We start from the raw sequence: 900,158 nt of genomic DNA on the forward strand, positions 1-900,158 counted from the left end.
GTGGCCTCGGTCGGCTGGCAGCGTGCTTCCTCGAATCGATGTCGTCGGTAAAGATCCCGGCCTATGGTTATGGCATCCGCTATGCTCATGGCCTTTTCCGGCAGGAAATGAGCGAGGGCTGGCAGGTCGAGCTGCCGGAAGACTGGCTCGCTCACGGCAATCCCTGGGAGTTCGAGCGCCGCGAAAGCGCCTATGAAGTGGGCTTTGGCGGGCATGTCGAGCCGGTCACCGATCCTGACGGGGAAGTGCGGCAGGAGTGGCGGCCCAACGAACATCTGCTTGCGGTCGCCTATGACACGCCGATCGTTGGCTGGCGCGGCGCGCGCGTGAACACGCTGCGCCTTTGGAGCGCGCAGCCGATCGACCCCATCCTGCTCGACAAGTTCAATTCCGGCGACCATATCGGCGCTCTGGAAGAAAGCGCCAAGGCCGAGGCGATCACGCGCGTGCTTTATCCTGCAGACTCGACCGCGGCAGGGCAGGAGCTGCGCCTGCGCCAGGAATTCTTCTTCTCCTCGGCCTCGCTTCAGGACATCGTCCGCCGGCATCTCCAGCAATATGGCGATCTCGGATCCTTGCCCGACAAAGTCGCGATCCAACTTAACGATACGCATCCGGCGATCTCGATCTGCGAGCTGATGCGCATTCTCGTCGACGACAATGGACTCAAATGGGCCGAGGCCTGGAAGCTCAGCAAAGCGACCTTCGGCTATACCAATCATACGCTGCTGCCCGAAGCGCTCGAGAGCTGGCCGGTCGCGCTGCTGGAGCGGCTGCTGCCGCGGCATATGCAGATCATCTACCAAATCAATGCCGACATCCTGGCGGAGGCGCGCAGCAAGGCTGGCTTTACCGACCAGCAGGCGGCTGCCGTGTCGCTGATCGACGAGCATGGCGGGCGGCGCGTGCGCATGGGCCAGTTGGCCTTTGTCGGATCGCACTCGATCAATGGCGTATCGGCGCTGCATACCGAGCTGATGAAGCAGACGGTTTTTGCGGACCTCCACAAGCTTTATCCGGATCGCATCAACAACAAGACCAACGGCATCACCCCGCGTCGATGGCTGATGCAGTGCAATCCTGCGCTGACAAAGCTCGTCACGGAGCGCATCGGGCCGGAGTTTCTTGACGACATCGACAAGCTCAAGCTGCTCGCGCCACATGCGGAAGATCCGGGCTTCCAAAAGCAATTTGCCGAGATCAAGCTTGCCAACAAGCAGCGGCTCGCCAAGCTGATCAAGGACCGGATGAACCTCAATGTGTCGCCGGACGCGCTGTTCGACGTGCAGATCAAGCGCATCCACGAATACAAGCGGCAACTGCTCAATATCATCCACGCGGTGACGCTTTACGACGAAATCCGGGCGCATCCGGAGCGTGAATGGGTGCCACGGGTCAAGATTTTCGCAGGCAAGGCGGCGCCGAGCTATTGGAACGCCAAGCTGATCATCAAGCTGATCAACGACGTGGCGCGCGTGGTCAACAATGACCCGGCGGTGCGCGGGCTCTTAAAGGTGGTGTTCCTGCCCAACTACAATGTCAGCCTTGCCGAAGTCATCGTTCCGGCGGCCGACCTTTCCGAGCAGATATCGACGGCCGGCATGGAGGCTTCGGGCACCGGCAACATGAAGTTCATGGCCAATGGAGGTGTCACCATCGGCACGATGGACGGCGCCAATGTGGAAATGCACACCGAGGTTGGCGACGAAAATATCGTCATCTTCGGTCTTACGACGGAAGAAGTGGAAGAAAAGCGCCGCCGCTCGGAAGTGCCGCGATCGGCGATCGACACCTCGCCGCGCTTGCGCGAAGCACTCGACTCCATTGCCTCGGGCGTGTTCTCGCCAGACGATCCTAATCGCTATCGCGACTTGATCGGCGGGCTTTACGACCACGACTGGTTCATGGTTGCGCGCGACTTCGATGCCTATGCTGCGGCGCAGGCCAAGGTAGACAAGCTCTGGCAGGACCGGGCGCGCTGGAATGCCATGGCGATCCGCAACACGGCCAACGTCGGCTTTTTCTCGTCGGACCGGACGATCAGGCAATATGCCAAGGACATCTGGGGCGTGCCGACGACTTGATAAATATCTTCAAGGCGCGGGGAAATTAGCGAACAAGATCAGTCCCCGCGCATTGTAAGTTTTTGCCGGTACCCGTCTTGGTCCGGTCTGGGGGAGTGTCGGCTTGAGCGTAAGCAAGGAAACCTGGCAGGCGGATGGCCGCGAAATCGAAGCCATCGTGGCGGGGCGCCACAGCAATGCTTTCGCCTTTTTGGGCCTGCATGAAGTGGGTGAAGCTCAGGTGCTCCGCGCCTTTGTGCCCCATGCCGAAACGCTGCATGCCTTTACTCTCGATGGCGAAGCGCTGGGCCACCTGATACCGCGCCATCCGGCGGGGTTCTTCGAGGCCAAGGTCGAGATCAAGGATCGCCAGCCGATCCGCTACCACGCCAAAAATGCCGGCGGCGAATGGGACGTGTTCGATCCCTATACCTTCGGACCCGTGCTGGGTCCGATGGACGACTATTATATCGGCGAGGGCAGCCACCTTCGGCTTTTCGACAAGCTGGGCGCCCACGAGATGGAATTCGAGGGTATCCACGGCACCCATTTTGCTGTCTGGGCGCCAAACGCGCTGCGCGTATCAGTCGTCGGGTCGTTCAACGAATGGGACGGCCGCCGCCATCCGATGCGCAATCGCATGGGTATCTGGGAAGTGTTCATTCCCGTGCTCGGTACCGGCACGATCTATAAGTATGAAATCGTGGGGCCGAACGGGCAGGTGCTGCCGCTCAAGGCCGATCCATATGCCCGGCAGGCTGAGCTGCGTCCGCGCAACGCTTCGGTCGTGCCTGATCCGACGCCGTTCACCTGGACGGACCAGAAGTATATGGAAGAGCGCGCCAAGAAGGATTGGCGCCGCACGCCGATGTCCATCTACGAGGTGCACTTGGGCTCCTGGCGCCGTCGCGCCGATGGCGGCTTCATGAGCTATGACCAGCTCGCCGAGCAGTTGGTGCCCTATGCTGCTGACATGGGCTATACCCACCTTGAATTCATGCCGGTCTCGGAACACCCGTTCGATCCGAGCTGGGGTTATCAGCCCACGGGACTGTTTGCGCCGACAGCACGGTTTGGCGATCCGGCGGGTTTTGCCCGGCTGGTAAACGCAGCGCATGAAGCAGGGCTTGGCGTCATCCTCGATTGGGTGCCGGCACACTTCCCAACCGACGATTTCGGCCTTGCCAATTTCGACGGGACCGCGCTTTACGAGCATGCCGATCCGCGCCAAGGATTCCACCCGGACTGGAACACGGCGATCTACAATTTCGGCCGCAAGGAAGTGTCGTCCTTCCTCACCAATAACGCCATGTACTGGCTAGAAGTCTTCCATATCGATGGACTGCGCGTCGACGCCGTGGCCTCGATGCTCTACCTCGACTACTCCCGCCAGCCGGGCGAATGGGTGCCCAACAAGCATGGCGGCAACCAGAACCTTGAAGCTGTCGCCTTCCTCCAGCGGGTCAATTCCGAGGTTTATCGCAACTTTCCTGGCGCCTTCATGATCGCCGAGGAATCCACCTCCTGGCCGGGCGTCAGTTCCCCCGTTTATGCCGGTGGACTGGGGTTCGGGTTCAAGTGGAACATGGGGTTTATGAACGACACGCTGCGCTACATGAGCCGCGAGACCATTCATCGGCGCTATCACCACAACGACATGACCTTTGGCATGGTCTATGCGTTCAGCGAGAACTTCGTTCTGCCGCTCAGCCATGATGAAGTGGTGCATGGCAAGGGCGCGCTGCTGACCAAGATGCCGGGCGACGACTGGCAGAAGTTCGCTAATCTGCGAGCATATCTCGGGTATATGTGGGGCCACCCGGGCAAGAAGCTCTTGTTCATGGGCCAGGAATTCGCGCAGCGCGAAGAATGGTCCGAGGCTCGCTCGCTCGACTGGTGGCTTCTCGACGCGCCTGCCCATGAGGGGATGCGACGGCTCGTCGCCGATCTTAACGCCGCCTATCGGAGCCTGCCGGCCCTGCATGAACGCGATTGCGAGCCGGAGGGCTTTGAATGGGTGATCGGCAACGATCATGCCAATTCCGTACTCGCCTGGCTGCGCAAGGCGCCGGGGGCTGATCCGGTGCTGGTCATCACCAATTTCACGCCAGTGCCACGCAGCGGCTATAAAGTGCCCATGCCCCTGGCTGGACAATGGGTGGAACGGCTCAATACCGACGCCGGTTGGTATGCCGGTGGCAATACGGGCAACCAGGGCGTCATCGAGGCTTACGAGGTCGAGGGCAAGCATTGGCCCGCCGAAGCGGAGCTCTTCTTGCCGCCGCTTGCCACTTTGTTCCTTAAATTCGAGCCGTCCAAGGGCGGCGCAACTGATACGACCCGGAGCAATCCGGGCATTCTAGGAGGGCTTTAGAATGGCTGATTACCGTGTTCCGTCGCCTCTGGCTCGTGAAGCCATGGCCTATGTGCTTGCCGGTGGACGCGGCACGCGCCTCATGGAGCTGACCGATCGTCGCGCCAAGCCGGCTGTCTACTTCGGCGGCAAGGCGCGCATCATCGATTTCGCGCTGTCCAATGCCATTAATTCCGGCATCCGCCGCATTTCGGTGGCGACGCAATACCAGGCGCATTCGCTGATCCGCCACATGTCGCGCGGCTGGAACTTCCTTCGTCCCGAGCGTAACGAGAGCTTCGACGTCCTCCCGGCATCGCAGCGCGTGCGCGAGGATATGTGGTATGCCGGCACTGCCGACGCCGTCTACCAGAACATGGACATCATCGAGGATTCGGGCGCCCGCTATATCGTTATTCTTGCGGGCGACCACATCTACAAGATGGACTATGAAATCATGCTGCGCCAGCATGTGGACACCGGCGCCGATGTCACGATCGGCTGCCTCGAAGTGCCGCGCATGGAAGCCGTCGGCTTCGGTGTCATGCATGTCGATGGACGTGACCGCGTCATCGATTTCGTCGAAAAGCCCAAGGACCCGCCGTCCATTCCCGGCAATCCCGACATGGCGCTGGCCTCAATGGGCATCTATGTCTTCGACACCAAGTTCCTGATGGAACAGCTGCGCCGCGACGCGGCCACCGAGGGGTCCAACCGCGACTTCGGCAAGGACATCATTCCCTATCTCGTCAAGAACGGCACGGCCTGGGCGCACCGCTTTACCCGCTCCTGCGTCCGCTCGAGCAACGAAACGGTGTCCTATTGGCGCGACGTCGGAACGGTCGACGCCTATTGGAAGGCCAATATCGATCTGACCGACATTACACCGCAGCTCGACCTCTACGACAAGGACTGGCCGATCTGGACTTATGCGGAGATCACTCCGCCGGCCAAGTTCGTGCATGACTATGACGGGCGCCGCGGTTCGGCGGTAAATTCGCTGGTCTCGGGCGATTGCATCATTTCGGGCGGTCACCTGCAGCGCACGCTCCTGTCGACTGGATCACGTGTCCACTCCTATTCGGTGCTCGATGAGGCTGTGGTGCTGCCCTATTGTGACATCGGCCGCAATGCGCGCGTGCGCAAGGCGGTGATCGATCGCGGCGTTTCCATTCCGGAAGGATTGGTAATTGGCGAAGATCCCGAGTTCGACGCCAAGTGGTTCCGCCGCACCGAAGAGGGCGTGACCCTGGTCACCCAGGCCATGGTCAACCGGTATCTGGCCGATCGATGATCGAAGTCCTGTCGGTCACCTCCGAGATCTATCCGCTGATCAAGACGGGCGGGCTGGCAGATGTTGCCGGCGCGCTGCCCGGCGCCTTGGCTGCGACTGGCGTAGCGATGCGCACGTTGGTGCCAGGCTATCCGGCGGTCCTCAGCAGGATCGAAGAACGACGTGAAGTTGCGCAGTTCTCCGATCTCTTCGGCGTCACCGGACGGCTGATCGCCGGCCGCGTGGCGGGGCTCGACTTGATCGTACTCGATGCGCCAGCGTTGTTTGACCGGCCGGGCAATCCCTATATGGGTCCGGAAGGCTGGGACTGGCCGGACAACTGGAAGCGGTTTGCCGCCTTGAGCTGGGTGGCTTCCGAGCTCGGCCTCGGGCTTGTGGACGGCTACCGCCCCCACCTGATCCATGCCCATGATTGGCAAGCAGGCCTTGTGCCAGCTTATGTCAAATTTGGACCGTCATCGACGCTCAAAACCGTCATGACCGTCCACAACATGGCTTTTCAGGGCACGTTTGGCGTCGACATTTTCTGGCAGCTCCGCCTGCCGCCGCATGCTTTTTCCGTCTATGGCGTCGAATATTATGGCGGCGTTGGCTATCTCAAATCGGGCATCGAATGCGCCGACGCGGTGACTACCGTATCTCCCACCTATGCCGCCGAAATCCGCACACCGGATTTTGGTTCGGGGCTCGACGGACTGCTCAATAACCGTGCTTCGACAGTCTTTGGCGTGCTCAACGGCATCGACATGAATGCCTGGAACCCTGCAACCGACCCGGCCCTTGTGCAGAACTATACGGCCAGCACGATCCAGAACCGGCTGGTCAACAAGCGCGCTATCCAGGAGCAGTTTGGCCTCGAGCCGCTCAACGTGCCGCTGTTCACCGTGATCAGCCGCCTGACCGGGCAGAAGGGCATCGACCTTCTCGCTGACAATATCGACTACCTCGTCTCCCTAGGCGGTCAGCTGGCCGTGCTCGGCTCTGGTGAGGCGCATCTGGAAAACGCCATTCGCAGTGCTACGCAGAGGCATCCGGGGAAGGTGGGCCTGGTTACCGGCTACAATGAAAAGCTCAGCCATCTGCTGCAGGGTGGGGCCGATGTCATCATCGTTCCTTCGCGCTTCGAGCCGTGCGGGCTGACCCAACTTTATGCGCTTCGCTATGGCTGCATTCCGCTGGTGAGCCGTGTCGGCGGGCTCAATGACACGGTGATTGACGCCAACGTTGCCGCCATGCAGGCGGAAGTCGCTACCGGCGTTCAGTTCGCGCCGCCTACTGGGCCGGCGCTGGGTGATGCACTGCGACGCACCTTCGAGCTTTATGCCGACGAACGATCCTGGAAGAAAATGCAGAGGCGCGGAATGAAGTCGGATGTGAGCTGGGAAACCAGCGCCGCCCGCTATGCGCAACTCTATGCCTCGCTGACCGGAATGAGCCTCAATGACGACGCAAACGATTAAGACCACGCCGTTTTCCGACCAGAAGCCGGGCACATCGGGCCTGCGCAAGCGCGTGACGGTTTATCAGCAGCCCAATTATGTCGAGAACTACATCCAGGCCATCTTCGACAGCCTCGAAGGTTTTGCCGGCCAGACATTGGTGATCGGCGGCGACGGGCGTTTCTTTAATGACGTCGCCATCCAGAAAGCCATCCGCATTGCGGCAGCCAACGGCTTTGACAAGGTGCTGGTCGGGCAAGGGGGCATTCTCTCCACGCCAGCTGCCAGCCATGTGATCCGCCACTACAAGGCGTTCGGGGGCCTTGTACTCTCGGCCAGTCACAATCCGGGCGGGCCCGATGGCGATTTCGGCATAAAGTACAATATCGGCAATGGTGGACCGGCGCCGGAAAAGATCACCGACGCGGTTTATGCCCGCACCAAGGTGATCGACAGTTTCAAGACCCTGGACACCGCGGACATCGACCTCAACACCACTGGCACCCAGCAGGTTGGCGATATGGTGGTCGAGGTGATCGATCCGGTCGAAGACTATGCGGCGCTGATGCAGACGCTCTTTGACTTCGATGCCATTCGTGCCCTGTTCGCCGGCGGCTTCCGGATGACCTTTGACGCAATGTCGGCGGTGACCGGGCCTTACGCCCACGCCATTCTCGAAGACATGCTGGGCGCGCCCAAGGGAACTGTCGTCAATGGCACGCCATCGCCCACCTTTGACAATGGGCATCCCGATCCGAACCTTGTTTATTGCAAGGACATGTACGACCTGCTGATGACCCCTGACGGTCCAGACTTCGGCGCAGCTTCGGACGGTGATGGCGATCGCAATCTCATCATCGGCAAGAACCGTTTCGTCACGCCTTCGGACTCCCTGGCGCTGCTTGCGGCGAACGCCCATCTGGCGCCTGGCTACAAGAACGGCATTGCCGGCATCGCCCGTTCCATGCCCACCAGCGCTGCCGCCGATCGCGTTGCGGAAAAGCTCGGCATCGAGATGCATGAGACGCCTACCGGCTGGAAGTTTTTCGGCAATTTGCTGGATGCCGGCCGTGTCACTATCTGCGGCGAGGAAAGCGCCGGTACGGGATCGGACCATGTGCGGGAAAAGGACGGGCTTTGGGCTGTGCTGCTCTGGCTCAATATTCTTGCCGTGCGCAAGCAGGGCGTCGACGAGATCGTGCGCGAGCATTGGCGCACCTATGGCCGCAACTATTATACGCGTCACGACTATGAAGAGGTCGACAGCGCCATTGCCAACACGCTGATGGATGATCTGCGCGCCAAACTGCCGTCGCTCCGGGGCCAGACGCTGGGCGAGGACATGCAGGTCGCCTATGCCGATGACTTCACCTACCACGACCCGGTGGATGGCTCGACCAGCGCCAAGCAGGGCGTTCGCATCGGCTTTGCGGATGGTTCGCGAATTGTCCTGCGGCTTTCAGGAACCGGCACGGTAGGCGCCACGTTGCGAGTCTATCTCGAACGGTACGAAGCCGCCGATGGACGCCACGACCTCGACACCCAACTTGCGCTCGAGCCGCTTATCGGGATCGTCGAGCAATTGGCCGGGATCAAGGCCAGAACCGGACGGGTCGAACCCAGCGTCATTACCTAGATCGGCCTTTTAGCGATGCAACCAGAACTCGTGCCCCATGCCGGGCGAACCGAAGCGCTTGGCGCGACGGTCACCCCGGATGGGGTCAATTTTGCTGTTTATTCTGAAACTGCGACCAATATCTGGGTTTGCCTGTTCGACGAGCAGGACCAGGAAATCGGCCGGTATGAACTCGATGTCCACCAGGACAATACTCGTGCCGGTTTCATCGCCAATGTCTTTCCCGGTGCACGCTACGGCTTGCGTGCTGAGGGCCCCTATGATCCGGACCAGGGCTTTTTCTTTGATCCCAACAAGCTCCTTGTTGATCCCTATGCCCGGCATCTCGACCGCGTCTTCGTGCGGTCGCCGCGCCTGCGGCTGGGTCGCGAAGAGGCCGTCGATACCGCGCCACTGATCCCTAAGGCGATCGTGCGCGGGGAGACCGACAACAAGGCGCGTCCGCGCCGCAAGAAGGCGCCAGGTCTATTCTACGAGCTCAATGTGCGCGGTTTCACCATGCGCCATCCCAGCGTTCAGGGTCCGCTGCGCGGAACCGTTGCGGCGCTCACAACACGCCGCGTTATCGACCACTTCAAACACCTGGGCGTCGACACGGTGCAGTTGATGCCCACGGCCGCCTGGATCGACGAGGGCCATCTGCCCGCGCTCGGCCTCACAAATGCCTGGGGCTATAACCCCATCGCCTATTTCGCTGTCGATCCCCGGCTTGTGCCGCGTGGGCCGCAGGAGTTGCGGGTGATGACCGATGCCTATCGCAAGGCGGGCATCTCGGTGATCCTGGACGTCGTTTATAACCATACCGGCGAAGGCGACCAGCAGGGGCCGATCCTCTCGATGATGGGGCTTGATCCCCAGACCTATTACCGTTTCGTCGAGGTCGACGGTAAGAAGTATCTGGTCAACGATACAGGCACCGGCAACACGCTGCGGTGTGACCACCCCGCCGTGCAGCGGCTGGTGATCGACAGCCTGCGCTACTACGTCGAGGAGCTCGGCGTTGCCGGCTTCCGTTTTGACTTGGCAACTATTCTTGGCCGTGATCCGGGCTTCAATCCGGAAGCCGAAATGCTCAAGAAGATCAAGGCGGACCCGGTCCTCAGCAAGGTCATCCTTGTGGCCGAGCCCTGGGATCCGGGTCCGGGCGGTTATGCCGTCGGCAAGTTCGGCCAGGAGTTCCAGGAACACAACGACACCTACCGCGACGAAATTCGCGCTTTCTGGAAGGGCGAGCCGTCCAAGATCGGCGCTCTTGCCGGCAAGATTGCGGGCTCTGCCGAACTCTTCGATTTCGCCGGCCGCAAGCCGAGCCATGGCGTCAACATGCTGGCCGTGCATGATGGATTCACCCTGCGTGACCTCGTCAGCTACAATGACAAGCACAACGACGCCAATGGCGAGAACAACAAGGACGGGCACAACAACAACCAGTCCTGGAATTGTGGCGCCGAAGGCGAGACAGAGGACGAGAACATCCTCGCGGCCCGCAAGCGGGATGTTCGCGCGCTCCTGGCAACCCTGTTCCTCTCGCGCGGTACCCCGCTGATCCAGCAGGGCGACGAAATGTATCGCACCCAGCAGGGCAACAATAATGCCTATGCGCAGGACAACGAGATCACCTGGGTCGACTGGGAAGGTGCCGACGGCACGCTGGTCAATTTCGTTTCGGCTGTGAACGCCTTCCGCCGGGAGCATCCGGCGATCACGCATGACCATTTCCTCTCCGGTCAGGAACGGAACGGCGTGCGCGACATCGTCTGGCTGCACCCGGACAATCGCGAGATGAACGAAGGCGACTGGAACGATGCTGGCGCCTCAGTGCTTGGCATGTGGCTGCGCTACAAGGACGATGAAGTTCTTGTCTGGTTCAACCGCATGATCGAGCCAGTCACGGCCCATCTCCCAGAAGGCGAGTGGGTCGTGGGCGTCCAGTCAGATGATACGCTCGAAGTGCCGATCAGCGAAGGCACGGCAATCGTGCCGCCCCGTTCGGTGGTGGCCTTGGTGCGCCCACAGCAGCTATGATCATTGCCCAGCTCAGCGATATCCATGCCGATGGTTCGAGCAACAGGCTAGACCGTTTGGACCGGGTGCTGAGCTGGTTACGTCCTCTTCGGCCAGACGCCTTGGTCGTCAGCGGCGATCTGGCCGAAGCACAATTCGAAAAGAGCTATGCGGCGGTCCGGCAACGGCTTGACAGCGTCGGCTGCCCATTCTTCGTTGTACCGGGAAATGTCGATGATCACCGGCACATGCGGGCCGGTTTCGGCGAGCTTTACGGCTGGACCACGGATCGGCCGCTTAGCGTTGTTGGCAGGTTCGATGGATTCCGGGTTATTGGCCTCGATGTGACGGTAGAGGATGCCCATCACGGCGATGCTGCGCCACGGCTCGACTGGTTGGCGGCGGAACTGGCGGCTGACCAGACGCCGACGCTGATCTTCCAGCACCAGCATCCGTTCTTGACCGGCATCGACAATAAGGACCGCAACATCTGCTTTGGCGGCGTCGAGCTCGCCGCGGTTATTGAAGCCGCAGGCGACGTGGTGCTGGGCCTGACCTGTGGGCACGTGCACCGGCCACTGTTTACGCAATTTGCCCGCCGGCAGGCAACGATGGGATCATCGGTGACCCGCGCCAACAAGCTCAGGCTCGATGGCAAGGAAAGCGATATCACCGATCCGCCAGGGTTGATGCTGCACCATGTCGCTGACGGACGGTTGGTCAGCCATGTGGTAATGGTTAGCTAGGCGCCGCTACTCGACCTCGACCATGCCATGCCGGGCATAGAACCGCCTGGCGGCGACGTTGTCGGCGAGAACTTTCAGATCAAGCTGGGCCAGTCCGCGCGCCCTGATTGCCGCGAACGCCGTGTGCAGCAGCCAAGTGCCGATTTGGCGATCGCGATATTCGGGCAGCACAACGAGGTCCTTGAGAAAACCGCTGGTCCAGCACTGCGCCAGGCCGAGCGGCCGATCTTGCTCGTCCACGGCAATGAGGACGAGATCGGGGTCAAATTCCTCGTCGCTGATCAGGGGTTCGAACCAGCTCTCGAATTTGCCGACACTGCCGCCGCCTGTCGCATAGCCCTGCTGTAGCAGTGCATGGAGGCTGAGCGAATCGCTTCGAGAGAAAGGCAGGAGCGAGATGCCGTGTGGAGCAGGCGGAACCGGCTCGAGGCGATCAAGCACTTTTCGCATGCGAATGGGCGAGCTCACTATTCGGCCGCCTGAGCCTGGAAGCCGCCGTGCTTTTCAATGAAGCCAATGATTTGGTCGAGGCTTTCGCGGCGCAGCAGGTCGGTGAAGACATAGGGCCGGCCCTGCCGCACCTTTTGCGTGTCGCTTTCCATGACGTCCAAACTGGCGCCGACATAGGGTGCGAGATCGGTGTGGGTGATGACCAGGAGGTCGGAGCGCGAAATGGCCGGCCCACCCTTGCGCGGGATCTTTTCGCCCTGGGCAACCGAGATGACGTAGATGGTGAGATCGGCAAGATCGGGCGAAAAGGTCGCCGCGAGATTGTCGCCGCCGCTCTCGATCAGGATGATGTCGAGGTCGGGGAATTTCTGGTTGAGATCGTCGATCGCGGCGAGGTTCAGCGATGCATCCTCACGGATGGCTGTGTGTGGGCAGCCGCCGGTTTCGACGCCGACGATGCGATCCTCGGAAATGGCCTGGACGCGGGCGAGGATCAGGGCATCTTCGCGCGTATAGATGTCGTTGGTGACCACGGCCATGGAATAGCGGTCGCGCATGGCCTTGAGCAGCATTTCGCAGAGCGTCGTTTTGCCCGAGCCGACCGGGCCGCCGATGCCGATGCGTAGGGGTCCGTTGAGGCTCTTTTGCATGGAAACTCCAGGGGTTAGCTCAGGCGTAGGGCGACGAGGGTCAGAAAGCCGACGCCGAGGAAAAGGCAGAGCGGCGAGTAAACGCGGCGATCGTTGAGGCGGAAGATCGGCTCGGGGAACTGCGCGGCCCACCAAGTGGTAAAGCCGGCAATGCCGCGGGCGAGGAACAGCAGGCCGAGGCCTATCCCGCTGAAATTCATGACGTTTCCGCCGCTGTCGTGGTCGGCTAGCGCGAGGGCGAAAATGCCGGCGGCGAGGGCCAGGAGGGCGATAATGAACGAAATATAACGCGGCGGCATGCGTTCGACGCCGGGCGTGCCGACAACGGTTTGCGCCAGCAGTTTTTCGTCGCGGATCGGCCAGGTGCGACCCAGCGCCCAGACGAAGTGAGCCATGGCGACCGTCAGGAGCCCCACGAACATGAAAGAGGAGACAAACATGTTCATGAGCGAAAAATCCTCGTCGCCAGCGTTTCGTGCTGCATCTGGGCAATGTCAGCGCCATAGGCGACGCTGCCGATATCGTCCAGTGTGGCATGCTGGCACAGAAGGGCAAGCGCGGCGATTGCGGGTTCGAGGCTCGCCATGATGGCAAGCCCGTCGCTTTGTCCGATGGGTACGAGGCGTACGGCGACCGAGACCTGGCTGTGCACGGTCGTGGTCAGAAGCGCGACCAGGGTCTCCCCTAAGTCAATGTTGTGGCTGCCTGTGACAGCGCCGATGGCGACGGGGTAGGGGCATGGTTTAGGGAGCGGCGCCGGCTGGTCGGCAGGCCAGGCGGCGGTCGCAAGAACGAAGGCATTTCCGGTCAGAACCGTTTCGGCATGGCGCTCGCGGGCTGGGGTCAGAGCCAGGCTGAGATCGGCGAGTTCGCGCAGGGCCTGTCGATCCGCAAAGGAGCGGTGCGCATGGGCGAGGAGGATGGCGTCGGTCTTGATGCCGCCATGCTGGAGCGTGCCGCCGATCCAGTCCTCGGCTGTTGAGCGATCGTGAACGATCCCCTGAACGATCGCGGTCTCGAGGCCAGCCGACCAGGCAAAGGCGCCGACCGGAAACGCAGGCGACAGCCAGGTCAGAAGTTTTTGCAGGCTCTGGCTCAACGGCGGTTCAGCAGCGCGTGGCCGGTATCGGCATGGGCGTGCGCATAGGCGCCGTGTTCGGCAAAGAACGGCTCGGTGACGTCGGCGACCGTGGCGCCCAGGCCCTGCAGCATGGTTTTGAGCACATGATCCCGCTTGATCAGGATGCGGCCCGGTTCAAGCTGGGCCGGGGTGTGGCGATTGCCGATATGCCAGGCAAGACGCAGCAGGTGCCCGGCATCGCGGCCACGGATTTCATACAAGAATTCGTCGGCCGCGATGACCTCGACGATCCGGCCGTCTTCGAGCTCGAGGCCGCCCAGGTGGTCCAGCGTCGTGGTTTCCCGGACGTCCAGCATGACCTCATCGCCCTTGCTGAGGCGCAGGACCTTGCGGCGCAGGCGGCGTTCGTCGTGTTCAAGGACGACGCGATCGAAGGGCGCGGCCCCCTTGTGGCCGGCCGGAAGTATGGTGGAGACACGGAGCATAGAGAACTTTCGTCAGGGCGTATTGCTGGCAGCGGTGCAGGTGGCAAGCGGCTCGGCATCTTCGTCCTGCGTCAGGTCTCGGAGCGTTGCTTCATCACCCTGGTTCCACCATTCGAACGGGCCCGACACATAGCGGGCGCCAGAGCCGGAGAGCGCCGTGACGAAGATGTGCACTTCGCCTTCGACCGGCACCAGGGCCAGGAAATTGGGCGCGGCATTGATGTATTGGGCGGAAAGCACCTCGCCGCTATCGCATTGATAGACGGCGGTGGTCATCTCGATATCGGTGGCGCTTCCGAGCGTCAAAGTCACGGCGGAGGATGCCGTCAGCGGAACGGCGATGGGCGCGAGCGTTGCTTCGACCGGCTCCTCCTGCGCCCAGGCCGCGGTGGCGGTTGCAAGAAAAACGGCAAGCGGCAGGACTGTGCGGATCATGAGCGACTCCCGGTTAGGTTGCCGCGCAGGATGGCACAGGCCCGCGGCTGAAGTGAGACAATGCATTTTGATCAGAACAGGAAATAGCGCTGCGCCATCGGCAAGACGGTCGCCGGTTCGCAGGTCAGCAGTTCCCCATCGGCGCGCACTTCATAGGTTTCGGGATGAACGTCGATATTGGGCGTGGCGGAGTTGAGCTTCATCGCCGCCTTGCCGATCCCGCCGCGGGTGTTGGACACTGGCAGCAATTGCTTGTCGACGCCGAGCCGGTTGCGCAGACCGGCATCATGCGCCGCCTGCGAAATAAAGACCACGGACGAGCGGCTGACCAGCTTGCCAAAGGCTCCGAACATGGGCCGGTAATGCATGGGCTGGGGCGTGGGGATCGAAGCGTTGGGATCGCCCATCGGCGCGGCAGCAATGGAGCCGCCGAGAAGAACCATTTCCGGCTTCACGCCGAAAAAGGCCGGGCTCCAGATCACGAGATCGGCGCGTTTGCCGACTTCGACCGAGCCGATATGCTGGCTCATGCCGTGGGCGATAGCCGGATTGATCGTATATTTAGCGATGTAGCGGCGGACGCGGAAATTGTCGTTGTCGCCGGTTTCTTCGGAAAGCCGACCGCGCTGCCGCTTCATCTTGTCCGCGGTCTGCCAGGTGCGGATCAGCACTTCGCCGACGCGACCCATGGCCTGGCTGTCGGAGGAGATGACCGAGAGCGCGCCCATGTCGTGAAGGATGTCTTCGGCCGCGATGGTTTCCTTGCGGATGCGCGACTCGGCGAAGGCGACGTCTTCGGGGATGGACTGATCGAGGTGATGGCAGACCATGAGCATGTCGAGATGCTCGGCGATGGTGTTGACGGTGTAGGGGCGCGTGGGATTGGTCGAGGACGGGATGACATTGGGCAGGCCCGCGACCTTGAGGATGTCCGGCGCGTGACCGCCACCGGCGCCTTCGGTGTGGAAGGCATGGATGGTGCGGCCCTTGAAGGCTCCGATCGTGTCCTCGACGAAGCCGCTTTCGTTAAGCGTATCGGTGTGGATCATCACCTGCACGTCAAAGGCGTCGGCAACCGAAAGGCAGTTGTCGATGGTGGCCGGGGTCGTGCCCCAATCCTCGTGGAGCTTGAGGCAGGAGGCGCCGGCGAGGATCATTTCCTCGAGCGGTGCCGGAACGGCGGTGTTGCCCTTGCCGGCAAGCGCCAGGTTCATCGGGAAAGCGTCAAAGCTTTCGATCATGCGCTCGATGTGCCAGGCGCCGGTACAGGTCGTCGCCAGCGTGCCGTGCGCCGGGCCGGAGCCGCCGCCGAGCATGGTGGTGACGCCGCTCATCAGCGCTTCCTCGATCTGCTGGGGGCAGATGAAGTGGATGTGCGCGTCCATGGCGCCGGCAGTTATGATCTTTCCTTCGCCGGCGATCGCTTCGGTCGAAGGGCCGATGATGATGTCGACGCCGGATTGCGTATCGGGGTTGCCGGCTTTGCCGATGCCGGCGATGACGCCATTCTTGAGGCCGATATCGGCCTTGTAGATGCCGGTATGATCGACGATCAGCGCATTGGTGATGACCGTATCGACGGCACCTTGCGCCCTGGTGCGCTGCGACTGGCCCATGCCATCGCGAATGACCTTGCCGCCGCCGAACTTGACCTCTTCGCCATAAGTCGTGAAATCGCGCTCGACCTCGATGAAGAGCTCGGTGTCGGCGAGGCGAACCCGGTCACCTGTGGTCGGGCCGTACATATCGGCATAGGTGGCGCGAGAAATGCGTGCTGGCATAACGTGTCCCGAAGAGTGGCCGGGGACAAAGGCTTCCCAAGACCGACTGTGGCCGCTTCGCCGGTCGCTGGCAAGAGGTTGATCGTGATAGGCCGGAACTCGCAACAATTTTAGTCGTTGCTCGCGCTGGCCCCCGCTGGAGTTCTGCCATGTATCGCGTCCTGCCCATTCTGCTGATTGGACTTGCTTCACCGCTCTTGGCGCAGGAGCCCGGCTTGGGCATCGTGGGTGAAGGCACCCAGACGCAAAGCGTCGAGCTGCTCAAGGATAGCGTTTCGGTGTCGATCGAATCGTCCGGTGCACTGTCGCTTGGGCGTGGGAATGACAGTGTGGGTGGAAGTCTGGGTGTGTCGGTCAACGATGTGACTATTGTCAGCATCGGCCGTGAGAGCACCAGTGCGGCGCCGGGGAGTGCCGGGGCTGGTGTCACAGGCGCAACAGGAGTGGCAACTGCGAACGGCACAGCAGGTGCCGCCCCATCAACGGGCGCGTCCGGCCAGCAAGTTGCTGTTCAGGGTCAAGGTTCGGGGACAGGTGCAGCCGGATCCCTGACGCTCGCCTGTTCGGAAACCGAGGGCGGGCGGGAGAAGCTGATCGGTGCGCTCACTTCAGGGCAGGAAGTCTGGATGCGCCCGACTACCTGCACGACGCCACGCGACGACATTGCTGATCTTGCAAGCCAGTATCCTCAACTTGAGCAGGCTGTTGCCGGTGCCGGACGGAGCTTCGAAGACGTGGTTGCCATCACGATTTCTGATGATTTCGTGGTTCTGGATATGCTGAGCGCCGACTAACCGTTTGCTGCAACTCGGTTTTCTACGAGCGACCAAAGTTAAAGTTCCGATCACGTTTTAATTAGAGTTGGAACATTCGGTTAGCTTACGACTTACTCTTCCGAACCTTACGGGTTTGAAATAACAAATGAAAAAAGGAGGATGGGCTAATGCGCTCTTTCCATAAAATTCTTCTCGGTTCTGCCGCTGCTCTTTCGCTTACCACTGCTGTTTCCATCGCACAGGACAACGAAAGCACCAATGTTCTTGGTAATACTCTCGACTCGGTGACGGGTACTGTTTCCGGTACTGTGGATGGCGTTACCAATTCTGTCAGTGGAACTGTTGAAGGCGTCACCAACTCGGTCGACAGCACCCTCGGCACTTCGGTCGGCGACACCGTGACGAGCGTCACCGGTGGCGACGCAACGGGCACGGTTGGTGATGTGACCGGCGCTGGCGACGTTGCTGGCTCGACCGGTGATGTTGGCAATCTCGACTTCAACGGCATCCTGTCGAACATCTCGTCCGACGGTAACAGCGTCGGCGACATCGGCAACATCAGCGACGCTGCCGACCTTGGCGACGTCCAGGTTATCGATATTGCAGATGTTGCAAACTTTGACGCCAATGCGCTCAACGATGCGCTGAACGGCAATGCCAGCAACATCACGGCTCTTCAGGATGCCCTCAACGGCAATTCGTTCCTGAACGAGTTCTTCTCGGCCAACTCGATCGACGTGTCCGACGTTGTTGCCCTCAACAACGATCAGGACGGTTCGCTGACCTTCTACACCTATAGCCAGGAAGACTAAGTCTTCTAAGCTCTAGTGCTAACGCGCCGGGCCCTGTGCCCGGCGTTTTAGTTTGTGCGTCGGGGTTGCACTTTACGAGCGACCGCAGCGGCATGATCGATCAGCGCGTCAAGCAGCTTTTCGCCTTCTGCTATAGCTGCATCGCGCCGTTGCGTGCCGGCGACAAGGGAAAAGGCCAGCACCTGGACTGCATAGGCCTGCTTGTGCTGCCCGCCCTGCTGCGCGGCACCGCCATTGCGTTGAAACGAATTCAGCAGTTCGTCATATCCAGCGGCTGTGAGCGCCGACTTCGCGCCGGACCAGGATGTCTGCTTAAGCGAGTTGGCGATGTCGTTGGCCAAGCTGCCAATCATGGCCATGGCTTCGGCGTCGGCGACGCCATCACGCTGCAAGTCTTGCAGGACAGAAGCAAAGCGCCGTTTGAACTCTGCTTCCTTGGTATGTGTCTGCTCGTCGGTCATGAAAAAAGCCGGATTTGAAAAACCCGGCTCTTAGACCATTTCCCCGTGCCCGTGGCCAGCGTCAAAGACTGCCCATCACCATTTGGCGGAAACCAAAGATCTGCCGGTCGCCACCAATGGGCACGAGCCGGACCTCGCGCGTTTGGCCGGGTTCAAAGCGTACGGCTGTCCCTGCAGCAATATCGAGACGCATGCCGCGCGTCTTTTCACGATCAAAGCGCAGCCCGGCATTGGTTTCATAGAAGTGGTAGTGCGAACCTACCTGGATGGGGCGATCGCCAGTGTTGGCGACTTCGATTTTGAGCTGCGGTGCCCCATGATTGAGTTCGAGGTCGCCGCTGGCAGGAATAACTTCTCCGGGGATCATGCTCTTGTCCTCACGCGCTCATGGCCAACCATAGACCGCCCAGTGCCGTTGCGGCTCCTGCTGCTCGCGGCAGCCACTTGCCGCCTAGGCGGTTGAGAGCAAACCCAGCGGCAAGGCCTACCGCATGCAGCACAACCGTCGAGAGGGCGAAGCCAGCGGCAAATTGCCAGGCCCCGGCGCTGCCCAGTTCACCGCTATGCGCATGGCCATGGAAAAACGCGAAAAAGCCCACTGCAGCAGCGACCGTAGAGGTCGGCACCGGCAGAGCCAGGGCGATCGCGATGCCGATAAAGATCACGGAGGCGAGTATAACCGGCTCCGCGAAGGGCAGGGGCATGCCCATGATCGCCGCCACGAAGCCGAGCCCCATTGTTCCGGCAAAAGCCGCAGGAACGATCCAGATCGCTCTGCCACCCTGCATGGCGGCCCATAGGCCGACCGCAACCATGGCCAGGATGTGGTCGAGGCCAAACAGCGGGTGGCTGAAGCCGGCGGCAAGGGAACCGTGTTCGACCGGATCGAGATGGGCAAAGGCGGGAACGGTGGCGGCGCCGGCAATTGCCAGAGCCAGGAAGGCGCGCTTGAGCATGATTTACCCCTATCGGATCGGCTGGTGAACGGTGACGAGCTTGGTGCCGTCGGGAAAGGTCGCTTCCACCTGCACGTCGTGGATCATTTCGGCGATGCCCTCCATGACCTGGTCACGGCGGATGACATGGGCGCCGGACTCCATCAGTTCGGATACCGGCCGGCCATCGCGTGCGCCTTCCACGACGAAGTCGGTGATCAGCGCTATTGCCTCGGGGTGATTGAGCTTTACGCCCCGTTCGAGGCGCCTGCGGGCAACCGTGGCCGCCATGGCGATCAGCAGCTTGTCTTTTTCTCGGGGCGTTAGGTTCATCGGTCGGCCTGTCTCATAGATGCCAGAGGCGCGGCAGGCTGCCGGCGCCGGTAAGTTCGATCAAAAGTGGAACGATCATGCGCCGCAAGGCAAGCCCGCTTCGCGCCATGGCGCGTATCACAAGGCGCTCGCCCGTGTTGCTGATGCCGATCTGCCCTTCGGGCGAGAGCGGCGAGAGGCGCGCGCTCAACCTTTGGGCGGCATCGGCACTGTCGGCGACGTGCAGCACAGTGGCGAAGGCGCGGTTGCCTGCTAGAAGCGAAAGGCTATCGCGTTCGCTGGCTGCAGCTGAAAGCTCGGTTGCCTCAGCGTGGAGCAGGCGGCCGCTGCGGCTGATGCGCCAGCGATCGCGCAGGATAGCGTCGCGGGCATCCTCGCCCATGGCGTGACGTCCGAGCAATACGGCTTCGATCGCCGTGAGCGTCGCGCCTTCATCAAGCTCCACATCCAGCCGCCGATGCAACTTGCTGCCGCTAAAGAGGATCGTTTCCTGCGGCAGCCAATCAAGATGGGCGCCAGCGCCGACCTTGAGATGGGTCGAAACTTGAGCAGTATCGCCGGTGGAGCGATAGCTGCGTTCGCAGGCCTGCGTTGTCAGCACGGCCTTGCCACCGGCGGCGATTTCGGCGCCCCAGTCGATCCGATCGCCACCGGTGATCCCGCCGGCGGTGTTGATCAGCACCGCTTCGAGGGCGGACGTGTGCGTGTTGGGCAGCCGGATTTTGCCGCAGCCTTCCTGAAAGAGGCGATCGATGCGGGTGCGGCCTTCCACCTGCTTGGTCGTGAGGCGTGCGATGCCTCTTGCGCGTTGCAATGGGGCTGTCAGCATTTTGTTAGGTGCGCCAGAATTCATTGCAACGATCCTTTGGGTCGCCACGTTTGTACTGCGAGCACACGCTCTAGCGTTGAAAAATTCCGAAAGGTTAGAAAAATGAGCATTAAATCTGCCGTTTCCGCCGTTGCCCTCGCTTCCGCAATGATGATCGTTCCTGCTTTCGCACAGGACGCTGCTGCTCCCATGAGCGGCGACATGATGATCGGTGGTCTGACCATCGCTGAAGGCGATATGCCTGCCGTGCAGGCTGCCTGCGACGAGCTTTCCACTGCCGCTAACACCTCGCTGTCGGACAGCACCGAAGATGGCGCTGCTGCAGGCACCAACACCACCGAAGAAGATCCGACCCGCGCTGCGGACCAGCCGCCGGCTGAAGGTCTCGACAATGCAACCACCACGATCGACCTTTCCTCGATCACTCTTGAAGATTGTACCGAAGCTGGTCTCGTGATGACCAACGCTGACGACTCGGACGTGACCTCGGTTACCAACTAATCCTCGGCACATTTGTGCAGCGACGCCCGGCTTCATGCCGGGCGTTTTGCGTTTAAACCATGAGGTGACGGCGCACGTCGGGCTTGTCGAGATCGCTCGCCGGGCCAGAATGCATGATCTCGCCGCGGTCCATGACGTAGATGTCGTCGGCGATCTCCCGGCAGAAATCGAGAAACTGCTCCACCAGCAGGATGGTCATGCCCTTCTCGTCGCGCAGGAACTGTAATGCGCGGCCGATGTCCTTGATGATCGATGGCTGGATGCCCTCGGTAGGCTCATCCAGCACGAGGACTTTGGGTCGGGTGACCAGCGCACGTCCGATGGCAAGCTGTTGCTGCTGGCCACCCGAGAGATCGCCACCCCGGCGTCCAAGCATGGACTTGAGCACGGGGAACAACTCGAAGATGTAGGCGGGAATGTTGCGCTCAGCTCTCGGGATACCGGCATAGCCAGTCTCAAGGTTTTCCTTGACCGTCAGCAGCGGGAACACCTCGCGGCCCTGAGGCACGTAGCCGATGCCCATGCGGGCGCGCTTATAGGGCGGGGACTTCTTCAGCACTTCCGAGCCGAAGGTGATTGCCCCCGCTGAGGCGTGGTTGATGCCGGTGATCGCCCGTATGGTCGATGACTTGCCCACCCCATTCCGCCCCAAGACGGCAGTGATGCGCCCCGGTTCGCAGGTGATGGAAATGCCCTTGAGCGCCTGGGCGGCGCCATAGTGGAGGTCGATGTTCTCGATCGAAAGCGCAGCGCTCATCGTCCAAGATACCTTTCGATGACGACGGGATTTTTGCTCACCTGATCGAGCGAGCCTTCGGCAAGGACCGATCCTTCGGCGAGGCACACGACGCGCGAGCCAAGTTCGCGCACGAAGCTCATGTCATGCTCGACAACGACGACCGATCGCGTGACAGAAATCTCGCGCAGGAGCTTGGCGGTTTCTTCGGTTTCGCTGTCGGTCATGCCGGCAACGGGTTCGTCGACCAGCAGAAGTTTTGGGTCCTGGGCGAGCAGCATGCCGATCTCGAGCCATTGCTTCTGGCCGTGGCTGAGATTGGCGGCGAACTCGTCCTTGCGGTGCAAGAGCCGCACGGTCTTGAGAATTTCGGTGATCCGCGCCTCGTCCTCGTTGCTAGCCGAGTAGAACAGGGTGGCAAAGATGCCGCGGGGCTTGCGCAGCGCCATTTCCAGATTGTCCCAGACGGTGTGACTCTCGAAAACGGTCGGCTTCTGGAATTTTCGGCCGATGCCAAGATTGGCGATCGCCGCTTCATCGAGCTTGGTGAGATCGGTGCGGCCATCGAACAGGACCTCGCCGGCGTCGGGCCGGGTTTTGCCGGTTATAATGTCCATCATCGTGGTCTTGCCGGCGCCGTTCGGTCCGATAATGGCCAGCATTTCGGCAGGATGGACGATGATCGAAAGGTTGTTGATGGCCTTGAAACCGTCGAAGGCGACGGAGACGCCATCGAGGTAGAGCATGGTATCGTGGGCTTTGCTCATTGGCTTTTACTCCGCCGGCCGTGGTTGCGCGTCGCCAAAACTGGCTGGATCTTCGCCGCGCTCGATGTCGGCCGAGGCTTTTGGCGTGGGGTCATGGCGGGCCGCGCGATGCCTGCCGAAAATCTGCTTCCAGAGACCGACGATGCCTTTGGGCAGGAACAGCGTCACCAGGACGAAGAGGGCGCCGAGGGCGAAGAGCCAGAATTCGGGAAAGACGGTGGTGAACCAGGATTTGCCCAGATTGACGACGATGGCGCCGATGATCGGCCCGATCAGGGTGCCGCGCCCGCCGACGGCGGTCCAGATCACAACCTCGATGGAATTGCCCGGCTCGAACTCGCCGGGATTGATGATGCCGACCTGCGGCACATAAAGGGCGCCAGCGATGCCGGCCATGATGGCTGAGACGGTGAAGGCGAAGAGCTTCACATATTCAACCCGGTAGCCGAGGAACCTCGTGCGGCTTTCGGCGTCGCGCACGGCGACCATGACCTTGCCGAGCTTGGAATTGACGATCTTCGAGCAGACAAGGACCGAAAGCGCCAGGGCGATGGCGGTGGCGGCAAAAAGGGTGGCACGGGTGGCCTGCGCCTGGACCGGGGTGCCGAGAATGTCCTTGAAATCGGTAAGGCCGTTATTGCCGCCAAAACCCATGTCGTTGCGGAAAAAGGCCAGCAGAAGGGCGAAGGTCATTGCCTGGGTGATGATGGAGAGGTAGACGCCGGTGACGCGGCTGCGGAAGGCGAAGAAGCCAAAGACGAAGGCAAGAAGGCCGGGCACCAACACCACCATGGCCATGGCGAACCAGAAGTTGTCGAAGCCCTGCCAGAACCAGGGCAGCTCCGAATAATTGAGGAACACCATGAAGTCGGGCAGCACGGGATTGCCATAGACGCCGCGCGTGCCGATCTGGCGCATCAGGTACATGCCCATGGCGTAGCCGCCGAGTGCGAAGAAGGCGCCGTGGCCGAGCGAAAGAATGCCGCAATAGCCCCAGACGAGGTCGAGCGCGAGGGCGAGAATGGCGTAGCTGAGGTATTTGCCGAGCAGCGACACGAGGTAGGTCGGCACGTGACCGAACTGGCCGGGCGGGATCAGGAGATTGGCCATCGGCACGAGGATCGCGACGGCGAGGAAGATGCCGATGACCCAAATGGCCTTGCGATCGAGGGCGCGGAAGAGGGCTTGGGTCAGCATGGGGCGAAACTCCGGTCGGCATAAAATAAGCGCGGGCCAAGCGGCGCTTGTGCATCCCTCCCCCTTGAGGGGAGGGAATGAGGGTGGGGGTCCGTCGGTGGACCACTGCACCACCCCCCACCCCGACCCTCCCCCTCAAGGGTGGAGGGGGCGAAGGAGCCGACAAATCTTTGCAGGTTCCTCATTGCTCGACCGCCCGGCCCTTGAGCGCGAAGAGCCCACGTGGCCGGCGCTGGATGAAGAGGATGATGAGGACGAGGATCAGGATCTTGCCGAGGACGGCGCCGGCATAGGGTTCGAGGAACTTGTTGGCGACACCGAGCGTCAGCGCGCCGACCAGTGTGCCCCAGAGATTGCCGACACCGCCAAAGACCACGACCATGAAGCTATCAATGATGTAGTTCTGGCCCAGGTTTGGCGAGATGTTGTCGATCTGCGTCAAGGCTACGCCGGCAAGGCCGGCAATGCCGGAGCCGAGGCCGAAGGTCATGGCGTCGACGAAGGGGGTGCGGATGCCCATGGACGAGGCCATGCGGCGGTTCTGCGTCACGGCGCGCATCTGGAGGCCAAGCGGGGTGCGATTGAGCACCAGGAGCAACATGAAGAAGACGATCAGGGCGAAGATGACGATCCAGAAGCGCCCATAGGTGATGGAAAGGCCGAAGAATTCGGTCGAGCCGGCCATCCAGGTCGGGGCGATAACCATCTGGTTGGTGGGCCCGAAGATCGAGCGCACGGTCTGCTGCAGAATCAGCGAAATGCCCCAAGTAGCGAGCAAGGTTTCGAGTGGACGCCCATAGAGCCAGCGGATGATGCCGCGCTCGATGCCGACACCAATGGCGCCGGTGACGAGGAAGGCGGCGGGCAGGGCGATCAGCAGCGAATAATCGAGCAGGCCTGGGAAATTATTGCGGATGGTCAGCTGGACCAGAAAGGTCGTGTAGGCGCCGAGCATGACCATTTCGCCGTGGGCCATGTTGATGACGCCCATGACGCCGAAGGTGATGGCGAGGCCAATGGCGGCGAGCAGCAGCACCGAGCCGAGCGAAACGCCGAACCACACATTTTGCAGGGCGCCCCAGACCGCACGTTCCTGTTCGAGCCCGGCGATGGCGGCGTTGATGCTGGCGACCAGTTCTTCGGGCGCATCGGTGCGAGAGGAGCTCAGAATAGTGATGGCGTTGCGGCCACTCCCGGCGACGAGCGGCACGGCGGCCTGGCGATCTTCGATGCTCGATGCGCTGTCGCGCAGAACGGTGAGGGCGCGCGCGTTCTGCATGGCGCGCAGCACATCCGCGTTGGTCTCGGCGGCGATCGCTTCCTCGAGCAGGGGAATATTGGCCGGGTCGGGATTGGCGAGGAAGCCGTTGGCGGCCGAAAGGCGCGTCGCGGGGTTGTCGCTCATCAGCGTCATGCCGGCGAGAGCGGCGGCGATGCCACGGCGGAGGCTATTGTTGACGCGAATCTTGGAGAGGTCGGCGTCGGCGCCCAGTTCCACGGGATCGCCCGTGACGGGGTCGGTGACGGTGGAGCCGCGCTGGATCAGCACGCGGCCTGTGGTTTCATCCGCATAAAGGTCGCCATCACCGAGGGCGGTGAGGGCGGGCACGACGGCAGGATCGCCGGTTGCGGCGAGCTCGGTGACGATGGTGGCCAGTTCCTTGAGGCTGGCTTCGGCCATGGCGGCGACGCTGGCTGCGATATCGGTCTCCTGAGCCTGAGCAGCAGGAGCGAGAACAAGAAGGAGTGCCACCAGGAGATTGCGGAGATGAGTCAACATGGGTGGCTAAGTCCTTGTTCTGAAAGGCTGGAGGTAACAGGGACCCCCACCCGGCCTCCCCCTTTAGGAGGGGGAGGAGTAGATTGTGGCTGGCTGACACCGGCCTGTTCCTCCCCCTTCTTCAGGGGGAGGTTAGGTGGGGGTGACCGTTACTGCGCAGCGGCGCCGCAGGTCTTGGTTTCGGTGTTGTAGTTGCCGCAGTTGATCGGGGCGGTCCAATCGGCTTCGAGCATGGCGCTCTCGGGCAGGTAGTCGGACCAGGCGTCGCCGGGGACGAGGTCTTCGGTTTCCGAGACCACGAAGAACTGGCCGTCGTCCTGGATTTCACCGATCAGCACCGGCTTGGTGATGTGGTGGTTGGGGAGCATGGTGGCCATGCCGCCGGTGAGGTTCGGGGTTTCGAGGCCGACAATGGCGTCGATCACAGCGTCGGCTTCGGTCGACTGGGCGGCTTCGACAGCCTTCACCCAGAGGTTGAAGCCGATATAGTGGGCTTCCATCGGGTCGTTGGTGACGCGATCGGTCGAGCCGATATAGTCCTGCCAGGCGGAGATGAACTCTTCATTTTCCGGCGTGTCGACGGACATGAAGTAGTTCCAGGCGGCAAGGTGACCCACCAGCGGGGTGGTGTCGAAGCCGGAAAGTTCTTCTTCGCCGACCGAGAAGGCGACGACGGGGATGTCTTCGGCCTTGATGCCCTGGTTGCCCAGCTCGCGGTAGAAGGGCACGTTGGCGTCGCCGTTGATGGTCGAGACCACGGCGGTCTTCTTGCCTTCGGAGCCGAAGGCCTTAATGTCGGAGACGATGGTCTGCCAATCGGAGTGACCGAAGGGCGTGTAGTTGATCATGATGTCTTCTTGCGCGACGCCTTTGTCGAGCAGGTATTGCTCGAGAATCTTGTTGGTCGTCTGCGGGTAGACATAGTCGGTGCCGGCGAGGACCCAGCGCTCGACCGAGCCGCCGTCTTCGCTCATCAGGTAGTCGACGGCCGGGATGGCCTGCTGGTTCGGGGAAGCGCCGGTGTAGAAGACGTTGCGCTGCGATTCTTCGCCTTCGTACTGGACGGGGTAGAAGAGCAGCGAGTTCAGTTCTTCAAAGACCGGCAGAACGGACTTGCGGCAGACCGAGGTCCAGCAACCGAAGACCACGTCGACGTCGTCGACTTCGATTAGCTGGCGGGCGAGTTCGGCGGCCAGCGGCCAGTCGGACGCGATGTCGACGACCACGGGTTCGAGCTGCTTGCCGAGCACGCCGCCCTTGGCGTTCTGCTGTTCGATCAGGAACAGCATCGTGTCCTTGAGCGTGGTTTCCGAGATCGCCATCGTGCCCGAAAGCGAATGGAGAATGCCGACCTTGATGGTGTCGTCCTGCGCCATTACCGGCACGGCGGATGCGAAGATCGTGCCGGCCATGGCGGCAGCGAGAAGAGCGCGTTTCGCGCTGAAGAATGTCATGAGTAGTCCCTCTGACCTGTTGAGCCCCGAGACACCAAGGGAGGCGTCTGGGGGGACAGTGGGACAGATCTTAACCGCAGCCATATACGTCGATTGACGTAACAGCGGGGCACGAGAGGCTGGAAAGCCTTGTAAACCGTGCTATTCAGGCCTTGGCGAATTTCTGAGCAGCGCTGCGGACTGGTTAAGAACATGGCACGGCAGCGGATCATTCCGATCAGGCGCGAGTATAATCGCTGGGTCGCCGACCAGACGCTGGAAGACTATGCGCTGCGCTTTACCGCCAAGTCGGCGCGGCGATTTTCCAACGATCGCATTAGCCAGACGGCGATCGGCGCCATCTCTTTTCTCGCACTTGAGGCCATAGGTGGTAGCATTACGCTATCCTTTGGCACGACCAATGCGCTGATCGCGATAATCGTGGCGTCGATCGCCATTCTGGCCATCGGGGTGCCGATCTCGCGCTACGCGACGCGGCATGGAGTCGATGTCGATCTGCTGACGCGTGGGGCCGGGTTCGGCTATATCGGCTCGACGGTGACGTCGCTGATCTATGCGAGCTTCACCTTCATCCTTTTTGCGATCGAAGCCTCGATCATGGCCAGCGCCCTGCAGCTGGCCTTTGGGCTGCCGCTCTGGATCGGGTATATCATATCTGCTGTGGCGGTGATCCCGCTGGTGACGCATGGGATCAGGATGATCAGCCGGTTCCAGCTGCTGACCCAGCCGGTTTGGATCGTGCTTAACATCCTGCCTTTCATCTTCATCGCCTTCATGGACTGGGAGAAGTTCGACCTGTGGCGCGCTTTCGAGGGCGTGGGCGTCCAATCGACCGGGAGCGTCGCGGCGTTCGACATTGCCAAGTTCGGGGCGGCCTCGGCGGTGATCCTGGCGCTGATGACGCAGATCGGCGAACAGGTGGACTTTTTGCGTTTCCTGCCAGCGGAAGGAGCGCCGAAATGGCGGCAGAAGCTCGGGATTTTCCTTGCCGGGGCAGGGTGGGTAGTGATGGGCGCGCCCAAGCTGATCGCCGGCTCGTTCCTGGCGTTCCTCGCGCTTTCGGTCGGCGTCGCGCCCGAGCATGCGTCGGAGCCCGGCTACATGTATGCCGTGGCCTTCGGTTATATGGTGCCAAACGAAGTGCTGGCGCTGTTGATGATGGCCGTGTTCGTCGTGGTCAGCCAGCTCAAGATCAACGTCATGAATGCCTATGCGGGCTCGCTGGCCTGGTCGAACTTCTTTTCGCGGCTCACTCATTCCCATCCTGGCCGCGTCGTTTGGCTCCTGTTCAACGTCGCCATCGCGCTGTTGCTGATGGAGCTTGGCATCTACCGGCTGCTGGAAGAAACGCTGGGCATTTTTTCGATCATTGCCATGAGCTGGCTGTGTACGATCTCGGCGGACCTTTTCATCAACAAGCCGCTGGGCCTTGCGCCACAGGGCATCGAGTTCAAGCGAGCGCATCTTTACGACATCAACCCGGTTGGCGTCGGCTCAATGCTCCTCGCAACCACGATCGCGCTCACCGCCCATTTCGGCGCCTTCGGCGAGATGGCAACGGCGCTGGCGCCCTATATCGCGCTCATGGTCTGCCTCGTTGCGGCGCCGACCATCGCCTGGGCCACGAAGGGCAAGTATTACCTGGCGCGCAAGCCGCGCAAGGCGTGGCAGTCGCGGCCCTCGGTCACCTGCTCGATCTGCGAGCATCCCTTCGAGCCCGAGGACATGGCCTGGTGTCCGGCCTATGCCGCGCCGATCTGCTCGCTCTGCTGTTCGCTCGATGCGCGCTGCCACGACATGTGCAAGCCGCATGCCCATTTCCGCGCGCAGACGCATGCCGTGGCGGCGACAGTCCTGCCGGAATGGGCAATCGCCAAGCTCCAGAGCCGGGTCGGGCGCTACGGGGTGTCGATGGCTCTGGCCTTGGCCTTCCTCAGCGTCGTCATGGGATTGATCTATTATTTCGCCAGCCGCACGGCGCCGGACACTGCCGACGTGGTCGGCGGGACGCTCCTGGTGGTCTTCTTCGTGCTGGCGGTGACGGCCGGCGTTTTGACCTGGTTCCTAGTTCTGGCACATGACAGCCGGCTGGTGGCCGAAGAAGAGAGTTCGCGCCAGAACACGTTGCTGCTCAAGGAAATCGATGCGCATGGGCGCACCGATGCCGAGCTGCAGCGCGCCAAGGAAAAGGCTGAAGCCGCCAACCAGGCCAAGTCGCGCTATGTCGTGGGCCTCAGCCATGAGTTGCGCACGCCCCTCAACGCGGTCATGGGCTATGCGCAGATCCTCGAGCGCGACGCGGCCGTGCCCGAAAACCGGCGCGGCTCGGTACAGGTGATCCGCCGTAGCGCAGAGCACTTGTCCGGGCTGATCGATGGCCTCCTCGATATTTCCAAGATCGAGGCGGGACGGCTGCAGGTTTATTCCAACGAGATCAACATCCAGGATTTTCTGGACCAGATTGTCGACATGTTCCGCCTTCAGGCGCAGGCCAAAGGTCTGGAGTTCCGGCACAGCCGCGCCAAGGGCCTGCCGGTTTATGTGCGGACGGACGAGAAGCGGCTGCGGCAGATTCTCGTTAACCTCCTCTCCAACGCCATCAAGTTCACCGCCGCCGGCTATGTCCGCTTCGACGTCGGCTATCGCATGCAGGTGGCAAGTTTTGTGGTCGAGGACAGTGGCAGCGGCATCGGGCCGGACGATATCGAACATATCTTCGAGCCCTTCGTGCGCGGCGAAGCAGAAAAGAACCGTTTCACGCCGGGGCTCGGGCTGGGGCTCACGATCACCAAGCTGTTGACCGAGACGCTGGGGGGCGAGATTACCGTGTCTTCGGAAGTCGGTGTCGGCACGCGGTTCCAGGCTCGGCTGATGCTGGCCAAGGTGGAGCGCCCGGCCAAGCGCGTCGCGGCGCGGGAGGTTATCGGCTATGCCGGTCCACGGCGCACAATCATGGTGGTCGACGACAACCAGGATCACCGCGAGCTGATGCGCGAGTTGCTGTCGCCGCTCGGGTTCACGGTTCTTATGGCCTTCGATGGGCCGAACGCCCTGACGTTGATGGACGCCATGCCGCCGGACCTGTTCTTCGTCGACATAAGGATGCCCGGGATGAGCGGCTGGGACCTTGTCGCTGCCTTGCGCGATCGCGCTGTCGCGGCGCCGATCGTGATGCTGTCGGCCAATATCGGCGATGGTGCCAATCCGACCGGGAAGGATGCGGGGCATTCGGATACGTTGGCCAAGCCCTTCGATCTGGCGCAACTGATCGACAAGTTGGGCACCCAGCTGGGGATTGAATGGCTGCATGCTGAACGGGCCGCGCAGCCGGCAGCTGCGCAAGCGCTGGTGTCGCCCGGTGTCGAGCACTTGCGCGAGCTGGCAAGCCTGGGGCAGATCGGACATGTGCGGGGTATAGAGGCGAAGCTGGTGGAATTGGCCGCGGAAGAGGCTAACCAGCCACTGGTCGAGACGCTGCGCCGGCATATGCAGGCATTCGATTTCGATGCCTATGCCGAAACGCTGGAGCGGGTGGGCCATGAAGGGGATTGAGAAAGAACAGGACATCGTTCTTCTGGTCGACGACTCGCCGGAGTCGCTGGGCTTCCTAACGGCAGCGCTGGAGCATGACGGGGTGACCGTTCTCGTGGCGCGCAGTGGCGAGGCCGCGCTTGGCATCGTCCTGCGGGTCACGCCCGACGTCGTGCTGATGGATGCGGTCATGCCGGGGCTCGACGGTTTCGAGACCTGCCGGCAGATGAAGGCAATGGCGGCGCTGACGCATGTGCCGATCATCTTCATGACCGGGCTGACGGAAACCGAGCATATCGTTCATGCGCTCGAAAGCGGCGGCGTCGATTACCTTTCCAAGCCCATCAATGTGGATGAGCTGCGCGCCCGCATCCGGGTACATTTGGTCAATGCGCGGCGGGGGCAAAGTGCGCGGATTGCACTCGATGCGGCGGGGCGGCACCTGGTAGCCTTCGGCGCGGACGGTTCGCTGCTGTGGTCGACGCCGCAGGCGAACCGATTGCTGGAGCGGTCCGGCTTTGATGCCGCGCGGCAGGCGACCATGTCGGAGGGATTTCAGACATGGCTTTCCGAGCCGACAAGCAGCGGTTTCGATCTTCCGCAGGCCGGCGTCTCGGCCCTGCAGTTTGCTTATCTGGGCACGGTTGGGTCCGACGAATACCTTTTCCGCCTGTCGCGAATGCAGAGCGAAGGCCAGGAAGAAACGCTGCGGCAGCAGTTTGGGCTGACGCAGCGGGAGAGCGAGGTTTTGCTGTGGATCGCGCGGGGCAAGGCCAATCGCGATATCGGCGAAATCTTGGGGCTGAGCCCGCGGACCGTCAACAAGCATCTCGAGCAGGTTTATGCCAAGCTGGGCGTGGAGAACCGCGCATCGGCGGCTATTCGCGCCGTGCAGCACCTGCAGTCGCCGCTCGATTGATCACAAGTTTTGTCGTCATGACAATGTCGGGAACCGGCAAACCATTCCTCCGTTCATTAGGCGAACCGGTTGCAATAGCCATCCGGGACCTTTTCTGACGGACCGCCAATAGAGCCTCCGTCATCCGATCGGTGGCAGGCCGCAGAGGTTGACGCTCCTTTGTACGCCGCCCCGGAGGGCGCGAAACCTCGGTTTCGCGCCCTGCTTTTTTGCGCCTCGCGCATCACTTCAACATGGCCAGAAAAGCCCCGCGCGTGGCGGGGCTTAGAGGCTTATTCGGCGGCGGGTGCCTCGAGCACAGCGCAGACCAGGCGATCGCCGGAATTGCCGGATGGGTCGGTCATCTGGTCATCAGGATCGGCATGGATGATAAGGGCGGTGCCGTCCTCGTCGAAGACATAGCCGTCCTCGCCTTCGGTCAACGAGATGGTGTCGGTCGAAAGGTCAAGCATGGCCATGCCATCCGCATCGAACGTGGCGTTGGGCAGGTCGCCGGCATGGGTGCCTTCGGGGTTTTCGAGACCATGCTGGTGTTCGGTGGGATTGAAGTGGCCGCCGGCGGATTCGAACTTGGCGGCAGAGTCGCAATCACCGGTGGTGTGGAAGTGGATGCCGTGCTCGCCCGGCTCAAGGCCCATGACGTGGCCTGAAATGGCGACAGAGTCGCCGTCCTGGGTGAGCGAAACCGTGCCGGCTTCGGCTCCGTTGAGGTCGATAAAGGTTCCTTGGGCTTCTTGCGCCACGACGGGCGTCGCCAGCAGAAGGGTCATCAGGGAAAGGCCGGTGATCATGCGCATGAGGGTTCCTCGCTCCATTAACTCAAGTTGAAACGGAGGCAGGGGCCGAGTGTTCCCTTGCGCTGGTCGTCGTCTCATCCGACAATGGAGGCAGGGAGATTTGCATGGCCGATACAAGTCAGATCGTTGGGGGCGGGCCGAAGAAGGTTCTCTATACGCTGTCGACCATTGGCCGGATGGGCGTGGGGAAGGCAGCCAAGGCGCTGACCGCCAAGAATACCTGCAAGGCTTGCGCCTATGGCATGGGCGGCCAGCATGGTGGGATGACCAACGAACTCGATGAGTTTCCTTCGGTCTGCAACAAGAGCGTGCAGGCGCAATCGACCGATATTCAGCCGCCGATCCCACGGCAAATCTTTGAGCACTCCATTGCCGATCTCGCCGAGCTCAGCGGCCGCGAGATGGAGCGGCTAGGCCGACTGGGCACGCCGTTGTTTCGCCGGGCGGGGTCATCACGTTTCGAGCCGATCGAGTGGGACGCGGCGCTCGACCATGCGGCGCATCGGCTCGCCGAGACCAATCCGCAGCGAAGCTTCTTTTACTCGTCAGGACGTTCGTCGAACGAAGCCGGCTTCCTGTTCCAGCTCCTGGCGCGGGCCTTTGGCACCAACAACGTCAACAACTGCTCCTATTATTGCCACCAGGCAACGAGCGAGGGTTTGGCGACAACGATCGGCAAGGGCACGGCGACGGTCGAGCTCGAGGATCTGACCGGGGCCGACCTGATCTTTGTCATCGGTGCCAACCCGTCGTCCAACCATCCGCGCTTCATCCACATGCTGAAGAACTGCCGCGAGCGGGGCGGGCAGGTGATCGTCATCAACCCGGCCAAAGAGCCGGGGCTGGTCAAGTTTGCCGTGCCGAAGTCGCCGCTCTCGATGCTCAAAGGCGGCAGCGAGATCGCTTCGGATTATTTGCAGCCGCGGATCGGGTCGGACATTGCGCTGTTCAAGGGGCTGGCCAAGGCGGTGCTGGAACAGGGAACAGAGGACCGGGCGTTCATTGCGGAACACAGCCTGGGGTTCGAGGCACTGCGGGCTGATCTCGATGCCATCGGCTGGGACGAGATTACTGCTGCCTGCGGCCTGTCACGCGATGAGATCGAGCGAGTGGCTGCGGCCTATGGCCGGGCGGAACACGCCGTATTCGCCTGGGGCATGGGGATGACACACCATGTGCATGGCAGCGAAAATGTTGAAGCCATCGCTAATCTGGCGCTGCTGCGCGGCATGATCGGCAAGCGCTTTGCCGGGTTGCTGCCGCTGCGCGGACATTCCAACGTGCAGGGCATCGGCACGATCGGGGTCAAGCCGGTGCTGGCCAGGGATGTGCTGGCCAAGATGGAGGCCGCGTTCGGGGTCAGTTTTCCGGAGGAAAAAGGGCTCGACACCATGGCCTGCCTCAAGCGGGCCGAGGCCGGGGAGATCGATGCCGCGGTGATCATGGGGGGCAATCTTTGGGCGGCGACGCCCGATACCGGTTTTGCGACGCGGGCAATGGCGGAAATCGGTTTCAAGCTTTTCCTGACCACGACGCTCAACCAAGGACATGTGCATGGGCTGGGCGATGGCGAGGCCATGATCCTGCCGGTGACGGCGCGCGACGAGGAGTGGGAGCCGACGACGCAGGAGTCGATGTTCAACTTTGTGCGGCTCTCGGATGGCGGGATAACCCGCATCGAAACGGTGCGGCCGGAAAGCTGGATCCTGGGTCAGCTCGGCAAGCGTATGCTGCCGGAATCGCCGATCAATTTCGAGGCGTTCTCCGGCCATGCGCGCATCCGCGATGCGATTGCGGCCATCGTCCCGGGCATGGAGGACCTCGCCGACCTTGATGTCGCCAAGCGCGAGTTCCACATCAAGAACCGTGTGCTGCATGCGCCCAGCTTCGGCACAGCGGACGGCAAGGCGCATTTCGTGGTTACGCCGATCCCCGCCCTGGCGCCTGATCATTTGCTGCTGGCCACCGTGCGCAGCGAGGGGCAGTTCAACTCGATCATCTATGAGGAAACCGATAGTTATCGCGGCCAGGCTGGCCGGCGTTCGATCTTCCTCGGGGCTGCGGATATGGAGCGGTTTGGGCTGAGAGAAGGGCAGGGCGTTGTCGTCAGCTCGGAAGCAGGCCGCATGGAAGGGGTCGCGACGCTGTTCGACCTGCCGCGCGGATCGGTGCTGGCCTACTACCCCGAAGCCAATGTTCTGGTCGGGACGGCAGTCGATCCGCGCAGCAAGACGCCGGCGTTCAAATCCGTGCCGGTGACGATCTCCGCCGCCTAGCCGAAGCGCTTGACCAGAGCATCAGCCTCGGCTTGCAGCCGGGCTGTATCCTCGGCGGTGAACGGGTGTGGATCGTAGTCGATGAGGGCAAGCGCACCGGCCTTGGTGCCGTCGGCGAGCACCAGCGGCACGCCGGCGTAAAGGTCGATGCCGTTGGTCAGCATATAGGCGTTCTCGCCGACCTTGTCGTTGGTTTCCGTGGAATGGACGACCAGGGGCTCATTGCCTTCGACCACGAGCTGGGTGAGGCGCAGGGCGTCTTCGTCCTGGCTGTGGCGTTCGTCGTTGAGGAGGTTGATGAGGACTGCTGGGACGCCGAAGCGCTTGGCGATGGCATCCAGCTCCTGGCCCAGTTCGTCGTCGCCGCGTCCGAGACCAGCGAAGGGCTGACGCTGCATTTGCGTGCCGTGGCGGAATTTGGGAGCCTCAAGCGCCACGATGCCGTCAACGGCAGCATCGAACTGGTGGAAGACGCTATCGACGTGGAGCGTCTCGGTGGTCTCGTCGGCGGCAAGGGGGTTAAGTACCACGGCGACAATCTGCAGCTCAGGCGCCATGCGGCGGATGCGGCGCGCAACGTAGCGGCACTGGGCGCGGATATCCGTTCCCATGAAGACCAAAGCCAGTGTCGTGACACCGGTCAGGTCCAGCCGACCGATTGATTCTTGGCGGATCGCGCCGGGTGGGAGGACATTGGCTTGCAGCTCTTCGTCGGCAAGCTGAACACCGATCAGTCGCGCGGCGCCTTCGTCGATTTCGGTCCGTCCGCCGATAAGCAGCACGGGCGCATGGTCCTTGTAGCTCGGCTCCAGCACGGTTTCGAGCACCCGATCAAAGGTGCTGATTAGCTGGCGGCGCTGCGCCAGCGATTCTGGCCGGTCCGAGAGTTCGGATGTGCCGAGGCGCAACGTGCGGAGGAGGACGTCGGTCACCAGCGTGCCCTTGCCATGTTCTTCGAGGAAGGTCTCGCTGTGCTCGATGGCGTCTTCGGTATTGCCTTTGAGCATGCGCTGATAAAGCCGCTCGGCGGGCGACAGGACGGGCTCGCTGCCGAGCAGGGTTTCCAGGAACTGGAATTGCGGCAAGTGACGGCCGATGACGACGAGGCATACGGTCATCGGCGTGGCGAGGATCAGACCCACAGGACCCCAGAGGGTTGCCCAGAACATGGCCGACAGCAAAATGGCCAGCGGCGAAACGCCGGTGTTCTTGCCGTAAAGGCGCGGCTCGATGATGTTGGCGGTGGTGAGATCGATGACCAGGAACAGGCCCACCGACAGCAGCAGCATGTTCCAGCCCGGATCGACCGCAAAGGCGAGGGAGAAGGGCAGGACGGCAACGATCAGCGCGCCGACGAAAGGAATATAGCGGAAGAGGACGATCAAGAGGCCCCAAAGCGGAGCACTGGGCACCCCGATCAGCCACAGCCCGGTGCCGAAGATGATGCCATAGGTGGTGTTCACCATCAGCTGGATGATGAGATAGCGGCCGACGCGGCGGCTGGCATCTGTGATGGCGAGGTTGGTGAGCGAATAGCGCCCCGCGCTGACGAGACGGATGAACCGGTCCTGGAGATCGGCGCGACCCATGAGGAGGAAGATCAGGAAGACGGTGACGATCGCGATCGTCGCAACTGGTCCGACGATCGATCCCATGACCGAAGTCAGGAGGTTGAACGGCCCCAGTTCATTGGAAATGGTGACCGGTATGGGACGGATATCGCCGATGTCCTGTGCGGCGGCAGGATCCTCGGCGGCATTTTGTCCGAGGCTGGACATCATGTTGGTGAGTTGATCGAGCCAGGCCACGTTGCCGAACTGGGCCTGGAGGCCTGCGACCTTGGACTGGATGGTCTGCTGATAGCCGGGCAGGGCGCTGGCCAGATGCGCAATCTGCGTTCCAGCCAAGAGCGCAAAGGCGGCGAGCACGGCAAGCGCCAGCAGCACGGCGAGGATCACCGCTGCCGGATCAGGCAGATGCAGACGATTGCTGAGCCAGCTCACCAGCGGATTGAGGGCGAAAGCGAGAAGGATCGCCAGCACCAGCGGCACGAAAATGCCGGCTCCGAAATAAAGCAGCGCTGCCGTAATGGCAAAGACTGCGATGCTCTCAAAGGCTGATACCCGGCGACGCGTCAACTGGGGAGAAGTGGGAAGTTCTGACACGTTTGTGATCCTCAACGTGCAGAGGAATGTTCGGCTTTCCGCTTGGTTCCTCCGGCAGGTCCTGAGGCGTTGCCCCGGGACGGCGCTTGGCCTAAATAGGCGTCAACACTCCCACCCCTTTTCAAGGTTGCCCCGACTTATGGCCCGCCAGTTCATCTATCACATGCACGGAATGTCCAAGGCCTATGCCGGCGGCAAGAAGGTGCTCGATAACGTCAACCTCTCCTTCTACCCCGACGCCAAGATCGGCATCCTCGGCCCCAACGGTTCGGGCAAGTCGACGCTGCTCAAGATCATGGCCGGCATGGATACCGAGTTCACCGGCGAAGCCTGGGCCGCGGACGGCGCCAAGATCGGTTACCTGGCGCAGGAGCCGCAGCTCGATCCGGCGCTGAACGTGCTCGGCAACGTCATGATGGGCGTCAAGGAGAAGAAGGACATCGTCGACCGCTACAACGAGTTGATGATGGAATATTCCGACGAGACCGCCGACGAGGCGAGCAAGCTCCAGGACATCATCGACAGCCAGAACCTGTGGGATCTCGAATCGCAGGTGGAAGTGGCCATGGAAGCCCTGGGCTGCCCTCCGGGCGATGCCGACGTCACCAATCTTTCGGGTGGCGAGCGCCGCCGCGTGGCACTTTGCGCGCTGCTCCTTTCCAAGCCCGATCTCTTGCTGCTCGACGAACCGACCAACCATCTCGACGCCGAAACCACGGCATGGCTCGAACGGCACCTGCGTGAATTCGAAGGCGCGGTGCTGATCATTACCCACGACCGCTACTTCCTCGACAATGTCACCGGCTGGATCCTCGAACTCGATCGCGGCCGCGGCGTGCCCTATGAAGGCAATTACTCGGCTTATCTCGAAGCCAAGGCCAAGCGCTTTGCCCAGGAAAAGAGCGAAGACGCCGCCCGCGCCAAGGTGCTGGAGCGCGAAAAGGAATGGATGGGCCAAAGCCCCCAGGCCCGCCAAGCCAAGTCCAAGGCGCGTATCCGGGCCTATGACGAACTGGTCAAGGTCAACGAAGCCCGCACTCAGTCGCACACGGCGCAGATCATCATTCCGCCCGGCGAACGGCTGGGCCAGAACGTCATCGATGTCGAGGGGCTGACCAAGTCCTTCGGCGATCGCCTCCTGATCGACAATCTCACCTTCAAGCTGCCGCCGGGCGGCATTGTCGGCATTATCGGGCCGAACGGGGCGGGCAAGACCACGCTCTTCAAGATGCTGACCGGCCAGGAAAAGCCCGATGCGGGCTCGGTCACGGTCGCTGAAAGCGTGCATCTGGGCTATGTCGACCAAAGCCGTGACTCGCTCGATCCCAAGAAGACCGTCTGGGAAGAAATCTCGGGCGGCGACGAAGTGTTGTTGCTCGGCAAGCGTGAAATGAACTCGCGCGCCTATACCTCGACCTTCAACTTCAAGGGCGGCGACCAGCAGCAGAAGGTCGGCAACCTCTCCGGTGGCCAGCGCAACCGCGTGCACCTCGCCAAGATGCTGAAGTCCGGCGCCAACGTCCTGCTGCTCGACGAGCCGACCAATGATCTCGACACCGAAACCCTCGCGGCGCTGGAAGAAGCCCTCGAGGAATTCGCCGGCTGCGCCGTGATCATCAGCCACGATCGCATGTTCCTCGATCGCTTGGCGACCCACATGCTGGCCTTTGAAGGCGACAGCCATGTCGAATGGTTCGAAGGCAATTTCCAGGACTATGAGGCGGATAAGGTTCGTAGGCTGGGGGCCGACGCGGTGAACCCGAAACGGGCAACGTATAAGCCGCTGACGCGGTAAAGCGAGGGACGCTCCTGCTGCTTTGCGGGAGCGTCTTTTTTCCCGAACAAGCCGCGAAGACCAAGATGCTTAACTTTGCCTTTTCTGCGGGCGCGCTTGATCGTGCTGCGCATTTGCGTCCGGCAGGAGTGCCGGACGGCTCTTCAAGAGCCATGGTCTTTTGGCGTGGCAAGCTCTTGGTAGATGGCAACGGCAACACCGTGCTTGCGCCCCTGGATCATCCCGCCTTTGCCAATATTCGGGATATTCCAGTGTTTATTGGCCTCACCCCGGAGGGCGCGCGCTACGCCGCTGACCTGGCCCTTTGGGTCCCATTGGAGGATGCGGCGACGATCGGTGAGTTCGTGGATCGGAGCGAGCAGGTTCATCCTGCCTGGCCTTCGGCGAAGTTCGTCGAAGTGCGCGGCATCATGGCTTCGCTCACCCCACTTGAAGGCGAATGCGTCGCAACTGCGCGGGCGCTGTTGTCCTGGCATGGGTCGCACCGCTTCTGCGCCAATTGTGGTAATCCGAGCGTTGCTGCAGACAGCGGTTGGGTCCGGAAATGCGCAGCTTGCGGAACGCACCATTTTCCCCGCACCGATCCTGTGGTCATCATGGCGATCACCTCTGGGAACCGCCTTCTGTTGGGCCGCGGAGCGAGCTGGCCGGAGGGCATGTATTCGCTGCTCGCCGGCTTCGTGGAGCCGGGCGAGGACATCGAAACCGCCGTGCGGCGCGAGGTCTTTGAGGAAAGCGGGATCAAGGTCGGCAGCGTGACCTATGTGGCTTCTCAGCCTTGGCCTTTCCCGATGTCGCTGATGTTCGGGTGCCTTGGTGAAGCCATGTCCGAGGAGATCACGCTCGACCTCAAGGAACTGGCTGATGCCCGCTGGGTGGACAGGGAAGAGGTCAGGACGATCTTGGCTGGCACGCATCCCACGATTGCCAAGCCGCGCTCAGGCGCTATTGCGGGCGCCTTGATCGAAGGCTGGGCGGACGGAGGCCTTGCCCGCTAGAAGATCGAGCCTCCAACCGGGAGGCTCGAAAGTTCGGATTAGTTGGCGGGAGCGACGACGGTACCCTTGGTCTTGGTGCTCGTTTCACCGGCGGTCCAAAGCACCGGATCATAGTAGATCGGGAAATCGGCTTCGGTGTCCTTGCCTTCTTCGAAGCGGTAATTGCCGCGATAGCCGACCGAAGCGAGTTCGCCTTCAGCGGGCACGAGGAAAAGAACGCAGCCTTCGTGGCTTTGGCCATTTGCGAGTTCGGCTGGGGCCGTGTTCTGGCAGGCCGTGAAGGGTTCGCTGCCGCCCATGGTCATGGACGGCATGAGTTCAGTGCCATCTGCGTCGAAGGCCACAAAGCCAGCGACCTGGTAGTTGGACAGGTCTTCGTCGCCCTCGTTGGTGTAGGTGAAGCGCACATAATATGGCCGCGCATCTTTGTAGCCTGAGGGAATCTCGAAGTTGCCGAGATCGGCGATGTCGCCAGGTTCGATTTCGGTAATGGTCAGCGCGATCGGCACTTCAGGACCGTTGGGAATCAGAAACGGTACGGTGGCCTCTTGACCGGCACTGAGTTCGGTTCCGGCAGCAACAAATTCCTGAGCCTGCACAGTGCCTGCTGTGGCAAGCGTCAAAATGGATAAAGTCGACAAAATCTTGAACACGGGCAAAACCCTTCGCGATTTGAACGTCTGAGTTTGCGCTGGTCGAGCGCGATGAAGAGCAGGGCACATCCCTGCCACGCAGCAGGGCTAGAAGTGGAATGCGCCAAGTTTACGGCTTTGTGATCCATCGGCTGTGGTGGCCCGCAGTATTGCGAAAACCCTTGGGTTTGCTGGTCTTTCTGTCTTATGGTCGCCAGTGAGGGGCTTGGCCCTGGTTTTCCGCTTTGGGGAAATGAATGAAGATGTTGGTGACGGGGGTGGCGATGAGCGCCGTGTTTGCCCTCGCCGCTCCGGCTGGTGCTGCGCCGGGGCAATGCTCGATGACGGGCTATGGGGATTTCAGCTGCGACGTCGCCGTCGATGGGGGCGGGATTTCCTTCGTGCTTCCGGACCGGCAGGTCTTTGTGTTCGCGCATCAGGCCAATAGTGAAGGCTTCGGTTACCTCATTGAAGATCGAGCCAGGGCAGGCGCTCGCCCCGATGAGCTGGGCGCCTTTGCGCCGATCGAGGGTGAGCCGGGCTGCTGGTTTGGTCCAAAGGACGAGATCACCTTCTGCGCGGCGCTTAAACAGTGACCGAGACAGACGAACAGCGCGAGGATTTTGCGTTCGAGATCGGCGGCGCCACGCTTGCGGGCCTTGAGCAGGGCGATGGCCTGCCGGTGGTGTTTCTTCATGCCGGCGTTTGCGACAAGCGCATGTGGCTCGAGCAGATGCGGGCGGTCTCGGATGCGGGATGGCATGCCATCGCCTATGACCGGCGCGGCTATGGGGAAACGGAAAGCCCGGACGACGCTTTCAGCCATCTTGAAGACCTCGAAGCGCTGCTCAACGCTTTCGACATCCACGCGGCGGTGTTTGTCGGCTGTTCCATGGGCGGCGGACTAGCCGTGGATTTTGCGCTGGCGCATCCGGGGCGGGTGATCGGGCTGGTGCTGATCGGCACCTCCATTACCGGTGCGCCCTGGAGCGCTACGGCGGAAGAGCAGGCGATCGAGATGGCGGAGGAAGATGCCTTCGAGCGCGGCGATCGCGACATGCTGAACCGGGTGCAGGCGCATGAATGGCTCGACGGTCCGCGCGCCAAGAGCGGCCGGGTTGGCGGCGCTGCCCGCGAGCTCTTTCTCGACATGAACGGATTGGCGCTCGCCAAGCCCATACTCACGCAGGAAGAAGAGCGACCGGACGCCTGGTCGCGCATGGAGGGCGTCAACACGCCGGCCCTGCTGCTGGTTGGCGACGAGGATTTTTCAGCCATCATCGACCGGCACGAGACCTTGTCCGAGACCATGCCCAATGCTTTTGCGGCAGTGTTGGAGGGCACGGCGCATATTCCGAGCATCGAGCGGCCGGAACTGGTCAGTGCGATGATCGTGGAGTTCCTCGACGCGCTGGCCGGCGGCGACGAGGAGGAAGACGAGGAGGCGGACGATTAGCGCCGTCCGCCTGAAGGTATCCTAGACCGCAAGAATGCCGTCGAAATGTTTGTCCAGCTGTGCTGTCGGCACATTGGTCAGGTCTTTGTCCAGTTCGGCAACCACGGCCTTTTTCGTGTGGTCGGACAGAAGCTTGCGGAAGTTTCCCAAGGCAATGGGCGCGGCAGCGATGACCAAGCGGTCGAAGGCGCCCTCCTTGGCCTTGCTGTCGATGACACCGGCGACGGTGCGCACGAATTCGGCCTCGCGATGCTTGGAAGAATCGTTGCCGGAGGTCATTGCGCCCCCTGTAGGTCCGCGGCCATAGCCATCGGTGTCGATGTCCTTTGATTGCAGCGCGTCAATCGACCAATCGAGATCCTTGATGGTGGAAAGTCCCTTGCCGGGTCCGCCATGCTCAAGCACACGGGCCTGGGTGCCGTCGGCGATCAGGATCCAGGTTACGGTCTTTTTCATCTGCAACTCCTCGAGTAATGCGTACGAGGAGGCAAACGCCCGAATCCGGCAAAGGTTTGCCGCGTCATCACCGTTCTGGTGATTGGGGATCAGAAGTTCTGATTTGGCGGCGTGTTCCGGCGCTGCTAGAGGGGCAGGGCGCCCGGCGTGGCGCGGAGCGTTTCCATGACCGATACCCAGCCTTCGCCAGACCAGAGTGAAACTCGCAAGGGTGTGATCGCGGCGCTTTTCACTTACGGACTTTGGGGCGTGTTGCCGCTGCTGTTCCACGCGCTGGAACCGGCGGGGGCGGTGCTGATCGTTGCCGAGCGCACGGTGTGGTCACTTGTGCTGCTGGCGCTGGTCATTGCGCTCTCAAGAAACGCAAAAGACGTTGTCGCCGTACTGTCGGACTGGCGACGCATGCGGGTCATCGCGCTGTCGGCGATCCTCCTGGTCGGCAATTGGCTGCTTTACGTCTGGGCGATCGCCACGGGGCAGGTGCTCGAGGCCAGTTTTGGGTATTTCATCAACCCGTTAGTCAATGTCGCCATCGGCATGGTGGTGTTGGGTGAGCGGCAAAACCGGCTGCAGAGCATCGCTATCGCCATCGCCTGCGTCGCCATCCTGATCCAGGCCGTCGGCGTGGGCAACATCCCCTTCGTGGCGCTAGGGCTTGCGCTAACCTTCGGATCCTACGGGCTTATTCGCAAGACGGCGCAGACCGGGCCGGTCACCGGGCTCTTTGTCGAAACCCTGCTCGCAGCGCCTTTCGCGCTGGCCTATGTCGCCCATGACGTCGCGACCAATGGCGTCGGGGTTCATGCCGACCCGACCTTGTTGCTGCTGCTGATTCTGACCGGACCGGCAACCGCGGTGCCGCTCTTGCTGTTCGGCTTTGCGGTGCGGCGGCTGCGGTTGACCACGATCGGCATGTTTCAATACATTTCGCCGTCGATCCAGTTTCTCCTCGCCATCACCTTGTTTGGTGAGGAGCTGACGCCAGTGCGCTTGTTCAGCTTTGCGCTGATCTGGTTGGCGTTGATATTGTTTTCCTTCAACAGCTTCAGGCAGCACCGGCGCTTGCGGGTCTAGTCGCGCGGATCACTTCGGCGATCTTTTGAAAGGTCGCGGCGAAAGGCGTGGCTTGCCGCCAGACCAGCATCAGCTTGCGGCCGGGGCCGGGGTCGCCGAGGTGATGCACGGCGATGCGGGGGTCGCTGGCTTCCTTGCGAAGCGCGATCTCAGGCAGGAGCGTGACACCCTGGCCGTTGGCGACGAACTCGACGATGGTCGAGAGAGAAGTCGCGGCAAAGGTCTGGTGCTCACCGTCCAGCCGGCAGGCGGCGATGGCCTGATCGCGGAAGCAATGACCTTCGTCCAGGAGCAAGATGCGATCGGGCGGCAGTGCGGCCAGCGGCATTGCATCTTCGCCCTTGGGCACGGCGAGAACGAAACGATCCTCGAAAAGTTCGGCTGTTTCGAGCTTTGGTCCTTGCTGCGGCGGGAGCGTAGCGATGAGGGCAAGGTCGATGGTGCCGTCATCAAGCCCGGCCAGCAGTGTCTCCGTGCGGCTTTCGCTGACGGCGAAGCGCAGGTCGGGGAGCTTGGCAGTCAGCGCTGGAAAGATTTCGGGCAGCAGGTAGGGCGCGACGGTGGGGATCAGACCAAAGCGCAAGGGTCGATTAGGTGCTTCCCGGCGGCCGGTGGCTAGGGCTTCGACGGCGTCGGCGCGCTCAAGCGTTGAATGCGCGAGCGCGAGAAACTCCCGGCCAAAGGGGGTGGGGCGCACGCCAGCTTTGAGACGGTCGAAGAGCGGCGTGCCGCACAGCGCTTCGAGCGTTTGGATTTGCTGGGAGAGGGCAGGTTGCGACATGGCGCAGCGTTCTGCGGCGCGGCCGAAATGGCCGGTTTGTGCCACGGCAACGGCGCAGCGCATCTGGCGAAGGGAGATGGGCACGATAAGTTTGTCCTATGGGAAAACCAAGAATAATCGATTGGCCGAATGATTGCTATGGCCCTATAACCCGCCCAAAGCAGCAAGGAGCCACCATGACCGATCCCAATCCCCACGTCCAATCAGCCTCCGCTGGCGAGTGCCCGGTCGATCACGGCCAGCATGGCAAGGGCGAAAGCAAGCGCGGTGGTCATCACCGCAATCGCGACTGGTGGCCCAAGGCGCTGGACGTCTCGATGCTGCACAACAATTCGGCCAAGTCCGATCCGCTCGGTCCGGATTTCAGCTATCGGGAGGCGTTCAAGACGCTGGATCTTGAGGCAGTCAAGGCAGACCTGCGCGCGCTGATGACGGATTCCCAGGATTGGTGGCCGGCCGACTTCGGTCACTATGGTGGCCTCTTCATCCGCATGGCCTGGCACAGCGCCGGCACCTATCGCATCACCGATGGCCGTGGCGGCGCCGGCATGGGGCAGCAGCGTTTTGCGCCGCTCAATTCCTGGCCGGACAATGCTGCGCTCGACAAGGCGCGCCGCCTGATCTGGCCGATCAAGCAGAAGTATGGTCAGGCAATCTCCTGGGCCGATCTCATGATCCTCACCGGCAATGTCGCGCTCGAGTCGATGGGCTTCAAGACGTTTGGCTTTGCCGGTGGCCGTCGTGACGTCTGGGAACCCGAGGAGCTGTTCTGGGGTCCGGAAGGGACGTGGCTGGGCGACGAGCGCTATTCGGGCGAACGCCAGCTGAGCGAGCCGCTCGGCGCCGTGCAGATGGGCCTCATCTATGTCAATCCGGAAGGGCCAAACGGCAATCCTGACCCGGTTCGGGCCGCCTACGACATCCGCATGACCTTTGCGCGCATGGCCATGAATGACGAAGAAACCGTGGCGCTGATCGCCGGCGGCCACACTTTCGGCAAGACTCACGGTGCCGGCGACCCGTCGCTGATCGCGGCGGAACCGGAAGGCGCGGACCTCGAGGACCAGGGCCTTGGCTGGAAGAGCAAGCATGGCACTGGTATCGGCAAGGACGCCATCACGTCAGGCCTCGAAGTCACCTGGTCGCAGACCCCGGTGCAGTGGAGCAACTACTTCTTCGAGAACCTTTTCGGTTACGAATGGGAGCTGACCACCAGCCCGGCAGGCGCCAAGCAGTGGGTGGCCAAGACCGACGACCACGTCATTCCGGACGCCTTCGATCCGTCGCGCAAGCATCGGCCGACCATGCTGACGACCGACCTGTCGCTGCGTTTCGATCCCGAATACGAAAAGATCTCGCGCCGCTTCCTCGAACATCCGGAGCAGTTTGCCGACGCCTTCGCACGCGCCTGGTTCAAGCTCACCCACCGCGACATGGGGCCAAAGGTTCTTTATCTCGGCGCCGAAGTGCCGGCGGAAGACCTGATCTGGCAGGATGTGATCCCGCCTGTCGATCACGCGCTGATCAACGAAGGCGACATCGCCATCCTCAAGACCCGCATCGCCGATGCCGGCCTTTCGGTGGATGAGCTCGTGGGCACGGCCTGGGCTTCGGCCTCGACCTTCCGCGGCTCGGACAAGCGCGGCGGGGCTAACGGCGCTCGCATCCGCCTGGCACCGCAGAAGGACTGGGAAGTCAACAAGCCCGCGCAGCTGGCTCGCGTTCTCGCCAAGCTCGAAGCGATTAAGGCCGATTTCCAGGCCGAAGGAAAGATCGTGTCGCTGGCCGATCTTATCGTTCTGGCCGGTGGCGTTGGGGTTGAACTGGCAGCACGGGCAGGGGGCCATGACGTGGTGGTGCCGTTTACGCCTGGCCGCATGGATGCCTCGGCGGAGCAGACCGATCCGTCGTCCTTCGCTGCGCTCGAACCGCGTACCGATGGCTTCCGCAACTACCTGTCGAACCGCCGCTTCATGGAACCGGAGGAGGCACTGGTTGACCGGGCGCATCTCCTCAATCTCACGGCACCAGAAATGACGGTGCTGCTGGGTGGTCTGCGTGTGCTCAATATCGGTGTCAACGAACACGGCATCCTGACCGATAGGCCTGAGACGCTGAGCAACGACTTCTTCCTCAATCTCCTGTCCATGGACACGGTGTGGGAGCCTGTTGCTGGCGAAGACAACCTCTACCAGTCGCACTCGCGCATGACCGGCGAACGGAAGTGGACGGGTACGCGCGTCGACCTGATCTTCGGCTCGCATTCGCAGCTTCGTGCCTATGCCGAGGTCTATGCGCAGTCGGATTCGGCGCCCAAGTTCGCCCGCGACTTCGTTGCGGCCTGGACGAAGGTGATGAACGCGGACCGTTTCGATCTGCGGGTCTGAGTGACAAAGGCGTGGAGGCCCACCGGTCTCCACGCCACCTCTATAACTTTAATAAAATTCGCTCCTTCGGTTTCAGCACGCACAAGCAGGTCTCACCGCACTCTCCTGGAAACGGATCGGCAGAAGCCGGGAGACATGAGAATGAGCGAAATCGACGAAGGCCACCGGGCGTTTGCTCAGTTCCGGGTTCTCAATGGCGAGGACAGTCACGGCGAGCGCGAGCAGCTGTTCCGCAACATGGCGCAGCTTTTCTCCTATGTTTCGGACCGCTGCGACGACGAGCAGGTTGCCCAATATGACGAAGTGCTGTGCCGGCTGGCCGAACTGGTCGAGGTCGAGGCACGGGTACATGTCGCCAAGCTCCTTGCGCCGCTGGACCGTGCGCCCGGCACAGTGGTGGTCAAACTTGCCAATGACGACATCGAGGTTGCCCGGCCGCTGCTCGAATTTTCGAGCGTGCTCAGCGACGACGACCTGATCGACATCGTTTCGCGGCAATCGGAAGAGCATCGCGTTGCGATTGCCGGCCGCGCCGAGCTGCACGATCGAGTCGGCCAAGCGATTGTCGAACACGGCGAAACTGCTTCCGTGGTGCGCCTAGTGCGCAATGGGCGGGCTGAACTCGACCGCGCCACGCTCGAGAAGCTGGTCGAGCGCGCAACACGCGATGCCGAGATCGCGGCAGACCTTCGCGGGCGCCACGATATCGACTGGAAGTCGCTTCGAGGCGAAATCGACCAGGCGGCAGGCAAGATATTGCAGTCCCTGGGAGAGGTGGAGCGGCCGTTCGATCCGGTTGCGGCGGGCAAGGTCAACACCGTTGTTTACAATCGCATCCGCAATCGTGCCGGCTTCAACGCTCAGGAATGGAAGGTTGCCTACAATCAGGTGCGTGGCCTGGCCGACCGAAAGCAGCTGGACGACCGGGCGCTGGCCAGGTTCGCCCGCTTCGGCTACGGGCACCACGCGGCCGCCGCTCTTTCGGTGATGCTGAGCGTTGCGCCGGAACTCGTGGTGAAATGGCTGGCAGGCCAGGATTACGTGGCGGTTACCGTCGCCCTGCGCGCTGCCGGGCTCACGCCGGAACTGTTTGAGGCCATCGTGGCGACCCTGCCGTGGCGGGACCTGCCCAGCGATGCCGACAAGCGGATGGTCACCTCCCGTTTCGAAGCTCTGGATGCGGAAGACGCCAAGAACATCTTCGAGCTATGGCGCGCGCACTCCTTCCGCAAGCGCGCTCCGTCCGAAGAGCGGCAGTCGGCTTGAGCCTGGCTAAGGGCTGATACGAAAATCGTTATTAGGATAAATGACGGTTTCTGCTAAACCTCACAAATCACCTAAAGGAAATGTGCGGGAATGCAGGAAAGCGGGAGCTCGGATCAATCTGGCCTCAGGGCCGCGCTCCGCCACCACACCGCCCCCACACACCAGGAGTTGGACGCTCTGGTTGGCGCGTTCAAGACGGCCGAGCAGTACAAGGTCTTCCTGCTGAGCAGCTTTCGCTTTCGTCTTGTGGCCGAGCCGGCCGCATCCGGCAGCAGCTTTTGGGCGCCGCTACCGCTAATCGGCGATCTGTGCAGCGATTTGGAGGACCTCGGACTGGCTGCCCCGCCTTCGGGTTCTGCGGCGTTGCAGTTCGCTACGGCATCTGAAAAGCTCGGCGCGCTCTACGTTCTCGAGGGTTCGGCGCTGGGCGCACGCCTGTTGCAGCGGCGAGCGGAAGCGATCGGGTTTAATGCCCGCTACGGTGCGCGGCACCTGGCGCACCAGACCGCCGATAACGGCCGCTGGAAGAGGTTTCTTGCGGTTCTCGATGACCCGCGTTTTGACAATGACGCGGCGCTTGCCGCAGCGCAGCGCGTGTTTGAAGCAGCGCTCGCTATCTATGCGGAGGCGGCTCATGAGCACGCTTGAGGGGATCAACCTCACAAATTGCGACCTGGAGCCGATCCATATTCCCGGCTCGATCCAGCCCTATGGCGTCATGCTGATCGCCAATCCGGGGTCCGGCGAGATCGTGGGTTATGCAGGCGCCGCAAAGGTGTCCGATGCCCTGCTGGGACAACAGCTGGATAACGTTATCGGCCTTTCGAGCACAGCAATCATGCCGCTGGTGCCGCGCAGCGGCGTTCACGTCCTCGGCGATGTGCCGTTCGGGGGCCAGGTGCATGATGCGGTTGCATATGTCAGCGGCGAGCACCTTGTTGTTGAGCTCAGCGAGAAAACAGACGAGACGGCGCTTGATGCCGGGTTCCTGGCACAGCTGGATTCGCTTGAAATGCGGCTTGAGAACTCGACGAGCCTGGGTGAATTGTCGGACGAGGCGGCGCAGATCTTTCAGCGTCTGACCGGCTATAGCCGCGTCATGGTTTACCAATTTGTCGATGATGATGCGGGTGTGGTGCTCGGGGAAGCGATTTCTGACCAATCACCCAGTTTCATGCATCATCACTTTCCCGCCTCCGACATTCCGCGGCAGGCGCGCGCGCTTTATGTGCGCAACAGGGTTCGGGTGATTGCCGACGTTTACTACGAGCCGGCACCGATCATCAGCGCCAGCAGTGACCTCAAGAGCATCGATCTCAGCGATTCGACGCTGCGGAGCGTCTCGCCGGTGCATATCCAGTATCTCAAGAACATGGGCGTCGCGGCTTCCGCCTCGATGTCGATCGTCAAGGATGGAGTGCTCTGGGGGTTGATTGCCTGCCACCACCATGCGCCGCGACCACTGTCGCTCAACACAAGGCTGGCCTGCCAAACCATGGCCACCAGCCTTGCCCGTCTGGTCAAGGTGCGGGAAGAAAACGAGCTCTATCGCGAGCGCGTGCGCCTGCGGTCGCATGAAGATGCGGTGCTCACCCGGCTCGGCGCCGATGAAGGACTGGACGTCTTTTTTCAACATTCCGGCCTCGAACTGGCGCGGCTGTTGCAAGCCGATGGCTTTGCTGCGGTACAGGGTGGCGAACTCTTCACGTCGGGGCGTTGCCCGGATGGGATCGATGTTCGGGCCATCGCCGACTTCGTTCGCGTCCAGGCGCTCCTTCGTCCCTTTGCCACCAACCAGCTTTCCTCTCAATTGCAGGGTGCTGAAGTCTACGCCGATACGGCTGCCGGACTTCTCGCCGTAACCATGTCGACCGAAGTGCCCACCATTTTGATGTGGTTCCGGGCCGAGAAGCTTCAAACGGTCAAGTGGGCGGGCAATCCGCACAAGGACGTCGACCATGCGCCGGGTGCCGTGCTGACACCGCGTGCCTCGTTCGAGGAATGGTCGGAGAGCGTCAGTGGCCGCTCCAGGGATTGGACCCATGCCGAAGTCGAGTCCGCGTCGCGCATCGTTAGGCTGATGCTGGAAGCGCGTAACAATTCCCGCATTCGCCAGCTCAATCGCGAGCTGACAACGACTTTGGCCGAGAACGAAAACCTGCTGCAGCAGAAGGACTTCCTGATGCGCGAGGTCAATCATCGCGTGCAGAACAGCCTCGCTCTGGTCGGGGCCTTCCTCAAGATGCAAGGCCGGGCGGCGAGCCCCGAGACACGTGAGCAGCTCGACCAAGCGCAGAACCGGCTCCTCGCCGTGTCGCTGGCGCACCGGCGGCTTTATCAGGATGACAGTGTCGAGATCATCGACCTGTCGCGATACCTCGACGAACTGGTGGGTGAACTGGTCGCCACCATCGATGTCGGCTGGGAAGAAAAAGTGACGCTCGATCTCGCGCCGATGCTGATCAGCACCGATCGCGCTGTGACGGTGGGACTGATCGTCAACGAGCTTCTGACCAATCTCGCCAAATATGCTTATGACGGAGCCGTCGGTCCGGCGTTGATCCGGCTGGAGCAATATCGCGACAACCTGCGCCTTGTGGTGCAGGATCGCGGGCAGGGCATGAACGGCACCGTGACCGGCACGGGCTTCGGCGCGAAGATGCTCAACACGCTGGTGCAAGGGCTTGATGGCAGCCTGAGCTACGAGGACAATAATCCAGGCGTCCGCGCTATCGTGACGGCGCCTATTCGCCCGCGCGTCTAGCGCAGAGGCAAAAACCGCTGGACCACCTCCGAAGCGGGATATAAAGACATCTTTATATCCGAGGGTGGTGATGAACGGTTTAGGCAGTTTGGTTGGGGTGTTGAAGGCGGCGGGTGAAAGCACCCGGCTGCGTCTTCTTGCCCTGCTTGCCGATGGCGATCACTCGGTGAAAGACCTCACCGAAATTCTCGACCAAAGCCAGCCTCGCGTCTCTCGCCACCTCAAGCTCCTGGCCGATGCGGGTCTCGTCGAGCGCCACGCGGAAGGCGCCTGGGCCTATTATCGGCTGGCGCCGAGCGGGCAGGGGGCAGAGCTGGCGCGCTGGCTCACGGCGCGGGTCGATCCAGCCGATGCCGAACGCCGCCGTGACCGGGCGCGGCAGGTGGAGGCGCGCGAGGCGCAACAAGCCATTGCAGCCGATTACTTCGCCAAGGTCGCGGAGAGCTGGGATCTGCTCAAGACCCTGCACGTGCCTGAAGCGGCGGTCGAGGCAGCGGTGCTTGCGGAACTTGGCGGGCGCAGCGTTGACCTGCTGATCGATCTTGGCACCGGAACCGGACGCATGCTCGAAGTCCTGGCGCCCGCTTACAAGCACGGCATCGGCATCGATTCGAGCCGCGAAATGCTGGCGGTCGCCCGGTCCCGCCTGGCTGGATCGGGCCTAGCCCATGCGCAGGTGCGGCTCGGCGATATCGGCGCGCTAGACCCCGCGACCGGACCGGCGGATGTCATCGTCATTCACCAGGTCCTGCACTATTTCGACGATCCCGGCCGCATGCTGGCGCAGGCGCGCCGGCTGCTAAAGCCCGGTGGCGAGATCCTGATCGTCGATTTTGCGCCGCATGACCTCGAATTCCTGCGGAGCGAACACGCGCATCGCCGTCTTGGCCTCTCGCGCGAGCAGATGAGCGGCTGGGCATCCCTTGCGGGCCTTGATGTGTTGGCCATGCGCGAATTCCCCAGCGACACAAATGACCGTGGTTTGACCGTGTGCCTCTGGCACCTGGGCGACCGCAACAGGACGGAATGACCATGCTTGACGACAACTTCCGCGCCAGCCGCCAAACCGCTGACCAGCGCCCGGAACTGCAGCTCTCGTTCGAGTTCTTTCCGCCCAAGACCGATGCGATGGAAGAGCGCTTCTGGGACAGTATCGGCAAGCTGGCGCCTCTTGGTCCCCGATTTGTGTCGGTGACCTATGGGGCGGGCGGCTCGACGCGCGAGCGCACCTTGCGCATGGTCAAGGGCATCACGGCCGACAGCGGCGTGCCGGCGGCGGCGCATCTCACCTGTGTCGGCGCAAGCCGCAACGAGGTGGATGAGGTTGTGCGGGGATACCGTGAGGCGGGCGTCAACCGCATTGTCGCCTTGCGCGGCGATCCGCCGGAAGGGGTCGGCCACCCGTTCACACCGCATCCTGATGGCTACAAGAACGCGGCGGACCTCGTAGCCGGCATTCGCAAGATTGGCGACTTCGACATTTCCGTCGCGGCCTATCCCGAAAAGCATCCGCAGAGCCCCGATTGGGACAGCGACATCGACAATCTCAAGCGAAAGCTTGATGCCGGCGCCGATCGCGCCATCACGCAGATGTTCTTCAGCAACGGAGACTATCTGCGCTACCTCGAGCGGGCCCGGAAAGCCGGCATTACGGCGCCGATCGTGCCTGGGATACAGCCGATCCATTCGTTCAAGCAGATCTCGGGCTTTGCTGCGCGCTGCGGTGCGTCCATTCCGGAATGGCTGGCCGAGCGCTTTGAAGGGCTAGACGACGACCCGGAAACGCGCGCTTTGGTTGCCGCTGCAGTGGCGGCAGAGCAGGTGACCGAGCTCCTCGATGAAGGTGTAACGGAGTTCCACTTTTATACGCTCAACCGCTCGAACCTTGTTCTTGCTTTGGCGCGTTTGCTGGGGCGGAGGCCGTAGACACGTTTTCGTTCATCCCCTGTTCAGGCCAGCGGCTCGAATGTGATAGGGTGTTCTTTCATATTCTGGCCACGAAGAGGCGCGATGTCCGCGCGCCGAACGGGGCATAACCGGAACAGTGGATCCATGCAGATTGATCGCCGCATAACCAATGGACTGGCCTGGGCCGGCGCCGTGCTGGTCGTGGCCATCCCCGCCGCAGATTTTGCCATGCGCCAGCTGGGGCCAAGTGTCGAGGCGCCGCAGGTTGCCGTGGTTCAGGCCGAGCCGGTCGAGCAGGCTGTTGCCTTGCCGACGCCGGCGGTTCAGCGCCCCGCTGCCATTCAGGCGCCGCAGAACGAACTCGCCGAGGTCGAGGTGGCTAATGCGCCCGCTGCCGATCCCGTCATCACATCCGCTTCTCGCCCCACCAATGGGACTGCGGTAGACAAATTCATCGAGAACGGACGTGAATTGCCTAGCTACATTAGTGGCGCGGGCAACGCTGCTGCCGCCGCGCCGACGCGTCCCAGCACGCCGGCTGCTCCGGCCGCTCCGAAGCCCACCCCCGCACCTGCCGTGGCTGCGGTTCCTGCTGTCCCCGCGGCACCAACGCCGGCTGTCACGACGCCCAAGCCGGTGACAGCCGCTCCGGCGACCGCCGTTGCCGCAGTGCCGCCCAAGCCGGTTGCCTTCCCCACCCCCGTATCGCAACGCCCGCCCTCCGTGGCGCAGAGCACGGTTCGCCCGTTGATCGTTCCGCAACAGCAGCCCCCGCTTATCGTCGACGAGGCGCCGCCGGTGTTGACTGCCGATGACCTCGACGACTGGGAATCCGGTCCGTTGTCGGAGTTCCTCGCCAGCCGCGGCAACCGGTCGCAAGCGGCGCCTGCCGTTGAGCCGGAATATGACAGCAACGGTTTCTTCCTCGATGAAGCGCCTGGCCGCACTATCGTGCAGCCATTGCCGCGCGCTTATGGCGAAGGGTTCTACTACCCGTTCGCCGACTAGCGCCAAGCTGGATGCCGGCTGCGCCATAGACCGCCACATTCTGAGCCGATAGTGTCGCCGCGCTTTGCGTCGCCGGGGGCGGCGCATCTTGCTTGAGACGAGGACGAAGATGCTGTGCTGCGTGCGAAAAGCCGAAGAGAACCGCGATCGGTGGCAGAAGTTCACCCGGTTTTTGGGCTCGTTCAGCGCTCGCACCGGCCTGTCGGGCCGGGTCGCGAATATTCTTGATCCGGATACCTGGCTGCCTGGTGGCCGGGAGGCGGCGTTCACCCTGGCGCTGATCGCGCTCTCTGCCAAGATGGCAGTCGCCGATGGAGCGGTTACGGCTTCGGAAGTCCGTGCCTTCAACGCTACGGTTGAGGTCGCCAAGGGCAACGAGCCGCAGGTAGAGCGCCTGTTCAACCTCGCCAAGCAGGATGTTGCAGGCTACGACGCCTATGCCCGCAAGGTCGCCCGGTTTTTTGCCTCAACGCCGGATACGCTCGAGCATGTGCTGGACGGGCTCTTCTTTATCGCTACGGCCGACGGGTTGGTGCACGAGGCAGAGCTTGATTACCTGCGCGATGTGAGCCGTATCTTTGGTTTCGACGAGGCGCGGTTCGAGCAGGTCGCGTCCCAGCATGTGATGCTGGAGCAGGGGGTCGACCCCTATACCGTGCTCGGCCTCAACCACGATGCGCCGCCGGAGGAAGTCCGGCGGGTCTACCGCCGTCTGGTGGCGGAGCATCATCCCGACCGGCTGATCGCCAAGGGCGTGCCAGAAGACCTGATCGACGTTGCGACGGCTCGGATGGCCGCAATCAACCTGGCCTATCAGGCTTTGACCAAGCCTAAGGCACAGCCGCTGTTGACGAGCCCGGTAAACGCTTGACGGCGCGAGGCTCGTCCCGCACATATCCGCGCGCCAGTTGACCGGGTGGCCGCTGGCGGATGGGTAACTGTCCGCTGGAGGAAAGTCCGGGCTCCATCGAAACACGGTGGCGGCTAACAGCCGCCGGGGGCGACCCTAGGGAAAGTGCCACAGAAAGCAAACCGCCTGCCTCAGGGCCGGTAAGGATGAAAGGGTGCGGTAAGAGCGCACCGGGCTTCTGGCAACAGCGGCCGCACGGTAAACCCCACCGGGAGCAAGACCAAATAGGGATGACGCGGGTTTCGGCCCAGCCTGTTTCGAGGCCAGATCATCCGGGTTGGTTGCACGAGCGCCCTGGCAACAGGCGCCTCAGATGAATGGTCACCACGTCGCGGCAACGCGGCCCTACAGAACCCGGCTTATAGGTCAACTGGCGTTGACCCTCCGGTCCATCGTCGCTACACGATGGCTCTTCTTCCGCCGACCTGGCGGGCACACGCTTGTCTGGAGTTGGCGCGATGCCCTTGGCCACACCTTTCTACCTCATCGATGAAGCCAAGCTCGATGCGAACCTTCAGAAGGTCGATCGGCTGCGTGCCCTTTCGGGCGCCAAATGCGTCATGGCACTCAAGGCTTTCGCCACTTGGTCGACGTTCGAGCAGATCGCGCCGCATATGGACGGCTCGACGTCATCCTCACTCAACGAAGTGCGCCTGGGCAGGGAGAAGTTCGGCGGCGAAACGCACGCCTATTCGGTCGCGTGGTCGGACGGTGAGATCGACGAGGCGATCTCCTATGCCGACAAGATCATCTTCAATTCGCTTCGCCAACTGGAGCGCTTCCACGCCAAGGCCGCGCATTTGCCGATCGGCATGCGGGTCAATCCGGGCATCAGCCACTCCCATTTCGACCTGGCCGATCCGGCGCGGCCATTCAGCCGGCTGGGCGAATGGGATCTGAAGCGCATCGACAGCGCCATGGATCGTGTCAGCGGCTTCATGATCCACTGCAACTGCGAGAACGACAGCTTTCCTGCGTTCTCGGCATTGCTCGACCAGTTCGAGGCCAAGCTGGGATCGTATCTTGAGCGGCTCAACTGGATCAGCTTCGGTGGTGGCTTGCACTTCACCGGCGATGGCTATCCCATCGACCTGCTGGCGGCCCGGCTCAAGAGCTTTGCGGAGCGCTACCAGCTGCAGGTCTATCTCGAGCCCGGCGATGCGGTGGTGACCGATACGACGACGCTGGAAGTCACCGTGCTCGACGTGGTGGAGAATGAAAAGTCGATCGCCATCGTCGACAGCGCCGTCGAGGCGCACATGCTGGACCTGCTGGTTTATCGCGAAACGGCGACAGTTGCGCCTAATGCCGGACCGCACCGCTATGTCGTCGCCGGCAAGTCTTGCCTTGCAGGCGATGTGTTCGGCGAGTTCGATTTCCCGGAGCGGCTGGACGTTGGCTCGCGGGTGTCGCTGCTGAACGCCGGTGGCTATACCATGGTCAAGAAGAACTGGTTCAACGGCGTGGCGATGCCCTCGATCGCCATTCGCCGAAGAAATGGTCAAGTCGAACTCATGCGTCAGTTCGATTATGCCGATTATGTCGCCAGCCTCGGCTAGGCTGGCCCTTCCCCCTCGAAAAAGGTGTTTCGTGCCAATTGAAAAAGAATGTTCTCATTATCGGCGCCGGAGGTGTCGCGCAGGTTGCGGCCTTTAAGGCAGCAATGCACAACGACGTGCTGGGCGACATCAATATCGCCTCGCGCACTGTCTCGAAATGCCAGTCCATCATTGCCGGCATGCTGGACAAGAAGGTGCTCAAACGACCGGGTATCCTGGTCGCTCATGAGCTCGACGCAACGGATATCGAAGCGACCAAGGCGCTGATCCGGCGCACTCGAAGCCAGATCGTCATCAATGCCGGCTCGGCCTTCCTCAACATGGGTGTCCTTCGTGCCTGTCTCGACACCGGGGCAGCCTATATCGACACGGCCATCCATGAGGACCCCGCCAAAGTGTGCGAGACCCCGCCCTGGTATGGCAACTACGAGTGGAAGCATCGGGAGGAATGCGAGCGCAAGGGCGTGACGGCGGTGCTCGGCGCCGGCTTCGATCCCGGTGTCGTCAATGCTTACGCAGCGCTCGCGGCGGGAAGCTATTTCGATCGGATCGACAGCATCGACATCATCGATGTGAACGCCGGCAGCCATGGCCGCTATTTCGCCACCAACTTCGATCCGGAGATCAACTTCCGGGAGTTCACCGGGACAGTATGGAGTTGGCAGGGACGGCAGTGGACCGGCAACACAATGTTCGAGGTCAAGCGCACCGACGATCTGCCGGTGGTCGGTACACACACTACCTACCTTACCGGTCACGACGAGCTGCACTCGCTTTCGGCCAATCTGGACGTGCCCGATATTCGTTTCTGGATGGGCTTTAGCGAGCACTACATCAACGTTTTCACTGTGCTCAACAAACTTGGGCTGCTGTCCGAAAAGCCCGTAACCACCGCCGAGGGGGACGAGGTCGTGCCGCTCAAGCTCGTCAAGGCCGTGCTGCCCGATCCTGTGTCATTGGCACCCGATTACACGGGCAAGACCTTTATCGGCGATCTGATCCGCGGCACGCATAACGGCGTCGAAAGAGAGCTCCTCGTCTACAATATCAGCGACCACGAAGAGGCTTTCGCCGAAACGTCAAGCCAGGCGATTTCCTACACGGCGGGGGTTCCGGCTGTTGCGGCAGCCATTTTGATTGCGCGCGGGGAGTGGGACTGCCACCACATGGTCAATGTCGAAGAGCTGCCGCCCGTGCCGTTTATCGAGCTGTTGGGCCGCATGGGTCTTCCTACGCGCATCCGCGATGCTCGTGGTGATCGTGCCTTCGATCCTGCCGAGTTTCGACGGGAACGCAAGGCAGCCCGGTCAGGCGCCTAGGCGTGCAACCATCGGCGCTCGAAAACCCTTGGGCCTTCACACCTAACTTGTGGAGGCCACGATGATCGACAAGAAGCAGGAGGTCGCGTTTCTCGCCGACGAGTTCAAGCTGTCTGCGAGGCGTGCCGCCGCCCTGATCGCCGGCACACCGGAAGAAGCGGGCGAGCTGACGATGGAGCAGCTTGAGGCGGAGAAGAACCGCGACCCTTATGGGGATGTGCCGGTGCCCGTTTCGCCGGAAGAGCACGAGATTGAAGGCAATGGCGGTTTGCAAAAAACCGTTGTGCGGCGCGAGAACAAGGCGAGCCGGACCGGGCCCTAAGCCTCGAAACTGACCAGGACCTGTGTGCCAGGGCCTTCGCCGTAGCCGACCTGGGCGCCGAGGCTGATGGCCATGGCTTTGACGATGCGGCTGCCAAGGCCGGTTCCCTGGGGCTTGTCGGTGCCGGAAAAACCAATGCCGTCGTCCTCGACGATCAACTGCACCTGCGTGCCATCGCGGAACATGCGGACGCGGACCTCGCCGGGCTCGCGTCCGGTATAGGCGTATTTCAGGGCATTGGTGACGAGTTCGGTGACGATCACGCCCAGTGAGGCGACCTTTTCGGTCGGCAAGGGAAAACCCTGCACATCGACACGCAGGCGGGCGGTCTGGCCTTCGGCCTGGAGGGTATTTTCCAGCTCGCCGATCAAGCCGTTGAGGTATTCGCCGGTGTGGACGGAGCGCACGTCTTCGGAAGTGTAAAGGTGGCGATGGACGCCGGCGATGGCCTGGATGCGGACCTGAGTCTCGGAGAGCGCGCGCTTGGCTTCGGGGTCTTCGACTGCGTTGCTCTGAAGGCCCACCAAGGCCGCCACCATGGCCAAGCTGTTGGCAACGCGATGATTTACTTCGCCGAGCAGCAGTTCGGCGTGCTCGCGCGCTTCTCGCACTTCGCGTTCGGCCTTGGCTTTGGCGCGGTTGAGGCGAACGTGGTCGATGGCGTGGTCGATGGAAGCGACGAGGAGCTCCATGAACTCTTCGGCGCCGGACTTGGGCACGAAGTCGGTGGCGCCCGATTTCAGCGCCGCGACGGCGATGGCCATCTCCGCCGAGCCGGTGACGTAAACCACCGCCGGCCGATCTTCCAATGTTTCCATGCCCTTAAGAACGTCAAGGCCGGTTCCGGTAGGGAGATAATGATCGAGCGCCACCACGTCGAAGGTGGTGGAGCGGATCATCTCAAGACCAGCTTCGCCGGTTTCGGCATGGGCGAACTCGTAGCCGCGCCGTGACATGGCCTTTTCGACCAGGCGGGTGAGACCCGGGTCGTCGTCGATGTAAAGGACATGGGGCGTGCGGTTGGGCATCACGTTTATTCGGCTTCGGGGATCTGCATCACTGAAAAGAACAGGCCCAACTGCTTGATAGCGTTGGCAAAACCATCATAGTCGACTGGCTTGGTGATATACACGTTGGCGCCCAGATCGTAGCAGCGCTGGATCTCGCGCTGGTCGTCTGTAGTGGTCAGGACCACGACGGGTGAGCGCTTGGTGTGCTCGTTGCCCTTGACCTTTTCGAGGATGTCGATGCCCGTCATGTCGGGCAGGTTGAGGTCTAGCAGCACCAGCAGTTGGCGTCCCTTATTGACCAGACCCGTGCCATCGGAACCGAGCAAGAACGACAGCGCATCGGTGCCATTGGTGAAGGATACGATCTCGTTGGCGACACCGGCGCGGCGAATGTTCTTTTCGATGAGGCGGGCATGGCCCTCATCGTCTTCGACCATGATGATGGTCACAGGACGGGCGTTGTTCATGCTGCATTCCCCAGATAGCCACGCAGGTCACGCGGCAGATTGATGATGAAGGTCGTGCCTTGGCCAAGCGTCGAGGTCAATGTGACATCGCCACCAAGGCTGCGCACGATGGTGCGCACATGGGCAAGGCCGATGCCTTCGCCCGGATGGTTCTGCGAGCCCGAGCGGCGGAAGAGTTCGAAAACGCGCTCATGGTCCATCTCGGCGATGCCGCGGCCGTTGTCGGCCACCTCGATGACGACGCGATTGCCGGGCAGGTGGCGCGCGCTGATGGTGACGCGGAGCGGACGGGACGGGTCCTGGTATTTGACGGCGTTGTCGAGCATGTTGCCCAACACCTGCTCGATGGAGAGCCGGTCGGTAAAGACCTGGCCGACGCGGATGTCGGTTGCGATCTCGCCTTGGCTGTCGGCGACCTGGTGGTGAACGGCGGCAGCGCTCGCTTCGGCGAGTTCCTGCAGGTTCACCGGCTCGGGCTTGAGCTGACGGCGGCCTTCGCGGGAAATCTTGAGGATGGCGTTGATCAGGCCGTCCATCTTGCGGGTTGCAGCGCGGATGAAGGAGACGGCCTCGGGAAGATCTTCGAGCGCGGCTTCGCGCGCTTCGATGTCGAGCGGGTCAGTCGTGTCGGCGGGCTTGGCGTCGATATAGGACTTGACCGCCTGAACACCTGTTTCGAGTTCGCTGGTAAAGCCCATGATGTTGACCAGTGGCGCGCGAAGATCGTGCGTCACGATATAGGCGAAGCGCTGGATTTCCTCGTTGGCTTTGCCGAGGTCGGCGGTACGTTCCTTGACGCGTTCTTCAAGGCCGGTATTGAGCTCCTCAACGGTGCTGCGAGCGCGGGCCAGTTCGCGCGTATAGCTGATCACCGCCCAGAAGGCGCCGGCGACCACGGCCAGGATGATCAGACCCCCAGCAATCGAAACCCAACGAAGGAGGTTGATGGTATCGCGTTGATTGGCGACGCCCCCGGTCAGCCGTTCATCAACGGCTGTGATGAACTGGTCGATGAATGTGCGGATAGCCTGAGCCGCACGCTGCCCCTGGTCGGTACGGACGACGGAGCGGGCGCCTTCGACATCACCTTGGCGAACAAGATCGATCGTCTCGGCCATCTCATTGAGCTTGATGGCCACATCGTCGCGCAGGGTTGCGATGTAGGGCAGGGCCTGCGGATAGGGCGCCAAGACCTGCTCAAGCGCCTGAAGCTGTTCTTCGACTTCGGGAAGGGATGCTTCGTAGGGCTCGAGGTAGCTTTCGTCCTGGGTCAGAAGAAAACCGCGCTGGCTCGACTCGATATCCTGCATGCTGACGCGCAGATCGACTGCGGCGCGTCGCGCGATACGACCCTGAATGACTTCATCAAAATAGCCCTGCGAGCGTTCGACCAGCCACACATTGGTGCCGATAATGCCGAGCAGGGCAAGGAGCCCGACCAGCAAGAGCAGCGCAGTGGAGCGCACGAAAGTCTGGCTCGTGATCGGCATAAGAGTCCCCGCATACACAGCCTTCATAGCGTAATGGAGCGAGAGGGCAATATCCCACGCAGCCGGGCCGCCCACTTTCCCTCCGCAAGGTCATGAAAGCGGCATGGGAAACAGATTCTTAAGCGTCGCCGTGCAGAATCCGGATCGAGTTCAAAAACCGGTCGGCGGGCCGGGTGTGGAGTAGGTTGCCGATATGGGCAAGTCATCGCTGCCCGAGATGGGGATGCCGAGCGGCCCGCATGTGCCCGTCCTCCTGGACGAGGTGCTTGCCGCCTTGTCACCGGTGGCTGGCATCCGCATCGTCGACGGCACTTTTGGAGCAGGCGGCTATTCGCGTGCCCTGCTGCAAGCGGGCGCCCATGTCATCGGCATCGATCGCGATCCATCGGTCGCACCGCATGTTGCGGCGCTGACCGAGGAATTCCCCGGTCGCTTCACCTTTGTCCCAGGCACTTTTTCCGAGCTCGACACTCTGGCGTCCGGTTTGGGCCCGATCGATGCGGTTGTGCTCGATATCGGCGTTTCCTCCATGCAGCTCGACCAGGCGGAGCGCGGCTTTTCCTTCATGCGCGAAGGCCCGCTCGACATGCGGATGAGCCAGTCGGGCGAGAGCGCCGCTGATCTGGTCAATGGCCTCGAGACCGAAGAGCTTGCGAACCTGCTTTATGCCTTTGGCGAGGAGCGCAAGTCGCGCCGCATTGCTCAGTTCATCGTCGCGGCCCGCGAAACGGCGCCGATCACGACCACGCTGGAGCTGGCACGGATCATCGAAAAGGCCATTGGCCGCAAGCCGGGCGATGCGCATCCAGCAACGCGCTCGTTCCAGGCGTTGCGCATCGCGGTCAATGGCGAGTTCGACCAGTTGGTCGAGGGCCTTTTTGCTGCCGAGCGCTTGCTGGACGAGGGTGGCAAGCTGGCCGTCGTGAGCTTTCATTCACTCGAGGACCGGATCGTCAAGCGGTTCTTCGATCCGGACAAGGGTGGACCCACCGCGTCCCGTCACCTGCCGCAGGCGGTGGTTGAGCCGCTGCGCTGGCAGCCGGTTGCGAAGGCGGTCAAGTCGGGAGAAGCCGAACTGGCGCGTAATCCGCGGGCGCGCTCTGCGGTGCTGCGCAGCGGCGTTCGAACCGGGGAGGCGGCGCGTCCCGTTAATATGCAGGGTCTTGGCGTGCCGCAGATCAGGGGCGCAGCATGATCCGCACCATCAATATTGTTCTGATCTTTGTGTCGGTCGCCATGCTGGCCGGGGTTTATGCGCTGAAGTTCTCGATCGAGGGCACGGCGGCGGAGCGCACGGCGCTGACGGCCAAGATCCACGATCAGGAAGGCGAGTTGTCGCTGCTGCAGGCGGACTGGGCAGTGCTCAACCAGCCCGGCCATGTCGATCCGATCGTGCGGCGCCATGAGATGGAGCTTGCCGTGGGACCGGTGAAGCAGGAGCAGTTTGGCGCCTTTACCGCCATTCCGATGCGCCCGGCGCGGCCCGACACGGCTGCAATGGATGCATTGTTCAACGCCATTGCCGAGGGCATCGACCCGATCGATGCAATCCTCGAACTGGAAGGCATCGAGTAATGGCCATCACTGCCGACGATTTTTCGCCCGCCATTGCGCTCGTGGGGGCCCGCAAGCAGCGTGTCAACCTGACCCAGGCGCGTATTCGCTGGATGATCCTGGCGCTGGTGCTCGGCTTCGGCGTGATCTGCGGGCGCCTTGTGATGCTGGGCATGGTCGAGACCGACCAGAGCATCGAAGGGCAGACCCGCGACGTCATTCAGGCAAGCCGTCCGCCGATTCTGGACCGGAACGGTCTCGAGATGGCGGTCGATATCCGCGTGCCCTCGCTTTACGCCGAGCCACGCCGCATCGTCGATGTCGAGGAAGCAGTGCGCAAGCTGCGCACAGTGCTGCCGGACCTTAGGGAAGACTGGTTGCGCAACCGCCTTTCCGGCGACAAGGGCTTTGTCTGGGTGCAGCGCGAGCTGACGCCGGCGATCGAAGACGCGGTGATGCAGCTGGGCATACCCGGCGTCGACTTCATCACCGAGTCCAAGCGCTTCTATCCCGGCATGCGCGAGGCTTCGCATATTCTGGGCTCCACCAATGTGGACAACCAGGGCATTGCCGGCATCGAACGGCATATGGACACCGAATCCATCGCTCTCTTGCAGGAGCTTGGACTCGCGCGCGGCGCCGCGCTGACGCCGGTGGAACTTTCGATCGACATGCGCGCGCAGCACGTGATGCATGACCAGGTGGTGGACGCGATGACGCGTTACCAGGCGATCGCCGCGGCAGGCGTGATGATGGACATCCATACCGGCGAGATCATTGCGCTGGCGTCGGTGCCTGACTTCGATCCGAACGATCCGGCCAGCGCCCTGGTAAAAGACACATTCAACCGTGTTACGGCGGGTATTTTCGAGCCGGGCTCGACCTTCAAGACCGTGACCCTTGCCGGTGCGCTCGACAGCGGCATGGTCAAGCTTACCGATCAGTTCGACGCCCGCTATGGCGTCCGCTTCGGCCGCTTCACCATCGACGATTTCCACGGCAAGCACCGCATCCTCAGCCTGCCGGAAGTCTACAAATATTCATCCAATATCGGCACCATCCGCGTCATGCAGGCCATGGGCAAGGACGCGTTCCGCGCTTTCCTCAGCCGCATGAAGTTTGATGAGCGTGTGCAGTTCGAACTGCCGGAAATGCGTGTGCCGACGGTGCCGAAAGAGTTTTCGGAAGTCGGCGCCGCCACGGCTTCGTTCGGCCATGGTCTTTCCGTGTCGCCGCTGCACCTTGTCGCCGCCTATTCAGCCTTCGCCAATGGCGGCAACTATATCGCGCCCACCATCTACAAGCGCGACGTCGCTACCGCCGAGCAGCTCTATGAGCGGGTCATCTCAGAAGATGCCAGTGCCTCCATCCGCTACCTGATGCGGCTCAACGCCATTTCAGCGGGCGGTTCGGGCTCGCAGATGAACAAGGCGGCGCTTGGCTACCGGGCTGGCGGCAAGACCGGCACGGCGGAAAAGGTGGTCGATGGCCGCTATTCGTCGAGCAAGGTTACCAACTTCTTCGCCTCCGCCTTCCCGCTCGACAACCCGAAATATGCCATGGTCATCATGGTGGACGAGCCCAAGGCCGAGAACCCGCAATCGGGCACGACGGCTGGCTGGAATGCCGGCGCCATTACCGGCCGCGTCATCCAGCGGGTTGCGCCCATGCTTGGCATTGCGCCAGATTTCAGCGAAGCGCTGGACCAGCAGATCGTTCCGGCCTCCGTCCGTCAGCTTTATCCAGAAGGATTCTGATCCAAGTGTCTATCAGCGTCACTCAACTGCTCGAAGGCTCCGGCGCCCGCCCAAAAAAGGGATTGGGCGCGGTTTTCGGGCTGAACTCGGACAGCCGGCGGATCGAGCCGGGCGACATCTTCTTCGCGCTGCCCGGCAATAAGGTGCATGGCAACCAGTTCGTGCAAAGCGCAGTGGACCGGGGTGCGCTGGCGGTGGTGACCGACATCGCTCCGCCCGGCGATCCGGGCGTTCCGGTGATTATCGTCAAAGATGTGCGCGCCGCCTATGCGCGGGCCGCGAGCCGGGTGTTCGAGCCGCAGCCGGAAATCCTCGTTGCCGTGACGGGTACCAATGGCAAGACTTCGGTGGCGTCCTTCGTGCGCCAGATCTGGGATCATGCGGGCGTTCCCGGCGCCAGCATTGGCACGCTCGGGATCGAGACCAGCAAGCGCACGATCGAGGGCGCGCTGACGACGCCGGACTCGCGCACGCTGCATCAGGCGATGCGGGCGCTCAAGGCCCAGGGTATCGACCATGTCGCGCTGGAAGCTTCGAGCCACGGCCTCGACCAGCGGCGGTTGGACGGCACGCATTTCGAAGCCGTGGCCTTTACCAATCTCAGCCGCGACCACCTCGACTACCACAAGGACATGGACGAATATCGCAGCGCCAAGCTGCGGCTTTTCACCGATCTTCTGGTCGATGGCGGCGCGGCGATCGTCAATGTCGACGATCCGGAGCACGAGCAGTTCATGTTTGCGGCGCTCGGCGCCAGTGCGACGCTGCTGACGGTGGGACGCGAGGGCGCCTATATCGAAATCCTCTCGATCAAACCGGAGGGCTATGGCCAGCGCGTCGAGGTGCGGCATATCGGCGAGAAGGTCAATTTCCATCTGCCGATCCCGGGCGAGTTCCAGGTTTCGAACGCGCTGATCGCGGCGGCTCTGGCGATGTCGGCGGGTGTCGACAAGGCGGATGCCTTCGCTGCGCTGCCGGAGCTCGTGGGCGCACGCGGGCGGCTGGAGCTGGTGGCCGAGCATAATGGCGCGGCGATTTTCGTCGACTATTCGCATAAGCCCGAAGCGCTGCGCATGGCGTTGCAAACGCTGCGGCCCTATGTCACCGGCGAGCTCAAGGTTGTGTTCGGTTGCGGCGGCGACCGCGATAAGGGCAAGCGGCCACAGATGGGCGAGATCGCCAGCGATCTGGCCGATGTGGTGATTGTGACGGATGACAATCCGCGCACTGAGGATGCGGCGACGATCCGTGCCGAGGTGATGGCCGGCGCCAAGGGTGCGCAGGAAATCGGCGATCGCAAGACCGCCATTCGCGAGGCCGTGCGGTCGCTCAAGAAGGGCGATGTGCTGCTGGTCGCGGGCAAGGGCCACGAGACGTACCAGATCATCGGCACGACCAAGTCGCATTTCTCCGATCATGAGGAAGTGCTGGCGGCGGTGAAGGGGTAAGTAGCCCCCACCCGGCCTCCCTCGTTAGGCGAGGGAGGAGTTCGATCGAGTTTAGACCGCCGGCAATACTCCTCCCCCTTCTGCAGGGGGAGGCCGGGTGGGGGTTGCCGCCGCACGCTCGACCGACGTATTGCATCGCATTGCTTCGCGGTCGGACCCCAGCCATGACAAAGCCCCTCTACACGATCGACGACGTTCTTGCGGCTACGGGTGGGCGCGCCGAGGGCGTCGTGGCGAAAGAGATCAATTCGATCTCGATCGACTCGCGCGAATTGGGGCCCGATGCGCTCTTCGTCGCCATCAAGGGTGATCGCTTCGACGGGCATGATTTCGTCGACACGGCGCTGGGCAATGGTGCGGCTGCGGCACTGGTGAGCGAGGGGCGAAGCGCGGGGCCGGGGCGGATTGTTGTCGCCGATGCGCTGGGTGGTCTTCGCGACCTCGCCGTTGCGGCACGGGCGCGCAGCCGGGCTTTTGTCGTCGGGGTGACGGGGAGCGTGGGCAAGACCACGACCAAGGAAGCGCTGCGGGTGGTGTTCGAGGCGGCGGGCGCGACGCATGCCTCGATCAAGAGCTTCAACAATCACTGGGGCGTGCCGCTGATGCTGGCGCGGCTGCCGCAAGAAGCCCAGTTCGGCGTCTTCGAAATGGGCATGAATGCGCCCGATGAAATCCGGCCGCTCAGCAAGCTCGTGCGGCCGCATGTGGCGGTGATCACCAATATCGCGCCGGCGCATCTGGAAAAGCTCGGGAGCCTCGAGGCGATTGCTGCGGCCAAGGCCGAGATATTCGAGGGTCTGGAGCCGGGCGGCACGGCGGTGCTCAATGCCGATCATCCGCAGATCCAGTTGCTGCTCGACGCGGCGCAGGCGGCAGGCGTCGGCAAGGTCGTGACCTACGGTTTTTCGCGGGGTGTCGATTGGCAGATCGTCGATCCGCAGACGGCAGCCGAGCAGAGTTTTGCGACCGTGCTGCATGAGGGGCAGAGCCATGCCCTCGCGCTGGGTGTGTCCGGACGGCACATGCTTGCCAATGCCACGGCGGCCCTGGCGGTCGCCAGCATAGCGGGTATCGAACCGGCCGTAGCGCTCAAGGCCTTGGCGGGGTTTGGGGCACAGCCGGGCAGGGGGCAGCGGACGCTGCTGGGGCCGGCGGACAAGCCGCTGCTGCTGATCGATGAAAGTTATAATGCCAATACGGCGTCAATGACGGCGGCATTGGAAGTGTTTGGCAGCATTGCGCCATCGGGCAAGAAAGTGCTGGTGCTGGGCGATATGCGCGAACTTGGCGACGAAGCCGATCGGCTGCATGCGAGCCTTGCCGGAGTTGTGCAGAGCTCGGGCGCCACAAGCGTGCATCTGGTGGGCAGCCATGTCGCGGCGCTGGCGGAGGCGTTGCCAGCCGGGCTTGTTGCAAGCCGGTCGCAGGGTGTCGAACAAGCTATCGACACGATCATTGCCGACCTTGCTTATGGCGACGCTGTTATGATCAAAGGGTCCAATGGTGTCGGGCTGGCGCGCGTCGTCAGCGCAGTGACCGCCCGGTTCAAAGACAGCTAAGCCCACGAGAGACAAAAGAACAGCATGCTCTATTTTCTCAGCACCCTGGGCGAATCCCTCGCGGCTTTCAACGTCTTCCGCTACATCACCTTCCGCACTGCCGGCGCGGTGGTGACGGCGCTGTTTTTCGTCTTTTTGTTCGGCCCCGGCATGATCGCGCTGTTGCGCGTCAAGCAGGGCCGCGGCCAGCCGATCCGCGAGGATGGTCCGGCAGGGCACCTGCTGACCAAGAAGGGCACGCCGACTATGGGCGGGCTGATGATCCTTTCGGGCACGCTGATTTCCTCGCTGCTCTGGGCAAACCTTTCCAACGGCTATGTCTGGGTCGTGCTGTTCGTCACCGTCAGCTTTGGCGCGATCGGCTTTTATGACGACTATCTCAAGGTAAAGCGCATGAGCCATGCCGGCTTTGGCTCAAGGCAGCGGCTGTTCCTCGAAGCGCTGATCGGCGGCATTGCGGCTTTTGCGATTTCGCAACTGGCGCAAGGGGCTTACGGCACATCCTTGCTGTTTCCCTTCGTCAAGGACCTGGCGCTCAATCTTGGCTATTTCTACATTCTGTTCGGTGGCTTTGTGGTCGTGGCCGCGGGCAATTCGGTAAACCTCACCGATGGGCTCGATGGTCTGGCGATCGTGCCGGTGATGGTTGCGGCGGCCTGTTTCGGCTTCATCGCCTATCTCGTCGGCTCGACGAATTATGCCGATTATCTGCTGCTGAACTCGGTGCCCGGCACGGCAGAGCTCGCGGTGGTTTGCGGCGCCCTAATCGGCGCGGGCTTGGGCTTCTTGTGGTTCAATGCCCCACCGGCGCAGATTTTCATGGGCGATACCGGCTCTCTGGCTTTGGGCGGTGCCCTGGGCACGATTGCGGTCGCCACCAAGCATGAGCTGGTGCTGGCGATCATCGGCGGGCTTTTCGTGCTCGAAGCCGTGTCCGTGATCGTGCAGGTGACGTCTTTCCGGCTCACCGGCAAACGGGTGTTCCGAATGGCGCCGATCCACCACCATTTCGAGCATTTGGGGTGGACGGAGTCGCAGGTGGTGATCCGCTTCTGGATCATTTCCTTCGTGCTGGCGCTGATCGGTCTTTCTAGCCTCAAGCTCCGCTAGAGCGGCGTTTTCGCAAAGCCCTTGACCAGGATCGGTCCGGTGGGCCGGCCGGTGGGCGATCCGCCGGTGGGCTCCAGCGTGATCTCGTAGAGCTGTCCGTTTTGCGGTGCGGGGAGGTTAGGCCCGGCGAGGCGCATGGTCTGCGGATCCTCGAAAATGCCCATGGACACCGGCCCGGTGGCGGGATCCGGCAAGGTCCAGACCTGATAAACGCGGTCTTCCGGCTTTTGCGCCAGCTCGAGCGGGACGAGGCGAATGCTATCATCGGCGAAGGCCTCGACGAGAACGGCCGGCTCGGCACTCCCTTCGGTCAACAGCACGGCGACCATGAGCGGCTGGGGCGCATGTCCGAAATTGGACCCGGCAAGGTAGCCGATGCTCAAAGCGACGAGCAGGCTGGCGGCGATGCCGGCAATGCCGCGCCAGCGGTTGTCATTCGCGGCGCGTGGAGGTGCTGCGATTACAATGGGCGTGTCCAGCTCGGCCGCGATGCGGGACCAAAGCGCCGGGTTGGCGGGCAGGGGCTCTACCGTGTTGTCGAGCTTTCCAAAATGCCCGCGCAGCCGCTCGACGGCCGAGCGCAATTCCGGGTCGCTTGCGAGCTGTTGTTCGAAGGCGGCGAGGTCTGCGCCTTCGAGAAGACCCAGCACATAGTCGCCGATGCGTTCGCGATCGCCCTCGGTCATGACAGGCACTCCTGAAGGGCAACGGTGCCGCGGCGGACCCAGGATTTTACCGTGCCGAGCGGCACATTCATGGTCGCGGCGGCTTCGCCATGATTGAGGCCGGTGACATAGCAAAGCAGCACGGCTTCACGCTTGGAGGCGTCCAGCATGCCGAGGCAGTGGCGAAGGGCGTCCTTGATCGAGAGCGCTTCATAGGCCGCACGCGCGTCGGCCTGACGGTCTCCAAGTTCAACCAGTTTCTCGCTGTCCTCGAAATCCATGCGGGCACTGTCGCGCAAAAGGTTCAGGGCCCGGTTTCTGACGATTACAGTCAGCCAGCCGCGCGCCGAACCTTTGCTGCCGTCAAAGCTTGCCGCCTGCCGCCAGACGGTGATGAAGGCTTCCTGTACCACTTCCTCAGCGAGGTCGCGCCGTCTCAGCAAGCGCTGGGCGATGGCGACGAGCCGGCCTGACTCCCCTTCGAACAGGGCAGCAAGCGCCGACCGATTTCCGGTGGCGATTTGGGCAATCAGCTGTTCGGCAGTTTTGGGGTCGGTCATGAGGTGGAACATGGCGGCAATCGTCCTTCATGTCGATTACCCGCGAACGGCCCCGCCCGGATGCGGGACGAAAATAATTTTGTACCCCCTGCATCCAGACGCATCGGCCCGTGGGTAACCCCTTTGTAAACGCGCCCCGGAGGCGCCCTTCAGAGGAGACGACACATGACTTCTTCTTCCTTGCTCGCGCTGCGTGCTGCCCTGGTTCTCGGCGTTGCCGGCCTTGCTACGTCCGCCTATGCCGCGCCGGCGGTTGGCCTTGTCGGCGGCACGACGCTCGTGATGTTCGATACCGAAAGCCTTGAAGTGTCCGGCACGATGGATGTGACCGGCGTTGACGGCCTGGCCGGCATCGACGTTCGCCCTGCCGACAAGCTGCTCTACGGCGTTTCGCTGGCTGGCGAAGTCGTGACCATCGACACTGCAACCGGCGCGGCAACGGTGAAGTCGACGCTTTCGGAAGCGCTGCCCAGCTATGAAGGCGCGATCGTCGACTTCAACCCGATGGCCGACCGCCTGCGCCTGATGGCGACCGACGGCACCAACCACCGCGTCAATGTCGATGACGGCATGGTCACGGTCGATGGTTCGCTCGCCTATGAAGCTGGCGACATGCATGAGGGCGAAGAGCCGGCCATCGTTGCCGCCGCCTACACCAATTCGATCGGCAAGCCCGAGGCCACCAAGATGTTCGACATCGACGCGACCATCGTCGCGCTGATCCAGCAGACCGCTCCCAATGACGGCACGCTTGCCGCCATCGGCAAGCTCGGCATCGATGGCGCGGACAACTATGCTTTCGATATCTCTTCCACCGAAGATCTGACCAACACCGCTTATCTCGTTGCCGGCGCGACGCTTTATACTGTCGACCTCGAGACCGGTGCCGCCACTTCGGTCGGCGAGATCGAAGGCGTGGATGGGGCCATCAGCGACATCGCTATCCTGCAGTAATCTCCTCCCTGGTACTGCAGTGCGTCCCCGGGCCAAGCGCCCGGGGATTTTGTTTTCCACCGTGCGATTCGCAAAACGCAAGTCGGTTGGGAAATCGGTAACCATCGGTCCGGTACAATTCGATCTTGTTTGTATCGAGTTGCCGGGCCGTTTCCGATGATGTTTTCTCGCGCCGAAAAAACGCCTCTGGCTGAATGGTGGTGGTCGATCGACCGCGAACTGCTCGGCGGGCTGATCTTGCTGCTCTGCGCCGGCATGGTGCTGAGTTTTGGCGCCAGCCCGGCAGTGGCCGAGCGTATCGGCGTCGACGAATGGCATTTCGTTATTCGCCACGCCATGTTCTGTGCGCTGGCGGTGCCGGTGATGCTCGCCGCATCGATGCTCAATCACCGGCAGGCGCGGTTTGCGGCGCTTGGGACGCTGATCGTCATGGTGGCGCTGCTGTGGGCGACGCTGCGCTTCGGTACCGAGGTCAAGGGTGCGCGCCGCTGGATGAGCTTTGGCGGCCAATCGGTGCAGCCGTCCGAATTCGTCAAGCCTGCCTTTGCGGTGATCGGCGCCTGGCTTTTTTCCGAATACATGATCCATCGCAACGTTCCTGGCCGGCTGATTGCCACTGCCATCATGGGGCTGATCGTGGCGGCGCTTTTGCTGCAGCCCGACCTTGGGCAGACGGCGCTGGTGATGGCGACCTGGGCGGTGCTGCTGTTTTTGTCGGGCATTTCCTGGTGGATTATCTTCGGCCTCGCCGGGTCGGCAGGCGGGCTGCTGTTTGGCGCCTATTTCTTCTTTCCGCACTTTGCGCGACGCATCGATACGTTTCTCAACCCTGATGGTGGCGGCAATACCTACCAGATTGATCGGGCGCTGGATTCGCTCTATGAGGGCGGCTGGTTCGGCCGCGGCCCGGGTGAGTCGATCGCCAAGAAGCTTATCCCCGACGCCCATGCCGACTATGTGTTTTCGGCGGCCGCGGGCGAGTTCGGGGTCATCTTCTGCATGGGGCTGGTCGGCCTTATCGGCTTCATCGTCATCCGCGCCATGATCTCGGCGCAGCGGCAATCGAGCCTTTTTGCGCGCCTTGCTGCCTCCACCATTGCCGTGCAGTTCGCCATGCAATCGGGCATCAATCTTGCGGTGAACCTCAACCTCATTCCGCCCAAGGGCATGACCTTGCCGTTCGTGTCCTATGGCGGCACGTCGATGCTGGCTGTGGCCTTCGGCATGGGGCTGATGCTGGCCTTTACCCGCACCAAGCCGGAAGAGCGTTTGACCACCGGCCTTCCCTCGTACCGCAGCGCCGTGGTAGCCCCCGCCGAATGAAAACCTTTGTTTTAATGGCAGGCGGCACGGGGGGGCATCTCTTCCCGGCCATGGCCCTGGCCCAAGAGTTGATCCGCCGCGGCCACGCCGTCGAGCTGATGACCGACCATCGCGTCGAAAGCTACGGTGCCGAATTTCCGGCGCGGCAGATTCATATCGTGCCGGCGGCGACGCCCTCGGGTGGCAATCCGCTGAAGATGGCGGGCGCCGGCTTCACCATCCTGCGCGGCGTGGCTAAGGCACATGGCATGCTGGGCAAGGTGCGGCCGGATGCGGTGATCGGCTTTGGCGGCTATCCGACCTTTCCGCCGTTTATCGCAGCGAGCCTGCGCGGGATTCCCGGCATTCTGCATGAGCAGAACGCGGTGATGGGGCGCGCCAACCGCGCGCTGGCACGGTTCGCCGACATTTTGGCGATGAGCTTTCCCGCCACGCGGTTTGCCGATCAGCAGAACCTCGAAAAGATTGTCACCGGCAATCCGGTGCGCGATCGGGTGCGGGCCGTAGCGGGCCGGGCCTACCCGGCGCTTGACGACGCAAGTCCCATTCGCCTCGTGGTCACCGGCGGCAGCCAGGGCGCGCGGGCGCTGTCCGACATCGTGCCGGCGGCAATCGCGCTTTTGCCGGATGCGCTGCGGCATCGCCTGCAGATCGTGCAGCAGGCGCGCGAAGAAGATATCGACCGGGTGGCCGAGAGCTACCGGCAGTCGCGCACCAATGTCGAGCTGGCGCGCTTCATCCCGGATTTGCCGGAGCGCATCGCCGATGCGCATCTGGTGATCGGGCGGGCAGGGGCCTCGACCGTCGCCGAACTGACCGTGCTCGGACGACCCGCCATCCTGATCCCGCTGCCGGGCTCACTCGACAGCGACCAGAAGTATAACGCGCTCAACCTCGAACAGGGCGGCGGCGGCTGGGTGGCTGAACAGGCCTCGCTTTCACCGCAATCGCTCGCCACTCGCCTCCAAGAGTTGCTGAATGATCCGGCAGGTCTGAGGCGTGCTGCCGATGCGGCCCGCGCCATGGGCCAGCCGCGCGCCGTCGAAAAACTCGCCGACCTCGCCGAAATGCTTTCGGGCAAAAACACCACTATCGAAGGACGCCCCACAACATGAAGATGCCCCGTAATATCGGCCCGGTCCATTTTATCGGCATCGGCGGCATTGGCATGTCCGGCATTGCCGAAATTCTTCACAACCAGGGCTACACCGTCCAGGGCTCCGATGCCTCGCTCAACCCAAATGTGCAGCGCCTGCGCGACATGGGCATCACGGTCGAGATCGGCCAGAGCGGCGATAATCTCGGCAAGGCCGAGGTCGTGGTCGTGTCGTCGGCGATCAAGAAGGACAATCCCGAGCTGGTCGAAGCGCGCGCGCGCAACCTGCCGATCGTGCGCCGCGCTGAAATGCTCGCCGAAATCATGCGCTTCAAGACGGCGATCGCCATTGGCGGCACGCATGGCAAGACCACGACCACGACGCTGGTCGCGACGCTGCTTGATGCCGGCAATCTCGATCCAACCGTCATCAATGGCGGCATCATTAACGCCTATGGCACCAATGCGCGTCTGGGGGCTGGCGAGTGGATGGTGGTTGAAGCCGACGAGTCCGACGGCACTTTCGTCAAGCTTCCGGCGGATGTGGCCATCGTCACCAATATCGACCCGGAACATCTCGACCACTATGGCAACTTCGAAGGCGTGAAGAATGCCTTTCACCAGTTCGTCGAGAACGTGCCGTTCTATGGCTTTGCCGTGATGTGTCTCGACCATCCGGAAGTGCAGGCGCTGGTCGGTGAGATCAAGGATCGACGGGTCATCACCTATGGCCGCAATCCGCAGGCCGATGTGCGGTTGATCGATCTCGAAAACCGCGATGGCGTGCAGCACTTCTCGGTCGAGATCCGCGACCGTATTCGCCAGACGCAGCTGCGCATCGATGGGCTCGAACTGCCAATGCCGGGCGTGCACAATGCGCTCAATGCCACGGCGGCGATCGCGGTGGCTGACCAGCTGCATGTGCCGGCCGAAGCCATCCGCAAGGGGCTCAAGGGCTTTACCGGGGTGAAACGTCGGTTCACAAAGACCGGCGAAGTGGGTGGCGTCACCGTCATCGACGATTACGGCCACCACCCGGTGGAAATCGCGGCGGTGCTGCGCGCCGCCCGGCAGTCCGCGCGGCGCGATGTCGTGGCCGTGGTGCAGCCGCACCGCTATTCACGCGTCAACGACCTCTTCGACGACTTTGCCGCCTGCTTCAACGACGCCGATACGGTCATCGTCGCGCCGATCTACGCGGCTGGCGAACAGCCGATCGTGGGTGTCACGCATGAAGAGCTGGTCAATCGTATCCGCGCCCGCGGTCACCGCGATGCCCGGGTGCTGACCGGGCCTGAGGAACTGGCAAAGCTTCTGGCGACGCGGGTCGAAGATGGCGACTATGTCGTTTGCCTTGGCGCCGGCAACATTACGCAGTGGGCTGCGGCGCTGCCGGGGGAGCTGGGCGCGCTGATCGGCGAGGAAGCGAAGTGAAGGCCCCCTCATCCGTCTCGCGCTGTGCGCGAGCCACCTTCTCCCGCGAGGGGAGAAGGGTGGCACCCAGTTCGCTCATCCACCGAGCCTTCCTTCTCCCCTTGCGGGAGAAGGTGCCCGAAGGACGGACGAGGGGTGTCTTTTCTGCTAAAACTGGAGCCGCCCTATGAGCAAGCACGTCGCCGTCCTCATGGGCGGGTGGAACAATGAGCGCCCCGTCTCGCTGATGACCGGCGCTGGATGCGCTGCCGCCTTGCGCAAGGGCGGGTATGAGGTGACCGAGGTCGATGTCGGCCATGACGTCGCCGAAGTGCTCACTGCGCTCAAGCCTGACGTGGCGTTCAATGCCCTGCACGGTCCTTTCGGGGAGGGTGGCTATATCCAGGGCGTGCTCGAGCTTTTGCAGATCCCCTACACGCATTCGGGCGTGCTGGCGTCGGCTCTGGCCATGAACAAGCACCAGGCCAAGATCATCTTCAAGGCGGCCGGCATTCCGGTGACCGATCACACGATTGTCACCCGTGCCGAGGCGGCACGCGCCCATGTCATGGCGCCGCCCTATGTCATCAAGCCGATTGCCGACGGCTCGAGCTTTGGCGTTTTCATCGTCAAGGCCGATACCAGCCATCCGCCGCAGGAATTGCTGCGCGAAGACTGGACTTCCGGCGAGGAAATGATGGTCGAGCGCTTCATTCCCGGGCGCGAATTGACTTGTGCGGTGATGGGCGACGTGGCGCTCGGCGTCACCGAGATCGTCACCGATCTGGCCTTTTTCAACTACGAGGCCAAGTACAGCCAGGGTGGCGCCGTGCATGTGCTGCCGGCGCAGGTGAAACCGAAAATTTACGACAAAGTGCAACAATTTAGCCTGGCTGCTCACGCAGCTCTCGGCTGTCGCGGACTGACGCGGTGCGATTTCCGCTACAACGATGCGGCAGGCGAGGACGGCGAATTGGTGCTGCTCGAGCTCAATACCCAGCCGGGTATGACTCCGGTGTCCCTGGCGCCAGAACAGGCTGCCCATGCCGGGCATTCCTATGAAGAATTGTGCGCCTGGTTGGTGGAGGACGCGAGTTGCAACAGGTAAAAAGCGAGGCTTTTCTCGCCGGAGCGCGGATGGTCGATCCCCGCGCGCTGCCTGTTCCCGTCCGCGCCCCGCGCAGACGTCTTGCCAACCGCTGGACCCGCCTCCGGGTGCTGCATGGCGGACTGGTCCGCCGGGGCCTGATGGTTGCGGCGTTGATCGCCGGCGCCGTCGGGCTTTACGCCGTTCGCGAGCCGATCGGTGTCACCGCCTCCAATCTCGCCACTGTGGCGCAGGGCAATTTCGCCCAAGCTGGTCTTGCCATAGGCGAGATCTCGCTGCAGGGGCAAACGCTGACCTCCGAGCAGGACATCTTCGATGCCCTCGGGATCCAGCCGCATACATCTACGCTCTCCTTTGATGTCGATGCCGCGCGGCAGCGCGTGGCTGAGCTTCCAGCGGTCGAAAGCGTCATCGTGCGCAAGACCTATCCGGGCGATGTCGCGGTCCATATCGTCGAGAAGAAGCCAATCGCTCGCTGGCGCGTCGATGGCATCACTTTTGTCATTGATGGCGATGGCGATCAGATCGGCGAAGACGGCGGTGCCTATGGCGACCTGCCGCTGGTGATTGGCGATGGCGCGGCGGACGACGCCCTGGTGATGATCCGGGCCATGGAAAACTTCCCCAGCCTCAAGGACGGCTTGATCGCGATTTCGCGCATCGCGGACCGGCGCTGGGACCTTCTCTACGACACTGGCCTGCGCATCCAGCTTCCGGAGCAGGGCGTGGCGCAGGCCATGACCAAGCTGGTCTCCTACCAGGACCAGTATCAGCTTCTCGACCGTGACATTGCCATCATCGATCTGCGGATCGAGACGGTGGTTGCGGTGCGCCCCAACAAGACCGAAGAACCCGAAGACCCCAAAAAATCATGATGATGGACGCGATGACTTCCCGGCTACGGCCGGTGCAGCCTGGCAAAACGACGCTGGTGGCGGTGCTCGACATCGGCTCCACCAAGATCTGCTGCGTCATCGCGCGTCTTTCGCCACGCCCCGAGGGCAAGGCCCTACGTGGCCGCACCCATCAGGCCGAGGTCATTGGTTTCGGTTACGGTCAGGCTTCCGGGGTCAAGAGCGGCGTCGTTACCGATGTGGAGAAGGCCGAGCAGGCGATCCGCAATGTCGTGGGCATGGCGGAACGTGCGGCCGGGCTGACGCTGGAATCGGTGCTGGTCAATGTCACTGCCGGTCGTCTCGGCTCGGAAACCTTTTCAGCCGCCGTGTCGCTGGATGGCGAAGAGGTAGAGAAGTCCGACATCGTTCGCGTGCTGCGCGCGGTCAATTCCCGCTCCGTGCGTCCGGAACGCTCGATCGTCCATGCGCTACCGATCGGTTACGCCTTGGACGGCCAGAAGGGCATCCGCGATCCCAAGGGGATGGTCGGCGAAAAGCTCAGCGTCGATGTTGCGGTGGTGAGCGCAGAAACGCTGGCCATGCGCAATCTCGAACTGGTGCTGCACCGCTGCCATCTGCAGATCGAGGCTCTGGTCGCGACGCCTTATGCATCCGGTCTTGCGACGCTGGTCGATGACGAAGCCCAGCTCGGCGTGGCCTGCATCGACTTCGGTGGCGCGACCACAACGGTGTCGGTCTTCAATGACGGCCACATGGTCTATGCCGATGCCATTGCCATTGGCGGTCATCACCTGACGCTCGATATTGCGCGCCAGCTTTCTGTGAGCGTCGCCGACGCCGAGCGCCTCAAGACTCTGCATGGCTCGGTGCTGCCGGGCCAGACCGAAGATCGCGAGATGATTTCCATCCAGCCAGTCGGCGCCTCGCATGACGAAGCGCCGGGGCAGATTCCGCGGGCCGTGCTCACCCGCATCATGCGCCCGCGCATCGAAGAAATTCTCACCGCCATCCGTGACCGCATGCAGGCCACCGGCATGATGGATGTCTGCGCCCGCCGCTTCGTGCTGACCGGTGGCGCCAGCGAAATGACCGGCTTGCCCGAGGTTGCCCGGCGCACGCTGGCGCGCAACGTTCGCAATGGCCGGCCCATGGGCATTGCCGGGCTGCCCGAGATGGCCAAGGGCGCAGCCTTCGCAACCGTTGCCGGCATGCTGGTCTATCCGCAGGTCTGCCACCAGGAATATGCCGAGCCGCGCGGCTCGCGGAAGTTGACCGGCACCGATGGCTACTTCGCCCGCGTCGGAACTTGGCTGCGCTCAAGCTTTTAGGATCGAAAGCGTAACCCAGCCGTTCATCCGGTAACCATTCCGGAGAACGACGAATGCTTCGATCCTTTCTTATCGGCCTTGTCGCAGGCCAGCGCGGCATCACCCCATTAGCCACGATCGGCCTTGCGACATATCGCGGCGAGGTCGACGATGACCTGCCGCTGCAAAAGCTCTTTCATAATCCGGTGGTGACCGCCGGCGCCGTGGCTTTCGCGGCGGCGGAAATGGCGGGCGACAAGATGAAGTCGGCGCCGGACCGCACCATCCCGATCGGGCTTGGCGTCCGCGCCATCACCGCGGCCTATGCAGGAGCAGCGCTGGCGCCACGCCGCCAGCAGGTCAGCGGCGCCGTGGTGGCGGTCGCGGCGGCGATGGTCTCGTCCTATATCGGGCTCGGCATGCGCAAGGCGGCGATGCGGCAGGTCGGGCAGACGCCGAGCGGGCTCGTAGAAGATGCGCTGGTGTTTGGCAGTGCCCTTGCGATCACCAACCCGCAGCTGACCGGCACGCAGGGATTGCTCGAGTAGCGCTGACGAAGAGGTCTCAGGGTCGGAAGAGGCGTGGCTGGTTAACAAAGGCGTAATCGGTAACCGCTCGTTGTCGCATTTTGCGGGAAAGTTAACGCAAAGCGGTCACTTGTTAGGGTGGGGTTAACGAATTGGCCCGTAAATCTTAACCAACCACGCCACTATGAGGCCACCTATGACCATCAACCTCACGATCCCGGATATCCAAGAACTAAAGCCCCGCATCACCGTCTTCGGTTGCGGTGGTGCTGGCGGCAACGCCGTTAACAACATGATCGAATCCGGGCTCGATGGCGTGGATTTCGTTGTTGCCAACACGGACGCCCAGGCTCTGGCGCTGTCCAAGGCCCAGCGCATCATCCAGCTCGGCGTCGGTGTTACCGAAGGCCTCGGTGCTGGTTCGCACCCGGAAGTCGGTCGTGCGGCCGCCGAAGAAAGCTGGGACGAGATCAACGATCACCTTTCCGGCTCGCACATGGTGTTCATCACCGCCGGCATGGGTGGTGGTACCGGCACCGGTGCTGCTCCAGTGGTTGCTCGTGCTGCCCGCGAACAGGGCATCCTGACGGTTGGCGTGGTCACCAAGCCGTTCAACTTCGAAGGCAATCGCCGTGCGCGTCTTGCCGAAGACGGCATTGACGAACTGCATCGCCATGTCGATACGCTGATCGTCATTCCGAACCAGAACCTTTTCCGCGTCGCCAACGAAAAGACCACCTTCGCCGACGCTTTCGCGATGGCCGACCAGGTGCTGTTCTCTGGCGTTGCCTGCATCACCGACCTCATGGTCAAGGAAGGTCTCATCAACCTCGACTTCGCCGACGTTCGCGCCGTAATGCGCGGCATGGGCAAGGCGATGATGGGCACCGGCGAAGCGTCGGGCGAAGACCGTGCGCGCCACGCCGCTGAAGCTGCGATCGCCAACCCGCTGCTCGACGACGTGTCGATGCAGGGTGCCCGCGGCCTCCTGATCTCGATCACCGGCGGTCCGGACCTGACCCTTTACGAAGTCGACGAAGCGGCAAGCCGCATCCGCGAGGAAGTCGACACCGATTGCAACATTATCCTGGGCGCAACCTACGATCCGAGCCTCACCGGCACGATCCGCGTCTCGGTTGTTGCCACCGGCACCGATGCGACCATGGTTCAAGCAATGGAGCCGGCCAAGCCGCACGCGTCCCGCACCCCTTTATCCGTTAAGCGTCACGTCCCGGTCGAAGCCAGCCGACCAGTCGTGCCGCAGCCGGTGCCAGAGCCGGGCATGATCGAAGTCGAAGAGATTGGCCACCAGGTCGAAGCTGCCGTTGCTGAAGCCTTTGCTGCCCAGCAGGCTGCTCCATCGTACCATCACGAAGACGACGGTATCGTGGTCGAGCCCTATGTGCCCGCCGCCGAATCGATGGCTGAGCCCGAAGAGGCTCCGATCGTTGAAGACCGTCCGATTCCGAGCGTCTACGTGCCGTCCCATGCGGCCCGTCCGGATGGTCAGCGCCGCATGCCGCGCACCGAGGAGCTTCCGGCTGTTGCGCGCCGGACACAGGAAGCACAGGATCAGCAGGGCGGCGAGCCCCGCAATGCTCGTGCCCTGTTCAAGCGCCTTGCCTCCAATGTAGGCCTCAACCTTGGTCAGCCGGCTGCGGAAGCCAAGCCCGAGCCGCGCCTGTCGATGGCCGATGATGCGGCTGCCCGCAGCGCCATTGAGGCAGGCGGCGCAAGGACTTCGCGCGTTTCCTCTCCGGTCGAGGGTGCTCGTGGTACGCTCGACAACCAGGGCAGGGCGGCTGCTGCGCCTGTGCAGAAGGATAGCCTCGAAATTCCGGCATTCCTGCGCAAGCACGGTTGATTGGCTCTCAACTGCGACACGAAAGCTCTCTCGGTGCGGCTTCCGCACCGAGATTTTTTTAGCTAACAGATGCGTGAAATACGACTTCGGTAGGGTGTGCCCAGGATGATCAGACTATCGACGCGTCAGCGCACCCTTGCCGGCGATGTTTCTTTCGCAGGCTATGGCGTGCACGGCGCCCAGCCGGTGACCCTCACCATGGGTCCCGCAGCGCCCGATAGCGGCTATCTTATCCGCCGTCAGTTGAGCGACGGTACCTTCTCTGCTTCCGTGCAGGTGCACCATTCGCGCGTCACTCGCACGACGCTGTGCACCACGCTTGATCTGGGCGATAGCGTCAGTGTTGCCACTGTCGAGCATGTGGTCTCCGCCCTGTCCGGCATGGGCGTCGACAATGCGATGATCACGCTCGATGGCCCGGAATGCCCGATCATGGATGGGTCTGCCCACCCATTCGCCGAAGCGATCCTGATGGTTGGGCTGGAAATTCAGCCTGCCCAGAAAAAGTTCCTCAAGGTCGTCCGTGCCGTCACCGTGCGCAACAACGACGCCTTTGCCGCGCTTGAACCCTATAACGGCCGCGCGCTCGATCTCGAAATCGACTTTGACTCCAAGGTCATCGGCCGCCAGCGCATGATCTTCGACTGGACGCCGCGCCGCTATTTCGAAGATGTCGCCCGCGCCCGCACCTTCGGTTTCGTGCGCGACGCCAAGATCCTGCGCCAGGCCGGTTATGCCCTCGGTTCCAGCCTCGACAATTCCATCACCGTGCACGAAGACCGCGTGCTCAATCCGGGCGGCTTGCGCTTCGAAGACGAGTTCGTGCGCCACAAGCTGCTCGACGCGATCGGTGATCTGTCGCTCGCTGGCCTGCCGATCTGGGGGCGCTTCCGATCCTACAAGGGCGGGCACGCGCTTAATGCGCATGTGCTGACGGGTCTCTTCTCCAGCGAAGCCAATTATGAGATAGTGAACGCTGAAGACCTGACACTGGAATTCGAGGCGTTCGACGACCAGCCCGAAGGCCTGGCAGTTCAGCCTTACCTTCGGTCCGTGCGCTGAGCCACGGCGCCGCGCCACAGTTTTGATCCATTTGCCAACTACGCCGCGCCCATCTGCGGATGATTAAGAACGGGGCCGTTTGTGAAGCTTGACGTTGTGAGCCAGTTCGCCAACCGGTCGATCCGGTTCGCCCTCATTGGCCTTTTCGCTGCCGTGCTGACGGCCTGTTCCGGCGGTGGCCTTTTCGGGCCCCCCAAGCTCAAGGAAGATCCGATTGTTCCGGCGGCATCGCTCTACCAGAGCGCGCTCAACGATATGGATCGCCAGTATTATCAGAGCGCGATCAAGAGCCTGGAAAAGCTTGAGCGCCAGCATCCGCGCGATCCGCTGACCGAAAAAGGCAAGCTGATGCTTGTCTATGCAAACTATCGCAGCGGTGAACTGGACGAGGCGGTGCTTGCCGCCGACCGGTACCTCGCGCTTTACCCCAACACCAAGGACGTGCCCTACGTTCTTTGGCTCAAGGCGACGGCCTACTTTGCGCAGATCAAGGACATTACCCGTGATCAGCAGCTGTCGCGAGACGCCATCGATACTTATACGCTGCTGATCAACAACTATCCCAAGTCCGAACACGCTGCCGACGCCAAGGAAAAGCTCCTTGTCGCCTATGATCAGCTGGCCGGTAAGGAAATGTCGGTTGGCCGCTACTACCTCGGCAATGGTCAATATGCCGCCGCCATCAACCGCTTCCGCGAAGTGGTGGAGACCTGGCAGACCTCGACCCATATCGAAGAAGCGCTGTATCGCCTGACCGAAGGCTACCTGCTGCTCGGCCTCACCAATGAAGCCATGTCCGCGGCGGCCGTGCTGGGTCACAACTATCCGTCGAGCGAGTGGTACAAGCGTGCATTTGCACTCCTCGGCAAACAGGGCCTTGCGCCGCAGCTCAACTCGGGCAGCTGGCTGGCGGCGCATCGCCGCTGATCCTCAGCGTCAGGAATTGGATCGGGCCCTGCGGGGCCCTTTCTTTTTAAGGGGATGCGCCGTGCACCCCGTTGCTATTTTGTTCTGCTCCGATATCATGCGCTTGTTTCGGCCCCTGGGCTGACAGACGCATCGGTTAGCCACGGGAAGCTACGCGCATGCTCAACGCGCTTTCGGTCCGCAATATCGTCCTCATCGACCAGCTCGACCTGGCGCTCGACAACGGCATGACCGTGCTTACCGGCGAGACCGGTGCCGGCAAGTCTATCCTCCTGGACGCCATGACGCTGGCGCTCGGGGGCAGAGGCGACGCCTCGCTGGTGCGTCAAGGGCAGGAGAGCGGGCAGGTCGTGGCCGTGCTCGAACTTGCCGCGACGCATCCGGCACGCGCCCTGTTGCGCGACAATGCCATCCCGGACGACGAGGATGTGATCCTCCGGCGCGTGCAGTTTGCCGACGGCCGCACGCGCGCCTTTATCAATGACCAGCCGGTTTCTGCCTCGCTGCTGCAAAAGGTCGGCAGCCAGATTGTCGAGATCCACGGCCAGCACGACGACCGCGCGCTGGTCGACGTGGCAACCCACCGTGCGGCCCTCGATGCCTTTGGCGAGTTAGCGAAGCCGGTGGCCGCCGTGCGCGACCTTTGGTCGGCGCTGGTCGAGGCGCAGCAATCGGTTTCGGAACAGCGGGCCCTGGTGGCCGAAGCCGTGGCCGCGGAAGATTATGCGCGCCATGCCGTCGAGGAACTCGGAAAGCTAAAGCCTGCTTTGGGCGAGGAAACCGAACTTGCCGAACGCCGGCAGCAGTTGCAGCAGGCGGAAAAGGCGTCGTCCGACGTGGTCGAGATCGACGAGATTCTCAACGGCCCCAATGCGCCCACGCCCGCACTTGCTTCATTGATGCGCCGATTGGCGCGCAAGATCGATACCGGCGCAACGCTGTTCCAGCCGATCGTTGATGCACTCGATGCGTCGCTCGTGACGCTGGATCGCACGACGGATGCGCTCGAGGAGCTCAAGCGAGAGATGGCCTTCGATCCGCGCGAGCTCGAGGAGGTCGAGGAGCGGCTATTCGCCTTGCGGGCCGCTGCGCGCAAGCATCAGACCACGCCGGACGGCCTGGTCGAAGTTCTGGCAAAATACGAAAGCGACCTCGAAACGCTGCAAAGCGGAGAGAGCCGGCTCAAGGCGCTGGAAGCCGAAGAAGCGACCGCGCGGGCGCGCTATCGCGAGGCCGCGGACACCTTGAGCAATGGCCGCAAGAAGGCCGCCAAGGCGCTGAGCAAGGCGGTCGAGGCGGAATTGCCGGACCTTAAGCTGGGTAATGCCAAGTTCATCGTCGACCATCAGGTCGACAGCGACCGCGTCGCGGCTGCCGGTATTGACCAGATCGCCTTCCACGTTCAAACCAATCCGGGCACCGCGGCCGGGCCGCTGCTCAAGGTTGCCTCGGGCGGTGAGTTGAGCCGCTTCCTCCTGGCGCTCAAGGTGGTGCTGGCCGATCGCGGTTCGGCGCCGGTTCTGGTGTTCGATGAAATCGACACAGGCGTCGGTGGTGCCGTTGCAGACGCCATCGGCCGGCGGCTGGCGCGGCTTGCAAGCAAGGTTCAGGTGCTGACGGTCACCCATGCGCCGCAGGTGGCAGCGCGGGCCAACCGGCACCTGCTGATCGAAAAACAGATGGTCAAGGAGGGTCATTTCATGCGCACCCATGTTCGGCCGCTCGATACCGGAGCGCGGCAGGAGGAAGTCGCGCGCATGCTGGCGGGTGCGGAAATCACCGACGAAGCGCGCGCTGCTGCCAGCAAATTGCTGAGCACCGTGAAATAGGGCTATCTTTCTTCCCTTCTCCCCTTGTGGGAGAAGGTGCCCGAAGGGCGGATGAGGGGTGCCTGCAGCACCGGATGCGCGGCGAGAACCCCTCACCCGTCTCGGCCTGCGGCCGATCCACCCTCTCCCACAGGGGGAGAGGGGAGGCTCGGTGATAGTAACGTAGCGAGTGCCCATGTCCGACCTGTCTCAAACACCCGTCAGCGATCTGTCCGAAGACGAAGCCCGCTCCGAGCTTGAGCGGTTGGCCGGCGCCATCGCCGCGGCGGACCTCGCCTACCATGGCAAGGATACGCCCGAGATCACCGACGCCGAATACGATGCCTTGCGCATCCGGAATGCCGAGCTGGAAGGCGCCTTCCCGGAACTGGTCCGGTCGGATAGTCCTACGGGCAAGGTCGGCGCGGCACCGGCAGAGGGTTTTTCCAAGGTTCGGCACGCCGTGCCGATGCTGAGTCTAGCCAAGGCCTACACCGATCAGGACGTTCTCGACTTTATCGAGCGCGGCCGCCGCTTCTTTCAGAAGGACGAGGGGCTGGACCTCGCCTTTACCGCCGAGCCCAAGATCGATGGCCTTTCCGCTTCGCTCCGTTACGAACACGGCGTTTTCGTCCAGGGTGCTACCCGCGGCGACGGATCGGTGGGTGAGGACATCACCGCCAATCTGCGGACCATCAAGGATATTCCCAAACGCCTGCCGGAAGGTGGGGACTGGCCGGAGGTGATCGAAATCCGCGGCGAGGTCTACATGACCTATGCCGAGTTCCAGGCGCTCAAGGAGCGCTCAGCCGCTGCGGGTGGGCAGAACTACGTCAATCCGCGAAATACGGCGGCGGGATCGCTTCGGCAAAAAGACCCGTCGATTACGGCCAGTCGCAACCTGCGCTTCTTTGCCTATGCCTGGGGTTTTACCAGTGCCGACCCGGCGCCGACGCAGTTTGAAGCGGTGCAGAAATTCGCCGATTGGGGCTTTCAGATCAGCCCACTTATGTTGCGGGCCAAGTCAGCCGAAGAGCTGATCGCCCAATACAAGCTCATCGAGAGCCAACGCTCGTCACTGGGCTATGATATTGATGGCGTCGTCTACAAGGTCGACCAACTTGAACTGCAGCGCCGCTGGGGCTTTGTGACGGGCGAGCCGCGCTGGGCCATCGCCCACAAGTTCCCGGCCGAACAGGCGACGACCACTGTGCGCGACATCGAAATTCAGGTGGGCCGCACCGGCACGCTGGCGCCGATCGCGCGGCTTGATCCGGTGAGCGTCGGCGGGGTCACCGTGGTCAATGCGACTCTTCACAACGAGGACTATATTGCCGGCCGCGACAGCAATGGGCTGCCGATCCGCGACGGCAAGGACATCCGCATCGGCGATACCGTCACCATCCAGCGGGCAGGGGACGTCATTCCGCAAATCGTCGACGTCGTCATCGAGAAGCGCCCGGCCGCCGCGGAGGCCTTCCACATGCCCGAAACCTGCCCGGTCTGCGGCTCGCCGGCAGTGCGCGAAATCAACGAGAAGACCGGCAAGGAAGATTCCCGCCGCCGTTGCACCGGCGAGCTGTTCTGCCCGGCGCAGGCGGTGGAGAGCCTCCGTCATTTCGTTTCTCGCGGCGCCATGGACATCGAAGGCCTGGGGGCGGAGAACATCGAGCTCTTGTTCAGCAAGGACCTCGTCAAGACGCCGGCCGATATCTTCACGCTCAAGGACAAGCGTGCCGAGGTTCAGCGTGCTTTCGCCGAGCGCCGCGAAGAGCAGGCACGCCAGCGCGAAGCGGCTTCCGGAAAGGCGCGCAAGAATGTGCGCAGCGTCGAGGACCGCAATTATGAGGGGCTGGACAAGCTCTTCGCCGCCATCGATGCCCGCCGCGACCCCGAACTGGACCGCTTCATCTTTGCGCTCGGCATCCGCCATATCGGGGAAACCACCGGCGCCGTCCTCGCCCGCACCTTCGGCACGATCGAGAAGCTGCAGGAAGCGGGAAGGGAGATGGCCGCTGCGGACGACCCGATGGGCGTTTTCCCCTCGGTTGACGGCATCGGCAGCACGGTGGTCGAGGCGCTGGTCGAATTTTTTGGCAACGAGCGCAACAACGAGGCGCTCGCGGCGCTCCTCGCGCAGGTCCGGCCCAAGCCCTATGTGGTCACCATTTCAGCCGACAGCCAGGTGGCGGGGAAAACGGTGGTCTTCACCGGCACGCTCGAAAAAATGTCACGATCTGAAGCCAAGGCTATGGCCGAACGGCTGGGGGCGAAGGTCGCCGGTTCAGTTTCGGCCAAGACCGATATCCTGGTTGCCGGGCCCGGCGCCGGCTCCAAGCTCAAGCAGGCGCAGGAGCATGGGGTGGAAGTGATCAGCGAAGACGAATGGTTTGCCAGGGTCGGCAAATAGCGGGAGACTGAAATGCGTCATCTGCCATTCGCCCTGGCTCTGCTATCTGCCCTCACGCTGCCCGCCGCGGCGAGCGAGTTTGGCGATAAGGTGCGCGCGCATCTTTATGCCGGCACGCTGAGCGAAATGGGCGAGCAGATCGCGCCCGCCTGCGACGCCGGAGATGCCGAAGCCTGCTTTGCCTTCGGGCTTTCCGATCTCATCACCGGGTATGAGCAGACGGCGCAGATGCTCTACCGGCATGGCGCTGTTGCTCCTAACGCGCCGGCGCTGAGCCTGTTTCTCGGCACCGGGCTCGATACGCCGCCCGCGACAATAAACGCCGACGCCCGGCCCCTCGATTATGATGGGCTGGTGCAAATCCTTGATGATTTTGTGGTCACCCTTGGCCAGGCACGGGCGCATTTTGAGGCCGCCGGCAATGGCGACGCCTTTGTCATGCCGATCGATCCGCTTCGCGTGCGCATCGATCTTGACGGCAATGGCGCGGCTGAGCCCGGCGAGACGCTGGCAGTTGTGTTGCAGGCGGCGGGTGAACTAACCGAATTTCCTTCGCCCGATGAACCGCCGCCGGGGCACAAAACCAAGACCAAGAGCAAGGGCGCGCCGGACGCGACGATCGGCTTCGACAATGCCGATGCTATCTGGTTCGCGGGCTATTCCACACTTGTGTCCACGCCAGTCGATTTCCTTTTGGCGCATGATTTCAGCCAGTTTTTCGACGCGTTCCTTCATCGCGTCTTCCCCCATGCGGGCCTTCCCATGGGCGGGCACTTGCCCGGCGGCATGATGGTGATGGACCCTGAAAGCGACGCCTTCTTCGCCGATGTGATCGCCGCGATCCACGCTGCCGATTTCCCGGTCACCGATGCGGCGCGCCTCGCCAATGTGCGGACGCGGCTGCTCGAGATTACAGCATTGTCGCGCCGCAACTGGGAATTGATCCTGGCCGAAACCGATGACGACAGGGAACTCGTGCCGTCGCCCACGCAGACGTCGCTGGTGCCCGACCGGCAGGTTACCCAGGACGTCGTCGATGCCTGGCTCGCCACGCTCGACACGGTGGACCTGGTGCTCGAGGGCGAGCTGCTGTTGCCGCATTGGCGGTTCGCGCAAGGTTTTGACCTCAAGCGCTACTTCGAGACGGCTACCGAGACCGATGCCGTCATGCTGTTTACGGGGCTCGGGGCATTGCCGTTTCTTGGCGATGGCCCGATCGCCGGCGCCGATGATTTCGCCGAAGCCAATCGGGTCTTCGGCGAGGACTGGCCGTTTTTCGCCCTCTGGTTCAACTAGGTGCCTTCGGAGCTCCCCATGCGTCTTGCTGCAATCGCCTCGATCGCTTTTCTCGCCCTTGCCAGGGCCGCTGCGGCGCAGCCTTTCGACACGCCCGAGGCGCTGCTCGAAGCCGTTTATGCGCCCTATTTCAGCGGTGAGTTCAGCGAGGATGAGGCCGAGTTCCGCTCCGAAGCGCTCAATGCACTCTACGAGGCCGATGCGCAAAACACGCCGGAAGGCGAGATGGGCGCGCTGAGCTTTGATCCCTATATCGATGGGCAGGATTTCGAGATCGCCGAATTCGAGATCGGCGAACCGCTGATCGATGGGGACACGGCCACCGTCGATGTCACCTTCACCAATTTCGGCGAGCCGCGCGCCATCACCTATGATCTCGTGTTCGAAGACGGCAGCTGGAAAATCGACGACCTCGAAGGCGAGAACGCCGAGTTTTCCTACCGGCTGACGGAGATCTTTGCTGGGGTGGAAGACACAAGCGAGTAACAGCGGTTCGCTGTCACCCCGGCCTGCGCCGGGATGACATCGAGCGTTCGGGAATTACGCGGCTAGATTGCGGCCGTTGCGCCCTTTAGCCACTCCTTGACCTCGCCGCTCACCAGCGGGCCGATCTCCGTCCATACTTTTGCGTGGAACGTGTTGAGCCAGTCGCGCTCCGCTCCGGTCAGCAGGTCCATCTCGATCAGACGCGTGTCGATGGGCGCCAGGGTCAGAGTTTCGAACTCGAGGTATCCTGGAAACGCCTCAGCCTCCTTGACCGCGACGAGGTTCTCGATGCGAATGCCGTATTCGCCGGCCTTGTAGTAGCCGGGCTCGTTGGAAACCACATTGCCTGGCTCGAAGGGCGTCGTGTAGCGCGAGGAGATGCCGACAGGCCCCTCATGCACGCCAAGGAAGGCGCCGACGCCGTGGCCGGTGCCGTGATTGTAAGTCACCCCGTCTTGCCAGAGGAACTGGCGCGCCAGGATGTCGATCTGGGCGCCATTGGTGCCGCGGGGGAAACGGGCGAGCGAAATGGCGATCATGCCCTTGAGCACCCGGGTATAGCGGTCCTTCTGCTCGGGGGTCGCCGACCCGGTAAAGAGCGTCCGGGTTATGTCGGTGGTACCCGACAAATATTGCGCGCCCGAGTCCACAAGCATGATCTCACCGGCATTGAGGGTCCGGTCGGTCTTCTTGGTCACCCGGTAGTGGACGATGGCGCCATTCGGCCCAGCGCCGGAGATGGTGTCGAAGCTGGCGTCGACGCAGGATTCTTCTTCGCGCCGGAAGGCCTCAAGGGCGGTGACGATGCCGATTTCGGTCAGCGTGCCTTTGGGTGCTTCGCCATCGAACCAGTGCAGGAATTTCGCCAGCGCCACGCCATCGAGCTTATGGGCTTCGCCCATGCCGGCCAATTCGGCCTCGTTCTTGATCGACTTGGGGCCGAGCACCGGATCGCGCTTTTCGATCACCCGGGCACCCGCCTGGCGAAGCGTGTCAGCCACGGCGGCGGGAGCCGATTGCGGATCGACCAGCACGGCCTTCTTGCCCGAGCCGAGCTTTTCCAACGCCTTGGCGAGGCCGACGCTCTTTGCCACCTTGGCAATGCCATCCAGCGCCTTTTCGAGCTCCGGCGTGATCTTGGCCTTGTCGAGATAAAGCGTCGGCAGGCCCGACTGGGGCACGATGGCGAAGCCAAGCACAAAGGGGGTGTTGGGGACATCGCGGCCGCGCATGTTGAACAGCCAGCAGATCGATTCCGGCAACGTCAGCACCGCAGCGTCGGCGCCTTCCTTGACGAGGGTGTCGCGCAGATCGGCAATCTTGTCGGACGAGGTCTTTCCGGCACGGTTGTGGCCCAAAAATTCGATTGGGCTGAGCGGCGGGGCAGGGCGATCTTGCCAGACATGGTCGACCAGATTGTCGTGCGGCACGACCTGGGCGTGACCGGCGAGCTTTTCGGTGATGTCGCGGATTTCACCGGGCGTGTGCAGCCAGGGATCATAGGCCAGCGTGCCGCCCTTGGGCACATAGAGCTTGATGTCCGCGCTGACGCCTCCCTGGCCGACCTCGTGAACGGTGATCTTGTTCGTGTCGGTCTGGACTGGCGCCTGGAGCGTGTAGCGGCTGTCGACGAAGAGACCGGCCTTCTTCATGCCGATCACCGCCATACCGGCCGAGCCGGTAAAGCCGGTGAGATAAGCCAGCCGCGCTTCGCTGGCCGGCACGGACTCGCCGCGATGCGCATCGGCGCGCGGAACAAGGAAGGCATCGACATGCGCCCACTGCATAGCGGCGCGCAGGTCGGCAAGGCGAGGCGCCACCTGGCTCGGGTCGGATTTTTCCTCGAAGCTCTGGAATTTAGCGGGCGGGAAGGCGGTGTCGGTCATGGTTTTTCCTGACGCAAAGCCGGCTACTACATGCGCTGCCGGCATGGCTATCTTGTGTCATCAGCGCTGGTGCGGGCGCGGTTCGAACCTATCTTAAGGGCACAGGTCAAGGAGATGAAAAATGAACAAGGGCAAGAATTTCTTTCGGCGCACCCTCGACGCCATTGTCGAAGGCCGCGCCCGCGAGGCTCAGCGCTTTGTCGATAGATACGAGCGCGACCATGGCTTGCGCGACAAAATGAACGGCCGTTAACCGCGGTCTGCACTTCCGGCATGGCAGGCTTGCCGGTGCGCCCCTAACCAGGGCAGCGCGAACAGCCTAGAGAGAGCAAGACGGCTACCAAACGTTTGGTCCGTCGCATGGAGTAGAAGATGACTGAGAGCAAGAATGGTTTCCGCAGCGCATTGGGTGGCCTTATCGACGCCCGGAGCCGCGAAGCCACCCGCCAGGTCAGCTATCGCATGCAGCACCAGCTGATCGGCGCAGTAACCAAGCGCCCGTAAGGCTGCTGCAGCACTCGCTGACGATCAAGCCCCGATCCCCGAAGCCTGCTTCGGGGATTTTGTTTTTTGCGTTCGAGAAAGACCCCCACCCAACCTCCCCCTGAAGTAGGGGGAGAGCCGCATCTCGCTTGTCGCCACTTCGGTGTTTGTCCACCGGACGCACTCCTCCCCCTACTTCAGGGGGAGGTTGGGTGGGGGTCCTCCTAGCGAGTTACCGCTTTTCCAGCACCAGCGTTGTCCAGTCCTTGCGCTTGAGATGATCGCGCAGGGTGAAGCCTGCCTTTTCATAAGCCTCGATGACGCCGTCGGCCTGGGTGTTGAGGATACCCGACAAAATCGCCGTGCCACCCGCCTGGGTGATGACGCCCATGCCCGGCGCCAGCTCCACGAGGGGGCCGGCCAGGATATTGGCGACCACGAGATCGTAGGGTGCGCGTGCGGCAATGGCATGGTGGTCGAGACCGGTTGCGACCAGTGTGTCGATCAGACCGGCCACCTCGTTGTCGCGGGCATTGTCGTCCGTGGTGGTAACGGCGATGGGGTCGATATCGGTCGCCAGCACCTTCTTGCCGGTGCGCTTGGCAAGAGCGATGGCAAGGACGCCGGTGCCGGTGCCGACATCGATCATGGCGCTGGGGCTCTTGGTCTCGAGCACGGCCTCGATGGCTTCGAGGCACCCTGTCGTGGTCTCGTGGTGCCCCGTGCCGAAAGCCTGTGCCGCGTCGATGCGCATCGGCGTCAGCCCTTCGGGGATCGGCCCGGTTTCGTGGCTGCCATAAACATAGAAGCCACCCGCGATCACGGGCGCCAGGCCTTCAAGCGACTTGGCGACCCAGTTGACTTCCGGATCGATCGGCTCGACCGAGAACTGCACTGTGCCGCCCAGCACTTCCTGCGCCAGCGCGTTGAAGGCTTCGAGGTCGGGCGGGCTGTCGCAGGCGGCTTCAAACACCCATTCCCCGGTCTCTTCGTTTTCATGCGCCGAAGCGGTCAGCGCCAGCTCGTCGCGCTCTGCCACGGCGTCGACCAGGGCATAGGCCTGTTCCTTGGTGAGGGAAACGGAGAGCTGGTCGACGGACATGAGTGGCCTCGGATTTGGTTCGAGGCCATTGAGGCAAGCTTGGCGCCTAAGTCAATGACTAGAGCTTGACCGCCGTGCCAGACACCGAAACCATCAGCATCGAGCCGTTCTGGCCGACGACTTCATAGTCGATATCGACGCCGACCACCGCATCGGCTCCCATGCGCCGGGCTTCGTCGGCGAGCTCGCGATAGGCCTCTTCGCGCGCGCTGCGCAGCGTCGATTCATAGGCGCCTGCGCGGCCGCCGACAATGTCGCGAATGCCGGCAAACAGGTCCTTGAAGATGTTCGCGCCAACGATCACCTCGCCGGTGGCGATGCCGAGATAGTCACGGATCGGGCGGCCTTCCAGGGTGGGGGTGGTCGAGATGATCATGGGGTCCTCCAGGTTTGTGTGGAGGATGTGGGAAGGGTGGGGCGGAGTGCAAGGGGGAGACGGTAAAGGCACCCCCTCCCACCTGCGCTACGGCCAAGAGGCCTAGCTGCGGTTCCCCCCCTCTAAGGGGGAGGGTGGGTCCGGTGAGAGTGGCAGCTAATTGCCAACGAGTGGAGTTCATCTTCCCCCTCAAAGGGGAAGGCAAGCAAAGCTTAGGTGCGCAGCGCCTTAGCGACGCTCGGAAGGGGGTGCCTAACCCTTCGTCACAAAGCTCTCCAAGACCTTCTTGGTCCCCGCCTTGTCGAACTCGATGGTCAGCTTATTGCCCTCGATATTCATCACCTCGCCATAGCCGAACTTGAGGTGGAATACCCGGTCGGACACCTCGAAGCCGCTCGACTGGCTGCCAAGATCGACGGAGCGGGCGACCAGTTCGCCCTCTATGGTCAGCGGCCCGCCACCCTTGCGCGTTGCCTGCTGCGCACGCGCCCGCTGCCAGCCGGGCGTTTCGTAGACGCTTTCGAAAGGGTCGGCCTTGTTGAAGCGGCTCGAGGCGCCGCCGCCATAGCTATAGCCGCCATAGGCCGAGCCGCGATCGGTGACGTCCAGCACGTCGGGCGGCAGTTCGTCGATGAAGCGCGATGGAATGGCCGATTGCCAGAGCCCGTGGATGCGCCGGTTCTGCGCTGCCGAAATCCGCACACGCTTGCGGCCGCGGGTTATGCCGACATAGCCGAGGCGCCGTTCCTCTTCGAGCCCGGCGCGCCCCGACTCGTCCATCGAGCGCTGGCTTGGAAAGGTTCCGTCTTCCCAGCCGGGCAGGAATACCGTGTTATATTCGAGCCCCTTGGCAGAGTGGAGCGTCATGATGGTGACGGCATCACTGGCCTCGGCGCTGTCGCGGTCCATGACCAGCGATATATGCTCGAGAAAGCCGCCCAGCGTCTCGAACTCTTCCATGGAACGGCTGAGTTCCTTGAGGTTTTCCTTGCGGCCCTCGCTTTCGGCGGATTTGTCTGCCGAAAGCATGTCCATATAGCCGCTTTCTTCCAGGATCTGTTCGACCAGCTGGTAGGGCGGCAGGCTTTCGGCACGATAGGACCAATCGTCGAATTGCGCCACCAGGGCACGCAGGACCGAGCGCTGCTTGGGCTTGAGGTCCTCGGTTTCCACCAGCATGCGCGTCGACTGCAGAAGCGGCACGTTCTGGTGGCGAGCCGTCGCGGTCAGCATGTTGACGGTCGAGTCGCCGAGGCCACGCTTGGGCACGTTGATGATGCGTTCGAAAGCCAGATCGTCAAAGGGCTGTGCAACCAGCCGCAGATAGGCCAGAGCATCACGAATTTCCTTGCGCTCATAGAAGCGCGGACCGCCGATGACGCGGTAGTTCAGCCCCAGCGTGATGAAGCGTTCTTCGAACTCGCGCATCTGGAAGGAAGCGCGGACCAGGATGGCCATTGAATTGAGCGGTTCGCCGAGGCGCTGGAACTGCTCAATTTCCTCGCCGACTGTGCGCGCCTCTTCCTCGCTGTCATAGACCTGGGTGAACGAGATCGGTTCGCCCGCTTCGGCGACATCGGTGTGGAGCGTCTTGCCCAGGCGGCCTTCGTTGAAGGCGATCAGGGTCGAAGCGGCCTTGAGGATATTGGCGGTCGAGCGATAGTTGCGCTCAAGCTTGACCACCTTGGCGCCCGGAAAATCCTTTTCGAAGCGCAGGATGTTGTCCACCTCGGCGCCGCGCCAGCCGTAGATCGACTGGTCATCGTCACCGACCACGCAGATATTGGCCTCGTTTGCGGGACGGCCCTGCGCCAGGAGGCGCAGCCAAAGATACTGGGCGGTGTTGCTGTCCTGGTATTCGTCGACCAGCATGTACTTAAAGCGCTTGTGGTATTCGGCAAGCACGTCGGGCTGTTCGCGGAACAAGCGAATGCATTCAAGCAGCAGGTCGCCGAAATCGACGGCGTTGAGCGTTTTGAGGCGGGCCTGGTAGTCCGCATAAAGGTTGGGCAAACGGCCATTGGCGAAGACGCTGCTTTCCGACGCCGGCACGTCCTTGGGCAACCAGCCCCGGTTCTTCCAGGTATCGAGCAGCCCGGCAAAGCCGCGAGCGGTCCAGCGCTTTTCATCGATGTTTTCGGCCGCCAGCAACTGCTTGATCAGCCGGATCTGGTCGTCGGTATCAAGGATGGTGAAGCTGGGTTTAAGATCGACCAGTTCCGCGTGCTGGCGCAAAATGCGGGCGGAAACCGAGTGGAACGTGCCCATCCAAGGCATGCCGTCGAAGTTTGGCACAAGCTCATGGATGCGCTTTTTCATCTCGCCCGCTGCCTTGTTGGTAAAGGTCACGGCTAGGATCTGGCTGCCCCAGGCAAGGCGCTGGTTGAGAATGTGGGCGATACGTGTCGTCAGCACCCGCGTCTTGCCGGTACCGGCACCCGCCAGCACCAGAACCGGGCCTTCCGTTGCAAGCACGGCGTCGCGCTGCTCGGGGTTGAGGCCAGCCAGATAGTCCATCGCTGGCGCCTGTTGAAGGCGGCTGGTATTCGGCCCGGCGCCGGGACGGTAAAGGGGTGCGGGTTCGGCCATGCGGTGCTTTGTTCCGGGGCCGGCGCCGCGATGAGCAGCAAGCCGGGCCTTGACGAATCTTGATTTGTTCTCGTCGCAATATAGGGACGGCGACTGTCCCTGTATAGAAGCGCAGCCTGTCACATGGACGTCACGCACCCGGCCTAATCGAGCCCCGCATCATATCCGGGGACTATTCATGATTGCCCAAAAGCGTCTGGCTGCCTTGAGCGCGGCCCTGTTGCTGACCACTGCCGGCGTTCAGGCCGAGCAGTATTTCAACCGAGTTTCGAGCTTTGCCGTGGCGCAGAATGCGCCTGAGGCGGACGCCACGTCATCGGAAATCATCGCCGCCACCGAAGATGGCATGACGCTGATCTATTCGGATAGCCCGGGCGGCGGCATCGGCTTTGTGGATATAACCGACGCTTCGGCGCCAAAGGCTGCCGGCTATCTGGCCATCGAAGGCGAGCCGACCTCGGTCGCCATCATCGGCGACAAGGCCTATGTCGGCGTCAATACCTCCGAGAGCTTCACCGAACCGTCCGGCAAGCTGGTCGTCGTCGATATCGCGACGCAGACCGCCGAAGCCGAATATGACTTCGGCGGACAGCCCGATTCTGTTGCCCGCAACAAGACCGGTACGCTCCTTGCCATCGCCATCGAAAACGAGCGCGACGAAGAGGTCAATGACGGCGACATTCCGCAGATGCCGTCGGGCTTTCTGGTGATCTTCGACGTCGCCGCCGCAACGCTCAAGACCGTGGACGTCACCGGCCTGGCCGAGATCGCCGGCGATGACGCGGAACCCGAATTTGTCAGCTTCAACGACAATGACGAAATCGCGCTGACGCTGCAGGAAAATAATGCGATCGTCATCATCGACGGCACCACCGGCGAAGTGACGGGCCATTTCAGCGCCGGTTCGACCACGCTGACGGACGTCGACACCAAGCGCGATGGTGTCCTCGATTTCACCGGCACGCAGGAAGATCGTCTGCGCGAGCCGGACTCGGTCAAGTGGCTCGACAACGATCGCCTGGTCATCGCCAATGAAGGCGACTGGAACGGCGGCGCTCGCGGCTTCACCATCTTCTCCAAGGATGGCGAAGAACTGTTCGAAGCCGGCAATGCGCTCGATCACAACGCCGCCCAGCTCGGCCACTATCCAGAGCACCGCAACTCCAAGGGCGTCGAGCCCGAAGGCCTTGATGTCGCGATGTTTGGCGAAACCAACTATATCTTCGTCACCGAAGAACGCGCCTCGCTGATCGCGGTCTACAAGGACAGCGGCGAAGAGCCCGAATTCGTCCAGGCGCTACCCTCCGGCATTTCGCCCGAAGGCGTCGTTGCCATCCCGTCGCGCAATCTTCTCGCCACGGCCAATGAGGTCGATCTGCGCGAAGACGGCGGCGTGGGCTCCCATGTCATGATCTATGAGCTTGCCGAAGGCGAAGCGAACTATCCGCAGATCATGTCCGATCTCGACGCCGACGATCGCCCGATCGGCTGGGCCGCTCTTTCGGGCGCCTATGCCATCGAACCCGGCAAGCTCGTTGCCGTCAGCGACAGCGCTTTCAACGAAGCTGCGATCTATACCATTGATGCCACCGAAACCCCGGCACGCATCACCGCCAAGACGGTGATCACCCGCAACGGCCACCCGGCGCAGAAGCTTGATCTCGAAGGCATCACTGGTGACGGCGAAGGCGGCTTCTGGTTGGCCTCCGAAGGCGACACGGCCAAGCTGACGCCGCACGCCCTGTTCCACGTCAATGCCGATGGCGAGATCGAAGACGAAATCGCCTTCCCGGCAGACCTGCTTGCCGGCGAAACCCGCTCGGGTTCTGAGGGCATTGCCATGGTCGGCGACACGCTCTGGATCGCCATCCAGCGCGAGTGGAAGGACGACGAAAAGGGTTTTGTGAAGCTCGTCGGCTACAACACCGAAACGGAAGAGTGGAGCGCCGTCCGCTACCCGCTCGAAGCGGCGGCCGAGGGCACCTGGGTCGGCCTGTCGGAAATCACGCTTCATGGCGACTATGTCTACCTGATCGAGCGCGACAACCAGATCGGCGACAAGGCCAAGCTCAAGGCCGTGTACCGCGTGCCGGTTGCCGAACTCGAAGGCGCTGAACTGGGCGGTGAACTGCCGACCGTTTCCAAGGAACTGGTCCGTGATCTCGTGCCCGATCTGGCCGCGCAGAACGGCTATGTCGTCGACAAGGTGGAAAGCCTCGCCATCGACGCCGACGGCAAGGCCTATGTGATCACCGACAATGACGGCGTCGACGACAGCTCGGGCGAAACGTTCTTCTGGACGTTCGACATCGAGTAAGCTTCGCGTATGAGGAAGGAAACGGCCGGGAGCGATCCCGGCCGTTTTGCATCTCAATTCCTCCGGCGCCCGCTTGCGCAAGGGCTGCAAGTGCCTACACTTGCATGAGGTTCTTAGCGGGAAACGAACGGCTCCAGTGCTTAATCGCATCTATATCATCGTCGGCATGCTCGCCATCGTGGTGCTGGCCGGCGCCTTTATTGCGCCGCGCTTTATCCAGTGGAGCGATTACCGCGATCGCATGGAGGACCTGGCCACGGGCGTGCTCGGTGCCGACGTGACGATTCGGGGCGATATCTCCTTCTCGCTGCTACCGACGCCGCGCCTTGAATTTTCCGATGTGGTGGTCGGCGACATCGAATCCCCTGCCGCCACCGTCCAGGGCGTGGAAGCCGAGTTCGCGCTGATGGATTTCTTGCGCGACAATTACACCGTTACCGCGCTGACCCTCAACCAGCCGCAGGTCGACCTGGTGCTCGATGAAAGCGGCTTGTTCAGCAGCGGGGTCGACATTGCCGGTGGCGGAGCAGGGATTGCCCTCAGCCAGGCGCGGATTTCCAACGGCCGCATCCGCTTGACCGATTTGCGCTCGGAAGAAGTGTTCACCGCAAACCGTGTCGATGGCGATTTCCGACTTGCGAGCTTTAGCGGCCCTTTCCAGTTCCAGGGCTTTGCCGATTATGGCGCCAACCGCTTTGATGTGCGCTTCAGCACCGGGCCAGGCGACGCCGAGGGCATTTCGCGGCTCAGCGCTTCGCTACGGGAAGTCGCCAATGCCTATTCGGTCAGCGCCGAGGGACTGCTGACCGCCGGCATGGCGCCCAAATTCGACGGCACGCTGACCTATCGCCAGGCGCCGCCCGGCGCCGAAGCTGCCGACGACATCCGGGGCGACCTGGTACTGGAAAGCAAGCTCACCGCCTCGACTGATCGTGCGGTGCTCAGCGGCTTCACCCTGATGCCCGACGAAAACCGCGCCGCCACGCGCCTGACCGGCGCCGCCAGCGTGCAGTTCGGCGCCCGCAACAGTTTCGACGCGGTGATCTCGGGCGGCGTCTTTTCCCTGCCTCCTCGCGACGCGAGCGAAGTTCCGAGCGAACTGCCTTACGAATTCGTGCGCCTGCTGGGCGAGATCCCGGCACCGCCGCTGCCGCCGATCCCGGGGCGGCTGGGCATCGACCTCGCCGAGGCGACGCTGCGCGGCTTTGCCCTGCGCGATGTGCGGATCGATGCGACGACCGACGGGAGCAATTGGGCGATCGAGCAGGCCGTGGCGAACCTGCCTGGCGAGACGGAACTGCGGTTGTCGGGCACGCTTAGCGATGAAGGAGGCCGGGCCGGATTTACCGGTGACCTGGCAATGACCTCCCAGCGCCTCGACGCGCTTTCGGCCCTGTGGCGCAAGCCGCAGGACAACAATCCACTGTTCAATCTCCCCGGCGCCTTGAATGGCCGGCTGATGCTGAGAGGCGATGCTTTTGGGCTGACAGGTGGGCGCTTCACCTTTTCCGGCGAAACCCATTTGGTCGAAATGCGCATCGGTTTCGGCGACGAACCGCGCTTCGACGGCACCGCTACGCTCGGCACGCTCAACGCTTCGCAGACTGCAGCGCTCCAGGCTCTCTTGCCCAATGTGTTGGACACAAGCTTTGCCCATAGTTTTCCCGACGGCAGTTTCAGCCTCATGGCCGATAGCGTCGACGTGCTGGGCCTGCCGGCAGTCGACCTTGTCGCCGAGGCGCAGTGGTCACCGCAAACCTTCCACTTCTCCCGCCTTTATGCCGCCGGCTGGGGCGGGCTCAGTCTTGATGCCAATATCGTCATCGGCGGGACGCTTGCCGAGCCGCGTATCACCGGCTCTGGCGATATCGGCGTGACAGAGGCGGACGCCCCGGCGCTCGACCTGTTCTATGAGACCGTTGGCCTTCCCTATGGCTGGCAGCAGGGTCTTGCCGGTGCCTGGCCGGCCGATCTTCAGTTCATCCTGAGTGACGGCGATAACGGGTCAGGACAGGTTCTGACCCTGGGCGGCACGCTTGGTGCCGGCGATTTCGACCTGCGCGCCGAAATGGCCGATGGTTTGCCCGCCGTCTCGACTGGCGATCTGCGCCTGATCGCGTCGCTTGAGGGCGATGCCGAGGCGCTGCAGGCGCAGTTCGGCTTTGCCGACCGGATGCTGTTCGAGGGGACGGAGCCGCTGATCGCCAGCCTCTTCTTCGAAGGCAGTGGCGTGGATGCCTTCGAGGGCCGAGCCGCCGTGAGCATGGGTAACCAGTCCCTGAGCTATTTCGGTAATCTTGCGCTTGCCGCCGATGGGCAGGTCAGCGGCGACGGGACGCTTGAAGCAAATTTTGAACCAGGCCATGCGCTGGCGGCTCTCGCCGGCGTTGGCGGCGCAAGCTTTGGTGCGCTTGATGCCACTGCTGCTCTAAGCTTTGACGGCGTCGATACTCTGGCGCTCAACGATATCTCAGCTGTGATGGGCAGTGCCGGGGTCCGTGGCAATCTTTTGCTTGGCCGCACTGGCAATGTACCCAGCTTCACCGGCGATTTGGAAGCCGATGCGCTGGATGCAGGCGGTCTTGCCGCGGCGCTGTTCGGCACCGAGGCATTGCTTGGCGTTGGGCCAGAAGACGGTCCATGGCCGGAAGGTCCGCTTGCTGCCAGCACCGCACAACGTCAGACGCGCGGCGACATCGCTATTCGCGCTGAAGAAGTCACTGCCAACGGCGTCGATATCCTTGGTTCAACGGACTTCAACTACGTCTGGGACGCTGGCGCTACCAGCCTCAGAAACTTCAAAGCCGAAGCCGGTTCCGGCACGATGGCGATGAACCTGACGCTCTGCTGTTCCGGTCCGCTCAGCGATCGCACGCTGTCTGGACGCGTGACGCTTGCTGGGGTCGACCTCGATGCGGTCACGCCGGGTCCGATCGCCAGCGGCCTGGGTGGCCTTGTGGACGGCGGCCTCCAGTTCGAAGGCACCGGCGCCAGCCTGGCGGACGTCATGCGCGCCATGACGGGAGAGGGCAATTTTTCCATCGCCGACTTCGCCGCCACCGGTCTTTCCTCAGGTGTGTTCCCATCCATTGCCGCCATTGATGATGCGCTCAACACCGATGCCGCGACGCTCGAAACCATGATTGGTCTTGGTCTTTCCGGCAGCGATTTCACTGCCGATCTGGCACAGGGTGCCTTTACCATTGCAGGCGGCACGGCGCGGCTGGCAAATCTTATCATCGAAGGGCAGGGGGGGCGTCTTGCCGGCAGTCTCAACCTCGTTCTGGCCCGGTTGGGACTCGACGGCTCCTTCGTCCTTACCCCACGCGACGACCTCGACCCTGCAGGCTTGGTGCAAGCCGACACTGCCCGCATCGTCACCACCATTGGCGGTACGCTTGCGTCGCCCCAGATTGTGGTCGATCTCGCCGAAATGGTGGCGGCCATTCAGGTGCGCGCCAACGAGCTCGAAGTCGACCGGCTTGAAGCCATGCGCATCGAAGACGAAGCGCGCCAGCGCGAGGCCGCCGAAGCGCGCAACCGCCTGATCGCCGAACAACAGCGCCAGCGTGCGGAAGCCGAAGCGCAACGTATTGCCGCAGAGGAAGCCGCTCGCATGCTCGAACTGGAGCAGCAGCCTGCTCCGCCCCCGGCCGCGCCGCCCGCCACTCCGCCGACAACGGTCACGCCCGGGGCGTTCGATCTCCAATTGCCTCAGGTCAACCAGCCGATCGGTAACGGCGTCAATCAGCCGCTGAACCCGTTCTGAGGTTTTGTTCTGCGCGTGCGCGGTACCATTCCAAGACCGCCAGCCGCACCGCTGAGGAGAGGTTCGCAGTCTCCCGCGTTTCGTCGATCTCCCGCACCAACCCTGCGAGACTGACACTCCGTTCAGCCGCCATGGCTTCGAGCCCGCGCCAGAAGTCGGCTTCGAGCGCAATCGAGGTTCGGTGGCCGGCGATGGAGAAGGACCGCTTATCCATGGGTCCGGATGGGATCAGGGTTTCTTGCGGAACGCGTCAAGGCTGACGACTTTTTCGCCCGGCTGTTCGACGGGAACGCTGCCGGCGTCTTCTGCAGCCTCGGTTGCAGCATCGGCGGCCGCCTCGTTGTCGTCACGGCCTGCGGTGGCCGGATCGAACTGCAGGCCAAACTGCACGGAAGGATCGAAAAATCCCTTGATGGCCGAGAACGGGATGACCAGGATTTCCGGCTGCCCGTTGAAGCTCAGTCCCACCTCGAACGTGCTCTCGGTGACCTTGAGGTCCCAATACTGGTTCTGCAGCACGATCGTCATTTCCTTATCGTACTGCTTGAGCAGTTCTTCGGAAATGCGCACGCCCGGCGCGCGAGTAGCGAAGGATATAAAGAAGTGGTGGTCGCCGGGAAGCCCCGTGCGTGACACTTCGGCCAAAACCTTGCGCACGACGCCGCGCAGGGCTTCCTGGGCGAGAATGTCGTATCGCAAATGGTCTTCGGCCATGACGCAACTCCTACCGGGTCTTCGATTCCCGAACGGCCCATATCAGCCCTACGTTCCCCAAGATTTCAAGGACAAAGGCGAAGCGGTTGATGGGCTATGAAGGGAAGTGCAGGCTTCTGTTGCCAGGTGCCTGCGAACCCCGCCTGTCGCCCGGCTAGGAGCGGAGGACTTAATTTCCCAATGCTAGCACTGCTTACGCAGCGAGAGCGACTGGAGCCTTATTGTTGTCATTAGCAACTATAAGTTTCGGACCGATAACGGTGGTACCTCACCGAGCAAAAGCACACTCTTTACGCCCTCGTCGATCCTGTTTCGTCCCCATTGGCTCACCCCTTTCGGGAGGAGATGGTGGAGACGCCGGGTACTGCCCCCGGGTCCGAAGGGTTTATTACAATGACCGTTTATCGCCATAGCCCTTGCGGGCAAGACCTATATAGGTGACCGTTGGACGACATGCAAATGGATGACGACAAAATTGGCTGGGTGCCGATCGAGGGGCGCAACTGCGCAGGCTGTACCGCCTGCTGCACCTTTGCGCCGATCCGCGTGCCCGAGCTCAAGAAGCCGGCCAATGCCACTTGCCTCCATTGTGCCGAAGGGCAGGGCTGCACTGTCTACCAAGTGCGACCGCAAGTCTGCCGCGGCTTTTATTGCGGCTACTTCTTTCTCGAAGAGCTCGGGCCCAACTGGCATCCGGAGCAAAGCGGCGTGGTGATCCGCTCTGAAGCGATGGAAAACGACACCATTACCATCCTGATCCTGCGCTTTTCCGAATTCCTGGTCTCGGAAGATTTTGCCGGCATGGTCGGCGCCTGGGTCGATGCGGGGATCGGCGTCGAGTTCGAGCGTGTTGGGCCGGAAGGTCACCTGCCGGCCAAGATGCGGATCAATGAACTTCTGGAAGACGCCGTCGTGGCCCGTGACCTGCGCGAGATGCAAAAGGTGTTTGCCTGGTCGGTCGCCTATATCGACCAGACCCACACCTGGGAACGCGACGAAACAGTGTTCGAAAGCGCACTGGTCTAGCTCAGCCGTTCCACTTCATGCCCATATAGACGCCGCCGGCTTCGAGCTCCTCTAGCATCTGCTCAAGGTGCTTGAGCTTGGTTTCCTCCCGCTTCACCTTGTTGATCCAGAGGAGGTAATCGTTGCGCTGATAGGGCGGGCGGGCGTCATATTTCTCGCGCAGGCCTCTTGCTTCCAGCGCCTCGCGGACAAAGTCGGGCATATCCTCTCGCTTGCGAAATGGTCGTAGTTGCGGACTCATGGTCGCTCTCCTTTGCCGCAACGATAGTGGCGGGCAGGGCATCTGCTGTCAGCAGTGGAAACGGTATTAGCCTACCGGGTGGCCGGAGCCGAATCGCATAAGTTGGGGCTATGCAGCCCTACCTCAAACTTCTCTCCGACATTCTCGAGCACGGCGCCGACAAGTCCGATCGGACTGGCACTGGCACGCGTTCTTTGTTCGGCTACCAGATGCGCTTCGATCTATCCAAGGGCTTTCCGCTGCTGACCACCAAGAAGCTGCACCTGAAATCCATAATCTATGAGCTGCTCTGGTTCATCCGCGGCGAAACCAATGTGCGCTGGCTTCAGGAGCATGGCGTCAAAATCTGGGACGAGTGGGCCGACGAGAACGGCGACCTTGGCCCGGTCTACGGCTCGCAGTGGCGATCCTGGCCGGCGGCGGAGGGGCGCAAGATCGACCAGCTGGCCAATGTCATTGAGAGCATCAAGACAAAGCCGGATTCCCGGCGCCACATCGTTTCAGCCTGGAACCCTGCCGAAGTCGACGACATGGCGCTGCCGCCCTGCCATTGCCTGTTCCAGTTCTATGTCGCCAACGGCAAGCTCAGCTGCCAGCTTTACCAACGCTCGGCGGACACGTTCCTCGGCGTGCCCTTCAACATCGCGTCCTATGCGCTTCTCACCCATATGGTGGCACAGGTATGCGATCTCGAGGTCGGCGACTTCGTCCATACCTTTGGCGACGTGCACCTTTACTCCAACCACTTCGAACAGGCGCAGCTACAGCTCACGCGCGAACCGCGTCCGCTGCCCAGGCTGGTGATGAACCCCGAGCGCAAGCGCATCGAGGACTTCGTCTTTGAAGATTTTGCCTTCGACGGCTACGATCCCCATCCGCATATCAAGGCTGCGGTTTCGGTCTAAGGCTCGGGCTGTTTTCTTGACAGCTGATCTTCCGCGCGAGAATCCGGCATGCGATACAAGTGGCTGTTATCTTGGGGGAAACGATCGTGAGACTTTCTGCTTGCCTTGTAGCGTTAAGCCTCCTGCCGGTTCCGGTTCTTGCCAATGACACAACGGCACAACTCGGGGCGGGCGGCCTGGTCTTTGTCAACAACCAGACCATCGAGATGGCGTCCGAGCATCTCTTCGTCTCGCCGTCGCAGATCAAGGTCGTCTACGAGTTCAACAATACGTCCGGCCAAGACCAGCATCTGCTCGTGGCCTTCCCCATGCCCGATGTCGAGGGTGGCCCGGACATGATGACCGATGTGCCGAGCGGCAGGGAGGAGGGGCAAGACCCCAGTAACCTCTTCGGCTTCGAGACAACATTCGACGGCGAGCCGGTCGATGCCGAGCTTTACCAATACGCCTTCCAAAATAATGTCGATTATTCCGCCGAACTCCAGGCTCTGGGCATCCCGTTGGCGCCGTTCGGCGACGAGACGCAGGATGCGCTTAACGCGCTGCCGGAGGAAGACCTTGCCCAGCTCGCGCATCTGGGGCTTGTCGACAGGATGGAATACGACGCTGGCGAGGGCCCTGAGGTCGACCATACGCCGGCCTGGACGCTGCGCTCCACCTATACCTGGGAAGCCACATTCCCACCCGGCATGTCCGAGGTGGTCCATACTTATACCCCGAGCGTCGGCGGCACTGTGGCGACAACCTTCATGCCAGACGACAATTATCCCGAAAACGAAGCGCGCTTTGGCGAGTACCAGAAGCGCTATTGCGTCGACGATGATCTGGTCGCGACGCTGGAGAAAGTAGCGATCCCGTCCGAGGGCTGGACCAACTATCCTTATGTCGAAAACTGGATTTCCTACATCTGGTCGACCGGCAACAACTGGGCCGGACCGATCGGCAAGTTCACGCTGACGGTGGACAAGGAAGATCCGAAGGCCCTGGTTTCGTTCTGCGGCGAGAACGTCAAGAAGATCGGACCCACGACCTTCGAGATGACGGCGACGGACTGGTATCCGCCCTATGACCAGGAACTCGAAATCCTGCTGCTTCGCCCGGTCGATTGGTACGATCAGTGACCGAAGCGAGCCTCTCCATCCGGCCGGCGCGTCCAGAAGATGCGCGGCTGATCCTCGACTTCGTGGTGGCGCTTGCCGCGTATGAGAACCTTGCGCATGAGGTCGTGGCGACCGAGGCGGACATTGCGCGTGATTTCTTTGGTGGCGACCGCAAGGTCTTTGCCGAGATAGCGGAGTGGGAGGGCAAGCCTGTCGGCTTCGCCCTTTGGTTCTACACCTATTCGACCTTCCAGGGCCGGCACGGCATCTGGCTCGAAGACCTTTATGTCGATCCGTCGCTGCGCGGGAAAGGCATCGGCAAGGCTTTGCTGAAGCACCTCGCCAAGCGCTGCGTCCGCGACGGGCTTGGGCGTTTCGAATGGTGGGTGCTCGACTGGAACGAGCCGTCGATCCAGTTCTATAAATCACAGGGCGGGGTGATGCAGGACGAGTGGACGAAGGTGCGGATCGATGGGCCGGCCCTCGCAAAGCTCGGTCAGATCGACGCTTTGTAAATATGTCGAAGTCTTAGCCGGAGGTTCGTCGGCAGGGCAGGAGGCGTCGAACCCGGCGCCCAGGCAGAGGACAATAAATGGCAATTCTGATCAGCACGGCCTTCGTTTCGCTCGATGGCGTCATGGAAGCTCCTGGCGGAGAGGCGGGCTACCGCAATAGCGGCTGGACCTTCAACGGTATCGACTTCGTTCCCGAAGCCTACGAGATGAAGGGCGAAGAGCAAGCGGAGGCGACGGCCATGCTGCTTGGCCGCGTCAGCTACCAGGCGTTCAGCCCGGTCTGGCCGGGGATGACGGACGAGTTCCCGCTCTATAACGCGATGCCGAAATACGTCGTGTCGTCGACGCTCGAGGACAGCGACCTCGTAGAGAATTGGGGTCCCACCAAGATTTTGCGCAGCCTCGATGACGTTGCCGCCCTCAAGTCCGAACACGAGGGCACGATCAGCATGCATGGCAGCGCCACGCTCGCGCGCAATCTTTCGGATGCGGGCCTGATCGACCGCTACCACCTTCTGGTGTTCCCGACGTTGCTTGGCGCCGGCAAGCGCCTCTTCAGCGAGACCGACAAGGACAAGCAGATGCTGCGCCTCGTCGACAGCAAGGCCTATTCGAACGGCATACAGAAGCTGGTCTATGACGTCGTCCGCTGATCGCCTGGAGGGCAGTCGCGCTTGAGTATCAAGGTCTCCCTCATCGCTGCGGTTGCCCGCAACAATGTCATTGGCGCCAGCCAGTCCATTCCCTGGCGCATTCCGTCCGACTTCGCCTGGTTCAAGCAGACAACCATGGGCAAACCCATGATCATGGGCCGCAAGCAGTTCGAGACCTTTCCAACACCCTTGGCCGGGCGGCCGCATATCGTGGTGACCCGGCAGGCCGATTACGCCCTCGAGGGCGTCACCGTGGTTCATACTCTGCCCGATGGGCTGGCCGCTGCGCGACGGCTGGCCGAAGCGTCGGGCGTGGACGAGATCATGGTCATCGGCGGCGGCGACATATACGCGCAGGCCCTGGAAGTCGCTGATCGGCTCTACATCAGCCATGTCGATCTCGCCCCTAAGGGGGACGTGGTTTTCCCGCCCATCGACCCCGAAATCTGGCAGATCGTCGCCGAGCCGGAGGTCGTGCCATCGCCCAAGGACGAGGCTGCCTACATTATCAAAGTCTATGAAAGGCTTGCTGCCCGCGCTCATTGATCGCGCGCGCGCCTTGCTTATATATGACCAAGACGAATTTCCCTTAGACACCGAAAGGAATGCGATGCCTTGGGAGAATAATGGTGGCGGAGGCGGCCGCAACAATGGCGGTCCCTGGGGCCAGGCGCCGGGTGGGGGCGGTGGCGGTGGTCCGCGTCGTCCGGGTGGCGGCAACACGCCCAATCTCGAGGACATCCTCAATCGTGGCCGCGACCAGTTCCGCGGCGGCGTTCCCGGTGGGCGCTGGCTGATCATCGGCGGTGTCGTCGTACTTGGCGCCTTCTGGCTTCTGAATTCGGTCTATACCGTGGCTCCGCAGGAAGTTGGCGTCGAGCTGCGTCTTGGCCAACCCAAGCCCGAGCTTTCGACGCCTGGTCTGCACTTCCATCTCTGGCCGGTCGAGACCGTCGAGAAGGTCAACGTCACGGTCAACCAGACCACGATCGGCACGACCCCGTCCAATGGCCGCACCGGTGGCGATGACGGGCTGATGCTGTCGGGTGACCAGAACATCGTCGATGTTCGCTTCTCGGTCTTCTGGTCGGTTGTGAACCCGATCGATTACCTCTTCAACGTGCGCGATCCCGAAGACATGGTCCGCAACGCTGCCGAAAGTGCGATGCGCGAAATCGTCGGCCGTCGCCCGGCCAATGACGTCTTCCGCGACGACCAGGCAGGCATTGCCGCCGAAGTCCAGCAGATCACGCAGACCATCCTCGATAGCTATGGCCTTGGCGTCACGGTCAGCCAGATTTCCATCGAAGGCGCGCAGCCACCGGCCGAAGTCGCTGATGCCTTCAACGAAGTGCAGCGTGCCGAGCAGGACGAGGACCGCGTTCAGGAAGAAGCTCGCTCCTACGCTAATACCCTTTTGGGTGATGCCCGCGGTCAGGCCGCGGCGCAGCGCGAAGAAGCGGCCGCTTATTCCAACCGCGTGGTGCAGGAAGCAACCGGTGAAGCCGAGCGCTTCAACTCGATCTACGCCGAATATGTCAACGCGCCCGAAGTGACGCGCAAGCGTCTGTTCCTTGAAACCATGGAACAGGTGATCGGCTCGTCCGAAAAGGTCTTGATGGAGCAGGGGGCCAATGGCCAGGGCGTCGTGCCCTATCTGCCGCTGCCTGAGCTTGGCGCACGATCCAACGCCACCACCACACCGACGGGGGCGGGGAACTAAGCCATGAACAATCGTCTCTATGTCATTGGCGGCGTAATCCTTGTCGCGCTCTACATTCTTTTCTCGTCGATCTACGTGGTCAACGAGAGAGAGCAGGCTATCGTTACGCGCTTCGGCCAAATCACCGATATTCGCACCGAACCGGGTCTTTACTTCAAGATTCCGACCGATTTTGTCGACAGCGTCCAGATTGTCGAAGACCGTCTGCTGCGTCAGGACATTTCCGATCTGCGCGTGCAGGTATCCGGTGGTGCCTTCTATGAAGTCGACGCCTTCCTGACCTATCGCATTGCCGATCCGCGTCTCTTCCGTGAACGCGCCCAGGGCTCGCTCGCGGTGGTCGATGATCGTATTGCAACGCGCTTTGCTGCCGTGCTGCGTCAGGTCTATGGTCTGCGCGAATTCAACGCTGCTCTTTCCGAACAGCGCCAGCAGATGATGACCGAAGCGCGCGACCTCATCCGTCCCGATCTCGAGCAGATTGGTATCGAGGTGGTTGACGTTCGCATCCTTCGCACCGATCTTTCGGCCGATGTGTTCGAGCGCACCTACGAGCGTATGCGTGCCGAACGTCTTGCCGAAGCCGCACTGCTTCGGGCTCGTGGTGAAGAACAGGCACAGAGCCTGCGCGCTATCGCCGAACGTCAGGCTGTTGAAATCGTCGCTGCCGCGACCCGTGATGCAGAAATCATCCGCGGTACCGGCGATGCCGAGCGTAACCGCCTGTTTGCGGCCGCCTATGGGCAGGACCAGGAGTTCTTCGAGTTCTACCGCTCGATGGAAGCCTATCGGAATGCCTTGATCGACTCGGGCACGACCATGGTCCTGTCGCCGGAAAGCGAATTCTTCCGCTATTTCGGCTCCAATGGCGAGCTTCCGGCCGCCAGCACGAGCTTTGGCACGCCGATCGCGCCAGCGCCGGCTCCCGAGGCGGCGGCCACGGATAACGAGCCCGCGCTCGATGGTCTGGGGATTGAAGAAACGACCCTCCCGAGCCTCACACTCGATGACGGCACGCCGCTCCAGCCAACTGTCGGCACCGAGGCTCCTGCTCCGGTCGAGGAGCCGGCTCCTGCCGCACCTGCGGCAACCGGAACGCCGCTTCTGGCACCCGCCCAGTAAGCGGGGACAAGGCGAATAACAAAAGGGCCGGTGCAGGAGACTGCACCGGCCCTTTTGTTTTCGCACCTAGATGGCGGTCAGCGAACGAAGTCTTCTTCGCTATAGCCTTGCATGTAAAGCAGTGCAGTTAGATCGCCATGATCGATCCTGATGCCAGCGGCCTCTGCCACAGCCGGCTTGGCGTGCAGGGCGACGCCGAAACCGGCGGCACCGATCATGTCGAGATCGTTGGCCCCGTCCCCGACGGCCAGGGTCTGGTCTGGCCCGAGGCCACGTTCTTCGACTAGTGCCAGCAGACGGTTTTTCTTGGTGTTCTTGTCGACGATCGGCTTGCTGACCGTGCCGGTGAGTTGCTCGCCGTCGAATTCCAGAACGTTGGCAATTGCCTCATCAAAGCCGATCCGCTTGGCGAAGTAATCGGCAAAGAAGGTGAAGCCGCCAGACACGAGCGACGTATAGGCGCCATAGGCCTTCATCGTGTGCACCAAGGTCCGGCCGCCGGGAGTCAGGGTAATGGCCTCGCGCCGGATCTCCTCGATTCTTGACCGGTTAAGCCCCTTGAGCAGCGCCACGCGGGTGTCGAGCGCCTGGGCAAAATCGAGTTCGCCGCGCATGGCGCGATCGGTGATCTCGGCGACCTGGGGCTTGATGCCCAGGGCATCTGCCAGTTCGTCGATGCATTCCTGCTCGATCATGGTGGAGTCCATGTCAGCAATCAGCAACGCCTTGCGGCGGCCTTCGGTGGGAAGGAGGTTGGCATCCACCCGGCGCTGGCTGATAATGTCGCGTGCCAAGGCCAGAGCGTCCGGTGCCTTGGGCTCAAGGATATCGCAGGCTACAGAATGATTTAGCCAGTTGAGTTCACCGCCCGTCGCTTCTACCACCATAGCGGCGAGCGCGGGATCAAGCTCGGAATCGGCAGGGTTGGCGATCAGGGAAAGAACCGGCATGGCAGCAGCTTTCGGGAGTTTTGCGTGACGGGCCAAAGGCGTGCGGTGCTGATAGCGGGTCCCACCGCGAGCGGCAAGTCAGCCTTGGCGCTGGAGCGCGCGCGTGCCTCGGGCGGGTTAATCGTGAACACCGACGCCATGCAGGTTTATGACATCTTGCGCGTCGTCACCGCGCGCCCCAGTGCCGCCGACGAGGCGCTGGCCGAGCACGCTCTGTACGGTACCGTTTCGCCCGCAACGCGCTTTTCGACCGGCGAGTGGCTGCGGGCAGTGCAGGCGATCATCGACAAGACCGATCCGGACCGAGAGCTGATTTTCGTTGGCGGTACGGGGCTTTACTTCGATGCGCTCGTAAACGGATTCGCCGACGTGCCGGAAATTTCGCCCGAGATTTTGCAGTCCGTGCAGTTAGAGCTCGAGCTATCAAGCGAAGCGCAGCGCATGGCACTGCTGGAACAGGAGGATGCCGAAACTGCCCGCCGCCTCAAGGTCGCCGATCCGCAGCGCGTTATCCGTGCCTTGGCGGTCAAGCGGCAAACGGGGCGGACGCTATCGAGCTTTCAGGGTGATCAGCAGCCGGGACCGATCCGCGACTGGACCATTGAGCGCATGGTGCTTTGGCCGGATCGCGACATTCTTCGCGACCGCATCGCCCAGCGCTTTGCCGGCATGTTCGAGAATGGCGCCGTCGAGGAGGTCGAGGCGCTGCTGGGGCAAAAGCTCGACCCGAGCCTGCCGGCGATGAAAGCTATAGGCGTGCCCGAGATTAGAGACTGGCTCAGCGGGCAGTTGGAGAGAGAAGAGGCGATCGACCTGGCGACCATCGCCACCCACCAATACGCCAAGCGGCAGCGGACCTGGTTCCGCAATCGAATGGGCGACTGGCCCCGGCTTGGTCTGGCCGGAGCGCAGCTCTAGGCCTTGGTCCTTGGCTCCAGAAGCCCCAGTTTTTCGCGCATGATGAAGCGTGTTCCGAGCAGAACAGCGACAAAGGCGAGACCGCAGGCAAGGCCGATCCAGATGCCAACGCCCCGCATTTCGAAAACGAAACCGAAGACATAGGCGACCGGCAGGCCGACCAGCCAGTAGCCGCCGATCGCCATCAGCATCGGTACCTTGGTGTCGCTGAGCCCGCGCAGCGAATGGGCTGCAACTACCTGCGCGCCATCTACGAGCTGGAAGATTCCGGCAACGGCAAGGAAGGACGCGGCCAGACCAAGGGCATTGAGATTGCCCTCCTGGTGAGGGTCGAGGAACAAGGTGACAATGATCGGGCCGAAGAGCAGGAACGACATAGCCGACAAAGCCATGAACCCCGTGCCCAGCACGAAGGCAGTCCAGCCGGCTTTCCGAACAGCCTCGCGGTCGCCCCGCCCATAGGCGAGGCCAACGCGGACCGTAGCTGCAACGCCAAGCCCAAGGGGCACCATGAAGGCCATGGACGCGCATTGCAGCGCAATGGCGTGGGCGGCGATCTCGTCGGTGCCGAGCCGTCCCATCAGCAGAGCCGCGGCAGTAAAGAGCCCGACTTCCGCCAACACCGTCAGGCCGATCGGCGTGCCGATCCGGAAGATGTCACGGAAATAACCCCAGTCCGGCTTCCAGAAGCGGATCAGGATGTGGAACCGCCCAAAGCGCCGGTGCCGGACCACATAGATCAGCATGGCTATGAACATGATGATGTTGGTGGTGAGCGTCGCAATCGCGGCGCCCCGCAGTTCCAGTCGCGGCAAGCCGAAATTGCCGAAGATCAAGGCGTAGGCGATCAGCGCGTTGACCACGACGCCGAGCACGGTGATCAGGAGAATCGCTCTTGTGGCATCGAAGGCTGAGAGAAACGAGCGCAGGACAATGATGCCGATCGCCGGAAACAGTGACCAAACGACAATGTGGATAAAGGTTTCCGCCAGATCGGTGGCCACCGGGTCTTGTCCCAGGAACTGGTAGATCGGCCGGATCTGCCAAACGAGGGGGAGTAGCAAGGCAGCGATCAGGATGCCGGCCCAAAAGCCCTGCCGAACGATGCGCCGCACGGCCTTGACGTTGCGGGCGCCGCGCGCCTGCGCCACGAGCGGCGCGACCGCGCCAACCACGCCGATGCCAAACAGGAGGAAGGGCATGAAGAAGGTCGTGCCCAAGGTCCCGGCTGCCAGATAGGTCGGCCCAAGCCAGCCAAGCAGGATAACGTCAGTCGTGTGCAAGGCATTCTGCGCCAGCTGCGCGATCACCAGCGGCCAGGCGAGGGCAAAGGTGGCGCGCAGTTCTGCGCCCCAGCCGAGCTGCGTTGCGGCAGCGGGCGCCGCATGTGGCGCCATGGTATCGGTCATCTCGTTTCTCCCACTCGCGCGCTCGGTCTAGTGCAATCCTGCGTTTCGGGAAAGGTTTTGGCCATCGAGGGCTGCCGCTCACGATCGCGTTAATAAAGTTCAAATTGCGCCGGAACCTTTGCGTGATCGGCGCATTTTCGGAGCAGCATTCCTTTGGAGGACTACATGCACAAGATCCTGATCATTGCCGCTACCACGCTTTCCCTCGCTGCCTGCACCACCACCCAGCAGGGTGCAACCGTTGGCGCCATCGGCGGCGGCGTTATCGGCGCTGCTGCAACCGGCGGTAGCGTTCTGGGCACGGCCGTTGGTGCCGGCATCGGCGCTGTTGCTGGCGCAGCTGCTGGCGACCTGGTCGGCTATTATGGCGAAAGCCGCGACCGTTGCGTTTATCAGGAGCCCGATGGCGACCGCTACATTGCGGCTTGCCCGCGTGGCTAAGACGAAATAGCCGTAGCGCCCCCTGCGGCTCTGCGCCCCCAGGCGCCAGACACCCGACCGCCCCCGGTCGGGTGTTTTATTTCGTCCGTACGCCACAGTCCTGCATCGGCTTGACTTGCAGCAAACAATGCTTCTATCAATGCACCGTCTTATTTTGTGGAGCGGTCCAGTGCGGGCACTCATTCTCGTAGTATGCAGGCGCATCGGCACCGTGGGGTAAAACCCCGCGCGATAGCTGGTGCGCCGAACACAGGTCCCGAAGGGGGCCTTTTTTATTGCCTTGTTTCGCGTGTGCGGATGCGAGGCACAGTGATGGCGAGGCCCCGCTGGGAGGGGCAAAGACTTAGGGAAGGGCTATGTAATGGCCGAAAGAATGACCGGCGCGGAAATGGTGATCCAGGCGCTGACGGACCAGGGTGTCGAGCATATCTTCGGCTATCCGGGCGGCGCGGCTTTGCCGATCTATGACGCCATCTTCCAGCAGGATTTCGTCCAGCATATTCTGGTGCGCCACGAACAGGGCGCAACGCACATGGCCGAAGGCTATGCGCGCTCGACCGGCAAGCCCGGCGTCGTGCTGGTGACCTCCGGACCCGGTGCTACCAATGCCGTTACCGGCCTCACCGACGCGTTGCTTGATTCCATTCCCTTGATCTGCATCACCGCTCAGGTGCCGACGACGCTGATCGGCACCGACGCGTTCCAGGAATGCGATACGGTCGGCATTACCCGTTCCTGCACCAAGCACAATTATCTGGTGAAGTCGGTCGCCGACCTGCCGCGCATCCTCCATGAAGCCTTCCTGATCGCCACCACCGGCCGTCCGGGCCCAGTGGTCATCGACATCCCCAAGGACGTCCAGTTCGCAATGGGCGACTATTATCGTCCCGATGCCGATACCTTGCGGCACCAATCCTATCGTCCGCAGGTCGATGGCGACCTAAAGGCGATCGAAGCGGCAGTCGACCTGATGCTTAAGGCCGAGCGGCCGATCTTCTATACCGGCGGCGGCGTCATCAATGCCGGTCCCGAAGCATCGGAAAACCTGCGCGAGCTGGCCGAACTGACCGGCTTTCCGGTGACCTCGACGCTGATGGGTCTCGGCGCCTTTCCCGCATCGAACCCGCAGTGGATGGGCATGCTGGGCATGCACGGCACCTACGAAGCCAACCTTGCGATGCATGACTGCGACGTCATGATCAATATTGGTGCGCGCTTCGACGACCGCATCACCGGCCGCATCGATGCTTTCTCGCCCAACAGCACCAAGATCCATGTCGATATCGACCCGTCCTCGATCAACAAGGTCGTGCAGGTCCATGTCCCGATCATCGGCGATTGCAATCGCGTGCTAGAAGAGATGATCCGCATCTGGCGGTCCAAGACCAACCAGCCGCGCACCGAGGCCATCGCGCCGTGGTGGAGCCAAATCCAGAAATGGCGCGATGTCGGCTCGCTGAATTTCACGAACTCGGACACCACCATCAAGCCGCAATGGGCAATCCAGCGCCTCTATGAAGCCACCAAGGCTCAGGGCAAGGACGTCTTCATCACCACCGAAGTCGGGCAGCACCAGATGTGGGCGGCGCAGCACTTCCACTTCGACAAGCCGAACCGCTGGATGACTTCGGGCGGCCTCGGCACGATGGGCTATGGCCTGCCGGCTGCCGTTGGCGTGCAGGTGGCGCATCCCGATGCGCTGGTGATCGACATTGCCGGGGAAGCCTCGGTGCAGATGACGATGCAGGAAATGTCGACGGCGGTGCAGTATCGCCTGCCGATCAAGATCTTCATCCTCAATAACGAGCGCATGGGCATGGTGCGCCAGTGGCAGGACCTCCTCCACGGCTCGCGCTACGCGCATTCCTATTCGGAGTCGCTGCCCGATTTCGTCAAGCTGGCAGAGGCTTACGGCGGCAAGGGCATCCGTTGCGAGAACCCGGCCGAGCTCGACGCGGCGATTGCCGAAATGCTCGACTATGATGGTCCGGTGCTGTTCGACGTCATCGTCGAAAAGGACGAGAACTGCCTGCCGATGATCCCATCGGGCAAGCCGCATAACGAGATCATCCTGCCCGACACCGCCAATATCGGGTCCATCATCGACGAAAAGGGACGGCAGCTGGTTTAGGCGCTCCAGTAGACCTCATGGTGAGCCTGTCGAACCACGAGGTCGTGCCCGCAATGGTGCCACGACCTCGTCCTTCGACAAGCTCAGGATGAGGTCTGTTGAAAGTGCCGCGCAAACCTTCGCTACAAAGAGCAAAATCATGAACGCACATCTGCAGCCCACCGGCTCGGCCTATTTCCTGACCCAGGAAACCCAGCAGACCGAACGCCACACGCTCTCGGTTCTGGTCGATAACGAGCCGGGCATCCTCGCCCGCGTCGTCGGCCTGTTTTCGGCCCGCGGCTACAATATCGAAAGCCTGACCGTCAGCGAGACCGAACACGACAAGCGACTTAGTCGCATCACCGTTGTCGTTGTCGCCACGCCCAAGGTCCTGGTGCAGATCAAGCTGCAGCTCGAACGCCTTGTGCCGGTGCACAAGGTGCATGACCTCACGGCCGAGGGCTCCTATGTCGAGCGCGAACTGGCGCTGATCAAGGTGCGCGGCACCGGCGATCACCGCGCCGAAACCCTGCGGCTGGCCGATGCCTTCCGCGCCCACATCATCGATGCGACGGTTGAAAGCTTCATCTTCGAGGTAACCGGCAAGCCGGACAAGATCGATAGCTTCATCGCACTGATGGCGCCGCTCGGCTTGGTCGAAGTGGTCCGCACCGGTCTTGCTGCGATCGGGCGTGGCCCCGAAGGCATGTAATGGTGTATGGCAGGTCTTGTTAGCCGAAAGACCTGCCATGACCCTTCTCTCCGTCAATCTCAATGCCGTCGCCCAGCTGCGCAACCGGCGCGATCTGCCCTGGCCCAGCGTCACCGGCATCGCCCGCGTGGTGCTCGATGCCGGGGCGAGCGGCATCACCATTCATCCGCGTCCGGACCAGCGGCATATCAGGCGGACCGATGTCTTCGAACTTTCGGAACTGCTTCGCGCGGACTATCCGGCGGCGGAGTTCAACATCGAAGGCTATCCGAGCGACGACTTCCTGGAATTGATCGAAGCGGTGGATCCCGAGCAGGTGACGCTGGTGCCGGATGATCCGGCACAGGCGACATCCGACCACGGTTGGGATTTTCGTGGCGAAGCCGATTTTCTGGCTTCGGTCATCGGCAAGCTGAGCAAGCCCGGCCGGCGCATTTCGCTGTTCTGCGACCCCGATGCCGGTGCCGAAGCCGTAGCCGCCGCCAAGGCCACTGGCGCTGACCGGATCGAGCTTTTCACCGGACCCTACGGGGCGTGTTTTGCCGACCCCGCCACGGCAGACCAGGAGCTCTCCGCCCTGGTGCAGACGACGGAGGCGGCGCTGGCGATCGGCCTCGGCGTCAATGCCGGACATGATTTGACGCTGGAAAACCTTCCGGCTTTCCAGGCCAAAGTCCGGGGCGTGGCCGAAGTTTCGATCGGCCACGGTATCACCGCCAATGCCTTGCTGATGGGCTTTGCGGAAGCGGTCCGGCGCTACCGGGCCGTGCTCAGTCCCAATAGCTGAAGTCGGACAGTTCGCAGACATTGTTGTTGTACTTGACCAGCTCGTCGCCGTCTTCGAACACGGCGAGGAAGTCGTATTTGCAGTAGCCGGTGCCATCATCGATGTTGATGACCACGCTATTGCCCGCGGGCAAGATGTTGCGGCCCAGTATGTCCTCCTGCCAATCGCGCGTGCCCTTATTGGAGGCATAGAACTCGATGATGTCGTAGGAGGAATGATTGTTGATGCGAACGCGGCGGTCGAGTGCGGCAGCGTCGAGCGTGCCGACCGAAGCGATGGCCAGCGCCAGTGTCAGAGATGCGAGTTTCATGGTGTCCCTCAGGTTTGTCCCGAGGCGAATTAACGACATGACCGATATGGCCGCACCCTCCATTTGGGGGGTATCGCAGCGCGCCCGCGAAATAATTGTCGCAGCTCTCCGAACAGTGCGTCCCGATCTGTGATGCAGTTGACTGAACCAAGCCTGTACGCACTGTCTATAGCTCAAAAACGCAGTCGCCGCCTATACTTACATCAGTGATACCGGGGCACGCCATTGATCCCGGGCGACAGCGACGTGCCTTCTTGAGAGAAGCGCTCTCAGGCACATATATCGCCTCAGTTACGTTTTGTTACCAAGGAGGGCATCCCAATGTCCAATCTCAAGATCGGCGTCGTCATTTCGTCCACCCGTGCTACCCGTTTCGGCGACAAGCCGGCGCAGTGGATCCTGGACAAGGCCAATGCCCATGGCGGTATCGACGCCGAATTGCTCGACCTGCGCGATTTCGACCTGCCGTTCTTTGACGAAGCCGCTTCCAATCTCTGGATGCCGTCGAGCGACCCGCGCGCCGTGGCATGGCAGAACAAGCTGGCTGAATTCGACGGCTTCATCTTCGTCGTTGCAGAATACAACCGCTCCATCACCGGCGCGCTGAAGAACGCTCTCGACCAGTCCTACAAGGAATGGAACCGCAAGCCGTTTGGCATCGTCGGCTACGGCACTGTGGGTGCTGCCCGCGCTGCAGAACATTTGCGCGGCATCGGCGTCGAACTGCAGATGGTTTCGACCCGCTCGGCCGTCCATATCGGTGGCAGCGACTTCTTCGCCGTTCACCCGCTCGGCCAGCAGAACAAGCCGTTCAGCGAGATTGAAGGCTCGATCGGCCCGTCCGCCAACGACATGCTCGACCAGCTGGTCTGGTGGGGCAACGCGACCAAGTCCGCTCGCTAAGAATTCGAAGACCTCCAAACTCTTCGTTTACCTGGAAGGGGCCGTTGCGAAAGGGGCGGCCCCTTCTGGTCTTGCGAACCAATTTGAAGCCTGCGTGTTGTGTGTAACGGCGGGCGGGTGTATAGCCCCGCCGGCCTTAAACCAGCGAGAGCCCCAAAGCTCATGACGCGTGCGGACCATGCCGGCTCTGTTGCCGGTGACGTAGCGACCCATCAGGCCAGCCACGAAAAAAACAGTCTCCCTCTTCTCACCCTGGGCGCGATAGGCGTCGTCTATGGCGATATCGGTACGAGCCCGATCTACGCCTTCCGGCAGGCCACGCATGTCCGCCCTGGGGCTGCAGGGACCGATGTCGAAATCCTCGGCCTCCTGTCGCTGATCGTTTGGGCGCTGACGCTTACCGTTGCGGTCAAATACGTTTTCTTCGTCACTCGCGCCGACAACAATGGCGAAGGCGGTACGCTGAGCCTCATGGCGCTCGCGCGCAAAACCTTCACCAAGCCACCGATCTGGATAACCGCACTAGGCGTCTTGGGTGCGGCTCTGTTTTTTGGCGATGCGATCATCACGCCAGCCATTTCGGTGCTCTCGGCAGTCGAGGGTGTGGAACTGGTGGCGCCCGGCATGACCCGCTGGGTGGTGCCGATAACGCTTCTGATCATTGTCGGGATCTTTGCCGTCCAGCGCTTCGGCACGGCGAAAGTCGCCAACGTCTTTGGGCCGATTACGGCCGTCTGGTTTCTGACGCTGGGCGTCTCGGGCCTTGTGCAGATCATCAACTATCCAGCCGTGCTGATGGCGCTCAACCCGTTGCTGGGGTTTGGCTTTCTGTTCACCCATTTCGGGATTGCCTTTGTGGTGATGGGCGCGATCTTTTTGGCGGTAACCGGTGCCGAGGCGCTCTATGTCGATCTTGGCCATTTCGGGCGAAAGCCGATCGTGATCGCCTGGTTCAGCCTGGTGTTTCCGTGCTTGCTGCTCAACTATTTCGGGCAGGGAGCCTTTGTCTTGCTGCAGGGGGTCGAGAATGTCGAAAGCCCCTTCTTTGAAATGCAACCGGAATGGGCTCTATTGCCGTTCGTCATCCTGGCCACGATGGCAACGATTATTGCCAGCCAGGCGGTGATTACCGGCACCTATAGTCTGACGCAGCAGGCGATTGCTTTGAACATGCTGCCGCGCATGGTGGTTCAGCATACATCGGCGACGCAGAGCGGGCAGATCTACATGCCGCAGATCAACACCATGCTGATGATCGGGGTGTTGCTGCTGGTCGCAATTTTCGGCAGTTCAGAAGCCTTATCAAACGCTTACGGCATTGCGGTGTCGGGCGTGATGATCGTGACGCTGTCGCTCCTGATCGTCGTGATGTGGCGGAACTGGAAGTGGCATCCGATCGCGGTGATCGGTTTCGGGCTCCTGTTCGCGGTGATCGACGGCGGTTTCTTTGCCGCGAATGCAGCAAAACTGTTCCAGGGAGGCTGGGTGCCGGCAGTTGTTGCGCTCGGCGTAGCACTATTGATGTGGAGCTGGATGGCCGGGCGTGCGCGTTTGTCTGAGAAAACACGACGGGACGAAGTGCCTCTCGAGTTCCTGGTCAACAATCTCTCGAAGAAGAAGCCGACAACTGTGCCAGGAACGGCGATTTTCTTGACCTCGGATGTTGAAGGGGCGCCAACGGCACTGTTGCACTCGCTCAAGCATTACAAGGTCTTGCATGAGCAGAACGTCATTCTGACCGTGCGCACCTCTACCTCGCCGCGTGTTCCGGACGATGAAAAGGTGACGATCGACGCCTATAACGAGCTGTTCTTCCGCGTCGTGGTGACCTTCGGCTTCATGGAAAGTCCCAATATCCCCAAGGCCTTGGCGCTGGCTCGTAAACTGGGGTGGAAGTTCGACATCATGTCGACATCGTTCTTCCTGTCGCGACGGTCGCTGAAGCTGGGAGCCAAGTCGGGAATGCTGCGGTTCTGGCAGGATCGACTATTTATCCGTTTGGCGCGAAACGCCTCAGATGCCACTGAATATTTCCATATACCCACCGGGCGCGTTGTGGAGATCGGCACTCAGGTCATCATCTGATCGTCTGGTGACAGATCGGTGCTAGCATTTGCCGCGATTAGCGCGGCATTTCCGGACACACATGTGGCACTTGTGCGGGTGCGAAGCGCTGTTCCTCGGCGCCGCCGACCAATTTGAGGTTCAGCACCAGTTCGGCATCGCTAACGGAGGTGATATCGGCGCTGATGGTCATGCCGTCTTCTTCCCAGGAGATTTCGGTGTCGGAAACCTGCTGCCAGGTCGAAAGGCGATAGGTTTCCCAGCAGCTGTCCGAAACCAGGGTACCGTCGGCTAGGAAAATGTGCATGACGCCGGGCAGCGAGTCGGCGGCGCCTTGCATGACCCAGACGCGATTGAGGAGCGGGTTATCGCCTTCGGCATCGCCCGCTTCCTCGACGAGTTCTTCAGCGTCCTGCGCCAGAGCGGGAAGGGTGGTGCAGGCGCCGACGCCCCAGGCGGTCATCAGCGCCAGAATTGCGGCCTTGGTATCCATCTGCGTCTCTCCCTTTCCCGTGATTTGGGCTTTGCCCCAGTTGATCACAAGAGGGACACCCGCATGTCGGCGAAATTGAGATGGTGCAGCGACACTATTGTGCCGCTTGCGCCCTGCTGCTTTCGCTCATGACGCGGTGGTAGTCGGAGACGCGACGCGTCTGGACCGGCCATGGTGTGAAGTCGCCGCCAAGGGCGACATTGGCGTGGAGCGCCCAGTTGGGATCGTCGAGGGCGCCGCGCGCCAAGGCGATGAAGTCGGTGTCGCCGTTCTCGATGAAGGCTTCGGCCTCTTCCGGGTCGCCCAGAAGGCCAACAGCCATGGTGGGGATGTCGGCGCCTTGCTTGACCGCCTTGGCGAAGGGCACCTGATAGGCGGGTGCGGACTTGATGCGGCCCTGAGCGAAGCCGCCGCTGGAGCAATCGATCGCATCGACGCCGAGAGCCTTGAGTTCGCGCGCCAGGGCGACACTATCTTCCACCTGCCAGCCATCGGCATTGTTGTCGCTGACGGAGAGGCGGACGATCAACGGCTTGTCCGCAGGCCAGACGGCGCGGACCGCTTCGGTGACTTCGAGCACCAGGCGCATGCGGTTTTCACGGCTGCCGCCATATTGGTCCGTGCGGTGATTGGCCAATGGCGAGAGAAACTGATTGAGCAGGTAGCCATGCGCGGCGTGGATTTCCACCGTATCGAAGCCGGCGCGCTCCGCACGCTTGGCGGCGGCGACGAAGCCGTCGATCACGCGGCGAATGCCTTCCGCATCGAGGGCGGCCGGCACCTGGAAGTCCGGATTGGCGGGGTCATTGGACTCGGCGCTGGGCGCGACGGGAACCCAGTGCTCATAGCCGACGGCGCGGCGCTGCTCTTCGGTGAGCTGCTCGGGCTTGATCCACGACACGGGCGTTGATGCCTTGCGCCCGGCATGAGCAAGCTGGATGCCAACAGCGGTACCCTGGCTGTGGAGGAAATCGACAATGCGGGCGAGCGGCGCAATGTGCTCGTCCTTCCAAAGGCCCAGATCGGCATAGGAAATACGGCCCTCGGGCAGAATACCCGTGGCTTCCAGAAGGACGAGGCCGAAGCCGCCGATGCCAAAGCGACCCAGATGCACGAAGTGCCAATCGTTGGCAAAACCGTCCTGCGCCGAATATTGGCACATGGGGGCGACAACGGCGCGATTGCGCAGGGTGAGGCCGCGCAGCGTAACGGGAGAGAAGAGCTTGGACATGGATATTCCGCAATAAGGCGAAGGCGTTCGCGCCTACATGCGCTGTTTGCGGTTCATCGGCAAGTGCCGATGAAAGGAGGCCTGTCCTGCTCGTCGTGCAGGGGTGGCTTTAACCCGGTAACATCATCAGCACGCGCTGCAGCAATGCCGGATTGGTCCAGAGGAAATAGGCGGCGGCGACGAAAGCGGCGAGCACGGCAAAGCCGATGACTTTCTTGAGTACGGAAAACACAAGCCACAGGATGACAATGGCGGCGACGCCGAGGCCGATCAGGGTGGCGGAGTCTGTTGGCATTGCGCGGGTCCTTGTGTTTAGGGGCTAGGTACCGTGTTCGGAGCAAGGAAGTCACCCCCTTCCGAGCTGCGCTAGGCTCGTCCCTCGCCAAGCTCTGCTTGCCTTCCCCTCTGAGGGGGAAGGTGGACGCCACTCGCGTGCACGATAGTGCCACACGCTCTATGTCACCCTCCCCCTCAAAGGGGAGGGTCACGAAGCTAGCCAAAGGCGTAGCAAAGCTAGGGAGGGGGTGACTTAGTGAACCAGAATTCGATTTGGCCGTTTCAGCAATATGCGCACCAGTTTAGCCACCGCAGTTCTTCTATTCCTTGCCACCGCCGCGCCGGCACTGGCGCAGTGCCCGCCTGCCGCTGCCGGCAACACGGCTGACGAGATACGCAGCAATGAGCGGCGCATCGTTTGCTTGCAGCAGCAGTTAACGGTCGAGAGCGAGCGGCGGCAGTTCGGGATTGAGCTTGACATGCTGAACCAGCGCCTGCGGGAACTGCAGCTGCAGCGGCAGTTCGATGTGCTGCCGGCGCCGGTGGTGCCTAGATTTTAGCGTGCGCGTCGCGACCTACAATATCAACGGCATAAACGGGCGGTTGCCACTGTTGCTGGAGTGGCTCGACACAACCCGGCCCGACGTGGTCTGCATCCAGGAGCTCAAGGCTCCCGATGAGCGCTTCCCCCGGCGTGAGATCGAGCGGGCGGGGTATGGCGCGATCTGGCACGGGCAAAAGAGCTGGAATGGAGTGGCGATCCTGGCCCGTGGGAGCGATCCGATCGAGACGCGGCGGGGCCTGCCTGGCGACGAGACGGATGTGCAATCCCGCTACCTCGAGGCGGCGGTGAGTGGGGTTCTGGTTGGGTGCCTTTACTTGCCCAACGGCAACCCGGCACCTGGCCCAAAGTTCGACTACAAGCTTGCCTGGTTCAAGCGCCTGGCGCTGCATGCGCAAAGCCTTCTAGATACCGAGCTGCCAATTGCGCTGGTCGGGGACTATAATGTGATGCCAACCGACCTCGATGTTTATGCGCCCGAGCGTTGGCGCGACGATGCCTTGTTCCGGCCCGAAGTGCGAGAGGCGTTTGCCGATCTGGTAGGGCAGGGCTGGACCGATGCGATCAGGACGCTCCATCCTCAGGAGCGGATCTATACGTTCTGGAAGTATTGGCGGAATTCGTTCGAGCGTGATGCGGGGCTGCGCATCGACCATTTCCTGTTGAGCCCGGCTCTTGCGGGGCGGCTGGAAAGCTGCGGCGTCGATCGGGCATTCCGAGGACGGGAAGGCGCCAGCGACCATGGTGCCGTGTGGATAGAAGTGAGCGACACCTAGGTCACTAAAGAATCCGCTTGCCTCCAACCGTACCGCACGGTACGCCAGCGCAACGATGCCGACGCGGTCGGTTGCCGCTGGTTGAGGAAGCGCCATGGCCCTGGCCATAAAGGTCAATGAAGAAACGTTCACCCCGCGTCAGCAGGCCGTGCTGACGGCGGCGCTCGATCTTCTGGTCGAGAACGGCGACGGCTTGACCATGACAGCCGTGGCCCGGCGCGCTTCCTGCTCCAAGGAAACGCTCTACAAGTGGTTCGGCGATCGCGATGGCCTGCTGACGGCAACTGTGCAGTGGCAGGCGGCCAAGGTGCGCATGCCCTTCGTCGATCGCAGCCACCTTAACGTCAAGGCGCTGCGCACGAGCCTTGAGGCTTTTGCGCGCGACCTGCTGACGACGCTGATCGGCGAAGTGTCCATCACTCTCAACCGCACGGCGATTACCCATGCGGCGCAGGAGAAGGATAGTCTGGGGACCATCGTGCTCGAGAACGGGCCGATCGCGATCCGGCGGCGGCTGAAGCCGATCCTTGAAGCGGCGCGCGATGCGCGGCTCCTGCGTTTCCCTTCGAGCGAAGACGCCTATCGCACCTTTTTCGGCCTTGTCGTGCGCGACGTGCAAATCCGTCTGCTGCTCGGCGACAAGGCTCTCACCCAATCCAATGCCGAGGCGAACATCGAAGACGATGTGAAGACCGCGACGGATCAATTCCTGGCTCTTTATGGCGCCAAGGCAAACGCATAACAAATCGAGGGAGCACCCCAATGCGCGTCTATTACGATCGTGATGCCGATCTCAACATCATCAAGTCCAAGAAGGTCGCGATTGTCGGCTACGGCAGCCAAGGCCATGCCCATGTGCTGAACCTGCGCGATTCGGGCGTGACCGACGTCGTCGTGGCGCTCCGTCCCGGTTCGCCGTCGGCCAAGAAGGCCGAAGGCGAAGGCCTGCGCGTGATGTCGGTTGCCGATGCCGCTGCCTGGGCCGACGTCATCATGATGCTGACTCCGGACGAGCTCCAGGCCGACATCTACAAGAAGGATATCGAAGCCAATATCCGCGACGGCGCTGCCCTGGCCTTCGCCCATGGTCTCAATGTCCATTTCAACCTCATCGAGCCCAAGTCGACCGTCGACGTGATCATGATCGCGCCCAAGGGCCCGGGCCATACCGTGCGTGGCGAATACCAGAAGGGTGGCGGCGTGCCGTGCCTGATTGCCGTGCACCAGGACGCATCGGGCAATGCCCATGACATCGCGCTGGCCTATGCTTCGGGCGTTGGCGGCGGCCGTTCGGGCATCATCGAAACCAACTTCCGCGAAGAATGCGAAACCGACCTTTTCGGCGAGCAGGCCGTGCTCTGCGGTGGTCTGGTCGAGCTGATCCGAGCCGGCTTCGAAACGCTGGTGGAAGCCGGCTACGCACCGGAAATGGCTTACTTTGAGTGCTTGCACGAAGTGAAGCTCATCGTCGACCTGATCTACCAGGGCGGCATCGCCAACATGAACTACTCGATCTCCAACACGGCCGAATGGGGCGAATATGTCACCGGCCCGCGCATCATCACCTCGGAAACAAAGGCCGAGATGAAGCGCGTGCTCCATGACATCCAGTCGGGCAAGTTCACCGCCGAGTGGATGCAGGAAATCAAGGCCGGCGGTTCGCGCTTCAAGGCCACCCGTCGCCTCCACGACGAACACCAGATCGAAGAAGTGGGCACCAAGCTGCGCGACATGATGCCGTGGATCAAGGCAGGTGCCTTGGTGGATCGGGCGAAAAACTAAGTTCTTCAACAGTTGATCTTAAACGGGGGCTTCGGCCCCCGTTTTGCTTTCCAGCGACAGTATTTCTGTTAGGCTCACCGCAGCGTCTACGGTCCCACCCCTCCTTTTGCGAGGCTTTGACTATGACTAAGCGGTTCTGCCTCTATCTGATCAAGCCCTCGCATTATGACGACAAGGGCTATGTCATTCAGTGGAAGCTTTCGCCCATTCCCTCCAATTCACTCGCATCGGTCTATGGGCTGGTGATCGATTCCCTGGATAGGGGAGCGCTGGGGCCGGACTGGATGGCAGATGTCAAAACCATCGACGAGACCAATACCGAAGTCGATGTCCGGGCCATCATCGCCGATGCGAAGAGTGCCGATGCGGCGCTGATCATGCTGATCGGGGTGCAGTCGAACCAGTTTCCGCGCTCGCTGGACCTCGCGCGACCCTTGCTGGCGGCCGGGGTGCCGGTGGCGATCGGCGGCTTCCACGTCTCGGGCGTGATCTCGATGCTCAATGGCGAGGATGCCGACTTCAAGCAGGCGCAGGCGATGGGCATTTCGCTGTTTGCCGGCGAGCTCGAAGGGCGGATGGAACTGGTGCTAGCCGATGCTGTCGCCGGGACGATGAAGCCGCTCTACAATTACATGAACGATCTTCCCGGCATCGAGGATACGCCGGTGCCGTTCATGCCGGCCGAACATGTGTCGCGCACCGCCTATAACCTCACGAGCTTTGATGCGGGGCGTGGCTGTCCCTATCAATGCTCGTTCTGCACCATCATCAATGTGCAGGGGCGCAAGTCGCGGCGGCGGTCTCCGGACGATATCGAGAAGATCATCCGGCTCAATACCAGCCAGGGCGTGCACCGCTATTTCATTACCGACGACAATTTCGCCCGCAACAAGGACTGGGAGGCCATTCTCGACCGGCTGATCCAGATGCGGGAAGTGGAGGGGATGAAGTTCAACTTCATCATCCAGGTCGATACGCTCTGCCATCGCATTCCCCGCTTTATCGAGAAGTGCTCGCGCGCCGGGGTGACGCGCGTGTTCATCGGGCTCGAAAACGTCAATCCGGCCAACCTCAAGGACGCCAAGAAGCGGCAGAACAAGATCACCGAATATCGGGTAATGTTGCAGGAATGGAAGAAATGGCGCGTGATCACCTATGCCGGCTATATCCTGGGTTTCCCGACCGATACGCCTGAGCGGATCATGCACGACATCGATGTGGTCAAGCGCGAACTGCCGGTCGATATTCTGGAATTTTTCTTCCTGACGCCGCTGCCGGGTTCGGAGGACCACCAGAAGCTGCATCGGGCAGGGGTGGCAATGGACCCCGATCTCAATAAATACGATCTCAATCACTACACCACGGCTCACCCCACGATGAGCAAGGCGCAGTTCGAGAAGGTGTATGCGGACGCCTGGAGCCGCTATTACTCGCTGGACCATGTCGAGACGATCATGCGCCGGGCGGCAGTTTCGGGAATTTCGACGTCGCAGGTACTGTTGCTCTCGACCTGGTTCATGGGGGCGCTCAAGATCGAGGGCGTGCATCCGCTCGAAGTCGGTTGGATCCGGCGCAAGTCGCGGCTCAATCGCCGCTCCGGCATGCCGATCGAGCCGGCGATCCTGTTCTATCCCAAATACTATGCCGAGCTCGGCTGGAAGCTGGCGCGCTGGGCTGCGCTCTATGTGCGGTTTGGGCTAAAGCAGCTCAAGGTCGAGCGCGATCCTAACCGGCATGCCTATACCGACCTCGCCATGTCGCCGGTGGGCGACGGGTCGGAGGAGGATCTCGAACTCTTCAAGACCATCGATGCGGTGGCGTGGCTCGACCAGCAGAAGCGGATCAACAACGCACAGCACGGCATCAAAGAGCCGGCGGCGGAATAGGTCCGGTTAGGTAGCGCTGGAGGGTTGGCGCGATGGCGGCAACCAGGTCTTGGCGCGGGGCGCTGGCAAGCGGCTCAAGCTTGAGTACATAGCGGGTGATGATGAGGCCGGCCACTTGCGAGGCGAGGAGCGTGGAGCGCCAGCGTGCTTCGGGCTCGGGCAGATGCAGTTCGCGCATCACCGGCGCAAGAATGCGGTTGAGCAGGAATTCGCGCAGGAGCTTGGCGCCCCATTCGTGCTGGAGGCCCGTTCGCATGAGGGTAACGCCCGCGGTTCCCACGGGACTGTCCCAAACGGTCAGCATGGTTTGGAGCAGACGTTCGCCAATGTCTTCGCGGGAGCCGGTGAGGACCTGCTCGACATAAAGGCGCGGATCGACGGGCGCGTCGAGCGCGGCCAGGAACAGTTGCTCCTTATTGCCGAAGTGGTGGTTGATCATGGCTGGGTCGACCCCGGCCATGGCCGCGATCTCGCGCACGGTGGTCTTGTCGAAGCCGCGTTCGGCAAAGGCATGACGGGCGGCTTCGAGAATCTGGTCCTTGGTGGTAGAGGCCCCGCGACGGCGGCCGATCATGGCTGAGGCTCGGTTTGCGGGCGGCGGGCAAAATCGGGGGCGTGTTCGGGACGCGGGCCGAAGGCGACCATTCGAGCCGGGAGGCTCTTGAAGCCGGGCACGTGGGAAACCAGCCAGACGAAAAAGGGCGGTGGGCCGGAGCGTTTGCCATCGAAGGCGGCCTGGAAGACCACGTCGTGCAGGGTGCGCTGGACCGCCTGGATGATCCGGGTGGGAAACATGCGGCGGCGCTGAACCTTGGCGAGGTCCGCTTCAGTGAGCGTGCCGTTGTGGAGCGGATCGCGCAGGATGCGCGCGGCGGCGACAGCATCCTGGATGGCGAGATTAACGCCGACTCCGCCGGCTGGCGACATGGCATGGGCGGCGTCGCCGATCAGCAGCAGGCCCGGACGGTGCCAGCGCGGCAGGAGGTTGAGCTTGACGTCGAGCATGTGGACGTCCTCGAAGGTCAGGGTTTGGAGGCGGTCGGCAAAGTCGGGGCGGAGCCTGGCAATGCGGGCGCGGAAGCTTTCGATGCCTTGGGAGCGGAGCGCTGCGTCGCCACCTTTTGGAAGGAAATAGGCGATCTGGTAGAAACCTTCGCGGGTGATGGCGAGGAGCACATCAGGGCCCTCGAAGCGCGGCAGGATGGAGGAGAGTTCGCCGCCTTCGCTTTCGGCGCGCGGCAGGCGGAGCCACCAGACGTCGAAGGGCACGGGGGACTCGTCGGGCAGGAGCTTTGCTCTCTGCCGGACAATGGAGCCGCGGCCGTCGCAGGCGACGACGATGCCCGCGGTGACGGTATCGATCTCACCTAATTTGGTGCGGTAACTCACCCCGGTGACCTTTCCGTCTTGTTCGATCAGGCCAGTGACTTCGGTCTCCATGCGGATGGAAAAGCTCGGCTCGGTCTGGGCCGCGCTGACCAGGAAGTTGAGAAAGTCCCATTGCGGCAGCATGGCGATGTAGTTGTAGGGCGGCTTAAGGGCCGCAAAGTTGCCGAGCGGAATGGCGCCGCCACCGGAGGTCGGCAGTTCCAGCGCGCCAAGCCGTGTTTGCGGCAGACGGCGGAAGGCGTTGCCGAGGCCCATTTCGTCGAGGAGGCGAATGGTTGAGGCGTGCACCGTGTCGCCACGAAAATGGCGCAGGAAGTCGCTGTGCTTTTCGAGGACAGTGACCTGGACGCCGCCGCGGGCGAGCAGCAGTGCCAGCATGATGCCGGCCGGACCGCCTCCGACGACAAGACATTGCGTGTGTTCCACCGATGCCTCCTCGAAATTCAACAGATGTTGAATTAATGCGCTTGTGCGGGGGATTTGTAAAGCCGGGCTCTGCCCTGCTTACGAAGCTCAAGCAAATTGCGCTAAGGCTGGAACAGCTGCTTACGAGTCGAGGATTGAGCATGAGCACGGAAGACGATATTGCCTTGGTCAAGCGCCAGGAACTTGAACTGGTGCTGCCTGCATTCGATGAGGCCGTGGCGTTTGCGATAGGCGCGTCGATTCGGGACCGAGCACTCAGCGACGGGCTGTCGCTCGTGGTGGACCTTAGAACCTGGGACCGGCAGCTGTTCTTTTCGGCAACGCCGGGCACAAGCGCGGACAACGCCGAATGGGTTCGGCGAAAGATCAACTCGGTTCGGCGTTTTCAGCGGGCTAGCTACCGGCTGGTGCTGGAGCGCGGCGAAGCGCCGTTTCCGCCGCAATCGGGTGCCGATCCGGCAGACTATGTCATCGCCGGCGGCGGCTTCCCGATCCGGGTACCTGGCGCGGGGATCATCGGAACCCTGACCATTTCGGGTCTTCCCGGCCGCAAGGATCACGGCGTCGCCGTGGATGCCCTTTGCGATCACCTCGGCATGAGCCGTGCTGACTATGCCCTTGGCGACTGACGCTTGACGCCTGCTTCGGCGAGCCTCAATGCTTGACCCATTGGGGGAGTGGGTCATGGCGGAAAAGCTGCGCTATCTTATCTTGGACGTCTTCACGCGGACGCCGCTGACAGGCAATGGCCTCGCGGTCATCCCGAACGCAGCGGGCCTGCTCGACGACGAGATGCAGGCCATTGCGCGGGAGTTCAACCTTTCCGAGACTGTGTTTATCTGCAAGCCAGAGGGTGAGCGGAACACGGCGTCGGTGCGCATCTTTACGCCCTATGAGGAACTGCCATTTGCGGGTCATCCCACGGTCGGCGCGGCAGTGGTTCTGGGGCTGCAGAGCAAGGCGACGGCTTTGCGCATCGAGGAAAAGGTGGGGCTGGTGACGGCGCTGTTCGAGCGCATCGACCGGCGCACCGGGGAGGCGCGGTTTACCTTGCCCAAATTGCCGTCGCGGATCGCTGACCTGCCGGACCGGTTGAGCCTGGCGCAGGCACTCGGCATCGAGCCGGAAGAGATCGGCTGCGACATGTTCAAGCCGGCAGTGTTCTCTGCGGGCGTGACCTTTCATCTGGTGCCGGTGCGGAATGCGGCGGTCCTCAAGCGAATCAAGGTCAACCAGGCGCTGTGGCCCGAAGTGTTCCACCATGAACATAGCTCCGCCTATGTGTTCACGCTGACACCGGAAGAACCGGACAACGACATCGCTGCTCGAATGTTCGGCATGGGACTGGGAGAAGATCCGGGGACCGGCGCCGCGGCTGCGGCATTGATCGGGCTCTTGGCAGAGCAGGCGCTGGGCAATGACCAGTCGGACCTGGTCCTGCGCCAGGGCCATGAGATGGGGCGGCCGTGCCGCATCAATCTGCAGTTCCGCAAGACCGATGATGTCTTGACACATGGGGCGATCGGCGGGGAAGCGGTGATCGTCGCCGAGGGCATGCTCGACCTCGTCGAATAAGGCGAACGGATTTTGGGCGCGTGGTCTTGCAACGGGGCTGCGATTGGCGCATTGTTCGCCTAGAGACAAGCGTACCAGAGCGTACTCATGCAGCGCAGCCGCGCCAAAGCCATTGCGATTTCCCAGGCCCAGGTCGCCAAGACCCGGATGGTGATCGCTGCTGGCCTTTTGCTGCTTCCCGCCGCGCTTCTCCTTCTTCTTATCAGCCCCTGATCACCGGCAGCTCGAATTCGAGCGGGTCGTCAGGGGAGTGCGCCACCAAACCGAACAGAAGAAAATGTCCGGTCCAGCGAGCCATTGCCTCGGGGCCGATAGGGAAGACCAAAATGTCCGCCACTGCCAATTCTAACAAAGAACGCGTCTTTATCTTCGACACCACGTTGCGTGACGGCGAGCAATCGCCCGGCGCGACAATGACGCTGGACGAAAAGATCCAGGTCGCCGATGCGCTCGATGAAATGGGCGTCGACATCATCGAAGCTGGTTTCCCGATTGCCTCGCAGGGCGACTTCGAGGCTGTAGTCGCCGTCGCCAAGCATGTGAAGAAAGCCCGCGTGGCAGGCCTTGCCCGCGCCATCACTGCCGATATCGACCGGGCAGGGGAGGCGGTGCGGCACGCCCAGCAGGGCCGCATCCATACTTTCGTTTCGACCTCGCCGATTCACTTGGCTCACCAGATGAAGAAGACCGAGGACGAGGTCATCGAGATCATCGCGCGCACCGTGGCGCAGGCGCGTAATCTGATCGACGACGTTGAATGGTCGGCCATGGACGCGACCCGCACGCCAATCGAGTTCCTGAAGCGCTGCGTCGAGACCGCAATCAAGGCCGGCGCGACGACGATCAACCTGCCCGACACCGTTGGCTATGCCGTGCCGGACGAACATTTTGCCATGTTCAAGACAATCATCGAAAGCGTGCCCGGCGCCGACAAGGCGATCTTCTCCGTCCACTGCCACAATGACCTGGGCATGGCTGTCGCCAACTCGCTGGCCGGCGTTGCCGGTGGTGCGCGGCAGATCGAATGCACCATCAATGGCCTGGGTGAGCGCGCGGGCAATGCGGCGCTGGAAGAAGTGGTGATGGCGCTGCGCACCCGCGGCGATGCCATGCCGTTCTTTACCGATATCGAAACGACGCATCTGGCGCGTGCCAGCCGCGTGGTTGCGGCCGCGGCCAATTTTCCGGTGCAGTACAACAAGGCAATCGTGGGCAAGAACGCCTTCGCGCATGAGAGCGGCATCCATCAGGACGGCATGCTCAAGAATGCCGAAACCTATGAGATCATGACTCCGGCCAGCGTCGGCATCAAGGAAACCACCTTGGTCATGGGCAAGCATTCCGGCCGCGCAGCCTTCAAGGACAAGCTGAAGGAGCTGGGCTACGAGCTTGGCGACAATGCGTTCCAGGAGGCCTTCCAGCGCTTCAAGGACCTGGCCGATCGCAAAAAGCATGTCTACGACGCTGATATCGTCGCGTTGGTTGATGACGAGGTCGGCTCGGTCGGCGACCGCATCCGCCTGGTCGATATGGAAGTGGTCAGCAAAACCGGCGGCGTGCACAAGTGCAACCTGGTCGTCACCATCGATGGCGAGGAGACCGCGGTGTCCTATGAAGGCACCGGCTCGGTGGACGCGATCTTCAACGCCATCAAGCAGGCCGCAGGGCAGGAGCCGCACCTGGTGCTTTACGCGGTGGACGGTGTCACCGGCGGCACCGACGCACAGGCATCCGCGCATGTGCGATTGGAGATGAACGGCCGCATCGCTTCGGGCAATGCGGCAGAGCCCGACACGCTTGTGGCGTCGGCGCGTGCGTATCTCAACGCGCTCAACCGCGTGATGATTGAACGCGGCGCCGCAGCGCAGGGCGCTATGGCCGGCTAAGTAAGTTCCCGGTGGGCCTCGGGCCCACCGGCCCTTGCACATTTGCGGCCAAACTGGTCTAGCCTGCGCCCGGGAAAACGGCGGGCCACAGCATGCTGAGCAAGGCAGAATTTCGCGGCGGGATCCTGGCGCTGGCCGGGGTCATGACCGTTGTCTTCCTCTTCGTGTCGTTGTCGCCGGGGCTGCCCGGCGAACTGCTGCTGCAGACCTTGCGCTTCCACCTGATCGTGGTTGGCCTCGTGCTCGCGGCGTTGGCGCTTGTCTTTGGTGCACGCTGGCGCGGCCTCTTGTTTTTGTTGGTCGTGCTGGGCAGTGCCCTTCATGGCGGGCTGATCGTTTCGGATCTTTATGCCCGGCGCACCCCCATCGTCGCTGAACCCACGGCGCAGTTTCGCTTCCTGAGCTTCAACGTGCTGGCGGGCAACGACCGTGCCGGTGAACTGGTCGAGACTGTGCTGGCCGATCCGCCCGATGTCATGCTGGTGATGGAGACGCCGGGCATCACCGACTATCTCGACGAGATGCGGGCCGTGTTCCCGTACCACGCCGGTTGCGCCGATGATGGCTGCGATATCTCGCTTCATTCGCGCTTTCCGATCGCCGAAGCCAAGGTCGTCGACCTTCCCCCCTTTTTTCGGCAGCGGCTCGTCACCGCGCGCGTAACGATTGATGGGCAGGAGGTTACCGTAGCGGGTCTTCACCTTTCGAAACCCTACTTCGACGAGGCGTCCTGGGGCGAAATTTACTACATCCGCCGGGCGCTGCGGGAGATCGAAGGGCCGATGGTGATTGCGGGCGATTTCAACGCTGCACCCTGGTCGGAGCCAGTCGCCTGGTTAGCCGATCAGCTCGATCTTGCGCCCGGACCTTGGCCGGCGGCAACCTGGCCTGTGCGGTTGGGCGCTCTGGGCGTGCCGATCGACAATGTGTTTACCCGTGGCAATGCGCGGCTGTTGACACTGGAGGCAGGCGACAATCTTGGCTCCAATCACCGCCCGCTTTGGGCCGATGTGGCGATCTACACCGAATAGGCTTCGCCAAGGGCAATGGGCAGGGCTTCGGCGAGGATGTCGAGCTCGCGCTGGGGCGCCGCGCTGATGCGGATGTGGTGATCAAGACCCGGCGACATGGGCTTGCGGATAAAGACGCCCTGACTGGCGAGGCCGGCAAGAACGGCGCTGGCGAAGGCGGCGTCGCGATCGCAATCAACAGCAACGAAATTGGTGCCGGAAACCAGGGGGCGCAGACCATTGGCTTCGGCGATGTGGCCGATCCGCGTCCGCGCATCGGCGATCGCGTTCACCGCCTGCCGCAGAAAGTCCTGATCCGCGAGCGCTGCGAGACCGGCGGCCTGGGCGAGCCGGTTGACACCAAAGTGGTTGCGGACCCGCTCGAAGGCACGGACCAGTCGGCGATTGCCCATAGCGTAGCCGACGCGAATGCCGGCGAGGCCATAAGCTTTTGAGAAGGTTCGCAGCCAAAGAACGTTGGGGCGGCTGGGATCGACTTTGGTCACAACGCCGGCGGGGGCGGTTTCGCCATAGGCTTCGTCGAGCAGGAGGAGGCAGGTTTCGGGCAGGGCGTCGATGAAGCGGATGACGTCTTCTGCGGACCAGAACGAGCCCATCGGGTTGTCGGGATTGGCCAGGTAAACCATGCGGGCGCCGGTTTCGTGCACCTTGGCAGCGAGGGCTTCGAGGTCCTCGTGGACGCCTCGGTACGGCACGTAGTGGAAGGCGCCGCCATAGCCGGCCACATGATAATTGAGCGTCGGATAGGCGCCCAGCGAGGTCACGAAGGGGTCGCCAGGAGCGATGAACAGGCGGACGGCAAGGCCCATCAGCCCGTCGATGCCTTCTCCAAGAACGACTTCGTCCGGCGCGATGCCGACATGTTCGGCAATGGCCGCTCGGAGTTCGTAGCCTTCAGGATCGGGATAAGCCCAGATGTCGCTGGCCGCGGCGGCAATGGCGGCCTGGACCCTGGGGCTCGGACCGAAGCCCGATTCGTTGGCGCCGATGCGGGCACGCAGGGGAACGCCAGAGCGGCGTTGCAGAGCCTCGGGTCCGACGAAGGGGACGGTTTCAGGCAGACTTTCGGCGAGCGCGGTGAAGGGCGGAACGGGCACGGGGGCATTTTTCCAAGTGGCTTCGTCGCATTCTAGCGAGCCAATTCTGGGACGCCAGCAATAACACCCGCAGTTCTGCACAGCCGCTTGCCCGGCTAAACCGCCGCCAGCGCTGAGGTCCCCGGGAACAAGCCGCATGCGCTGCTTTTAAATTAAATGGCAATCGCGCCGGCAAGTACCCGGCTACCATGGCGGTCCACCCTTGGCTGGTCATTCGCTTTTGCGATTCCCCCAGCGACAAAGACCTCAGGAGATCAGGGTGAACCCAACTTTCGTGCTTGCGCGAGACCATTTGCAGCGCGCAGCGACTATCCTTGGCGGCGTCGACCAGCGTTCGCGGCAGCTGCGACATATTATCGAGCGAACCATCGGCCTGATGGAAGAATACCGGCCCGAGCCGCCGCCGCGCGCCAGCAATGTCATCGAGCTGAGCGATTACGATCATTTGCGCCAATGAGTTGGCCTATTTGCGAGGCGCTGCAGGGTGCCTCGCAGATTTTGCACATAAAGTTCTGGGCAGCGCTGGACAGGGGCAAATCCGTTGGTTATAGAGGCGCCACTTTGGTAGCCCAAGCACTGGGCGAGTAGCTCAGTTGGTAGAGCAGATGACTCTTAATCATCGGGTCCACGGTTCGAGCCCGTGCTCGCCCACCAAAGTCTCTCCTCATCTTTGATATAAAGATCGGCGCTGACGCTTTTGCGACAGATTGCCGATTTTTCATGTCCCCGTATCCATGAGGTCATGTCGGTCTCCTTAGAAAGCCGGTGTCCACCGCGATGTGGATGGCTTTGAAAGGACCGCGGGATGTCGCACGACGCTCACAACCATGACCATGATTTGGGCTTCGCCCATGATTTGCCGCGCATGATCGGGCGGCGGCGCCTGCTGACCCTGATGGGTGGCATTGGCGTCCTGTCGATCACCGGCGGTGCGGCCGCAGCGCTGGAATGCGTGGCCTTGCCATGGGAAACAGCTGGGCCTTATCCGGCAGACGGCACCAATCGCAAAGATGGCCAGGTGGTCAATGCGCTGACTCAGGATGGCGTGATCCGGCAGGACCTGCGCCGCTCGTTCGGCGACCTGACGCCCGTGGCCGACGGGGCGGAACTCGAATTGGAGTTGACGCTGGTCGATACTGATGGCTGCGCTCCGCTAGCCGGCTACGCTATCTACCTCTGGCACTGCGACGCGGTCGGGCAGTATTCGCTCTATGACATGACAGACGCCAATTACCTGCGCGGGGTCGGGGTGGCCGGCGCGGATGGCAAGGTGCGCTTCACCACGATCTTCCCCGGCTGCTATGACGGACGTTGGCCGCATATGCATTTCGAGGTTTTCGAAAGCGTGGAGGCTGCCATCAGTGGCGAAGCATCTGTGCTGACCGCGCAGATAGCGATGCCGGAGGAGGCGAGCGCCGCGCTCTACGCCGCGGACACGCGCTATGGCGGTGGCGGGGACAACCTCAGGCGCGTGACATTGTCGAGTGACATGGTGTTCAGCGACAACAGCGCAGAAGCGCTTGAGCAGCAGGCCATGACCGTGAGTGGCGACAGCGTTGGTGGCTATGTGGGTTCAGTGACAATTGCCGTGGATCTGACGGCGGAGCGCAGCATGGGCACCATGCCCGGCGGGCCCCCTCCAGGAGGGTTCACGGGCGGCCGGCCTCCGGCGCCACCGAAGGGCTGATCCTCTTTTGCCTTTTGGGGGTGCATCGCGGGCGGTTTGGCTATAGGCTTGCCGGATGAAACCACATGTCACCCCCATTGAACGGGCGTTCGAGCTGGCCCGCAGCGGCCAGTGCCGGTCGACCACCGAGATCAAGAAAGCGCTCAAAAGCGAGGGCTACATGATCGAAACGCTGACCGGCGCTACGCTGTTGAAGCAATTGCGCAATACGATTCTGGCGCATGGCGGCGGCGAAACGATTAATCTTCCGAACGCTTAAACGGTCTTGCCCTCGCCACGATTGGCTGGCATATAGAGCTCATACGTTTTCAGCCTAAGTCGGCTGCCTCTGACGGGTAACTCCCGGTCCTTGGCTCACTGATCTATATGCGAACGTTTGTAGGCCCTCTTGCATGTTGCGGAGGGAAGCGCTCGTTACGCTACGGCTCGAGCTTTTAGGAAATCAAAATGGCTACCATCACCGGCACCGTTAAGTTCTTCAACTCCACCAAGGGCTTCGGCTTCATCACCCCGGACAACGGCGGCAAGGACCACTTCGTGCACGTTTCGGCTGTGCAGCGTTCGGGCATCGACGGCCTCTACGAAAACGACAAGGTCACCTATGAAGTCGAAACCGGTCGCGACGGCCGTGAATCGGCTGTGAACCTGATGCTCAACAAGTAAGCTTTACGCTTCTTGCTATGATTTCGAAGGCCGCTCTTGTAGCGGCCTTTTTGTTTGCCGCTACTCCTTCGGTGCGGCTGCAACTTTTGTCGCGTTTGGACACTACACCCCTTGATGTGCGGGCGGGTGAGGGCTAGCAGCATGGCACAGCCTTTGTGACACCGGCCCCAGGACCATCCATGTTCGGTTTAGATCCGAGTTTCCTTTCTTCGCTGCTTCAGGTCATCCTGATCGATCTGGTTCTGGCCGGCGACAATGCCGTGGTCATCGGGCTTGCGGCTGCGGGCCTGCCGGCCGATCTGCGCCGCCGGGCCATTCTGATCGGTATTCTGGCAGCCACGGTGCTGCGCATCGGTTTTGCGCTGATCACGACGCAGCTGCTGTCGCTCGGGGGCGGCTTGCTGATCGCCGGCGGTGTGCTGCTGCTCTACGTCTGCTGGAAGATGTATCGCGAGCTCAGCGTCCCGCATGAGGAAGAGGGCGAGGCGACCGAGGCGCTGTCGGATGCCGACCACAATGCCGATGGCAAGGTGGCCGGCAAGGCACCGCGCAAGACGCTGCGCCAGGCCGTCATCCAGATCATAATCGCCGACGTCTCGATGTCGCTCGACAACGTCCTGGCCGTGGCCGGCGCGGCGCAGCACCATTTCGAGGCGCTGATCTTTGGTCTTGCCCTGTCTGTGGTGATGATGGGCGTTGCCGCGACCTTTATCGCGCGGCTGCTGCATCGCTTCCGCTGGATCGCCTGGATTGGTCTTGTGATCATCCTCTTTGTCGCGATCCGCATGACGCTGGAAGGTCTGGGCGCGTTTGTCACGATCCCGGAAATCCCGTTCCTCTACACGCCGCATGCGGTGGGTACCGCCGCAGCCGTTGCGCATTAGCCTTTGGTAACCACGGGATGATGTTGTCGGCATTTGTCCCGCGCCGATAGGAAATTGCACACTTCGCTTCGATAGTTTCCGGCTGAACAAAGCCGGAAACTCGTCATGACAGCCTTTACAGGCCTGGTCTCAGACCCAATTACCGCAGAGCCTCAGGCGCCGGCCCGGTCCGGTCTGGTTCTGGCTGTGCGCAAGGTCGACGGTGCCGAGTTCGACCGGATCGTTTCGGGCTTCGACGGCGTCTGCAAGGAACAGCTTTATCGCTTTGCCGCCGTCCGCTGGCCGGGCGTCGTGCTCGAGCCGCGGCTGTTCGAACTCGAACGGCGCGTGGTCGGCGGTGTGCTGATGATGGTGCAGAAGCTGCCACTCGGCCTTGCCCGGATTGCGATTGCCAAGTGGGGTCCGATGCTGGCTGACAGCGGCAGCAGCAGGGCATCCGAGACCTATCAGGGCATGATCGAAGCGCTGGTGACCGAATATGCGGACAAGCGCGGGATGATGATTTCGCTGCTGCCGCACGCGTCGGTCAAGGCGCAGAACGGCCAATATCGGGCTCTGCTGGCGCGGGGCTTCCGGCCCGGTGCGGCGCTGCCCTATCCCGACCGTTACCTGGTCAACCTCCGGCTCAGCGACCCAGATCAACGTGCCAGCTTCGACCAGACCTGGCGGCGCCAACTAAAGCGGGCGGAAAAGGCTGGACTGGTCTTTGAACGGGCAGGGGCGGATCGGCTCGGCGAGTTCAAGGCGCTTTATGCGACCATGACCGACCGCAAGCAGTTCCGCGACCATTCGGCGTTTGAAACCATCGACAGCCTCATGGAACTCGACGAACCCGCCCGGCCGGAGCTGTTCTTCGTGCGGCATGAGGAACAACTGGTCGCCGGCGCCGTGATCTTCAAGGCAGGGGAGCGCGCAGCCTATCTTTATGGCGCCACCAATGATCAGGCATTGCCACTGCGGGCGGGCTACTTTCTTCATTGGCAGGTGATCCGCTGGCTGCGCGATCATGCGCGGGCCGGCTGGTACGACCTTGGCGGCACCGATGGTTATTCCGGGCTGCACCAGTTCAAAAAGGGCATGGTCGGCGATCAAGGCGTGATCCGGCCCTTGCCGCCGGTGCTGAACTACGCCAGGAGCCCATTGGCTTTCTGGCTAGGCGCAACGGCTCTTGGCGCGCGCGAACTTCTCAACGACATCCGCCGCAAGATCGACGCGCGCCACCCTTCCGGTGTGCGGCCGGACCTGGCGCCCACCATCCTGGATAACAGCAGCCTATGAGCCTTGCACGGCGGCTGTTGTCGCAATCCACGATCATCTTCGGCGGGCGGCTGTTTGGAGCCGGTCTCATCTTTCTGGTGCAGGCCTTCATCGCGCGCTTTTGGGGCGCTGCGATCCTGGGCGAATACCTGATCATCATGGCCGTGGTGAACCTTGTTTCCACCGTCATGCCGCTCGGTTTCCAGACCGTCAGCACCTACTTTGCGGCCGAATACCGGGCGCGCGGCGATCGCCGGCAGTTCACCGCATTTCTCATGCGCAGCTATGCCCATGTGGCGCTGATGTTCGTGATCCTGTGCCTTGCAGGGCCTCTCGCGCTCGAACTCTTCGGGCTGGGCGGAAGCTCGCTTGCGCAGCACTTCATGCCGGTCGCGCTGCTCGGCCTTGCGGCCGCCGTGGTCTATGTCAGCGGCAATGTGCTGATCGGCATCAAGCGGCCCTATGCCGGGCTCTTCGCCGATGGCGTATTTCGCCCGATGATGATGATGACGCTGTTCTTTGCCTGCGCCCTCACTATCGCTGAACCGCAGCAAAGCTTCGGCACCATGCTTTGGGCCGTGGCTTTCGGTTACCTCGCAATCGCCGTGGGCCATTTCACCATCCTGATGCTGTCGCTGTCCCGGGTAGAGGATACCGCGCCGGCGCGTCCGGCCGAAGTGTCGCGCTGGTGGCGCTTTGCGACGCCTTGGGTGCTGATCACCATCGCGACCGACTACTTTTTCGACATCGACCTGCTGCTGCTCGCGACGATTCTCGAGCCGGAAGAACTCGCGATCTTTGGCGTCTGCACGCGCATCTTTGCGCTGGTCTCTTTCGGCGTCTCTGCGGTCTATTTCGTGACCTTCCCCGACATGTTCGAGAGCGAAGCCAAAGCCGATCGCCAGGCGTTTCATCGTAAAGTCGGGGAAGCGAACCTTGCGGCCAGCGTGGTTTCGATTGGCCTCTTCATCATCGTGGCGGCAGGGGCACCCTTCGCGCTTAGCATCTTCGGACCGTCGTTCACTTCTGGTGCCGTGCCGATGGCGATCCTATGCCTCGCGCTGGTGGTGCGGGCCCTTCTGGGCCCTGCGTCCATGGTGCTCTCCATCCACGATCGGCCATGGTCGAGCCTGCCGGCAGTGGCGCTGGGCATGGTGACGCTGGTGATCGGCAACTGGCTGCTGGTGCCGAGCCTTCACTTGACCGGCGCGGCGCTAGCGGCGCTGATCGCCATCACGGTCTGGTCAATCGGGCTGTGGCTGATCGCTTTGCGGCTGGCCAAGATCGATGTTTCGATCCTGCAATGGCTGCGCTCGCGCCGGGCTGCCGTGCCGGCGGAGTGATCAGGCGCCGACAAGGCCTTTGAGGCGGTTTTTCATGCGCTGCAGGCGGCCGACATAGCCGCTGTCATAGGGCACGTCCTGGCGGGTGTAGAACTTTTCGATGAGGAGATAATCCTCGCCGAAAATGTGCTTTTCCAAGAGCGCCGTCTCCCGATAGCCATAGCGCTTGAGCAGCATGCGGGCGACTTCGTTTTCCGGCCGCACGAAGGTGAAGGCCTTGTGGAAGCGGTTGTTGTTCCAATGCTCGTCGAAGGCGCGCATGCCGAACATGCCCAGCTTTGTCTGCCGGTGCGAGGGGAAGACCCAGCTCCAGTAGCGGAAAACCGCGCCGCAATCGGGACCCGAAACCATGGCGCCGCCCGGCACGCCATCGGCGCACATCAGCATGATGTGCCAGGGGTCCATGGCCAGGAGCCCGCGCAAAAAGGTCTTGTCCAGCCGCCCGGCCTCGTGGCGCTTGAAGCGCTCACTGTAATGGGGCGAGGTGAGGATCACGTCCTGCAGCTCGCGATAGACGAGGTCGATATCGGCTGGGGTCGCAGCGCGGATGGTCATTTCGGCCATGGGTTGGCTCCTCGTGTCTGATCGCATCTTAAGAGACGGCAGTTAACACCGTGCTGCTGCTCCGGTTTGGCCTTGCCGGTGGCGGTGCCGGTCCATTAGAAGCTTGGGTGGGAGAGACAGGGAGGAAGCCGATGAGCGAGCAGCTCATATTCCAGCCAAGTGCGGCCGCAATTGCACACACCCACATCAATGCCGAGCAGTATGCGGCGCTTTACGAGCGGTCTGTCAGCGACCCCGATGGATTCTGGGCCGAGCAGGCCAAGCGGCTCGACTGGGTGACTTTCCCTACCAAGATCAAGAACACGACGTTTGAATATCCCGATGTCTCGATCAAATGGTTCGAGGATGGGGTGCTCAATGTTTCCTATAATTGCATCGACCGGCACCTCGACAAGCGCGGTGATCAGGTGGCCATTATCTGGGAAGGCGATGCGCCGGGCACCCAGGATCAGGTCACTTATCGGCAATTGCATGAGCGCGTCTGCCGCTATGCCAATGTGCTCAAGGCCAATGGCGTCCAAAAGGGCGATCGCGTCACCATTTACATGCCCATGGTCATCGACACCGCGGTGGCAATGCTGGCCTGCGCCCGCATCGGCGCCGTGCATTCGGTGATCTTCGGCGGGTTTTCGCCGGATTCGATCGCCGGACGCGTTGGCGATTGCGGCTCCAAGATCATTCTCACGGCCGATGAAGGCCGCCGCGGCGGTAAGATCATTCCGCTCAAGAAAGCGGTCGACGAAGCGCTGACCAAGGTCGGTGGCGTCGAAAAGGTCATCGTCGTCAAGGTCACCGGCAATGCCGTGAACATGGAGCCGGGTCGCGACCTCTGGTACCATGAGGAAGCTGCCAAGGTTTCGGCCGATTGCCCACCCGAGCCGATGAATGCCGAAGATCCGCTTTTCATCCTTTATACGTCGGGTTCGACCGGCAAGCCCAAGGGCGTGTTGCACACTACGGGCGGCTATCTGGTCTATGGCTCGCTGACGCATCAGCTGAGCTTCGACTATCGCGACGGCGAAGTCTTTTGGTGCACGGCGGACGTGGGCTGGATCACCGGCCACACCTATATCGTCTACGGACCGCTGGCCAATGGCGCGACGACGCTGATGTTCGAAGGCGTGCCGAGCTACCCCGATGCCAGCCGCTTCTGGCAGGTGGTGGAAAAGCACAAGGTCAACATTTTCCACACCGCGCCGACCGCCATCCGGGCGCTGATGGGCGCTGGCGCCGAATATGCCGACAAATACGACATGCCGACGCTGCGCCTCCTGGGCACGGTCGGCGAGCCGATCAACCCCGAGGCCTGGCTCTGGTATTCCAAGCATGTGGGCAAGGATCGCTGCACGGTGGTGGATGCCTGGTGGCAGACCGAGACCGGCGGCCACATGATCGCGCCGTTTCCTGGGGCAATTCCGACCAAGCCGGGTTCGGCAACCAAGCCGTTCTTCGGCGTGCAGCCGGTGGTGCTGTCTCCCGAGGGCAAGCTCCAGGAGCAGACCAAGGCTGAAGGCGTGCTGGCGATCAAGGATAGCTGGCCGGGGCAGATGCGCAGCGTTTATGGCGATCACCAGCGTTTCGTCGAAACCTATTTCAGCCAGTACAAGGGCTACTACTTCACCGGCGACGGCTGCCGGCGCGATGAGGATGGCTATTACTGGATCACCGGCCGCGTCGACGATGTGCTCAATGTTTCGGGCCACCGTCTCGGTACCGCCGAAGTCGAAAGTGCCCTCGTCGCCCATCCCAAGGTTTCGGAAGCTGCCGTCGTGGGTTACCCGCACGACATCAAGGGGCAGGGGATCTACTGCTATGTGACGCTGATGGCCGGCGAGCAGAGCACGGACGAGTTGCGCAGCGAGCTCAAGACCTGGGTGCGCAAGGAAATCGGCCCAATCGCGACGCCGGACCTGATCCAGTGGGCGCCTGGGCTGCCCAAGACCCGTTCCGGCAAGATCATGCGCCGCATCTTGCGCAAGGTGGCCGAGAACGACTTCGGCGCTCTCGGTGATACCTCTACCCTGGCCGATCCGACGGTCGTTGATGACCTGATCGCCAATCGGCAGAACAAGTGAAAAAACGGGCGGTGACCACGTTCACCGCCCGGTTGAGTTTGGCGGGGCCGGTGGTGAAGGTTGGTCACCCACCGGCCGCGTCCGCCTCGGGTGCAAACTGAGCGTATTTGCCTTCCAGCGCATCCTCCCAAAGGGGGATGTTCATCGAAATGCCGGGTTTCGCGGCAAGAATATTCTTTTGTTACCAGAGGATAGTCCCGTGCTGCGCATAGTCTCCATATCGCTCCTCGCCGCGCTTCTTACTGTGCCCAGCATCGCGGCGGATGAAACGCTGGAGAAGATGGCCGGCCAGATGATCGTGGTCGGGTTCCAGGGCGACAGCGTTGGCGACGCAGGGGTCAAAGCTGTAGAGGCCGAACTTGCGGCAGGCCGGCTCGGCGGCGTCATGTTCTTGAAGACCAATGTGGCGAGCCTTCCTGCGGTGCGAGAATTGAATGCGCTGTTCCGGGAGGCGTCACGAGACCTGCCGCCGTTTCTGACGCTCGATCAGGAGGGCGGAGCCGTGGAACGGCTGACGGAAGCGGTAGGGTTCACCGAAATTGCGAACGCTGCCAAGATCGCCGCTGACAACTCGCCGGAAGAAGCTGAAGCGATCTATGCGAAGATGGCGGCGGGCATCGCGGCCGAGGGTTTTTCCGTCAATTTCGGTCCGGTGGCGGACCTCAACACCAACCCCAATAACCAGATCATTGCGCGCTTCGGTCGCTCGTTTTCCGCCGATCCGAACGTGGTGACCGCATATGACACCGCCTTTATCGAAGCCCATCGGGCAGCAGGGCTGATCACGGCGCTCAAGCATTTCCCCGGGCACGGCTCATCCACCGCCGACAGCCATGAGGGTTTTGTCGACATTACTGAGAGCTGGAACGAGGCGGAGCTCGAGCCTTATCGTGCGCTGATCGCCGCCAACATGGCCGACATGGTGATGGTGGGGCACCTCTACCATGCAGACTATGCCGATGGTGACGGGGAGACCCCGTCTTCCTTATCGCCGCGCTGGATCGATGGCGTGCTGCGCGGCGAGCTGGGCTTTGGCGGCGTTGTCATCAGCGACGACCTCGAAATGGGCGCCATCCGTGAGCACTTCACCACGAAGGAAACGGTGACCAAGGCCGTTCGCGCGGGCATGGACATTCTTCTTTTCTCCAACACCGCCGACTATCATCCGGAGCTGTCGCGCGAAATTCTGGCCATTCTCGTCAGCGAAGCCGAGGCAGACTCCGAATTTCAAGCCAGGATCAAAGCGAGCTATCACCGGATCGTTGACCTCAAGGCGCGCCTGCAGTAGCGGCTTTCCTCTGCTTTGTGCCGGCTGTTATTTGCAGCCGCGCTTGCACTCGCTAAGATGGTTCGATGAAGCGGAGGCCTTTTGCTCATGACAGATGACCGAGAGGTCCGGCGCGTCCGGGCGCTGTTCCTGTCCGATGTGCATCTGGGCATGAAGCCGATCCGCGTTGGTCAGCTGATCGATTTTCTGCGCGGTCACGACGCCGAAACGATCTACCTCGTCGGCGATATCATCGATGGCTGGCGCCTTGCCAAGGGCTGGCACTGGCCTTCCGAATACAACGTGCTGATCGACCTTCTGCTGCAAAAAGCGACTGCCGGGGCACGCATCATCTATCTGCCCGGCAACCATGACGAGTTCTTGCGCGAGTATCTCGGCACCTATTTTGGCGAGGTGCAGTTTGTGGACCGAACGGTGCATACCTCGGCAACTGGCAAGACCTATCTCGTCATCCATGGCGACCAGTTCGACGTCGTGGTGATGAATGCCAAGTGGCTCGCCCATGTCGGGGACTGGGCCTATAACGCCGCCCTGCGCCTCAACCTTGCGGTGAACTGGGTGCGGCGTCGACTTGGGCTGCAATATTGGTCACTGAGCGCCTGGGCCAAGCAGAAGGTCAAGAACGCTGTTTCCGTGATCGGGCGCTTCGAGGAAGCCTTGGTGCACGAGGCCAAGCAATCGGGCGTTGATGGCGTCATATGCGGCCACATCCATCTCGCCGATATGCATGATCGGCTGGGCATCCAGTACATCAATACCGGCGATTGGGTGGAGAGCTGTACGGCAGTTGTGGAGAACCATGACGGGCAGTTCGAACTGATCCGCTGGACCGAAATGGTGGCCGGCGAGCCACGCCGGATGCGTGCCAAGCGCAGTGCAGTCTAGGCGCGTCGATTGACTCTTGCCACCGCCGGCCAATGGAGTCACTGAGGGAAACGCGGCGTGCTTCGCGCCGGGAGTTTCTTTTCCATGCCATCGGCCGTTTCGCGCTTGGATAGTCCCGAGCTGCGCGCATCCATTTATCAGTTCACGGTCTATATTCCCGGCGGCGTTGCCTCTGTGTTCCTGGGCATCTGGCTCAGCGAACATGGCATTCCTGCCGACCAGATCGGGCTCATCAACGCGCTCCCGACGTTATGCCTCCTGCTGCTCAACATCCTCGTCGGGCGGATTGCCGATAAGGCCGACGACTGGCGCACGGCGCTGATCTACATCTCCATCGCTTCGGCGCTGGCGCCGCTGCCCCTATATTTCGTCTCCGAGTTTTGGGGCATTTTGCTGGTCTGGGCGCTATGCAGCACCACCAACGGGCTCGTTGCCCCCGTGATCGACGCGGCGACGGTTCGCATGACGCGGCGCAATGGCACCGATTTTGGCGTTATTCGGGCCTGGGCGACTGTGGGCTACGTTTTCGCCGCAGGCGGGTTGGGGCTGCTGATCAATTTCTGGGGCTCGGGTGTCTTCATCTCGCTCTATGTAGCCATGGTCGTTATCCGCGCCTTCCTGGCCTTCCTCTTGCCCCGCTTCCGGGCGCCCGCACAAAAAGTGACGTTGGCTGATGCCGCTGCGCCCGCGATGCCGAGCCGGCTCAAGGACAGCCTTCAGCTTTGGTTCATCTTGCCCCTCCTGGCCTTCGCCTTGGTCAATTCCAGCAACTCCCTGATCGGCGGCTTTGCCGCGCTGGTCTGGTTCGAAAACGGCATTCCGAGCTATTATCTCGGGCCTTTGCTGGGAATCGCGGCGACCGGAGAGGCTGTGCTGATGTTCGCCTGGCGCCGCTTCGGCGGCCGGGTCTCAGCCCGCACCATGATCCTCGTAGCCGCCTTGGCGGGGCTGGTGCGCTTTACTGTGATGGCCTTCAATCCACCAGTGGAAGTGCTGTTCTTCACCCAGCTGCTGCACGCCTTCAGCTTCGGCATGGGCTATTTCGGCGTGGTGCATTTTATTGCCAACTGGACCAACGAAGCCAATGCCGCCGAGGCACAAGGATTTGCCAATATGCTCAGCATGGGGGCGGCGATGACAGCGCTCACCGTCTTCGGCGTGCTGGTGGAGCATTTCGGGACGCATGCGTTCTTTTATTCGACGGCAACGGCGCTGCTGGCAGTGGTGTGTGTGTTGTGGTCGCTCAAGCTGCGGCCGCCCAAGGCGCTGGTTTAGATCCGGTCTGAAACCAACGGCAGCCTTTGCCTCGGCGAAGGCCGGGCGACAGAGGGTGGTTGTGGTCAGGTCGGAGCTCCCGACCAAACGGCGGTTCTTCCGAACTGAGAATGGCAAATGAAAAGGCCCCGGATCGCTCCGGGGCCTTCTGTTTGTGCTGTTCTGCTTAGGCCAGGCGGCCGCTGGCGTGGGCCAGGGTGGTGTAGACCTTGCCGCGGTCCGAGAGCAGGTATTCGCGGGTTTCGGCGGCTGGGTTGGCACCGGCGGCGGCGCGCTTCAGCAGCTGCTCGAATTCGCTCATATAGGCCTGTGCGGTGCGGGCGAAGTCCGGGTCGCGCTGCACGCGGCGGCGAACTTCGTCATAGGTGCTCTGGCCGGTAAGCGAATAGATGCGGCGGGTAAAGACGTTGGACTCGCCGGCCTGGTAGCGCGACCAGGCATCGGCCAGAGCATTGTTGTCGATCGAGCGGATGATCTCTTCGGTGAGGCCGGAGAGACCCTGCGGCTGCGGCTGGGCTCCAGCCTGGTTGGCCGAGGCGTTGCGCAGGACGTCGCGCAACCAGCCACCGGTTTCAGCCGGCGGCTGCGGCTGAGGTGCCGCGGCAACGGGGGCAGGGGCTTGCACCGGTGCTGAAGCGGCAGCCGCAACCGGCGCCGGTTGCTCGACCGGACGGGTGCGGATCGGATCCACAAGCGCCGGACGGACCGGCTCGGCGCGATAGGTCTCGCGCGCCGGCTCGGGCTGACGTTCAGCCTGGCGTTCCGGCTGACGTTCGACCTGGCGCTGCACCGGCGGCTGGTAAGGCGCGGGTTCGGGCTGGCGTGACGGGGTGCGCTGGGCCGGGCGGCGTTCGATCAGGTCGTGGCTGGCCGGCTGCGCGCGCACGATGGCGTTGAGCTCGCTCAGGGCTTCGATCTGTTCGGCAACGACGCGACGCATGGCGGCCGCACTGGCGCGGGTTTCTTCCGGCAGTTCGTTGACGCCGCGCGCCAGTTCGGCACGCGTTGCTTCAAGCTCGGTGCCGACTTCGCGGGCGGTTTCGCGCATGGCCTTGGCAGTGTCGGCAAAGCGCTCGGTGGCTTCTTCGATTGCGCGCTGCATGTCCGCGACCATGCGCTGCTGGGCTTCCTGCAGCGCCTGATTGGCACGGCGGCCTTCGCTGCCGGCAAGGTCGTTGAACTCGCCGAGCTTGTTGGCGACTTCGCCGGTGGTCTCGTCGAGCGTCTGGCGAAGCTGGCCGGTGGTTTCATCAAGGGCGCGACGCAATTGTCCGGAGTTGCCGGCAATGGCCGCACGAACGGTGTTGGTCGACTCCGACACCGTCTCGGCCAATGTGTCGCGCGTGCTGTCGATGGCGGTGCGCACCGAATTGGTCGAGTCCGCGATCGTATCGGCCAAGGTCGACGTGGTCGTGGTCAGCACATCGGTGACGCTGCCGGCGGTGGACGCCAGGACATCGCTGACACGATTGGCGTTTTCTTCAAGAGCCGAATTGATCTGACCGGTCTGGTCGGAAAGAGCCATGCGGACCGAGGCAGAGGTTTGACTGAGTGCGGCAGCGGCGGCTTCGGCGGCGCGCTGCACCGCATTGTCCATCTGCGCGACCTGGCCGTTGAGGGTCGAGGAGAAGCGCTCGCTGTTGGTGTAGAGCGCGTCATTGACGCTGTTGGAGTTGTTCTGCAGCGCCTCGGTGACGGTAACGCTGTTGCTTTGCAGCGCTTCGTTGACCGAGGCGCCGGTGTTCTGGAGCGCTTCGGTCACGGTCATGCTGGTGTTCTGCAACGACTCGGTCACGGTCTGGGTGGTGGCTTGGAGCGCCTCGTTCACGGACTGGCCGGTGGCCAAGAGGGCCTCGTCCATGGCGCGGCGAGCGCCGATGAGGCGGCGTTCCGTGTCATTGACCGTATCAGCGATGGTCTGCGCGAAGAGACGCATGCGGCCGTCGATGTCGTCGGCGCGCGAGGCAAAGCTCTGTGCCAGAGCATCCATAGCGCCGCGGCGATCCTCGAGATTGATGAGGGCAGTGCTGCTCGAGCTTTCGAGGGCGTTCGACGCCTGGGTCAGTCCTGCAGCCTCGGCGTCGAGGCGGCCGAGGATCGAACCGAACTCCTCGACCATGGTGCGGATGGTGTTCTGCAGGGCGCCCACATGCTGGGTGACCATCTGGCCGGCCTGCTCGGTCTGGCCGAGGGCTTCGCGCATGGTGTTGGCATAGGTCGCGGTCTGCTGGGCGACACCGGTTTCGAGCGTGGCGAGGTTTGCCGTCGAAGCGTCGAGCACCCGCTGCAGCAGGAGGTTGCCGTCGTTGAGCTTATTGAGGGCGTTGGTGACGTCGTTGAGAATGCGCGAGGTCGAAACCGACATGATGGCTTCGGCTTCACGGGAGTTCTCATTGAGCGCGTCACGCAGGAGGTTGCCGTGGCTGGCAAGCGCGTTCTGCAGTTCGGCCGAGCGTTCGGTGACGAGGTTGGCGAACTGGTTGGTGCGCTCTTCGACGGTCTGGTTGATGACCGTCAGGCGGCCATCGATGGCGTCCACGGCGTTGAGCGCCTTGACCGAGACGATGTCATCGATGTTGGCGGCGGCGATGCGGATCTGGTCGAGGGCGCTGCGCACCGCGCTGTCCATGCGGTTGGCCGTGGTCTCGACATTGTCGGAGATCGCTGCCGTGGCCGCGGTGATGCGGGTGGCGATGGTTTCCTCGATGCGGTCGGCGCCGGCTTCGAGATCAGCCATGGACTGGACGATCGAGGTGCTGATCGAGGCATTGAGGGAAGCGAGGCGTTCGGCGGTGATGTCTGCACGGGCGGTGATGGCCTCGGGCAGGGTGCCGAGGCGCTGATCGACCATCTGGACAATGGCGTTGCGGGCGTTGGTGACGCCGGTTTCGATAAGGGCGGCGGCCTGGCGGGCGCTTTCACCGACACTGGTGCTGGCGCTTTCGATGCGTGCAGTGACGCTGTGCTCGGCATCGGTGATGCGGGCGACGGCGTTGTCCAAGCCGGAGCCGAGGCTTTCATTGACTTCCGCAACCTTGCCGGCGACTGCGGCTGACATTTCATCGAGCCGCGACGCCATGGTCTGGCTGACGTCTCGCACCGAGGCTTCGATGCTCTCGCGGGCGCTGCGGCCATGCTCGTCGAGCGTCTCGCCCAGTTCGCTGGTGTGCAGCGAAATGGTTTCGCCGATCGAGGCGGTGTGGGTGGAGAGCGTGTCGGAGAGGGCACGGGTGCGCTCGTCGAGGCGAGACACGAGGGTGACGGCGCGCTCGTCCATCTGGTTAGCGATGTCGCCGGTGCGGGTCTCGAGTTCGAGCGACAGGAAGTTGGCGCGTTCGGAAAGCGTGTCGGCAAGGCGCTGGGTGCGGCTGCCGATCGCCTGGTCGAAGGCCTGCGTGCCGCTGGACAGGGTCTGGCCCAGTTCCTGCGAACGGACCCGGATGGCTTCGCTGACCTCGGCGCCGCGGAGGCCGAGCGTCTGATCGAGATAGGCCGTGCGCGACGTGATGGCTTCAGAAATTTCCGACGTACGGGCGGCAAGGGCCTGCTCGAGGTCAGCGGTGTGGGTAACGATGGCGCCAGCGACCAGGGCAGTGCGCTCGGACAGCGTCTGCTCGAAATCGGCAGTGCGGGCGGCGAGCGTTTCGGTGACTTCGGCGGCGCGCGTGGTCAGTACGTTCTCAAGGCCTGCGGTCTGTGCAGCGATGGCGCCGGCAACGGCAGCGGTCCGGGTCGAAAGGGTCTGCTCGAGACCGAAGGTCTGGGCAGAGATAGCGCCCGCGACCGAGGCGGTGCCTTGAGCGAGGGTCTGTTCCAGTCCGGCGGTCTGCGCAGCAATGGCGTCGGTCACTGCTGCTGTACCAGCGGAGAGGGTCTGGTTGAGGTCGACGGTCCGCGCCGTCAGTGCGTCGGCAATTGCCGCTGCGCGCGTTGCCAGAGTTTCCTCGAGCGCTGCGGTGCGTGCCTGGATTGCGTCCGACACTTCTGCGCTACGGGTCGAGAGAGCCTGTTCGAGGTCGGCCGTGCGCGTGAAGATTGCGTCGGAGACTTCTGCCGTCCGGGTCGAAAGAGTTTGTTCGAGCGCTGCGGTGCCGCTCGACAGTGCGTAGGACACTTCCGCAGCACGCGTGGAAAGCGCTTGGTCCAGGGCCGCTGTACGGGTCGAGATAGCGTCCGACACTTCAGCGGCGCGGGTGTTGAGGACCTGGTCGAGGCGGCTGGTGCGGCTGTCCAGGGTTTCGGCGATGGCGCCGGTATGGGTATCGATCTGGTCGACAATTTCACGCGTGCGGGTGGTGAGGGTCTCTGCCACGGCTTGCGTCCGGGCGCCCAGCACTTCGCCGAGCTCGCGCGTGCGTTCGAGAACGATGTCGTTGAAGCGGCCGCTTTCCTGGTTGAGCGCCATTTCAAGGACGTTAGCGCGGGCGGCAAAGCTCGTGCCCTGCTGGTCGAGGCGGGCGACGAGGTTTTCGCCCTTGTCGCCGATGACGTTGTCGAGGGCGTGCAGCTTTTCGTCGAGCAGGCTGGTGATTTCGCTGAGCCGCGCGTCAAAGAGGCCGAGCGACTCCTGTCCAGCACCGGACAAGGTAATGCGCGCGCGTTCGGACGTATCGTCCAGCGCGCCGCTGATCTCGATCATGGCGGACTGCAAGCGGCTATCGAGGGCGTTGAGCTGGATCGAGACGGACTCGTCGAGCTGACGCGAGAGGGTGGCAAGCAGAAGCTCGGCCTCGGTGCTGCGAGCGCCGATATCGTCGGCAACACGGCCGCCGATCTGGCGGAACGAGGCGACGACTTCATCGCCGCGCAGTTGCAGCTGGTCGACGAGGGTGGTGCCGCCATCGGTCAGGAGGTTGGAAAGAGTGGCGGTTCGCTCATCGAGTGCGCTCGACAGGGTACCGGTGCGCGCTTCGATGAGACCGGCGATGGTCTGTGCGCGATCTTCGAACTGGCCGGCCCAGGCGTCGCTGCGGGCGCTGATCTCATGCGTGCGGCTGTCGATCGCAGCGGCAATGTTGTCGACATGGCTGTCGAGAGCGCGCGTCAAAAGGCCGATACGGTCTTCGACGCCGCTGTTTAGATCGGCCGTCCGCGCATCGAGCGCGCGCGTCATCGCAGCGGTCTGGTCCTCGAACCCCGAGGCAAGGCGATTGGAGCTGTCGTCCAGGGCGCCGAGGAAGTCGCCGGTGCGGTTTTCGATCAGGTTGACGAAGCTGTCGGCGCGTTCGCTGAAGCCACCGGTCAGCGTGTTGCCGGCGGTTTCGAGCGCGCGGGTGAGATTGCCACCCGATTCGACGATGGTTCCGGCGATGCGCTGGCTGATCATGTCGAGGTCGAAGACCAAGCCGGTATGGCTCTCGGTGATCGCTTCGCGGACGCGTTCGGTATTGGTCAGGACGCTTTCGCGCTGGCTGGCCAGTTCGCCGATCAGGGCGCGCATGCGCGACTCATTGTCGGAATAGGTGCGTTCGAGAGCGGTAACCTCGTTGTGGATCATCACTTCGAGCTCGCCGGCACGCGAAAGGGCGCGTTCAAGCCCATCACCGAGGGCGTTAACCTCACGGCGGACGGCCTGACCGACGGAAGCGACCTTGTCGGCGGCAGCCACTTCGGGCTCGGCCAGGCGCATGGCCGCCTGGGTGATCGAGGAGGCCGCGTTGCGCAGGTCGGCGGCGCGGCGGAAGAGGGTGGCAACGGCAAAGAAGCCGAGCACCGGCAGAATCATGATGGCGAGCGTCGCCACGAACTCGATAGAGCCGAAGAAGGCGCCGGTGTTGAGCTGGCCGCCAAAGCGCATCCAGGCGACGATGCCGGTAGCAACGATCCAGACGATGGAAAGGAGCAGTGCCAGCCAGGTCGGCGTGGACGAGGAGCGATTCTGGAGGCCGTAGAGAAGCTTGGAGGTCGAAATGCGATCGTCGTTGGCTACCGAGCTGGCCTGCTGCGCGATCTTGTCGGCGGCACGAAGCCGTTCCGATCGCGCCGGTTCGGGCTGGCGACGCTCAGGCTGCTTCTTTTCGGGAGCGGGCTGCGCAGGCTGATCGAGATTAAAAACCGAGTCCTTGAGAGCGTCCTCGACGGCCGAAAAAGCCAGCGCAGCCGGGTCGTTCTGTGGTGTCGGGGTCTTGGCCATACTCTTTACTACTCTCGCGTCGGCACTGCAGCATGGAGGCGGACTTTGGGAGGTGTTGTGGCAGACAAGCCCTTACGGGCCCGACCGTCAAAACGAAACAATTCGATGCAAATGGTCTGCACCGTCCCCACCCTCGCCGCCGCGCGCTGGTTCAAAGCCCATTCATACATTCAATTTTATGCAAACCGAACGGTTTCTTACCCAAAGGTTAATTTTCGGGTGGAAACCGTTAAGGATTTGCCGCGCAATAAAGGCGGCTCCGTAGCTTAAGATCGTCTTAAACGCTCGCCTTTAATCTCGGCTCTACGAGTTTGTGGAGTATCGAGAATGGCGGAAAGAGCCTTAGCCCAAGACGCCGTTCCTGTTGACGCCAAACGGCCGATGCGGCCGATCGACCTTGTGCATCTGGCCAAGCAATGCTTGGGCGACGAAAACCTCGAACTCGAAGTGCTGCGGCTCTTCGAGACGACGCTCAAGACCTATTACGAACGGCTGACGCTGGCGACGGCCTTCGATGATCTCGCCATCAACCTTCATTCGATCAAGGGTGCGGCTGCAGGCGTCGGTGCCTGGGCTATTGCCGATCAGGCCAAGGCCATGGAAGCGGAAATGCGCGATGGGCGTCCGCTCCGGGCCGAGCGCATCGCCGACCTCGGCATCGCTGTGGAAGAAGTACGCGACTTCATCAGCCGAATGCTGGCCGACGAAGCCGCGTAGCGCTTAGGCGGAGCGGAATACCGCTACGGGCAGGGGCCCGAGCAGGTCGCTCAGGCTTGTGCCTGTCGATTTTTGGTCGCTGAGAACCGGTTTCCAGCGAGCAAGATCGATGGGCAGGCTTGCGGTGCCGATCTCGTCGGCAAGTCCTAGCCAGGCAACGACGAGCACCTGCTGATTGTCGAGCTTGCGGATGAAGGCGAGTGCCCGCTTGTTGGGGTCGTTCTCGACCGTGATAGGCTCGTAGCTGCCTTGCGTGAAAAGGTCCGGCAGTTCCTTGCGCAGTTGCAGCAGGCGGTGAATGACGCTGAGCTTGGCGGCGCCGGTCGGCCAGTTTGCGAGCAAGGCTTCTGGCTCGGCGAGGTTGCTCAGCAGCTCCTCACGATGACCGAAGTCGACCGGCCGGCGGTTGTCGGGATCGACCATGCTTTGCTCGTAAAGCTCGGCACCCTGGTAAATGTCGGGCATGCCCGGCGAGGTTAGTTTCAGCGTCGCGGCAATCAAGCTGTTGCGCAGGGCGAGGGGCCCGAGTTGGTCCGCGAACGCGCGGAGGTCTGCGAATAACGGGCCCTGGGCATCCAGCAGGGTCGCGATGACCGTGTCCAACTTGGCTTCGTAGTCTTCGACTGGCGCTGTCCAGCTTGAATTTCGGCGGCCTTCGCGAACCGCCTTCATCATCGCAGCCTGGCTGCGAGTGCGGAAGGTTTCGAGGGCCTTGTCCGGGATGTCGATGGCGAACTCTGCAGGCCAGGCTCCGATGATCTGCTGGAAGATATAATAAAGATCGTTGCGATCAATTTCGCCGATGCCTGCGGCTTCCAGCATGCCGGACCAGCGCTGCACTGCCTGCTCCCACTCGTCCGGTATCAGCGACAGCGCTGCAATGTGGGCGCGCACGTCTTCGCCGCGCTTGGTGTCATGGCTGGAACTGGTCAGCATGCCGAGCGGCGCCTGCTCGGCGCGCTGTTGGTTGAAGGTGTGGAAGTGCTCGACACCGGCAGAGAAGCGATCCGGTTTCTCACCAACATCGCTTAGGGCTAGCAGGCGATTGTATTGATAGAGTGCCGTGTCCTCGAGGCCCTTGGCCATAACCGGGCCGGTATATTGCTGGAGCCGACCCGCCGCCTCTAACGCTTCCGCCCGATCATAGCCTTCTGCCACGAGGCCACCGGTGGCGACTTTGCCGATGAAGTCGAAGACGGCGGGGTCGAGGGTCGGTGCCATGACGCGGGCCTGGTCGAGAGCGGCCTCGATGTTTTTTGCATCGAGAGGATCAAGCTCGGAGCCATCCACATAGCTTCGATAGACCTGCATGGAGGCCACGAAGTGCCGCAAGCCATTGCGGATGCTGTTACGGGTGAGATCCGAGGTGGCGCGGTTTGACTTGGCCAGGGCACAGAGACGCACGGTCAACGCATCCAGCTCCGCCGCCATCTCGTAGTCGATGATTTCGAGTTTGGCTTTGCGTTCGAGCTCGTCCAGCGTTTCGGTGCGGCCGGTGAAATCCTCGTAAAGCCTGGTGAGTGGCGCTTCGGCTTCCGGGTTGGTCAGGAGCTGCGCCACCGCATTGGCGAACTCGTAGCCGGTCGTGCCATCGACGCCCCAATCGGCGCGGAGCGGCTCGTCGTCGGCGAGGATTTTTTCGACGACAAGGTAGATCGGGCGGGGGCATTTCTCGCGTAGCCGGAGCGCATAGCCCTTGGGATCGTAGAGGCCGTCGATGTGGTCGATCCGCAGGCCGTCCACGAGGCCTTCCTCGACCAATTGGAAGATCAGGCGATGGGCGTGATCGAAGACGGCTTCATCTTCGATGCGGATGGCGCCAAGGTCGGAGACGATGAAGAAGCGGCGATAATTGATGTCGTCGGCCGCGACCGAATAGCGGGCGGCGCGCCAGTTTTGGCGCTCGATCAGCTTGGCGAAGTCTTCGCGGCCTTCTGCGCTGTTGAAGTGAGCAACGATCGTTTCGAGTTCGGCTGCGTCGGCTTCTGCAAGCCTTGCCTTCAAGCCCTCGGCCTCTTGGCTGCCCATCATGCCGTCGATCGCGGTGGCGAGCGTTTGCAGCGTGGTCTCGCCGTGCTGCAGGATGTCGCCATAGCTGCGCGGGTCGATCGGAAGCTTGTGGCTGTCTTCGGCCCAGGCGGCGAAGCTGCCGGCGGCTTTGTCGAAATTCAGCGCCAGGCGTCCCGTCTCCAGCGCTTCGCCAAAGGCGCAGCCGAGGAAAGGAACGAGGACCTTGTTGTTGAGCGACGGTTCGGAGGGCGCCCAGTTGACGTCGAACCAGGTGGCATACTGGCTGTCGCGGCCCCATTCGAGAAGGTCGAGCCAGTAGGGATTGTCGGCGCCGCCGACGCCCATATGATTGGGCACGATATCGAGAATGATGCCGATGCCATGCTGCTTGAGCTTCCCGGCCATGCGGCGGAAGTCTTCGACGCTGCCGAGCTCGGGATTTATGATCGTGTGATCGACGGTGTCATAGCCATGGGTGCTGCCTGCGCGCGCCTTGAGGATCGGCGATAGGTATGCATGACTGATACCGAGCTTGCCCAGAAAATCGGCGATCTGCTCCACATGAGCGAAGGTGAAATCCTTGTTGAGCTGGAGACGGTAGCTGGCGCGCGGCTGAGGCTTAGGCATAGGGCGTCCTGAGAGGGGTGGGCGCCTCGTTAATTCGACGCCGTTCCGTCGGTTCCCGAGCCGCTGGTTTGACCAGGCCTTGGCCAGAGCTTATAGAGCGCCCATATCAAACCGGTCCCGCGACGCCATCCGCGTCGGCACTGAGATTCTTGCAGTTTCCATGTCCATGATAAACGTTGCCGAGGCTGCGCCCCGGTCCACAGCCGAGCCGTTTCGTTTGCGTCGCACCTTTGCGATCATCTCGCACCCTGACGCCGGCAAGACGACGCTGACCGAGCGCTTGCTCGCCGCGGCTGGCGCCATCCAGCAGGCCGGCGCCGTGCGCGGCAAGGCAGGGCAGCGTTCGACCCGTTCGGACTGGATGGAAATGGAGCAGCAGCGCGGCATTTCCATCACCTCCTCAGTAATGACCTTTGATTATGACGGGCTGACGCTCAACCTCCTTGATACGCCGGGCCACTCGGACTTTTCCGAGGACACGTATCGTACGCTAACGGCGGTGGACGCGGCGATCATGGTGATCGACGCGGCCAAGGGTATCGAGTCGCAGACGCTGAAGCTTTTCGAGGTCTGCCGCCTGCGCGACATTCCGATCATCACCTTCATCAACAAGGTGGATCGCGAGGGCCTGGCGCCGCTCGACCTGATCGATGAAATCCAGAGCAAGCTGGCGCTCGACCTGACGCCGGTGCTTTGGCCCATCGGGCAGGGGGTGGATTTTTCCGGCTATATGGACCTCATCGAAAAGCGGGTGGTGACGCCGCAGGGCAAGACGCTGGCCGAGTTCGAGGCGCTGGAAGACCTGCTCGATGTGTCCGAGCTTGCCGACAATCCGGTATTTATGACGGCGCTCGAAACGCTGGAAATGGCGCAGGCCATGTTGCCGGAATTCGACCTCGAGACTTTCCATCAGGGCCATCTCAGCCCCGTGCTGTTCGGCTCGGCGCTGAAGGGCGTATCGGTGGCCGAGCTGCTGCGCACGCTTGGCGACTGGGGTCCGGAGCCGCGGCCGCAGCCGGCTTTGCCGGCTCCGATCGCACCGGAGGAGAAGAAGGTTACGGGCTTCGTCTTCAAGGTCCAGGCGAACATGGACGCCAATCACCGTGACCGCATTGCCTTCGTGCGGCTTTGCTCGGGCACGTTCGAGCGTGGCATGCGGCTCAAGAATGTGCGCTCGGGCAAGGACATGGCGGTCTCGAACCCGATGTTCTTTTTCGGCAATAATCGCGAACTGGCCGAGGAAGCTGTGGCTGGTGACATTGTCGGCATTCCCAATCACGGCACGCTCTCGGTGGGCGATACGTTGACGGAAGGCGCCAACATCAATGTGACGGGCATCCCCAACTTTGCGCCGGAAATCATCCGGCGCGTGCGGCTGACCGATCACATGAAGACCAAACAGATGAGCAAGGCGCTGTCCGACCTTGCTGAAGAGGGCGTGACCCAGGTGTTCCGGCGCATGGTGGGCGCGGACTGGATCGTGGGCGTCGTTGGTCAGCTGCAGCTCGAGGTTCTGGCGTCGCGCGTTGCCAAGGAATATGGCGTACCGATCACCTTCGAGACGCTGGGCTATGAAGTGGCGCGTTGGGTCGAGAGTGACGATCCGGAGGAACTGAAGCGCTTCATTGCGGCGCAGAAGGTCAATATGGCCGAGGACCGGACCGAGGCTCCGGTGTTTCTGGCGCAGAATGCGTGGTGGGCAGACCGGGCGAAGCAGGACTGGCCCAAGATCCGCTTCTTGACGACCAAGGAACGGCATTGAGCACGCCTGATCGCATTGGCGAGTTCGTGGAGGCGGTGCGCGCGGCATTTGCCGACGGGTCGCTGATAAAGCTCAAGCTTGGCGGCTATCATGGTGCGGAAGCCGATCTTAAATCGGCTGAAGCGCGCAAGGTGCCTATCAAGGCCGGCGAGCGCTTGAGCTTTGTGTTTCGCTACAAGACGCAGGACATCACCAAGAACCTGACGATTGACGAAGCGGCATCTCTTCTATCCTCGGACCTCGCTAACGCCTGGCGCAGCGCTCGGCTGGAGACGACAAGTTTTGACCTGCAGTTCGAGCGGCAGGGTGACAAGCTGCGGCTAAAGCGCACCGAGGTCGAGGGCCGGGAGGCTGTCGAAGCCACCCATGACCGTGCCAAGAACCGAGCCCTGACCGACACGGCCAAGCCGTGGCTGCATGCGCTGGGTATCACTGGCAAGGACGGGGCGGTTCGCAGCAATGCGCAGGATAAGTTTCGGCAGATCAACAAGATGGTCGAGATCTTTGCGCCTTTGATTCAGGCGATCAAGGCAGAAAAGCCGCGCGTGCTCGATATGGGCGCGGGCAAGGGGTATCTCGATTTTGCCCTTGCGGATCATCTTGGCGGCAAAGTCGAGCTGGTAGGCGTGGAGCTGCGTCCGGCTCTGGTTGAGGACGGGAACCGGCTGGCGTCGCAAAGTGGCTTTGACGATCTTCGTTTCGTCCCCGGCTCGATCCTCGACTATGATGCCAGTGGCGCGGACGCGGTGATTGCGCTCCATGCCTGCGATACGGCAACGGACGACGCGATTTTCCAGGGCATCAAGGCCGGGGCGGAGCTGATCGCGGTCGCTCCCTGCTGCCATAAGCAGATCAGGCGGCAGATCGAGGCGGGCCAGCCGGCTGACGATCTCGATTTTCTGCTGCGGCATGGGACGTTTCTTGAAAAGCAGGCGGAGATGGTGACCGATGGGCTGCGGGCTTTGCTGCTGGAGGCCAGTGGCTATCGCACCAAGGTGTTCGAGTTCGTGTCCGACGCCCATACGCCCAAGAACAATCTGATCGTGGCGCAAAAGGCTGGGGCTGGGTCGCGGCAGGCGGCGCTCGACAAGATTGCCGCAGTGAAGACACTTTTCGGCATCGACAGGCATTATCTCGAAGGCCTGCTCGGCCTTTGACGATCAAACTACAGGTAGTTTAATGACCAAGATCACCTTCATTACCGCCCGCGACGAACGCATTGAAACGGTTGCGGAGAATGGCTCGACGGTGATGGAGACCGCGATCATGAATGCCGTGCCGGGGATCATTGCCGAATGCGGGGGCGCCTGCACCTGCGCAACGTGCCACGTCTATATCGAGCCGGAGTGGCGCGAAGTGGTGGGTGGTCCGTCCAACATGGAAGAGGACATGCTCGATTTTGCTTTTGACGTTGAAGCGTCGAGCCGCCTCTCGTGCCAGATCAAGGTTCGCGATGCGCTGGATGGGCTCGTGGTGCGCGTGCCAAAGCGTCAGGGCTGAGGGCAGCGTTCATAGAGGTAGGTGGGGTCGAGCCAGTCGGCATCGGTGCGCGGCACTTCGTCATAGAGGTAGAAGCGATCCTTGCTGATGAAGATGGTGAAAAAGTTCGGGCCGCCGGCAACCGGTTCCCAACGGGCACCGCCTGAGTCGGCGACGAGTTCGGTTGCTGCATCGCCTTCGATGTCTTCCGTGCCGAGATAGAAGAAGTGATGCGTGTCGGCTTCGACAAGCCGGACGGGCTTGCTGCAGGTGACCCAGGCCGTGTTTGGATCACCAGCCATGGTGAGGCTCCATGAGCCTGCGAAAGATGCGGAAAGAGTGGGGTCGATACTGTTGGCAGGCAGAGGCTTTTGGACAGGCGCCTGAGCCACGCTCGGAGCCGCAACGAGTAGTGCCAACAGTGCAGAGATGAGCAGTTTCGGCATGGATTTTCTTTCCAACTCGGAGCAGCCCCGGTCGCGCGAGGCAAAAAATTCTAACTTCTGGTCCGTCGCAGATTTGATCCGTTCCAATGTCATTCCTGCAAGGGGAATATATAAGCTAATGGAATTGCAGGCATTGTTGCCCAAGGCGGAACGGCATAGTTTCCGCCATCTTTCACCGTAGGACACCATGGGACCACTCAACACCTTTCCGTTGAGCTTCAAAGTCAAGGGCAAGCGTATCATCATCGTCGGTGGCGACGATGAGGCCCTGAACAAGGTCCGGTTGGTTGCTAAGACTACTGCTCAGATAGAGATTTATTCCCAGCACATCGAGGCGGACTTCTCGGGGGTCCAGGCTATCGTTCATGAACGACGTCTAAACGCATCCGACATCGTCGGAGCTGCGCTCGTCTTCGTCGCCGAAGAAAGTGCAGATGCCGAGCTGGCCAAGAGCGAAGCGCGACGGCTGGGCATTCCGCTCAATGTCGTCGACGTCCCTGCCGAGTGCGATTTTTATACTCCGTCCATCGTCGATCGTGCGCCGCTGACCGTCGCGATCTCGACCGAAGGCGATGCGCCGGTTTTGGCGCGTCTGGTGCGGGCGCAGATCGAGGCGCTGCTGGCCCCGGGCCTGGGCAAAGTCGCGAGTCTTGCCGGTGGGTTACGCCACAAGGTTGAGAGCCTGATTCATGACGGTGCGGCGCGGCGGCGCTTTTATGAGGATCTGGTCGGCCGGCCCCATGTTGATGCCGAAGCGCTCTTGATGCAGCATATCGAACATGGTGCGGGGCAGGGTGTGGTTTGGCTGATTGGCGCCGGGCCGGGTGCCGAGGATCTGCTGACGCTGCGCGCGCAGCGTTTGCTGCAGCAGGCCGATGTGATCGTTCATGACCAGCTGGTGCCGTCTGCCGTGGTGCAGATGGGGCGGCGCGATGCCGAGCAGATTTGCGTCGGCAAGGCGCGGGGTCATCATTCATTTTCGCAGGCGCAGATCAATACTCTGATTGTTCGGCTCGCCGGCGAGGGCAAGCGCGTGGCGCGGCTCAAGTCGGGCGATCCGATGGTGTTCGGGCGGGCTGGCGAAGAGATCGAGGCTTTGCGCAAGGCCGGGCTGCAGTATGAGATCGTGCCGGGCGTCAGCGCGGCGCTGGCGGCTGCGGCCGATACAGCAACGCCGGTGACGCTGCGGGCGGTGTCGAGCGGCTTCGTGATGGCAACGGCGCATGGCGCTGACGACAGCGATATCGTGCATTGGGCGGCGTTGGCACAGTCGGGGCTGACGCTGGCACTTTACATGGGCAAGGCCATTGCGGCCGAAGTTGCCGGACGCCTCGTCGAGCATGGTGCGCCGGCAGACCTGCCGATCGGCATCGTTGTCAATGCCGGGCGCATGAACAGCACCAGCTATGCCGGGACGCTGGGCGAACTGGCTTCGGGCGCCGTCGATTTCGTCGATGGTCCTGCCGTTATTCTGGTTGGCCGGGCAGTCGCTCATGGCGACTGGGCCAATGCTGCGGCTGTGGCCGCCGAAAATTTTAGGGTCGCTTAATGGAAATTCTCACCGGCAACGAGCTGATCTCGGGCGCAACGGTTTACCTCAACGGCAGCAACAACTGGGTCGAGGACCTTCAGGCTGCGCGCCTGTTTGCCAAGGAAGAGACGGTGGAGCGCGATGCCGCGCTGGCCGCCACCAAGGCGACGGGGCGGGTGATCAGCCTCGAAATCGAAGAAGTTGAACAGGCTGGCGGCACGATCGTGCCCAAGCGCCTGCGCGAACGCATCAGGGCGGCGGGCCCCACCGCTCCCCTAACTCTGCACGGACAGGCGTACGACCGCCAGCATCTGGAAGACGACGGGCATGTATCGATATGACGAGTTTGACGCGGCCTTTGTCATGGGCCGCACAGCGCAGTTTGCCGACCAGGTAAAGCGGCGGATTTCCGGCGAACTGAGCGAAGACCAGTTCCGACCGCTGCGGCTGATGAACGGGCTTTATCTGCAGTTGCACGCCTATATGCTGCGCATCGCCGTGCCCTATGGCACGCTGTCAGCCAAGCAGATGCGCAAGCTTGCCCATATCGCGCGGACCTATGATCGTGGCTATGGCCACTTCACGACGCGCCAGAACATCCAGTTCAACTGGCCCAAGCTCAAGGACATTCCGGTGATCCTCGAAGAGCTGGCGAGCGTCGAGATGCACGCGATCCAGACCTCGGGCAATTGCATTCGCAACGTCACGACCGACCAGTTTGCCGGCGCGGCTGCCGACGAGATCATCGATCCGCGCCCGGTGGCCGAAATCATCCGGCAGTGGTCAAGCCTTCATCCTGAATTTTCATACCTGCCGCGCAAGTTCAAGATTGCGATCACCGGCTCGCCGAACGATCGCGCCGCGATCCGCTTCCACGATATCGGGCTGCAGGCGGCGGTGAACGCGGCGGGTGAAACCGGCTGGGAAGTTTGGGTCGGTGGTGGGCTAGGCCGCACGCCGATGATCGCCAAGCTGATCAACAGCTTCGTGCCGCATGAGCACCTGCTGGCGTATCTTGAAAGCATCATGCGCGTTTACAACCGCTACGGCCGCCGGGACAACAAGTACAAGGCGCGCATCAAGATCCTGGTGCACGAAGAGGGCCTCGAGTCGATCAAGGGGCAGGTGGAAGCCGAGTTCGCCGAAGTGCGGGGCGGCGTGCTGACGCTGCCGCAGGAAGAGCTCGACCGGATCACGGCCTATTTCGCGCCGCCCGATTTCGCCGATCGCTCGGGCGACAAGATCGATGTGGCTTATGAGTCGATCCTTGATCCGGCCTTCGGTCGCTGGCTTGACAACAATCTTCATCCGCATCGTGTGCCGGGCTATGCCGCGGTGACGATCTCGCTCAAGCCCGTTGGCGGCGCTCCGGGCGACGCGACGGACGTGCAGATGGATGTGGTGGCGGATCTTGCCCAGCAGTATTCGCACGACGAGTTGCGCGTGACGCATGAGCAGAACCTGGTGCTGCCGCATGTGGCGGTGAAGGATCTGCGGGCGGTCTTTGATGTGCTGGTCGCCAACGAGCTTGCCGAGGGTAACAACAACCTCATCACCGACATGATCTGCTGCCCTGGGCTCGATTTTTGTGCCTTGGCGAATGCGCGCTCGATTCCGATCGCGCAGGAGATTTCGCGCAAGTTCGCGGCGCCGGAGCGGCAGAAGGACATCGGCGATCTAAAGATCAAGATTTCCGGCTGCATCAACGCCTGCGGGCACCACCATGTGGGCCATATCGGCATTCTGGGTGTCGAGAAGAAGGGCGGCGAGCTTTATCAGATCACGCTGGGCGGTGATGCGACCGAGCATGCTTCGGTGGGCAAGATCATCGGGCCGGGCTTTGAGGCGGATCAGGTGCCGGGTGCCATCGAGAAGCTTGTCGATTTCTATATCGCGCAGCGGCAGGGCGAGGGGGAGACGTTCCTCGAGGCCTATCGCCGCCTGGGCGAAGCGCCGTTCAAGGAGGCATTGTATGGGAATGGCTGAGCTTCTTCACCTCTCCCTTCGGGGGAGAGGTCGGCGCGCAGCGACGGGTGAGGGGGCCTTTTCCCTCTCCAGCGCTCGGAGAAGGCCCCCTCACCCGACCCAAGGGGGTCGACCTCTCCCCCTAGGGAGAGGTGGCGCTGCCGCGCCGTCAGTCACGGAGACCTCCCATGGGACTGCCTAAGCTTGCGCCGGCGCAGGCCGCGCATGATAAGCTCAAGGCGCTGGGCATTCTGGCGCTCAATGGCATGTTCGACGAAATGGATGCCGTTGGCGTGCTGCGGTATGCGGTGAGTGACGTGCTGCCGGGCGATCTGGCGATCGTTTCGTCCTTTGGCGCCGACTCTGCGGTGCTGCTCCATATGGTGGCGCAGGTCGATCCGTCGATGCCGGTCTATTTTCTCGAAACGGGCAAGCATTTCCGCGAGACGCTGGACTATGTCGAAACGCTGAAGCGCCAGTTTGGGCTGATCAACGTTCATGCCATTCATCCGAACCCTAATGACGTGGCTCGCTTCGACCCCAATGGTGATCTTTGGGAGACCGATCCGGACTCCTGCTGCCATATCCGCAAGACCGAGCCGCTGGAGCCGGTGACCGAGCAATATGGTGGCTGGGTGACGGGGCGTAAGCGCTACCAGACGGTGGAACGCGGCGTGCTGCCGCATTTCGAGCTGACGAGCGACGATCGCATCAAGGTCAATCCGCTGGCATATTTTTCCGACGCCGACGTGGTCGAATACCGCCAGAAGCATAACTTGCCCGAGCATCCGCTCTATGCCAAAGGCTACAAGTCCATTGGCTGCGCGCCCTGCACCTCGATCGTTGCCGAGGGCGAGGATCCGCGCGCCGGACGGTGGCGCGGTCTCAACAAGAAAGAGTGCGGCATCCATTACGATTTCAGTGGAGCGATCGCCAACCCGATGACTGCCGCCAACCGCCACACGCTCTGGAAAGACGGCGCCTTCATCGCCGACCCGTTCCGCGACTGGGAAGAGGGTACCAACCCGTCTGAAGCGCGCTATGTGCATGTGCCGCTTGCGGTGTTCCTGGCCAATCGGGTGGAGTTCCTGGCCAATCCGCACCCGCTTGGGCTGCTCGTGTCGCCCGGAGAGAAGATCGAGGATGTGGAGGCCGACCTTTCGCGCTTTGCATCGGTCGCCATCCGCTTCCCGGCTTTCTCGGACGGGCGCGGCTATTCGACGGCGCGGCTTCTGGCGGAGCGCTACAATTTTGCCGGAGAAATCAGGGCTGTGGGCGATGTTCTGCAGGATCAGATTCCGCTGATGCGCCGTTGCGGCTTCAATGCGCTGGTGGTGGTGCATGAGCCAACCCGCCAAGCGCTGATTGAAAACCGCCTGCCGGAAGTGGCCGTGTTTTACCAGCCGGTCGGCGTCACCGAAATTCCTTTGGGCACGCGCCCCTTTCTTCGCCGCGTCTCCTGATATAATCGGATCGCACTAGTCATATTTCACCGCTGGGCACCGGTCCTGCGGCCAACGGATTGAGATTGAATGAGCACTGAGATCACCACCGACGTCGTTGTCATCGGCGCTGGCCCCTGCGGGCTGTTCGCGGCTTTCGAACTCGGCCTGCTCGATATCAAATGCCACTTTATCGATATCCTTGACCGTGCGGGCGGGCAGTGTGCCGAGCTTTATCCGGAAAAGCCGATCTACGACATTCCTGGCTTTCCGGTGGTGACCGGCCAGCAGCTGACCGATAACCTTATGGCGCAGATCGCGCCGTTTTCGCCCGAATTCCATTTCTCGCGCATGGTCAATTCGCTGGAAAAGCTCGAAGACGGCACCTTCAAGCTGCAGACCGATGCCGACGAGACCTTCTACACCAAGGTCGTGGTGATCGCGGCCGGCGGCGGCTCGTTCCAGCCCAAGCGTCCGCCGGTGCCGGAGATCGAGCAGTTCGAGAACAAGTCGGTGTTCTATGCCGTCCGCAAGATGGACGATTTCAAGGACCAGGACGTGGTGATCGTCGGTGGCGGCGACTCGGCGCTGGACTGGACGCTCAACCTCGAGCCCATCGTGCGGACGCTGACGCTGGTGCATCGCCGCGACGCGTTCAAGGCGGCGCCGGCTTCGGTCAACAAGATGAAGGAGCTGGTGGCCGACGGTAAGGTCAACTTCCAGCTCGGCCAGGTCGCCAAGCTCGATGGCGAGAACGGCCAGATCAACCACGTGCACCTCACCACCGATGCGGGCGATCTGTCCATCCCGGCGACGCGGCTCTTGCCATTCTTCGGGCTTACGATGAAGCTTGGTCCGGTGGCTGACTGGGGCCTGGAGCTCAACGACAATACGATCGTCGTTGACACGGAAAAGTTCGAGACCTCGGTGCCGGGTATCTTTGCCATTGGCGACATCAATTACTATCCGGGCAAGCTGAAGCTGATCCTTTCCGGCTTCCATGAAGCCGCTCTGATGGCGCAAGCGGCCAAGGCAATCATTTCGCCGGGTGAGCGGGTGGTGTTCCAGTATACGACGTCGAGCACCAAGCTGCAGAAGAAGCTTGGGGTGGCTTGAGGGCTTGCCACGCACTCGATTGTCACCCCGGCGAAGGCCGGGGCCCATCTTGAGGTCCCAGGATGGATCCCCGCCTGCGCGGGGATGACATCCGGTGGGGTGAGGGCGATGTGCCTTGCGGTGCGGCCCCAAGGGCGCTAAGCCCATCGCGCTGTTGAGGAGCGCCTTATGAAGATCAATGTCACGGACCAGGCTGGCGAAAAGCATGAGCTCGAGGGGCTCGAGGGCTGGCGCGTGATGGAGGTCATTCGCGACTGGGGGCTCAACATCAAGGCCGAGTGTGGCGGGGCGCTGAGCTGCGCAACGTGCCATGTCTATGTCGATGGCGAGTGGCTCGATGCGGTGGGTGCGCCGAGCGACGAGGAAGAAGACATGCTCGATAGCGTCGGCGACGTGAAATCGAACTCGCGGCTGAGCTGCCAGATCCTGTGTTCGGACGCGCTCGACGGGCTGACGCTGACGCTGGCGCCGAGCGCGGCCAAGGACTGATGTGATCGCGATCTTAGCTGCGTATTAAAACCTATGGGCGCAGCATGGGGAGATTTCGCTTTTCCCATAATATTATAGGTTTGTTCGATGGCTTCCGTCTCCTGCCAGGCCTGCAAAGACGGGCAAGAATTCCCCGTCGCCTTCACCATGGCGTTCCAGCCTATTGTCGACGTCGTCGCCCGCGAGATCTGGGGCTATGAGGCGCTGGTGCGCGGCACCGAGGGGCAGGGGGCGTATTCGGTTCTCTCCGCGGTCACGGAGGCGAATCGCTACGTATTCGACCAGGCCTGCCGCGTCAAGGCGATCGAGCTGGCGGGGACCAAGCTCCCGGCATCCTCCACGGCGCGGCTCTCGATCAACTTCATGCCCAACGCCGTTTACGAGCCGCGTGCCTGTATCCGCGCGACGCTCGCGGCGGCCGCCAAGACGCAGTTCAATCCGCGCCGGTTGATGTTCGAGTTCACCGAGAACGAGCGCATGAGCGATGTCGACCATGTCGCCAATATCGTTGCCGAATATAAGCGCATGGGGTTCATGACCGCGCTGGACGATTTCGGCGCCGGCTATGCGGGTCTTGGGCTGCTCGCAAAATTCCAGCCGAACCTCATCAAGATCGACATGGAATTGCTGCGCGGCGTCGACAGTTCGCCGGCGCGGCAGGCGATCATTGCCGGGATCGTCGGCATTGCGCGGCAGCTCGATATCGTGGTGCTGGCCGAGGGTGTCGAGACCGAGGCCGAGATGATGACGCTCAAGGCTGCGGGGATCGCGCTGTTCCAGGGCTATTATTTCGCCAAGCCGCAGCTCGAGAGCTTTGCAGGGCTCGAGCAGATGAATTTGGCGGCGTAGCTATCTCGCTGCGTCCTGCGTGACCTTAACCAGTTCGGGAATGAAATCCCGGACGGTGGGTTGCGCCAGGGTGTCGAAGGGCAGGGGGCGGACGACGCGCATGGCGGCGATGCCCACGCGGACGGTCATGAGGCCGTTGACGACGCCTTCGCCGAGGCGGGCGGAGAGTTTGGCGGCAAGGCCCTGTCCGACCAATTGCTCGACGATGCCATCGGTGAGAACGAGGCCGCCGGTGACCGCCAGATGCGCCAGCACCGAGCCGGCGAGGCGCCAGAAGCCGAAGAAGCCGGGGCGGGCGCCGTAGAGCGCGGCGATGGCGCCGGCGAGGCGGACGCTTTCGTAGATGACGAAGGCGACGTCGATCAGTGCGCGCGGTGAGACGGCAGTGACGAGGGCCACGCGGCGGGCGGAGGCGGCGGTTAGGGCCTTGGCGCGGGCGTCGAGGGGCGCCATCAGGGTGCGCTCGGCGAGAGTGATGACTTCAGTGCCATCGAAGAGGTTCGGCAGGTGCCCGGTCAGTGTTTCGCGGGCGCGGGCAAGATCGGCGCGACCGGCATAGATGGTGGTGAGCTGATCGGTGACGGTGCCGGCGCGCTTTCGGTCATTGTCGATGCTGGCGCGGGCGGCTTCCTCCTTGAGGCTGTCGAGGACACGGAGGCGGCGCAGCGCGAAGATTTCGCGGGCGACGAGGGCAATGACGGCGAGGACAAAGAGGCCGAGGACGGCAAGCCCGAGAATGCCCAGATATTCGTTGGTGGCGAAGAGGTCGCGGATGAGGCGGTCGGCGGCGAGACCTAGAGCGGCGGAGACCAAGATGCCGCCGGTGGTCCACAGGAGCTTGCCAAAGCCGCCCATGCGGCGGGGCGGGGGCGCGACGAGGTCGGGTTCCGCTTCGGGTTCGAAGACGGTTTCGACTATCTCGGCGCGGTCGGGGGTGAAGGCGCGAGGCGCGCGCGTTGCTTCAGCGGGCTCGGAGACGGTGCCGGTGGGGCGGGCGATCGGCTTCATGCCATCCAGTCTCCGATAAGGTAATCGAGCGCCCGGTCGAGCCGGATATGCGGCAGGACGATATCGCCGGCCGCATTGCGCTCGAGCCGCTGTGGCGGTGCGAAGCGGAGGAAGTTGAGCGCTACGGGGGTGCCATCTTCGAAAACTGAGTCCGGGCGTTCCGGCAAGTCCCCGGGAAACAATGCGATTTCGGTCTTGCCGTTGTAGGTCTGGCCTTCCAGCGTCTCGCCTGCCAGCGGCGTGCCGATCAAGGTGGGCAGGGTTTGCCCGCCCTCGCGGATCGTGCCTTCGCTGGTGGCACGGATGCCGGCGATGGCCATGGATTTGGCTTCCGCACCGGCGAAGCGGGCGCGCCTGCTGGCGCTGGCAACGAGGCGATTGAGGATGGCCTCCAGCCGGTCGTGACTGGTGTGATGGACGTGATCGGCCTTGGTCGCGGCAAAGAGGATGCGGTCGATGCGGCGGGAGAAGGGACGGAGCAGGGGATTGGCTTCGCCCTGGCGGAAGCAGGCAAGTACCGAGGTCAGCGCCGTCTCGAGGTCGGCAACGGCGGCTGGGCCGGTGTTGAGCGCGCGCAGCGTATCGACCAGCACCACCTGCCGGTCGAGGCGGGCAAAGTGGTCGCGGAAGAAGGGGCGGACAACGCGGTCCTTATAGGCCTCGAAGCGGTTTTCGAGCATGGCATAAAGGCTGCCATGGCGGGCGGCGGCGAGCGGAAGCGGGGCAAAGGTCAGCGCCGGGGAGCCTTCGAGATCGCCGGGCAAAAGAAAGCGGCCGGGAGGCAGGGTCGAAAGGGCACCGTGCTCGCGGCTGCGGCGGAGATAAGTGGTGAAGGCCAGGGCCAGCCGCTCGGCATCAGGATCGGTGGCGGGCTTGGTGGCGTCGGTCTTTTCCAGCTCGCGCAGGAAGTCTTCGGCTTCGGCCGCATGGCCGGGCTGACCCGCGCGATCGAGCGCCTCGGCGCTCCATTCGGCAAAGGAAAGGCCGAGCAGGGGCAGGTCGAGCAACCATTCGCCGGGATAGTCGACGATGTCGAGGTTGAGCGTTGCCGGGCCCCGCATGCCGGACCACCACTTGGCGGACTGGAAGCGTAGCACGATGCGCAATTGCGAGATGCGGCGGGTGCCTTCGGGCCAAGTGGGCGGGCTGGCGGTGAGCGAGGCCAGGTGCTGCTCATAGGCAAAGCGCGGGATGGTGGCGTCGGGATATTCGGCGAGCCGGGCCCCGACAAAGCGGCCATCGGCAAGCGGGGCAAAGCCGGGCAGGCGGCCTTGCGTCAGCAGGTTATGAACGAGGGCGGTGATGAAAATGGTTTTGCCGGCGCGGCTGAGGCCAGTGACCCCCAGGCGCAGGGTGGGTGTCAAGAGGCCGGTGGCGCTGTCGGTGAGGTTGGCGAGGGCGATGCCGAATTCGTCGGCGATGGTCGTCGGCGGGTTGGGCACGTGGTGTCCTCGGTGAAGTCACCAAGGTAGGGAGCGGGAGGGGGTTTGGGAAGGGGTGGGCGTGCTGATGCAGTAGACCTCATCCTGAGGTGCGAAGCGCAGCGAAGCCTCGAAGGGCGAGGTCGTGGCAAGCATGGTGTGCCCGCCCTCGTGGTTCGAGGCTGAGCTTCGCTCCGCACCTCACCATGAGGGCTCAGGGAGTTTGATGGCTCACGCTTCCTGAGCTTTTCCGATCTCTTCCAAACGGTAGGGCGTGGTTTGATAGATCTCGTTGATCCAGTTCTGGAACAACAAGTGCGCGTGGCTGCGCCAGCGGTTTTCCGGGTCTGCGCTGGTGTCGCCATTGAGGAAGAGGTTGACGGGGGGAGGCGTGTCGAGGCCTGCGGCGCGGTCGCGCTCGTATTCGTCGGCGAGCGAGCGGTTGTCGTATTCGAGGTGGTTGAGGAAGTAGACCGCGCTGTCGTTCTTCTCGCCCAGCATGCAGACGCCGACGTCAGGATTGTCGATCATGACTTCGAGATTGTCGCCCAATGTGGTGCGATCGATGTCGTTGTAGCGCGAGACGGGAACCATGGGACTATCGGAAAGGCCGCGCAGATAGGGCGAGCGCGGCGCCGTGATCCGATGCCGGAAGACGCCGAAGGCCTTTTTGTCCATGCGGTAGCGCTTGGCGCCATGGAAATGGTGCAGCGCCGCTTGAGCGCCCCAGCAGATGAACATGGTATGGTGCACATTGGTGCGCGTCCACTCCATGATTTCGAGCATTTCGGGCCAATAGCGCACGTCCTCGAAGGGAATGTTGGCGATCGGCGCACCGGTGACGATGAAGCCGTCGAACTTGCGCTCCTTCACCTCGGCCCAGGTCTGGTAGAAGGTCTTGAGGTAATCCTCGGAGGTGTTCTTGGACTGATGGTCCGAGACGCGCACCAGGGTCAGGTTGATCTGGAGCGGGGTGGCACCGATCAGCCGGGAAAATTGGGTTTCGGTGCGCTCCTTGTTGGGCATCAGGTTGAGAAGGCCGAACTCGAGCGGGCGGATGTCTTGACGCGCGGCGCGCGAGGAATCCATGACATAGACGCCTTCCTGTTCGAGCGTCTTGCGGGCGGGCAGATTGTCGGGAATTCTGATAGGCATGATGGAGCCTTAGCTGGGGAAAGCGAGAAAGCGATTCAAGCAGGCGCGAACCTCGAAAGGCCGCGCTAGCGCATTCGCTTCTCGATCGCCGCCGCCATCAGGTCGACGAACTCATCCCCATCGCGGACAGTGGCGAGGTCAGAGGCTTCGACCACATAGCCGAACTTGTCGGCAAATGCCTGGTAGCGCGGCAGGCGATCATGCAGCAGGGCTTCAAAACCCCAGGCCCCGAAGCCGGCCGGGTCGACGTCGCAATCGTCGATGATGCCATTGATCAGTTTGTACTCGGCCCATTTCTCGACCAGAAAGGGCGGGCGGTAATACATGGGCTTGGGCGCCTGCTTGAAGCGCTTCACCAGTTCGCTGGCGTCCTTTTCGGTGCCGCGAATGTAGAGCAGGGCGGTGTGGGCCGTCAGTGTCGAAACCACCGGGTCGTCCGGATCGGCGTGATCGATGACCTCGATCAGCGAACCGCCGGTGTCGGCGATGAAATCGTCGTAACCGTAAAGGGCCTTGGCGCGCTCGATGAAATAGGGGACGTCGCGCAGGGCGGCGATCTCGGCGACGCGATGCTGCTCCTGCCGGCGCTGGTATTCGGCAAGCGGCAGGCCGCCGCGATTGGTGTCTCCCGGCGTGCCGAGATAGGTCGAAAGCGGGTCGAGATTGTCGAAGGTGATGTTGGACGAGATGTAGATCGAGTCCGTGCGCAGAAGCTGGGCCAGGAACGGCACCTTCATCGCTTCGCGCTTGAAATTGTCGACGATGAATTCGCCCATGTAGCGCGTGCCGATGCGGTAGTCGGCGGAGTAGTGGAACCAGCTATTGGCGCGCAGCATGTTGGAGAGCCGCGTCTTGCCAACGCCGGCCATGCCGAACACGGTCACCGCGCGGCGCTTGGCTTTGACGAACTCATCGACGCTGGAAAACAGCATTGCTCTGCCCCTGTAGTGGCCGTCGATTTACTGCATGCGACAGCGCTTCACAAGCGAGCGGCAGAAACTGCCGGGTGGGTGGAGTGTTTTGCCGCTGACTACCGAAACATGTTGCCGCCATTGCTAAAAACGCAATGATATCAATGGGCTTAGATCTGGCATTCCCTTTGCATCGTTGCTCCCGAACACGCCTCAGGGGCGAATTGGGTTTTCGGGAGTTTGAGATGGGTATCTATGGGGCTCTTTCCAGCGCGGTGACCGGCCTAAGGGCGCAGTCCCATGCCTTGGAAAACATTTCGGGCAATATCGCGAACTCGCAGACCACCGGCTACAAGCGGATGGAAACGAGCTTCGTCGACCTGATCCCCGATGCTCCGCTCAAGGCACAGGTGCCGGGCGCAGTGCTGGCGCAGTCGCGCAGCACCAACAATATCCAGGGCGATATCCAGACCTCGTCCAACGAGACCTTTATCGCGCTCAATACCAACGGCTTCTTCGTGGTGGAGCCCAAGGTCGGCCAGTCAGATGGCAATTCGGTGTTTGCTGGCTCGAACTACTTTACTCGTCGCGGCGATTTTGAGATCGACAAGGATGGTCTGCTGGTCAACGGCGCCGGCTACTACCTCAAGGGTCTTCCGATCGATCCGGCGACCGGCAACATTTCCGGCTCGGTGCCCAGCGTCATCAAGCTGTCCAACGCCTTCCTGCCAGCCAACGTCACCAAGACGATCAACTACCAGGCCAACCTGCCGCAACTGCCCAAGACGGCCAACTACAAGCCGACCGTGCCGAACAGCGAAATGCTGCAGCCGTGGACGTTCTCTAACGTATCGGGCACGCCGCAGGTGCCGAACCGCACAGGCACCAACGTTATCACGTCGCTGTCCCCGCAACCGCCGCGGGCGAGTGGCGATACGTTTGTCGGTACGGGGGATGCGCGCACCGTCATCAACGATGGCGACGTGCTGGCCTTCGGCATCGGCGGGCAGACCTATAATTTGCGGTTCGACACGGATGGTTCCGCGTCGCAGGTGGTAACGCTGTTGCCGGGTGCTACTCCGGGGACGGTTGCAGTGGGCGGCACGACCTCGCTGCGCATTGCTGCCGGCGACCTGGCTGGCCTCCATCGCTCCGACACGCTGAACATCGGCGGTACCGCTATCGACTTCAGCGATTTTTCGGCAGATGCTGCAGGGCTCGAAGCTGCGGTCGAAGACAAGTTCAGCGGCTCCACCGCGACCTATAATGCGGCAACCGGGCAGTTGGACATTGTCTATGCCGTAGGGGTTCGCACTGCGGATGCCGCCGCTACCGGTACCGGCACGACGGTCAATGCCAATGGCGACGTCAACACCGCGCTGGCGTCGATGCAGATCGAACTGCGGGCCCTGACCGGCAACAATGACCTCACGGTCAAGCTGCGGAACGGCAAGATGGAAGTCTTCACCGGCGCCGCAAGCAGCGCAACCTTCTCGCTGGCCAGCACGCGAGCAGCAGGCACGGCGGCGGGCCAGATCTTCGGGCTTCCGAACGGCTCTTATTCCACAGCCGCGATCAACGGCGCCAATGTGGCTGATACGCCTGCCGATCTTCTGGTGCAGAACGGGCAGACCATGACCGTCAGCGTCGGCGGCACCACGCGCAACTACCGCTTCGATACCGATGGCAGCGTGACGCCCGGTACGAACGAAGTCGAGATCAATGCCGGCGGCACGGTAGCGCAGATGCTTGCTGCCATCGAAGCCGATCTCCAGGCCAATGGCGGCGTGGGTGCCTCTGGCGCCCGGGTGCGTCTCGAAGGCGGTTCGGTCAAGATCGACTTCGGCGACAACCACTATTATCCCGCTACCATCAGCGGCACCGCCGCATCGGCCATGGGCATCAACGGCACGTTTGGCGCTGCTACCGGCAAGGTCGGCAACATCACCGCTGCCGACGCAGACAAGTTCGTTGCCCAGTCCATTTCGGGCGGCGCTATCACCGTTTATGCCGCCAATGGCGCGCCGGTGAACGTGCAGATGCGCTGGGCCAAGGTCGACAGTGCGGCGACCGGCGGCGCCGATACCTGGAACCTGTTCTACCTTTCCGACAGCACGGCCACCGGCGCGGCGACCGCCTGGACCAATACGGGAATGAACTACCAGTTCGACTCCAACGGATCGATGGTGGGCACCGGGACGGGCAGCAATGTCATCAACAACCTCACGGTCAACGGCGTCCATATCGGCGAGGTCGAGCTCAAGCACGACACCAATGGCGTGTCGCAGTTCGCCGACGTCAACGGCACGGTGACGGTCTCGACACTCAACCAGAACGGCTATGGCGCCGGCGAATTTTTGTCGGTGGCGATCACCGATAGCGGACGCGTGGTGGCGACCTACTCGAATGGCGAGCGCATCGAAATGGCGCAGGTGACGACGGCGCAGTTCAACGGCGTCAATTCTCTGAAGCGCCTCGATGGCGGCGTCTACCAGACGACTTCGGAGTCGGGTGAGCCGATCTTCGATCTTTCCGGGTCGGGTATTATCGGTGGCGCGCTTGAAGCCTCCAACACCGACATTTCGGACGAGTTCACCAAGCTCATCATCACCCAGCAGGCCTATTCGGCCGGTACCCGCATCGTCTCGACCGCCGACGAGATGCTGCAGGAAGCACTGAACATGGTTCGCTAAGCGCATCAGGTCAGCGGCCCGGGAGATGTTCCGGGCCGTTCAAGGCGAAGAGGGCCGCTGAATGGGTCTGGTTACATCATTATCCAACGCTGTATCGGGATTGCGGGTCAACCAGGACTCGATCTCGATCCTGTCGCGCAACGTCGCCAATTCGGGCACGCCGGGCTATCACCGGCAGTCTCTCAATGTCATCGACTACAACTCGACCAACAGCACCTATGCGCGCTCGGCCGGCGTCGATCGCGCGTTCAGCCAGAGCCTTCAGACCTATTATAACCGGCAGGTTTCGGACACGGCATCGGCGGGCGTCACCGCGACCTATCTCAACAAGCTGCAGGGTGTTTTAGGGAAGCCGGGATCGGCCGGCTCGCTGGACAGCATGTTCGGCAGCTTCAAGAATTCGCTGCAGGCGCTGGCGACCAGCCCCGACGATTATTCGGCTCGCGCCACAGTGGTTGCCTCGGCGCAATCGATGGCGCAGCGGCTCAACGAACTTTCCGGCGTGATCCAGGGATTGCGGCAGGAAACCGAAACCCGCATTGCTAACAACGTCACCGATGCCAATGCCATGCTGGTGTCACTCGACGAGGTGAACAAGCGCATGCTCGATCTGGGCATGACGGACACGGCGCGCGCCAGCCTCCTCGACCAGCGCGATCGGCTTGTCGCATCCGTGGCCGAAGTGATCGACGTGCAGGCCAATTACCGGGCCGATGGCACCGTTGCCTTGCTGACGCGATCGGGGGTGGGCCTGCTCGATAGCGGCGTCTCGACGTTCAAGTTCACCACCGCCGGTTCGCTTTCGGCGACGTCGCAGGCCAGCCTGTCGACAGGCGAGAGCAAGGTCGGGACGCTGACGCTAACAACGCCTTCGGGGCTTTCCATCGATCTCGTGCAGCAGGGCGTGTTGCAGGGCGGCGAGTTGGCCGGGCTGGTCACCTTGCGCGACAAGACACTGGTCGAGGCGCAGAACCAGCTCGACGAGATTGCCGCCGGCATGGCCACGGCTTTTTCCACCATCACGACGCCGGGCAGCGCGGTGACGAACGGGGCGGGCGCCAAGGGTCTTGTTGCCGATGTCAGCAGCCTGCAGCCCGGCAACGACATGCTGCTGAACTATTCCGTCAACGGCGTCGAGCAGCGCGTGCGGGTCGTCAACAGCACCAATGGCCAGGATTATGTCGACGCCAGTGGCCAGCGGGTGATCTCGGTCGATCTCAGCGACGCATCGGCGGCAGCGGCCGTGTTGCAGAGCAAGCTGCCGAATCTTGCGGTGAGCAGCCCATCGGCCGGCAAGATCGAGGTGCTCGCCGGTGGCGGCGGTACGATCGAGGTGACCAAGCTTACGACCCGCAGCACGGCGACCGCCACGCAGGCCGGCGCACTGGCACTGCCGATGTTTTTGGATGGTGGTTCGGCCTTTACCAACAATCTCGATGGCACGCCGCCGCAAAAGCTCGGCTTTGCTGCGCGGATCGCCATCAATCCGGCCATTCTCAGCGACAACCGGGCTCTGGTGCAGACCGATATTGGGCAGACGCTGGGGGATGCCAAGCGGCCCGAGTATATTCTCGACCAGCTCAAATCGATGAACTTCGTGTCGGGCGCGGCACCGGCCAGCAATGGCAGCCGCTACCAGCTCAATGGCACGGTAGAGCAGATGATTGACCAGGTGCTGAACTACCAGGGCACGACGATCGGCAGCGCCATCACTCAGCAGCAGAACCGGCAGCTGACGCTCGACACCATCTCCACGCAGATGGAAAGCGAATATGGCGTCAATGTCGATGATGAAATGGCGCGGCTGACCGAGCTGCAGAGCGCCTATGCCGCCAATGCGCGCGTCATCTCGGTGGTCAAGGAATTGCTCGACGCCCTCTTCGCTTCGACCTGACGGGAACGCTTCTCATGATCGTCAATAAGTCCATGTTCCCGCTGCAGACCGGCTTTTCGGTCATCTCCAAGATGCAGGACAAGTTCGCCACGCTGCAAATGCAGCTGGGCACCGGGCAGAAGGCACAAACGCTGGCCGATATGGGTCGCGACCTGCCGGTATCGCTGTCAGTGCGGTCGCGGCTTTCTACGATCGAGGGGTACACGGCCAATATCGAGCAGGTGAACCTGCGGCTGTCGTTTCTCGACAATGCGCTGAGCCGTTTCGACAAGATCGAGGGCGAGGCGCGCAATTCTTCCGTGCCCGGCCAATACGGCACCAACAACATCAACATGGCCACGGCACCCGAGCTTTCGAAATCGCGGCTCGACGAAGTCGTCACCATGCTCAATGGCGATATTGCCGGCCGCTATATCTTCGGCGGCAAGGTCACCGACAAAGCGCCGCTGCCCACCACGGCGGAGCTTTTGGATGGGGCCGGGGGCAGGGCGGGCTTCAAGACCGTGGTCAACGAGCGCAAGGCGGCTGATGCCGGGTCTGACGGATTCGGACGACTCGATACGGCGATCGACACGACGGACCCGCTCAGCGTCGTCGTCAACCTGGCCGAGGATGGCAATCACCCGTTCGGCTTCAAGCTTTCGACCATTTCGACGGTTGGCACGGGCATAGGCAATAATGCCGACTTCAACAGCTCGCCGGCCAAGATCGACTTTACCTTCACCACGCCGCCGGCCGCAGGTGACAGCGTCACGCTCGGGTTCACCCTGCCGGATGGCACGGAAACGCAGATTACGCTGCGGGCTGTCACCACCGCGAAATCACCTCCTGCGGCGGATGAATTCGTGATCGGTGCCGATGCCAGCGCAACGGCAGGCGCGTTCAAGGCGGCGCTCGAGGGAAGCCTGCAGAAGTCGACGGCCAGCGAAATGGCGGCGGCCTCCACCTTTGCCGCTTCCGAAAACTTTTTCAATGCCGCAGGGGAGCCAGTGCTGCGCGTGGCGGGCAATGACCCGTTCAACGCCACCGCACTGCGGGTGGCCAGCAAGACCGACACGGTGATGTGGTATAGCGGCGAAAGCCCAGCCATATTCGCAACAGGCATGGGACGCCTGACTTCGGAACGCAATGGCGCCGTGGTGACGCTTTCGGAAAATGTGCCCGTGTCGCAGCAGCATGGCTTCCAGATCACCAATGCCACGGCTACTTCGGCCAATGCGGGCGGTGTTTCGCGGGCGTTGACCAGCGGCGATCCGGCAAATGTTGCCGTTAACTTCGGCGCCACTGCCGCTGCGGGCGATAAGGTCACGCTCACGCTGAGCGAACCCGGCGGCAAGCAGCGAGAGATTACGCTGACGGCGGTGGCCGGTACTGCAGGGCCGGGTCAGTTTTCCCTCGGCGCCACACCGGAGGCGACGGCGGAAAACTTCAACAAGGCCATGCAGCGTTCGATCACCGAGGCGGCGACCGATGCACAGGGTAATCCGCGCCAGTCGGTCAGTTCGGCGATCGAAGATGCCGGTCGCGTCAACTATGGCATGCAGGCCAATGAAGCCGGGTATTTGCGGATGGTGCGCTCGCTAGCGTCCATGAGTGTCGAGACCTATCCGGAACTTGCCGGCACCAGCGATCCCAATTCTGCCGACCTCTACCCGGCCAAGGCGCGCTTCGACGCCATGGCCGCCCGACAGCAGTCGCAACTGTCCGAGGGCCGGAACAACGAAAAGGGTTCGATCGAACTGGTGACGATGGAACTCGGGATTGCGCGCGCGTCGCTTGAGTCAGCGGGCAAGCGCCACCAGAACTACAAGAGCCAGCTCGACAACCTGCTCAGCGATGTGGAGACTGTGAGCAAGGAAGACGTCGCCATGGAGATCCTGGCTTTGCAGACAAGGCTGACGGCGAGCTACCAGGTGACCTCGATGGTGAGCCAGTTAAGCCTCGTCAACTTCCTGCGCTAAGCAGATAGGTGACCACCTAAAAAAAGGCCCCGCAGTGCGGGGCCTTTGTTTTTAGCTCAGTTGCCGCGGAGACCGGCGGCGAGCTGGCGGTTGATGTTGATCAACGGGTCAAGCCGGTTGGGGGCAACGGGATCGAGGAGGATTTCGCGAGTTTCGTTGAGGATGAACATGCCAAGGTTCGCGATGTTCTGACGCACGGGGGCGCTCAGCGGATTGTCCTCGCGCGTGACCGAGGACATGAAGATGGTCCAGAGCTTGCGATTGAAGGTCAGGCCATTGCGCAGGACCTCGAAATCGGTAGGCCAGTTGTCGCGCAGATTCTGCATTGTGGCAGCCGATTTGATCAGCAATGCCGCTTCGCGATCGCGCGGGGTTTCAACTGTTTTCGCTGTCGCCTGGTAGGCTACGGCCGCCTGATGCTGCATGGTCTAGAAGGTCCTGTTCATAGGCAATCAGCTCACGGGCTGACCTCAATGCTTTGTACAATGACCCCGTTAAGATGTCGTTATTTATGCGGTCAACAATGGCCAAAGACGAGGGAACCGCGGCGATAAAGTCGTTCACCAGCGCGAAGTACTGCTCCTTCATCGCCCCGATATCTTCGGCGATATACATGAGCTGGACGGCTAGATAGACGCGCTTGGCGGGAGTGTCGGCGGTCTCTGGCGTCAGGATGTCCTTCTCGCGCAGGATGGGTGAATTGCCGTCGATGAAGAGCCGCGTTCGCTGATCGCCATTGGTGACGATGCAGTTGCCGAGCAGCAGCTTTTCGCCTGGTTTCAGTTCCACCTTGAGTGCCATTCGAATCCCTCGTCTCTGAAGCGGCGCCTTGCGCCTTGTAGAAGGGAAGGGGGCAAGAAAAAAGGCGGGCCACATGGACCCGCCTTCTTGGATTGATTGAAGCGCCGATTAACGGAGCAGCTGCAGCACCGACTGGTCGGCCTGGTTGGCCATCGACAGGGTCGAGGAAGCCAGCGACTGACGGGTCTGGAGAGCCATCATGTTGGCAGCTTCCTGGTTCATGTCAGCCAGGGTGAGGTTGCCAGCACCGGTTTCGAGCGTGTTGATCATGGACTTGGTGAAGTCCTGACGGTTCTGAACGATGGAGAGGTTCGAACCGAAAGCCGAAGCCTGCGAACGGACCGTGTTGAGTGCTTCCTTGATGTTGCCGAGGAAGGCATCGATGTCGGTATCGCTGTCGAGGTTCTTGGCGACAATGTCGGACAGGCTCAGCTTGCCGGCGTTTAGGGTCTCGCCACCCTTAATCTGAATGTCCATCGACGAAGTACCGGTTTCGTTGAAGGTGATCTTCAAATTGTCGCCGCGCAGCAGGTTGATACCGTTGAACGAGGCATCGTCGGAAAGCTTGTCCAGCTGGTCGCGCAGTTCGTTGAACTGGTCGGCCAGGCCGGCACGAACCGAGTTGCCGCCGATCTTGGACGCACCAGCGGAGGTGCCATCCACCACGCCAGTGGAGCTTGCACCATCGACCAGCAGGTCTTCGGTCGAGAGGTTCTCGATGCGCAGCTTGCCGTTGTCATTGGAGGCACGAACCTTGCCAGCCAGATCCTTGTTGTTGTTAATCTCGTGAATTAGAGCATCAACAGTTTTTGCAGGGCCAGTGCCTTGCGAAGCGGTAACGCTTACTGGCTCAGCACCCATAAGCAAGGGAACTTCATTGGTACCCCCGTCGGTCTCGGTGACGGAAATGGTCTTCGCGGTACCGTCTGCGGGACCGGAGATGACGAGCTTTCCATCACGCACCGAAGCGGTTAGGCCCTTAACAGATGCGGCAGCTTCCCGTTGCACCACAGTGGAGCCGGCCTTAGCGGCCGTTGCTGCTGCTTCTGCAAACTTCACATTGATGAACGCCGCGGCCTTTTCAGCAGTGTCATGGATGTCCCCGTCGAGCGTAACATCAATAGAACCAGCGCCAGGTGTGGTAGTAGCTCCAGCACCGTTGCCGTCGATGGTGATGCCGAAAGTCTTGGCGTTAACGCCTGCTGTTGAGACTACGGTATTGGTACCACCCACCGCGATGCCAGCATCAGCATCAGTAGCGGTGAAGCCCAGCTTCACTGCATTTGCGTTAGTAGCGGTAAGGTTGATGCTCGCGCTGCCTCCAGTGTTAGCAGCATTGGAGTCGTACATCTCAAGCTTATCGCCATCTTTGCGCAGCCGTACGGTGCTTCCGTAGTCGGCCAGCTTCTTGTTGGTGACTGCCAATAGTTCGTCAGCAGTGACCTTCTTGTGGTCTGCAATGCCAGCGGTATCTTTGTCGATCGTGATGTTGATAGCAAGGTCGTCCTTGTTGCCTTTGATATCGAAGGACAAGGCGGTTGTGCTGACGTCAACCAGTGCTGGATCGTAGGCAGTGTTGGCCTTTACATCCTTAGCACCTTTCGCCGCAGCATCGTACTTAACCTGACTAGTCAGTGAGGCAGGGGTTGCGCTGTTAAGGGCAACCTCAACTCCGGTGTCGCCAATAGCGCCGCCTTTCAAGGAAAGTGACCCGCTCTGAGAACCATCAAGAGAGTAGGACGAGGTCTGGAATGACTTGTCCTGACGCGCTTGGCGCAAGGTTGATTGCATCGACTCAAGGTTCTTGGTGATGGCACTTAGGCCGTTATTAGCAGCTTCGATGGTCTTGATGCCATTGGCCATCGAGTCCATGAGGCTGTTCAAGTCGCCGGCGCGGCTATTCAGCGAAGAGGCGGTGAAGAAATTGGTCGGATTGTCCAAGGCCGAGTTGACCTTGTTACCCGAGGAGAGGCGATCGGAGGTCTTGGACATCAGCGAGGCTGTATTCTGCAGCGAGCTGAGGTTGGACCGCACGGCAGCGGAGAGATTGATGTTTGCCATTTGCAAGTTCCCTTTCTAGGATACTCGAGCGTGTTTGACGCCTCTTCTGAGACTGCTGGCAGATTGATCGGGGCCGAATAAAAATCCGTTAATTTGGCCATGCGGTTGCGAGGCAAATGGCGGTTTTTTGGGCGGGGTTAACGCCGGGTAATCCAAATGCAAAAGCCCGCGACAGTCGCGGGCTTCGGGGAGGCTTTGTCTGGAGGTTTACACTTCCAAGTCGCGCAGACGCAGCTCCGATTCTTCGGGGATGTCGCTGGCGCCGATGCGGGCATAGAACTCGCTCAGCGTTTGCGGCGTCGGCGCTAGGGCGCCCGAGAGAACTGCCGCAGCAAAGGTGGCGCCGGCGCTTGGCGGCTCATAGTCAGGCACCGGGTCCGGAGCAGGACGGCGATTGTAGGTGAGGTTTGCCGTGGCTTTCTCGACCGCAGACGGTGGCGCAAGCGGGGCAGGGCTGATGCCGCGCTGTGCCGACGCGGCTGCAACACTTGGCGATCCGGCGGGAAGAACTGGCGGTGCGATCATGAGCGGTGTCCTTCTGTACACGCTATGGCACGCAACGATAGCCTCGGCCCTGCCGCTCTCCGGTTTAGACCTCTAGTGGTCATTAAATCAAAAGCGACGGATCAGAGTGCCCGGTTGATCGCGATGCCCTTGGCGGAAGAAGCCGGGTCGGCAGTGACGCGACCGGCGGTGCCGTAGGTCTTGGTGCGGTTGTTCTGGCCGACCATTCGGGCGACGTCGGTGAGGACGTCCTCGGTGACAGTTTTTGCGGTGGCGAGGACGCGCAGGTTTTCGGCCATCTGGGTGGCAAGGCTTTCGTGGCCGGCGCGGAGACGGTCCATGAGCTGGGGGGCTTCGGCAACGATGCGCTTGGTCTCGCGCTGGATGGCGCGGGCAAAGGTCACGTATTCCTGGGCGAGGCGGGTCTTTTCAGGGGTAAGTTCGCTCGCCTGTCGCAGGTGGCCGGCGCGCAGGAGCATGGTTTCCTGGTTCATGACGTTGACGAGGGAGGCCAAGGCCGTTTCGGCACGCGAGCAGAGATCGCCGGCAGGGAGGGTATCGAGGGCGGCGAGGCGGGCGGCTGCGGTCATTTATAGGCTCCGGACGCGGGAGAGAACATGGATTTGCTGGTGTTGGCGGCTTCCTGGAGGGCGAGCATTTCGCCCATCAGCTGATCGGCAAGGCCGATGCCGCCGTTCTGCGCCATGGAATTGGCGAGCTGTTCCGATTGCATGCCGCGCCAGGTGTCTTCGCCAAAGCCGCCGCCGAAATTCTCGTCATCGGTCTTGATGCCGGAGAACATTTCCTTGGTTAGCATGTTGAGGAAGACGCCTTCGAGTTCCTCGGCCTGCTGGCGGATGCGCAGGGTCTGCTGCGGGGTAACGGAGGTGATGGTGTTCATCAGAGGACCTCGATCTCGGCCTGGAGGGCGCCGGCCGCCTTAATAGACTGGAGGATGGCGATGAGGTCGCGGGGCGAGATGCCCAGTGCGTTGAGGCCATCCACCAGCTGCTGGAGGGTCACGGACTCCTCGATGACTTCAAGCGCGGTGGCGGACTCGTTGACGTTGAGGTCGGTGCTGGGCTGTTCCGCGGTGACGCCGAGGCTCAACGGCGCGGGCTGCACCACGGTGGGGTTCTCGGCGATGGTGACGGTGAGGTTGGATTGGGCGACGGCGACGCTCGAGACGCGGACGTCCTTGCCCATGACGATGATGCCGGAATTTTCGTCGATGACGATCTTGGCGGGCTGGTCGGTCTGGACGATGAGCTGTTCGATGTCGGTGAGGAGATCGACGATATTGCCGTTGAAGCCGCGGGGCAGGGTGAGGCGGACGGTGGCCGGGTCTTCAGGCACGGCCGTGGGCACGCCGATGAAGTCGTTGACGGCCAGGGCAATGCGGCGGGCGGTAGTGAGATCGGGGTTGCGCAAGGCGAGGCGGAGGGAGCTTTGCGACCCGAGATGGAACTCGATCTCGCGCTCGATCAGGGCGCCGGAGGAGATGCGGCCCGTCGTGGGGACGCCGGAGATGACGGTTGCGGCGTCGCCTTCGGCCTTGAAGCCGTTGATCAGCACCGGTCCCTGGGCGATGGCGTAGACTTCGCCATCGGCGCCGAGGAGAGGCGTGACGAGGAGGGTGCCGCCCTGAAGGCTGTCGCTATCGCCGAGGGCGGCGACGGAAACGTCCATGCGGGAGCCCTGGGTGGCGAAGGGGCGCAGGTTTGCCGTGACCATGACGGCCGCGACATTGGCGGTGCGGACGTTTTCGCCGGCTGTGTTGACGCCGAGACGTTCGAGCATCGACTGCAGCGACTGCTTGGTGAAGGGGGAATTGTTGAGGCTGTCGCCGGTGCCATTGAGGCCGACCACAAGGCCGTAGCCGACAAGCTGGTTTTCACGCACGCCTTCAAAATCGACGATGTCCTTGATGCGCGCGGGAGCGGCAGTGGCAGCGGATAGCGGCGTCAGCAGGAGCGCGGCGCTCAAGGTGGCAGCGAACAGCGATCGGAACAGGCGGTTTGGCATGGGCATCCCCGTTTGCCGAAAGACAATGCGAGAAGCGTGCCAGGTTGCTAGATCATTGTTAGTGCTCGTCTTTGTTGATCATCTCCCTCGGTTCTCATAATGGCCGTGCAGTTCTTGCCGGGTCGGTTAAGCGTCTGTTAACCAGGATGGGCAGATTTTGCCGGTGTCCTGTCTAGCTCAGTGAGTCCGTTCTTGCGCATCGATGGCCCTATCCGAACCAGCGGCGTTGCGAGCCGCGCTGCCGCGGGCAAGGCCGGCAGCGGACCGGCTTTCGTGCCGGCGGGCGGCGCTGCGCCAGCGCGGGTGGCGAGCGCTGTGCCGGTAAGCGCATTGACGGGGCTCGATGCGATCCTCGCGCTACAGACGGTCGGGGATTTCAGCGAAAGCCGCCGCAAGTCGGTCAAACGCGGCACTGTGCTGCTGGATCTCCTTGAAGACATGAAGGCCGACCTTCTTGTCGGCAAGGCTTCTCCGGACCGGCTGGGAGCGATGATGACGCAACTGAGCGACATGCGGGAGCGGATCGATCCGGGGCTCGACGCGGTTCTGGACGACATAGAATTGCGGGTCCGGGTGGAGCTGGCCAAGCAGGGGCATTATCCCGCGGTCTGAAGCCGACAAGATGCGCTTTCGCCCCGTTCATCAAATTGTTGTCAGTCTTCGTTATGCGCCTGCTGCGCAATGGTCCTGCCGTGTTAAGCAGCGCCGCGCTGTGTGCTTGCCCAAGGGAGGGGAGGCGCATATATAGCGCGCCAAGGGCGCATGGGAGATGAGTCTGCTGATGTCTTCAGTTGAGGTTACCGACTATCGGCCCAGCGACAACGAGCCGTTCATGAACCCGCGGCAGCGGGAATACTTCCGGAACAAGCTGTTGTCCTGGAAAGACGAGATTTTGCGGGAAAGCCGCCTGACGCTCGAAAACCTTCAGGAAGAGTCGCAGAACCATCCGGATATGGCGGATCGCGCCAGTTCGGAAAGCGATCGCTCGCTTGAATTGCGTACCCGCGACCGGCAGCGCAAACTGATTGCCAAGATCGACAGTGCGCTCAAGCGCATCGACGATGGCACCTATGGCTATTGCGAAGAGACCGGGGATCCCATCGGCATTGCGCGTCTCGATGCGCGCCCGACGGCAACGCTGAGCCTTGAGGCGCAGGAGCTGCACGAGCGGCGCGAAAAGGTTTATCGCGACGAGTAGGCGCTCTCGCTTCTGAAGTGAAAAGCCCGCATCGCTGCGGGCTTTTTGATTTACATCCTGGACACGTTGCGATCATAGACTTCCTGGATCTCGGGGGTCATGATCTCGTCGAAGGCTTCGGTGCCGTAGACGGGACGGATGTCGATGTCGCTGTCCGAGAACATCGGATTGGGGCAGCGTTTCACCCATTCCACGGCCTCGTCCATGTCGCGCACTTCCCAGATCCAGTAGCCGGCAACCAGTTCCTTGGTTTCGGAGAAGGGGCCATCGATCACCGAGCGGTCCGAGCCGCTGAAATGGATGCGCTTGGCGAATTTGGAGGGCTGCAGCCCATCGCCGCCCAGCATGATGCCGGCATTGATCAGCTGCTCATTGTACTTGGTCATGGCTTCGAGAAGTTCGGTCGTGGGCAGACGGCCTTGCTCGCTATCCACGGTGGCTTTGACGAATACGACGACACGCATGTCTTTCTCCTGTTTTCAGGAAGGCAAGATCGCCTTCATGACGGGAAGACGAGTGGCCGAAATCGGCTTCGACATTTATTTTCCGTAGCGCTGCCGGAGATGGTTTTTGAAGTGGTCGGCGTTGAGCGGCTCGCCCGTCGCGCGGGTAATGAGGTCGGGTGTCGAGTAGCGCGAGGCCTGGCTCCAGACGCGATCGGAGCGCCATTGATTGATGGCGGTAAAGTCGCCGGCGCGCATCTGATTGCCCATATCGGGCAAGTCCTTCTTCATGGCCGCGCCGAGCTGGGCGGCGATCATGGCGCCCAGGGTGTAGCTGGGGAAATAGCCGAAGGCGCCACCCGGCCAATGGACGTCCTGCATCGGCCCATCCTTGGGATCGTCCTTCGTCGAAATGCCCATATACTCGGTCATCTTGGCGTCCCAGGCTTCCGGGATCTGGCTGACCTCGAGCTTGCCGGTGACCAAGTCCTGTTCGAGTTCGTAGCGCAGGATAACGTGAAGCGGGTAGGTGACCTCGTCGGCATCGACGCGGATGAAGCCACGTTCGACGAAATTGACCTCGTTGAGCACGTCGGCGATGTCCCAGTCGGGGATCGCCTCTTCGCCCAGATACTGGCTGACCTGCGGCAGCATGAAGTGCCAGAAGTCCGGGCTGCGGGCGAGCTGCATTTCGACGAAGAGCGACTGCGACTCATGCATGCCCATGCCGCGCGCCTTGCCGAGCGGCCAGTGCGACCAGTCCTTGGGAAGACCCTGCTCATAGAGCGCGTGGCCGGTTTCGTGCAGCACGCCCATCAGCGAGGATAGGAATTCGTCGGTGCGATAACGCGTGGTCATGCGCACGTCGGTGGGCACGCCGCCGCAGAAGGGGTGATGCGAGACGGCGAGCGAGCCATGGGTAAAGTCAAAGCCGACGGCGCGCATGGCGGCGAGGCCGAGTTCGCGCTGACGTTCGATGGGGTAGGGGCCGTTCAAAGTCTTGCGCGGGTGGCGAGCGAGCCGTTCTTCCTGCACCGCGAGAGCCTCGGGCACAAAGGTCTTGAGGAAGCTCTTGAGGTCATTGAAGACGAGGTCGATGTCGGCAGTTCGGTTGCCAGGATCGTATTGATCCATCAGCGCGTCATAAGGAGCAAGGCCCGTGGCCTCGGCGCGCAGCTGTGCTTCTTCGCGCACCAGGGCAACGACGCCTTCGAGCGCGGGCAGGAAACTGTCCCAGTCGCCCTTGGCGCGGAGGTCGCGCCAGAGCTGTTCGGAGCGCATGGTGGCGGCAGTGCGGCGCTGAACGAACTCGGTGGGCAGGCAGGTGGCGTTGACATAGGCGCGCTCGAGCTCGTTGAGCGCGAGGCCTTGATCTTCACTCAGGTTCTCGTTGCGGGCCGCATCGATCCAGTCGCGAATTTCCGGGGCTGTCGCCTGGGCGTGGTACATGCCGGCAAGGTTGGACATCGCCTCGGCGCGCTTTTCGCCGCCGCCCACCGCCATATGCGTGGCTTCGTCGGCGCCAAGGATCGAGAGCGCATGTTCAAGCGCTTCGAGGCGGCGGCCGAGATCGTCGAGTTTTTGGAAGGACATGAGGGGAGCTCCGTGTTGCCCGAGTTTTTTCACGACCCGGTTCGGCAGGCAAGGCGGGGTCTTTGTCTCTTGTGGTCCTTACGCCACAACAGTCCGTTTTTTGAGTGGTGACAATCCGTTGTGAGTTGACTGATGCGATGGTCCGCCACCTATGAAGAGGAAGTTTTTGGGGGACTTTTCGTGACCAGCATCTTCGTCAGGCGCCTTGCCGCGTCCGCTCTCGCTCTTTTCGCTGCGGCGAACACGGTGCAGGCGCAGGATTTTACCGCCGAATTCAACCGGCAGTGGGGCCTGCGGATGATCGGGGTCGATGAAGTCATGACGCAGCGTTGGAATGGCGCCGGGGTCATGGTTGGCGTTCTGGATACCGGGCTTGAGACTAGTCCTTTCCACCCTGAATTCGCTGGTCGTCTGAATGGTCTGATGTTCGACGGTTTCTGGGGGATGCCCTACCTAGATAGCGACGACAGTGGTCACGGTACCCATGTTGCTGGAACGATTGCTGCCAATCGAGATGGCTATGGCATGGTGGGCGTTGCGTCTGGCTCGACCGTCGTACCTTTACGTATTCTGGCGGATGGAAGTCCAGGCACAGTGTCCGGTGTCGATGTGCTGCGCGGTTCGGTGCGCTACGGCCTTGCCAATAACGTGCGCATTTTCAATGCGTCCTTCGGCGCCTACAGTGGCTACAACTTCGAATATGATCCAGTTGGCCGGGCGCGGACCTATTTTAACCGGGACCAGCTGATCGCCAAATCTGCCGCAGAGCTTGGTGTCTATAGAGAAGTTGTCCAAGCGGGCGGCGTCATGGTTTTCGCAAATGGCAATTGGGGCGACCACGATCCGGCGCAGTTTCCGCTGTCGGTGCAGGCGGCGGCCCCATACTATTTCCCGGAGCTGGAGCGTGGTTGGCTGGCCGTGACTTCAGTAGGTCCGACTAACCTCGCCGTTTACTCGCAGATTTGCAGCGTTGGCATGATGTGGTGCCTTTCCGCGCCGGGTGGTGATCATTCGGTGGGAACAAGCGTTCCCGGCACCGGTGATGGCGGCATTCTCGCTCCTTATCCGACGTCGCTCAATCCTGACCCGAGTGAAGGCGTGCGCGAAGGCTACATTGATGGGCGGCGCTTTGCCTCGTTTGAAGGCACCTCCATGGCTGCGCCGCACGTGTCCGGCGCTCTCGCGATTGCCAAGCAGCTTTATCCCAATGCGTCCTATCAAGACTTGCGGACGCTAATCCTGCAGACGGCGACCGATATCGGCGCTGCCGGCATCGATCCCGTTTATGGCTGGGGTCTGCTCAATGTCCGCAACATCGTTGATGCGGCTTCGCCACTTGCCGGCACGGTTTATGCGCAGCAGAGCTGGGCGCGGCAGGGCGTGGTCAATCACCTGATCGACGGGCTCAATCCCAATGCGGCCGTGGAGCGGGGCGGCGACTGGGGCTATTGGGCCATGCCTCTCGAGGTTTCGGGCACGATCAACAATGCCAATCCGGCGCTATCGGCAAGTCTTGGCGCGGCCGGACTTACGGCTGGTGTCGAGGGCGGCATTGCGCCGGACTGGTATGTCAAGGTCTTCGGTGCCGTGTCGCAGTCGACGATTGGGGCAAACGGCAATTCTGCCAGCGATACCGGCCTCCACCTCGGCGGCCAGGTCGTGTATGAAAGCCAGGCCTTGTTCGGTGATCTTACCCTAGGCGGCAGCCTTTTTGCCGGCAGTGTCAGCCGCGGCGCGGCGCCCGGCATGGGCGGCGTCATCGCCGGCTCGATCGGACAATCGGGCATGCTGGACTGGGCGCAGTGGTCGGCCATCCGGCTAGGGCATCATTTCGAGATCGGCGAGGCTGGCGTCCTTTCGCCTTACGCCTTCGGGCGACTGGTGCACCAGAACCTGTCGCCTTTCTCCGAAACCGGCTCAATCCTTGCGCTTTCCGGCGCCGCGGCCACTAGCCTTGTGGGTGAGTTGGGCGTCGGTCTCAAGTGGGAGGGGCCTAGCGTTGAAGCCGGACCGCTCGACATCACGCCGGTGCTCGATGTCGCCTATAGCCAGCAGTCGGGAACTGACACGCGGGCTTTCTCGCTGCTCGGCAATGGCACGACCGCTTCATCGGGCGCGCAGAGCGGCGGCACCCTGCAGGTTTCAACAGCGCTGGAGATGACCTCGGACCAGAGCCCGTTCGATCTCAAGCTCGGCTATACGGCACAGGTCCAGAGCAGCACGCTGGTGCACAGCGTGGGCCTCAAGCTCATGGGCTCTTTCTAGGGGCGCCGCTGGCGCCCTTTTTCTCGTCGCCCAAAGCGATGAACACGCCGCTCAGGGCCGCACCGAGCGCGACGCCAATAGCGATGCCCATTCCTATATTGTCCATGAAGGCGCCGATGACGACGCCAAGCATGACGCCGATGACCAGTGACATTCCCGTTTTCATGTGCGTGTCCTCCTGATGAGGACAATCTGAAACAGCGGCCGGTGTTCCCAAAAAAGAGAAGGCGCAGCCCGGGGAGGCTGCGCCTGGGGACCTGCCGGGGAGCAGGGGGGACTAGAAGGGCAGGATGGCGTCCATGGCTTGCTGGCCGTAGCGGGGCTGCTGGACGTCGGTGATCTGGCCGCGGCCGCCGTAGGAGATGCGGGCTTCGGCGATCTTGGTGGAGGGCACCGTGTTGTTGGCCTGGATGTCGGAGGGGCGGACGATGCCGGCGACGATGAGGTCGCGGACTTCGAAATTGACGCGCACTTCCTGACGGCCTTCGATGACCAGATTGCCGTTGGGGAGGACCTGGGTGACCACGGCGGCGACCGAGGTTTCGAGGCTTTCGGCGCGGTTGACCGAGCCGTTGCCGCGGTCGTTCATGCCACTATCGAACTCGATGGCGGCAGAGGGATCGATGTTGAGGTCGGTGCTGGCGGTGGCGCTTGTCAGCGCGGCACCGAAGATGCCGCCCATGCCGGCATTGTTGCTGGAGGCGCGGCTGCGGTTGGTCTGGTTGTTGATCTTGGCGCTGTCGTCGATGGTGACCATCACGGTGAGGATGTCGCCGATGCGATGGGCGCGCTCGTCCTTGAAGAACCCCTTGGCCGACTGGCGGTAGAGCGAATTGGGCTGGTAGGTGTCGGCGATCGGCTCGGGCATGGGCATGTGCACGGGCTGGTAGCCGGCGGTGGTGGTGGGATCGGCGATGGCGGTCAGCACCGGGGCCTGGCCGACGCTGGCGAGCCGGTCCATTGTGTTGCAGCCGGCGAGCGTGGCAGCGAGGATCAGGACGGTGGCGAGTTTTGCGATGGTCATGTGATTTGTCCTGACTAGAGGCCGGCGACGGTCATGGGGGCGGTGGAGACTTCCACGGCGCCGGGAGCGACGGCGGTGGCGCTGATGACGCGCTTGGAAACGAGGTTGAGCACTTGCACGGAGCCGCCTGCGGCAGCGCCGCTGACGGCCTGGCCCTTGACGGTGAGGGTCAGTGGGCCCTGGCGGTAGAAGATGGTGACGAGGTCGTTTTTGCTGACGGTCATCGGGGTAGAAACGTCAGTGGGGCGCAAGAGCATGCCTTCTCGGCTCTGGCGGTTGAGCGCCATGCCGATCAGCTGGTCGAAATTGGCAATGCCTTGGGCATCGGCCTGCTGGACGGAAACGGGTCGCATGACGACGTGCTCGGGGCGCAGCACGGTGCCGGCGGGGAGGTTGGCAGCGAGGTGGGGCGCCTCGATGCTGATGGCGATGGAACCGGTCAGATCGAGGGGGCGATCAAAACCGGCGACGGTGAAGCGGGCGGAGAAAGTGCCGTTGCCGGGGAGGTAACGGAGATTGTCGAGACGGGCGGGGGTGTCGGTCGCCTCGGCCTGCATGGCTGCCACGGGGGTAGAGAACAGCATGTCGGCACTCATGCCCTGGCCGAGGATGCCGCGGTGGTGCAGATCATCGGCGATCAGGGCGGAGAGGAAGTCTTCGTCGACCAAGGTCGAGGCGCGGGATACGCGGACCTGTGTGAGGCCCTTGACGTCGAACTGGGTGAGGCCGACGCGCGCGGTGGCGGAGCGGACGGCGGCGACATCGACATTGCCGGTGGTGCCGGGCAGGGGGGCGCGGAACAGCGGCTGTTCGGCCAGGGTGCCGGCATCGTCGAACATATCGCCGACGGTGACGACCGCGTCGCTGACCAAGATTTCGGCGCGCAGGGTCGGGGCGGCATAGACGCTGCCGGAAAGGGTGAAGGCGAGGGCGGCGGTGATGGTGCGGATGATCATGGTCATGCTCCTCAGCGCAGCTGGCTCGTGGCCTGCATCATCTGGTCGGCGCCGGAAATGACGCGGGCGTTCATTTCGTAGGCGCGCTGGGCCGCGATGAGGTCGGCGATTTCAGTGACCGAGTTGACGTTGGCCATTTCGAGATAGTTCTGCAGCAGGTCGCCGGTGCCATCGGAATTGGGGACGCCGACCTGTGGCGCGCCGCTGGCAGCGGTTTCGAGGAAGAGATTGTCGCCCATCGACTCGAGGCCAGACTTGTTGGTGAAGCGGGCGAGCTGCAGCTGGCCGAGCTGGGTGGGGGCGGAGTCGGTGCCGATAAAGGCTTCGACGGTGCCGTCGGGGGCGATGGAGATGCCACGGGCGTCGCCGGGGACGGTGATGCCGGGATCGACGGTGTAGCCGACGGAGTTGACCAGCGTGCCTTCGGCCGAGCGCTCGAAGGAGCCGTCGCGGGTATAGGCGGTGCGGCCATCGGGGAGCTGGATCTGGAAGAAGCCTTCGCCGCGGATGGCGACGTCGAGTTCGCGCTCGGTCATCGAGACCGTGCCCTGGCTCATGACGCGCGGGGTGGAGACGGTGCGCACGCCGGAGCCGATTTCGAGGCCGGCTGGGACCTGGCTGCCCTGATCGGAGGTTTGGGCGCCGGCTCGGGTCACCTGCTGGTAGAGGAGATCCTGGAACTCTGCGCGCTGCCGCTTGAAGCCGGTGGTGCGCATGTTGGCGATGTTGTTGGAGATGACTTCGACATTGCGTTCCTGGGCGCTCATGCCGGTCGATGCGATATAAAGAGCTTTCATGGCCGGTCCCCGGGGTTAGGCGTTCGCGTCGCCGAGACGCTGGATGGCAGTGCGGCGCAGGTCGTCCTGCTTGCTGGTGAGCGAAGCGATGGATTCGTAGGCGCGGGTGACGCGGATGAGCTCGGCCATCTCGGCAACGCCGGAAACGTTGGAGCGCTCGACATAGCCCTGCATGACCTGGCTCCTGGTGGCGGCAATGGGCGTGCCGCCGGCGAAGAGGTTCTGGCCTTCGCGGGTCAGCTCCTGGGCATTGGCGAATTCGACGATGCGCAGCCGGCCCTTGGCGCCTTCGCTCGAGGAAATCGAACCATCGGCGCCGATGGCAATGCCGGTCTCTTCGGGGCCGAACTGGATCGGGCCGCCGGTGCCGAGGACCGGGTTGCCGGACTGGTCGACCAGGGTGCCGGTATTGCTGATGCCGAAGGAGCCGGCGCGGGTCCAACGCTCGCCGGCAGCGGTCTGAACGGCGAAGAAGCCGTCGCCGTTGATGGCGACGTCGAGGTCGTTGCCGGTCTGCTGGGCGGTGCCGGAGGAGAGGTCGTGGATGGTGGCCCAGTCCTGCACATAGGAGAGCGGCTGGTCCATGGTGGGGAAAGTGCGGTCGCGGGCGACCGGCATGGTATATTCTTCGAACAGGATCTGTTCGGCCTTGAAACCGGTCGTGTTAATGTTGGCGACGTTGTGGGCGACCACATCCATCTGCCGCTGCAAGGCGATCTGGCGGCTGAGGCCGATTAGCTGCGCATTCTCGATCATGACAATCCCCGTGTCAGGCTCCGAGACTGCCTGCTTCCCCAAGCCAGCCGCCTCGCCGATTTACTTTGCAGAAACCATGCCAAGGAGGATGGTCGTTTAAAATCAAGAGCTTGGCGGGAAGGTTATCTGGGTGCACGGCAGATAGCTTTTGCTGCGACGGCAAAAGCTGCCCGGCAAAAACTGCCGGTTGAGGGCAAAACTTAACGGCTCGTTAACCATCAAAGCCTTAGCTGGACGGGAGCCGGAATCATCCGGATTTTGGGTGTTTGCCTATGGCGGCGGAAGCGGAAGTCGGATCGGAAGCCTCGGCAAAGAAGGGTATTCCCAAGCTCTTCCTGATCATCGGCGCTGCTGCGGTGGTTGTCTTGCTTGGCGGCGCGGGGCTCTTTTTCATGATGTCGTCGTCCGGCTCGGCTGAGGCTGCTGCCACCGAGGGACATGGCGGCGCGGCGGGCGAGGTGCATGACACCTTTATCTTCAACCTGCCGCCGATGATGGTGAACCTCAATTCGACGGAGGGAACGGCGCCGTCGTTCATGAAGCTCACTGTCGGGCTGGAAGTCGCCGACGAGCATATGATGACCGAAATCCAGCCGCGCCTACCCAAGGTGATCGACGCTTTCCAGGTCTATATGCGCGAGCTGCGCAAGAGCGACCTCGAGGGCTCCGCCGGCATCTATCGGCTCAAGGAAGAGCTGCTGCGCCGCGTCAATCTCTCGATCTATCCGGCGCAGGTGGAAAGCGTGCTGTTCAAGGAAATCCTGGTGCAGTGATGGCCGGCCCCAGCGATCTCGATAAACTCAGCGACGATTGGGGGCTCGACGACCTCGACACCACTTCGGGGAGCGCCGAGGCGTCCGAGGAAGATCTTGCCGCCGCGGCTGCTGCCGAATGGGCGGCGATGCTCGAGGGCGGCGATGGCGGGGAGGATGGCGGCCCCGATCGCGTGCTCAACCAGGATGAGATCGACAGCCTCCTGGGCTTCGATGCGAGCGCGGCCGGCAATGTCGAGCTGACGGGTGTCCAGGCGCTGATCAATTCGGCGCTGGTGAGCTACGAACGCCTGCCGATGCTGGAAATCGTCTTCGACCGCCTGGTGCGGTTGGCGACGACGTCCTTGCGCAATTTCACCTCCGACAATGTCGAAGTCACGATGGACTCGATCTCGTCGGTGCGATTCGGCGACTACCTCAATTCGATTCCATTGCCGGCCATTCTTTCGGTGATCAAGGCCGAGGAGTGGGAGAATTACGGCCTGCTGACGGTCGACAGCAATCTCATCTATTCGATGATCGACGTGCTGCTGGGCGGGCGCCGCATCGGCGGCAATATTCGCGTCGAAGGCCGGCCCTATACGACGATCGAAATGGCGCTGGCGCGCAAGATGATCGAGATTATTCTCGAGGATACCCATCGCGCCTTCGAGCCGGTGACGCAGATCAATTTCCGGCTCGAGCGCATGGAAACCAATCCGCGCTTTGCGGCCATTTCGCGTCCGGGCAATGCGGCGATCCTGATCGAACTTCGGATCGAGATGGATGATCGCGGCGGCAAGATCGAGATCTTGCTGCCCTATGCGACGATCGAGCCGATCCGCGAGCAACTGCTGCAGATGTTCATGGGTGAAAAGTTCGGCCGCGACCCGATCTGGGAAGGCCATCTGGCCACCGAGATCTACCAGGCCGATGTCGAGATCGAGGCGGTGCTCCATGAGCAGGAATTGCCGCTGGCAAAGCTGCTCAACCTTACGCCCGGGCAGACGGTGATGTTCGATCGCGGGCCGTCCGACCCAATCCGTCTCCGCTGCGGCGATGTGGAACTTACCGAAGCCATTATGGGCCATATCGGCAATCATGTGTCGGTGCGCGTCACGCGTCCGCTCAACCCGCCCAAGGTCACCATGGCGGCCTTCGAGGCAATCGACGAAACACTGGAAGGACGATGATGTTCGGGCTGCCGCTTGGAATGTTTATTGAAGGCGCTGTGGCAGTTTTGCTAGCCTTGACAATCGGATATTGCGTTTTGCTCAATGCACGCCTCAAGCGCCTGCATCAGGACAAGGACGTGCTACGCCAGATGGTGGCGGACCTTGTGGGCGCCACCAACCTTGCCAACCAGGCGATCAAGGAACTCAAGTCCACCGCAGTGGAGGCTGACCTCAGCCTCACCGCACGGCTGGACGAAGCCGAGCGTTTCGGGATCGAACTGGCCAATCACGTTACCGCCGGCACCGTGTTGATGGAGCGCATTGCGCGTATCACCAGCGTTGCCCGCCACAGCCAGGCCATCGAGCCGGTAGAAGAGCCGAATAAGGTGCGCTCCGCACTCGAACAGCTGTCTGCCCGCGTGCGCAACCGTGAGGCCGCTGCGTGAAGAACATTCGCCTGCTGCCGGTCGTCATCCTCGCCGTTGCGGCCCTTCTGGTTCTCAAGACCATTGGGCTCGTGACCGATGGCGGCTATGTGCTGACAGGCGTTTCGGTGGCTGAGGCGGCGGGCGGTGGCGCAGCCGCCGCGCCCGAGGGTGAGCCCGGTGGCGAAATCACCCTGCCGTCCGAGCCCACGATCGAAGACACGACGCCGACGCTCGAAGACACCAGCTCGACCATTGCAGAGGGTGCTGCCGGCGGCGGTCACGGTGCCGCGGCTGTCGAGGGCAAAGAGGGTACTGTAGCGGCCGCGGAAGAGCATGGCGCCGAGCCGGTCAGCAACAGCGTTGAAGCAAGCAATGCCTGCGATCCGAGGCCTGCCTATCCCGAAACTGCCGAGCCCAGTGACGACGGCGAGCTGACCATTGTGCCCGGCGATTGCCCGCCTCTGCAGGATGCGCTGCCACAATTGCTCGACAACGGCGAACTGACGCCCCTTTCGGCAGGCGACCAGACCCTAACCGAGCAGACGCTGCTCGAGCGGCTTTCCACCCGTCGCGGTGAACTCGAAAACTACGAGCAGGAACTGGCGATGCGCGCTTCGCTGGTCGAAGCCGCGGAAGCACGCATCGAAGAGCGCCAGCAGACGCTGCAAGGCATCGAGGACCAGATCGCGTCGCTTGTCGAGCAGCGCAAGGAGATGGAAGAAGGCCAGTTTGCCGGCATCGTCGCCATGTACGAGACGATGAAGCCCAAGGACGCAGCCAAAATCTTCAACGCACTCGATATCGAGGTGCTGCTGCGCGTTGCCAAAATGATGAGCCCGCGCAAAATGGCGCCGATCCTGGCTGAGATGGATACGGTGCGGGCGCAGGAGCTGACCGTGCGCATGGCTTCGGCGAGCCAGGATCCGCTCGACAGCATGGCGCCCGAGGACTTGGCGGCGCTGCCGCAGATCGTGGGGCAGTAGGCTTCAGGGGTGGGAAGACCCCCACCCGGCCTCCCCCGTAAGGCGGGGGAGGAGTCGCATCGCGTTTGTGGCTGGATTTGTGATCGGTCACCGGCCAAGCTCCTCCCCCTCAAGGGGGAGGTTGGGTGGGGGTGGCCGTTTTCCTTTAGCACCACGTTAAGTCCGGCTCGTTAGGGTGGGCGCGTAAGCGTTGTAACCCTCGCGTTCTTGAGGACTTGGTGCCGGATGGCGCCGCCTGTGGACGCGTCTTATTTTGCGTCGGGCGGGCAGAAGGCCGGTGAAGACTGCGATAGAGGTAGGGTTGCTGCGGACTAGAACAGTCCTTGCAGCAACCGCAATGGCCAGCATGCTGGCGCTGATTGCGCCTGCCATCGCGCAGGAGCAGGGGCAGCTGTTTGCGACCCAGGAGGACGGTTATGGCCGGCTGATCCTGAGCTTTCCGTCGCTCGATAAGCTGCCGCCTTACCAAATGAAAATCGAGAACGGCGTTCTCTCGGTGGTGTTCAAGGACCCCATCGACATGGTGCTGCCCGATGTCGCCACCACGATGCCGAACTATCTTTCGGTGGCGCGGCTCGATCCGGATCGGCGCGGATTGCGGATCGGCCTCAAGTCCGGGTTCAACTTCAACCGCATCGAAGCGGGCGAGAAGCTCTTCATCGATCTGATGCCGCCCACCTGGCAGGGCATGCCGCCGGCTTTGCCGCAGGACATCATCGACGAGCTGGCGGAGCGCGCGCGCGTTGCGGCGATAGCGGCCGAGCAGGAGCGCAAGGCGCGGCTGGCGGCCGAACTCGACCCCAAGGTCGATGTTCGTATCGGCCGCAATGCGACGTTCCTCCGGCTGCAGTTCGACTGGTCGGTGCCCACCACTGGTGAATACCACCAGGAGGGTGAGCTTGGCGCTCTCAGCTTCGAGTGGCCGGTGGGCATGGATCTTTCGCCACTTCTGACCGACCTGCCGGACGAGATCGTTTCGGTGCAGACGGGATCGTCGGCAGACGGCGCCGTTGCCACTTTCATGTTTGCCGAGGGCGTCGAGCCGCGCTTCTACGAAGTAACGCCCAGCCAGTATGTGCTCGATGTCGATATTGCGGGTAGCGGCCTGCCCGAGCTGTTGCCCAACGACCTGGCGGCGACCGCCGCAGCAGAGGCCGCGAAGGCTGAACCCGCAGCAGAGCCTGACGTCGCAGCGCTGAAGGCCGCGGCTGCGGAAACCATTACTCCGTTTGTCACCGTCCTGGGCAGCACCGTTCGGGTGGTGTTTCCGTTCGACCAGGACACGCCTGCCGCCGTGTTCCGGCGTGGCAACACGGTTTGGATGGTGTTCGACACGGTCAGCGGCATTGCTGCGCCCGACGACATGTCGGCACTCGACCCGATCGCAACCGATCTGGAAGTGATCTCTTCAGGCGACACGCAGGTGGTGCGTCTCGACCTGGCGCAGGACCGGCTTGCCACGATCGGCTCGGAGGGCATGGCCTGGGTCCTGTCGCTGGGCGACATGATGCTGTCACCGACTGAGCCGATGACGCTCAGCCGCCGCCGCGATATCGAGGGCTCGTTCGAGATGGTGGCCGATATCGTCCGGCCGGGGCGCATCCACGATTTCCGCGATCCGCTGGTCGGCGACATGCTCGAGGTGGTGACGGCCTATCCGCCCGCTCGCGGCGTGACACGGACGCTCGACTATGTGGATTTCACCGCCTTGCGCAGCGTTCATGGCTTGGTGCTCAAGCCCAAGTCGAGCGGGCTCGATGTGAGTATAGACAGTCCCCTGGCGGTGATCTCCGCCACGGGTGGCCTCACGGTCTCGGCGATCGATGCGCTGCGCAATGTGGGCACCGAGGCGCTTGAAGCAGCGCGCACGGGGTTTGTCGATCTCGGCGCACTCGAGGAGCACGACCCGAAGGCATTTACTGAGCACCGCGATGCGCTGGAGCAGCGCGCCGCATCGGGTGAGGGCCGGGACCGCGATATTTCGCGGCTCGACCTGGCGAAGTACTATGTCGCAAACCGCCTGGGCTTTGAAGCGCTGGGTGTGCTCAAGGTGCTGGAGCAGGAGCTCAAGGCGCAGGACATGACACGGCAGATCCGTTCCACAAAGGCCATCGCCAATGTGCTTTCGGGGCGGCCGCGCGACGCGCTCGAAACCCTCAATGCCGCTTCGATGGCCCAGGATGTGGATGCGCTGTTCTGGCGGACCATCGCGCGCGCCGATATCGCCGATTACAAGGGCGCCCGGCTCGATGCTATGGACGCCCGCGCCGTTGCTGACAGCTATCCGCAATGGGCTCGCAACATGTTCCGGCTGGCCGGTGCACGGGCTGCCGTGGAAGCGGGCGATCCGGCACTGGCAGAGGGTCTGATCGACCAGATCGAATATGCCAGCCTCGGCATAGAGGACGCGTCGCTTTACCAGTTGCTTTCCGGCCGGGTCGATGACGTTGCGGGCCGCACCGACGAGGCGATGGACACTTATGGCCAGGTGATCACTGCGGACGTGCGGCCGACACGGGCCGAGGCGGTTTATCGCACGCTGATGCTGCTCGACAAGGAAGGGCGGCTCGATCTCGGCAAGGCGACGCAGACGCTTGCGGCTGAAACCCTGCTCTGGCGCGGCGATGCGCTGGAAGCCGACATGCAGACGCTGCTGGCCCAGCTCTACTTCCGCAACGGCGATTACCGGCTCGGCTTTGAGACGGTGAAATCTGCCGTTTCGAACTACCCGGAGAGCCCGCCGGTGAACGCCTTGCGCGACCAGGCGCAGGCAATGTTCGGCGATCTCTTTCTTAACGGCATGGCGGACGCGATTTCGCCGGTGGAAGCGCTGGGTATCTATTATGATTTCCGCCACCTGACGCCGCCGGGGGCGCGCGGCGACGAGATGATCCGTAACCTGGCGCGGCGGCTGGTGCGCATGGACCTGCTGCCGCAGGCGGCGGAGCTTTTGCAGTATCAGCTCGACAATCGCCTGCGCGGGGTGGCGCGGACGCAGATCGCGGCGGACCTCGCGGTCATCTACCTGGCCGATCGCAAGCCGCATGATGCGATCCGCGTCCTTAACGCGACGCAGCTTCCGGGCATTCCCGAATCGCTGGCGCGGCAGCGGCGGATTCTCGAAGCGCGGGCGATGATCGATGGCGGGCGCGATCAGCTGGCGCTGGACTTGATCAGCACCATGGATGGGCAGGACGTGGCTCTCCTGCGCATCGATGCCAACTGGAAGGCGCGGCGATATTCGCAGGCTGGCGAGATGATCGAGGCGCTTTACGCCAATGGGCAAGAGGGGCAGCCGCTCGACCGGCCGACGCGCATGAACCTGATCAAGGCGGCGGTGGGCTATGTGCTGGCCAGCGACAGTTTCGGGCTGTCGCGAATGCGGGCAAAGTTCGGCGAGCAGATGGTCAATTCGGCCGAGTGGCCGATGTTCGACTTCGTCACCGGGCCGATCCAGACCACGAGCCTCGAGTTCAAGAAGGTGGCGGCTGAAGTGGCGGCACAGGATAGTCTTGAGGCGTTTCTTGCGTCCTACCGGCAGGCCTATGCCGGCGAGGGCGCGCTGGCGCCGCTTAATGCAACGGAGTCGAATGCCGACGTGGCATCGCTTTAGTCTCTTATTCCTCTCCCCCTCGGGGAGAGGTGGCTCGGCGTAGCCGAGTCGGTGAGGGGGTTCGCTCCACTCTCGTTGAAACATCCCCCTCATCCGGCGCTGCGCGCCACCTTCTCCCCGAGGGGGAGAAGAATAAGGGCTATGACACGAAGCTGCGCACAAGCGAGCCGGCGACAAGATACCAGCCGTCGACGAGGACGAAGAAGATCAGCTTGAAGGGCAGGGAGATGACGACCGGGGGCAGCATCATCATGCCCATGCTCATCAGCACCGAGGCGACGACCATGTCGATGACGACGAAGGGCAGGAAGAGCAGGAAGCCGATCTCGAAGGCGCGGCGGAGCTCGGAAATGATGAAGGCCGGGATCAGGAGCTGCAGCTCGATGGATTCGGGGTCGGCGGGCGGCTCGGCTTCGGTGAGGTCGTAAAAGAGCTCGAGGTCGCGGTCGCGCACATTGGCGCGCATGAATTCGTGGACCGGGGCGGCACTGAGATCGAAGGCTTCGGCGAACTCGATTTCGCCGGCCATGAGCGGGGCGATGCCCTGGTCGTAGCTCTGCTGCAGGGTGGGCTGCATGATGAAGAGGGTGAGGAAAAGCGCCAGCGAGATCATCACCGAATTGGGCGGCGCGGTCTGTAGGCCTATGGCGGTGCGCAGGAGCGAGAGCACCACGACGATGCGGGTGAAGCTCGTCACCATGACGAGGATCGAGGGCGCGAGCGAGAGGAGCGTGATCAGCCCGATGAGCTGGATCGCGCGCTCGGTCAGCGTGGTGTCGTCGCCAAAATCGATGGAAAGATCTTGCGCCTGGGCGCCGGCGGCCAGTGCGAGAAGCAGGCCTCCGGCGATGGCAATGGGCAGGCCGCGGCGGGCCCAGCGCTTGAGGCGCGCGCGATCAGCGGCGATGGGCTTCGGTGCTGCTGTCGTGTCCAAACGCGGTGCTTTCAGCCGGATTGCTGCCGACCTCTTTAACTGAGTCGGAAGCCTGAACGGCTGAAATGTCGGGGTTTTGCCCCATCAGCGTGGGATCCTGCTGGGTCACCGGGCGGAGGAGACCGGTGTGACGGAGCGAGACACGGGTCTTGCGGTCGCCGGTATGGCCGGCTTGCTGAAGTGCTTCGAGCACGGTGCCGGGCGCAGCCTTCATGGCCGGGGCTGCGGGTTCAGCCATTACCGGGGGTGCCTTGGGGGCGGGGCGGTTGACCGGGACAGAGGGGATGGGGCGGCGCGTCGCGACGGGTTGTTCCTCGATGACCGGGATGCCGGTTTCGATCACGACGTCCTGCGGTCCGCCGGTGAGGATCAGGTGTTCGACATCGTCGCGGCGGATGATCACCAGCTGGCGTTTTTGGTCCAGCGCCAGCGTGTCGACGACGAGCAGGCGGCGGTTGCGGCCGCGGACGGCATTGCCGGAGAAATTGGACACCTGCTTCAGTAGCCAGAGGACTAGCACGATGCCCACCAGCACAGCGCCCAGCGCGAATAGAGCGTTGATGATTCCGCCAAACGGCGCAGTGATGACGTCCATGAGAACTCCAAATCGCGGCTTTGCCGAATCCAGCCGGCAAAGCTTGCCTATCACACCCTGCAATTGTGCAGAATGCGAGACGAAGCGTGCTCGTAACGGCTCGATCTTAACATTCCATTAACCACGACCCGGCAAGATTTGCCCAGCGCGTCCTGCGCGGTGGGAGTCGGGCCATGGGCCTCATGGACATGCCGGTGTTTTCGGCGCTGAGCGACAAGATGCGCTGGCATCAGACGCGCCAAGGCCTGCTCGCCGAAAACGTCGCCAATGCCGAGACGCCCGGATATCGCGGCCGCGACCTCGCCCAGTACAATTTTGCCGACCGCCTGCAGGCGATGAGCTCGGCCAGCGTTTCGACGACGGCGACGCAGCCAATGCATTTTTCGATCAGCTCGGGCGATGGCGCAATTGGCGCGCAAACCATGGCCAATTTCGAACTGACGCCGGAAGGCAATGGCATCACGCTCGAAGACGAGATGATGAAAGTCACCACCAACATGATGGACTATCAGGCTGCGACTTCGCTCTACCAGAAGTCGGTCCGCATCCTGCGCGTCGCCATGGGCAAGAACGTTTAGGGGCTGTTAGATGGACTTTAATTCCTCGCTCCGTATTGCCGCGACCGGCATGCATGCGCAGACAGCGCGCATGCGGGTGATCGCCGAAAACATCGCCAATGCCGATTCTGCCGGCAAGGCGCCGGGCGACGAGCCCTATCGCCGGCGCGTGCCGACCTTCCAGTCGCATTTCGATGCCGAAGTGGGCGGCCGCGTGGTCGAGATCGGCAAGCTTGCCAATGACATGAGCGACTTCACGTCGCGTTATGAGCCGGGCCATCCGGCGGCCGACGAGAGCGGCTATGTGCAATATCCCAACGTCAACACTCTGATCGAAACCGTGGACATGCGCGAAGCACAGCGCTCCTACGAAGCCAATCTCAACGTGGTGACCGTGACGCGGCAGATGCTCGGGCGCACGCTCGACCTCTTGCGCGGCTAATTTTCAGGACCTGATCCATGACCATTTCGACCCCGTTCAACGCCGCCACCAACGCCTATAACAGCGCCAGCCGCCTGATGAACCAGGCGGCAAAGCCCAATACGGACCTTACGGCAAAAGCCTCGGGCGGCAACTTCGCCGACATTCTGGCGCAGAATGTCCAGGGTGTCGTCGACCAGGGCAAGGCCTCGGACGCCATGGCGATGGACATGGTGAGCGGCAAGGCCAATGTGGTCGACATGGTAACGGCGCTGACCGAGACCGAAATGGCGATCGAGAGCATGGTGACGCTGCGAGACCGGGTGATCACGGCGTATGAAGAAATCATGCGGATGCCGATTTAGGCTCTGACCTCGCAAAACGCTCGATGTCATCCCCGCGCAGGCGGGGATCCATCCTGTGATCTCAAAATGGGCCCCGGCCTTCGCCGGGGTGACATGCGGTGCTAGTCTGGCATCGAGAATCAACGGGATAGTCCCATGACCGGCGCAGATGTGCTCGATATTGCCAGCCAGGGCATCTGGACGCTGTTGTTCGTTTCGGCGCCGATGATGATCGTCGGGCTGGTGGTCGGTGTCGTTGTTGCGTTGTTCCAGGCGCTGACGCAGATCCAGGAACAAACGCTGGTCTTCGTGCCCAAGATCGTCGCCATCTTCATCACCATGCTGCTGACGCTGCCGTTCTGCGGCGCGGTGATGGCGGGTTACATGAACCAGGTGGTCGATATGATCATCGTCGGTGGCTAAAGGTGACGCTCAGCCTTGATTGGCTGCCGGCCACCGCTTTTACCTACATCATCTTGTTCGTGCGCATCGGCGCCATCCTGATGCTGATGCCGGCTTTGGGCGAGCAGACCATTCCAGCGCGCATGCGGCTTGGCTTCGCCTTGGCCTTTACGCTCGTGGTGTTTCCGCTCCTGAGCAACATCATGCCGGCAATGCCTGAGGATCTTGGCGGCATGGCAGGGCTGATGTTCCACGAGTTGGCGGTGGGGCTGATCATTGGCGCCATCGTGCGCATAACCGTGATGGCGACGCAGGTGGCCGGGGCGATCGTGGCGTTCCAGGTCGGCCTCAGCGGCGCGCTTGCCTCCGATCCGACGCAGGCGGGGGTGCAATCGGCGATATTTGCAAGCTTTCTGTCGTTTTTAGGCGTGACGCTGATCTTTGCCACCGACCTTCACCACATGGCGCTTGCCGCGGTCTATGACAGCTATATGGTGTTTTCCCCCACCGATCCGCTGATGTTCGAAGATGCCATGCAGATGGCAGTGCGGACAGTAGCGGGCGCCTTTGCCGTCGGCGTGCAGATGTCGGCCCCGTTTATCGTTTTCGGGTTGGTCTTCAACCTCGGGGCGGGGATCCTTGCCAAGCTGATGCCGCAGCTGCAGGTCTATTTCGTGCTGATGCCCGCCAATATCATCGTAGGCATCCTGCTGTTTGCTGTGCTCCTGATGATGATGATGGGCTGGTATTTGACAGCTTTTGAGAGCCACCTAGCGATGTGGAGGGGTTAGCCGCATGTCTGACGAAGCCCCGGAACAAGAATCAAAAACAGAAGACCCCTCCCAAAAGAAGCTGGAGGACGCCCACAAGAAGGGCGACGTCGCCAAGAGCCAGGAGGTGACTGCCTGGTTCATGCTGTTGGGTTCGGCCATTGTTTTTGCCGCCATGTCGCCCTGGGTGGGGGCGGAGCTCGGGGCGTCGCTCAGGCTGGTTCTGCTAAACGCCGATCAGTTCGATGTTGAGGGCGCGGGCTTCGGTAATTTTTTCAACGGGCTGGCCTTCACGGTTGTCGGGCTCGTCCTGGCGCCGCTGGTCGTGCTGATGATCTGCGGCGTACTGGCAAATCTGGTGCAGCATCGGCCGGTGTGGTCGTTCGAGCCGGTGACGCCGAAATTTTCGAAAGTTTCGCCGCTTGCCGGCTTCAAGCGCCTGTTTTCGATGGAGGCGCTGGTCAATTTCGGTAAGGGCCTCGCCAAGATCGGCGTCGTCGGCACCGTGGTGTTCATGGTGTGCTGGCCCGAGCGCGACCGGCTGGACACGATGATGACCGCCGATCCGGTGGCGATCCTGATGGATTTTCAGGAGCTTGGGGTCAAGATCTTCATCGCCGTGTTGATCGTCGTCACCGCCATTGCGGCCGCCGATTTCTTTTATGTCCGCCAGAAATGGTGGAAGCGGCAGATGATGACGGTCCAGGAGACCAAGGAAGAGTACAAGCAGCAGGAAGGCGATCCGCATGTCAAAGGCAAGCTGCGCCAGATGCGGCAGGAGCGGTCGCGCAAGCGCATGATGGCCGCCGTGCCGGACGCCACGGTGGTAATCACCAACCCGACTCACTTTGCCGTCGCGCTCAAATACGACAAGGACATGGCTGCCCCCAAATGCGTCGCCAAGGGCGCCGACGCCGTGGCTTTGCGCATCCGCGCCCTGGCGACCGAGAACGACGTGCCGATCGTCGAGAACCCGCCGTTGGCGCGCGCGCTCTTTGCCGCCATGGACATCGACGACACCATTCCCAACGAACACTTCAAGGCCGTGGCCGAGGTCATCGGCTTCGTGATGCGGTTGAAGCAGAGCAAGTCCGGGGGCTGGCGGCCGGGCGCTTAAATCCCTGTCCTAGACCTCATGGTGAGCCTGTCGAACCACGAGGTCGCAGCCACTGAGGCCGGCGTGCCCGACCTCGTCCTTCGACAAGCTCAGGATGAGGTCTTCGTGGTTTAAAGCCTCAACCAAAGCTCGGCGGTCGCCATAGATCGGCTGTCGAAAATCCCGCTTCACCCTCCCCCCGGGGCGGTCCATTTGCTAGACCTCTTTTGATGTCCCGATTCGGGACGAGCCCGCGCGCTGGAGCTGAACACAATGGCATCGACGCCGCTCGGCGAGGATAATTACCCCGAACCCGTCTTCAACGCGGGGCGTGGCGGCGCGGGCCTGTGGCGCGTCGTGCTTCTGGCGGCGGTGCTGATCATCGCCGCGGTCGTGTTTTCCATGTTCGGGGAGCAGATCCCGACCGAGCTGGTAATGACCTTTGTCGGCCTCCTCGCTGTCTCGGGCGTGTTCTTTTTGTTCGGGCTTGCCGCGGGATTGTTCCGCTTTGCCTCGACCGAGGAACAGCGCACGATCAGTCATGCCGTGGTCGATAGCCTGCCTTTCGGGGCGGTGATCGCCGATCGCGACGGCAAGATTTCCTATGTGAACAATCAGTACGGCAATTTTTCCGGAGCCATCACCAATGGCGTGCCGGTAAGCGTGCCGCGGCTCTTTGCCGGCTATGCCGATGCGGGCGAAGCCATATACCGGCTGTCGCGCGCCGCCAAGGATGGCCGCAGCGCCATCGAAGATATCCGCGTGCCGGGTGGTCTGGGGGGATCGCAGGCCGAGGCAGGCAGGGTGTTCTGGTATCGCGTTTCGGTGCGGCCGCTGCCGCAGACGGATGACGCGCGCACGCCGCTGGTTGCCTGGTCGGTCGAGGACATCACCCGCGACCGGGAAAGCAATGAGAGCGCCTTCCGTGACCTGCAGCGGGCGATCGACTATCTCGATCACTCGCCGTCCGGCTTCTTTTCCGCCGACGCTCAGGGCCGTATCCAGTATCTCAACTCTACCCTGGCCGATTGGCTTGGCTATGACCTCGCCGAGTTCAATGCCGGTCAGCTTGAAATGCGCGACATCGTGCGCGGCGACGGCGCATCGCTGTTGATGCGGGGCAGGGGCGATGGCGAGATCCGCACCGAGATCATCGACATCGATCTCGTGCGCCGCAATGGCACGGCCTTGCCGGTGCGCCTGCTGCATCGCGCGGCCCGCCTAGCCGATGGCGAATTGGGCGAAACCCGGACCCTGGTGCTTGATCGCTCCAGCGCGCCGGACACGGAAGAAGAGCTGCGGGCTGCCGAAGTGCGCTTTTCGCGCTTTTTCAACGACACGCCCTTTGCGATCGCGACGCTGGACGGGCAGGGGCGGATCGTGCGCACCAATGCGCCGTTCGGGCGGATTTTCCGCTGGTCGGGCGAAAGCAAGAGCCTCGAAATGCGGCCGATCCACGAGCTGATCGGCGAGGCGAGCCATGAGCGGCTCAAGCGCGCGCTGGCCGATGCTTCGGCGCAGCGCTCTGAGGTCGAGCCGGTCGATGCGGTGCTGAGCGTCGAGGGCGACCATGCGGTGCGGCTTTATATTTCGGCGTCCGAGACCAGCGCCGGTTCGCCGGAGCAGATCAATGTCTACGCCCTCGACATGACCGACCAGCGCAAGCTCGAGGCGCAGTTTGCGCAATCGCAGAAGATGCAGGCGGTGGGGCAGCTTGCCGGCGGCGTAGCGCATGACTTCAACAATCTGCTGACCGCCATCATCGGCTTTTCGGACCTGCTGCTTTTGAAGCACAAGCCGGGCGATCCGTCCTTCAACGAGCTGATGCAGATCAAGCAGAATGCCAATCGCGCGGCGGGCCTGACCCGGCAGCTGCTGGCCTTTTCGCGCCGGCAAACGCTGCGCCCGCAGGTGCTGGAACTGCCGCTGATCGTCGACGACCTGACAGTGCTATTGAAGCGCATGATCGGCGAGAAGAACACGCTTTCCGTCGAACATGGCCGCAATATCTGGCCGGTGCGCGCCGACGTCGTGCAGCTCGAACAGGTGATCATCAACCTCGTGGTCAATGCGCGCGACGCCATGCCCAATGGCGGCTCGATCCTGATCCGCACGGCCAATGTCACCGAAAGCGAAGCTGCAGGCATGAAGTTCGAGGGCATGGTGCCGGCCGATTACGTGCTGATCGATGTGGAAGACACCGGCACCGGCATGAGCCCGGAAATCATCCAGAAGATTTTCGAGCCCTTCTTCACCACTAAGGAACTCGGCAAAGGCACGGGCCTTGGGCTTTCGACGGTCTACGGTATCGTCAAGCAGACCGAGGGCTTCATCTACCCGGTCTCGACCGTCGGCGTCGGCACGACCTTCAAGATCTTTCTGCCGCGCCATGTGCCGACCGCCGAAGAGGTCAACGCCAAGGCGTTGGCAGCCGCGGCGCCGGTCAAGGACCTTACCGGCCATGAACGCATTCTCCTGGTCGAGGACGAGGAAAGCGTGCGAGCCTTTTCGGCGCGGGCGCTCAAGGCGACCGGCTATGAAGTGTTCGAGGCCGATAGCGGGGAGGACGCGCTCTTTGTGCTCGAGGACCTCGACTACAAGGTTGACCTCATCATCTCCGACGTGGTGATGCCGGAAATGGACGGGCCGACCATGCTGAAGGCCATCCGCGGCAAGATGACCAATCTCAAGATCATCTTCGTTTCCGGCTATGCCGAGGAAAGCGTGCGCCGCGACATCGAGGACGACCAGAGCGTCGATTTCCTGCCCAAGCCCTATTCGCTCGACCAGATCAACTCCAAGGTCAAGGAAGTGCTGCAGCGGCAGGACAAGGAGCACTAGGGTGACCGCGCATCCGCGCTTTGAGGGCTCGAACGAGCGCAATGTGCTGGGCGAGCCACTGCAGCCCTGCTCGACCGATCCGCTGACCGGGTTCTTCCGCACCGGCTATTGCGCGGCAGGGCCGGACAGCGCGGCGGTGCACCTGGTCTGCATCGAGGCGACGGCCGTGTTTCTCGACTTTTCAAAGAGCGTCGGCAACGACCTTTCGACGCCGCGCCCCGAATTCGGCTTTCCGGGGCTGGTTGCGGGCAATCGCTGGTGCCTCGTGGCGATGCGGTGGGCGCAGGCGCATGAGGCCGGCAAGGCGCCGCGGGTTTACCTGCGGGCCACCAACCAGGCCGTGCTCGGCCATGTTCCGCTAGACGTGCTCAAGGCTTACGCGCTCGACCTCAACTAGCGCGCAAAGAAAAGGGCCGCTTTCGCGACCCTTTGTCCTTTAGTAGAGCCCGCTGATCACGACAGGCTTTTCGGCATCGATCCGGACCGGATTGCGCAGCGGCAGGCCGAACTGGGTTTCCTCGATCTCGAAGACGTCGTCAGCCTTGGTCGAGATGCCATCGGCAAAGCTCAGCGTCGCGGTGCCGAAGCAGTGCACATGCACGTCGCCGGGCTGGCAGAAGAGGTCGTATTTGAAGTGGTGGTATTCGAGATTGGCGATGGTGTGGCTCATATTGTCCTCGCCGGAGAGGAACGGCTTTTCCCAAAGCACTTCCCCGCCGCGGCGGATGCGCGACATGCCCTCGATGTGGCGCGGCAGATCGCCGACGCGCAGTTCCGGACCGAAGGAGCAGGCGCGTAGCTTTGAATGAGCGAGGAAGAGATAGTTGACGCGCTCGGTGACGTGGTCGGAAAACTCATTAGCCAGCGCGAAGCCGAGGCGGCGCGGCTTGCCATTGGCGTCGATGAGGTAGATGCCGGCGATTTCCGGCTCTTCGCCGGCGTCGAGCGCAAAGGCGGGCGAGGGGATGGGGTGTCCAGGGCGGGCGACGATGTGGCCGTTGCCCTTGTAGAACCATTCGGGCTGCACGCCGGTTTCGCCGGCCGCTGGCTTGCCGCCTTCTAGGCCCATGCGGAACATCTTCATGCTGTCGGTGAGTTCGGTCGCGGGCTTATCGGTCTTGTGCATGGCGTCGCGCGTCGCGGCGGAGCCAAGATGAGTGAGGCCGGTGCCGGTGACGTGGAGGTGCGCCGGATCGGGATGATCGATGGGCGAGAGCAGCCGGCCCTCGGCAAGGAGGGCCGCCTTGTCGACGCTGGCCCCGAGGCCGCGGTCGGCGACGATCTCGGCCAGCGTGTTGGTACCGGAAATGGCTGCCTGCGCCAGATCATAGACCGAGCTTACGCCGGTGACGACACGCGTTTCGCCATCTTGCGTGACCGCTACGGCACGATTGCCGGCCTCGTCGGTAAACTGGATCAGGTGCACTTGAGGGTCCTCGGTTGGCGCTGGCTTTGCCCCGCATAAAGCGCATTGGCAGCAATGCTGTCCAGCTAAAAATCATACTTTTGATAAGGCGCGTTGATGGCGTCGAATCGCCGACAATTGCTGTCCAAAGTTTGACCAGCGAGCACAGAATTCCTCTTGACGAAGGCGAAACAAAATGAGAACAAATACAGCACAGACATTGCACATAAGCCGCGCTGGTCATCTCGTTGCAAAAGCCATCGAGAGCGTGAATAAGGAGAGAGCATTATGGCAGCTTCGCCGCTTCGCGTTGTTGAAGGTGGATCGATGGATAAGGACAAGGCTCTTTCGGCGGCACTCAGCCAGATCGAGCGCAATTTCGGCAAGGGCTCGATCATGCGCCTTGGCGAAGCCTCTTCAATTGAGGTGGAATCGATCTCGACCGGCTCGCTTGGTCTCGACATTGCCCTCGGCATCGGCGGCCTTCCCAAGGGCCGTATCGTTGAGATTTTTGGGCCAGAATCGTCGGGCAAGACCACGCTGGCGCTCCACGTGATTGCGGAAGCCCAGAAGGCTGGCGGCATCTGCGCCTTTGTGGACGCCGAGCACGCGCTCGACCCGATCTATGCCCGCAAGCTGGGCGTTAATGTTGATGACCTCCTGATCTCCCAGCCGGATGCTGGCGAACAGGCGCTTGAAATCACCGACACGCTGGTGCGCTCCGGCGCCATCGACGTGCTCGTCGTCGACTCGGTGGCGGCGCTCACCCCGCGCGCCGAACTTGAAGGCGAAATGGGTGATGCGCTGCCCGGCCTTCAGGCGCGCCTCATGAGCCAGGCGATGCGCAAGCTGACTTCCTCGATTTCGAAGTCCAAGTGCCTCGTCATCTTCATCAACCAGATCCGCATGAAGATCGGCGTGATGTATGGCTCGCCCGAAACGACGACCGGCGGCAATGCGCTCAAGTTCTACGCCTCGGTGCGTCTCGACATCCGCCGCATCGGCGCGCTCAAGGACCGCGAGGAAATCGTCGGCAACCAGACCCGCGTCAAGGTGGTCAAGAACAAGCTTGCCCCGCCATTCCGCCAGGTTGAATTCGACATTATGTATGGCGAAGGCATTTCCAAGACCGGCGAATTGCTCGATCTGGGTGTCAAATCCGGGATCGTCGAGAAGTCGGGGGCGTGGTTCTCCTGGGATTCGCAGCGCCTGGGGCAGGGGCGTGAAAACTCCCGCCAGTTCCTCAAGGACAATCCGGAGATCGCAGCCACGATCGAACAAGGCGTGCGCGAAAGCTCGGGCCTCCTCGGCGAAGTGTTGCTGGTTGCTGGTGGCGAAGACAGCAGCGACGAATAAGCCTCCTACGATCCCATGCATCCTCCCCCGCTTCGGCGGGGGTTTTTGTTTAGGATGGCCGGGGAGACAGGAGTGTCTCGGGGAGACCTCATGGTGAGCTTGTCGACCCACGAGGTCGAGCGCCCGGATCCTGCCACGACCTCGTCCTTCGACGCGCTCAGGATGAGGTCTACTGGGACATAGGCCGGACGAAGCGAGATTCAGCTTTGCCCCGCTGGACACGCCGGACGCCACCACGCTAAAAAGCCCCGTTTTTCCTACCTGGACGTCACGAGCGTCCTCGCCCACGAAAGTCTTTGCATGACCAGCGTCAACGACCTCCGTTCGAGCTTTACCGGCTACTTTGCCCGCAATGGGCATGAGGCCGTGCCGTCGAGCCCGCTGGTGCCGCGCAATGATCCGACGCTGATGTTCACCAATGCGGGCATGGTGCAGTTCAAGAACGTCTTCACCGGCGTCGAAAAGCGTCCCTATTCGACAGCCACCACGGCGCAAAAGTGCGTGCGTGCCGGCGGCAAGCACAACGACCTCGACAATGTGGGCTTTACCGCGCGTCACCACACCTTCTTCGAGATGCTGGGCAACTTCTCGTTTGGCGATTATTTCAAGGAACGCGCCATCGAGCTGGCCTGGAACCTCCTCACCAAGGAATGGGAGCTGCCGCGCGACAAGCTGATGGTCACCATCTACCAAGATGACGACGAGGCCATGGCGCTCTGGAAGAAGGTCGCCGGCCTTTCCGAGGATCGCATCGTGCGGCTCGGCGCCAAGTCCAACTTCTGGCAGATGGGCGATACCGGTCCGTGCGGCCCATGCTCGGAAATCTTTTACGACCATGGCGATAAGGTCTGGGGCGGTCCTCCGGGTTCGCCCGACGAAGATGGCGATCGCTGGATCGAGATCTGGAACCTCGTCTTCATGCAGTTCGAGCAGCATGCCGATGGCACGCGCAGCGGACTGCCGCGCCCCTCGATCGATACCGGCATGGGTCTCGAACGCGTCGCGGCCGTGATGCAGGGTGTCCACGACAATTACGACATCGATCTCTTCAAGGCGCTGATTGCCGCTGCCGCCAATGCCACCAATTCCGACGTGGCCGGCCCGGGCAACCGCAGCCTGCGCGTCATCGCCGATCACTTGCGCTCCATGAGCTTCCTGATTGCCGAAGGCGTGCTGCCGTCCAATGAAGGCCGTGGCTATGTGCTGCGCCGCATCATGCGCCGCGCCATGCGTCATGCGACGCTTTTGGGTGCGAGCGAACCAACGATCTTCAAGCTGGTGCCCACGCTGGTGCGCGAGATGGGCCAGGCTTATCCCGAGCTCAGCCGTGGCGAAGCCATGATCACCGAAACGGTGCGTCTCGAAGAAGGGCGTTTCCTCAAGACGCTCGGCCGTGGTCTTCAGGTGCTCGAAGCCGAGACGGCAGGCCTGGGCGAAGGCGCGACGCTGAGCGGCGACACCGCCTTCAAGCTCCATGACACTTATGGCTTCCCGCTCGACCTGACGCAGGATGCCCTTCGTTCGCGCGGCATCAGCGTCGACCAGGCGGGCTTTGATGCCGCGATGGCGCAGCAAAAGGCCGAGGCGCGCAAGAACTGGGCCGGTTCGGGCGAAGCGGCGGCGGACACGGTCTGGTACGGCCTTGCCGACAAGCTCGGACCCACCGAGTTCCTGGGCTACGAAACCGAAACCGCGGAAGCTGAGATCAAGGCCTTGCTGGTGGACGGCGCCGAAGTGCAGTCGATCGAGGCAGGACAGGAAGGTCTCGTCGTCGTCAACCAGACGCCGTTCTATGGCGAAAGCGGCGGCCAGGTCGGCGATACCGGCGTGATCACGGGCGAGGGCGCGCGCGCCGACGTCACGGATACCAATAAGTTTCACGGCGTCTTTGCCCATAAGGTCAAGGTCGGTGAAGGATCGCTCAAGGTCGGCCAGGCGGTCGAACTGGTGGTCGATCACGATCGTCGTTCGTCCATCCGCGCCAACCACTCGGCGACGCATTTGCTGCACGAGGCGCTGCGCCTGGTGTTGGGCGATCATGTCGCGCAGAAGGGGTCGCTGGTTTCGGCGGACCGTTTGCGCTTCGACTTCGTCCATACCAAGCCGATCTCCAGCCAGGAAATGGCCGAGATCGAAGACATCGCCAACAGCATCATCCTCCAGAATACCCCGGTCGAAACGCGGCTGATGGGTGTCGAGGAGGCCAAGGAGTCCGGCGCTCGCGCCCTGTTCGGCGAAAAGTATGGTGACGAGGTGCGCGTGGTGTCGATGGGCGAGCCCACCGGCAACGGGTTGGGCTGGTCGGTCGAGCTTTGCGGCGGCACCCATGTTCGCCGCACTGGCGATATCGGCCTTGTCTCGATCGTCGGCGAAAGCGCAGTTGCTGCCGGGGTGCGCCGCGTCGAGGCGCTGACCGGCAAGGCGGCGCGTCATCGCGGCAACGCCAATGTGGCAATTGTCTCCTCTGCTGCGGGTCTTCTGCGCTCCGGCACGCATGAAGTGCTCGAGCGGATCGAAGCGCTGCAGGAACAGCTCAAGCGCAACGAACGCGCTTTGGCCGATGCGCGCCAAAAGCTGGCACTCGGCGGTGGCGGCGAGGCCGGCAGCGCTGGCGAAACCGTCAACGGCGTGACGTTTGTCGGCCGCGTGGTCGAGGGCGTTGCCGCCAAGGACATCAAGAGCGTTGTCGATGCCGAAAAGAAGCGCATCGGTTCGGGTGTCGTCGTTCTGGTGCTCAAGGGCGAGGACGGCAAGGGCACGGTGGCCATCGGCGTTACCGACGATCTCACCGGCAAATATGCCGCCGGCACGCTGATCAAGTCGGCGACCGCAGCGCTTGGCGGGCAGGGCGGCGGTGGCCGGCCCGACATGGCCCAGGGCGGCGGCCCCAATGGCGCCAAGGCCAATGAAGCGATCGCGGCCATTCGCGAGCTGCTTTAAACATCAAGCCCCGCTTCGGCGGGGCTTTTTCTTTGCCGCTGCATCGGTGGCAATAAGATGCAACTTGATGTCTTGCTTCGTCTGGATCGAAACAAGTCGAACTGTGGCGCGAAAGCGCTTTTGTTTGACATCGATCCCGGACATGCTCGTTTCGGTCCCAACTGGCTCGGTGTGCATGGTCGCGGGGCCGGGTGCTCTGCTTTGGAGGGATTGGTAGATGCATGTGGTGAGAAGATTTGCGCTAGCGGCGGCAGCGGCTCTGGCGCTTTTTGCGCCGGCCGTCGCGGCGGAGCGGGCGATCATCGTGCTCGATGGATCGGGGTCGATGTGGGCGCAGATTGACGGCAAGGCGCGCATCACCATCGCGCGCGATACGCTGAGCGAAGTTTTGGCGACGCTGCCCGACGATCTCGAACTTGGCTTCATGACCTATGGCCATCGCGAGAAGGGCAATTGCGCCGATATCGAGATGTTGGTCGAGCCGGCGCCGGGGAATGGCGCGGCGATCGCTGCGGCTGCAGACGAGATCAATCCCAAGGGCATGACGCCGATCTCTGACGCGGTCCGGCTCGCGGCCAAGGACTTGGCCTACACCGAGGAAAAGGCGACGGTGATCCTGATCACCGATGGCCTTGAAACTTGCGAGGTCGATCCTTGCGCGCTGGCCAGTGATCTGGAAGCCAAGGGTATCGACTTCACCACGCATGTGCTGGGCTTTGGGCTTTCCGACGAGGAAGGGCAACAGGTAGCGTGCTTGGCCGAAAATACCGGCGGCCGCTATCTTTCCGCAGCTGATGGCGATGCGCTGGTGGAGGCTTTGACCACGACTGTGGCACAAGTGGCGGAGGCTCAACCCGAGCCGCAGCCCGAGCCTGAACCCGCGCCGGTGAGCGCGCCGGAACCGCAGCCGGAGTTCAACCTCATGCCAACACTGTCGCTGGCCGAGGGCGGACCCGACATTGCCGACGAGACATTCAACATTATCTGGAAATGGTATGAGGCCAATGCGGATGGCAGCAAGGGCGCCGACCTTGGCACCGGCTATTATTCCGACTTCAGGGAAACTCTCGAACCCGGCGACTATATCCTCGAGGTCGAGGCGGACCATGTCACCGTGGCCCAGCCGATCACCATTTCCGAAGGCGGGGTGGCCAAACCTCATTTCGTGCTCAACGGAGCGGTGCTCAAGCTTCATCCGCTCCCGAGCGAAGGGGCCGAACTCGACACCAACGCCTCGACTGAGATCAAGCTCGACGGGGAGTACCTCGCGACCGACTATGGCGACGTGAACACGCTGTTGCCGTCGGGCGAGGTCGAGGCGAATGTCACCATCGGCGAAGGCACGGTGAGCCGCACGTACTCACTGGCGGCTGGCGACACGGTGGACGAAGATGTCGTGGTGGGTGTCGGCATCGCGTTTTTCTCGACCGAATACACGGCGGGTCAGAAGGTGGATGACGACATCTACATGGAAGTGTTCGAAGCCAAAAAGGCCCTCGACGGGACACGGCAATCGGTCGCCTATGGCTATGGTGGAGAGCAGGATTTCACGCTGGCCGAGGGTGACTATGTGCTGGCCTATGAACTCGACGGGACCGAAGGCGAGGTGCCGTTTAGCGTGAGGACCGGCGAGCGCACCGAAGTGCCTCTCGATCTTGATGCCGGTGTCCTGGCCGTGACGGCGCCGAACGGCGACTATGTCGAGGTGTTTTCGGCCAAGGAGGACATAGCGGGTAATCGCACGTCCTTCGACTATGGCTTTGGGCCTGAATGGCTGTCGACGCTCAAGGCTGGAGACTACCTGGTCCACACGGACAAGAACGGCGTGGTCAGCGATACCGAGGTGACGATCAAGGCTGGGGAGCGGTTCGAGCTCACGATTAAAGAGCAGGAGGCTGCCCCGGCGAAGACCAAAACCAAGTCGAAATAGGATGCAACAGAAAGCCCCCGGGGTGACCTGAGGGCTTGATGGTTGGGGAGGTGGCTCAGGCTTCCTGGATGGCCGAGAGCTTCCAGTCGCCGCGGGCCTGGCGGACGAAGGTCCAGAGTTCCTTGGCTTCTTCGAGCGTTTCCGGATCGCCGACAACGACGCGTTCGCTGGTGCGGTCCACCGACCAGTCGCGCAGCTGATAGCGCATGGCGACAGTGGCGTATTCCGTGTTGCCCTCGCGCCAGCTTTCCGAGACGTCGCCCTGGAGGAGCTTGATGTCGGCGAGGCGGTTGATCTGGCCGCGGCTGGCATTGGAGGCCAGCTCTTCGGCGAGGAAGCCCATCATTTCGGGCGTCGTCACCTGGCGCAGGGCGGCGTAGTCCTCACGGCCATAGGCGGTCTGGATGTGGCCCAGCATCTGCTCGAATGTATCAAGATCCTTGTTGGTGATGCCGAGTTCATCGGGGTTCTTGGGCCGAGCCGGTGCGCGGGTGGCGCTGCCGCCGCCGAAATTGGGCATCGGGCGCGAATTGCTGGTTTCGCGGCTCATATAGGGGGCGCCATTGGCGGTGGCCGGCCGATTGGTGCCGCGCACGAGGCGCATGACCAGCCAGATGGCGCCGCCGATCAGAAGGGCCTGGAACAGGAGGCTCATGAAGCCGCCGATGCCGCCAAAGCCGGTACCCAGGAGGAGGCCGAAAAGGCCGCCGAGCATAAGGCCGCGGAAGAGCGATCCGCCGAAGCCGTTAAAGAACCCACCGCGCGGCTGCGCCGTCTGCTGGGCGGGCGTGCGTGCGGCAGTGCCCGGCTGAGACGGTGTCATGGTGCGATTGATCGGCGCTGCAGGGCCGGGAATGGTCTGTGTCGAGGCGGGCGGCGAAAATGTGCGGCCACCGCGGCTGCCGAAGCCGCCGCGCGCCCGCGCCTCGGCATAGTCCACGGCCGCCATGGAAAAGATGACCACAAAGACCGACAACAGGCTGGCCAGTTTGAAGCCGCGATTTCTGAACATGGGGCACTCCTCGAAAGATGAGCCTAATATGGTGTGTTTTGACCGCGGATTAAGGGCCAAAACACGGATTATTCTGCGGCTAATGGTGGCGGCGGGGAGGGGTTCCGCCTTTGCAGCCCATGTACGGAACAAGGTGTGCGTGTCGCACCCCCTCCCCGCCTCCCCCTGCAGAAGGGGGAGGAGTCTGTGCGGTGTTTGCCCGAGATCGTGGTTTAGCTACGGTGCGGCTCCTCCCCCTTCTGCAGGGGGAGGGTGGGTGGGGGTACCGGAGGTGGGCACCTCCTTTATCTCAGGCATGCCCGGCACCCCTCCCGAGCGCCGCTAGGCTCGTGCCTCGCCAAGCTCTGCTTGCCCTCCCCTCAAGGGGGAGGGTCAAGAGAGTGGAGACCCAAACAAAAACGGCGCCCGAGGGCGCCGTTGCTGATCGACAGAAGCGACGTTTACGCCATGGCCTTTTGCAGATTCTGGTCGATGGCGTCGAGGAAGCCGATTGTGGAGAGCCAGGGTTGATCGGGACCGACGAGGAGGGACAGATCCTTTGTCATCTTGCCTTCTTCGATCGTGTCGACGGTGACCTTTTCGAGCGTTGCGGCGAATTTGGCGAGTTCGGCATTGTCGTCGAGCTTGGCGCGGTGGGCGAGGCCGCGGGTCCAGGCGAAGATCGAGGCGGTGGAATTGGTCGAGGTTTCCTTGCCCTGCTGGTGCTGGCGGTAGTGACGGGTCACCGTGCCGTGGGCGGCCTCGGCTTCGACAATCTTGCCATCGGGCGTTGCCAGGACCGAGGTCATGAGGCCGAGGGAGCCAAAGCCCTGGGCGACGATGTCGGACTGGACGTCGCCGTCGTAGTTCTTGCAGGCCCAGACGTAACCGCCGCTCCACTTGAGGGCGGAGGCGACCATATCGTCGATGAGGCGGTGCTCGTACCAGATCTTCTTGGCTTCGAACTGCTCCTTGAATTCGGCCTCGTAGATCTCCTGGAATATGTCCTTGAAGCGACCGTCATAGGCCTTGAGGATGGTGTTCTTGGTCGAAAGATAGCACGGCACGCCGCGGGCCAGCGCGTAGTTGAAGCTCGAATAGGCGAAGTCGCGGATCGAGTCGTCGAGGTTGTACATGGCCATGGCGACGCCGGAGCCGGGGGCCTGGAACACTTCGTGCTCGATGACCTGGCCGTCTTCGCCCGTGAACTTGATGGTCAGCGTGCCCTTGCCGGGGAAGGTGAAGTCGGTGGCGCGATACTGATCGCCGAAAGCGTGGCGGCCGACGATGATCGGCTGGGTCCAGCCGGGAACGAGGCGCGGCACGTTCTTGCAGATGATGGGCTCGCGGAAGATCACGCCGCCGAGGATGTTGCGGATGGTGCCGTTGGGCGACTTCCACATCTTCTTGAGGCCGAATTCTTCGACGCGCTGCTCGTCGGGGGTGATGGTGGCGCATTTGATGCCGACGCCGTACTGCTTGATGGCGTTGGCGGAATCGATCGTCACCTGGTCGTTAGTTGCGTTGCGGTTTTCGACCGAGAGGTCATAATACTTGATGTCGAGATCAAGGTAGGGGTGGATGAGCTTGTCCTTGATCGCCTGCCAGATGATGCGGGTCATCTCATCGCCGTCGAGATCGACGACCGGGTTGGCGACTTTGATCTTGCTCATCGAAAACTCCCTGAATGCGTGGCCTTTGCCATGTCGGTCGCCCGTATAGCATTGCAGGGGAAAAGCGCAAAGGCGGGCTCGGCATGGGGGCTTGCCGAGGGCGTGTTACTTGGCGGGCAGCGTCCGGACGAAGGCGCGGGCGAGGTCGATCCATTCGCCGAGGGCGGACTCGTCTTCAATTGCATCGCCGCTGACTAGGATGAAGCCGCCCATCTTGCGCCCTTTCATCTCCATGACGCTTGCGCCTTGGCGGCGCAGGGCGGCTTCCATGCCATCCTTGCCGACACGAACCATCAAGGAACCGTCGCTGCCCGGCGCTACCAGCATATGGCCATCGAGCATGAAACAGATGCCACCGAACATTTTCTGTTCGCGGATGTTTTCGCCGCCAGGCAGCAGGCCGCGGACGCGGTCGGCGAGTTCCTCGGACGCCATGCTCATCAAGATTTCTCCGGCCGGTAGGTGTCGTAGCGGGGGATTTGCTCCGCGATATTATCCCAGTCCGGATGCGAGCGGGCGAAGATCAGCTGATTGGGCGAGAACCAGTCGTTCTGACCAGCCAAAAGGCCAGCGGGGACGATGCGCAGGTCTGGTGCGCGTGACGAATGGGCGAGAATTGTGGTGCCGCAATCGGGGCAGAAGTGACGTGTGAAGGTCGCGCCCGAATCTGCTGGTCGCTCGAAACTTTTGGTGAGGCCGCTGAGTTCGACGCTACCGGCGGGCATCAGTACGACGGAGGAATGACCGCTGCCCGAGACCTTCTGGCAATTTTCGCATCCGCATTGAAACATCGACACGGCCTTGCCCGTGACCCGCAGCGTGACGGCGCCGCAGTCGCAATCGGCAGTGAGGTCGAGTTCTGGTCTGGGCATGGTGGAAGGCTGGCATGAAGGACGGGCTGGAGCAAGCGGCTTGCCAACGGCGTTAGGAGGGGCAAAGCTGTTGCCACTGCGAACGGGAACGTCATGGCCATTCGACCGGACTATCCGCTGACCACGGAACGGCTTCGCCTGCGTCCGTTCACGCGCGGCGATGTCGATGCTGTCCATAGCTATCGTAGCCGTCCAGACGTGGCGCGCTATCTGTTCGACGCACCGCTCAGCCGCGAGGAATGCGCGCTGGCCGTGCAGCAAAGAACGACGCAGCTTCACCTTGATCAAGAAGGTGACCGGATCATTCTTGCAGTCGAATCTTCTGCCGACGGCGTGCTTTTGGGCGAGATTTCTCTGATCTGGCGATCATCCGAGGCGCGGCAGGGTGAAGTGGGCTGGATTTTTCACCCGGCCTATCACGGCAAGGGCTTCGCCAGCGAAGCGGCGAGAAGGTTGATCCATCTTGCTTTCGAAAATGGTGAGTTTCACCGGCTCTATGCCCGGTGCGACGCTGGCAATGTTGCGTCCTGGCGCCTGATGGAGCGGCTCGGCATGCGCCGGGAGGCTCACTTCCGGGAGCATGCGGTGTTCAAAGGCGAGTGGGACGAGGAGTTCTATTACGCGATCCTCCTGCGCGAATGGCAGGCTCAACAGGCGGGGTAAGATATTCCCGGGAAGTGACGGAACTTAGATGCTTTGGTGTCGTTCGGGCACGTGGGCTGAATACCGTCCAGCTGGGAGCGCTTACGATTATGTCATCTTTTTCTTTGCCAATTGCCACCGACCGCCTGCAACTTCGCCCCTTTGAGCGCGGTGATGTTGAAGCCGTTGCCGCCTATCACACATTGCCTGCCGCCCAGCGTTATGCCCTGCGCCAGTCCCGCTATTCCTCCGACGTTGCCGATGTCGTCGGCACCATGCGCAACCAGGTCTCCCTACAGCGTCCCGGCGATACCCTGTCCCTCGCCATGGTGCGCAAGGGCGACAATCAGCTGATCGGCCAGGTCTGCCTGATCTGGTCGGATGCGACCTCCGGCCAGGGCGAAGTGCGCTTCATGCTGCACCCCGCCTATTCTGGCCAGGGCTATCTGACCGAAGCGCTGACGACGATTTTCAATCTCGCATTCGACGAGTTCCGCATCCATCGCCTCACCGTTCGTTGCGATGGCCGCAGCCACCATTCCATCAAGCTGATGCAGACGCTCGGTATGCGCCTTGAGGCGCATTACCGCGAACATGCGTTGTTCCAGGGCGAGTGGGACGAAGAACTGCATTTTGCCATTCTCGATCGCGAATGGCGCCCGTCGACGAAAGTGGTCGATTTCCGCCGCCGCAGTGCAACGCCCGATTTGCCCCGCGCCGCCATTTAAGCTATGCCCCCGCGGTCTCCTCCAAGGATCGCGGCACATGGCAGGCACCGATAGTTCGCAACCCATATCGCTGGCGCCCACGCCGGCGATTATTCTTTGTGAGCCGCAACTTGGCGAAAACATCGGCTCGGCTGCGCGCGCCATGGCCAATTTCGGGCTTTGGGATTTGCGCCTGGTGCGGCCGCGCGATGGCTGGCCCAATGAAAAGGCGATCGCTGCTGCGTCTCGCGCCGACCATGTGCTCGAGCGCGTTCGCGTCTTCGAGACGCTGGAAGAGGCGATCGGCGACTTAACGCTGGTTTACGCCACCACAGCCCGCTCGCGCGATATGCAAAAGGAAGTGCTGGGGCCCGAGGAAGCGTCCACCAATATGGCGGCGCATATCGCTGGCGGGCAGGGCGCCGGGCTGTTGTTCGGCCGCGAACGCTGGGGCCTGCTCAACGACGAAGTCGCCATGGCCGATGCCATCGTTACCCTGCCGGTCGAGGCGGCCTTTGCCTCGCTCAACATCGCGCAAGCCGTGCTGTTGATGGCCTACGAGTTCCGGCGCACCAGCGCGGAGGGCAGGGCGCTGCCGTTCAGCGAAGGGCTGGCCGAGCCGGCGCCGCGGTCGGAGCTGGTGGGGCTCTTCGAGCATCTCGAAGGCGTGCTCGATCAATCCGGATTTTTCACCACGCCGGACAAACGCCCCAGCATGGTCAACAATCTGCGCACTGCTTTGACCCGCGGGCGCTTTACCGCACAGGAAATCCGCACCCTGCGCGGCGTTATTTCCTCGATCGATCGCCGCCACGAACGACCCAACCCCAATCGGCAGAAGCCAGCAAAAGACCCCCAATGAGCACCGCAGCCCCCGCCGACAAGTCACGCATCGCGTTCAGCTATGTCGGTTTCCGCTTTTTCTGGCTGACGACGCTTCTGGTCAGCTTTGCCGTCCAGATCATGTCGGTTTCGATCGCCTACCAGATCTATGAAGTGACGCGCGAACCGCTGCTGGTGGGCCTTGTGGGGCTCTGCCTGTTCCTGCCGGCGCTGCTGTTGATCCTGGTCACCGGCTTGACTGCCGACCGCTTCAATCGGCGCCGGATCATGGCGATCTGCCTTTGCGTCGAACTCGCCTGCGCCATCGGCTTTCTCCTTTTTACCGAGGCCGAAGCGCATGAGGTCTGGCCGATCTTCGGCATTCTGGTCGTGCTCGGCACGGCGCGGGCCTTCTGGAGCCCAGCGGCGCAGTCGCTGGCACCGAACCTCGTGCCGCCTGAGGCGCTCAGCAATGCCATCACCGTCAATGCTTCGGCCTGGCAGTTCGCGTCGATCGCGGGCCCCGCTGTGGGCGGCGTGCTGTACGCGTTTGGCGCGCCCATACCCTTCGGCATCGGCGCCGGTCTCCTGGGGCTTGCGGTGGTCACCGTTCTTCTGATCCCGGCCCCGCCCAAGCGCGAGTCGGCGCAGGCGACCAGCATGGAAACGCTGCTTGGCGGCTTCCGCTACATCTTCTCCAACAAGGTGGTGCTGGGCGCCATTTCACTCGACATGTTTGCCGTCCTGATGGGCGGCGCAGTGGCCATGTTGCCGATCTATGCCACCGACATTCTTCATGGCGGCTCGATCGCCAATGGCCTGTTGCGGGCCTCGCCGGGCATCGGTGCCATTGCCATGGCGCTGTTTCTGACGCGCTTTCCGATCCGCAATTTCGCCGGCCGCATTCTCTTTGTCTTTGTGGCGCTATTCGGTGCTTTTACGGTGGTCTTCGGGTTTTCCACCTCGATCTGGCTGTCGATCCCGGCGCTGGCGCTGGTCGGCGCGTCCGATATGGTCAGCGTCACCATCCGCGAAACCATCATGCAGCTCTGGACGCCCGAAGAGGTTCGCGGCCGCGTCAACGCGGTCAACTCAGTGTTTATCGGCGCGTCCAACGAGCTCGGCGAGTTCCGGGCCGGCACGGTGGCGCATTTCGTGGGGCCCGTGGCGGCCGTGGTGATCGGCGGGTTTGGTGCAATCGCCGTGGCCGGGATCTGGAGCGTCATCTTCCCGGGCCTGCGCGAACAGCGCTCGCTCGACCACAAGATGGTGGCCGATGGCACGGCGGAAACGCTGGCACCGGCGGAAAAGCCTTCCGGCGCTTGACTTCGACGGGCGCGGGTTCTAAGACGCGCCCACCTATTTCGGCCGATCGGCCCATAGGCGCACCCGGGATTTCGATAAGAAGTCTGTCGGTCATCCGCAAGGATGGCAGAGGAGGGCGCGATCCATTTACCGTCTAAAAGGATACGCGATGACAAAGCGCATTTCTGCCAAGCACAAAATCGACCGCCGTCTTGGCGAAAACATCTGGGGCCGTCCCGCCTCGCCGCTCAACACCCGTGCTTATGGCCCCGGCCAGCATGGCCAGCGCCGCAAGGGTAAGCTTTCGGACTACGGTCTGCAGCTGCGCGCCAAGCAGAAGCTCAAGGGCTATTACGGTTCGGTCACCGAGAAGGCGTTCAAGCGCCTCTACACCGAAGCCGCCCGCGTCAAGGGTGATACCGGCGAGAACCTGATCGGCCTGCTCGAATCGCGCCTCGACGCGATCGTCTACCGCGCCAAGTTCGTGGCCACCGTGTTCGCTGCCCGCCAGTTCGTTTCCCACGGCCACGTCCTGGTCAACGGCAAGCGCGTCAACATCCCGTCCTATCAGGTCAAGATCGGCGACAAGATCGAAGTGCGCGAGCGCTCCAAGCAGCTGACCGTCGTTCTCGAAGCCACCCAGCTGGCCGAGCGTGACGTTCCGGACTATGTTGAAGCCGACCACTCCAAGATGACCGCCACCTTCGTGCGCGTCCCGGCCCTCGCCGACGTGCCGTACCCGGTCCAGATGGAACCGAACCTCGTTGTCGAATTCTACTCGCGCTAAGCGAAACCAATCAGCAATCTGGAAGGGCCGCTCTTGGAGCGGCCCTTTTGTTTTGGTCAAACTGAGCTTAATTTGTGAGAGTGGAGGTTCCAGCCATGAACGAAAAGCTCAGCATCACACTTCCCAGCGAACTGGTGGCCGTCCTGCAGGAGCAGGTGGACTCCGGCCGCTACGACACGATCAGCGATGTTGTGCGGAATGCTCTCGAACAGCAGGACTGGGCGCACGTTGATTTTACCGAGAGCGAGATCGAATACATGCGGGAGAAAACCCGGAAATCGCTCGCCGACTCCCGCCCGACCATCTCAGTCGAAGAGATGCGGGCTCGCCTAGACGCGCACTTGGACAAACTTTACGGCCGTTGATGCGCAGGCTTCCTGTCGTCTTCCGCGAGCAAGCCTCCGAGGACCTTCTCGATATTGAAAGCTTCCTTTTCGCAAACGGGGCGAGTTACTCGGTTGCCAAGGCGTATGTGGATCGCATCGTTGCGAAGTGCCTAAATGTCGGGGACCTGCCGACCGGCTACCCAATTCAAGAACGCATAGGTGTTGGCGTCCGATCGGTGCCCGAGAATTCGGCCACAATCACCTATCGCGTCAACGAAGACCTCATAGAAATTCTGAACGTCTACTACGGTGGTCAAGACCTCTAAACATGCCCCGGCTGTGCCAGCACTACCAAGTTCCCATCCGGGTCCCGCAGCTGGAATACCGTGACATAGTTCGCCTGCTGGATTTCGCCGGGCGCAAAGTCGGTTAGCCGCTCCCGCTCCGCATGGACGTCGTCGACCACCAGCGTCACGGTGCAGTGCCCGGCATTGTCCGGGCCTTGATAGAGCTGAAACCCGGCAGCGCCATAATGCCATTCCAGCAGCCCATCCATCGGGTTCTGATCGGCGTCGCGCTCGAAGAACGTGCGGTACCATTCGGCACTACGCGCGAGATCGGTGCAGCTCATATTGGCAAGAATGTTGGTGATGGCCATGTTGGATCTCCTCTTTCCGAGAACAAGGGAAGAGGGGCTTGGTTCCGCGATTGAGTGCTACGTCACCCCCATTCCGAGCTGCGCGAAGCCTGACGGTCAAGCTCCGCTTTCCCCCGTGGGAGGCCGGTTTAAACGCCAGAAAAAGCCCTCGGAAGCACCGAGGGCCTTTGTTCAGGAGTTCAGGTTCCGACCGGCGGATGTTCCGGAAGTCCATCCTGATCGGGTTCTGCCGGTGGGAAGCCGGCTTCTGTCGCAAGGAAACGGGGGTCGTTGTAGTCGACGCCTTCAAGACCATTGCCGGGAATGTGCGATTCGAAGGCGCGCAGACGCTTGTAGACCGAGATCAGCGAGATGATCGTGGTCCAGCTGTTGGCCAAGAAGCGGAAGCTGTCTTCCACCTGTCCGAAGGCGTTACTGACCTGCTGGAACAGGCCTAGCGTCAGCGTGCCAGCGACGATCGAGGGCGCCATGGCAACAAGCGGCACGAAGTTGGCGCCCTGCAGGTAGATGTAGCGCGCGACGTTGAAGTAGAGGTAGTGCCCGTAAAGCGTAAAGTAGTTGCGCTGCACGCCCCGGAACAGCTCGCGCACGGTCATTGGTCTTGCACGTCCAGCATGGTCTTCGCCGTAGACAAGCTCCTTACGGAAAGCTGCCTCGACACGCTGGTTCTGGAACTCCAGGCCTGGAAGCTTAATGCCGACGAGGCCTAGAAGTACCGTGCCTACGATGGCGGACATCAGCGCTACCCAGACGAGGCTGCCATTTACCGGCCCGACCAGCGGCAGTTCTGTGATGTTGCTCGAGAGATCCCACAGAAGCGGCAGAAACACGATCAGCGTCATGAGCGAGGCGACAAGCGCGACGGCCAGGCCCTCGACGATATTGGCGAAACGCTGGGCGTCTTCCTGGATACGCTGCGAGGCACCCTCGATATGGCGCAGGCGCTGCCAATGCGTGAGATAAAAGAAGGTCATCGCCCGGCGCCAGCGGAACAGGTAATGGGCAATGAAGAAGGCATTGAGGACGAGCACGGCGATGCGCGGTAGCAGCACATATAAAACAGTGCTGAGTTCGCCAAACATCTGATCGAGCGATACACTGCCTGGGGTAGTTAGAGCGCTCTGGATGAGGTTGTAGAACTCGCCATACCAGTCGTTCATCCACGCGCCGATCTGGACGTCAAAATAGACGACTTCGATGATAGTTACAGTGCCGACAACGGACCACCAGTACCAGCGCTTGTTGTCATTAAGGAAATACCAGGGGACGCAGAAAAGGTACCCGACAAAGAGAATGTATTGATAGAGCCAGACGCGGTCCGGATTAAAGAACGGCTCGGGATCGGCTTCCGTCGGGGCAATACCGATCCAATTGCCGACGCTCAGGTAGGGCTGCAGCTGCGCCCCGAAAGCAAACCAGATCAGCATCGCCAGGACGGTCCAGGCGATCGCCGAGGTGAAGAACATACGAGGCTGGGGGAAGAATGAGCGAAACACCGGGAGACTCCAGGGTGCCGTGAGATGGGGCCATCTAACTGTCCATGCGGGGTTAAAACAAGGACGGGAAGTTAAGCTTTGGTAAGGTTCTGCACGCCGGCTTTTGCTTTCCAAGCGCGGGAAGGGGCGGTATCAGCTACGAAAGCCCACCCAAGGAAAGTTTCGCCATGAGCACGGTGATGGAAGCCCCCGCTACGCCATTCGAGGACAGCGATGCCGGCGCCCATCCGATCTTTGCCAATGCCCCGCGTTCGGTCGAGTTCAACAAGCTGCGCAAGCGCCTGATCCGCAACACGCGCGAGGTGCTTGAAAAGTTCGCCATGGTGAAGCCGGGTGACAAATGGCTGATCGCGCTTTCGGGCGGAAAGGACAGCTATGGGCTCCTGGCGCTGCTGCTTGATCTCAAGTGGCGCGGGCTTTTGCCGGTCGAACTCCTGGCGTGCAACCTCGACCAGGGCCAGCCGAACTTTCCCAAGCACATCCTGCCGGATTTCCTCACGGGCCTCGGCATCGAGCATCGGATCGAATACCAGGACACCTATTCGATCGTTACCGACAAGCTGCCGGCGGGCGCCACCTATTGCTCGCTCTGTTCGCGCCTGCGTCGCGGCAACCTTTACCGCATTGCCCGGGAAGAGGGCTGCACGGCGCTGGTGCTTGGCCATCATCGCGACGACAGTCTCGAAACCTTTTTCATGAACATGTTCCATGGCGGGCGCCTTGCGGCCATGCCGCCCAAGCTGGTCAATGACGAGGGGGACCTCGAAGTGCTGCGGCCATTGATCTATTGCGCCGAAGAAGACCTGCAGCGTTTTTCCGATGCCATGGCGTTCCCGATAATCCCTTGCGACCTCTGCGGCTCGCAGGATGGGCTCGAGCGCAACGCCATGAAGACCATGCTAACCGACATCGAAAAGCGCATGCCGGGCCGCAAGGACGTGATGATCCGTGCGATGGGCAACATCAATCCGAGCCATATGCTCGATCCAAAGCTTTTCGACTTCGCCGGCTTGTCCGCTGATCGGAGCAGGAGTTGAGCCTCGACGTCATGCGCCTCGCCGACATCCTTCGCGAGGCCGGCAACCGGGAGATCGTGCCGCGTTTCAGAAATCTCGAGGATGCCGACATTGACCGGAAGTCTCACCTATACGATCTGGTGACCGAGGCCGATGTCGGGGCCGAACGGGTGATCACCGCCGCCCTTCATGATCTCTATCCCGATGCACTGATCGTTGGCGAAGAAGCCTATGCCGCCGATAAATCTATCCTGTCCGGCCTCGTTCAAGCCGAGCTGGCCTTTGTAATCGATCCCGTAGACGGCACCTTCAACTTTGCCGCAGGCAATGGGCTTTTCGGCTCCATCCTTGCCGTGGTGCGCAGGGGCGAGACCATCGGTGGCCTTATCTGTGATCCGCTGCGGGGCGATGTTCTCATCGGCGAGCGCGGAGCGGGCGCACGCTTGGTCCGAGCGTCCGGGCAGAGCAGCCCAATCAGGGCCGCGGCGCCAACGGGGCTCGAAAACATGGTCTCGCTGGTCTGCTGGAGCTACCTACAGGAGCCCTTGCGCAGCCGGGTCGCTGCCAATCTGACCCGGGTCAGGCTTTCCATGTGCTATGGCTGCTCGGCCTACGAATACTGGATGGTCGCCAGCGGCCATGCGCATTTCTCCGGCGCCGACTTGACCATGCCCTGGGACCATCTGGCGGGTTCGCTGATCCATGAAGAGGCGGGCGGCTATAGCGCGCATCTCGACGGCTCACCCTTCCGCGCTGGCCGGATCGACGCCGGTATTCTCAACGCGCCGGATAAAGCGAGCTGGGAGATGTTGCGGCGCGAAGTGTTCAGCGTCTGAGCGTCGAAAAGCTAGGCAGTTCTTCGTCGTATTGGTGTTGATGTTTTTCGGAGCTTGCCATGTCGTTCCAGGCCTATCTCGATGCGATCGAAACCAAGACCGGCAAGACGCCACGTGAGCTTGTTGACCTCGCCAAGGCCAAGGGGTTCGACGATCCCAACGTCAAGGCTGGCGTGATCCTCGAGTGGCTCAAGGTCGACTTCGGCCTTGGACGTGGGTACGGCATGGCTCTGGTGCATGTGATCAAAAAGGGGCCGGAAATTGACCGCAAGCATGTCGGTACGACCGGCGTTCACCGGGATGAAAGCGAAATGCTTTGGCTCGACGGCTTGGCGACCAAACCCGAATAACAGCGCTTGCCACAACTCATAAGTCTGTGCTTATCTGTTGCGCATGAACGAAGCCGAACTGTTTCGCGTCCTCTCGGACCCAACCCGCCGCGCCATCCTCGAACGCCTGTCCGGCGCCGAGCTGACCGCGACCGACTTGCGCGAGGGCTTTGCTATTTCGCAGCCGGCAATGAGCCAGCACCTGGCGGTGCTGCGCGGGGCAGGACTGGTGCAGGAGCGCCGCGAGGGGCGGTACGCACACTACCGCGTCGACCCGGAAGGCTTTGCGCCGCTCCATTCGTGGCTCGCCCGCTATCGCGACTTCTGGCCGAGCCGCATCGACAATCTCAAGGACCTTCTGAGGGAGATGGACCAATGAGCGACACGCCCGAACTGGTTTTCGAGACCGATCTCGACTCGCCGCCCGAAAAAGTCTGGCGCGCGCTGACCGTGCCCGAATATCTCGAGCGCTGGCTACAACCTCCGGATGACGCCAAGCTCACTTTGGTGACGTCAAAGGACAACGCCGAACTGACATACCGGCTCTCGGAAACAGACAATGAGAGCCTCGTCACCTTCGAGATCGAAGGGAACGGATCTGGCGGCACGTTTTTCCGCCTGACCCATGCGCCAGCCGCAGCTAACAGCAACGAGCCGTTGCCCGAAACGCTGATGCTCGCCGCCTAAGGCACTATCAACCATCAACAATCAGGAGGTCGCCGATGCGCGACATGATGCAACTCGTCCCTATGGTGGTCGAGCAATCGAGCCGTGGCGAACGCAGCTTCGATATCTACTCGCGCCTTCTGCGCGAAAGGATCATTTTTCTGAACGGGCAGATCGAGGACAGCATGGCCAGCCTGGTCTGCGCCCAGCTCTTGTTTCTTGAATCCGAAAGTCCCGGTAAGCCCATCTATTTGTACATCAATTCGCCCGGCGGTGTCGTGACCGCGGCGCTTTCGATGTACGATACGATGCAGTTCATCAAGGCGCCGGTGGGTACGCTTTGCATGGGCATGGCCGCTTCGGCCGCCACGCTGATCCTTGCTGCCGGTGCTGCAGGGCACCGGGCATCGCTGCCCAACACTTCGATCATGCTGCATCAGCCATCCGGCGGATACCAGGGCAAGGTCACGGACATCATGATCCATGCCGAAGAGTCGATGCGGCTGAAGCGTTTAACGAATGAGATCTATGCCAAGCATTGCGGCCGGACCTATGAGGAGGTCGAGATCGCACTGGAGCGCGACCGCTTCATGGCGCCCGAAGAGGCGCTCCGCTGGGGCCTGGTCGACCACATCTATCAGGACCGGTCCCAGCTGGAATTGCCAGTACCCGCAGGCGCTTAGTGGACTTCCATCACCGGTTCGGCGCTACCGCCGTATTCCTCACCGACGCCAAACAGCCGGCCTTTTTCAGCCACGAGGATGCAGGCCAGGGTCAGAATGCCCATGGTGAAGTAGCCCGTGGCGACCGGCACGGTGGTGCCATCGAAGTGCTGGCCGACATAGGAGCCGATCAGGGCGCCGCCGACGGTTTGGATGAAGCCGAATACCGAAGCAGCGGTGCCGGCAACATTGCCCAGCGGCTCCATCGAGAGCGAGTTCATGTTTGAGGCTGACCAGCCGAAGCAGAACATGATGATCGCAAGGAGGCTGAAGAAGAGCCAAAGCGGCAGCAGGCCTAGCGTGGCAAGCGTCAGCCAGATGCCCGAACCCAGGGTAAAGACCAGCATGGCGCCATGCGAAAGGCGCCGCATGCCAATGCGCCGCACCACCTTGGAATTGGTGAAGGAGGAAATGGCCATCAGCCCTGCCATGGCGGCAAAAGCGACCGGGAAGTAGACGCCCAGGCCGTAGATATCGACATAGATCTGCTGGGCCGAGGTGATGAAGCCGAAAAGGGCACCGAACAGGAAGGTGCCGGCGAGGCCATAGGATATGGCTACGCGATTGGTGAAGACGATACGGAAGCCGCTGAGCACGCCGCCGACGCTCAAAGGACGGCGCTGGGCTTCGGGCAGAGTTTCGGGCAACCGCATATAGGTCCAGAGCCAGAAGGCGGCTGCAAGCAGGCCCATGAAGATGAAAATCGTCTGCCATGGTCCGGTCAGCAGCAGCACCTGACCAATGCCCGGCGCGATAATCGGGATCGCCATAAAGACCATAAAGGTCAAGGACATGACCTCGGCCATTTCGCGGCCACGATAACGGTCACGCACGACCGCGGTCGCAATGACGCGAACGCTGGCCGCACCCATGCCCTGGATGAAGCGGAGCGCCAGAAGGACCGTGAAATCCTGAACGAAGGCCGCGATCACCACTGCGACGATGTAGATGCCGACCCCCCAGAGGAGTGGCGCCCGGCGGCCGAAACGGTCGGTCAGGGGACCAAAGCCAAGGACGGCAATGCCCATGCCCAGCATATAGGCGGTGACCACGAACTGGCGCTCGTTCTCGTTTGCGATGCCGAGCGCTTCGCCCATATAGGGCAGGGCCGGGAGCATGACGTCGATGGCGAGCGCGTTCAGCGCCATCAGTGCCGCGACAAGGGCAATGAATTCAGGGCGCGACAGCACCCGAGTAAAGTGATCGGACATGATTGAAACTCAGAAGGGCCGAAAGGAGACCGGCCGAAAGGATTGCGCGGACCATGAACCTCTCGGCCAGGTTTGGCAACCCATCAATCGGCGAAAGACGATAGATCAGGCAGGCTTGAGTGAGAAGTTTGGTACCGAGCGCTCGTTGATAGGGATGTGGAGCGCCGCAGAAGCAAGGCCCAGAACGACGCCCAGATACCAGACGAGGTCATAGGCGCCAGTCATGTCATAGACGAAGCCGCCAAGCCAGACGCCCATGAAGGAGCCGAGCTGATGGCTGAAAAAGGCGACGCCGTAGAGCATGCCCATGTAGCGGGCGCCGAAGAACAGGCTGACAAGACCGGCCGTCAGCGGCACGGTTGAAAGCCAGAGCAGTCCCATGGCTGCGGCAAAAGCATAGGCGGTCCACTCGCTGACGGGGAACAGCATGAAAAGGCCAATCGCGACAGCGCGCGAAAAGTAGATGGTCGCGAGCATCAGCTGCTTGGGCAATTTGCCGCCAAGGTAACCGGCGAGCAGCGAACCTGCAATGTTGAAGAGCCCAATAACGGCAATCGTCCAGCTGCCCACTTCCGGCGACAGTCCGCACTGCACCAGATAGGCGGGCATGTGGACGTTGATGAAGGCGAGGTGGAAGCCGCAGACGAAGAAGCCGATGACCAAAAGCTTGTAGGAGCCGTGACCCCAAGCTTTGGCGAGCGCTTCCATGAAGGGGAGGTCGGCGTGTCCGGCCGGTGTTTCAGTGCGGCCGCGCAGGGCATAGCTCAGCGGAATGATCAGCAGCAGCGCCATGGTGAGATAAACAAGGGCCGATTGCCAGCCGAAGGCATTGATGAAGCCTTGGCTGATTGGCGCAAAGGCGAATTGGCCGAAGGAGGACGCTGCGGTGGCGACCCCGAAGATCAGCGAGCGCTTTTCCATCGGCACGGAGCGGCCAAATGCAGCCATGACCACGGAGAAGGAGCAAATCGCGATGCCCACGCCCGTGACAATACCCGCGGTAATGGTAAGGAGGCCGGCGCTGGGCGAAAAAGCCATTCCCAGAACGCCCAGGGCATAGATTAGCGCGCCGACAGCAACCGTGCGGCCGGTGCCGACGCGATCGGCGAATGCACCGGCGAAGGGTTGTGCGATACCCCAGGCGAGGTTCTGGATGGCCATTGCCATGCCCCAGCTTTCACGCGTGAGGCCCAGATCGCTTGTCATCGGCAGGGTGAAAAGGCCAAAGCTGGTTCTCACGCCATTGCCGATGGCTGCGATGATGCAGCCGGCGATGATGAGCACCAGCAGGGGCACGGCGGGGCGAAGAGCGGCGGTCGACATGGCGCGAGTCTCGGAACGGAGCGGAAACTTACGCCTGCGACATCATCACGCAAAGCGATTTTCCTGAATGATCCTCATCAGCGCCGGTGATGGGTTGACGGATGGATCAATCGGGGCGAGACACCCGGCACATCAGAGACAGGTCATGATCCGCCACATCGTTTTCTTTACTGCCAAGTCGCCGGACAAGATCGACGCCATTTGCGAAGGCCTGTCTTTGCTTGCGAAAATTCCGCACAGTCTCAAGTTCGAGATCAGCCGCAATAGCCGGGTCGACCTTTATGGGAACGAGGTTGATGTGGTGGTCTATGGCGAGTTCGCCGATCAGGCGGCGCTCGATGCCTACAAGAAGCATCCGAACTACGATGAGGCGACGCGGATCGTGCGACCGATGCGGGACCTGCGCTACGCTGCCGACATTGTCGTTCCCGAATAGCGAAAGGCCCCGCCGGTCAGGGCAGGGCCTTCATCGATCTTCTGGCAATCAGGCGGTCTGCTTGATCGGAATGCCGGCCTGCTGCATGTGCGTTTGCAATTCGCCGGCCTGGAACATTTCGCGGACAATGTCGGCGCCGCCGATGAACTCGCCCTTGACGTAAAGCTGCGGAATGGTCGGCCAGTTAGTATAGGCCTTGATGCCGTCGCGAAGTTCGGGGCTTTCGAGCACATTGGCGCTGTCGTAGTCTACGCCGAGATAGCCCAGGATCTGCACGACCTGGCCGGAGAAGCCGCATTGCGGGAAGTCCGGGGTGCCCTTCATGAACAGGAACACGTCGTTATTCTTTACCTTGTCGTCGATGAAGGCGTTGATATCGGTCATGGCGGAGCCTTTCAAAATGTCCGGGTTCAAGGGCCGGCTAAATTCTGCCTTTAGATAGGTCAGGACTGTGGCGCTGTCGAGATCGTCAAAGGACGATCATTGCGTGCTCAAGCACTGCGTCTCGCCGGTGGCAGCCACTGTCTGGGTGGCAAGATCCAGCACACGTTCCTCGTAGATCATCGAGCCCAGGTCATACCCGGTGTTTTCTGCGTAGGTGTCGCAGTTGAGTTCGCTGCCGCGGATCAGTTCTTGCCAATAGGTCACGCTGTCTTCGGTCACCACGATATCGTCGCTGGCACCCACATCGAGCATCGGGGAGAAGCTATAGTTCGCAAGATCGTAGATGACGAGATCGCCTTCCGGCCCGGTCGAGCGGGTGAGCACGAGATATTGGCCCACGAGCTCTTCATAATGCAGCGGGTCACCAGGATTGCTGATGACCACGTCGTCCGCAGTGGGTTCATAGAGGCAGGCTATCTTGCCTCGCGCCGGAGGGCGGATGATGAAATCGGTGCCGACTTCGTCGGTCCGATCCTGGGCGATCACTAGGAACTGGTCGCTTTGGTAGCATTGCGCTTGGGCAAGGGCAGGCCCAGCACAGATCGCCAGAGTTGCTGCCAGAAACAGGACGCTCGATTTCATGGAAACTCCTCAAACCCGCGGCATCAGGTGCGTTTCGCCGGCATAACGCCGAGGCCGTTCAGCACTTCGGGCGGGATGCCAAGATCGCGAATGACATCGGTGTGGCGGCGGAAGCCGATGAGTTCGCGCTGGACGAAGTAGGCCCAAACTGCTTCGCGTGCTTCGGCGAGAAAGTGGTCGCGATTGTCGCCGGCATTGAGGCCGGCGATGGCTTTGATCACGCGCTGCTCGGCAGCGCCAAGGGAATTAGCGCGCTCGCCCATAATCTCGTGTTCGAGCGCGTTGGTGCCGGCTTCGGGCCGCACCATGCGGATGAGATCAAGCGAGTCGCGCAACCCGGCCATCAGTCCGGCACTGCCGTTTGCAGAGCCAGGGCGTGAAGCGCGCCGCCCATATCGCCCTGGAGGCTATCGTAGACCATCTTATGCTGCTGGACGCGGGTTTTGCCGCGGAACTGCTCGGATTTTACGGTCGCCGCCCAATGGTCGCCATCACCCGCGAGGTCGCGAATTTCGATCTCGGCATCGGGCAGCGCAGCCTTGATGCGGCGCTCGATTTCGGTGGCGTCCATTGCCATTAGCTAACTCCCGGTGGTCTGCCGGCGAGCCGGCCTATGGCTCTGATATGGCATGCAGAGGGGCAGCCTTCAACCAGCCGCTATTGCGCGGCCGGTGGCTCCGGTTCCACTACCGTCACGCCAATGCAGCATTCGGCATCGGCGCGAGTAGAGAAATTTGTGACGATGAAGTCAACAAGGGGGCGGGCCTGTTCGGCCTGGTCGGCGGCAAAGAGGCAGTCGAGCACGTAGCCGCGGCCGGAGGCGACGGTTTCGGTGTGCACGAGGGTCAGCGGCATGCCCATGGCCGAGTCGGTGCTGGTGCCTTCATAGGTCAGCGCTGCAGCGTCCTGGTACTGTACGGTGCCTTTGCTGGCGACGGCGAAACCGGGCAGGGTATCGGCCCAGGCACTGGCCACTTCGGCGTCATCGAGTTCGGCAAGAGCGCCGTCGACGGTCCAGGACGTATCCTCGACGGGGACCACGTGCATGTCGCATTGAAGCGGCGCCTGGGGATGGTTGAGCGTCACCGGATCAACGCCGCCACCGGTGGCCTGGAGGACCGCCGGATAGATCAGCGTATAGGGAAGATCCTGAAGCACGGAGCGGGTAATCGAGACTTCCTGCGCCAGAACAAGGACAGGCGCGAGCACCATGCCGCAGGCGGCCAGACCGGCCAAAACTCGATTATGCTTCATCATCTTCTCCTAAATGTCCGCCGCAGATGAGCAAAGCACGTCAAAGAGCGGCGAACATAAGGCGAAGGTGGGCGCTGCCGGATCAGCCCTTCATATAGTTGGGGAACCAGCCTTCGTGGGCGGCGCGAAGGTCGGAGAGGGCGACTGCAGAAGCCTCGCCGAGCTTGACCGTCGTGCCGCCGGTATTGCCGATCCATGGCGCCTGGATGCCGAGGCTTTCGGCCTCGCGCCAGAGGGCCATAATCTCGTCGCCCTGCGGATCGAGATTGAGCGTCACGAGGTAGCGGCCCTGGTCTTCGCCGAAGAAGGTCTGGATCGGGTCGAAACCGTTGACCTCGGTAACTTCCGCGCCGATGTCGCCGGCAAGCGCCATCTCCGCCAGAGCGACGCCAAGGCCGCCGTCGGACAGGTCGTGGCAGGCAGTGACGATGCCGGAGCGGATCAGCTTGCGGACGAAGTCGCCGGTCTTGCGCTCGGCCTGGAGGTCGACATGCGGGGCGTCGCCGTCACGGCGATCGAAGAGATCGCGCAGGTAGATGGATTGGCCAAGATGGGTGCCGCGTTCGGCCGGGCCGCCGATCAGGAGGATGGGCTGGTTTTCGGCAACAAAGCCGATGCCGACGCTTTTCTCCCATTCGGGTAGGAGGCCGACGCCGCCGATCGTGGGGGTGGGCAGGATGCCGCGTCCGTTGGTTTCGTTGTAGAGCGAGACGTTGCCGGAAACGATCGAGAAATCTAGGGCGCGGCAGGCTTCGCCGATGCCTTCGATGGCCTTGACGAACTGGCCCATGATTTCAGGGCGTTCGGGATTGCCGAAGTTGAGGTTGTCGGTTGCCGCGAGCGGTTCGGCACCGGTGGCGGTGAGGTTGCGCCAGGCTTCGGCCACTGCCTGCTTGCCGCCTTCGAAGGGGTTGGCTTCGCAGTAGCGCGGGTTGACGTCGGAGGTGAAGGCGAGGCCCTTGGTGTCGTGGCCTTCGACGCGGATGACACCGGCGTCGCCGCCCGGACGCTGCATGGAATTGCCCTGGATCAGGGTGTCGTATTGCTCGTAGACCCAGCGGCGGGACGAGCAATGGTGGCCGCCGACGAGCTTGAGCAGGGCCTCGGCAACGTCCATCTGCGGTACGTCCGTGGCCGCGAGGGCGGCCGGGATCTTGGGCTCGGTCCAGGGGCGGTCGTATTCGGGCGCTGCGTCGCCAAGATCCTTGATCGGCAGATTGGCGACTTCCTTGCCCTGCCAGAAGACGCGGAAGCGCAAATCATCGGTGGTCTTGCCGACGGTGGCGAAATCGAGCTCCCACTTTTCGAACACCGCGCGGGCCTGCGGTTCCTTCTCCGGATGAAGGACCATGAGCATGCGCTCCTGGGATTCGGAGAGCATCATCTCGTAGGCGGTCATCTGAGCTTCGCGGACCGGGACCTTGTCAAGATCGAGTTCGATGCCGAGGTCGCCCTTGGCGCCCATTTCGACGGCGGAGCAGGTGAGACCGGCAGCGCCCATGTCCTGGATGGCGATAACGGCACCGGTGGCCATCAGCTCGAGGCAGGCTTCGAGCAGGCGCTTTTCAGTGAAGGGGTCGCCGACCTGGACGGTGGGGCGCTTTTCCTCGATGTCGTCGCCGAACTCGGCGGATGCCATGGTGGCGCCGCCGACGCCGTCGCGGCCCGTCTTGGCGCCAAGATAAACGACGGGCAGGCCGACGCCTTCCGCCTTGGAATAGAAAATCTTGTCGCTGTCGGCGAGGCCGGCGGCGAAGGCGTTGACGAGGTTGTTGCCGTTGTAGCGGGCGTCGAATTCGACCTCGCCGCCGACGGTGGGGACGCCAAAGGCATTGCCGTAACCGCCGACGCCGGCGACGACGCCATTGACGAGATGACGGGTTTTCTCGTGGCTCGGATCGCCGAAGCGGAGAGCGTTCATTGCGGCGACAGGGCGGGCGCCCATGGTGAAGACGTCGCGGAGGATACCGCCGACGCCGGTTGCTGCGCCCTGGTAGGGCTCGATGAAGCTCGGGTGGTTGTGCGACTCCATCTTGAAGACGATCGCCTGACCGTCGCCGATATCGACGACCCCGGCGTTTTCGCCGGGGCCCTGAATGACGCGCGGACCGCTTGTGGGCAGGGTGCGCAGCCACTTCTTGGAGCTCTTATAGGAGCAGTGCTCGTTCCACATGGCCGAGAAGATGCCGAGCTCGGTATAGGTCGGCTCGCGTCCGATGAGGTCTAGGATCTTCTGGTACTCGTCCGGCTTGAGGCCGTGGCTGGCGACGAGGTCAGGCGTGATGGCGGGATCGGAGCGAAGGGTCATGGAGCAGATGTCCGGGAATAGCGGGCAAGGAATTTGTCGGCGGCGATGACGGCAAGGCTGAGCGCGGCGAGGAAGACCGTCATGTAGAGGGCGTTAACGACGACCTGGCCGTAGCCAAGTTCAACAGCGTTGAGAATGGGATAGGGGTATTCTTGCACCCATGCGCCACGGGCCATGGCGTAGAAGAAGTAGATCAGGGTCGGCAGCAGCATGAGGGGCAGATTGGCCCAGCGCAGAACACCGTGCTTTTGCGTTGCGACCCACCAAACGAGATAGAGCAGCGGCGCCGCGTAATGGAGAATAGCGTCGGCAACGAACCATGGTCCGTGCAGATCGCTGAGATAGCGCAGAACGAAATAGACGTAGAGCCCGACCAGCGCGATATTAGCCGCCATCGCGCCGCGCACCAGGGGCCTGCGGAAGAGGCCGAGCCAGCCGGCCGGAGTCACTTCGGAGAGGTAGATCAACACCAGAATGATATTGGTCAGGATCGTATAATAGGCGAAGAGGACGCCCAAGGCGCCGGGCAAGTCGCGGCCATTGGCCAGCATGTCGCTGATCGAAATCGTGAACTGCAGGACCAGACCGGCGAGGCCGAGCAGCAATCCCGCCCATGTCAGCGCCGGTTCGAGCATCAAGCCCTCATGCCACCTGCTTGAGGGCCGAAGCGAAGAGCGCCCTGCCATCGCTGCCGCCATGCGCGGCCTCGATCAGGTTTTCCGGGTGCGGCATGAGGCCGAGCACGTTCTTGGCTTCGTTGAAGACACCGGCGATGTCGTTCATCGAGCCGTTGGGGTTGGTGCCTTCGGCGTAACGGAAAGCAACGCAGCCTTCGCCTTCGATGCGGGCCAGCGTCTCCGGATCGGCGAAATAGTTGCCGTCATGGTGGGCGACGGGGCAGCGGATGATCTGGCCGTTGGAGTAGCCGCTAGTGAAGGCGGTCTCCGCGTTTGCGACTTCGAGTTTGACTTCGCGGCAGACAAATTTGAGCGAGGTATTGCGCATCAACGCGCCGGGCAGAAGGCCAGCTTCGATCAGGATCTGGAATCCGTTGCAGACGCCGAGGACGTTGACGCCACGGGCGGCGCGTTCGCGCACCTTGTCCATGATGGGGGAGCGTGCGGCAATGGCGCCGCAGCGCAGATAATCGCCGTAGGAAAAGCCGCCAGGAATGACGATGAGGTCGGCATCGGGGATGTCGGCATCCTGATGCCAGACGACGCTGGGCTTTTCGCCGCTGATCTTGGTCAGCGCGGCGATCATGTCCCGGTCGCGATTAAGGCCCGGAAATACGATGACGGCGGCCTTCATCGGTCAATCCTCATATCTGTCTGGGTGCTTGGCGTCCTTGTGGTGAGTCTTCGGCAAAAAGGCAAGTCTCGGATGAGACCGGCTCCGGCTTTGTTTACTCGGCGGGCACGGCTACGCCTGGCCTGGTGCGGCGGGTGCCTGGCAGGTGCGCCCAGGCGGGGCGTTCAAAGAGGAAACGGCCGATGCCGGTGCGCTGCACCAGCCACCAGAGGACCAGTGGCGTGCCGATGGCGACGATCATGGTGAGGAGGCTAAGAAGGTTTGGCTCATCGATGCCGACCCGCAGAAGGATCGTGCGGGCAACGCCCATGGGCAGCACGAAGGCGACATAGATGACCAGCGACTTGGAGCCGAGCCAACGCAGCCAAGCCATAGCGGGCAGCTGGCTCAGGAGGGCTGCGGCAACGCAGATCGCTGTGGCGCCTGCAAGACCCAGAGCCAGGTGCAGGCCGGGCAGGGCGCCCCAGCCCATCTGGATGTGGACCGGATCCATGCGGAAGCCGGGCGAGAAGACCATGATGGCGTTGACGACTGCCCAGGTCGCCAGAAGGGCGAGTGCGGCTGCGACGTGGTTTGAGGACCAATTTGCAAGGCGGAAGAGCTGTGGCGCGAAGACGTGGCCGGCGTAGAAGTAAACGAAGTATTCGGCGAACTGGTCGACGAGATAGCTGCCGGTGTGGATGTCGGCCATCTGCAGCAGGGCGGCGATACCAAGGACGGTCCAGTGGGGCGCGCGCAAATCGTGCAGCAGCTTGCTGACCAGCCCGAAGACGGCGAGCATATAGATGAACCAGAGAACGCCATAGGGTTCAACGATCGCTGAAACGAGCGAGGCGCCAGCGCCGGCTATATCGCGGGCCAGCAGCGCTTCCTTGAAGACGATGTGGATCACGGCCCAGAGCACATAGAAATAAAGGTAGTGCACGACGCGGCGGTCGGCATAGGCGGCCCAAGGCCGGGCGATCACTACGCCGAGGAACAGCCCGGACAGCAGGAAGAATTCAGGCATGCGGAAGGGCATGGCAAAGGCGATCGTCCAGTGGAGGAAGCCGATCTGCCCGGTGTCCTCGCCGACGCTCGCGGCGCAATACATGATGACCACAAGGAAGATCGACAAGCCCTTGGCCATGTCCACCCAATCCAGCCGCTGCCCGGTATTTTGCATGATGCCCTCCAACTTGGCGCATCGTAGCGCGGGAGGGTGCATGATCATGCTAACGGCCGCTGGTGTGCGGCAGGTAATTCGCCCGCTGGTAACCGGGTCGCTAAGCTAAATTGTAAATTACTTGAAGCCGATGGTCTGTCAACAGCCTAAGCCGTTTCAGCGCGCATCTCAGGATGCGCGTCAGAAATAAGCCAAGATGCAAGGGCGCAAGCCGAGGCTTGTGGCGCTTCCAGTGATGAAGGCGCCGAAGCGTCGATCAGACGGGAACGGATGCGTAGGCTGCGAAGAGCAAGCCGAGGGAAGCGACGAACATGACCGAAAGAGCAAGAGTTTTGCGCATAGAAGTACCGTCCTGCGCTCTTCTTGAGCGCGACATTTTGTATAGCCCGGAGGCGTTAATTAGAGATTTCGATCGCGTAGTTTTCGATCACGGTGTTGGCGAGGAGCTTATCGCACATCGCTGTGATCTGGGAACGCGCGGACTCCACGTCGGTTCCGTCGACTTCCAGGTCGAAGACCTTCCCCTGTCGCACTTCTGCAACACCTGAGAAGCCGAGGCTGGAGAGCGAGTTTTCGATGGCCTGGCCCTGGGGGTCAAGCACACCATTCTTGAGCGTGACGACGACGCGCGCTTTCATCAAAAAAGTCCCTGCAAGCTACTGAACGAGACGCGGACCAGTGGTCAGCGCGTTGTCGTTTTCGACCAGAATGCCGAGGCGCTGGGCCACTTCGCGATAGCTTTCGACCAGCCCACCCAGACCTTCACGGAAGCGATCCTTGTCGAGCTTGTTGCGGGTCTTGATGTCCCAGAGGCGGCAATTGTCGGGGCTGATTTCGTCGGCCAGAACGATGCGCATCAGGTCGCCTTCGTAGAGGCGGCCGACTTCGATCTTGAAGTCGACGAGCTGGATGCCGACGCCCATGAAAAGGCCGGTGAGGAAATCGTTGATGCGGACGGCAAGGCTCATGATGTCGTCGAGCTCGGCCGGAGTGGCCCAGCCGAAGGCGGTGATGTGCTCTTCGGAGACCATCGGGTCGCCAAGCGCGTCGTCCTTGTAGGAGAACTCAATGATCGAGCGGGGCAGGCGGGTGCCTGGCTCAAGACCGAGGCGCTTGACCAGCGAGCCGGCGGCGACATTGCGCACGATGATCTCGAGCGGGATGATCTCCACTTCCTTGATCAGCTGCTCGCGCATGTTGACGCGGCGGATAAAGTGGGTGGGAATGCCCAGATCGTTGAGCTTGGAGAAGATGAACTCGGAGATCCGGTTGTTCAGCACACCCTTGCCGTCGATCACTTCGTGCTTGGCGCCGTTACCGGCGGTGGCATCGTCCTTGAAGTACTGGACCAGCGTGCCCGGCTCAGGACCCTCGAACAGGATCTTGGCCTTGCCCTCGTAGATTTTGCGTCGACGGTTCATGGGGAATCCGCTGCCAGGAAAAGGTGGGTGAATTGGCCGCTTCATGCGCCAGAACGGGCGGCAAAAGCAAGGGCATTTCGGCCACACTCCCGCCATAGCTATGAGGTCGCAGCGTCCCCGGAGACGTTGATTTGGGCTTCCGAACAACCTATGTCCAAAGCGACTGCCGGAACCGGCACGCCAACCATATGGGAGAGACCATGAGCGGGTTCGACGATCGAAAGAAGGGCCAGGAAGCCAAGTTCGCCTTCGACGCGGAAAAGAAGTTCAAGGCGGAAGCGCGCCGCAACAAGCTTCTGGGCATCTGGGCCGCCGAACTGATGGACCTCTCGCCCGAAGAAGCCAAGGGCTATGCCGCCCAGGTGATTGCCTCGGACTTCGAAGAGGCCGGCGATGAAGATGTGTTCCGCAAGGTCTCGGGCGACCTCAAGGCCAAGGGCGTCAATGTCGGCGACGACGTGATTCGCCAGAAGATGCAGAGCCTGGTGCATGTCGCCAACGAGCAGATCGCTAACGAGGGCTGAGGTCATTTCCCAGCGCAAGAAGTAAGGGGAGCCGCGAGGCTCCCCTTTTTTGTTTATCCAAGATCGACACTTGTAATGTCGTGGGCAGAGCCATTGCTGTGCCAGTGAACCGTCACCTTGTCGCCCGCCTTCATATCGGGCGCCTTGAAGTCGAAAGGCATGTAGTACCAGCTGCCGTCCGCAAGCTCGAGCGAACGCGCGGTCGGGTTGACGAGCTTGATCACACCAGACGTGGTCTGCTCGCCTTGTGCCGTTGCCGCGGGGGCTGCGGTAGCGGCAAAGGACGCGGCAGGTGCGGCGGCAAGAAGGGCGAGAGCAAGGGGAACGATGAATTTGCGCATGATGACGTCTCCATGAGACATGCCGGGCCGATGCGCGGCCCTATCCGCTAATCTTCAAGGGTCGTCGCGTCGCGGCTCGTTCGATCCGCCGGCGGCTCCTGATCAGCCATCTCGGTATGAGCCTGCCGAGATGCCTTCTCAAGTTAAGAATATTTAATTCCGCGACCGCAGAATTTTGCCATTTTCCGGAGCAGCGAAACCGTCAAATCCGCTGCATTAGCCGGGTGAACATCAGGAGGCCTTCGGGCCAGGGGCCGTGGCCGGATTCTACGTTGATGTGGCCCGCTTCGCCGGCTTGGTGGAAGTCGGAGCCCCAGCAATTGGCAAACTCCACCGCGCGCTCGAGCGTGACGTAAGGGTCATTGCTGGAGGCGACGACCATGGAGGGGAAGGGTAGCGGGTCGCGTGGGATGGGCCGGAAGACGTAAGTGGCCTCGGGCGCTGCTGGGCTGAGTTCGACATCGGTGGGAGCGACGAGGAAGGCGCCGCGGACGTTGTCGGGCAGGCGCGGGGCCGCGTGGACGGCTGCAGACACCGAGGTCGAATGCGCGACCAGCACGACGGGCCGCGTCGTGAGACGGCATGCCGCGATGATGGTCTCAATCCAGTCGTCGGCTTCGGGCTCCCACCACTCGGCCTGTTCAACGATCGCGGCGGTAGCCATTTTTTCGGCCCAGCGCGTCTGCCAATGGCCCGGCTTGATGCCGCCGAGGCCCGGCAAGATCAGGATGTCAGCTTCGGAAATCCTCATGCGCCAAAGACCCGGGTAAAGATCGTGTCGACATGCTTGAGGTGGTAGCCGTCGTCGAACATGTCGTCGATTTGCGCATCGCTCAGAGTCACTTGCGGATCGTCCTTGAGATTTTGCGCGAAAAGGCCGGCGCGGTCGCCGCGGTGCTCCCAGACCTTCATGGCGTTGCGCTGGACGGCGGCGTAGCTGTCCTCGCGGCTGTAGCCGGCCTGAGTCAGCGCGAGCAGCACTCGTTGCGAATTGTGGAGGCCGCCCAGAAGGTCGAGGTTCTTGCGCATGTTTTCCGGGTAGACGACGAGCTTGTCGATGACGCCGGTGAGGCGGGCGAGGGCAAAGTCGAGGGTAATGGTGGCGTCAGGGCCGATCATGCGTTCGACCGAGGAATGCGAGATGTCGCGCTCGTGCCAGAGGGCGACGTTTTCGAGCGCCGGGGTGACCATGCCGCGGACAAGGCGAGCGAGGCCGGTGAGGTTTTCGGTCAGCACCGGATTGCGCTTGTGCGGCATGGCCGACGAGCCCTTTTGACCGGGCGAGAAGAATTCTTCCGCTTCCAGCACTTCGGTGCGCTGCAAGTGGCGAATTTCCACGGCGACGCGTTCGATCGAGGAGGCCACGACGCCGAGTGTGGCGAAGAACATGGCGTGGCGGTCGCGCGGGATGACCTGGGTCGAGACCGGTTCGACCGCAAGACCAAGCTTTTCGGCAACGTATTCTTCGACCTGCGGGTCGATATTGGCGAAGGTACCGATTGCGCCGGAAATGGCGGCTGTCGCGATCTCGTCGCGGGCGGCGACCAGGCGGGCGCGGTTGCGCGTGAACTCGGCATAGGCTTCGGCGAGCTTGACGCCGAAGGTCGTGGGCTCGGCATGGATGCCATGGGAACGGCCGATGGTGATGGTGTTCTTGTGCTCGAGTGCGCGGCGCTTGAGGGCTTTGAGCAGCGCATCGATATCGGCGATGAGGATGTCGGCGGCGTTCTTGAGCTGGACCGAGAGGGTGGTGTCGAGGATATCGGACGAGGTCATGCCCTGGTGGACGAAGCGGGCTTCGGGGCCGACGATCTCGGAGAGGTGAGTCAGAAAGGCGATGACGTCGTGCTTGGTGGTGCGCTCGATTTCGTCTATCCGGTCGACGTCGAAATTGTAGTGGCCGTACTGGGACTTACGGACGTTCATCACGTCCCAGATGTGCTGGGCACTTTCCTTGGGGACGACGCCGAGCTCTGCCAGTTTGCTCGTGGCGTGGGCTTCGATCTCGAACCAGATGGCGAAGCGGCTTTCGGCCGACCAGTTGGCGACCATTTCGGGGCGGGAATAGCGCGGGATCATGGGTTTAGCCTAAACGGTTCGAGAGGTTGCGGCATTGCGGATGGCAGCGATGCGGGCGGCATAAGTGGAGGGATCGTTGCTAGCGAAAATGGCGGATCCGGCGACAAGAACGTTAGCGCCAGCTTCCCTGAGTGCTAGCGCATTGCTAGCACTCACCCCGCCGTCGATCTCGAGATCAACATTTCTTCCGCCGATCAGCCTATTTGCCTCACGCACTTTCTCAAGGCTGGCGGGAATGAAGCTCTGACCGCCGAAACCGGGATTGACGCTCATGATCAGCACCAAGTCGACATCGTCGATGACGTGCTGGATGGCGGAGACAGGGGTCGCCGGATTGATGGCGACGCCGGCTTTCTTGCCGAGGGCGCGAATGGCCTGGAGCGATCGGTGGAGATGGGGACCGGCTTCGGCATGCACGGTGATGATATCGGCGCCGCCCTTGGCGAAATCGGCAAGGTAGGCGTCGGTCGGCGAGATCATAAGGTGGCAGTCGAAGACCTTGTCGGTCACGCCGCGCACTGCCTTCATGATCGGGGCGCCGAAGCTGATGTTGGGGACGAAGTGGCCGTCCATGACGTCGATGTGGATATAGTCGGCGCCCGCCTCGGCAATGGCCCGCACTTCGTCGCCCAGCCGCGCGAAGTCGGCGGAGAGGATCGAGGGCGCGATGCGGAAGGGGCGGCTGGACATGAGGCACCTCGGCCGGAGGGGATAGGGGTGCTCTAGCGCGCGACAGAGCAGGGGGCAAGGCTTGGCGCGTGTCGGCGCCCGCCCTATGGTGAGATCAAGCAGGAGAAATCGATGCCGAGCTTTAACAGTCGGACGATCAGCGTCACCATCAATCGCGACTGGCAGGAGGTTTACGCTTTTGCGTCCAATCCGGCGAACATGACGCAGTGGGCCGCCGGGCTCGGCAATGATTTCGCGCCAGAGGGGGACTATTGGGTCGCTCGGCAGGAAGGCAACGCCATTCGCATCCATTTTTGCCCGGCCAATGCGTTTGGCGTGATCGATCACGACGTCCATGTGGGCGATGCGGTCGTGCATGTGGCGAGCCGCGTCATGCCCAATGGAGATGGCGCCGAGGTAACGTTCCTGCTTCTGCAGGAGCGTGGCATGACCGACGCCGAATTCGAACGCGACGCGGGGATGGTCCAGAAGGATCTCGATACGCTCAAGGCTATTCTTGAGCGCTAGGCTCACAAGCCCGCGATGCGACGAGCGGGCTCATTGCCTTACGCGCGCCACGCGTTACACAGGGCCGGTTCAAGGAGCGTCATCCTCGTGGAATTCTCGCTGCCATTGGTGCTCGGCGCCGGTGTTCTTAGTTTTCTAAGCCCATGCGTGCTGCCGCTGGTGCCGCCTTACCTCACCTATATGAGTGGCGCGAGCTATGACCAGCTGCGCGCCGAGGCCGGTTCGCCGGGCAAGCTGACGGCGCGGGTGGCGGTGACGTCGCTGTTTTTCATCCTCGGTTTTTCGGTGGTGTTCGTCACGCTGGGCGCAACGGCGACGGCTTTCGGCCAGGTGTTCCGGCAGCTGCTGCCGATCCTGACGCCGGTGGCGGGTATCGTCATCATCGCCATGGGGCTGCATTTTCTTGGCGTGTTCCGGATTGGTCTTCTGGATCGCCAACTGCGCCACAATGGTCCGGGCGTCGCGTCCGGTCCGGGTGGCGGCTTCCTCCTGGGCCTTGCTTTCGCGGTGGGTTGGACGCCCTGTATAGGGCCAGTGCTGGCGGCTATTCTTTCGGTCGCGGCGAGCCGTGACACGGCCTGGGAGGGTGCGTCGCTGCTGGGGCTTTATTCGCTGGGGCTCGGCATTCCGTTTTTCCTGGCCGGTATTGCGATCGGGCCGTTCCTGACCTTCTTCCAGGGCTTCAAGAAGCATCTGGGTGTGGTCGAAAAGGTCATGGGCGGGTTGCTGATCGTGACCGGCGTGCTGTTTCTTACCGGCAATTTCACCCGGATCTCGTTCTGGTTCCTCGAGACCTTCCCGGTGCTGGCAACCTTTGGGTAACCCTCATCGGGTTTGTGCGCAGATGCGCAGCGTTTCCGCGGAACTTTTTCAGCTCTGATTTACCCCTCGCGCTGATGATCGGCACCGATCTCGGGCGAGGACGAACAGAGTGGCAGTTTTGGGTCAGGCCGTTGCGAGGGCAACGGGGAGCTTTGTCGAGCCGCTCGTTGCGGCGCCATCGCGCGCCGAGATCACGGTGCGGGTCACGCGCCGGATCGAAGAGGTCGAGCAGGTTTGGCGTAGCCTCTCCGCTGGAGCGATCGAGTCGCCTGGCCAGTGCTACGACTTCATCCGGCATTGGGTAAACAACCGCGGCATTGCTGAAGAAGATCAGTGCTATGTGGTCGGCGAGGTGGATGGACAGGCCGTCGTCCTTCTGCCGCTGCACCGCAAGCGCATGTTCGGGTTGCATGTTTATACCTGGTTTCCCGGTTCGCAGGTCGGTTGCTATGCGCCGGTGACCGATACGGAGCTTCTGGCTGGGATGGGCGCAAGTGGCCGGGCCAAGCTGTGGCGCGCGATGACGCGCAAGCTCGGTGGCGCCGATCTTCTGTTCCTCAGGTCCATGCCCGCGGAGGTCGGTGGGCACCAAGGTTTGTTCGGTCAGCTCGGGACGAGTTTGACGACGGAGACGCTTTTTCGCGCGGCCTTTGCATCCTGGGAGCAAGCGGATAGCGAGCAGCGCAGCCGCAGTCGCCGCAAGCATGATCGGCAGCAGGGCGATCGGCTGGCCGCGTTGGGCAAGGTCGAGTTCGAAGAGGTGACCGATCCGGCGGTGGCCTATCAAGCGGTGGACGTCATGTTCCGCCAGCGCTCGGCCCGGTTCAAGGCGCAGAATATCCGCGATCCTTTTGTTTGTGACGGGCTGATCAGCTTTTACCGCGATGCGCTCTGCCCCGGTTCAGGCATCGACGTGCGTATCCACACGCTGCGGCTCGACGGCGATGTCGTCGCCGTGCGCTACAATATCGTTCATGGCGAGCGCATGTTTTGCCTGATTTCGTCAATGGCAGAATGCGAGCGGCTGCAGACGGGGTCGCCGGGCAAGCAGAACCTGTTGCGGGTGATGCAGACGGTGTTCGATCGGGGCACTCGCGTCTTCGACATGGGCGCTGGGTTCACCGACGAGAAGCGGCACTGGTGCAATGTGCAGGTGCCGCTGCGCCAGCATTATGTGGCGCTGACGCCTTTAGGCTTTGCGGCAGGCGTGGCGCATCGGCAGTATTTGGCGCTGCGGGCGAAAGCGAAGGCGAGTGCGGGGCTGAAGCCGAGGTTGCGGCAGTTGTCGCAGCGAATCGACCATTTGCTTGGCCGCGACAAGCCGACGTCAGATCAACTTTAGCCCGCGAAGCGAGGCGTGGCCGCTTTTGCCGACGATGATGTGGTCGTGCAGGACGATGCCGAGCGGCTTGGCGATGTCGGCGATTTCGCGGGTCATGCGGATATCCGCAGAAGACGGGGCAGGGTCGCCGGAGGGGTGGTTGTGCACTAGGATCAGCGCCGTAGCCGAGAGTTCGAGCGAGCGCTTGATGACCTCGCGCGGATAGACGGGGGTGTGGTCGACGGTGCCCACCTGCTGCACTTCATCGGCGATCAGACGGTTTTTCTTGTCGAGAAAGAGGATGCGAAACTGTTCGACGGTTTCGAAGGCCATCTGGCTGCGGAAGTAGTCGAGCAGTTGCGACCATGAGGCCAGGATCGGCTTGTCGTCGGCAATGCCTTCGCGGGCGAAACGGGCGGCGACGGACTGGATGACCTTGAGGTTTGCCGCGGAGCTGGCGCTAAGGCCGGGGAACTTCGACAGCCGCACGTGGCTGGCCGAAAAGACCGCCGAGAAGGAGCCGAATTCGCGCAGCAGGGCTTTGGCGAGCGGCTTGGTGTCCTTGTAGGGAATGGCCAGGAACAGGACCATTTCGAGGAGTTCGTAGTCCTCGAAGGCTTCGCCGCCGGCTTTGATGAAACGCTGGCGGACGCGCTCGCGGTGGCCCTTGTGATCATCGACCGGTTTGGCGGTGGTTACCGCTTCGACGTCGTCGTCCAAAGGCTGGAAAGGCGCCTCGCCAAGTTGGTCGGGGCGCTTGGGCATCAGGCGGCGGCCCGGGCAGCGAGGGGATTGAAGAGGCCGGCCGGGGAGGTCGTGAAGATTTCGTAGCCGGTTTCAGTGATGCCGATCGAGTGCTCGCACTGGCTCGAAAGCGTGCGATCGCGAGTGACCGCGGTCCAGCCGTCAGAGAGGATTTTGACGTGCGGGCGGCCGAGATTGATCATCGGCTCGATGGTGAAGATCATGCCGGGCTTGAGCGGGACGCCGGTGCCGGCCGTGCCGAAATGGAGAATGTTGGGCTCGTCGTGGAAGAGGCGGCCGAGGCCATGGCCGACGAAGTCGCGGACGACGCTCATGCGCTCGCCTTCGGCGACGGCCTGGATGGCGGCTCCGATATCGCCGGTGGTGGCGCCGGGCTTGGCCGCGGCAATGCCGGCATCGAGGCTTTGATAGGTGACTTCGATCAGCCGCTCGGCTTTGCGCGAAATTTCGCCGACCGGATACATGCGGCTCGAATCGCCGTGCCAGCCATCGACGACGAGGGTCAGGTCGATATTAACGATATCGCCTTCGCGCAGCGGGCGCTCATCGGGGATGCCGTGGCAGACGACATGATTGATCGAGGTGCAGAGGGCGTGGCGGTAGCCCTTGTAGAAAATGGTCGCCGGTACGGCGCCATGATCGCGCGCGAATTCATGGGCGATCTGGTCGAGCTTGGCGGTGGGGACGCCGGGCTCGACGAACTCGGTCAAAATATCGAGCGCCTGGGCGGTAAGCGCGCTGGCCTTGCGCATGCCGGCAAAGCCTTCTTCGCCGTGGATCGGGATCACTCCCGAGGTGCGGCGGGCGCGGCTGGATGCGTCGACATAGGTAATCATGAGCAGTCTCCTCCCGGCAAAATAGGGGGAGCGGGCGCTGATTGGAAGAGCAAGCTCGCTTGACTTGGGCATCGCCCGCAATGCATCGGTGATGAGCCCCAAGGAAAGCTCTCATGACCCAGAAAGAAACCCGCGTCACCGCCGGCATGATCGTCATCGGCGACGAAATTCTTTCGGGCCGCACCAAGGACGTCAATATCGGCGCTGTGGCCGATTTTTGCACAGATCTGGGGATCGATCTGACCGAAGTGCGGGTAGTGTCCGACGAGATGGACCACATCGTCGAAGCGGTGAATGCCCTGCGCAGCCGCTACACCTATGTGTTTACCTCGGGCGGCATCGGGCCGACACATGACGACATCACCGCCGACGCCATCGCGCAGGCCTTTGGCGTGGCGTTGCCGATCAATACGCAGGCGCGCGCAATGCTGGAAGCGCGCTGGCAGCAGACCGGCACCGAGGTCAACGAGGCGCGCTTGCGGATGGCCCGCATTCCGGAGGGCGCGGACCTCATCGTCAATTCGGTTTCGGCCGCGCCAGGGTTCCGCATCGGCAATGTGCATGTGATGGCAGGGGTGCCCGTGATCATGTGGGCGATGCTCGAAGCGCTGGCGCCGACGCTCCAGGGTGGCAAGAAGGTGTCGTCGGTCAGCATCAAGTGCGCGGTGGGCGAGGGGACGCTGGGTGGACCCCTGGCGGCGCTGCAGGCGGAGTTTCCGGACGTCAAGATGGGCTCCTATCCGCAGATGAGCCGCGACAAGGTGATGGTCGAACTCGTGCTGCGCTCATCAGACGAGGCGCGGCTTGCCGAAGCGAGCGCGGCGGTGCGGGCGATGGTTGTGGATATCCACCAAAAGGCGGGGGTTGCCCTGCCGCAAGAATAACTGGCGTTTTGGCGCAGTTTTGCTAAGCACGGCGCCTTGTTTCCCAGGAGTACTCCCTTGAGCAATCCAAGCCAGAAGTCGTTTCCCGTCACCTGGGACCAGTTTCATCGCGATAGCCGTGCGCTCGCCTGGCGCCTGGCGGGGCTTGGGACATTCGATGCCGTGGTCGCTATTGCCCGCGGTGGCCTTGTACCGGCGGCGATCGTTGCGCGTGAGCTTAACATCCGCACGGTCGAGACTGTGGCCTGCAAGAGCTACGATCACCAGAACCAGAGCGGCATCAAGGTGCTCAAGGAAATCAGCCAGCCGGTGCTCGATCTTTCGGCCAAGGGCGGCAAGATCCTGATCGTCGACGATCTGGTGGATACGGGGAACACGGCGCGCGTCGTGCGCGACATGCTGCCGGGGGCGCATTTTGCGACCGTTTACGCCAAGCCCAAGGGGCGGGACCTCGTCGACACCTTCATCACCGAAGTGAGCCAGGACACCTGGATTTTCTTCCCGTGGGACCTCGACGTCGCCTATGTGGCGCCGATTTCGGGCGGTACCGACTGACGGAACTTGGCGGCGCCCTTGCGGATTGGAACGGCAAAGAGGAGCTTTGCCATGTCCAACAAGGGCAATATCACCACCACCGAACACGATCCGCACCCGTCCGATGAGGGCGGGTATGACGAGATGGCGCCGGTCGGGCGCAAGCCTAAGCACGACATCTACCCCAATAATGCCATTCACGATGGCAAGCAGCGGCAGAACCAGGGCAATCAGCAGCCGGAGAAATCCGGGAAATGAACATCGCCAATCTGCAGCTTGAGGGGCTCTACCTCGCCCTCGCCTCGATCAACGATTTGCTGGTGCAAAAGGGCGTCGTTTCCCGGGAAGAGTTAGATACGGCCTTGCGCAAGGCCGAGCAGACGGCGCTCGGCGATTATCGTACGGAAGAGCTGAGTTCGGCGCAGCGCGATGCCGTGGCGTTTGCGCCGCGACTGCTGGCGATTGCCAACCAGAGCGAGACCGGGGTGCCGGACTTTTCCGAGCTGGCGAGGCTGGTCGGAGAAACCAAGGACAAGTACCCCGACCAGGTTTGAGGCCTAGAACTCGGCCCAGTCCTTAAGCGCCGTGTTGCCGACGCTGCGCCACTGGCGGTCTGGGCGAGCGGCGGGTTGATGGCGCGTCGGCGGCGCGTCCTGCTGGACCGTAAACACTTCGACGATGCGGTCGAGCTCGCCGGCCTGGCCTTCGGTTTGCTCGATGGCGGCATTGGTTTCCTGCACCAGCGCGGCATTGTCCTGCGTCATCTGGTCCATTTGGCGAACGGCGGCCGTGACTTCAGCCAGAGCGCCGGACTGTTCCTTGCTGGCGGTGGCGATGCCATCGATGAGGCTTGTGTTTTCGCGCACATCGTCGAGCATGGCCGAGATGCGATCGGCGGCGCTGGAGAGGAGGCGCGAGCCGGTGGCGACTTCGCTCGAGGAACGCTCGATCAAGCCTTTCACCTCCGAGGAAGCCGTGGCGGCCGATTGAGCCAGGCGGCGAACCTCTACGGCGACGACGGCAAAGCCCTTGCCTGCATCGCCAGCACGCGCGGCTTCAACCGAAGCGTTAAGTGCAAGCAAATTGGTCTGGAAGGCGATGTCGTCGATGACGCCGACGATGTTGGAGATCTTGGCCGAAGAGGTCGAGATGCGCTCCATGGCCTGGCGCGCTTCTTCCATGACGGCGCCGCTTTCCTCGGCGGTGCTGGACACGGCACGGGCCTTGCCGCGGGCGGCCTCGGCGCGCTGGGCGTTCTGGGTGACCGTTGTGGCGAGCTGCTCCATAGCGGCGCTGGTCTCCTCGATCGCCGCTGCCTGGCGCGTGGTGCGTTCGGCTAGATCGTTGGCGCCGGAGAGGATTTCGCCGGTTGCCGAACGAAGGGCGCCCGAGGATTGGCGCAGGCTTGTGACGATTTCGGCAAAGCGCTGGATGGTGTGATTGAAGGCGGTGCGGACCTGTTCGAGTTCGCCTTCCAGTTGGGTCTCGATCCTGGCTTGAAGATCACCACCTGCGAGCCGCTCAAGACCCGCACCAAGCAAGTTCACCGCCATTTTGCGCGCGGTGATGTCGGTTGCGTATTTGACGATCTTGAGGACGCGGCCTTGGGCGTCGAAGATCGGGTTGTAGGTGGCCTGGATCCAGACTTCGCGGCCGCCCTTGCCGACGCGGCGGTATTCGGCAGCCTGGAATTCACCGCGTGCCAGGGCGGCCCAGAAGGCGCGATAGCCGGAGCTTTGGGCCTCCTCGGGTTCAATAAACAGCCGGTGGTGCTGACCGGCAAGTTCGCTCGGCTGATAGCCGAGCGCGGTGCAGAAGTTCTCGTTGGCGGAGATGATCTCGCCGCTGGTGGTGAATTCGATAACAGCCTGGGAGCGCGAGATGGCCTCGATCTGGCCGGCGGCATTGGCGCTGGCGAGCTTTTGCGCCGTGATGTCGCTGGCGAGCTTGACGATCCGTATGGGCTTTCCATCCTGGCCGAAGACCGGATTGTAGCTGGCCTGTATCCAGACCTCGTTCCCATCCTTGCCAAGCCGGCGGAACTCGCCGGTGTGGTATTTGCCTGCGGCCAGTTCTTCCCAAAACTGGCGGTAGGCGGGCAGGGAGGCTTCTGCCGGGTCAACGAAAATACGGTGATGCTTGCCGCTGATGTCGGCGAGGTTATAGCCCATGACGCGCAGAAAATTTGCATTCGCATGCATGATAGTGCCGTCTGGCGCGAACTCGATGATCGCCTGAGACTGCGAAATGGCGTCCAGCAATGACTGGTTTTGCTCCGCGACGGTCCGCCGCGCAGTGTTAAAAAGGCGAATGTCCACTTTCGGCCCCTGATGATGTTTGGGCCACATTATCAGTGCATGGTGTGAGATACCTTAGCGATGGACTGGTAATTCCTTCCCGCCGCGAAGGAAAGTGGCTGATCGGCACGTCATCCCGAACGTTTTCCACCCATCTTGCTGAAGGGAAAAGTGTCACCGGTTCAAAGCGGTTAAGAATTGTCATGATTCCGATTGATCCGGTCACGCCGTTGCAGACGTAATCACTGAAACTTTGCAGCGTGGTCGGTTCGTATCTGGCCAGGCTGTCGAAATCGCCTGTCGTGGAAGACTAAGATGAATGAACGTGTGGCTCGCCAGCCTGAGGACTGGCTGAGACTTGCCGAGGGTGCGCTGCATATCGGCTTTTGGACCTGGACCGTTGCCGACGCCCGGCTCACTTGTTCTCCAGGTTTCTTCGATCTTGTCGGCGTCAATCCGGCGGGTGTTCAGCTCGACCCGGGCTTTATCGAGCAACTGGTTCATCCAAAGGATCGCCTGGCTGTTGACGACGCCAACAAGTTGGCAATCGACAGCCGGCAAGCCGATCGCCGCTTCCGCATCATCCGGCCGGATGGCCAGCTGCGGTGCCTCCGTAGTCAGGCGCGCAGCTTTTTCGACCGGGATGGGGTCGTCACTCGCGTCGTTGCGGTCGTGTCCGACATTTCGGAGAGCCATGCGCTGCAGCGCAGGACGGGCCATCTCACCGGGTTGATCTATAATCTGGCGCGACTGATGAATGCTGCCTTCTGGATCGCCGACGAGGATGGACGGCTGATCGAACGCTTTAGCGCTGACGAGCACAACGATCTGAAGAAAACCGGCGGCAGCATCAACTGGCGCGACGTCGTTCACCCCGATGATGTTGCGCGGACGCCAGCTGCGTGGCGCGATGCGGTGGCAAACAAGCGTTCCTTTCGTTTTGATGGCCGCATGCTGATGAGCGATGGAGAGTATCGGGCGCTTCATGCCGCCGGTCTGCCGTTTCTGCCCGAGCACTCGTCCGATCCCTACTGGGGCGGTTTTTCAGCGGCTGAAATCCATTATGTTTCGCCCGCTACGGCGCTCGGCGAAAGTGCACTGCGAACCTTGACGTCGGGTCAACTACGGGCCTGCCGCGCCCTCTTGAACTGGACCGCCGAGACATTGGCGGCCAAAGCGGGCATTTCGGTCTCGACCATTCGCCGGCTCGAAGGCAACGAGATGTCGCAGGGACAGGGCGACAGCATGCGCCTTGTGATGCTCGCGTTCCGGGAAGCAGGGCTCAAGATCTGGCGCGGCGAAGACGGACGTTTCTGCGTGTCCGATTCGAACTCGGGATGAGTCTGGAGCCTTCACGCGACCTTGCTCGTTGCTGAGTAAGGCAATGGAGGTCTGCCATGATCAAACCGGTAGTTGCAGCAGCGTTGGTTTGTCTCGCACTCTCGACTGCCTCCCTAGCGCAGTCAGGCGCGGGTTGGGAGCGATATGACGACCGGCTTAACGGCTTCTCGGTTGAGTTGCCCTTCGGCCTCTTCGAGCCTTCGGCGCAAAGTGACACGCCCTCCCAGCTCTTCCTCGAGACCGACGGAGATGGGCAGATCACCCTCTATAGCGGCGATGCCGCTGGGATGACGTTGGACGACTTCGCTGCCCGGCTCTCGGCAGACGATCCGAACCGCGAGATTACCTACCGTGCAGAAGGCGGATCGTGGTTTGTGCTATCAGGCTTTTCGCAATCGCAGATCGAAGGCGTGGAGCCGTTGATCTTTTACACCAAGGTGTTGTTCTCCGCAGACGGGGAACGTTTTTCCGGCTTCGAGGTCAGTTATCCGGTTTCGGACAAAATTCGCTACGACGCGATCATCGAGCGGATCGAGGACAGTTTCACCCGGCCTCGTTGATCGTGCGCGGTGGGTGGTGCGGGCGGCGGGAATCGAACCCGCACGGCATAGCCGAGGGATTTTAAGTCCCTTGTGTCTACCAGTTTCACCACGCCCGCTTGGCTCGGTAGCCCGTGTTTGTCACAAGCTCTCCCGCAACACAATTGCGCCTGCCGATTCTTTGCTGGAGCCTTCATGATCGAACGTATCGAAACCGGGATTGCCCCTTCTTCCGCGCCGATCAACGATGCTGTGCGTGCCGGCAAGCACCTTTGGCTCGTTGCCATCGCCGAAGATCCAGTGAGCGGCGAGATCGTCGCGGGCGGGATCGAGGAGCAGACGCGGCGGTGTCTCGATAATCTTCAGATCACGCTCGAGGCTGCGGGTGGAACGCTGCGTCATCTCGTGATGGTGCAGATCTTTCTCGTCGATAGCGCCGATGCGCCGGGGATGAACGCGGTGTATCGAGAGTACTTTACGGTGCAGCCCTATCCGGTTCGGGCGACTGTCGTGGTCAGGGAGCTGTTGGCCAAGGGGCTTCAGATCGAGATCACGGCAGATGCGGTGCTCGACTGATGCTGCTGAAGCGGGAGCTTTTGGAAGGGATCAAGGCCGGGAAAGTGGACCTGATCTTTCGGCGCTGGAACCGGCCAACCGTCAAGGCAGGCGGAACGCTCAAGACCAAGGTTGGGCTTCTTTCCATCAAGTCGGTGACCGACATGAGCCCGGACGATGTAACCGAGACGGACGCGCAACGGGCTGGTTTCGTCGACGTCGGAAACTTTCAGCGCTGGCTCGCGACCATGAAAGAAGGTGTGCTGTTTCAGCGGATCGAAGTCGGCTATTTGGGTGAAAGCGACTAGAACGGGTCCGGCGCGACGAAGGTCGTGAATTGCTCCGTGGTGGGGTGGGTGAAGCCCAGTTCGGCGGCATGGAGCTGCAGCCGGTCGGCGGCCAGGAACTCCGCTTCATCGGCATAAAATGCATCTCCCAGAATCACATGGCCGATGGCTTTCATGTGGACCCTGAGCTGATGGGTGCGTCCCGTAAGGGGCACGAGGCGCATTCGGGTGGCGCTTTCCTCGCGCTCCAGCACCTGCCATTGGGTCTGCGACGGGCGGCCATGGTCGAAGTCGACGCGCTGGCGCGGCTTGTTGAGCCAGTCGGTGGCGAGGGGAAGATCGACAAGGCCCGTGTCCTCGGCAACGATCCCGGCGACGCGGGCGAGATAGCTCTTGGTTGTCTTTCTATGTTCGAACTGAGATCCGATGCGGCCATGCGCGCGCTTGTTGAGCGCGAGGACAAGGACGCCGGAAGTGTCCTTGTCGAGCCGATGGCACATGCCGGCCGTCGGCCAGGTCTGGCGTGCGCGATATTCGATGCAATCCCATAGGCTCGGGTCTTTGCCCGGCACGCTCAGCAGGCCGCTCTGCTTGTTGATCACGAGGATATCGTCGTCGACGTGAAGCACGTCGAGATAGGGCTCCATCGGTGGCTGGTAGTCATGGAGCGTGGGCATGGGCGGCATGGGCGGTAAACTAACCTGTGATATGTCTTTTGGGAACGCCACCGCGCCCGCTTCGTTCTTCTGTTAGACTTCTAACAAAGGAGACTGAAATGCATAAGGACGAAGCAAAAGGCGCCGGCAAGCAGGCCATGGGTTCTCTCAAGGATGCCGCTGGCGGTCTGACCGGTAACGAACGTCTGCAGGCCGAAGGCAAGGCAGACAAGGCCGAAGGCAAGATCCAGCAAAAGGTCGGCGAAGTCAAAGACGCTGCCCGCGACGCACTGAAGCACTAAGCTTTCGTATCGCACTCAAATAGGCCGTCCTCCGGGGCGGCCTTTTTATTTGTTCTGGATGATGACAGCGAGGCGTGCCTAAGCTCTGCGCTATCCAACTGGGTTTAAGTATGTCGTTTGCATTCCAGTCGCGGTCCCGGGCGGGGCATCAGGTAAGGGTCATCGCCGGAGAGCAGATCGGGAAAGCCCTGGCTTCTGCTCATGGAGGGGGTGACTTCGACAAGACCGTTCATAGCCTGCGGCGGCGCTGCAAGAAGGTGCGCGGTTTGCTCCGGCTGGTGCAGCCCAACTTTGCGGATTTCAAGAAAGAAAACGCGGCTCTGCGCGACGCAGCCAACCTTTTGGGCGGAGCGCGGGATGCGCGGGTCATAGTCGAGACGCTTGATGGTCTCACCATCCCAGGACACAGTCAGGCTGCCCGGGAATATCTCGTGGCGCGGGCGAAACGGAGCGAGGCGGCGAGCAAAAAGCAAAACCCGCTCGAGCAGTTTGCCGAGATTTTTGAAAAGATCGGTGATCGCGCTAAGGAGTGGAGTTTTGACACCAATGGCTTTGATCTTGTGGGCGACGGGCTGGAGAAGACCTACCGACACTTCTTGCGGGACTTCGACGGGGCTGAGGGCGAGCAGACCGCGACGGCGATGCACGAATGGCGCAAGCAGGCGAAATACCACTGGTACCATGTGACGCTACTCGCCAAGTCTGCGGCTGATCTCTTGGAGCCAAGGGCCAAGGCGCTCGATCACTTGGGCGAAAATCTGGGGGATCACCACAATCTGGCGGTGTTGACGGATGTGCTGAACGCTGCAGAAGAAGACTTGGGCGATCTCGGTCCGATCCTTGTTGCCGTGGCCAAAAGGCAGGAGGAATTGGGCGAACAGGCGTTTGCGCTTGGGCATCAGCTTGCTGCCGAAAAGCCGGGAGCTCTGCGGAAGCGCTTCGAGAGCTATTGGTCGCTGCTGCCGGAAAAGGGGTAGAGCATGGGCACGGAAATCGAACGCAAGTTCCTGGTCCGCAATGACGATTGGCGCAAAGCTGCCAATGAAGGTCGGTCGATCCGGCAGGGCTATCTGTCGTCCAATGCCAAGGCGACCGTCCGCGTGCGGACCTGGGATGACGAGAAGGCGGCAATAACGCTCAAGGGCAAGTCGGTAGGCGCCACTCGGGCAGAGTTCGAATACGAAATCCCGATCGATGACGCCCGTGAACTGCTGAAGCTGTCGCGACCGCATACGATTGAAAAGCGCCGGCATGAGCTTGAGTTCGGCGGCCTCACTTGGGAGATCGATGTGTTTGAAGGTCGGCACGAGGGCCTGATCATCGCCGAGGTCGAGCTCGAGCATGAGGATCAGGCAGTCGAGATGCCCTCGTGGATCGGCGAGGAAGTGACGCTTGACGATCGTTACTTCAATGCCAGCCTGTCGCGCAGCGATGGGGTTCCGCCTGCTGATACTGACGCTTCCTAGCGTGCGGATCGTGTAGCGGTCTGCCGCGTTGCTTGCTCGGGTCTGGGAGGCAGCGATGAACGTCTTTGGCGAAGATCTTCTTCACCTTGTGACCCGCGCCATCGAGTGGTGCGGGATCCTGGTCATCGTGTTGGGCATAGTGCTTGCGACGTGGCGCTATGTTCAGCGCAGCCGGAGCGGCAAGGCCGAGGACCATAGTCTGAGGCACTACAGGGCCGATGTCGGACGCGGTATTCTTCTGGGACTCGAGTTTCTGGTAGCGGCCGACATCATTGCGACGGTTGCCATCGAGCCGACGCTGGAAAGCCTTGCCGTACTGGCCGGTATCATCGTCATCCGTACTTTTTTGAGCCTGTCGCTGGAGGTGGAAATCACCGGCCGCTGGCCGTGGAAGCAAGATCCGGAAGAAGTCGAGGATCGGCGCGAAGCGCGGTGATCACTGCCACCGCTTGAAGGTCCGTAGATGGTCCTGCGATGCGGTCACCGTGCGCACGATCCTCTCCACAGGGTCGGTGACGGGCACGACAAGGACGTGCTCCGCGGCGGGGTCGGGCACTTCCAGCGTCGCGAACTGGCTGTCGAGGAGGCTTGTGGGCATGTATTCGTGTTTGCGGCGGGCCATGCGCTCGCCGATCACGTCGCGCGAACCCTCGAGATACACAAAGAGCACCGGCTCACCGGCTTCCTGGGTGATGATGTCGCGATAGCTTTTGCGCAGGGCCGAGCAGGCGCCGACCGCGACGCCCTTGCGTTCTGCAGCTTCCTTGAGCGCGGCGGAGAGCGCCGTAAGCCAGGGCCAGCGATCGTCGTCGGTCAGCGGCGTTCCAGCGCGCATTTTTTCGACATTGGCCTCGGGATGGTACTTGTCGCCATCGAGGAAGGGCGCGTGGAGCGCGCGGCCGAGTGCGGCACCGACCGTGGACTTGCCGGACGAGCTCACGCCCATGACGATGATGATGCGAGCCGGTTCAAACCGTGGCTGTGAAGGCGCCGTCGACATAAAGGATGTGTCCGTTGACGAAACTGGAAGCGTCGGAAGCAAGGAAGATGGCCGGGGGACCAAGCTCTTCGACCTCGCCCCAGCGCCCCATGGGTGTGCGTTTTTCGACCCAGGCGTTGAAGTCCGGGTCGGCCATAAGCGTGGTGTTGAGGTCGGTCCGGAAATAGCCCGGCGCGATGGCATTGACGTTGAGGCCCTTGCCGGCCCAATCGGCCGCCATGCCACGCGTGAGATTGGCAATGGCTGCCTTGGCTGCGCCATAGGGGGCCACCGAGGGGCGGGCGTGGTCGGTCAAGATCGAGCAGATGTTTATGATCTTGCCGCGTCCGCGCCTGATCATGCCTTGCGCGACGGCCTGGCTGACGCTGAAGGTGGCGGTGACATGGGTGGACATCATCCGCTCGAAATCGTCGTGACGGAAGGTTTCGAGCGGGCCTCGGATCTGCATGCCGGCATTGTTGATGAGGATATCGATCGGGCCGATCTCGCCCTCGCAATGCCGCACGGCTTCGCCCACGCTTTCAGGGCTGGTGACGTCGAAGGCCAGCGCCGCTACGTCGTATCCGGCTTCGGCAAGATCGGCGGCGGCGGAGCCCAAGGCTTTGCCGTCACGGGCATTAAGCACCACCGCAGCACCGGCACCGGCCAGCGCCCGAGCCATGGCGAGACCCAGGCCACGGCTCGAACCGGTGATCAGGGCGCGCTTGCCGCCAAGATCGAAAGGGGATTTGCCGCTCATGCCGTTCTCCTCGTCCCGTCTCTTCTAGCCAGCGCCGACGTCGCACCGCAACCCTTCGCCTCGCTTCCATACAAGCAAGCCGATTTGGTCGAAAATTGCCTGATCCGGTCTTTCCACTGTTACGACTTTATGGTCATTGTCCCCGCCAAGCACTATGCACAAGGCGCATGGCCTGCGCGGACATTTTCGAAGAGGATTGCTTGATGGCGACTGCGGATATCGGCCTGATCGGCCTGGCGGTGATGGGTTCGAACCTGGCACTGAACATTGCCGAAAAAGGCTACACCGTTGCCGTGCACAACCGGTCGCCCGGCCGTATCGACGAATTCGTCAGCGAGGCCAAAGCGCAGGGCCTAGATGGCAATACGATCCCGAAATACGACCTTGCCGACTTCGTGCAGTCGGTAAAGACGCCGCGCTCGATCATTATCATGGTCAAGGCTGGCAAGCCGGTCGACGACATGATCGAACAGATTTTGCCGCATCTCGAGCCGGGCGATGCGATCATCGAATGCGGCAACTCGCTTTATACCGACACGCAGCGCCGCTTCGATTATCTCAAGCCCAAGAACATCGGCTATCTCGGCGTCGGCGTGTCCGGCGGCGAAGAAGGGGCGCGCCATGGTCCATCGATCATGGTCGGCGGCTCCAAGGAACAGTGGCACAATGCGGAAGCGGTGCTGACCGCCATCGCCGCCCAGTTCAACGGCGAAAGCTGCTGCGCTTATCTCGGCGAGGGCGGGGCGGGCCATTTCGTCAAGATGATCCATAACGGCATCGAATATGGCGACATGCAGATGATCGCCGAAGTTTATGGCGTGATGCGTGACGGCCTCGGGATGACCGCCTCGGAATGCGGCGACGTGTTCAAGAAGTGGAACGAGGGTCCGCTCAACTCCTATCTCATCGAGATCACCGGCCATGTGCTGCACGCCGTGGATGCAGATACCAAGAAGCCGCTTGTCGACCTGATCCTCGACAAGGCAGGCCAGAAGGGCACCGGCGTCTGGTCGGCGATCGTGGCGCAGCAGATGGGCGTGCCGGCAACGGCCATCGAAGGCGCCGTGGCGGCGCGTTCGATCTCGTCGCGCAAGGCAGAGCGCGTGGCGGCTGAAGGCATCTATGGCAAGCCGAACCGTGCGCGCAGCGACGTGACGCTGGACGATCTCGAAAAGGCGTTGCTGGCCGGCAAGATCGTTTCCTATGCGCAGGGTTTTGCGGTGATCGCAAAGGCTTCGGAAGAGTTCGGCTGGTCGCTGCCGCTGGCGACGATCGCCAAGATCTGGCGCGCCGGCTGCATCATCCGTTCGCGCTTCCTCGACCAGATGGCTTCGGCCTATAGCAAGGGCGATGCCTCCAACCTCCTGATCGTGCCCGATTTCGTCGCCATCATGAAGGACGCTCATCCCAGCCTTCGCAAGGTCGTGGCCGGTGCCGCCATGGGCGAATTCCCGATGGTCTGCCTTTCCGCCGCGCTCAGCTATTTCGACAGCTATCGTCAGGCGCAGGGCACGGCCAACCTTATCCAGGGGCAGCGCGACTTCTTCGGTGCGCATGGTTTCGAGATCGAGGGCCGCGGCGGCGACCTGCACGGCACCTGGCCGAGCACGTTGCAGAACAAGGCTGCGGCGCCGGTGGTGGAGGAGTAGGGCTGGCTCAGCCCACTGAGGTTGCCGCACATTCGATTGTCACCCCGGCGAAGGCCGGGGCCCATCTCGAGATCTCAGAATGGATCCCCGCCTACGCGGGGATGACATGGAGGGTGGGGAGCGGGTGGTGCTAAAGATCCAGCGTCAGCTGCGGCGCAGGGTCTTCGTCGGCCGTTGCGGATAGTCCGTTGAGAAATGCCCGAGCCTGCATCTGGATGAGGCCGCGCTGACGGTCATCCATGCGATCGAGATTGCGATAGGGCATGGCCAGCCGCCGATTGCCGCCGAGCTTGGGGCGGTTCTCCATGAGAAAATTCCAGTAGAGCAGGGTGAAGGGGCAGGCGCGTTCGCCTTCCTTAATCTTGGGGCTATAAAAGCAATTGCCGCAATAGTCGGACATGCGGTTGATGTAGGCGCCCGAGGCTACATAAGGCTTTGAGGCCAAGAGGCCGCCATCGGCGAACATGACCATGCCATGGACATTGGGCAGTTCGACCCAGTCGAAGGCGTCGATATAGACGGCCAGGTACCAGTATTCGATCTGGGCCGGCTCGATGCCGGCGAGCAGGGCGAAGTTGCCGGTGACCATCAGGCGCTGGATGTGGTGGGCATAGGCGTGGCGGCTGGTGTCGCCGATCGCCTGGGCCATGCAATTCATGCGCGTATTGCCGGACCAGTAGAACCAGGGCAGGTCGCGATGCGCGTCGAGTTCATTGGTCTGTGCGTATTCAGGCATCTTCAGCCAGTAGACGCCGCGGATATATTCGCGCCAGCCGATGATCTGGCGGATGAAGCCTTCCACGGCGTTGAGCGGCGCATGGCCTTCGAGATAGGCGCGCTCGGCGGCGGCGCAGACTTCGGCGGCGGTGAGGAGGCCGACATTGAGGTAGGGTGAGAGCAGCCCGTGATGGAGAAAGGGCTCGCCGGTTTTCATCGCATCCTGATAGGTGCCGAAGCCGAGCAGGGCCTCGGCGATGAAATGATCGAGGGCATCGAGGGCGCCGCTGCGGGTGACGGCCCATTGGAAGGGTTCGAGGTCGCCGAAATTCTTGGCGTAGCGATTGCGAACGAGGTCTATGACTTCACGCGTGGTCGCATCGGGCTCAAAGCGCAGCCGCCTCGGCGGTTGATAGTCCGGTGGCAGTGACTCACGGTTGTCGACGTCGAAATTCCACTGGCCGCCTTCGGGAGCCTCGTCTTGCATGAGGAAGCCGGTCAGGCGCCGCATCTCGCGGTAGAAGAATTCCATGCGCAGCGACTTGCGATCGCCGGCCCAGCTGGCGAAGCGATCATGGCTGCAAACAAAGCGGTCGTCTTCGTGGATGTCGACGGGGACGCCGAGCCGCTCCGACCAGCCGTTCATCATGTCGCGAACGCGGAAGGCGCCGGGCTCGGTGACGACGACGCCGTCGACCCAGTGGCGGGCAAGGGCGCGGGCGAGTTCGCCTTCGAGGCTCTGCGTGCTTCCTTCGGCGTCGAGGCGGACGTAATCGACGCGAATGCCTTCCTCGCGCAGCTCGTCGGCGAAGTGGCGCATGGCGGAGTAGATGAAGACGAGCTTTTGCTTGTGGAAGCCAACCACCGTCGACTCGCTGCCGACCTCAGCCATCAGGACGACGTCGTTCGCGGGGTCGATGTCCCGCAACGCAGCGACGGATCGGGAAAGATGGTCGCCGAGGATGAAGCGGAGCTTTGCCATGCAAACACTACGCGCCTTTGTGGCCGGCAGTTCAGTCGACCAGCGACTGGAACATCACATAGCTGTCCACATAGCCGTGAACGGGATGCTTGAAAGCCTTGGGAAGGGTGCCGACGATGCGGAAGCCGAGCTTTTGCCAGAGGGCAACGGCGCCGGTATTGGTCGAGACCACGTGGTTGAACTGGATGGCGCGGAAGCCGCGCTCGCGGGCGCGCTCCAGGGAGTGGAGGCACATGGCTTTGGCTATTCCCTTGCCGCGCGCATTGGGTGCGGTCATGTAGCCGCAATTGGCGACGTGGGCGCCGCCGCCGCGCTGATTGTGCTGGAGATAATAGGTGCCGACGATCTCGTTATCGAGTTCGGCGACGAAGACCTCGTGCGCGGGCATGAACCAGTAGGCAACAACCGCCGCTTCATCGAGGTTGGTGTCGATGGCGTAGGTTTCGCCGGCAGCAAGGACCGGAGCGACGATGGCGATAATGGGGGTGTGGTCCGCCTCAGCGGCGGGACGGATTGTGATCATCGTCTTCGATCGGCGGTACGCGCACCTGTCCCGGAGGCGGCACTTCGGGGGCATGGGGGTGGTTGGCGATGGAGGGACGCCGGCCCAACTCGAAACGCCAGGAGGCCACGGCAAAAAGGATCAGCGCGGCGAGGACGCTGGCGCTGGCAGCCAGGAACGGAGCGCCGGGAAAGTAGCTGGAAGCGCCCGGCTCGGTGGTGAAGTGGTAGAAAATCTGCGTTGCCGCGAGTGGGCCGATGATGGTCGCCAAGGAGCTCGCGGCATTGACCGCGCCCTGCAACTCGCCTTGCGAATTGTCTGGCACCTGGCGCGACAGAACGCCGTTGATGGCGGGTGGCGCAAGGCCGCTGACGGTGCCGACCAGGATCGACAGGTACAGCATGTAGACGTCGGCCGAGAAGGCAACGCCGGCAAAGGCAGCGATGGCGGCGAGCAGGCCGATCATGCCGACGGCGGGTTCGCCGATGCCCTTGGACAGGGGACCGGCAAGGACGGCCTGGCTGATGGCAAAGCCTAGGCCGAAGGCGCCCAGCGTGCGGCCGATGGTCGAAGAGGTCCAGTTGAACATTTCGACGGTGAAATAGGAGAAGACGGTAGGAAGAGCCTGGGTCGCGAGCTGCAGGAAGAACAGGACGCCAAGGAGCCAGAGCACGGAGGGGTATTTGCGCAGCGCCATGACGGCGCCGAGCGGGTTGGCGCGGCGGATATCGAATTTACGGCGCGAGGCTTTCGGCAGGCTTTCGGGCAGCACGAACCAGCCGAAGAGGAAATTGGCAAAGGCGAGGCCGGCCGCAGCGTAGAAGGGCACGCGCGGGCCGAATTCCCCCAGTTCGCCGCCGATGACGGGGCCGATGATGAAGCCGAGGCCGAAGGCTGCGCCGATGAGGCCGAAGCGGTGGGTGCGCTTATGGGGCGGGGTGATGTCGGCCATATAGGCCGTGGCCGTCGCGAGAGCCGCGCCAGCGATGCCGGCAATGATGCGGCCGATGAAAAGGTACCAGACGAAGGGCGCAATCGACATCATCAGGTAGTCGAAGGTGAGGCCGAGCAGTGAGATCAGCAGGACAGGGCGGCGGCCGTAACGGTCGGAAAGATTGCCGAGAACGGGCGAGAACACGAACTGCATGAAAGCATAGGCGAAGACGAGGTAGCCGCCGATCACCGCGGCTTGCGCCACGCTGCCGCCGGTGAGGTCTTCGAGCAGCTCGGGCAGAACCGGAACGATGATGCCGACGCCGATCATGTCGAGCAGAATCGTGATCAGGATGCAGGTCAGGGTCAGTCGGGAACGCGTCGCAGCTTGCATGCGGTGCTTCGAGCCTTCTTCTTGTCGCGCCCGTCAGAGGGCTGCAATTGACACAGGCTTGCCCGCCAAAGCAAGGGGCGAGGCCGGCCGCTGTGTTCACGAGAACGAGCCTTCGGCGAGCGCCTTGTGCTCGTAGATCCATCCCAGACGATCGAGATGGGCGCGCTGGCCTTGCATGGACATGACCGTGTCGCGCGCCAGGCTTAACGGCCAGGGCAGGTGGAAGATGCGCCCGTTCTGTGCCGAAAGCGCGGCAACGCGACGAACGCGCTCCTGACGTAGCGCGGCATATTGGCGGAAAGCATCTTCGGCGTGTTGGGAGTTTACCAGAAGCGGGGCCAGCACCGCGGCGTCTTCGATGCCCATGGCGGCGCCCTGGGCCTGGAAGGGCACCATGGCGTGCGCGGCGTCTCCAATAAGACCGATATTGCCGTTGAACCAGGTGTTGGTGGCGACGGTGTAGAGCGGCCACGGTGTCCAGTTGGCGCCAGCCATGTCGAGGACTTCTTCGACGATCGTACCGGGCCGCAGCGGCTTTGGATTTGCGCTTTCGTCCGGCTTGCCGGGCATGAACAAGGCCAGATTGGCTTGGCCGCGGTGCGGCAGCGGATAGCAGACGAGGTGGAAGCCGGTGCCGAAAAAGACGGAAACGCGACTGGGGTGGATCTGGCCGGCAACGGCCTTTAAAGGCACGAGGGTGCGCCAGGCGATGCGGTTTTGAAACTGTGCCGGCGGGCCGCCGAGCACGTCGCGGCGCGTGCGGGAATGGACGCCATCGGCGCCGATAAAGGCATCGGCACGGGTGTTGCGGCTTTGGCCGTCGGCTTCGTCGATGGCCACGGTGACGCCGCGGGCGTGGGAGACGACGTCCCAACGACGGACGCCGAAGACAATGTCGATATTGGCGAAGCGCCGGCAGGCTTTATAGAGGAGGTCGGCGAGATCGGCCCGGTGCATGACGGCATAGGGCGAGCCGAAACGCTGCCGCATGATGGGGCCGAGTTCCATGCTGAGCAGCGGACGTTGTGCACCCTGGCGGTAGACGTCGAGCGCTTCGGGTTCGAGGCTGAGCCGGGTCAGTGCGTCGTCGAGTCCAAGTTGATCGAGCACGAACCGCGCGTTGGGGCTGATCTGGAGGCCGGCGCCAAACTCTTGCAGGGTCTGGCTTTTTTCGAGAACGACAACGGTTGCGCCCCATTTGGCGAGGGCGAGCGCGAGGGTCAGGCCGGAGATTCCGGCGCCGGCGATGATGAAGGAGCGGCCCTCGGCGGGCATGGTCTGGCTCAGGCGGCGCGGGGCTCGAAGACGGCGGAAGCGGGGTTGGAATGACCGGCGCCGAGCTCAGTCTTATAGACGTAAAGCGTTGAGCAATACGGACAAACGATCTCGCTATCCTTGCCCATGTCGAGGAAGACATGGGGGTGATCGAAGGGGGGTAGGGCGCCGACGCACTGGAATTCCTTGGAGCCCACTTCGATGGCGCGGAGGCCTTCGGTGTTGTGGAAGTGCGGAGTCGTGCCGTGGGCCATTGGGGGTCCTGGAAGGTTTGGAAATCGGCGCGACCATAGCCAATGCGGGCGCCCAAGAAAAGCGCAAAGGGCGCTTGCATTAGTGGGGCGAAGCCGCAAAACCCTCCTCATTAAATAGCGGAGCGAACATGCCAAGCTTCACAACTTCCGGCCTCGAACTTGCCTACGAGACCCATGGCTCGGGAGAGCCGATTCTCCTGATCCATGGCTTTGCATCGAGCGGCAAGGTCAACTGGATCGATACCGGCTGGGTGGAGACGCTGACCGGCGCGGGCTATATGGCGATCACGCTCGACAATCGCGGACATGGGCATTCGGCGAAGCCGCACGATCCGGAGCTTTATTACCCGACACAGATGGCTGGCGATGCGCTGGCGCTCCTCGATCATCTGGGGATCGAGCGGGCGGGGGTGATCGGTTATTCGATGGGCGCGCGCATCGCCGCTTTCCTTGCCTATGATCATCCGGAGCGCGTGGCCGCGATGGTGTTGGGCGGCATGGGCGTCAATCTCATCAATGGGCTGACCGACGGCAATGACATCATTGCCGGTTTGCGGGCGCCGGGGCTTGCCGATCTGACGCATCCGACGGCGCGGCAATTCCGCATTTTTGCCGATCACACGGGCTCGGATCGGGAGGCACTGGCGGCCTGCATGGAAACATCGCGTCAGCCGATGGCGCGCGCCGATGTGCGGCGCATCGCCGTGCCGGTGCTGGTGGCGGTGGGCGAGGCCGACGAAATGGCGGGCCGGCCCGAGCCTTTGGCGGAGATTTTGCCCGAAGGCGAGGCCTACCTTATCCCCAAGCGGGACCATATGCGGGCCACCGGGGACAAGCTTTTCAAGGCTGCGGCGCTGGAGTTTTTGAGCAGGACATTTCCGCCCCGTTCAATTTCGTGAACCAAATGCTCAGCAGAGGCTTTGTTTGAAAGAACGATCTGCCTTATATCGGTGTTTCTCGATGAACGCGGAGTCTGGCGTGATGAGCGGCAATGCCAAGAAGTCGGTGCAGATCCAATCGGTAGATCCGGTATGGGAAGCTGTGCGCGCCGGGGCTCGCCAGATCCTCGATAACGAGCCTTCTCTGGGCAACCTCGTTTTGTCCACCGTTCTCAATCACGACAGTTTTGAAGAAGCGTTGGCGCATCGCCTTGCGGCACGTCTCGATCATGAAGACGTTTCGGCCGATCTGATCCGCCAAGTCTTTGCAGAAACGCTGCGCGACGATCCCGAGATCGGCATTGCGGCGCGCGTCGATCTGGCGGCGACCATGGAGCGCGATCCGGCCTGCCATCGTGCCGTCGAGCCGCTGCTTTATTTCAAGGGTTACCAGGCGATCCAGACGCATCGCTTTGCTCATGCGATGCAGAAGGCTGGGCGCAGGGACTTTGCGCTCTACCTCCAGAGCCGTTCAAGCCAGGTGTTTCAGGTCGACATCAACCCGGCCGTGCCCTTAGGCAAAGGCATCATGCTCGATCACGGCACGGGTCTCGTCATTGGCGAGACGGCGGTGGTCGGCGACAATGTCTCCATGCTGCAGAACGTGACGTTGGGTGGCACCGGCAAGTCGGATCAGGATCGTCACCCCAAGATCGGCAATGGCGTGCTGATCGGTGCCGGCGCCAAGGTGCTTGGCAATATCAAGGTGGGCGATTGCTCGCGTATCGGGGCAGGGTCGGTGGTGCTCAAGGAAGTGCCGCCGCGCGTGACGGTGGCCGGCGTTCCGGCCAAGGTCATCGGAGAAGCCGGCTGTGCGCAGCCCGCCTTGGTGATGGACCAGATGGTGCTGGTCTACGATCAAGTCAGCTAAGGCCCGCCGACCTTCATCTGACGCCGGCCTGAGATGAATGTCTCCTGGTCCTGAACGCAAGGGGGCTCTGCGGCGTTTTACCGGATAAGACCGGTGCGCAGGGGTTGCCAGCCTTGGTCGAGGCACTAGATTGCCGGCACCCCGAACAGCCAAGGAATGTGCTCGTGAACCATCCCGAGATCATCAAGCTTCAGAAATTTTTGCAGCAGAAGTTCAACAACAAGAACATCGACGTGCGTCCGCGCGCCAAACTCAATGACTCAGTCGAGGTGTTTTTGGGCGATGAGTCGATCGGCCTGATCCATGCCGACGACGAAGACGGCGACAAGTCCTATATCTTCAACATGTCGATCCTCGACATCGACCTCGAAGATATCGACTGATCAGAGCGCGCCGATCTGGCCCAGCCAAAGGGCCAGTTCGTCATTGAAGCGGCGCCAGTTCACCAGCGCCGTTGCATCGAACTTGAGCACAGCGGCAATGCCGCTCTGCAGGTGAATGGTGCGCAGGCATGAATCGGGGCGGTCCGGTTCGACCTCAATCGCGCATTTCGCGACGAATGGATTTGGCGACAAAGCGTCATACCAGACGGTTTCCCCGTCATATCCCTCGCGCGCCATCATCGGCTTGCCCACCAAGCCCGGATAGCCCTCCCTGATCCCCGCTCCGAATTGATGCAGATAAACCCGGTCCAGCAGTTCGCTGCTGGCCCGCGCCCGGCTGCGCGGCAACAACGTTACCTCGACGGGGGTGGGTGGAGCATCTGGCGCAAGGCTGAGGTTGAAGCGCAGATCGGCCTGGCTCGCGAAGCCGTCCTTCATCTGCTCGCCATAGCGAAACCAACTGGTCGGGATGCTGAGTTCGCGTCCACCGATGGTCTGTAATACCGGCTGCGTGTCGCCAAGTGCCGGCTCGGCGGGCCCGGTGGAACGCCCTGCCTGATCGATGAGATAGGCGAAGCCGACGGCCAGCAGCAGGACCAGCAGCGCCAGGCCGGCAAGGTTGTAGGCAACACCAGGGTTGTGACTGTGCGGCCGGCCGCCTGCCTCTGTGGATAAGCTCATGGGCGAATTAACCAAGCTTTGCTCGCGGGGGTGACAGCCATTAGGGCAGCCAATATGCTTAACAAATCGTAAAGGCCTGGCATCAGCCTGCAGCCATCGAGGGGATAAGCATGACCAAGGAATTGCTGCTGGCGGCCTATCTGATCGGCGTGGGTCTATGCGTTTCGGGAGCGGGCACGCACCTTTATCAGTGGCGCACCGGACAGCAGGCGATGCTTCGGCTGGACGGCCAGACGGCGCTCGGCGCCTTCGGGCACCTGGTGATGAGCTTTGTGTGCGGACCCTACATCATGCTGCAGGTCGGCTGGCGCCAGGAAGAAGACGGCACACTGTCGATGACGTCGGTTCTGATCTCGGCCCTCGTCGCCTTCGGTTGGGCCTTTATCACCGGTCTCTTGTTCATGAGCCTTTATGTCGCGCTGCCGCTTTAGATAGCGCGGCCGGCGCTGCTTTCGCAGGCCGGCCTTGCTCTTCAGACCCCTATCAGGGGCGGGGTCCGGAACTGATCAGTTGGTGCTGGCGGTGGCGACCACGGTGTCGCGGCTATCGAGCATGTCGACCCACTGGCCGGCATCGGCCTGCGACTGGCGCTTGATGAACTTGTAGGGCGTGTCGCTCCACAGATCGATCGAGCCGACCTGATTGTCGAGCACGAGGTCGCCGCGATCGGTGCGGGCGATCAGCACGGCATGGCCGTTGCCGTTGGCTTCCTTGACCACGGCGATCATCAGGGTGGACGGATGCCAGCCGGCAGCGATCAGGTCGCGGCGCTTGATCAGGGCGAAATCTTCGCAATCGCCGTAGCCGTTGGGGTAGGTCCAGAATTCGGCCGTCTGGTAGAGCTGTTCGTCGGTGACGGGGACGATGGTCTGGTTGTAGTAGGCGTTGATGGAGACCAGCTGCTGCCAGGTGGTGTCGTCGAGCGCCATTGCCGGGACGACCTTGTCGTTGCGCTGGCATTCGGCAGGGCGGGACTTGCAGAATTCGAGATGACCGACGGGAATGGAAGTCGGCGCCTCGGCAGTCTGGATATAAGCGACGTTGGTGAAGTCGGTTGCCGTGGCCGGAGCTGCGAGCGCGAGAAGCGCGCTGCACACCATCGCCGCCAGCCAGTTCTTGTTGATTGCCATTCGTCGTCTCCCTGATGGAGACCACGTTAGGCGGGGCGGCTTAGGCGGTTCGGAAAACTAAGCGCCAAGTTTTATGCGAATTGTATCGAGCGTTTTCAGGCGGCGTTTACCACGCCGGCCCTGGCTAGTTCATGCGCAGGTTTTGCTGCACCACGGTCAGCATTTCCTGGGCCGACGCGAACTCGACGGCGACGCCGTTCTGGAAGTGACGGACCACGCGAGCGCGCATTCGGCCGAGGGTGATCGGCGTGCCCATGGCCGGGCGGACATCGAGTTCGACGGCGGCGCCGGAGAGCGAAATATCGATGATCTTGCAGTTATAGCGCCGGCCATCGTCGAGCACGACGGTGGAGTGGCGGATATCGGGAACGACGCGTTCGTGGCGGCGATCCTCGGGCAGATTGAGCAGATCCTTATTGGCGAGCCAGGTGAGCTGCGCTGCCATCTTGTCGCGCTTGCGGGCCGAAGCGGCAATATCCATGAGGAAGCCGCCTTCGACCTGGCTTAGAATCGTGCCCTCGATACGGCCGAGATGATCGAGATAGGCGATGACTTTTTCGCCCACAATGCCGGCGACGGGGGCGATAACCAGCGCATCGCCGGGTGACATGGACAGAACCTGGCAGGGAAATTCGCGGCGATCGGCCAGCATGTAGCGGCCAAGAATGGAGACGTTGACGCGCTGGAAGCGACGTTCGCTCGCCGGGGTCAGCGAGAAAGCAGAGTTCAGGGGCGCGGCGATGTCGTCACTCAGCATGCGTCAACCTGTTCCACGCCCTGCAAAAACTTACAGTGACGTTACAGGGTTTTGGTTAACGGATGGTGAGAGCGGGCCATGCAGCACGCCGCGAAAGGCGAGCGCAAAAGTTTTAGTTTCGGCCACCATCAATGACCGCGAGATGGGCGTATCGGCGGGCCGAGCGGCCGAAGACGGTGGTCGGAAGCGCCATTGGTGCGCCGCCGCCATGGGCGAAGGCGACGTCGTTGACGACGCTGGAAACAACTTCGCGCACATTGTCTTCGGCTGCGATCTCGTCCGGCCAGATCAGCCGGAGCCCGGTGATGCGCTGCTCAATCACGGGCTGGACGCCCAACCAATAGGGTTCGTCGAGCGCCGACATGGAGCCCAGGACGCGGGTATGGGTCGAGCCATTGTGCCGTAGCGGCATCAGGATGGTCTCGAAGCTGACCTTGGTGTGGAGGGCAGTGGTGCCCTGGAAGGTCACGAGCGCGACAGCATGATCTTCGGTCACGGCGCGGATCAGCGTCTCGATGGCATCACTGTCGCGATCATGCCAGAGCGCGGAAAAGGAGCGGCCTTTGAGCTCGCGGCAATAGGCGGTGCAAAGGTGCGACCCTGCCAGACGGAAGCTGAACTTGTCGGCGTCGTCGAGCTCGAGGATAAAGGTGTTCGCAAGCGCTTCACGAATGCGGGTCGGGTCGATATCGCGGCGATCGGGCGCGCTGCGGGAACCCCGAATCGTGTTCCAATAGGTGTAGAGCGTCTTGGTGCTCGGCATCTGCATGGGTAAGTCCGCTTTTGGTGATCCGGAGACCTCCCCCTGAGGTCAGCCCGCGACGCAGCGACAATCGCAAAAGGCGGGACGGAAAGCCCGCTTAAAGAATAGTTAAGGTTAACGCCTGTGGCGATTTGTGGACAAGTTAACGCCAAGGCCCGCAGCGCCGCCGTTTGAGGACATGACGCATGAGTGAAGAAGCGCAAACGCCGACGCCCCCGCAGCCTCCGGCGCATGAGCCGGTGTTTCTCTTGCCTGCGGCGGTCACCGGCCTTGCGGGGCTGATGGTGTTGATTCACCTGGCATCAACCTTGGTTCTTAACGAAGAGGGGCTGATCGAGCTGCTCTACTGGTTCGCATTTCAGCCCTATCGCTTCGTGCTGGCGGGGGAGGACATCAGCTATGCCCTGCCGCTGATCTGGTCGCCGGTGACGCATGCGCTTCTGCATGGCGGATGGGATCACCTGCTAATCAACGTCGCCTGGCTCGTGATCTTTGCAACGCCGCTGACCCGCCGCTACGGGGCAGGGCCGATGCTGGCGATCTTTGCGGTGTCGTCGATCGCGGGGGCAGGCTTTTTTGCGGTCACGACGCTTTATGACGGTGTCTACCTGATCGGCGCCTCGGGCGGGGTCGCGGGGCTGACCGGGGCGGCGATCCGCTTCATCTTCCAGCCGGTGGTCGTGGCCCGCAATCCCGAGACCGGACAGCCGGTGGTGCTGGGGCGGCGGCTTGCCAGCATCCGGGAAGTGTTCGCTCATCCCTCGTCGCGCTGGTTTGCGCTGATCTGGCTGTTGCTCAACGCGGCGGTGCCGTTGATCCCGATGATTACGGGTGCGGCTATCAATGTAGCATGGCAGGCGCATCTTGGCGGCTTTGCCGCGGGCTTTTTCCTGGTGCCGATCTTCGAGCGGCGTCAGGAACCGTAGACGGCTTTGGGATCAAAGAGCCGCGGCAGGCCGGTGTCTTTGAGCCTGGCTTCGCCCTCGTCGACGGTGACGCGGCGGTAAAAGCAGCTCTTGCGGCCGGTGTGGCAGGCGGCGCCGCGGCCAGTCTGGCGCACGGTCATCACCAGGCAGTCCTGGTCGCAATCGGTGCGGAGCTCGACCACTTCCTGCAGCTCGCCGGAGGTTTCGCCCTTTTTCCAGATCGACTGGCGGGAGCGCGACCAGTAGTGCGCAATGCCGGTCTCGAGCGTCAGCGACAGGGTTTCGCTATTCATATGCGCGACCATCAGCACGTCATTGCTGCCGGCTTCGACGGTGACCACGGTGATGAGGCCGTTCGCATCGAAGCGCGGGGCGAAGGCGGTGCCTTCTTCGAGCGCCGCGTGGTCGAGCGATTTGGGATCGGTGAAGGCGATGGTCATGGAAGCGTCAGCGCACCATGGCGAAGAAGCGGTCCTGCTCGACGCGGTCTTCGGCGAAGACGCCGGTGAAGCGGTGGGTCACGGTCTTGACGTCGTGGGCGCGCACGCCGCGCATGGTCATGCACATATGCTCGGCTTCGAGCATGACGGCAGCGCCGCGCGGCCCGAGGTTTTCGTTGATGGCGTCGATGATCTGCGCGGTCATGGTTTCCTGCGTCTGGAGGCGCCGGGCATAGACTTCGACGAGGCGCGCGAGCTTGGAGAGGCCGACGACGCCGTCGTGCGGCAGGTAGGCAATGTGGGCCTTACCGAAGAAAGGCACCATGTGGTGCTCGCAATGGGCGTAGAACGGAATGGCTTTGACGAGGACGAGGTCGTCGTAGCCGCCGACCTCCTTGAAGGTCTTGGAGAGGACGTCCTTGGCGCTGAGATCGTAGCCGGCAAAGAGTTCGCCATAGGCCTTGGTGACGCGGGCAGGGGTATCAAGAAGGCCCTCGCGGCGCGGATCATCGCCGGCCCAGGCGATCAGAGTGCGCACGGCGGCCTCGGCCTCTTCGCGGGTCGGGCGGGGGGCAGGATCGTTGGCGGGGGTCATCGGTTTTGGGGCGTTCACTCGGGCGTCCATTCGGTCAAGCTCCTTGCCTGCAACCGGTCCTCACTACGCGACGAATGGCGCGCTGGATCTTCGACGGGGTCTTACCCCTGACAGCAGAAACGAGAGCTCCTATATATGAGCGGAGCAGTTGCGGAACAAGAAACAGAATTGTCGGCGCCATGGAGCTAAGCGATCTCTATTCCGAAAAGATCCTGGATTTGGCGGGAAATGCCCCCCAGCCGGGGCGCCTTGCAGGGCCGGACGCGAGTGCGCGCAAGGTCAGCCGGGTCTGCGGTTCGCTGATCGAGGTCGATGTGGTCGTTCGCAACGGGATCATCACCGCCTATGGGCATGACGTGTCCGCCTGTGCGCTGGGGCAGACCTCGGCGGCGATCGTGGCGCAGCAGATCGTCGGAACGCCGGTCGCCGACTTCGTCGAGGTTCGCGATGCCATGCAGGCCATGCTCAAGGGCAAGGGTGTGCCGCCGACGGGCAGGTGGGATGATCTAAAATATCTCGAGCCGGTGCGGCACTATCCCAACCGGCACATGTCGACCATGCTCGTCTTCGATGCCGTGGTTGCCGCGCTGGAAAAGATCGAGTCGCAGCAGGCAGTTGCGGCGGCGGGCTGATGCAAAGAGTCATCGATTTCTTCTGGCGTGCGGTCGACCTGCCGTTCAAGGCCGTCGCCGTCATGTTGATCACGGGCTATCGCTACTCGCTGTCTATGTTCATGGGGCGCACCTGCCGGCACGCGCCGAGCTGCTCGGAATTCACGCGCGACGCCATCTGGCAGTTTGGTTTTTGGCCTGGCGGCTGGATGGGACTGGCACGTGTCGTGCGCTGCCGGCCGGGTGGCACGCATGGCTATGATCCGGTGCCGGATGCTTTGCCGGACACGGGTAAGTGGTGGCGGCCCTGGGGATATGGGCGGTGGGCTTAGTGCCACGACCTCGTGGTTCGAGGCTGCGCTGACGCTCCGCACCTCACCATGAGGTCTACTCTTACGCCCGCATGGCTTCGGGCTGGCATGGATTGTAAATCATGCTATTCAAGCCGCCTCATAGCTCTTTAGCTTTTCTGGAGTTTCCAAAATGTCGATCAAGGTGACGTTCCCCGATGGTGCTGCTCGCGACTATTCGCGCGGCACTACCGGCACCGAGATCGTGGAGGGAATCTCGAAGTCGCTGGCCAAGAAGACGGTGGCGATGAAGTGGAACGGCGTCCTGTCCGATCTTTCGGACGCGCTTGACGCTGACGGCAAGATCGAGTTCGTGACGCGCGACAGCGGCTCCAAGGATGTGCTGGAGCTGATCCGGCACGATGCCGCTCACGTCTTGGCCGAAGCGGTGCAGGAGCTTTGGCCCGATACGCAGGTGACGATCGGTCCGGTGATCGACAACGGCTTTTACTACGACTTCTACCGTCCGGCCGGGCCGTTCACGGAAGACGAGCTTCGCACCATCGAAAAGAAGATGAGCGAAATCGTCGATCGCGGTGCGGCCTTTACCAAGGAAGTCTGGAGCCGCGATCAAGCCAAGGACTTCTTCCGGGCCAAGGGCGAGGACTTCAAGGTGGAACTGGTTGACGCCATTCCAGCCGACCAGTCGCTCAAGATGTATAAGCAGGGCCAGTGGATCGACCTTTGCCGCGGCCCGCATATGCGCAGCGTCAAGGATGTCGGCCAGGCCTTCAAGCTGACCAAGGTTGCCGGCGCCTATTGGCGCGGTGACAGCAATCGCGAAGTGCTGAGCCGCATCTACGGCACGGCTTTCCCGAGCAAGGAAGAGCTCGACGCCCATCTTCACATGATGGAAGAGGCCGAAAAGCGCGACCACCGCAAGCTGGGCCGGGAGATGGACCTCTTCCACATGCAGGAAGAGGCGCCGGGCCAGGTGTTCTGGCACCCCAAGGGCTGGAGCATCTATGTGGCGCTGCAGGACTATATGCGCCGCAAGCAACGCCAGGACGGCTATGTAGAGGTCAATACACCGCAGGTCGTCAGCCGCAAGCTTTGGGAAGCGTCCGGGCACTGGGACAATTACCAGGAGAATATGTTCATCGTCGAAGTGGACGAGGAACATGCCAAGACCAAGACGGTGAACGCGCTCAAGCCCATGAACTGCCCCTGCCATGTGCAGGTGTTCAACCATGGCCTCAAATCCTACCGCGATCTGCCGCTGCGCATGGCAGAATTTGGCTCCTGCAACCGCTACGAGCCATCGGGCGCGTTGCACGGGATCATGCGGGTGCGCGGATTTACCCAGGATGACGCCCACATCTTCTGCACCGAGGAGCAGATCGAGGCCGAAACGAAGAAGTTCATCGATCTCCTGGCCGGCGTCTATGCCGACCTTGGCTTCACCGACTGGCGTATCAAGCTCTCGACGCGTCCGGAAAAGCGCATTGGCTCGGAGGAAAGCTGGGATCGTGCCGAGGCCGCGCTGGGCAATGCCTGCAAGGCCGCAGGGCACGACTTTACGATCTTTCCGGGTGAGGGCGCCTTCTACGGGCCCAAGCTTGAATTCGTTCTGACCGACGCCATCGGTCGCGACTGGCAGTGCGGGACGCTCCAGGTCGATCCCAACCTGCCGGAGCGGCTGGACGCTGAATATGTTGGCGCTGACGGTGCCAAGCACCGGCCCATCATGCTGCACCGCGCCGTCCTGGGCAGTTTCGAGCGGTTCATTGGCATTCTGATCGAAAACAGCTCGGGCAAGTTGCCGATGTGGCTGGCGCCGACGCAGGTGGTTGTCACAACCATCGTTTCGGAAGCGGACGAGTATGCGGAAAAGCTGGTGCGCCAATTGCGCGACGCCGGCATCCGCGCCGAGATCGACACGCGCAACGAGAAGATCAACTACAAGGTGCGCGAGCATTCCGTCGGCAAGGTGCCGCTGATGTTCGTGGTCGGCAAGCGCGAGGCCGAAGAGGGCACCGTGTCGGTGCGCCGTCTCGGCACCGAAGGCCAGCAGGTGCAGCCCTTCATGGACGCGCTGGTGTCGCTGATGGCTGAAGCGACCCCGCCGGATCTTCGCGAAGCGGCCAAGAAGGCCGCCTGATGCCGCAACGTCCGTCCAATCGCGAGATGAAGGCGCTTTATCATCTGGGCGAGGACAATGTCCTTGGCCCGGATGACTTCAAGGATATCGGCGAAAAGACCTTTGCCGGCATGCTGAAGAAGAAGTGGGTGGAAGAGGCCGGCCTGGGCAAGTTCCGGACCACCGAAAAAGGCCGCATCATCCATGATGAGGAAGTGTACTTTACCGGGCGCTGGAAGCGATAGTTGCAACTACCGCTACGGCCCGCAAACGCGATTGTCACCCCGGGCTTGACCCGGGGCCCATCTCCGAATTTCAGGATGGATCCCGGCTCAAGGCCGGGATGACACCGAGTGGCTGGAGATTGTAGTGGCCGATCCGATCATGATTACCCGTACGATCGCCATTGATCCCTCCGAGATCGAAGAAACCTTTGTGCGTAGTTCGGGGCCGGGTGGACAGAATGTCAACAAGGTCGCGAGCGCCGTGCAGTTGCGCTTCGATCTTTGGAACTCGCCGAACATCCCTGAGCCGATGAAGCGGCGGGTGGCGGCGCTGGCGGGTAGCCGCATGACCAAGGAGGGGGTGATCGTCATCACCTCCAACTCGCATCGCGACCAGCCGCTGAACCGCGCCGAAGCGCTGGCTCGCCTGGTGGCCTTGCTCAAGGAAGGGGCTTATCCGCCGAAGCCGCGCATCGCAACGCGGCCGACGCTGGCGTCCAAGCAACGGCGCTTGCTGGGTAAGTCGATCCGCTCGGATGTGAAGCGCCATCGCAGCGGGCCGGTGGGCGAAGACTGATCAAGATACGGGGGCGCCGATGTCGGCTAATAGTTTGAAGTTCGGCACTAGTGGTTTGCGCGGGCTTTCGGTGGAGCTGCAAGGGCAGGCTGCACGGCGATATACGCGTGCATTCATCGATCACTTGCGCCGTCACGATCTGCTTGGCAGCGGCACAGTTTTCATCGGGCGTGACTTCCGTCCATCCAGCCCATCGATCGCTCGCGACTGCGCCATGGCCATTGCCGCAGAAGGCTTGCAGCCGGTCGATTGCGGCACCCTGCCGACTCCGGCTTTGGCGCTGCACGCCATGGCAGCAAGCGGCGCTTCGATCATGGTGACAGGCAGCCATATCCCCGCCGATCGCAACGGGCTCAAGTTCTATCGTCCGGATGGCGAGATCAGCAAAGACGATGAAGCTGGAATTATCCAGATGCTGCGTGACGACGCGGTCCCTGATCATGCCTTCGAAACGCGCGACGAGGCCGATGAAGCGCTGGCGCGGTATGTAAGACGATACGAGGACCTGTTGCCAGAGGGTCAACTGCGTGGGCTCAAGGTCGGGGTCTTCGAACACTCGACGGTCGCTCGGGATCTTCTTGGCCTAGTGCTCCGCTATTTCGGCGCTGAAACCTTGAGCCTCGGTCGCATCGAAGGGTTCGTGCCGGTGGATACCGAAGCTTTTTCGGACGACGTGTTCAATCCCTTGCGGGGGTGGCTTGCGGAGCACAAGCTCGACGCCATCGTTTCGGCAGACGGCGACGGTGACCGTCCGCTCCTGATGGACGGGAGAGGCGCCTTCGTGCGGGGGGATGTGCTGGGTCTCCTCACCGCCCGCTTCCTGGAAGCGCAGACGGTGGTGACCCCTGTGACCTCCAATTCTGGTATCGAGCGCACCGGTTCCTTTGAGCGGGTCGTCCGCACCAGGGTCGGCTCGCCCTATGTGGTCGCCGCCATGTCCGCTCTTGATGACGCTGTCGTTGGTTTCGAAGCAAATGGGGGCACGTTTATCGGCAAGAATGTTGCCGCGCGGGGAGCAGTGTTGTCGGAACTGGCGACACGCGACGCCGTGTTGCCTGTCCTTTGTGTGCTCGGCCTTTCGCAGCGCGAAGGGAAATCTGTCGATGAGGTGGTCGCGGCGCTGCCTTTGCAGCATGCGCTATCGGACCGGTTGCAGAACACGCCAAGCGATCAAAGCGCGGCCTTTCTTCGCCGGCTAGAACAAGACCGCGCCTATGCCGAACAGGTCTTTGCTCTTTACGGCATAGCCAAAATGGCCAGCATCGACGGACTGCAGGTTACGACGACACAAGGCGACATGGTGCACTTCCGCGCCTCCGGCAACGCGCCAGAACTGCGTTGTTACGTCGAAGGTGCGAGTGCGGAGAAAGCAACGGAACTGCTGGCCTGGGGTCTGGCTACTGCCGCACGCGAAGTCTCTTCTACGGCATTCAGTAATTAGTGCCGTCGCCCTAGGCGATCATCAGTAAACTGCGCCGTTGACGCCGCGAGCTGCTCGTACTTAACTCAGTTAAGGAAGTGTTAAGCTTCTGGCCTGCCGGGCTGGAAGGTGGCGCAGATTTGACGGGTATAACTATGACGCTGTTCGACTATGCGCTGTTGGTTCCGCCTGCCGGTCTTGGGCGACGCGAGCTCGACACGCCAGATCAAAGCCACAGCGGATTGCCGCTTCACCCCAATGATGACGTGGTGCTGAGAGCATCCGGTGTCGAGCTTGTTGCCAAGCGGGCAATGGATGTCGTTGGGTCGGCCGCCAGTCTCGTCGTGCTCCTGCCGCTCCTTATTGCAATCACCGCGGCCATCAAGACGACGAGCCGCGGCCCCGTTCTGCTCCGCCAGAAGCGGGAGGGATTGGGTGGCCGGTTGTTCGCGATGTACAAGTTCCGCACGATGTATGATGGCGAGGGCGACATTGCCGGCACGAACCAGGCGACCGGCAGCGACGCGCGCGTGACCACTATCGGCCGGTTGTTGCGCAGGACTAGCATGGACGAGTTGCCGCAATTGTTGAACGTCCTGCTGGGACAGATGTCGCTGGTGGGACCGCGGCCGCATGTTCCCAACATGCTGGCCGGTGGGGTGCCCTATGGGGAACTCGTGCCCGATTATGGGAAGCGCCATGTAGCAAAGCCCGGCATGACCGGCTGGCGCAGGCCAACGGGTTTAGAGGGCCGACGACGGATCGCAACCGCGCCATCGCTCGCGTGCACCACGACCTGGCCTATATCCAGAACTGGAGCCTTGCCCTTGATTGCCGGATCATGGTGCGGACGCTGGTCCGGGAACTTACTTTTGCCAGCGGCAGCTGATTACCCGAGTTCTTGAGAATAGTAGTGCGCGTAGCGGCGGTGCCAGGAAGACGCTGCTACTTCCTGCCGGTTGAGGACCGGCACCAGCACGTTCCGATCATCGATCGCGCCATCCAGCGCCAGGAGGGACCTACGGACGTCCTGCTGGCTGGTCGAGGCCCACTGGACAAGGAAGATCACGGCATCGGCCTTGCGCGCGATGTAAAGGCCATCGACCACCGGACCCAGGGGCGGCGTGTCGAGGATGACCACGTCGAAAGCACGGGCTGCACCGGCAATCAGCTTGTCGAAATTGCGGCTGGTGACCAGTTGATCCGTGGCGCCAGCGGAGCGATGCGATCCGAGCAGCACGAGGAGCTTGGTGTCTTCGTCGGTCACCATGGCACTCTTGAGCGCTGCGCCCGGATCATCGGCCGCGAGTGCATCGATGAGGCCCTGCGCGGGTGCCAGACCAAGATGCTCGTGCAGTCCAGGCCGGCGCAGATCGCAATCGACGAGGAGCGTCTTGCGTCCGGAAAGGGCAAAGGACTGCGCGAGCGCTAACGCCGCCGTTGTCTTGCCCTCGCCGGGAACAGTCGACGTAACGGCAATCACCGGCGCGCGGTTTTGTCCCTCGAAGTTCTTCTTGGTGAGCTGATGGTCGACATTGGTCCGGACTCGGCGAATGGCCTCGGAGAAAGCGGACAACGGAGTTTCGAGGATAAGGTCTGAAACGCTGCCTCGGCTGGGCTGGGTTTTTGCGCGCGGGATGCTCAGCGCCAGGCTGGTTCTGGACAAAGCCGCCAGCTGCTCGTCGGTGGTGATGCCGCCAATGAAGTTCTCGTAGATAAAGGCGACGCCGATCCCAAGGGCCAAGCCCGACAAGGCAGCAAGAATGAGAAATATCCCGGTGTTTGGAAAACTTGGATCAGCGGGGCGCAAAGCCGGGGAAACAACACGGCTATCGGGCAGTTGCAGGGTGGCCTCGGCCTGCAGTTGCTGGGAGCGCGCCTGCAGCTGGTCATACTGCTGACGGGCCAGCTCTGCCCGCTGCTGCAGGTCATAGATCTCGGTCAGCGTGTCCGAGGAGAGAGCTGATGAAAGGATGGCCAGGCGCAAGTTCCGCGATTGGCTGGCCTCATCTGACTGGATTTCCTGCACGAGAGCGCGACGGCCATCGATGAGCGCGGTGGCCCGGGACTGAAGCTCACGATCAAGACTTGAGAGTTGGGCAGTTCGGGCCTCTTCGTCCGAGGGTTCTGTAATTGCAGACAACAAGACCTGACGCTGCGCTTCGAGGCTGGTTAACTCTGGATCAGCCAGGCGGCTGGAGAGTGCTGCGAAGTCTTGTTCGCCTAGCGCCTTTTGCAGTGCCGTCAGCTCCGACGCCTCATCCGCGCGCCGCTCGCCTAGCCGATCAAGCTCGGCTTTGATTCGGGATAGTTCGGCATTGCCGGTTTGATCAATGATGGTTGCCAAGTTCTGGCTGACGTAGCGGTCAAAAGATCCGTCCGAACCGACGACGTCCTGCCGCGCTGTGTCGAGTTGTTCGAGCAGCTTGGTGCGGGCGTCCATGGTGCTCTGGACTTTGGCGGTGAGCTGCGTATCGATATAGGCAGCAGCCACGGCATTGGCCAAGCTGGCCGCCTGGTCAGGGTCCTCCGAAGCAACCGAAATGGACAGGAGGTAGGTCGCGCGATGGCGTTGAACGCTCGTCATTCGCGCAAGCTTGGCGAGGGCTTGTTGCGTGACTTGATCCGGATCGAGGTCAACCGGTTCACGCAGGCGCAGGAAGCTCAGAAATCTGGCAACGAGGCCGGGCTGGTGGTTGAATTCGGGATTGCCGACGAGACCTTCGCGCTCGATCACCGTCAGCAGCACATTATCGGAGCGCGCCAGCAGGACCTCGCCCTCGATCCGCGCGTCCGCGGCCGCCACGCTCCCGGTTGAAGATTGCGGGGCCAAGACGTTCTTATCGGCAGGGTCGACCATGACCAGTGTCGTCGCCGTGTAGATCGGCGTCAGGCTCAACACCACCACCACAGCCGCGGTCAACACGACGATGGACAACACGAGGATCAAGCGGAGCTGACGCTGCACGAAGCCAAATGCTCCACGAAGGTCGATATCGCTACCCATTCCTGCCTGACCTCAAATACTCCCTTCTTGAGTGTCAGCGTTTCTGCGTAGCTTTGCAACGAAAACTAACCGTTCAAAAACAACTCGAGAGCAAACTACGTACGAAAAAATCTCTTGAGACAGAGGACTTGCAGATTACCGCATTTTAGGATGCACTAAACTCCTGATGTACGGATAAATGCGTGGGGGCGCGTTTTGGGGAACAATCGGGTTGCACTAATTACCGGCGCTACGGGTCAAGATGGCGCTTATTTGGCGCAGCTCTTGCTGAACAAAGGCTATACCGTACATGGGGTAAAACGCCGGTCTTCTTCGTTCAACACCGGCCGCATCGAACACATCTACCAGGATCGCCACGAACACAATCAGCAGTTCGTGCTGCACTATGGTGACCTGACCGATACCGCCAACATGATCCGCCTGGTTCAGGAAACGCAGCCTGACGAGGTTTACAACCTGGCCGCCCAGAGCCATGTGCAGGTGAGTTTTGAAACGCCTGAATATACCGCCAATGTAGACGGTATCGGCACGCTCCGTTTGTTGGAGGCGATCCGCATTTTGGGCATGACGGAGAAGTCGCGCTTCTACCAGGCGTCGACGTCGGAGCTGTTCGGGCTCGCCCAAGAGGTGCCGCAGAGGGAAACAACGCCGTTTTATCCGCGCTCGCCCTATGCGGCGGCCAAGCTCTACGCTTATTGGATGACGGTGAACTATCGCGAAGCCTACGGAATGCACGCGTCCAACGGCATCCTGTTCAATCACGAAAGTCCGCTGCGGGGCGAGACCTTCGTGACACGCAAGATCACGCGTGCGGTTGCCGCTATTCATCGAAGGCAGCAGGAAAAACTCTATCTCGGCAATTTGGACGCCAAGCGCGACTGGGGGCATGCTCGCGAATATGTCGAAGGCATGTGGCGCATGCTGCAGCAGGACAAGCCCGACGACTATGTTCTGGCCACTGGCGAGACGACGTCCGTACGCGACTTTGCGCGCTGGGCCTTCGAGGATGTCGGCATTGACCTCGAATGGCGGGGCGAAGGCGCCGAGGAGCAAGGGTTCGATGCTCGGACCGGACGGTGCCTTGTGGAGGTCGATCCGCGTTACTTCCGGCCCACGGAAGTGGACATGATCCTGGGTGATGCCAGCAAAGCGCGCGAGAAGCTTGGGTGGTCACATTCCACCAGTGCCCGGAGCCTTGCCGCGGAAATGGTGCAAGAGGACTTGCGGCTGATGGATGCCGCATGATGTTCCAGCTCGAGGGCAAGCGCATCTGGGTCACCGGCCATCGGGGCATGGTCGGGGGCGCTATCGTTCGGCGGCTGGCTCGTGAAAATAGCGAGATCGTCACCATTGAGAGGTCCGAGCTCGACCTCAGGCGGCAGGACCAGGTGGAAGCGTTTGTGTCTGGCGAGCGGCTCGACGGGGTGATCATCGCTGCCGGTAAGGTGGGCGGCATCCTCGCCAATGATCGCGCACCGGCTGAGTTCTTGTATGACAATCTCCTTATCGAAGCCAATGTCATCGATGCAGCGCATCGGGCTGGCGTCGAGAAGCTGTTGTTCTTGGGTTCTTCCTGCATCTACCCGAAGAACGCCGCGCAGCCGATCAACGAAGACGCTTTGATGACCGGCGCGCTGGAGCCGACCAATGAATGGTACGCTTTGGCCAAGATCGCCGGTGTCAAACTGTGCCAGGCCTACCGCAAGCAGTATGGCTGCGACTTCATCTCCGCGATGCCCACGAATCTTTATGGGCCGGGCGACAATTTCGATCTCGATAGCAGTCACGTGCTGCCGGCCCTCCTCCGCAAGGCGCACATCGCCAAGCAGAACAGGGATGCGGCTCTTACCCTTTGGGGCAGCGGGGCGTCGAGACGAGAGTTCCTGCATGTGGATGATTGTGCCGACGCGCTGGTCTTGCTGCTGAAGAGCTATAGTGTAGCTGAGCCAGTCAATGTCGGATCGGGCGAAGATCTTTCGATCTTGGAACTGGCAAGACTTGTGTCCGAGGTCGTTGGCTACCGTGGTGCGATCGTCCACGATCTTTCCAAACCTGATGGCACACCGCGAAAGCTCCTCGATATCCAGAAGCTGCTGAGTATGGGATGGACGCCCAGCATCACTCTTCGCGAAGGCATAGAAGCGACGTATCGCTGGTTCTGCGACAGCCACCCTGAGGTGCGTGCCGCATGAGGATACTGGTGCATGGGCTCAACTATGCGCCGGAGCAGGTTGGCATTGCCGTTTATACGACTGGCATGGCTGAGGCGCTGGCACGCATGGGTCACGAGGTTCGGGTCGTGTCCGGACAACCTTATTATCCCCAGTGGCGGGTCATGGCTGGGCACAAACCCTGGGCTTTCTCCCGCTGTACAAGTGCGGGCGTAGAGGTTGTGCGCGTACCGCACTACATTCCGCGACGGCCCACAGGCGCCCGCCGCGTGCTGCATCATCTAAGCTTTGCAGTGAGCAGTTTCTGGCCCTTGGCTTGGCACGGTCTCGTCTGGCGGCCGGACGTGGTGATTGCCATTGCGCCATCGTTGATCGGCGCACCGGTGGCGCGGTTGACCGCTGCTTTGGCGGGAGCGCGATCGTGGTTGCACCTTCAGGACTTCGAGCTGGAGGCAGCAGTTGCGACAGGGGTTCTTCGGACGCGTCGCTGGATCAGCCACTTGGCAAGCCGCTTCGAGCAGGGGGTGCTGCGAAGCTTTGACACGGTCAGTACGATCTCGCCGCAGATGTGCAAGAGGCTAATCGCGAAGGGCGTTGCTGCAGAACGGGTGACGGAGTTCCGAAATTGGGCCGATGCGGACGTTCGTCCCTTGTCCTATTTGCCCAAGGTTCGCGCCGAATGGGAAATTTCGACGCCTCACGTGGCGCTTTACTCGGGCAATATCGCGAACAAACAGGGGATCGAGATCGTCGTTGAAGCAGCGCGGCTGCTGCGACATCGCCGTGATTTGACTTTTGTGGTGTGTGGGGAGGGACCCAAGAGGGTAGAAATCGAAGCGCTTGCCGGTGGACTCGAGAATCTCCGGTTTCATGACCTCGTGCGTAAAGAGCGGCTGAACGAACTCCTGGCTTTGGCGAGCGTCCATCTCCTGCCGCAGCGGGCTGAAGCTGCCGATCTGGTCTTGCCCTCCAAGCTCACGAATATGCTGGCGTCTGGCCGCCCGGTGGTGGCCACGGCGGCGGCGGGTACGGGGTTGGCTCATGAGGTCGAAGGATGCGGGCTGGTGACGTCACCCGGCGACGCGGCGGCTTTTGCAGCGGCAATCGAGAGGCTCGTCGATGACCGCGCATTGCATTCCGAAATGTCGGCGGCGGCACGGACCCGGGCCATAACGCGATGGAGCGAGCAAGCCATCCTTGCTGAGTTCGAGACCAGGCTGACCGAGGGCCGACTGGACGCTGCAGAGCTTGTGCGATGACGAGCGCCGTGGCCCGCAGGATCGTGCAGGGGACCGTTGCCAACCTGCTCGGAAAGCTCTGGGTGGTGGGTCTGCAGTTGTTGATGCTGCCGGTGCTGACTTGGTCTTGGGGCGCCGATGGATATGGCTCCTGGCTTATCCTCACCACGATACCGACCTATCTGGCACTCAGCGACGCAGGTCTTGGCACGGTTGCGGCCGTGGACCTCACCCGTAAGGTCGTGAGCGGCGATGGCGAAGGGGCACTTGAGGTGGTGCAGAGCCTTTGGGCGCTGATGACCACGGTGTCGTTCGGCTTAGCGCTTCTGCTCTTGGGCGGAAGCGCTGTGGCAGTGCTTCATGGCTGGTTCGTGGGGTCAGGGCTGAGCCCGGAAGCGCTGCTCGCAACGATCTTCTTCATCACAGCCTACGCGCTCGTCGTTGTGCAGATGCTGGTGCTGAACGTGGTTTATCGGGCAACGAACAAGTACGCGCTTGGAACTCTTCTGATGGACATCGCGACCCCTGTCGAGGGCGTGGTGGTCATGAGTTTCGCCTGGCTGGGGCGGGACATCGCGACTGCGGCGTTCGCGATGCTCACCGTCCGTGCGCTTTTTGCAGGGCTTTACGTCGTGCGGCTCCGGCAAGCCGAACCGTGGTGTGTTCTTGGGTTCCGCCATGCGCGGTGGTCAACGGTTCGCCGGCTGTTCGGACCGTCTGCTGCGGCCTTCTCGCTGGTCGGCGCAAATGCCGTTGTTCTGCAGGGCATGGTCTTGGTGCTTGGCGCCAACGGCGGTCCAGTGGTCGCCGGTGCCTTCGCCGCAAGCCGGATGATCAGCCGCGTTCCCCTGCAGCTCGCCAATCTTCTTAGTCGCGCCAGCGTGCCGGAACTAACCCGGGCGGAGGCGAGCGGTGACTGGGTAACGAGCGGCCGGTTGCTGACCCTAAACGTCGCGTCCGCTCTGGCCCTGTGCTTGCCATCTGCTCTCATGCTGTGTGCCTTTGGACCGCAGCTGCTCCGCTGGATGTCAAACGATGCGCTCGCCGTCGACACCATGGTGTTCGCGTGGCTGGCGGCCAGTGCCGTTGCTGGTGCGCTCTGGACTTCGGCGAGCAGCCGGCTGGTCGCAAGCAATGAACTGGGCCGGTTTTCCTTCTGGTATCTTGCCGCTTGCCTTGCCGCCACAGGATGGGTGCTCTTTAGCGGCACAGCAGATCTCCGGCTTGCCGCCATTGCTCTGCTGGGGGCGGAACTTGTGGGGCTTGCTTCCGTCTCGATAACAGTTTTCGCGCCGCGCTTCGTCGCAGAGCATGAGGGTTTGCCACGTTGAAAGCGGGGAGCGGTCCAGAGTTTCGAATTGCCGGGCTCGTCGGATTTCTCGATGGCCTGTCGCCGCTTGGCTACCTCGTCAGTTCAGATCCATTGGCGGTCCAGATCGTCGCGTTGGGCGCCAAGGTGCTGATCGCCTTGTTGTTCATGTCGCGGGCGAAGGTCAGTTCCACCGCTGTGGCAATTCTTTCGGTTCTGTTGGCAATGACGCTGATCGGCGCCTCTGTCGATGCCGTCAATGGCCAGTTTTCCGGTGTTTCCACGCTGCGTTACCTCGCTTTCAGCCTATCGCTGATGTTGACAATCTGCTTCGTCGCGCCTGAGACCGTGAGAGCCTATTGCCGCTACTTGGTCGCCGTGCCGCTGCTCGTTGCAGCATTCCACGTCGTTCTTGCCCAAGCTGGTGCTTTGCCGAGCAATGGAAGCCGGGTGTTCTATGTCGGAGGAGGGCACCCCAATCTTGGAGGCGAAATATCAGCGGCCGCAGCACTGGCCGCGGCGGTGGCGTTCACGGCCCGTTGGGCGCTGCCGGTCCTCGCGGTATTTTTCTACAGCGCCATGCTGATGCAGGCCCGTGCCGCCCTGATCGTCATTGTCCTGATCGGCGCCGTCGTGGTCGTTCGGGCAATGGTCGAGGGCCTGCCGAAGGGCTGGTTGGCTTTGTTGTTGCTGCAAATGCCGCTGATTGCCGTGATCCTGTTGATCTCCAATTGGGATTTCATGGCAAGTGCGCTCGATGCGGTGTTGCTGATCGATGATCCAAGCCGCGGCGTCGCCTCCGGTGCCACCGGACGTTACGAGCACTGGAAAATGGGCTGGGACCTGTTCTCGCAATCGCCAGTCCTGGGCACCGGTTTATCGGTGTTCGAAACAGGCGAGACCGAGAGTCCGCACAATGCATTTCTGTTCGGGCTCAGCCAGCATGGATTAGCGTCACTGGGCTTTTGGGCGGTCGTCGGGCGTGCGTTCCTGCGCAGCGCGACGCGCGATCCGTATTTCGCCGCGACGGCGCTGAGCTTTGCGGTGCTGCTTACGCTCAACGACCGGTTCATCAACCTCAACCAGTACCCATTCTGCTTTTTCGCACTGATCCTGATTATGGGCGCGAGCGTCTTAAGAGCGCCGGTTAGTGCGGTGCAGACGAGACTGGTGCAGGCATGACGGGTGGGCACGCAGCAGGCGGGTGGGAGCTCCACCTCTGGCAGCCCGAGCTGTCGCCGCATCTTCTGCCGCTTTACCGCGCGCTTCGGAATCGGAGGGAGGTGCAGTCCGCAACCTTCATCTACGATCGGAAGCTGGATGTGGCGCGAGAAAAGCTTGGTTGGAGCGTCGAACTCGAGCCGCAAGACCGGCTGGTTCATCCCCGAAGCGAAAGCCAGGTGGAAGAGCTGGTAGCCGGTTCGCGTGCCGACAGCGTGCATATCTTCGGCGGCATGCACTGGGTGCCCAGCATCGTTCATGGGCTGCGGATGTGCATTAAGCACAAGCGGCGCTTCGGGTTGATGCACGAGCCGCGTGTGCTCGAAGGCTGGAAGGGCAAGCTCCGGCTGGCGCATTCCTGGGCGAGCGAGGGCGACCTGCGCAAACATGCCGGATTCGTTCTCGCCGTGGGAAGGCATGGGCCGGGGTGGTTCTGGCTGACGGGCTTTCGCAGAGATCGCATCTTTGACTTCGCCTATTTCCTGCCCGCGCCGGTTGCGCAGCGGCGGTCTCGGGCGGCCGTGCCCCAGATCGGGTTTGTGGGACGGCTCGAACGCGAAAAAGGCTTTCATCTCTTTCTCAGTGCGACGGAGCACATGAAGACGGTTGCGGATGTGCATGTCTTTGGCGCGGGAACGCTGGCGGCGCTGGCGCGGCAGCGTCTGAATGGACTGGGTGAGTGGGGACATTTTCACGGTCCTGTTCCGATGCGCGAAGTGGCGGGGTGGTTGGAGGAGTTGGACGTGCTGGTTCTGCCCTCCATCACCACAAACGATGGGTGGGGTGCCGTGATCAGCGAGGCTCTCATGGCGGGAACGGCGGTGGTTTGTTCCGATCGCGTTGGCGCCTCGATGTGTATTGCCGAGCCGGGATTGGGCGAGGTCGTTCGCGGCATGTCGCCGCAAGGGCTGGCGGCAGCGATAGACAAGGTTCTGTCGAGCGACCTTGGCGAAGCGTCGCGGCAACGCCGGCGCGATTGGGCCCTGCCGCGGCTAAGCCAGGAGGGCGGCGCAGATTATCTGCTGCGCATACTCGATCATGTCTATAGCGGCGGCAGGCGGCCAGAGAGCTTCGTTGCATGATGGAGCGGGAGACAAGCAGGTGCGCCGCCGAACTAATCGGGCTTTACGATGGCTAGAGGAGCAAGCTTTCCGCTGCGGCATCGCATGCTTCGAGCCCTCTTTACGCTTGCTTGGCTGGTGCTCGCCCGATGGACACCGCCGACGATGATGCGTGGCTGGCGCAATCTGATCCTGAGGCTTTTTGGTGCGCGCATCCATCCCAGCGCCCTTGTCTATGGCAGTGTGCAGGTCTGGTATCCGCCCAACCTCAAGATGGCGGCGGGGAGCACGCTTGGGCCCGGCGTGATCTGCTATTGCATGGCGCAAATAAGCATCGGTCGAGGTGCGGTGGTGTCGCAGCGCAGCCATCTGTGTGGCGGGACGCATGATGTAGATGACCCGGACTTCCCCCTGCTGGCGCTGCCGATCACGATTGGCGACGGCGCTTGGATCGCGGCAGAGGCATTTGTCGGGCCGGGCGTCACTGTCGGGGCAAGCGCGGTCCTGGGCGCGCGCGGGGTTGCGACGAAAGATCTAGAACCAGGCGGGGTTTATGCTGGCAACCCCGCAAGATTACTTCGGAGGCGCACCGTTCGCGGAGCATCGCAGCCATGACGACGTCGATTACGGTGATCATTCTAACCCTGAACGAGGCTGTGCATATCGCTCGAGCGATAGAAAGCGTTCAGTCCTTTGCCACCTCGATCCATGTGGTGGATTCAGGCTCCACAGACGACACGACAAGTATTGCTGCCGAGATGGGAGCAACGATCGTTCGACATCCTTTCACCAATTACGCTCAGCAATTCCAGCGGGCCCTGGACACGCTTACCATCACGGAAGACTGGATCCTTCGTCTTGACGCCGATGAGATCGTCGAACCTGATCTTGCAAGGCGCATCGCCGAGAAATTGCGCGATGTGCCTCTTGAGGTTACCGGCATCACGTTCCACGCGAAAACTATCTTCATGGGCCGCTGGATCCGGCATGGAGGCCGCTATCCGCTAACCCTGTTGCGGCTTTTTCGCCGCGGACGTGGACGGATCGAACAGCGCTGGATGGATGAACACATCGTGGTGGACACTGGCCGCGTCATGCATTTTGCCGGCGGCTTCGCCAATCATGAGCTCAAGGACCTCAGCGCCTTCACGGACAAGCACAACCGCTACGCCACGCGTGAGGCAGCTGACGTGCTGCTTACGAAATATCGGCTTGGGCCGGATGACAGGAGCATCGATCGGGGCGGCACGTCACGGCAAGCCCGGCTCAAGCGCTGGATCAAGGAGCGGCTCTATAATCGCCTGCCGTTTGCCGTTTCCTCCACCGGATACTTCTTCTTGCGCTATCTTGTGCAAGGTGGGTTCCTCGATGGCAAGGAAGGGCTGATCTACCATTTTCTGCAGGGCTACTGGTACCGCTTCCTTGTGGGTGCCAAGGTCACCGAGTTCGAGCGCGCCTTAGCGGATTGCACAGACGCGCCGGGCCGGCTGGCGCGTCTGCGGAAGGTGACGAGACTGGATCTTTAGCTACCAGCCCCGGGACAGAGTAGCCGCTTGGAATGCCTGGGCGACCACCGCCTGGCCTTTTAGATTGAGATGGATCGCGTTTGACCGCAATGAGCGGGGCGGAACCCCGGTGGCCACGTCTTGAAGATCACCCGCCGAGTCGTCATGCGCCGCCATGAGGGCAGCACGCAGGTCGACGAAGCGCGTGCCGTATTGGGCGGCAAGATCCGCGTTGAGCGAGGCGATCATATCGAATTCGTCGCTTCCCATCGCCTCACCTTCGCCGTTGAGGATCGAGCCGACCAGGTAGCGGCTGTGGCCGAGAGATTGCACCATTGCGGCGATGTCGGCTTCCACTGTGTCCGGATCGGCGATGTTGTTTCTGCCCACCCAGATCCAGGCAGTGTGCTGCCGGTAGGCAAGGGCATCGGCTGGAACGAAGGCGCTGGCCGGCGGTGCGGAGACCGCTGCACCCGGGCTGGTCCGCGTGAAGGTGAAGTTTGCCGTGCCGTCGTATCCGAGATCACCATCTACGCCCATCAAGGTTCCCGCTATGCGACGAGAGCCGTCAGACCATGGACCTTGGTCGTTGACCGGTTCAGTGGAGAGTGTAGTGATTGCAGCCACCGGGTTGGCCGGGACGTAATTTCTGAAGACCCGGACGTTAGCCAGCTTCAGCACGCCATTCATGGTTTCGGTGCTGAGCTGGATGAAGCCGAGCTCAATGAGTGCCCCGTACTTGTCGTCGGTGATCTCGGTTTCGAACCAGTAGCTGCCAGGTTCGGTGATCATCAATTGAGGGCTGCCGGGCTGGGTCCAGCTTCCATATAGCGTTCCCACCTGCAGTTGAGAAAGACCAGTCATCTCGACGATCTCAAACTCGACCCGCAGCAACTGTCCCTCAACCAGCGGACCGATTTGCACCTGCGGCCCGGCGAGAAAGAAGTTCGGGCCGGTGTTCACCAGCTCCGCCTTCAGTATCCCACCTTCGCAGCTGATGGGTATGGGCGCACCGGTCGCGCTGAAAGCGTACCATTCCCCCGGGACCTCGTTGGACGCAAAATCCCAGGCTAGATCCGGTTCAGCCGGCAGCAGGGCAGGGATCTCATTGCCCGCCAACGTAACCAGGATAGGGACGCCGCCCTGCCGGGCAGCCACCTCGGACGAGGACTGGCCCCCGACTGCTCGCTCCACCACCACGCGTGGAGGATCGAACAGCGCTGCCGCAAGGGCAGGATAGCCATAGGTGAGGCTGTCGCCCCAGGCGACGATCGGATTGGTCGTCGTGGATCGCGACGGAACAAGGCCGATGACGGCGCTGACCGCCCCTCCGGCTGCCAGTGGGAGGCCACCGCCGATGCCGAGCATCAATAAAGACCGACGATCGAGGAAGCGGTGCTGGCCGTCAGTACCTTCACTGCGCGGATCGGCAGAAGGGCCCCGTCCGGCACGTTGTGAAAGCTGATCTCGCCGCCCCACTTCATCTCCACTCGCAAATGACCACCAGTGCCAACATAGAGTGCGCGGCAAATCGTGGGCAATTGGTTAGCGTCGTCGGGGACTACCGGAAAGGCGCCAGCGGCGGGTGCGTCAAGGCCGCTGGCCTGGGTGTCGAATGGATCGGACATGTTCTGCTCCTGCAGGTTGTGCAGGTCGCAGCATGGACCGGTCGAGTGGCGCGGGGATAAGCGGGATTAGTGCTCGATCAAGCGCGCCCGAACTCGTCCTCTATGCGAATGATGTCGTCTTCGCCGAGGTAGGATCCGGTCTGCACTTCGATCAGTTCGAGCTCGATCTTACCGGGATTGGCGAGCCGATGCGTGCAGCCGAGCGGCAGGTAGATGGATTGGTTCTCCGAAAGGATCGTGTTGACGCCATCGACGGTGACCTCGGCCGTGCCGCGCACCACGACCCAATGTTCGGCCCGGTGGTGGTGCTTTTGAAGGCTCAGCTTCTTGCCGGGCTTGACGAACAGGCGCTTGACCTGGAAGCGGTCGCCGTTCAGCACCGATGCGTATCCACCCCAAGGGCGATAGGCGGTGCGATGAATTTCGGTGAGCGTCGACGTGCTCTTATCGGCGCGGAGGCGCTTGACCATCTCGCCGACTTTTTGAGCTTGCGACAAACGGCCGACAAAGATGGCGTCATTGGTGGCGATGACGGCGACGTCGTCGAGGCCGTGAACAGCGATGTGGGCGTGGTCGCTGATCACGAGCGAGCTGGAGACATCGGAGAGGGTCACGGCGCCTTGCACGACGTTGCCCGCCTCATCGCCGTTGCCGCTCTTCCAAACAGCGTCCCAGCTGCCAAGGTCGGACCAAGGGAATTCGACTGCGACGACGGAGGCGCGATCGGTTTTTTCAAAGATCGCGTAATCGACGGATATGTTCGGTGCGGCGGCGAAGGCCGCTTCGTCCAAGCGGACGAAGTCGAGGTCTTCACGGGCGCTGCGAACGGATGCCTGCGCTGCCTGATGCGTCTCCGGCGCCAGGCGTTCGGCTTCGCTCAAGAACGTTCCGGCGCCCAGCATGAACATGCCGGAATTCCAGAAGTACCCACCTTCGTCGAGCATCTGAGCGGCACGAGCAGAATCTGGCTTTTCGACGAACCGCTCGACCTTTTTCGCTTCTCCACCGACCTTGGCGTCCGACTTGATGTAGCCAAAACCAGTCTCGGCGTGACCGGGCTTTATCCCAAAAGTCACGAGATCGCCGTTCGCCGCAGCGCGGATGGCCTCGTCCACAGCGACCCAGTAGCCCTCATCGGCGTCCACCTCGTGGTCGGACGGCAGCACGTGGAGCAAGGCATCGGCTCCGAAGCGGGCGGCGATATGGGCGGCGCTGGCGGCTATGGCGACCGCGGTGTTGCGCGCCACAGGCTCGAGCAACACGCTGGTGAGCGCGATGCCGAGTTCCGCCGCCTGCTCACCGACCAGAAAGCGGTATTCGGAATTGGTGATGACGACGGCCGGGGCGTAACGGCGGTTGTTCACGCGCTCGAGGGTGCGCTGAAAAAGACTCGTCGGTCCCATCAAGGGCAGGAACTGCTTGGGCCGTGCCGCGCGAGACATCGGCCAAAGCCTCGTGCCCTGGCCGCCGGCGAGGATCAGGGGGACAACGACAGGGGTCATGCTCGTGCGCTCCAGGCATCATCTCGTATGCTTGCTATACACGAGCTTTTGCCCGGAGTCGCTTGATCGGAAAAGTCTTTGGTGAGGCCCGGATGGACCTCACCGAGGCCGATCACTTGGCGGTAGCCGAGATGTTGACCTTGTTGAGGATGCTGGCAGGGTTGGTCTCGGCGGCCATGAATTCCATGAGGCCGAGACCGGGTTCTTCCTTGGCCTCAAGACCGATTTCCAGCGTCTTGGCGGTGCCGGCCACGAAGGCGCTCACGGCATCGCCGAGCTTGGCCGCATCCGCAACACCTGCCAGAAGGCTGATCATCGTGCCCTTGGCAAGATCAGCATAGATTGGGCGCAGCGTTGCGACGTCTCCACCCTGGTCCGCAGCGACTGCGGCCAGAGCGATGTCGGCAAGTCCTGCATCGACGATGCTGAGGTCCAGCGACTGGACGGCGACACCCATGGCTGCGGCCAGCGCAGCATCGTTGTCAGCGGAGAACAGATCGCGCGTCGCGTTGGCGATCGTTCCGGCAAGAGTGACGGTTGCCAGATCGGCACCGGTCATCGAGATTTCCTCGATCCGGATGGCGGACGCCGCTTCGTCCCACGCTGCAGCGATGCGGAAGCCCGCGTCGATGTCAGTGACGCCCAGAGCGCGGAGTTGGTCGAGCGATTCATCACCCGTGCCGGCCGGAACTTCGGCCTGGATGTTGTCGGCCGACATTTCGGCCCGTGTGGGAATGCCATTGAGATAGTGGGCGAGCGTGAGATCAAAGGCGCCGATATCGGCCTTGATGCGGGCGCCTTCGCTTTCTGCGTCCGGGATGTCCATGCTGAAGCCAGACATCGAGAAGCCTTCGAAGGCGGGGATCAGGCCGCGCATGTTTTCCTCGAACCAGGCGTCGTCAACGGTGTCAGGCGCGCTCTGGAGCGTTGCTATGACATTGGTCAGATCTGTTGGCTTGATGGTAACGTTGTCGAGGCTCATCGTGCCGTCGCCGTCCACGGTGATATCGAAGCCGTCCATGGAGATGCCGGGATAAATGCCAGGCGACATGCCGCCCATGGTCATGCCGGCGATTGAAAAGCTGATCGCCTGGTCGTCCTCGTCGACGCCGTCGCAGGAAACCCCGCCAAAGGTCATTTCCGAGGTTTCAAAGGCGGTGAACAGATCGGCATACATGCGCATCAGCGCCCCAAGGTCGGCAGGCGCCACATCGTCGGGGTTTTCTTCGAGCCGTTCGACCATGGTCATCAGCTCGACAAAGGAAGTGTTGAGCGGCCGCGCCTTGAACTCGGCGCCGGAGACGGGTCCCATGGTGCATTCGACGTCGTCGGCGGACAGGGTGCCGCCTTCGGCTGTGAAGTCGGTGTAGATGGTTTGAAGCTCGGTCTGCTCGCTGGCGTCGACCAGGCCATAGATGCCGAGCACGCCGCCGATGTCGAACTGCGCTGCGGACAAGGTGCCGAAGGTGAACGTGCCTTCGTCGGAGACCATGTCGACACCGGCCAGGCTCACGCCGCCTGCCACCCCGTCCACAACGTCTTCAAGCACCAGATCGTTTATGGTGATCGTGGCCGTGAAGCTTTCTTCGCCGGTCTGATCGCCGGTGACGGTGACCTCGAGCTCGGGCACGGTGATGCTGGTGGCGGTGAGGCCGGCGAGGGCGTCGGCGTTATCGGCGACGTTGCCGCTGAGGATTTCGGTGAGGACTGCGTCATCGACATTGGAGTCGACGGCGTCGATCTGGGGGATGGAAACGCTGTAGCTGACGTCAACCGCGGTGCTTTCCGCTGCCGGTTTAGTCCTGGTTTTTTCTTTGGCGAGAACAGGTAGAGCTGGCAGCGCGACGCTGAGGAGGCATGCGCCGGCGAGCGCGGACAGGCGGCGGGCGGTCGGTGACATCAAGAGCATGGCATTCTCCGTTGGATCGAGGCCGCTTGTCCGCCGCCGTCGATTTTGCGTTGACTTAAAGGCTGAGATTGTCGCGCAAATGCGGCATTACGAGACGCATATCGCCCGAGTTTTGTGACACTTCAGTAGATGGTCGATAACACTTCGATCTCACGCGGGCTGCCCGGCTGGATCTGGACTTCGCGATTGTAGACTTGGTCGCCGAGCTTGGCCAAAACCAGATATTCGCCCTCGGCAAGAACGGTGGCAGGAAAGGCGCCGCGCTCTGTGAACACCGTGGTGCCGTCGGCGGTCTTCACTGTCCATTCGACGTCGGCGATGGCTTCGCCGCCTTCTTCGGAGACCAGCTTGAACGAGACTTCGCTGGCGTGATGGTAAAGCGTCGCCTCGGTGAGTTCGCCTGGCTCGACGCGCAGGTCGGCGCGGACGGTGGCGTTGATGCTGCCGAAGCGGGAGACGATGTGGTAGGTGCCGGCGTTGAGCGTGACGATCTGGTTGGCCGGCAAATCGGCGACCACCATGGCCCGGTTTGCTTCGGGGCCTGCGGTCATGATGTCGAACTTGAGCAGGGCGGGCGAGATGGGGATGTCGCCGGTGACGGCGGAGTTGAGCCGCAAGCCACCGGCCTCGATCACCATGTCCTTCTGGTTCTGCCCCGGCACGACCGAGAGCGTCTCGGTCAGCTGGGCGTTTCCGTAGGACACATGGACATTATACTCCCCGGGCGGCAGCTGCATTTCGGCAGTGCCGGTATCGGCCTTTGCGACGAGTGCCATTTCGCCGGTTTCGTCGGGCTGGCTTTCGAAGACGCGCCAGACGAGACCATCGCTGATCGCCGGACCGTCTGTGGTGATGCGGGCGGTCAGTGTCACAGGCTGGGGGACTTTGGTGACCGCCGCGATGGCTTCCGTTGCGTCGGTACTCTGTGCGCCGGCATTGGATTGGGTCGCGTCGCGGTCCGGGCGGGGGCGGGGCAGGGGCGGAAAGTCAGCATTTTCCTGCGCGAATGCGACAGTTGCAACCGGCGCCACGAGCAATGTTGCAGCAAGGCCGAGGAGCAGGACCAATAATCTTGCCAAACGCATGAAATCTCCCGGAAGGTCGCGCCACCAGCTTTCTTGCGAATGGGAAAGCGGGCAGCGCAAGCTCTGTCACAAAGCGGGCAGTTTTTGAACAGGTGATGACGCGACTGGCACGTTTTTGAAAGCGCCACTGGCTCAACGGGTGCCGTAAAGCTATCTGTCCCATGACAAGGAGACTTCGATGCCCGCCGATCCCGCGCTGCGTGACCATCTGCTGACCCGCCGCTCCACCGGTATTGCCTTTCTGAGCGAGCCTGGGCCTACAGCCGAGGAATTGCAAACGTTGCTGACGATCGCAACGAGGGTTCCCGATCATGGCAAGATCGCGCCGTGGCGGCTGGTGGTCATTGCGGGAGAGGCGCGGCGACAGGCGGGCGACAAGCTCGCTGAAATAGCGGCCCGCAACACTCCAGGCCTAGACGAGGCAAGTCTTGAAGTCGAGCGGCAGCGCTTCCTCCCGGCACCTTTGACGATTGCGGTGATCTCGTCGCCTCAGGACCATCCCAAGGTGCCCGAGTTCGAACAATTGCTTTCCGCCGGCAATGTCGCGTTCAACCTGTTGCATGGGGCTGCGGCCCTGGGCTTTGGGGCTTCGTGGGTGACGCGCTGGTATGCCTTCGACGCGGCGGCGGGCGAGATGCTCGGCGTCCGGCCCGGCGAGCGGATCGTGGCCTTTGTTCATATCGGGACTGCCAAGACGACCTTGGAAGATCGTCCTCGCCCGGCCCTCGATGATGTCGTGAGCTATTGGCAGGCCTAGGTCGCGTAATGGTCAACAGACCTGGGCAGCCGCGCGTGCTAGCTTAGCGGCGCTTGATTCGATCACGAAGTCCGCCGATGGGTGTGCAGCCGATTTCAGTTCCGCAGAGCGTCGCGAACGCTTTGACCGCTGCGGGCGATCGCAGCGGCGTCGATTTCAGCTACCTGCTGCAGACGGCGATGCGGGAAAGCAGTCTCAACCCTGGTGCGCGCGCCAGCACGTCCTCGGCCGTCGGGCTTTTCCAGTTTCTTGAAGGCACCTGGCTGCAGGTGATGAAGCAGGACGGCCCGCGCCTCGGCTACGGCAACTATGCCGACCGCATCGAGGTGACATCGAGCGGTGATTACGTGGTTCGCGACCCTGGCGCTCGGGCCGAGATCCTGCGGCTGCGCGAAGATCCGCAGGTCGCGGCAGATCTGGCGGCAGCGTTCACGCGAGGCAATGGCGAATATCTGCGCAACAGTTTTGGCCGGATGCCGAGCCCTGGAGAGCTATACATCGCCCATTTCCTGGGTGCCCAGGGCGCGGAAAAGATGTTCCGGGCCGGGCTGCAAAATCCCGATCAGGTGGCGGTGAACCTCTTTCCCCGGCAGGCGCAGGCGAACCGCGCAATCTTTTATGATCAGTCCGGCAATGCGCGCACCATCAGGCAGGTTTATCAGGTGCTTGTCGCAAAGCATGAAGGCGTAACTTCGCCCTTTGCCGTGCAGCAAATGGCGGGTGAGGGAGCTACACCAGCCCGCCCGGTCGAAGCTCCGCTGCCATCCCGGTTTTCGGAAGAGAATATGTCTTTTACCGGATTGTTTCGGACCGAGCCCGAGGCTCTGGATGATGACCGAGGAGCGGGGGAAGCGGCTAGCCCGTTCTTCACCCAGCTCTATAGCCAGTAACCCATTCGGAGCGTCCTATGCAGAACAGGCCCATCGCCGAAATGATGCACACTGTGCCCCGCGGCTGGGTCATTCTTGGCTTCGCCGCGGCAAGCTGGCTCGCCGCGCTTTTGCTCTGGCAGTTGCTGATCATCCTCGTGCCGATGCTGCTTGGCTGACGACGGTTATGGTGAACCGTTCCTTAAACACTCCCGGATAAGCTTGCTCCCGGTGTGTGGAGTAGAGTGATGATCGGGTACCAGGCGTTTGCGGACCTATCGCAATCGAGCGACAGCAACGAGCGCGGACATGCGGCTCATCTTGCGGCTCTTGCCTATCTCGACCACCGCGGGCCTGCCGACGAGCATGCCGCCCTTTATGCGGCGCTGATCGGCTTCCTTGACGATCCTTCTGTGAAGGTGCGGGCCGCGCTGGCCTATGGGCTGCTCCATTCTCCTGACGCTCCGCGGCCGATCATCGTGGCCATGCTGGGCGACAGTCCTATCATTTCTCGAGCTGTCCTCCAGTATTCGCCTTTGCTGGTCGATGCCGACCTTCTGCCGATTGTGCGGAGCGGCGATGTTGCCACCTTGGCGGCCGTTGCGGAACGGCGCGTGCTCAGCCTTCGCCTCGTGTCCGCATTGGTGGCGCGGGGCGAGGACGAGCTAACGATTGGTTTGTTGCGCCGGCCGGAGGTCCCCTTCGGTGCAGCGCTGCTTGATAGTCTTGCAGCGGGCAAGGGTGCCGATGCGAAGATGCGTGGCGCCTTGCTGTGCCGCCCGGACCTGCCGGCCTCAGCCCGTTTGGTGCTGGTCCGCCGCGCTACCGAAAGCCTGCGCGAATGCCGGATGGTCAAGGGTGCCCTAGCTCCCGAGCGGCTCGAACGACTGCTGCGGGACGGCACTGATAACGCTCTGACGGTGATCGGCGAAACTGCCAGCGACGACACGGCATTCGTCGATGGCCTTGTGGGCAGTGACCAGCTCAACACTCGCCTGCTGCTTCAGGCCATGGTGACCGGCCATGTGATGTTCTTTTCCGCTTGCCTTGCGTCATTGGCACAGCTGTCGCGAGAGAAGGTCTTTGTGCTGCTCGAAAACGGCAGCCGCCCGGCGCTCAATGCCTTGTTCCTGCGGTGCGGTCTTGATCCGGCAATCAGCCGGCTTCTGGTTCGGCTGATCATGCTCGCGCGCACCGCCGACCTGTCGGACGATGTCGCTGCCCGCCATTATGTGGTGACGGCGCTGACCGAAGAGCTGATCGCCGAGTATGACGGTGACATCCCGCCCGAGCTCGAGGAGGCCTTCTCCTACCTTAGCGCGCAGAACGTCACTTTGGCGCGGCAGGCAGCGCGCGGGGTCATGCGCGCCTTTGCCGAAAGCAGCACCGGCGTCCTGGCGCTCCCTTTGATCGAAGACGAGCCGCAGCTGCAGCTGCCCGCAGCCTAGAAGCGGAACTGCTCGCTGAGGACCCGTTCCTCGAGGCTGGTCCCCGGATCAAACAGCAGCGTCACGCGGTGCGTACGGTCCTCGGCGACCGTAACCTCGCGCACGTTCTGGAACTCGACATTATCCGCCACGGCGCTGACGGGCCGCTTGTCCGCCTCGCGGGTGATGAACTTGACCGTTGCCCGATTGGAGAGGATGGCGCCGCGCCAGCGACGGGGCCGGAATGGGGAGATCGGCGTCAGCGCAAGGAGTTCGGCCTCGATCGGCAGGATCGGGCCATGGGCCGAAAGGTTGTAGGCGGTGGAGCCGGCCGGGGTCGCGAGCAGCGCCCCGTCGCAGATCAGCTCTTCGAGACGCACGGCATCATCGACCAGAATCTGTAGCTTGGCCGCTTGATAGCTCGAACGAAAGAGCGACACTTCGTTGATGGCGAGTGCCGACTGGGTCCGGCCGGAAGCGTCCAGCACGGTCATCGACAACGGATAGATATGGGTGCGCTGAGCCTCGGCCAGGCGCTGCTCCAGCTTGTCTTCACTGAACTCGTTCATCAGGAATCCGACAGAGCCGAAGTTCATGCCATAGGTGGGCACGTTGCGGCCCATGACACGATGGAGAGTTTGGAGCATCAGCCCATCGCCGCCCAGTGCCACAACCAGATCGGCGTCTTCGGCCTCGCAGTTGCCATAGCGGGCGCGCAGCCGGTCGGCGGCAGCATCGGCCGCTGCGGTATTGTTGGTCACAAACCAGATTTTGGGATCTGCCAAGCGCGCCGCCTCCAAAGACTGAGCCTGCCTAGCAGGGCGGCTGGCAAGCGTCCATCCTGCGGAGGTTGAACGCGGGCAATTGCCACAGCAGCCGGCACCCGATGGGCCGATCCGCATTGATGAGGTATGACAAGGCTTACCCAAACCGTCCTTCACACCCCGGATGGCCGCTATATCGTGGTCCGCGGCCGTTTGTGGCGGAGCAGCAATCCCGACCTCAGCGCGGCGGAGCGCCAGCGGCTGGTCGATGACTTGATGGATGCAAGGCGAAGAGTGCGCTCGCCGGACGCAGAAGCAAAGGCTAAAGCTCGCCGCGATGTGGATCGTGCCAAGCAGGCGCTTGGCGAACGCGGCCCGGTCTGGTGGACCGACGGCGCGCCTGATTATAATCGGCATCTGGCAAAGAACACGCCCTACGCGGCCTGGTATGCCGCTGTGGCGGAGGATGAATTCAGGTGATCAGAGAAGGATATCTCGCCGACTGGCCGATGCTGCTCGATGGTCCGGTTGTGTCTGTGCGTGGAGCCTTTCACCCCAATGCAGAAGGCGAAGGCTCGGCTCATGCCTATGTGGCACTGGCCAATGGCGCCTTGTTCAAGTTCTACTATTGGCGCCTCATCGTCGGCGGCGAAAGCGCGGTGACCAGCTTTGATCACCTCAGCCGCCTTGGTGGACCGCCCATCGATGCGATCGCCCAGCTCACCGCCGCTCTCGAGGGGCAGCATTGTTTGCGCGCCGAGCTCGATCTCACGCGCGGCGATATTGCGCTGTTGCTCGGCAATGGGACACGGCTTGAGGCGCTGCGCATTCGAACACTGTTCGAAGATTGGGAAGTGGAAGGACCCGACAGCTCGCTTTATTGGTCCAACATGATCTGGAAGAGGCCTTAGGAGGCGTGGCAGCGTGGCACTTAAGCGCTGGCTGCCACGTTGCAGATCAGCAGCGGGAGGTGAGATTGGGCGAGCTCGAACAAAGGGCAAGAGCGTTCGCGACTGCGGCGCATGGGTCCATCGACCAGCAGCGCAAGTATACGGGTGAGCCATATATCGTTCACCCTCTCGCCGTCGCCGAGATCGTTCGCACCGTAGCGCACAGCGAAGAGATGATCGCGGCGGCGCTGCTGCATGATGTGGTCGAAGATACGCCGGTGACGATCGAGGAGATCGAAGCCGAGTTTGGTCCGGAAGTCGCCGAGCTTGTGGGGTGGCTCACCGACGTTTCAAAACCTTCGGATGGCAATCGGCGCAAGCGCAAGCATCTTGACCTGTTGCATACGGCCAAGGCAACGCCGGCGGCCAAGACGATCAAGCTGGCCGACCTGATCGACAACACCAAGAGTATCGCCAAACACGATCCGAGCTTTTGGCATGTCTATCGGCGGGAGAAGGAAGCGCTGCTCGAAGTGCTGAAAGAGGGCGACCCAGTACTTTGGCGGCTCGCCGCCTCTCAGGCCCTGCGCAAATAGGCGCCGCCGGCTGACGGCGCCTCGGCGTTCGGATCAGCTATTCTTCTTTACGAGCTTTGCCCTGGGCGTGATCGACGTCGTAGGGCATGCCGGGCGTGTGCATCTGGTCTGCCGTTAGCTTTTTTCGGACGCGTTCGATCTCGGCATCGCTGACGTCGACTGGCTTGCTGCTGTCGTCGGGAAGGCCGGCACCGGTCTGGGCGATGGTCTCGTCAATTGGCCGGTCGTTGGCGCCGTTGCTAATCTTTGCGCGCATGGCTCGGCTCCTGTTTCAGGTCGAAATGCTGATGATGTGGTTTTCGAAAGCAACGAAATCGCCCTCGATGGGTGCGCCTTGTTCGACCAGCGTTCGCTCACCGCCAATGCGCAGGAAGCCCTCTTCGATTACCGACTCGATGATGTCGTCGAGTTCGCGCTCGTCGCTGAAGCCGATGCTGGTGCCGTTGCTGAGGGTGAGTTGATAGTCGGGCATGGGCTGCTCCTTTGTTGAGAAGGCTCAACGCCTGAGCGGGGAAAAGGTGCAAGGCGAGAATTTGGGCCGCCGAAGCGTGCTCGCCGCTGGCAAGTCATTGATGAGGATCAATGCATTTTCGGGCCCGAGCGGCAGTGTGCTCCCACTCAGCGGGGAGTGTGCAAATGCGCTTTTGGTCAACTTTGTTCATTCTGTCGGCGCTTGCAGGAGCGGCGCCGATGGCAGCGGAGGGCCGCCAGGCTGAGTGTGCGCCGCAGGATCGAGCCTGCGTCAAAGCTCAACTCGAACTTGCGGCAGCCGGAGGGGATCTGGCGGCGAAGATTGAGCTGGCGCGGTTGCTGCTCGACGAGCTGGAGCAAGGACTGAACTGGGCTCGCGCTGCCACGCTTCTGGAACAGGTTTCAGCCACAGGGGACGCCTGGTCGACCAGCATCCTGGCGGGTCTTTACCTCGAAGGCAAAGGCGTGCCGCAGGACGGGCGCAAGGTGATGGCGCTGTTGATCCCGCAGGCGGCAAAGGGCAATGTCGGCGCTGTTGCGGGGCTGGGCGACCTGTTCGCCAAGGGGGCCGGGATGATCGCGCCCGATCTGCCGCGCGCCGCCCGGTATTTCGCGCGGGCCGCGGAAGCTGGGGACCGCCACGGCGCGTATCAACTCGCCCTGATGCTTCTCAACGGGGAGGGCATTGCTGCCGACGTTCCCCGATCGGTTGCCATGTTCGAAGACCTCAACACGCCGGTCGATCCCTGGATATCGATCCAGCTGGGCGAGATCTATGCCGGCGGCAAGGCAAGTCCTGCGGAACGGGCGATCGAATATTTCAGCCAAGCTGCCGAGACCGGCAATGCGCCCGCCATGGTGCGTTTGGCGCAGATGTATCAGTCTGGCGTTGGTTCGGTGCAGCCTGATGCCTCCAGGGCAATGGCTCTGTTGGAACAGGCCGCTTCGCTAGGCGACATGGGTGGGCGGGTCAATCTGGCGCTGATGCTGCTTGCCGATGGAAAGGCGAGGGACATCGATCGCGCCGTGAGCATCCTCGAGGAAGCGGCTGCGGAAGATGCGGTTTGGCCGGCCACGATCCTTGCCGGGCTCTACGCCCAGGGCAAGGTTGTGCCGCTGGACGGGGTGCGGGCGAAAGCCCTTTTGCAGCCCTATGCCGACCAAGGCGTCGCGGCGGCGCTGGTGGGGCTCGGAGACATCTATGCCAAGGGCGCAGGGCAGGTGGCTGCCGATCTGCCTCTGGCGCGGCGGCTTTTCACTCAGGCTGCCGACACCGGTGACCTCTCCGCCAAGAACCGGCTGGGCTTCATGCTGCTGGCAGGAGAGGGGGGCAGGGCTGACGCAAAGCGCGGACTGGACCTGCTCGAGCCCGTCATGGAGAGTGGTGATACCTGGGCAATGCTGCAGCTGGCGGACATCTACGCCCAAGGCATTGCTGTCCCTCAGGACGCCAACAAGGCGATAGACCTTTACGGCCGGGCCGCGGAGCTGGGCAATGCTGCAGGGCTGAGCCGCATCGGCCTGATGTTTCGAAACGGCGCAGGCGGGGTGGCGGCCAACACTCCGCTTGCGCTGGACTATTTCGAACAGGCGCTGGCCGCCGATGACGCCACCGGCCGCATCCAGGTGGCTTTGATGTTGCTCGAGGAGGGGTCGTCTCAGGATATCGGGCGTGCTGTAGACCTGCTCGATGGCGCCGCCAAGGCGGGAGATGTCTGGGCGACGACCATCTTGGCCGACCTGCTTATCAGGGGCGAGAAGGTCGCGGCTGATGGGACGCGCGCATTGGCATTGCTCCAGCCGCTTGCCGAGGATGAAAATGCCGCGGCCTTGGCAAGCCTGGGCAATCTCTACGCGGTGGGCGCTGGTGAGATCGAGGCGGATATCGCCAAGGCGGCCGGCTACTACGAACAGGCCGCAGCGCTGGGGGAATATAGTGCCAAGAGCCGGCTTGGCATGATGTTGGTCAAGGGCGAGGGCATCCAGGCCGATCCGGTTCGGGGGCTTTCGCTGCTGCGGGACGTGGCGGCTATTGGCGACGGCTGGGCCAAGATACAGCTGGGCGACGTGCTGGCATCGGGCGAAAATGTGCCCCTCGATGCAGAGGGTGCGATCGCTGCCTATCAGGCCGCGAGAGAAGCCGGGCTGCCTGCTGCAGCAATCAAACTGGGTTACCTGTACCTTTCCGGCAAGGGATCGGTCAGTGCCGATCCGGTGCGCGCGGCCAGCTATTTTTCAGACGCTGCTGACGCTGGCGAAGACGTCGGCAAGATCAGCCTGGCTTTGCTGATGCTTGAGGGTAAAGGGGTCGAAAAGGACACGGAGCAGGCCATCACGTTGTTGCAGGAGGTTGCCGCAAGGGGCAGCGGCTGGGCCAACGGTACCTTGGGTGGGCTGTTCGCTGACGGGCGAAACTTGACGCCAGACTTCGAGCAGGCCCGCGCCTATTCGGAGGCAGCGCTCCAAGGAGGGGATAAAGGCGCCATGCTCCGTTTTGGCATGATGCTGGCAACGGGCCCCCTCGCGCCAAAACACCGGTCAGAGGGCATCGAGCTTGTACAGGAGGCTGCATCTGCCCAGTTGCCTGGTGCCATGGTGGAGCGTGCTCGTTTGCAGTCGATGGGATTGATGGGCAGCGACGGGGCCAAGGTGGCCGAGGCCAGTCTGCTCGGGGAGATCGACGCGGGGGACCCGGCGGCCCTGAGGCTCCTGCTGCAGGTCTATCGTTCGGGCGGCCCTGGGCTCAAGGCCAGCGTACGGCGGGCACAAAGCCTGCTGGACGCCCATGCTGACTTGCTCACGACAGAAGCGGTGGCGTTCGAGACGCTGGCCTTGCGTGCCGCAACCCCGGCTACCCAGGAGTCCTTGGGCCAGATTGGATCGGCGCTTAGGGGCGTAGCTCCGACGGATCTCTCGCGGGCCGTGCAGATGCTGTTCTGGGGTGACAAGAATGCCTATGTCTACGCGCTTCAGTACGGGCTTCGCGACGCCGGTCTTTACGATGGCCCGCTGAGCGGTTACCTCACGCGGCAAACCATTTCCGCCATCAATCAGGTATGCGCCCAGCAGCATATCGAGCAGATTTGCCGGAAAGGTCCTCTGACGCCGGAAGTGGCGGTTGAATTGAGCAAGTATCTGGCCCAACGGCCAGTGTCTCAGGCTGCGCGATCCTGAGCGCCCAGCTTACACGTCCTTGTCTTCGACAAGCCCGCGCGCCAGGACGGCGGCCTCGACACGATTGCGCACGCCGAGTTTAACGAAAATATGCGCCAGGTGGTATTTCACGGTCGCCGCACTGATGCCGAGCAGGGAGGCAGCCTCCTTGTTGTTTCTGCCCTCCGTAATGGCAGAAAGCACCGCCAATTCCTGCGATGTCAGGTTTATGCCGGACGCTGCACTGTTTTCCTGACGCGGCGTTGCCTTCAGCCCAGCCAGCCAGCCGGCGAGTGCCTGAGGCGACAGGTAAGTCTCGCCCTCGTGGACACGGCGAATGATGGAAACGAGCTCATCAGGCGTGGCGTGCTTCGAAGCGAAGCCGGATGCACCCGCGCTCATGGCTGACACCATATCCTTGTTGCTTTCGGAGGCGGCGAGGGCGACGACCTTGGTTTTCGGGCTCGCCGAAAAAACCTCTTCGAAGTGCTCGGAACTATCGTGGCCCTGCATCCACAATTCGATCAGCAGCATGTCGGGCTGATGCTGAGCGGCAAAGCGCATTGCCTCCATGGCATCGTGCGCCTCTGCCACGACGCTTATCTCGTCTGACCTGGCAAAGACCTCCCGCAGACCGAGCAGAAAGATCTGCTGACTATCGGCTAGAACGATAGTGACGGATTGAGACACCGCGCCGTCCGATCAGTAAAAATCCCGAAGGGTCGCCAGGGCGAACATTCATCCGGAATATTGCACGGCTGCTGTCCAAGTATAAAGACAGAAATATTGACGCAAGAGCCTCTGCATCTGGTCGAATCTGACCAGCGCTCATCATTTCAGAGACCAAGGTCCTAGCCACCTGGTTAGTTCTGGCTAGCCGACGCGTTAGCGGCTGGTGAGACTATGAGGGAAAAAGTCGGGGGACCTCCCGACGTTATCCGCCGCCTTCCGACCCGCCATAGTGCCTCCATGGACGTCACGCGACCAGATGGGCTTGTCGCGATCACGTGGGGAGACGATTATGGTAACCTACATCAGAAGCGACCTCGATTTTATTCTCGAGCAGATCAAGATCGCGGAAAAGCACGCTGCTTATGTTGCTAATCCGAACGATCCCAACGCCGCTCCGCTTTACGGCGTCGGTCAGGCAGGCCAGGTCGGCTCCGTACCAGCCTATACGTTGAGCCTGGGGCTCCGTACCGTTGACGGCTCCTACAACAACCTGCTGCCGGGCCAGGAAAAATGGGGTGCGGCCGACCTGCCATTCCCGGAATTGCTGAACCCGCAATACCGCACCGCAGATGGCACGTTCTTTGACCCTGATGGTCCTGGACCGGCGCCCGCAATGCCGACGTCGCCAAACTACAACCCATCCAATAACCCCAACTCGCTGGTATTCGACTCCAGTCTGCGCACGATCTCCAACCTGATTGTCGACCAGACGCTGTCTAATCCGGCCGCGATCATCAAGGGTTTGCAGCTCGGCGGCGTGATGGAAGCAAGCCTTGTCAATGTCGCCTTGGTCCAGGCAATCTACCAGGCCTATAAGCCTGCTGCGGATGCCGAATACCAGGCGCGCGTCGTCATGGATGCCGCCAAGACAGCTGCCAATGCGCTCAACGATGGCAACCCGGACACTCCCCCGAGTCAGGCAGAACAGACGGCACTTGATGCGCTAGCCACTGCAACCGCGGCTCACGATCTCACTGTGGTCAACCTGGAAGCGGCGAGCGCAACACGTGACGCAGCGCTTGTACCGTTCGGCATCGTCATGGATGGCGACAATGTCCAGATCTCAAACGTTTCACCAGACGTCGGACTTTCAGCTCCGTTCAATTCCTGGTTCACCCTTTTTGGCCAGTTCTTCGACCACGGCCTCGACCTCGTGAACAAGGGTGGCAGCGGCACGGTCTTCATCCCGCTGCAGCCCGATGACCCACTCTATGTGGAAGGCAGCCACACCAACTTCATGGTGCTTACCCGCGCGACGGTCTCGCCTGGTGCCGATGGTGTCATGGGTACTGCCGACGACGTGCGCCCCGTCAACACCACGACGCCGTTTGTCGACCAGAACCAGACCTATTCCTCCCACGCATCGCACCAGGTCTTCCTGCGCCAATATGCGATGGGAGCGGATGGAAAGCCGCACGCAACGGGCAATCTGATCGAGGGTCGTGACGCAAACAACGGCACGACCGGTGTAGGCGCAGGGGGCATGGCCACCTGGGGTGAGGTCAAGGAGCAGGCCAAGATGCTTGGCATCCTGCTGACCGATCAGGATGTCGGCGCCGTGCCGCTATTGCGCACCGATGCCTATGGCAACTTCATCCCTAATGCCCAAGGGTTTGCGCAGGTTATTACCGGTGTAGGCGCCGACGGCATTCCCAACACTGCTGATGATATCGTGATTTCCGGCACACCGAGTGCACCGGTCAGTCTTGCCACCGCGATCCGCATCAATGCAGCATTCCTTGCGGACATTGCTCATGACGCGGTTCCCAATGGCCTTGCGGATGGCGACATCGAAATTGGCTTGCAAAACCCGGGCAACAATCCCGCTGTTTATGACAACGAGCTACTGGACGCCCATTTCATCGCCGGCGATGGCCGCGTGAACGAGAATATCGGCCTCACCGCGGTCCACCATATCTTCCATTCCGAGCATAATCGGCTGGTCGAACACACCAAGGAAATGGTGCTCGCCAGCAAGGACATGGCCTTCATCAATGAGTGGCTGCGGCTCGACCTGACGCAGGACCAGGTTAATGCCCTTCCCACTGATGCCGCTGCGATCGCGGCCTATGCGGCGACATTGACCTGGGATGGCGAGCGCTTGTTCCAGGCTGCCAAGTTCGGCACCGAAATGCAGTACCAGCACACGGTGTTCGAGGATTTTGCCCGCAAAATTCAGCCGAACATCGACTTCTTCGTGGTTCCCGACGGTTATCACGCAGACATCAACCCGACCATAGTCGCCGAGTTCGCTCATGTCGTGTACCGGTTTGGGCACTCGATGCTGAACGAGCAGATCGATCGGCTAGACTCTTCCTTCACCAACGACCAGATCAGCCTCATCAAGGGCTTTCTCAACCCGATCGAGTTCGACTCGGGCCACACCGTGGCGGACAACATTGCGGCCGGCGACATCATTCGCGGCATGACGCGCCAGGTCGGCAACGAAATCGACGAGTTCGTTACCAGCGCGCTACGCAACAACCTGCTCGGCCTGCCGCTCGACCTCTCCACGATCAACCTTGCCCGTGGCCGCGATGTCGGCGTGCCGTCGCTTAATGCGGCTCGCCGCGACTTCTTCGAAGCCAGCCAGCACGCGCCTGAACTCAAGCCCTATGACAGCTGGGTCGAGTTCGCCGGCAATCTCAAGAATGAAGCGTCGGTTATCAACTTCATGGCCGCTTATGGCACGCACAGCTCGATCACCAGCGAATCGACGGTGGAAGGCAAGCGCGCTGCTGCGATGGCGATCATCTTCGGCGTGCAGCAAACCATAATCGACAATCCTAATACCGCCGCCAATGAAGCGCGCACGATCGGCGTTCCGGCGGATGCCGAGGCTTTCCTAAACAGCACCGGGGCTTGGGCCAGCAATCCGGTCACTGGCGTGACCATCACCGGTCTTGATCTCATCGACCTCTGGATCGGCGGCCTGGCCGAAAAGATCCTGCCTTTTGGCGGCATGCTTGGCTCGACCTTCAACTTCGTCTTCGAAGTTCAGCTCGAGCAGCTCCAGGACGGCGATCGGTTCTACTACCTCCAGCGCCTTGACGGCCTCCATTTGCTGTCGGAAATGGAGAACAACACCTTCGCCAAGATCATCAGCCTCAATGCTGACGCAGGGCACCTGCCTTCGGACGTGTTCTCGACGCCTGGCCTCATTCTTGAAGTCGACCAGACCAGGCAATGGAATCCGGGGCTTGGCAATGCAGATCCGGCCGGCGGCAGCATCCTCACGCCTCTGGTGATCCGCAACAATCCGGCTACCCCCGGAACCGACACGAACTACCTCAAGTACACAGGCACCGACCACGTTCTGCTCGGTGGTACGGACGGCAATGATATTCTGATCGGCAGCGAAGGCGACGACACCCTTTATGCCGATGGCGGCAATGACCGGCTTGAAGGCGGTTCCGGCAACGACTCCTATTTTGGCGGTGCAGGCGACGACATCATTTCCGACCTCTTCGGCGACGACATCATTCGCGCCGGGACCGGACATGACGCCATCAATGCCGGCGCTGGCGTCGATCTGATCGTCGGCGACGAAGGCCAGGACTTCATCATTCTCGGTGCCGACACGCTCGACGAAGCGTTCGGCGGGGTCGGCAACGACTTCGTCCTCGGCAGCAAGACCACCGAGCAAACCCTTGGCGGCGAAGGCGATGACTGGATCGAAATCGGTGCCTGGACCGGCGCGGTCGGCGATGACTTCGACGACCAGTTCCAGGCCGACTCGGTCAAGGGTCACGACGTGTTCCACGGCGACGGCGGCTTTGACGAGTTCATCGGCGAAGGCGGCGACGACATTTATTTCGGCAGCCTCGGCCGCGGCAAGTTCGATGGCATGTCCGGCTATGACTGGGCGACCTATTCCGACATGAACTTCGTCGTCGACGTCGACCTAGCCCGTCAAATCCTGCCCGGCCTGCCTGTTCTGCCTGCCAATGTTGCCCTCGACACCTTTACCCAGGTGGAAGGCGCTTCTGGCTCCCGCCTTGCCGACGTGATCCGCGGCACCGACGTGACCGCGGCCGATGTGCCGACCGAAGGCTTCCGCGGCAGTGCGCTGGACGCCGAAGGCATCGCGCTGATCACCGGCCTGCAGCAATTGTTGAACGGCGCGGGTCCCGCATCGTTCGACGCACAGGGCAGGTTTGTGGGCGGCAATATCCTGCTCGGCGGCGATGGCAGCGACCTTATCGAGGGTCGCGGCGGCGACGACATCATCGATGGCGACAAGTGGCTGCGGGTCCGCATCGCCGTCATGTCGAGTTTCGACGAGAATGGACCGACCGGCACGAATGTGTTGAGCTACCATACGTCGATGAAGACGCTGGTCTCGGACGTCATGTCCGGCAAGATCAATCCCGGCCAGCTCAAGATCGTTCGCGACATCACCTCTGAAGGTGCGGACAACGTAGCCGATATCGACACGGCGCTCTATTCGGACGTGCGGGCGAACTACTCGTTCTCCGCCAATGCCGACGGCACGCTTGTCGTGACCCATGCCGGTGGTCTTGCTACCGACGGCACTGACATGCTGCGCAACATCGAGCGGCTGCAGTTCAGCGATGGCACCTCGATCAACATTATCGTGGGAACGCCGTTCAGCGACAACGGACTGGCGCCGCAGGGCTCGGCTCCGCTCAACCAGCCTGTTCTGAACGGAACGGCAGGGGATGACCTGATCCTCGGTCTGGCCGGGTCGGACGTACTGAATGGCGGCGCCGGAAACGACATTCTCGTTGGCGGCGCAGATGGCACAGCGGCGTCGTCGTCCACGACGACGACCACATTTACGGACAATTTCAACACCAGCAGCTTTGGCAACGGGGGGCCGAACTGGGACCCCGATTGGGTCGAGACCGGCGACAACAATAATGCCGGAAGCGGTCAGATCCGTATCGACGACGGGAACAATACCCTGCGAATCGTAGGTGGCACCCAGAACATTGGGGGCAACCAGACAGGTCCCGCAAACGGTGCAACAATTACTCGTGCCGTCAATCTCGTCGGCGCTGACACGGTGACGATCACCTTCTCGGCGAACCCAGACAGCCTTGAAGCGGGCGAGTCCGTTGTCGCTGAATTCACTGCTAACGGAACCACTTGGGTGCCGATGGCCACTATCACGGGCAACGGTGCGAACCAGAACTACAGCTACACCGCAACCGGTCCATTCCCGAATGCATCTGTTCGCTTTGTTGCAAGCGCGATGAATGAGACCAACGACGTCGTCAACATCGACGACCTCGTCATAACCCGCAGCACTGTAACCATCACCCAGGTAGCCGGTGGCGACACTCTTAACGGTGGCCTCGGAGACGATACCTACTCGTTCGGCTTCGGCGACGGCAATGACGTGATCAACGAGCTTGCCAACCAGGGTACTGCCGACCGCATCTCTATCCTGGCGCCGAGCACCGGGATCGATCCGCTGACCGACCTGGCGATCCGCACCATTACGAGCCTCGATGCCAGCGACAGCAATACCGGTACAGCCAATGGCGATCTGGTCATCAACTATGGGCTGACCAATGGCACCACGACCTCCAACCAGTCCATCAGGGTGGCGGGCCACTATTCCGGCAATGTCGCTGGGACCGGCGTGGAACGCATCAACTTTAACGGTGCCACTTACGCCGGATACGCGCTTGGCACCGACGACTACCTGATCAGCCGCGCCGACCCGAATGCCCGCGACAGCGTTGCCAACGGCGTCAATCTCTCAGCCTCGACTGTCAGCAACTTCATTGCCGGTGAGAACGGCGTGAACGACGCCATTACGGGCGGCACTGTCAACGACCTGATCTTTGGCGGCACCGGCAACAACGACCTGGTCGGCGGTCTCGGAGATGACCTGTTGGTCGGCGGCTCCGGCAGCGACCGGCTCGACGCTCGACCGAATGGCGACCCGGCAAATCCGGATTTTGCCGGTGCCCTGGGCGCAGATACGATGATTGGCGGAGCGGGCAATGACGTCTATGGCGTCGACGACCTGCTCGATGTCGTGGTCGAACTCGCCGGTGGCGGCAACGATCGCGTCGAGACCTTCCTCACCAGCCTCTCGCTCGAACTCATGGCCAATGTGGAGGACCTCACCTATCAAGGCGCTGATGCCGGCCAATTCGTCGGTACCGGCAACGCGCTGAACAACATCATCAGTGGCGGCGACCTTGCCGACACTTTGAGCGGCCTGGCGGGCAACGACACGCTGGTTGGCGGTCTGGGCGCCGATACCATGATCGGCGGTGACGGCAGCGACGTCTACTTCGTCGACGATGCCGGGGACGTCGTTACGGAAACCAACACCAGCACAGCGGCCACGGAAGTCGACCGGGTGGAATCCGACATCTCCTACACGCTCGGTGCGAACGTCGAAAACCTCGATCTCAACGGCGCCAATGCCGCGATCAATGGTACCGGCAACGCGCTCAACAACGTCATCAATGGCAATGACGGCGTGAACCAGCTTTTCGGCGGTGCGGGCAACGACACCCTCGTCGGCAATGACGGCAACGATCTGCTCGACGGCGGCACTGGCGACGACACGCTGAACGGTGGTGATGACAATGACACCATCATCGGGGGCGCTGGAAACGACACGATCGACGTCGGCAACGGGTTCAACACCATCATCTACAACGCTACGGGCTTTGGTAACGACATCATCAACAGCTTCGACTCTGCGGGTGGTACGCCGGCCAACCAGGATCGCATCGATCTTAGCGGCCTCGGGGTCACGGCAGCCAACTTCGCCTCCCGTGTCTTCGAGACGGCGGCGGGCAATGACACGATCATCACCATTCGCGAGAACGGTGCAAATTCCGCAATCCAGGGCACGATTCGCATCAATGGTTCAAATACGGCGGCGATCGACCAGACAGATTTCACGCTTGCAACGACGGCCCCCGTGCTTGCCGGTGCGACAGCCGGAAATGACGTGCTCAACGGGACGGCCGCGGCCAATACCATCAACGGGCTTGCCGGGGCAGACGTCATCAATGGTGGCGACGGCAATGATGTCATCATTGGTGGTGCCGGCATCGCGGCTGGCACATATGCCGACGCCTTTGCCGCCGCAGCGTTTAACAACAATACCGGCACGCTGAACTTTGCCGGTAACTGGACCGAAACGGGCGACAACAACAATGCCGCCAGCGGCGACATCCTGATCACCGGCGGCGTGCTTCGCTTCGCTTCCACGATCGACGCCAATGACAGTATCGCCCGGGCTATCAATCTCACCGGGGCTACCGCACCAACCCTGAGCTTCACCTACCAGGGCGCGGCAGCCGGCGAAACGATCGTTGTCGAAGCGCTCAATGGTGGGACCTGGCAGTCCCTCGGCACTATTGCCGGTAATACGTCCGGCAACTTCTCGGCCAATCTCGATCCGGCGCATTCTGCGATCCGTCTCCGCACGACGAGCGGCTTCGATCAAAACGAAACGTTCTCGATCGACAATGTCTCCGTCGCACTCGGACCGAACAGCGGCATCGACATCATCAATGGCGACGGCGGCGACGACACCATCATCTGGAACGCCAATGCTGCCGCTCCCACCGACGGGCGTGACCTGGTCAATGGCGGCACGGAAGGGGCAGCCGGCGATACGTTCTCGATCGTTGGCAATGCCTCGGCTGAAGACTACCGCATCTATACACGGGCCGCCTGGCTGGCGATTGCCGGAAATCTGGCGACGTCCCTCGCCGCCGGGTCTGAAATCGTGGTCACTCGTAACGGGACCAACGCATCCTCCATTATCGCCGAACTCAGCGAGATCGAGGAAATTCGGATCAATGGGGCCGATCCAACCGGATCAGGGACGGCAGGCGGCGATACCTTTGCGGTGTTCGGCGACTTCTCGGCCACAAGCCTGCGTCTCAACACCATCACCATCGATGGCGATGCCGGCGATGACACGATCGATATCTCGGCCCTGTCTTCTGCGCATCGCATCGTGTTCCGCTCCAATGGCGGTCACGACACCATTGTGGGAACCTTGCGTCCCGAGGACGTGATCGATCTTGGTGCTGATCCTTCGGGCTACACATCTTCGGTCGTCGATGGCGTGACGACGCTGAGCAATGGCGAGCATAGCGTCAGCTATCGCGCCAGCGGCAGCGGGCCTCAAGTTGGCCATGACAACGATGATGAGGACGAGGAGGACGAGGACGATCAGGACATCGACGAAGATGACGATGACCAGGACGAGGACTCCGGCGGCGATGATGGCGATGACGATGGTTCTGCTTCCATCAACCCGACGCACGTCGTTGGTACGCCCCAGGACGACATGCTGCTCGGCACATCGAGCGGGGACCTGGTATTCGGCTTTGCTGGAACGGACTACATCATCGCTGGTGCCGGAGCGGACGTGATCCGTGCCGGAACGGGCAATGACTTTGCCGATGGTCAAGCAGGTCGCGACATCCTCTTCGGCGAAGACGGCAATGACGATCTGTTCGGCGGCGCCGATGACGACCTCATCTACGGCGATGCGGGCAACGACCGGCTCTTCGGTCAGGACGGCAACGATCTGATCGACGGCGGCGACGGCAACGACACCGTCTTTGGCGGAGCCGGCAACGACATGTTCGTTGCCTCCATGGACGACGGTAACGACACCTATTACGGCGGCGATATCTCCGGCGATGCAGGTATCGATACCCTGGACATGGGCTTCCTGACCGCCAATGCGATCGTCGATCTTGGAACCGGCGTCAATGGACGGGGCAGCGTCGTCAGCAGTCAGAGCGGCACGGACACGCTTTATGGCGTTGAGAATGTCGTCACCGGTTCGGGCAATGACCGGATCGTCATGAGCAATGCCGTCAACGTTGTCGACGGCGGACAAGGGCAGGACATCTTCGTGTTCGGCTCGGCGACCGCCGCTCACGGCGATACGATCCGCGGCTTTGAAGCAGGGGACAAGATCGATCTTTCCGGCATCGACGCCAACTCTGCCGCTGCCGGCAACGACACCTTCACCCTGCAAGGGGGACAGGCAGCGACGGCACCTGGTCAGCTCGTGATCACCTACGAAACACGGGAGGATGGGGAATATACGGTGGTGTCGGGCAACACCGCCGGGGACGCTGCTCCCGAGTTCCGCATCAATATCGCGGGCCACCATGTGCTGACGGGCTCGGACTTCAACCTTTAGCCTCCAACTAACCGGCCGGTGCTACACCGGCCGGTTTTTTCAACTTCACTTCTTCCTGGGGCGCATCATGGCATCGACAAGCAAGGCAATGGCCGAGCAGCGCGGCAACGACATGCTTCGCAAGCAGTTCAAGAGCATCGCGGTTTTTCTGTTCTGGATTTCGGGCATCATCAACGTCCTGGCGCTGACGGGCTCGTTCTACATGCTCCAGATCTACGACCGGGCGCTGACCAGCGGCAGTATCCCGACCCTGGCCGCACTTTCGGTGCTCGCGGTGGGGCTTTACCTCTTCCAGGGCCTGTTCGACGTCATCCGCAGCCAACTGCTGGTGCGCATCGGCGCCCGGTTCGATCGGATGCTGTCGCCGATCGCGCATCGGGTGAGCGTGGACATGCCGCGCTTCGGCTTCTCAACCAGTGAGGCGCTGGAACGCGGACGGGACGTCGATACGATCCGAGGCTTTTTGGGAGGGCAGGGGCCGGTGGCGCTCTATGACCTGCCCTGGGTTCCGCTCTACGTCTTGTTTGTCTACTTCCTTCATCCGCTTCTGGGTGCAGTCACCCTTGGCGGTGCGATCGTCCTGACACTTCTGACGGTGCTGACGGAGTTCAAGTCGCGCAAGCTCGCCACCGCGGCACAGCAGGCCGGGTTGCTGCGCAACGCCATTGCGGACTCCAACACGCGCAATGCCGACATCCTCAAGGCCATGGGCTTTGCTGGACGCGCCGTGGCGCGCTTCAACGAAGCGAACCGCGAGCATCTGCTGCTGCAGACCCAAGCCAGCGACGTGATCGGCACGTTCGGCGCCTTCTCACGCGTGCTGCGCATGATCCTCCAATCGGCTCTGCTTGGCCTTGGTGCCTACCTCACCATCCAGGGCCAGATGTCCGCCGGCGCGATCATCGCGGTGTCCGTTGCATCGTCGCGTGCCCTGGCCCCCATCGACATGGCCATTGCCAACTGGAAGGGCGTCGTTGCGGCACGGCAGTCGTTCAAGCGTCTTCGCGACACCATGGTTGCGCTGGCCGGTCTTACAAAGCCGCTGGACCTTCCGGCTCCGGTCAAGTCGCTCAAGGTCGACAAGGTTACCGTGGCGGCGCCGACATCGGGCCGGGTGTTGCTGACGGAAGTCAGCTTCGAGCTCAAGGCAGGGCAGGCGCTTGGCGTTATCGGTCCGAGCGGCGGCGGCAAGACGACGCTGGTGCGCGCACTCACCGGGATTTGGCCTGCCTTGCGCGGCACTATCCGCCTGGACGACGCGGACCTCAACCAGTGGGACGAGGACAAGATCGGCCAATATGTGGGCTATCTGCCGCAGGACGTGGCGCTGCTTGACGGGACGATCGTCGAAAACATTACCCGCCTTTCGCCGCAGCGCGACGCCCGCGCCATCGTGGCCGCGACCAAAGCTGCCGGCGTTCACGAGATGATCGTGCGTCTGCCCGAGGGCTACGACACCCAGCTTGGGCCCATGGGGACTGCGCTCTCGGCTGGTCAACGCCAGCGGCTCGGCCTTGCCCGTGCCCTTTACGGCAATCCCTTCGTGGTTCTGATGGACGAACCCAATTCCTTTCTCGACGCCGAAGGCGAGCAGGCACTCAATGACGCCATTCGCCAGATCCGCGCCCGCGGCGGCATTGCCGTGGTCATCGCCCACCGGCCATCGATCCTTGCCGAGGTGGACATGGTGGCCGTCATCCAGAACGGCCGGATGACAGCCTTCGGCCCCAAGGAAGAAATCGTTGCGGGTCAGCGCCAGGCCAATGCCAACACGCTCAAGGTCGTTGAGCCGCGTATGGAAACCGGGGTGCCAGCATGATCATCCAAGCCAAAGCCAGCCGGTCCACAGAGCCCGAAGACCCGCGCAAACGCTATGAGTCCAGCGCGGAAAAACTGTCCCGGCTCCCGGGCTATTTCGCGATGCTGATCCTGGGTGTCGCCGCCTACCTCAAGAGCGCGCTGCCGGTGATGTCGCAGCCAAATGACGAGGGCGCTGGTGATCACGGCACCGAGCCCCGATCGCATGCACCCCGGATCGGCAGGCTGGAACGTCTCGAGCTTGCCACTGACGCGCCGGATGTCGACCCGGTGGAAACCGGCAGCATCGGTGAGGACTCGATGCAGAACAGCATCAGCGGGCCGTCGGGCGGCGCCTGGGTGGAGCTCTTTCACGCGCCTGGGGCAATGGACTTGCGCTACCTGGCGGGATCGTTCGAGCATCTTGGGGCCGATGTGGCACCATTTTTCCCAGCGGCGTTCACTTACCAACCACAGAACGATAATCGCGCGCCCCGGCAGGTCCAGGCTCTGCCGATGCCATTGGGCGAAGCGGGCGTTCCAAGGATCGTCCAACCGCAGGGACCAAAGCCCGGCACGCCATTGGCGGACAACAAGGGTGATGACGACGAAGACGACGAGGATACGGACGACGAGGAGGAGGAAAACGAGATTCCTTCTTCCAATCGTGCCCCGGTGGTCATGGGACCGGTCCGGCTCCACGATGTCTTCGCCGGTCAGACGGTTCTGATCGGGCTATCCCACCTGCTGTTCGGGGCGTCCGATCCGGATGGCGACAGCCTGAGTGTGGAGAATGTCGTCTTTTCGGGCGACTTGGTGACGCCCACTGCCAATGGCTGGAGCTTCGCGACACTGCCCGGAATGTTGGGGGCATTCACCTTTTTCTACACGATCACCGATGGCTTGCTGAGCGTGATGCAGACCGCAACCATCGAGGTTGTGCGCAATACGGTGCACCTGACCAATCACGACGATGTCTTTGTCGGTACCCCTTTTGACGATGACATCGACGGCCGCGACGGCGACGACATCATCGACGCGCGGGCGGGCAATGATGTGGTCGATGGCGGCAAGGGCCACGACCATATCCAGGGTGGGGAGGGGGACGATGAGCTCTTTGGCGGCCTGGGCAACGATGTCATCTTCGGTGGTAACGGCAACGACCACATCTCTGGTGGCGCAGGCGACGACAGGCTCTTCGGCGACGCCGGCAACGACATCCTGGAAGGCGAGGCGGGCGACGATCTGCTGATGGGTGGCGAGGGCGACGACATTCTTGATGGTGGCGACGGTGACGACGTCCTTCAGGGTGAAAGCGGCGACGACGTCATTCACGGAGGAGCAGGCGACGATGTTGCCGATGGGGGCGCGGGCGAGGACGTCCTTTATGGCGACGCTGGAAACGACACGCTTTCAGGCGGCGCGGAAAACGACCTCATCTTGGGCGGCGACGGCGACGACACGCTCAATGGCGATGCCGGAAACGATGTCCTGCATGGCGAGGCCGGCAATGACGTGGTTGCCGGCGGGGAAGGCGATGACCGCATTATCGGCGATGCCGGCGACGACATGATCGACGGCGGCGAGGGCAATGACACGCTCGACTATTCCGATGCCGAAGACGATCTGTTTGTGAACTTCGTCGCCGGCACCGCTGTGGGCGAAAGTATCGGATCCGACACTTTCAGCAGCATCGAAACGGTCCTGGGCGGTGGCGGCGACGACACGTTCGTGATTGGCGCAACGGCAACGGTCATCAGCGGCGGGAGGGGGGATGATCTCTTTATCTTCACCGTTACCGATGCCGACCCGGTGCTGAGCAGCGAGCTCGTGCACCAGATCCTCGATTTTGTGATCGGCGATCGTATTCACGTGGCGGACTACAGCATTTCCCGGCGCGCGGAGCGGACCGAGGAGGAACGCTTCGACGACCTCTATGACGATCTGGACGATGCCCAGGAAACCGGGATCTTTCCCATCAAAGTCAGCTACGGCCGCTACGACAATATCGACACCTCCATTATCGAGGCCGATGCCAATGGCGATGGCAACTACGACATCACGATCCATGTCGACGGCCTCCACATTCCCTTCCATTTCGAACACATCATCACCTGAGTGATCAGCCGGAGTAATGCGCCGTGACCACAATCGATAATTTGTCCTCCTTCGAAGAAGCGCTGTCGGCGGGACGCGGGAAGGCACGTGCTCCGGACGGGTTCGGCCTTAAAGGTCGCGTTATCGCCGGAAGCGTCGCAGCGATCCTGCTCCTGGCTGGGATCGGTGGCTGGGCGGCAACGGCCCGCCTTTCAGGCGCGGTCATTTCAGCCGGTACAGTGCTGGTCGAAGAAAACCTCAAAGTCGTCCAGCATGTGGATGGGGGTGTGGTTCGCGCCATCATGGTCAAGCAGGGTGATGTCGTGGCCAAGGACGACCTTCTGCTGCGTCTCGATGACGTCCAGATAAGGGTGGAAAAGTCCATTCTGATCGGGCAGCTGGCTGAGCTGGTCGCTCGACAATCGCGGCTTCGGGCTGAACAGAGTTCGTCGGGCGCCATCGCCTTTCCACAGGACTATCTCGAGCAATTTCCAAACGCAAACCCGATCCTTTCCGGGGAACAGCAGCTGTTCGACAGCGCCCGGCGGGACCAGGACTCCAAGCGTGCCCAGTTGCAGTTGCAGGTGGAGCAATTGCGGGAAGAGATTACCGGCCTTACCGTCCAGGCCGAAGCGCTCGACGACGAGCTTGTCCTGATCCGCGAAGAGCGGGAGCGCATGGGTCTTTTGGCAGACAAGGGGCTGATCGAAACGACGCGCCTTAATGCTACGGATCGGGAACTGGCGCGCATGGTGGGCAGCCAAGGAGAGATTTCGGCCAGCATCGCCCGGTCTCATGCCCGCATCAGCGAACTCGAGCTGCAGATCTTGTCCATCGATGAGCTGGGCGGCACCGAGGCGTTGCGCGAGCTGCGCCAGGTGGATGCGCGTGTTGCCGAGCTTCAGGATCGCTTGACGGAAGTGGAAGCGCGGCTCACCCGAACAGAGATCCGCGCGCCGGTGAGCGGCACGATTAACGAGCTGTCGGTGACGACGCTTGGCGGCGTCATTACGCCGGCCGAGAAATTGATGACCATCGTGCCTACGGATGCAGATCTCAAAATCGAGTTTCGCATCGCTACCCACGACATCGACCAGATGCATATCGGCCAGCCCACAAAGCTGCGATTTTCGGCCTTCAACCAGCGCACCACACCCGAAATCGATGGCGTCGTTACCCGTATCTCTGCGGCAGCGACCAGCGATCCGCGAAGCGGTCAGACCTTTTACCTGGCTGAGGCTGAAGCCACAGGCGATCTTTCGCAGCTTGGCAGTACGGGACTTGTCCCGGGCATGCCAGTCGAAGTGTTCGTCGCGACTGCCGAACAGGTGGCCATCGCCTACTTCGCCAAGCCCTTCACCGACCAGGTTGCCCGCGCGTTCCGAGAGGAATAAATGTCCACTTCGCTGCGTTCCCGCACCGTTACAATCTCCGACGACCATCCCATCTTTCTTCAGGGCGTCGAGGAAGTGCTGCGCCGCCATCCCGATTTTTCCGTGATCGGGCAGGCGACTTCGGCGCCAGCCACAATCGAGCTGGTGGCCGAGCGCCGACCTGACGTCGCCATCCTCGACCTCTCCATGCCAGGGGACGTGTTCCAGGCCATTGCTGACATAGCGGCTTCGGGGACGACGCGAACCATGGTTTATACGGCCTATTGCAGCGTCGACTCCGCCGTGCGTGCCCTTGATGCCGGCGCAACAGGCTTTGTGCTCAAGAGCGATCCGGTTGAGGAACTTCTTTATGCGGTGCGCGGAAGTGCCCGCGGCGAGCTGGTGATCTCCAAACGCTTTTCGGCCGAGGTGCTGAAGGCCATGCGCGCACGGCTCAAAAGCGCTCCGGAGGATCACTTCGCAACCTTGAGTGCCCGTGAGACGCAAATCGTTGGCCAACTCATTTTGGGGCAGACGAACAAGGAAATCGCCAAGACCCTTGGGCTGACGGAGCAGACGGTCAAGCATTACATGACCGGGCTGATGCAGAAGCTCGACGCGCGCAATCGGGTGGACATCGTCATCGCGGCCAAGCGCCTGCAGGCTGCCAAGGCGGACTGGGGCCGTCAAATGGCCATGTGAAATGGCCGGTGCGAGCCGGCCATCCATGCTTTCGTTATCTCTTGCCTCTATTCGACAGTGACCGACTTCGCCAGATTGCGTGGCTGATCCACGTCGGCACCCATCATTGCAGCCGTATGGTAGGCCAGAAGCTGGATCGCAACCGAGGCGACGATCGGGGCGATGAACGAATGTACCTGGGGCAATATGACGGTCTGTGCCGCAGTGCTTCCGTGGATCGCCGCGCCTTTAGGATCGGTTATCAGGATTATCTGCCCGCCACGGGCGCGCACTTCCTGCATGTTGGAGACGGTCTTGTCGGTCAGCTCATCTGAGGGCGCGATGACAATAACCGGCAGCGTATCGTCGACCAGGGCAATGGGGCCGTGCTTGAGCTCGCCGGCGGCATAGCCTTCGGCATGGATGTAGGAGATTTCCTTGAGCTTGAGAGCGCCTTCGAGCGCGATTGGGTAGAGGGCGCCACGACCGAGAAACAGCACGTCCTTGGCCTTGCTGATGCCGCGGGCGATTTCAGCGATGTCATCGCTTGCCAAGAGGGCCTGAGAGAGTGCAGCGGGCAGCGCGGTCAACGCGTCGATGAGCTTCTCGAAAGCGCCGTCCGGCAATGTTCCGCGCTCCTTGGCTGCGACAAGGCTGAGGCAGGCCAGCGTGGTCAGCTGTGCGGTAAAGGCTTTGGTCGAGGCGACACCGATTTCAGGGCCGCACAGCAGCGGGAAGACTGATCCGGACTCCCGGGCAATGGTCGATTCTGCGACGTTGACGACGCTTGCGATGTGCTGATCGTTGCTGGCGCAATAGCGCAGAGCGGCCAAGGTGTCGGCGGTTTCCCCCGACTGGGAGATGAACATGGCAAGACCGCCGGGCTGCAGCGGTGGCTGGCGGTAGCGGAACTCCGAAGCAACGTCGATGTCGAGGGGCAAGCGCGCGAGGCTCTCGAACCAGTATTTGCCGACGAGACCAGCCAAGTAGGCGGTGCCGCAGGCGGAAACGGTCATGCGGGGCAGGGTGGCGAAGTCGAACGACAGGGGGGGCGATTGTGCCAAGGTCCGTTCTGCTCGATCGATGTAGCGCCCCACGACGCGCGACACGGCATCCGGCTGCTCATGAATTTCCTTGAGCATGAAGTGGCGATAGGGCCCCTTTTCGATAACGTTGGAGGACGTGTTGCTGAGTTGAACCAAGCGGTCCACAGCATGACCGTCGCGGCTTCGGATCGAAGCCGATTGCAGGGTCACGACGGTCCAGTCCCCTTCCTCCAGATATGTCACGCGGTCGGTGAACAGCGACAGCGCCAGGGCGTCGGACCCGATAAACATTTCACCATCGCCGTAGCCGATGGCGAGGGGAGAGCCTTGCCGGGCTGCGACAAGCAAATCTTCCTCTCCTTGGAACATGAACACCAAGGCGAATGCGCCCTGCAGGCGGCTGACGGTCGCCTGTACCGCAGCGACTGGTGACAGCCCCAGATCCATCCAGCGGGTCACCATCAGGGCCACTACTTCACTGTCTGTCTGTGACGAGGGCAGGTAGCCATCGGCCGCAAGTTCGACCAGGAGCGAGCGATAGTTTTCAATAATGCCGTTGTGAACCACGGCGACCCGGGACGTGGCATGAGGGTGGGCATTGATCTCGGTTGGCGCGCCATGGGTGGCCCAGCGCGTGTGGCCGATGCCAACGAGGCCGCCGATCGGGTCGAGCCTTAGCTTGTCCGCCAAGTTCACCAATTTTCCGGAAACCCGGCGGCGCTGCAACTCGCCCTCGTGAAGGGTTGCAATGCCCGCGCTGTCGTAGCCCCGGTATTCGAGCCGCGCCAAAGCACTGACCAGACGATCAGCCACGGGGCGCTGTCCGACGATACCCACGATCCCGCACATTTATTGTCTCCAGCGTCAGATTCGATCTCTGAACACGATGGAGGAGGGGCGGGCGCGCGGCATTGATGGCAGTCAATTCTGTGTTCGGTGACGCGAATGCCCGGCGAAAGGCCAGGCATTCCAAAATGGCTGCAGCGGGCTAGAGAATGAAGTCGCTGGCGGTGAGCGTCACCAGGCCGGTCAGCTCCACATGGAAGTCAGCCACGCGATCGCCGTTCAGGTCGCCCATGACGATGACCCTGTCGTTTGCTGTTCCAGCCGGGTCTTCCTGCACCCACCGGATCTGGCCGCGAACCCCGGTAAAGGCGGCGCCTTGCGTCTCGAGGAAGGAGAACGCCTGGTTGCCGCTGAGGCTGGTATTGGCGTCGATGGCAGAAAAGTCGAACCGGTCCTCACCATGGACGAAATCGGTGATGACATCGCGTGTCGATACGGTGCTGCCGATCTCGGACACTGCATTGAAGATGAAGAGGTCATTGCCGATCCCGCCGGTCATGACGTCGCGACCCGCACCACCCGTGATCCTGTCGTCACCGGCACCGCCGATCAACGTATCGGCTCCACCCATGCCGAGAAGGATGTCGTTCCCATCACCGCCGTTGAGCAGATTGGCTGCCGATGACCCGGTGATGGTATCCGCGCCACTGCCACCCCGGATGTTTTCTATCGTGGCGAGCACATCGGTGCCCGTCTGAGCGCTAGTGGCGGTTCCGTTGGTGAGGTTCACGACCGCCGCAGCACTCGTAGCGGAGAGGTCATAGAGGTCGGTGCCGGCATTTCCGGTGTAACGATCGTTCCCGTCGCCGATGGTCGCGAAGAAGGTGTCGTTGCCACCGCCTCCACTCGCGACGTCATCGCCTTCGTCACCATAGATGAGGTCATCACCGTTCCCTGCGGCAATCGTATCGTTTCCAGCCAGGGCCCGATAAGTGTCGGCCGTTGCTCTGGCTGCAAGATTGTCGGCTCCCGCGGTGCCTTGCACGATGTTGGATGCGACCAAGTCCATCTGCGCGGTGCCTTGGGCGAGCTTGGTTCCTGCGGTGGCGGTATAGGTGAAGGTCACCGCGCTAGAGTCATTGAGAGGTGGAGTGTAGGTCCAAAGATCGGCTCCAGCTGAAACGATGGTTCCGATCGATGCCTTGACCGAAGTGATTGCAACGGATCCACTTAGGGCAGAGCCGACGATTTCTGCTGTTGTGAGGGTTCGCGTCGTATTGGCGACCAGGGGCGTCAGCGTTGTAGAGGCGACCACGTCGACCACCTGGCTGGTGGGGGCGGAATAGACGGTTTCAGTGGTTCCCCGACCGTCTCGATAGCTCACGGCCACGCGGACGACCTGGTCGGCATCGGCCTGTACCAGGCGGTATGTTGCCGATCGGGCATTGGCAATGTTGGTGAAGGTGGTGCCGTTGCCGCGCTGCCACTGATAGCTGAATGTGCCCAGGCCATCGGCGTCCTGGATCGATGATGTGTTGACCGAAAGCGTGACGTTTTCGGTTGCTATGCCAGTGATTGCCGGTGCTCCGGTGGGCAGGTCGTTGGCGTTCAGCACCGTTACGGTCAGCGATTTGGTGAACGCAAGCGGTCCATCAGCTGCGGTAATGGCCAGCGTGACAGTTGGCGTTGCTTCGAAGTTGAGGGCGTTCCCCGCCTTGAGGTACAGGGCGCCTGTCCCGGCGTCTATTTCGAAGCGGTCGTCGGAGACTGTGACCGTATTGGCACGGAACCCCGGAGCCAGATCCGGATCGATGACGGCCAGGTCTGCGATCTTGGTCCGAACAATAGAGTTCTCGGTCACGCTTACCTGATTGGAAATGGTGATGTTGGTTGGCGCTTCGTTGACGTCGGCAACTGAGAGGGTGACGGACTTGGAAAAGCGAACCAGCCCGTCGGCGCTGTTCAGCGTCACATCGATCTGCGGGGTCGCTTCGAAGTCGATGGATTGCCCTGCCTTAAGATAGAGGGCGCCGGTATCGGCATCTATCTCGAAGCGCGGGTCGGAAACGGTCACCACGTTGTTGCGCATCAGCGGGTTAGTGTCGGGGTCGACCACGAAAAGGTCAGCTACCTTGAAGCGGGCGGTGGAGTTTTCCGGTATCGCGGCAACATTGCTGAGCACGATATCTGTTGGAGCCAGGTTTATAGGTACCTGCTTGACGGACACGGTATGGCTGCCGATCGCTCCGAGGTCGATGGTCAGAAGGTCGTTCACCTGACTGACCACCGTCGCACCGGTGACCTGATAGACCATGCCTGGCATTTGTTTGACGTCGATCACCACCTTGCCTTCACCGGCAATGGTGAAGTCGAGATTGGTCCCATCGCCGATCAAGGTCACGAGCTGCGCACGCGAGCCGATCGAGGTGATGTGGGTGACGTCGGTTGCAGTTGCGGCAAGTTGGACTTCGAACGTGCCGCCGTCTGCGTCGAGGAAGACGCTCTCACCATCATAGGCATACCAGTTGGTCACCGAGCCAATGGTCTTGCCGCCAAGATCGTCGAGATTGAGGGCGAAGGTGCCCAGCGTGCCGCTTTGCGGCGTGGCGGTTATCGTAATGACATCGCCCGCAACGCTGAAGCCGAAAGCTGTTTTTTCGAATGCCTTGATCCGTGCGGCCAGGTCCATGAGGGTCACGAATTCGGTGCCCGCAGCATGAGCCGCTGCGATGAAGTTGGTGAACATCGCCTGGGTGTAGGGAGAGGGCTGGCCTGGATCGAGGCTCCAGGCCGTGACTCCATAGTCGTGCCAGGGCCAGATGACGATCGGCATGTCGGAATTGGCGTTCAGCTCCGCCCATTCAGCTGCCCACTTGGCTTCGGCCTGCTGCGGGTTAAGGCCGAGCCAGCCCATCAGCGTGAAGTCAAAGGACATGTTGGGGGCGAGATAGACCTGGTTCTGAGCGTCTGGCGTCAGATAACCCAAGGCGCCCGGGTAACCGGCTCCGAGCATGGAAGCGCCGCCCGAAAGGTAGTCGTAGTACTGCATGATCTGCTGGGCGGTGTAGAGACCCTCGGGCATGCCGGGCACCGCCGCGCCGCCTACCGGGTAGCCGAGATTGGCTTCCAGCACGGCCCGGGAGGAAGCAAACTGGAAGGCATAAGTTGCGTCGAGGAACGCCTTGGACAAGGCGTCTAGCGCCGCCGGATCGGGTGCGGCCAAGACCTGCGCCAGCTTGGCGTTGACCTGCGCCAATGTCATCGTCGCCAGGGCGTTCCCGACCAGGCCGGGTCCCTCGGCGGAAGCTGCATATTGAGCGATGCGCTGGGTCAGCAGTTCCTGTGTCATGACGCCGGGCAGCAGCAGATTGGTGTCGTGCGGATGCGAATAGGAATGCGATCCGATCTCGTTGCCCATGGTCGCGAGCGCATCATAATAGGCGCCGGAAATCAGCCAGTTGGTTTCCTGATCCGGCGGATTGAAGCCGATATTGATATAGTAGGAACCAACGAAATCGTAGTCGGTCTTCCACTGCTGCAGCACGGGGATCATGGCATCATAGATACCCAGGTCCACGTCGTAGGTTTCCTGGGACTGATCCATGTCATTGCGTGATGCAAAGAGCGACGCGTTGCGCGTCATGTGCAGCGAAACCGTCGGTCCACCGGCCTCTTCGTTGACCCAGTCGATGGCCTGGCCAAGCAAGTTGACGTCGCCCAACAGCGCTTCGGTAGAAAAATGCACATTGCGGCTGCCCGTTACCGAACCGAGCACGGCGGCATGGCTGACGCCATTGACCACCTGCTCGGCAATGGTGGTGACGGAGCCGGCGTCCGGATTGGAGGCGACGAAATAGGACGTCGACGAGGCCGGGCCCGAATAGGTGTGGATCGCGCCGCCTGCGCCATAGCCTTCGGTGATGGCGTGTCCGCCGGCCGTTGCCTTTACCTCGACGGTAACCCTGGCATCGCCGCCAGTCCGGTTGATCCCGAACAGCGACTGCATGATCGCATAGGCATTGCCGGGAAGGCTGTTGCCCGCGGCATCATTGGTCATGAAGTCGCCGGCGGCGATCAGTGACACGTCGTATTGGTAGACGAGCTTGGTCAGCGCGTCCTGGATGGCAGCAACGTTTTCCGGCACGTTGCGGAAGGATGGGAAGATGATGGTGTCGTAGTTCACCATCTTGGAGAGGTCCGCGAGATCGGCCTCCGAGACGAGATCGAACGGAATACCGGCTGCCATGGCCTGGCTTTGCGCTGCCATTACCAGCTGGGAATAGGCCATCTGGCTGAAGAAGTTGTTGGCCGTGGTCTGCGAGAAAACAATGGCCACCTTGGTGCCCGTCTCGGTGGCGGCGGGCAGGGAGGCTGGGTCATAGACCGTGTAGGCCGGGGACAGATAATTGCCCGGCAGGTAGACGCTGTCGTTGACGTCGGCAAGCATGCTGACGGCATTGACGCCAACGCCGAGCATCGACTTGGGTACGGCAAATTCTATGCTCTTGCCATCGGGAGCCAGCTTGAAGTCGATCGTGCCGACGAGCGTCTGGCCGGCGCCGCCACTATAGAGCCGCGCGATGCCGTCGGCGCCAATGTTGACGTTGAACTCGGCGCCGCCAGCATAGCCGAAAACCTGGTATCCGGTGGCGGTGTTGCCGTCTGTGTTGAGCCAGAAGGTCGTGTTCGGGCCGATCGCCACCGCGCTCTTGAGGCCGAACGTGTAGCTGTCGTCGCTGAACTTGCCGTAGATTTCGTAGCCGTCCACCGTCGTCATCGGTGTTTCGAGCCTTTGGCTCGTGGTCCATTCCGAGATGATGCCGTCGAACTGGCTTGGCGGGATGGAGGCGGGATCCACCAGGCTGTAGCCGCCACCGGCGTAGTTGGCTGGCAGGTAAACTGCATTGTTGATGTCGGCATAAAGGCTGACGGCCGTGACCGTCGCTCCGATCAAGGCGCGCGGGACGGCAAATTCCATGCTGAGACCATCCGCAGCAATTCTGTAGTCGATCTGCCCGACCAACGTTTGCCCCTCGGCGCCGCTATAGAGCCGAGCCACACCGTCGAGGCCGATATTGACGTTGAACTCGGCGCCGCCCGCGAAGCCGAAGATCTGGTGTCCGGTGGCCGCATCCTTGTCGGTGTTGAGCCAGAAGGTGGTGTCTGCTCCGATCGGCACAGCGCTTTTCACGCCGAAGACGAAGCTGTCGTTCTGAACTGCTCCGTAAAGTTCATAGCCTGGTACGACCGCTGCGCTGTCGAGACGCTGGGCGGCGGTCCATTCGGTGAGCAGGCCATCATAGGGGCTTGGCGGCACGATCACCGGGGCACTCAGGACATAGCCGCCTGCTGCGTAGCTCGGCGGCAGGAAAACCGTGTTGTTGATGTCCGCGAGCAGTACAACCGAGGTAACGGCCGTGCCCAATAGCGCCTGTGGCACAGCAAATTCGATGCTGAGGCCGCCAGCGGCGATCTTGTAGTCGATGGTTGAAACCAGGGTCTGCCCATCGGCTCCGCTATAAAGCCGCGCCACGCCATCCGGGCCGATATTGACGTTGAACTCGGCGCCGCCAGCGAAGCCGAAGATTTGGTGGCCGGTCGCAACATTGTTGTCGGTGTTGAGCCAGAAGGTGGAATTGGGTCCGATCGGGACAGCGCTGCTGACGCCGAAAACAAAATTTCCATCGGCCACTTTGCCGTAAAGCGCGTATCCGGCCACCTCGTTAGCCGGCGTGTCCAGACGCTGTTCGGCCGTCCATTCGGTCAGGAGGCCGTCATAGGGCCCGGCGGGCGGCGGCGTCGTGATCGTATAAGCCGGATAGGTATAGTCGACCGGCAGGAACACCGAGTTGTTGACGTCGGCCATAATGCCGACGCTCGCGACGCTGGTGCCGAGCAGTGTCTTGGGCAAGGCGATTTCGAGGATCTTGCGATCGGCACTCATTGCGTAGTCGAGATTGCCAACCAGCGTTTGCCCGTCAGCGCCGCTGTAGAGCCTTGGGACGCCATCGGCACCAAAATTAACGTTGAATTCTGCGCCCGAGGCGAAGCCCCATACCTTGTAGCCGGTATTGGTATTGGCATCCGTGTTGAGCCAAAGAGTGGATGTGGCGTTGATGGCGACGGCCGAACTAAGTGCGAAGTAGAACACGTCCGCTTCGGCGCGACCGTAGAGCGCGTAGCCGGCCACGGTCGTCAAAGCCGACTCGAGACGGTCATCGGCAGTCCAGTCCGCCAAGGTGCCATTCAAAGCGATGGTCATGATCTTGTCCTACTCGAGCGAGGTTTCAAAAAGGGGGGGTGAGGTTCGAAAAGGCTAAGGATCGAACCGGAGCAGCTTCGAGAAGTTGGGAGAAAGCGCCTGATGGCGCTACCCAAAGCGCCATGTTGTCGCCACCCAGCTCTGTCCTCAAAAAATGCAGGCGCTGTTCATAGGCGGGGTTCGATCCCCCTTTAGCGATCGCGGCTTCCAGGAGGGAGGCTTCGCCGTCCTTGTCACTGAGAAGCCGGTACAGCACCCGCAAGCGCGCGAGATCTTGCTCATCGCCGTTGCGGTCATATTCTGCTCGAAGGACCTGTGCTTCCCCCGAATAGTCGCGGGCATCGCGGAACAGGGCCAGGACTTGGCGGATAACTTCAGGACTAGCGCTCTGCAGTGTCGGCTCGTTGACGAGGAGCCAGGCGGCGCTGAGCCTCTTCTTGGTCAGGACGTAAGTCTTGAGCAACATCTGGCTCTCGTAGCTCGATAGCATACCGTGTGCCTGCGTCTCTTCGAGCACGGCCATTGCTTCTGGATAGCGCGCATCATCAAGCAGACCGGCCGCTTTTTCTTCGGCGTTCGGAAGCAGGGACCATATCCCCGCCAGTGCAATAGCTGCCAGGAGCAAGATCGCAGGCATTGTCCGGTCTTTAGGCTTGGTGCTAGCGGGATCGAACATCGTCGAGCTCCCTGTTTGCAATAAAGAGCGGTGCACCAAGGGCGGTGGCCTGGGCTCGGGCCAGAGTCTTGCTCTCGGCGGTATTCAGATATTCAACAACAAAGACGGGCTTGCCTGTGCGCTGAAAGTCTTGCAGCAGCGTGAGGCTCGCGCGCAGCTCCGCATTGCTGTTGCGAGCGCCGTCGCCTTCAAGGCCGAAGAACAGGTCTTCCTTGCCCACTGCATCAAGCGTTTGCGCATAGCTATCATCCGCGAGCAGTTCTTCGGCGTTCTGTCCGATGACGACAAAGCCGGGCCGCTTGTTTCTGGCATAGGATGCAAGGCTTTCGACGAAGGCGCTCATTGCGGCCATCCGTTCGGCACGGCCGTAGCCGGGCTCGGCGACATCGAAGGCATCGATGCGATCGAGATAAACGCCGTCAAAACCAGCGTCGATGATGGCATCAAGGTAAGAGTTGGCACCACCAAAGATGATGTTCTGCCAGTCGGGGAGCCAGTACCGGATGGCGTAATTGCCTTGCCAGTCCGGGTTCTCCGCGCCCAGCCAGGAGGGAGACTCAGCATTCCACTGGCGTTGCCAGTAGAAGCGATAGTCCTCGGCCTCCCCAATGCTGAGGTATGCGATTACGAAGCGCCTATGGCCGTCTGGTTGGCGTTTCATGGCTGCAACGTCGGCCGCGGTGAAGGAACGCTCTTCGCTGCCATCGCGGGAATAATCGACAACCATCAGATCGTAAGGGGAGGCGGCCACTTCCTGTGGATTCACCTGCTGCAGCTGGTAACCCCAGCTCCTCACCGCAGATAAGTCGGTGCGCAAGGGGGCAGACAACGCGGGCGTCGCAGCAATGGCGAGGGCGATCTGCAGAACCAGTGCGGAACTGAGCAGCGGCAGGCAGAACCGCTCGCCATGGTAGGTCTTGGTATTTCCGCCCTCAAGCATGATGCCCGCCGAAGTGTCTGCGCAAGGACCATCCTTGGCCTCCATTCGATAGCCGAGTGGCAGCGGAGATCGCATTGACACCCATCAATGCTGGGCGGGCCGGCGCGCCGTTAGAAAGGCCTCATCAGGCGTGCTGCCAGCATGCCGTTGCACCGAGCAGGTGATGTCATGAACGAGCACATAAATCCCCAAACAATGGCCGTGGAGCCTGTTAGGCAGGCGCGCGCCGTTAGCGCCGTTACAAAGACCGTGCAGGTCGCGGTGGTCGTTGCCGAGGTTCTCTTGGTCGCTCTTTTGCTCACCGGGTATGATTGGCAGATCGTGCTTGCCGGCCATATTGGCATCATCGGCGTCTTGATCGCGCTGGTGCTCGGGTTTGAGTATGCCAAGGTACCCACCGGGACGCTTCAGGCGTTTACGCTTCTCACCTTTGCCGGCGGACCAGTCGGTGCGGCGGCCGCCCTCAGTGGCGAGCAGCAGATCTGGCAGACGCGCGGCGATGCCCTTGATCGCTGGTACGAAACCATCGCGCCAAGCCAGGCAGAGGCCGTGACGCTGGTCGATCTCATCATCGATGGCCGGTTGGTGCGCAAGCAGTCGCAGCTGCCACGACCCTTCGACACGCTGCTTGAAACCGGCACCGTCCAGGAAAAGCAGGCGCTCCTGGCCTATCTTGCCATCGAGGACGACGAAAAGTTCGTCGAGATCGCCCTGGCTCTTGCCCTGCGTAGTCCCGATCAGCGGGTGCGGGTTCAGGCTGCCGCGGTGGCCGCGCATATCAAGGCGCGCAACAGAGTTCGTGGCCTGCCGGCTAGCACTCTCCTCGACGGCACAGCGCGCGCCTAACTCCACAAACCTCAGACACAAAGGACAAGACCATGTGGCGCGATGACAGAAGTGACTTTCTCGGCTCGTCATCCGGTGTTGCCGATGTGTGCCTCATCGCCGAAGGGTGTTATCCCTATGTCGCCGGTGGCGTATCGAGCTGGATCGATTGGCTCATTCGCGCGCATCCGGAGCTGACCTTCAGGGTGCTGGCCGTCCTGCCCAGTGCTCCGACCACGCCGCCGCGCTACGCTCGGCCCGACAACTTGTTGTCGATAGAGCATGTGCGGCTGGACGACACCAGGATGGGCTCGGCGCGCCCCTGGCCCAAGGTGACCCCGGAGCACTTGGCGGAACTGCTTGGCCAACTCTTGAGCGAGGGTGACGCAAGCCAGCTTTCAGGGCTTTTGTCTTTGCTCGGCACACCCCGTCATCGGACGGCCCTCGACACGCTGCTCAACTCGCCTGAGGCCTGGCAGACCATGTGTGCCTATTACGGGTCGATGTCGCACGCTTCGTTCCTGGGCTACTTCTGGGCCTGGCGTACATTGGTGGGCGGGCTGTTCCGCATGCTGACCTGCCCCTTGCCGGAAGCGCGCATCTACCATGCCGTGTCGACTGGCTATGCCGGGCTGATCGGGGCGCGCGCCGCCATCGAGACCGGCCGCAATCTCATCATCAGCGAGCACGGGATTTATTCCAACGAACGCCGCATCGAGATTCTAATGGCGGACTGGATCTCCAACAGCATCGATACCGGGCTCGATCTTTCCGACGATCGCAAGGACATCCGCGAGCTTTGGGCGCGCAGCTTCGAAAGCTTTGCGCGCATCGCCTATGACGCAGCGACCGAAATCACCGCCCTCTACGAAGCGAACCAGGTGTTCCAGTACGCCCTGGGTGCCGAGCCCAAAAAGCTCAGTGTCATCCCCAATGGCGTGGATGTGGAGCGCTATGGCGCCGTCCAGCGGATCCGTCCCGAACGGCCAACCATCGCCTTTATCGGCCGCGTTACACCGATCAAGGACGTGCAAACCTTTATCGATGTTGCCGAAAGGCTACGGGCCGACTTTCCTGATCTGCGGGCGCTGATCATCGGGCCGATGGATGAGGATCCCGACTATGCACAAGGCTGCATCGAAGAAGTCAACCGGCGCTTTCTTGCCGACACCATCACCTTTACCGGTGCGGTCAAGGTCGCAGACTATCTGGGGCAGATCGACGTTTTGGTTCTGACCAGCATCAGTGAAGCCTTGCCGCTCGTCATCCTTGAAGCCGGTGCTGCAGGTGTTCCCTGCGTCGCAACAGATGTCGGCGCCTGCCGCGAAATTCTTGAAGGCCGCATCGGCGAAGCCGGAGCGATCGGTCCCGGTGGCGCCGTGGCGCCGGTCGGCGCCAACGAGGAGATCGCGGCATCCATTGGCTTCCTGCTGGCGGACCCCGATCGCCTCTCAAGCTTTGGCGAAAATCTCAAGCGCCGCGTGCAGCAGCACTATCGCGCCGAAGACGTCGCGAAGTCCTACCGTGCCCTTTACCGGCAGAACTTTCATCCCAAGAACCAGGTGGTGGCATAATGGCCGGCATAGGATTTGCGCTCAAGAAGCTCAGCAACCAGGACAATCTGGCGTCCCGGTCTCTGGCGGGTGGCCACGCCATCCTGATCTCTTCCGGTCCCTGGATCGTCATCATGGGTGGCCTGGCGCTGCTGCATGTCCTAGGGCAACCGATCCTTGATCCTGAGGAACTCAAGATCTTCAGCATCCTCGTGATCTACAGTTTTGCGCTGTCTCTTGTGGTGACGGCCCCGGTGTCCCTCGAGGCAACCTTGCGCGTCTCGCGCATCCTTTTTCAACGGCGCTTCGAAAAGGTGCAAGGCGTTTACCTGGCCGCGCTTTTCGCCACCACTGTCTTGTCTCTTGCCGGCGGCATTATCGTTTTCTTTGGGCTGATCCGCCTGCCCACGGTCCTGGGCGTGGCGGCCCTGATCTGCGTGCTACAAGTGTCCCAGCTGTGGCTCGCCATGGCGTTTGTCGCAGCAATCAAGCAGTACGCAGCGGTGACGTCGGCCTTTGCCCTGGGCCTGAGCTGTTCGATAGTCTTCGGCACCTCCGCGGCTGCCCTGGGACACGGCCCGGCCGGCATGCTGCTCGGCTTCAGCGTCGGCCTTTGCGTTGCCTTCTGCATCCTCAACTACCTGATCATCAGAACATTCCCAGGCAAGCTCGCTCCACTTCGGGAAGTGCTGGGCATGCTCGGCACAATGCGGCCGACATCCGCCACCTTTGTCCTCGCCGGCCTTTGCAGCGCACTGGCGGTCTGGATCGACAAGATCATCGTCTGGCATTCCGTGGAGGCGACCAGCGTCACCGAAGGTCTTTTCTACGCGGTGCGTTACGACAGCCCCATGTTCGTGGCCTATCTCGCCATTGTTCCAGTCATGTCCATTCTGGTCATGTGGCTTGAGACGACCTTCTTCGACAATTATCGGCACTATCGCGACATCGTTCATTCCGGCGGCACTTTGCGGCAGATCGACGAGCAGCGGAGCCAACTGGCGCAGGACACGATCGACACCGTCTTCACCGCCTTTCTGGTGCAGCTGACGATCAGCGCAGCCCTCGCCGTGATGGCGCCCTTCGTCGCGGAACTCCTCGGCCTGCCATTCGACGCGATCTCCGTCCTGCGGCTGGCGCTTATCGGTTCGGCCTTTCACTTCCTGTTCCAGGCCAGCTGCGGCGTGATCCTCTTCGTACAGTACGGCAAAGCCTATCTCTGGCTGCAGCTCGGCTTTCTTCTGCTCAACGGTGGCTGCACGGCCGTCATGCTGCGCAACCCCGACTATTTGGGCCTGGGCTACGTCCTGGCCTGCATGGTCAGCGGGACACTTGCCTATGCCGCCATGCGCCGCACGCTGAACTCACTCAATCGCCTGACCTTCGTGGTCAACAATCCCGCTGTGCGTGCCTGACCAAACATCGCAATCTCGAGGACATCATGAGCAACGACAACACTGCGGCATCGCTTCAATCCGTCGACCACAGCAGAGGCGTGCTTCCCCGATCCGACGGGCTGGCGATTGCCGAAGGCGTCATTCTTCTTTGTGGACTGGCCCTGCTGAACCATACCGGCCTGATGCCCTTCGATGTCTTTCCGGTGCATCCATACCTCTTCGCCGTTATCCTGCTCAGCGCTCAATATGGCCTTTATGGTGGACTGCTCAGCGCCTTCGGTGCGATCGCGCTGGTTCACGGCGGCGGCATGCCCGTCAGGGCCATCGACATGAGCTATGCTCAATACTTTCAACTGGCCTGGGCGGACTCGCTTTCGTGGGTACTGGCTGCGCTTATGGTCGGTTTGGTGACGACGCGGCGGAGCAGGGCACTCAAGGCGCAGGCGAGCAAGCTGCAGAGCGCGACGGTGGCGCAATCGATCATTGCAGCTCAGTATCAAGTGCTGGCGCAGCGTACCCATGAGCTGGAACGGAGTCTTGCCGGCCGGCGGGAGCCGGTGGAGGCTATGGCGCCGGTACAATCAAACAGCGCACAGGGACCACGATCCGCGCGGCTAGTGCAGACGGCCGGCTAGGTTATGCGGATAGCTCCTCGCGGTCGCCTGTTAGGTCAACGACTTGCCCGCCGGTTTTAGTGGGAGCCACATGTCCAGTCGGGACAATCCGTCACTCCGAACAAAGGAGAAGGTACCATCCAGGCTCTGGACGCGGGTCCGCAAGCTGTAAAGACCGATGCCGACGTGATCCGAGGCGATTTGTGATTCGCCCTCTTGGTAGAGGTTGGAGATGGATAACTTCAGCAGCCCATCCTCGGTTTTTGCACTCAGCATATGACTGGCCGGAATGCCATGCTTGAAGGCATTGTTGAGCCCCTCCTGAACGAAGCGATAGACACAGACCGATAAATCGCCGGCGAGATGAAGCGGTTCAGCCTCGTTCTCGAAGGCCAGGTTGGCGCCTGTGCGGCGCAGGTGATGTCCCACGGCGTTGTCGATCACCTGGGCAATGTTGAGATTTTCAATTTCGGGAAGAACCAGAGACATCGCAATGGCCCGAACTTCGGCCATTGCGTCTCCTAACACCGCCTCTACTTCGCTGATCGCTGCACTGCGCTCCGCCGCGCGAGACTTGGATCGAACGCCGTCCAGCTTCAGGACGGCGTAGCCAATCGATTGCGCCGGTCCGTCATGGAGATCCCGGCCGATGTTGCGAAGATACCGTTCGGTTATTCGCGTGACGGTCCGAGTTGCTTCCTCGGCTGCATCCTTGGAGTCGCGAAAGCGGTTGGTGCGCGCTCGAAATACCTGCACCTGCCTGGCCAGGAGCGAGCGTTGGCGCTCCAATGTGCGGTTTCCCTCAAGCACGATCAGAAAGAGGCCCAGCATCACGACCAGGGCAATGGTCGCTACGGCGAACCAGCTGGCAGCGATAACATTGTCGAGGTCCCGCTGCAGGGTGGATCGCACTTCGCGCAGGTGAACGGCCGCGGCGATGTCTCCTGTCTCCGGGTCATGCCAGGGGAAGAAAATGTCGGTGTAGTTGGAAGCGCTGGCTTCATCGTCAAGCTTGACTGAGGTGAAACCCTCGAAGGCCTGCAGGATCTCGGCCGGCGGATCAGCGTCCGGGGTAATTGGGGAAATGTTGGAGTAGATGATGTCCAGCTCGGTGGACCAGATATCGAGATAGGGAAATTCGGCCGCAAATGTTTGATCCGACATCAATGCGTCTAATGCTAAGCGATCCTTTTCAGGCAGGTCTTTCCCAGGCGCGTAATCGTTTAGGGTTCGCGAAAGTATACGCTGCCCCATTGCAGCGATGTCTCCACCGCGCCGTTTCACCAAGGTGTCTGACAAGAAGATCGTGGTGCAAACCGCGCAGATAACCATGGCGGCCAGGGTGTAGATGATGCCAGTGGCAATAAATCGCCAGGCATAAGGAAATCGCATCCAACGTTTGCGCAGGCTTAGCCGACGATCGAAGTCATCGATCATCTTGTCCTCCAACAGCGTGCCGCGACCGCAATGTAAACTGAAGAAGTTGGAGTGGCTACGGGCAGGTTAGCGCAAGTGAAAACTTTCTGGACAGGCAAGAATGCTTACAAGATTGTCATATCGAGACCCATTCGCCCCATCTAATGACCGAAGGTAAGTACTTGCGGTTACGCATTTCCGACTAACCCTCCTTTGGGGAGTCGAAGGCATTCGAACGCTTGTTAATCACGAATCCAGGTCCGTGCGGGAAATTGTTTACGGATCGTTAATCTTCCAGTAAATTGCAGTAATCGCTGGTGTTAACAGGGTGCAGCTTTTGCTGAAATGGCATGCACAACTTGATCAAAGTAGCGGTTGCTGACGACCATCCTGTCTTGCTTGCGGGCATAAACGTCCTTTTTGCGAATAGCGGGCGGCATGAAGTGGTTGGGCAAGCCATCACCGCCGATGGCTGCCTGGAGCTTGTGCGGACCTCGGCGCCAGATGTCATCGTCATGGACCTGAGTATGCCAGGTGACGTGTTCCGCACTATTTCTCAGATCTCCACCACGGCTCCGAAGACCAAGATCGTGGTTTTTACCGCATTCTGCAGCCTCGAGTCCGCTATCAAGGCTCTGGACGCAGGCGCTACCGGTTTTGTTCTCAAGGGAAGCGCCTCGAGCGAATTGCTCCTGGCCGTGGACATGGTTTTCGCCGACCAGATGTTTATCACCCAGCAATATGCAAGCCAGGTGATGAACGGCTTGCGCGATCGGGCCAGACGTCAGGTGGTGGACGAAAGCAACAAGCTGAACATCCGTGAGAAGCAGATCATAGGGCACCTGTTGCAGGCACGAACCAATCGCGAAATCGCCGGTGAGCTGCGGATCAGCGAAAAGACGGTCAAGCACTACATGACGGGGCTGATGCAAAAGCTCAAAGCGCGCAATCGCGTGGAAGTTGTGATCGCTGCCCGACGCAGCCAGGAAGCCGAGCTGGAACGCGGCCAGCTCTAGGCGTTCCGCACCAGTGACAACGGTTCGCCGTCTTCGCTATTCGGCCGCGACTCGAAAGTCACTTGGCTCTTCATCCAGCAAAGACGCATTCAGCAGCATCGCCTTCTGGCGCAGGGCAGGGGCCCGGCTACGGGCCATCTCCGTAAGGTCCGTCTCGTCTTGTCCGGCCAGGCTAAAGAGATCGGCGCGGCGCAGCAGGCGGACACTGGCACTGTCGATGACCGCGAGTGTTCCCCGACGGACCAGCGCCTGCATGTTGCGGCTGACGGTCTCGACGGTTGTTCCAAGATACGCAGCAAAATCGCGCCGGTTCATCGGTATGTGGATCAGTGAAGTTTTGGTCTTCTGCTCGTCCGAGCGCATCTCGTCGGCAATCAGGCGCAGGGCAAGGTAGGTGGTGAAGCGCTCCATCGTGCTCTGACAGGCAAGCACGGTGATCCGGTCATAGGCTTCTTCAAGCTGGTAGAGGTTTTCGAGATGAATGCGGTGCTCCAGCTCGCGGCTTTGCGACAGGAGCTTGTGAAAGACGGCCCGCTTGAAGCACGTAACGGTCACATCGGTGGCCGCCTCGATGGTGAATTCACCACCAGTTTCGAAGACGCGGCCGAAAAATCCGGGGGCCTCGATGACTCCAACGATGTTGGTTCTTCCATCCGGCAGGAAGGTGACCAGCTTGACGAGCCCCTTGGTGACATAGCCCACGATATCCGGTGCGCCGGGCTCCCAGATGGTCTGACCGCGCGCATAGGACTTCGTCCAGGACTGAGTAGAGTCTCGCTGTGGCGCGCCTGCGCCAAGACCTGGCAGCGTAGTGCCATCGGCAGTTGAACTGTGAAACATGGCTGCGCTCCCAAGACCATCGAATCCTGCAGCCGATTAGAAAGTTTTGCAGCAAAGTGAGCTATTTACGATGGTCGAAAGCCGGAATGGACCAATGCGGGAGCAAACGAAATACGATGGTCCACATTTTGATCAGACCTTAGTTCGCTGACAGACCGAATAGGCCAGACGAAGTCGAGAAGCGGCGCCAAATCCAGGTTCGCGATACTCTTCCCAACATGGCCCAGCTGCTGGTTTATCAGCATTAATGGCATCAAGCTCGGTGTTCGGGAGAGGAGACTGGTGCCGGCAGCAGGGTTCGAACCCGCGACCCCCTGATTACAAATCAGGTGCTCTACCAACTGAGCTATACCGGCGCCGGGTGCGCTTTAGCATTGTCAGGGCTCGGGCGGCAACCGTTCGGGGGAGGTCGTGGAAACTTTTATTCTGCCGAAAGTGGACGATGCGCACTGCGAACAGCCTTCCTCGCGATGGTCTTGGTGAGGTTTAGCACAGGCCGCTACTTAGCCGCACAAATTTGCTTTGAGCCTCGCTAACGCCAGCGTTTCCGGCACTTTCGGGATTGCTGGAGCATCGCCGACGGCGCTACCTACGGCCAGTTCTTGAGAGGCTCGACACGTGCACGCCAATCGTCTCACCCACCTTCAGGCTCTTGAAGCCGAAAGCATTGAAATCTTGCGCGAAGTGGCCGCGAGCTTCGAGCGGCCGGTGATGATGTATTCGATCGGCAAGGATTCGAGCGTGCTGCTGCATCTGGCGCGCAAGGCGTTTTTTCCGAGCAAGATCCCGTTCCCGCTGCTGCATGTCGACACGACCTTCAAGTTCAAGGAAATGATCGCGTTTCGCGACCAGACGGCCAAGGATTATGGCTTCGAGCTCATCGTCCATACGAACCAGGACGGCGTGCGCGATCGCATCAATCCGTTCGATCATGGCTCGTCGCGCTATACCGACATCATGAAAACGCAGGCGCTGCGGCAGGCGCTCAATGCCGGCAAGTATGATGCGGCGATCGGCGGTGCGCGGCGCGACGAAGAGAAATCGCGGGCCAAGGAGCGCATCTTTTCGCACCGCAACGCCAACCATGCGTGGGACCCCAAGAACCAGCGGCCAGAGCTTTGGCGCACGTTCAACACGCGGCTCAATCCGGGCGAAAGCATGCGGGTGTTCCCGATCTCCAATTGGACCGAGCTCGATGTCTGGACCTATATTTATTCCGAGCAGATCCCCATCACCCCACTTTACTTCGCCCGGCCGAGGCCGGTGGTGGAGCGCTCCGGCACGCTGATCATGGTGGATGACGAGCGGCTGCCGCTGGCGCCGGGTGAGACACCGCGCGAGGAGGTGGTGCGCTTTCGCACGCTCGGCTGCTATCCGCTGACCGGCGCGATCCGCTCGGACGCAGCGGACTTGCCATCGATCATCATGGAAATGCAGGCGTCCCGGACTTCGGAGCGCGAGGGGCGGCTGATCGACAGCGACAGTGTCGGCTCGATGGAAAAGAAGAAGCAGGAAGGCTATTTCTGATGAGCGCAGCGATGGCCACGCCCGATACCGATCTCGACCTCTGGCTTGCCCAGCAGACGGACAAGTCGCTGCTGCGCTTCATGACCTGCGGCAGCGTCGATGACGGCAAGTCGACGCTGATCGGGCGACTGCTCTATGACAGCCAGCAGGTGCTCGACGATCAGTTGGCGAGCCTCAAGAAAGAGTCGCACAACCGCACCGTAGGCGATGAAGGCATTGACTTTTCCTTGCTGGTGGACGGGCTTTCGGCGGAGCGCGAGCAGGGCATCACCATCGACGTTGCCTATCGGTTTTTCTCGACCGACAAACGCAAGTTTATTGTCGCCGATACGCCGGGCCATGAGCAATATACCCGCAACATGGCGACCGGCGCCTCCAATGCCGAACTGGCGCTAGTGCTGATCGATGCGCGCAAGGGTGTGCTGACGCAGACGCGGCGGCATTCGTTCATACTGTCGTTGATCGGGGTGAAGCATGTGGTGCTGGTGGTCAACAAGATCGACCTTGTGGATTATGACCAGGCGACCTTCGACCGTATCGTGGCCGACTACCGTGCTTTTGCCGAACCGCTTGGCTTCAAGTCCCTCGCCGCTGTTCCGGTGTCCGCTTTGCGCGGCGACAATATCCTGACAAACAGCGAACGCACACGCTGGTACTCCGGCGAGCCGCTCGTGCCGTACCTTGAGAACATCGACGTTGCCGAGGATCGGACGGCGGAGAAGTTCCGCTTTCCGGTGCAGTGGGTGAACCGGCCGAATCTGGACTTCCGCGGCTTCTCCGGCACGGTTGCCTCGGGAGTGATCAAAGTTGGCGATGAGGTTCTGATCGCGTCGTCGCGCAAACCTGCAGCCGTAAGAAGCATCGTCACCATGGATGGTGAGCTCGAGCGGGCGATTGCCGGGCAGGCGGTGACGCTGGTGCTGGATCGTGAAGTGGATGTTTCCCGGGGCGATGTGCTGACGCATGCGGGTGAGACGCCGGAATTTTCGAACCAGTTTCAGGCGCGCCTTGTCTGGATGAACGACGAGCCGGCCTTCCCGGGCCGGTCATACCTTCTCAAGATCGGCGCGCAGACGGTGCCGGCGACGATCACGGATCTAAAATACCGGATCAACGTCAACACGCTGGAACAGACGGCGGCAACCAAGGTCGACCTCAATGAGGTGGCGACCGTCACCCTCGCGACCGACAAGCCGATCGCTTTCGACCCTTATGCGGCCAATGCGCTGACGGGCGGATTCATTCTCGTCGACCGGCTGAGCAATGCCACGCTGGGGGCAGGGACGATCGAGTTCGGCCTGCGCCGGGCGCAGAACCTGACCTATCAGAGCTTTGACGTGAACCGCGAGGTGCGGGCCCGCATGAAGGGGCAGACGCCGCGCATTGTCTGGTTCACCGGACTTTCGGGTTCGGGCAAGTCTTCGATCGCCAATATTCTTGAGCAGCGGCTGACGGCGGAGGGCCGGCACGCCTATATTCTTGACGGCGACAATGTCCGGCACGGGCTCAACAAGGACCTGGGCTTCACCGAAGCCGCGCGCGTCGAGAATATTCGCCGCGTCGCCGAAGTCGCCAAGCTCATGGCCGATGCCGGTCTGATTGTGCTTGTCTCGTTTATTTCGCCCTTCGAGAATGAACGGCGGCTGGCGCGCGAGATTGCGGGCGATGTCGACTTCACCGAAGTCTATGTCGATACGCCGCTCGCGGTCTGCGAAGCGCGCGACCCAAAGGGGCTCTACAAGCGTGCGCGGGCAGGCGAGATCAAGAATTTTACGGGCATCGACTCGCCGTTTGAAGCGCCGGCCAATCCAGAATTGGTGCTGCATGGCGCGGAGGCGGAGCCTGCTGCCTTGGCGGCAGAACTCAAGGATTGGCTGGAGCTCTAGCCAGCTTACAGCTTGGAGCCAATGGCTTGGCTGAACGTTGAGATGCTGCCGGCGCCCGGCCGGCAGTTCGAAAGCGTCGTCATGTCCCGATCCGAAGCCCGCACCTCTCGTGGCCGCCCTTCGTCGCGTCAGAAGCAAGAACAGCCGAGGCAAAGGAGCCAGTTGCTTGACCGGCTCATGCCACGGCACGCCGCCTTTATCGTCGGACTTGTTCTGGGCGTCGTAACCTTTGCAATCGCATTCTTCCTTTCGCCCCAGAACTCGGTGAGCCTTGGCGCCAACGGGCTCTTTATTGGCTTCCTGTTCGTCACCTTTCTCAAGATGCCGCATCTGACGGCCGACTATCTGCGCAAACATGCGCGGGAGGAGGATACGCCCGTTCTCGGCATCTTCTTGATCGTGCTCCTGGTGCTTGTAGCCTCGCTGGTGTCTTTGTTTCTGGCACTCAGCAATGGCCAAACGCCCGATCCGCTGGAGGTCGCTATCAGCGTCACCTCCGTTATTCTGGGCTGGTTTACCGTTCAGGCCATGGGCGCGCTGCACTATGCTTACGAATATTACCAGGTCGAGGACGCGGCCGAGGGAGCCGACTTCGAAGGCGGACTTGATTTCCAGGGTGACGATGACCCGGACGGCTTCGACTTCGTTTATTTCTCCTACACGGTAGGCACGTCGGTCGCGACTTCGGACACCAAGATCGAGAGCCACAAGATGCGCCGCATGGTGACGGTGCACCTAATTTTTTCGCATCTGTTCAACACCATCGTTCTCGCTGCTGCCGTGAACGTCTTGATCAGCCTTGGCGGCGGAGGTGGCGGCGGCTAGCGGTTGCGGTATCGACAGGGTCCATGGCATCTACAGATCAAACGACCAGGAGAATCCCATGAAGACCCGCGCCGCCGTCGCTTTTGCCGCAGGCAAGCCGCTCGAAATCGTCGAGGTGGATTTGGAGGGCCCCAAGGCCGGCGAGGTTCTGATCGAAATCAAGGCGACCGGCATCTGTCACACCGATGATTTCACACTGTCAGGTGCCGATCCGGAAGGTCTGTTCCCGTCGATTCTCGGCCATGAGGGCGCAGGTGTCGTCGTGGATGTCGGGCCGGGTGTGACCTCGCTGAAGAAGGGCGACCATGTCATCCCTCTCTACACGCCTGAATGCCGTGAATGCTATTCCTGCCGCTCGGGCAAAACCAATCTTTGCACCGCTATCCGCGCGACGCAGGGGCAGGGGCTGATGCCCGACGGCACTTCGCGCTTCAGCTTCGAGGGCAAGCCGATCTTTCACTATATGGGTTGCTCGACGTTTTCGAACTACACGGTGCTGCCAGAGATCGCAGTGGCCAAGATCGATGCCTCGGCGGCCTTCGACAAGGTCTGCTATGTCGGCTGCGGTGTGACGACTGGCATTGGCGCGGTGATCAACACGGCCAAGGTCGAGATTGGCTCCACGGCCGTCGTGTTCGGGCTCGGTGGCATCGGCCTCAATGTCATCCAGGGCCTGCGGATTGCCGGCGCCGACATGATCATCGGCGTCGATATCAACAACGCCAAGAAAGAATGGGGCGAGCGGTTCGGGATGACGCATTTCGTCAACCCGACGGAGATCGACGGCGATGTCGTTCCCTATATCGTCAACATGACCAAGCGGCGGGGCGACCTGATCGGCGGCGCCGACTACACTTTCGATTGCACCGGTAACACCACGGTTATGCGTCAGGCGCTCGAATGCAGCCATCGCGGTTGGGGCAAGTCAGTGGTGATCGGTGTTGCCGGGGCGGGCAAGGAAATCTCGACCCGCCCGTTTCAGCTCGTCACCGGCCGGACCTGGATGGGCACCGCCTTCGGTGGCGCCAAGGGCCGCACCGACGTACCCAAGATCGTGGACTGGTATCTTGATGGCAAGATCGAGATCGATCCGATGATCACCCACACGCTGCGGCTCGAAGACATCAACAAGGGTTTTGACATGATGCATTCGGGCGAGAGCATTCGCAGCGTGGTGGTTTACTGACGATTGTGCCTGCGACCTCGTGGTTCGACGAGCTCACCATGAGGTCTAGGAGTCCTTTAGACCTCATCCTGAGCTTGTCGAAGAACGAGGTCGGGGACACTGAAGGCTTCCCCACCCAGCCTCCCCCGTAAGGCGGGGGAGGAGTCGCATCGAGCCACGACCTAGAATCGAGCTCCTCCCCCTTCTTCAGGGGGAGGTTGGGTGGGGGTCTCTTCGAGAAAGTTTACTGGCATGCCTTCCACCATCTATGTCGATGCCGATGCCTGCCCTGTGAAGGACGAAGCCAAGCGGGTGGCCGAGCGGCTTGGTTTGGTGGTGGTCTTTGTCAGCAATGGCGGGGTGCGGCCCTCGCGCGATCCGATGGTCAAGGTGGTCGTGGTGCCCGCTGGAGCTGATGCTGCGGACGACTGGATCGTTGATGAGGCAAAGCCCAACGACATAGTTCTGACCGCCGACATTCCACTGGCGAGCCGGGTAATTGACAAGGGTTGCCATGTGCTGGGTTTTACCGGCAAGCCGTTTACGCCGGCTTCGATCGGGATGGCTTTGGCGATGCGCGACCTCAAGCAACACCTTCGCGAAACCGGCGAAATCAGCGGCTTCAATCCCGGCTATCGGGCCGCCGACCGATCGGCCTTCCGCGCGGCTCTCGATACGCTGGGACGCAAGGCGATTGCTGCAGCGGGTAAGTAGTTCTTAACCCCTGGGGAGCGGAATATTAACCATAACCGTAAATAGTGAAGCACAGTTGTTGATGTGTTTCGGGTGCTGTTGTGCGGTTGTTGCGTGCGCTTCTTCTTGCCGGTGGTTTGGCAGCAACCGTGACCGGCTGCGCGAGGCCAGTAAGCCCGACGGACATGGCGTCTCCAAATCTCATGTCCTACCACGATGGCGGTGCCGAGCTGCGGCTTGCCGCCAATATGTCAAGCATGCCGCATCACTTACCCTCCACTGGCGCACTGGCCGGACGCACGCTGGCAGTGGCCTCCACGTCCGAGATCATCCTTCGCCCTCGCGAAGTGATCCTGACCTTCGATGACGGCCCACGCGCCGGCAAGACGCCGGCCATCCTCGACACGTTGGAAGAGTACGGCGTCAAGGCAACCTTCCTGATGCTGGGATCGGCCGCCAAGGCCAATCCGAAGCTCGCTCGCGAGGTGGCGGAGCGCGGCCATACGGTCGGCAGCCATACCTATGACCATGTCGATCTCAACACGGTCAGCCGCCAGGAGGCGCTGGACGAAATTGCACGCGGCGAAGAAGCCGTGTCCGACGCTTTGGGTGGCGCCGGGCAGGGGCTCTCGCCCTTTTTCCGCTTCCCCTACCTGTCGCAGACCGGCTTTTTGCGCACGAGCATGCTCAGCGGCAATATCGTGGTCCTCGACGTCGATATCGACAGCAAGGACTATTACAAGGACAGCCCCGAGACCGTGGCGGCGCGAACGCTGGATCGGCTCGACGCCCGTGGCAGCGGCATCATCCTCTTTCACGATATCCATCAGCGCACGGTCGACATGTTGCCGGGTTTTCTGGCCGAACTTGAAGCGCGTGGCTATTCGGTCGTTCGGCTCGCGCCCAAGAACCAGGGCATCTTCGACCGCGACGTGATTACGGCGCAGGCGCACGTGTTCGAGGGGCGCTAGCCGCTTCTTCGCCGAGGCGCGCAAGGTAGTCGCGCAGCAGCGCGGCCCGGCGTGGGCGAAAGCTCTCGCCGGTGCTGGAGAGGCTGCTGATCCGCTCCAGCCGGAACATGCGGAAGTCGTTGCGGAGGCAACACCAGGCGAGCGCGGTAAGGGCATGGTCGGTGTAGACGATGGCCAGTGGCAGGATGCGGCGTTCGCTCTGGGCGCCACCCTTGTCCTCGTAACGGATGTCGAGCGCCTGCTCCCGCCAGCAAGCTTGGCGAACGGCTTCGATATTGCCGATTTCGGTGTAGCGGGCATCGGGCCTATAGACCTGCGAGATGGCATGGAACAGCTGCTGCTCGCGGTCATCCGGTAACGTGGCCGCTACCTTTGCCAGAACGGAAGCAGCCGCCTTGGCGAGGGCCGGATCGCCCATATGGCTGACTTCGGCGAGGCCAAGGGCGATGGCTTCGATCTCAGTCCGGTCAAATGTTTGCGGCGGCAGCGCATAGTCTTCGACCAGCCGATAGCCATAGCCGCGCTCGCCTTCGATGCAAGCGCCGGCCGCACGGAGGCTGTCGATGTCGCGATAAAGCGAGCGCAGGGAAACGTTCATCTCCGCGGCAAGGCGCGATGCGTTGATAGGCGGCGCCATCATGCGCATGGCTTGCAACAGGCGGAACAGGCGATCGGAGCGGGGCATATCCAACTGTCGGAATTTGGCAGTTGGGGTGGATTACACCAGATGTATCACCGGCGCCAACAGGAGCATCCACATGGCCATCACCACCACCACCCACCTCAACTTTCGCAGCCAGGCTCGCGACGCTCTAAGCTACTACCAGTCCGTATTCGGCGGCGAGATTAGCCTCTTCACCTATGAACAGGCGCAGCGCGTCAAGAGCCCGGCCGAAAACGAGCTGATCACCTGGGGCCAGGTGTTGTCCGACGCCGGCTTCCACGTCATGGCCTATGACGTGCAGCCGGAGCGCGACTGGGCGCCGGGCAGGATCCCGTTCTTTGTTTCGGTGCGCGGCAAGGTTGCGGCGGAAATCCAGGGCTACTGGGACAAGCTGGTCGAGGGTTCGACCATTGTTGAGCCTATCGGTCCAGCCGGCTGGTCGCCACTCTATGGCATGGTCAAGGACCGGTTCGGGGTGACCTGGGTGCTTGACGTCGAGGTGGCCTACGCCGGCTGAACTAGCTGAAGAGGACCTGCTCGATCATGGGATTGCGGAACTTGCCATCCGGATCGAGCCGGTTCGCCAACGCCACGAAGTCCGCGTGCCGGGGATAGAGGGCGCGGATCGCATCAGCGTCGATGGTGAAGACCTTGGCCCAATGCGGGCGCGGACGGAACGGGGCGAGGGCTTGTTCGACGGCCTTCACGGCAGCGATTGTCGCTTCCCATTCCGGCTTCCAGGTGAAGTGAAAGCCGATCGTGTCCTGACCATAAGCCGTGCTGAGCCAGAACTGGTCGGCGGCAACGGAGCGGACTTCGGAGATGAAGAGGGCGCCCGAAAACCGGTCCTGCGCTGCGTGGAGAGCCTTGAAAGCCGCCTTCGCGTCCGTGCGGGCGACGAAGCATTCGGACTGGATCTCGGCGCCGGCCGAGGCTTTCTGCTCGATCGGGAAGTGGAAGAGGCGCTGGTACCAGGGGCCGACGACGCCCATCTGCACCGTGCTGGTGCTGCCGTCGAAATCGGGGATGGGGTGGAAAGCCCGGTCGGCGGCGCGGGCACCAAGCAGCTCGGCCGCTGGCTCGTCGCCCGAGCCCAGCGCCTTGACCCAGACCTGGTCGATGGTTTGACCCTGCCAGCGGGTAAAGAGGCTGACGCTATAGGCGCGCGACATCAGCGCGTCGAAGTGGCTCTCGATCGCGGCGACGGGCAGGTCGAGATAAACGCTCTGGCGGATGTCGAAGGTCGGGATCAGCTCGAGCGTGATTTCCGAAACGACGCCGAGCGCGCCGAGGCTGACGACGACGCCGTCGAAGTCGTCATCGCCGCGGCGATACGACACGATCTCGCCCGAGGCCGTGATGAGCTTGAGCGCGATGACGGCTGCGGCAAGGTTCTGGTTGGCGTCGCCGGAACCGTGCGTCGCCGTGCAGACAGCACCGACCACGGTGATGTGGGGCAGGGAGGCGACGTTGCCCAGCGCATAGCCGGCCTCGTGCAGAGCCGCGGCGATGTCGGCATAGGTGGCACCGCCGTCAACGGTGACGGTCTGCGCCGCGCGGTCGATGTGGATGACGCGCTCGAGGTTCGTCAGCGAAACCAAAGTATCGTCGGTGTCGGCGATGCGGTTGAAGGAGTGGCCGGACCCGAGGACGCGGATCTTGGTGGCGCCCCGGACGATGTTCTGTAGTTCAGCCACGCTGCGCGGGCGCTCGATCCTAGCCGGATTGAAGGTGATGTTGCCGGCCCAGTTGCGCAGCGGCTCGCTCATTCCTCGTCGTCCTCGACATCGGTGAGATAAACGGAAAATTCGAGGTCGATGCCGTGCTGGGCGATCGCGGCGGCGGCATGGGCGGGAAGGCGTGCCGACATGGATTCGCCCTCGGCGGGGTAATCGAAGGCGATGTCGAGCACGGCACGGCCGATGCGACGGTCGGCCAGCATAGCGGCGATGGTCGCGCCGGAGCGGTCGGCGAGTTCCAGAATGGCGCGGACCGGGTTGTCGGCGGAGACATCGATCTGCGCATAGAAGCTGTTATCGGCGTCTTCGGGCTCGTAGCGGGTGCTGAGTTGCTTGAGCGCAGTGTCGAGTTCGGCCTGGGGCAAGGTGACGCCGGACAGGCGGAGGGCCATGGCGAAGGGCTCGAACGTGCTCATGGCTGGCGCCCGGCGGTTGCGGCGAAAAGGGCGATGGCGGCAGCGTTGGAAACGTTGAGCGACTTGATCGGGCCGGGCATGTCGAGCCTGACCATCTCGTCGCAGAGTTCGCGGGTCCGCTGGCGCAGGCCCTTGCCTTCGGCGCCCATGACGACGGCCATGGGGGTCGAGTCGGTGCGCGGGCGAAGAGTGGTTTCGGCTTCGGAGTCAAAGCCGAGAACGGTCATGCCGCGGTCTTTAAGCTTTTCCAGCGCGTCGCCGAGATTGCGCACTTCGATCATCGGCACGAGGTCGAGCGCGCCGGAGGCAGCCTTAGCCATGACGCCGGTTTCGCGGGGCGAATGGCGGGCCGTTGTGATTACGGCGTCGGCGCCGAATGCGCAGGCGGTGCGCAGGATGGCGCCAACATTATGCGGGTCGGTCAGCTGGTCGAGCACGACGACGAGCTTGGGCTCATGCAGGTCATCGAGGCCGAAGCGGCTCACCGGATCAACCTCAAGCGCCACGCCCTGATGCACGGCTTCGCCACCCAGCAGGCGATCGAGTTCTTTGGGCGTTGTTTCGGTAACCTTGACGTTGCCGATCTCACCCAGCTCCTTGAGCCGGTTCAGGGCGTTCGGCGTCGCCAGAAGCGCCTTCTTGATGCGGCCGCGATTATCCAGCGCGGCACGCACAGTGTGGATGCCGTAAAGGTATACCGGGCCGGTATCGGGATCGTATTTCGGCTTGGGCGGAAATTTGTTGAAGCTCATGGCCGAGCGGTAGCGCTAACCGTGCCGCTCCGCAAGCATTGCTCACGCTAACTTCCCGCTAACCCTGCATCGAAGGCTCGGAAACCTCGGTGATCCAATCGCCGTTGCGGGTCCGGGACTATACGAGGGGGAGCCGCGGTGGACGAGACGGTCGATCTCGATACACGGTTGCAGAAATCAGTTCAGACGCTGCGTGCCTGGCGCTGGATGTCGCGCATCACCGATGATCCGGAGGAGGTCGCGGCACTGCTCACCGCCGAAGCGCGACTTCTGATCGATCTGGGGCGCCAACATCCGGCTCGCGCCAAGGACATCGGCAAGCTGATCGTCGCTCATCACAACCTGATCGTGCGCATGAAGCGTGCTGCCGAGACAGGGTGTAGCCTCAAGAACCAGGGCAGTGCGGCGGCTTGATTTAGCGGGGGATGGTGGAGGGGACTGGATTCGAACCAGTGTAGCCTGAGGCGTCAGATTTACAGTCTGATGGATTTAACCACTCTCCCACCCCTCCACAAACTTTGAGGCAGGAACCGAACGCTTCCGCATTCGTCGGGGCGGTTTATGGTTGGCTGTCGCAAAGGTGTCAACACCCAAGCGACCTATGCCCCAAGAAAAAGCCACGCCCTTTCTTTTCTCCCCGCCAAAGGCTTGCTCCTCTTGCCAGCCACGCACGGATCGCGCTAATCGACAGGCAGGTTTCGCCCTGACGGGCGGGTATAGCTCAATGGTAGAGCAGCAGCCTTCCAAGCTGAATACGCGGGTTCGATTCCCGCTACCCGCTCCAAATCTCCCAACCCATCGCTATTGAATGTAGCAGTCCATCGACATGCCCCAGCCGCTTTGGGATGTGTAGGAGATGCCGAGAACGCCTTCGCCGGTGGTGCTGCGATAATAGCGAACGTCGGTGATGTCGGGGAGGAGCTCGAGCCCGTCCATGAAGGAAAGCGTGTCATCGGGGTAGATGCCGAGGTCGCCAGAGCTGCCAAAGCCTTCATAGCGGCCTTGGCTCAGGGTGAGGTCGCCATAGGTTATGAACATAGTGCCCGAAATGGCGCTGCAGCTATAAAGTCCGTCCGGCGGGACGCCCAGTGCGGGTGGCACGATGGCTTGTGCCTCCGCCGCGGCAGTGAACGCGGCGAGGACGAGGAGAGTGGCACAAAGGCGAGGAGGACGGGCATGGCGGCTCCAAAATCGACGCCGCAGCCAAGCATGCCGCCAAGGCCTGGATCATCCTCCGGACGGAGGATAAAGGTGCAAGTTAGATGCTGAACACCGGCTGGAGCGATGGCTCGACGACCGAATGCCTGGCAGGGGCTGGGGGACTCGAACCCACGACCCTCGGTTTTGGAGACCGATGCTCTACCAACTGAGCTAAACCCCTCCAGGCGAGGCCGTGTCTAATCGTAAAGGCTGAAGGGCGCAAGAGGCGCTTGAGCCGTTTTCAAACCTTAACCGGTGAAAGCCAGGCCAAGCGACTGGCTAGCCCGCCACACAACGCGGAATGGCTCAATGCGATTGCCGAACAGAAGATAGCAGCCGCTGCCGATCTTGACGTCGCTGTCCAGTCGAATGCGAACACCGCCGGCCGACTGATCGACGAGCCGAGCCGGCACGCGATCAAGGCCATCGTTGGAAACAACGACAGCGTCGAGATCGGTGGGGATGCGAGTGGCTTGTCGGCGGTCGTCGTTCATTCTTTTCCCGTCGCGCGAGTCGCCCGAAGGAGACCCTAACGCTTTGGTTGGCATTTTATGTTCTATAGTCAGTCCCCAACGAGAGTGCATGGGCCGGGAACCAACTTAGGAGCGTTGCAGCAACGCAAATGCTGTGCCGATAAAACGAGCTCCTGAACGCGCGGTTCCGTCACAGATGGGGCGAAGCCAGCTCGCACGCAAGCAACGCCAAGTGGTTTCCAGCGTTAAAGGCGAGCATGGAGGAAGAAGATGAGCGAGCGCCATTTCATCGTTTATCTAAGAGACTCGTCTTGGCAGTACAGCTACCGCGGCAGCGTCACAGCCCCGTTCAAGACGCGAGAAGAAGCAATTGAGTCGGCGATTGCAGACGCCCGGGAGCAGAATGATCCCGAAATCGAGGTGGTGGTGCAGGACGCCGATATGCGCACTGAAACCGTGTGGCGCCCGGAAGGCTCTTGAGACAAACGTTAACATTTTTAACGAAGTGGAACCGGCCAGCACCTCCGCGCATTGGCGCAAACTACGGAGGAACCATCATGAACCTGCATTGGACCAATCTTACCGCTTCGCAGCGCCAGGCTTTGATGATGCTCTGCTCAAACGGACCATCCACATTGCCCGACGAGTTGGGCGAACAATTGTGCAATCTCGGTCTCGCCGAACGCACTGCGTCCAGCGGCTATTGCATTAGCGCTCTGGGCATGACTGTACCACCGGCGACGCTGAACTGATCGGAAGCCGTCCGGTTACGGATTGGCTATTCAGCCGCCACGGGCAATTTGTCGACGTGGCGGCTTTTTAGTTTGTTGAGCTGATGGGCGGCATGAGCGAGCAGGGCTGTGCGAACCTGCTCGTGCGGAACATGGCCGCAGTCTGCCTTGACCTTGAGATCCAGCGAATACTCGGTGACGTTGCCCAGCAAGTATTCACGGATGCGCACACGCACGGCTCCGGTGATGCGATTGGCAATGGCCTTATGCGGGCCGAAATGCAGCAATTGGCAACCAATGACCTCGAACGACATCGCCCCCTCCAGAGCTTGCCACGTTTTGGGCACATTTCATCCAAATCCGAACGGCATCTCGCGCGCAAGTGGATTCCGTCATTTCCAGCTCTATGCTTAACGAAATTTTTACACTCTCGACTTGGGCAGCCCCGTCGATTCCTTTTTGACTGGCTGTTGCAATCTCGATCCAAAGCCTCTAGATAGCCGGTCTCTAGCCGTGCGGGCAGCTGCGCGGCCTTTGGTTTTGCACCAAGATACTCGAGTAGATTTGCCCATGGCCCGCACGAACCCAGTCCAGTTTCTTCAGCAGGTTCGCACGGAAGTCAGCAAGGTCACCTGGCCGGGCCGGAACGAAGTGGTGATTTCCACCATCATGGTTCTGGTTCTCGTCCTTTTGGCCAGCCTGTTCTTTCTGATCGCCGATCAGGTCATTTCGTTTCTCGTGAGCTTGATGCTGTCGATCCGCTAGTCGGTTCATTTATCTAGATTTTGGGAGCGGCGACCCGTCCATGGCCAAGCGCTGGTACATCGTTCAGGCTTACTCGAACTTCGAGCGCAAGGTGGCGGAAGATATCCGCCAGAAGGTTGCGCAGAAGAAGCTCGAGCACCTGTTTGAAGACGTGATCGTGCCGACCGAAAAGGTCGTCGAGATCCGTCGTGGCCGCAAGGTCGATGCCGAGCGCAAGTTCTTCCCGGGCTATGTGCTGGTGAAGATGGACATGACCGACGAGGCGTTCCATCTGATCAAGAACACGCCCAAGGTCACCGGTTTCCTCGGCGCGGACAACAAGCCGATGCCGATCTCGGAGCGCGAGGCCATGTCGATCCTGCAGCAGGTGCAGGAAGGCGTGGATCATCCCAAGCCCTCTGTCAGCTTCGAAGTGGGCGAAAACGTCCGCGTGTCGGATGGTCCCTTCGCCAGCTTCAACGGCGTCGTCGAAGAGGTGGACGAGGAACGCTCGCGCCTCAAGGTCGAGGTCTCGATTTTCGGTCGCCCCACTCCGGTGGAGCTCGAATACGGTCAGGTCGAAAAGGTCTGATCACCCTTGCGGAGCGATCCGCGTGGGAAAACCGTGGAAGGGGATGGCGCTTTGCCAAGCGCCAGGAAACCGCACCACGGCTCAACTGCCCTCCGGGGCACACAGAGGATAGAAAATGGCAAAGAAAGTTACCGGCTACGTCAAGCTGCAGGTTGCTGCAGGTTCGGCTACCCCGTCTCCCCCGATCGGCCCGGCTCTGGGTCAGCGCGGTCTCAACATCATGGAATTCTGCAAGGCCTTCAATGCGGCCACGCAGGAAATCGAGAAGGGTGCTCCCATCCCGGTCGTGATCACGGCCTATGCGGACAAGAGCTTCACCTTCGTGATGAAGCAGCCGCCCGTCACCTACTTCATCAAGAAGGCCGTCAACCTCAAGTCTGGCTCCAAGCTTCCGGGCAAGGATTCGGCTGGCACGATCACGCAGGCACAGCTGCGCGAAATCGCCGAAAAGAAGATGGTTGATCTTAACGCCGACAACATCGATGCCGCGATTTCGATGATTGCAGGCTCCGCCCGTTCCATGGGCATCCAGGTCGAGGGTTGATAGATGGCTGGCAAGAAGACTGTTAAGGCCCGCGAAGGCATCGATCGCAACAAGCTCTACGGCCTCGAAGATGCCGTGAAGATGGTCAAGGCTCGCGCCTCGGCCAAGTTCGACGAAACCATCGAAATCGCGATGAACCTGGGCGTCGACCCGCGCCACGCTGACCAGATGGTCCGCGGCGTCGTGTCCCTGCCAAACGGCACCGGCAAGACCGTTCGCGTCGCCGTGTTCGCCCGTGGCGCCAAGGCTGACGAAGCCCGCGCTGCCGGTGCTGACATCGTTGGTGCGGAAGACCTCCTGGAAACCATCCAGGGCGGCAAGCTCGATTTCGATCGCTGCATCGCCACCCCGGACATGATGCCGCTAGTCGGCCGTCTCGGTAAGATCCTCGGGCCGCGCAACCTGATGCCGAACCCTAAGGTCGGCACCGTGACCATGGACGTCAAGGGCGCTGTCGGCGCTGCCAAGGGCGGCGCTGTTGAATACCGCGTCGAAAAGGCCGGTATCATCCACGCCGGTGTTGGCAAGGTGTCGTTCTCGGAAGACGCGCTGCTTCAGAACATCAAGGCCTTCACCGACGCCGTCGTGAAGTCCAAGCCGGCTGGTGCCAAGGGCACCTATGTCAAGCGCGTTTCGGTCAGCTCCACCATGGGCCCGGGCGTGCATGTCGAGCCCGGTACGGCTCTCTAAAAGAATTCCGGGCGGTTCGCCGCCCGGTTTCGTCACCCTCGGGTGACGTTAAGTCCTGTCCCAGACTGCCGGTCGGCCCCAAGCCGTTAATTCCATCCGGAGCCAGCAATAGACGGGGTGAAGACCCAAGCATTCCGAGCCGAATGGCTCAAGATGTTTGTGTTCGAACCTAAGCCAGTTGCCCCCAGGGGCACTCGGTTGGCAGGCACTAACCGTTGTTTCCCTTCCCGCAAGGGCAGGGGGCAGCAATTGGCAATGGCCCGGTTCGACTATGCCGGGCTCAATGTGGAGACTAGCAGTGGAAAGAGCGGAAAAGCGTGAGCTTGTCGCATCGCTTCAGACTGCCCTTGCGGGCGCTGGATCGATCGTCCTTGCGCAAAATACCGGTCTGACCGTGGCAAACCTGGAGTCGCTTCGCCGTGAGGTGAAGGGCGCCGGTGGTCACGTCAAGATCGCTAAGAACCGTCTTGCCAAGCTTGCTCTGAAAGACACCGATCACGCGGACATCTCGGACCTGTTTACCGGTCCGATCGTCATCGCCTATGCGGAAGACCCCATGACTGCGCCCAAGCTGGCGCAGAAGTTTGCCGACAAGAACGCCAAGTATGTCGTTCTCGGCGGCGTCATGGGCAAGACCGCACTCGACGCCAACAGCGTCAAGGCCCTGTCGACCATGCCCTCGCTCGATGAACTGCGCGCCACGCTCGCCGGGATGCTCAAGCAGCCCGCAACGCGTATCGCGTCCGTCATCGTCGCTCCGGCTGGCGGTATCGCGCGTGTTCTGGCCGCTCATGCGGAAAAGAGCAACGAAGCAGCGTAACCTCCTGGTCCTTCGGGACCGGTTTGAACTGAACATCTTAAAAGAGAGATTTATCAAATGGCTGATCTCGCCAAACTCGTTGACGACCTGTCTGCCCTGACCGTCCTGGAAGCTTCCGAGCTGTCCAAGATGCTGGAAGAAAAGTGGGGCGTTTCCGCCGCCGCTCCGGTTGCAGCCGCTCCCGCGGCTGGCGGTGGTGCTGCCGCTCCGGCCGCTGAAGAAAAGACCGAATTCGACGTGATCCTCGCCTCCTTCGGCGACAACAAGATCAACGTCATTAAGGAAGTCCGTGCCATCACCGGCCTGGGTCTCGGCGAAGCCAAGGCTCTGGTTGAAGGCGCTCCGAAGGCCGTCAAGGAAGGCGCGTCGAAGGCTGAAGCCGAAGACATCAAGAAGAAGCTTGAAGCTGCCGGCGCCAAGGTCGACCTCAAGTAATTTCAGGTTCTGCCTTGATTTAGGCGAGATGGCGCTTTATGTGCCATCTCGCTTTCCCGTTTCTTGCGGGACGATTCGCCGGACCGATTGGATGGGTTAGGCGACAATTTGCGGAAATATATGACGATTTTGGATGTCGCAGGCAGCTTGAAGCCTCTGATGACCTCGCCGTGGGCTTGCCTGCGAGCGGGGATTTAGTCGCTTTTCACGCTGGTGTGATCCTGCCTCTTCGGACCGGAGGCGAGATCGGCGGCATCGGTTTGGTCCGATGAATTGACTGCCAGGCATATATCCCGAGCGCCGACGGCTGATAGTCGGGTCTTTGGATATCTGCCTCCGAGACCAATGCGCGTCCCAGAAAAGGTTCTCCCTGCCTTTTCGTTCCGGACGACATAACGAAAACAGGAGCTTTCATGGCTACCACGTTCAACGGCCGCCGCAAGGTACGCAAGTCCTTCGGTACGATCCGCGAAGTCACGGAGATGCCAAACCTGATCGAAGTCCAAAAGGCTTCCTATGATCAGTTCCTTCTGGTCGACGAGCCCAAGGGCGGCCGCGGCGACGAAGGTCTGCAGTCCGTGTTCCGCTCGGTGTTCCCGATCACCGACTTCTCGAACACGGCAAGCCTTGAATTCGTGCGCTACGAATTCGAGCAGCCAAAGTATGACATCGACGAGTGCCGTGCGCGCGACATCACGTTTGCTGCCCCGCTCAAGGTCACGCTGCGGCTGATCGTGTTCGAGGTGGACGAAGAAACCGGCGCCCGCTCGGTCAAGGACATCAAGGAGCAGGACGTCTACATGGGCGACATGCCCTTCATGACGTCGAACGGCACCTTCATCGTCAACGGCACCGAGCGCGTCATCGTCTCGCAGATGCATCGTTCGCCCGGTGTGTTCTTCGACCACGACAAGGGCAAGACCCACTCTTCCGGCAAGCTGCTGTTTGCCGGCCGTATCATCCCGTACCGCGGTTCCTGGCTCGATATCGAATTCGACGCCAAGGACATCGTCTATGCGCGTATCGATCGCCGTCGCAAGATCCCGGTCACCTCGCTGCTCAAGGCGCTCGGCATGGATGCCGAGGAAATCCTCGACACCTATTACACGACGCTGAACTACGAAAAGTCCGACAAGGGCTGGCGCGTGCCTTACGACGCCGAGAAGTGGAAGGGCGCAAAGCCGACCCACGATCTCGTCGACGCCAAGACCGGCGACGTCGTTCATGAAGGTGGCAAGAAGCTCTCCGCCCGTCAGGCCAAGAAGCTAGCCGAAGAAGGCCTCACCCACCTGCTGGCCGTCGACGAAGACCTTTACGGCATGTATGTCGCGCAGGACCTCGTCAACCTCAAGACCGGCGAGATCTATGCCGAAGCCGGCGACGAGCTCGACGAAAAGCTGCTGACCAAGCTGGTTGGCCTTGGCTTTGACGAGCTGCCGATCCTCGACATCGACCACATCACCATCGGCGCCTATATCCGCAACACGCTGGCCGTGGACAAGAACGAGAGCCGCGAAGACGCGCTCTTCGACATCTACCGCGTCATGCGTCCGGGTGAACCGCCGACCGTCGACACGGCCGAAGCCATGTTCCAGTCGCTGTTCTTCGACAGCGAGCGCTATGACCTGTCCGCTGTGGGCCGCGTCAAGATGAACATGCGCCTCGAGCTCGATGCGCCCGACACCATGCGGACCCTCCGCAAGGAAGACATTGTCGAAGTCGTCCGCACCCTGGTCGACCTGCGCGATGGCCGTGGCGAAATCGACGACATCGATAACCTCGGCAACCGCCGTGTTCGCTCCGTCGGCGAACTCATGGAAAACTCCTACCGCCTTGGCCTGCTCCGTATGGAACGCGCCATCAAGGAGCGCATGAGCTCGGTCGAAATCGACACGGTCATGCCGCAGGACCTGATCAACGCCAAGCCGGCTGCCGCAGCCGTGCGCGAGTTCTTCGGCTCGTCGCAGCTGTCGCAGTTCATGGACCAGACTAACCCGCTTTCGGAAATCACCCACAAGCGCCGTCTTTCGGCTCTTGGGCCGGGCGGTCTCACCCGTGAGCGTGCAGGCTTTGAAGTCCGCGACGTGCACCCGACCCACTACGGCCGTATCTGCCCGATCGAAACGCCGGAAGGCCCCAATATCGGTCTGATCAACTCGCTCTCGACCTTTGCGCGCGTCAACAAGTACGGTTTCATCGAAACCCCGTACCGCAAGATCGTCGACGGCAAGCTCAGCGATGAAGTGGTCTACCTCTCCGCCATGGAAGAGGCCAAGCACTACGTCGCTCAGGCCAACGTCACCTTCACCAAGGATGGCGAGCTCGAGAACGACCTCGTGGTTGCGCGCCATGCCGGCGACAACGGCCTGACGCCCAAGGAAAACGTCGACCTCATGGACGTTTCCCCCAAGCAGATGGTGTCGGTTGCCGCATCGTTGATCCCGTTCCTTGAAAACGACGACGCCAACCGCGCCCTCATGGGTTCGAACATGCAGCGTCAGGCTGTGCCGCTGCTGCGTGCCGAAGCTCCCTTCGTGGGCACCGGCATGGAGTCGGTCGTGGCCCGTGACTCTGGCGCCGCCATCGTCGCCAAGCGCACCGGTATCGTCGACCAGGTGGACGCAACGCGTATCGTTATCCGTGCAACGGAAGAAAACGATGCGTCGCGTTCGGGCGTCGACATCTACAACCTGATGAAGTTCCAGCGCTCGAACCAGTCGACCTGTATCAATCAGCGTCCGCTGGTCGTCGTTGGCGACCACATCAACCAGGGCGACATCATCGCCGATGGTCCGTCGACGGAACTGGGCGATCTTGCCCTTGGCCGCAACGTGCTCGTCGCCTTCATGCCCTGGAACGGCTACAACTTCGAAGACTCCATTCTGCTGAGCGAAAAGATCGCGATGCAGGACGTTTTCACCTCGATCCACATCGAGGAATATGAAGTGATGGCCCGCGACACCAAGCTTGGTCCGGAAGAAATCACGCGCGACATTCCGAACGTTTCGGAAGAAGCGCTGAAGAACCTCGACGAAGCTGGTATCGTGCATATCGGTGCCGAAGTTCAGCCGGGCGACATTCTCGTCGGCAAGATCACCCCCAAGGGTGAATCGCCGATGACCCCGGAAGAAAAGCTCCTCCGCGCCATTTTCGGTGAAAAGGCCTCCGACGTTCGCGATACCTCGCTGCGCGTGCCCCCGGGCGACGCCGGTACGGTCGTGGAAGTGCGTGTCTTTAACCGTCATGGCATCGACAAGGACGAGCGCGCCATGGCCATCGAGCGCGAGGAGATCGAGCGCCTGGCCAAGGACCGCGACGACGAGCAGTCGATCCTCGACCGCAACGTCTATGCCCGTCTCAAGGAAATGCTGTTTGGCAAGGCCGCGACTGCAGGTCCGAAGGGCTATGTCGTCGGCACCAAGCTCAATGACTCGATCTTTGAAGGTCAGCCGCGTTCGAAGTGGTGGCAGTTCGCCATCGAAGACGACAAGGTCATGACCGAGATGGAAGCTCTTCATGCCCAGTATGAAGAGAGCCGTCGTCTTCTCGAGCAGCGCTTCATCGACAAGGTGGACAAGCTGCAGCGCGGTGACGAACTTCCGCCGGGCGTGATGAAGATGGTCAAGGTCTTCATCGCCACCAAGCGCAAGATCCAGCCAGGCGACAAAATGGCCGGCCGTCACGGCAACAAGGGCGTTGTTTCGCGCATCGTTCCGGTCGAAGACATGCCGTATCTCGAAGACGGTACGTCGGTTGATATCGTGCTCAACCCGCTGGGCGTGCCGTCTCGCATGAACGTGGGCCAGATCCTCGAAACGCACCTTGGCTGGGCTTGCGCCGGCATGGGTAAGCGTATCGACGAGATGGTTCGTCAGTACCATGCCAAGGGCGACCTCAAGCCGCTCCGTGCCGAGATCAAGGAACTGTTCGCCAACGACAATTCCATATCCGATCTCGACGACGACGGCATGATCCGCCTCGGCGAGCACCTTTCGAAGGGTGTGCCGATCGCCACGCCGGTGTTCGACGGTGCCAAGGAAGCCGATATCGTCGACATGCTGGAACGGGCAGGGCTCAAGCCATCGGGTCAGTCGACTGTCTATGACGGCCGTACCGGTGAGCAGTTCGACCGCCAGGTGACCGTGGGCTATATCTATATGCTCAAGCTCGATCACCTTGTGGACAACAAGATCCACGCGCGTTCCATCGGACCGTACTCGCTCGTTACCCAGCAGCCGTTGGGCGGCAAGGCGCAGTTCGGTGGCCAGCGCTTCGGCGAAATGGAAGTGTGGGCACTCGAGGCGTATGGCGCTGCTTATACGCTGCAGGAAATGCTCACCATCAAGTCGGACGACGTCACCGGCCGTACCAAGGTCTACGAGTCGATCGTTCGCGGCGACGACACGTTCGAGCCGGGCATCCCGGAAAGCTTCAACGTTCTCGTCAAGGAAATCCGGTCGCTCGGGCTCAATGTCGAGCTTGAGAACCGCGAGTTCGAAGAGAACGCCCGAGCTGAAGCGGAGCTCGCACCTCCTCAGGAAGCGGCGGAATAATCCGGCACTTCCTACCCCCATTCACTTCCTGAGGGAGCGGGCCTTGCCCCTCCTGACGGAAAGAGGAGAGAATTGATGAACCATCATTCCCACGTCATGGACCCGTTCAACCCGTCGGTTCCGGTTCAGACCTTCGATCAGATGAAGATCTCGATCGCGTCTCCGGAAAAGATTTTGAGCTGGTCCTACGGCGAGATCAAAAAGCCCGAGACAATCAACTACCGTACGTTCAAGCCGGAACGCGACGGCCTGTTCTGCGCGCGCATCTTTGGCCCCGTGAAGGACTACGAGTGCCTGTGCGGCAAGTACAAGCGCATGAAGTTCAAGGGCGTCATCTGCGAAAAGTGCGGCGTTGAAGTTACCCTCAGCCGCGTTCGTCGTGAGCGCATGGGCCATATCGAGCTCGCCGCTCCGGTTGCCCATATCTGGTTCCTGAAGTCCCTGCCGAGCCGCATCGCCCTGCTGCTCGACATGACGCTCAAGGATATCGAACGCATTCTCTACTTCGAGAACTATGTCGTTCTCGATCCCGGCCTGACCCCGTTCACACAGAACGAGCTTCTGACCGAAGAGCAGTTCCTCGACGCTCAGGACGAATACGGCGCCGACACCTTCACCGCCAAGATCGGCGCTGAAGCGATCCGCGATATCCTCCTCAACCTCGATCTCGAAAAGATCGCGGCTGACCTGCGCGTGGAAATCGCCGAGTCGACCACCGAGCTGAAGCCCAAGAAGCTGGCCAAGCGCCTCAAGATCGTCGAGCAGTTCATCGTTTCGGGCAACAAGCCCGAATGGATGATCATGACCGTCATTCCGGTGATCCCACCGGAACTGCGTCCGCTCGTTCCGCTCGATGGCGGCCGCTTTGCGACGTCCGATCTCAACGACCTCTACCGTCGCGTGATCAACCGCAACAACCGCCTCAAGCGCCTGATCGAGCTCCGCGCCCCGGACATCATCATCCGCAACGAAAAGCGCATGCTGCAGGAAGCTGTGGACGCGCTCTTCGACAACGGCCGCCGTGGCCGCACCATCACCGGTGCGAACAAGCGTCCGCTTAAGTCGCTCTCCGACATGCTCAAGGGCAAGCAGGGCCGCTTCCGCCAGAACCTCCTTGGCAAGCGCGTCGACTATTCGGGTCGTTCGGTGATCACCGTGGGTCCGAACCTGAAGCTCCACCAGTGCGGTCTTCCAAAGAAGATGGCGCTCGAGCTCTTCAAGCCCTTCATCTATTCGCGCCTCGAAGCCAAGGGCTTCAGCTCGACTGTGAAGCAGGCCAAGAAGCTCGTCGAAAAGGAAAAGCCCGAAGTCTGGGATATCCTCGACGAAGTCATCCGTGAGCATCCGGTTCTGCTGAACCGCGCGCCCACGCTGCACCGTCTTGGTATTCAGGCTTTCGAGCCGATCCTGATCGAAGGCAAGGCGATCCGTCTCCACCCGCTTGTCTGTTCGGCCTTCAACGCCGACTTCGACGGTGACCAGATGGCCGTGCACGTTCCGCTGTCGCTCGAAGCGCAGCTGGAAGCGCGCGTCCTGATGATGTCGACCAACAACATCCTTCATCCTGCCAATGGCCAGCCGATCATCGTGCCGAGCCAGGACATCGTGCTGGGTCTTTACTACCTGTCGCTGATGAATGATGGCGAGCCGGGCGAAGGCATGGCGTTCGCGTCCTATGCCGAACTCGAGCACGCGATCGACAACAACGTCGTCACCCTCCATACCAAGATCAAGGCACGCGTGCCCGCTTGGGATGCCGACGGCAAGAAGACCACCGAGATCGTGGAAACGACCCCGGGCCGCATGCTCATCGGTCAGATCCTGCCGCAGAACCCGGCAGTGCCGTTTGCCACGGCAAACCAGCTGATGACCAAGAAGATGATCTCCAAGATGATCGACACCGTGTATCGCGGTTGCGGCCAGAAGGAGACGGTCATTTTCTGTGACCGCGTCATGCAGCTTGGCTTCAAGAATGCCTGCGACGCCGGCATTTCGTTCGGCAAGGACGACATGGTCATCCCGGCCGCCAAGTACACGCTGGTCGACCAGACCCGCAAGCAGGTCGAAGAGTTCGAGCAGCAGTACAATGACGGCCTGATCACCCAGGGCGAAAAGTACAACAAGGTCGTGGACGCCTGGGCCAAGTGCGGTGACGCCGTCGCTGAAAAGATGATGGAAGCCATCCGCACCGTTCAGGTCGACCAGGAAACCGGCCGTCAGAAGCCGATCAACTCGGTCTACATGATGAGCCACTCCGGTGCTCGTGGTTCACCGGCTCAGATGAAGCAGCTTGCCGGCATGCGCGGCCTGATGGCTAAGCCGGATGGCTCGATCATCGAAACGCCGATCACCGCGAACTTCAAGGAAGGCCTCAACGTGCTGGAGTATTTCAACTCCACCCACGGTGCCCGCAAGGGTCTGGCCGACACCGCCTTGAAGACTGCAAACTCGGGTTACCTGACGCGCCGTCTCGTCGACGTTGCCCAGGACGCAATCATCATCACCGAAGATTGCGGCACCGAGCGCGGCCTCACCATGGAGCCCATCGTCGATGCCGGCCAGATCGTTGCTTCGATCGGCCAGCGCGTTCTCGGCCGCACCACGGCTGACGATGTGTTCCACCCGCTGACCGGCGACCTGATCGCTCCCAAGGGCACGCTGCTAGAGGAAAAGCATGTCGACGTGATCGAAGAGGCTCGCATCCAGTCGATCCGCATCCGCTCGCCGCTGGTCTGCGACCTGCGTCAGGGGTGCTGTGCCGCCTGCTACGGTCGCGATCTTGCTCGTGGTACGCCGGTCAATATCGGTGAAGCTGTGGGCGTCATCGCCGCGCAGTCGATCGGTGAACCGGGCACTCAGCTCACTATGCGTACGTTCCACATCGGTGGTACGGCCCAGGTGGTCGACAGCTCGTTCCTCGAGTCCGGTGCCGAAGGCAAGGTCGAGATTCGCAACCCGAACCTCGCCGATGTCGAAGGTGGCCGCCAGGTCGTCATGGCGCGTAACGTTTCCATCGCCATCGTCGACAACGAAGGCAAGGAACGGGCGACGCACAAGGTGACCTACGGCTCCAAGCTCCTGGTCAAGGAAGGCGACACCGTCCGTCGTGGCCAGCGCTTGGCTGAATGGGACCCCTACACCCGTCCGATCCTGGCGGAAGTTGAAGGCGAAGTCCTGTTCGAAGACCTGGTCGATGGTGCTTCCGTTGCGGAAAACACCGACGAAGCGACCGGCTTCACCAAGCGCGTCGTTATCGATTGGCGCGGCAATCAGCGTGGGGAAAACCTCAAGCCGGCTCTCGCAATCGCTCGTGGCGGCTCGGTTGCCAAGGTGGAACGTGGCGGCGACGCCCGTTACCTCCTTTCCGTCGACGCGGTTATCGCCGTCGAGCCGGGTGAGAAGGTTGCTCCGGGTGACGTCCTGGCTCGTATTCCGCTGGAGTCGGCCAAGACCAAGGACATCACCGGCGGTCTGCCGCGTGTGGCCGAATTGTTCGAAGCTCGCCGTCCGAAGGACCACGCCATCATCGCCGAGATCGATGGTACGATCCGCTTCGGCCGCGACTACAAGAACAAGCGTCGCGTCATCATCGAGCCGACCGAAGAGGGTGCTGAACCCGTCGAGTACCTGATCCCCAAGGGCAAGCCGTTCCACCTCCAGGAAGGCGACGCCATTGAGAAGGGTGAGTACATCCTCGACGGCAACCCGGCTCCGCACGACATCCTTGCCATCAAGGGCGTCGAGGAACTGGCACGCTACCTCGTCAATGAGATCCAGGAAGTCTACCGCCTGCAGGGCGTGTTGATTAACGATAAGCATATCGAAGTTATCGTTCGTCAGATGCTGCAGAAGGTGGAGATCGTGGTTCCGGGCGACTCCGGCCTGCTCAAGGACGAGCAGCTGGACAAGCTGGACTTCGACGAGCTCAACGATGCGCTGATTGCCGAAGGCAAGAAGCCGGCGACAGCCAACCCGGTGCTGCTCGGCATCACGAAGGCATCGCTGCAGACGCGTTCGTTCATTTCGGCGGCGTCGTTCCAGGAAACCACCCGCGTGCTCACCGAGGCTGCTGTCTCGGGCAAGGCGGACTTGCTGGAAGGCCTCAAGGAAAACGTCATCGTCGGCCGCCTCATCCCGGCTGGTACCGGTGCCGGTATCTCCTCGGCCAAGATGATCGCCACCAAGCGCGACGACCTGATCCTCGACGAGCGCCGCCGCCAGGCGAACACCGTCAAGATCGCAGCGCCTGCCGCTGAATAGACTGCAAGGCAAACAAGAATAGAGGAGGGGCCCCGTGGGGCCCCTTTTTATTTGCGCTATGAGACATCATCCTGAGCCTGTCGAAGGGCGAGGTCGGGAACGCTTAACCCCCACTCGCGCGACTTCGAGGCTCGACAGGTTCACCATGAGGACTCTAGGGGCGTAGTCCCAAGAACGCGGTCAGCTCCCGTGCCGCAGCGCTGCCGGCGCGGTTGGCGCCGATGGTGGAAGCGGAAGGGCCATAGCCGACCAGATGCACGCGCGGGTCTTTGGCCACCAAGGTGGCGAGGCGCCCGGTCATGGTGATGCCGCCACTTGGTTCGCGAAGCTGCAGTGGCGCCAGGTGATCGAGGGCACTCTGAAAGCCCGTGCACCAGAGGATGACGTCGACATCGAGCCTTGTCCCATCCTCCCAACGGACGCCGGTCGGCAGGATCTCGCTGAACATGGGCAGTCGATTGAGCGCGCCGCGTTCGCGCATAGCGACAATGGCAGGCGTGACCGGAAGGCCCGTGACCGACACAACCGCTCGTGGCGGCAGGCCGGCGCGGACGCGTTCCTCGACCATGGCGACGGCCCGCCGCCCTGCCTCCTGATCGAACGGGCCCTCGCGGAACCGCGGCAGCGTACGGGTGACCCAGGTCGTGCGCGTCACCTGCGAGATTTCATCCAACAGCTGAATGGCCGAAATACCGCCGCCGACCACGAGGACATGCTTGCCGCCGAACGTGTCGGCCGAGACATAATCCTTGGTATGGAGCTGGATGCCGCCAAAGGTTTCGGCGCCAGGGTAGGGTGGGATATAAGGCTTCTCCCAAGTGCCGGTGGCGTTGATGATGCCTTGAGCGGAAAACAAGCCGCGGTGGCTTTCTACCCGCAACCGCTCGCCGCGGTCGCAAACCACGCTGACCTTGGCTGGGCGCAGCACGTTGAGCCCGAAATGCTCTTCATAGGCGGCAAAGTAATGCGGCACCGCTACTGAAGCCTTGACGCTTTCGTCGCCGGCAAAGTCGCCAAACCCCATGCCGGGAAGGTCATGGACACGATTGACGGTAGTCAAGGTGAGTGATGGCCATCGATGCTGCCAGGCACCGCCCGGATGCGCGTTGGCGTCGAGCACCAGAAAATCATGACCGGAATCGAGGCCCAGCTGTTTGAGGTGATAGGCGGCACTGAGGCCTGCCTGTCCGGCGCCGATAACCACGATTGGGAGCTTCAAGGCAGGGCGGACAGATTGGGTCGGCAAGGAAGGCTCCGGGTCGCGCCCGAAGCCTTAACACGAAAGTAGTCAAAACAGCTGGTTGTTGTCTTCCGGCGTTGGCAGGGTCTTGCCATCCTCGCGATCCATGCGGTCGATCTGATTGACCTCGTCGGCCGAGAGCACAAAGTCCCAGACATCGAAATTCTCGGCCGCGCGTTCCGGCTTGCTGGACTTGGGCAGGACGATCAGGTTCTGCTGGATATGCCAGCGGATAATAACCTGGGCCGGCGTCTTGCCATGGCGTTTGGCGATTTCGACGATGGCTTCGTTTTCGAAAAGTCCGGTGTCCTGGCCACCAAGGGGGCTATAGCACTCGATCTGGATGTCGCGGTCACGATGGAACTCGCGAATATCGCGCTGCTGATAGGCAGGGTGCAATTCGAGTTGGTTGATGGCGGGTGTGACGCCTGTTTCGTCGACGATGCGCTGAATGTGCTCGGGCAAGAAGTTGGAAACGCCGATTGACTTCACCTTGCCCTGCTTCTGTGCTTCGACAAAGGCCGCCCAGGTTTCGGCATAGCGATCATGCTTGGGCGCGGGCCAGTGGATCAGGAAAAGATCGAGATGATCGAGCTTGAGGCGCTGCAGCGACTCATCGAGTGAGCGCAGCGCGCTGTCGTAACCCTGATGGTCGTTGCGCAGCTTGGAGGTAATGAAGAGCTCGTCGCGCCCAACGCTCGATTGGCGGATCGCCTCGCCGACACCACCCTCATTGCTGTAGCCCTGTGCGGTATCGATATGGCGGTATCCAGCATCGATCGCAGCACCCACTACGCGTGGCGCATCCGACTCTTCAAGCCGCCAAACGCCAAAGCCAAGCTGCGGAATGGAGTTGCCGTCGTTGAGGGGAATGGCGGGTGTGTCAGTCATGAACCTGTCTCCAAAGGGATGTGGCCGACTAACGGCGCAACTCCGAACTGGCTCCATTTGCTTTTCCGGCATATGCGGCTCTATCCTAGGGGCATGGAGGGAAAGCCATGAAGTTCACGACGACGATCCTGCTCGATGGCAACAATACCGGCATCGTCGTGCCTGACGACGTGTTGGCCGAGCTGGGTGGCGGCAAGCGACCGGCCGTCAATGTCACCGTCGGCAAGCTGACCTACCGGTCCACAGTGGCGCAGATGGGCGGCAAGAACCTCATCTCGCTGAGCGCAGCGCGCCGGGCCGAGTCGGGCGTCGCCGGCGGCGATACGGTTGAGGTCGAGCTCACGCTCGATACCACCCCACGTGAAGTGGACGTGCCGGAGGATATGGCCTCCATTCTGGCCAACGAACCGGATGCGAAAGCTTTCTTCGACAGCTTGTCCTTCAGCAACAAATCCAAGCACGTTCTGTCCATCACGGAAGCCAAGACGGCTGAGACGCGCCAGCGGCGGGTCGAGAAGGCGATGGAAATGCTGCGCGCCGGCAAGAAGTAGGGCAGGGTAGGCGCCGAACGGATTTGCAGTGATCCGTCCAATGGTCTTCATGGCCGATATGGCCGAAACGCAAGGCTCTGCCTCGATTTAATCACGAAAGAATCCTTGACGGGGCGAGTCATCGGCTCTAAACAGCGCCTACCTAAGCGGTCGGTCGTGATTGTCACACCGGGTCCCTGCCACCTAGCGCGGGAATCCAGGACACTCAAACACACTGTCGGGTAACTAGACGACGTAAATCCTTGTGCGCATGACTGCTGCCTTTTCGGGCGGGTGGTCCGCTGCAACTGAGGCGCCGCCGTATCCCTTCGTGGGTCGGGCGAGCGCCGCTTTGGTTTGCTTGTGTAGACCGCCGACGCGCTCATTTGAGTGCGAAACGTAAGAACTGGTGCTTTCGGCACCAAATTTTGGACAATGGAAAGAGCGCAATGCCCACCATTAATCAGCTGATCCGCAAGCCACGCGCCAGCAAGCCAAAGCGGAACAAGGTTCCGGCCATGGAAGCGAACCCGCAAAAGCGCGGCGTATGCTCCCGTGTGTATACCACGACCCCGAAGAAGCCGAACTCGGCTCTGCGCAAGGTAGCCAAGGTTCGCCTGACCAACCAGCGCGAAGTGATTTCGTATATCCCGGGAGAAGGTCACAACCTTCAGGAGCACTCCGTCGTGCTCATCCGCGGCGGCCGCGTTCGCGACTTGCCGGGTGTCCGCTATCACGTGCTCCGCGGCGTCCTCGACACGCAGAGCGTGAAGGATCGCAAGCAGCGCCGTTCCAAGTACGGCGCGAAGCGTCCGAAGTAAGGAGATCGAGATATGTCCCGTCGTCACCGCGCAGAAAAACGCGACGTTATTCCTGATCCCAAGTTCGGCGATCTGGTCGTCACCAAGTTCATGAATTCCCTGATGAAGGACGGCAAGAAGTCTGCTGCCGAATCCATCGTCTATGGCGCTTTCGACATCGTCGAGAGCAAGACCAAGCAGGATCCGATCACCGTCTTCCACGGCGCCCTGGACAATATCCGTCCGGCCGTTGAAGTGCGTTCGCGCCGCGTCGGTGGTGCAACGTATCAGGTTCCGGTCGAAGTCCGCACGGACCGTCAGCAGGCCCTGGCCATCCGCTGGCTCATCGAATCCGCCCGCAAGCGCGGAGAGAACACCATGCGTGAACGCCTTTCCGGCGAACTCATGGATGCGATGAATGGCCGTGGTCAGGCCGTCAAGAAGCGCGAAGATACGCACCGTATGGCTGACGCCAACCGTGCCTTCTCGCACTACCGCTGGTAGTAGGAGCGCCCCATGGCACGCGATTACCCAATCAATCTCTATCGTAACTTCGGCATCATGGCTCACATCGATGCTGGCAAGACGACCACGACCGAACGCATCCTCTACTACACCGGCAAGTCCCATAAGATCGGCGAAGTCCACGACGGCGCCGCGACCATGGACTGGATGGAGCAGGAGCAGGAACGCGGCATCACCATCACGTCCGCTGCGACCACGACCTTCTGGAAGGGTCGCGACGGCACGATGCACCGCTTCAACATCATCGACACCCCCGGCCACGTGGACTTCACCATTGAAGTCGAACGTTCGCTGCGCGTGCTCGACGGTGCCGTCGCTCTGCTCGACGCCAATGCCGGCGTCGAACCGCAGACCGAAACCGTCTGGCGCCAGGCCGACAAGTACAACGTTCCGCGTCTGATCTTCGTCAACAAGATGGACAAGATCGGTGCCGACTTCTACCGCTGTGTCGAGATGATCGGTTCGCGCCTTGGCGCCCGTGCCGTTCCAGTGCAGCTGCCGATCGGTGCCGAAAACGAGTTCAAGGGCGTCGTCGACCTGATCGAGATGAACGCACTCGTCTGGCGCAACGAAGAACTCGGTGCCCAGTGGGACGTCGTCGAGATCCCCGAGGACCTCAAGGAACGTGCCGCTGAATACCGCGAGCGCATGATCGAAGCTGCCGTCGAACTCGACGATGCTGCGATGGAAGCCTACTTGAACGGCGACATGCCGAACAACGACACCATCCGTCGTCTGCTTCGTCAGGGTACCATCGACACCAAGTTCTTCCTGGTGTTCGCTGGTTCGGCCTTCAAGAACAAGGGCGTGCAGCCCCTGCTCAACGGCGTCATCGACTTCCTGCCCGCTCCGGGCGACGTTCCGGCTATCCAGGGCGTCGATGCCCGTACGGAAGAGCCGATCGAGCGTCATGCCGACGACAACGAACCGCTGGCCATGCTGGCATTCAAGATCGCCAACGACCCGCACATGGGTACGCTGACCTTCTGCCGCATCTACTCGGGCAAGCTCGAGCAGGGCATGATGCTGGAAAACACCGTCAAGGAAAAGCGCGAGCGCGTTGGTCGTCTGTTCCAGATGCACGCCAACAGCCGCGAGCAGATCACCGAAGCCTATGCCGGCGACATCGTCGCCATCGTGGGTCTCAAGGACACCACCACTGGTGACACGCTCTGCCCGTCGAACGCTCAGGTCATCCTTGAACGCATGGTGTTCCCGGAGCCGGTGATCGACATCTCGGTGGAACCGAAGTCCAAGGCCGACCAGGAAAAGATGGGCCTCGCGCTCAATCGCCTCGCAGCCGAAGATCCGACCTTCCGCGTCAAGACCGACGAAGAATCCGGCCAGACCATCATCTCGGGCATGGGCGAACTTCACCTCGACATCCTCGTCGACCGCATGCGTCGCGAGTTCAAGGTCGAGGCCAATATCGGCCAGCCGCAGGTGGCTTACCGTGAAACGATCACCAAGTCGGCTCAGGTGGATTATACCCACAAGAAGCAGTCCGGTGGTTCGGGCCAGTTCGCCCGCGTCAAGCTCACCGTCGAGCCGTCCGAAGTCGGCAAGGGTCTTGAGTTCGTGAACGCCGTCGTTGGTGGTTCGGTCCCCAAGGAATACGTCCCGGGCGTCGAAAAGGGCGTCAAGTCGGTGATGTCGGCAGGTCCGCTGATCGGCTTCCCGATCGTGGACGTCAAGGTCACCCTGACCGAAGGCGCCTACCACGACGTGGACTCCTCCGTGCTGGCATTCGAAATTGCTGGCCGTGCTGGTTTCAACGAAGGTCTGCGCAAGGCATCTCCCAAGATCCTTGAGCCGATCATGAAGGTTGAAGTTGTCACGCCGGAAGACTACATGGGCGACGTCATCGGCGATCTCAACTCGCGTCGTGGTCAGATCCAGGGCACTGAAAGCCGTGGCATCCTCCAGGTCGTGAATGCTTTCGTACCGCTCGCGAACATGTTCGGCTACGTGAACTCGCTGCGCTCCATGAGCCAGGGTCGTGCACAGTATTCGATGACGTTCGACCACTACGAGCAGGTACCGCAGGCGGTCGCCGACGAAGTCCAGGCCAAGTACGCCTAACAACAGCGCAAGCTAAGAAACTCAACTGTAAGTCGGCCTTTGCGCTGACGAATTGGAGAAAAGCGATGGGCAAAGAAAAGTTCGCTCGCAACAAGCCGCACTGCAATATCGGGACCATCGGTCACGTTGACCATGGCAAGACCTCGCTGACTGCAGCAATCACCAAGGTTCTGGCTGAGACCGGCGGCGCTACCTTCAAGGCGTATGACCAGATCGACGCTGCTCCGGAAGAAAAAGCCCGCGGCATCACCATCAACACCGCCCACGTCGAGTACGAGACGACCAACCGTCACTACGCTCACGTCGACTGCCCCGGCCACGCCGACTATGTGAAGAACATGATCACCGGTGCTGCCCAGATGGACGGCGCGATCCTGGTCGTGTCGGCTGCCGACGGTCCGATGCCGCAGACCCGCGAGCACATCCTGCTCGCCCGTCAGGTTGGTGTTCCGGCTCTCGTCGTGTTCCTCAACAAGTGCGACATGGTCGACGATCCGGAACTGCTCGAGCTCGTTGAACTCGAAGTTCGCGAACTGCTGTCGTCCTACGAATTCCCGGGCGATGACATTCCGATCATCAAGGGTTCGGCTCTGGCCGCTCTCGAAAACTCGGACCAGAAGCTCGGCCACGACGCCGTTCTCGAGCTGATGGCTGCCGTTGACTCGTACATCCCGCAGCCGGAACGTCCGGTTGACCAGCCGTTCCTCCTGCCGATCGAAGACGTGTTCTCGATCTCGGGCCGCGGCACCGTGGTCACCGGCCGTGTCGAACGCGGTATCGTCAAGGTTGGCGAAGAAGTCGAAATCGTCGGCATCAAGGCAACCCAGAAGACCACCGTGACCGGTGTCGAAATGTTCCGCAAGCTGCTCGACTCGGGTGAAGCTGGCGACAACATCGGCGCTCTGATCCGTGGTATCGATCGCACTCAGGTTGAGCGCGGCCAGGTTCTCTGCAAGCCCGGTTCCGTGACCCCGCACACCGACTTCGTTGCTGAGGCCTATATCCTCACCAAGGAAGAAGGCGGCCGTCACACTCCGTTCTTCGGCAACTACCGTCCGCAGTTCTACTTCCGCACCACCGACGTGACCGGCATCGTGACGCTGCCGGAAGGCACCGAGATGGTCATGCCAGGCGACAACATCAACATGAACGTCCAGCTCATCGTTCCGATCGCCATGGAAGAGAAGCTCCGCTTCGCTATCCGTGAAGGTGGCCGCACCGTCGGCGCCGGCGTCGTCGCGAAGATCCTGAAGTAAAACGTCCACCAGACATTCGCGGCGCGCGATAAAGCGCGCCGCGATCCATTTTGTCAGGATTTGAGAAGATGAACGGTCAGAATATTCGCATCCGCCTCAAGGCGTTTGACCATCGCGTGCTCGACGCCTCGACGCGCGAGATCGTGTCGACGGCCAAGCGTACGGGTGCGCAGGTGCGCGGGCCGATCCCGCTGCCGACCCACATCGACAAGTTCACGGTCAACCGTTCGCCGCACATCGACAAGAAGTCGCGCGAGCAGTTCGAGATCCGGACCCACAAGCGTCTTCTGGACATTGTGGACCCGACTCCCCAGACGGTCGATGCACTGATGAAGCTTGATCTTGCTGCCGGCGTAGACGTCGAAATCAAGCTCTAAACAAACAAGTATCCGCGCCTGCCGCCAAAAGGGTCCTCTGAAACCATGACCCGGCAGAGCGCCAAAAAGAAGGTAAGAACCGATGCGTTCTGGATTGATCGCACAGAAGCTGGGGATGACGCGCATCTTCACAGAGGACGGCTCGCACGTTCCTGTGACGGTGTTGAGTCTGGAGAACTGCCAGGTGGTAGGCCAGCGTAGCGTTGAGCGGGACGGCTATGTCGCCCTGCAGCTCGGCGCAGGCCAGGCCAAGGCCAAGAACGTCAGCAAGGCCGAGCGCGGCCAGTATGCTGTCGCCAAGGTAGAGCCCAAGCGTCACGTGGTGGAATTCCGCGTCGATGAGGACAACCTCATCGAAGTTGGTGCGACCTTCAAGGCCGACCACTTTGCCGAAGGCCAGTTGGTCGACGTTACCGGCACTTCCATCGGTAAGGGTTTTGCCGGCGGTATGAAGCGCTGGAACTTCGGTGGTCTGCGTGCCTCGCACGGTGTGTCCGTGTCGCACCGCTCGATCGGTTCTACCGGTGGCCGTCAGGACCCGGGTAAGACCTTCAAGAACAAGAAGATGCCGGGCCATATGGGCGATCGCCGTATCACCACGCAGAACGTCAAGGTCGTCAAGACCGACGTGGAGCGTGGCCTGATCCTGATCCAGGGTTCGGTCCCGGGTGCCAAGGGCGCCTGGATCATGATCAAGGACGCCGTCAAGAAGCCGGCTCCCGCGAACTTGACCCTGCCGGGTTCGTTCGAGGCCGCTGCTGCGGGAGAAGCGAAGTAAATGGAACTCCAGGTAACCAATCTCGACGGCACGTCTGCCGGCTCGATCGAACTGAAGGACGACGTGTTCGGCCTTGAAGTTCGTCCCGACATTCTGCACCGCATGGTTCGCTACCAGCAGCTTAAGGCTATGGCTGGCACGCATGACGTGAAGAACCGCTCCGAAGGCGCTGCCACGGGCAAGAAGTTCAAGAAGCAGAAGGGTGGCGGCGCACGTCACGGCGACCGCAAGGCTCCCCAGTTCCGTGGTGGTGGCCGTGCATTCGGTCCGACCCCGCGCAGCCATGCGATCGACCTTCCCAAGAAGGTTCGCGTCCTTGCTCTCAAGCATGCGCTCTCGTCCAAGGCCAAGTCCGGCTCGCTGATCGTCATCGACAGCGTCGCACAGACCGAAGCCAAGACCGCAGCTTTGCGGACCACGTTCGGCAAGCTGGCATGGGCCAATGCGCTGATCATCGATGGTGCGACCGTCGACCAGAACTTTGCGCTGGCCGCCCGCAACATTCCCCATATCGACGTGCTGCCGATCCAGGGCATCAATGTCGTTTCGATCCTCAAGCGCGACAAGCTCGTGCTGACCAAGGCAGCGCTAGAAGCGCTCGAAGCGAGGTTCGCATGAACAAGCTTGCCGCATACGACATCATCCGCAGCCCGGTCGTGACTGAAAAGTCGACCATGGCCTCGGAAAACAACCAGGTCGTTTTCGACGTGGCGATCGATGCCAACAAGACCGACATCAAGGCCGCCATCGAGCAGCTCTTCTCGGTCAAGGTCAAGGCAGTGAACACCCTGGTCCGCAAGGGCAAGGTGAAGCGCTTCCGTGGTCGGGTTGGTACGCGCAACGACGTCAAGAAGGCGATCGTCACCCTCGTCGACGGTCAGTCGATCGATATCTCGACCGGCCTCTAAGGGATAAGAGACAGCAAAATGGCTCTAAAAACTTACAATCCCACCTCCGAAGGCCGTCGTACGCTCGTCACGACCGATCGTTCGGAACTCTGGAAGGGCTCGCCGGTCAAGTCGCTGACCGTTGGTCTCACCAAGTCCGGTGGTCGCAACAACACTGGCCGCATCACCTCCTACCATCGTGGTGGTGGTCACAAGCGCTCGTACCGCATGGTCGACTTCAAGCGCGTCAAGTTCGATGCCGTCGGGACCGTTGAACGTCTCGAATACGATCCGAACCGCACCGCCTGGATCGCGCTGATCAAGTACGAAGACGGCGAGCTGGCCTATATCGTGGCTCCGCAGCGTCTTGCTGCCGGCGACAAGGTCGTTTCTTCGATGAACGGCGCTGACGTCAAGCCGGGCAACGCGATGCCGCTGGAACGCATGCCGGTCGGTACCATCGTGCACAACATCGAGCTCAAGCCCCGCAAGGGTGGCCAGGTCGCTCGTTCTGCCGGTGCCTATGCCCAGTATGTCGGCCGTGACCAGGGTTGGGCGATCCTTCGCCTCAATTCGGGTGAACAGCGCCGCGTCCATGGTTCGTGCCTCGCCACCGTTGGTGCCGTGTCCAACCAGGACCATGCCAACACCTCGATGGGCAAGGCCGGCCGCAATCGCTGGCTGGGCAAGAAGCCCGTCAACCGCGGCGTCACCATGAACCCGGTCGACCACCCCCACGGTGGTGGTGAAGGCCGTACCTCTGGTGGCCGTCACCCGGTTTCCCCGTGGGGCAAGCCGACCAAGGGCAAGCGCACGCGCAGCAACAAGGCTACGGACCAGTTTATCGTTCGCAGCCGTCACTTGAAGAAGGGCAGGTAAAAACATGACCCGTTCGATTTGGAAGGGGCCGTTTGTTGACGGCTATCTGCTCAAGAAGGCCGAAAAGGCCCAGTCCTCTGGCCGCAACGATGTGGTCAAGATCTGGTCCCGCCGTTCGACCATCCTGCCGCAGTTCGTTGGTATCACCTTCGGCGTCCACAATGGCCAGAAGCACATTCCGGTCAGCGTCACCGAAGAAATGATCGGCCACAAGTTCGGCGAATTCGCTCCGACCCGTACCTATTACGGGCACGCGGCCGACAAGAAGGCCAAGAGGAAGTAAGATGGGCAAGCCAAAAACTGAGCGCGCTCTCAAGGATAACGAGGCTAAGGCTGTGCTGCGCATGCTGCGCATCAGCCCTCAGAAGCTGAACCTCGTCGCGCAGTTGATCCGTGGCAAGAAGGTCGAGCGGGCTCTCGCCGATCTCGAATTCAGCCACAAGCGCATCTCTGGCCAGGTGAAGAAGGTGCTCGAGAGCGCCATCGCCAATGCCGAGAACAACCATGGCCTGGACACCGACGCCCTCGTCGTTGCCGAAGCCTTTGTCGGCAATTCGCTGGTGATGAAGCGCTTCATGGCTCGTGGCCGCGGCAAGTCTGCCCGCGTCGAGAAGCCATTCTCGCATCTGACGATCATCGTCCGGCAAGTTGAGGAGGCCGCATAATGGGCCAGAAGATCAATCCAATCGGCTTCCGCCTGGGCATCAACCGCACCTGGGACAGCCGCTGGTTCGCCAACAAGGGCGAATACGGCTCGCTGCTGCAGGAAGACCTCAAGATCCGCACCATGCTGATGCAGGATCTCAAGGCTGCTGCGGTCTCCAAGATCGTCATCGAGCGTCCGCACCGCAAGTGCCGCGTGTCGATCCACACTGCCCGTCCGGGCATTGTGATCGGCAAGAAGGGCGCTGACATCGACAAGATTCGCGCCAAGGTGAAGAAGTTCACCGACAGCGAAGTGCACATCAACATCGTTGAAGTGCGCAAGCCGGAAACCGATGCGACGCTGGTTGCCCAGGGCATTGCCCAGCAGCTGGAACGCCGCGTGGCCTTCCGCCGTGCCATGAAGCGCGCCGTGCAGACCGCGATCCGCATGGGCGCCGGCGGTATCCGCGTCAACGTTGGTGGCCGCCTCGGTGGCGCCGACATCGCTCGTACCGAATGGTACCGCGAAGGACGCGTGCCGCTGCACACCCTGCGCGCCGACATCGACTACGGCACTGCCGAAGCCGAAACCACCTATGGCATCATTGGCATCAAGGTCTGGATCTTCAAGGGCGAAGTCCTTGAGCACGATCCGTCCGCCCATGAGCGCCGTGCCACCGAAGGCGGCGAAGGCGGCCAGCGTAACGACCGTGACCGCGAACCGCGTCGTGAACGCGGCGACCGCGACCGCGAACGCGCATAAGAAGGTTAGTTCATTATGCTGCAACCTAAAAAGACCAAGTTCCGCAAGGCCCATAAGGGCCGCATCCATGGCCTGGCCAAGGGTGGTACGGATCTCGCCTTCGGCCAGTATGCACTCAAGGCCACCGAGCCGGAACGTGTTACTGCCCGTCAGATCGAAGCCGCTCGTCGCGCGATCACTCGCGAAATGAAGCGTCAGGGCCGCGTGTGGATCCGGATTTTCCCGGATCTGCCAGTCTCCAAGAAGCCTACCGAAGTTCGTATGGGTAAGGGTAAGGGCTCGGTGGAATACTGGGCAGCGCGCGTAAAGCCCGGCCGCATCGTTTTTGAGATTGACGGCGTACCCGAAGACGTTGCAAAGGAGGCCCTTCGCCTCGGAGCAATGAAGTTGCCGATCACCACGCGTATTGTCACGCGTATTGCCGACTAAGGAACACGAGTATGAAAGCCAGTGATGTGCGGGCCAAGACCGCAGACGAACTGAATGATCAGCTCGTCGACCTGAAGAAAGAACAGTTCAACCTGCGTTTCCAGCGCGCTACCCAGCAGTTGGAAAAGCCGGCTCGAGTGAAGGAAGTCCGCCGCGACATCGCGCGGATCAAGACCATCCTCGGCCAAAAGAACGCAGCTAAGTAAGGAAGACTCCATGCCAAAGCGCGTTCTGCAGGGGACTGTCGTCTCCGACGCCAACGACAAGACCATCGTGGTCCGTGTCGAGCGCCGTTTCACCCATCCGCTTCTCAAGAAGACCGTGCGTCGTTCCAAGAAGTATCACGCTCACGACGAGAACAATCTGGCCAAGGTCGGCCAGACCGTGTGGATCGAGGAAACCGCGCCGATCAGCAAGAACAAGCGCTGGACCCTGGTCCAGGACAACGCTTCGTCTGCGCAATCCGCGTAAGAGAAACAATTCAGGTCGGCGCGCCGGATGACGGTCGCAGCCGATAAACTAGAAGGCATCCAGTCATGATCCAGATGCAGTCCAATCTCGATGTCGCCGACAATTCCGGCGCCAAGCGAGTCATGTGCATCAAGGTGCTGGGCGGTTCGCATCGCAAGTACGCCTCGGTCGGCGACGTTATCGTCGTTTCGGTCAAGGACGCTATTCCGCGCGGCCGCGTTAAGAAGGGCCAAGTGATGAAGGCCGTGGTGGTTCGCACCGCAACCGACATCCGTCGCCCCGATGGCACCGTCATCCGTTTCGACAAGAACGCCGCCGTTCTTCTGAACAATCAGAAAGAGCCGATCGGCACCCGTATCTTCGGACCAGTTCCGCGCGAACTCCGCGCCAAGAACCACATGAAGATCATTTCGCTCGCTCCTGAGGTGCTGTAATGGCCGCCAAGATCAAGAAGGGCGACAAAGTGGTCGTCCTGGCCGGCAAGGACAAGGGCAAGACCGGTCAGGTCCTGTCCGTCATCCCGACCGAAACCAAGGCGCTGGTCCAGGGTATCAACCTTGTCCGCCGCCACCAGAAGCAGACTGCCTCGCAGGATGCCGGCATCTTCACCAAGGAAGCGCCGATCCACCTGTCGAACCTGGCCGTCGCCGATGCCAATGGCAAGCCCAGCCGCGTCGGTTTCTCGATTGTCGACGGCGTGAAGTCGCGCGTCGCCAAGACCACCGGAGATAAGATCGATGGCTGAGACCGCTTACGTTCCGCGTCTCCGGACCGAATACGACGACAAGATCAAGGCCGCACTGCGTGAGCAGTTCAGCTACAAGAACGTCATGGAATTGCCGCGCCTGGACAAGATCGTCCTCAACATGGGCGTTGGCGAAGCCGTCAACGACACCAAGAAGGTGAAGTCGGCTGCCGACGAGCTGCAGAAGATCGCTGGCCAGAAGCCGGTCATCACCCACGCTCGCAAGTCGATCGCAGGCTTCAAGGTTCGCGAAAACATGCCGCTTGGCGTCAAGGTGACGCTGCGCAAGACCCGCATGTACGAATTCCTGGACCGCCTGGTGACGATCGCCTTGCCGCGCGTCCGCGACTTCCGCGGCCTTAACCCGAACGCGTTCGACGGCAATGGCAACTACGCCATGGGCCTCAAGGAACACATCGTTTTCCCCGAAATCAACTACGATCAGATCGATCAGGTTTGGGGCATGGACATCGTGATCTGCACGACGGCCAAGAACGACGATGAGGCGCGTGCGCTTCTCAAGGCTTTCAACTTCCCGTTCCGCCAGTAAGCGGGCAGGGGAAGGATAAAGGATCAGGAAATGGCAAAGACCAGCTCCATCGAAAAGAACAAGAAGCGCGCCGCTCTGGCCAAGCAGTATGCCGACAAGCGCGCAGCGCTCAAGGCTACCATCAAGAGCCAGGACACTCCCATCGAGGAACGCTTCAAGGCCGGCCTCAAGCTGGCTGAACTGCCGCGCAACTCGGCCAAGGTTCGAATTCGCAACCGTTGCGAAGTGTCGGGCCGCCCGCGTGGTTACTATCGCAAGCTCAAGATGAGCCGTATTGCTCTGCGTCAGCTGGGCAACCTGGGCATGATCCCGGGCCTCGTTAAGTCGAGCTGGTAAGGAGATCATCAGATGAGCTTTTCCGATCCCATCGGCGATATGCTGACCCGCATCCGCAACGCTCAGGAGCGTCGCAAGAATTCCGTTACGACGCCGGCTTCGACCCTTCGTGGTCGCGTGCTGGACGTTCTCCAGTCCGAGGGTTTCATCCGCGGCTACTCGGAGACCAAGTTCGAGAACGGTGCTGCCGAATACGAAATCGAACTCAAGTATTCGGAAAATGAAGGCGTGATCCGCACCATCGAGCGCGTTTCCCGTCCAGGCCGCCGCGTCTACGCGTCGGTGAAGAATATCCCGCAGGTGGCCAATGGCCTGGGTGTCTCGATCCTCTCCACCCCCAAGGGTGTGATGGCCGATCACGAAGCCAAGGCTGCCAATGTGGGCGGCGAGGTACTCTGCCGCGTCTTCTAAGGCGCGGCAAGACGATGACTCAAGGATAGAATATGTCACGTACTGGCAAGAAACCGGTGGCCCCGGTAAGCGGCGTTGCGGTAACGATCAATGATCGTACCGTCTCGGCCAAGGGCCCAAAGGGCGAGCTCAGCATCGTTCTGATGGATGAGGTCAATGTCGAGCAGGGGGACAATGGCGTGTCCATTACCCCGTCCAACGACACCCGTGAGGCTCGGGCCGCCTGGGGTACCACCCGCGCGCTGATCCAGAACATGGTCACCGGTGTGAGCGCCGGCTACGAAAAGCGTCTGGCCATCCAGGGCGTTGGTTACCGCGCCGCGATGCAGGGCAAGGACGTCAAGCTCTCGCTCGGTTTCAGCCATGAAGTGGTGTATCAGGCTCCGCAGGGCATCACCCTTGCCGTTCCGGCACCGACGGAAATCGTCGTCACCGGCATCGACAAGCAGCAGGTTGGCCAGGTTGCGGCCGAGATCCGCAGCTGGCGTCCCCCCGAGCCCTACAAGGGCAAGGGCGTGCGTTACGCTGGCGAGCAGGTCTTCCGCAAAGAAGGCAAGAAGAAGTAAGGAGCGCCGGAAATGGCAATTTCTGCAAAGGGTGCGGATCGCCGCAAGGCCCGTGTCCGCAAGGCGCTCAAGGCTCGTGCCTTTGGTCGTCCCCGTCTGTCGGTTTTCCGTTCGGACAAGAATATCTACGCCCAGATCATCGACGACGCGAATGGCCGTACGCTGGCCGCCGCTTCGACCCTCGAGAAGGACTTCAAGAGTTCTACCTCGAACGGCGCAACCACCGAAGCTGCAGCTGCCATCGGCAAGCTGATCGCCGAGCGTGGCCAGCAGGCCGGGGTTGGCGAGGTTGTGTTCGACCGTGGCGCCTACATCTATCACGGCCGTGTTAAGGCCCTTGCAGACGCTGCCCGTGAGGGCGGTCTGCAGTTCTAACCCGGCGAGGAAAAGATAAAATGAGCAGAGACGTACAAGAGCGCGAAAGCGAGTTCGTCGATCGCCTGGTTCACATCAACCGTGTGGCCAAGGTTGTGAAGGGCGGCAAGCGCTTTGGTTTCGCAGCCCTCGTCGTTGTTGGTGACCAAAAGGGTCGCGTCGGCTTCGGCCACGGCAAGGCCCGCGAAGTTCCAGAAGCGATCCGCAAGGCAACCGAACAGGCCAAGCGCCAGATGATCCGCGTGCCGCTGCGCGACGCCCGGACCCTCCATCACGACATCACCGGCCGCCACGGCGCCGGCAAGGTCGTGCTGCGTGCCGCCGTTCCTGGTACCGGCATCATCGCCGGTGGTCCGATGCGCGCCGTGTTCGAGACCCTTGGGATCAACGACATCGTTGCCAAGTCGACCGGTACCTCGAACCCCTACAACATGGTCCGCGCCACTTTCGACGCTCTCAAGAATGTCGATAGCCCGCGCTCGGTGGCTGCCCGTCGCGGCCTCAAGGTTTCCGAACTGCAGGCTCGCCGCGGCGAAGCTGCCGTCGAAGCCTGATAGGGCCCTGGAGAACTATTATGGCTGATGGCAAGACCATTACCGTGCAGCAGATCGGTTCGCCGATCCGCCGCGAGAAGAGCCAGCGCGCGACCCTGATCGGTCTCGGGCTCAACAAGATGAACAAGCAGCGTGAGCTGGTTGATACGCCCGAAGTTCGCGGCATGATCAACAAGATCCCGCACCTCGTCCGTGTCGTCGGCGAGTAAGGGAGCTATCATGACCCGTTTGAATGAACTCCGGGACAATCCCGGCTCCTCCAAGACCCGCGTTCGCGTGGGTCGTGGTATCGGTTCGGGCGTCGGCAAGACCGGTGGCCGCGGCGGCAAGGGCCAGACGGCTCGTGCCGGTGTCGCGATCAACGGCTTTGAAGGCGGCCAGATGCCGCTCCACATGCGTATGCCGAAGCGCGGCTTCAATGCTTGGAATCCGAAGGATTTCAACGAAGTCCGCATCGACCGCCTGCAGGCCTATATCGACAGCGGCAAGCTCGACACCAGCGGTGTCGTCGACGCCGCAGCAATGGTCGCAGCCGGCCTCATCCGTCGTCCCAAGGATGGCGTGCGTCTGATCGGCTCCGAAGGCTTCTCGGCCAAGAACGTTTCGTTCAATGTCGACTACGCTACCAAGGGCGCTGCCGCTGCTATCGAAGCTGCCGGTGGCAAGCTCGACCTCATCCCGGTCAAAGAGACCTGGAAGAAGACCCCCTACGCCAAGTAATCCACTCGGCAGGACGTACCCGACTCAAAGTTTGGGTGCGTCTTTTTGGTTTGTTGCGCCGGGGTTGCAGTCCCATATGCTCCTCGTGCGCTCCGAGCGCACCTGGCCTTCAAGGCATCGGGCGGGCAGTGGCAACCGGTTTTCCGCTCCGCACGATGCGCAATAAATGACTGGGGCGGCGTCCCACGTTCGATCCGAACGATGCCGGTCCTGGCCATAGGAGCGATATATGGCGTCCGCAGCCGAACAGCTGGCACGTAATCTTTCTTTCTCGACCTTTTCGAAGGCGAAAGCCCTGCAGCAGCGCATCTGGTTCACACTGGGCGCGCTGCTTGTTTATCGCTTGGGCACTTTCATTCCCGTTCCGGGCATCGATCCCGACGCTTTCCGCGCGACGTTCGAACAGTCGCAGCAGGGCATCATCGGCATGTTCAACATGTTCTCCGGTGGTGCGGTCGAGCGTATGGCGATCTTCGCCCTCAACCTCATTCCCTACATCACCGCTTCGATCGTGGTGCAGGTGATCGCCACGGCGTCGCCGCGCCTCGAAGCCCTCAAGAAAGAGGGTGAGGCGGGCCGCCGCAAGATGAACCAGTACACCCGCTACCTCGCGGTCGTGTTCTGTATGGTTCAGGCCTATGGCATTGCTGTGGGTCTTGAAGGCAGCCAGGGCGTCGTTCTCAACCCGGGTTGGTTCTTCCGTATCTCGACCGTTATTACGCTGGTCGGTGGGACCATGTTCCTGATGTGGTTGGGTGAGCAGATTACCGCCCGCGGCGTCGGCAACGGTATTTCGCTGATCATCTTCGCTGGTATCGTGGCCAACCTGCCATCCACTGTGGCACAGACCCTCGAACTCAGCCGTACCGGGGCGCTGCCGGCCTTTGCAGGCATCGGCATGATCCTTCTGGCCCTCGTGGTAATTGCGGTCATCGTGTTCTTCGAACGCGCCCAGCGCCGCTTGTTGATCCAGTATCCAAAGCGCCAGGTCGGCAACAAGATGTTCCAGGGCGAAAGCTCGCATCTGCCGCTCAAGCTCAACACTTCGGGCGTTATCCCGGTAATCTTCGGCTCTTCGCTTCTGCTGCTGCCGGCGACCATTGCGTCGTTTGCCGCGCAGGGCAACGCGCCGGGCTGGCTGACCACTGTGACGGCGCTGCTGGGCCGTGGGCAACCGCTTTATCTGGCGCTCTTTGCCTTCCTCATCATCTTCTTTGCCTTCTTCTACACGGCCATCGTCTTCAACCCGACCGAGACGGCTGACAATCTCAAGCGCTCCGGCGGCTTCATCCCGGGCATTCGTCCGGGTGAGCGCACCGCGCAGCACATCGACTATGTGTTGACGCGCATCACCGTTGTAGGTGCCTTGTACCTGACCTTCGTGGCGCTGATTCCCGAAGTGATGTTCAGCCAGCTGGCCGTCAGCCAGTTCATCGGCGGCACGTCGCTCCTGATCATGGTGACGGTGACTTTGGACACCATCACGCAGATCCAGAGCCATCTGGTCGCGCAGCAGTATGAAGGGCTCTTGAAGAAGTCCCGTCTTGGTGGAGGCAAGCGTCGATGAGATTGATCCTGTTGGGCCCGCCGGGGGCGGGGAAGGGCACCCAGGCCAAGATCTTGGTGGAGGCCTATGGCATCCCCCAGCTGTCGACCGGTGACATCCTCCGGTCGGCCATTGCCGACCAGACCCAGCTCGGGCTCGAAGCCAAGGCGATCATGGATCGAGGCGACCTCGTTTCCGACGCCATCGTCAATGGCATCGTCTCGGAACGCCTCGATGCCGAAGACTGCAAGCCAGGCTTCATCCTCGACGGCTTCCCGCGCACCATCGCGCAGGCCGAGGCCCTCGACGGCATGCTGGCTGACAAGGGCGTTGCGCTCGACGCCGTCATCGAGCTCAAGGCGGATGCCGATGAGCTGGTGCGCCGCGTAATCCAGCGGTCTAAGGACAGCAACCGTCCGGACGACAATCCGGACGTGATCCGCAAGCGCCTCGATGTCTACCAGAGCAGCACGGCTCCGCTGGTCGACTATTATGGTCGCCAGAACTTGGTCAAAACTGTCGACGGCATGTCGCCCGTCGAAGAAGTCACCGACGCAATCAAGTCCGCGCTCGGCAAGTAATTCGAGCCGGGCAGGGGCTGTTGACTCTGCTCGGTTCTATCCTTAAAGAACCGCACCAGTCTCATGGATCATTGGGCTGGATTCGGTTCTCCCTTAGTTGGGGGTCGAAATCCGGTCCCTTGTTGTTTAAAGGCACCCGCCGCGATGGCGCGTGTGAATGAAGGAGAGCAGACGTGGCTCGTATTGCTGGCGTCAACATCCCGACGAATAAGCGCGTGGTCATCGCGCTGCAGTATATTCACGGGATCGGCGACAAGTTCGCCAAGGATATCACCGAGAAGGTCGGTATTCCGGCCGAGCGCCGTGTCAATGAACTGACCGACGCCGAAGTCATCCAGATCCGTGAAGCCATCGACCGCGATTACGTCGTGGAAGGCGATCTTCGCCGCAACGTGGCGATGAACATCAAGCGCCTGATGGATCTTGGTAACTATCGTGGCCTGCGCCACCGCCGTGGCCTTCCGGTCCGCGGTCAGCGCACCCACACCAATGCCCGCACCCGCAAGGGTCCGGCCAAGCCGATCGCCGGCAAGAAGAAGTAATCTCTGTTTCCCGCGGACGCGGGGCAGGTGTTTGGATTGGAAGGGCGGGGCAAGCTTTTTGGCTTGCACCGTTTCTTCCGTGGTGGAGCTGCTGGCATTACGGCAGCGCCGATACCCATCGAGGAAATGAATGGCTAAGACTGATACCGCGCGCGTCAAGCGCAAGGAACGCAAGAACATTACGTCTGGCGTTGCCCACGTGAACGCTTCGTTCAACAACACCATGGTCACCATCGCCGACATGCAGGGCAACACGATTTCGTGGTCGTCCTCGGGCGTGATGGGCTTCAAGGGCTCGCGCAAGTCGACCCCCTATGCTGCTCAGGTTGCTGCCGAAGATGCTGCCAAGAAGGCGCAGGAACACGGCATGAAGACCCTTGAGGTCGAAGTTCGCGGTCCGGGTTCAGGCCGTGAGTCTGCTCTGCGTGCCCTCCAGGCCGCTGGCTTCAACGTAACCTCGATCCGCGACGTCACGTCGATCCCGCACAATGGCTGCCGTCCGCGCAAGCGGCGCCGCGTCTAATCTAGACCATTGGATACCTCCCGGCTTCGCGGCCGGGAGTCCTATTGTGTTTGCGGCGGAGCGGCCTTTGCGGCCGCTAATTTGAAAGGACATACCGTGACGATCCAGAGGAACTGGCAGGAACTTATCAAGCCGACCAAGCTGGACTTTGTTTCGGGCAGCGATAACGCGCGCGTGGCCTCGGTGGTTGCCGAGCCGCTTGAGCGCGGATACGGGCTTACTCTTGGTAACGCCCTGCGTCGCGTGCTGCTGTCGTCGCTCCAGGGCGCGGCAGTGACGGCAATCCAGATTGACGGCATTCTGCATGAATTCTCGTCTCTCCCGGGCGTGCGCGAGGACATCACCGACCTCGTTCTCAACGTCAAGGAAATCGCGCTCAAGATGGGCGGCGAAGGCCCCAAGCGCCTGACCCTCTCCAAGCAGGGCCCGGCTTCGGTCACTGCCGGCGACATCAAGGTCTCCGGCGATATCGAAGTGCTCAACCCCGATCTCGTCATCTGCCATCTCGATGATGGTGCCGAGATCAATATCGAGTTCACCGTCAATACCGGCAAGGGCTATGTCCCGGCCGAGAAAAACCGTCCTGAAGACGCGCCGATCGGCTATATCCCGGTCGACTCGCTGTTCTCGCCGGTTCGTCGCGTGAGCTACAAGGTCGATGCCACCCGTGCCGGTGAATCGCTCGACAAGGACAAGCTGACCCTTCAGGTCGAAACCAATGGCGCGATCTCGCCGGAAGATGCCGTGGCCTATGCCGCCCGCATTCTCCAGGATCAGCTGTCGGTCTTCGTCAACTTCGAAGAGCCCACCAAGGAAAAGGCCCAGGACTCGGTTCCCGAACTGGCCTTCAACCCGGCGCTGCTCAAGAAGGTCGACGAGCTCGAACTGTCGGTCCGCTCGGCCAACTGCCTCAAGAACGACAACATCGTTTACATCGGCGACCTGATCCAGAAGACGGAAGCCGAGATGCTGCGGACCCCCAATTTCGGCCGCAAGTCGCTCAATGAAATCAAGGAGGTCCTGGCACAGATGGGGCTTCATCTCGGAATGGACGTCAACAACTGGCCGCCCGAGAATATCGATGACCTCGCCAAGCGCTACGAAGATCATTACTGATCCGGCGCCGCCCAAGACCTTTAGGAGATAACCCATGCGACACGGTAATCGCGGCCGCAAACTCAGCCGAACCGCTTCTCACCGCAAGGCCATGTTCGCCAACATGTCCGCCGCGCTGATCAAGCACGAACAGATCGTCACCACGCTTCCCAAGGCCAAGGACCTCCGTCCGATCGTCGAGAAGCTCATCACCCTCGGCAAGCGCGGCGACCTCCACGCCCGCCGCCAGGCCATCTCGCAGATCCGCGACGAAGGCCAGGTGCAGAAGCTTTTCGCCGTGCTCGGCCCGCGCTATGCCGAACGCCAGGGCGGCTATATCCGCATCCTCAAGGCTGGCTTCCGCTACGGTGACAACGCCCCGCTGGCCGTGATCGAATTCGTCGATCGCGACGTCGATGCCAAGGGCCAGGATTCTGGTCCGGTCTTCACGCGTGACGATGAAGATGAATCTGTAGCAGCGTAAGCTGGTCTAGATTTAGTTTTGGAACGCGGCCTCGGGAGATCGGGGCCGCTTTTCTTTTGGGGCGTCTATCAGTAGACCTCATCCTGAGGTGCGAAGCGCAGCGCAGCCTCGAAGGACGAGGTCGTGCCGCCCACATAGTGCCACGCCTCGTGGTTCGAGGCTGCGCTGCGCTTCGCACCTCACCATGAGGCTACGGAGAGAGCATCCATGAGCACAGTTCTCGTCACCGGCGCATCCGGCTTTGTCGCCAAGCACTTGATCGGGCAACTGCTCGAGGCCGGATATGACGTCCGTGGCACCGTGCGTGGGCAAAACAAGGTGCCCGGCATCTGGGCGGCTGTCGATGCTTTGGCGCCCGGTAAGGCTGCCCAGCTGGAGCTCGTAGAGGCAGACCTCCTCAGTGATGCGGGTTGGGCGGGAGCCATGATTGGCGTCGACGCCGTGATGCATGTGGCTGCGGCCATTCTTGGCGTTGAACCCAAGAACCCTGATGTGGTTGTGCGGCCAGCGGTTGAAGGTACGGAGCGGGTTCTGCGCTTCGCCCATGCTGCAGGCGTCAAGCGGGTGATAATGACCTCGTCCATCGCTACCGTCGGCTATGGCCACGGCCACGTGACCGGCAAGCGCATCTATACCGAAGAGCATTTCACCGACCTCGGGGCGATGCGGCACTCGTGGGCCTATTGCATGGGCAAGACCAAGGCTGAACGCGCCGCCTGGGCGTTCGCCGATGCAAATGGCATGGAACTGACCACGATCCATCCCGGCGCGATCCTCGGGCCGGCACTGGATCCGGAAGCCTCGATCTCGCTGGGCATGGTCACTGGTCTTCTGGATGGTTCGACTCCGGCAATGCCGCGCATCGGCTTTGCCATCAGCGATGTCCGCGACGTTGCCGCCATGCACCTGGCGGCGTTGCAGAAGCCCGAGAGCATCGGTCAGCGCTATCTCTGCACCAGCCCGTTCACGCGCTATGACGAAGTCGCTGCCATCCTGCGCCGCGCGTATCCAGATCGCCCGATCACGGTCAAATCCGTGCCCGACTGGATCATCCGCCTGATGGTGCCGTTCAACGGCACGATCCGTCAGATCATCAACGACATCGGCAACGAGAAGCACTTTGACGGCAGCAAGGGCGAACGGCTGCTCGGGCGGCCTTACCATACGCCGGAAGAGGCTGTGCTGAGCGCAGCGGACAGTGCGCTGCGGTTTGGGTTGGTGAAGCCGGCGTCCACGAAAGTCACTGCCTAAACTGCCCCCACCCAACCTCCCCCGTAAGGCGGGGGATGAGCTTGATCGAGCCAAGCCCACCGGCGGTGCTCCTCCCCCTTCTGCAGGGGGAGGCTGGGTGGGGGTCGTATCCCCACCCACGAAGCTCACGCTTACTCCGGCGCCACATCCTTGCCCGTATAGACCTCATCCACCCAATACTGGTCCCGGCGCACGAAGCCGTTGAAGGGGGTGAGCGAGGCCTGGGTATAGGCACCCATGAGGCCGAATTCGATCCAGTCGTCCTCATCGATATCGGCCGGCAGGGTGAAGACTTGAGGCAGCACATCGTAGCTGTCGCAGGTAGGGCCCCAGACGGTGAATTCGGAAAATTCCTGGTCATTGTCGTGGATACGCGGACCACGCCACACCCGCACCGGCGGGGTGAAGTGCATGAACTTGACTTCCATCAGCGCGCCATAAGCGCCGTCATTGACGTAAACCGACTGGCCGCCGCGCTGATGTTTGACGCGCAGCAGCAGCGAAGTCGAGGAGGTCACCAGCGCCCGGCCTGGCTCGATAATCAGCTCCGGCTTGTTCTTGTCGCCGAAATGATCGTGAACGGCCTGCGCGATGGTCTCGAAATAATAGCTCATCGGCGGCGCTTCGCTAGTCGGGTAGGGGGCCGGATAGCCGCCGCCGATATTAAGGCGCTTGAGTTCGATGCCGCTCTCTTCGACGATGCGCGAGGCCGCTGCGATGTGACGCTCATAGGCGTAGGCGTCTTCGCACTGCGAACCGACGTGGAAGCAGAGGCTGGGCGTATAGCCCATCTTCTCGACGGCAGTGACGATTTCAGCCGCGCCCTGTTCCATGACACCGAACTTGATGCCGAAGTCATAGGATTTTAGCGCCTTGCCGGCCTTGAAGCGGGTGGTCACTTCCACATCGCGCGAGGGCGACACGACCGAAGCCAGCTGGTCGAGCTGCTGCGGGTGGTCGATGGTGAAGGAGCGAACGCCGAACTCTTCATAGGCGCGTTCGATCTCGCGCTTGTTCTTGATAGGGTTGTTGTAGTGCATGACGGCGCCCGGCGCATGGTCGCGCACCAGTTCCATCTCGTTGTTGGAGGCGACGTCGAACGCCGTCAGCCCTTCCTTGTGCAGTTGCGCAATGATGTGCGGGGAGGGGTTGCACTTGACCGCGTAAGTCAGCAGCCCGTCAAAGCCCTTCTTGAACACCTTGACCGCCTTGTGGAATTCCCGTTCCGAGAACAGAAAAGACGGGAAATCCGGCTGTTCGGCAGCGATCAGCGCAGAGGTATTGGCGTAGACGGTTTTCGGCTCGTCAGTCATTGGACAACAGGCCTTTCGGGCTCAGGAAAAAGCGGAAAAGTGAGCGCTGCATATAGGGTCGCATGACCCCTCATGCAAACGATTATTTCCGAGCCGAACCAACACGCTAGAAGCGTCATTTTCGTGACAGAATCCAAGCGCTCTGGTCCCTGAATAGGAGCTGCGAAACGCAGCTCTATTATTGATTCCGCCGGGTGCCTCATGTCTTTGCGTGTGCTTGCTTTTTCGCTTCTCGCCCTGGTCGCTTTGGCGATCGGCGGCACCTTCGCCCTGGCGCCGTGGGATGGGGCCAGGCCAGCGGTGGCGCAGATCGAAATGGCCCCGGCGCCGGATGCGGAGCGGGTCGCACCACAGAGTGATGCACAGGTGCAGCTGAGCTTTGCCCCGATCGTGCAGGCCGCCGCGCCATCGGTGGTGAACGTCTATGCAACGCGCATCGAACAGCAGGCAGCGTCGCAGTTCGCCAATGACCCGTTCTTCTCGCGCTTCTTTGGCCAGCAGTTCCAGAGCCGGCCGCGGGAGTCGCAGTCACTTGGCTCGGGCGTGATCGTCGATGCCTCGGGCGTCATCCTCACCAACCGCCACGTCATCGAAGGCGCGACCGACGTGCGCATCGCGCTGCATGACGGGCGCGAGATGGCGGTCGACGTGGTCATCGAGGACGAGCAGACCGACCTTGCGGTGCTGCGGGTGCGCGAGCCCGAAGACGCGACGTTCCCCGCCATCACCTTTGCCAACAGCGACGCGCTTCTGGTGGGCGACCTGGTCCTTGCCATCGGCAATCCCTTCGGCGTCGGCCAGACCGTCACCAGCGGCATCGTCTCCGGCCTCGCGCGCACGGGCGTCGAGTCCACCGACTACGAATTCTTCATCCAGACCGATGCGGCCATCAATCCCGGCAATTCCGGCGGCGCCCTGGTCGACATGTCTGGGCACCTGGTCGGCATCAACACCGCCATCTATTCGCAAAACGGCGGCTCGGTCGGCATCGGCTTTGCCATTCCGGCCAACATGGCCGAGCTCGTTGCCGAAGCCGGCGTCACCGGCGGGGCTATCGTGCGCCCGTGGTTTGGCGCCAAGATGCAGGCGGTGACATCCGACATCGCCCAAAGCCTTGGCATGCTGGCGCCGCACGGCGCCATGATCACCGAGGTCGCACCGGGCGGCCCCGCCGAGCGCGCTGGCTTCCAGTCCGGTGACGTCATTCTGTCGGTTGATGGGCAGCGGGTCGATGATCCGAGCGCCTTCAACTTCCGCCTTGCCACCCGCCCGGTGGGCGAGACCGCGGAGCTTGAGCGCCTGCGCGGCAGCGAAACCGACACCGTTGCCTTCACCGTCGAAGCGGCGCCGCAGCCGGCGGACAGTGCCATTGCGACAATAAATGCCGACTCGCGTTTCGATGGCCTCACCGTTCGCCAGCTCGATCCAGCGCTTAGCGAAGCCAAGGGACTGCCCTATGACGCCAAGGGCGTAATCGTCACGGCGATCGAACCCGGCTCCGCAGCCGAGGCCATGGGCCTGCAGCTCGACGACGTGATCCTTGCGCTCAACGACCAGGATATCGGCGATGCGGCAAGCTTCAGCCAGCTTGCCTCGCAGCGCGTCCGCACCTGGCAGATCATCCTGCAGCGCGATGGCCGCGTCAGCCGGGCAATCGTCAGTGGGTGATGCAGAGCCCAAGCGCCTCTGGTAAGGAGAGGTCATGTCCGACCTCTTCGCCGCCGATCCGTCCGAAACCGACCGCGCCCGCCCGCTTGCCGATCAGCTGCGGCCCAAAACGCTCGATGAGGTCATCGGCCAGACCCACCTCTTGGGCGAGGGCGGCACGCTGCGGCGCATGCTCTCGTCTGGCCGTCTCGGCTCGCTGATCCTTTGGGGGCCGCCGGGAACCGGCAAGACCACGGTGGCGCGGCTTCTGGCCGATCAGATCGATTTCAGCTTCGTCCAGATCTCGGCGATCTTTTCCGGCGTCGCCGAGCTCAAGAAGGTCTTCGAGAAGGCGCGTTTCGACCGCCTGTCCGGTCACCGTACGCTCCTTTTCGTCGACGAAATCCATCGCTTCAATCGCGCCCAGCAGGATAGCTTTTTGCCGGTGATGGAAGACGGCACCGTGACCCTGATCGGCGCCACCACCGAAAACCCTTCCTTCGAGCTCAACGCCGCTCTTTTGTCGCGCAGCCAGGTCCTGCGCTTTGAGTCGCTGAACCTCGAAGACCTCGCCAAGCTGCTCGACCGGGCAGAAACGCTTCTCGGCGACAAGTTGCCCCTCACCGACGAAGCGCGATCGACGCTGCTTACGCTCGCCGACGGCGATGGCCGCGCCCTTTTGGGCCTGGTCGAAGAGGTTTTAGCATCGGCGTCGCCGGATGAGGTGCTGGACGCCAACAGCCTCCTCACAGTCGTGCAGCGTCGGGCGCCGATTTACGACAAGGCGCAAGATGGCCACTACAATCTGATCTCGGCGCTGCACAAAACCATTCGCGGCTCGGACCCGGACGCAGCGCTCTATTACTTCGCGCGCATGCTCGATGCCGGCGAAGATCCGCTATTCCTCGCCCGCCGCCTGATCCGCATGGCGTCGGAAGACATCGGCCTTGCCGATCCGCAGGCGCTGACGCTCGCCGTTGCCGCCCGCGACGCCTACCAGATGCTGGGCTCGCCCGAGGGCGAGCTGTCGCTGGCCCAGGTCGTGGTCTACCTGGCGCTGGCGCCCAAATCCAACGCCGTCTACACAGCCTACAAGGCCGCAGTTTCTCTGGCGAAATCGACCGGCTCGCCCATGCCGCCAATGGTCATTCTCAACGCCCCGACCAAGCTGATGAAGGGCGAGGGTTATGGCGGCGGCTATATCTATGACCATGATACGCCCGATGCTTTCTCCGGCCAGGAATACTTTCCCGAAAAGCTTGGGCGGCAAAAGTTCTACCAGCCGGTCGAACGCGGTTTCGAGCGCGACCTCAAGAAGCGGGTCGACTATTTTGAGCGCTTGAGAGCAGCAAAGCGCGAGGCTGAAGACTGATGCCCGCCGTCTTGCTCGTCGGCCTTGGCGGCGCCCTGGGTGCGATGGCGCGCTACGGCTTTGGCAGCGTCATCAGCCGTTTCTGGCAAAACTCGTTCCCGCTGGCCATTCTCCTGATCAACATCTTGGGCGCCGTTGCCATGGGCATCACCATTGGGCTTCTCACCCGCTTCATGCCCGCCTGGCAGGAAGAGGCGCGCTTGTTCCTTGCCGTCGGCGTTCTGGGCGGCTTCACCACCTTCTCGTCCTTCTCGCTCGATACGGTGGTGCTGCTCGAGCGCGGCCAGTGGGCGCAGGCAATGCTCTATGTCGGCTTGTCGGTTGTGGTTTGCGTTGCGGGCCTATATCTCGGGCTTCTGATGACACGAGGCGGAACGGCATGAGCGGCGTACAACATAGAACAGTCGGTGCGGATGACGATGGCATGCGCCTCGATCGCTGGTTTGCGCGGCATTTTCCGCAGCTGGGCTTTGCGCGCCTGCAAAAGCTGATCCGCAATGGCGAGGTCAAGGTCGACAAGGCCAAGGTCGAAACCAGCACCCGTCTGAGCCACGGCCAGACCGTCCGCATCCCGCCGATCGACGACCCGGACACGGTTCGCGAGTTCAAGGTGAACCAGGACGATGTCAACTTCCTCAAGGACCTGATCCTTTATGAGGATGATGACCTCTACGTCTTCAACAAGCCGCATGGCCTAGCCGTGCAGGGTGGCAGCGGCACGACCCGCCACATGGACGGGCTGCTCAAGAACCTTCCCAACAAGCAGGGCGAGGCACCGCGCCTGGTCCACCGTCTCGATCGCGATACGTCGGGCTGCCTCGTCGTCGCCAAGACTGCTGCGGCAGCCAAGCATTTCGGCTCCGTGTTCCGCTCGCGCTCGGCCCGCAAGATCTATTGGGCGCTGGTCGCCGGCAATCCGACACCGCGGCAAGGCGAGATTTCCTGTTTCCTCGCCAAGCAGCAGACCACGGATGGCGAGCAGATGGTGGTGGTGCGCAATGGCGCGCCCGGCGCCGTCCACTCCTTCAGCTATTATTCGACCACCGATACGGCCAGCCGCCGTTTCGCTTGGGTGACACTGAAGCCGGTCACGGGCCGCACGCATCAGCTGCGCGTGCACATGGCGCAACTCGGCACGCCGATCATCGGCGATCCGCGTTACTTCAACATCGAGAATTGGCAGGCAGCGCCCGGTCTGGGCGAGGGACTGCATCTCCACGCCCGCCGCATTGCCATCCCGCTGCGCAACGGCAAGAAGATCGACGTTTCGGCGCCCCTGCCTGAGCATATGCGGCAAAGCTGGGATGCGCTGGGCTTCGACGCCGATCGCTTTGACGTGCAGAACACCGATCCCGAGGAGGGCTGAGCCATGCGCGACCAACTCGAGGACGCCCAAAAGCACATCAATGATGGCTATGGCCGTGCGCAGCACCTCAACAAGGTCGAGCTGCCCAAGCGCTTCTACAGCCAAGTCGATGTTGCCCGCAGCGCCGAAGGATTTTCGGTGACGCTGGATGGCCGTCAGGTGCGGACGCCGGGCAAGAAGGTCCCGGTGGTGGTGCCGGCCCTCAGCGTGGCGCAGACCATGGCGGAGGAGTGGGCGGCACAAGGCGAGTTTATCGATCCGGCGACCATGCCCATGGTGCGGCTCGTCAATTCCGCGGTCGAAAGCGGCGAGGAGATGATCCCGGAATTTCGGGCCGAGGTCATCAAGTTCGCTGGCAACGATCTGCTGCTTTATCGCGCCGATACCCCCCAGGAGCTCGTTGATGAACAGGAACGCGTCTGGGACGGCGCGTTGGTCAAGGTGGCGCGCCATTTCGACGTGGCCTTCCAGCCCACCATCGGCATCATTCACCAGCCGCAGCCGGCCCAGACGCTGGAAAAGCTCGACCAGGCTCTCGAAGGGCAGCGGCTGCTGCCGCTGACGGCATTGGTTTCGATCACGGGCCTCACCGGTTCAGGTATCCTTGCCCTGGCGCTGCTGCACAAGCTGATGACGCCGGATGAGGTTTGGACCGCGGCCCATGTCGACGAAGATCATCAGATCCGGCTTTGGGGCGAAGACGAAGAAGCCATGGAGCGCCGGGCCAAGCGCCGCGTCGAGTTCGACATTGCGGTGGCCGTTGTTCATCCGGTCAATGCAGGCTAAGCAGCCACTCCGCCGTTTGCGGTGAGATTTCACGCAGCGGCTCGAGCACGAAGTCGCGTTCATGCGCGAAACGATGCGGCAGCGTGAGCTTTGCCGTATCCATCTCCAGCCGCTCGTAGGCAATGAGGTCGATGTCGATCAGCCGCGGGCCCCAGACTTCGTGCCGGACGCGGCCCATGTCACGCTCGATGTCGAGACAGGCATGCAGCAGGTCGATCGGCGGCAGGTCGGTTTCGATTTCGGCGGCCATGTTGGCGAAGTCGGGCTGATCGGTCTTGCCCCAGGCCTTGGTGCGGATGATCGCAGACTGCGCCACGACCTCGATATGCTCGTGATCCGCAAGCAGGCGTATGGCCTCGGCCAACTGCGCAGGCGGATCGCCGATATTGGCCCCAAGGCTAAGCCAGGCACGCGCCATCAAGTGGGCCGAACGCGGTGCAGTTCGATCGCTGCTTCGCCGCGCACCATGGCGATGGGCGCTTCGGGCTTGCGGACCCGAACGATGACCCAGTCTATATCGTCGAAGGCAGCGAAAAGCGCATCGACGATATTTTGTGCCACGGCTTCGATCAGGTGCATGCGGCGCGTCTCGAAGGCGGTCTTCACCGTGTCGTAGATCGCCGCATAGCTGACCGTCGAGCCGATGGCATCGGTCTGTGCCGGGCCGGAAAGGTCGACGCCGCATTGCAGGTCGATGAAGAAGCGCTGGCCCAGCGATTTTTCTTCCGAGAACAGGCCATGATAGCCATAGAAGCCGAGGTCGCTGAGGATGATGCGGTCGCCGCTGAAGGGGGTCATGCTTGGCCTTCCCGTTTGGGCGGACCATACAGCGTTGCCTGTGCGACGCGAAGGGCATCGGCATTGGCTTTGACATCATGCACGCGAAAGATGTGCCCGCCGCGTTCGTAGCCCTGGACGGTTGTGGCGATCGTTCCAGGCAGGCGCTCTGCCGGCTCGTTGTCGAGCAGCTTGCCTATCATCGATTTTCGCGAGGTGCCGACAAGGACTGGATGCTCGGGAAAAGCCTGAGTCAGATCAGTCAGTTGTCGCAAGATGCTGTAGTTTTGAGTCAGGGTTTTGGTGAAGCCAAACCCAGGATCGAGGATGAGCACTGGTACGCCCGCAGCGTCTGCGATTTCGATGGTCCGTCGGAACCACGACACCATGGCGGGCAGGGGCTCGGTCGCTGCCGTCCAGCTCTTGTCCCAGTGCATGGCGATTACCGGCGCCCCGCACACGGCCGCGATCTCTGCCATTTCGGGTGCACCCTGAAGCCCGGTGACGTCATTGATGATGTCGGCGCCCGCTTCGATGGCCTGATGCGCAACCAGCGGCTTCATGGTGTCGATCGAGATCGGCGCCTCGATGCCTGCGGCGCGGATAGCGTCGATCACCGGCAGGACCCGGTCGAGCTCCTCCTGCACGCCGACGGTTTCGGCACCCGGGCGCGTACTCTCCCCGCCGATGTCGAGAATATCGGCGCCTTCCGCCAGCATAAGTTGGGCATGGGCGACGGCTGCCGCCACATGATCGTGCTGGCCGCCGTCGGAAAAGCTATCGGGCGTGACATTAAGGATTCCCATGACAAGGGCACGTGGGCCAAGCGTCAGCGGTGGACGGCGGCGCAGGGGAATGGAGTGGCTAGTGTGCATGAGCGGTTCAGGCGTGCTGGCGGCTTTCCAGCACACTCTTGATCAGAAGCGTCGCGACGGCAATCAGCGTCAGCGTCGATGCGGCAGCAAAGGCGCCGGTGACGTTAAAGTCGTTGAAGAGGAGATTGATCTGGAGCGGCAGGGTGTTGGTCTGGCCACGAATGGTGCCGGAGACCACGGACACGGCGCCGAACTCGCCCATGACCCGCGCATTAGTCAGCACGGCGCCATAGACCAGTGCCCAGCGGATATTGGGCAGCGTGACCAGCCAGAACATCTGCCAGCCATTGGCGCCGAGCGACAAAGCCGCTTCCTCGTCCTCGGTGCCCTGCTGGCTCATCAGCGGAATGAGTTCGCGGGCGGCAAAGGGTGCGGTCACGAAGAGGCTGACCAGGATAATGGCTAGCGGCGTGAACATCACCTGGATGCCGGCAGATTGCAGCGCCGGACCAAACAGGCCCTGCGCACCATAGAGAAAGAGGTATGTGACACCGGCGACGATCGGGCTCATCGCGGCGGGCAGCTCTATCGCCGAGATCAGCAATTGGCGGCCGCGGAAGCGGAAGCGCGTCACCAGCCAGGCCAGCGCCGCTCCCACGGCAATGTTGATCGGCACAACCACGATGGCCGTCAGCACAGTCAGCCAGATGGCGTGGAGCGTGTTGCGTTCGAAGATATTGGCAAAATAGACCGCTGCGCCCTCGCGAAAGGCGAAGGCAAAGATCAACGCGATCGGCACTGCGAGAACAAGGGCTGCGAAGGCGAAGGCGAGGCCGATGAGGACGATTTCGCCGGGTGAGCGCGCGGGCTTGGCCATCACGCCGCCCTTTCGACATAGCGCGTCTGCCAGGCCGCCAGCGCATTGGTGGCGATCAGCGTCAGTAGCGCCACAAGCAGCAGCACGAAGGCTAGGGCGGCGGCGGCCTCGTAGTTGTATTCGTCGAGGCGGATGAAGATCAGCAGCGAGACGATCTCGGTCAGGCCTGGCAGGTTGCCGGCGATGAAGACCACCGCACCGAACTCCCCGAGCGAGCGGGCGAAGGAAAGGACGCAGCCGCCGATGAAGGCAGGGAGAATGGCGGGCCAGATGATGCGGGTAAAGATCTGCCCGCGCGTTGCGCCCAGCGTGCGCGCCGCAGCTTCAAGCGCTTCATCCACCTCTTCAAGCACCGGCTGCACCGCTCGGACCACAAACGGGATCGAGGTGAAGGTCATCGCCGCGATGATGCCGGCCTGGGTGTAGTTGACCTTGATGCCGTTGGGTTCGAGCCACTGCCCGTACCAGCCGGTATTGGCGAAGAGCGTTACCAGCACGAGCCCCGCCACGGCGGTGGGAAGGGCGAAGGGAAAGTCGATCAGCGCATCGAGAAAGCGTCGGCCGGGAAAGCGGTAGCGGGTCAGAACCCAGGCGAAAAGCAGCCCCACGACCCCGTTGATCACGGTCGCGATCAGGGCGGAGCTGAAGGTGATGCGATAGGCAGCCAGCGCCCGATTGGAGCTGATGATGCGCCAGAACTCTTCCCAGCCCATGCCCGCGATCTTGAGCAGCATTGCGGCGATCGGCAAGAGGATGATCAGCGTGATGTAGAACAGCGAGACGCCCATGGTGAGGCCGAAACCGGGAAGCAGGTGTTTGCTGCGGGCCATTCTTGAAGCGTCCTACCGGCTTTGTGCCTAGATCTAGCGCCTCCCTCCCCTGGACGGGGAGGGAATGAGGGTGGGGTGGGGCCACGCACACCGATAGCGTGCCTGGCTCCACCCCACCCCAGCTTTGCTATGGCCTTAGGCCAAGCGCCGCTACCCTCCCCCTCAAGGATAGGGAGAGCTGACTGTTGTCTCTCGCGCTTACTGGTTGATGAAGACCTTGTCGAGGAGGCCACCGTCAGCGAAATGCTCGCTGGCGACCTGGTCCCAGCCGCCGAACTCGTCTTCGACGGTGACGAGGCGGATTTCGGGGAAGGTTTCGGCGTGGGCAGCGGCAACGGTCTCGTCCTGGACGCGGTGGAAGTTCTGCGCGGCAACTTCCTGGCCTTCCGGCGTGAAGAGGAAGTCGAGATAGCTCTTGGCAAGGTCGCGGCTGCCGCGGGCATCGACGACCTTGTCGACGATAGCGACCGGGAACTCGGAGAGGAAGCTGACCGAGGGGGTGACCGGCTGATACTGGTCGTCACCCAGAAGCTTGGTGACGGCCAAGGTTTCGGCTTCGAAGGTCACCAGCACGTCGCCGAGCTGGCGTTCGGTGAAGGCGGTGGTGGCGGCGCGGCCGCCGGTCTCGAAGACTGGGACGTTGCTGAAGAGCTTGGCGAGGTAAGCCTCGACCTGTGCTTTGTCGCCGGCATATTCCTCGTTCGCCCACGCGCGGGCGGCGAGATAGGTGTAGCGGCCATTGCCTGAGGTCTTCGGGTTGGGGAAGATCACCTGCACGCCTTCGGCGGCCAGATCACCCCAGTCATTGATGTTCTTGGGATTGCCGGCGCGGACCAGGAAGGACGGGAAGGAATAGAAGGGCGCTGCATTGTTGGGGAATTCGGTCTGCCAGTCATCCGAGACGAAGCCGCCTTCGACCAAGCGCTCGACGTCGGTCACCTGATTGAAGGTCACGACATCAGCCTGGAGGCCTTCGAGGATCGCGCGGGCCTGGGCGGAGGAGCCGGCATGGGACTGGTTGACGGTGACGGTCGCGCCCGAGGCGGTGTAGGCGGCGTTTTCAGCGTCGAACAGCTCGCGCGCGATGTCGTAGGAAGCGTTGAGGATATCGGTCGGCTGCGCGAGGGCAGGCGTGGCGGCGAGGGCCAGGACGGCGAAGGCCGGGATGAAAAGCTTGTTCATGGTGACGCTGGTCCATCGGAGGAGTCGAATTGTCGACGTTGATGCGATGGACAAGTTCAAGCGTAAAGCGCTAAAGGCCTGCACTGGATGAGTAATTTATCGACGCGTCGAGCGCTGGAAAGACGTTCTTTCCAAGGCGCCGATGACGCCAAGTTCTTCCCGGGGAGTTCCGGCCGCCGTGAAGCGGCCGGGTCGTCTTGCTTACCGGCGCACCGCGCGGGCAATGGCGATGATGATGCAGGCGCCGATAAAACCTGCGATCAGGTAACCCAGCCAGCCGCCGAAATTGACCCCCAAGAGGCCAAACAGAAGGCTGGCGAGAATGGCGCCAACAATGCCGAGCAGGATGTTCATCAGAACACCGCCGCCGGACTTCATGAACATGCTGGCAAGCCATCCGGCGACACCGCCGATAATGATTGCGGCCAGCCAACCTACACCGTCAAAACCCATTTTCGTTCCCTCCTCGGAAATTGAGTCTTCCGACAAGGAGAGCGTGGCACAGATTGATGAAAAGGCAAGCTGGGCCTAGAAGGGCCAGACGATCATCAAGGCTGGGACCGCGACGATCACGACGAGGATCGAAAGCGGCAGGCCAAGACGCCAGTAATCACCGAATTTGTAGCCGCCCGGCACCATGACCAGGGTGTTGCATTGGTGGCCGATCGGCGTGAGGAAATCGCAGCCGGCCCCGATCGCAACCGCCATTAGGAAGGCCTCGGGGCTGTAGCCGAGCCCTGTCGCGAACACTGCGGCGATGGGGGCCATGACCAGAACCGTAGCGGCATTGTTGAGGAAAGGCGTGACCGCCATGGCCGCAACCATGATCAGCGCCAGGGCGGCCCAGCCGGGCAAGGCCTGGGCCGTGACCGTCAGCCAGTCGGCGATCAAATCAGTGGCACCGGTGGCCTGGAGGCTTTCGGAAACTGGGATCAAGCAGGCGAGCATGATGAGGATCGGCGCGTCAATCTGGTTATAGACATCGCGCAGCGGCAAGGCACCCGAGATCACCATCAGCGCGGCCGCCGCAAAAAAGGCGGGTGCGACGGGCACGATGCCGAAGGCGGTCGCGGCCATGGCGGCAAGGAGGATCAACAGCGGCACAAGTCCGTTGCGAACACTGCCGAGCTTGAGGCCGCGTTCGACCAAGGGCAGGCAGTCCCACTGGCGCAGGAGCTCAGGCAAGCGCTGCAGGTGGCCTTGCAAGAGAATGACATCGCCGTTGCGAAAGCGGATTTCGCCCAAGCGGCTGGTGAAGCGTTCGCCGCGACGTGACACGGCAAGGAGGTTGAGGCCCGTTGTGTCGAACAGCGTCAGTTCCTGCGCGGTCGCACCGATCAGGGCCGAGTTTTCGCCGACAATGGCTTCGATGACGCCGGTATTGGCGACGTCCTTGGCGGCCTCGCCGCGGCGTTCCGAAAAGGAGAGGCCGGTCTGGCTGACCATCTTGTCGAGGGCTTCCGGCGCGCCTTCGACGATCAGGATGTCGCCTGCCTTGATGGTTGCGTCCGGGAGCGGCGTACGGCGATTGCCGTTCGGTCCGACGATGCCGGTCACCATGGCCGAGTTGTCGGCTGCGACGTGAAGGTCATGCACAGTGAGGCCGACGGCGGGCGAGTCTTCGAGCACTCGCGCTTCGGTCGTGTAGTTCTTGATTTCGATCGCCCGTTCCATGCCCGTGTCCTCGCGCTCGCGCTTGGGCAGAAGCCAGTAAAAAAGTGCCAGGAAAACGATGCCGATAGCGGCCAGGATGGCGCCGACCGGGGTGAAGTCGAACATGGTAAAAGGCGTGCCGGTGAGTTCCTCGCGCACGCTCGAGACGATGATGTTGGGCGAAGTGCCGATCTGGGTCATCAATCCGCCGAGCAGCGACCCGAAGGCCATGGGCATCAGGAACATTGAGGGCGAAACGCCCGATCGCCGCGCCATCTGAAAGGCGATGGGCATCATGATGGCAAGGGCGCCGATGTTTTTGACGAAGGCAGACAGCACGGTGACAATGGCGACAAGGAGGATCAGCTGGGCCCGCGGACCGGACAGGTTTGGCGCAAAGCGGCGGATCGCCACTTCCATGATGCCGGAGCGCGCCACCGCGGCGCTGACAACAAGCGCACTTCCCACGATGATGACGATGTCATTGGAGAACCCGCTAAAGGCGGCGTCCGGCGGAACGATGCCGACAAGGAGAGCAATCAGCAAGGCGCCGACGGCGACGATGTCGTAGCGCCAGCGGCCGATGACGAATGCCACCATCATCCCCGCAATTGTCAGAAAGGCGAGGATTTGTGGCGTGGTCATAGTCTGCTCCGGTTAGGCGCGGACTAAACGGGCGAGCGGCCGGTTGGTCGCCTCTCGAGTCAGCTAAATTTCAGACTGGCGCAACGGCATGCGGAAGGTGAAGCAGGTCTCCTGCGCATTGGAGCGAACGATCAGCGCGCCGCCATGCGCCTTGGCGATTTGGCTGGCGATATAAAGGCCTAGGCCCAAGCCCTGCATGCTGGGACGAACCTGGCCGCGATAGAAGGGCTGGAACAGGCGCTCCATGGCTGCCGGGGGAATAGGCTCACCGGCATTGGTAATGCTGAGTTCAAAGCCGTCGCCCGCCGCGGCTGCGCTGATGCGGATAGGTGTCGATTCGCTGCCATGGGTGATGGCGTTTCCGAGCAGATTTGAGACCATTTGCGCAAAGCGCGCGTGGTCTACAGAGACGGGTTCGCTGATGGCGAAGTTCGTGATGATTTCACGATCCGGATACGCGGAGCGGATCTCGTTGATCACCTGGGAGAGCAAGGGTTCGATCTCCCCGTCCGGCGAGCGCTCGATGCCGATGCCGCCGCCGAGCCGTCCGCGGGCAAAATCCATGACATTGTCGATAAGTCCGCTCATGCGCGAGACGCTTTCACCCATGAGGCGCAGCACGCGTTCGGATTTTGGATCGGAAACCTGATTGCTGAGAATTCGGCGCCCGCCTTCGATGGCGGCGAGGGGATTACGCAAGTCATGGCCGAGCACGGCGATGAACTGTTCTCGCAGTTCCGAGCCGGTTTCGGCGTCGAGCAGGCTGGCCTGGCTAGTGGCGAGATCGAAGCGGGAATTGTCGAGCTCGGCGTTGGCCTGCGTGAGCTCGGTGCGAGACTGGTCGAGCTTTTGCAGCGCGTCGAGGTGGAACGAGATGAGATCGGCGAAAAGCCGGAAGATCTCGACCGATTCGGAAGGCTTGTGCGGCTTGGGATCAATGGCGCAGAGGGTGCCGAAAACCTCGCCATTGGGCAGGACGATCGGAACGGCGATGTAGCTTTGAAGGCCATAAAGCGCCGGCGTGTGATGGGCGGCATAGGTCGGGTCGGTGGCGACTTCGTCGATCACCACTTCCCGGCCGAAGTCGAGCACTTCCGAGCAAAGCGTTGTTTTGACAGGAAGTTCGCCGCCGGCCGTGAGGCCGAAGTCGATGCGATCAAGGACGCTGCAGGCCACCCAGCGCTCGGCAGTAACGCGCGCCACGACGAGAAAGCCCATGCCCGTGGCCTTGGCCAGGACCTGCAGGATAACAGGAATGGCCGGGATCCGCTGGATGGCGGCTACGTCGTCCAGAATGTCGTCAAGTCCCAAGTCCAAAGCCCAGCCCCAAGCCTAGTCGCGACCATGCTATAGCCGGCATGCTCAAGAGTCACTTCACGCCAATGTTGGCGGCGATGCTTCTTAATGCAGTGCGGGCGTGGCGAACAGATCGTACTCATCGTTGTCGGTCACTGTCACCGATACGATGTCACCGATCTTGATGCCGGTGGCATTGGAGACGATCACGTTGCCGTCGATTTCCGGAGCATCCCACTTGGAACGGGCGATGACGCGGTTCTCTTCGGGGCGAACATCGTCGACGATAACGTCGATGGTGCGGCCGACCTTCTGCTGCAGGCGGTGGAAGGACACGTCCTGCGCCACTTCCATCAGCTGGGCGAAGCGCTCGTCCTTGACCTCTTCGGGCACGACACCGTCGAGCTCATTGGCGGGTGCGCCGGTGACGGGCTCGTATTTAAAGCAGCCGGCGCGATCGATCTCGGCTTCTTCCAGCCAATCGAGCAGGAATTCGAAATCTTCTTCAGTTTCGCCGGGATAGCCGACGATGAAGTTGGAGCGGATGGCGAGATCGGGGCAGATGTCGCGCCACTTCTTGATCCGGTCCAGGGTTTTTTCCTGGTTGGCCGGGCGGCGCATCGATTTCAGCACGTTTGGCGACGCATGCTGGAAGGGGATGTCGAGATAGGGCAGGACGAGGCCCTCAGCCATCAGTTCGATGACCTGGTCAACATGGGGGTAGGGGTAGACATAGTGAAGGCGGGTCCAAGCCCCCATCTGGCCCAGTTCCTTAGCCAGGTCGTAGAACTTGGCCTTGACCTCGCGGCCGCGATATTTGCTGGTCGCGAACTTGACGTCGACGCCATAGGCGCTGGTGTCCTGCGAGATCACCAGCAGTTCCTTGACGCCGGAGCGGATCAGTCCTTCGGCCTCGCCCAGAATGCCGGCAGCGGGGCGCGAGACAAGATCGCCGCGGATTTGCGGAATGATGCAGAAGGAGCAGCGATTGTTGCATCCTTCGGAAATCTTGAGATAGGCATAGTGGCGTGGGGTGAGCTTGAGGCCGCTTTCCGGCACGAGGTCGACAAAGCGGTTCGGCACCGGCGGCAGGTGCTGGTGCACGGCCGACACCACGCTCTCGTACTGATGCGGACCGGTAATGGCGAGCACCGAGGGGTGGGTCTCGCGGATCAGGCCTTCCTCGACGCCAAGGCAACCCGTAACGATGACGCGACCGTTCTCGTTAAGCGCTTCGCCGATCGCCTCGAGCGATTCCTGCTTGGCACTGTCGAGGAAACCGCAGGTGTTGACGAGAACGATGTCGGCCCCCTCGTAGTCGCGGCTGAACGAATAGCCCTGCGAGCGCAGGGTCGTCATGATACGCTCGCTGTCGACCAGCGCCTTGGGGCAGCCGAGGCTGACGAGTCCGATTTTTGGCGCCTGGTTCATGCGCGTACGACGTTCCGAAAATGGGGAAAGGTTGGCGCGTCATACAGAAAGTCTGACGGTTACGCAATGTGACCGTCTCATCAAGGATGGCGGAGCAGACCTTCGCGCAGCGGGAAGCGCAGGCGCTTGAATGTTGCGTTTAGCGAACAGTGCATCCCGATTTTAGCCAATTCCAAGCACTTTGCGGATATCACAGGTTAGTTCAGCGTCGATTCCAGACGCGCATCATGGAGCATTCCTTTGTTCGATCGTCTCTCCGCATACGCGCCGCAGGCCCTCGCCGTGCTGCGCATCGTCGCCGCGCTTCTGTTTATCGAGCATGGCACGCAGAAGCTGTTTGGCTTCCCCGTTCCTGCCATGGGCCCGACCGAGGGCCTGATGCTGGTTGCCGGCATTATCGAGCTGGTGGCAGGTCTCTTGATCTTTATCGGCTTCTTCACCCGTCCGGCTGCCTTCATCGCTTCGGGCATGATGGCCGTCGCTTACTTCATGGTCCACTTCCCGATGAACTTCTGGCCGGTGGGCAATGGCGGCGATGCTGCCGCGCTCTTCTGCTTCGTGTTCCTCTACCTGGTTTTTGCCGGCCCGGGCGCCTGGAGCATCAACAAGAAGTAAGCTTTTTCAGCTCCTCTTGAAAAACGAAGGCCGCCTCATCGGGCGGCCTTTTTGTTTCAGGTGATCGAATTCGGCGGCGTTCGCTTGGCAGTCCGGCGCGGCTTGAAGGTTTCGCCGGGCTGGGTCGAAGGCTCGCGCAGCGTATCGCCGGTCGAATAGGGCACCGGGTCGGTCGCCTCGCTCAGATATTCATCGGCTTCGGCATAGTCGCTCTCGTCGCCCGCCTCGGCCAGATCGCGAATGGCGTCGCGGACTTCATCGAGCAGCGAAGCCGACAGCCGCGTGCGCTGGACGGTGTCGCCCGTCGCTTCATGCGACTTGAACCAGACGAGCAGCGCCTCGCAGAGGATGCGCAGGCCGACAAAGCTCAACAGGCCAAAGACCAGGATTTCGAGAATGCCCCAGAGCCCGTCGCCAAAGCCATAGCCGAAGCGGAAGAAGAAGTGGCTGATGGCCCAAAGGAGGATGCCGGCGAGGCCAAGGGCGTAAAAGATCGGCACCAGTTTGGGCGACAAAATCGCATCGAGCCGGAACAAGGTTTGCCGCGTGAGCAGGCGCTTCAAATCATCCAATGTCATCGCAAGATCCTCGATTCCGACAGGTGTGCAAATTGGGCGGCTCAGGCGCCGATGGCAAGACTGGATCGCGCCCGTTCGGTTGGTCCGAACAGGGCTTCGAAACGGCGGCGCAGCACGGAATCGACTTCGGGCAAGGTCAGCAGCAGGCCGAGATCCTCGAACGAGGTGATGCCCTGGTCGCTGATGCCACAGGGCACGATGCCGTCATAGTGGCTGAGATCGGGTGCGACGTTGATGGCGATGCCGTGGAAGGTGATCCACTTGCGCACGCGAACACCAATCGCAGCAATCTTGTCCTCGCGGCCAAGACCCTTGTCGGGCCGGGCCACCCAGACGCCGACGCGTCCTTCGCGCCGGCCGGCGGTGATGTTGTGCGCGGCTAGCGTATCGATGACCCATTGCTCGAGACCCTGGACGAGGCAACGGATATCGCGGCCGCGCTGGGTGAGGTCGAGCATCACATAGGCCACGCGCTGGCCGGGGCCGTGATAGGTATATTGCCCGCCCCGGCCGGCCGGATAGACCGGAAAGCGCGGATTGAGCAGGTCTTCGGGCCGCGCCGATGTGCCAGCGGTATAAAGCGGCGGATGCTCCAGCAGCCAGACCGCCTCCGGCGCCTCGCCTGAGGCAATGGCGGCAACGCGCTCGTCCATCATGGCCAGGGCCTGCTCATAGTCGAGGGTCACGTCGAAAATGCGCCACTCGACGACCTTGCCGTCTTCGCGCAACAGTTTGGACCGATTTTGGCACGCTTCGTTCACTGCCGTTAACTCTTCCATAACCACGACTGCCCGACTGTGGAGCCCATCGAATCCGCCTTTTGGCACCAAGGCCCAGCCCCTTATCTATGAGCACCCTGGACAATATTGAAGTCGATATCACCGTGGAACTCGGCGCCACCACCATGCCGATCCACCATCTGCTGCGCATGGGCCGCGGCGCGGTGATCGAACTGGACGCAACCGAGCACGATCCGCTGCGCATTTATGCCAACAGCACCCTGATTGCGCAGGGGGAAGTCAATGTCGAAGAGGGGCATCTGCGGGTGGTGGTCACGGAAAAGGTCTTGCGGCTCGGGTGAGCTGGAAAGTCACCCCCTCCCGAGCGCCGCTAAGGTGCTAGGCACCTAAGCTCTGCTTGACCTCCCCTCTGAGGGGGAGGGTAGGCTCCACTCTCTTCACAAACTCGGCGCACACCTTCCCCCTCAGAGGGGAAGGCAAGCGAAGCTTAGCCGAAGGCTTAGCGAAGCTCGGAAGGGGGTGCCTTTCTTCTCTCTCCACAACCTCAGACGATTTCCCGATTTAACCGCTTGAGGTTACGAACGAGCTTTGCTACATCCCCACTCGCTCCGGCGCCTTCGGGTTCCGGCGTTCTACCTGACACGTGCGGTCGTGGCGGAATTGGTAGACGCGCAGCGTTGAGGTCGCTGTATCGCAAGATGTGGAAGTTCGAGTCTTCTCGACCGCACCAGTCACCTGAGTGACGAACAAGAAGCTGCCGCAAGGCGGCTTTTTTGTTGTCTGGCTTTAGGTGGCGCCAGCCTCCTTCACGTCGAGCTTTGGCGATTTAAAACCCATGGCGATCCATGCGGCGAGCAGCTTGCCGTAAAAGCCCGCGGTGGTCATGGCGCCGGCCGGGAGCGAATCGTCGAGCTTGGTGCCGTCCGGCACGTCCGCGGTCTGGGTGCGAATCTGCATCGCAGGGCGCGCTGTATCTGGCCAAAGGCTGGCGTAGAGGCTCAGCCAATGGCCGCCGTTAAATTCGACGAAGACCGGAGTGTTGCAGCAGGTGGTGACGGTGCGTCGCGTCGGGGCGTTTTCCGACACCCGATAGGCGCGGAGCAGGGCGGTGCCGTCAGGGAAGCGGACGCGGTCCTTGCGATATAGCACATAGGTTGTGCCGCCATTGGGCGCCTGGACCGGTGTCGCAGTAGGAAGCCGGCCGGCCGCCGTGCGGCAGGAGTTGCAATGGCACTCGGCCGTGATGAAGGGCTCGCCTTCGAGTTCGACGTGGAAGCGGCTACATTGGCAGGCGAGAGTGGTCGTTTGGCGCAAGGTCTTTCCTTTCAGCGATCGTCGCTGCGACGAGCGAGGTCGACCCAGTCAGACATCGGCTTGCTTACTTTCGCAGCCGTTCCGGTGCCTTGAATGTCCAGGCGTCCTCAAGCTTGAGCGCCAGCTCCTCGTCGCTGATCTGGTCGAGCCGGACGAGCACCGCGTCATGGCCGACATAATGATCGGTCTCGAAAAAGATCTCGGGCGAGATCTCCATCAGCAACACCTTTTGGTCCACCGGGCACTGCAAGACCGCAGTTGTATCGTCGAGCATCCGTACGAAGGCATTGCCGGCGACCTTGAGGGCGGGCGTGTTGTAGCTCGTCGACTGCTCCACTTCCCGCAGCCCCCGCGCCTCGACGAGCCGCGCTATGCGGGCAAAATGCTGGTCGGCCATGGCCTTCTCCCGATTGGCAAAAAAGCGACCGGCCCAGTCTGGCGCATCGGGCAGTGATTGGCTACAGCTTGATTCGCCCCCGAAACCAATGCGGCACGCAAAGGGCTCCCAAATGAGCGACGACTTCGACATGGCGACCGGCCCGGAAGCCGGGATGGACGATGGCGCCTTCCGCACGGCGGAGGGGCGGATCAGCCTGCTTTGGCTCGAGCGCTTGCGTGCCTATCTTGAGGCTGGCCGCGACGAGGACGTCGCGCTGGTTATGGAGCCGCTGCACAGCGCCGACATCGGCGACGTGCTCGAACAGCTCGAGCCTGCCGAGCGCATTGCCCTTGTGGTCATGCTCGGTGATCGCTTCGACTATTCGGCGCTGACCGAGGTCGATGAAAGCATTCGCCTCGAGATCATGGAGGCCCTGCCCAACGCCGACATTGCTCGCGGCGTGGCCGAGCTCAGCAATGACGATGCGGTGTTTCTGCTCGAAGATCTCGAGCCGGAAGACCAGCACGAAATTTTGTCGGCCCTGCCGACTTTCGAGCGGCTCAAGCTCAAGCGCAGCCTCGATTTTCCTGAAGACTCCGCCGGGCGGCGGATGCAGACCGATTTCATCGCCATCCCGCCATTCTGGACGGTGGGACAGACGATCGATTACCTGCGCGCCGAGCAGGACCTGCCGGAAGAATTCTACCAGATCTACGTGGTCGACGCCGGCTACACGGTGCTGGGCACGCTGCCGCTCGACAAGTTCCTGCGCACACCGCGCTCGGTCAAGATCGACACGATCATGAACACGACCTTCGTCCTGGTAAAGGCCGAGGAAGACCAGGAAGAAGCGGCGCGCAGCTTCGAGCGCTATGACTTGGTGGAAGTGGGCGTGGTCGACGAAAGCGGCCGGCTGGTGGGCGTGCTCACCATCGACGACATCGTCGACGTGATCCAGGAAGAAGCCGAAGAAGACATCCGCCTTATGGCCGGCGTCGGCGATGAAGACGTGTCCGACACGACGGTAGACACGGTGAAAAGCCGCGCGCCGTGGTTGGCGGTCAATCTCGTCACAGCCGTTCTCGTTTCCTACGTGATCGGGCTTTTCAACGCCACGATCGAGCAGATGGTGGCGCTGGCGGTCCTGATGCCCATTGTGGCTTCGATGGGCGGCAATGCCGGAGCGCAGACCATGACGGTGACGGTGCGCGCGCTGGCGACCCGCGAAATCGAAGGCGGTCGCGTGCGGCGCCTGATCCGGCGTGAAATGGTCGTGGGCATTTTCAACGGCGCCATTTTTGCGATCCTGATCGGGCTGATCACCTGGCTGCGGTTCACCAATGCCGGCCTCGGCGTGGTGATCGGCCTCGCCATGATCATCAACATGATCGTGGCCGGGACCTTCGGCATCCTGATCCCGCTAACGCTCGACAAGCTCAAGGCCGATCCCGCCATCGCTTCGGCCGTGTTCGTCACCACCGTCACCGACGTCGTCGGTTTCTTTGCCTTCCTTGGCATTGCAGGCCTTTGGTTCGGCCTGTTCTAGCCGAGTTTTCCACCGTTACGGGTGTTGCAGATTGGGCGCTTGCTTCCCAATTGACCTCTCGTTAACGTTTTGGAACCGGTCAGCCTCGTTGCGGATTTCTAGGCTGATCGAGTGGCTGCAAGGAGCGAGCGATGCGAACTCAACCGAAGGCCAATATCTGGCACACTGTGAGTTGGACTGCTGTTTGCCTCATGTCCATGGGGCTGGTTGTTTCCGTGATAGCCGGCGGCTAATGCCCGCCAGAAGACGGTGAATACAAGAAGGGCGCTCAACGGCTGAGCGCCCTTCGTCTTGAACGCTAGGATATTCGATGAAGCTCTTGATCGGGAATCGCAATTATTCCACCTGGTCGCTCCGCCCCTGGCTGGTGCTGCGCCACTTCGACATTCCTTTCGAAGACGAGGTTCTGCAGCTTTCGGGCGAAGGCTGGCGCGAAACGCTGGCCAAGCGCTCGCCCACCGGCAAGGTGCCGGTGCTGATCGATGGCGATCTCGTGGTCTACGAAACCTTGGCGATCATCGAATATCTGGCCGATATTTTTCCGGAAAAGCAGATTTGGCCCGCGGATCGCTACGACCGCGCCCTGGCGCGCGCCGCTGCGTCAGAGATGCACGCCGGCTTTACGGCACTGCGTAGCCACGCGCCGATGAACCTACGGGCCTCGCATCCTGGCAAGGTCGATGCGGATGCGGTGCGCAAGGATCTCCATCGCGTCGAAACGCTTTGGGGCGAGTTTTTGGCGCGCTCGGGCGGACCTTACCTCTTCGGCGACTTCACCGCCGCCGATGCAATGTATGCGCCGCTGGCGACCCGGCTTCGTACCTATGACCTGCCGGTCTCGGACACGGCTGCCCGTTATGTGGAGGCGATCTATGCCCTGCCGGCCTTCCAGGACTGGCTGAGCCAGGCGCTGCAGGAGCCATGGGTTGTCGACGATGACGAGATCGACGTGATCCAAGGCCGCGTCGCGCCGGGAACCATCGCATGATCCACATGGTCAAGCTCTGCGTCGGCGTTGCCAGCGTCGAGGAGCTCGAAAGCTATCGTGACGAACGCGCGCATTGGTGGGACGCCGATTACGGTGAGGACGTGCATGTGCACCGCACCCGCATGATGCCCAAGCGCCGCGAAGAGATGGAAGGCGCGGCCTCGATCTATTGGGTCATGTCGGGTCAGATCGTCTGCCGCCAGCCGATCCTTCGGCTCACCAAGTTCACCGATGCCGAAGGCAAGGATTACTGCGACATCGTCATGTCCCGCGACATGATCCGCACCGTGCCATACCCCAAGCGCCCCTTCCAGGGCTGGCGCTATCTCCGCGCCGAAGACGCACCGCCCGATGTTGGCGCGAACGAGAACGGCAACTCGATGGAGATTGCGGCTGAGCTGGCGCGGATGGGGCTGCTTTAGGGCGCACCATCCCTAACAGTAGACCTCATCCTGAGCCCGTCGAAGGACGAGGTCGTGGCACCATCTGCGTGCCCGACCTCGTGGTTCGACAGGCTCACCATGAGGTCTAAATGGTATCTACTCCGCCGCCCGAGTCGCATAATGCGGACGCCGGTCCATCACTTCCTTCAAGAAGTGCCCGGTATGCGAGCCTTTCACGGCCGCGACCTCTTCCGGCGTGCCCATGGCGACGACCTGGCCACCGCCGTCGCCGCCTTCGGGGCCCATGTCGATGATCCAGTCGGCCGTCTTGATCACTTCGAGATTGTGCTCGATGACGATCACAGTATTGCCGCCATCGACAAGCTCATGCAGCACTTCGAGCAGCTTGGCCACGTCGTGGAAATGGAGACCCGTCGTCGGCTCGTCCAGCATATAGAGCGTGCGGCCGGTGGCGCGCTTGGAGAGCTCCTTGGAAAGCTTGACGCGCTGCGCCTCGCCGCCCGAAAGCGTCGTCGCCGGTTGGCCGACCTTGACATAACCGAGGCCCACGCGCTGCAGCGTCGCGAACTTGTCGCGGATCACCGGGACAGCCGAGAAGAACTCGCATCCCTCGTCGATGGTCATGTCCAGGATGTCGCTGATCGACTTGCCCTTGAACTGCACTTCCAGCGTTTCGCGGTTGTAGCGCTTGCCCTTGCAGACGTCACAGGTGACGTAGACGTCGGGCAGGAAGTGCATTTCGATCTTGAGGACGCCGTCGCCCTCGCACTTTTCGCAACGGCCGCCCTTGACGTTGAAGCTGAAGCGACCCGGGCCATAGCCGCGCGCCTTGGCCTCGGGCAGGCTCGCGAACCATTCGCGCAGGGGCGTAAAGGCACCAGTATAGGTGGCCGGGTTGGAACGCGGGGTGCGTCCGATCGGCGATTGGTCGATGTCGATGACCTTGTCGAGGAATTCAAGCCCGGTCAGTGCTTCATGCGGGGCAGGGACCACGCGCGCGCCGTTCAGCCGGCGGGCGATGGCCTGATACATGGTGTCGATCATCAGCGTCGACTTGCCGCCGCCTGACACACCGGTAATAGCCACGAACATGCCGAGCGGAATGTCGACCGAGACGTTCTTGAGGTTGTTGCCGGTGGCGCCGCGGATCGACAGCGACTTGCCCTTCTTGCCCTCGCGGCGTTCGGCCGGCACCTGGATGCCCATGCGGCCGGAAAGGTATTTGCCGGTCAGCGAGTCCGGGTGCTTGAGGATGTCCTGCGGCGTGCCTTCGGCGACGATATGGCCGCCATTGACGCCTGCACCGGGTCCGATATCGAGCACATAGTCGGCCGTCAGGATCGCGTCCTCGTCGTGCTCGACGACGATCACGGTATTGCCGAGGTCGCGCAGGCGCTGCAGGGTTTCGAGCAGCAGGGCATTGTCGCGCTGATGAAGGCCGATGGAGGGCTCGTCCAGCACGTAGAGCACGCCTGTGAGGCCCGAGCCGATCTGCGACGCGAGCCGAATACGCTGCGATTCACCGCCCGACAGCGTCCCGGAATTGCGCGACATGGACAGATATTCCAGGCCCACATCGTTGAGGAAGTTCAGGCGCTCGCGAATTTCCTTGAGGATGCGCTCGCCGATCTGCGACTGTGTCGGCGTCAGCTTGTCGGAAAGATCGACGAACCATTTGCTGGCCACCTTGATCGACATGTCACTGACCTGGCCGACATGCAGCCCGTCGATCTTGACCGCCAGCGACTCGGGCTTGAGGCGATAGCCGCCACAGGCGAGGCACGGCTTGGCCGACATGTACTTTTCGATCTCTTCGCGCATGCCGGCGCTTTCGGTTTCCTTGTAGCGACGCTCAAGGTTGCCGATCACGCCCTCGAAGGGCTTGCTGGTCTTGTACTGGCGCAGGCCATCGTCATAGACGAAATCGACCGCAGTCTTGCCGGTGCCATAGAGCACGGCGTGCTGGACCTCGAAGGGCAGCTCGTTCCAGGCTGTGCCCGTCGAGGCGCCAAAGCTCTTCACCACCGCCTGCAGGGTCTGCTGGTAATAGGGCGCGCTGGTCTTGCTCCAAGGCAGGATGGCGCCATCGCGCAGCGACAGCGACCCATCGGGGACGATCTGGTCCGGATCGATCTTCTGCTCGGTGCCGAGGCCATCGCAGACCGGGCAGGCGCCGAAAGGGTTGTTGAACGAAAACAGCCGCGGCTCGATTTCGGCGATGGTGAAGCCGGAAACCGGGCAGGCGAATTTTTCCGAGAAGGTGATCTGGCGCGGCGTGCCATCCTCATTCTTCTCGTCGGCCAATTCGACTAGGGCGATGCCTTCGGCCAGCTTCAGCGCTGTTTCGAAGCTTTCAGCAAGGCGGCCGGAAATGTCCGGCGAGACGACGACGCGATCGACCACCACTTCGATGTCGTGCTTGAACTTCTTGTCGAGCGCTGGCGCGTCCTCGATCTCGTGGTATTCGCCATCGATCTTGACGCGCTGAAAACCCTTGCGCATCAGGTCGGCCAGTTCCTTCTTGAACTCGCCCTTGCGGCCGCGCGCGATCGGCGCGAGTAGATAGAGCCGCGTGCCTTCCGGCAGCTCGAGCGTGCGATCCACCATCTGCGACACGGTCTGCGACTCGATCGGCAGGCCGGTAGCCGGGGAGTATGGAATACCGACGCGGGCATAAAGCAGGCGCAGGTAGTCATAGATTTCGGTGACGGTGCCGACGGTCGAGCGCGGATTGCGCGAGGTCGTCTTCTGCTCGATGGAAATAGCCGGCGAGAGCCCTTCGATGTGCTCGACATCGGGCTTCTGCATCATTTCCAGGAACTGGCGCGCATAGGCGGAGAGCGACTCCACATAGCGGCGCTGGCCCTCGGCATAGATGGTGTCGAATGCCAGGGACGACTTGCCCGAGCCGGAAAGCCCCGTCATCACGATCAGGCTGTCGCGCGGCAGCTTGACGTCGATGCCCTTGAGATTGTGCTCGCGGGCACCGCGCACGATGATTTCGCGGTTCTGGCTGGCGGAAGGCTTCATCATATCAGTCCATGGCTCGGGGCACCGTTTTGGGTGCGACGGCAAGAGGATCGGGGCTTGGCTTCGGGAGAACCCGACACATAGGAGCCGCATCGGTCACGCGCAAGCCGCGCCGCAGCATAGCGGCCAACGGCGTCGCTCACAACTTCGCTGGTGAACACAACCAGAACGAGGCGGAGTCGGTCAAGCTGCAGCAAGGCCCATGCTGACAAAGCATGTCAGCAGCACGCCATTGACTCGCGTTAACACTTGGAACAAAGATAGAACAACGATCCTGTTTACAAAACAAGTCAGCAGGAGCAGCCATCATCGCAAGGTTGTATGGTGGCCGCCTTAGTAAGTGAGCGTTCCCGCCATGAGCCGGGGACTGAATAGGAGAAGGCCATGGCTGGCAGCGTGAACAAGGTTATCCTGGTCGGCAATCTGGGCAATGACCCGGAAGTGCGGAACCTGCCGAGCGGCGGCAAGGTCGTGAACCTGTCGGTCGCGACATCGGAAAACTGGAAAGACAAGAATACCGGCGAGCGCCGCGAAAAGACCGAGTGGCACCGCGTGGTGATCTTCTCGGAAGGCCTCGCGCGCGTGGCCGAAAGCTATCTGCGCAAGGGCTCCAAGGTCTATATCGAGGGCCAGCTGCAGACCCGCAAGTGGCAGGACCAGTCGGGCGCCGACAAGTATTCCACCGAGATCGTGCTGCAGGGCTTCAACTCGAACCTGACGCTGCTCGATGGTCGCGGCGATGGCGAAGGTGGCGGCGGTGGTTCGGGTGGCGGCTACGGCAATGAAGGCGGCGGCTTCCGCGGCGTGCGCGACCAGGGCGGCGGCGGGCGTCGGCCGTCCGCCAACGCCCCGGCCTTCGAGCCCGGCGGCATGGACGACGACATCCCGTTCTGAGACGGAGCTGGAGAAGGGCGGCTTGGCCGCCCTTTTTTGTTCTGAGCCCCAGCTCTCAGCGGAAGGTCACGGGCGCGGCGGCTTCATAGACCTTGCTGGCCATGGCATCGACCTCGGCCTGATCTGCGCCATAGACCCTTATCAGCAGCTGCTTTCCGTCATTCCAGAGCTGGTAGGTCGCGGAATAGTCGCCAGTGGCTCCGCGGGCGCGCGTGGAAAAGCCCTGAGCGGAGCCATACTCGATGTCTTCGGTGCCGTAATAATCAGCGTCCCCGCCAAGTGTTGCCGCATTGGCGCTTCCGATCTCTGTGAACCGATCCGCCGTTGTTTCGCCCGATGCGACGCGCCCGCCGGTGCCATCGTCGGGTAGCACCTTGACCTCGAACATCATGGTGCCTTCGCAGGCGGTGCAGAGCGCAATGTAGTTGCCGTCATTCTCGCCCGCGATCCAATCGGGTGCAGCGACGCCCTCAATGCTGAACGCCGACCAGTCCGGATCAAGGAACTCAGCCTGGGCCGACAAGGGTGCCGAAACCACGAGAAGCGCGGCAGCGAAAAGGGGGATGGTATTGCGGTTCATCGAAATCTCCATGCATCCGAAACAATTAGGCTGGAGATTTGACAGAACAATGATGCGCCGCCGGCTTGTGACCGGCGGCCCGGCTTCAGCGCGAGAACGGCACTTCAGCGCGGAGGCTGTCGCCCGATTCGACATAGACCACTTCGAAGGTCACCTGGATGGCTTCGGGCGCCAGCTTGATCTGCGAAGTGATGTTGAACTCCTTGCCTTCCTCGTCTTCCTCGCGTTCGCGCAGGTTGAAAGTGAGGCCGGAGCCGCGCTTCTGGCCGACGGCAAGGCCGGTGAAGGTGGCATTGGAGGTCATAGCCGCTTCGAAGCGCTTGTTCGCTTCGACATAGGCCAGCGTGCCCGCGATCGAAAGGTTCTGCCCAGCCAGGGTGCAGCGCCCGTTGTAGTTGACCTTATCCTGGTTGCCTTCGCTCAAGGTCAGGCGGCACACGACGCTTTCCTGCTCAGCGCCGATCATGACACCGCGGCCGCGCCACTCGCCGATATAGGATTTCAGCAACGCCACATCGGCAGGCGCCGCCATGGCCGGAGCGAAAGCAGCGCCGGCAGAAAACAGAAGACCGGCGAGGGCGAAGGCGCGGGTCATTGGTCCGAAAGTGGTCATGGCGTTGCGCCTCCAAAAAGCAAAACAAGCCCCCCGGCTGTCAAGCGACTCTCGCATAGCAAATTCGCCGGGAAGTTGCGCAGTGATTCTCCAGAAAGTGAACGGTTGGCAACACCCATTCAGGTGGGGGTTGCGGCAGGTCCCGTCGTGTGCGTATCGGCTGTCGGATCGTCCGGCGTCGGGTCCTCGTCGGCCATGCGCACGCCGATCTTGCCCAGGGGGTGGAAGAACTTGCCACCCGCAGCCAGGAGGGCCGGCAGGATGAACAAATCGCCGATCACCGCAAAAGCCAGGGTCGAGACAAACAGCGTACCGAACAGTGCCACCTGCGGCAGTTCGGAGAAGGTGACGATCACCACGCCGGCGCAGAGGATGATGGTGGTGGCAACGATGGCGCCGCCGATGCGCTCCAGCGTGTGCTTGACGGCATCGAGATGCGCCAGGCCCTCGTCCCGCCGGGAATGGAGGTAATGGGAGAGGAAGTGCACCGTGTCATCGACCGCAACGCCGAAGGCAATGGTCAGCGCGATCACGGTGGTGAGCTGCAGCCCCTGGCCGGTGAAATAAAGCCATGCCTCGGTTCCCAGCACCGGAAAGAGGTTGGGAATAGCGGAGGCCAGGGCGACGCGGAAGCTTTGGAAGGCAAAGCCGATCAGACCGAGGTTGACCAGAACCGAAATGGTGAGGTCGAGCTGGAGGCCGCGCACGATGTCGTCGGTGGCAAAGGTCGTGAGGATACGAAAGCCGCCCACTTCGGCGTCGGTGATGCCGGCAGCGCGCAGGTCGGACTGCAAGTCGGAGACCAGTTGCTTTAGGACGCCGGACTCAATGATCGTCGGCATGAAGCCGGTGACCAGGCCCTGCGAGCCGTCATCGGTGACGAAGCGCTGCCGCATGAACGGTCCAACTGCGTCGAACACTTCTTCGCGGGTGAAGCCGGTCTCGGTATAGTTGGTCATGCTGGCCGCGGAAATGACCTTGTTCTCGCCCAGCCGCGCTTCGACGATCTCGTGCACCTTGCGGATTTTCTCGAAATCCTGCGCGCCCACATTGGGGTCCATTTCGGTCAGCGGCACGCGCACATAGAGCGGGGCCACGCCGCCGACGCCGCTGTCGATCTCCTCCGCCGCAGTCAGCGCCGTGGAGTTGGTGGCGACAAAATCCTCGAAGGAAAAGCGCGGCTGGATCAGCCCATAGGGGATCAGCAGCAGGACGGTCACGATGATGGCGGCGATCGAAACAGGCCGGCCAAATTTGCTGGCGATGAACCAGGCCAGGGGCAGGGGAGCGGTCAGCACCATGCTCGACTTGGGCGGCGCCTTGAAGCCCATGCGCACCGCAAATTTCAGCAGCAGCGGCAGGAAGGTCATAAGGCAGACGAACAGCAGCAAGGTGCCGATGGCGCCGGCCATCGAGAACTCGCGAATGCCCTGGCCGGGGGTCAGCGACAGCGAGGCAAAGCTCACGAAGGTGGTCAGCATGGTCAGCGCCGCAGCGGGGCCGACCAGTTTGACCGTGGCATCTACCGCCTTGTTGGGCTCCATGCCGTCCCGCCAGAAGGCCAGCCAGTTGAAGACGAAAAACATGGATTCGGCAAAGGAGATCACCAGCACCAAGGTGGTCACGATGATGGTGAGGAAGGAAAAGGAGCCGAAGGTAAGGAGGATGATCCCCATCGACCACATGACCGCGAGGAACGGCGTTGCGGCCACGATGATCGCACCAAAGAAGGAGCGCAGTGCGAGCAGGGCGATAATGGATCCGAGCCCAAAGCCCCAGACGGTGAACTTGACCTGATCGTCCACCGCGGCATTGAGCATCTCCGAGCTCCAGACCGGGGGACCGGTGAGTTCGATCGAGATGGCATCGGTTTGATAGGGAGCGATGGTCTCGCGCAGATTGGCGATCATCGCCTTGGCCCCGTCCTCCCGCACCTTTTCCTGGTTGGGGAACATGATGAGCACCACGCCGGTGAGATCAGGCGTGATCAGATTGCGCATCATGGGGTCGTTCTGCTGCAAGTCCATAAGCGCCATGGCGACTTCATCGGTCGTCAGCATGCCTTCGGGCACAGCTGGCACGGAGCCGCCGTCGGCCGTCGGTTTGCGCAGGGTAAAGGGCGACATGGTGCCCACGGCATAGTCGTTGAGCTCGAGGTCGAAGGCGAGGCTGCGGATTTGCTCGATCACGTCGGGATCGGCGAGACGGGGCGAGTTGACGAGGACGTAGATGTCGTTCTCGAAAGTGCCAAAGGTGTCCGACAGATGCTCATAGGCATCGTAATACTGGCCTGAATGCGCATAAACGCGCAGCAGGTCGCCGTCGACATTGGCGCGCGGGATCTGACTGAAGGCCAGGATTGAAAAAGCCAGGATGGTGAGGGCCACGACGCGCGGGAAGCGCAGCGTCATGAGCCCGATATATTCAAGGCCGAAGCCGATCGAACGCTTGTGGGTAATGCGGTCCAGAGCCCGCTTCAGAAAAGAACCAGAAGACACCGAAAACCCACTCGCAAATGAGGCGACAATCCGGCGGGGTTCTAAGGTTTTGCGCCCGTGGCGTCCAGCACCGGCTAAACAAATCTGCCTTCGATCAAGCAAAAGGGACCCGCCTGTTGCAGCGGGTCCCGGAATTATTAGCCGGCGAGGGCAGCTTTGTTGGCGGTGAGGAATGAATCAAGGCTTTCCGGTTCGCGGCCGGTCAGCTGCTTGACGGCATCGGTCACCACCGCATGGTGGCCCTGAGCGGCATCGAGATCGAAGGCGACCAGAAGCTCGGCCATGAAGCTCGGAACGCCAGCCGCCTGTAGACCGCCCAGCAGTTGCTCGCCGGTGAGGGTGACGGCGCTGACCGATTTGCCCGTCAGCTTGGTGTAGAGCGCGGCGACCTCAGCCTGCTGCACGGGCGCAGGGCCGGTGATGTCGAGGATCTGCTTGCCCGTGGCGGTCAGCAGCGCACCCGCCGCGGCGCGTGCGGCATCGGCGCGGGTCACATAATTGCGGCCCTTGCCGGCTGTGGCTTCGAAGAGCTGGCCGCTGGCAAGGGCCGGAGCGGCGCCGACAAGGGTCATGTCGGCATAGATGTGATTGCGCAGGATCGTAAAGTCGAGCCCGGATGCAGCGATGGCCACTTCGGTCCAGTAGTGGTCGGCAATGCCGCCGGCATCGGCATTCGGGCGAGCATTGGGTGCTGACGTGTAGGCGAGGTAGCTGACGCCCGCAGCCTTTGCAGCAGCAACCGCGGCGGTCTGCTGTTCGGTGCGGTTCGGCGCCACGGTGCTGATGATCAGCGCACGATCCACGCCAGCAAAGGCCGACTGGAGCGAGGCGGCGTCATCGAAATCGAGGCGGCGCACGTCGACGCCGCGGGCGGCAAAGTCCGCAAGGGCTGCGGTGTCGCGCGTGCCGGCCACAGTGTGCTTGGCGCCGCGGGCAAGTAGCTCCTCGACGACGATACGGCCGAGATTGCCGTTGGCGCCGGTAACGAGCAGGGTGGAATTGCTGAAGTCGGTCATAGTCTCATCCAATCTTGATCTGCCTCGACGCTTGTCTCGCCAGAAGCGGGAGAGTAAGTATCGAAAAGAGAGTGCCTAGCTAGGCTGCCGTCGAGGCAAAGAAAAGGAGGCACCTTTTCGGCAATACGTTACCTGGAGGTAAGTGCATGTTTGAGGGTCAGGACACCGCCGCAATCTATGTTGCGCGCTGGGCCGATGCCGTCGCCACCCCTGCCGCCGGTCCTTGCCCGGTGCGCGACGTGCTCGACAAGATCGGCGACAAGTGGAGCATGCTGCTGGTGATGACGCTTGCGGCCGGTCCCAGGCGCTTCAACCAGCTGCACCGCGAGGTGCCAGACATTTCGCAGAAGATGCTGACGCAAACGTTGCGCGACCTGCAGCGCGACGGCCTAGTCGCGCGCCAAGTCTTCGACACCAAGCCGCCCTCGGTCGAATACCGGCTGACGGATCTCGGCCAGTCGCTGATCGTGCCCATCGGCACCCTGATCGAATGGGCCAACAAGAGCATCCCCAGGATCGAAGCCTCGCGCACCCACTTCGACCAGGTGAGCTAGCTCGGAAACACGCGGTGCTGGCGCAGGCGGGCAGGGGAGGAAGCCTGCTTGCGCTGGCGCTCCGCCGCCTTGCAGCTGCGGATAATGCCGCGCACCCGGCGCAGGACACCGACGCCGATGCCTTCGAGCTTCAGCAGGTCGGACCCGTCCATCTTGTCGATTTCACCCAGCGTCTTCAGCCCCGCAACCTGCAGGCGCTTGCCGGTACCATCCTCATCGCGAAGATCGATGACCGCGATGTTCTGCCAAGTCTGAACGCCGCGCAGCCAGGCGCGATAAGTGTCTGCCATCTACTTCCTCTCTTGCCGCAGCCGTCCGAGTTCAAGCACCCTGGAGCCCGAAGGTTTTATAGGAGGTGCCCATGGATCACGCGACGCCCAATCTGCCCTCAGCCGATTTCGACCGCACCGAGCGCTTCTACGCCGGCCTAGGCTTCGCTCGCAGCTGGCGCGACGAGGGCTGGATGATCCTCAAAGGCGGGACGGTTACGCTCGAGTTCTTTTCGCATCCAGATGTCGATCCTGCGACAAGCTGGTTCAGCTGCTGCCTCCGGCTCGACGATGTCGACGCGTTCTACCAGACATGCCTAGCAGCGGGCATCCCCGACACGCGAACCGGCTGGCCACGTGTGCATTCCCCACGGGTGGAAGCTTGGGGCGGACGCGTCGGCGCGCTGATCGATCCCGACGGAACCTTGCTTCGCCTGATCCAGAACTGACCTCGCTTGCTCTATCGCAAAGATATTTTGCAAAATTATGTTTGTGGTTTACGGTCGGCTATGTTTGGAGCAGGCTGATGACCGCAAGATCCATCTCTCGTATATCGCCGGATACGATGGCCCTGCGTGCACTGGCGCATCCTCAGCGCATGCGCATGCTGGGCCTGTTGCGGCTCGACGGGCCAGCAACCGCCACGAGCCTCGCCGCTCGGATGGGTCTGAATTCGGGCGCAACTAGCTACCACCTGCGGCAACTCTCCCGGCACGGTTTCGTTGAGGAGGACACCGAGCGCGGCAACGGACGGGAGCGATGGTGGCGGGCCTCGCACGAATCCACCTTCACCAAGAACGTCACCGAGGACGAAGACGCACTTGATGCCGCCGCAGCGTTCGGGCAGGCGGCACTGCAGTGGCAGGTGAGCCAGATGCAGCAGGCGGTGGAGCGCTTCACACAGCTGTCTCCGGCCTGGCGGGAAGCATCCACGGCCAGCGATTTCACCATTCCGCTGACCGCCGAAGCGGCCAAGGCGCTGACCGAAAAACTTGTCGAGCTCCTCTGGGAGGCGAAGCGCTCGGCTCCGCCCCTTGGCGAGCCACTGCCCTCAGACATGGAAAAGGTCACCTTTGTGCTGCACGCCTTCCCCAGCGTGCCTGATGGCGAGCCATGACCCGGCATGGACCGCTCGCCGTTCTGGCCGCAGCCACGGTTATTTCGGTTGGCGGAACGCGGCTTTCCACCATCGCCATTCCCTGGCTGGTGCTGACCACAACCGGTAACCCAGTGCTGACCGGTCTGGTGGGTCTTGCCGAGATGCTGCCCTATGTGGTGGCCAAGGCGCTGAGCGGTCCCTTGATCGACCGGCGGGGCGCCAAGCGCATGTCGATCCTTTCAGATCTCCTCTCCATGTTCGCAGTGGCAATCGTGCCAGTGTTGTTCTGGTCCGGCCTGCTCTCGATCTGGCTATTGCTGCCAGCCGTCGCACTGATCGGCATTCTTCGGGCGCCTTCCGATGCAGCCAAGCAGGCGCTGGTTCCCGCCGTCGCGGAAAGCGGCTCTTTGCCGATGGAGCGGGTCACCGGCATTTTGGGTGCCAGCGAACGGCTTGCCGGCACGCTGGGTGCAGCCGGGGCAGGGGCGCTCATCGCCTTCATCGGGCCGGCACCGGCGCTGATCGTCAACGCCGGGGCGTTCGGCGTATCTGCGCTGGTGCTGTGGGCTGGTCTCCCCAAGCCGGCGCGGGTCACTCCTGACCTTGCACCCTATGGCGCCCAGCTGGCTGAAGGCTGGTCCTTCCTCCTTCAGGACAAAGTACTGGTCAGCCTCGTGATCATGGTGGCCATCACCAATCTCCTCGATCAGGCCTATGCGGTGGTGCTGCTGCCTGTCTGGGTCCGATCGGCAGGTTTTGACGCCGGCTTCCTCGGGCTGCTGTTCGCCCTATTCTCAGGCGCGTCCATCGCTGGTGCGGCAGTCGCGGCAGCCATCGGCCAGCGCTTGCCACGGCTTACCGTTTACACCGTGGCTTTTCTTCTGACCGGACTGCCGCGTTTTGCGGTCTTTGCCTTCGAGCTGCCGACGCTTGTGATCCTGGCAACCATCACCATTTCCGGTCTGGCCTCCGGCTTCCTTAACCCAATTATCTCCGCCATCATGTTTGAGCGCATACCCTCGCGCATCACCGGTCGCGTCGTGGCGCTGATTGGCTCGCTCACCTGGATACTGCTGCCTTTTGGCGGGCTCTATGCCGGCATTCTTGTTGAGGGCGCGGGACTTGCATTAGCCTGGGCACTGTCTGGCGCGCTCTACTTCCTGGTCACGCTTGCGCCCATTGCTGTTCCAAGTTTCCGCGACATGCGGCGGCGCCTGCCACTGTCCACAGTCTGACGGGGCGAAATTGGCATTTGGGCCCGCGATGTCCTATATTTGCGGGAACAAGAATCAACGTAGAATCACAACGTGACAGATACGCCTGACGACGTGAGCGGCGGGAGCCTTCCGCCTTCCGATATCGCCCCGATCTTTATCACCGACGAGATGCGCAAGAGCTACCTCGATTACGCCATGAGCGTGATCGTGAGCCGTGCGCTGCCAGACGTGCGCGACGGCCTGAAACCCGTGCATCGGCGCATTCTCTTTTCGATGAGCGAGAACGGCTACGAATACAACAAGCCATTCCGCAAGTCGGCGCGCGTGGTCGGCGACGTTATCGGTAAGTACCATCCGCATGGTGACAGCGCCGTCTACATGGCGCTGGTGCGCATGGCGCAGCAGTTCTCCATGGGCGAGATGCTGGTCGAGGGCCAGGGCAATTTCGGCTCTGTCGACGGCGATATGCCGGCGGCCATGCGCTATACCGAAGTGCGCATGCAGCGCATCACCAATTCGCTGCTCGACGACCTCGACAAGGACACCGTCGATTTCCGCGAGAACTATGACGGCTCCGAGCAGGAGCCGACGGTTCTGCCGGCGCGCTTTCCCAATATGCTGGTCAATGGCGGCGGCGGCATCGCCGTCGGCATGGCGACCAATATCCCGACGCACAACCTGACCGAGACCATCAACGCCGCGTTGGCGGTGCTCGATAATCCCTCGATCCTGACCGAAGAGCTGATCGAGTTCCTGCCGGGTCCGGATTTCCCGACCGGCGGCGTCATCCTCGGCCGGGCCGGCATTCGCCAGGCTTACGAGACCGGGCGCGGCTCGATCGTCGTGCGCGGGCGCTCAACCATCGAGGAAGTGCGCAAGGAACGCGAAGCCATCGTCATTACCGAGATCCCCTATCAGGTGAACAAGGCGGCGATGGTCGAAAAGATCGCCGAGCTCGTGCGCGAGAAGCGCATTGAAGGCATTGCCGACCTGCGCGACGAATCCTCCCGCGAAGGCATGCGCATCGTCGTCGAGATCAAGCGCGACGCCCTGCCGGACGTGGTGCTCAACCAGCTTTATCGCTTCACGGCGCTCCAGTCGTCCTTTGGCTGCAACTTCGTTGCACTCAATGGCGGCAAGCCGGAGCTGATGAACCTCAAGCAGATCCTCGACGCCTTTATCGCCTTCCGCGAGGAAGTGGTGACGCGGCGCGCCCGGTTCCTCCTCAACAAGGCTCGCGACCGTGCGCATGTCCTGGTCGGCCTTGCCGTCGCTGTTGCCAATATTGACGAAGTCATTGCCCTTATCCGCACCGCGCCCGATCCGGCGACGGCACGCGAACAGCTGATGACCCGGCGCTGGCCGGCTGCCGATGTGGCGCCGCTGATCGCCCTCATCGACGATCCGCGTCACCGCATCAACGAGGACGGCACGTTCAATCTGTCCGAGGAACAGGCCCGCGCCATCCTCGAACTGCGTCTCGCTCGCCTCACCGCTCTCGGCCGCGACGAAATCGGCGACGAACTCAATGGGCTCGGCGCCGAGATCGAGGACTATCTCGATATCCTCAGCTCCCGCGATCGCGTCCGCGAGATCATCCGCACCGAGCTTGAGGAAATCCGCGACCAGTTCGGCACCCCGCGCCGCACCGAAATCTCGGATCACGCCGCCGACTTCGAAGACGAAGATCTGATCGCCCGCGAGGACATGGTCGTCACCGTCAGCCATGCCGGCTACATCAAGCGCGTACCGCTTTCGACCTACCGGGCGCAGAACCGCGGCGGCAAGGGCCGCTCCGGCATGTCGACGCGCGAGGAAGATTTCGTTTCCCGCCTCTTCGTCGCCAATACCCACACGCCCGTGCTGTTCTTCACCAGCCGCGGCATTGCCTACAAGCTCAAGGTCTGGCGGCTTCCCTTGTCCGCGGCCAATGCCAAGGGCAAGGCGCTGATCAACATCCTGCCGCTCGAGCAGGGCGAACGCATCACCTCGATCATGCCGCTGCCGGAGGATGAAGCCTCCTGGGGCAATCTCGACATCATGTTCGCGACGACGCGGGGCACCGTGCGCCGCAACTCGCTCGCCGACTTCGTCGAAGTGCGCCAGAACGGCAAGATCGCGATGAAGCTCGACGAAGGCGATGAGATCGTCGGTGTCGAGACCTGCACGGTCAACAACGATCTGTTGCTGACCACGGCGCTCGGCCAGGCCATCCGCTTCCGCGTCGACGACGTGCGCCTGTTCAAGGGCCGCGACTCGATGGGCGTGCGCGGCATCCAGCTGGCCGACAAGGACAAGGTGATCTCCATGGCGGTGATCAACCATTCCGATGCCGATGCCGAACAGCGCGCGGCCTATCTCAAGATGAGCCGGGCGATGCGCGGCGAGGTCGAGGAAGCCGGTGCTGGCGACGAAGGCGATGTGGTCGCCGGCGAACTCAGCCAAGAACGTTATGCTCAGATGGGAGCGATCGAGCAGTTCATCCTGACCATTTCGGAAAACGGCTTCGGCAAGCGTACATCGAGCCACGAATACCGGATCACCGGTCGCGGTGGCAAAGGCATCGTCGCCATGGCGGTCAACAAGCGCAATGGCAACCTGATTGCCTCCTTCCCGGTGGAAGAAACCGACCAGATCATGCTGATCAGCAATGGCGGCCAGACCATCCGCCTGCCGGTGGGTGGCGACAAGCCGATCGGCATCAAGGGCCGCTCCACCCAGGGCGTCACCATCTTCGATACGGCCGAGGGCGAGAAGGTGGTTTCCGTCGAACGGATCAGCGAGCCGGAGGGCGATGACCCCGGCGATATCGCACCCGAAGGCGGCGATTCGATCGCACCGGCCGGGGAATAAAAAAGGGGCGCTCAGGCGCCCCTTTCGTTTGACTGGAAGCTGGATCAGGCGGTCTTGCCGTTTTCTTCCTCTTCAAAGGTCACGGCGACGTCGCCATTGGCGGACAGCCGGACCTTGTTGCCTTCCACATCGGCCACGAGGCCGAGTGAAATATAGTGATGGTGGCCCTCATGGCTGCCTTCGCCGCTGTCCTTCTTGGTCAGCTTGATGCGATCGCCTTCGACATGGTCGACAGTGCCGACATGCACGCCGTCCGCGCCGATCACTTCGGCATGTTCCTTGATCTGATCTGCAATGGCCATTCTGGTCTCCATGGTTGTGCGGAGATAACGCACGAACCCGCCTTTGGGTGCCGCCACCTTTCTTTCTGCGAACGGGAGAGGCAGTCACCCCCTTCCGAGCGGCGCTAGGCTCGTTCCTCGCCAAGCTCTGCTTGCCTTCCCCTCTGAGGGGGAAGGTGAGGCCGGTAAGTGTCGAAAGAAGGTGCCACGTACTCAGTCCCACCTTCCCCCTCAGAGGGGAAGGCAAGCGAAGCTTAGGCGCGACGCGCCTTAGCGTAGCTTTGAAGGGGGTATCGGCGCTTCCGCACGCTCGATCTATCCCTCTTATCCCCACCCCCAAGCCCCCGTGCCATTCTCCCTTCATCCCCGCCACACACGCGGTACCGACGAAGTGCCGGGCGGGGAGACGGGCCGTCCGGGGTCGCCTGGAGGGATGCGTGGATGCCGACACCGGTCAGGTGAGCGTGCGGATTTAGGGAGAAGGGAACTCGCGCACCCGCCCTGAAACCGAATGATCGCCGCCACCATTGGGTGGGCTGCCCGAGGCGTGCGCAAGAAATCCCGATCGTGCGAAGCGGCTTTCGCCTCTTCACTTCCCAAACTCTTCGGGGCGAAAGCCGCTTCTCACCGTGTTCGAACCGGAAGCCTGCGGGCCGGCCGGCATCTTTGCTCGCCCGCGATTCTTAACGCCCGCCAACTTCTCCTAACGAAACGCTAACCAATCCATCGCTCTCCCCGGTATTACCAATGATCCCAGCTGGACGAGAACAAAGATCGAACATATAAGAACGTTATAGCAACAAGGAAGATCGAGATGCTTGATTTCATCAAGGACGCTGCCGCCTTCGTTACCCTCAGCGCCTTCACCATCGGCTCGCTGACCTGGATGGATCTGCTGACCCACCTCGCGTGATTGTCTGTGGATTGATCGCGGCGCGGTTTGACCCGGCGCGCTCCGTCCAACAGAGTCGGATCAGGAGATCTCCATGAGCGGCCCCGGCTTTATCCATCTACACGTCCACTCTGCCTTTTCCCTGCTCGAAGGCGCGGTGCAGCTCGAAACGATTCTGAAGCTCGCCGCCGAAGACAAGCAGCCGGCACTCGGCATCGCCGACACCAACAATCTCTTCGGCGCGCTGGAATTTTCCGAGAAGGCGACGAAGAAAGGCATACAGCCGCTGATCGGCGTCGAGCTTGCCGTCGATTTTGCTGCCGCCGAGGAGCGGATCAGCGAACGCGGCCATGCGGCCTGGACCGGCAAGTCCTCGATCGTCCTGATGGCGCAGTCGGAAGGGGGCTTTGCCAATCTTTCGCGCCTCGTTTCCCGCGCCTATATGGAGAGCGATGACGGGCTGGCCCGCGCCAAGCTCGACTGGATGACGCCGGATGCCTTGACCGGCCTTATCTGTCTCTCGGGCGGCCCGGAAGGCGCCATCGACATGCCCTTCGCTCATGGGCAGGATGCCAATGCCGTCCGCCGCCTCGATCGGCTGGCCGACCTTTTCGGCGACCGCTTCTATATCGAGCTGCAGCGCCATGGCCGCCCGCAGGAAGCGGCAGTCGAGCCGCGCCTTGTCGATTACGCCTATCGCAAAGGCATTCCGCTGGTCGCGACCAACGAGCCCTTCTTCAAGACCGCCAAGGAATTCGAAGCCCACGACGCGCTGCTCGCCATTGCCGGTGGGTCGGTGCTGGCGCAGACCGAGCGCCGCAAGCTCAACGATCAGTATTTCTTCAAGACCCGGGCCGAGATGGTCGAGCTGTTCTCGGATTTGCCGGAAGCGCTCGACTCGACCATCGAGATCGCCAAGCGCGTCGCCTTCCGCCCACGCACCCGCGGGCCCATCCTGCCCAAATTCGCCGCTGGCTCGCACGATACTGAAGACGAAGTCGTGGCTGCCGAAGCCGCCGAGCTTCGCCGCATTGCCGTCGAAGGGCTCGACAAGCGCATCGCGACGACCGGCATCGCCCCGGGCAAGACCGAGATCGAATATCGCGAGCGGCTCGATTTCGAGCTCAAAGTCATCGAAAAGATGAAATTTCCCGGCTACTTCCTGATCGTGGCCGATTTTATCCAATGGTCCAAGGCTCATGACATTCCCGTGGGCCCCGGCCGCGGCTCGGGTGCCGGCTCGCTCGTGGCCTATGCCACCACCATCACCGATCTCGATCCCCTTCGTTACAATCTGCTGTTCGAGCGCTTCCTTAATCCAGAACGTATCTCGATGCCGGACTTCGACATCGACTTCTGCCAGGACCGGCGCGAAGAGGTCATCGACTACGTCCAGGACAAATACGGCACGAGCCAAGTCGCGCAGATCATCACCTTCGGAACGCTGCAGGCCCGCGCCGTTTTGCGCGACGTTGGCCGCGTGCTGCAGATGCCCTATGGCCAGGTCGACCGCATCTGCAAACTCGTTCCCGCCAATCCCGCCGATCCCTGGTCGATCGAGCGCACCATGAACGAGGTGCCGCAGTTCAAGCAGATGGCGGAGGATGATGAGACCGTCGCCCAGCTGGTCGAGATCGCCAAGTCGCTCGAGGGGCTGTTCCGCCACGCCTCGACCCATGCTGCCGGCATCGTCATCGGCGACCGGCCGCTCCAGGAACTGCTGCCGCTTTACCGCGACCCGCGCTCCGACATGCCGGTCACCCAGTACAACCTCAAATGGGTCGAACCTGCGGGCCTCGTAAAGTTCGACTTCTTGGGTTTGAAGACCCTGACCACCATCCGCTACGCCGTCGACATGGTCAAAAAGCGTGGTGTCGCGCTCGATATCGACGCGATCCCGATCGAGGACGCGGCGACCTATAAGCTCTACGCGCGTGGCGATACCTACGGCATCTTCCAGTTTGAATCCGCCGGCATGCGGCGCGCCTTGATGGATCTCAAGCCTGACCGCATTGAAGATCTGATCGCCATGAACGCGCTCTATCGGCCTGGTCCGATGGACAATATTCCGAGCTTCGTCGATCGAAAGCATGGCCGCGAGGATGTTGCCTATCCCCATCCGACGCTCTCGACCGTCCTCGACGAGACCTATGGCATCATCGTCTATCAGGAGCAGGTGATGCAGATCGCCCAGCTCCTATCCGGCTATTCCCTTGGTGAAGCCGACATGCTCCGCCGCGCCATGGGCAAGAAGGACCGTGCCGAGATGGACCGCCAGCGCGTCCGTTTCCGGGAGGGTTCCGCCAAGGAAGGCGTCAAGGAGTCGCTCGCCGACGAAATCTTCGACCTCCTGGCCAAGTTCGCCAATTACGGCTTCAACAAATCCCACGCCGCCGCCTATGCCTGGGTGAGCTACCAGACGGCTTATCTCAAGGAACATTTCCCCCACGAATTCTACGCCGCCTCGATGACCCTCGACATGGCGCAGACCGACAAGCTGTCCGATTTCCGACGCGAGGCCGGCAAGAAGGGCATCGAGGTCGTGGCGCCCTGCGTCAACACCTCGGAAGTGGTCTTTTCGGTCAAGGATAACCGCATTCATTACGGTCTGTCGGCGGTAAAGGGCGTCGGCCGGGCCATGGCCGAGCATATTGTTGAAGTGCGGGGCGACAAGCCGTTCAAGGACCTCGGCGACTTTGCCCATCGCGTCGATCCGCGCGTCCTCAACAAGCGCACCCTCGAAACCCTGGTCAATGCCGGTGCCTTCGATGCCCTGGTGCCGCGTCGCGAAGTGGCCTTTGCCGCGGTGGAGTCGGTGATCGGCACCGCCCAGGCGCTCACCAGCGAACGCAACGAGGGCCAGTGGAACATGTTTGCGTCCGCCGAGCCCGAGCCGTTCCGCCTGCCGACCGGTGTTGCCGCCTGGAATTCCACCGAGCGCGCCGACCGCGAGCTGGCCGCCATCGGCTTCCACCTCTCCGCGCACCCGCTTGATGCCTATGCCGATCTCTTCGAAAAGCTCCGCGTCCAACGCTGGAGCGATTTCGAGCGCGCCGTCAAGGACGGGGCAGGGGCAGGGCGCCTTGCCGGCACGATCGCGTCCCGTAACGATCGGCGAACGCGTAAAGGCACGCCGATGATGATCCTGACCCTGTCGGATCAGAGCGGTACCTTTGAGTGCATCGCCTTTTCCGAGCAGATCACCCAGTTCGGCTCGATCCTGCAACCGGGCAATTCGGTCATTCTGGAAGTCGGCGCCCAGGAGCGTGCCGAAGGCATCAGCCTCATGCTCAATGGTGCAAAGCCCATCGAGGGGGCAGCCGAAAGCATCAATCGCCAGCTCACCATCTTTATGGCGGACACCAAGGCGCTGGCACCCACCAGTGCCCAGCTCAAGCGCGGCGGCAATGGCACGGTCAATTTCGTCGTCATCCGCGAAGGCGGCGCAAAGGAATACGAGATCGAGCTGGCGGGCAAATACAATGTCACCGCCGAAGTGGCGGGTGGTATAAAGGCACTGGAAGGGGTGACCGACGTCCGTTTCGCGTAACCAGGCGCTTGCCGAACATAAACGCAGGAGAGGCGAGCCGGCCAGCCCATCCTCCCCTGCTTGAGGGCTTTCACCCCTGTCCCCGCGTCATTGGCGCGGGTCTATGCTTGACTAATGTAAGTCGGTTTGAGGCGGTTCCATGACGCGTTAACGATTGTGGCGGTCCCTCACGGCACTGTGTCCCAGACAGTGGCAGGCAGGGTGGCTTGCCAAAGGGGGAGCCTTCCCCTATATCGCCCCTGCGTTCGGCATCGTGCCGCACGTGATTTCACACACGAAGCAGGCTTTCCCCAGCGGAAATCCATCCGGTGGCGGTTCACCCGTCGCAAGGCTTCGTGGAGGCATCAACCGGTAAAGGAGCAGCCCATCATGGCACTGCCAGAATTCTCCATGCGTCAGCTTCTCGAAGCTGGCGTGCACTTCGGCCACCAGAAGCATCGCTGGAACCCGAAGATGGAACGCCACATTTTCGGCGTTCGCAACGACATCCACATCCTCGACCTGTCGCAGACCGTCCCGGCTCTGCAGCGCGCTCTTCAGCTTGTCAGCGACACCGTCGCCGATGGCGGCCGCGTCCTCTTTGTCGGCACCAAGCGCCAGGCTGCCCCGCTCGTCGCTGACGCTGCCAAGCAGTCGGCTCAGTACTATGTCAACTCGCGTTGGCTCGGCGGCACGCTGACCAACTGGCAGACCATTTCGAACTCCATCTCGCGTCTGCGCGAACTGGAATCGATGAGCGAAGCCGACCTTGCGCTCCGCACCAAGAAAGAGCGCCTGATGATGTCCCGTGAACAGGAACGCCTCGAGCGCGACCTGGGCGGCATCAAGGACATGGGCAACGTTCCGAGCCTCCTGTTCGTGATCGACACCAACAAGGAAGCGAACGCCATCAAGGAAGCCCGTCGCCTCGGCATTCCGGTGATCGCCATCGTCGACACCAACTCCGATCCGGACACCGTCGACTACGCCATTCCTGGCAACGACGACGCCTCACGTGCCCTCGAGCTTTATGTCTCGCTGATCTCGCGCGCTGCCCTTGACGGCATCGGCCGCTCTTCGAGCGCTCTCGGCACCGATCTTGGCGCTTCCTCGGAAGCTCCGGCTGAAGATCTGCCGGCCGAAGGCGAAGCCGCCGTCAACTAACTTTCGTCAAGGCGTGCCTTCCTGCGGAGGCACGCCGCGTCCGCCTACCGGACTATCCCCTACACACACGTGGCTCCGCGAGGGGCCGCCAAGAGGTGAACCCATGGAAATCACTGCTGCAATGGTCAAGCAGCTCCGCGAGTCGACTGGCGTCGGCATGATGGACTGCAAGAAGGCTCTGGCCGAAACCAATGGCGACATGGAAGCTGCGGTCGATTGGCTGCGCACCCGTGGCCTGGCCAAGGCCGCCAAGAAGGCCGATCGCGTCGCCGCTGAAGGTCTCGTCGGTGTCGCCACCGCCGGCACCAAGGCTGCCGTCGTCGAAGTCAACTCGGAAACCGATTTCGTTGCCCGCAACGAGCAGTTCCAGAACATCGTCGGCTCGGTTGCCAAGCTTGCCCTCGACGCTGATGGCGACGTCGTCAAGCTCGGCGAAATGCCGTTCCCCGGCACCGGCCACTCGGTTTCCGCCGAGCTGACCGAAGCCATCGCCAAGATCGGCGAGAACATGAACCTGCGCCGCACCAAGACCATCTCGGTCTCGGATGGCGTCGTGGAAAGCTACATCCACAATGCGGTCAAGTCCGGCATGGGCAAGATCGGCATTCTGGTTGCGCTGGAATCGACCGGCGACAAGGCTGCTCTCTCCGCCCTCGGCAAGCAGCTTGCCATGCACATCGCCGCTGCCCAGCCGCAGGCCATTTCGCCTGACGAACTGGACCAGGACGTTGTGGCCCGCGAGCGCGCCATCATTCTCGAGCAGGTCAAGGAATCGGGCAAGCCCGCCGAGATCGCCGACAAGATGGTCGAAGGCCGCATGCGCAAGTACTTCGAGGAAGTGACGCTGCTCAGCCAGGTGTTCGTGATCGACGGCGAGACCAAGGTCGTCGACGCCATCAAGAACGCCGAAAAGGATGTCGGCGCGCCGATCAAGCTGACCCAGTTCGTGCGCTACGCTCTGGGCGAAGGCATCGAGAAGGTCGAGACCGACTTTGCCGCCGAAGTCGCTGCCACCGCTGGCGTCAAGTAAGCTTTTTGCAGGCGGGCCTTCGGGCCCGCTTGCTGCTCTTTTATCCCGAGGGATAAAATCGAGCGCTACTATCTCTTCTTTTCTTATGCATCTTCGCCTTCTGTTGAGGGTTGATTTGCCATAGGGTCGGCCGGTCTCCGGAGTCGGCGGCCTTCCAAGCATTTTTTAAGGGGTTTGCCGATGCCGTCTGCCTATAAGCGCATACTGCTCAAAGTTTCGGGCGAGGCGCTGGCGGGAGACAATTCCTTCGGCATCGAACCGCCGTTTCTTCAGGGCATCGCCAAGCAGATCGCCGATGTCGCGCGCACCGGAACGCAGGTCGCCATCGTTGTTGGTGGCGGCAACATCTTCCGCGGCATGGCTGGTGCAGCTGACGGCACCGATCGCGTCACCGCCGATCTCATGGGCATGCTGGGCACCATGATCAATGCGCTGGCCCTCAGCAATGCCATCAGCCGGCAAGGCATGAAGTCCAAGCCCTTCAGTGCGGCGACCATGCCTTCCGTCGCCGATACCTTCACGGCTCGCGATGCCAAGCAGGCGCTCGAGGAAGGGTTCGTCGTCGTCCTGGGTGGTGGCACCGGCAATCCGTTCTTCACCACCGATACGGCCGCAACGCTCCGCGCCATCGAACTCGAATGCGACGTGGTGCTCAAGGGTACCAAGGTCGACGGCGTCTATACGGCCGATCCGATGAAGGACCCGACCGCGACGCGTTACACGACCGTCAGCTATGACGAAGTCATCAGCCAAAATCTCAAGGTCATGGACACGGCCGCATTCGCGCTTGCCCGCGACAACGCCATGCCGATAATCGTATATGCACTCGATGACAAAGCGGGCCTGTCTGGCGTTCTGGAGGGCAGGGGCCTTTCGACGCGCGTCGGCAATCCGCTTTAACGAACACACCTGCTGGCACTTCAAGCCGGCAAGCGACTGGAAGGAGACTGGCCATGGCCTACAATCTCAACGATCTCAAGCAGCGCATGCAAAAGACCATCGCTTCGCTCAAGGATGAACTGGGCGGCCTTCGCACCGGTCGTGCCAGTGCGACCCTTCTGGAGCCAGTGACGGTTGATGCCTATGGGTCGCGCACGCCACTGAGCCAGGTCGCCACGGTCACCGTTCCCGAGCCGCGCATGCTGTCTGTACAGGTCTGGGATCGCTCGCTGGCCAATGCCGTGGAAAAGGCGATCCGCGATAGCGGCCTTGGCCTTAACCCGATGGGCGAAGGCCAGATTATCCGCGTGCCGCTGCCGGAGCTCAACGAGCAGCGCCGCAAGGAACTATCCAAGGTCGCGCACAATTACGCCGAAGCCGCCCGCGTTGCCGTGCGTCACATCCGACGCGACGGCATGGACGCCTTGAAAAAGGCGGAGAAGGACGGCGACATGAGCCAGGACGACGTCAAGAAGCAGTCCGAACTTGTGCAGAAGGCCACCGACGAAATGGTCAGCGAGATCGACACCATTGTGGCACAGAAGGAAAAGGAGATCATGCAGGTCTAAGACGACCCGCTGATCTCGCGCCGGGAGGGCGTCGATGGCCGGGGAACCCGCCACCAGTTTGAAGCCTGACATAGGCAGCGGACTTCGCATTCCGCTGCACCTTGGCGTCATTATGGATGGCAATGGACGCTGGGCCAAGATGCGCGGCAAACGACGCACCGAAGGTCATGTCGAGGGCGTCAAAACCCTCCGCAACCTCGTCGAGCTTTGCATCAACTACGGCGTCGGCACCCTGACGGTTTTCAGTTTCTCGTCTGAGAACTGGACCCGGCCGCCGGACGAAATCTCATTCATCTTCAATCTGCTGCGGCGCTTCGTGGCGTCCGATTTGCAGCGGCTGATCCGCAACAATGTGCGAGTCCGCATCATCGGCACGCGCCGCGGCCTTGAGCCTTCCCTGGTGCGGCTGATCGATGATGCCGAGGCCAAGACGGCGCACAATACCGGCCTCAACCTCGTTGTCGCCTTCAATTACGGCAGCAAGGCCGAGATCGCCGAGGCTGCCCGCCATCTTGCGCGCGAAGTTGCCGCCGGCCGGCTGTCACCGGAAGCGATCGATGAAGCCGCTATCGGCAACGCGCTCTTCACTGCCGGCCTCCCAGATCCGGACCTCATCATCCGCACCAGCGGCGAGCAGCGGCTTTCAAATTTCCTTCTCTGGCAAGCAGCCTATGCCGAGTTCGTTTTCGTCGAAGAACATTGGCCCGATTTCAACGAGGCAACATTCCGGCGCGTGCTTGAGACGTTCTCGACGAGAGAGCGCCGTTTCGGCGGTATAGAGGCAGTCGGACGGTGAGCGCGTCACAGGGCAATTCTCCCGAGCCAAGCTCCGCCGCCCGCCGCTCCTGGTCGGATGTCGGAACGCGCCTGGCTTCCGCGGCAGTCCTCGTGGCGCTGACGGTCGCCGCCTTGTATTTCGGCGGCTATTTCTTTGCGGCCGTCGTGGGCGCGGTTTATGCCGGCGCCTATCGCGAATGGGAGACCATGGTCTCCCGCGCACCGCTGACGCCGCGGGGCATGGTCATCATCGGCCTAGTCGGTGTTTCGGGGTTGCTTTATCCGGTCTTCGGCCTCGCTGGGTTGGCTGCTGCCATAGGGGTCGCGCTCGTGGTCGCGGCATCCATGGGGCGGGAAGACTTTTTGTGGCGGGCCGCAGGCATCCTGTTGTTCGGCCTGCTAATTCTCTCCCTGCTGCTGATCCGCAACACGTCCACTGCCGGGATTTTGGCCGGCGTTTACCTTGGCACTGTCGTGTGGATGACCGACTCGGCAGCCTTCTTTACCGGGCGACAGATCGGTGGCGAAAAACTGGCGCCCGAGATCTCTCCATCCAAGACCTGGTCTGGTGCTCTGGGTGGGCTCGCACTTGGTACGGGCGCGGGGCTGATCGCGTGGGTCGTCCTGACCGATTCCCCGATCTGGATCGGCTTGGCCCTGTCCTGTGCCATCAGCATCTTGGGCCAGGCAGGTGATCTCACCGAAAGCGCCATCAAGCGTCACTTCCGCATCAAGGACAGTGGCGATCTTATCCCCGGCCATGGCGGGCTGATGGATCGTCTCGATAGCCTCACATTCGGCGTCTTCGTCGTGGTAATCGTCGGTGCCTTGCATGCCGGCTTCGGGTCGGTGGCAGAAGGGCTGCTCTATTGGTAGCGTTGCTCGACTTCGGGTTGCGCCAGCGTCTGGATTGTCGATGATCGAATTCGCCTTCTGGCTCCTCTCCTATGTCGTTCCGTTTCTTGCGGTACTGACCGTCATCGTCTTCGTGCACGAGATGGGCCACTATCTCGTAGCGCGCTGGAATGGCGTGGCGATCCAGACATTTTCGATCGGCTTCGGGCGCGAATTGGTCGGCTGGAACGACCGGCATGGCACGCGCTGGCGCATTTCGGCCATTCCGCTTGGTGGCTACGTTCGCTTCTTGGGCGACATGAACGAAGCCAGTGTTCCGGATCCAGAAGCTTCGGCCAGGATCGATCCTGCCCTGGCGCCGCACCTTTTCGTCAACAAGTCCGTGTGGCAGCGCATTGCCGTGGTCGCCGCCGGACCGATTGCCAATGTCATCCTGACCTTCTTGATCCTTTATGCGCTGCTGCTCGGCTATGGGCGCTATTCGATCCCGCCGGTCATCGGCGAGGTGCTGCCCGAATCCGTTGCGGCCACCGCCGGTATCGAAAGCGGCGATCGCATCCTTGCTGTGGACGGCTATGCCGTTCGTGGCTTTGAAGATTTCCAGCGTTATGTGGCAACCAGCCCGGAGCGGCAGGTCGCCGTGGAACTGGAGCGGGACGGTGCCTCCCAGACGCTGACGCTGGTGCCTGAGGCCGTCGATGTCGAGGATCGGTTCGGCAACAACCAGCGCATCGGCCGCATCGGGGTCACCCGCGATGTGTCGGAAACCGATGTGACGCTTTATCGGCCGGGTCCGATCGAAGCCATCGGCATGACCGTCGAGGAGATTCGCTTCATCATCCAGCGCACGGCGGCTTTTCTTGGCGATTTCTTCGTCGGGCGCGGCGATGTGGAACAGCTGGGTGGTCCGGTCAAAGTCGCCAAAGTCTCAGGGGAAGTTGCAAGCCTTGGCGTCGTGGCGCTGATCAACCTCATGGCCCTGCTGTCGCTCAACATCGGCATCTTCAACCTTTTGCCGGTGCCGATGCTCGATGGCGGGCATCTCCTCTACTATCTGATCGAGGCTGTTCGTGGCCGGCCGCTCAGCATGAAGGTTCAGGAAATGGGCTTCCGTTTTGGGTTTGCGCTGGTGATGGGGCTGATGGTATTCACCCTGTTCAATGACACGGTTTTCGCGCACTTCGGAATATTGCGCTAACCCCTTGTTTACCTTGGTTGGCAAGGTGTTGCACGAATGCCAGAGGACCAAGGAATTGCTAACCGCGTCGACAAAGGCGCCTTGTTCCTGGTTAAAAAAACAGTAAAACACTCCTATGGAGTTAGCTTGGGGGAGCGCTGTGCATGGCGATTCTCCGAGCCGGTCGCAGAAGGCAAACAACAATATGACTCACCCCACCAAGCTGCTGCGTGGCGCGGTTTCCGCGATCGCCCTTCTGGGCGCTGCCCCGATGGCTGCAGGCGTGCCTGTTCTTGGCGTCGTGGCTGTGCAGGCTCAGGAGCAGCTGGTTGCTTCGGTGCTGTTCGAGGGCAATCGCCGCTTCTCCGACGCTGACCTTCTCAAGATGGTCGATGTCTCCGCTTCTGGCGTCTATACCCAGCAGCGTCTCAATGCCGACATTGAAAGCATCCGCCAGGCTTATGACCGCGAAGGCTTCATGTCCGTGTCGGTTACCGCCCGCACCGAAGCGGCTGCTGATGGTCGTGTTCGCGTCATCTTCAGCGTGACTGAAGGGGATCGTGCCGGTATTGCCGCGATCAACTTCACCGGCAACAATGCCATCGGCGCCAACAATCTCAAGGGTGCCATCCTCACGAAGGAATCCGGCATCCTGAGCTGGCTGCTCCGTGACGACATGTACAACGAGCAGAAGCTCGCTGCCGACCGCGAAATCATCCGTCGGTACTACGCCAATCGCGGCTACCCCGACGTTCAGGTCAACTCGGTTGCCGAGTATGATGCTGGCCGCAACGGCTACTTCATCAACTTCACGGTGAACGAAGGCCAGCGCTACGACTTCGGCAATGTCGGCATCGAGACCAGCATCGACGGCCTCAACACCGATGTGCTGCGCAGCACGGTCCGCACCGGTCAGGGTGGCACATACTCGATGGAGGATCTCCAGACCTCGATCGAAGACATGGCCTACGAAGCTACCGCTCAGGGTTATTCCTTTGCCGACGTTCGTGCTCGTCTTGATCGCGATGTCGCGACTGGAACGTTCAATGTCACCTATCTGGTCGACGAGGGTGCTCGCATCTATGTCGAGCGCATCAACATCACCGGCAATCAGAAGACGCGTGATTTCGTTATTCGCCGTGAGCTGAACTTTGCTGAAGGCGACCCCTTCAACCGCTCCATGGTGATCCGTGGCCGGACGGCCATCGAAGCCCTCGATTACTTCTCCAAGGTCGAAATCTCGACTGGTCCGGGCTCCGCGCCAGACAAGATCGTGCTCAACATCAATGTCGAAGAAAAATCGACTGGTGAATATGGTGCCACGGCTGGCTACTCGACCACCGACGGTATCCTTGGCGAAGTCTCGCTGACCGAGCGCAATTTCCTTGGCCGTGGCCAGTATCTGCGTGCTGCCATTGGCGCCTCGCAGTCCGGCCGGACCTTCGATTTCTCCTTCACCGAGCCCCGTTTCATGGGTCTCAAGGTGGCGGCAGGCGTCGATGCGTACCACCGCATCTACGAAGAAACGAACACCAGCTTCTACGGTGCTCAATCGACCGGCGGTCAGCTGCGTCTTGGCGTACCATTGACCAGCGCGCTGAACGCAAGCTTCTTCGGCGGCTACGAGCGCAAGGTGATCACCGACAAGGATCAGCGGCCTGGTGGTAATCCGGCTTTCCGATCTGCTTTCGTCAACGATGGCCAAGAATTCAATAAGGCGTTCATCGGCTATACGCTGACCTGGAATGGTCTCGACGACATCAAAAACCCAACCCAGGGTCTTTATGCAACCTTCAGTCAGCAGTATGTCGGCTGGGATCACAACCTGATCAAGTCGGAAGCGCGAGGCCGTTACTTTGTCCCGGTGATCCAGGACAGCGGCATCGTTGCGAGCCTTCGCGGTCAGGCGGGTGTGATCAACAGCCTCAATGGTGGCGGCATCAACGTCGTCGAAGCGTTCCAGCCCGGTGCGCAGCTGGTGCGCGGCTTTGAAGGCCGTGGCTTCGGCCCGCGGACGGCGGCAGGTGAATACATCGGTACTACGATGTTCGCCGGCATTTCGGCCGAAATCGAGTTCCCGATCCCCGGCCTGCCGGAGAACTATGGCCTGTCCGGCGCGGTGTTTGCCGATGCGGGCTGGGTGGGTGATGCCAGCGACATCCTCAATGGTGGCCTTCAGACGGCTGCCAGCAACGATGTGCCGCTCCGCACTTCGATCGGTGCATCGCTGATCTGGGATTCACCGTTCGGGCCGTTGCGTGGCGATATCGCGCACGCGCTCAACAAGTCTACGGGCGACCGGACACAGCTGTTCCAGTTCACCATCTCGACCTTGCTCTAACAAGAGCAGCGTGACAGACCTTTTAGAGCCGCGGGGCGGTAGCGCCGCGGCTCTGGTATTTTGAGTGACACAATGGTCGACACCCGATTTCATCGCTTTGCCGGCCCCATTGCCCTCGGCGACTTGCTGGCACAGGTCGGGCAGCCGGATCTCGCGGCCCAGAGCACCAATCCCGGTCTTATCATCGAGGGTGTTGCCGAGCTCGATCTGGCCGGGCCGAACGAAATTGGCCTAGCCGCACAGCCCAGCTATATTGAGGGGCTGCGCCGGACGGCTGCCGGTGCTGTCGTGGTCTCCGCTGCGCTGCGCGAGGCGGCACCGGCCGCCACGGTCGCCGTGGCAGCCGACAAGCCGCACAATCTCTTCGCCGACATCCTCGACTTCCTTTATCCGGACAGCACGCGCAACATCATAGCCGCCACTCGGCAGGACTTGAGTGAGCCGCTTATCGAGCGCGATGTAACGCTGGGCGCCAATGTCGTCATTGGTGCTGGCGTCGAGATCGGCCGCGGTACCATTATTGGTGCAAACACCGTTATCGGCCCAGGCGTCACCATCGGCCGTAACTGCACCATCGCCGCCAATTGCACCATCGACTGTGCTCATCTCGGCAATGGGGTTGTGCTCCATTCCGGCGTCAGGATCGGCACCGAGGGCTTCGGCTGGCTTGATCTTGGCAGGAGCAATCGGAAGATCCCCCAGCTTGGCCGTGTCATTGTCCAGGACCGGGTGGAGATCGGCGCAAACAGCACGATCGACCGCGGCGCTTTGGGCGATACCGTGATTGGGGACGGAACCAAGGTCGATAATCTGGTTCAGATCGGCCACAACTGCCGCATCGGGCGAAATTGCCTGATTGCAGCCATGAGCGGATTATCGGGGTCGACCACATTGGGCGACGGCGTCCTGGTGGGTGGCGGTGTTGGCACCTCCGGGCACATGTCGATCGGCTCCGGCTCGGTGGTTCATGGCCGAGCAGCAGTCACCAAGGATTGGCCTGCCGGCTCCAAGCTTGCCGGGGCTCCGGCGCAAGATATAAGAGACTTCTGGCGCGAAATCGCCGTCATGCGGAAACTGTCAAAGGGGGAAAAGCGGGGATGAACGAGACCACCGCCACTGCGACTGAACTCGATGCGATGAGCATCGCCGAGATCCTCGCGGCGCTTCCACACCGCTATCCCTTTTTGATGATCGACCGCATCGTCGATATTGATACCGACGAGTCGGCTGTCGGCATCAAGAACGTCACCTATAACGAGCCCATCTTCCTCGGCCATTTTCCGGGCAACCCGATTTTTCCGGGCGTGCTCATCATCGAAGGCATGGCTCAGACAGCCGGTGCGATCGTCATCAAGCATGACTCCAATCGGGGCGGCAAAAACATCGTTCTGATGCTTGGCGTTGACAAGGCCAAGTTCCGCAAGCCTGCCGGTCCAGGGGACAAGATCGAATTCCATATCGCCAAGATCCAGCGCCGCCGCAATGTCGGCCGCTACCAGGCAACGGCAAAGGTGGACGGCAACATCATCGCCGAGGCTGAAATCACCGCAATGATCGTGCCGGCCGAATCTTGAGCGACCCCGTTATCCATCCAACGGCGATCATTTCGGAAAGCGCACAGCTCGGGAGCGGCGTTCGCATCGGGCCCTACAGCATCGTTGGTCCTAATGTCGTTCTCGGCGATGACGTGGAGCTCGTCTCCCACGCTGTCGTCGAAGGCAACACAGTCATCGGCAAGGGCACGCGCATCTTTCCCTTCGCGTCGGTTGGCCATGAGCCTCAGGACCTTAAGTTCCACGGTGAGGACTCACGCCTCGAGATCGGTGAACGCTGCACGATCCGTGAGAGCGTCACCATCAACCCCGGTACGCAGAACGGCGGCATGCTGACCAAGATCGGCAATGACTGCTTGATCATGGCCAATGCCCATGTCGCCCACGACGCCATCCTGGGTAACAATGTCATCATGGCCAACTATGTCGGCATCGCCGGCCACGTTCACGTCGGCGATAATGTCATTTTTGGCGGCACTTGCGTGATCCACCAGTTCAGCCGCATCGGTTCGCACGCCTTCATAGGCGCTCAATCGATGGTCGACGGCGACGTCATTCCCTATGGCATGGCCATCGGCAATCGTGCTCACCTCACGGGCCTCAATCTTGTTGGCCTCAAGCGTCGCGGCTTTGAGCGCGAGGCGATCCATCGCTTGCGTGCCGCCTACCGCCAGATCTTTGCGAGCGAGGGCACCTTGCGTGAGCGGGTCGAAGACGCGGCGGAGCTGTTCAAGAACGACTTCCTGGTGCAGGACGTCGTCCGTTTCATCTCCGAAGCCAGTGATCGTCCCATTCTTCTGCCGCGCAACGGGCAGGTTACAGAATAGGCGCGATGAGCACGCCGCTGCGTCTTTTCGTTCTCGCAGGCGAGCCGTCCGGCGACCGCATCGCTGCCGACCTTGTGCGGCGCCTGAAGGAACGGGTGACGCTCGAGCTTTCAGGCGTCGGCGGTGACGAGCTTACGGCTCAGGGGCTCCGCTCACTTTTCCCCATGTCCGACCTTGCAGTCATGGGCGTCACAGACGTGCTGCTCAACCTGCCCAAGCTGCTGTGGCGCCTTGAGCAGACTGCTCGGGCGATAATCAAAGCTCAGCCAGATGTTGTCGTCCTCGTCGATGCGCAGGATTTTTCCAAGCTTCTCGCCCGTCGCCTGAGGTCGAGAGGCTATGTCAAGCCGCTGATCCTCTATGTGGCGCCTTCGGTCTGGGCTCGTAATCCGGAGCGCGCCGCCAAGCTCAAGCCACTATTCAACGCCGTCTTTGCCGTGTTGCCATTCGAGCCGGCGGTTATGGAGCAGCTTGGAGGTCCCCCTACCGTCTATGTCGGGCACCCATCCTTAGGCGAGACCATCGAAGTCAAGCAGGCAAGGGAGGCAGGCCCGCTCGTGCTGCTCCCCGGCAGCCGCGAAGGCGAATTGCGGCGCCATTTGCCGATCCTGAAGGAATTGGCGCAGGAGCTTGCGGGCAATCCAAACATCACGGATCTAGTGATCCCGACGCTTCCAAGCCTCCGCCCACGGCTGGCGAGAGAAGTCGAAAGCTGGGCGGTTCCGGTGACGTTGGTAGACGATCGATCAAAGCGGCGCGAGCTCTATGCCCAAGCGATCACGGCCGTCTGTGTTTCCGGGACCGTTACCCTGGAGCTCGCCATGGCGCGGTTGCCTATGGCGGTGATCTACGCTCTCGACGGCCACCAAGCTCGTGTTTACGAAAGGCTTGGGCAGCCTGCGGTGTCGCTTCCAAACATCATCTTGAGCCGCACTGTCGTGCCTGAATTCGTGTCTGGCACGGTCAACAGCCAACGCGTTGCCGCGGCTGCACTCGATCTTATAGCCAACAAAAAAGCTCGCCAGGCGCAGGTGGATGCCTTTGGCGAGCTTGCGATGTTGATGGAAGCGGGTCAGCCGCCTCATGAGAGAGAGGACCCGGCGGAGCAGGTCCTCGCCCTTTGGCGCAATCAGCGGCTGCTGATCGGCTCGTAGTCGCGCGCGACGGCGCCGTTATAAAGCTGGCGCGGACGGCCGATCTTCTTTTGCGGATCGCCGATCATTTCCTTCCACTGCGAGATCCATCCAACGGTGCGGGCCACAGCGAAGAGAACCGTGAACATGGACGTCGGGAAGCCGATCGCGTCCAGGATCACGCCCGAGTAGAAATCGACATTGGGGTAGAGCTTGCGATCAATGAAATACTGATCCTCAAGCGCAATGCGTTCGAGCTCCTGCGCCACCTGAAGGGTCGGGTTGTTCTCGACACCCAGGATGCCCAGCACTTCCTTCGCCGTCTGCTGCATAACCTTGGCGCGTGGATCGAAGTTCTTGTAGACCCGGTGCCCGAAACCCATGAGGCGGAACGGGTCGTTCTTGTCCTTGGCGCGGGCAATGAACTCGGGAATGCGATCGACGGTCCCGATCTGGCGCAGCATGTTGAGGGCCGCTTCGTTTGCGCCCCCATGCGCCGGACCCCAGAGGCAGGCCACGCCGGCAGCGATACAGGCGAACGGGTTAGCGTCCGAGGAGCCTGATAAGCGCACAGTCGAGGTCGAAGCGTTCTGTTCGTGATCGGCATGGAGCGTGAAGATCAGGTCCATGGCGCGGGCGATCTTGGGATCGACTTTGTATTCCTCTGCCGGCACCGAGAAGCACATGTGGAGGAAATTGGACGCGTAATCGAGATCGTTGCGCGGATAAACGAAGGGCTGGCCCACCGAATATTTATAGGCCATGGCCGCAATCGTCGGCATCTTGGCGATCATGCGGATCGAAGCGATCTCGCGCTGCTGCGGATCGTTGATGTCGGTCGAGTCGTGGTAGAATGCCGCCATGGCGCCGACCACACCGGTCATGATGGCCATTGGGTGCGCATCGCGACGGAAGCCGCGATAGAAGTAGTGCATCTGCTCGTGCACCATGGTGTGGCGCGTCACCAACTGCTCGAAGTCCTTGAAGGTCTTGGCGTCGGGAAGTTCGCCATAGAGCAGCAGATAGCAGACTTCGAGGTAGTTGGAGCTTTCGGCCAGTTGCTCGATTGGGTAACCGCGATAGAGAAGCTCGCCCTTGTCGCCATCGATATAGGTGATGGCGCTGTCGCAGGCAGCGGTCGAGGTGAAGCCCGGGTCGTAGGTAAACAGCCCCGTCTTGGCGTAAAGCGATCGGATGTCCATCACGTCTGGACCCACCGAACCACTCAGGATCGGGAATTCATGCGTCTGGTCACCGATGACGAGTTTGGCGACTTTATCGGTCATTGAGCTCTCCTCGCTTGCCCCAGGCGCCCGAGGAAGGACAGATGTGTCCGGGCGCCGGCCGGCGCTGAAAAGCGCCGATTATCGCGTTGAGAGGTATCAGGTCTTAGCCTCACCAAGCAACCGATAGGTAAGTACGACTTATCTATCGGCCGCCCAGTGCCGCTTCACCATCTGACTGCTCAGGCAGCGGTTTGATCGGCGAGTCGGGCGAGGCTTTCCTCACGGCCGATCAGCACCATGACTTCGAAAATGCCCGGAGATACGGTGCGTCCGGTGAGCGCTGCGCGCAGCGGCTGGGCCAGCTTGCCGAGCTTGAGCCCTTTTTCTTCAGCAAGCACACGCATGGCGCTGTCGATCGCAGGCACTGACCATTCGGCAAGACCCCCTAACGTTTCAGCAACGCTGCGCAGAACGGCGCGGCTGTCATCGGTCAACAGTGCGGCTGCCGCAGCATCTGGCTGGATCGGACGCAGAGCGTAGATGAACTGTGCAAGATCGATCAGTTCCAGCACCGTCTTGGCACGCGGCTGCAACTCGGGCAGGGCGGCCAGCACGGTGTTGTGGTTGGCGGTGAGACCTTCGACGTCGGTGTCGCGGCCAACTTCGCGAGCGGTATCGACCATTATTTGGTAAAGATAGGCCGGGTCGGCTTCGCGGATGTAGTGGCCGTTGATGTTTTCGAGTTTGACGAAATCGAAGCGAGCCGCACCCTTGTTGAGGGCTTCAAGGCTGAACCACTCGACCATCTGCTGGGTCGAGAAGATTTCTTCGTCGCCATGGCTCCAGCCGAGGCGTGCCAGGTAGTTGCGCACCGCTTCAGGCAGATAGCCCATCTGCCGGTAGGCTTCGACGCCGAGGGCGCCATGGCGCTTGGAGAGCTTGGCGCCATCTGGGCCGTGGATCAGCGGAATATGCGCCATCTCCGGCACGGTCCAGCCCATGGCGTTGTAGATGACGATCTGGCGGGCGGCATTGGTCAGGTGGTCGTCGCCGCGAATGATATGCGTGACGCCCATGTCGTGGTCGTCGACGACTACAGCATGCATGTAGGTCGGCGTGCCGTCCGAGCGAAGGATGATGAAGTCGTCGAGGTTTTCGGTCTTGAACACGACGTCGCCTTGGACGTGGTCATGGACGACGATCTCTCCGGACAGCGGCGACTTGATGCGGATCACCGGCGATACCCCCTCCGGAGCCTCGGACGGGTCGCGGTCGCGCCAGTAACCATTGTAACGCGGCGGCTTACCGGCAGCGCGTGCTTCCTCGCGCATCTGGTCGAGTTCTTGCGGTGAACAGTAGCAGTAGTAGGCGTGGCCGATTTTGACCAGCTCGTGGGCGACTTCAGCGTGACGCGAGGCGCGGCCGAACTGGCTGATCGGCTCGCCATCCCAGTGGAGCCCGAGCCATTTTAGCCCATCGATCAGTGCGGTAACGGCGGCTTCGGTCGAGCGTTCGCGATCCGTGTCTTCGATGCGCAACAGCATCTTGCCGCCCTGGTTCTGGGCGTAGGCCCAGCTGAACAGGGCCGTGCGAGCGCCGCCGATATGGAGGTACCCGGTGGGGGACGGAGCAAAACGGGTGACGACCTGAGACATAGAAAACCGGGGATATGAGGATGGGCGGCCCGTGTGTAGCATAGGCGGGAGTGAGCGCAAGGGCGGGGGCGTGCGTGGCGAGCGAGCAGACATTGGGAAGTGCGGTCAGCCCGGCACGCCAACAATGGCCGCCGAACGCCGTGGCCGCTTCGCCAGTCTGGAGCTTGTCCCGAAGTGTTCGCCAGGCGATCCTCACGGCAACGGATAATCGCCGTCTTTTTGTTCTGCTGCCGTTCAGCCTTATCGCCGGACTGACGATCTATGCCGTGCTACCCGCTGAGCCTGCCCCGGAGCTCTTTGCGCTTGGCACAGCACTAATGCTGGGCAGCTTGGCGTTGGCTCTCTGGCAGCGGTCATTGAACCAGCTCCGATGGGCAACGCAGCTCGCGGCGCTCTGGCTCGGCTTCTGTCTGCTGCCGATCCATGCCGCCTTATTTGGCACATCCATGCTCGCCTATCCGGCCTATGGCATTTACGAGGCGCAGGTCGACGAGATCATTTCCTCGGATGGCGAGGAGCGGCGGCTGGTGGCCTCAAATCTTGTACCGATCGGAGACTCGCGACCTATCGATATCCGGCGCGCGCGGTTGCTCTTGCCTGCCGATGTCGATCTTCAGCCCGGCGACCGAATGCGGGCAGAACTTCGGCTGGCTCCCATCCCCGGGCCAGTCTTGCCCGGGGCGCATGATAGCCAGTTCCATTCCTACTTTATCGGCATCGGCGCTTATGGATCGGCGACCGGCTCTGTGGAGCGGATCAAGGAAGGGGAGACGGTCAATCTGGGCCGGCAGGTACAAGCGCTGCGCGACCGTATAGCGGCACGCATCGATGCTGTGCTCGAAGACGATACTGCTGCAATTGGCAAGGCCATGGTGGTGGGTGATCAGAGCGGCATCAGCGACGAAATCCGGGACGTGATGGCTGCTTCGGGCCTTGCACATATCTATTCTATCTCTGGTCTGCATTTGTCGATCGTCGCCGGCGGCGTGTTCTGGTTGGTTCGCCTATTGCTGGCTTCGGTACCGCTGCTGGTGAGTTGGCCGGCAAAGCACATCGCCGCAGTTGCGGGCATTATCGCAGCGTTTCTCTACCTGCTACTGGCAGGCGGAGTGGACAACGTGCCAGCATTTCGATCGACGTTGATGCTGGCGCTGATCTTTGGTGCCGTGCTTGCGGGTCGCCTGGCGTTGACCATGCGCAATGTTGCGATTGCGGCGATCCTGATCATTTTGATCGATCCGGCCAGTGTCTTCCGCCCCAGCTTTCAGCTGTCGTTCGCCGCCGTGGTCGGGCTGATTGGTATTTATGAAATGCCACAGCGCTGGGGAAATGCCGCGGGCGGTGGCGTTGGCCGGCTGGCCCGGACCGTGGCGGCCACGGGTTGGACGAGCCTCATCGCGGGCGCGGCTACGCTTCTGTTTTCGGCCCATCACTTCCAGCAAACATCGCCGCTGAGCGTCGTGGGCAATGTGCTGGCCCTGCCTTTCGTTGGGCTGGTGATCATGCCCTTTGGCGCTCTTTCCGTGCTGCTGATGCCGTTTAACCTTGAAGCACCGGCTCTACTGCTCATGGGATGGGGTATCGACCGGATGGTCGATGTTGCTGAACTGGTAGCCGGCTGGAGCGCGGGCATAACCGGTAACCCGCTACTTTCCGGTTGGACGCTTGTCTGTGGCCTTGGCGCCCTCGCGTGGTTTTCCTTTTTCGAAAACCGGTGGCGCCTACTGGGTCCGGTCGTGGCGGCCGCGCTTATCCTGATCTTGGGTTTCGATTCCCGTCCCGACGTCCTGATCTCGGACACGACGCAAGCAGTTGCGGTTCGGGATGGAGACGGCATGGCGCTGGCGACGGGCCGGACTGGAAGTTTCGCTGTCGACGTCTGGAGCCAGAACTACCAGACAAAAATCGCCGCGGTGCATAGCGGCGCGCGGTGCGACAGTCTTGGCTGCATCGTGCGGACGCCGGATTATTCGATTGCGATCGTTGCCAATGCTGCGGCCTTTGCCGAGGATTGCGGCACGCATGACCTGGTGATTGCCCGCGTATATGCACCGGCAAATTGCAATAAGGATGGTGTCTTTATCGGTCCGTCCAAACTCCGCTACGGCGGAGTGCACTGGCTGAATTGGGACCAGAATACCGGGCGGTTTGACGTCCGCCCGGCAATCCCTAATTCTACCCGGCCGTGGCGAGTTTCACCACGGTAACGCCCGCCGCAGGGATGTCTGCGCCGCCGACGACATAGGCGGTTTCGTCATCTGCCTTGGTCAGCATTTGGGCGGTGGCACCGTAGTTGACATAGATGCGGAAGCCGCCGCGGACGCGGCAGCGAACGCCTGCCGGAATTGTCAGGACCGGCATGTTGGCCTCGGCGATGAGGTAATCGGCGACGCGCTGCATCAGCGCCCGATCGCCGCTGGCGGTGAGATAGAAGACCTTGCCCTGCGAGACCAGCACGGGCACGCCTTCGACATCTTCCATGACGACTTCGGCACCGCCCTCGATCTTTTCGCGCCAGAGGCGGGCTGAGCCGCCGCCCTTTACAGGCACTTCGATGCCAGGCGGAAGGCTATCGACGCGGGAGACCTTGAGGTCGAGCAGGTTCTGCGGAAGATCAGGCCCGAGCCGCGCGGGGAACGAGAAATTCTGCGTCTTCGATCCCGTCCGCGGGCCGAGCAGTAGATGACCATCGAAATCGCTGATTGCTTCGCGCAGTTCGTCGGTCCAGGCAAAAAGCCCCGGGATGGCAACGATGTCGAAGCCGTCGAAGGTCTTGGTCTTGGGAGACAGGATCTCCACGTCGAGCCCGTGCTTGCGGAAGGCGGCGTAAAGGGCCCGCACATGGGTGCCGTGCTTGAAGCCTGCTGCTTGCGGCTGGACATCCCAAGCCCATTCGCTCTGATAGTCGAACACCAACGCAATGCGGCCCTTGGCAGCCGTGCCGCCAATGCCGGTGGCGGCAAGTTCTTCGGCGACCTGCTTAGCCTCGAAATAAGCAGGAGCCGGCTCGCGATCGGGACGGTGCAGACCCGCATGCATTTGTTCTTGTGCAAAGGGCGCCTGACGCCAGCGGAAATAGGAGACCACTTCCGCGCCGTGCGCAAAGGCCTCCCATGCCCAAAGCCGGGCCATGCCGGGCAGGGGATCGGGGTTGGCTTGCGCCCAATTTACCGGGCCGGGCTGCTGTTCCATGATCCACCAGCGGCCGTGGCCAACGGTTCGATAATGGTCGTGATGAAAGGCGGCGTTGTCCGGATCGCCCTGGCGCAGATAGGCGCGCTTGGTTTCTTCCGGTTCGTCGCTCACCGCCAAGTGGCCGATCGGATAGGAGTCCCAGCTGGCGACATCGAGGGTTTCGGCCACGTCGTAATGGTCGAACTCGGTGTAGCGGCTCATGAAATTGTGGATCACCGGAAGGTCGGGACGCGCCGCCTTGAGGATGTCGTACTGAACCTTGTTGAAGGCTGCGACCTGATCGGAGCTATAGCGCCGGAAGTCGAGATCATGGATCGGCAGGACTTCGGTGACAGTCAGGTTTGGCAGCTCGATCTGATCGAACCTATTGTAGTCCATCGACCAGAACACCGTGCCCCAGGCCTGGTTCAGCGCCGCGATCGTCCCGTACTTGTTTTCGAGCCAAAGCCGGAAGCCGTCCAGGGCCGCCGGCGAATATGAATAGGTGGTGCCGTGGCACCCATATTCATTGTCGGTCTGCCAGCCGCCGAGGGCAGGGTGGTCGCTCAACGCATCTGACAGAATGCGAGTGATGCGGGCGGACTCTTCGCGATAGCCGAGATGGGAGAAGTCGTAGTGGCGGCGTGAGCCAAACCCCTTCCGCCGGCCCTGCGCATCGACCGCGAGCATGTCCGGATGCTTGTCGATCATCCAGCGCGGAGGCGTAGCGGTAGGTGTGCCGACGATGACCTGGAGGCCCTGACGGCCCAGCACATCCATGGCGCGGATCATCCAGTCGAGCTGCAGGTCGCCCGGCGTCGGCTCGAGCTTTGACCAAGCGAACTCGCCGATCCGCACGACCTTGATCCCGACCTCGGCCATGCGTGCGGCGTCGCTTTCCCACCAGTCCTCGGGCCAGTGTTCAGGGTAGTAGCAGACGCCGATCGCGGGGTTCATTTGGGTCAACTCAGAGTTTGATCTTGGCTTCCGGCAAGCCGGCAACATCGAGGTCGATAAAGAAGATGCCGCCGGCGACCTTTTCCTCGGCCAACTGTTCAGGCGACAGATTTTTGTTGGCGGTGCTTAAAAACAGGCGCTTCAAGTCAGGGCCACCAAAAGCAGGGCAGGTGACCTGGCTGACTGGAACTTCGATCGTGCGATCGACGCTGCCATCCGGTGCGAAGCGAATGACGCAGGAGCCGCCCCAACGGGCGTTCCAGAGGTAACCTTCGCTGTCGACCACGGCACCGTCCGGATGTCCGGGCAGATCGGAGGTATCGGCAAACAGTGTCCAATCGCCGAGCGGCAGGCCCGTTTCCGGATCGGTTTCGCGGGTAAGGATGCGGCTGGTTGGGGTGTCGGTCCAATAGGCGCGGCGACCATCAGCGGTGAAGCTCGTCGCATTCGGAATGGCGGCATCGGCGATGATCCGCTGCAGCTTGCCCGCCAGGTAATGGTAGACGGCGCCGTCCTTGGGGCCTTCGTCCTTGACCATGGTGCCGATCCAGAAGGCGCCCGATGGATGAACGCGGCTGTCATTGCCGCGATTGGTCGGCACGTCGCGCTCGAGATCAAAGAAATGCTCGACGGCGCCGGACTGCAGGTCGAGACGCTTGAGGCCGGTTTCGCCAACGAGCACCAAGGTGTCACGGTCGACGATGGCGATGGCGGCCATCATCTCGTCGAAAGCCCAGCTTTGCTGGATTTCGCCATCGGCAGAAGCGGCAAAGAGTTCCTTGTTGTTGATGTCGACCCAGAACAGTTGCTGACGTTCGACGTGCCAAACCGGGCCTTCACCTAGCGCGCATTGGCTGTCCACAAGAAGCTGCGCAGTCTGGGTCATTGTGGACGTCCTTTGTCATATGCCGCCACGGCAAGCGCCGCACGCTCCGCGACGTCGCCGGCGCTCATGCCGGGCTTGAAGATATAGGTGCCGAGGCCGAAGCCGGCGCAGCCGACGTCGAAGAACTCATGGAAATTGTCAGGGTTCGCCCCGCCAACGGCGTAGAGGGGCAGGGCAGGCGGCAGCACTGCTTTCATCGCCTTAATGCCCTTGGCGCCCAGCACTTCCGCCGGAAAGAATTTTAGGCCGGTGGCACCGGCACGAATAGCGGCGAAGGCATCGGTGGGGGAAAAGACGCCGGGATAGGATTTCAGCCCAAGCCGAACTGTTTCGCTAATGACGGCTGGGTTGGTGTCGGGCGAGACGATAAAGGTGCCACCGGCACCCGCCACGGCGCGCACATCTTCTTCGGTGAGCACCGTGCCGGCCCCGATCTCGGCGCGATCGCCAAGCGCTGACGCGGCGCGACCTATGCTGTCGACAGCGTTGGGAGAGTTGAGCGGTACCTCGATGAGAGTGATGCCTGCGTCGACCAGCACTGTGCAGATCGGCACGGCTTCTTCCGGCGTGATGCCGCGCAGGATCGCGATGATATGGCGATGATCCATTGTTATTTCCTAGTTTGCCGCGGCTCGCGCGGCTTTAAGTCCGGCCAGCACGACATCGGTCGCATCCACCGGCTGACCTTTGGCTCCGGCCATGTTCAGAACCCGTTCATAGAGCCTAGCCAGGCCTGCCGATCCTATGAGCGGCACAGCATCGGTTCCGATCTGGTTACGGTTCGCCGCAATCTCCGTTCCAATCAGAAGCCCGGAGAGGTATCCGGCGCACCAATCCGGTCCGTGGCCTGAAAGCAAGGATGCTGCTCGAACACGGAACAGCTGGCCCAATAGGTCTGCAGGCTTTGACAGCCCATCCTCGGCACCGGCGCTGAAGCCGTCATCCCGCGCAGGCCCATCGAGAGGTCCGTTGAGCGAATGGCGGAGCACGGAGTGCGTCTTGAGAAGCTCGAACATCTCCCCGGTCATTGCGGTCGAGAAGTGCTCGATCCTTGTGCCGTGCAACAGCACCCATTTCGAGTGCGTCCCCGGCATGCAGACCAGCCCGTCATAGCCAGGCATCAGCGACGCGAGCCCGAGTAACTGCGTTTCCTCGCCCCGCATGACGTTCTCACCACCCTGGCGCTGGCACACACCGGGAAGAATGGACACGCGCAAGCCGGAGTTTGGCATCGGCGGGTGCACTGCTCCCGCTGCCAAGCCACGCAGGTCAGTGGGGGCGTCGAGGTATGGCGCTTCGAGCCAACCCTGGCGTGCGCCAGCCATGCCGCAAATCAGAACGTCTGCCGCTGAGCTCTCAACGCCGAGTTCGGCCGCTACTGCGTCTAAGGCATCAGGGAATTTGCCCGGCGAAAGTTTTCCCATTCCCCTGTCCGAAGTCGCAGACGAGGCGACATCACCGTTTTGGTCCACGGCCCAGGCGCGCAAATTGGAAGTGCCCCAATCCACCGCGATCCATGCGACATTATCCGTCAATCTTATTCCTCGCCTCAGCGCAGCAGATGCGGCGCGACCCTAAGCGGCACGGATTAATTATGCCAGTGCGATTCCCTGCCTGCTCGACCACCGCTTATCGTGAAGCGGATAAGGGTGCCGCCACTCCGGTAAGATTGGCCGCTACAGAAATCAGATCGCCGCAAAACAATTGTATGATTTTTTGCGCCAAGCGCATTCCCTCTGCCGTTCATCGTGCTAAAACGATCCTCAGAAGGCCCCTCGTGTTCGCGTTGCGGACCAGCAAGGATAATCAAAATGACTGCAGAGAACGGCGGCACCGCCGGCCGCAAGCTACGCTCGCGTGCGTGGTTCGATAACCCCGACAATCCGGACATGACCGCGCTTTATCTCGAGCGCTACATGAATTACGGCGTGTCGCGCGAGGAACTGCAGTCCGGCAAGCCGATCATCGGCATTGCCCAGACCGGCTCGGATCTCAGCCCCTGCAACCGCCACCATATGGTGCTCGCCGAGCGTGTTCGCGAAGGCATCCGTGAAGCTGGCGGCATCGCCATCGAATTTCCGGTGCACCCGATCCAGGAAACTGGCAAGCGTCCGACTGCGGGTCTTGATCGCAACCTGGCCTATCTCGGCCTTGTGGAAGTGCTTTACGGCTATCCGCTCGACGGTGTCGTGCTGACGATCGGTTGCGACAAGACCACTCCGGCCATGCTGATGGGCGCTGCAACCGTCAATATTCCCGCCATCGCACTGTCGGTCGGCCCGATGCTGAACGGCTGGCACAAGGGCGAGCGGACCGGTTCAGGCACGATCGTCTGGAAGGCGCGCCAGATGATGGCGGCCGGCGAGATCGACTATCCCAAGTTCATCGAGCTCGTGGCTTCGTCTGCTCCGTCGACCGGCTATTGCAACACGATGGGCACGGCTTCGACCATGAACTCGCTGGCCGAAGCGCTGGGCATGCAGTTGCCCGGCTCTGCCGCCATTCCGGCGCCATATCGCGATCGTCAGGAAATGGCGTATCGCACCGGTCAGCGCGCCGTGCAGATGGTGCACGAGGACCTCAAGCCCTCCGACATCCTGACCAAGGAAAACTTCCTCAACGCCATCGTCGTGAATTCGGCGATTGGTGGCTCCACCAATGCGCCGATCCACATCAATGCCATCGCCCGTCACATCGGCGTCGATCTCAATATCGATGAGTGGCAGGAGCACGGGCACAAGGTGCCGCTGCTGGTGAACCTGCAGCCCGCCGGCGAATATCTCGGTGAAGACTACTACCATGCAGGTGGCGTGCCTGCAGTGGTCAACGAGCTGATGAAGCAGGGCCTGATCCACGAGAATGCCCCCACCGTCAACGGCAAGACCATCGGCGAGAACTGCCGCTCGACCACCATCGAGGATGACAAGGTCATCCGGCACTTCGACAATCCGTTGAAGGCCGAAGCCGGCTTTCTCGTGCTGCGCGGCAACCTCTTCGACAACGCGATCATGAAGACCAGCGTGATCTCTCCGGAGTTCCGCGAGCGCTACCTTTCGGATCCGGTGCATCCGGGCATGTTCGAGGGCAAGGCCGTAGTTTTCGATGGTCCCGAGGACTACCACCACCGCATCGACGATCCGTCGCTCGAGATCGACGAGAATACTCTGCTGTTCATGCGCGGCGCCGGTCCGATCGGCTATCCGGGTGCTGCCGAAGTCGTCAACATGCGGCCACCTGACTACCTCATCAAGAAGGGCATTCATTCGCTTGCCTGTATCGGTGACGGCCGCCAGTCGGGCACGTCCGGATCGCCGTCGATACTTAATGCATCGCCGGAAGCGGCGGCAGGCGGCAACCTTGCCATCCTGCGCACCGGCGACCGTGTCCGCATCGACCTCAACAAGGGCGACGCCAACATCCTGATCTCGGACGAGGAAATTGCGTCGCGCCGTGCCGCGCTGGAAGCGGACGGTGGCTACAAGTTCCCGCGTCACCAGACGCCATGGCAGGAAATCCAGCGCAATCTCGTGGACCAGCTGGGTAGCGGGGCCGTCTTGCGGCCGGCCGTCAACTACCAGCGCATTGCCCAGACCGAAGGCATTCCGCGCGATAACCACTAACCGACAAGGTGGCTGCCGAGCATCTTGGCAGCCACCGACCATCACAGAAGCGAACAAGCTCTAGGCTCACTCGCCGAGCCATGCTAGATCGCTGGCAATTCGCCAACTTTCGGAATCGTGACGTGGCCAAACCCGGTATCAAGCAGTTCCTGACCGAAATCTTTTCCTGGTGGAGCGGCAATACCTGGGGCACGCGCCTTTGGGTCAAGCGTTTCGGCTCCTATGTCGGCTCGGACGAGTTCGGCAATCGCTACTACCAGGACAAGAAGGCGAACCGCCGCTATGTGACCTATAACGGTCCGGCCGACGCATCCGCTGTTCCGCCGGGCTGGCGCGGCTGGCTGCATCACACGCATGATGTTGTGCCGACAGACAGTACTTACGTCGCGCGCGACTGGCAGAAGCCGCATGTCGCCAATCAGACCGGCACGGCAAACGCTTATCGTCCCGATGGCAGCCTGCTCAACAAGGGCGAACGTCCGCGTGTCTCCGGCGACTACGAAGCCTGGTCGCCGGAATAAGGCTAAGCCTTTGGTCTCGATAGTGAAGCTTTCGATGCGGCCGCTGTTGGCAGCGGCTGTGTTGGCTGCTGCGTCGCCGACGATGGCGCAGCCGGTGGCCAATCCGGTGGCGACTTTTGCCGGTCTCGACAAGATCACGGGCCGCATCACGCGCTTTGACGTCTACATCGATGAAACCGTGCTTTTCGGCGCGCTCGAGTTGACGCCGCGCGCCTGCTACGATCGGCCAGCTAATGACACGCTGCAACGATCATCGGTCTTTCTCGAGGTAGACCAGCGCAGCCTTGACGGTAGTGCCGACCGCATCTTCACCGGCTGGATGTTTGCCGATGCTCCGGCGCTGAACGCGGTGGACCATGCCGTTTATGATGTTTGGCTGATCGAGTGCAAAACCTCGACAAGTGTGCCGCCGCCGGACCAGCGCTAGCTGATTTTTATTTGGGCGCAGTCCGGCATCTGATTCGCTCCGTGGCGCATTATTGCGCTCGAACGCCCGCTCCGTTTTGGAGCGGGGCGCCCAGGCAAGCCAAGGAGCGACCATGCCGGCACGTTTTACAACTCTCAACAATGCTATCAGCAAAGGCCTTTCGTCGATGGCTGCCAAGAGCGCGGTTAGCCAGATCGAGTATTGGGAAGAGCAGCTCAAGGACGTTGATGTCACAGGCGTCAAGGGTATCCAGGGCGATCTTCATTCGCTCAAGAGCAAGCTGACCGCCAACGATATCGATGGCGAAGCCGTCAAGAAGGTCCTCGCCTCTCTTGCCGAAAAGACCAAGAATATCAGCGGCCGTGTGGAAGACGAAAAGGTTTCCGAACAGCTGGCCGGCGTCGCCGAAGGCCTGGAACAGGCCTGATCGGGATTGATGCCCGCCTCGCTGGTCGAGGCGGGCGGCGCCCCCAAATTTATGCGAAGGCGTGTCTAAGAGCCAAGATTTCGCTCGTCTCGTTTCGCAGTAGCGATGATGCTGACGAGGAGGACGATCAATGCTGACTCTGCCAAAAATCACAGAGCGGACCGCCCAGGCTTATATTTACGTGCCGTTCACGGTGCGAATGAACCAGATGCAAAAGCCGGCAAATGAGGGCTTTCCGCAGGTTTTTGCATATATCAACCAGCATGGGCTCACGCCGATCGGCGAAGCATTCTACAATTATCGTCGCATCGATATGTCATCGACGCTCGATGTCGAAGCAGGCATCGCCGTGACAGCGGCAGGCCCAGAAGGCGGTTCGGTTCGCAACGGCGTTTTGCCGGCTGGCCGGTTTGTCGAGCTGAGCTATACCGGTCATCCTGATCAGCTCATGACCGTCACCGGCATGCTGATTGGCTGGCTCAAAGAGACCAATCAGAAGCTAGACGTCGACGAGAAGCCGGACGGCGATCATTTCGCTTGCCGGCTCGAAATCTACGAGAGCGACCCGGATGTTGTGCCAGACATGAACGATTGGGTGACCACGCTGGCATTCAAGCTGGCCTAGAACAGCTCATCGAGGGCGCAGTAGAAGCGATACTGCGCCTCGTCCCATTCGGCGCCATAAGCGGCAAGAAAAGGGGCGACATGCTCTTCGCCGATGTTGAAGATGATAGATCGGCAGGCGAGTGCCAGGTCCTGCCAGACACCAGCAGTACCGACGCGGCCGCAGTCGATGAAGCCTGAAAAGCGATCATCAAGGGCCATGATGTTGGGCGTTGAAGCATCGCCATGGGTGACGATCTGAGTGCCCTCCGTGGGACGGTTGGAATAAAGCCAGTCGAGCACTTGCTGTGTCGTCCAGCCTGCACGTTCATCGTCGAAGTCGGCTTCATCGATCAGGATGGCGTCGACACGCAGCTTCGCGGCGGCGAGGCGGGCTTCGATGTTGTGATCGAAGGGGCACTGGCGCGGATCAAGTGCGTGGATGCGCTTAAGACCCTGTGCATAGATGCGGACGAAGTCGGCAGGCCAATCCGTGTAGTGCGTCAGGTCTTCGCCGGGAACGGCAGGCATCAGCAGCCAATGGCGGCCGTCAGCCTCCAGAGCCTCGACGACGCGCGGTGCTTTGAAGCCCATCCTGGTCAGCCAGTTGAGCCGCTCGATTTCGCCTGGCAGTTCGGCAAATGGACCAACTGGCTCGGACTTGAGGAAGACCGACGTCTCGGCGCTAAGCTCGATGCGCCAAACCGCGGCGCCGGACTCACCGACAGTGATTTTGTCCATTGGGCGCTCTGCCAGGCTGGCCAGTGCTTGGGGTAGGATAATAGTCATTCATTATTGTCCCAGGCGTGCCAATCGGCAGAGAGTGAAGTGGCGCGGCTCAGACGATCCTCGTATTCGGCACGCGGTATTTCGATCCCGCCGAGCGAGGCAAGGTGATCGGTGACGAACTGAGTGTCGAGCAACTGGAAGCCGCCGGCATCCAGCCGTTCTACGAGATGTGCCATAGCCATCTTGGAGGCGTCGGTGCGGCGGTGGAACATCGACTCGCCGAAGAATGCAGCGCCGATCGCCAGGCCATAGAGGCCGCCCACGAGTTCACTGCCTTCCCAGACCTCCACCGTATGCGCATAGCCGCGTCGGAAAAGCTCGCCATAGACTTTTCGAATGGTGCCATTGATCCAGGTCGTGTCCCGGTCGGTACCGACGGTGGCACAGCCTTCGATGATGCCGTCCCAATCGGTGTCGACGCGAACGGTCCAGCCTGACTTGCGCATGGCCTTGCGCAAGCTCTTGCTCACGTGAAAGCCATCGAGCGGCATGATCCCGCGCATTTCAGGGCTGACCCAAAAAAGGTCCTCGTCGGCCGCATCTTCAGCCATGGGAAAGATGCCGGCGCGGTAAGCGCGCAGGATCAGCTCAGGCGTGATTTCGACGGCGAATGGATCGGGGCGGGACATGGGAAAGAGATAAGGGGCGCCGACGCGCCCCCCAATGTTCAGACCTTGTTGTTGGCCAGATAGTTTTCCAGCCAGTGGATATCGTAGTTACCGCTGATGATGTCCGGCTCCTTGATGAGGCGTTGGAACAGGGGCAGGGTAGTCTTGACGCCATCGATGACGAATTCGTCCACCGCACGACGCAGGCGCTGCAGGCACTCTTCGCGCGTACGCCCGTAGACGATCAACTTGCCAATCAGCGAGTCGTAGTAGGGCGGGATTTTGTAGCCTTGGTAGACTGCGGAATCGACGCGGATGCCGACGCCGCCTGCCGGGTGGTAGAAGGTGATGGTGCCGGGCGATGGCGCAAAGGTCTGCGGATCTTCGGCATTGATGCGCACTTCGATAGCGTGGCCGACGAAGTTGACCTTGTCCTGCGTCATCGAAAGGGTTTCGCCCGAGGCAACGCGGATCTGTTCGTAGACGATGTCGATGCCGGTAATGCGCTCGGTGACGGGGTGTTCCACCTGGAGGCGGGTGTTCATTTCGATGAAATAGAACTCGCCGTTCTCGTAAAGGAACTCGATAGTCCCTGCGCCGGAATACTGGAGCTTGCGCATTGCGGCAGCACAGATATCGCCGATGCGATCGCGTTCTTCGACGGTGATGGTGGGGCCGCCGGCTTCTTCCCAGACCTTCTGATGGCGGCGCTGCAGGGAGCAGTCCCGGACCCCCAGATGAACGGCATTGCCCTTGCCATCGCCGAGAACCTGGACCTCGATGTGGCGCGGCTTGCCGAGGTACTTTTCCATATAGACGGAATCGTTGCCAAAGGCAGCCTTGGCTTCGCTGCGTGCGGTGGACCAGGCTTCGAGCAGATCGGCTTCGGACTTGGCCACCTTCATGCCGCGACCACCGCCGCCCGCAGTCGCCTTGATCAGGACCGGGTAGCCGATCCCCTTGGCGGTCGAGAGTGCCTCTTCCTCGGTGTCGACGGCACCAGCAGAACCCGGAACGACAGGAATGCCAAGCTCGACAGCCGTCTTCTTGGCCGTGATCTTGTCGCCCATGATCTCAATATGGTGCGCCGAAGGGCCGATGAAGGTGACCTTGTGCTCGGTCAGGATCTTGGCGAAGCGAGCGTTCTCGGAAAGGAAGCCATAGCCGGGGTGAACGGCGTCAGCACCGGTGATCTCGCAGGCTGCGAGGATCGACGGGATGTTGAGGTAACTGTCCTTGGCGGCATTGGGGCCAATGCAGACCGATTCGTCGGCAAGCCGGACATGCATGGCATTGGCGTCGGCGGTGGAGTGCACCGCGACGGTCTGGATGCCGAGTTCCTTGCAGGCGCGCAGGATGCGGAGCGCGATTTCGCCACGGTTGGCGATCAGGACTTTCTGAAACACGAGAAGCCCTCCTTATTCGATGACGACGAGCGGCTCGCCATATTCGACCGGCTGGGCATCGTCGACGAGGATGCGTGTGACGGTGCCGGAGCGATGCGCCGGGATCTGGTTCATCGTCTTCATCGCTTCGATGATGAGGACCGTCTGGCCTTCCGTCACCTTGCTACCGACTTCGGTGAAGGTCGGCTTGCCTGGCTCAGGAGAGCGGTAGGCGGTGCCGACCATTGGCGACGTCAGTGTGCCAGGATTGGAGGCAAGATCTTCGGTCTTGGCTGGAGCCGCGGCAACGGAGCCGGCAGGTGCGCTCGGCGTTGCTGGCGCAGCAGGAGCCATCGGTGGCGCCATGTACTGCATAGGAGCAGGCGCGTAGGCGGGCGCTTCATTGGGGTAGGAACGCGTGACGCGGACCCGAAGGTCTTCCTGCTCGATTTCGATCTCGGCAAGGTTTTCCTTGTTCAAGAGTTCGGCAATGGCACGGATCAGGTCCTGATCCACTTGCGATGACTTGGTCATTCTGTCGGTCTCCCGGCTTCGCGTCGAAGCGTTATTTCAGTTTCTGGGCCAAGGCTTCGAGGGCTAGTTTATACCCCAAGGAGCCGAAGCCGCAAATAACGCCGTAGGCGACCGACGACACATAGGAGTGGTGCCGGAACGCTTCGCGTTGGTGAATATTGGAAAGATGAACCTCGGCAACCGGCAGGTCCGCAGCGCGCAAGGCGTCGTGGATGGCGACCGAAGTGTGGGAATAGGCTGCCGGATTGATCAGGATGGCGTCGGCCATGCCGCGGGCCTCCTGTATCCAGGTGACCAGTTCGCCTTCATGGTTGGACTGGCGAAAGTCGAGGTCGAGGCCAAGCATCTCCGCCGTGGCCGCACACATGGTCTGGATGTCCTTGAGCGTCTCGAACCCATAGGTCTGCGGCTCGCGGGTGCCGAGCAGATTGAGGTTCGGGCCATTGAGGACGAGAACGCGGTTAGCCATGATCAAACCTTGTGCACTGGCAGTTTCGGCCAGTGCAAGGGCGGTTACACGAAATGCACCGGAAAGGCTAGAGACGCCCGCGCCTTAGCTGCATTGTGACTTGCCGCATTCGCGCATGTCGGCAATGCGGGAGCGCAGCTCGTCGGCGCCGATTGCCCCCGGAATGATCTCGTCGCCGATGATGTAGGTGGGCGTGCCGGTAATGCCGAGCGCTTGGGCGATTTCATAGGATTTCTGGATCGATTGGGCCACCGAGGGCTCGCCCATGCGCAGTTCCAGATCAACCTGGCTCAGACCAAGACCGGCAGCCGCAGTAAGCGCGGTTTCCTTGTCCACCTTGCCACGGCTCGAAAACAGTGCCTCGTGGAACTGCCAGTAATCGACGTCTTCCTGGCCGACCAGGACGGCGACGCGCGCCGCATCGATCGACTCGTTGGAAAGGATCGGGAATTCCTTAAGAACGACCTTAAGATTGGGGTCCTCAGCGAGAAGAGCAGCCATATCGGGGAGGGCCGAGCGGCAATAGCCGCAATTGTAGTCGAAAAACTCGACTAGCGTGACGTCGCCTTCGGGATTGCCGAGCACGACATCGGTCGGTGATTCGAAGATGGCGGTGCGGTACTCTGCCAGTGCCGTTCGTGTGGTCTCGGCTTCTTCCGAGCGCATGGTCTCCTCCAACGCAACAGACATGCGTTGAAGAACCTTGGGATCGCTTAGAAGATACTCTTCGATCAACGGGTTGAGCACCGCTGGATCGATCTCTGCGGTCTCGATGGGGGTGGGTTCGGCAGCAGCCCGTTGTTCTGAGAGCACCTGCTCTACGATCGCCCGCACCGCAACTGCATCCATCTCAGGTTCTGGCTGGTTCAACAGCGCAAAGCCGAGTGCACCAGCGAGAATGCCGGCTACGGCGACGAGAACGAAGGACAGGCGATTCATCAGCGGGCTCCAGGACGTGCGGCCTTTTAGCAGACCTTTGTCATTCTAGCAGCCAGTTCTCGATGGGCGCTGCGCCACGATTTCAATTGTAGTTGAGGTCGAAATATCGGTGGGCTAGTTCGGGCTGACGACGGAGACAGCATGACAGACACACAAGATGGAATCAGGCCCTTCCTGGCCATGGATATCCTCAAGCGCGCCAAAGTTCTCGAAAGCGAAGGGCGCAGCATCTGCCACCTTGAACTCGGCGAGCCGGGCCAGCCTCCGGCGCCGGGTGTAATCGATGCCGTTGCCAAGGCGCTGCCGTCGCCGCAGGGCTATACCAATGCCAAGGGGCTGCTTGATTTGCGCCGGCGGTTGTCGCGGTACTATGCCGAACAGCATGGCGTCGATGTCGACCCCGACCTGATCATGGCGACCATGGGCTCTTCGTCCGGGTTCATTCTCGCGTTTCACACAGCCTTCCGACCTGGCGCAAAAATAGCGATAACCCGACCTGGGTATCCGGCTTACGTGAACACTCTGGCGGGGCTGGGTTTTGGCGTCGTCGAGATTCCTGTGCATGCCGCCAATGGCTGGCATCTCACGGGAGCAGAGATCGCTGCAGCGCATGCACGGCAACCATTTGAGGGCCTGCTGTTTGCCAGCCCGGCAAATCCGACGGGAGCATCGGTGGACCGGGCCGGGATGGCCGATATCGTCGAAACCTGTGCGCGCCTCGGCGTTACATTTATCTCCGACGAAATATACCACGGGCTCGACTATCGCGGCCCTTCCGTCAGCGCCCTCGAGCTGACGCGCGATGCGATCGTCATCAACAGCTTTTCGAAATACTACTGCATGACGGGATGGCGGATCGGCTGGATGGTGCTGCCGGACGCGCTGATCCGCCGCGCTGAAATCCTGCAGCAAAACCTCTTTATCTCCGCACCGACCCTCAGCCAGATTGCGGCCACTGCGGCGCTGGACGAGCGCGACTATTCGGAGGCGCAGAAGGCAAGTTATGCACAAAACCGGGCTGTGCTAAGCGCCGGCTTGCGGGAACTTGGCTTCGATCTCCCTAGCCCGGGCGATGGTGCATTCTATGCCTATGCCGGCATCAGCCGTTTCTCTAATGACTCGTTGGCGTTCTGCGAAACCATGCTTGAGCGCGCAGGTGTTGCTTCCGCCCCGGGCGTCGACTTCGACCGTGTGGATGGCAACGGCTTTATCCGCTTCAGCTATGCAGGCACACGGCAGAGCATCGAAGAGGGGCTTGAGCGTTTGAGGGTGTTCCTGGCCGCCGGCGGCTAGGCTTCGCGGTGCTTGATGAAAGCGCCCAAGGCGATCGCGAACCAGCCGGCCATCATCAGGAAGCCGCCGATTGGGGCAGACATCGGGAAGAGGCCATCTCCCGCAAATTGCCGGGTGAGCAGGTCTCCGGCAAACATTGCTGTGCCCATGACAAGGAGAACTGCCGCGGCTGTGGCCGTGCGCAACATGGGCCAAGCGACATAAAGGGCGATTAGCGCTGGAGCGTGGGCGAGGCACATGGCGGAAGCGCTGGCCAGCAGCCGTGGATCGGTACCATGCGAAGCGGCAGCGGCCATGGCGACGCCCGCCAGACCAAATAAACCGGCAGCAAATAGGGTGATCGAGCGGAGCATGATGGCCATTCGCGTCTTCTTCGCAAAAGAGCAGGGCGGCCCGGAGGCCGCCCTCATTGTTCTAGCCTAGGCCGAGGCGGCGCTGCCACCAGCCAGCTTTTTTCTTCGGCGGCTCTTCGCCTTCGGCCGGGGTCTCAGCCGGAGGCGCAGCGCTTGAAGACACGACGACGCCTTCAGGCGGAAGTTCCTTCCTGACGCGACGCGGGCGAGAAGCAGCCTCTTCAGTTGAAGCCTCTTCCTCTGCGGGAGCTTCAACGGCCGGCTGCTCCGCCGGCCCTTCTTCTGCCGCCACAGGCTCGGCAATTGCAGCCTCCGGAGCTGCTTCGGTGGCTTCAGCCTTGGGCTTGCGTGCGCGAGGCTTGCGCTTCGGCTTTTCTTCCGCAGCAGGTTCTTCGGCCGCGGTGGCTTTCACCGGAGTGGTCTCGGCAGGAGCCGATTCTTCGGTCTCGGCGACCTTCTTGCGGCGGCTGCGCTTCGGCTTTTCGACCGGTGCCGGTTCGGCAGCGGCTTCCTCTTCGGCCACGGGAGCCGGGTTCAGCTCGACATGATCCACGATGGCGTCTGGCGAGGCTTCGACAGAGGCATCGGTGGGTTCGGCGGTCTCTTCGGAAGAAGCGGTTGCAGCCACTGCAGCACCATTGTCTTCGCGGCGATTGCGACGTCCGCCGCGGCGGCCACGGCGACGGCGACGGCGGTTTTCGCCTTCGGCATCAGTTTCGCCGGCAGGTGCTTCCTCGCCTTCGTCATCACCAGCGTTGTCGTTGGCTTCGACGGTATCGGCTTCGCCTTCAGCTGCGACTTGCTGCTGCGGACGTTCGCCACCGCGATCCCCGCCACGGCGGCGACGACGGCGACGGCGACGGCCATTGCCTTCGCCCTCGCTGGACTCAGACGCGCGAGCTTCAGTCTCCTCGCCTTCCTCCGCATCCGCCTCGACGTCGATCTCTTCTTCTTCCTCGATGACGTCTTCGATCACGGCGCTATCGACGCGAACGTGGGCCGCGGCGCGCTGGTCGGCATAGGCCACGATGCGGGCTTCGCCCTTTTCGATCATGAACTGGTGGCCCGTCACGGTGCTGTCGGCGGTGATGGTGATCGAGAGCTGATTGCGCGCTTCGAGCATCGACAGCGTGTCGCGCTTGTAGTTGAGGATGTAGAGCGCGACTTCAACCGGCACGCGCACGTTGATCGACTGACCCTGCTTGCGCAACACGTGGTCTTCAATGTGGCGCATGATCATCAGCGCCAGACTTTCGGTGGAGCGCACGAGGCCGGTGCCGTCGCAGATCGGGCACTTGTGAGTCGAGCTTTCGACCACGCCGAAGCGGATGCGCTGACGGCTCATTTCCATGAGGCCGAAATGGCTGATGCGGCCCACCTGGATGCGGGCGCGATCGTCCTTAAGCGCATCCTTGAGCTTGCGCTCGACTGCACGGTTGGAGCGGTTCTCCATCATATCGATGAAGTCGATGACGATGAGACCGGCGAGGTCGCGCAGACGCAGCTGGCGCGCCACTTCGTCGGCCGCCTCGAGGTTGGTCTGGAGCGCGGTGTCCTCGATATTGTGCTCCTTGGTGGAGCGGCCCGAGTTCACGTCGATCGAAACCAGCGCTTCGGTCGGGTTGATGACGATATAGCCGCCGGAGGGCAGGGTCACCGTGGGCGAAAACATGGAATCGAGCTGTGCTTCGATGCCATATTTCGAGAACAGCGGCTGATCATCCTTGTAGAGCATCACGTTCTTGGCGTGGCTCGGCATGATCATCTTCATGAAATCGCGGGCTTCCTGGAAAGCCTCGCTGCCTGCCACGAAGACTTCATCGATGTCCTTGTTGTAGAGGTCACGGATGGTGCGCTTGATAAGCGAGCCTTCCTCGTAGACCAGGCATGGCGCCGAGCTTTGCAGCGTCAGCGTGCGCACCGATTCCCAAAGGCGCATCAAGTATTCGAAATCGCGCTTGACCTCGGCCTTGGTGCGCGAGGCACCGGCCGTGCGCAGGATGACACCCATGCCCTGCGGCACTTCGAGGTCCGAGGTGATTTCCTTGAGGCGCTTGCGATCGGCAGCGTTGGTGATCTTGCGCGAAATGCCACCACCACGGGCGGTGTTGGGCATCAGCACCGAATAGCGGCCGGCCAGCGAGAGGTAAGTCGTCAGAGCTGCGCCTTTATTACCACGCTCTTCCTTGACCACCTGCACCAGCATGACCTGGCGGCGCTTGATGACTTCCTGGATCTTGTACTGATGACGGCGCTGCTGGCTGTAGCGGCGACGTTCCGGCACTTCCTCGAGCGCATCGGCACCGCCGATGGATTCTACCGGTTCGGAGTTCGCAGGTGCCTGCTCGATGTGGCTTTCTTCGCCTTCGGCAGCCTCGGCGTCGGGCTCTTCACTGCTGGCTTCAGCCGGAGCAGGAGCCTCTTCGGCCTCGTCGTGGTGCTCGTCCTCGTGCTCTTCTTCGCGCAGCAGAGCTTCGCGGTCGGCAACGGGGATCTGGTAATAATCGGGGTGAATTTCGCTGAAAGCGAGGAAGCCGTGGCGGTTGCCGCCATATTCAACAAAGGCCGCCTGCAGCGACGGCTCAACGCGCGTTACTTTTGCAAGATAGATATTGCCCCGCAACTGCTGACGCTGGGCCGACTCGAAGTCGAATTCCTCGATACGGTTACCAGCGGTAACGACAATCCGTGTTTCTTCCGGGTGGATGGCATCCACCAGCATTCTTTTGGTCGCCATAATGAACTCCGCGCACCCGCGCGCCCACAAGAGGACGCCGAATAGGCGGCATCCTGGGTGTGGCGCATTGCGGGGCGAATTGGTTGAGAGATAATGGGCGCGAACCTGTCACGTTCAGCGCTCGGGTATTAACGGTCACGGCCGGCATCGAAGGCGAAACAAAACGGCAATCGACTTCTTCGATCGCATCGCGCTTTGTTCGTCTGCGGGCCATATGACCTCTTCCATTTGGATGGCTGACGCTACTCGAGCCACCGTCCGGCTCGTTGGGAGCCGAAATTCTTCGTCGCAGGCGCTGAACCGCAACTATCGTTCCGGACCTCGGGCCGAAGCCACTCTGTCCGATCTGCGCCATGCCATAGAGAGCGACGAGATGCCCTGAAAACGATCATGGCGCACACGCGCCTTGCTCTTAAGCGTGTAGGAAAGTTGCGCCAGATTGGCAACAGGAAAGTCAAAAGGGAAGTAAGCGGATGGATTTGCGACAGCCTTTATTGGCCCTCGCCGCAAATCATCGCATAAGGCCGAAGCGCCGAAGAATCGCCGCAAGGTGACGGCAAAGCTGATCAGAGATTTCGGGGACCGGTCCAAGCTTGGCCAAGCACTCTTCCATTTTACGCGCGCTGACGATCTGTGCAGCGCTGTTTCTTGCCCCCTATGCCTTTGCGCAGGAGGCTGCGCCGCCAAGCGAGCCTGCCACAGTGGCAGCCGAGCCGGCACCGTTGCCGCCGCTGCCGAATGTCATCGACGCCCGGGTGACCGCCACGGCCGACCGGGCGCGGCTCGTGATCGATCTCGCGGCAAAAACGGAATATTCCTTCGTATCGCTGAGCGGGCCGGACCGACTGTCCATCGACGTGCGGGCAGGGACCTTTTCGGTAACACCCGAAGGGGTGCCGGCGGCAGAAGGCATTGTTTCCGCCTACACTATAGATCAGGTTGCTGCGGATCGCGTGCGGACGACGCTGACACTGTCCTCACCGGCACAAGTGCAGCAGGCCTATGTTCTTGATCCATTTGAAGGCCAGCCGGCGCGGCTGGTTGTCGATATCATTCCAGCGACTGCTGAAGAGTTTGCCGCCAATGTGGAGCGCGACCAGGCCGCTACCGCAACCGTAGTAAATGCCGAGCAAACGCCGCCAGGTGGTTCGGAGCTGCCGATCGATACAAGGCCGTTGGTCGTTATCGATCCTGGTCATGGTGGGATCGATAGCGGCGCTGAAACTGCACAGGGGGTGAAGGAGAAGGACATCGTTCTCGCCTTCTCGCTCCGGCTACAGGAACTGCTGGTCGAGTCCGGGCGGTTCGATGTGGCGCTGACGCGCGAGGATGACACATATCTCAAGCTTGAGGAGCGCGTCGCGTTAGCGCGAACCAACAAAGCTGATATCTTTATCTCGATCCACGCTGACAGTTTTCAGCAGCCGGAAATCCGGGGCGCTTCTGTTTATACGCGGGACGAAAATGCCACCGACGTGCTCGACAAGGTACTGGCCGATAGCGAGAACAAATCGGATGTGATCGCCGGCTTCACTGTCCCGCTGATGGCGCCAGAGGTGGTCGATATTCTACTCGACCTGATGCGGCGTGAAATGCGGGTGCAGTCGTTCCAAGCGGCACAGTCCATCGTGCATCAATTGGAGCCGAGCGTCGCTTTGCGCCGGTTCCCGGTAAGGCAGGCCGACTTCTTCGTGCTGCAGGCACCCGATGTTCCCTCGGTATTGCTGGAGCTGGGATTTCTCTCCAATGCCGACGACATCACCAATTTGATGCAGTCCGATTGGCGCGACCGTACGGCGGAGGCCATCGCAAGGGGTATCTCGACCTATTTCGACAGCCTCGAGGAAGAGCCGTGAGCCTCTTCGATCAAGCCGATGTAATCCACGCGTCAGCTCGCTTCTGCTATGATTCGAGCCGGCTGCGCCGCCTGCAGCCTGGGGTATGCGTCTAGATGTTTCGTCTGCTTGGATGGCTGTTCGGCTTTGGCATGTTCGTGGCGCTGGGCGGCGTTGCGGCTGCCGCCGTGTACCTCATCACCGTCATGTCGCAGCTGCCGGACTACACCGTTCTCAAAGACTATCAGCCACCAGTCACGACACGCGTTCATGCGGCGGATGGCACCCTGCTTGCGGAATATGCCCGTGAGCGCCGCCTGTTCCAGCCGGTGGAAACGGTGCCGCCTTTGCTGGTGCAAGCTTTCCTTTCTGCGGAAGACAAGGATTTCTATAAGCATAGCGGCATTGCCATAGATGGAATTGTGCGCGCTCTACGCGATAATCTCATGGCGCGCATGGACGGCGACAGCTCGATTCAGGGTGGTGGTTCATCGATCACGCAGCAGGTTGCAAAGAACTTTCTGCTCACCTCGGAACAGACCTGGGATCGCAAGATCCAGGAAGCGATCCTTGCCCTGCGCATCGAGTCGACGTTCAGCAAGGACAAGATCCTTGAACTATATCTCAACGAGATTTTCCTGGGGCTGAACTCCTATGGGGTCGCCGCAGCGGCGCTGAACTACTTCGACAAGGCGCTCTACCAGCTAACGCTGCCCGAGGCTGCCTATATCGCCGCCTTGCCGAAGGGACCCAATAATTACCACCCGTTCCGCCGCACCGAGCAGGCGATCGAGCGCCGAAACTGGGTCATCGACCGCATGGTCGAGAATGGCTATGTGAGCTACGAAGAAGCTTCGTTGGCCAAGCAAGAGCCGCTCAACGTCATTCCTCGCGCGGCGGGCAGCCAGCTTTACTCGGCCGAATATTTCACCGAGGAAGTGCGACGCGAACTGGCCAAGCTTTATGGCGAAGACCAGCTTTATGGCGGCGGTCTTTCGGTGCGCACCACGCTGGAGCCAAGGCTCCAGGAATATGCCCGCCGGGCTCTGATGGACGGGCTTATCAGCTACGACCATGGCCGCGGCTTCCGCGGACCGGTCGCCAGCGTTGAGCTCGGCGAGGATTGGGGTGCTGCCGTTAGTACGGTTCAGCCGCTGAGCGACGTGCCCGAATGGCAACTCGCCGTGGTGCTGGAGCTGGGCAATAACTCGGCGCGAATTGGTTTGCGTCCGGAGAGCGGTGCCGACGGCGGCAGTTCGTCTGCACGCGTAGAAGGGACGCTGTCCGGTCCCGAAATCAAGTGGGTGTCGCAGCCGGTGCAAAGCCTGCTCAAAGTGGGCGACGTCATCTATGTGTCGCCTGTGGCTGGTCAGGACGGCACCTTCACGCTGGAACAAGTGCCGGAGGTAGAAGGCGCCCTGGTGGCTATGGACCCGCGCACCGGACGCGTATTGGCGATGGTCGGCGGCTTCTCCTTTGCGGAGAGCGAGTTCAACCGCGCCACGCAGGCGCTGCGGCAGCCTGGGTCGTCGTTCAAGCCATTCGTTTATGCGGCTGCATTGGACAATGGCTACACACCCGCTTCTGTCGTGCTCGACGCCCCGGTGGAAGTGCGCATGGGCGATGGGTCGGTATGGCGACCGGAAAACTATGCGCAGGAGTTCTATGGGCCACAGACCCTGCGGCGCGGTATTGAGCGTAGCCGCAATGTCATGACGGTTCGGCTCGCACGAGAGATCGGCATGCCGCTGATCGCCGACTATGCGCGGCTCTTCGGCATCTATGACGATATGCAGCCGGTCCTCGCCATGTCGCTCGGCGCGGGTGAAACCACGGCCATGCGCATGACTTCTGCCTATGCCACGATCGCCAATGGCGGCCGCAAAATTCAGCCGACGCTGATCGACCGCATTCAGGATCGCTATGGCAAGACGGTCTATCGCCATGACGAGCGCGTCTGCGACGGCTGTGTAGCCGAGGACTGGCATGGGCAAGGCGAGCCACGCATCATCGACAACCGCCAGCAGGTTCTCGATCCCATGACCGCCTACCAGATTACCTCGATGATGGAGGGCGTGGTGCAACGGGGCACCGGCACGGCAGCAAAGTCGCTGAACCGTCCTGTGGCCGGCAAGACCGGCACCACCAATGATTACAAGGACGCCTGGTTTGTCGGCTTTACGCCCGAACTCGCGGTGGGCGTCTATGTGGGCTATGACCAGCCGCGTTCCATGGGCTCTGCTTCTACCGGCGGCGGAATGGCTGTGCCGATCTTTACCGATTTCATGGCCAACGCGCTTCAGGGCCGGCCGGCTACGCCGTTCAACGTGCCGGCGGGCATGCAGACCGCCTGGATCAACCCGAATACCGGCGTACAAGCGTATGAGGGTGAATCCGCGATCGCCGAAGCGTTCAAGCCCGGTACCGGACCAAATCTGATGACCTCGGTCATCGGCCTCGACGTCGCGGCTTACGACCAGATCCAGCGAGAGCAGATGATGCAGCAGCAGTATGGCGCCGGCTACATGACTCAACCCACCGGCAACGGTACCTTCCTCGGCTTCCAGTGACATAAATCGGTCGCTTGACTTCCGGGCTGAAGGGCTCGCATGTCAGCTGCAACATCACTGGGAGAACAACGATGTTTAGCCGACTGACTCTGCCCTTGGGCGCCGCTGCCATGGCCCTCAGCCTCCTTGTCACCGCCCCTGTCACCTTCGCGCAGGAGACTACGACATTTGCCCCTGCAAGGCTGATCTTGACCTCGGCTGATGGCGAGGAACTGGAATACTCGGTGGGTGACTCGTCGTTCTACGTGTCGACCATAGAAGGCTACGATGACGTGCCCTCCTCGGTAGATTTCTCGCTCTCGCTGTCTTCGATCTCTCCGATCGATGCAGACCTGCTAGAATGGTCGTCGCAGACCGCCGGCAAGAGCAAGAACGACACGCGCTCGATCACCATCATCGGGACGGATGGCACAGAGTCCGGCGACGAAGTGACCTATGAAGTCACCGACGCCAAGGTCACCTCGGTTTCGCTTTCGCAGTCGACCTATGGCGCGCCCAGCGTGTCGCTGTCGCTGATGGCCGGCAAGCTGACCATCAATGGCGTAGCAATGAACTAATCGACTGCGCCTGCCGGAGCCTGGTTTCGGCAGGCGTTTACCCTTTACTAACCATAAGCAGCAATGGAGCGGAGCAGAAGCGCCCGCAGGCACATTGTTTTTGCATCAAATGCGAGGCAAGCAATGTCGCTCTCAACTCAAGAAATGCCGGATCAATTCGTGGCTGAGTTCCTGGACTTGGCCGAGTCGGCCAACGTTCATTTTGACCTCGTCAACGGACATTTGGTGATGCGTGCCGCCAATCCTATCGACTCTATATGGCGACCCTGCCGTCATCTGCTCGACGAAATTGGTGCCGAGCGCATCCTGGCCTATCTTCAGGCGAAGCAACGTCTGGCGGCGTGAGATCAGTCAGCGACGCCAGCGGGCAGGGTGCCTGCCTTGAAGAGCACGACTGGCTCGTCATATGTGTCGGCCTCGACGTCTACATTGGCGGAATAGGCCCAGACGCCGACACGTGAGGGCGCGATCCGCTCGGCTGCGGCGATTGCTTTTTCGGCGCTCTTATATTGCTGTGGCGCGTCGGGCTCTACGGCGCGACCTTTCTGCCGGAAACCTTGCGCATAGAACAGAGTTGGCATGGTCCGTCCTTATGGGTGACCGGCGGCACAGAGCACATCAGTGAAATGAATGGTGCCCCCCGCCGGACTCGAACCGGCACGTCTTGCGACGGAGGATTTTGAGTCCTCTGCGTCTACCATTCCGCCAGAGGGGCACGGCTAGGGTGTTAGCCGAGAGCGCTGATCCGCGCAACTGGTCTCGACCGGTTTTAGGCGCCGAGCCACAGACGCATCAGGTAGACGGCAAAAACGCCGCTGGCCATGGCCGCGAAGAGGTTTCTGGTGGCGATGAAGACGAGGCCTGTGGCCAGGGCGGCTACGAGTTCGGCTGGGCTGCCGGTGGCGATGGCGGGTGCGACGAGGGCTGCGAGCACGGCGCCAGGGATGTGACGGAGCCAGGCGGCAGCGAAGCCTTGGGTCGGCAGGCGATCGGCAAGGAGCAGGCCGCTGGCCTTTATGGCGATGGTCACAAGCGCCATGCCGATGATGGCGGTGAGTGCCTCAGGACTGGCGAACATGCTTGCGCGTCTCCAATGCTGCGCCCACGAGGCTGCCGGCAAGACCTCCGACCAGGATGTGCCAGCTGCCGTCGAGGAGGCGGGAAGTCAGGATGGCGGCAAGTGCTGCGACCAGCCAGGGAACGAGGTCCGAGCGGCCCTTCCACATGCCCAGCAGCAGGGCGAGGAACGTGGCGGTGAAAGCGAAATCGAGACCCCATCGGGCCGGGTCATCGATGGCCGATCCCAAGCCATAGCCGATAAGATTGGTGCTCATCCAGGAGATCCAGGCGAGCACGCCGCCACCCATCAGGAAAGCGACGGAGCCGCCGCCGCGCTGCATGGCAGCGACGGTCATGGCCCAGTTCTCGTCGGTCACGAGATACATGCTGAGCGCGCTGCGCCAGAGACCTTTCTTGGGGTAGAGCGGGCGCAGGGTTGCGGTCAGCAGCAGGTAGCGCAGGTTGACGATCAGGGCGGAAATGACGATTGGACCGATGGGTAGGGTGGCGGGTGTCGCGGTCCAGAGATCGAGCGCCACGAACTGGGCGGAGCCGGCGAAAACGAGGCCGCTCATCAGCACGGCTTCGGTCAATGTCAGCCCGGCGCCGCGGGCCAGAACGCCCCAGACGAGGCCGTATGCGGCGACTGAAATAGCCACCGGAAGGCAGGCGCGGGCGCCGGCGAGGAACTGGTCGCGGCGGGAATCAAAGGGGTTTGCGGCTTGCGTCATGGGCGTTGTCTAGCATGGCAACCGGAGCGTTCCAGAGCGATTGACGAGCCGGAAAGGCGAGCGTAGAGCAGCGATGTCATCGCCAAGCCTCCAGCGCCCGTCCAGCCGGCACCTCGTTTTGAAGGTGTGAATAGGTCCCTTTGGGGCCTGATGCATGACAACGTTTAGGGGTCCTGGAGTGCTTCTATGAACAACGCATTGGCAAGACCGCTGTGGCAGCGGTTCAGCTTCTTTCTTATCCCGCTGATGGCCTCGAACATCCTTCAGGCGCTGTCGGGCACGGTCAATTCGATCTATGTCGGCCAGATGATCGGCGTCGAGGCGCTAGCGGCGACGGCTACGTTTTTCCCGATCATGTTCTTCCTCATGAGCTTCATCATCGGGCTTTCTGCCGGGTCGACGATCCTGATCGGCCAGGCCTGGGGTGCGCGCAACGTCGACAAGGTCAAGGAAGTGGCTGGGACGACGCTGACCGCAACCTTGGTGCTCGGCTTGATCGTGGCGATCGCCGGTGGAGTTTTTACCGAGCAGATCATGCAGGTGCTCGGCGCGCCGGAAAACATCCGCGACCTTTCGGCAGGCTATGCGCGGATCGTCTTGATCGGCATGCCGGGCTTTTTCCTGTTTCTCGTGGTGACCTCGGTTCTGCGCGGCGTGGGCGATACCATTACGCCGCTGTTCTCGCTGATCATGTCCATGGTCGTCAGTCTCCTCGTGACGCCGGCGCTGATCCAGGGCTGGTTCGGGCTGCCGCAACTTGGCGTGCGGGCAGCGGCCGTCGCGATGATCGCCGGCTTCATGACAGTGCTGATTTTCCTCTTCGTCTATATGCGGGCGCGCAAGATGCCGCTGGCTCCGGATCGGGTGCTGCTCGGGGCGATGCTGCGGCCGGATGTGAAGCTGCTTGGGCTGATCCTCAAGCTGGGCGTACCGGCGGGGCTGCAGATGGTGATTTCGTCGATCGCCGGCATCGTGGTCGTGGGGCTGGTCAACCGCTTCGGCTCGGATGCGACGGCGGCCTATGGGGCGCTGGGGCAGGTGATGAGCTATGTGCAGTTTCCGGCCATGTCGATCGGCATTGCGGCCTCGATCTTTGCGGCTCAGGCGATCGGCGCGCGCAACGAAGAGCAACTGCAGGCGATCACGCGGACGGCGCTGGTGCTCAACCTCGTCATCACCGGCGGGCTGATTGTTCTAGCCTATCTCTTCAGCCAGCATGTGGTGGCGCTCTTCATCACCGACCCGGCCGTGATCGACCTCACCGAGACGCTGCTCCATGTGGTGCTGTGGAGCATCCTGTTCTTTGGGTGGAGCGTAGTTTTCTCGGGGATCATGCGAGCCAGCGGCACGGTCTATGCGCCGATGCTGCTGTCGCTTGCCTGTATCCTCTTGATCGAGCTGCCCGGCGCAGTCTGGCTTAGCCAGACGGGGCTTGGACTTTCCGGCATCTGGGTCGCTTATGCGGCGAGCTTCGTGATGATGCTGGTGTTGCAGGCGAGCTGGTATCAGTTCGTCTGGAAGCGGAAAAAGATCGTGGCGCTCGTTTGAGCGCCACGTATTTATTTTCCCAAGGTCAGCTGGATGGCGCGCTTGCCGCCCGGCGCGAAGACATCAAGTTCGACCCGGACCGGCTCCTGCGCCATGCGGCGGGTGCGGGCGGATAGGGTCATGACGACGGCGAGAAGGTCGCCCACTGAGCGCTTCTGCCGCGGCAGCATGCGTTCGGTGATGCCGGCCAGAGCGCGGTTGCGCGCCCTCATATCCGGCGAGGCGAGCGGTGAGCGGCCAATAAAGTTGGCGAGCTCGACCAGAGCATTACGGTCACTCATTGGGCTACTCCATACACAAGCACCAATGGGGCTTCCCCCTGGAGGATCGCGACAAGCACACGTCGCTCTCCCTATGTACCGGCGCTGCGAATTGCCCCCGCAGCGCCGGGTAGTCTTTGTCAGCCCTGCATAGCGAGGCAGGAGAGGTTCTGGTCCTTAAGACGGCTGCACATGGCGTTGGCGTCGTCACGATCGCCGAAGCCGACGAAGCGGGCGCGGTAGAAGGTCTGCCCGTTCTTGTCGAAACGCTCGACATAGGAGCGGAAGTCGCCAAGGCCACCGACCTTGCCAGCCGCATCGGAAAGCATGGAGCGGGCGCTGTCTTCGGACGGGCCGGCACCGATCTGGACGATCCAGCCGCTGATCGGGGTGGCTTGCAAGACCGAGTTTGTCTGCGTCGCGTCGAAGGCCAGCGGGGCGGAGGGCGCGGTCTGGCCAAGGGCGGATGGCGGAGCGCCGAGGTTATAGGTATCGCTCAGCCATGCGCCGATGACGTCCTGGCTAGGATAGGCAGGTGCAGCCTGGGTTGGTGCAGCGAGCGCGGTGACTGCTTCGGCGGCGGATGGGGTCGGGACAGGCATCGCAGCGGGCGCAATCGCTGCGGCGACGGCGACTTGTGGCTGAGCCTGCGGCTGGGAGCCGTTGGCGGCGACCAAAGCTGCGAGGCGGAAATCGGGCATGGGCGTGGGCATGGCGAAGGTGGGCTTGCGTGGCTGAGCCAGAGCGAACTGGGTCGTGCTCTGGCGGCCCGGCTGCGGCACCATAGCCTGCTGCAGGTAATCGCCGCGGCGGCCCTTGGGCAGATAGTTGGCGACCAACTGGCGGACCTTTTCGTCACGCGAAGCGGCCGAGTTGAAGCCGAAGGCGACGACGACGATGTGGCGATTGTCCTTGCGGGCGGCGGTCAGCAGGTTCGAGCCGGCAGCGTTGATGTAGCCGGTCTTGATGCCGTCGACGGCGCCCATATAGCCCAGCACGCGGTTGTGGTTGCCATAGGTCTTGCCGTTGTAGCGGAAGGACGTGGTCTGGAAGAATTCGTAGTAGTTCGGGAAGTGCTGGTAGATGGCGATGCCGAGGATTGCCTGGTCGCGCACCGTGGTGGTCTGGCCGCCATCGGGAAGACCCGAGGCGTTGCGGTAGGTGGTGCTGGACATGCCCATGGCACGGGCAGTGGCGGTCATGCGCTCGGCGAATTTTTCTTCCGAGCCGGAAATGTGCTCGGCAATGACGCGGGCCATGTCGTTGGCCGAAAGGGTCACCAGCGACTTAATGGCGTCTTCGACCGCGATGGTCGAGCCGGCGCGCAGGCCGAGCTTGGTGGGAACAGCGGAAGCGGCGTGGCGCGACACCGTCATCTTGCTCGAAAGGCTGAGATTTCCGGCCTGCAACTCCTGGAACAGGACGTAAAGCGTCATCACCTTGGCAACTGATGCCGGGTAGCGCTTGGAGTCGGCATTGTCCTCGTAGAGGATTTCGCCGGACTTGGCGTCCACCACGATGCCAGCATATTTGCGCAGGTTTTCAATGGCTTGCGTCGGAGCGGCAGCGGCAAGGCTGACGGTGAACACAAGGAAGAAGGCAGCAGCGGCGCGTGCAATAGTGCGCCAAGGGGTCTTCGCCAGGGAAATCACCCGGAACTCCAATTTACTGATCGGACGCTTCTGCATCCGTACGCAACAAGTGACTGAGATCGCCGGGGGAGCCCTCCAACCCTGACGATCGACCTGTCGCAAGCTACCCGGCTGCCGTTACGAATTTGTAAAATGCGATAGATTTTGGGGAGAATGTGGAGACCAGGCCACTTCACGCGATTGTTGATCGTGCTGGAACCGCACTTGCCGGCCATCGGTTAGCAGACTGCTAACATTTGGAGGGACAAATGACGGCTCGGATCGATCCTCGCTCAGCACTGGGCGCTCTCGCGCTCGCGCAGCCACTCGCTACTCAGTTTCACCGCGTCGCGAACACGGCGAAGAGTGAAGAAGAGGGCGAGGTCGCAACCTTTACCGGCCCGGTCACACCTGCCGATGGCGCCTTCGCGATCTGGGTGCCGCTTTTTGCTTCCAGTTTAATTTTCAGCGTGGGTCTGGCGCGACCCGACTATCGCGAGCATCCCAATCTGCAGCATGTAGAAGAACTGGCGTCTGGTGCCTTTCTGGCCGATGCGCTGTGGAGCGTGCATGCGCAGACGCGTGGCGTGGGCTGGGCGAGTTTCGGCATCATCAGCGCGGCAGCGGCGAGCGCCGTTTCGGCGCTGATCGTCGCGGCACGAGGCATGCCCGGGTCGAAGGCGATGCGGTTTGCGGCAGACTGGATCGGCGGGCTCGCGGGCTGGTTGACGGTAGCGCTGTTCGCCAATCTGGAGGCCACCTTCAATCGGGAAGGAAAACGCCCTGAGCCGGCGCACGAAGAGGACCGCGCGGCGGTGCTGGTTGCGGGGGCAGGGGTGGCGGCCAGTGCCGTGGCGCTCGCGAGCCGCGGCAATCTCTCCTATGCCGGCGTTGCGCTTTGGGGCTTGGGCGGCATTGCGCTTCGGGCGCAGCGTGACAAGCGGCAAAAAGTGTTGCTGGCGGCACTCTCGAGCGCCGCGGCGCTTGGCGCTGTGACGGCGGTGGCGCGGGCTCGCCAGCCCCGGTTCTATCGCGCTCACACTTTCGGGAAGCGATAGGCCTTAACAGCGCGTGTTTTTTGCCTACATAATGGGTCCAGCCACGCTGCTTCGTTTCCTTCCGCGACAGTCGACCCAATGATCAAGACTCCCTCAATTTCTCCCGCTTTCCTGCCGCTTGCGACCGAGCAAGGCGCGCCTCTGCGCCCCCACGCCGGCCCGCAGGACGACGACGGCGGACGCCGCGGCGGCGGTGACGACAGCGATTTCGAATCCGGGACGGTGACCAAAACGCGTCCCAAAACCAAGCGCCCGAACCTTTACCGGGTGCTGCTCCTCAACGACGACTACACGCCGATGGAATTCGTCGTTCTGGTCTTGCAGGACGTCTTCAACAAGTCACGCGAAGACGCTCTCCAGATCATGCTGCATGTTCACCAAAAGGGGGTCGGTGAGTGCGGCGTATATCCATACGAAGTGGCCGAGACCAAGGTCACCCGCGTCATGGATACGGCACGCAAGAACCAGCATCCGCTGCAATGCGTGATGGAAAAACAGTAGGAACATCATATGCCCTCATTTTCGCGCGGACTCGAAAAGGCCCTGCACCAGGCGATGAACCTGGCCCGTGAGCGCAATCATGAGTTCGCCACGCTCGAACATCTGCTTCTGGCGCTGACCGACGACCGCGAAACGATCGCCGTCCTGACCGGATGCGATGTCGACATCGACGCGCTCAAGAGCGATCTCGAAGACTTCATCAATGAAGAACTGGACACCCTGGTCGTGCAGAACGGCCAGGATGCGCGCCCGACCGCTGCATTCCAGCGCGTCATTCAGCGCGCGGTGATCCACGTTCAATCCTCGGGCCGTGAAGAAGTGACCGGTGCAAATGTGCTGGTCGCGATTTTTGCGGAACGCGAAAGCCATGCCGCTTATTTCCTTGAACAGCAGGACATGAGCCGGCTCGACGCCGTCAATTTCATCAGTCACGGGATCACCAAATCGGGTCCCAGCGAGGAACGCAAAGTGCGTGGTGCCGAAGACGGTGAAGGCGGAGCCGAGGGTGGCGCCGAAGGCAAGAAAAGCTCGGCTCTGGCCGATTTCTGCGTCAACCTCAACGAGAAGGCCAAGGCCGGCAAGATCGACCCGCTGATCGGGCGCGATGCCGAGCTGCGCCGCACCATTCAGGTGCTTTGCCGCCGCTCCAAGAACAACCCGCTCTACGTGGGTGACGCCGGCGTCGGCAAGACGGCGATCGCGGAAGGCCTCGCCCGCAAGATCATCGAAGGCGATGTGCCCGAAGTGCTCAAGGAGGCGGTCATCTATTCGCTCGACATGGGTTCGCTCCTCGCCGGCACGCGCTATCGCGGTGACTTTGAAGAGCGCCTCAAGCAGGTGATGAAGGAACTCGAAAAGCAGCCCAATGCGGTGCTGTTCATCGACGAAATCCACACCATGATCGGTGCCGGCGCGACCTCGGGCGGTGCGCTCGATGCGTCGAACCTCCTCAAGCCGGCTCTGGCTTCGGGGGCGATCCGCTGCATCGGCTCGACAACCTACAAGGAATATCGCCAGTTCTTTGAAAAGGACCGTGCGCTCGTTCGTCGTTTCCAGAAGATCGACGTCAATGAGCCAAGCGTTCCGGATGCGATCGAGATCATCAAGGGCTTGCGTCCTTATTTCGAGGACTTCCACAAGATCAAGTATACCGATGAAGCGCTCACCGCAGCCGTGGAGCTGAGCGCGCGCTACATCAACGATCGCAAGCTGCCCGACAAGGCGATCGACGTGATCGACGAGACCGGCGCAAGCCAGAAGCTTCTGGCCGAGGACGAGCGCAAGGAAATCATCGACGTCGAGGATATCGAAGCGACGATCGCGACCATCGCGCGCATCCCGCCGAAATCGGTTTCCAAGTCCGATGCCGAATTGCTGTCGAGCCTTGAAACCAGCCTGAAGACGGTGGTGTTCGGGCAAGACGCGGCGATCACGGCCCTGTCTTCGGCGATCAAGCTGGCGCGTGCCGGCTTGCGTGAACCGGAAAAGCCGATCGGCTCCTACCTCTTCACCGGCCCGACCGGCGTGGGCAAGACTGAAGTGGCAAAGCAGTTGGCCGATACGCTCGGCGTGGAACTGCTGCGGTTCGACATGTCCGAATATATGGAGCGTCACACGATCAGCCGTTTGATCGGTGCTCCTCCGGGCTATGTCGGTTTCGACCAAGGTGGTTTGCTGACCGACGGCGTCGACCAGAACCCGCATTGCGTGGTGCTGCTCGACGAAATCGAGAAGGCGCATCCGGATCTCTACAACATCCTGTTGCAGGTGATGGACCACGGCAAGCTGACGGATCACAACGGCAAGGCGGTCGATTTCCGCAATGTCATCCTGATCATGACGTCCAATGTGGGTGCCGCAGAGCTGGCTCGTTCGCCGATCGGCTTTGGCCGCAAGCGCGAGCAGGGGGACGACGAAGAGGCGATCAACCGCACCTTCTCGCCCGAGTTCCGCAACCGTCTCGATGCGATCATTTCGTTCGCACCGCTGCCGCGCGAAGTCGTGCGCCGCGTGGTCGAAAAGTTCGTGCTGCAGCTCGAGGGCCAGCTGGCCGAACGCGGCGTCACGATCAACCTCACGCCAGAAGCGGCCGATTGGCTGGCCGAGCATGGCTATGACGAACGCATGGGTGCGCGCCCGCTGGGCCGCGTGATCCAGGAGCATGTCAAGAAGCCGCTGGCCGACCAGGTGCTGTTCGGCGAGCTGGTGAATGGTGGCAATGTCACCGTGGCCGTGGTGGGCGAGGGAAGCGAGGCGAAGCTGGAATTGGTGGCGACGCCGCCGCGTCCAGCCAAGCCCAAGGCGCTGCCCAAGCCGAAGAAGCCCAAGGCGACTGCCGACAAGGAATAAGCGAAGGCCCGGAGCGATCCGGGCCTTTTTCTTTGCGCTGGGAGTGGAAAAATGTCGAAATAGAGCTGGCTGGTTCGTCGTCGCAGTGAACATGGCTTTCACCTGGAGATTTCCCCATGCGCTACTTCATGAGCATCATTCCGCCCGCCGACCTTAAATCCGAAGACATCCCGCAGGGTTTGATGGACGCGATGGGGCCGTGGATGGAGAAGACCCTTGGCGATGGATCACTGATTTCGACGGGCGGACTGAAACCGACGCCAGAAGGCAAGCGGCTGGTCGGGAACACGGGTGAGATCGTGGTGACGGATGGGCCTTATTCGGAAGCCAAGGAAGTCATCGGCGGCTATGCCGTGTTCGAGGCAGCCGATCTTGCAGCGGCGACAGCGCTGGCCAGCGAGTTCATGCAGCTCCATATCGACAATGGGCTCAAGACCGTCGTCCTGGAGCTTCGCGAGATTGCCGGCGGCGCCAATTATTAGGAGCGGGGCTGAACGACATGGCCGTTAAGCGCATGGACAATGTGGGGATCGCCTTTGCGGACCTCGACAAGGCGATCGCCTTCTTCGAGGTGCTCGGCCTCGATCTTGTGCAGCGGATGATGGTGGAAGGCGAGTGGGCCGGGAGGGTGACGGGCCTTCGCGACCAGCAGGTCGAGATTGCGATGATGCGAACGCCTGACGGACATAGCCAGCTGGAGCTTTCGCGCTTCCTCGCACCCGAGATTGCCCAGGACAATCGGACGGCGCCGGTCAACTCGCTGGGCTATATGCGGGTGATGTTTGCGGTCGACGACCTCGATGGCACGCTGGCGCAGCTGGGCAAGCTTGGCGCAACCGTCGTGGACGAAGTGGTCAACTACAGGGATGTTTATCGCCTCTGCTATATTCGTGGTCCCGAGGGCTTGCTGATCGGGCTGGCGGAGGAGCTTGGCGCCTAGGGCTGCTTTCTGAGCTCGACCTGCATCAGCGGCGACCATTGGTTGCCGATGTTCTGCTCCCAGCGGCCGGTGAGGGTCTGGCCCTCAGAGGAAAAGTTCCCGTCGAAGCGCTGCTTGGTGCCGATGATCTGCCAGCGCTTGCCCTCGAGCGAGGCAGTAAAATCGCTGAACGTGCCATCTGGGTCATAGCTGCGGGTGACGTAACCCTTGCCTGACGGGTCAAGGGCGATGATTTCCATCGACAGTGCACGATCGCCGTCCATTTGTGCGTCTACGTCGTGAAGGACGAACATGTTGTTGGCCGAGCGGCGGTAGGTGTCGGTTGCGACCGAAACCGCGCCTGCGTTGCCGTTGGCGTCCAGCATAGTGATGGTTGTGCGCCAGGTGCCGATCAGGGGCTCCAGGGCGGCAAGGCGTGGGTCGGCCATGAATTTCTCCGGCTCGCATAAGCTTGTTGCCTTCGCGGCAGCTTAGCAGCAGCCAAGCGTCTGATCCAGAGAGGGAGGTTGCCAAGCGGGCCGCGGCGGGGCATTAAGAATGTCTTCGTCGGACTCGGGCTTTGTTCCGGGTGGCTTCTCCGGGCGCCTATCCCTCGGTTTTCAAGAATAGCAGCGCCGCGAGCTTGATGCCGGCGCCCTTGGTCTTGTTCATGTTCAATTTAGCTGATTACCGCGCCGAGTGGGTGCGGAATGTGCGTGGAGACTTGCTCTCCGGGCTCGTTGTTGCGCTGGCACTGGTGCCGGAGGCGATTGCCTTTTCGATCATCGCGGGTGTCGATCCCAAGGTCGGGCTTTATGCCTCCGTGGTGATTGCCATCGTCATTTCCATTTTCGGCGGGCGACCGGCGATGATCTCGGCAGCAACCGCGGCGACTGCCGTTTTGATGGGGTCGCTGGTGCGCGAGCATGGGCTCGACTACCTCCTTGCGGCAACAATCCTGGCGGGGCTGCTGCAGATCGCGGCGGGATATCTCAAGCTCCATACGGTGATGCGCTTTGTATCGAAGTCGGTGATGACGGGCTTCGTCAATGCCCTAGCCATCCTGATCTTCATGGCGCAACTGCCGGAGCTGATTGGGGTGCAGTGGATGACCTATCCGATGGTGGCGCTGGCTTTGGCTATCATCTACCTCTTTCCGCGCATCACGACGCTGGTGCCATCACCGCTGGTGGCGATCGTGGTACTGGCCTTGGTCGCCTACTTCACCGGCATGGATGTGCGGCTGGTCGGTGACATGGGCGAGTTGCCTACGACGCTGCCGTTCTTCCTCGTCCCGCAGGTGCCGCTGACTCTCGAGATGATCTGGATCATCTTGCCCTATTCGTTGGGCGTGGCGGCGGTTGGGCTGCTGGAGTCGTTGATGACGGCGCAGATCATCGACGATTATACCGATACCTCCAGCGACAAGCGGCAGGAGAGCGTTGGGCAAGGCATTGCCAACATTGCCTCGGGCTTTTTCGGAGGCATGGCGGGCTGTGCCATGATCGGGCAGTCCGGGATCAACGTGCGGTCTGGCGGCCGCGGGCGGCTGTCGACGTTTCTGGCAGGTGCCTATCTCCTGGTGTTGCTGGTGGTGCTGGGGGACATCCTGCGGGTGATCCCCATGCCGGCGCTGGTGGCGATCATGATCATGGTGTCGATCGGCACCTTTGATTGGCGCTCGATCCGCAACTTGCGCGATCATCCGCGCTCGTCATCCATGGTGATGCTGGCAACGGTCGCCTTCGTGGTCTACACGCACAATCTCGCCATCGGCGTGCTGGTGGGCGTGCTGTTGTCGGGCGTGTTCTTTGCCTGGAAGATTTCGCAGATCTTCGATGTCCGCAAGGAGCTCAGCGAGGACGGCAAGGTCCGGATCTACCATGTACAGGGGCAACTGTTTTTCGCCTCGGCCGAGCAGTTCATGGCCGCGTTCGATTTTAGCGAGGCAGTGGAGCGGGTCGTGATCGATCTGACGCACGCCCATATCTGGGACATTTCGAGCGTCGCTAGCATCGACAAGGCGGTGATCAAATTCCGCAAGGCCGGTCGCGAGGTCACTTTGCGCGGCATGAACCGTGCCAGTGCGACAATTGTCGACGAGCTGGGCGTGCACCATAAGGGCAATGGAGATCTGCTGGTGGGCCACTAGGCACAGAGATCAGAGGGCCGCGGCTATGTCCATGGCCAGAGCAGCAAGCTCTGCGTTGTCGGCCTGACCGCCGCCGTGGCTGGCGAGCGGGACGCCTTCGTAGGCGGGGATGATGTGGAAGTGGAGGTGGAAGACCGTCTGCCCGGCGGGTGCCTCGTTGAACTGGGCGAGGCGGATACCGTCGGCACCGGTCGCGGTCTGCACGGCTATGGCGACGCGCTGGACGAGGGGAATGACGGCGGCGAGGTCGGCCGGATCGGCATCGAGGAGGTTACGCGATGCCGGTTTGGGGATGACCAGGGTGTGGCCGCGAGACTGGGGGAAGATGTCCATCATGACGAGGGCGGTGTCGTCCTCATAGACCTTGTGAGCCGGAATTTCGCCGCGAAGGATTTTGGCGAAGATGTTGGTCGGGTCGTAGGTCATGGCGGCTCCGGTCTTTTTCTCCTCTCTACGTCTTCACACCCTCGATGTCATCCCGGCCTTGAGCCGGGATCCATCTTGAGATCTCAGGATGGGCCCCGGCGTTCGCCGGGGTGACAGCCGGTGGGTGGGTGAAGCTTCGGGCTAACTACTTGTCCTGCCGCTCGCCTTTGCGGAAGGGCGTGTAGGTTTCCAGGGTTTCCTGCTGCTGTTCGACGGCGGGGCGTTCGTCTTCGAGATAGTCGGCGACGGCGCGGCGCAGGCCGGGGTGGGCGATCCAGTGGATGGAATGGGTGAGGACGGGCTCGTAGCCGCGTGCGAGCTTGTGCTCGCCCTGGGCGCCGGCTTCGACAGTTTTGAGGCCGTGGGCGATGGCGTAGTCGATCGCCTGGTAATAGCAAACTTCGAAGTGGAGGAAGGGGACGTCGCGGGTGGCGCCCCAGTTGCGGCCATAAAGGGTGTCCACACCGCGGAAGTTGATGGCGCCGGCGATCGGGGTCACGCCATCATAGGCCAGCATCAGGACGACGCGATCGGCCATGTATTCGCCGAGGAGCGAAAAGAAACGGCGATTAAGGTAGGGGCGGCCCCATTTGCGGGCGCCGGTGTCTTCGTAGAACTCGAAGAAGGCGTCCCAGTGCTGTTCCTCGATCTCCTTGCCCGTGAGCCAGCGGACGGTGAGACCATCGGCAAGGGCGTCGCGACGTTCGCGGCGGATGGTCTTGCGCTTGCGGGAGGCGAGAGTTTCGAGGAAATCGTCGAAGGACTTAAAGTCGTGGTTGTGCCAGTGGAACTGCGTGTCGACGCGGCGGAGCCAGTCGATCGAGCCGGCGAGCTCGGCTTCAACTTCGGGGACGAAGGTCAGATGGATCGAGGATGCGTCGGTCCGGGTGGCAAGCTGCTGGGCGGTCTGGAGGAGGGCGGCCTGGGCTTCGAGGCTTCCGGAGGGGACCAGAAGCTTGGGGGCCGTCGCCGGGGTGAAGGGGACCGAGCCCTGGAGCTTTGGGTAATAGTGACCGCCGGCGCGCTCGAGGGCATTGGCCCAGCCGTGGTCGAAGACGTATTCGCCCATGGAATGGGATTTGAGGAAGAGCGGCAGGAGACCGACCGGCTTGTCGTCCTGTGCCAGCAGAATGTGCTGGGGCTGCCAGCCCGTCTTCCCGGTAGCGCAGCCGGACTCCTCGAGCGCGCGAAAGAAGGCGTGGTCGAGGAAGGGATTGTCCGGCACGCCGTCCGTTGACGGGACAAGGCTGTTCCATACCGCGGCCGGGATCGAGGCCGTGGTGGGATGGATGGTCGCCGTGTAGTCGGTGGACACGATGGCGCGCCTAGACCTCGACCACCGCTTCGATTTCGACGGCGGCGCCGAGGGGCAGGGCGGTGACGCCGAAAGCGGCGCGGGCATGCTTGCCCTTGTCGCCAAGGACGCCGACCAGAAGGTTGGAAGCGCCATTGGCGACCAGATGCTGTTCGGTGAATTCGTGGGTCGAAGCGACGAGAACGGTGAGCTTTACCACCTTCTTGATCTCGTGGAGCGGAACGCCGGCCATATGGACGATCTGGGCGAGGATGTTGACGGCGCAGAGCTCGGCCGCGTTGCCGCCCTGGACGACGTTCATGTTGTCGCCAAGGCGACCCTGGACCACGCCATGCTCATTGCTGGAAATCTGTCCGGACACGTAGAGCAGGTTGCCGGTGCGGCTGACCGGAACGTAGCTCGCCACCGGCGCCTTGGGGGCGGGGAGCTCGTAGCCATATTCGCGGAGCTTTTCGATCGGGTCGGTCATCTGAACTTGCTTTCCAGGTCTTCTGCTTCTTCTTCGGAAGCCGGAGCCGACTGGTTGTCGGGCCGGCTGGTATAGAGCCTGCCGCGTACTACGGCGGCGCGGCCAAATCGCGAGCGGACACTGTCCATGGCGCGTTCCGCGGCGGCCTTGCGCGCTACGAGCGGCTCGAGGAGATCGACGGGGTCGAACCCGTCGGCCGCTTCAAGGCCCGAGACGCCAATGCCGATGAGCCGGAACGGCGTGCCATCCGCCTCGCGCTGGAGAAGGCTCATGCCGGCCTCGTAGAGTACGTTGGCAAGCTGTGTCGGCATCATCAGGTGTCGCGCGCGCGTGCGCAACCGAAATCCCGATGTTTTGAGCTTGAGCGTCACGGTGTCGCCGACGACGTTTTTTGCCTTGAGACGTTCCGACAGCCGCTCAGTGCATTTGAGGAGTTCGGTCGAGAGGTCTTCGAGCGTTGCAATGTCAGTGTTGAAGGTCGTTTCAGAGGAGATGGACTTCATCTCGCTATCGACGGAAACCTTGCGGGCATCCTGGCCTTGCGAAAGGCGCGCCAGGCGCGAGCCGGCTTCGCCATAAAGCTTCATGAGGCGGATTGGATCTTCGTCCTGCAACTGGCCGATGGTGTGATAGCCGTCCTTCTTGAGGGTTTCGGAAAAGACCTTGCCGACACCATAGATAAGGCTGATCGGCTTGGGTGCAAGGAAGGTCAGGGTCTCGGCCTTGCCGATAACGGCGAAACCGCGCGGCTTGTCGAGATCGGACGCGACCTTGGCAAGAAACTTGTTGTGGCTAAGACCCACCGAGATAGTGACGCCAATTTTCTCGGCGATGGTCTTGGCGAAACGCGCGAGGCTGAGGGCAGGGGGCGCCTTGTGGACGCGCTCGGTGCCGGTGAGATCCAGAAAGGCTTCGTCGATGGAGATGGGCTCGACCAGCGGAGTGAGCGCATCCATATGCCGCCGGATCTGGCGACTGACATCGACGTACTTTTGCATGTTGGGCTTGATGATCACTGCATCGGGGCACAGCTCGCGGGCCTTGAACATGGGCATGGCGGACCGAACGCCGAACTGGCGCGCGATATAGCAACAGGTCGAGACAACACCGCGGGCGCCGCCGCCGATGATCAGCGGCTTGTCGCGGAGGCTCGGATCGTCGCGCTTTTCGACCGAGGCGTAAAAGGCGTCGCAATCGACATGGGCGATCGACAGGGCAAAGAGCTCGTCGTGGCTGCGCATGCGTGGGGAACCGCAGGCGGGGCAGCGGTTTGGCACCGTCCCGCTGGTTTCCCACTTGAGGCAGTCCCGGCAGAGCCAGTCCACGTGTCTAGAACTCCGTGCGATTGATCCGATGCCAGACGCGCATGAAGGCTTCCGGCGTGATGTTCTGATTGGCGCAAAGGGCGAGCAGAATCGGCTCGTTGGAGGCAAAGTAGTCGATGAGGCCGTGTTGCATGCGCTCGGTGCCGAGGGCGGCGCGCAGGCTTTGCGGATCGAGGCCGGCACTCTGCATGAAACCGAGGAGTTCCTCGGGGTTCTCCGACAGGTAGCCAAGGCATGCGTCAGCCAGATGGCTGATATCGGGCTCGGAACGGTTTGGAACGGGCAAGGCCCTGCCTCATTTGATGTTTTGTAACGGATTAATGGTAGCCGAGATGATGGAGGAAGCGAAGGTCAGTGCGGCGCATGACCAGCTTTTTCGGACGGCATAGCCGCCCAAGCGAGGTACGATGCCCAAGACAGTGATGATCGTGGAAGACAATGAGCTCAATATGAAGCTCTTCAACGATCTGCTCGAATCGCGCGGCTACACCGTTATCCAGACCCGCAACGGCATGGAAGCGCTGGATCTGGCGCGCGCGCATATGCCGGACCTCATTCTCATGGATATCCAGCTGCCGGAAGTTTCGGGCCTTGTGGTCACCAAGTGGCTCAAGGACGACGAGCAGCTTGCCCATATCCCAGTGATTGCGGTGACGGCTTTCGCCATGAAGGGCGATGAGGAGCGGATTCTCCAGGGTGGATCCGATGGCTATATTTCCAAGCCCATCTCGGTGTCTCACTTTCTGGAAACCATTGCCCACTACATTGGCCCCGCCTGAGGGACTGCGTATCGACCCAAAGGGCTGAGGCTCGACGCCAGCTTGGGAGGCTGGTGGGCCGATTGTGTCCTGGGGTAGTGGTGTGACTGCGCGCGTTTTGATCGTCGATGATATCCCGACCAATGTTCGCCTGCTGGAGGCGCGTCTCACCGCAGAATATTACGAGGTCCTCACGGCAAATTCGGGCGCGCAGGCGCTCGAGATCTGCCAGTCGCAGGATGTCGATATCGTCCTTCTCGACGTGATGATGCCGGAGATGGATGGGTTTGAAGTCTGCCGGCGGCTCAAGGCCAGTCCCAAAACGCATCACGTCCCGGTCCTGATGATTACTGCGCTCGACCAGCCATCGGACCGCGTGCGCGGTCTTGAGGTGGGCGCGGACGATTTTCTCACCAAGCCCGTGGACGACACGCAGCTGATGGCGCGCGTGAAGAGCCTGGTGCGGCTCAAGTCGCTGACCGATGAATTGCGGGCCCGTGCGCTGACCGGACAGCAGATCGCCATCGAAGATGCGCTGCGGGCGATGGACACGATTTCGGCTAGTGGCGGCTCGATCCTGATCATCGACACCGATCTGCGGCATGCCGAGCGGGTCAAGGGGTATCTGTCGGCCGAGCATAGCGTCGATATCCTGACGCAACCTTCGGACGCCGTGTTCCAGGTGGCGGGTGCCAGTTACGAGCTGGCGCTGGTCAGCATGTCGCTGGACGACTTCGATCCGCTGCGGGTGTGCTCGCAGATCCGCACGCTCGATCATACGCGGACGCTGCCGATCATCCTGATGGCAGATGAGGGCGACAAGCCGCGCGTGGTGCGGGCGCTGGACCTGGGGGTCAACGATTTCATCAGCCGGCCGGTGGAGCGCAACGAGCTTTCGGCGCGGGTGCGGACGCAGATTCGGCGCAACCGCTATGCGCTCGAGCTGCGGCAGAGCGTGAACAACACGATGGCCCTGGCGGTGACCGACGAGCTCACCGGGCTCTACAATCGCCGCTATTTCGACCGGCACCTCAACGTCATGCTCGGAAAGGCGCAGGAGCAGAGCCGGGACATGGCGCTGATGATCCTCGATATCGACCATTTCAAGTCGGTCAACGACAATCACGGGCATGATGTCGGCGACATCGTGCTTAAGGAATTTGCGGCGCGCATGAAGCGCAATATCCGTGGCGTCGACCTTGCCTGCCGTATGGGTGGCGAGGAGTTCGTGGTGCTGATGCCCGATACCGATACGTTCCAGGCGGAAGCGGTGGCTGAGCGCGTGCGGCAGGCGATCGCCGAAAAACCGTTCGACGTGGGGACGGCGCGGCCGCTGATGGTGACCGTGTCGGTAGGTGTTTCGCTCAACGAGACGCTGACGGATTCGCCCGAGAGCATGCTGAAGCGGGCGGACGTTGCGCTCTATCGCGCCAAGCGCGAGGGCCGGAACCGGGTGATCTTCGACGCGGCGTAGCGATCGATAAAGCTGCGCCTATTAGGGTTAGCTGTTATAATTAACAAAGGGTTGCGGTTGGCGGAAACGCTTGGGCCGCCTAGGGTCCTTTCAGCGAGCCGAAACACTTCGGTTACGCAAGTTCCCTACGGCATTCGCTCAGGTCCGCCGCAACTCCTGAGCCTCCCGTAGGGCGGTTGGTCCGGATGCGGACAGAGTGGCCTCTTCGACATGCCGCTCCGGACCAGCCACTCTTCTCCCCCAAGATCGGCAGTTGTCGCTGCCGCATCCACATACTCGATTGTCACCCCGGGCTTGACCCGGGGCCCATCCCCCGATCTCAGGATGGGCCCCGGGGCGAGCCCGGGGTGACAGCCGGTGGTTGGGGAAACAGCCGGTGTTCGGGTGACAGCTGGTGGTTGAGGCGGCGGCGTACACAAACAAAAACCCCGCAATTGATTGCGGGGTTTGCTGTTCAGAACAGGAAAGCCAGATTACTTGATCTTGGCTTCCTTAAATTCGACGTGCTTGCGAACGACGGGATCGTACTTCTTGAATGCCAGCTTTTCGGTCTGGGTACGGGCGTTCTTCTTGGTCACATAGAAAAAGCCGGTGTCGGCCGTCGAGACGAGCTTGATCTTGATGGTGGCGGCTTTTGCCATTTGGGTGGTCCTTCACAAAGCGAAAGGCGCCGCACGGAGGGCAGCGCCGGAATTTGGCCGCAACCTACGGATTTGCGCCCCGTTGTCAAGTCGATAGCAGCGCGCAAGGAGAGCCGACATGATCCCGCCACTCGAATTAATGAGCAAACTGGGCCTCAAATCCGGCGACAGGCTCTGGCTGATCAATGCACCGCGCGAAATGGCAGAGGAACTCGCTGCCGGCGCCGAGGTCGAGATGGTGCACGAGAAGGACGACTATAACGGCGTGATCGCCTATGTCGATTCTGCCGAGGAGCTTGATCTGCTGGCGCCGCGCATTCTTAGCGAACTGCCTGAAGATGGCCTGCTCTGGATTTCGGTTGCCGGAAACGACTGGGACGCCCTGACCAAAGCTGGCTGGCGTCCCACGGAAAAGATCGACATCGGCGACCAGCGCTCACTGCAGCGCTTCGCGCGCTAGGACTGCTTGGAGCGGTTGGCACCGAAGTCATACATGCGGTTGGCCCATTGCAGGCCGACAATGGCGCCTTTGATGGGCTGCAGCATGATCAAGGGCAGGATGATGGCCAGCGGGATCATCGAGATGATGTAGGTCATCGGCTCGATGCGGTAGGCCATGTCCATATGCATCATAATGGCGATGATGATGTGGCCAGCGATGGTGATGGCGATATAGGGCGGGAAATCATCGGCGCGATGATGGTTGAGCTCTTCGCCACAGACGTCGCATTGATCGACGACCTTGAGGAAGGCGCGGAACATCTTGCCTTTGCCGCAGTGGGGACAGCGGCAGAGCGTGCCGCGCCACATGGCTTGAGGGACGCTGCGCTGTTCGAGAATATGGGTCTCAGTCATGAGTTACCTCTTTCTCCGACCTCTCGGGCCGAAGCTCTTAGGTGCACCTCGCGGCGGTCTTCTTCCAGATGGCGGATTGCCGCGCTTGCCTTCCGACAAAAGCTCGAAGCGCAATGCGCCAGCTACCGGAGCCGCTTCCAGTAGCCGGACCTCAACGCGGTCGCCCAGGGTAAAGGTTTCACCGCTCCGTTCGCCGATCATGGACTGGCGTTCCTCGACATAGCGGTAGAAGTCCTGGCCCAGGGTCGAAGCCGGGATGAAGCCGTCGGCGCCGGTTTCCAGCAGGCGAACGAAAAGGCCGGATTTGGTGACGCCGGAAATGCGGCCGAGGAACTTGGCGCCGATGCGCTCGGCCAAAAACTGGGCGAGCAGGCGATCCGAGGTTTCGCGTTCGGCCAGCATGGCGCGGCGCTCAGTGGCCGAGATATGCTGGGCAATGCCGGGAAGTTTTTGAGCTTCCTGCTCGGTCAGGCCGTCGTTGCCGAAGCCCAGCGACTTCACCAGAGCGCGGTGCACGATGAGATCGGCGTAGCGGCGAATGGGCGAGGTGAAATGCGCGTAGCGGTCGAGATTGAGACCGAAGTGGCCATAGTTCTCTGCGGAATATTCGGCCTGCGCCTGGCTGCGCAGCACCATTTCGCTGACTTGCTCTATGTTATTGGCCTTGCGGGCCTGGCTCAGGATGCCGTTGAAATCCGAGGCGCGGACACTGTCGGATTTCTTGACGGCGATATCGAGCGAACCAAGGAAGTCACGCAGAGCCTGAAGCTTTTCGGACGAAGGCTCGTCGTGGACGCGATAGAGCAGCTCGCTGCGTCTAGCCTCCAGCGTTTCAGCCGCGGCGACGTTGGCGGCGATCATCATTTCTTCGATAAGGCGATGCGCGTCGAGACGTTCGGGCACGTGGATGTCGCGAACCATGCCCTTATCGTCGAGGAGGATTTTGCGCTCGGGCAGATCGAGATCGAGCGGGCCCCGCTTGTCGCGGGCGGCGCTCATGGCGGCATAGGCGTCCCAGAGCGGGCGAAGGATTGGCTCGAGCAGGGGGCCGGTGTTATCGTCGGGATTGCCGTCGATGGCAGCCTGGGCCTGCTGGTAGCTGAGCTTGGCAGCCGAGCGCATCAGGATGCGATGGAAGCTGTGGCTGCGCTTTTTGCCGTCGGCACCCAGGACCATGCGCACGGCGAGGGCGGCGCGGGGCTCGCCTTCTTTAAGCGAACAGAGTTCGTTGGAGATGCGCTCGGGCAGCATCGGGACGACGCGATCCGGGAAGTAGACCGAATTGCCGCGCAGATAGGCTTCGCGATCGAGAGCCGTGCCGGGGCGGACATAGGCAGCGACATCGGCGATGGCGACGGTGACAATGAAGCCGCCGGGGTTCTTTTCATCCTCGTCGGGCGCGGCATGGACGGCGTCGTCGTGGTCCTTGGCATCGAACGGATCGATGGTAATCAGCGGCAGGTCGCGCCAATCCTCGCGGCCCTTGAGGGAAGCTTCCTTGGCCTCCTCGGCTTCACGCAGGACGCTGGCCGGCCATTTGTGCGGGATTTCGAGATTGTGGATCGCGATCAGCGAGATGGCGCCTTCGGACTTGGGGTTGCCAATGACCGAGGTGACGCGGGCGCGCGGGATCATCAGGCGGCCAGAGAGCTTTACCTCGACCTCGACCAGATCGCCGTCCCTGGCGTCGCCGAGATCGCCGACCGGAATGCGCATTTCCTTTTGCTTGCGATCAACGGGGATGAGCCGGGCGCCTTCGTTGTCGGTGCGGACGATGCCGATATGGGCGCGACGGGGCTTGTCGAGCACCTTCATCGGCTTGGCAGTGTAGTTGGGTATCGCCTCGTCGCCGGCATCGATGCGGGCGAGAATGCGGTCGCCGGGTGCCGGGGCGACGCGGGATTTGCTGTCGACGAGAACGCGGACGCGCGGCTTTTCGCCTTCCTCATCGTTCCACTGCGCCGGATAGGCGTGGAGATGATCGGGATCGGCGTCGCCGGGGATGTCAAGCACGGTGACATGGGGCAGGGCGGCAGTGCGGCGCAGGGCCTTTCGGGTGCGGGCGATGACGCCTTCGCCCTCAAGCTCGGCCAGCATGGCCTTGAAGGGGCGGCGCAGGTCGCCGCGGATGCCGAGCACCTTGGCAAGATCGCGCTTGCCCTTGATGTTGTCTTCGTCGGCCAGGGCCTCGAGCACCTGCTCGCGACTAGGCAAAAGTTCGGCCGCGGTGAGGCGCGGGCGCTTGGGGCCGGACGTGTTTTTGTTTTTTGCTGGTTTGGCCATGATTTTCGTCAGGTTTCGGGATTGCTCTTTATGTAGGTCACCGCAGGGGTTTTGCCAAATCGCCCCTTGTCGCTCCGGCCCTTAGGACGATAGTTGTGGAGCCAACGTCCATGAGGGGGATGCGTTCATGCCGACCGATATTTTGCCGCTGATCCCGGCGCTGGTGCTGGGTTATCTTTGCGGCTCGGTGCCTTTCGGGCTGATCCTGACCGGCGCGGCCGGTCTTGGCGATATCCGCTCGATCGGCTCGGGCAATATCGGTGCGACCAATGTCCTGCGCACCGGCAACAAGACGCTCGCGGCGGCGACGCTGGTGCTGGACGCGCTCAAGGCGGCAGTGGCGATTCTTGTCGCACGTTATTTCTGGGGTGACGATGCCGCGATGCTTGCCGCTGTCGGCGCATTTTTCGGCCACTGCTTTCCGGTGTGGCTCGGTTTCAAGGGCGGCAAGGGGGTTGCGGTGATGATCGGTTCGCTGCTGTCGCTGAGCTGGCCCGTGGGGCTGATTTTTTGCGCGGTGTGGTTGCTGATCGGCTTTACGCGCAAGATCTCATCGCTGGCGGCGCTGACCGCCGCGGCGACGGCGCCGATCTTCACCTATGTCTTCAACGCCAATATTTGGCTGACCTTCACGGTGGCGGCGCTGGCGCTGTTGCTGTTCTACCAGCACCGTGAAAACATTTCCCGGCTGATCAAGGGCACCGAGCCCACCATCGGCGGCAAGAAGGCGGCCTGATGCTTTCCGGTGGTGGTCAGGCGCTGACTGCCGCCGAACGCGTCGCCTGGCTGCGGCTGATCCGCAGCGACAATGTCGGGCCGGTGACTTTCCGGCAGCTCTTGAGCCGGTTCGGTTCGGCGGCCGCGGCGATCGAGGCCCTGCCCGAGCTCAGCCGCAAGGCGGGCAGGGGCGTCACTGTCACTCCGCAAGCCAAGGCCGAAGACGAGATTGCCGGGCTCGAGCGCTACGGCGCGCGGCTGGTGGCGCAAAGCGAGCCCGATTACCCACCGCACCTTCATCATATCCCAGCCGCGCCGCCGCTGATCACCATGGCAGGGGGCGAGCGGCTCGACTGGCAGCGCACGGTCGGCATTGTGGGGGCGCGAAACGCTTCCACCGCCGGCGTGAAGATGACGCGGTTGCTGGCCACCGATCTTGGGGAGCGGGGCTATTCGGTGGTCTCCGGGCTGGCGCGCGGCATCGACACGGCCGCGCATCGGGCGAGCCTCAGCACGGGAACCATTGCCGTGCTGGCGGGCGGGTTCGACAAGATCTATCCGGACGAGAACATCCCGCTGGCGCATGACATTCTCGACAATGGCGGGGCGCTGCTGACGGAGATGCCGCTAGGCTGGGAGCCGCGAGCGCGGGACTTTCCACGGCGGAACCGCCTGGTTTCTGGATTGTCGCTGGGGATCGTCGTGGTCGAGGCGGCCAAACGCTCGGGCTCGCTGATCACGGCGCGGCTAGCGCTGGAGCAGAATCGCGACGTGTTTGCCGTGCCGGGGTCACCGCTCGATCCACGCGCGGAAGGTGGCAATTCGCTGATCCAGCAGGGTGCGCGGCTGATCACCTGCGCCGAGGACATCATCGAGGTGCTGGGCAGCGCCGACCCGGCGCGGATGGCGCTGTTCGATGCCGAGTGGCAGCCTGACGAGATCGGCGAGATGCCGGCGGAGGATGATCGGGCACGGCTGTTAGAGGCTTTGTCGAACACGCCGGTGGAGGTCGATGAGCTGATCGCGGCCACGGGGATCGGGCCATCGGCGATGCAAATGCTGTTGCTGGAGCTCGATATTGCCGGGCGGATCGAGTGGTCGAGCGGGCAGCTGGTAGCGCTGAGGTATGAGTGAGGCGTGCCGTCGGGCCCACTGACCCTGCCACTTCCTCGTCCTTCGACAAGCTCAGGATGAGGTCTTCTGAGGGGTCAGAGGAAAACGGGCTCTTCGTGGAGATCGACGCCGAAGCGGGTTTTGACCGTTTGTTTGACGTGTTCCGCCAGCTCGCGGATATCGGCCTGCTCGCCGCCGCCGTGGTTAACGAGGACCAGGGCGTGGCGTTCGGAGATGCCGACCTTGCCCATGCGAAAACCTTTAAGGCCGCTTTTTTCGATCAGCCAACCTGCGGAGAGCTTGGTGCGGCCTTCGGCTTGCGGGAAATTCGGGGCGGTCGCAAATTCCGCCACGACTGGCTGCGCGGCTTCGACCGACATGATCGGGTTCTGGAAGAAGGAGCCGGCATTTGGGGTGACGCGCCAATCGGGGAGCTTGCTTTGGCGAAGGGCGATGACGCGGTCCATGACCAGTCGCGGCGTGATTTCGGCCGCTTCGGCGAGATAAGAAAGGCCGGCGAAGCCAAGGTTGGGCGACCAGGCTTTTGGCAGGCGCAGGCGGACGGAGGTCACGACGTAGCGGTCGGGCTCTTCCTTGAAGACGCTATGGCGATAGGAGAAGTGGCAGCCGGCGCGGTCGAACTGCACCGTGTCGCCGGTTTTCCGGTCGAAGGCGGTTAGGCTGTCGAAAGTGTCAGCGAGCTCGGCGCCATAGGCACCGATATTCTGCACCGGGGCGGCGCCTATAGTGCCGGGGATGAGGGCGAGGTTTTCGAGGCCGCCGAAACCCTGCTCGACGGTGAAGCTGACGACATCGTGCCAGCTTTCGCCCGCGGCGGCATCGACAAGGATATTGTCGCCATCGTCGATAATGGCGCGGCCCTTGTTGGCGAGCAGCGCGGTGATGCCATCAAATTGCGGTGCGAGAACGACATTGCTGCCGCCGCCGAGAATGCGCACGGGATGGCCGGCGGCGAAGAGCGCCGTGAGCTGCGCGGCGTCGGTGATTTCGACGCCGAAACGCGACTGCGCCCGGAGGGCGAGCGTGTTGCGGCCAGTGAGGTCGAAATCCGGAATCAGGGCGAGGGGAGCGTCGGTCATCACGGCTCTTATCACCATTGTTCGGGCCCTCTCGGCAAGCGTCACGTCAGGGTGGCCCGTTGACAGTCCTATCCGGCTTCACCATGTTGCGGCCTCTTCGAACAGCGTTGCGGAACATTCCCCCATGAAGGTCGTCGTCGTTGAAAGTCCGGCTAAAGCCAAGACAATCAACAAGTATCTCGGCAAGGACTATGAGGTCCTGGCCAGCTTCGGCCATATCCGCGACCTGCCGGCCAAGGACGGTTCGGTGCGTCCGGACGAAGATTTCGCCATGTCATGGGAAGTTGATACGGCGTCCAAGAAGCGCGTCACGGACATCGCCAATGCGCTCAAGGGCGCCGATGGGCTGATCCTTGCTACCGACCCTGATCGCGAAGGCGAGGCGATTTCCTGGCACATTCTCGATGTGCTGCGGGCCAAGAAGGCGCTCAAGAAAGACACGCCGGTGCAGCGCGTGGTGTTCAACGCCATCACCAAGGACGCGGTAACTGCGGCCATGGCCAAGCCGCGCGACATCGACATGCCGCTGGTCGACGCCTATCTGGCGCGCCGGGCGCTCGATTATCTCGTCGGCTTTACGCTCTCGCCGATCCTGTGGCGCAAGCTGCCCGGCTCGCGCTCGGCTGGCCGCGTGCAGTCCGTGGCGCTGCGGCTCGTTTCCGAGCGCGAAGCGGAAATCGAGAAGTTCAAGCCGGAAGAATATTGGAGCGTCGAGGCGCAGCTGGCGCAAGGCGGCAAGAGTTTCCTCGCGCGTCTTTTCGCCGTCGATGGCAAGAAGACCGACAAGCTCGACATCAAGAACGGCGAAGATGCCGGAGCGCTCAAGGCGCTGATCGAGGGCGGGCAGTTCAACGTCGCCAATGTCGAAAAGAAGCCGACCAAGCGCAATCCCTATGCGCCCTTCACGACGTCGAGCCTGCAGCAGGATGCCTCGTCGCGCCTCGGCCTTTCGCCCAACCGGACCATGCAGATCGCCCAGCGTCTCTACGAGGACGGGCTGATCACCTATATGCGTACCGACGCCGTGCAGATGGCGCCGGAGGGTATTTCCATGGCCCGCTCGGTGATCGGCAAGTATTTCGGCGAGGAGTATCTGCCGGAGAAGGCACGCATCTACCAGACCAAGGCCAAGAATGCGCAGGAAGCGCACGAGGCCATCCGCCCGACGGACATGTTCAAGCGACCCGAGCAGCTCAACCTCGATGCCGACCAGGCCAAGCTTTATGGGCTGATCTGGCGCCGCACGCTGGCCTCGCAGATGAAATCGGCCGAGATCGATCGCACCACGGTGGACATCGCCGTCAACGTGCCGGGCCGTGCCGTGACGCTGCGCGCGACCGGATCGGTCGTCACCTTCCCCGGCTTCCTCAAGCTTTATGGCGTCGAGGTGAAGTCGGACGAGGACACAGAGGACGAAGACGATCGCGAGCTGCCGCCGCTCAATGTCGGCGACAAGCCGGACATCAAGAAGGTCGAAATCGAGCAGCATTTTACGCAGCCGCCGTCGCGCTTCACCGAGGCCAGCCTCATCAAGAAGATGGAAGAGCTCGGCATTGGCCGTCCCTCCACTTATGCCGCCACGCTGACGACGCTCAAGGACCGTGACTATGTGCGGCTCGAGGGCAAGGCGCTGCATCCGGAAGATCGCGGGCGCATCGTGACCTCGTTCCTCGAGTCGTTCTTCACGCGCTATGTGGAATATGGCTTTACGGCGGGCCTGGAGGAAAAGCTCGACCAGGTTTCGGCCGGCGAGCTCGACTATAAGGTGCTGCTGCGCGACTTCTGGAAGGATTTCACGCAGGCAACCGAGGAGATCAAGGACCTTCGCGTGTCCGAGGTCCTCGATGCACTCAACGACTTGCTGGAAGACCACATTTTCCCGCCCAAGGCGGATGGGTCCGATCGCCGCCGTTGCCCGACCTGCGGCACCGGCACGCTGTCGCTGAAGCTGGGCAAGTTCGGCGCCTTTATCGGCTGCTCGAACTATCCCGAATGCAAGCACACGACGCAGCTGTCGGATGCGGCCAATGGCAATTCCTCGCAGGCTGCGGCCGGCGACGGGGTGCTCGGCACCGATCCGGAAACCGGCGAAGAAGTGCATCTCAAATCTGGTCGCTTCGGGCCTTATGTGCAGCTCGGTGATGGCAAGGAGCCGAAACGCTCGTCGCTGCCAAAGGGTTGGGATGCGGCAACGCTGACGCTGGAGAAGGCGCTGCAGCTTTTGTCGCTGCCGCGTGAAGTGGGTCTTCATCCGGAGTCGGGGCTGCCGATCTCGGCGGGCCTCGGGCGCTATGGTCCGTTCATCCTGCATGACGGCAAATATGCCAACCTGCCGGATGTGGAAGAGGTGTTCACCGTCGGGATCAACCGTGCGGTGGACCTGATTGCGCAAAAGGCGGCCGGTGGCTTCCAGCGCGCCAGCGCTTCGGCGATCAAGACCTTTGAATATGACGACGGTCCGATCAAGATCGCGAACGGCCGCTTCGGTCCATATGCGCAGTTGGGCAAGGTCTATGCGAATATTCCCAAGGACATCAAGCCTGAGGATATCACCCTTGAGCAGGCTGTCGCGCTGATCACCGCCAAGATCGAGGCTGGCGGCGGCAAGAAAAAGGCACCGGCGAAAAAGGCTGCGGCCAAGAAGCCGGCGGCAAAGACTGCGGCTGCGGCGAAGAAGCCGGCTGCGGCCAAGAAGGCACCGGCGAAGAAGGCTGCGGCGAAGAAGATCGTAGATAGTGAGGATGTGCCGTTTTAGGCGAAGCTCCCTCATCCGCCCTTCGGGCACCTTCTCCCGCGAGGGGAGAAGGCGATGGGGCGCCATCTCGCCTGTCTGACCTTCTCCCCCTGCGGGAGAAGGTGGCTCGCGCAGCGAGACGGATGAGGGGTAGTTACCCGATTGTCCGTTCGATCAGCTTCAGCCAGTTGTCCAGCGCGATCTTTTTGACCAGCGTTTCGCCGTAGCCTTTGTCCAGAAGCGCCTGCAGCAGGTTTTGGGTGCCGCGGACGTCGCCAATGGCGTTGGGGATGCGGGCGCCGTCGAAGTCGCTGCCCAGTGCCACGCCGTCTTCGCCCAGGGCCTCGATGAGGGCGTCGACATGGCGGACCATAAGTTCGATCGGCGTATCGGCGTCGAATTTGCCGTCCTCACGGAGGAAGCCGGTGGCGTAGTTTAGGCCGACCACGCCGCCGGAGTCGCGGATGGCGGCGAGTTGCCAATCGACCAGGTTGCGGGTGCCCGGCGAGATGGCGTGAACGTTGGAATGGGTGGCGACCAGCGGCTTGGTGGAGATGGCTGCGACGTCGCGGAAGCCGGCGGCGTTGAGGTGGCTCAAATCGACCATCACGCCGTGCTTGTCGCAGAGGCGGACAAGTTCCTTGCCGGCATCGGAGAGGCCCGGGCCGATATCGGGATCGGCATTGTGGCGGAAGGGAACGCCGGTTCCGAAGGCATTGGCGCGGCTCCAGGTGATGCCGATCGAGCGCAGGCCAGCGGCATAGAGCACGTCGAAGGCGTGAAAGTTCGTGTCGATGGCCTCGGCGCCTTCGATGTGGAAGATGGCGGTGTGCTTTTCGATGGCGATGGCGTTGCGGATGTCTGCCGCTGAACGGCAGATCGTGAGCGCACCGGCCTGTTCGAGGCGCAGCAGGATTGCGGCCATACCCATGGTGGATGGCGTGGCATCGGCGGTGCTGAGTTCGGGCGGAAGCTCGCCATTGCTCATGGGATTGGTGGCGACGCTTGCGAGGTTGCCCTTTAGCGGCGGCGGGAACATCGCGTAAAAGCCGCCGACCATGCCGGCCGCCTGGGCTCGCGGGAGGTCTACATGACCATCCTGCGTGCCCTCGACGAAGAGCGCGACCTTGTCGGGGTTGGCGTGCTCGAGCAGGCGCAGCAGCGTGTCGTTGTGGCCGTCGAAAAACGGAATGGTCATGCGGCTTCCTTGTGGGTGAAGACGGTTCTGCCGCCGACAAAGGTGCGCATGACCTTGCCCTGCATGCGTGCGCCTTCAAAACTGGTGTTGCGTGACTTGGAGCGCAGTTCGCGCTCGGTAACCTGCCAGGGATATTCGAGGTCAAAAAGGATCAGATCGGCCGGCGCACCGCGCGCGATGCGACCACTGGGGAGCCCGAGGATTTCGGCCGGACGGACGGTCATGGCGCGAAGGATGGTCATCAGGTCAACGTCGCCGGAATGGACCAGGCGCAAGGCCGCGGCCAGCAGGGTTTCAAGCCCGATGGCGCCGTCGGACGCTTCGGCGAAGGGCTGGCGCTTGACCTCGGTGTCCTGCGGATCGTGATCGGAATGAATGGTGTCGATGACGCCGGTTTTCAGCGCTTCGATCATGGACTGCCGGTCATCCTCGCTGCGCAGAGGCGGGTTGAGCTTGAAGTAGGTGCGATAGCGGCCGATGTCGTTTTCATTCAGGCAGAGATTGTTGATCGAGATGCCGGCAGTAACGTGCGGGTTACGCGATTTCGCTGCTTTCAGCAGCGCCGCCGAGCCTTCGGTGGAGATCTGCGCGGCATGGTAGCGGACGCGGGTGAGCGCCGCGAGCTGCAGGTCGCGCGCCAGGGGGATGGTCTCCGCTTCGCGCGGAATGCCGCGCAGGCCGAGCACGGTGGCGAAAAGGCCGGCATTCATGACGCCATCGCCGACCAGTTCGCTGTCGGCCGGTTGATGGACGAAGGGCATGTCGAAATTGGCGGCGTAGTCCATGGCGCTGCGCAAGAGCGCAGTGGACTGGATCGAGTGCGACCCGTCGGTGAGGCAGACCGCGCCGGCTTCCTTGAGGAGACCGAACTCGGTCATCTCCGTGCCATTGAGGCCGCGGGTAATGGCGGCGGCGGGAAGAATGCGGGCAGGGGACTGCGCTTCCGCCCGGCGGATCAGGAAGTCCACCAGAGCGCCATCGTCGACCACGGGGGTGGTGTCGGGCATCATGACGAGGCTGGTGACGCCGCCGGCAACGGCAGCGGCCCCGGCGGAGGCGAGGGTTTCTCGGTATTCCTTGCCGGGCTCGCCGACGAAGACGCGCATGTCGATAAGGCCGGGCGCCAGGACGTGGCCCTGGGCGTCTACCACTTCGGCTTCGTCCGGCACGCCGACCGGGCCACCCAGCGCCAAGTCGACGATATTGCCGTCTTCGACCAGCACCGCGCCGCGATGGTCGGTGCCCGATGCCGGGTCGACGATGCGGGCATTTTCGATCAGCAGCGGACGGGTCATGGCTCGTTCCTCGGCGGCAGGAGGGCATCGAGCACGGCCATGCGCACGGCAACGCCCATTTCGACCTGGTCGGTGATGACCGAGCGTTCGCTATCGGCAATGGACGGATCGATTTCCACGCCGCGGTTCATGGGGCCCGGATGCATGACGATCGCATCGGGCTTCGCATGGGCGAGCTTTTGTTCGTCGAGACCGTAGAAACGATAATATTCGCGCACGGACGGGATCATCTTGCCATTGGCGCGCTCGTGCTGAAGCCGCAGCATCATCACTACGTCCGCGCCCTTAAGGCCTTCTTCCATGTCGCTGAAGACTTCGGTGGCAAGATTTTCGATGCCCGGCGGAAGTAGGGTTTTTGGGGCGATCACCCGGGTGCGGACATTAAGCGCGCCGAGAAGCAAGAGGTTAGAACGGGCGACGCGGGAATTGGCGATATCGCCGCAGATGGCGACCGTCAGGCCGGCAAGCCGCCCCTTGTGGTTGCGGATGGTCAGCGCATCGAGCAGCGCTTGCGTCGGATGTTCATGGGCGCCGTCGCCGGCATTGACCACCGAGCAGCCGACCTTTTGCGCCAAGAGCTCGACCGCGCCGGCTGCCGAGTGCCGCACGATCAACACGTCCGGGCGCATGGCGTTAAGCGTTGCAGCCGTGTCGATCAGCGTCTCGCCCTTGCTTACCGAGCTGGTCTTGACCGACATATTGACCACCAGCGCACCCAGCCGCTTGCCGGCGATTTCAAAGGACGATTGCGTACGCGTCGACGGCTCGAAGAAGAGATTGATCTGCGTCTTGCCGCTCAGCGTCGGCAGCGATTTTCGCTCCTGCCGGCTGATCTCGATCATACGCTCGGAGCGATCCAGCAGGTCGAGGATCTCGTGCTGCTTGAGGTCGGCGATGGAGATCAGGTGGCGCTGGGCGAACGGGGGGAAGTCACCGGCAAGGCCGGCTGGAGAAACATGCGGCATGTCGCATCCCTTGCGATTTGCTGCGGTGTAGAGGAGGGGGGCGGACGGGGCAAGCGCGAAGTGCCCCCATGCGGCAATGCTCCCCGGTTGAACGCCCGGCCGGGTCAGCGCATTGCTCAGGCATGTGCAACGATTACGAACAGCATGTGCGTGAGGCGGCCTATCGCAAGGCGCTGGAGGCGCTCGAGCTTGGCGGATCCGATGGAGACGAGGCGGCGCTGATCGTCGCCGACGACATCCGGATCGGCGATGTCGGGCCGGTGTTGCGTGCGGCTGGCAATGGCGTCGAGCTCAAGCCGATGCGCTTTGGCTTTCCGCCGCCCCGGGCCAAGGCGCCGCCGGTGTTCAACTTCAAGAGCGATAACCGCAGTTTTGCCGATAGCCGGCGCTGTGTCGTCGTGCTGTCGGGCTTTTTCGAATTTACCGGCAGCAAATATCCCAAGACCAAGCATCGCTTTTCGCTCAAGGGATCGCCGATCATGGGGATTGCGGGGCTCTGGAGCGGGGACGAGGACGGCGGGCTGAGTTTTACCATGCTGACCTGCCCGCCGGGTCCCGATGTCGAGCCGATCCATGACCGGCAAGTCTGCGTGCTGAAGCCGGAGCAATGGGCGGAGTGGTTATTTCTGACCCGGCCGGAAGCGGAATTGCTGCGGCCGCTGCCGGCGGGGACGCTGGATGTCGAAGTGGTGCGGGAGGGCAAGCAATGAGCGTGGCATTTACCAAGGAAGACAGCGCTGAGACAGCTGCCGAAACCATGCTGCCGGAGCGGACGGTTCCCGAGGGGCCAAACCTTGTCACCGCGGAGGGGCTGGCGGCTCTGGAGCGGCAGCTGGAGGCAGCGCGCGTGGCGTATGAAGCGGCGTTGCGGATCGAGGATGTCAATGAGCGGCGGCGGCAGGCGGCTAATCCCTATCGGGATTTACGGTATTTCGACGAGCGCTTGCGCACAGCGCAGGTGATCGAGGCGCCGCAGGAAGCGGGTGTCGTTGCCTTTGGCAGCACGGTGACCTTCGAGCGTGACGATGGGCGGGTGCAGACCTACCGAATCGTCGGTGAGGATGAGGCCGATCCGAAAGCGGGGACGGTGTCGTTTTCCTCGCCAGTGGCGCGGGCGCTGATGGGCAAGAGCGTCGGCGATGTGGTGACGGTTGGCGGCCGCGAGGTCGAGGTGGTGAAAGTCGGGTGACAGGATCTAGGCGAGGGATCTGGCCAGAATTTCGTCGACCACTTCGCGGAGGGGTCGCGTCGTATCGATGCTGATCGCCACCTTGGGAAGGTCTTGTCGCTTCTTGTGCAGATGGCGTGTCATTTCGCGTTCTGCGGGTTCGGAACCCCATTCGTCGCGGCGCAGCAGCAGGCGGCTTTCGATGGTTGGCCAGTCGGCCTCGAGCAAGAAGACGGCGTCCATGAGGTGGACGAACTGGTCGTGGTTGCGCGAACCGCCGCAGAAGAAGGTCACCTCGTGGGTCCGGTCGGCGATGATGGCCTTGACCTCGTCGACGGGCCAGATGTGGTGATCGTTGATGAAGGCGAGGTCTTCGACCGCTGAGGCCGCAGGATCGAGCGGGGCGCCGGTTTGCGGATCGCCCTGGTAGGCGAGGGTGCGATCGCCATGCACGACATGGAAGCCACGGCGTTCGAGTTCGGTGGCGACCGTGGTCTTGCCGGAGCCGGAAACGCCTTCGATCAGGATGTTGCGCAGGGCCATGGCTCAGTCCGTGGCGCGCAAGCCGCGCCTTTGCCCTAGCATAACCCAAATGGCGAGCGGCACCATGCACAAGCCTGCCCAGGCATAAGCGGGGAGGATGCCGAGCCTTTCGGCGAGGAAACCGAAGAGCAGCGTTGCCGCGACGCCGACGAGGTTTTCCGCCATCACCAGCGCGGATGTGGTGGTGGCGCGGCTCGTGCCTTCCATGACGCGGTGGAAGCGCGCTTCCGCCAGGACGCTGACCGGAGCGACAATTACGTAGGCGGCGCAGAGCGGCAGGACGAAAAGGGGCGATGTGCCGAGCGCGGCGAGGATCAGCAGGGCGCCGCCCAGGAGCGGCAGGGACCAGGCCAGCGCCGGGCGCCCGTCAAGGCGGTGGGCATGAATGCTGGCCAGGGCATAGGCTGCTTCGACACCGGCGCCGGCGACGCCCCAGGCCCAGACCGGCAGGCTGATGGCGAGAAAATAGAGCTGGTCGAACTCTTCGAGCAGTTCGAAGACGATGAGGCCAGCGGCCATATAGGTGGTGACGAAGCGCAGGTCTGGGTGACGGCGGAACTCGTTTGCCGCGTCGCGGAAGTGGCTCAAGTAGGAGCCCGTTTGCTCCGGCTGAACTTGTTTGGCGCCGAGGCGGCGGACGTCTTCTAGCCAGAAGGCGATCGCAGCGGCGGCGAGAAGCGGCGGGATGGAGAGCCATATGGCCCAGTCGAAACCGGCCGCGGCAACGAAGCCGCCCAGCAAGGTTCCGGTACCGATGCCCAGGCCTTCGGCGGCGTTGTCGCGGCCCAGGACCTTGTCGAAGTCGTCGCTGCGGCCGTCATGCGCCATGCGCTCGTAAAGCAGCGCTTCGCGGGAGCCGGACTGGGCGGCCTGGCCCAGGCTCCAGAACAGGAAGCCGAGGCCATAGAGCCAGAAATTGCCGGCGGCGAAGCCCCAAAGAACGAATGTCAGTGACTTGGCCAGTGGGGCGAGGACAAGCAGCACGCGGCGGTCGAAATGGTCCGAAAGGGCTCCGGACGGCATTTCCAGGAGGATGGCGCTGAGCGACCAGAATGCAAGGAGAGCGCCGATCTGGCTAACGCTTAGCCCTTCCAGCTCGAAGAGCGCGGTGTAGATGGCATAGGCCAGCATGCAGTCGAATAGGAAAGCATAGGAATAGTAGAGCACGAGGAACCGGCGCAGCGGGAGCAAAGGTCTGGACATGGCCGCAGTTCCATTTCAGAACGCCAGGTGAGTAACCCTGCCGAGTTGCTGGGTCAATATGTTTCAGAATGATCGGTTTGAAATGGCGCGGCCACGGCTTTATGTGCGGGACGAGGTGATCGACAAGGCGATGGAGCTCTTCTGGCGACAGGGCTATGAGGGCGCGCATTTGCAGGCGCTGGTCGAGCATACGGGGCTCAACCGCTTCAGCCTCTACAAGGAATTCGGCGGCAAGGCGGGCCTCTACGAGGCGGCGCTGGAGCGGTTCTTGGGATTATTGCTGGCGCAATATCGGCAGGTGCTGACGCAGGCGCCGCTTGGGCTCGAAAATATCGAGGCGGTGCTGAAGAGCCTGCAATATGGCAGCCAGTATTATGGGTGCTTCATGCTCAACACCTTGACGCAGAAGGATACCGTGCCGCCGGGGGCGTTCGAGAAGGCCGTGGCGGCATCGGAGGAAATTGAGGCGCTTTACCATGGCAATCTGGTCAGCGCCGCAGCGCGCGGGCAGGTGAATGCCGGTGCGAGCCTGTCGGGCTTGGGCAAGATGCTGCAGACGCTCGACCAGGGGCTGCATATCCAGGGCCTGGCCGGCACCAGCGATGCACAAAAGGATCGCGTCATCGCGGCGGCAATGACCTTGCTCCGGGCGACTTAGGCGCTTTCGCTTTCCATAAGGCTTTCCTGCTCGCCTTCCAGCGCCTTCTGCTGCGCCGGAAAGAGGCCGAAGCGGGCAGCGACGTCGGGCGCGTAACGCAGGAGGTCGGGCCGGAGCTTGATCAAAGCCAAGTCCTTCGATTTGGCTTCCAGCATGACGTCGAACTCCAGGCCTTTGGCGATGCGCATGAAGGAAATGAACTCGAAGGGCTGCACGAAATCGGCGTGGCCGGTCCAGACGGGAGCGACGATCACCGTCTCGGCCTTGCCGGTCTTGCGGTTCTTGCGCGCCAGCTGGCGCAGCTCGGTGCGGGGTGAGGAAAAATGAACTTTCGGGCGCACCTCCGAAGGCCAAGTCGCCAGCATGCTGGAGAGCGCGTCGCGCAGATCGAGGCCCTCGGGGTTGAGGCACCAGAAATGCTGATGATCGAAGATCAGCCTTACGCCAGTGTGTTCGTGGACATAGAGCGTGTCGGCACAGGAAAAGCGCAGGTCGTCGTTTTCAAGCACGAGGCGGCGGCGCACCGGCTCGGGGAGGGTGGGCCAGGTCTCGACCCAGCGCTGCCGGGCCGCGATCTTGTCATCATAGACGCCGCCGACATGGACCACCATGACCGCTTCTGGTCCAAGGCCCATAAGGTCGAGCATTTCAGCCTGGCTCGTGAGGTCCCAGATGCTTTTGCGCACCAGTTCCGGGTCGGGGCTGTTGAGGACGATGAACTGGCTGGGGTGAAAGGAGAGCCGCAGGCCAAGCTCGCGCGCCCGCTTGCCGATGATTGCGAGATCTCCTGCGCAGTCCTGCACCATCGAGTGGAACTGCGGCATGTCGGGGTGGGTGGCATAAGGCGCAAGGTCAGAAGACATGCGGTACATGCTGATCTGGTGCTTCACCAGATAGTCGAAGATATCCGAGAGATACCCCAGCGAGACACGAAGATGGGGGTTGGATTGCGAGCGACGCGCGTCGTTGCTTTTGAGCGCAGGGTTGCCCAGCACCTTGACGGGAAAGCCGAGCTTGAGGAGATTGGACATTCACATTGCCTCCGAGGAGGGAATGCACGACTCTTTACGCCGTTCCGAAATGATAGAGCCGGGCGAACCCGGCTCGAAGCATTCTAGTACTTGCGCAGAAGGCCAATGAGACGGCCCTGAACCTTGACGCGATCAGGCGGGAAGATGCGGGTCTCGTAGGCGGGGTTGGCCGCTTCCAGCGCCACGGTATTGCCCTTGCGGCGCAGGCGCTTAAGCGTTGCTTCCTCGTCGTCGACCAGGGCGACGACGATCTCGCCGGTGCCGGCCGTGTCCTGGCGCTTGATGACTACGGTGTCGCCATCGAAGATGCCGGCTTCGATCATCGAGTCGCCGCGCACTTCGAGCGCATAGTGGTCACCGGCACCCAGCATTTCCGGCGGGACCTGGATGGTGTGGGTGTGCTGTTCGATCGCAGAGATCGGCGTACCCGCCGCGATCCGGCCCATGACCGGGATCGAGACGGGGCGGGCATATTCTTCTGCCGCAACGCCGCGGGCCGGCGACGTGCTGAGCTTGCCCAAGCTGCCTTCGATCACCGACGGCTCGAAGCGCGCCTTGCGGCCACCGAGCGAGGGGTTCATTGAATCGGGAAGCTTCACCACTTCCAGGGCGCGGGCGCGGTTCGGCAGGCGGCGGATGAAGCCGCGTTCTTCAAGCGCCGTGATCAGCCGGTGAATGCCGGATTTGGACGCCAGATCCAGCGCGTCTTTCATTTCGTCAAAGGATGGGGGGATGCCGCTTTCCTTCATCCGTTCATGGATGAACATGAGCAACTCGTGTTGTTTGCGCGTCAGCATCGGCCCGGCATCCTAGAATCGGAACATAGACAGAACGGTTATAATCGTTCCATTTATGTTCTGCAATGCCACAAATAAAACACGGGTCAGAATGCGTCGATCGACAGGGCTTCGACTATCGCGCCGGCCCCTTGACCGGAGTCATGCTCTGGCTGGGTGATCAGCATGTCGGCCTTGGACAGCGACGAGGTGTGGCCACTGTCGGTCTGCGCGATTGGGAGAAGGGTGGGGCCGCTTGTAGAGTGGACCAGCTGCGCGCGCATGAAGTGGCGGCGGGCGGTGTTTGGCGGGGTCGGTGCGGCGAGCGGCAGATGCCAGTGCGGCGGTTCGGCATAGCCGAGCCAGGCGCGCAGTGCCGGCTTGATGAAGACGATGGCGGTGACCAGCGCCGAGACGGGATTGCCAGGCAGGCCGAAGACCAGGGTCTTGCCGCGCATGCCGAACATCAGGGGTTTTCCCGGGCGCATGTTGATGCGCCAGAAATCGAGCGAGACGCCGAGGTCTTTGAGCACATCCTGAACGAGGTCATGTTCGCCGACCGAAGCGCCGCCGGTGGTGATCAACACATCCGGTTCGCTTGCAAAGGCCTCCGCAAGACGGGTGCGGAGCAGGTCGATGTCGTCGCCGATGATGCCGTGATCGGTGATGGTCTCGGCATAGGGCTTCAGCAGCGCGGCAAGGGCGAAGCTGTTGGAGCCGACGATCTGGTCGGGCCCGAGCGGTGTGCCTGGCACGACAAGCTCATTACCGGTGGCAACGAGACCGATGCGGGGACGCCTGGCGACGGTGAGTTCTGCGTGGTTTGCCGCTGCTGCCACGGCGATATGCATCGGTGTCAGCAGCGTGCCGGGCTCCAAAAGCGCCTGACCCGTAGCGAAATCGTTACCCTTCGGCCGAATGCTGTGGCCAAGCCGGGCAGGGGCGGTGAAGCGGACGAAATCGCTATCGCGCTGCGCTTCTTCCTGCATGATTACCGTGTCGGCGCCGGAGGGAAGGGGCGCGCCGGTGAAGATGCGGACGGCTTCGCCGGCAGACACCGTGCCGTCGAATGCGGTTCCAGCCTGGGACATGCCGATGACTCTAAGCGCGTGTCCCTCGACCACGTCGGCGGCGCGCATGGCGTAGCCGTCCATGGCGCTAGCGTTGAATGGTGGCTGATCGTGCGTGGCGATTAGCGCAGAGGTCAGAACGCGGCCGAGGGCGTCCGTCAGCGGCGTGGTTTCGGGGGTGACCGCAGGCACGCGGGCAAGAATGGCTTTCAGCGCCTCGTCGACGGGCAGGAGGGTCATGGCGCGCGCATGAAGTCGCCGGACTTGCCGCCGGATTTTTCGACGAGCCGCAGGTCGGTGATGGTCATGCCACGATCCACGGCCTTGCCCATGTCATAGAGCGTCAGCGCCGCGACCGAGGCTGCCGTGAGCGCTTCCATCTCGACGCCGGTCTGGCCGTTGGTTTCGGCGGTGGCGACGATGTGTAGGCCCGATCGTTCGTCCAGCGGATCGATGTCGACGGTGACTTTGGTCAGTGCCAGCGGGTGGCAGAGGGGGATCAGGTCGGATGTGCGTTTGGAGGCCATGATGCCGGCAATGCGTGCCGTGGCGATTGCATCGCCCTTCTTGAGACGGTCTTCGACAAAGGCATCGACCGTCGCGGGGAGGGCGAGGATCGTGGCCTCGGCGACGGCGCGGCGGCGGGTAACGGCCTTGTCGCCAACATCGACCATCTGCGCGCGGCCCTGCGCATCGACATGTGTCAGGCGGTCGCTCATCCGCGGACGGTCTCGGGCTGGCCCATCAGCAGGGCGCGGGTGGCAGCGACAACATCGTCCTGCCGCATCAGCGACTCGCCGACAAGGAAGGTGCCGACGCCGCAGCGTTGTTCGAGCATGCGGACGTGATCATGCGAGACGATGCCGCTTTCGCTGACCAGGAGCACATCGGAGGGAACGCCGGCCGCAAGGTTCACCGTCGTCTCGAGCGTTGTTTCGAAGGTGCGGAGGTTACGGTTGTTGACGCCGATGAACTTGGAGTCGAGCGCAAGGGCGCGGTCGAGTTCGAGCTGGTCATGCACTTCCACGAGCGCGTCCATGCCCCATTCCTCAGCCGCGTCGAGCAGGAAGCGCGCCACGTCGTCGTCAACGGCGGCCAGAATGATGAGGATGCAATCGGCGCCCCAGGAGCGGGCTTCCGCGACCTGGTAGGTTTCGAACAGGAAGTCCTTGCGCAGCACCGGCAGGCGGGTGGCGGCGCGGGCTTCGATCAGGTAGCTAGGCAATCCTTGAAAGCTCGGGCGATCGGTCAGCACCGAAAGGCAGGCGGCGCCCGCCGTTTCGTAGGCGCGGGCAATCTCTGCGGGGTTGAAGTCCGGGCGGATAAGGCCTTTGGAGGGGCTGGCCTTCTTGACCTCGGCAATCAGCGCGAACTTGCCCTGCGCGCGCTTTTCCTTGATGGCCTGAACAAAGCCGCGGGGCGCCGGCTGGTCATGGGCTTGCGCCACGACTTCGGCCCAGGGCCGCATGGCCTTGGCGGCGGCGATCTCTTCGCGCTTATAGGCTTCGATCTGCTTGAGGATATCGGTCATGGCGCTCGTCCGTTCGAAACCGCAACAAGGCGGGCGAGAGTGTTCTTGGCGTCGCCATTGTCGATGGCGCGCGCGGCGGCTTCCGCACCGTCACGGAGCGTTTCGACCTTATCGGCCACAATGAGGGCGGCGGCGGCATTGAGCAAGACGATATCGCGGTAAGCGCCGGGCGCGCCGTCGAAGAGCGCGTGGATGGCTTGGGCGTTCTCTTCCGGCGTGCCGCCGAGGATTTCGGCCAGATCGTATTGCTTTAGGCCGGCATCTTCGGGCCGAACTTCGAAGCTGCGGAGGTCGCCATTGGCGATCTGCGCCACGAAGCTTTTGCCGGTGACGGTCAGTTCGTCGAGGCCGTCGCAGCCATGCACGACCCAAGCCTTCTTGACGCGGTTGGCCTGAAGGGCCTGAGCGACCTTTTCGACCCATTCTTCGGCAAAGACGCCAAGGAGGTAGCGGCCAACGCTGGCCGGATTGGATTGCGGACCCAGAAGATTGAACATGGTGCGCACGCCCATTTCGGCCCGGGCAGGACCGACATGCTTCATCGCTGGGTGATGGGATGGCGCGAACATGAAGCCGATGCCGGCTTCGCGGATGGTTTGGGCGATCGCGTCAGGGCCGAGATCGAGCTTTACGCCGAGGGCTTCGAGCGCCTGCGAGGAGCCGGATTTGGAGGAGAGTGCGCGGTTGCCATGCTTGGCCACGGGGACACCGAGGGAAGCCACTACGATCGCGGCTGCCGTAGAAATGTTGAGCGTGCCGTGACCATCGCCGCCTGTGCCGACGATGTCGATGGCGTCAGCGGGCGCTTCCACCGGCACCATCATTTCGCGCAGGATCGATACGGCGGCTGCGATTTCACCGGCCGTTTCGCCCTTGAGGCGCATGCCCATGAGGAAGGCGCCGGTTTGGCTGGCGGTGGCTTCGCCTGCCATGATGAAGCGCATGACGCCGCGCATTTCCTCGCCGGTGAGATCGCGGCGCTGCGCGATCTTGTTGAGAGCCTGCTTGATCTCCATCACGCGGCCTTCCGGGCGTTGAAGTCGCGGGCGATGTTGAGGAAGTTTTGGAGCAGTGCGTGGCCGTTTTCCGAGGCAATGCTTTCGGGGTGAAACTGCACGCCATGCACCGGCAGCGTCTTGTGCTGCATTCCCATGATGAGGCCATCGTCGGTAGAGGCGGTGACTTCGAGCGTCTCGGGCAGGGTGTCCTGCTTGACGATCAGCGAATGGTAGCGCGTCGCTTCAAAACCGGCATTGAGGCCGCGGAAGATGCCCTTGCCGGTGTGGTTGATCTTGCTGGTCTTGCCGTGGAACAGCACCGGTGCGCGCACCACGTCGCCGCCCAGAGCCTGGCCCATGGCCTGGTGTCCGAGGCAGACACCGAGCATCGGGATCTCGCCCTTGAAGCGATCGATGGTGGCGAGGCAAATGCCGGCTTCGTTTGGGGTGCAGGGACCGGGAGACAGGACGATCGCCTCGGGCGCCATTTCGGCGATCTGGTCGAGAGTGATCTTGTCATTGCGGTGAACGGTGATGTCGGCGCCGAGTTCGCCCAGGAAGTGGACGAGATTGTAGGTGAAGCTGTCGTAGTTATCGATGACGAGGGTCTTGGTCATGAGCGGTCCTCAACGGGTTCTGGAGATGGCGATCAGAACCAGCTTTGCCATCGTATTGAATGACCCATCATTGCCCCACTCCCGCTTCGCCGGCGTACCGTAGCGCTTCCTCGGCGGCGCTGAACAGGGCGCGGGCCTTGTTTTCGCATTCGAGTTGTTCGAGCTGGGGTTGGCTGTCGGCGACGATGCCGGCGCCGGACTGCACATAGAGCTTGCCGTCCTTGACGATGCCGGTGCGCAAGACGATGCAGGTGTCCATGGTGCCGTCAGCGCCGAAATAACCAACGCAGCCGCCATAGATGCCGCGGCGGGTTTTTTCGAGGCTGTCGATGATTTCCATGGCCCGCACCTTCGGCGCGCCGGAAACGGTGCCGGCCGGGAAGCCGGCGGAAAGCGCATCGACGAAGTCGTATTGCGGATCCAGCACACCGACGACGTTTGAGACGATGTGCATGACATGCGAATAGTATTCGAGGAAGAACTTGTCGGTGACCTTGACGGTGCCGGTTTGAGCGACGCGGCCGACGTCGTTGCGGCCCAGGTCGAGCAGCATCAGGTGCTCGGAGAGCTCCTTGGGGTCGCTGAGAAGTTCGGACGCCAGTTCTTGGTCGCGGGTCGGCGTGGCGCCGCGCTTGCGGGTGCCGGCAATGGGCCGGATGGTGACTTCGCCATCCTGCACCCGAACCAGGATTTCCGGGCTCGATCCGGCCACCGCGAAGCCGCCGAAATCGAGGAAATACATATAGGGGCTGGGATTGGTGCGACGAAGCGCGCGGTAGAGTGCGGTCGGGGGCAGGTTGAAGTCAGCTGAAAAGCGCTGGCTCAAGACGACCTGGAAAATGTCGCCGGCCGCGATGTAGTCCTTGGCCCTGGCGACCATCTCGAAATATTCGTCACGCGAGGTGTTGCTGGTGACGCTGATGGCTTCAAGGTCGGGCAGGGCGGGGGTGGCTGGTGTCGCGCGGGAGAGGCGGGCGATCGCGTCGTCGATGCGGCTTTCGGCTGAGGCGAGCGCCTGGCTGCCGGAAACGCCTTCGCGCACATAGACGGGCGCGGTGAGATACAGCTCGTCCTTGAGCGTATCGAAGATGGCCAGCAGCGATGGGCGCATCAGCACGGCCTCGGGCGTGCCGAGTTCGTCGGCGCGATCGGTCGGCAGGTGCTCCATGTAGCGCACCATTTCGTAGCCGAGATAGCCGTAGACGCCCGCCGATTGGGGCGGCAGGCCTTCGGGCACTTCGATGTGGCTCTCGGCGACCAGCGCGCGCAAGGCATCGAGCGGCTTTTCGCTCATTGCCTCGAATGTTTCAGGACTGGTCTGCGCCGCACGGTTGATCGAGGCTGTTCCGCCATCGACCTTGAGGATCAGGTCGGGCTGTAGGCCGATGATCGAGTAGCGGCCGCGCGTCGTTCCATCCTGCACACTTTCCAGAAGGAAAGTGTGCGAGCGGCCTTCGGCGAGCTTGAGATAGGTGCCGACCGGTGTTTCCAGATCCGCCACGATGCGACGCCAGACGATCTGCGACTTCCCGGTAGCATATTGCTCGGTAAAGCGCTTCGAAAAGTCGTCGTCCATGGTGGCGTTCCGGTGGAGTTACTGGCCGTAATTGTTGACGAGCAGGGTATTAAGCGCCTGCTGGTTGATGCGCAGCCCGGCATCGTCGCGGATAGCAGCGACGAACTCGTTTTCAAGTCCGGTACGGGCGTCGTCGTTGAGGCCTGCAACCACGTCAGTCGCAAGAGGCTCGGCGGGTGCTGCATTGTCGGTGACTTGGAAGACGATGAACTCGCCGCTTTCGCTTACGGCGGAGCCCTTGTGGTCCGGCCCGCCCGCAAAGGCCGCGGCGGCGACGGTGGTGTCGATCGTGCCATCATCCGAGCCGAAGCGACTGAAGGGGGGGCTGATCTGCGGAAAGAGACTGAGTTCGGCGGCCACATCGGTCAGCGCTTCACCGCCCTCGAGCCGGCCGACAATCGTATTGCCCAGTTCGATCAGCGCGTTGTTGGTGCGCTCTTCGGTAATGGTGGCGATCAGTTGGTCGCGCACTTCGTCCAGGGTCTGATCACGGGCGGGCGCGATCGATTCAAGGTCGAACCAGAGGTGGGCGTTGCCGGCAAGCGGAACGGATGGTGTCAGCCGACCTTCCTCGGCACGGTAGATCGCCTGCGCGACCTTCTGGCGCTCGTCCGCTGCAAGATTGGGCAAGGCCGAAAGTTCTGCGCCACTCTGCGATACCGCCACTTCGTAGACTTCGAGGCCATAGCGTTGGGCAATGTCTTCGATCGGCGTAAAGGCTGCACGCAGTTCTTCGATCTGGTCAAGGATGTCGTTGATCTCGTTACGCGCCGCGGTGGCGCCGAGGCGGGCGACGATGTCTGCGCGTGCTTCTTCCAGGGTTGGCTGACCTGCGGCTTCGATTGCCGACACGTGAATGGCACGCTGTCCGCCGATGCCCGGGATCAAGGCAAAATCGCCCTGCGCGAGGCCAAAGGCTGCGTTGGCGAGCGCGGTATCGGTGATAGCGCTCTGTGCGAGCGTGCCGAGGCTTGATGGTGTGAGGCCAGCCTGCTGAACTAGGTTCGTAAAGTCGGCGCCGGCAGCAAGGCCTGCCTCGAACTGGGCCTGGAGTTCGGGCGTATTCAGGGCTACCTGCTCAATGGTGCGGCGTTCCGGGGTCGAGAGGCTCTCGCGCACCGCTTCGTATTCAGCCGCGATTTCTTCATCAGTAAAGGTCTTGGTCGCGGCCAGCGAGGTGAGCGACAGGTCCAGCAAACGGACCGTACGAGTCTCCACAGTGCGGAACTCGGCCTGGTGCTCGGTGAGGTAGGCGGCGAGTTCTTCTTCGGTGGGCGCCGCTGGCGTATCGACGTTGAGCTCGGTCAGCGTGATATAATCCACCGTCCGCGTCGCGCCGGAATACTTGTTGAGCAGGTCCGACGCTGCGTCCGGCAGGCCGGTTTCGGCGAACAAGGACGAGAGCACCTGCGTGCGGCGCGCTTCGGCGGCACGAGCTTCGAAATATTCCGCTTCGGTCCAACCGGCACGCTGCAACGTCTGGGTGAAGATGGAAGGATCAAAGGTCCCCAGAGTGCCGAAGAATGAGGGATCTTCACGAAGCATCTGCGCGAGCTTTGCATCAGACACGCCCAAGCCGAACTGGCTGGAAAGCGTATCGAGTGCCGCGCCTTCGGAAAGGTTCAGCAGCACCGCGGTCGGGATGCCATAGGCCTCGGCCTGGCTCGCCGTCGGCACGGAACCAAGCTGCTGCGAAAGCTGGCTGACGCGGCTCTCGTAAGCACGCAGGAATTCACGTGAGTTGATTTCCTCGTCGCCGACGCGGGCAATGGTATTGCTGCCGAGGTCGAGGATCACATTGTTGATGCCGAAGCCGGCCACGCCAACCAGCAGGAACCCGCCAAGGATTTTCCCAGGCCAGGATTTTGCAAAGCCGCGCAAACCATCGAGCATTTCGAGCGTTCCCGTTCGGGGTCCGAGGCTTTACCGCAAGTGCGAGCCCAGACTAGAAGACAATACCGCAGCCGGGGTTAGGGCAATCCTTTCCCTGGCGCAAGAGGCAGGAGTAGCAAGATTGACGACCATCTCACCGCTGATCGCCGGAAACTGGAAGATGAACGGGCTCACCCACTCGCTTGACGAGATGGCTGAGCTCGCCCGCCTTCTGACGACCGGCGCCGCCCCCCGCGCCATCGTCGTCGTCTGTCCGCCGGCAACCCTGCTCGCTGCCGTTGCCGCGCAAGGAGCTTCGTCCGGCATTCTGGCCGGTGGCCAGGACTGCCATCCGCAATCGTCCGGCGCCCATACGGGCGACATATCGGCGTCCATGCTGGCCGATGCCGGTGCGCAGTTCGTGATCGTTGGACACTCCGAGCGCCGCCAGCTGCACGGCGAAACGAACGAGATCGTCCGTAGCAAGGCAGAAGCGGCGATTGGTGCGGGCCTCAAACCCATCATCTGCATCGGCGAAACCGAAGCGGAACGTGAATCCGGCCAGGCCGAACATGTCGTGTCCGGTCAGCTTGCCGCCGCTCTGCCGGACGCAGCCGCGCAGCACGAAGTCGTGGTGGCCTATGAGCCGGTCTGGGCCATCGGCACCGATCGCACACCGAGCCTTGAAGACATCGCGGCGATGCATACTTCCATCCGCACCTGCCTCACCGAACGTTTCGGCGAACGCGGCGAGACCATCCGCATACTTTATGGCGGCTCGGTCAAGCCGCACAATGCCCGTGAAATCCTCAACGTCGACAATGTCAACGGGGCTCTGGTGGGCGGCGCAAGCCTCTTGGCAAAAGACTTCTATACCATTATCTCCGCAGTCTAGTTCAGACGGCACCTGCCGGTCGCGGCGAAATTGCCCCGACCGGCTGGTATTTGCTGTGTGACGGGTGTAAGACCCCGCATCCTTTTGACACCGGGCCAGCCGTGGCCGGACCCGGATTGACGCGAAGACAAGAATTCCATGGCCAACGTCCTCCTAGTCGCCTACCTGCTGATCGTGCTGGCGCTGATTGTCGTCATCCTGCTGCAGCGGAGCGAGGGTGGTGCGCTGGGCATCGGCGGTGGCGGCGGCGGCCTGATGACGGCGCGCGGTTCGGCGAACCTCTTGACCCGCACCACGGCGATCCTTGCCACTTTGTTCTTCGTTTCGGCCATTGGGCTCACGGTTATCAACGAACTCGATCGCGGCACTTCCGGCATCCTGGAAAACGCCGTGACGACGCCGACGGGCGAGCAGCCGTCGACCGTGCTCGATGCGCTTAACGCTCTTCAGGGCGAAGAAACATCGGACCTGCTGCTTCCGGCTGAGGCCCAGACGCCGGCGACGTCGACCGACACCGATCTGCCCGTTCCTGCAGCGCCGGCGACCGAGACCACCACCGCACCTGCGGCTGACGCAACGACCACGGCTCCCGCGACCGAAGTTCCGCTTCTGGCTCCGACCAACGAGACCGCCGCGCCTGCCGCGATCAGCAGCGACCTGCCAGTGCCCGCGGCCCCGGCCGAACCGACACCCGCCGCTCCGGCGAACTAACCGCCGCAAGGCACCTGAAAAGGGGATGGAAACATCCCCTTCTTCTTTTGTGTAGAACGCGAAGGCGCTCTGCGAATCGACAACTATTTGCTTATGGTGATCGCCCATGGCTCGGTACGTATTCATCACCGGAGGCGTGGTTTCCTCCCTTGGCAAGGGTCTGGCTTCGGCAGCACTCGGAGCAGTCCTCCAGGCGCGCGGCTACAAGGTTCGCCTGCGCAAGCTCGACCCCTATCTCAATGTCGATCCCGGCACGATGTCGCCGACTCAGCACGGCGAAGTCTTTGTCACCGATGACGGTGCCGAGACCGATCTCGATCTCGGCCACTATGAGCGCTTCACCGGACGCGCCGCCAACAAGCGCGACAACATCACTTCGGGCCGTATCTATTCCGACCTCCTGGCGAAAGAGCGCAAGGGCGAGTTTTTGGGCGCGACCGTGCAGGTCATTCCGCACGTCACCGACTCGATCAAGAATTTCGTGCTAGATGGCAATGATGATTTCGACTTCGTGCTGGTCGAGATCGGCGGCACTGTCGGCGATATTGAAGGCCTGCCGTTCTTCGAAGCCATTCGCCAACTCGGCAACGACCTTCCGCGCGGCCACGCCTGCTATCTCCACCTGACGTTGATGCCCTATATCCCGTCCGCCGGAGAGCTCAAGACCAAGCCGACCCAGCACTCAGTCAAGGAACTGCGCTCCATCGGCATTGCGCCAGACGTGCTTTTGGTGCGTTGCGATCGCCCGATCCCGGAAGGCGAAAAGAAGAAGCTTTCGCTCTTCTGCAACGTGCGCGAGTCGGCCGTTATCCAGGGTCTGGATGTCGCCTCCATTTACGACGTGCCGCTGGCCTATCACCATGAAGGGCTGGACCGCGAGATCCTCGCGACCTTCGGTATTACCGATGCGCCGGAGCCAGACATGGGAGCCTGGGACGAGGTTTCCCGCCGCTATCACAATCCCGAAGGCGAAGTGAACATTGCCATCGTGGGCAAATATACCGGCCTCAAGGACGCCTATAAGTCGCTGAGCGAAGCCCTGACCCATGGCGGCATTGCCAACAAGGTCAAGGTGAACCTGCAGTGGATCGACTCGGAGGTTTTCGAGCGCGACGATCCTGCGCCGTACCTCGAGCACGTGCACGGCATTCTGGTCCCGGGCGGTTTTGGCGAGCGGGGCTCGGCTGGCAAGATCGAGGCGGCGCGCTTCGCCCGCATCAAGGACGTGCCCTATTTCGGCATCTGCTTCGGCATGCAGATGGCGTGTATCGAGGCCGCCCGCAACACGGCCGGCATCAAGAATGCCTCCTCAACCGAGTTCGGCCCAACGAAGGAGCCGATCGTCGGCATGATGACCGAATGGGTCAAGGGCAACGAGAAGGAAGCTCGATCTGCAGAGGGTGACCTTGGTGGCACGCTGCGTCTGGGCGCTTATCCGGCACAGTTAACCCGCGGTTCGCGTGTTGCCGATATCTATGGTTCGACCCGCATCAGCGAGCGCCATCGTCACCGTTATGAAGTGAACATGGATTATCGCAAGATGCTGGAAAAGAACGGCTTGCTGTTCTCCGGCGTCTCGCCCGACGGCACCTTGCCGGAGATCGTCGAGCGCACCGACCACCCGTGGTTCATCGGCGTGCAATTCCACCCCGAACTGAAATCGAAGCCGTTCGAGCCGCATCCGCTGTTCACCAGCTTCATCGCCGCCGCGATGGAGCAGAGCCGCCTGGTCTGATGGCTGACATCGTCAACCTTCGGACAGCCCGCAAACAAAAGGCTCGCGCTGACAAGGACGCGAAGGCTTCGGAAAATCGCGTGTTTTTCGGGCGCACCAAGGCTGAAAAGCTAAAGGAAGCGGCGGAGAAGGCGCGGGCGGAAAAGCATGTCGAGGCGCACAAGCGGGAAGACTAGTTACCCCCTCCCTAGCTTTGCTACGGCCCTTCAGGCCTAGCGCCGCTGCCCTCCCCTCAAGGGGGAGGGTAAGCTCGGTGGTTCTTGCGAGATTGTGCAACATACGGGGTGTCCACCTTCCCCCTCAGAGGGGAAGGCAAGCGGAGCTTGGCGAGGAACGAGCCTAGTGTAGCTCGGAAGGAGGTGCCTCCTGCGGCTCACCAATCCACCTGGCAATCGACGCCGTCGGGCCCGAATTGCATCGAGTTCTCGGTGTATTGAAAAATCTCGAGCTTGACGCCGCTTGGGTCTGCCAGCCAGCACTGCCAGGTGTGGTCGACGCCCAGCTTCTTGTCGGTCACTGTAACGCCCTTGGACTTGGCATTGGCCATGAAGGCGTCGATGTCGTCGGTTTCAAAGCAGATGTGGTTGATCTGGTTGCTTTCGTCGAAGCGGCTTTCGCCCTTGAGGAAGACCTCGACGAAGGTGCGGTGGCCGAAGTCAAGATAGAAGCCGATCCGATCGTCGCCGCGCTTGAAGTCGAACTTTGGAGCCACGCCGCAGACGACGCGGTAGAAGGTCTCCACGGCATCGAGGTCGCGCGCGAAAATGCAGGTATGGGCCACCTGTTTGACGAGTTGTGTGGTCACGAAATTCTCCTCCGCAAGATCGGGCAGAACGCCCAGGCTGACATGTTAGGGCAGGGCATGAGGACATGCTAGAGCCCGGAACAATCGTTTCCAGCGGCGCGCAGCCGCTTTTTTGCCGCTGCCCTCTTTTCACTGTCACACGGCGCGTCTAGGAGAAGCACAACTCGCACCAAAACCCGGGAAGAACAGGCATGTCCTCCATCATCCACGTCATGGGCCGTCAGATCTACGACAGCCGCGGCAATCCAACTGTCGAAGTCGATGTGGTTCTGGATGACGGCAGCTTCGGCCGCGCCGCAGTGCCGTCCGGCGCCTCGACCGGGGCGCATGAAGCGGTCGAACTTCGCGATGGCGGCACGCTTTATTCCGGCAAGGGCGTGACCCAGGCTGTCGAAAACGTCAACACCGTCATCGCCGATGAGATCGAAGGCCTCGATGCCCTCGACCAGCTCGGCGTCGACGAGGCCATGATCGAGCTCGACGGCACGGCCAACAAGAGCAAGCTGGGCGCCAACGCCATTCTCGGCGTGTCGCTGGCCGTGGCCAAGGCCGCTGCGGAGTCGAGCGAGTTGCCATTCTACCGCTATATCGGTGGGCCAAACGCCCATGTCCTGCCGGTGCCGATGATGAACATCATCAATGGCGGCCAGCATGCGGACAACCCGATCGACATGCAGGAATTCATGATCCTGCCGGCCGGTGCAGAGTCGATTGCCGACGCCGTTCGCATCGGTTCGGAAATCTTCCACACCCTCAAGAAGGGTCTCGCTGCTGAAGGTCACAACACCAATGTCGGCGACGAAGGTGGTTTCGCGCCAAACCTTGGCTCGGCTGACGAGGCGCTTGGCTTCATCATGCGTTCGATCGAAAAGGCCGGCTATCGTCCAGGCGAGGACGTGTTCCTCGGTTTGGATTGCGCGGCCACCGAATATTTTAAGAACGGCCGCTATGAGTTGGAAGGCGAGGGCAAGTCGCTCGGCTCCGACGAAAACGTGCGTTTCCTCGAAGATCTCGCCAACCGCTTCCCGATCATCACCATCGAAGACGGCATGGCCGAGGACGATTGGGATGGCTGGAAGGCGCTGACCGACGCCATCGGCAAGAAGGTGCAGCTGGTTGGCGACGATCTTTTCGTCACCAACACCGAGCGCCTGCGCTCCGGCATCAAGATGGGCACGGCCAACTCGATCCTGGTCAAGGTCAACCAGATCGGCTCGCTCTCCGAGACGCTCAACGCCGTCGATACCGCGCACCGCGCCGGCTACACTTCGGTGATGTCGCACCGCTCGGGCGAAACCGAGGACTCGACCATTGCCGACCTCGCAGTTGCGCTGAACTGCGGCCAGATCAAAACCGGCTCGCTCTCGCGCTCCGATCGTCTCGCCAAGTACAACCAGCTGATCCGCATCGAAGAGCAACTTGGGTCGTCGGCACGATATGCTGGGTATTCGGTGGTTAAGGGGCGGTAACCGTATCGCTGAGACAATTGAAAAAGCCCGGTGGTGACACCGGGCTTTTTTGCTGAACGACACCCCTCATCCGCCCTTCGGGCACCTTCTCCCGCAAGGGGAGAAGGGGGTCCCACCAGCTTCCCTCTCCCCTCGCAGGAGAGGGTGGATCGGCCAACGGCCGAGACGGGTGAGGGGGCCTACTGAAATGCCGTCTCGGCGAAGCTTCTGAGCTTGCGCGAATGCAAGCGCTCCGCTGGCTGGTCGCGCAGGATCTCCATGGCCCGCAGTCCGATCTGCAGATGGCGATTGACCTGGGTGCGGTAGAAGTCCGAGGCCATGCCGGGAAGCTTGAGTTCGCCATGCAGCGGCTTGTCGGAGACGCAGAGCAGGGTGCCGTAGGGCACGCGGAAGCGGAAACCGTTTGCCGCGATCGTCGCCGATTCCATATCCAGCGCCACGGCGCGTGACTGGCTGAGCTGGCGCGTGACCTGCGTCTGATCCCACAATTCCCAATTGCGATTGTCGAAGGTCGCGACCGTCCCGGTGCGCATGATCTTCTTGGTCTCGACGCCCTCAGTCTGGGTGACCTCTTCGACTGCCTGCTCGAGCGCGACCTGCACTTCGGCGAGCGCCGGAATCGGCACGCTCAGCGGCAGGTCGGCGTCCAGCACATGGTCTTCGCGGACATAGGCATGTGCCAGAACATAGTCGCCGAGCTCCTGCGAATTGCGGAGACCCGCGCAGTGCCCCAGCATGATCCAGGCATGCGGGCGCAGCACGGCGATATGGTCGGTGATAGTCTTGGCGTTGGACGGACCCACGCCGATATTGACCATGGTGATGCCGCGTCCGCGCTCGCCCACGAGATGATAGGCGGGCATCTGCGGCATGCGGGCCGGCGGTTCGCCGGTGATCGTGCCGCCAGTCAGCATATTGTCGGTCGAGACGTTGCCGGGCTCAATGAAGCGCTCGTAATGGGGATGGCTCTCGCTCATCCAGCCCTTGGCGATGCGGCAGAATTCGTCGATGTAGAACTGGTAGTTCGTGAAAATCACGAAGTTCTGGAAGTGGTCGGCATCGGTGCCGGTATAGTGGGCGAGCCGGAACAACGAGTAGTCCACACGCGGCGCGGTAAAGGCCGAGAGCGGGTAGGGCCCGCCGCGCGGCGGCACATAGGTACCGTTGGCGATCTCGTCATCGGTGTTGCCGAGATCGGGCGCGTCGAACACGTCGCGTAGCGGCACGTCCAGCGCATTGATGGCCCTGCCATCGAGATGATCGCGTGGACCCAGCGCGAAATGCAGCGGGATCGGCGTGTCCGATTCGCCGATATCGATGGTGCCGCCATGGTTTTTGAGGATCACGGCGAACTGTTCCTGCAGATATCCCTTGAACAGGTCTGGCGCGGTGACCGTGGTGCGATAGATGCCGGGGGAATGAAGGTACCCGTAGGGCAGGGTGCTCTCGCCCTTGGAATAGCTCGTGGAGCGCACTTCCACCTGCGGGTAATAGGCACGGACGCGGCCGGCTGGAATCTGGCCCTCCATCAGGCCCTGTAGGTGTTCCCGAATGAAATCGCAGTTGCGATGGTAGAGGGCCGTCAGATGCGCCCATGCCTCATGCGGGTCGGTGAAGGATTGCTTTTCGACACGGGGCGGGGAGAGGGTGGTCATCTTGTTCTTTCACGGCCCCGGACGGGCCAGCCTCTTGGACTCGGGACTTTGCGTCACTATAGGCCGCGCATGACGGCTTCTCAACGCGAGTGCGAAAGTCAGACAGGCTTCACAGATCGGTGACCGGCTTTTTTCTCGCCGCAATTGCCGACCACCTTCGAGCCTGTTCGTTGGATCAGCATCGACCCATGCCCGACGGACCAGAAGCGGTTTGCCGCATGTCCCCCAAGCCCTCAACAGCGCGGTGGATCGTTTCCAGAGGCCGCCCGGCAGCAATGCCGAGGCGGCCTTCTTATTTGTCGTAATCCACCAGCACCTGCGGATTGACCTCCTCGTCATAGGTCGCATCCACCTCGTAGCGCTTCAGCGCGAAGCTCGCCTCGCGAAATTCCCAGACGCCGATTGAACTCGCGTCGCCGATGCCACGCCAATAGGCATTGGACGTGATCGTCTTGGTTTCCTCGTCGAAGGTCGAGTTGGTGAGCGTGGTCACCGCACCCATGCCGTTAAGCTCGATGCCCAGGAGTTCGCCTTCGAAACTGTCGTCGTTCTCGTATTCGAGTTCGAAGGTGGGCACCGCGAAGGCCAGCGGCATTAGCCCTTCATATTCGCGATAAAGATAGTAGCTGTGCTGGACGTTGTAAGCGCCGGCCATGCAGAAGAGGCGGACCAGCGTCATGGTTTCGGTTTCCGCGCCCTCATAGTCCGGCGTATAGGTCAGTGTCCATTCCTGGTAAGCTCCGTTTTCGGGATCCAAGCCCGCAGCGATTTCAGGCTGGCACCATTCGCCGCCCGCAAGCTTGTGCAGCTTTTGCGCCTGCTTTTCGATCGACGCCTGAGCCAGCGCGGGCTCGATCGAAAGTGCCAGCAGCGGCAGCCAAAGCAATGGACGGATCATCCCTCATCCCTTATGTCGAAGCCCGAGTTCGAGAGGCAGTATGACCGCAAAAATCATCGATGGAAAAGCCTTCGCCGAAGCCCTGCGCATCCGCATCGCCAACCATGTCGATCGGCTGAAATCCCAGCACGGTATCACCCCAGGACTCGCCGTCGTCATTGTTGGCACCGACCCGGCGAGCCAGGTTTATGTCTCGTCCAAGGCCAAGCAGACGGCTGAAGTCGGCATGAACTCCTTCAAGCACGAACTGCCCGCTGATGTGCTTGAGGCCGAGCTTTTATCGCTGATCGCTGCTCTGAACGCCGATCCTGCCGTACACGGCATCCTGGTGCAGATGCCGGTGCCCAAGCACATCGATCCCAACAAGGTCATTGAAACCATCGATCCGGCCAAGGACGTTGATTGCTTCACCCCCGCCAATGTTGGCAAGGTGCAGATCGGCCTTCCGGGCCCTGTGTCCTGCACGCCGCTCGGCTGCCTCATGCTGCTGCGCGACGAGCTGGGTTCGCTCGAGGGCAAGAATGCCGTCATCATCGGCCGCTCCAACCTCGTCGGTAAGCCGATGATGCAGCTGCTTCTGCGCGACAATTGCACCGTCACGGTCGCCCATTCGCGCACGCAAAACCTGCCAGAGGTGGTGCGCGCGGCCGACATCGTTATCGCCGCCGTCGGCCGGCCGCAGATGATCAAGGGCGACTGGATCAAGCCGGGCGCCGTGGTGATCGATGTGGGTATCAATCGTGTGGATGCGCCGGAGCGCGGCGAGGGCAAGACGCGGCTTGTGGGCGATGTCGATTTCGCCGCGGCTGCGGAGAACGCCGCCGCCATCACGCCGGTGCCGGGCGGAGTTGGCCCGATGACCATCGCCTGCCTTCTCGCCAATACCATCACCACGGCCTCGCTGATCAACGGCCTCGTGCCGCCGAGTGACCTCACCGCATGAGCGAGCACGATCCTGGCGGCAAGGTCCGGCTGCGGCTCGGTGAAGGCGTGCGCGGCGATGTCGTGATCAGCGCCGACGGCAAGCACCGCCAGATCATGCGGCGCTGGCTCGGAGAGACTTTTCCCGAACGCTATATCGTCTTTATCGGCATGAACCCCTCCACGGCCGACGCGACGGTGGACGACCCGACCTGCGCTCGCGAATGGACCTTCGCGCGGCGCGAAGAGTTTGAGGCCATGGTGAAATGCAATGTCGGGGACTATCGGGCAACCGACCCCAAGGCCCTGCTGCAGCCGGGGGTCGAGGCGGTCTCAGATGCCAATCTCCCGGCGATCCGCCAAGCCGCGTCGGGTGCGAGCAAAGTGGTGCTGTGCCATGGCAAGCTCAACAAAGCTTTGGCTGGGGCAGGGCGGGAGCTGGTGGAAGCGCTGAGGGCGGACGGCGTCGAGCTCTGGTGCTTTGGCACCAACGGGGATGGGTCGCCGAAACATCCGCTGTACTTGAGGGCGGATACGCCGTTGGTGCGCTTCTAGCCCCCTCATCCGCCCTTCGGGCACCTTCTCCCGCAAGGGGAGAAGGGAGGCATCGCGCCCGTCTGTCCACCACCTCTTCCTTCTCCCCTCGTGGGAGAAGGTGGCTCGCGTCAGCGAGACGGATGAGGGGGGCCTTCACCCCACCAGCACAAACATCCTTGCCACCTGATGATCCCGCAGCGCCTGCGCCGGTAGCTTGCCCGTCAGCGCTGCAACAACTTGCGAGATATCCTTGACCGCGCTCGCATCCACGACAACGCGCGAAAAGGCAGGCCGCATGGAACGTCTGACTTCTTCCGTCAGATTATAAAGCTGCGCCCGTATATCGGTTTGCGCTGCGCAAGCCGGGCAGGTGTCGCCATCGGAGTGGCCATGTCCGGTGTTGGCCGGCAGACGGAGCAGCGCCGTCTCGCTATCCAGCGGCACGAGCTGCCCGCGTGTGGTGATAAGGGTGACGGGGATCATCGGAACATCTCGCCTAAACCTAAACCCCCACCTAACCTCCCCCTGAAGGAGGGGGAGGAACTCATCGAGTACACTGAGCTGCTGGACGATCACCGATTGTGCCCCTCCCCTTCTTGAGGGGGAGGCAGGGTGGGGGTCCTCGCCACACTCACAAATCAAGCCGCCGCGACGCGGCCCGGAACATAGTTGAGGATTGGCCCAAGCCAGCGCTCGACCTCCTCGACGGGCATGCCTTTGCGGCGCGCATAGTCTTCGACCTGATCCTGCTCGACCTTGGCAACGCCGAAATAGTAGCTGTCGGGATGGCTGAAGTAGAGTCCAGACACAGACGAGCCGGGCCACATGGCGTAGCTCTCGGTCAGCGTCACGCCGACGGCGTTTTCCGCGTCGAGTAGCTTGAACAGCGTCGTCTTCTCGGTGTGATCGGGCTGAGCGGGATAGCCGGGAGCAGGGCGGATGCCTTGATAGCGTTCTTCACTCAGCTCCGACACGGCAAAGGTTTCGTCGGCGGCGTAGCCCCAGAGTTCCTTGCGGACCTTCTGGTGCATCATCTCGGCCATGGCCTCGGCGTAGCGGTCGGCCAAGGCTTTGACGAGGATCGAGGAATAGTCGTCGTTAGCGCGCTCGAAGCGTTCGGCGATCGCCACTTCTTCAAGGCCTGCGGTGACGACGAAGCCGCCGAGGTAGTCCGGAGTGCCGGCTGGCGCCACGAAGTCGCTCAAGGCCATGTTCGGCTTGCCGTCGCGCTTGCTCAGCTGCTGGCGGAGGGTGAACAGCGTTGCCAGTTCGTCGGAACGATCCTCGCCGGTGAATAGACGCACGTCGTCGCCGACGGCGTTAGCCGGCCAGAAGCCGACGACGGCCTTGGGGGCAAACCATTTTTCGTCGATCACCTGCGTCAGCATGGCCTGCGCATCGGCCCACAGAGCGCGGGCGGCTTCGCCTTGTTTTTCGTCTTCGAGGATGGCGGGGAAGCGCCCTTTAAGCTCCCAGGTCTGGAAGAAGGGGGTCCAATCGATGTAGGTGGCAACTTCGGCGAGATCGAAATCGGTAAAGGTGCGGTTACCGAAAAAGCGCGGCTTGGTGGCTTTGAAAGTCGACCAGTCCGGCTTCAACGCGTTGGCGCGCGCCGCGGCAAGCGGCAGCCGCTTCTTCTCAGCCTCGGCCCGCTCGTGCGCCGCCGCAGCCTTGGCGTATTCGGCTTTCACACCTTCGATAAACGTCACCTTGGTGTCGTCGGACAGCAAGTTGGACACCACGCCGACGGCGCGGCTAGCGTCGTTGACGTGGACGGTCTGGCCGCGATTGTAGCGCGGGTGGATCTTGACGGCCGTATGCACGCGGCTGGTGGTCGCGCCGCCGATCAACAGCGGGATGTCGAAGCCTTCGCGTTCGAGCTCGGCGGCGACATGGACCATTTCATCGAGTGATGGCGTGATCAGGCCCGAAAGACCGATGATGTCGACGTTTTCGGCCTTGGCGGTTTCGAGAATCTTCTGGCTCGGCACCATGACGCCAAGATCGATGATCTCGTAATTGTTGCAGGCGAGGACAACGCCAACAATGTTCTTGCCGATGTCGTGGACGTCGCCCTTGACCGTCGCCATCAGGACCTTGCCGGCGCTCTGGCGGCCGGAGGCGTCGCCATTGAGGCGCTTTTCTTCTTCCATGAAGGGCATGAGGTAGGCCACGGCCTGCTTCATGACGCGGGCAGACTTCACCACCTGCGGCAGGAACATCTTGCCTGAGCCGAACAGGTCGCCGACGACGTTCATGCCGGCCATCAGCGGGCCTTCGATCACATGCAGCGGGCGCTCGGAGGCTTTGCGGGCTTCTTCGGTGTCGGCTTCGATGAATTCGGTGACGCCGTTGACGAGCGCATGGGTGATGCGGTCATTGACCGGCAGGTCGCGCCATCTCGTGTCCTTGCCTTTGGCTTCGCCCCCGGCCTGGCCCTTGTAGCGCTCGGCCAGTTCCAGCATGCGGTCGGTGGCGTCGGCACGACGATTGAGGATCACGTCCTCGCAGGCATCGCGCAGTTCCCGGTCGATGGTCTCGTAGACGGCGAGCTGGCCGGCATTGACGATGCCCATGTCCATGCCATTCTGGATGGCATAGTAGAGGAAGACGGCGTGCATGGCCTCGCGCACCGGCTCGTTGCCGCGGAACGAGAAGCTGAGGTTAGAGATGCCGCCCGAGATATGCACATGCGGCAGTTGCCCGGTGATCTCCTCCGTGGCCTCGATGAAGTCGACGCCATAGTTGTTGTGCTCTTCGATGCCGGTGGCCACGGCGAAGACGTTGGGATCGAAGATGATGTCTTCGGGCGGGAAGCCGACGACTTCGGTCAGGATCTTGTAGGCACGGGCGCAGATCTCGACCTTGCGCGCCTTGGTGTCGGCCTGTCCGGTCTCGTCGAAGGCCATGACTACGACGGCCGCGCCATAGGCTTTCACGAGCCTCGCATAACGGATGAACGATTCTTCGCCTTCCTTGAGCGAGATCGAATTGACCAGGGCCTTGCCCTGCACGCATTTCAAGCCGGCTTCGATGACCTCCCACTTGGAAGAGTCGATCATCAGCGGCACCTTGGCGATGTCGGGTTCCGCCGCCAGAAGATTGAGGTAATCGACCATGACTTGCTGGCTGTCGATCAGGCCCTCGTCCATGTTGATGTCGATGACCTGGGCGCCGTTTGCCACCTGGTCACGGGCGACATCGAGAGCGGCGGTATAATCGCCGGCCGTGATCAGCTTGCGGAAGCGGGCGGAGCCGGTGACGTTGGTGCGCTCGCCGATGTTGACGAAGGGGATGTCCTTGGTGAGCGTGAATGGTTCGAGGCCGGCGAGGCGTAGGAGCCGATCGGCATGCGGCACCGGACGCGGCTTGAACCGCGCGGCGGTCTGGGCGATGGCGCGGATATGGTCGGGCGTCGAGCCGCAGCAGCCGCCGACGATGTTCAGCAGCCCGTCTTGGGCAAAGCTTTCCAGCTGGCTTGCCATGTCTGACGGCGTTTCGTCATAGGCACCCATTTCGTTGGGCAGGCCGGCGTTGGGATAGGCGCAGATAAAGGCGTCGGCGACGTTGGAGAGCTCGGAAATATGGTCGCGCATCAGGTCGGCGCCGAGCGCGCAATTGAGCCCGATGGTGATCGGATTGGCGTGGCGCACCGAATACCAGAAGGCGGTCGGCGTCTGGCCGGAGAGGGTTCGGCCGGAAAGATCGGTGATCGTGCCCGAGATCATGATCGGAACATCGATGCCCCGCTCTTCGAAGAGGCGCTGCGCCGCAAAGATGCCGGCCTTGGTGTTGAGCGTGTCGGTGATGGTTTCGAAGAGCAGCAGGTCGGCACCGGCATCGATCAGTCCAGTGATCGCCTCGCCATAGGCCACGACAAGCTCGTCAAAGCTGATGGCGCGATGCCCAGGATTGTTGACGTCGGTCGACATGGACGACGTCTTGTTGGTCGGTCCGAGTGCGCCAGCAACGAACCGCCGGCGGCCGTCCTCGCGCTCGGCGCGGATCGCTGCCCGCCGCGCAACCACGACGCCCTGGTAGTTGATGTCGTAGACTGCGCTTTCGCAGGCATAGTCGGCCTGCGCCACGGAGGTCGCCGAAAAAGTGTTTGTTTCGACGATGTCGGCGCCGGCCATATAGTAGGCGTAGTGGATGTCTTCGATCTGCTGAGGCTCGGTCAGCACCAGAAGATCGTTGTTGCCCTTGAGCGGGTGGCTCCAGTCCTTGAAGCGGTCGCCACGGAAGTTTTCTTCTGCGAGCCCCAGCCGCTGGATCATCGTGCCCATGGCGCCATCGAGGATCAGGATGTGATCCTGCATCGCGGCAGTGAGCGCTGCACGAACCTCGTTCCAATCGGGAATGATCGTATCGGTGGGGGAGGGGCTCATCGCCATCCTCTCTTTCATTAAATACCGGCGCAGGCTTGCGCTCGCCAATCACATAAAGATATCTTTATATCACATCAAGCCGCGTCTTCATTTCGGTCGCTGCCTAAGCCGGTGTGAACATTAACCAGCGATAAAGCATAAAATTGTTCCTTTCTGTGCACTGCCCGATGCCGCCTCTATGATTCCGCTCGAGTGTTTCTGTTCGAGTAGCGCATACCGTGACGACAACCTGGCGAAGTGCCGTCCGTTTTCTCTTTTTAGGTGCTCTCGTTGCACCCATGATCGCAGCATGTGCGACGGGTGGGGGGCTGGGTGCGACCGTCAAACGTAGTGCATTCACCTCGGGCGAATATGGCGTTGCCGTCTCTCCACGCGTCACCAATCATCCCAATCCGCCCCGTGGCGGCGGACGCTACCAGGTCGGAAAACCTTATACCGTCAAAGGGGTTACCTACGTTCCGCAGGAAAACCCGCAGGGCTATTCTGCGACCGGCAAGGCCTCCTGGTACGGTTCGGACTTTCACGGCCGCCAAACCGCAAACGGCGAAATTTTTTCCGCCAATGCCATTACCGGCGCCCACGCGACCCTGCCGCTGCCATCCTATGTCCGCGTCACCAATCAAGAAAATGGCCGTTCGATCGTCGTTCGCGTCAACGATCGCGGCCCCTATCTGCCCGGCCGAGTCATGGACCTTTCCTATCGCGCCGCCGCGATGCTGGGCTACGTCACCAAGGGTTCTGCGCCGATCAAGGTCGACTATATGGGTCCGGCGCCGCTTGAAGGCGACGATACCCGCACGCTCGTCGCCAGCTACAATGGACCTGCCGATTTCGATACCGGGGGCAGCCGCACTCAGTTTGCCGATGCGGGCGAAAGCAACCGCAGCCTTCTTGGCATGACGCAGAACTTCCTGGGTGGGCTCTTCTCCTACACCACGCCCCAGCAGGCTGATGCTGCGATCGGCAGCGCCCATGCTGCGGTCAATGCCATGGCCGAGGGCAACAGCGACCTCGCCGCCTGGGCAGCAAGTGTGGATGCTGACCAGCGCGCCGTCCGGATCGGTCTCGGCGTTTACGCCGATCCCGGCAATGCCGCGAGCCTTGCCCAACGGTTTGCCTTGCTTGGCGCTGTGAGCGAAGAAGCGGTGACCTATGCCGGAGATCCGGCAACCCAGCTCACTCTCACACAATTGAAGCCCGGAGCCGGCAAAGAAGACGTCTTGAACCTGGCTCGGGAACTTGGCCTCGCCGACATAATCCAATACTAATTTGCTATCCCGGTTCAGGGACAGGGGAGGCGCCAAGTGAGACTGCTGATTGCCATTGCAACACTGCTGGGTCTGGTGGCGCCAACCTTCGCTCAGGCCGATTTTTCGACCAATGCAAAATTTGCGGTTTTGATGGACTATGAGTCCGGCACGGTGATCTTCCAGAAGGACGCCGATGCCCGGCTCGAGCCGGCCAGCATGACCAAGCTGATGACCGTTGCGGTCGTCTTCAACGAGATCCGCGCCGGCCGTCTGAGCTTTGACGACCAGTTTTTCGTTTCCGAGAATGCCTGGCGGACCGGTGGCGCATCCTCGGGCGGTTCGACCATGTTCGCGGATCTCAATTCGCAGATCCGCGTCGAGGATCTTGTTCGCTCGGTGATCATCCAGTCCGGCAATGATGCGGCCATCGTTTTGGCTGAGGGCATCGCCGGGTCGGAAGGCACGTTTGCGCAGATGATGAACGAGCTCGCCCGGCAGATCGGGCTTGAGGGCTCTAACTTTACCAACTCGACCGGCTTGCCAGACCCTAACGAATACTCGACGGCCCGCGATCTAGCCGAGCTCGGGCGTTATCTGATCCGAGAATTTCCGGAATATTACCACTACTTCTCCGAGCCGGAGATGGAGTGGAACGGCATCAAGCAGCCCAACCGCAACTCGCTCGTCGAAATGGGCATCGGCGTCGATGGGCTCAAGACGGGGCATACCGAGGCGGCCGGCTATGGTTCGGTGACCTCGACCGACCAGGGCGATCGGCGCCTTGTGGCCGTGGTGCATGGACTGACCTCGATGCGCGAGCGCACCGAAGAGGGCCGCAAGCTGCTGACCTGGGGCGCGCGGGCTTTTGAACGCTTCACGCCCTATGCAGCGGGCGCTGTCGTTGCCGAAGCCGATGTCTATGGTGGCGAAGCGGCAAAGGTCGGCCTCGTGGGGCAGGGAGAGATTGCGCTCTATTTGCCGCGCGGTTCGCGCCAGTGTCTCTCTGCGACCGTCAATTATTCGGGCCCGCTGATGCCGCCGATTGCGCAGGGCGACAAAATCGCGGAGCTGCGCGTGTTCTGCAACGATCAGCTAGTGCAATCGGCGCCGCTTTATGCTGCGCAGGACGTGCCGCAGGGCGACCTGGTGCGCCGGGCGACCGACGCGCTGAAACAGCTGGCGCTTGGCTGGCTCTAGGGCGCAGTTTCGGATACCAGAGCGACCATGCTTGAAGCGCCCAGCCGACGTTCCGCCCGATTCATCACCTTTGAAGGGGGTGAAGGCGTGGGCAAATCGACCCAGGTACGGCGGCTTCTCAACAATCTCGGGCGCCAGTCGATAGACGCGGTGCGCACGAGAGAACCGGGCGGCACGCCCAAGGCCGAGGCGATCCGGTCCTTTATTCTTCAGGGCCGGTCGGAAGCCTGGGGGGCGGGCTCGGAAGCCGTGCTTTTTGCCGCGGCGCGTCTTGACCACGTGCATGAGCTGATCGCGCCCAATCTCGACAATGGCGTGTGGGTCATTTCGGACCGGTTTTGCGACTCGACGCGCGCCTATCAAGGGCTGACCGGGGGCGTGGATGATCGGCTGATCGATGCGCTCGAGACTTTGGCGCTCGATGGCCATACGCCCGATCTAACCATTATCCTCGATATGGATCCGGAAGCCGCTTTTCGCCGCGTTGAGCAGCGCGCGATCGAGGACGGCCTCCAGGCCACCGGAGATCGCTTCGAGAAGGAAGAACTCGACTGGCATCAGCGGCTGCGGCAGAATTTTCTCGATATCGCCCGCGCCAATCCTGACCGCTGCAAGGTCATCTCCGCCGAGCAAAGCGAAGAAGCCCTGGAAGCGGCGATCTGGTCGCTGGTGAGCGACCGCTTTCCGGAACTGCAGGGCAGGGCGGCCGAGTGAGCGATCCCAGCGCGCTCGACGGGCTACCGCTGCCGGAGCAGCGGCAGTCCGCGATCGGCCATGACTTGGCTCGGGGTGCGGTTCTGGCGCAGCTTGCCGAGGGTCGGCTGCCGGGCGCCATCATGCTGCACGGTCCGCAGGGCATCGGCAAGGCGACTTTGGCCTTCGAGCTTGCTGCCGCAATCCTCGTCGCAACCGGCGATGAGCCGCCGCATCGCGTGCATGAGCAGATTGCGGCGCTGTCGCATCCGAACCTCTCGCTGCTGCGACGGCGTCCGAAGGACAGCAAGAGCTTTTATTCGGTCATCCGCGTCGAGGACGTGCGCGAGCTGCGCGATGCCTTGCACCACACGCGGGGCAGGGCGGGGCACCGCATCGCGATCCTCGACAGCATCGACGACTGCAATCCGTCGGCGGCCAACGCGCTCTTGAAGACGCTGGAAGAGCCGCCTGCCGAGACCACTTTTTTCCTGATCTCGCATCGTCCGGGTCAGCTCCTGCCCACCATAAAATCGCGATGCCACAATCTGGCGCTGCGGCCGCTGCGAGATGACATGCTGCGGTCGGTGGTGACCGCGAGCCTGGCGGGTCTCGATGGCGAAACCCTCAGTCGCGCCGTGAGCCTGGCAGGCGGCCGGCCGCGTCGCGCCTTCGAGACGCTGGCTCTGGGTGATGCGTCGCCGGTGGCGTCGCTGTTGCTGTGGTTGCAGCGGCCGGACTCCATGCCGATCAGCGCCCAGTTGCAGCTGGCCGATGCGCTTGGGTCGGATGCGCAGGGGCCGACTATGTCCTTCGCCCGTGAAATCCTCGCCGACTGGATGGCATCGGAGACACGTGAGGCCGCGACCTCTGGAGCGGATCGCAGGCGGCTTGCCTCAGCCACCGAGCTATGGGACAAGGCCAATGCTCTGCTTACGGAAGCCGACAGCGTCAATCTCGATATGAAGCAGACGCTTGTCGTGATCTTTGATTCCATTCGCAAGCATTGCGCCCTGTCCACGCCCGCCGAGCCAGCATGACCAAGCCCTTCTACGTCACGACCGCGATCTCCTATCCCAATGGCGCGCCACATATCGGGCATGCCTATGAGATGATCGCGACCGACGCGATTGCGCGCTGGAAGCGGCTCGAAGGTCGCGAGGTCTATTTCCTGACCGGCACCGACGAGCACGGCATCAAGATGGTGCAGACGGCGGCCAAGGAAGGCATCCCCGTCCGCGAGCTTGCCGACCGAAATGCTGCCGAGTTCCGCAAGCTGGCGGCAGAGCTCAACCTTTCCAACGACGACTTCATTCGCACCACCGAGCAGCGCCACCATGAGGCGTCGCAGGCGATCTGGCGCAAGATGGAGGCGAGTTCGAACGGTGATATTTTCCAGTCGACCTACAAGGGCTGGTATTCGGTTCGCGATGAAGCCTATTTCGACGAAGACGAGCTGACCGAGAAGGACGGCAAGCGCTTTGCGCCTTCCGGGGCAGAGGTAGAATGGGTGGAAGAGCCGACCTATTTCTTCCGGCTTTCGGCCTATGGCGACAAGCTGCTCGAGCTTTATGAGCAGAACCCCGATTTCATCGCGCCCAAGGAACGTCGCAACGAGATCATCTCCTTCGTCAAAGGGGGGCTGCAGGACCTCTCGATCAGCCGCACCACCTTCGACTGGGGCATTCCGGTGCCGGGCGCCGAAGGCCATGTGATGTATGTCTGGGTCGATGCGCTGACCAATTACATTTCCGGCGTCGGCTATCCGGACGAGGAGAGCGAGCTTTTCAAGAAGTTCTGGCCGGCGGACCTTCATGTCATCGGCAAGGACATCATTCGCTTCCACACCGTTTATTGGCCCGCCTTCCTGATGAGTGCAGGCCTGCCGGTGCAGCATCGCGTCTTTGCGCATGGTTTTTTGACCGTCGACGGGCAGAAGATGAGCAAGTCGCTGGGCAATGTCATCGACCCGTTCGAACTCGTCGAAATGTTTGGCGCCGATGCGGTGCGCTACTTCTTCCTGCGCGAAGTGTCGTTCGGCAATGACGGCGACTATGCTCACGAAAAGCTGGTGAACCGCGTCAATGCCGATCTGGCCAACAACTTGGGCAACCTGGCGCAGCGTTCGTTGTCGATGATCAACAAGAACTGCGAGGGCAAGGTGCCGGCCTTCGGGCATGCGACGCCGGCCGATGAGCAGCTCGAAAAGGAAGTGGGCGAAGCGATCCAGACGGCGCAAAAGGCCATGGACGAGCAACTGATCCACGAGGCCACGGGCGCCCTGATCGCTGCGCTAAGCTCGGCCAACAATTACTTTGCCGCGCAGGAGCCCTGGGCGCTGAAAAAGACCGATCCGGAGCGCATGGCCACGGTTCTTTATCGCACGGCCGATACGGTGCGCCGCCTGGCCATCCCGATGCTGGCCTTCGTTCCGGCCTCCGCTGCGCGACTGCTAGAGCAATTGGCTGTGCCCGAGGAAGATCGCATCCTGCCATTGGCAATTGTGCCGCATCGCCTGCAGCCGGGTACGGAACTGCCGGTGCCGCAGGGCGTTTTCGCGCGGTTGGAAAAGCCGGCGGAATAGATGCTGATCGACAGCCATTGCCATCTGGACTTCGAGGCTTTGTCCGCCGATCTCGACGGCGTCATGGCTCGTGCTGCCCTTGCGGGCGTGACCGGCATGGTGACGATTTCCACAAGGGTGGACAACTTTTCCACCTATGCCGGGATCGCGGAACGCTTCGAGAACGTCTGGTGCTCGGTCGGCACGCATCCGCACAACGCGGATCAGGAACTGCACATTCAAACAGACGACCTGGTACGGCTCAGCGCCCATCCACGCTGCGTTGCTATCGGTGAAGCCGGTCTGGATTATTTCTACGACGATGCGCCGCGCGAGGCTCAGGCAGTGGGCCTGCGCCGTCACATCGCGGCAGCACGGGTCACCGGTCTTCCACTGGTTATCCACAGCCGCGCTGCCGACGACGATATGGCGGCGGTCCTTGAAGAAGAGGCCGGGCAGGGGGCTTTCCCCTTTGTTCTACACTGCTTCACGGCCGGCGTGGATCTCGCGCAGCGGGCTTTGGCTTTGGGCGGCTATGTGTCCTTTTCAGGCATAATCACCTTCAAGAATGCCGAGGAAATCCGCGAGGTCGCCAAGCTCGTTCCCGCCGATCGCTATCTCGTCGAGACCGATGCGCCGTATCTGGCGCCGATCCCACATCGCGGCCAGTCCAATGAACCGAGCTTTGTCCGGCATACGGCCGAAAAGCTGGCCGAGGTGCGCGGCATAACGCTTGAGCAATTGGGCGCCGAAACGACCGCAAATTTCGGCCGCTTGTTCTCCAAGACTGGTTTGAGTTGAGCCATGGCAGCGCCGGACCGGATCATCGCGACCATCCTGGGCTGCGGATCATCCGGTGGCGTGCCGCGGCTCGGCAATGATTGGGGCGCTTGCGATCCCAACGAAATCAGAAATCGCCGGCGTCGCTGTTCGCTGCTGATCGAAGGCTGGACCGACGGCGTGGCCGATCCGACCCGCATCGTCATCGACACCGGCGCCGACCTCCGCGAGCAATTGCTGGATGCGCGTGTCGATCGCGTCGACGCGGTCTTTTACAGCCACGAGCATGCCGATCATACGCATGGCATCGACGACCTTCGGGTCTTGGCGCTGCACAACAGACGCCGGGTCGATGTGTATTTTACGGCCGAATGCGGGGCGCGCTTGCGGGAAGCTTTTGGCTACTGCTTTTCGACGCCACCAGGCAGTTCGTATCCGCCGATCCTCAACGCGCATGAGATTGTCGCTGGAGACACGGTCTCGGTTTCCGGGCCCGGTGGCGAGATCGAGATCGGTACCTTCGACATGATCCATGGCGATATACGGTGCCTTGGCTTCCGAGTGAGCGATTTCGCCTACAGTTGCGATCTTTCGGCTTTGCCGGACAGTTCACTGGATGCGGTGCGCGATCTTGATCTCTGGATCGTCGATGCACTGCGACCGACGCCGCATCCAAGCCATCTCAGCTTGCCCGAGACGCTAGCATTGATCGAAGAGCTGTCGCCGCGGCAGGCGGTGGTGACGAACATGCATATCGATCTCGATTATGCCGCGACGATCGAGGGAACGCCCGACAATGTCACTGCAGCCTTTGACGGCATGCAGATCGACGTCAAAAGCGGGTCGATCCTCAATCTTTGAGCATGAAGTCCGACGAACCCGGATGCGTCACACCAGAAAGTTCCATAATATATATTATGCGAACAGCGGGTGTGCGGTTGTGACGAGCATTGTAGCCCCTGTTTGTCCATGTTGGATAAGATGAGCCCGACGATTCCCACTAACCAAGGTCAGACCATGCAGCCGTCTCGCGATATTTCCCGCCTGATCGAGATCATGGCGGCGTTGCGCAATCCTGTGGGTGGATGCGCGTGGGATCTGGAGCAGGATTTCCGTTCGATCCGGAACTACACGATCGAGGAAGCGTATGAAGTGGCCGACGCCATCGAGCGCGAGGATTTTGCGGATTTGCGCGAAGAGCTCGGCGACTTGCTGCTGCAGCCAATCTTTCACGCGCAGATGGCCAAGGAAGCCGGGCATTTCGATATCGGTGATGTCGTTTATGCAATTACCGAGAAGCTGATCCGCCGGCATCCGCATGTGTTCGGCGACGTCGTTGCCGATGGTGCGAGCGACGCGCAGGACCGTTGGGAGGCGATCAAAGTCAAGGAGCGTGCTGCCAAGGCCGAGCGCAAAGGAGATGCTGAGCCGTCGGTGCTCGACGATGTGCCGCAAGTGCTCCCTGCCCTTGCTCGAGCCGAGAAATTGACCAAACGCGCGGCTAAGGTCGGCTTCGATTGGCCGGATCTTCCAGCAGTGCGCGCCAAGATCGAAGAAGAGCTTGCGGAAGTTGCCGAGGTCGAAAACGCTGGGGATCACGGTGCGATCGAGGAGGAGATCGGCGACCTTTTGTTTGCCGTTGCGAACTTGGCTCGCAAGGCCGGCGTCGATCCGGAAGCGGCGCTGCGCAATGCCAACAGCAAGTTTACCCGCCGCTTTCACTATGTCGAGGCGCGCTGCCGCGAGGACGATATCGATCCGGCCGATGCCGGCCTTGAGCGTCTCGACGGCTATTGGAACGAAATCCGGGCGCGCGACAAGGCCTAACTTTCGACGCCTGCGATGCGGCCGTTGAAGCGTTCGAGGAATTCCGTCTTGTTCCGCGGATCGACACGAACGACGAAGCCGGAGCCTTGTTCGGTTGGTTCATCGCGCGAGATGACTTCCGCGTGGCTATGGAGCCAACCAATATCCGATCCGGCGCTGTGCGGCACATGCACCTGATAAGTACGGCTTTGTTCGCCCAGCGTTTTTTCGATCAGCAGCAGCAGGTCTTCGATGCCCTGCCCGGTGATCGCTGATACCGGCATGGCGGCGGCGACGCGGCCGACGGGCGAAGCGCTCGCCAGAGCCTGCTGCTGATCGCCGAGTAGGTCGATCTTGTTCCAGACTTCGACGATCGGCGTTGTTTCGCCCGAGACGCCGAGTTCTTCGAGAACCTTCAGCACATCATGGCCCTGCGCCAGATTGTCGGGATTGGCGATATCGCGAACGTGGAGGATGATGTCGGCGTCGGTGACTTCTTCGAGCGTTGCGCGGAAAGCGGCGACAAGATCGTGCGGGAGATCGGCGACGAAGCCCACCGTGTCGCTGAGCATGACTTCTCGGCCATGCGGCAGCGTGATCTTGCGAACTGTGGTGTCGAGCGTTGCGAACAGCAGGTCCTCGGCGAAGACCCCTGCCCCGGTCAGTCGGTTAAAGAGGCTCGACTTGCCGGCATTGGTGTAGCCGACGAGCGCCACGACCGGGATGGCGGCGCGGGTGCGCTGTGCACGCTGCTGGGCGCGTGTTTTCTTGACCTTGTCGAGTCGATCTTCGAGCAGGACGATGCGGTCGGTAATCTGGCGACGATCGCTTTCGATCTGGGTTTCGCCCGGACCGCCCATGAAGCCGGTGCCACCGCTGCCGCGCTGGCGTTCGAGGTGGGTCCAGGAGCGGACGAGCCGGCCCTTTTGATAGTTGAGATGCGCGAGCTCGACCTGCAGCACGCCTTCGCGGGTGGCGGCGCGTTCGCCGAAAATTTCGAGGATGAGAGCGGTGCGATCCAGCACCTTGGTGCCGGTTTCGCGCTCGAGATTGCGCTGTTGGATTGGGGTCAGTGGCGCGTCGACCAGCAGCAGGTCGAGCTTGTCGGACTTTACCCGATCGGCAATGGTCTGCACCTGGCCGCCGCCGAGATAGGTCGCCGGGCGGACTTCGCGGACGCGGAGCACTTCGGAGAAAATGACGTCGAGGTGGATGGCTTCGGCCAGGCCTTCGAACTCGGCCTGACGAGCCTCGATGCTGTGCGAGGACAGATTGCCGCGAACATCTGGGCAGATGAGGCCGACGCGGGTCGGCTGTTCCTGTCTGTCGATATAGGGCTTGGGGCCACCGGCATGGTGGCCATCGTCATCGTCAAAATCGTCCATATGATCCGTCAGTCGTGGTCTTGGTTTTGCTCGGGGTCGAACAACTGGATCGGCGCGCCGGGCATGATGGTAGAAATGGCGTGCTTGTAAACAAGTTGCGACTGAGCATCGCGACGCAGCAGCAGACAGAAATTGTCGAACCAGGTGATCACGCCCTGAAGCTTGACGCCATTGACCAGAAAAATGGTCACCGGCACCTTCTGCTTGCGGACGTGATTGAGAAAGGAATCCTGCAGATTTTGCTGTTTTTCAGCGGGCATTTTGGCCTCGTTTTCGCGGCATTGATTGTCGCTGTTTTCGTCGCAATCGCTTGCGCCCGGGCGGAGAGAACTGCCGCCCAGTCCCTAACGTCCGGAATTATCATATGTAATGGAGTATGGCACACCTGTCCCGGGCTGCCTACCCGCGCCAGGCGCATGGCTCCAAGCTATTTTCAGTCCGGTTTTCAGAGGCCCAAGGACTTGATCTTGCGGTGCAATGCGCTGCGCTCCATGCCCACGAATTCTGCGGTTTTGGAGATATTGCCGCCGAAGCGCTCGATCTGAGCCAAGAGGTATTGCCGCTCGAAAACTTCGCGCGCGTCACGAAGGGGCAGACTCATGAGGTGAGCGGAGGCGTCGGTATCGCCAACCGTTGGCAGCACTTCGCCGATGTCCGAGGGTAGCATCGGCGCAGTGATGACGCCGTTTTCCGGCTGCTGATCCTTCATCAGGATCAGGAGGCGCTCGATGGAGTTGCGGAGTTGGCGGGCATTGCCCGGCCATTCCTGCGCCTGCAGCACGGCCATGGCGTCGTCGCCGATGGTGACGCGCTGCAGATTGTGCATGCGGCAGACCTGTTCGATGAAGACCTGCACCAGCGGCGGCACGTCCTCGCGGCGCTCGCGCAGCGGCGTCAGGGGCAGCGGTACGATGGAGAGCCGGTGGAAGAGGTCGGAGCGGAATTCGCCGGCTTCGATCTGCGAGGCAACGTTTTGCGAGCTCGAGGCTATGATGCGCACATCGATCGGCACCGCTTGTGTGCCGCCGACACGATTGAAGCGGTTTTCGACCAAGGTGCGCAACAAGGTGGTCTGCACCTGCTGCGGCAGGGTGGTGACTTCAGACAGGTAGAGTGTGCCGCCATGGGCGCGTTCGAGGGCCCCGACTTCGACCTTGAGCAGGCCATTTTTCTCGCGGGCTTCCCGGCCGAAAAGGACGACCGAGACTTCGTCCGGCGCATAGAGCGAGGCGTTGATCTCGACAAAGGGTGCGTTGATGCGCGGGCTGCGCTGATGAATGAGGCGGGCGACCAGCCCCTTCCCTGCCCCGGACGGGCCGGAGATGAAGATGCGTGAATTGGTGGGCGCCGACTTGTCGATGACACCGCGCACCTGCTGCAGCGCCGGCGAATTGCCGACCATTTCCGAGCTCTTGCTGGCGGCGCGTTCCTTGAGCTCGGCGACTTCGGTGCGGAGGCGCGTGGCTTCCATGGCGCGCTGAGTGATGTGGAGCAGCCGGTCTATCTTGAACGGCTTTTCGATATAGTCGTAGGCGCCGCGGCGGATGGCCGAGACGGCGGTCTCGACATTGCCGTGACCGGAGATCATCACCACCGGCATGTCAGGGTGCTGGCTCTGGAAGACGTCGAGCAGTTGCAGACCGTCGAGGCGCGAGCCTTGCATCCAGATGTCCAGGAAGACCAGGGTCGGCCGGCGGCGCGCGATTTCGTTGAGGCCGCTATCGGCGTCATGCGCTTGGCGCGTTTCGAAGCCTTCGTCCTCGAGAATGCCCGCGATCAGGTCACGGATATCGTCCTCGTCGTCGATAATCAGAATGTCCAGTGCCATTAGTAACGCACAATCGCAGCGAGCCGCGATTCCTCCTGGTGGGGTTGGTTTTCGGGGCCCGCGGGGCCCTCGTCATTGGTCGCGGTCTTCGCGGGAGACTGCAAAGGCAGGGTGAAGGTTACGCAGGCGCCGACGCGGCCCGTCTCGTCGGGCTCGGCATCGACCAATTCGACAATGCCGCCATGTTGCTCGATAATGCGGGCGACAATGGCGAGGCCGAGGCCCGTGCCTTTGTCGCGGGTGGTCATATAAGGCTCGAGAAGGCGCTGACGGTTTTCCTTGGGCCAGCCCTTGCCGTTGTCGGAGATCGAGACGCGGGCAGCGTTGCCTTCCACATGGGCCTCGACGGTAATGGTCGGCTGCCAGTCGGGTGACATCTGGACGTCTTCGAAGGCCTCGACGGCGTTCTTGATCAGGTTGGTGAGCGATTGCGCGATGAGGCGATTGTCGAACCAGGCGTAGATGTTTTCTTCCGGCAGCTGGGTGACGACCTGGACTTCCGGCAGGCGCACGCTTTCGAGGAACACGGCCTGGCGAATGGTGTCGCTGAGATCGGCGATCTCAGGAGCCGATTCGGGCATGCGCGCAAAGGCGGAAAATTCGTCGACCATGCGGCCAATGTCGCCGACCTGGCGTACGATGGTGTTAATGCACTTGTCGAAGACTTCGCGATCATCCTCGAGCTTGCTGCCATAGCGGCGGCGAAGGCGTTCGGCGGAGAGCTGGATGGGGGTCAGCGGGTTCTTGATCTCGTGGGCGATGCGGCGGGCAACGTCGGCCCAGGCGCTGGTGCGTTGCGCCGATTCGAGATCGGTGATGTCGTCGAAGGTCAGCACATAGCCCTTGGATTCGGTAATCGAGCCTTCGCGGGTGAGCTGCACCTGATATATACGGCGGTCGGTTTCGTTGCCGAGCTGGATCTGGTCACGCACCTGGCCGCGACGGGCGGAGCGGGCCTTTTCCATCGTGGGCGCGATCTCGGGCATGATGGTTTCCATGCGCTCGCCCATGAGCTCGATTTCAGTGCGGCCCAGCATTTCGCAAGCGCGGGCATTGACCAGGGTAATGGCGCCGAACGGGTCGAGCCCGATGATGCCGGCGGACACGCCTTCCACCACGGCCTCGGTGAACTGCCGGCGCTTTTCGTTGACCTCGTTGGCCTTGAGCAGTTCTTCGCGCTGGCTGCGCAGCTGCAGGGTCATGCGGTTGAAGCCGTTGGAGAGATCGCGCAAATCGCCCCTGCCCTCCTGCACCGGAACCTGGACGTTGAGGTCGCCGCCGCTAACCCGACGCGACGCCACCATGAGGTTCCGGATGGGATCAACGAAGCGGTTTGCGAGCGCGATACCGATCCAGAGAGCCGCCAGGAGCAGCACCACGGCCAGACCCACATACATGATGGTAAAGGTGATCTGGAAGACGAGGCGGTTCGACGCGTATTCGCGGTATTCCGTTATATTCTGGTCGGTTAGCCGCATATATTGAAGCACTTCGGCATCGACGGGACGGGCTACGAAGAGGAAAAGATCGTCGTAGCCACGGAGCTTCACGACGGAACCCACGAGGTTGGTGGTGCCGGGGGCGATGGCGGTTGGGATGCCTTCAACCACGCCCTGGGTGATGTTTTCCGGAAGCTTGGGATAGGTGCCGGCGACGTTGATCTGCGCGCGGATTATGGTTTCGCCGGTGGAGTTGATCAGCGATGTGAAGGGTAAAGAGCGGGTCACCGCCAGCGCTGTCAGAATACGGCCGAACCGATCGGGGTCGCTTTGGTAGGTCGCCTGTGCTTGTTCAAGCTCGGTGGCGACCCAGATGATGTCGTCGCGCAGCACTTGGGCATGCTCGAGCATGTAGGAGCGCGCAACGAGACGTGAGCTTTCCACCATGGCGCGCGTGCGGTCCGAGAACCACTGATCGAGGCCCTGGTTCAAGGCAATGGTTGCGATGACTGCTACCAGTGCCGCGGGAACGGCGGCGACGAAGGCGAACATGGCGACCATGCGCACCTGCAGCCCTGCCCCCGGCTGGCGCTTGATGCGCGCCTGGATCAACAGCACGGCTTCGGTGACGACCAGGGCGAACACCAGAAGGACCAGGATGCCGGTGACGATCCAGATGATCGTCCAGACCTCGGTCGACGGCTCGATGTTGGTGAAGCCTGAAAGGATCAGGAAGGATAGCGACGACATCAGCACCGAGGCGAAGACGACGACGAAGCCCAAGACGCGCAAGGACTGGTGTTGCCCGAAGCGCAGCAAAGAGCGCGCCGGCCGCTTTTCAGCCGTGCGATCTTCCATGCTCGTCTCGTTGGAGACCAGATCGGTCATGCGCCCCCTAGAACTGCCTCGCCCGACCGCCCTGACCGAAGCCAATGGCGGAACACGAAGCGTGACCTAATTCGGCTGACCCTTCAAGATAAATGTTGCCAAAATGTGACACTGGTACGGGACAAGCTTTCTAGAAGCTCTGGACAAGCCTCTGAGCCGGGAGCATGGACGGTGTTCTCCTACCGAGTTCAAAGATGACTTCTCTTCCCGCAGAGCGGATCGAAACGGCCAGTCTCAAGGGCATGGCGCTTGGGATCTTCGCCCATTCCTGTTTCTCGCTGCACGACGCCATGGTCAAAGGCGTGATCACTGATTTGCCGGCACCGCAGATCCTGTTCGTTCGCAGCCTCGTCATCCTTGCCATCTGCTTTCTGGTTGGGCGCCGAAACCTCTTTGCCGATCTTGTGGCATCGCCCAATCGCATGCTGATCTTCGGTCGAGGGCTGCTGACCCTTGCGGCGTGGACCATGTATTACAGTGCCGGTCGCGAGCTGCAGCTGGCGGAGATGACGACGCTCTACTATTTCGCACCGGTGCTGACGACGATCCTTGCGGTCATCTTCCTCAAGGAGCAGCTGACGCTGGCGCGGATCGGAGCAGCATCGATCGGATTCTTCGGCGTGCTTGTTGCCGCCAATCCCGCAGGCTTTTCGCTGAGCCTCCCCGTCATCATGGTTCTGGCTGCCGCGCTGTCCTGGGCCGTGGCGATGATCCTGATGCGCACGATTTCCAGAAGCGACAGCACGCTGGTTCAGGTTTTTGCTCAGAACCTGCTGCATGCTTTGGTGATGGGCGTAATCTCGATACCGCTTTGGCAGGCAATGGAAGGCTGGCACATCGCGCTTTGCATCGGTGCGGGCCTCGTAGGGGGATGCGGACAATTCACCCTAGTGGAGGCCGCAAGGGTCGTGCCCGCCAGCGTGCTCGGAACGGTGGAATATGGAGCCCTGATGTGGAGCTTCATTTTTGGCTATCTGTTCTGGGCCGAAATGCCGGCGCCGACGGTCTATGTCGGCGCCTTCCTGATCGTTGCCGCGGGCCTCACACTGGCTCTCAGCGAGCGACGCAACCGCAGAGAAGTTGCGCAGGTGCCCTAATTTCGGCGGCTGTGCTTGACGATCTCGATCGAATGCGTGCGGATCTTCTTGCGCAGCGTGTTGCGATTGAGGCCCAGCAAGTCTGCTGCCTTGATCTGGTTGCCGCCACAGGCGTTGAGCGCCATGGCGATCAGGGGCGCTTCCACCTTGTCTATAACGGCCTGGTACATGCCGTTTGGCGGCAGGTTCGGCTCGTATTCGCGCAAGAGCTGGCCGACATGCGTTTCGACAGCCATCGAAATGTCGACGGGCCCTGCCCCGCCGGTGACCGCGGGGCGATCGGCAATGTTGAGTTCGTTCTGGACGATCTCGGCGGAGATCTGCTCGTCTGCGTAGAGCGCCGAGAGGCGGCGGACGAGATTTTCGAGCTCGCGGATGTTGCCGGGCCAAGAATAGTTCTGCATCAGCCGAATGGCTTCGGGCGTCACGCTCTTGGCGGGCTCACCCTCGCGCTGCGCCATGCGCATGAAGTGCTGGACGAGATCGGTGATGTCATCGATGCGTTCGCGTAGTGGCGGCAGGCGGATCGGCACGACATTGAGGCGATAGTATAGATCCTCGCGGAAGAGGCCCTGGCGGATCATCTGGCTGAGGTCACGGTGCGTTGCCGCCACGATGCGGACATTGGTCTTGATGGCGTTGCGGCCACCGACCATGGTGTATTCGCCTTCCTGCAGCACGCGGAGAAGACGGGTCTGGGCGTCCATCGGCATGTCGCCGATTTCGTCGAGGAACAGCGTACCGCCTTCGGCCTGTTCGAAGCGACCCGAGGACCGGGTATTGGCGCCGGTGAAGGCACCCTTTTCGTGGCCGAAGAGCTCGGCTTCGATCAGGTCGCGAGGAATGGCGGCCATGTTGATGGCGACGAAGGGCCCGTTGCGGCGCTTTCCGAAGTCGTGGAGGGCGCGGGCGACCAGTTCCTTGCCGGTACCGCTTTCGCCGGTGATCATGACCGTCAGGTCGGTCTGCATCAGGCGCGCCAAGGCGCGGTAGATGTCTTGCATGGCGGTCGAGCGACCCACCAGCGGCATGGTCTCGCCCGGCTCTTCTGCCTTGCGGTCGGCGACGGTGGGCTTTTTGGCATCGGCCAGAGCGCGGGAGACGACCGAAAGCACTTCGGTGATGTCGAAGGGCTTGGGCAGGTATTCGTAGGCGCCGACTTCGGAGGCCCGGATGGCGGTCATGAACGTGTTTTGTGCACTCATGACGACCATCGGCAGATCCGGCCGGATCTTCTTGATCTTGGGCATGACCTCGAAGGCGTTGCCATCGGGCATGGCCACGTCGGTGATCAGGATATCGCCCTCGCCGCGGCTGACCCAGTTCCACATGGTGGAGATATTGCCGGTGGGGCGAACTTCGTAGCCGGCCCGCGTCAGCGCCTGGTTCAGCACCATGCGGATGGCGGCATCGTCGTCAGCCAGCAAAACCACGTGACTCATTTGGCTGAACTTTCTTCGTCTTCGGAAGGTGTCTGGAAGGCGCCGCTCGCGACCGGCAGCAGAATTCTGAACCGTGTGCGGCCGGGGCGGCTGTCGCTGTCTATTACGCCGCCATGATCACCGATGATCTTGGCGACAAGCGCCAGACCAAGGCCCGAGCCATTGGTCTTGGTGGTGACGAACGGATCGAACAGGAATGGCAGGATGTCGGGAGGCACGCCGGGGCCATTGTCCTCGATGACGATCTCGAGCGGCAGTGAAATGCGCTCGGAGACGCCAGCGACGCTGATGCGGATGCCTGGGCGGAAGGCTGTCGAGATGCGGATCTCGGGTTTTTGTGTCCGCTCAAGGGCTTCTGAGGCGTTCTTGATCAGGTTCAGGAACACCTGAATGAGCTGATCGCGGTTGCCATAGACCGGTGGCAGCGAGGGATCGTATTCCTCGTAGAACGAGATGCCACGGGCGACGCCATTACGGGCGAGCAGCTTAACGCGATCGAGGATGACGTGGATATTGATCGGCTCGCGCTCCATCGGGCGCTCATCGCCGAACACCTCCACGCGGTCGATCAGGTGCACGATGCGATCGGTTTCGTCGCGGATGAGGCGCGCCAGCGGGACCTCTTCAGCGGGGACGGATTGCTCCAAAAGTTGCGCGGCGCCACGGATGCCGGAGAGCGGGTTCTTGATCTCGTGGGCGAGCATGGAGGCGAGCCCAGTGACGGAGCGGTGGGCGCCACGCGACACCATCTGCCGGTCGATCTTGTCGGCCATTGTGCGTTCCTGGATCAGGACCGCTACGCGTCCATCCGTGTCGGAAATGGGGCTGGCGAAGACGTCGGCGATGCGTTCGTCGCCGAAGCGGGAGGAGCCGACGCGGACGCGATATTCGGTCATCGGTGCGCGACGCTGCACGACGCTTTCGACGAGGCTGATGATGGGCGAGCCGAAGGCGATCAGGTCATCGAGTGTCTGACGCGTAAGGACGCTAAGCGAGGCGCCGAAGAAGGCTTCGGCCGCGTAATTGACGAACTGGACCTGCCGTTCCTCGCCGAGCACCAGGATAGGTTGCGGCAGGGCCTGCAGCACGGCACGGGCCGGAACCGAGTCGATGTCCATCAGCATCGCCGTATTCATGCGGCGGCACTCCATTCACCTGAAAAGAGCGTGCCGATCAGGGCGAGCACGGCTTTGGGATCTTCGTTGTCGAGCAGTTGCCGACGGGTGGGTTTATCGAGGTTGAGGTTGGCGGTCTCGGCATACCAATCGAGATGCTTGCGGGCGGCGCGGAGGCCGATTTCCTTGCCGTATTCGATCAGCATCTCGTCGTAGTGCTGCTGGATCAGCTGAGCGAGCTCAAGGCCATGGGGAGCCTGTGGCGGCTTTTGCCCATCGAGCATCGCGCCGATCTGCCCAACGCGCCAGGGCTGGCCTTGCGCGCCACGACCGAGCATGACGGCAGCGGCACCTGACTCCTGCAAGGCCCTAGCGGCATCCTCATGATCAAGAATATCGCCGTTGACGACGACGGGCACATCTACGGCCTCCACCACTTGCCGCACGAGGGACCAGCGCGCGTGGCCCTTGTAGAACTGCTGGCGGGTGCGGCCATGGACGGTGATCATCTGCGCGCCGGCGCTGACCGCGAGCTGGGCGATTTGCGGTGCGTTGAGGCTGTCGTCGTCCCAACCGAGCCGCATCTTGACGGTGACCGGCTTGCTGGTGGCGCCCGAGACGGCTTCGACGATGGCGAGTGCCTGGTCCGGCACCCGCATCAGTGCGGAACCGGCATAGCCGTTGGTGACGCGCTTGGCGGGGCAGCCAAAATTGATGTCGATGATGTCGGCGCCGCCTGCTTCGGCGATGCGTGCGCCTTCCGCCATCCACACCGGTTCGCAGCCCGCGAGCTGAACCATGTGCGGGAGCGCCCCGGACTTGCCGAGCTTGCGGACCATGTCCTGGTGACCGGTGGTGAGGGCGGCACTGGCGACCATTTCCGAAACCACGAGACCTGCGCCGAAGCGTTCGGCGATCTCGCGGAAGGGCCGGTCGGTGATGCCGGCCATGGGTGCGAGGATGGCTCGGTTGCGGAGGGCGTGACCGCCGATGCTCAATGTGCGGGCATTCACTGCCAACGACTGCCCCAGAATTGTTCAGCGACTAAGTTCTGCCCGCACAATAATCATTTGACTGATTGGTGCAACGGGTTCGCCAGCGTTCGGCGGTGGAAATCAGCCCTGCTCTTGCCGCATGGCGAGGCGGCGGTTAGAGCATGGGCTTTGCGACATTTCGATGTGAGTGCCCAAGTTTATGCCAGTCAGGTCGATAGCCGTGATCATTGTTGCGGCGGGCAAGGGGGAGCGTGCCGTTGGCGGTCATGCCGATCCCAAGCAGTATCGGCAAATCGGCGGGCACACGGTGCTGGAACGAACCATCGAGGCGTTCCTCGCGGTCGAGGCGGTGACGCAGATCGTTCCCGTCATCCATGCGGATCATGCCGAAAAGTATCATGCCTTGGGCCTCGATGATCCTCGGTTACTGGCGCCGGTGAAAGGTGGCGCAAGCCGGCAGGCTTCGGTGCTGGAAGGGCTCAAGGCCCTAGCGCCTTTGCGGCCGGATCGGGTGCTTATCCAGGATGCGGCGCGACCGTTTGCGTCGGCCAAGCTTATCGGCGAGGTCATCGCCGCGCTCGACCAGCATGATGGCGCCCTGCCCGTCTTGCCGGTCACCGATACGATCAAGCGGTCGCTTGATGGCGTCTCTGTGAGTACGACGGAAGATCGTCGGCAGCTTTTTGCCGCGCAGACGCCGCAGGGGTTTCGCTTCGGGCCGATCTTTTCGGCGCATATGCGCAGCGGCACGGTGCGGCGGGAATTTACCGACGACGCCGAGATCGCCGAATGGGCGGGGTTGCGGGTGGCCATGGTCGAGGGCGAGCGGGACAACATCAAGATCACCCATCCCGAGGATTTCGCCCGGGCCGAACGCATTCTTCAAGGACAAAGCAGAATGGAAACCCGTATCGGCATCGGCTATGACGTGCACCCGTTCGAGCCGGGCGACGGCGTGTGGCTTTGCGGTGTGAAGATCCCGCACAATGCCAAGCTGCAGGGTCATTCGGATGCCGACGTGGCGCTGCATGCGCTGACCGACGCTATTCTCGGGTCGATCGGCGAAGGCGATATCGGCACGCATTTTCCGCCCAGCGACATGCAGTGGAAGGGAGCGGCGTCGAGCGTTTTCCTGCGCCATGCGGGCGAGCTGGTGAAGCAGCGGGGCGGGCGGATCGTCAATCTTGACGTGACAATCGTTGCGGAAGCGCCGAGAATTGCAAAGCATGTGCCCGCCATGTGCGCAGCGATCGCCGACGTGCTCGGTGTGTCTACTAGCCGCGTCGCGGTAAAAGCAACGACAAATGAAAAGCTCGGGTTCATCGGGCGGGAGGAAGGGATCGTGGCCATGGCGAGTGCAAGCGTGGAAGTGCCGGGGCTCGACTGATGACGATCAAGACCCAGGCCGTGCCGCCTCTCAACCAGCAGATCATCGACCTTCTCGCCGAGCGCAAGCTGACGCTGGTCACCGCCGAAAGCTGCACCGGCGGCATGATTGCCGCCGCACTGACGGATGTGGCGGGTAGCTCAGCCGTGTTTTATGGCGGCTATATCACCTATGCCAACACGGCCAAGTCGCGCATGATCCAGGTGCAGCCGCGGCTGATCGGCGATTATGGTGCGGTGAGCAACCAGGTCGCCCGGGCGATGGCCGATGGCGCGCGCAACACGGCAAAGGTCGACCTTGCGGTTGCGGTGACCGGCATTGCCGGTCCGGATGGTGGCACGGAAAAGAAGCCGGTCGGCCTCGTCTATGTCGCGGTGTCGTCGGATCTGGCGACCGTGGTGATCGAGCATCGGTTCGGCGATCTCGGCCGCGACGCGATCCGGCGGGCGACAGTGGATGCGGCGCTCGACCTCGTCATGCAGGTGCTAACGAGCGAGCCGGACTGAACGGTTGAAAGAACGTTCCGCCTGCCTCTAGGCAGGCCGAAGCGCCGGTCGGGGCTGCCGCCGGTTGATGATCAGATGATGGAGCCCCGAGACGGCTTTCGCCTCGTGAGTAGTTTTATATGTGAGACGCAAGACGTCTCGGAGCGCCGGGTTTTCTGGCAGGCAGCGTCTTAGGGGAGGATTACGCCTCCCCGTCCACGGACCCAGACTCCGTAACGATACAGAGTCCTCCCGGCTGTCGCCGGACGGTTGATCGTTGCAACCCCATCTCCACCCGGCTGATGGGGTGAAGATAGCGCAGGATGCAGGGGTGGGGATAAGCGGGGTAGATTGAGTTCGTGGAGAGGCCGACACCCCCTTCCGAGCTGCGCTAAGGCGCGGGGCGCCTAAGCTCCGCTTGCCTTCCCCTCAAGGGGGAAGGTGGGCATCGGGTATTTTGGACGGTAATGCCAAACACACCGCATTCACCTTCCCCCTCAGAGGGGAAGGCAAGCAGAGCTTGGCGACGGAGGAGCTTAGCGGCGCTCGGAAGGGGGTGCCTGGTGATCCCCCACTCGCGGGAAGAAAGAGGAGGCGGGGCTAGGCGCCAAACCTTCTATCGGCCTCGTCGATGAAGGCTTGCATGATTTCTTCCTGCTTCATGGCGAAAGCCGGTTCGGCGATGGCGGCGATGAAGGGGTTGGAGATCTTGAAATCGATCTCGAAGCGCACGCGCGTGCCCTGCCCTTCGGGGTCGATGCTCCAGACCGAGTCGAGGTAGCTGAAGGGGCCGTCGACCGCCTTGGCGCGGATGGTGCGAGCCACCGGGTCGAGGGTGACGCGGCTGGTATAGGCCTGGGTGATGGGACCGAAATAGAGCGTCATCTTGGCGAGCTTGACGTCCGTTCCGGCAGGTGCCGCCGGGTCAGGACGGAGATCCATTGCTCGGCAGTTGGGGATGAAGCGCGGATAGTCTTCCATGTCCGACACGATCTCGAACATGCGCTGCGGCAGGTGCGGCACGTGCCGCTCGAAAAAACGCTTCATTCAGTGGCCGAGCCTTGCCATGCGGGCCGCGCGCAGCTGAGCGAAGTCTTCGCCGGCATGGTGCGACGAGCGGGTCAGCGGGCTTGAGGACACGAGGAGGAAACCCTTGGCCGTTGCGACGGTGGCGAAGGACTTGAACTCTTCCGGCGTTACGAAGCGCTGCAGCGGATAGTGCTTCTTGGTGGGCTGCAGGTACTGGCCGATGGTCAGGAAATCGACTTCTGCGGAACGGAGGTCGTCCATGAGCTGGAGTACTTCGTTGCGCTCTTCGCCGAGGCCCACCATGATGCCGGACTTGGTGAAGATGGTGGGATCGAGTTCCTTGACCCGCTGCAGGAGGCGGATCGAGTGGAAGTAGCGGGCGCCGGGGCGCACCTTGAGGTACTTGCTCGGCACCGTTTCTAGATTGTGGTTGAAGACGTCGGGCTTGGCGGCGACGACAATTTCGAGGGCGCCATCCTTGCGCAGGAAGTCCGGCGTCAGGATTTCGATCGTGGTGCGCGGATTGCGGGCACGGATGGCGCGGATGACGTCGGCAAAATGTTGTGCGCCGCCATCGGCGAGGTCGTCCCGGTCGACCGAGGTGATGACGACATGTTCGAGGCCGAGCTTTTCGACGGCCTTGGCGACGTTTTCGGGTTCGTTCGGATCAAGGGCGGTCGGCAGGCCGGTGCGCACGTTGCAGAAGGCGCAGGCGCGGGTGCAGATTTCGCCCATGATCATCATGGTCGCGTGCTTTTTGCTCCAGCACTCGCCGATATTGGGGCAGCCGGCTTCCTCGCAGACGGTGACGAGGCCGTTCTCGCGCACGATCTGCTGGGTTTCCTTGTAGACCGGCGAGCCGGGCGCCTTGACGCGAATCCAGTCCGGCTTGCGCAGAACGATGCTGTCGGGGCGGTTGGCCTTTTCGGGATGCCGCGGGCGGGCATCGATGTCGATGAGCGTGACCATGAAAGTCCTTGCTGGGCAGGTGCCCGTTATATCGCTCCCTTGGGTGGCCGGTTCAACCCGCCCTACCCTCGTGCTTGCGTTCTATGCGTCAGCCGATGACCTCGGCGACCTCGACCCAATCGCCGCCGCGGGAGGCCGACAGGATCGATGCCTGTACGAGGGCAAGCGAGCCGAGATTGTCTTCGCCGGAGCTGAAGCCGACGGGGATTTCGCCGGTTTCGATGACACGGGCGATGGTGGACAGCGTGCCGGTGCGATCCGGGAATTGGATCGCGTCGAGCGCGACTGGCTCGACCTCGCCGTCGAGCGGACGCAGCGCCAGCTTTTCGGGGCCGCGCTTGTCGCGGAAATGATCGCGCGAGGTCCAGGAGATGGTGCCCTCGGCGCCATCCATGACCCATTCGCCGGCCCAGGGGGTAACCGGCTGCGAGCTCATCCAGCTGGCGCGGTAGGTGACCATGGTGCCCTTGGCAAATTCGATGGTAACGACGCCGGTGGGATCGAACTGAAAAGGGCTGCCGGGCGGGTTCCAGGTGCGGGCGGAAAGGCGCTTTGCCTCGTCGCCGAGCACATAGCGCATGAGGTCGAAATGATGGATCGACATATCGGCGAGCAGCGGGTCGGGCATGTCCCAATACCGGTAGCCCTGGCTCGGGCCGTGGCGGCGAAAATCGATCGACACCATGCTGAGCGGACCGAACTTGCCGGATGCCACGAGCTTGGCGGCAGCGATCGGCGCCGGCTGGTGGCGATAGTTCTGGCTGACCATCAGGAGCTTGTTCTGCGCCTTTGCGAGCGCCACCAGCTCCTTGCCTTGGGCGATGGTGGTGGTGAAGGGCTTTTCGACCAGAACATGGAGCCCAAGCTCGAGGCAGCGCTTTACGACCGGGTAATGGGCCTCAGTGCGCAGGGTGCAGATGGCGAGCACGGCCCCTGCCCTCTGCGCTGCGTCTTCGAGGCTCGCATAGCAGAGCTTGGGGTCGATGCCGAGTTCGGTTTGGACGCGCTGCTGCGCCTCGGGGCTGGTATCCACATAGCCCACCATCTCGATACTGGGAACATTGGGGATAACTTCCTTGGACCAGCTGAAACCCCAGGCTCCGAGCCCGATCTGGATGGCTTTGACCATGTGGATAACTCCTCTGTCAGATGTTTAGCGCGCGGCCATAAGCGTCGAGCACGCTTTCCTTCATCGTTTCGGACAGGGTCGGATGCGGGAAAATGGTGTGCATCAGGTCTTCCTCGGTAGTTTCGAGGTTCATGGCGACGACAAATCCCTGGATGAGTTCGGTGACCTCTGCACCAACCATGTGGGCACCCAGCAGTTCCCCGGTCTTTGCATCGAAGATGGTTTTGACGAGGCCGTCGGGTTCGCCCAGGGCAATGGCCTTTCCATTGCCGACGAAGGGGAAGCGGCCCACCTTGATCTCGCGGCCGAGTTCCTTGGCCTTGGCTTCGGTGAGGCCGACGGAGGCCACCTGCGGCTCGCAATAGGTGCAGCCGGGGACCTTGGTCTCGTCGAGGCCGTGGACGTTGAGGCCAGCGATTTTTTCGACGGTGATGACGGCCTCGTGCTCGGCTTTGTGCGCCAGCATGGGCGGGCCGGCGACGTCGCCGATGGCCCAGAGGCCGTCGATATTTGTCTTGCCGTAGTGGTCGATGACGATGGCGCCGCGCTCGGTCTTGACGCCGACCGTCTCAAGGCCGAGGCCTTCGATGTTGCACTGAACGCCAACGGCGGAGATCAGCTTGTCGCCAGCGATCTCTTGCGTCTTGCCGTCCTTGGTTTCGACATGGGCGACGATGCCGGAGGCAGTTTTTTCGACATTGGCGACCTTGGCTTCGGTCAGGAACTTGATGCCGCGCTTTTCGAGGCGCTTGCGGGCGAGGCCTGAGATTTCGGCATCTTCCACCGGCAGAATCTGCGGCAGGAGCTCGATCACGGTGACGTCGGCGCCGAGTGAGCGGTAGAAGGAGGCGAACTCGATGCCGATGGCGCCCGAGCCCATGACGACGAGCGACTTGGGCATTTCAGCCGGCTTCAGCGCTTCGAAATAGGTCCAGATCTTGTCGCCATCGGGCTCGATGCCCGGCAGCACGCGCGGGCGGGCGCCGGTGGCGATGATGATGTTCTTGGCCTTGTAGGTGCCTTCGCCGAGCGCGTTCTTGGGCACGGGACCCTGCGGCTGCACGACCGGCTTCTTGCTGGGCGCAACCTTGATCTCGCCGGGCTTGGTTATGGTAGCTTCGCCCCAGATTATGTCGATCTTGTTCTTCTTCATCAGGAACTGAACGCCATTGTTCATCTGCGCCGCGATGGCGCGCGAACGCTTGACGATGCCGTCGAGATCGAAGCCGAACTGGGTGGCGGTGAGGCCATAGTCCTTGGCGTGGCTCATATGGCCGTAGATTTCGGCCGACCGCAGCAGCGCCTTGGTGGGAATGCAGCCCCAGTTGGAGCAGATGCCGGCCATGTGCTCGCGCTCGACGATGGCCACCTTCATGCCCAGCTGGGCGCCGCGAATGGCAGCGACGTAACCGCCGGGGCCGGCGCCGATGACGAGAAGATCGTATTGGTCAGCCATGATCTATTCCTTAACCATCAAGAGCCAGTCCGAACCGTGCTGCAGCACCCCCGGAAAGGGCACCATCGGCCGGCTGGCCATTACCGAGAAACCCCGGCGTTCGTATAGTTTGCGGGCGCCATCGTTGGCGTCCTCGACAATCAGCGCCTGGCCGTTCGCCTTGGTGCTGCCGGTGAGCCGGTCGGCTTCGTCCAGCAGCAGCGAGCCAACGCCCTTGCTGCGCCAGGACTTGTGGACGCCGAGCATGGAGATGAACCAGCGGCCATTGGCCTCTTCCTCGAGCTCCTGGATCGGGCGCAGCGGCGCCCAGATATCGGCGGGCACTTTCTGGCGGGTGTCGGGCTTGCGATAGCCAAGAAGCATGCCGGCGATTTCGCCGTCAGCTTCGGCCATGGTGGCGCTGCGCCAGCTGAAAACGTCGTCCTTGAGCATTTCGAGCCGGCCGACTTCCAGTGGCTCATAGGTGCCCTCGGCCTCGTCATCCTGCGCCCAGCCGCGCGCCATGTTGCCATGCACGGCGATATTGACGAGCAGCGCGATCTCCGCCGCGTCAGCTTTCTGCGCCGGTCGCAACGTCAAGCTCATGCGGAAAGGCCCAGCATGGATTTGACCAGCGGCACCAGCGCCTCGCCGATCGCCCGCGTATTGGCAGCATCGAGATGCACACCATCGCGTGGGTCAGCCTTGGCTACTGTCGACGCATCGAAGAAGCGAGCCCCGATCTCGTTAGCCGCGCGCTCGTAATAAAAGCCGAAGAGCTTGTCGTCCCCGGTGCGCGGCGAAACCAATGCGGGCGGTCCGTTGAGCGGCGACGGCACGGTTTGCGGCGGCGCAACCAGCAAGACCTGCGGCACGGCACCATGACTATAGGGATGCGTACGCACGATCTCCGCCAGCCGCTTCATGCCCGCAGCTGCAGCAAAGGCCGATCCGGTGATGAACGTCTTGATGTCGTTGGCGCCCAGCATGATGATCACGAGATCGAGCGGCTGGTGCGTATCGAGCAGCGTCGGCAACACCCGAGCGCCATTGCGATCGGCTGCCGCCGTATGGTCGTCGAAAGCCGTGGTCCGGCCGTTGAGACCCTCGGCGATGACCCGAGCCGCACCGCCCAGGCCAGACTCCAGCACGCTCGGCCAGCGGTCCTCATAGGCATGGCGGATGCCATTGCCCTCGGGTGAATACCCGAAGGTCAGGCTGTCGCCATAGGCCAGGATGGTTTTCATCGCCCTGCCCTAAGCCAGCATCATCACCGGGTTTTCGATCAGGCCTTTAAAGACGCCAAGCACTTCGGCACCCAGGGCGCCATCGACGGCGCGGTGGTCGCAGGAGAGCGTGGCGGTCATGAACTGGCCGATCTTGATCTGCCCATTCTCGGGATAAACGCGCTCTTCACCGGCACCGACCGCAAGGATGGTGCCATGCGGCGGGTTGATCACGGCGGCGAAGTGTTTGATGCCGAACATGCCCAGGTTCGAAACCGAGGTGGAACCGCCCTGGTATTCGTGCGGCGCGAGCTTCTTGTTGCGGGCGCGGGTTGCGAGGTCTTTTACTTCCTCGGAAATCTCGCGCAGGGTCTTGGTGTCGGCCGATTTCACCACCGGGGTGAAGAGACCGCCGGGCACCGAGACGGCAACCGCGACGTCGGAACGCTTGTGATAGAGGATCGAGTCGCCGGCCCACGTGGCGTTGGCGGTTGGCACACGCTGCAGCGCGATGGCCCAGGCCTTCATGATGAAGTCGTTGACGGAAAGCTTATAGGCCGGCTTGCCGTCCTTGGACTTGGGGGCACCGGCATTGATCTGTTCGCGGGCAGCCATCAGCGCGTCGATCTTGCAATCGAGCGTCAGGTAGAAGTGCGGAACGGTCTGCTTGGACTCGGTCAGGCGGGCGGCAACGACCTTGCGCATGCCGTCATTGGGGACGACTTCGTAGGTGCCTTCCTCATAGAGCGCCATGACCTGGTTCTTGCTCATGCCGGTAGCCGGCGCGGCGGCGGTCGCTTGTGCGGAGGCTGGGGCAGACTTGGTCGCGCCCTTGCCGGCCTTTGCCGCTTCGATGTCGGCCTTGACGACGCGACCCTTGGGACCGGAGCCGGCAACGGTCGAGACGTCAATGCCGGCGTCCTTGGCGAGGCGGCGGGCCAGCGGGGAGGCGAAGACGCGACCGGTTTCAGATTTCGTCGCGGCCCCCTCACCCGGCGCTGATGCGCCGACCTCTCCCCGGAGGGGCGAGGTGGCCGGCTTCGCCGGCTCGGTCGAGGTCGTCGACGTGCCCTTGTCATATTGCAGCGTGCCGGCGTCGCCCTTGGCGGGCTCTTCTGCCGGCGCTTCGGATTTGGCCTCAGGCTTTGGTGCTTCGGCAGGCCTGGAGCCGATGGCGCTGGCGTCTTCGCCATCCTGCAGAAGTACGGCGATGACTGCGTTGACCTTTACGCCTTCGGAGCCTTCGGCGACGAGGATCTTGCCGATCTTGCCCTCGTCGACGGCTTCGACTTCCATCGTCGCCTTGTCGGTTTCGATCTCGGCGATCACGTCACCGGAAGAGACGCTGTCGCCTTCCTTGACGTGCCACTTGGCAAGCTTGCCCTCTTCCATCGTCGGGGAGAGCGCCGGCATGGTGATATCGATTGGCATCCCGGGTCTCCTTAGGAGCGATAGGTCACAGCGTTTACCGCCGCGATCACTTCATCAACGTTGGGCAAAGCCAGCTTTTCGAGGTTGGCGGCGTAGGGCATGGGAACATCCTTGCCAGTGACGCGCAGGACCGGAGCGTCGAGATAGTCGAAGGCCTGTTCCATGACGCGGGCCGAGATGTCGGCGCCGATGCCGTTCTGCGGCCAACCTTCTTCGACGGTCACGAGGCGGCCGGTCTTCTTGACCGAGGCGATAACCGTATCGATGTCGAGCGGGCGCAGGGTGCGCAGGTCGATGAGTTCGACGTCAACGCCGGCACCGACCAGCTTTTCAGTCGCCTGGGTGGCGTAGCGCATGCCCATCGAGAAGGAGACGATGGTGACGTCCTTGCCTTCGCGGGCAACGCGGGCCTTGCCGATCGGCAGCACGAAATCGTCCATCTTGGGGACAAGGCCGGTGGAGCCGTAAAGGATTTCGTTTTCGAGGAAAACGACCGGGTTGGGCGAGCGGATGGCGGCCTTGAGCAGGCCCTTCGCATCGGCGGCGCTATAGGGTGCGATGACGGTGAGGCCCGGAACCGAGCTGTACCAGGCCGAATAGTCCTGGCTGTGCTGGGCGCCGACGCGGGCGGCAGCGCCGTTGGGGCCGCGGAAGACCATGGGTGCGGTGACCTGGCCGCCGGACATGTAGAGCTGCTTGGCGGCCGAGTTGATGATCTGGTCGATCGCCTGCATGGCAAAGTTCCAGGTCATGAACTCGACGATCGGCTTGAGGCCGGCAAAGGCGGCACCCACGGCGAGGCCGGCAAAGCCATGCTCGGTAATCGGCGTATCGATGATGCGTTCGGGGCCGAATTCTTCGAGCAGGTTCTGGGTGATCTTATAGGCGCCCTGATACTGGGCGACTTCTTCGCCCATGACGAAGACGTCCTTGTCGCGGCGCAGCTCCTCGGCCATGGCTTCGTTGAGCGCCTGGCGGACGGTCATTTCGACCATCTCGACGCCTTCCGGCAGGTCGGGATCGCTCTGCGCCGTGAACTTGGGGGCCTCGGCGGACGAAGACTTGGGCTCGGCATGGGTGGTGGCGACGACCGGCGACTCTTTTTCCGGGTCGGACGTCGAGACCTGGGCAGCGGGCCGATTACCTTCGCCCACTTCTTCGCCTTCGCCCTGGATGAAGGCGATCGGGGCGTTGACCTTTACGCCTTCGGTGCCTTCTTCGATCAGGATTTCGCGGACCACGCCTTCATCCACCGACTCGACTTCCATGGTCGCCTTGTCGGTTTCGATTTCGGCCAGCACGTCGCCGGACTTGACGGTGTCGCCGACCTTGACCAGCCACTTGGCGAGCTTGCCTTCTTCCATGGTGGGCGACAAAGCGGGCATCAGGATTTGGGGCATATCAGCTCTCCAGCGAGGTCGCGCCGGGCATGGTGGCCACAGAGCGGAGATTAAGGTTTGTTGCGGCGGCGAGGCCGCCATCAGAACGTTGGCTGGTGGCCCAGCCGCTGAGGATCAGGCCGAAGACGACGAAGATCAGGCAGGCGATGACGGCGCGCTTGTAGATGTTGACCCGGCTGGCCTCGGCAGCGCCAGCGCGCTGTTCGATTTCGCCGAAGCGCCACCAGCCCAGAAGCCAGCCACGCCACTGCCCGGCGGGTACGCGGTTGATCGCCACGGCCTGGGCCGCGGCGACGGCCCCGGACAGAACGGCAAACAACAGCACGACGCCAAGCAGGATGCTCATCGAGGCGGTCAGGCTTCGATCGTGATATCGGTCCAGAGCTCGGACGGGTTGGGCTCGGGATCGTTGGTGGCGAAATCGGCGGCCTCGGTGACGATGGCGCGGATCTCGGTCTCGATGTCCTTGAGCTGTTCCTCGGTGATCTTGCCGCCTTCGAGGAGACGGGCACGGACTTGCTCGATCGGATCGCGTTCCTGGCGGTACTTGGTCACTTCGTCCTTGGTGCGGTATTTTGCCGGATCGGACATTGAGTGGCCACGATAGCGATAGGTCAGCATTTCAAGGATGTAGGGACCCTTGCCGGAACGGGCATGCTCGATCGCGCGCTGGGCGGCATCGTAGACCATGCGCACATCCATGCCATCGACCTGCTCGCCAGGGATGTCGAAGGAGGCGCCGCGCATGGAGAAATCGGTCGTCGCAGCCGCGCGCTCGATCGAAGTGCCCATGGCGTATTTGTTGTTTTCGATGATGTAGACGACCGGTAGGTTCCAGAGCTTGGCCATGTTGAAGCTCTCGTAGACCTGGCCCTGGTTGGCCGCGCCGTCGCCGAAATAGGCGATCGAGACAGAGCCGTCGCCCTTGTACTTGCTGGCGAAGGCAAGGCCGGTGCCGAGCGAGGCCTGGGCGCCGACGATGCCATTGCCGCCATAAAAGCGATGTTCGTTGGAGAACATGTGCATCGAACCGCCCTTGCCTTTCGACAAGCCGCCCTGCCGGCCGGTGAGCTCGGCCATGACGCCCTTGGGATCGAGGCCCATGACCAGCATGTGGCCGTGGTCGCGATAGCCGGTGATCTGGGCGTCCTTGCCCTTCTCAGAGGCCATGGTGATGCCGGTGACCACGGCCTCCTGGCCGATATAAAGGTGACAGAAGCCGCCGATCAGGCCCATGCCATACATCTGGCCGGCCTTTTCCTCGAAGCGCCGGATCAGCAACATCTCGCGGAATGCGGCGAGGTCCTGCTCCTGGGTGAACTGGGGAACGTTGGGCTGCGTGGTGGCCTTGGTGGCCGTCGCATTGCGCGCCATGATGCACTCCGCTTAAGATCAGGAAACCGCTAGGGGCCAATCAGGCCATGTGGCGAACTATACTGCAAGCTTTGTGGCAATAACATTGCGGCAGCAGGCGGCCCCAAGAGCGCCTAGAGCGTTGAATCTGCTTGAATAATCTGCATTAACTGATCGTCGATTAATTCTTCGAATTGACCGGATATTGGTTTACCGCTCTTCGGATCGACCATGATCAGCAAATCGTCGGCATGCGCCATGTTGAGCAAGGCGCGTGCGCGCTCCGTGACGAGATCGGGATCGAGGTGTTTGGGGTTCATCAGGTTTACCCGATGCTCAAAGGCGTCAATTTCGGCCTGAAGGGCAGAGCTGCGATCCTGCAGAACCTCGATATCGGCCTCGATCTGAGCGCGGTTCTCGATGCCGAACTGCCCGTTGAGCGCGGAATAGCCAAGATAGCCCTGGCACGCGAGCAAAGTCACCGTCAGAGCCAGCGGTCGCCAGATAGATGGACGTTTAAGACGGGTGGGCATGGGCGAACCAAGTAGAGACGGTTCACTATGGCTGAGAATGGGTTAAGGGCGGGTTGAAGCCCTAGAGCGCGACGTAGTCGATCTCCTGGAACCTGGCCACTTCCGGCACCCAGCGGTCTCGGACGAAGGCGACGTGATCGGGATGATCGTTGTAGGCCTCGTAGGCTGCCTGGTCGGCGAACTCCATGGAAAAGCCGAAGGCGTAGTCGGCCTTGGGGCTAACTTGCCGGAGGCGTTCGAACTTGTCGACGCCGGGGATAGCGGCCAGCACAAGGGCGGCATCGAGGAAGGCCTGTTCGTCGGTGGAGCCCGATGCGTGCTTGAGGCTGAAGACGACGGTGTGGCGGATCATGCTTCGGCACCCACGGCTTCGTTGGCGGCGATGGCGGCCATGTTGACGATGCCGCGGCTGGTGACGGACGGGGCAAGGATATGGGCCGGCGCGCGGGTGCCCATGAGGATGGGGCCGACGGCGAGAGCGTTGTTCATTTCCTTGAGCAGCGTCATGGAAAGGTTGGCCGCATCGAGATCGGGGAAGATCAGGAGGTTGGCTTCGCCCCTGAGCGCCGTGTCCGGAACATAACGCTCGCGCAACGTTTCGTTTAGTGCCAGGTCACCCTGCATTTCGCCTTCGACGATGAGATCGGGCGCTGCGGTTTTGAGCTTCTCGTAGACTTCGCGCATCTTGTAGGCGCTGTCGCCGTCGCGCGAGCCGAAGTTCGAATAGCTGAGGAGCGCGGCTCGCGCCTCGATGTTGAAGCGCTTCAGGTGGTCGCGGGCCTGCAGCGCGATGGAGACGATCTCGTCGGCGCTGGGGTTCTGATTGACGTAAGTGTCGGTGAGGAAGAAGGCGCCGCGCGGCATGATCAGCATGGACAGCGCCGACGCGTCGCTGACGCCGTCCTGCAGGCCGATGATTGAGCGGATGTCGCGGACGTGCTTTATGTAACGGCCCTGCAGGCCGCAGATCAGGCCATCGGCCTCGCCGCGCTTGACCGCAAGGGCACCGATGACCGTGGTATTGGTGCGCACGATGGTGCGGGCGGTGTCCGGCGTGACGCCGTTGCGGCCCACCAGCGAATGGAAGAGGCTGACATAATCGCGGTAGCGCGGATCGTCTTCGGGGTTGATGACCTCGAAATCGACACCCGGGCGGATGCCGAGGCCGAAGCGCTCGATACGGGCTTCGAGCACTTGCGGGCGGCCGATCAGGATGGGGCGCGCAATGCGCTCCTCAAGCAGCACCTGGGCGGCGCGCAGCACGCGCTCGTCCTCGCCATCGGCAAAGGCGATGCGTTTGCCCTTACCCTGCGCGCGGTCGATGATCGGCTTCATCACGAGGCCAGAGCGGAAGACGAAGCGGTTGAGGCTGTCGAGATAGGCGTCCCAATCCTCGATCGGCTTCTTGGCGACGCCAGACTCCATGGCCGCACGAGCGACGGCCGGCGCGATGCGCAGGATCAGGCGCTGGTCGAAGGGGTTGGGAATGATGTGCTCGGGGCCATAAACGGCCGGCTGGCCAGAAGGCGAGACTTCAAGGCCGGGCTCATGCGCCAACTTGGCGATGGCGCGCACGGCGGCGAGCTTCATTTCCTCGTTGATCGTCGTCGCATGCACATCGAGCGCGCCGCGGAAGATAAAGGGGAAGCAGAGGACGTTGTTGACCTGGTTGGCGTAGTCCGAGCGGCCGGTGCAGACCATTGCGTCGGGACGCGTGGCCTTGGCGAGTTCGGGCATGATTTCGGGGTTGGGATTGGCCAGCGCCAGGATCAGCGGCTTGGGCGCCATCTTGGCCAGCATTTCAGGCTTGAGCGCACCAGCTGCGGAAAGGCCGAGGAAGACGTCGGCGCCGTCGATGACTTCCGCCAGCGTCGTCGCTTCGCTGACACGGCGGAATTGGCCGCGCCACTTGTCGTTGACGTCATTGCGCTTGTGGGTGACGAGGCCATCCTTGTCTGCGACCCAGATGTTCTCGTATTTGGCGCCCAGGGCGACAAGGACGTTGAGGCAGGCGATGGCCGCTGCCCCTGCCCCGGATGTGCAGATTTTGACGTCTTCGATGCGCTTGCCGGAAAGCTCGAGGCCGTTAAGGACGGCGGCGCCGACGATGATGGCGGTGCCATGCTGGTCATCGTGGAAGACCGGGATCGGCATCCGCTCGCGCAGAGCTTCCTCGATCTCGAAGCAATCGGGCGCGCGGATGTCTTCGAGATTGATGCCGCCGAAGGTCGGCCAGAGCGGCGCCACGGCTTCGATGAACTTCTGCGGGTTGATCTCGTCGATTTCGAGATCGAAGACGTCGATGCCGGCGAACTTCTTGAAGAGGACGGCCTTGCCCTCCATTACCGGCTTGGAGGCCAGCGCACCGATATTGCCGAGGCCGAGAACGGCAGTGCCGTTGGAGATGACGGCGACGAGGTTCTGGCGAGAGGTGTAGCGCGCGACCGATTCCGGATTTTCTGCGATTTCCTCGCACGGAGCCGCGACGCCAGGGGAATAGGCGAGAGCCAGGTCGCGCTGATTGCCGAGCGGCTTTAGCGGCTGGATCTCGAGCTTGCCGGGCTTTGGAAACTCATGGAAATGCAGCGCCGCCTCGCGAAGCACCCTGCGCTGTTCGTTGATGTCGCTCGACATGCGAAACCTTCCTCCGGCCTAGTGGTCGCGTACGTGCCACCAAACGGGAGGAATGAAAAGTGCCCGTCGGCGAAATACGACTTTATGCGGCCTTGGCAGCGGGGGCGACGATGCGCGGCTGCGGGCCGGTGGTGGCATGGAGGGCCAGCGCCAGGTCCTTGTAGGCACCGATCGTGAGGGCCGGGGCGAAGATATAGCCCTGGGCATGAAGGACGCCGCGGGAGCGCAGGTAGAGTGCCTGTTCCTCGGTCTCGACGCCCTCCGCGATGATCTCGCAATCGAGATCCTTGCCCATGGCGATAAGGCCATCGAGCACCGGGACCTGGGTGGTGCCGGGCTTGATCATGTCGACGAAGATGCGGTCGATCTTGATGACATCGACGCCAAGCGTGGCGAGATAGGCGAGGTTGGAGTGTCCGGTGCCGGCGTCATCCATGGCAAGGCGGGCGCCGAGGGCATGAAGGCCGGAGATGACGCTGGTGGTGACGCTGGAATTGTTGAGCGGGCGGCGCTCGGTAATTTCGAACACGAGCTGACGGAAGCTGATCGGCGAGGAGCCGAAGATCGCCTGCACGTCCTCGACGATGCCGACGTCGCGGAAGTGACCCTCGAAGAGGTTGATGGAGATCTTCATGTCGGGGATGGTCTTGGAGAGTTCCCCAAGGTCGTTGCGGACTTGCTCCATCAGCGACACGGTCATCGGGATGGCAAGGCCCGTGACTTCGGCATAATCGATGAAGGCGCCCGGCGGGATGACCTGGCCGTTCTTCTTTTCCCAGCGGCAAAGGACTTCGCAGCCGACGAGGCCGCCGGTGCGCAGGTTGATGACCGGCTGGTAGTAGGGCTTGATCTCGTTGCGCTCGATGGCGCGTTCGAGATTGAAGGCTGGCACGCGGGAGCGGCGCACATAGCGGAGGCTGAAAAGGAGGAAGGCGGCGCTGGCAATGCAGGCAAGGACGGTGAAGGCGACGTCGAGATCGGCATAGCCAGTGCGCGCCATGGCGAAAGGAACGGCTTCCTCGACGCGGATCGGGAATTGGCCGGCGTAACCCTGGGCGCTAATATAATCGGCGTTGCTGTCACGACGGTCGAAGCCTGCCGGGTCGCCGATGGTGACGATGTCGAGCCCATTGGTCAGCGTCACCCGCATCATGGCGGCGGGGCGCATGGTGGCGGAAACGGCAGCCTCGCTCTGGCCGAGCAGAGGCACGAACGCGGATATGCGGCGGGTCTCGCCGAAGGTCTGGGTGATCTTGAGCGCCGGCATGGCCATGTCGCCAAATTTTACTACCGAAATGGTTTCGGTGAGGCCCGGCACCGGCAGCGGCTGGCTCAGGGGCGAGTGGCTGACGATGCGGCCATAAGCGTCGCAATACTGGACGCCATCCATGTTCTCGACCAAGAACTGCTTGATGTTGATGCTGCTTTCGATTGCAGCCTGGGCATTGGTCACGAAGGTCGGCGTGCAGAGCGAGGGGCTATCGGCGATGACCTTGCGCAACGCCGAAACGGCGTCCATTGCCGAGGCGTCGATATGGGCGCTGACGGTCGCCACATAGTCCTGGACGACCGCCTTTTCGCGATAGCGGATGTAGGTGTCGAGCAAATAGTCCACGGCGACGATCGGCGCGAACGCCAGGATGGCGCCGATCAGCATCAGGACATTGGTCAGCTTTGACTTCACGCCGCGAATCCGCCCGGAACTTTGTTTCCGAGGATTAGCGCCGCAGACTTTAACGGACGATTAATGCTGGTTAATCGCCGCTAACCATGATGGGGCACGTGGCCCCACCATGAGATTAGTGTCAGCTCTGAACGTTGAGACGGATGCTCAGTTCACGCAGCTGCTTGTTGTCGGCCGGGCTTGGCGCGCCCATCAGCAGGTCTTCGGCCTGCTGGTTCATCGGGAAGGCTGTGATTTCGCGCAGGTTCGCTACGCCGCAAAGCAGCATGACGATGCGGTCGATGCCGAAGGCTGCGCCACCATGCGGCGGGGCGCCATACTGGAAGGCACGGTAGAGGCCACCGAACTGTTCCTCGACCTCGGCCCGGGACTTGCCGGTGAGTTCGAAAGCCTTGACCATAGTCTCGGGCTCCTGGTTACGGATCGAACCGGAGGCGATTTCAAAGCCGTTGCAGACGGCATCGTACTGGTAGGCCTTGAGCGAAAGCGGGTCGGGACCGTTGAGGCCTTCGATCCCACCCTGCGGCATGGAGAAGGGGTTGTGCGCGAAATCGATGCGCTTTTCTTCCTCGCTCCACTCGTAGAACGGGAAGTCGACGATCCAGCACAAAGCATACTGTTCGGTGTCGACGACGCCAAGATCGGTGCCGACCTTGGTGCGGGCTTCGCCAGCGAACTTGTAGAACTTCTCCGGACGGCCGGCGACGAAGAAGACGGCATCGCCGTCGTCGAGGCCAAGCTGCGCCTTGAGAGCGGCGGTGCGCTCTTCACCAATATTCTTGGCGATCGGGCCGGAGCCCTGCCCTTCCTTGAAGAAGATATAGCCAAGGCCTGGCTGGCCTTCGCCCTGCGCCCAGGCGTTCATGCGGTCGCAGAAGGCGCGGCCGATTGGCTCGGCACCGGGCTTGTTCTTGGCCGGAATGGCCCAGACTTCGACCTTTGGATCGGCTTCGATCTGGTCGGCGAATACCTTGAACCCGGAGCCGGCAAAATGCTCGGTGACGCCTTCGATCTCGATCGGGTTGCGCAGGTCCGGCTTGTCGGAGCCATACTTGCGGATGGCAGTATCGTAGGGGATACGCGGCCAGTTGCGGGTGACGCGCTTGCCTTCGGCGAACTTTTCGAACACCTCGGTCATCACCGGCTCGACCGTGGCCCAGATGTCTTCCTGGGTAACGAAGCTCATTTCGAGGTCGAGCTGATAGAATTCGCCCGGCAGGCGATCGGCGCGCGGGTCTTCGTCGCGGAAACAGGGTGCAACCTGGAAGTAGCGGTCGAAACCGGCGACCATCAGGAGCTGCTTATATTGCTGGGGCGCCTGCGGCAGGGCGAAGAACTTGCCGGGATGAATGCGGCTGGGCACGAGGAAGTCGCGCGCGCCTTCGGGCGAGGACGCCGTGAGGATCGGGGTCGAGAACTCGGTGAACCCTGCCCCACCCATGCCGGCGCGCATGGCCGAAATGATCTTGGTGCGCTTGACGATGTTGTTGTGGAGCTTCTCGCGGCGAAGATCGAGGAAGCGGTAGCGCAGGCGAATGTCTTCGGGATATTCGGCATCGCCAAAGACCGGCAGCGGCAGTTCCTTGGCGGCGGACAGCACTTCGATGTCGCGGATGAAGACTTCGACGGCGCCGGTCGGGATGTTGGTGTTCACGGCGGCTGCGTCGCGCAGCTTCACCTCGCCATCGATACGCAGCACCCATTCCGAGCGCACCTTTTCAGCCGCCGAGAAAGCCGCAGAATCAGGGTCAATGACACATTGGGTAATGCCATAGTGGTCGCGCAGATCGATAAAGAGCAGGCCGCCATGGTCGCGCACGCGGTGTACCCAGCCGGAGAGGCGCACGCTATCGCCAGCATCATTCGCCGTCAGAGCGCCACAAGTGTGGGAACGGTAGCGATGTAGGGTCATGATGTGCTCGAAACGCTAGGAAAAAGGCCAGATTCTCGGGCGGGAAAAGCGCATGGCAGTCCCCGCTTGTCAAGCAAGGCGGCATACCGGCTTTAGGCTGCTAACCGCAAGGGAAATCCGCGGTAGTGCTCGGGCGCGCCACCTGCTAAGGAGAAACTTGACTATTTTGAGACGGTAGACGGTATGGATGTGATTGTTTCCACAGACGCACTCGCCGCTTTCTGCGAGCGCGCTGCACAGTTTGAATTCGTGACGGTCGATACGGAATTCCTGCGCGAAACCACATACTGGCCCCGCCTCTGCCTGATTCAGGTCGCGACCGACGATGAAGCGGTGCTGATCGATCCGCTGTCCCCCGACATCAAGCTCGCGCCGTTCATGGGGCTGCTGGCCAATCCCAACGTCACCAAGGTGTTCCACGCGGCGCGGCAGGACATCGAAATCTTCGTCAAGATGACGGGCGCGGTGCCGCACAACATCTTCGACACCCAGGTTGCCGCGAGCGTCTGCGGCTTTGGCGACAGTGCGTCCTATGACAGCCTGGTGCGGGCGATCTGCAAGGTCGAGCTCGACAAGTCGTCGCGCTTTACCGACTGGTCGGCACGGCCGCTGAGCGAAAAGCAGATGACCTATGCCCTGGCGGACGTCACCTATCTGCGCGACATTTATCGCGAGTTGCGTCAGCAGGTCGAGCAGACGCGGCGCTGGGACTGGGTCGAGGACGAACTCGCGATCCTGCGCAGCATCGACACTTATGTGGTGCAGCCCGAGCAGGCCTGGGAACGGCTGAAGATGAAGTTCAACCGGCCGCGCGATCTCGCAGCGGTCAAGGTTCTGGCGCAGTGGCGCGAGCGGCGGGCGCAGGAAACCGACCAGCCGCGCAGCCGTATATTGAAAGACGATGTGCTCAATGAGCTGGCGACTCAGCGGCCGTTGACGCCTGATGCGTTCGAAAAGCTTCGCGCCGTGCCGCGTGGCTTCGGTCGTAGCAGTGCTGCCGCCGAGATCATTGCGCTAATGAAGGGTGTCGAGGCGCTGCCCAAGTCGGCGCTGCCGGACATGCCGGAGCGCTATCGCGGCCCCTCGCCTAAGGGCGCAGTGGGCGATCTTGTGCGTGTTCTGCTGAAGGCCGTTGCCGAGCAGCATGGCGTGGCCGCCCGGATCATCGCCACCTCCGACGAGATCGATGCCCTGGTGCTGGACGACGACGCCGACGTGCCGGCGCTTAAAGGCTGGCGCCGGAAGCTCTTTGGCGAAAAGGCCCTGGCGATCAAGCACGGCCGCATCGGGCTCGTGGCCACCCGCAAGGGCGTCATCGAGTTCGCCGTCGGGCAGACCGAGGCTGCCGAGTAGCTAGCCGACCTGCACCTTCGAAGCGTCGTACCCGGCTTCCTCGGCGAAGTGGCGGAGGCGGTTGCGGAGGTGGTCGCCGTTGAGGAAGGCGAGATCGGTTGGCAGGTGCAGGAGCAGCGTCTTGCCGTCGATGGAGAAGCGGATGCGCGGCAGGATGCCCGGCATGGCAGCGGTCATCGGATAGGCGACGCGGAACATCGCGCCGATCATACGGGCGCGCGCGGTAAGTGCGGGCGAGCCAAGGCTGACCAGATCGAGCGCCGACTTGCTTTTCAGCCCATCGTAGCGAATGGCCATGACCTGAGCGAGAAATGAGCGGCCGGGGTGATCGACGCCGGTGAGAGAACCATAGGCGACATTGTCGACGCTTTGCGGGCCGCGGTAATCGGGATGCGAGCGCCAGCCGATGTCCGCCAGAAGGCAAGCGACGATACGAAGCCGACGGTCTTCTGCAGCCTCTTCCAATCCGGCCACGTGAATATACTGGCCGGTGAATTCAATAAGATCGTGGGCGTGGGCGGGCGAGCGTGAGCGCAGGGTTGAGAGTTCTTCAGCGCCCTGGATCAGGGGATCTATGTTCTGCTCGCGTTCGTCGAGCAGGCCATAAAGGAAGCCTTCGCGGACCCCAAGTGCTGAGAAGACGACGCTTTCGAAGCGTCCGGCCTTGAGCAATTCGCTCATGGCGGCGGCGCCGAAGGGCACGAGTTCCCGGCGGGAGCTGCTGACGTCGCCGGCGCCGGCATAGCTCTTGGTGGAGTTGTTCGCGACGATGCTGTCGCAGAACGAGATCATTTCAGCGGCTGGGACGGTGTAATCCTGCACCATGTGCAGCGGATAGCCGGTCGATATCTGGTGCAGCTTGGCTAGAGATCGCCAGGTGCCGCCGATGGCCGCAAACTGCAGGTTCGGATCTGCCTTGCTCAGAATGGAATGCTTGAGCTTGCTGCGCACGATCTCGGCGGCGCGGACAGGCGAGGAGTCCGAGTCATCCTGAAGGCGGATGGCGCCGAGTTCGAACGATTCGCCGCTGGTGTCATGGCCCGCATCGATGGCCGAGAATTCGAGGCTGCCGCCGCCCAGGTCGCCGACAATGCCGCTGAAGCCGGGAATGCCGGCGACGGCGCCGAGCGCTGCGAAATGGGCCTCCTGCTCGCCGCTCAGCACATTGACGTCGGTTTCCATAATCGCTTCGACGGCGGAAACGAAATCGGCACGGTTGCTGGCGTCCCGCACGGCGGAGGTCGCCAGGATATAGACCTTGCCGACCCGCATCATACGCGCCACGAGCGCGAAGCGTTTGATGGCTTCGATGGCCTGGCTCATGCTGGCTTCGGAAAGCTTGCCGCTCTTGGCGATGCCGCGCCCGAGGGCGCAGGCGGACTTCTCGTTATAGAGGGGGGTGAGCGAACGGGCGTGCCGCTCATAAACCACGAGACGAACCGAATTGGACCCGATGTCGAGCACGGCAACGGGACGAGCCCCTTTGATGCGGCCCTGCGCAGTCGGGTCGGCGTCGACCCCCCAAAATTGCGTCAAACTCAGCCCTCGTCGCTTTCATCCGAACCTGCCCGGCCACGGCCAGACAGTGATGGGTTCGTCATGAAATAGTTATGTGCGTTGAAGGGTTCCTCACCCTCGGCCAACCGGACGCGGTGCGAACTTCCATCCGGCAGCACTTCCCAGCTTTGCTGATTGTCCTTGAGATAGGCAACCAGGATTTGATCGAGGATCTGCTTGTGCACGGTCTTATTGAGGATCGGCACCATGACTTCGACGCGACCGTCGAGATTTCGGCCCATGATGTCGGCCGAGGAGATGTAGACCTTGGCGCGGGTGGAGGGCATGGCCTCGCCATTGCCGAAGCAATAGATGCGGCTGTGCTCGAGGAAGCGACCGACCACGGACTTGACCCGGATATTGTCGGAAAAGCCCGGAATGCCTGGGCGCAGGCAGCATATGCCACGGACGATGAGGTCGACCTTCACGCCAGCCTGGCTCGCGTCATAGAGCGCGTCGATCACCTGCGGATCAACCAGCGAATTCATCTTGAGGAGGATATGCGCGGGCTGGCCGCTGCGGGCAAGCTCGATTTCGCGGCCGATATTGTCGATCAGCGTTTGGCGCAGGTTGACCGGAGACACGGCGATGGTTTCCAGCTCCGTCGGCCGGGCATAGCCGGTAATGAAGTTGAAAACGCGAGCGACGTCGCGGGTGACCGACGGGTCGATGGTGAAGTAGCTGAGGTCGGTATAGATCTTGGCCGTGATCGGGTGGTAGTTGCCGGTGCCGATATGGCAGTAGCTGACGAGCTTGCCCTTTTCGCGCCGCACCACCTGGCTGAGCTTGGCGTGGGTCTTGAGCTCGATGAAGCCGAAGACGACCTGCGCGCCGGCGCGTTCGAGGTCGCGGGCCCAGCGGATATTGGCTTCTTCATCGAAGCGCGCCTTGAGCTCGACGAGGCAGGTCACCGATTTTCCGGCTTCGGCGGCCATGATCAGTGCGCGCACGATCGGGCTATCGGCGGAAGTGCGGTAGAGCGTCTGCTTGATAGCGACGACGTCGGGGTCGCGCGCCGCCTGCATCAGGAACTGGGCAACGACGTCGAAACTTTCGAACGGATGGTGGACCAAGATGTCCTTAGCCCGAATGGCGGCGAAACTGTCGCCATTGTAGTCGCGAATGCGCTCAGGGAAACGGGCGTGATAGGGCGGAAACTTGAGGTCGGCGCGATCGACGTCGCAGACCTTGCGCGCGTCGGCGAGTCCGAGGAAGCCTTGGACTTCGAAGACATCGGCATCCTTGACGCCGAGCTGTTCGCCGATCTGGCGCTTGAGGGCGCGCGGCATGGAGCGTTCGATTTCGAGCCGGATCACCTGGCCGCGGCGGCGCTGACGCAGGGCCGATTCAAACTCGATGACGAGATCGGCCGCTTCGTCGTCGATTTCGATTTCGCTGTCGCGGATGATGCGGAAGGCGCCGGAGCCGACCACTTCATGGCCAGGAAACATCTTGTGGAAGAAGAGTTTGACCAGCGTGTCGATGGTCACGACCTCGGTCCGGCCTTCGGAGACGAGGCTGGACGGCAGGCTAATGAAGCGGTCGAGATTGCCGGGAATGCGGACCAGAGCCGTTAGCGGCTGGTCGCTGTCGGGGCGCTTAAGTTCGAAAGCCAGCGCCAAGCCCAAGTTCGGAATGAAGGGGAATGGATGCGCCGGGTCGACGGCGATCGGCGTTAGCACCGGAAAGATTTCTTCGCGGAAGAGCTTTTGCAGGTAGGCGATCTGCTCGGTGGTGAGATCGTCGCTTTCATGAATGACGACGTTTTGCGCAAAGAGTTCTTCGCGCAGGTTCTGCCAATGGTCCTGCTGCTCAAGCTGGAGGTGCTGAGCCAGCGTCGCAATTTCCTCGAGCTGCTCGTTGGCAGAAAGGCCATCTGCGCTCTGCTTGGCGAGACCGGCGCGAATCTGGCCCTTGAGGCCGGCGACGCGCACCATATAAAATTCGTCGAGATTGTTGGCCGAGATCGAGACGAAACGCAGCCGCTCCAGCAGCGGGTGATTTTCGTTTCCGGCTTCCTCGAGCACGCGCATGTTGAACTGAAGCCAGCTGACTTCGCGATTGACGAACCGTGCCGGGCTTTTGCGCAGCGCCTCGATATCCGGCACCGTGCCTTCGGCTTCGGCGAATTCGCTCATCTCATTCATCGTCTGCGTCCCAATCCGTTTGCCGGTCAGTCCCCAGCGCATCCTGCCGGTGCGCCAAGGCTTCCGCCGCTATAGTGCGGGTAATTGCCCCACCCTTGGCAAGGGCGAGCTTGTCCATAAGATCGACCAAGGCAGCGGCTTCCTCGGCGCTGCGCTCCATGCGCGGCACCACGTAACCGATGACCTTGGGATCGACCTTGATCTGCCGATCGGCGAACAATTTCACGAACATCTGTGACAGTTCGATGTCGTCGCTGATCTCCAGACGAAAAACCGGTGCGCGACGAATGCGCGAACGGACGTCGTCGGTGGCGAGAGGCCAATGCGCAACCTCGTCCCGCCCGGTCAGCAACAGCGTGCGCTCGCCGCGCAGGGCCTGGTTGAGGAGGTGGAAGAGGTGGTGCTCGTCGTAACCGACCGCATCTGCATCCTCAATCAGCAGCGGCTCACGCCCCTGCCCTGCGGCGATCTGGACGATCGTGCCGGGAGTTACGAACAAAGCGCCGCTTCGCTCGGCAAAGATGCGGCCCAGGTGGGACTTTCCGGATGCGGAGGGTCCCACCAGCACCGTCACGCCGTCCGGCCAATGCGGCCAGGCCAGAATACGCGCATGCGCCAGGGCATTGCCGTCGCCAACCAGGAAATCGTCCTCAGCATGGGAGGGCTGATGGCCCAAGTCGAGCGGCAGCTGTCGCGGGCCGCCCTTAGACAGCGGCATCGTTAGGCGGAGTGGTTTCGTCCGGACCCAGATAGAGCATGCTTTCCTTGTACTTGCGCACGCCATAGCGCACCAGCACCGAGGCGATGGCGGCCATCGGGACGGCAAGCAAGAGGCCGACAAAGCCGAAAACAGCCCCCAGTGCCAGAAGGGCGAACATCATCCAGACCGGGTTGATGTTGATCGAGGAGCCGACGAGCTTTGGATAGAGCACGTTGCCTTCAACGAATTGCCAAAACAGGAAGATACCGCCCACCAGGCCCACCATCCACCAATTGGGTGCGAACTGCACGAAGGCAATGCCGACCGAAAGACCCAGGCCCACGGCGAAGCCGACGAAGGGCACAAAGCTCATGAAGCCAGCGATAAGACCGACTGCGAGGCCATAGTTAAGGCCGACCAGGCTCAGCGCCGTTGCATAGAAGGCTGCGTCGATCAGCAGCACACCGCCCTGCCCGCGAATAACACCGGCCATGGAGCGGTCGATCTCAAGCAGGATGCCCTTGATTTCGCCCTTGTGTACCTTGGGCAGGAGGTTATCGACGCCGCGCACCATGCCCTCCCAATCCAGCAGCAGGTAGAAGGCTACAACGGGCGCAAGGACGGTGAAGCCCACGACTGACGCGCCAGTAAGACCAATATTGACGAGTTCGGCCGGCAGCGTGGCGATAAAGCCAAGTGCTTGGCGGGTGAGGTCATTGATGCTGGTCTGGAGCTGCGCCGCGCGCTCCGGCCCCAGCCACGCGTTGATCTCTGGCGAATAGCGTTCCACGAGCGCCTGTAGGTCGCGCACCAGGGCGGGGAGACGCTGGATCAGACCGATAATCTGCTGACCGATCAGCGGCACGAACATCAAGAACAGGCTCATGATGATGGTCAGCATGCAAAGCAGCACCACCACTGTCGCCCAGGCTCGGCTGAAACGCCACTTCTGCAGCTGATTGACCAGCGGATTAAGGAGATAAGCCAGCGCCGCACCAACCACGAAGGGCAGCAGCACGCCGCGGAAAATCCAAAGGGTCAGGACAAGGGCCAGCAATAGGCCGATCCAGATGGCGACTTGATTTCTGAGTGTCATGGCGCCGGGCGGCCCTTGCGTCTAAGTATGCGAAAAGCTATCAGGCCGCATAACGGCCAGCACCGAAAAACTCAATCAACCCGGGTCGCGCGCGTCAGCTTTCGCCCGCAATCCCCAGCATGGCAAGAGGCTCATGTCGGACGCATCACACCTGCCATCAAACGGGCTGTCGTACAAGCAGGCTGGCGTCGACATCGATGCAGGAAATGCACTTGTTGAGGCGATAAAGCCGGCGGTGCGCTCCACCCGTCGTCCCGGCGCCGATGGCGAGATCGGGGGCTTCGGTGGGCTTTTCGATCTCAAGGCTGCGGGCTTCAAGGACCCTGTTCTGGTCGCGGCCAATGACGGCGTCGGCACAAAGCTCAAGATTGCGATCGACACGGGCAAGCACGATACGATCGGCCAGGACCTTGTCGCCATGTGCGTCAACGATCTCATTGTCCAAGGCGCCGAGCCGCTGTTTTTTCTCGATTACTTCGCCACCGGTAAGCTCGACGTCGCCCAAGGCACGGCGATCGTTACCGGCATTGCCGATGGCTGCCGCCTTGCCGGCTGCGCCCTGATCGGCGGCGAAACTGCCGAAATGCCGGGCATGTATCACGGCAATGACTATGATCTCGCCGGCTTTGCCGTCGGTGCCGCAGAGCGCGAAAATTTGCTGCCGCGCAAGGATATCGCAGCTGGTGACACGCTTGTCGCGATTGCTTCGTCGGGCGTGCATTCGAATGGCTATTCGCTGGTGCGCAAGATCGTCGAGCTGTCGGGCCTGGCTTGGACCGACAAGGCGCCGTTTGGCGAGGCTTCCCTGGCCGACGCCTTGCTCGAGCCGACCCGTATTTACGTGAAGCCGCTGCTGGCTGCCCTCAAGGCCGGGCTCGGCATAAAGGCGATGGCGCATATCACCGGTGGCGGCTTCATCGACAACATCCCTCGCGTGCTGCCCGAGGCCTTGGCAGCCGATGTCGATCTTTCTTCTATCACCGTGCCACCGGTCTTCGGCTGGTTGAGCAAGGTCGGCGGCATGAGCGAGCGCGAAATTTTGCGCACGTTCAATTGCGGCGTCGGCATGCTGGTCGCCGTGGCGCCGGAAGATGCCGAGGCGCTGGTCGCCAGCCTCACACAGTCGGGCGAACAGGCCGCCATTGTCGGTCAGCTGACCGAACGCAGCGGCGAGCCGGTGACCTTCCGCGGCAAGCTGGCACTGTGAGCAAGGCAAAGGTCGCCATCCTCATCTCCGGGCGCGGGTCCAATATGTCCGCGCTGATCGAGGCCGCCAAGGCGCCAGACTATCCGGCCGAGATCGTCGGCGTTTTGTCCAACAAGGCGGCAGCGCCCGGGCTCGAGATTGCGGCCTCGCATGGCATCGCTACGGCCTCGCTGGCGCAGAGCAAATTCCCAATCCGGGAAATGTTCGAAGACACGATGACCCAGATCCTCGAGAGTTGGGGTACGGATATCGTGTGCCTCGCCGGCTTCATGCGGATCCTCGACGAAAGTTTCGTCGATCATTGGTTGTGGCGATTGATCAACATCCACCCTTCCCTGCTCCCGGCCTACAAAGGGTTGCACACCCACGAGCGGGCGCTTGCCGATGGCGCCACCGAGCATGGCTGCAGCGTCCATTTCGTGACGCCCGGCCTCGACGAGGGGCCGGTGATTCTGCAGGCTAAGGTGCCGGTGCTGGCTGGCGACACGGCCGAAACACTGTCGGCGCGAGTGCTGGTCGAAGAGCACCGCATCTATCCCGAGGCCTTGCGCATGCTGGCCAATGGCATGGCCCCAATACCGGCGACGTTTCACTAGCCTCCATCACTGCAATTGATGCGGGCCATCGTCAAAAACGGTTCGACCTCTGTTCTCCGCGGGCGTAGCGTGCGGCCTCTTCTGCTTGAGGCCCACTATGAGTCTGCGCGACTGGTTCTGGATCATCCTTCTGGGTGCGATCTGGGGATGTTCCTTTGTTTTCAACGCGATCCTGATCCGTGAGATCGGCCCGATCTGGGTGACGGCGCTTCGAGTCTCGATCGGTGCCCTTGGCTGCTGGCTGGTGATGCTGGCGCTAAAGAAGCCGGTTCCGCGAGATCCCAAGCTCTGGCTGCAGCTCGCTGGCCTCGGCGTCATTGCCTATGCCATCCCATTCGCTCTGTTTCCGTTGGCACAGGCGCATCTCGCCAGTGGTATCGCGGCGATCATCAATGCGCTGACGCCGATGGTCACCGCCGTCATTTCGCACTTCTGGATCGGTGGTGAGAAGTCATCGCCCACCAAGTTCACAGGCGTGGCCATCGGTTTTGTAGGGGCGTCGATCCTTGTGTCACCTGCGCTATCGGGCGGCGGCAACTCGGCACTTTGGGCCATCGGCGCATGCTTGGGCGCGACGGTCTGCTATGCGCTCTCCCTCAACATGACCCGATCCTTCAAGCATGTCGAGCCGACGGCCTTTGCCGCCATGGCCCTTACAGGCGCGGCCGTGGTCGCATTGCCGATCGCCTTTATCACCGAAGGCGTGCCGGTGATGACGCGGCCGGAAACATTTGGCGCTGCCGCGGCTATCGGCCTTCTTTCGACGGCCTTCACCTTTCAGATCATGTACCGCATTCTGCCCCGCGTCGGCGCGACCAACTTTGCCACGACCACTTTTATTGCGCCGATCTCAGCGCTGATCATCGGGGTCACCGCCTTGGGTGAAACCATCTTGCCTATCCAAATCGGGGGCATGCTGGTGATCTTTTTCGGGCTGCTGTTTATCGACGGGCGCATTCGCCAGATCTGGCGCCGCGCGCCTGCCTGACCGGAACGATCGCACCCTCGTCCCGTTCAGATGGGAGGAGGTCCATTATGCCCGAACCCACGACGCCCGACATCGACCCACGCCCGGTGCCCGAGATCACGCCCCAGCCCGAGCCACCCCAGCCACAGCCGGTCGATCCCATTCCGCCTCGACCGGCCGAAGTGCCGACGCCCGACCAGCCGGTCGAAGATCCCGATCCGGTGGTGCCAGAGATCGCGCCCGAGCCGGGGCACGAGCTGCCACCACGGGAGGTTTGAGATGCGCGATCATCTCGAACGCCGTCCCGAGAACCGGGAACTGCCGCTCGATCATGCGCCGACCATGCCGGTGCTATTGCCGACGGAAGATACGGACAACCCCCACTCGACGCCATTGCGGCGGGAGCAGGATCCCGACCTGCCCGTCGACCCGGACTTGCCGCCCGAGCCAAGTCGCGACCCGGCGCCCTGATTACTCGTGGTGGTCTATCTTGCTCAAGAACCAGGTGAGCGCAACGATCACCACAGCGGCAGCGGCGCCGAGATAGAGAATGTCGGCGCCGGTTTCCCACGTCAGGGCGCGGCCCAAGAAGTATACGGCCAAGACCGTGATCGTCACGCCGACCAGTTTGGACTTGAGATCATCCAAGGTCTCGATCTTGAGCCATTTGGGTAGCGCCAGATCCTGGTTAAAATAGAGCTGGTAGAGGCCAAGCGAAACGACCTGCACCACGGTCGCCAACAGAAAAAGATCAACGATCTCGATGGCGTGCAGAAGGATCTCGTCGCGGCTGGCGGCATGAACTGGGATGATGAGATCGCGGGCGAAATGCCAGGTTTCGACGAAACCATAGATCATCAGTGCCAGCGAAGCGATCATGGTTGCAACCACCGGCAGGATCGTGACCGCGCGCACGATGAACCCGCCCGGAAACCGCATGCGCGATTTGTTGTCTGGGGCGGGTTCGCTCACCGTTATTCGATCCCGAGCTTGCGCTTCATCAGGTCGTTGAGGGCCTGCGGGTTGGCCTTGCCGCCCGAAGCCTTCATCGCCTGGCCGACGAACCAGCCGATCATGGTGGGCTTGGCGAGAACCTTGGCGACCTGATCGGGATTGGCGGCAATGATCTCGTCGACGATCTTCTCGATGGCGCCCAGGTCGGTGACCTGCTTGAGGCCGCGGCGTTCGACGATATCGGCCGGGTCGCCTTCGGGCTCTTCGGCAATCATGATCTGCAGCACGTCCTTGCCGCCCTTGGACGAAATCGTGCCGCCGGCGATGAGGTCGACGAGACCGGCGACCTGGGCTGGCTGCAGGTGTGTTTCCCAGACCGCGAGACCCTGGCTATTGGCAAAGGCGGCGACGTCGGCATTGAGGATATTGGCGACCGCCTTGCCGTCTCGCTTGCTGCCGCCATGGGCGACGCAGGCTTCGAAATAATCGGCAGTTTCGCGATCCAGCGTCAGCACGTGGGCGTCGTATGCGGTGACGCCATAGTCACGCACGAAGCGCTGCTGCTTTTCGTCAGGCAATTCCGGCAGGTTCTGGGCCAGCGAGGCGATGAAGGCGTCGTCAAATTCGAGCGGCAGCAGGTCGGGATCGGGGAAGTAGCGGTAGTCGTGCGCTTCTTCCTTGGAGCGCATCGAGCGCGTTTCGCCGTTCTTGGGGTCGAACAGGCGGGTTTCCTGATCGATCGAGCCGCCATCCTCGAGAATGTCGATCTGGCGGCGCGCTTCATATTCGATCGCCTGGCCGGCGAAGCGAATGGAATTGACGTTCTTGATTTCGCAACGCGTGCCGAACTCACCGCCGGGCTTGCGGACGGAGACGTTGACGTCGGCGCGCATCGAGCCCTGCTCCATGTTGCCGTCGCAGGTGCCGAGATAGCGCAGGATCGTGCGCAGCTTGCCAAGATAGGCCTTGGCCTCTTCGGACGAGCGGAGGTCGGGCTTGGAGACGATCTCCATCAGCGCCACGCCGGAGCGGTTGAGGTCGACGAAGCTCATGTTCGGGTGCTGGTCGTGGATCGACTTGCCGGCATCCTGCTCAAGATGGAGACGCTCGATACCGATCTCGATCTCCTCGCCATCGACCGAGAGCAGGATCTTGCCCTCGCCGACGATGGGGTCCTTGAACTGCGAGATCTGAAAGCCCTGCGGCAGATCGGGATAGAAGTAGTTCTTGCGATCGAAAACCGAGCGCTTGTTGATCTGCGCCTTCAAACCAAGACCGGTGCGCACGGCCTGGCGCACGCATTCTTCGTTGATGGTGGGCAGCATGCCGGGCATGGCCGCATCGACGAAGCTGACATTGGAATTGGGAGGATTGCCGAAGGCGGTCGAGGAGCCGGAGAAGAGCTTCGACTCGCTGGTGACTTGCGCGTGCACTTCCATGCCGATGATCACTTCCCAGTCGCCGGTCGAGCCGGAGATCAGGCGTTTCTTGTCGGGGGTGCGGGTATCGACGAGGGTCACTGGGCAGTCCTGAAAGACACATGCAAACTGGCTATGTGCTTAGCCGCCTTGCCCCCATGATGCAACGGTTGGGGCGCGCTTCAGTCCTCGTCGTCGATATCGCCGACAAAGGGCGAGAGGCGCTTTTCGAGATGCACGCTCATCAGCGGATGGTGACCGCGACCATCGGGCTTCATCGCGAGAATTTTGTAGCCCTGCCGCTCATAAAAGCGCACCGCCCGTACGTGGTCTGCGGGTGTTTCGAGATGGATGCGCTCGGCGCCTTCGAGCTCCAGCATCGCTTCCATGCGGTTGAGCAGCATGGCCCCGATGCCGTGGCCTTGCATGTCATGCTCGACGAAGAGGTAGGGGATATAATTGCGGCTCTTCGCGCGCGAGCACCAGCCGATGACGATGCCCTGCATGTCGGCCACGATGGCGTCCGGCCAGCCGGCGCCGACGGCCTGCGACAAGCGCTGCCGCTCCCGGTCGCGCTGGCCAGGGCGTGGCGTAAGAATGGGAAGGATGCCGGTCGACCAGGCATCGAAGGCAATCGCCGCCATTCGGGGAGCATCGGAGATCGTCGCTTTGCGTATCCGGATGCTCAACATGGTTTGGCTCCTACCTGGTGCGCCGCCGCGCAGCGATGATGCCCTTCTCGTAGTTGATGTTCCAATCGATCAGGGTTCGCCAGATAAGTTCGGCCTGATCCTCGTCGAGATCAAGGTCCAAACTGCGCTCCCGCACCTTCTTGATCACAGCCTCGATCCGCACCGGATCATGGGCTTCATGCGGATCGGTCTTGATCTCGGCCATGCGTGTCACATAGGCGTGCCGCTCCGCAAACAGGGTCAGCAGCGCCTGATCGATCCGGTCGATCTCGGCGCGGACATCTTCCTTGCTCTGGCAGTCTGCGGGCTTTTTTGCAGCGGTCACGGGATCGATCCTCGACGATTTGGGTGACTTTGGTGTGCACTGCCCGCTTGGCGATTTCAACCCGCGGAACGCAGCTTGTCATCCAGGCATTTTAGGGTCGAACAGGGAGAGTTTGATGGGGGACAGCATACGGACCGGGGCGATCTGCATGATGCTGACCGTCCTGTTTTTTCCCGCGCAGTTCGTGACGCAGCTCTTTTCCCCCAGCTACGACATCTTCCTCTACGACATCAGCCTTTTGGGCGTGTCCAGTTGCCAGGTCTGGTCTGTCGCGACGTCAGGCGGCAACGAGCCGGTGTGCTCGCCGCTACATCTGCTATTCAACATCGGCATCATCGTGCATGGCCTGCTCAGCATCGCCGGCATCTGGCTGACCCGCCACCTCTGGCCCACCGGCGGCCTGGCATCGACAGCGCTGTTCCTGATCGCAGTGGGCGGGGTCGGCGCGATGATGGTCGGCGCCTTTCCCCTCGACGACATGCTGATCCACGTCATCGGCGCGGTGATCGCCATTGCGGCGCCCGGCGCCGGCTTCGTGCTGCTCGCCTGGGTGTTGCGCGACCTCCGGCCAAAACTGGCCTTCTGGACGGTGCTGGTAGGATTTGTGACCCTGCTGTCCGGCCTAGGTCACGCGCTGGGTGGCTTGCCCTTCGGGCGGGGCAGCATGGAGCGGCTTGCCGTTTGGCCGCAGACGATCTGGTTCGTCTGTGTCGGCATGATGCTATATCTACGGCCCAGGCCGCTCGGGCGTGCTGTCAGTTGCGCGTGACGTCGCTGAGCGCTGCCGCGATATGTTCCCATTCGGCAGAAACGCTAGCGGTGGCGCGGCGCTTGCCGGCGCGGCGATACCAATAGTCGGCATTGCCCATGTCGGCTTCGATCCAGTGCATCAGGGCATGGACCCAGTCGAAGGCCTGCACGCCTTCCATGGACTGGACGATGTTGTGCGCCTTTTCCCATTCCGGCCCGATGCGGAACTCGCCTTTCTTGAGCCACCAGAGCGCCTGCAGCGGCTTGCTCATATCCTTGGGCGGCTCGGACCAGTCGAGCGAGGAGAAAAGATCAATGGCCATCGGCAGATTTCCTGTTGGCCCGGACGCGGCAACGGGGCGCGTCGCTACCAGTTTTAGTTTGTGCATAAGGCGCAAATAGTGCGGATCGGCAGCGCAATCAAGCGCCGCCGTCCCTCGTGATTACCACCAGCGCTTGGGCGCGAAGTCGCCACCGGCGCTCTTTTCGATGACGCGCGCTGCGGCAAACAGCGTTTCTTCGTCGAATGGCTTGCCGATCAGCTGCAGCCCCAGCGGCAGTCCAGCGGCATCCTTGCCTGCAGGCACGGCGATGCCCGGCAGGCCAGCCATGTTCACCGTGACGGTGAAGACGTCGTTGAGATACATGGCCACGGGATCCGCCGCCAAAGCCTCGTCACCGATGCCAAAGGCCGCCGATGGTGTCGCCGGGGTCAGGATCGCGTCGACACCGTTGTTGAACGCGTCTTCGAAATCCTTCTTGATCAACGTGCGGACCTTTTGCGCCTTGACGTAGTAAGCGTCGAAATAGCCGGCGCTCAGCACATAGGTGCCGATCATGATGCGGCGCTTCACCTCGCGGCCGAAACCGGCGGCGCGTGTCAGCTCATACATGTCGGTGATGTCTTTGCCCGAAACGCGCAGGCCGTATTTGACGCCATCGTAGCGCGCGAGGTTGGACGAGGCTTCGGCCGGAGCCACGATGTAATAGGCCGGGAGGGCGTATTTGGTGTGCGGCAGCGAGATGTCCTTGACGGTCGCGCCTTCGGCTTTGAGCCATTCGAGGCCTTCGGTCCAAAGTCGCTCGATCTCGGCCGGCATGCCATCCATCCGGTATTCCTTGGGAACGCCGATGGTGAGGCCCTTGACGCCGCGCTCCACTGCCGCCGCAAAGTCCGGCACCGGCAGGTTGACGCTGGTCGAATCCTTGGGATCGAACCCTGACATCGACGTCATCATGATTGCCGCGTCTTCAACCGTGCGAGCGATCGGGCCGGCCTGGTCGAGCGAGGACGCAAAGGCGACAGTGCCCCAGCGCGAGCAGCGGCCATAGGTCGGCTTGATGCCAACGGTGCCGGTAAAGGCCGCAGGCTGACGGATAGAGCCGCCCGTATCGGTCGCTGTCGCCCCAGCGCAAAGCCAGGCCGAAACCGCAGCGGCGGAACCGCCGGACGAGCCACCGGGCACCAGATGGGCATTGCTGCCTTCGGCGCGGAACGGGCTGACGACGGGACCGTAATAGGAGGTCTCGTTTGACGAGCCCATGGCGAACTCGTCCATGTTGAGCTTGCCCAGCATGACTGCACCATCGCGCCAGAGATTGGCGGTGACGCTTGATTCGTATTCTGGCTTGAAGCCATCGAGAATGTGGCTTGCCGCCTGGGTATGAACGCCCTTGGTTGCGAACAGGTCCTTGATGCCGAGCGGCACGCCCTGGAGCGGACCACCCTGCCCTTGCGCAAGCTTCGCATCGCTCGCCTTGGCCATGTCGCGTGCCTGGTCGGCGGTCACGGCGACATAAGCGTTGAGCGACGAATTGGCGGCTTCGATCGCGCCAAGATAGGCATCGGTCAGCTCAAGCGCGGTAAAGCTCTTTTTGGTCAGCCCTTTGCGGGCGTCTGCGAGGCTCAGCTTGGTCAGGTCAGTCAAAAGAAAACTCACTTATGCTTTGGCAGGCGCAAATCATGCAGCCGGTCAGTTGGTCGCATCGGCAAAAAGGAAATCGGCCGCCGTCAGCCCTTCGCAGATCGTATATACCCCGGCATAGCTTTCGGGGTCGCGCTCGGCGTCGGTGGACTCGCCATGCAGCACTGAGAGGATTTCGACGCTTGCGGGGGGCTCCCCATCCTGGTCGCCCCAGACCAGGTTGATGTTGCTCGAATCCGAGGTGATCGCCACCGGATCGATGAAGGCGCGATACGGGCCATCGCAGCGCGCCGTGGCGTAGACTTCCTCGACCTCGCCCCAATTGGACGGGTTCATGCGAACATCATTGAGGACGCAGTCGAGCTCACCCATCCAGATGCCGACGCGCGGCGACACAGCCGCGGCGTTCAGATCGAAAAGCACGTCGCGCACGCTTTCGGTCTTTGCCCGTTCGCACACGACCGGATCAGAAACATAGATGGCATCATACTGATCGGCGCAGACGGCACCGGTCGCGAGCAGCAAGATCGACATCGCCAGAATGTTTCTCATGCGTCCTGCTCCACCTTGATCGGCATTTCAAAGAATGCGGACCATTCACTATTCGGGTAGTCGAGAAACGGTCCGCGCAGCATGAAACCGTAGCGGGTATAGAGCCGGTGCGCGTCCGCCATGCCGTCGCCGGTTCCGGTTTCCAGCATGACGATCGGCAAATTACGCTGACGTGCGAGGTCGATGATGCGTTCCAGCAGTTGCCGGCCGACTCGCTGCCCGCGAACTTCGGGTACAGTATACATGCGTTTGACTTCGCCGAGCTCGGGACCGTGCTGCTTGAGTGCGCCCATGCCGACGGCCCTGCCGCTCTCGTCGCGCGCCACGAAGAGCGTGGTCTCGGTGTCGGCCATCTGCTCGACCGTCATCTTGAACTGAAATTCCAGCGGCGACAGCGGCAAGAGATGGTCGTTAAGGCGCTCGACAAGAGCGCGGACATCATCCTGGAGCGGCGTTTCAACCGCAATGGTGAAGGTCATTTACTCGACGACCTTTGGCACCATGAAGAAATTGTCTTCGGTGAGAGGCGCATTGCCGACGATCTTGTCGGCATAACCGCCATCGCTCACCACATCGTCGCGGCGCCGCAGCTGCATCGGCGTGACCGAAGTCATCGCCTCGACGCCGGTGACATCGACTTCGCTCAGCTGCTCGACAAAACCGAGAATGGCATTGAGTTCATCCTGATAGCCGGCGACCTCGCCCTCCTCGATGCGGATGCGGGCAAGGCGCCCGATACGCTTGACGGTGGCGGCATCGACGGACATGGCAAACTCCAAGGCAAAGGCGTGGCTTTTGGCGTTCTAGCAATGCGCTCGGGCAAAAGACAATGAAAATGGCGGCCGAAGGTCAGACTTCGACGGCAAGGCCGGGCTCGAGGGCGACGAGGCCGGTGTCGCCCAGCTTGTCGCGAAGGGCGGCAAAGGCAGCATCGACCTCGGGCTCGGAGCCGGTTAGGCCGATCAATGGCGGTGCGGAAGACTCGATCAACTGAATGGCGCGACCGCAAAGATCGAGGCCGACCAAAATAATAACCGCTTTTCCGGCCCACCGACCCAGGGGTCCGTTATTCGAAGTGAGAATTAAAAGAGGACGCTCGTCCTCCGCGTCGATCAGGAGCGATCCGTCGCCTACGGACACGATGTCCGCGGGGCGCAGGTCCGCGCCAGCATCGAGCAACCTTTGCGGCGCTCGCGGCCGCCATGTGATGGCATCGGCGCTCGGCAAAACAGTGTCGAAGCCGACCACCACATCGGCTCCACTGGTGAGTTCAGCGCGGTCTACTTGGTTAGGAGCCGAGTCCGCCTCGACAACCACGATCTGACCGCCGAGGTGAAAGCGGAAGCTGCGATCGCCAAACCAGGTGAGCTTCATCAGTCCTTTTCCGTCGCCAAAAATTTGGCTGCACCCTATAGGACAGGTTCACTCTGTCCAGCGAGCGCCACGTGAGCATCGAAAACCCCCTCGCCGACATTCCCCCGTCTGGCCGCATCATGGGGCTTGACCTTGGCACCAAGACCATTGGCGTCGCGGTGTCCGATGGCATGCGCTATTCGGCGACGCCGCTCGAGACGATCAAGCGGACCAAGTTTACGCAGGATGCGGAGCGGATAGTCGAGCTGATCGGGCAGAATCAGGTAGTGGCGGTGATCCTGGGGCTGCCGCTCAATATGGATGGGTCGGAGGGACCGCGGGTACAGTCGACGCGGGCTTTTGCCCGCAATTTCGCGCCGAAAATCGGTCTGCCCATCGCGTTCTGGGACGAGCGCCTTTCGACTTCGGCGGTGACGCGGATGATGATCGAGGCCGATCTTCGGCGCGATCGGCGCGCCGAAGTGGTGGACAAGCTGGCGGCGAGCTACATCCTGCAAGGCGCCTTGGATCGTCTGCGGAACAGCTAGCGGCGGCGGTAGCGGTCGATACCCACGGCGAGAACGGCACCAAGAAGCACCGATGCGCCAACGACGAGCGACGGCGTGGTTTGCGCCTTTGTTGTTACGCTCCAGGTGCGGCCATGGCCGAAGCGGGAGCGTTCGAAGCCTTCATCTGGTACTTCGTTGACGCTTTCTCCCACCGGCATGTGGTCGTAGTCGATGAGGATCCGGTTGTCGAAATAGGCTTCGGCGCCCTGCACCATGCCCGGCAGGCTCTTGCCGACAGGTCCGGCAAGGGCGGCCATGCTGCCGACGCCGATGTCGCGCTTTGGGTGGGCTGCGGCGTGAAGGATGGCTTCGGCGACAACGCTGGGCGCGTATTTGGGACCGGGTGCCATGCCCATGCCGCCCTCGTTGGTCTTGGCGTGATCGAAGAAGCGGCTGTCGATCGAACTGGGCCGGATCAGCGTCACCGAGATAGGCAGGTCTTCGTGCATCAGCTCGGTGCGGAGACCGTCGGTGAAACCCTTGATCGCGTGCTTGCTGGCTGAGTAGGCGACCGAGAACATCAGCGGCATCTCGCTCAAGGCCGAACCGAGATTGATGATCGCTCCGGGCTTGCCGTTTTCGCGGAAGTGCCGCGCCGCTGCCAGCGAGCCATAGACCAGGCCGAAATAGTTGACGTCGAAGATGCGCCGGTGATCCTCATTGCTGAGCTTTTCGGACGTGCTGATGACGCCGATGCCGGCATTGTTGACCCATGTGTCAAAGCCGCCAAAGCGCTCGATGGCGAAGGCGGCGAGTTGCTCGACCTGCCCTTCGTCGCTGACGTCGACCGGAAGCGCCGCGGCCTCGCCTCCAGCGACATTGATCTCCTCGACGATACGATCGAGCGCCTCAGCGTCGCGGGCGGCCAGCACGACCTTGGCGCCCCTTTGGGCTGCCATGCGGGCGGTGGCGAGGCCGATGCCGGAACTGGCTCCGGTGATGATGATGGTCTGCTGCGACAGGGGCTTTAGGTGCATTTGTGTCTCCGTGTTGCCGAGCAACGGTTCGGAAGACTCACAGTTGCTGCACACAAGTGAGAGCGATAGGCTGGCGAAAAACGGAGGGTTCCATGAGCGAGTTTCGTCCGAATAGCGGCGTCACCCCGTACATCAACGTCGATGGCGCGCGCGAAGCGATCGCCTTCTACAAGCAGGCGTTTGGCGCGGAAGAGCGCGAGACCATGCCGGCGGAAGGTTCCGACAAGCTGATGCATGCCCAGATCGACATCAACGGCAGCCCGATTTTTCTTTCAGACTTCTTTCCGAACTACGGATTTCCGCCCGTGGCCGCACAGGGGTTCAACCTCCACATCCATGTCGATGATGCGCAGATGTGGTGGGATCGAGCAGTCGGCGCTGGCTGCACCATCGCGCAGCCGCTCAAGACCGAGTTCTGGGGCGACATCTATGGTCAGCTGATCGATCCTTTCGGCGTCACCTGGGCGATCGGACAGTCGGTCAAGAATTAGGCTTCGCACCACGCGCCGGGCGCTAGACCCTCCAGCGTCCAATCGCCGACCGACCAGCGCACCAGCCGGAGTGTCGGCAGGCCGACGGCCGCAGTCATCCGCCGCACTTGGCGATTGCGGCCTTCGGTGATGGTCAGCCGGATCCAGCTGTCGGGCACGCTTTTGCGGAAGCGCACCGGAGGGTCACGGTCCCACAAAGCGGGTGGCTCGATGACGATCGCCTTGGCGGGCCGCGTCATGCCGTCCTTGAGTTCGACGCCCTTGCGCAGCTGTGCAAGCTGCAACGGGTCCGGCACGCCTTCGACCTGCACGAAGTAGGTCTTTTCCTTGTTGAACTTGGGCGACGAAATCTGCGCCTGCAGGCGTCCGTCATCCGTCAGCACCAGAAGGCCCTCGCTGTCCTTGTCGAGCCGGCCGGCGGCATAGACGCCCGGCACCTTGATGAACTCGGCCAGGGTGCGGTCCCCCGGCTCACCGGTGAATTGAGTGAGGACGCCATAAGGCTTGTTGAAGAGGATAAGGCGCGACATCAGCGATCCGGAGGTGACGGTCTCTTTTGGGCGAGCTCGCTCGAAAAGAAAAGCTTGTCAGTGTCGAAACGGCGGCGTTCCATTCGTCGGGCAGCGAGAACCTGCAAGGAGGGGAGCTCCAAATGGAACGCAATTACGGTTGGGTGATCGTTGCGGCGGGGGCCGTGATCACCTGTCTTGCCATGGGCGCGATGTTCGCCCTGCCCGTTTATCTCCAGCCCATGGCTGACGACACCGGCTGGTCGCGCGCCGGCATTTCCGGAGCCATGACCGTCGGCTTCATCGTCATGGGCGTGGCCGGCTTTCTCTGGGGCACACTGACCGACCGGATCGGTGCCCGCCCCGTCGTGCTGATCGCCGCCGTGATCCTTGGACTCGGGCTCTTCGTTGCGAGTCGGGCCGAGGACATTCTGGTCTTCCAGATCGCTTATGGCGGGCTGGTGGGTGCTGCCGGTGGTGCATTCTTTGCGCCGCTGATCGCAACGACTTTGGGATGGTTCGACAAGCACCGCAGCCTTGCCGTTTCGCTGGTGTCGCTCGGCGGCGGGATTGCGCCGATGATCATCACGCCGCTGGCGACCGTGCTGATCGCCAACTATGGCTGGCGTCAGTCGATGCTGATGACAGCCGTCGTCGCTACCGCTTTGATCATCCCCGCTGCCTTCCTGATCCGCCGTGCACCTGCTGCCATGGCGGAAGCGCCGAGCCCGACCAGCGATGTGGTGCCTGCAGAACCGCGGCCCACCAATATGGGCGCGATCTTCCGCACTCCGCAGTTCTTCGTGCTAGCCGGCGTGTTCTTTCTCTGCTGCGCGGCTCATTCTGGGCCGATCTTTCACACCGTGAGCTATGCCATGCTGTGCGGCGCCTCGGCGCTGGCGGCGGCGAGCATCTATAGTGTCGAGGGCGTCGCCGGGCTTTTCGGACGCGTCTTCTTCGGACTGCTAGCCGACCGGATCGGTGTCAAGCGGGTGATCGTCGGCGGTCTCGCGCTGCAGGCCATCGGCATCTACAGCTATATCTATGTCAGCCAGCTGCCGCACTTCTACCTGCTGGCCGTGGTGCTGGGGCTGGTTTATGGCGGCGTCATGCCGCTCTATTCCGTGCTGGCCCGCGACTATTTCGGTCCCAATGTCATGGGGACGGTGCTCGGCGGCATCACCATGACCTCCTCGATTGGCATGGCATTCGGCCCGGTGGGCGGCGGCTATCTCTATGATACCTTTGGCGACTACCACTGGCTCTATGTGGCTTCCGCCGGTGTCGGACTTGCCGGTGCCGCCCTAGCCCTGGCCTTCCCGCCCAAGACGCAGAGCGAACCGCCGGCAGATGCACTGCCGGCGTAATCGGTAACAGATCGATTTCCGATCAGGCGGGGTTGGCCACGGCGGCTGCCCCGCCATTTTCGTCGTCATCGTTGGCACTGTTCGCATAGGCCGCCGACAATTGCCGGTAGTAGCGCGAGTTGAAGGCCAGAATGGTGACCACCAGGCCGATGAAGCCAGCCACCGTGAAGACCAGGGCAATGCCGCGATCCGGCCCCGTGCCGAACCAGGAGCCGATGGCGTCGGCCCCTGCCCCATCGGTCATGAACGGGATGACGACGAACTGCGTCAGCGGTCCGATCAGGAATGCCGTGAGCGGCGAGGCCGATTGTTCCACCGATTGGGCAAAGCCGAAGACGCGGCCTTGGCGCTCCAGCGGCACGACCTTTTGCAGCGTCGTGTGCTCGGCGGCCTCGGCATAGGGGCCAAGCAGCATCCAGATGAAACAGCCGATGGCGAGGAGCCAGATCGACGATTGCAGGGTGAAGACGCAGCACACTGCCCAGGTGATGACGTTGACCGTTAGCAGCGTGCGGATCGGGTTCTTGCCCAGCCCGGTCTTGGAGATAACGATACCGCTGATGATGAAGGCCGTGGAGAGGCCGCCGAACAATAGGCCCCAGACCTGCACCGAAACCAGCGAGAGGCCATAGGCGTCCAGCAGCGCCATGAACACGCCACCGAGAAAATTGTTGAAGCAGGCGAAAAGGATCAACGCGAAGAGGCCGGGTACCGCACCGATGATGCGGATCGTTCCGGCGAGGTCGACGCGTTTGGGCTCAACCGTTTCGCCCGCCGCAGGTTCGACACGCCCTTCATCGATCTTGACCAAGCTCAGGTGCAAGAACACCAGCACGGTTAGTACCAATGCGAAAGCCAGTACGCCGAACATGCCGGCATAGGCCACGAGGAAGCCGGAGATTACCGAGGTGGTCAGAAAACCAATGCCGGTGACCATGCCGACGAGCCCATTCGCCTTGTCCCGCTCCCCTTCAGGGATGAGAATCGTAACCAGGGTGGCCAGCGCAATGGAGCGGATGTTGCCGGCAATTACACCAAGCATGATCAATAGAATGAAGCCCCAGAGATATGGTCCGTAAGGATTTTCAAAGGCGCCCTCCGGCTCCAGCAGAACCATGACGAGGCTCAGTGCATAGAACACTGCGGAGATGACGCTCGAGCCCAGCATGGCCAGGCGCTTGGAGTTGTGGTCGACGATCGATCCAAGCCAAATGCCCAGGGCTGCGGTCAGCACCAGATAGACGCCGGCGATCATGCCCGTTGCGAAAACCGACTGAGTTTCGATGAAGGCCCAAAAGGTAACGGCGAACCACACGGTGTAGTTGGTGATGTTGGCGACGAGGTTGTTCGCGAGAAGATGGTGAAATGGCTTCATGGTCATTCTCCAGGCGCCAAGAGGCGCTAAACTCTATGCTTGTCTAGTCTGGTGCTCAATCCGTACCAGTCGCCGATGACAAGTGTTGTCAGCGTCTGGATCGGCTGGTTCAGCATTCCGACGAGCCGGCGCGCAGAAGTTCGACACGGGGTGATCGCAGCCAAATCGTCCCGACATTCACCTCCCGTAAACCTTAACCCCGCAGGCTCCTCTTATCTTTCACTGTCGGAGTTTCTGCCATGCACGATGAAATTCAGCGCCGCGCCTACGCAATGTGGGACGCAGATGGGCGGCCCGAAGGCCAGGATCAGGTCTACTGGTTCAAGGCTGCGGCCGAGCTTACCGCGAATGCCGCAAAGACGATCGCCCAGCCGCGCAAGCGCGCGACACGGGCCAAGAAAGCTGCCTGAGTTGAATGGCCGGGGCGACCCGGCCTACCACATGCGCGGCCAGTAGACGTCGTCCGCAAAGTTGGCCGGAATGGGCGACATGCGAGACAGAGCAGCCGACGCCAGGTCGATCTGCCGGCAGAGCTGAACCAGCCGTTCCGGAAGCGGCACGCCGCTGACGAATTCACGCAATTGCCACTCGTCGATCGCCAGGCCCTGCTTACGGCGCCGGGCTTCCTGCTCCACTTCGGCCTGCTGCACCACGCGTGGAGCCTTGTGATCAAGCTCGCCCTCGCTCCAGTCCAGGCTGTCTTTAATTCGTGCGATACGCATAACTGGCCGTCCATGCACCGCGCTTGTGCGGTGAAGCAGCTAGGATGGTCATGATAAGGTTACGGAAGACCAAACAGGGGCTTGGCGGGCCAGCATGGCATGGTAGTTTTCTCCATGACCATTCTTTACCTCATGGCCGCTGAGGCCGAATACGGCCCCTCCCTGAGAGCGCGCATTACGCCAACGATGATCGGCATCGGTCCGGTGGAGGCGGCGGTCAACACGACGCGCGCCTTGGCTATCTGCGGCGAAGACCTGCCGAAACTCGTCGTGTCTCTCGGCTCTGCCGGCTCGCGACGGTTGCAGCAATGTGCGGTCTACCAAGCGATCTCCGTTTCCTATCGAGACATGGATGCCTCGCCGCTTGGCTTTGTGCGGGGTGAAACGCCGTTGACCGGCCTGCCCGCGACGCTGCCGCTCGAGCCGCTCGTGGCCGGGCTGACCGCGGCTACACTGTCTACCGGCGGCAATGTCGTTTCGGGCAATGCTTATGACGCTATCGAAGAAGACATGGTCGATATGGAGACCTGGGCCGTGCTGCGGGCCTGCATGGCTTACGACGTGCCCCTTCTGGCGTTACGCGGCATTTCAGATGGCAAGGAAGAGCTGACCGGCATGGCGAGCTGGACGCAATATCTGGGCGTTATCGACGAGCGACTCGCTGAAGCCGTGGACCTGATCGAAAAAGCCTATGGCTGATCCTGCCGGTTGCGCTTGTCGCGCCGGCCACGCTGCCAGGTGGTCCACTTGCGTCCGCCGCGAACAATGGCGGTATTGACCGGCGCCTGGAGGAAGATCAGGTCGATCGCCAGCAGCAGCAGGCCCAGTGGCAGCATCCAGAGGCCGAGAACCGGCAGGAAGCTGAAGATGCCGCCCAGCACCAGCAAGATGCCAAAGGGGATGCGCACCATCCGCGCTTCCGGCCGCCGCATCCAGTTCAGCCAACCGGCAACAACGGGAGGGACGCGCTTTTCCAGCTTGTCGAACAACCGGTTCAGACGTTCTGCGCTCTTGCTCATCGGCACCTCCGTGCACCTAAGATGGCGCACCCTCTAGTCGCTTCAAGGGCAAGCGGGAACTCCCCCTCTTTAATTTCCGTTTAGCCGAAAACGGAGCGTCACATGAATCTAGATCATTTGTTGTCCCAGCTTACCGGCCGGCGGCAGGAAAGCCCCTTGGAAGCGCAGCTGCGCCAGCTACGCCGCGAGATCAGCCGCATCAGCGAGGCTGTAGCGCACGAGGCAGGACACGCCGCCCATGACTGGGGAAAGCAGGCCGGCCACACCGCCAATGATTGGGGCCGTTCAGCTGGGCATGCCGCAAACGATTGGGGCCGCCACGCTGGGCACGCTGCCAACGATTTGAGCCGTCAGGTTGGTCATCTCGCCAATGAGTGGGGTGACGAGCTTGCGGTGCTTGGCCGCGAAGCGGCAAAGCGTGGCGCGGAGATTGCCGAGTTCGCCGCGTATAAAGCGGGACGCGGCGCCAAGGCTCTGAGGAGCGATCCTCTTCCAGCGATTGCCATCATCGGCACAGCTCTTCTCGCGGCGCAGCTGTTCAAGCGCCGGTAATAGCTCGTTTACCGTCCGGCTGAGGGCTTCCTTAAGCCTGTGCAGGCATTTTCGGGACAAGCGGCGTTTTCGCCACAGCCTGGAGTGCCTGCATGTTTTTGTCCACCAGATCGATCATCCGTTTCGCAGCTTTGGCCGTGGCGGCCACGAGCCTGGGCGGGTGCTCGTTCCTGGGCATGAACTTCGCCATGAACCAGATGAGCGAAAAAGAGTGCCTGATGCGGGCGATGTATTTTGAATCCAATCGCTCCAGCGCAGAGGGCATGCTTGCTGTCGGCACCGTGGTGATGAACCGCATGCATGACAGCCGCTATCCTAAGACCGTCTGCGGCGTGGTCGGGCAGAAGAATCAGTTTGCGCAGGGCGTGCTGACCAAGCCGATGACCGATAGCGGTGCCGTGCTCGCCTCCCAAGTCGCCGATCAGGTGCTGCGCGGCCAGCGCCACCCCGGCGTGCAGAATGCTCAGCATTTCCACACGGCCGGGTTGCGCTTCCCCTACAACAACATGTTCTACGTGCTCGAAGCGGGCGGTAACGAGTTCTACGAAAAGCGCTCGGTGCGCTAGAAGTCGCCACCCATATCGAAGTCGCCGCCTCCGAAATCGCCGCCGCCGTCGTCCATGTTGTCCTCAAAGCCGGCATCTTCAGTGCCGGTATCCTGGGGTTCTTCAGGGGGCAATTCAGCAGCTTCGGCGGGAGTGTTGAACATCCCGGCGATTGCCGACCCCAGCAGGATGCCGCCGGTGACGCCCAGGGCGGTCTGAGCCGCCCCCGCCAGGAAGCCGCCGCCTCCGGCCGGCTGATTATCCCACGGCCCGCGCCGGCGCTCGCTCTGAGGCTGCTGGTATTGCCGAAGCGGTTCGCGGCGCGGTTCGCTGTTGCCGCCGCCGAAAATGTTGTCCAGAAAACCGCCGCGCCCACGCTCTGCTTGCTGCTCGGCTTGTTCCAGCCGGGCCTGCTGCTCGCGTAACGCCGCCTCTTGAACGATGATGGTCTGCGCCATGAAATAGGCTGCGCCGGGATTGTCGCGCAGTTTCTCGCGGATCAGCGCCTCGGCCTCTGCATCGCGCGGCGCACTGTTGCGCTCGACATTTTCCAGGCGATCGAAAAGATCCTCGATGGCGCGCTGGTCTTCCTGTCTCATCATTGGCCTGCTCCCTTGGTGTCAACAGTACTTGGGAACGTGCAAGCCCTGCTGCAAGTTCAGCGCCGCGTCTGCCGGAGCACATAGCCGATGACCGTGGCAACGGCTTCGTAGAGTTCGAGGGGAATGGTGTCGTCCAGTTCGACACCGCTCAGCGCTTCAGCCAGCACCGGATTGGCCTCGATCACGACGCCGTTCTCTTCTGCAAGAGCAACGATGCGATCGGCAACGAGCCCCCTGCCCTTGGCGACCACTTTAGGCGCTTCGCGCGAGCCTTGCTCGTAGGCTAGTGCGATCGCAAGGGCGCGCTCCTTGGGCTTGCCGTCGCTCATCTGCTTTCATCCACCAGATGCCGCGAAGGCGTCGCGGGCGCAGGCGGCGCGCCGCTGCGGACCAGCACAGAGCCCGGATTGAGACCGGCCGCGGCCAGATCCTGCCGCAAGCCGGCAAGGTTCTCGTTCAGCAAGGATGCCGTCTTGGCATCTTCGGCCCAGATCATTACTCCGGTCGAGGCCCCCCGCATCGAAATCTGAGCGCCGACTTCTCCAGGGTCGCCGAGGTGAATGGCGAAGCGAAGCTGCCAGCCGCGATCTTCCGGTTTCGTAGCCCGGTCTTCCGCATCGCGGTGGATCTGTAACTGCAGGAGGTGCTGGTGGCCTGCGATCGTCACGGGCAGGTCGAGGCTCCATTGTGCCTCTGGCCGCTGTGCAGCGTCTGGCAGAGAAGCGTTCTGATGCAGCCTCAGCCGCGACAGAGCGGCTTCGGTCCGCTCGAGCAGAACTTTGCCGGCTTCCGGCGGTTCGTCCGGCAGGTTGGGCGGAGCCACATTTCCGAACCGAGCTCGGGGCGGAGCGCCACGCATGGGGGGTGGCAGGCTGGATGTCCGCTCAAGCGGGGCCTGGTCACCAAGCCAGGCAGCCAGACTTTTCTGCAAGCTGAGAAGGGCAGTCTTCAAGTCGCCGCTCGCCTGCTGACCGGTTGCAAGTCTTGCCTCCTGGAACAGGCCCGAGTTCATCACCGCTCGCTGGAGAGCGGCGGCGTCGAGCTTGCCCCCATCGAGCGGCAGCTGCTGGGCCAGAACCTGCTGTACTGCGCGGAGCACCGGCTCGGGCAGGACCAATTTGCCCACAGCTGCAGTCAGTAGGGTGGTGAGCCCGACAATGCTGTCCTGCCGCGCCAATGCGTTGAGCACCATCTGCGTCAGCGCAGACTGCGTCAGCGCAGACTGCGGCGCCGAGTTTGCGGAACTTGCCTGGGTTTGCGCTGCTGGGCTAACCGTCGAAAGCAAGGTGAGCGTCAGCTGTCCGTCACTCTGCTTTGCCGAAAATGTCAGCGTCGACCCGGGAGCTGGCACGCTGGGCAATTGCAGGTTGAGCAGCTGCCGCCCGATCTGCAGCTGCGTGGTGCCGTTAGGCTGCTGACCCAACACTTTGGCTTCCACCGCGCCGGATCGTGCCAGCGCCTGCAGGACAGAGACGCCTTGCGCAAGGGAGACCGGCGGAAGCTGCGACGAGATGCTCATCTACGCGCGGAGCCTTAAAAAGGCAGGGTCAATCCAAAGACATTGGAGATCACGAACAGCGCACTCCACAACAGCGCCAGCACCACGCCCCAGACAATCAGCACCGCAACGATTGAGCAGACGATGCCGATTGTCACCCAAAACCCGTCCCGCTCCAGAACGCCCATTGCCAGCACGCAGATGGTGAAGGCCGGCAGCATGTTGCCGAGCGGAATAGGCAGAAAGAGAATGATCGAGAGCAGGAGGCAGATGGCGCCGACGACATATTCCATTGGAGGCCGGGCAAGCAGAGTGAAGCGCGGCCGCATCAGCCGCTCTGCACGCGCGAGCCAAGGCGCGGTGAGGCTCACGACTTTTTCGAACTCGCCCCGCGAAAGCGAGCGGTTGGTGATGATCTTGGGCAGCCATGGGCGCTGCCCGAGCATCATTTGGAAGGACAGGAATATCAGCGGCGCGCCGAGCACGGCAGACACGCCGGGGGGCACGGGAATGGCATTTGGAATGGCGAAGATGAACATCAACGCGCCGACGGCCCGGTGCTCAAGCGCCTGCAGCAGATAACCGATCGAAATGCGGTCCCGCTGCCGATCCGCAGCTATGGCGGTCAAAATGCCGGAAAGCCGCTCCGCCGGCTCGTCCTGAAAAAGGCGGACCGGCCCGCCCACTTCATTCGTCTCGCTTGCGTCAGCCATCGGCTCTCCAGGATCGCCAGGCTAGAAGCGGCGTGTGACGGGAAGATTACACCTAATTGGGACGGATGTCGGTATAACTTTTTGTGGCCGGCTTGCCGCGAAACGTCACCCAGAAAAAGTTGAGGGTGTACGTGCCCGCGGTTCGGAACACGCCCTCTTTCTCGAGCCGGCGACCCGAGGTCATCATCTTGAGGGCAAAGGTCCATTTCACTTTGCCGACCTTGGAGAGGCGCACGGCCACGTCCGTGTCTTCGCCGAAAAATTCAATGGTGCGATCATAGCCGCCCACTGCTGCCCAGGCATCGCGGCGAAACACGAAATTTCCCCCCTGCACTACCGAGCCCACCCGCAGGATGAAGCGGTTGAGCACGTAAATCAGCCAGGTCAGCCCATAGAACATGCTGATCAGCAGCCGGTTATGCGGCTTCATGTCGTAGTAGACGTAAGGCCCGCTGAGGCAGACGAGCTTGGGATCCTTGCCGAACTCGCTCAGCACCGTGTCGAGCCAGCCTTCGGGCACGATGGTATCGCTGTCGATATTGGCAACCAGTTCATAGCCTTCGCTGGCGGCAAAGCCGGCATCTCGGGCGTTCACCAGACCCTTCTTGGGCTCGTCGACAACGCGCACCCCGGCAAAGCTGCGGGCGATTTCGCCGGTCCGGTCCTTGGAAGCGTTGTTGACGACGATCACGTCGGCGTTTGCCCCGGAGCGCTTGATCTCGGCCAAAACCGAAGTCAGGCATTTGCCGATCAGCGCTTCTTCATTGTAGGCCGGAATGACAAAAGCAAGCTTCATGCGGTCCTCTTGCCGACGCGATCCCGGCGCTTTCTTGCGCTGCACATAGCGCGGCCACCGCTTCGCGGCAACCGTGCGCCCTCAGCCGATGAAGTCGCTCTTGCCTAGTGGGACACCATTGTGCCGAAGGATCGCGTAGGCCGTGGTGATGTGGAAGTAGAAGTTGGGCAGTGCACGCTGGTTCACGTAGTCGAGCCCGTTCATCGTCACTTCGCCAGTGCGCATCTTCAGGGTCACGTCGCGTGTCTCGCCCCCGCTCAGGGCTTCCGGCGTGATCGTTGCGAGCAGATCGAGCGCCTTCTGCACACGGGCGCGCAACTCATCGAAGGTCTTTTCCTCGTCCGGCCAGGACGGGACCGGCTGGCCTGCCAGGCGGCTTACGCAGCCCTTGACGTGGTCGGTTGCGATCATCACCTGGCCCCGGAACGGGATCATGTCGGGCGCAAGACGGGCGTCCACCAGCACGTCTGTCGAATACTTGCGCGCCGCTGCATCGGCTTCTGCCTTGTCGAGGAAGACCAGCAGATTGGTGAGCATGCGGGTAAAGACCGGCACGGTGGTATCGTAGATCGACAGGCTCATTGAAGGTCCTTCAGTGTCTCAGCGGAACAGTCCATGGTCTGCCTCGTTTCTGACCGACTCGCAGTTGGACTTCATGGTCGACATCCCTAAATCATCGGCAAAGAACGACAAGGGCCGCAGCTGGTTCGATCATCTGAGATCGAAGCTCCGCATCCTCTACCATGGTCAATCTGCAGGCGCTGTGCGCTTCCAAGCGACGATTTTGATCGTCGATCTTGCAATCATAGCGTTTTTCGTCGCCTCACCCCTCCTGCGGAACACAGACAGTTTCCTCTGGCTGGACTATTCCATAGCCGGCGTGCTGACACTTGATCTTGTCGCCCGCGGCCTGGCCACAAGCCACCCGATGCGCTGGTTGCGTCAGATGCCGGTGCTTATCGATATTGTGATCCTTGCGACGCTGTTGTTCCCGACATGGCTGCTCAATTTCGGCTTTCTGCGTATCCTGCGGCTCTGGACGCTGACACGGACAAGCCTTGTGTGGCGTCCACTGGAAAAGCGCGGCCTCGGCGGGTACCGGGACACCATTCAGGCCGTCATCAATCTTCTGGTCTTCATCTTCGTCGTGACCGGCTTCGTCTACACCTCGTTCGCACAGCAGCAGTCCGGCATCGACGGCTATGTCGACGCGCTTTACTTCACTGTCACGACCATGACGACGACGGGCTTCGGCGACATCGTCCTGCCCGGCACATTCGGCAAGCTCGTCTCCATCGTCATCATGATCATCGGTATTTCGCTGTTCGTGCGCCTGGCGCAGCTGATCTTCCGTCCGAACAAGGTGTCGTTCCCCTGCCCGCAATGCGGCTTGTCTCGGCACGAGCCGGACGCAGTGCACTGCAAGGCCTGCGGCCATTTGCTGAACATTCCAGACGAGGGCCAGGGCTAAGCGCGCCCAACCACCGGCAGTCGCACGCGGAAGCAGGCTCCGGAGAGCGGTCCCGGCACCAGTTCCAGGGTTCCGTTCATGCGCGCCACGATCTGCCGGCTGATCGCGAGGCCTAGCCCCGCGCCGCCCTGGTCGCCGCCACCGGACACGCCCCGCCAGAACTTCTCGAAGATCAGCTTGCCATCGCTTTTCGCAATTCCCGGGCCATTGTCGGCGATGTCGACAACATAGCTACCCGTGCGCAGCGCCGAGGTGATCCGCACGACAGGATCGCTCCCGTTATTGTACTTTACGGCATTGGAAATGAGATTGATGAAGACCTGGCACAGCCGGTCCGCGTCACCCTCGACCATGGTCAATGGCGCCCGCTTGCCGTGCTCTACCCGCATGCCCTTTTGTCGCAGCAGTGCGTCGCAGACGAGCAGTGCTCGATCCAGGGCCGCTTCGGCGTCCACCGGCGCGCTTTGCCAGTTGCGCTCCCCACGCTCCAGCGCGCTGAGATCGAGGATTTCGTCGAGCAGCTTGGTGAGACGCAGGCTTTCCTGGTGAATGGTCGAAACGAAACGCTGGCGCTGGCTCTGGTCCAGTTCGCCCGGCTCAAGCAGGATCTCCGAAAATGAGCGAATCGAGGTCATGGGCGTGCGCACTTCGTGGCTCACCTGGCTCAGGAACTCGTCTTTCTGGCTGTCGAGCTCCCGCAGCTGTGCATTCGCCTCCTCGAGTTTGCGCGCCGTCAGCCGCAGCTCGGCCGATGTGCGCTCCAGCTGCTGGGAATACTCGATGGCATGCTGGGTTTCGTCGGCCATCTGCATCATTTCTTCGAGCGAGACGTCGCCGCCGGCCACGACTTTGGACAGCATGACATGGGCAGATGCCGCGCCGATTGACCCCGCCAGTTCGCGCTCCAGGCGGCCGATGAATTCCGGCGTCGGATCGAGCACTGCCGGGTCGACCCCGCTTTCCCTGGCTTCAACCTCGAACAGGGCCGCTGCACGCCGCTCGCCCAAGACACGTTCGGCGACGAAAAAGAGATCGTTGGCTGTGGCCGAGCCGCGGACGAAGTTCTGCTGCGGGGTGCCCCGCCGGAACACATCTACAAAAGCCTGCGCCTGAATGCGTTCGAGAGCGGAAGGCGTGGTCAGCAAGGAGCCGAGCGTCAGGATCACCACGTTTGCCGAAAGGCTCCAGAACGCAGCGTGGGCGAGTGGATCCCATCCCGTGAGGCCAAACATTGCTTCGGGTCGGAGCCATGATAGGCCCCATGGGCCGGATGTCAGCAGTTGCGAGACCGCCGGGGAGACCGACTGGAAAGACGGCAGGAAGCAGCACCAGGCCCAGATGACGAAGCCGGCGAGGATGGCTGCCGACACAGCCTTTAAGGAAGCGTCACGCCAGAAGATCGCCGCGAGCAGGGCCGGGAAGAATTGCGCAATGGCGGTGAACGAGATCAGGCCGATCGGCGCGAGAGCGTCGGAGTCGCGGGTGAAGAAGAAGTAGAAAAAGCCGAGGGACAGGATGAGGACGATGGAGAGCCGCCGCGCGGTGAGAAGCAAGCGGCTCACCCCCTGCCCTTCGCCGCCCTGCGGGGCCGTGCTGAAGCGCAGCACAAGCGGCATGATGATGTGGTTGGAGACCATGATCGAAAGGGCAATCGACTCGAGGATGATCATCGAGGTCGCGGACGAAAAGCCGCCGATGAAAGCAAACAGCGCCAGTCCGTTCTGCCCGGCGGCGAGCGGCAAAGTCAGCGCGAACATGTCTGGGTTTGCTCCTTGCGGCATCACCGTCAATCCGTAGATGGCGATGGGCAGGATGAAGACGCTCATCAGCATCATGTATGCTGGGAAGGCCCAGCCGGCGACGCGCAGGTGGTTTTCGTCGGAATTTTCAACCACCGTCACCTGAAACTGGCGGGGAAGGCAGACGATGGCGGCAATCGACAGCACCAGGGTCGTGATCCACCGGCTGTCGAAGCTCGACGTGGTGTCCACAACGATCCCCTGCTCGGTCGCGCGGCTGAAAATGGCTTCGAAGCCACCCCCGATGAAGACGACGAAGACGCCAACAGCGACGAGGGCGGCAAGCTTCACCACGGCTTCGAAGGCTATGGCGGCGACGACGCCATGGTGCTGCTCCTTGGCATCGACGTGGCGCGTGCCGAAAAGGATGGTGAAGAGGGCCATTCCAGCCGCAACGCCGAAGGCGAGGCCCACATCGTCTATGCCGGCAAGGCTCCCCTGGCCGAATTCGGAGGAGCCGGCAATGGCCTGGATCGATGAGGTCACCGCCTTCAACTGCAGCGCGATATAGGGTGCGATGCCGACCACGGCGATACAGGTGACCAGCACGCCCAGCCGGCTGGATTTGCCGAAGCGGGATGACAGGAGATCAGCTACCGACGTAATGCGGTGGAGATGGCTGATCCGCACCAACCGCCGTAGCAAGAAATACCAGCCAACGAAGACCAGCGTTGGTCCGAGATAAATGGTCAGAAATTCGAGGCCGCTGCGCGCCGCATTGCCGACAGCGCCATAGAAGGTCCAGCTGGTGCAATAGACGGAGATCGACAGCGTGTAGACAGCTGGCGAATTGAGCCAGGAGCGCGGATTGGCCCGTGCCCGCCGGTCGCCGAAATAGGCCAGCACGAACAGAAGGCACACATAGCCAATGGCCGTAGCGATGACGAAATCGGCCGAGAGCATCTAGCTGTCGTCCCCGGCACTATCAGGCTCAAGCCGCGCTGTCAGTGCCGCAGTGCCGCCGATCAGCGCGAACCAGACGCCGAACAGGTAAACGACGATCTGGGGCACGCCGAACAAGGCAATGCGGTGGTTGAAGATATAGGCAATCGGGGGAAGGAAGAGCAGCAGGCCCGCCGCGGTAAGCAGGAACATGCCGCCGACGATCCTGCGACGGTCCTGCATTTTAGCCCAGCAGCCGCCGCACGGCCGCAACCACCTCGGCATTGGAGTAAGGTTTGGTGACAAAGCCGCTGGCGCCAAGGTCCTCGGCCACGCGGCGGTCCTGCTGCTGTCCTTTGGCGGTGAGGATCAGGACCGGCATGTCGCGCGTTGATGCATCGGCGCGCAGTTGCTTTAAGACATCAAAGCCGCTGGCCTTTGGCAACATGACGTCAAGCACCACCATGCGCGGCTGCAGCCGGCGCGCGCGGTCGAGTGCCGCCTCCCCATCGGTAACCGCCTCGATGCTCCAACCGGCGCGACGCAGTATGAAATCGAGCGATTCGAGAATGCTCGGCTCGTCCTCGGCGATGAGTATGTCGATCGGCAATGTCTCCCCCAGTGCCGGCAGTCTCCCCTCCGCCAGCCTGAACAGTAGAGCCCAATCAGCCCAAATCTCCAAGCCCGAATTCGCGGGGGATCAGCGGCAGGCGGGTGACGGATGCTTCGCCGCCCGGTGTGAGCATTTCTTCCTGCCGTGCCGGGCAGGCGCGGCGCGGGCAAAGGCGGCAGCTGGGCCCGACCGGCACGTCGGCGCTCTGATCCATGAGATCGAGACCGGAGCCGTAAACCGTGCGGTCTGCATGGCGCACGTCGCAGGCCAGCATGACCGAGATCAGATTGGGTTGATCCCGGTAAGAACCCGGCCTGTGCTGGAGCGATCGCGCGAGGAAGAGGTAACGCGAACCATCGGAGAACCGGACGGCCTGGCGCACAATCGTGTCTGGTTGCCGGAACGCTCCGTATATAGCCCATAGTGGGCAGGCGTGACCTGAGTTCGGCAACAGCAGGCCCGGCAGCGGGAAATGCTTGGTCAGCCGGCCGGCGGGATCGGACCGGAGGAAGCCGAACGGGATTCCCTCCGCTCCCGGCCGCCGCAGCGACACGAGGCGATGTGCCACCTGCTCGAAACTGCCGCCGAACTTCTCCCGCAACTGGTCGATGTCGTAGGCCGTCGCCTCGGCTGCTTCGAGGAATTGCGCATAGGGAAAGACGATCGCACCGGCAAGGTAGGAACCCAAGGCACGTGCCGCCAGCCGCCTGGACGCAGGATTGGTCAGCACGGCGCCGTCCAACGTCTGCCGCATCACTTCGGCGGCTAAAAGCTCCCCAAGCAGCCGCGCAAGCTGAAACTGCCGCGTCGCCAGGGTGGTCGTGCCTTGGAACCACATCGTGCCGCTCTCGGCATCAAAGCGATACTGGCCCGGAAAGTCGGGCACGCTCGGCCGCCCGCCGATGCGCGTGACGACGCCGAACTGCCGTTCCAAGACGTCCACCAGCACTGCCGGCCCGAACGGCCCTTGCATCTCAACCGACCGTCTCAACTCTTCCGCCATCGCTTCAAGCTGCGGGAAATAGTTCTGCCGCTCGATGATGAGGTCATCGATCTCGCGCAGTGTCGACACCGTCCGGGCGGCCTGACTGGTAACCTCGAACTGACCGATAAGACTGCGCGCCACATCGCCCAAAATGCGGGCTTCGCGACCGATGGCGCTCAGGAACTTGTGCCGTTCTGCCTCATCGATGTCCGGCACGTCCTCAAGGATTTCGGCGCTGGATCGCACCGCGGTGATGCCCGACAGGATCTGGTGCAACATTTGATTCAGCAGCGGATCCGACCGCAGCCGGTGGGCATAGGCATCGGCGCTGCTGCGGGCATCGACATAGGCCCGGTGCATGCGGGCCACGGCCATGGCACTGGCCGGATACTGCGCTACCAGCTGCCGCCGCTCGTCGTGTTGAAACGGCAGCGACTCGACCATCGGGTCGGCATAGGCCTCTTCGAGATCCTGCAGCAGCTTCTGTTCATCCGAGCCATCCAGGCTATTGACCTCGATGCCCAGATGCTGCGCCACTCGCTGCAGCAATGCACCGCCAATATCCCGCTTATTGTTCTCGATGAGGTTCAAATAGGATGGCGAAATGCCAACCAGTCGGGCCAGTTCGGCCTGCGAAATCCTCAGCGATTTCCGCCTGTTGCTGATGCGAAAGCCGATCGGCGCGCGCATGCCCTGCCCTCCCTATGTCAACGAATTGACGCCTCCACATCAATCCGAGATCAAGAATTTACAGAATTTGTGTTGTTTAACAATGCTCTATTGCCGGCCTTTTCAAATGCATCGAATACTGAAGGCGCGGTGAGCCACTGGCAAAGCATCAGCAGCCCCGCGCCAAAGGAGGAAATCGATGACACTTTCCACGCGCGGGCCGACCCGCCGCAGGGTTCTGCAAACCGGCATGGCCGGCATTATCGGTACGGGCGTTGCGCCCATGATCTTCACCAAGGGCGCTTGGGCGCAGGAATTCTGCAACAATCCCACCGGTGACACCGTCACCATCGGCCTCAACCTTCCGCTAACCGGCGCTTACGCCGAAGAAGGCGCTGACGAGCAGAAGGCCTATGAGCTGGCCATCGCGCATCTTAACGGCGAAGGCGACGGTGGCCTTATCGGCATGCTGTCCGGTCTCAAGGGCAACGGTATCCTGGGCAAGAAGGTCGCCTATGTGTCCTCCGACAGCCAGACCAAGTCCGACGTGGCACGCGCCGGCGCGACCCGCATGATCGAGCGCGACGGCGCCATCATGATCACCGGCGGTTCATCCTCGGGTGAGGCCATCGCCGTTCAGGGCCTCTGCCAGGAAATGGGCGTCATCTTCATGGCAGGCCTGACCCATTCCAACGACACGACCGGCAAGGACAAGCGCCGCTACGGCTTCCGCCATTTCTTCAACGCCCACCAATCCGGCATCGCGCTGGGTCCGGTGCTCGGCCAGGAGTATGGCGGCCAACGTCGTGCTTATCACCTCACCGCCGACTACACTTGGGGCTGGACCATGGAAGAGTCCATGGTCGCGGCCACCGAGGCGCTCGGTTGGGAAACTGTCGCTGCCGTTCGCACCCCGCTTGGCTCCACCGACTACTCTCAGTACCTCACGCCGATCCTTAATTCTGGCGCCGACGTGCTGATCCTCAACCACTATGGCCTCGACATGGTAAACTCACTGCCTCAGGCCGTGCAGTTCGGTCTGCGCGACCGTGAAGCCAATGGCCAGCAGTTCCAGATCATCACGCCTCTCATCTCCGAGCTCATGGCGAAGGGTGCCGGCGAAGCGGTGCGTGGCGTGTTCGGCACGTCGAACTGGCACTGGAACCAGCAGGACGAAGGCTCCATAGCCTTCACCAAGTCCTTTGGTGCAGCCTATGGCTCCCCGCCGTCCCAGGCTGCCCACACCGCCTATGTTCAGATGCTGCTATATGCGGATGCCGCAGAACGCGCCGGCACCTTCTATCCGCCCGAAATCATCAAGGCGCTCGAAGGCTTCGAGTTCGACGGCATGGGCAATGGCCCGACGCTTTACCGTGCCGAAGATCACCAGTGCATGAAGTCTGTCCTCGTGGTGCAGGGCAATGAGAGCCCGACCAGCGAGTTCGACGTCCTCAACGTGGTTCAGGAAGTCGACCGGGATACGACGACCTACGATCCGGCCATTTTTGGCGGCGATCTGGGCCCGGCGGAACCTGTGCCGATGTGCGCGTAGTGCAGTAACCCCTCATCCGCCCCTTCGGGGCACCTTCTCCCGCAAGGGGAGAAGGAAGGGATAGAGCGTGCCACAACCACTGCGTCCCCCTCTCCCCTTGCGGGAGAGGGTGGCTCGGCCAAAGTCCGAGACGCGTGAAAGATTGGCGTGGCAAGTGCGGAGCCCCCATGTTTGAAGTCATCTTCCTCCAATTCCTCAACGGCCTCGACAAGGGCGCCGCCTATGCGCTGATCGCGCTGGGCCTCACCCTCGTGTTCGGCACACTGGGCGTGGTCAATTTCGCCCATGGGGCGCTCTTTATGCTGGGGGCCTTTTGCGCCGTCACCGTGCGCATGTTTCTCACCATGGAAACGGTCACCATCGACCCCGAAAAGCTTTCGCCTTGGGGCCAGCCGCTCGAAGTTCGTGAGCCGCTCGTCCAGGCATGGCTTGGCGACTGGGGCGCGGTCCTCGTCAACTATTCCGTGCCTCTCTCCATTCTGATTACCATCCCCATCATGCTGGTGATCGGCATTGCGCTCGAGCGCGGCATCATCAAGCACTTCTACAAGCGCCCGCATGCCGAACAGATTCTCGTCACCTTTGGCCTCGCCATCGTGGCGCAGGAAGTGATCAAATCGATCTTTGGTCCCAATCCCATTCCTCAGCCCATGCCCACCGATCTGCGCGGTGCTGCCGATATTGGCGCGTTTCTCGGAATGCAGGCCAATGTGATCACCTATCCCATTTGGCGCCTGATCTATTTCGTCTTCTCGGCCATTGTGATCGGCGGCGTCTTCGCATTCCTGCAGTTTACCACCTTCGGCATGGTGGTTCGTGCCGGCATGGCAGACCGGGAGACGGTTGGTCTTCTCGGCATCAACATCGACCGCCGTTTCACCATCATGTTCGGACTTGCCGCCGTGGTCGCCGGCATGGCGGGGGTCATGTACACGCCGCTCTTGCCGCCCAACTACCACCTGGGAATGGATTTCCTGGTGCTGAGCTTCGTGGTGGTCGTGGTTGGGGGCATGGGTTCCCTGCCCGGTGCCGTCGCCGCTGGCTTCCTGCTCGGCATCTTGCAGTCCTTTGCCTCGATGAACCAGGTCAAGGCCATCGTTCCAGGCATCGACCAGATCATCATCTACCTGGTCGCCGTGGTCATTCTTCTCGTCCGTCCGCGGGGCCTTTTCGGCCGGCGCGGTGTCATGGAGGCCTGAGATGACCAGTTTCATGTCCCGCAACGACCTCTTTCTGTTTCTTGGCTTTACCATTGTGGTCCTGACCATGCCGATCTGGCTGGCGCCGTTTGGCGCCGGTTATCCGGATCTGCTGCAGCGTTTCATGATCTTCGGCATCTTTGCCGTCGGCTTCAATATTCTCTTCGGGCTCACCGGCTATCTCAGCTTCGGTCACGCCGCTTTCTTCGGTGTCGGCTCCTATGCCGCCGTCTGGTCGTTCAAGCTTTTGACGCTCGACGCGATCCCGGCGATCGTTTTTGCCGTCATCATCTCCGGCCTATTTGCCCTCGTGATCGGCTACCTTTCGTTGCGTCGCTCCGGCATCTACTTCTCCATCCTGACGCTCGCCTTCGCCCAGATGAGCTACAACCTCGCCTATTCAGTGCTGACGCCAATTACCAATGGCGAAACCGGCCTGCAGCTCGCTATCAACGATCCCCGCAGCCTCGATGCCGCGCTGGGTGCCACGGTGGTAGGTCAGCCCGTTCCCAATCTGCTTGGCCAGCAGCTGGCGGGATATGCAGGCTTCTATTTCTGCGCCGGCTTCCTGATCCTGGGCTTCTTCTTCGCCCAGCGTATAGCCAGCTCTCCATTCGGCATGATGCTCAAGGCCATCAAGTCCAACCAGACCCGCATGCAGTTCACCGGCTTTAACACCCGTCCCTATGCCCTCTCCGCATTCGTGATCTCGGGCATGTATGCGGGCCTCGCCGGCGCACTGCTGGCCGTCACCGACCCTCTGGCCGGCGCCGAGCGCATGCAATGGACCGCCTCAGGCGAAGTGGTGCTGATGACCATTCTTGGGGGCGTGGGCACGCTGATCGGCCCCGTGATCGGCGCATGGCTGATCAAGTATTTCGAGAACATCCTTTCGGCCCTCAACGACAACATTCTTGCGCGCTTCTGGAGCTTTCTCCCTGAAAGTGCGGCCGACTTCATGGTTACCGTCACCGGCAAGTTCGTGGGCGATGGCTGGTTCCTGACTCTGGGCCTGGTCTTCGTCATCGTCGTTATCTTCCTGCCAGGCGGCATCATGGAAGGCGTGCGGCGAATTGCGGGCATGTTCCGCCGCCGCTCCGGCAGTGCCCCTGCTACCCGCGCCCAGCCGGCAGAGTAAGGATCATCGCGATGACCAATCCCAATGTTGTTCTGCACGTCGCGGACGTCCACAAGCGCTTCGGCGGACTCCACGCCCTCGCAGACATCGATCTTCAGGTTGAGGAAGGCAAAACCCACGCCATTATCGGCCCCAATGGCGCCGGCAAGTCGACGCTGCTGAACGTCATCATCGGCAAACTGGCGCCTTCCAGCGGCCAAGTCGTCTTCGACGGCGCCGTACTGACGGGAAAGAAGCCGTTTCAGATCAACCAGCTCGGTATTGCCCGCGTGTTCCAGACGCCGGAAATTTTTGCCGACTTGAGCGTGCTGCACAATGTCATGATCCCGGCCCTTGCCAAGCGCGACGGCATGTTCAAGCTCAATATGCTTCGTTCACTCGACAGCGAAACAGGTATCCGCGCCGAGGCCGAGCACATGCTGGAGGATGTCGGCATGCTCGGCCGCCGCGAGATGCTGGCTGGCAGCCTCAGCCGTGGCGACAAGCGACGGATGGAACTGGCCATGTGCTTGATCCAGCATCCGCGCCTCCTGCTGCTGGACGAACCCACGGCCGGCATGAGCCGGCACGACACAAACACGACCATCGAGTTGCTGCAGAAGATCAAGGCACGGGGCATGACCAAGGTCATCATCGAGCACGACATGCATGTCGTGTTCTCCCTAGCTGACAAGATTTCTGTGCTCGCTCAGGGCCGCATCATCGCCGACGGATCGCCCGACGACGTGCGCGGAAATCCCAAGGTCCAGGAAGCCTATCTTGGAGGCACCCACTGATGAGTGCTATCGCCATGACTGCCGAAGCCATCCCGGTCCGCGCCGCCGAAGTCGAGACATCGCGTCCGTTCTTTTCGGTCCGCGACATGCACGCCTATTACGGCGAAAGCTACATCGTGCAGGGCGTGTCGCTCGACGTTCGCAAGGGCGAGATCCTGGCGCTTCTCGGCCGCAACGGTGCTGGCAAGACTTCGACTTTGCGGACCATCGCCCGGACCGACAATCCCGAGATGCGCCAGGGCGAAATTTGGCTCGACGGCCAAGCCATTCACAAGATGAAAAGCTTTGAAGCCGCACGGGCGGGCATCCAGCTGGTGCCGGAAGACCGGCGCATCATCCAGGGACTGACCGTTGAGGAAAACCTCACGCTCGCAAAGGTGGCGCCAGGAAACGGCTGGGGTCTCGAGCAAATCTACCAGAGCTTCCCCCGCCTCGCCGAACGCCGCAAGCAGGATGGCGTGACGCTCTCCGGCGGCGAACAGCAGATGCTGGCCATCGCCCGCGCGCTGGCCCGCGACCTCAAGCTCCTCCTACTCGATGAGCCCTATGAAGGGCTGGCGCCCGTCATCGTCCAGGAAATCGAGCGCATACTCCACTCGATCAAGCCACTGGGCATCACGACCATCATCGTCGAACAAAATGCGGTCGCCGCTCTAAAGCTCGCCGATCGTGCCGTCATCCTCGACACCGGAGAGGTGGTCTTCACCGGCACCGCCAAGGAAGTGCTCGACAATACCGAACTCCGCCACGAATACCTGGCAATCTGATCCGGCCCCGTGCCGCCCTAGCTACCCTGAGACCTTCGTCCCAAAGGCATAATGCCGATCTCACCCTCTCCCTTCGGAGGTCTCAGGGTATGTTCATCTCCAAAGCGGCAGGAGCGATGGTGATCCCCTCCCCCTCGAGAGCATCCCGCACTTCCCTTGCCATGTCGACGGCGCCGGGCGTGTCGCCGTGCAAGCAGATGGACCGCGCGGCGGAACGGATCACGGTCCCGTCGATCGCGACGATCTCGCCCGTCTTCGCCAGCCGCACGCAACGCTCGACCACTGCATCCACATCATGGATGACTCCCCCCGGCTCAGAGCGGGAGACCAGCAGGCCAGCCGCCGTATAAGCGCGATCGGCATAGGCTTCTCGGATCAGCGGCAAGCCCAATGCTTTGGCTCCACGCACCTGCTCGCTGTTGTCCAGTGCCAGGACGGCGAGCTTTGGGTCGATCGCCTGGATGCCTGCGAAAATGCTCACGGCAAAGTCGAGCGTTTCGGCTGCCTGGTTGGCGAGCGCGCCGTGCAGCTTGACGTATGTGAGGGGCACGCCGACCTCATCGGCGATGAACCGGACGAGAAAGAGCTGCTCCTGGATTTGACCGAGCAATTGATCTTGCGGAAGGTTCAGCCGGAAACGGCCGAAGCGTTGCCGGTCGGCATAGCCCGGATGGGCGCCAGCACGCACGCCCCGCGCTTTACAGACTTTGAGTACATGCCGGATGGTTGCGGCGTCTCCAGCATGTCCGCCACAGGCGATCGAGGCGCTCGAGACGATCCTCAAAAGATCATCATCGGTGCCCATGCCTTCGCCGAGGTCAGCGTTAAGATCGATGCTGGTCATGATGTGCTCCGCAACAAGCGATGGGCATGGTCCACCGTCACCGGTGCGAAAGCAACCGTGCTCCCGCCGCGCAGCTGCGCGAAACGATCAAGGTCTGCCGTAATGACGGTGCCGATGCGCGGATAACCACCGGTGGGCTGATGATCCCGCATAAGGACGATCGGTGTGCCATCTCCCAGGATTTGGATATCACCCGGCATGACCGGCTCCGAGACGAGGGACAGGATGCTGGCTCCCGCGAACACGCCACCCTCGTCGACGAGACGCACGCCCATGCGGTCCATGGATGGGCTCACTCGAAAAGTCGCGTCGGTGAAGCGTTCGCGGACGTTCTTCGAAAAGCGCTCCGCATGCACGCCCCAGATGAAGCGGATCGGTGCGTCACTACCGTCGGGCTCGATGATGTCGATGGGCTGAACGCCTTTCCCGATCAGCGTCAATTCGTCACCTGCACGTAGCGGCCGCCCCTCCAGGCCGCCTAGCCTTGCGCGGGAACTTGTCGCCACGCTTCCCAGCACGCCCGGAAGTTGAAGCCGCGAACTAAAGCGCAGGTAGCCGTAGACCCCGCTGGAACCCGGCGTGATCGACAAGTTGTCTCCTTCTTTGAGTACTGCCGAACCCGGCCAGAGAAGCTCCGTTCCGTTTAGCTCAACCCGAAACTTGCCTCCAGCCCAGCCGATTCTGGCCGGTTCGCCCTCCACGACCAAAGCCAGACCTGAATGCGTGAATTCGATACCGGCATCATCGATGGCGCCGGAACGAAGGCCGGCACGCTCGAAGGCAGCCCTATCCATGGGTCCGGACGCACTCACGCCATGCCGCAGCATGCCAAAACGGCCTCGGTCCTGAATTGTGGTCAGCGGCCCCGCCCGTTCAATCCGCAGCAGCGTAGGCATCAGGCAGCGACAAATCGAATAAGATCGCCGGCCTCGAGCACGGTAGGTCTCGTGGAGCCCGGATCGAAGTTGCGAAAGTCGGTGCGACCAATCACGTGCCAGCCGGTCGGGACATCGGTCGCTGCGATCGCAGTCTGTCCTGCCGCGAACAGGATGCTGCCGGCCGGAACGATGGAGCGCACGGCTGTGCGCCGAGGCAGGATCATGTTTTCGGGGTGAAAGCCGCAGTAGACGAAACCGGGTGCAAAGCCGGTCGCCAGGACGCGCAAGGGCGCCGTATTGTGACGGGTGATGAAGTCTTCGTTCGACATGCCCAGGCCTGATGAAACCTCATAGAGATCCGGACCATCGTAGCGAACCGTAAGCTCGTGCGCCCGATTTGGCGCGTGAGCCTGATTTCCTTGCAGCCGGAGTGACAATTCGCCGGAGAGGCGCACCGGATCGGCCACGAGGGGGTCGAAACGGACCAGCACCGAAACAAGGCTCGGGACGATCTCGAGCACCTGGTCTAGCGGGTCGTCAGCCAGACACCGCGCGAAGCTCACCACGCGTCGATTGGCCTCGGCATCAAGCTCGGTGCCGAAGCGGATCAGCAGCGCACTGTCTCCCAGAGGCACAATCGCAACCCATTCCTGATCCAACGTCGCTCCGCATTCATCAAAAGCGAAGCCTCGAAACGACGGACAGGACCGATCGGGCCTGCTCCGCCGCCGAGGCTTCATCGTTTTCACACCCGAGGGTGCAGTTTAATCAGCTGTTGAAAGGAATAGGGTCAATTGGGATCGCGGCCCTCCTGCTCCACCACGGCCTCAAACAGCAGGCGAGCCTGGCCGGCACCGATGGTTTCGATGGCAACGGCGGCGATGGCTGCGAACAGCTCCGCGATTTCCTGAGGATCGGTGATTTCTGCGTCGTCTTCGTCGGCGTCGGCGTTGATCAGGGTAAACACGGTAACGCGCCTCCACACTAGAGCAGGAGGGGAGGCAAGATGTCCGCCTCTCCCGCAGCCACAAAAGTCCAGGGCGGGTAATGCCCTGAACGAGCCTACGAGAAGCAGTGTGTGACGATTCCTGTTACGTTTTAAATAACGTTATCTTGGGCGCGGGCCGGCACCGGGCCTCGAACACAAGGACAGCAAGGCTTACGCTTCGCCAGCCTCCAGCTTTTCGATATAGGCTTCGATATCGTCGAGCGACGCAGAAAAGGGCTTTGGCACATCGCCATAGACGATCTTGAACGTCGCATCTTCCCGCAACTGATGCCCGCCCGGCTGCCCAAGTACCTTCAGCTTTTCCGCTGTAAGGATCGTCAAACCGTGGCGTCCGGCAACCCGCTTCATACGCCGCATCCGCGACACATCAAATTCTTTGCGGCTCATCCATCATCCTCCGCTTGGGCATGTGTGTCTCATAGCGACGCGGCAAAAACATGCAACCCGCCTGAGAGCACCGCCTGCTCTGGACAGCGGCACAAAGCCCCGGTAAACGGCAGCCTACGGGTAGATGGCAGAGTGGTTGATTGCTCCGGTCTTGAAAACCGGCGAAGGTGAAAGCCTTCCGGGGGTTCGAATCCCTCTCTACCCGCCACTTGCCAGATTTGCCCAAGCCAGACATCGTCGTTCCGCACAATGCGGGAGGGCAGATTGCGCGAGAACGAATTCAGGCATTGGCTGACTGGCCGAGGCCACGACGCTGGTACCGTATCGACCCAGATCGCCAGAGCAAAACGTCTCGACCAGGCCTATGGCGACCTCGACCTCCTCGACGCCGGCGAACTATCCGGATTGCAGAACCAGCTGGCCTATAGCCGCGACGACGAGCGCGCCGGCCGCGCCAATCCGGCCCGCTTCGACATCGATGGCAACATCTACAACAATTTGGCGAGCTACCGCTCGACCTTGGAAAACTATCGCCAGTTCACCGCCGCACTGCGCCCCGGGCTCGAAAGCTCGCGAGCGCTAACGCGAGAGGCGGTCGAGACGGCTGTCGTTCCGCAGGTGGCGTCGAAAAGACTGTCCAACGCGCCAAGCAACTTGATCTTTTATGGCCCGCCAGGAACCGGCAAGACTTACGTTACAGCCCAAAAAGCGGTCGAGCTCTGCGACGGCACTGCTCCCGCCGACCGGGCGGCGCTCATGGCCAGATATGAAGAGCTGCGTTTGGAAAAACGCATCACCTTCGTCACCTTCCACCAAAGCTACGACTATGAAAGCTTTGTCGAGGGCTTACGCCCGGAGACCGCCGACGGCGCAAGCGCCGGCTTCCGGCTCGAGCCCAAGGCGGGCATCTTCCAGGAAGTCTGCGCGCTGGCTGATCAGGCCCGCCTCAAGCCCGCTCCGTCCAGCCCGAATGCACCAGACAGTATTGAAGACAAGCGCTTCTGGAAGATGGGACAAGGCGCGGTCGGCACCGAAGACGAGGTTTATGAGGCCGCGCTCGCCGGGAATTACATCGCGCTGGGCTGGGGCGGCGCCGTCGATTGGACCGACCCCCAGTTCAGGTCCATCGAAGCCATCAAAGCCGAATGGTTGCGCCTTCACCCTGAAGACGGCACCCCCAGTAATTGGTCGCAGACCTTCACTTTTCGCAGCGAGTTGCAGATCGGCGACCTCGTCATCGTGCCAGCAGGCAATTCGAAATTTCGTGCCATCGCCGAAATCACCGGCGACTACTATTTCGAGCCGCTGGCCGACGGCTACTATGCCCATCGGCGAAAGGTGAAGTGGGTGCTGGTCCTTGATGAACCCCTGCCGCTCACCACCATTGTCGACGGCAATTTCACGATGCGCACGCTCTATGCGATCGCTCCCAAGCGCATCAACCTGGCAGCCCTGAGCCGCCTGATTTCTAGCAGCGACCAGCCCTCCGTTTCCGTCGCTAATGCTAAACCCGAACAGTTCGTCCTGATCATCGACGAGATCAACCGGGCCAATATCTCGAAGGTTTTTGGCGAATTGATCACCCTGATCGAACCCGACAAGCGCCTGGGCCAGCCAAATGCTCTGTCGGTTCGCCTGCCCTATTCCACCCGCGACTTCGGCGTGCCGGACAATCTTCATATCATCGGCACCATGAACACCGCCGATCGCTCGATCGCCCTGCTCGACACCGCGCTCAGGCGGCGCTTTCAGTTTCAGGAAACGCCACCCGATCCATCAAGGCTCGACGATGTCGACGGCGTTCCGCTCCGCCATGTGCTTGAAACGATCAACGACCGCCTGGAATACCTCATCGATCGTGACCATCGTATCGGCCATGCTTTCTTCATGGGTGAGGGTGGCGCCGATCGGGCGGCCATCGACGCCACTATGCGGCACAAGGTCATCCCGCTCCTGCAGGAATTCTTCTTCGACGATTGGGGGCGTCTTGCTGCCGTGCTCGGAGACGGCGCCAGTCGCGGCGGCGCCTTTCTGGAAGCGCGCATGCTCGATGATCCCACCGATAATGGTGGCGAAGTGCGCGTCAGCTGGCGCGTCAAAGACTATTTCTCCGACGACGCCTACGATCGGCTCGTCGGACCCCGGCAAGCTGCTACGCAGTGACCCACCGCACCATCAGCGAATGGGGCAAGGTCGCCGTGGGCGATGGCGGCTACACGCGCCAGGAGGCAAATCTCCTGCTTGCGGCGGCGCGAACGCATCCAAGCGGCGGCAGGGAGGGCACCAGGATCCTTGCCGACCATCATCGCCATCTGACCGCAAGGCAAGTCGTCGGAGTCCTCGCGGCCGGCGACAGTACCCTGGAAATCTTGCCTAAAGTCGATCCGGCATCTCCCGCCGAGGATAGCCCGACCGTGCGACGGCGACTGCTCCACATGCTCGATGTCGCCCTTGAACTCCAGCTTTCGACGGGTCAGGATGCCAACCTGGCACGACAGGACGAAACGCTCCTGGATGTCCTTATCCGCCTCTTCGCCGATGATCTGCTAGCCGAAGTCCGGCGGGGCCTCCCGCGGCAGTACGCTCCCTATGCCGAAGACCTGCCTGCTTTACGGGGGCGGCTGGACATCACCCGGCAGTTCACCGTGCACGCGGTGCGACCAGATCGCCTTGCCTCCAAATTCGATGTGCTTGATCCCGATACGCCACTGATGCGGATCATGAAGGCCTGCGTCTTGGCGCTGCTGCGCTACGCCAGAGTTTCAGAAACGCAAAGAAAGCTCGCTGAACTGCGGTTTGTTCTCGCCGATATTCCCGACGCTGCACCGCGCGCCCTTCCCTGGGCGCAAGTCCGTCTGGACCGGAGCAATATTCACTGGAAACGTCTGTATGAATTGGCGGCGCTGTTTCTGCGGCGGAACTGGCAGGGCACCAGCCATGATGCCGTGTCGAACAGCGGCATAACCTTGCTGTTTCCGATGAACGATCTTTTCGAAGCCTATATCGCGGCCCAACTGCGGCGTGCCCTTGTGGGCACGGGTATGAATGTCACCGCCCAGGGTGGCCTTCGCTATTGCCTGGGTGAGTGGCATGCCGGTCAGGAAAGCCGCGGCACCCACTTCCAGACCAAGCCCGACATCATTGTTCGCAATGCCGATCGCGAAATTGCTGCCATCGTCGATACCAAATGGAAAAAGCTCGCCTGGGAAGCCACAGATCGACGAGTTGGAGTTGGTCAAGCAGACGTTTATCAGGTCATGGCCTATGCCAGGGTCTATCGTTGTGACCGGCTAATGCTGCTCTTTCCTGCGACCCCGGGTGAAGGCAGCGGCACGCAGCGTCGTTTCGGCATTGCCGGTGGCAAGGAGCAGATCGATATCGCGACAATCGATGTGACCGGCAGCTCGGTTGCTGCGGATCTACGCCAATTTTTTGTGCCCGCCTAAGGCAGCAGCACCACCGACCCCGTCGTTTCCCGCCCTTCCAGCGCCCGATGTGCATCCGCGACATCCCCAAGCGCAAACGTGCGGCCGATCTCCACCTTGATCGCTCCGCTCTTGATCGCTGCAAAAAGCGCATCGGCGCCTTCGAGCAAGGCGCTACGCTCGGCAAAGTAATGCAGACCTGTTGGCCGCGTTACGTAGAGCGAGCCCTTGCGCGCGAGGATGCCGAGGTCGGGCACTGAGACCGGGCCAGAGGCATTGCCGAAGCTGACCATGAGCCCGCGCGGTCGCAGGCAGTCGAGCGAGGCTTCGAAGGTGGCCTTTCCGACGCCGTCATAAACGACGTCGACGCCCCTGCCCCCAGTAATGTCCTTGACCCGGGCGGCAAAATCTTCGGACTTGTAGTCGATCACGTGGTCGCAGCCATGTGCCTTGGCAAGCGCCACCTTTTCGGGACTACCCGCCGTGCCGATCACCGTGGCACCCAGCGCTTTCGCCCACTGCGTTGCGATCAGGCCAGTGCCTCCGGCCGCGGCGTGCCAGATGATCGTTTCGCCAGCCTGTACAGGCCAGGTCTTGAATAGGAGGTAGAACGCCGTGAGGCCCTTGAGCAGCACGGCGGCGGCCGTTTGGTCGTCGATCCCCTCGGGGATCGGCACCAGCTTGGCGGCAGGCGCCAGCCGTTCGTCTGCATAGGCGCCCGGCGTGCCCTGATAGCAGACCCGGTCGCCCACCTTGACCTCCGTGACGCCCTCGCCAATGGCGATCACCACGCCAGTAGCTTCATTTCCCCCAACGAAGGGCAATGGCAGCGGATAAAGACCGGAGCGCTGGTAGGTATCGATGAAATTGAGACCTACGGCGGTCTGCCGAAGTTTCACCTGACCGGGACCGGGCTCGCCGATGTCCCAATTCTCGATGCTAAGGACCTCGGGTCCGCCCGTGCGGTTAACTGCAATGACCCGGGTCATTTCGGGGTCCGTGGCTTGCGCGGCGCCGATTTGGGTCTTGCCTGGGCTGGATTTTTGGGTCGCACTGCCTGAACAGCAGGAGCCGCGTTCGACGTCGTCGCTTTCGCTGCGCTTACCGCAGCGCCGCCCAACGCGGCCAAAGCTGCATCGGACGACACCGAGCCGGTGTCGCCAGTGAACGGAGTGAACGTGTTTTTCCGCCCCAGCCGCTTGGCTTTCCGGCCCTTGGCGAAAACGTTGAAGGCCTCGACCAGAACCGAGAAGGCCATGGCTGAGTAAATGTAGCCCTTGGGGATATGAAAGCCCAGGCCATCGGCAACCAGTGTCGTGCCGATCAGCAAGAGGAAGGCCAGAGCCAGCATCTTGGTCGTCGGGTGATCCGCCACAAACTTGGCGATCGGGCCCGAGGCGACGAACATTACGCCGACCGCCACCAGCACCGCAGCAACCATCACGAACACCTGGTCCGCCGGTACCATGCCCACGGCGGTGATGATCGAGTCGATGGAGAACACCATGTCGATGACGACGATCTGCACAAGGATCGCCTGCAGCGACGCCTTCACCACGTCGCCGGGGCCGACCTCGTGGTCGTCCTCGATGGCGGCATGCATTTCGTGTGTTGCCTTGTAGATCAGGAAGGCACCACCGGCGATCAGGATAATATCCTTCCACGAGAAGCCGCGGCCGAAGGCTTCGAAAACCGGATCCTGCAGCTGAACGATCCAGCTGATCAAAAACAGCAGGATGATGCGGAAGACTAGCGCCAGGCTAATGCCGAGCTTGCGTGCAAATTCGGCCTGTTCGCGTGGCAGGCGCGACACGAGGACCGAGATGAAGACGATGTTGTCGATGCCGAGCACGATCTCCATGATCGTCAGCGTCGCAAAAGCGATCCACACATTGGGGTCTGCCAGAAGTTCAAGCATCGAAGGCTCCATCCGAGTCTGTTCGGCGACAATCTATGGGGCGGCTGTTCCGCGGTGAAGAGGGCCAGAACGAGAAATCTTGGCCCGCGACACTGCGTGCCATTTCACCAAGTCGGCACTGCTGGCTTCGGCGTAGCTACAGATGGTAGACTTGTATGGTGGCGGCAGAGTGCTGCCCTTCGTGAACCCGGGAAAATGGCATGAGGCAGGATGCCGATGTAATCGTTGTTGGCGGTGGCCTAGCCGGACTTGCTGCGGCAGTGGCGCTTTCGCGTGCTGGTGTTGACGTCATCCATCTGGCGCCTTCCGCACCGCCCGATCGGCGTACTTCGGCGCTGATGATGCCGAGCGTCGACTTTTTACGCGAGGGCGGTTTGATCGAAGATCCTGCCTCTCTCGGGCATGCGCTGAACGCAATTCGGATCATCGATGCGACATCCCGTCTGATCCGTGCGCCCGAAACCCTGTTCGATGCGGCCGAGACGGGTCTTTCCGCCTTCGGCTGGAATTTTGGCAATGCCGCTCTGCTGGCCCAGTTTGCCGCCGTGGCGCCTGCCGCGCTGCAGACCCGGAACGCCGCGGTTACCGCTTACCGCCGCATCGAAGATCTAGGCGCTGTTACTCTGACAGACGGATCCGAACTGCGGGCACCGCTGGTCGTGGGCGCGGATGGCAAGAAGTCGCTGATCCGGACCGAGGCCGGGATCGGCACGCGCGAGCATCACTTCGAACAGGCTGCGCTTGTTGCCGATCTCGATCTGGGCCGTCCCATCGGCAAGACGTCGATCGAGTTCCATTATCCCAACGGGCCATTCACCCTGGTGCCGGCAGGCGGCAATCGGGCCAATCTGGTCTGGATCGAGCGGGAAGAGATGCTGCGGCAGACGCAGGCAGCCGGACCTGAAGCACTGCTCGCAGCCTTGCACGAGCGTTCGCATCGACTTTTCGGGTCTATCACGCTTGCGTCCCCCAGTTTCGTCTTCCCTCTCAGCACGTTGAGCGTGGAGCAGGCGGGACGGGATGGCACGATGCTGGTTGGCGAGGCGGCACACGCCTTCCCGCCCATTGGTGCACAAGGCCTCAACCTTGGGCTGCGCGACGTCGCCGACATGCTGGCGGCAGTCAATGCTGCGGACCGGAGTCTACCTGACTGGGCTCTTGCCGCCTCGGCCGATTACGCCAGGCGCCGGACCGGAGATCTGGCCCGCACGGGCGGCGTGGTCGACGCTCTCTTCCGATCGCTCTTGGCCGAGATGCTACCCAGCCAGGCTCTGCGCGCGGGAGGCCTTTGGGCGCTGAAGCTCTTGCCGCAGCTGCGGCGGCAAGCTTTTGCGCTCGGCATGGGGCAGCGCTAGCCGGGGAAAGAAAAAGGGCGCGGTTTCCCGCGCCCCTGATCAGCGTATCTTGATCAAGTTTACTGTGCCGGAGGGGCCGGTGCAGCAGTGCCCTCGGCCGGTGCAGCAGCGCCATCGCCTGCAGGAGCAGGCGTTGCCGCGCCGTCGGCAGGAGGCGTGGTGCCGTCGGTGGAAAGCTCCTGACGCAGCTGTTCGGCACGATCCTGAAGAACCTGCTCAAGGGCGTTCTGGCCCGATTCCTGCTGCTGCAGCTGTTCGAAGGTCAGCGCTTCATCGCTGTCATAGCTGGCGGTAAAGCCGGAGAGATTGATCTCGATGGCAAGATCCTGATTCTGGCGGTTCTTGGCCGTCAGCACCAGCTTGCCGCCGCGCTTGAGCGAATTGACGTATTGCTCGTTGATCACCAGCTGAGCCGAGCACGACATGGTGTCGCAGAGCATGTAGGGCACGCGCACCGGCTTGGCATTGTCGATCTGCCAGGTCAGGCCAAAGGGCAGCAGCACCCCAAGCGGAACAGCGGCAACGGCGAGAAGACGCGATTCCTGGCCCGGATCGTCACGCAGGAGGAACGAGCCGAGGAACTGACCATTGGCGAGCACGACCTGACGCAGGAGGCACGCCTTCTGGCCGTCGTCGAGCGGGTCGCAGACCTTGAGCCAGTTTTGCGATGCAAGATTGTTAACAGCTGCAGCCACTTCGTCCACGGCACCGCCTTCGGCGGGCGCCGCAGCAGCTGGAGTTTCAGCGGCAGGCGTCTCAGTGGTGTTGGTGGTCTCCTGGGCGAAAACCGACAGCGGGGACAGCATGAGCGCGGCGGCCGTAAAACCCGCAACGAGAGGTTTGCTGAAGTTCATCAAAATGTCCTTGCCTTCCATGGCGGTCGCGGCGGCTCTTCGCCACCTCGGGAAATGTCATGCCCTTCAAGGGCTCAAATCGGGCAATAACATGACCGATCACCCTTGCTAAATGATTATGGGCCAGAGGGTTTACGCCGGGGCGCTCAAGCCCCGGTTTCTGCCAGTCTTGCGAGCTTGGAGAGGATCGCCGCAGCCCCTTTGAGGCGCTGTTCCGCCGAAGGCCAATTGCGCACGAACACGAGTTTCTGATCGGGTTTGATGCGCACTTGGTTGGCGGGATCGCTCACAAGCTTCACCAGCCCTGCCGGGTTGGGGAACTCGTTGTTGCGCAGCGTCAGCACGGCACCCTTGGGCCCTGCATCAACCTTTTCGACATTGGCCTGCCGGCACAGGGCCTTGACCAGGATGACCTTGAGCAGCGACTCGACTTCTTCCGGTAGCGGACCGAAGCGGTCGATCAGTTCTGCGCCTGCCGCGTCGATGTAGCGGATATCGTCGAGATCGCCGAGCTTGCGGTAAAGCTGCATGCGCAGCGTCAGGTCAGGCACGTAGTGCTCGGGGATCATCACCGGCATGCCCAGCGAGATTTGCGGGCTCCACTCGTTCTGGTCTTCGTATTCCTCTTCGCCGGACTTGAGGTTTGCCACGGCCTCTTCGAGCATCGACTGATAAAGCTCGTAGCCGACTTCGCGGATGTGGCCGGACTGCTCGTCACCCAGGAGGTTACCAGCACCACGAATATCGAGATCGTGGCTGGCGAGCTGGAAGCCCGCGCCCAGCGTTTCCAGCGATTGCAGCACGCCCAGCCGGCGCTCCGCCGTGTCGGTGAGCTTCTTGTCCGCCGGCACTGTAAACAGCGCGTAGGCACGGGCCTTGGCGCGACCGATGCGGCCGCGGATTTGGTAGAGCTGGGCCAGACCGAAATTGTCAGCCCTATGCACGATCAGGGTATTGGCGTTGGGGATATCGAGGCCCGATTCGACGATCGTCGTCGCCAGCAGGACGTCGAATTTGTTGTCGTAGAAGGCGTTCATGATGTCGTCGAGCTCGCCCGGCGCCATCTGCCCGTTGGCAGCGACGAACGAAACCTCTGGCACCTGGCTGCGCAAGAACTCTGCAATGTCCGGCTGATCCTTAATCCGCGGCACGACGTAAAAGCTTTGGCCGCCGCGGTATTTCTCTCGCAACAACGCCTCCCGAATCGAGAGCGGATCGAAGGGCGAGATGAAAGTGCGGATCGCCAGGCGATCGACCGGCGGGGTTGCCAGCAGCGAAAGGTCGCGGACGCCGGTGAGTGCGAGTTGCAGGGTGCGCGGGATGGGCGTTGCGGTCAGCGTCAGCACGTGGACGTTGGCCTTGAGCTCCTTGAGGCGCTCCTTGTGGGTGACGCCGAAATGCTGCTCTTCGTCGATGATGAGGAGGCCCAAGTCCTTGAACTTGATGGTCTTCGACAGCAAAGCATGGGTGCCGACGACGATGTCGACCTGACCATCGGCCAGCCCGTCCTTGGTAGCCTTAAGCTCTGCCGCAGGCACCATGCGCGAGGCATGGCGAACGCGGACCGGGAGGCCCTGGAAGCGCTCGGAAAAAGTCTTGAAATGTTGACGCGCGAGCAGGGTTGTGGGGACCACCACGGCAACCTGTTTGCCCGAAAGTGCGACCGCAAAGGCGGCTCGGAGTGCCACTTCGGTTTTGCCGAAGCCCACATCGCCGCAGACGAGACGATCCATGACCTTGCCCGAGGTAATGTCGTCGAAAACGGCATCGATCGCGGTCAGCTGGTCCTCGGTCTCTTCATAAGGGAAGCGTGCGGCGAATTCGTCATAAGCGCCGGCATTGATGTCCATGACATCGGCTTTGACCAGCAAGCGTTGCGCAGCCAGCTTGATAAGCTGCTCCGCCATCTCGCGAATGCGCTTCTTGAGCTTGCCCTTCTTGGCCTGCCACGCAACGCCGCCAAGCTTGTCGAGCGTCACATTGCCGTCGTCCGACCCGTAGCGGGTCAAGAGTTCAATATTCTCGACCGGCAGGTAGAGCTTGGTGTCGCCGCCATATTCGAGTTCGACGCATTCGTGCGGCGCGCCGCCAGCTTCGATGACCTTGAGACCAAGGAAACGACCGATACCGTGATCGACATGGACTACGAGGTCGCCAGCATTAAGGCTCGCCGCCTCGGTCAGCGCGTCGGACGCCTTCTTCTTGCGCTGCGGGCGCAAGATGCGTTCGCCGAGGATGTCCTGCTCGGAGAGAACAAGGAGATCTTCGGTTTCGAAGCCCGATTCCAGAGGCAGAACGACAAGAGAGGTCGTCGCAGCGCTGGTGGTTTCGGCATCGCGCCAGTTTTCGGCGAGGCGCGGATTGGTGAGGCCATGATCCTTGAGAACCTGGGCCATGCGGTCGCGCGTGCCGGTGCTCCAGCAGGCGATGATCGCCCGGCGGCCTGCCTTGCGCTCAGCCAGAAGCCGATCGACCACGGCCTGGAACAGGTTGACGTCGGAGGCGACGCGCTCAGCGGCAAAGCTTGGGGCAATGCGCCCCCCGGCATCGTCACCCTTGCGGGTCTGCGGCGAGAGGAAGGGCGAAAACTGGATGACGGTCGTGCCGGCCAGTTCGGTCGGCTCCACGTCGATATCATAGAGCAGTTCTGGCTTGATCGGCTTGTACGGGGCCCCTGCCCCGGCGACCGGCGGCGCCAGCCGCGCGCTTTCGCGCGCTTCGTAATAATCGGCGATCTGGCCGGCGCGGTCGGCAAAGGCTTCCTTGACCTGATCGTCGAAGACGAAAGGCGCGTCGCCCACATAATCGGCGAGCCTATCCATGTGCTCGTAAAAGAACGGCAGCCAGTGCTCGGTGCCGGAGTAACGCGAGCCGCCGCTGACCGAGGCATAGAGCGTGTCATCGACGGTATTGCCACCGAACGCTGCCGTATAGTTTTGGCGGAATCGACGAATGGTCTCTTCGGTCAGAACCACTTCGCTCATCGGCGTCAGATCGATGCGTTTCAGCGTTCCGGTGGTGCGCTGCGAGTCGGGATCGAAGGTGCGGATCGTTTCCAGCTGACTGCCGAAAAAGTCGAAACGCAGCGGCGCTTCGGCGCTGGCCGGATAAAGGTCGACCAAGCCGCCGCGCACTGCATATTCGCCGCTTTCCCGAACAGTCGGCACGCGCAGATAGCCGTTGTTGGACGCCCAGGCGATCAGCTTTTCGCTGTCCACCACGCGGCCTACGGCGGCTGAAAAACTCATCTTCTTGACGACGTCTCGCGGCGGCAGTTTCTGGATGAAGGCGTTCACTGCCGTCAGCACCACGGCGCCCTTGGCGCCGCTGGTCAAGGCGGCGAGGGTGTTCATGCGCGCAGCCAGCGTCACATTGTTAGGCGAGACGCGATCGTAGGGGAGCGAATCCCAGGCGGGAAGCGTCAGGATCGTGTGTCCCGGCAGCATGGCGCCCAGGATCTCGGCCATGCGCTGCAATCGCCGGCCATCGCGGGCCACGAAGACGACGCTTGCCGGATCAGCGGGAGCCGCCTTGATGCGGTCCTCAACGAGCTTCGCCAGTGCCATCGGCTGCATGCCATCGGGCACGTTGGAGATGGTGCGGACCGGGGTCTTGATGGGTGATTGTTCGTTCATTTTCCGATCCGGGCCTGGTGATCGGCGATGACGAGGTTGAGGAAATTTCGATCCACAGTCGCCGGCGGCTCTTCCTGGCGCATCACCCATTTGAGGAGCGGCGGATCTTCCTCGTTCATCAGCGCTTCGAGCCGATCAAGTTCAGCGGTGCCATAGCTTTCGATATTGGCATCTGCAAACGGCCCCAGGATCAGGTCCATCTCCTTGGTGCCGCGATGCCAGGCGCGATAGCGCAAGCGCTTGCGCCGAATAGCAATGTCCTCACCGGCCGTCATATCGACTTCCATGATCAAATTTGTTCTCGATTTGGACATGTCTCTTACGCGGCTTGTTGGGGATTGTCAGCCCTCCCGACGCACGCCACCTTCCCATCATGAGAATCGCCGGTGTCTAGACCCGAAACGCTTCAACCGCTGTTCCGTTCGCTCCATTCCATCAAAGGCGTGGGCGACAAGCTGGCTGCGCTGCTGACGCGTTTCTTCGGCGCGCCCGAGGGTCAGGAGGCGATCGTCCTCGACATCCTGATGCACATGCCGTCGGGGGTCGTTGACCGGCGGCGTCAGGTCGGCATTGCCGAAGCCTACATGAACCAGGTGGTGACCCTACGCCTCCATATCGACCGGCACCAACCGCCGCCGCGCGGCAAACCCCACATTCCGCACCGGGTTTTCGCTCACGATGAGACTGGGGACATCAGCCTCGTCTTCTTTCGTGCGCAAGGCGGCTGGGTCGAAAAGGCTTTGCCTGTTGGCGGAGAGCGATGGGTTTCAGGGCAGATTGCCTTCTTCAACGGCGAGAAGCAGATCACGCATCCCGACTACATCGTCGAAGCCGACAAGTTCGCGACCCTACCCCTCGTGGAGCCGGTTTATCCGCTCACCAATGGCTTAAGCTCCAAGGCGCTTGCCAAGCTGGTCCGGCAGGCGGTCGATAGCGTCCCGGCCCTTCCCGAGTGGATTCCGGCAGAAACATTGTCGGGCTGCAAGTGGCCACCCTTTGCCGAGGCCATGCGGCAGGTGCATTTGCCGGACGATCCGGACCAGGGACAGCTTTGGTCCCCTGCCCGGCAGCGCTTGGCCTATGACGAATATCTTGCCGGGCAGATCACGCTTCAGCTTGTTCGCTCGAGCATGGTTTCGGCGCATGGCGTGGCGCGGCAGTTCAGCGGCAAACTCACCGACAAGGTTCGCAGCCTCTTGCCCTTCGAGCTGACCGAGGGACAAGAATTGGCGCTTGATGAAATACGCGTAGACCTTGCAGCGCCCGAGCGCATGTCGCGCTTGCTGCAGGGCGACGTCGGCTCGGGCAAGACTGTCGTGGCGCTGATGGCAATGGCCGCCATGGCGGAGAGCGGCGCCCAATCTGCATTGATGGCGCCAACCGAATTGCTGGCCTCCCAGCATTTCAGAACCATCCAGCCGATCGCCGAAGAGGCGGGGCTCGGCATTGCGCTGCTCACCGGCAAAATGTCGGCGCCGGAACGGCGCGCCATCCGGGCTGGCCTGGCGGATGGAACGATCCACATCGCCGTTGGCACGCATGCGCTGTTCCAGTCGGATATCGAGTTCAAGGACCTGGGTCTTACGGTGGTCGACGAGCAGCATCGGTTCGGCGTGCACCAGCGCCTGGCGCTTTCCGACAAGGGCCGCCACACCGACCTTCTGGTGATGACCGCGACGCCGATACCGCGCACGCTGGTTCTGACGCATTTCGGCGACATGGCCGTCAGCGTGCTTCGGCAAAAGCCCAAGGGGCGACAGCCGATCGACACCGCCGTGCTTTCGATCGGGGACTACTCTCGCGTCGTCTCCCGGTTGCAGGCGCGATTGGCGGAGGGTGCGCAGGCGTATTGGGTTTGCCCCCTGGTCGAGGAAAGCGAGACATTGGACGTGGTCAGCGCCGAGGATCGCTTCGCCGAGCTGCGGCAGGTGTTCGGCGATCAGGTCGCCCTGGTGCATGGACGAATGTCGGCGGCGGCCAAGCAGGAGGTCATGGCGCGGTTCAAGGCCGACGAAATCAAGTTACTGGTCGCGACGACGGTGATCGAGGTCGGGGTCGACGTGCCAAATGCCACAATCATGATCATCGAACATGCCGAACGCTTCGGCCTCGCGCAATTGCATCAGCTGCGCGGACGGGTGGGCCGCGGATCGCAGCGCTCGGCTTGTCTGTTGCTGTTCAAGGACCCGCTGAGCGAAACCGCGCAGGCCCGGCTCGAGACGATCAAGTCGACGGAAGACGGGTTCGAGATTGCCGAGAAGGATCTCGAACTACGTGGCCAGGGCGACCTGCTTGGCACGCGCCAGTCCGGCATGCCGGGCTATCGGCTGGCCGTGCCGGATGTTCACCGGCACCTGCTGGAATTTGCCCATGACGACGCCAAGGCGCTGATGGAGCGCAACCCGGCGCTCGCCGGACCGGACGGAGAAGCAGCGCGAACGCTGCTTTACCTGTTCCGCAAGGACCTCGCGCTTCCGCTGATCCGGGCCGGGTAACTATTCCACCGTCACGGACTTTGCGAGGTTGCGCGGCTGGTCGACGTCGGTGCCCATGAACACGGCCGTGTGGTAGGCCAGAAGCTGCACCGGAATGGTGGCGAGGATCGGTGCCACGAAGGGGTGGACATGCGGAATCTCGATGATGTCGGCGACACCGTGCCCCACCGTCTTGGCGCCTTCGGCATCGGTGATAAGGATGATCTTGCCGCCTCGGGCCGCGACTTCCTGCATGTTGGAAAGGGTCTTGTCGACCAGCTCGTCGGAGGGGGCAACGACGATCACCGGCATGGCTTCATCGACGAGCGCGATCGGACCGTGCTTGAGCTCGCCAGCGGCATAGCCCTCGGCATGAATGTAGCTAATTTCCTTGAGCTTCAGCGCGCCTTCCATGGCAACCGGGAACATCGGGCCGCGACCGAGATAGAGCACGTCCTTTGCCTTGGAGAGGCGCTTGGAAATGTCCATGATCTGCGTTTCGGCCGAAAGTGCCTGCGACACGGCCGAAGGCAGCGCCGTCAAGGCGCGGACCAGCTCTGCTTCTTGCTCTGGTGAGATGACACCGCGAGCGCGGCCGGCGGCTACTGCAAGACTGGCCAGGGCGGTCAGCTGTGCCGTCAATGCCTTGGTTGATGCAACGCCGATTTCGGGGCCGCAGAGGATCGGGAAGACGACGCCGGATTCGCGGGCAATCGTAGATTCCAGCGTATTGACGAGGCTCGCGACATGCTGGCCCTGCCCGGCGCAGTAGCGCAGCGCGGCGAGCGTATCTGCAGTTTCGCCCGACTGGGAGATAAAGAGCGACAGGCCGCCCTTTTCCATCGGCGGCTCGCGGTAGCGGAATTCGGACGCGACATCTATGTCCACCGGCAGGCGCGCATAGCGCTCGAACCAGTACTTGGCGACCGCCCCGGCATAATAGGCCGTGCCGCAGGCGCTCATGGTGAGACGCGTCAGCTCGGCGAAATTGAAGGGCAGAACCTCGCGCAGCGCGACCTGCTCGGCGCCCATGTCCACATAGTGGCTGAGCGTGTGCGAGATGGTCTCGGGCTGCTCGTAGATTTCCTTGGCCATGAAGTGGCGGTGATTGCCCTTGTCCACCAGAAGGGCCGAGGCCTGCGATACCATCTGCTCGCGCTGCACCAGCGCATCCTGGCCATCGCGGATGGTAACGCCATTGGGCGTGATCAGGGCCCAGTCGCCATCCTCAAGATACGTCAGGCGCGAGGTGAAGGGCGCCAGCGCCATGGCGTCGGAGCCGAGATACATCTCCGTTGCGCCATAGCCGACAGCGAGCGGCGCACCATGGCGCGCGGCGATCAGCAGCCCATTTTCGCCCTTGAACATGAAGGCGAGCGCGAAGGCACCCTTGAGCACTTTCAGCGTGCGGGCGACCGCCAATTCGGGGTCGGCGCCGCGATCCAGCTCGCGTGTCGCCCAGAGCGCGACGGATTCCGTGTCGGTCTGCGACGTTGGCCGGTAGCCATCCTTGGCAAGGTCGGTCAGCAGCTCCCGGAAATTTTCGATAATGCCGTTATGGACGACGGCGACGCGGTCGGTGGCATGTGGATGAGCATTGGTTTCGGTCGGGGCGCCGTGGGTGGCCCAGCGAGTGTGGCCGATGCCAATATTGCCATCAAGCGGCAGCATGCCGAGCTTGGTGACGAGGTTGCCAAGTTTGCCTTCGGCGCGGCGCCGCGCGATGGTGCCGCTTTCAAGCGTTGCGACACCGGCGCTGTCATAGCCGCGATATTCGAGGCGCTTCAGCGCATCCACCAAACGACCGGCAACGGGTGCATCGCCGACGATGCCAACAATTCCGCACATGTTATTTTCCCTTCGCCGCTTTCTTGGCCAGCGCCTTTTCGCGCAGCTTGGGCGCGTAGCCCGCCTTGTTTTCCTGGCGCGCCCGGCCCAAAGCCAGGGCATCTACCGGCACGTCCTTGGTGATGACGCTCCCTGACGCCGTATAGGCGCCATCGCCGATCGTCACGGGAGCGACCAGCGAAGCGTTCGAGCCGATGAAGACGTTGTCGCCGATCACCGTCTTGTCCTTGTTCACGCCGTCATAGTTACAGGTAATGGTGCCTGCGCCGATATTGGTTTTTTCTCCGATCTCCGCGTCGCCGAGATAGGTCAGGTGCCCGGCCTTTGTGCCGGCGCCGATCCTCGACTTCTTGACCTCGACGAAATTGCCCAGATGGACGTTGGGCCCGATGTCGGCACCGCCGCGGATGCGGGCAAAGGGGCCGATCGAGGCGCCTTCCCCGATCACCACGTCTTCGATATCGCAGAAGGCGCGGATCTCTACATTGGAGGCAATCTTGACGCCCGGGCCGAAGACCACATTGGGAAAGATGGTGACGTCGCGGGCGACCTCAGTGTCCCACGAGAACCAGACGCTTTGCGGATCGCGAAGGGTGACGCCGGCCTTCATAAAGTCGTCGCGGCGCAGCGACTGAAACTGCGCTTCGGCTGCGGCAAGGCGCGAGCGGTCGTCGACGCCCATGACTTCTCCGGCGTCGGCCTCGATGAACTCGACACGCCTGCCATCGGCATTGGCCAGTTCCACGGCATCGGTGAGGTAGTACTCGCCCTTGGCATTCTTGTTATCAATGCGGTCGATGATGCCGCGCAATGCGTCGGCGCGGAAGCCGATAATACCAGAATTGGCGAGGCCGATCTTGCGCTCTTCCTCGGTCGCGTCGCGGTGTTCGCGGATCGCCAGAAGCCGCCCGCCTTCGGTAAGCAGACGGCCAAGATTGGTCGGATCTTCGGGCCGGTAGCCAACAACGACGATATCGGCGCCGGCGTCGAGACGGCTGGTGATGGCGTCGACCGTGCGGCTCGAAACCAGCGGATTGTCGGCATAGAGAACGACAACATGGCCTTCAGCCGCCTCATAGGCCTCGCGGGCCTGGCGCACGGCGTGCCCGGTGCCGAGGCGATCCAGCTGGCTGAAGAAGCGCGTCCCCGAGCGGTGGCGGGAGACCTCCGCCTGCACCGCTTCATGGTTGGGTCCGACGACGACGCAGATGTCGGTCGCGCCCGACTTCAGGGCTGTGCGCATGACGTGCCCGACCATCGGTAGTCCACCGACTGGATGGAGCACTTTTGGCAAGGCAGACTGCATTCGCGTCCCCTCGCCGGCGGCGAGAATGATGGAAAGCAGCTCAACCATGGTCGTGTCTCCGGCACGCAGGCATTTCTGCCAGCATTTCTACAAATATATGGCAGCCAAGAGTTGGCGAATGGATAACAAAGAGACAACTCTAGCCCAGGCAGAATGCGATTCGGGCGACTCTCAGGATTTGTGGCTTGGCTAAAGCATCCGAACAGTTCCGGCAATCGGACGTCACCCTTTGGGGTGTGGTGGCGTTGCTACTGGCTGGGCTCGCCGTGTTCGGGTCCAATATTTCGCTGCTGGTGCCGCAGTCGATCATTGGCGGCCTGCATCAGCCGCGCGTTGCTGGCGCATCGATTGAAACGCTGCGGCAGGAAGTGGCGCGGCTGCAGAACGAGACCGGGCAGTTGCGGCGCGACAATGACCTCTTGGTCAGCCGCTTCACGCTGCAGGAGCGCAGCAGCACCGAGATCGTCCGGCGCGTTGGCGCACTCGAAGTCAGCGTCCCCAAGCTGCTCGAAGCAATCCCCGAGACGGCACTGGTCGATCGGCAGAACCTCACCGCTTCTATCGGCACCAACCAAGTGCTGACCTTTGATGCAGATGGCGGCTCGGTGGCGGTCCGCCAGACGCCCCTGCCCGGCCTGGCGCCTTCGCCGAACCTTGACCAGCCGCTGCCAGCAACGGTGGAGCAGGTTGCTGCGCTCGAAGCGCCCGAGCGCGTCGGCTATGGCATTGCCATCGGCGCTGCCGTGCCGGAGACGGAGACTGCGGCGCTCTGGACGGATTTGACCGTCAAGCTTGGGCCTTTGCTGTTCGGCCTTTCGCCGGTCGTTGCCGACGAAACCGATGGCGACGGCAAGCGCATCGTGGTCGGTCCGATCACCGAACTTGCCGAGGCAAGAGCGCTTTGTGAGCGCTTCGAGCGCGTCTCCATTGCCTGCATGCCGGCACCTTACGACGGCGTGCCTTTGAGCCAGCCGGAATAAGCGGCCAAGGCGGTTGACACCGGACCAAGTCCGGCTATGTTCCGCCGCGACGCCATAGGGCGTGTTCAGCGTGCGCGCCGGTAGCTCAGTGGTAGAGCATTCGACTTTTAATCGAATGGTCCTGGGTTCGAATCCCAGCCGGCGTACCACCTGATTTCCCGTTTCCCGCCATGCATCCGGAATTGGCAGAACCCGTTCCCCGAGCAATGACGCACGACCCCGACCCCTATGCCGATCTCGATTACCGCGCCGATGCCCGCGAACTCTCCGAAGAGTTTCGCAAGCCCGTGCGCGTGCTGCTGGCGCGACGGCCGACGAAACCCGCGCGGCACAGACCGGCACGCAATAGCGTTTGAGAATCAGCCTGGCCTCGTAATATCGGCTAGGGCCACGCCAGGGGGATAAGGCATGTCAAAGGATACGACGGACCTGCTCAAGGTCCTTGCCATCACGCTGGTGCTGTTCGCAGCGACGACGTTGGTGATGCTCTATGGCATCGCCTTGTTGGCACAATACGGCGCCAATCTGCCCATGGTGGGCTCCCTGCCGCTCAACGCGCCGCCGGAGCTGATACCGCTTCTGGCCGACAGCCGGGTATTCACGACCCTTGCGGCTGTTCATGTCACCGCCACTGGCCTCGCGCTTATTGTGGCGATCGGCATGTTGGACATGGCGCTCCTGATCACCGCCAAGGCCGTGGCCGTCGTCATCGCAGCGCTCCTGGGCTTTGCCCTCGGCCACATGATCTATTTGCAGCTGACCGAAAACACGCAGCTCAATCTCAATCCGCTGCTGCCGTCGCTCGTAGCCCTGATCGGCTTTCTGGTGCTGTCGACGGTGCTCGCGGTTGCGGCCTTGCGAGGCCTAGGTAATCTGAGGTTCGTCGTTGGCCTCGGTCTTGTGGTCCTTGGGCCGGTGCTTCTGGTCTGGCTCTAGGCCGCCAGGGTCACGACCAGGGCCCCGCGTGGCGTCGCAACGATGGTGTGCTCGTACTGGACGCAAGGGGCCATGGGATCGGCCACCAGCGTCCACTCGTCATCTTCCGATTTCTGCTCGGCATACTTGCCGCCCAGCGACAGAAAGGGTTCGATGGTGAAGACAAGCCCGTCGGAGATCTTTCGACGTTCGGAGCGGTCGGGCCAGGTCGGGATTTCACCCGGCTGGTCGTGGAGGCTGTCCCCAACCCCGTGACTCGCTAGGTTCTGGATCAGCGTATAGCCGCCGCGCTTGGCAACCTTGCCGATAGCAGTGCCGATATCGGCGAGCGGCGCGCCCGACTTGACCGCACCGATGCCAGCCCACATCGCCTTCTTGCCATCGCGGCAAAGCGTTTCAAGACGGCGATCCACCTTGCCGAGGATAAAGGACGCGCCGCAATCGGCGAAGACCCCGTCCTTGGCGGCCGACACGTCGATATTGACGAGATCGCCATCTTTGAGCACCCGGTCTCCCGGAATGCCATGGGCAATTTCTTCGTTGACCGAAATGCAGGTGTGGCCGGGAAAGTCATAAGTCAGAATCGGTGCCGAGACGGCCCCATTCTCTGCCAGGATCTTTGCGCCGATCTCGTCGAGCTCCGCCGTGGTCATGCCGACGCGCATGGCGGAGGCCATGGTGTCGCGCGCCACGGCGCAGATGCGGCCGATGGCCTTGAGCTTTTCGAGCTGTTCTTCGGTGGTGATGGTCAAGCGCTCAGGCCTTATTGGCGAGGTAGTATTTGAGAAGGCCCTGGGTCGAGCTGTCGTGGTCTTCGCCAGTCGCCTCGCCCTGGACCTTAGGCAGCAAAGCTTTGGCCAGTTGCTTGCCCAGTTCCACGCCCCACTGGTCATAGGAATTGACGTTCCAGATGACGCCCTGGACGAAGACCTTGTGCTCGTAGAGCGCGATCAGCGAGCCTAGCACCTCCGGCGTTAGCTGCTTGTAGAACAGCGTATTGGACGGACGATTGCCGGGGAACACCTTGTGCGGGGCCAGTTCCTTGATATGGTGCTTGTCGAGGCCCTGGGCTTCAAGTTCGGCAACGACTTCGGCCTTGGTCTTGCCCAGCATCAGCGCTTCCGATTGCGCAAGGACATTGGCCACCAGCTTGTCATGATGCGGCGGCAGCTGTTCGTGCGGCTGCGCGGCGATCAGGAAATCAGCGGGAATGACGTCGGTGCCCTGATGGATCAGCTGGTAGAAGGCGTGCTGGCCATTGGTGCCCGGCTCGCCCCAAACGATGGGGCCGGTCGACCACTCAACCTTCTTGCCGGCAAGGGTCACGGACTTGCCGTTCGATTCCATGTCCTGCTGCTGCAAATAGGCGGCAAAGCGGCTGAGGCGTTGGTCGTAGGGAAGGACGGCGTGGGTCGAAAAGCCCCAGGCATTGCGATACCAGACGCCCAGAACGGCCATGATGACCGGCAGGTTCTCCTCGAGCGGCGCCGTGAGGAAGTGCCGGTCCATGGCGTCGGCGCCCTGAAGGAACTTCTCGAAATTGTCGTAGCCGACAGCCAGCGCGATCGGCAGGCCAATGGCCGACCAGACCGAATAGCGGCCGCCGACCCAGTCCCAGAAGCCGAAGATGCGGTCTTCACGGATGCCGAACTTGGCGCATGCTTCGAGGTTGGTCGAGACCGCAGCAAAGTGGTTGGGCACCGCCTCTTCACCCAGCGTGTCGGCGATCCATTCGCGCGCCGAATGGGCGTTGGTCATGGTTTCGTCGGTGGTGAAGGTCTTGGACGCGACGATAAACAGCGTCTTCTTAGGATCAAGGCGCTTCAGCGTATCGTGGATATGTGCGCCATCGACGTTGGAAACGTAATGCGCGCGCAGGTCGGCGCGGGTATAGGGTTCGAGCGCCAGCGTCACCATGGCGGGGCCGAGATCGGAACCACCGATGCCGATATTGACGATGTCGGTGAACTGCTCGCCACCGTGGCCGCGGATCTGGCCGGAACGGACGGCATCGGTGTAGTTGGCGATGGCCTTAAGCACAGCCCGCACGTCGGGCATCACGTCCTTGCCGTCGACCGGCACTGGCTGATTGCCCTGGTAGCGCAGCGCCATGTGCATGACGGCGCGATTTTCGGTAATGTTGATGTGCTCGCCTTCGCACATCTGGTCGCGCCGCTCCTCTACTCCGGCCGCGCGGGCCAGGTCGAACAAGGCGTCCATCACCTCTTCGTCGATGCGGTTCTTGGAATAATCGAGAAGGATTCCGGCGCCGCTGGCCGAAAAGCGCTGAAAGCGGTTGGGGTCCTCGGCGAACATTTCGCGCATCGTCGTCTTGTTGATGCGCTTCCGCTGCCCTTCGAGCGGGATGAGTTCGTCGCCGCGTGAGCTCTTGGCCATAGCTATGTTCCCTAAAGCACCGGCAGATCGCCAGCAGCCCAGGCCGCCCGCGTTTCTGCCGCAAAATCGGTCATGCGGCCCTCTTCGATAGCCGCCCGCGCTCCCGCGGTCAGCTCTTGATAGTAGGCCAGGTTGATCTGCGAAAGCACCATTGCGCCCAAAATCTCTTCAGTCTTAACGAGGTGATGGAGGTAGGCGCGGCTCCAACGCCGGCAATTGGGGTTGGGCGATGCTTCGTCCAAGGGCCGGTGATCATCCCTATGACGAGCATTCTTCAGATTGATGACGCCAAAACGCGTATAGGCGTGGCCGTGCCGGCCAGCGCGCGTGGGATGGACGCAGTCGAACATATCGACGCCACGCTCGATGCCACCCAGGATATCGTCCGGCTTGCCGACGCCCATGAGATAGCGCGGCTTGTCGGTCGGCAATTCCGGAGTGATGTCGGAAAGAACGCGGAACATCACCTCCTGCGGCTCCCCCACGGCGAGGCCTCCGATGGAATAGCCGTCAAAGCCGATGGACTGCAGCCCGGCCGCCGATCGGGAGCGCAGCTCGGCGTCATCGCCACCCTGGACGATTCCGAATAGCATGCGGTTTTGCTGGTTGTTGAAGGCGGTCTTGGAGCGATCGGCCCAGCGGATGGAAAGCTCCATCGCCCGTTCCATCTCCTTTCGTTCGGCCGGCAGGGCAATGCACTCGTCGAGCTGCATGATGATGTCGCTGTCGAGCAGCGTCTGGATCTCGATCGAGCGCTCCGGCGTCAGCTCGTAAGCAGAGCCGTCGATATGCGACTTGAAGGTCACGCCGCGCTCGGTGAGCTTCCGCAACTTGGCCAGCGACATGACCTGGAAACCGCCGCTATCGGTAAGGATCGGCCGTTCCCAGTTCATGAAGGTGTGGAGCCCGCCCAGCGAAGCCACACGCTCGGCGCCGGGACGCAGCATCAGGTGATAGGTGTTGCCGAGGAGGATGTCCGCGCCAGTGTCGCGCACCTGCTCGGGATACATAGCCTTGACGGTGCCTGCGGTGCCGACCGGCATGAAGGCGGGCGTGTTGATCTCGCCGCGCGGCGTATCGATACGGCCGCGGCGGGCCATGCCGTCCGTCGCGGAAAGGGTAAAGGTGACCTGTTTCATGGGGCGCGTTCTAGCCCTTCGACAGGCATGATGAAAGAGCGATCACGCGCTCGGAGCAAAGCCATTGGCGCTGTCGACGGCGTTGCGGATGCGTTCCTGGATGATGGAGCGTGCCTCCCACCAGTCGCGGCTTTGCACGGGTACGCGGGCGACAATGACCATGTTTGCGTCGTTTAGCGTATCGACCCAGAACTCGGGATGGGCCGAGCTATCCGAAAAGTCGCCGCGCACCTGTTGATCGAGCGTCCTCCGCAGCTCGTCGAGGTTGGCCGTTCGGGGAACGTTGAACTTGACCTCGACGACGCGTGACTGTTCGCGCGTGTAGTTGAGGATCTTGGCGTTGGACAGCTTCGAGTTCGGAGCGAAAAGGTAGACGCCGTCGATGGTGCGGAGCTGGGTGGCGAAGAGGCCGACCTCGACCACCGTGCCGACGATGCCATCGGCGTCGATATAGTCGCCGACATTGAAGGGGCGCAGGAAGACCAGCATGATGCCGGCGGCGATGTTGGAAAGCGTGCCCTGCAAGGCGAGAGCCACAGCGAGGCCGGCGGCGCCGAGCACGGCGAGGATCGAGGCGGTCTGGACGCCGAACTGGCCCAGCACGATGATGATGGTGACGAAGAGCACGCCGTATCGAAGGGCTTGTCCGATTAGAGGAGCAATCGTCGCATTGTGCCGGAGGCGCGTCGACAGCAGGCCTGTGACATAGCGCGACAGGAGGCCCGCGATGAACCAGCCGGCGATCAGAACGATGATGGCGACCAGCACGGACCAGGCATTGCTGATGATCCAGGCGGTGGAAATCCCAAAGATGGTGGCGTCGTTCAAGGCTCTGTCCTTGCTGTTGCTATTGTCTGCAAAAGGCTCTGGTCCGCGGATCGTTGCGCAAACCAGCCTTGCAGGTTCTCAGACCATGGCATCGATCGCCGACATGCCGAGGTGATAGGCGCCGAAAATTGCGGCCGCGGCAACTATGAGGCCAATGGCGGCGACCGCGACACCGATGATCACGCCCGCTCCATCGCGGTTCAGCATGGAAAAGGCGATGATGCAGAGCCCCACATTGGGTATGGCGTTGATCAGCGGTATTGGTAAGGCCATCACGACGCTCACGATCATTACGACGATGCCGTAGGGCAGGTTCATCCCTGCCCCGGTCAGCCAGCGCAGTCTAGGCCGCGAGAAGCGGGCGAGGACATCTGTGACGCGGACGACCTGGTCGCTGGCGCGCACCAGAAGTTTTAGCGGCAGCTTGCGGTTGCCGATGAAGGGCGGCAGCCGGATCGGGCGGTCGAGCACCATGGCGAGGGCGATCAAGAATGTCGTCCAGGCGATTGTGCCCCCAAAACCCGGCGGGCCGGGGATCATGTTGAAAAGCGCGGCGACGAGGAGCAGGAGGCGGTGCGCTCTAGGGCCGAGCAGCTGCACCAGGCCGCTCAGAGTCAGGTGCGTTCCGGTTTCAGCGGCTCGGCGCAAGGCCGAGGCGATGCGGCGGGCGTAGCGGTTGATCGGCGCCCGTGCCGTCAAGCCTCATCCTCAGGATGCGGCGCCCGATGGAGCAGCGAAGAGTCGCCATAGGAATAGAAGCGGTAGCCGTTCTCGATCGCGTGGGCATAGGCCGCCTTCATCGTGTCGAGGCCGGAAAAGGCGCTGACCAGCATGAAGAGTGTCGACTTGGGCAGGTGGAAATTGGTCATCAGCACGTCGACCGTGCGGAAGCGGAACCCCGGCGTGATGAAGATGTCGGTATCGCCGATGAAGGGCTCGAGATTGCCGGTGGCGCGCGATGCGGTTTCAAGCAGCCGCAAGCTGGTGGTGCCGACAGCGATCACACGGCCGCCGGCAGCGCGGCGCCTATTGATGCGCTCGACGGTCGCTTGGTCGATATCGCCCCATTCGGAATGCATGACATGGTCTTCGGTGTCGTCGACCTTCATGGGAAGGAAGGTCCCTGCCCCGACATGAAGCGTCACGCGCTCCATCGCGACGCCGAGGTCGGAAAGGTCCTGCAGCAATTTTTCGGTGAAATGCAGGCCCGCCGTCGGCGCCGCGACGGCGCCGTCTTCTGCCGCGTAGACGGTCTGGTAGTCGGTCTTGTCGCGCTCCTCGACCGGCCGCTTGGCGCCGATATAAGGCGGCAGCGGCATGGCGCCTTGCGACTTGATGGCTTCATCGAGCGCAGCACCGGCAAGGTCGAAAGTGATGGTTACTTCGCCGCTGTCACCCTTGCCGGTGATGCGCGCGGTCAGCGGCTCCATTTCGCCATTGGTGAGCTCGAGCTGATCGTCGACAGCAAGCTTTTTGGCAGGCCGGGCAAAGGCGCGCCAGGAGCTGGCATCGACGCGCTTGTGGAGGTTGAATGAGACATTGCCGCGATTTTCGCCGCGCAGGCGCACGCCCTTCAACTCGGCCGGCAAGACCCGCGTGTCGTTTACGACCAATGTATCGCCGGGCCGCAGCAGCGTCAGAAGATCGGGGATGTGGCCATCGACCAAAGGCTCGCCGGGACGCACGACGAGGAGACGCGCGGAGTCGCGCGGTTCGGCCGGGTGGAGCGCGATCAGGTTTTCGGGCAGGTCGAAATCGAACTCGGTGACGCGCATGCTGCTAAAGCACCCGGATCATGACGGCGCCAATTACCAGCAGGGCGGCGCCGGCGAGGCGACCGACCGTGAGTTCGCGGACTGCCATGCCCATGAAGCCGACCCTGTCGAGCAGCAGGCCGCCGACCAGTTGCCCGGTGACCGACAGGGCCATCACCGCGGCGGCGCCCATCAGCGGCGTCAGGGTGATGTTGGAAAAAACGTAGAAGGCACCGAGGAGGCCACCGGCCACAAAGGTCCACGGTGCGGGCGCGCCGAAGTTTATCGGCGTGTGGGTGGCGTTGCTGAAGATGAAGGCCAGGGCCCAGAGCACAATGCCGCCAGCGAGGAACGACACCGCGGCCGCGGCAACCGGCACCTGCAGCGCCTTGCCCAGGCTCGCATTGATTGGCGCCTGTGCGGCGATGCACGCACCGGCGATGACGCCCATCAGCGCCCAGAGAACCGTATCCATTTTCAAAGCACTGACCTGTCGGGCCGAAATGACCCCTGGTTATTCATCGACATAAGTGGATCTGCATTCGACGACCCAAAGACCGCCGCCTTCGACGCTGACCACACCGCCGATGATGCTGTGGGCGCCGTGCGAGGTGCGGCCGATGCGAAAGCTCATGGCGTGGTGGCGATCGCCATCCTCGTCATCCCAGGCAACGTCGCCGCCCTCGACCTCGCGGCCGATGAAGCCATCGTAGACATACTCGCCATCGTATTTGGGGTCGTCGGGCTTGGTCGAGAACCCAAAATCGCCGGTCAGCTGCATGTCGACACTGAGCACCGGCTGCACCAGAGCAGGTCCGGTGACATAGGTGAAGGTCATCTCGCCGTCGCTGTCGGCGCAGGACACGGTGTCGAGCGCCATGGCGGGCATGGCGAAAACGCGGGCGGCCGAAGCCGCCAGCAGAAGCTTATTCAGCGATGTCGGCAGCAACTTTGACCGAGACCATCTTGTCCGGGTTGATCACCGGCTCGCCGCGCTTGATCTGATCGACGGCGTCCATGCCCTCGATGACATTGCCCCAGACGGTGTACTGCTTGTTGAGGAAGGGAGCGTCTGCAAAGCAGATGAAGAACTGCGAATTGGCCGAGTTCGGATCCTGCGCGCGCGCCATCGAGGCGGTGCCGCGCTTGTGGGGCTCGGCGTTGAATTCCTGCTTGAGGTTCGGATATTTCGAACCGCCGGTGCCGGCGCGGGACGGGTTGAAGTCGGCAAGGTTGGAATTGCCAAACTTGACGTCGCCGGTCTGGGCCATGAAGCCGTCGATCACGCGGTGAAACACCACGCCGTCATAGGCGCCTTCGCGGGCCAGCTTCTTGATGTGCTCGACATGTCCGGGCGCCACGTCGGGACGCATGGCAATGACGACCTTGCCCTTGGTGGTTTCGATGACGAGGGTGTTTTCGGGATCGTCGTAGGCCATGGTGGCGCCTCTTGGTTGTTTGCAGGCGGGTTTAGGCGGAATGGGCGGCTGGCGCAAGGCAAGCCGCCGCACTTGGCCTCTTACTTGTACTCGATCGTGGCGGTGACGATCTTGTCCGGATTGGCGACGGCGCCGTTCTGTTCCTGCGGGCCCTTTTCGAGGGCATCGACCGCTTCCATGCCGGAAACGACCTTGCCGAAGACGGTGTACTGACCGTCTAGGAAGCTGGCGTCAGCGGTGGTGATGAAGAACTGCGAGTTGAAGGAGTTCGGGTTCTGCGAGCGGGCTGCGCCGACGGCGCCGCGCTGGAAGCTTTCGGAATTGAACTCGGCTTCGACGTCCGGAAGCTCCGAGCCACCGGTGCCGGCGGCGGCAAGATTGTAGTTCGGGCTGTCGGCATTGCCGTTGGCCACGTCGCCGGTCTGGGCCATGAAGCCATCGATGACGCGATGGAAGACCACGCCGTTATAAGCGCCGTCTTCGGTCAGCGTGACAATGCGCTCGACATGCTTGGGGGCGATGGCGGGCAGAAGTTCGATGTCGACGACGCCATCTTCAAGCGTCAGGATCAGGTGGGGCGTGCCGGATTGCGCGAATGCCGGGGAGGCCAGAAGGGTCGCGCCAAGGGCGAGAGCGGCGAAGCTGCGGCGGGTGATCTTGATCATGAGGACTTCAAAGCCTTGAGGACAATTGGCGGGACGAAGGCGGAAATGTCTCCGCCCATCTCGGCGATCTGGCGCACCAATGTGGCCGAGATATGCCGGACCGGCGGGCTGGAGGGCAGGAAAACCGTCTGCAGTTCGGGCGCCATTTGCGCGTTCATGCCCACCATCTGCATTTCGTAATTGTAGTCGGTGGTGTCGCGCAGGCCGCGAATGATCAGCTTGGCGCCGTGTTGGCGCGCGGCATTGACCATCAGGCCCGAGAAATCGACGATGCGAAATTCGGTAGACGTCCGCTTACCAATCGCCGGCAGAACCTGCTGCAGAATGGTAATGCGATCCTCATGGGTGAAGAGCGGGCTTTTCTTGGTGGCGCTGATGCCGACCGCGACGACCAGCGTATCCACCAGCTTGCAGGCGCGCTCGATGACATCAAGATGGCCATTGGTCAGCGGGTCGAAGGACCCCGGATAGAACCCCACCAAATCGCTCATGCCGTCTCCCCCCGTTGTTGGCGAGTTTTTGTCATGCGGCGTTGCGGCTTGGCAAGGGCCGGGACGTGCAGAAGCGCCGGTCGGGTTTGCCGCCGGTTGGTGATCAGATGATGGAGCCCCGAGACGGCTTTCGCCTCGTGAGTAGTTTAGTATGTGAGACGAAGCTTGTCTCGGGGCGCCGGGTTTTCTGGCAGGCAGCGTCTTAGGGGATGATTACTCAAGCCCCGTCCACGGACCCAGGATCCTCAACGATAAAGACCCCTCCCGGCTGTCGCCGGACGGTTGATCGTTGCAACCCCATCTCCATCCGGCTGATGCGGGGGAGATTAGCGGAAGATTTTGCGGAGGGGATAAGCGGGATAGATGAGTTGGTGGAGAGGCCGACACCCCCTTCCGAGCTGCGCTAAGGCGCGACGCACCTAAGCTGCGCTTGCCTTCTCCTCAAGGGGGGAAGGTGAAATCGGTGGGCGTGGCACTATCGTGGACAATACAGGATGCCCACCTTCCCCCTCAGAGGGGAAGGCAAGCAGAGCTTGGCGAGGCACGAGCCTAGCGGCGCTCGGAAGGGGGTGAGTTAGAGCTCGTGCGCGACCACCAGCCCGCCCCGGATCGTCACGATGCGGTCTGCCCGCCGCGCCAAGTCATAGTTATGCGTTGCGATGAGCGCTGCGGCGCCTTCGTTGCGGATCAGGTCCTTGAGTGCGCCGAAGACGACGTCGCTGGTCTCCGGGTCGAGGTTGCCCGTGGGCTCGTCGGCAAGGATAACGCGGGGATGGTTGGCGGCAGCGCGGGCGATGGCGATGCGCTGCTGTTCGCCGCCGGAAAGTTCGGCCGGGCGATGCGTCGCGCGATGGCCGACGCCAAGCAGGCCGAGCAATTCCATGGCCCTGCCCTCCGCTTCCTTATCGCTCTTGCCGGCGATGAGCTGCGGCATGACGACGTTTTCAAGCGCCGTGAATTCGGGCAGCAGGTGGTGGAACTGGTAGACATAGCCGACGGTCGAGCGGCGCAGATGGGTTCGGCCGCGATCGCTCAGCTTGCTGGTGGGCTGGCCGACGATCTCGATCTCGCCGGACTGAGGCGATTCCAGAAGGCCGCAAAGATGCAGCAGCGTCGACTTGCCGGCGCCCGAGGGCGCGACCAAGGCGACCATTTCACCGCTTTCCACCGTGAGGTTAGCGGCTTCAAGCACACGAACGGTGCGATCGCCTTCGCCATAGTGGCGATGGACGTCGGCAAGGCGGAGGTGGGGCTTACTCATAGCGGAGGGCCTCCACAGGGTCATACTGGGCTGCGCGCCATGCCGGGTAGAGCGTGGCGAGGAAGCTGAGGCCCAGGGCCATGCAGACCACGACGGTGACTTCCACCGGATCGGTGCGGCTCGGCAGCGAGGAAAGGAAGAAGACTTCCGGCGGAAAGAGCGTGACGCCGAGCAAATTGGAGATGGACGAGCGCAGCGCTTCGGCATTGGCGGCGACGATGAGGCCGATGATTGTGCCGGCAATGGTCCCGATGACGCCGATGGCGGTGCCGGTCATCGAGAAGATGCGCATGATCGAACCGCGCGTGGCGCCCATGGTGCGCAGCACGGCGATGTCGGCGCTCTTGTCCTTTACCAGCATGATGAGGCTGGAGATGATGTTGAAGGCGGCAACCAGGATGATCATCGAGAGGATGGTGAACATCACCACGCGCTCGACCTGCAGGGCCGAAAAGAAAGTCTCGTTGCGCTGCTGCCAATCGGTCAGCACCAGTGGCCGCGTTTCCGGCGCCGACTGCAGGCGCTGCCTCATAAGCCCGACCTGGTCGGGGTCGTCGATAAAGATTTCGACCGCCGAAGCGCGAGGCACGCGCATATAGGCCGCATCGATTTCCTCGTCGGTGGCGAGCGGATCGAGCTGGGCCTGGCCGGGCTTGAGCACCTCGTCGACCATCTTGAAATAGTCCTGGGCGGGCTCGAGCGGCATGTACATGAAGTAGCTGTCGAACTCGACCATGCCCAAATTATAGATGACGTTGACCGGGTACGAGCGGATCTGCGGCGTCGACCCGAAGGGCGTCATCGTGCCTTCGGGGTTGATGATCTGCACCTGGTCGCCCAGGTTGACGCCCAGCGTCTGCGCAAGGCGATAGCCGATGGCGACGCCGCGGCTCTCGTCCCACTGGTCGAACCCGCCCTGCTCTGTAGCATTGTAGAGCAGGCTCAGCTTCTTGAGGTTTTCCTCGTCCATACCGCGGACTGTAACGCCGGTGGACTGGCCCTGCCCCGTTGCCAGCACCTGGCCCTCGACGAAGTAGACGGCAAAGTCGACGCCGTCGACGCCTTCAAGGGCGGTCACGGTTTCCTTGTAGTCAGTGAACTGCGACTCGATCGGAAAGCCTGTGAAGTGGCCGTTGAGCCCCAGGATCTTGTCGAGCAGTTCGCCGCGAAAACCGTTCATCACCGACATGACGACGATCAGCGTCGCAACGCCGATGGCCACGCCAACCATGGTGAGGCTGGCGATCACCGAAATGAACGCTTCCTTGCGGCGGGCTCGGAGATAGCGGCCTGCGATCAGCCATTCAAAACGGGAGAACGGCCGGGTGGACCGGCCGGTGCTTGCTGCTGCTGGGCTCTCGCTCAAATGTCGGTCATCCGCTGGGGTTCGATCAGGCTCTTGAGCCGTTCGACGGCCCCCGAAAGCGGCAGCGTCTCGCGCTCGCCGGTTTTTCTATGCTTGATCTCGACTTCGCCGGATTTAAGGCCGCGCGGCCCAAGGATGATCTGGTACGGGATGCCGACGAGATCGGCCGTCGCGAACTTGGAACCCGCAGGCTGGTCGCGATCATCGTAGAGCATGTCGAGGCCTGCAGCGGTCAGCTCGGCATAAAGCTGGTCGCAGGCGGCATCGGTATCGGCATCGCCGGCCTTTAGGTTGATCAGCACCGCTTCGAAGGGCGCGACCGAGACCGGCCAGACAATGCCATTTTCGTCGTGGCTGGCTTCGATGATGGCAGGCACGACGCGGGTCGGACCGATGCCGTAGGAGCCCATATGGACGGCGATGTTCTTGCCATCCGGGCCGGTGACATTTGCCTTCATCGGATCGGAATATTTGGTGCCGAAATAAAAGATGTGGCCAACTTCGATGCCGCGCGCCATGAGCTGCTTGTCTTCCGGCACCTGGGCGCGGAAAGTGGCTTCATCGGTCATTTCGTTGGTCATGGCGAAGAGCGAGGTCCAATCCTTGAAGATCGGATCGAGGTCGCCGCGATAGTCGGTGTCCTTGCCCGGGATTGGCTTATCGAGCAGGTCCTTGTCGAGGAAAACGCCGGACTCGCCCGTGTCTGCCAGGACGTGGAATTCATAGGACAGGTTGCCGCCGATCGGGCCGGTATCGGCGCGCATTGGAATGCCGACAAGGCCCATGCGGCGGAAGGTGCGGAGGTAGGCGACGAACATGCGCTGGAAGGCGGCGACGGCTGCGGGCTCGTCGAGATCGAAGGAATAGGCATCCTTCATCAAGAATTCGCGGGAGCGCATGGTGCCGAAGCGCGGGCGGACCTCGTCTCGGAACTTCCACTGGATGTGGTAGAGATTGAGCGGCAGGTCCTTGTAGGATTTCACATAGGTCCGGAAGATGTCGGTGATCATCTCCTCATTGGTCGGACCATAGAGAAACTCGCGCTCGTGACGATCCTCGATGCGCAGCATTTCCTTGCCGTAGGCGTCATAGCGCCCCGACTCGCGCCAGAGATCGGCGGACTGGATGGTGGGCATCAAAAGCTGGATCGCGCCGGAGCGGTTTTGCTCCTCCTCGATGATCTTTTGGACCTTCATCAGGACCTTGTAGCCGAGCGGTAGCCAGGAATAGAGGCCGGAGGCTTGCTGGCGGATCATGCCGGCGCGCAGCATCAGGCGGTGCGAGACGATTTCGGCTTCCTTGGGGACGTCGCGCAGCACCGGCAGGAAGTAGCGGGAAAGGCGCATAAGAACTCCAGGAAAAGGCTTCGACTCGTAGGGCTTGTTAGTGCCCACTCAAAGCCTAGTCGTCTATTCGATGCAAGCATGCAAGCTATGCAGAATCCGCTTGGCAGACCCAAAAACTGTTGTTAGGGTCCGGCTCAATAAAGCAAAGGCGATACAAATCGCCGCACGTCGACAAGGTCAAGGGAGGAGCGTTGGCAGCCGCTGTATAGCGTGCCTAAGACCAACGTATTGTCGAACGAACTCAAAACGGCGGGGCCTCGAGCCCCGCTTTTTTATTTGCGGTGAGCGAGATGGCGGATGCAAAGAGTTTTGTTGCGGCGGCCATGGCCCTGTCCGGCACAGTGTCGGCACCGCACTTCGATCGCACGGCGTTCAAGGTAAAGCGCACGTTTGCGACGCTGGCGGCAGATGGGCTTAGCGCCAACCTCGCCTTCACGCCCGATGAGCAGGAGCTCAAATGCGCGGTGGCGTCGCAGATTTTTCAGCGCATCGACAATAAGTGGGGACTGCAAGGCTGGACCACGATGTGGCTCAGCGAGGCGAGTGACGAGGATGTGGCCGTGGCTCTCGCCATGGCGTACGCCCATGCGATCGGGCCAGCGCGAAAGCGCTAGCGATTCCAGTAGGCGTGGAGCGTGGGGTTGTTGATGCCCCAGAGCAGCAGCGCCGTCAGCGCGATCGAGAGCACCGTAGTGATCAGCGCCTTGCGGATCAGCATGGGCTGAACCGGCGCGCCGGGGTCATTGCCGGCGATGACTTCCGCACCGGTTTCGTGATGGCTGTGACTGCCGATCGGCAGCACGGCGACAAAGGTCAGCCACCAGACGACGAAATATACAGCGAGGAGAGATCCGATTTGCATGGGGCTGGTGTAGCGCGGAACGGGTGTTGGTGGAAGTGGCGGGGTGTCGCGGCACGGGATCGTGTGCGAAGGGGCCCCCACCCAGCCTCCCCCGTCAGTCGGGGGAGGAGTTTCGCCGGTGCAACACGCTCGATGTCATCCCCGCGCAGGCGGGGATCCATCCTGAGATCTCAAGATAGGCCCCGGCTCAAGGCCGGGGTGACAGCCGGTGGGCTGGACGAGCGCCGGGATCAAACCCGGTGCACGAAGATCGAGACGTTGGGCTTGCGGCCCCAGAAGGCGTTCACTTCGTTGCGGATGCCTTTAAAGAGCGCGTTGTTGAGCACTTCGGTGTCGCTGCGGCGCTTGGGCGGCATCGACTTGATGATGTTGGCAACGGTGTCTTCGACGATGTCGGAAACCGACTCATCTTCGGTCTCGGGCAGGCCTTCGATCACCATTTCGGGGCCGGACACGACCTGGCCGTTCGAATTGACGCAAAGGCTGACGGTGATCATGCCGCCAAAGGACAGGCGGCGGCGGCCCTTGACGCCCGACTCCTCGGGCGTGCAGAGGACGAGGCCATCGAGATAGAGCTCGCCGGTGCGCACTTCGGCCGGAAATGCGAGAGGTTCGGGGAAAAGGCGAACCATGTCGCCGTTGCGGGTTTCCACCACATTGGGGATGCCCTCTTCACGGCCAAGCTTGGCATGGGCTTCAAGGTGCATCGCTTCGCCGTGCACCGGCACCAGCACCTGCGGCTTGACCCAGGAATAGAGTTTGCGCAGCTCGCCGCGGCGCGGGTGGCCGGTGACGTGAACCATGGCATCGCTGGCGGTGATGACCTCGACGCCGCGATCGATCAGGAGGTTCTGGATGTCGTTGACTTCGCGCTCGTTGCCCGGAATTGCCCAGGACGAGAAGATCATGCGGTCGCCGGCATTGAGATCGATGACCGGGTGATCGCCGCGGGCAATGCGGGCGATGGCGGCGCGGGCCTCGCCCTGCGAGCCGGTGCAGATCAGGACGCACTTGTCGCGGGCGATGGTGCGATAGGCATCCTGGTCATGAAGGGTCGGCAGGCCTTCGAGCATGCCCAGTTCCCGGGCGATGCCCATGATGCGATGGAGCGAGCGACCGGACAGGACCACTTCGCGCCCGGCCTGGTGTGCGGCGCGAACGATGGAAACGACGCGACCGACATTGGACGCAAAGGTCGTAACGGCGACGCGGTTCGGCGCATCGGCGATCAGCTGCGCGAGGTTGCGGCCGATCTCTTCCTCGGATGGGCTTTCGCCTTCCTTCATCGCATTGGTGGAGTCGCAGATCAGCGCCAGCGGCAGGTCGCTTTCGTTGCCGATGGCTTCCATTCGCGCAAAGTCGGTCGGACGGCCCAGCGTTGGGGTCGGGTCGAGCTTCCAATCGCCAGTATGGAGCGCACGGCCGATCGGGGTGGTGATCAGCAGGGCGTTCGATTCGGGTATCGAGTGGGCGACGTTGATCGGCTCGATGGTGAAGGGGCCAACGGTGAACGGCTTGCCGGGCGTCATGATGGTGACGTCGACATTTTCGACGATGCCGTCCCCTGCCCGCTTGGCGGCCAGCATGGCGGCGGTAAATGGCGTGGCGTAGACGGGCTTGTCGAAAACTGGCCAGAGATCGAGCACCGCGCCATAGTGATCTTCGTGGCTGTGCGTGAGAATTAGCGCCAGGACGTCATCGGCGTTTTCCTCGAGGAATTCGGGATTGGCCATGATCAGTTCGATGCCCGGCAGGTCGGGGCCGCCGAAGCTGACGCCGCAATCGACCACAATCCACTTGCGCGAGCGCTCGGGGCCGAATCCATAGGCGGCCATGTTCATGCCGATTTCGCCGACGCCGCCAAGCGGCACAAAGACGAGTTCATCCCTTTGGGTTTGAGCCATGGGTTGTTCCTTTTCTTGCGGTCGGAACGCCGGGCGAACTCAGGTCGCCGGTCGTTTCAACCATGTTGTGGTCAGCTTCGGGCGCTGGCCGTTGCCCCAAAATGCACATCGCCTGCGGTGATCGGGAATCGCGCGCCAGTGTCGTCGCGGATGATCAATCGACCGGAAGAATCGATGGTTTCGAAAATGCCGCGCCGGACGAGACCGTCCTGCGTGACGGCGACTGGCGCACCGATGCCGGCGGCAGAGCCGCGCCAGAGTTCAAGAATGGTGCCGATGCCGCGACCATCGTCCCAAAGGGCGAAGGTCTCGACCCAGGCATCGGTCAAGGCTTCGAAGACGTCCTCGGCAGTGCGATCGACACCCAGAGCGCGCAGCGATGTCGCTGGATAAGGCACGCCTTCGGGTGCGGCAACGACGTTGACGCCGCAGCCCACGACGATTGCCGTGTTGCCGGCCGGAGTTTTGCTGGCTTCGAGAAGGATGCCAGCGAGTTTGGCGCCATCGGCGAGAACGTCATTGGGCCATTTTAAAGCGATGCGGGATCGGCCATCGAGACCGTCCGCCCCATCGATGCCGACGCGGATCATGCCTTGCGGGAGAATGGACGAGAGCGCGCGATTGAGCGCGACGCCGGCTACGAAGCCGAGGGTTGCAATAGTATCTGGGTCTGCGTCGGGAACAATCAAGAGGCTGGCGGCCAGATTGCCCGGCGGGCTCATCCATTGACGGCCACGACGGCCCCTGCCCTCGGTCTGCTGCAGCGCGGCAAACCAGATGCCGCCCGGATCGCCCGCTGCGGCGGCAGCGAGCGCCTCGGTATTGGTGGAGCCGATAGTGTCAAAGCCGGCCAGTCGATATCCGGCCGACCGCGCCTTGGCACCAAGAGAGAAATTGCTCACCTAGAACAGGCTTCCGGCGGCGTTGTGCGCCACCTGGGCGAGCGGATTACCCACCGTGAAGAAGTAGGTCACGATGAAGAAGGCCGAGACTGCCATGATGATGTTGAGTTCGTTCGGCACGGCGGCGAATTCGCGGACCGGCGGATCGAAGTACATCGTCTTGACAACGCGCAGATAATAGAAGGCGCTGACGGCCGAAGCGAGAACGCCGATGATGGCCAGCACGTAGAGGTGCGCTTCGACTGCCGCGAGGAAAACGTGCCACTTGGCAAAGAAGCCAGCGAGCGGCGGCATGCCGATCAGCGAGAACATCAGGATCGCCATGACGGCGGCGACGAAGGGACGGCGCTGTGCGGCGCCGGCCAGGTCGCCGATGGTTTCGACGTAGCCGGTTTCGGTGCGCAGCGAGAGGATGCAGGCGAATAGGCCGACGGTCATCGCAACATAGATCGCCATGTAGATGGCGACGCCTTCGACGCCCACCTGGGTGCCGGAGGAGAGGCCCACAAGGGCGAAGCCGACATGGCCGATGGACGAGTAGGCGATGATGCGCTTGAGCGAATTCTGGCCGATGGCAGCAAAGGCCGCGAGGACCATGGAGGCGATCGAGAGGAAGATGACCACCTGCTGCCAATCGGTCGAGATCGGCGAGAAGGTGTCGATCACGAGCCGGATCATCAGCGTCATCGCCGCGACCTTGGGCGCCATGGCCATGAAGGCGGTGACCGGGGTCGGCGCACCTTCATAAACGTCGGGCGTCCACATGTGGAACGGCACGGCGGAGATCTTAAAGGCAACGCCGGCGAGCAGGAACACCACGCCGAAGATCAGGCCGATGGAACGGCCTTCGCTGGCGATCGCAAGGACGATTTCCTGCAGGTTGGTATGGCCAGTAAAGCCGTAGATCAGCGAAGCGCCATAGAGCAGCATGCCGGAGCTCAGGGCGCCGAGCACGAAATACTTGAGGCCCGCTTCGGTGGCGCGGCTATCGTCGCGCTTAATTGCGGCCATGACGTAGATCGACAACGACTGTAGCTCGAGGCCGATATAGAGGGTCATAAGGTCGTTGGTCGACACCATGATCATCATGCCCAGCGTCGAGAGCGTCGCCAGGATAGCGTATTCGTATTTGTGGGTGCCGTTTTCGACGTCGTTGGACACCGAAAGGATCAGCGCCAGGGCAGCGCCGCCCATGACTAGGACCTTCATGTAGCGCGAGAAACTATCGGCAATGAAAAGGCCATTGAAGATGACGCCATCAGCATGCTGGGTGGCGACGAGCACGCCGGTCACGGCCATCAAGATGATGGCGAGCCAGGTAACGAAGCCCGAACGTTCCTTGTTGACGACGACGCCCACGAGGATGAGCACGAGGACGCCAACGGCCATCAGCATTTCCGGATATGCCGGCGCCAGGCTCGCGAAATCGGTGATGTCAGAGTTCACTTGAGGCTCCTAGTGCGCAGCAGGCTCGGCTGCGTGCTCTTCGGCAGCCGGTTCCGCGCCAGCAACCGGCGCGACATAGTTCAGGGGTGCACGTTCATCGGCAAGATCAACGGCCGGGTTGCGGCCGATGTCCTGCGAATACTGCGCGACAAGGTTGTCGACGGCCGAGGCGGTCGTATCGAGGATCGGCGCCGGATAGAAACCGAAGACCACGGTCAGGACAATCAGCGGGTAGAGCACGACCTTTTCACGGGTCGTCAGGTCCAAGATGCCCTTGAGGCTGTCCTTGGTCAGCGCGCCGAAGATCACCCGGCGGTAAAGCCAGAGGGCGTAGCAGGCCGAGAAGATGACGCCGAACGCGGCAAAGAAGGCCACCCAGGTGTTGACCTGGAAGACACCCATCATGGTGAGGAATTCACCGACGAAGCCCGATGTGCCCGGCAGGCCGACATTGGCCATGGTGAAGACCATGAAGGCAAAGGCATATTGCGGCATGCGTTCGACGAGACCGCCATAAGCCGCAATCTCGCGGGTATGCATGCGGTCATAGATCACGCCGACGCAAAGAAACAGCGCGCCCGAGACGATGCCGTGGCTGATCATCTGGAACATGGCGCCCTGGATGCCCAAGGCGTTGCCCGCGAAGATGCCCATGGTGACGAAACCCATATGGGCCACTGACGAATAGGCGATCAGCTTCTTGATGTCGGTCTGCACCAGGGCGACCAGCGAGGTCAGAATGATAGCGACGACCGAGAGCGTGAAGATGAAGGGCGCAAAGTTCGCCGAAGCGTCGGGGAACATGGGCAGCGAGAAGCGCAGGAAGCCATAGCCGCCAAGCTTGAGCAGAATTGCGGCAAGGATCACCGAACCGGCAGTCGGCGCCTGCACGTGTGCTTCCGGGAGCCAGCGGTGGAACGGCCACATCGGCATCTTGACCGCAAGCGAGGCAAAGAAAGCGATCCACAGCCAAGGCTGCATGGCGACCGGGAAGTCGTGGGTCAGAAGGCGCGAAATGTCGGTCGTGCCGGCATCCCAATACATCGCCATCATGGCGACAAGCATGAAGACCGAGCCGACAAAGGTATAGAAGAAGAACTTGTAGGCGGCCTGGATGCGGGCGGAACCGCCCCAGATGCCGATGATCAGGAACATCGGCAGCAGCGTGCCTTCGAAGAAGACGTAGAACATCGCCAGGTCGAGCGTCGTGAACACGCCGATCATCAGCGTTTCAAGGACGAGGAAGACGATCATGTATTCCTTGACGCGCAGGTCGACGTCCCAGCTCGCCAGAACGGCGAAGGGCATGAGCAGCGCGGTCAGCACGACGAAGAGCACCGAGATGCCGTCGACACCGACGCGGTAGCCGATGCTCTCGCCGATCCAGGGCATGTTGACCACGAACTGGAAGCCAGCATTGGACGGGTCGAAGCTCTGCCACAGTGCCAGGGATAGCGCGAGGGTGACCAGCGTCACCGCAAGCGCGATCCAGCGGATGGCATTGAGGGCGCTTTTGGGCGTCACCAGCAGCAGGGCTGCGCCGAGCGCGGGCAGAAAGGTCAGGATGGTGAGGATCGAATTGTCGAAATTCATCAGATCAATCCCCCGGCCGCGATGGCCCAGGTCAGGAGCGCCGCGATGCCGATCAGCATGGCGAAGGCATAGTGATAAAGATAACCGGACTGGAGCTTGACCACCCAGTTGGTGACGTTCTGGACGCGGCGGCCGAGACCTTCGGTGAAGGTCTGGTCGATGAGCTGGTCATCAAAGCCCTTCCACACGGCGCGGCCGATATAGAGCGCCGGCTTCACGAAAATCGTGTTGTAGAGCTCGTCGAAGTACCACTTGTTGAGCAGGAACTTATAGAGCCCCGGATTGGTCGCGGCGATGCGGCCCGGCATTTCCGGACGGCGAATATACAGGATGTAGGCGGCGATGAAGCCGATGATCATGGCAAAGGTCGCGCTCCACTTGACCAGCCACGGCACATGGTGCGCCGCTTCGATGATCTCGTGGTCGACTACGATGGCGCCGGCGAAGAAGCTTTCGATGTGCTCGAGGTTTTCGAAGAACATGCCGTAGAAGACCGCGCCGGCAAGCACCGCGCCGACGGCCAGCACATAAAGCGGTACCAGCATGACGTTGGGGGATTCATGGGCGTGGTCATAGGCTGAGCCATGGTGATGCGCATCGTCATGGCTGACGGCGGCATGCACGTGGTCGTCGAGATTGCTGTCGTCGATCGGCTCGTGATGGGTTTCCGCATCCGAATGGGCCGGATCGGGGTGCGCGGTGTGGCTATGCTGCGCATCGCGCGGCGAACCGTGGAAGGTCAGGTGCACCAGGCGCCACGAATAGAAGCTCGTGAACATGGCGGCGATGACCAGGAGCCAGAAGGCGAAGCTGCCGACCTGGCCGCCATAGGCATAGGCGCTCTCGATGATCGAGTCCTTGGAGAAGAAGCCGGCAAAACCAAAGCTGGTGCCCGGGATGCCGACGCCGGTCAGCGCCAGCGTGCCGATCATCATCATCCAATAGGTGATGGGGATCTTCTTGCGGAGGCCGCCCATGTTGCGCATGTCCTGCTCGTGATGCATCGCGTGGATGACCGAGCCGGCGCCCAGGAACAGGAGGGCCTTGAAGAAGGCGTGGGTGAAGAGGTGGAAGACGCCGGCCGAATAGGCACCGGTGCCGAGCGCCACGAACATGTAGCCGAGCTGCGAACAGGTCGAATAGGCGATAACGCGCTTGATGTCGTTCTGGACGAGACCGACGGTTGCCGCAAAGAAAGCGGTGATTGCGCCGATGACGATCACGACAGTCAGCGCCACTTGCGAGGTCTCGAACAACGGCGACAGGCGGGCGACCATGAAGACGCCGGCGGTGACCATGGTTGCGGCATGGATCAGCGCCGACACGGGCGTCGGGCCTTCCATGGCGTCCGGCAGCCATGTGTGCAGCAGGAACTGCGCCGACTTGCCCATGGCGCCCATGAAGAGCAGCAGGCAGACGACAGTCATGGCATCCACGTTCCAGGAAAGGAACCGGATGGTGGGAAGACCGGTGGTCGCAAAAGCGTCGGCGGCCTCGAAGGCACCATCGAAGTCGATGTGACCGAGTACCAGGAAGGCGCAGAAGATGCCGAGGGCGAAACCAAAGTCACCGACACGGTTGACGACGAAAGCCTTCATTGCCGCGGCGGTCGCCGAGGGGCGCGTGTACCAGAAACCGATCAGGAGATAGGACGCGAGGCCCACGCCTTCCCAGCCGAAGAACATCTGCAAGAAGTTGTCGGCCGTCACCAGCATCAGCATGGCGAAGGTAAAGAGCGAGAGGTAGGCGAAGAAGCGCGAACGGTGCGGATCTTCGTTCATGTAGCCGATGGAATAAAGGTGAACGAGGGCCGAGACCGTGTTCACGACGACCAGCATGATGGCAGTGAGCGTATCGACGCGCAGGATCCAGCGCAGGTCCATGTCGCCGACCTGGATCCAGCGCATGACCTCGACCTTGACCACGGCGGCATGGCCGTCGCCGACCGCACCGACCAGGCCATCACCAAAGGCAACAGGCAGGAAGACGACCCAGCTCAGCACCGCAGCGATGATGAGGAGGCCAGTGGTGATGAATTCGGATGGCCGGTGGCCGATGCTGCGGCCGAGCAGGCCTGCGACGAGTGCCCCGACGAGGGGCAGGAAAACAATCGCCTGAATGATCATAGAGGGTGCCCCTTAACCCTTCATCTGGTTGGCGTCTTCAACCGCGATCGTGCCCCGATTGCGATAGAAGGTGACGAGGATGGCGAGACCGATGGCGGCCTCGGCAGCAGCAACGGTGAGGATCATCAGCGCAAAAACCTGACCCTGAAGGTCCTGCAGATGCGAGCTGAAAGCCACGAGGTTGAGGTTGACCGCCAAGAGGATCAACTCCACCGACATCAGGATGACGATGATGTTGCGGCGGTTGAGGAAGATTCCGAACACGCCCAGCGTGAACAGGATCGCCGCAACGGTCAGGTAGTGACCGAGCCCAATAACCGTACCGACCATTATTGCAGCCCCTCGCCGCTTTTGACTTTGACGACCTGGAGCGTGTCGGCAGGCATGCGGCCGAGCTGCGCTGCGGTGCTCTGGCGCTTGACGCCGGTGCGGTGACGCAGGGTCAGGACGATGGCACCGATCATGGCCACCAGGAGGATGGCTGCGGCGCCCTGGAACAGGAAGACGTAGCGCGTGTAGAGCACGAGGCCGAGCGCACGGGTATTGTCCATGGTTGCGTCGATCGGCAGCGACGATCCGCTGGCCGCATCGGGCGCGACGAGGAAGCTACCGGCAACCAGCAGAAGCTCGAGCAGCAGCACGATGCCGACGACGATACCGACCGGCGCATATTGCAGCATGCCGCGCCGCATGTCGGCGAAATCGACGTCGAGCATCATGACGACGAAGAGGAACAGCACCGCGACGGCGCCCACATAGACGACGATCAGGATCAGCGCCAGGAACTCGGCACCGGCCAGCATGAAGAGGCCGGCTGCATTGACGAAGGCGAGGATCAGGAACAGCACGGCATGGACGGGATTTCGCGAGGAAATCACCATGAAGGCCGAGGCGACCGTCACTGCCGAGAAGACGTAGAAGAAGAATAGTGGAAGGCTCATCCGTCTTCCCTCTTAGCGATATGGCGCGTCAGCGGCGAGGTTGGACGCGAGTTCGCGTTCCCACCGGTCGCCGTTGGCCAAGAGCCGCTCTTTGTTGAAGTAGAGCTCTTCGCGCGTTTCGGTCGCAAATTCAAAGTTCGGGCCTTCGACGATGGCGTCTACCGGGCAAGCTTCCTGGCAGAAGCCGCAATAGATGCATTTCACCATGTCGATGTCGTAGCGCACTGTGCGGCGGGTGCCATCGTTCTGGCGCGGGCCGGCTTCGATGGTGATGGCCTGGGCCGGGCAGATGGCTTCGCAAAGCTTACAAGCAATGCAGCGCTCTTCGCCATTGGGGTAGCGGCGCAGCGCATGTTCACCGCGGAAGCGCGGCGAAACCGGGCCCTTTTCGAAGGGGTAGTTCACCGTCGGCTTGGGGCTGAAGAAGTAGCGCATGGCCAAGAAGAAGGCGGAGACGAACTCGCGCAGCAGGAGGGTATTTACGACTTGTCCGACGCGCATCAGGCAACGCCTCCATGCCAGCCCCAGCCGGTGAGCTGAAGCACGAAAGCAACGATAATGACCATGATCAGCGATAGCGGCAGGAAGAGCTTCCAGCCGATTCGCATCAATTGGTCGTAGCGGTAGCGGGGCACGATGGACTTGGCCATGGCGAACATGAAGAAGACCAGCGTGACCTTGATGAAGAACCAGATGAGGCCCGGAATCCAGGTGAATGGCGGCAGGTCGATCGGCGACGTCCAGCCACCCAGGAACAGCACCGTGGTCATGGCGCACATCAGGAGGATCGAGATGTATTCGCCCAGCATGAACAGCAGGTAGGGCGTGGCCGAATATTCGGTCATGAAGCCGGCGACGAGTTCGGACTCGCCTTCAACCATGTCGAAGGGCGGGCGGTTGGTTTCGGCCAAGGCCGAAATGTAGAACACCACGAACATCGGGAAGAGCGGCAGCCAGAACCAGTTGAGGAAGGTCAGCCACGGCACGCCGATGGCATGGGCCAAGCCCATATCGCGCTGCGCCAGAATGATGTCGTTGAGGTTGAGCGAGCCGACGCAGAGCAGCACGGTGATGATGACGAGGCCGATCGAGACTTCGTAGCTCACCATCTGCGCCGCAGAGCGTAAGGCGCCAAGGAAAGGGTATTTGGAGTTAGACGCCCAGCCGCCGATGATGACGCCATAGACGCCAAGCGACGACACGCCGAGGAGGTAAAGAATGCCGATATTGATGTTAGCCATGGCGCCGCCATCAAACACAGGCACGACGACCCAGCCGGCAAGCGCCAGCGTTGCGGTGATCAGCGGGGCGGCAAGGAAGAGGATCTTGTCGGCGCCGGCTGGAATGATGGCTTCCTTGAAGACGAACTTCAGGAGGTCGGCAAAGGATTGCAGGAGGCCGAACGGCCCGACGACGTTGGGACCGCGGCGCAGCTGCACCGCTGCCCAGACCTTGCGGTCGGCCAGGAGGATAAAGGCCGTGAAGATCAGGAGGCCAACAAGGAGAGCGAGCGCCTTATAGACAAACCCGATCTGGGTGCCCAAGCCAATGGCCGGGATCCCGAGCAGGTAGTCGAGGGCAGCGTTGATGAAGTCCATTATGCTCCCCTACTCCGCAGCTTGGCGCATGCCGGAGGCCATCGCAGCGCATTCGGCCATAACGGCAGATGCACGAGCGATCGGATTGCTGAGATAGAAGTCCGAAACCTGCGATTTGTAGGACGCCGACTGGGTCTTGATCGCAGCGCCGGCCAAGGTGGCGAGATCGCCAACCGCGCCAGGCGTGATCTGGTCGATGCGCGCCAGATGCGGGAATTCCGCATAGATGGCGCTGCGCAGCTGCGACAAAGAGTTATAGGGCAGCGGCTGGCCGATGACGCCGGACAGGGCGCGAATGATGGCCCAATCTTCCTTGGCATCGCCGGGCGGGAATACGGCGCGGGTGGTTACCTGCACGCGACCTTCCGTGTTCACATAGGTGCCGGACTTTTCCGTGTAGGTCGCGCCCGGCAGGATGACATCGGCGCGGTTTGCGCCCTTGTCACCGTGCGAGCCGATATAGACCACGAAGGCATTGCCCATGGCCGAGGTGTCGTATTCGTCGGCGCCCAGCAGGAACAGGACGTCGAGCTCGCCCCTACCCGCCATGGCGATCTGGTCTGCGGAGCAGACGCCGCCATTATGCGGCACAAAGCCAATATCGAGGCCACCGACGCGGCTGGCAGCGTTATGCAGCAGCGCAAAGCCGTTCCAGCCCTCTGCAACATTGGCGCCGCTGGCGAGCTTTGCCCCCAGCGCGATGGTGTCGCGGCCGGCCTGCTTGCCAAGGCCGGCATGCGAAACCGCACCTTCGCCGACGATGATCAGCGGACGCTGGGCATTGGCGAGCGTGTTCGCAAAGGCGCCGTTGCCGGCAGCAAGGTCGGCCAGCGTTTCGAAACCGGCGCCCAGATATTCGTGCGCATAGGTCAGATCGGCCTGCTCGCCGATGACGGCGATGGGGATGTTCTTGGCACGCCAGGTTTTGCGGATGCGGGCATTGAGCACCGCGGCCTCGCGGCGCGGATTGGCGCCGATGATAAGAATGGCGTCGGCTTCTTCGATGCCGGCAATGGTCGGGTTGAACAGATAGGCCGAGCGCGGCATGGACGGATCGATGCCCGACATGGCGGGGCGCACATCGGTCATGCCCGAGCCGATCGAGGCGAGAAGACCCTTGAGCGCGTACATTTCCTCGACGGCAGAAAGGTCACCGGCGATGGCGCCAACGCGGTTACCGGCCTGCTTGATACGGGCAGCGACAGTTGCGAAAGCTTCGTCCCAGGTCGTCGCCTGAAGGCGGCCATTCTTGCGCACATAGGGGCGGTCGAGACGCTGGGTCTTGAGACCATCCCAGTGGAAGCGGGTCTTGTCGGAGATCCACTCTTCGTTGATGGCTTCGTTGACGCGCGGCAGCACGCGCATCACTTCGCGCCCACGGGCGTCGACGCGTACGGCCGAGCCTACGGCGTCCATGACGTCGATGCTCTCGGTCTTGCTCAGTTCCCAAGGGCGAGCGTGGAAGGCGTAGGGCTTGGAGGTCAGAGCGCCGACCGGGCAAAGGTCGATGACATTGCCCTGGAGTTCGCTGGTAAGCGCGCGCTCGAGATATGGTGTGATCTCGGCATCTTCGCCGCGACCCAGGAGGCCGAGCTCGGAAATGCCGGCGACTTCGGTGGTGAAGCGAACGCAGCGCGTGCAGTGAATGCAGCGGTTCATCGATGTCTTGATCAGCGGACCCATATACTTGTCTTCGACGGCGCGCTTGTTCTCGAAGAAGCGCGAGCCGGAGACGCCATAGGCCATGGCCTGGTCCTGGAGATCGCATTCGCCGCCCTGATCGCAGATCGGGCAATCGAGCGGATGGTTGATCAGCAGGAATTCCATCACGCCTTCGCGGGCCTTTTTGACCATGGGCGTGTTGGTGAACATTTCAGGCGGCTCGCCGTTGGGGCCGGGACGCAAGTCCTTGACCGACATGGCGCAGGAGGCCTGCGGCTTTGGCGGGCCACCCTTCACTTCAACGAGGCACATGCGGCAATTGCCCGCGACCGACAGGCGATCGTGGTAGCAAAAGCGCGGGATCTCGGCGCCAGCGGCTTCGGCCGCCTGCATCAGGGTATAGTAGTCCGGAACTTCGACGAGCTGGCCGTCGACTTTGATATTGGCCATAAGCCTACTCCGCAGCGATCGACGGCACGGCGCCGTCGCTGGTGGACGAATATGTATACTGGTCGATCCGCTGTTCGATGACGTGGCGGAAGTTGCGGATCAGGCCCTGGATCGGCCATGCCGCAGCGTCGCCGAGGGCGCAGATGGTGTGGCCTTCGATCTGTTTGGTCACTTCAAACAGCATGTCGATTTCGCGCTTCTGGGCACGGCCTTCGACCATGCGCTCCATGACGCGCATCATCCAGCCGGTGCCTTCGCGGCACGGCGTGCACTGGCCGCAGCTTTCGTGCTTGTAGAAGGCCGACAGGCGCCAGATGGCCTTGATGATGTCGGTGGACTTGTCCATGACGATGATCGCCGCGGTGCCCATCGAAGAGCCGACTTCGCGAAGGCCGTCGAAATCATAGACCGCGTTCTGGATCCTTTCGCCCGGCACGCAAGGCACCGACGAACCGCCTGGGATCACGGCAAGGAGGTTATCCCAGCCGCCGCGCACGCCGCCGCAATGCTTATCGATGATGTCCTTGAAGCTTTCGCCCATGGCTTCTTCAAAGGTCGCCGGGCGATTGACGTGGCCGGAGACGCACATGAGCTTGGTGCCAGTATTGTTGGCGCGGCCGATGGAGGCAAACCAGGCGCCGGAGCGGCGCAGGATTTCCGGCACAACGGCGATCGACTCAACGTTGTTGACGGTGGTCGGATTGCCATAAACGCCCATGCCGGCGGGGAATGGCGGCTTGAGGCGCGGCTGACCCTTCTTGCCTTCAAGCGACTCCATCTGCGCGGTTTCTTCGCCGCAGATATAGGCGCCAGCACCATGGTGGACGATGATGTCCAGGTCCCAGCCGTGAATATTGTCCTTGCCGATCAGCTTGGCGTCGTAAGCTTCCTGAACAGCATGCTCGAGATGCTGGCGCTCACGGATGAATTCGCCACGCACATAGATGAAGGCCAGATGCGCATCCATGGCGCGCGCGGCCAGAAGGCAGCCCTCGACCAGATGGTGCGGGTCGTGGCGCATGATCTCGCGATCCTTGCACGTGCCGGGCTCGGACTCGTCGGCATTGACCAACAGATAGTGCGGACGGCCATCGCTGACCTTGGGCATGAAGGTCCACTTGAGCGCGGTCGGGAAACCGGCGCCGCCGCGGCCACGCAGGCCCGAGGCCTTGACCTCGTTGGTGATCCAGTCGCGTCCGGAGTCGATGAACTCCTTGGTGCCAGCCCAGGCGCCGCGTTGCCGCGCGCCAGCCAGCGTCCAGTCGTGCCGGCCGTAGAGGTTGGTGAAGATGCGATCCTTGTCAGCAAGCATCAGCGGGGATCCTTCCCGAATAGGCGGCGATGTTCTTCGATGCCGCCACGCGCCAGCGCCTCGGCCTGGCCGACCCAGTTGTCACGCGAAACGCGACCGCGGAAGTTGAGCGCGGTGTCGAGACGCGTGAGGTCTTCCGCACCGAATTTGGCGATCTGGTCATAGCGGGTGACGCCCAGGGCGTTGAGCTTGGCTTCGATCACCGGACCGACGCCAGAGATGAGCTTGAGATTGTCAGCGGCGCCCTCCGGACGCTCGAAAATCGGCGCAACCGCACCCTTGTCGGCGGTGGGGCTGACTTCCTTGGGATTGGCCTCCGGCGCAACGATCTCGGGCTTTACCGGTTCGGGCGACGTCGAGGTCCCCTCAGCGGCAGGAGACGTCGCCTGCTCCTTGCCGACAGCCTTGCCACCGTCGACCTTGGAGGCATCGGACTCGGCACCGGTGGAGCCTTCACGCATGGCCGTGTTGGGCGTGCCATCAGCCTTGGCGGCGTTGCCCGCGGCTGCACGTGCGCTTTCAGCCTTGGCCTGGCTGACCTTGGCGTCGGCAGGCGTGCCCTTGATCGCGGGAGCGTTCTCCTCGGCCACATCGCGGGGCTTTGCAGCATTGGTTGGCGCCTGCGGAGCAGCGGGCGCTGCAGGAGCCGCAGGAGCAGCGGCCGGTGCAGCGGGAGCTTCCGGGGGCGCTGGCGGCACGAACTTCTCGCGCGTTGCGGTCGGTGTTTCCAGCAGCGTCGTCTCGCCGCCCTCGGGACCCGAGAATTGGCGGTCGATCTGCGGACCCGGCTTGATGCTGGCGCCGTTGCCGGCGTGGAAAGCATCGATGATTTCTTCGAGGCGGGCCGGCGTCAGGTCTTCATAAGTGTCGTGGAAGATCGCAACCATGGGTGCGTTAACGCAAGCGCCGGCACATTCGACTTCTTCCCAGGACAGCGTGCCATCTTCATTGAGATGGTGCGGATCATGGTGGATCTTGCTGCGGCAGACGTTGATCAGGTCTTCGGCGCCGCGCAGCATGCAGGGCGTCGTGCCGCAAACCTGGACGTGGGCGCGCGTGCCCACCGGCTGCAGTTGGAACTGCGTATAGAAGGTCGCCACTTCCAGCACGCGGATATAGGGCATGCCGAGCATTTCGGCGACCTTTTCAATGGTCGCGCGGGTCACCCAGCCGTCCTGATCCTGCGCGCGCATGAGCAGCGGGATCACGGCGGATTGCTGCCGGCCAGCCGGATAAAGCCCGATGCGCTTTTCGGCCCAAGCGGCGTTTTCTGCAGAAAAAGCGAAACTTGCCGGCTGCACCGACTCGTCTGCAAGGCGTCGCACAGTCATCAGCGATCAACCTCTCCGAACACAATATCGATCGATCCGAGGATCGCAGTGACGTCGGCCAGCATGTGCCCCTTGCACAGGTGGTCCATGGCGCTGAGATGGGCAAAGCCCGGCGCACGGATATGGCAGCGATAGGGTTTGTTGGTGCCATCGGACACGAGATAGACGCCGAACTCACCCTTGGGCGCTTCCACGGCGGCATAAATCTCGCCGGCCGGGACCTTGAAGCCTTCGGTGTAAAGCTTGAAGTGATGGATCAGCGCTTCCATCGACTGCTTCATCTCACCGCGCTTGGGCGGAGCGACCTTGCCGTCGAGCGTCGCGATCGGGCCCTTGCCGTCTGGTGCGTTGAGCTTGGCGACGCACTGCTTCATGATTTCGTTGGCCTGGCGCATTTCTTCCATGCGGACCAGGTAGCGATCATAACAGTCGCCGTTCTTGCCGGTCGGAATGTCAAATTCCATTTCGGCATAAGCGTCGTAGGGCTGCGATTTTCTCAAGTCCCAGGCAGCGCCCGATGCGCGCACCATGACGCCGGAGAACCCCCTGCCCCAGGCTTCTTCGAGCGGCACGACGCCAATATCGACATTGCGCTGCTTGAAAATGCGATTGCCGGTCAGCAACTGGTCGATGTCGTCCAGTGCTTTGGGAAACTGGTGGCAGAACGACTCGATGTCGTCGACAAGCGCCTGCGGCAGGTCCTGATGGACGCCACCGGGACGGAAGTAGGCCGCGTGCATGCGGGCGCCGGACGCGCGCTCGTAGAACACCATGAGCTTTTCGCGCTGCTCGAAACCCCAAAGCGGGGGCGTCAGCGCGCCGATGTCCATGGCCTGGGTGGTGACGTTCATCAGGTGTGCCAGAAGGCGCCCGATCTCGGCGTAAAGCACGCGGATCAACTGTGCACGGCGCGGCACCTCGATGCCCAGCATGCGCTCGATAGCGATCGCATAGGCATGTTCCTGATTCATCGGCGCCACGTAATCGAGACGGTCGAAATATGGCAGGCCCTGGAGATAAGTCTTGGCTTCGATCAGCTTCTCGGTGCCGCGATGCAGCAGGCCAATATGCGGATCGACGCGCTCGACAAGCTCGCCATCCAGTTCAAGGATCATGCGCAGCACGCCGTGCGCCGAAGGGTGCACGGGGCCGAAATTGAGAGTGAAGTTGCGAACGTCGACTTCAGCCATCAGTTCTTAGCCTTCTCGTCACCCGGCAGCACGTAGTCCGTACCTTCCCAAGGCGACAGGTAATCGAAAGAGCGGAATTCCTGGGCTAGCGCGACGGGCTCGTAGACCACGCGCCGGCGCTCTTCGTCGTAGCGAACTTCGACAAAGCCGGTCATCGGGAAGTCCTTGCGCAGCGGATGCCCGTCAAAGCCGTAGTCGGTGAGAATCCGGCGCAGATCGGGATGACCCGAAAACAGCACGCCGAAAAGGTCGTAGACTTCGCGCTCGAACCAGTTGGCGCCGGGATAGATGTCGCAAATCGATGGAACCGGCGTCTCGTCATCGGCCTGAAGCTTGACGCGAACGCGCTGGTTCAAGTGCGGGCTCAGGAAATGGTAGACGACGTCGAAGCGGAACTCGCGCGCCGGATAGTCAGCACCGCAAACATCGAGGAAGGCGATGAAGCGGCACTGCGGATCGTCCCGCAGGAAGCGGGCGACCTCGGCAATCGAGTCGCGCTCGATGTTGATCGTGAGGTCACCGAAGGCCACCTCGAAATCAGTGACGGCGCTACCCAGATTGGTGGTGATATGCTCGCCCAGTGCGGTGAGGCGGTCCAGAACTGTGGCCTGATCCATGTCCCTGCCCTAGCGCTCAATGGTGCCGTCGCGGCGGATCTTCTTTTGCAGCAACAGAATGCCGTAAAGAAGCGCTTCAGCGGTCGGCGGGCAGCCCGGGACATAGACGTCCACCGGCAGCACGCGGTCGCAACCGCGAACGACGGAATAGGAATAGTGGTAATAGCCGCCGCCATTGGCGCAGGAGCCCATAGAGATGACGTAGCGCGGCTCGGGCATCTGGTCGTAGACCTTGCGCAGAGCAGGCGCCATCTTGTTGGTCAGCGTGCCGGCCACGATCAGAACGTCGGACTGGCGCGGTGAAGCACGCGGCGCGGCACCGAAGCGCTCGACGTCGTAGCGCGGCATCGACATCTGCATCATTTCGACAGCGCAACAGGCCAAGCCCGTCTGCATCCACATCAGCGAGCCGGTGCGTGCCCAGGTTATGAGCTGCGCCACGGTCGTGACCATGAAGCCTTTGTCGGCAAGCTCATTGTTGACGCCGGTGAAGAACGGATCATCGGCCCCAACCGGCTTGCCGGTTGCAGGATCAAGCGCGCCGGTAGGGCGCGGCGTGACCATAGTTGAAGAAGCGGTGCTCAATCCCATTCGAGAGCTCCCTTACGCCATTCATAGATAAAGCCGATGGTCAGCACGCCGAGGAAGATCATCATCGACCAGAAGCCGAACCAGCCCACATCCCGGAAAGCGACAGCCCAAGGGAACAGGAATGCGACTTCAAGATCGAAGATGATGAAGAGGATGGCGACGAGGTAGAAGCGGACATCGACCTTCATGCGGGCATCGCTGAACGCCTCGAACCCAGCTTCGAAGGCCGAAACCTTTTCGGGATCGGGACGCTTAACGGAAACCAGAAACGGCGCCACTAGCAAAGCCAGGGCGATAACAGCAGCGAGGCCGATAAAGAGGACAATCGGCAGGTAAGCGCTGAGCAAATCGTTCATGCGGCAGCCTAGTTTTCAGACGGCCAGAGCGGCCGATGGGCGTGCGGGAATCGATGCAATTGGGGCATACGAACCGACACGGCGGTGATGGGCAACGGATTAGACCTAAGCATGAGCTGTTTCAAGGGAAAGAAAACATGAGCGAAAACATCATGTAACAAGCTGGCGTGATCGAAGAATGTGCTGCTTCTTAGAGACCTGAACACCGCTCTTGACCATGCCAAAAACCAAAACGGCGGACCGATCGCTCGGTCCGCCGCATTGGGTTGCAAGTAATTGGTGGCGAGCTAACTCGCCACCCTGCAATCTTAGAAGTGGTAGAAAACGCCGACGGTTGCCTTGGCGGTTTCAAAGAAGCGGTCGTTAACGCCGCCATTGTTGAAGTCGCCCTGGCCAACAACTTCACCGCGAACGGTGACAGCGTCGGTTACTGCGAATTCAACACCACCACCGAGCTGGTAGAGGCCAGTGGTACCAACACCGTTGTTGCCGGTCTGAACGCCAACACCACCGAGGGCATAAACGAGAACCGAGTCGGTGACGACTGCGCCAGCGCGGAGGTTCGCGAAGAACTCACCGGTGTCGACGCCGTTGCCCCAGATGTAGTCGCCGGTGACTTCAGCGCCGATCAGGAACGGGTCAGCAACGATGAAGTTCACACCAGCAGCAGCGCCGATAACGCCGTTCGTGACGTTGCCGCCACCGGTAAGGACGTTACCGAAGGTGGTGCCGCCATCCTTGAACTGGCCGCCAACGCGAGCACCGACGTAGAAACCGTCCCAATCGAAGCCGTACGATTCCATGATCGGCTGCGGGGTGGTCGGGATGATGAGGTCAGCGGCCTGAGCGCCACCAACCATAAGAGCAGCGGCGGAAACGCCGATAGCCAAAGAACGTACAAACATGCTTGCACTCCCAATAGAGTTAACCGTAGTCGAGCCGATAGATGCCTCAAGCACCTGCGCCTGACAAGAGTGTCAAACGCCAAATTGGGCAGTTCGGCTAATGCACGATGACCATTTGGGGGTACCTGTTGCAGGAATGTCCCGCAATTGGTTCATTTTGAAACAAATGCCGCCTGAAACATGGCTTTGGTGGGTTGATCTGGGGGATTTCCAGAGGGTCAGCCATAGGGCGAGTCGGTTTCGCCAGGACTCGACTACCAAAGAAACAGGCCGCAAGCTTGGCTTGCGGCCCCGGGTGTCATGCCGCCGGAAGGGTTCCCACCAGGACAGGGTCCGATTGGAATCGATCTGGGAAGATCTGCTCAAGGGCTGCAATCTTGGGCAGGTCGTGCACCACGATGTACGGCCAGTCAGGATTAAGAGTCAGAAAGTCCTGGTGGTACTGCTCGGCCGGATAGAAGGCCTTGAACTGCTCCAGCGTCGTAACGATCGGGCCTTCGAAAAGCCCCGTCGCATCCAGCTGTGCGATGTAGGCCTTGGCTACCGCCTCCTGGTCCGGATTGGAGACGAATATGGTCGAACGATACTGAGTGCCATGATCCGGACCCTGGTAATTCAGCTGGGTCGGGTTGTGAGCCACCGAGAAATAGATCTGCAACAGCTCACCGAAACTGATTTGGCTAGGATCGTAGGTGACTTCAACCGTCTCCGCATGACCTGTATCGCCCCGGCTCGTGCGGTCATAGGTGGCGGTGTCCGCTTCGCCACCGGAATAACCCGACACGGCGCTTTTTACGCCTTTGACGCGCTGGAAGACGCCCTGGACACCCCAGAAGCAGCCGCCGGCGAGAACTGCAACAGCAGTCGTCCCGGTTTCGGTGAGATCCTGCTCAGGCGCCGGGATAACCACCGGAGCTTCTTGTGCTGATGTTGGCAGAAGACCGCCGATGAGCGGCAAGGCGGCAAGGCCGAGAAGAAGGGAACGGCGGCGTATGGGCATGGTGACCTCACGATAAGAGTTGCTGGCAATCTATTCGCCTGCTGTTCTCCAGAGGTTACAACGCGCAGAGCTCCATCGACATGCGGCGAGTATTCTTACTTTCCCGCAGTTAGAGACCATTCCGGATCACAACCTTAGCCAGCTTGGGACATCAAGCTGGCATTGCCGCCTGCTGCGGTCGTGTCGATGCAAACATGGCGTTCCAGCAGGAGCAGGCCGGTCTGGTCGGCCGAGGTCAGTAGCGGCACGATTGCACCAGGCCGCGCGGCCAGCTGCGAACGTACGGTACCGAGCCCCGCCCCATGCCCAAAATAGGCCACGGCATCGAAGTCGCCATCGAGCTCTCCGCGATCATGACTGGCGATGATTGCCCTGCTTCCAACCTGCGCTGCCATCGCGGCCTGTGCTTGCTGATCTGCGACCGCGGGCCCCAGGCACAAAAGCGTGCCGCGCGGACTCATCTGCAAGACGTTGCTTTCTCCCGTGGGGCCGGGAAGCGTCAGTGGTGCCGTGTCGGCGCAGTGCGAGATCCTGGTAAACCGCGGCAGATAATGCGGTCCGCCAGCCTTCGGTCCGGTTCCTGAAAAGCCTTCGCCTCCGAAGGGCTGCGAGCCAACGACAGCGCCAATCTGATTGCGGTTCACATAGATATTGCCGGCGCGAACGCTTTTGGACACCTGCCGCACGCGAGAGGAAATGCGTGTGTGCAGACCGAAGGTTAGCCCGTAGCCGCTCCCGTTGATTGCTGCGATGACCTTGTCAAGCTCGGCAGCCTTGAATGTTGCGACATGAAGCACCGGCCCGAAGATTTCTTCGGTCAGTTCCTCGATGCCTGTGATGCGCAGAACGGCCGGGGCAACGAAGGTGCCCTCCCCCGGCCCTGCCAGTCGATGGATCAACTTGCCGGCACGCGCATAGCTGTCGACATGAGCGGAAATCTTGGCCCGCGCTGCTTCGTCAATAACCGGGCCGATGTCGGTCGCGAGGTCCCATGGATTGCCGAGGCGCAGCTCATCCATGGCGCCTTTCAGCATCTCGATGGTGCGGTCGGCTGCATCCTCCTGCACATAGAGCACCCGCAAGGCTGAACAGCGCTGGCCCGCCGACTGGAACGCTGAGGCGAGGATATCGCGCACTGCCTGCTCCGGCAGTGCCGTCGAGTCGACGATCATGGCATTGAGACCACCCGTTTCGGCGATCAGCGGCGCGGTGGGGGCGAGGTTAGCCGCCATTGCTCGATCGATACTGTGCGCAGTGGGCAGCGAGCCGGTAAAGACCACGCCGGCGATTGCCGGATCGGACACCAGGGCCGCCCCGATTTCACCACCTCCGGGCAAGAGCTGCACCGCATCGGGTGCGATGCCCGCCTCATGCATCAACTGCACAGCGCGGGTGGCGATCAGCGGCGTCTGCGGCGCCGGCTTGGCGAGCACGGCATTGCCTGCGACGAGAGCCGCGGCAATCTGGCCCGTGAAGATCGCCAAGGGGAAATTCCACGGTGAGACTGCAACGATAACACCGAGCGGCGCGTCCAGGGTCTGCCGTTTCGCTTCCTCCGCATAATAGCGCAGGAAATCGACAGCTTCGCGGACTTCGGCCACTGCGTCGGCCCAAGTCTTGCCGGCCTCGCGTGCGAGGAGGGCAAACAGCTCCGCTCGGTTCGCCTCGTAAAGATTAGCAGTCGCACGCAGCAGCGCTACACGATCGGCAACCGGCACTTGTGCCCAGCCGGATGTCACAGCAGCGCCAATGGCCAGCTTCACATCATTGGGGGTGGCATTAATGACTGTGCCGAGCCGATCGCTGGGTTGGGCCGGGTTGGTCACCGGAACAGGATCGCCGGTTATCGCTGCAGGCCGGCCCAACAAAGGCCGGGCTTGCCATTGCGCCGTTTGGAACGCGTTTCGCGCCGCGTGCACTGCGCCGAACGCCACGGGATCGGTCAGGTCAAGTCCTGCCGAATTGCGCCGGGGTGCAAAGATCGCGGAAGGTGCCGGGATTGCGGTATTGGCGATCTTGTCACCCAAAGCCAACACCTTGCCGATCGGGTCTTCAGCAACGACCGCGGCCGGGATGTGCTCGTCGGCGATTTGATAGACGAAGGATCCGTTCGCCCCATTTTCGAGCAGCCGCCGGACCAGATAGGCCAGCAGGTCCTTGTGCGCTCCGACCGGCGCGTAGATCCGGGTGCGTGTTCCCGCCGTGGTGCGCAATACATCGTGCAACCGCTCGCCCATGCCGTGGAGGCGCTGGAACTCATATGTATCGGTCGCCCGTCCGGCTTCCTTGGCCAGGTGCAGAACGGCGGCGGCAGTATGCGCGTTGTGCGAGGCATATTGCGGATAGATGCTGGGTGATGCGAAGAGGCGCCGCGCGGCAGCGAGATAGCTGATGTCGGTCGAAGCCTTGCGGGTGAAGACTGGATAATTATCCAGCCCCATGACCTGCGCACGCTTGATCTCGGCATCCCAATAGGCACCCTTGACCAGCCGCACCATGATGCGGCGGCCGAGCGCGCTGGCAGTTGCCTCCAGCGAGTCGATCAGCGGCAGAACGCGCTTGCCATAGGCCTGCACCACGACGCCAAAGCCGTCCCAGCCGGCCAGTTCGGGCGTCGCCAGAACCTCGGCGATGATGTCGAGCGAGAGATCGAGCCGGTCGGCCTCTTCGGCATCGATGTTGAAACCCATATTGGCATTCTTTGCGGCGATAGCGAGTTGCCGCGTCGCCCCGACCAGCTCGGTCATGACCCGATCGCGCTGAGCAAATTCATAGCGAGGATGCAGCGCCGAGAGCTTGATCGAAATGCCTGGATTGTCGCGCACGGAAGGCGCGGTGCAATGGGGCGCCAACCGGGCAATGGCCGAGGCATAGGCGTCGAGGTAACGCGCGGCGTCTTCGGACGTCCGCGCGGCCTCGCCCAGCATGTCATAGGAATAACGGTAGCCCTGCGCTTCAGGCTTACGCGCGTTGGCAATGGCTTCGTCGATGGTGCGGCCGAAAACGAACTGGCTACCGAGGAGGCGCATGGCCTGCGCCACGGCGGCGCGAATGACGGGCTCACCCAGCCGCGCAACGGCGCGATGCAGCGCGTTCTTGGGACCGACTTCAGGCTCGCCCAGAACGTCTGCCGTCAGGTTCAGCGCCCAGGAAGAAAAATTGACCAGCCCGCTGGATGAGCCACCGAAATGGCTCTCCCAATCGAGACCACCCACCTTGTCCTGGATAAGAGCGTCGACTGTTTGGGCGTCGGGCACGCGGAGCAGCGCCTCGGCCAGGGACATCAGCGCCACGCCTTCGTCTGTCGCCAGGCCATACTCGGCCAGAAAGGACTCCATCAAACCCAGCCTATTGCCTCTCCGCACCGTTTCCACCAGCTTTTCAGCGTGGGTGGAGATGGCAGCCCGATCGGCCTCGGAGAGGCCGCAGTCAGCGATGAGCTGGCGCACCAGGCTGGACTCATCGGCAAGATTTTGCGCGCGAATGGCGCGGCGGGCGGAGGCGGTGTCGGACAAGGGAAGGCTCCATGGCGTGACGCTACGGTCACATCAGCAATGCCAGAAACAGAACAGACGTTTTGCCTGAAGTTGTCGCCGAGAACGCCATCTCAGGTTAGAGTTGGAGCACTCGACAAGACAAAAGCCTACGAAATGACCAAGAGCGACACTTTAGACCTCCTTGACAGACGTATCCTCAACGAGCTTGCCCGCGATGGACGGATCAGCGTGGCTGAACTCAGCCGGCGCGTGAACCTGAGCAAAACGCCCTGCCAGGCGCGTATCACCCGTCTGGAACAGGCGGGCTATATTCTGGGCTACAGGGCGATCATTGATCCCGAGCGCCTGGGCAGGCCGCATGTTGCTTTTGTGGAGGTCAAGCTCAGCGACACTCGGAAGGCGGCGTTGAGCGCTTTCAACAAGGCGGTACGAGCAATTCCCGAAGTCGAGCAGGCACATATGATTGCGTCGAGTTTCGACTACCTCCTCAAGGTGCGCACGCAAGACATTGCCGAGTACCGGGAAGTGCTCGGCGAAAAGATCAGCAGCTTGCCCCATGTGGCGCATACCAGCACCCATGTGTCCATGGAGTCGGTCAAAGGTGACCGGGGTCAGGGCGGCTCGTAGACCTTCGCAGGTCACGCGCCCGCGAGAGGGCCGTAAACCAGCGGAACGATGATCGCGGTGACGACGCCGTTGAGCGCCATGGCGAGGCCAGCGAACGACCCGGCGATTGGGTTCACTTGATAGGCGCGTGCCGTACCAATGCCATGCGAGGTGAGGCCCGCAGCAAAGCCCCGCGCTGCATAGTCGGTGATCTTGAGCGCGTTCATGAGCGGCGTGACGATGACCGCGCCCAGAATGCCCGTAGCGATGACGAGAACGGCAGTCAGGGCAGGTTCGGCGCCGATTTCACCCGCGATGCCAACGGCAATACCGGCGGTCACCGATTTGGGGACGAGAGCGAGGATGATCTCGCGGCCGGCGCCGAGCAGAAAGGCGATCATCGTGGCAGAGGCGATAGCGAACGGTGCCCCGATGGCGAGGGCCGCCAGGATCGGCAAGGCTTTTGCCCGTACAAGCTGACGAGCGCGATAAAGCGGCACGGCAAGCGCGACTGTGGCCGGACCCAGGATGAAGTGAATGAACTGGGCGCCGTCGAAATAGGTGTCATAGCGTGTGCCGGTCAGCTGCAGCACGATGACGACGGCGACAATGGTGATCAGCACCGGATTGACCAGGGCATGAAAGCCGCTGGCCTTTGCGAGCCGCTGGGCGCCCACGAAGATGCCGACGGTTAAGGTGAGCCAGAGCAGTGGGCTGGCGGCGAGATAGACCCAAAGGTCGAAGGGCGTTGCTGCATTCATGGCAATGCCCGGCGACTGGACTGCAACCGGCTGACGAGGCGGAAGACGCCGACCGTCACCAGCAGCGTCATTACGGTCGAGACCACGAGGGCAACAATCAGCGCAAGACCGTGGTCGAGGATCAGGCTGTGGTGCTGGGAAATGCCGACGCCGGCCGGTACGAAGACGAGGCCTAGATTGGCCAGCAGTGTGTCGGCGACTTTGGCAATGGGACCCTGCTCGGCCGCTTCAGGCTTTCGGAGATGACCATGAAGGGTCAGCACGGCGAACATCAGGACGATGCCGATCACCGGCCCCGGCACGGGCCAGGCGAAGGCGCGAACGATGACCTCGCCGGCAAGCTGGCAGGCCAGCAGAGCGAACAATCCAAGCAGCATGGTGTCTCACCGGGTCGGAAGATCAGTGCAGCTGGTTCTTGGCAAACTGGCCGCGGGTCATGATGGCGGCCATGTGAGCGCCGTCGCCCTGCAGCACGGAGATGTCCTCGAACGGGTCGCCATCGACCACGAGAAGGTCGGCGGAGGCGTTGGCGGCAATGACGCCAGCCTCGCCTTCGAGCTGGCACAGCCGCGCGCCGATGGTCGTGGCAGAGCGGATGATTTCGGCATTGGTGAGCACCTTGGCAAGGAGCTCGAATTCCATGCAGTGATACTTGCGCAATTGGCCCAAGAGGTCTGAGCCGAAGGCCATCGGCAGTCCGGCATCGCGCATGATCTCGAGCGAGCGCAGGCCGCCGCTGCGGACGACGTCGATCTTGGCAAACTCGGCAGCGCCCAGACCCAGCGCCTCGCCCTCGAGCGCCAGCGCGTCATAGGCGACAAGCGTCGGCACCGCGATGCAGCCCTTTTCGGCAGCAAGCTTTGCCGTTTCCGGCTCGATCAGGTTGCAATGTTCGAGGGAATGGACGCCCAGCTCGACGCAGCGGCGGATGGCCTTGTCGGTATAGACATGGGCGGCGACATAGAGCCCGGCGTTTTCGGCCTCTTCCACCATGGCGAGAATTTCCTCGCGCGAATACTGGATCGAATGGATGGGATCGTTGGGCGACGACACGCCGCCATTGGCCATGACCTTGATGAAATTGGCGCCTTCCTTGATCATCGTGCGGCAGGCGGCGCGGACATTGTCGACGCCATCGACGATGAGGCCCATTGAGCCCAAACGGTCCGAGAAGATGCCCGGCCGGTCATCGGTGCGCGAGCGCAGGTCGGCATGGCCGCCGGTCGTGGTCAGGCCCTTGCCGCAGATGACGATACGCGGGCCGGTGATCACGCCCTCGTTGACGGCGCGCACCAGGCCGTAATCGGCGCCACCCAGGTCGCGCAGCGTGGTAAAGCCGCGGAGCAGCGCCTCGTTCATCACCCGCGCCGAGCGCAGGGCCGCGAGCGAAGCGGGCGCCGTCATGTTGCCCCAAAGGTCGAGCGTTTCGGCAACGACGTGAACGTGACAGTCGATGAGACCGGGCATGATCGTGCGGCCGCCAACATCGATGGTCGTGGCACCGGCGGGGGCCGCGATGTTTTCCCCAACGGCCACGATCCGGTCGCCGGTCACCAGCACATCGAGGCCGTCGGCCAGAGTGCCCTGCTCTGCGTCAAGCACGCGGCCGCCGGTAAATAGAGTGCTGGTCGTCATCAAAAGTTCTCCAAACCTAGCGGTGGTGGCACGCCACCAATTGCCCTTCCGGCCGCGCCGTCAATGCCGGCTCAACCGTCTTGCACACTTCGGTGGCCAGGGGGCAGCGCGTGTGGAACGGGCAACCGGAGGGTTTGCGCGTGGCGCTCGGGATATCATCGTTGGTGGCGCTGAATTGATGGCGCTTGCGCGGATCGTGCGAGGGCGCCGAGCGCATCAAGAGCTCGGTATAGGGATGGGTTGGGTGCCCGAAGATCAGCGTCTTGGGCGCGATCTCGACGATTTTGCCCAGATACATGACGGCGACGCGATGCGAGATGAATTCGACCACGCCAAGGTCATGCGAGATGGAGAGAAACGAGACGCCGAGGTCACGCTGCAGATCGCTCAAGAGATTGAGGATCTGCGCCTGCACCGACACGTCGAGCGCCGAAACCGGCTCGTCGCAGACGATGACATCGGGGTTGAGCGCTAGGGCCCGCGCGATCCCAATGCGCTGGCGCTGGCCGCCGGAAAACTGGTGCGCAAAATTGTCGGCCTGGTCGGGGCGCAGGCCCACGCGCTGCATCAGCTCGGCGACGCGATCGTCACGCTCGGCCTTGGTGCCCACCTTGTGGATATCGAGCGGCGCGCGAATGATGTCTTTCACGCGCTGACGGGGGTTGAGCGACGAGAACGGGTCCTGGAAAACGATCTGCATGCGGCGGCGATAGCTTTTCAGCGCCGAGCGGTTGAAGCCCCGGATCTCTTGTCCATCGAAATTGACCGTCCCGCCGGTTGGCTTGACCAACCCCATCAGCGCCAGGCCGGTCGTCGACTTGCCGCAGCCGCTCTCGCCCACAAGGCTCAGCGTTTCGCCGCGATTGAGCGAAAAACTCACGCCATCGACAGCTTTGACGGCGCCGACCTGGCGCTGCAATACACCGGCGCGAATGGGGAAATGGACTTCGAGATTGTCGACGCTGAGGAGCGGCGTGGCGTCAGGCTGCATTGTCGTGCTCCCAGCAAGCGGCCCAGTGGCCGGGGCGTTTTTCCTGGAACGGCGGGCGCTCCTCGAGGCAGCGGGCCGAGGCACCCGGGCATCTTGGCGCGAAGGCGCAGCCCTTCGGCAGGTCCCAGAGCGGCGGCACGGTGCCGGAAATATCGGCGAGGCGATCGCCGGCCTGGCTCGAGGCGCCGCCCTGCGGCACCGCACCCATGAGGCCGATCGTATAGGGGTGGAAGGGCCGGTCGAAGAGGTCGAAGATGCTGGCCTCTTCAACCTTGCGGCCGGCATACATGACGATCACCCGATCGGCGACCTCGGAGACGACGCCCAGATCGTGGGTGATGAGGATTTGCGCCGTACCGAGGCGCTTTTGCAGGTCCGAAATCAAGCCAAGGATTTGGGCCTGGATGGTAACGTCGAGAGCGGTGGTCGGCTCGTCGGCGATGATGATCTTGGGATCGCAGGCCAGCGCCAAAGCGATCATGGCGCGCTGCCGCATGCCGCCCGAAAGTTCGTGCGGGAACTGCCCGGCGCGGCGCTCGGGGTCCGGCATCTGCACCAGCTGCAGCGTCTCGACCGCCTTGGCGTGGGCTTCCTTGCGAGAGCATTTGCGGTGCTGGCGGACGGCTTCGGCAATCTGTTCGCCGATGCGCAGCACGGGATTGAGCGCCGTTAGCGGCTCCTGGAAGATCATGGCGATCTTTTCGCCGCGATAATCTTCGACCTGCCGCTCGCTCATGGCCATAAAGTCCTGGCCATCGATGAGGATCTTGCCAGAAGCCACCTTAGCCGCATCCGGAAGGAGGCGCAGCAGCGCAAGCGCGGTCATGGACTTGCCGCAACCGCTTTCCCCCACGATGCAGAGCGTTTCGCCCGCACGCACATGAAGGTTCATTTCGGAGACAACAGCAAAGCTTCCCTGGCCGCCATTGATCTCGATCTCAAGATCGGTGACCTGCAGCACGGGAGCCTGATCGTTTTGTACAATGGCGTTCATCGCTATTGTCTCCTTGTCCTGGTGCCCGTTCAGTCGGTGGCGCCGTCGAGATTGCCGACCATGTAGGCATAGTCGCCGCTCTGGACGACGTTGCGGGTGAGGTGCTGCATGATCATGATGCCGTTCGCGAACGGGGTCTTGATCTCTTCGAGCACTTCGAAATTGTAAGGGCTGACGACGCGGCCGAGCAGTTGATCGCCGGTGATGGTTTCCCCGTTTGCGGGAGCCAGCGTTTCGATGAAACCGCCCTGGGTGGGTCGAATACCTGCCAGCTCGGTGACGACGATCTGCTTGGGATTGGGCGTGACTTCACCCGGGATGACGCCCTTGCTGCGAAGCATATTGAGCACGCCGTCGACCGTGCGCTTGATATAGGGGGTCTGGTCGACGATGCCGCCGCCGAGCTCGATGACGGCGACCGGAATGTTGCGGGTATCGATGGTCACCGACTTGGTGGTGCCACCGAAAACGGTGCCCTGCTTGTTCTCGACCGGACGGTACAGCACCTTAGAGCCGAAGGCGCGCGACAGTTCTTCGTCGTTCCAGATGTAGACATAGTCGACGGTCGGCCGATCGGTGCCGCTGTGCAGATCGATGTGGATATCGATGACGTTGAGATACTGCTCGGTCAGGGCATGGGCGAGCTGCTGGCTATAGGTGCCCTTGGGGTTGCCGGGAAACTGGCGATTGAGGTCGACCTTGTCGATGGTCGCATAGCGCTCGTTGACGGCGAAGGCGGACGGGTTGGCCACCGGCAGCAGCAGGATGCGACCCTTGAGCGGCATGTCCTTGAGGATGTGGAAGAGCTCGAGGATGGCCTGCGAACCGGTATTTTCATTGCCATGGATGGAGGCCGAGATGCCGACGGTCGGGCCCGGTTCCTCGCCGACCAGCTCGTGGATGAAGAGCACCGCATCGCTGCCATCGGCATTGGTGGTGAACTTGGGACGGAGCTGGTTGATGGTTTTGACCATGCGAATATTCCTTGGTGTTATTTGGCCTTGGAGGCCTTGGCCCCGCCGCGTGAAAGCTGGCGTGGATCGAGAACGTCCCTGAGCCCGTCGCCCAGGAGATTGAAGCCGAGCACGGTGATCATGATGGTCGCGCCCGAAATGATGGAAAGCCACGGCGCGTCGCGCATGAACTTGGTGCCATAGGCCAGGGTCCAGCCCCAGGTCGGGGTCGGCGGCGGCAGGCCGAAGCCGAGAAAGCTCAGGGCCGACTCCGAGATGATAGCCGTGCCCAGACCGAGCGAGGCCAGAACGATGATCGGGCCCAGGGCATTGGGCAGAATTTCGCGGAACAGGATGCGCAACGGACTAGCGCCCAGGGCGCGTGCGGCCTGCACATAATTCTGCTCGCGCAGCACCAAGGTGGTGGAGCGCACGACACGGGCATATTCGGTCCAGGCCACGACAATGATGGCAAAGGACACGTTGAGCACGCCCGGCCCGAGCACAGCGACGATGGCCAGGGCAAGCACGATGGCCGGAAAGCCGAGGAAGACATCAGTGATGCGCATCAGCAGCTGGTCGACCCAACCGCCGAAATAGCCAGCGGCGAGACCGACCACGGTGCCGATTAGGGCCGAGCAAACGACCGAAATGACGGCGATGGTTAACGAAATGCGGGCACCGAAAACGAGGCGGGACCAGAGGTCGCGACCGAAATTGTCGGTGCCGAGAATGTGCTCCAAGGTCGGGCCTTCGAAGCGGTTGCGCATATCCATCTGCTCGACGCCATGGGTGGCGACATAGGGCGCGAAAACGGCGCAGAAGATGATGGCGAGCGTGATGAAAAGGCCAAGGACCAACGAGGTGTTGCGGAGCGCTTTTGGGAGCTGCATGAGGATCACCCGAGCCGGATGCGCGGATCGACCGCGGCGTAAAGAAGGTCGACCACCAGATTGACCAGGGCGTAGACGATGGCGAAGGTCAAAACGATGCCCTGGATCAGCGGCAGGTCGCGCTGCGAAATGGCGGCGATCGTCAGCTGGCCGAGGCCGGGCCAGGCAAAGATGGATTCGGTGATTACCGCGCCACCCAAAAGCGCGCCGAAGCGCAGGCCGATGACGCTCAAGACCGGCAGCAGCGCATTGCGCAGCGCGTGGCGCACCACCACCCGGCCCTTGCGCAGACCCTTGGCATAGGCGGTGCGGACGAAGTCCTCGCGCAGCACTTCGAGCATGGAGGCGCGCACGAGGCGGGAGATGATGGCGGCCGAGTTGGCGGCAAGCGCCAGCGCCGGGAGGGCCATATGGGTCAGCGAGTCCCACAAGACCTGCGGGCGACCGGTCAGGGCGGCAAACAGTGCCTCATGCAGCGGGACGCCGCGTCCGATGGCCGGCAGCCAACCCAGCTGTACCGCGAAGAGCAGCATCAGCAGCAGGCCCAGCCAGTAAACCGGCATGGAAACGCCGATCTGCGCAAAAAGCATGGTGATCGTATCGATCCACGACCCCTGCCGGATGGCCGCGAGAACGCCGAGGGTCAGCCCGATGAGGGTCGCAAGGATCAACGCAACCACGGCAAGTTCGATCGTCGCGCCTAGACGGCCGGCAATAATTGTGGCGACCGGCTGGTTCTGGAAGATCGAACGGCCCATGTCGCCTTGCAGGAGCGCAGCGAAATAGTCCCAGAGGCGGATGAACCAGGGATCGTTGAGCCTCAGCGTATTGCGCAGATTGGTGATGGCCTCCGGCGTCGCGTCCTGGCCGAGCAGCACCGCAGCAGGATCGCCGGGGATCAGCAGCAGCAGGCCAAAGGTGACCACGACCATGCCGATGGCCATGGGGATCAGCAGCAACAGCCGGCGAACGACATAGGCTAGCATGGCGGTCCCTCGAGAAGGTGGTGGGGATCAGGCAATGATGATCTCGTCGAGCTTGCGCGGAAACTGGGTGAGGCTTTCCGGCCCGTCCTGGGTGACGAGCACGGTATCGGCAAGGCGGAAGCCACCGAGGCCGGGCACATAAAGGGCGGGCTCGGAGGAGCAGACCATGCCGGGTACGAGGATCGTGTCGTCGCCGCCTTCGACCCATGGCGGTTCATGGAACATGACGCCCATGCCGTGGCCGACGCGATGGAGGCAGTAGGGACCCATGCCGGCGTCGCGGATGAAATCGAGGGCGCGATCATCGGCCGAGGCGCAGGTGGCTCCGGCGACGAGGCCGGCGGTGCCAATTTCCTGTGCCTGCTGGGCGGTGGTGTAAAACCATTCCTGTTCTTTGGTGGGCTCGCCAAGAATGAAGGTGCGCTCGCTTTCAGCCGCGCGTCCCCCTACCCGGCAGCCGAGCGACAAGATCATGCTTTCGCCGCGCTGCGGCTGATGGCCCGACGGCATGCCATGGGGGAATGCCGAACGCTTGCCGGAATAAACGAGGCCACCGGCGGTACCCTGCACCAGCATGATGTCTTCGTGCTCGCGATACATGGTGTCGAGCGCATGGCGGATGATGTGCGACTCGATATCGATCTCGGTCGGCATCTGCGTGTTGTTGCGAAGGGCCTCGGCGATCAGGGCGACGCCGGCGCTAACCATGGAGTCGGAGATGCGCGCTGCTTCGCGCTGCAGCACTAGCTCTTCGGGGCGCTTGGCGAGGCGCATGTGGCCGACGATGCCCGAAGCGCGAACCGTGGCATTGGGGAAAGCGGCCTCGATCTGCGGCGCGCGGGCAAGCGAAATGCCGGGCGAATGAGCTACGACGCCCTTGATGTCGCCTAGGGTGCGGCCGAGAACGGCAAAGGGGCGGTCCCGGCCGGGAAATTCGAAATAGACCACGAGTTCGGCGGCGGTGTGCTGCTCGGTGGCGTGGTGGCGCTCGAGTTCGGGCACCAGGAGATAGGCATTCTGCTGCGTCATCGCGAACACCACCGGACGCTCGGTCGTGTAGTGGGAAAAGCCCGTCGTATAGATGACGTCGTCATTGCTATCGAGCAGCAGCACGTCGACGCCGGTTTCGGCCATCCGTGCGCGAATGTCGCGGTGGAGCGCGGCGTAATAGGCGGCGCTCAGCCGCTGTGAGAAGCTCATGACGATATCCTTGATGGAAAAGATTTGGCCGGCGCTGGGGGGCAAGCGCCGGCCGCGTTTAGCCGATCAGTCGGTGAAACCGATCAGGCCACGCAGGTTGCCACGGGGCGTGCCCTGGACTTCAACCGGGATGTCCTTGGAGTAGAACAGCTGGTAGCCCTGGGCCGAAACCACGTAGTATGGCAGTTCTTCCGCGAGAATGGTTGCGGCAGCCTGATAGGCAGTCGCGCGCTGAGCCTGATCAAGGGTCGAGCGGCCTTCCTGGAGCAGGGTGTCGACTTCCGGGTTGGAATAGCCACCCCAGTTGGTCGGACCGTCCGTGGTGAACTGGGCAAACATCAGGCGATCGGGATCGACGATGTTGAGCCAGCCGAGCACGGCGATCTGGTGCAGACCCTGCTGCACGTAATTGGTAGAGAAGGACGGCCAATCGGTGATCTGCGCGGTTGCCTTGACACCAGCAGATTCGAAGATGGCCTGCAGGTATTCGACGGTCTGGACGCGGTTGGGATCTTCGCTATGCGTGGCAAGCGTGATGGCCAGGTCCTGGCCGTCCTTGTCGAGCACGCCGTCGCCATTGCTGTCGGTCCAGCCGAGCGCTGCAAAATCGGCCATGGCGCCTTCGATGTCGAAGGTCGGCTGCGAGATCGTGTCCGAAAACGCCCAGGACGAGGGCAGGATGATCGAATGCGCGACCTGGTCGACACCCTGGTAGATGTCGTTGACGATGGTGTCCTGGTCGACGAGCTTGGCAAAGGCCTGGCGCATCTTGGGATCGGCGAGCAGCGGATCCTTGGTGTTGAAGTTGAGGTAGTTGATGCCGAGGCCCGCGGTAATGACATTGCCGAAGCGGTCGTCAGCGGAGAGACGCTCGATGTCCTGCGGCGACAACGGCGACTGGATCACGTCGAGGTCGCCGGCTTCGAAAGCCTGGGCGCGAGCCGAGTTGTCGCCGATGATCTTGATGGTGACGTTCTCGATCTCGGGAGCGCCGCGCCAGTAGCTGTCATTGGCTTCGAGCACGATTTCGCTGCCGCGGTTCCACGACACCATCTTCATCGGGCCGGCGCCGACCGGGTTGAGACCGATATCGGTGCCGCCTTCGACCAGTGCCTTGGGCACGATGCCGATATCGAGGTAGCTAAGGAGCGGTGCATAGGGCGCGCTCAGCGTGAACTTGACGGTCTGCGGGTCAACGGCTTCCACGGCGCTGATCGGGCTATAAAGCGCGCGCTGTGGGGCGTTGAAATCGGGGTTGACCAGGGTGGTGTAGGTATAAACGACGTCGTCGGCGGTCAGCGGGCTGCCGTCCGAGAAGGTGAGGTCTGGACGGAGCTTGAAGATGAACGTGGTCGGATCGGGATTTTCCCAGCTTTCGGCCAGGTCCGGCACCGGCTCGAGCGCGGGCGTGATGTGCACGAGGCCCGAATAGATGAGGTCGGCGGTGCGCGAAGCGGTCGAGTCACGCGTGAGGCGCGGATCGAGCGTACCGGCATCGACGTCGGCGCCGATCACGAGCGTATCGGCATCCTGCGCAACGGCCGCCTGCAGCGGCATGAAGTTCAGCGCGACGATGGCGCTGGTGGTCAAAAGAAAAGTTTTCATTCCCTGTTCCCTTTTTTACCGAAGACCGCTCAGGCGATCTTGAGTTCTGTCGAGCGCCCCTTGACGTGGCGCAGTTCGGTGAGGCGCGGCGTCAAAATGGTGTCGAGCCCACCCGGATCGACGGCGTGCCGGTATTCGAAACACTGCACGTCCGGACCGACGAGTTCGGCCACATGGTCGGCGCCCGAGGCGTAGATGACGGCGTCGCAGCCGCTGATGATGTCTTTAAGATCCGGTGCGGATGACCAGGTGACGCGGATGTCCGAAACGTGCGGTGCGAATTCGCGCACGCTGGGGCGCATGATGGCGATATATTCCTGGAAGTGCGTGACCGCCGCGACCCGGGAGCGCGAGTCGAGGCCGGCAAGGCTCCGGCGCGTGCCCTGCGAAGGCAGCATGCGAAGGCCCACCACCTCCCCCTGCCCCAGCAGCGCGCGCACTTCGGCTTCGCGATGGCTGAAGGTCAGGACGATGTCGGCGGCATGGCAGGCGGCGAGCGTTTCCTGATCCTTGCGCAATGCATCGATGGTGACGAGCTTGATCTCGTCGCCGGCGGGGAGCACGGCGCGTACCTGCTCGAGGTAATCGCGGCCGGGTCCTTCGAAAATGCAGACGAAAATGATGTCGAGGCCCACCGAAGGCCGGCGCATCTGGGCGCGGGCGCTGATCATGGACACGAGCGCCATTGGCGATACGCCCAGCGCCTCGGCCTTGGCGAGGATAGCGTCGATGTCACCGCGCAGGGCATTGATCGGCTGCGAATTGTCGACGCCCTTGCGCGGATCGCCTGCAGTAAAGGCGCCGAGCCCGGCGCGCATCTCGATCAGGCCCTCGTCGCGCAGCTGCTGATAGACCTGGCTGACCGTCATCGGCGCGATGCCGAGCTCTGCTGCGAGCTGGCGCACCGATTGCAGCTTGGTGCCGTATGGAATGTTCCCGAAGGCCAGCGCGTAGCTCAAAAGACCATGCAGCTGCGTGCCAACGGGCACGGGCAAGGACTTGTCGATGCTGGCAGCGTCAATGGGAAACACGTGTTCTTCCGCGCTAGTACACCCCAACCGTAACAGCAGGTACTTGCGCGACGCAATAGGCCTGGACAGAATTTATCCACAGTTTGCATCCGCCGAAATTATGTGCACTTTAGCGCTAAACGGCTTTGGTTTGCGGTCCGCTCGTCTGCTCTGTGGCGCAGCAGCGGTCTCGACCAAGCAAAACGGATATTAAGGCGGTGTACTAATGGACTATGTCAACCTCGGCCGAACCGGCCTCAAGATTTCTCGGCTCGGGCTTGGCTGCATGACCTTTGGTTCGCCGAACTGGGCGCCCTGGGTGCTGGACGAAGCGGCTTCGACGCCGATCATCCACAAGGCGCTGGAGCTGGGGATCAATCTCTTCGACATGGCCGACATGTACTCGGCCGGCGAAAGCGAGACTGTAGTTGCCCGAGCTCTCGCGCATGTGCCGCGCCACAATCTGGTGCTGGCGACCAAGCTCTATAACCCCATGAGCCAGGATCCCAACGATCGTGGCCTTTCGCGCAAGCATGTTTTCGAGGCCGTCGACGGCAGCCTCAAGCGCCTCGGCACCGACTATATCGACCTCTATCAGCTCCATCGCTTCGACTACGAGACGCCGCTCGAGGAAACGCTGGATGCCCTCAACGACGTGGTTCGCGCCGGCAAGGTGCGTTATCTCGGCGCCTCCTCCATGCATGCCTGGCAGTTCATGAAGGCGCTGGGCCTGCAGCGCGCCCATGGCTGGGCGCCGTTCGTCTCCATGCAGCCGCACTACAACCTGATGTATCGCGAAGAAGAGCGCGAAATGATCCCGCTTTGCCGCTCAGAAGGCGTCGGCGTCATTCCCTGGAGCCCGCTGGCCCGCGGACGCCTTGCTGGGCGCGGGGCGGATGCCTCGACCCGCTCGCAGACCGACAAGACCGCCGGCGCGCTTTATGACCGATCGGCAGAGCAGGATGAGGCGGTGGTCGCCGCCGTGCGCCAGGTGGCCGAACGGCATGACCGGCCATTGGCGCAGATCGCCTATGCCTGGGTCGCCAGCCGTTCAGGCATCACCGCGCCGCTGGTGGGTATTTCCAAGCTTCATCAATTCGACGACGCCGTTGCCGCCCTCGACATCAAGCTCAGTGATGAGGACGTGGCGGCGATGGAAGCGCCCTACCATCCAAAGCCGGTCGCCGGTCACCAGTAAGGAGTTGCGCAGATGAAACTTGGCAAGGAACTGGCAGAACTCACCGCCGGCATCGACCAGCTCTATCGCAACACGCCGCGTAGCGACGGTTTTCTCGACAAGGAAGGCTTGATCCCGGTGGCGGTCGCCGAGGTGACGCCCCGCCCGCTGGCCGATTACGACGAAGCGGTGGACGCCTTGAACGCGCTGCGGGCTCGTCTTCCGGCGGAAGCGGAAAGCCCGCTGCGCCGCGACTATCTCGACGAGATGATCGACTCGCTGCTGACGCTTGTGGCGACATTTCGGGAGGAAGAAGTCTCCTTCGCCGACCGCGTCAGCCGGCAGATCCGCGTCTCCACCCAGCGTATCGGCGACGATGTCTTGGACGGCTATCGCAGCATCATTCGCGAAAAGCTCGACGAGCTCGGCTATAGCGGCGGTGCCCTGGCGGACGACCTGGCGCGCTACGAGGAAACGGTGCGCGTGCCGGTGGACCAGGTGCTCGACACCATGCGGGCGCTAACCATCGAAGCCCGTGAGCGCGTCACGGCCACCATGTACCCGATGGCCGATCATTGGATGGAGCCGGTGGGCGTTTCCGCCGTGCCGTTCTCGGCCTATTGCGACTACCCGTCGCGCAAGGTGCTGATGAACCTCGACTTCCCCTATACGCGCTTCGCGCTCAAGCACCTGGCGACGCATGAAGTGTTCCCGGGCCATCTCGTGCACCTTGCCCTGCGCGAAAGGTACGTGGCCGAAGGCACCATGCCGCTCGATGGTGCCCAGGTGGTGACCAGCTCCGCCAGTAGCGCCCTCTTCGAAGGCATCGCCGACAACGGCATGTTCTTTCTCGACTGGATCGAAGGCCCCGAGGACGAGCTTGGCGTCGCGCTGCAGCGCCTGCGGGGCGCCCTCCGCTGCAACGCCGCCTGGATGATGCATGCCGAAGGCATGACGCTGGACCAGATCGTGCCGATCATTGCCGAAGGCGGGTTCCAGGATCCTGTCACCGCCCGCTCGCGCCTGGCTTTTCTCGGCCACAACCTGCGCGCGCCCTTCGTCTACGCCTATTGGTGCGGCGACATGGCGGTGCATGAAGTGTGGAGCCAAGTCCCGCCCGAGCGTCGCGCCGAGTTCTGGGCCTATCTTTACGGCAACATGCACACGCCGACGACGCTCAAGACTTATTGGGCATGAGCGTGATGACCGAACACGCCCCGGCTCTTGCCCGCTTCGACGCCGCCATTGCCGAGGCAAAAGGCGCCGAGGCGGCCTATCTGGCGCTAGAGGAATTGGTTCGCGCCACGGTCGGTGCCAAGCTCTTTACGGTCATGACCGTGGACATGGAGCACGATCTCAGCCGCCGCGCCTATACCAGCGATCCGGTCAACTACCCGACCTCGGGCACCAAGCCGATCAATTACGGGCCCTGGTTCGACACCGTGCATACACAGCAGGCCTATTTTGTCGCCAACACGATCGAAGATATCGCCAAGGTCTTGTTCGACCACGAGCTCATCAACGAGCTCGGCTGCCAGTCCATCGTCAACATGCCCGTCATCATCGGCGGTTCGCTGATTGCAGTGGTCAACATGCTCGACGTCGCCGGCCATTTTACGCCCGAGCGCGTGCAGCTGATCCGCGATGTCGTTTCCGTGCCCGCCAAGCTTGCGGTACTCGCTGCCCGGTAAAGGCGCAGGCCGGCCTGCGACATCAGGCTGGCTTCGCCACACCTTATGCCAGAGCAGCGAAGCATCGCCAGAGTGCAACTGATCGCCGGCGACGTCCGCTCACTTCATGGACTTAAATGCCGCTCAAAGAAGGCCGCCAGCTTGCCATAGGCGAAACGCGTGAAGGTGCGGTTCTGCTTGGCCCAGGCATGGCCGGTCCCCGGCAGCGACACCAGTTCAAACGTCTTGCCTTGCTCGATCAGCTTTTCGACCAGCGCCATTGTGTCCGCATAGAGCACCACCTCATCCTTGGTGCCATGCAGAATGGTCAGAGCATCCGAAAGGCCTTCGCTGTGGAACAGCGCCGATTGCGCTGTATAGCGATCGATGAAGTCTTCGCCTTCGGTCAGGCCCATGATCCAGCCCTGCTCGGGATAGGCATGCCAGACATTGGTGGCCGGCGCCCCAGCAAAGCCGGCTGCATAGAAGCCCGGCTTTTTGAACAGCGACATCAGTGTCATCAAGCCGCCATAGCTTGAACCCCAGAGTCCAACGCGCTTGGGGTCGGCATAGCCCATTCCAGTCAGCGTCGACACACAGTCGGCGATGTCCTCGATGTCCTGCGTCCCATAGCTGTTGAGCATGGCGCGGTTCCATTCCCGGCCCCGCCCGAAACTACCGCGAATTTCCGGGCTCACGACCACAAAGCCGCGCGACGCAAGATATTGATCGATCCCCCAGCTCGGATGCGCCGCCCGGCCGCCCCATTGGTTGAGCAGGCCATCGGAATAAACCGAGCCGACAACCATTGGATGGGTGCCATTCGGCTCAAAACCGTGCGGCAGCATGACCCTTGCCATGAGCTCGGCACCATCGACATGGCTCTTGAACGGCACATAGTGCACCTTGGCCCATTGTCGATCGGCGAAGGCGGCCGTGGGCGATTGGGTGATCTGGTGCGGCGGATTTGCATCCGGCAAATCCTGGAGAAACAGCTCCGGCGGCGTCGCGTCATCGCTGAAGAGGTCGATGAACGCGCTGTAGTCCGGCGCAAACACCGGGACATGGATCCCAGCCGGCCCAGTCAGCCGCGTGATTTCCCCGCCCGCCAGCGGCACCGAGTAAACGTGGCGTTCGGCCGGATGGGCTTCGTTGGCAATGAAGTAGATGGTGCCACGCGCGGCATCGACGAAGAATTCGGCGATCTCCCAAGGACCAGAGGTAATCGCCTCGGGCGCACCGGCCTTGTCTCGCAAATGATAGAGATGGTTGAAGCCATCGCGGTCATCGAGGAAGATCAGCCCCTGATCGTCCGGTGCGAAGGCCACCTGCCAGTCCGGCCGGATCTTGATCGGGTCATGCGAAGCAAGAAAGACGCCGCGGAATCCGCTCTCGACGTCGAACATGAAGATCGTGTGGTTCTTGATCGAAAGGTCGCTGCTCGAGACAAGAAGCGACTTGCCGTCCCGTGATAAGTCGTAGCCCCAGACGGCATCTTCGGCATCGGGGCGTTCGAACCAGCGAATCTTGCCGCCGCCGGCATCGACCATGCCTATACGCCGACGGGTCAGCAAGTCTCCGGGAAAGGCTCGAACGAAGCGATCCTTCCGCGCTTCGCCACGCGAGTCGTAGGCGATCTCGATCTTGCGGGTATTGGTGTCATCGGCTTCGACGAAAACCAGTTGATGGCCAGCCCAGCGAAACGACTCGACGCCAACAAAGGTCGATCCGGCAAGAAGCGTTCGTGACTGTGCGGCGGTGTCTGCATTGACCACCAGGAGCGATGTGCCGGACAGGAAGGCGAGTTTTGCGCCATCGGGCGATGCGGCGATGGTCCGTACGCCTTGCGTGCCGATTGCCAGCGGCACCACCGTGCCGTCTTCGAGCGCCAGATAGAGCTGCCCTTGCAGCACAAACGCTATCTGCCCACCATTTAGCCAGGCGAGTTCGGAAATGCCCTGCGGCTCGCCACTTGTGCGCCCCTCACCCAGTCGCGTCAGCCGCTTGCGCGCGCCGCTGTCGCGTTCCCAAATCCATATGTCGCGGAAGGTGTGACCCGCATCATTCCACAGGAACGCCACGCGCTGGCCATCCGCCGACCACGAGGCTCCGATCGGCAAGGTGCCGATGATGCTGGGCTCGCTGTAGAGCGTGTCAAAATCCAGTGGCGGAACGTCGGCTTGGGTGGTCATGCTTGGCACTCGAATAGCGGATGACGCGGCAAATCAGGCGGACTTCGCAGTGAGGTCAGTCCGGTAGATGTCGCCCTGCTTCATGATCATGCGGAGATTCTTCTCCGGCTCGGTCAGGATCGAGATGTCCTTGAGCGGATCGCCGTCCACCACGAGAATATCTGCCGTTGCACCGGCTTCGATGACCCCCAGATCGGGACGTTGCACGATCTCGGCATTGACCGAAGTGGCCGACTTCAAGACGTCCACCGGCCGCTGCACGCGGGCCCGGATGGTGAGCTCCTGCAATTGTGCGAATTCCATGTCGCCCATGAGGTCAGTACCGAAGCCGAGCTTGACGCCGGCGTCTTCACAAAGCCCAAGCATGACGATGCCGGCATCGTTGACCATATTGAGCTTTTGCATGACGACCGGCGAAAGACCCAGGCGCTCGCCATGCTGCGCCGTCACTTCATAGGCGACAAGGGTCGGAACCACATAGGCATCGGCAGCGGCGACCATTGCCGCAGTTTCGCTGTTGATCAGATTGCCATGTTCGATGGTGCGCACGCCGGCCCGGACCGAATGGGCAATCGCCGCGCTTTCATAGGCATGGGCGCAGACATATTTGCCGCGCCGCTCGGCCTCCTGCACCACGACGCGGATCTCTTCTTCACTGTATTGCGGCACCTCGATCGCATCGGTGGGCGAACCGACGCCGCCCGAGGCCAGGACCTTGATGTGATCGGCACCCTTGCGCAGTTCGTTGCGCACTACGCTGCGAAGATTATCAACGCCTTCGACGATGCGGCAGGTGAAGTAAAAGGCGCTCGAATTAAGATCGATGTCGAGGCTTTCATCGGTGATGCTGCGGTGATCGCCATGGCCGCCAATCTGGCTCAGAGCGGGTCCACCCACGAACAGGCGCGGCCCTGGGATAAAGCCCTGGGCGATGGCGTTACGAATGCCCACATCGCCCCCGGCGACGTCGCGGACGCTGGTAAAGCCACGGTCAAGCATCTTGCGAATACGCGGCACTGCACGCGCCGTCATTTCGGTCAGAGCGATGTTGCGGTCATTCTCGGCGACAAGGTTGATGGCAAAGACGTGCGCATGGGCATCGATCAGGCCAGGCATCAGCGTGCGACCACCGACATCGTATTCTCTGACCCCGTTGCCGGTAATCGATTGGTCGGTGACCGCCTGGATACGGCCATCCACCACCAGAACGTTCATTCCGGGTATGGCTTCATCACCTCGCCCATCAAACACAGTGGCGTTGGTTAAAGCTATGGCCGACATATGATTTCCTCCGGACGAGAACGATCGACCGGATAAACTGACCGGCCGTTTTGCGCCACTGTGTCGGCATCCCAGCACGCTGTAAAGGCAGTTTGATCAAAAAATCATATGTGGGCGTTTCGGTCGTATAAGTGCTGCAGCACTGTTGACGACGCGTTGACACACGGTCGAAACCCCTTCTACTATTCTCACGTTTGATCAAATGCTCAGGCAATGGTTTCTTGCGCGTCGGAGGGAATGACGCCGCCAAGAATCTTTGGGGTGAAGAGAACTGCCGACCTGGCAGAAGAGGGAAAAATGAAACATCGCACATCTGCTAAGATGGTCCTGGCCGGGCTGACGCTCGCTCTTATGGGCTCCGCGGGAGCTTTTGCGCAGGAGGCCCAGACGGGTGGTACCTTGCGCGTTCTGGGAACGGCGGAAGTCGACCGCTTCGACACCGTTCCTCCCGCCACTGCCGACACCGGCAGCTTTTTTCGCGCCGTGTCGCGCCAGCTGATCAACTTCGCCGCATCCACCGATGCCGAAGAGCAGATCGCCCCGCAGGCCGACCTTGCCGAGAGCGTACCGACGCCGACGGATGAAGGCCTGACCTACACCTTTACTTTGCGCCAGGGTGCCAATTGGGACGCTCCCGACGGTCCGCGTCAGATCGTTGCCGCCGACGTCGAGCGCGGCTTCATGCGCCTTTGCAATCCCTCGATCCCAGCGCCGGCCGTATCCTACTTCGAAGATCTGATTGTCGGCTTCGCCGAGTTCTGCTCCGGCTTTGCCGATGTCGAGCCGACCGTCGAAGCCATGAAGGCCTATATAGAGTCCAGTGACGTCGAAGGCATAGAGACGCCTTCCGAGAACACCGTCGTCTTCAAGCTAAGATATGCGGCCAACGATTTCATCTATCTGCTGACCCTGCCGGTCACCACTCCGGCTCCGGTTGAAGTGCTCGACTACTTGCCGGATAGCCCAGAATACCGCGAGAACTTCATCTCGAACGGCCCTTACACGGTCGAATCCTATGTCCCCGATACTCAGGTGACCCTGGTTCGCAACCAGGCATGGGAAGCGGCAAGCGATCCGCTGCGCAAGGCCTATGTCGACACCATCGAGATTATCGCCGGAGTTCAGCCCGATGCCGCCATGCAGCAGCTGCAGTCCGGCGACGGCGACATGCTCTATGATATTAACGTCCCGCCGGTCACTGTGCAGATGCTGACCATGCAGGGAGACGAAAAGATCTCCACCCTTGCAGAGGGTGCGTCGCGCATGATCTGGATCAACACCGTTTCCGAAAACAACGATGGTGCCCTGCGCAACCCGCTGGTGCGCCAGGCGCTCAATTACGCGGTCAACAAGGCCGCCATCGTGCAGCAGCTGGGCGGGCCTGAATTTGCCACCCCGCTGAACGGCATCTTTCCGCTCGGCATTCTCGGTCACCACGATTTCGAGCCCTACCCGACGCCAAACAGCGAAGGCGATGTGGAAAAGGCCAAGGAACTGCTGGCCGAAGCCGGTTATCCCGATGGTCTCTCTCTCAAGATGCCGTTCCGCAATGCCGGCAACGGTGCTGCCGAAGCCCAGGTGCTACAGGCGAGCCTCCAGGAGGCAGGGTTTGAAATCGAACTGATCCCAACCCCGGCTCCGGACTTCTACCCGCGCCTCATCACCAACTTCGACAACGCCCTCAACGGCGTCTGGGACCTGGTGCCTTCGGGCTGGTCGCCGGATTGGCCGGGTGGCGCTGCCCGCTCGATCTTCCAGCCGCAATACACCTATGACGGTACCCACGGCACCTTCAATTTCTCCGACTACAACAATGAAGCGGCCAACGAAGTGGCCGACCGGGCGCTTGCAACGTCCGACCTCGCCGAAGCCGAGCAGCTCTGGAACGAGGTTGACGAAATCGTCATGGCCGATCCTCCGACCGTGCCGCTGATCTCGCAGACCACCGTGCTCTACCACGGCGCGGCGGTTCAGAACTTCCTGCCCTATGCTGCTGGCGGCAATGGCGACTGGACCAATGTCTGGCTGAGCCGCTAGGCGCGGCTCTAGCGACAATCACTTTGGAGGCCGGCGCGTCCGGCCTCCTTACTTTGGCCCCCCCTGGCGACCACTGCTTTATGACCGTTCTCTCCGTCCGCAATCTGAACATCGACATTCCCACCGGCGATGGCCATGTTCATGCGGCCCGCGACGTTTCTTTCGATGTGGGCGCCGAGGAATTGTTCGGCATTGCCGGCGAGTCAGGGTCGGGCAAGAGCGTGCTCTCGCAGGCCATTATGGGCCTCCTACCGGGCGCAATCATCTCGGGTGAAATCCTCTTCGAAGGCCGAAACCTCCTAACCCTGCCAGCCAGGGAAATGCAGCGCCTGCGCGGCAACCGCATCGCCATGATTTCCCAGGATCCGCTCTCGAGCCTGCATCCCTTCTACACGATCGGCGCGCAGATCACCGAGGCGATCCGCATCCACCGCAAGGTCAGCGAAGCCGAAGCCCTCCGTGAAGCCGTCGACACATTGACCCGCGTCGGCATTTACGATGCCGAAAAGCGCGTTCACGACTATCCCCACCAGTTTTCAGGCGGCATGCGCCAGCGCGTCATGATCGCCATGGCCATCGTGCTCCGCCCAGCGTTGCTGATCGCGGACGAACCCACTACGGCACTCGACGTGACGGTCCAGGCCCAGATCATCGCGCTGCTCAACCAGATGCGCCGCGAACTGGGCACTGCCATCATCATGGTCACCCACGATCTTGAGCTCCTCTCCTCCATCGCCGACCATGCCATGGTCATGTATGCAGGCAACCGCATGGAGTTCGGCCCTGGCGATGCTGTGCTCGGTGCTCCGGCTCACCCCTATACCCTGGGCCTGCAGCGCTCTTCGCCCAATCACGAAACCCGCGGAGACTTGCCCTCCATCCCCGGCCAGCCGCCGAGCCTGCTTGTCGAGCAAAAAGCCTGTGCCTTTGCGCCGCGCTGTCCGGCCGTCATGGACATCTGCCGCCAGCAACGGCCGCCCGTACGCGTCTTCGAGGATGGCACGCAATCGCTGTGCTGGCTCGAAGACAAGGCCTCCCGCACCGCTGCTGCACTTGCTCCCGCACCGGAAGTGCCGAGGCCCGTCGACCAACCGTCCGACATCGTCGTCAGCGTTTCCGATGTCCGCCTGACCTATGGCGGCCGCTCGCTTTTCGGCAAAAGCATTAACCTTGAAGTCCTCAAGGGCGTGAGCCTCGACCTGCCGCGGGGGAAGACTCTCGGCATCGTCGGCGAAAGCGGCTGCGGCAAGTCCACCTTGGCCCGCATCATTGCCGGTCTCCTGCCGCCCACTTCGGGCGACGTCACCATTGAGGGTAAGAGCGTCGTCGACCTTGACCGCGCCAGCTGGGTCGAGATGCGCAAGCGCGTGCAAATGGTATTCCAAGACCCCTTCGGCTCGCTCAACCCCCGCCGCCGTGTCGGCTCCATCATCGGTGACCCGTTCCGCATTCAGAACGTCGCCCACGGCGCCCAGCGCAAGAATAGGGTTCGCGAACTGATGGAAGTCGTTGGGCTAAACCCCGAACACTATAACCGTTTCCCTTCCGAATTCTCCGGCGGCCAGCGCCAGAGAATCGGTATCGCCCGTGCGCTCGCGCTCAATCCTTCGATCATCATCTTCGATGAACCAGTTTCGGCGCTCGATGTGTCCATCCAGGCGCAGATCCTTAATCTCATCAGCCGCCTGCAGCGCGAACTCGGACTTTCATACCTCTTCATCTCGCACGACCTTGCGGTTGTCCGGCATGTGAGCTCCGAGATTATCGTCATGAAATCAGGCCAAGTGGTCGAGCGCGGCGACACCGAAACGCTCTACCACAACCCGCAACACCCCTATACGCGCGAACTACTGGCCGCGGCCGATCCCCATTACAGGAAAAGCGGCGGCAGCTTTGCGGTCCCTCCCGGGGAGCTTGCCCCATGAGCACCGAAGTCAAGCAGCGCAGTTCCCTCGAACTGACCCTCCGCCGGCTGTTTGCGGATCGCGCCGGTCTCGTCTCGATGGTCTTCATCATCCTGCTGATCGCGGTGGCCGTCGGAGCCGACGGCATTGCGGCGCTCACCGGCCACAGCGCCGTCGCACAGTTCCTGACCACTGGCCTGACCCCTACTGGCCTGCCCGTTCCGCCTAACGGCGAATTTCTCTTCGGCACCGATCAGCTGGGCCGCGATGTGCTCATCCGCCTTGCTCATGGCGCGCGGATTTCGCTAGCCATAGGTGTCGTGGCGTCGCTGCTGGCTGCCGCCATCGGCATTACCATTGGCCTTGTCGCGGGCTATTTCGGCGGGTGGATCGACGTCGTGCTCGGACGACTGATGGATCTCGTGATGAGCATTCCGGTCCTTCTTTGCATGCTCTCGCTGGTCGCCGTCTTCGGCCCGAGCCTCGCTCTAAGCCTCACGGTCATCGTCTTCTTTTCGTGGACCACAATGGGTCGCGTCATCCGCGGCCAGGTGCTGTCGCTGAAGGAGCGCGAATTCGTCCTTGCCTCCCGCTCAATGGGCGCCGGGCACTTCTCGATCATGGTCAACGATATCCTGCCGAACCTGGGCGCGCCGATCATCATCTACACGACGATGATGGTTCCGACTTCGATCATCTTTGAAGCAACGCTCTCGTTCCTTGGGCTCGGCATTGTCCCACCTGCTCCGAGCTGGGGCGGCATGCTGGCTGAAGCTGCCAACAACTCCATCTACATGTTCGCCTGGTGGCTGGTGCTGTTTCCGGGTCTGGCCCTGCTCTTCACCACACTCTCGTTCAACATCCTTGGCGACGCCCTGCGCGACGCCCTCGACCCGGCGAGCATGCGCCATAAACGGCCGCGCAAGAAAAGACAGGCAGCGGGAGCTGCATCATGATCCGCTTCATTCTCAGCCGCGTCGGCTTCGCCGCGCTCGTGCTCATCATGCTGAGCGGCTTCGTCTTCACCCTGTTCTTCGTCGCCCCCGGAGATCCTGCGCGCATCGTTGCCGGTGAGCGCGCGACCGAAGCCCAAGTCGCCCAGGTTCGTGAAAATCTCGGCCTCGATCGCCCGATCATAGAGCAATATGTGAGTTTCCTTGGCCGCAGCCTCAGTGGCGATCTCGGCTATTCTTACCGTAACCAGCAGCCGGTGCTCGACCTCATCAAGAACCGCATGCCAGCCACCATTTCGCTTTGCATAGGCGCGGTCGTTCTGTGGTTGCTGATGGGCATTCCGATCGGCATCATGTCCGCTCGCCGGCCGGGCAGCTTCGCCGACCGGTTCGGGCAAGGGTTCGTTTTGATCGGCGTCAGCTTTCCATCCTTCGTCCTTGGGATGGCAGCGCTCTATTTTCTTTATTTCTTGCCGCGCCAGGCTGGTCTGACCCTTTTTCCACCTGGCGGTTATCGTCCGTTTCTCCCTAATCCGGGCATCTGGGCATGGCACCTGATGCTGCCCTGGTTCACTCTCGCCTTCACCTCTGCCGCGATTTATGCCCGCCTCACCCGCGGCCAACTGCTTGAAGTCTTGGGCGAGGATTACATCCGCACCGCTCGCGCCAAGGGACTTTCCGAGCGCAAGGTCGTCTACAAACATGGGGTCCGCTCGATCTTCTCGCCGCTCACCACCCAGCTCGGCGCCGATATCGCCGCTCTCCTTGGCGGCGCGCTGGTGACCGAGCAAGTCTTTGGCCTCCAGGGCATTGGCTCGCTTGCGGTGCAATCCGTGCAGACGCAGGACCGGCCGGTGATCATCGGTGTCGTCATGCTCGCCGGTTTCTTTATCGTTATCGCCAATCTGATCGTGGATTTCCTCTACATCCTGCTCGATCCACGCATCCGGACCTGATCATGAAGCCCCTCGCTCCCGAGACGCTCTGGACCCGCACGGCGCGGCAGCCGGCGCAATTCGATACTACCCTGCCCCAGTCAGTCGATATCGCCATCATCGGTGGCGGCTTTACAGGCCTGACCGCGGCTCGCGAACTGCTGATCGCCGGCCGTTCGGCTACGGTACTCGAAGCCGGCGTGATCGGTTCGGGCGCAAGCGGTATGAATGCCGGTTTCGTGGTGCCAAACTTCGCCAAGACTGATCCGAACGCTGTGCGCTCGAAGCTTGGCACCGACAAGGGCAATGCCCTGTTGCGCCTGGTTGGCGATGGCGCCAATTCCGTCTTTCGCACCATCGAGGAAGAAGGAATTGCCTGCGATGCAAAACAGGTCGGCTGGCTCAATCCGGCCTATGGCGCAGCGGGCGCCGACATGCTCAAGGCGCGCGCAGCGCTCTGGCGAGCACTCGGTCGCCCGGTGAGCTTTCTCGATGCCGACGCAGTGCAAGAACAGACCGGCATGAACATCTATACTGGCGCCTTGCTCGACGCCGAAGGCGGCACCATCCACCCCCTCGACTACCTGCGCGGCCTGGCACAGAGCGTCCGCCGCCGCGGCGGGACCGTGCACGAGGGGCAGTGCGTGGACGAGGTCGTTCGCGAAGGGTCCGGCTGGCGGCTCACGATGCGGTCTGGCGCCACGTTGTTTGCCGGCAAAGTGCTTCAATGCACCAATGCCTTCACCACCGGCATCGCATCACGCATGGGGCGTTCCACCGTTCCTCTTCGTGTGTACCAGATCGCGACTACTCCGGCAGACAACGAAACCGTTCAGCGCATCGCGCGTTCCGGTCGCCCGGTCGGCGATACTCGGCAAAATCTCTTCACCTATCGCCTCGATCGCAACAACCGCCTGATCAGTGGCGGCATGGCCGCCGTTCCTTTTGGCGCCTTCGACCGCCTCGGCAAGGCCGTTGCGCAGCGGCTCAGCGAAGAGTTGCATCTGCCGAACGCCGTCGCTCCGGAAATCGTCTGGACCGGCGTCGCTGCCATGACACCCGACTTCCTGCCGCGCCTTTACCAAATGGGAGAAGGCTGGTTCGGCGGCATCGGCTGCAACGGGCGCGGCATCGCCATGACAGCCCAACTCGGTCGCGTGCTGGCCCGCGCTGCCCTTGGCGATGACATCAACAGCTTGCCCATCCCCCTCCGAACGCTTCGCCCTCTACCGTTTCACCGCTTTTCGCCATGGGTCGCGTCGGCTGCGCTGGTTCAGGCACGCCTCAAGGACGTGATGGCCCGGTGACTTCAATCGGTCGCAAATCGTTTGATTGCCGATGTGCTTTGATCCTATGAGCAAACCGGCCATTGGCGCTTGAGGAAAAATCAGATGCTTGCAAGCAAGTTCTCGACCAATGAACTGAAGCCGGTTTCGGCCCGCAAGACCGTGCATGATCTGGTCTACGAGCAATTGCGCGACGCGCTGATGTCCGGCGCCTTCGAGGCCCGGAAGCCATTCACCATTGCAAGCCTTTCGGAACGCTTCCACACCTCGCACATGCCCGTGCGCGAGGCCCTGCGCCGGCTCGCTTCCGAAAATGCCTTGAGCATCTCCGCCTCCGGCACCGCCTATGTCCCGGCCATCACCGTTCCCGAACTGCGCGACATTACCCTCGCCCGCACCATTGTGGAAGGCGCGACCGCGCGCATTGCCGGACCTCTCCTCACGCCCGCCGACATTGCAACGCTTGAGGAGCTGCTCGATCATCATCGCGCCAGCGCCAGTGCCGGCAGCAATACCGAAATGACGGCTGCAAACCGCGCCTTTCATTTCCATATTTATCGCGCCGCCGGCAGTTCGGTACTGCTCAGCCAGATCGAAAACCTCTGGCTTCGTTCAGGGCCTTACGTCCGTTTCCTCTCGGACCGGATGACCGACCTCTTGAAGACGGATCGCGCCTCCGGCTTTACCGACCAGCACGCGGCCATGGTCGCTGCCATCAGGCAAGGCGACTGGGACGGCTTAGGCAAGGCCTGTGAAGCCGATATCAGAGCCTCGCAGGACCTGTTGCTCGACATTTTGGCGCGCGAAGACGGCACGTCCGAAGCATCCTGATCCTTGAACTGAAAGACTTGCTATGACCGAACGCCGCGCCATTTCCTCCGGATCGAAATTCGAAAAGCTGGCCGGCTACTCGCGCGCCCTTGTCGACGGCGAGTGGGTCTTCGTCTCCGGCACTGCCGGCCACAATCCCGACGGCAGCATTTCTCCCAATGCGGAAGCGCAGGCCCGTCAGTCCCTCCGCACCATCACCAATGCTCTGAGCGAAGCCGATGCCGATCTCGCCGACATTGTTCGCGTCGTCGTCTATCTCGCCGACCGGGCTGACGTCATGACTGTCTCGAAAGTCCTCGGCGAAACCTTTGCCGATCCCCGCCCCACCAACACCACCATCATCTGCGGCTTTCCGGTCGAGGAGATCAAAGTCGAGATCGAAGTCACGGCCCGCAAGCGCCGCGCTACCTAAAATCTCATCAACGCAATACCGGCTGCAAAACGCTTTAGGTCTTGACTAATTCCGTCACGGTTTTAGTTTACATCTAAACCAATTCGGTATTTGCGAAGGATCCTGGCTCATGCGCATCGTTTGCATCGGCGGCGGCCCGGCAGGTCTCTATTTTGCCCTCCTGATGAAGAAGAACCACCCCGAGCACAGCATCACCGTGGTCGAGCGCAACAAGCCCTACGACACCTTTGGCTGGGGCGTCGTGTTCTCCGATGCCACCATGGCCGCGATGGTGCAGTGGGATCCGGAAAGCGCTGCGGAAATCCAGGACGCGTTCAACCACTGGGATGATATCGAAGTCCTGTTCAAGGGCACCCGTCAGCGCACGACCGGGCACGGCTTCGTCGGCATCGGCCGCAAGAAGCTGCTCAATATCCTGCAGCGCCGCTGCGAAGCTCTCGGCGTCGAGCTCGCCTTCGAGACCGAAGCCAATGGCGATCTCGACTACCCCGATGCCGACCTCGTCATCGCCTCGGATGGCTTCAATTCAAAGGTGCGCAACGCCTATCAGGAAGAGTTCAAGCCCGACCTCGCCGTGCGGCCGAACCGCTACATCTGGCTCGGCACCAACAAGCTGTTTGACGCCTTTACCTTCGACTTCCGCAAGACCGAGCACGGCTGGTTCCAGGCCCACATTTACAAGTTCGACGAAAACACCTCGACCTTCATCGTTGAGACGACCGAGGAAACCTATCTCGCTCACGGCCTCGACAAGATGGACCAGCAGGCCTCGATCGAGTTCTGCCAGGACACCTTTAGCGAAGTGCTCGAAGGCCAGCCGCTGATGACCAATGCCCGCCACATGCGCGGCTCGGCCTGGCTCAACTTCAACCGTCTGATCTGCGGCCGCTGGAGCCATTTCAACGGCAATTCCCACGTCGTGCTTATGGGCGATGCCGCCCACACTGCCCATTTCGCCATCGGCTCCGGAACCAAGCTAGCCATCGAAGACGCCATCGAACTGACGCGGCAATTCAATCAGCATGGCCACGATAAGTCCGCCATTCCCGCCGTCCTGCAGGATTACGAAGACATCCGCCGCGTTGACGTCGCCCGTATCCAGAACGCGGCACGCAATGCCATGGAATGGTTCGAGGTCGTCGGCCAGCGCTATGCCGACCAGCTTGAGCCCGAGCAGTTCATGTATTCCATGCTGACCCGCTCACAGCGTATCAGCCACGAAAATCTGCGCCTGCGCGACCCCAAATGGCTGGAAGGCTATGAGCGGTGGTTTGCGGCCCACAACGGCATCAATGTCGAATCGGACAAGCGCGCCATACCGCCGATGCTCACTCCATTCACTGTCCGCGGCGTCACCCTGCAGAACCGCATCGTCGTTTCCCCCATGGCCATGTACTCGGCCAAGGACGGGCTCATTGACGACTTCCACATGGTCCACCTCGGCGCCCGCGCCATGGGCGGGGCTGCGCTCGTCTTCGCCGAAATGACCTGCGTTTCCCCCGATGCCCGCATCACTCCCGGCTGCCTTGGCCTCTGGAACGACGAACAGGCTGCCGGGTGGAAGCGCTTGGCCGAGTTCGTCCACGGCAATACTGGCGCAAAGCTCGGCATCCAACTTGGCCATGCCGGCCGCAAAGGCGCGACCAAGCTTGCTTGGGAGGGCATCGACGAGCCGCTCGAACACGATAGCTGGCCGCTGATTTCCGCCTCGGCTCTTCCGTATCTCAAGAACAGCCAGGTTCCCAAGGCAATGGATCGCGCCGATATGGATCGCGTTCGCGACGACCACGTCGCCGCTGCCCGCCGTGCCGCCGAAGCGGGGGTCGACTGGCTCGAACTGCACTGCGCCCACGGTTACTTGCTGTCGAGCTTTTTGAGCCCACTGACCAACCACCGCACCGACGAATATGGCGGCAGTCACGCCAACCGTGCCCGCTTCCCGCTTGAAGTCTTCGAAGCCGTCCGTGCTGTCTGGCCGGCGGACAAGCCGATCTCCGTGCGCCTCTCCTGCAACGACTGGTTCGATGGCGGCAACACGCCGGCCGATGCCGCAATCTACGCCGAAATGTTCAAGCAGGCTGGCGCGGACGTCATCGACTGCTCGTCCGGTCAGGTGTGGAAGGAAGAAAAGCCGGTCTATGGCCGCCTCTTCCAGACGCCATTCTCCGACAAGATCCGCAACGAAGTCGGCATCCCCACCATTGCTGTCGGCGCCATTTCCGAAGCCGACCACGCCAATTCGATCATCGCGGCTGGCCGCGCCGACCTCTGCGCCGTCGCCCGCCCGCACCTCGCAGATCCGAGCTGGCTGTTGCACGAAACCGCGAAAATCGGCATCAAGTCGGTCGCCTGGCCCAAGCAGTATTATTCGGCCAAGGCGCAATACGAGAACAATCTGGCGCGGGCAGCTCAATGAGTTCAGGCACTAGGCTCACGGGTCGCCACGCCCTGGTCACCGGCGCCTCCGGCGGTATCGGCCAGGCCATTGTGCGCCGGCTGGTGGCCGACGGCGCATCCGTGACCCTTGCCGGGCGGGCGCGCGACAAGCTCGAAAGTCTTGCCGCAAGCCTGCCCGCCGATCAGGTTCATATCGTCGGCGGCTTCGATATTACCGACCCTGAGAAGATCGCCACAGGCATTGCAGCCGCGCATAGCGGCTTCGGCCCGGTCGACATTCTCGTCAACAATGCCGGCGAAGCCCCGAGCGCTCCGTTCGACAAGATGACCGCCGAATTCTGGAACAAGGTCATCGCCACCGATCTCACCGGCGTCTTCCTCGTCACCCAGGCACTGCTTCCCGACATCAAGGCCCATGGGGCCGGTGCCCGCATCATCAACATCGCCTCGACCGCCGGACTTGTCGGCTACCGCTATGTCAGCGCCTATGCCGCCGCCAAGCACGGCGTCATCGGGCTCACCCGTTCGCTGGCGCTCGAGCTGGCCCGCACTGGCATCACCGTCAACGCGGTGTGCCCCGGATTTACCAATACCCCCCTCATCACCAAAGCCATCGAAAACATCGTCGGCAAGACCGGTCGCAGCGAAGACGAGGCGCGCGCCGAGCTTGCCAGGACCAATCCCCAGGGCCGTCTCGTCGAGCCCGGCGAAGTGGCCGACACGGTGCTATGGCTTGCCCTGCCCGAGGCCTCGGCCATCACCGGCCAGGCCATTGCGGTCGCCGGCGGCGAAGTAATGATCGGCTGAACAGCGGAGTTTTCATGCCCTATACACATTCCAAGCCCCTCCGGTTCGGCGACTGCGACCTCACCGGCATTGCCTACCATCCGGCCTATTTTTCCATGCTGGTAGACGTCAACGAAGCCATGTTCGCGTCCTTCGGCGTGACCTGGAAGGAGCTGATGTACGAGCGCAAGATGGGCCTGCCCACCGTCACAATGAACGTCGAGTTCAAGCGCCCCTCGACCTATGGCGACGTGCTCGATTTCGCCGTTCATGTCCGCAATATCGGCCGCGCCTCGCTTGATCTCGAAACCATCGTCACTGTGCGCGACGAAGTGATCTGGACCATCAAGCAGCGCATTGTCGCCACCTCGACGGTCGACCACAAATCCCATCCCTGGCCGGACGATGTCCGCGCCGGCCTGACGCAATATCTGGAGCCTGCCGCATGAGCCACGAAATCATCCAGCCCGAAGGCTGGGCCAAGCCCATCGGCTACTCCAACGGCATCTCTGCCCGGGGCCGGATCGTTCAGGTCGGCGGCCAGGTCGGCTGGGATGAGAATTGCGAGTTCCAGTCCGATGACTTCGTCGATCAGGTCCGCCAAACGCTCGCTAACGTCGTCACCGTGTTGACCGCCGCCGATGCCAAGCCCGAGCACATTATCCAGATGACGTGGTACTTTACCGATCGCCACGCCTATAAGTCGCGCCTCAAGGACATCGGCGCCGCTTATCGCGAAACCATCGGCCGGCATTTTCCGCCCATGGCCGCCGTGCAGGTCGTCGCCTTGATGGAAGATCGCGCCAAGATCGAAATCCAGGTGCTAGCCGTCGTTCCCGAATAACTATTCGAGCCCGCGCCGCACCGACGTCTTGAGCTTTTGCAGCAGCGGCAGCAGCGCGCGGATATCGGCCGGGGTAAGGTCCTTGGTGAGGTCGCGGATCCAGGCCTCATTAGCCTCCGCCATTTCCGCGAACTTGGCCCTTCCCTCGGCGGTCATCTGCACGATATTCTCGCGCCGGTCGTCCGGGTTCTGGTTGCGGACGATCATTCCGTCTTCCATCAGCCGCTTGATAACCGAGGTGATATTGCCCGGCGACACCATCAGCCGCTGCGAAAGCTCCCCCAGGATCAGCCCGTCGGGCACCCGGTAAAGCTGGGACAAGATGTCGAAGCGCGGAAACGTCACGTCGAACTGGCTTTGCAGCTTGCTGCGCACGTCATTCTCGATCAGACGCGTTATGCTGAACAGCCGAAGCCACAATCGTAACTGATCGTGGTGATCGTCCGGCGCGTCCTTTATTTTGGTTTCGGCGTCGATCCAGATTTTGGATTGTTCGGTCAAGACATGATCCCCTCGCGCCCATGTTGTTAAGCCAGCCCGGCACCGGGTTCAAGCGGCCCAAATTACTTGACACCTAAACCAAAATTCTCATTATCGAGCCGTCGCGCACAGCACGTCATTTTGGAGGAGCGCCTTATGGCCGCAGAAGTCAAAGCCGTCGTAACCCGCAAGGGTCAGGAAGATACTGGCACGGGTCAATCGGGCGGCTGCATCCGCGTCACAGGTGTCGGCCCAGGGGTTACTGCAGCCACCAGCAAGATCTGGTTCGGCAAAGTCAGCAACGAACCCGGCTATCGCTCCCTGCCCCACCATCACGGCGAAGCCGAGACCGGCGGCTATGTCCTAAAGGGCGTCGGTCGCATCTATTTTGGCGAGAACTACAGCGAATTCTTCGATATGTCGGAAGGCGACTTCGTCTTCGTTCCGCCCAACTGGCCACATGTCGAAGTCAACATGTCGACCACCGAAGAACTGGTTTGGCTGACCACCCGCACACCCGACAATATCGTCGTCAACCTCCCCGATGTTGACGATAGCACCCTTGCTGGCTTCCGGCGGGTCTGAACTATGAAACTCCTCCGCATCGGCCCCAAGGGCCACGAAAAACCCGCCATCCTAGACGCCCAGGGTGTTGCGCGTGATCTCAGCGGCCTCGTCGACGATCTCGCCGGAGACGTGCTGTCCGACGAAGGCCAGCGCAAGCTGGCCGCGCTCGACCTGTCGACCCTTCCTGCTCTTCCCGACGATCGCATCGGCCCCTGCGTCGGCCATGTCGGCAAATTCATCTGCGTCGGCCTCAACTACGCCGATCATGCCAAAGAAACCGGCAAGGCACCGCCGGACGAGCCGATCCTCTTCATGAAGGCGACCACCGCCATCAACGGCCCCAATGACGACATTGAAATTCCCCGCACTTCCCAAAAGGCCGATTGGGAAGTCGAACTTGGTGTCGTGATCGGCAAGCGCGCCAAATATATTGCCGAAGCCGAAGCGCTCGATCACGTTGCCGGCTATTGCCTCGTCAACGACGTCTCTGAACGCAGCTTCCAGTCCGAGCGCGGCGGCCAGTGGACCAAGGGCAAGAGCCACGACACATTCGGCCCTATCGGCCCCTGGCTCGTCACCCGAGATGAAGTGGCAGACCCACAGAATCTCGGCCTCTGGCTTGATGTCGACGGCGTCCGCCGTCAGACCGGCAATACCAACACCATGATCTTCGGCGTTGCCTTCCTCGTCAGCTACATCAGCCAGTTCATGACGCTCGAGCCCGGCGACATCATCGCCACCGGCACACCGCCCGGCGTCGGCATGGGCATAAAGCCGGAGCCAGTCTTCCTGCGCGAGGGCCAGGTGATCACGCTGGGCATCGACGGTCTCGGCAGCCAGCGCCAGACAACCATAGCGGCAGGAGCATGAGTATGAACAAGCTCGAGGGAAAGACCGCCATTGTCACCGGCGGCGCCCGTGGTCAGGGCGAAGCCGAAGCGCGCCTGCTCGCCCGCTCCGGCGCCGCCGTTATCATCGCCGATGTGCTTGAGGCCGAGGGCATCGCACTCGCCCAGGCGCTAATCGATGAAGGTCTCCAGGCCAAATTCATCCGCCTCGACGTCACCAGCGAACACAGCTGGCAGGAAACCATCGAGCTTGCCCGCTCCTGGCAGGGCCGGCTCGACATTCTCGTCAACAATGCCGGCATCATCAATCGCACGACGGTTGAGACAACTGCGCTCGATGCGTGGGAAAAGGTGCTCAAGGTCAATCTGACCGGGGCGTTCCTCGGCATCCAGGCGGCCAGCCAGTTGATGGCCGAAGATGGTGGCGGCGCCATAGTCAACATATCGTCCAATAGCGGCTTTTCCGGCCATTACGATCCCGCCTACACCGCCAGCAAATGGGGTCTCCGCGGCCTCACCCGCAGCGCCGCTATGGAACTGGTCGGCAAGGGTATCCGCGTCAACGCCATCTGCCCAGGCCTGGTCGTTACCGGCCTCAATGCCAACAGCCCGCACCTGCAGCCCATGATCGGCATGACGCCGATGAAGCGCAGCGGCAAGCCGGAGGAAATCGCCGAACTCGTGCTGTTCCTCGTTTCTGACGCATCGAGCTTCATCACCGGCGAAGATTTTGTCATCGATGGCGGCTTTACTGCCGGCGCCGCCTATCGTCGCGTCGCCAGCGACACTGGCATCTATCAGGACTGAACACGGTGGCGTAGCAGCGCCGCTGCTACGCCGCCAACCATTTGCCGCCGATCACCGGCAAAGGAATGGCGTCGATCAGCGCCCGTGTATAGGCATGCTGCGGATTGGCGAACACCGTCTCGCAGGCACCCTCCTCAACGACCACACCGCCATTGAGCACATAGACCCGGTGACAGAGCGCCCGGATCACCGACAGGTCATGGCTGATGAAGGCCAGTGACATGCCGATCTCGGTACAAAGCTCCTTAAGTAAAACGAGCACCCGCGCCTGCGTCGACACGTCCTGCCCCGACACGATTTCGTCCGCCAGAACAAAGCGCGGCCGCAGCATCACTGCTCGGGCAATGCCGATGCGCTGCCGCTGGCCGCCAGACAATTCGTGCGGAAAGCGCGCCAGCACCGATAGCGGCAAGCCAACGCGTTCCAGCACGGCCGCAGCCGCACTATCCGCTGCTGCCTGATCGGCGGCCACGCCATGCAACAGGATCGGCCGCGTTAGGATGGTGCGGATGGTGTGCCGCGGATTGAGCGAACTCATCGGATCCTGGAAGATCATCTGCATCTGCCGCCGCAGCGTCAGCTCGGGCTGCGCACCGATCGGCTCCCCGGCAAAACGCACCTCGCCTTCCGTCGCCGGCACGAGCCCCAACAACGTACGGCCCAGTGTCGACTTCCCCGACCCGGACTCCCCCACAATGCCGACGATCTCGCCCTCGGCGATCCGAATATCGACGCCGCGCAGCACGCGCGTCGACCCATTGGTCGGCCCTAGGATCGAGCGGCGCGCGGCATAGTCGACCACCAGACTGCGCGTCTCTACCAATGGTTCAGCCATGATGGGCTCCATCGAAATGCCGGACTTCCTCGTAACACGCGGCTATCACCGCCTCATCGATCGGCTTCAGCCCAGCAGCGGGGTCATCATAGCGCGGACTCGCTGCCAGAAGAGCTCGCGTGTAGATGTGCCGTGGCGCGTTAAAGATCTCGGCCGCTGCCCCCTGCTCCATCACCTTGCCCTGGAACAGCAAGGTCACCGCGTCGCAAATCTGCGCCACTACCCCAAGATCGTGAGTGACGAACACGACCGAAGTGCCATGCTCGGCCTGCAAACGCTTGAGCAGTTGCAGCACCTGCTTTTGCACCGTCGCGTCCAGCGCCGTCGTCGGCTCGTCGGCAATCAGGAGCTTGGGCTCAATCGCAAAAGCCGCCGCAATCAGTACGCGCTGGCGCATGCCACCCGAAAGATGATGCGGGAACTGATCCATGACCCGTGCCGGTTCACGAATGGCCACATGGTCGAGCAATTCAAGAGCCCTTGCCCATGCAGCTTTTTGGCCAAGCCCTTTCCACATGCGCAGGCTATCGGTCAGCTGGTCGCCGATGCGACGCCCTGGATTGAGCGCCGTCAGCGGATCCTGCGGAATAAGCCCGACCTCAGACCCGATCAGCATGCGCTTTTCGCGCTCACCCATGCGCAACAGGTCCTTGCCACCCAGCAGCACCCGCCCAGCCGTGACCACTACGCCACGCGAAACGATGCCGAGAACGATCTTGCTGATCGTCGACTTGCCCGCGCCGCTTTCGCCAACGAGGCCATGGATTGAGCCGGCTTCGACCGCAAGCGACACATCGCGCAGTATCGGCTTGCCATCCCGGCGCGATACGGCGCTCAAGCCTTCGATGACGAGATGCGCGCTCATCGTTGCATCACCGGATCAAGGCTCCGGCGCAAGCCAACGCCAAGCTGGTTGAAGGCCAGCACCGTTGCTAGCAACCCCGCCAACGGCAGGGCGAACACCCACCAGGCCTGATAGATGATGCCGCGCCCCTGCGCGATCATTCCGCCCCAGGTCGGCGTGTCGGACGACACCGAAAGCCCGACAAAGGACAGGATCGCCTCAATGACGACGGCCAGTCCCAGCTCCAGCGTAAACAGTCCAAGCACGACCCAGAGCACATTGGGCAGAATTTCGCCGATCAAGATGCCGAACCGGGAAAAGCCGAGCACTTGCCCGGCCGTTACATAGTCAGCCTGCTTCTGCGCCATGGTTTCGGCCCGCACCACCCGCGCAAACCGCGTCCAGTCGATAATGGCAATGGCAAAGATCACCGAGTGTACGCCCGTGCCCAGGATCGCCACTATCAGGATCGAGAGCAAGACGGCAGGAAACGCCATCCAGATCTCGATCAGCCGCGAGACCACCGCATCCACCCAACCGCCGAAGAAACCGGCCAGCAGCCCGACCACCGTCCCCAGTACCGCTGCAATGGTCGCCGCGATAAACGCCACCGTCAGCGCCGTGCGCGTGCCGTGAATAAAGCGGGACAGCACATCGCGGCCGAGGTCGTCCGTCCCCAGCCAATAGCCGGGCTCCGTGCCGGCCATGCCGGCCGGCGGCAGCGAACCGAGCATCAGATCCTGCATCAACGGATCGTGCGGCGCGATCCAGTCCGCGCCCAGCGCGAGCACAATCAGCACCAGAATGAAGCCGCCGCCGAAAACGATTTTCGGGTCGCGCAACATGACGGCGAGTAGCGGCCAGCGACGCCTCTTGGCGGGTATAACAAGGGTCGCATCAGCCATGACGTAACCGCGGATTGGCGGCGACGACGGCAAAGTCGACGACGAGGTTGATGAGAATGAAGAGGACGCCAAACATGAGCACCAGGCCCTGGATCAGCGGGAAGTCACGGTTGATCACAGCATCGATCGCCATGTTCCCCAGCCCCGGATAGGAAAAAATCTTCTCGACGATCACCGTCCCGCCGATGAGAAACGTGAACTGTACGCCGGTCAGCGCCAGCGTCGGCCCGATGGCGTTGCGCAAGGCCTCCGACCAAACCAGCCGAATTTCGCTCATGCCCTTGACCCGCGCCAGCGTCACATAATCTTGCATCATAGCCTCGCTCAGCGCTTCCCGCAGCACCCGGGCAATGATGCCGGCCAATGGCAGCGCCAGCGCCAGAACCGGCATCGCCATATGCCGCAACAGATCACCCGCCAGGCCGAACCGCAGCGTCAGAACAGACTCAAGTAGATAGAACCCGGTCCGGAAATCGGTCGAAAGGCTCGGGTTGATGCGTCCCGAAAGTGGCAAGACCGGAAACGCCACTCCGAGCACCAGCACCAGAGCCAGGGCCCATACGAATTCAGGAATGGCGAGCAGCAGCCCGTTTACGCCATCGAGCGCCCCTGATGACCAGTGCCGCCGCACCAGTGTTCCGACGATGGCAATAGCCCCGCCCAGCAGCACGGCGACCAGCAAGGCCATGAGCGCCAGCTCGATCGTTGCCGGCAACCGTTCCAGGAGCAATTGCCCGACATCCACCCGTCGCGAAATCGAGGTGCCGAAATCGCCTTGGATGAGGCTTCCGAGCCAGATCCAGAACTGGTTGAACAGCGACTGGTCGAGACCATAGCTAGCGCGCAGCCGCGCAATGTCCTCGGCCGTAGCACCGGGCCCGATCATCATGGCGATGGGATCGCCCGGCGCGACGCGGAGGAGGATGAACACCACCACCGCAACGCCGAACAAGGTAATGGCGGCCATTCCCGCCCGCTTGGCGATCAGAAAGATCATACGCGTTCCCCGAAACGGCGAGGCACGGCAGCGCCATGCCCCGCCCAAGCGATCAGGTTCGGGCGATCAGCGACGGCTGCAAGGCGCCGGACGTGTTCGGCGTCACGGTCAGCGTCGACTTGAACAGGATCGGCTGTACATATTGCAGCAGCGGGATCACATAGCCTTCTTCGGCGATGTACTTGTCGACCGCTTTCCAGCCGGCGACTCGGGCGGCTTCGTCCTTTTCGGTCCAGAGCGGCGCGATCATCGCGTCGAGGTCCTCGGTGTCCCACACCGAGTGCGGCGTCGGCCCGAACATGGCAAAGCCGGTGGAGGCCGAAGCGTCGCCGATGGCATCGCCCCAGTTATAGAACGCGGCCGGGGCCAGCTGGTCGGCGGCACGCAGTTCGTAATGCTGGGCAATCTCGTAGACCTGGATTTCCGCTTCGATCCCGACGCGGCGCCACATGCCGACGATCGCCTGGATCATCTCATAATCCTTGGGCTTGAGCCCGCGGGTGGTCTGGATGGGAAAGCGCACCGGATTGTCGGTCGAAAAACCGCTTGCGGCCAATAGCTCGACCGCTTTGGCCTCGTCGAAGCCCACCTTGATGGAGGCATCGTAGGCCTCGTATTCTGGCGCCTGCAGCGTATCGATGGCAACGCCATAGCCCCGCAGCAGCCGGTCGATGATCGCCTGCTTGTTGATTGCGTGATGCGCAGCAAGCCGCACATTCTTGTCGAGCATGGGCCCGATATTGTTGAGGAAAATCATGCCGATGTCCGAGATCGGCACGGCCACGCCATCGAGGCCCTCGGTCTCGCGCAGGCGGTCGTAGTCCTCGTAGGACACTTCAAGTGTCACATCCGAAGCGCCGCTCTCGATTTCCGCCGTGCGGCTGGTCGCATCGGTCACGAACTTGAAGATGACGGTCTCAAATGTCGGCTTTGGACCCCAATAGTCTGGATTGGCATTGAGGCGGAGGAAGGCGTTGCTTTCGAACGCATGGACCATATAAGGCCCGGTGCCGATCGGCTTCTGGTTGAAGGCTTCGGCGCCCACTTCCTCGAAATAGGCTTTCGGCAGCACATAGCCGGTAAGGAATGCCATCCACTTGAACACGGTCGGGTCGAACGCGACGACGTCGCCATCGATGCGATTGCCATCGATGGTGAAGTTGCCGATCGAAGCCCAGACGCTGGAAACCGGATTGCCGTTTGCCGGGTCGCCGGCACGCTCGATCGACCATACGACGTCTTCGGGCGTTAACGGCGAACCGTCATGCCAGAGCACGCCCTCGCGCACGGTCATTGAGACCTTAGTCTTGTCTTCGTTAAAGCCCCATTCGGTCAGGATCCCCGGCTCGAACGAGAGATCAGGCTTTTGGCCGATATACTGGTCGAACACGGTGCGGTAGATCGCCTGGATCGTCGGATTGACCGCCGAGGCGCCACTCGTCGGGTCGAAACTGGGCAGGTTGACGTTGAAGGCAATGGTCAGCGTATCGGCATCCTGCGCCAGCGACGGCAAGGTGCCGGCCAGAGCTGCAGCGACGACGCTGGCCGAGCCAGCGGCCAAAAAGGCGCGACGTGTAATCATGATGGCAAAGTTCCCTCTCTGCGTTCCCTCTTGCCCGACGAGCTCCTACCCCCGGCAGACAATAGTTTATACCTAAACATATCGTCCGACATGTATCTAGTGGGATTTCACGTTTGTCATGCGACGGAACTTTCGCCCAAATAATACGCAGTGCGCCTATAGAGGTGGCGCCACTTTGCCGAACAAAAGTGGTGCGCGGCAAACCGTTCACGATTGTTACCGAGGCCTGCCACGCGCCGTTTGACAGCGCACCGGCTTTGGATAAATATGCAAATGCATATATATTGCCGACCAGTTCACTCAGGTTTTTGGGAGATGGTCGCAGGGAGGAGTAACCCATGGCCGAACGTTCCTTTGCCCGCGAGGTGGAAGACCTCAAGCTCGGCGCCGGCGAGATTTTTCGCGGCGAAGGAATCTTGGCCATCACCAAGGCCTTGCTGCAATCGGGCGTCGCCTATGTCGGCGGCTACCAGGGCTCCCCGATATCGCACCTCATGGACGTTCTCGCCGACGCCAAGCCGGTGCTCGACGAACTGGGCGTCCACTTCGAATCGTCGGCCTCCGAAGCGACGGCAGCGGCCATGCTTGCCGCCTCGGTCAATTATCCCCTGCGCGGCGCCGTCACCTGGAAATCCACTGCCGGTACCAATGTCGCCTCCGACGCCCTCACCAATCTTGCCTCTAGCGGCGTCAAGGGTGGCGCGCTGATCATCCTCGGCGAGGATTACGGCGAAGGCTCCTCCATCCCCCAGGAACGCAGCCATGCTTTTGCGATGAAGTCGCAGATGTGGCTGCTTGATCCACGCCCCAATCTCGAATCCATCGTAAAGTCGGTCGAGGACGGATTTGCCCTCTCCGAAGCGTCTAACACCCCCGTCATGCTGCAGGTCCGCATCCGCGCCTGTCACGTCCACGGCCAGTTCGTCGCCAAGGACAACAAGCCACCTGCCTATTCGATGAAGGAAGCGCTGGAAAACCCGGTGCGCGATATCAGCCGCATCGTCCTGCCGCCTATGTCGATTACCATCCACGACAAGGAAAAGCTCAACAAGCGCTGGCCGGCCGCCGTCGATTTTATCCGTGACAACAAGCTCAACGAGTTCTTCGGCCCCGAGAAGGGTCCGGTGGGCATTGTACTGCAGGGCGGCATGTACAATTCGGTCATCCGCGGTCTGCAGCTGCTGGGCCTCGCCGACAGCTATGGCAACACGGCCGTCCCGCTCTATGTGCTCAACGTCACCTACCCGCTGGTGGATGACGAACTTGCGCGCTTCTGCCAGGGCAAGAGCGCCGTGCTGATGGTCGAGGAAGGCCACCCGGACTACCTCGAACAGGCTGTCAACACCGCCCTGCGCCGCCGTGACATTCAGACCCGCGTCGCCGGCAAGGACCGGCTGCCGATGGGCGGCGATTACACCGCCTCCGTGCTGATGAACGGAATTCAGTCGTTCCTCGCCGAGTTTGCCCCGCCGCTTCTCGGCAATCGCCCGCCCGTCCCGAGCGCCGATGCCATTCTAGCCACCCCCGAGGTTGCAGCGCTGGCCGACGTCGTCCCTGCCCGCCCCGCCGGCTTCTGCACCGGCTGCCCCGAGCGCCCGATCTTTGCCGCCATGAAGCTCGTGGAAAAGGAGCTGGGCACCCACCACATCTCGGCCGATATCGGCTGCCATCTCTTCTCCATCCTGCCGCCCTTCAACATCGGCGGCAGCACAATGGGCTACGGCCTTGGCCCGGCTTCCGCTTCGGCCTTCAATGTCGATGCTGCAAAGCGCCCAATCTCGGTGATGGGCGATGGCGGTTTCTGGCACAACGGCCTGTCGTCGAGTGTCGGCAACGCCGTCTACAACAAGCACGACGGCGTCATCATGATCGTCGACAATCACTATTCGGCAGCAACCGGCGGTCAGGATATCCTGTCATCCCGCGCCGAAAACCCGCTGCGCTCCACCAACAATTCGATCGCCAAGGCGGTCAAGGGCATCGGTGCCAACTGGGTCCGCCAGATCGATCGCACCTATGACGTCGGCAAGATGCGCGACACGCTCAAAGCGGCGCTGACCTCGAATGAGGAAGGGCCCAGGGTCATCGTCGCGTCGTCCGAATGCATGCTCAACAAGCAGCGCCGTGAAAAGCCGCTGTTCTCCAAGTCGGTCAAGGACGGCAAACGCATGGTCCGCGAACGCTTCGGCGTCGACGAAGATACCTGCACCGGGGACCACGCCTGCATTCGCCTGTCGGGCTGCCCCTCGCTCTCGCTCAAGCACCTCGACGATCCGCTGCGCGACGACCCCGTGGTCGCGATCGACAATTCCTGCGTCGGTTGCGGCAATTGCGGTGAGGTTTCGGAAGCGGCAGTGCTCTGCCCGTCGTTCTATCGCGCCGACATTATCTACAATCCGTCCGCCACCGATCGCTTCATGGCGCGCGTCCGTTCCGCCATTATCGGTTTCTTCCAGCAGCGCCGCCAGGCGCGTCGCGTAAGTTTTGGTTGATCCCGTCATGAGCACTTACGAACGTCCTATCACGCTTGCGATCCTAGCCATGGGCGGCCAGGGCGGTGGCGTCCTTGCCGATTGGGTCGTGTCGATGGCCGAAGCCCAGGGCTGGGTTGCTCAGTCGACCTCGGTGCCCGGCGTTGCCCAACGCACCGGCGCCACAATCTATTACGTCGAGATGCTGATGCCGAGCGAAGGCCGGCACCCCGTGCTTTCGCTGATGCCAACACCGGGCGATGTCGATATCGTTCTCGCGGCCGAGTTCATGGAAGCCGGCCGCTCCATGCTGCGCGGCATCGTCACCCCGGATCGCACGACGCTCATCGCCTCGACCCACCGGTCTTATGCCGTTGGCGAAAAGGAAGTGCCGGGCGACGGCATCGGCGATCCGCAGGTCGTCGTCACCGCCGCCGGCATCGCCGCGCGCCACACGATCGCTTTCGACATGCAAGAGCTCGCCGAAAAGAACGGCAGCGTGATTTCCTCGGCCCTGTTCGGCGCCTTGGCCGGCTCTGAAGTCCTGCCCTTCCCGCGCTCCGCCTTTGAAGACGCTATTCGCGCAGGCGGCAAAGGCATCGAGGCAAGCCTTCGCGCCTTCGGCGCCGCCTACGAGCGCGCCCAGAGCGGCCATACCGAACCGGTCGTCCGGCGCGCCGAAAACACCCTCGACATGCCGCCCCGGTCCGTTGGACAGCCGCAGCTCGACAAGCTGCTCACCCGCCTTCATGCGAACTTGCCCGAAGCATTGCGCCCTATGGCCTATGCAGGCCTCCGCAAGGTGGTCGATTTCCAGGACGCCCGCTACGGCGACGAATATCTCGACCAGCTCGAAGCCCTTTACAGCCTAGATCTGGGTGCCAACGGCCTCGCGCACGATCTGGCGTTCACCGAAACGGCCGCCAAATACCTCGCCAACGCCATGGCTTATGACGACGTGGTGCGCGTCGCCGATCTCAAGACGCGTGCCAGCCGCTTCGAGCGCGTGCGCAAGGAAGTCGGCGCCCGTCAAGAACAGCTGGTCTACACCACCGAATACATGCACCCGCGCATGGAAGAAGTCGTCGGCACCATGCCTGAGCGCATGGGTAAATGGGTCCTTGGCAACAAGAAGCTCTACGATGGCCTCGATCGCTTCGTGAACAAGGGACGCCGCGTGCGCACCGGCACCGTATTTTGGTTCATGGGCCTTTACGTCGTGTCCGCCCTCAAGCCGATGCGCCGCGGCATGCTGCGCCATCGCATAGAAATGGACCACATCGCCGCCTGGCTTGATCTGGCGAAAAGCCATCTCTCGGCCAACTACGATCTGGCAGTGCAGGTTCTGGCGACACGGCGTCTGGTGAAGGGGTACTCCGATACCCATAGCCGCGGCGAAGCTAAATTCGATCGGGTGCTTTCCGCTGTGCCCATGCTGGCTGATCGCCCCGACGGCGGCGCCTGGCTGAGCCGGCTGGTTCAGGCAGCTCTGGCGGACGAAGCCGGCAAGGCTCTGGAAGGCGCACTCAGCACCGTTCGCACCCTCCAGGCTTAGTCCGCGGGGTCGTCGGCCGTGGTTTCGCTGCCCAGGCGCTTGTCCATGTTGCGCAGGACTTTATGCAGCGTATCGACAAAGCGATCGTATTCGTCTGCTTCCACGCCTTCGAAGAGGTCGGCGTAAAGGCCGTACAGCAGCGGCCAGGCTTCGGCGAAGGCTGTCCGGCCCACCTCGGTAATATAGAGCTCGCGCACCCGCATGTCGTCGCTGCGCGACTGCCGCCGCACGAATCCCTGCCCCTCGAGCGCATCAAGCGTGCGGCTCATGGTCGATTGCTCCACCACCGCCAGATAGGCGAGTTCGTTCACCGTCAGCCCGGGCGAGATGGTCAGGATCGACAGCGCCCGCATCTTGGCTGTCGTCAGGCCGCTGTTTTTCAACACCTCCTGCAGGTGCGCGCTATAGCTCGCGGAAAGCCGATTTATGAGGTATGGCGCAAACTGATTGAGCCCGATCTCGCCCAGGCTGGGCAGCCGGCTGTCACTGCTCTGCCGCAAGGAGCCAATCAGATACTTCGCCACTGTGCGGGACCTTCTTTACGTTCTTGAGGCCAGCCTAGCGCAGGGCTTTGGCGAGGAGGAAGCCGGAACCGCCACCAAGACCGGGGCCGGGATGGCTGGCCGCACCGATGTGGTAGAGATTGCGCACATGAGTAGTGTGGTTGACCGAGGTCTTCAAGGGACGCCAGACGAAGAACTGGTCGATGCCGCAATAGCCGCCATAGGGATCGCCACCGACAAGATTGATGTTCATCCGCTCGAGATTGGCCGGCGAATAGCAGGTTCGTTTGATGACTGCCGTGTCGAAATTAGCAATGTGTTGGCGCAATATGGCCTCGATGCGATCGGCGTAAGATTCCCGGATCGCCTCGGTCCATTTCCCGTCCGCCCCGATGTCGATTTCACCTGCCGCATCGCCCTTGATGTGTCGCGGCGCCTCCGGCAGTTGCAGCCAAAGAATTGCCTGCCCTTCCGGGGCCCGGCTCGGGTCGAGTGCCGTCGGCTGCCCCACGCAGATCGTCGGCACTGCCGGCAGCATGCCGCGTTCCGCCTCGTTGGATGCCTTGGATACCCCATCGAGCCCAGGCGTTAGGTGGATCAACGCGGCCTTTTCGAGCCCCTGCGCGATCCACTGCGGCGGCTCACGCAGCGCATAGTGGATCTGCATATCGCCCTTGCCATAGCGGAAATTTGCGACGCCCTCGCTGACCTCTGCCGGCTTGGGTTGCCCCGCCAAAAACCGATCGTATAGCTGGCCCGGCGCCACGGAACAGATGACACCCTTTCTTGCCCTAAGCGTCGTGCCATCCGCCAGCGTCACGCCCGTGGCGTTGCCCTTGCCGTCGAGAACGACCGAAGCCACGTCGGAACCGGTTCGGATTTCGCCGCGCTGCTCGGCAATCAATCCGGAAAAGGCCTTGACCGCATTGGCCGCGCCGCCCTTGACGATCGGCGCCCCGGCCGCTTCCAGCGCAAAGCCGATGACCTTTAGCATCTGCCCCGAATAGGTGCTGTCGGGATTGAGCCCGCAATGCAGCACCCATGGCGCAAAAAGCGCCCGCATCGCCTCGGAGCGGTAGCGGGTTTCAAGGTATGCTCGCGCTGGCGTCAGCGCCTCACCAGCAAAGTTGGCAAGCCCGCGCGGCCCTCGCTTCCAAAGCTCCTTACCGATCATCCTTAGGGTATCGACCGACCAGAGACGACCGCCCAAAAGCCCGAACACGAAGCCCATATCGCCGCCGAAGCGATCCATCTCGCGCTGGAACGCAGGACCATCCATTGCATCGGTGGCTCCGAACGTCTTGAGATTGCGCGCACGATCCGTACTGAGCACGAGGCTGGTATTGTCCGGAAGCACCACGGCCGTCGGCGCATCGGTGTGGCAGAATTCGAGCCCGTGCCGCGCCAGATCCGGGCCGAGCGCGGCATAGGCTGGCGAGGTGATAAACAACACAAAGGTCGTCGCCATTACGTCATGGCGGAAACCCGGAACGGTAATCTCTTCCGTGCGCAGGCAGCCGCCAGCCACTGCCTCGCGCTCTAGGACAAGCGCCTTGTTGCCCTTCTTGCCCAGCATGGCGGCCGCGACCAGCGCATTGATGCCGCTTCCGACAACGATGTAGTCCGCGTCCGCCATGGTGAGCTCCGATCAGTTGCGCGGGACGATGGCGAAGGCGCGAACCGGGCTGCCGGTGCCGCCCACGATCTTGAGTGGTGCCACGACCAGCATGGCGCCGGTGGGCGGCAGCTTGTCGAGATTGGTCAGGCTGGCAAGGCCATAGCTGCCGACACCGAGAAGAAGGTTGTGCGCCGGGAACGGCGGATCAAACGTCGCAGCAGCACCGGCATCAGTACCGACGCATTCGCTGCCAAAGCCGATGGCCTTCTTCTCGACCAGATACTGCACGCAATCGACGCTCGGTCCCGGCGTGTGCGGGCCGTTTTCGTCGGCATTGAGGAATGTCTCGGTGCTCCTGTTACGCGGGTACCAGTCCGAGCGCAGGCAGACCCATGTGCCCGGCTTGATCTCGCCATGCTCGGCTTCCCAGGCCCTGACGCCATCGGCGGTGAGGAGGAAATCCGGGTTCTCCGCCACTTCCTTGGAGCAATCGATCACGGCGACTGGCGCCACGAAGTTCTTGACCGGTACGGTATCGGTGGTGTTCTCGGCTAGATCCTTGCCCGAGACCCAGTGCGAGGGCGCGTCGAAATGGGTGCCGGTGTGCTCGCCCAGTTCCATCCAGCCCCAGGCCCACCAGGGACCATTTTTGTCATAGGCCGAGATTTCGTGCATCTTGAACTTGGGCGTGTTCTTGGCAAAATCGGGCGGCAGATACAGCACCGGCGTGTCTGGCCCAAGGGGGGCGGTGAGGTCGACGATTTCGATGCTGCCGTCCAAAAGGGCCGTGCCAAGATTGGCCAGTGTCTGTTGCGCGCTCATGCTTTTCTCCTGCACATAAACTGTTGCGGCATTGTCTGCCGGCGTTCCACTCCAAGCGGAATGCTACGGCATATGCATGGACATGCAAGGCCCTAAATCCCCCAATCCCGGCCATTAGAAAGATATTTTAGGTTCAAAATATTGGCAGCTGCATATTCTTGCGGCACGATCGGCTGCAATGACCATGAGGGACTGGCATGAGCGAATTCGACGCAATCGTTGTGGGTGCCGGGGTCAACGGACTGGCGGCGGGGGTCCATCTGAGCCAGCGTGGCTGGCGCGTTCTGGTGCTCGAAAAAGCGAGCGCCCCCGGCGGCGCCGTCCGAACGGAAGAGATCACGCTTCCCGGTTTTCGGCATGATCTTTACGCGATGAATCTCTCGATGTTCGCTGGCTCCGCATTTTACGCCGAACACAAGACCGCGCTCGATGCTCAGGGCCTTGCCTTTGTCCCGGTCGCCAACAGCTTTGCCAGCCCCTTCCCCATCGGCAATTGGCTGGGCGTCAGCACCGACCTCGACAAAACCACCGCCCGCATCGAAGACCTCTCACCCGCCGATGCCGCGACCTGGCGCCGGATGGCTCAGGACTTCGCCACCGAAGCCCCCTTCGTCGGCGGCATCATGGGCCAGCCGATGCCTTCATTCGGCGCCGTAAAACTGCTGATCAAGGCCTGGCGGAAAAAGGGCTTGCCTTGGGTCCGCGACATGGTCCGCTTGCTGCTCGCTTCGCCCCGCAACTATCTCGACCCGCGCTTCGAAAGTCCCGAAGTCCGTGCCCTCATGGCCGCATGGGGCTTGCACCTCGATTTTGGCCCTGATGTCGCTGGCGGCGCGGTTTTCCCCTATCTCGAATCCATGGCCAACCAGAATTTCGGCATGGTTATTGGCCAGGGCGGTGCCGACACGATCATCAAGGCCATGGTCGGCGTCATCGAGGCATCGAACGGCGAAGTGCGCCCCAATGCTGAAGTGGCACAGATCCTTCAGTCCGGCGGCAGGGCGACGGGCGTTCGGCTTCTAGACGGTACCGAAATTGCGGCCAAGCGCGCCGTCATTGCCAATACCCACCCTTCGATCCTGGCCAGGACGCTGGTGCCCGGCATCGACAAGAGCTTCGCCGCGGCAGCTGGCAAGTTCCGCCCCGGCCCCGGCGCGATGATGATCCACCTCGCCATGGACGGGCTGCCCGACTGGTCCGCCAGCCCGGAACTCAAGACCTTCGCCTATGTCCATCTGGCTCCCAGCTACGACGTGATGAGCGCCGTCTATCACGAGGCAATGTCGGGTCTCCTGCCGCGCGAACCGGTGCTGGTGGTCGGCCAGCCCACCGCCATCGACCCGAGCCGCGCGCCAGATGGCAAGCACGTCCTCTGGGTTCAGGTTCGCGTCGTCCCCTATGAGATCAAGGGCGATGCTTCAGGCAGCATTGCCGCCCGCCATTGGGACGAAGCCAAGCAGCCCTATGCCGATCGCGTCCTCGATCTCATCGAGCGTTACGCTCCCGGCATGCGCAACAAGATCATCGCCTCGGCCGTATTGTCACCGCTCGATCTCGAACGTGCCAACCCCAACCTCGTCCGGGGCGACTCGCTTTCCGGCAGCCATCACCTCGACCAGAACTTCCTGTTCCGCCCCGCTGGCGGCTGGTCGCGCTATCGTACGCCGGTCAAGGATCTTTACATGGTCGGCGCCAGCACCTGGCCTGGCGCCGGTACAGGCGTTGGTTCAGGCTACATGCTGGCGAAAATGCTGGCGCGTTAGCGCGCCAGTATTTCACCCAACGCCTCATCGAACTGCGCGATTTCATCGAGCGTATTGTAGTGCACAAGCGACACGCGCACCGCGCCGCTGTTCATGGCCAGCCCTAGCCGCGCCATCAGCCGCGGCGCAAACATGTGCCCGTCGCGAACGCCGATATCCCGCTCCGCCATTCCCTGCGCTACTTCACCGGGCCCAATATTTGGCACATTGAAGCTGATCGTCGGCACCCTTCCCGCAGCCCGGTCGGCAATGCCATAGATCGTGGCTCCGCGCCGGCGCAGCACATCGAGCATCGCCTCTGACAGCGTCAGTTCATACTGCTGGACCGCCGACATCGCTGCTGCAATTGCGGCGCGACGCGACAGTCCACCTCCGCCGAACCCCTGCCCCAGCTCTTCAAGATAGCGCACCGACCCATCCATCCCGGCAACGTTCTCATAAACGAACGTCCCTACCTCGATCTTGAACGGCGGCTCGTTCGGGATGAAATCCTCGCGGAAGGTCGGCAACGCTCGCAGCAGCTCCAGCCGCCCCCACAAAAAACCCATATGCGGCGAAAACGTCTTGTACCCCGAGCACACGAGGTAATCGCAGTCCCAGGCCTGCACGTCGACCAGCGCATGCGGCGTATAGTGTACGCAATCGACGAACAGCTCGGCGCCTACTTCATGCGTCATCGCCGCCACCGATGCGATGTCCACCAGTGTCCCCAGCGCATGCGACGCGGCGGTGCACGCCACGAGCCGCGTCCGCTCGCTGAGCAGCGGCGCCAAATCCTCGACATGCAGCGTGCCATTGTCGCGCATGCGCCAAATTACGCATTTGGCGCCGATTTGCTCGAGCGCGAGCCAAGTCGAGACATTGGCGTCATGGTCGAGATCGGTCACCACTATTTCCGGACGATCGCCTAGCGTCTGCCCAATGCCGAGACTCACCAGCCGGATAAACGAGGTCGCGTTCATGCCGAACGAAATTTCGGCCGGATCGTAGGCATTGACCAGAAGCGCCACGCTCTCCCGCGCCGCCGCTACGCCGGCATCAACAGTCCGGCTGAGGCCATAACGCCCACCCCGCTGCACATTGTGCATGAGGAGGTGATCGCGCACCGCATTGAGCGACAGGTCAGGCAGCTGCGCCCCGGCGGCATTGTCGAAGTATAGGTGCCCGCTATTGTGCGCGAGCGCAGGAAAGCGCGCCCGAACCGCGCTGATCGGGAACGAGTGGTCGATTGCCACGATATGAATTTCCTAGTGGATGAGCTGGCTGAGGAAAGTGCGCGCCCGCTCGTTCTGGGGTGAGTTGAAGAAGTCGTCGGGCTTCGCCGTTTCGCAGATCGCCCCACGATCCATGAAGATCACCCGGTCGGCAACCTTGCGCGCAAAACCCATCTCGTGGGTTACGACCAGCATGGTCATGCCGTCGCGCGCGAGCGACACCATGGTTTCAAGCACTTCAGCCACCATTTCCGGGTCGAGCGCCGAAGTCGGCTCATCGAACAGCATCAGGTTTGGCTGCATGCAGAGGGATCGCGCAATGGCAACACGTTGCTGCTGGCCGCCCGAAAGCTGGCTTGGAAATTTCTCGGCTTGCTCGGCAATATGGATACGCGAAAGATAGTGCATCGCCATTTCTTCAGCTTCCTTGCGTGGCGTCTTGCGCACCGTCATCGGCGCGATGACGCAGTTCTCGAGCACGCTGAGATGCGGAAACAGATTGAAGTGCTGGAACACCATTCCGACATCCTGGCGGATGCGATTAAGCTGCTTGGCGTCATCGGTAATGGTTGCGCCATTGACCTTGATCGTGCCGTTGTCGTGCTTTTCCAGCTGGTTGATGCAGCGGATCATCGTCGACTTGCCCGAACCCGACGGTCCACACACGACGATACGTTCGCCGCGTGCCACCTCAAGGTTAATCGAGCGCAGGGCATGGTACTTGTTATACCACTTGTTGACGTCGCTCATTTGCGCGGCAAGCGCTTCATTGCCTGAAGTCATGATCCGATCCCTCTTCTAGCGCGCTAGCGCCCGTTGATTGCGCGCTTCGAGATATCCGACCACGCGCACCATCGGCCAAAGGATGATCAGGTAGATGACCGCGGCAACAATCAGCGGTGATGGATTGGCCATCATCGCCTGAGCATCGTTGGCCTGCTTCAACAGGTCAGGCATGGCGACAACCGAGGCGAGCGCCGTATCCTTGAATACAGAGATGGAGTTGCTGGTCAGCGGCGGGATGATGACGCGAATGGCCTGCGGCAGGATGATCTTGCGCATCGATTGCCAGAACGGCATGCCAAGGCTGGCCGCCGCTTCGAACTGCCCTTTGGGCACGTTCTGGATGCCGGCGCGGCACACCTCGGCGGTGAAAGCGGCAAGCACCATCGATAGGGCCACTGTCGCGGACGTAAAGCTGTCAAAACGGATGCCGACAAATGGCAGCGCATAATAGACGAGGATCAGTAGCACCAGGATCGGCAGCGCGCGAAACACGTCGATATAGATGATGGCGAGCAGTTGGATCGGCCGAATGGCGTAAAGCCGCACGAGGCAAAGCAGCAGACCGGCCATCGTGCCGATGACAATGGTCACGATGCCCAGCAACAGCGTATTGCCGAGGCCGCGCATCAGGATCGGGAACGCCCGGACCATCACGTCCCAGTTGAAGAAGGTATCGATCAGTTCCATGACGGTCCGGCTGCTGGGTGCACTCCGAAGCGCACTCTAAGAGACAAGAAGGTCCGGCGACGTAGTCACCGGACCACAGAGACAAGGTTATTCGATCGTCGGGATCGGCATCGTCGTGACGGTGCTGGTGCCTTCATCGGGGGCGACGCCGAACCACTTTTCGTGAATGGCAGCCATGGTGCCGTCTTCCTTCATGGCCGAAATCGCATCGTTGACTTCGCCGAGGATCGGCAGGTCCTTCTTGGCCATCATCGCAAAGCGTTCGCCGGTCGGGATACGAACCAGGATCGAAAGGCTGGGGATCTTGGTAATGGCATACTGGAAGCCTGCCAATTCACCCGCACCGCCTTCGATGCGGCCGTTCTGCACGTCGAGCAGCAGATCCTGCTGGGCGGCATAGCTGCGCACTTCGGCAATGCCGAGCGCTTCGGCGTTTTCGTTGGCCCAGGCCTCGCCAGTGGTAGCCGCGACGACGCCGATGACCTTGCCTTCGAGGTCTTCCAGCGTCTTCACCTCGGACGTACCGAGGCCAACGATGGTGCCGTCGCTGTCATAATACGGCTGGGTGAAAGACTGGCTTTCGAGACGCTCGTTGTTGACCGAGATCGAGGAGATGGCGAAGTCGATGCGACCCGAGCTCGTTGCGGCAAACAGCGCCTGGAAGCCCAGTTCCTGGAATTCGACTTCGCGGCCGATGCGCTTGGCCGCTTCCGTCGCAACGTCAACCTCGAAACCCTCGAAGGTGCCGGCATCGTTCTTGAATTCCCAAGGCGGGTTGGCGGCATAGGCGCCGACAATGATCTTGTCCTGCGCAATGGCGGGCGTCGCCATTGCGGCAATGGCTGCAAGCGCCAGCATTGCAATCTGCTTTTTCATGATGGTCTCCTTTACGCCTTTCGGCATACTCCCTGAGAGAATGGCCGCCCCTCGGCGGTCCTGTTATCCAGCCTAGGCCGGAATACGTCGATCGAGCTCGGTGCACAGCCGGGCAATATCATCTGCTCCCGTCACCGCCCCCGGCGAGAGCCGAAGCGTTGTGCCACGCGCGTCACAAAAAAGCTTGAGCGAGCGCAACTGCCCGACGATCTCGCTTGGCACCACGCCTGATGGCAAGACAATCATCACGCTTCCGCCGCGCTGCTCCGGAGCCTCGGGCGAAGCGAGACGCAGTCCGCGCCCGAGCGCCCATGACACCATTGTCTCGGTCATGCTGCGATTTTGCGCGGCGATGGCATTTACACCGGTCTTTTCGACCCATTGGAGGCCAGGCAACGAGGCGATGCTCGCAAGAATTGCCGGTGTTCCGTGGTCGAACCGCCTTGCGTCGGGGGCGTAGGAAAATGCATTCAGATCCCACGAGAAAGGGTTCGGCTGACTGAACCAGCCCCGCAACTCCGGCCTGCACTGCTCCAGCAGATCCGGCCGCACGTAAAGCATGCCGGCACCCGAGGTGCCGCACAGCCACTTCAGCGAGGTCGAAACAACGAAGTCCGGATCGAGCTCGGCAACCGAGAACGGCACAACGCCTACGCCCTGCGTGATGTCGATGCCGACGAGCGACCCCATTTGGCGCCCATGCTCGAGCAGTTTGCGGAGGTCCGACCGGTGCGAAGTCGTCGAGGTCACTTGCGTCAGAAGCGCCAACGCCACATCGGCCTGCCAGCGATCGAGCATGTCCTCTTCACGCACCCAGGTCTCGCCCGCTCGCAGCGGAACCGTATCAAGAGTGAATCCGAAGCGCTCGGCTAACCCCGCCAGGAGGAAGTGAAGACTCGGGAAGCAATCGGCCGCTACCAGCACGCGCTTGCCCTTGAGCAGGTTCTCCGGCAGCGCACCGATGACGCTGTAGAGCCCGCTGGTAACATTTTCCGTGGTTGTCAGCGTGCCTGGCTGCGCCGCAATCAACCGCTCCCAGGCAGAGATAAACTCTTGGCGCTGCGACAGTGCCGCGGGCCACTGACCATCGTCTTCGGCTGACCAGACTTGTGCGAAATCGCTCAGCGCGCTGGTGACAGCTTCAGCCTTGCCAGGGAAAGTGCCAATCGAGTGATAAAGGAAATAACCGCTCATCTAAGTCCGAATGCCAAGCTGTTCGACGTATTAGTTTAGATTTAAACCGTATGCACGCAAGCGCTTTTTGCGGATGCTACACAGTGGACCGGGCTGGGAGGATCATAGGAAATCCCACCTTGGAGCGCGAAGCCATCTTGACCCTGACGCGCAGCATTCGGGCGACGCGCGGACGCTTGGCCGATACCCTCGATGCGGCCGGGCAGAGATTGCTCGTCCAACCACGTACGATCTTCGTTCATCTCCAAGCTCCCTTGCGAGCGAACAGCACCTGTTCAAACAACACTTGATACCTGAAGTTGACGTTTGATCAAATGCTCAGTTTGTCTTAGAGCATTGTCAACGACCACGCCGCGAGCGGCGGCACCACCACGAAGAGAGAAACCCATGCCACGCTTTGCCAGACGCATCACGCACACTTCGGAAAAGAGCTATGGCATGTTCCAGAAGGCTGCGGCCAAGGCAGCGATAGGCGCAGACCTCATCCACCTGGAACTGGGCAAGCCGTGCCATGACACGCCCGATCACATCAAGCAGGCAACCATCAACGCGCTGCTAGCCGGCAAGGTGCATTACAGCGACCTGCGAGGCGAATTGAGCCTGCGCAAGGCGCTCAAAACCAAGCTTGCCGAACACAACAATATCGATGTCAGCGCCGACGAAATTCTCGTCACCAATGGGCTGACCCAAGCCTCTTACGCTGCCTTCATGGCGTTGCTCGATGACGGCGACGAAGCGATCCTGCTGGAGCCCTTCTACCCCCAGCACGTCAACAAGATCGAGATGACCGGAGCCAAGGTTGTGCTGGCCCCGCTCGATGCTGCCGCAGGTTTCCGTATTCGCAAGGACCTGATCGAGGCCAAGATCACGCCGCGCACGCGCATGATCGTCCTCGTTAATCCGTGCAATCCCACCGGCCGCGTCTATTCGCGAGACGAACTTCAGGATCTGGCCGATCTGGCCGTCGAGCATGATCTCGTCATCGTTTCGGACGAAGTCTATGAGCAGATCCTGTTCGACGGCGTCGAGCATATCAGCATCGCCTCGCTCCCCGGCATGAAGGAGCGCACGGTCACCATGTTCGCCTTCACCAAGGCCTACGCCATGGATGGTTGGCGCTTGGGCTATCTCGCGGCCGACGCCTCGCTCATGCCTGGCCTCATGAAGATCACCATGAACGAGGTCACCCACGTCAATACCTTCATCCAGGATGGTGCTCTGGCGGCCGTTACGGGTCCGGCCTCGGTGCTCCAGGACATGGTCGATGACGACCAGAAGAAGCGCAATCTCGTCGTGCAGCGCCTCAACCAGATGCCCGGCGTCACCTGCGCCATGCCAGAAGGCACCATCTACGCTTTCCCCGACATCAGTGGAACCGGCATGAAATCGCAAGAGGTCGCCGACGCCCTCCTCGAACAAGCAGGTGTCGTTGTCGAATCCGGCGGTTTCTACGGCGCGTCGGGCGACAACCACATCCGCGTCTGCTTCGGATCCCAGAGCTACGAACGCCTTGAGGAAGGCATGGACCGTATGGCCAAGTTCTTCAACGGCATCTGAATTTTGGGGAACGTTAAAACCGCACGCACTTTAGCCCGGAAGAGGATAATCCTGGGCTCTCTCACCTTCCTGAAGACATCGAAAGGTAGTGGGTCGCCGCGCGCCATATAGGGCACTTGCGCCTTCCTGGTGACCAGCCGGTTTCAACACTTGCGCTAACCGCCACGCCATTGACCTAGTCCGTCGCGCCGAATCCGCACACTCTTGCCGTCCCTGCGGTGGCAAATGCGGGCTCAGCCCATCTGACCGTGCAACGAAGAAAGGGCGTAAGCTTTCGAGCGAAGAACACAACGAGTTCAAAAAGTTGGAACTCGTTACTATCGAAAGTTGAAACTAGGGGTAAGTAACGCGCAAACCCTAGGAAAGGGTGGCGCGAGAGACGGGGCTCGAACCCGCGACCTCCGGCGTGACAGGCCGGCGCTCTAACCAACTGAGCTACTCCCGCAGCGCTTGCGAACTGGTCGTTCACGCAACGTGTGGTCCATGTACTGGCCCCTCAGGGGGAAGTCAAGCGATGGAACACGACAATTTTGCGAAACGCGTCTTGGCTGTGGAAAACCCAAAGTTTGCAGGCACTAAGGCTGATCTTTTGATGCGCCACGCCAGCTTCGCAGCTGAAGCGAACTGGTTAGCTATCTCACAACATTTCGAAGGAAAGAAGAGAATGGTGGGCGATGACGGGCTCGAACCGCCGACATCTTCGGTGTAAACGAAGCGCTCTACCAACTGAGCTAATCGCCCGTCCGCTTGGCGGATCGGAATGGTGCCTGATTAGGGGCCCGGCACCGGCCCGTCAACAGCGATCTAAAACAAATCGGCCCCGGCGCATTTCGCTCGAGGCCGATTGTTCAGAACGGGCGCGGCAGATTAGCCGTTGATCGCGTCCTTGAGGCCCTTGCCGGGCTTGAACTTGGCCTGGTTGGAGGCCGGGATCTGGATCTCGGCGCCAGTGGCAGGGTTGCGGCCGGTGGAGGCCTTGCGCTGGGAGACGGCAAAGGTGCCGAAGCCAACCAGGCGCACTTCTTCGCCGGCCTTCATGGCATCGGAGATGGCCTCGAACACTGCGTCAACCGCTTCAGCGGCCTGAGCCTTGGTGATCGTAGCCTTGTCGGCAACGACGCCAACCAGATCGTTTTTGTTCATAGCGTTTCCTCACAGTGAATGCCCGCCATCACTGGCGAACCCAAAACGACGACATTCCTTTTGCGATTCTGCGCAAGACGCAAGGAATTCCGGGGTTTTCAGGCCGCTGGGCGGTGTAAAGCTGTTAATGAACCGGAAAAATCGTGATCGCAACCCCGCTTCGGCGGAAAAGCCCGGTTCTCTGGGGAAAGCTCGGGCCTATGCCGTAGGCGTGGTGGCCACAGAAGGACGTTCGCGACCCATGCCAACGAGGAGCGGCACGACCAGGATATAGATGCCGATTGCCACCAGCCAAATCGCGCCGGGCCAGCTTGGCCGAAAGGCGTGGTAGGTGATGCTGAAGAAAAGCGGGCCGAAGACGGCAGCAAGGCTCACAAGGCTGGCAAGCACACCTTGAAGCTGTCCCTGCCGGTCTTCATCGACCTGGCGGGTGGTGAGCGATTGCAGCGCCGGAATGCCGATGCCGCCGAGCGCAAAGATCGGCGCCATGAGGAAGAGGACATAGCCCTGCGTCGCAAAGGCCATGGTCAGCATGGCGCCAACTTCGAACAGGACGCCGACGATCAGTGCCCAACGCTCGCCCAGCCTTGCAACGGCCGGACCGGTGACAAAGGCCTGCGCAAGAGCATGGCAGAGGCCCCATGCGGCCAGCGACAGACCAATGACCGTGCCATTCCAGGCAAAGACGTCTTCCGAAAAGATTGCCCAGTTGGTCGGGTAAACGGTGCCGACGAAATTGAGAATCAGGAAAATGCCGATCAGCGGCAGCAGCGGCTTGAAGCTTAGCGCCCAAAGCAGTGGCTTGAAGGGGTTAAGACTGGCGAGGCTGAAACTTGCTTCGCGCTGACCAGGCCGCGATTCTGGAAGAACGAAAAGCGCCAAGGCGAAGTTGAGGCCATTGAGTAGCGCGGCGCAGAGGAATGGGGCGCGCACCCACAGGTCGCCAAGAACGCCGCCGAGCACCGGGCCGATGATGAAGCCGATGCCGAACATGGCATGGAAGTAACCAAAGCGTCTGGCGCGCTGATCTTCGTCCGAAATGTCGGTGATATAGGCGGTGGCCACGGCCATGTTGGCGCTGGTGATGCCGGCGATGGCACGGCCGATGACAAGGAGCCAGAGCTGCGGCGCAAAGGCCATGACAATATAGTCGATGGCGGCGCCAGCCAGCGAGACGAGCAGGACCGGGCGACGGCCAAATCGATCGCTCAAGACGCCGAGAATGGGCGAAAACAGAAACTGGCAAGCAGCATAAAGCGCCAGCATGATGCCAAGGAGAGTGGCGATGTCGCTGGTGTGACCGACCTCCCGCAGCAGCGCCGGCAGGATCGGAAAGACCAGGCCGATGCCGATCGCGTCCAGCATGACCGCGGCGAGGATGACGATCAGGGCCTTGTTCATCGTAAGCTCCGCAAGTGGGGGATGTGATCTAGGCTGATCGGCAGGAGGCAGCAAGGCTCGTTTAGGTGGGGTTGCTGACGGAGAGTGGCAGGAGAACGCTACGACACTGCCGTCGTACGAAGAAGGAGGCTCATATTTGACCGTGGCACCCCCTCCACCCTGAAAGGAAGGAAGGATCAGAGCTCCTTAAGCACCCCTGGAATGAGATTTGGAAGGTCTTCGCTCAGCATGCCGGGGCCGCCAAAGGCCTGGGCGGCTTCGGCGTGGAGGTAGACGGCGGCACAGGCAGCTTCGAAGCCTGGCATGCCTTGGGCGAGGCCCGCGGTGATGCCAGCAAGAACGTCCCCTGCCCCAGCCGTGCCGAGCCATGGGGGCGCGTTGTCGTTGATGGCGGCGCGACCGTCCGGCGCGGCAATAACGGTGTCGCTGCCCTTGAGGATAACAGTGGCGCCGGATTGGCGGGCCGCAGCGCGGGCGCGGGTCAGCTTGTCACCGGTGAGGTCTCCGAAGAGCCGCTTGAACTCGCCTTCATGCGGCGTCAGGACAACGGGTTTAGCAGCGGACTTGATGGCGGCGAAAAGGGTTTTGGGCTCATCGGCGAAGCTGGTAAGGGCGTCGGCGTCGAGCACCAGGGTGGCGCTCGATTGAAGCGCTGCGTGAACTTTCTTAGCCGTTTCGGGCCCAATACCAGCGGCAGGTCCTATGACCACTGCGCCGATTTTTTTTTCGTAAAGAAAACCGGCGAGATCGGCAGAAGTGGCGATCTCCCGGAGCATGATGGCAGTGACGTGAGCCGCGTGCACCAGAAGCGCATCGCGGGCGCCCGCCAGTGTGACGAGGCCTGCGCCCGTTCGGAAGGCGCCCAGAGCGGCGAGGCGGCTGGCGCCAGTTTGAAGCGCAGTGCCGGAAACGACGACAACATGGCCCCGATCGAACTTGTGGGCGTCTTCGCTGAGGACCGGGAGCGACCACAGGCCCGGGCGATTGCGCCATGTCTGGGCGGCGATTGTGTTGAGGACCGTCGCGGGCAGACCGATGTCGGCAAGGATGAGGTTGCCACAATGGGAACGGCCAGGCAGAAGGAGATGACCTGGCTTGCGGCGGAAGAAGGTGACCGTCATTGAGGCTTTGACCGCAGCGCCGCGCACCGCTCCGGTGGCGCCATCGATGCCGCTTGGGATGTCGATGCTGACGACCGGACGACCGGACCGGTTTGTGGCTTCTATAACCCCGGCAAAACGGCCGGACACATCGCGATCCAAGCCGGCGCCAAGAAGAGCATCGACGATCAGGTCATAGTTGCAAACGTCGACGTTCTCGCCGTTCCCTACGCTGCCCACATACCGCGCAGCCACAGTGGCAGCGTCGCCTTCGAGAGCTTTGGCATCGCCGAGAAGGTGCAGGTCGGCTTGCCATCCCTGAGCGGTGAGAAGGCGGGCCACGACGAAGCCATCGCCACCATTGTTGCCCGGACCGCAAAGGATCAGCGCCCTGCCCGGCTCGAAGCGGGCCACGATCGCCTCCGCCACGGCCTCTCCTGCACGTTCCATCAAGTCGATCGAGGCCACGCCATGCTCGACGGCGAGGCGATCGGCTTGGGCCATCTGACTTGGGGTGAGCAGGATTTCAGCTTCGGCATTCGCTTGGGTCATGAGCGCACCATACCTTCGTGCAAACAAAATGCACGGGGACTGCAATCGTCACGCCAAAGAACGTCCTTATGGAGATTTTTACCTAAACGCGTTCTTACTAAGGATATCGGGGAATGTCCGAGCAGATCAGCCAGGCAAACTGGCGGGTGCGAAGACGGTGAGGAGCTCGTGCCTTGGTCACCGGGTTGGACAAAGAGGAAAGCAGACCGAACTACGAGTGGCATGACGTGCGCTTTATCGGCGCACTCATCGGCCGCTATGCCCTGCCCTCACGGCGGCAGCCGGAGGACGACAAGCTGCCGGTCTATGCTTGCCGGCTTTGCTCGATCTCGACCCGCATGCTGGTAGCCATGGGCCCGGTTGTCGGCAAGGAAGGCGAGACAATCTCCGCCCATTTCGACGAGTTCGGCATCCTGCGCGGCCGTATCGCCCGGCGGTTGCCGCAGGGTTTTGTGATGGATATCGCCATGTCGGAAGGCGAACGGGACAAGCTGGGCGCAAAGATCGCGTGGCAGAAGAAGCGCATTCACTCCCAGGTGCCGGATAAGCGCGAGCACAAGCGCTTCCAACCCCGAGATCCGCGAACCACGATCGTCACCGCTGATGGTACGCGGATGTCGTGCTTCATCATCGACGTTTCGCGATCGGGCGTTGCGGTTTCGGCGCATATCTGGCCAGAACTCGGGACGCCCATGGCCGTCGGCCGTCTAGTGGGACGCGTGGTGCGGCACCTGACGGTGGGCTTTGCCGTGGAGTTCGTCGACGTGCAGGCACAGGACGAGCTGGAAACATTGTTGCAGCCGCTAACCGACTAAGTCCGGTTACCAAGCAGTTACTGGTTTTCGTGGCTTTCGCACCGTATGCGCAAGCCGATGTTGAGACGCGTGCGCCATTCTGCTTGTGACCCAAGGAGGCAGTTTTGGCCGAAGTTTTGGAACACGTCGACGTCGCAGTGCATGGGATCAGGACAGTTTCGGGCCGTTACGCCATTGGTGGTGACGAGGGTTACCCGGGCATCAATCTCTTCGCCTGCCGGCTTCGAATGATGTCGAGCGATGCGTTCCGAGTTACGGCTCCGGTGATTCCTGCCCCGGGGGAATCAATCCTTGCCTCTCTGGGACCGTTCGGCGCGCTGCGCGGCCATGTCGAGCGGCAGTTCGAGGACGGGTTCGTGGTCGGCATCGAACACCAGGGCTCAAGCCGCGAAGACCTTAACCGCGCCATCAAGCAGTTTACGGAAACGCTCTGGACCGAGGCGGGCGAACGGCGCGGCGCCAAGCGCTTGCTGCCGCGTAACCCGCGAACAGTATTCGCGCGGCCCGATAACTGGTCGCAGCCCTGCCTGGTGATGGATTATTCCGTCACCGGCGCGGCCATCTCCTCAGCCTTCCAGCCCGCCGTGGGCGAAGTCGTCACGGTTGGCACGATTACAGCCGAAGTGGTGCGCTTGTTCGATGTCGGTTTTGCCGTGCGCTTCTTCGAGCAGCAAAGCGAAGACGACGTCGAAGCCGGTCTGCAGGCGCCCAATGATTGGGAACAGATGCTGCGGCGAGCTTTCGAAGGTCGCTAAGCGCAGAAACCCAAGCTGATAAAAAAGGGGCCCCGCAGGGCCCCTTCTCTTTTCTGCTCCGGCGATTAGGCCGAGTAGTACATTTCGTATTCGACCGGATGCGGGGTCATTTCGACGCGAAGAACTTCCTGCATCTTGAGCTCGATATAGGCATCGATAAAATCGTCGTCCATGACGCCGCCGACCTTGAGGAAGTCGCGGTTCTTGTCGAGGTTTTCCAGCGCTTCGCGAAGTGAGCCGGAAACGGTCGGGATTTCCTTGAGCTCGTCCTTGGGCAGCTCGTAGAGATCCTTGTCCATCGGGTCGCCCGGGTGGATCTTGTTCTTGATGCCGTCAAGACCAGCCATCAGCAGCGCGGTGTAGGCGAGATAGGGGTTCGCCAGCGGATCGGGGAAACGAACTTCGACGCGCTTGGACTTCGGCGACTGGCCGAAGGGAATACGGCAGGAAGCCGAACGGTTACGAGCCGAATAGGCCAGCAGAACCGGAGCTTCGAAGCCTGGCACCAGGCGCTTGTACGAGTTGGTGGTCGGGTTGGTGAAGGCGTTGATTGCCTTGGCATGCTTGATGACGCCGCCGATATAGTAAAGGCAGTCCATCGAGAGGCCGGCATACTGGTCGCCGGCGAAGAGCGGCTTGCCGTCCTTCCAGATCGACATGTGACAGTGCATGCCCGAGCCGTTGTCGCCGAAGACGGGCTTGGGCAGGAAGGTCGCAGTCTTGCCATAGGAGTTGGCGACCTGCTGAACGGCGTACTTGTAGATCAGCACGTCGTCGGCCGAAGCGATCATCTGCTTGTACTTGAGGCCGAGCTCGTGCTGGGCCGACGCCACTTCATGGTGGTGCTTTTCGATGATCACGCCCATCTGGCCCATGGCCTCGAGCATTTCACCGCGCATGTCCTGGGCAGAGTCCAGCGGCGGAACCGGGAAGTAGCCCTTCTTGATGCCGATGTGGTGGCCGTTATTGCCGCCTTCATAATCGGCGTCGTTATTGGTTGGCAGTTCCGACGAATCAATCTGAAAGCCGACCTTGTAGGTGGTGGTCGAGTACTTGACGTCGTCGAAGATGAAGAATTCGGGCTCAGGGCCGAACACCACGGTGTCGCCGATACCGGAGGACTTGACCAGGCCTTCAGCCTTCTTGGCGATCGAGCGCGGGTCGCGGTTATAGGGCTGGTAGGTGGCGGGCTCGAGAATGTCGCAGTTGATGGCGAGGGTCGAGGCGGCAAAGAACGGGTCGATATAGACCGAAGTCGGATCGGGCATCAGCACCATGTCCGACTCGTTGATGGCCTTCCAGCCGGCGATCGAGGAGCCGTCGAACATCACGCCGTCTTCGAACATGTCGGCATCGACAACCGAGGCGTCCATGGTGACGTGCTGCAGCTTGCCGCGCAGGTCGGTGAAGCGGATGTCGAGATACTTGATGTTCTCGTCCTTGATACGAGCAATGATGTCGGCGCCAGTCGTCATAGGTGTTTCCCCTGGATTTAGACGGAATGCGTTATTGTTGGTGGCGCGGCGCTTAAAGCGCGTCGTCGCCGAATTCACCCGTACGGATACGGATCGCCTGCTCGATGGAGTAGACGAAGATCTTGCCGTCGCCGATGCGACCGGTCTGCGCGGCATTGCGGATGGCTTCGATGGCCTTCTCGGCGAGATCGTCGGGGCACACAACCTCGACCTTCACCTTGGGCAGGAAATCCACCACATATTCGGCACCGCGATAGAGTTCGGTATGGCCCTTCTGGCGGCCAAAACCCTTGGCTTCGGTGACGGTGATGCCCTGAAGGCCCACTTCCTGCAGCGCTTCTTTGACTTCGTCGAGCTTGAACGGCTTAACGATCGCCTCAATTTTCTTCATTGCGTGCCTCCGCTGGCCGTTTTCGGCAGTTACCGCACAGAAGTATGCATGGGCTGTGCCAGAGGCTGGAGGCACAGATTAGGATAGCCTTCTCAACCACTTAACGCTTGAGACCTTGATCGTCCCACGCCGCCGTCATTTGTCGTTTGCGCAACTTACAGGCAGATTGCCCAAGAACTAGGCACACGTTGCTCCGTCGACGCTCATCCCTTCCCCGCGCCTGATGAAATAAGCGCCACCCCTTGTTGCGCCATTTCGCAAGACAAGGCTTTGACTGCCCTACTCTCTTCCTATAGATGCAACGCCAACCCGGCCACGGGGACCTTTGCGGGTGTGGCGGAATTGGTAGACGCACTGGATTTAGGTTCCAGCGCCGCAAGGCGTGGAGGTTCGAGTCCTCTCACCCGCACCATACGGCCCCGGCCGAACGAGATGAACCAATACGGGATCAACCCCAATGCAGGTAACTGAAACCCTCAACGAAGGCCTGAAGCGCAAGCTCAGCGTCACCATTCCGGCTGCGGACCTCAACACGCGCCTTGACGCCAAGCTGCAAGAACTCAAGGGCCAGGCCAACATCAAGGGCTTCCGTCCCGGCAAGGTGCCGACCGCCCATCTCAAGAAGGTCTATGGCCGCTCCGCCATGAGCGAAGTGATGACCGACGCGATCAATTCGACCGTCAGCGAAACGCTGGACGAGCGCAAGGAACGCGCCGCCGCCCAGCCCAAGGTCGATCTGCCGCAGGACCAGACCATCATCAACGACGTGCTCGATGGCAAGTCCGACCTCGCCTTCGAAGTCGAATATGAAGTGCTGCCGCCCGTCGCGCTGATGGACTTCAATGGCATCAAGCTTTCCAAGCCCGTGATCGAAGTCACCGACGAGGAAGTCGATGCCGAGGTCAAGCGCGTGTTCAACCAGAACCGCGGCTTCACCAACAAGGGCGACGAAGGCGTTGTCGAAAACGGCGACTACCTCGGTCTTTCGTTTGTCGGTAAGATCGACGGCGAAGCCTTTGAGGGCGGCACCTCCGACCATGCGCATCTGACGGTTGGTTCGGGCGAGTTCATCCCCGGCTTCGAAGAGCAGCTGATCGGCGCCAAGAAGGGCGAGACCCGCGAGGTCAAGGTGACCTTCCCGGCCGACTACCAGAACAAGGAACTGGCCGGCAAGGACGCGACTTTCGAGGTCAACGTGCTCCATGTCGACGGTCCGAACGATGGCGAGCTCGACGACGATTTCGCCAAGCGCCTTGGTCTTGAAGACGTTGCCGGCCTCCGCAAGGCTGTTCGCGACCAGATGGAAAATGCTTTGGCCTCCATGGGCCGCCAGCACATGAAGCGTCAGGTTCTGGACGCGCTGGACGATGGTCACAAGTTCGACGTTCCGGCCCAGCTGGTGGAAGCTGAATTCAACACCATCTGGCAGCGTGTCGAACACGAAATCCAGAGCCACGGCCGTAGCTTCGAAGACGAAGGCACGACCGAAGAAGAAGCTCGCGAACAGTATCGCCGCATTGCCGAGCGCCGCGTGCGCCTCGGTCTGGTGGTCGCCGAAATCGGCAACACCACCGACGTTCAGGTGACCGACGAAGAGCACCAGCAGGCGCTGATCGCCGAGGTTCGCCGCTTCCAGGGCCAGGAACAGCAGGTCTACGACTACTACCGCAAGAACCCGACCGCGCTGGCCTCGCTGCGCGCGCCGATCTTCGAGAACAAGGTCGTCGACCACATCATCAGCCTCGGTGAAGTCACCGACCAGCCGATGTCGCGCGACGAGCTCGCCAAGCTGATCGAAGCCGGCGAAGAAGACGTGCCGGAAGAGCATCACCACTAAGGGTGGTTGGCTATAACTTTAAGAGGCCGCCTTTCGGGGCGGCCTTTTTGTTTTTGGGACCGGAGCCCTCATGGTGAGGTGCGGAGCGCAGCGCAGCCTCGAACCACGAGGGCGGGCACACCGGCATCTTGCCACGACCTCGTCCTTCGAGGCTGCGCTTCGCTGCGCACCTCAGGATGAGGTCTACTAGCAGCCTTGCTAGCCCAAATTGAACCTTTTCGCCCCTGCCCGCTTCTCCCAACACCAACGAGGAGATGCGTCATGCCGAAATACACTGCCGATGCGCCACTGCAGCCCAAGGGGGCGCATAACCGGCGTTTGTCTCTGGGCCTCGAGCCCGAAGCGATGGCGGCCGAAGCTGGGGTGACCACGGAGCAGTTGCGCGATTACGAGCGTACCAGCCCCGACCACGACTACGACATCGAAGTTGCGCAGCTGGTCTACTCAGCGCTTGACCGCCTGGAACGGGTCAATCCCAATCTGCAGACCGGTCGTGGCGACGACGGCCAGCCCAATGCCCCGGTGTTGAAGGACCATGCTAATCACGTCCGGCTGGAACCGGCGGAGTTGAGCTCCAAGATTCTGGAAGGCGCCCCTATCTACGACGCGCACAATGCCGAAATCGGCAAGGTGTCCCACCTTCATGGCAACGGGCCTAATGCCGAAGTCATCGTGGATGTGGGCGGCTTCCTGGGGCTCGGTGCAAAGACGGTCGCTGTTAGCATGACCCAGCTCGATTTTATGCGCGACGAAAATGGCCATGTGCATGCATTGACCCGCTTCAGCAAGCAGGACCTCGAGCATATGCCGCAGCATAGTCACCATCACTAAGCTACTGGATGGAGCCAAATTTGTGCCGCGTCGGGATGCATTTTCCGGCGCGGATTAATATTGGGTTATGCAATGACGCCGTAGATTGCCGTCCGTAACAACGGGTTCGGGCGAAAGATGGCAGGTCAGGTATACCTATCCCTGCTCAACCCTTCTATCGCCTTTAGTTTCGCAGGCCTTGTTGCCCTGTTGTGGCGCCGCTGGCCAAGCCAAACCCACCTCTTCCCGCTCAGCGTCTCTTTTCTTTATCTTGGCATCGGCTTCATCACGCATGAATGGCCCCTGCTGTCGCGTCCGGGCTCCATAAACTATTCCAGCAATGCCCTGTTTTTCGCGGCGGTCGTACTCGCCTGCAGCAGTGCACTGGTTCGCGCCCGTGTCGGCGTGCCGGTGCTGCTGTTCGGGTTGATCACTGCGACTGCGGTGGCTGGTTTCGCCTGGTTCACCGTGGTCACGCCCTCGACCTTGTCGCGCATCTATTTCCTCAATGGGTGCTTTGCCGTCCTGGCGCTCGTCACGTCCTCACGCCTGCTGCAGGCGGGTGCGCATTCCCTTGCCGACCGGTTGTTCGTGGCAGGGGTAGCCATGGGTGGATTGCTGGCAGCCGGACGGCCGCTGCTGATGGTCACGGGCGTTCTCAAGCTCAATGACAGCGGCGAGCTTTCCCAATCTGCCTATTGGGACTCGGTGCTTGGCCTGACGCCGCTCTTGTCGGTGATGGTCATTTCGCTTTTCGTATTCGCATTGGTGCTGGACCTGATGACTGGCCTTCGGCGCGAGGCGGATCAGGATTACCTAACCGGGCTCCTCAACCGGCGCGGATTTGAAATCGGTGCCGAGACTCGCTTGGCAGGCGTAGCCGGGCGCCAAGCACCAGCGGCTCTGCTCGTTGCTGATATTGATGATTTCAAGCAGATCAACGACCGCTTCGGTCACGCCGTCGGCGACAAGGTCATCGCCGCTGTCGGCCAGGTATTGGCCCAGCATGGACAGGCGGACCTCGTTGGCCGCACTGGTGGCGAAGAATATGCCCTCTTTTACGAGACAGGGTCGCGCCACACCCTCGAAACCTGCGCCGAAGCCGTCCGCACCGCCATGACCACGCTGCACCTTGCGGGCCTGCCCGCAGGATACCGCCTGACCATCAGCATCGGCCTCCATCTTCGCGATGGGCTTGAAAGTCTCGACGACATGATGCGCCGTGCCGACCGCGCGCTTTACGAAGCCAAGTCCGCCGGCAAGAACCGAGCGGTGCTCGCGCCGGTGAGACTGCGGTCGGTTTAGCGCAGCATGGTGCCACGCCCTCGTGGTTCGAGGCTTCGCAAGTGGCTCGCACCTCACCATGAGAGCTACTGGTTCAGTAGCCTCATCCTGAGGTGCGTAGCGCAGCGAGCCTCGAAGGACGAGGCGTGGCACCGACGGTAGAACGTCCTACCCCTCCGCCATCTCCGCCAGAAACTCTTCCGGCCCATCGACCTCCACCAGCTTGCGGCGCTCGATCAGCAGGAACCTCGTGCCAATCGCCCGCAGGAATGCGCGGTCGTGGGTGACGAGGATGGTGGTGGCGCCCTGCTCCCTGATGTCGTCCTCGAGTTGTTCCTGGCCGGGAATGTCGAGGTGATTGGTTGGCTCATCCAGGAGATAGAAGTTGGGCTTGGCGAGGCGCAGCGCCAGCAGTGCCAGGCGAGCGCGTTGCCCAAGTGACATGGTCCGGATCGGCTTTGATTGCCGGTCGGGCGGAAAGCCGGCGCCCGCCAACAGCGCGATCGTGCGGCGGTCGCCTTCGTCGAAGCGGTGCAAGATGTAATCGAGCGGTGACGGATCGAGCGGCAGCCAGGCCAACGCCTGATCGAGATAGCCAGAAGCGATCTGTGGGCTGAGCTTGAGGCCCGGCACCGGTTTGCCGCCGAGGGCTTCGGTGACGATGCGCATGAATTGCGATTTTCCAGTGCCGTTGCGGCCGAGCAGCACGATTCGGTCACCTTGGAAGATGTGCAGCTTCTCGATCGTGAAGAGCGGCTTGCCATCGGGCGTCGAGACGGGAAGGTTCTCGAACCCCATCATGACGCGGGCATCGGCGCCAGAATTGCCGAGCTTCACAAGGCCGGTGCGGTCGCGATGCACTTCTTGCACCTGCGTCTCGATCTTTTCGGCGCGCTCACGCAACTGCTTGGATTTGACTACCAGGAGATCACTGCCCGAGTTGATGCCGACATTGGTGAGCTTTGCCGCCTGTTTGCGGAGCTGGTTGGCATATTTCAGATCGCGTTCGCGCTGCGCTTCGGCGGCGGCATCGACCTGGTCGAGCTCGGCGCGCGCCGCAGAATACGCGAGCGGCAGATAGACCTGTTCGCTGGGGCGCAGGAACAGCGTTCGGTTGGTCGTGGTGTCGAGAAAGGCACGGTCGTGGCTGGCGATGATCACCGGCAGGTTTTTGGCTGCGTAAGACAGCCACTGCTCGAGCATGGCGATGCGGCCAAGATCGAGGTGGTTGGTGGGCTCGTCCATGAGCAGCGCATCGGGCTGCGTCACCCAACAGCGCGCGAGAAGCGCCATCCGCTGCCAGCCGCCACTGAGTTCGCCCAAAAACTTGTCGCGCAGGTCATGCGGGATGCTGAACTCTTCCATGACCACATCGACCCGCCAGCCTTCGCTGTCGAGGGCCGCTGCGTCCAAGGCCGAGCCGACAAATTCGGTCAGGGTCTGGCGCAGGCCAGCTTCGGGCACTTCTTGCGGCACATAGCCGATGGCGAGGCCGCGAGACCGGGTGATCTCCCCCTCGCTGAGCTCGGTCAGCCCTGCCATGGCGCGCAGCAGCGTGGTCTTGCCACGCCCGTTTGGCGCAACAAGGCCGACATGGTCGCCATCGCCGATGACGAGATTGAGGTTGGAGAACAAAAGGTCGCCAGCACGGTGGCCGGCATTGCGGAGGCTGATCATGCCCATGGGATAAACTCACTGGATCGGCGCGATCTCGGATCGAGCGCCATTGCCATTAACGTGGGCAGGCCAGTGGTGTCGGAGGTGTCAGAACGTCCGGACCAGAACTGGTCAGCCCTGCAGCGGAAGCCACAGGGCGTGGACGGGTCCACGGGAACGATGCGTATAAAGAATAGTCATGCAGCCCTCCCCAGTCCTCGTGTTAACGACGCCCCAATACCTAACTCACGCTGCCGAAGCAACGCAAGAGAGGTTTTAGGCGAAAAAGAAGAGCACGCTGGTGGCCAACAAGGCACCGAGGCGAGAGACGCGAAACGTGGCCAGCCGGTACGCAAAACTAGATCCGACATCAGGCCCGAAACACTTCGAGACAACCTTATCCGCTTGGTACGCAAAACTCGGAAGGTCGGCTCGCATACGGCAACTCCAGACAAAAACCGTATGTGCACTGGTATAGCGGATGGCACTTAAGAAAGTGCTTTCGAGATACTTACAGGAGGTAAACCGGACGCCTTATCTTGGGACGCCGGCATGCCTACATGGAAGATGAACCGATGTTCATATCTCGTTCATCTTGACGGTCCAGGACGCGCCTCAACTGTGGAAAGCGCGTTCGGGCCCAATCCCGCGGAAACCGCTGGGTTATGCTAGAAATCAGCCTTGCCCGATTCGGGCACAAGCATTGGAATGTGCATGTCTGATCTTTTCGGAAGCGCCGCGGCGCCCAAGCCCAAGAGCAAGCCGGAGGCCCCTGCCCCGGCGCAATCAAGCTATGGCGCGGCAGATATCGAGATCCTGGAAGGACTTGAGCCGGTTCGGCGGCGTCCGGGTATGTATATCGGCGGCACCGATACCAATGCCTATCACCACCTTTTCGCCGAGGTGATCGACAACTCGATGGACGAAGCCATTGCCGGCCACGCCAACCGCATCGAGGTGCACCTGGGCGCGGACGGATACATAACGGTTACCGATAACGGCCGCGGCATTCCCGTCGAGAAGCACCCAAAATTCCCAAATAGATCAACGCTCGAGATCGTCCACACCGTGCTTCACGCCGGTGGAAAGTTCGACAGCAAGGCCTATGAAACCTCCGGCGGCCTGCACGGCGTGGGCGTCTCGGTCGTCAATGCGCTCAGCGATGACATGGTGGTCGAGGTGGCGCGCGACCAGCAGCTGCACCGGATCATTTTTTCCCGCGGCAAGGTGGTGCAGGACGTCGAGAATGTCGGCCGTGTAAACAACCGGCGCGGAACGACGACGCGCTTTCATCCCGATCCCGAAATCTTCGGTGCCACGGCGCATTTTTCGGCTGGCCGCATCTTCCGCATGACGCGCGCCAAGGCCTACCTCTTCGGCGGCGTAGAGCTGCGCTGGAGCTGTGACGAAAGCCTTGCCAGCGACGACGTACCAGCCAAGGCGGTGTTCCACTATCCCGATGGCCTCAAGGATTTCATGGCCGCCCGGATCGAGGGCGAGACGCGGATCACCGACGAAATTTTCTCCGGCAAGAGCGGCCGGCCCGGCAGCCATGGCTCGGTGGAATGGGCGATCGCCTGGACGCTGGGCGATGGCAGCGTGCAGAGCTATTGCAACACGGTGCCGACGCCGGACGGTGGCACGCACGAAGCCGGCCTGCGCATGGCGCTGCTACGTGGGCTCAAGAATTATGCCGAGCTGACCAAGAACAAGGCGGCTGCAAACCTGACAGCCGAGGACGTGCTGACGAGCTGCTCGGCAATGCTGTCTGTCTTCGTGCGCGAGCCGGAATTCGTCGGGCAAACCAAGGACAAGCTGGCTTCGGGCGAGGCGACGCGCATCGTCGACACCGCGTTGCGGGATGCGTTTGATCATTGGCTGGGTTCCTCGCCAAACCAGGCGGGCAAGCTGCTCGACTGGGCCCTGGAGCGCGCCGATGAACGGATGCGGCGCCGCAAGGAGAAGGAGATCGACCGGGCGAGCGCGACGCGCAAGCTGCGCCTGCCGGGCAAGCTCGCCGATTGCACGCAGAACGCGGCGCAGGGGGCGGAGCTTTTCATCGTCGAGGGCGACTCGGCAGGTGGCTCGGCCAAGCAAGCGCGCAATCGTGCCAACCAGGCGGTGCTACCGCTGCGGGGCAAGATCCTCAACGTAGCTGGCGCTAGCCGGGAAAAGATGGCTGGCAGCCAGCTGATCGCCGACCTGATCCAGGCGCTTGGTTGCGGCACGCGGGACCGCTACAACGAAGATGATCTGCGCTACGACAAGATCATCATCATGACCGACGCCGACGTGGATGGCGCCCATATCGCATCACTGCTGATCACCTTCTTCTTCCAGGAAATGCCGCGGCTGATCGAAGGCGGGCATCTCTACCTCGCCCTGCCCCCGCTCTATCGCATCAGCCAGGGACCGAAGACACTCTATGCCCGCGACGAGGCTCATAAGACCGAGCTGATGGCAAGCGAGTTCAACGGCCGGTCCAAGACCGACATCACGCGCTTCAAGGGCCTCGGCGAAATGCCTTTCGCGCATCTGCGCGAAACGACGATGTCGCCCAAGTCGCGCACGCTGTTGCAGGTCAAAATTCTCGATGATCGAGATGCGACGCGGACGACGGTCGACCGGCTCATGGGTAGCAAGCCCGAGGCGCGGTTCGACTTTATCCAGGAGAACGCCGCCTTCGTCACCGATCTCGATATCTAGGCGACACCTGGGATCTTCGACGCAGTCTGCTTGATGTCCGATGCGTCGGGAGCATCGACCTGGCGATAGCGCGCCTGCACGCCACTATAGATGCCGAAGGCGATCAGACCGACGGCAGCCAGGGTGTAGAGCACACCGCCATAAGGTAGCGACTGGATCCAGTCGAGGGCGTCGGAGAGGCCTCCGGCCTGTTCTGGGTTCACGGTGAAGGCGGCGTAGATCATGAAGCCGCCGGTAACCGCAAGGAGTAGACCGCGCGCGGCCAGGCCGAAGACGCAGATTGGGTGCAGAACGTTTTCGTGCCCGGCGGGAAGCTTGATGCGCTTCTGGTATTCCTTGGAGAAGCCACGCCATGCTTGAACCAGGCCGCCGATGATCAGGCCGACGCCCACGAGGCCGAGAAGGACGTTGCCGAAAGGTAGCTGCAAGGCGGAGGCAGCAGCTTCGCTTTCTCCGCTGGAGCCAGAACCGGAACTGCCGCCGCCCATTCCCAACGCCATCGTGGCTGCCGTAAAGGCCAAGGCCATGTTGACGACGGCGCTGCCGACGCTTGCGAGACGGCCGACAATGCCCTTGGCATCGTTCTTGACGTGATCGGCGTTTAGGACACCTTGTGCCAGACGCCACAGTACGTGGCCGATGAGACCAATGGCGACGGCGCCTAGCAGGATACGACCGAAAGGCTGCGAAAGCACAGTGGACAAGGCATTTTCTGTGGTGGCGGAAGAGCCGGCGCCCCAGATGGCAAGCGCTCCAAGCACCATGTAAACGATTCCGCGCGCTGCATAACCCCAGCGTGCCAGAAGTTCGAACTTGTTGCCCATAATGTCCTCCGGATTGCGTGAACGGCAACGCGTCTTTGTTGCTGGCTGTTCCCGAAAGCTCCTCGCATTTACCGCTTTTGCGTGTCGAACGGGCAAAACCGTTGACTCGCAAGGGGTTTGCGCTATGGTCCGCGCCGCTGGAGCACTCCGGCTGGCGGATTTCCGCCGGCTCCCAGATGCCTCAGGGCCACGTCCGCAATGCTCCTTGCCGCCCAGTGGCCATTGGTTGCCTACGCTCTTTAGCGGCGCAACGGACCACCCCGACGCACCGTTCGAATTGGTCGAACTGGATCCGGCTTCGGGCACTCATCTGAACGGATAACGCCCTTTGACTGACGACTTTTCCGGACTTGGCCTTTCCAGCAAGGTAGCCGATGCGGTTGCCACAGCCGGCTATACGAAGCCGACCGAAATTCAGGCACAGGCCATTCCTCACCTTCTGCAAAAGAAGGACCTGATCGGTATTGCCCAGACCGGCACCGGCAAGACCGCCTCATTCGTCTTGCCGATGCTGACGCTGCTCGAAAATGGGCGCGCCCGCGCCCGCATGCCGCGCACGTTGATCCTCGAGCCGACGCGCGAGCTGGCGGCCCAGGTCGCCGAGAACTTTGAGAAATACGGCAAGAACCATCGGCTGACGATGGCGCTGATCATTGGCGGCGTGTCCTTTGAAGACCAGAACAAGAAGCTCGATCGTGGCGTCGACGTCCTTATCGCGACACCCGGCCGACTGCTCGATCAGTTCGATCGCGGTAAGATTTTGCTGACCGGGGTCGAGATCCTTGTCATCGACGAAGCCGATCGCATGCTCGACATGGGCTTTATCGACGACATCGAAAAGATTGCCTCGCGCCTGCCGCCCCGCCGGCAGACCATGCTGTTCTCGGCTACGATGGATCCGCAGATCGAGCGGCTGACCAAGAAGTTCCTGAAAGACCCCGTGCATGTGCAGGTGTCGCGCACGGCTTCGACGGCTGACACGATCGACCAAAAGCTGGTCAAGGTCGGGTCCAAGCCCGAGGACAAGCGCGCGACCCTGCGCGACCTTATCCGCGCCTCTGAAGGGCTGACCAACGCCATCATTTTTTGCAACCGCAAGCGCGATGTGGCGACCCTCGCCCGCTCGTTGGAGCGGCACGGCTTTTCGGCCGGAGCGCTGCACGGCGATATGGACCAGAAAAGCCGCATGGAGACGCTGGACGCCTTCAAGGGCAATCGGCTGACGCTCCTGGTAGCCAGTGACGTGGCCGCACGCGGGCTCGATATCCCAGCGGTGAGCCATGTGTTCAACTTCGATGTGCCGGTACATGCCGAAGACTATGTGCACCGCATTGGGCGAACCGGCCGCGCGGGCCGTTCCGGCGTCGCCTATACGCTGGTTGCGCCTGCCGATGGCAAGCATCTCGATGCCATCCTCAAGCTGATCCAGAAGCCCATCGACTATCTCGAGGTAGACTCGAAGGCGGCACCGGCCTCCGAAGAAGCGTCAGGTGAAGAGGCCGAAGCCAAGCCGAGCCGGGGGCGCCGTGGGCGTGCCGGCAAACCTGACAGGCAGCGCACCCGACCGGTGGAAGCCGTTGAGGCAAAAGCAACAGAAGACGTCGCAACCGAGGACGAGGGCAAGGCCGAGCGTCCTGCGCGAGCCAAGTCGCAGAACAACCGTCGTCGGCCGGAAAAGTCGAACGAGCAAGCAACGACGTCGGATAATGTTGATGCGGTCAGCTCGGAACGCCCAACCCGCGTAGAGAATCGCCGACGCCGACCAAGTGAACGACCGGTCGAGGAAGAGACTTCCGACACGCCGTTTGGCGATGCGGGGCCGATTCCGGCCTTTTTGTTGCGGCCAACACGAATATCGCAATAATCGGAACGGAATATTAGCGGACATCTGTCGAAACTGGGCCTGCTGAGGTTGGCGCCTGTTTTTGATGGCGCTATCAAGGGCAGACGACTCGGGTCCGGCTTACGCCGGGCCGGGCGCAACGAAGCGCGGGGTGGGCGGTGTCGGATCAGGAATTTACGCGAGCGCTGGGCTATGCCAATGCGGCGTTCGATCTTCTGAAGCGCAGCGGCATCCCGCCCTATCCGCAGTTCTATGAATTGCTCTACACCTATGCGACAGGCGTCAACCCGTCGCTAAACACCCGGCTCAACTCGATCTTTCGTGGTGGCGAGAAGCCCTCGTCGGAGCTGGCGGAAACGCTCTTCAACGAGTTTCTAAAGTCGGACATGACCGAGCGCATGTCGAGCGTTTCCGAACGAATGCATGCCCGCATCGAAGCGGTGCATGATGCGATCGACACAGCGATGTCGACGGCAAGTTCTTATTCCGGATCGCTGCAATCGGCTACCGGTGACCTAGAGGGCGATCTTTCCGACGAAGACATGAAGGCGCTAGCGGCGCGGCTTCTCAGCGAAACCCGCCGAATGCAGAAGACCAACCTTGAACTCGAAAAAAGGCTCGAGGCGTCGCGCGACGATATTTCCTTGCTTCAACGCGACCTCGACGATGTGCGCCGCGAGTCGATGCTGGATCCGCTGACCAAAATCGCCAACCGCAAAAGCTTCGACGAAGGTCTTGCAGACGCCCTGGTGGAAGCGCGTGACACCAACACTCCGGTCAGCCTGATCATGGCCGACATCGATCACTTCAAGACATTCAATGATACCTATGGTCACCAGACGGGCGACCAGGTGCTTCGCCTCGTGGCGATGACGCTCAAGTCGAACATCAAGGGCAAGGACCTAGCGGCGCGCTACGGTGGCGAGGAGTTTGTCGCCGTGCTTCCCTATACGGACCTGCATGGCGCAGTGATCGTTGCCGAAAACGTTCGCAAGGCGATCCAAGCCAAGGAATTGCTCAAGCGCTCGACCAACGAAAAGCTCGGCCGCATTACAGCGTCCTTCGGTGTGGCAAGCTTCAACCCGAACGATAACGCCGTGTCGCTGATCGAACGGGCAGATCGCTGCCTTTATGCGGCGAAGCATGCCGGGCGAAACCGCGTGGTGAGCGAGAGCGAGCTGGTGGATATCGTCGAAGCGCCCAAGGATGCTTCGGCAGCCTAGCGAAGTTCTCTGCCGCAGCAAACCTCATCCTGAGCTTGTCGAAGGACGAGGTCGTGGCACGTGCGGTGCGCCCGACCTCGTGGTTCGACAGGCTCACCATGAGGTCTCAGTTGGACGGCGTCAGCTCGACGCCAAGGTTTTCCAACATGTCCCAGTATTCCGGGTAGGTCTTACCGCTGCAAGCAGGGTCGAGGATCGTAATCCCTCTGATCTTTAGACCGGCGAGAGCAAAGCTCATGGCGATGCGGTGATCGTGGTAGGTCTCGATGCGGGCCGGCATAGTCTGGCCCGCGAGCGCGGGGTCGGAGGCGACAAGGAGGTCGTCGCCTTCTTCCATGGCGAGACCTGGACGAATGCGGTTGAGCTCGTTGGCAACCGCGCGAATGCGGTCGGTTTCCTTGACGCGAAGATTGGCGATGCCGACGAAGCGGACCGGAGTGTTGTTGAAGGCGGCGACTACCGCAAGGGTCGGCACCGCGTCCTGCATTTGCGAACCATCGATGACGGCAGGCATGTCGGGGAATTTGGCGATGACGGCCTGCGCTGCGGCGTCGGGCTGCGTGAAGGCATCGGCCGCGACACCGAGGTCGATCGTGCCGCCGGTAAGCGCTTCAATACCCCAGAGGTAGGTCGCGGCCGAGGCGTCGGGTTCTACGTGGAAGTCGGTGGCGCGGTAGCCAGTGGGCTGCACCAGCCATGCGCCGTCACCAGCTTCGGTGACATCGGCGCCAAAGGCGCGCATGGCGGCCAAGGTCAGATCGACGTAACCCCGGGCGCCGATGTCCTTGCCGGCGAGGGCAACTTCGATGGGCCCGTCACCAAACGGCGCCGCCATCAGCAAGGCCGAGACATATTGGCTGGAAAGCGAAGCGTCGATTTCAACGCGGCCCTTTCCGAAGCGGCCCATGCCGTGGATGGTCACTGGCGGACAGCCGCTGGGCGCGACGGCAGATATGCCAAGGGCGTTGAGCGCGTCTACCAGCGGCCTGATGGGGCGCAGCCGCATTTCGTCATCGCCGTCGACGATGACCGTGCCGTCCAGAGTTGCGACCGCCGCGGTGAGAAAGCGGGTGGCCGTGCCGGCGTTGCCTAGGAAGAGCGGTGCCGCTGGCGTGCGAAGCTTGCCGTGGCTCGTAACAAGGAAAGTCGTCGCGTCCGGCTCCTCGACCGTAACGCCCATCTCGCGGAGCGCACGCGCCATAAGGGTCGTATCCTTGCTCTTGAGCGCGCCGGTAAGGCGGCTCGTACCGTTTGCCAGCGCTGCGAGCAGGAGGACGCGATTGGTGATCGACTTCGATCCGGGCGGTGCAACGCGGCCGGAAAGCGGGCGATCTGGCGGGGTGATCGTGAGGGCGGGTGGGAGCGGGTGCATGGGGCGGGTATGCATCAGCCACAGGGGCTGTGCAACCAAGAAAGACCCCTCATCCGGCGCTGCGCGCCACCTTCGCCGGCGAGGGGAGAAGGGAGCTCCGAGTGTGGGACAGTGTCCTGCCTTCCTTCTCCCCTTGCGGGAGAAGGTGGCTCGCCCAGCGAGACGGATGAGGGGTGTCAGGCCCCTGCCCTTGCCTCTGCCAGCGCCTTCAAATCCGCGGGGGCGAGCGTGACGCTTTCGCCGCAGCCGCAGGCGCCGGTCTGGTTCGGGTTCTTGAATGTGAAGCTTGAGCCCATCTTGGACTCTTCGAAATCCATGACCGTGCCCAGGAGATACATCGTCGCCTTGGGGTCGACCCAAACGTTGACGCCGTGATCTTCCACATGGTCGTCGCCAGCGATGGGCGCTTCGACATAGTCCATGGTGTAGCTCACACCAGCGCAGCCAGCATTCTTGATGCCGACGCGCAGTCCGACGACGGGCTTATCGCTATCTTCGATGATCTCGGTGATGCGCTCGGCAGCGGCATCGCTCAGGGACATGATCTTGAAGGGCATCGGTCGACCTTTATCGGCGTTTCACGATATATAAGACCAAACGCGCCGCATTACCACCAGTTCAACGCGACTTGCGCTTCTTCGCTCATGCGGGACGCATCCCAGGGCGGATCGAAGACCATGTTGACCTGAACGTCCTGAATGCCTTCGACTGAACGCGCAGCATTTTCCACCCAGCCCGGCATTTCACCGGCGACCGGGCAGCCTGGCGCCGTTAGCGTCATATCGATGGTGAGATTGCGGTTGTCATCCAGGTCCACACGATAAACCAAGCCGAGCTCATAGATGTCGACCGGAATTTCCGGGTCGTAGACGGTTTTCAGCGCGCCGATCAGGTCGGTGGTGATGCGCTCGACTTCGCCTTCCGGCAGAGTGGTCGGCATGGTCGGCTGAATGCGGGTATCGATAACGTCTTCGGTCATGTGCCAACCTCTAAGCGAAAAATTTCAGGGCGCGCTCGATGCCGTCAACCAGCGCATCCACGTCGTCCTTGCCATTATATAGGGCGAAGGAGGCGCGGCAGGTAGAGGTGACGCCGAAGCGTTTCAGCAGCGGCTGAGCGCAATGCGTGCCGGCGCGAACGGCGATGCCGTAGCGGTCGAGAATCGTCGCTACGTCGTGGGCGTGGGCCGTCCCAAGCTCGAATGCAAAAATGCCACCCTTGCCGGGTGCAGTGCCGATCAGGCGAAGCGAGTTGATGCGGCTGAGGCGCTCCTGGGCGTATTCGGCGACAGCGTGTTCGTGTTGGGCAATAGCATCGCGGCCTAGCGCATCCATGTAGTCCAGCGCGGCGCCGAGGCCCATGCCCTGGACTATCGGCGGGGTGCCGGCTTCGAAGCGATGGGGTGGCTCGTTGTAGGTGATGTCGTCGAGGGTGACGGTTTCGATCATTTCGCCACCGCCCTGGTAGGGCTGCATCTGGGCGAGAAGGTCGAACTTGCCATAGAGAACGCCGATGCCGGTGGGGCCATAGAGCTTGTGGCCGGTCATGATGTAGAAGTCGGCGTCGAGGTCCTGCACGTCAACCTTGGTGTGGACGGCGCCCTGAGAGCCATCCACCATCACCGGAATGCCGCGGGCATGGGCGATCTCGATGACCTGCTTGATCGGCGTAATGGTGCCCAGGACGTTTGACATGTGGGTGATTGCAACGATGCGGGTGCGGTCGCTGAGCGCCTTTTCGAAAGCGTCGATGTCGAAGCTGCCGTCGTCGCCGACGTCTACCCAACGGAGGACGGCACCGTTGCGCTCGCGGTGAAAGTGCCAGGGGACGATGTTTGAGTGGTGCTCCATCGTCGTCAGCACGATTTCGTCGCCTTCGCCGATGCGCGGTCCGGCAAAGGAAGACGCGACTAGGTTGATCGCTTCGGTTGCCGACTTGGTGAAGATGATTTCTTCGATGCGATCGGCATTGAGGAAACGGCGCACGCTTTCGCGGCCGGCTTCGTAGCCCTCAGTGGCGCGGTTTGCGAGCGTGTGAAGGCCGCGGTGGACGTTGGCATATTCGTGCCGATAGCCGCGATCCATGCGATCAAGCACCTGCACCGGCTTTTGTGCCGAAGCGCCGGAGTCCAGATAGACAAGGCGCTTGCCGTGGATCTGCTCGGACAGAATTGGGAAATCGGCGCGGACTTTTTCGAGGTCGAAGGTCATGGGGTCAGCCTCTGCTTTACCTCTCCCTCTGGGGGAGAGGTCGACCGTCTTCGGTCGGGTGAGGGGGCCTTCCTCCGCACCGTGATTGTAAAGGCCCCCTCACCCGGCGCTTCGCGCCGACCTCTCCCCCAGAAGGAGAGGTGAAGAGGCTTCGGTTCATTTTCCCAGCAGCCAGGTGTCGATAATGCCGTTCAGGGCGTCCGCCAAGGCTTCGTCTTCGATCGGGTCGACGAGTTCGGCGATGAAGCCGCGGACCAGCATGGTTTCGGCTTCGGCCTTCGGGATGCCGCGGCTGAGGAGGTAGAACAGGCTATCCTCGTCGAGCTTGCCGCAGGTGGAGCCGTGGCCGCAGACGACGTCGTCGGCGTAGATTTCGAGCTCGGGCTTGCTCAGGATTTCGGCGTCGTCGGACAGCATCAGGCCCTGATGCATGAATTTTGCGTCGGTCTTCTGCGCGTCGCGAGCGACCACAAGCTTGCCCTGCACCACGGCCTTGGAACGGCCGCGCGTGATGGACTTGAACAGCGGCTGCGAAGAGGTGTTCGGCACCGCGTGATTGGTTTCCATGGTGATGTCGGCGTGCTGGCCCTCGGAAACGAGGTTGAGTCCGGTGACATCGGCATGTGCACCCTGCCCCGACATGCGCGGGAAGAGGTGGGTGCGGGCCAGATCGGAGCCGGCGTGGATGATCAGCGTGCGCAGCTTGGCGCCATCGGCAAGGTGGTATTCGTTGGTCGCAAAGTGCGAAGTTTCGCGGCCGCTGAGATCGACGGTGACGTGGGTCACCACGGCATCCTTGCCGAGTGCGAGATAGGTCGCGTGATTACCGACATGAGCCGCGTCGGAGCCGGTGAAGGTTTCGACGATGGTCACGGTGGCGCCGTCGGCGGCGAAGATCTTGAGCGCATCCGCAACGTGGGCAGCTTCGCCTTCGATCCGCCGCGCGATCTGGATGATCTGGTCGACGCCGGCCGCGATTTCGAGCGACATGGCTTCGCGCACGAGACCGTTGTTGATGTGGATCAACGTGTCGTCACGCGTGGTCAATACGCCGCCACGGACTGTTGCGACGCTGACTCCGGCAGGGGCGGTTCCCTGCTGGGAAGCGACGCCGTTGACGATCGTCAGGTTGTAGGAGCCTGGCAGATCAAGTGCAGGCACATCGACCTGGTTTGCCGGCTTGCCCATGGGTGGGACAGCGCGCAGCAGGGTCTTAAGGTCGGTGTAGTGATAGCTCTCGACGCGGCGGGTGGGAAGGCCGGCGACGGTGATGCGCTCGGCAGCCTGGTCGGCACCGGCAGACTTGAGCTGGCTGATCAGCGCTTCCTCGGCGGCGCCGAGGCGGACGGGAAAGTTGGGGCGGACCATCAGGCGGCCTCGCCGCCGTAATTGGCATAGCCTTCGGCTTCGAGCTTGAGCGCCAGCGACTTGTCGCCGCTTTCGACGATGCGGCCGTCCGAGAAGACGTGCACGACGTCGGGCACGATGTGGTTGAGGAGGCGCTGGTAGTGGGTGATCACCAGCATCGAGCGCTGGCCGTCGCGGAGCGAATTGACGCCGCGCGACACGACCTGCAGCGCATCGATGTCAAGACCGGAGTCGGTCTCGTCGAGCACGGCAAGCGAGGGCTTGAGCAGGGCCATCTGCATGATCTCCGCGCGCTTCTTTTCGCCGCCGGAGAAGCCGACATTGAGCGGGCGCTTGAGCATATCGCTATCGACATTGAGCTGGGAACCGGCTTCCTTGACCAGCCGCATGAACTCGGGGGTCTTGAGCTCGTCCTCGCCGCGCGCCTTGCGCTGGGCGTTGAGCGCGGCCTTAAGGAAGGTCATGGTGGCGACGCCAGGGATCTCGATCGGGTATTGGAAGGCGAGGAAGATGCCGGCCACAGCACGCTCGTCGGCTTCCATCTCGATAATGGACTGACCGTTGAGCAGAATATCGCCCTCGGTGATCTCGTAGTCTTCCTTGCCGGCAAGGACGTAGCTCAGCGTCGACTTGCCCGAGCCGTTACGGCCCATGATGGCGTGAACTTCCCCTGGCGGAATGATGAGGTTCACGCCCTTGAGGATTTCACGCTCTTCGATGCGGGCGTGAAGATTGCGGATTTCGAGGATGGGAGTGGTCATTTTGTGCTCCGGTCGGCTGCCATCTCGGCGCCGATGATTGTGGAAGGCCCCCTCACCCGCCGCTTTGCGGCGACCTCTCCCCGGAGGGGCGAGGTAAGGGGCTACGAGTTCCTTAGCCGACACTGCCTTCTAGGCTGATCGAGATCAGTTTTTGCGTTTCGACCATGAATTCCATGGGCAGGTGCTGCAGCACGTCGCGAACGAAGCCATTGACGATCAGCGCCACCGCTTCTTCTTCCGAAAGGCCACGGGCCTGACAATAGAACATCTGATCGTCGGAGATCTTGGACGTGGTCGCTTCGTGCTCGAACACCGCAGTGCCGTTGCGGCTCTCGATATAGGGCACGGTGTGGGCGCCGCACTTATCACCGATCAGCAGTGAGTCGCATTGGGTGAAATTGCGCGCATTCTTGGCCCTGGCGTGGGCCGAGACCTGGCCGCGATAGGTGTTGTCGGAGAAGCCGGCGGCGATGCCCTTGGAGATGATGCGGCTGGACGTGTTCTTGCCCAGATGGATCATCTTGGTGCCGCTATCGACCTGCTGGTAGCCATTGGAGATAGCGATCGAGTAGAACTCGCCACGCGAGCCGTCACCGCGGAGGATGCAGCTGGGATATTTCCAGGTAATGGCCGAGCCGGTTTCGACCTGAGTCCAGGAAATGTGCGAGTTGACGCCGCGGCAGTCGCCACGCTTGGTGACAAAATTGTAGATGCCGCCCTTGCCGTTCTTGTCGCCGGGATACCAGTTCTGGACCGTCGAGTACTTGATTTCGGCATTGTCGAGGGCGACGAGTTCGACCACAGCGGCGTGGAGCTGATGCTCGTCGCGCATGGGGGCGGTGCAGCCTTCGAGGTAGGAGACGTAGCTGTCGTCATCGGCGATGATCAGCGTGCGCTCGAACTGGCCGGTCTTCTTTTCGTTGATGCGGAAATAGGTCGACAGCTCCATCGGGCAGCGAACGCCTTTGGGGATGTAGACGAAGGAGCCATCGGTAAAGACAGCGGAATTAAGCGTCGCATAATAGTTGTCAGTGACCGGGACGACGGTGCCCAGATATTGCTGGACGAGTTCGGGATGCTCGCGCACGGCTTCCGAGATCGAGCAGAAGATGATGCCCTGCTTGGCCAGCTCTTTGCGGAAGGTGGTGACGACGGATACGCTATCGAACACAGCGTCAACGGCGACATTGGCCCCAAAGGGCGTGCCGACGCTCTCGGCAGCGCCTTCAACGCCAGCCAAAATCGCCTGTTCCTTGAGCGGGATGCCAAGCTTGGCGTAAGTGGCCAGAAGCTCCGGATCGACTTCGTCGAGGCTCTTCGGACCCTTGAAGCTCTTGGGCGCGGAATAGTAGCTGATCGCCTGGAAGTCGATCTTGGGATAGTGGACCTTGGCCCAGTTGGGCTCTTCCATGGTCTGCCAGCGGCGGAAAGCCTCCAGACGCCAATCCAGCATCCATTGCGGCTCATCTTTCTTGGCGGAGATCATGCGCACGGTGTCTTCGGTCAGGCCGACCGGCGCGACGTCGGATTCGATATCGGATTCAAAGCCGTACTTATATTTGTCGACGTCAAGCGCGAGCACTTGCTCGACGGTTTCCCGATCGATCTCTTCCTTGAGCGTGGGAATTCCGTAGTCCGTCATCAGGCTCTCCTTATGTCCATCGACGGTTAAAGGCCGTCGCGAACGCTTAGTCTTAGTCTATGGCGACTAGGCCGCCTGCCCCGCGCGCCGCTGGCGCGAGACGATCGATTGGTAACCGGCAAGGAACGCGTCGGCGTCCACGACGGTCGAATTCCAGCCAAAGCTGACGCGTAAGCCGCACTCAGCCAGAGATTTTTCGACGCCCATGGCGGCGAGTACGTGGCTGGCACCGACCTTGCCCGACGAGCAAGCAGAGCCGGAAGACACCGAGATGCCAGACAGATCGAGCGACATCATCGCGGTGGCATTGCGGATGCCGGGCACGGCGAAGTTGACGACGTTGCCGATGCGTTGAGCGGCTTCGCCGAAGATCTTGACGTCCGGCGCCATGGTACGCAGGCCAAGCTCGACGTGGCGCGTCAACGCCCTCATCACTTCCGCATCATAGTTCGTGGCCTCGGCCGCAGCGCCAAAGGCCGCGATCAGGGCCGCAGATTCCGTACCACCGCGACGACCTTGTTCCTGGCCACCGCCGGGGATCAGACGCACCAGATCGGCATGGCTCTTCACCAGCAGCGCACCAATGCCGGCTGGGGCGCCGATCTTGTGGCCGCTGATTGCCATCATATCGGGTGCGGAGGCGGAAAATTCGAGAGGCAGCCTGCCGAAAGCCTGGACGGCATCGATGAACAGTGTGTGACGCGTAGGGCCGACAAGGGCGCTGATGCGATCGATGGGCTGAATAACACCGGTCTCGTTGTTAACCCAATGAAAGGCAGCGAGAAACGTGACGTGTTCGGCATCGGCGCGAACAAGAGCTGCGGCGAGCTGATCGAGGTCGATCCGGCCTTGGGCATCAAGACCGATGGTCCAGACCGGAAGGCCAGTGGCTTCGGCAGCCTTGGAGACGGCAGCGTGCTCGCCGGCGCTGATGACGATGGCGCCGGAAGCGAATGTCTTGGCGCCGCCGACGATGGCCTGGGTGATGGCTTCAGTGGCCGAGCCGGTGAAGACGACCTGCTTGGATTCGGCGCCGGCGAGGCGTGCGACCTGGCGGCGACCGGTTTCGATCGTGTCGCGCAGCGCGCGACCGTGGGCGTGGACGGAGGACGGGTTTCCGACCAGATCGAGCGCGGCAACGAGCGCTGCCCGCGCTTCGGGTCGAAGCGGGGACGCGGCATTATGATCAAGATAGATCGCCGGTCTCGTCATTGCGCCTTCCGGGCGATGCACGCCCAACATAGCTATAATGCTTGATCCGGGACGCTCGGGCGCCCTCTTGACCAAACACTTCTTGAATTTTCGCGCCCAACTTCATTACAAGGGGCGCACCTGATGGCCGGATCCGGCCAGAAACCACTTTTTGAACAATTCTAAAGTGACTTTCGGAGCCATGTTTTAGGGTTCGACCCGCAGTTAGTCAAGCTGCGCAAGGGCGTTCCCCAGCTACCGAAAGCGCGCTGCCACAGAGCCGGAAAGGCCGGAACATTCCATGCCAGAAGTGATCTTCAACGGTCCCGAGGGACGCCTCGAAGGCCGTTACCAGCCAGGCAAGGAGCCTAACGCTCCGATCGCCATCGTGCTGCACCCGCACCCGCAGTTCGGCGGGACGATGAACAACCAGATCGTCTATAATCTCTTCTACATGTTTGCCGAGCGCGGCTTTTCGGTGTTGCGCTTCAACTCGCGCGGCGTCGGCCGCTCGCAGGGCATGTTCGACCATGGCATCGGCGAGCTTTCCGATGCTGCGGCGGCGCTCGACTGGCTGCAGATCATCAATCGCGAGTCGCGTGGGTGCTGGATCGCCGGTTTCTCGTTCGGCGCCTGGATCGGTATGCAGTTGCTGATGCGCCGTCCTGAGGTGGAAGGGTTCATTTCGGTATCGCCGCCGGAAAACCTTTACGACTTCTCGTTCCTGGCCCCCTGCCCGTCCTCGGGCCTCATCATCCATGGCGACAAGGACCGCGTGGCGCCGCCAAGCTCGGTGCAAAAGCTCGTCGATAAGCTCAAGACGCAGAAGGGCATCACCATCGAGCAGCAGATCGTGGAGGGTGCGAACCATTTCTACGAAGGCAAGATCGATGAACTGACCGCGGCCTGCGCCGAGTATCTCGACCGTCGCCGTCAGGAGATCGCGGACGGCGGCGGGCGCTAACAAGAGCGCAATACTGCGATTGTTGGGTGGTCTCGCCTTGCGGCGGGGCCTGCAATGCACCGACCTCGTGGTTCGACAGGCTCACCATGAGGTCTCATAGGCTTCAGTGATTCAACATGACCAAGTTTAGATCCGAATTTCTCCAGACGCTTTTCGAGCGCGGCTTCATACATCAGGTTTCCGACGAGACCGGGCTCGATGAGCTTTTCGCCACCGAGACGGTCACGGCCTATATCGGCTTCGACCCGACGGCATCGTCACTGCATGTGGGCAGCTTGATCCAGATCATGATGCTGCATTGGCTGGAAAAGACCGGCCACCGTGCCGTTGCCCTGATGGGCGGCGGCACTGGCATGGTGGGCGATCCCTCGTTCAAGGACGAAGCCCGCAAGCTGATGACGGTGGATACGATCCAGTCCAACATCGACGGCATCAAGCAGGTGTTTTCGAACTACCTTGATTTCGGCGATGGCAAGTCGCTGATGCTCAACAATGCCGAATGGCTTTTACCGCTCAACTACCTCGAATTCCTGCGCGACGTGGGCCAGCATTTTTCGGTCAACCGCATGCTGAGCTTTGATTCGGTGAAGCAGCGGCTCGATCGCGAGCAGTCGCTGAGCTTTCTCGAATTCAACTACATGATCCTCCAGGCTTACGACTTCGTCGAGCTCAACAAGCGCTATGGCGTGCGGTTGCAGATGGGCGGTTCGGATCAGTGGGGCAATATCGTCAACGGCATCGACCTCGGCCATCGCATGGGTACGCCGCAGCTTTACGCGCTGACGACGCCGCTCTTGACGACCGCATCCGGCCAGAAGATGGGCAAGTCGATGAACGGCGCCATCTGGCTCAATCCGGACCTCCTTTCGGCCTACGATTTCTGGCAGTACTGGCGGAACACCGAGGATGCGGACGTCGAGCGGTTCCTCAAGCTTTATACGACGCTTCCTCTGGACGAGGTCGCCCGGATCGTTGCCGGTGATATCAACGAAGCCAAAAAGCGGCTGGCGACCGAAGTCACCGCAATGATCCGCGGCCGCGCTGCGGCGGAAGAAGCCGCCGAAACGGCGCGTGCGACATTCGAGACCGGAAAGCTCGATCTGTCGCTGCCGACCGCCGAAGTCACGCATGCGGAGCTTGCGACCGGAATTGGCGTGCTGGCGGCCTTGGTCAAGGCTGGTCTTGCCGCGTCGAACGGCGAAGCGCGTCGGCATGTGCAGTCCGGCGCGGTCAGGGTCAACGATGCCGTTATCGAGGACGAAAAGCTCAGCCTTGCGGACAATGCCTTGTTGCCGGAAGGCGTGATCAAGCTCTCCGTCGGCAAGAAGCGGCATGCCCTGATCAAGCCGGTGTAAAGGCCCCTCACCCGGCCCTGCGGGCCGACCTTTCCCCGGAGGGGCGAGGTAAAGAGGCGTCGCGAGAGCGGCGCCTTTTTATTGCGCGGCGGGTGTGGTGCCCTGCCGGAACTGGAAGAGTTCGCGCAGGAAACCGGGGGCGAGGATGGAGAGTGGGTTGACGAAGAATTGCGGCTGACCGAGCGGGCCGCGGACGGCAAAGGTGACGCCGACCAGGCCTTCGCTGTCGCGGCCGCCGAGCAAGGGTCCGAGCAGAGGGATTTGCGCAAAGGCGTTGTTGAGGCCAAAGAGCGGGACGAAAGTGCCGGTGAGGTCATACTGGCCGCTATCGGTATAAATGAAGCCGCGCATGTTGCCGCCGACGGTGGCCCCCGCGACCACGGCATTGGTGACTTCAACGCTTTTGTCGCGGCGGACAAAGGTGACCTCGCCGGCGGTGAAATCGAGGCGATTGTTTCTGGCGATAGCGTCACGCGAGTCGGCGTGGTTGCCGACTATCTGGGCGACGTTGCTCTCGTCGACAATGGCAAAGTTGCGCAGCGCAAGCTGGCCGACTTCGACATCCTGCTTACGGTCGGTGGTCATCACCAAGCTGCCGGAACCACCGGCCAGCTGCGAGTAGACGCCGAGAAGGCGTAGAATTGTGCCGGCATCGTTGAAGGCGACCGAGAGCGAGCGGCCGTTGGGGGCCGGATTGGTGGTGACGGAGATGGCATTGCCTTCGTCGAACTGGGCGGAAAGTGTTGCGCGCGAAAGCTCGCCATTTCGTAGGGCCAGATCGAGATCGAGGTTAAAGGCGGTCGTGGCGTAAAAGCCGATCGCTCGATCGAGCTGCACATCGAGGTTTATGGATTGGTCGAGCTGAGTTGTCTCGATGCCGCCGCTGCCGGTGTCGAGGCTGAAGAAGCGACCAAGCATTGGTTTGAGATCGAGCTGCGCACCGCGAATGGTGACGTCGAAGCCGCCCTCGAGCGGGGCAAGCGCCACCTGCGCGCTATCGCCCTTGCTCAAGGCGAAGGTGTCGAATTTTGCCGAAACGAGGCCATCGGTGGCGTGGAAGTCGAGACCTCCAGCAAGGCGGACATCGCCAAAGGTCAGCGAAATGTCTTCGAGGTGGGTCACCTCGCCGTCCGGCCGAATGATTGCTTCGAGCGTGCCGGGCGTGCCGAGGGCTTTAGAAATGCCCAAGTCCCTTATGTCGAGGCCGGCGCCTTCCAGATCGACGGACATCTGGAGATCTCCATCCGTCGTGGGCTGCGCGACGAACTGCACTTGGCCGCTCAAGAACTCGGACGCGTCAAAGCCCATGGCCGCGAGGTCGTCGACTGCGACCGTCGATGCAATGCGCAGAGCGGGATCGGTGGTGGGCGTGCCTTCCACCGAGATTTCCGCGACCATGCCGTCGATGTCTGCGGTGCCACCGAGTTGATAGCCGGCCTGATTGGCCGAAAAGGACAGCTGACCGTTGCTGATGGTGCGGCCCTCGATCGGCTCTGCGCTGCCGAAATTGGCGACGGTGCCGTTGGCGACATAATCGATCTTCATCGGTCGCCCCTGCTCTTCGTCGGCAAGGGCGATGGTCGCAACGAGCCCAAGGTCGAGAGTGCCGCTGAGGCTTTGAAGATCGATCGGCAGTTCGACGGCGCTCAAGGCGTCAGGCTGCTGTTCCTGGGCGAGCGCGATCAGGGCTGGAATCGGCGCATTGACGTCGCCCGAAATCTCGACGATCGGCTCCTGCGGATTGGTGTTGTCCATGACCAAAGCCGGGTTCTGGACTTGGATGGCGCCGCCGGCTGTCTCGATCCTGCCGCCGCCGCCTGAAACCGAAAAATTGCCGTCATAGGCGATGCGGGTTTCGCCGAGTATCTGGATCGGCGGCATGGCTTCGGTCGCCGTGATGGCAACACCTTCGCCAATGATCTCGATGTCCATGCTGTCTGGCGGCAAAGGCTGATCGCTGCCGCCGGTGAGGTCCATGGCGCCAACCGGAAAATTGAACTCCATGCGGGCGTTCTTCACCGTCCCTTGCGGGACATTGGCAACAAACCAGTCACGGCTTTCGCCGCCCATGATGTAGGGCCAGAGGCGCTTGAAATCGTCGGCGGTGATGCCCTGCCCGGCCACGGACATGTCGATGCCGATGCCGTCCTGCACAAGGTCGATCCGCCCTGCGGTGGCCACCGAAGCATCGCCGCGTCGGGCAACGAGACGGTCGATGCCGAGCGCGCCATAAAGCGGAGCCGACCAGCCGGAAAACTCCACCGTGTCGAAGGGGACGGCGGGCGTGGCCAAATCGTTGGGGTTGATGCTGACCTCGCGCGCGTCGATCGACATGCCGACCGTGGGGCCATATTTCTGGTCGAGGCCCATGGCGAAGACGCCGGCTATGATGGCGCGGCTGTTGCCGATCTGGAGCGTTCCTTCGGCCAGGGAGAATTGTCCGAGCTCAGGATACCAGGAGATGTCGAGGATCGAGCTGGCGATGGGGAAATAGTCGTCCTCGAGGCGCAGATCGAGGCCGGTCAGGTCGATCTTGAACTCGCCATCGATCAGTTTGCCGGTGTCGCCGGTGAAGGTCACGTCGATCGAAACCGCACCGGCGCCGCGCATGGCCGCGACGGCGTCGCGATCATCGACGAAGGGCATGAGGGCGGAAAAGTCGAGATTGGTGATATCGGCCTGAAGGCGGCGCGTGCCGTCTTCGTCAAGGGATCGCTCGATGCTGCCGACGACGGTGCGGCCGCCGATCAGGGCGGAAAACTCGCCAACGGTCGTGCCCGTCCCGGCATCAAGCCCGATGTCGAGATTGGCATAGCCAATCTCGCGATAGATGCCATAGACCGGATCGGTCATGTCGATCTGGGCTTCCCGCACGACAAGCCGCGAAAAACGGCCTAATTCTGTCTGCTGGACAAGATCGTTCAGGGCCAGTTCGCTGGCTTCGAGGTTATAGATCAGCCAATCATTGTCCGAGCGCATGGGCGGCGCCTCGCCGGCGCTATTGGCTATGCCAGAGGGGGAAATCTCTATCGGCGGAAAAGCGTCTTCGCCTTCGAGGACACGGATGGTGTAGATGGCGCCATTTTCGCCTTCCACCACCTCGAAGCGGCCGGGGCGCGGACCGTAAAGATCCTGGATGATCTGCACATGTGGGGCCACAACGGTGATGGTCGTGCCCGGTTGGCCAAAAAGGGCGCGGGCGGGCGAAAAGCCGACCTCAAGCGCCTCCATGGCGATGAAGGCGCCGCTCTTGCTGTCGCGATATTGCACCGGCGCGAAGCGGATCACTGGCCAGACGCCGCCCTCGAGCGCGAGCGCCATGTCGCCCATGGTGAGATCGGCCGATGGCGGGATGAAGGATTGCACGAAGCCGCGGATCGCGGGGCCGGTAAACGGCAGGCGGATCGGGGTGATCAGCAGCGTAATGTAGAGCAGGATGAGGATGGCGCAAGGAACGCCGAGAAGCCAGACCGCAACCTTGAAGGCCCGGCGCGATTTCGACCTTTGCCGCGGCTTGGCGGTTGGCGCAGGATCAAGAGGATGGTCTGGACTAGATGCTTGGTTCACTGCCGCCATACCAGGTGAGCCGGGCCGCCACCCTGCTCGCAGAATCATCCGCCCGCAGGCGGTCCAATGCCCAATGATACCGGCTGGAATGTGGCGCCAACAGCCCTATCGCGATGACTTAACAAGGGGATAGACGATGACGCATCTGAACGAGGGCGACCCTGCCCCCGACTTTTCGCTGGCGCTCGACGATGGCAGCACGGTTCGGGCAGCGGACCTGCTCGGCAAGCCAGCGGTGTTGTTCTTTTATCCGAAAGACGATTCGGGCGGCTGCACAGACGAAAACCAGGAGTTTTCCGCTCTGGCGCCGGAATTTGCCAAGCGCGGGGCGCGGCTGATCGGGGTGTCGCCGGATACGGTGGAAAGCCACAAAAAGTTCCGCAGCAAGCGCGCGCTGGTGCTGCCCTTGGGGTCGGACCCGGAGCGGCAGACGATCGAGGCGTTTGGCTTGTGGCAGATGAAAAAGCTTTATGGTCGCGAGTTCATGGGGCTGGTGCGCACGAGCTTCATCATCGACCAGAATGGGAGGATCGCACGCATCATCCGGGCGACGCGGATCAAGGGTCATGCCGCCAAGATGCTGGAGGCGCTGGACGAGGTGATTGCCGGCGAGGTCGGCGCCTGACGTTTTCGGCTTTTTAACCAAGGGCGCTCATAATCGGTTCACCATGTGGGTGCGTGAGGTGGTGCGGTGTTCAGACGGGTTGAGCAGGGGCAAAGAGCTATCCGCGCCGGCATCCACCCGGCCTTGTTCTACGGCATGTTCGCGCTGTTGCTCGGCGGCAACGCTCTTTCCGGCACGGCGCTGTTGATGGCGCCGGACATTGCACGGCTGATGGGCGGGCAGAACGAGTTGGTCGTGGCGGCCTATGAGGATCGGCTGGCGCAGATGCGGGTCGAGATCGACCGCCTCCATTCGCGATCCTATGCGCAGGCCGGCGACATCAACTTGCAGCTCCAGGAGCTGTCGCAGCAGCAGGACGTGCTGCTCGAGCAGCATCAGCTGGTCAAGGCGCTGGTCGACAAGGCGGATCAGCTGGGCATTGCCTCGATCGAGCTTACAGGAGCGCCGCCTGCTGTCGCGCCAACGGTTTCGGGGAACCCGGATGTTGCTGCGACCGCGGCATCGGTGAACCAGATGATGACCGAAACGCAGCAGGCGATGGTGGGTATCGCCAGCACGGCCAATGAGCGAACCGACGGCATTGTCAGCGAGATGGACCGGCTCGGGATTGCGCTGGAGCTACCGGAGGCGGGGCTCAACGGCGTCGGCGGACCGCTGCTGGAGGCTTCTGACGGCGAGGGTTCGCCGATGATCGATGATGCCAATTCGGTCATGGATGCGCTGATGCGCTACAAGGCAGCACGCGACGGGGTCAACTCAGCGCCGGTGCATATGCCGATCTCCGGCAATTTCCGGCAGAGCTCGACCTTCGGCAATCGGAGCGATCCGTTCACCGGTCGCAAGGCGTTTCATTCGGGGCTCGATTTTGCAGCCGCTTCGGGAACGACGGTATTCAGCGCGGCCGACGGGGTGGTCAGCTTTGTCGGTGACCGCTCGGGCTATGGCAAGGTGGTGGAAGTGCGCCACGCCAATGGGCTCGTGAGCCGCTATGCCCATCTTAGCGCACAGCTGGCTCGCGAGGGGCAGAAGGTGACAACGGGGACGCCGATCGCCAAGGTCGGATCGACGGGGCGTTCGACCGGTCCACATCTTCATTTCGAGGTGCGGCGGGGCGAGAATGCGCTTGATCCCAAGCCGTTCCTCGATGCCGGGAAACGGCTTGGGGCTATGCTGGGCCAGGGTTAGTCGGCAGCCACGTCGGTAGCGACGCCGACGCGCTGGGCTAAGGCCGCTTCCATGAACTCGTCGAGATCGCCATCCAGCACCACGGAGGGCTGGCCGCTTTCGACGCCGGTGCGCAGGTCCTTGACCATCTGATAGGGCTGCAGCACGTACGAACGGATCTGGTGGCCCCAGCCGATATCGGTCTTGCTGGCGGCCTGGGCGTTTGCCGCTTCTTCCCGCTTCTGCAGTTCCTGCTCGTAGAGACGAGCCTTGAGCATGTTCATGGCCGTTGCACGGTTCTTGTGCTGGCTGCGTTCCTGCTGGCAGGCCACGATGATGCCGGAAGGCACGTGGGTGATGCGGATGGCCGAGTCGGTGGTGTTGACGTGCTGGCCGCCGGCGCCGGATGCGCGATAAGTGTCGACCTTGAGGTCGGCTTCGCGGATCTCGATATCGATGGAGTCGTCGACCACCGGGTAAACCCAGCAGCTCGAAAAGCTGGTATGGCGACGAGCAGCCGAGTCGTACGGGCTGATGCGGACGAGGCGATGGACGCCGCTTTCGGTTTTCAGCCAGCCATAGGCATTGTGGCCCTTGATCTGGATGGTCGCCGACTTGATGCCGGCTTCTTCGCCGTCGTGCATTTCGAGCACTTCGACCTTCATCTTCCGGCGCTCGGCCCAACGGGTATACATGCGCAAAAGCATGTTGGCCCAATCCTGGCTCTCGGTGCCGCCAGCGCCGGAGTGGATTTCCACATAACAGTCGTTGCTGTCGACTTCGCCGGACAGCAAAGTTTCGATCTGACGGCGGCGGGCGCCGGACTTGAGCTCGATCAGCGCTGCTTCGGCATCGCGCACGATCTCGGCGTCGCCCTCGGCTTCACCGAGTTTGATCAGTTCGACATTGTCGGCGATGCCGGTTTCAAGCTCGCGCACGGACTTAACCGCGACATCGAGTTCGTCGCGCTCGCGCATGGTGACGCGAGCTTTGTCCGGATCGTTCCAAAAGTCGGGAGATTCGGTTTGCGCATTCAGCGCGTCGAGACGGACTTGTGCAGTATCCCAGTCAAAGATGCCTCCTCAGCAGGGTCAGAACCTGCTCGATTTCGGCAACGGTCTTTTCGATTTCCGCGCGCATTTCATGTTCCTTGTTCGGCGCCCCGTTTAGCGGAGAGGACTGGGAGGATCAACCGCCGCTTGAAAATGAAGGTGCCCGCTGGTACTCCCGAACATGGCTGGTCTCGTAGCTCAGCAGGATAGAGCACCGGATTCCTAATCCGGGGGTCATGGGTTCGAATCCCGTCGAGATCACCAACATGCCTGAGTCAGCTGACGGTGATCCTCCTGAGTTGCGGGACGTAATGTTCCCCAAATGCTGGAACCAAGATCCGGCCTGCGCCTTTAGGACCCAGTTGGGGATAAATCTATGTCTATCATGAAGCTTTTGGCTGGCGTTGTTGCTGGTGCCGCCTTGCTGACCAGCGCCGCTTCGGCGCAGGTGGTCGTTTCGTCCAAGATCGATACGGAAGGTGCGCTCTTGGGGAACATCATTCTCCAGGTGCTTGACGCCAAAGGCATCGAGGTGACGGACCGAACCTCTCTCGGCGCCACGCCGATCGTGCGCGCGGCAATAGAAGCGGGCGAGATCGACATTTATCCCGAATACACGTCCAATGTCGGCTTTGCCTACAATGTGTCTGACGATCCGGCCTGGAAGGATGCCAAGGCGGCCTACGCTTTTGCCAAGGTCCTCGACTATGACAATGCCAATCTTGTTTGGCTGCAACCGGCGCCAGCGAACAACACCTGGGCGGTGGCGATCACTCAGAAGGTGGCTGATGAGAATGGTATCTCCACGTTTTCCGACTTCGGAAAGTTTGTTGCCGAAGGCGGCAATGTGAAGCTGGCGGCCTCCGCTGAATTCGTAAATTCGGCGTCTGCTCTGCCAGCGTTTCAACAGGCATATGGGTTTTCGATGAAGCCCAACCAGATGGTGGTCCTGTCCGGCGGTGACACGGCTGCGACGATTGCCGCTGCGGGGCAAGGCACAGCTGGCGTCAACGCCGCCATGGTCTACGGCACGGATGGGGCGATCGCTGCCGCGGGTCTCGTTGTGCTCCAAGATGACAAGGGCGTTCAGCCGGTCTACGAGCCGGCGCCGCTCGTGCGCGAGGAAGTCCTGCTCGCCCATCCGGAGATCAAGACCGCGCTCGAGCCAGTGTTTGAAAAGCTCGATCTTGTAACCCTGCAGACGCTCAATGGCCGCATCCAGGTGGATGGCGAAGCTGCAGCCGATGTGGCGCGGGACTGGCTGACCGACAACGGGTTCCTCAGCTGACCTCAGGGAGCCGCTTCGGCGTTTCCGCTGCCATGTCTCAGGTCCAACAATCTTTCGCTTCGGTTTCAAGAGTGCCGCGCCTCGACAAGCTTGGCGTGCTCGTGGCTCTTGTTGTGGGCGGCGCATCGGCATTCTTGCCATTCGTGATCTCCAAGCCAAACCGTATCGTCCTGGGTGAGGCGCTGCCCATTCACACCGCCTTGCCCGCAGAAATGGCTGCGCTGCTGCTGGCAATCGTCGCTATCGGTACGTTCGTCGCCCTGTTACGCACGCCGACGCTGTGGCGGTTGATCGCCGGCTTTGTTCTGGTGGGGGTGCTGACGGTGATGCTGGGGGCATCGGCGGACTGGCTAATTCCGGAGGGAAACACGGTCGCGCGAGTTTCACCCGGTGCGGGCTTTTGGCTCTTGTCCTTTGCTTTCGCCCTGGTTGCCGCCGATGCATTGGTGCGTTTGCGGCTGGGACCGCTGGTAAGGCTTGCCACTCTGGCAGTCGTGGCCGTTGTTTTCGGCGCTATCCTTTGGGGTGGGCTTTGGGACGATGCCTCGGTGCTGCGAGAATATGCCAATCGTGGCGATACATTCTGGGCTGAGGCTCGGACACACCTGTTCCTGGCGTTTGGATCGCTCGGCGCTGCTACGCTGGTTGGCGTGCCGCTCGGCGTCTGGGCTTATCGCTTCCGAAGGCTGCGGGTCGGCTTGCTGAACACATTGAACGTCGTCCAGACAGTGCCTTCGATAGCACTTTTTGGCCTATTGATCGCGCCGCTCGCATGGGTGGCAGCAAATGTGCCGGGAGCGTCTGCAGCGGGAGTTTCCGGCATCGGAGTAGCCCCGGCAATGGTGGCTCTTTTCGCCTATTCGCTGCTGCCGATCGTTGCCAACACGGTTTCCGGCCTGCAGTCGGTGCCAGCGGCGGTCAAAGAGGCTGCCCGCGGCATGGGGATGACGCGCTGGCAGATGCTGTTCGGAGCGGAAGTGCCACTAGCGCTGCCAATTATCCTTACCGGCATCAGGGTGGTTCTGGTGCAAAACATCGGTCTTGCAACAATTGCGGCGCTGATCGGTGGCGGCGGCTTTGGCGTCTTTGTGTTCCAAGGCATCGGACAAACGGCCATGGACCTGGTGCTGCTTGGGGCCATTCCAACCGTGGCTCTCGCATTTGCAAGTGCAATTGTCATGGATGCCTTAGTCGACATCGCTTCACCCGGAAAGGCGCGCAGCGCATGATCGAAATCAATGGGCTGAGTAAGGTCTTCGACGGCGCCACGGTGGTGGACAATGTTTCGCTAACGGTGGCGAGCGGCGAGATCTGCGCGGTGGTGGGAACATCGGGATCGGGCAAGACGACGCTGTTGCGGATGATCAACCGCTTGGTTGAGCCGAGCGGTGGCAGCGTCTTGATCGATGGGCGCAATACACGTGATTTTGCGGGCTACGAGTTGCGGCGGCAGATCGGCTACGCGATCCAGGGCAATGGGCTCTTTCCGCACCGGACGGTTGGCCAGAACATCGCCACCGTTCCAAGGTTGCTCAAGTGGGACCGGGCACGGAGACGGGCGCGTGTCGATGAACTGCTGACGCTGTTTCAGCTCGATCCAGCGCAATATAGAAACCGCCTGCCGCGCGAACTGTCGGGCGGTGAACAACAGCGGGTCGGCGTGGCGCGGGCTTTGGCGGCTGGACCGAAAATCCTCTTGATGGACGAGCCATTCGGGGCGCTTGACCCTATCATCCGCGGCAAGGCGCAATCCGATCTCCTTGCCATCCAACGGCGGCTGGGCACGACTATTGTTCTTGTGACCCACGACATGAACGAAGCCATCGCGCTGGGCAGCCGTATCGCCGTGATGGACAAGGGCCACCTGCTGCAATACGCCACGCCCGCCGAAATCATCGCTCATCCAGCCAATGATTTCGTGGGCGAGCTGATTGGCAGTGGGGAGCGGCCGTTCCGTCTTCTGTCGCTCGACATCGTGCTTAACCATGTTGAGCCGGGCGACGCGGCCGGCGAAAGCATCGACTGCTATGCGAGCCTCCGTGACGCTTACGCGGAATGCCTGTGGTCGGGCCGGGATGTACTGCCGGTGACGCAGAACGGCGCCCTGATCGGCCGCGTTACGCAGGATCGGCTGAGCCAGCTTGCGGCACGGCCGCTATGACACCGGGCCTCATGCTGCGCACGCTCTTGTTGGTGGTGCTGCTGGCTTTCCTTGTCAGCCCCGATAGCTTCGCGCCGCTGCTGCAGCCGCTGGTCAAATATGGCGGGCCTCCGATTTACCACCAGGGCAATCTGCTCGATATCACGCTCAACCACTTGTGGATCACCTTCGCCGCAACGTTTGTCGCTACGGTCTTTGCCGTCGGATTAGCCATCGTCGTGACACGGCCGTTCGGCGCCGAGTTTCTGCCACTCAGCCGCAGCATCGCCAATGTGGGCCAGACCATCCCGCCGGTGGCTGTGCTGGCGCTGGCGATTCCGCTGCTGGGTTTTGGAACGGAGCCGATCCTCATGGCGCTGTTTCTATATGGCCTTCTGCCGATCTTCGAGAACGCGCTGGCGGGGTTGGCCAATGTTCCGCGCGAGGTCGAAGAGGCGGCTCGCGGCATGGGACTGACGCCATGGCAGCGGCTGGTGCAAATCGAACTGCCACTGGCCTTGCCGGTGATGCTGACGGGCATCCGCATCGCGGCGGTGATTTCGTTATCGACCGCCACCATCGGTTCGACCGTTGCGGCGAAAACCCTTGGTGAGGTGATCATCGCCGGGTTGACCACGAACAACACGGCCTTTGTGCTTCAGGGCGGGTTGATCGTCGGCGCATGTGCCGTTCTGATCAATGATGGCCTTCTGGCGCTGGAGCGGGTGTTGGCGCGGCGCACGGGCAAGGCCCGTAACGCCTAATTCCGCCTGGCCTCAGCCAAGACGCCGAACTGCGCCTGGTGCAGGTTCGCATAGGCGCCGGCTCGAGCCAAAAGCTCATCATGCGGGCCTTCTTCGACGATCCCTGTTTCGTCGACAACGACAATGCGGTCGGCATGCTGGATGGTTGCGAGCCGGTGAGCGATCACCAGCGTGGTACGGCCGCGCGAGAGTTCGCTTAGTGATTGCTGGATTGCCAGTTCGGTCGCGGTGTCGAGCGCCGATGTGGCCTCATCGAGAATGAGGATCGGCGGGTTCTTGAGGAATATGCGGGCGATAGCGACGCGCTGCTTCTGGCCGCCGGAGAGTTTGACGCCGCGCTCTCCAACCATGGTGTCGAGACCATCGGGCAGCCGGGCGATAACGTTGTCGAGGCGGGCCTGCCGGGCGGCAGCGAGGATGTCCTCGTCGCTGGCGCCGAGGCGGCCATAGGCGATGTTTTCGCGCAGCGTGCCGCCAAACAGAAACACGTCCTGCTGTACGATGCCGATCTGGTTGCGCAGGCTGACCTGCGTCAAATCGCGAATATCGATGCCGTCGATGCTGATGGAGCCGCTATCGATCTCGTAAAAGCGCGGGAGTAAGGCGCAGAGCGTCGTCTTTCCGGCGCCAGATGGGCCGACGATGGCGAGGGTTTCGCCGGCTGCGACCTTGAGGTTGAGGCTGGAAAGGATCGGGCGGTTTGGTTCGTAGGAGAAGCTGACATCGGTGAAGGCGATGTCGCCGTGCAGGTGTGACACGGCTTTCGCGCCGGGCCGGTCGGCAATGTCCGGATCGGTGTCGATGAGCCTGGTGAAGCGGGTGAAGCCGGCGATGCCCTTGGGGTAGCTTTCGAGCACGCCGGTGATCTTGTCGATGGGGCGCATGAAGACGTCCACCAACAGCAAGAAGCTGACGAAGCCGCCATAGGTCATCTCCCCTTCCACCACGAGCCAAGCCCCCATGAGCATAACCGTGAGCTGTGTCAGGCGGGTGGACAGATAGGTGATGGTGATGCTCGCCGTCATGATGGCGTAGGCTTTGAGCTTGGTGGTGCGGTAGGCCTGATTGTTGCCCTCGAACAGGCGCGACTCGTGACCCTCATTTGCGAAGGCTTTGACCACGCGAATGCCGCCGATGGAGTCCTCAACGCGGGTATTGAACTCCCCTACCCGGCCGAAAAGCTCACGCCAGTTCTGCGTCATGCGCGAGCCGTAGCGGCTGACGAGCCAGGTCATGATCGGGACCATGACGACGGTGACCGAGGCAAGCTGCCAATTGGTCAGGAACATGAGGATGAACGCGCCGATAAAGGTCATGATCGCAAGGAACATGTCCTCGGGGCCATGGTGGGCGACCTCGCCGACGTCTTCGAGATCCTTGGTCACGTGGGTGATCAGATGACCGGTCTTGTGATTGTCGAAGAAGCGGAAGCTGAGCTTTTGCAGGTGATCGAAGACCTGGCGACGCATGTCGGTCTCGATCGAGACGCCGAGCACATGGCCGAAATAGTTGACGACGGCATGCAGCACAGCGTTGAGCGCGTAAATGGCGAGAAGGCCCGCGCCAGCCGCAATGATCAGGCTGAAATTGGACTGCGGCAGCAAGGAATCAATGAAATAGGCGACGGCCAGGGGGAAGGCTAGTTCCAGAAGGCCGGCCACAACGGCGCTACCGAAATCGAGGGCGAAGAGGCGCTTGTAGGGCGCGTAATAGGAGAAGAAGCGCTTGATCATAATCGGCCGGTCTTGAAAATCGGCCTACGCCTTGCCCGATGCCGGCACCGGTCTCAAGCTCTAATTACGCTGGACTGGCCACCGGCTTGGACTGCGGGGCATGGTGGCCACCGCTGGCGAGCGCCAGATCGGCCTCAAAGCGCGTCCCATTGTCGTTGACGAACTCATAGGTGCCCCCCATCTGCGAGACGACACCGCGGATCAGACGCAGGCCCATGCTGGTGGGCATTTCCGGCAGCGCGCCAAAGCCGACGCCATTGTCCGAAACGCTTAGCGAGCAGCGGCCGTGCCCCTGGTCGCGAACGGCGACGGTGATGATGCCTTCGCGGCCGTCGGAGAAGGCGTATTTGAGAGCATTGGTCACCAGTTCGCTCAGCAGCAGCGAGAGCGGCGTGATGTGGTCGCGGTCAACGGCAACGTGGTCGACGTCGTAGCGCACCTCGGTATTGGTGCCGTAGGCGTGGACGACCTCGTTAACCACGACCGGGATCAGGTCGTGAGCGTCGATGTCCTCGTATCTGTCGTGACGGTAGATGTGCTCGTGCATGGCAGCCATGGCGCTCAGCCGGCTCTGCAGATCGATCTTGGCGTTGCGCGGCATGTCCTGCATGCGGACCAGTGACTGCACCGATTGGAGATTGTTCTTCACGCGGTGGTGGATCTCGCGAAACAGCATGACATTGGTTTCGTTAGCCGCCTCCAGTTCGGCCCGACGCTTGGCGTCCCGCCGCAACAGCCGGATGACGTAAAGACCTGCCGCGGCCAAGGCCAGGATGATCGGCGCAACGATGATGAACACCGCCACGATGGCGTTCTTGAGCGATGACCAGGTGGAGTTTGTCGCGATCGATGCGAGAGCGACGATGTCCGTACCCGGCACAGCCCTATAGCCGACAACGCGGGAAAGGCCATCGATAGGCGAGGTGTCGGAAAAATAGGCGCCAAAGTCTGCTTGAGGCAAATGTTCGGTGATGAGCGGATGCTCGGACAAGTCAACGGGGCCATCCGGCGCTGGATAACGGGCCATCAGGGCTCCGTCGCGACGGATGAGACTGACCGTCGAGCCCTCTTCGAATTCGAGAGCTTCGAAGAATTCCTTGGTTACCGCCCCGTTGAACGAGACCATGACGGCACCGGCGAACTCACCCTGCCGCTGCACGCGTCGGGAAAACACGAAGATCTGCTCGCCGGTAATGCGGCTGATCAACAGGCCCGACGTGTAGAAGGTTAGCCCGGCTTGCGCAGCCTTGAAATAGTCACGGTCGGAAACGTCGACCCGTTCCGCGTCACCGACAGTCGAAAAGATCGTGTGGGCCGTTTGGTCGATGATGTAGACGTTGACCTCTGCAGGCAGGCCGCGGACTGCGGCTTCAAGGGTCTCACGGTTGAAATCGAGCTCAGAGCCGAGCACGGCATCCATGCGGCGCAGGGTTTGTTCGGCAACCTGCGCCATCCACACGGCATTGGTGGCGACAACGCGCGCGCTAGATTCGGCGCGCTCCTCCAGGCGTTGCCCGGTCTGTTCAATAGCCGTCACGACGAAGTAAGCAAAGACGCCGGCAAAGGCGAAGAAACACAGCAGCAGCAAGGCGATAGCCACCGTTGCAGCGCGCACTTCGCGCACCGGCTTGTGTTCCTCGGCCAAGTCTTGCTCCCCCACAATGCTGCCCAGTTTTGGGCGCTTCGTGCACCCCTAATGGTCAAAGAAGCAGGGCACCTGTCAACAAGTGCTTTTGATCCGCTGTTAACGTCGCGGCAGGCCGCCACTGATATGTGCGAAGGCCTTTGGCAAAGAGTAGGAAATTCATGTCTCATCGCGCATTCAGAGCGGCTGCCGCCGTGTTGTCCCTCGGCGCCGTGGTTGCGATCGCCGGCTGCTCGTCCTTTGGGGGAAGCACACCTTCCTCAGCGACGGCCCTCGCGCCGGCGCTCTCGGCCCGCATGGACCAGCCCAACGCCGTTCTGGATTCGCAGCAGGCGATCGGGCTGATCAACGCCTATCGCGCGACCAACAACCTGCCGCCGCTGGTAGCCGATGCAGGGCTCAACGGGACTGCTCAGGCGCTAGCCAGCCAATATGCGCAGACCAATGTTGCCCCGACAAAGCCGCAGGCTTTGGCACAGATGAAGCTCAGCGCTGGCTATGCCACCTTTGCTGAGACTTTTTCGGGCTGGCGCAACAACCCCGCAGATGCAGTGGGACTGCTAGCCTCGGCCAGCAAAGCTGGCGTTGCCGTGGCCTTCAACCCATCGTCGAGCTACGGAATCTACTGGGTGCTGGTTCTTGGCAACTGAGCCGCCGACCATCGACGCCATGGGACTCAAATGCCCCCTGCCCGTGCTGAAGATGGAGAAGGCCCTGGCCGGTTTACCGCCGGGCTCAACATTAACGGTGCTGGCCACCGACCCGATGGCCAAGGTGGATATTCCGCTTTATTGCCGGCAGAACGCGCATGCCTATGTTCTCGACGAAGCCGACGGCGTGCTCAGCTTTCTGATCACCAAACCAGCCTAAAGATCGGCTGGGCGCGGCCGCGGCATCGGGATGTCGAGAGCTGCCGCAGCAGCGACCGATGGGCTAACCGGTCCCTTCAGCGCCGCGCTTTCCAGCGGTGTGCTAAAGGTGGGCGTGTGCGGCGGCCGAGGCCGCGGCATGGCGATGTTGTTGCGGACCCGGCCCAGATCAACCGCCGTGTATTCGTGAACGGCGACCTGGTCGGTGAGGAAGCTTGGCTGGCCTTCCATGCCAATCGGGAACAAAGCCTGCTGCGCCTTCACATAGGCCTCAGATTCCTTGCCGCAAATCCTCGAGCGCATATCGACCGGAGCGGCACCGACGGAATTACTAAGCGCAAGGACGTTTTGCCCGGTTGGCTGGCGTTGGCCGTTCAAGGCTTCGAGCACCAGTTCGGCAGCGCGTTCATTGCGTTCGCGGGCAGACGAGCCGCCCAAAACGACGGCAAGGAGCTTGCGGCCGCCGCGATCCACCGTTGCAACGATGTTGAGGCCCGAGGCACAGACGTAGCCCGTCTTCATGCCAGTGGTTCCGGCAAAGCCTTCAAGCAGGCCATTGTTGGATTCGAGACGCGCATTGCCGAGGCGGACAACGCCGGTGCCGAACATCGGCATGAATTGGGGGAAGGTCTGCTCGATATAGAGCGAGAGCACGGCGAGGTCGCGGGCTGTGGTCACCTGCGCCGGATTGTGAAGACCGTGCGGATTTACGAAGTGCGTGCCGGACAAGCCCATGCGCTGGGCAACATCGTTCATCTTGGCGACAAAGGCGGCTTCATTGCCGGCCACGGTTTCGGCCAAGGCCACAGCCACGTCGTTGGCGGACTTTACCACCAGAATATAAAGCGCGTCCTTAAGCGAGATAGAGCTATCGACCTTGAGACCGGATTTGCTCGGCGCCTGATTCCAGGCGTTCTTCGAAATGGTCACTGGCGTGTCGAGAGTGACAGTCCCCTTCCCCAACTCCTCGAAAACCACATAAGCGGTCATCAGCTTGGTCAGCGACGCTGGATGCCAGGGCTGTCCGGCATCTTCCGCATACAGGACCGCAAGGTTGCTGCGATCGACCAGCAGCATCGGATTGGCCCAGGCAGGCACCAGTGCGGCCAAGGAAAATGCAACGGCAAGGACTATGCGGCGGACAAACAAGGGCGCGCTCCGGACGAACTTTCGAGAACGCGCCCCTCTTAGCAGCCGCTTCCCGCCATCTCAAGAAAGGCGCGGGTGGCTGACAGGCATTTGAAAGTGACCGGTAGCATGGCACTAGGCACAAGAAGTAACTGCGTCTATATTTGTGCCTAAGCACCACCACTGGAGGCAACAATGTCGCTGCAAGACACGTCGCAGGTATCGAACTGCTCGGCCATGTCCGATGTGCTCAACCGCATCGGCGACAAGTGGAGCGTGATGGTGGTGGGCATGCTCGGCCGCAACGGGACGCTGCGCTTCAATGAGCTCAAGCGCATGATCAATGGCGTGTCGCAGCGCATGCTGACGCTGACGCTGCGCAATCTGGAGCGCGATGGGCTGGTGACCCGGACCATCTATCCGGAAGTACCGCCGCGGGTCGAATACAGCCTCACCGAACTGGGCAAGACGCTGCAGGGTCCAATCAGCGCCCTTTGGGATTGGTCAGCCGAAAACCACTTTGCCATTGTCGAAGCGCGGGCAATCTATGACCTGCGCCAGGATGCCGTGGCAGCGGCAGAGCCCCGCAAGATTGCTTACGCGCGAGGCTGAGGCCTAGCTTTCGCTGCGGGCTGCCATGTGGGCAAAACGGTTCACGTCGGTTGGCTGACTGGCCAGCACTTCGCGACGCGCTTCGGCGCGGCGGCTGGCTGGAAGATTGAGGGCCGTTACAAGCGCGCGATATTCCTGCCGCGCACTCATATGCGACATGGACGGCATGCCGCCCAGAAGTTCCTCGTCCAGGGGGTCGAACACTGTCATTCCGGTGGCGAACAGCGAGCGGAAAATAACGCGCTCGGCGATACCGTCTGCCACGCGGCAACCCAGGCGCGTTGCGATGCGATCGAGCATGGTCTGCACCTGGCGCATGTTGCGCGAAGACAGCATCGAGATGCGATTGCGGACCAGAATCCAGTCTATGTTCTTGCCATCAACGGCTAATCTCTCTGAGCGGGCGCGCTGAACGAGACGGGCATAGTGGCTGAGTTCCCGCGGTTCGCCGGTGACCGGATCGACCTGGGCCATGACGCTGAGATCAATGAGGCTGTCGTTGACCGGGGTGATCAGAGTATCGGCGAGCGAATGCGCCAGACGGGTCAGGTTGGTGTCGAAGCCGGGCGTGTCCACGACGATGTAATCGGTATTTGCCTCAACCTCGCCAATGGCTTGGCGGAACAGGTCAAACTCGATGCGGTGGTTTTCCTTCAAGGAATCACCGCGGGCGAGAGGCAGGTGGAAGTGGGTGGTGTGCGGCAGGCTCAGCCCCTTCGAACGCGCCCAGTCGCGGCGGTTTCGGACATAGTGGGTGAGGGTCTGCTGACGGCTGTCGACATCGATCGACGCAACCTTATGCCCTTGATACAGCAGAAAAATAGCCAGATGGAAGGCAGTGGTGGACTTCCCCGACCCGCCCTTTTCATTGCCCACTACGATGACATGCGCGCCTTGCCGCACTGTCGCTCCCCCAAATCAGTTCGGCTGGAGTTTCTGTTCTCATCTGGCGACGCACAAGCGAAAACATGGTGAACTGGGATCAAAGCTTGCGTCATGACGCCCGTGCGACCGTTCGATGAAATTGGCATGCGCCTGGCGCATGCGGCCGTTGACGTAAGGGGCATGGCGCGGACCGGTAAATGGCGCCATGGTCAGCATTGCCGATGCCATCCACAAGGACTATGCCGATGTTTGTACGAGCCGTCTGGCGCCTCAAGCGCCTCGTCGACATCAAGCAAACGTTGCGGGAAATGGACGTTCCTGCGACGCGAGATGCCGATATCCTCGGGCTTTCGGGTCCGGACTTTCCCAAGATGACGCGGTCCCTGTTCGACCGCTGAGAGCTCTACCAGAACTGCATGACAAGGCCGCCTGGCGCCCGTCCGGCGGCCTTTGCTTTTCTGGAAATCTTAACCTAAGCTGAATCCGAAATCACAATGCCATGTCGAAAGTGCATAGCTTGATTGATCAATATCAGACTGCTCGTTTTCAAACGGGTTGGCTATATATCGCCCTGTAAACGACAGGAGACTTCAAATGGACATTCGCAAAACCTTCCAGAAGTGGGCCGCGTACCAGCAGACGGTTCGTGAACTTGCTTCGCTCGACAATCGTCAGCTCAACGATCTGGGCATTGCTCGCACCGACATCAGCCGTGTTGCTCGCGACCATGCCAACAATCTCTAAGATCGCTGGCTCAAATACTTCAATGCGAACACCCGCTTCTCTCTGAGACGCGGGTGTTTTGCTTTTCGACTATACGCCATAGCAATTGAGGCACTCTAGCACATGCGAGGCAGATGCTGTTGGCAGGCTTGATCGGCGATATCGTTTATCCGTGAATGTGACGGCGATTGCGTGCCCAGGTGGCGCTTGCTATCTCCCCGCCATGTCAAACCAACCACTTCATATCATCGGCGGCGGTCTCGCTGGATCCGAAGCTGCCTGGCAGGCCGCCGAAGCGGGCGCTCAGGTCGTCGTTCACGAGATGCGCGGCGTCAAAGCGACCGATGCGCATTCGACCGACAATTTTGCCGAGCTCGTCTGCTCCAACAGTTTTCGCTCCGACGATCATGAGCAAAATGCTGTCGGGCTCCTCCATGAGGAGATGCGCCGCTGCGGCTCGCTGATCATGCGGGCGGCGGACCAGCATAAGCTGCCGGCCGGTGGAGCGCTGGCGGTGGATCGCGACGGGTTTTCGCTGGCGGTCACCGAGGCGATCCACAATCATCCCAATATTACGGTTGTGCGCGAGGAAATCGCGGGCTGGCCGGACGCCGACTGGCAACATGTGATTATCGCCACCGGGCCACTCACCTCCCCTGCCCTTGCAGCCGCGGTTCTGGAAAAGACCGGCGAAGATTCGCTGGCCTTTTTCGACGCGATTGCGCCGATCATCCACTATGACAGCATCGACCATGACATCGCCTGGAAGCAGTCGCGCTATGACAAGGCGGGGCCAGGCGGCACCGGGGCGGATTATCTCAACCTGCCGATGGATCGCGATCAGTATTATGCCTTCGTCGAGGCGCTGATCACGGCCCCGCTGCATGAGTTCAAGGATTGGGAGAAGGTGCCATATTTCGATGGCTGCTTGCCGATCGAGGTGATGGCGGAGCGTGGGCCGGAGACGCTTCGGCACGGACCGATGAAGCCGGTGGGTCTGACCAATCCGCGCAATCCGACGGTCAAGCCATATGCCATCGTGCAGCTGCGGCAGGACAATGCGCTGGGCACGCTTTGGAACATGGTCGGCTTCCAGACTAAGATGCGCTACGGCATCCAAGCCGAAATCTTCCGGATGATCCCGGGGCTGCAGAATGCGCAGTTCGCACGCTTGGGTGGCTTGCATCGCAACACATTCATCAACTCGCCCAAGGTGTTGTCGGCCGACCTCAAGCTCAAGGTCGATCCGCGGATCCGCTTTGCCGGCCAGGTGACCGGCGTCGAGGGCTATGTGGAAAGCGCTGCCTGTGGGTTGATCACGGGGCGGCTGACCGCCGCGGAGGCGCTGGGTGGCAGCATGGATGTGCCGCCGGTAACGACGGCGCTCGGCGCTTTGATCGGGCATATCACCGGCGGGCATGTCGAGGCGGAGAGCTATAGCGGTGCTCGCAGCTTTCAGCCGATGAATGTCAACTTTGGGTTGTTCCCCGAGGTGACGGTGGAGAAACCGGAAGGCGTGAAGCGCTGGCGGGGGCCGGAGAAGACAATGGCGAAGCGTCGGGCGATCACCGGGCGGGCGCTGGAGGATTTGAAGGCTTGGGCTTGAGGCGCTGAGCCTGCGGATGATCCCCGAACCCCTCATCCGCCCTTCGGGCACCTTCTCCCGCAAGGGGAGAAGGCGATGAACATGGGCATTTGTGCAACTTAGCGGTTGCGGAGCGACCACAAGGTCAGGCGGGCGATTTTTTGCCAGTCTGGTTGGTCGCGTGGCGGTGCGAAGTGGTTGGTGGCGGACCGTTTCCAGTTGGCCAGTTCGCTTTCGAGCAAGGCGATGATGGCAAAGGCTGAGCGCAGTTTGGGCGGAAGCGCGGCGATGGCGGTGCGAGCCTTGGCGAGGTGCGCGTCGGCGAGTTCGGCAACCTGGCTGAGGGCTGCGTGTAGGCCTTCCGAGTCTTGACCGGTGAACAGCTCGGACTCGATGACGCCGTTAGCTTCGAGGATCGACCAGGGCAGCATGATGCGGCCTTGGGACGATATGTAGCCCAAGGCGCGGAGGTGACCGATCATGGCTTGGGCGACGCCCAAGTGGCCAGCGGCGTCGCCGGGTTCGACCGGTTCGCCATTGTTGAGAATCATGGCCGAGAGCTGCAGCAGCGTTGAGGCCGTTTCGCCAGCATAGCCTTCGAAGGTTTCGAGGTCCGGCATGGGATCGTCGTAGAGATCGAAGCGGCGCGCGGCGATCAGGCGGGCGAAGGTGCCGGTTGGAAGATTGTAGCGCTCGATGGTTTGAAGCAGCGCATCGGCGAGCGGGTTCTGGCGGATAGCACCGTGTCCGCTGCCGGTGATGGCATCGGCCCACCATTGCAGGCGAATTTCCCCCGGTGCCGGGCCGGAGACACGGTCGCGGATGGCGGCGATGTCGGCGTTGAAGGCGTAGAGCGCCGTGATGGCTGCGCGGTGTTCGACCGGGAGGACCAGGGTTGCAAGGTAGCGGTCGCGGTCGGTGCTGCGCAGAGTTGTGGCGGCGTGGACGAAGGCGTCAGTGGTCATGGGGTGCCACGTCTAGAGCTGGGACTTGAAACGAAGACCCCCACCCGGCCTCCCCCTTGAGGAGGGAGAGGAGTTCGATCGAGTCCAGACCGCCGATGGGGCTCCTCCCCCGACTTACGGGGGAGGTTGGGTGGGGGCTTTCCAACAAGTCAGCGCGCATTCTCGACTGCGATCAGCGCGGCGGCGACGCGGCGGTCTTCCGCGAGAAGGACATTGTAGGTGCGGATGGCGCCGCCGGTCTGGGTGGCTTCCACGATGATCTTGCGGTCGCGAAGGGCGGCACGGATGGCGGGATCGATGGGAAGGATGTCAGTGCCGAGGCCGATCAGCAAAACGTCGATCCGGTCGGCTTGATCGATGATGGGCTGCAGGCTCTCGAGGGTCAGTTCAGCGGGTGAAGTGACGCTCCAGGCGTGCATGCCGGATGGCACGCAGAGGAGCGAGCCTTTGTGGGAGAGCTCGGCAAAGCGGAAGCCGCCATTGCCGTAGGCGGTGAGGCCGGTCTGGTGGGGGTAGTGGCCGGAAAGGGTTTGGGGGTCGGTAATCTGTTCCACCTCCACTGGGTGTCATCCCCGCGCAGGCGGGGATCCATCTTGAGATCGGAGGATGGGCCCCGGCCTTCGCCGGGGTGACATCCGGTGGGTAGCGAGCTCAGGAGAAAGGCCCCCTCACCCGGCCCTTCGGGCCGACCAGCCATTCGAGCACAGCTCTCATGGCCTTCCTCGATACATACGCTCCGCCGGACCGTATTTGCCTTCGGCACTCTCCGAAGTCCCCTGAGGGGCGAGGTAAGAGCCCGCCCTAAACCGAAGCGCCGTCGTTAGCTTTGACTTTCTTTTGCTCGACCGCGGCAACTTCCTCTTCGGACTTCTGCTTGAGGCCGAAGTTGATGAGGATGGGGCCGTTGACGATGACCGAGGAGTACATGCCGACGAGAGAGCCGAAGGTCATGGCGATGGTGAAGCTGCGGAGCGCTTCGCCGCCGAAGAGGACCAGCGGAACGAGGGCCAGCAACACCGTGAACTGGGTCAAGGAGGTGCGGACGATGGTCTGGTTGATCGAAAGGTCGATCAGCTCAGGCAGCGGCATCTTGCGGTATTTCTGGAGGTTCTCTCGAATACGGTCGGAGACAACCACGGTTTCGTTGAGCGAGAGACCCACCAGCGTCAGCACCGCGGCAATGGAGCTGAGGTTGAACTCGAGCCCGGTGATCGAGAACAGGCCGATGGTCATGATGATGTCGTGCGACGTCGTCGTGACCGCGGCGAGCGCGAACTGCCACTCGAAGCGGAACCAGATGTAGATGAGGATACAGGCGAGCGCGATGATGACAGCGATGGTGCCGGTCCAGGCGAGTTCGCCGGAGACGGTGCCGCTCACCGCTTCGACGCGGCGAACCTCGTAATTCTCGCTGGCCAGGGTATCGGTGACCTGCTGCACGGCGACCTGGTCAGCCGACTGTCCACCTTCCTGGGCCTGGACGCGGACCAGAACGTCTTCGGGCGTACCAAAGCCCTGGACCTGGATTTCGCCAAGGTCTAGGCCGCTCAGGAGTTCACGCACCTGGCCGACGTCAGCCGGGCTGCCCTGATGCTGAACTTCGATGGCGGTACCGCCGACGAAGTCGATGCCGAGATTGAAGCCCTTGAAGTAGGCGGCGCCGATCGAGACCACGGACATGATGATCGAAAGCGCAATGACGTAGCGCGAGATCTTCATGAAGGGAATCTTGGTGCCGTCCGGGATGAAGCGGAAGTGCTGGATTTTTAGCACCTTCGGGCGAACGCGCTTGTACCAGAGGTGCACCTGGTAGTTGGTGACCGTGTAGGATGTGAAAAGCGAGGTGAGGATGCCGAGGCCGAGGGTAACGGCAAAGCCCTGCACCGGTCCGGAACCCATGAAGTAAAGCACGACAGCGGCGACAAGCTGCGTCAGGTGCGAGTCGACGATGGTGCCCCAAGCGCGTTCAAAACCGGCATTGATGGCTTGGAGCGGCGTGCGCCCCGCCCGCTGTTCTTCGCGCATGCGTTCGTAGATCAGAACGTTGGCGTCCACGGCCATGCCGATGGTCAAGACGATGCCGGCGATGCCGGGAAGCGTCAGTGTCGCACCGAGCGTGGAAAGCGCGGCAAAGATAAGGATGATGTTGAGGATCAGCGAAACGTTGGCGAAAACGCCCCACAGGCCGTAGGCGACGACCATGAAGGCGACGACGAGCACGGCGGCGACGACACCTGCGGTAAGACCGGCCTGGATCGAGTCGGCGCCAAGGCTGGCATCGACCGTGCGTTCTTCGATGACGTTGAGGCTGGCCGGGAGCGCGCCGGCGCGCAGCAGCACGGCAAGATCGTTGGCCGAGGCAGTGGTGAAGGAGCCGCTGATTTGGCCCGAGCCGCCGGTGATCGGCTGCTGGATCACCGGCGCGGTGATGACGGTGTCGTCGAGGACGATGGCGAAGCGCTGACCCACATTCCGGGCGGTGATTTCAGCGAAGGTGACGGCGCCGCGAGTGTCGAACTTGAAGCTCACCACCGGGATGCCGCGCTGCTGGTCATAGGCGGGCTGGGCATCGATCAGGGATTCGCCGCCGAGCGCTACGTCTTCATAGAGCAGTTCCCGCGAACCATCCTGGCTGTTGAGGATCATGGTGCCGGCAGGCAGGCCCTGGGCCTCGGCCTGTTCTGGGGTCATACCCGGATAGACCATGTGGAAGGTGAGGCGCGCGGTCTGCGAAATGATGTTCTTGAGGCGGGTCGAGTCGCCAAAGCCCGGAACCTGGACAAGAACGCGGGTATCGCCCTGGCGCTGAATGGTTGGCTCGGTGGTGCCGAGTTCGTCGATGCGCGAGCGGATGACTTCGATGGACTGGGCGACCAGCGAACTCATGCGCTGGGTGATGCCTTCAGGGGTCAAGGTGATCGAGAGCTTACCGTCAGCCGTTTCACCGAAAGCCAGCTCGTTGACGCCGCCGCCTGCGGAAAAGAGCGAATTGGAAAGCGTATTCTGGATCGAGTTGATGGCGGTGACGGCTAGCTCGCGCTGGGTCGGATCGGTCAGCTCGATGTAGATGGCGTTGGCGGCCGCATCGGTGGTGATGATGTTGCCAATGCCATTCTGATTGGCGAGGACGTTGCGGGCCTCGCGGCGAACGTCGGACAGGCGCTGCTCGACAATGCCGGCGCGATCGACTTCGAGCAGCAGGTGCGAGCCGCCCTGAAGATCGAGACCGAGAACCAGGCCGGGCTGCGGCAGCCATCCGGGCAGCGCTTGGCGCGCCGACTCGGGAAGGAAATTGGGAGCTGCAAGCAGGATACCCGCGATTGCGACGAAGAGGATCACAAATACGCGGAACGGCGACTGGTTCATGTAAGGCGTCCTAGAAAGGCAGAAAGCCGGGGCATGATGCCCCGGCTGGATCGGTTCGTCTTAAGCGACCGGCTTGTTGTCGTTAACCGGCTCGGACTTGGAACGCACATCGGCAACCATGCCGCGGACCAGCTTGACCTTCACATTGGGCGAAATTTCGACTTCGAGGTCTTCGCCATCGACGGCCTTGGTCACCTTGCCGACGATGCCGCCGGTGGTGACGACGGTGTCGCCGCGGCGGATGGCGGAAAGCATGGCCTGCTGGGCCTTGAGGCGCTTCTGCTGCGGGCGGAAGATCAGCAGCCAGAAAATCAGCACGAGAAGAGCGATCGGCATCAGCTGGATGAAGATGTCAGCCATGCCTCCGGGGGCTCCGACAGCATCCTGGGCATAGGCGGGCGTTACAAACATCAAGCGATCTCCTAATCGTTTCTTCTTGGCGCGTTTTTGGAAAAGGGTCGGCTGGTGCGGGCTGGACGCTATCCAGCGGTCCTGCACTTGCGCCCCAGCCAAAATCGCGCGGACTATACATTTCGGGTTGGCTGATTGCAAAGCCAATAGCGCCACCCATTTCACAAGGACGAGACGGTGAAGACCAAAGACTATCTGAGCAGAATCGCCGATGCGCTGGAGATTCTTGCGCGTGGCTCCGCAGCACCCGAACCGTTTCGGCTGGGCGGGGCTGACGCTTATCACTGGCAGGGAGAATCGGGGACGCTGCTGGCAGTGCCGAAAGTCTCGCGGGTTCCGTTGCGGATGTTGCGCGGTATCGATCAGGTCAAAGGCATTTTGCTCAAGAATACCGAGCAGTTTGCGCGTGGGCATGGCGCGAACAATGCCCTGCTCTGGGGCGCTCGCGGCATGGGTAAGTCATCACTGGTCAAGGCAATTCACGCCGATGTGCTGGAGCGCGAGGGTTTTGAGCGGCTGGTGCTGATCGAAATCGCGCGGGAAGATCTCGAAACGCTGCCGGTTTTGATGCGGGCCATCGCGGGTCAGGATGCGCGGTTTATCGTCTTCTGCGACGACCTCAGCTTTGATAGCGGCGAGACGAGCTACAAATCGCTCAAGACCATTCTGGACGGCGGGCTCGAGGGGCGGCCGGACAATGTGCTATTCTATGCGACGTCGAACCGGCGGCATTTAATGCCGCGGGACATGATCGAGAACGAGCGATCGACGGCGATCAACCCGGGCGAGGCGGTGGAGGAGAAGGTGTCGCTGTCCGACCGGTTCGGGCTGTGGCTGGGCTTCCACAATTCGGACCAGGACAATTACTTGGCAATGGTCAGTGGATATGCCGAATTTTATGGGCTCGCGATCGATGCGGAGACGTTGCGGGCGCGGGCGATCGAGTGGGCGGCGACGCGTGGGGCCCGGTCGGGTCGCGTGGCCATTCAGCTGGTGCGGACGCTGGCGGGGGAAGAGGGCAAGGCGGTTTAGAAAGTAAAGACTCCCTCACCCGCCGCTTTGCGGCGACCTCTCCCCGGAGGGGCGAGGTAAGAATAGAAAAAGGGCCGCGCACCACTGCGGCCCTTTTCTGGAGATCTTGGGCAGGCGTTTAGCTGGCGAGCAGCGGGACCGGGTCGACCGGGGTCGCGCCCTTGCGCAGTTCGAAGTGGAGCTGGGGCTTGGACACCGAGCCGGTCTGGCCGACTGTGCCCAGCGCATCGCCGCGGCTGACGGTGGCGCCCTTGGCGACGCTCATGCCGTCGAGATGGGCATAGGCGGAGACGTAGCCATTGGGGTGACGGACCAGGATCAGGTTGCCGTAGCCTTCAACGCCAGAGCCGACATAGATGACGGTGCCATTTTCAGCGGCCTTGACCGAAGAACCGGCGGGCACATCGATATTGATGCCGGTGCCGCGCGAGGCGGCAAAGTCGGTGATGACGCGACCGGAAACCGGCCAGCGGAACTTGTCGCTGCCCGACATGGCGGGCTCGGCGGCAGGAGCCGGTGCGGCCGCGACCTGGGTCGGCGCGGGGGTAGCGACGGGCGCCGGTGCAGCTGGAGCCGGCGTTGCGGCAGCAGCGGTCGGCGCCTGGAGGGTACCGGCGGCGGGAGCGAGGCCCGGCGTGGTCGGGACGGTGGCAAGGGTCTGCACATTGGCCGCGGCGACCTGAACAGGTGCCGGTGCTTGCGGCGTGGAGTTAACGAGGTCGCTGCGGCCTGGGATGATGACCTTCTGGCCGACGACGATCTTGTCCGGCGAAGACAGGCCATTGGCAAGGACGAGAGCCTGGGTGGTCACATCGTATTTGCGAGCAATGGTATAGAGCGACTCGCCGCCAGCGATGGTGTGCGTATAGGCGCCGTTGCTGTTTGCGGCAGCCGGGGCGGGCGGCATCGGGACGCTGGAATTGACGGGGAGCGAAGAGTTGGCGCCCAGCGCAGCGACCGCAGGAGCAGCCGGCAGCGGGGCAAGGGTCTGCTGTGCGGGCATGGCTTGCGGGGTTCCCATTGGTGACGACGAGTTCAACGAAGGCAAAGTCTGAGACTGCACGGAGGGCATGGCGCCCGCCGGTTGCATCCAACCCGGCGACGAGGCGGGTGCGGGAGGCAATGTGTTGCCGCCACCATTCCAGCCGCCACCGCCGACCTGTGCAGGCGGCAGGTATTGCTGCATGCCAGCAACCTGCACGTTCTGTGCGGCGCCAAGGCTTGCAGGCATGGGCTGATTAAGCGTGGTGGGTGGGCGCGAATTGATCGCGCTGGTGGTCGTATTGTCGCCAAGGGTACGGCTGCCAAGGCTGGAACAGCCGGACAAACCAACCGCTGCCACTATGACACCGGCCACGGCGACTGCACTTCTCGGGGTCCGCAGGGAAACGCGATCACGCATCGGCTTACTCGTACGCAGGATACTCAACAACTGAGTTTGAAACTACGCGGGTAAGGTAAAGACGAGTTTAAAGCCGATGCAGTTTGAGTGGAATTGTGGAGCGTGGATTCAGGGGTGGGTAAGGTTAAGGGGAGATGGCGTGTGGGAGGAAGGCACCCCCTCCCACCTGCGCTACGGCCAAGGGGCCTAGCTTCGGTGCCCTCCCCTCTGAGGGGGAGGGTGAGATCGAGGTTGTCGCACCATGGTGCCAAGCCCACTGGCGTTACCTTCCCCTTAGAGGGGAAGGCAAGCGAAGCTTAGGTGCGCAGCGCCTTAGCGCAGCTCGGAAGGGGGTGACTTAAGGAAGCTTAAGTGAACTCAGCCGGGCAAGAGCACCTTGATGCGTCATCTGCAGGGCCATCGGTGTCACCGTGATCTTGTTGCCTTTGCGCAGCACTTCGAAGTCGGCTTCGGGATCGAGCGGCAAGGGTGTTTCGGGGATGGCCATGAAGAAGCCGCCGGGATTATCGCTGGCGTAGTGACGGATGGGAGAGCGGGAGAAGCGCTGGTGCGGGACGGCGGCGAGGCCGGTGACTTCCGATGTGTCGCAGAAGGGGAAGTTGACGTTGTAGAAGACGTCATCGCCGGCGTGGGCTGCCAGGATCGCCTCAACCGTTCTGGCGCCGAAGTGGACGGCGTTTTCCCAATCGGCCTGACGCGAGCTGTTGTAGTCCATGGACTGGCTCATGGCGATGCCAATGGCGCCCTGAAGGGCCCCTTCCCTGGCGCCGCCTGCCGTGCCGGAGCAGTTGACGATGTCGCCCAGATTCTGGCCGGCGTTTACGCCCGAGAGGACAAGATCGGCGGGCTTATCGCCAAGAAGATGGGTCATGCCGGCGACGACGCAATCGGCGGGGGAGCCGCCGACCACGGCGAAGCGGCGAGGGCCGCGTTCATCGAGCGTCAGTTCACGGCCAAAGGTGAAGCGGTGCCCTGCCCCGGATTGATTGCCGTCGGGTGCGACGATCCACACATCGTCGCTCAATTGGGCGGCGATATCGGCCATCACGGCAAGGCCCGGCGCATCCACGCCATCGTCATTGGTGAGGAGGATGCGCAGGGCCATCAGCGCGAACCGATGGCGGTGAGGCCACCCATATAGGGCTGGAGCGCTTCGGGGATAGCCACCGAGCCGTCTTCCTGCTGGTAGTTTTCGAGCACGGCGATAAGGCAGCGACCGACGGCGGTGCCGGAGCCGTTAAGCGTATGGACATAGCGCGGCGCCTGCTTTTCGCCGGACGGACGATAGCGCGCTTCCATACGGCGGGCCTGGAAATCGCCGCAGACGGAGACCGAGGAAATTTCGCGATAGGTGTTCTGGCCGGGGAGCCAGACTTCCATGTCATAGGTGCGGCGGGCACCAAAGCCCATGTCGCCGGTGCAAAGCTTCATGACGCGGTAATGGAGGCCAAGGCGCTGCAAGACAGTTTCGGCCGCGGACAGCATGCGCTCGTGTTCGTTGAGCGACTCTTCCGGAGTGACGATCGAGACCAGTTCCACCTTGTTGAACTGGTGCTGACGCAGCATGCCGCGCGTGTCGCGGCCGGCAGAGCCGGCTTCGGAGCGGAAGCATGGTGTCAAGGCGGTGAAGCGGAGGGGAAGTTCCTCTTCCGACAGGATGGACTCGCGGACCATGTTGGTCAGCGGAACTTCGGCGGTGGGGATCAGCGCAAGGCGGCTGTCGCCATGTTCGGTGAAGAAGAAATCGCCATCAAACTTCGGCAACTGGCCTGTCCCAAACATGGCCTCGTCACGCACCAGAACCGGGGGCTGGACTTCAGTATAGCCATGCTCTGCCGTGTGCAGGTCGAGCATGAACTGGCCGAGGGCGCGCTCGAGGCGGGCGATCTGGCCCTTGAGGATGACGAAGCGGCTGCCCGAAAGTTTGGCGGCGGTTTCGAAGTCCATATCCTTTTCGGCGACGCCGATGTCGAAGTGCTCCTTGGGCGCAAAGCTCAGATGCGGCTTGGGCGGACGAGCTTTGGCAGCAGTCGCTTGGTTACCGTTGGCGCCGAAATATTCGACATTGTCGCTCTCGTCGTCGCCGGGCGGGACGTCTTCGAGCGGCATGTTGGGGATGGCGGCGAGAGTGTCGCGGAGTTCCTTTTCGACGGCGCGTTCCTGCGCCTCGCCTTCGGGGATGAACTCCTTGAGGCGGCCGACTTCGGCCATCAGCTCTTGCGCTTTGGCTTCGTCCTTTTGCGCCTTGGCCTGGCCGATCTGCTTGGAGAGGCTGTTGCGCTTTTCCTGCGCTTCGTTGAGGCGGACGATGACGGCGCGGCGGCGCTCGTCGATGGCGATGAGATCGGCGGAGCGGACGGAGACATTCTTGCGCACCGACATGGCCTGGTCGAAGGCTTCCGGGTTGTCTCGGATCCACTTGATATCGAACATCGCTGATTTCGGGCCAAAGCCCGCCTCGGTTGTGACGCGGTTTGTTTACGGAGGTGGGGGTGGGGGTGCAAGGGGGAAGGTGCGGGCGCCGGTGGATGGGGAGGTACCCCCACCCGGCCTCCCCCGTCAGACGGGGGAGGAGTTGGGCCGGTGGGAGGTGACACGAGCGGGGTCACTCAGAACAGTAAAGGCCCCCTCACCCGCCGCTTCGCGGCGACCTCTCCCCGGAGGGGCGAGGTAAGCGAGGTTAGGCCTGCTCGGCTTCCTGGGCCGCGAGGGCTGCCTTGCGGCGGCGTTCGACGAGGCGGACGGAGAGGATGGAGAGTTCGTATAGGCCGTACATGGGCAGGGCCAGGCCGATCTGGGAGACCGGATCGGGCGGCGTGATGAAGGCGGCGATGATCAGGATGGCGACAATGGCGTAGCGGCGGCCGTGCTCGAGGGTCTTGACGCCGATGAGGTCGAGTTGGGCCAAGAGCGTGAGCACGACGGGGAGTTGGAAACAGACGCCGAAAGCGAGGATCAGCGTCATGGCCAACGATAGGTATTCAGAGACCTTGGCGAGAAGTTTGATCTCTTCGGTCTGCATGCCGGCGAAAAAGCCAAGCGCCATGGGCAGGACGACGAAATAAACCATGGCCGCGCCAAGCAGGAAAAACACCGGCGTGGCGATGAGATATGGCACCAGCGCCTTGCGCTCGTGCTTGTAGAGACCCGGCGAAACGAAGCCGTAGATCTGCGTCGCAAGGAACGGGAAGCCGATGAAGATGGCGCCGAAAAAGGCGAGGTTGACCTGGGTGAAGAAGAATTCTTGCGGAGCGGTGTAGATCAGCTCCATGTCGCCCGGATTGGGGTAGATGGAACGATAAGGATTGAGCAGCACGTCAAAGATCTGGCCTGCGAAGAGGAAGCAGATCACCATCAGAACGACAATGGCGATGGCACTGGCAATCAGCCGCTTGCGCAGCTCGACCAGATGCTCCATCAGCGGGGCTTCACTGCCGGCGAGTTCGTCTTCGACTTCAGGCTTGGACTTATCTTCGAGCTGCGGGGTGTCGGCCATTATTGGGCGTCTCCAGCCGGATCAGCAGGTTTCTTGCGTGGCGCGCGCGGCTTTTTGGGCGCGGCGGCAGGAGCGTCTTCGGTGGCCACCGGGGTCGGCGGCTTGGCAGCGCGTTTACGGGCTGGCTTGACGACTACGGGTACCGGGCCGGTGTCGGCGACTTCCACGTGTTCGGAGTCGGCGGTCGCGACATGAGCAGGCTTGGTGACGCGCTTGCGCGTGGCTTTGACCGGCGCGAGCTTTTCGATAGGCACGAGGTCGGCAGCCGGCTTCTCAGTGGATTTGAAGCCATATTCCATGGCCAGCTCGGTGCTGCTCTTGGGGGCGGCGGGCATTCCGGCCTTGGCGCGAATCTCGTCGGCGACGCTTTCGACCTTGGGGTCGGAAGGCTTGATGACACCGGACGGGCTTTGCGTGCCGTCCTTGTTCATGGTGTTGAACTCGCGGCGGATTTCGTCCGCCGTCTGCTTCAACGGGGCCGTAATGGAATTGCGCAAGTTGCGCACTTCATCAAGACCGGTGCTCTTGTTGATCTCACGCTGGAACTCGCGTCCCATGCGCTGGATCTGGCCAACCACCTTGCCGACGCGGTTCATGACCACCGGCAGGTCCTTTGGACCGATGAAAATCAGCGCGACCACGCCGATCACCAGCATCTCTGTCCAGCCTAGGCCGAGCATGGCAATAGTCTCCCCATAGCGGCGGGGCCGCTCCTAACTCCCGGCTGGGAGTTGCCGATCAGACGTCGCGCGTGGTCGAAGTCTTTTCGGCTTCGCGGGCCGCTTCGATATCGGCCGTGGTCTGGATGCGCTCAGCGGGGCGATCGTCGTCCTTCATGCCCTTCTGGAAGGCTTTGATGCCGGAGGCGACTTCGCCCATCATGCCGGAAATCTTTCCGCGGCCGAACAGCAGGATGACGACAACGGCGACAACAAGAATACCCCAGATAGACGGCGCGTGCATGGTGGTTCCTCTAGATTCTGGTACGCGTTACACGCGATAGATGACCCGAGAAATAGGTTCAAACGCGGGCAAACACAAGAACGCATCCGTGAAGGCCGCACAAAGGCGCGTGTAGCAGTCTATTCCGCCTCGTCGTCAGGATCGGGGTCGCCGAGGTCGGAGGCGTCGAGCGGGTCTTCGTCGGGGTGGAGCATGCCGTCGAAAGGAAGTGGGATCTGGAGATCGGGCGGCAGGCGGCCGGAAAGGAGGCCGGCGCCCTTGAGCTCATCGAGACCAGGAAGATCGGAAAGCGCCTCGAGGCCAAAGTGGTCGAGGAAGGCGTCAGTGGTTCCATAGGTCACGGGACGGCCGGGGGTGCGGCGGCGGCCACGCATGCGCACCCAGCCTGCTTCCATCAGCAGATCGAGCGTGCCCTTGCCGGTTGCGACGCCTCGGACGTCCTCGATTTCGGCGCGGGTGGCGGGCTGGTGATAGGCGATGATGGAGAGGGTTTCGAGCGCGGCGCGGGAGAGCGGCCGGGTTTCGTTTTGCTCTCGGCGGAGCAGGAAGCCGAGGTCTTCGGCGGTGCGGAAAGCCCAGGCATCGCCGCGGCGGACGAGGTTCACTCCCCTGCCCTCGTATTGCGTCCGAAGGGTTTCGAGCAGCTCGGGGATGTCGGCTCCTTCGAGGAAGGGGGCGATATCGGCGGGACGCAGAGGTTCGGCGGAGGCGAACAGCAGCGCTTCGACGATGCGCAGCTGCCGCCCCACGACGTCGCTCAACTCTTGCTCCGGCGGCGAACGAAAAGGGGGCCGAAGGTCTGGGTCTGGCGGATGTCGATTTCGCCCTGGCGGACGAGTTCGAGGCTCGAGGCAAAGGTCGAGGCGCGAACGGTAACGCGTTCGGCCGGGGTGGCGAGGTAATCGACGAGGTAGGAGTCGAGAGAAATCCAGTCGCCGGAGTCGCCGATCATGCGGGTGAGCATGTCGCGGGCGTCCTGGAGGGACCAGACGGTTCGCAGTTTGGGGCTATATTCGGGCTGAACGCTGCGCTCGCGCTGGCCGGCATAGGCTTTGAGCAGGTCGTAGAGCGTTGCTTCCCAGAGAGGGCGGCGCTTGATCTCGATGGGCTCCGGCTGGCCGCGTGCATGGACCTGGTCGCCAAGACGCGACCGGCTCATCAGGCGGTTTGCGGCGGTGCGCATGGCTTCGAGGCGCTTGAGGCGGAAGGCGAGCATGGCGGCAAGCATTTCGCCCGAAGGTTCCTCGTCGCCGGGCGCCTGAGGCACCATGAGGCGGCTCTTGAGGTAGGCGAGCCAGGCGGCCATGACCAGGTAATCGGCGGCGACCTCGATGCGGCGATCGCGGATGGTGGTGATGAAGGCGAGGTATTGCTCGGCCAGCGCAAGCACGGAAATGGCGGAAAGATCGACCTTCTGCCGGCGGGCGAGATCGAGCAGGAGATCGAGCGGGCCTTCATAGCCGTCGACATCAACATGCAGCACTTCGTCTGCCGGCGGTGGGGCCGGCGTGTCGAACCAGTTGCTTTGCGAAGTGCCCGTCATGGCCCATCCTTGGCCGCGCGGGCGGCCAAGGTCAAGCTGGGGTCAGAGGATCAGGCAGTCGCCGCCGGCGGCTTTGACATTGGTGCAGATGTTGGAGGCACCGGCACGATCGGCGGCGGGCACCAGGACGCGGAAATAGATGCCACGTTCGCCAAGGTCCACACGCTGGATCTCGAGATTGGCACCGCCGAAAAGGACGCCGTAACGCGTGGCGATGGCCTGGGCGGATTCGCGGGCGGCGTCTTCGCTGCGCTGGGAGGAGAGCTGAACATAGGCCGCGGCGGAGCCTCCCGCCGGAACTGCAGCAGTGGCGGCAGCGGCGGGCGTGGTGGTGGTCGGGGTCAGAGGCGTCGGTTCGGGCGTCGTGGCAGCCGGAAGCGCGGCGGGCGACGCAGCGGCGGTCTGAAGATCGGCGGGGCGCTGCAGCGGCGTGGTCACCGTGCGTCCGGCGATCGGCTGGCCTGTGGCGTCCACGACCGGCACCACGGCGCCGGGCTGAACCGGAACAACGGCAGGTGCAGTAGCTTCGGGCAAGGCCGTAACGGGCGCGGTTGAGGGCACGGTCGTTGCGCCGGCCGCGGAAGGGTCAGCGTTCGCAAGAAGGCTTGGGGTCGAGGTGTCGGCGCCCGGAACTTCGGGCACGTTGGGGCGGTCGACGGGAAGGATCGAGGCGCCCGCAAGGCTGTCATCGCCGCTGACGATCGTGCCATCGGGACGAACCGTGACGGTGCGGACCTTGCGGTTGACGAGGCCATCGGCGTTCGGATTGATCGTGCCACCCTCGGCTGGAGGGGCGATGCCGGAACTGCTGTCGAGCGCTGCAGTGGTCGCGGCTTCGGTGACGGCTTCTTCGTCAGCCTGATCGCGCGAAACCAGCTGCTCGTCGGTGCCGTCGTTATTGCCAGCGATTTCGTTGAAGACAACCGATTGCTGCGGGGCGGCCTCTACGGGCTCCGGCACTTCCTTGATGGCAGTTGTGTCAGCGGCGATCAGCGGCGCAGGACCAGTGGGCGCGGCGCTCTGGCCAAGCATGAAATAGAGCCCGACGCCGGCGGCGCCAAGCAGGCCCACGGCAACCAGAGGTCCGGCGACGGCGCGGGATAGCCCGAAAACCGGGCCGCGCGGACGGCGTGGCCGGATCGGCGCCATCTCTTCAGCTTCAACCAGATCGCCTTCTGGATTAACCCACTCGACCCGGGCTCCGGTTGCTGCGGCGGCAGCGAGGATGGCATCGTCCACCGAGCCGGCGCCGCTGGGAGCACGGACGGATGGTTCGCTCCGGCGCTGGGGTTCGGACGCCGGCAATGTGGGGGTCGCGAGGCTGCGCAGCGCAGGGCTCGGTGCGGCGGGCGTCGCAACCGGCTGATTGAGCCGGATGGCGGACCCCACCAGGTTTTCGATGTCGCGAAGCGGATCGGCCTTGGCTTCAGGCTCAGCCGGCACCGCAACGGTCGGCTCCACGCGCGGAGCGACGTTGATGGGCTCAGGGGTCGGAGCGATTTCAGGTTCGACGATGGTGACGGCGGTGGCAGCCGGCTGAGCCGCCTTGGGGGAACCAAAACCGAAAACCGGCGGCACGCCGAAATTGTCTTCAGCGGGTGCCGGGCCGGTCACGACGGGGATGGGTTCAGGCTGCGGGGTGCCTTGATTGGCCTCGCCGGCAAGCTCGGCAGCGATGAGGTCTGCAAGGCTATCGTGATCAAGCGCCTGAGGCTCGACAGATTCCTCGACCACCGGCTTCACCACTGCCGGTTGCGGCGCGGGCTGAACCTGGACGGGAGCGGCCGCAATGGGAGTTACCGGACCGGCGGGCTTGTTGAGCGCGAAATCGAAGTTGAACGGTTCGGCAATGGCCGAGGCCGGCGCCGGGGCTGCCGGTTCGCCGCCTGGTATGCGAACCGGGCTGGCTTGCGGACGAGGCGCGGCACCGGATTGCGGCAGGTCGGCACCGGGAATGCGAACGGGTGCCGACGGCGAGGCCATCGGCGCGGGCTGCGGCTTGGCGGGAGCGTCGGCGCGGGCATCGTCGGCCATCAAGCGAGCAAGCTCAGCGATCAGGTCGTCCGGTGCGTCAGTCTGTGCGGCCATTGAGTTCGGTTTCGCTGACGTCATCTGGCAGCGCCCCTAGAAAGCGGAAGTTTCCATTATGGATTGTACCGCGAATGTTCACACCAATACGCCCGAATTATGAAAGCTCCTCGGGCGCCCCCACCCCCAGAATGCCGAGGCCGTTACGGATCACCTGACGAACCGCATCCACAAGAGCGAGTCGAGCGAGCGTTAGAGTCGGCTCTGTTGGGTTAACAACGCGTAAAGACGGATCATCCTTGCCTTTAGCCCAGAAGCCATGGAAGGCGGCGGCGAGGTCGTGGACGTAAAAGGCGATGCGATGCGGCTCGTGTGCGACCGCTGCTGCAGCCACCGTGCGTGGCCAGGCGCCAAGAAGGCGGATGAGCTCAATATCGGCTGCGGTGTCCAACAATTCGGTCTCAGCGCCCGCCAGCGCTGCGGCGGAGACATCCAGTTCAGGCATGTCGCGGGCGGCGGTGCGGAAGATCGAGCAGGCGCGGGCGTGGGCGTATTGAACGTAGAAGACCGGGTTGTCGCGGGTCTGTTCCTTGACCAGCGCAAAATCGAAATCCATCGCCGCGTCATTGCGCCGGAACAGCAGCATGAAGCGGGTGGCGTCGGCGCCGACCTCGTCGACCAAGTCGGACAGCGTGATCAGGTCGCCGGAGCGCTTGCTCATCTTAAACGGCTCGCCATTCTTGAGCAGGCGGACGAGCTGGCAGATGCGAACGTCGATATCGGCTTCGTTGTGCGAGACAGCTTTGACCGCAGCCTGCAAGCGCTTGACGTACCCAGAGTGGTCCGCGCCCAGCACGTTGACCATGTGATTGAAGCCGCGCAGGTATTTGTTGCGGTGGTAGGCAATGTCGGCGGCAAAATAGGTGTAGGCGCCGTCGGATTTTACCAGGGCGCGATCGGTATCGTCGCCGTAGTCGGTGGCGCGGAACAGGGTCTGTTCGCGGTCTTCCCAGTCTTCGGGGGTCTTGCCCTTGGGCGGGTCGAGACGGCCCTCATAGACCATGCCCTCCTCGCGCAGCCAGGCGAGGGTCTTTTCGATGTCGCCGCCGGCGCCGTGCAGCTGGCGCTCGGAGAAAAAGACGTCGTGGTGGACGTTGAGCTGGGCGAGGTCGGCCTTGATCAACTCCATCATGGCCGCAAGCGCCGTCTCGCGAGCGATCAGCACGGCCTCTTCTTCGGGCATGTCGAGCAAGACGCGACCGTGTTCGGCAGCGAGGGCCTGGCCGACGGGTATGAGGTAGTCGCCAGGGTAGAAGCCGGACGGAATTTCGATGGTTTCGCCCAGCGCCTCGCGATAGCGCAGAAGGGCGGAGCGGCCGAGGATAACTGTCTGGCCGCCGGTGTCGTTGATATAATATTCGCGGGTCACGTCGTAGCCAGACCAAGCCATGAGCGAGGCCAGGGCGTCGCCGAAAACGGCGCCGCGAGTGTGACCAACATGCATGGGGCCGGTGGGGTTGGACGAGACGTATTCGATGTTGACGCGCTCGCCTTGGCCCAGGTCGGAGCGACCATAGTTGGCGCCTTGGGCGCCGACGGCCTTCAGGACCTGGTGCCAGATGCTGTTGGACAGGCGGAAGTTGATGAAGCCGGGGCCGGCGACTTCAACGCTTTCGACATCTGGAGTGCCCTTGAAGCGCTCGACGAGAGCAGCGGCAACTTCGCGCGGGTTCTTGCCCAAAGGCTTTGCGACGACCATGGCCGCATTGGTCGACAGATCGCCATGCGCCGGGTCGCGGGGCGGCTCCACCACGACGCGCGACAGCAGAGCTGCATCGAGCTCGGGATAGTCGGCGCGCAGGGCCTCGGTAACCCGCGTGGTGAAAAGCGCAAAAATGTCCATGTCGAACCTAAGGTTTGGATCGGGTCCGGTTAACGGAATTCCGGTCGAGCGTCAAACAGACGGCCGTGTTCATCGAGCGCGTAGGGGTCGGTCATGCCCGCGATGAAATCGGCGACGATGCGCGCGCGGGCAGCGCCTTCGACCGCCCTGCCCGCTTCGCCCCAGCGGCCTGGCATGTCGGCTGTTTCCATGTAGCGGGAGAACAGCCGCTCGACGACGGCTTCGCTTTCGCGCACCGGCGTCATAACTGCCTCATGGCGGTAAACGCGCGCGAAGAGGAAGGTTTTGAGGCCCTTTTCCGCAGCGGCGGTATCGTCGGAAAAGGTAACCAGTGTTTTACCGGCGAGGCGCACGTCCTCGGCCGAGGTCAAGGCGGCAGCGGCAATGTTGACGCTGCTGGTTCTGATGACATCTTCCACCGCGCGCGTGATCATGCGTCGCTGCACTTCATGGGTCTGCCGCTTGCTGCCGATCCCGGGATAAAGGTCGAGCACTTCGCGCACGATCGAGCCCGCAAGCGGCACGTCTCGGAAGTCATCGAGAACCACGAGGCCGGCTCGTAGGGCGTCGTCGATGTCGTGGGCATTGTAGGCGATATCGTCGGCGATGGCCGCGGCTTGCGCCTCGAGGCTCGCATAGGTGGAGAGGCGCAGATCCGCCGGGGTCTGGATTTCATCGATGCCGGTGGGCAGGCCGTGTTCGCGGTAGCGAGCCGTGGGCTGGCCCTTGTCGTCGACCAGGGGACCGTTGTGCTTGAGAATGCCTTCGAGGGTTTCCCAAGTCAGATTGAGACCGTCGTGCTCGGCGTATCGGTTTTCGAGCAGGGTGACGACGCGGAGCGCTTGGACATTGTGATCGAAGCCGCCGAACCCGGTCATGGCGCGGTCGAGGGCGCGTTCTCCGGCGTGGCCGAATGGCGTGTGGCCGAGATCATGGCTTAGGGCCAGGGCCTCGGCGAGGTCTTCATCGAGGCGCAGGGCACGAGCGATCGAGCGGGCGATCTGACTGACTTCCAGCGTGTGGGTCAGGCGGTTGCGAAAGTGGCGGCCTTCATGGGCAAGAAAGACCTGGGTCTTGTGCTGCAGGCGCCGAAACGCGGTCGAATGGATAATGCGGTCGCGGTCGCGCTGGAATTCTGAGCGGGTTGGGCTCGGCCCGGTGCCATAGAGCCGGCCAAGAGAAAGACTGGGCTTGCTGGCATAGGAAGCGGTTTCGCTCATTGTGGTCTTGGCCCTTTGCAACGGCTCTTCATGCGCCTATCTTAGCGGCAGCGTTATGACATTACGAATGCTGGTAGAACACCCATGACCGCTGCAGCCCTTGCCGACAAGCCCGCCGTGACCCTTTCCGACCGCGCCGCCAAGCGCGTGTCGCGTATCCTCAGCAAGGAAGTGCCCGGCACGGTGTTGCGCATTTCGGTGGCTGGCGGCGGCTGTTCGGGCTTCCAGTACGAGTATAATCTCGTGCAGGAAACCGCGGCGGACGATGACCTCGTGCTGCAGAAGGGCGAGGCAACGGTTTTGATCGACTCGCTGAGCCTTGAATTCATGGGCGGGTCGGAGATCGATTTTTCCGACGATTTGATCGGGCAGTCATTTCAGATAAAGAATCCGAATGCTGTTGCATCCTGCGGATGCGGCACGTCTTTTGCCGTCTAGATCAACTGAGGCTGGCCTGCAAAGTTCAGTTTTCTGCGCTTCCGGTCCTCACGTACGACATGTACGCTTCGGGACGGTTCTCGAAGACCGAACTTTTTCGACTCAGCCTGAGTTGATCTCGGAGTTCTGACATGACGTTGCGCATTGCCACCTGGAACATCAACGGCATCAAGGCGCGGCTCGAGCTACTGCTACGTTGGCTCGAGGAAGAAAAGCCCGACATCGTCGGACTGCAGGAGATCAAGAGCGTTGACGAGGCGTTTCCGCGGGCCGAGATCGAGGCGCTTGGCTACAATGTCGAGACTCATGGCCAGAAGAGCTGGAACGGGGTGGCGCTCCTTTCCAAGATCCGGTTCGATGAGGTGCATCGCGGATTGCCGGGCGAGCCGGAAGACGAGCAGGCCCGCCTGATCGAGGGCGTGTTCTCGGTCGAGGGCGGCATTGTGCGGGTGTGCAATATCTACCTGCCAAACGGCAATCCGGTGGATAGCGAGAAATTCCCGTACAAGCTGCGCTGGATGGACCGGCTGAACCGTTTCGTCGAGGAACGGCTGCTGCTGGAAGAGCCGTTTGTCCTTATGGGCGACTTTAACCTGATCCCGGCGCCGATCGACGCGCGCAATCCGGAAAACTGGTGGGGCGATGCGCTTTACCGGCCCGAGAGCATGGAGCGGTTTCGCAAGCTCAAGAACATGGGCATGACCGATGCGTTGCGCGCCATTACCGGCGAAGAGATGTTCACCTTCTGGGACTTCCAGGCCGGCGCCTGGCGGCGCAATGCGGGGATCCGCATCGACCATCTAATGCTGTCGCCGCAGGCGGCCGACAGGCTCGACGACGTTGTCGTGCATAAGGACGTGCGCGGCTGGGACAAGCCCAGCGATCATGTCCCTGTGGAAGGCGCGTTCAGCTTTTCGGTGGGCGGCGCCTAGAGTTCGTTTTCCGCATCCATGGCGCCGATAGTGGCAAGCGTCACAGCGGCAGCACGATCCTCGGGCGAGGCGATCGAAGTCGCGCGGTTCAACAGCTCGTCGGCCTTGGCCTGGTCGGCGCTGCCCGCACAGGTGATGTGCGCCTGATTGAGCCACATCAGGCCTTCGGCGGCACGAGCGGGATAGGCTTCCATGCCGTTGAACAGGAGGTCGCCCAGGCTCGCCTGAGCCAGGCAATGACCCTTGATTGCCGCCTTTTTGAGCCAGCGAGCGCTCAGCGTCGGGCTCATGCCGAGCCCATCTTCCTGCTGGTAGAGCAGGCCAACGCGATATTGCGCTTCAGCGTCGCCGAAATAGGTAGCGGCGTGGAGCAGCATGCGATGCGACTCGTTGAGGTTCTGCTTGAGGCCGACCTCCGGATCGCCCTGAAGGAAGTAATCGCCCAGTTTGACGAAGGAGCGAGCCACGATATCGGCTTCAAGGCCCCTTGGGGCCGTGTCGGCATGCTGGATGGCGATCTGGGAATAGTAGTTGAAGGCCTTGACCGGGTCCTTATCGACGCCTTCGCCGTTTTCATACATGGTGCCGAGCTGCCAGAGGGCGAGCGGACGGCCGGCCGCAGCGTCACTTTCAAGGGCCGACAGGTAGGTGTCGTCGGACACGATGGTGCCGCCACCATCGAGCGTGCGCGCAAAATCAAAGGCGGCGTCAGCGGCCGTCTGGGCGTGCGCGGGCACGGCAACGCCGAAGGCCAACGCCAGGATTGCGGCGGCACGGGTGGAGAATGTGGCGCAACTGGTGCGCATAGGGCTCCTTTCGCCCGCGGGGCCGCGGACGGGCAAAACAGATGCGGCGCGCGCGAGGGCGGCAGCGCCGGAATGTGACGGCAATTTCGTTGCGCGGCTTTCGCCGGGCAAAGCAAAGTCTAAAAACTTCGTAAACGCATATTGTGACAGCATTCAGCCGCGCCCATGACCAGAGTGCGTCAGACTTGCCGATAATTTTCGCATTGCTGCGCGCATAGTCACCTATCGGCGGATGTCCTCCGCCTTCTATTCAAAATCTCTGGGAGCGGCAGCACATCGTCCAGCAGTCGCCGGACGCAGCAGCTGACACCCGCCCCCGGATGTCTTGGCGTCACGTCTATTGGGAGATTGTGGCGCAAAATATCGCCAAATCGTTGCACGGTGGGACGGCGCGCGGGAATCGGCGACGATGTTGCGGAATCGTCACATGCCTTGAGGCGCCGCAGTGCAGCGCTGGACAATCGGTCCAGTTGAGGGAAGATTTGGGCATCAACACCGGCGCGGGAGCCCGAGATGAAAACGATCGTATCCAGCAGCAAACCTTTTGGATCGCAACAGGACATGATCGTTCATGCAAATTCCCGTTCCGGAGCGCGCACAAAGCCGGCGTAAGGCTCCCCTTCTCTCCCGCACAATTGCGCGACAACGCTTTAGGCGCTTTCTGAGCTACTACCGGCCGCATTTGCCGTTGCTTGCGGCAGACCTTGCTTGTGCCGTGCTGGTTGCCGGCACCGCTATCGCGCTGCCGCTTATCGCCAATCATCTTGTGTCGAGCCTGCCGCAGCTGGCCAAGTCACCGGACGCTTTGGCAAGCATTGCCGCGCTCGGCGCTGTGATGCTGGGCGTGTTCGTGGTGCAGGCGCTTGCCACCTATTTTGTCGACTACCAGGGCCATGCCATGGGCGCCCGGATCGAGGCGCAGGTGCGGCGCGAGCTGTTCGAGCACTGCCAGAAGCTGAGCTTCAGCTTCTATGACCGGCAGCGCACCGGGCAGCTGATGAGCCGCATCACCAATGACTCGCTGTGGCTGGGCGAGCTCTTTCACCATGGGCCGGAGGACATCGCCATCGCCGTGCTGAAATTCGGTGGTGCCACGGTGGTGCTGACCATGATCGATCCCGTCATAGCGCTGCTGATCACCGCTTTGGTTCCGTTTGCAATCGGTTACGCGTTCTATTTCAACCGCCGCATGAATGTGGCGCTCCGTACGAGCAAGGAGCGGATCGGCACGATCAACGAGCGGGTGGAGGATGCCTTGGGCGGCATCCGCGTCGTCCAGTCCTTCGCCAACGAAAGGGACGAGCTGCAGCGGTTCGAGGCCGAGAACCAGCGGTTTCTGGAAAGCCGCAAGGCGGGATATCGCAGCGAGGCGCTGCTATGGGTCGGGATGGACGGCTTCGCGCAGCTGGTGACGATCCTGGTCATTATCGCTGGTGCGATCCGCATCCTTAGTGCGAATCTCACGCCGGCCGACATGCTGACGCTGTTGTTGTGCGTCGGCGTGCTGGTTGATCCGGTGCGGCGGCTCGATAATTTCATCCGGCTCTGGCAGGAGGGCTATACCGGGTTTATCCGGGCGATGGAGTTGCTTGAGGAGGAGCCTGACATTGTCGATCGGCCAGGAGCTGTGCCGCTCAGCACGGTCCAAGGCCAGATCGGGTTCCGCAATGTCAGCTTCGCTTACGAAGGGGCGCCGCGTGTTCTAAGCGGGCTGGACCTCGACATCGAAGCGGGGCAGTTCGTGGCGCTGGTAGGTCCCTCCGGCGTTGGCAAGAGCACGCTCTGCAGTCTTATTCCGCGCTTCTATGATGTCGATGAAGGCGCCGTTCTGTTGGACGGGCGCGATGTTCGCGACGTGACGCTCGACTGCCTGCGCGCCAGTGTCGGGATCGTGCAGCAGGATGTGTATCTTTTCAGCGGCTCCGTGATGGAGAACCTGCGCTATGGCCGGCTCGACGCCAGCGACGACGAAATTCTTGCGGCTGCAAGGGCAGCGAATGCGCATGAATTCATCTTGGCCCTGCCCGACGGCTACAACACCGACATCGGCCAGCGCGGGGTGAAACTCTCTGGCGGGCAGAAGCAGCGGCTGACCATTGCCAGAGCCTTTCTCAAGAACCCGCCTGTGCTGATCTTTGACGAAGCAACCAGCGCGCTCGACAACGAGAGCGAGCGGGCGGTGCAGCAGGCGCTCCTGGGCCTCGCCAAAGGCCGGACAACGATCGTCATTGCACATCGGCTGTCCACCGTCCGGCATGCGGATCGCATTCTGGTGCTGACGCACGACGGGATCGTTGAAGATGGCAAGCACGAGGCGCTGATGGCGGCCGGCGGTGTTTATGCCGCGCTGCACAGCGTTCAGGGGCGAATCTAGAACCAGCGCAACTTGCGCATCCACATGGCGATGCCGCCGCCGATCAGCACAAGGAGGATGCAGACGAACCAGAAGGCCGCGCCATGCTCTGCTAGAGGAATGCCGGAGACGTTCATGCCGAGCAGGCCGGTGATCAGCGTTAGCGGCGAGAAAACGACGGTGACGGCGGCGAGCAGCAGCATGGCCTTGTTCATCTGCTCGGCGCGGTCGTCGATGATTTCTTCGTGGACGAGGACGGCGCGCTCGGAGAGCGCCTGGAGTTCGTCGCCAATACGGGCGGTGCGCATGGCGGCGTCGCGCAGGCGCAGGCGATCACGATCGGAGAAGAAGGAGAGGTTTTCGATCTCGAGCGTCGACAGGGCATCGCGCTGTGGCCAAACAAGACGGCGGAAGCTGATCAGCGTGCGGCGGAGCTGTTCGAGATTGTCCTGCGCCTTTTCCGTGCGGTGGGTGATCAGCGTTTCCTCGATGTCGTCGAGGCGATCGCCCAGCATTTCGATCAGCGGCTCGAGACGATCGGTGGCACGCAGGGCCAGGCGGGCGATAAGGTCGGCGGGGGAGACCGGGGCGTGCTGGGCCTGGTCGACTTTTGCGAGGCCGAGGAAATCGAGGATATTGAGTTCAGAGGCAATGATGACGCGGTGGCGCTCGATCCAGACCGTCAAGAATTGGCGGCCGACATCGTGCGGCGCGGCGCCGGGACGCACGACGCGCAGCATGATGAGCGCGCGATCATCCATAACCGTGCAGCGGGCGCGCGAAGTGGGCGCGGTGATAAGGCCAGAGTTAAATTCGCCCAGTTCATCGCGGAGCCAGAGCTTGAACTCGGGGGCCTTGGAATTGCCGACGATCAGCTTGAACCCGGCAGGCGGCACGATCGGCAGTTCGCTGCCGGTCTCATAGCGGCGCATTCCGCCGGCACCATCGAAGATAAGGACGGCGCCAATGCCGACAAGCCCGTTGCGAAGGGCTCGTTCGGTTGGCTGTCTTGGCGCCTCGTCCATTTCTTAGCTCAGGCGTTTCAACGCTTCGAGGATCTTCTCGCGACGCTCGACGGCGGCCTCGCGGCGGGCCTTCTGCTCCCCGATGACTTCCTCGGGTGCCTTGGCGACGAACTGCTCGTTGCCCAGTTTCTTGTCGATTTGAGCGATTTCGGCGTCGAGCTTGGTCACTTCCTTTTCAAGTCGCGTGCGCTCGACGGCAATGTCGATGACGCCGGCCAGCGGCAGGGCGTAGGTGGCGCTTCCGACGACGAACTGCGCCGACTCGCCGGGCACTTCGTTCTGAGGCGAAATCTCCTCGAGGCGCGCCAGGCGGGTGATGAGCGAGGTGCCGGCGACGAGGCGGGCCAAAGTATCCTCCCCTGCCCCGGTCACGACCATCTGCAGCTTGGCGCTGGCGGGGACGTTCATTTCGGCGCGGACCGAACGGACATTGGAGATGACGTCGATCAGCCAAGCGAGTTCGGCATCGGCGGCAGCGTCTTCGAGGCCGGAAAGGTCGGGCCATTCGGTGAGGATCAGCAGGTTTTCGCGCGCTGCGCCGAACTTGCCGGTCTCGGCCCAGAGCTCTTCGGTGACAAACGGCATCATGGGGTGGAGCATGATGAGGATCTGGTCGAGGGCCCAGGCAGCGGTGGCGCGGGTTTCCGTCTTTGCGGTTTCGTCGGTCCCCATGAAGACCGGCTTGGCGAATTCGACATACCAGTCGCAGAAGGTGCCCCAGACGAAGTCATAGGCCGAGTTGGCGGCTTCGTTGAACTTGTAGTCCTCGATGCCGGCGCGCACCGCGGCCATGCCGCGAGCGGTGGCGCCGACGATCCAGCGATTGAGCGGCAGCTTGTTGGCCTTGGGATCGTAGCCTTCGACGCGGCGGGCTTCGTTCATTTCGAGGAAGCGGGCGGCGTTCCAGATCTTGGTGACGAAGTTGCGGTAGCCCTCGACGCGCTGGATCGAGAGTTTTAGGTCACGACCCTGCGCCGCCATGGCGGCGAGGGTGAAGCGGGTGGCATCAGCGCCGTATTCGTCGACGAGCTTGAGCGGGTCGATGACGTTGCCCTTGGTCTTGCTCATCTTCTGGCCCTTTTCGTCGCGGACTAGGGCGTGCATGTAGACGGTGTGGAAGGGCTCTTCTTCCAGAAATTCTAGGCCCATCATCATCATGCGGGCGACCCAGAAGAAGATGATGTCGAAGCCGGTGACGAGGACGTCGGTCGGGTAATAGCGCTTGAGCTCGGCAGTGTCGTCCGGCCATCCCAGGGTGGAGAACGGCCAAAGGGCAGAGCTAAACCAGGTGTCGAGGACGTCCGGATCGCGAGTCAGCTGGACCGGCTTGCCATAGTGAGCATCGGCGGCGGCTTGCGCTTCCGCTTCGCTCGATGCAACGAAGGCTTCGTTGTCCGGGCCGTACCAGGCTGGGATCTGGTGTCCCCACCAAAGCTGGCGCGAAATGCACCAGGGCTTGATGTTTTCGAGCCAGGCGAAATAGGTGTTTTCGTATTGCTGCGGTACGAACTTGGTGCGGCCTTCGCGGACGGCGGCGAGCGCCGGCTGGGCAAGGACGTCGGCCTTGACCCACCACTGGTCGGTCAGAAAAGGCTCGATCACGACGAGTTTGGACTTCTCGTCGTGCGGGACCATGATCTTCTTGTCTTCGATATGGTCGAGGCCGCGGAGCGGGTCTTCCTCGGCGAGTGCAGTCAGGTCGGCGACGATGGCCTTGCGGGCATCGAAGCGATCCATGCCGCGGTATTTCGCGGGCACAAAGTCGTCGCTGACGATGGCGCCGCGGGTGGTGAAGACGTTGATCGGCTCGACGCCGGCGCGAGCACCGACTTCGAAGTCGTTGAAATCGTGCGCCGGAGTGATCTTGACGGCGCCGGTGCCCAAGGCCGGATCGGCATAGTCGTCGGCGACGATGGGAATGCGGCGGCCGACCAGAGGCAGCTCGACGAATTTTCCGACGAGGGACGCGTAACGCTCGTCTTCCGGATGGACGGCGACGGCGACGTCACCCAGCATGGTTTCGGGGCGAGTGGTGGCGACGATGATGTAGTCGCGCTTTTCCGTCCCGGTGACGTTGCCTTCTTCATCCACAATCGGGAAGTCGTAGGTCACGCCATCGGCCAGCGGGTAGCGCAGGTGCCACATGTGGCCTTTGATCTCGATATTTTCGACTTCGAGGTCGGAGATCGCGGTTTCGAGGCCCGGGTGCCAGTTGACGAGGCGCTTGGCGCGATAGATCAAGCCGCGCTTGTGCAGCTCGACGAAAACCTTGGTGACGGCGCGGACCATCTGGTCATCGGGCTGGCCGGCCTCGCCCATGGTGAACTTTTCGCGGGAAAAATCAGCCGAAGCGCCAAGGCGCTTGAGCTGGTTCATGATGGTGCCGCCCGACTCGCCCTTCCACTCCCAGACGCGTTCGATGAAAGCTTCGCGGCCCATGTCGCGGCGGTTGAGCTGTTTTTCGGCAAGCTGGCGCTCGACGATCATCTGCGTCGCAATGCCGGCATGGTCGGTGCCGGGCTGCCAGAGCACGTCCTTTTTGAGCATGCGATTGAAGCGGACGAGGATGTCCTGGATGGTGTTGTTGAGCGCGTGGCCGATGTGGAGCGAGCCCGTGACGTTGGGCGGCGGAATGACGATGGTGAAGGTCTCGGCGCCCGGCTTGGCCCCTGCCCCAGCCGCAAAAGCCTTGGCGTCAAGCCAGGCGTCATAGATGCGGCTCTCAACGGCGGCGGGTTCGTAGGTTTTTTCAAGCATGGGGCACTCGCAACGGCATAGACCCGCCAGGCTGGTGCGGTGGCGGGCTGAAAAGGTGCTGAGACTTCAAGCAAATGCGGGGGACGGGGTCAATGGTGGCGTGCGCCAGTGCCGCTATGCCTGCAGATACTGTGGTTGGAGCAGGAAATGAGTATGCGGAGCTGCTGACACCCCCTTCCGAGCTACGCTAAGCCCTTCGGCTAAGCTTCGCTTGCCTTCCCCTCAAGGGGGAAGGTAAACGCGGCGCGTTTGGCAGCTTTCGTCCACAGTACTCGATGCCCACCTTCCCCCTCAGAGGGCAAGGCAAGCAGAGCTTGGCGAGGAACGAGCCTAGCGGCGCTCGGAAGGGGGTGCCTCTTACCCTGCGGCATAGAGGCAGGCCCCGGATTATTCGCCGCGCGCGACTCGCGAGATTTCTTTTTCCACCATGCGCTCGACCACGGATGGAAGGTTTTCGTCGAGCCATTCCTTGAGCATGGGGCGGAGCATGTCGCGCATCATGGACTCGATGGTGACGCCCGGATTGCCGAGGCCCAAGGCGTTGAGCTTGCCGATGGAACCACGGACGGCGGCGCGGGTCGCGGGTTCGAGCAGTTCGGAAGCCATGTCCGAGGTGAGGGTCGGATCTGGGAGCGGCGCGGGCTTGGCGATTACCGGCTCGGGCTGCGGGCGGAAGGCGATGACTTCGGGCTGTGGCTGCGGCGCACGAACGGGTTCGGGCTCGCGGGTCGGGGCCGGATCAAAACTGGGCAGATCGTCATCGGGGTCGAAGCCGATGTCCTCGGCCTCTACCAGCTGCAGGCCGGGATCTTCGGTTTCGGTATCGGCAAGCAAGGCCTCAAAGCTCAGACCGCCATTGCCTTCCTCGACGATCTGCGAGGGCGACAGGGTCAGGGGCTCGATGTCGTCGAGCATGTCGGAAAGGTCGCGGTTGTCGACAGTGGCGACGCGAGCCGGGGCGGCCTGCATCGGCGGAGGAGCGGCCTGAACGGACGGCCGGCGCGGCGTGCCGGCCGCGTCATCGTCTGCAATGATCTGCCGGATGGACGACAGGATCTCATCCATGGACGGTTCTTTGGGGGCCGGCTTGTTCATCAGTGCCTCTTACTCATGCGCCCGACTGAGGCAGGAGCGTCCGCAAACGCACTGCCTGATTCGTAAACACAAGCTTAGCGGCACCCGCCCCAATAAGGAATCGCCCCAAGGCCCGACTTGCAGGTCTTCCACGAAAAGTTGTGGCCGGGACATGCCCGGCCACAAGGGATTGCGTTTTTGTTCGGCGCCTACTCGGCGACGGTGCGCAGTTCCTGCCAGACGTCTTCAACAGCCTGGGTATAGGGAACGGCGGTCTTGACCTCGACCGGAAGGGCAAGATCCTGCGCCGTAAGCCGGCCCATTGCGCTCAGAAGCGAGAAGGTCGCGACGATCTTGTTGCTGGACGCATTGATCAGCGCCTCACGCGAACTGGTGAGATCGGCCTGGGAATTGAGCACATCGAGCGTGGTGCGGGTGCCGAGGTCTCGCTCCTGGATCACCCCTTCCAGCACGGTATTGCTGGAGGACACGGCAGCCTGGGCCGCCTGGATCTGGGCATCGGCACTCTGGATACCGGACCAGGCGGAGATCACCGCCTCGCGGATCTGGTCATAGGCGGACATGGCGTCCACCTCGGCGCCGATCTGCTGGAGATTGGCCTGGCGCACGCCGGAACCGAGCGCGCCGCCCGCATAGATTGGAATATTGATCTGGAAGCCCAGCTGGGCTGAAAGACTACCGGTGCCGCCATTGACGCTGCGATTGCCCTGGCTCCAGCTGCCGCCCACCTGGCCATTGATGGAAGCTGTCGGACCGAAGGCGGCGCTTGCCGCATCACTGCCCGCCTGCGCCGCCCGGATCCCGGCCTTGGCAAGAAGAATAGCGGGATGGCCGATCTCTGCTTCACCTAGGGCGCCTTCAAGGCTGCGCGGGATCAGGTTTGCATAATTGTGCGAGGTGCTGAGACTCTGCGGACGGGAGCCGACATAGCGCTGAAACGTCGCCTGGCTCGTTTCCAGCGAGCCGACCGCGGCCTGATAGGCTGCCTGGCCTTGGGCGAGGCGCGCCTGGGCTTGCGCCACATCGATGCGCGTGCCCTCACCCACATCCAGTCGATCCTGCGCCGACTGCAACTGAGCGCGGAAGAAATCGACATTGGCCTGACGCAAGGACAGGAGCTCGCGCCCGCTCAGAACAGCCATATAGGCCTGGACAACATTGAGCAGCACGTTCTGCTCGGTGTTGCGGAGCTGGTATTCGGCCGCTTCGGCACTGGCGCGGGCCTGTTCGATCTGCGCTTCGGTCTGGAAGTTGTCGAAAATCGTCTGATTGTAGGAAAGACCAGCATTGAGCTGGCTATTGGTCACCGGGTTGCTGCCCAGAAGCAGGGCCTGCCCGCTTGCCGAGGTGATGCTCTGCGTGCCGCCGATGCTGGCGCCGATCGTCGGCAGCTTGCGCGACTTGGCCTGGACGATGTTTTCGGCTGAAGCCTTGGCATCGAGAAGAGCCGACTGAAGCTCGGGGGCGTGTTCATAGGCAGCCGCCAGGGCCTGGGAGAGAGACTGCGCCTGGGCCGAGCCGACCGAGGTCGCTATAAGCAAGGCGAACGCGCTGGCGCTCAGAATAGTGCGAAACATCATTTACCCGCCTCCGGAGCCCGCAATAGTTACGCCCAGCACATGGGGTATACAATCGACGCAGGCAATCCTAACTAACTTTAACTCTTCGGTCCTGCCGCGTTGTGGCCCAACCGCAACAAATAACCGCTAGAATACGAACTCTTCCGCGTGCGCCACAGGAAAAAGCGCAGGCAGTGTCGCATCGAAGTGTGTTTCTTTCTTAAACCCATCGCGGCCGGGACGATACCGGTGCGCGACGGCGACGCGACCGCGGCGAATCAGCGTCACGAGGCGGCCGTTGGGACTAAGTCTGGTGAGAAGATCGGCGGGCTCAGCCTCCAATGCACCCTCGACGAGGATAACGTCGAAGCGCTGTTCAGCGAGGTCATCGACAGTGCCACTGACGATGGCCGCGTTGAGAACAGCGAGCGCGGCCAGATTGGCGCGGGCTTGATCGGCCAAGTTGGTATCGGTTTCAAGACCCGTGACATGATGGGCCAGCGATGCAAGGACGGCAGTGCCATAGCCGGTGCCTGCGCCAAGCTCGAGCACGCGGTCGGTCTCTTTAACGTCTGCGAGTTGCGCCAGGCGCGCGAAGATGGCTGGCGACGGCAGGAAGCGACCGTTCCCGAGAGCGTGGAGGTCGTCGATATAGGCGAGGCCGCGTCGATCTTCGGGGACAAAAATTTCGCGCGGCAGGCGCCCCATGCTGGCAAGGAGACGGCGCTCGGTGACGCCGGCGGCGCTCACTTGGCTGTCAATCATTGCCCTTCGAGCAGTGGTAAAATCGACCATGAAGAAGACATCCGGCGGAAAAGCATATGCCGGGCGTGAATATGCCACCGGGCTGCCGATGGCAACCACGGTGACAGCTTATGCACCTTAGCCGCGGATCAGCGCTTGGCTTGATCGTCCTTGTGCGGCTTGCCGTTGGTCGATTCTACCGGCTGGTCCTGCTGGGCGCCGTCGTAGCGGCGACCGAGATCATCGATGTTGTCGTCCTGCTGGTTGCCATCACCGGTTTCCAGAGGGGCTGGGGTGGATTTCGCCTTGTCCGCGCTCATGAGTTCACTCCTCGCTGTCATCTTGGCAACTGCTGGCAGGCCTTTGGTGTTCCATTTGGAAGAACAGCAAAGAGGGTTTGGCGATGCCGGACAAAGACAAAGACCAGCACGACGAAAAGCTACCACCGGCAGGCCCGCACGAGACGCCAGAGCTGACGGACAACGATAAGACGCCTGGGACGGGATCGCTGCCCGACGACACCGACGCCGAAAGCGATGTTGGTCCGGACTAGTGGGATTGTTCAAGCTCGGTTAACCGCCCCCTTGCATAAGGGCGAGGCGTCAAATACGTACTGGCGCCAGAGGCCGCGTGGCGGAGTGGTTACGCAGCGGATTGCAAATCCGTGTATTCCGGTTCGATTCCGGACGCGGCCTCCAGTTCCCCTGACAGCGTTGTAGCGATTGCGGCTTTGCCGCCAGCAGACTAGCGTCTTCTCGCTGCCCGGTTTTTTCCGAGAATCGATATGACCTCCCCTCCTCCCGCCGCTGGCCGGCGCGACTTTGGCCAGCCCATCATGGCTGGCGTACTTGCCGCAATCGTCGGCTATGCCAGTACGTTCACCGTGGTGCTGGCGGCACTGACCGCGGCGGGTGCGTCGCCGCAGCAGGCGGGCTCGGGACTGTTTTCGGTCTGCATCGCCATCGGCATCCTCAACATCGTGGTCGCCTGGCAGAGGCGCATTCCGGTGAGCTTTGCCTGGTCGACCCCGGGCGTGGCTTTTCTCCTCACCGTGGGCGAACCGGTAGGTGGGTTTCCCGCCGTTGCTGGTGCCTTCCTCGTGTGCGCGGGTCTGATCTTTCTCACGGCGTTTATCGGGCCTCTGGCGCGAGCGATCGCGGCAATTCCGGCCGCGCTGGCGAATGCCATGTTGGCGGGAATGCTCTTGAGCCTGTGCCTGGCGCCGATCACCGCAGTGGCGGAGATGCCGACCCTGGCACTGCCGATCCTTGCGGCCTGGGCGCTGGGACTGCGTTTTGCACGCCGCTATGCGGTGCCGATCGCCGTGGTTGTGACCGGGATCATCCTGGCGGCAACGACGCATCTGCCTGCCGGGACATTTGATGGGGCGTGGCCGACGCTGATGCCGGTTGTGCCGGCATTCACGCTCGATGCCATCATCCGGATTGGGCTGCCATTTTATGTGGTCACCATGGCATCGCAGAACCTGCCGGGGCTTGCGGTGATGCGGGCCAATGGATTTATGCTCGAGACGCGCCCGATCTTTGCCTTGACCGGTGCCGCAAGCGCCGCGACGGCGTTCTTTGGCGGACATACCAGCAATCTGGCGGCGATCACGGCGGCGATCTGCGCTGGACCCGAGGCACATCCTGATCCCGGCAGGCGCTGGCCCGCGCCGGTCGCGGCAGGATTTGCCTATTTCGTTCTTGGGCTGGCGGCGAGTGCGGCAGCGGCATTCATTGCTGCGTCGCCGCCGCTGTTGATCCAGGCGGTTGCGGGGCTCGCCCTGTTTTCAAGTCTGGCGACATCTCTGGCGGCAGCCTTGGCGGATGAACAGGTGCGATTGCCGGCCATTTTGACCTTTGTCGCGACGGCTTCGGGAATCACTATCGTGGGAGTGGGAGCGCCGTTCTGGGGGCTGGTGGGCGGCATTGTGCTTCTTTTGATGCTGCGCGAGCGCAAGGCGTCATGACCATCTATGCGGTTGTGCTGGCGGGCGGCCAAGGCAGTCGCCTCGGCGACGTCCGCAAGGCGGAGATACGGCTGGGCGGGCGGAGCCTGCTTGAGCGGGTGATGGAGCGCTTGCCGACGGACGTGCTGATTTCGACCGGGCACGGTAGGTCTTACTCGAAGTACACCTGTGTTTCAGATGGTCCTGGACCCGTTGGGGGGCCACTGGCAGGTCTAGCGGCAGCTGTGCTTTATCTCCGCGACAAAGCGTCTTCCGATGATGTGTTGATCTCAGCGGCGGTGGACACGCCGTTCCTGCCCGCTGATTTCGCCCATAAACTTATCGGCGGCTTGGCGTTCAATTTGGCTGCCTATGCCATCTGGGGCGACGAAGTGTATCCGACCAACGCTGCTTACCGGTTCGGTGCCATCGCCACCCTGCCGGAGCGACTAGCAGAATTGGGCAGTCCGAAAAGACTGCAGGCGGCGCTCCATGCCCAGGCTGTTCGTTGGGAAACAGACCAAAACCCCTTCGCCAATCTGAACACCCTTGCCGATCTCGTGACCCTCGCCCGGCGGGCTGAATGACAAGTTATTCACAAGACTTGCATTCGGGGCTTGGCAAAGCGGATCAGTTTGGGTACACGGACCTCGCCCTCGGAAACGGGGCGCAAGAAGTGTTCCGCGATAGCTCAGTTGGTAGAGCGTTCGACTGTTAATCGAATGGTCGCTGGTTCGAGTCCAGCTCGCGGAGCCAACCTTCCCCACAAGCGATAAAGCGCGATTGCCCTTCTTGGGGCATCGGAGTAGGACGGACCGAAGTCCGTTCTTGAAGTCTTTCCCATGACCAGCACCGTAGCCTCTTCCGCGCATGACGCGCAGCGCACTGCCCTGTCCATCATCCTGGCCGTCAGTGGCGCGCATCTGCTTAATGACCTGCTTCAATTTCTGCTGCCGGCGCTTTATCCGATGCTGCGGGAAACCTACGGGCTTTCCTATTTCCAGATCGGCATGCTGACGCTGGGGCAGCAGATCACGGCTTGCGTGCTGCAGCCGGCCTTTGGGCTCTCCGGTGACCTCAAGCCCAAGCCATATTGGCTGGCGCTGTCTATGGGGATCGTCGCGGCAGGTGTCGCCATGCTGGCAGCGGCAAACGGCTTCTGGTTGTTGTTCCTGGCGGCGGTCGTCATGGGAACGGGCTCGGCGCTGTTCCACCCCGAGGCATCGCGCGTGGCGCGAATGGCATCGGGCGGGCGGCTTGGCTTTGCGCAATCGCTGTTCCAGGTGGGCGGCAATGCCGGCACTGCCTTGGGCCCGCTGGCGGCCGCATTGATCCTTCTGCCCATGGGTCAGGGCAGCGTCTTCTGGTTTCTCGCGGTTGCCGTAGTGGGGTTCGCCCTTCTGACGTGGGTCGGGCAGTGGTTTGTCGAACACCAGCGGCAGGCGGCTAGCCGGCCCAGAGTGCCGGTGGCAAAGCCGGCGCTGAGCCGGCAGAGGCTGATCGTGGCCTTTGCCGTGATCGGCATGCTGCTGCTTAGCAAGTTCATCTATATTGAGGGCCTCAAGAGCTATTACGCTTTTTTCCTAATCGAAAAGTTCGGGCTTTCGGCGACCGAGGCGCAATATTATCTCTTTGCCTTCCTGGGCTCCGTGGCAGCCGGCACGTTCTTCGGTGGACCGATCGGGGATCGCTATGGCCGCCTTGCGGTGATCTGGGTGTCGATCCTGGGCGCCCTGCCCTTTACCCTGGCCCTGCCTTACCTCGATCTTTTCTGGACCGCGGTGATGAGCATCATGATTGGGCTGATCCTGAGCTCGGCCTTTTCGGCCATGGTGGTCTATGCTCAGGAACTGGTGCCGGGCAAAGTCGGGATGATCGCAGGCTTCGTCTTCGGCTTTGCGTTCGGCATTGGCGCGCTCGGTGCGGCGGTGATGGGTGCTTTGGCCGACTGGATCGGCATGATCGCGGTGTTCCAGATCTGCGCCTTCTTGCCAGCCCTGGGCATTCTCACCATCTTGCTTCCAAAGACGGCTGAACTTCATCCGGAAAGGAAAACCGCATGAATGACGACACGCTTTTCGGCGATGGCGAAAGCCAGATCACGCTGACGCGCAAGATTGAAGCGAATGTCTCGGACGTGTTCTCGGCCTGGACTGATCCGGCGCTGATCGAGCAGTGGCAGGTGGACGAGGCCGAGTTCGATGCCTTCGAAGGCGGCAGCTATCGCTTCGTGACCTTTGCCGATGAGGACGACGAGGCCGATCACGAGGTTTCGGGCGAGGTGCTGCAATTCGTCGAGGACGAGCGGCTGGTTCTGTCCTGGGTGCACAAGGATGAGGACGAGGAGCTGATCTTCGTGCTCGACATCGTCTTCCAGGCGCTGGGCAAGGACACGACCAATATCACCCTGACCGAGCGGGGCCTGGCTCATGCCGATGCGCAGACGCGCATCTTCTCAATGGAAGCGTGGAGTTCGGCGCTGGAACAGCTCGCCGAGCTGATGGAATAGTCTGAACCGGATCGCCATCGCGCGCGTATTGCTCCCGATGGTTCCGGAGTTCGCCTTGTGTCCAAAGCCCTTGTCTGGCTTCGCAACGATTTGCGCCTTTCCGACAACCCTGCCCTCGTCGCGGCCTTCAAGGAGGCCGATGATGTCACGGCGGTCTTCATCTTCGAAACGGACGAGGGAATTCGCGCACCCGGTGGGGCGGCGCGGTGGTGGTTCAATCGCAGCCTGACGGACCTGTCCGAGCGGCTGGCCGGGATCGGCGTGCATTTGCTGGTCGAGAAAGGTAAGGCCGAAACCGTGCTGCGGCGCGTGCTCAAGGACATTGGCGCCACGTCGCTGCACTGGAACCGGCGCTACCATCCCGCCGAACGCGCGCTGGACTCGCACATCAAAGAGCGGTTGGGCGAGGAGATTGCGGTCGAGTCGCATCCCGGCAATGTGCTGGTCGAGCCTTGGGACATCGCGACCGGCACGGGAAAATCGTATTCGGTCTATGGGCCGTTCTGGAAGAACTTGCGGGCTCTGGACATTGCCGAGCCGTTGCCTGCTCCGAAGGGCAAGGCCGTGCGGCACAAAAGGGTCGACGAGAACTATCGCGAGCCTAAATGGGCCAAGAAGTTTGCGCCTTACTGGACCATTGGCGAGATCGCGGCGCAGGACAAACTCGCCGCCTTCTTCGACGAGCGACTGACGGACTATCCGCAGGGGCGCGACTTTCCGGCCCTTGCCGCGACTTCGCACCTGTCGCCGCATCTACGGCATGGCGAAATCAGTCCGCGGCAGATCTGGCATGCTGCAAAGGCCTTTGCACATGCGCATCACGCGCAGACCGAGCGGATCAACAAGTTCCTGTCTGAGCTCGCCTGGCGCGACTTCAACTATCATCAGCTTTATCACCGCGACGACATCGTTCGCGTCGCCATGCATCCCAAATACGAAGGCATGAAGTGGCGGGACGCACCGGAGCAGCTCGAAGCCTGGAAGCGCGGGCGCACCGGCATTCCAATGGTCGATGCAGGCATGCGCGAGCTTTGGGAAACCGGCTACATGGAAAACCGGGTGCGGATGCTGACGGCGTCGTTCCTGTGCAAGAACCTGCTGATCGATTGGCGGGTCGGCGAAGAGTGGTTCTGGGACTGCCTTTGCGATGGCGATATCGCCAACAATCCGGGCAATTGGCAGTGGGTGGCGGGGAGCGGCATGGATGCCTCGCCCTTCTTCCGCATCTTCAACCCGGTAACGCAAGGCGAACGGTTCGATGCGGATGGCGACTATGTGCGGCGCTGGGTGCCCGAGCTGTCTGAACTGCCGGACAAGCATGTTCAGCAGCCTTGGGCGGCGCCAAAGGATGTGCTGGCGAAGGCCGGCGTCAAGGTCGGCGAGACCTATCCCGAGCCGATCGTGGATTTGAAGGAAACGCGGGAACGAGCTCTCGAGGCTGCAAAGGCCTTGTAGCTCCAGTAGACCTCATCCTGAGCCTGTCGAAGGACGAGGTCGTGGCAGGGTCTGGGTGAGCCCGAACTCGTGGTTCGAGACGCTGCGCTCCTCACCATGATGTCTCAGGGGCATCATCGGAGAACTTTGTTCTTCGAGAAGGGGCCCACGCAACCGTGCGTTGCGTCAAACATTTCCCACGAGAAATGCCTGCCTCACCCGTGCTCTCAGTCCTTGCCGCAGACGCCGCACGCTCCTACGGTAAGTCTCTGATCCACCCAACAAATCGATCCATGGCCAACCATCAAGATCTCCTTTCCGCCATCGGCAATACGCCGCTGATCCGCCTCAACCGCGTTTCGACGCTGACGGGCTGCGACATCTGGGGGAAGGCCGAGTTTTTGAACCCGGGGCAATCGGTCAAAGATCGGGCGGCGCTGTTCATCATCCATGATGCGGTGAAATCGGGCGCGCTGAAGCCGGGTGGCACGATCGTCGAGGGGACCGCCGGCAATACCGGTATCGGGCTAACGCTGGTGGCCAATGCGCTTGGCTTTAAATCGGTGATCGTCATTCCCGAGACGCAGAGCCAGGAGAAAAAGGACGCGCTGAGGCTTTACGGGGCCGAGCTGATCGAGGTGCCGGCCAAACCCTACAAGAACCCTAACAATTACATCAAGGTATCGCAGCGGCTGGCGGAAAAGCTCAATCGCGAGCTGCCGAATGGCGCTGTTTGGGCCAATCAGTTCGACAATGTCTCGAACCGGCGCGCGCATATCGAGACGACCGGGCCGGAAATCTGGAGCCAGACCAATGGCAGGATCGACGGGTTCATTTGTTCCGTCGGCTCTGGCGGGACGCTGGCCGGCGTGGCCGAAGCGCTGCGGTCGCGCAGCAAGGACGTCAAGATCGGGCTGGCCGATCCGGAAGGCGCAGCGCTTTACGAGTATTATGCGCATGGCGAGCTGAAATCTGCCGGCAATTCGATCACCGAGGGCATCGGCCAGGGGCGCATTACCGCCAATCTCGAGGGTTTGGTGATAGACCATCCCTACCGAATCTCTGACGCGGAAGCCCTGCCCTATATTTTCGACCTGCTGGAAAACGAGGGACTTTGCCTTGGTGGCTCGAGCGCCATCAACATCGCGGGTGCCGTGCGCCTGGCGCAGGATCTGGGGCCGGGCAAGACCATCGTCACGATCCTCTGCGACTATGGCAATCGCTACGCCAGCAAGATTTATAATCCTGAATTTTTGCGCTCCAAGGACCTGCCGGTGCCGGGCTGGCTCGAGGGGCGGACGCCGATCGATATTTCGAGCGTCATGGAAGCCGAGCCCGCCTAAGAGCCGCAGTTGTTTCGGCGCGTGCCGCTGATAAAGTGCCCGCACGGTTTTAGGGGCGCTCCTTGTTCGGCTTAGACGATCTTCTCCGCGCGGTTGTGGCGGACTTCCATCTTGTCGCGCTAATCACCGGCGCGCTTTATCTTCTGGCCCTGATCTGCGGCGTGCGCGAGGTGCTGAATTCGCGCACCTCGCAGGGCTCCATTGCGTGGCTCATTTCGCTGGCGCTGCTGCCCTTTCCCACAGTGCTGCTTTATGCGGTTTTCGGCTGGAAGCTTTTTGACGACTATGCCACCGACCGGGTGCAGAATGGCCGCGCCGATCGCCCGCTGCGCGCCAAGGACCTGGCGCTGATCGATCGGGAAACCGATGCTCAATGGCCGGTGCAGGTGGCGGTATCGGAGCTGCCATTTCTAAAGGGTAATGATGTTCAGCTCCTGATCGATGGGGCTGCCACCTTCGACTCCATCTTTGCCGGGATCGACGAGGCGAAGGAATATCTTCTCGTTCAGTTCTACATCGTGCGCGACGACGATCTCGGGCGGCAGCTGGCGGAGCGGTTGATCGCCAAGGCCAGGCAAGGCGTGCGGGTCTATCTGCTCTACGACGATGTCGGCAGCAATGGCATGCCCAAGCGCTATCGTCGGGAGATGCGCGAAGCGGGCGTGAAAGTCGCCGGCTTCAACCAGCGCCACAAGTTCCTGCGCTTTTACGGCCCGACCCGCATCAACTACCGCAATCACCGCAAGATCGTCGTGGTGGACGGCAAGGTGGCGTGGACGGGCGGGCACAATGTCGGCGTCGAGTATCTTGGTCAGGACCCAAAATTCGGCCGCTGGCGCGACACGCATGTGCGGGTGATCGGTCCGGCGGCTTTGGGGTGTGCGCTTCTGTTCCGCGAGGACTGGGAATGGGCAACGGGCGAAAAGATCGTCACGCCGCCGCCCGAAGTGTGGGAAGGCGAAGGCGACGAGCCGGTGCTGGTCATGGGCAGTGGTCCGGCCGATCAGCTCGAGGAATGCGCCATTGCCTTTACCGACCTGATCGGGCGGGCGCGGGAGCGCATCTGGATCGTCAGCCCCTATTTCGTTCCGGACACCGATATTCGGACGGCGCTCTACGCGGCTAAGCTGCGCGGGGTGGATGTGCGGATCATGCTGCCCGATGAACCCGACCACAAGATCGTCTGGCTCGCCAGCATTGCCCATGCCGATGCCATGGTCGAACACAATATCAGCGTTTATCGCTACACGGACGGCTTCCTGCACCAGAAGGTGGTGCTGATGGACGACCAGATGGCGACCGTCGGCAGCGTCAATTTCGACAACCGCTCCTTCGCCATCAATTTCGAAATCACGCTGTGGTTTCCCGATCCGGACACCATTTCAAGCGTTGAGGCGATGCTGCTCGACGACTTCGAATCGTGCCGGCAGGTCGGGATGGCAGAGGTTCAATCACGACCCTTCCCCTTCTATTTCATCACGCAGTTCGCCCGGCTGCTCTCCCCCCTGCTCTGAGTTTTCGATGACCGAATTCCTGTTTCGAGACGATGCTTATCTCAAGTCCTGCGATGCCAGAGTGGTGGCGATCTCGCCTGAGGGTGGCGTGGTGCTGGACCGAACGGTGTTCTACGCGACCTCCGGTGGGCAGCCTGGGGACAGCGGCAGGCTCGTGCGCGCGAATGGATCGACGATCCACATCGCGACCGCCGTCCATCCGGACGGCGACAAGCTGCAAGTCGTGCATGTGCCGGCTGAGGGTTCGGCCCGGCCGGAGGTGGGCGAAATGGTTCGAGCCGAGATCGACTGGGAAAAACGTTATCGGCTTATGCGCATGCATACGGCGCTGCACCTGCTGTCGGTGGTGTTTCCGTATCCGGTCACCGGTGGGCAGATCGGTGAGGACAAGGGGCGGCTCGATTTCGACATGCATGAAGTGCCGGAAAACCTGCAAGCCCTCGAAGACGAGCTTAACGCCATGGCGGCAGCTGACCATGCGGTCAGCACCGAATGGATCAGCGACGCCGAAATGGAAGCCAAGGCCGATCTCATCAAGACGATGAAGGTCAAGCCGCCCATGGGTCAAGGCCGGGTTCGGCTGGTGCAAATCGGCGATGTCGACCTGCAGCCCTGCGGCGGGACGCATGTGGCGCGCACGGGCGAGATCGGGCCGCTGGCACTGGGCAAGATCGAGAAGAAGGGCAAGCAGAACCGGCGCGTCAGCCTGCTGTTTGCCTGAACTACATAATCGGCGGGGCGTAAAGGAGGCCGCCATTGCTGTAGAGGGCGTTCTGCCCGCGCAGCATGGCCGCGCCGGTCTGTGGACCAAAGTGCCGGTCGTAAAGCTCGGAATAGTTGCCGACGGCGCGGATCGCGTCGGTCATGAAGGTTGGCCGAAGGCCAAGTGCCGAGCCGAAATCACCCTCTACGCCGAGCAGACGGCGAATAATGGGCGAGCGCGCCGCGGTCAAACTATCGATGTTGAGACTGGTGACGCCGAACTCTTCGGCGGAGATCAGCGTGAAAACGGTCCAGCGCACGATCTCGAACCAGGTAACGTCGTCTTCGCGCACCACCGGACCAAGGACCTCCTTGGTGATGCGCTCCGGAAGGATGCGATGCTGTGACGGGTCGGATAGCTCGCGGCGAATGGCCTGGAGCTGACGGCCCGAGGCTGAGACAACCTGGCAAAGCCCGGCGCGGTAGGCAACGGCCAGATCGGACTCTTCCTCGTAGACGACTTCAGTGAAACTGGTCTGGTTGGAAAAGAAGAACTCGTCTAGGGCCGCAAGTTCTCCCGACCGATCGGCAACGCAGATGGTGACGTCATCGAGTTCGTAGGCGGATACGACACCCAGTGACTGGGGCACCAGGAAAGCCTGACCGTCGAAGAAACTTGGCACCACGTAGCGGGCACCGAACTTGCTGTCGCGGGCGGCGGTCCAGGCGCCGTTGCGCATCAGGACGTCGACGGCTCCGGTTTGCAGCGGTGCAAAGCGGGCCTCGCCGCGATAGGAGCGGAATTCGATGAGGTCCGGATTGCCGAAGATGCCTGCGGCCAGTGCGCGGCAGAGGTCGACATCAAAGCCCGACCAGCGGCCATCGACATCCTGCTGCGCAAAGCCAGCCAGAGAATTGCTCGAACCGCAGATCAGGAAGCCGCGCTCGCGCACGGTGTCGAGCGTCTGTGCAGATGCGGGAAGTGTCAGTGTCAGGATGACGGCCAGCAGCAGCAATGGCCTCAGAATGTGATTCACGATGCCGGCTTTCTGTTCGGCGGGCATAATGGCAGGCGTGAAAAAGGGGTCAAGCCGATGATGGCTCGGCCCCCTGATTTTAGTCCACGCCATTCAAGCGTAGCTTTCATGGCCTGCTCACCTCAAATCGCTCCACTGGAGCGATTTGCCTTCGGACGATTCTCAGTGCAGGATCTGACTGAGGAAGAGCTTGGTGCGCTCGTGCTGCGGGTTGGAGAAGAAGGCTTCGGGCTCGTTCTGCTCAATGATCTGCCCCTGATCCATGAAGATGACGCGGTTGGCCACCTGCCGGGCAAAGCCCATTTCGTGGGTCACGCAGATCATGGTCATGCCCTCTTCGGCGAGGCTGATCATCACTTCGAGCACTTCCTTGACCATTTCTGGATCGAGCGCCGAGGTCGGTTCGTCGAAGAGCATGATGCGCGGCTGCATGCAGAGCGAGCGAGCGATGGCCACGCGCTGCTGCTGGCCGCCGGAAAGCTGGCCGGGGAATTTGTTGGCCTGCTCGGGGATTTTCACTCGCTCAAGATAGTGCATTGCCGTCTGCTCAGCCTCAGCCTTGGGCGTGCCGCGGACCCAGATCGGGGCCAGTGTCAGGTTCTGCAGGATGGTCAGATGCGGGAAGAGGTTGAAGTGCTGGAACACCATGCCGACTTCGCGGCGCACTTCGTCGATGCGGCGGAGGTCGGCCGTCAACTCGGTGCCGTTGACGATGATCTGGCCTTCCTGGTGCTCCTCAAGACGGTTGATACAACGGATCAGCGTCGACTTGCCGGAGCCGGAAGGACCGGCGATGACAATGCGCTCGCCTTCCATCACCTTAAGGTTGATGTCGCGCAGCACGTGGAAATCGCCATACCATTTGTGCATGTTGACAACGTCGATGGCGACGTTGGTCTTGGACACATGCATCTTGTTGGTGTCGATTTGACGGTCGATGATGGTTTCAGAAACCTGAGACATGGAGCTACCTCTTGTAGCCAGTGTTGAGCCGGTTCTCCATGTAGATGGAGTAGCGAGACATGCCGAAGCAGAAGACCCAGAAGACCATGGCGGCAAAGAGATAGCCGGTGGTCGCCGTGTTGGCCGACTGCCATTCGAGAGCGGTGTCATTCTTGGTTTTGACCGCTTCGAGCAGGTCTTTCATGCCGACGATGTAGACGAGTGACGTATCCTTGAAGAGCGCGATGGCGCTGTTCACGATGCCCGGGATCACGTGCTTGAGGGCTTGCGGCAGGATGATGAACCCCATCCGCTGCCAGTAGCCGAGACCCAGGGCCGCAGCCGCTTCATACTGTCCGCGCGGGATTGCCTGAAGGCCGCCGCGCACTACTTCGGCCATATAGGCAGAGGTGAAGAGCGTGACGCCGACAATGGCGCGGAGGAACTTATCGACCGTCGTGCCTTGCGGCATGAACAGCGGCAGCATGATCGAGGCCATGAAGAGAATGGTGATCAGCGGCACGGAGCGGATCAGTTCAATGAAGCAGATGCACACCGTCTTGATGATCGGCAGGTTGGATTGGCGGCCCAAGGCGAGCAGCACACCGATCGGGAAGGACAGCGTAATGCCAATGACCGAGATGATGAGGGTGACAAGGAGCCCGCCCCATTTTTCAGTCGGAATGTAGCGGAGCCCGAAGACACCGCCCGCCAGGAGAAAGTAGCTGATAACCGGATAGGCGACGAGGAAGAGCACCGCATTGGTGCGCTTGAACGGAGCCTTGGGAATTAGCAGCGGCGTCAGCAGCAAGGCACCCAGGGCAAAGACGATGTTGGGGCGCCATTGCTCGGGGATGTCGTAGAAGCCGTAGATGAAGAACTCTATTTCCGAAGAAATGTAAGCCCAGCAGGCGCCGGCGTTTTCCATGCGGCACTCTTCGACCGTGCCGTTGGGACCGACTGCATTGAAGATGGTCCAGCCGAAAAGCGGCGGGAGGATCCAAAGGAGAAAGAGGACGCCTAGCACCGTCAGAAGGCTGTCCACCGGATTGGCGAAGAGGTTCTTGCGCATCCAGGCGATCGCGCCGCTGGTGCGGTGCGGTGCCGGGCGGGCATCGACGAGGTCGGAGCGAACGTAACCGATATCCGTCATGGCGCGCTCCTACCGCTCAACCAGCCGCACGCGGCCATTGTACCAGTTCATCAGCGCCGATGTGGCGAGCGAGAGAACCAGGTAGACCAGCATGGTGATGGCGATGCACTCGATGGCGCGGCCCGTTTGATTGAGCGACGTGCCGGCGAAGACGTTGACCAGTTCGGGGTAACCGATTGCAGCGCCCAGCGACGAGTTCTTGGTGAGGTTGAGATACTGACTCGTGAGCGGCGGGATGATCACTCGCATGGCCTGGGGCACGATGACGAGGCGGAGCCGGTCATTGTCCTTGAGGCCGAGCGACTGTGCCGCTTCGGTCTGTCCATGATTCACCGACTGAACGCCGGCACGCACCGTCTCGGCGATGAAGGACGCCGTGTAGATGGTGAGGCCAAAGGCCAGGGCAACGAATTCGGGGGGCAGCGCCAGGCCGCCGGTGAAATTGAAGCGTTCGAGAACTGGAGGATCGAAGGCGACGCTGGCGCCGCTGACGAACCAGCCGATGGCTGTGATGCCGATCAGCAGAACAAGCGAGGTGAGGAACACCGGAAAGCGCTGGCCTGTGGCTTCAAGACGCTTGCGCGCCCAGCGGCGCATCAGGAACACCGCGGCTATGGCGATCGCGAAGGCAATCCAGACAAAGCCGAATTGCTCATCCGGAATGGGCCTCGGCACAAAGATGCCGCGCTGATTGATGAAGCTGTCATAAGGCAGGGCGATGGACTGGCGCACTGCGGGCATTGCCTTGAGAACGGCGAAATACCAGAAAAACAGCTGCAGCAGCAGTGGGATGTTGCGGATGACCTCGACGTAAACGGTGGCGAGGCTCGATATGATGAAATTGCTGCTGAGGCGGGCAATGCCGAGAGTGAAGCCGAGGATCGTTGCGAAAACAATGCCGATAAAGGCCACGAGCAGCGTGTTCAGGAGGCCGACGAGAAAGGCTTCCCAATAATAGGAGCCGCGTGACCAGGGAAGCAGCGAGAAGCTGATGTCGAAGCCGGCTGTCTTCCAGAGAAAGTCGAAGCCGGTGGTCTTGTTTTGCGCCGCGAGATTGGCCGCGGTGTTTCCAACGATCCAGACGATGAAGGCGATCAGAATAACCGCAACGACAACCTGGTAGATGATCCCGCGGATCACCGGATCGTTAAGAAAGCTCGCCCTTGGAGCCGATTGCGGCGCCGTATCGAGAGTGGTCATAAAATGGTGTCCCTTGGCCACTATGAGCCGCTGCGCGCCTTCAGGATGCGGCAGACGACGGAACAAAAGTCCGGCGCTCCAAAAAGAAGCGCCGGTGCATTTCGTTCAGCTTAGCGGATCGGCGGTGCGTACTGGATGCCGCCGTCGCGCCACAGAGCGTTCAGACCGCGTTCCAGGCCAATCGGGGTCTCAGGACCGACGTTGCGGTCGTAGACTTCGGCGTAGTTACCGACAGTCTTGACGATCTGGTATGCCCAATCCTTGGTGACGCCGAGCGGGGTGCCGAAGTCGCCTTCAACGCCGAGGAGGCGCTTGATGGCCGGGTTGTCGGAGCCGAGCATCTCGTCGACATTGGCCGAGGTCACGCCCAGTTCTTCGGCTTCGAGCAGTGCAAAGTAGGTCCAGCGCGCGAGGTTGAACCACTGGGTATCACCGGCGCGAACCACGGGGCCAAGGGGCTCCTTGGAGATAACTTCGGGCAGGATGATGTGCTCGGCAGGGTTGGCGAACTTGGAGCGTTCGGCGGCCAGAGCGGAAGAGTCGGTGGTGTAAACGTCGCAGCGGCCATCTTCGTAGGCCTTAACGACTTCGTCCTGGTCTACGAAGACCACGGTGTTGAAGTCCATGCCGTTGGCGGCAAAATAGTCGGCAGCGTTGAGTTCGGTCGTGGTACCGGACTCGATGCAAACGGCGGCGCCGGAGAGATCGAGAGCGGAGGGGATGCCATCTGCTTCGCGAACCATGAAGCCCTGGCCGTCATAGAACATGGTGCCAATGAAGCTGATACCGAGCTGGGTATCGCGGCTCATGGTCCAGGTCGTGGTACGCGAGAGAACATCGATTTCACCGGCCGAAAGAGCGGTAAAGCGCTCCTGGCTGGTCAGCGAGGTATAACGAACGGCGTCGGCATCGTTGAAGATCGCTGCGGCCATGGCACGGCAGAAGTCGACTTCAAGACCGGTCCACACATTGTTGGTATCGGGCGCCGAGAAGCCCGGAACGCCACCTGTCACGCCGCACTGGACATAACCCTTTGCCTTGACGTCGTCCAGAATTGCCGCGTTTGCGGCGGTCGCGCCGAGCCCCAGCGAGGCTGCGACTGCGATCGATACGAGCGCTTTTTGCATCTTTTTCCCTTAAGTTCCTGACCCTGTATTTCGGAGCCTATCAAGTTTGCCGAGGCCCCGAGCGCACCACCGCTTGTTTGCGGTTTGGATGCTGCTAAGCATGCAAGCCTCTATTGACCGTAACGTCAAGCGATTATGGCAAAATTGGGCAGCGGTTCTGTCGCTTTTTTAGCCAGAGCAGTCATGTGATCCGTTTTTGAGCAGAGGCCTCCATGAGCGAAAATTCCCAAAAATCCTCAGTGGAGACAATGCTGACCCACGCTGGACGGAATCCGGAAGATCAGTTCGGCTTCGTCAACACGCCGGTTTACCGCGGCTCGACTGTGCTGTTCAAAACTCTGGCAGATATCGAAGCGCAGTCGCAGCGCTTCCTTTATGGCCGTGCCGGCAACCCGACTACCGAGACGGTCGAATCAGTGATCACCGACTTGGAGGGGGCATTCCGCACCAAGCTCGTGCCGTCCGGGCTCGCCGCGATCACCATCGCGCTGATGAGCTGCGTCAATGCTGGCGATGACATTCTGATCTCCGACAGTGCCTATGAGCCAGGACGCAAATTCGCCGATGGCTTTCTTGAGCGCATGGGCGTCAGCGTTCGCTATTACGATCCCCGCGTCGGCGCGGGCCTTGCTGAGCTGATGAAGCCCAACACGAAGGCAGTGTTGGCGGAAAGTCCGGGATCGCTGACGTTTGAGATACAGGACATTCCGGCGCTGGCCGCGGCAGCGCATGCAGGCGGTGCGCGACTGATCGTGGACAACAGCTGGGCGACGCCGCTTTATTTCAAGCCGCTGGCTCTAGGCGCCGATATCGTCGTTCATGCGGCAACCAAGATGTTCGTCGGCCACTCCGATGTTATGGCCGGGACAATCTCCACTACCGAAGAAGCCTGGGCCGATGTGGAGCGCGTGCGCACCCTTCTGGGATTCTTCAGTTCGGGTGACGATGCCTATCTTGTGGCACGCGGCCTTCGGACGCTGGCGATCCGAATGAAAGAGCATCAGGAGCGGGCACTGGAGATTGCCTCCTGGCTGGAAGTGCAGGACGAGGTCAGCGCTGTCCTTCACCCTGCCCTGCCCAGCCATCCGGATCATGACCTGTGGCAGCGTGATTTCACCGGCTCCGGCAGCCTCTTCAGCTTCGTGCTCAAACCCGCGCCGCGAGCTGCGGTGGCGGCCTTTGTTGACCACCTGGAGCTCTTTTCCATGGGCTATTCGTGGGGCGGCTACGAAAGCCTGTGCCTGCCCGTTGTGATCAAAAACGCGCGTACCGTTCAGCCCTGGACCCAGGAAGGCAATTTGTTCCGCGTTCATATCGGGTTCGAGGGTGTGGACGATCTCAAGGCAGACTTGGCTTCAGCGCTTCAGCGTTATTCGGTGGCGCGCTGAAAGAGCTTGCGCCGGATGCGGCGCAGGTTTGGCGTGCCGCGAAAGCGAACCGTACCATCCGGAAGAGCGGCAAACAGCAAGCGGCGCGCGGCAAAGAGATTGCGCACCGCGTAGGCGCCCAAGAGGCCGATGATGAAGCCCGCAACCACGTCGGTGGGATAGTGCATGCCGATAACGATGCGGGAAACGCCGGTCATTGCCGCGATCAGCAGGATCAGCTTGAAAAAGCGTGGCGCCATGAAGCCGATGACGAGGGCGCTAGCCATGGCTGTGGCGGAGTGGCCGGATGGAAAGCTCTGAAACGTCCAGTCATTGACGAAATGCTGGAAAGCAAAACCACCGCTCTCGAGAAACTCTGCGGGGCGGCCACGCCCGAACAGGCGCTTCAAGAGATTGGTCAGAAGGCCAGGTGCGCCCACACCAATGAAGATGAAGCCTGACACCAGGGTCAACTCCCATACGGCACGGCGATAAAAGCCGGAGCGGATGAAGCGGAAGGTGATGCCGGCGATCAGCGTCACCAGCAGCGAAGGGATCAGGATCCAATCCGACAGGCCGAAATCGGTGATGAAGGCGAAGGGTTGGCGCCATACATCGGGCCAGGCCTGGAGGGTTTGCGAGGCCCAAACATCAAAGAAAACAAGAATGAAGAGCACCAGGATGACCATGGCAGCAATGTCAGGCCAGTTGTTGCGGGTAAGGCCCATGGGCCAGCGGTCTTGAAGTTTGAGCATGGGCGTTTTGTGACCTCGCAAGGAAACGGCGTCAATTGGGCTTTGCTTGATTGGTTACACTTGCCCTGCGTCATCGAACACGCTAACGGAGAGGCGCGATCTCGGAGTGTAGCTCAGCCTGGTAGAGCACCGGTTTTGGGAACCGGGGGTCCAAAGTTCGAATCTTTGTACTCCGACCATCGCCTAGCATCGTTGAGGACCTTGCATGACGGCCCGTATCTACCGCCCTGCCCGCAGCGCAATGCAGTCGGGCAAAGGCAAATCCAAGAGCTGGGTTCTGGTGCACGAGCAGAGCAAGCCGCGCGGTATCGAGCCGTTGATGGGCTATACCAGCAGCAGCGACACGACCCAGCAGGTCAAGCTCTCCTTCGATACCTTGGAAGAAGCCGAAGCCTATGCGCAGCGCAATGGCATCCCTTATACGGTGCAGCCGGCGCATGATCCCACGCCAAAGCGCGTGAGCTATCCGGATAACTTCCGGGCCGACCGCAAGACGCCCTGGACGCACTGAGCTACTGACAATTTGAGTCTGATTGGCGCCGCAAGAGATTGCGGCGCTTGGCTTTTTCCAGCTAGCTTGAGCTCTTGATGTGTAAAGCCGGAGCTTGCCGATGCTGATCCGACCTCTCGTTCTTTCCCTTGCCGCTCTGGTGATGACCGCTTCAAGCGTCGTGGCCGCCCCTGCTCTCTGGAAAGTCAGCGACGAGGATAGCTCAATCTGGCTCTTCGGCTCTGTGCATCTGTTGCCGCCCGATCTCGACTGGCGTAGCGCGCGGCTCGACAAGGTGCTGTCCAAGGCCGACCGCGTTTATTTCGAAACCGATGTCAGCGTCGAAGCGCAGATGCGGATCATGCCGATGACGTTTGATCTTGCCTACAATCGGGATGGCAAGCTGCTCAGTGACACGATCGGACCCAAGCTTACGGCGCGCGTCCGACAGGCGGCTGAAGACTACCTTATTCCCATGCCGCTCTTGCTGACGATGCGGCCCTGGATGGCAGCGACAACGCTTTCGATCGGGCCTTTGACCGATTCGGGCTATGATCCATTGCTTGGGGTTGAGGCGGTGCTGGGCGCCGCGGTACCGAAAGAGCGGACCGGCTATCTCGAGACGCCGGAACAGCAGATCGGGTTTCTGGCCAGCGGAAGCGACGAAGAGCAAATCGCGATGCTGGAGGCGACACTCGACACGCTTCACGTCATGCAATCGGACATCGACAGCATGGTGGATGCCTGGATGGCGGGAACGCCGGAGCTATTGGGCGAAGTTTTCATGTCGCAGATGGGCGACTATGATGACGGCATGGTGACGCGGCTGATCGACGATCGCAACCGTGACTGGGTCGAGCAGATCGATGCCATGTTGGAGCGCAACGAGAAGGCGCTCCTGGTGGTCGGCGCGGCGCATCTGGTGGACGAGATCAGCGTCGTCACCTTGCTCGAAGAGCGCGGTTTTACAAGCCAACGCGTGCAGTGAGTTAGGCCGGCAGGGGTGCTGCCGGCCCTGAGTTTCAGACTTCGCTGAGGCGGGTCCAGCGGCTTTCGTTGTTGCTGGACTGAACCGAGGCGGTGATGAACTGCATGCCTTCGACGCCATCGGCCATCGAGGGCAGAAGCGCTTCGTATTCGGCGCCGTCGCCACGGATGACCGAGGCGAACTGCGAGTAGAGCGTCGCAAAGGCTTCGAGATAGCCTTCCGGGTGGCCGGAGGGAATGCGGATGTTCATGGAGGCGGCTGGCGGAACCGAGATCGATCCGCCGCGCGTCAGCAGCTGCTTGGGCTTACCGAACTCGGTGAACCACATGTAGTTGGGGTTGTCCTGGCGCCATTCCAGACCACCCTTGTCGCCGTAAACCCTTAGCTGCAAACCATTTTCGTTGCCGGGCGCGACTTGGCTGGCCCAGAGCATGCCGCGGGCGCCGCCTTCGAAGCGGAGCATGATGTGGACGTTGTCGTCGAGCTTGCGGTCAGGGACGAAGGCGGTGAGGTCAGCGGCGACGGCTTCGGTTTTAAGGCCGGTGACGAAGCGGGCAAGGTTGTAGGCGTGGGTGCCGATATCGCCGATGGCGCCGCCTGCGCCGGAGCGGGACGGGTCGGTGCGCCATTCAGCGCCTGGAGCGTTGCCCGACTGTTCGACGGGCTCGGTCAGCCAGTCCTGCGGGTACTCGACCTGGACCACGCGGATATTGCCGAGGGCGCCGGAGGCGACCATTTCGCGGGCCTGACGCACCAGCGGATAGCCGGTGTAGTTATGGGTCAGCAGGAACTTGGCGCCGTTTTTTGGCTGTATCTCCAGCAGCTTACGTGCGTCTTCCAACGTCGCCGTGATCGGCTTGTCGCAGATGACGTGGATGCCGGCTTCGAGGAAGGCCTTGGCGGGGCCGAAGTGCATGTGGTTGGGGGTGACGATGGAAACGGCTTCAATACCGTCCTCGCGGGCCGCTTCGGCGCGGGCCATTTCTTCGTAGGAGGTGTAGATGCGATCCTCGGCCAGGCCGAGGTTTTTGCCCGATTCCCGGGCCACTTCTGGGCGGGACGAGAGGGCGCCCGCGACCAGATCGTAGTCGCCGTCGATGCGGGAGGCGACGCGGTGGACATAGCCGATGAAGGCTCCTTTTCCGCCACCGACCATGCCAAGACGAATTTTTCTTGCGCCGTTTTCAGCCATTTTTTCGCTTCTCCGAGCTATTGGTTAGCAGACTGCTAGCACTAAAGGCCGAGCATCTTGCGATTGGCGGCCTGGTCGGTTCCGCCGGAGGCGAAATCGTCGAAGGCCTTTTCGGTGACGCGGATGATGTAGCTCGAAATGAGCTCGGCGCCTTCGCGGGCACCATCCTCGGGGTGCTTGAGGGCGCATTCCCATTCGAGCACGGCCCAGCCCTGGAAATCGTTGGCTGCCATCTTGGCGAAGATGGCCGGGAAGTCGACCTGGCCATCGCCGATGGAGCGGAAGCGCCCTGCCCGATCGACCCAGGACTGAAAACCGCCATAGACGCCCTGGCGCCCGGTTGGGTTGAACTCGGCGTCCTTCACGTGGAAGGCCTTGATGCGGTCTTTGTAGATATCGATGTAGTCGAGATAATCGAGCTGCTGCAGCACGAAGTGGCTGGGATCATAGAGCAGGTTGGCGCGGGGATGATTGTTCACTCGCTCCAGGAACATTTCGTATGAAATGCCGTCGTGCAGGTCTTCGCCGGGATGGATTTCATAGCAGACGTCGACACCGGCTTCGTCGAAGGCGTTGAGGATCGGGGTCCAGCGGCGGGCGAGTTCATCGAAGGCTTCTTCGACGAGGCCAGCGGGACGCTGGGGCCAGGGGTAGATATAGGGCCAGGCGAGCGAGCCGGAGAAGGTGGCGTGCGCCTTGAGGCCAAGATTTTGCGAAGCCTTGGCGGCGTTCATCATAGTTTCGACGGCCCAGAGCTGGCGCGCCTTGGGATTGCCGTGGACTGCGGAAGGCGCAAAGCCATCAAAAGCGGTGTCATAGGCCGGATGGACGGCGATCAGCTGGCCCTGGAGATGGGTCGACAATTCGGTGATCTCGAGGCCGTGCGAATTGACGACGCCCTTGATCTCGTCGGCATAGGTCTTCGAGTTTGCAGCCTTTTCGAGATCGATGAAGCTCGAGACCCAGGTTGGGATCTGGACGCCCTTGTAGCCGAGATCGGCAGCCCATTTGCAGATGCTGTCGAGCGAGTTGAAGGGGGCAGCATCGCCAGCGAACTGGGCGAGAAAAATGGCTGGGCCCTTGATGGTAGTGGCCATGGAAATCTCCTCTTTAACCCCGCCGCTGCTGGGGTCTTCATCTTGACACTGCGGATCGTGGCGTCCGCATGAGGACGGGCGGCGAATGGCTCGCCGCCCGTTATGTTATCCCAGTCTTGACCGGCGCCAAGCGCCTGTCAATGACGTACGTCCATCAGTTCTTGAGCAGGGCCCGGGCTTCGTCGATGCCGAGGGCGCGCGGGCGTTCGCAGGTGGTCTGAAGCGTCAGCACCTGCCCTGTCTCGCCGGCTTTTAGGAGGCCGGTCATGACTTCGACCACATGGAGCGCGACGTCGAGGCCGCAGCGGGCTGTTTGGCCGGTTTCGTGCGACAGCATCATGTCGGCAAGGCCGGCACAGCGATAGTTGGCGCGCGGGATGGCCTTGTCGAGTTCCTGGTTTGGCTTGCCGAAGGGGTGATCCCATGGCGTAACCGGCGTGCGGGTGCCATCGAGGCTGGCGGTGACAAGATCGCCGCCGAAGAAGTTGGGATCGGGCACGAAGATCGAGCCATCGGTGCCGTAAAGCTCGATATTGTGGTGGCCGTGGGCCGCCACGTCCCAGCTGGCGCCAATGGTGACGATGGCGCCGTTGTGGAATTCGAGCACGCCGTGGATCGTGGTCGGGGTGCCGACCTTGATGAAGGTGCCTTTGTAAGGGCCTTCGGCGGTGACTTCGCGCTCGGCGCGGGCCATGTTGGTGAAGGCCGAAAGGCGCTTTACCGGTCCGAGCAGGTGAACGAGGTCGGTGATGTAGTAGGGTCCAAGATCAAGGATCGGGCCGCCGCCGGGCTGGAAGAAGAAGTCCGGATTGGGGTGCCAGTGCTCCATGCCGCGGCTCATGACGTGGGTGGTGCCGCTCATGATCTTGCCGAGCTTGCCACTGTCGATGATTTCACGGGCCTGCTGGTGCGCCCCACCCAAAAAGGTGTCGGGGGCGGAGCCGACCTTGAGGCCGCGATCCTCGGCGGCCTTCTTAAGCGCCAAGCCTTCTTCGACGGAGAGCACGAAGGGCTTTTCCGAATAGGAGTGCTTGCCGGCCGAGATGATGTCCATCGAGACACCGTAATGGGCAGCCGGCACCGTGAGGTTGACGATGACGTCGAGCTCGCTGTTCTTGAGCAGTTCGTCGGGCGTTTGTGCCTTGACGCCAAACTCGCCGCCGCGCTTCTGCGCGGCTTCGGGCATGATGTCGGCGACGGCGCGGACTTCCAGGTTCTTGAAGAGCGGCGCGAGGCGGAGATAGGCGGCCGAAATATTGCCGGCACCCATGATGCCGACGCCATAGGTCTTTGCCATTTGGCTCAACTCCACTTGCTGGCAGTTGCGAAGGACCGCGTGCCGAAACGGATCGCGTCGGTCGGATTGTCGTGTTCGGCAACGAAATACTGTGCCTTGGTGCGGGCTTTGACTTCCTCGATGAGGACGTCCCAGCCGACACGGCCATGACCGACGTCGGCCCAGCCGCTTTCCTCGGGGTTCTCGCCTTCAACCGAGAGATCCTTGACGTGAACGGCGGTGATGCGATCGCCATAGCGGTCGAACCAGGCCAGCGGATCGGCATTGCCGCGGATGACCCAGGCGACGTCGCATTCCCACTCGATCTTGGGTGCGGTCTCGAGAATGATTTCCATCGGGGTGCGGCCGGAGGTGGTCGCGACGAATTCGAAATCATGATTGTGCCAGCCGAAGCCGTAGCCGGCGGCGGTGACCTTTTCGCCGATCTCGGCCAGCGAATTGGCAAGCTCGAGCCACTTCGATTCATCGGTCGAGCGCTGATCCGGCATGATGAAGGGGCAGTAGAGGCGCTTCATCCCGAGTGTTTCGGCGATCTTGAGGGCACCGGCAGTGTCCTTGAGCTGATCGAGACCGAAATGGCCGGTCGGCATGGTGAGACCGTTCTTGTCGAGTTCGGCGCGCAGGCCTGCGGCGTCGGCATAGAGTCCGCCGTATCCTTCGACCTGCTTGTAGCCGATTTCGGACAGCTTGGTCAGAAGCTCGGGAAAGGAAGGGTAATTGCGGGCGCTGTAGAGCTGGTAGGAGAGTTCGGTCATGGGTGGTCTCTTTTAGATTTTTCTCTGCAGGCATCCGCCTGCTTGTAAAAACTCGATGTCATCCCCGCGAAGGCGGGGATGACATCCTCCGATCTCGGGATGGGCCCCGGCCTTCGCCGGGGTGACAGCTGGTGGGGTGGGCAGCACGTGCCCTCCCCTACCGCAGTTAGATCCGGGCTTCGCTTTCGGCGTTGAAGAGGGAGCCGCGGGCGATGTCGAAGCCGACGGTGACCTTTTCGCCGACATGGAGCGGGATGTCGCTGGAGCAGCGGAAGGTAACCGGGACGCCGGCAACCTTGGTCCAGGCCAAGGTTTCCGAACCCATGGGCTCGACGATCTCGATTTCGGCCTGGGTCTGGAACGGCATGTTGCGCGCGGCATCGCCGAGCAGGATGTGCTCGGGACGCACGCCGAGAACCGACTTGGTGGCGCCGGAGAGACGCGACACGAACTCGTAGGCGCCGACCGGGATTCGGGTGCCGTCATTGGCGGTGAAGGTTTCGCCATCCAGGGTGCCCGGGATGAAGTTCATCGAGGGCGAGCCGATGAAGCCGGCGACGTAGAGGTTGACCGGCTTGTTGTAGATGGTGGCCGGATCGGCAAGCTGCTGGATCACGCCGTTCTTCATGATGGCGATGCGGTCAGCCAGCGTCAGAGCCTCGATCTGGTCGTGGGTGACGTAGATCATGGTGTTCTTGAGACGCTGATGCAGGCGCTTGATTTCGACGCGAAGGTCGCTGCGGAGCTTGGCATCGAGGTTGGACAGCGGTTCGTCGAAGAGGAAGACGTCCACGTCCCGCACCAGAGCGCGGCCGATGGCGACGCGCTGGCGCTGGCCACCGGACAGATTGGCCGGCTTGCGCTGCAGCAGCGGCTGGATCTGCAGGATTTCGGCAGCACGGGCGACGCGCTGGTCGATCTCGGCCTTGGGCATGCCGGCAACGCGGAGGCCGAAGCTGAGGTTCTTTTCCACGGTCATCTGCGGATAGAGCGCATAGGACTGGAACACCATGCCGATGCCGCGATCCTTGGGCTCGAGCCAGGTGACGTTCTTGCCCGAGATGAAGATCTGCCCGTCGGACACGTCAAGCAGGCCGGCGATGCAGTTGAGCAAGGTGGATTTGCCGCAGCCGGATGGCCCGAGCAGAACGATGAACTCGCCCTGGGCGATATCGAGATTGAGGTGTTCGAGAACCTTGACGCTGCCGAAGTTGAGCGTGAGGTCGCGGATGGAAACGCTTTGTTGCATTGAGTTATCCCTTCACCGCACCAGCGGCAACGCCGCGGACGAACCACTTGCCGGATACGAAGTAGACGATGAGCGGCACGAGGCCGGTGAGAACGGTGGCGGCCATGTTCACGTTGTATTCGGGCGTGCCCTGGGCCGAGTTGACGATGTTGTTGAGCTGCACGGTCATCGGGTAGTTGACGTTGCCGGCAAAGACGACGCCGAACAGGAAGTCATTCCAGATGCCGGTGATCTGCAGGATCAGCGCTACAACGAAGATCGGCAGCGACATGGGCAGCATGATCTCGAAGAAGATGCGCCAGAACCCTGCCCCATCGACACGCGCCGCCTTGAACAATTCCTGCGGAAGCGACGCGAAGTAATTGCGGAACAGCAGGGTAAGAATCGGCATGCCGAAGATGGTGTGGATCAGGATGACCGCCTGAAGCGAGCCGAAGATGCCCAGTTCACGGGTGATCATCACCAGCGGGTAGAGCATCACCTGATAGGGGATGAACGAACCGAAGATCAGGATGGCGAAGAAGACTTCCGAGAACTTGAAGCGCCAGTTGACCAGGGCGTAGCCGTTCACTGCGGCGATAAAGATGGAAACGACGGTGGATGGGATGGTGATCTTGACCGAGTTCCAGAAACCTGGCGCCAGACCGTTACAGTTCAGACCAGTGCAAGCGCTGCTCCAGGCCTTGGCCCACGCCTCGAAACTGGGCGCCGTGGGCAAGGCGAAGATGTTGCCGAAACGGATCTCGGGCATGCTCTTGAGCGATGTGGTGAGCATCACGTAAAGCGGGAACAGGTAATAGAGCGAGAACACCACCAGGACGGAATAGAGGATGATCTTGCGTGGGGTGAAAAAGGGCTTGGGGCGCTGGCCCCGGGGCTCGTTTGGCCCGGTCGCCATGGGCGTGCCGGCGGGAATGGTGGCGGTCATGTTCATGTGCGACGGCCCTTTCCGCCGAATTCCAGATAGGCCCACGGGATCATGATGATGAGAACGGTCAGCAGCATCATGGTTGCGCCGGCCAGGCCCTGGCCAATATTGCCGCCCGAGAACATGTAGTTGAAGACATACTTGGCGGGCACTTCCGAGGAGATGCCAGGACCGCCATTGGTGAGCGCCACGACAAGGTCATAGAGGCGGACAATGCCCGAGCCGATGATGACCACGGCGGTGACGAGAACGCCGCGCATCATGGGAATGACGATCGAGACATAGGTGCGCCAGGTGGGGATGCCGTCGATGCGAGCGGCTTTCCAGACTTCCTCGTCGACGCCGCGGAGGCCTGCGAGCATCAGCACCATGCAAAAGCCCGTGCCATGCCAAAGTCCGGCGATCAGCAGCGCAAACAGCACCATGCGCGGATTGGCGATCCAATCGAAGGTAAAGCCGGTCCAGCCCAGGCCGCGCAGCGTTCCCTGAAGGCCGAGGGTCGGGTTCATGATCCACTGCCAGACCAGGCCCGTCACGATGAACGAGAGGGCGAAGGGATAAAGCATGATCGTGCGGAAGGCGCTTTCGAAGCGGATCTTCTGATCGATCAAGACGGCGAGGATGAAGCCGATGACCAGGGTGAAGACCAGGGACATCGCGCCATAGGCAACGAGGTTCCAGACCGAGACATTCCAGCGCGAGGTCGCGAACAGGCGCTCGTACTGGTCGAAACCGACCAATTTGCCGGTGGGCAGGAGCTTGGAATTGGTGAACGAGTAGTAGATCGTCCAGATCGTACACCCGACAAACACCACCAGCACCGTTGCCATCATCGGCAAGGCGGCAATCTTGGCGGGCAGGTTGTTGATAAAGATTCGTTGCAGCAGGCCGGGCCGATTGGCCTTCTCGGCGCCCGCCTCAAGAGGAAGGGCTGTGTCCGCCATATAACTCTCCAAGAGAATGTGGCCGACCTTGTCGAGCAAGGCCGACCACTCTTTTCAAAGACGAGACCGAGGTCTCATCAAGCGGATGTCTTCTTAGACGTCCGACTCGAGGATCGAGGCGTAACGCTCGATGTAGTCGTCGACAGTGATGCTATCGTCGTCGAGAAACTCGGTGTTGAGGTCCTGGAACTGCTGCTGGGTGTCGCTGGAGAGCGCAAAGTCACCGGAGGGCAGCAGGCCCTTGTCGAGCATGCCGAGAGCCTTCTGCATGCAGGGATTGGCGGCAGCCAGGTCGATGTCCGTGCGGATCGGCATGGAGCCCTTGACCATGTTAAACTTGAGCTGGGCTTCAGGCGAGATCAGGATACGAGCAAGCTGGGTCTGGGCTTCGATCACAGCCGGATCGGTGCCTTCGGGCAGAACCGGGAAGTAGAAGCTGTCGCCGCCACCGCTGAGCTGGTCGCCCAAGCCGAGAGCGGGGAGACATTCATAGTCTTCGCCGGGGACGCCGCCAGCAACTTGAAGGTCGCCCTGCAGCCAGTCGCCGTGGATGTTGCCGGCAGCCGTGCCTTCGAGCAGCTGATTGCCAACGTCACCGAAGGACGGAACCAGGTCTTCCGGAGAAATGACCTTGCGGAGCTGATCGAGAGCTTCGGCAACCTTGCGGAATTCGGGCCCACGAACCGCCTCGACGTCCTTGTCGCGGTTGATCGCGAGGACAAGATCGGAACCGCCAAGACCAGCCATCAGCACGCCGGGAATGCCCGAGAAGGGCCAACCGGTGGCGAGACCGAAGGGCAGGATGCCTGCTTCTTCGAGAGCGGGCCAGGAGGCGACATACTCGTTCCAGTCCTTGGGGACCGGCTGACCGATCTTTTCGTAGGCTGCGGTGGACAGCCACAGCCAATCCCACGAGTGGATGTTGATCGGCAGGCAGTAGAGGCCGCCTTCGTAGCGGCATGGCTCGAGCAGGGTCTCGTCGACGTAGAAGCCTTCGATGTTCATGTCGGCGACGACATCGGTCAGGTCGCGCATGAGGCCGGCCTGGATCAGTTCTTCGGCGTCGCGGCCGGTGTTCATCTGGGTTGCACCCATCGGGTCGCCGCCGATGATGCGGCTGATGATGACCGGGTTTGCGCCCGTGCCCGAACCGGCAAGAGCGGAGTCGACCCAGGTATTGCCGGTCTGCTCTTCGAAGACCTTGGCGAATTCGGCGATGGCGGCAGCTTCACCAGCCGACGTCCACCAGTGAGTCACTTCCAGCTCGGCGGCATAGGCCGTGGAGCCGAGGAAAGCGGTTGCCATAGCGGCGACCACTGCAAATTTCTTCATAGGTTGTCCTCCCAACGAACACGAGGAGCTCGACGCTCCAGCAATGCACGCCATGCAAGCCTACTCTTCTCAGAGAGCATTCTGCAACAGCATGTAATCGATTGCACTACAGGTTCCAAATTGGTTGTGCAATCGATTTCAGGAGTTTCATACAAGCCTTGCAGACCTGTCAAGATCGATTTAGACCGATGCGATCAACGGACGGCGAGAGGGGGCGTCTCAGCACATGCCAGACATGCGAAAAACGCCGACCATTCAGGACGTTGCCCGCTTCGCCAACGTTTCCACAGCCACCGTCAGCCGGACGTTGTCGAGCCCGGAACGGGTCAGTTTGGGCACCCGCGACAGGGTGTCGGAAGCCATTCGTGTAACCGGTTACACGCTGAACCAGGCCGCCCGGTCGCTGCGTCAGAGGGCAGCGAAAACCATCCTCGTGGCCCTGCCCGACATCCGCAACGGTTTCTTCTCGTCGATCCTCGATGCGATCGAGCGGGAGGCGACCAACCGGGGCTATAGCGTCCTCGTCGCCAACCTTTACCTCGGGCACGAGTCGGCACGGAGGCTTGAGGGCTATCTCTTTTCCAACCGCGCGGACGGGCTGCTGCTGCTGGACGGATCGCTCGATCCAAAGGCGCTGCGGGTGCTGACCACGGCACCGCACTCCTTCCCCATGGTGGTGGCCTGTGAGGACATTCCCCATGCCGGTTTTCACCGAGTGCTGACCGACAACCTGGTGGCCGCCGAACGGGCGACGCGCCATCTGATCGAGCTTGGGCACAAGCGTATCGGGCACCTTCTTGGACCAGAGCACAATGTGGTGGCGCGGGAACGCCATGCCGGCTTCCTGGCCGCGCTCAAGCAGGCAAGTATCGCGCCCAACCCGCAATGGATGATCCGCGGCAATTTCGAAATGCAGGGGGGATTTGCAGCGGCGTCCCGATTCATGACGCTGGAGCAGCGGCCGACGGCAGTGTTTGCGGCGAACGACGAATCGGCGATTGGCTTCTTGTCCGGCCTGCGCCAGCATGGCATCGAGTGTCCACGGGACCTTTCCATCATCGGCTTCGATGACCTGGAGGTCGCGGCGCATTACCGTCCTGCCCTTACCACAATGCGCCAACCGCGCGAGACGCTTGGGCGGCTGGCAGCGGAAACGCTGATCGACCTCCTGGAAGACGGCGAGACTTCGCGCAGCCCGATGCAGATCGTGCTCAATTCGGAACTGATCGTGCGCGGCAGCACGGCTCCTCTTACCTCGTAGATGCGGGGAGTGGAATTTTGGCCGCTTTGCTGTAAAGAAGCGCCGTTACGGTCCCGTAGCTCAGATGGATAGAGCAGCAGCCTTCTAAGCTGTTGGTCGCTGGTTCGAGTCCAGCCGGGATCGCCAAAGATTATCGATGCCAGCGATCGCCTTTGGCTCCATCGGTTCCGGCCGTCACCAAGGTGTCACCTCCCCAGGGTTGTACTAGGGTCGAGATTCAGGCACTTTAACCATCTGAACTGGGGGCTGTTCCACTGGGCGAATCGTCGATCCGACCGACCATCGTGCTGTTTGATCTCGATGGAACATTGGTGCACCACGTCAATCCGCGCGTGCTGCAGATGCTCGAAATGCTGGACGATTGCTCGCACCGGGCCGGACGGCTGGTGGCGCGGTTCCGGCTGGCGCGGCGGGCTGCGGGCAAGCCGGAGAAGACGCCCAAGCTTTTCGTCCACAAGGCTATCCACAAGGTTCGCCGCAAGAGCGTCGAGCAGATGCTGGTGCCCTGCGGGACCATGCGCAACGTCCTGGAGCGGTTGCGCTCCGAGGGCGTGACTCTCGGCGTTGTCAGCAATGGATTAGGCCGTGGCTATGGGCATGATGTGCTCGAGGCTTTCGGGCTTAGCCGTTACTTCAGCACGGCAGTGTTTCGAGAAGACGTGTCGCGCGGCAAGCCTTGGCCGGACTCGATCTGCGCTGCGCTGTCGGGGATCGGCCGCGAGCTTCGGCGCAATGACGTGATCTGGTATGTCGGCGACCAGCGCAAGGATATCACTGCGGCCATCGCCGCTTCGACCAAGGTCGGCCGTCCGATAAGGCCGATTGCGCTCGGTGCACGGGCTGCGCTTGGGGCGGTCGAAGCGCGGCTGAGCCCGAGCCAGATCATGTGGACGCCAGGCGACTTTGAACGCGCGGTGCGCAGCGTGTTTGATGAGGATCTGCGGCACTGGCTGATCGATCCGCTTCCGGCGCCGCTGCTTTAGACGACGGCTTCTACCTCCCCTTACTTCTGAAGGTTGCGGTTTAACCCGATACGCCGGCTGCTGCACCTCACTCTCCTTGAGGGGATTGCGTTGGAGCTTAGCCGCAAGCTTTACGGAACTGTGGGGGCGGGGCTGCGAACTCGGCCGGTGTGCTTGGCCCCACCCCACCCAGCTTTGCTAAGGCTCTTCGAGCCTGGCGCCGCTACCCTCCCCCTCAAGGGGAGGGAGGTGGAAGCACTGGGAACGGGTTGGAGCAACTCAGAAATCGAAACCCATCTGGTTGATGCCAGTGGGGGTGTCGGGTCGCTTGGCTTTGGGGAAGAGCTCCGGGATCGGGGTCGGAGCTGGCTTTACGGGTTCTAAAGCCTTTGCTTTTGGCTTGGCGGGTGCAGTCGCCATGGTGTCGATCCAGGCGGTGGCTTTGCCAAGCTTCTCGAGCTTGAGCGCGTAAAGGTTTTCGCGCCCTTTTTTGACTTCGACGACAAGGCCAGCCTCCTTCATGACGCGCAGGTGGCGCGAAATGGCTGGGCGGCTTATCGAAAAGGCATCGGCGAGTTCATGCACGGGGACTGAGCCGGATCGCAGAATTTCGACGATGCGGCAGCGCGTGGCGTCGGCAAGGGCGGAATAGATGGCGATAGGCGGCTTGGACTTGCGAGACATGAGGCTGTTTTAGAGTAACGGCAGGGTTACAGGTCAAGCGCCGAGCGTCGGCAAAAAAGGCTTCTTCACCGGATTTCTGCGGCGTCAGCGTCGCAGCAAGGAACTTGTAGCGGCAAAAGGATGTTTGGCTCAGGTCCACACCGCAGGAAGCGGAGAAGGAGGGGCCATGAACGAGACGACTGCCGCCGACCGATCCTGGTGGAGCCGCGAGCATCGCCCCTGCACACCAGCCGAGATCATCGCGGACGCCGCCGTTCATATTCTGGGCCTGATCGTCGCGGTTGCGGCAGGGTCGATTCTTCTCACCTTCGCATTCCTCCACACGGCGCCAGAATTCTTTCCCGCACTGGTCGTCTATGTCGCGACCCTCATCGTCGTGCTCGGCGTATCGTTCGCCTTCAACATGTGGCCGGTTTCTCCGGTCAAGATGTATTTGGCGCGGCTGGATCAGGCCGCGATTTTTCTATTTATAGCAGGTACTTACACGCCATTCCTTGCGGTGATGGGCGGAACGCCGATCGGCGTGATCATGATGAGCTTCGTGTGGGGTATGTCGCTGATCGGCATTACGCTCAAGCTTGTCGTGCCGCATCGGTTTGGGCGGATCGCTATCGCGCTTTACCTGATCATCGGGTGGAGCGGCGTGTTGGTTTTCCAGTCACTGGGCGAGACTTTGCCGCCGACGACGCTGTGGCTGTTGCTGGCTGGCGGCGTGACCTATTCGGCGGGGATCGTCTTCCACGTTTGGGAAAAGCTGCGGTTTCAGAATGCGCTGTGGCACGTGTTCGTCGTGGCGGGTGCGAGCCTGCATCTGTGGGCGGTGATCGATTGCATGGTGGTCGCGCGGCTGTAACCGCCAATTCTCTCCAAGCAAAAGGCACCCCCATCCGAGCGACGCTAGGCTCGTCCCTCGCCAAGCTCTGCTTGCCTTCCCCCTCGACGGGGAAGGTGGGATCGAGTTTGGGCGACCTACTGCGCTATTCTGTCGTGCTCAACCGTGTCGCCGGCTTCGATGCCGAGCTTGGTTGCGACGCCGCCGGGGATTTCCAGGACGTATTGGACTGGGCCATCGGAGGGGATGGAGGTCCGGTCGTGGGGGCGGGCGTTGCTGTGGATGTTGAGGACGGTGCCGTCGGCCTCGATGAAGAGCATATCGAGGGGGATGTAGGTGTTCATCATCCAGAAGGAGACCGGACGTTCTTCTCCAAAATCGAACAGCATGCCGGCGTCGTCGGCCAATTCCTGCACATACATCAGGCCCTTGGCGCGGGTCTCAGGCGTGTCGACGACTTCGACCTTGAAGCTGTGATCGCCGTTTGCCGAGTGGATGACCAGGGTGTCTTCGGCGCTGCAGGCGGCGAGCGGAAGGCTGATCAGAAGCGCTGCACCGGCAGCAAAGAGACTGCGCGGCAGGCGCGATTTGGCTTGTTCGGCGACAACATGAAACACGAAATGTAACCTCTGATCCCTGCCCTAGTGCGACGACGGGGCGTCGCCCCAGCCTTCGGGCCGGATTTCGGCGACCATCAGGCCCTTGGGCCCCTCACCATAGCGCACCAGAACGAACTGGCCCGGACGCAATTCCGTGATGCCGAAGCGGCGCAGCGTTTCCATGTGGACGAAAATGTCGGGAGTTCCCTCTCCGGCCGACAGGAAGCCGAAGCCGCGAATGCGGTTGAACCACTTGACCTCGAGCCGAACCATGCCCGAGCTCGGCTCGACCACGACATGGGTGCGCGGGGCCGGCATCTGCGAAGGATGGCGGGCAGTCGAATCGTCCATCGAAACGATGCGGAAGGCCTGAAGGCCACCAGGACGGTTCAGCGCCTCGACGACGATGCGGGCGCCTTCATAGGCAGTCTGGTAGCCGTCGCGACGAAGGCAGGTGACGTGAAGAAGGACATCGGCCATGCCGTTGTCGGGGACAATGAAGCCAAAACCCTTGCCGGCATCGAACCATTTGATGGTGCCGGTCACTTCAATAGTATCGGCCTCGGCGTGGCCCCCTGGGGAGTCGGCCGGACGGATCGAACCGGTTTCAGAAAGGTCGGCAGGCATTTCGCCCTCGCCACTGACCTTGGCCCCCATGACTTTACGCCTTTTCACTCGCCCGCCGCGCGCGGGGTACGCCACACAAGATCAAATCAGTCTGTCCGATTCAGTGCCAAAAGTTAAGAAGATCTTGCGATTTTATCCAACGCGGCATCGGCCGTCATTGCGGTGCCCCGATTGGCCTGTTAGCCGGGGGCCAGAACAATTGCCGGAGAAGCCAAATGAAGTATCTGCACACGATGGTGCGCGTCACCAATGTCGAAGAAAGCCTGCGGTTCTACTGCGAGGGACTTGGGCTCGAAGAAGTGCGCCGCACCGAAAATGAAAAGGGCCGCTTCACGCTGATCTTTCTTGCAGCGCCGGGCGATACGGGCGGCGAGGTCGAGCTGACCTATAACTGGGATCCGGAGGAATATAGCGGCGGGCGAAATTTCGGGCACCTCGCCTATCGGACCAAGGACATCTATGCGCTTTGCCAGCATCTGCAGGACATGGGCGTGGTGATAAACCGGCCGCCGCGCGACGGGCATATGGCTTTCGTGCGCTCCCCGGACGGGATTTCGATCGAGCTGATCCAGGAAGGGCATATGGATCCGCAGGAGCCATGGAAGTCGATGGCGAATACTGGGGTTTGGTGATCGCCGGACACCCCCACCCCGCCTCCCCCTTTAGGAGGGGGAGGAGTTCGGTCGAAGTTGGCGGCGCCTTCTTCGCGTTAACCTGGCGCTAACCCTCCCTCTTAGCCGGGGGTTAGCGAAACCGATCGTATTTTAGCGACTGTTCCCCATGACCCATTGCTTGTTGCCGAACGGCGACAGTGCTCGGGAGAGTCGCGATGTTTCGTCCCCTCCGCAGCCTTGCTGCCGTTCTTGCCACCGCACTGATGCTGGCCGGTTGCGTGCCGATGGCGATGTTCGCCAGCGGCAGCGGCTCGGGCTATTCCGGCATGCGGCAGGACTGGGGGACCTATGTGAGCTCGAAAGAGGTCAACGCCTTCTGCATCTCGCCCAAGCTGCGCTTCGTGATCTGGGAGTTCGAGGGCAAGTTCGGCAAGAAGGTGGTGATGAATTCGGGCTATCGCGATGGCCAGCACAATGCGGCGGCCGGCGGCGCGGACAATTCCTACCACACCAAGTGCATGGCGGCGGATTTCTACATTCCGGGCGTGCCCAAGGAGCAGCTTATCGCCTTCGCGATGAGCCTCGACAGCGTTGGCGGGCTCGGCTGCTATCCCGGCCGCAGCTTCATTCATGTGGATATTCGCGACCGTCCGCGCGGCTATCGCCGGCCCGTCACCTTCTCGGGCTGTTGAAAACTTCCCTCTTTTCGGGGGCCAGAAAAAATCCTCACAGGATCAATGCGAAATGGGGTTGCGCAAACAAATCGCCCCCCTTATACGACGGCCATCGCGCTGATGCGCCCTTCGTCTATCGGTTAGGACGGCACCCTTTCACGGTGCAGAGAGGGGTTCGATTCCCCTAGGGCGTACCACCCTCCCCTTGCGTGTGCGAGGCGGAGACGGTACAAAGGCGGCGGTTACGCGCCCTTCGTCTATCGGTCAGGACGGCACCCTCTCACGGTGCAGAGAGGGGTTCGATTCCCCTAGGGCGTACCAATCTCCTTCCTGTTATTTTTGGTTTGGCCAAAGTCAGTGCGCGGCTCTCGTTCGCCGTCCGCGCCAATGCCGTCGACGGCGCCGGCCTTCAGTTGGCCGGGTTCTTGGCAAGCGCGGGCGTAACCAGCAGGGCTGCGAGCAGCACCGGAACGATGACCCAATAAGAAAAGCGGATGCCGATGTGTTCGGCGATGAAGCCGAGAAGCGGCGGGCCGGCAAAAAAGACGACAAAGGTCGTTTGACTCAGGGCCGCCACGTTAACGGCTGCGGGGCGATCGGTGCGGCGCGCGGCGGCGGAGATGGCCAGCGGGTAGACCGAGGAGCAGCCGATGCCCGCGAGGGCGAAGCCGAGCAGCGCGAGCATCGGGCTTGGTGCGGTGGCCACCATGACGAGGCCGGCGATGGCCATGGAAAGGAGCACCGTGGCGACGGGACGTGGGCCGAAGCGGTCGACGACCGGGTCCATGCCGAGGCGGCCGATGGCGATGGCGAGAGAAAAAAGCGTGACGCTGAGACCGCCGATCAGCGGCTGAACATCGAAGGCATCGCGCATGTAGATGGCCGACCAATCGACGCCTGCGCCCTCGACCCAGAGCGGGGCAGCGCCGAGGAGGCACAGCGGCAGCATGCCGATGGTGGGAAAGGCGAAAGGTGGCTGTTCGCCGTCGACGCCGTTGTTGCGTTTCGGCGGGGTGCGCATGGGCGAGAAGACGATCGTGCCCGAGACGACCACCACGGCAAGGACCGCGGCCATGTGGAGCTCGACGGATATGCCGGCCTGTCGGAGCACGGCAGCGACTAGGGCGGTGAGGAAGAAGCCCAGGCTCCACATGCCATGGACGCGACTCATGATGCGGTGGCCGAGCAGTGCCTCGTGCCGGTCGGCTTCGACATTGGCATTGATCTCGAGAGCTCCGGCCAGGATGCCCGCCATGAACATGAGCGGCGTCGCTAGGGGAGCCGAGGGCATCCAGGGGACCAGAGCGTATAGCAGCGAGGCCCCGAAGATGGTGACGAAGGCCGTGGTGCGGGCGCCGAAGCGTTCTACGGCGCGGCCGAGGAAAGTGAGGCCGACAAGGACGCCGCAGGACATGGTGATGAGGAGGAGCCCCACCTGCCCTTCCGTCAGCGCAAACTCGGTCTGCAGATCCGGCAGTCGCGACAGTAGCGCGCCCATGGCCAAAGCAAAGACGAACTGCAGAAAATAGACGCGTTGGTGCGGCAACATGGGTGGGCTCTGTGCTGATGGCAAAGGTGTTTAGCACCAAAACTTCAGAGATCGATTCACTTCCCGAGCATTCGAGCGTGTCGCCAGATGCAAATTTTTGATGCACGCTGTTCGGGGTCGAAGTAGATAAAGACCGACACTCAACAATAGTCACGGGGACTGGCTATGTCGGCACTTGCGCGCGGCGCCTTGGTTGTTTCTGCACTGCTGTTTTCGTTTTCACCGATTTGGGCGCAGGAGGCTTTGCCGGCGCCGACCGGTCCTGTGATCCTGACCGTTACCGGCGCGGTCGCGGTCAGCAATAGCGATGGCGGAGCAGCCTTCGATCGCGAGATGCTGGAAGGGCTTGGCGTGGTCGAAATCAAGACCACGACGCCTTGGACAGATGGCGTGCAGACCTTCGAAGGCGTGTTGGGCCGCACGGTGTTCGAGCGCGTCGGGGCGACGGGCGAGAGCGTTTTTGCTTCCGCGCTCAACGACTATACGGTCGAAGTGCCGATGAACGATTTCCAGAACTACGACGTCTTGCTGGCGACCAAGGTCAATGGCGAGGAAATGCAGGTCAGCGACAAGGGTCCGATCTGGATCATCTATCCGCGCGACGATGAACCAGCCTTGCAGGACCGGCGCCTCCATGACCGCTGGGTGTGGCAGCTCAAGGCGCTCGACGTGAAATGACGGCGCGGCCCTGGCGCTCGCGGCCCTTCCTGGTTGCGGCGCTTGCCCTGACGATGTTGTTTGTTTTGCTGCTGACCGCGGTGACGCGGCTGGCGCTCAACGAAAGCCGCCTGCGCGGCGAGCCCGCCGAAGGCGTGATCTGGTTTTCAAGCCAAGGCCAGTATGAGGCCATGCGGCTTGCCGATACGGCGCTGCTGTTCGAGGCCGGCCGCGTGGCGCGGGACGAATTGCAGTTGCGGTTCGATCTGCTCGACAGCCGCATCAAGCTTTTCGAAGAAGGGCAGATGACGGCGCGTGTCGCGGCCATGGGCTATGACGACGAGATCGCAAACCTGCGTCCCCTCCTCGAGGCGGAGCGGCCGATCCTGGCAAACCTCACGCCCGCGGACACGGACGGCGTGCTTGCCTTGCACGAAATGGCGCGGTCCATCGCCGCGACCATGCGCGACTTCGCCAATGCCGGCATGCTGGACGGGCGGGATCGGCAGGAAGCGGTGCGCGCCGGACGGCAGCAGATTCTGTTCGAAATCTTGGGCTTTCTCCTGGCAACTCTGGTAGCGGTCGTGATTGTCGCCATTCTTATGGTGCGCGGCCTACGAACGGCCATGCGCGCCGAGGCAGCGCTTGCTCATGAGCGGGAGGTTTCGCGCCTCCACCGCGCCTTCACCTCGGTGGTGTCGCACCAGTTCCGGACGCCGCTATCGATCATCGATTCGAGCGCGCAGCGCATGTTGCGGCGCGGCATGGAGATGACGCCGGACGAGTTGAGCTCGAGGATCGGCAAAATCCGCAATGCCTGTCTGCGGCTGACGCGGCTGATGGAATCAACGCTCAACGCGGCGCGGCTCGAGCAGGGCGAGATCAGCTTCCAAGCCCGGCCATGCGATCTTCCTGCGCTGGTCGCAAACGTCGTCGACAACCAGCCGGACGAGGATCAGCGGCGGATCGAGCTCGATATCGGCAATTTGCCGAAGCTCGTTCAGGCGGACACGACGCTGCTCGAGCAAGCGGTGCAAAACCTTGTTTCCAATGCGCTCAAATATTCCCCGGGTGACGCGCCTGTGGAGGTGCGCGGTGAGCGTCAGGGTGGCGATGTGCTGATCAGCGTCGAGGACCGCGGCGTCGGCATTCCGAGCGACGAGATCGGTTTCGTCACCGAGCGATTTTTCCGGGCGCGGACGGCCGAGGGCCTGCCGGGCACCGGGATCGGGCTCAATTTCGTGTCGCAGATCATGGCGCTGCATGGCGGTAAGGTCGAGGTGCGGAGCGCCGAAGGGGTGGGCTCGACCTTTACGCTGCGATTTCCACTGCGTGTGGTGGAGCCGGCGGCACTCACGGCAATGGACTCAGCGGCCTAGGTCTTTTTCCGCCAGTTCGCGGAAGGCGTCTGGGACGGACTTCCGTTTTTCCAGCTGGGTGACAGCATAGCCGATGCTGTCGCGGCCGAAGCGGTCGCGCGCTTTGTCCATGGCGCGATCAGCGGACCAGCGGGCAGCTCCCTGCCGGGCACCGGGGCGGCGTTTTTCGTCCGGCAGGCCGAGCGGCAGTTCGAGCTGGATGTGGGGCTGGTCGTCGATATGCGAGACGGACACAGCCAGCAGCGAGATGAAGCGCTCGCGTGGGTGATCGGCGAGCGCGGCGCGCACCAGTTCTTCGGCGATCTCGGCGACCATGACAGTGGCGGAAATCGGCGCATCGAGGGTCATGGAACGGGTGACGGCGCGCATGTCCGCAAAGCGGACGCGGATGGTAATGGTCCGGCCGGCCAGGGCCTTGGCGCGAAGGCGCGAGGTGACGCGATCGGCGAGATGCCGCAGCGTTGGCTTGATCGTGGCTTGGGTAGCCGGTTTATGGCCAAGCGCGGACTGGGCGCCGGCAGAGCGGGCGCGCTTGTGGGTGACGATCTTGCGGCTATCGCGATTGCTGGCAAGATCGGCGAGCTTGTCGCCGGCGGCGTCGCCCAGGAGGCCACGCAGCGAGCGCCCCGGCGTAGCGGCAAGCTGGCCGATGGTTTCGATCCCCTCTTCCTTGAGCTTGCGTTCGGTGACCGGACCGACGCCCCACATGAGCCCGACCGGCAGGTCGCGCAAAAAATCCATTTCGGTCCCGGGCGCGACATGGACGAGGCCGTCGGGCTTGGCGACCTGCGAGGCGATCTTGGCAAGGTGCTTGGTGCCGGCGACGCCGACCGAAATGGGAAGACCCAACTCATCGCGGACGCGGCGGCGGATGGTGGCAGCGATGGTTTCGGGGGAACCGAAGAGGTGGGTGCAGCCGGCGACATCGGCAAAGGCTTCGTCGATGGAAATGCGCTCGACGGCGGGTGTGTAGTCGTGGAGGACGGCGATGGCGGCGTCGCCGAGGCGCTGGTATTCGGCAAAATTGCCGCCGGTGAAGATCAGTTGCGGGCAGAGTTCGCGCGCCTTGCGGCCGGACATGCCACCATGCACGCCAAAGGCCTTGGCTTCGTAGGAAGCGGCGAGGACGACGCCGCCGCCGACAGCAATGGGTTTGCCGCGCAGGTCCGGGTTCAGCAATTGCTCGACGGATGCGTAGAAGGCGTCGAGGTCGGCGTGGAGGATGGTTGCGGGCATGGTGTCCTCGCGGGAGTGTTCTCTATTTGTTCTTATCTTGATCAGGGAGTCAACGTGGCGGAAGTCGGTGACTGTGGATTGGGTCATGCGCCTCCCTCCCCTTGAGGGGGAGGGAATGAGGGTGGGGTGGGGTCGCGGGAGTGGAGTTCGGGGCCCCACCCCACCCAGCGTCGCTAGGCTCCTGCGTCGCCAAGCTTTGCTGCCCTCCCCCTCGAGAGGAGGGAAAGGAAGAGCCGAGATGTCAGGTAGCTAGGCCAACTGCTTTTCTATGTGATGGCGGCCGATGGGGACGATCATGGGGGTGTCGGAGATGGGGTCGACGACGACGCGGGAGGTCATGCCGAAGACGGATTTGACGACGGTTTCGGTGACGACGTCGACGGGGCGGCCCTCGGCGACGATCTGGCCAGCTTTCATGGCGACGATGTGATCGGCATAACGGCAGGCGAGGTTGAGGTCGTGGAGGACGACGACGACGGTGCGGCCGCGTTCCTTGACGAGATCGGTGAGGAGATCGAGGACTTCGACCTGATGGTTGATGTCGAGGAAGGTGGTGGGTTCGTCGAGCAGGAGGAGGTCGGTCTGCTGAGCGAGCGCCATGGCGATCCAGACGCGCTGGCGCTGGCCGCCGGAGAGTTCGTCAACGGGGCGATCGGCGAGATCGGCAGTGTCGGTGGCGGCAAGGGCTTCCGCGACGGCCTGGTCGTCCTCGGGGGTCCAGCGGCGGAACCAGCCCTGATGCGGGTAGCGACCGCGGCCGACGAGATCGGTGACGGTGATGGCGTCAGGGGCGATGGGGGATTGCGGGAGGACGCCGAGGATGGTGGCGACATCGCGGGTGCGCATCTGGTGAATGGGCTTGCCATCGAGGTAGACGGCGCCGCGGCTGGGCGTCAGCAGGCGGGCGAGGCCGCGGAGGAGCGTGGACTTGCCGCAGGCATTGGCGCCAACGATGACGGTGAGCTTGCCGGCGGGCACCGAAAGGTCGAGGGCAGAAACGATCTGGCGGTCGCCATAGCCGAGGTCGAGACCGGCAGCCATGAGAGAATGATTGGCGGACATGGTTTACGCTCCGATCAGTTTACGCGGCCAGACCGGCCGGAGGTTATGAGCAGCCATAGCAGGAAGATGGCGCCGCAGGCACCTGTGACGACGCCTACCGGCAATTGTGTCGCGGGCAGCATGTGCTGGGCGATGAGGTCGGAGACCAGCATGACGAGGGCGCCGATCAGCGCGGCATGGAGGAAGCCCCGCCCTGCCCCCTTGAGCAAGGCGCGCGCCAAGGGGCCGGCGACGAAAGCGACGAAGCCGACGGGACCGACAGCGGCGGTGGCAAAGGCGGCAAAGGCGACGGCGACGAGCATGAGGCCGAGGCGAGCTGGTTCGACCGGGGCGCCAAGCGCGCGGGCGGTGTCATCGCCCAATTCCATGGGATCGAGGCTGCGGAGCAGTGCGATCAGCGCAGGGATCAGCACGGCCATGGCGGCGGCGAGGACGAGAAGATCAGTGTAGCGGGCGGCGTTGAGCGAGCCGACAAGCCAGGACATGGCCTGCTGGACTTCGTTGATGCGGGCGCGGGTAAAAATATAGGAGATGGCGGCGATGAGGACGGCATCGGTGCCGATACCGATAAGGACGACTCGGTAGGGCGTCAAGCCGTTGCGCCAAGCGAGGAAGTAGATGGCGAGCGCGGTGAGGACGGCACCGGCGAAGGCGCCGAGCGAAACCGCCAGGCCGGTCCAGCCCAGGATGATAATGACGAAGACGGCGGCGGCGCTGGCACCGCGCGATATCCCGATAATGTCGGGGCTGGCCAATGGGTTACGCAAAAGCGTTTGGAAAATGATTCCGCTGAGACCGAAGGCGGCGCCGGAGGCGATGGCGAGGAGTGCGCGCGGCAGGCGGACCTGGAGGACGATGAAATCGACCGAGCGATTGGCAAGGCCGGTAAGCGGGGAAAACAGCGACTGGATGATGCCGGAGACCGGAATCGGGAAGTCGCCCAGATACATGGAGAGGGCGAAAGTCACGGCCAAAGCAGCGGCTAGTGCCCAGGCAAGACGATTGCGTCGGGACGCGGAGTGGGCACGCGAGGCGATGATGCCGGTGGTGTCGATCGCGGCGGTCAAAGTGCGGCCAGCTTCTTGCGGCGGACGAGCGCGATGAAAAAGGGCGCGCCGATCAGGGCGGTGACGATGCCGACCTGCACTTCGCCGGGCGGGGAGATGACGCGGCCCAGAACGTCGGCGCCGAGCAAAAGGATGGGCGCGAGGAGCATGGAATAGGGCAGGATCCAGCGGTAGCCGGGGCCGGTGATAGACCGAGCGACGTGGGGCACGGTGAGGCCGACAAAGGCAATGGGGCCGGCGGCGGCAGTGCTGGCGCCGGCAAGGATGACCGCGGCAAGGCCAGACAAGGCGCGGGAGATGCCGATGCGCTGGCCCAAGGCGCGGGCAACGTCATCGCCCATGGAAAGGCCATCAAGGAGGCGGGCAACGGCGAGGGCGAGGACGGCGCCGACGATCAGAAAGGGCGTGACCTGGAACAGGATGTCCATGCTGCGGCCGGCCAGAGAGCCAACCTGCCAGAAGCGGATTTCGTCGAGGGTGCGCTGGCTGGTCAGGAGGATGCCGTTGATGACCGAGAACATGACGGCGCTGAGGGCCGCGCCGGCTAAAGCGAGCTTGACCGGCGTTGCGCCTTCGCGCCCCAGCGAAGCCACGGAGTAGACGACCAGCATGGCGCCCCCTGCCCCGAGAAAGGCGAGCCAGACATAGCTCGAGAGCTGGGTCATGCCGAAAAAGGCGACGCCGAGCACGACGGCGAGCGAGGCGCCAGCGTGGATGCCGAGGATGGACGGATCGGCCAGTGGATTGCGCGTGGCGCCTTGCAGGACGGCGCCAGCAAGGCCGAGGGCAGCACCGACCAGAAGGCCGATGACGGTGCGCGGCAGGCGCAGGTCCCAGATGATGCGGTGCTCGGTGGCGGTGGCGTCATAGGCGGTGAGCGCGCGCCAGACGGTTTCGAGCGGGATGGGGCGGGCGCCGACAGCAAGTGACAGCGCCGCGATGGCGGCAAGCATCATGGCGAGCAGAAGCAGCCCGAGCGTGAGCCGGGCTGCTTTTTGCGCGCGCGGGGGCGCCGATGCCGTCAGCGTCGTCAAATCAGGGCGCGACGCTGGGATCGGCAGCTTCGACGGCCGCGGTCAGTTTTTCGAGCGCACCGGCAAACGCGGCGCTGTTGCGCACCCAATAGGCTGGCCAATCGGCGATCTGTTCGGCAGCCGCGCCTGGGTTGAGCGTCCAGGTCGGCTGCGCCAATGCGGTTTCGAGCGTCGAGGCGGAGCGGTTGTCGACGAGGATCAGGTCGGCGGGGTATTTGTCGGCGTTTTCCCAGGACAGGGTCTCGAAGTAGTTGTTGCCGGTGGCGTCGACACCATCGGGGGAGATCAGGTTGAGGCCCCAGGACTGGAGATCGAGAAGTTCGGCGGCGCCCTTCGGATCGGCGACGTAGAGCGCGTCGTCACCGGCATAGACGGCGAGCGCGGTAAGGTCGGGCTTGGCCGCAACGGCAGCGGTGAAGGCATCGCGGGCGGCTTCGAAATCGGCTTTGTCTGCGGCGATGGCCGGGTCGCTGAGATCGGCGCCGAGGCTTTCGGCGAGGGTCTCGTAATCAGCGATCATGCCAACGATTGAGTCACTGGCGGCGACGCCGGTGATGGGAGCCAGCTGGGTCAGAAGCGCGGTCAGGTCCTGGCCGCCCGACCAGGCTTCGTTGCGGTCCCACCATTCGCCTATGATGAGATCGGGCTCGAGCGCCGCGGCCTTTTCGATATCCACCTCGGACCAAACCTGGCCGACGATTTCGATGCCGGAAAGATCGAGGCCTTCGAGCGCTTTGGCATCTGCAACGGCGCTATCGGCATAGATGCCGACGGGCCGGATGCCGAGGGGGATCAGGCCGGCGGCGGCATCCTGGCTTGCGATGATGCGGACGGGGGCGGCGTCGAGGGTCACGGTTTGTCCGTCGCCGCCCGTGTAGGTCCATTCCTGTGCCGTGGCGGCCAGGGTGGTGGTGGCGAGAAGTGTGACGGCAAGAGCGGCAGCGTGGCGCATGATGGCATCCCCGGAACGGTTTTGTTTTCCGTAGCGGGGGTAAGCTGAGTGGTCAAGTCAAGTTAGCAAGTGGTTCTTCGTCACTTTCCGGGCTGGCGAGCGCGGCCTTCCCCCACCCCGCCTCCCCCGTAAGGCGGGGGAGGAGTGCGCCGGTAGAGGGCTAACATCTCGCCACAGAGACGATCTAGCTCCTCCCCCGACTTACGGGGGAGGCTGGGAGGGGAGTTAGTGTCGCTTAGACCGGACGGCGGTATTGATAGATGCCAACGTCGATCGTGCCTTCGGTGAAGCCGGCTTCGCAGTAGCTGAGGTAGTAGACCCATTTGCGCTTGAAGCGTTCGTCGTAGCCGAGAGGGGCGATCATGGGCCAGCGTTCGAGGAAGCGTTCGCGCCAGAGCTTTAGGGTCTTGGCGTAGGAGAGGCCGAAATTTTCCACTTGTTCCAGGACCAGGCCGTAGCGCTTGCCGAATTCATCCATCACGGTCTTGGTCAGCAGCATGCCGCCGGGAAAGATGTAGCGCTGGATGAAGTCGGGGCCGGAGCGATAGCCTTCGAAATGCTCTTCGCGGATGGTGATGGCCTGGATGGCTGCGGTGCCCCCGGGCTTGAGGCGATCATGCAGCGTCTGGAAGTAGCTCGGCCAATTGTCTTCGCCGACCGCTTCAATCATTTCGATGGAGCCGATGTGGTCGAACTCACCGGTCGTGTGCCGGTAATCTTCGAAGACCAGAGTGGCGTGGCTGTCGAGGCCTTGGCGCGCGACGCGCTCCTGAGCGTATTTGAGCTGTTCGGCGGAGAGGGTGATGCCGCGCAGATTGGCCCGGTAGTCGCGGGCGACGGTTTCGGCGAAGCCGCCCCAGCCGCAGCCGATTTCGAGCACCGATGAGCCTTCGGTTATGCCAGCCATATCGGCGACGCGGCGATATTTTGCGCGCTGCGCTTCTTCGAGCGTCTGATCGCCCGAGGAGAAGATGGCCGAGGAATAGGTCATCGAGGGATCGAGCCACTGGCCGTAGAAGTCGTTGCCGAGATCGTAGTGCTCGGCGATGTTCTTCTTGGAGCCCTCAAGCGTGTTGCCGCGCGACATGTGGTAGTGAAGGTCGCCGGCCGCCTTTTTGAAGAAGCCCTTGTTGGCGTCGTCAAACATGGCGTGGTTCTGGAGGAAGAACCGGAAGACTGCCGTGAGGTCGTCGCTCTCGATATCGCCATTCATGTAGGCGGCGGCGAAACCGACGGTTCCGCGCTGCATGGCTTCGGTGATGACGCGGAAATTATTGAGTTTCAGCGTCGCATGATTGCCGCTGTTGGGCTGGCCGACGGTGCGCGTTCGGCCGTTTGGAAACACCACGGTGAGCGAGCCGTTGCGTGGACTTCCAAGCAGCGACACGCCGACACGTTCGACGAGCCAGGAGCTAAGGTGGGTCCAGGCTGAGGCGCCGGTTTGGGATTGATCTACGGCAGATTTGCTCATTGGCCGCTGTCCAACACTCGCGAAGGGCGACGGACCGAACGCTGTCGCCGGAAGCGCCAACGAGCCTTTGGCCGGTTGAGTCCAAACGGTGGCGCGGGCTCAATATTTAGCCCTTTGGAAGCCAGATGCAAGGGTGGTTGATCAGCGCGAAGGGCGGGCGATGTCTGTAAGGCGAAACTGTACCTGTTCGCGGCCTTGATAGTGATCGAGCGAGAGGCTGCCGGCGAAATGGAGCGGCGTGTCGGCATCGCGCATCAGGGTGTCGCCGATCGGCGTGCCAGCGGCGCGGAAGGCGATGGCCTTGAGCTTGGCGCCATCGTCGGACGCCAGCGAGAAACTGACATGACCGCCTTTGCCCACCACTTGTGGGAAGCGGGCCCGATGAGCCGGGAAGGCAAAGACGGGCGTGGGATTGCCTGAGCCGAACGGCCCTGCCCGCTCGATGCTGTGGAGAAGGTCGAGCGTTGCGCCGCGCGCGGAGAGCGCGGCGTCGACCTTTAGGGCCGAAGCGGCCCGAGCGGCGTGGACGCTGGGGCCGAGCTTATCGGCCATGAAGGCACGGAAGGGCCCGAGATCGCCGGGGCGCAGGCTGACGCCAGCGGCCATGGCGTGACCACCGCCCTTGGGGAGGAGGCCGGTTTCGACCGCTTCGATAACGGCGCTGCCGAGGTCGACACCGGGCATGGAGCGGCCGGAGCCGGTGCCGGTGCCGTCGGGATGAAGGGCGATGGCAAAGGTGGGGCGGTCGAAGCGTTCGCGCAGGCGCGCGGCGACGAGGCCGACGACGCCGGGGTGCCAATCGGCGGAGGCGAGGACGAGAATGGGGGGGCCTTCGCCAGAGCCGATCTCGGCTTCGGCGGTGGCACAGGCTTGCTCCACCGCCTCGACCTCGATGCGCTGGCGTTCGCCGTTAAGCTCCTCGAGCTTGGCGGCGATGACCATGGACTGATGCTCATCATCGAGGGCGAGAAGACGGGTGCCGAGCCCGGCATCGCCGATGCGGCCGCCGGCATTGATGCGCGGGCCGATGAGGAAGCCGAGGTGATAGGGATTAAGCGGGCCGTTGATGCGGGCCGCAAGGCCCAAGGCAGAAAGGCCCGGCTTTTCACCGCGACGGGCGACTTCGAGGCCGCGAATAACGAAGGCACGGTTGAGGCCGGTGAGCGGGACGACGTCGCAGATGGTGGCGAGGGCGACAAGGTCGAGAAGTTTGAGCAGGTCCGGCAGGCCGGTATCGCCGCGATTGCGTAAGGTTCGGTTGGTGGCGACGAGGACCATAAAGGTGACGCCGGCGGCGCAGAGATAGAAGAGGCCGGAAATGTCGTCAGGGCGATTGGGGTTCACCAGCGCGGACGCGGGCGGCAGATCATGGTCGGAAAGGTGGTGGTCGACGACCAGGACATCGACGCCGCGGTTGCGGGCATGGGCGATGGGGCCATCGCTGGTGGTGCCGCAATCGAGGGTGATGATGAGCGTAGCGCCGGCATCGATCAGTTTGTCCATGGCCGCAACGTTGGGGCCGTAGCCTTCGAAGATGCGGTCGGGAATGTGGACCTGCGGTTCGATGCCGAAGGCGCGCAGGAAGCGGGTCATGAGGGCGCAGGAGCAAGCGCCGTCGACGTCGTAATCACCGAAGAGGGCGATGGATTCGTGGTCGGTGATGGCCTTTGCGAGGCGCTCGGCAAGGGCGTCCATGTCGGTCAGCGTGGACGGGTCCGGCATCAGGGCGCGGATGGTGGGCTCGAGATAGGTCTGGGCGTCATCGATGCCGACGCCGCGGGCGGCAATGACGCGAGCGAGAATGTCGGGAATGTCGGAGCGCTGGCCGATGACGGTGGCGGCACGGGCGGCTGTGGTATCGAGGCGATCGATCCAGGCGCGGCCGGTGATGGAGCTCGTGATGTCGAGGAAGGGACGTGGAGTCTCGGGCATGGAGGGCTTTGGTTGGGGACTACACGCATATAGGTGGTTGTGGGGAGATCGCACACCCCCTTCCGAGCGTCGCTAGGCTCGTCCCTCGCCAAGCTTTGCTTGCCTTCCCCTCTGAGGGGGAAGGTGACATCGAGTATGTGGCACCTTCTTCGGACAAGCACTAGCTTCACCTTCCCCCTTGAGGGGAAGGCAAGCAAAGCTTAGCCGAAGGCTCAGCGCAGCTCGGAAGGGGGTGCCTACCGTGCGTGCCTTGCCCGGATCCAACGCGTGGTCTGGCTCCAGGAGCGCATGACGACGGTGCTGGTCTCTACCGAGCCGCGGCGGAGTTTTACGCCTTCGACCAGGGAGCCGTCGGTGACGCCGGTGGCGGAGAAGAGGACGTCGCCGGCGGCGAGTTCTTCGAGGGCGTAGATGCGGTTGGGGTCGGTGATGCCCATTTCGCGGGCGCGGTGGCGCTTGTCGGGGGTGTCGAGGATGAGCTTGCCCTGCATGTGGCCGCCGATGCAGCGGAGGGCGGCCGCGGCGAGGACGCCTTCGGGGGCGCCGCCGGAGCCGAGATAGATGTCGACGCCGGTATCCTCGGTGTTGACGGCGTGGATGACGCCGGCAATGTCGCCGTCAGACAAGAGTTTGACCGAGACGCCGGCGGTGCGCAGCTCTTCGAGAAGGCCAGCATGGCGGGGGCGGTCGAGGACGATGGCGGTGATTTCCGAGATCGGCACGCCCTTGGCCTTGGCGAGGGCGCGGACGTTTTCGGTGGCCGACCACTCGATGTGGACCGTCTCGGGCGCATAGGCAGCGCCGATGGCGATTTTATGCATGTAGACGTTGCGGGCGACGTTGAGGAGGCCGCCGCGCTCGGCCATGGCGAGGACGACGATGGAATCGGGCTGGTTCTTGGCGCAGAGGGTGACGCCTTCGAGTGGATCGACGGCGATGTCGACCTCAGCCCCCTGCCCGGCGCCGACCGGCTGGCCGATGAAAAGGTTGTCGCATTCGAACTCTTCGCCCTCGCCGATGACGATGCGGCCCGAGATCGAGACGCGATCGAGCTCGTCCTTCATGGCGGCGACGGCGGCGTCGTCGGCGGCTTTTTCATTGCCCTTGCCGCGCCATTCGGCAGCCGCGATGGCGGCGCGTTCGGTGACGCGGACCATTTCCAGAGCCAATGTACGGTGAAGGTGGGACGGACTTTTTCCGTCCTCGACTTTGCTGAGCTTCATCGTCCCCCCTGACGCGGCAGCGCCGAGACTAGAGCGTCTCGATCCGAATGAGCTGCGGCTCACCCACTATGAAGCCATCTGCAGCAATCTCTGCAAGCGCTTCGCGCACCGATGATTCCAAAGTCTGCTGCGTGATCATCACCACGGTGCGGGTCGGCGAGCCATCGGCGGAGATGGCTTTGGCACCAAGATCTGACCGCTGGATGACACTGTCGATCGAAATAGACTTGGCACCCATGCGCGAGGTGATGGCGGCCAGCGCACCGGGCACGTCCTTGGCAGAGAGGCGGATGTAGAAGCCGCCGGTATGGGCGCGGTCCGGCGCGTCGCGATAGGGCAGAAGCTCGGCACTGGGAACGCCGAGCGGGGGCACGCGGGTGCCGCGGGCGATGTCGAGGATGTCGGACAGGACCGATGATGCGGTGGGCGGACCACCGGCGCCGGGGCCGGCCAGCAGCAGTTCGTGCACGTGGTCGGTTTCGAGGGCGACGGCATTCATGACGCCATCGACGCCGGCGACAGCCGAGCCTTTGGGCACGAAGGTCGGGTGCACGCGCTGTTCGATGCCGTCGCTGGTGCGCTCGGCAATGCCCAAAAGCTTGATCTTGTAACCGAGCTCTGCGGCGACCTTGATGTCGTGCTGGGTGATCCGGGAGATGCCTTCGACGCGGATTTTGTCGGGTGCGATTTCGTAGCCGAAGCAGAGGGTAGCGAGGATCGAGAGCTTGTGGGCGGTGTCGAAGCCCTCGACGTCAAAGGTCGGGTCAGCTTCGGCATAACCCAGTGCCTGCGCGTCCTTGAGGCAATCGGCGAAAGTGATGCCTTCATTGCCCATGCGGGTCAGGATGTAGTTGCAGGTGCCGTTCATGATGCCGAAGACCTTGGCGATTCGGGCGGAGCCGAGGCCTTCGCGGAGGGTCTTGATGACGGGGATGCCGCCGGCGACGGCGGCTTCGAAGCCGAGCTGGGCACCGGATTCTTCGGCCATGCGCGCGAGGGTCACGCCATGCTTGGCGAGAAGCGCCTTGTTGGCGGTAACGACCGGGCGGCCGATTTCAAGGGCGGCTTTAACCGCGGCAAAGGCCGGGCCGTCTTCGCCGCCGATCAGTTCGACGAAAAGGTCGATGCCGTCCCATTTGGCGAGGGCAACGGGATCATCGAACCAGGTAAGGCCAGAAATGTCGATGCCTCGGTCGCGGGAGCGCGAGCGGGCGGCGACGGCGACGACTTCAAGATTGCGGCCGAGCTTGCGGGTCAGTTCGGCGCCATCCTTCTGGAGGATGCGCACGAGGGTGGCGCCGACATTGCCGAGCCCGGCGACGCCGATGCGGATCGGCGCCTGGCGGTCGGTTTCGCCGAATTCGGCCATTGCCTTCATGATGCGCGAGCGGGTTTCGCTGCGCGGTTCGCGGCCGTCGCGCAGGTCGAAGACGAAGAGCGGATCGCCGGCGACGATGCGGCCGAAACGGGTGGGAGTCCAACCGCGGGCAGAGATGAAGGATTCGACGGCTTGGCGGAAGGACTGAATATCACTCATGGTGGCGCCATCTGCATAGGAATTCGCCTAGGCGTCAATAGGAGTGGGGCGGCAGATGGCGCCGCCCCAAGGATTTATTCGGCTTTCGCTGCCGTGGCGGCGCGACCGACTTCGCCGACGACCTGCGGGAAGCCCCAGCGCAGGGACAATGGCGTGATGGCACCGGAGACTGCCATGGTCAGATCTTCGCCAACAAGGGTGGTGTAGGCCTCTTTGGCAACGAGCGGCGAGAGCTTGATGAGGTCGAGGCCGATGAAGTTATCGGCTGATTCCTGGTTGTCGTAGAAGCTCAGGAGCATGTCGGCCGGGATCTGGTCGAAGTTCTCGTAGCTCAGCGTATAGGCGATGCCGGTGGGCACGAGCGCGCCACCTTCAGGCGCCGGCGCGGGCACCATGCCTATATCGGCGAAGAGCTGGACGCGCGGATCACCTTCGATGCGCACCGAGACCTGTCCGTCGTTGCGGTTGACGACATTGGCGAAGACCGTGCCTTCGATGTCGGGATAGGCGGCAACCTGTTCGGCAAGGAAGCTTTCAGTGTCGGCGATCAGCGCTGCGGCCTTTTCGCTTTCACCCAGCGTCTGACCGGTCAGGGTCACGACATCCTGCCAGCGGATCAGCCATGGCTTTTCGGGATAGGCGACGACCGGCGCGATGGCGCTCAGGAGTTCGTATTCTTCGGCGGTGATACCGGAATATGGGGCAATGATCACGTCCGGGTCGAGCGCCGCGATGGCTTCGAGCGGCGCTTCGGGCGTGTTGGGGAGGACAGTTGGCATGTCGAGTCCGGCTTCGGTGATGGCCGCTTCGGTCCAGGGCAGGACGCCATCTTCGCCGCCGCCATAGGCAAAGAAGGGCATACCGACTGGGGTGAGGCCGAGATCAAGGACGACATCCTGAGCAGACCAGCCCCAGGTGACGACGCGCTCGGGCTTGGCCTCGATGGTGGTTTCACCGAGCGCATGCTGGATGGTGACCGGGAATGCATCCTGCGCGAGCACCGGCGCGGTCAGTGCTGTCGCGGTAATGGCGAGGAAAGAGAGATGACGCAGCATTTGAGTTTCCTTAATTGGTGACGGCGCGAGCGGCGGTGCCCAGCACATCGAGGTAACGAGGCAATCCCCAGCGGAGCGACAGAATGCTGGGCGGGGACACCGCAGCGACATTTTCGGTGCCGACCAGCGCCGCGAGACCGCCGCTGACGACGGGGGGATAGGTCTGGGCCTGCGGGGTGGCGAGCCAGGCGTCGAGCGCCGACTGCTCTTCGTGATAGGTGATGAAGATATCGGCCTCGAGCTGGTCGAAGAGTTCGTAGCTGAGGGGGTAGTAGAAAGCGTCATCGCCCGGCGAGAGCGCTGCGACGCTTGGGTCCATGACCATGCCGAAATCGGTCAGGAACTTCATACGGGCGTCGAGCGGTGCATAGACGGCCATGGCGCCATCGAAATCATTGGCGCTCGCGAACGTGACGTCCTTGAGCTCCGGATATTTGGCGAACTCAGCTTCCACCCAGGCATTGGTGTCGGCAAGCAACGCCTCGGCTTCGGTCTTGTGGCCAAGCGCCTCGCCGATGGTGATCGTCAGGTCCTGCCAGGAGGTGGACCAGGGCGCGCCAATATAGGCGATGGTCGGCGCGATGCCGGAAAGCAGCGCATATTGGTCTTCGGTGATGCCGGAATAGGCGGCGATGATGATGTCGGGCTGAAGTGACGCGATCTGTTCGATCGGCGGCTCCGCCGAGGCTTCGAGGACGGTCGGGATCTCGGCGCCCAGTTTTGCGAGGGCTTCCTCGACCCATTCGTGGACGCCATTGTCTCCACCGCCGTAGGACTGGAAGGGTATGCCGACCGGCACTTCGCCCAGCGCGATGACGACGTCCTCATTGCTCCAGCCCCAAGTGACGATGCGTTGCGGCTTGGCGTCGATCGTGGTCGCGCCATAGGCGTGCTGGATGGTGACGGGGAAGTCTTGCGCGATGGCGGTGCCGGTGAGACCGAGGGCGAGCGCTGCGACGAGGGCGAGATGGCGGATCGACATGGATCACCTTTTGCGTGGAATTGGTTCTCCATACGAAAGGTGACATTCGTTGTCATGTAAATTTTCAGACGCGCGCCAGCAGCACCATGACTTCGTAGTGGTCGGTCTGCGGGAACATGTCGAAGAGCCGAATGCGCTGGGGCCGGTAGCTCGGCATGGCGGCAATGTCGCGGGCGAGCGTTACGGCGTTGCAGCTGGAATAGACGATGGTTTGGACGCCCGAGGCTTCGAGCGTGGCGCAGAGCTGGGCGCCGAGGCCCCGGCGCGGCGGGTTGACGATGATGGCGTCGGGTGGCTCGGCAGCACTGAGAGCCGTGGCGTCGCCGACGGTAAACGTGACGTTGGTGAGGCCGGCTTCGGCTGCGCTGAGGCGTGCCGAGTCGATGGCGGCGGCACTTATCTCGACACCGTGCACATGGCGACTCGGCCCGGCGACGTGGAGGGCGAAGCCGCCGACGCCGCAATAGAGATCCCAGACGGAATGCGCGCTGGTTTCGTCGATCCACTCGCGGGCTTGGGCATAAAGCGCGGCGGCGATCTCGGTATTGGTCTGGAAGAAGCTGGCGGGGCGCAGATGAAGCGTGTGGCCGCCGAGGCGCATGGCCAGGGTCTCGCCATGCAGCATGATCTCTTCGTCGCCTTCGAGGACGGCCTTATGCTCGGGCAAGAGATTGACGCTGACGACCGCGAGCTGCGGCAGGGTGGCGAGAAGGCTGGGCAGATGCTTGCGAATGCGGCCAAGCGGCTCCGTGGAGCGCAAGACGAAGCGCAGCATCAGGTCGCTGTCGGGGGAAAGGGTCAGCAGGGCGTGCTTAAGCTCGCCGCGGCGGGTGGGCACGTCATAGGGGGTAAGGTGTGCCAGGGTAATGAAGGCTTTGATCGGTGCGAAGGCGACATGCAGTTCGGGGGCTAGAATGCCGCAGCCTGTCAAATCGACGCCGTGTTGCGCGGCGTCGAGAATACCGAGGGTCGGATTCTCCGCAGTGCCGCCGACGACCATCTTGGCGCGATTGCGGAAGGCGGCGGGGCTGCTGAGCATTGGCGGCAGCCATTGCGCATCGGGCCAGGCCGCCAGCAGTTGGCGCGCATGGGCCAGCTTGCCGTCGATCTGGGTGCCATAAGGCACGCCCATCAGCGTACAGGAGCGGCACTCGAAGCGGTCGAAGTAGCCGCACTGCATCGCGCCGCTCAGGAGCGAGGGAGCCGGCTGCGCCGCCTCCCCCAGGATCATCGCTTCGTGGCTCAAGCGGTCAGCGGGACGACATTGCCCTGCCCGCCCTTGCCGCCGAGCAGCTTCTTGACGTTGCGGGCCGCCTGGCGGATGCGCTGTTCGTTTTCGACGAAAGCGAGGCGGATATATTGATCGCCATATTCACCGAAGCCAACGCCGGGGGCGACGCCGACGCCGGTTTCCTGGATCAGGAGCTTGGCAAATTCTAGCGAGCCCATATGGGCAAACTGGGCCGGGATCGGTGCCCAGGCGAACATGGTGGCCTTCGGCACGGGAATGTCCCAGCCGGAGCGGGCGAAGCTATCGACCAGAACGTCGCGGCGGTTTTTGTAGACCTTGCGGACTTCCGAGATGACGTCGTCGGAGCCGTTGAGGGCAGCGACGGCCGCGACCTGGATGGGGGTGAACGCGCCATAGTCGAGGTAGGATTTGACGCGGGCAAGCGCGGCGATCAGGCGCTCGTTGCCGACGGCGAAGCCGACGCGCCAGCCGGGCATGGAATAGGTTTTGGACATCGAGGTGAACTCGACCGAAATATCAATGGCGCCGGGCACCTGCAGCACGGAGGGCGGCGGCGCGTCTTCATCGAAATAGATCTCGGAATAGGCGAGATCGGAGAGGATGAAGATGTCGTTGGCGCGGCAGTATTTGACGACTTCGGTGTAGAAATCCAGATCGGCCGTGTAGGCGGTCGGGTTGGCCGGGTAGTTGAGGACCAGCGCGATAGGCTTGGGGATCGAGTGGCGCACGGCGCGATCGAGCGAGCGCATGAAGTCTTCATTCGGGTCGGCCGGCATGGAGCGGACGACGCCGCCGCTCATGATGAAGCCGAAGGAATGGATGGGATAGGTCGGGTTTGGCACCAGAACCACGTCGCCGGGGGCGGTGATGGCCGAGGCCATGTTGGCGAAGCCTTCCTTGGAGCCGAGGGTGGCGACGACCTGGGTATCGGGATTGAGCTTCACGCCAAAGCGGCGGCCATAATAGCTGGCCTGGGCCTTGCGGAGACCGGGAATGCCGCGGGACGTGGAATAGCGATGGGTGCGCGGATCCTTCACCGTTTCCTGGAGCTTTGCCACGATGTGATCGGGCGTCGGCATGTCCGGATTGCCCATGCCGAGATCGATAATGTCGACGCCATCGGCGCGCGCCTTGGCCTTGAGCGGATCGATATGGGCAAAGACGTAAGGGGGAAGACGGCGGATGCGATGGAAAACTTCGCTCATGTGATTCCTCGGTGGTCCAGCTAAGGACCAGACTGGCCGCGACGCGCTCTGGCGCTGCCTCATATGGAGGGTCGATTATCGCGGAATTATGGTTTTGAACGGGTTAAGCGCCCGGCATGGCTGGGCGGATCAGCATTTTCGGCTCCTCCCGGCCACTTGGTGGCCATGCGGGAAGAGCTATCGGGCGTTTGCCGCTGCGGCAGCCACAGGGGCTGCCACCAATGCGCCGGCGAGCAATGCTCCAACCAATGCGACGGTGAACGGAGACGCCATGTCTCTTGCCCTTAAGAAATGCTTTCTGGTACCACGTCCAAACGCGGCTGGAGCTTTATAGGGGTGTTCGCGCGCCCTTGTAAATGGCGACCGAGCCTTACATGTATCGGCGATGCCGGCTGAGCCGCAGAGTGTTTCCAGGTGGGTGGATGAGTAAGCGCATCGCTATCGCAACGATCGGCACCGCCGGCGATGTCAGGCCGTATCTGGCCCTCGCGATCGAGCTCAAGCAGCGTGGCTATGACGTGGTGCTGGGCACCAATTCAGACTTCGAAGGTCTCGTCACCGCGCATGGGATCGAGTTCCACAGCATGGGAACCAAGATCCAGGAATGGCTGCAAGAATCGCGTTTCGACAACGCGATCAGCAAGATGAAATTTCACCACTTCCCGCAATTGCTGCGCTCCGGGCAGGAGCTGGTGATGCGGGCGGCGGAAAATGCCTGGGACATGGCCCAGGGCGCCGATGCCATGGTCGTCAACATCAATACCAGCTTCGGCATCGACATCGCCGAGGCGCTCAATATTCCGGTGATCATGACGGCGATGCAGCCGCTCAACCCGACGCGGGAATTTCCGGTGAGCGCTTATGAAATGCCGGACCTGGGGCCGACGTTCAACAAGCTCAGCTATATCGCGATGAACATCCAGCAGGCCTATTTCGATCTGCCGCGCGACAAGCTGCGCAAGGGCTTGATGGGGCTAAACGCGCGCAAGCGCGGTGGGCTGTTCAAGGACAGCCTGGGCAACAACCTGCCGACGCTCTACAATTTTTCCTCCATCGTTTCCCCGCGCCCGCGCGATTGGCCGCAGACGGCGGTGGTCACCGGCTTCTGGTATCTCGACGATATTTCGGGTTGGACGCCATCCGCGGAACTGCAGCAGTTTTTGGATGCGGGACCGGCGCCAGTCTATATCGGCTTTGGTTCCATGCCGTTCGGGGCGGATCGCAATACGGAAATCCTTCGTGAGGCGCTGCGGCGCTGGGGCGGGCGAGCGATCGTGGCGCGCGGCTGGGGGGGCATCAATACCGATGAGCTGCCGGCCAATGTTTTCGCCGTGGACGAAGCGCCGCATGACAAGCTGTTTCAGCTGGTTTCAGCCGTCGTGCATCATGGCGGCGCTGGGACCACCGCAGCGGGACTGCGCGCCGGCAAGCCGACCTTTACGGTGCCGCAGGCTTACGACCAGCGCTATTGGGGCCGGCGCGTGCGTGCGCTCGGTTGTGGGCCGGCTCCGGTCCGATTGCGGTCGCTGACGGCGGACAAGCTGGCGGATGCTTTGACCGAGCTCACCACCAATCCGGCGATGGCGGCCAATGCCAAGTCCGTCGGCAAGGCACTATCCGAGGAAACCGGCATCGAGACGGCCGTCGATTTCATCGAGGCGACCGTGGCTGCGGCACAGGCGGGGGCACGGCGGTTTCCCGTAGCGGGCTAGACGAGCGCTTCTTTCCCACCGATGACCAGAAACAAAAATGGCGGCCCGGAGGCCGCCATTTGCTTTAGTGGGTGACCCCGAGCGGGGCGTCGTCTACCGGGTCCACTTTGGCGGGGACCGCGGGCTGGGCATCATAATCCCATTCGATGGCCTCGGGCTTGCGCACCAGGGCACGCTCGATGACCTGGTCCATGCGGGAGACCGGAACGATCTCCATGCCTTCCTTGACGATGTCCGGGATCTCGATGAGATCGCGCACATTTTCCTCGGGGATGAGCACGGTCTTGATGCCTCCGCGAAGCGCGGCAAGCAGCTTTTCCTTGAGCCCGCCGATGGGCAGCACCCTGCCCCGCAGCGTTATTTCGCCGGTCATGGCGACATCGTTGCGGACCGGAATGCCGGTCATCACCGAAACGATCGCCGTGGCGAGGCCGATACCGGCCGACGGACCATCCTTGGGGGTGGCGCCTTCGGGCAGGTGGACGTGAATGTCACGCGTATCGAACAGCGGCGGCTTGATGCCGAAGTCGATCGAGCGGGACTTCACATAGGCCGTGGCGGCGGTCAGCGATTCCTTCATCACTTCCTTGATGTTGCCGGTGACCGACATGCGGCCCTTGCCCGGCGTCATCACGCCTTCGATGGTGAGAATTTCGCCACCGACCGAGGTCCAGGCGAGACCGGTCACGAGACCGACTTGGGCTTCGGCTTCGATCTCGCCATGCTTGAACACCTGCGGGCCGAGATATTCGGCGAGCTTTTCATCGGTGATCTCGATGGACTTGACCTTGGTCCGAACGATGTCGGTCACGGCCTTGCGCATCAGCTTGGAGATCTCGCGCTTGAGATTGCGGACGCCGGCTTCGCGGGTATAGCCGCGAACGACCTTCATCAGCATCTCATCGCTGAGCACGAATTCGCCATGGGCCACGCCGTTTTCACGAGCGGCTTCGGGGATAAGGTGCTGCTTGGCGATCGCGTGCTTTTCTTCCTCGGTGTAACCCGAGAGACGGATAATCTCCATGCGGTCCATCAGCGGACCCGGAATGTTGAGCGTGTTCGAAGTGGTGACGAACATCACGTCGCTCAGGTCGAAATCGACTTCGAGGTAGTGATCGTTGAACGAGTTGTTCTGTTCCGGATCGAGCACTTCAAGCAAGGCCGACGACGGATCGCCGCGGAAGTCCTGGCCCATCTTGTCGATCTCGTCGAGGAGGAACAGCGGGTTGTTCTTGCCCACTTTCTTCAGCGACTGGATGATCTTGCCGGGCATGGACCCGATATAGGTGCGGCGGTGACCGCGGATTTCGGCTTCGTCGCGCACGCCGCCGAGGGCCATGCGAACGAATTCACGACCGGTAGCCTTGGCGATAGACTTGCCGAGCGAGGTCTTGCCGACGCCCGGAGGGCCGACGAGGCAGAGGATCGGACCCTTGAGCGTGCCGGTACGGGCCTGCACGGCCAGATATTCGAGGATACGTTCCTTGACCTTTTCGAGACCGTAGTGATCGGCGTCGAGAACCTTTTCGGCCAGCAGCAGATCGCGCTTGACCTTGCTCTTCTTGCCCCAGGGCAGGCCGAGCAGGGTATCCAGATAGTTGCGAACGACCGTTGCCTCGGCGGACATCGGGCTCATGGCCTTGAGCTTCTTGATCTCGCCGTCGGCTTTGGCACGGGCTTCCTTGGAAAGCTTGGTCTTGGCGATGCGCTCTTCGAGCTCGGTGATCTCGTTGGCACCGTCTTCGCCGTCGCCCAATTCCTTTTGGATCGCCTTCATCTGCTCGTTGAGGTAGTACTCGCGCTGCGTCTTTTCCATCTGCCGCTTGACGCGGGAGCGGATGCGCTTTTCGACCTGCAACACGCCGATCTCGCCTTCCATAAGGCCAATGACCTTCTGGAGGCGCTCGATGACCGAAACGGTTTCGAGCAACTCTTCCTTTTCGGGGATTTTGATCACGAGGTGGCTGGCGATGGTATCGGCCAGCTTGCTTGAATTCTCGATCTGCCCGACGGCAGCGACGACCTCGGCGGAGATCTTTTTGTTGAGCTTGACGTAGTTTTCGAACTCGGAGGTGGCCGAACGGGTCAGCGCTTCGATTTCGGTCGCGTCTTCCGCAGGCTCGGGGAGGATGGAGGCCTCGGCCTCGAAATAGTCCTCGGTCTGCAGGTAATTATCGATGGTCGCACGATGCAGGCCCTCGACCAGCACCTTGACGGTGCCGTCCGGAAGCTTGAGCAGCTGCAAAACGGTGGCAATGGTGCCCGTGGGGTAGATCTGATCCGGGGCCGGATCATCATCCTGCGCGTTCTTCTGCGTCACGACGAGAATGTGCTTGTCGTCGCGCATGACCTCTTCCAGCGCCTTGACCGACTTTTCCCGGCCAACGAACAGCGGCACGATCATGCCGGGGAAGACGACAATGTCGCGCAGGGGGAGAACCGGGTAGACCCGGTCCCGGCTGTTTTCGCCGGGGGAAGTAGCTTCCGACATCACATTTCCTTTCCGGGGCGCGCCGGAGGAAGGAAGAAAGCGCGCCCGTATAACGATCGGCCAATCATGCGAGGCTGGTCGATTCCGGTTAATAAATAGGGTGCCCTACCCCCTTCGCAAGTCAAGGCTTGCCGATTTGTGACCAAGTTGTCGTCAACGCACAGGAGATGTGCAAACGATGCCGGGAACAGCGATGTGCCTTGGGTTCAGGGCGGATGCGCCGGCTCAGGTCTTCTCGGCGCGGTTCGACACGACGATCAGGTAGATCAGATAAGGCGCGCCCAAAGCCCCAGTGACGATGCCAACTGGGAAGCGGGCGCCGAGCAGATATTGGCCGGCAAAGTCGCAGACCAGCACGAGGAGAGCGCCGGTGAGTGCTGCGGGCAGCAGCATGGAGCCCGAATGGCCGACGAGGCGGGTAGCGATAGGACCCGACAGAAACGCCACGAAGGCGATGGGGCCCGCAGCGGCGGTGGCGAAGGCGATCAGCGCTACGGCGGACATCAGGATCAGGATGCGGGAGAGGTTAACGCGCACTCCGAGCGAGGCGGCGGTGTTTTCGCCGAGGCGCATGGTTTCGAGCGCGTTGGCGCGGTTGAACAGCACGGCGCCGCAGACGACCAGGACAATGGCCGCCGGGAGGATTTGCGGCCAGGCGGCGCCGTTTACGCTGCCCGCTAGCCAGCGCGTCGCTTCGGCAGCGTCCCAGACGGGGGCGCGGGAGAGGACATAGTAGATGATCGACTGGCAGATGGCGGAGACGCCGATGCCGGTGAGGATCAGCCTTGCGCCAAAGCCGCCGCGGCGGAAGGAGAGGAGGAAGATAAAAAGCGCAACGGCGAGGCTTGCCACCACGGCGAAGAGGGCGACACCGCTACCCTCGAGGCCCAGAACAATGATCGCCACGACGGCTGCCGCGCTGGCGCTGTTGGAGATGCCGATGATGTCGGGACTCGCCAGCGGATTGCGCAGCAGGGTCTGGAAAGCGACGCCGCCAAGGCCGAAGCTCAGGCCGGCCACGATGGAGAGGACGGCGCGAGGCAGGCGCAGCTGGCCGACGGTGAAGTTGAGGCCGCCCATATCGGCGCCGAGCAGAACTTGTATCACGTCGAGGGGGCCGACAAATGATTTGCCGGCCATGAGGGTCGTGCCGAAGGCGGCAATGACGAGGATGGCCAGGAGCGCCGTTACGAGGTTACGGCGCAGAGACTGGCGGCGCCGCACGATGGAGACGGCGGCGACCTCGTTCGCGCTGATCGGCAGGATGGCGCTCACAGGTCCCTCCCCCGGTAGTGTTGCACGATCCAGATGAAGACCGGCGCGCCGACAAAGGCGGTGACGATGCCGACATCGAGTTCGCCGGGACGGGCGACGATGCGGCCGATGACGTCGGAACTGAGGAGCAGGATGGCGCCGCCCAGTGCCGAGAATGGCAGAAGCCAGCGATGATCGACGCCGACGATGAGGCGGCAGATGTGCGGCACGAGAAGGCCGACAAAGGAGATCGGGCCGCAGACTGCCGTCGTGGCGCCGGCGAGGATAACGGCGCCGAGCGAAGCCAGCCAGCGAGCTAGAACGACGTTTTCGCCAAGACCCGCGGCAAGATCGTCGCCGAGGGCCAGCGAGTTAAGCTTGCGGGCGGAAAGGAGGCAAAGACCGAAGCCGACGACGAGGAAGGGCACGACCTGCCAGATGATGGCGAACGAGGTGCCCCCTACCCCGCCGATCTGCCAGGAACGCGCGCCTTCGGCGATGTCGTTGCGCGGCAGGATGACGGCGGTGACGAAGCTTCCAAGTGCGATTGTGGTGGCGGTGCCAGCAAGCGCCAGTTTCAGCGGCGTCGGTCCGCCCCGGCCCAAGGAACCGATGGCGAAGACGAAAACCGCAGTAAGCCCGGCGCCGAGGATCGCAGTCCAGATATAGGCTTGGGCCGAAGCCAGCCCGAACCAGGCAAGGCCGATGACGACGGCAAGCGCTGCGCCCATGTTGACGCCGAGAATGCCGGGTTCAGCGAGCGGATTGCGGGTGACGCCTTGCATGACGGCACCTGCAAGGCCGAGTGCTGCGCCAGCCAGGGCAGCCAGAACGGTGCGCGGGATACGCTTGGCGATGGCGGCTTGCTCGATCGTGTCGGTGGCACCGCCAAAGGCTGCAACGATGTCACCGAAGCCGACATTGCGGGCGCCGATGGCGATGGAGAGCGCGCAGCAGATGGCAACGAGGCCAAGAACCACGCAGAGCCAGAACAGCCTTAAACGCGTCGGGCGCCCAAGATCGGGCGCCCGCAAAGTCGTGGTGGTCAAAGCCTGATCATTCAGCCTTGGCAGCAGCGTCGGCCAGCAACTTGACGTAGTCCTTGAGGACCCAAGAGATAGCAAGCGGCGTCGGATTGGCGGCCGTACCGAGCGGGTCGGAGCCCAGGGTGACAATGGCACCCGAAGCGACGGCTGGCATCTTGGACGTCAGCGGATCGGCATTGAGGGCGTCGATCAGTTCCTGGCCGCCATAGGTGACGAGAAGCTTGACGTCGTTAAAGGCGTCGATGTTTTCGGCGCTGACTTCACCGGAGAAGGCGCCGTCTTGGGAAGCATCGATTACCGACTTCGGCATGGCGAGGCCGAGGTCTTCGAAGAACTGCACGCGCGTGTCGTGGTTGGTGTAGAACTTGACGGTCGACAGGTTGGTCGTATCGAGGTGGGTAATGAACATTGCCGGCTTGCCCTCGAGCACTGGATATTCGGCGGCGACGGCTTTGATCTCGGCTTCAAGGTCGGCGATCAGCTGCTCGCCTTCGGCGGCCATGCCCATGCCCATGGAATTGAAGCGGATCATGTCGCGCCAGTCGGTCGACCAGGCAGCTTCCGGATAGGCGACGACCGGAGCGATCTCGCTCAGCGTGTCATAGGTCTGCTGGTCAAGCCCGGAATAGGCGGCAAGAATCACGTCGGGATCGAGGGCGGCTACGGCTTCGAAGTCGATGCCGTCGCCTTCGTCGAACAGAACCGGGGTTTCGGCGCCAAGCTCATCGAGACGCTCCTTGACCCAGGGCAAGAGGCCATCGGTGTCGTCGTCGCCGAAATTAGCGAAAGCCATGCCGACGGGGACAACGCCGAGTGCCAGTGGCACTTCGTGATTGGCCCAGTTGACGGTGACGATGCGCTCGGGCTTGGCTTCGATCGTGGTCGTACCCAGCGCATGCTCGATGGTCAGCGGATAGTCCTGCGCGATCGCAGCGCCGGCAACAAAGCTTGCGGCGACAAAGGTGAAAGACGCCGCGATACTGGCCACGTTGAGCATGAAGCCCTCCAATTATGATATTGGACGTCATATTTCAGGGCGGTGTTTGGTTGTCAAGCAACCGGCGGCGTCTTAGGCGGCCAGGGCCGAGCCGATGATGGTGCAATCGCGGCCCGAGGCCTTGGCGTTGTAGAGGGCATCGTCTGCCCGGCGGAAAACGGAGTTGATGCTTTCGTCGGCCGGACTGGATTGGGCAATGCCGGCGCTGAACCGAACTGGCAGCCCATTGGGAAGCCTCAGCTTTTCGCCGAAGGAGTCGCGCAGAGCTTCGACGAAGTCGTGCGCGGTGCGCGCGTCCACGCCGATATAGATGAGGCAGAATTCCTCACCGCCCATGCGCGCGGCGATCCGCGGTGTGGGCTGTGCTGCGCGAATGGCCTCGCCGAAGGTGGCGAGCACCCGGTCTCCCTCGTCGTGACCGAAGAGATCGTTGACCTGCTTGAAATGGTCGAGATCGAGCGCAACCAGCGTGAATGCTGTCCCCTGCCATCGAGAGCTCGTCCAAAGCTTGCGCCCCTGCTCCCGCAAGGCTCGACGATTGGAAAGCTGGGTCAGTTCGTCGCGGAAGGCGAGATCGGCAAGCGTCGACTCCGCACGGTCCTTGAGCGCCGCCAGCCAGGACAGGATGATGATCGTGGTGCCGACATAGCTGGCGATGAACGGGATCGAATTGACCATCTCCCCGGAAAGCGGCGAGAAGCGCACGCCGGGCATGAGGATGGCTTCGATCGGCCGCGCGATGGCGCTGCAAAACGAGATCGCGTAGCCCGAGGCCATCAGGAAAGCGGTGCTGTAGCGCACGACCTTGGACGCATTGCGCAGCACGAAAACAGCGGCGGCGGCGAGTTGCAGGCTGAGGACGATGGCATTGAAATGCGCTGCGTTTTCGGAGTTCAAGCGCAAGCCGAGGACAGCAACGACGACGAGGGCCGGCGGGAGCGCGAACCAGGCCAGGTGGAGCTTGCGGCCGGTAAGGGTGACGACTGCTGCCCATTGGAGGGAAACGACGCCGCTGATGCAGCCGGTGTAGAGCGCGGTCAGCAGGATATTTCGCGTGCCCACAGCCGCAAGGATCGCACCCCAGCTGCAGATCGCCATGACCAGCGACCAGCAGAACAGCACGGTTTCCGGACGGTTCCGGCGCATCGTCATGATCGGCACGGCGACGGCGAAGACCACCACGCTGGCGATCCGCGCTACAACGAGCGTCGGCATGTCGAGGGTATAGGCTGCGTCCACAGCGCCTCCTGACGGGCCGCAGAAACACTTACGGCCCCCAGCATCTAAGCTGGAGGCCGTAAAGGATTGGTTCGTGAGCGCGCTCGCTTTAAGCGGAAGCTGGCGCGTCTTCCTTCTTGCGATCGGAATAGATGTAAAGCGGACGCACGTCCTTGCCCTTCACCACTTCTTCCGAGATCACCACTTCTTCGACGCCTTCAAGCGAAGGCAGATCGTACATGGTGTCGAGCAGGATGCCTTCGAGGATCGACCGCAGGCCGCGGGCACCGGTCTTGCGCTCGATGGCTTTTTCGGCAATCGCCTTGAGAGCGTCCTCGTGGAAGGTCAGTTCCACGTCTTCCATCTGGAACAGGCGCTGGTACTGGCGCACCAGCGCGTTCTTCGGTGCGGTCAGGATTTCGATCAGTGCCGGGATGTCGAGATCTTCGAGCGTGGCAAGGATCGGCAGACGGCCGATGAATTCGGGGATGAGACCGAACCGCACCAGATCTTCGGGTTCGACATCGGCAAGCACCTGGCCGATGCGGCGATCGTTGGGGTCCTTGACGGTTGCCGAGAAGCCGATGCCCGAGCCTTCACCGCGTGCCGAAATCACCTTCTCGAGGCCGGCAAAAGCGCCGCCGCAGATGAAGAGGATGTTGGTCGTGTCAACCTGCAGGAATTCCTGCTGCGGATGCTTGCGGCCACCCTGCGGCGGCACGGAGGCAACGGTGCCTTCCATGATCTTGAGCAGGGCCTGCTGCACGCCTTCGCCCGAAACGTCGCGAGTGATCGACGGATTGTCCGACTTACGCGAAATTTTGTCGACTTCGTCGATGTAGACGATGCCGCGCTGGGCTTTTTCGACGTTGTAGTCGGCAGCCTGGAGGAGCTTCAGAATAATGTTTTCAACGTCTTCACCGACATAGCCGGCTTCGGTCAGCGTCGTCGCATCGGCCATGGTGAAGGGCACGTCGATGATGCGGGCCATGGTCTGGGCCAGCAGCGTCTTGCCCGAACCGGTGGGGCCGATCAGCAGAATGTTGGACTTGGAAAGCTCAACGTCCTGGTTCTTGGTCGCGTGGTGGAGGCGCTTATAGTGATTGTGCACGGCCACGGAGAGCACGCGCTTGGCGCGGAACTGGCCGATGACGTAGTCGTCGAGCACCTTGCAGATATCGGCAGGGGTGGGCACGCCGTCGGAGGACTTGACCATGGAGGTCTTGTTCTCTTCGCGGATGATGTCCATGCAAAGTTCAACGCACTCATCGCAGATGAATACGGTCGGACCAGCGATCAGCTTGCGTACTTCATGCTGCGACTTGCCGCAGAACGAGCAGTACAGCGTATTCTTGCTGGTTTCGCCGGTATTGGTCTCTTTGGACATCCAGTCACTCCCGGGGGTTGAGCACCCCCAAATCTAGACATTAGCAACGACGCTAACGCCCAAGGCATAAAGAAAGTCTAAGCCGAAACGACCTTAAAGATCGTTCCGGCTGCGTGCAATTGCACCCGGATCACAGTCCACGGCGCAAGGGCAAAGTGCTTAACGGGTCGAAAGTCAGACCGTCGCCTCGGGCACGATGCGCTTTTCGAGCACGGTATCGATGAGGCCAAAGGCCTTGGCTTCTTCCGGCGAAAGGAAGCGATCGCGCTCGAGAGCGTTCTCGATTTCCTCGTAGGTGCGGCCGGTGTGCTTTTCATAAATCTGATTAAGACGGCGCTTCAAACCCTCGACTTCCTTGGCATGAATCAGGATGTCGGTGACCTGCCCCTGGAAGCCGCCGGAGGGCTGGTGGACCATGACGCGCGAGTTCGGCAGCGAGGTGCGCATGCCGGCTTCACCAGCGGCAAGCAGCAGAGAACCCATAGACGCGGCTTGGCCCATGACCATGGTTGCCACGGCCGGGCGGATGAACTGCATGGTGTCGTAGATGGAAAGACCTGCCGTCACGACGCCACCGGGCGAGTTGATGTAAAGCGCAATTTCCTTTTTCGGATTTTCCGATTCGAGGAACAGAAGCTGTGCGACGATGAGCGAGGCCATATTGTCCTCGACCACGCCGGTCACGAAGATGATGCGCTCGCGCAGCAGGCGCGAGTAGATGTCGAAGGCGCGTTCGCCACGGTTCGACTGCTCGACCACCATGGGAACGAGCGTGTTCATGTAAAGATCGTGCGGATCCCGCATAGTATGCCCCTTGGCCATGCTCCAGGTCGCGGACCGGAGCGGCTTGGTTGTTTGGCACGCCCCTGCCCCGAACGCGCACTCGGATGAGCAGGATGACATGCCGGGAAAATCGAATCAGCGCGACTGGCCGATTGCAGCGACGCCGCCTTAACGGGCGGTAAAAGCACAGATAGGCGGCAATGGGGCGCGCTTCAATAGTGCACCTGCGTCTTGTTGCGCCAAGCGTCAGACAAAGGCGACGGTGACGCCCTTCTTCTTGAAGTAGGATTGCATCAGCTTGCGGCCCTGCCGATTGCCTTGTGCGAGCTTGGCGGTCTCGAAGGTCGCTTCCTTGGCGCCCTCCTTGCCCATGGCACCCTTAAGGGCTGCGATGTGCAGGTCAAGGTCTTCGTTGCCATTCTGGATCGAGGCATAGATCGCGTCGATGGCTTGGGTAACGGTGATGTCGCTCACGGGAAAATCCTCAGTCGAGTTTTGCCGCCTTCAGAACATCATTGATGCGCGCTTGCCAACCCTTTCCTGTGGCTTTGAACTTTTCGATAACGTCCGGGTCGAGCCGAAGAGATATTTGCTGCTTTGGGGCAGCGACGGCGGGACGGCCACGGGCGCGGCGGATGCGCGCGTAGAGTTCAAGATCGAACTCGGAAAGTGGCTTCAGCCCAGCCAGTTGTTCATCCGTAAGTTCTGGGGAGTCCACCGCGTCCCAATCCTCTTTGGTGAAGCCAAGACCTTCGCGAAATTCCTTGTTCATAATGCTTCTCTCTCCTTCTCACTCGCAGGGCGCATTGAGATGACCGAGATTGCTTCCAAGCCATACTGCACATGGACTACGGTTGTGCCACGTCCATTCAGCCACCCAACCGCCAAGCGACGACCCAACTTGGTATCTTCGAAATACGCATCCTCGAAAAACTCGAGCGTTAAGTCCGCGAAGTCCAAGCCGTGCTTGAGCAAGTTCGCGCGTCGTTTCGGCTCGTCCCAAATGATCTTCATTTATGTATCACGTTAAATAGGGCGATCCAATGATGTTGCCAGTGGAGCGGTGCGGCGTCGATGGTGATTGCATTGGCGTGGCCGGGCCTTAAGGTCGAGCTGTCGCAACCAGTTCCAAGACCATGGCCGCCATTATCCAAGTCAAGCCGATCACCGATGTCCCGGCCCATCTCCGCGCTTCTGCGAAACCGCAGCACCCGGTTTTCTTCCAGAATCCTTATGCCTTCTATAGGCAGCAGCACGCTTCCCACCCGGCATTCTTTTGGGAGGAGTATGGGCATTGGTGCTTTTCGGATTTCCGTTCGGTCAGCGCCCTTCTTCGCGACAAGCGCCTGGGTCGTGAAATCCTCCACGTAGCGACGCGCGAGGAGATCGGGTTGCCGCCGCCTAAGCCGCACACGGCTGACTTCGATCTCACCGAACAATATTCGCTGCTGAACCTAGAACCGCCAGCGCATACTCGACTGCGGACGCTGGTAAATCGCGCCTTCGTTTCGCGGCAGGTCGAGCAGTTGCGACCGCGGATCCGGCAGCTGGCGCATGACACGATCGATGCGTTCGAGGGGTACGATCAGGTTGACCTGATCAAGGCTTTTGCGGCGCCGATCCCGGCTATCGTCATTGCCGAAATGATTGGCCTTCCTGCGGAAGCCGCGCCGCTTTTGCTGCAGTGGTCGAACCGCATGGTCACCATGTACATGTATGGCGTGACGCATGAGACCGAGCTCGACGCCAACCTGGCGGCGGCCGACTTCATGGTCTATCTGCGCGAGGCGATCGCCGAGCGCCGCAGGGCACCGCGGGAAGATCTCCTCAGTCACATGCTCACCAGCGACCGCGAAGGCGATGTGCTCAGCGATGACGAGGTGATGTCGACTGCAATCCTCCTGCTCAATGCTGGGCACGAAGCCACGGTGCACACGACGGGCAATGGTGTGAAATCGATCTTAGAAAGCGGGCTCGATCCTGCATCGCTCTTTGTAACGCCAGAGCAGGCGGAAAAGACCGTTGAAGAGTGCCTGCGCTTCGACGCGCCGCTCCATCTCTTCACCCGGTACGTGCTGGCAGACACCGAAATAGAGGGCATTCCGCTGCGCAAGGGCGACGTCGTTGGCTTGATGCTCGGCGCCGCGAACCGGGACCCTGCCCGCTTTGCTCATGCCGACCGGTTCGATCCGTTCCGGACCGATGGCGCCAATGTCAGCTTCGGTGCTGGCATTCACTTCTGCATCGGCGCGCCGCTAGCACGAATCGAGTTGCAGGAAGCGATGGGCGTGTTGTTCGAACGCTTGCCGAAGCTCAGGATTGTTGAGCCGCCGCGCTATGGAAATGTTTATCACTTCCATGGGCTCGAGAAGCTGATGGTGGGGTGGAGGTAAGACCCCCACCCGGCCTCCCCCGGGTAGTCGGGGGAGGAGCACTTCGCCTTAATACCAACCGTTACTCAGCAGGCACGGCTTCGGCGTCGAGGTCTTCGATGGTCTTGCCGTTGTCGTAGACCGCCTGGTTGAGCATGCCCTGGCGCTTGGCGACGATGGTGGGGACCAGCGCCTGGCCAGCGACGTTGACCGCGGTGCGGCCCATGTCGAGGATCGGGTCGATGGCCAGGAGCAGGCCGACGCCTTCAAGCGGCAGACCGAGGGTCGAGAGCGTCAGGGTCAGCATGACGGTCGCGCCGGTAAGGCCGGCAGTCGCTGCCGAGCCGATGACCGAAACGAAGACGATCAGCAGGTAGTGCTCGATGCCGAGGCTGATGCCGAAGAACTGGGCGACGAAGATGGCCGAGATCGCCGGATAGATCGAAGCGCAACCGTCCATCTTGGTCGTGGCGCCGAGCGGCACGGCAAAGGACGTGTATTCGCGCGGCACGCCCAGATTCTTCTCAGTGATGCGTTCGGTCACCGGCAGAGTGCCGATGGAGGAACGCGACACGAAGGCGAGCTGGATGGCGGGCCAGGCGCTCTGGAAATAGCGGATCGGATTGAGGCCGTTGATCTGCAGCAGTACCGGGTAGACGACGAAGAGCACAAGGGCGAGGCCGATATAGATGGCCGCGGCGTACCAGCCGAGCTGAGCCAGCGCGTCCCAGCCGTAAACGGCCACGGCATTGCCAAGCAAGCCGATGGTGCCGATCGGCGTGAGGCGGATGACCCACCACAGGACCTTGTGGATGACCTTGAGGAAGGAGCGGTTGAAGGCGAGGAAGACGTCCGCCGCCGGACCCACCTTGAGCGCTGCGATGCCAATGACGATCGAGACGATCAGGATCTGCAGGACGTTGAAGTTGAGGCTGGTGGTCGCCGAACCGTCGGTGACGCGGGTGGAGGCTTGGAGGCCGATGAAGTTGGAGGGGATCAGGCCCTTGAGGAAGTCGAGCCAGGACCCCGTGGATGAAGGAGCGCGTGCGGCTTCGGCAGCGACTTCGGTGTTGAGGCCAGGCTGGATGATGAGGCCGAGCGCGATACCGATGACGACGGCGATTAGCGCGGTAATGGCAAACCAGAGTAGGGTCTGCCAGACCAGCTTGGCTGCATTGTTGAGTTCGCGAAGGTTGGCGATCGAGGCGACGATGGCGGTGAACACCAGCACCGGCACAAGAGCGCGCAGCAGCGACACGAAGGACGAGCCGACGGTTGCGAGAGTCTGGGTCAGCCAATTTGCATTGCCGGCGGCGTCTGGACCCATGTTGCGGGCGATAAAGCCGAGGACAAGGCCGATGACCATGGCCGCCAGGACCTGGACACCGAAGTTGAGGTAGAACGGTTTCGGCGCACGCGGAGCCGCGGCGGCCGAGATTGTGGTGGGCATTGGGAAGGAGCCTTTCGGGTGCGCGTGACGACTGCTCAAACGTTGTGCAGTCAGCCACACGTTTGACCACAACCTACGCTTCCGCTGGCTTTCTTGCAGCGAATGGCATTGCCTTTGCTGGTCGGCTAGAAGAATTTTCTACGTTCAGCGTGCCGATAAGAGAAAAAGCATCTTAGAGGCGCCTGGATAGCAGGCTTGTCAGGGCAGCGACTACAGGGATGGCAAGCAGACTCGCCGTCATCGAGGCGACCAGCACCGCTGGCCCGGGATCGGCCCAGGCCAGCCAGGCGAGCGTGACTGCCGCGGCGCCGCTGATGATCCCGGTGAGCCGGTGCACCAAGACCCAGGCGCGGTCCGAACCGATGCGCCAGGGCATGCGCAGACCGGCATAGGAATGGCGCTCTGCCTCGAAGATGACAACCGCAAAGATGGCAAGTATTGCGGCAAGGCCGAAGGCTGTCAGGCGGAAAAAATCGAGATCGGAGCCGATTGCCAGAAACACGAGCGACAACTGGCAGGCGGCAGCCGTGGCTAGCGTGACCGTCAAAACTGGATCGAGGATGTGCTGGGTCTTCGCAAAGTGATTTTTCGTCAGGGCACGACCGAGCAGGAAGAACGCGGCCATCATAGCGATTTGGAGCAGTGGAGCCGCAGCGATAGCCCGATCGCGCGGCCACAGGATGTCAGCCGTCGAGCCCCGCCAGTGGGCTGGGAAGGCAAAGCTTGCGGGCACATGGGCGACGATGACGCCGACCATGGCGATAGTCACGCCGAAGATCAGCAGATGGAAGCGGGTGACGAGGCTGGGCATGGAACCGATCCGGGGCTTGCGCAGATATAGGTGAGAAGCCGAATTTGGAAAGAGCAGAAGCATGATCATCGTGCTTGGTGCCTCGGGAGGGGTTGGGTCCGAGGTTGTCAAAGCTTTGCGGGACAAAGGCGAGGCCGTGCTGGCAGTCGTCCATAGTCACCAAAGGGCCGAAGCGATCCGTGCCGAGGGTATCGAGCCTGTGGTGGTCGACCTCCGGAACGACCGCGACTTGCGCAAAGCATTCGGGCGCGGCAAGCGGGCGTTCCTGCTCAACCCTCCGGGCGATCCGCGCGGCGATGCGGAGGAAGCCGAGCTCGAAACCGGGCGGAGCATCGCGCTGGCGCTTGAGGATTCTGGGCTCAAAAAGGTGGTGCTGGCCTCGACCTATGGGGCGCAGGCTGGCCACGCCATTGGCGATCTCTCGACGCTGTTCGAGCTCGAGCGACGCGTTCTAGCAAGCGGCATTCCGGTGGCGATCAATCGGGGCTCCTACTACTTTTCCAATCTCGATATGCTGATCGAGCCGGCGCGTCAGGGCGTGTTGCCGACAGCTTTCCCCGAGGACTTTGTATTACCGATGGTAGCGCCGAGGGATCTTGGACGCGCGGCGGCGGAACGGCTGACGAGCGGCGTCGAGGATGTCGGCTTGCGCAATGTGGAAGGGCCGGAGCGCTATCGCTTTGGGCAGGTGGCAGAGGTGCTGGGGCGATGGCTTGGGCGCGAGGTCAAAGTGCAGACGACGCCGCGGGATGGCTGGGAGGATAGTTTCCGGCAGGTGGGATTTTCGCCGGAGTCTGCACACAGCTTTGCGCGGATGACGGAGGCAACGGTGGACGGGGAGTTCCCCGAGGATGTCTGGCGTGGTGAGGTGGGGTTGGAGGCATATTTGGCTGGTCTAGTTGGACAGCAGAAGGCGCCCCCTTCCGAGCTGCGCTAAGCCTTCGGCTAAGCTTCGCTTGCCTTCCCTTCTGAGGGGGAAGGTAGATCTGGGCGCAGACATAGACTGAGAGTCGAAGGTGACCCCTCATCCGCCCTTCGGGCACCTTCTCCCGAAAGGGGAGAAGGAAAGAAAAGAAAAGGGCCGGTTTCCCGGCCCTTTGAAATCGCAAAAATTCGAAGCTTAGCGCTTGGAGAACTGGAAGGAGCGGCGGGCCTTGGCCTTGCCGTACTTCTTGCGTTCGACGACGCGCGAGTCGCGGGTCAGGAAGCCACCCTTCTTGAGGGTCGGACGCAGGGCAGGCTCGAAGAAGTTGAGCGCCTTGGAAATGCCGTGACGAACGGCACCGGCCTGGCCGGAGAGACCGCCGCCGGCAACGGTGACGTTGACGTCATACTGCTCGGTGCGTTCGGTGGCGACGATCGGCTGCTGCACGATCAGTTGGAGAACCGGACGGGCGAAGTACTTGGCGAATTCGCGGCCGTTGACGGTGACCTTGCCCTTGCCGGGCTTGATCCAGACGCGAGCGACGGCGTTCTTGCGCTTGCCGGTGGCATAGGCGCGGCCGAGGCTGTCGAGCTTCTGGACATGGACCGGTGCGGTGTTGGCGGCGGGAGCTGCTGCCGAGGTGCCGAGGTCTTCGAGAGAATTGATGGTTTCAGCCATATTACTTCACCCGGACGTTCTTGGTGTTCATCGCAGCAACGTCGAGCTTGGTCGGGTTCTGTGCGACATGGGGATGCTCGGCGCCGGCGTAGACACGCAGGTTCTTGAGCTGGGCACGGGTCAGCGGGCCGCCCGGCATCATGCGGCGAACGGCGTTTTCGAGGACGCGGTTCGGGAAGCGGCCTTCCAGCAGCTCGCGCGCGGTGCGGTCCTTGATGCCGCCGGGGTAACCGGTGTGCCAGTAGAAGCGGTGCTGGTCCAGCTTGCGGCCGGTCAGCTTCACCTTGTCGGCATTGATGACGATGATGTTGTCACCCATGTCCATGTGGGGGGTGAAGGTCGGCTTATGCTTGCCGCGCAGGCGCGAGGCAATGATCGAAGCAAGGCGACCGACGACAAGCCCTTCGGCGTCGATGATCATCCACTGCTTTTCGATCTCGCTCGGTTTTGCCGAGTACGTGCTCATGTCGAAAATCCTATGAAATCAAGCGGCCGGCTCACGAGGAACCGGCCAGTTCGAGGCGGGGTGTAGGGGAGATTCACCGTAGCGTCAAGAGGGTGAAAAAGCGTAAAGATTACAGTGACTTATGAATGCGGTATTATTATACCGTATGTTTCTTGTGGTGTGAACATTGATTTGAGCGAGGGGCTCCCCTCTCCACCGCCTTTGGCGGTCCCCCTCTCCCGCAGGCGGGAGAGGAATGAGAAGTGCGGGATCTAAGCGACGCGCCGGAGGTCGGCGAGGTAGGCGATGGCGAGGCCGGCGAGCATGAAGGCCAGGGCCTGGTGGCCGACGGCGAGGCTGATCGGGACGCTGGTGAGAAGCGTGGCAATGCCGAGGGCGACCTGAAGAAGGACGACGAGGCCGAGGCGGGGCAGCCAGCCATGCACACCGCCGAAGCCGCCATCGCGATTGCGGGTCCAGAGCAACCAGGCAATGTAGGCCACGATGGCGTAGGCGATCATGCGGTGGATGAACTGCACGGTCAGCGCGTTTTCAAAGAAGTTTCGCCAGGCGGGGTCCATGACCAGGAGGCCATTGGGAATGATCGCGCCATCCATCAGCGGCCAGGTATTGTAGCCCATGCCGGCGTCGAGACCGGCAACGAAGGCCCCTGCCCCGATCTGGAAGATGACTGCCGCCACGAGCACAGCGGCGGTGATCATGTGGAAGCGCGTGACGTGACCAAGGACGCGGCCGGGGGTCAGCGAACGGGCAACATAGATGAGCGCAATGAAGAGAAGCGACGCGGCCGTCAGGTGAGCGGCAAGGCGATATTGCGAGACAGAGGTGAGTTCGGTGAGGCCGGACGACACCATCCACCAGCCAAGCGCGCCCTGAAAACCGCCGAGCACGAAGAGGCCGAAGAGCGGCAGCGCCAGGTCGCGGCTCAAGCGCTTCTGGAATAGGAAGATGACGAAGGGCACGAGGAAGACGAGGCCGAGCGCGCGCGCCAAGAGGCGGTGAAACCACTCCCAGAAGAAGATGTATTTGAAGTCGTCGAGGCTCATCCAGGAGTTGAGCACCGAATACTGGGGGATCTGCTTATAAGCCTCGAACTCGGCATCCCATTGCGCCTGATTGAGCGGCGGGATGACGCCGGAAAGCGGCTTCCACGAGGTGATGGAGAGACCGGACTCAGTAAGGCGGGTGATGCCCCCGACGACCACAATCAGCAGCACAAAGGCCGCAAGGCCGTAGAGCCAGATGCGCACGGGCCGTAGGCGGTCGCTGGCAAAGCTGATTTGGCCTGGTGCGGCATCTTGGATCGTGGTCACGGCGCGGTTTCCGGTATCGGCAAAACTGGCGGAGTGGTAATCCCGCAAGCATGGGCCCGCAACAGTTCAGATGCCGCAGATGAAACAGCGTAACCGCAAGTTGATCGGGATCCCGGTGCTGGTCGCTTCGATCATCGCCTGGTGTTTCGGTGCGACGGCAATTTACCTGCTGCTGCCTGAAGGCCTGCCGGGCTTGGTGCTGATCGCCTTCTTCATCGTCGCGGGCATGGGCTGGCTGCTACCGGCCATGTGGACCATCGGCTGGATGTCGAAGCCGGACGTTTAGCCCATCACCCGGCCGAGCTGGGTGAAGAGGCCGCCGCTGGCGAAGACATCGACATAGCGGCGTTGCTGGAAATAGCCATTGAGCGACACTCGCGGCAAGGCCGTGGGCGTTTCGAGGTGAAGTGGATAAAGCCCACCCGGCCGGGTGGTTACGGCGGTGCGGAAGCCGAGGTCGCGGGCCAGCTCGAATTCTCGCGGGCCGCAGGAGAGCGGTCCACCCAGCGGATAGGAAAAGTGCGCCGGGCGGATGCCGAACTGCGCCTCGATTACGGAGACCGATTGCGCCATTTCGTTGCGCGCCTGATCGGCCGGCAGCTTTGCAAGCTCATAGTGATGCACGGTGTGGGCGCCGATGGTGCAGAGCGGATCGCCGGCAAAAAGTCGCAGTTCCTGCCAGTCCATGATCAGTTCGCGGCACTGTTTGCCTAGGTCATAGCCATAGGCGGCGCAGAAGGTTTCCAAAAGCTCCAGCCGCTGCGGTTCGGGGAGCTTGCGGAGCTGCCAATAGAGACGATTGAAGGCGTCTTTCTTGAGCGCCGTGGTGCTGGTGTCGACATATTCGGTGTCGCCGTTTTCCGTAAAAGCCACCGCTTCCTGGCGCGCGATGATGTCTTCGATGGCCTGCCACCAAAGCTGCCCGGTTCCGTCCACGAAAGCGGTGGGCACATAAAGCGTGAACGGCGCCTCGTGCTGGCGCAGGATTGGCAGGGCGTATTGGAGATTGTCGCGGTAGGCATCGTCGAAGGTGAGGACGATGAAGGAGCGGCCGCGCCGCGGCTCGGCGAGACGGCGGAGGGCTTCGTCGAGGTCGACGACGTCTATTCCGAGCGCCCGGACCCGCTCAATGACATAGTTCAGGAAGTCGGGGCGGACCTGGAGGATGGCATTGGGCGAGAAGTCTGCCGGAGGCTCCGGCAGCACACGGTGCAGGGTGAAGATGACGCCGCGCGACTTAGAGAGGAGGCGGATCAGCGATGGCAGGCGCGCCAGCCACAGCGCCTCGAAGCTGGCGCGAATGGCGGCGTATTTCAGCGACATCAGGCGGCAACCGCCTCGGCGAGCGCGGCGATCTCGATCTGCGGCAGGCCGGCGTCCTGGAGCGAGCGGCGGACCGCTTCGGCTTCCTCGACGCTGGTTTCGGCGCCGGTGACGAGAACGATGCGGCCGCCAAGTTCGGCGAAGTAGGGCAGCGTTGAAGTGCCACCCACCTTGCCGGTCAGGACGACGACGACTTCGTAGATATCGCCCAAGGCTTCTACCAGCGTCAGCGGTTTGCTGGAGCGCGCATCCACGGCGCGGCCCTGGCCCCAGGTGACTTCGGCAAAGCTGTTGTCGGCAGATTTCTGCACCACGTCGCCAAAGCTGGCAGAGCCGGCGGAAAGATCGGTTAGGCCAGGCGCTTCGGTGCGGCGGCCAGTGCCGGCATCGATCAGGGCAACGCTGAGCCCCTGCCCCAGCGCTGCACCGACCAGTTCTTCGGCCATTAGCTGGCTGGGCTGGTCATCGGTGTGATCGGCCAGAAGCAGCAAATGGGTGCGGCCGAGAACCAGATCGGAGGAGAGATCGGAGTAGCGGACAACCCCCGGCACCCGGCGGCGCTGCGGCATGGCACGGGGCGTGACCATGGGCGGCAGCGGCAGGTCTGGCTCGACCACGTCATCGGCCTTGTTGTCGGCCATGACCATCTGGATGAACTGGCGCGCCGTATCAGGCTGAGGAGCCATGGCTTCGGCGGCCGGCGCGATCGGCTCGACCACTTCTGGCTCGACCAGAACGGGCTCGGCCAGCACGGGCTCGGCGACGACCGGTTCGACGATTGGGACAATGACCGGCTCGGTTTCGGCGACGACCTCGGGTTCTTCCCAACGCTGCTCGGGCTCGAGCTCTGCTTCGTCGAAGGGCACGGCTTCGAGCTCATCCTGCGGGCGGGCGCGCACCGGCGCCAGGGCGCGGCCGGACATGAGTTCGGAGAAGGCAATAATGCCAATCTGCAAGGCGACGGAAACAAGGCCGACGCCGATCATGACTAAGGACGTCTTTGGCGACGCGGGCGTCACCGAAGGGGCGGCGACGGAGACGACGCGGACGTCGGGGAGAGCCGAATTGGCCTCGACGCGCGAGGAAGCTTCGTTGTAGCGCAGGAGATAGGCCTCCAGCAGGTCGCGCTGCGCCTTGGCTTCACGCTCGAGGCTATCGAGGGTCACCGTATCGCGGGTAGCGGTCGAAGCGCTGGATTTGCTGCGGGCGAGTTCGGCGCGCAAAGACGTTTCGAGGTCGGACTGGATCTGGGCTTCGGCATCGAGCGAGGCGGCAACGCGCTGACCTTCGATGCGGATCTGCTCGTTGAGCTGGTTCACCTGGGCGTTGAGCGAACGCATGGTGGGGTGGCTCGAGAGCAAGGTCGCCGAGCGCTGTGCCAGTTCGCCCTGCACCCGCGCCTTTTCCTGGCTCAGTTGCTGGATGATGGCTGAGCTCTGAACGTCGGCAAGACCCTCAAGCGGCTGGCCGCGATCGATCATGCCGCGGATCAGCGCGGCGCGCGCCTCGGCCGTGCTGCGGCGCTCCTGGGCGGCGGTGATGTTTGCCGAGATGGTGGAAAGCTGCTGATCGAGAAGGCTGGTATTGCCCTGGTTGGGAAGCAGGTCGTTGTTCACGCGGAATTCGGCGACGGCGCTTTCGGCCTCCACCACGGAGCCGCGCAGGCGCTCGATCTCGCCACGCAACCAGCCGGAGGTCTCGGCAGTGTCGGAAATGGAGAGGCCGGCACGGCGGGAGACGTGAGTGTTGGCGATGGCATTGGCGATCCGCGCGGCGAGGTCCGGATCTTCGGAAAGGACAGACACCGAGATGATGCCCGAATCGCCCTGTTGCGAGACTGACAGGCGATCGTCGAGCGTGCGGATCACGGTTTCATCGATGCTGTTGGGCGTGGCAGCGCCGCGGCCGGCCAACTGCATGATCATGCCCAGCGGCGAAAAGCCGGACTGGCTGCCGTTGAATTCGGACACGGAACGCAGGTCGAGCGCGTCGATCACGGAGATCAGTGTATCGCGCGACTTGATCAACCCGATCTGGCTCGAGACGACACCGATGGCGTTGCCGGTAACAACCGTATTGGTCTGCTCGGTGGCAGTCCGCGGTTCAACGAGGATCGAGGCCGACGATTCGTAGAGCCGCGGCTGGAACATCAGGAAGACGAAGGTCAGGGCCAGCAACCCCAGCGTGACCAGGATTATGCGTGGCAGCCGCCGGACAATTGCTGAAAGAATGGCAGCAATATCGATACGCGCGTCATCTGGTGCGTGCTGGTCGTAAGACATGGACGATCCTCGAATTCGCACCGAGATAAGCCTATCCGTGGTCAACATTCGGTTAATCGCCGTGCAAACTGCATCGCAACTTACGCGCTATAAGGGAAATTTTAACCACGCCAGACGAGAGTAGCGTCAACTCGACGGCGGGATTTCCATGCGCTGGCTACCTCTAATTGCTCTTTCCTTCTCCCTGGCGCTGACTGGCTGTGCCACGACGCGGCCGGCCACCTATCTGGTGGAGACCAAGGGACCCTATCAGCTCGATACGGGCGACGTGGTGCGGGTCACCGTTTATGGCGATGCGGAGCTCAGCAAGAGCTACAAGATCGACGACAATGGCGCGATTGCCTTCCCTCTGGTCGGTCCAGTCGCCGTGCGCGGCGGCACCACAGAACAGGCTTCGGCCCGGTTGTCGGCGGCTTTGGCAAACGGCTATCTGCGCGATCCCGACGTGGCCGTCGAAATCGACCAATACCGCCCATTCTTCATCCAGGGCGAAATCCGCAATGCCGGCCAGTTCACCTATGTTTACGGCATGACGGTGCGTGCAGCGATCAGCACCGCCGGCGGCTATACCGATACGGCTGACCGCAACCAAGCAGTGGTCTATCGCCGCCAGGGCAACCAGATGGTCAAGGGCGCGGTGGATCTTGATTTCCCGATCTATCCGGGCGACACGGTGGTCGTTTCCGAACGCTGGTTCTAGGCAGTGGACAGTCGTCCCCTGCGCATTCTCCAGGTTTTGCGCGCGCCCGTGGGCGGCCTCTTCCGCCACGTTGGCGATCTGACGCGCGAGCTTGCTGCGCGCGGGCACAGCGTCGGCATCGTGGCCGATACGCTCAGCAACGATAGCCAAACGGAAGGGCTGCTCCAGGCTTTGAGCCCGCACGCGGCTTTAGGCATCCACCGCTTCCCCATGCCGCGATTGTTCGGCAAAGGCGATCTCACCACCCCGTTTGCAGTCAGCGCTTTGGCACAGCGGCTCGATGTGGACGTGATCCACGGGCATGGAGCCAAGGGCGGGTTTTACGCGCGCCTGGCCAAATATGGGCTTTCGCGGGCAAAGGTCTTCTACACGCCGCATGGCGGGGTTTTGCACTACCCTAAGACTTCAGCACCGGGCCGGCTGTTTCACAGCCTCGAGCGCATCTTGATGGCCAAGACCTCGGCCATCATCTTCGAGAGTGCCTATGCCAGAAAGACGTATTCGGCACTGATCGGTGAGCCGAGTTGCCGCACCGAGATCATCCACAATGGGTTGCGGCAGGAAGAGTTCGTGCCCGTGAAGCCCAATGTGGATGCTGCAGACTTCGTCTTTGTCGGCGAGTTGCGGGCTCTTAAAGGCATATTCACGCTTATCGCTGCTCTGAGCGGGGTCAAACGGGCAGATGGGTCGGGGGCGACCCTGGTCATGGCTGGCGACGGCGCGGAGCGTGGGTCGCTCGAAGCGCAGATCGACCAGCTTGGGCTTGGCGGACGGGTGTTCTTGCTGGGTGCGCAGCCGGCGCGGCCGACCTTCGCCAAGGGACGTATCGCCGTCGTTCCGTCGCACGCCGAGTCCCTGCCCTATGTGGTTCTTGAAGCGGCCGCGGCACAATTGCCGGTCATTTCCACCAATGTCGGCGGCATTCCCGAAATATTTGGGCCTACGGCGAACAGCTTGGTGCCGGCTGAGGACGTGCTGGCGCTACGCGGTGCCATGCAGAGCGCACTGGACGATCCTGAAAAAGCCCGCGCGGAAATGAATAGTCGCCTGGCGCATGTCGCCGCCGGATTTTCGATGGCGCGCATGACCGACCGCATCGAGGCACTCTACCTGGGCGGTTGACACAAAGCAGACGCCGGATTTCATTGAACTTAAACGCATGTGACCGAAAATGCCCACACCCGAAGTGTGCCGGTAGTGTCTCATGTATCGCGTCGACCCTCAGAAGGCTATCACCGACCACGCCACGCGGCAGCCGGTCGACCAGGAGCAGCGGCTGACGCCGCAGGCGGAAGCGATCATCGCCGCGCCGGTTGAATCTTCTCTGTCAGGGACGGTCATTACAGGTGTAGCCCAGGTGGCCGAGGCCGCACTTCTGGCGCTGCTGGGCTATGGCATTCACGCCGCCTACATCAATCCCAACAGCGACGCGGTCTACATCCCCGTCATTCTGACGACGGTGCTTTTGGCCAACGTCGTCTTTAATGCCGTTCGCCTCCACCGCATCTCTGCCTACCGCACGCTTTACTCGCAGCTGGGACGGATCATCGGCGCCTGGACGGCGGTGATGGTCGTGCTGATGGTTGGCGTGTTCCTGTTCAAGGCGAGCGACCTGATCTCGCGCTTCTGGCTGATCACCTGGCTCCTATCAGGCGCCGGGACGCTGGTTATTTACCGCATGCTGTTGCGCATCCTGGTGCAGCGCTGGACTGAGCAGGGCCGGCTGAAGCGGCGGACGGCGATCGTTGGCGGCGGAAACGACGCGGCCATCCTGATCCAGCAGATCCAAGCTGGCGCATCGCGCGACATCAACCTCCTGGGCCTTTTCGACGACCGCGAGGGCGAGCGTTCGCCGGACGAGGTTCTAGGCCACAAGAAGCTCGGTCGAGTGTCGGACCTGATCGAATTCGCGCGGCGCACGCCCGTCGACCTCGTCATTGTCTCCATGCCCCTTTCGGCAGAAAAGCGCGTGCTCGACATGCTGACCCAGCTTTGGGTGCTGCCGGTCGACATCCGGCTTTCAGCCCATTCGAGCAAGCTCAAGTTCACCGAAAAAGCCTATTCCTATGTCGGCGAATTGCCGGTTCTCGACATGGCGGACCGGCCGATCTCGGACTGGAACCTGGTGTTCAAGGCAGTCTTCGACCGCGCCGTTGCGCTCTTCGCGCTGATCCTGCTGTCGCCAGTGATGATCATCACCGCAATCGCCATCAAGCTCGAGAGCAAGGGACCCGTCCTGTTCCGGCAGAAGCGGCATGGCTTCAACAATGAGCTGATCGACATCTACAAGTTCCGCTCGATGTATACCGACCGGACCGACGCCAACGCATCCAAGCTCGTGACGCGGGACGATCCGCGCGTGACCCGTGTTGGCCGTTTCATCCGCAAGACGTCGATCGACGAACTGCCGCAGCTCTTCAATGTACTCAAGGGCGAGCTGTCGGTGGTCGGTCCGCGTCCGCATGCGCTGCACGCCAAGGCGGATAACAAGCTCTATTATGAAGCGGTGGAAGGCTATTTCGCTCGCCATCGCGTCAAGCCGGGAATCACTGGCTGGGCGCAGATCAATGGCTGGCGGGGCGAGACCGACACGATCGACAAGATCATGCAGCGCGTGAACCACGACCTTTATTATATCGAGAACTGGTCGATCCTCCTCGATATCTACATTCTGGTGATGACGCCGATCCGCCTGTTCACCTCCAAGAACGCCTATTGAGCGGGCCTATGAGGAAGGCACTTTTGGGCACGGCTGGTATGGCGGCGCTGTTCGCTTGCGGGATGCCCGGCGCGTCTGCGCAGACCATGGGTGAACTGTGCATCGAGTGCCTCAGCATTCGCGTGGGTCCGCCGGTCGTGGTACGCGGCCCCTTCCCCGATGAACTGGACGCCTCGTTTACCGCGCTCCGCCTGCCCGACGGCAGGATCCGCGGCTTCAGCGCCAATGGCGCGACTTATGCGGTGGATGGCGTTGACATCTATGACATGGGTGGCGAGCGGCGGGCCGTGCTCGAACCCGGCAACCCCGGTGAGCCCGAGGAATGCGGGCGCTGGCTGACCTCGACCGTGCGCAATGGCGACGAGGTTCTGGGCTTCGTGCATCAGGAAAGCATCTGCAATTATGGGCCGGGCGGGCAGACCGACAAGACAATGGCCATCGCTCGGTCGCTGGACGACGGGCTCACCTGGACGGATCTCGGAACGGTCATCAGCGGTGCGGACGCGCCCAAGGTGGGTTTCACCACCGGCGAAGGCGACTGCTCGATGCTCGATGGCGGGGACGGTTTTCTCTACGCCTATTGCCTCAGGGCCAGCGACTGGCAGACCATTGTTGCACGCGCGCCCTTGGGCCTGCCGACCGACTGGCGCAAATATTTTGAAGGCAGCTGGACCGAGCCGGGCCTCGATGGACACGCCACCGATATCGGTTTTGTGGGGACGGGTGCAGGATATCTCCGCGACTTCGATCTGGTGGCCGCGGTCGCCAACGATCCTTGGTTTGGCGGGGTGCGGTTGTCGCTGTCGCGCGACAAGCTCGAATTCGCCGATGTTGCCGAACCGATCCTGCCGGTGGATGGCACCGAGTGGGAGCGTCCGGCAAAGACCGAGCTGGTTGGCTATAGCACCATCGTGGATCCCGAAACCGGCAGCAATTCCGTCGGGCAGCGGTTCCTCCTCAGCTATATCTTCGTGCCGTCCGACAAGGGTTTCGAGGACCGCTACCTCGTGCACCAGGAAGTGTCGCTGACGGTCGAGCCAGGGGCGCCGCTGGTCCAGGCCGGAATTGCGCTGACGCGATATGTCGACGATGAGAACCGCTTCGTGACCTCGACTGGGCCGCAGACGGGGGAGCGTGCCGGATACCGGCAGGACGCCGTCGTGGCACATCTTCTGACCAAGGCACCGGAAAATATTGCGAGCCGCAAGATCGCCGAATGTTCCAGCGATTGGGCGGGGCATCTCGACCAGATGCTGGCAGAAGACGGCAGCTGTGCCGATTATTCACGTGACCGCACGGCGGGCTGGCTCTTTGCGGATGAGCAGGCCGGCAGCGTGCCGGTTTACCGCTGCTATGCGGAAGACCGGCAGACCCACTTCGCTTCGGCTGCAGCCGATTGCGAAGGCCTCGGCGCGATGGAATTCGTGCTCGGATACGGATTGGCACCATGACCACTCTCGACTCCCGCGATGGCGGGCAAGCTCTCGGCACGACCTATGGCGGGCTTCGCTTCGCCCTTTTTTCGACCCGCAATGCGGTGTTCTGGATTGCCGTTTTAGCGATGAACTATACGCTGATGCGACCCTCGCCGGTCGATCTGCTGTTCATTCTGTCGTTCCTATTCACGCTTGCCCATATCGTCCTGCAGCCCCAGGCCATCATCTCCCGCCGGGCCTTGTTCCTCACGCTGCTCCTGGGCTCATGGGCCGTGTTCTTCATCCTGCCGTCGCTGGCGTTTCTCAGCGAACCCTTCGTGATCTTCGAATTGATCGCCAAGACTTTCGCCATCTCGATTGCCTTTGTCGCCGCCTTCGTGTCGATGACCTGGAAGCAGCGGCATTTTGAGACCTTCATGAAGGTCTATATCGTCTCCTGCTGTATCGGCGGCGTTCTGGGGACAATCGGTTTCCTGACGCAGATGCAGCTTCTGACCTGGGACGGCCGTGCCAAGGGCCTGATCGACGATCCCAACATGTATGGCTCGTTCCTCATTCCCGGCATCGTTTTTTGCGCCTATTTCCTCTCCAAGGGGCGCGGCGGCACGCTTTATTACCTCGGCTGCATGGCATTGATCATGCTGGGCATTTTCCTGTCCTTCTCGCGCATTGCCGCGGTCGCCATGATCTTCTGCCTCCTCGTCTATCTGGTCTTTCACTACCGGAAGAACCCCCGCCGATTGTTCATGGTGCTGGGGGGCGTGGTCGTGATCGGCGCCCTCCTGTTCGCAATCGCGAGCGTAAGCTCCGCGGAGTTCACCGCAAAGCTGCTGGACCGTTTGACCTTCGCCAAGGCTTATGACCTTGGTGAACAGGGCCGCTACAATCGCTACCTGCTCGTGATCCCGATGATCCTCAGCAATCCTCTCGGGGTTGGCGTGCTGCAGCTCGAGAAGGTCTTCCCTGAACCGATCCACAACATTTGGCTGAGTTCATTCGTGAACTACGGATGGGGCGGCGGGTTCACCTGGCTGACGCTTGTGATCTCGAGCGTCGTCATCTCCATCCACAATTACTGGCGCACGCGCAACGAGATCACGATTGCGCTGCTGATCGGACTGATCGGCGTCGTCATGTGTTGTTCGCTGCACGAGGGCGAACATTGGCGCCATATGTGGCTGGCCTTCGGCATGGTCTGGGGTGTCAATGCCTACAATCTTGGGCTGGCGACGCGGCAGCGGCCAGCAGAGCAGACCCCTGCCCCGGCAAAGGCTCAACCGCGCACGAGATAGCGCTCGGCGAGTTCGGCCGTGCCTTTCGCAAAGCCCGGCACGTGGTGTTGCGCCAACTTGGTTTCGGCATGCGTGCCGATCCAGGCGAGGAGCGCGAGGCGACGCAGCAAGATCATGGAATCGAGCGAGGCGATGTCCGCTGGGCTGAGAGGCCGCACTTGCTGGTAGGCCTGGAGCCATGCCCTCCGAAGTTCCGGCACGGATGGGTGCGTCTCGTAAAACGAGATTGAGGCGGCAAAGTCATAGGTGAACCAGCAAAAGCCCGAGTCATCGAAATCGATGAGGCTAACGGTGTCGCCGTCGACGAGCAGATTGCCGAGGCGCATATCGGCGTGGATCAGGCCGTATTGCTCAGGGTCGGCGCCATAGGCATCGAGGTTTCTTCGAAGGATTTTGACAGCTTGTTCGATAAGCGGTCGATTGGCACCGTTTACTCCTGGGGCGACGCGCCAGTTGCCCCAAAGCCCATCGGCATCAAGGATGGACGCGGCATTCCAGGCTTGGCGCGTGAAGGCCGGGGGTCGCTGCCAGGTAATCGCGTGCTGGTGCAGCGTTGCGGCATAGGTGCCAAGTTTGGCAAAAAGCCCGGTGAGGTCGCTGCCCATATCCGGCTCGGTGCCGCGAATGAAGCGGAAGAGCACTGCGTAGCGCGGCTCGCCTCCTGAGGTCCTGAAGTGCTGCAGCATAAGGCCATTGGCCCCCGGCACCGGCTCTGCGATGGGCAGGTCCGTGTCGCGGCGCAGCGCCTGGAGCCAGGCGAGTTCGCTGTCGATGGTTTCGGGGCTCTGATAATCCGGACGATGGACGCGGAGCGTATAGTCGCCGAAGCGAAACGTGTGATTTTCCGAATGGTTGATCAGCCGTCCCGTCGCCCCGGCAAGCTGGGGCCAAAGCGCGATGGCATCTCGCAGGTCATGCGGATCAAGCGGCATGGAAATCGACACTTTGGGTGAAATGGTCGGAGCGACAGGATTTGAACCTGCGACCCTTTGTCCCCCAGACAAATGCGCTACCAAGCTGCGCTACGCCCCGACTGGGCGGACCAATAATCAACCCACCGGAAGAGCGCAACCCTCAATTTCGGTGGCGGAGGGATTGTGAGGCTTGCCAAGCGGGCAAGGCAACCGGATGTTACCTTCGACATTGGGTAGATTACAGCAGGAGAAACTCATGAACGCTCGTTCCAACGACCCTGAACTCGACTTCGTCGGCGGCTTCGCCATGCTGGCAGGCGCTATCTGGTTGATCGGCGCGGCGACGTTGATCGCCATGGTCATGCTCGGTCAGGGCCGCGTCTAAAGCGCTGCCCGGTGTGCAAGGTCGCGCGCCGTTATTGCGGCGACGGGCCGACCTCGCACGTCGCGACGGAAATCGCTTGGCGACGTGCCTGCGACCTTACGGAATGATTTGTTGAAGGCGCTGAGCGAACCGAAGCCGCTATCCATGGCAATGGTCAAGACGCTGGCGTCGTCGCGCATCAACATGGCCTGCGCATAAGACAGGCGCATCAGGTTGACATAGTCGTTGAGCGTCATTCCCGTCGACTTCTTGAAGACGGTCATCGCGTATTTGGGGTGGATGTCGGCCGCCACCGCAATATCGATGGAATCGATCTCTTCGCGGAAATTCTCTGCGATGTATTCGCAAATGCGCACGACGATAGGCGAGGTGTGGTGATCGAGGCCGCCGTTGTCCTCGACGGCACGCAATTCGGGCAAAAGACTGTAGGGCGAGAAGCGGATCCGCTCGATGCGCAACAGCAGTTCATCGACGGCGAGGCTCGCCTTTATCGAATCGCCAGAGCGGGCATAGGCATTCCAGCGGGCGAAGTTGATCGGATCCGAAGCATCGGTCGCGTGCGTGACCAGGGTTGCACCCTTCATCAGCTTGGCCTGCACATCTGACGGCAGGCGCAAGCGGAAAAAGTGCACCAGCGGCAAGTGTCCGCCTGCGTAGACCAGGTCCTCCGACCCCTCATCGAGCCAATGCGGCTGCCCGCCCCAGAACAGCGCAAGATCGCCCTGGCTGAACGTGGCTTCGTGCCCGCTCATCTTGTAATGGGCCCAGCCGCGAACGATGAAATTGATCTCGACCTGAGCGTGCCAATGGGCTGCCCGCATGATCAGCGGCGCGCCATGGAACATCTGCAACTCAGTCGGGAGGCGTTCGACGCCGTCCACGAGTGGCTCGTAATATACGCGACCGTCCATCTTACTTTCCGCCAATTCCGCATACCGATTAAGAGCGACGCGGCGATTAGTATGACTAGCTTAGGTAGGGCTCGGAGGAAGAGCAAACAAAAAGGGAGGATACTATGTCTCGCACCACTTCGCGGTGGACCCGCGCGCTTGCCGTCACCATGACCGGCATCAGCTTGTTCACCGTTGCCGCCGCTTCGGCTGGCGAAATCACCGTCTGGGCCTGGGACCCGAACTTCAACGGCGCCACCATGAACAAGGCTGCCGAAATCTACAAAGCAGACCATCCCGACACGACCGTGACCGTTGTCGACTTCGCCAAGGCCGACCTCGAGCAGAAGCTTCAGGCGCAGCTTGCCTCCGGCACGACCGACGGTCTTCCCGACATTGTGCTGATCGAAGATTACGGCGCGCAAAAATACCTCCAGTCGTTTCCGGGCGCCTTCGAGCCGCTGACCGACAAGATCGATTATTCCAACTTTGCTCCCTACAAGGTCGAACTCGCGACGCTCAACGGCCAGACCTATTCGGTGCCGTTCGACTCCGGCGTTACCGGCCTTTTCTATCGTTCCGACGTGCTCGAAGAAGCCGGCTATACCGCCGCCGACCTCGCCGATATCACTTGGGATCGCCTGATCGAGATCGGCACCGATGTGAAGGAAAAGACCGGCAAGGTGCTGCTGCCGTTCGACCCCAATGATGCAGGCATCATCCGCATCATGATGCAATCAGCTGGCTCCTGGTATTTCAACGCCGATGGCAGCGTGAACATCGCCGACAATGCCGTGTTCAAGGAAGCGCTCTCGACCTATCAGGATCTGGTCGCCTCGGGCATTACCAAGCCGGTCGCAGGCTGGACCGAATATACCGGCTCGTTCACTTCGGGTGACACCGTTGCCACGCCGACCGGCGTCTGGATGGTGGGCACGATCAAGGCCAATGCCGATCAGTCGGGCATGTGGGGCATTGCTCCCCTCCCCAAGCTCGACGGCGTTGAAGGCGCGACGCACGCCTCCAACCTCGGCGGCTCGAGCTGGTATGTCCTCTCGTCTGCTCCCAACAAGGAAGAGGCGATCGATTTCCTCGCAACAATTTGGGGTTCGGACGCTGACTTCTACCAGGAGATCCTGGTCAACCAGGGTGCGGTCGGTTCGCTGATGGCGGCGCGCGAAGGCGCAGCTTATTCCGAAAGCGACGACTTCTTCGGCGGCGAACCGGTTTGGCAGAACTTCTCCGATTGGCTCGGCCAGATCCCGGCGGTCAACTACGGCATCTTCACCAATGAAGCCGATGCCGCCGTGATCGCCCAGATCCCTGCCCTGACATCGGGCGGCAATGTGGACGAGATTGCTGCCGCGATCGACGCCCAGGTCCGCCAGCAGGTCCAGTAACACCCGGTTCCCGGAGGGGGCTCGCCGCCTCCGGCCTCCCGCGGCTCCGCGCTTTCGAGTGCGGAGCCGTTGGCGACGCGCATTCTGAGGGGGTTAGCAGGTGGCGCAATCACAACTGGCTCGCAGCGAGCAGATCAATGGCTGGGCGTTTGTTGCGCCGGCGTTGATCCTGCTTGGCCTTTTCATGATCTATCCGATCTTGTGGTCGCTTTGGATGAGCTTGCAGACCGGACGGGGCATGGTGATGAGCTTTGGCGGCTTCACCAATGTCATGCGACTGACTCAAGATCCGGTGTTCCTCCGGGCGCTGACAAATACGCTGACATTCCTCGCGATCCAGGTGCCGATCATGCTGATCCTGGCCCTGTTATTCGCCAATGCGCTGAACGACAGCAAACTTTGGGGCCGCAGCTGGTTTCGTACCGCTATCTTTTTGCCCTGCGTGACATCGCTGGTCGCCTATTCGGTCGTCTTCCGCTCGATGTTTGGGCAGGAGGGCATCATCAATGACATGCTGATGAACCTTGGTCTAATTGGATCGCCCATTCCGTGGTTGGCCGATCCGTTCTGGGCCAAGGTCGTCATCGTCGCCTCCATCACCTGGCGATGGACCGGCTACAACATGATCTTCTATCTCGCCGCCATGCAGAACATCGACCGCTCGATCTACGAAGCGGCGCGCATCGATGGCGTGCCGGCCTGGGCGCGGTTCTGGTATCTGACGGTGCCGATGCTGAAGCCGGTGATCCTTTTCACCACCGTGATTTCGACCATCGGCACGTTGCAGCTCTTCGACGAACCCAACCTCATTACCCTCGGCGGGCCATCGGACTCGACGCTGACGCTGTCGCTCTACATCTATAATCTCAGCTTCAAGTTCATGCCGAGCTTCGGCTATGCGGCGACGGTCTCCTATGTGATCGTCGTGCTGGTGGGCATCCTCAGCGTCATCCAGTTCTTCCTGGCACGGGATCGGCGCGCATGAGCAATCCCCTCGCCCCGATCGGCCGTGCCGCCCAATATGTCCTGCTCGCGCTGGCAGCTTTCGTCTCTATTTTTCCCTTCTACTGGATGGTGGTGGGCGCCACCAACACTTCGGCCGATGTGACGCTGGGCAAGGCTAGCTTCGGCACCGCCTTGTTCGACAATATCGGCAAGCTGGTCACAACGCTCGACCTGCCCCGGCTCATGTTCAACTCGTTCTTTATCGCGGGGGTGGGTACCGCCCTGACGCTGGTGATTTCGTCGCTGGCTGGTTACGGGTTCGAGATCTTCCGGTCGCGCTTTCGCGAAAAGGTCTTTGCCGGGTTGTTGCTGATGCTGTCGGTGCCGTTTGCGGCACTGATGATCCCGCTTTTCATCATGATGGCGAACCTCAAGCTCATCAACACCTACCAGGCGATCATCCTGCCTTCAGTCGCCTCGATCTTCATCATCTTCTACTTTCGCCAGGCGACGAAGGCGTTTCCGCACGAACTCCGTGACGCCGCCAAGATCGATGGCCTCAAGGAATGGCAGATCTTTCTTTTCGTCTACATGCCGGTGATGCGCTCGACCTATGCGGCGGCGACGATCATCGTCTTCATGACGCATTGGAACAATTATCTTTGGCCGCTCATCGTCCTGCAGACCAATGAGATGAAGACGCTGACGCTGGCCACCGCCAGCCTGATCTCCGCCTATGTGCCGGACTGGGGTGTCGTCATGGTCGGCGCGATCCTTGCCACCCTACCTACCCTCATCATTTTCTTCCTGCTCCAGCGCCGCTTCGTCGAAGGCATGCTGGGCGCTGTCAAATAGGTGCAATGGTCATGAGCAGCGTAACTCTTAGAGGCGTTCGCAAATCCTTCGGGTCGCTGGAGGTGATCAAGGGCGTCGACCTCGACATTGCAGCGAAAGAGTTCGTCGTCTTCGTCGGGCCGTCGGGCTGCGGCAAGTCCACGCTCTTGCGCATGATTGCCGGGCTCGAGCCGATCTCCAAAGGTGACCTCGAGATCGGCGGCAAGCGCATGAACGATGTCGATCCGTCCCAGCGTGGCATTGCCATGGTGTTTCAGACCTATGCGCTTTATCCGCACATGACGGTGCGGGAAAACATGGGCTTTGCGCTCCGCTTCGCGCGCGTGCCCAAGGAGCAGATTGCGCGTCAGGTCGATGCTGCGGCCCGCATATTGGCGCTTGGTCCCTTGATGGATCGCTATCCCAAGGAGCTCTCGGGTGGCCAACGGCAGCGTGTCGCCATCGGGCGTGCCATTGTCCGCAATCCGGACGTCTTTCTCTTCGATGAGCCGCTGTCCAATCTTGATGCCGAATTGCGCGTGCATATGCGCATCGAGATCGCGCGACTGCACAAGGAACTGCAAACCACTATCATCTATGTGACGCATGACCAGGTCGAGGCCATGACGCTGGCCGACAAGATCGTCGTGCTGCGCGACGGCCTCGTGGAACAGATCGGCAAGCCGCTCGACCTTTACGACGATCCCGCCAACCAGTTCGTCGCTGGCTTTATCGGCTCGCCGAAGATGAACTTCTTGCAGGCCAGGGTCGTGGATGCCGGCAACGGTCACGCCACGGTGGCGCTTCGCGATCATCCCGAAGCGCGACTGACCATGATGGTCACCGGCGTTTCGGCGGGCGAGGAGGTCCTGCTCGGCGTGCGACCGGAACATTTCGGCGCGCCCAACGCCGGGGATGCCAATCTCACGCTCGAGATCGACGTGGCCGAGCATCTGGGCTCCACCAGCTATGTTTATTCCCGCACCGACGGCGAGCCGCTGATCATCGAGCGTGAAGAGTCCCGGCGCGAGATCGGACAGGGCCGGATCACGGTCTCGATCAGCGCCAGTCAGGCTTACCTTTTCAACAAAAACGGGCAGCGCATCCGCTGATCCCCTTCCTTCTGGTATAGGACTGCAATCATGTCTGAAAAAATCCGCTGGGGCATCATCGGCCCGGGCAGCATTGCCAAGTCGTTCCGCGCCGGGCTGGCCGCAAGCCAAAGTGGGGAACTGGCAGCGATCGCGACGCGTAGCCCTGACCGCCCGGGGCTTGCTGAAGATTTTCCGGGCGCACGGATCGTCCATGGCTATGACGCACTTCTGGCCGACAAGGAGATCGACGCGGTCTATATCGCCGTGCCTCATACCGGCCATGCCGAATGGGCGATCAAGGCGGCGCAGGCGGGCAAGCATGTGCTGGTTGAAAAGCCCTTGGCACTCTCTGCCTATGAAGCAGACGCCGTATTCCACGCCCACCGCAAGGCCGGAACCTTTGCGGGCGAAGCCTTCATGTACCGCCTCCACCCGCAGACGGCCAAGATTGTCGAGCTGATCAAGGCCGGCACGATTGGTGAGGTGCGCATGATCCAGTCGAGCTTCGGCTTTTCAATGGGCAAGTTCCAGCCGCAGCACCGGCTGTTTGCGTCCGACCTTGCCGGCGGCGGCATTCTCGATGTGGGCGGCTATCCGGTCTCGATGGCGCGGCTTATCGCGGGCGCTGCGATCGGAGAGCCCTTTGCCGATCCGGTCAGGGTTGCGGGCGCAGCGAGCCTCAATGCAGAAGGCACCGACGACTGGGCCGCGGCGCTGCTCACCTTCGAAAACGGTATCGTGGCGCAGGTGAGTTGCGCCGTCATGGCTAATCTCGACAACGTCCTTCGCATCCATGGCTCGGAAGGCAGGATCGAAGTGCCCGATTTCTGGTTTGCAGGCGGAAATCGCGATCAGGGTTTGGGCAAGATCGACATCATCAAGAAGGGCCATACCGAAACCATCAGCGTCAACGAAACGCGACACGTGTTCTCGTTCGAGGCTGAAGCCGCATCACTGGCGATCCGGGAAGGCCGCAAGGAGTTCAACAATCCCGGCATGAGCTGGGACGATACTCTGGGCAATCTGCGGGTGCTCGATAAGTGGCGGGCCGATGCCGGGATCGAGTACTCGGTGGAATCAGCGGCCAAGCGCGTCAACACGCTGGAAAATCGGCCGCTTGGCGGCAATGTCGGTACGATCCCCAAGCGTGCGATCCCAGGCCTCGACAAACCAGCTTCGGCCGTGGCGCTCGGCTTTGAGGATTTTCGTAGCTTCGCCTCCGGCGCTATCCTCCTCGACGCCTTTTGGGAACAGGGCGGCAATGTTTTCGATACCGCCTTCGTCTATGGCAGCGGCTATACCGAAAAGCTTTTCGGGCAGTGGCAGCGCAATCGTGGCGTGCGCGAAGAGGCCGTACTGATCGGCAAGGGGGCGCACTCGCCTCTCTGCTATCCCGATGTGATCGGCAAGCAGCTGACACAATCGCTCGACCGGCTACAGACCGATTATGTGGACGTCTACTTCATGCACCGCGACAATCTGGATGTTCCGGTCGGGGAGTTCGTCGATGCCATGGATGCCGAGGTCAAGGCGGGCCGCATTCGCGGGCCGTTTGGCGGATCGAACTGGACACGCGAGCGCTTCGACGAGGCCATCGCCTATGCAGAGCGCGCCGGCAAGACCAAGCCGCAGGTCTTGAGCAACAACTTCTCGCTTGCCGAAATGCTGGACCCGATCTGGTCGGGCTGCGTCACCGCGGGCACGGCAGACTTCAAGCAATGGCTGACTGACCGCCAGGTGACGAACTTCTCCTGGTCGAGCCAGGGTCGAGGCTTCTTCACCGAGGCGGCCGGGCGCGACAAGCGCGACAACCAGGAGCTGGTGCGCGTTTGGTACAATGAGCAGAACTTTGGCCGCCGCGACCGGGCGATCGAGCTGGCAAGACAGCTCGGACATTCACCCATCCATGTGGCGCTGGCCTATGTGCTAGCGCAGCCCTTTCCCAGCGTGCCGCTGATCGGTCCGCGCCGGTTGGTTGAGCTCGAAGACAGCCTCAAGGCCTTTGAAATCCAGCTGACGCCAGAACAGGTGGCTTGGCTGGAACAGGGCTGACCTCTTCCCTCCCCAACTCAAAGCCCCGGCAATCCGGGACTTTTTTATTCCTCGGCAAAGGTCGCGATGGTTGCGGTCTTGGATAGGTGCACCAGACGCAGTGCGGCGAGGAAGCAGAGGATGGCGAATCCGATGCCCACGGCGAACAGCGGCACGATTGCTGCAAGCATGGATTGTTGTGTCGTAGCAGTCGCGTAGCCGGCCGCATTGGCAGCGACACCGGCCAAGGCGGCACCCAGGGCATTGCCGGCAGATTGGGTGGTTGGCAGCAGGGCGGAGGTGCGGTCGCGTTCGGCGTCGGAGCTTGATTCCATGATGGTCAGCATGATGTAGCCATTGGAAATGCCGAAGCCCATGCCGATCAGCAGCTGACCCACGATCAGCACAACGGGTTGTGCAAGTTGCAGACCGGTGAGAACACTTATGAGCCCAAATGCTAGCAGAACCGGGCCTGTGCGTATGAGAATGCGGCGGGTGGAGCGTTTGCGCACATTTGCCACGGTGACCGAGGACAGGCTCCAGCCGATGGCCATGACGGCACCCACGATGGCGGCGTGGGTCGGACCGTAGTTCCAGACCTGTTGCAGGATAAGGACGAGGTAGACGCCGGTCGTAGCGCCGGCGATCGGCATCAGCAGAAACATCCAGAGGCCTGACCCGACAGCGGTGCGGAACGAGAAGGCGTCGGGCGGCATGAGGCGTTCGGCGCTCCGACGATCGAGCCAGACCGCGGCAGCGAGGACGACGGCTGCAGCAACGAGGAGCGCCAGCGCTTGGGCGGCTGGCGCGACAGCGGCGAGGGCGACCAGCATGGTGCCGCCGCCGATAGCCAGGAGGCGAAGGCCGGGGAAGCCGTGCTCATCCACGGGCTTGTCGCCGCGCGGGACGACGGCCAGTACCATGGCGCAAAAGATCAGGACGAGCGGCACGTTGATGAGGAAGGCGGCGCGCCAGGAGATGAGTTCGGTCAGCGCCCCGGCGCCGGCAGGCCCGCCAAAAGCGGCGACCGCCCAGACCACCGCCTGCATGCCGAAGACCTTGGGAACAAGGCGGCTGGGGAAGAGTTCGGGGATCAAGGCGAAGCAGAGGGCTGCGACGACGCCCTCCCCCAGGCCCTGGATGGCGCGTCCGGCTAGAACCTGGGTCATGTCGCCGGCGACGGCAGCGATCAGGGTGCCGGCGAGGAACATGCCGGCCATGCTCAGCAGCGACCAGCGCGAGCCCAACCGGCGTTTCAACATGGCGGCGGCCGCACCGCCGACAATGGCGAAGACGAGATAGAGCGTCGTTGCCCAGGAGATCACCTCGACGCCACCAAGTTCCTGCACGGCGGAAGGGAGAGCGGTCGAGGACAAAAACGCGTTGAAGGCAAAGAGCGAGACGCCGAGGCAAAGGATCAGCGTCACCGGCAGATAGCGCGGGCCAAAGATTTCGGCCCAGCGGCCTTCGACGGTTTCGGTCATGGCGGTCTCGGAAGGTGATCATTGGCTGAGTATTTTAGTGCGGCAGCTTTGGGAAGCGCTTTGCTCTACCAGTTGCCCGATCGGCGCACAGTTACACCCTTGTGCTCCCTTGCCCACCCGGCGCCACTGCCCTAGATTTGCGGTCGCAGGCTTGGCCTGCAATGTTCTCAGGGCGGGGTGCAATTCCCCACCGGCGGTAAGGCAGCGATGCCAAGCCCGCGAGCGCCCTCGGGTCAGTCCCGAGGGGTCAGCAGATCCGGTGTGATTCCGGAGCCGACGGTATAGTCCGGATGAAAGAGAACGGGATCAAGCGCCTTGCCGGGCGCGCGTGGCCTATTGGCGGCGCCATTCCGGCTCGTCGTCTCCCGTAACCCTGAGGAAACTGGTTACGGAAAGGACGACTATGAACCAGATTTCCTCTACCTACCGCAGCCACGCCACTTCGGGCGCGCTGTTCATGCTGGTCGCGAGCCTAGCGTTTGCCGGCAGCAATACCTTGCAAGCCGTGCTGCCCACGCCGGCCGAATATGGCGGCTTCGGCATGAGCTCGACAGGCATGGCCTTCTGGCAGTACTTGATCGCCTCGGTGCTTGCACTGCCCCTGATCCTGAGGATCGGTCTTGGCAATCTGCGCACGCGACACCCGCTCGCCCATGAGTTGCGTGCCTTTGCTTCGGCGCTGGGCGTGCATGTGTTTGTTTATGGCTACGCTTCAGGCGTGCCGATCTGGCAGATGGTGACGCTGCTGGCGACGGGTCCGCTGTTTATCATCATCGGCTCGACGCTGTTCCTGGGCGAGCGTGCTTCGCCGGCACGTATCGCCGCGGCGATGACGGGTTTTGCTGGGGCGATCATCGTTTCCGGCATCGGTGCGGAAGGGCTGGGCTGGCAGGCGCTGGTGCCGATCGTGGCGGCGGCGCTGTGGGCGGTGACCGACGTCTTGACCAAGTACCTGGTGATGCGCGGCGAGCGCCCCGAGACGCTGACCATTTCCCTTCTCGTACTGATGACGCCGAACCATCTCGCGATCCTGCTGCTGGTGAACGCCCTGGGTGGCATCTTGCCTGCGGGGATGGCGACTGGTTTTCCGTTTGCTCTTCCGAGCGGAGACGGGCTCTGGCTGCTGTTGCTGCTGGGCGCGCTGACCGCGGCAGCGCAGTACTTGCTGGCCTTTGCCTACAAGGTGGCCGATGCGGTCTACTTGCAGCCTTTCGGCGATATAAAAGTGCCGCTCAGCGGCCTGATTGGCTGGGTGGCCCTGGGTCAGGTGCCGTCGGCCTGGTTCTGGCCCGGCGCCCTGCTGATCGTGGGTGCTTCGGCCTTTATCTATTGGGTCGAGCATGGCCAGCACCGTCGCGGAAGGATGATGCCGGCCTAAAATCTTCGAATCCCGGCAAGGCTTTGTGCTAGAGCCTTGCCACATAGATTCAAGCACAGGACCCCGCCATGGCGCTCAAGGAAAACGACCTCAAGTGGTTCAAACCGATGTGGCGGCGCGTGGCCGTCGCGGTGTTCTTGACGCTGTGGCTGGGTTGGGAACTGCTTTTCACGCAGGACATGTTCTGGGCGCTGCTGGTGGGCGCGGCGCTCGCCTATGTGGCGTGGAATTTCTTTTATGCTTATCCGCGGGATACGGAAGTGGTGGAGCCGGTGGCACCACCGGTGGAGCATAGCGAAACCCGTGATGACGACGGGCGGCCTTAGCTTTTGCCCCGCCTACTTCAAAAAACTCGATGTCATCCCCGCGGAGGCGGGGATCCATCCTGAGATCTCGGGATGGGCCCCGGGTCAAGCCCGGGGTGACAGCCGGTGGGTGTGGAAACTGTGTGACAACTTCGCCCCCGTGATAGCCGGAGGTTGGGTGGGCGTGCCAAGTCTTTAATGCTCTCGCGCGCGCTCCAGGAGCCGCTTGCACTCCAGCAGTTCGCGCAGCACTTCGGAGAGCTTTTCGCGGGACTCGGCGTCGAGCGCCGGGCTGGCGAGCATTTCGGCTTCTTCGAGTTCAGCCTCGTCTCCGGCTTCTTCGGCCTGTTCGATCAGCGGCAGGATTTCGTCCAGCGGCTTGCCCTCGCCCACGGCAATGACATAGCGCGGCCCCTGATCCTTGAGGATCTTCTGGACGCCCTTGATGGTGAAGCCCTGATCGTAAAGGAGGTGGCGAATGCCGCGCAGCAGCAGCACGTCTTCCGGCCGGTAATAGCGGCGCCCGCCGCCGCGTTTCAGCGGCTTGATGGTGGCGAAGCGTGTTTCCCAGAATCGGAGGACGTGCTGGGGAAGATCGAGTTCCTCAGCGGCTTCAGATATGGTGCGAAACGCGTCTGGCGACTTGTCCAAACCGCCGGTCTCCCCCTGCCAGAGCAGAGTGCAGACTCAGCACATGCCCTGAAAAGCCTTACTTTCCAGCAGCAACCATAGACTTGTTGATCTTGGACTTCAACACGTTGGACGGTTTGAACACAAGAACCTGCCGCGGCAGAATCGGGACTTCTTCGCCGGTCTTGGGATTGCGGCCGATGCGTTCGTTTTTCGAGCGAACCTGGAAGGAGCCGAATGAGGAGAGTTTGACATTGGCGCCGGTGACCAGCGCGTCGGTGACGAGTTCGAGCACGCGCTCGACAAGTTCGGCCGACTCGGTTCGGGAAAGGCCGACAGAGCCATAAACCGCTTCTGCCAGATCGGCGCGCGTCACTGTCTTCTGTGTCATTCGGACCCCCGTTTTCCTCAGGTCGAGCAATGTCGCGCCGCAGGAGGCACAACATAGAGACTTCCGAACGCGACCCCCGCCGTATTCGGTGTAGCGCCAAAGCGGCTAAGTCCCGCCAGCGACGCTAAATTCCAAACGCCTAAACCTTAACGCCTTGCAAGCTTTGCGGTCAATGCAGTGCGGGCTTTACCAGCGAATGAGCGAGGCGCCCCATGTGAAACCGCCGCCCATGGCTTCGAGCATGACGAGATCGCCCTTCTTGATTCGACCATCGGCGACGGCAACACCGAGCGCCAGCGGCACGGAGGCAGCCGAGGTGTTGGCGTGGCGATCGACGGTGATGATCACCTTTTCAGGCGGCAGGCCGAGCTTGTTGCCCGCCCCTTCGATGATGCGGCGATTGGCCTGGTGCGGCACGAACCAGTCGAGGTCATCGACGGTATGGCCGGACTGTTCGAGGGTCGCATAAACGACGTCGGTGATCTTGCCGACGGCGTGACGGAAGACCTCAGGGCCCTGCATGTGAACGTGACCTGTCGTGCCGGTGGTCGAGGGACCGCCATCGACATAGAGCTTGTCCCAGTGCTTGCCATCGGAGCGCAGAGCCGAGGCGATGACGCCGCGCTCAGGTTCGTCGTCAGCAAGATCGACGCGTTCCATCACCACGGCGCCGGCACCGTCGCCGAACAAGACGCAGGTGGTGCGGTCGGTCCAGTCCAGCAGACGCGAGAAGGTCTCGGCGCCGATCACCAATGCGCGCTTGGCAAGGCCGTTCTTGATGTAGCTGTCCGCCGTGGTGACGGCGTAGACAAAACCGGAGCACACGGCCTGAATGTCGAAGGCGAAGCCGTGGTTCATGCCGAGCTTCATCTGCACCAGCGTGGCGGCAGCAGGGAAGGTGTAGTCGGGCGTTGTGGTGGCGACGACGATGAGGTCGATGTCCTCGATCGTGAGGCCGGCATTGTCGAGCGCAGCACGCGCTGCAGCGGTCGCCAGATCGGAGGTGAACTCGCCTTCGGCGGCGATATGGCGCTCCTTAATGCCGACGCGCTGCTGGATCCACTCGTCGGACGTGTCGACGGTCTTGGCCAGTTCTTCATTGGTGACGGTGCGTGCCGGCAGGTAGCTGCCGACACCGCTGATGACGGAGCGAATTCTGGTCACGCCGAATGAACCTCGGTCTCGGGCGGCACATCGGGTGTGGCCCTGGTTAGGGGAAAGCTCTTCATCGTGTCGCCGATCTTGTCCATCAGGCGGTTGCGCGCCATGCCGTGGGCGAGGCTCAACGCGCTCTTGTAACCGATCTCGTCGGTGCCGCCATGGGATTTGATGACGATCCCATTGAGGCCCATGAAGACGCCGCCATTGACGGTGCGCGGGTCCATGCGGCGTCGAAGGTCAGAAAGGGCAGAGGAAGCGAACAGTGCGCCGAGCTTGCTCAGCCAATTGGCGCTGAGGGCGCTGCGCAGATAGGAGCTGACCTGGCGGGCAGTGCCTTCGGCAGTCTTGAGCGCGATATTGCCGACAAAACCTTCGGTGACGACGACGTCGACCGTGCCCTTGCCGATATCGTCGCCCTCGACAAAGCCGTGATAGGTGAAGCCGGCGCCGCTGGCCTGGGCAAGGATCTTACCGGCTTCCTTGATGTAGTCGAGGCCTTTGACTTCCTCGGTGCCGACATTGAGCAGGCCGACCGTCGGTTTTTCGGTGTTGAGCAGCGCCCGGGCGAGGGCGGAGCCGAGGATCGCGTAATCCACCAGCTGCTCGGCATCCGCGCCGATGGTCGCGCCCATGTCGAGAACGATGATGTCGGAGCGCAGCGTCGGCCAGATGGCGGCGATGCCGGGGCGGGAAATGCCTTCCATGGGGCGAAGGCAGAAGGTGGCCATGGCCATCAGCGCGCCGGTGTTCCCACCTGAGACCGCAACATCGGCATCGCCGTCCTTGACCGACTGAATGGCCATCCACATCGAGGACGTGCCGCGGCCCTTGCGCAGGGCCTGGCTGGGCTTTTCGTCCATGGCGATCACGGTTTCGCAATGACGGACGGTCGAGACGGGTTTGAGCGCGGGAAATTCGGCGAGCAGCGGAGCGATCTGCTCCTCGCGACCGTGAAAGATGAAGCGCGTCTCGCCGCGATCCTTAAGGAGGAGATTGGCCCCATGCAGCACGGCACGCGGGGCGTGGTCGCCACCCATGGCATCCACGGAGATCGTAATAGAATCGGTCATTTCAGCCCGTTTTTCGGCCCGCTGGGCGGGGCTAGAACATATAACATCGCCCGGTCGGCGCAACCCCTGGAGGGCGGATCAGCTCTTATCGGGGTCTTCGCCCTTGAGCCGCGCGAGCTGGGCAAAGGGGCTTTCTTCCGCATCGCCGGTGGGCAATCCGAGCGCGTCGAGCGACTCGCCGGGCAAGCGCGGATAGGGATCGAGACCAAGTGCTAGCGTTTCGAGCAGGAGCGCGCTGAGATCGACTTCGGGGCCATCGATATGGTCGGGAAAATCGTCGTCTTCGAGATCGACGAAGACTTCCGAGCCGGGCGCCGGTGCCTGCGCCTCGCGTGGCGCGGGCAGGAAGACGCGGTCGATCTCCTCGAAGACGGTTTCGGCGACGGGCTCGAAGCTGACGGTTGAGGCCTGTGTGACCTCGGCCTCGAGCTTGCCCTGTGCCCTAAGGCCGCCGCGTAGCGGGACGACGGTCAGGTGGGCGACGAAGCGCTCGACGGACAGGATGTTCATGGCCTCGGCGATGGCGGCGCGTTCGGCCTCGCTGGCGTCGACATCAACGGAGCGGCCGCCCGATGGCAGGCGATCGATGCGGACGATGGCATCAAAGATCGGTGTGTCGCGCTGGCTCATGCGGCGGCCTCGAAGGCGATGGCGCCTTTGGTGATGGCTTCGACCGGCTGGGTGGCCAGCGTTGCATCCCGCTCGATGATGTAGCTGGCGAGCGTTGCCGAATGCTCGGGTTCGCCGCCATCGAAGATGTTGCGCGAAATGACACCGGCGAGCGCCGCCTGATCGTTGCGATCGATGGCTTCGTTCATGGCGGCGAGGAGGCCGAAGAAGATGTTGCCCATCTTCTGGATCTTTTTGGGAACCGCAAGGTCCCCTACCCCCATTTCGCGCAGCGAACGGTCCATGTCTTTGAAGAACAGGTCGAAAACCGCCTGGCTGAAATCCTTGGCAGATTGCGGGCCATGCCGGAGGCGGCGGAACAAAAGCGCCATGTGGAGGCTGATCATGTCGAAGCGGCCGGTCACCGTATCCGGTACGCCCCACTGGGCATAAAAAACCGGCTGCCGGGATTGCGCCACAATGGAATTATAGACGGCGTAAACCGGCTCTGTGGCAGAGTTCTTGCGAAACAAGGACAAGATCATGGGATTGCGTCCAGCGTCGGTATGGGTCAAACACGGGCGAAACGGAAGCGGGCGGATGCCTGCTTGCCAGACTGTTGGGTTGACAGTTACACATTCCGGCGGCCAAGGGGCACGCGCCTCGTTGTCACGCCTATAGTCGAGAGCCATCGGGAAAGTCAAATTCATGCTCCTGCCTTTTGCCAAAGCATCTGTTGCTGCCGCCGTTCTCGCGGTCGCCCTCGCCGGGTGCACCAGCAGCACGTCTCTGGTGACCAAGCGTACGCAGGGCTATGAAATCCCCGCTTCGGCGCTGCAACAGATCCGCGTCGGCCAGAGCGAACAGCTGGTGACGCTGGTGCTGGGGTCGCCGATGTCGACCAACAGTTTCGGCGACCAGACGGCCTGGTATTATGTCGAGACCAAGGTCAACCAGACTTCGTTCGGCATGGCCATGGTGCAGGAGCGCACGGTTCTTGCCATCTATTTCGACAAGAACAAGAAGGTCGCCGACCGCGCGGTTTATACGCTCAAGGACGGCAAGGTCATCCCGATCGAAAGCCGCCGCACGCCATCATTTGGCGAGGACGCGACCTTTATTGACAGCATCCTGTCGTCGTTCTGATCGAACAAAATTCTAGAAAAAGCCCCGGCCGGTGCCGGGGCTTTTTTGTTTCTACCAGTTGCTTTCGAGCGCCTCGCGCGCCTGGTCATCGCTCCAGTCGGCAGGAACCCAGACGCCGACCTTTTCGCCGTTCTGCTCGACATGGGCATGGCGCATCGGCGTGCTGCCGGAGGCCCCCTCCTCCGCATGGTCGTATTGGGAATGGGTGTGGGAGAATTGCTGGCCGCGCTGGCGGCCAGCGTCGAGCCACGTGCCGGTGAATTGATTGTCTGCTGCGCTCATCTTGGGCCTCGTTGTTTTGAGGACAACGCGCCAGAGCGAAGCTTGCTCCAGTGTCTATTCGACGGCAGGGACGGTCTTGGCGATCGAGTCGAGCGCCGCATTGACCATGCCGCTCGCATCGTCTTCGTAGAAGGCGCGGGCGACATCGACATATTCGGTGATTACCACCTTGGACGGGATATCGCGGCGGCGGAGAAGTTCGAAGGCCGCGGCGCGGAGGATGGCGCGGAGGGTGGCGTCGACGCGTTCGATGGGCCAGCCTTCCGACAAGGCCTTGTCGACGGCGGGGTCGATCTGAAGCTGATGCTTGGTGACGCCGCCTACGATCTGGCGGAAAAAGTCCGCGTCAGCCGGAAGGTATTGCTCGCCCTCGATCTCGCGGCCGAGGTGGAAGGCGCCGAACTGCGCCAGCGTGTCTTCCAGCGTCTGGCGGCCCACATCCATCTGATAGAGCGCCTGCACGGCGGCGAGACGCGCCGCACCGCGCTGGTTGGCAGAGCGCTGGCTCTCAGGATCGCGTTTGGGGAAGTCAGGCATTGTCAGTCCTCGTCGCCACTGATCGGGCTGTTGTTATCCGCAAGATGGGCCAGAAACGAGCGGAAGTCGTCAGCGGCGGAGAAGTTCTTGTAAACACTGGCGAAACGGACGAAGGCAACGTCATCGAGACCTTTCAAGCCTTCCATCACATATTCGCCGATCTGGTCGGAGGTGACCTCGACATCGCCCAGGCTTTCGAGTTGCCGAACGATGCCGGAGATCATCCGTTCCACCCGCTCCGGCTCCACCGAGCGCTTGCGAAGGGCGGTGTTGACGGAGCGAGCGAGCTTTTCGCGATCGAATGGCACTTTGCGGCCGGTCTTCTTGACCACGGTGAGTTCGCGCAGTTGCACGCGCTCGAACGTGGTGAAGCGCCCCCCACAGGCATTGCACACGCGACGGCGCCGGATAGCGCCCGAATCTTCGGTCGGGCGGCTATCCTTCACCTGAGTGTCGTCATTGCCGCAATAGGGGCAGCGCATGCGTGGCCTTTAGCTATAGATCGGGAAGCGCGCAGTCAGCGCCTTCACCTTTTCACGCACGGCGGCTTCGACCGAAGCATTGCCTTCATCGTCGTTGGCGACGCGCAGACCATCGAGCACTTCCACGATCAGCGAACCGATCTCTTCGAACTCGGCGGTACCGAAACCGCGGGTAGTTCCTGCGGGCGTGCCGAGCCGAATGCCCGAAGTGACGAACGGCTTTTCCGGGTCGAAGGGAATGCCGTTCTTGTTGGTGGTGATGAAGGCTCGACCCAAAGCTGCCTCGGCGCGCTTGCCCGTGGCGTTTTTCGGACGAAGGTCGACCAGCATCAGGTGGTTGTCGGTGCCGCCGGAGACGACATCCAGACCCTGCGCCTTGAGCGTATCGGAAAGCGCCCGCGCGTTTTCGACGATCTGCTTGGCGTAAGCCTTGAACTCGGGCTGTAGCGCTTCCTTGAAGGCCACGGCCTTGGCGGCGATGACATGCATCAGCGGGCCGCCCTGAAGGCCAGGGAAGACAGCCGAGTTGAACTTCTTGGCCAGCTCTTCGTCATTGGTCAGGATCATGCCGCCGCGCGGGCCACGGAGCGACTTGTGGGTTGTCGTGGTGCAGACATGGGCGTGCGGGATCGGCGATGGGTGGACGCCGCCGGCGACGAGGCCAGCGATGTGGGCCATGTCGACCATCAGGTAAGCGCCAATGGAATCAGCGATCTCACGGAAACGCTTCCAGTCCCAGATGCGGGAATAGGCGGTGCCGCCGGCAAGGATCAGCTTGGGCTTGTGCTCGTGAGCGAGGCGTTCGACTTCGTCCATGTCGAGCAGGTGGTCGTCACGGCGCACGCCGTAAGAAACGACATTGAACCACTTGCCGCTCATGTTGACCGGCGAGCCGTGGGTGAGGTGACCGCCGGAATTGAGGTCGAGACCCATGAAGGTGTCGCCGGGCTGCAGGAGCGCAAGGAACACGGCCTGGTTCATCTGCGAGCCGGAATTGGGCTGCACATTGGCGAAGTTGGCGCCGAACAATTGCTTGGCGCGGTCGATAGCAAGCGTTTCGGCGACGTCGACATATTGGCAGCCGCCGTAGTAGCGCTTGCCCGGATAACCCTCAGCATACTTGTTGGTCATGATCGAGCCCTGCGCTTCAAGTACGGCGCGGGACACGATGTTTTCCGAGGCGATCAGCTCGATCTCATGGCGCTGGCGGCCAAGTTCATTCTGGATGGCTTCCGCGATCTCCGGATCGGTCTCTGCCATCGTGTTAGAGAAGAACTGCGGAAAAAGCGACGATGTATGAGCGTTCATCGGTCGGATACCTCGCGGACGAGCAAATCGGTGAGCATGGCGGTGGCTTTATCACGCTGGGGCGTGAGATTGGAAGGCCGTAAGGGCTGTGCAGATTGCATGGGGCTCCCCTGGTTGCGGATGGGTGCCCAGGCGAGCGGCTCTTTTTAGAGCCTGATTTCAAACTCTACTCTGGCGGCCATCTGAGGCGGTCTTCTGCGCTTCCGGTGCTCACGTACCAACGTACGCTGCGCTCCGGTTCTCGAAAACCGCCAGATCTGACTCGCCATAGCGAGTTTCAAACAGGCTCTAAGTTTCGCGTTCCCCGATGGTTACCCATCTCTTCTCGCCAGTCGCGCGAACCGGAAGATTATGTCGTGGAACGCTGATGGGTGGAAGTGGAAAGTGTGTTCCGCACGACTCTTTGTGAAGACCTCTTCGGGAACACCTGGCGCCGATCACCATTAGCTCCACATGAACGTGGCAGCTTCCGCCACAGGAGCAAGAACATGAAGAAGTTTGTTGGCGTCGCTGTCGCACTTGCAGCCACCCTCACCACTGCTCTCCCCAGCCAGGCGCAGAATGTTACCTTGAGCTACGGCGAGCGCGTCCGTGTCGTTGAAACCTATTGCGACCGCAACCCGCGTGACCCTGACTGCTACGGCTATCGCGATGGCCGTTGGGGCCGCAACCAGTACAACCGCTTCTATGACAATCGCCGTACCGACCTGGATAGTGTTGCCGCTGGCCTCTTCGGCTTGACACTTGGTGCGATCGTCGGTGGCGCCATTGCCAATAGCAACAACAACCGCAATCAGGACGTCCTGGTTGGTCCGGCACGCGGCAGCAACGTGAATGTTGCAGCGTGCCAGGCGCGTTACCGCTCCTATGACGTGGGGACTAATACGTTCCTTGGCTATGACGGCGTGCGTCACCCCTGCAATCTCTAGTCAGCCATCATAAGGCTGACTTAGCGCCTAGGCGTATTTGGATGTCGAGAGCGCCGGTTCGGAGGATTTTTCCCCGAGCCGGCGTTGTAGTTTGGCAAGAGCCAGGCGCTGCATGTGACCGCGGTGGGCGTTTACCGGTGTGATGACGATGACCTCGGTGTCGGTGGCGACATCGATCGCCGCCACGCGCATCATCTGGCCGACCTGGGTGAACTCGAACAAGACTTCGCCGTCGCTCATGCTTGCCCCCTGCCCTCAGCGCCGCTTCATCGAAACAATTAAGCAGCAGCAAACTCGATTGTCACCCCGGCCTTGAGCCGGGGTCCATCTTGAGATCTCAGGATGGGTCCCCGCCTACGCGGGGACGACAGCCGGTGGCTGGGGAAAATGCCCGCCATTCGAGCTGCCACTCAAGCGTAGCTTTCGTGGCCTTCTCAGCTCGGAAAGCTCCACTGGAGCCTTCCGTCTACTGCGTAGACCGCCATCGAAGTCTCATGGCCTTGCTGCGCGAAATCGCTCCACTGGAGCGATTTCCTTTTGCGCATCAAGCCTCGAACGTGACCTTGCCTTGCTCGTCGAACTTATAGACGTCGTCGCGGAAGCTGACGGTGCCTTGGCGGTTGGCCCAGGCGGTGATGTAGGTGGTGTGCAGCGGCACCTTACCCTGGCACTCAACGTCGAGGCGCTGGAGCGAGGCGAAGGTTTGGTCGACCTTGTTCTGGTCCCAAGTGCCGTTGTCGCGCAGCAGCCAGTTGACGAGCTGGTTGACGCCATCGACGCGGACGCAGCCCGAGGAGTGGAAGCGAGCATTTTCGCCGAACAGCGCCTTGGACGGCGTGTCGTGCAGGTAGCAATCGTAGGGGTTGTAGAAGTTGATCTTGCAGTGGCCCATGGAGTTGGCCGCGCCGGGCTCCTGGCGATACATGTAATTCACCTGGGCGTCGGTGATGTTCGCCCAGTTTATCGTTGCAGGATCAACCTTGTTGCCGGAACCGTCGTAGATGAAGATGTTCTGCTCGGCCAGGTAGTTCGGGTTTTCGAGCATGTACTTGGTCAGGTCCTGGCGGACCAGCGACTTAGGCACGTGCCAATAGGGGTTGAAGTTGATCTGGCTGATCTTGCTGGCCATGATCGGGGTAGCGCGCTCGACGCGGCCGACCACTGCGGTGTGGCGCTGCTCGACCATGCCGCCGGCAACGGCTTCGATGGTCGCGGCCGGAATGTTGACGACGACATAGCGCTCGGAAAGGTTCGCGGCCATGTTCTGGACGCGGGTGTAATTGAGGTAGAGCTGCTGCAGGCGCGTCGCGGCCGGCACGTTCATGGCATACCAGGTCTGCTCGTCGATCTGGCCGTTGGGGATGAGACCATGGCGGGCCTGGAAGTTCTTGACGCCGCGATCGGTCTCGGCGTCGAAAACGTCGCTGGCATACTCAACCAGCGGCATGTCGCTCGAAGAAATAAGGCGACGCTTGAGCTGGACGACGGCTGGCGAGGATACGCCGAGCTGCAGCTGATAGGCTTCCTGCGGGATTTCTTCCCAGCCGCCGCTGGCGACGAAGGGCTCGTACTGAGAAATGGCAAGCTGCAGATTATGCAGCGTGTCAAAGCTCAGGATCGGTTCATTGGTGGCAATCAGCGCCTGAGCGGCTGCCGTGTTGCCGTCGCGGTCTGTTTCGCGCAGCACGCGGCCGGCGCCACCATCGAACATGTCGAAGAGCGAATCCTGGGCGCGCGTTGCCGGAATGGCCGCGAAAGCGCCGAGATAGGTCATGGACCGAAGAAATTTACGTCGATTGAGCCGCATCAAGTCACCCGAAAAGTCACTGCCACCACGTGTGGCCGATACCATCGCCAGCGCAGGCTTCACAATCGCGGTCAAGGCGTTGTGAACCATACGAGAGGGTAGTTTCTAGAAGGAAATGGTTTCTATCCGGTAATGCCGATGAAGTCCGTTTGCGGCTGAAATAAGAAACGCCGACCTTTCGGCCGGCGTCTTCCCCTCGGTCGTGGCAGTGAGGCAACACATGCCACCGGCCGAATGCCCTGCCCCTTGGGTTAGAGCTTATAGAGGATCTGGTCGACCCAGAAGCGCTCGAGGCGGGCCAAGGCCTTGTTGAGGCCGTCGAATTCTTCGTCGCCAAGACCGCCGACCTTATCGATGGACTTGAGGTGACGATCATAAAGTTCGTCGATCACTTCGGCGACTTCTTCGCCCTTGGGGGTCAGCTTGATACGGACCGAGCGGCGGTCGGTGCGCGAGCGTTCCTGGAAGATATAGCCGGTTTCGACCAGCTTCTTGAGATTGTAGGACACGTTGGAGCCGAGATAGTAACCGCGGCTGCGCAGTTCGCCGGCGGTCAGTTCGGCATCGCCGATATTGAACATCAGGAGCGCCTGGACGGGGTTGATGTCGTCCCAGCCCATGCGGTCGAACTCGTCCTTGATCAGGTCGAGCAGGCGACGATGGAGACGTTCGACACGCGAGACGGCTTCCAGGTAGAGGGGTTTCAGGCCTTCGCTACGTTCCGGAGTTAGCGCCTCGGCCGCGTTCGATTTGATTGCCATTTGTGCCTCACTGTTTTGCATTCGTGTGCGATTGTTCGCATCTCATGAGGCCAAACTAC

864 protein-coding genes, 21 tRNA genes, 2 other RNA genes, 1 pseudogene, 2 riboswitches and 1 other annotated feature (1 of these 891 running past the window's edge) are annotated in these 900,158 nt (G+C 62.0%); of the genes and pseudogenes, 445 read left to right on the forward strand and 443 right to left on the reverse strand.

The genetic code is table 11. The features are described from left to right. From JI748_RS03670 to JI748_RS03700, 7 genes are all read left to right on the forward strand, one after another. A protein-coding gene (locus JI748_RS03670) for a glycogen/starch/alpha-glucan phosphorylase (RefSeq protein ID WP_201635172.1) crosses the window boundary here: on the forward strand, positions 1-2,084 show its 3' portion. Its footprint begins 388 nt before the window's first position; only the last 2,084 of its 2,472 coding nucleotides appear in the window; the start codon falls outside the window, past its left edge; the stop codon is at positions 2,082-2,084. A gap of 103 nt (positions 2,085-2,187) precedes the next feature. After that, the gene (gene glgB, locus JI748_RS03675; RefSeq protein WP_201635174.1) at positions 2,188-4,437 is read left to right on the forward strand and encodes a 1,4-alpha-glucan branching protein GlgB; all 2,250 of its coding nucleotides are present in this window, start codon (positions 2,188-2,190) and stop codon (positions 4,435-4,437) included. Position 4,438: 1 nt separating this feature from the next. After that, positions 4,439-5,710, forward strand: a complete 1,272-nt coding sequence (glgC, locus tag JI748_RS03680) for a glucose-1-phosphate adenylyltransferase (protein ID WP_201635176.1) — start codon at positions 4,439-4,441, stop codon at positions 5,708-5,710. Next, positions 5,710-7,170 carry a glycogen synthase GlgA gene (glgA, locus tag JI748_RS03685; protein ID WP_201637018.1) on the forward strand — a complete coding sequence of 487 codons (1,461 nt, stop codon included), beginning with the start codon at positions 5,710-5,712 and terminating at the stop codon, positions 7,168-7,170. Before glgC ends, glgA begins: the two co-directional genes overlap by 1 nt. Next, positions 7,151-8,785: an alpha-D-glucose phosphate-specific phosphoglucomutase gene (locus JI748_RS03690; RefSeq protein WP_201635178.1), complete on the forward strand. Its 1,635-nt coding sequence runs from the start codon at positions 7,151-7,153 to the stop codon at positions 8,783-8,785. Before glgA ends, JI748_RS03690 begins: the two co-directional genes overlap by 20 nt. A 15-nt stretch (positions 8,786-8,800) precedes the next feature. Continuing rightward, entirely contained in the window at positions 8,801-10,810 is a 2,010-nt protein-coding gene (gene glgX, locus JI748_RS03695) for a glycogen debranching protein GlgX (protein ID WP_201635180.1), read from the forward strand. Further along, positions 10,807-11,535, forward strand: a complete 729-nt coding sequence (locus JI748_RS03700) for a metallophosphoesterase (RefSeq protein ID WP_201635182.1) — start codon at positions 10,807-10,809, stop codon at positions 11,533-11,535. Before glgX ends, JI748_RS03700 begins: the two co-directional genes overlap by 4 nt. A 6-nt stretch (positions 11,536-11,541) precedes the next feature. Here the strand turns inward: JI748_RS03700 and JI748_RS03705 are convergent, their stop codons facing one another. The 7 genes from JI748_RS03705 to ureC form a co-directional block, all read right to left on the reverse strand. Beyond that, on the reverse strand, positions 11,542-12,003 hold the full coding sequence (locus JI748_RS03705) for a GNAT family N-acetyltransferase (RefSeq protein ID WP_201635184.1): 462 nt from the start codon (positions 12,001-12,003) through the stop codon (positions 11,542-11,544). After that, the gene (gene ureG, locus JI748_RS03710) at positions 12,003-12,635 is read right to left on the reverse strand and encodes an urease accessory protein UreG (RefSeq protein WP_201635186.1); all 633 of its coding nucleotides are present in this window, start codon (positions 12,633-12,635) and stop codon (positions 12,003-12,005) included. Before ureG ends, JI748_RS03705 begins: the two co-directional genes overlap by 1 nt. Before the next feature lie 14 nt (positions 12,636-12,649). Continuing rightward, positions 12,650-13,081: a DUF3995 domain-containing protein gene (locus tag JI748_RS03715; RefSeq protein ID WP_201635188.1), complete on the reverse strand. Its 432-nt coding sequence runs from the start codon at positions 13,079-13,081 to the stop codon at positions 12,650-12,652. Continuing rightward, a complete protein-coding gene (locus JI748_RS03720; protein WP_201635190.1) occupies positions 13,078-13,734 on the reverse strand; it encodes an urease accessory protein UreF in 657 nt (218 codons plus the stop codon). The genes JI748_RS03715 and JI748_RS03720 overlap by 4 nt, the downstream gene beginning before the upstream one ends. Further along, positions 13,731-14,201: an urease accessory protein UreE gene (locus tag JI748_RS03725; RefSeq protein WP_201635192.1), complete on the reverse strand. Its 471-nt coding sequence runs from the start codon at positions 14,199-14,201 to the stop codon at positions 13,731-13,733. The genes JI748_RS03720 and JI748_RS03725 overlap by 4 nt, the downstream gene beginning before the upstream one ends. 12 nt (positions 14,202-14,213) lie before the next feature. Continuing rightward, positions 14,214-14,636: an MliC family protein gene (locus JI748_RS03730; RefSeq protein ID WP_201635194.1), complete on the reverse strand. Its 423-nt coding sequence runs from the start codon at positions 14,634-14,636 to the stop codon at positions 14,214-14,216. A gap of 71 nt (positions 14,637-14,707) precedes the next feature. Beyond that, a complete protein-coding gene (gene ureC / locus JI748_RS03735; protein WP_201635196.1) occupies positions 14,708-16,417 on the reverse strand; it encodes an urease subunit alpha in 1,710 nt (569 codons plus the stop codon). 149 nt (positions 16,418-16,566) lie between these two features. On the opposite strand from ureC, the gene JI748_RS03740 reads away from it, so the two are divergent. Continuing rightward, the gene (locus JI748_RS03740; RefSeq protein WP_201635198.1) at positions 16,567-17,211 is read left to right on the forward strand and encodes a hypothetical protein; all 645 of its coding nucleotides are present in this window, start codon (positions 16,567-16,569) and stop codon (positions 17,209-17,211) included. A 149-nt stretch (positions 17,212-17,360) separates the two neighbouring features. Then, a complete protein-coding gene (locus JI748_RS03745; protein ID WP_201635200.1) occupies positions 17,361-18,005 on the forward strand; it encodes a hypothetical protein in 645 nt (214 codons plus the stop codon). Positions 18,006-18,052: 47 nt separating this feature from the next. Here the strand turns inward: JI748_RS03745 and JI748_RS03750 are convergent, their stop codons facing one another. The 5 genes from JI748_RS03750 to JI748_RS03770 all read right to left on the reverse strand — a co-directional run bounded on the left by JI748_RS03750 (position 18,053) and on the right by JI748_RS03770 (position 20,548). Beyond that, entirely contained in the window at positions 18,053-18,466 is a 414-nt protein-coding gene (locus JI748_RS03750) for a hypothetical protein (RefSeq protein WP_201635202.1), read from the reverse strand. A 61-nt stretch (positions 18,467-18,527) separates the two neighbouring features. Further along, positions 18,528-18,833, reverse strand: coding sequence for an urease subunit beta (locus tag JI748_RS03755; protein WP_201635204.1), 306 nt, complete (start codon positions 18,831-18,833; stop codon positions 18,528-18,530). A gap of 10 nt (positions 18,834-18,843) precedes the next feature. Beyond that, positions 18,844-19,422 carry a HupE/UreJ family protein gene (locus JI748_RS03760; RefSeq protein WP_201635206.1) on the reverse strand — a complete coding sequence of 193 codons (579 nt, stop codon included), beginning with the start codon at positions 19,420-19,422 and terminating at the stop codon, positions 18,844-18,846. A 9-nt stretch (positions 19,423-19,431) separates the two neighbouring features. Continuing rightward, on the reverse strand, positions 19,432-19,734 hold the full coding sequence (locus tag JI748_RS03765; protein ID WP_201635208.1) for an urease subunit gamma: 303 nt from the start codon (positions 19,732-19,734) through the stop codon (positions 19,432-19,434). Between the two features lie 13 nt (positions 19,735-19,747). After that, complete coding sequence (locus JI748_RS03770) at positions 19,748-20,548, reverse strand: urease accessory protein UreD (RefSeq protein WP_233280606.1); 801 nt, start codon at positions 20,546-20,548, stop codon at positions 19,748-19,750. A gap of 117 nt (positions 20,549-20,665) precedes the next feature. Here JI748_RS03770 and JI748_RS03775 point away from each other — a divergent pair, with 117 nt between their 5' ends. Continuing rightward, the gene (locus JI748_RS03775; protein WP_201635212.1) at positions 20,666-21,064 is read left to right on the forward strand and encodes a hypothetical protein; all 399 of its coding nucleotides are present in this window, start codon (positions 20,666-20,668) and stop codon (positions 21,062-21,064) included. Between the two features lie 52 nt (positions 21,065-21,116). Here JI748_RS03775 and urtE read toward each other — a convergent pair whose 3' ends face one another. From urtE to urtA, 5 genes are all read right to left on the reverse strand, one after another. Beyond that, the gene (urtE, locus tag JI748_RS03780; RefSeq protein WP_201635214.1) at positions 21,117-21,821 is read right to left on the reverse strand and encodes an urea ABC transporter ATP-binding subunit UrtE; all 705 of its coding nucleotides are present in this window, start codon (positions 21,819-21,821) and stop codon (positions 21,117-21,119) included. Next, a complete protein-coding gene (urtD, locus tag JI748_RS03785; protein WP_201635216.1) occupies positions 21,818-22,567 on the reverse strand; it encodes an urea ABC transporter ATP-binding protein UrtD in 750 nt (249 codons plus the stop codon). Before urtD ends, urtE begins: the two co-directional genes overlap by 4 nt. Before the next feature lie 6 nt (positions 22,568-22,573). After that, on the reverse strand, positions 22,574-23,764 hold the full coding sequence (urtC, locus tag JI748_RS03790) for an urea ABC transporter permease subunit UrtC (RefSeq protein ID WP_201635218.1): 1,191 nt from the start codon (positions 23,762-23,764) through the stop codon (positions 22,574-22,576). A gap of 181 nt (positions 23,765-23,945) precedes the next feature. Then, on the reverse strand, positions 23,946-25,544 hold the full coding sequence (urtB, locus tag JI748_RS03795; RefSeq protein ID WP_201635220.1) for an urea ABC transporter permease subunit UrtB: 1,599 nt from the start codon (positions 25,542-25,544) through the stop codon (positions 23,946-23,948). A gap of 149 nt (positions 25,545-25,693) precedes the next feature. Then, positions 25,694-26,998: an urea ABC transporter substrate-binding protein gene (gene urtA / locus JI748_RS03800; protein ID WP_201635222.1), complete on the reverse strand. Its 1,305-nt coding sequence runs from the start codon at positions 26,996-26,998 to the stop codon at positions 25,694-25,696. Positions 26,999-27,190: 192 nt separating this feature from the next. On the opposite strand from urtA, the gene JI748_RS03805 reads away from it, so the two are divergent. Further along, positions 27,191-30,550, forward strand: a complete 3,360-nt coding sequence (locus tag JI748_RS03805) for a hybrid sensor histidine kinase/response regulator (RefSeq protein ID WP_201635224.1) — start codon at positions 27,191-27,193, stop codon at positions 30,548-30,550. Further along, the gene (locus JI748_RS03810; protein WP_201635226.1) at positions 30,537-31,448 is read left to right on the forward strand and encodes a response regulator transcription factor; all 912 of its coding nucleotides are present in this window, start codon (positions 30,537-30,539) and stop codon (positions 31,446-31,448) included. Before JI748_RS03805 ends, JI748_RS03810 begins: the two co-directional genes overlap by 14 nt. 272 nt (positions 31,449-31,720) lie before the next feature. Here the strand turns inward: JI748_RS03810 and JI748_RS03815 are convergent, their stop codons facing one another. After that, positions 31,721-32,245, reverse strand: a complete 525-nt coding sequence (locus JI748_RS03815; protein ID WP_201635228.1) for a superoxide dismutase family protein — start codon at positions 32,243-32,245, stop codon at positions 31,721-31,723. Positions 32,246-32,349: 104 nt separating this feature from the next. Between JI748_RS03815 and JI748_RS03820 the strand changes: the two genes are divergently transcribed. Then, positions 32,350-34,521 carry an FdhF/YdeP family oxidoreductase gene (locus tag JI748_RS03820; protein ID WP_201635230.1) on the forward strand — a complete coding sequence of 724 codons (2,172 nt, stop codon included), beginning with the start codon at positions 32,350-32,352 and terminating at the stop codon, positions 34,519-34,521. Here the strand turns inward: JI748_RS03820 and JI748_RS03825 are convergent. Continuing rightward, positions 34,518-36,686, reverse strand: a complete 2,169-nt coding sequence (locus JI748_RS03825) for an AI-2E family transporter (RefSeq protein ID WP_201635232.1) — start codon at positions 36,684-36,686, stop codon at positions 34,518-34,520. The two genes, JI748_RS03820 and JI748_RS03825, sit on opposite strands and share 4 nt — an antisense overlap. A 139-nt stretch (positions 36,687-36,825) precedes the next feature. Here JI748_RS03825 and ettA point away from each other — a divergent pair, with 139 nt between their 5' ends. Both ettA and nudC read left to right on the forward strand, forming a co-directional pair. Further along, positions 36,826-38,481, forward strand: a complete 1,656-nt coding sequence (gene ettA, locus JI748_RS03830) for an energy-dependent translational throttle protein EttA (protein ID WP_201635234.1) — start codon at positions 36,826-36,828, stop codon at positions 38,479-38,481. A gap of 65 nt (positions 38,482-38,546) precedes the next feature. Beyond that, positions 38,547-39,479 (forward strand): NAD(+) diphosphatase, encoded by a 933-nt coding sequence (gene nudC, locus JI748_RS03835; RefSeq protein WP_201635236.1) that lies wholly within the window; start codon positions 38,547-38,549, stop codon positions 39,477-39,479. Positions 39,480-39,517: 38 nt separating this feature from the next. On the opposite strand, the gene JI748_RS03840 is transcribed toward nudC, so the two are convergent. After that, a complete protein-coding gene (locus JI748_RS03840; RefSeq protein ID WP_201635238.1) occupies positions 39,518-40,132 on the reverse strand; it encodes a hypothetical protein in 615 nt (204 codons plus the stop codon). Positions 40,133-40,368: 236 nt separating this feature from the next. Between JI748_RS03840 and JI748_RS03845 the strand changes: the two genes are divergently transcribed. Then, entirely contained in the window at positions 40,369-40,707 is a 339-nt protein-coding gene (locus JI748_RS03845; RefSeq protein WP_201635240.1) for a hypothetical protein, read from the forward strand. Continuing rightward, the gene (locus tag JI748_RS03850) at positions 40,704-41,567 is read left to right on the forward strand and encodes an alpha/beta fold hydrolase (RefSeq protein ID WP_201635242.1); all 864 of its coding nucleotides are present in this window, start codon (positions 40,704-40,706) and stop codon (positions 41,565-41,567) included. The genes JI748_RS03845 and JI748_RS03850 overlap by 4 nt, the downstream gene beginning before the upstream one ends. 21 nt (positions 41,568-41,588) lie before the next feature. Here JI748_RS03850 and JI748_RS03855 read toward each other — a convergent pair whose 3' ends face one another. Continuing rightward, entirely contained in the window at positions 41,589-42,023 is a 435-nt protein-coding gene (locus JI748_RS03855; RefSeq protein ID WP_201635244.1) for a host attachment protein, read from the reverse strand. A gap of 165 nt (positions 42,024-42,188) precedes the next feature. Between JI748_RS03855 and rarD the strand changes: the two genes are divergently transcribed. Continuing rightward, entirely contained in the window at positions 42,189-43,097 is a 909-nt protein-coding gene (rarD, locus tag JI748_RS03860; RefSeq protein ID WP_201635246.1) for an EamA family transporter RarD, read from the forward strand. Here the strand turns inward: rarD and JI748_RS03865 are convergent. After that, a complete protein-coding gene (locus tag JI748_RS03865) occupies positions 43,069-43,962 on the reverse strand; it encodes a hydrogen peroxide-inducible genes activator (protein ID WP_201635248.1) in 894 nt (297 codons plus the stop codon). The two genes, rarD and JI748_RS03865, sit on opposite strands and share 29 nt — an antisense overlap. A gap of 92 nt (positions 43,963-44,054) precedes the next feature. On the opposite strand from JI748_RS03865, the gene katG reads away from it, so the two are divergent. The 12 genes from katG (at position 44,055) to JI748_RS03925 (ending at position 57,321) form a co-directional block, all read left to right on the forward strand. After that, positions 44,055-46,265, forward strand: a complete 2,211-nt coding sequence (katG, locus tag JI748_RS03870; protein WP_201635250.1) for a catalase/peroxidase HPI — start codon at positions 44,055-44,057, stop codon at positions 46,263-46,265. A gap of 141 nt (positions 46,266-46,406) precedes the next feature. Then, positions 46,407-47,531, forward strand: a complete 1,125-nt coding sequence (locus JI748_RS03875) for a DUF2336 domain-containing protein (RefSeq protein WP_201635252.1) — start codon at positions 46,407-46,409, stop codon at positions 47,529-47,531. 90 nt (positions 47,532-47,621) lie between these two features. Beyond that, on the forward strand, positions 47,622-48,179 hold the full coding sequence (locus JI748_RS03880; RefSeq protein ID WP_201635254.1) for a biliverdin-producing heme oxygenase: 558 nt from the start codon (positions 47,622-47,624) through the stop codon (positions 48,177-48,179). Then, positions 48,166-50,295, forward strand: coding sequence for a histidine kinase dimerization/phosphoacceptor domain -containing protein (locus JI748_RS03885; protein WP_233280607.1), 2,130 nt, complete (start codon positions 48,166-48,168; stop codon positions 50,293-50,295). Before JI748_RS03880 ends, JI748_RS03885 begins: the two co-directional genes overlap by 14 nt. A 70-nt stretch (positions 50,296-50,365) precedes the next feature. Beyond that, positions 50,366-51,325 carry an ArsR/SmtB family transcription factor gene (locus JI748_RS03890; protein ID WP_201635258.1) on the forward strand — a complete coding sequence of 320 codons (960 nt, stop codon included), beginning with the start codon at positions 50,366-50,368 and terminating at the stop codon, positions 51,323-51,325. A gap of 2 nt (positions 51,326-51,327) precedes the next feature. Beyond that, on the forward strand, positions 51,328-52,221 hold the full coding sequence (gene metF / locus JI748_RS03895; RefSeq protein WP_201635260.1) for a methylenetetrahydrofolate reductase [NAD(P)H]: 894 nt from the start codon (positions 51,328-51,330) through the stop codon (positions 52,219-52,221). 126 nt (positions 52,222-52,347) lie between these two features. Continuing rightward, positions 52,348-53,211, forward strand: coding sequence for a hypothetical protein (locus JI748_RS03900; protein WP_201635262.1), 864 nt, complete (start codon positions 52,348-52,350; stop codon positions 53,209-53,211). A gap of 109 nt (positions 53,212-53,320) precedes the next feature. Then, the gene (locus JI748_RS03905) at positions 53,321-54,082 is read left to right on the forward strand and encodes a J domain-containing protein (protein ID WP_201635264.1); all 762 of its coding nucleotides are present in this window, start codon (positions 53,321-53,323) and stop codon (positions 54,080-54,082) included. Positions 54,083-54,115: 33 nt separating this feature from the next. Then, an RNA gene (gene rnpB / locus JI748_RS03910) (RNase P RNA component class A) lies at positions 54,116-54,499 on the forward strand. An 80-nt stretch (positions 54,500-54,579) separates the two neighbouring features. Continuing rightward, positions 54,580-55,680, forward strand: a complete 1,101-nt coding sequence (locus JI748_RS03915; protein ID WP_201635266.1) for a carboxynorspermidine decarboxylase — start codon at positions 54,580-54,582, stop codon at positions 55,678-55,680. 38 nt (positions 55,681-55,718) lie between these two features. Further along, positions 55,719-56,999, forward strand: coding sequence for a saccharopine dehydrogenase family protein (locus JI748_RS03920; RefSeq protein ID WP_201635268.1), 1,281 nt, complete (start codon positions 55,719-55,721; stop codon positions 56,997-56,999). A gap of 61 nt (positions 57,000-57,060) precedes the next feature. Beyond that, on the forward strand, positions 57,061-57,321 hold the full coding sequence (locus JI748_RS03925; RefSeq protein WP_201635270.1) for a hypothetical protein: 261 nt from the start codon (positions 57,061-57,063) through the stop codon (positions 57,319-57,321). On the opposite strand, the gene JI748_RS03930 is transcribed toward JI748_RS03925, so the two are convergent. Genes JI748_RS03930 through JI748_RS03940 form a run of 3 tightly spaced genes read right to left on the reverse strand, consistent with a single transcriptional unit; the run spans position 57,318 to position 60,288 of the window. Further along, a complete protein-coding gene (locus JI748_RS03930; RefSeq protein WP_201635272.1) occupies positions 57,318-58,349 on the reverse strand; it encodes a histidine kinase dimerization/phosphoacceptor domain -containing protein in 1,032 nt (343 codons plus the stop codon). The two genes, JI748_RS03925 and JI748_RS03930, sit on opposite strands and share 4 nt — an antisense overlap. Positions 58,350-58,354: 5 nt before the next feature. Then, positions 58,355-58,798 carry a response regulator gene (locus JI748_RS03935; protein WP_201635274.1) on the reverse strand — a complete coding sequence of 148 codons (444 nt, stop codon included), beginning with the start codon at positions 58,796-58,798 and terminating at the stop codon, positions 58,355-58,357. Then, positions 58,795-60,288 (reverse strand): sensor histidine kinase, encoded by a 1,494-nt coding sequence (locus JI748_RS03940; RefSeq protein WP_201635276.1) that lies wholly within the window; start codon positions 60,286-60,288, stop codon positions 58,795-58,797. The genes JI748_RS03935 and JI748_RS03940 overlap by 4 nt, the downstream gene beginning before the upstream one ends. Before the next feature lie 193 nt (positions 60,289-60,481). On the opposite strand from JI748_RS03940, the gene rsmH reads away from it, so the two are divergent. The 6 genes from rsmH to mraY all read left to right on the forward strand — a co-directional run bounded on the left by rsmH (position 60,482) and on the right by mraY (position 67,716). Continuing rightward, positions 60,482-61,483: a 16S rRNA (cytosine(1402)-N(4))-methyltransferase RsmH gene (rsmH, locus tag JI748_RS03945; RefSeq protein ID WP_211200727.1), complete on the forward strand. Its 1,002-nt coding sequence runs from the start codon at positions 60,482-60,484 to the stop codon at positions 61,481-61,483. Continuing rightward, positions 61,480-61,863 carry a cell division protein FtsL gene (gene ftsL / locus JI748_RS03950; protein WP_201635278.1) on the forward strand — a complete coding sequence of 128 codons (384 nt, stop codon included), beginning with the start codon at positions 61,480-61,482 and terminating at the stop codon, positions 61,861-61,863. The genes rsmH and ftsL overlap by 4 nt, the downstream gene beginning before the upstream one ends. After that, on the forward strand, positions 61,863-63,599 hold the full coding sequence (locus JI748_RS03955) for a peptidoglycan D,D-transpeptidase FtsI family protein (protein ID WP_201635280.1): 1,737 nt from the start codon (positions 61,863-61,865) through the stop codon (positions 63,597-63,599). The genes ftsL and JI748_RS03955 overlap by 1 nt, the downstream gene beginning before the upstream one ends. An 11-nt stretch (positions 63,600-63,610) precedes the next feature. Further along, complete coding sequence (locus JI748_RS03960) at positions 63,611-65,047, forward strand: UDP-N-acetylmuramoyl-L-alanyl-D-glutamate--2,6-diaminopimelate ligase (RefSeq protein WP_201637022.1); 1,437 nt, start codon at positions 63,611-63,613, stop codon at positions 65,045-65,047. Positions 65,048-65,211: 164 nt separating this feature from the next. Further along, positions 65,212-66,606 carry a UDP-N-acetylmuramoyl-tripeptide--D-alanyl-D-alanine ligase gene (locus JI748_RS03965; RefSeq protein WP_201635282.1) on the forward strand — a complete coding sequence of 465 codons (1,395 nt, stop codon included), beginning with the start codon at positions 65,212-65,214 and terminating at the stop codon, positions 66,604-66,606. A 24-nt stretch (positions 66,607-66,630) separates the two neighbouring features. After that, positions 66,631-67,716: a phospho-N-acetylmuramoyl-pentapeptide-transferase gene (gene mraY / locus JI748_RS03970; RefSeq protein ID WP_201635284.1), complete on the forward strand. Its 1,086-nt coding sequence runs from the start codon at positions 66,631-66,633 to the stop codon at positions 67,714-67,716. On the opposite strand, the gene JI748_RS03975 is transcribed toward mraY, so the two are convergent. Then, positions 67,713-68,402, reverse strand: a complete 690-nt coding sequence (locus JI748_RS03975) for an anti-sigma factor (protein ID WP_201635286.1) — start codon at positions 68,400-68,402, stop codon at positions 67,713-67,715. The genes mraY and JI748_RS03975 overlap by 4 nt on opposite strands. After that, positions 68,399-68,953, reverse strand: a complete 555-nt coding sequence (locus JI748_RS03980; protein WP_233280608.1) for a sigma-70 family RNA polymerase sigma factor — start codon at positions 68,951-68,953, stop codon at positions 68,399-68,401. Before JI748_RS03980 ends, JI748_RS03975 begins: the two co-directional genes overlap by 4 nt. Positions 68,954-69,106: 153 nt before the next feature. Here JI748_RS03980 and JI748_RS03985 point away from each other — a divergent pair, with 153 nt between their 5' ends. From JI748_RS03985 to JI748_RS04055, 15 genes are all read left to right on the forward strand, one after another. Then, on the forward strand, positions 69,107-69,895 hold the full coding sequence (locus JI748_RS03985; protein WP_201635288.1) for a DUF4394 domain-containing protein: 789 nt from the start codon (positions 69,107-69,109) through the stop codon (positions 69,893-69,895). A 156-nt stretch (positions 69,896-70,051) separates the two neighbouring features. After that, positions 70,052-71,218, forward strand: a complete 1,167-nt coding sequence (locus JI748_RS03990; protein ID WP_407644935.1) for an FtsW/RodA/SpoVE family cell cycle protein — start codon at positions 70,052-70,054, stop codon at positions 71,216-71,218. After that, on the forward strand, positions 71,215-72,333 hold the full coding sequence (murG, locus tag JI748_RS03995; protein WP_201635290.1) for an undecaprenyldiphospho-muramoylpentapeptide beta-N-acetylglucosaminyltransferase: 1,119 nt from the start codon (positions 71,215-71,217) through the stop codon (positions 72,331-72,333). The genes JI748_RS03990 and murG overlap by 4 nt, the downstream gene beginning before the upstream one ends. Next, entirely contained in the window at positions 72,330-73,748 is a 1,419-nt protein-coding gene (gene murC / locus JI748_RS04000) for a UDP-N-acetylmuramate--L-alanine ligase (RefSeq protein WP_201635292.1), read from the forward strand. Before murG ends, murC begins: the two co-directional genes overlap by 4 nt. 166 nt (positions 73,749-73,914) lie before the next feature. Beyond that, positions 73,915-74,835: a D-alanine--D-alanine ligase gene (locus JI748_RS04005; RefSeq protein ID WP_201635294.1), complete on the forward strand. Its 921-nt coding sequence runs from the start codon at positions 73,915-73,917 to the stop codon at positions 74,833-74,835. A 29-nt stretch (positions 74,836-74,864) separates the two neighbouring features. Continuing rightward, on the forward strand, positions 74,865-75,710 hold the full coding sequence (locus tag JI748_RS04010; protein ID WP_201635296.1) for a cell division protein FtsQ/DivIB: 846 nt from the start codon (positions 74,865-74,867) through the stop codon (positions 75,708-75,710). A gap of 2 nt (positions 75,711-75,712) precedes the next feature. Next, entirely contained in the window at positions 75,713-77,020 is a 1,308-nt protein-coding gene (gene ftsA / locus JI748_RS04015) for a cell division protein FtsA (protein ID WP_233280658.1), read from the forward strand. A gap of 53 nt (positions 77,021-77,073) precedes the next feature. Beyond that, complete coding sequence (locus tag JI748_RS04020; RefSeq protein WP_201635299.1) at positions 77,074-77,547, forward strand: DUF4126 family protein; 474 nt, start codon at positions 77,074-77,076, stop codon at positions 77,545-77,547. A gap of 175 nt (positions 77,548-77,722) precedes the next feature. Further along, positions 77,723-79,390, forward strand: coding sequence for a cell division protein FtsZ (ftsZ, locus tag JI748_RS04025; RefSeq protein WP_201635301.1), 1,668 nt, complete (start codon positions 77,723-77,725; stop codon positions 79,388-79,390). 105 nt (positions 79,391-79,495) lie between these two features. Beyond that, positions 79,496-80,452, forward strand: a complete 957-nt coding sequence (gene lpxC, locus JI748_RS04030; RefSeq protein ID WP_201635303.1) for a UDP-3-O-acyl-N-acetylglucosamine deacetylase — start codon at positions 79,496-79,498, stop codon at positions 80,450-80,452. 81 nt (positions 80,453-80,533) lie between these two features. Next, positions 80,534-81,379, forward strand: coding sequence for an outer membrane protein assembly factor BamD (locus tag JI748_RS04035; RefSeq protein WP_201635305.1), 846 nt, complete (start codon positions 80,534-80,536; stop codon positions 81,377-81,379). Between the two features lie 158 nt (positions 81,380-81,537). Beyond that, on the forward strand, positions 81,538-83,208 hold the full coding sequence (gene recN / locus JI748_RS04040) for a DNA repair protein RecN (RefSeq protein WP_201635307.1): 1,671 nt from the start codon (positions 81,538-81,540) through the stop codon (positions 83,206-83,208). A gap of 175 nt (positions 83,209-83,383) precedes the next feature. Beyond that, complete coding sequence (gene ligA / locus JI748_RS04045) at positions 83,384-85,597, forward strand: NAD-dependent DNA ligase LigA (protein ID WP_201635309.1); 2,214 nt, start codon at positions 83,384-83,386, stop codon at positions 85,595-85,597. Positions 85,598-85,609: 12 nt separating this feature from the next. Continuing rightward, positions 85,610-86,893 (forward strand): hypothetical protein, encoded by a 1,284-nt coding sequence (locus tag JI748_RS04050; protein ID WP_201635311.1) that lies wholly within the window; start codon positions 85,610-85,612, stop codon positions 86,891-86,893. Positions 86,894-86,911: 18 nt separating this feature from the next. Then, complete coding sequence (locus tag JI748_RS04055) at positions 86,912-87,379, forward strand: DUF3828 domain-containing protein (protein ID WP_201635313.1); 468 nt, start codon at positions 86,912-86,914, stop codon at positions 87,377-87,379. Between the two features lie 62 nt (positions 87,380-87,441). Here JI748_RS04055 and JI748_RS04060 read toward each other — a convergent pair whose 3' ends face one another. After that, positions 87,442-89,265, reverse strand: coding sequence for an aminopeptidase P family protein (locus tag JI748_RS04060; RefSeq protein ID WP_201635315.1), 1,824 nt, complete (start codon positions 89,263-89,265; stop codon positions 87,442-87,444). Between the two features lie 121 nt (positions 89,266-89,386). Between JI748_RS04060 and JI748_RS17475 the strand changes: the two genes are divergently transcribed. Then, on the forward strand, positions 89,387-89,518 hold the full coding sequence (locus tag JI748_RS17475; RefSeq protein ID WP_267911603.1) for a hypothetical protein: 132 nt from the start codon (positions 89,387-89,389) through the stop codon (positions 89,516-89,518). A gap of 119 nt (positions 89,519-89,637) precedes the next feature. Beyond that, positions 89,638-89,769 carry a hypothetical protein gene (locus tag JI748_RS17480; protein ID WP_267911604.1) on the forward strand — a complete coding sequence of 44 codons (132 nt, stop codon included), beginning with the start codon at positions 89,638-89,640 and terminating at the stop codon, positions 89,767-89,769. 211 nt (positions 89,770-89,980) lie between these two features. Here JI748_RS17480 and JI748_RS04065 read toward each other — a convergent pair whose 3' ends face one another. The 3 genes from JI748_RS04065 to JI748_RS04075 all read right to left on the reverse strand — a co-directional run bounded on the left by JI748_RS04065 (position 89,981) and on the right by JI748_RS04075 (position 93,815). After that, positions 89,981-90,850: a 50S ribosomal protein L11 methyltransferase gene (locus JI748_RS04065; protein WP_201635317.1), complete on the reverse strand. Its 870-nt coding sequence runs from the start codon at positions 90,848-90,850 to the stop codon at positions 89,981-89,983. A 58-nt stretch (positions 90,851-90,908) separates the two neighbouring features. Beyond that, the gene (locus tag JI748_RS04070) at positions 90,909-91,226 is read right to left on the reverse strand and encodes a heavy metal-binding domain-containing protein (RefSeq protein WP_201635319.1); all 318 of its coding nucleotides are present in this window, start codon (positions 91,224-91,226) and stop codon (positions 90,909-90,911) included. Between the two features lie 252 nt (positions 91,227-91,478). Beyond that, complete coding sequence (locus JI748_RS04075) at positions 91,479-93,815, reverse strand: ATP-dependent helicase (RefSeq protein WP_201635321.1); 2,337 nt, start codon at positions 93,813-93,815, stop codon at positions 91,479-91,481. A 178-nt stretch (positions 93,816-93,993) separates the two neighbouring features. Here JI748_RS04075 and JI748_RS04080 point away from each other — a divergent pair, with 178 nt between their 5' ends. Next, positions 93,994-96,132, forward strand: a complete 2,139-nt coding sequence (locus JI748_RS04080) for an esterase-like activity of phytase family protein (protein WP_201635323.1) — start codon at positions 93,994-93,996, stop codon at positions 96,130-96,132. 136 nt (positions 96,133-96,268) lie between these two features. Continuing rightward, a complete protein-coding gene (locus JI748_RS04085; RefSeq protein ID WP_201635325.1) occupies positions 96,269-99,901 on the forward strand; it encodes an AsmA family protein in 3,633 nt (1,210 codons plus the stop codon). Here the strand turns inward: JI748_RS04085 and JI748_RS04090 are convergent. From JI748_RS04090 to ssrA, 3 genes are all read right to left on the reverse strand, one after another. Then, entirely contained in the window at positions 99,876-100,115 is a 240-nt protein-coding gene (locus JI748_RS04090; RefSeq protein ID WP_201635328.1) for a ribbon-helix-helix domain-containing protein, read from the reverse strand. The two genes, JI748_RS04085 and JI748_RS04090, sit on opposite strands and share 26 nt — an antisense overlap. A 14-nt stretch (positions 100,116-100,129) precedes the next feature. Beyond that, complete coding sequence (locus JI748_RS04095) at positions 100,130-100,615, reverse strand: SspB family protein (RefSeq protein WP_201635330.1); 486 nt, start codon at positions 100,613-100,615, stop codon at positions 100,130-100,132. A gap of 105 nt (positions 100,616-100,720) precedes the next feature. After that, positions 100,721-101,078: a transfer-messenger RNA gene (gene ssrA / locus JI748_RS04100) on the reverse strand. On the opposite strand from ssrA, the gene JI748_RS04105 reads away from it, so the two are divergent. Then, entirely contained in the window at positions 101,075-101,641 is a 567-nt protein-coding gene (locus JI748_RS04105; RefSeq protein WP_201635332.1) for a YkgJ family cysteine cluster protein, read from the forward strand. The genes ssrA and JI748_RS04105 overlap by 4 nt on opposite strands. Before the next feature lies 1 nt (position 101,642). On the opposite strand, the gene JI748_RS04110 is transcribed toward JI748_RS04105, so the two are convergent. Next, the gene (locus JI748_RS04110; RefSeq protein WP_201635334.1) at positions 101,643-101,843 is read right to left on the reverse strand and encodes a YdeI/OmpD-associated family protein; all 201 of its coding nucleotides are present in this window, start codon (positions 101,841-101,843) and stop codon (positions 101,643-101,645) included. A 149-nt stretch (positions 101,844-101,992) separates the two neighbouring features. On the opposite strand from JI748_RS04110, the gene JI748_RS04115 reads away from it, so the two are divergent. The 7 genes from JI748_RS04115 to hflC all read left to right on the forward strand — a co-directional run bounded on the left by JI748_RS04115 (position 101,993) and on the right by hflC (position 107,900). Next, the gene (locus JI748_RS04115; RefSeq protein ID WP_201635336.1) at positions 101,993-102,787 is read left to right on the forward strand and encodes a thymidylate synthase; all 795 of its coding nucleotides are present in this window, start codon (positions 101,993-101,995) and stop codon (positions 102,785-102,787) included. Positions 102,788-102,873: 86 nt separating this feature from the next. Then, positions 102,874-103,908 carry a DUF4424 domain-containing protein gene (locus tag JI748_RS04120; protein ID WP_201635338.1) on the forward strand — a complete coding sequence of 345 codons (1,035 nt, stop codon included), beginning with the start codon at positions 102,874-102,876 and terminating at the stop codon, positions 103,906-103,908. Beyond that, positions 103,905-104,402, forward strand: a complete 498-nt coding sequence (locus JI748_RS04125; protein ID WP_201635340.1) for a GNAT family N-acetyltransferase — start codon at positions 103,905-103,907, stop codon at positions 104,400-104,402. The genes JI748_RS04120 and JI748_RS04125 overlap by 4 nt, the downstream gene beginning before the upstream one ends. A gap of 77 nt (positions 104,403-104,479) precedes the next feature. Further along, entirely contained in the window at positions 104,480-105,055 is a 576-nt protein-coding gene (locus JI748_RS04130) for a dihydrofolate reductase family protein (RefSeq protein WP_201635342.1), read from the forward strand. Between the two features lie 21 nt (positions 105,056-105,076). Further along, positions 105,077-105,601: a dihydrofolate reductase gene (locus JI748_RS04135; protein ID WP_201635344.1), complete on the forward strand. Its 525-nt coding sequence runs from the start codon at positions 105,077-105,079 to the stop codon at positions 105,599-105,601. A gap of 64 nt (positions 105,602-105,665) precedes the next feature. Further along, positions 105,666-106,778 carry an FtsH protease activity modulator HflK gene (gene hflK, locus JI748_RS04140; protein ID WP_201635346.1) on the forward strand — a complete coding sequence of 371 codons (1,113 nt, stop codon included), beginning with the start codon at positions 105,666-105,668 and terminating at the stop codon, positions 106,776-106,778. Positions 106,779-106,781: 3 nt separating this feature from the next. Then, the gene (gene hflC, locus JI748_RS04145) at positions 106,782-107,900 is read left to right on the forward strand and encodes a protease modulator HflC (RefSeq protein ID WP_201635348.1); all 1,119 of its coding nucleotides are present in this window, start codon (positions 106,782-106,784) and stop codon (positions 107,898-107,900) included. A 77-nt stretch (positions 107,901-107,977) separates the two neighbouring features. Here hflC and serB read toward each other — a convergent pair whose 3' ends face one another. Further along, on the reverse strand, positions 107,978-108,850 hold the full coding sequence (serB, locus tag JI748_RS04150) for a phosphoserine phosphatase SerB (RefSeq protein ID WP_201635350.1): 873 nt from the start codon (positions 108,848-108,850) through the stop codon (positions 107,978-107,980). 24 nt (positions 108,851-108,874) lie between these two features. Here serB and miaA point away from each other — a divergent pair, with 24 nt between their 5' ends. Then, the gene (miaA, locus tag JI748_RS04155) at positions 108,875-109,768 is read left to right on the forward strand and encodes a tRNA (adenosine(37)-N6)-dimethylallyltransferase MiaA (RefSeq protein WP_201635352.1); all 894 of its coding nucleotides are present in this window, start codon (positions 108,875-108,877) and stop codon (positions 109,766-109,768) included. Here miaA and JI748_RS04160 read toward each other — a convergent pair. Next, positions 109,765-111,177, reverse strand: a complete 1,413-nt coding sequence (locus tag JI748_RS04160; RefSeq protein WP_233280609.1) for an MATE family efflux transporter — start codon at positions 111,175-111,177, stop codon at positions 109,765-109,767. The two genes, miaA and JI748_RS04160, sit on opposite strands and share 4 nt — an antisense overlap. A gap of 165 nt (positions 111,178-111,342) precedes the next feature. Here JI748_RS04160 and JI748_RS04165 point away from each other — a divergent pair, with 165 nt between their 5' ends. The 4 genes from JI748_RS04165 to JI748_RS04180 all read left to right on the forward strand — a co-directional run bounded on the left by JI748_RS04165 (position 111,343) and on the right by JI748_RS04180 (position 115,230). Then, positions 111,343-111,618: a hypothetical protein gene (locus JI748_RS04165; protein ID WP_201635354.1), complete on the forward strand. Its 276-nt coding sequence runs from the start codon at positions 111,343-111,345 to the stop codon at positions 111,616-111,618. Positions 111,619-111,979: 361 nt separating this feature from the next. After that, the gene (locus JI748_RS04170) at positions 111,980-113,749 is read left to right on the forward strand and encodes an acetolactate synthase 3 large subunit (RefSeq protein ID WP_201635356.1); all 1,770 of its coding nucleotides are present in this window, start codon (positions 111,980-111,982) and stop codon (positions 113,747-113,749) included. A gap of 139 nt (positions 113,750-113,888) precedes the next feature. Next, positions 113,889-114,443 carry an acetolactate synthase small subunit gene (gene ilvN / locus JI748_RS04175; protein ID WP_201635358.1) on the forward strand — a complete coding sequence of 185 codons (555 nt, stop codon included), beginning with the start codon at positions 113,889-113,891 and terminating at the stop codon, positions 114,441-114,443. 37 nt (positions 114,444-114,480) lie between these two features. Continuing rightward, a complete protein-coding gene (locus tag JI748_RS04180; protein WP_201635360.1) occupies positions 114,481-115,230 on the forward strand; it encodes a pyridoxine 5'-phosphate synthase in 750 nt (249 codons plus the stop codon). Here JI748_RS04180 and JI748_RS04185 read toward each other — a convergent pair. Beyond that, a complete protein-coding gene (locus JI748_RS04185) occupies positions 115,214-115,540 on the reverse strand; it encodes a hypothetical protein (RefSeq protein ID WP_201635362.1) in 327 nt (108 codons plus the stop codon). The genes JI748_RS04180 and JI748_RS04185 overlap by 17 nt on opposite strands. Positions 115,541-115,861: 321 nt before the next feature. Between JI748_RS04185 and JI748_RS04190 the strand changes: the two genes are divergently transcribed. Both JI748_RS04190 and JI748_RS04195 read left to right on the forward strand, forming a co-directional pair. Further along, entirely contained in the window at positions 115,862-116,443 is a 582-nt protein-coding gene (locus tag JI748_RS04190) for an NADPH-dependent FMN reductase (RefSeq protein ID WP_201635364.1), read from the forward strand. A gap of 162 nt (positions 116,444-116,605) precedes the next feature. After that, a complete protein-coding gene (locus JI748_RS04195; RefSeq protein WP_201635366.1) occupies positions 116,606-118,528 on the forward strand; it encodes a potassium transporter Kup in 1,923 nt (640 codons plus the stop codon). Positions 118,529-118,565: 37 nt separating this feature from the next. Here the strand turns inward: JI748_RS04195 and JI748_RS04200 are convergent, their stop codons facing one another. The 3 genes from JI748_RS04200 to JI748_RS04210 form a co-directional block, all read right to left on the reverse strand. Further along, positions 118,566-119,000, reverse strand: coding sequence for a hypothetical protein (locus tag JI748_RS04200; protein WP_201635368.1), 435 nt, complete (start codon positions 118,998-119,000; stop codon positions 118,566-118,568). Between the two features lie 94 nt (positions 119,001-119,094). After that, complete coding sequence (locus JI748_RS04205; protein ID WP_201635370.1) at positions 119,095-120,231, reverse strand: NADH:flavin oxidoreductase/NADH oxidase; 1,137 nt, start codon at positions 120,229-120,231, stop codon at positions 119,095-119,097. 109 nt (positions 120,232-120,340) lie between these two features. Then, positions 120,341-120,526 (reverse strand): hypothetical protein, encoded by a 186-nt coding sequence (locus JI748_RS04210; RefSeq protein ID WP_201635372.1) that lies wholly within the window; start codon positions 120,524-120,526, stop codon positions 120,341-120,343. Positions 120,527-120,797: 271 nt separating this feature from the next. Here JI748_RS04210 and JI748_RS04215 point away from each other — a divergent pair, with 271 nt between their 5' ends. The 5 genes from JI748_RS04215 to JI748_RS04235 all read left to right on the forward strand — a co-directional run bounded on the left by JI748_RS04215 (position 120,798) and on the right by JI748_RS04235 (position 125,513). Then, positions 120,798-121,067, forward strand: a complete 270-nt coding sequence (locus tag JI748_RS04215; protein WP_201635374.1) for a hypothetical protein — start codon at positions 120,798-120,800, stop codon at positions 121,065-121,067. A gap of 1 nt (position 121,068) precedes the next feature. After that, complete coding sequence (gene xth / locus JI748_RS04220) at positions 121,069-121,845, forward strand: exodeoxyribonuclease III (RefSeq protein ID WP_201635376.1); 777 nt, start codon at positions 121,069-121,071, stop codon at positions 121,843-121,845. 94 nt (positions 121,846-121,939) lie between these two features. Further along, on the forward strand, positions 121,940-122,587 hold the full coding sequence (locus JI748_RS04225) for a TetR/AcrR family transcriptional regulator (RefSeq protein ID WP_201635377.1): 648 nt from the start codon (positions 121,940-121,942) through the stop codon (positions 122,585-122,587). Positions 122,588-122,607: 20 nt separating this feature from the next. Next, complete coding sequence (gene ilvC, locus JI748_RS04230) at positions 122,608-123,627, forward strand: ketol-acid reductoisomerase (protein ID WP_164534248.1); 1,020 nt, start codon at positions 122,608-122,610, stop codon at positions 123,625-123,627. Between the two features lie 122 nt (positions 123,628-123,749). Further along, the gene (locus tag JI748_RS04235; protein WP_201635379.1) at positions 123,750-125,513 is read left to right on the forward strand and encodes a B12-binding domain-containing radical SAM protein; all 1,764 of its coding nucleotides are present in this window, start codon (positions 123,750-123,752) and stop codon (positions 125,511-125,513) included. Here the strand turns inward: JI748_RS04235 and JI748_RS04240 are convergent. Both JI748_RS04240 and JI748_RS04245 read right to left on the reverse strand, forming a co-directional pair. After that, positions 125,491-126,087 (reverse strand): TetR/AcrR family transcriptional regulator, encoded by a 597-nt coding sequence (locus JI748_RS04240; protein ID WP_201635382.1) that lies wholly within the window; start codon positions 126,085-126,087, stop codon positions 125,491-125,493. The genes JI748_RS04235 and JI748_RS04240 overlap by 23 nt on opposite strands. Continuing rightward, on the reverse strand, positions 126,084-127,328 hold the full coding sequence (locus JI748_RS04245; protein WP_201635384.1) for an FAD-dependent oxidoreductase: 1,245 nt from the start codon (positions 127,326-127,328) through the stop codon (positions 126,084-126,086). The genes JI748_RS04240 and JI748_RS04245 overlap by 4 nt, the downstream gene beginning before the upstream one ends. A gap of 140 nt (positions 127,329-127,468) precedes the next feature. Here JI748_RS04245 and JI748_RS04250 point away from each other — a divergent pair, with 140 nt between their 5' ends. The 5 genes from JI748_RS04250 to JI748_RS04265 all read left to right on the forward strand — a co-directional run bounded on the left by JI748_RS04250 (position 127,469) and on the right by JI748_RS04265 (position 131,820). Further along, positions 127,469-127,957 (forward strand): heme-degrading domain-containing protein, encoded by a 489-nt coding sequence (locus JI748_RS04250; RefSeq protein WP_201635385.1) that lies wholly within the window; start codon positions 127,469-127,471, stop codon positions 127,955-127,957. A 55-nt stretch (positions 127,958-128,012) separates the two neighbouring features. Then, complete coding sequence (locus tag JI748_RS04255; RefSeq protein WP_201635387.1) at positions 128,013-128,903, forward strand: PhzF family phenazine biosynthesis protein; 891 nt, start codon at positions 128,013-128,015, stop codon at positions 128,901-128,903. Positions 128,904-128,990: 87 nt separating this feature from the next. Further along, positions 128,991-129,116, forward strand: a complete 126-nt coding sequence (locus JI748_RS17485; RefSeq protein WP_267911605.1) for a hypothetical protein — start codon at positions 128,991-128,993, stop codon at positions 129,114-129,116. 113 nt (positions 129,117-129,229) lie between these two features. Further along, entirely contained in the window at positions 129,230-130,789 is a 1,560-nt protein-coding gene (locus JI748_RS04260) for a 2-isopropylmalate synthase (protein WP_201635389.1), read from the forward strand. Positions 130,790-130,881: 92 nt separating this feature from the next. After that, positions 130,882-131,820 carry an endonuclease/exonuclease/phosphatase family protein gene (locus tag JI748_RS04265; RefSeq protein ID WP_201635391.1) on the forward strand — a complete coding sequence of 313 codons (939 nt, stop codon included), beginning with the start codon at positions 130,882-130,884 and terminating at the stop codon, positions 131,818-131,820. Here JI748_RS04265 and JI748_RS04270 read toward each other — a convergent pair. After that, entirely contained in the window at positions 131,808-132,917 is a 1,110-nt protein-coding gene (locus JI748_RS04270; protein ID WP_233280610.1) for a pyridoxal phosphate-dependent aminotransferase, read from the reverse strand. The genes JI748_RS04265 and JI748_RS04270 overlap by 13 nt on opposite strands. A 259-nt stretch (positions 132,918-133,176) precedes the next feature. Here JI748_RS04270 and JI748_RS04275 point away from each other — a divergent pair, with 259 nt between their 5' ends. The 8 genes from JI748_RS04275 to JI748_RS04310 all read left to right on the forward strand — a co-directional run bounded on the left by JI748_RS04275 (position 133,177) and on the right by JI748_RS04310 (position 138,751). After that, entirely contained in the window at positions 133,177-133,374 is a 198-nt protein-coding gene (locus JI748_RS04275; protein ID WP_201635395.1) for a hypothetical protein, read from the forward strand. A 121-nt stretch (positions 133,375-133,495) separates the two neighbouring features. Beyond that, positions 133,496-133,571 (forward strand) — tRNA-Lys (locus tag JI748_RS04280). Positions 133,572-133,722: 151 nt separating this feature from the next. Next, positions 133,723-134,604: a dioxygenase family protein gene (locus tag JI748_RS04285; RefSeq protein ID WP_201635397.1), complete on the forward strand. Its 882-nt coding sequence runs from the start codon at positions 133,723-133,725 to the stop codon at positions 134,602-134,604. A gap of 55 nt (positions 134,605-134,659) precedes the next feature. Next, on the forward strand, positions 134,660-134,863 hold the full coding sequence (locus tag JI748_RS04290) for a hypothetical protein (protein ID WP_201635399.1): 204 nt from the start codon (positions 134,660-134,662) through the stop codon (positions 134,861-134,863). Positions 134,864-135,051: 188 nt separating this feature from the next. Next, positions 135,052-135,267 (forward strand): cold-shock protein, encoded by a 216-nt coding sequence (locus tag JI748_RS04295; RefSeq protein WP_201635401.1) that lies wholly within the window; start codon positions 135,052-135,054, stop codon positions 135,265-135,267. A gap of 179 nt (positions 135,268-135,446) precedes the next feature. After that, positions 135,447-136,151: a YjbE family putative metal transport protein gene (locus tag JI748_RS04300; RefSeq protein ID WP_201635403.1), complete on the forward strand. Its 705-nt coding sequence runs from the start codon at positions 135,447-135,449 to the stop codon at positions 136,149-136,151. A 105-nt stretch (positions 136,152-136,256) separates the two neighbouring features. After that, positions 136,257-137,429 (forward strand): lipid II:glycine glycyltransferase FemX, encoded by a 1,173-nt coding sequence (locus tag JI748_RS04305; protein WP_201635405.1) that lies wholly within the window; start codon positions 136,257-136,259, stop codon positions 137,427-137,429. After that, entirely contained in the window at positions 137,426-138,751 is a 1,326-nt protein-coding gene (locus tag JI748_RS04310; protein WP_201635407.1) for a lipopolysaccharide biosynthesis protein, read from the forward strand. Before JI748_RS04305 ends, JI748_RS04310 begins: the two co-directional genes overlap by 4 nt. Here the strand turns inward: JI748_RS04310 and JI748_RS04315 are convergent, their stop codons facing one another. Beyond that, entirely contained in the window at positions 138,752-139,315 is a 564-nt protein-coding gene (locus tag JI748_RS04315; protein WP_201635409.1) for a hypothetical protein, read from the reverse strand. It abuts the gene before it with no gap. A gap of 131 nt (positions 139,316-139,446) precedes the next feature. Here JI748_RS04315 and acs point away from each other — a divergent pair, with 131 nt between their 5' ends. From acs to JI748_RS04335, 4 genes are all read left to right on the forward strand, one after another. After that, a complete protein-coding gene (acs, locus tag JI748_RS04320) occupies positions 139,447-141,390 on the forward strand; it encodes an acetate--CoA ligase (protein WP_201635411.1) in 1,944 nt (647 codons plus the stop codon). Between the two features lie 199 nt (positions 141,391-141,589). Next, a complete protein-coding gene (locus JI748_RS04325) occupies positions 141,590-142,678 on the forward strand; it encodes a glycoside hydrolase family 3 protein (RefSeq protein ID WP_201635413.1) in 1,089 nt (362 codons plus the stop codon). A gap of 87 nt (positions 142,679-142,765) precedes the next feature. Beyond that, on the forward strand, positions 142,766-143,563 hold the full coding sequence (locus tag JI748_RS04330; RefSeq protein ID WP_201635415.1) for a UDP-2,3-diacylglucosamine diphosphatase: 798 nt from the start codon (positions 142,766-142,768) through the stop codon (positions 143,561-143,563). 84 nt (positions 143,564-143,647) lie between these two features. Beyond that, entirely contained in the window at positions 143,648-144,838 is a 1,191-nt protein-coding gene (locus JI748_RS04335) for an MFS transporter (RefSeq protein ID WP_201635417.1), read from the forward strand. 166 nt (positions 144,839-145,004) lie between these two features. Here JI748_RS04335 and JI748_RS04340 read toward each other — a convergent pair whose 3' ends face one another. Then, a complete protein-coding gene (locus JI748_RS04340) occupies positions 145,005-150,971 on the reverse strand; it encodes an apolipoprotein A-IV repeat region-like domain-containing protein (protein ID WP_201635419.1) in 5,967 nt (1,988 codons plus the stop codon). Positions 150,972-151,298: 327 nt separating this feature from the next. On the opposite strand from JI748_RS04340, the gene JI748_RS04345 reads away from it, so the two are divergent. Then, on the forward strand, positions 151,299-151,688 hold the full coding sequence (locus tag JI748_RS04345) for an Hpt domain-containing protein (protein WP_201635421.1): 390 nt from the start codon (positions 151,299-151,301) through the stop codon (positions 151,686-151,688). A 3-nt stretch (positions 151,689-151,691) separates the two neighbouring features. Here JI748_RS04345 and treY read toward each other — a convergent pair whose 3' ends face one another. After that, positions 151,692-154,325 (reverse strand): malto-oligosyltrehalose synthase, encoded by a 2,634-nt coding sequence (gene treY / locus JI748_RS04350; protein ID WP_201635424.1) that lies wholly within the window; start codon positions 154,323-154,325, stop codon positions 151,692-151,694. 160 nt (positions 154,326-154,485) lie between these two features. On the opposite strand from treY, the gene JI748_RS04355 reads away from it, so the two are divergent. From JI748_RS04355 to JI748_RS04365, 3 genes are read left to right on the forward strand one after another with little or no spacing between them, the layout of a single operon-like run. Continuing rightward, positions 154,486-156,087 (forward strand): peptide chain release factor 3, encoded by a 1,602-nt coding sequence (locus JI748_RS04355; RefSeq protein WP_233280611.1) that lies wholly within the window; start codon positions 154,486-154,488, stop codon positions 156,085-156,087. After that, the gene (locus JI748_RS04360) at positions 156,084-157,244 is read left to right on the forward strand and encodes a class I SAM-dependent methyltransferase (protein ID WP_201635426.1); all 1,161 of its coding nucleotides are present in this window, start codon (positions 156,084-156,086) and stop codon (positions 157,242-157,244) included. Before JI748_RS04355 ends, JI748_RS04360 begins: the two co-directional genes overlap by 4 nt. A 22-nt stretch (positions 157,245-157,266) precedes the next feature. After that, positions 157,267-157,587 carry a 2Fe-2S iron-sulfur cluster-binding protein gene (locus JI748_RS04365; protein ID WP_201635429.1) on the forward strand — a complete coding sequence of 107 codons (321 nt, stop codon included), beginning with the start codon at positions 157,267-157,269 and terminating at the stop codon, positions 157,585-157,587. Here the strand turns inward: JI748_RS04365 and JI748_RS04370 are convergent. After that, positions 157,578-157,868: a hypothetical protein gene (locus JI748_RS04370; RefSeq protein WP_201635431.1), complete on the reverse strand. Its 291-nt coding sequence runs from the start codon at positions 157,866-157,868 to the stop codon at positions 157,578-157,580. The genes JI748_RS04365 and JI748_RS04370 overlap by 10 nt on opposite strands. Before the next feature lie 331 nt (positions 157,869-158,199). Here JI748_RS04370 and cysG point away from each other — a divergent pair, with 331 nt between their 5' ends. The 7 genes from cysG to JI748_RS04405 all read left to right on the forward strand — a co-directional run bounded on the left by cysG (position 158,200) and on the right by JI748_RS04405 (position 165,404). Continuing rightward, positions 158,200-159,561 carry a siroheme synthase CysG gene (gene cysG / locus JI748_RS04375; protein WP_201635433.1) on the forward strand — a complete coding sequence of 454 codons (1,362 nt, stop codon included), beginning with the start codon at positions 158,200-158,202 and terminating at the stop codon, positions 159,559-159,561. Continuing rightward, positions 159,561-159,884, forward strand: a complete 324-nt coding sequence (locus JI748_RS04380) for a DUF2849 domain-containing protein (protein WP_201635435.1) — start codon at positions 159,561-159,563, stop codon at positions 159,882-159,884. Before cysG ends, JI748_RS04380 begins: the two co-directional genes overlap by 1 nt. After that, positions 159,871-161,529, forward strand: a complete 1,659-nt coding sequence (locus JI748_RS04385; protein ID WP_201635437.1) for a nitrite/sulfite reductase — start codon at positions 159,871-159,873, stop codon at positions 161,527-161,529. The genes JI748_RS04380 and JI748_RS04385 overlap by 14 nt, the downstream gene beginning before the upstream one ends. Positions 161,530-161,696: 167 nt before the next feature. Next, on the forward strand, positions 161,697-162,971 hold the full coding sequence (locus tag JI748_RS04390) for a phosphoadenylyl-sulfate reductase (RefSeq protein WP_201635439.1): 1,275 nt from the start codon (positions 161,697-161,699) through the stop codon (positions 162,969-162,971). A gap of 69 nt (positions 162,972-163,040) precedes the next feature. Continuing rightward, entirely contained in the window at positions 163,041-164,066 is a 1,026-nt protein-coding gene (locus JI748_RS04395; RefSeq protein WP_164534220.1) for an NAD(P)/FAD-dependent oxidoreductase, read from the forward strand. Between the two features lie 168 nt (positions 164,067-164,234). After that, complete coding sequence (locus tag JI748_RS04400) at positions 164,235-164,555, forward strand: 2Fe-2S iron-sulfur cluster-binding protein (RefSeq protein ID WP_201635441.1); 321 nt, start codon at positions 164,235-164,237, stop codon at positions 164,553-164,555. Between the two features lie 87 nt (positions 164,556-164,642). Then, positions 164,643-165,404, forward strand: a complete 762-nt coding sequence (locus JI748_RS04405) for an EAL domain-containing protein (protein ID WP_201635443.1) — start codon at positions 164,643-164,645, stop codon at positions 165,402-165,404. Here JI748_RS04405 and JI748_RS04410 read toward each other — a convergent pair whose 3' ends face one another. From JI748_RS04410 to JI748_RS04425, 4 genes are all read right to left on the reverse strand, one after another. After that, the gene (locus tag JI748_RS04410; RefSeq protein ID WP_201635445.1) at positions 165,405-166,412 is read right to left on the reverse strand and encodes a YcjF family protein; all 1,008 of its coding nucleotides are present in this window, start codon (positions 166,410-166,412) and stop codon (positions 165,405-165,407) included. Further along, positions 166,409-167,854, reverse strand: a complete 1,446-nt coding sequence (locus tag JI748_RS04415; RefSeq protein WP_201635447.1) for a YcjX family GTP-binding protein — start codon at positions 167,852-167,854, stop codon at positions 166,409-166,411. Before JI748_RS04415 ends, JI748_RS04410 begins: the two co-directional genes overlap by 4 nt. A 210-nt stretch (positions 167,855-168,064) precedes the next feature. Further along, positions 168,065-168,988, reverse strand: a complete 924-nt coding sequence (locus tag JI748_RS04420; RefSeq protein WP_201635449.1) for a homoserine O-succinyltransferase — start codon at positions 168,986-168,988, stop codon at positions 168,065-168,067. Positions 168,989-169,053: 65 nt separating this feature from the next. Then, on the reverse strand, positions 169,054-169,920 hold the full coding sequence (locus JI748_RS04425; RefSeq protein WP_201635451.1) for an ATPase: 867 nt from the start codon (positions 169,918-169,920) through the stop codon (positions 169,054-169,056). Between the two features lie 224 nt (positions 169,921-170,144). Between JI748_RS04425 and JI748_RS04430 the strand changes: the two genes are divergently transcribed. From JI748_RS04430 to JI748_RS04440, 3 genes are all read left to right on the forward strand, one after another. Continuing rightward, a complete protein-coding gene (locus JI748_RS04430; RefSeq protein ID WP_201635453.1) occupies positions 170,145-172,592 on the forward strand; it encodes a flagellar hook-basal body complex protein in 2,448 nt (815 codons plus the stop codon). A 61-nt stretch (positions 172,593-172,653) separates the two neighbouring features. After that, positions 172,654-174,486, forward strand: coding sequence for a flagellar hook-associated protein FlgK (gene flgK, locus JI748_RS04435; RefSeq protein ID WP_201635455.1), 1,833 nt, complete (start codon positions 172,654-172,656; stop codon positions 174,484-174,486). 14 nt (positions 174,487-174,500) lie between these two features. After that, a complete protein-coding gene (locus tag JI748_RS04440; protein WP_201635457.1) occupies positions 174,501-176,447 on the forward strand; it encodes a hypothetical protein in 1,947 nt (648 codons plus the stop codon). Positions 176,448-176,503: 56 nt separating this feature from the next. Here JI748_RS04440 and flaF read toward each other — a convergent pair whose 3' ends face one another. From flaF to JI748_RS04475, 7 genes are all read right to left on the reverse strand, one after another. Continuing rightward, positions 176,504-176,872, reverse strand: a complete 369-nt coding sequence (flaF, locus tag JI748_RS04445) for a flagellar biosynthesis regulator FlaF (RefSeq protein ID WP_201635459.1) — start codon at positions 176,870-176,872, stop codon at positions 176,504-176,506. Then, entirely contained in the window at positions 176,823-177,248 is a 426-nt protein-coding gene (gene flbT / locus JI748_RS04450) for a flagellar biosynthesis repressor FlbT (RefSeq protein WP_201635461.1), read from the reverse strand. Before flbT ends, flaF begins: the two co-directional genes overlap by 50 nt. 108 nt (positions 177,249-177,356) lie before the next feature. Further along, positions 177,357-179,309 carry a flagellin N-terminal helical domain-containing protein gene (locus tag JI748_RS04455; protein ID WP_201635463.1) on the reverse strand — a complete coding sequence of 651 codons (1,953 nt, stop codon included), beginning with the start codon at positions 179,307-179,309 and terminating at the stop codon, positions 177,357-177,359. A 207-nt stretch (positions 179,310-179,516) separates the two neighbouring features. Then, positions 179,517-179,834: a hypothetical protein gene (locus tag JI748_RS04460; protein ID WP_201635465.1), complete on the reverse strand. Its 318-nt coding sequence runs from the start codon at positions 179,832-179,834 to the stop codon at positions 179,517-179,519. 101 nt (positions 179,835-179,935) lie between these two features. Continuing rightward, positions 179,936-180,403, reverse strand: coding sequence for a hypothetical protein (locus tag JI748_RS04465; protein ID WP_201635467.1), 468 nt, complete (start codon positions 180,401-180,403; stop codon positions 179,936-179,938). Next, entirely contained in the window at positions 180,400-180,714 is a 315-nt protein-coding gene (locus tag JI748_RS04470) for a rod-binding protein (protein WP_201635469.1), read from the reverse strand. Before JI748_RS04470 ends, JI748_RS04465 begins: the two co-directional genes overlap by 4 nt. Beyond that, positions 180,714-181,838, reverse strand: a complete 1,125-nt coding sequence (locus JI748_RS04475) for a flagellar basal body P-ring protein FlgI (protein ID WP_201635471.1) — start codon at positions 181,836-181,838, stop codon at positions 180,714-180,716. Before JI748_RS04475 ends, JI748_RS04470 begins: the two co-directional genes overlap by 1 nt. Positions 181,839-182,030: 192 nt before the next feature. Here JI748_RS04475 and JI748_RS04480 point away from each other — a divergent pair, with 192 nt between their 5' ends. Together JI748_RS04480 and dksA are read left to right on the forward strand one after the other, a co-directional pair. After that, positions 182,031-182,450: a flagellar assembly protein FliX gene (locus JI748_RS04480; RefSeq protein ID WP_201635473.1), complete on the forward strand. Its 420-nt coding sequence runs from the start codon at positions 182,031-182,033 to the stop codon at positions 182,448-182,450. Between the two features lie 169 nt (positions 182,451-182,619). Continuing rightward, positions 182,620-183,036: an RNA polymerase-binding protein DksA gene (dksA, locus tag JI748_RS04485; RefSeq protein ID WP_164534203.1), complete on the forward strand. Its 417-nt coding sequence runs from the start codon at positions 182,620-182,622 to the stop codon at positions 183,034-183,036. Between the two features lie 50 nt (positions 183,037-183,086). Here dksA and JI748_RS04490 read toward each other — a convergent pair whose 3' ends face one another. Continuing rightward, positions 183,087-183,500, reverse strand: coding sequence for a YciI family protein (locus tag JI748_RS04490; RefSeq protein ID WP_201635475.1), 414 nt, complete (start codon positions 183,498-183,500; stop codon positions 183,087-183,089). A 75-nt stretch (positions 183,501-183,575) separates the two neighbouring features. Beyond that, positions 183,576-185,072 carry a carboxypeptidase M32 gene (locus JI748_RS04495; protein ID WP_201635477.1) on the reverse strand — a complete coding sequence of 499 codons (1,497 nt, stop codon included), beginning with the start codon at positions 185,070-185,072 and terminating at the stop codon, positions 183,576-183,578. 132 nt (positions 185,073-185,204) lie between these two features. On the opposite strand from JI748_RS04495, the gene JI748_RS04500 reads away from it, so the two are divergent. Continuing rightward, positions 185,205-187,337 (forward strand): S8 family peptidase, encoded by a 2,133-nt coding sequence (locus tag JI748_RS04500; RefSeq protein WP_201635479.1) that lies wholly within the window; start codon positions 185,205-185,207, stop codon positions 187,335-187,337. Here the strand turns inward: JI748_RS04500 and JI748_RS04505 are convergent. The 5 genes from JI748_RS04505 to flgF form a co-directional block, all read right to left on the reverse strand. Next, the gene (locus tag JI748_RS04505; protein ID WP_201635480.1) at positions 187,321-187,503 is read right to left on the reverse strand and encodes a hypothetical protein; all 183 of its coding nucleotides are present in this window, start codon (positions 187,501-187,503) and stop codon (positions 187,321-187,323) included. The two genes, JI748_RS04500 and JI748_RS04505, sit on opposite strands and share 17 nt — an antisense overlap. Before the next feature lie 111 nt (positions 187,504-187,614). Then, a complete protein-coding gene (flgH, locus tag JI748_RS04510) occupies positions 187,615-188,361 on the reverse strand; it encodes a flagellar basal body L-ring protein FlgH (RefSeq protein WP_201635482.1) in 747 nt (248 codons plus the stop codon). Between the two features lie 14 nt (positions 188,362-188,375). Continuing rightward, complete coding sequence (gene flgA, locus JI748_RS04515; protein WP_201635484.1) at positions 188,376-189,317, reverse strand: flagellar basal body P-ring formation chaperone FlgA; 942 nt, start codon at positions 189,315-189,317, stop codon at positions 188,376-188,378. Positions 189,318-189,328: 11 nt separating this feature from the next. After that, positions 189,329-190,114, reverse strand: a complete 786-nt coding sequence (gene flgG / locus JI748_RS04520; RefSeq protein ID WP_164534198.1) for a flagellar basal-body rod protein FlgG — start codon at positions 190,112-190,114, stop codon at positions 189,329-189,331. Between the two features lie 15 nt (positions 190,115-190,129). Continuing rightward, the gene (gene flgF / locus JI748_RS04525) at positions 190,130-190,867 is read right to left on the reverse strand and encodes a flagellar basal-body rod protein FlgF (protein WP_201637030.1); all 738 of its coding nucleotides are present in this window, start codon (positions 190,865-190,867) and stop codon (positions 190,130-190,132) included. Between the two features lie 275 nt (positions 190,868-191,142). Here flgF and JI748_RS04530 point away from each other — a divergent pair, with 275 nt between their 5' ends. The 5 genes from JI748_RS04530 (at position 191,143) to JI748_RS04550 (ending at position 197,821) form a co-directional block, all read left to right on the forward strand. After that, the gene (locus JI748_RS04530) at positions 191,143-191,643 is read left to right on the forward strand and encodes a flagellar basal body-associated FliL family protein (RefSeq protein ID WP_201635486.1); all 501 of its coding nucleotides are present in this window, start codon (positions 191,143-191,145) and stop codon (positions 191,641-191,643) included. Then, positions 191,643-192,815: a flagellar motor switch protein FliM gene (gene fliM, locus JI748_RS04535; protein ID WP_201635488.1), complete on the forward strand. Its 1,173-nt coding sequence runs from the start codon at positions 191,643-191,645 to the stop codon at positions 192,813-192,815. Before JI748_RS04530 ends, fliM begins: the two co-directional genes overlap by 1 nt. A gap of 77 nt (positions 192,816-192,892) precedes the next feature. After that, positions 192,893-193,243 (forward strand): DUF6468 domain-containing protein, encoded by a 351-nt coding sequence (locus tag JI748_RS04540; RefSeq protein WP_201635490.1) that lies wholly within the window; start codon positions 192,893-192,895, stop codon positions 193,241-193,243. Next, positions 193,240-194,208, forward strand: a complete 969-nt coding sequence (locus JI748_RS04545) for a MotE family protein (protein ID WP_201635492.1) — start codon at positions 193,240-193,242, stop codon at positions 194,206-194,208. Before JI748_RS04540 ends, JI748_RS04545 begins: the two co-directional genes overlap by 4 nt. 337 nt (positions 194,209-194,545) lie before the next feature. Next, positions 194,546-197,821 (forward strand): tetratricopeptide repeat protein, encoded by a 3,276-nt coding sequence (locus JI748_RS04550; protein WP_201635494.1) that lies wholly within the window; start codon positions 194,546-194,548, stop codon positions 197,819-197,821. 139 nt (positions 197,822-197,960) lie between these two features. On the opposite strand, the gene fliP is transcribed toward JI748_RS04550, so the two are convergent. After that, on the reverse strand, positions 197,961-198,683 hold the full coding sequence (fliP, locus tag JI748_RS04555; protein ID WP_233280659.1) for a flagellar type III secretion system pore protein FliP: 723 nt from the start codon (positions 198,681-198,683) through the stop codon (positions 197,961-197,963). A 34-nt stretch (positions 198,684-198,717) separates the two neighbouring features. Continuing rightward, positions 198,718-199,350 carry a flagellar biosynthetic protein FliO gene (locus JI748_RS04560; protein ID WP_201635496.1) on the reverse strand — a complete coding sequence of 211 codons (633 nt, stop codon included), beginning with the start codon at positions 199,348-199,350 and terminating at the stop codon, positions 198,718-198,720. Positions 199,351-199,523: 173 nt separating this feature from the next. On the opposite strand from JI748_RS04560, the gene flgB reads away from it, so the two are divergent. The 8 genes from flgB to JI748_RS04600 all read left to right on the forward strand — a co-directional run bounded on the left by flgB (position 199,524) and on the right by JI748_RS04600 (position 206,178). After that, the gene (flgB, locus tag JI748_RS04565) at positions 199,524-199,928 is read left to right on the forward strand and encodes a flagellar basal body rod protein FlgB (protein ID WP_201635498.1); all 405 of its coding nucleotides are present in this window, start codon (positions 199,524-199,526) and stop codon (positions 199,926-199,928) included. A 10-nt stretch (positions 199,929-199,938) separates the two neighbouring features. After that, positions 199,939-200,349 carry a flagellar basal body rod protein FlgC gene (gene flgC / locus JI748_RS04570; RefSeq protein WP_201635500.1) on the forward strand — a complete coding sequence of 137 codons (411 nt, stop codon included), beginning with the start codon at positions 199,939-199,941 and terminating at the stop codon, positions 200,347-200,349. A gap of 17 nt (positions 200,350-200,366) precedes the next feature. Beyond that, on the forward strand, positions 200,367-200,693 hold the full coding sequence (locus JI748_RS04575; RefSeq protein ID WP_233280612.1) for a flagellar hook-basal body complex protein FliE: 327 nt from the start codon (positions 200,367-200,369) through the stop codon (positions 200,691-200,693). A 135-nt stretch (positions 200,694-200,828) separates the two neighbouring features. Next, a complete protein-coding gene (fliQ, locus tag JI748_RS04580; RefSeq protein ID WP_201635502.1) occupies positions 200,829-201,095 on the forward strand; it encodes a flagellar biosynthesis protein FliQ in 267 nt (88 codons plus the stop codon). A gap of 2 nt (positions 201,096-201,097) precedes the next feature. After that, positions 201,098-201,865 carry a flagellar biosynthetic protein FliR gene (gene fliR, locus JI748_RS04585; RefSeq protein ID WP_201635504.1) on the forward strand — a complete coding sequence of 256 codons (768 nt, stop codon included), beginning with the start codon at positions 201,098-201,100 and terminating at the stop codon, positions 201,863-201,865. 4 nt (positions 201,866-201,869) lie between these two features. Next, positions 201,870-202,961, forward strand: a complete 1,092-nt coding sequence (flhB, locus tag JI748_RS04590) for a flagellar biosynthesis protein FlhB (protein ID WP_201635506.1) — start codon at positions 201,870-201,872, stop codon at positions 202,959-202,961. 252 nt (positions 202,962-203,213) lie between these two features. Beyond that, positions 203,214-205,781, forward strand: coding sequence for a cell cycle histidine kinase CckA (cckA, locus tag JI748_RS04595; RefSeq protein ID WP_201635508.1), 2,568 nt, complete (start codon positions 203,214-203,216; stop codon positions 205,779-205,781). Between the two features lies 1 nt (position 205,782). After that, positions 205,783-206,178 (forward strand): DUF2237 family protein, encoded by a 396-nt coding sequence (locus JI748_RS04600; protein ID WP_201637480.1) that lies wholly within the window; start codon positions 205,783-205,785, stop codon positions 206,176-206,178. Between the two features lie 39 nt (positions 206,179-206,217). Here JI748_RS04600 and araD1 read toward each other — a convergent pair whose 3' ends face one another. Then, positions 206,218-207,207, reverse strand: a complete 990-nt coding sequence (araD1, locus tag JI748_RS04605; RefSeq protein WP_201635510.1) for an AraD1 family protein — start codon at positions 207,205-207,207, stop codon at positions 206,218-206,220. Between the two features lie 267 nt (positions 207,208-207,474). Between araD1 and recA the strand changes: the two genes are divergently transcribed. From recA to JI748_RS04620, 3 genes are all read left to right on the forward strand, one after another. Further along, positions 207,475-208,542 carry a recombinase RecA gene (gene recA / locus JI748_RS04610; protein ID WP_201635512.1) on the forward strand — a complete coding sequence of 356 codons (1,068 nt, stop codon included), beginning with the start codon at positions 207,475-207,477 and terminating at the stop codon, positions 208,540-208,542. A 300-nt stretch (positions 208,543-208,842) separates the two neighbouring features. Continuing rightward, the gene (gene alaS, locus JI748_RS04615; RefSeq protein WP_201635514.1) at positions 208,843-211,482 is read left to right on the forward strand and encodes an alanine--tRNA ligase; all 2,640 of its coding nucleotides are present in this window, start codon (positions 208,843-208,845) and stop codon (positions 211,480-211,482) included. Between the two features lie 217 nt (positions 211,483-211,699). Then, positions 211,700-213,412 carry a vWA domain-containing protein gene (locus JI748_RS04620; RefSeq protein WP_201635516.1) on the forward strand — a complete coding sequence of 571 codons (1,713 nt, stop codon included), beginning with the start codon at positions 211,700-211,702 and terminating at the stop codon, positions 213,410-213,412. A 55-nt stretch (positions 213,413-213,467) separates the two neighbouring features. On the opposite strand, the gene JI748_RS04625 is transcribed toward JI748_RS04620, so the two are convergent. The 4 genes from JI748_RS04625 to JI748_RS04640 form a co-directional block, all read right to left on the reverse strand. Next, positions 213,468-214,424: a Tim44 domain-containing protein gene (locus tag JI748_RS04625; RefSeq protein WP_201635518.1), complete on the reverse strand. Its 957-nt coding sequence runs from the start codon at positions 214,422-214,424 to the stop codon at positions 213,468-213,470. 440 nt (positions 214,425-214,864) lie between these two features. Beyond that, positions 214,865-216,076: an NADP-dependent isocitrate dehydrogenase gene (locus JI748_RS04630; protein ID WP_201635520.1), complete on the reverse strand. Its 1,212-nt coding sequence runs from the start codon at positions 216,074-216,076 to the stop codon at positions 214,865-214,867. Positions 216,077-216,181: 105 nt separating this feature from the next. Next, positions 216,182-216,517: a TfoX/Sxy family protein gene (locus JI748_RS04635; RefSeq protein WP_201635522.1), complete on the reverse strand. Its 336-nt coding sequence runs from the start codon at positions 216,515-216,517 to the stop codon at positions 216,182-216,184. Then, positions 216,517-216,948 (reverse strand): GFA family protein, encoded by a 432-nt coding sequence (locus JI748_RS04640; protein ID WP_201635524.1) that lies wholly within the window; start codon positions 216,946-216,948, stop codon positions 216,517-216,519. The genes JI748_RS04635 and JI748_RS04640 overlap by 1 nt, the downstream gene beginning before the upstream one ends. A gap of 93 nt (positions 216,949-217,041) precedes the next feature. Between JI748_RS04640 and JI748_RS04645 the strand changes: the two genes are divergently transcribed. From JI748_RS04645 to JI748_RS04675, 7 genes are all read left to right on the forward strand, one after another. Continuing rightward, the gene (locus JI748_RS04645) at positions 217,042-217,611 is read left to right on the forward strand and encodes a GNAT family N-acetyltransferase (protein ID WP_201635526.1); all 570 of its coding nucleotides are present in this window, start codon (positions 217,042-217,044) and stop codon (positions 217,609-217,611) included. 89 nt (positions 217,612-217,700) lie between these two features. Beyond that, on the forward strand, positions 217,701-218,318 hold the full coding sequence (locus tag JI748_RS04650; protein ID WP_201635528.1) for a GNAT family N-acetyltransferase: 618 nt from the start codon (positions 217,701-217,703) through the stop codon (positions 218,316-218,318). Between the two features lie 37 nt (positions 218,319-218,355). After that, positions 218,356-219,159: an RNA methyltransferase gene (locus JI748_RS04655; RefSeq protein WP_164534175.1), complete on the forward strand. Its 804-nt coding sequence runs from the start codon at positions 218,356-218,358 to the stop codon at positions 219,157-219,159. Further along, positions 219,156-220,445: an MFS transporter gene (locus JI748_RS04660; protein WP_201635530.1), complete on the forward strand. Its 1,290-nt coding sequence runs from the start codon at positions 219,156-219,158 to the stop codon at positions 220,443-220,445. The genes JI748_RS04655 and JI748_RS04660 overlap by 4 nt, the downstream gene beginning before the upstream one ends. A gap of 148 nt (positions 220,446-220,593) precedes the next feature. Further along, entirely contained in the window at positions 220,594-221,211 is a 618-nt protein-coding gene (gene rpsD / locus JI748_RS04665) for a 30S ribosomal protein S4 (RefSeq protein WP_201635532.1), read from the forward strand. A gap of 95 nt (positions 221,212-221,306) precedes the next feature. Beyond that, the gene (locus JI748_RS04670) at positions 221,307-221,576 is read left to right on the forward strand and encodes a ribbon-helix-helix domain-containing protein (protein ID WP_201635534.1); all 270 of its coding nucleotides are present in this window, start codon (positions 221,307-221,309) and stop codon (positions 221,574-221,576) included. Next, on the forward strand, positions 221,576-221,863 hold the full coding sequence (locus tag JI748_RS04675) for a type II toxin-antitoxin system RelE/ParE family toxin (protein WP_201635536.1): 288 nt from the start codon (positions 221,576-221,578) through the stop codon (positions 221,861-221,863). The genes JI748_RS04670 and JI748_RS04675 overlap by 1 nt, the downstream gene beginning before the upstream one ends. On the opposite strand, the gene JI748_RS04680 is transcribed toward JI748_RS04675, so the two are convergent. Together JI748_RS04680 and sbmA are read right to left on the reverse strand one after the other, a co-directional pair. Continuing rightward, a complete protein-coding gene (locus tag JI748_RS04680) occupies positions 221,860-222,195 on the reverse strand; it encodes a VOC family protein (RefSeq protein WP_201635538.1) in 336 nt (111 codons plus the stop codon). The two genes, JI748_RS04675 and JI748_RS04680, sit on opposite strands and share 4 nt — an antisense overlap. 179 nt (positions 222,196-222,374) lie before the next feature. Continuing rightward, positions 222,375-223,691 (reverse strand): peptide antibiotic transporter SbmA, encoded by a 1,317-nt coding sequence (gene sbmA / locus JI748_RS04685; RefSeq protein ID WP_201635540.1) that lies wholly within the window; start codon positions 223,689-223,691, stop codon positions 222,375-222,377. 179 nt (positions 223,692-223,870) lie between these two features. Between sbmA and ttcA the strand changes: the two genes are divergently transcribed. From ttcA to JI748_RS04715, 6 genes are read left to right on the forward strand one after another with little or no spacing between them, the layout of a single operon-like run. Continuing rightward, positions 223,871-224,728 carry a tRNA 2-thiocytidine(32) synthetase TtcA gene (gene ttcA / locus JI748_RS04690; protein ID WP_201637040.1) on the forward strand — a complete coding sequence of 286 codons (858 nt, stop codon included), beginning with the start codon at positions 223,871-223,873 and terminating at the stop codon, positions 224,726-224,728. An 11-nt stretch (positions 224,729-224,739) separates the two neighbouring features. Next, on the forward strand, positions 224,740-225,543 hold the full coding sequence (locus JI748_RS04695; RefSeq protein ID WP_201637042.1) for an inositol monophosphatase family protein: 804 nt from the start codon (positions 224,740-224,742) through the stop codon (positions 225,541-225,543). A gap of 59 nt (positions 225,544-225,602) precedes the next feature. Then, positions 225,603-225,893, forward strand: coding sequence for a DUF4287 domain-containing protein (locus JI748_RS04700; RefSeq protein WP_201635542.1), 291 nt, complete (start codon positions 225,603-225,605; stop codon positions 225,891-225,893). 43 nt (positions 225,894-225,936) lie between these two features. After that, positions 225,937-226,251, forward strand: a complete 315-nt coding sequence (locus JI748_RS04705) for an ArsR/SmtB family transcription factor (protein WP_201635544.1) — start codon at positions 225,937-225,939, stop codon at positions 226,249-226,251. After that, positions 226,248-226,559, forward strand: a complete 312-nt coding sequence (locus JI748_RS04710) for an SRPBCC family protein (RefSeq protein WP_201635546.1) — start codon at positions 226,248-226,250, stop codon at positions 226,557-226,559. Before JI748_RS04705 ends, JI748_RS04710 begins: the two co-directional genes overlap by 4 nt. 35 nt (positions 226,560-226,594) lie before the next feature. After that, entirely contained in the window at positions 226,595-227,221 is a 627-nt protein-coding gene (locus JI748_RS04715) for an ATP-dependent Clp protease proteolytic subunit (RefSeq protein WP_201635548.1), read from the forward strand. Here JI748_RS04715 and JI748_RS04720 read toward each other — a convergent pair. Beyond that, a complete protein-coding gene (locus tag JI748_RS04720; RefSeq protein ID WP_201635550.1) occupies positions 227,218-228,471 on the reverse strand; it encodes a multidrug effflux MFS transporter in 1,254 nt (417 codons plus the stop codon). The genes JI748_RS04715 and JI748_RS04720 overlap by 4 nt on opposite strands. Before the next feature lie 105 nt (positions 228,472-228,576). Further along, the gene (locus JI748_RS04725) at positions 228,577-229,794 is read right to left on the reverse strand and encodes an MFS transporter (RefSeq protein ID WP_201635552.1); all 1,218 of its coding nucleotides are present in this window, start codon (positions 229,792-229,794) and stop codon (positions 228,577-228,579) included. 145 nt (positions 229,795-229,939) lie between these two features. Here JI748_RS04725 and JI748_RS04730 point away from each other — a divergent pair, with 145 nt between their 5' ends. Then, entirely contained in the window at positions 229,940-230,230 is a 291-nt protein-coding gene (locus tag JI748_RS04730; protein WP_201635554.1) for a Dabb family protein, read from the forward strand. 48 nt (positions 230,231-230,278) lie between these two features. On the opposite strand, the gene grxD is transcribed toward JI748_RS04730, so the two are convergent. The 11 genes from grxD to purC all read right to left on the reverse strand — a co-directional run bounded on the left by grxD (position 230,279) and on the right by purC (position 238,715). Further along, complete coding sequence (gene grxD / locus JI748_RS04735) at positions 230,279-230,614, reverse strand: Grx4 family monothiol glutaredoxin (protein WP_201635556.1); 336 nt, start codon at positions 230,612-230,614, stop codon at positions 230,279-230,281. Between the two features lie 96 nt (positions 230,615-230,710). Then, positions 230,711-231,256, reverse strand: coding sequence for a hypothetical protein (locus JI748_RS04740; protein WP_201635559.1), 546 nt, complete (start codon positions 231,254-231,256; stop codon positions 230,711-230,713). A gap of 23 nt (positions 231,257-231,279) precedes the next feature. Further along, positions 231,280-231,600 carry a DUF6665 family protein gene (locus JI748_RS04745; RefSeq protein ID WP_201635561.1) on the reverse strand — a complete coding sequence of 107 codons (321 nt, stop codon included), beginning with the start codon at positions 231,598-231,600 and terminating at the stop codon, positions 231,280-231,282. Next, positions 231,600-231,833, reverse strand: a complete 234-nt coding sequence (locus JI748_RS04750; RefSeq protein WP_201635563.1) for a BolA/IbaG family iron-sulfur metabolism protein — start codon at positions 231,831-231,833, stop codon at positions 231,600-231,602. Before JI748_RS04750 ends, JI748_RS04745 begins: the two co-directional genes overlap by 1 nt. Positions 231,834-231,913: 80 nt before the next feature. Then, positions 231,914-232,513: a hypothetical protein gene (locus tag JI748_RS04755; protein ID WP_201635565.1), complete on the reverse strand. Its 600-nt coding sequence runs from the start codon at positions 232,511-232,513 to the stop codon at positions 231,914-231,916. Positions 232,514-232,592: 79 nt separating this feature from the next. Then, positions 232,593-234,818, reverse strand: a complete 2,226-nt coding sequence (gene purL, locus JI748_RS04760; protein WP_201635567.1) for a phosphoribosylformylglycinamidine synthase subunit PurL — start codon at positions 234,816-234,818, stop codon at positions 232,593-232,595. Beyond that, positions 234,815-235,453: a Pr6Pr family membrane protein gene (locus JI748_RS04765; protein WP_201635569.1), complete on the reverse strand. Its 639-nt coding sequence runs from the start codon at positions 235,451-235,453 to the stop codon at positions 234,815-234,817. Before JI748_RS04765 ends, purL begins: the two co-directional genes overlap by 4 nt. 7 nt (positions 235,454-235,460) lie before the next feature. Next, complete coding sequence (purQ, locus tag JI748_RS04770) at positions 235,461-236,129, reverse strand: phosphoribosylformylglycinamidine synthase subunit PurQ (protein WP_201635571.1); 669 nt, start codon at positions 236,127-236,129, stop codon at positions 235,461-235,463. Between the two features lie 94 nt (positions 236,130-236,223). Next, complete coding sequence (locus tag JI748_RS04775) at positions 236,224-237,294, reverse strand: acyltransferase family protein (protein ID WP_201635573.1); 1,071 nt, start codon at positions 237,292-237,294, stop codon at positions 236,224-236,226. 395 nt (positions 237,295-237,689) lie between these two features. Continuing rightward, on the reverse strand, positions 237,690-237,932 hold the full coding sequence (gene purS, locus JI748_RS04780) for a phosphoribosylformylglycinamidine synthase subunit PurS (RefSeq protein WP_211200728.1): 243 nt from the start codon (positions 237,930-237,932) through the stop codon (positions 237,690-237,692). Between the two features lie 18 nt (positions 237,933-237,950). Further along, positions 237,951-238,715 (reverse strand): phosphoribosylaminoimidazolesuccinocarboxamide synthase, encoded by a 765-nt coding sequence (purC, locus tag JI748_RS04785; RefSeq protein ID WP_164534159.1) that lies wholly within the window; start codon positions 238,713-238,715, stop codon positions 237,951-237,953. Positions 238,716-238,915: 200 nt separating this feature from the next. Between purC and JI748_RS04790 the strand changes: the two genes are divergently transcribed. Next, the gene (locus tag JI748_RS04790) at positions 238,916-239,239 is read left to right on the forward strand and encodes a DUF1476 domain-containing protein (RefSeq protein WP_201635577.1); all 324 of its coding nucleotides are present in this window, start codon (positions 238,916-238,918) and stop codon (positions 239,237-239,239) included. Between the two features lie 53 nt (positions 239,240-239,292). On the opposite strand, the gene JI748_RS04795 is transcribed toward JI748_RS04790, so the two are convergent. From JI748_RS04795 to rpe, 4 genes are all read right to left on the reverse strand, one after another. After that, a complete protein-coding gene (locus JI748_RS04795; RefSeq protein ID WP_201635579.1) occupies positions 239,293-239,580 on the reverse strand; it encodes a DUF1344 domain-containing protein in 288 nt (95 codons plus the stop codon). Positions 239,581-239,782: 202 nt separating this feature from the next. Then, complete coding sequence (locus JI748_RS04800) at positions 239,783-240,331, reverse strand: RBBP9/YdeN family alpha/beta hydrolase (protein ID WP_201635581.1); 549 nt, start codon at positions 240,329-240,331, stop codon at positions 239,783-239,785. Further along, positions 240,328-241,659 (reverse strand): adenylosuccinate lyase, encoded by a 1,332-nt coding sequence (purB, locus tag JI748_RS04805; protein ID WP_201635583.1) that lies wholly within the window; start codon positions 241,657-241,659, stop codon positions 240,328-240,330. Before purB ends, JI748_RS04800 begins: the two co-directional genes overlap by 4 nt. A gap of 9 nt (positions 241,660-241,668) precedes the next feature. Further along, on the reverse strand, positions 241,669-242,349 hold the full coding sequence (rpe, locus tag JI748_RS04810) for a ribulose-phosphate 3-epimerase (protein WP_201635585.1): 681 nt from the start codon (positions 242,347-242,349) through the stop codon (positions 241,669-241,671). 111 nt (positions 242,350-242,460) lie between these two features. Here rpe and JI748_RS04815 point away from each other — a divergent pair, with 111 nt between their 5' ends. The 3 genes from JI748_RS04815 to JI748_RS04825 all read left to right on the forward strand — a co-directional run bounded on the left by JI748_RS04815 (position 242,461) and on the right by JI748_RS04825 (position 245,020). Continuing rightward, the gene (locus tag JI748_RS04815; RefSeq protein WP_201635587.1) at positions 242,461-242,856 is read left to right on the forward strand and encodes an SRPBCC family protein; all 396 of its coding nucleotides are present in this window, start codon (positions 242,461-242,463) and stop codon (positions 242,854-242,856) included. Positions 242,857-242,943: 87 nt separating this feature from the next. Continuing rightward, entirely contained in the window at positions 242,944-243,678 is a 735-nt protein-coding gene (locus JI748_RS04820; RefSeq protein ID WP_325166897.1) for a cytochrome c biogenesis CcdA family protein, read from the forward strand. Between the two features lie 109 nt (positions 243,679-243,787). Further along, entirely contained in the window at positions 243,788-245,020 is a 1,233-nt protein-coding gene (locus JI748_RS04825) for a GNAT family N-acetyltransferase (protein WP_201635591.1), read from the forward strand. Here the strand turns inward: JI748_RS04825 and radC are convergent. Further along, complete coding sequence (gene radC / locus JI748_RS04830; RefSeq protein ID WP_201635592.1) at positions 245,006-245,764, reverse strand: RadC family protein; 759 nt, start codon at positions 245,762-245,764, stop codon at positions 245,006-245,008. The genes JI748_RS04825 and radC overlap by 15 nt on opposite strands. After that, positions 245,764-246,597 carry a type I methionyl aminopeptidase gene (gene map / locus JI748_RS04835; RefSeq protein WP_201637044.1) on the reverse strand — a complete coding sequence of 278 codons (834 nt, stop codon included), beginning with the start codon at positions 246,595-246,597 and terminating at the stop codon, positions 245,764-245,766. The genes radC and map (JI748_RS04835) overlap by 1 nt, the downstream gene beginning before the upstream one ends. A gap of 116 nt (positions 246,598-246,713) precedes the next feature. On the opposite strand from map (JI748_RS04835), the gene JI748_RS04840 reads away from it, so the two are divergent. The 4 genes from JI748_RS04840 to JI748_RS04855 are packed head-to-tail and all read left to right on the forward strand — an operon-like array spanning position 246,714 to position 248,572. Further along, complete coding sequence (locus tag JI748_RS04840) at positions 246,714-247,484, forward strand: competence/damage-inducible protein A (protein ID WP_201635594.1); 771 nt, start codon at positions 246,714-246,716, stop codon at positions 247,482-247,484. Positions 247,485-247,541: 57 nt separating this feature from the next. Next, positions 247,542-248,039 carry a xanthine phosphoribosyltransferase gene (gpt, locus tag JI748_RS04845; protein ID WP_201635596.1) on the forward strand — a complete coding sequence of 166 codons (498 nt, stop codon included), beginning with the start codon at positions 247,542-247,544 and terminating at the stop codon, positions 248,037-248,039. A 51-nt stretch (positions 248,040-248,090) separates the two neighbouring features. After that, a complete protein-coding gene (locus tag JI748_RS04850; protein WP_201635598.1) occupies positions 248,091-248,276 on the forward strand; it encodes a hypothetical protein in 186 nt (61 codons plus the stop codon). Continuing rightward, positions 248,273-248,572 carry a hypothetical protein gene (locus JI748_RS04855; protein WP_201635600.1) on the forward strand — a complete coding sequence of 100 codons (300 nt, stop codon included), beginning with the start codon at positions 248,273-248,275 and terminating at the stop codon, positions 248,570-248,572. The genes JI748_RS04850 and JI748_RS04855 overlap by 4 nt, the downstream gene beginning before the upstream one ends. A 3-nt stretch (positions 248,573-248,575) precedes the next feature. On the opposite strand, the gene JI748_RS04860 is transcribed toward JI748_RS04855, so the two are convergent. Beyond that, positions 248,576-250,336 (reverse strand): methyl-accepting chemotaxis protein, encoded by a 1,761-nt coding sequence (locus JI748_RS04860; RefSeq protein WP_233280613.1) that lies wholly within the window; start codon positions 250,334-250,336, stop codon positions 248,576-248,578. Between the two features lie 294 nt (positions 250,337-250,630). Here JI748_RS04860 and JI748_RS04865 point away from each other — a divergent pair, with 294 nt between their 5' ends. Both JI748_RS04865 and JI748_RS04870 read left to right on the forward strand, forming a co-directional pair. Next, complete coding sequence (locus tag JI748_RS04865; RefSeq protein WP_201635604.1) at positions 250,631-251,656, forward strand: PAS domain-containing protein; 1,026 nt, start codon at positions 250,631-250,633, stop codon at positions 251,654-251,656. 56 nt (positions 251,657-251,712) lie between these two features. Beyond that, complete coding sequence (locus JI748_RS04870; protein WP_201635606.1) at positions 251,713-252,216, forward strand: hypothetical protein; 504 nt, start codon at positions 251,713-251,715, stop codon at positions 252,214-252,216. Between the two features lie 14 nt (positions 252,217-252,230). Here JI748_RS04870 and JI748_RS04875 read toward each other — a convergent pair. Continuing rightward, positions 252,231-252,314, reverse strand: a tRNA-Leu gene (locus JI748_RS04875). 76 nt (positions 252,315-252,390) lie between these two features. Here JI748_RS04875 and JI748_RS04880 point away from each other — a divergent pair. Both JI748_RS04880 and JI748_RS04885 read left to right on the forward strand, forming a co-directional pair. Beyond that, a complete protein-coding gene (locus JI748_RS04880) occupies positions 252,391-252,771 on the forward strand; it encodes a RidA family protein (RefSeq protein ID WP_201635608.1) in 381 nt (126 codons plus the stop codon). After that, a complete protein-coding gene (locus tag JI748_RS04885; protein WP_201635610.1) occupies positions 252,771-253,058 on the forward strand; it encodes an ASCH domain-containing protein in 288 nt (95 codons plus the stop codon). Before JI748_RS04880 ends, JI748_RS04885 begins: the two co-directional genes overlap by 1 nt. Here JI748_RS04885 and JI748_RS04890 read toward each other — a convergent pair. Next, positions 253,055-253,723 (reverse strand): RluA family pseudouridine synthase, encoded by a 669-nt coding sequence (locus JI748_RS04890; RefSeq protein WP_201635612.1) that lies wholly within the window; start codon positions 253,721-253,723, stop codon positions 253,055-253,057. The two genes, JI748_RS04885 and JI748_RS04890, sit on opposite strands and share 4 nt — an antisense overlap. An 89-nt stretch (positions 253,724-253,812) precedes the next feature. Here JI748_RS04890 and JI748_RS04895 point away from each other — a divergent pair, with 89 nt between their 5' ends. The 4 genes from JI748_RS04895 (at position 253,813) to JI748_RS04910 (ending at position 255,897) form a co-directional block, all read left to right on the forward strand. Further along, entirely contained in the window at positions 253,813-253,995 is a 183-nt protein-coding gene (locus JI748_RS04895) for a CsbD family protein (RefSeq protein ID WP_164534141.1), read from the forward strand. A gap of 74 nt (positions 253,996-254,069) precedes the next feature. Continuing rightward, positions 254,070-254,972 (forward strand): CHAD domain-containing protein, encoded by a 903-nt coding sequence (locus tag JI748_RS04900; RefSeq protein WP_201635614.1) that lies wholly within the window; start codon positions 254,070-254,072, stop codon positions 254,970-254,972. Between the two features lie 3 nt (positions 254,973-254,975). Next, entirely contained in the window at positions 254,976-255,461 is a 486-nt protein-coding gene (locus tag JI748_RS04905) for a CYTH domain-containing protein (protein ID WP_201635616.1), read from the forward strand. 55 nt (positions 255,462-255,516) lie between these two features. Next, positions 255,517-255,897, forward strand: a complete 381-nt coding sequence (locus tag JI748_RS04910) for a DUF1622 domain-containing protein (RefSeq protein WP_201635618.1) — start codon at positions 255,517-255,519, stop codon at positions 255,895-255,897. Here the strand turns inward: JI748_RS04910 and JI748_RS04915 are convergent, their stop codons facing one another. Both JI748_RS04915 and JI748_RS04920 read right to left on the reverse strand, forming a co-directional pair. Next, positions 255,898-256,461 carry a gluconokinase gene (locus tag JI748_RS04915; protein ID WP_233280614.1) on the reverse strand — a complete coding sequence of 188 codons (564 nt, stop codon included), beginning with the start codon at positions 256,459-256,461 and terminating at the stop codon, positions 255,898-255,900. Continuing rightward, a complete protein-coding gene (locus tag JI748_RS04920) occupies positions 256,430-257,200 on the reverse strand; it encodes an SDR family oxidoreductase (RefSeq protein WP_201635620.1) in 771 nt (256 codons plus the stop codon). The genes JI748_RS04915 and JI748_RS04920 overlap by 32 nt, the downstream gene beginning before the upstream one ends. 203 nt (positions 257,201-257,403) lie before the next feature. Here JI748_RS04920 and gndA point away from each other — a divergent pair, with 203 nt between their 5' ends. Continuing rightward, positions 257,404-258,849: an NADP-dependent phosphogluconate dehydrogenase gene (gene gndA / locus JI748_RS04925; RefSeq protein ID WP_201635622.1), complete on the forward strand. Its 1,446-nt coding sequence runs from the start codon at positions 257,404-257,406 to the stop codon at positions 258,847-258,849. Positions 258,850-258,979: 130 nt separating this feature from the next. Here the strand turns inward: gndA and JI748_RS04930 are convergent, their stop codons facing one another. From JI748_RS04930 to JI748_RS04950, 5 genes are all read right to left on the reverse strand, one after another. After that, positions 258,980-260,548 (reverse strand): cryptochrome/photolyase family protein, encoded by a 1,569-nt coding sequence (locus JI748_RS04930; protein ID WP_201635624.1) that lies wholly within the window; start codon positions 260,546-260,548, stop codon positions 258,980-258,982. A gap of 31 nt (positions 260,549-260,579) precedes the next feature. Next, a complete protein-coding gene (locus JI748_RS04935; protein ID WP_407644936.1) occupies positions 260,580-261,071 on the reverse strand; it encodes a GNAT family N-acetyltransferase in 492 nt (163 codons plus the stop codon). After that, the gene (locus tag JI748_RS04940) at positions 261,046-262,377 is read right to left on the reverse strand and encodes a TCR/Tet family MFS transporter (RefSeq protein ID WP_201635626.1); all 1,332 of its coding nucleotides are present in this window, start codon (positions 262,375-262,377) and stop codon (positions 261,046-261,048) included. Before JI748_RS04940 ends, JI748_RS04935 begins: the two co-directional genes overlap by 26 nt. A 96-nt stretch (positions 262,378-262,473) precedes the next feature. Then, on the reverse strand, positions 262,474-263,652 hold the full coding sequence (locus tag JI748_RS04945; RefSeq protein ID WP_201635628.1) for an FAD-dependent monooxygenase: 1,179 nt from the start codon (positions 263,650-263,652) through the stop codon (positions 262,474-262,476). Positions 263,653-263,660: 8 nt separating this feature from the next. Further along, positions 263,661-263,906, reverse strand: coding sequence for a zinc-finger domain-containing protein (locus JI748_RS04950; RefSeq protein WP_201635630.1), 246 nt, complete (start codon positions 263,904-263,906; stop codon positions 263,661-263,663). Positions 263,907-264,034: 128 nt separating this feature from the next. Here JI748_RS04950 and JI748_RS04955 point away from each other — a divergent pair, with 128 nt between their 5' ends. From JI748_RS04955 to JI748_RS04965, 3 genes are all read left to right on the forward strand, one after another. After that, positions 264,035-264,805 (forward strand): alpha/beta fold hydrolase, encoded by a 771-nt coding sequence (locus tag JI748_RS04955; RefSeq protein ID WP_201635631.1) that lies wholly within the window; start codon positions 264,035-264,037, stop codon positions 264,803-264,805. 61 nt (positions 264,806-264,866) lie between these two features. Beyond that, positions 264,867-265,715 carry a serine O-acetyltransferase gene (cysE, locus tag JI748_RS04960; protein WP_233280615.1) on the forward strand — a complete coding sequence of 283 codons (849 nt, stop codon included), beginning with the start codon at positions 264,867-264,869 and terminating at the stop codon, positions 265,713-265,715. Between the two features lie 164 nt (positions 265,716-265,879). Next, positions 265,880-266,098, forward strand: coding sequence for a DUF3126 family protein (locus JI748_RS04965; protein ID WP_164534130.1), 219 nt, complete (start codon positions 265,880-265,882; stop codon positions 266,096-266,098). Here JI748_RS04965 and JI748_RS04970 read toward each other — a convergent pair whose 3' ends face one another. Next, positions 266,099-266,779, reverse strand: coding sequence for a hypothetical protein (locus JI748_RS04970; RefSeq protein ID WP_201635633.1), 681 nt, complete (start codon positions 266,777-266,779; stop codon positions 266,099-266,101). It lies immediately after the preceding gene. A gap of 110 nt (positions 266,780-266,889) precedes the next feature. Here JI748_RS04970 and JI748_RS04975 point away from each other — a divergent pair, with 110 nt between their 5' ends. Next, on the forward strand, positions 266,890-267,210 hold the full coding sequence (locus JI748_RS04975) for a DUF6949 family protein (RefSeq protein ID WP_201635635.1): 321 nt from the start codon (positions 266,890-266,892) through the stop codon (positions 267,208-267,210). A 75-nt stretch (positions 267,211-267,285) separates the two neighbouring features. On the opposite strand, the gene JI748_RS04980 is transcribed toward JI748_RS04975, so the two are convergent. The 3 genes from JI748_RS04980 to JI748_RS04990 all read right to left on the reverse strand — a co-directional run bounded on the left by JI748_RS04980 (position 267,286) and on the right by JI748_RS04990 (position 269,435). Next, complete coding sequence (locus tag JI748_RS04980) at positions 267,286-267,909, reverse strand: transglutaminase-like cysteine peptidase (protein ID WP_201635637.1); 624 nt, start codon at positions 267,907-267,909, stop codon at positions 267,286-267,288. 124 nt (positions 267,910-268,033) lie between these two features. Then, on the reverse strand, positions 268,034-268,666 hold the full coding sequence (locus JI748_RS04985) for a PilZ domain-containing protein (RefSeq protein ID WP_201635639.1): 633 nt from the start codon (positions 268,664-268,666) through the stop codon (positions 268,034-268,036). A 112-nt stretch (positions 268,667-268,778) separates the two neighbouring features. After that, on the reverse strand, positions 268,779-269,435 hold the full coding sequence (locus JI748_RS04990) for a PAS domain-containing protein (RefSeq protein WP_201635641.1): 657 nt from the start codon (positions 269,433-269,435) through the stop codon (positions 268,779-268,781). A gap of 179 nt (positions 269,436-269,614) precedes the next feature. On the opposite strand from JI748_RS04990, the gene JI748_RS04995 reads away from it, so the two are divergent. Next, positions 269,615-270,355, forward strand: coding sequence for a rhomboid family intramembrane serine protease (locus tag JI748_RS04995; protein ID WP_201635643.1), 741 nt, complete (start codon positions 269,615-269,617; stop codon positions 270,353-270,355). Here JI748_RS04995 and hisI read toward each other — a convergent pair. After that, complete coding sequence (hisI, locus tag JI748_RS05000; protein WP_201635645.1) at positions 270,343-270,795, reverse strand: phosphoribosyl-AMP cyclohydrolase; 453 nt, start codon at positions 270,793-270,795, stop codon at positions 270,343-270,345. The genes JI748_RS04995 and hisI overlap by 13 nt on opposite strands. A gap of 7 nt (positions 270,796-270,802) precedes the next feature. Continuing rightward, positions 270,803-271,420: a GTP cyclohydrolase I FolE gene (folE, locus tag JI748_RS05005; RefSeq protein WP_201635647.1), complete on the reverse strand. Its 618-nt coding sequence runs from the start codon at positions 271,418-271,420 to the stop codon at positions 270,803-270,805. 149 nt (positions 271,421-271,569) lie between these two features. Here folE and JI748_RS05010 point away from each other — a divergent pair, with 149 nt between their 5' ends. From JI748_RS05010 to JI748_RS05040, 7 genes are all read left to right on the forward strand, one after another. Then, a complete protein-coding gene (locus JI748_RS05010; RefSeq protein WP_201635649.1) occupies positions 271,570-272,022 on the forward strand; it encodes an iron-sulfur cluster assembly scaffold protein in 453 nt (150 codons plus the stop codon). Beyond that, positions 272,022-272,333, forward strand: coding sequence for a membrane protein insertion efficiency factor YidD (gene yidD, locus JI748_RS05015; RefSeq protein ID WP_201635651.1), 312 nt, complete (start codon positions 272,022-272,024; stop codon positions 272,331-272,333). Before JI748_RS05010 ends, yidD begins: the two co-directional genes overlap by 1 nt. A 151-nt stretch (positions 272,334-272,484) precedes the next feature. Beyond that, positions 272,485-274,452 (forward strand): threonine--tRNA ligase, encoded by a 1,968-nt coding sequence (gene thrS, locus JI748_RS05020; RefSeq protein ID WP_201635653.1) that lies wholly within the window; start codon positions 272,485-272,487, stop codon positions 274,450-274,452. Next, positions 274,452-274,676 (forward strand): hypothetical protein, encoded by a 225-nt coding sequence (locus JI748_RS05025; RefSeq protein ID WP_201635655.1) that lies wholly within the window; start codon positions 274,452-274,454, stop codon positions 274,674-274,676. Before thrS ends, JI748_RS05025 begins: the two co-directional genes overlap by 1 nt. 139 nt (positions 274,677-274,815) lie before the next feature. Next, a complete protein-coding gene (gene arfB / locus JI748_RS05030) occupies positions 274,816-275,232 on the forward strand; it encodes an alternative ribosome rescue aminoacyl-tRNA hydrolase ArfB (RefSeq protein ID WP_201637051.1) in 417 nt (138 codons plus the stop codon). A gap of 19 nt (positions 275,233-275,251) precedes the next feature. Further along, positions 275,252-276,673 carry a phosphohexomutase domain-containing protein gene (locus tag JI748_RS05035; protein ID WP_201635657.1) on the forward strand — a complete coding sequence of 474 codons (1,422 nt, stop codon included), beginning with the start codon at positions 275,252-275,254 and terminating at the stop codon, positions 276,671-276,673. Positions 276,674-276,807: 134 nt separating this feature from the next. Further along, positions 276,808-277,557, forward strand: a complete 750-nt coding sequence (locus JI748_RS05040) for a sugar transferase (RefSeq protein WP_211200729.1) — start codon at positions 276,808-276,810, stop codon at positions 277,555-277,557. Here the strand turns inward: JI748_RS05040 and JI748_RS05045 are convergent. Further along, on the reverse strand, positions 277,542-279,659 hold the full coding sequence (locus JI748_RS05045; protein ID WP_267911606.1) for a GumC family protein: 2,118 nt from the start codon (positions 279,657-279,659) through the stop codon (positions 277,542-277,544). The genes JI748_RS05040 and JI748_RS05045 overlap by 16 nt on opposite strands. A 195-nt stretch (positions 279,660-279,854) precedes the next feature. On the opposite strand from JI748_RS05045, the gene gmd reads away from it, so the two are divergent. The 8 genes from gmd to JI748_RS05085 all read left to right on the forward strand — a co-directional run bounded on the left by gmd (position 279,855) and on the right by JI748_RS05085 (position 288,185). After that, entirely contained in the window at positions 279,855-280,904 is a 1,050-nt protein-coding gene (gene gmd / locus JI748_RS05050; RefSeq protein WP_201635661.1) for a GDP-mannose 4,6-dehydratase, read from the forward strand. Beyond that, the gene (gene fcl / locus JI748_RS05055; protein WP_201637053.1) at positions 280,904-281,851 is read left to right on the forward strand and encodes a GDP-L-fucose synthase; all 948 of its coding nucleotides are present in this window, start codon (positions 280,904-280,906) and stop codon (positions 281,849-281,851) included. Before gmd ends, fcl begins: the two co-directional genes overlap by 1 nt. Beyond that, positions 281,848-283,089, forward strand: coding sequence for a WcaI family glycosyltransferase (locus JI748_RS05060; protein ID WP_201635663.1), 1,242 nt, complete (start codon positions 281,848-281,850; stop codon positions 283,087-283,089). The genes fcl and JI748_RS05060 overlap by 4 nt, the downstream gene beginning before the upstream one ends. Beyond that, a complete protein-coding gene (locus tag JI748_RS05065) occupies positions 283,086-284,399 on the forward strand; it encodes a lipopolysaccharide biosynthesis protein (protein ID WP_201635665.1) in 1,314 nt (437 codons plus the stop codon). The genes JI748_RS05060 and JI748_RS05065 overlap by 4 nt, the downstream gene beginning before the upstream one ends. A 113-nt stretch (positions 284,400-284,512) precedes the next feature. After that, the gene (locus JI748_RS05070) at positions 284,513-285,559 is read left to right on the forward strand and encodes an O-antigen ligase family protein (RefSeq protein ID WP_201635668.1); all 1,047 of its coding nucleotides are present in this window, start codon (positions 284,513-284,515) and stop codon (positions 285,557-285,559) included. After that, entirely contained in the window at positions 285,556-286,680 is a 1,125-nt protein-coding gene (locus JI748_RS05075) for a glycosyltransferase family 4 protein (RefSeq protein ID WP_201635670.1), read from the forward strand. Before JI748_RS05070 ends, JI748_RS05075 begins: the two co-directional genes overlap by 4 nt. Before the next feature lie 144 nt (positions 286,681-286,824). Further along, positions 286,825-287,274 carry a putative colanic acid biosynthesis acetyltransferase gene (locus JI748_RS05080; protein ID WP_233280616.1) on the forward strand — a complete coding sequence of 150 codons (450 nt, stop codon included), beginning with the start codon at positions 286,825-286,827 and terminating at the stop codon, positions 287,272-287,274. Continuing rightward, positions 287,271-288,185, forward strand: a complete 915-nt coding sequence (locus JI748_RS05085; RefSeq protein ID WP_201635674.1) for a glycosyltransferase family 2 protein — start codon at positions 287,271-287,273, stop codon at positions 288,183-288,185. Before JI748_RS05080 ends, JI748_RS05085 begins: the two co-directional genes overlap by 4 nt. Here the strand turns inward: JI748_RS05085 and JI748_RS05090 are convergent, their stop codons facing one another. The 5 genes from JI748_RS05090 to JI748_RS05110 form a co-directional block, all read right to left on the reverse strand. Continuing rightward, a complete protein-coding gene (locus tag JI748_RS05090) occupies positions 288,186-289,532 on the reverse strand; it encodes an SGNH/GDSL hydrolase family protein (protein WP_201635676.1) in 1,347 nt (448 codons plus the stop codon). Then, positions 289,532-289,792 (reverse strand): spike base protein, RCAP_Rcc01079 family, encoded by a 261-nt coding sequence (locus JI748_RS05095; RefSeq protein ID WP_201635678.1) that lies wholly within the window; start codon positions 289,790-289,792, stop codon positions 289,532-289,534. The genes JI748_RS05090 and JI748_RS05095 overlap by 1 nt, the downstream gene beginning before the upstream one ends. Before the next feature lie 77 nt (positions 289,793-289,869). Further along, on the reverse strand, positions 289,870-291,294 hold the full coding sequence (locus JI748_RS05100) for a mannose-1-phosphate guanylyltransferase/mannose-6-phosphate isomerase (RefSeq protein WP_201635680.1): 1,425 nt from the start codon (positions 291,292-291,294) through the stop codon (positions 289,870-289,872). A 112-nt stretch (positions 291,295-291,406) separates the two neighbouring features. After that, positions 291,407-293,203: a hypothetical protein gene (locus JI748_RS05105; RefSeq protein ID WP_201635682.1), complete on the reverse strand. Its 1,797-nt coding sequence runs from the start codon at positions 293,201-293,203 to the stop codon at positions 291,407-291,409. A 122-nt stretch (positions 293,204-293,325) separates the two neighbouring features. Then, positions 293,326-294,288, reverse strand: coding sequence for a hypothetical protein (locus JI748_RS05110; RefSeq protein ID WP_201635684.1), 963 nt, complete (start codon positions 294,286-294,288; stop codon positions 293,326-293,328). A 178-nt stretch (positions 294,289-294,466) separates the two neighbouring features. On the opposite strand from JI748_RS05110, the gene JI748_RS05115 reads away from it, so the two are divergent. The 4 genes from JI748_RS05115 to JI748_RS05130 all read left to right on the forward strand — a co-directional run bounded on the left by JI748_RS05115 (position 294,467) and on the right by JI748_RS05130 (position 297,362). Further along, on the forward strand, positions 294,467-295,045 hold the full coding sequence (locus JI748_RS05115) for a nitroreductase family protein (RefSeq protein ID WP_201635686.1): 579 nt from the start codon (positions 294,467-294,469) through the stop codon (positions 295,043-295,045). 77 nt (positions 295,046-295,122) lie between these two features. Then, a complete protein-coding gene (locus tag JI748_RS05120) occupies positions 295,123-295,935 on the forward strand; it encodes a transglycosylase SLT domain-containing protein (RefSeq protein WP_201635688.1) in 813 nt (270 codons plus the stop codon). A 17-nt stretch (positions 295,936-295,952) separates the two neighbouring features. Further along, a complete protein-coding gene (locus JI748_RS05125) occupies positions 295,953-296,093 on the forward strand; it encodes a hypothetical protein (RefSeq protein ID WP_201635690.1) in 141 nt (46 codons plus the stop codon). A 69-nt stretch (positions 296,094-296,162) separates the two neighbouring features. After that, positions 296,163-297,362, forward strand: coding sequence for a DUF2336 domain-containing protein (locus JI748_RS05130; protein WP_201635692.1), 1,200 nt, complete (start codon positions 296,163-296,165; stop codon positions 297,360-297,362). Here JI748_RS05130 and JI748_RS05135 read toward each other — a convergent pair. After that, positions 297,359-298,126 (reverse strand): NAD kinase, encoded by a 768-nt coding sequence (locus JI748_RS05135; RefSeq protein ID WP_233280617.1) that lies wholly within the window; start codon positions 298,124-298,126, stop codon positions 297,359-297,361. The genes JI748_RS05130 and JI748_RS05135 overlap by 4 nt on opposite strands. Before the next feature lie 126 nt (positions 298,127-298,252). On the opposite strand from JI748_RS05135, the gene JI748_RS05140 reads away from it, so the two are divergent. The 3 genes from JI748_RS05140 to JI748_RS05150 all read left to right on the forward strand — a co-directional run bounded on the left by JI748_RS05140 (position 298,253) and on the right by JI748_RS05150 (position 299,591). Beyond that, positions 298,253-298,585: a hypothetical protein gene (locus JI748_RS05140; protein ID WP_201635696.1), complete on the forward strand. Its 333-nt coding sequence runs from the start codon at positions 298,253-298,255 to the stop codon at positions 298,583-298,585. After that, complete coding sequence (locus tag JI748_RS05145) at positions 298,582-299,016, forward strand: type 1 periplasmic-binding domain-containing protein (protein ID WP_201635698.1); 435 nt, start codon at positions 298,582-298,584, stop codon at positions 299,014-299,016. The genes JI748_RS05140 and JI748_RS05145 overlap by 4 nt, the downstream gene beginning before the upstream one ends. Positions 299,017-299,081: 65 nt before the next feature. Further along, a complete protein-coding gene (locus JI748_RS05150) occupies positions 299,082-299,591 on the forward strand; it encodes an HD domain-containing protein (protein ID WP_201635700.1) in 510 nt (169 codons plus the stop codon). A gap of 37 nt (positions 299,592-299,628) precedes the next feature. On the opposite strand, the gene JI748_RS05155 is transcribed toward JI748_RS05150, so the two are convergent. Both JI748_RS05155 and JI748_RS05160 read right to left on the reverse strand, forming a co-directional pair. Further along, on the reverse strand, positions 299,629-299,847 hold the full coding sequence (locus tag JI748_RS05155) for a hypothetical protein (protein ID WP_201637482.1): 219 nt from the start codon (positions 299,845-299,847) through the stop codon (positions 299,629-299,631). A gap of 15 nt (positions 299,848-299,862) precedes the next feature. After that, on the reverse strand, positions 299,863-300,063 hold the full coding sequence (locus JI748_RS05160) for a hypothetical protein (RefSeq protein ID WP_201635702.1): 201 nt from the start codon (positions 300,061-300,063) through the stop codon (positions 299,863-299,865). A gap of 164 nt (positions 300,064-300,227) precedes the next feature. Between JI748_RS05160 and JI748_RS05165 the strand changes: the two genes are divergently transcribed. Beyond that, positions 300,228-303,236: a tetratricopeptide repeat protein gene (locus tag JI748_RS05165; protein ID WP_201635704.1), complete on the forward strand. Its 3,009-nt coding sequence runs from the start codon at positions 300,228-300,230 to the stop codon at positions 303,234-303,236. 9 nt (positions 303,237-303,245) lie between these two features. Here JI748_RS05165 and JI748_RS05170 read toward each other — a convergent pair whose 3' ends face one another. Then, positions 303,246-303,905: a LuxR C-terminal-related transcriptional regulator gene (locus tag JI748_RS05170; RefSeq protein WP_201635706.1), complete on the reverse strand. Its 660-nt coding sequence runs from the start codon at positions 303,903-303,905 to the stop codon at positions 303,246-303,248. Positions 303,906-304,236: 331 nt separating this feature from the next. Between JI748_RS05170 and JI748_RS05175 the strand changes: the two genes are divergently transcribed. The 5 genes from JI748_RS05175 (at position 304,237) to JI748_RS05195 (ending at position 319,088) form a co-directional block, all read left to right on the forward strand. Further along, positions 304,237-313,119, forward strand: a complete 8,883-nt coding sequence (locus JI748_RS05175; protein WP_201635708.1) for a peroxidase family protein — start codon at positions 304,237-304,239, stop codon at positions 313,117-313,119. A gap of 88 nt (positions 313,120-313,207) precedes the next feature. Then, entirely contained in the window at positions 313,208-314,938 is a 1,731-nt protein-coding gene (locus tag JI748_RS05180; protein ID WP_407644945.1) for a type I secretion system permease/ATPase, read from the forward strand. After that, positions 314,935-317,034, forward strand: a complete 2,100-nt coding sequence (locus JI748_RS05185; RefSeq protein WP_201635712.1) for a cadherin-like domain-containing protein — start codon at positions 314,935-314,937, stop codon at positions 317,032-317,034. The genes JI748_RS05180 and JI748_RS05185 overlap by 4 nt, the downstream gene beginning before the upstream one ends. A gap of 23 nt (positions 317,035-317,057) precedes the next feature. Next, on the forward strand, positions 317,058-318,407 hold the full coding sequence (locus tag JI748_RS05190; protein ID WP_201635714.1) for an HlyD family type I secretion periplasmic adaptor subunit: 1,350 nt from the start codon (positions 317,058-317,060) through the stop codon (positions 318,405-318,407). Then, the gene (locus JI748_RS05195; protein WP_201635716.1) at positions 318,408-319,088 is read left to right on the forward strand and encodes a response regulator; all 681 of its coding nucleotides are present in this window, start codon (positions 318,408-318,410) and stop codon (positions 319,086-319,088) included. 47 nt (positions 319,089-319,135) lie between these two features. On the opposite strand, the gene glmS (JI748_RS05200) is transcribed toward JI748_RS05195, so the two are convergent. The 4 genes from glmS (JI748_RS05200) to JI748_RS05215 all read right to left on the reverse strand — a co-directional run bounded on the left by glmS (JI748_RS05200) (position 319,136) and on the right by JI748_RS05215 (position 328,822). Then, positions 319,136-320,962 carry a glutamine--fructose-6-phosphate transaminase (isomerizing) gene (gene glmS / locus JI748_RS05200; RefSeq protein WP_201635718.1) on the reverse strand — a complete coding sequence of 609 codons (1,827 nt, stop codon included), beginning with the start codon at positions 320,960-320,962 and terminating at the stop codon, positions 319,136-319,138. A gap of 139 nt (positions 320,963-321,101) precedes the next feature. Further along, positions 321,102-327,161 carry a M10 family metallopeptidase C-terminal domain-containing protein gene (locus JI748_RS05205; RefSeq protein ID WP_201635720.1) on the reverse strand — a complete coding sequence of 2,020 codons (6,060 nt, stop codon included), beginning with the start codon at positions 327,159-327,161 and terminating at the stop codon, positions 321,102-321,104. A gap of 25 nt (positions 327,162-327,186) precedes the next feature. Next, positions 327,187-327,837 (reverse strand): hypothetical protein, encoded by a 651-nt coding sequence (locus JI748_RS05210; RefSeq protein WP_201635722.1) that lies wholly within the window; start codon positions 327,835-327,837, stop codon positions 327,187-327,189. Beyond that, positions 327,821-328,822, reverse strand: a complete 1,002-nt coding sequence (locus JI748_RS05215) for an MJ1477/TM1410 family putative glycoside hydrolase (protein ID WP_201635723.1) — start codon at positions 328,820-328,822, stop codon at positions 327,821-327,823. Before JI748_RS05215 ends, JI748_RS05210 begins: the two co-directional genes overlap by 17 nt. A 123-nt stretch (positions 328,823-328,945) precedes the next feature. Between JI748_RS05215 and JI748_RS05220 the strand changes: the two genes are divergently transcribed. The 4 genes from JI748_RS05220 to JI748_RS05235 are packed head-to-tail and all read left to right on the forward strand — an operon-like array spanning position 328,946 to position 333,187. Next, positions 328,946-329,623 carry a hypothetical protein gene (locus JI748_RS05220; protein ID WP_201635725.1) on the forward strand — a complete coding sequence of 226 codons (678 nt, stop codon included), beginning with the start codon at positions 328,946-328,948 and terminating at the stop codon, positions 329,621-329,623. A 32-nt stretch (positions 329,624-329,655) separates the two neighbouring features. Further along, entirely contained in the window at positions 329,656-331,176 is a 1,521-nt protein-coding gene (pelF, locus tag JI748_RS05225; protein WP_201635727.1) for a GT4 family glycosyltransferase PelF, read from the forward strand. Next, the gene (pelG, locus tag JI748_RS05230; RefSeq protein WP_201635729.1) at positions 331,176-332,570 is read left to right on the forward strand and encodes an exopolysaccharide Pel transporter PelG; all 1,395 of its coding nucleotides are present in this window, start codon (positions 331,176-331,178) and stop codon (positions 332,568-332,570) included. The genes pelF and pelG overlap by 1 nt, the downstream gene beginning before the upstream one ends. A 26-nt stretch (positions 332,571-332,596) precedes the next feature. Next, a complete protein-coding gene (locus JI748_RS05235; protein ID WP_201635731.1) occupies positions 332,597-333,187 on the forward strand; it encodes a hypothetical protein in 591 nt (196 codons plus the stop codon). 30 nt (positions 333,188-333,217) lie between these two features. On the opposite strand, the gene JI748_RS05240 is transcribed toward JI748_RS05235, so the two are convergent. Next, on the reverse strand, positions 333,218-334,603 hold the full coding sequence (locus tag JI748_RS05240) for a sensor histidine kinase (RefSeq protein WP_201635733.1): 1,386 nt from the start codon (positions 334,601-334,603) through the stop codon (positions 333,218-333,220). A 329-nt stretch (positions 334,604-334,932) separates the two neighbouring features. Here JI748_RS05240 and JI748_RS05245 point away from each other — a divergent pair, with 329 nt between their 5' ends. Next, positions 334,933-335,598, forward strand: coding sequence for a response regulator (locus tag JI748_RS05245; RefSeq protein WP_201635735.1), 666 nt, complete (start codon positions 334,933-334,935; stop codon positions 335,596-335,598). A 36-nt stretch (positions 335,599-335,634) separates the two neighbouring features. On the opposite strand, the gene JI748_RS05250 is transcribed toward JI748_RS05245, so the two are convergent. Both JI748_RS05250 and JI748_RS05255 read right to left on the reverse strand, forming a co-directional pair. After that, entirely contained in the window at positions 335,635-336,438 is an 804-nt protein-coding gene (locus JI748_RS05250) for a Crp/Fnr family transcriptional regulator (protein ID WP_201635737.1), read from the reverse strand. Positions 336,439-336,718: 280 nt separating this feature from the next. After that, positions 336,719-336,794: transfer RNA gene (locus tag JI748_RS05255), tRNA-Thr, on the reverse strand. A 262-nt stretch (positions 336,795-337,056) separates the two neighbouring features. Here JI748_RS05255 and cysD point away from each other — a divergent pair. The 6 genes from cysD to JI748_RS05285 all read left to right on the forward strand — a co-directional run bounded on the left by cysD (position 337,057) and on the right by JI748_RS05285 (position 343,505). Then, positions 337,057-337,965, forward strand: coding sequence for a sulfate adenylyltransferase subunit CysD (gene cysD / locus JI748_RS05260; RefSeq protein WP_201635739.1), 909 nt, complete (start codon positions 337,057-337,059; stop codon positions 337,963-337,965). Beyond that, positions 337,965-339,851, forward strand: coding sequence for a sulfate adenylyltransferase subunit CysN (gene cysN / locus JI748_RS05265; RefSeq protein ID WP_201635741.1), 1,887 nt, complete (start codon positions 337,965-337,967; stop codon positions 339,849-339,851). The genes cysD and cysN overlap by 1 nt, the downstream gene beginning before the upstream one ends. A gap of 21 nt (positions 339,852-339,872) precedes the next feature. Then, positions 339,873-340,676: a DUF1345 domain-containing protein gene (locus JI748_RS05270; protein ID WP_201635743.1), complete on the forward strand. Its 804-nt coding sequence runs from the start codon at positions 339,873-339,875 to the stop codon at positions 340,674-340,676. 58 nt (positions 340,677-340,734) lie between these two features. After that, positions 340,735-341,862, forward strand: coding sequence for an S-(hydroxymethyl)glutathione dehydrogenase/class III alcohol dehydrogenase (locus JI748_RS05275; protein WP_201635745.1), 1,128 nt, complete (start codon positions 340,735-340,737; stop codon positions 341,860-341,862). A 231-nt stretch (positions 341,863-342,093) separates the two neighbouring features. Further along, on the forward strand, positions 342,094-342,555 hold the full coding sequence (locus tag JI748_RS05280; protein WP_201635747.1) for a YaiI/YqxD family protein: 462 nt from the start codon (positions 342,094-342,096) through the stop codon (positions 342,553-342,555). 164 nt (positions 342,556-342,719) lie between these two features. Beyond that, complete coding sequence (locus tag JI748_RS05285; RefSeq protein ID WP_233280619.1) at positions 342,720-343,505, forward strand: polysaccharide deacetylase family protein; 786 nt, start codon at positions 342,720-342,722, stop codon at positions 343,503-343,505. Here the strand turns inward: JI748_RS05285 and JI748_RS05290 are convergent. After that, positions 343,471-344,190 carry a helix-turn-helix transcriptional regulator gene (locus tag JI748_RS05290; protein ID WP_201635749.1) on the reverse strand — a complete coding sequence of 240 codons (720 nt, stop codon included), beginning with the start codon at positions 344,188-344,190 and terminating at the stop codon, positions 343,471-343,473. The genes JI748_RS05285 and JI748_RS05290 overlap by 35 nt on opposite strands. Before the next feature lie 73 nt (positions 344,191-344,263). Between JI748_RS05290 and JI748_RS05295 the strand changes: the two genes are divergently transcribed. Next, positions 344,264-344,686 carry a VOC family protein gene (locus JI748_RS05295; RefSeq protein WP_201635751.1) on the forward strand — a complete coding sequence of 141 codons (423 nt, stop codon included), beginning with the start codon at positions 344,264-344,266 and terminating at the stop codon, positions 344,684-344,686. A 1-nt stretch (position 344,687) separates the two neighbouring features. On the opposite strand, the gene JI748_RS05300 is transcribed toward JI748_RS05295, so the two are convergent. From JI748_RS05300 to rlmB, 3 genes are read right to left on the reverse strand one after another with little or no spacing between them, the layout of a single operon-like run. Next, positions 344,688-345,938, reverse strand: a complete 1,251-nt coding sequence (locus JI748_RS05300) for an FAD-binding protein (protein ID WP_201635753.1) — start codon at positions 345,936-345,938, stop codon at positions 344,688-344,690. Then, positions 345,935-346,324, reverse strand: coding sequence for a hypothetical protein (locus JI748_RS05305; RefSeq protein ID WP_201635755.1), 390 nt, complete (start codon positions 346,322-346,324; stop codon positions 345,935-345,937). The genes JI748_RS05300 and JI748_RS05305 overlap by 4 nt, the downstream gene beginning before the upstream one ends. Further along, on the reverse strand, positions 346,321-347,076 hold the full coding sequence (gene rlmB, locus JI748_RS05310) for a 23S rRNA (guanosine(2251)-2'-O)-methyltransferase RlmB (protein WP_201635757.1): 756 nt from the start codon (positions 347,074-347,076) through the stop codon (positions 346,321-346,323). The genes JI748_RS05305 and rlmB overlap by 4 nt, the downstream gene beginning before the upstream one ends. Positions 347,077-347,214: 138 nt before the next feature. On the opposite strand from rlmB, the gene JI748_RS05315 reads away from it, so the two are divergent. Next, positions 347,215-347,490: a hypothetical protein gene (locus JI748_RS05315; protein ID WP_201635759.1), complete on the forward strand. Its 276-nt coding sequence runs from the start codon at positions 347,215-347,217 to the stop codon at positions 347,488-347,490. Positions 347,491-347,502: 12 nt separating this feature from the next. Here JI748_RS05315 and JI748_RS05320 read toward each other — a convergent pair. Further along, a tRNA-Tyr gene (locus JI748_RS05320) sits at positions 347,503-347,587 on the reverse strand. Between the two features lie 199 nt (positions 347,588-347,786). Here JI748_RS05320 and JI748_RS05325 point away from each other — a divergent pair. Next, a tRNA-Gly gene (locus tag JI748_RS05325) sits at positions 347,787-347,860 on the forward strand. A 17-nt stretch (positions 347,861-347,877) separates the two neighbouring features. On the opposite strand, the gene JI748_RS05330 is transcribed toward JI748_RS05325, so the two are convergent. From JI748_RS05330 to JI748_RS05340, 3 genes are all read right to left on the reverse strand, one after another. Continuing rightward, positions 347,878-348,177 carry a hypothetical protein gene (locus JI748_RS05330; protein ID WP_201635761.1) on the reverse strand — a complete coding sequence of 100 codons (300 nt, stop codon included), beginning with the start codon at positions 348,175-348,177 and terminating at the stop codon, positions 347,878-347,880. A 204-nt stretch (positions 348,178-348,381) separates the two neighbouring features. After that, positions 348,382-348,457 (reverse strand) — tRNA-Trp (locus JI748_RS05335). Positions 348,458-348,524: 67 nt separating this feature from the next. After that, the gene (locus JI748_RS05340) at positions 348,525-348,770 is read right to left on the reverse strand and encodes a PilZ domain-containing protein (protein ID WP_201635763.1); all 246 of its coding nucleotides are present in this window, start codon (positions 348,768-348,770) and stop codon (positions 348,525-348,527) included. 249 nt (positions 348,771-349,019) lie between these two features. Here JI748_RS05340 and JI748_RS05345 point away from each other — a divergent pair, with 249 nt between their 5' ends. Together JI748_RS05345 and JI748_RS05350 are read left to right on the forward strand one after the other, a co-directional pair. Beyond that, positions 349,020-349,229, forward strand: a complete 210-nt coding sequence (locus JI748_RS05345) for a DUF2188 domain-containing protein (protein WP_201635765.1) — start codon at positions 349,020-349,022, stop codon at positions 349,227-349,229. A 77-nt stretch (positions 349,230-349,306) separates the two neighbouring features. Continuing rightward, positions 349,307-349,501, forward strand: a complete 195-nt coding sequence (locus JI748_RS05350) for a hypothetical protein (RefSeq protein WP_201635767.1) — start codon at positions 349,307-349,309, stop codon at positions 349,499-349,501. A gap of 26 nt (positions 349,502-349,527) precedes the next feature. On the opposite strand, the gene JI748_RS05355 is transcribed toward JI748_RS05350, so the two are convergent. Beyond that, positions 349,528-349,794, reverse strand: coding sequence for a hypothetical protein (locus JI748_RS05355; protein WP_201635769.1), 267 nt, complete (start codon positions 349,792-349,794; stop codon positions 349,528-349,530). Positions 349,795-350,050: 256 nt separating this feature from the next. Between JI748_RS05355 and secE the strand changes: the two genes are divergently transcribed. The 8 genes from secE (at position 350,051) to rpoC (ending at position 362,118) form a co-directional block, all read left to right on the forward strand. Continuing rightward, entirely contained in the window at positions 350,051-350,245 is a 195-nt protein-coding gene (gene secE / locus JI748_RS05360) for a preprotein translocase subunit SecE (RefSeq protein ID WP_164534045.1), read from the forward strand. A gap of 40 nt (positions 350,246-350,285) precedes the next feature. After that, complete coding sequence (gene nusG / locus JI748_RS05365) at positions 350,286-350,816, forward strand: transcription termination/antitermination protein NusG (RefSeq protein WP_164534044.1); 531 nt, start codon at positions 350,286-350,288, stop codon at positions 350,814-350,816. 115 nt (positions 350,817-350,931) lie between these two features. After that, a complete protein-coding gene (gene rplK, locus JI748_RS05370; protein WP_164534043.1) occupies positions 350,932-351,360 on the forward strand; it encodes a 50S ribosomal protein L11 in 429 nt (142 codons plus the stop codon). 3 nt (positions 351,361-351,363) lie between these two features. Beyond that, on the forward strand, positions 351,364-352,050 hold the full coding sequence (rplA, locus tag JI748_RS05375) for a 50S ribosomal protein L1 (protein WP_201635771.1): 687 nt from the start codon (positions 351,364-351,366) through the stop codon (positions 352,048-352,050). Positions 352,051-352,348: 298 nt separating this feature from the next. Next, the gene (rplJ, locus tag JI748_RS05380; protein ID WP_164534041.1) at positions 352,349-352,870 is read left to right on the forward strand and encodes a 50S ribosomal protein L10; all 522 of its coding nucleotides are present in this window, start codon (positions 352,349-352,351) and stop codon (positions 352,868-352,870) included. 57 nt (positions 352,871-352,927) lie between these two features. Beyond that, on the forward strand, positions 352,928-353,305 hold the full coding sequence (gene rplL / locus JI748_RS05385; RefSeq protein ID WP_164534040.1) for a 50S ribosomal protein L7/L12: 378 nt from the start codon (positions 352,928-352,930) through the stop codon (positions 353,303-353,305). 413 nt (positions 353,306-353,718) lie between these two features. Further along, positions 353,719-357,858 carry a DNA-directed RNA polymerase subunit beta gene (rpoB, locus tag JI748_RS05390; protein WP_201635773.1) on the forward strand — a complete coding sequence of 1,380 codons (4,140 nt, stop codon included), beginning with the start codon at positions 353,719-353,721 and terminating at the stop codon, positions 357,856-357,858. Positions 357,859-357,933: 75 nt separating this feature from the next. Further along, entirely contained in the window at positions 357,934-362,118 is a 4,185-nt protein-coding gene (rpoC, locus tag JI748_RS05395; protein WP_201635775.1) for a DNA-directed RNA polymerase subunit beta', read from the forward strand. A 154-nt stretch (positions 362,119-362,272) separates the two neighbouring features. Here the strand turns inward: rpoC and JI748_RS05400 are convergent, their stop codons facing one another. Together JI748_RS05400 and JI748_RS05405 are read right to left on the reverse strand one after the other, a co-directional pair. Next, the gene (locus JI748_RS05400; protein WP_201635777.1) at positions 362,273-363,364 is read right to left on the reverse strand and encodes an NAD(P)-binding domain-containing protein; all 1,092 of its coding nucleotides are present in this window, start codon (positions 363,362-363,364) and stop codon (positions 362,273-362,275) included. A gap of 42 nt (positions 363,365-363,406) precedes the next feature. Further along, on the reverse strand, positions 363,407-364,249 hold the full coding sequence (locus JI748_RS05405; RefSeq protein WP_201635779.1) for an aldo/keto reductase: 843 nt from the start codon (positions 364,247-364,249) through the stop codon (positions 363,407-363,409). Between the two features lie 107 nt (positions 364,250-364,356). On the opposite strand from JI748_RS05405, the gene JI748_RS05410 reads away from it, so the two are divergent. The 33 genes from JI748_RS05410 to JI748_RS05570 all read left to right on the forward strand — a co-directional run bounded on the left by JI748_RS05410 (position 364,357) and on the right by JI748_RS05570 (position 384,950). Next, positions 364,357-364,800, forward strand: coding sequence for a YdeI/OmpD-associated family protein (locus JI748_RS05410; RefSeq protein ID WP_201635781.1), 444 nt, complete (start codon positions 364,357-364,359; stop codon positions 364,798-364,800). Between the two features lie 428 nt (positions 364,801-365,228). Further along, positions 365,229-365,600 (forward strand): 30S ribosomal protein S12, encoded by a 372-nt coding sequence (gene rpsL / locus JI748_RS05415; RefSeq protein WP_035080811.1) that lies wholly within the window; start codon positions 365,229-365,231, stop codon positions 365,598-365,600. 12 nt (positions 365,601-365,612) lie between these two features. Further along, positions 365,613-366,083, forward strand: a complete 471-nt coding sequence (gene rpsG, locus JI748_RS05420; RefSeq protein WP_201635783.1) for a 30S ribosomal protein S7 — start codon at positions 365,613-365,615, stop codon at positions 366,081-366,083. Between the two features lie 12 nt (positions 366,084-366,095). Then, positions 366,096-368,186, forward strand: coding sequence for an elongation factor G (gene fusA, locus JI748_RS05425; RefSeq protein WP_201635785.1), 2,091 nt, complete (start codon positions 366,096-366,098; stop codon positions 368,184-368,186). Between the two features lie 65 nt (positions 368,187-368,251). Then, entirely contained in the window at positions 368,252-369,442 is a 1,191-nt protein-coding gene (gene tuf, locus JI748_RS05430; RefSeq protein WP_201635787.1) for an elongation factor Tu, read from the forward strand. Between the two features lie 68 nt (positions 369,443-369,510). Further along, entirely contained in the window at positions 369,511-369,819 is a 309-nt protein-coding gene (rpsJ, locus tag JI748_RS05435) for a 30S ribosomal protein S10 (RefSeq protein ID WP_201635789.1), read from the forward strand. A gap of 82 nt (positions 369,820-369,901) precedes the next feature. Continuing rightward, the gene (rplC, locus tag JI748_RS05440) at positions 369,902-370,597 is read left to right on the forward strand and encodes a 50S ribosomal protein L3 (RefSeq protein ID WP_164534034.1); all 696 of its coding nucleotides are present in this window, start codon (positions 369,902-369,904) and stop codon (positions 370,595-370,597) included. Then, the gene (gene rplD / locus JI748_RS05445) at positions 370,598-371,215 is read left to right on the forward strand and encodes a 50S ribosomal protein L4 (protein ID WP_164534033.1); all 618 of its coding nucleotides are present in this window, start codon (positions 370,598-370,600) and stop codon (positions 371,213-371,215) included. Beyond that, on the forward strand, positions 371,212-371,505 hold the full coding sequence (locus JI748_RS05450) for a 50S ribosomal protein L23 (protein WP_201635791.1): 294 nt from the start codon (positions 371,212-371,214) through the stop codon (positions 371,503-371,505). Before rplD ends, JI748_RS05450 begins: the two co-directional genes overlap by 4 nt. An 18-nt stretch (positions 371,506-371,523) precedes the next feature. Beyond that, positions 371,524-372,363 (forward strand): 50S ribosomal protein L2, encoded by an 840-nt coding sequence (rplB, locus tag JI748_RS05455; protein WP_201635793.1) that lies wholly within the window; start codon positions 371,524-371,526, stop codon positions 372,361-372,363. Between the two features lie 4 nt (positions 372,364-372,367). Further along, positions 372,368-372,646 (forward strand): 30S ribosomal protein S19, encoded by a 279-nt coding sequence (gene rpsS / locus JI748_RS05460; protein WP_067453327.1) that lies wholly within the window; start codon positions 372,368-372,370, stop codon positions 372,644-372,646. Between the two features lies 1 nt (position 372,647). After that, positions 372,648-373,028 carry a 50S ribosomal protein L22 gene (rplV, locus tag JI748_RS05465; RefSeq protein ID WP_164534030.1) on the forward strand — a complete coding sequence of 127 codons (381 nt, stop codon included), beginning with the start codon at positions 372,648-372,650 and terminating at the stop codon, positions 373,026-373,028. Further along, positions 373,028-373,771 (forward strand): 30S ribosomal protein S3, encoded by a 744-nt coding sequence (gene rpsC / locus JI748_RS05470; protein WP_201635795.1) that lies wholly within the window; start codon positions 373,028-373,030, stop codon positions 373,769-373,771. Before rplV ends, rpsC begins: the two co-directional genes overlap by 1 nt. A gap of 15 nt (positions 373,772-373,786) precedes the next feature. Continuing rightward, positions 373,787-374,200, forward strand: a complete 414-nt coding sequence (rplP, locus tag JI748_RS05475) for a 50S ribosomal protein L16 (RefSeq protein ID WP_164534028.1) — start codon at positions 373,787-373,789, stop codon at positions 374,198-374,200. Between the two features lie 11 nt (positions 374,201-374,211). After that, the gene (rpmC, locus tag JI748_RS05480) at positions 374,212-374,406 is read left to right on the forward strand and encodes a 50S ribosomal protein L29 (protein ID WP_164534027.1); all 195 of its coding nucleotides are present in this window, start codon (positions 374,212-374,214) and stop codon (positions 374,404-374,406) included. Positions 374,407-374,416: 10 nt separating this feature from the next. Beyond that, positions 374,417-374,671 (forward strand): 30S ribosomal protein S17, encoded by a 255-nt coding sequence (gene rpsQ, locus JI748_RS05485; protein WP_164534026.1) that lies wholly within the window; start codon positions 374,417-374,419, stop codon positions 374,669-374,671. A 65-nt stretch (positions 374,672-374,736) separates the two neighbouring features. After that, entirely contained in the window at positions 374,737-375,105 is a 369-nt protein-coding gene (rplN, locus tag JI748_RS05490; protein WP_067453346.1) for a 50S ribosomal protein L14, read from the forward strand. Beyond that, entirely contained in the window at positions 375,105-375,416 is a 312-nt protein-coding gene (rplX, locus tag JI748_RS05495) for a 50S ribosomal protein L24 (RefSeq protein WP_201635797.1), read from the forward strand. Before rplN ends, rplX begins: the two co-directional genes overlap by 1 nt. Further along, complete coding sequence (gene rplE, locus JI748_RS05500; RefSeq protein ID WP_201635799.1) at positions 375,409-375,966, forward strand: 50S ribosomal protein L5; 558 nt, start codon at positions 375,409-375,411, stop codon at positions 375,964-375,966. Before rplX ends, rplE begins: the two co-directional genes overlap by 8 nt. 30 nt (positions 375,967-375,996) lie before the next feature. After that, positions 375,997-376,302, forward strand: a complete 306-nt coding sequence (gene rpsN / locus JI748_RS05505; RefSeq protein WP_164534023.1) for a 30S ribosomal protein S14 — start codon at positions 375,997-375,999, stop codon at positions 376,300-376,302. A 12-nt stretch (positions 376,303-376,314) separates the two neighbouring features. Then, complete coding sequence (rpsH, locus tag JI748_RS05510) at positions 376,315-376,713, forward strand: 30S ribosomal protein S8 (RefSeq protein WP_126151775.1); 399 nt, start codon at positions 376,315-376,317, stop codon at positions 376,711-376,713. Between the two features lie 32 nt (positions 376,714-376,745). After that, entirely contained in the window at positions 376,746-377,279 is a 534-nt protein-coding gene (gene rplF, locus JI748_RS05515) for a 50S ribosomal protein L6 (RefSeq protein WP_201635801.1), read from the forward strand. 12 nt (positions 377,280-377,291) lie between these two features. Beyond that, positions 377,292-377,654: a 50S ribosomal protein L18 gene (gene rplR / locus JI748_RS05520; protein WP_164534022.1), complete on the forward strand. Its 363-nt coding sequence runs from the start codon at positions 377,292-377,294 to the stop codon at positions 377,652-377,654. Positions 377,655-377,674: 20 nt separating this feature from the next. Further along, positions 377,675-378,208: a 30S ribosomal protein S5 gene (rpsE, locus tag JI748_RS05525; RefSeq protein WP_201635803.1), complete on the forward strand. Its 534-nt coding sequence runs from the start codon at positions 377,675-377,677 to the stop codon at positions 378,206-378,208. A 20-nt stretch (positions 378,209-378,228) separates the two neighbouring features. Continuing rightward, complete coding sequence (gene rpmD / locus JI748_RS05530; protein WP_201635805.1) at positions 378,229-378,417, forward strand: 50S ribosomal protein L30; 189 nt, start codon at positions 378,229-378,231, stop codon at positions 378,415-378,417. A gap of 10 nt (positions 378,418-378,427) precedes the next feature. Then, positions 378,428-378,928, forward strand: coding sequence for a 50S ribosomal protein L15 (rplO, locus tag JI748_RS05535; RefSeq protein WP_164534020.1), 501 nt, complete (start codon positions 378,428-378,430; stop codon positions 378,926-378,928). A gap of 229 nt (positions 378,929-379,157) precedes the next feature. Then, the gene (secY, locus tag JI748_RS05540; RefSeq protein WP_201635807.1) at positions 379,158-380,495 is read left to right on the forward strand and encodes a preprotein translocase subunit SecY; all 1,338 of its coding nucleotides are present in this window, start codon (positions 379,158-379,160) and stop codon (positions 380,493-380,495) included. After that, the gene (locus JI748_RS05545; RefSeq protein ID WP_164534018.1) at positions 380,492-381,055 is read left to right on the forward strand and encodes an adenylate kinase; all 564 of its coding nucleotides are present in this window, start codon (positions 380,492-380,494) and stop codon (positions 381,053-381,055) included. The genes secY and JI748_RS05545 overlap by 4 nt, the downstream gene beginning before the upstream one ends. 173 nt (positions 381,056-381,228) lie before the next feature. After that, the gene (gene rpsM / locus JI748_RS05550) at positions 381,229-381,597 is read left to right on the forward strand and encodes a 30S ribosomal protein S13 (protein WP_164534017.1); all 369 of its coding nucleotides are present in this window, start codon (positions 381,229-381,231) and stop codon (positions 381,595-381,597) included. A 130-nt stretch (positions 381,598-381,727) separates the two neighbouring features. Then, a complete protein-coding gene (gene rpsK / locus JI748_RS05555) occupies positions 381,728-382,120 on the forward strand; it encodes a 30S ribosomal protein S11 (RefSeq protein ID WP_201635809.1) in 393 nt (130 codons plus the stop codon). Between the two features lie 81 nt (positions 382,121-382,201). After that, complete coding sequence (locus JI748_RS05560) at positions 382,202-383,236, forward strand: DNA-directed RNA polymerase subunit alpha (protein ID WP_207633077.1); 1,035 nt, start codon at positions 382,202-382,204, stop codon at positions 383,234-383,236. 34 nt (positions 383,237-383,270) lie between these two features. Beyond that, positions 383,271-383,699, forward strand: a complete 429-nt coding sequence (gene rplQ, locus JI748_RS05565; RefSeq protein WP_201635811.1) for a 50S ribosomal protein L17 — start codon at positions 383,271-383,273, stop codon at positions 383,697-383,699. A 207-nt stretch (positions 383,700-383,906) separates the two neighbouring features. After that, the gene (locus JI748_RS05570) at positions 383,907-384,950 is read left to right on the forward strand and encodes an NAD-dependent epimerase/dehydratase family protein (protein WP_201635813.1); all 1,044 of its coding nucleotides are present in this window, start codon (positions 383,907-383,909) and stop codon (positions 384,948-384,950) included. Positions 384,951-385,081: 131 nt separating this feature from the next. Here the strand turns inward: JI748_RS05570 and JI748_RS05575 are convergent, their stop codons facing one another. Continuing rightward, entirely contained in the window at positions 385,082-386,263 is a 1,182-nt protein-coding gene (locus JI748_RS05575; RefSeq protein WP_201635815.1) for a type III PLP-dependent enzyme domain-containing protein, read from the reverse strand. A 201-nt stretch (positions 386,264-386,464) separates the two neighbouring features. Here JI748_RS05575 and JI748_RS05580 point away from each other — a divergent pair, with 201 nt between their 5' ends. The 5 genes from JI748_RS05580 to JI748_RS05600 are packed head-to-tail and all read left to right on the forward strand — an operon-like array spanning position 386,465 to position 391,434. After that, complete coding sequence (locus JI748_RS05580; protein ID WP_201635817.1) at positions 386,465-387,931, forward strand: DegQ family serine endoprotease; 1,467 nt, start codon at positions 386,465-386,467, stop codon at positions 387,929-387,931. 34 nt (positions 387,932-387,965) lie between these two features. Next, positions 387,966-389,282, forward strand: coding sequence for a replication-associated recombination protein A (locus tag JI748_RS05585; protein ID WP_201635819.1), 1,317 nt, complete (start codon positions 387,966-387,968; stop codon positions 389,280-389,282). Next, complete coding sequence (gene crcB / locus JI748_RS05590; protein ID WP_201635821.1) at positions 389,282-389,665, forward strand: fluoride efflux transporter CrcB; 384 nt, start codon at positions 389,282-389,284, stop codon at positions 389,663-389,665. The genes JI748_RS05585 and crcB overlap by 1 nt, the downstream gene beginning before the upstream one ends. Further along, a complete protein-coding gene (locus JI748_RS05595) occupies positions 389,662-390,648 on the forward strand; it encodes an RluA family pseudouridine synthase (protein WP_164534009.1) in 987 nt (328 codons plus the stop codon). The genes crcB and JI748_RS05595 overlap by 4 nt, the downstream gene beginning before the upstream one ends. A gap of 3 nt (positions 390,649-390,651) precedes the next feature. Continuing rightward, entirely contained in the window at positions 390,652-391,434 is a 783-nt protein-coding gene (locus tag JI748_RS05600; protein WP_201635823.1) for an ATP12 family chaperone protein, read from the forward strand. On the opposite strand, the gene folK is transcribed toward JI748_RS05600, so the two are convergent. The 10 genes from folK to rimO form a co-directional block, all read right to left on the reverse strand. Further along, the gene (gene folK, locus JI748_RS05605; RefSeq protein ID WP_201635825.1) at positions 391,421-391,852 is read right to left on the reverse strand and encodes a 2-amino-4-hydroxy-6-hydroxymethyldihydropteridine diphosphokinase; all 432 of its coding nucleotides are present in this window, start codon (positions 391,850-391,852) and stop codon (positions 391,421-391,423) included. The two genes, JI748_RS05600 and folK, sit on opposite strands and share 14 nt — an antisense overlap. Next, positions 391,852-392,232: a dihydroneopterin aldolase gene (gene folB, locus JI748_RS05610; protein WP_201635827.1), complete on the reverse strand. Its 381-nt coding sequence runs from the start codon at positions 392,230-392,232 to the stop codon at positions 391,852-391,854. The genes folK and folB overlap by 1 nt, the downstream gene beginning before the upstream one ends. Beyond that, positions 392,229-393,086, reverse strand: coding sequence for a dihydropteroate synthase (folP, locus tag JI748_RS05615; RefSeq protein WP_201635829.1), 858 nt, complete (start codon positions 393,084-393,086; stop codon positions 392,229-392,231). Before folP ends, folB begins: the two co-directional genes overlap by 4 nt. 7 nt (positions 393,087-393,093) lie before the next feature. Continuing rightward, positions 393,094-393,903: a sulfate ABC transporter permease subunit CysW gene (cysW, locus tag JI748_RS05620; protein ID WP_201635831.1), complete on the reverse strand. Its 810-nt coding sequence runs from the start codon at positions 393,901-393,903 to the stop codon at positions 393,094-393,096. After that, positions 393,903-394,733, reverse strand: coding sequence for a sulfate ABC transporter permease subunit CysT (gene cysT / locus JI748_RS05625; protein WP_201635833.1), 831 nt, complete (start codon positions 394,731-394,733; stop codon positions 393,903-393,905). The genes cysW and cysT overlap by 1 nt, the downstream gene beginning before the upstream one ends. Before the next feature lie 198 nt (positions 394,734-394,931). After that, complete coding sequence (locus JI748_RS05630) at positions 394,932-395,915, reverse strand: sulfate ABC transporter substrate-binding protein (RefSeq protein WP_201635835.1); 984 nt, start codon at positions 395,913-395,915, stop codon at positions 394,932-394,934. A 201-nt stretch (positions 395,916-396,116) separates the two neighbouring features. Then, positions 396,117-396,368, reverse strand: coding sequence for a GlsB/YeaQ/YmgE family stress response membrane protein (locus JI748_RS05635; RefSeq protein WP_164534000.1), 252 nt, complete (start codon positions 396,366-396,368; stop codon positions 396,117-396,119). 75 nt (positions 396,369-396,443) lie between these two features. Beyond that, entirely contained in the window at positions 396,444-398,213 is a 1,770-nt protein-coding gene (locus JI748_RS05640; RefSeq protein WP_201635837.1) for an SLC13 family permease, read from the reverse strand. A gap of 63 nt (positions 398,214-398,276) precedes the next feature. Continuing rightward, positions 398,277-399,530 (reverse strand): GAF domain-containing sensor histidine kinase, encoded by a 1,254-nt coding sequence (locus JI748_RS05645; RefSeq protein WP_233280620.1) that lies wholly within the window; start codon positions 399,528-399,530, stop codon positions 398,277-398,279. 84 nt (positions 399,531-399,614) lie between these two features. Further along, on the reverse strand, positions 399,615-400,940 hold the full coding sequence (gene rimO / locus JI748_RS05650; protein ID WP_201635839.1) for a 30S ribosomal protein S12 methylthiotransferase RimO: 1,326 nt from the start codon (positions 400,938-400,940) through the stop codon (positions 399,615-399,617). Between the two features lie 234 nt (positions 400,941-401,174). Between rimO and JI748_RS05655 the strand changes: the two genes are divergently transcribed. Beyond that, a complete protein-coding gene (locus JI748_RS05655) occupies positions 401,175-401,555 on the forward strand; it encodes a DoxX family protein (protein ID WP_164534727.1) in 381 nt (126 codons plus the stop codon). Positions 401,556-401,611: 56 nt separating this feature from the next. Here the strand turns inward: JI748_RS05655 and JI748_RS05660 are convergent, their stop codons facing one another. Both JI748_RS05660 and lipB read right to left on the reverse strand, forming a co-directional pair. Beyond that, positions 401,612-402,133 (reverse strand): DUF4282 domain-containing protein, encoded by a 522-nt coding sequence (locus tag JI748_RS05660; RefSeq protein ID WP_164533998.1) that lies wholly within the window; start codon positions 402,131-402,133, stop codon positions 401,612-401,614. Positions 402,134-402,174: 41 nt separating this feature from the next. After that, positions 402,175-402,894 (reverse strand): lipoyl(octanoyl) transferase LipB, encoded by a 720-nt coding sequence (gene lipB, locus JI748_RS05665; RefSeq protein WP_233280621.1) that lies wholly within the window; start codon positions 402,892-402,894, stop codon positions 402,175-402,177. A gap of 86 nt (positions 402,895-402,980) precedes the next feature. Here lipB and JI748_RS05670 point away from each other — a divergent pair, with 86 nt between their 5' ends. After that, on the forward strand, positions 402,981-403,214 hold the full coding sequence (locus JI748_RS05670) for a FliM/FliN family flagellar motor switch protein (protein WP_164533996.1): 234 nt from the start codon (positions 402,981-402,983) through the stop codon (positions 403,212-403,214). Between the two features lie 304 nt (positions 403,215-403,518). Continuing rightward, positions 403,519-403,603, forward strand: a tRNA-Leu gene (locus tag JI748_RS05675). 56 nt (positions 403,604-403,659) lie between these two features. On the opposite strand, the gene JI748_RS05680 is transcribed toward JI748_RS05675, so the two are convergent. Both JI748_RS05680 and JI748_RS05685 read right to left on the reverse strand, forming a co-directional pair. After that, positions 403,660-404,187 (reverse strand): GFA family protein, encoded by a 528-nt coding sequence (locus JI748_RS05680; RefSeq protein WP_201635841.1) that lies wholly within the window; start codon positions 404,185-404,187, stop codon positions 403,660-403,662. Between the two features lie 64 nt (positions 404,188-404,251). Further along, on the reverse strand, positions 404,252-404,584 hold the full coding sequence (locus tag JI748_RS05685; RefSeq protein ID WP_201635843.1) for an MmcQ/YjbR family DNA-binding protein: 333 nt from the start codon (positions 404,582-404,584) through the stop codon (positions 404,252-404,254). A gap of 112 nt (positions 404,585-404,696) precedes the next feature. Between JI748_RS05685 and mgtE the strand changes: the two genes are divergently transcribed. The 3 genes from mgtE to JI748_RS05700 all read left to right on the forward strand — a co-directional run bounded on the left by mgtE (position 404,697) and on the right by JI748_RS05700 (position 407,522). Beyond that, the gene (mgtE, locus tag JI748_RS05690; protein WP_211200730.1) at positions 404,697-406,112 is read left to right on the forward strand and encodes a magnesium transporter; all 1,416 of its coding nucleotides are present in this window, start codon (positions 404,697-404,699) and stop codon (positions 406,110-406,112) included. A gap of 310 nt (positions 406,113-406,422) precedes the next feature. Beyond that, positions 406,423-407,100 carry a glutathione S-transferase family protein gene (locus JI748_RS05695; protein WP_201635845.1) on the forward strand — a complete coding sequence of 226 codons (678 nt, stop codon included), beginning with the start codon at positions 406,423-406,425 and terminating at the stop codon, positions 407,098-407,100. Next, positions 407,097-407,522 (forward strand): DUF1489 family protein, encoded by a 426-nt coding sequence (locus tag JI748_RS05700; RefSeq protein ID WP_233280622.1) that lies wholly within the window; start codon positions 407,097-407,099, stop codon positions 407,520-407,522. The genes JI748_RS05695 and JI748_RS05700 overlap by 4 nt, the downstream gene beginning before the upstream one ends. Positions 407,523-407,639: 117 nt before the next feature. Here the strand turns inward: JI748_RS05700 and uvrA are convergent, their stop codons facing one another. Beyond that, positions 407,640-410,537 (reverse strand): excinuclease ABC subunit UvrA, encoded by a 2,898-nt coding sequence (gene uvrA / locus JI748_RS05705; RefSeq protein ID WP_407644937.1) that lies wholly within the window; start codon positions 410,535-410,537, stop codon positions 407,640-407,642. Positions 410,538-410,918: 381 nt separating this feature from the next. Between uvrA and ssb the strand changes: the two genes are divergently transcribed. Continuing rightward, positions 410,919-411,428 carry a single-stranded DNA-binding protein gene (ssb, locus tag JI748_RS05710; RefSeq protein ID WP_201635847.1) on the forward strand — a complete coding sequence of 170 codons (510 nt, stop codon included), beginning with the start codon at positions 410,919-410,921 and terminating at the stop codon, positions 411,426-411,428. A 55-nt stretch (positions 411,429-411,483) separates the two neighbouring features. On the opposite strand, the gene JI748_RS05715 is transcribed toward ssb, so the two are convergent. The 4 genes from JI748_RS05715 to JI748_RS05730 all read right to left on the reverse strand — a co-directional run bounded on the left by JI748_RS05715 (position 411,484) and on the right by JI748_RS05730 (position 416,135). Continuing rightward, complete coding sequence (locus JI748_RS05715) at positions 411,484-412,008, reverse strand: hypothetical protein (RefSeq protein ID WP_201635849.1); 525 nt, start codon at positions 412,006-412,008, stop codon at positions 411,484-411,486. 85 nt (positions 412,009-412,093) lie between these two features. Further along, positions 412,094-412,621: a hypothetical protein gene (locus JI748_RS05720; RefSeq protein WP_201635851.1), complete on the reverse strand. Its 528-nt coding sequence runs from the start codon at positions 412,619-412,621 to the stop codon at positions 412,094-412,096. A 119-nt stretch (positions 412,622-412,740) separates the two neighbouring features. Beyond that, complete coding sequence (locus tag JI748_RS05725; protein ID WP_201635853.1) at positions 412,741-415,119, reverse strand: efflux RND transporter permease subunit; 2,379 nt, start codon at positions 415,117-415,119, stop codon at positions 412,741-412,743. A 137-nt stretch (positions 415,120-415,256) separates the two neighbouring features. After that, positions 415,257-416,135: an NAD(P)H-binding protein gene (locus tag JI748_RS05730; protein WP_201635855.1), complete on the reverse strand. Its 879-nt coding sequence runs from the start codon at positions 416,133-416,135 to the stop codon at positions 415,257-415,259. Positions 416,136-416,281: 146 nt separating this feature from the next. Between JI748_RS05730 and JI748_RS05735 the strand changes: the two genes are divergently transcribed. Then, positions 416,282-416,689 carry a winged helix-turn-helix transcriptional regulator gene (locus JI748_RS05735; RefSeq protein ID WP_201635857.1) on the forward strand — a complete coding sequence of 136 codons (408 nt, stop codon included), beginning with the start codon at positions 416,282-416,284 and terminating at the stop codon, positions 416,687-416,689. Here the strand turns inward: JI748_RS05735 and JI748_RS05740 are convergent. Then, positions 416,686-416,979, reverse strand: a complete 294-nt coding sequence (locus JI748_RS05740) for a hypothetical protein (RefSeq protein WP_201635859.1) — start codon at positions 416,977-416,979, stop codon at positions 416,686-416,688. The two genes, JI748_RS05735 and JI748_RS05740, sit on opposite strands and share 4 nt — an antisense overlap. A 71-nt stretch (positions 416,980-417,050) precedes the next feature. Between JI748_RS05740 and JI748_RS05745 the strand changes: the two genes are divergently transcribed. The 4 genes from JI748_RS05745 (at position 417,051) to gyrA (ending at position 422,127) form a co-directional block, all read left to right on the forward strand. Then, positions 417,051-417,407, forward strand: a complete 357-nt coding sequence (locus JI748_RS05745) for a bleomycin resistance protein (RefSeq protein WP_201635861.1) — start codon at positions 417,051-417,053, stop codon at positions 417,405-417,407. Positions 417,408-417,484: 77 nt separating this feature from the next. Further along, positions 417,485-418,075, forward strand: a complete 591-nt coding sequence (locus JI748_RS05750; RefSeq protein WP_201635863.1) for an ArsR/SmtB family transcription factor — start codon at positions 417,485-417,487, stop codon at positions 418,073-418,075. Then, complete coding sequence (locus JI748_RS05755; protein WP_201635865.1) at positions 418,072-419,292, forward strand: MFS transporter; 1,221 nt, start codon at positions 418,072-418,074, stop codon at positions 419,290-419,292. Before JI748_RS05750 ends, JI748_RS05755 begins: the two co-directional genes overlap by 4 nt. Positions 419,293-419,364: 72 nt before the next feature. Then, positions 419,365-422,127, forward strand: coding sequence for a DNA gyrase subunit A (gyrA, locus tag JI748_RS05760; RefSeq protein WP_201635867.1), 2,763 nt, complete (start codon positions 419,365-419,367; stop codon positions 422,125-422,127). Between the two features lie 44 nt (positions 422,128-422,171). Here the strand turns inward: gyrA and JI748_RS05765 are convergent, their stop codons facing one another. After that, positions 422,172-422,429, reverse strand: a complete 258-nt coding sequence (locus JI748_RS05765) for a DUF2171 domain-containing protein (protein ID WP_201635869.1) — start codon at positions 422,427-422,429, stop codon at positions 422,172-422,174. A gap of 965 nt (positions 422,430-423,394) precedes the next feature. Between JI748_RS05765 and dnaE the strand changes: the two genes are divergently transcribed. The 13 genes from dnaE (at position 423,395) to JI748_RS05830 (ending at position 439,215) form a co-directional block, all read left to right on the forward strand. Next, positions 423,395-426,850 carry a DNA polymerase III subunit alpha gene (gene dnaE / locus JI748_RS05770; RefSeq protein WP_201635871.1) on the forward strand — a complete coding sequence of 1,152 codons (3,456 nt, stop codon included), beginning with the start codon at positions 423,395-423,397 and terminating at the stop codon, positions 426,848-426,850. 369 nt (positions 426,851-427,219) lie between these two features. Then, a complete protein-coding gene (gene rpsB, locus JI748_RS05775; protein WP_201635873.1) occupies positions 427,220-427,993 on the forward strand; it encodes a 30S ribosomal protein S2 in 774 nt (257 codons plus the stop codon). Positions 427,994-428,096: 103 nt separating this feature from the next. Beyond that, positions 428,097-429,023, forward strand: coding sequence for a translation elongation factor Ts (tsf, locus tag JI748_RS05780; RefSeq protein ID WP_201635875.1), 927 nt, complete (start codon positions 428,097-428,099; stop codon positions 429,021-429,023). A 180-nt stretch (positions 429,024-429,203) separates the two neighbouring features. Then, on the forward strand, positions 429,204-429,923 hold the full coding sequence (gene pyrH, locus JI748_RS05785) for a UMP kinase (protein ID WP_201635877.1): 720 nt from the start codon (positions 429,204-429,206) through the stop codon (positions 429,921-429,923). Positions 429,924-429,976: 53 nt separating this feature from the next. Then, on the forward strand, positions 429,977-430,531 hold the full coding sequence (gene frr / locus JI748_RS05790) for a ribosome recycling factor (RefSeq protein WP_201635879.1): 555 nt from the start codon (positions 429,977-429,979) through the stop codon (positions 430,529-430,531). Between the two features lie 34 nt (positions 430,532-430,565). Beyond that, positions 430,566-431,327, forward strand: a complete 762-nt coding sequence (locus JI748_RS05795; protein WP_201635881.1) for an isoprenyl transferase — start codon at positions 430,566-430,568, stop codon at positions 431,325-431,327. Beyond that, positions 431,324-432,184, forward strand: a complete 861-nt coding sequence (locus JI748_RS05800) for a phosphatidate cytidylyltransferase (protein ID WP_201635883.1) — start codon at positions 431,324-431,326, stop codon at positions 432,182-432,184. Before JI748_RS05795 ends, JI748_RS05800 begins: the two co-directional genes overlap by 4 nt. A gap of 40 nt (positions 432,185-432,224) precedes the next feature. After that, the gene (rseP, locus tag JI748_RS05805; RefSeq protein WP_201635885.1) at positions 432,225-433,361 is read left to right on the forward strand and encodes an RIP metalloprotease RseP; all 1,137 of its coding nucleotides are present in this window, start codon (positions 432,225-432,227) and stop codon (positions 433,359-433,361) included. A 184-nt stretch (positions 433,362-433,545) separates the two neighbouring features. Then, positions 433,546-435,681 carry an outer membrane protein assembly factor BamA gene (gene bamA / locus JI748_RS05810; protein WP_201635887.1) on the forward strand — a complete coding sequence of 712 codons (2,136 nt, stop codon included), beginning with the start codon at positions 433,546-433,548 and terminating at the stop codon, positions 435,679-435,681. Positions 435,682-435,753: 72 nt separating this feature from the next. Continuing rightward, positions 435,754-436,782: a UDP-3-O-(3-hydroxymyristoyl)glucosamine N-acyltransferase gene (gene lpxD, locus JI748_RS05815; protein WP_201635889.1), complete on the forward strand. Its 1,029-nt coding sequence runs from the start codon at positions 435,754-435,756 to the stop codon at positions 436,780-436,782. Next, complete coding sequence (fabZ, locus tag JI748_RS05820) at positions 436,779-437,255, forward strand: 3-hydroxyacyl-ACP dehydratase FabZ (protein WP_201635891.1); 477 nt, start codon at positions 436,779-436,781, stop codon at positions 437,253-437,255. Before lpxD ends, fabZ begins: the two co-directional genes overlap by 4 nt. Beyond that, entirely contained in the window at positions 437,252-438,061 is an 810-nt protein-coding gene (lpxA, locus tag JI748_RS05825) for an acyl-ACP--UDP-N-acetylglucosamine O-acyltransferase (protein WP_201635893.1), read from the forward strand. Before fabZ ends, lpxA begins: the two co-directional genes overlap by 4 nt. A 5-nt stretch (positions 438,062-438,066) precedes the next feature. After that, positions 438,067-439,215, forward strand: a complete 1,149-nt coding sequence (locus JI748_RS05830; protein ID WP_201635895.1) for a lipid-A-disaccharide synthase — start codon at positions 438,067-438,069, stop codon at positions 439,213-439,215. On the opposite strand, the gene gltA is transcribed toward JI748_RS05830, so the two are convergent. Both gltA and gltX read right to left on the reverse strand, forming a co-directional pair. Next, positions 439,191-440,480 carry a citrate synthase gene (gene gltA, locus JI748_RS05835; protein WP_201635897.1) on the reverse strand — a complete coding sequence of 430 codons (1,290 nt, stop codon included), beginning with the start codon at positions 440,478-440,480 and terminating at the stop codon, positions 439,191-439,193. The genes JI748_RS05830 and gltA overlap by 25 nt on opposite strands. Positions 440,481-440,659: 179 nt before the next feature. Further along, on the reverse strand, positions 440,660-442,075 hold the full coding sequence (gltX, locus tag JI748_RS05840) for a glutamate--tRNA ligase (RefSeq protein ID WP_201635899.1): 1,416 nt from the start codon (positions 442,073-442,075) through the stop codon (positions 440,660-440,662). A gap of 74 nt (positions 442,076-442,149) precedes the next feature. Here gltX and JI748_RS05845 point away from each other — a divergent pair, with 74 nt between their 5' ends. Then, positions 442,150-444,282: a ComEC/Rec2 family competence protein gene (locus JI748_RS05845; protein ID WP_201635901.1), complete on the forward strand. Its 2,133-nt coding sequence runs from the start codon at positions 442,150-442,152 to the stop codon at positions 444,280-444,282. Here JI748_RS05845 and JI748_RS05850 read toward each other — a convergent pair. Genes JI748_RS05850 through JI748_RS05865 form a run of 4 tightly spaced genes read right to left on the reverse strand, consistent with a single transcriptional unit; the run spans position 444,251 to position 448,600 of the window. Further along, entirely contained in the window at positions 444,251-446,206 is a 1,956-nt protein-coding gene (locus JI748_RS05850) for a beta-galactosidase (RefSeq protein WP_201635903.1), read from the reverse strand. The genes JI748_RS05845 and JI748_RS05850 overlap by 32 nt on opposite strands. Positions 446,207-446,216: 10 nt before the next feature. Beyond that, positions 446,217-447,092, reverse strand: a complete 876-nt coding sequence (locus tag JI748_RS05855; protein ID WP_201635905.1) for an SMP-30/gluconolactonase/LRE family protein — start codon at positions 447,090-447,092, stop codon at positions 446,217-446,219. Then, a complete protein-coding gene (locus JI748_RS05860) occupies positions 447,089-447,700 on the reverse strand; it encodes a 2-dehydro-3-deoxy-6-phosphogalactonate aldolase (RefSeq protein WP_201635907.1) in 612 nt (203 codons plus the stop codon). Before JI748_RS05860 ends, JI748_RS05855 begins: the two co-directional genes overlap by 4 nt. Before the next feature lie 9 nt (positions 447,701-447,709). Next, positions 447,710-448,600, reverse strand: a complete 891-nt coding sequence (locus JI748_RS05865) for a 2-dehydro-3-deoxygalactonokinase (RefSeq protein ID WP_267911613.1) — start codon at positions 448,598-448,600, stop codon at positions 447,710-447,712. A 303-nt stretch (positions 448,601-448,903) separates the two neighbouring features. Between JI748_RS05865 and JI748_RS05870 the strand changes: the two genes are divergently transcribed. From JI748_RS05870 to JI748_RS05890, 5 genes are all read left to right on the forward strand, one after another. Beyond that, positions 448,904-450,712, forward strand: a complete 1,809-nt coding sequence (locus tag JI748_RS05870; RefSeq protein ID WP_201635911.1) for an IlvD/Edd family dehydratase — start codon at positions 448,904-448,906, stop codon at positions 450,710-450,712. 137 nt (positions 450,713-450,849) lie between these two features. Then, complete coding sequence (locus tag JI748_RS05875) at positions 450,850-451,233, forward strand: NADH:ubiquinone oxidoreductase subunit NDUFA12 (protein WP_211200736.1); 384 nt, start codon at positions 450,850-450,852, stop codon at positions 451,231-451,233. A gap of 34 nt (positions 451,234-451,267) precedes the next feature. Next, positions 451,268-451,660, forward strand: coding sequence for a DUF2155 domain-containing protein (locus tag JI748_RS05880; RefSeq protein WP_201635915.1), 393 nt, complete (start codon positions 451,268-451,270; stop codon positions 451,658-451,660). A gap of 112 nt (positions 451,661-451,772) precedes the next feature. Beyond that, positions 451,773-452,087 carry a hypothetical protein gene (locus JI748_RS05885; RefSeq protein ID WP_201635917.1) on the forward strand — a complete coding sequence of 105 codons (315 nt, stop codon included), beginning with the start codon at positions 451,773-451,775 and terminating at the stop codon, positions 452,085-452,087. A gap of 130 nt (positions 452,088-452,217) precedes the next feature. Then, entirely contained in the window at positions 452,218-452,712 is a 495-nt protein-coding gene (locus JI748_RS05890) for a GyrI-like domain-containing protein (protein ID WP_201635919.1), read from the forward strand. Here JI748_RS05890 and JI748_RS05895 read toward each other — a convergent pair. The 6 genes from JI748_RS05895 to JI748_RS05920 all read right to left on the reverse strand — a co-directional run bounded on the left by JI748_RS05895 (position 452,709) and on the right by JI748_RS05920 (position 457,414). Further along, positions 452,709-453,479, reverse strand: a complete 771-nt coding sequence (locus JI748_RS05895) for an APH(3') family aminoglycoside O-phosphotransferase (protein WP_267911607.1) — start codon at positions 453,477-453,479, stop codon at positions 452,709-452,711. The genes JI748_RS05890 and JI748_RS05895 overlap by 4 nt on opposite strands. Beyond that, positions 453,476-454,108, reverse strand: coding sequence for a leucyl/phenylalanyl-tRNA--protein transferase (gene aat, locus JI748_RS05900; RefSeq protein WP_201635923.1), 633 nt, complete (start codon positions 454,106-454,108; stop codon positions 453,476-453,478). Before aat ends, JI748_RS05895 begins: the two co-directional genes overlap by 4 nt. Before the next feature lie 38 nt (positions 454,109-454,146). Next, positions 454,147-455,493: an acetyl-CoA carboxylase biotin carboxylase subunit gene (gene accC, locus JI748_RS05905; RefSeq protein WP_201635925.1), complete on the reverse strand. Its 1,347-nt coding sequence runs from the start codon at positions 455,491-455,493 to the stop codon at positions 454,147-454,149. A 12-nt stretch (positions 455,494-455,505) separates the two neighbouring features. Then, on the reverse strand, positions 455,506-456,006 hold the full coding sequence (gene accB / locus JI748_RS05910; RefSeq protein WP_201635927.1) for an acetyl-CoA carboxylase biotin carboxyl carrier protein: 501 nt from the start codon (positions 456,004-456,006) through the stop codon (positions 455,506-455,508). A 31-nt stretch (positions 456,007-456,037) separates the two neighbouring features. Further along, positions 456,038-456,475 carry a type II 3-dehydroquinate dehydratase gene (aroQ, locus tag JI748_RS05915; RefSeq protein WP_201635929.1) on the reverse strand — a complete coding sequence of 146 codons (438 nt, stop codon included), beginning with the start codon at positions 456,473-456,475 and terminating at the stop codon, positions 456,038-456,040. 84 nt (positions 456,476-456,559) lie between these two features. Continuing rightward, on the reverse strand, positions 456,560-457,414 hold the full coding sequence (locus JI748_RS05920) for a DsbA family protein (protein ID WP_201635931.1): 855 nt from the start codon (positions 457,412-457,414) through the stop codon (positions 456,560-456,562). A gap of 141 nt (positions 457,415-457,555) precedes the next feature. On the opposite strand from JI748_RS05920, the gene JI748_RS05925 reads away from it, so the two are divergent. Beyond that, a complete protein-coding gene (locus tag JI748_RS05925) occupies positions 457,556-458,707 on the forward strand; it encodes a pyridoxal phosphate-dependent aminotransferase (protein ID WP_201635933.1) in 1,152 nt (383 codons plus the stop codon). Here the strand turns inward: JI748_RS05925 and JI748_RS05930 are convergent. Next, positions 458,704-459,069: a DUF423 domain-containing protein gene (locus tag JI748_RS05930; RefSeq protein ID WP_201635935.1), complete on the reverse strand. Its 366-nt coding sequence runs from the start codon at positions 459,067-459,069 to the stop codon at positions 458,704-458,706. The genes JI748_RS05925 and JI748_RS05930 overlap by 4 nt on opposite strands. Positions 459,070-459,121: 52 nt before the next feature. Beyond that, on the reverse strand, positions 459,122-461,797 hold the full coding sequence (locus JI748_RS05935; protein WP_201635937.1) for an Rne/Rng family ribonuclease: 2,676 nt from the start codon (positions 461,795-461,797) through the stop codon (positions 459,122-459,124). Between the two features lie 593 nt (positions 461,798-462,390). On the opposite strand from JI748_RS05935, the gene JI748_RS05940 reads away from it, so the two are divergent. The 4 genes from JI748_RS05940 to JI748_RS05955 all read left to right on the forward strand — a co-directional run bounded on the left by JI748_RS05940 (position 462,391) and on the right by JI748_RS05955 (position 467,104). Then, a complete protein-coding gene (locus JI748_RS05940; RefSeq protein WP_201635939.1) occupies positions 462,391-463,653 on the forward strand; it encodes an N-acetylmuramoyl-L-alanine amidase in 1,263 nt (420 codons plus the stop codon). A 95-nt stretch (positions 463,654-463,748) separates the two neighbouring features. Continuing rightward, positions 463,749-466,202, forward strand: a complete 2,454-nt coding sequence (locus tag JI748_RS05945; protein ID WP_201635941.1) for a penicillin-binding protein 1A — start codon at positions 463,749-463,751, stop codon at positions 466,200-466,202. A 71-nt stretch (positions 466,203-466,273) separates the two neighbouring features. Then, positions 466,274-466,759, forward strand: a complete 486-nt coding sequence (locus JI748_RS05950; protein WP_201635942.1) for a hypothetical protein — start codon at positions 466,274-466,276, stop codon at positions 466,757-466,759. Positions 466,760-466,882: 123 nt separating this feature from the next. Beyond that, positions 466,883-467,104 (forward strand): hypothetical protein, encoded by a 222-nt coding sequence (locus JI748_RS05955; RefSeq protein ID WP_201635944.1) that lies wholly within the window; start codon positions 466,883-466,885, stop codon positions 467,102-467,104. 2 nt (positions 467,105-467,106) lie between these two features. Here JI748_RS05955 and JI748_RS05960 read toward each other — a convergent pair whose 3' ends face one another. From JI748_RS05960 to JI748_RS05975, 4 genes are all read right to left on the reverse strand, one after another. Further along, on the reverse strand, positions 467,107-467,340 hold the full coding sequence (locus JI748_RS05960; RefSeq protein ID WP_201635946.1) for a hypothetical protein: 234 nt from the start codon (positions 467,338-467,340) through the stop codon (positions 467,107-467,109). 50 nt (positions 467,341-467,390) lie between these two features. Further along, a tRNA-Leu gene (locus JI748_RS05965) sits at positions 467,391-467,474 on the reverse strand. Between the two features lie 54 nt (positions 467,475-467,528). Beyond that, a complete protein-coding gene (locus JI748_RS05970; RefSeq protein ID WP_201635948.1) occupies positions 467,529-467,837 on the reverse strand; it encodes an AzlD family protein in 309 nt (102 codons plus the stop codon). Then, positions 467,821-468,549 carry an AzlC family ABC transporter permease gene (locus JI748_RS05975; protein WP_201635950.1) on the reverse strand — a complete coding sequence of 243 codons (729 nt, stop codon included), beginning with the start codon at positions 468,547-468,549 and terminating at the stop codon, positions 467,821-467,823. The genes JI748_RS05970 and JI748_RS05975 overlap by 17 nt, the downstream gene beginning before the upstream one ends. Before the next feature lie 186 nt (positions 468,550-468,735). Between JI748_RS05975 and JI748_RS05980 the strand changes: the two genes are divergently transcribed. Then, positions 468,736-470,097 carry an MATE family efflux transporter gene (locus JI748_RS05980; RefSeq protein WP_201635952.1) on the forward strand — a complete coding sequence of 454 codons (1,362 nt, stop codon included), beginning with the start codon at positions 468,736-468,738 and terminating at the stop codon, positions 470,095-470,097. 11 nt (positions 470,098-470,108) lie between these two features. Here the strand turns inward: JI748_RS05980 and JI748_RS05985 are convergent, their stop codons facing one another. Both JI748_RS05985 and JI748_RS05990 read right to left on the reverse strand, forming a co-directional pair. Further along, complete coding sequence (locus tag JI748_RS05985; protein WP_201635954.1) at positions 470,109-470,378, reverse strand: hypothetical protein; 270 nt, start codon at positions 470,376-470,378, stop codon at positions 470,109-470,111. Between the two features lie 119 nt (positions 470,379-470,497). After that, positions 470,498-472,009 (reverse strand): D-alanyl-D-alanine carboxypeptidase, encoded by a 1,512-nt coding sequence (locus tag JI748_RS05990; protein WP_201635956.1) that lies wholly within the window; start codon positions 472,007-472,009, stop codon positions 470,498-470,500. 248 nt (positions 472,010-472,257) lie between these two features. Between JI748_RS05990 and JI748_RS05995 the strand changes: the two genes are divergently transcribed. The 5 genes from JI748_RS05995 (at position 472,258) to JI748_RS06015 (ending at position 476,836) form a co-directional block, all read left to right on the forward strand. Then, positions 472,258-473,046, forward strand: a complete 789-nt coding sequence (locus JI748_RS05995) for a hypothetical protein (RefSeq protein WP_201635958.1) — start codon at positions 472,258-472,260, stop codon at positions 473,044-473,046. 78 nt (positions 473,047-473,124) lie between these two features. Then, positions 473,125-473,547 carry an ATP-dependent Clp protease adapter ClpS gene (clpS, locus tag JI748_RS06000; protein WP_164533942.1) on the forward strand — a complete coding sequence of 141 codons (423 nt, stop codon included), beginning with the start codon at positions 473,125-473,127 and terminating at the stop codon, positions 473,545-473,547. A 9-nt stretch (positions 473,548-473,556) separates the two neighbouring features. After that, complete coding sequence (gene clpA, locus JI748_RS06005; protein ID WP_164533941.1) at positions 473,557-475,896, forward strand: ATP-dependent Clp protease ATP-binding subunit ClpA; 2,340 nt, start codon at positions 473,557-473,559, stop codon at positions 475,894-475,896. A gap of 116 nt (positions 475,897-476,012) precedes the next feature. Next, a complete protein-coding gene (locus JI748_RS06010; RefSeq protein WP_201635960.1) occupies positions 476,013-476,378 on the forward strand; it encodes a YciI family protein in 366 nt (121 codons plus the stop codon). A gap of 17 nt (positions 476,379-476,395) precedes the next feature. Beyond that, positions 476,396-476,836: a VOC family protein gene (locus JI748_RS06015; protein ID WP_201635963.1), complete on the forward strand. Its 441-nt coding sequence runs from the start codon at positions 476,396-476,398 to the stop codon at positions 476,834-476,836. Here JI748_RS06015 and JI748_RS06020 read toward each other — a convergent pair. Continuing rightward, positions 476,833-477,264, reverse strand: coding sequence for a DUF1579 family protein (locus JI748_RS06020; RefSeq protein WP_201635965.1), 432 nt, complete (start codon positions 477,262-477,264; stop codon positions 476,833-476,835). The two genes, JI748_RS06015 and JI748_RS06020, sit on opposite strands and share 4 nt — an antisense overlap. A 117-nt stretch (positions 477,265-477,381) precedes the next feature. After that, positions 477,382-477,438 (forward strand) — a sequence feature (sul1 is cis-regulatory element that is thought to sense ions involved in sulfur or methionine metabolism; They are found in Alphaproteobacteria). A gap of 47 nt (positions 477,439-477,485) precedes the next feature. On the opposite strand from JI748_RS06020, the gene JI748_RS06025 reads away from it, so the two are divergent. Further along, on the forward strand, positions 477,486-478,967 hold the full coding sequence (locus JI748_RS06025; protein ID WP_201635969.1) for a SulP family inorganic anion transporter: 1,482 nt from the start codon (positions 477,486-477,488) through the stop codon (positions 478,965-478,967). Positions 478,968-478,976: 9 nt separating this feature from the next. Here the strand turns inward: JI748_RS06025 and JI748_RS06030 are convergent, their stop codons facing one another. The 5 genes from JI748_RS06030 to JI748_RS06050 form a co-directional block, all read right to left on the reverse strand. After that, the gene (locus tag JI748_RS06030) at positions 478,977-479,393 is read right to left on the reverse strand and encodes an HIT family protein (protein ID WP_201635972.1); all 417 of its coding nucleotides are present in this window, start codon (positions 479,391-479,393) and stop codon (positions 478,977-478,979) included. Between the two features lie 145 nt (positions 479,394-479,538). Beyond that, entirely contained in the window at positions 479,539-480,708 is a 1,170-nt protein-coding gene (locus JI748_RS06035) for a GNAT family N-acetyltransferase (protein ID WP_407644938.1), read from the reverse strand. Between the two features lie 10 nt (positions 480,709-480,718). Continuing rightward, entirely contained in the window at positions 480,719-481,177 is a 459-nt protein-coding gene (locus JI748_RS06040) for a RidA family protein (protein ID WP_201635976.1), read from the reverse strand. Next, complete coding sequence (locus JI748_RS06045; RefSeq protein WP_456073107.1) at positions 481,174-482,523, reverse strand: DNA polymerase IV; 1,350 nt, start codon at positions 482,521-482,523, stop codon at positions 481,174-481,176. The genes JI748_RS06040 and JI748_RS06045 overlap by 4 nt, the downstream gene beginning before the upstream one ends. Continuing rightward, positions 482,507-482,788: a DUF3572 family protein gene (locus JI748_RS06050; RefSeq protein WP_201635978.1), complete on the reverse strand. Its 282-nt coding sequence runs from the start codon at positions 482,786-482,788 to the stop codon at positions 482,507-482,509. The genes JI748_RS06045 and JI748_RS06050 overlap by 17 nt, the downstream gene beginning before the upstream one ends. A 121-nt stretch (positions 482,789-482,909) precedes the next feature. On the opposite strand from JI748_RS06050, the gene JI748_RS06055 reads away from it, so the two are divergent. Further along, entirely contained in the window at positions 482,910-483,281 is a 372-nt protein-coding gene (locus JI748_RS06055; protein WP_201635980.1) for a response regulator, read from the forward strand. Positions 483,282-483,363: 82 nt separating this feature from the next. Beyond that, positions 483,364-484,734, forward strand: a complete 1,371-nt coding sequence (locus JI748_RS06060; protein WP_201635982.1) for a PleD family two-component system response regulator — start codon at positions 483,364-483,366, stop codon at positions 484,732-484,734. Positions 484,735-485,207: 473 nt separating this feature from the next. On the opposite strand, the gene rpmG is transcribed toward JI748_RS06060, so the two are convergent. Next, a complete protein-coding gene (gene rpmG, locus JI748_RS06065; RefSeq protein WP_046104197.1) occupies positions 485,208-485,375 on the reverse strand; it encodes a 50S ribosomal protein L33 in 168 nt (55 codons plus the stop codon). 118 nt (positions 485,376-485,493) lie between these two features. Between rpmG and JI748_RS06070 the strand changes: the two genes are divergently transcribed. Continuing rightward, positions 485,494-485,835 carry a hypothetical protein gene (locus JI748_RS06070; protein ID WP_201635984.1) on the forward strand — a complete coding sequence of 114 codons (342 nt, stop codon included), beginning with the start codon at positions 485,494-485,496 and terminating at the stop codon, positions 485,833-485,835. Here JI748_RS06070 and JI748_RS06075 read toward each other — a convergent pair. Together JI748_RS06075 and rnr are read right to left on the reverse strand one after the other, a co-directional pair. After that, complete coding sequence (locus JI748_RS06075) at positions 485,832-486,230, reverse strand: DUF983 domain-containing protein (protein WP_201635986.1); 399 nt, start codon at positions 486,228-486,230, stop codon at positions 485,832-485,834. The genes JI748_RS06070 and JI748_RS06075 overlap by 4 nt on opposite strands. Positions 486,231-486,233: 3 nt before the next feature. After that, positions 486,234-488,513 carry a ribonuclease R gene (gene rnr, locus JI748_RS06080; protein ID WP_201635988.1) on the reverse strand — a complete coding sequence of 760 codons (2,280 nt, stop codon included), beginning with the start codon at positions 488,511-488,513 and terminating at the stop codon, positions 486,234-486,236. A gap of 127 nt (positions 488,514-488,640) precedes the next feature. Between rnr and plsY the strand changes: the two genes are divergently transcribed. Beyond that, entirely contained in the window at positions 488,641-489,249 is a 609-nt protein-coding gene (gene plsY, locus JI748_RS06085; protein WP_201635990.1) for a glycerol-3-phosphate 1-O-acyltransferase PlsY, read from the forward strand. Then, the gene (gene dprA / locus JI748_RS06090) at positions 489,249-490,364 is read left to right on the forward strand and encodes a DNA-processing protein DprA (RefSeq protein WP_201635992.1); all 1,116 of its coding nucleotides are present in this window, start codon (positions 489,249-489,251) and stop codon (positions 490,362-490,364) included. The genes plsY and dprA overlap by 1 nt, the downstream gene beginning before the upstream one ends. A 74-nt stretch (positions 490,365-490,438) precedes the next feature. On the opposite strand, the gene murB is transcribed toward dprA, so the two are convergent. Then, the gene (gene murB, locus JI748_RS06095) at positions 490,439-491,443 is read right to left on the reverse strand and encodes a UDP-N-acetylmuramate dehydrogenase (RefSeq protein ID WP_201635994.1); all 1,005 of its coding nucleotides are present in this window, start codon (positions 491,441-491,443) and stop codon (positions 490,439-490,441) included. 124 nt (positions 491,444-491,567) lie between these two features. On the opposite strand from murB, the gene topA reads away from it, so the two are divergent. Next, positions 491,568-494,198 (forward strand): type I DNA topoisomerase, encoded by a 2,631-nt coding sequence (gene topA, locus JI748_RS06100; RefSeq protein ID WP_201635997.1) that lies wholly within the window; start codon positions 491,568-491,570, stop codon positions 494,196-494,198. A gap of 133 nt (positions 494,199-494,331) precedes the next feature. Here topA and JI748_RS06105 read toward each other — a convergent pair whose 3' ends face one another. The 3 genes from JI748_RS06105 to JI748_RS06115 are packed head-to-tail and all read right to left on the reverse strand — an operon-like array spanning position 494,332 to position 497,635. Next, complete coding sequence (locus tag JI748_RS06105; protein ID WP_201635999.1) at positions 494,332-495,375, reverse strand: dipeptidase; 1,044 nt, start codon at positions 495,373-495,375, stop codon at positions 494,332-494,334. Then, a complete protein-coding gene (gene pyrC / locus JI748_RS06110) occupies positions 495,372-496,670 on the reverse strand; it encodes a dihydroorotase (protein WP_201636001.1) in 1,299 nt (432 codons plus the stop codon). The genes JI748_RS06105 and pyrC overlap by 4 nt, the downstream gene beginning before the upstream one ends. After that, positions 496,667-497,635, reverse strand: a complete 969-nt coding sequence (locus JI748_RS06115; RefSeq protein ID WP_201636003.1) for an aspartate carbamoyltransferase catalytic subunit — start codon at positions 497,633-497,635, stop codon at positions 496,667-496,669. The genes pyrC and JI748_RS06115 overlap by 4 nt, the downstream gene beginning before the upstream one ends. 122 nt (positions 497,636-497,757) lie before the next feature. Between JI748_RS06115 and JI748_RS06120 the strand changes: the two genes are divergently transcribed. Then, the gene (locus JI748_RS06120; protein ID WP_201637075.1) at positions 497,758-498,345 is read left to right on the forward strand and encodes an SOS response-associated peptidase; all 588 of its coding nucleotides are present in this window, start codon (positions 497,758-497,760) and stop codon (positions 498,343-498,345) included. Then, positions 498,342-498,824: a transcription elongation factor GreA gene (greA, locus tag JI748_RS06125; protein WP_201636005.1), complete on the forward strand. Its 483-nt coding sequence runs from the start codon at positions 498,342-498,344 to the stop codon at positions 498,822-498,824. The genes JI748_RS06120 and greA overlap by 4 nt, the downstream gene beginning before the upstream one ends. A 6-nt stretch (positions 498,825-498,830) precedes the next feature. On the opposite strand, the gene JI748_RS06130 is transcribed toward greA, so the two are convergent. Both JI748_RS06130 and JI748_RS06135 read right to left on the reverse strand, forming a co-directional pair. Further along, positions 498,831-499,346 (reverse strand): nucleoside/nucleotide kinase family protein, encoded by a 516-nt coding sequence (locus tag JI748_RS06130; protein WP_201636007.1) that lies wholly within the window; start codon positions 499,344-499,346, stop codon positions 498,831-498,833. 3 nt (positions 499,347-499,349) lie between these two features. Further along, positions 499,350-500,549 carry an MFS transporter gene (locus JI748_RS06135; protein WP_201636009.1) on the reverse strand — a complete coding sequence of 400 codons (1,200 nt, stop codon included), beginning with the start codon at positions 500,547-500,549 and terminating at the stop codon, positions 499,350-499,352. 58 nt (positions 500,550-500,607) lie between these two features. On the opposite strand from JI748_RS06135, the gene JI748_RS06140 reads away from it, so the two are divergent. Further along, positions 500,608-501,207: a TetR/AcrR family transcriptional regulator gene (locus tag JI748_RS06140; RefSeq protein ID WP_201636011.1), complete on the forward strand. Its 600-nt coding sequence runs from the start codon at positions 500,608-500,610 to the stop codon at positions 501,205-501,207. On the opposite strand, the gene uvsE is transcribed toward JI748_RS06140, so the two are convergent. The 9 genes from uvsE to JI748_RS06185 all read right to left on the reverse strand — a co-directional run bounded on the left by uvsE (position 501,204) and on the right by JI748_RS06185 (position 510,699). Continuing rightward, positions 501,204-502,238 carry a UV DNA damage repair endonuclease UvsE gene (gene uvsE / locus JI748_RS06145; RefSeq protein WP_201636013.1) on the reverse strand — a complete coding sequence of 345 codons (1,035 nt, stop codon included), beginning with the start codon at positions 502,236-502,238 and terminating at the stop codon, positions 501,204-501,206. The two genes, JI748_RS06140 and uvsE, sit on opposite strands and share 4 nt — an antisense overlap. A gap of 83 nt (positions 502,239-502,321) precedes the next feature. After that, on the reverse strand, positions 502,322-503,035 hold the full coding sequence (gene lexA, locus JI748_RS06150; RefSeq protein ID WP_201636015.1) for a transcriptional repressor LexA: 714 nt from the start codon (positions 503,033-503,035) through the stop codon (positions 502,322-502,324). Between the two features lie 86 nt (positions 503,036-503,121). After that, on the reverse strand, positions 503,122-504,324 hold the full coding sequence (locus JI748_RS06155; protein ID WP_201636017.1) for a molybdopterin molybdotransferase MoeA: 1,203 nt from the start codon (positions 504,322-504,324) through the stop codon (positions 503,122-503,124). Next, on the reverse strand, positions 504,321-504,803 hold the full coding sequence (gene moaC, locus JI748_RS06160) for a cyclic pyranopterin monophosphate synthase MoaC (protein ID WP_201636020.1): 483 nt from the start codon (positions 504,801-504,803) through the stop codon (positions 504,321-504,323). Before moaC ends, JI748_RS06155 begins: the two co-directional genes overlap by 4 nt. Then, a complete protein-coding gene (gene trpC, locus JI748_RS06165) occupies positions 504,800-505,615 on the reverse strand; it encodes an indole-3-glycerol phosphate synthase TrpC (RefSeq protein WP_201636022.1) in 816 nt (271 codons plus the stop codon). Before trpC ends, moaC begins: the two co-directional genes overlap by 4 nt. Next, entirely contained in the window at positions 505,612-506,634 is a 1,023-nt protein-coding gene (gene trpD / locus JI748_RS06170; protein ID WP_407644939.1) for an anthranilate phosphoribosyltransferase, read from the reverse strand. Before trpD ends, trpC begins: the two co-directional genes overlap by 4 nt. Beyond that, positions 506,631-507,230, reverse strand: a complete 600-nt coding sequence (locus JI748_RS06175; protein ID WP_201636024.1) for an anthranilate synthase component II — start codon at positions 507,228-507,230, stop codon at positions 506,631-506,633. The genes trpD and JI748_RS06175 overlap by 4 nt, the downstream gene beginning before the upstream one ends. 67 nt (positions 507,231-507,297) lie before the next feature. Then, positions 507,298-508,806 carry an anthranilate synthase component I gene (trpE, locus tag JI748_RS06180; RefSeq protein ID WP_201636026.1) on the reverse strand — a complete coding sequence of 503 codons (1,509 nt, stop codon included), beginning with the start codon at positions 508,804-508,806 and terminating at the stop codon, positions 507,298-507,300. 18 nt (positions 508,807-508,824) lie between these two features. Continuing rightward, positions 508,825-510,699: a peptidylprolyl isomerase gene (locus JI748_RS06185; RefSeq protein WP_201636028.1), complete on the reverse strand. Its 1,875-nt coding sequence runs from the start codon at positions 510,697-510,699 to the stop codon at positions 508,825-508,827. A gap of 121 nt (positions 510,700-510,820) precedes the next feature. Between JI748_RS06185 and tpiA the strand changes: the two genes are divergently transcribed. The 4 genes from tpiA (at position 510,821) to JI748_RS06205 (ending at position 514,195) form a co-directional block, all read left to right on the forward strand. Next, positions 510,821-511,573 carry a triose-phosphate isomerase gene (tpiA, locus tag JI748_RS06190; RefSeq protein ID WP_267911608.1) on the forward strand — a complete coding sequence of 251 codons (753 nt, stop codon included), beginning with the start codon at positions 510,821-510,823 and terminating at the stop codon, positions 511,571-511,573. Positions 511,574-511,711: 138 nt separating this feature from the next. Then, positions 511,712-512,284: a preprotein translocase subunit SecG gene (secG, locus tag JI748_RS06195; protein WP_201636032.1), complete on the forward strand. Its 573-nt coding sequence runs from the start codon at positions 511,712-511,714 to the stop codon at positions 512,282-512,284. Between the two features lie 106 nt (positions 512,285-512,390). Then, the gene (locus tag JI748_RS06200; RefSeq protein WP_201636034.1) at positions 512,391-514,019 is read left to right on the forward strand and encodes a CTP synthase; all 1,629 of its coding nucleotides are present in this window, start codon (positions 512,391-512,393) and stop codon (positions 514,017-514,019) included. Continuing rightward, positions 514,019-514,195 carry a DUF4169 family protein gene (locus JI748_RS06205; RefSeq protein WP_201636036.1) on the forward strand — a complete coding sequence of 59 codons (177 nt, stop codon included), beginning with the start codon at positions 514,019-514,021 and terminating at the stop codon, positions 514,193-514,195. The genes JI748_RS06200 and JI748_RS06205 overlap by 1 nt, the downstream gene beginning before the upstream one ends. Positions 514,196-514,392: 197 nt before the next feature. On the opposite strand, the gene JI748_RS06210 is transcribed toward JI748_RS06205, so the two are convergent. Continuing rightward, positions 514,393-514,824, reverse strand: coding sequence for a VOC family protein (locus JI748_RS06210; RefSeq protein WP_201636038.1), 432 nt, complete (start codon positions 514,822-514,824; stop codon positions 514,393-514,395). A gap of 191 nt (positions 514,825-515,015) precedes the next feature. On the opposite strand from JI748_RS06210, the gene eno reads away from it, so the two are divergent. Then, positions 515,016-516,293, forward strand: a complete 1,278-nt coding sequence (eno, locus tag JI748_RS06215) for a phosphopyruvate hydratase (protein ID WP_201636040.1) — start codon at positions 515,016-515,018, stop codon at positions 516,291-516,293. A gap of 179 nt (positions 516,294-516,472) precedes the next feature. Here eno and JI748_RS06220 read toward each other — a convergent pair whose 3' ends face one another. Then, positions 516,473-517,948: an AMP nucleosidase gene (locus JI748_RS06220; protein ID WP_201636042.1), complete on the reverse strand. Its 1,476-nt coding sequence runs from the start codon at positions 517,946-517,948 to the stop codon at positions 516,473-516,475. A 292-nt stretch (positions 517,949-518,240) separates the two neighbouring features. Then, on the reverse strand, positions 518,241-518,846 hold the full coding sequence (locus tag JI748_RS06225) for a DUF1176 domain-containing protein (protein WP_201636044.1): 606 nt from the start codon (positions 518,844-518,846) through the stop codon (positions 518,241-518,243). Between the two features lie 40 nt (positions 518,847-518,886). On the opposite strand from JI748_RS06225, the gene folD reads away from it, so the two are divergent. After that, complete coding sequence (gene folD / locus JI748_RS06230) at positions 518,887-519,789, forward strand: bifunctional methylenetetrahydrofolate dehydrogenase/methenyltetrahydrofolate cyclohydrolase FolD (protein ID WP_201636046.1); 903 nt, start codon at positions 518,887-518,889, stop codon at positions 519,787-519,789. Then, positions 519,786-520,322, forward strand: a complete 537-nt coding sequence (locus JI748_RS06235; protein ID WP_201636048.1) for a DUF1643 domain-containing protein — start codon at positions 519,786-519,788, stop codon at positions 520,320-520,322. Before folD ends, JI748_RS06235 begins: the two co-directional genes overlap by 4 nt. 135 nt (positions 520,323-520,457) lie before the next feature. Here the strand turns inward: JI748_RS06235 and JI748_RS06240 are convergent, their stop codons facing one another. Continuing rightward, on the reverse strand, positions 520,458-520,787 hold the full coding sequence (locus tag JI748_RS06240; RefSeq protein ID WP_201636050.1) for a hypothetical protein: 330 nt from the start codon (positions 520,785-520,787) through the stop codon (positions 520,458-520,460). 155 nt (positions 520,788-520,942) lie between these two features. Continuing rightward, positions 520,943-524,692 (reverse strand): methionine synthase, encoded by a 3,750-nt coding sequence (metH, locus tag JI748_RS06245; protein WP_233280623.1) that lies wholly within the window; start codon positions 524,690-524,692, stop codon positions 520,943-520,945. A 278-nt stretch (positions 524,693-524,970) separates the two neighbouring features. Between metH and JI748_RS06250 the strand changes: the two genes are divergently transcribed. From JI748_RS06250 to mazG, 8 genes are all read left to right on the forward strand, one after another. Beyond that, positions 524,971-525,960: a septal ring lytic transglycosylase RlpA family protein gene (locus tag JI748_RS06250; protein ID WP_201636054.1), complete on the forward strand. Its 990-nt coding sequence runs from the start codon at positions 524,971-524,973 to the stop codon at positions 525,958-525,960. Between the two features lie 36 nt (positions 525,961-525,996). Further along, the gene (locus tag JI748_RS06255; RefSeq protein ID WP_233280624.1) at positions 525,997-527,139 is read left to right on the forward strand and encodes a D-alanyl-D-alanine carboxypeptidase family protein; all 1,143 of its coding nucleotides are present in this window, start codon (positions 525,997-525,999) and stop codon (positions 527,137-527,139) included. 27 nt (positions 527,140-527,166) lie between these two features. Further along, entirely contained in the window at positions 527,167-527,853 is a 687-nt protein-coding gene (gene tmk / locus JI748_RS06260) for a dTMP kinase (protein WP_201636056.1), read from the forward strand. Next, a complete protein-coding gene (locus JI748_RS06265; RefSeq protein WP_201636058.1) occupies positions 527,850-528,872 on the forward strand; it encodes an AAA family ATPase in 1,023 nt (340 codons plus the stop codon). The genes tmk and JI748_RS06265 overlap by 4 nt, the downstream gene beginning before the upstream one ends. Beyond that, positions 528,869-530,416, forward strand: a complete 1,548-nt coding sequence (metG, locus tag JI748_RS06270) for a methionine--tRNA ligase (protein WP_201636060.1) — start codon at positions 528,869-528,871, stop codon at positions 530,414-530,416. The genes JI748_RS06265 and metG overlap by 4 nt, the downstream gene beginning before the upstream one ends. Next, complete coding sequence (locus JI748_RS06275) at positions 530,417-531,196, forward strand: TatD family hydrolase (protein WP_201636062.1); 780 nt, start codon at positions 530,417-530,419, stop codon at positions 531,194-531,196. A gap of 3 nt (positions 531,197-531,199) precedes the next feature. Continuing rightward, the gene (locus tag JI748_RS06280; RefSeq protein ID WP_201636064.1) at positions 531,200-532,036 is read left to right on the forward strand and encodes an MBL fold metallo-hydrolase; all 837 of its coding nucleotides are present in this window, start codon (positions 531,200-531,202) and stop codon (positions 532,034-532,036) included. Between the two features lie 156 nt (positions 532,037-532,192). Next, on the forward strand, positions 532,193-533,002 hold the full coding sequence (mazG, locus tag JI748_RS06285) for a nucleoside triphosphate pyrophosphohydrolase (protein WP_201636066.1): 810 nt from the start codon (positions 532,193-532,195) through the stop codon (positions 533,000-533,002). On the opposite strand, the gene hflX is transcribed toward mazG, so the two are convergent. The 4 genes from hflX to JI748_RS06305 form a co-directional block, all read right to left on the reverse strand. Beyond that, positions 532,999-534,366 carry a GTPase HflX gene (gene hflX, locus JI748_RS06290; RefSeq protein ID WP_201636068.1) on the reverse strand — a complete coding sequence of 456 codons (1,368 nt, stop codon included), beginning with the start codon at positions 534,364-534,366 and terminating at the stop codon, positions 532,999-533,001. The genes mazG and hflX overlap by 4 nt on opposite strands. A gap of 8 nt (positions 534,367-534,374) precedes the next feature. After that, a complete protein-coding gene (gene hfq / locus JI748_RS06295) occupies positions 534,375-534,626 on the reverse strand; it encodes an RNA chaperone Hfq (protein WP_164533892.1) in 252 nt (83 codons plus the stop codon). Positions 534,627-534,811: 185 nt separating this feature from the next. Beyond that, positions 534,812-536,194 carry a nitrogen assimilation response regulator NtrX gene (ntrX, locus tag JI748_RS06300; RefSeq protein ID WP_201636070.1) on the reverse strand — a complete coding sequence of 461 codons (1,383 nt, stop codon included), beginning with the start codon at positions 536,192-536,194 and terminating at the stop codon, positions 534,812-534,814. Continuing rightward, positions 536,194-538,521 (reverse strand): sensor histidine kinase NtrY-like, encoded by a 2,328-nt coding sequence (locus tag JI748_RS06305; RefSeq protein ID WP_201636072.1) that lies wholly within the window; start codon positions 538,519-538,521, stop codon positions 536,194-536,196. The genes ntrX and JI748_RS06305 overlap by 1 nt, the downstream gene beginning before the upstream one ends. 194 nt (positions 538,522-538,715) lie before the next feature. On the opposite strand from JI748_RS06305, the gene JI748_RS06310 reads away from it, so the two are divergent. Next, positions 538,716-539,618: a DMT family transporter gene (locus tag JI748_RS06310; protein WP_201636074.1), complete on the forward strand. Its 903-nt coding sequence runs from the start codon at positions 538,716-538,718 to the stop codon at positions 539,616-539,618. Here the strand turns inward: JI748_RS06310 and ntrC are convergent. From ntrC to dusB, 3 genes are read right to left on the reverse strand one after another with little or no spacing between them, the layout of a single operon-like run. Continuing rightward, positions 539,615-541,060, reverse strand: a complete 1,446-nt coding sequence (ntrC, locus tag JI748_RS06315) for a nitrogen regulation protein NR(I) (RefSeq protein ID WP_201636076.1) — start codon at positions 541,058-541,060, stop codon at positions 539,615-539,617. The genes JI748_RS06310 and ntrC overlap by 4 nt on opposite strands. Further along, positions 541,057-542,196 carry a two-component system sensor histidine kinase NtrB gene (locus tag JI748_RS06320; RefSeq protein ID WP_201636078.1) on the reverse strand — a complete coding sequence of 380 codons (1,140 nt, stop codon included), beginning with the start codon at positions 542,194-542,196 and terminating at the stop codon, positions 541,057-541,059. Before JI748_RS06320 ends, ntrC begins: the two co-directional genes overlap by 4 nt. Continuing rightward, positions 542,193-543,188: a tRNA dihydrouridine synthase DusB gene (gene dusB, locus JI748_RS06325; protein ID WP_325166910.1), complete on the reverse strand. Its 996-nt coding sequence runs from the start codon at positions 543,186-543,188 to the stop codon at positions 542,193-542,195. The genes JI748_RS06320 and dusB overlap by 4 nt, the downstream gene beginning before the upstream one ends. 181 nt (positions 543,189-543,369) lie before the next feature. On the opposite strand from dusB, the gene JI748_RS06330 reads away from it, so the two are divergent. Both JI748_RS06330 and JI748_RS06335 read left to right on the forward strand, forming a co-directional pair. Continuing rightward, the gene (locus JI748_RS06330) at positions 543,370-544,557 is read left to right on the forward strand and encodes a bifunctional 2-C-methyl-D-erythritol 4-phosphate cytidylyltransferase/2-C-methyl-D-erythritol 2,4-cyclodiphosphate synthase (RefSeq protein WP_201636080.1); all 1,188 of its coding nucleotides are present in this window, start codon (positions 543,370-543,372) and stop codon (positions 544,555-544,557) included. Then, positions 544,557-545,063, forward strand: a complete 507-nt coding sequence (locus tag JI748_RS06335) for a CinA family protein (protein ID WP_201636082.1) — start codon at positions 544,557-544,559, stop codon at positions 545,061-545,063. Before JI748_RS06330 ends, JI748_RS06335 begins: the two co-directional genes overlap by 1 nt. Before the next feature lie 579 nt (positions 545,064-545,642). On the opposite strand, the gene JI748_RS06340 is transcribed toward JI748_RS06335, so the two are convergent. The 15 genes from JI748_RS06340 to aspS all read right to left on the reverse strand — a co-directional run bounded on the left by JI748_RS06340 (position 545,643) and on the right by aspS (position 561,777). Further along, positions 545,643-546,089, reverse strand: coding sequence for a type II toxin-antitoxin system RatA family toxin (locus JI748_RS06340; RefSeq protein ID WP_201636084.1), 447 nt, complete (start codon positions 546,087-546,089; stop codon positions 545,643-545,645). Further along, positions 546,090-547,040: a lipoyl synthase gene (gene lipA, locus JI748_RS06345; protein ID WP_164533883.1), complete on the reverse strand. Its 951-nt coding sequence runs from the start codon at positions 547,038-547,040 to the stop codon at positions 546,090-546,092. An 88-nt stretch (positions 547,041-547,128) separates the two neighbouring features. Beyond that, positions 547,129-548,169 (reverse strand): Gfo/Idh/MocA family protein, encoded by a 1,041-nt coding sequence (locus JI748_RS06350; protein WP_201636086.1) that lies wholly within the window; start codon positions 548,167-548,169, stop codon positions 547,129-547,131. 16 nt (positions 548,170-548,185) lie between these two features. Further along, entirely contained in the window at positions 548,186-549,625 is a 1,440-nt protein-coding gene (gene lpdA / locus JI748_RS06355; RefSeq protein ID WP_201636088.1) for a dihydrolipoyl dehydrogenase, read from the reverse strand. Positions 549,626-549,628: 3 nt separating this feature from the next. Then, positions 549,629-550,210 carry a GNAT family N-acetyltransferase gene (locus JI748_RS06360; RefSeq protein ID WP_201636090.1) on the reverse strand — a complete coding sequence of 194 codons (582 nt, stop codon included), beginning with the start codon at positions 550,208-550,210 and terminating at the stop codon, positions 549,629-549,631. After that, the gene (locus JI748_RS06365) at positions 550,207-550,851 is read right to left on the reverse strand and encodes an SGNH/GDSL hydrolase family protein (protein WP_201636092.1); all 645 of its coding nucleotides are present in this window, start codon (positions 550,849-550,851) and stop codon (positions 550,207-550,209) included. Before JI748_RS06365 ends, JI748_RS06360 begins: the two co-directional genes overlap by 4 nt. Before the next feature lie 9 nt (positions 550,852-550,860). Further along, positions 550,861-552,261: a pyruvate dehydrogenase complex dihydrolipoamide acetyltransferase gene (locus JI748_RS06370; RefSeq protein WP_201636094.1), complete on the reverse strand. Its 1,401-nt coding sequence runs from the start codon at positions 552,259-552,261 to the stop codon at positions 550,861-550,863. An 11-nt stretch (positions 552,262-552,272) separates the two neighbouring features. Further along, a complete protein-coding gene (locus tag JI748_RS06375; RefSeq protein WP_201636096.1) occupies positions 552,273-553,661 on the reverse strand; it encodes a pyruvate dehydrogenase complex E1 component subunit beta in 1,389 nt (462 codons plus the stop codon). Between the two features lies 1 nt (position 553,662). Further along, positions 553,663-554,007: a hypothetical protein gene (locus tag JI748_RS06380; RefSeq protein ID WP_201636099.1), complete on the reverse strand. Its 345-nt coding sequence runs from the start codon at positions 554,005-554,007 to the stop codon at positions 553,663-553,665. Between the two features lie 8 nt (positions 554,008-554,015). Further along, positions 554,016-555,035, reverse strand: a complete 1,020-nt coding sequence (gene pdhA / locus JI748_RS06385) for a pyruvate dehydrogenase (acetyl-transferring) E1 component subunit alpha (RefSeq protein WP_164533877.1) — start codon at positions 555,033-555,035, stop codon at positions 554,016-554,018. Between the two features lie 113 nt (positions 555,036-555,148). Then, entirely contained in the window at positions 555,149-555,547 is a 399-nt protein-coding gene (locus JI748_RS06390) for an FtsB family cell division protein (protein ID WP_201636101.1), read from the reverse strand. Positions 555,548-555,608: 61 nt separating this feature from the next. Further along, positions 555,609-555,899 carry a Dabb family protein gene (locus JI748_RS06395; RefSeq protein ID WP_201636103.1) on the reverse strand — a complete coding sequence of 97 codons (291 nt, stop codon included), beginning with the start codon at positions 555,897-555,899 and terminating at the stop codon, positions 555,609-555,611. Next, positions 555,896-558,181 carry an NADP-dependent malic enzyme gene (locus tag JI748_RS06400; protein ID WP_201636105.1) on the reverse strand — a complete coding sequence of 762 codons (2,286 nt, stop codon included), beginning with the start codon at positions 558,179-558,181 and terminating at the stop codon, positions 555,896-555,898. The genes JI748_RS06395 and JI748_RS06400 overlap by 4 nt, the downstream gene beginning before the upstream one ends. A gap of 82 nt (positions 558,182-558,263) precedes the next feature. Then, positions 558,264-559,865, reverse strand: a complete 1,602-nt coding sequence (locus JI748_RS06405) for an EAL domain-containing protein (protein WP_201636108.1) — start codon at positions 559,863-559,865, stop codon at positions 558,264-558,266. Between the two features lie 121 nt (positions 559,866-559,986). Then, a complete protein-coding gene (gene aspS / locus JI748_RS06410; RefSeq protein WP_201636109.1) occupies positions 559,987-561,777 on the reverse strand; it encodes an aspartate--tRNA ligase in 1,791 nt (596 codons plus the stop codon). 183 nt (positions 561,778-561,960) lie between these two features. On the opposite strand from aspS, the gene rnd reads away from it, so the two are divergent. Continuing rightward, positions 561,961-563,130, forward strand: coding sequence for a ribonuclease D (rnd, locus tag JI748_RS06415; RefSeq protein ID WP_201636110.1), 1,170 nt, complete (start codon positions 561,961-561,963; stop codon positions 563,128-563,130). Here rnd and JI748_RS06420 read toward each other — a convergent pair whose 3' ends face one another. The 4 genes from JI748_RS06420 to JI748_RS06435 are packed head-to-tail and all read right to left on the reverse strand — an operon-like array spanning position 563,131 to position 568,630. Continuing rightward, positions 563,131-564,666 (reverse strand): Ppx/GppA phosphatase family protein, encoded by a 1,536-nt coding sequence (locus JI748_RS06420; protein ID WP_201636111.1) that lies wholly within the window; start codon positions 564,664-564,666, stop codon positions 563,131-563,133. Between the two features lie 2 nt (positions 564,667-564,668). Then, entirely contained in the window at positions 564,669-566,834 is a 2,166-nt protein-coding gene (locus tag JI748_RS06425; RefSeq protein ID WP_201636112.1) for an RNA degradosome polyphosphate kinase, read from the reverse strand. Continuing rightward, complete coding sequence (locus JI748_RS06430) at positions 566,827-567,552, reverse strand: P-loop NTPase family protein (protein WP_201636113.1); 726 nt, start codon at positions 567,550-567,552, stop codon at positions 566,827-566,829. The genes JI748_RS06425 and JI748_RS06430 overlap by 8 nt, the downstream gene beginning before the upstream one ends. Then, positions 567,539-568,630 carry an AI-2E family transporter gene (locus tag JI748_RS06435; RefSeq protein ID WP_201636114.1) on the reverse strand — a complete coding sequence of 364 codons (1,092 nt, stop codon included), beginning with the start codon at positions 568,628-568,630 and terminating at the stop codon, positions 567,539-567,541. Before JI748_RS06435 ends, JI748_RS06430 begins: the two co-directional genes overlap by 14 nt. A 133-nt stretch (positions 568,631-568,763) precedes the next feature. Here JI748_RS06435 and purM point away from each other — a divergent pair, with 133 nt between their 5' ends. From purM to JI748_RS06460, 5 genes are all read left to right on the forward strand, one after another. After that, positions 568,764-569,837 carry a phosphoribosylformylglycinamidine cyclo-ligase gene (gene purM / locus JI748_RS06440; RefSeq protein WP_201636115.1) on the forward strand — a complete coding sequence of 358 codons (1,074 nt, stop codon included), beginning with the start codon at positions 568,764-568,766 and terminating at the stop codon, positions 569,835-569,837. Continuing rightward, positions 569,834-570,433: a phosphoribosylglycinamide formyltransferase gene (purN, locus tag JI748_RS06445; RefSeq protein ID WP_201636116.1), complete on the forward strand. Its 600-nt coding sequence runs from the start codon at positions 569,834-569,836 to the stop codon at positions 570,431-570,433. Before purM ends, purN begins: the two co-directional genes overlap by 4 nt. A gap of 97 nt (positions 570,434-570,530) precedes the next feature. Then, on the forward strand, positions 570,531-571,421 hold the full coding sequence (locus JI748_RS06450) for a DMT family transporter (RefSeq protein WP_201636117.1): 891 nt from the start codon (positions 570,531-570,533) through the stop codon (positions 571,419-571,421). A 47-nt stretch (positions 571,422-571,468) separates the two neighbouring features. Next, positions 571,469-571,678 (forward strand): hypothetical protein, encoded by a 210-nt coding sequence (locus tag JI748_RS06455; RefSeq protein ID WP_201636118.1) that lies wholly within the window; start codon positions 571,469-571,471, stop codon positions 571,676-571,678. Between the two features lies 1 nt (position 571,679). After that, positions 571,680-571,871 carry a hypothetical protein gene (locus JI748_RS06460; RefSeq protein WP_201636119.1) on the forward strand — a complete coding sequence of 64 codons (192 nt, stop codon included), beginning with the start codon at positions 571,680-571,682 and terminating at the stop codon, positions 571,869-571,871. Here the strand turns inward: JI748_RS06460 and JI748_RS06465 are convergent, their stop codons facing one another. The 4 genes from JI748_RS06465 to JI748_RS06480 all read right to left on the reverse strand — a co-directional run bounded on the left by JI748_RS06465 (position 571,872) and on the right by JI748_RS06480 (position 574,789). Next, positions 571,872-572,372, reverse strand: a complete 501-nt coding sequence (locus JI748_RS06465) for a YqhA family protein (RefSeq protein ID WP_201636120.1) — start codon at positions 572,370-572,372, stop codon at positions 571,872-571,874. It lies immediately after the preceding gene. Between the two features lie 2 nt (positions 572,373-572,374). Continuing rightward, entirely contained in the window at positions 572,375-573,874 is a 1,500-nt protein-coding gene (gene gatB, locus JI748_RS06470) for an Asp-tRNA(Asn)/Glu-tRNA(Gln) amidotransferase subunit GatB (protein WP_201636121.1), read from the reverse strand. Between the two features lie 80 nt (positions 573,875-573,954). Beyond that, positions 573,955-574,464: a GNAT family N-acetyltransferase gene (locus JI748_RS06475; protein WP_201636122.1), complete on the reverse strand. Its 510-nt coding sequence runs from the start codon at positions 574,462-574,464 to the stop codon at positions 573,955-573,957. Positions 574,465-574,474: 10 nt separating this feature from the next. Further along, complete coding sequence (locus JI748_RS06480; RefSeq protein ID WP_201636123.1) at positions 574,475-574,789, reverse strand: chorismate mutase; 315 nt, start codon at positions 574,787-574,789, stop codon at positions 574,475-574,477. A 115-nt stretch (positions 574,790-574,904) separates the two neighbouring features. Here JI748_RS06480 and JI748_RS06485 point away from each other — a divergent pair, with 115 nt between their 5' ends. Continuing rightward, positions 574,905-575,558 carry a DUF998 domain-containing protein gene (locus JI748_RS06485; RefSeq protein ID WP_201636124.1) on the forward strand — a complete coding sequence of 218 codons (654 nt, stop codon included), beginning with the start codon at positions 574,905-574,907 and terminating at the stop codon, positions 575,556-575,558. On the opposite strand, the gene JI748_RS06490 is transcribed toward JI748_RS06485, so the two are convergent. The 6 genes from JI748_RS06490 to JI748_RS06515 all read right to left on the reverse strand — a co-directional run bounded on the left by JI748_RS06490 (position 575,545) and on the right by JI748_RS06515 (position 579,390). Continuing rightward, on the reverse strand, positions 575,545-575,862 hold the full coding sequence (locus JI748_RS06490) for a hypothetical protein (RefSeq protein ID WP_201636126.1): 318 nt from the start codon (positions 575,860-575,862) through the stop codon (positions 575,545-575,547). The genes JI748_RS06485 and JI748_RS06490 overlap by 14 nt on opposite strands. A gap of 120 nt (positions 575,863-575,982) precedes the next feature. Next, positions 575,983-577,467 carry an Asp-tRNA(Asn)/Glu-tRNA(Gln) amidotransferase subunit GatA gene (gene gatA, locus JI748_RS06495; protein ID WP_201637083.1) on the reverse strand — a complete coding sequence of 495 codons (1,485 nt, stop codon included), beginning with the start codon at positions 577,465-577,467 and terminating at the stop codon, positions 575,983-575,985. Between the two features lie 45 nt (positions 577,468-577,512). Beyond that, positions 577,513-578,016 (reverse strand): hypothetical protein, encoded by a 504-nt coding sequence (locus tag JI748_RS06500; protein WP_201636128.1) that lies wholly within the window; start codon positions 578,014-578,016, stop codon positions 577,513-577,515. Then, entirely contained in the window at positions 578,013-578,495 is a 483-nt protein-coding gene (locus JI748_RS06505) for a GNAT family N-acetyltransferase (protein ID WP_201636130.1), read from the reverse strand. The genes JI748_RS06500 and JI748_RS06505 overlap by 4 nt, the downstream gene beginning before the upstream one ends. Further along, complete coding sequence (gene gatC / locus JI748_RS06510) at positions 578,496-578,783, reverse strand: Asp-tRNA(Asn)/Glu-tRNA(Gln) amidotransferase subunit GatC (RefSeq protein WP_201636132.1); 288 nt, start codon at positions 578,781-578,783, stop codon at positions 578,496-578,498. 82 nt (positions 578,784-578,865) lie between these two features. Further along, positions 578,866-579,390 (reverse strand): hypothetical protein, encoded by a 525-nt coding sequence (locus tag JI748_RS06515; protein WP_201636134.1) that lies wholly within the window; start codon positions 579,388-579,390, stop codon positions 578,866-578,868. A 119-nt stretch (positions 579,391-579,509) separates the two neighbouring features. Here JI748_RS06515 and ruvX point away from each other — a divergent pair, with 119 nt between their 5' ends. After that, entirely contained in the window at positions 579,510-579,917 is a 408-nt protein-coding gene (gene ruvX / locus JI748_RS06520) for a Holliday junction resolvase RuvX (protein WP_201637085.1), read from the forward strand. Here the strand turns inward: ruvX and JI748_RS06525 are convergent. After that, entirely contained in the window at positions 579,914-580,915 is a 1,002-nt protein-coding gene (locus JI748_RS06525; protein ID WP_201636136.1) for an SDR family oxidoreductase, read from the reverse strand. The genes ruvX and JI748_RS06525 overlap by 4 nt on opposite strands. Positions 580,916-581,007: 92 nt before the next feature. Between JI748_RS06525 and JI748_RS06530 the strand changes: the two genes are divergently transcribed. Further along, a complete protein-coding gene (locus tag JI748_RS06530; protein WP_201636138.1) occupies positions 581,008-581,406 on the forward strand; it encodes a VOC family protein in 399 nt (132 codons plus the stop codon). Here JI748_RS06530 and JI748_RS06535 read toward each other — a convergent pair. Beyond that, positions 581,403-581,936, reverse strand: a complete 534-nt coding sequence (locus tag JI748_RS06535; protein ID WP_201636140.1) for a pseudouridine synthase — start codon at positions 581,934-581,936, stop codon at positions 581,403-581,405. The genes JI748_RS06530 and JI748_RS06535 overlap by 4 nt on opposite strands. Positions 581,937-582,058: 122 nt before the next feature. On the opposite strand from JI748_RS06535, the gene JI748_RS06540 reads away from it, so the two are divergent. Further along, the gene (locus JI748_RS06540) at positions 582,059-583,282 is read left to right on the forward strand and encodes an MFS transporter (RefSeq protein WP_201636142.1); all 1,224 of its coding nucleotides are present in this window, start codon (positions 582,059-582,061) and stop codon (positions 583,280-583,282) included. Between the two features lie 22 nt (positions 583,283-583,304). Here the strand turns inward: JI748_RS06540 and JI748_RS06545 are convergent, their stop codons facing one another. Beyond that, entirely contained in the window at positions 583,305-584,657 is a 1,353-nt protein-coding gene (locus JI748_RS06545) for an MFS transporter (protein ID WP_201636144.1), read from the reverse strand. Positions 584,658-584,896: 239 nt separating this feature from the next. Here JI748_RS06545 and JI748_RS06550 point away from each other — a divergent pair, with 239 nt between their 5' ends. After that, positions 584,897-585,067 carry a DUF2934 domain-containing protein gene (locus JI748_RS06550; protein ID WP_201636146.1) on the forward strand — a complete coding sequence of 57 codons (171 nt, stop codon included), beginning with the start codon at positions 584,897-584,899 and terminating at the stop codon, positions 585,065-585,067. A 24-nt stretch (positions 585,068-585,091) separates the two neighbouring features. Here JI748_RS06550 and JI748_RS06555 read toward each other — a convergent pair whose 3' ends face one another. After that, positions 585,092-585,379, reverse strand: a complete 288-nt coding sequence (locus JI748_RS06555; protein WP_201636148.1) for a hypothetical protein — start codon at positions 585,377-585,379, stop codon at positions 585,092-585,094. Between the two features lie 99 nt (positions 585,380-585,478). On the opposite strand from JI748_RS06555, the gene JI748_RS06560 reads away from it, so the two are divergent. Next, positions 585,479-586,078: a 5'-methylthioadenosine/S-adenosylhomocysteine nucleosidase gene (locus JI748_RS06560; RefSeq protein ID WP_201636150.1), complete on the forward strand. Its 600-nt coding sequence runs from the start codon at positions 585,479-585,481 to the stop codon at positions 586,076-586,078. On the opposite strand, the gene JI748_RS06565 is transcribed toward JI748_RS06560, so the two are convergent. Continuing rightward, the gene (locus tag JI748_RS06565) at positions 586,069-586,398 is read right to left on the reverse strand and encodes a hypothetical protein (protein WP_201636152.1); all 330 of its coding nucleotides are present in this window, start codon (positions 586,396-586,398) and stop codon (positions 586,069-586,071) included. The two genes, JI748_RS06560 and JI748_RS06565, sit on opposite strands and share 10 nt — an antisense overlap. A 102-nt stretch (positions 586,399-586,500) precedes the next feature. On the opposite strand from JI748_RS06565, the gene JI748_RS06570 reads away from it, so the two are divergent. Continuing rightward, the gene (locus JI748_RS06570; protein WP_201636154.1) at positions 586,501-586,950 is read left to right on the forward strand and encodes a hypothetical protein; all 450 of its coding nucleotides are present in this window, start codon (positions 586,501-586,503) and stop codon (positions 586,948-586,950) included. 92 nt (positions 586,951-587,042) lie between these two features. Then, positions 587,043-587,507: pseudogene (locus JI748_RS06575) on the forward strand (cell wall hydrolase); the annotation flags it as partial. A gap of 5 nt (positions 587,508-587,512) precedes the next feature. Here the strand turns inward: JI748_RS06575 and JI748_RS06580 are convergent. The 6 genes from JI748_RS06580 to JI748_RS06605 form a co-directional block, all read right to left on the reverse strand. Then, positions 587,513-588,097, reverse strand: a complete 585-nt coding sequence (locus JI748_RS06580) for a DUF2076 domain-containing protein (protein ID WP_233280627.1) — start codon at positions 588,095-588,097, stop codon at positions 587,513-587,515. Between the two features lie 56 nt (positions 588,098-588,153). Then, positions 588,154-588,426: an EscU/YscU/HrcU family type III secretion system export apparatus switch protein gene (locus tag JI748_RS06585; RefSeq protein ID WP_201636158.1), complete on the reverse strand. Its 273-nt coding sequence runs from the start codon at positions 588,424-588,426 to the stop codon at positions 588,154-588,156. Further along, on the reverse strand, positions 588,423-589,616 hold the full coding sequence (gene fliK, locus JI748_RS06590; RefSeq protein WP_201636160.1) for a flagellar hook-length control protein FliK: 1,194 nt from the start codon (positions 589,614-589,616) through the stop codon (positions 588,423-588,425). Before fliK ends, JI748_RS06585 begins: the two co-directional genes overlap by 4 nt. A gap of 14 nt (positions 589,617-589,630) precedes the next feature. Next, positions 589,631-590,308 (reverse strand): exopolysaccharide biosynthesis protein, encoded by a 678-nt coding sequence (locus tag JI748_RS06595; protein ID WP_201636162.1) that lies wholly within the window; start codon positions 590,306-590,308, stop codon positions 589,631-589,633. Between the two features lie 52 nt (positions 590,309-590,360). Then, on the reverse strand, positions 590,361-591,104 hold the full coding sequence (locus tag JI748_RS06600; RefSeq protein WP_201636163.1) for a glycosyltransferase family 2 protein: 744 nt from the start codon (positions 591,102-591,104) through the stop codon (positions 590,361-590,363). Positions 591,105-591,185: 81 nt separating this feature from the next. Next, positions 591,186-591,686, reverse strand: a complete 501-nt coding sequence (locus JI748_RS06605; protein WP_201636164.1) for a DUF1993 domain-containing protein — start codon at positions 591,684-591,686, stop codon at positions 591,186-591,188. Positions 591,687-591,759: 73 nt separating this feature from the next. Here JI748_RS06605 and JI748_RS06610 point away from each other — a divergent pair, with 73 nt between their 5' ends. Next, positions 591,760-592,575 (forward strand): potassium channel family protein, encoded by an 816-nt coding sequence (locus JI748_RS06610; protein WP_201637089.1) that lies wholly within the window; start codon positions 591,760-591,762, stop codon positions 592,573-592,575. Here JI748_RS06610 and JI748_RS06615 read toward each other — a convergent pair. Genes JI748_RS06615 through JI748_RS06630 form a run of 4 tightly spaced genes read right to left on the reverse strand, consistent with a single transcriptional unit; the run spans position 592,572 to position 597,544 of the window. Then, positions 592,572-595,277, reverse strand: a complete 2,706-nt coding sequence (locus tag JI748_RS06615; protein WP_201636165.1) for a sensor histidine kinase — start codon at positions 595,275-595,277, stop codon at positions 592,572-592,574. The genes JI748_RS06610 and JI748_RS06615 overlap by 4 nt on opposite strands. Beyond that, positions 595,278-595,469, reverse strand: coding sequence for a hypothetical protein (locus JI748_RS06620; protein WP_201636167.1), 192 nt, complete (start codon positions 595,467-595,469; stop codon positions 595,278-595,280). Positions 595,470-595,500: 31 nt separating this feature from the next. Next, positions 595,501-595,866 (reverse strand): response regulator transcription factor, encoded by a 366-nt coding sequence (locus JI748_RS06625; protein WP_201636169.1) that lies wholly within the window; start codon positions 595,864-595,866, stop codon positions 595,501-595,503. A 55-nt stretch (positions 595,867-595,921) separates the two neighbouring features. Then, positions 595,922-597,544, reverse strand: a complete 1,623-nt coding sequence (locus JI748_RS06630) for a helix-turn-helix transcriptional regulator (protein ID WP_201636171.1) — start codon at positions 597,542-597,544, stop codon at positions 595,922-595,924. A 178-nt stretch (positions 597,545-597,722) separates the two neighbouring features. Between JI748_RS06630 and JI748_RS06635 the strand changes: the two genes are divergently transcribed. From JI748_RS06635 to JI748_RS06655, 5 genes are all read left to right on the forward strand, one after another. After that, positions 597,723-599,075 (forward strand): substrate-binding protein, encoded by a 1,353-nt coding sequence (locus JI748_RS06635; RefSeq protein ID WP_201636173.1) that lies wholly within the window; start codon positions 597,723-597,725, stop codon positions 599,073-599,075. Between the two features lie 167 nt (positions 599,076-599,242). Continuing rightward, positions 599,243-600,274: a branched-chain amino acid ABC transporter permease gene (locus tag JI748_RS06640; RefSeq protein WP_201636175.1), complete on the forward strand. Its 1,032-nt coding sequence runs from the start codon at positions 599,243-599,245 to the stop codon at positions 600,272-600,274. Position 600,275: 1 nt separating this feature from the next. Next, positions 600,276-601,412, forward strand: a complete 1,137-nt coding sequence (locus JI748_RS06645) for a branched-chain amino acid ABC transporter permease (protein WP_201636177.1) — start codon at positions 600,276-600,278, stop codon at positions 601,410-601,412. A gap of 11 nt (positions 601,413-601,423) precedes the next feature. Then, positions 601,424-602,188 (forward strand): ABC transporter ATP-binding protein, encoded by a 765-nt coding sequence (locus JI748_RS06650; protein WP_201636179.1) that lies wholly within the window; start codon positions 601,424-601,426, stop codon positions 602,186-602,188. Positions 602,189-602,202: 14 nt separating this feature from the next. Then, positions 602,203-602,955 (forward strand): ABC transporter ATP-binding protein, encoded by a 753-nt coding sequence (locus JI748_RS06655; RefSeq protein WP_201637091.1) that lies wholly within the window; start codon positions 602,203-602,205, stop codon positions 602,953-602,955. Positions 602,956-603,037: 82 nt separating this feature from the next. Here JI748_RS06655 and JI748_RS06660 read toward each other — a convergent pair whose 3' ends face one another. The 5 genes from JI748_RS06660 to JI748_RS06680 all read right to left on the reverse strand — a co-directional run bounded on the left by JI748_RS06660 (position 603,038) and on the right by JI748_RS06680 (position 606,073). Next, entirely contained in the window at positions 603,038-603,799 is a 762-nt protein-coding gene (locus JI748_RS06660) for a LamB/YcsF family protein (RefSeq protein ID WP_201636181.1), read from the reverse strand. Next, entirely contained in the window at positions 603,796-604,695 is a 900-nt protein-coding gene (locus JI748_RS06665) for a 5-oxoprolinase subunit C family protein (protein WP_201636183.1), read from the reverse strand. The genes JI748_RS06660 and JI748_RS06665 overlap by 4 nt, the downstream gene beginning before the upstream one ends. After that, positions 604,695-605,312, reverse strand: coding sequence for a 5-oxoprolinase subunit B family protein (locus JI748_RS06670; protein ID WP_201636185.1), 618 nt, complete (start codon positions 605,310-605,312; stop codon positions 604,695-604,697). The genes JI748_RS06665 and JI748_RS06670 overlap by 1 nt, the downstream gene beginning before the upstream one ends. 155 nt (positions 605,313-605,467) lie before the next feature. Beyond that, positions 605,468-605,644, reverse strand: coding sequence for a hypothetical protein (locus JI748_RS06675; protein WP_201636187.1), 177 nt, complete (start codon positions 605,642-605,644; stop codon positions 605,468-605,470). A gap of 192 nt (positions 605,645-605,836) precedes the next feature. After that, positions 605,837-606,073: a hypothetical protein gene (locus tag JI748_RS06680; protein ID WP_201636189.1), complete on the reverse strand. Its 237-nt coding sequence runs from the start codon at positions 606,071-606,073 to the stop codon at positions 605,837-605,839. Between the two features lie 118 nt (positions 606,074-606,191). Here JI748_RS06680 and JI748_RS06685 point away from each other — a divergent pair. From JI748_RS06685 to JI748_RS06695, 3 genes are all read left to right on the forward strand, one after another. Then, a tRNA-Ser gene (locus tag JI748_RS06685) sits at positions 606,192-606,281 on the forward strand. Between the two features lie 56 nt (positions 606,282-606,337). Then, positions 606,338-608,236, forward strand: a complete 1,899-nt coding sequence (locus tag JI748_RS17490; protein WP_267911609.1) for an AAA family ATPase — start codon at positions 606,338-606,340, stop codon at positions 608,234-608,236. Next, entirely contained in the window at positions 608,233-609,519 is a 1,287-nt protein-coding gene (locus tag JI748_RS06695) for an McrC family protein (RefSeq protein WP_201636193.1), read from the forward strand. The genes JI748_RS17490 and JI748_RS06695 overlap by 4 nt, the downstream gene beginning before the upstream one ends. On the opposite strand, the gene JI748_RS06700 is transcribed toward JI748_RS06695, so the two are convergent. Then, positions 609,516-610,487, reverse strand: coding sequence for a quinone oxidoreductase family protein (locus JI748_RS06700; RefSeq protein WP_201636195.1), 972 nt, complete (start codon positions 610,485-610,487; stop codon positions 609,516-609,518). The genes JI748_RS06695 and JI748_RS06700 overlap by 4 nt on opposite strands. Further along, on the reverse strand, positions 610,484-611,416 hold the full coding sequence (locus tag JI748_RS06705) for a TerC family protein (RefSeq protein WP_201636197.1): 933 nt from the start codon (positions 611,414-611,416) through the stop codon (positions 610,484-610,486). The genes JI748_RS06700 and JI748_RS06705 overlap by 4 nt, the downstream gene beginning before the upstream one ends. Before the next feature lie 200 nt (positions 611,417-611,616). Between JI748_RS06705 and JI748_RS06710 the strand changes: the two genes are divergently transcribed. Next, positions 611,617-612,771, forward strand: a complete 1,155-nt coding sequence (locus tag JI748_RS06710; protein ID WP_201636199.1) for an FAD-dependent monooxygenase — start codon at positions 611,617-611,619, stop codon at positions 612,769-612,771. A 59-nt stretch (positions 612,772-612,830) separates the two neighbouring features. Here JI748_RS06710 and JI748_RS06715 read toward each other — a convergent pair whose 3' ends face one another. The 3 genes from JI748_RS06715 to JI748_RS06725 all read right to left on the reverse strand — a co-directional run bounded on the left by JI748_RS06715 (position 612,831) and on the right by JI748_RS06725 (position 617,547). Continuing rightward, positions 612,831-613,625, reverse strand: a complete 795-nt coding sequence (locus tag JI748_RS06715) for an invasion associated locus B family protein (RefSeq protein WP_201636201.1) — start codon at positions 613,623-613,625, stop codon at positions 612,831-612,833. A gap of 146 nt (positions 613,626-613,771) precedes the next feature. Next, positions 613,772-617,260 carry a transcription-repair coupling factor gene (mfd, locus tag JI748_RS06720; protein ID WP_201636203.1) on the reverse strand — a complete coding sequence of 1,163 codons (3,489 nt, stop codon included), beginning with the start codon at positions 617,258-617,260 and terminating at the stop codon, positions 613,772-613,774. After that, positions 617,257-617,547, reverse strand: a complete 291-nt coding sequence (locus JI748_RS06725) for an FAD assembly factor SdhE (protein WP_201636204.1) — start codon at positions 617,545-617,547, stop codon at positions 617,257-617,259. Before JI748_RS06725 ends, mfd begins: the two co-directional genes overlap by 4 nt. 99 nt (positions 617,548-617,646) lie before the next feature. Here JI748_RS06725 and recG point away from each other — a divergent pair, with 99 nt between their 5' ends. Next, positions 617,647-619,755: an ATP-dependent DNA helicase RecG gene (gene recG / locus JI748_RS06730; protein WP_201636206.1), complete on the forward strand. Its 2,109-nt coding sequence runs from the start codon at positions 617,647-617,649 to the stop codon at positions 619,753-619,755. On the opposite strand, the gene glmS (JI748_RS06735) is transcribed toward recG, so the two are convergent. Further along, positions 619,756-621,582 (reverse strand): glutamine--fructose-6-phosphate transaminase (isomerizing), encoded by a 1,827-nt coding sequence (gene glmS, locus JI748_RS06735; RefSeq protein WP_201636208.1) that lies wholly within the window; start codon positions 621,580-621,582, stop codon positions 619,756-619,758. Between the two features lies 1 nt (position 621,583). After that, a complete protein-coding gene (gene glmU, locus JI748_RS06740) occupies positions 621,584-622,936 on the reverse strand; it encodes a bifunctional UDP-N-acetylglucosamine diphosphorylase/glucosamine-1-phosphate N-acetyltransferase GlmU (RefSeq protein ID WP_201636210.1) in 1,353 nt (450 codons plus the stop codon). Between the two features lie 137 nt (positions 622,937-623,073). Here glmU and JI748_RS06745 point away from each other — a divergent pair, with 137 nt between their 5' ends. From JI748_RS06745 to JI748_RS06760, 4 genes are all read left to right on the forward strand, one after another. Beyond that, the gene (locus JI748_RS06745; protein ID WP_201636212.1) at positions 623,074-623,868 is read left to right on the forward strand and encodes a hypothetical protein; all 795 of its coding nucleotides are present in this window, start codon (positions 623,074-623,076) and stop codon (positions 623,866-623,868) included. Positions 623,869-623,942: 74 nt separating this feature from the next. Further along, a tRNA-Lys gene (locus JI748_RS06750) sits at positions 623,943-624,017 on the forward strand. Positions 624,018-624,074: 57 nt separating this feature from the next. Beyond that, entirely contained in the window at positions 624,075-624,224 is a 150-nt protein-coding gene (locus JI748_RS06755; protein WP_201636214.1) for a hypothetical protein, read from the forward strand. A 52-nt stretch (positions 624,225-624,276) separates the two neighbouring features. After that, positions 624,277-624,804, forward strand: a complete 528-nt coding sequence (locus JI748_RS06760) for a hypothetical protein (RefSeq protein ID WP_201636216.1) — start codon at positions 624,277-624,279, stop codon at positions 624,802-624,804. Here JI748_RS06760 and map (JI748_RS06765) read toward each other — a convergent pair. The 14 genes from map (JI748_RS06765) to proS all read right to left on the reverse strand — a co-directional run bounded on the left by map (JI748_RS06765) (position 624,801) and on the right by proS (position 637,490). Continuing rightward, on the reverse strand, positions 624,801-625,556 hold the full coding sequence (gene map, locus JI748_RS06765) for a type I methionyl aminopeptidase (protein ID WP_201636218.1): 756 nt from the start codon (positions 625,554-625,556) through the stop codon (positions 624,801-624,803). The two genes, JI748_RS06760 and map (JI748_RS06765), sit on opposite strands and share 4 nt — an antisense overlap. Before the next feature lie 4 nt (positions 625,557-625,560). Next, positions 625,561-627,201 (reverse strand): glucose-6-phosphate isomerase, encoded by a 1,641-nt coding sequence (gene pgi, locus JI748_RS06770; RefSeq protein ID WP_201636220.1) that lies wholly within the window; start codon positions 627,199-627,201, stop codon positions 625,561-625,563. 11 nt (positions 627,202-627,212) lie between these two features. Continuing rightward, the gene (tgt, locus tag JI748_RS06775) at positions 627,213-628,340 is read right to left on the reverse strand and encodes a tRNA guanosine(34) transglycosylase Tgt (RefSeq protein WP_201636222.1); all 1,128 of its coding nucleotides are present in this window, start codon (positions 628,338-628,340) and stop codon (positions 627,213-627,215) included. Between the two features lie 42 nt (positions 628,341-628,382). Beyond that, positions 628,383-629,168 (reverse strand): mechanosensitive ion channel family protein, encoded by a 786-nt coding sequence (locus JI748_RS06780; protein WP_201636224.1) that lies wholly within the window; start codon positions 629,166-629,168, stop codon positions 628,383-628,385. Positions 629,169-629,246: 78 nt separating this feature from the next. Next, positions 629,247-629,867 carry an exopolysaccharide biosynthesis protein gene (locus JI748_RS06785; RefSeq protein ID WP_201636226.1) on the reverse strand — a complete coding sequence of 207 codons (621 nt, stop codon included), beginning with the start codon at positions 629,865-629,867 and terminating at the stop codon, positions 629,247-629,249. Beyond that, on the reverse strand, positions 629,864-630,943 hold the full coding sequence (gene queA / locus JI748_RS06790) for a tRNA preQ1(34) S-adenosylmethionine ribosyltransferase-isomerase QueA (protein ID WP_201636228.1): 1,080 nt from the start codon (positions 630,941-630,943) through the stop codon (positions 629,864-629,866). The genes JI748_RS06785 and queA overlap by 4 nt, the downstream gene beginning before the upstream one ends. A gap of 4 nt (positions 630,944-630,947) precedes the next feature. Further along, positions 630,948-631,397 carry a DMT family transporter gene (locus JI748_RS06795; protein ID WP_201636230.1) on the reverse strand — a complete coding sequence of 150 codons (450 nt, stop codon included), beginning with the start codon at positions 631,395-631,397 and terminating at the stop codon, positions 630,948-630,950. Between the two features lie 39 nt (positions 631,398-631,436). After that, a complete protein-coding gene (locus JI748_RS06800) occupies positions 631,437-631,871 on the reverse strand; it encodes a hypothetical protein (protein WP_201636232.1) in 435 nt (144 codons plus the stop codon). After that, entirely contained in the window at positions 631,849-632,361 is a 513-nt protein-coding gene (locus JI748_RS06805; RefSeq protein ID WP_164533805.1) for a peptidylprolyl isomerase, read from the reverse strand. Before JI748_RS06805 ends, JI748_RS06800 begins: the two co-directional genes overlap by 23 nt. Before the next feature lie 80 nt (positions 632,362-632,441). Then, entirely contained in the window at positions 632,442-633,026 is a 585-nt protein-coding gene (locus JI748_RS06810; protein ID WP_201636234.1) for a peptidylprolyl isomerase, read from the reverse strand. After that, positions 633,023-633,517: a pantetheine-phosphate adenylyltransferase gene (coaD, locus tag JI748_RS06815; RefSeq protein ID WP_201636236.1), complete on the reverse strand. Its 495-nt coding sequence runs from the start codon at positions 633,515-633,517 to the stop codon at positions 633,023-633,025. The genes JI748_RS06810 and coaD overlap by 4 nt, the downstream gene beginning before the upstream one ends. 574 nt (positions 633,518-634,091) lie before the next feature. Next, complete coding sequence (locus tag JI748_RS06820) at positions 634,092-634,778, reverse strand: ABC transporter ATP-binding protein (protein ID WP_201636238.1); 687 nt, start codon at positions 634,776-634,778, stop codon at positions 634,092-634,094. Further along, a complete protein-coding gene (locus JI748_RS06825; RefSeq protein WP_201636240.1) occupies positions 634,771-636,144 on the reverse strand; it encodes an ABC transporter permease in 1,374 nt (457 codons plus the stop codon). Before JI748_RS06825 ends, JI748_RS06820 begins: the two co-directional genes overlap by 8 nt. Further along, positions 636,141-637,490, reverse strand: coding sequence for a proline--tRNA ligase (proS, locus tag JI748_RS06830; RefSeq protein ID WP_201636242.1), 1,350 nt, complete (start codon positions 637,488-637,490; stop codon positions 636,141-636,143). Before proS ends, JI748_RS06825 begins: the two co-directional genes overlap by 4 nt. A gap of 290 nt (positions 637,491-637,780) precedes the next feature. Here proS and JI748_RS06835 point away from each other — a divergent pair, with 290 nt between their 5' ends. Continuing rightward, positions 637,781-638,104 carry an MmcQ/YjbR family DNA-binding protein gene (locus JI748_RS06835; protein WP_201636244.1) on the forward strand — a complete coding sequence of 108 codons (324 nt, stop codon included), beginning with the start codon at positions 637,781-637,783 and terminating at the stop codon, positions 638,102-638,104. On the opposite strand, the gene JI748_RS06840 is transcribed toward JI748_RS06835, so the two are convergent. The 20 genes from JI748_RS06840 to putA form a co-directional block, all read right to left on the reverse strand. Further along, the gene (locus tag JI748_RS06840) at positions 638,101-638,352 is read right to left on the reverse strand and encodes a DUF1467 family protein (RefSeq protein WP_201636246.1); all 252 of its coding nucleotides are present in this window, start codon (positions 638,350-638,352) and stop codon (positions 638,101-638,103) included. The two genes, JI748_RS06835 and JI748_RS06840, sit on opposite strands and share 4 nt — an antisense overlap. A gap of 230 nt (positions 638,353-638,582) precedes the next feature. Then, the gene (locus JI748_RS06845; RefSeq protein WP_201636248.1) at positions 638,583-640,256 is read right to left on the reverse strand and encodes a ribonuclease J; all 1,674 of its coding nucleotides are present in this window, start codon (positions 640,254-640,256) and stop codon (positions 638,583-638,585) included. A 71-nt stretch (positions 640,257-640,327) separates the two neighbouring features. After that, a complete protein-coding gene (locus tag JI748_RS06850) occupies positions 640,328-641,158 on the reverse strand; it encodes a biotin--[acetyl-CoA-carboxylase] ligase (RefSeq protein WP_201636250.1) in 831 nt (276 codons plus the stop codon). After that, complete coding sequence (gene nuoN / locus JI748_RS06855) at positions 641,159-642,604, reverse strand: NADH-quinone oxidoreductase subunit NuoN (protein ID WP_201636252.1); 1,446 nt, start codon at positions 642,602-642,604, stop codon at positions 641,159-641,161. Between the two features lie 9 nt (positions 642,605-642,613). Next, positions 642,614-644,197 carry an NADH-quinone oxidoreductase subunit M gene (locus tag JI748_RS06860; RefSeq protein WP_201636254.1) on the reverse strand — a complete coding sequence of 528 codons (1,584 nt, stop codon included), beginning with the start codon at positions 644,195-644,197 and terminating at the stop codon, positions 642,614-642,616. Then, positions 644,197-646,323, reverse strand: coding sequence for an NADH-quinone oxidoreductase subunit L (gene nuoL / locus JI748_RS06865; RefSeq protein ID WP_201636256.1), 2,127 nt, complete (start codon positions 646,321-646,323; stop codon positions 644,197-644,199). The genes JI748_RS06860 and nuoL overlap by 1 nt, the downstream gene beginning before the upstream one ends. Before the next feature lie 12 nt (positions 646,324-646,335). Beyond that, positions 646,336-646,653, reverse strand: coding sequence for an NADH-quinone oxidoreductase subunit NuoK (gene nuoK, locus JI748_RS06870; RefSeq protein WP_164533795.1), 318 nt, complete (start codon positions 646,651-646,653; stop codon positions 646,336-646,338). Beyond that, positions 646,653-647,264 (reverse strand): NADH-quinone oxidoreductase subunit J, encoded by a 612-nt coding sequence (locus JI748_RS06875; protein WP_201636258.1) that lies wholly within the window; start codon positions 647,262-647,264, stop codon positions 646,653-646,655. The genes nuoK and JI748_RS06875 overlap by 1 nt, the downstream gene beginning before the upstream one ends. Before the next feature lie 12 nt (positions 647,265-647,276). Then, positions 647,277-647,765: an NADH-quinone oxidoreductase subunit NuoI gene (gene nuoI / locus JI748_RS06880; RefSeq protein ID WP_164533793.1), complete on the reverse strand. Its 489-nt coding sequence runs from the start codon at positions 647,763-647,765 to the stop codon at positions 647,277-647,279. Beyond that, the gene (nuoH, locus tag JI748_RS06885) at positions 647,765-648,862 is read right to left on the reverse strand and encodes an NADH-quinone oxidoreductase subunit NuoH (RefSeq protein WP_164533792.1); all 1,098 of its coding nucleotides are present in this window, start codon (positions 648,860-648,862) and stop codon (positions 647,765-647,767) included. Before nuoH ends, nuoI begins: the two co-directional genes overlap by 1 nt. A 9-nt stretch (positions 648,863-648,871) precedes the next feature. Beyond that, a complete protein-coding gene (nuoG, locus tag JI748_RS06890) occupies positions 648,872-650,974 on the reverse strand; it encodes an NADH-quinone oxidoreductase subunit NuoG (RefSeq protein ID WP_201636260.1) in 2,103 nt (700 codons plus the stop codon). A gap of 4 nt (positions 650,975-650,978) precedes the next feature. Beyond that, positions 650,979-652,286, reverse strand: a complete 1,308-nt coding sequence (gene nuoF, locus JI748_RS06895; RefSeq protein WP_201636262.1) for an NADH-quinone oxidoreductase subunit NuoF — start codon at positions 652,284-652,286, stop codon at positions 650,979-650,981. Next, positions 652,286-653,617: an NADH-quinone oxidoreductase subunit NuoE gene (gene nuoE, locus JI748_RS06900; RefSeq protein WP_201636264.1), complete on the reverse strand. Its 1,332-nt coding sequence runs from the start codon at positions 653,615-653,617 to the stop codon at positions 652,286-652,288. Before nuoE ends, nuoF begins: the two co-directional genes overlap by 1 nt. Beyond that, a complete protein-coding gene (locus JI748_RS06905; RefSeq protein WP_164533789.1) occupies positions 653,617-654,807 on the reverse strand; it encodes an NADH-quinone oxidoreductase subunit D in 1,191 nt (396 codons plus the stop codon). Before JI748_RS06905 ends, nuoE begins: the two co-directional genes overlap by 1 nt. Then, entirely contained in the window at positions 654,807-655,424 is a 618-nt protein-coding gene (locus JI748_RS06910) for an NADH-quinone oxidoreductase subunit C (RefSeq protein WP_201636266.1), read from the reverse strand. Before JI748_RS06910 ends, JI748_RS06905 begins: the two co-directional genes overlap by 1 nt. Positions 655,425-655,433: 9 nt before the next feature. Further along, positions 655,434-656,015, reverse strand: a complete 582-nt coding sequence (locus tag JI748_RS06915; protein WP_201636268.1) for a NuoB/complex I 20 kDa subunit family protein — start codon at positions 656,013-656,015, stop codon at positions 655,434-655,436. Next, positions 656,006-656,371 carry an NADH-quinone oxidoreductase subunit A gene (locus JI748_RS06920; protein ID WP_164533787.1) on the reverse strand — a complete coding sequence of 122 codons (366 nt, stop codon included), beginning with the start codon at positions 656,369-656,371 and terminating at the stop codon, positions 656,006-656,008. Before JI748_RS06920 ends, JI748_RS06915 begins: the two co-directional genes overlap by 10 nt. A 308-nt stretch (positions 656,372-656,679) precedes the next feature. Next, positions 656,680-657,276: an outer membrane protein gene (locus tag JI748_RS06925; protein ID WP_201636270.1), complete on the reverse strand. Its 597-nt coding sequence runs from the start codon at positions 657,274-657,276 to the stop codon at positions 656,680-656,682. 298 nt (positions 657,277-657,574) lie between these two features. Then, the gene (msrA, locus tag JI748_RS06930) at positions 657,575-658,276 is read right to left on the reverse strand and encodes a peptide-methionine (S)-S-oxide reductase MsrA (RefSeq protein WP_201636272.1); all 702 of its coding nucleotides are present in this window, start codon (positions 658,274-658,276) and stop codon (positions 657,575-657,577) included. A 134-nt stretch (positions 658,277-658,410) separates the two neighbouring features. Further along, on the reverse strand, positions 658,411-661,791 hold the full coding sequence (gene putA / locus JI748_RS06935; protein WP_201636274.1) for a bifunctional proline dehydrogenase/L-glutamate gamma-semialdehyde dehydrogenase PutA: 3,381 nt from the start codon (positions 661,789-661,791) through the stop codon (positions 658,411-658,413). A 135-nt stretch (positions 661,792-661,926) separates the two neighbouring features. Here putA and JI748_RS06940 point away from each other — a divergent pair, with 135 nt between their 5' ends. Continuing rightward, positions 661,927-662,400: an Lrp/AsnC family transcriptional regulator gene (locus JI748_RS06940; protein WP_201636276.1), complete on the forward strand. Its 474-nt coding sequence runs from the start codon at positions 661,927-661,929 to the stop codon at positions 662,398-662,400. 11 nt (positions 662,401-662,411) lie between these two features. Here JI748_RS06940 and JI748_RS06945 read toward each other — a convergent pair whose 3' ends face one another. From JI748_RS06945 to JI748_RS06995, 11 genes are all read right to left on the reverse strand, one after another. Beyond that, the gene (locus tag JI748_RS06945) at positions 662,412-663,140 is read right to left on the reverse strand and encodes an LrgB family protein (RefSeq protein WP_201636278.1); all 729 of its coding nucleotides are present in this window, start codon (positions 663,138-663,140) and stop codon (positions 662,412-662,414) included. Further along, positions 663,137-663,517 carry a CidA/LrgA family protein gene (locus tag JI748_RS06950; protein WP_201636280.1) on the reverse strand — a complete coding sequence of 127 codons (381 nt, stop codon included), beginning with the start codon at positions 663,515-663,517 and terminating at the stop codon, positions 663,137-663,139. Before JI748_RS06950 ends, JI748_RS06945 begins: the two co-directional genes overlap by 4 nt. Positions 663,518-663,539: 22 nt before the next feature. Then, positions 663,540-664,775 (reverse strand): metal-dependent hydrolase family protein, encoded by a 1,236-nt coding sequence (locus JI748_RS06955; RefSeq protein WP_201636282.1) that lies wholly within the window; start codon positions 664,773-664,775, stop codon positions 663,540-663,542. Positions 664,776-664,791: 16 nt separating this feature from the next. After that, complete coding sequence (locus JI748_RS06960) at positions 664,792-665,766, reverse strand: ABC transporter ATP-binding protein (protein ID WP_201636284.1); 975 nt, start codon at positions 665,764-665,766, stop codon at positions 664,792-664,794. Beyond that, positions 665,756-666,760 (reverse strand): ABC transporter ATP-binding protein, encoded by a 1,005-nt coding sequence (locus JI748_RS06965; protein ID WP_201636286.1) that lies wholly within the window; start codon positions 666,758-666,760, stop codon positions 665,756-665,758. The genes JI748_RS06960 and JI748_RS06965 overlap by 11 nt, the downstream gene beginning before the upstream one ends. 29 nt (positions 666,761-666,789) lie before the next feature. After that, positions 666,790-667,734 carry a succinylglutamate desuccinylase/aspartoacylase family protein gene (locus tag JI748_RS06970; protein ID WP_201636288.1) on the reverse strand — a complete coding sequence of 315 codons (945 nt, stop codon included), beginning with the start codon at positions 667,732-667,734 and terminating at the stop codon, positions 666,790-666,792. Positions 667,735-667,751: 17 nt separating this feature from the next. Continuing rightward, entirely contained in the window at positions 667,752-668,606 is an 855-nt protein-coding gene (locus tag JI748_RS06975) for an ABC transporter permease (RefSeq protein WP_201636308.1), read from the reverse strand. A 5-nt stretch (positions 668,607-668,611) separates the two neighbouring features. Continuing rightward, positions 668,612-669,592, reverse strand: a complete 981-nt coding sequence (locus JI748_RS06980; protein ID WP_201636310.1) for an ABC transporter permease — start codon at positions 669,590-669,592, stop codon at positions 668,612-668,614. Between the two features lie 27 nt (positions 669,593-669,619). Continuing rightward, complete coding sequence (locus JI748_RS06985; protein ID WP_201636312.1) at positions 669,620-670,792, reverse strand: M24 family metallopeptidase; 1,173 nt, start codon at positions 670,790-670,792, stop codon at positions 669,620-669,622. 66 nt (positions 670,793-670,858) lie between these two features. Next, the gene (locus JI748_RS06990; RefSeq protein WP_201636314.1) at positions 670,859-672,397 is read right to left on the reverse strand and encodes an ABC transporter substrate-binding protein; all 1,539 of its coding nucleotides are present in this window, start codon (positions 672,395-672,397) and stop codon (positions 670,859-670,861) included. A gap of 29 nt (positions 672,398-672,426) precedes the next feature. Further along, positions 672,427-673,428, reverse strand: a complete 1,002-nt coding sequence (locus JI748_RS06995; protein WP_201636316.1) for a GntR family transcriptional regulator — start codon at positions 673,426-673,428, stop codon at positions 672,427-672,429. Between the two features lie 205 nt (positions 673,429-673,633). On the opposite strand from JI748_RS06995, the gene JI748_RS07000 reads away from it, so the two are divergent. Genes JI748_RS07000 through JI748_RS07010 form a run of 3 tightly spaced genes read left to right on the forward strand, consistent with a single transcriptional unit; the run spans position 673,634 to position 676,275 of the window. Continuing rightward, positions 673,634-674,605, forward strand: coding sequence for an aldo/keto reductase (locus JI748_RS07000; RefSeq protein ID WP_201636318.1), 972 nt, complete (start codon positions 673,634-673,636; stop codon positions 674,603-674,605). Positions 674,606-674,617: 12 nt separating this feature from the next. Beyond that, positions 674,618-675,781, forward strand: coding sequence for a hypothetical protein (locus JI748_RS07005; protein ID WP_201636320.1), 1,164 nt, complete (start codon positions 674,618-674,620; stop codon positions 675,779-675,781). Beyond that, entirely contained in the window at positions 675,778-676,275 is a 498-nt protein-coding gene (locus JI748_RS07010; RefSeq protein ID WP_325166905.1) for a GAF domain-containing protein, read from the forward strand. Before JI748_RS07005 ends, JI748_RS07010 begins: the two co-directional genes overlap by 4 nt. A gap of 104 nt (positions 676,276-676,379) precedes the next feature. Here JI748_RS07010 and JI748_RS07015 read toward each other — a convergent pair whose 3' ends face one another. Then, on the reverse strand, positions 676,380-678,446 hold the full coding sequence (locus JI748_RS07015; protein ID WP_201636321.1) for a prolyl oligopeptidase family serine peptidase: 2,067 nt from the start codon (positions 678,444-678,446) through the stop codon (positions 676,380-676,382). A gap of 33 nt (positions 678,447-678,479) precedes the next feature. Further along, positions 678,480-679,661, reverse strand: coding sequence for a metal-dependent hydrolase family protein (locus JI748_RS07020; protein WP_201636323.1), 1,182 nt, complete (start codon positions 679,659-679,661; stop codon positions 678,480-678,482). A 363-nt stretch (positions 679,662-680,024) separates the two neighbouring features. Here JI748_RS07020 and JI748_RS07025 point away from each other — a divergent pair, with 363 nt between their 5' ends. From JI748_RS07025 to JI748_RS07075, 11 genes are all read left to right on the forward strand, one after another. Continuing rightward, positions 680,025-681,764, forward strand: a complete 1,740-nt coding sequence (locus JI748_RS07025) for an ABC transporter substrate-binding protein (RefSeq protein WP_201636326.1) — start codon at positions 680,025-680,027, stop codon at positions 681,762-681,764. Positions 681,765-681,844: 80 nt separating this feature from the next. Beyond that, positions 681,845-683,689: a dipeptide ABC transporter ATP-binding protein gene (locus tag JI748_RS07030; RefSeq protein ID WP_201636328.1), complete on the forward strand. Its 1,845-nt coding sequence runs from the start codon at positions 681,845-681,847 to the stop codon at positions 683,687-683,689. Beyond that, the gene (locus tag JI748_RS07035) at positions 683,686-684,624 is read left to right on the forward strand and encodes an ABC transporter permease (protein ID WP_201636330.1); all 939 of its coding nucleotides are present in this window, start codon (positions 683,686-683,688) and stop codon (positions 684,622-684,624) included. The genes JI748_RS07030 and JI748_RS07035 overlap by 4 nt, the downstream gene beginning before the upstream one ends. Beyond that, entirely contained in the window at positions 684,621-685,577 is a 957-nt protein-coding gene (locus JI748_RS07040; protein ID WP_201636332.1) for an ABC transporter permease, read from the forward strand. The genes JI748_RS07035 and JI748_RS07040 overlap by 4 nt, the downstream gene beginning before the upstream one ends. A gap of 2 nt (positions 685,578-685,579) precedes the next feature. Further along, entirely contained in the window at positions 685,580-686,863 is a 1,284-nt protein-coding gene (locus JI748_RS07045) for an NAD(P)/FAD-dependent oxidoreductase (RefSeq protein ID WP_201636334.1), read from the forward strand. A gap of 84 nt (positions 686,864-686,947) precedes the next feature. Beyond that, complete coding sequence (locus JI748_RS07050) at positions 686,948-687,673, forward strand: GntR family transcriptional regulator (RefSeq protein WP_201636336.1); 726 nt, start codon at positions 686,948-686,950, stop codon at positions 687,671-687,673. A gap of 22 nt (positions 687,674-687,695) precedes the next feature. Further along, the gene (locus JI748_RS07055) at positions 687,696-688,085 is read left to right on the forward strand and encodes a RidA family protein (RefSeq protein ID WP_201636338.1); all 390 of its coding nucleotides are present in this window, start codon (positions 687,696-687,698) and stop codon (positions 688,083-688,085) included. A 109-nt stretch (positions 688,086-688,194) separates the two neighbouring features. Beyond that, entirely contained in the window at positions 688,195-690,501 is a 2,307-nt protein-coding gene (locus JI748_RS07060; protein WP_201636340.1) for a bifunctional salicylyl-CoA 5-hydroxylase/oxidoreductase, read from the forward strand. Then, positions 690,498-691,289: an SDR family NAD(P)-dependent oxidoreductase gene (locus tag JI748_RS07065; RefSeq protein ID WP_201636342.1), complete on the forward strand. Its 792-nt coding sequence runs from the start codon at positions 690,498-690,500 to the stop codon at positions 691,287-691,289. The genes JI748_RS07060 and JI748_RS07065 overlap by 4 nt, the downstream gene beginning before the upstream one ends. Before the next feature lie 14 nt (positions 691,290-691,303). Further along, entirely contained in the window at positions 691,304-691,717 is a 414-nt protein-coding gene (locus JI748_RS07070; protein WP_201636344.1) for an acyl-CoA thioesterase, read from the forward strand. Next, positions 691,714-692,112, forward strand: a complete 399-nt coding sequence (locus tag JI748_RS07075; protein ID WP_201636346.1) for a RidA family protein — start codon at positions 691,714-691,716, stop codon at positions 692,110-692,112. Before JI748_RS07070 ends, JI748_RS07075 begins: the two co-directional genes overlap by 4 nt. On the opposite strand, the gene JI748_RS07080 is transcribed toward JI748_RS07075, so the two are convergent. Continuing rightward, entirely contained in the window at positions 692,113-692,613 is a 501-nt protein-coding gene (locus JI748_RS07080) for a MarR family winged helix-turn-helix transcriptional regulator (protein WP_201636348.1), read from the reverse strand. A 135-nt stretch (positions 692,614-692,748) separates the two neighbouring features. On the opposite strand from JI748_RS07080, the gene JI748_RS07085 reads away from it, so the two are divergent. From JI748_RS07085 to JI748_RS07095, 3 genes are read left to right on the forward strand one after another with little or no spacing between them, the layout of a single operon-like run. After that, positions 692,749-693,177, forward strand: coding sequence for a cupin domain-containing protein (locus JI748_RS07085; protein ID WP_201636350.1), 429 nt, complete (start codon positions 692,749-692,751; stop codon positions 693,175-693,177). A gap of 3 nt (positions 693,178-693,180) precedes the next feature. Then, the gene (locus JI748_RS07090) at positions 693,181-694,029 is read left to right on the forward strand and encodes a fumarylacetoacetate hydrolase family protein (RefSeq protein WP_201636352.1); all 849 of its coding nucleotides are present in this window, start codon (positions 693,181-693,183) and stop codon (positions 694,027-694,029) included. Positions 694,030-694,031: 2 nt separating this feature from the next. Continuing rightward, entirely contained in the window at positions 694,032-694,814 is a 783-nt protein-coding gene (locus JI748_RS07095; RefSeq protein ID WP_233280628.1) for an SDR family NAD(P)-dependent oxidoreductase, read from the forward strand. A gap of 25 nt (positions 694,815-694,839) precedes the next feature. On the opposite strand, the gene JI748_RS07100 is transcribed toward JI748_RS07095, so the two are convergent. Genes JI748_RS07100 through JI748_RS07120 form a run of 5 tightly spaced genes read right to left on the reverse strand, consistent with a single transcriptional unit; the run spans position 694,840 to position 699,980 of the window. Continuing rightward, positions 694,840-695,649: an ATP-binding cassette domain-containing protein gene (locus JI748_RS07100; RefSeq protein WP_201636356.1), complete on the reverse strand. Its 810-nt coding sequence runs from the start codon at positions 695,647-695,649 to the stop codon at positions 694,840-694,842. Beyond that, positions 695,642-696,514: an ABC transporter ATP-binding protein gene (locus JI748_RS07105; RefSeq protein ID WP_201636358.1), complete on the reverse strand. Its 873-nt coding sequence runs from the start codon at positions 696,512-696,514 to the stop codon at positions 695,642-695,644. The genes JI748_RS07100 and JI748_RS07105 overlap by 8 nt, the downstream gene beginning before the upstream one ends. Further along, positions 696,511-697,398 carry an ABC transporter permease gene (locus JI748_RS07110; protein ID WP_201636360.1) on the reverse strand — a complete coding sequence of 296 codons (888 nt, stop codon included), beginning with the start codon at positions 697,396-697,398 and terminating at the stop codon, positions 696,511-696,513. Before JI748_RS07110 ends, JI748_RS07105 begins: the two co-directional genes overlap by 4 nt. Beyond that, positions 697,391-698,395: an ABC transporter permease gene (locus JI748_RS07115; protein ID WP_201636362.1), complete on the reverse strand. Its 1,005-nt coding sequence runs from the start codon at positions 698,393-698,395 to the stop codon at positions 697,391-697,393. Before JI748_RS07115 ends, JI748_RS07110 begins: the two co-directional genes overlap by 8 nt. A 52-nt stretch (positions 698,396-698,447) precedes the next feature. After that, positions 698,448-699,980 (reverse strand): ABC transporter substrate-binding protein, encoded by a 1,533-nt coding sequence (locus JI748_RS07120; protein ID WP_407644946.1) that lies wholly within the window; start codon positions 699,978-699,980, stop codon positions 698,448-698,450. Between the two features lie 335 nt (positions 699,981-700,315). Between JI748_RS07120 and JI748_RS07125 the strand changes: the two genes are divergently transcribed. Both JI748_RS07125 and JI748_RS07130 read left to right on the forward strand, forming a co-directional pair. After that, entirely contained in the window at positions 700,316-702,469 is a 2,154-nt protein-coding gene (locus JI748_RS07125) for an indolepyruvate ferredoxin oxidoreductase subunit alpha (RefSeq protein WP_201636366.1), read from the forward strand. Between the two features lie 7 nt (positions 702,470-702,476). Next, entirely contained in the window at positions 702,477-704,003 is a 1,527-nt protein-coding gene (locus JI748_RS07130) for an indolepyruvate oxidoreductase subunit beta family protein (RefSeq protein ID WP_201636368.1), read from the forward strand. Here JI748_RS07130 and JI748_RS07135 read toward each other — a convergent pair. From JI748_RS07135 to JI748_RS07145, 3 genes are read right to left on the reverse strand one after another with little or no spacing between them, the layout of a single operon-like run. Continuing rightward, positions 704,000-704,527 (reverse strand): MarR family winged helix-turn-helix transcriptional regulator, encoded by a 528-nt coding sequence (locus JI748_RS07135; protein WP_201636370.1) that lies wholly within the window; start codon positions 704,525-704,527, stop codon positions 704,000-704,002. The two genes, JI748_RS07130 and JI748_RS07135, sit on opposite strands and share 4 nt — an antisense overlap. A gap of 34 nt (positions 704,528-704,561) precedes the next feature. Continuing rightward, positions 704,562-706,142 (reverse strand): phytoene desaturase family protein, encoded by a 1,581-nt coding sequence (locus tag JI748_RS07140; RefSeq protein ID WP_201636372.1) that lies wholly within the window; start codon positions 706,140-706,142, stop codon positions 704,562-704,564. Positions 706,143-706,154: 12 nt separating this feature from the next. Continuing rightward, positions 706,155-706,946, reverse strand: coding sequence for a cyclase family protein (locus JI748_RS07145; protein WP_201636374.1), 792 nt, complete (start codon positions 706,944-706,946; stop codon positions 706,155-706,157). Positions 706,947-707,143: 197 nt separating this feature from the next. Between JI748_RS07145 and JI748_RS07150 the strand changes: the two genes are divergently transcribed. After that, positions 707,144-708,709 (forward strand): phytoene desaturase family protein, encoded by a 1,566-nt coding sequence (locus JI748_RS07150; RefSeq protein WP_201636376.1) that lies wholly within the window; start codon positions 707,144-707,146, stop codon positions 708,707-708,709. Here JI748_RS07150 and JI748_RS07155 read toward each other — a convergent pair. The 5 genes from JI748_RS07155 to JI748_RS07175 all read right to left on the reverse strand — a co-directional run bounded on the left by JI748_RS07155 (position 708,706) and on the right by JI748_RS07175 (position 713,466). Continuing rightward, on the reverse strand, positions 708,706-709,944 hold the full coding sequence (locus JI748_RS07155; protein ID WP_233280629.1) for a cysteine desulfurase-like protein: 1,239 nt from the start codon (positions 709,942-709,944) through the stop codon (positions 708,706-708,708). The two genes, JI748_RS07150 and JI748_RS07155, sit on opposite strands and share 4 nt — an antisense overlap. 12 nt (positions 709,945-709,956) lie before the next feature. Further along, positions 709,957-710,706 (reverse strand): amino acid ABC transporter ATP-binding protein, encoded by a 750-nt coding sequence (locus tag JI748_RS07160; RefSeq protein ID WP_201636378.1) that lies wholly within the window; start codon positions 710,704-710,706, stop codon positions 709,957-709,959. Between the two features lie 15 nt (positions 710,707-710,721). Next, positions 710,722-711,396: an amino acid ABC transporter permease gene (locus JI748_RS07165; protein WP_201636380.1), complete on the reverse strand. Its 675-nt coding sequence runs from the start codon at positions 711,394-711,396 to the stop codon at positions 710,722-710,724. Between the two features lie 87 nt (positions 711,397-711,483). After that, on the reverse strand, positions 711,484-712,272 hold the full coding sequence (locus JI748_RS07170) for an ABC transporter substrate-binding protein (RefSeq protein ID WP_201636382.1): 789 nt from the start codon (positions 712,270-712,272) through the stop codon (positions 711,484-711,486). A 72-nt stretch (positions 712,273-712,344) separates the two neighbouring features. Further along, entirely contained in the window at positions 712,345-713,466 is a 1,122-nt protein-coding gene (locus JI748_RS07175; protein WP_201636384.1) for an aminotransferase class V-fold PLP-dependent enzyme, read from the reverse strand. 387 nt (positions 713,467-713,853) lie between these two features. Between JI748_RS07175 and JI748_RS07180 the strand changes: the two genes are divergently transcribed. Further along, positions 713,854-715,023 (forward strand): pyridoxal phosphate-dependent aminotransferase, encoded by a 1,170-nt coding sequence (locus JI748_RS07180; RefSeq protein ID WP_201636386.1) that lies wholly within the window; start codon positions 713,854-713,856, stop codon positions 715,021-715,023. Between the two features lie 368 nt (positions 715,024-715,391). On the opposite strand, the gene JI748_RS07185 is transcribed toward JI748_RS07180, so the two are convergent. The 5 genes from JI748_RS07185 to JI748_RS07205 form a co-directional block, all read right to left on the reverse strand. After that, positions 715,392-715,468, reverse strand: a tRNA-Asp gene (locus tag JI748_RS07185). Positions 715,469-715,688: 220 nt separating this feature from the next. Next, a tRNA-Val gene (locus JI748_RS07190) sits at positions 715,689-715,764 on the reverse strand. Between the two features lie 126 nt (positions 715,765-715,890). Continuing rightward, positions 715,891-716,166 (reverse strand): HU family DNA-binding protein, encoded by a 276-nt coding sequence (locus JI748_RS07195; protein WP_164535453.1) that lies wholly within the window; start codon positions 716,164-716,166, stop codon positions 715,891-715,893. A gap of 198 nt (positions 716,167-716,364) precedes the next feature. Further along, positions 716,365-717,618, reverse strand: a complete 1,254-nt coding sequence (locus tag JI748_RS07200; RefSeq protein WP_325166911.1) for a TCR/Tet family MFS transporter — start codon at positions 717,616-717,618, stop codon at positions 716,365-716,367. Positions 717,619-717,743: 125 nt separating this feature from the next. Continuing rightward, positions 717,744-719,219, reverse strand: coding sequence for an NAD(P)H-hydrate epimerase (locus tag JI748_RS07205; protein ID WP_201636390.1), 1,476 nt, complete (start codon positions 719,217-719,219; stop codon positions 717,744-717,746). Between the two features lie 173 nt (positions 719,220-719,392). On the opposite strand from JI748_RS07205, the gene JI748_RS07210 reads away from it, so the two are divergent. Continuing rightward, positions 719,393-720,034 carry a PilZ domain-containing protein gene (locus JI748_RS07210; protein WP_201636397.1) on the forward strand — a complete coding sequence of 214 codons (642 nt, stop codon included), beginning with the start codon at positions 719,393-719,395 and terminating at the stop codon, positions 720,032-720,034. Positions 720,035-720,138: 104 nt separating this feature from the next. After that, positions 720,139-720,789 carry a PilZ domain-containing protein gene (locus JI748_RS07215; protein ID WP_201636399.1) on the forward strand — a complete coding sequence of 217 codons (651 nt, stop codon included), beginning with the start codon at positions 720,139-720,141 and terminating at the stop codon, positions 720,787-720,789. A gap of 65 nt (positions 720,790-720,854) precedes the next feature. Here the strand turns inward: JI748_RS07215 and glnA are convergent, their stop codons facing one another. Beyond that, positions 720,855-722,264 carry a type I glutamate--ammonia ligase gene (gene glnA / locus JI748_RS07220; RefSeq protein WP_201636401.1) on the reverse strand — a complete coding sequence of 470 codons (1,410 nt, stop codon included), beginning with the start codon at positions 722,262-722,264 and terminating at the stop codon, positions 720,855-720,857. 52 nt (positions 722,265-722,316) lie between these two features. Beyond that, a complete protein-coding gene (locus JI748_RS07225; protein ID WP_046136017.1) occupies positions 722,317-722,655 on the reverse strand; it encodes a P-II family nitrogen regulator in 339 nt (112 codons plus the stop codon). A 327-nt stretch (positions 722,656-722,982) separates the two neighbouring features. Between JI748_RS07225 and JI748_RS07230 the strand changes: the two genes are divergently transcribed. From JI748_RS07230 to JI748_RS07245, 4 genes are all read left to right on the forward strand, one after another. Further along, a tRNA-Leu gene (locus JI748_RS07230) sits at positions 722,983-723,067 on the forward strand. A gap of 45 nt (positions 723,068-723,112) precedes the next feature. Next, positions 723,113-724,492 (forward strand): trigger factor, encoded by a 1,380-nt coding sequence (tig, locus tag JI748_RS07235; protein WP_201636403.1) that lies wholly within the window; start codon positions 723,113-723,115, stop codon positions 724,490-724,492. Positions 724,493-725,017: 525 nt separating this feature from the next. After that, entirely contained in the window at positions 725,018-725,323 is a 306-nt protein-coding gene (locus JI748_RS17380; RefSeq protein WP_407644947.1) for a PRC-barrel domain-containing protein, read from the forward strand. A 117-nt stretch (positions 725,324-725,440) separates the two neighbouring features. After that, on the forward strand, positions 725,441-726,607 hold the full coding sequence (locus JI748_RS07245) for a GGDEF domain-containing protein (RefSeq protein ID WP_201636405.1): 1,167 nt from the start codon (positions 725,441-725,443) through the stop codon (positions 726,605-726,607). Positions 726,608-726,754: 147 nt separating this feature from the next. Here JI748_RS07245 and JI748_RS07250 read toward each other — a convergent pair whose 3' ends face one another. After that, complete coding sequence (locus tag JI748_RS07250) at positions 726,755-728,269, reverse strand: ATP-binding cassette domain-containing protein (RefSeq protein WP_201636407.1); 1,515 nt, start codon at positions 728,267-728,269, stop codon at positions 726,755-726,757. Positions 728,270-728,956: 687 nt separating this feature from the next. Between JI748_RS07250 and parE the strand changes: the two genes are divergently transcribed. Next, positions 728,957-730,948: a DNA topoisomerase IV subunit B gene (parE, locus tag JI748_RS07255; RefSeq protein WP_201636409.1), complete on the forward strand. Its 1,992-nt coding sequence runs from the start codon at positions 728,957-728,959 to the stop codon at positions 730,946-730,948. Here the strand turns inward: parE and JI748_RS07260 are convergent. Continuing rightward, positions 730,945-731,772, reverse strand: a complete 828-nt coding sequence (locus tag JI748_RS07260) for a DUF1206 domain-containing protein (protein ID WP_201636411.1) — start codon at positions 731,770-731,772, stop codon at positions 730,945-730,947. The two genes, parE and JI748_RS07260, sit on opposite strands and share 4 nt — an antisense overlap. 328 nt (positions 731,773-732,100) lie before the next feature. Here JI748_RS07260 and JI748_RS07265 point away from each other — a divergent pair, with 328 nt between their 5' ends. Next, positions 732,101-733,636 (forward strand): DEAD/DEAH box helicase, encoded by a 1,536-nt coding sequence (locus tag JI748_RS07265; protein ID WP_201636413.1) that lies wholly within the window; start codon positions 732,101-732,103, stop codon positions 733,634-733,636. A 137-nt stretch (positions 733,637-733,773) separates the two neighbouring features. Continuing rightward, the gene (locus JI748_RS07270; protein WP_201636415.1) at positions 733,774-734,838 is read left to right on the forward strand and encodes a GGDEF domain-containing protein; all 1,065 of its coding nucleotides are present in this window, start codon (positions 733,774-733,776) and stop codon (positions 734,836-734,838) included. Positions 734,839-734,944: 106 nt separating this feature from the next. Here the strand turns inward: JI748_RS07270 and JI748_RS07275 are convergent, their stop codons facing one another. The 8 genes from JI748_RS07275 to JI748_RS07310 all read right to left on the reverse strand — a co-directional run bounded on the left by JI748_RS07275 (position 734,945) and on the right by JI748_RS07310 (position 743,403). Further along, entirely contained in the window at positions 734,945-736,210 is a 1,266-nt protein-coding gene (locus JI748_RS07275) for a 3-phosphoshikimate 1-carboxyvinyltransferase (RefSeq protein ID WP_201637099.1), read from the reverse strand. 176 nt (positions 736,211-736,386) lie between these two features. Next, positions 736,387-736,767: a HesB/IscA family protein gene (locus tag JI748_RS07280; RefSeq protein ID WP_233280630.1), complete on the reverse strand. Its 381-nt coding sequence runs from the start codon at positions 736,765-736,767 to the stop codon at positions 736,387-736,389. 50 nt (positions 736,768-736,817) lie between these two features. Then, entirely contained in the window at positions 736,818-737,150 is a 333-nt protein-coding gene (locus JI748_RS07285; protein WP_233280669.1) for an SUF system Fe-S cluster assembly protein, read from the reverse strand. A gap of 49 nt (positions 737,151-737,199) precedes the next feature. Continuing rightward, complete coding sequence (locus JI748_RS07290) at positions 737,200-738,420, reverse strand: cysteine desulfurase (protein ID WP_201636417.1); 1,221 nt, start codon at positions 738,418-738,420, stop codon at positions 737,200-737,202. 156 nt (positions 738,421-738,576) lie between these two features. Continuing rightward, positions 738,577-739,788, reverse strand: coding sequence for a Fe-S cluster assembly protein SufD (gene sufD, locus JI748_RS07295; RefSeq protein ID WP_201636419.1), 1,212 nt, complete (start codon positions 739,786-739,788; stop codon positions 738,577-738,579). Continuing rightward, complete coding sequence (gene sufC, locus JI748_RS07300; protein ID WP_201637103.1) at positions 739,788-740,537, reverse strand: Fe-S cluster assembly ATPase SufC; 750 nt, start codon at positions 740,535-740,537, stop codon at positions 739,788-739,790. Before sufC ends, sufD begins: the two co-directional genes overlap by 1 nt. A gap of 124 nt (positions 740,538-740,661) precedes the next feature. Next, positions 740,662-742,191 carry a Fe-S cluster assembly protein SufB gene (sufB, locus tag JI748_RS07305; RefSeq protein WP_201636421.1) on the reverse strand — a complete coding sequence of 510 codons (1,530 nt, stop codon included), beginning with the start codon at positions 742,189-742,191 and terminating at the stop codon, positions 740,662-740,664. 66 nt (positions 742,192-742,257) lie between these two features. Continuing rightward, entirely contained in the window at positions 742,258-743,403 is a 1,146-nt protein-coding gene (locus tag JI748_RS07310; protein WP_201636422.1) for a cysteine desulfurase family protein, read from the reverse strand. 280 nt (positions 743,404-743,683) lie between these two features. Here JI748_RS07310 and JI748_RS07315 point away from each other — a divergent pair, with 280 nt between their 5' ends. Continuing rightward, positions 743,684-744,346, forward strand: coding sequence for an alpha/beta hydrolase (locus JI748_RS07315; RefSeq protein ID WP_164535475.1), 663 nt, complete (start codon positions 743,684-743,686; stop codon positions 744,344-744,346). A 116-nt stretch (positions 744,347-744,462) separates the two neighbouring features. Next, positions 744,463-745,701, forward strand: coding sequence for a tyrosine--tRNA ligase (gene tyrS, locus JI748_RS07320; RefSeq protein ID WP_201636424.1), 1,239 nt, complete (start codon positions 744,463-744,465; stop codon positions 745,699-745,701). Between the two features lie 78 nt (positions 745,702-745,779). Here the strand turns inward: tyrS and JI748_RS07325 are convergent, their stop codons facing one another. Continuing rightward, positions 745,780-749,268, reverse strand: a complete 3,489-nt coding sequence (locus tag JI748_RS07325) for a hypothetical protein (RefSeq protein WP_201636426.1) — start codon at positions 749,266-749,268, stop codon at positions 745,780-745,782. A gap of 136 nt (positions 749,269-749,404) precedes the next feature. Between JI748_RS07325 and JI748_RS07330 the strand changes: the two genes are divergently transcribed. Both JI748_RS07330 and JI748_RS07335 read left to right on the forward strand, forming a co-directional pair. Then, a complete protein-coding gene (locus JI748_RS07330) occupies positions 749,405-749,893 on the forward strand; it encodes a peroxiredoxin (RefSeq protein WP_201636428.1) in 489 nt (162 codons plus the stop codon). Between the two features lie 66 nt (positions 749,894-749,959). Further along, positions 749,960-751,078 carry a M23 family metallopeptidase gene (locus JI748_RS07335; protein WP_201636430.1) on the forward strand — a complete coding sequence of 373 codons (1,119 nt, stop codon included), beginning with the start codon at positions 749,960-749,962 and terminating at the stop codon, positions 751,076-751,078. Here the strand turns inward: JI748_RS07335 and prfB are convergent. Further along, positions 751,075-752,197 (reverse strand): peptide chain release factor 2 gene (prfB, locus tag JI748_RS07340; protein WP_201636432.1). Its coding sequence is split into 2 segments (ribosomal slippage): positions 751,075-752,127 and positions 752,129-752,197, totalling 1,122 coding nucleotides; the frame shifts between segments, so codons are not numbered across the junction. The two genes, JI748_RS07335 and prfB, sit on opposite strands and share 4 nt — an antisense overlap. A 99-nt stretch (positions 752,198-752,296) precedes the next feature. Here prfB and JI748_RS07345 point away from each other — a divergent pair. From JI748_RS07345 to JI748_RS07365, 5 genes are all read left to right on the forward strand, one after another. Continuing rightward, positions 752,297-752,373, forward strand: a tRNA-Arg gene (locus tag JI748_RS07345). A gap of 112 nt (positions 752,374-752,485) precedes the next feature. Then, positions 752,486-753,397: a glycine betaine ABC transporter substrate-binding protein OsmF gene (osmF, locus tag JI748_RS07350; RefSeq protein WP_201636434.1), complete on the forward strand. Its 912-nt coding sequence runs from the start codon at positions 752,486-752,488 to the stop codon at positions 753,395-753,397. 32 nt (positions 753,398-753,429) lie between these two features. Continuing rightward, the gene (locus JI748_RS07355; RefSeq protein WP_201636436.1) at positions 753,430-754,626 is read left to right on the forward strand and encodes an ABC transporter permease; all 1,197 of its coding nucleotides are present in this window, start codon (positions 753,430-753,432) and stop codon (positions 754,624-754,626) included. Further along, a complete protein-coding gene (locus tag JI748_RS07360; RefSeq protein WP_201636438.1) occupies positions 754,623-755,558 on the forward strand; it encodes an ABC transporter ATP-binding protein in 936 nt (311 codons plus the stop codon). Before JI748_RS07355 ends, JI748_RS07360 begins: the two co-directional genes overlap by 4 nt. After that, a complete protein-coding gene (locus tag JI748_RS07365) occupies positions 755,555-756,301 on the forward strand; it encodes an ABC transporter permease (RefSeq protein WP_201636440.1) in 747 nt (248 codons plus the stop codon). Before JI748_RS07360 ends, JI748_RS07365 begins: the two co-directional genes overlap by 4 nt. Here the strand turns inward: JI748_RS07365 and JI748_RS07370 are convergent. Together JI748_RS07370 and JI748_RS07375 are read right to left on the reverse strand one after the other, a co-directional pair. Further along, a complete protein-coding gene (locus tag JI748_RS07370) occupies positions 756,298-758,034 on the reverse strand; it encodes an ABC transporter ATP-binding protein (protein WP_201636442.1) in 1,737 nt (578 codons plus the stop codon). The two genes, JI748_RS07365 and JI748_RS07370, sit on opposite strands and share 4 nt — an antisense overlap. A 64-nt stretch (positions 758,035-758,098) precedes the next feature. Then, entirely contained in the window at positions 758,099-759,679 is a 1,581-nt protein-coding gene (locus tag JI748_RS07375) for a sensor histidine kinase (protein WP_201636444.1), read from the reverse strand. A 161-nt stretch (positions 759,680-759,840) separates the two neighbouring features. Between JI748_RS07375 and JI748_RS07380 the strand changes: the two genes are divergently transcribed. Further along, entirely contained in the window at positions 759,841-760,329 is a 489-nt protein-coding gene (locus JI748_RS07380; RefSeq protein ID WP_201636446.1) for a CAP domain-containing protein, read from the forward strand. Beyond that, positions 760,319-760,549: a sulfurtransferase TusA family protein gene (locus JI748_RS07385; protein WP_233280631.1), complete on the forward strand. Its 231-nt coding sequence runs from the start codon at positions 760,319-760,321 to the stop codon at positions 760,547-760,549. Before JI748_RS07380 ends, JI748_RS07385 begins: the two co-directional genes overlap by 11 nt. On the opposite strand, the gene JI748_RS07390 is transcribed toward JI748_RS07385, so the two are convergent. Further along, on the reverse strand, positions 760,546-761,697 hold the full coding sequence (locus JI748_RS07390; protein ID WP_201636448.1) for a D-alanyl-D-alanine carboxypeptidase family protein: 1,152 nt from the start codon (positions 761,695-761,697) through the stop codon (positions 760,546-760,548). The two genes, JI748_RS07385 and JI748_RS07390, sit on opposite strands and share 4 nt — an antisense overlap. Before the next feature lie 174 nt (positions 761,698-761,871). Between JI748_RS07390 and JI748_RS07395 the strand changes: the two genes are divergently transcribed. Beyond that, positions 761,872-762,288, forward strand: coding sequence for a winged helix-turn-helix transcriptional regulator (locus JI748_RS07395; RefSeq protein WP_201636450.1), 417 nt, complete (start codon positions 761,872-761,874; stop codon positions 762,286-762,288). A gap of 3 nt (positions 762,289-762,291) precedes the next feature. On the opposite strand, the gene JI748_RS07400 is transcribed toward JI748_RS07395, so the two are convergent. After that, entirely contained in the window at positions 762,292-763,191 is a 900-nt protein-coding gene (locus JI748_RS07400; protein ID WP_201636452.1) for a division plane positioning ATPase MipZ, read from the reverse strand. A 227-nt stretch (positions 763,192-763,418) separates the two neighbouring features. Here JI748_RS07400 and JI748_RS07405 point away from each other — a divergent pair, with 227 nt between their 5' ends. The 3 genes from JI748_RS07405 (at position 763,419) to trmFO (ending at position 765,502) form a co-directional block, all read left to right on the forward strand. After that, positions 763,419-763,571, forward strand: coding sequence for a hypothetical protein (locus JI748_RS07405; protein WP_201636454.1), 153 nt, complete (start codon positions 763,419-763,421; stop codon positions 763,569-763,571). Between the two features lie 196 nt (positions 763,572-763,767). Beyond that, entirely contained in the window at positions 763,768-763,917 is a 150-nt protein-coding gene (locus JI748_RS07410) for a DUF1127 domain-containing protein (protein WP_164535489.1), read from the forward strand. 202 nt (positions 763,918-764,119) lie between these two features. Then, positions 764,120-765,502 carry a methylenetetrahydrofolate--tRNA-(uracil(54)-C(5))-methyltransferase (FADH(2)-oxidizing) TrmFO gene (trmFO, locus tag JI748_RS07415; RefSeq protein ID WP_201636456.1) on the forward strand — a complete coding sequence of 461 codons (1,383 nt, stop codon included), beginning with the start codon at positions 764,120-764,122 and terminating at the stop codon, positions 765,500-765,502. 98 nt (positions 765,503-765,600) lie between these two features. On the opposite strand, the gene JI748_RS07420 is transcribed toward trmFO, so the two are convergent. The 4 genes from JI748_RS07420 to yajC all read right to left on the reverse strand — a co-directional run bounded on the left by JI748_RS07420 (position 765,601) and on the right by yajC (position 770,223). Continuing rightward, positions 765,601-766,446, reverse strand: a complete 846-nt coding sequence (locus JI748_RS07420; RefSeq protein WP_201636458.1) for a phytoene/squalene synthase family protein — start codon at positions 766,444-766,446, stop codon at positions 765,601-765,603. A 149-nt stretch (positions 766,447-766,595) separates the two neighbouring features. After that, positions 766,596-767,000 carry an Mth938-like domain-containing protein gene (locus JI748_RS07425; RefSeq protein WP_233280632.1) on the reverse strand — a complete coding sequence of 135 codons (405 nt, stop codon included), beginning with the start codon at positions 766,998-767,000 and terminating at the stop codon, positions 766,596-766,598. A 247-nt stretch (positions 767,001-767,247) separates the two neighbouring features. Next, the gene (gene secD / locus JI748_RS07430) at positions 767,248-769,812 is read right to left on the reverse strand and encodes a protein translocase subunit SecD (RefSeq protein WP_201636460.1); all 2,565 of its coding nucleotides are present in this window, start codon (positions 769,810-769,812) and stop codon (positions 767,248-767,250) included. Positions 769,813-769,872: 60 nt separating this feature from the next. Beyond that, positions 769,873-770,223, reverse strand: coding sequence for a preprotein translocase subunit YajC (gene yajC, locus JI748_RS07435; RefSeq protein ID WP_164535493.1), 351 nt, complete (start codon positions 770,221-770,223; stop codon positions 769,873-769,875). Between the two features lie 177 nt (positions 770,224-770,400). Between yajC and JI748_RS07440 the strand changes: the two genes are divergently transcribed. Continuing rightward, the gene (locus JI748_RS07440) at positions 770,401-771,255 is read left to right on the forward strand and encodes an ATP-binding protein (protein ID WP_201636462.1); all 855 of its coding nucleotides are present in this window, start codon (positions 770,401-770,403) and stop codon (positions 771,253-771,255) included. Positions 771,256-771,373: 118 nt separating this feature from the next. On the opposite strand, the gene JI748_RS07445 is transcribed toward JI748_RS07440, so the two are convergent. The 11 genes from JI748_RS07445 to JI748_RS07495 all read right to left on the reverse strand — a co-directional run bounded on the left by JI748_RS07445 (position 771,374) and on the right by JI748_RS07495 (position 783,810). After that, on the reverse strand, positions 771,374-772,657 hold the full coding sequence (locus JI748_RS07445) for a M23 family metallopeptidase (RefSeq protein ID WP_201636464.1): 1,284 nt from the start codon (positions 772,655-772,657) through the stop codon (positions 771,374-771,376). 337 nt (positions 772,658-772,994) lie between these two features. After that, the gene (gene surE, locus JI748_RS07450; RefSeq protein ID WP_201636466.1) at positions 772,995-773,762 is read right to left on the reverse strand and encodes a 5'/3'-nucleotidase SurE; all 768 of its coding nucleotides are present in this window, start codon (positions 773,760-773,762) and stop codon (positions 772,995-772,997) included. Then, positions 773,762-775,090, reverse strand: coding sequence for a serine--tRNA ligase (gene serS / locus JI748_RS07455; protein WP_201636468.1), 1,329 nt, complete (start codon positions 775,088-775,090; stop codon positions 773,762-773,764). The genes surE and serS overlap by 1 nt, the downstream gene beginning before the upstream one ends. Positions 775,091-775,337: 247 nt before the next feature. Then, positions 775,338-776,153, reverse strand: a complete 816-nt coding sequence (gene tatC / locus JI748_RS07460; protein ID WP_201636470.1) for a twin-arginine translocase subunit TatC — start codon at positions 776,151-776,153, stop codon at positions 775,338-775,340. Then, complete coding sequence (gene tatB, locus JI748_RS07465; RefSeq protein ID WP_201636472.1) at positions 776,153-776,833, reverse strand: Sec-independent protein translocase protein TatB; 681 nt, start codon at positions 776,831-776,833, stop codon at positions 776,153-776,155. Before tatB ends, tatC begins: the two co-directional genes overlap by 1 nt. Before the next feature lie 58 nt (positions 776,834-776,891). Then, entirely contained in the window at positions 776,892-777,116 is a 225-nt protein-coding gene (locus JI748_RS07470; protein WP_201636474.1) for a twin-arginine translocase TatA/TatE family subunit, read from the reverse strand. A gap of 119 nt (positions 777,117-777,235) precedes the next feature. Then, complete coding sequence (gene scpB, locus JI748_RS07475) at positions 777,236-777,877, reverse strand: SMC-Scp complex subunit ScpB (protein WP_201636476.1); 642 nt, start codon at positions 777,875-777,877, stop codon at positions 777,236-777,238. After that, positions 777,874-778,659 carry a segregation and condensation protein A gene (locus tag JI748_RS07480; RefSeq protein ID WP_201636478.1) on the reverse strand — a complete coding sequence of 262 codons (786 nt, stop codon included), beginning with the start codon at positions 778,657-778,659 and terminating at the stop codon, positions 777,874-777,876. The genes scpB and JI748_RS07480 overlap by 4 nt, the downstream gene beginning before the upstream one ends. 42 nt (positions 778,660-778,701) lie before the next feature. Next, entirely contained in the window at positions 778,702-780,747 is a 2,046-nt protein-coding gene (locus JI748_RS07485; RefSeq protein ID WP_201636480.1) for an SPOR domain-containing protein, read from the reverse strand. A gap of 97 nt (positions 780,748-780,844) precedes the next feature. Further along, the gene (gene argS / locus JI748_RS07490; RefSeq protein WP_201636482.1) at positions 780,845-782,590 is read right to left on the reverse strand and encodes an arginine--tRNA ligase; all 1,746 of its coding nucleotides are present in this window, start codon (positions 782,588-782,590) and stop codon (positions 780,845-780,847) included. Positions 782,591-782,619: 29 nt separating this feature from the next. Next, positions 782,620-783,810, reverse strand: a complete 1,191-nt coding sequence (locus JI748_RS07495; protein WP_201636484.1) for a deoxyguanosinetriphosphate triphosphohydrolase — start codon at positions 783,808-783,810, stop codon at positions 782,620-782,622. Positions 783,811-783,894: 84 nt separating this feature from the next. Here JI748_RS07495 and JI748_RS07500 point away from each other — a divergent pair, with 84 nt between their 5' ends. Both JI748_RS07500 and xth (JI748_RS07505) read left to right on the forward strand, forming a co-directional pair. Next, positions 783,895-784,248 carry a HesB/IscA family protein gene (locus JI748_RS07500; protein ID WP_201636486.1) on the forward strand — a complete coding sequence of 118 codons (354 nt, stop codon included), beginning with the start codon at positions 783,895-783,897 and terminating at the stop codon, positions 784,246-784,248. Positions 784,249-784,385: 137 nt separating this feature from the next. Further along, positions 784,386-785,180, forward strand: coding sequence for an exodeoxyribonuclease III (xth, locus tag JI748_RS07505; RefSeq protein ID WP_201637109.1), 795 nt, complete (start codon positions 784,386-784,388; stop codon positions 785,178-785,180). On the opposite strand, the gene JI748_RS07510 is transcribed toward xth (JI748_RS07505), so the two are convergent. Beyond that, the gene (locus tag JI748_RS07510) at positions 785,177-785,986 is read right to left on the reverse strand and encodes a tetratricopeptide repeat protein (RefSeq protein ID WP_201636488.1); all 810 of its coding nucleotides are present in this window, start codon (positions 785,984-785,986) and stop codon (positions 785,177-785,179) included. The two genes, xth (JI748_RS07505) and JI748_RS07510, sit on opposite strands and share 4 nt — an antisense overlap. A gap of 571 nt (positions 785,987-786,557) precedes the next feature. Between JI748_RS07510 and JI748_RS07515 the strand changes: the two genes are divergently transcribed. Next, positions 786,558-788,360 carry an ABC transporter ATP-binding protein gene (locus JI748_RS07515; protein ID WP_201636490.1) on the forward strand — a complete coding sequence of 601 codons (1,803 nt, stop codon included), beginning with the start codon at positions 786,558-786,560 and terminating at the stop codon, positions 788,358-788,360. Here JI748_RS07515 and JI748_RS07520 read toward each other — a convergent pair. The 6 genes from JI748_RS07520 to JI748_RS07545 all read right to left on the reverse strand — a co-directional run bounded on the left by JI748_RS07520 (position 788,357) and on the right by JI748_RS07545 (position 795,839). Next, positions 788,357-789,364 carry a CorA family divalent cation transporter gene (locus JI748_RS07520; RefSeq protein WP_201636492.1) on the reverse strand — a complete coding sequence of 336 codons (1,008 nt, stop codon included), beginning with the start codon at positions 789,362-789,364 and terminating at the stop codon, positions 788,357-788,359. The genes JI748_RS07515 and JI748_RS07520 overlap by 4 nt on opposite strands. Before the next feature lie 3 nt (positions 789,365-789,367). Further along, the gene (locus JI748_RS07525; protein WP_201636494.1) at positions 789,368-792,121 is read right to left on the reverse strand and encodes a valine--tRNA ligase; all 2,754 of its coding nucleotides are present in this window, start codon (positions 792,119-792,121) and stop codon (positions 789,368-789,370) included. Between the two features lie 387 nt (positions 792,122-792,508). Beyond that, positions 792,509-793,216 (reverse strand): DUF2497 domain-containing protein, encoded by a 708-nt coding sequence (locus JI748_RS17535; protein ID WP_201636496.1) that lies wholly within the window; start codon positions 793,214-793,216, stop codon positions 792,509-792,511. A gap of 188 nt (positions 793,217-793,404) precedes the next feature. Next, a complete protein-coding gene (locus JI748_RS07535) occupies positions 793,405-794,796 on the reverse strand; it encodes a TolC family outer membrane protein (protein ID WP_201636498.1) in 1,392 nt (463 codons plus the stop codon). Between the two features lie 126 nt (positions 794,797-794,922). Beyond that, complete coding sequence (locus JI748_RS07540; RefSeq protein ID WP_201636500.1) at positions 794,923-795,639, reverse strand: protein-L-isoaspartate O-methyltransferase family protein; 717 nt, start codon at positions 795,637-795,639, stop codon at positions 794,923-794,925. A 29-nt stretch (positions 795,640-795,668) separates the two neighbouring features. Continuing rightward, positions 795,669-795,839 carry a hypothetical protein gene (locus JI748_RS07545; protein WP_201636502.1) on the reverse strand — a complete coding sequence of 57 codons (171 nt, stop codon included), beginning with the start codon at positions 795,837-795,839 and terminating at the stop codon, positions 795,669-795,671. Between the two features lie 83 nt (positions 795,840-795,922). Between JI748_RS07545 and JI748_RS07550 the strand changes: the two genes are divergently transcribed. The 11 genes from JI748_RS07550 to JI748_RS07600 all read left to right on the forward strand — a co-directional run bounded on the left by JI748_RS07550 (position 795,923) and on the right by JI748_RS07600 (position 804,991). Then, a complete protein-coding gene (locus tag JI748_RS07550) occupies positions 795,923-796,072 on the forward strand; it encodes a hypothetical protein (protein ID WP_201636504.1) in 150 nt (49 codons plus the stop codon). Positions 796,073-796,143: 71 nt separating this feature from the next. Continuing rightward, positions 796,144-796,217: transfer RNA gene (locus tag JI748_RS07555), tRNA-Cys, on the forward strand. An 86-nt stretch (positions 796,218-796,303) separates the two neighbouring features. Continuing rightward, positions 796,304-797,491, forward strand: coding sequence for a benzoate/H(+) symporter BenE family transporter (locus JI748_RS07560; RefSeq protein ID WP_233280633.1), 1,188 nt, complete (start codon positions 796,304-796,306; stop codon positions 797,489-797,491). Next, entirely contained in the window at positions 797,488-798,057 is a 570-nt protein-coding gene (gene mobA / locus JI748_RS07565) for a molybdenum cofactor guanylyltransferase (RefSeq protein ID WP_201636506.1), read from the forward strand. Before JI748_RS07560 ends, mobA begins: the two co-directional genes overlap by 4 nt. A gap of 93 nt (positions 798,058-798,150) precedes the next feature. After that, positions 798,151-798,226, forward strand: a tRNA-Asn gene (locus tag JI748_RS07570). Positions 798,227-798,312: 86 nt separating this feature from the next. After that, positions 798,313-799,533, forward strand: a complete 1,221-nt coding sequence (locus JI748_RS07575; RefSeq protein WP_201636508.1) for an MFS transporter — start codon at positions 798,313-798,315, stop codon at positions 799,531-799,533. Beyond that, positions 799,530-799,979 (forward strand): SRPBCC family protein, encoded by a 450-nt coding sequence (locus tag JI748_RS07580; protein ID WP_201636510.1) that lies wholly within the window; start codon positions 799,530-799,532, stop codon positions 799,977-799,979. The genes JI748_RS07575 and JI748_RS07580 overlap by 4 nt, the downstream gene beginning before the upstream one ends. A 57-nt stretch (positions 799,980-800,036) precedes the next feature. After that, positions 800,037-801,434: a cryptochrome/photolyase family protein gene (locus tag JI748_RS07585; RefSeq protein WP_201636512.1), complete on the forward strand. Its 1,398-nt coding sequence runs from the start codon at positions 800,037-800,039 to the stop codon at positions 801,432-801,434. Positions 801,435-801,706: 272 nt separating this feature from the next. Further along, a complete protein-coding gene (locus tag JI748_RS07590; protein WP_201636514.1) occupies positions 801,707-802,756 on the forward strand; it encodes a cysteine synthase A in 1,050 nt (349 codons plus the stop codon). Positions 802,757-802,818: 62 nt separating this feature from the next. Next, positions 802,819-804,270, forward strand: coding sequence for a cardiolipin synthase (gene cls / locus JI748_RS07595; RefSeq protein ID WP_201636516.1), 1,452 nt, complete (start codon positions 802,819-802,821; stop codon positions 804,268-804,270). Between the two features lie 7 nt (positions 804,271-804,277). Further along, a complete protein-coding gene (locus tag JI748_RS07600; RefSeq protein WP_201636518.1) occupies positions 804,278-804,991 on the forward strand; it encodes an alanyl-tRNA editing protein in 714 nt (237 codons plus the stop codon). 1 nt (position 804,992) lies between these two features. Here the strand turns inward: JI748_RS07600 and JI748_RS07605 are convergent, their stop codons facing one another. The 5 genes from JI748_RS07605 to JI748_RS07625 all read right to left on the reverse strand — a co-directional run bounded on the left by JI748_RS07605 (position 804,993) and on the right by JI748_RS07625 (position 810,431). Beyond that, positions 804,993-806,009, reverse strand: coding sequence for a transporter substrate-binding domain-containing protein (locus JI748_RS07605; protein ID WP_201636520.1), 1,017 nt, complete (start codon positions 806,007-806,009; stop codon positions 804,993-804,995). Between the two features lie 162 nt (positions 806,010-806,171). Next, positions 806,172-806,972 (reverse strand): amino acid ABC transporter ATP-binding protein, encoded by an 801-nt coding sequence (locus tag JI748_RS07610; RefSeq protein WP_325166906.1) that lies wholly within the window; start codon positions 806,970-806,972, stop codon positions 806,172-806,174. Positions 806,973-806,976: 4 nt separating this feature from the next. Then, a complete protein-coding gene (locus tag JI748_RS07615; RefSeq protein WP_201636522.1) occupies positions 806,977-808,104 on the reverse strand; it encodes an amino acid ABC transporter permease in 1,128 nt (375 codons plus the stop codon). Between the two features lie 9 nt (positions 808,105-808,113). Then, positions 808,114-809,304, reverse strand: a complete 1,191-nt coding sequence (locus tag JI748_RS07620; RefSeq protein ID WP_201636524.1) for an amino acid ABC transporter permease — start codon at positions 809,302-809,304, stop codon at positions 808,114-808,116. A 110-nt stretch (positions 809,305-809,414) separates the two neighbouring features. Next, the gene (locus JI748_RS07625; RefSeq protein ID WP_201636526.1) at positions 809,415-810,431 is read right to left on the reverse strand and encodes an amino acid ABC transporter substrate-binding protein; all 1,017 of its coding nucleotides are present in this window, start codon (positions 810,429-810,431) and stop codon (positions 809,415-809,417) included. A gap of 212 nt (positions 810,432-810,643) precedes the next feature. Here JI748_RS07625 and metC point away from each other — a divergent pair, with 212 nt between their 5' ends. Then, positions 810,644-811,819: a cystathionine beta-lyase gene (gene metC / locus JI748_RS07630; RefSeq protein WP_201636533.1), complete on the forward strand. Its 1,176-nt coding sequence runs from the start codon at positions 810,644-810,646 to the stop codon at positions 811,817-811,819. Here metC and JI748_RS07635 read toward each other — a convergent pair. Beyond that, entirely contained in the window at positions 811,801-812,553 is a 753-nt protein-coding gene (locus JI748_RS07635) for a phosphatase PAP2 family protein (protein WP_201636535.1), read from the reverse strand. The genes metC and JI748_RS07635 overlap by 19 nt on opposite strands. A gap of 102 nt (positions 812,554-812,655) precedes the next feature. Between JI748_RS07635 and JI748_RS07640 the strand changes: the two genes are divergently transcribed. The 3 genes from JI748_RS07640 to JI748_RS07650 all read left to right on the forward strand — a co-directional run bounded on the left by JI748_RS07640 (position 812,656) and on the right by JI748_RS07650 (position 814,031). Next, positions 812,656-812,732: transfer RNA gene (locus JI748_RS07640), tRNA-Pro, on the forward strand. 26 nt (positions 812,733-812,758) lie between these two features. Next, a complete protein-coding gene (locus JI748_RS07645) occupies positions 812,759-813,064 on the forward strand; it encodes an ETC complex I subunit (protein WP_201636537.1) in 306 nt (101 codons plus the stop codon). Positions 813,065-813,164: 100 nt separating this feature from the next. Next, the gene (locus JI748_RS07650; RefSeq protein ID WP_201636539.1) at positions 813,165-814,031 is read left to right on the forward strand and encodes a TraB/GumN family protein; all 867 of its coding nucleotides are present in this window, start codon (positions 813,165-813,167) and stop codon (positions 814,029-814,031) included. A 34-nt stretch (positions 814,032-814,065) separates the two neighbouring features. On the opposite strand, the gene JI748_RS07655 is transcribed toward JI748_RS07650, so the two are convergent. The 8 genes from JI748_RS07655 to JI748_RS07690 form a co-directional block, all read right to left on the reverse strand. Next, positions 814,066-815,223 carry a Gfo/Idh/MocA family protein gene (locus tag JI748_RS07655; protein ID WP_201636541.1) on the reverse strand — a complete coding sequence of 386 codons (1,158 nt, stop codon included), beginning with the start codon at positions 815,221-815,223 and terminating at the stop codon, positions 814,066-814,068. Between the two features lie 41 nt (positions 815,224-815,264). Continuing rightward, positions 815,265-816,320 (reverse strand): sugar phosphate isomerase/epimerase family protein, encoded by a 1,056-nt coding sequence (locus JI748_RS07660; protein WP_201636543.1) that lies wholly within the window; start codon positions 816,318-816,320, stop codon positions 815,265-815,267. A 154-nt stretch (positions 816,321-816,474) separates the two neighbouring features. Beyond that, positions 816,475-817,617 (reverse strand): Gfo/Idh/MocA family protein, encoded by a 1,143-nt coding sequence (locus tag JI748_RS07665; RefSeq protein WP_201636545.1) that lies wholly within the window; start codon positions 817,615-817,617, stop codon positions 816,475-816,477. 5 nt (positions 817,618-817,622) lie between these two features. Further along, positions 817,623-818,372: a sugar phosphate isomerase/epimerase family protein gene (locus JI748_RS07670; RefSeq protein WP_201636547.1), complete on the reverse strand. Its 750-nt coding sequence runs from the start codon at positions 818,370-818,372 to the stop codon at positions 817,623-817,625. 166 nt (positions 818,373-818,538) lie between these two features. After that, positions 818,539-819,621: an ABC transporter ATP-binding protein gene (locus JI748_RS07675; RefSeq protein ID WP_201636549.1), complete on the reverse strand. Its 1,083-nt coding sequence runs from the start codon at positions 819,619-819,621 to the stop codon at positions 818,539-818,541. Between the two features lie 4 nt (positions 819,622-819,625). Further along, positions 819,626-820,549, reverse strand: coding sequence for a carbohydrate ABC transporter permease (locus JI748_RS07680; RefSeq protein WP_407644948.1), 924 nt, complete (start codon positions 820,547-820,549; stop codon positions 819,626-819,628). A 2-nt stretch (positions 820,550-820,551) separates the two neighbouring features. After that, positions 820,552-821,493 carry a carbohydrate ABC transporter permease gene (locus JI748_RS07685; protein WP_201636553.1) on the reverse strand — a complete coding sequence of 314 codons (942 nt, stop codon included), beginning with the start codon at positions 821,491-821,493 and terminating at the stop codon, positions 820,552-820,554. Positions 821,494-821,586: 93 nt separating this feature from the next. Further along, complete coding sequence (locus JI748_RS07690) at positions 821,587-822,825, reverse strand: ABC transporter substrate-binding protein (RefSeq protein ID WP_201636555.1); 1,239 nt, start codon at positions 822,823-822,825, stop codon at positions 821,587-821,589. A gap of 226 nt (positions 822,826-823,051) precedes the next feature. Here JI748_RS07690 and JI748_RS07695 point away from each other — a divergent pair, with 226 nt between their 5' ends. The 3 genes from JI748_RS07695 to JI748_RS07705 all read left to right on the forward strand — a co-directional run bounded on the left by JI748_RS07695 (position 823,052) and on the right by JI748_RS07705 (position 825,069). Next, positions 823,052-824,086 (forward strand): LacI family DNA-binding transcriptional regulator, encoded by a 1,035-nt coding sequence (locus tag JI748_RS07695; RefSeq protein WP_201636557.1) that lies wholly within the window; start codon positions 823,052-823,054, stop codon positions 824,084-824,086. A 49-nt stretch (positions 824,087-824,135) separates the two neighbouring features. After that, positions 824,136-824,212 (forward strand) — tRNA-Arg (locus tag JI748_RS07700). A 158-nt stretch (positions 824,213-824,370) separates the two neighbouring features. Next, complete coding sequence (locus JI748_RS07705) at positions 824,371-825,069, forward strand: HAD hydrolase-like protein (protein WP_201636559.1); 699 nt, start codon at positions 824,371-824,373, stop codon at positions 825,067-825,069. 258 nt (positions 825,070-825,327) lie between these two features. Here JI748_RS07705 and JI748_RS07710 read toward each other — a convergent pair whose 3' ends face one another. Next, positions 825,328-825,732 (reverse strand): ArsR/SmtB family transcription factor, encoded by a 405-nt coding sequence (locus JI748_RS07710; RefSeq protein ID WP_201636561.1) that lies wholly within the window; start codon positions 825,730-825,732, stop codon positions 825,328-825,330. 166 nt (positions 825,733-825,898) lie between these two features. Here JI748_RS07710 and trhA point away from each other — a divergent pair, with 166 nt between their 5' ends. Beyond that, positions 825,899-826,585 carry a PAQR family membrane homeostasis protein TrhA gene (trhA, locus tag JI748_RS07715; protein ID WP_201636563.1) on the forward strand — a complete coding sequence of 229 codons (687 nt, stop codon included), beginning with the start codon at positions 825,899-825,901 and terminating at the stop codon, positions 826,583-826,585. 116 nt (positions 826,586-826,701) lie between these two features. Here the strand turns inward: trhA and JI748_RS07720 are convergent, their stop codons facing one another. Both JI748_RS07720 and JI748_RS07725 read right to left on the reverse strand, forming a co-directional pair. Then, the gene (locus JI748_RS07720) at positions 826,702-827,181 is read right to left on the reverse strand and encodes a DUF192 domain-containing protein (RefSeq protein WP_233280634.1); all 480 of its coding nucleotides are present in this window, start codon (positions 827,179-827,181) and stop codon (positions 826,702-826,704) included. A 24-nt stretch (positions 827,182-827,205) separates the two neighbouring features. Further along, positions 827,206-827,820 carry a cold-shock protein gene (locus JI748_RS07725; RefSeq protein WP_407644949.1) on the reverse strand — a complete coding sequence of 205 codons (615 nt, stop codon included), beginning with the start codon at positions 827,818-827,820 and terminating at the stop codon, positions 827,206-827,208. 185 nt (positions 827,821-828,005) lie between these two features. Between JI748_RS07725 and JI748_RS07730 the strand changes: the two genes are divergently transcribed. The 4 genes from JI748_RS07730 (at position 828,006) to JI748_RS07745 (ending at position 829,399) form a co-directional block, all read left to right on the forward strand. After that, positions 828,006-828,422 (forward strand): VOC family protein, encoded by a 417-nt coding sequence (locus tag JI748_RS07730; RefSeq protein WP_201636565.1) that lies wholly within the window; start codon positions 828,006-828,008, stop codon positions 828,420-828,422. A gap of 197 nt (positions 828,423-828,619) precedes the next feature. Next, on the forward strand, positions 828,620-829,096 hold the full coding sequence (locus JI748_RS07735) for a YcbK family protein (RefSeq protein WP_164535342.1): 477 nt from the start codon (positions 828,620-828,622) through the stop codon (positions 829,094-829,096). 104 nt (positions 829,097-829,200) lie between these two features. Next, a tRNA-Glu gene (locus JI748_RS07740) sits at positions 829,201-829,275 on the forward strand. Between the two features lie 49 nt (positions 829,276-829,324). Next, positions 829,325-829,399: transfer RNA gene (locus JI748_RS07745), tRNA-Glu, on the forward strand. Between the two features lie 88 nt (positions 829,400-829,487). Here JI748_RS07745 and JI748_RS07750 read toward each other — a convergent pair. Next, positions 829,488-830,627, reverse strand: a complete 1,140-nt coding sequence (locus JI748_RS07750) for an MFS transporter (protein WP_201636567.1) — start codon at positions 830,625-830,627, stop codon at positions 829,488-829,490. Between the two features lie 165 nt (positions 830,628-830,792). Between JI748_RS07750 and JI748_RS07755 the strand changes: the two genes are divergently transcribed. Both JI748_RS07755 and JI748_RS07760 read left to right on the forward strand, forming a co-directional pair. Further along, positions 830,793-831,305 (forward strand): molybdopterin-dependent oxidoreductase, encoded by a 513-nt coding sequence (locus JI748_RS07755; RefSeq protein ID WP_201636569.1) that lies wholly within the window; start codon positions 830,793-830,795, stop codon positions 831,303-831,305. After that, positions 831,302-832,663: a sensor histidine kinase gene (locus JI748_RS07760; RefSeq protein ID WP_201636571.1), complete on the forward strand. Its 1,362-nt coding sequence runs from the start codon at positions 831,302-831,304 to the stop codon at positions 832,661-832,663. The genes JI748_RS07755 and JI748_RS07760 overlap by 4 nt, the downstream gene beginning before the upstream one ends. Here the strand turns inward: JI748_RS07760 and dinB are convergent. From dinB to JI748_RS07825, 13 genes are all read right to left on the reverse strand, one after another. Next, positions 832,652-833,899 (reverse strand): DNA polymerase IV, encoded by a 1,248-nt coding sequence (dinB, locus tag JI748_RS07765; protein WP_201637132.1) that lies wholly within the window; start codon positions 833,897-833,899, stop codon positions 832,652-832,654. The two genes, JI748_RS07760 and dinB, sit on opposite strands and share 12 nt — an antisense overlap. A gap of 249 nt (positions 833,900-834,148) precedes the next feature. Beyond that, a complete protein-coding gene (locus JI748_RS07770) occupies positions 834,149-834,961 on the reverse strand; it encodes an ABC transporter ATP-binding protein (protein ID WP_201636573.1) in 813 nt (270 codons plus the stop codon). A 14-nt stretch (positions 834,962-834,975) separates the two neighbouring features. Next, the gene (locus tag JI748_RS07775; protein WP_201636575.1) at positions 834,976-836,028 is read right to left on the reverse strand and encodes a FecCD family ABC transporter permease; all 1,053 of its coding nucleotides are present in this window, start codon (positions 836,026-836,028) and stop codon (positions 834,976-834,978) included. After that, a complete protein-coding gene (locus JI748_RS07780) occupies positions 836,025-837,062 on the reverse strand; it encodes a FecCD family ABC transporter permease (protein WP_233280636.1) in 1,038 nt (345 codons plus the stop codon). The genes JI748_RS07775 and JI748_RS07780 overlap by 4 nt, the downstream gene beginning before the upstream one ends. A gap of 1 nt (position 837,063) precedes the next feature. Then, positions 837,064-838,014, reverse strand: a complete 951-nt coding sequence (locus JI748_RS07785; protein WP_201636577.1) for an ABC transporter substrate-binding protein — start codon at positions 838,012-838,014, stop codon at positions 837,064-837,066. A 235-nt stretch (positions 838,015-838,249) separates the two neighbouring features. Further along, complete coding sequence (locus tag JI748_RS07790) at positions 838,250-839,485, reverse strand: SAM-dependent methyltransferase (RefSeq protein ID WP_201636579.1); 1,236 nt, start codon at positions 839,483-839,485, stop codon at positions 838,250-838,252. Positions 839,486-839,626: 141 nt separating this feature from the next. Next, complete coding sequence (gene recJ / locus JI748_RS07795) at positions 839,627-841,417, reverse strand: single-stranded-DNA-specific exonuclease RecJ (RefSeq protein ID WP_201636581.1); 1,791 nt, start codon at positions 841,415-841,417, stop codon at positions 839,627-839,629. A 236-nt stretch (positions 841,418-841,653) separates the two neighbouring features. Then, positions 841,654-842,640 (reverse strand): class II fructose-bisphosphatase, encoded by a 987-nt coding sequence (glpX, locus tag JI748_RS07800; protein WP_201636583.1) that lies wholly within the window; start codon positions 842,638-842,640, stop codon positions 841,654-841,656. Positions 842,641-842,668: 28 nt separating this feature from the next. Continuing rightward, positions 842,669-844,009: a homoserine dehydrogenase gene (locus tag JI748_RS07805; RefSeq protein ID WP_233280671.1), complete on the reverse strand. Its 1,341-nt coding sequence runs from the start codon at positions 844,007-844,009 to the stop codon at positions 842,669-842,671. A gap of 242 nt (positions 844,010-844,251) precedes the next feature. Beyond that, entirely contained in the window at positions 844,252-845,232 is a 981-nt protein-coding gene (locus JI748_RS07810) for an ABC transporter substrate-binding protein (RefSeq protein WP_201636588.1), read from the reverse strand. 10 nt (positions 845,233-845,242) lie between these two features. Next, entirely contained in the window at positions 845,243-846,214 is a 972-nt protein-coding gene (locus JI748_RS07815) for an ABC transporter substrate-binding protein (RefSeq protein WP_201636590.1), read from the reverse strand. Between the two features lie 64 nt (positions 846,215-846,278). Beyond that, on the reverse strand, positions 846,279-847,460 hold the full coding sequence (gene rlmC, locus JI748_RS07820) for a 23S rRNA (uracil(747)-C(5))-methyltransferase RlmC (RefSeq protein ID WP_201636592.1): 1,182 nt from the start codon (positions 847,458-847,460) through the stop codon (positions 846,279-846,281). Then, complete coding sequence (locus tag JI748_RS07825; RefSeq protein ID WP_164535333.1) at positions 847,457-848,671, reverse strand: LL-diaminopimelate aminotransferase; 1,215 nt, start codon at positions 848,669-848,671, stop codon at positions 847,457-847,459. Before JI748_RS07825 ends, rlmC begins: the two co-directional genes overlap by 4 nt. A 422-nt stretch (positions 848,672-849,093) precedes the next feature. Here JI748_RS07825 and JI748_RS07830 point away from each other — a divergent pair, with 422 nt between their 5' ends. Next, entirely contained in the window at positions 849,094-850,383 is a 1,290-nt protein-coding gene (locus JI748_RS07830; RefSeq protein WP_201636594.1) for a glycosyltransferase, read from the forward strand. A gap of 64 nt (positions 850,384-850,447) precedes the next feature. Here JI748_RS07830 and lon read toward each other — a convergent pair whose 3' ends face one another. The 10 genes from lon to JI748_RS07880 form a co-directional block, all read right to left on the reverse strand. Continuing rightward, positions 850,448-852,874 (reverse strand): endopeptidase La, encoded by a 2,427-nt coding sequence (gene lon / locus JI748_RS07835; RefSeq protein ID WP_201636596.1) that lies wholly within the window; start codon positions 852,872-852,874, stop codon positions 850,448-850,450. Positions 852,875-853,099: 225 nt separating this feature from the next. After that, a complete protein-coding gene (locus tag JI748_RS07840) occupies positions 853,100-854,149 on the reverse strand; it encodes a FecCD family ABC transporter permease (protein WP_407644940.1) in 1,050 nt (349 codons plus the stop codon). Further along, entirely contained in the window at positions 854,146-855,192 is a 1,047-nt protein-coding gene (locus JI748_RS07845) for a FecCD family ABC transporter permease (protein ID WP_407644950.1), read from the reverse strand. The genes JI748_RS07840 and JI748_RS07845 overlap by 4 nt, the downstream gene beginning before the upstream one ends. After that, positions 855,185-856,171 (reverse strand): iron-siderophore ABC transporter substrate-binding protein, encoded by a 987-nt coding sequence (locus JI748_RS07850; protein WP_201636600.1) that lies wholly within the window; start codon positions 856,169-856,171, stop codon positions 855,185-855,187. Before JI748_RS07850 ends, JI748_RS07845 begins: the two co-directional genes overlap by 8 nt. Before the next feature lie 72 nt (positions 856,172-856,243). After that, positions 856,244-857,410 (reverse strand): GGDEF domain-containing protein, encoded by a 1,167-nt coding sequence (locus tag JI748_RS07855; protein WP_201636602.1) that lies wholly within the window; start codon positions 857,408-857,410, stop codon positions 856,244-856,246. An 88-nt stretch (positions 857,411-857,498) separates the two neighbouring features. Next, positions 857,499-858,776: an ATP-dependent Clp protease ATP-binding subunit ClpX gene (clpX, locus tag JI748_RS07860; RefSeq protein WP_164535329.1), complete on the reverse strand. Its 1,278-nt coding sequence runs from the start codon at positions 858,774-858,776 to the stop codon at positions 857,499-857,501. Positions 858,777-858,950: 174 nt separating this feature from the next. Further along, positions 858,951-859,580, reverse strand: coding sequence for an ATP-dependent Clp protease proteolytic subunit (locus JI748_RS07865; RefSeq protein WP_164535328.1), 630 nt, complete (start codon positions 859,578-859,580; stop codon positions 858,951-858,953). A 225-nt stretch (positions 859,581-859,805) separates the two neighbouring features. Further along, positions 859,806-860,033, reverse strand: coding sequence for a hypothetical protein (locus tag JI748_RS07870; protein WP_201636604.1), 228 nt, complete (start codon positions 860,031-860,033; stop codon positions 859,806-859,808). 10 nt (positions 860,034-860,043) lie between these two features. Then, a complete protein-coding gene (locus JI748_RS07875; protein ID WP_201636606.1) occupies positions 860,044-860,331 on the reverse strand; it encodes a BrnA antitoxin family protein in 288 nt (95 codons plus the stop codon). Continuing rightward, positions 860,328-860,573: a BrnT family toxin gene (locus tag JI748_RS07880; RefSeq protein ID WP_201636608.1), complete on the reverse strand. Its 246-nt coding sequence runs from the start codon at positions 860,571-860,573 to the stop codon at positions 860,328-860,330. Before JI748_RS07880 ends, JI748_RS07875 begins: the two co-directional genes overlap by 4 nt. Positions 860,574-860,695: 122 nt before the next feature. On the opposite strand from JI748_RS07880, the gene JI748_RS07885 reads away from it, so the two are divergent. Then, on the forward strand, positions 860,696-861,952 hold the full coding sequence (locus JI748_RS07885) for a cytochrome P450 (protein WP_201636610.1): 1,257 nt from the start codon (positions 860,696-860,698) through the stop codon (positions 861,950-861,952). A 61-nt stretch (positions 861,953-862,013) separates the two neighbouring features. Here the strand turns inward: JI748_RS07885 and JI748_RS07890 are convergent, their stop codons facing one another. Both JI748_RS07890 and JI748_RS07895 read right to left on the reverse strand, forming a co-directional pair. Then, entirely contained in the window at positions 862,014-863,381 is a 1,368-nt protein-coding gene (locus JI748_RS07890; protein WP_201636612.1) for a dicarboxylate/amino acid:cation symporter, read from the reverse strand. A 172-nt stretch (positions 863,382-863,553) separates the two neighbouring features. After that, positions 863,554-864,192 carry an SdpI family protein gene (locus JI748_RS07895; RefSeq protein WP_201636614.1) on the reverse strand — a complete coding sequence of 213 codons (639 nt, stop codon included), beginning with the start codon at positions 864,190-864,192 and terminating at the stop codon, positions 863,554-863,556. A 61-nt stretch (positions 864,193-864,253) separates the two neighbouring features. On the opposite strand from JI748_RS07895, the gene JI748_RS07900 reads away from it, so the two are divergent. Then, on the forward strand, positions 864,254-865,129 hold the full coding sequence (locus JI748_RS07900; protein WP_201636616.1) for an NmrA family NAD(P)-binding protein: 876 nt from the start codon (positions 864,254-864,256) through the stop codon (positions 865,127-865,129). Positions 865,130-865,312: 183 nt separating this feature from the next. On the opposite strand, the gene rpsI is transcribed toward JI748_RS07900, so the two are convergent. From rpsI to JI748_RS07915, 3 genes are all read right to left on the reverse strand, one after another. Continuing rightward, positions 865,313-865,795 carry a 30S ribosomal protein S9 gene (gene rpsI / locus JI748_RS07905; RefSeq protein ID WP_201636618.1) on the reverse strand — a complete coding sequence of 161 codons (483 nt, stop codon included), beginning with the start codon at positions 865,793-865,795 and terminating at the stop codon, positions 865,313-865,315. A gap of 1 nt (position 865,796) precedes the next feature. Next, the gene (rplM, locus tag JI748_RS07910) at positions 865,797-866,261 is read right to left on the reverse strand and encodes a 50S ribosomal protein L13 (RefSeq protein WP_201636620.1); all 465 of its coding nucleotides are present in this window, start codon (positions 866,259-866,261) and stop codon (positions 865,797-865,799) included. Between the two features lie 251 nt (positions 866,262-866,512). Continuing rightward, positions 866,513-867,574, reverse strand: coding sequence for a COX15/CtaA family protein (locus JI748_RS07915; RefSeq protein ID WP_233280639.1), 1,062 nt, complete (start codon positions 867,572-867,574; stop codon positions 866,513-866,515). A 79-nt stretch (positions 867,575-867,653) separates the two neighbouring features. Between JI748_RS07915 and JI748_RS07920 the strand changes: the two genes are divergently transcribed. Continuing rightward, a complete protein-coding gene (locus JI748_RS07920) occupies positions 867,654-867,860 on the forward strand; it encodes a DUF2842 domain-containing protein (protein ID WP_201636622.1) in 207 nt (68 codons plus the stop codon). Here JI748_RS07920 and JI748_RS07925 read toward each other — a convergent pair. Further along, positions 867,857-868,897, reverse strand: coding sequence for a polysaccharide deacetylase family protein (locus tag JI748_RS07925; RefSeq protein WP_201636625.1), 1,041 nt, complete (start codon positions 868,895-868,897; stop codon positions 867,857-867,859). The two genes, JI748_RS07920 and JI748_RS07925, sit on opposite strands and share 4 nt — an antisense overlap. Beyond that, positions 868,897-871,179, reverse strand: a complete 2,283-nt coding sequence (locus JI748_RS07930) for a GumC family protein (RefSeq protein ID WP_201636627.1) — start codon at positions 871,177-871,179, stop codon at positions 868,897-868,899. The genes JI748_RS07925 and JI748_RS07930 overlap by 1 nt, the downstream gene beginning before the upstream one ends. 148 nt (positions 871,180-871,327) lie before the next feature. Between JI748_RS07930 and JI748_RS07935 the strand changes: the two genes are divergently transcribed. The 5 genes from JI748_RS07935 (at position 871,328) to JI748_RS07955 (ending at position 877,326) form a co-directional block, all read left to right on the forward strand. Beyond that, positions 871,328-871,879, forward strand: coding sequence for a polysaccharide biosynthesis/export family protein (locus tag JI748_RS07935; protein ID WP_201636629.1), 552 nt, complete (start codon positions 871,328-871,330; stop codon positions 871,877-871,879). A 3-nt stretch (positions 871,880-871,882) separates the two neighbouring features. After that, a complete protein-coding gene (locus JI748_RS07940) occupies positions 871,883-873,001 on the forward strand; it encodes a glycosyltransferase (RefSeq protein WP_201636631.1) in 1,119 nt (372 codons plus the stop codon). A gap of 82 nt (positions 873,002-873,083) precedes the next feature. After that, the gene (locus JI748_RS07945; RefSeq protein WP_201636633.1) at positions 873,084-874,598 is read left to right on the forward strand and encodes an undecaprenyl-phosphate glucose phosphotransferase; all 1,515 of its coding nucleotides are present in this window, start codon (positions 873,084-873,086) and stop codon (positions 874,596-874,598) included. 8 nt (positions 874,599-874,606) lie between these two features. Then, complete coding sequence (locus JI748_RS07950; protein ID WP_201636635.1) at positions 874,607-876,049, forward strand: hypothetical protein; 1,443 nt, start codon at positions 874,607-874,609, stop codon at positions 876,047-876,049. Beyond that, complete coding sequence (locus tag JI748_RS07955) at positions 876,046-877,326, forward strand: O-antigen ligase family protein (protein ID WP_201636637.1); 1,281 nt, start codon at positions 876,046-876,048, stop codon at positions 877,324-877,326. Before JI748_RS07950 ends, JI748_RS07955 begins: the two co-directional genes overlap by 4 nt. Here the strand turns inward: JI748_RS07955 and JI748_RS07960 are convergent. Both JI748_RS07960 and JI748_RS07965 read right to left on the reverse strand, forming a co-directional pair. Further along, complete coding sequence (locus JI748_RS07960) at positions 877,308-878,258, reverse strand: phosphotransferase enzyme family protein (RefSeq protein ID WP_201636639.1); 951 nt, start codon at positions 878,256-878,258, stop codon at positions 877,308-877,310. The two genes, JI748_RS07955 and JI748_RS07960, sit on opposite strands and share 19 nt — an antisense overlap. A 23-nt stretch (positions 878,259-878,281) precedes the next feature. Further along, positions 878,282-878,358, reverse strand: a tRNA-Pro gene (locus JI748_RS07965). Between the two features lie 138 nt (positions 878,359-878,496). Between JI748_RS07965 and JI748_RS17495 the strand changes: the two genes are divergently transcribed. After that, positions 878,497-878,625 carry a hypothetical protein gene (locus tag JI748_RS17495; protein ID WP_267911610.1) on the forward strand — a complete coding sequence of 43 codons (129 nt, stop codon included), beginning with the start codon at positions 878,497-878,499 and terminating at the stop codon, positions 878,623-878,625. Here JI748_RS17495 and JI748_RS07970 read toward each other — a convergent pair. Continuing rightward, positions 878,622-879,536 carry a helix-turn-helix domain-containing protein gene (locus JI748_RS07970; protein WP_201636641.1) on the reverse strand — a complete coding sequence of 305 codons (915 nt, stop codon included), beginning with the start codon at positions 879,534-879,536 and terminating at the stop codon, positions 878,622-878,624. The genes JI748_RS17495 and JI748_RS07970 overlap by 4 nt on opposite strands. Positions 879,537-879,640: 104 nt before the next feature. Here JI748_RS07970 and JI748_RS07975 point away from each other — a divergent pair, with 104 nt between their 5' ends. The 5 genes from JI748_RS07975 to JI748_RS07995 all read left to right on the forward strand — a co-directional run bounded on the left by JI748_RS07975 (position 879,641) and on the right by JI748_RS07995 (position 885,840). Continuing rightward, entirely contained in the window at positions 879,641-880,915 is a 1,275-nt protein-coding gene (locus tag JI748_RS07975; RefSeq protein WP_201636643.1) for an ABC transporter substrate-binding protein, read from the forward strand. Positions 880,916-881,015: 100 nt separating this feature from the next. Further along, positions 881,016-881,900 (forward strand): carbohydrate ABC transporter permease, encoded by an 885-nt coding sequence (locus JI748_RS07980; protein ID WP_233280640.1) that lies wholly within the window; start codon positions 881,016-881,018, stop codon positions 881,898-881,900. Further along, on the forward strand, positions 881,897-882,715 hold the full coding sequence (locus JI748_RS07985) for a carbohydrate ABC transporter permease (protein WP_201636645.1): 819 nt from the start codon (positions 881,897-881,899) through the stop codon (positions 882,713-882,715). Before JI748_RS07980 ends, JI748_RS07985 begins: the two co-directional genes overlap by 4 nt. Before the next feature lie 11 nt (positions 882,716-882,726). Beyond that, a complete protein-coding gene (locus tag JI748_RS07990) occupies positions 882,727-883,806 on the forward strand; it encodes an ABC transporter ATP-binding protein (RefSeq protein WP_201636647.1) in 1,080 nt (359 codons plus the stop codon). A 30-nt stretch (positions 883,807-883,836) separates the two neighbouring features. Next, on the forward strand, positions 883,837-885,840 hold the full coding sequence (locus JI748_RS07995; RefSeq protein WP_201636649.1) for an aldo/keto reductase: 2,004 nt from the start codon (positions 883,837-883,839) through the stop codon (positions 885,838-885,840). A gap of 44 nt (positions 885,841-885,884) precedes the next feature. Here JI748_RS07995 and JI748_RS08000 read toward each other — a convergent pair whose 3' ends face one another. Then, the gene (locus JI748_RS08000) at positions 885,885-887,303 is read right to left on the reverse strand and encodes an MFS transporter (RefSeq protein ID WP_201636651.1); all 1,419 of its coding nucleotides are present in this window, start codon (positions 887,301-887,303) and stop codon (positions 885,885-885,887) included. Positions 887,304-887,462: 159 nt separating this feature from the next. Further along, positions 887,463-887,609, forward strand: a riboswitch (FMN riboswitch). A 97-nt stretch (positions 887,610-887,706) separates the two neighbouring features. Here JI748_RS08000 and JI748_RS08005 point away from each other — a divergent pair. Beyond that, complete coding sequence (locus tag JI748_RS08005) at positions 887,707-888,681, forward strand: DMT family transporter (RefSeq protein WP_201636653.1); 975 nt, start codon at positions 887,707-887,709, stop codon at positions 888,679-888,681. Positions 888,682-888,749: 68 nt separating this feature from the next. Further along, positions 888,750-889,007 (forward strand): hypothetical protein, encoded by a 258-nt coding sequence (locus tag JI748_RS08010; protein ID WP_201636655.1) that lies wholly within the window; start codon positions 888,750-888,752, stop codon positions 889,005-889,007. A 174-nt stretch (positions 889,008-889,181) separates the two neighbouring features. On the opposite strand, the gene JI748_RS08015 is transcribed toward JI748_RS08010, so the two are convergent. From JI748_RS08015 to JI748_RS08040, 6 genes are all read right to left on the reverse strand, one after another. Then, positions 889,182-889,637: a MerR family transcriptional regulator gene (locus JI748_RS08015; protein WP_164535308.1), complete on the reverse strand. Its 456-nt coding sequence runs from the start codon at positions 889,635-889,637 to the stop codon at positions 889,182-889,184. A 58-nt stretch (positions 889,638-889,695) separates the two neighbouring features. Then, positions 889,696-890,007: an integration host factor subunit alpha gene (locus tag JI748_RS08020; protein ID WP_164535307.1), complete on the reverse strand. Its 312-nt coding sequence runs from the start codon at positions 890,005-890,007 to the stop codon at positions 889,696-889,698. Positions 890,008-890,193: 186 nt separating this feature from the next. Then, complete coding sequence (locus JI748_RS08025) at positions 890,194-891,171, reverse strand: beta-ketoacyl-ACP synthase III (RefSeq protein WP_201636658.1); 978 nt, start codon at positions 891,169-891,171, stop codon at positions 890,194-890,196. Then, positions 891,168-892,238: a phosphate acyltransferase PlsX gene (plsX, locus tag JI748_RS08030; protein WP_201636660.1), complete on the reverse strand. Its 1,071-nt coding sequence runs from the start codon at positions 892,236-892,238 to the stop codon at positions 891,168-891,170. Before plsX ends, JI748_RS08025 begins: the two co-directional genes overlap by 4 nt. 78 nt (positions 892,239-892,316) lie before the next feature. Further along, positions 892,317-892,868 (reverse strand): YceD family protein, encoded by a 552-nt coding sequence (locus JI748_RS08035; protein WP_201636662.1) that lies wholly within the window; start codon positions 892,866-892,868, stop codon positions 892,317-892,319. Next, a complete protein-coding gene (locus JI748_RS08040) occupies positions 892,865-893,392 on the reverse strand; it encodes a ubiquinol-cytochrome C chaperone family protein (protein ID WP_164535303.1) in 528 nt (175 codons plus the stop codon). The genes JI748_RS08035 and JI748_RS08040 overlap by 4 nt, the downstream gene beginning before the upstream one ends. 163 nt (positions 893,393-893,555) lie before the next feature. On the opposite strand from JI748_RS08040, the gene JI748_RS08045 reads away from it, so the two are divergent. Further along, complete coding sequence (locus JI748_RS08045) at positions 893,556-893,993, forward strand: outer membrane protein assembly factor BamE (RefSeq protein WP_201636664.1); 438 nt, start codon at positions 893,556-893,558, stop codon at positions 893,991-893,993. A gap of 51 nt (positions 893,994-894,044) precedes the next feature. Here the strand turns inward: JI748_RS08045 and JI748_RS08050 are convergent, their stop codons facing one another. The 4 genes from JI748_RS08050 to glyA are packed head-to-tail and all read right to left on the reverse strand — an operon-like array spanning position 894,045 to position 896,602. Next, positions 894,045-894,275, reverse strand: coding sequence for a hypothetical protein (locus tag JI748_RS08050; RefSeq protein WP_201636666.1), 231 nt, complete (start codon positions 894,273-894,275; stop codon positions 894,045-894,047). A gap of 54 nt (positions 894,276-894,329) precedes the next feature. Next, positions 894,330-894,812: a transcription antitermination factor NusB gene (nusB, locus tag JI748_RS08055; RefSeq protein WP_201636668.1), complete on the reverse strand. Its 483-nt coding sequence runs from the start codon at positions 894,810-894,812 to the stop codon at positions 894,330-894,332. A 2-nt stretch (positions 894,813-894,814) separates the two neighbouring features. Further along, positions 894,815-895,294, reverse strand: a complete 480-nt coding sequence (nrdR, locus tag JI748_RS08060) for a transcriptional regulator NrdR (RefSeq protein ID WP_201636670.1) — start codon at positions 895,292-895,294, stop codon at positions 894,815-894,817. A gap of 9 nt (positions 895,295-895,303) precedes the next feature. Next, positions 895,304-896,602 (reverse strand): serine hydroxymethyltransferase, encoded by a 1,299-nt coding sequence (gene glyA / locus JI748_RS08065; protein WP_201636672.1) that lies wholly within the window; start codon positions 896,600-896,602, stop codon positions 895,304-895,306. Between the two features lie 277 nt (positions 896,603-896,879). Beyond that, positions 896,880-896,948: riboswitch (ZMP/ZTP riboswitch) on the reverse strand. A gap of 142 nt (positions 896,949-897,090) precedes the next feature. Between glyA and JI748_RS08070 the strand changes: the two genes are divergently transcribed. Next, complete coding sequence (locus JI748_RS08070; RefSeq protein WP_201636674.1) at positions 897,091-897,531, forward strand: BA14K family protein; 441 nt, start codon at positions 897,091-897,093, stop codon at positions 897,529-897,531. A gap of 27 nt (positions 897,532-897,558) precedes the next feature. On the opposite strand, the gene JI748_RS08075 is transcribed toward JI748_RS08070, so the two are convergent. The 3 genes from JI748_RS08075 to ldtR form a co-directional block, all read right to left on the reverse strand. After that, positions 897,559-897,771, reverse strand: a complete 213-nt coding sequence (locus tag JI748_RS08075) for a DUF6898 family protein (RefSeq protein WP_201636676.1) — start codon at positions 897,769-897,771, stop codon at positions 897,559-897,561. Positions 897,772-898,075: 304 nt separating this feature from the next. After that, complete coding sequence (locus tag JI748_RS08080; RefSeq protein WP_210338815.1) at positions 898,076-899,338, reverse strand: L,D-transpeptidase family protein; 1,263 nt, start codon at positions 899,336-899,338, stop codon at positions 898,076-898,078. A 251-nt stretch (positions 899,339-899,589) separates the two neighbouring features. Continuing rightward, the gene (gene ldtR, locus JI748_RS08085; RefSeq protein ID WP_211198448.1) at positions 899,590-900,099 is read right to left on the reverse strand and encodes a transcriptional regulator LdtR; all 510 of its coding nucleotides are present in this window, start codon (positions 900,097-900,099) and stop codon (positions 899,590-899,592) included. Between the last annotated feature and the right edge of the window lie 59 nt (positions 900,100-900,158).

Source organism: Devosia rhizoryzae (assembly GCF_016698665.1).
GTDB classification, from domain to species: Bacteria; Pseudomonadota; Alphaproteobacteria; order Rhizobiales; family Devosiaceae; genus Devosia; species Devosia rhizoryzae.

What these genes read in the sequence shown, in the direction of transcription:
- JI748_RS04745 (WP_201635561.1), bottom strand. Translation starts at nt 231,600, where the DNA reads ATGGCCGGGTTGCGCGACTCGCTTGATCTCATCCGCATGGTGCGGCCC.
- JI748_RS06980 (WP_201636310.1), bottom strand. Translation starts at nt 669,592, where the DNA reads ATGCTAGCCTATGTCGTTCGCCGGCTGTTGCTGCTGATCCCCATGGCC.
- JI748_RS06555 (WP_201636148.1), bottom strand. Translation starts at nt 585,379, where the DNA reads ATGCGTATCGCACGAATTAAAGACAGCCTGGACTGGAGCGAGGGCGAG.
- JI748_RS04170 (WP_201635356.1), top strand. Translation starts at nt 111,980, where the DNA reads ATGGCCGAAAGAATGACCGGCGCGGAAATGGTGATCCAGGCGCTGACG.
- purC (WP_164534159.1), bottom strand. Translation starts at nt 238,715, where the DNA reads ATGAACCGTCGACGCAAAATCTACGAGGGCAAGGCCAAGATCCTGTTC.
- JI748_RS17495 (WP_267911610.1), top strand. Translation starts at nt 878,497, where the DNA reads ATGAACGCTCGTTCCAACGACCCTGAACTCGACTTCGTCGGCGGCTTC.
- JI748_RS05165 (WP_201635704.1), top strand. Translation starts at nt 300,228, where the DNA reads ATGCGCTTTTGGTCAACTTTGTTCATTCTGTCGGCGCTTGCAGGAGCG.
- JI748_RS05075 (WP_201635670.1), top strand. Translation starts at nt 285,556, where the DNA reads ATGACGGGTGGGCACGCAGCAGGCGGGTGGGAGCTCCACCTCTGGCAG.
- JI748_RS06655 (WP_201637091.1), top strand. Translation starts at nt 602,203, where the DNA reads ATGACTGCCGAAGCCATCCCGGTCCGCGCCGCCGAAGTCGAGACATCG.
- JI748_RS05115 (WP_201635686.1), top strand. Translation starts at nt 294,467, where the DNA reads ATGCCCGCCGATCCCGCGCTGCGTGACCATCTGCTGACCCGCCGCTCC.
- metF (WP_201635260.1), top strand. Translation starts at nt 51,328, where the DNA reads ATGCTTGACGACAACTTCCGCGCCAGCCGCCAAACCGCTGACCAGCGC.
- JI748_RS06910 (WP_201636266.1), bottom strand. Translation starts at nt 655,424, where the DNA reads ATGGATCAGGCCACAGTTCTGGACCGCCTCACCGCACTGGGCGAGCAT.
- JI748_RS07045 (WP_201636334.1), top strand. Translation starts at nt 685,580, where the DNA reads ATGAAGCCCCTCGCTCCCGAGACGCTCTGGACCCGCACGGCGCGGCAG.
- JI748_RS04095 (WP_201635330.1), bottom strand. Translation starts at nt 100,615, where the DNA reads ATGGCCGAAGACCATTTGCGATACGACATTCTCGCCCAGGAAGCCCTG.
- JI748_RS04920 (WP_201635620.1), bottom strand. Translation starts at nt 257,200, where the DNA reads ATGAGCGGCAAATCCCCTTTCGATCTTGGCGGCAAGCGCGCCCTGATC.
- coaD (WP_201636236.1), bottom strand. Translation starts at nt 633,517, where the DNA reads ATGAGCGATTTGGTGGGGTTCTATCCGGGGTCCTTCGACCCGCTGACC.
- JI748_RS04330 (WP_201635415.1), top strand. Translation starts at nt 142,766, where the DNA reads ATGACAGATGACCGAGAGGTCCGGCGCGTCCGGGCGCTGTTCCTGTCC.
- JI748_RS07145 (WP_201636374.1), bottom strand. Translation starts at nt 706,946, where the DNA reads ATGAGCGCGCAACAGACACTGGCCAATCTTGGCACGGCCCTTTTGGAC.
- dnaE (WP_201635871.1), top strand. Translation starts at nt 423,395, where the DNA reads ATGAGCGGCCCCGGCTTTATCCATCTACACGTCCACTCTGCCTTTTCC.
- ldtR (WP_211198448.1), bottom strand. Translation starts at nt 900,099, where the DNA reads ATGGCAATCAAATCGAACGCGGCCGAGGCGCTAACTCCGGAACGTAGC.
- ntrX (WP_201636070.1), bottom strand. Translation starts at nt 536,194, where the DNA reads ATGGCACTGGACATTCTGATTATCGACGACGAGGACGATATCCGTGAC.
- JI748_RS04775 (WP_201635573.1), bottom strand. Translation starts at nt 237,294, where the DNA reads ATGCAAAATACCGGGCAGCGGCTGGATTGGGTGGACATGGCCAAGGGC.
- JI748_RS03750 (WP_201635202.1), bottom strand. Translation starts at nt 18,466, where the DNA reads ATGACCGACGAGCAGACACATACCAAGGAAGCAGAGTTCAAACGGCGC.
- JI748_RS05545 (WP_164534018.1), top strand. Translation starts at nt 380,492, where the DNA reads ATGAGATTGATCCTGTTGGGCCCGCCGGGGGCGGGGAAGGGCACCCAG.
- rpsE (WP_201635803.1), top strand. Translation starts at nt 377,675, where the DNA reads ATGAGCAGAGACGTACAAGAGCGCGAAAGCGAGTTCGTCGATCGCCTG.
- JI748_RS05740 (WP_201635859.1), bottom strand. Translation starts at nt 416,979, where the DNA reads ATGGCAGACACTTATCGCGCCTGGCTGCGCGGCGTTCAGACTTGGCAG.
- JI748_RS06600 (WP_201636163.1), bottom strand. Translation starts at nt 591,104, where the DNA reads ATGAAGCTTGCTTTTGTCATTCCGGCCTACAATGAAGAAGCGCTGATC.
- lipA (WP_164533883.1), bottom strand. Translation starts at nt 547,040, where the DNA reads ATGGTCACGCTCATCGACATCGATGCCCGCCCGCGGCATCCCGAAAAG.
- JI748_RS04890 (WP_201635612.1), bottom strand. Translation starts at nt 253,723, where the DNA reads ATGCCGCCCATGCCCACGCTCCATGACTACCAGCCACCGATGGAGCCC.
- JI748_RS03875 (WP_201635252.1), top strand. Translation starts at nt 46,407, where the DNA reads ATGAGCGAAATCGACGAAGGCCACCGGGCGTTTGCTCAGTTCCGGGTT.
- rseP (WP_201635885.1), top strand. Translation starts at nt 432,225, where the DNA reads ATGATCGAATTCGCCTTCTGGCTCCTCTCCTATGTCGTTCCGTTTCTT.
- JI748_RS07690 (WP_201636555.1), bottom strand. Translation starts at nt 822,825, where the DNA reads ATGAAGAAATTTGCAGTGGTCGCCGCTATGGCAACCGCTTTCCTCGGC.
- JI748_RS05570 (WP_201635813.1), top strand. Translation starts at nt 383,907, where the DNA reads ATGAGCACAGTTCTCGTCACCGGCGCATCCGGCTTTGTCGCCAAGCAC.
- JI748_RS03815 (WP_201635228.1), bottom strand. Translation starts at nt 32,245, where the DNA reads ATGCGCATGATCACCGGCCTTTCCCTGATGACCCTTCTGCTGGCGACG.
- JI748_RS04235 (WP_201635379.1), top strand. Translation starts at nt 123,750, where the DNA reads ATGACTAAGCGGTTCTGCCTCTATCTGATCAAGCCCTCGCATTATGAC.
- JI748_RS05925 (WP_201635933.1), top strand. Translation starts at nt 457,556, where the DNA reads ATGACAGACACACAAGATGGAATCAGGCCCTTCCTGGCCATGGATATC.
- JI748_RS08070 (WP_201636674.1), top strand. Translation starts at nt 897,091, where the DNA reads ATGAAGAAGTTTGTTGGCGTCGCTGTCGCACTTGCAGCCACCCTCACC.
- JI748_RS07130 (WP_201636368.1), top strand. Translation starts at nt 702,477, where the DNA reads ATGAGCACTTACGAACGTCCTATCACGCTTGCGATCCTAGCCATGGGC.
- rpsG (WP_201635783.1), top strand. Translation starts at nt 365,613, where the DNA reads ATGTCCCGTCGTCACCGCGCAGAAAAACGCGACGTTATTCCTGATCCC.
- purB (WP_201635583.1), bottom strand. Translation starts at nt 241,659, where the DNA reads ATGATCCCGCGCTATTCCCGCCCCGAAATGGTCGCCAACTGGTCGGCC.
- clpS (WP_164533942.1), top strand. Translation starts at nt 473,125, where the DNA reads ATGATCAAGACTCCCTCAATTTCTCCCGCTTTCCTGCCGCTTGCGACC.
- JI748_RS05630 (WP_201635835.1), bottom strand. Translation starts at nt 395,915, where the DNA reads ATGAACAAGCTTTTCATCCCGGCCTTCGCCGTCCTGGCCCTCGCCGCC.
- fliQ (WP_201635502.1), top strand. Translation starts at nt 200,829, where the DNA reads ATGACCGGCGCAGATGTGCTCGATATTGCCAGCCAGGGCATCTGGACG.
- JI748_RS06525 (WP_201636136.1), bottom strand. Translation starts at nt 580,915, where the DNA reads ATGCACCTAAAGCCCCTGTCGCAGCAGACCATCATCATCACCGGAGCC.
- JI748_RS07635 (WP_201636535.1), bottom strand. Translation starts at nt 812,553, where the DNA reads ATGCTCAAACTTCAAGACCGCTGGCCCATGGGCCTTACCCGCAACAAC.
- JI748_RS03730 (WP_201635194.1), bottom strand. Translation starts at nt 14,636, where the DNA reads ATGATCCGCACAGTCCTGCCGCTTGCCGTTTTTCTTGCAACCGCCACC.
- rpsS (WP_067453327.1), top strand. Translation starts at nt 372,368, where the DNA reads ATGACCCGTTCGATTTGGAAGGGGCCGTTTGTTGACGGCTATCTGCTC.
- JI748_RS04295 (WP_201635401.1), top strand. Translation starts at nt 135,052, where the DNA reads ATGGCTACCATCACCGGCACCGTTAAGTTCTTCAACTCCACCAAGGGC.
- JI748_RS06820 (WP_201636238.1), bottom strand. Translation starts at nt 634,778, where the DNA reads ATGAGTAAGCCCCACCTCCGCCTTGCCGACGTCCATCGCCACTATGGC.
- nuoE (WP_201636264.1), bottom strand. Translation starts at nt 653,617, where the DNA reads ATGACTGTGCGACGCCTTGCAGACGAGTCGGTGCAGCCGGCAAGTTTC.
- cysT (WP_201635833.1), bottom strand. Translation starts at nt 394,733, where the DNA reads ATGGCCCGCAGCAAACACCTGCTTCCCGGTTTCGGCCTCACCATGGGC.
- JI748_RS07865 (WP_164535328.1), bottom strand. Translation starts at nt 859,580, where the DNA reads ATGCGGGATCCGCACGATCTTTACATGAACACGCTCGTTCCCATGGTG.
- rplX (WP_201635797.1), top strand. Translation starts at nt 375,105, where the DNA reads ATGGCCGCCAAGATCAAGAAGGGCGACAAAGTGGTCGTCCTGGCCGGC.
- JI748_RS07520 (WP_201636492.1), bottom strand. Translation starts at nt 789,364, where the DNA reads ATGGACGAGGCGCCAAGACAGCCAACCGAACGAGCCCTTCGCAACGGG.
- JI748_RS05450 (WP_201635791.1), top strand. Translation starts at nt 371,212, where the DNA reads ATGAACAAGCTTGCCGCATACGACATCATCCGCAGCCCGGTCGTGACT.
- JI748_RS04670 (WP_201635534.1), top strand. Translation starts at nt 221,307, where the DNA reads ATGAACGAAAAGCTCAGCATCACACTTCCCAGCGAACTGGTGGCCGTC.
- JI748_RS03745 (WP_201635200.1), top strand. Translation starts at nt 17,361, where the DNA reads ATGCGCTCTTTCCATAAAATTCTTCTCGGTTCTGCCGCTGCTCTTTCG.
- argS (WP_201636482.1), bottom strand. Translation starts at nt 782,590, where the DNA reads ATGGACATTTTTGCGCTTTTCACCACGCGGGTTACCGAGGCCCTGCGC.
- JI748_RS07180 (WP_201636386.1), top strand. Translation starts at nt 713,854, where the DNA reads ATGCCACGCTTTGCCAGACGCATCACGCACACTTCGGAAAAGAGCTAT.
- glgC (WP_201635176.1), top strand. Translation starts at nt 4,439, where the DNA reads ATGGCTGATTACCGTGTTCCGTCGCCTCTGGCTCGTGAAGCCATGGCC.
- nusG (WP_164534044.1), top strand. Translation starts at nt 350,286, where the DNA reads ATGGCCAAGCGCTGGTACATCGTTCAGGCTTACTCGAACTTCGAGCGC.
- alaS (WP_201635514.1), top strand. Translation starts at nt 208,843, where the DNA reads ATGACCAGCGTCAACGACCTCCGTTCGAGCTTTACCGGCTACTTTGCC.
- JI748_RS04655 (WP_164534175.1), top strand. Translation starts at nt 218,356, where the DNA reads ATGGCAGGCACCGATAGTTCGCAACCCATATCGCTGGCGCCCACGCCG.
- JI748_RS06605 (WP_201636164.1), bottom strand. Translation starts at nt 591,686, where the DNA reads ATGAGCCTGTCGATCTACGATACCACCGTGCCGGTCTTTACCCGCATG.
- JI748_RS06860 (WP_201636254.1), bottom strand. Translation starts at nt 644,197, where the DNA reads ATGAATTTCGACAATTCGATCCTCACCATCCTGACCTTTCTGCCCGCG.
- JI748_RS05830 (WP_201635895.1), top strand. Translation starts at nt 438,067, where the DNA reads ATGAGCACGCCGCTGCGTCTTTTCGTTCTCGCAGGCGAGCCGTCCGGC.
- JI748_RS07405 (WP_201636454.1), top strand. Translation starts at nt 763,419, where the DNA reads ATGTTTGTACGAGCCGTCTGGCGCCTCAAGCGCCTCGTCGACATCAAG.
- JI748_RS06580 (WP_233280627.1), bottom strand. Translation starts at nt 588,097, where the DNA reads ATGATGAGACAGGAAGACCAGCGCGCCATCGAGGATCTTTTCGATCGC.
- JI748_RS04575 (WP_233280612.1), top strand. Translation starts at nt 200,367, where the DNA reads ATGACCATTTCGACCCCGTTCAACGCCGCCACCAACGCCTATAACAGC.
- JI748_RS04305 (WP_201635405.1), top strand. Translation starts at nt 136,257, where the DNA reads ATGACAGCCTTTACAGGCCTGGTCTCAGACCCAATTACCGCAGAGCCT.
- fabZ (WP_201635891.1), top strand. Translation starts at nt 436,779, where the DNA reads ATGAACGAGACCACCGCCACTGCGACTGAACTCGATGCGATGAGCATC.
- JI748_RS06840 (WP_201636246.1), bottom strand. Translation starts at nt 638,352, where the DNA reads ATGCAAATCGGATCTCTCCTCGCTGTATATTTCGTCGTCTGGTGGCTG.
- ilvN (WP_201635358.1), top strand. Translation starts at nt 113,889, where the DNA reads ATGAACGCACATCTGCAGCCCACCGGCTCGGCCTATTTCCTGACCCAG.
- JI748_RS04940 (WP_201635626.1), bottom strand. Translation starts at nt 262,377, where the DNA reads ATGCAAGCTGCGACGCGTTCCCGACTGACCCTGACCTGCATCCTGATC.
- JI748_RS04190 (WP_201635364.1), top strand. Translation starts at nt 115,862, where the DNA reads ATGTCCAATCTCAAGATCGGCGTCGTCATTTCGTCCACCCGTGCTACC.
- rpsL (WP_035080811.1), top strand. Translation starts at nt 365,229, where the DNA reads ATGCCCACCATTAATCAGCTGATCCGCAAGCCACGCGCCAGCAAGCCA.
- JI748_RS07990 (WP_201636647.1), top strand. Translation starts at nt 882,727, where the DNA reads ATGAGCAGCGTAACTCTTAGAGGCGTTCGCAAATCCTTCGGGTCGCTG.
- JI748_RS04200 (WP_201635368.1), bottom strand. Translation starts at nt 119,000, where the DNA reads ATGGATACCAAGGCCGCAATTCTGGCGCTGATGACCGCCTGGGGCGTC.
- rplP (WP_164534028.1), top strand. Translation starts at nt 373,787, where the DNA reads ATGCTGCAACCTAAAAAGACCAAGTTCCGCAAGGCCCATAAGGGCCGC.
- JI748_RS04460 (WP_201635465.1), bottom strand. Translation starts at nt 179,834, where the DNA reads ATGATCGCACCGCCAGTTCTTCCCGCCGGATCGCCAAGTGTTGCAGCC.
- JI748_RS06225 (WP_201636044.1), bottom strand. Translation starts at nt 518,846, where the DNA reads ATGATCCGTCCATTGCTTTGGCTGCCGCTGCTGGCACTTTCGATCGAG.
- JI748_RS05955 (WP_201635944.1), top strand. Translation starts at nt 466,883, where the DNA reads ATGTCGCTCTCAACTCAAGAAATGCCGGATCAATTCGTGGCTGAGTTC.
- JI748_RS06845 (WP_201636248.1), bottom strand. Translation starts at nt 640,256, where the DNA reads ATGGCTCAAACCCAAAGGGATGAACTCGTCTTTGTGCCGCTTGGCGGC.
- JI748_RS05945 (WP_201635941.1), top strand. Translation starts at nt 463,749, where the DNA reads ATGTTTCGTCTGCTTGGATGGCTGTTCGGCTTTGGCATGTTCGTGGCG.
- JI748_RS04930 (WP_201635624.1), bottom strand. Translation starts at nt 260,548, where the DNA reads ATGGCAAAGCTCCGCTTCATCCTCGGCGACCATCTTTCCCGATCCGTC.
- JI748_RS04365 (WP_201635429.1), top strand. Translation starts at nt 157,267, where the DNA reads ATGACCAAGATCACCTTCATTACCGCCCGCGACGAACGCATTGAAACG.
- JI748_RS05715 (WP_201635849.1), bottom strand. Translation starts at nt 412,008, where the DNA reads ATGAACCGCAATACCATCCCCCTTTTCGCTGCCGCGCTTCTCGTGGTT.
- JI748_RS17485 (WP_267911605.1), top strand. Translation starts at nt 128,991, where the DNA reads ATGCAGCGCAGCCGCGCCAAAGCCATTGCGATTTCCCAGGCCCAGGTC.
- JI748_RS07590 (WP_201636514.1), top strand. Translation starts at nt 801,707, where the DNA reads ATGGCCAACCATCAAGATCTCCTTTCCGCCATCGGCAATACGCCGCTG.
- cysN (WP_201635741.1), top strand. Translation starts at nt 337,965, where the DNA reads ATGAGCGCAGCGATGGCCACGCCCGATACCGATCTCGACCTCTGGCTT.
- JI748_RS06705 (WP_201636197.1), bottom strand. Translation starts at nt 611,416, where the DNA reads ATGCTTGAACTTCTGGCAGACCCCAATGTGTGGATCGCTTTTGCGACG.
- JI748_RS05720 (WP_201635851.1), bottom strand. Translation starts at nt 412,621, where the DNA reads ATGACCACTTTCGGACCAATGACCCGCGCCTTCGCCCTCGCCGGTCTT.
- JI748_RS05065 (WP_201635665.1), top strand. Translation starts at nt 283,086, where the DNA reads ATGACGAGCGCCGTGGCCCGCAGGATCGTGCAGGGGACCGTTGCCAAC.
- JI748_RS07175 (WP_201636384.1), bottom strand. Translation starts at nt 713,466, where the DNA reads ATGAGCGGTTATTTCCTTTATCACTCGATTGGCACTTTCCCTGGCAAG.
- JI748_RS06970 (WP_201636288.1), bottom strand. Translation starts at nt 667,734, where the DNA reads ATGGTCAAAACCATCAACCAGCTCCGTCCCAAGTTCACCACCAATGCC.
- JI748_RS03765 (WP_201635208.1), bottom strand. Translation starts at nt 19,734, where the DNA reads ATGAACCTAACGCCCCGAGAAAAAGACAAGCTGCTGATCGCCATGGCG.
- JI748_RS05885 (WP_201635917.1), top strand. Translation starts at nt 451,773, where the DNA reads ATGCCGGCACGTTTTACAACTCTCAACAATGCTATCAGCAAAGGCCTT.
- JI748_RS05205 (WP_201635720.1), bottom strand. Translation starts at nt 327,161, where the DNA reads ATGACCATCGCTTTGAATGGCACCTTGGCGGACTGGACTGCCGATGAC.
- JI748_RS04950 (WP_201635630.1), bottom strand. Translation starts at nt 263,906, where the DNA reads ATGGCCCACGGCACGACTCCGCACTTCCACAACACCGAAGGCCTCCGC.
- JI748_RS03900 (WP_201635262.1), top strand. Translation starts at nt 52,348, where the DNA reads ATGCAGATTGATCGCCGCATAACCAATGGACTGGCCTGGGCCGGCGCC.
- rplN (WP_067453346.1), top strand. Translation starts at nt 374,737, where the DNA reads ATGATCCAGATGCAGTCCAATCTCGATGTCGCCGACAATTCCGGCGCC.
- JI748_RS04765 (WP_201635569.1), bottom strand. Translation starts at nt 235,453, where the DNA reads ATGCTCGAACCGGCGCTGACATGGGCGGGATTGCTGCTCGGCCTCGCC.
- JI748_RS07060 (WP_201636340.1), top strand. Translation starts at nt 688,195, where the DNA reads ATGCGCATCGTTTGCATCGGCGGCGGCCCGGCAGGTCTCTATTTTGCC.
- rpsD (WP_201635532.1), top strand. Translation starts at nt 220,594, where the DNA reads ATGACAAAGCGCATTTCTGCCAAGCACAAAATCGACCGCCGTCTTGGC.
- rpsC (WP_201635795.1), top strand. Translation starts at nt 373,028, where the DNA reads ATGGGCCAGAAGATCAATCCAATCGGCTTCCGCCTGGGCATCAACCGC.
- recA (WP_201635512.1), top strand. Translation starts at nt 207,475, where the DNA reads ATGGCAGCTTCGCCGCTTCGCGTTGTTGAAGGTGGATCGATGGATAAG.
- JI748_RS04885 (WP_201635610.1), top strand. Translation starts at nt 252,771, where the DNA reads ATGCTGCTGAAGCGGGAGCTTTTGGAAGGGATCAAGGCCGGGAAAGTG.
- crcB (WP_201635821.1), top strand. Translation starts at nt 389,282, where the DNA reads ATGCCCGCCGTCTTGCTCGTCGGCCTTGGCGGCGCCCTGGGTGCGATG.
- JI748_RS07315 (WP_164535475.1), top strand. Translation starts at nt 743,684, where the DNA reads ATGCCAGAAGTGATCTTCAACGGTCCCGAGGGACGCCTCGAAGGCCGT.
- JI748_RS07445 (WP_201636464.1), bottom strand. Translation starts at nt 772,657, where the DNA reads ATGCGTGATCGCGTTTCCCTGCGGACCCCGAGAAGTGCAGTCGCCGTG.
- murB (WP_201635994.1), bottom strand. Translation starts at nt 491,443, where the DNA reads ATGACCGACGCTCCCCTCGCCCTGATTCCGGATTTCGACCTCACTGGC.
- JI748_RS07995 (WP_201636649.1), top strand. Translation starts at nt 883,837, where the DNA reads ATGTCTGAAAAAATCCGCTGGGGCATCATCGGCCCGGGCAGCATTGCC.
- JI748_RS05130 (WP_201635692.1), top strand. Translation starts at nt 296,163, where the DNA reads ATGATCGGGTACCAGGCGTTTGCGGACCTATCGCAATCGAGCGACAGC.
- JI748_RS05935 (WP_201635937.1), bottom strand. Translation starts at nt 461,797, where the DNA reads ATGGCGACCAAAAGAATGCTGGTGGATGCCATCCACCCGGAAGAAACA.
- cysE (WP_233280615.1), top strand. Translation starts at nt 264,867, where the DNA reads ATGAACGCGGAGTCTGGCGTGATGAGCGGCAATGCCAAGAAGTCGGTG.
- JI748_RS07310 (WP_201636422.1), bottom strand. Translation starts at nt 743,403, where the DNA reads ATGACGAGACCGGCGATCTATCTTGATCATAATGCCGCGTCCCCGCTT.
- msrA (WP_201636272.1), bottom strand. Translation starts at nt 658,276, where the DNA reads ATGCCCATACGCCGCCGTTCCCTTCTTCTCGGCCTTGCCGCCTTGCCG.
- pelF (WP_201635727.1), top strand. Translation starts at nt 329,656, where the DNA reads ATGTGGCGCGATGACAGAAGTGACTTTCTCGGCTCGTCATCCGGTGTT.
- rplB (WP_201635793.1), top strand. Translation starts at nt 371,524, where the DNA reads ATGGCTCTAAAAACTTACAATCCCACCTCCGAAGGCCGTCGTACGCTC.
- JI748_RS06340 (WP_201636084.1), bottom strand. Translation starts at nt 546,089, where the DNA reads ATGAAGCGTTTTTTCGAGCGGCACGTGCCGCACCTGCCGCAGCGCATG.
- rpsJ (WP_201635789.1), top strand. Translation starts at nt 369,511, where the DNA reads ATGAACGGTCAGAATATTCGCATCCGCCTCAAGGCGTTTGACCATCGC.
- murC (WP_201635292.1), top strand. Translation starts at nt 72,330, where the DNA reads ATGAAGATGCCCCGTAATATCGGCCCGGTCCATTTTATCGGCATCGGC.
- JI748_RS07075 (WP_201636346.1), top strand. Translation starts at nt 691,714, where the DNA reads ATGAGCCACGAAATCATCCAGCCCGAAGGCTGGGCCAAGCCCATCGGC.
- JI748_RS05340 (WP_201635763.1), bottom strand. Translation starts at nt 348,770, where the DNA reads ATGAACGACGACCGCCGACAAGCCACTCGCATCCCCACCGATCTCGAC.
- JI748_RS07165 (WP_201636380.1), bottom strand. Translation starts at nt 711,396, where the DNA reads ATGGAACTGATCGATACCTTCTTCAACTGGGACGTGATGGTCCGGGCG.
- JI748_RS07090 (WP_201636352.1), top strand. Translation starts at nt 693,181, where the DNA reads ATGAAACTCCTCCGCATCGGCCCCAAGGGCCACGAAAAACCCGCCATC.
- grxD (WP_201635556.1), bottom strand. Translation starts at nt 230,614, where the DNA reads ATGACCGATATCAACGCCTTCATCGACGACAAGGTAAAGAATAACGAC.
- JI748_RS06635 (WP_201636173.1), top strand. Translation starts at nt 597,723, where the DNA reads ATGACACTTTCCACGCGCGGGCCGACCCGCCGCAGGGTTCTGCAAACC.
- JI748_RS06965 (WP_201636286.1), bottom strand. Translation starts at nt 666,760, where the DNA reads ATGAACGCCATTGTACAAAACGATCAGGCTCCCGTGCTGCAGGTCACC.
- sufB (WP_201636421.1), bottom strand. Translation starts at nt 742,191, where the DNA reads ATGACGGACTACGGAATTCCCACGCTCAAGGAAGAGATCGATCGGGAA.
- rpsB (WP_201635873.1), top strand. Translation starts at nt 427,220, where the DNA reads ATGGCACTGCCAGAATTCTCCATGCGTCAGCTTCTCGAAGCTGGCGTG.
- tatC (WP_201636470.1), bottom strand. Translation starts at nt 776,153, where the DNA reads ATGGCCGACACCCCGCAGCTCGAAGATAAGTCCAAGCCTGAAGTCGAA.
- JI748_RS07000 (WP_201636318.1), top strand. Translation starts at nt 673,634, where the DNA reads ATGGACTATGTCAACCTCGGCCGAACCGGCCTCAAGATTTCTCGGCTC.
- JI748_RS06130 (WP_201636007.1), bottom strand. Translation starts at nt 499,346, where the DNA reads ATGGCCCTGCGCAACATCCTGATCGAAGGCGTTTCCGGCTCCGGCAAG.
- uvrA (WP_407644937.1), bottom strand. Translation starts at nt 410,537, where the DNA reads ATGATGAAGCCTTCCGCCAGCCAGAACCGCGAAATCATCGTGCGCGGT.
- rplV (WP_164534030.1), top strand. Translation starts at nt 372,648, where the DNA reads ATGGGCAAGCCAAAAACTGAGCGCGCTCTCAAGGATAACGAGGCTAAG.
- JI748_RS04990 (WP_201635641.1), bottom strand. Translation starts at nt 269,435, where the DNA reads ATGCAGATGCCGAGCACCAAGACGCTCTACACCTATTGGAACACGATT.
- ftsZ (WP_201635301.1), top strand. Translation starts at nt 77,723, where the DNA reads ATGACCATCAACCTCACGATCCCGGATATCCAAGAACTAAAGCCCCGC.
- acs (WP_201635411.1), top strand. Translation starts at nt 139,447, where the DNA reads ATGAGCGAGCAGCTCATATTCCAGCCAAGTGCGGCCGCAATTGCACAC.
- JI748_RS06490 (WP_201636126.1), bottom strand. Translation starts at nt 575,862, where the DNA reads ATGGCCATTGATCTTTTCTCCTCGCTCGACTGGTCCGAGCCGCCCAAG.
- clpA (WP_164533941.1), top strand. Translation starts at nt 473,557, where the DNA reads ATGCCCTCATTTTCGCGCGGACTCGAAAAGGCCCTGCACCAGGCGATG.
- rpsN (WP_164534023.1), top strand. Translation starts at nt 375,997, where the DNA reads ATGGCAAAGACCAGCTCCATCGAAAAGAACAAGAAGCGCGCCGCTCTG.
- JI748_RS04390 (WP_201635439.1), top strand. Translation starts at nt 161,697, where the DNA reads ATGGGACTGCCTAAGCTTGCGCCGGCGCAGGCCGCGCATGATAAGCTC.
- JI748_RS06450 (WP_201636117.1), top strand. Translation starts at nt 570,531, where the DNA reads ATGAGTCTGCGCGACTGGTTCTGGATCATCCTTCTGGGTGCGATCTGG.
- JI748_RS05090 (WP_201635676.1), bottom strand. Translation starts at nt 289,532, where the DNA reads ATGCTCGGCATCGGCGGTGGCCTCCCACTGGCAGCCGGAGGGGCGGTC.
- JI748_RS05960 (WP_201635946.1), bottom strand. Translation starts at nt 467,340, where the DNA reads ATGCCAACTCTGTTCTATGCGCAAGGTTTCCGGCAGAAAGGTCGCGCC.
- JI748_RS06985 (WP_201636312.1), bottom strand. Translation starts at nt 670,792, where the DNA reads ATGAGCTTCTCACAGCGGCTGAGCGCCGCCTATTACGCCGCGCTCCAC.
- JI748_RS05295 (WP_201635751.1), top strand. Translation starts at nt 344,264, where the DNA reads ATGGCCATCACCACCACCACCCACCTCAACTTTCGCAGCCAGGCTCGC.
- JI748_RS05405 (WP_201635779.1), bottom strand. Translation starts at nt 364,249, where the DNA reads ATGACTGACACACCCGCCATTCCCCTCAACGACGGCAACTCCATTCCG.
- JI748_RS04795 (WP_201635579.1), bottom strand. Translation starts at nt 239,580, where the DNA reads ATGCGCAAATTCATCGTTCCCCTTGCTCTCGCCCTTCTTGCCGCCGCA.
- JI748_RS07790 (WP_201636579.1), bottom strand. Translation starts at nt 839,485, where the DNA reads ATGAGCAAATCTGCCGTAGATCAATCCCAAACCGGCGCCTCAGCCTGG.
- JI748_RS07755 (WP_201636569.1), top strand. Translation starts at nt 830,793, where the DNA reads ATGTCGGCACTTGCGCGCGGCGCCTTGGTTGTTTCTGCACTGCTGTTT.
- rlmB (WP_201635757.1), bottom strand. Translation starts at nt 347,076, where the DNA reads ATGAGCTTCAACAAATTTCCGCCCAAGCCGAAATACGATCCCGATACC.
- JI748_RS03890 (WP_201635258.1), top strand. Translation starts at nt 50,366, where the DNA reads ATGAACGGTTTAGGCAGTTTGGTTGGGGTGTTGAAGGCGGCGGGTGAA.
- JI748_RS05695 (WP_201635845.1), top strand. Translation starts at nt 406,423, where the DNA reads ATGAAGCTCTTGATCGGGAATCGCAATTATTCCACCTGGTCGCTCCGC.
- rarD (WP_201635246.1), top strand. Translation starts at nt 42,189, where the DNA reads ATGACCGATACCCAGCCTTCGCCAGACCAGAGTGAAACTCGCAAGGGT.
- JI748_RS07500 (WP_201636486.1), top strand. Translation starts at nt 783,895, where the DNA reads ATGACCGCTGCAGCCCTTGCCGACAAGCCCGCCGTGACCCTTTCCGAC.
- purM (WP_201636115.1), top strand. Translation starts at nt 568,764, where the DNA reads ATGTCGGACGCATCACACCTGCCATCAAACGGGCTGTCGTACAAGCAG.
- JI748_RS06365 (WP_201636092.1), bottom strand. Translation starts at nt 550,851, where the DNA reads ATGAAAACCATCCTGGCCTATGGCGACAGCCTGACCTTCGGGTATTCA.
- JI748_RS04625 (WP_201635518.1), bottom strand. Translation starts at nt 214,424, where the DNA reads ATGTTCAGAAATCGCGGCTTCAAACTGGCCAGCCTGTTGTCGGTCTTT.
- JI748_RS05985 (WP_201635954.1), bottom strand. Translation starts at nt 470,378, where the DNA reads ATGAGTGACCGTAATGCTCTGGTCGAGCTCGCCAACTTTATTGGCCGC.
- JI748_RS07115 (WP_201636362.1), bottom strand. Translation starts at nt 698,395, where the DNA reads ATGATCTTTCTGATCGCCAAGCGGGCGGGAATGGCCGCCATTACCTTG.
- urtB (WP_201635220.1), bottom strand. Translation starts at nt 25,544, where the DNA reads ATGTTGACTCATCTCCGCAATCTCCTGGTGGCACTCCTTCTTGTTCTC.
- secG (WP_201636032.1), top strand. Translation starts at nt 511,712, where the DNA reads ATGGCCAACGTCCTCCTAGTCGCCTACCTGCTGATCGTGCTGGCGCTG.
- JI748_RS05095 (WP_201635678.1), bottom strand. Translation starts at nt 289,792, where the DNA reads ATGTCCGATCCATTCGACACCCAGGCCAGCGGCCTTGACGCACCCGCC.
- JI748_RS04695 (WP_201637042.1), top strand. Translation starts at nt 224,740, where the DNA reads ATGCGCCTCGCCGACATCCTTCGCGAGGCCGGCAACCGGGAGATCGTG.
- rnr (WP_201635988.1), bottom strand. Translation starts at nt 488,513, where the DNA reads ATGGCCAAACCAGCAAAAAACAAAAACACGTCCGGCCCCAAGCGCCCG.
- JI748_RS04405 (WP_201635443.1), top strand. Translation starts at nt 164,643, where the DNA reads ATGGCTTCCGTCTCCTGCCAGGCCTGCAAAGACGGGCAAGAATTCCCC.
- JI748_RS06305 (WP_201636072.1), bottom strand. Translation starts at nt 538,521, where the DNA reads ATGACCGATCTGGTCTCCAACGAGACGAGCATGGAAGATCGCACGGCT.
- JI748_RS04675 (WP_201635536.1), top strand. Translation starts at nt 221,576, where the DNA reads ATGCGCAGGCTTCCTGTCGTCTTCCGCGAGCAAGCCTCCGAGGACCTT.
- surE (WP_201636466.1), bottom strand. Translation starts at nt 773,762, where the DNA reads ATGGCCCTGCGCATCCTCCTCACCAATGACGATGGCGTGGATGCGCCG.
- JI748_RS07825 (WP_164535333.1), bottom strand. Translation starts at nt 848,671, where the DNA reads ATGAGCGAAGTTTTCCATCGCATCCGCCGTCTTCCCCCTTACGTCTTT.
- JI748_RS03760 (WP_201635206.1), bottom strand. Translation starts at nt 19,422, where the DNA reads ATGCTCAAGCGCGCCTTCCTGGCTCTGGCAATTGCCGGCGCCGCCACC.
- JI748_RS04955 (WP_201635631.1), top strand. Translation starts at nt 264,035, where the DNA reads ATGCCAAGCTTCACAACTTCCGGCCTCGAACTTGCCTACGAGACCCAT.
- JI748_RS03915 (WP_201635266.1), top strand. Translation starts at nt 54,580, where the DNA reads ATGCCCTTGGCCACACCTTTCTACCTCATCGATGAAGCCAAGCTCGAT.
- JI748_RS05870 (WP_201635911.1), top strand. Translation starts at nt 448,904, where the DNA reads ATGACTGCAGAGAACGGCGGCACCGCCGGCCGCAAGCTACGCTCGCGT.
- JI748_RS07100 (WP_201636356.1), bottom strand. Translation starts at nt 695,649, where the DNA reads ATGGCTGAACCATTGGTAGAGACGCGCAGTCTGGTGGTCGACTATGCC.
- JI748_RS05855 (WP_201635905.1), bottom strand. Translation starts at nt 447,092, where the DNA reads ATGACCCAGACTGCGCAGCTTCTTGTGGACAGCCAATGCGCGCTAGGT.
- JI748_RS07050 (WP_201636336.1), top strand. Translation starts at nt 686,948, where the DNA reads ATGCTTGCAAGCAAGTTCTCGACCAATGAACTGAAGCCGGTTTCGGCC.
- nudC (WP_201635236.1), top strand. Translation starts at nt 38,547, where the DNA reads ATGCTTAACTTTGCCTTTTCTGCGGGCGCGCTTGATCGTGCTGCGCAT.
- JI748_RS07395 (WP_201636450.1), top strand. Translation starts at nt 761,872, where the DNA reads ATGTCGCTGCAAGACACGTCGCAGGTATCGAACTGCTCGGCCATGTCC.
- JI748_RS08045 (WP_201636664.1), top strand. Translation starts at nt 893,556, where the DNA reads ATGCTCCTGCCTTTTGCCAAAGCATCTGTTGCTGCCGCCGTTCTCGCG.
- JI748_RS04490 (WP_201635475.1), bottom strand. Translation starts at nt 183,500, where the DNA reads ATGCGTGTCGTCGTATTCGTCAAAGCCACCGTGGATAGCGAGCAAGGC.
- JI748_RS06960 (WP_201636284.1), bottom strand. Translation starts at nt 665,766, where the DNA reads ATGCAGCCTGACGCCACGCCGCTCCTCAGCGTCGACAATCTCGAAGTC.
- JI748_RS06640 (WP_201636175.1), top strand. Translation starts at nt 599,243, where the DNA reads ATGTTTGAAGTCATCTTCCTCCAATTCCTCAACGGCCTCGACAAGGGC.
- nuoK (WP_164533795.1), bottom strand. Translation starts at nt 646,653, where the DNA reads ATGGTCGGTACGGTTATTGGGCTCGGTCACTACCTGACCGTTGCGGCG.
- JI748_RS04470 (WP_201635469.1), bottom strand. Translation starts at nt 180,714, where the DNA reads ATGAACACCATCACCTCCGTTACCCCGCAGCAGACCCTGCGCATCCGC.
- JI748_RS04180 (WP_201635360.1), top strand. Translation starts at nt 114,481, where the DNA reads ATGACCCTTCTCTCCGTCAATCTCAATGCCGTCGCCCAGCTGCGCAAC.
- murG (WP_201635290.1), top strand. Translation starts at nt 71,215, where the DNA reads ATGAAAACCTTTGTTTTAATGGCAGGCGGCACGGGGGGGCATCTCTTC.
- glmS (WP_201635718.1), bottom strand. Translation starts at nt 320,962, where the DNA reads ATGTGCGGGATCGTGGGTATCGTCGGACAGCGCCCCGTGGCTGATCGT.
- JI748_RS04310 (WP_201635407.1), top strand. Translation starts at nt 137,426, where the DNA reads ATGAGCCTTGCACGGCGGCTGTTGTCGCAATCCACGATCATCTTCGGC.
- JI748_RS06105 (WP_201635999.1), bottom strand. Translation starts at nt 495,375, where the DNA reads ATGACCATTCCGTTTTTCGACGGCCACAACGACACGCTGCTGCGCCTG.
- flgB (WP_201635498.1), top strand. Translation starts at nt 199,524, where the DNA reads ATGGGCCTCATGGACATGCCGGTGTTTTCGGCGCTGAGCGACAAGATG.
- JI748_RS04905 (WP_201635616.1), top strand. Translation starts at nt 254,976, where the DNA reads ATGGGCACGGAAATCGAACGCAAGTTCCTGGTCCGCAATGACGATTGG.
- aspS (WP_201636109.1), bottom strand. Translation starts at nt 561,777, where the DNA reads ATGACCCTACATCGCTACCGTTCCCACACTTGTGGCGCTCTGACGGCG.
- glpX (WP_201636583.1), bottom strand. Translation starts at nt 842,640, where the DNA reads ATGAAGCTCAGCAAAGTCGAGGACGGAAAAAGTCCGTCCCACCTTCAC.
- JI748_RS07545 (WP_201636502.1), bottom strand. Translation starts at nt 795,839, where the DNA reads ATGAGCGCGGACAAGGCGAAATCCACCCCAGCCCCTCTGGAAACCGGT.
- purL (WP_201635567.1), bottom strand. Translation starts at nt 234,818, where the DNA reads ATGACCCTTCGCTCCGATCCCGCCATCACGCCTGACCTCGTCGCCAGC.
- JI748_RS07095 (WP_233280628.1), top strand. Translation starts at nt 694,032, where the DNA reads ATGAACAAGCTCGAGGGAAAGACCGCCATTGTCACCGGCGGCGCCCGT.
- JI748_RS06475 (WP_201636122.1), bottom strand. Translation starts at nt 574,464, where the DNA reads ATGTTGAGCATCCGGATACGCAAAGCGACGATCTCCGATGCTCCCCGA.
- JI748_RS06665 (WP_201636183.1), bottom strand. Translation starts at nt 604,695, where the DNA reads ATGCCTACGCTGCTGCGGATTGAACGGGCGGGGCCGCTGACCACAATT.
- JI748_RS05950 (WP_201635942.1), top strand. Translation starts at nt 466,274, where the DNA reads ATGTTTAGCCGACTGACTCTGCCCTTGGGCGCCGCTGCCATGGCCCTC.
- JI748_RS04970 (WP_201635633.1), bottom strand. Translation starts at nt 266,779, where the DNA reads ATGAGCTTATCCACAGAGGCAGGCGGCCGGCCGCACAGTCACAACCCT.
- JI748_RS06990 (WP_201636314.1), bottom strand. Translation starts at nt 672,397, where the DNA reads ATGAAAACTTTTCTTTTGACCACCAGCGCCATCGTCGCGCTGAACTTC.
- rplM (WP_201636620.1), bottom strand. Translation starts at nt 866,261, where the DNA reads ATGAGCACGTACTCGGCAAAACCGAGCGAGATCGAAAAGCAGTGGATG.
- JI748_RS03980 (WP_233280608.1), bottom strand. Translation starts at nt 68,953, where the DNA reads ATGTTCCACCTCATGACCGACCCCAAAACTGCCGAACAGCTGATTGCC.
- JI748_RS04635 (WP_201635522.1), bottom strand. Translation starts at nt 216,517, where the DNA reads ATGAGCATGGCGTCCGAGGAACTCGCCGACCGCGTCCGCGGCCTGCTG.
- JI748_RS04730 (WP_201635554.1), top strand. Translation starts at nt 229,940, where the DNA reads ATGATCCGCCACATCGTTTTCTTTACTGCCAAGTCGCCGGACAAGATC.
- rpmC (WP_164534027.1), top strand. Translation starts at nt 374,212, where the DNA reads ATGAAAGCCAGTGATGTGCGGGCCAAGACCGCAGACGAACTGAATGAT.
- rimO (WP_201635839.1), bottom strand. Translation starts at nt 400,940, where the DNA reads ATGAACCAGGCGCCAAAAATCGGACTCGTCAGCCTCGGCTGCCCCAAG.
- JI748_RS07935 (WP_201636629.1), top strand. Translation starts at nt 871,328, where the DNA reads ATGCGCTGGCTACCTCTAATTGCTCTTTCCTTCTCCCTGGCGCTGACT.
- JI748_RS05355 (WP_201635769.1), bottom strand. Translation starts at nt 349,794, where the DNA reads ATGTCGTTCGAGGTCATTGGTTGCCAATTGCTGCATTTCGGCCCGCAT.
- JI748_RS04385 (WP_201635437.1), top strand. Translation starts at nt 159,871, where the DNA reads ATGTATCGATATGACGAGTTTGACGCGGCCTTTGTCATGGGCCGCACA.
- JI748_RS07355 (WP_201636436.1), top strand. Translation starts at nt 753,430, where the DNA reads ATGTCTCAGGTCCAACAATCTTTCGCTTCGGTTTCAAGAGTGCCGCGC.
- frr (WP_201635879.1), top strand. Translation starts at nt 429,977, where the DNA reads ATGGCCTACAATCTCAACGATCTCAAGCAGCGCATGCAAAAGACCATC.
- JI748_RS04020 (WP_201635299.1), top strand. Translation starts at nt 77,074, where the DNA reads ATGCTTCGATCCTTTCTTATCGGCCTTGTCGCAGGCCAGCGCGGCATC.
- urtE (WP_201635214.1), bottom strand. Translation starts at nt 21,821, where the DNA reads ATGAGCGCTGCGCTTTCGATCGAGAACATCGACCTCCACTATGGCGCC.
- trhA (WP_201636563.1), top strand. Translation starts at nt 825,899, where the DNA reads ATGAACGAGACGACTGCCGCCGACCGATCCTGGTGGAGCCGCGAGCAT.
- lpdA (WP_201636088.1), bottom strand. Translation starts at nt 549,625, where the DNA reads ATGGCTGACCAATACGATCTTCTCGTCATCGGCGCCGGCCCCGGCGGT.
- JI748_RS04195 (WP_201635366.1), top strand. Translation starts at nt 116,606, where the DNA reads ATGACGCGTGCGGACCATGCCGGCTCTGTTGCCGGTGACGTAGCGACC.
- glmS (WP_201636208.1), bottom strand. Translation starts at nt 621,582, where the DNA reads ATGTGCGGAATTGTTGGCATCGTCGGCGATGCACCCGTTGCCGGTCGT.
- nrdR (WP_201636670.1), bottom strand. Translation starts at nt 895,294, where the DNA reads ATGCGCTGCCCCTATTGCGGCAATGACGACACTCAGGTGAAGGATAGC.
- JI748_RS07040 (WP_201636332.1), top strand. Translation starts at nt 684,621, where the DNA reads ATGATCCGCTTCATTCTCAGCCGCGTCGGCTTCGCCGCGCTCGTGCTC.
- folD (WP_201636046.1), top strand. Translation starts at nt 518,887, where the DNA reads ATGACCGCAAAAATCATCGATGGAAAAGCCTTCGCCGAAGCCCTGCGC.
- JI748_RS06485 (WP_201636124.1), top strand. Translation starts at nt 574,905, where the DNA reads ATGGGGGACAGCATACGGACCGGGGCGATCTGCATGATGCTGACCGTC.
- JI748_RS04260 (WP_201635389.1), top strand. Translation starts at nt 129,230, where the DNA reads ATGTCCGCCACTGCCAATTCTAACAAAGAACGCGTCTTTATCTTCGAC.
- JI748_RS07330 (WP_201636428.1), top strand. Translation starts at nt 749,405, where the DNA reads ATGACGCATCTGAACGAGGGCGACCCTGCCCCCGACTTTTCGCTGGCG.
- JI748_RS06395 (WP_201636103.1), bottom strand. Translation starts at nt 555,899, where the DNA reads ATGATCCGCCACACCGTCGTCTTCAGCCTCAAGCACGCATCGGGCTCC.
- JI748_RS04070 (WP_201635319.1), bottom strand. Translation starts at nt 91,226, where the DNA reads ATGATCATCTCGACCACCCCCACCCTGGAAGGCCGCCCGATCCGTGAC.
- folP (WP_201635829.1), bottom strand. Translation starts at nt 393,086, where the DNA reads ATGCACACTAGCCACTCCATTCCCCTGCGCCGCCGTCCACCGCTGACG.
- JI748_RS06030 (WP_201635972.1), bottom strand. Translation starts at nt 479,393, where the DNA reads ATGACCTACGACCCGACCAACATCTTCGCCAAAATCCTTCGCGGCGAA.
- JI748_RS04060 (WP_201635315.1), bottom strand. Translation starts at nt 89,265, where the DNA reads ATGACCGACACCGCCTTCCCGCCCGCTAAATTCCAGAGCTTCGAGGAA.
- JI748_RS04505 (WP_201635480.1), bottom strand. Translation starts at nt 187,503, where the DNA reads ATGAAAACGGGAATGTCACTGGTCATCGGCGTCATGCTTGGCGTCGTC.
- JI748_RS05035 (WP_201635657.1), top strand. Translation starts at nt 275,252, where the DNA reads ATGTCGGCTAATAGTTTGAAGTTCGGCACTAGTGGTTTGCGCGGGCTT.
- JI748_RS04205 (WP_201635370.1), bottom strand. Translation starts at nt 120,231, where the DNA reads ATGTCCAAGCTCTTCTCTCCCGTTACGCTGCGCGGCCTCACCCTGCGC.
- pelG (WP_201635729.1), top strand. Translation starts at nt 331,176, where the DNA reads ATGGCCGGCATAGGATTTGCGCTCAAGAAGCTCAGCAACCAGGACAAT.
- JI748_RS07770 (WP_201636573.1), bottom strand. Translation starts at nt 834,961, where the DNA reads ATGTCCGCCAATCATTCTCTCATGGCTGCCGGTCTCGACCTCGGCTAT.
- JI748_RS07250 (WP_201636407.1), bottom strand. Translation starts at nt 728,269, where the DNA reads ATGGGCATGATCAGCCTCCGCAATGCCGGCCACCGTGCTGGCGACCTT.
- secY (WP_201635807.1), top strand. Translation starts at nt 379,158, where the DNA reads ATGGCGTCCGCAGCCGAACAGCTGGCACGTAATCTTTCTTTCTCGACC.
- dksA (WP_164534203.1), top strand. Translation starts at nt 182,620, where the DNA reads ATGTCTTCAGTTGAGGTTACCGACTATCGGCCCAGCGACAACGAGCCG.
- JI748_RS05105 (WP_201635682.1), bottom strand. Translation starts at nt 293,203, where the DNA reads ATGCTCTTGATGTCACCGACCGCCCGCCGCCTGTCCGCGCTCGCCGGC.
- flaF (WP_201635459.1), bottom strand. Translation starts at nt 176,872, where the DNA reads ATGCAGCATCAGGCGGCCGTAGCCTACCAGGCGACAGCGAAAACAGTT.
- JI748_RS07110 (WP_201636360.1), bottom strand. Translation starts at nt 697,398, where the DNA reads ATGGCTGATGCGACCCTTGTTATACCCGCCAAGAGGCGTCGCTGGCCG.
- purQ (WP_201635571.1), bottom strand. Translation starts at nt 236,129, where the DNA reads ATGAAGGCCGCCGTCATCGTATTTCCGGGCCTTAATCGCGACCGGGAC.
- serB (WP_201635350.1), bottom strand. Translation starts at nt 108,850, where the DNA reads ATGCCGGTTCTTTCCCTGATCGCCAACCCTGCCGATTCCGAGCTTGAT.
- rpmG (WP_046104197.1), bottom strand. Translation starts at nt 485,375, where the DNA reads ATGGCAAAAGCCGCCACCATCAAGATCAAGCTCGTCTCGACGGCCGAC.
- JI748_RS05100 (WP_201635680.1), bottom strand. Translation starts at nt 291,294, where the DNA reads ATGACCCCTGTCGTTGTCCCCCTGATCCTCGCCGGCGGCCAGGGCACG.
- JI748_RS03740 (WP_201635198.1), top strand. Translation starts at nt 16,567, where the DNA reads ATGTATCGCGTCCTGCCCATTCTGCTGATTGGACTTGCTTCACCGCTC.
- JI748_RS07020 (WP_201636323.1), bottom strand. Translation starts at nt 679,661, where the DNA reads ATGAACGTTCTGGTGGTGGATGGCCGTATCCAGGCGGTCACCGACCAA.
- serS (WP_201636468.1), bottom strand. Translation starts at nt 775,090, where the DNA reads ATGTTCGATATCAAGTGGATCCGAGACAACCCGGAAGCCTTCGACCAG.
- JI748_RS08075 (WP_201636676.1), bottom strand. Translation starts at nt 897,771, where the DNA reads ATGAGCGACGGCGAAGTCTTGTTCGAGTTCACCCAGGTCGGCCAGATG.
- JI748_RS08040 (WP_164535303.1), bottom strand. Translation starts at nt 893,392, where the DNA reads ATGATCTTGTCCTTGTTTCGCAAGAACTCTGCCACAGAGCCGGTTTAC.
- JI748_RS07015 (WP_201636321.1), bottom strand. Translation starts at nt 678,446, where the DNA reads ATGACCACCCAAGCCGACGTTCCGCCACTGGATTTTGACACGCTCTAC.
- JI748_RS04380 (WP_201635435.1), top strand. Translation starts at nt 159,561, where the DNA reads ATGGAAATTCTCACCGGCAACGAGCTGATCTCGGGCGCAACGGTTTAC.
- rpe (WP_201635585.1), bottom strand. Translation starts at nt 242,349, where the DNA reads ATGTCCAGCCGCCCCTTCCGCATCGCGCCCTCGATCCTCTCCGCCGAC.
- JI748_RS04710 (WP_201635546.1), top strand. Translation starts at nt 226,248, where the DNA reads ATGAGCGACACGCCCGAACTGGTTTTCGAGACCGATCTCGACTCGCCG.
- JI748_RS06380 (WP_201636099.1), bottom strand. Translation starts at nt 554,007, where the DNA reads ATGAGCATCCTGCTTGGCGTCGTGCTGTTGTTTGCCGTTCTGTCCGGG.
- JI748_RS07875 (WP_201636606.1), bottom strand. Translation starts at nt 860,331, where the DNA reads ATGAACAAGGAATTTCGCGAAGGTCTTGGCTTCACCAAAGAGGATTGG.
- glgX (WP_201635180.1), top strand. Translation starts at nt 8,801, where the DNA reads ATGCAACCAGAACTCGTGCCCCATGCCGGGCGAACCGAAGCGCTTGGC.
- JI748_RS07085 (WP_201636350.1), top strand. Translation starts at nt 692,749, where the DNA reads ATGGCCGCAGAAGTCAAAGCCGTCGTAACCCGCAAGGGTCAGGAAGAT.
- JI748_RS07975 (WP_201636643.1), top strand. Translation starts at nt 879,641, where the DNA reads ATGTCTCGCACCACTTCGCGGTGGACCCGCGCGCTTGCCGTCACCATG.
- bamA (WP_201635887.1), top strand. Translation starts at nt 433,546, where the DNA reads ATGACTCACCCCACCAAGCTGCTGCGTGGCGCGGTTTCCGCGATCGCC.
- tig (WP_201636403.1), top strand. Translation starts at nt 723,113, where the DNA reads ATGCAGGTAACTGAAACCCTCAACGAAGGCCTGAAGCGCAAGCTCAGC.
- JI748_RS04355 (WP_233280611.1), top strand. Translation starts at nt 154,486, where the DNA reads ATGTCCATGATAAACGTTGCCGAGGCTGCGCCCCGGTCCACAGCCGAG.
- urtA (WP_201635222.1), bottom strand. Translation starts at nt 26,998, where the DNA reads ATGACATTCTTCAGCGCGAAACGCGCTCTTCTCGCTGCCGCCATGGCC.
- ntrC (WP_201636076.1), bottom strand. Translation starts at nt 541,060, where the DNA reads ATGAGTCACGTGGTTTTGCTGGCTGACGACGATGCCGCCATCCGCATG.
- rplA (WP_201635771.1), top strand. Translation starts at nt 351,364, where the DNA reads ATGGCTGGCAAGAAGACTGTTAAGGCCCGCGAAGGCATCGATCGCAAC.
- pyrC (WP_201636001.1), bottom strand. Translation starts at nt 496,670, where the DNA reads ATGACCCGTCCGCTGCTGATCGAAAATGCCCGCATCGTCGACCCGGCA.
- JI748_RS07525 (WP_201636494.1), bottom strand. Translation starts at nt 792,121, where the DNA reads ATGCTTGAAAAAACCTACGAACCCGCCGCCGTTGAGAGCCGCATCTAT.
- JI748_RS04915 (WP_233280614.1), bottom strand. Translation starts at nt 256,461, where the DNA reads ATGTCGACGGCGCCTTCACAGCCACGGTTTGAACCGGCTCGCATCATC.
- JI748_RS05670 (WP_164533996.1), top strand. Translation starts at nt 402,981, where the DNA reads ATGAGCACCCTGGACAATATTGAAGTCGATATCACCGTGGAACTCGGC.
- osmF (WP_201636434.1), top strand. Translation starts at nt 752,486, where the DNA reads ATGTCTATCATGAAGCTTTTGGCTGGCGTTGTTGCTGGTGCCGCCTTG.
- JI748_RS05180 (WP_407644945.1), top strand. Translation starts at nt 313,208, where the DNA reads ATGGCCGAGCAGCGCGGCAACGACATGCTTCGCAAGCAGTTCAAGAGC.
- JI748_RS07730 (WP_201636565.1), top strand. Translation starts at nt 828,006, where the DNA reads ATGAAGTATCTGCACACGATGGTGCGCGTCACCAATGTCGAAGAAAGC.
- mfd (WP_201636203.1), bottom strand. Translation starts at nt 617,260, where the DNA reads ATGAACGAACAATCACCCATCAAGACCCCGGTCCGCACCATCTCCAAC.
- JI748_RS04065 (WP_201635317.1), bottom strand. Translation starts at nt 90,850, where the DNA reads ATGTCCGTCGACCAGCTCTCCGTTTCCCTCACCAAGGAACAGGCCTAT.
- JI748_RS07495 (WP_201636484.1), bottom strand. Translation starts at nt 783,810, where the DNA reads ATGAGCGAAACCGCTTCCTATGCCAGCAAGCCCAGTCTTTCTCTTGGC.
- JI748_RS07065 (WP_201636342.1), top strand. Translation starts at nt 690,498, where the DNA reads ATGAGTTCAGGCACTAGGCTCACGGGTCGCCACGCCCTGGTCACCGGC.
- JI748_RS05305 (WP_201635755.1), bottom strand. Translation starts at nt 346,324, where the DNA reads ATGAGCACGTTCGAGCCCTTCGCCATGGCCCTCCGCCTGTCCGGCGTC.
- clpX (WP_164535329.1), bottom strand. Translation starts at nt 858,776, where the DNA reads ATGTCCAAAGAGACCAATACCGGCGAAACCAGCAAGAATACGCTGTAC.
- JI748_RS03965 (WP_201635282.1), top strand. Translation starts at nt 65,212, where the DNA reads ATGACAAAGCCCCTCTACACGATCGACGACGTTCTTGCGGCTACGGGT.
- pdhA (WP_164533877.1), bottom strand. Translation starts at nt 555,035, where the DNA reads ATGGCGCGCAATGCGACGGCCACCAAGGCCACCACGCAGCCCAACGTT.
- JI748_RS03810 (WP_201635226.1), top strand. Translation starts at nt 30,537, where the DNA reads ATGAAGGGGATTGAGAAAGAACAGGACATCGTTCTTCTGGTCGACGAC.
- JI748_RS04215 (WP_201635374.1), top strand. Translation starts at nt 120,798, where the DNA reads ATGCGCACCAGTTTAGCCACCGCAGTTCTTCTATTCCTTGCCACCGCC.
- JI748_RS04985 (WP_201635639.1), bottom strand. Translation starts at nt 268,666, where the DNA reads ATGCTGAGTGACGACATCGCCGCGCCCCTGAACTCTGCTTTCTCGCTG.
- queA (WP_201636228.1), bottom strand. Translation starts at nt 630,943, where the DNA reads ATGCGCGTCACCGAGTTCGATTTCGACCTGCCCGAAAACCTGATCGCG.
- JI748_RS07025 (WP_201636326.1), top strand. Translation starts at nt 680,025, where the DNA reads ATGAAACATCGCACATCTGCTAAGATGGTCCTGGCCGGGCTGACGCTC.
- JI748_RS06025 (WP_201635969.1), top strand. Translation starts at nt 477,486, where the DNA reads ATGTTCAATTTAGCTGATTACCGCGCCGAGTGGGTGCGGAATGTGCGT.
- JI748_RS06955 (WP_201636282.1), bottom strand. Translation starts at nt 664,775, where the DNA reads ATGACGACCAGCACTCTATTTACCGGCGGCCGCGTGCTTGACGCAGAG.
- JI748_RS04440 (WP_201635457.1), top strand. Translation starts at nt 174,501, where the DNA reads ATGATCGTCAATAAGTCCATGTTCCCGCTGCAGACCGGCTTTTCGGTC.
- JI748_RS05585 (WP_201635819.1), top strand. Translation starts at nt 387,966, where the DNA reads ATGTCCGACCTCTTCGCCGCCGATCCGTCCGAAACCGACCGCGCCCGC.
- JI748_RS07010 (WP_325166905.1), top strand. Translation starts at nt 675,778, where the DNA reads ATGAGCGTGATGACCGAACACGCCCCGGCTCTTGCCCGCTTCGACGCC.
- JI748_RS04475 (WP_201635471.1), bottom strand. Translation starts at nt 181,838, where the DNA reads ATGCCAAACCGCCTGTTCCGATCGCTGTTCGCTGCCACCTTGAGCGCC.
- JI748_RS07930 (WP_201636627.1), bottom strand. Translation starts at nt 871,179, where the DNA reads ATGTCTTACGACCAGCACGCACCAGATGACGCGCGTATCGATATTGCT.
- JI748_RS04050 (WP_201635311.1), top strand. Translation starts at nt 85,610, where the DNA reads ATGCGTCATCTGCCATTCGCCCTGGCTCTGCTATCTGCCCTCACGCTG.
- JI748_RS06155 (WP_201636017.1), bottom strand. Translation starts at nt 504,324, where the DNA reads ATGACCCTCCTGCCCGTCGACGAGGCGCTGAAAGCCATTCTTGCCCGC.
- JI748_RS06565 (WP_201636152.1), bottom strand. Translation starts at nt 586,398, where the DNA reads ATGAGCAAGAGCGCAGAACGTCTGAACCGGTTGTTCGACAAGCTGGAA.
- JI748_RS05980 (WP_201635952.1), top strand. Translation starts at nt 468,736, where the DNA reads ATGAACAACGCATTGGCAAGACCGCTGTGGCAGCGGTTCAGCTTCTTT.
- JI748_RS04855 (WP_201635600.1), top strand. Translation starts at nt 248,273, where the DNA reads ATGAACATCGCCAATCTGCAGCTTGAGGGGCTCTACCTCGCCCTCGCC.
- gndA (WP_201635622.1), top strand. Translation starts at nt 257,404, where the DNA reads ATGGCGACTGCGGATATCGGCCTGATCGGCCTGGCGGTGATGGGTTCG.
- JI748_RS06620 (WP_201636167.1), bottom strand. Translation starts at nt 595,469, where the DNA reads ATGTTCCTGCTTACCGCGGCGGGCCTGCTGCTCTTCCTTCCCCCGATT.
- JI748_RS04005 (WP_201635294.1), top strand. Translation starts at nt 73,915, where the DNA reads ATGAGCAAGCACGTCGCCGTCCTCATGGGCGGGTGGAACAATGAGCGC.
- JI748_RS05930 (WP_201635935.1), bottom strand. Translation starts at nt 459,069, where the DNA reads ATGGCCATCATGCTCCGCTCGATCACCCTATTTGCTGCCGGTTTATTT.
- JI748_RS07970 (WP_201636641.1), bottom strand. Translation starts at nt 879,536, where the DNA reads ATGGACGGTCGCGTATATTACGAGCCACTCGTGGACGGCGTCGAACGC.
- aroQ (WP_201635929.1), bottom strand. Translation starts at nt 456,475, where the DNA reads ATGGCTAACCGCGTTCTCGTCCTCAATGGCCCGAACCTCAATCTGCTC.
- JI748_RS06650 (WP_201636179.1), top strand. Translation starts at nt 601,424, where the DNA reads ATGACCAATCCCAATGTTGTTCTGCACGTCGCGGACGTCCACAAGCGC.
- JI748_RS07535 (WP_201636498.1), bottom strand. Translation starts at nt 794,796, where the DNA reads ATGATGTTTCGCACTATTCTGAGCGCCAGCGCGTTCGCCTTGCTTATA.
- JI748_RS07195 (WP_164535453.1), bottom strand. Translation starts at nt 716,166, where the DNA reads ATGAACAAAAACGATCTGGTTGGCGTCGTTGCCGACAAGGCTACGATC.
- JI748_RS04560 (WP_201635496.1), bottom strand. Translation starts at nt 199,350, where the DNA reads ATGGACGTCATCACTGCGCCGTTTGGCGGAATCATCAACGCTCTATTC.
- JI748_RS17535 (WP_201636496.1), bottom strand. Translation starts at nt 793,216, where the DNA reads ATGAACAAGCCGGCCCCCAAAGAACCGTCCATGGATGAGATCCTGTCG.
- trpC (WP_201636022.1), bottom strand. Translation starts at nt 505,615, where the DNA reads ATGACCGATATCCTCAAGCAGATCGAAGCCTATAAGCGCGAAGAGATC.
- JI748_RS06055 (WP_201635980.1), top strand. Translation starts at nt 482,910, where the DNA reads ATGCCCAAGACAGTGATGATCGTGGAAGACAATGAGCTCAATATGAAG.
- JI748_RS05045 (WP_267911606.1), bottom strand. Translation starts at nt 279,659, where the DNA reads ATGGGTAGCGATATCGACCTTCGTGGAGCATTTGGCTTCGTGCAGCGT.
- fcl (WP_201637053.1), top strand. Translation starts at nt 280,904, where the DNA reads ATGTTCCAGCTCGAGGGCAAGCGCATCTGGGTCACCGGCCATCGGGGC.
- JI748_RS06115 (WP_201636003.1), bottom strand. Translation starts at nt 497,635, where the DNA reads ATGCCGCATGTTTCTCCAGCCGGCCTTGCCGGTGACTTCCCCCCGTTC.
- JI748_RS05210 (WP_201635722.1), bottom strand. Translation starts at nt 327,837, where the DNA reads ATGTTCGATCCCGCTAGCACCAAGCCTAAAGACCGGACAATGCCTGCG.
- folE (WP_201635647.1), bottom strand. Translation starts at nt 271,420, where the DNA reads ATGGACGCCCGAGTGAACGCCCCAAAACCGATGACCCCCGCCAACGAT.
- JI748_RS06275 (WP_201636062.1), top strand. Translation starts at nt 530,417, where the DNA reads ATGCTGATCGACAGCCATTGCCATCTGGACTTCGAGGCTTTGTCCGCC.
- JI748_RS04975 (WP_201635635.1), top strand. Translation starts at nt 266,890, where the DNA reads ATGACCAAGGAATTGCTGCTGGCGGCCTATCTGATCGGCGTGGGTCTA.
- JI748_RS03880 (WP_201635254.1), top strand. Translation starts at nt 47,622, where the DNA reads ATGCAGGAAAGCGGGAGCTCGGATCAATCTGGCCTCAGGGCCGCGCTC.
- JI748_RS06425 (WP_201636112.1), bottom strand. Translation starts at nt 566,834, where the DNA reads ATGAATGAGATGAGCGAATTCGCCGAAGCCGAAGGCACGGTGCCGGAT.
- JI748_RS05140 (WP_201635696.1), top strand. Translation starts at nt 298,253, where the DNA reads ATGACAAGGCTTACCCAAACCGTCCTTCACACCCCGGATGGCCGCTAT.
- nuoI (WP_164533793.1), bottom strand. Translation starts at nt 647,765, where the DNA reads ATGCGCGTCGGACAAGTCGTAAATACCCTCCTGCTGCGCGAGTTCGTC.
- ftsA (WP_233280658.1), top strand. Translation starts at nt 75,713, where the DNA reads ATGGACGCGATGACTTCCCGGCTACGGCCGGTGCAGCCTGGCAAAACG.
- JI748_RS06535 (WP_201636140.1), bottom strand. Translation starts at nt 581,936, where the DNA reads ATGTCGCGCCTTATCCTCTTCAACAAGCCTTATGGCGTCCTCACTCAA.
- JI748_RS07035 (WP_201636330.1), top strand. Translation starts at nt 683,686, where the DNA reads ATGAGCACCGAAGTCAAGCAGCGCAGTTCCCTCGAACTGACCCTCCGC.
- JI748_RS03975 (WP_201635286.1), bottom strand. Translation starts at nt 68,402, where the DNA reads ATGACCGAGGGCGATCGCGAACGCATCGGCGACTATGTGCTGGGTCTT.
- JI748_RS05240 (WP_201635733.1), bottom strand. Translation starts at nt 334,603, where the DNA reads ATGATCGATGACTTCGATCGTCGGCTAAGCCTGCGCAAACGTTGGATG.
- JI748_RS05235 (WP_201635731.1), top strand. Translation starts at nt 332,597, where the DNA reads ATGAGCAACGACAACACTGCGGCATCGCTTCAATCCGTCGACCACAGC.
- JI748_RS06310 (WP_201636074.1), top strand. Translation starts at nt 538,716, where the DNA reads ATGACTTCTCTTCCCGCAGAGCGGATCGAAACGGCCAGTCTCAAGGGC.
- JI748_RS06330 (WP_201636080.1), top strand. Translation starts at nt 543,370, where the DNA reads ATGCCAGTCAGGTCGATAGCCGTGATCATTGTTGCGGCGGGCAAGGGG.
- fliM (WP_201635488.1), top strand. Translation starts at nt 191,643, where the DNA reads ATGGCCGGCCCCAGCGATCTCGATAAACTCAGCGACGATTGGGGGCTC.
- lpxD (WP_201635889.1), top strand. Translation starts at nt 435,754, where the DNA reads ATGGTCGACACCCGATTTCATCGCTTTGCCGGCCCCATTGCCCTCGGC.
- JI748_RS04465 (WP_201635467.1), bottom strand. Translation starts at nt 180,403, where the DNA reads ATGACCGCAGCCGCCCGCCTCGCCGCCCTCGATACCCTCCCTGCCGGC.
- JI748_RS06250 (WP_201636054.1), top strand. Translation starts at nt 524,971, where the DNA reads ATGATCGCAGCATGTGCGACGGGTGGGGGGCTGGGTGCGACCGTCAAA.
- JI748_RS06680 (WP_201636189.1), bottom strand. Translation starts at nt 606,073, where the DNA reads ATGAGCCGCAAAGAATTTGATGTGTCGCGGATGCGGCGTATGAAGCGG.
- tuf (WP_201635787.1), top strand. Translation starts at nt 368,252, where the DNA reads ATGGGCAAAGAAAAGTTCGCTCGCAACAAGCCGCACTGCAATATCGGG.
- JI748_RS07510 (WP_201636488.1), bottom strand. Translation starts at nt 785,986, where the DNA reads ATGCGCACCAGTTGCGCCACATTCTCCACCCGTGCCGCCGCAATCCTG.
- JI748_RS04650 (WP_201635528.1), top strand. Translation starts at nt 217,701, where the DNA reads ATGTCATCTTTTTCTTTGCCAATTGCCACCGACCGCCTGCAACTTCGC.
- rplE (WP_201635799.1), top strand. Translation starts at nt 375,409, where the DNA reads ATGGCTGAGACCGCTTACGTTCCGCGTCTCCGGACCGAATACGACGAC.
- JI748_RS07665 (WP_201636545.1), bottom strand. Translation starts at nt 817,617, where the DNA reads ATGGCAAAGACCTATGGCGTCGGCATCATGGGTGCCGGCAATATTTCG.
- JI748_RS05025 (WP_201635655.1), top strand. Translation starts at nt 274,452, where the DNA reads ATGCCGCAACGTCCGTCCAATCGCGAGATGAAGGCGCTTTATCATCTG.
- JI748_RS07485 (WP_201636480.1), bottom strand. Translation starts at nt 780,747, where the DNA reads ATGGCCGCACAGACTGACGCACCGGACGACCTGATCGCTGAGCTTGCT.
- JI748_RS07125 (WP_201636366.1), top strand. Translation starts at nt 700,316, where the DNA reads ATGGCCGAACGTTCCTTTGCCCGCGAGGTGGAAGACCTCAAGCTCGGC.
- JI748_RS04335 (WP_201635417.1), top strand. Translation starts at nt 143,648, where the DNA reads ATGCCATCGGCCGTTTCGCGCTTGGATAGTCCCGAGCTGCGCGCATCC.
- JI748_RS05880 (WP_201635915.1), top strand. Translation starts at nt 451,268, where the DNA reads ATGCGGCCGCTGTTGGCAGCGGCTGTGTTGGCTGCTGCGTCGCCGACG.
- JI748_RS06795 (WP_201636230.1), bottom strand. Translation starts at nt 631,397, where the DNA reads ATGGATACGGTTCTCTGGGCGCTGATGGGCGTCATCGCCGGTGCGTGC.
- JI748_RS04395 (WP_164534220.1), top strand. Translation starts at nt 163,041, where the DNA reads ATGAGCACTGAGATCACCACCGACGTCGTTGTCATCGGCGCTGGCCCC.
- JI748_RS04160 (WP_233280609.1), bottom strand. Translation starts at nt 111,177, where the DNA reads ATGACCGATACCATGGCGCCACATGCGGCGCCCGCTGCCGCAACGCAG.
- urtD (WP_201635216.1), bottom strand. Translation starts at nt 22,567, where the DNA reads ATGAGCAAAGCCCACGATACCATGCTCTACCTCGATGGCGTCTCCGTC.
- JI748_RS04815 (WP_201635587.1), top strand. Translation starts at nt 242,461, where the DNA reads ATGCCGAGCTTTAACAGTCGGACGATCAGCGTCACCATCAATCGCGAC.
- glnA (WP_201636401.1), bottom strand. Translation starts at nt 722,264, where the DNA reads ATGACGACTGGCGCCGACATCATTGCTCGTATCAAGGACGAGAACATC.
- JI748_RS05995 (WP_201635958.1), top strand. Translation starts at nt 472,258, where the DNA reads ATGACGGCTCGGATCGATCCTCGCTCAGCACTGGGCGCTCTCGCGCTC.
- JI748_RS05975 (WP_201635950.1), bottom strand. Translation starts at nt 468,549, where the DNA reads ATGACGCAAGCCGCAAACCCCTTTGATTCCCGCCGCGACCAGTTCCTC.
- JI748_RS03690 (WP_201635178.1), top strand. Translation starts at nt 7,151, where the DNA reads ATGACGACGCAAACGATTAAGACCACGCCGTTTTCCGACCAGAAGCCG.
- JI748_RS05595 (WP_164534009.1), top strand. Translation starts at nt 389,662, where the DNA reads ATGAGCGGCGTACAACATAGAACAGTCGGTGCGGATGACGATGGCATG.
- tgt (WP_201636222.1), bottom strand. Translation starts at nt 628,340, where the DNA reads ATGAAACAGGTCACCTTTACCCTTTCCGCGACGGACGGCATGGCCCGC.
- JI748_RS05685 (WP_201635843.1), bottom strand. Translation starts at nt 404,584, where the DNA reads ATGGCCGACCAGCATTTTGCCCGCATAGCGCGGCTCGTCGAGGCGCGG.
- JI748_RS06570 (WP_201636154.1), top strand. Translation starts at nt 586,501, where the DNA reads ATGAATCTAGATCATTTGTTGTCCCAGCTTACCGGCCGGCGGCAGGAA.
- JI748_RS06235 (WP_201636048.1), top strand. Translation starts at nt 519,786, where the DNA reads ATGAGCGAGCACGATCCTGGCGGCAAGGTCCGGCTGCGGCTCGGTGAA.
- JI748_RS06660 (WP_201636181.1), bottom strand. Translation starts at nt 603,799, where the DNA reads ATGACCAGCATCGATCTTAACGCTGACCTCGGCGAAGGCATGGGCACC.
- mobA (WP_201636506.1), top strand. Translation starts at nt 797,488, where the DNA reads ATGACCATCTATGCGGTTGTGCTGGCGGGCGGCCAAGGCAGTCGCCTC.
- JI748_RS06545 (WP_201636144.1), bottom strand. Translation starts at nt 584,657, where the DNA reads ATGAAGCCATTTCACCATCTTCTCGCGAACAACCTCGTCGCCAACATC.
- JI748_RS07675 (WP_201636549.1), bottom strand. Translation starts at nt 819,621, where the DNA reads ATGCAACAAAGCGTTTCCATCCGCGACCTCACGCTCAACTTCGGCAGC.
- JI748_RS04110 (WP_201635334.1), bottom strand. Translation starts at nt 101,843, where the DNA reads ATGCCCGACTTTGTCCGCGAGGCGCTGGAAGCAAGAGGCCTGCGCGAG.
- JI748_RS06135 (WP_201636009.1), bottom strand. Translation starts at nt 500,549, where the DNA reads ATGTCCAGACCTTTGCTCCCGCTGCGCCGGTTCCTCGTGCTCTACTAT.
- JI748_RS07895 (WP_201636614.1), bottom strand. Translation starts at nt 864,192, where the DNA reads ATGCCCAGCCTCGTCACCCGCTTCCATCTGCTGATCTTCGGCGTGACT.
- JI748_RS07600 (WP_201636518.1), top strand. Translation starts at nt 804,278, where the DNA reads ATGACCGAATTCCTGTTTCGAGACGATGCTTATCTCAAGTCCTGCGAT.
- JI748_RS03855 (WP_201635244.1), bottom strand. Translation starts at nt 42,023, where the DNA reads ATGAAAAAGACCGTAACCTGGATCCTGATCGCCGACGGCACCCAGGCC.
- JI748_RS07560 (WP_233280633.1), top strand. Translation starts at nt 796,304, where the DNA reads ATGACCTCCCCTCCTCCCGCCGCTGGCCGGCGCGACTTTGGCCAGCCC.
- JI748_RS04935 (WP_407644936.1), bottom strand. Translation starts at nt 261,071, where the DNA reads ATGATCACAATCCGTCCCGCCGCTGAGGCGGACCACACCCCCATTATC.
- fliK (WP_201636160.1), bottom strand. Translation starts at nt 589,616, where the DNA reads ATGAGCATCTCGTCGCAGCTTCCGCCGGTCTCCCTTGCGCAAGGCGTC.
- JI748_RS07150 (WP_201636376.1), top strand. Translation starts at nt 707,144, where the DNA reads ATGAGCGAATTCGACGCAATCGTTGTGGGTGCCGGGGTCAACGGACTG.
- JI748_RS07945 (WP_201636633.1), top strand. Translation starts at nt 873,084, where the DNA reads ATGTATCGCGTCGACCCTCAGAAGGCTATCACCGACCACGCCACGCGG.
- JI748_RS04870 (WP_201635606.1), top strand. Translation starts at nt 251,713, where the DNA reads ATGATCAAACCGGTAGTTGCAGCAGCGTTGGTTTGTCTCGCACTCTCG.
- JI748_RS06205 (WP_201636036.1), top strand. Translation starts at nt 514,019, where the DNA reads ATGGCTGACATCGTCAACCTTCGGACAGCCCGCAAACAAAAGGCTCGC.
- JI748_RS04750 (WP_201635563.1), bottom strand. Translation starts at nt 231,833, where the DNA reads ATGGCAATGGACGCCACCGAAATCGAGCGCCGCATCAAGGCTGCGCTG.
- JI748_RS06430 (WP_201636113.1), bottom strand. Translation starts at nt 567,552, where the DNA reads ATGCCGCTGTCTAAGGGCGGCCCGCGACAGCTGCCGCTCGACTTGGGC.
- JI748_RS07030 (WP_201636328.1), top strand. Translation starts at nt 681,845, where the DNA reads ATGACCGTTCTCTCCGTCCGCAATCTGAACATCGACATTCCCACCGGC.
- JI748_RS06710 (WP_201636199.1), top strand. Translation starts at nt 611,617, where the DNA reads ATGAGGCAGGATGCCGATGTAATCGTTGTTGGCGGTGGCCTAGCCGGA.
- rpmD (WP_201635805.1), top strand. Translation starts at nt 378,229, where the DNA reads ATGGCTGATGGCAAGACCATTACCGTGCAGCAGATCGGTTCGCCGATC.
- JI748_RS07005 (WP_201636320.1), top strand. Translation starts at nt 674,618, where the DNA reads ATGAAACTTGGCAAGGAACTGGCAGAACTCACCGCCGGCATCGACCAG.
- JI748_RS04455 (WP_201635463.1), bottom strand. Translation starts at nt 179,309, where the DNA reads ATGGCAAACATCAATCTCTCCGCTGCCGTGCGGTCCAACCTCAGCTCG.
- JI748_RS03955 (WP_201635280.1), top strand. Translation starts at nt 61,863, where the DNA reads ATGGCCATCACTGCCGACGATTTTTCGCCCGCCATTGCGCTCGTGGGG.
- metH (WP_233280623.1), bottom strand. Translation starts at nt 524,692, where the DNA reads ATGAGCCCCTCCCCCACCGATACGATCATTCCCGATTGGAACGAGGTT.
- JI748_RS07760 (WP_201636571.1), top strand. Translation starts at nt 831,302, where the DNA reads ATGACGGCGCGGCCCTGGCGCTCGCGGCCCTTCCTGGTTGCGGCGCTT.
- JI748_RS07420 (WP_201636458.1), bottom strand. Translation starts at nt 766,446, where the DNA reads ATGACCACTGACGCCTTCGTCCACGCCGCCACAACTCTGCGCAGCACC.
- flhB (WP_201635506.1), top strand. Translation starts at nt 201,870, where the DNA reads ATGTCTGACGAAGCCCCGGAACAAGAATCAAAAACAGAAGACCCCTCC.
- ruvX (WP_201637085.1), top strand. Translation starts at nt 579,510, where the DNA reads ATGGGGCTTGACCTTGGCACCAAGACCATTGGCGTCGCGGTGTCCGAT.
- JI748_RS05300 (WP_201635753.1), bottom strand. Translation starts at nt 345,938, where the DNA reads ATGAGCGAGCCGCTGCGCAACTGGGCCGGCAACATCACCTTCAATCCG.
- JI748_RS07280 (WP_233280630.1), bottom strand. Translation starts at nt 736,767, where the DNA reads ATGCCCTTCAAGATCATGTCCCTGAGCGATGCCGCTGCCGAGCGCATC.
- mraY (WP_201635284.1), top strand. Translation starts at nt 66,631, where the DNA reads ATGCTCTATTTTCTCAGCACCCTGGGCGAATCCCTCGCGGCTTTCAAC.
- JI748_RS06805 (WP_164533805.1), bottom strand. Translation starts at nt 632,361, where the DNA reads ATGGCCTACGACGATCCCGAAAACACCCTCGTCATCGAAACCACCAAG.
- JI748_RS04895 (WP_164534141.1), top strand. Translation starts at nt 253,813, where the DNA reads ATGCATAAGGACGAAGCAAAAGGCGCCGGCAAGCAGGCCATGGGTTCT.
- JI748_RS06925 (WP_201636270.1), bottom strand. Translation starts at nt 657,276, where the DNA reads ATGTTTGTACGTTCTTTGGCTATCGGCGTTTCCGCCGCTGCTCTTATG.
- JI748_RS07105 (WP_201636358.1), bottom strand. Translation starts at nt 696,514, where the DNA reads ATGAGCGCGCATCTCGTCATCGAAGGCTTGAGCGCCGTATCGCGCCGG.
- JI748_RS06610 (WP_201637089.1), top strand. Translation starts at nt 591,760, where the DNA reads ATGGTCGACATCCCTAAATCATCGGCAAAGAACGACAAGGGCCGCAGC.
- JI748_RS04410 (WP_201635445.1), bottom strand. Translation starts at nt 166,412, where the DNA reads ATGAAGCCGATCGCCCGCCCCACCGGCACCGTCTCCGAGCCCGCTGAA.
- rsmH (WP_211200727.1), top strand. Translation starts at nt 60,482, where the DNA reads ATGGGCAAGTCATCGCTGCCCGAGATGGGGATGCCGAGCGGCCCGCAT.
- JI748_RS05160 (WP_201635702.1), bottom strand. Translation starts at nt 300,063, where the DNA reads ATGCCCGACTATCAACTCACCCTCAGCAACGGCACCAGCATCGGCTTC.
- JI748_RS03985 (WP_201635288.1), top strand. Translation starts at nt 69,107, where the DNA reads ATGACTTCTTCTTCCTTGCTCGCGCTGCGTGCTGCCCTGGTTCTCGGC.
- JI748_RS07950 (WP_201636635.1), top strand. Translation starts at nt 874,607, where the DNA reads ATGAGGAAGGCACTTTTGGGCACGGCTGGTATGGCGGCGCTGTTCGCT.
- JI748_RS06905 (WP_164533789.1), bottom strand. Translation starts at nt 654,807, where the DNA reads ATGGCTGAAGTCGACGTTCGCAACTTCACTCTCAATTTCGGCCCCGTG.
- trpE (WP_201636026.1), bottom strand. Translation starts at nt 508,806, where the DNA reads ATGGACGACGACTTTTCGAAGCGCTTTACCGAGCAATATGCTACCGGG.
- JI748_RS05795 (WP_201635881.1), top strand. Translation starts at nt 430,566, where the DNA reads ATGGCCGGGGAACCCGCCACCAGTTTGAAGCCTGACATAGGCAGCGGA.
- rpoB (WP_201635773.1), top strand. Translation starts at nt 353,719, where the DNA reads ATGGCTACCACGTTCAACGGCCGCCGCAAGGTACGCAAGTCCTTCGGT.
- flgH (WP_201635482.1), bottom strand. Translation starts at nt 188,361, where the DNA reads ATGACCATCGCAAAACTCGCCACCGTCCTGATCCTCGCTGCCACGCTC.
- JI748_RS04500 (WP_201635479.1), top strand. Translation starts at nt 185,205, where the DNA reads ATGCGATGGTCCGCCACCTATGAAGAGGAAGTTTTTGGGGGACTTTTC.
- flgK (WP_201635455.1), top strand. Translation starts at nt 172,654, where the DNA reads ATGGGTCTGGTTACATCATTATCCAACGCTGTATCGGGATTGCGGGTC.
- thrS (WP_201635653.1), top strand. Translation starts at nt 272,485, where the DNA reads ATGTCGATCAAGGTGACGTTCCCCGATGGTGCTGCTCGCGACTATTCG.
- JI748_RS04255 (WP_201635387.1), top strand. Translation starts at nt 128,013, where the DNA reads ATGGCGGAAAAGCTGCGCTATCTTATCTTGGACGTCTTCACGCGGACG.
- JI748_RS04315 (WP_201635409.1), bottom strand. Translation starts at nt 139,315, where the DNA reads ATGGCCGAAATGACCATCCGCGCTGCGACCCCAGCCGATATCGACCTC.
- radC (WP_201635592.1), bottom strand. Translation starts at nt 245,764, where the DNA reads ATGCCCAAGCGCCCCGACCAACTTGGCGAGGCGCCTTTCCAGCCTTTG.
- JI748_RS07225 (WP_046136017.1), bottom strand. Translation starts at nt 722,655, where the DNA reads ATGAAGAAAATTGAGGCGATCGTTAAGCCGTTCAAGCTCGACGAAGTC.
- JI748_RS07925 (WP_201636625.1), bottom strand. Translation starts at nt 868,897, where the DNA reads ATGTCGCTGAAATACGCCGCCATTCGCGCCAGCTTCGAGGCGCTGTGG.
- tsf (WP_201635875.1), top strand. Translation starts at nt 428,097, where the DNA reads ATGGAAATCACTGCTGCAATGGTCAAGCAGCTCCGCGAGTCGACTGGC.
- ureC (WP_201635196.1), bottom strand. Translation starts at nt 16,417, where the DNA reads ATGCCAGCACGCATTTCTCGCGCCACCTATGCCGATATGTACGGCCCG.
- JI748_RS05700 (WP_233280622.1), top strand. Translation starts at nt 407,097, where the DNA reads ATGATCCACATGGTCAAGCTCTGCGTCGGCGTTGCCAGCGTCGAGGAG.
- JI748_RS05185 (WP_201635712.1), top strand. Translation starts at nt 314,935, where the DNA reads ATGATCATCCAAGCCAAAGCCAGCCGGTCCACAGAGCCCGAAGACCCG.
- JI748_RS05110 (WP_201635684.1), bottom strand. Translation starts at nt 294,288, where the DNA reads ATGCGTTTGGCAAGATTATTGGTCCTGCTCCTCGGCCTTGCTGCAACA.
- tmk (WP_201636056.1), top strand. Translation starts at nt 527,167, where the DNA reads ATGCTTGAAGCGCCCAGCCGACGTTCCGCCCGATTCATCACCTTTGAA.
- JI748_RS06755 (WP_201636214.1), top strand. Translation starts at nt 624,075, where the DNA reads ATGACGCACGACCCCGACCCCTATGCCGATCTCGATTACCGCGCCGAT.
- JI748_RS06835 (WP_201636244.1), top strand. Translation starts at nt 637,781, where the DNA reads ATGGCGGATGCAAAGAGTTTTGTTGCGGCGGCCATGGCCCTGTCCGGC.
- accB (WP_201635927.1), bottom strand. Translation starts at nt 456,006, where the DNA reads ATGACCAAGTCATCGCAAGTGGATCAGGACCTGATCCGTGCCATTGCC.
- rplL (WP_164534040.1), top strand. Translation starts at nt 352,928, where the DNA reads ATGGCTGATCTCGCCAAACTCGTTGACGACCTGTCTGCCCTGACCGTC.
- JI748_RS06630 (WP_201636171.1), bottom strand. Translation starts at nt 597,544, where the DNA reads ATGCGCGCGCCGATCGGCTTTCGCATCAGCAACAGGCGGAAATCGCTG.
- JI748_RS05285 (WP_233280619.1), top strand. Translation starts at nt 342,720, where the DNA reads ATGGCGTCTCCAAATCTCATGTCCTACCACGATGGCGGTGCCGAGCTG.
- flgC (WP_201635500.1), top strand. Translation starts at nt 199,939, where the DNA reads ATGGACTTTAATTCCTCGCTCCGTATTGCCGCGACCGGCATGCATGCG.
- JI748_RS05085 (WP_201635674.1), top strand. Translation starts at nt 287,271, where the DNA reads ATGACGACGTCGATTACGGTGATCATTCTAACCCTGAACGAGGCTGTG.
- JI748_RS07890 (WP_201636612.1), bottom strand. Translation starts at nt 863,381, where the DNA reads ATGCCCACCACAATCTCGGCCGCCGCGGCTCCGCGTGCGCCGAAACCG.
- JI748_RS05750 (WP_201635863.1), top strand. Translation starts at nt 417,485, where the DNA reads ATGACCGCAAGATCCATCTCTCGTATATCGCCGGATACGATGGCCCTG.
- JI748_RS08020 (WP_164535307.1), bottom strand. Translation starts at nt 890,007, where the DNA reads ATGACACAGAAGACAGTGACGCGCGCCGATCTGGCAGAAGCGGTTTAT.
- JI748_RS07575 (WP_201636508.1), top strand. Translation starts at nt 798,313, where the DNA reads ATGACCAGCACCGTAGCCTCTTCCGCGCATGACGCGCAGCGCACTGCC.
- JI748_RS05765 (WP_201635869.1), bottom strand. Translation starts at nt 422,429, where the DNA reads ATGGCCATTGCAGATCAGATCAAGGAACATGCCGAAGTGATCGGCGCG.
- JI748_RS06040 (WP_201635976.1), bottom strand. Translation starts at nt 481,177, where the DNA reads ATGACCGACCCGATCGAAAAGCTCCGCGAATATGGCTACGAGCTCCCC.
- JI748_RS04550 (WP_201635494.1), top strand. Translation starts at nt 194,546, where the DNA reads ATGGCCAGCATGCTGGCGCTGATTGCGCCTGCCATCGCGCAGGAGCAG.
- JI748_RS05970 (WP_201635948.1), bottom strand. Translation starts at nt 467,837, where the DNA reads ATGTTCGCCAGTCCTGAGGCACTCACCGCCATCATCGGCATGGCGCTT.
- JI748_RS05730 (WP_201635855.1), bottom strand. Translation starts at nt 416,135, where the DNA reads ATGACCGACTTCAGCAATTCCACCCTGCTCGTTACCGGCGCCAACGGC.
- rplR (WP_164534022.1), top strand. Translation starts at nt 377,292, where the DNA reads ATGGCAATTTCTGCAAAGGGTGCGGATCGCCGCAAGGCCCGTGTCCGC.
- JI748_RS04090 (WP_201635328.1), bottom strand. Translation starts at nt 100,115, where the DNA reads ATGGATAAGCGGTCCTTCTCCATCGCCGGCCACCGAACCTCGATTGCG.
- rpsH (WP_126151775.1), top strand. Translation starts at nt 376,315, where the DNA reads ATGAGCTTTTCCGATCCCATCGGCGATATGCTGACCCGCATCCGCAAC.
- JI748_RS07360 (WP_201636438.1), top strand. Translation starts at nt 754,623, where the DNA reads ATGATCGAAATCAATGGGCTGAGTAAGGTCTTCGACGGCGCCACGGTG.
- JI748_RS06550 (WP_201636146.1), top strand. Translation starts at nt 584,897, where the DNA reads ATGCACGATGAAATTCAGCGCCGCGCCTACGCAATGTGGGACGCAGAT.
- JI748_RS07140 (WP_201636372.1), bottom strand. Translation starts at nt 706,142, where the DNA reads ATGGCGGACGCGGACTACATCGTTGTCGGAAGCGGCATCAATGCGCTG.
- JI748_RS04105 (WP_201635332.1), top strand. Translation starts at nt 101,075, where the DNA reads ATGGATGACGACAAAATTGGCTGGGTGCCGATCGAGGGGCGCAACTGC.
- JI748_RS06360 (WP_201636090.1), bottom strand. Translation starts at nt 550,210, where the DNA reads ATGAGCTTGACGTTGCGACCGGCGCAGAAAGCTGACGCGGCGGAGATC.
- JI748_RS03700 (WP_201635182.1), top strand. Translation starts at nt 10,807, where the DNA reads ATGATCATTGCCCAGCTCAGCGATATCCATGCCGATGGTTCGAGCAAC.
- JI748_RS06140 (WP_201636011.1), top strand. Translation starts at nt 500,608, where the DNA reads ATGTTTCAGAATGATCGGTTTGAAATGGCGCGGCCACGGCTTTATGTG.
- JI748_RS06175 (WP_201636024.1), bottom strand. Translation starts at nt 507,230, where the DNA reads ATGACCAAGACCCTCGTCATCGATAACTACGACAGCTTCACCTACAAT.
- JI748_RS06945 (WP_201636278.1), bottom strand. Translation starts at nt 663,140, where the DNA reads ATGAATGCAGCAACGCCCTTCGACCTTTGGGTCTATCTCGCCGCCAGC.
- JI748_RS06595 (WP_201636162.1), bottom strand. Translation starts at nt 590,308, where the DNA reads ATGGCTGACGCAAGCGAGACGAATGAAGTGGGCGGGCCGGTCCGCCTT.
- katG (WP_201635250.1), top strand. Translation starts at nt 44,055, where the DNA reads ATGACCGATCCCAATCCCCACGTCCAATCAGCCTCCGCTGGCGAGTGC.
- recN (WP_201635307.1), top strand. Translation starts at nt 81,538, where the DNA reads ATGCTCAACGCGCTTTCGGTCCGCAATATCGTCCTCATCGACCAGCTC.
- flbT (WP_201635461.1), bottom strand. Translation starts at nt 177,248, where the DNA reads ATGGCACTCAAGGTGGAACTGAAACCAGGCGAAAAGCTGCTGCTCGGC.
- JI748_RS05125 (WP_201635690.1), top strand. Translation starts at nt 295,953, where the DNA reads ATGCAGAACAGGCCCATCGCCGAAATGATGCACACTGTGCCCCGCGGC.
- JI748_RS06725 (WP_201636204.1), bottom strand. Translation starts at nt 617,547, where the DNA reads ATGGAAGTCGATATGACGGCCGGTGAGGACATTGCTATTCGGCGCAAG.
- JI748_RS04080 (WP_201635323.1), top strand. Translation starts at nt 93,994, where the DNA reads ATGATTGCCCAAAAGCGTCTGGCTGCCTTGAGCGCGGCCCTGTTGCTG.
- purS (WP_211200728.1), bottom strand. Translation starts at nt 237,932, where the DNA reads ATGAAAGCGCGCGTCGTCGTCACGCTCAAGAATGGTGTGCTTGACCCC.
- JI748_RS04645 (WP_201635526.1), top strand. Translation starts at nt 217,042, where the DNA reads ATGGCCATTCGACCGGACTATCCGCTGACCACGGAACGGCTTCGCCTG.
- uvsE (WP_201636013.1), bottom strand. Translation starts at nt 502,238, where the DNA reads ATGTCCAATCTCCTCAAGCTCGGCTTTCCCGTCAAGGTGCTGGGCAAC.
- JI748_RS17480 (WP_267911604.1), top strand. Translation starts at nt 89,638, where the DNA reads ATGACTGAGAGCAAGAATGGTTTCCGCAGCGCATTGGGTGGCCTTATC.
- JI748_RS04715 (WP_201635548.1), top strand. Translation starts at nt 226,595, where the DNA reads ATGCGCGACATGATGCAACTCGTCCCTATGGTGGTCGAGCAATCGAGC.
- lexA (WP_201636015.1), bottom strand. Translation starts at nt 503,035, where the DNA reads ATGCTGACGCGCAAACAACACGAGTTGCTCATGTTCATCCATGAACGG.
- JI748_RS04680 (WP_201635538.1), bottom strand. Translation starts at nt 222,195, where the DNA reads ATGGCCATCACCAACATTCTTGCCAATATGAGCTGCACCGATCTCGCG.
- ligA (WP_201635309.1), top strand. Translation starts at nt 83,384, where the DNA reads ATGTCCGACCTGTCTCAAACACCCGTCAGCGATCTGTCCGAAGACGAA.
- JI748_RS04740 (WP_201635559.1), bottom strand. Translation starts at nt 231,256, where the DNA reads ATGAAATCGAGCGTCCTGTTTCTGGCAGCAACTCTGGCGATCTGTGCT.
- aat (WP_201635923.1), bottom strand. Translation starts at nt 454,108, where the DNA reads ATGTCCCGCCCCGATCCATTCGCCGTCGAAATCACGCCTGAGCTGATC.
- JI748_RS04400 (WP_201635441.1), top strand. Translation starts at nt 164,235, where the DNA reads ATGAAGATCAATGTCACGGACCAGGCTGGCGAAAAGCATGAGCTCGAG.
- JI748_RS07620 (WP_201636524.1), bottom strand. Translation starts at nt 809,304, where the DNA reads ATGACCACTCTCGATACGGCGCCGCAATCGGCTCCAAGGGCGAGCTTT.
- JI748_RS03930 (WP_201635272.1), bottom strand. Translation starts at nt 58,349, where the DNA reads ATGCCCAACCGCACGCCCCATGTCCTTTACATCGACGACGACCCGGGT.
- JI748_RS06010 (WP_201635960.1), top strand. Translation starts at nt 476,013, where the DNA reads ATGCGCTACTTCATGAGCATCATTCCGCCCGCCGACCTTAAATCCGAA.
- yajC (WP_164535493.1), bottom strand. Translation starts at nt 770,223, where the DNA reads ATGTTTGTAACGCCCGCCTATGCCCAGGATGCTGTCGGAGCCCCCGGA.
- ureG (WP_201635186.1), bottom strand. Translation starts at nt 12,635, where the DNA reads ATGCAAAAGAGCCTCAACGGACCCCTACGCATCGGCATCGGCGGCCCG.
- JI748_RS04250 (WP_201635385.1), top strand. Translation starts at nt 127,469, where the DNA reads ATGAGCACGGAAGACGATATTGCCTTGGTCAAGCGCCAGGAACTTGAA.
- JI748_RS04075 (WP_201635321.1), bottom strand. Translation starts at nt 93,815, where the DNA reads ATGGCCGAACCCGCACCCCTTTACCGTCCCGGCGCCGGGCCGAATACC.
- nuoG (WP_201636260.1), bottom strand. Translation starts at nt 650,974, where the DNA reads ATGGCCAATATCAAAGTCGACGGCCAGCTCGTCGAAGTTCCGGACTAC.
- JI748_RS05410 (WP_201635781.1), top strand. Translation starts at nt 364,357, where the DNA reads ATGAAGTTCACGACGACGATCCTGCTCGATGGCAACAATACCGGCATC.
- nuoH (WP_164533792.1), bottom strand. Translation starts at nt 648,862, where the DNA reads ATGGACTTCATCAACGCTGCCCTCGACTACCTGCTCGGGATCCCGGCC.
- JI748_RS07580 (WP_201636510.1), top strand. Translation starts at nt 799,530, where the DNA reads ATGAATGACGACACGCTTTTCGGCGATGGCGAAAGCCAGATCACGCTG.
- metC (WP_201636533.1), top strand. Translation starts at nt 810,644, where the DNA reads ATGAGCGAAAATTCCCAAAAATCCTCAGTGGAGACAATGCTGACCCAC.
- JI748_RS04700 (WP_201635542.1), top strand. Translation starts at nt 225,603, where the DNA reads ATGTCGTTCCAGGCCTATCTCGATGCGATCGAAACCAAGACCGGCAAG.
- JI748_RS06075 (WP_201635986.1), bottom strand. Translation starts at nt 486,230, where the DNA reads ATGACTGAGACCCATATTCTCGAACAGCGCAGCGTCCCTCAAGCCATG.
- rplO (WP_164534020.1), top strand. Translation starts at nt 378,428, where the DNA reads ATGACCCGTTTGAATGAACTCCGGGACAATCCCGGCTCCTCCAAGACC.
- JI748_RS06185 (WP_201636028.1), bottom strand. Translation starts at nt 510,699, where the DNA reads ATGCTCGATGGTTTGCGCGGCTTTGCAAAATCCTGGCCTGGGAAAATC.
- folK (WP_201635825.1), bottom strand. Translation starts at nt 391,852, where the DNA reads ATGGCGCGTGCCTGGCTTAGCCTTGGGGCCAATATCGGCGATCCGCCT.
- rpsQ (WP_164534026.1), top strand. Translation starts at nt 374,417, where the DNA reads ATGCCAAAGCGCGTTCTGCAGGGGACTGTCGTCTCCGACGCCAACGAC.
- JI748_RS06950 (WP_201636280.1), bottom strand. Translation starts at nt 663,517, where the DNA reads ATGCTGCTTGGATTGTTCGCTCTGCTGGCCTGCCAGCTTGCCGGCGAG.
- JI748_RS05245 (WP_201635735.1), top strand. Translation starts at nt 334,933, where the DNA reads ATGCACAACTTGATCAAAGTAGCGGTTGCTGACGACCATCCTGTCTTG.
- JI748_RS06920 (WP_164533787.1), bottom strand. Translation starts at nt 656,371, where the DNA reads ATGAACGATTTGCTCAGCGCTTACCTGCCGATTGTCCTCTTTATCGGC.
- ssb (WP_201635847.1), top strand. Translation starts at nt 410,919, where the DNA reads ATGGCTGGCAGCGTGAACAAGGTTATCCTGGTCGGCAATCTGGGCAAT.
- JI748_RS05250 (WP_201635737.1), bottom strand. Translation starts at nt 336,438, where the DNA reads ATGTTTCACAGTTCAACTGCCGATGGCACTACGCTGCCAGGTCTTGGC.
- JI748_RS04725 (WP_201635552.1), bottom strand. Translation starts at nt 229,794, where the DNA reads ATGTCGACCGCCGCTCTTCGCCCCGCCGTGCCCCTGCTGGTGCTCATC.
- JI748_RS07920 (WP_201636622.1), top strand. Translation starts at nt 867,654, where the DNA reads ATGAAACAGCGTAACCGCAAGTTGATCGGGATCCCGGTGCTGGTCGCT.
- JI748_RS07985 (WP_201636645.1), top strand. Translation starts at nt 881,897, where the DNA reads ATGAGCAATCCCCTCGCCCCGATCGGCCGTGCCGCCCAATATGTCCTG.
- JI748_RS06240 (WP_201636050.1), bottom strand. Translation starts at nt 520,787, where the DNA reads ATGATCCCCGTCACCCTTATCACCACACGCGGGCAGCTCGTGCCGCTG.
- JI748_RS07625 (WP_201636526.1), bottom strand. Translation starts at nt 810,431, where the DNA reads ATGCAAAAAGCGCTCGTATCGATCGCAGTCGCAGCCTCGCTGGGGCTC.
- hflC (WP_201635348.1), top strand. Translation starts at nt 106,782, where the DNA reads ATGAACAATCGTCTCTATGTCATTGGCGGCGTAATCCTTGTCGCGCTC.
- JI748_RS07480 (WP_201636478.1), bottom strand. Translation starts at nt 778,659, where the DNA reads ATGACGGGCACTTCGCAAAGCAACTGGTTCGACACGCCGGCCCCACCG.
- JI748_RS03755 (WP_201635204.1), bottom strand. Translation starts at nt 18,833, where the DNA reads ATGATCCCCGGAGAAGTTATTCCTGCCAGCGGCGACCTCGAACTCAAT.
- nusB (WP_201636668.1), bottom strand. Translation starts at nt 894,812, where the DNA reads ATGCCTGACTTCCCCAAACGCGATCCTGAGAGCCAGCGCTCTGCCAAC.
- JI748_RS06915 (WP_201636268.1), bottom strand. Translation starts at nt 656,015, where the DNA reads ATGGGATTGAGCACCGCTTCTTCAACTATGGTCACGCCGCGCCCTACC.
- JI748_RS07470 (WP_201636474.1), bottom strand. Translation starts at nt 777,116, where the DNA reads ATGCACGCGCCGTCTATCTGGGGTATTCTTGTTGTCGCCGTTGTCGTC.
- JI748_RS04880 (WP_201635608.1), top strand. Translation starts at nt 252,391, where the DNA reads ATGATCGAACGTATCGAAACCGGGATTGCCCCTTCTTCCGCGCCGATC.
- JI748_RS03715 (WP_201635188.1), bottom strand. Translation starts at nt 13,081, where the DNA reads ATGAACATGTTTGTCTCCTCTTTCATGTTCGTGGGGCTCCTGACGGTC.
- cysW (WP_201635831.1), bottom strand. Translation starts at nt 393,903, where the DNA reads ATGGCCAAGCCCGCGCGCTCACCCGGCGAAATCGTCCTCATCGGCCTC.
- cckA (WP_201635508.1), top strand. Translation starts at nt 203,214, where the DNA reads ATGGCATCGACGCCGCTCGGCGAGGATAATTACCCCGAACCCGTCTTC.
- JI748_RS04165 (WP_201635354.1), top strand. Translation starts at nt 111,343, where the DNA reads ATGCACAAGATCCTGATCATTGCCGCTACCACGCTTTCCCTCGCTGCC.
- cysG (WP_201635433.1), top strand. Translation starts at nt 158,200, where the DNA reads ATGGGACCACTCAACACCTTTCCGTTGAGCTTCAAAGTCAAGGGCAAG.
- ftsL (WP_201635278.1), top strand. Translation starts at nt 61,480, where the DNA reads ATGATCCGCACCATCAATATTGTTCTGATCTTTGTGTCGGTCGCCATG.
- JI748_RS05280 (WP_201635747.1), top strand. Translation starts at nt 342,094, where the DNA reads ATGCCTTCCACCATCTATGTCGATGCCGATGCCTGCCCTGTGAAGGAC.
- JI748_RS04980 (WP_201635637.1), bottom strand. Translation starts at nt 267,909, where the DNA reads ATGGCAATCAACAAGAACTGGCTGGCGGCGATGGTGTGCAGCGCGCTT.
- JI748_RS07610 (WP_325166906.1), bottom strand. Translation starts at nt 806,972, where the DNA reads ATGTCTCAGGTTTCTGAAACCATCATCGACCGTCAAATCGACACCAAC.
- JI748_RS08010 (WP_201636655.1), top strand. Translation starts at nt 888,750, where the DNA reads ATGGCGCTCAAGGAAAACGACCTCAAGTGGTTCAAACCGATGTGGCGG.
- JI748_RS07680 (WP_407644948.1), bottom strand. Translation starts at nt 820,549, where the DNA reads ATGACCGCCACCATTCCCGCCGGCACGCCCATGGCGACCGGGCCAAAC.
- JI748_RS04495 (WP_201635477.1), bottom strand. Translation starts at nt 185,072, where the DNA reads ATGTCCTTCCAAAAACTCGACGATCTCGGCCGCCGCCTCGAAGCGCTT.
- JI748_RS04850 (WP_201635598.1), top strand. Translation starts at nt 248,091, where the DNA reads ATGTCCAACAAGGGCAATATCACCACCACCGAACACGATCCGCACCCG.
- ettA (WP_201635234.1), top strand. Translation starts at nt 36,826, where the DNA reads ATGGCCCGCCAGTTCATCTATCACATGCACGGAATGTCCAAGGCCTAT.
- JI748_RS06975 (WP_201636308.1), bottom strand. Translation starts at nt 668,606, where the DNA reads ATGCAGCTCCCAAAAGCGCTCCGCAACACCTCGTTGGTCCTTGGCCTT.
- JI748_RS07885 (WP_201636610.1), top strand. Translation starts at nt 860,696, where the DNA reads ATGGCCGCCATTATCCAAGTCAAGCCGATCACCGATGTCCCGGCCCAT.
- topA (WP_201635997.1), top strand. Translation starts at nt 491,568, where the DNA reads ATGAAGGTCGTCGTCGTTGAAAGTCCGGCTAAAGCCAAGACAATCAAC.
- gatC (WP_201636132.1), bottom strand. Translation starts at nt 578,783, where the DNA reads ATGTCCGTCGATGCCGCCACCGTCAAGCGTATCGGGCGCCTTGCCCGC.
- nuoF (WP_201636262.1), bottom strand. Translation starts at nt 652,286, where the DNA reads ATGCTTGCTGACAAGGATCGCATCTTCACCAACCTCTACGGCCGGCAC.
- JI748_RS06200 (WP_201636034.1), top strand. Translation starts at nt 512,391, where the DNA reads ATGGCTCGGTACGTATTCATCACCGGAGGCGTGGTTTCCTCCCTTGGC.
- rpoC (WP_201635775.1), top strand. Translation starts at nt 357,934, where the DNA reads ATGAACCATCATTCCCACGTCATGGACCCGTTCAACCCGTCGGTTCCG.
- JI748_RS05345 (WP_201635765.1), top strand. Translation starts at nt 349,020, where the DNA reads ATGAGCGAGCGCCATTTCATCGTTTATCTAAGAGACTCGTCTTGGCAG.
- JI748_RS06390 (WP_201636101.1), bottom strand. Translation starts at nt 555,547, where the DNA reads ATGCCCACCCGTCTTAAACGTCCATCTATCTGGCGACCGCTGGCTCTG.
- JI748_RS05735 (WP_201635857.1), top strand. Translation starts at nt 416,282, where the DNA reads ATGTTTGAGGGTCAGGACACCGCCGCAATCTATGTTGCGCGCTGGGCC.
- JI748_RS05580 (WP_201635817.1), top strand. Translation starts at nt 386,465, where the DNA reads ATGTCTTTGCGTGTGCTTGCTTTTTCGCTTCTCGCCCTGGTCGCTTTG.
- rplF (WP_201635801.1), top strand. Translation starts at nt 376,746, where the DNA reads ATGTCACGTACTGGCAAGAAACCGGTGGCCCCGGTAAGCGGCGTTGCG.
- JI748_RS04290 (WP_201635399.1), top strand. Translation starts at nt 134,660, where the DNA reads ATGAAACCACATGTCACCCCCATTGAACGGGCGTTCGAGCTGGCCCGC.
- JI748_RS06320 (WP_201636078.1), bottom strand. Translation starts at nt 542,196, where the DNA reads ATGAATACGGCGATGCTGATGGACATCGACTCGGTTCCGGCCCGTGCC.
- JI748_RS04755 (WP_201635565.1), bottom strand. Translation starts at nt 232,513, where the DNA reads ATGATGAAGCATAATCGAGTTTTGGCCGGTCTGGCCGCCTGCGGCATG.
- glyA (WP_201636672.1), bottom strand. Translation starts at nt 896,602, where the DNA reads ATGAACGCTCATACATCGTCGCTTTTTCCGCAGTTCTTCTCTAACACG.
- lpxC (WP_201635303.1), top strand. Translation starts at nt 79,496, where the DNA reads ATGATCAGACTATCGACGCGTCAGCGCACCCTTGCCGGCGATGTTTCT.
- JI748_RS07650 (WP_201636539.1), top strand. Translation starts at nt 813,165, where the DNA reads ATGCTGATCCGACCTCTCGTTCTTTCCCTTGCCGCTCTGGTGATGACC.
- rplQ (WP_201635811.1), top strand. Translation starts at nt 383,271, where the DNA reads ATGCGACACGGTAATCGCGGCCGCAAACTCAGCCGAACCGCTTCTCAC.
- JI748_RS03925 (WP_201635270.1), top strand. Translation starts at nt 57,061, where the DNA reads ATGATCGACAAGAAGCAGGAGGTCGCGTTTCTCGCCGACGAGTTCAAG.
- JI748_RS06335 (WP_201636082.1), top strand. Translation starts at nt 544,557, where the DNA reads ATGACGATCAAGACCCAGGCCGTGCCGCCTCTCAACCAGCAGATCATC.
- JI748_RS06455 (WP_201636118.1), top strand. Translation starts at nt 571,469, where the DNA reads ATGCCCGAACCCACGACGCCCGACATCGACCCACGCCCGGTGCCCGAG.
- JI748_RS05215 (WP_201635723.1), bottom strand. Translation starts at nt 328,822, where the DNA reads ATGGAGGCCAAGGATGGTCCTTGCGCAGACACTTCGGCGGGCATCATG.
- JI748_RS04185 (WP_201635362.1), bottom strand. Translation starts at nt 115,540, where the DNA reads ATGAAACTCGCATCTCTGACACTGGCGCTGGCCATCGCTTCGGTCGGC.
- JI748_RS04240 (WP_201635382.1), bottom strand. Translation starts at nt 126,087, where the DNA reads ATGATCGGCCGCCGTCGCGGGGCCTCTACCACCAAGGACCAGATTCTC.
- tatB (WP_201636472.1), bottom strand. Translation starts at nt 776,833, where the DNA reads ATGCTCGGCCTAGGCTGGACAGAGATGCTGGTGATCGGCGTGGTCGCG.
- JI748_RS07710 (WP_201636561.1), bottom strand. Translation starts at nt 825,732, where the DNA reads ATGTCTCGCAAGTCCAAGCCGCCTATCGCCATCTATTCCGCCCTTGCC.
- JI748_RS06280 (WP_201636064.1), top strand. Translation starts at nt 531,200, where the DNA reads ATGGCAGCGCCGGACCGGATCATCGCGACCATCCTGGGCTGCGGATCA.
- JI748_RS06120 (WP_201637075.1), top strand. Translation starts at nt 497,758, where the DNA reads ATGTGCAACGATTACGAACAGCATGTGCGTGAGGCGGCCTATCGCAAG.
- JI748_RS07880 (WP_201636608.1), bottom strand. Translation starts at nt 860,573, where the DNA reads ATGAAGATCATTTGGGACGAGCCGAAACGACGCGCGAACTTGCTCAAG.
- JI748_RS05890 (WP_201635919.1), top strand. Translation starts at nt 452,218, where the DNA reads ATGCTGACTCTGCCAAAAATCACAGAGCGGACCGCCCAGGCTTATATT.
- rplC (WP_164534034.1), top strand. Translation starts at nt 369,902, where the DNA reads ATGCGTTCTGGATTGATCGCACAGAAGCTGGGGATGACGCGCATCTTC.
- JI748_RS04705 (WP_201635544.1), top strand. Translation starts at nt 225,937, where the DNA reads ATGAACGAAGCCGAACTGTTTCGCGTCCTCTCGGACCCAACCCGCCGC.
- trmFO (WP_201636456.1), top strand. Translation starts at nt 764,120, where the DNA reads ATGTCAAACCAACCACTTCATATCATCGGCGGCGGTCTCGCTGGATCC.
- JI748_RS07550 (WP_201636504.1), top strand. Translation starts at nt 795,923, where the DNA reads ATGCCGGACAAAGACAAAGACCAGCACGACGAAAAGCTACCACCGGCA.
- JI748_RS05635 (WP_164534000.1), bottom strand. Translation starts at nt 396,368, where the DNA reads ATGGGTTTTGACGGTGTAGGTTGGCTGGCCGCAATCATTATCGGCGGT.
- rpsI (WP_201636618.1), bottom strand. Translation starts at nt 865,795, where the DNA reads ATGGCTGAAACCATCAATTCTCTCGAAGACCTCGGCACCTCGGCAGCA.
- JI748_RS07410 (WP_164535489.1), top strand. Translation starts at nt 763,768, where the DNA reads ATGGACATTCGCAAAACCTTCCAGAAGTGGGCCGCGTACCAGCAGACG.
- JI748_RS06500 (WP_201636128.1), bottom strand. Translation starts at nt 578,016, where the DNA reads ATGAGAAACATTCTGGCGATGTCGATCTTGCTGCTCGCGACCGGTGCC.
- JI748_RS05040 (WP_211200729.1), top strand. Translation starts at nt 276,808, where the DNA reads ATGACGCTGTTCGACTATGCGCTGTTGGTTCCGCCTGCCGGTCTTGGG.
- JI748_RS04340 (WP_201635419.1), bottom strand. Translation starts at nt 150,971, where the DNA reads ATGGCCAAGACCCCGACACCACAGAACGACCCGGCTGCGCTGGCTTTT.
- JI748_RS07515 (WP_201636490.1), top strand. Translation starts at nt 786,558, where the DNA reads ATGCAAATTCCCGTTCCGGAGCGCGCACAAAGCCGGCGTAAGGCTCCC.
- JI748_RS05755 (WP_201635865.1), top strand. Translation starts at nt 418,072, where the DNA reads ATGACCCGGCATGGACCGCTCGCCGTTCTGGCCGCAGCCACGGTTATT.
- JI748_RS04225 (WP_201635377.1), top strand. Translation starts at nt 121,940, where the DNA reads ATGGCCCTGGCCATAAAGGTCAATGAAGAAACGTTCACCCCGCGTCAG.
- JI748_RS06645 (WP_201636177.1), top strand. Translation starts at nt 600,276, where the DNA reads ATGACCAGTTTCATGTCCCGCAACGACCTCTTTCTGTTTCTTGGCTTT.
- hisI (WP_201635645.1), bottom strand. Translation starts at nt 270,795, where the DNA reads ATGACCATCGCCTTCACCGATCCCAAATCGCTCGACCACGCGGCGCTC.
- JI748_RS03905 (WP_201635264.1), top strand. Translation starts at nt 53,321, where the DNA reads ATGCTGTGCTGCGTGCGAAAAGCCGAAGAGAACCGCGATCGGTGGCAG.
- JI748_RS07670 (WP_201636547.1), bottom strand. Translation starts at nt 818,372, where the DNA reads ATGACCGAACTCTCCTACCAGCTCTACAGCGCCCGCAATTACCCTTCC.
- JI748_RS06020 (WP_201635965.1), bottom strand. Translation starts at nt 477,264, where the DNA reads ATGGCCGACCCACGCCTTGCCGCCCTGGAGCCCCTGATCGGCACCTGG.
- secE (WP_164534045.1), top strand. Translation starts at nt 350,051, where the DNA reads ATGGCCCGCACGAACCCAGTCCAGTTTCTTCAGCAGGTTCGCACGGAA.
- JI748_RS05220 (WP_201635725.1), top strand. Translation starts at nt 328,946, where the DNA reads ATGAACGAGCACATAAATCCCCAAACAATGGCCGTGGAGCCTGTTAGG.
- recJ (WP_201636581.1), bottom strand. Translation starts at nt 841,417, where the DNA reads ATGCCCGAGACTCCACGTCCCTTCCTCGACATCACGAGCTCCATCACC.
- JI748_RS07725 (WP_407644949.1), bottom strand. Translation starts at nt 827,820, where the DNA reads ATGGGGGCCAAGGTCAGTGGCGAGGGCGAAATGCCTGCCGACCTTTCT.
- JI748_RS06940 (WP_201636276.1), top strand. Translation starts at nt 661,927, where the DNA reads ATGACCAAGAGCGACACTTTAGACCTCCTTGACAGACGTATCCTCAAC.
- eno (WP_201636040.1), top strand. Translation starts at nt 515,016, where the DNA reads ATGTCCTCCATCATCCACGTCATGGGCCGTCAGATCTACGACAGCCGC.
- JI748_RS04640 (WP_201635524.1), bottom strand. Translation starts at nt 216,948, where the DNA reads ATGCCCAGACCAGAACTCGACCTCACTGCCGATTGCGACTGCGGCGCC.
- rplD (WP_164534033.1), top strand. Translation starts at nt 370,598, where the DNA reads ATGGAACTCCAGGTAACCAATCTCGACGGCACGTCTGCCGGCTCGATC.
- JI748_RS07850 (WP_201636600.1), bottom strand. Translation starts at nt 856,171, where the DNA reads ATGCTCAACGTGGCCAGTATCGCGGCGTCTTTCACCTTTGTCGCCGCA.
- plsX (WP_201636660.1), bottom strand. Translation starts at nt 892,238, where the DNA reads ATGACCGATTCTATTACGATCTCCGTGGATGCCATGGGTGGCGACCAC.
- JI748_RS07830 (WP_201636594.1), top strand. Translation starts at nt 849,094, where the DNA reads ATGAGTAAGCGCATCGCTATCGCAACGATCGGCACCGCCGGCGATGTC.
- JI748_RS07365 (WP_201636440.1), top strand. Translation starts at nt 755,555, where the DNA reads ATGACACCGGGCCTCATGCTGCGCACGCTCTTGTTGGTGGTGCTGCTG.
- dprA (WP_201635992.1), top strand. Translation starts at nt 489,249, where the DNA reads ATGCTTTCCGGTGGTGGTCAGGCGCTGACTGCCGCCGAACGCGTCGCC.
- nuoL (WP_201636256.1), bottom strand. Translation starts at nt 646,323, where the DNA reads ATGATCATTCAGGCGATTGTTTTCCTGCCCCTCGTCGGGGCACTCGTC.
- JI748_RS07810 (WP_201636588.1), bottom strand. Translation starts at nt 845,232, where the DNA reads ATGCTGCGTCATCTCTCTTTCCTCGCCATTACCGCGACAGCACTGACC.
- JI748_RS05155 (WP_201637482.1), bottom strand. Translation starts at nt 299,847, where the DNA reads ATGCGCGCAAAGATTAGCAACGGCGCCAACGACCGGCCAATTGACGAG.
- JI748_RS06460 (WP_201636119.1), top strand. Translation starts at nt 571,680, where the DNA reads ATGCGCGATCATCTCGAACGCCGTCCCGAGAACCGGGAACTGCCGCTC.
- JI748_RS06810 (WP_201636234.1), bottom strand. Translation starts at nt 633,026, where the DNA reads ATGATCAAGATCACCCGCCGCAGCTTCGCCGCTCTCGCCCTTGGCGCG.
- JI748_RS05850 (WP_201635903.1), bottom strand. Translation starts at nt 446,206, where the DNA reads ATGAACCCCGCGATCGGCGTCTGCTACTACCCTGAACACTGGCCCGAG.
- JI748_RS03725 (WP_201635192.1), bottom strand. Translation starts at nt 14,201, where the DNA reads ATGCTCCGTGTCTCCACCATACTTCCGGCCGGCCACAAGGGGGCCGCG.
- JI748_RS05860 (WP_201635907.1), bottom strand. Translation starts at nt 447,700, where the DNA reads ATGGATCATCGCCATATCATCGCGATCCTGCGCGGCATCACGCCGGAA.
- JI748_RS06515 (WP_201636134.1), bottom strand. Translation starts at nt 579,390, where the DNA reads ATGAAGCTCACCTGGTTTGGCGATCGCAGCTTCCGCTTTCACCTCGGC.
- pyrH (WP_201635877.1), top strand. Translation starts at nt 429,204, where the DNA reads ATGCCGTCTGCCTATAAGCGCATACTGCTCAAAGTTTCGGGCGAGGCG.
- JI748_RS05600 (WP_201635823.1), top strand. Translation starts at nt 390,652, where the DNA reads ATGCGCGACCAACTCGAGGACGCCCAAAAGCACATCAATGATGGCTAT.
- JI748_RS04010 (WP_201635296.1), top strand. Translation starts at nt 74,865, where the DNA reads ATGGTCGATCCCCGCGCGCTGCCTGTTCCCGTCCGCGCCCCGCGCAGA.
- JI748_RS04865 (WP_201635604.1), top strand. Translation starts at nt 250,631, where the DNA reads ATGAATGAACGTGTGGCTCGCCAGCCTGAGGACTGGCTGAGACTTGCC.
- JI748_RS04430 (WP_201635453.1), top strand. Translation starts at nt 170,145, where the DNA reads ATGGGTATCTATGGGGCTCTTTCCAGCGCGGTGACCGGCCTAAGGGCG.
- JI748_RS06435 (WP_201636114.1), bottom strand. Translation starts at nt 568,630, where the DNA reads ATGACACTCAGAAATCAAGTCGCCATCTGGATCGGCCTATTGCTGGCC.
- lon (WP_201636596.1), bottom strand. Translation starts at nt 852,874, where the DNA reads ATGTCGGAAGCTACTTCCCCCGGCGAAAACAGCCGGGACCGGGTCTAC.
- JI748_RS06220 (WP_201636042.1), bottom strand. Translation starts at nt 517,948, where the DNA reads ATGACCACCCTCTCCCCGCCCCGTGTCGAAAAGCAATCCTTCACCGAC.
- JI748_RS05290 (WP_201635749.1), bottom strand. Translation starts at nt 344,190, where the DNA reads ATGCCCCGCTCCGATCGCCTGTTCCGCCTGTTGCAAGCCATGCGCATG.
- hfq (WP_164533892.1), bottom strand. Translation starts at nt 534,626, where the DNA reads ATGCCCGCTGAAAAACAGCAAAATCTGCAGGATTCCTTTCTCAATCAC.
- JI748_RS03845 (WP_201635240.1), top strand. Translation starts at nt 40,369, where the DNA reads ATGAAGATGTTGGTGACGGGGGTGGCGATGAGCGCCGTGTTTGCCCTC.
- JI748_RS06370 (WP_201636094.1), bottom strand. Translation starts at nt 552,261, where the DNA reads ATGCCAATCGATATCACCATGCCGGCGCTCTCCCCGACGATGGAAGAG.
- JI748_RS06760 (WP_201636216.1), top strand. Translation starts at nt 624,277, where the DNA reads ATGTCAAAGGATACGACGGACCTGCTCAAGGTCCTTGCCATCACGCTG.
- greA (WP_201636005.1), top strand. Translation starts at nt 498,342, where the DNA reads ATGAGCGTGGCATTTACCAAGGAAGACAGCGCTGAGACAGCTGCCGAA.
- arfB (WP_201637051.1), top strand. Translation starts at nt 274,816, where the DNA reads ATGATTACCCGTACGATCGCCATTGATCCCTCCGAGATCGAAGAAACC.
- tyrS (WP_201636424.1), top strand. Translation starts at nt 744,463, where the DNA reads ATGACCAAGTTTAGATCCGAATTTCTCCAGACGCTTTTCGAGCGCGGC.
- JI748_RS07735 (WP_164535342.1), top strand. Translation starts at nt 828,620, where the DNA reads ATGTTTCGTCCCCTCCGCAGCCTTGCTGCCGTTCTTGCCACCGCACTG.
- rnd (WP_201636110.1), top strand. Translation starts at nt 561,961, where the DNA reads ATGGATGTGATTGTTTCCACAGACGCACTCGCCGCTTTCTGCGAGCGC.
- JI748_RS07275 (WP_201637099.1), bottom strand. Translation starts at nt 736,210, where the DNA reads ATGCACCCGCTCCCACCCGCCCTCACGATCACCCCGCCAGATCGCCCG.
- JI748_RS05060 (WP_201635663.1), top strand. Translation starts at nt 281,848, where the DNA reads ATGAGGATACTGGTGCATGGGCTCAACTATGCGCCGGAGCAGGTTGGC.
- JI748_RS06615 (WP_201636165.1), bottom strand. Translation starts at nt 595,277, where the DNA reads ATGCTCTCGGCCGATTTCGTCATCGCTACGGCCATTGGCTATGTGTGC.
- JI748_RS06070 (WP_201635984.1), top strand. Translation starts at nt 485,494, where the DNA reads ATGATCCCGCCACTCGAATTAATGAGCAAACTGGGCCTCAAATCCGGC.
- JI748_RS04660 (WP_201635530.1), top strand. Translation starts at nt 219,156, where the DNA reads ATGAGCACCGCAGCCCCCGCCGACAAGTCACGCATCGCGTTCAGCTAT.
- JI748_RS08000 (WP_201636651.1), bottom strand. Translation starts at nt 887,303, where the DNA reads ATGACCGAAACCGTCGAAGGCCGCTGGGCCGAAATCTTTGGCCCGCGC.
- JI748_RS07245 (WP_201636405.1), top strand. Translation starts at nt 725,441, where the DNA reads ATGGCAGGTCAGGTATACCTATCCCTGCTCAACCCTTCTATCGCCTTT.
- JI748_RS07380 (WP_201636446.1), top strand. Translation starts at nt 759,841, where the DNA reads ATGTCTCATCGCGCATTCAGAGCGGCTGCCGCCGTGTTGTCCCTCGGC.
- JI748_RS07205 (WP_201636390.1), bottom strand. Translation starts at nt 719,219, where the DNA reads ATGACCCAAGCGAATGCCGAAGCTGAAATCCTGCTCACCCCAAGTCAG.
- JI748_RS06875 (WP_201636258.1), bottom strand. Translation starts at nt 647,264, where the DNA reads ATGAGCCTTCCACTATTCTTCTTCTACGTCTTCTCGGCAGTGACGGTC.
- JI748_RS07695 (WP_201636557.1), top strand. Translation starts at nt 823,052, where the DNA reads ATGCCAGACATGCGAAAAACGCCGACCATTCAGGACGTTGCCCGCTTC.
- JI748_RS04910 (WP_201635618.1), top strand. Translation starts at nt 255,517, where the DNA reads ATGAACGTCTTTGGCGAAGATCTTCTTCACCTTGTGACCCGCGCCATC.
- JI748_RS04995 (WP_201635643.1), top strand. Translation starts at nt 269,615, where the DNA reads ATGAGTGAAGAAGCGCAAACGCCGACGCCCCCGCAGCCTCCGGCGCAT.
- JI748_RS07660 (WP_201636543.1), bottom strand. Translation starts at nt 816,320, where the DNA reads ATGGCCACTACCATCAAGGGCCCAGCCATTTTTCTCGCCCAGTTCGCT.
- JI748_RS07290 (WP_201636417.1), bottom strand. Translation starts at nt 738,420, where the DNA reads ATGACCTTCGACCTCGAAAAAGTCCGCGCCGATTTCCCAATTCTGTCC.
- JI748_RS06530 (WP_201636138.1), top strand. Translation starts at nt 581,008, where the DNA reads ATGAGCGAGTTTCGTCCGAATAGCGGCGTCACCCCGTACATCAACGTC.
- JI748_RS07815 (WP_201636590.1), bottom strand. Translation starts at nt 846,214, where the DNA reads ATGTCGATCCGCCATCTCGCCCTCGTCGCAGCGCTCGCCCTCGGTCTC.
- JI748_RS05640 (WP_201635837.1), bottom strand. Translation starts at nt 398,213, where the DNA reads ATGACCACGCCACAAATCCTCGCCTTTCTGACAATTGCGGGGATGATG.
- secD (WP_201636460.1), bottom strand. Translation starts at nt 769,812, where the DNA reads ATGAACCAGTCGCCGTTCCGCGTATTTGTGATCCTCTTCGTCGCAATC.
- JI748_RS07685 (WP_201636553.1), bottom strand. Translation starts at nt 821,493, where the DNA reads ATGGCGGACACAGCCCTTCCTCTTGAGGCGGGCGCCGAGAAGGCCAAT.
- JI748_RS05575 (WP_201635815.1), bottom strand. Translation starts at nt 386,263, where the DNA reads ATGACTGACGAGCCGAAAACCGTCTACGCCAATACCTCTGCGCTGATC.
- JI748_RS04530 (WP_201635486.1), top strand. Translation starts at nt 191,143, where the DNA reads ATGGCGGCGGAAGCGGAAGTCGGATCGGAAGCCTCGGCAAAGAAGGGT.
- JI748_RS06375 (WP_201636096.1), bottom strand. Translation starts at nt 553,661, where the DNA reads ATGCCCCAAATCCTGATGCCCGCTTTGTCGCCCACCATGGAAGAAGGC.
- JI748_RS04300 (WP_201635403.1), top strand. Translation starts at nt 135,447, where the DNA reads ATGTTCGGTTTAGATCCGAGTTTCCTTTCTTCGCTGCTTCAGGTCATC.
- JI748_RS07785 (WP_201636577.1), bottom strand. Translation starts at nt 838,014, where the DNA reads ATGCGCCACGCTGCCGCTCTTGCCGTCACACTTCTCGCCACCACCACC.
- JI748_RS04720 (WP_201635550.1), bottom strand. Translation starts at nt 228,471, where the DNA reads ATGTCCGATCACTTTACTCGGGTGCTGTCGCGCCCTGAATTCATTGCC.
- JI748_RS07805 (WP_233280671.1), bottom strand. Translation starts at nt 844,009, where the DNA reads ATGGCCGAATTCGGCGAAACCGACCGCCAGGCGCCGATCCGCATCGGC.
- JI748_RS07170 (WP_201636382.1), bottom strand. Translation starts at nt 712,272, where the DNA reads ATGAAAAAGCAGATTGCAATGCTGGCGCTTGCAGCCATTGCCGCAATG.
- JI748_RS07055 (WP_201636338.1), top strand. Translation starts at nt 687,696, where the DNA reads ATGACCGAACGCCGCGCCATTTCCTCCGGATCGAAATTCGAAAAGCTG.
- flgA (WP_201635484.1), bottom strand. Translation starts at nt 189,317, where the DNA reads ATGATCATCCGCACCATCACCGCCGCCCTCGCCTTCACCCTTTCCGGC.
- JI748_RS06400 (WP_201636105.1), bottom strand. Translation starts at nt 558,181, where the DNA reads ATGTCGAGCGACATCAACGAACAGCGCAGGGTGCTTCGCGAGGCGGCG.
- JI748_RS04620 (WP_201635516.1), top strand. Translation starts at nt 211,700, where the DNA reads ATGCATGTGGTGAGAAGATTTGCGCTAGCGGCGGCAGCGGCTCTGGCG.
- JI748_RS03805 (WP_201635224.1), top strand. Translation starts at nt 27,191, where the DNA reads ATGGCACGGCAGCGGATCATTCCGATCAGGCGCGAGTATAATCGCTGG.
- JI748_RS05120 (WP_201635688.1), top strand. Translation starts at nt 295,123, where the DNA reads ATGGGTGTGCAGCCGATTTCAGTTCCGCAGAGCGTCGCGAACGCTTTG.
- JI748_RS07655 (WP_201636541.1), bottom strand. Translation starts at nt 815,223, where the DNA reads ATGGCTGAAAACGGCGCAAGAAAAATTCGTCTTGGCATGGTCGGTGGC.
- JI748_RS06700 (WP_201636195.1), bottom strand. Translation starts at nt 610,487, where the DNA reads ATGACCCGGGTCATTGCAGTTAACCGCACGGGCGGACCCGAGGTCCTT.
- JI748_RS05920 (WP_201635931.1), bottom strand. Translation starts at nt 457,414, where the DNA reads ATGAATCGCCTGTCCTTCGTTCTCGTCGCCGTAGCCGGCATTCTCGCT.
- JI748_RS04345 (WP_201635421.1), top strand. Translation starts at nt 151,299, where the DNA reads ATGGCGGAAAGAGCCTTAGCCCAAGACGCCGTTCCTGTTGACGCCAAA.
- JI748_RS04115 (WP_201635336.1), top strand. Translation starts at nt 101,993, where the DNA reads ATGCAGCCCTACCTCAAACTTCTCTCCGACATTCTCGAGCACGGCGCC.
- JI748_RS07370 (WP_201636442.1), bottom strand. Translation starts at nt 758,034, where the DNA reads ATGATCAAGCGCTTCTTCTCCTATTACGCGCCCTACAAGCGCCTCTTC.
- plsY (WP_201635990.1), top strand. Translation starts at nt 488,641, where the DNA reads ATGCCGACCGATATTTTGCCGCTGATCCCGGCGCTGGTGCTGGGTTAT.
- JI748_RS06350 (WP_201636086.1), bottom strand. Translation starts at nt 548,169, where the DNA reads ATGGTCAAAGCCATCCAGATCGGGCTCGGAGCCTGGGGTTTCAGCTGG.
- JI748_RS03775 (WP_201635212.1), top strand. Translation starts at nt 20,666, where the DNA reads ATGAGCATTAAATCTGCCGTTTCCGCCGTTGCCCTCGCTTCCGCAATG.
- JI748_RS07900 (WP_201636616.1), top strand. Translation starts at nt 864,254, where the DNA reads ATGATCATCGTGCTTGGTGCCTCGGGAGGGGTTGGGTCCGAGGTTGTC.
- JI748_RS08005 (WP_201636653.1), top strand. Translation starts at nt 887,707, where the DNA reads ATGAACCAGATTTCCTCTACCTACCGCAGCCACGCCACTTCGGGCGCG.
- yidD (WP_201635651.1), top strand. Translation starts at nt 272,022, where the DNA reads ATGCAAAGAGTCATCGATTTCTTCTGGCGTGCGGTCGACCTGCCGTTC.
- hflX (WP_201636068.1), bottom strand. Translation starts at nt 534,366, where the DNA reads ATGGACGATTTTGACGATGACGATGGCCACCATGCCGGTGGCCCCAAG.
- JI748_RS05350 (WP_201635767.1), top strand. Translation starts at nt 349,307, where the DNA reads ATGAACCTGCATTGGACCAATCTTACCGCTTCGCAGCGCCAGGCTTTG.
- JI748_RS05275 (WP_201635745.1), top strand. Translation starts at nt 340,735, where the DNA reads ATGAAGACCCGCGCCGCCGTCGCTTTTGCCGCAGGCAAGCCGCTCGAA.
- pgi (WP_201636220.1), bottom strand. Translation starts at nt 627,201, where the DNA reads ATGGCCAAGAGCTCACGCGGCGACGAACTCATCCCGCTCGAAGGGCAG.
- urtC (WP_201635218.1), bottom strand. Translation starts at nt 23,764, where the DNA reads ATGCTGACCCAAGCCCTCTTCCGCGCCCTCGATCGCAAGGCCATTTGG.
- fusA (WP_201635785.1), top strand. Translation starts at nt 366,096, where the DNA reads ATGGCACGCGATTACCCAATCAATCTCTATCGTAACTTCGGCATCATG.
- JI748_RS06560 (WP_201636150.1), top strand. Translation starts at nt 585,479, where the DNA reads ATGGTAGTTTTCTCCATGACCATTCTTTACCTCATGGCCGCTGAGGCC.
- JI748_RS17475 (WP_267911603.1), top strand. Translation starts at nt 89,387, where the DNA reads ATGAACAAGGGCAAGAATTTCTTTCGGCGCACCCTCGACGCCATTGTC.
- JI748_RS04130 (WP_201635342.1), top strand. Translation starts at nt 104,480, where the DNA reads ATGGCAATTCTGATCAGCACGGCCTTCGTTTCGCTCGATGGCGTCATG.
- JI748_RS04055 (WP_201635313.1), top strand. Translation starts at nt 86,912, where the DNA reads ATGCGTCTTGCTGCAATCGCCTCGATCGCTTTTCTCGCCCTTGCCAGG.
- JI748_RS07645 (WP_201636537.1), top strand. Translation starts at nt 812,759, where the DNA reads ATGACGGCCCGTATCTACCGCCCTGCCCGCAGCGCAATGCAGTCGGGC.
- JI748_RS05195 (WP_201635716.1), top strand. Translation starts at nt 318,408, where the DNA reads ATGTCCACTTCGCTGCGTTCCCGCACCGTTACAATCTCCGACGACCAT.
- JI748_RS03935 (WP_201635274.1), bottom strand. Translation starts at nt 58,798, where the DNA reads ATGAACAACGCCCGTCCTGTGACCATCATCATGGTCGAAGACGATGAG.
- gltA (WP_201635897.1), bottom strand. Translation starts at nt 440,480, where the DNA reads ATGACCGATAAAGTCGCCAAACTCGTCATCGGTGACCAGACGCATGAA.
- rplK (WP_164534043.1), top strand. Translation starts at nt 350,932, where the DNA reads ATGGCAAAGAAAGTTACCGGCTACGTCAAGCTGCAGGTTGCTGCAGGT.
- JI748_RS06715 (WP_201636201.1), bottom strand. Translation starts at nt 613,625, where the DNA reads ATGAACTTCAGCAAACCTCTCGTTGCGGGTTTTACGGCCGCCGCGCTC.
- parE (WP_201636409.1), top strand. Translation starts at nt 728,957, where the DNA reads ATGTCTGATCTTTTCGGAAGCGCCGCGGCGCCCAAGCCCAAGAGCAAG.
- JI748_RS05895 (WP_267911607.1), bottom strand. Translation starts at nt 453,479, where the DNA reads ATGACTATTATCCTACCCCAAGCACTGGCCAGCCTGGCAGAGCGCCCA.
- mazG (WP_201636066.1), top strand. Translation starts at nt 532,193, where the DNA reads ATGCAGCCGTCTCGCGATATTTCCCGCCTGATCGAGATCATGGCGGCG.
- JI748_RS03990 (WP_407644935.1), top strand. Translation starts at nt 70,052, where the DNA reads ATGATGTTTTCTCGCGCCGAAAAAACGCCTCTGGCTGAATGGTGGTGG.
- JI748_RS03940 (WP_201635276.1), bottom strand. Translation starts at nt 60,288, where the DNA reads ATGCCGATCACGAGCCAGACTTTCGTGCGCTCCACTGCGCTGCTCTTG.
- JI748_RS07260 (WP_201636411.1), bottom strand. Translation starts at nt 731,772, where the DNA reads ATGGGCAACAAGTTCGAACTTCTGGCACGCTGGGGTTATGCAGCGCGC.
- JI748_RS04420 (WP_201635449.1), bottom strand. Translation starts at nt 168,988, where the DNA reads ATGCCTATCAGAATTCCCGACAATCTGCCCGCCCGCAAGACGCTCGAA.
- dinB (WP_201637132.1), bottom strand. Translation starts at nt 833,899, where the DNA reads ATGCCCGCAACCATCCTCCACGCCGACCTCGACGCCTTCTACGCATCC.
- JI748_RS04800 (WP_201635581.1), bottom strand. Translation starts at nt 240,331, where the DNA reads ATGAGGATTTCCGAAGCTGACATCCTGATCTTGCCGGGCCTCGGCGGC.
- JI748_RS07160 (WP_201636378.1), bottom strand. Translation starts at nt 710,706, where the DNA reads ATGACTTCAGGCAATGAAGCGCTTGCCGCGCAAATGAGCGACGTCAAC.
- JI748_RS05660 (WP_164533998.1), bottom strand. Translation starts at nt 402,133, where the DNA reads ATGACATTGGATGATTTGAAGCGCCTGCTCACGCGGCAAACCTTGTTC.
- JI748_RS07070 (WP_201636344.1), top strand. Translation starts at nt 691,304, where the DNA reads ATGCCCTATACACATTCCAAGCCCCTCCGGTTCGGCGACTGCGACCTC.
- JI748_RS04210 (WP_201635372.1), bottom strand. Translation starts at nt 120,526, where the DNA reads ATGCCAACAGACTCCGCCACCCTGATCGGCCTCGGCGTCGCCGCCATT.
- proS (WP_201636242.1), bottom strand. Translation starts at nt 637,490, where the DNA reads ATGCGCCTTTCCCGCTACTTCCTGCCGGTGCTGCGCGACGTCCCCAAG.
- JI748_RS04265 (WP_201635391.1), top strand. Translation starts at nt 130,882, where the DNA reads ATGCTGAGCAAGGCAGAATTTCGCGGCGGGATCCTGGCGCTGGCCGGG.
- JI748_RS07955 (WP_201636637.1), top strand. Translation starts at nt 876,046, where the DNA reads ATGACCACTCTCGACTCCCGCGATGGCGGGCAAGCTCTCGGCACGACC.
- JI748_RS04945 (WP_201635628.1), bottom strand. Translation starts at nt 263,652, where the DNA reads ATGCCCGCCGAGGGCCGCTCCTTCATCATCGCCGGCGCCGGAATCTCC.
- JI748_RS05175 (WP_201635708.1), top strand. Translation starts at nt 304,237, where the DNA reads ATGGTAACCTACATCAGAAGCGACCTCGATTTTATTCTCGAGCAGATC.
- JI748_RS08080 (WP_210338815.1), bottom strand. Translation starts at nt 899,338, where the DNA reads ATGCGGCTCAATCGACGTAAATTTCTTCGGTCCATGACCTATCTCGGC.
- glmU (WP_201636210.1), bottom strand. Translation starts at nt 622,936, where the DNA reads ATGGTTGAGCTGCTTTCCATCATTCTCGCCGCCGGCGAGGGGACGCGA.
- hflK (WP_201635346.1), top strand. Translation starts at nt 105,666, where the DNA reads ATGCCTTGGGAGAATAATGGTGGCGGAGGCGGCCGCAACAATGGCGGT.
- JI748_RS04370 (WP_201635431.1), bottom strand. Translation starts at nt 157,868, where the DNA reads ATGGCTGGTGATCCAAACACGGCCTGGGTCACCTGCAGCAAGCCCGTC.
- treY (WP_201635424.1), bottom strand. Translation starts at nt 154,325, where the DNA reads ATGCCTAAGCCTCAGCCGCGCGCCAGCTACCGTCTCCAGCTCAACAAG.
- mgtE (WP_211200730.1), top strand. Translation starts at nt 404,697, where the DNA reads ATGAGCGACGACTTCGACATGGCGACCGGCCCGGAAGCCGGGATGGAC.
- JI748_RS06015 (WP_201635963.1), top strand. Translation starts at nt 476,396, where the DNA reads ATGGCCGTTAAGCGCATGGACAATGTGGGGATCGCCTTTGCGGACCTC.
- JI748_RS04285 (WP_201635397.1), top strand. Translation starts at nt 133,723, where the DNA reads ATGTCGCACGACGCTCACAACCATGACCATGATTTGGGCTTCGCCCAT.
- JI748_RS05270 (WP_201635743.1), top strand. Translation starts at nt 339,873, where the DNA reads ATGGCTTGGCTGAACGTTGAGATGCTGCCGGCGCCCGGCCGGCAGTTC.
- JI748_RS04840 (WP_201635594.1), top strand. Translation starts at nt 246,714, where the DNA reads ATGACCCAGAAAGAAACCCGCGTCACCGCCGGCATGATCGTCATCGGC.
- JI748_RS07285 (WP_233280669.1), bottom strand. Translation starts at nt 737,150, where the DNA reads ATGCCGACCACTCTGCCGGAAGGCGAAGTCGAGCGCATCACCACCGAC.
- JI748_RS03885 (WP_233280607.1), top strand. Translation starts at nt 48,166, where the DNA reads ATGAGCACGCTTGAGGGGATCAACCTCACAAATTGCGACCTGGAGCCG.
- JI748_RS07750 (WP_201636567.1), bottom strand. Translation starts at nt 830,627, where the DNA reads ATGTTGCCGCACCAACGCGTCTATTTTCTGCAGTTCGTCTTTGCTTTG.
- JI748_RS07960 (WP_201636639.1), bottom strand. Translation starts at nt 878,258, where the DNA reads ATGCCGCTTGATCCGCATGACCTGCGAGATGCCATCGCGCTTTGGCCC.
- JI748_RS04425 (WP_201635451.1), bottom strand. Translation starts at nt 169,920, where the DNA reads ATGCTGTTTTCCAGCGTCGATGAGTTCGTCAAAGCCAAGCGCCGCGCG.
- rpsK (WP_201635809.1), top strand. Translation starts at nt 381,728, where the DNA reads ATGGCTAAGACTGATACCGCGCGCGTCAAGCGCAAGGAACGCAAGAAC.
- folB (WP_201635827.1), bottom strand. Translation starts at nt 392,232, where the DNA reads ATGACCCCCTTCAGCGGCGACCGCATCATCCTCAGCGACCTCGGCTTC.
- moaC (WP_201636020.1), bottom strand. Translation starts at nt 504,803, where the DNA reads ATGAGCGACCGCCTGACACATGTCGATGCGCAGGGCCGCGCGCAGATG.
- JI748_RS06585 (WP_201636158.1), bottom strand. Translation starts at nt 588,426, where the DNA reads ATGAGCGACGGCAAGCCCAAGGAGCGCGCCCTTGCGATCGCACTAGCC.
- JI748_RS07615 (WP_201636522.1), bottom strand. Translation starts at nt 808,104, where the DNA reads ATGACGGATATCGGTTACGTTCGCTCCGACCTCGTCGATGCCCGCCCG.
- gltX (WP_201635899.1), bottom strand. Translation starts at nt 442,075, where the DNA reads ATGTCTCAGGTCGTCACCCGTTTTGCTCCGTCCCCCACCGGGTACCTC.
- flgG (WP_164534198.1), bottom strand. Translation starts at nt 190,114, where the DNA reads ATGAAAGCTCTTTATATCGCATCGACCGGCATGAGCGCCCAGGAACGC.
- JI748_RS04630 (WP_201635520.1), bottom strand. Translation starts at nt 216,076, where the DNA reads ATGAGCAAGATCAAAGTCGCCAACCCGGTCGTCGATCTCGACGGCGAT.
- JI748_RS08035 (WP_201636662.1), bottom strand. Translation starts at nt 892,868, where the DNA reads ATGAGCCAGCGCGACACACCGATCTTTGATGCCATCGTCCGCATCGAT.
- JI748_RS03820 (WP_201635230.1), top strand. Translation starts at nt 32,350, where the DNA reads ATGGCCGATACAAGTCAGATCGTTGGGGGCGGGCCGAAGAAGGTTCTC.
- JI748_RS06505 (WP_201636130.1), bottom strand. Translation starts at nt 578,495, where the DNA reads ATGACCTTCACCATTGCGGTTGAAACGCCGCTCCAGGATGATGTCCGC.
- JI748_RS04790 (WP_201635577.1), top strand. Translation starts at nt 238,916, where the DNA reads ATGAGCGGGTTCGACGATCGAAAGAAGGGCCAGGAAGCCAAGTTCGCC.
- sufD (WP_201636419.1), bottom strand. Translation starts at nt 739,788, where the DNA reads ATGGTCCGCCCCAACTTTCCCGTCCGCCTCGGCGCCGCCGAGGAAGCG.
- JI748_RS08050 (WP_201636666.1), bottom strand. Translation starts at nt 894,275, where the DNA reads ATGAGCGCAGCAGACAATCAATTCACCGGCACGTGGCTCGACGCTGGC.
- JI748_RS05010 (WP_201635649.1), top strand. Translation starts at nt 271,570, where the DNA reads ATGGAGCTAAGCGATCTCTATTCCGAAAAGATCCTGGATTTGGCGGGA.
- ilvC (WP_164534248.1), top strand. Translation starts at nt 122,608, where the DNA reads ATGCGCGTCTATTACGATCGTGATGCCGATCTCAACATCATCAAGTCC.
- ttcA (WP_201637040.1), top strand. Translation starts at nt 223,871, where the DNA reads ATGGAAGCCCCCGCTACGCCATTCGAGGACAGCGATGCCGGCGCCCAT.
- JI748_RS05080 (WP_233280616.1), top strand. Translation starts at nt 286,825, where the DNA reads ATGATGCGTGGCTGGCGCAATCTGATCCTGAGGCTTTTTGGTGCGCGC.
- JI748_RS05745 (WP_201635861.1), top strand. Translation starts at nt 417,051, where the DNA reads ATGGATCACGCGACGCCCAATCTGCCCTCAGCCGATTTCGACCGCACC.
- metG (WP_201636060.1), top strand. Translation starts at nt 528,869, where the DNA reads ATGACCAAGCCCTTCTACGTCACGACCGCGATCTCCTATCCCAATGGC.
- JI748_RS06540 (WP_201636142.1), top strand. Translation starts at nt 582,059, where the DNA reads ATGGAACGCAATTACGGTTGGGTGATCGTTGCGGCGGGGGCCGTGATC.